The 922,746-nt window shown below is 57.3% G+C and carries 844 protein-coding genes, 6 tRNA genes, 2 other RNA genes, 9 pseudogenes and 2 riboswitches (2 of these 863 cut by a window edge); of the genes and pseudogenes, 424 read left to right on the top strand and 437 right to left on the bottom strand.

The genetic code is table 11. The features are described from left to right. Positions 1–331, top strand: partial view of a DUF2325 domain-containing protein gene (locus tag AVCG78_RS11380; protein ID WP_015916881.1) — the 3' portion only. Its footprint begins 74 nt before the window's first position; 331 of the gene's 405 nt are visible here — the last part of the coding sequence; its start codon lies off the left edge, out of view; its stop codon occupies positions 329–331. Positions 332–342: 11 nt separating this feature from the next. Further along, the gene (locus AVCG78_RS11375) at positions 343–621 is read left to right on the top strand and encodes a hypothetical protein (protein WP_071204910.1); all 279 of its coding nucleotides are present in this window, start codon (positions 343–345) and stop codon (positions 619–621) included. Here AVCG78_RS11375 and AVCG78_RS11370 read toward each other — a convergent pair whose 3' ends face one another. The 4 genes from AVCG78_RS11370 to AVCG78_RS11355 all read right to left on the bottom strand — a co-directional run bounded on the left by AVCG78_RS11370 (position 622) and on the right by AVCG78_RS11355 (position 2,862). Then, entirely contained in the window at positions 622–987 is a 366-nt protein-coding gene (locus AVCG78_RS11370; RefSeq protein ID WP_071204909.1) for a DUF423 domain-containing protein, read from the bottom strand. A gap of 4 nt (positions 988–991) precedes the next feature. Continuing rightward, positions 992–1,384, bottom strand: coding sequence for a group II truncated hemoglobin (locus AVCG78_RS11365; protein ID WP_071204908.1), 393 nt, complete (start codon positions 1,382–1,384; stop codon positions 992–994). Positions 1,385–1,781: 397 nt separating this feature from the next. Further along, positions 1,782–2,024, bottom strand: coding sequence for a hypothetical protein (locus AVCG78_RS11360; RefSeq protein WP_071204907.1), 243 nt, complete (start codon positions 2,022–2,024; stop codon positions 1,782–1,784). Between the two features lie 196 nt (positions 2,025–2,220). Then, positions 2,221–2,862, bottom strand: a complete 642-nt coding sequence (locus AVCG78_RS11355; protein ID WP_071204906.1) for a hypothetical protein — start codon at positions 2,860–2,862, stop codon at positions 2,221–2,223. 337 nt (positions 2,863–3,199) lie between these two features. Here AVCG78_RS11355 and AVCG78_RS11350 point away from each other — a divergent pair, with 337 nt between their 5' ends. After that, complete coding sequence (locus tag AVCG78_RS11350; protein WP_156582849.1) at positions 3,200–3,766, top strand: recombinase family protein; 567 nt, start codon at positions 3,200–3,202, stop codon at positions 3,764–3,766. A 78-nt stretch (positions 3,767–3,844) separates the two neighbouring features. On the opposite strand, the gene AVCG78_RS11345 is transcribed toward AVCG78_RS11350, so the two are convergent. Continuing rightward, on the bottom strand, positions 3,845–4,774 hold the full coding sequence (locus AVCG78_RS11345; protein WP_049777307.1) for an alpha/beta hydrolase family protein: 930 nt from the start codon (positions 4,772–4,774) through the stop codon (positions 3,845–3,847). A gap of 272 nt (positions 4,775–5,046) precedes the next feature. Between AVCG78_RS11345 and AVCG78_RS11340 the strand changes: the two genes are divergently transcribed. From AVCG78_RS11340 to AVCG78_RS11325, 4 genes are all read left to right on the top strand, one after another. Next, the gene (locus AVCG78_RS11340; RefSeq protein WP_071204904.1) at positions 5,047–5,418 is read left to right on the top strand and encodes a hypothetical protein; all 372 of its coding nucleotides are present in this window, start codon (positions 5,047–5,049) and stop codon (positions 5,416–5,418) included. Between the two features lie 83 nt (positions 5,419–5,501). Further along, the gene (locus AVCG78_RS11335) at positions 5,502–6,911 is read left to right on the top strand and encodes a circularly permuted type 2 ATP-grasp protein (protein ID WP_060718098.1); all 1,410 of its coding nucleotides are present in this window, start codon (positions 5,502–5,504) and stop codon (positions 6,909–6,911) included. 5 nt (positions 6,912–6,916) lie between these two features. Then, positions 6,917–7,858: an alpha-E domain-containing protein gene (locus tag AVCG78_RS11330; RefSeq protein ID WP_071204960.1), complete on the top strand. Its 942-nt coding sequence runs from the start codon at positions 6,917–6,919 to the stop codon at positions 7,856–7,858. Between the two features lie 14 nt (positions 7,859–7,872). Then, positions 7,873–8,697 carry a transglutaminase family protein gene (locus AVCG78_RS11325; RefSeq protein ID WP_015916872.1) on the top strand — a complete coding sequence of 275 codons (825 nt, stop codon included), beginning with the start codon at positions 7,873–7,875 and terminating at the stop codon, positions 8,695–8,697. A 122-nt stretch (positions 8,698–8,819) separates the two neighbouring features. On the opposite strand, the gene AVCG78_RS11320 is transcribed toward AVCG78_RS11325, so the two are convergent. Next, a complete protein-coding gene (locus AVCG78_RS11320) occupies positions 8,820–9,695 on the bottom strand; it encodes a LysR family transcriptional regulator (RefSeq protein ID WP_174089701.1) in 876 nt (291 codons plus the stop codon). 182 nt (positions 9,696–9,877) lie between these two features. Here AVCG78_RS11320 and AVCG78_RS11315 point away from each other — a divergent pair, with 182 nt between their 5' ends. Both AVCG78_RS11315 and AVCG78_RS11310 read left to right on the top strand, forming a co-directional pair. Beyond that, positions 9,878–10,840, top strand: coding sequence for a quinone oxidoreductase family protein (locus AVCG78_RS11315; protein ID WP_071204901.1), 963 nt, complete (start codon positions 9,878–9,880; stop codon positions 10,838–10,840). Between the two features lie 90 nt (positions 10,841–10,930). Beyond that, the gene (locus tag AVCG78_RS11310) at positions 10,931–11,398 is read left to right on the top strand and encodes a hypothetical protein (protein WP_071204900.1); all 468 of its coding nucleotides are present in this window, start codon (positions 10,931–10,933) and stop codon (positions 11,396–11,398) included. A gap of 171 nt (positions 11,399–11,569) precedes the next feature. On the opposite strand, the gene AVCG78_RS11305 is transcribed toward AVCG78_RS11310, so the two are convergent. Further along, entirely contained in the window at positions 11,570–12,043 is a 474-nt protein-coding gene (locus tag AVCG78_RS11305) for a MarR family winged helix-turn-helix transcriptional regulator (RefSeq protein ID WP_015916868.1), read from the bottom strand. 294 nt (positions 12,044–12,337) lie between these two features. Here AVCG78_RS11305 and AVCG78_RS11300 point away from each other — a divergent pair. After that, a tRNA-Arg gene (locus AVCG78_RS11300) sits at positions 12,338–12,414 on the top strand. Between the two features lie 371 nt (positions 12,415–12,785). Beyond that, positions 12,786–14,369, top strand: a complete 1,584-nt coding sequence (locus tag AVCG78_RS11295) for a hypothetical protein (RefSeq protein ID WP_156601630.1) — start codon at positions 12,786–12,788, stop codon at positions 14,367–14,369. Positions 14,370–14,390: 21 nt separating this feature from the next. Here AVCG78_RS11295 and AVCG78_RS11290 read toward each other — a convergent pair whose 3' ends face one another. The 9 genes from AVCG78_RS11290 to AVCG78_RS11255 all read right to left on the bottom strand — a co-directional run bounded on the left by AVCG78_RS11290 (position 14,391) and on the right by AVCG78_RS11255 (position 20,024). Beyond that, positions 14,391–15,500, bottom strand: coding sequence for a GNAT family N-acetyltransferase (locus AVCG78_RS11290; RefSeq protein ID WP_156601628.1), 1,110 nt, complete (start codon positions 15,498–15,500; stop codon positions 14,391–14,393). After that, entirely contained in the window at positions 15,497–15,676 is a 180-nt protein-coding gene (locus tag AVCG78_RS11285) for a hypothetical protein (protein WP_156537590.1), read from the bottom strand. Before AVCG78_RS11285 ends, AVCG78_RS11290 begins: the two co-directional genes overlap by 4 nt. Beyond that, positions 15,666–15,845, bottom strand: coding sequence for a Com family DNA-binding transcriptional regulator (locus AVCG78_RS27310; RefSeq protein ID WP_156601626.1), 180 nt, complete (start codon positions 15,843–15,845; stop codon positions 15,666–15,668). Before AVCG78_RS27310 ends, AVCG78_RS11285 begins: the two co-directional genes overlap by 11 nt. Positions 15,846–15,994: 149 nt before the next feature. After that, positions 15,995–16,438, bottom strand: a complete 444-nt coding sequence (locus tag AVCG78_RS11280; RefSeq protein WP_156601624.1) for a hypothetical protein — start codon at positions 16,436–16,438, stop codon at positions 15,995–15,997. Positions 16,439–16,450: 12 nt separating this feature from the next. Beyond that, positions 16,451–17,194 carry a hypothetical protein gene (locus AVCG78_RS11275; protein WP_156601622.1) on the bottom strand — a complete coding sequence of 248 codons (744 nt, stop codon included), beginning with the start codon at positions 17,192–17,194 and terminating at the stop codon, positions 16,451–16,453. Between the two features lie 18 nt (positions 17,195–17,212). Then, positions 17,213–17,761, bottom strand: coding sequence for a phage tail-collar fiber domain-containing protein (locus AVCG78_RS11270; protein ID WP_156601620.1), 549 nt, complete (start codon positions 17,759–17,761; stop codon positions 17,213–17,215). Further along, positions 17,758–18,501, bottom strand: a complete 744-nt coding sequence (locus tag AVCG78_RS11265) for a phage tail protein I (RefSeq protein ID WP_156601618.1) — start codon at positions 18,499–18,501, stop codon at positions 17,758–17,760. Before AVCG78_RS11265 ends, AVCG78_RS11270 begins: the two co-directional genes overlap by 4 nt. Continuing rightward, on the bottom strand, positions 18,494–19,627 hold the full coding sequence (locus AVCG78_RS11260) for a baseplate J/gp47 family protein (protein WP_156601616.1): 1,134 nt from the start codon (positions 19,625–19,627) through the stop codon (positions 18,494–18,496). The genes AVCG78_RS11265 and AVCG78_RS11260 overlap by 8 nt, the downstream gene beginning before the upstream one ends. After that, entirely contained in the window at positions 19,620–20,024 is a 405-nt protein-coding gene (locus AVCG78_RS11255) for a GPW/gp25 family protein (RefSeq protein ID WP_156601613.1), read from the bottom strand. Before AVCG78_RS11255 ends, AVCG78_RS11260 begins: the two co-directional genes overlap by 8 nt. Before the next feature lie 31 nt (positions 20,025–20,055). Between AVCG78_RS11255 and AVCG78_RS11250 the strand changes: the two genes are divergently transcribed. After that, positions 20,056–21,075: a hypothetical protein gene (locus tag AVCG78_RS11250; RefSeq protein ID WP_156601612.1), complete on the top strand. Its 1,020-nt coding sequence runs from the start codon at positions 20,056–20,058 to the stop codon at positions 21,073–21,075. Here AVCG78_RS11250 and AVCG78_RS11245 read toward each other — a convergent pair. From AVCG78_RS11245 to AVCG78_RS11175, 16 genes are all read right to left on the bottom strand, one after another. Continuing rightward, complete coding sequence (locus AVCG78_RS11245) at positions 21,038–21,556, bottom strand: phage baseplate assembly protein V (RefSeq protein WP_156601610.1); 519 nt, start codon at positions 21,554–21,556, stop codon at positions 21,038–21,040. The genes AVCG78_RS11250 and AVCG78_RS11245 overlap by 38 nt on opposite strands. Further along, positions 21,543–22,541 (bottom strand): phage late control D family protein, encoded by a 999-nt coding sequence (locus AVCG78_RS11240; protein WP_156601608.1) that lies wholly within the window; start codon positions 22,539–22,541, stop codon positions 21,543–21,545. Before AVCG78_RS11240 ends, AVCG78_RS11245 begins: the two co-directional genes overlap by 14 nt. Then, positions 22,541–22,810 carry a tail protein X gene (locus AVCG78_RS11235; protein ID WP_156601606.1) on the bottom strand — a complete coding sequence of 90 codons (270 nt, stop codon included), beginning with the start codon at positions 22,808–22,810 and terminating at the stop codon, positions 22,541–22,543. The genes AVCG78_RS11240 and AVCG78_RS11235 overlap by 1 nt, the downstream gene beginning before the upstream one ends. Beyond that, the gene (locus AVCG78_RS11230; protein ID WP_156601604.1) at positions 22,807–23,283 is read right to left on the bottom strand and encodes a phage tail protein; all 477 of its coding nucleotides are present in this window, start codon (positions 23,281–23,283) and stop codon (positions 22,807–22,809) included. The genes AVCG78_RS11235 and AVCG78_RS11230 overlap by 4 nt, the downstream gene beginning before the upstream one ends. After that, positions 23,280–25,982, bottom strand: a complete 2,703-nt coding sequence (locus AVCG78_RS11225; protein WP_156601602.1) for a tape measure protein — start codon at positions 25,980–25,982, stop codon at positions 23,280–23,282. Before AVCG78_RS11225 ends, AVCG78_RS11230 begins: the two co-directional genes overlap by 4 nt. 72 nt (positions 25,983–26,054) lie before the next feature. Further along, on the bottom strand, positions 26,055–26,186 hold the full coding sequence (locus AVCG78_RS27205; RefSeq protein ID WP_267970280.1) for a hypothetical protein: 132 nt from the start codon (positions 26,184–26,186) through the stop codon (positions 26,055–26,057). Between the two features lie 29 nt (positions 26,187–26,215). Next, a complete protein-coding gene (locus tag AVCG78_RS11220) occupies positions 26,216–26,560 on the bottom strand; it encodes a hypothetical protein (protein ID WP_156601600.1) in 345 nt (114 codons plus the stop codon). A gap of 58 nt (positions 26,561–26,618) precedes the next feature. Next, positions 26,619–27,131: a phage major tail tube protein gene (locus AVCG78_RS11215; RefSeq protein WP_156537607.1), complete on the bottom strand. Its 513-nt coding sequence runs from the start codon at positions 27,129–27,131 to the stop codon at positions 26,619–26,621. A gap of 14 nt (positions 27,132–27,145) precedes the next feature. Continuing rightward, on the bottom strand, positions 27,146–28,408 hold the full coding sequence (locus tag AVCG78_RS11210) for a phage tail sheath family protein (RefSeq protein WP_156601598.1): 1,263 nt from the start codon (positions 28,406–28,408) through the stop codon (positions 27,146–27,148). Between the two features lie 2 nt (positions 28,409–28,410). After that, a complete protein-coding gene (locus AVCG78_RS11205) occupies positions 28,411–28,635 on the bottom strand; it encodes a hypothetical protein (protein WP_156601596.1) in 225 nt (74 codons plus the stop codon). A gap of 36 nt (positions 28,636–28,671) precedes the next feature. After that, the gene (locus AVCG78_RS11200; RefSeq protein ID WP_156601595.1) at positions 28,672–29,163 is read right to left on the bottom strand and encodes a Gp37 family protein; all 492 of its coding nucleotides are present in this window, start codon (positions 29,161–29,163) and stop codon (positions 28,672–28,674) included. Beyond that, positions 29,160–29,630, bottom strand: a complete 471-nt coding sequence (locus AVCG78_RS11195) for a phage protein Gp36 family protein (RefSeq protein WP_156601593.1) — start codon at positions 29,628–29,630, stop codon at positions 29,160–29,162. Before AVCG78_RS11195 ends, AVCG78_RS11200 begins: the two co-directional genes overlap by 4 nt. Positions 29,631–29,723: 93 nt before the next feature. After that, positions 29,724–30,269 (bottom strand): hypothetical protein, encoded by a 546-nt coding sequence (locus tag AVCG78_RS11190; protein ID WP_156601591.1) that lies wholly within the window; start codon positions 30,267–30,269, stop codon positions 29,724–29,726. Continuing rightward, the gene (locus tag AVCG78_RS11185) at positions 30,266–31,219 is read right to left on the bottom strand and encodes a major capsid protein (protein WP_156537612.1); all 954 of its coding nucleotides are present in this window, start codon (positions 31,217–31,219) and stop codon (positions 30,266–30,268) included. The genes AVCG78_RS11190 and AVCG78_RS11185 overlap by 4 nt, the downstream gene beginning before the upstream one ends. Positions 31,220–31,231: 12 nt before the next feature. Further along, positions 31,232–31,570 carry a capsid cement protein gene (locus AVCG78_RS11180; RefSeq protein WP_156601589.1) on the bottom strand — a complete coding sequence of 113 codons (339 nt, stop codon included), beginning with the start codon at positions 31,568–31,570 and terminating at the stop codon, positions 31,232–31,234. Between the two features lie 14 nt (positions 31,571–31,584). Beyond that, a complete protein-coding gene (locus AVCG78_RS11175) occupies positions 31,585–32,706 on the bottom strand; it encodes a hypothetical protein (RefSeq protein ID WP_156601587.1) in 1,122 nt (373 codons plus the stop codon). Positions 32,707–33,077: 371 nt separating this feature from the next. Between AVCG78_RS11175 and AVCG78_RS11170 the strand changes: the two genes are divergently transcribed. Next, a complete protein-coding gene (locus tag AVCG78_RS11170) occupies positions 33,078–35,912 on the top strand; it encodes a tetratricopeptide repeat protein (protein ID WP_156601585.1) in 2,835 nt (944 codons plus the stop codon). An 80-nt stretch (positions 35,913–35,992) separates the two neighbouring features. Here the strand turns inward: AVCG78_RS11170 and AVCG78_RS11165 are convergent, their stop codons facing one another. From AVCG78_RS11165 to AVCG78_RS11125, 9 genes are all read right to left on the bottom strand, one after another. Next, complete coding sequence (locus AVCG78_RS11165; RefSeq protein WP_156601583.1) at positions 35,993–36,457, bottom strand: phage virion morphogenesis protein; 465 nt, start codon at positions 36,455–36,457, stop codon at positions 35,993–35,995. A gap of 106 nt (positions 36,458–36,563) precedes the next feature. Continuing rightward, the gene (locus AVCG78_RS11160; protein WP_156601581.1) at positions 36,564–38,045 is read right to left on the bottom strand and encodes a PBECR2 nuclease fold domain-containing protein; all 1,482 of its coding nucleotides are present in this window, start codon (positions 38,043–38,045) and stop codon (positions 36,564–36,566) included. A gap of 59 nt (positions 38,046–38,104) precedes the next feature. Beyond that, positions 38,105–39,505, bottom strand: a complete 1,401-nt coding sequence (locus AVCG78_RS11155; protein ID WP_174089699.1) for a phage portal protein family protein — start codon at positions 39,503–39,505, stop codon at positions 38,105–38,107. Then, on the bottom strand, positions 39,502–41,094 hold the full coding sequence (gene terL, locus AVCG78_RS11150; RefSeq protein WP_234902114.1) for a phage terminase large subunit: 1,593 nt from the start codon (positions 41,092–41,094) through the stop codon (positions 39,502–39,504). The genes AVCG78_RS11155 and terL overlap by 4 nt, the downstream gene beginning before the upstream one ends. A 59-nt stretch (positions 41,095–41,153) precedes the next feature. Then, a complete protein-coding gene (locus AVCG78_RS11145) occupies positions 41,154–41,654 on the bottom strand; it encodes a DUF1804 family protein (RefSeq protein WP_070166658.1) in 501 nt (166 codons plus the stop codon). Continuing rightward, entirely contained in the window at positions 41,644–41,988 is a 345-nt protein-coding gene (locus AVCG78_RS11140; protein ID WP_070166659.1) for a hypothetical protein, read from the bottom strand. Before AVCG78_RS11140 ends, AVCG78_RS11145 begins: the two co-directional genes overlap by 11 nt. Positions 41,989–42,056: 68 nt before the next feature. After that, positions 42,057–42,572, bottom strand: coding sequence for a hypothetical protein (locus AVCG78_RS11135; protein ID WP_156601578.1), 516 nt, complete (start codon positions 42,570–42,572; stop codon positions 42,057–42,059). A 48-nt stretch (positions 42,573–42,620) separates the two neighbouring features. Then, on the bottom strand, positions 42,621–43,472 hold the full coding sequence (locus AVCG78_RS11130) for a peptidoglycan-binding protein (RefSeq protein ID WP_156601576.1): 852 nt from the start codon (positions 43,470–43,472) through the stop codon (positions 42,621–42,623). A gap of 77 nt (positions 43,473–43,549) precedes the next feature. Beyond that, positions 43,550–43,927, bottom strand: coding sequence for a hypothetical protein (locus tag AVCG78_RS11125; RefSeq protein WP_156601574.1), 378 nt, complete (start codon positions 43,925–43,927; stop codon positions 43,550–43,552). A gap of 77 nt (positions 43,928–44,004) precedes the next feature. Between AVCG78_RS11125 and AVCG78_RS11120 the strand changes: the two genes are divergently transcribed. Continuing rightward, positions 44,005–44,337 (top strand): hypothetical protein, encoded by a 333-nt coding sequence (locus AVCG78_RS11120; RefSeq protein WP_156537620.1) that lies wholly within the window; start codon positions 44,005–44,007, stop codon positions 44,335–44,337. On the opposite strand, the gene AVCG78_RS11115 is transcribed toward AVCG78_RS11120, so the two are convergent. The 12 genes from AVCG78_RS11115 to AVCG78_RS11060 form a co-directional block, all read right to left on the bottom strand. Then, a complete protein-coding gene (locus AVCG78_RS11115; protein WP_156601572.1) occupies positions 44,334–44,756 on the bottom strand; it encodes a regulatory protein GemA in 423 nt (140 codons plus the stop codon). The two genes, AVCG78_RS11120 and AVCG78_RS11115, sit on opposite strands and share 4 nt — an antisense overlap. After that, positions 44,753–44,971, bottom strand: coding sequence for a hypothetical protein (locus AVCG78_RS11110; RefSeq protein ID WP_156601570.1), 219 nt, complete (start codon positions 44,969–44,971; stop codon positions 44,753–44,755). The genes AVCG78_RS11115 and AVCG78_RS11110 overlap by 4 nt, the downstream gene beginning before the upstream one ends. After that, positions 44,968–45,219, bottom strand: a complete 252-nt coding sequence (locus AVCG78_RS11105; protein ID WP_156601568.1) for a hypothetical protein — start codon at positions 45,217–45,219, stop codon at positions 44,968–44,970. Before AVCG78_RS11105 ends, AVCG78_RS11110 begins: the two co-directional genes overlap by 4 nt. Beyond that, a complete protein-coding gene (locus tag AVCG78_RS11100; RefSeq protein WP_234902113.1) occupies positions 45,216–45,473 on the bottom strand; it encodes a hypothetical protein in 258 nt (85 codons plus the stop codon). Before AVCG78_RS11100 ends, AVCG78_RS11105 begins: the two co-directional genes overlap by 4 nt. Positions 45,474–45,482: 9 nt before the next feature. Next, positions 45,483–46,133 carry a DUF3164 family protein gene (locus tag AVCG78_RS11095; protein ID WP_174089698.1) on the bottom strand — a complete coding sequence of 217 codons (651 nt, stop codon included), beginning with the start codon at positions 46,131–46,133 and terminating at the stop codon, positions 45,483–45,485. Between the two features lie 8 nt (positions 46,134–46,141). Further along, positions 46,142–46,510: a helix-turn-helix domain-containing protein gene (locus AVCG78_RS11090; protein WP_234902112.1), complete on the bottom strand. Its 369-nt coding sequence runs from the start codon at positions 46,508–46,510 to the stop codon at positions 46,142–46,144. Continuing rightward, positions 46,498–47,094, bottom strand: a complete 597-nt coding sequence (locus AVCG78_RS11085) for a hypothetical protein (protein ID WP_156601564.1) — start codon at positions 47,092–47,094, stop codon at positions 46,498–46,500. The genes AVCG78_RS11090 and AVCG78_RS11085 overlap by 13 nt, the downstream gene beginning before the upstream one ends. After that, complete coding sequence (locus AVCG78_RS11080; RefSeq protein ID WP_070166667.1) at positions 47,094–47,861, bottom strand: AAA family ATPase; 768 nt, start codon at positions 47,859–47,861, stop codon at positions 47,094–47,096. The genes AVCG78_RS11085 and AVCG78_RS11080 overlap by 1 nt, the downstream gene beginning before the upstream one ends. A gap of 27 nt (positions 47,862–47,888) precedes the next feature. Next, positions 47,889–50,024, bottom strand: coding sequence for a Mu transposase C-terminal domain-containing protein (locus AVCG78_RS11075; RefSeq protein ID WP_156601562.1), 2,136 nt, complete (start codon positions 50,022–50,024; stop codon positions 47,889–47,891). Next, a complete protein-coding gene (locus AVCG78_RS11070; protein WP_156601561.1) occupies positions 50,021–50,482 on the bottom strand; it encodes a hypothetical protein in 462 nt (153 codons plus the stop codon). Before AVCG78_RS11070 ends, AVCG78_RS11075 begins: the two co-directional genes overlap by 4 nt. Positions 50,483–50,484: 2 nt before the next feature. Next, entirely contained in the window at positions 50,485–51,402 is a 918-nt protein-coding gene (locus AVCG78_RS11065; protein ID WP_235694952.1) for a ParB N-terminal domain-containing protein, read from the bottom strand. Positions 51,403–51,524: 122 nt separating this feature from the next. After that, positions 51,525–51,821, bottom strand: a complete 297-nt coding sequence (locus AVCG78_RS11060; protein WP_156601557.1) for a helix-turn-helix domain-containing protein — start codon at positions 51,819–51,821, stop codon at positions 51,525–51,527. 154 nt (positions 51,822–51,975) lie between these two features. Between AVCG78_RS11060 and AVCG78_RS11055 the strand changes: the two genes are divergently transcribed. Further along, positions 51,976–52,314: a helix-turn-helix domain-containing protein gene (locus AVCG78_RS11055; protein WP_156601555.1), complete on the top strand. Its 339-nt coding sequence runs from the start codon at positions 51,976–51,978 to the stop codon at positions 52,312–52,314. Positions 52,315–52,819: 505 nt separating this feature from the next. Here the strand turns inward: AVCG78_RS11055 and AVCG78_RS11050 are convergent. The 3 genes from AVCG78_RS11050 to AVCG78_RS11040 form a co-directional block, all read right to left on the bottom strand. Continuing rightward, positions 52,820–53,149: a helix-turn-helix transcriptional regulator gene (locus AVCG78_RS11050; RefSeq protein ID WP_174089697.1), complete on the bottom strand. Its 330-nt coding sequence runs from the start codon at positions 53,147–53,149 to the stop codon at positions 52,820–52,822. A 778-nt stretch (positions 53,150–53,927) separates the two neighbouring features. Further along, positions 53,928–54,329 carry an ester cyclase gene (locus AVCG78_RS11045; protein ID WP_071204899.1) on the bottom strand — a complete coding sequence of 134 codons (402 nt, stop codon included), beginning with the start codon at positions 54,327–54,329 and terminating at the stop codon, positions 53,928–53,930. A gap of 20 nt (positions 54,330–54,349) precedes the next feature. Beyond that, complete coding sequence (locus AVCG78_RS11040; protein WP_071204898.1) at positions 54,350–54,949, bottom strand: nitroreductase family protein; 600 nt, start codon at positions 54,947–54,949, stop codon at positions 54,350–54,352. Between the two features lie 123 nt (positions 54,950–55,072). On the opposite strand from AVCG78_RS11040, the gene AVCG78_RS11035 reads away from it, so the two are divergent. The 3 genes from AVCG78_RS11035 (at position 55,073) to AVCG78_RS11025 (ending at position 59,486) form a co-directional block, all read left to right on the top strand. Next, complete coding sequence (locus AVCG78_RS11035; protein ID WP_041696949.1) at positions 55,073–55,429, top strand: winged helix-turn-helix transcriptional regulator; 357 nt, start codon at positions 55,073–55,075, stop codon at positions 55,427–55,429. Positions 55,430–56,041: 612 nt separating this feature from the next. Further along, positions 56,042–57,076, top strand: coding sequence for an aminotransferase class V-fold PLP-dependent enzyme (locus AVCG78_RS11030; RefSeq protein ID WP_174089712.1), 1,035 nt, complete (start codon positions 56,042–56,044; stop codon positions 57,074–57,076). A 163-nt stretch (positions 57,077–57,239) separates the two neighbouring features. Beyond that, positions 57,240–59,486: a hypothetical protein gene (locus AVCG78_RS11025; protein ID WP_174089696.1), complete on the top strand. Its 2,247-nt coding sequence runs from the start codon at positions 57,240–57,242 to the stop codon at positions 59,484–59,486. Positions 59,487–59,656: 170 nt separating this feature from the next. On the opposite strand, the gene AVCG78_RS11020 is transcribed toward AVCG78_RS11025, so the two are convergent. Both AVCG78_RS11020 and AVCG78_RS11015 read right to left on the bottom strand, forming a co-directional pair. Further along, positions 59,657–61,105 (bottom strand): DEAD/DEAH box helicase, encoded by a 1,449-nt coding sequence (locus tag AVCG78_RS11020; protein WP_071204958.1) that lies wholly within the window; start codon positions 61,103–61,105, stop codon positions 59,657–59,659. A 308-nt stretch (positions 61,106–61,413) separates the two neighbouring features. Then, the gene (locus tag AVCG78_RS11015) at positions 61,414–61,737 is read right to left on the bottom strand and encodes a hypothetical protein (RefSeq protein ID WP_015916828.1); all 324 of its coding nucleotides are present in this window, start codon (positions 61,735–61,737) and stop codon (positions 61,414–61,416) included. Between the two features lie 407 nt (positions 61,738–62,144). On the opposite strand from AVCG78_RS11015, the gene AVCG78_RS11010 reads away from it, so the two are divergent. Then, positions 62,145–65,960 (top strand): PAS-domain containing protein, encoded by a 3,816-nt coding sequence (locus tag AVCG78_RS11010; RefSeq protein ID WP_174089695.1) that lies wholly within the window; start codon positions 62,145–62,147, stop codon positions 65,958–65,960. A gap of 38 nt (positions 65,961–65,998) precedes the next feature. Here AVCG78_RS11010 and mnmD read toward each other — a convergent pair whose 3' ends face one another. Beyond that, positions 65,999–66,742 carry a tRNA (5-methylaminomethyl-2-thiouridine)(34)-methyltransferase MnmD gene (gene mnmD / locus AVCG78_RS11005; RefSeq protein ID WP_071204895.1) on the bottom strand — a complete coding sequence of 248 codons (744 nt, stop codon included), beginning with the start codon at positions 66,740–66,742 and terminating at the stop codon, positions 65,999–66,001. Here mnmD and AVCG78_RS11000 point away from each other — a divergent pair. The 3 genes from AVCG78_RS11000 (at position 66,741) to puuE (ending at position 70,105) form a co-directional block, all read left to right on the top strand. Further along, positions 66,741–67,994, top strand: a complete 1,254-nt coding sequence (locus tag AVCG78_RS11000) for an NAD(P)/FAD-dependent oxidoreductase (RefSeq protein ID WP_071204894.1) — start codon at positions 66,741–66,743, stop codon at positions 67,992–67,994. The genes mnmD and AVCG78_RS11000 overlap by 2 nt on opposite strands. Before the next feature lie 401 nt (positions 67,995–68,395). Then, a complete protein-coding gene (locus AVCG78_RS10995) occupies positions 68,396–69,103 on the top strand; it encodes a DUF1045 domain-containing protein (RefSeq protein WP_015916824.1) in 708 nt (235 codons plus the stop codon). A gap of 81 nt (positions 69,104–69,184) precedes the next feature. Then, the gene (gene puuE, locus AVCG78_RS10990) at positions 69,185–70,105 is read left to right on the top strand and encodes an allantoinase PuuE (RefSeq protein ID WP_071204893.1); all 921 of its coding nucleotides are present in this window, start codon (positions 69,185–69,187) and stop codon (positions 70,103–70,105) included. 104 nt (positions 70,106–70,209) lie between these two features. Here puuE and AVCG78_RS10985 read toward each other — a convergent pair whose 3' ends face one another. After that, positions 70,210–72,090, bottom strand: a complete 1,881-nt coding sequence (locus AVCG78_RS10985; RefSeq protein WP_071204892.1) for a sensor domain-containing diguanylate cyclase — start codon at positions 72,088–72,090, stop codon at positions 70,210–70,212. A gap of 590 nt (positions 72,091–72,680) precedes the next feature. On the opposite strand from AVCG78_RS10985, the gene AVCG78_RS10980 reads away from it, so the two are divergent. Continuing rightward, positions 72,681–72,848: a CsbD family protein gene (locus AVCG78_RS10980; RefSeq protein ID WP_015916821.1), complete on the top strand. Its 168-nt coding sequence runs from the start codon at positions 72,681–72,683 to the stop codon at positions 72,846–72,848. Positions 72,849–73,031: 183 nt separating this feature from the next. Continuing rightward, a complete protein-coding gene (locus AVCG78_RS10975) occupies positions 73,032–73,556 on the top strand; it encodes a DUF992 domain-containing protein (RefSeq protein WP_015916820.1) in 525 nt (174 codons plus the stop codon). 133 nt (positions 73,557–73,689) lie between these two features. Here the strand turns inward: AVCG78_RS10975 and AVCG78_RS10970 are convergent, their stop codons facing one another. Then, complete coding sequence (locus AVCG78_RS10970) at positions 73,690–74,736, bottom strand: NAD(P)-dependent alcohol dehydrogenase (RefSeq protein ID WP_071203741.1); 1,047 nt, start codon at positions 74,734–74,736, stop codon at positions 73,690–73,692. A gap of 213 nt (positions 74,737–74,949) precedes the next feature. On the opposite strand from AVCG78_RS10970, the gene uraD reads away from it, so the two are divergent. The 9 genes from uraD (at position 74,950) to AVCG78_RS10925 (ending at position 86,482) form a co-directional block, all read left to right on the top strand. Then, complete coding sequence (gene uraD / locus AVCG78_RS10965) at positions 74,950–75,459, top strand: 2-oxo-4-hydroxy-4-carboxy-5-ureidoimidazoline decarboxylase (protein ID WP_071584772.1); 510 nt, start codon at positions 74,950–74,952, stop codon at positions 75,457–75,459. A gap of 162 nt (positions 75,460–75,621) precedes the next feature. Next, positions 75,622–76,056 carry a hypothetical protein gene (locus tag AVCG78_RS27460; RefSeq protein WP_457548397.1) on the top strand — a complete coding sequence of 145 codons (435 nt, stop codon included), beginning with the start codon at positions 75,622–75,624 and terminating at the stop codon, positions 76,054–76,056. Positions 76,057–76,245: 189 nt separating this feature from the next. Continuing rightward, on the top strand, positions 76,246–77,280 hold the full coding sequence (locus AVCG78_RS10955) for a glutamine synthetase beta-grasp domain-containing protein (protein WP_015916816.1): 1,035 nt from the start codon (positions 76,246–76,248) through the stop codon (positions 77,278–77,280). Positions 77,281–78,472: 1,192 nt separating this feature from the next. Then, entirely contained in the window at positions 78,473–82,477 is a 4,005-nt protein-coding gene (locus tag AVCG78_RS10950) for a non-ribosomal peptide synthetase (RefSeq protein WP_156582851.1), read from the top strand. Between the two features lie 187 nt (positions 82,478–82,664). Beyond that, entirely contained in the window at positions 82,665–83,174 is a 510-nt protein-coding gene (locus AVCG78_RS10945) for an ureidoglycolate lyase (protein ID WP_071584774.1), read from the top strand. Next, positions 83,171–83,527 carry a hydroxyisourate hydrolase gene (gene uraH / locus AVCG78_RS10940; protein ID WP_071204838.1) on the top strand — a complete coding sequence of 119 codons (357 nt, stop codon included), beginning with the start codon at positions 83,171–83,173 and terminating at the stop codon, positions 83,525–83,527. Before AVCG78_RS10945 ends, uraH begins: the two co-directional genes overlap by 4 nt. A gap of 3 nt (positions 83,528–83,530) precedes the next feature. Then, positions 83,531–84,277, top strand: a complete 747-nt coding sequence (locus AVCG78_RS10935) for a metallophosphoesterase family protein (RefSeq protein ID WP_071204837.1) — start codon at positions 83,531–83,533, stop codon at positions 84,275–84,277. 99 nt (positions 84,278–84,376) lie between these two features. Further along, positions 84,377–85,042: a response regulator gene (locus tag AVCG78_RS10930; RefSeq protein WP_071204836.1), complete on the top strand. Its 666-nt coding sequence runs from the start codon at positions 84,377–84,379 to the stop codon at positions 85,040–85,042. Positions 85,043–85,075: 33 nt separating this feature from the next. Next, positions 85,076–86,482, top strand: a complete 1,407-nt coding sequence (locus AVCG78_RS10925) for a sensor histidine kinase (RefSeq protein ID WP_234665058.1) — start codon at positions 85,076–85,078, stop codon at positions 86,480–86,482. Between the two features lie 36 nt (positions 86,483–86,518). Here the strand turns inward: AVCG78_RS10925 and AVCG78_RS10920 are convergent, their stop codons facing one another. The 3 genes from AVCG78_RS10920 to AVCG78_RS10910 form a co-directional block, all read right to left on the bottom strand. Beyond that, the gene (locus tag AVCG78_RS10920) at positions 86,519–86,842 is read right to left on the bottom strand and encodes a type II toxin-antitoxin system PemK/MazF family toxin (RefSeq protein ID WP_071205203.1); all 324 of its coding nucleotides are present in this window, start codon (positions 86,840–86,842) and stop codon (positions 86,519–86,521) included. Further along, on the bottom strand, positions 86,839–87,063 hold the full coding sequence (locus AVCG78_RS10915; protein WP_071205202.1) for an antitoxin MazE family protein: 225 nt from the start codon (positions 87,061–87,063) through the stop codon (positions 86,839–86,841). The genes AVCG78_RS10920 and AVCG78_RS10915 overlap by 4 nt, the downstream gene beginning before the upstream one ends. Before the next feature lie 112 nt (positions 87,064–87,175). After that, complete coding sequence (locus AVCG78_RS10910; RefSeq protein WP_060717792.1) at positions 87,176–87,643, bottom strand: Lrp/AsnC family transcriptional regulator; 468 nt, start codon at positions 87,641–87,643, stop codon at positions 87,176–87,178. Between the two features lie 126 nt (positions 87,644–87,769). Here AVCG78_RS10910 and AVCG78_RS10905 point away from each other — a divergent pair, with 126 nt between their 5' ends. After that, positions 87,770–88,990, top strand: coding sequence for an argininosuccinate synthase (locus tag AVCG78_RS10905; RefSeq protein WP_071205201.1), 1,221 nt, complete (start codon positions 87,770–87,772; stop codon positions 88,988–88,990). 176 nt (positions 88,991–89,166) lie between these two features. Here AVCG78_RS10905 and AVCG78_RS10900 read toward each other — a convergent pair whose 3' ends face one another. From AVCG78_RS10900 to AVCG78_RS10850, 11 genes are all read right to left on the bottom strand, one after another. Then, on the bottom strand, positions 89,167–90,054 hold the full coding sequence (locus AVCG78_RS10900) for an ABC transporter permease (RefSeq protein ID WP_071205200.1): 888 nt from the start codon (positions 90,052–90,054) through the stop codon (positions 89,167–89,169). A gap of 13 nt (positions 90,055–90,067) precedes the next feature. Continuing rightward, a complete protein-coding gene (locus tag AVCG78_RS10895) occupies positions 90,068–90,886 on the bottom strand; it encodes an ABC transporter ATP-binding protein (protein ID WP_015916803.1) in 819 nt (272 codons plus the stop codon). A 93-nt stretch (positions 90,887–90,979) separates the two neighbouring features. Beyond that, positions 90,980–91,999, bottom strand: coding sequence for an ABC transporter substrate-binding protein (locus AVCG78_RS10890; protein WP_071205199.1), 1,020 nt, complete (start codon positions 91,997–91,999; stop codon positions 90,980–90,982). A 319-nt stretch (positions 92,000–92,318) separates the two neighbouring features. After that, positions 92,319–93,626, bottom strand: a complete 1,308-nt coding sequence (guaD, locus tag AVCG78_RS10885; RefSeq protein WP_071205198.1) for a guanine deaminase — start codon at positions 93,624–93,626, stop codon at positions 92,319–92,321. Beyond that, entirely contained in the window at positions 93,626–94,858 is a 1,233-nt protein-coding gene (gene puuD / locus AVCG78_RS10880) for a urate hydroxylase PuuD (RefSeq protein ID WP_071585358.1), read from the bottom strand. Before puuD ends, guaD begins: the two co-directional genes overlap by 1 nt. A gap of 124 nt (positions 94,859–94,982) precedes the next feature. Then, positions 94,983–95,900, bottom strand: coding sequence for a LysR substrate-binding domain-containing protein (locus tag AVCG78_RS10875; protein WP_071205196.1), 918 nt, complete (start codon positions 95,898–95,900; stop codon positions 94,983–94,985). 345 nt (positions 95,901–96,245) lie between these two features. Then, the gene (locus AVCG78_RS10870; protein ID WP_071205195.1) at positions 96,246–97,982 is read right to left on the bottom strand and encodes a tetratricopeptide repeat-containing sulfotransferase family protein; all 1,737 of its coding nucleotides are present in this window, start codon (positions 97,980–97,982) and stop codon (positions 96,246–96,248) included. A 64-nt stretch (positions 97,983–98,046) separates the two neighbouring features. Next, positions 98,047–98,850, bottom strand: a complete 804-nt coding sequence (gene xdhC / locus AVCG78_RS10865; protein ID WP_081355530.1) for a xanthine dehydrogenase accessory protein XdhC — start codon at positions 98,848–98,850, stop codon at positions 98,047–98,049. Beyond that, on the bottom strand, positions 98,847–101,192 hold the full coding sequence (gene xdhB, locus AVCG78_RS10860; protein WP_071205194.1) for a xanthine dehydrogenase molybdopterin binding subunit: 2,346 nt from the start codon (positions 101,190–101,192) through the stop codon (positions 98,847–98,849). Before xdhB ends, xdhC begins: the two co-directional genes overlap by 4 nt. Positions 101,193–101,444: 252 nt before the next feature. Then, positions 101,445–102,917 carry a xanthine dehydrogenase small subunit gene (xdhA, locus tag AVCG78_RS10855; RefSeq protein WP_071205193.1) on the bottom strand — a complete coding sequence of 491 codons (1,473 nt, stop codon included), beginning with the start codon at positions 102,915–102,917 and terminating at the stop codon, positions 101,445–101,447. Positions 102,918–102,947: 30 nt separating this feature from the next. Continuing rightward, a complete protein-coding gene (locus tag AVCG78_RS10850; RefSeq protein ID WP_015916794.1) occupies positions 102,948–103,718 on the bottom strand; it encodes a 3-hydroxybutyrate dehydrogenase in 771 nt (256 codons plus the stop codon). Between the two features lie 267 nt (positions 103,719–103,985). On the opposite strand from AVCG78_RS10850, the gene glpK reads away from it, so the two are divergent. From glpK to map, 3 genes are all read left to right on the top strand, one after another. Next, the gene (gene glpK, locus AVCG78_RS10845; protein ID WP_071205192.1) at positions 103,986–105,479 is read left to right on the top strand and encodes a glycerol kinase GlpK; all 1,494 of its coding nucleotides are present in this window, start codon (positions 103,986–103,988) and stop codon (positions 105,477–105,479) included. A 310-nt stretch (positions 105,480–105,789) separates the two neighbouring features. Continuing rightward, complete coding sequence (locus AVCG78_RS10840) at positions 105,790–106,848, top strand: LLM class flavin-dependent oxidoreductase (RefSeq protein ID WP_071205191.1); 1,059 nt, start codon at positions 105,790–105,792, stop codon at positions 106,846–106,848. Positions 106,849–106,887: 39 nt separating this feature from the next. Then, positions 106,888–107,637 carry a type I methionyl aminopeptidase gene (gene map, locus AVCG78_RS10835; RefSeq protein WP_015916791.1) on the top strand — a complete coding sequence of 250 codons (750 nt, stop codon included), beginning with the start codon at positions 106,888–106,890 and terminating at the stop codon, positions 107,635–107,637. Between the two features lie 49 nt (positions 107,638–107,686). On the opposite strand, the gene AVCG78_RS10830 is transcribed toward map, so the two are convergent. Further along, positions 107,687–107,917, bottom strand: coding sequence for a hypothetical protein (locus tag AVCG78_RS10830; protein ID WP_060719926.1), 231 nt, complete (start codon positions 107,915–107,917; stop codon positions 107,687–107,689). Positions 107,918–108,115: 198 nt separating this feature from the next. On the opposite strand from AVCG78_RS10830, the gene AVCG78_RS10825 reads away from it, so the two are divergent. Both AVCG78_RS10825 and sbmA read left to right on the top strand, forming a co-directional pair. Beyond that, positions 108,116–109,327: a YbfB/YjiJ family MFS transporter gene (locus AVCG78_RS10825; RefSeq protein ID WP_071205189.1), complete on the top strand. Its 1,212-nt coding sequence runs from the start codon at positions 108,116–108,118 to the stop codon at positions 109,325–109,327. A gap of 122 nt (positions 109,328–109,449) precedes the next feature. Beyond that, positions 109,450–110,727: a peptide antibiotic transporter SbmA gene (gene sbmA / locus AVCG78_RS10820; RefSeq protein ID WP_071205188.1), complete on the top strand. Its 1,278-nt coding sequence runs from the start codon at positions 109,450–109,452 to the stop codon at positions 110,725–110,727. Positions 110,728–110,744: 17 nt separating this feature from the next. Here sbmA and AVCG78_RS10815 read toward each other — a convergent pair whose 3' ends face one another. Beyond that, positions 110,745–111,716: a polysaccharide deacetylase family protein gene (locus AVCG78_RS10815; RefSeq protein ID WP_071205216.1), complete on the bottom strand. Its 972-nt coding sequence runs from the start codon at positions 111,714–111,716 to the stop codon at positions 110,745–110,747. 275 nt (positions 111,717–111,991) lie between these two features. Between AVCG78_RS10815 and AVCG78_RS10810 the strand changes: the two genes are divergently transcribed. The 3 genes from AVCG78_RS10810 to der all read left to right on the top strand — a co-directional run bounded on the left by AVCG78_RS10810 (position 111,992) and on the right by der (position 115,083). Further along, positions 111,992–112,570 (top strand): NnrU family protein, encoded by a 579-nt coding sequence (locus AVCG78_RS10810; protein ID WP_071205215.1) that lies wholly within the window; start codon positions 111,992–111,994, stop codon positions 112,568–112,570. 264 nt (positions 112,571–112,834) lie between these two features. Then, positions 112,835–113,506 (top strand): tetratricopeptide repeat protein, encoded by a 672-nt coding sequence (locus AVCG78_RS10805; protein ID WP_071205187.1) that lies wholly within the window; start codon positions 112,835–112,837, stop codon positions 113,504–113,506. A gap of 152 nt (positions 113,507–113,658) precedes the next feature. Next, positions 113,659–115,083, top strand: a complete 1,425-nt coding sequence (der, locus tag AVCG78_RS10800; protein WP_015916784.1) for a ribosome biogenesis GTPase Der — start codon at positions 113,659–113,661, stop codon at positions 115,081–115,083. Between the two features lie 19 nt (positions 115,084–115,102). Here the strand turns inward: der and AVCG78_RS10795 are convergent, their stop codons facing one another. Further along, on the bottom strand, positions 115,103–116,170 hold the full coding sequence (locus AVCG78_RS10795; RefSeq protein ID WP_071205185.1) for a glycosyltransferase family 4 protein: 1,068 nt from the start codon (positions 116,168–116,170) through the stop codon (positions 115,103–115,105). Between the two features lie 276 nt (positions 116,171–116,446). Here AVCG78_RS10795 and bglA point away from each other — a divergent pair, with 276 nt between their 5' ends. Continuing rightward, entirely contained in the window at positions 116,447–118,114 is a 1,668-nt protein-coding gene (gene bglA / locus AVCG78_RS10790) for a beta-galactosidase BglA (protein ID WP_071205214.1), read from the top strand. A 7-nt stretch (positions 118,115–118,121) separates the two neighbouring features. Here bglA and AVCG78_RS10785 read toward each other — a convergent pair whose 3' ends face one another. The 14 genes from AVCG78_RS10785 to choX form a co-directional block, all read right to left on the bottom strand. Next, complete coding sequence (locus AVCG78_RS10785) at positions 118,122–118,388, bottom strand: Txe/YoeB family addiction module toxin (RefSeq protein WP_015916781.1); 267 nt, start codon at positions 118,386–118,388, stop codon at positions 118,122–118,124. A gap of 3 nt (positions 118,389–118,391) precedes the next feature. Next, entirely contained in the window at positions 118,392–118,655 is a 264-nt protein-coding gene (locus AVCG78_RS10780) for a type II toxin-antitoxin system Phd/YefM family antitoxin (protein ID WP_015916780.1), read from the bottom strand. 54 nt (positions 118,656–118,709) lie between these two features. Beyond that, entirely contained in the window at positions 118,710–120,404 is a 1,695-nt protein-coding gene (gene ade, locus AVCG78_RS10775; RefSeq protein WP_071585360.1) for an adenine deaminase, read from the bottom strand. 19 nt (positions 120,405–120,423) lie between these two features. Then, positions 120,424–121,086, bottom strand: a complete 663-nt coding sequence (locus AVCG78_RS10770; protein ID WP_071205183.1) for a chloramphenicol phosphotransferase CPT family protein — start codon at positions 121,084–121,086, stop codon at positions 120,424–120,426. Next, a complete protein-coding gene (locus AVCG78_RS10765; protein WP_071205182.1) occupies positions 121,083–121,952 on the bottom strand; it encodes an aldose 1-epimerase family protein in 870 nt (289 codons plus the stop codon). Before AVCG78_RS10765 ends, AVCG78_RS10770 begins: the two co-directional genes overlap by 4 nt. 179 nt (positions 121,953–122,131) lie before the next feature. Next, the gene (locus tag AVCG78_RS10760) at positions 122,132–123,238 is read right to left on the bottom strand and encodes a branched-chain amino acid ABC transporter substrate-binding protein (RefSeq protein ID WP_071205213.1); all 1,107 of its coding nucleotides are present in this window, start codon (positions 123,236–123,238) and stop codon (positions 122,132–122,134) included. Positions 123,239–123,371: 133 nt separating this feature from the next. Next, complete coding sequence (locus AVCG78_RS10755; protein ID WP_156582871.1) at positions 123,372–126,803, bottom strand: class I SAM-dependent DNA methyltransferase; 3,432 nt, start codon at positions 126,801–126,803, stop codon at positions 123,372–123,374. Between the two features lie 132 nt (positions 126,804–126,935). Then, the gene (locus AVCG78_RS10750; RefSeq protein ID WP_071585391.1) at positions 126,936–128,261 is read right to left on the bottom strand and encodes an aspartate aminotransferase family protein; all 1,326 of its coding nucleotides are present in this window, start codon (positions 128,259–128,261) and stop codon (positions 126,936–126,938) included. A gap of 287 nt (positions 128,262–128,548) precedes the next feature. Continuing rightward, the gene (locus AVCG78_RS10745) at positions 128,549–128,740 is read right to left on the bottom strand and encodes a hypothetical protein (protein WP_071205180.1); all 192 of its coding nucleotides are present in this window, start codon (positions 128,738–128,740) and stop codon (positions 128,549–128,551) included. 377 nt (positions 128,741–129,117) lie between these two features. Continuing rightward, complete coding sequence (locus AVCG78_RS10740; protein ID WP_015916773.1) at positions 129,118–129,435, bottom strand: ArsR/SmtB family transcription factor; 318 nt, start codon at positions 129,433–129,435, stop codon at positions 129,118–129,120. A gap of 137 nt (positions 129,436–129,572) precedes the next feature. Next, positions 129,573–130,304: a HugZ family pyridoxamine 5'-phosphate oxidase gene (locus AVCG78_RS10735; RefSeq protein ID WP_071205178.1), complete on the bottom strand. Its 732-nt coding sequence runs from the start codon at positions 130,302–130,304 to the stop codon at positions 129,573–129,575. 191 nt (positions 130,305–130,495) lie between these two features. Continuing rightward, a complete protein-coding gene (gene choV, locus AVCG78_RS10730; protein WP_071585362.1) occupies positions 130,496–131,539 on the bottom strand; it encodes a choline ABC transporter ATP-binding protein in 1,044 nt (347 codons plus the stop codon). Further along, complete coding sequence (choW, locus tag AVCG78_RS10725) at positions 131,536–132,381, bottom strand: choline ABC transporter permease subunit (protein WP_071205176.1); 846 nt, start codon at positions 132,379–132,381, stop codon at positions 131,536–131,538. Before choW ends, choV begins: the two co-directional genes overlap by 4 nt. A 106-nt stretch (positions 132,382–132,487) precedes the next feature. Then, positions 132,488–133,453, bottom strand: coding sequence for a choline ABC transporter substrate-binding protein (gene choX, locus AVCG78_RS10720; RefSeq protein WP_071203908.1), 966 nt, complete (start codon positions 133,451–133,453; stop codon positions 132,488–132,490). Positions 133,454–133,935: 482 nt separating this feature from the next. Between choX and AVCG78_RS10715 the strand changes: the two genes are divergently transcribed. Next, positions 133,936–134,514 carry a thymidine kinase gene (locus AVCG78_RS10715; RefSeq protein WP_071205175.1) on the top strand — a complete coding sequence of 193 codons (579 nt, stop codon included), beginning with the start codon at positions 133,936–133,938 and terminating at the stop codon, positions 134,512–134,514. 191 nt (positions 134,515–134,705) lie between these two features. After that, positions 134,706–135,815: a DUF2333 family protein gene (locus tag AVCG78_RS10710; RefSeq protein ID WP_071205174.1), complete on the top strand. Its 1,110-nt coding sequence runs from the start codon at positions 134,706–134,708 to the stop codon at positions 135,813–135,815. A 38-nt stretch (positions 135,816–135,853) separates the two neighbouring features. On the opposite strand, the gene AVCG78_RS10705 is transcribed toward AVCG78_RS10710, so the two are convergent. The 3 genes from AVCG78_RS10705 to AVCG78_RS10695 all read right to left on the bottom strand — a co-directional run bounded on the left by AVCG78_RS10705 (position 135,854) and on the right by AVCG78_RS10695 (position 137,832). Next, positions 135,854–136,207, bottom strand: a complete 354-nt coding sequence (locus AVCG78_RS10705) for a PAS domain-containing protein (RefSeq protein ID WP_041696930.1) — start codon at positions 136,205–136,207, stop codon at positions 135,854–135,856. 135 nt (positions 136,208–136,342) lie between these two features. Next, a complete protein-coding gene (locus AVCG78_RS10700; protein ID WP_174089694.1) occupies positions 136,343–137,020 on the bottom strand; it encodes a helix-turn-helix transcriptional regulator in 678 nt (225 codons plus the stop codon). A gap of 566 nt (positions 137,021–137,586) precedes the next feature. Continuing rightward, complete coding sequence (locus tag AVCG78_RS10695; RefSeq protein WP_071585364.1) at positions 137,587–137,832, bottom strand: hypothetical protein; 246 nt, start codon at positions 137,830–137,832, stop codon at positions 137,587–137,589. A 99-nt stretch (positions 137,833–137,931) separates the two neighbouring features. Between AVCG78_RS10695 and AVCG78_RS10690 the strand changes: the two genes are divergently transcribed. Together AVCG78_RS10690 and AVCG78_RS10685 are read left to right on the top strand one after the other, a co-directional pair. Then, positions 137,932–139,599 (top strand): formate--tetrahydrofolate ligase, encoded by a 1,668-nt coding sequence (locus tag AVCG78_RS10690; RefSeq protein WP_071205172.1) that lies wholly within the window; start codon positions 137,932–137,934, stop codon positions 139,597–139,599. 223 nt (positions 139,600–139,822) lie between these two features. Further along, positions 139,823–142,009 (top strand): TonB-dependent hemoglobin/transferrin/lactoferrin family receptor, encoded by a 2,187-nt coding sequence (locus AVCG78_RS10685; RefSeq protein ID WP_071205171.1) that lies wholly within the window; start codon positions 139,823–139,825, stop codon positions 142,007–142,009. 15 nt (positions 142,010–142,024) lie between these two features. Here the strand turns inward: AVCG78_RS10685 and AVCG78_RS10680 are convergent, their stop codons facing one another. Then, a complete protein-coding gene (locus tag AVCG78_RS10680; RefSeq protein WP_071205170.1) occupies positions 142,025–142,987 on the bottom strand; it encodes an extensin family protein in 963 nt (320 codons plus the stop codon). Between the two features lie 144 nt (positions 142,988–143,131). Next, positions 143,132–144,583, bottom strand: a complete 1,452-nt coding sequence (locus AVCG78_RS10675; protein ID WP_071585365.1) for a protein adenylyltransferase SelO — start codon at positions 144,581–144,583, stop codon at positions 143,132–143,134. 204 nt (positions 144,584–144,787) lie between these two features. Between AVCG78_RS10675 and AVCG78_RS10670 the strand changes: the two genes are divergently transcribed. Together AVCG78_RS10670 and AVCG78_RS10665 are read left to right on the top strand one after the other, a co-directional pair. Continuing rightward, a complete protein-coding gene (locus tag AVCG78_RS10670) occupies positions 144,788–145,360 on the top strand; it encodes a HupE/UreJ family protein (protein ID WP_071205168.1) in 573 nt (190 codons plus the stop codon). Between the two features lie 156 nt (positions 145,361–145,516). Next, the gene (locus tag AVCG78_RS10665; protein WP_071205167.1) at positions 145,517–146,353 is read left to right on the top strand and encodes a DUF2076 domain-containing protein; all 837 of its coding nucleotides are present in this window, start codon (positions 145,517–145,519) and stop codon (positions 146,351–146,353) included. 71 nt (positions 146,354–146,424) lie between these two features. Here the strand turns inward: AVCG78_RS10665 and queF are convergent, their stop codons facing one another. The 11 genes and pseudogenes from queF to AVCG78_RS10610 form a co-directional block, all read right to left on the bottom strand. Then, the gene (gene queF, locus AVCG78_RS10660; protein ID WP_071205166.1) at positions 146,425–146,889 is read right to left on the bottom strand and encodes a preQ(1) synthase; all 465 of its coding nucleotides are present in this window, start codon (positions 146,887–146,889) and stop codon (positions 146,425–146,427) included. Beyond that, complete coding sequence (locus tag AVCG78_RS10655; RefSeq protein ID WP_071585366.1) at positions 146,886–147,803, bottom strand: cation diffusion facilitator family transporter; 918 nt, start codon at positions 147,801–147,803, stop codon at positions 146,886–146,888. Before AVCG78_RS10655 ends, queF begins: the two co-directional genes overlap by 4 nt. A 199-nt stretch (positions 147,804–148,002) precedes the next feature. Next, positions 148,003–148,509 (bottom strand): GNAT family N-acetyltransferase, encoded by a 507-nt coding sequence (locus tag AVCG78_RS10650; RefSeq protein WP_071585367.1) that lies wholly within the window; start codon positions 148,507–148,509, stop codon positions 148,003–148,005. Further along, complete coding sequence (locus tag AVCG78_RS10645) at positions 148,506–150,695, bottom strand: anthranilate synthase (RefSeq protein ID WP_071205163.1); 2,190 nt, start codon at positions 150,693–150,695, stop codon at positions 148,506–148,508. The genes AVCG78_RS10650 and AVCG78_RS10645 overlap by 4 nt, the downstream gene beginning before the upstream one ends. A 221-nt stretch (positions 150,696–150,916) precedes the next feature. After that, positions 150,917–151,621, bottom strand: a pseudogene (locus AVCG78_RS10640) (Stf0 family sulfotransferase). A 218-nt stretch (positions 151,622–151,839) separates the two neighbouring features. Beyond that, the gene (locus AVCG78_RS10635) at positions 151,840–152,145 is read right to left on the bottom strand and encodes a PAAR domain-containing protein (RefSeq protein ID WP_015916752.1); all 306 of its coding nucleotides are present in this window, start codon (positions 152,143–152,145) and stop codon (positions 151,840–151,842) included. 31 nt (positions 152,146–152,176) lie between these two features. Next, positions 152,177–152,749 (bottom strand): cupredoxin domain-containing protein, encoded by a 573-nt coding sequence (locus AVCG78_RS10630; protein ID WP_071205161.1) that lies wholly within the window; start codon positions 152,747–152,749, stop codon positions 152,177–152,179. A gap of 196 nt (positions 152,750–152,945) precedes the next feature. Further along, the gene (locus tag AVCG78_RS10625) at positions 152,946–153,785 is read right to left on the bottom strand and encodes a hypothetical protein (RefSeq protein ID WP_139191469.1); all 840 of its coding nucleotides are present in this window, start codon (positions 153,783–153,785) and stop codon (positions 152,946–152,948) included. Between the two features lie 7 nt (positions 153,786–153,792). Continuing rightward, the gene (locus AVCG78_RS10620) at positions 153,793–155,979 is read right to left on the bottom strand and encodes a type VI secretion system Vgr family protein (protein ID WP_081355543.1); all 2,187 of its coding nucleotides are present in this window, start codon (positions 155,977–155,979) and stop codon (positions 153,793–153,795) included. A 205-nt stretch (positions 155,980–156,184) separates the two neighbouring features. Continuing rightward, positions 156,185–156,625 carry a YkgJ family cysteine cluster protein gene (locus tag AVCG78_RS10615; protein ID WP_071585368.1) on the bottom strand — a complete coding sequence of 147 codons (441 nt, stop codon included), beginning with the start codon at positions 156,623–156,625 and terminating at the stop codon, positions 156,185–156,187. A gap of 114 nt (positions 156,626–156,739) precedes the next feature. Then, positions 156,740–157,861 carry a saccharopine dehydrogenase family protein gene (locus AVCG78_RS10610; RefSeq protein WP_156582869.1) on the bottom strand — a complete coding sequence of 374 codons (1,122 nt, stop codon included), beginning with the start codon at positions 157,859–157,861 and terminating at the stop codon, positions 156,740–156,742. Positions 157,862–157,983: 122 nt separating this feature from the next. Between AVCG78_RS10610 and AVCG78_RS10605 the strand changes: the two genes are divergently transcribed. Then, complete coding sequence (locus AVCG78_RS10605; protein ID WP_041698142.1) at positions 157,984–158,415, top strand: Lrp/AsnC family transcriptional regulator; 432 nt, start codon at positions 157,984–157,986, stop codon at positions 158,413–158,415. Positions 158,416–158,444: 29 nt separating this feature from the next. On the opposite strand, the gene AVCG78_RS10600 is transcribed toward AVCG78_RS10605, so the two are convergent. The 6 genes and pseudogenes from AVCG78_RS10600 to AVCG78_RS10575 all read right to left on the bottom strand — a co-directional run bounded on the left by AVCG78_RS10600 (position 158,445) and on the right by AVCG78_RS10575 (position 164,261). Then, positions 158,445–158,765, bottom strand: a complete 321-nt coding sequence (locus AVCG78_RS10600) for a BrnA antitoxin family protein (protein WP_071205211.1) — start codon at positions 158,763–158,765, stop codon at positions 158,445–158,447. Further along, positions 158,765–159,011: pseudogene (locus AVCG78_RS10595) on the bottom strand (BrnT family toxin). The gene AVCG78_RS10600 and the pseudogene AVCG78_RS10595 overlap by 1 nt, the downstream one beginning before the upstream one ends. Positions 159,012–159,125: 114 nt before the next feature. Next, a complete protein-coding gene (gene leuA, locus AVCG78_RS10590) occupies positions 159,126–160,832 on the bottom strand; it encodes a 2-isopropylmalate synthase (RefSeq protein WP_071585370.1) in 1,707 nt (568 codons plus the stop codon). Positions 160,833–161,180: 348 nt separating this feature from the next. Continuing rightward, positions 161,181–162,365, bottom strand: a complete 1,185-nt coding sequence (locus AVCG78_RS10585) for a benzoate/H(+) symporter BenE family transporter (protein ID WP_071205155.1) — start codon at positions 162,363–162,365, stop codon at positions 161,181–161,183. A gap of 173 nt (positions 162,366–162,538) precedes the next feature. Further along, complete coding sequence (locus AVCG78_RS10580; RefSeq protein WP_015916743.1) at positions 162,539–163,120, bottom strand: ATP-dependent Clp protease proteolytic subunit; 582 nt, start codon at positions 163,118–163,120, stop codon at positions 162,539–162,541. Positions 163,121–163,352: 232 nt separating this feature from the next. Next, positions 163,353–164,261, bottom strand: coding sequence for a metallophosphoesterase family protein (locus AVCG78_RS10575; protein WP_071205154.1), 909 nt, complete (start codon positions 164,259–164,261; stop codon positions 163,353–163,355). A gap of 39 nt (positions 164,262–164,300) precedes the next feature. Here AVCG78_RS10575 and AVCG78_RS10570 point away from each other — a divergent pair, with 39 nt between their 5' ends. Next, positions 164,301–164,804, top strand: coding sequence for an NUDIX domain-containing protein (locus tag AVCG78_RS10570; RefSeq protein WP_081355532.1), 504 nt, complete (start codon positions 164,301–164,303; stop codon positions 164,802–164,804). Here the strand turns inward: AVCG78_RS10570 and AVCG78_RS10565 are convergent. After that, entirely contained in the window at positions 164,786–165,766 is a 981-nt protein-coding gene (locus AVCG78_RS10565; RefSeq protein ID WP_071205153.1) for a glutathione S-transferase family protein, read from the bottom strand. The genes AVCG78_RS10570 and AVCG78_RS10565 overlap by 19 nt on opposite strands. A 304-nt stretch (positions 165,767–166,070) precedes the next feature. Between AVCG78_RS10565 and AVCG78_RS10560 the strand changes: the two genes are divergently transcribed. Then, positions 166,071–166,643 carry a GNAT family N-acetyltransferase gene (locus AVCG78_RS10560; protein ID WP_071205152.1) on the top strand — a complete coding sequence of 191 codons (573 nt, stop codon included), beginning with the start codon at positions 166,071–166,073 and terminating at the stop codon, positions 166,641–166,643. A gap of 25 nt (positions 166,644–166,668) precedes the next feature. Here AVCG78_RS10560 and AVCG78_RS10555 read toward each other — a convergent pair whose 3' ends face one another. The 9 genes from AVCG78_RS10555 to AVCG78_RS10515 are packed head-to-tail and all read right to left on the bottom strand — an operon-like array spanning position 166,669 to position 176,288. Then, on the bottom strand, positions 166,669–167,118 hold the full coding sequence (locus AVCG78_RS10555; protein ID WP_143049437.1) for a hypothetical protein: 450 nt from the start codon (positions 167,116–167,118) through the stop codon (positions 166,669–166,671). Further along, complete coding sequence (locus AVCG78_RS10550) at positions 167,115–167,966, bottom strand: MBL fold metallo-hydrolase (protein ID WP_071585373.1); 852 nt, start codon at positions 167,964–167,966, stop codon at positions 167,115–167,117. The genes AVCG78_RS10555 and AVCG78_RS10550 overlap by 4 nt, the downstream gene beginning before the upstream one ends. A 40-nt stretch (positions 167,967–168,006) precedes the next feature. Then, positions 168,007–168,423 carry a GNAT family N-acetyltransferase gene (locus AVCG78_RS10545; protein WP_071205149.1) on the bottom strand — a complete coding sequence of 139 codons (417 nt, stop codon included), beginning with the start codon at positions 168,421–168,423 and terminating at the stop codon, positions 168,007–168,009. Between the two features lie 31 nt (positions 168,424–168,454). After that, the gene (locus AVCG78_RS10540) at positions 168,455–168,883 is read right to left on the bottom strand and encodes a GNAT family N-acetyltransferase (protein ID WP_015916736.1); all 429 of its coding nucleotides are present in this window, start codon (positions 168,881–168,883) and stop codon (positions 168,455–168,457) included. Positions 168,884–168,891: 8 nt separating this feature from the next. Continuing rightward, complete coding sequence (locus tag AVCG78_RS10535; RefSeq protein ID WP_071205148.1) at positions 168,892–169,398, bottom strand: HXXEE domain-containing protein; 507 nt, start codon at positions 169,396–169,398, stop codon at positions 168,892–168,894. Further along, positions 169,398–171,467, bottom strand: coding sequence for a hypothetical protein (locus AVCG78_RS10530; protein WP_071585374.1), 2,070 nt, complete (start codon positions 171,465–171,467; stop codon positions 169,398–169,400). Before AVCG78_RS10530 ends, AVCG78_RS10535 begins: the two co-directional genes overlap by 1 nt. Position 171,468: 1 nt before the next feature. Then, positions 171,469–174,297 carry a DUF4159 domain-containing protein gene (locus AVCG78_RS10525; RefSeq protein WP_071585375.1) on the bottom strand — a complete coding sequence of 943 codons (2,829 nt, stop codon included), beginning with the start codon at positions 174,295–174,297 and terminating at the stop codon, positions 171,469–171,471. Continuing rightward, the gene (locus AVCG78_RS10520) at positions 174,297–175,235 is read right to left on the bottom strand and encodes a DUF58 domain-containing protein (RefSeq protein WP_071205146.1); all 939 of its coding nucleotides are present in this window, start codon (positions 175,233–175,235) and stop codon (positions 174,297–174,299) included. The genes AVCG78_RS10525 and AVCG78_RS10520 overlap by 1 nt, the downstream gene beginning before the upstream one ends. Positions 175,236–175,274: 39 nt before the next feature. Beyond that, positions 175,275–176,288: an AAA family ATPase gene (locus AVCG78_RS10515; RefSeq protein ID WP_071205145.1), complete on the bottom strand. Its 1,014-nt coding sequence runs from the start codon at positions 176,286–176,288 to the stop codon at positions 175,275–175,277. Between the two features lie 200 nt (positions 176,289–176,488). Between AVCG78_RS10515 and AVCG78_RS10510 the strand changes: the two genes are divergently transcribed. Genes AVCG78_RS10510 through AVCG78_RS10500 form a run of 3 tightly spaced genes read left to right on the top strand, consistent with a single transcriptional unit; the run spans position 176,489 to position 179,024 of the window. Beyond that, the gene (locus tag AVCG78_RS10510; protein WP_071585376.1) at positions 176,489–177,112 is read left to right on the top strand and encodes a DUF1285 domain-containing protein; all 624 of its coding nucleotides are present in this window, start codon (positions 176,489–176,491) and stop codon (positions 177,110–177,112) included. Next, positions 177,109–177,765, top strand: coding sequence for a CoA pyrophosphatase (locus AVCG78_RS10505; protein WP_156582867.1), 657 nt, complete (start codon positions 177,109–177,111; stop codon positions 177,763–177,765). Before AVCG78_RS10510 ends, AVCG78_RS10505 begins: the two co-directional genes overlap by 4 nt. Further along, a complete protein-coding gene (locus AVCG78_RS10500) occupies positions 177,762–179,024 on the top strand; it encodes a CCA tRNA nucleotidyltransferase (RefSeq protein ID WP_071585378.1) in 1,263 nt (420 codons plus the stop codon). The genes AVCG78_RS10505 and AVCG78_RS10500 overlap by 4 nt, the downstream gene beginning before the upstream one ends. A gap of 6 nt (positions 179,025–179,030) precedes the next feature. Here the strand turns inward: AVCG78_RS10500 and AVCG78_RS10495 are convergent, their stop codons facing one another. From AVCG78_RS10495 to hemF, 3 genes are all read right to left on the bottom strand, one after another. Continuing rightward, the gene (locus tag AVCG78_RS10495) at positions 179,031–179,264 is read right to left on the bottom strand and encodes a DUF1059 domain-containing protein (RefSeq protein ID WP_071205141.1); all 234 of its coding nucleotides are present in this window, start codon (positions 179,262–179,264) and stop codon (positions 179,031–179,033) included. A 193-nt stretch (positions 179,265–179,457) separates the two neighbouring features. Then, positions 179,458–179,745, bottom strand: coding sequence for a hypothetical protein (locus AVCG78_RS10490; protein WP_081355533.1), 288 nt, complete (start codon positions 179,743–179,745; stop codon positions 179,458–179,460). A gap of 196 nt (positions 179,746–179,941) precedes the next feature. Next, the gene (gene hemF / locus AVCG78_RS10485) at positions 179,942–180,856 is read right to left on the bottom strand and encodes an oxygen-dependent coproporphyrinogen oxidase (protein ID WP_071205140.1); all 915 of its coding nucleotides are present in this window, start codon (positions 180,854–180,856) and stop codon (positions 179,942–179,944) included. A gap of 187 nt (positions 180,857–181,043) precedes the next feature. Between hemF and AVCG78_RS10480 the strand changes: the two genes are divergently transcribed. Both AVCG78_RS10480 and AVCG78_RS10475 read left to right on the top strand, forming a co-directional pair. Continuing rightward, the gene (locus AVCG78_RS10480; protein ID WP_015916725.1) at positions 181,044–181,322 is read left to right on the top strand and encodes a hypothetical protein; all 279 of its coding nucleotides are present in this window, start codon (positions 181,044–181,046) and stop codon (positions 181,320–181,322) included. Positions 181,323–181,508: 186 nt separating this feature from the next. Next, positions 181,509–182,468 (top strand): flagellin N-terminal helical domain-containing protein, encoded by a 960-nt coding sequence (locus AVCG78_RS10475; RefSeq protein ID WP_071205208.1) that lies wholly within the window; start codon positions 181,509–181,511, stop codon positions 182,466–182,468. Positions 182,469–182,504: 36 nt separating this feature from the next. Here the strand turns inward: AVCG78_RS10475 and AVCG78_RS10470 are convergent, their stop codons facing one another. Together AVCG78_RS10470 and AVCG78_RS10465 are read right to left on the bottom strand one after the other, a co-directional pair. After that, positions 182,505–183,911, bottom strand: coding sequence for a cell envelope biogenesis protein OmpA (locus AVCG78_RS10470; RefSeq protein WP_071205139.1), 1,407 nt, complete (start codon positions 183,909–183,911; stop codon positions 182,505–182,507). Positions 183,912–184,151: 240 nt separating this feature from the next. Further along, entirely contained in the window at positions 184,152–184,637 is a 486-nt protein-coding gene (locus AVCG78_RS10465) for a tRNA (cytidine(34)-2'-O)-methyltransferase (protein ID WP_071205138.1), read from the bottom strand. Between the two features lie 467 nt (positions 184,638–185,104). Here AVCG78_RS10465 and AVCG78_RS10460 point away from each other — a divergent pair, with 467 nt between their 5' ends. The 4 genes from AVCG78_RS10460 (at position 185,105) to AVCG78_RS10445 (ending at position 189,999) form a co-directional block, all read left to right on the top strand. Next, positions 185,105–186,964 carry an ABC transporter ATP-binding protein gene (locus AVCG78_RS10460; RefSeq protein WP_071205137.1) on the top strand — a complete coding sequence of 620 codons (1,860 nt, stop codon included), beginning with the start codon at positions 185,105–185,107 and terminating at the stop codon, positions 186,962–186,964. Positions 186,965–187,109: 145 nt separating this feature from the next. Then, positions 187,110–189,008 carry an ABC transporter ATP-binding protein gene (locus tag AVCG78_RS10455; RefSeq protein ID WP_071205136.1) on the top strand — a complete coding sequence of 633 codons (1,899 nt, stop codon included), beginning with the start codon at positions 187,110–187,112 and terminating at the stop codon, positions 189,006–189,008. Between the two features lie 215 nt (positions 189,009–189,223). After that, on the top strand, positions 189,224–189,481 hold the full coding sequence (locus tag AVCG78_RS10450; RefSeq protein ID WP_081355544.1) for a YjhX family toxin: 258 nt from the start codon (positions 189,224–189,226) through the stop codon (positions 189,479–189,481). 17 nt (positions 189,482–189,498) lie between these two features. After that, positions 189,499–189,999, top strand: a complete 501-nt coding sequence (locus tag AVCG78_RS10445) for a GNAT family N-acetyltransferase (protein WP_174089710.1) — start codon at positions 189,499–189,501, stop codon at positions 189,997–189,999. A gap of 43 nt (positions 190,000–190,042) precedes the next feature. On the opposite strand, the gene AVCG78_RS10440 is transcribed toward AVCG78_RS10445, so the two are convergent. Together AVCG78_RS10440 and AVCG78_RS10435 are read right to left on the bottom strand one after the other, a co-directional pair. Then, positions 190,043–190,984: an endonuclease/exonuclease/phosphatase family protein gene (locus AVCG78_RS10440; protein ID WP_071205134.1), complete on the bottom strand. Its 942-nt coding sequence runs from the start codon at positions 190,982–190,984 to the stop codon at positions 190,043–190,045. 292 nt (positions 190,985–191,276) lie between these two features. Beyond that, positions 191,277–191,534 carry a hypothetical protein gene (locus AVCG78_RS10435; protein WP_139191467.1) on the bottom strand — a complete coding sequence of 86 codons (258 nt, stop codon included), beginning with the start codon at positions 191,532–191,534 and terminating at the stop codon, positions 191,277–191,279. A gap of 150 nt (positions 191,535–191,684) precedes the next feature. Between AVCG78_RS10435 and petA the strand changes: the two genes are divergently transcribed. The 4 genes from petA (at position 191,685) to AVCG78_RS10415 (ending at position 195,180) form a co-directional block, all read left to right on the top strand. Continuing rightward, on the top strand, positions 191,685–192,281 hold the full coding sequence (gene petA, locus AVCG78_RS10430; RefSeq protein ID WP_071585393.1) for a ubiquinol-cytochrome c reductase iron-sulfur subunit: 597 nt from the start codon (positions 191,685–191,687) through the stop codon (positions 192,279–192,281). Positions 192,282–192,294: 13 nt separating this feature from the next. Then, the gene (locus AVCG78_RS10425; RefSeq protein WP_071205133.1) at positions 192,295–193,560 is read left to right on the top strand and encodes a cytochrome b; all 1,266 of its coding nucleotides are present in this window, start codon (positions 192,295–192,297) and stop codon (positions 193,558–193,560) included. A 25-nt stretch (positions 193,561–193,585) separates the two neighbouring features. After that, positions 193,586–194,440 carry a cytochrome c1 gene (locus tag AVCG78_RS10420; protein ID WP_015916715.1) on the top strand — a complete coding sequence of 285 codons (855 nt, stop codon included), beginning with the start codon at positions 193,586–193,588 and terminating at the stop codon, positions 194,438–194,440. Between the two features lie 197 nt (positions 194,441–194,637). Next, positions 194,638–195,180 carry an adenine phosphoribosyltransferase gene (locus AVCG78_RS10415; protein ID WP_041696913.1) on the top strand — a complete coding sequence of 181 codons (543 nt, stop codon included), beginning with the start codon at positions 194,638–194,640 and terminating at the stop codon, positions 195,178–195,180. Between the two features lie 17 nt (positions 195,181–195,197). Here AVCG78_RS10415 and AVCG78_RS10410 read toward each other — a convergent pair whose 3' ends face one another. The 7 genes from AVCG78_RS10410 to ychF all read right to left on the bottom strand — a co-directional run bounded on the left by AVCG78_RS10410 (position 195,198) and on the right by ychF (position 200,909). Continuing rightward, positions 195,198–195,809 carry a LysE family translocator gene (locus AVCG78_RS10410; protein ID WP_071205132.1) on the bottom strand — a complete coding sequence of 204 codons (612 nt, stop codon included), beginning with the start codon at positions 195,807–195,809 and terminating at the stop codon, positions 195,198–195,200. Positions 195,810–195,893: 84 nt separating this feature from the next. Next, positions 195,894–196,685, bottom strand: coding sequence for an AraC family transcriptional regulator (locus AVCG78_RS10405; protein ID WP_234665057.1), 792 nt, complete (start codon positions 196,683–196,685; stop codon positions 195,894–195,896). A gap of 14 nt (positions 196,686–196,699) precedes the next feature. Further along, on the bottom strand, positions 196,700–197,179 hold the full coding sequence (locus AVCG78_RS10400) for a glutathione peroxidase (RefSeq protein WP_071205130.1): 480 nt from the start codon (positions 197,177–197,179) through the stop codon (positions 196,700–196,702). Further along, complete coding sequence (locus AVCG78_RS10395; RefSeq protein ID WP_156582865.1) at positions 197,166–197,651, bottom strand: MaoC family dehydratase; 486 nt, start codon at positions 197,649–197,651, stop codon at positions 197,166–197,168. The genes AVCG78_RS10400 and AVCG78_RS10395 overlap by 14 nt, the downstream gene beginning before the upstream one ends. Further along, positions 197,648–198,118, bottom strand: coding sequence for a MaoC family dehydratase (locus tag AVCG78_RS10390; protein ID WP_015916710.1), 471 nt, complete (start codon positions 198,116–198,118; stop codon positions 197,648–197,650). Before AVCG78_RS10390 ends, AVCG78_RS10395 begins: the two co-directional genes overlap by 4 nt. A 48-nt stretch (positions 198,119–198,166) precedes the next feature. Continuing rightward, entirely contained in the window at positions 198,167–199,651 is a 1,485-nt protein-coding gene (locus AVCG78_RS10385) for a hypothetical protein (protein ID WP_071585382.1), read from the bottom strand. 154 nt (positions 199,652–199,805) lie between these two features. Further along, positions 199,806–200,909 carry a redox-regulated ATPase YchF gene (gene ychF / locus AVCG78_RS10380; protein ID WP_015916708.1) on the bottom strand — a complete coding sequence of 368 codons (1,104 nt, stop codon included), beginning with the start codon at positions 200,907–200,909 and terminating at the stop codon, positions 199,806–199,808. Between the two features lie 154 nt (positions 200,910–201,063). Here ychF and clpS (AVCG78_RS10375) point away from each other — a divergent pair, with 154 nt between their 5' ends. After that, positions 201,064–201,375 (top strand): ATP-dependent Clp protease adapter ClpS, encoded by a 312-nt coding sequence (gene clpS, locus AVCG78_RS10375; RefSeq protein ID WP_015916707.1) that lies wholly within the window; start codon positions 201,064–201,066, stop codon positions 201,373–201,375. 3 nt (positions 201,376–201,378) lie between these two features. Here clpS (AVCG78_RS10375) and AVCG78_RS10370 read toward each other — a convergent pair whose 3' ends face one another. From AVCG78_RS10370 to AVCG78_RS10345, 6 genes are all read right to left on the bottom strand, one after another. Continuing rightward, positions 201,379–201,828, bottom strand: a complete 450-nt coding sequence (locus tag AVCG78_RS10370; RefSeq protein WP_071205126.1) for a GNAT family N-acetyltransferase — start codon at positions 201,826–201,828, stop codon at positions 201,379–201,381. A 14-nt stretch (positions 201,829–201,842) separates the two neighbouring features. Continuing rightward, positions 201,843–202,406, bottom strand: a complete 564-nt coding sequence (locus tag AVCG78_RS10365; RefSeq protein WP_071205125.1) for a YcxB family protein — start codon at positions 202,404–202,406, stop codon at positions 201,843–201,845. A 3-nt stretch (positions 202,407–202,409) separates the two neighbouring features. After that, positions 202,410–203,123, bottom strand: a complete 714-nt coding sequence (gene pth / locus AVCG78_RS10360) for an aminoacyl-tRNA hydrolase (protein WP_071205124.1) — start codon at positions 203,121–203,123, stop codon at positions 202,410–202,412. A 77-nt stretch (positions 203,124–203,200) separates the two neighbouring features. Then, entirely contained in the window at positions 203,201–203,941 is a 741-nt protein-coding gene (locus AVCG78_RS10355; RefSeq protein ID WP_071205123.1) for a substrate-binding periplasmic protein, read from the bottom strand. A 68-nt stretch (positions 203,942–204,009) separates the two neighbouring features. Continuing rightward, a complete protein-coding gene (locus tag AVCG78_RS10350; RefSeq protein ID WP_071205122.1) occupies positions 204,010–206,412 on the bottom strand; it encodes a putative bifunctional diguanylate cyclase/phosphodiesterase in 2,403 nt (800 codons plus the stop codon). A 394-nt stretch (positions 206,413–206,806) separates the two neighbouring features. After that, on the bottom strand, positions 206,807–207,409 hold the full coding sequence (locus AVCG78_RS10345) for a 50S ribosomal protein L25/general stress protein Ctc (protein ID WP_070148896.1): 603 nt from the start codon (positions 207,407–207,409) through the stop codon (positions 206,807–206,809). A 369-nt stretch (positions 207,410–207,778) separates the two neighbouring features. Between AVCG78_RS10345 and AVCG78_RS10340 the strand changes: the two genes are divergently transcribed. The 3 genes from AVCG78_RS10340 to AVCG78_RS10330 all read left to right on the top strand — a co-directional run bounded on the left by AVCG78_RS10340 (position 207,779) and on the right by AVCG78_RS10330 (position 211,242). After that, positions 207,779–208,735 carry a helix-turn-helix domain-containing protein gene (locus AVCG78_RS10340; protein WP_071205121.1) on the top strand — a complete coding sequence of 319 codons (957 nt, stop codon included), beginning with the start codon at positions 207,779–207,781 and terminating at the stop codon, positions 208,733–208,735. A gap of 185 nt (positions 208,736–208,920) precedes the next feature. After that, positions 208,921–210,435 (top strand): aldehyde dehydrogenase, encoded by a 1,515-nt coding sequence (gene adh, locus AVCG78_RS10335; RefSeq protein ID WP_015916699.1) that lies wholly within the window; start codon positions 208,921–208,923, stop codon positions 210,433–210,435. 438 nt (positions 210,436–210,873) lie between these two features. Then, positions 210,874–211,242 (top strand): DUF779 domain-containing protein, encoded by a 369-nt coding sequence (locus tag AVCG78_RS10330; RefSeq protein WP_085946636.1) that lies wholly within the window; start codon positions 210,874–210,876, stop codon positions 211,240–211,242. Positions 211,243–211,268: 26 nt separating this feature from the next. Here the strand turns inward: AVCG78_RS10330 and AVCG78_RS10325 are convergent, their stop codons facing one another. Then, positions 211,269–212,159, bottom strand: a complete 891-nt coding sequence (locus tag AVCG78_RS10325) for a hypothetical protein (protein WP_081355534.1) — start codon at positions 212,157–212,159, stop codon at positions 211,269–211,271. A 313-nt stretch (positions 212,160–212,472) separates the two neighbouring features. Next, on the bottom strand, positions 212,473–213,405 hold the full coding sequence (locus AVCG78_RS10320) for a ribose-phosphate pyrophosphokinase (RefSeq protein WP_015916696.1): 933 nt from the start codon (positions 213,403–213,405) through the stop codon (positions 212,473–212,475). Positions 213,406–213,777: 372 nt separating this feature from the next. On the opposite strand from AVCG78_RS10320, the gene AVCG78_RS10315 reads away from it, so the two are divergent. Then, the gene (locus AVCG78_RS10315) at positions 213,778–214,653 is read left to right on the top strand and encodes an ornithine carbamoyltransferase (RefSeq protein WP_071205205.1); all 876 of its coding nucleotides are present in this window, start codon (positions 213,778–213,780) and stop codon (positions 214,651–214,653) included. 111 nt (positions 214,654–214,764) lie between these two features. Here AVCG78_RS10315 and AVCG78_RS10310 read toward each other — a convergent pair whose 3' ends face one another. The 5 genes from AVCG78_RS10310 to lgt form a co-directional block, all read right to left on the bottom strand. Next, on the bottom strand, positions 214,765–215,697 hold the full coding sequence (locus AVCG78_RS10310; RefSeq protein ID WP_174089693.1) for a hypothetical protein: 933 nt from the start codon (positions 215,695–215,697) through the stop codon (positions 214,765–214,767). A 140-nt stretch (positions 215,698–215,837) separates the two neighbouring features. Next, positions 215,838–216,992: a M24 family metallopeptidase gene (locus AVCG78_RS10305; RefSeq protein ID WP_071205119.1), complete on the bottom strand. Its 1,155-nt coding sequence runs from the start codon at positions 216,990–216,992 to the stop codon at positions 215,838–215,840. Continuing rightward, positions 216,989–217,819: a peptidoglycan editing factor PgeF gene (gene pgeF / locus AVCG78_RS10300; RefSeq protein WP_071205118.1), complete on the bottom strand. Its 831-nt coding sequence runs from the start codon at positions 217,817–217,819 to the stop codon at positions 216,989–216,991. Before pgeF ends, AVCG78_RS10305 begins: the two co-directional genes overlap by 4 nt. Positions 217,820–217,980: 161 nt before the next feature. After that, positions 217,981–219,093 carry a class I SAM-dependent methyltransferase gene (locus AVCG78_RS10295; RefSeq protein WP_071585395.1) on the bottom strand — a complete coding sequence of 371 codons (1,113 nt, stop codon included), beginning with the start codon at positions 219,091–219,093 and terminating at the stop codon, positions 217,981–217,983. A gap of 17 nt (positions 219,094–219,110) precedes the next feature. Beyond that, positions 219,111–219,974 (bottom strand): prolipoprotein diacylglyceryl transferase, encoded by an 864-nt coding sequence (gene lgt, locus AVCG78_RS10290; protein ID WP_071585396.1) that lies wholly within the window; start codon positions 219,972–219,974, stop codon positions 219,111–219,113. A 355-nt stretch (positions 219,975–220,329) separates the two neighbouring features. Here lgt and AVCG78_RS10285 point away from each other — a divergent pair, with 355 nt between their 5' ends. From AVCG78_RS10285 to AVCG78_RS10270, 4 genes are all read left to right on the top strand, one after another. Next, complete coding sequence (locus AVCG78_RS10285; RefSeq protein ID WP_071204546.1) at positions 220,330–220,605, top strand: accessory factor UbiK family protein; 276 nt, start codon at positions 220,330–220,332, stop codon at positions 220,603–220,605. A 484-nt stretch (positions 220,606–221,089) separates the two neighbouring features. Further along, on the top strand, positions 221,090–221,590 hold the full coding sequence (locus AVCG78_RS10280; RefSeq protein ID WP_015916689.1) for a type III secretion system chaperone family protein: 501 nt from the start codon (positions 221,090–221,092) through the stop codon (positions 221,588–221,590). A 2-nt stretch (positions 221,591–221,592) separates the two neighbouring features. After that, positions 221,593–222,414, top strand: coding sequence for a pyrroline-5-carboxylate reductase (proC, locus tag AVCG78_RS10275; protein ID WP_071204545.1), 822 nt, complete (start codon positions 221,593–221,595; stop codon positions 222,412–222,414). Further along, positions 222,411–222,770, top strand: coding sequence for a tRNA-binding protein (locus AVCG78_RS10270; RefSeq protein ID WP_071204544.1), 360 nt, complete (start codon positions 222,411–222,413; stop codon positions 222,768–222,770). The genes proC and AVCG78_RS10270 overlap by 4 nt, the downstream gene beginning before the upstream one ends. A gap of 38 nt (positions 222,771–222,808) precedes the next feature. On the opposite strand, the gene AVCG78_RS10265 is transcribed toward AVCG78_RS10270, so the two are convergent. The 3 genes from AVCG78_RS10265 to AVCG78_RS10255 form a co-directional block, all read right to left on the bottom strand. Further along, positions 222,809–224,188, bottom strand: a complete 1,380-nt coding sequence (locus AVCG78_RS10265) for a sensor histidine kinase (RefSeq protein ID WP_143049438.1) — start codon at positions 224,186–224,188, stop codon at positions 222,809–222,811. A gap of 127 nt (positions 224,189–224,315) precedes the next feature. Continuing rightward, positions 224,316–225,014, bottom strand: coding sequence for a response regulator (locus AVCG78_RS10260; RefSeq protein ID WP_015916685.1), 699 nt, complete (start codon positions 225,012–225,014; stop codon positions 224,316–224,318). A 5-nt stretch (positions 225,015–225,019) separates the two neighbouring features. Further along, positions 225,020–225,484, bottom strand: a complete 465-nt coding sequence (locus tag AVCG78_RS10255; protein ID WP_143049439.1) for a MarR family winged helix-turn-helix transcriptional regulator — start codon at positions 225,482–225,484, stop codon at positions 225,020–225,022. Between the two features lie 122 nt (positions 225,485–225,606). On the opposite strand from AVCG78_RS10255, the gene AVCG78_RS27200 reads away from it, so the two are divergent. The 3 genes from AVCG78_RS27200 to AVCG78_RS10245 all read left to right on the top strand — a co-directional run bounded on the left by AVCG78_RS27200 (position 225,607) and on the right by AVCG78_RS10245 (position 226,874). Then, complete coding sequence (locus tag AVCG78_RS27200) at positions 225,607–225,741, top strand: hypothetical protein (protein WP_267889571.1); 135 nt, start codon at positions 225,607–225,609, stop codon at positions 225,739–225,741. Between the two features lie 115 nt (positions 225,742–225,856). Then, the gene (locus AVCG78_RS10250; protein ID WP_041696906.1) at positions 225,857–226,054 is read left to right on the top strand and encodes a hypothetical protein; all 198 of its coding nucleotides are present in this window, start codon (positions 225,857–225,859) and stop codon (positions 226,052–226,054) included. A gap of 172 nt (positions 226,055–226,226) precedes the next feature. Then, positions 226,227–226,874: an MBL fold metallo-hydrolase gene (locus tag AVCG78_RS10245; RefSeq protein WP_070164219.1), complete on the top strand. Its 648-nt coding sequence runs from the start codon at positions 226,227–226,229 to the stop codon at positions 226,872–226,874. 78 nt (positions 226,875–226,952) lie between these two features. On the opposite strand, the gene AVCG78_RS10240 is transcribed toward AVCG78_RS10245, so the two are convergent. The 4 genes from AVCG78_RS10240 to AVCG78_RS10225 form a co-directional block, all read right to left on the bottom strand. After that, complete coding sequence (locus tag AVCG78_RS10240) at positions 226,953–227,168, bottom strand: cold-shock protein (protein ID WP_015916682.1); 216 nt, start codon at positions 227,166–227,168, stop codon at positions 226,953–226,955. 459 nt (positions 227,169–227,627) lie between these two features. Next, entirely contained in the window at positions 227,628–228,518 is an 891-nt protein-coding gene (locus AVCG78_RS10235; RefSeq protein WP_071204542.1) for a DMT family transporter, read from the bottom strand. Positions 228,519–228,686: 168 nt separating this feature from the next. Further along, entirely contained in the window at positions 228,687–229,109 is a 423-nt protein-coding gene (locus tag AVCG78_RS10230; protein ID WP_139191405.1) for a hypothetical protein, read from the bottom strand. After that, positions 229,106–229,408, bottom strand: a complete 303-nt coding sequence (locus AVCG78_RS10225) for a hypothetical protein (RefSeq protein WP_139191404.1) — start codon at positions 229,406–229,408, stop codon at positions 229,106–229,108. The genes AVCG78_RS10230 and AVCG78_RS10225 overlap by 4 nt, the downstream gene beginning before the upstream one ends. Before the next feature lie 18 nt (positions 229,409–229,426). On the opposite strand from AVCG78_RS10225, the gene AVCG78_RS10220 reads away from it, so the two are divergent. Further along, positions 229,427–230,629, top strand: coding sequence for a pyridoxal phosphate-dependent aminotransferase (locus AVCG78_RS10220; protein WP_070164268.1), 1,203 nt, complete (start codon positions 229,427–229,429; stop codon positions 230,627–230,629). 80 nt (positions 230,630–230,709) lie between these two features. On the opposite strand, the gene AVCG78_RS10215 is transcribed toward AVCG78_RS10220, so the two are convergent. Continuing rightward, complete coding sequence (locus AVCG78_RS10215; RefSeq protein ID WP_081355537.1) at positions 230,710–231,936, bottom strand: OpgC family protein; 1,227 nt, start codon at positions 231,934–231,936, stop codon at positions 230,710–230,712. A 171-nt stretch (positions 231,937–232,107) separates the two neighbouring features. Continuing rightward, the gene (locus tag AVCG78_RS10210; RefSeq protein WP_156555251.1) at positions 232,108–233,256 is read right to left on the bottom strand and encodes a calcium:proton antiporter; all 1,149 of its coding nucleotides are present in this window, start codon (positions 233,254–233,256) and stop codon (positions 232,108–232,110) included. Positions 233,257–233,623: 367 nt separating this feature from the next. On the opposite strand from AVCG78_RS10210, the gene AVCG78_RS10205 reads away from it, so the two are divergent. Continuing rightward, positions 233,624–233,887 (top strand): DUF2188 domain-containing protein, encoded by a 264-nt coding sequence (locus tag AVCG78_RS10205; RefSeq protein WP_071585385.1) that lies wholly within the window; start codon positions 233,624–233,626, stop codon positions 233,885–233,887. Positions 233,888–233,943: 56 nt separating this feature from the next. Here the strand turns inward: AVCG78_RS10205 and AVCG78_RS10200 are convergent, their stop codons facing one another. After that, a complete protein-coding gene (locus tag AVCG78_RS10200; RefSeq protein ID WP_071585386.1) occupies positions 233,944–234,846 on the bottom strand; it encodes a LysR family transcriptional regulator in 903 nt (300 codons plus the stop codon). 98 nt (positions 234,847–234,944) lie between these two features. Between AVCG78_RS10200 and AVCG78_RS10195 the strand changes: the two genes are divergently transcribed. Beyond that, entirely contained in the window at positions 234,945–236,018 is a 1,074-nt protein-coding gene (locus AVCG78_RS10195) for an SDR family NAD(P)-dependent oxidoreductase (protein WP_071204551.1), read from the top strand. Between the two features lie 50 nt (positions 236,019–236,068). Here AVCG78_RS10195 and AVCG78_RS10190 read toward each other — a convergent pair whose 3' ends face one another. From AVCG78_RS10190 to trxB, 4 genes are all read right to left on the bottom strand, one after another. After that, positions 236,069–237,184, bottom strand: coding sequence for an alkene reductase (locus tag AVCG78_RS10190; protein WP_071204537.1), 1,116 nt, complete (start codon positions 237,182–237,184; stop codon positions 236,069–236,071). 45 nt (positions 237,185–237,229) lie between these two features. Next, positions 237,230–237,565, bottom strand: a complete 336-nt coding sequence (locus AVCG78_RS10185) for an ArsR/SmtB family transcription factor (protein ID WP_071204536.1) — start codon at positions 237,563–237,565, stop codon at positions 237,230–237,232. Positions 237,566–238,117: 552 nt separating this feature from the next. Next, a complete protein-coding gene (locus AVCG78_RS10180) occupies positions 238,118–239,014 on the bottom strand; it encodes a LysR family transcriptional regulator VtlR (protein WP_041698126.1) in 897 nt (298 codons plus the stop codon). 25 nt (positions 239,015–239,039) lie between these two features. Then, positions 239,040–240,014 carry a thioredoxin-disulfide reductase gene (gene trxB, locus AVCG78_RS10175; RefSeq protein WP_060719812.1) on the bottom strand — a complete coding sequence of 325 codons (975 nt, stop codon included), beginning with the start codon at positions 240,012–240,014 and terminating at the stop codon, positions 239,040–239,042. A 232-nt stretch (positions 240,015–240,246) separates the two neighbouring features. On the opposite strand from trxB, the gene AVCG78_RS10170 reads away from it, so the two are divergent. After that, positions 240,247–240,714: an Lrp/AsnC family transcriptional regulator gene (locus tag AVCG78_RS10170; protein ID WP_071204534.1), complete on the top strand. Its 468-nt coding sequence runs from the start codon at positions 240,247–240,249 to the stop codon at positions 240,712–240,714. Positions 240,715–240,771: 57 nt separating this feature from the next. Here AVCG78_RS10170 and AVCG78_RS10165 read toward each other — a convergent pair whose 3' ends face one another. Both AVCG78_RS10165 and AVCG78_RS10160 read right to left on the bottom strand, forming a co-directional pair. After that, complete coding sequence (locus tag AVCG78_RS10165; protein ID WP_156582863.1) at positions 240,772–241,764, bottom strand: hypothetical protein; 993 nt, start codon at positions 241,762–241,764, stop codon at positions 240,772–240,774. Positions 241,765–241,958: 194 nt separating this feature from the next. Beyond that, a complete protein-coding gene (locus AVCG78_RS10160) occupies positions 241,959–242,573 on the bottom strand; it encodes a sulfotransferase family 2 domain-containing protein (protein ID WP_174089692.1) in 615 nt (204 codons plus the stop codon). Between the two features lie 486 nt (positions 242,574–243,059). On the opposite strand from AVCG78_RS10160, the gene AVCG78_RS10155 reads away from it, so the two are divergent. Both AVCG78_RS10155 and AVCG78_RS10150 read left to right on the top strand, forming a co-directional pair. Beyond that, positions 243,060–244,097 carry a hypothetical protein gene (locus AVCG78_RS10155; RefSeq protein ID WP_071204531.1) on the top strand — a complete coding sequence of 346 codons (1,038 nt, stop codon included), beginning with the start codon at positions 243,060–243,062 and terminating at the stop codon, positions 244,095–244,097. 68 nt (positions 244,098–244,165) lie between these two features. Next, entirely contained in the window at positions 244,166–244,918 is a 753-nt protein-coding gene (locus tag AVCG78_RS10150) for a hypothetical protein (RefSeq protein ID WP_071204530.1), read from the top strand. Here AVCG78_RS10150 and AVCG78_RS10145 read toward each other — a convergent pair. The 5 genes from AVCG78_RS10145 to carB all read right to left on the bottom strand — a co-directional run bounded on the left by AVCG78_RS10145 (position 244,872) and on the right by carB (position 252,732). After that, positions 244,872–245,699, bottom strand: a complete 828-nt coding sequence (locus tag AVCG78_RS10145; RefSeq protein WP_071204529.1) for a glycosyltransferase family 25 protein — start codon at positions 245,697–245,699, stop codon at positions 244,872–244,874. The two genes, AVCG78_RS10150 and AVCG78_RS10145, sit on opposite strands and share 47 nt — an antisense overlap. A gap of 10 nt (positions 245,700–245,709) precedes the next feature. Then, positions 245,710–246,810, bottom strand: coding sequence for a glycosyltransferase family 4 protein (locus AVCG78_RS10140; protein ID WP_071204528.1), 1,101 nt, complete (start codon positions 246,808–246,810; stop codon positions 245,710–245,712). An 81-nt stretch (positions 246,811–246,891) separates the two neighbouring features. Further along, on the bottom strand, positions 246,892–247,368 hold the full coding sequence (gene greA, locus AVCG78_RS10135) for a transcription elongation factor GreA (protein ID WP_015916662.1): 477 nt from the start codon (positions 247,366–247,368) through the stop codon (positions 246,892–246,894). Between the two features lie 447 nt (positions 247,369–247,815). Then, positions 247,816–249,081 (bottom strand): DUF2235 domain-containing protein, encoded by a 1,266-nt coding sequence (locus AVCG78_RS10130; protein ID WP_071204550.1) that lies wholly within the window; start codon positions 249,079–249,081, stop codon positions 247,816–247,818. 168 nt (positions 249,082–249,249) lie between these two features. Further along, positions 249,250–252,732 carry a carbamoyl-phosphate synthase large subunit gene (carB, locus tag AVCG78_RS10125; protein ID WP_071204549.1) on the bottom strand — a complete coding sequence of 1,161 codons (3,483 nt, stop codon included), beginning with the start codon at positions 252,730–252,732 and terminating at the stop codon, positions 249,250–249,252. Between the two features lie 280 nt (positions 252,733–253,012). Between carB and AVCG78_RS10120 the strand changes: the two genes are divergently transcribed. The 3 genes from AVCG78_RS10120 to ypfJ all read left to right on the top strand — a co-directional run bounded on the left by AVCG78_RS10120 (position 253,013) and on the right by ypfJ (position 256,045). Further along, a complete protein-coding gene (locus AVCG78_RS10120; RefSeq protein ID WP_015916659.1) occupies positions 253,013–253,747 on the top strand; it encodes a DUF1868 domain-containing protein in 735 nt (244 codons plus the stop codon). 552 nt (positions 253,748–254,299) lie between these two features. Next, a complete protein-coding gene (locus tag AVCG78_RS10115) occupies positions 254,300–254,983 on the top strand; it encodes a glutathione S-transferase family protein (RefSeq protein WP_071204527.1) in 684 nt (227 codons plus the stop codon). Between the two features lie 162 nt (positions 254,984–255,145). Further along, positions 255,146–256,045 carry a KPN_02809 family neutral zinc metallopeptidase gene (gene ypfJ, locus AVCG78_RS10110; RefSeq protein ID WP_071204526.1) on the top strand — a complete coding sequence of 300 codons (900 nt, stop codon included), beginning with the start codon at positions 255,146–255,148 and terminating at the stop codon, positions 256,043–256,045. A gap of 6 nt (positions 256,046–256,051) precedes the next feature. Here the strand turns inward: ypfJ and AVCG78_RS10105 are convergent, their stop codons facing one another. After that, a complete protein-coding gene (locus tag AVCG78_RS10105) occupies positions 256,052–257,041 on the bottom strand; it encodes an aldo/keto reductase (RefSeq protein WP_071204525.1) in 990 nt (329 codons plus the stop codon). Between the two features lie 103 nt (positions 257,042–257,144). Here AVCG78_RS10105 and AVCG78_RS10100 point away from each other — a divergent pair, with 103 nt between their 5' ends. Both AVCG78_RS10100 and AVCG78_RS10095 read left to right on the top strand, forming a co-directional pair. Continuing rightward, positions 257,145–258,047, top strand: coding sequence for a LysR family transcriptional regulator (locus tag AVCG78_RS10100; protein ID WP_071204524.1), 903 nt, complete (start codon positions 257,145–257,147; stop codon positions 258,045–258,047). A gap of 259 nt (positions 258,048–258,306) precedes the next feature. After that, on the top strand, positions 258,307–259,704 hold the full coding sequence (locus tag AVCG78_RS10095; RefSeq protein ID WP_071204548.1) for an MATE family efflux transporter: 1,398 nt from the start codon (positions 258,307–258,309) through the stop codon (positions 259,702–259,704). 359 nt (positions 259,705–260,063) lie between these two features. Here the strand turns inward: AVCG78_RS10095 and carA are convergent, their stop codons facing one another. Continuing rightward, entirely contained in the window at positions 260,064–261,284 is a 1,221-nt protein-coding gene (gene carA / locus AVCG78_RS10090; RefSeq protein ID WP_071204523.1) for a glutamine-hydrolyzing carbamoyl-phosphate synthase small subunit, read from the bottom strand. 337 nt (positions 261,285–261,621) lie between these two features. Here carA and AVCG78_RS10085 point away from each other — a divergent pair, with 337 nt between their 5' ends. Beyond that, the gene (locus AVCG78_RS10085; RefSeq protein ID WP_071204522.1) at positions 261,622–262,077 is read left to right on the top strand and encodes a GatB/YqeY domain-containing protein; all 456 of its coding nucleotides are present in this window, start codon (positions 261,622–261,624) and stop codon (positions 262,075–262,077) included. A gap of 92 nt (positions 262,078–262,169) precedes the next feature. On the opposite strand, the gene bioB is transcribed toward AVCG78_RS10085, so the two are convergent. Together bioB and AVCG78_RS10075 are read right to left on the bottom strand one after the other, a co-directional pair. Further along, positions 262,170–263,156 carry a biotin synthase BioB gene (gene bioB, locus AVCG78_RS10080; RefSeq protein WP_071204521.1) on the bottom strand — a complete coding sequence of 329 codons (987 nt, stop codon included), beginning with the start codon at positions 263,154–263,156 and terminating at the stop codon, positions 262,170–262,172. Next, entirely contained in the window at positions 263,153–263,785 is a 633-nt protein-coding gene (locus AVCG78_RS10075) for a biotin transporter BioY (protein WP_234665056.1), read from the bottom strand. Before AVCG78_RS10075 ends, bioB begins: the two co-directional genes overlap by 4 nt. A gap of 249 nt (positions 263,786–264,034) precedes the next feature. Here AVCG78_RS10075 and dnaG point away from each other — a divergent pair, with 249 nt between their 5' ends. Both dnaG and rpoD read left to right on the top strand, forming a co-directional pair. Further along, a complete protein-coding gene (gene dnaG / locus AVCG78_RS10070; protein ID WP_071204856.1) occupies positions 264,035–266,071 on the top strand; it encodes a DNA primase in 2,037 nt (678 codons plus the stop codon). A 686-nt stretch (positions 266,072–266,757) separates the two neighbouring features. Further along, positions 266,758–268,803: an RNA polymerase sigma factor RpoD gene (gene rpoD / locus AVCG78_RS10065; protein WP_015916648.1), complete on the top strand. Its 2,046-nt coding sequence runs from the start codon at positions 266,758–266,760 to the stop codon at positions 268,801–268,803. A 278-nt stretch (positions 268,804–269,081) separates the two neighbouring features. Here rpoD and AVCG78_RS10060 read toward each other — a convergent pair whose 3' ends face one another. Continuing rightward, on the bottom strand, positions 269,082–269,249 hold the full coding sequence (locus tag AVCG78_RS10060; protein WP_156582862.1) for a hypothetical protein: 168 nt from the start codon (positions 269,247–269,249) through the stop codon (positions 269,082–269,084). Positions 269,250–269,886: 637 nt separating this feature from the next. Here AVCG78_RS10060 and AVCG78_RS10055 point away from each other — a divergent pair. Together AVCG78_RS10055 and AVCG78_RS10050 are read left to right on the top strand one after the other, a co-directional pair. Further along, on the top strand, positions 269,887–270,204 hold the full coding sequence (locus AVCG78_RS10055; protein ID WP_071204854.1) for a hypothetical protein: 318 nt from the start codon (positions 269,887–269,889) through the stop codon (positions 270,202–270,204). Positions 270,205–270,355: 151 nt separating this feature from the next. Next, the gene (locus tag AVCG78_RS10050) at positions 270,356–272,362 is read left to right on the top strand and encodes a toll/interleukin-1 receptor domain-containing protein (RefSeq protein ID WP_174089691.1); all 2,007 of its coding nucleotides are present in this window, start codon (positions 270,356–270,358) and stop codon (positions 272,360–272,362) included. A gap of 166 nt (positions 272,363–272,528) precedes the next feature. Here AVCG78_RS10050 and AVCG78_RS10045 read toward each other — a convergent pair whose 3' ends face one another. Next, positions 272,529–273,677: an amidohydrolase gene (locus tag AVCG78_RS10045; protein ID WP_174089690.1), complete on the bottom strand. Its 1,149-nt coding sequence runs from the start codon at positions 273,675–273,677 to the stop codon at positions 272,529–272,531. A 161-nt stretch (positions 273,678–273,838) separates the two neighbouring features. Between AVCG78_RS10045 and AVCG78_RS10040 the strand changes: the two genes are divergently transcribed. Next, positions 273,839–274,942, top strand: a complete 1,104-nt coding sequence (locus tag AVCG78_RS10040; protein WP_071584904.1) for a DUF930 domain-containing protein — start codon at positions 273,839–273,841, stop codon at positions 274,940–274,942. A 3-nt stretch (positions 274,943–274,945) separates the two neighbouring features. On the opposite strand, the gene AVCG78_RS10035 is transcribed toward AVCG78_RS10040, so the two are convergent. Then, positions 274,946–275,551 (bottom strand): LysE/ArgO family amino acid transporter, encoded by a 606-nt coding sequence (locus AVCG78_RS10035; RefSeq protein WP_071203602.1) that lies wholly within the window; start codon positions 275,549–275,551, stop codon positions 274,946–274,948. Positions 275,552–275,637: 86 nt separating this feature from the next. On the opposite strand from AVCG78_RS10035, the gene AVCG78_RS10030 reads away from it, so the two are divergent. From AVCG78_RS10030 to AVCG78_RS10005, 6 genes are all read left to right on the top strand, one after another. Continuing rightward, positions 275,638–276,543 carry a LysR family transcriptional regulator ArgP gene (locus tag AVCG78_RS10030; RefSeq protein WP_071203604.1) on the top strand — a complete coding sequence of 302 codons (906 nt, stop codon included), beginning with the start codon at positions 275,638–275,640 and terminating at the stop codon, positions 276,541–276,543. Between the two features lie 119 nt (positions 276,544–276,662). Further along, complete coding sequence (locus AVCG78_RS10025) at positions 276,663–277,214, top strand: heme NO-binding domain-containing protein (RefSeq protein ID WP_071203606.1); 552 nt, start codon at positions 276,663–276,665, stop codon at positions 277,212–277,214. After that, positions 277,214–278,749, top strand: coding sequence for a putative bifunctional diguanylate cyclase/phosphodiesterase (locus tag AVCG78_RS10020; protein WP_071203608.1), 1,536 nt, complete (start codon positions 277,214–277,216; stop codon positions 278,747–278,749). Before AVCG78_RS10025 ends, AVCG78_RS10020 begins: the two co-directional genes overlap by 1 nt. 54 nt (positions 278,750–278,803) lie before the next feature. Further along, complete coding sequence (locus tag AVCG78_RS10015; RefSeq protein WP_071203733.1) at positions 278,804–279,226, top strand: secondary thiamine-phosphate synthase enzyme YjbQ; 423 nt, start codon at positions 278,804–278,806, stop codon at positions 279,224–279,226. 241 nt (positions 279,227–279,467) lie between these two features. Continuing rightward, positions 279,468–279,914 (top strand): hypothetical protein, encoded by a 447-nt coding sequence (locus AVCG78_RS10010; RefSeq protein ID WP_071203610.1) that lies wholly within the window; start codon positions 279,468–279,470, stop codon positions 279,912–279,914. A 341-nt stretch (positions 279,915–280,255) separates the two neighbouring features. Continuing rightward, positions 280,256–281,494, top strand: coding sequence for a membrane dipeptidase (locus AVCG78_RS10005; RefSeq protein WP_071203612.1), 1,239 nt, complete (start codon positions 280,256–280,258; stop codon positions 281,492–281,494). Positions 281,495–281,643: 149 nt separating this feature from the next. Here the strand turns inward: AVCG78_RS10005 and AVCG78_RS10000 are convergent, their stop codons facing one another. After that, entirely contained in the window at positions 281,644–283,686 is a 2,043-nt protein-coding gene (locus tag AVCG78_RS10000; RefSeq protein ID WP_081355399.1) for an O-linked N-acetylglucosamine transferase, SPINDLY family protein, read from the bottom strand. A gap of 305 nt (positions 283,687–283,991) precedes the next feature. Continuing rightward, entirely contained in the window at positions 283,992–285,551 is a 1,560-nt protein-coding gene (locus AVCG78_RS09995) for a hypothetical protein (protein WP_071203616.1), read from the bottom strand. Positions 285,552–286,133: 582 nt separating this feature from the next. Here AVCG78_RS09995 and glf point away from each other — a divergent pair. Continuing rightward, positions 286,134–287,237 carry a UDP-galactopyranose mutase gene (glf, locus tag AVCG78_RS09990; protein WP_071203618.1) on the top strand — a complete coding sequence of 368 codons (1,104 nt, stop codon included), beginning with the start codon at positions 286,134–286,136 and terminating at the stop codon, positions 287,235–287,237. Between the two features lie 58 nt (positions 287,238–287,295). On the opposite strand, the gene AVCG78_RS09985 is transcribed toward glf, so the two are convergent. Continuing rightward, entirely contained in the window at positions 287,296–287,487 is a 192-nt protein-coding gene (locus tag AVCG78_RS09985; protein WP_139191361.1) for a hypothetical protein, read from the bottom strand. Between the two features lie 100 nt (positions 287,488–287,587). Between AVCG78_RS09985 and AVCG78_RS09980 the strand changes: the two genes are divergently transcribed. The 4 genes from AVCG78_RS09980 to AVCG78_RS09965 all read left to right on the top strand — a co-directional run bounded on the left by AVCG78_RS09980 (position 287,588) and on the right by AVCG78_RS09965 (position 290,372). Further along, complete coding sequence (locus tag AVCG78_RS09980) at positions 287,588–287,791, top strand: cold-shock protein (protein WP_015916634.1); 204 nt, start codon at positions 287,588–287,590, stop codon at positions 287,789–287,791. Between the two features lie 306 nt (positions 287,792–288,097). Further along, positions 288,098–288,757, top strand: coding sequence for a DNA adenine methylase (locus AVCG78_RS09975; protein WP_234665069.1), 660 nt, complete (start codon positions 288,098–288,100; stop codon positions 288,755–288,757). Beyond that, positions 288,754–289,233: a hypothetical protein gene (locus tag AVCG78_RS09970; RefSeq protein WP_139191362.1), complete on the top strand. Its 480-nt coding sequence runs from the start codon at positions 288,754–288,756 to the stop codon at positions 289,231–289,233. The genes AVCG78_RS09975 and AVCG78_RS09970 overlap by 4 nt, the downstream gene beginning before the upstream one ends. 89 nt (positions 289,234–289,322) lie before the next feature. Beyond that, entirely contained in the window at positions 289,323–290,372 is a 1,050-nt protein-coding gene (locus AVCG78_RS09965; protein WP_139191363.1) for an endonuclease domain-containing protein, read from the top strand. 197 nt (positions 290,373–290,569) lie between these two features. On the opposite strand, the gene AVCG78_RS09960 is transcribed toward AVCG78_RS09965, so the two are convergent. After that, positions 290,570–290,645, bottom strand: a tRNA-Ile gene (locus tag AVCG78_RS09960). Positions 290,646–290,807: 162 nt separating this feature from the next. Here AVCG78_RS09960 and AVCG78_RS09955 point away from each other — a divergent pair. Continuing rightward, positions 290,808–291,554 carry an SIMPL domain-containing protein gene (locus AVCG78_RS09955; protein ID WP_071584897.1) on the top strand — a complete coding sequence of 249 codons (747 nt, stop codon included), beginning with the start codon at positions 290,808–290,810 and terminating at the stop codon, positions 291,552–291,554. 59 nt (positions 291,555–291,613) lie between these two features. Here AVCG78_RS09955 and AVCG78_RS09950 read toward each other — a convergent pair whose 3' ends face one another. Further along, positions 291,614–292,252: an outer membrane protein gene (locus AVCG78_RS09950; RefSeq protein WP_071203710.1), complete on the bottom strand. Its 639-nt coding sequence runs from the start codon at positions 292,250–292,252 to the stop codon at positions 291,614–291,616. A gap of 299 nt (positions 292,253–292,551) precedes the next feature. Then, entirely contained in the window at positions 292,552–293,415 is an 864-nt protein-coding gene (locus AVCG78_RS09945; RefSeq protein ID WP_071203712.1) for a DMT family transporter, read from the bottom strand. Between the two features lie 107 nt (positions 293,416–293,522). Between AVCG78_RS09945 and AVCG78_RS09940 the strand changes: the two genes are divergently transcribed. From AVCG78_RS09940 to AVCG78_RS09920, 5 genes are all read left to right on the top strand, one after another. Beyond that, positions 293,523–294,926, top strand: coding sequence for an aminotransferase-like domain-containing protein (locus AVCG78_RS09940; RefSeq protein ID WP_071584896.1), 1,404 nt, complete (start codon positions 293,523–293,525; stop codon positions 294,924–294,926). An 80-nt stretch (positions 294,927–295,006) separates the two neighbouring features. After that, the gene (locus AVCG78_RS09935) at positions 295,007–295,438 is read left to right on the top strand and encodes a plastocyanin/azurin family copper-binding protein (RefSeq protein ID WP_071203716.1); all 432 of its coding nucleotides are present in this window, start codon (positions 295,007–295,009) and stop codon (positions 295,436–295,438) included. Between the two features lie 185 nt (positions 295,439–295,623). After that, positions 295,624–296,445: a thermonuclease family protein gene (locus AVCG78_RS09930; RefSeq protein ID WP_015916565.1), complete on the top strand. Its 822-nt coding sequence runs from the start codon at positions 295,624–295,626 to the stop codon at positions 296,443–296,445. Positions 296,446–296,826: 381 nt separating this feature from the next. After that, on the top strand, positions 296,827–297,051 hold the full coding sequence (locus AVCG78_RS09925) for a hypothetical protein (RefSeq protein ID WP_041696822.1): 225 nt from the start codon (positions 296,827–296,829) through the stop codon (positions 297,049–297,051). A 145-nt stretch (positions 297,052–297,196) separates the two neighbouring features. Continuing rightward, complete coding sequence (locus AVCG78_RS09920) at positions 297,197–297,676, top strand: hypothetical protein (protein ID WP_139191366.1); 480 nt, start codon at positions 297,197–297,199, stop codon at positions 297,674–297,676. Between the two features lie 113 nt (positions 297,677–297,789). On the opposite strand, the gene AVCG78_RS09915 is transcribed toward AVCG78_RS09920, so the two are convergent. Next, positions 297,790–299,046 (bottom strand): AGE family epimerase/isomerase, encoded by a 1,257-nt coding sequence (locus tag AVCG78_RS09915; protein ID WP_071203720.1) that lies wholly within the window; start codon positions 299,044–299,046, stop codon positions 297,790–297,792. Positions 299,047–299,303: 257 nt separating this feature from the next. Here AVCG78_RS09915 and metH point away from each other — a divergent pair, with 257 nt between their 5' ends. Both metH and AVCG78_RS09905 read left to right on the top strand, forming a co-directional pair. Further along, complete coding sequence (gene metH / locus AVCG78_RS09910; protein WP_071203723.1) at positions 299,304–303,077, top strand: methionine synthase; 3,774 nt, start codon at positions 299,304–299,306, stop codon at positions 303,075–303,077. Positions 303,078–303,156: 79 nt separating this feature from the next. Beyond that, positions 303,157–303,729, top strand: a complete 573-nt coding sequence (locus tag AVCG78_RS09905; protein WP_071203725.1) for a hypothetical protein — start codon at positions 303,157–303,159, stop codon at positions 303,727–303,729. Positions 303,730–303,837: 108 nt separating this feature from the next. On the opposite strand, the gene AVCG78_RS09900 is transcribed toward AVCG78_RS09905, so the two are convergent. Then, complete coding sequence (locus tag AVCG78_RS09900; RefSeq protein ID WP_071203727.1) at positions 303,838–304,653, bottom strand: aminotransferase class IV family protein; 816 nt, start codon at positions 304,651–304,653, stop codon at positions 303,838–303,840. 78 nt (positions 304,654–304,731) lie between these two features. On the opposite strand from AVCG78_RS09900, the gene AVCG78_RS09895 reads away from it, so the two are divergent. Beyond that, positions 304,732–305,112, top strand: a complete 381-nt coding sequence (locus tag AVCG78_RS09895; protein ID WP_071203729.1) for a MerR family transcriptional regulator — start codon at positions 304,732–304,734, stop codon at positions 305,110–305,112. 86 nt (positions 305,113–305,198) lie between these two features. Then, positions 305,199–305,681 (top strand): GNAT family N-acetyltransferase, encoded by a 483-nt coding sequence (locus AVCG78_RS09890; protein ID WP_015916557.1) that lies wholly within the window; start codon positions 305,199–305,201, stop codon positions 305,679–305,681. A 44-nt stretch (positions 305,682–305,725) separates the two neighbouring features. Here the strand turns inward: AVCG78_RS09890 and AVCG78_RS09885 are convergent, their stop codons facing one another. The 3 genes from AVCG78_RS09885 to AVCG78_RS09875 form a co-directional block, all read right to left on the bottom strand. After that, a complete protein-coding gene (locus AVCG78_RS09885) occupies positions 305,726–306,895 on the bottom strand; it encodes an acyltransferase family protein (RefSeq protein WP_071203731.1) in 1,170 nt (389 codons plus the stop codon). Positions 306,896–307,235: 340 nt separating this feature from the next. Next, complete coding sequence (locus AVCG78_RS09880) at positions 307,236–307,640, bottom strand: helix-turn-helix domain-containing protein (RefSeq protein WP_015916555.1); 405 nt, start codon at positions 307,638–307,640, stop codon at positions 307,236–307,238. Positions 307,641–307,954: 314 nt separating this feature from the next. Continuing rightward, entirely contained in the window at positions 307,955–308,698 is a 744-nt protein-coding gene (locus tag AVCG78_RS09875; protein WP_174089689.1) for a helix-turn-helix transcriptional regulator, read from the bottom strand. Between the two features lie 310 nt (positions 308,699–309,008). On the opposite strand from AVCG78_RS09875, the gene hisC reads away from it, so the two are divergent. After that, positions 309,009–310,067, top strand: a complete 1,059-nt coding sequence (gene hisC / locus AVCG78_RS09870; RefSeq protein WP_071204842.1) for a histidinol-phosphate transaminase — start codon at positions 309,009–309,011, stop codon at positions 310,065–310,067. A 2-nt stretch (positions 310,068–310,069) separates the two neighbouring features. Here the strand turns inward: hisC and AVCG78_RS09865 are convergent, their stop codons facing one another. The 6 genes from AVCG78_RS09865 to AVCG78_RS09840 form a co-directional block, all read right to left on the bottom strand. Then, the gene (locus AVCG78_RS09865; protein WP_071204843.1) at positions 310,070–310,963 is read right to left on the bottom strand and encodes a protein phosphatase 2C domain-containing protein; all 894 of its coding nucleotides are present in this window, start codon (positions 310,961–310,963) and stop codon (positions 310,070–310,072) included. 156 nt (positions 310,964–311,119) lie between these two features. Then, positions 311,120–312,847: a methyl-accepting chemotaxis protein gene (locus tag AVCG78_RS09860; protein ID WP_071204844.1), complete on the bottom strand. Its 1,728-nt coding sequence runs from the start codon at positions 312,845–312,847 to the stop codon at positions 311,120–311,122. Between the two features lie 139 nt (positions 312,848–312,986). Beyond that, complete coding sequence (locus AVCG78_RS09855) at positions 312,987–314,045, bottom strand: ABC transporter ATP-binding protein (RefSeq protein WP_071204845.1); 1,059 nt, start codon at positions 314,043–314,045, stop codon at positions 312,987–312,989. Then, the gene (locus AVCG78_RS09850) at positions 314,042–314,893 is read right to left on the bottom strand and encodes an ABC transporter permease (protein WP_015916549.1); all 852 of its coding nucleotides are present in this window, start codon (positions 314,891–314,893) and stop codon (positions 314,042–314,044) included. Before AVCG78_RS09850 ends, AVCG78_RS09855 begins: the two co-directional genes overlap by 4 nt. Further along, complete coding sequence (locus tag AVCG78_RS09845; RefSeq protein ID WP_015916548.1) at positions 314,890–315,882, bottom strand: ABC transporter permease; 993 nt, start codon at positions 315,880–315,882, stop codon at positions 314,890–314,892. Before AVCG78_RS09845 ends, AVCG78_RS09850 begins: the two co-directional genes overlap by 4 nt. Positions 315,883–315,969: 87 nt before the next feature. Further along, on the bottom strand, positions 315,970–317,028 hold the full coding sequence (locus AVCG78_RS09840) for an ABC transporter substrate-binding protein (RefSeq protein WP_071204852.1): 1,059 nt from the start codon (positions 317,026–317,028) through the stop codon (positions 315,970–315,972). 912 nt (positions 317,029–317,940) lie between these two features. Between AVCG78_RS09840 and AVCG78_RS09835 the strand changes: the two genes are divergently transcribed. The 3 genes from AVCG78_RS09835 to AVCG78_RS09825 all read left to right on the top strand — a co-directional run bounded on the left by AVCG78_RS09835 (position 317,941) and on the right by AVCG78_RS09825 (position 321,867). Further along, positions 317,941–319,512, top strand: coding sequence for an amino acid permease (locus tag AVCG78_RS09835; RefSeq protein ID WP_071204846.1), 1,572 nt, complete (start codon positions 317,941–317,943; stop codon positions 319,510–319,512). 316 nt (positions 319,513–319,828) lie between these two features. After that, positions 319,829–320,974 carry an iron-containing alcohol dehydrogenase gene (locus AVCG78_RS09830; RefSeq protein WP_015916545.1) on the top strand — a complete coding sequence of 382 codons (1,146 nt, stop codon included), beginning with the start codon at positions 319,829–319,831 and terminating at the stop codon, positions 320,972–320,974. Between the two features lie 176 nt (positions 320,975–321,150). After that, positions 321,151–321,867 (top strand): ParA family protein, encoded by a 717-nt coding sequence (locus AVCG78_RS09825; RefSeq protein WP_015916544.1) that lies wholly within the window; start codon positions 321,151–321,153, stop codon positions 321,865–321,867. A gap of 86 nt (positions 321,868–321,953) precedes the next feature. Here the strand turns inward: AVCG78_RS09825 and AVCG78_RS09820 are convergent, their stop codons facing one another. Continuing rightward, a complete protein-coding gene (locus AVCG78_RS09820) occupies positions 321,954–323,291 on the bottom strand; it encodes a L,D-transpeptidase family protein (protein ID WP_071204848.1) in 1,338 nt (445 codons plus the stop codon). Between the two features lie 393 nt (positions 323,292–323,684). Here AVCG78_RS09820 and AVCG78_RS09815 point away from each other — a divergent pair, with 393 nt between their 5' ends. The 5 genes from AVCG78_RS09815 (at position 323,685) to AVCG78_RS09795 (ending at position 326,608) form a co-directional block, all read left to right on the top strand. After that, on the top strand, positions 323,685–324,518 hold the full coding sequence (locus AVCG78_RS09815; RefSeq protein WP_071204849.1) for an aldose 1-epimerase family protein: 834 nt from the start codon (positions 323,685–323,687) through the stop codon (positions 324,516–324,518). Between the two features lie 103 nt (positions 324,519–324,621). Further along, positions 324,622–324,957, top strand: coding sequence for a TIGR01244 family sulfur transferase (locus AVCG78_RS09810; protein ID WP_015916541.1), 336 nt, complete (start codon positions 324,622–324,624; stop codon positions 324,955–324,957). 75 nt (positions 324,958–325,032) lie between these two features. After that, positions 325,033–325,374 carry a RidA family protein gene (locus tag AVCG78_RS09805; RefSeq protein WP_071204851.1) on the top strand — a complete coding sequence of 114 codons (342 nt, stop codon included), beginning with the start codon at positions 325,033–325,035 and terminating at the stop codon, positions 325,372–325,374. Positions 325,375–325,513: 139 nt separating this feature from the next. Next, positions 325,514–325,999: a hypothetical protein gene (locus AVCG78_RS09800; protein ID WP_143049401.1), complete on the top strand. Its 486-nt coding sequence runs from the start codon at positions 325,514–325,516 to the stop codon at positions 325,997–325,999. A 111-nt stretch (positions 326,000–326,110) separates the two neighbouring features. Then, positions 326,111–326,608 carry a hypothetical protein gene (locus AVCG78_RS09795; RefSeq protein WP_071206479.1) on the top strand — a complete coding sequence of 166 codons (498 nt, stop codon included), beginning with the start codon at positions 326,111–326,113 and terminating at the stop codon, positions 326,606–326,608. A gap of 44 nt (positions 326,609–326,652) precedes the next feature. Here AVCG78_RS09795 and AVCG78_RS09790 read toward each other — a convergent pair whose 3' ends face one another. The 3 genes from AVCG78_RS09790 to AVCG78_RS09780 all read right to left on the bottom strand — a co-directional run bounded on the left by AVCG78_RS09790 (position 326,653) and on the right by AVCG78_RS09780 (position 330,334). Next, on the bottom strand, positions 326,653–328,305 hold the full coding sequence (locus AVCG78_RS09790; protein ID WP_071584893.1) for a thiamine pyrophosphate-binding protein: 1,653 nt from the start codon (positions 328,303–328,305) through the stop codon (positions 326,653–326,655). Positions 328,306–328,335: 30 nt separating this feature from the next. Further along, positions 328,336–329,307, bottom strand: coding sequence for a DMT family transporter (locus AVCG78_RS09785; protein WP_071206482.1), 972 nt, complete (start codon positions 329,305–329,307; stop codon positions 328,336–328,338). 76 nt (positions 329,308–329,383) lie between these two features. Next, entirely contained in the window at positions 329,384–330,334 is a 951-nt protein-coding gene (locus AVCG78_RS09780; RefSeq protein ID WP_071206484.1) for an alpha/beta hydrolase, read from the bottom strand. Between the two features lie 187 nt (positions 330,335–330,521). Between AVCG78_RS09780 and AVCG78_RS09775 the strand changes: the two genes are divergently transcribed. The 6 genes from AVCG78_RS09775 to metF all read left to right on the top strand — a co-directional run bounded on the left by AVCG78_RS09775 (position 330,522) and on the right by metF (position 340,199). Beyond that, entirely contained in the window at positions 330,522–331,244 is a 723-nt protein-coding gene (locus AVCG78_RS09775; protein WP_071206600.1) for a ribonuclease T2 family protein, read from the top strand. 146 nt (positions 331,245–331,390) lie between these two features. Further along, complete coding sequence (gene ettA, locus AVCG78_RS09770) at positions 331,391–333,040, top strand: energy-dependent translational throttle protein EttA (protein ID WP_071206486.1); 1,650 nt, start codon at positions 331,391–331,393, stop codon at positions 333,038–333,040. 129 nt (positions 333,041–333,169) lie between these two features. Beyond that, a complete protein-coding gene (locus tag AVCG78_RS09765) occupies positions 333,170–335,548 on the top strand; it encodes a methyl-accepting chemotaxis protein (RefSeq protein WP_081355392.1) in 2,379 nt (792 codons plus the stop codon). A gap of 305 nt (positions 335,549–335,853) precedes the next feature. Further along, positions 335,854–338,046: a methyl-accepting chemotaxis protein gene (locus tag AVCG78_RS09760; RefSeq protein WP_071206488.1), complete on the top strand. Its 2,193-nt coding sequence runs from the start codon at positions 335,854–335,856 to the stop codon at positions 338,044–338,046. 234 nt (positions 338,047–338,280) lie between these two features. Then, the gene (locus tag AVCG78_RS09755; RefSeq protein WP_071206604.1) at positions 338,281–339,282 is read left to right on the top strand and encodes an ArsR/SmtB family transcription factor; all 1,002 of its coding nucleotides are present in this window, start codon (positions 338,281–338,283) and stop codon (positions 339,280–339,282) included. Beyond that, the gene (metF, locus tag AVCG78_RS09750) at positions 339,282–340,199 is read left to right on the top strand and encodes a methylenetetrahydrofolate reductase [NAD(P)H] (protein WP_015916529.1); all 918 of its coding nucleotides are present in this window, start codon (positions 339,282–339,284) and stop codon (positions 340,197–340,199) included. The genes AVCG78_RS09755 and metF overlap by 1 nt, the downstream gene beginning before the upstream one ends. 576 nt (positions 340,200–340,775) lie before the next feature. Here the strand turns inward: metF and AVCG78_RS09745 are convergent. The 6 genes from AVCG78_RS09745 to AVCG78_RS09720 form a co-directional block, all read right to left on the bottom strand. Further along, the gene (locus AVCG78_RS09745; RefSeq protein WP_071584892.1) at positions 340,776–341,777 is read right to left on the bottom strand and encodes a GlxA family transcriptional regulator; all 1,002 of its coding nucleotides are present in this window, start codon (positions 341,775–341,777) and stop codon (positions 340,776–340,778) included. A 5-nt stretch (positions 341,778–341,782) separates the two neighbouring features. Beyond that, on the bottom strand, positions 341,783–342,349 hold the full coding sequence (locus AVCG78_RS09740) for an isochorismatase family protein (protein WP_071206606.1): 567 nt from the start codon (positions 342,347–342,349) through the stop codon (positions 341,783–341,785). Positions 342,350–342,550: 201 nt separating this feature from the next. Next, a complete protein-coding gene (locus tag AVCG78_RS09735; RefSeq protein WP_071584891.1) occupies positions 342,551–343,741 on the bottom strand; it encodes a lytic murein transglycosylase in 1,191 nt (396 codons plus the stop codon). Positions 343,742–343,857: 116 nt separating this feature from the next. After that, positions 343,858–344,661 carry a glycoside hydrolase family 25 protein gene (locus AVCG78_RS09730; RefSeq protein WP_071206608.1) on the bottom strand — a complete coding sequence of 268 codons (804 nt, stop codon included), beginning with the start codon at positions 344,659–344,661 and terminating at the stop codon, positions 343,858–343,860. A 217-nt stretch (positions 344,662–344,878) separates the two neighbouring features. Beyond that, a complete protein-coding gene (locus tag AVCG78_RS09725) occupies positions 344,879–345,565 on the bottom strand; it encodes a class I SAM-dependent methyltransferase (RefSeq protein ID WP_071584890.1) in 687 nt (228 codons plus the stop codon). Beyond that, positions 345,562–346,809, bottom strand: a complete 1,248-nt coding sequence (locus tag AVCG78_RS09720) for a DUF3419 family protein (protein WP_071584889.1) — start codon at positions 346,807–346,809, stop codon at positions 345,562–345,564. The genes AVCG78_RS09725 and AVCG78_RS09720 overlap by 4 nt, the downstream gene beginning before the upstream one ends. 292 nt (positions 346,810–347,101) lie before the next feature. Between AVCG78_RS09720 and AVCG78_RS09715 the strand changes: the two genes are divergently transcribed. Then, complete coding sequence (locus AVCG78_RS09715) at positions 347,102–348,481, top strand: serine hydrolase domain-containing protein (RefSeq protein WP_071206497.1); 1,380 nt, start codon at positions 347,102–347,104, stop codon at positions 348,479–348,481. Positions 348,482–348,535: 54 nt separating this feature from the next. Here the strand turns inward: AVCG78_RS09715 and AVCG78_RS09710 are convergent, their stop codons facing one another. The 3 genes from AVCG78_RS09710 to AVCG78_RS09700 form a co-directional block, all read right to left on the bottom strand. Beyond that, positions 348,536–349,642: a lytic transglycosylase domain-containing protein gene (locus tag AVCG78_RS09710; protein WP_071206500.1), complete on the bottom strand. Its 1,107-nt coding sequence runs from the start codon at positions 349,640–349,642 to the stop codon at positions 348,536–348,538. A gap of 253 nt (positions 349,643–349,895) precedes the next feature. Beyond that, a complete protein-coding gene (locus tag AVCG78_RS09705) occupies positions 349,896–350,531 on the bottom strand; it encodes a LysE family translocator (RefSeq protein ID WP_015916520.1) in 636 nt (211 codons plus the stop codon). A gap of 239 nt (positions 350,532–350,770) precedes the next feature. Next, positions 350,771–351,985 carry a pyrophosphate--fructose-6-phosphate 1-phosphotransferase gene (locus AVCG78_RS09700; RefSeq protein ID WP_015916519.1) on the bottom strand — a complete coding sequence of 405 codons (1,215 nt, stop codon included), beginning with the start codon at positions 351,983–351,985 and terminating at the stop codon, positions 350,771–350,773. Positions 351,986–352,305: 320 nt separating this feature from the next. Between AVCG78_RS09700 and AVCG78_RS09695 the strand changes: the two genes are divergently transcribed. The 17 genes from AVCG78_RS09695 (at position 352,306) to murB (ending at position 371,065) form a co-directional block, all read left to right on the top strand. Then, positions 352,306–353,043: a J domain-containing protein gene (locus tag AVCG78_RS09695; RefSeq protein ID WP_015916518.1), complete on the top strand. Its 738-nt coding sequence runs from the start codon at positions 352,306–352,308 to the stop codon at positions 353,041–353,043. Next, complete coding sequence (locus AVCG78_RS09690) at positions 353,040–353,798, top strand: N-acetylmuramoyl-L-alanine amidase (RefSeq protein ID WP_071206501.1); 759 nt, start codon at positions 353,040–353,042, stop codon at positions 353,796–353,798. The genes AVCG78_RS09695 and AVCG78_RS09690 overlap by 4 nt, the downstream gene beginning before the upstream one ends. Before the next feature lie 295 nt (positions 353,799–354,093). Further along, positions 354,094–354,687, top strand: a complete 594-nt coding sequence (locus tag AVCG78_RS09685; protein ID WP_015916516.1) for a lytic transglycosylase domain-containing protein — start codon at positions 354,094–354,096, stop codon at positions 354,685–354,687. Between the two features lie 161 nt (positions 354,688–354,848). Further along, positions 354,849–356,042, top strand: coding sequence for an NAD(P)/FAD-dependent oxidoreductase (locus AVCG78_RS09680; protein WP_071206503.1), 1,194 nt, complete (start codon positions 354,849–354,851; stop codon positions 356,040–356,042). Between the two features lie 50 nt (positions 356,043–356,092). Next, an RNA gene (rnpB, locus tag AVCG78_RS09675) (RNase P RNA component class A) lies at positions 356,093–356,492 on the top strand. A gap of 430 nt (positions 356,493–356,922) precedes the next feature. Continuing rightward, the gene (mraZ, locus tag AVCG78_RS09670; protein ID WP_071206506.1) at positions 356,923–357,363 is read left to right on the top strand and encodes a division/cell wall cluster transcriptional repressor MraZ; all 441 of its coding nucleotides are present in this window, start codon (positions 356,923–356,925) and stop codon (positions 357,361–357,363) included. A gap of 116 nt (positions 357,364–357,479) precedes the next feature. Beyond that, positions 357,480–358,505: a 16S rRNA (cytosine(1402)-N(4))-methyltransferase RsmH gene (rsmH, locus tag AVCG78_RS09665; RefSeq protein ID WP_015916514.1), complete on the top strand. Its 1,026-nt coding sequence runs from the start codon at positions 357,480–357,482 to the stop codon at positions 358,503–358,505. A 3-nt stretch (positions 358,506–358,508) separates the two neighbouring features. After that, the gene (gene ftsL / locus AVCG78_RS09660) at positions 358,509–358,928 is read left to right on the top strand and encodes a cell division protein FtsL (protein ID WP_071206508.1); all 420 of its coding nucleotides are present in this window, start codon (positions 358,509–358,511) and stop codon (positions 358,926–358,928) included. Continuing rightward, positions 358,928–360,676, top strand: coding sequence for a peptidoglycan D,D-transpeptidase FtsI family protein (locus AVCG78_RS09655; protein WP_071206510.1), 1,749 nt, complete (start codon positions 358,928–358,930; stop codon positions 360,674–360,676). The genes ftsL and AVCG78_RS09655 overlap by 1 nt, the downstream gene beginning before the upstream one ends. Positions 360,677–360,740: 64 nt before the next feature. After that, positions 360,741–362,201: a UDP-N-acetylmuramoyl-L-alanyl-D-glutamate--2,6-diaminopimelate ligase gene (locus tag AVCG78_RS09650; RefSeq protein WP_071584888.1), complete on the top strand. Its 1,461-nt coding sequence runs from the start codon at positions 360,741–360,743 to the stop codon at positions 362,199–362,201. Further along, entirely contained in the window at positions 362,198–363,631 is a 1,434-nt protein-coding gene (locus AVCG78_RS09645; protein WP_071584887.1) for a UDP-N-acetylmuramoylalanyl-D-glutamyl-2,6-diaminopimelate--D-alanyl-D-alanine ligase, read from the top strand. The genes AVCG78_RS09650 and AVCG78_RS09645 overlap by 4 nt, the downstream gene beginning before the upstream one ends. Before the next feature lie 52 nt (positions 363,632–363,683). After that, complete coding sequence (gene mraY / locus AVCG78_RS09640) at positions 363,684–364,784, top strand: phospho-N-acetylmuramoyl-pentapeptide-transferase (protein ID WP_060717637.1); 1,101 nt, start codon at positions 363,684–363,686, stop codon at positions 364,782–364,784. Positions 364,785–364,791: 7 nt separating this feature from the next. Continuing rightward, complete coding sequence (locus tag AVCG78_RS09635) at positions 364,792–366,387, top strand: Mur ligase family protein (RefSeq protein ID WP_081355391.1); 1,596 nt, start codon at positions 364,792–364,794, stop codon at positions 366,385–366,387. Between the two features lies 1 nt (position 366,388). After that, positions 366,389–367,543: a putative lipid II flippase FtsW gene (gene ftsW, locus AVCG78_RS09630; protein WP_015916506.1), complete on the top strand. Its 1,155-nt coding sequence runs from the start codon at positions 366,389–366,391 to the stop codon at positions 367,541–367,543. A gap of 17 nt (positions 367,544–367,560) precedes the next feature. Next, a complete protein-coding gene (gene murG, locus AVCG78_RS09625) occupies positions 367,561–368,682 on the top strand; it encodes an undecaprenyldiphospho-muramoylpentapeptide beta-N-acetylglucosaminyltransferase (protein ID WP_071584885.1) in 1,122 nt (373 codons plus the stop codon). After that, the gene (gene murC, locus AVCG78_RS09620) at positions 368,679–370,094 is read left to right on the top strand and encodes a UDP-N-acetylmuramate--L-alanine ligase (protein WP_071206519.1); all 1,416 of its coding nucleotides are present in this window, start codon (positions 368,679–368,681) and stop codon (positions 370,092–370,094) included. The genes murG and murC overlap by 4 nt, the downstream gene beginning before the upstream one ends. Next, complete coding sequence (gene murB, locus AVCG78_RS09615) at positions 370,091–371,065, top strand: UDP-N-acetylmuramate dehydrogenase (RefSeq protein ID WP_156601672.1); 975 nt, start codon at positions 370,091–370,093, stop codon at positions 371,063–371,065. Before murC ends, murB begins: the two co-directional genes overlap by 4 nt. 116 nt (positions 371,066–371,181) lie before the next feature. Here murB and AVCG78_RS09610 read toward each other — a convergent pair whose 3' ends face one another. Further along, positions 371,182–372,486, bottom strand: a complete 1,305-nt coding sequence (locus AVCG78_RS09610) for an MFS transporter (protein WP_071206610.1) — start codon at positions 372,484–372,486, stop codon at positions 371,182–371,184. A gap of 1,152 nt (positions 372,487–373,638) precedes the next feature. On the opposite strand from AVCG78_RS09610, the gene AVCG78_RS09605 reads away from it, so the two are divergent. From AVCG78_RS09605 to AVCG78_RS09555, 11 genes are all read left to right on the top strand, one after another. After that, positions 373,639–374,565, top strand: a complete 927-nt coding sequence (locus AVCG78_RS09605) for a D-alanine--D-alanine ligase (protein ID WP_071206524.1) — start codon at positions 373,639–373,641, stop codon at positions 374,563–374,565. Further along, a complete protein-coding gene (locus tag AVCG78_RS09600; RefSeq protein WP_071206525.1) occupies positions 374,553–375,491 on the top strand; it encodes a cell division protein FtsQ/DivIB in 939 nt (312 codons plus the stop codon). The genes AVCG78_RS09605 and AVCG78_RS09600 overlap by 13 nt, the downstream gene beginning before the upstream one ends. Then, positions 375,488–376,813 carry a cell division protein FtsA gene (ftsA, locus tag AVCG78_RS09595; protein WP_015916499.1) on the top strand — a complete coding sequence of 442 codons (1,326 nt, stop codon included), beginning with the start codon at positions 375,488–375,490 and terminating at the stop codon, positions 376,811–376,813. The genes AVCG78_RS09600 and ftsA overlap by 4 nt, the downstream gene beginning before the upstream one ends. A 102-nt stretch (positions 376,814–376,915) precedes the next feature. Beyond that, entirely contained in the window at positions 376,916–378,730 is a 1,815-nt protein-coding gene (gene ftsZ / locus AVCG78_RS09590) for a cell division protein FtsZ (RefSeq protein ID WP_071206526.1), read from the top strand. A 474-nt stretch (positions 378,731–379,204) separates the two neighbouring features. After that, on the top strand, positions 379,205–380,161 hold the full coding sequence (gene lpxC, locus AVCG78_RS09585) for a UDP-3-O-acyl-N-acetylglucosamine deacetylase (protein WP_041696793.1): 957 nt from the start codon (positions 379,205–379,207) through the stop codon (positions 380,159–380,161). Between the two features lie 379 nt (positions 380,162–380,540). Further along, entirely contained in the window at positions 380,541–381,410 is an 870-nt protein-coding gene (locus AVCG78_RS09580; RefSeq protein ID WP_015916496.1) for an outer membrane protein assembly factor BamD, read from the top strand. Positions 381,411–381,456: 46 nt separating this feature from the next. Then, a complete protein-coding gene (gene recN, locus AVCG78_RS09575; protein ID WP_015916495.1) occupies positions 381,457–383,130 on the top strand; it encodes a DNA repair protein RecN in 1,674 nt (557 codons plus the stop codon). Positions 383,131–383,280: 150 nt separating this feature from the next. After that, a complete protein-coding gene (gene cls / locus AVCG78_RS09570; protein ID WP_071206527.1) occupies positions 383,281–384,729 on the top strand; it encodes a cardiolipin synthase in 1,449 nt (482 codons plus the stop codon). A 44-nt stretch (positions 384,730–384,773) separates the two neighbouring features. Next, positions 384,774–385,601, top strand: coding sequence for an endonuclease/exonuclease/phosphatase family protein (locus tag AVCG78_RS09565; RefSeq protein WP_156601674.1), 828 nt, complete (start codon positions 384,774–384,776; stop codon positions 385,599–385,601). A 61-nt stretch (positions 385,602–385,662) separates the two neighbouring features. Further along, positions 385,663–387,822, top strand: coding sequence for an NAD-dependent DNA ligase LigA (gene ligA / locus AVCG78_RS09560; protein WP_071584882.1), 2,160 nt, complete (start codon positions 385,663–385,665; stop codon positions 387,820–387,822). 247 nt (positions 387,823–388,069) lie between these two features. Continuing rightward, positions 388,070–388,408, top strand: coding sequence for a hypothetical protein (locus AVCG78_RS09555; RefSeq protein WP_139191550.1), 339 nt, complete (start codon positions 388,070–388,072; stop codon positions 388,406–388,408). Positions 388,409–388,683: 275 nt separating this feature from the next. On the opposite strand, the gene AVCG78_RS09550 is transcribed toward AVCG78_RS09555, so the two are convergent. Further along, positions 388,684–389,625: a bifunctional helix-turn-helix transcriptional regulator/GNAT family N-acetyltransferase gene (locus tag AVCG78_RS09550; protein ID WP_071206533.1), complete on the bottom strand. Its 942-nt coding sequence runs from the start codon at positions 389,623–389,625 to the stop codon at positions 388,684–388,686. A gap of 143 nt (positions 389,626–389,768) precedes the next feature. Continuing rightward, the gene (locus AVCG78_RS09545) at positions 389,769–391,619 is read right to left on the bottom strand and encodes a flavin monoamine oxidase family protein (RefSeq protein WP_234665052.1); all 1,851 of its coding nucleotides are present in this window, start codon (positions 391,617–391,619) and stop codon (positions 389,769–389,771) included. A gap of 24 nt (positions 391,620–391,643) precedes the next feature. On the opposite strand from AVCG78_RS09545, the gene AVCG78_RS09540 reads away from it, so the two are divergent. After that, positions 391,644–392,054, top strand: coding sequence for a hypothetical protein (locus AVCG78_RS09540; protein WP_174089688.1), 411 nt, complete (start codon positions 391,644–391,646; stop codon positions 392,052–392,054). On the opposite strand, the gene AVCG78_RS09535 is transcribed toward AVCG78_RS09540, so the two are convergent. Next, positions 391,979–394,033, bottom strand: a complete 2,055-nt coding sequence (locus tag AVCG78_RS09535; protein WP_071206537.1) for a DEAD/DEAH box helicase — start codon at positions 394,031–394,033, stop codon at positions 391,979–391,981. The two genes, AVCG78_RS09540 and AVCG78_RS09535, sit on opposite strands and share 76 nt — an antisense overlap. Before the next feature lie 534 nt (positions 394,034–394,567). Next, the gene (locus AVCG78_RS09530) at positions 394,568–395,050 is read right to left on the bottom strand and encodes a GNAT family N-acetyltransferase (protein WP_081355403.1); all 483 of its coding nucleotides are present in this window, start codon (positions 395,048–395,050) and stop codon (positions 394,568–394,570) included. A gap of 503 nt (positions 395,051–395,553) precedes the next feature. On the opposite strand from AVCG78_RS09530, the gene AVCG78_RS09525 reads away from it, so the two are divergent. Next, a complete protein-coding gene (locus tag AVCG78_RS09525) occupies positions 395,554–397,383 on the top strand; it encodes a methyl-accepting chemotaxis protein (protein WP_015916486.1) in 1,830 nt (609 codons plus the stop codon). A 55-nt stretch (positions 397,384–397,438) separates the two neighbouring features. On the opposite strand, the gene AVCG78_RS09520 is transcribed toward AVCG78_RS09525, so the two are convergent. Beyond that, entirely contained in the window at positions 397,439–398,080 is a 642-nt protein-coding gene (locus AVCG78_RS09520; RefSeq protein WP_071206539.1) for an alpha/beta hydrolase, read from the bottom strand. Between the two features lie 52 nt (positions 398,081–398,132). On the opposite strand from AVCG78_RS09520, the gene AVCG78_RS09515 reads away from it, so the two are divergent. Next, entirely contained in the window at positions 398,133–398,756 is a 624-nt protein-coding gene (locus AVCG78_RS09515) for a 3'-5' exonuclease (RefSeq protein WP_015916484.1), read from the top strand. Between the two features lie 83 nt (positions 398,757–398,839). Further along, positions 398,840–399,328, top strand: coding sequence for a CreA family protein (locus tag AVCG78_RS09510; RefSeq protein ID WP_071206541.1), 489 nt, complete (start codon positions 398,840–398,842; stop codon positions 399,326–399,328). Positions 399,329–399,862: 534 nt separating this feature from the next. On the opposite strand, the gene AVCG78_RS09505 is transcribed toward AVCG78_RS09510, so the two are convergent. The 3 genes from AVCG78_RS09505 to AVCG78_RS09495 form a co-directional block, all read right to left on the bottom strand. Next, a complete protein-coding gene (locus tag AVCG78_RS09505; protein WP_143049400.1) occupies positions 399,863–400,210 on the bottom strand; it encodes a hypothetical protein in 348 nt (115 codons plus the stop codon). Between the two features lie 308 nt (positions 400,211–400,518). After that, a complete protein-coding gene (locus AVCG78_RS09500; RefSeq protein WP_015916481.1) occupies positions 400,519–400,983 on the bottom strand; it encodes a chemotaxis protein CheW in 465 nt (154 codons plus the stop codon). Positions 400,984–400,986: 3 nt separating this feature from the next. Next, complete coding sequence (locus tag AVCG78_RS09495) at positions 400,987–402,993, bottom strand: methyl-accepting chemotaxis protein (RefSeq protein ID WP_071206545.1); 2,007 nt, start codon at positions 402,991–402,993, stop codon at positions 400,987–400,989. 503 nt (positions 402,994–403,496) lie between these two features. On the opposite strand from AVCG78_RS09495, the gene AVCG78_RS09490 reads away from it, so the two are divergent. Together AVCG78_RS09490 and AVCG78_RS09485 are read left to right on the top strand one after the other, a co-directional pair. Then, positions 403,497–404,096 carry an SCO family protein gene (locus AVCG78_RS09490; protein ID WP_015916479.1) on the top strand — a complete coding sequence of 200 codons (600 nt, stop codon included), beginning with the start codon at positions 403,497–403,499 and terminating at the stop codon, positions 404,094–404,096. 127 nt (positions 404,097–404,223) lie between these two features. After that, on the top strand, positions 404,224–405,096 hold the full coding sequence (locus AVCG78_RS09485) for a 50S ribosomal protein L11 methyltransferase (protein WP_071206547.1): 873 nt from the start codon (positions 404,224–404,226) through the stop codon (positions 405,094–405,096). A gap of 318 nt (positions 405,097–405,414) precedes the next feature. Here AVCG78_RS09485 and AVCG78_RS09480 read toward each other — a convergent pair whose 3' ends face one another. Continuing rightward, the gene (locus tag AVCG78_RS09480; RefSeq protein WP_156546304.1) at positions 405,415–405,579 is read right to left on the bottom strand and encodes a hypothetical protein; all 165 of its coding nucleotides are present in this window, start codon (positions 405,577–405,579) and stop codon (positions 405,415–405,417) included. A 270-nt stretch (positions 405,580–405,849) separates the two neighbouring features. Between AVCG78_RS09480 and AVCG78_RS09475 the strand changes: the two genes are divergently transcribed. Then, entirely contained in the window at positions 405,850–407,697 is a 1,848-nt protein-coding gene (locus AVCG78_RS09475) for an aminopeptidase P family protein (RefSeq protein WP_071584880.1), read from the top strand. A 178-nt stretch (positions 407,698–407,875) separates the two neighbouring features. On the opposite strand, the gene AVCG78_RS09470 is transcribed toward AVCG78_RS09475, so the two are convergent. From AVCG78_RS09470 to AVCG78_RS09460, 3 genes are all read right to left on the bottom strand, one after another. Beyond that, the gene (locus tag AVCG78_RS09470) at positions 407,876–408,076 is read right to left on the bottom strand and encodes a hypothetical protein (RefSeq protein WP_041696788.1); all 201 of its coding nucleotides are present in this window, start codon (positions 408,074–408,076) and stop codon (positions 407,876–407,878) included. Between the two features lie 245 nt (positions 408,077–408,321). Continuing rightward, on the bottom strand, positions 408,322–408,627 hold the full coding sequence (locus AVCG78_RS09465; protein ID WP_060717914.1) for an AzlD family protein: 306 nt from the start codon (positions 408,625–408,627) through the stop codon (positions 408,322–408,324). Beyond that, entirely contained in the window at positions 408,627–409,337 is a 711-nt protein-coding gene (locus AVCG78_RS09460) for an AzlC family ABC transporter permease (protein WP_071206550.1), read from the bottom strand. The genes AVCG78_RS09465 and AVCG78_RS09460 overlap by 1 nt, the downstream gene beginning before the upstream one ends. Before the next feature lie 308 nt (positions 409,338–409,645). Here AVCG78_RS09460 and AVCG78_RS09455 point away from each other — a divergent pair, with 308 nt between their 5' ends. The 3 genes from AVCG78_RS09455 (at position 409,646) to AVCG78_RS09445 (ending at position 412,481) form a co-directional block, all read left to right on the top strand. Further along, complete coding sequence (locus AVCG78_RS09455) at positions 409,646–409,909, top strand: DUF2164 domain-containing protein (RefSeq protein ID WP_015916474.1); 264 nt, start codon at positions 409,646–409,648, stop codon at positions 409,907–409,909. A 218-nt stretch (positions 409,910–410,127) separates the two neighbouring features. Next, positions 410,128–411,735: an L-aspartate oxidase gene (gene nadB / locus AVCG78_RS09450; RefSeq protein ID WP_071206614.1), complete on the top strand. Its 1,608-nt coding sequence runs from the start codon at positions 410,128–410,130 to the stop codon at positions 411,733–411,735. Positions 411,736–411,746: 11 nt separating this feature from the next. After that, on the top strand, positions 411,747–412,481 hold the full coding sequence (locus AVCG78_RS09445; RefSeq protein WP_071206552.1) for a sulfite exporter TauE/SafE family protein: 735 nt from the start codon (positions 411,747–411,749) through the stop codon (positions 412,479–412,481). A gap of 53 nt (positions 412,482–412,534) precedes the next feature. Here AVCG78_RS09445 and panB read toward each other — a convergent pair whose 3' ends face one another. The 3 genes from panB to pncA are packed head-to-tail and all read right to left on the bottom strand — an operon-like array spanning position 412,535 to position 414,896. Beyond that, positions 412,535–413,359, bottom strand: a complete 825-nt coding sequence (panB, locus tag AVCG78_RS09440; protein WP_071206554.1) for a 3-methyl-2-oxobutanoate hydroxymethyltransferase — start codon at positions 413,357–413,359, stop codon at positions 412,535–412,537. Beyond that, on the bottom strand, positions 413,356–414,225 hold the full coding sequence (panC, locus tag AVCG78_RS09435) for a pantoate--beta-alanine ligase (RefSeq protein WP_071206557.1): 870 nt from the start codon (positions 414,223–414,225) through the stop codon (positions 413,356–413,358). Before panC ends, panB begins: the two co-directional genes overlap by 4 nt. Positions 414,226–414,269: 44 nt before the next feature. Further along, entirely contained in the window at positions 414,270–414,896 is a 627-nt protein-coding gene (pncA, locus tag AVCG78_RS09430) for a bifunctional nicotinamidase/pyrazinamidase (protein WP_071206560.1), read from the bottom strand. Between the two features lie 202 nt (positions 414,897–415,098). Here pncA and AVCG78_RS09425 point away from each other — a divergent pair, with 202 nt between their 5' ends. Both AVCG78_RS09425 and AVCG78_RS09420 read left to right on the top strand, forming a co-directional pair. Next, entirely contained in the window at positions 415,099–417,432 is a 2,334-nt protein-coding gene (locus tag AVCG78_RS09425) for a glucose/quinate/shikimate family membrane-bound PQQ-dependent dehydrogenase (protein WP_071206563.1), read from the top strand. Positions 417,433–417,848: 416 nt separating this feature from the next. Continuing rightward, positions 417,849–418,130: a DUF6074 family protein gene (locus AVCG78_RS09420; protein WP_041696784.1), complete on the top strand. Its 282-nt coding sequence runs from the start codon at positions 417,849–417,851 to the stop codon at positions 418,128–418,130. Positions 418,131–418,304: 174 nt separating this feature from the next. On the opposite strand, the gene AVCG78_RS09415 is transcribed toward AVCG78_RS09420, so the two are convergent. Together AVCG78_RS09415 and AVCG78_RS09410 are read right to left on the bottom strand one after the other, a co-directional pair. Continuing rightward, entirely contained in the window at positions 418,305–419,057 is a 753-nt protein-coding gene (locus AVCG78_RS09415; RefSeq protein WP_071206565.1) for an alpha/beta fold hydrolase, read from the bottom strand. Positions 419,058–419,060: 3 nt separating this feature from the next. Then, a complete protein-coding gene (locus tag AVCG78_RS09410) occupies positions 419,061–421,601 on the bottom strand; it encodes an ATP-dependent helicase (protein ID WP_071206566.1) in 2,541 nt (846 codons plus the stop codon). A gap of 311 nt (positions 421,602–421,912) precedes the next feature. Here AVCG78_RS09410 and pstS point away from each other — a divergent pair, with 311 nt between their 5' ends. The 6 genes from pstS (at position 421,913) to AVCG78_RS09380 (ending at position 431,219) form a co-directional block, all read left to right on the top strand. After that, positions 421,913–422,962, top strand: coding sequence for a phosphate ABC transporter substrate-binding protein PstS (gene pstS / locus AVCG78_RS09405; RefSeq protein ID WP_071206570.1), 1,050 nt, complete (start codon positions 421,913–421,915; stop codon positions 422,960–422,962). Positions 422,963–423,271: 309 nt separating this feature from the next. Continuing rightward, positions 423,272–424,246: a phosphate ABC transporter permease subunit PstC gene (pstC, locus tag AVCG78_RS09400; RefSeq protein WP_071206573.1), complete on the top strand. Its 975-nt coding sequence runs from the start codon at positions 423,272–423,274 to the stop codon at positions 424,244–424,246. A gap of 9 nt (positions 424,247–424,255) precedes the next feature. Beyond that, the gene (pstA, locus tag AVCG78_RS09395) at positions 424,256–425,107 is read left to right on the top strand and encodes a phosphate ABC transporter permease PstA (protein WP_071206574.1); all 852 of its coding nucleotides are present in this window, start codon (positions 424,256–424,258) and stop codon (positions 425,105–425,107) included. A 36-nt stretch (positions 425,108–425,143) separates the two neighbouring features. Beyond that, positions 425,144–425,944 carry a phosphate ABC transporter ATP-binding protein PstB gene (pstB, locus tag AVCG78_RS09390; protein ID WP_071584905.1) on the top strand — a complete coding sequence of 267 codons (801 nt, stop codon included), beginning with the start codon at positions 425,144–425,146 and terminating at the stop codon, positions 425,942–425,944. A 120-nt stretch (positions 425,945–426,064) separates the two neighbouring features. After that, on the top strand, positions 426,065–427,474 hold the full coding sequence (locus AVCG78_RS09385) for an FAD-binding oxidoreductase (RefSeq protein WP_071206579.1): 1,410 nt from the start codon (positions 426,065–426,067) through the stop codon (positions 427,472–427,474). A gap of 55 nt (positions 427,475–427,529) precedes the next feature. Further along, complete coding sequence (locus AVCG78_RS09380; protein ID WP_156582966.1) at positions 427,530–431,219, top strand: AsmA family protein; 3,690 nt, start codon at positions 427,530–427,532, stop codon at positions 431,217–431,219. Between the two features lie 155 nt (positions 431,220–431,374). Here the strand turns inward: AVCG78_RS09380 and AVCG78_RS09375 are convergent, their stop codons facing one another. From AVCG78_RS09375 to ssrA, 5 genes are all read right to left on the bottom strand, one after another. Then, positions 431,375–431,653, bottom strand: coding sequence for a hypothetical protein (locus AVCG78_RS09375; RefSeq protein WP_015916457.1), 279 nt, complete (start codon positions 431,651–431,653; stop codon positions 431,375–431,377). A 333-nt stretch (positions 431,654–431,986) separates the two neighbouring features. Then, positions 431,987–432,211, bottom strand: coding sequence for a ribbon-helix-helix domain-containing protein (locus AVCG78_RS09370; protein WP_071206616.1), 225 nt, complete (start codon positions 432,209–432,211; stop codon positions 431,987–431,989). A 125-nt stretch (positions 432,212–432,336) separates the two neighbouring features. Beyond that, complete coding sequence (locus tag AVCG78_RS09365; protein ID WP_071206582.1) at positions 432,337–432,549, bottom strand: DUF4169 family protein; 213 nt, start codon at positions 432,547–432,549, stop codon at positions 432,337–432,339. 26 nt (positions 432,550–432,575) lie between these two features. After that, positions 432,576–433,085 (bottom strand): SspB family protein, encoded by a 510-nt coding sequence (locus AVCG78_RS09360; protein WP_060717931.1) that lies wholly within the window; start codon positions 433,083–433,085, stop codon positions 432,576–432,578. Positions 433,086–433,378: 293 nt separating this feature from the next. Next, positions 433,379–433,746, bottom strand: a transfer-messenger RNA (tmRNA) gene (ssrA, locus tag AVCG78_RS09355). A gap of 151 nt (positions 433,747–433,897) precedes the next feature. Here ssrA and AVCG78_RS09350 point away from each other — a divergent pair. From AVCG78_RS09350 to AVCG78_RS09325, 6 genes are all read left to right on the top strand, one after another. Beyond that, positions 433,898–434,692: a thymidylate synthase gene (locus AVCG78_RS09350; RefSeq protein WP_071206618.1), complete on the top strand. Its 795-nt coding sequence runs from the start codon at positions 433,898–433,900 to the stop codon at positions 434,690–434,692. A 110-nt stretch (positions 434,693–434,802) separates the two neighbouring features. Continuing rightward, positions 434,803–435,195 (top strand): DoxX family protein, encoded by a 393-nt coding sequence (locus AVCG78_RS09345; RefSeq protein WP_015916452.1) that lies wholly within the window; start codon positions 434,803–434,805, stop codon positions 435,193–435,195. Between the two features lie 113 nt (positions 435,196–435,308). Then, positions 435,309–435,830, top strand: a complete 522-nt coding sequence (locus AVCG78_RS09340) for a dihydrofolate reductase (protein ID WP_071206584.1) — start codon at positions 435,309–435,311, stop codon at positions 435,828–435,830. A gap of 248 nt (positions 435,831–436,078) precedes the next feature. Then, on the top strand, positions 436,079–437,191 hold the full coding sequence (gene hflK / locus AVCG78_RS09335; protein ID WP_041698081.1) for an FtsH protease activity modulator HflK: 1,113 nt from the start codon (positions 436,079–436,081) through the stop codon (positions 437,189–437,191). 1 nt (position 437,192) lies between these two features. Continuing rightward, on the top strand, positions 437,193–438,110 hold the full coding sequence (hflC, locus tag AVCG78_RS09330; RefSeq protein WP_071206586.1) for a protease modulator HflC: 918 nt from the start codon (positions 437,193–437,195) through the stop codon (positions 438,108–438,110). A 287-nt stretch (positions 438,111–438,397) separates the two neighbouring features. Next, complete coding sequence (locus tag AVCG78_RS09325; protein ID WP_234617740.1) at positions 438,398–439,960, top strand: Do family serine endopeptidase; 1,563 nt, start codon at positions 438,398–438,400, stop codon at positions 439,958–439,960. Between the two features lie 62 nt (positions 439,961–440,022). On the opposite strand, the gene AVCG78_RS09320 is transcribed toward AVCG78_RS09325, so the two are convergent. Both AVCG78_RS09320 and serB read right to left on the bottom strand, forming a co-directional pair. Continuing rightward, positions 440,023–440,589, bottom strand: a complete 567-nt coding sequence (locus tag AVCG78_RS09320) for a GNAT family N-acetyltransferase (protein ID WP_071206590.1) — start codon at positions 440,587–440,589, stop codon at positions 440,023–440,025. A 9-nt stretch (positions 440,590–440,598) separates the two neighbouring features. Further along, entirely contained in the window at positions 440,599–441,489 is an 891-nt protein-coding gene (gene serB / locus AVCG78_RS09315; protein ID WP_071206592.1) for a phosphoserine phosphatase SerB, read from the bottom strand. On the opposite strand from serB, the gene miaA reads away from it, so the two are divergent. After that, positions 441,488–442,402, top strand: a complete 915-nt coding sequence (gene miaA, locus AVCG78_RS09310) for a tRNA (adenosine(37)-N6)-dimethylallyltransferase MiaA (protein WP_071206594.1) — start codon at positions 441,488–441,490, stop codon at positions 442,400–442,402. The genes serB and miaA overlap by 2 nt on opposite strands. Positions 442,403–442,486: 84 nt before the next feature. Further along, a complete protein-coding gene (locus AVCG78_RS09305; protein WP_071206596.1) occupies positions 442,487–442,744 on the top strand; it encodes a hypothetical protein in 258 nt (85 codons plus the stop codon). A 48-nt stretch (positions 442,745–442,792) separates the two neighbouring features. On the opposite strand, the gene AVCG78_RS09300 is transcribed toward AVCG78_RS09305, so the two are convergent. Then, on the bottom strand, positions 442,793–443,914 hold the full coding sequence (locus AVCG78_RS09300) for a rhomboid family intramembrane serine protease (protein ID WP_071206598.1): 1,122 nt from the start codon (positions 443,912–443,914) through the stop codon (positions 442,793–442,795). A gap of 3 nt (positions 443,915–443,917) precedes the next feature. Then, positions 443,918–445,999, bottom strand: coding sequence for an ATP-binding protein (locus tag AVCG78_RS09295; RefSeq protein WP_409065461.1), 2,082 nt, complete (start codon positions 445,997–445,999; stop codon positions 443,918–443,920). Between the two features lie 356 nt (positions 446,000–446,355). Here AVCG78_RS09295 and AVCG78_RS09290 point away from each other — a divergent pair, with 356 nt between their 5' ends. The 3 genes from AVCG78_RS09290 (at position 446,356) to AVCG78_RS09280 (ending at position 449,244) form a co-directional block, all read left to right on the top strand. Further along, the gene (locus AVCG78_RS09290; RefSeq protein WP_081355388.1) at positions 446,356–448,134 is read left to right on the top strand and encodes an acetolactate synthase 3 large subunit; all 1,779 of its coding nucleotides are present in this window, start codon (positions 446,356–446,358) and stop codon (positions 448,132–448,134) included. A gap of 21 nt (positions 448,135–448,155) precedes the next feature. Further along, on the top strand, positions 448,156–448,728 hold the full coding sequence (gene ilvN / locus AVCG78_RS09285) for an acetolactate synthase small subunit (RefSeq protein WP_015916441.1): 573 nt from the start codon (positions 448,156–448,158) through the stop codon (positions 448,726–448,728). A 201-nt stretch (positions 448,729–448,929) separates the two neighbouring features. Beyond that, a complete protein-coding gene (locus AVCG78_RS09280; protein ID WP_139191386.1) occupies positions 448,930–449,244 on the top strand; it encodes a hypothetical protein in 315 nt (104 codons plus the stop codon). Positions 449,245–449,262: 18 nt separating this feature from the next. On the opposite strand, the gene AVCG78_RS09275 is transcribed toward AVCG78_RS09280, so the two are convergent. After that, complete coding sequence (locus AVCG78_RS09275; protein WP_071204305.1) at positions 449,263–450,108, bottom strand: aldo/keto reductase; 846 nt, start codon at positions 450,106–450,108, stop codon at positions 449,263–449,265. A gap of 335 nt (positions 450,109–450,443) precedes the next feature. On the opposite strand from AVCG78_RS09275, the gene AVCG78_RS09270 reads away from it, so the two are divergent. From AVCG78_RS09270 to AVCG78_RS09260, 3 genes are all read left to right on the top strand, one after another. Continuing rightward, positions 450,444–451,004, top strand: coding sequence for a hypothetical protein (locus AVCG78_RS09270; RefSeq protein WP_071584873.1), 561 nt, complete (start codon positions 450,444–450,446; stop codon positions 451,002–451,004). Positions 451,005–451,184: 180 nt separating this feature from the next. Then, positions 451,185–452,660: a PI-PLC domain-containing protein gene (locus AVCG78_RS09265; protein WP_071204301.1), complete on the top strand. Its 1,476-nt coding sequence runs from the start codon at positions 451,185–451,187 to the stop codon at positions 452,658–452,660. A gap of 115 nt (positions 452,661–452,775) precedes the next feature. Next, the gene (locus AVCG78_RS09260) at positions 452,776–453,906 is read left to right on the top strand and encodes an ATP-dependent DNA helicase (RefSeq protein ID WP_060717892.1); all 1,131 of its coding nucleotides are present in this window, start codon (positions 452,776–452,778) and stop codon (positions 453,904–453,906) included. Between the two features lie 31 nt (positions 453,907–453,937). On the opposite strand, the gene AVCG78_RS09255 is transcribed toward AVCG78_RS09260, so the two are convergent. Then, on the bottom strand, positions 453,938–454,630 hold the full coding sequence (locus tag AVCG78_RS09255; protein ID WP_071204299.1) for a MerR family transcriptional regulator: 693 nt from the start codon (positions 454,628–454,630) through the stop codon (positions 453,938–453,940). Between the two features lie 329 nt (positions 454,631–454,959). On the opposite strand from AVCG78_RS09255, the gene AVCG78_RS09250 reads away from it, so the two are divergent. After that, positions 454,960–455,244, top strand: a complete 285-nt coding sequence (locus AVCG78_RS09250; protein WP_156601676.1) for a hypothetical protein — start codon at positions 454,960–454,962, stop codon at positions 455,242–455,244. Then, complete coding sequence (locus AVCG78_RS09245; protein ID WP_015916435.1) at positions 455,195–455,947, top strand: pyridoxine 5'-phosphate synthase; 753 nt, start codon at positions 455,195–455,197, stop codon at positions 455,945–455,947. Before AVCG78_RS09250 ends, AVCG78_RS09245 begins: the two co-directional genes overlap by 50 nt. Before the next feature lie 118 nt (positions 455,948–456,065). Here the strand turns inward: AVCG78_RS09245 and AVCG78_RS09240 are convergent, their stop codons facing one another. Continuing rightward, entirely contained in the window at positions 456,066–456,941 is an 876-nt protein-coding gene (locus AVCG78_RS09240; protein ID WP_071204298.1) for an SDR family oxidoreductase, read from the bottom strand. A 274-nt stretch (positions 456,942–457,215) separates the two neighbouring features. On the opposite strand from AVCG78_RS09240, the gene AVCG78_RS09235 reads away from it, so the two are divergent. Both AVCG78_RS09235 and AVCG78_RS09230 read left to right on the top strand, forming a co-directional pair. Further along, on the top strand, positions 457,216–457,590 hold the full coding sequence (locus AVCG78_RS09235) for a winged helix-turn-helix transcriptional regulator (RefSeq protein ID WP_174082366.1): 375 nt from the start codon (positions 457,216–457,218) through the stop codon (positions 457,588–457,590). Positions 457,591–458,045: 455 nt separating this feature from the next. Further along, the gene (locus AVCG78_RS09230; protein WP_071204296.1) at positions 458,046–459,821 is read left to right on the top strand and encodes a methyl-accepting chemotaxis protein; all 1,776 of its coding nucleotides are present in this window, start codon (positions 458,046–458,048) and stop codon (positions 459,819–459,821) included. Positions 459,822–459,893: 72 nt separating this feature from the next. Here the strand turns inward: AVCG78_RS09230 and AVCG78_RS09225 are convergent, their stop codons facing one another. From AVCG78_RS09225 to AVCG78_RS09215, 3 genes are all read right to left on the bottom strand, one after another. After that, entirely contained in the window at positions 459,894–461,114 is a 1,221-nt protein-coding gene (locus AVCG78_RS09225) for an MFS transporter (RefSeq protein ID WP_071204312.1), read from the bottom strand. A 156-nt stretch (positions 461,115–461,270) separates the two neighbouring features. After that, on the bottom strand, positions 461,271–461,882 hold the full coding sequence (locus AVCG78_RS09220) for a TetR/AcrR family transcriptional regulator (protein ID WP_071204311.1): 612 nt from the start codon (positions 461,880–461,882) through the stop codon (positions 461,271–461,273). Positions 461,883–461,961: 79 nt separating this feature from the next. Beyond that, positions 461,962–462,675: an aspartate/glutamate racemase family protein gene (locus tag AVCG78_RS09215; protein WP_071204294.1), complete on the bottom strand. Its 714-nt coding sequence runs from the start codon at positions 462,673–462,675 to the stop codon at positions 461,962–461,964. Between the two features lie 174 nt (positions 462,676–462,849). Between AVCG78_RS09215 and AVCG78_RS09210 the strand changes: the two genes are divergently transcribed. After that, entirely contained in the window at positions 462,850–463,314 is a 465-nt protein-coding gene (locus tag AVCG78_RS09210; RefSeq protein ID WP_071204292.1) for an Lrp/AsnC family transcriptional regulator, read from the top strand. 69 nt (positions 463,315–463,383) lie between these two features. On the opposite strand, the gene AVCG78_RS09205 is transcribed toward AVCG78_RS09210, so the two are convergent. After that, complete coding sequence (locus tag AVCG78_RS09205; protein ID WP_071204290.1) at positions 463,384–463,611, bottom strand: hypothetical protein; 228 nt, start codon at positions 463,609–463,611, stop codon at positions 463,384–463,386. A gap of 445 nt (positions 463,612–464,056) precedes the next feature. Here AVCG78_RS09205 and AVCG78_RS09200 point away from each other — a divergent pair, with 445 nt between their 5' ends. Together AVCG78_RS09200 and msrA are read left to right on the top strand one after the other, a co-directional pair. Next, a complete protein-coding gene (locus AVCG78_RS09200) occupies positions 464,057–464,353 on the top strand; it encodes a PRC-barrel domain-containing protein (RefSeq protein WP_015916427.1) in 297 nt (98 codons plus the stop codon). Positions 464,354–465,167: 814 nt separating this feature from the next. Continuing rightward, positions 465,168–465,677: a peptide-methionine (S)-S-oxide reductase MsrA gene (gene msrA / locus AVCG78_RS09195; RefSeq protein ID WP_071204286.1), complete on the top strand. Its 510-nt coding sequence runs from the start codon at positions 465,168–465,170 to the stop codon at positions 465,675–465,677. 439 nt (positions 465,678–466,116) lie between these two features. Here the strand turns inward: msrA and AVCG78_RS09190 are convergent, their stop codons facing one another. The 5 genes from AVCG78_RS09190 to AVCG78_RS09170 form a co-directional block, all read right to left on the bottom strand. After that, the gene (locus AVCG78_RS09190) at positions 466,117–467,958 is read right to left on the bottom strand and encodes a TniQ family protein (protein WP_071204284.1); all 1,842 of its coding nucleotides are present in this window, start codon (positions 467,956–467,958) and stop codon (positions 466,117–466,119) included. A 9-nt stretch (positions 467,959–467,967) separates the two neighbouring features. Next, positions 467,968–469,044: an ATP-binding protein gene (locus tag AVCG78_RS09185; protein WP_071204282.1), complete on the bottom strand. Its 1,077-nt coding sequence runs from the start codon at positions 469,042–469,044 to the stop codon at positions 467,968–467,970. Positions 469,045–469,058: 14 nt separating this feature from the next. Then, complete coding sequence (locus AVCG78_RS09180) at positions 469,059–471,290, bottom strand: integrase catalytic domain-containing protein (protein ID WP_071204280.1); 2,232 nt, start codon at positions 471,288–471,290, stop codon at positions 469,059–469,061. A gap of 11 nt (positions 471,291–471,301) precedes the next feature. Further along, positions 471,302–472,069 carry a TnsA endonuclease N-terminal domain-containing protein gene (locus tag AVCG78_RS09175; RefSeq protein ID WP_071204278.1) on the bottom strand — a complete coding sequence of 256 codons (768 nt, stop codon included), beginning with the start codon at positions 472,067–472,069 and terminating at the stop codon, positions 471,302–471,304. A 791-nt stretch (positions 472,070–472,860) separates the two neighbouring features. Next, positions 472,861–473,484, bottom strand: a complete 624-nt coding sequence (locus tag AVCG78_RS09170) for a type II toxin-antitoxin system VapC family toxin (protein WP_071204274.1) — start codon at positions 473,482–473,484, stop codon at positions 472,861–472,863. Between the two features lie 138 nt (positions 473,485–473,622). On the opposite strand from AVCG78_RS09170, the gene AVCG78_RS09165 reads away from it, so the two are divergent. The 5 genes from AVCG78_RS09165 (at position 473,623) to AVCG78_RS09145 (ending at position 478,886) form a co-directional block, all read left to right on the top strand. Further along, positions 473,623–473,811: a hypothetical protein gene (locus AVCG78_RS09165; protein WP_071204272.1), complete on the top strand. Its 189-nt coding sequence runs from the start codon at positions 473,623–473,625 to the stop codon at positions 473,809–473,811. A gap of 81 nt (positions 473,812–473,892) precedes the next feature. Next, positions 473,893–474,987 carry a restriction endonuclease gene (locus tag AVCG78_RS09160; RefSeq protein ID WP_156582964.1) on the top strand — a complete coding sequence of 365 codons (1,095 nt, stop codon included), beginning with the start codon at positions 473,893–473,895 and terminating at the stop codon, positions 474,985–474,987. Positions 474,988–475,358: 371 nt separating this feature from the next. Continuing rightward, positions 475,359–475,763, top strand: coding sequence for a hypothetical protein (locus AVCG78_RS09155; RefSeq protein WP_234665051.1), 405 nt, complete (start codon positions 475,359–475,361; stop codon positions 475,761–475,763). Continuing rightward, entirely contained in the window at positions 475,760–477,607 is a 1,848-nt protein-coding gene (locus AVCG78_RS09150) for an AAA family ATPase (RefSeq protein ID WP_071204266.1), read from the top strand. The genes AVCG78_RS09155 and AVCG78_RS09150 overlap by 4 nt, the downstream gene beginning before the upstream one ends. Positions 477,608–477,719: 112 nt before the next feature. Next, positions 477,720–478,886 carry a hypothetical protein gene (locus AVCG78_RS09145; RefSeq protein ID WP_071204264.1) on the top strand — a complete coding sequence of 389 codons (1,167 nt, stop codon included), beginning with the start codon at positions 477,720–477,722 and terminating at the stop codon, positions 478,884–478,886. Positions 478,887–478,958: 72 nt separating this feature from the next. On the opposite strand, the gene AVCG78_RS09140 is transcribed toward AVCG78_RS09145, so the two are convergent. The 3 genes and pseudogenes from AVCG78_RS09140 to AVCG78_RS09130 form a co-directional block, all read right to left on the bottom strand. Continuing rightward, positions 478,959–479,270 carry a hypothetical protein gene (locus AVCG78_RS09140; protein ID WP_071204262.1) on the bottom strand — a complete coding sequence of 104 codons (312 nt, stop codon included), beginning with the start codon at positions 479,268–479,270 and terminating at the stop codon, positions 478,959–478,961. Further along, positions 479,270–479,716, bottom strand: a pseudogene (locus AVCG78_RS09135) (hypothetical protein); the annotation flags it as partial. The pseudogene AVCG78_RS09135 and the gene AVCG78_RS09140, both read right to left, overlap by 1 nt. A gap of 55 nt (positions 479,717–479,771) precedes the next feature. Further along, on the bottom strand, positions 479,772–482,006 hold the full coding sequence (locus AVCG78_RS09130; protein WP_071204260.1) for an nSTAND3 domain-containing NTPase: 2,235 nt from the start codon (positions 482,004–482,006) through the stop codon (positions 479,772–479,774). Positions 482,007–482,318: 312 nt separating this feature from the next. Between AVCG78_RS09130 and AVCG78_RS09125 the strand changes: the two genes are divergently transcribed. The 4 genes from AVCG78_RS09125 to AVCG78_RS09110 all read left to right on the top strand — a co-directional run bounded on the left by AVCG78_RS09125 (position 482,319) and on the right by AVCG78_RS09110 (position 487,663). Continuing rightward, the gene (locus AVCG78_RS09125; RefSeq protein WP_071204258.1) at positions 482,319–482,822 is read left to right on the top strand and encodes a LysR family transcriptional regulator; all 504 of its coding nucleotides are present in this window, start codon (positions 482,319–482,321) and stop codon (positions 482,820–482,822) included. A 332-nt stretch (positions 482,823–483,154) separates the two neighbouring features. After that, a complete protein-coding gene (locus AVCG78_RS09120; RefSeq protein ID WP_071204256.1) occupies positions 483,155–484,294 on the top strand; it encodes a ComEC/Rec2 family competence protein in 1,140 nt (379 codons plus the stop codon). A gap of 2 nt (positions 484,295–484,296) precedes the next feature. Next, a complete protein-coding gene (locus tag AVCG78_RS09115; RefSeq protein WP_071204255.1) occupies positions 484,297–486,537 on the top strand; it encodes a ThiF family adenylyltransferase in 2,241 nt (746 codons plus the stop codon). Continuing rightward, positions 486,530–487,663: a patatin-like phospholipase family protein gene (locus AVCG78_RS09110; protein ID WP_071204253.1), complete on the top strand. Its 1,134-nt coding sequence runs from the start codon at positions 486,530–486,532 to the stop codon at positions 487,661–487,663. The genes AVCG78_RS09115 and AVCG78_RS09110 overlap by 8 nt, the downstream gene beginning before the upstream one ends. A 115-nt stretch (positions 487,664–487,778) precedes the next feature. Here AVCG78_RS09110 and AVCG78_RS09105 read toward each other — a convergent pair whose 3' ends face one another. The 3 genes from AVCG78_RS09105 to AVCG78_RS09095 all read right to left on the bottom strand — a co-directional run bounded on the left by AVCG78_RS09105 (position 487,779) and on the right by AVCG78_RS09095 (position 490,342). Next, a complete protein-coding gene (locus AVCG78_RS09105) occupies positions 487,779–488,354 on the bottom strand; it encodes a hypothetical protein (protein ID WP_139191384.1) in 576 nt (191 codons plus the stop codon). Between the two features lie 15 nt (positions 488,355–488,369). Then, on the bottom strand, positions 488,370–488,714 hold the full coding sequence (locus AVCG78_RS09100; RefSeq protein ID WP_071204248.1) for a hypothetical protein: 345 nt from the start codon (positions 488,712–488,714) through the stop codon (positions 488,370–488,372). Positions 488,715–488,938: 224 nt separating this feature from the next. After that, the gene (locus AVCG78_RS09095) at positions 488,939–490,342 is read right to left on the bottom strand and encodes a hypothetical protein (RefSeq protein ID WP_071204246.1); all 1,404 of its coding nucleotides are present in this window, start codon (positions 490,340–490,342) and stop codon (positions 488,939–488,941) included. Positions 490,343–490,538: 196 nt separating this feature from the next. Here AVCG78_RS09095 and AVCG78_RS09090 point away from each other — a divergent pair, with 196 nt between their 5' ends. From AVCG78_RS09090 to ilvC, 3 genes are all read left to right on the top strand, one after another. Then, the gene (locus AVCG78_RS09090) at positions 490,539–492,068 is read left to right on the top strand and encodes a hypothetical protein (protein WP_071204244.1); all 1,530 of its coding nucleotides are present in this window, start codon (positions 490,539–490,541) and stop codon (positions 492,066–492,068) included. A gap of 445 nt (positions 492,069–492,513) precedes the next feature. Further along, on the top strand, positions 492,514–493,137 hold the full coding sequence (locus tag AVCG78_RS09085) for a TetR/AcrR family transcriptional regulator C-terminal domain-containing protein (protein WP_041698078.1): 624 nt from the start codon (positions 492,514–492,516) through the stop codon (positions 493,135–493,137). A gap of 57 nt (positions 493,138–493,194) precedes the next feature. Next, positions 493,195–494,214, top strand: coding sequence for a ketol-acid reductoisomerase (gene ilvC / locus AVCG78_RS09080; RefSeq protein WP_015916424.1), 1,020 nt, complete (start codon positions 493,195–493,197; stop codon positions 494,212–494,214). A 348-nt stretch (positions 494,215–494,562) separates the two neighbouring features. On the opposite strand, the gene AVCG78_RS09075 is transcribed toward ilvC, so the two are convergent. Beyond that, a complete protein-coding gene (locus AVCG78_RS09075) occupies positions 494,563–495,435 on the bottom strand; it encodes a MerR family transcriptional regulator (RefSeq protein ID WP_071204242.1) in 873 nt (290 codons plus the stop codon). 410 nt (positions 495,436–495,845) lie between these two features. On the opposite strand from AVCG78_RS09075, the gene AVCG78_RS09070 reads away from it, so the two are divergent. The 4 genes from AVCG78_RS09070 to AVCG78_RS09055 all read left to right on the top strand — a co-directional run bounded on the left by AVCG78_RS09070 (position 495,846) and on the right by AVCG78_RS09055 (position 499,741). Beyond that, a complete protein-coding gene (locus AVCG78_RS09070; RefSeq protein WP_071204240.1) occupies positions 495,846–497,522 on the top strand; it encodes a methyl-accepting chemotaxis protein in 1,677 nt (558 codons plus the stop codon). A gap of 257 nt (positions 497,523–497,779) precedes the next feature. Further along, positions 497,780–498,535: an NUDIX hydrolase gene (locus AVCG78_RS09065; protein ID WP_071204235.1), complete on the top strand. Its 756-nt coding sequence runs from the start codon at positions 497,780–497,782 to the stop codon at positions 498,533–498,535. A gap of 74 nt (positions 498,536–498,609) precedes the next feature. Beyond that, the gene (locus tag AVCG78_RS09060) at positions 498,610–499,527 is read left to right on the top strand and encodes a PhzF family phenazine biosynthesis protein (RefSeq protein WP_015916420.1); all 918 of its coding nucleotides are present in this window, start codon (positions 498,610–498,612) and stop codon (positions 499,525–499,527) included. 138 nt (positions 499,528–499,665) lie between these two features. Continuing rightward, positions 499,666–499,741, top strand: a tRNA-Lys gene (locus tag AVCG78_RS09055). A 62-nt stretch (positions 499,742–499,803) separates the two neighbouring features. On the opposite strand, the gene AVCG78_RS09050 is transcribed toward AVCG78_RS09055, so the two are convergent. The 4 genes from AVCG78_RS09050 to AVCG78_RS09035 all read right to left on the bottom strand — a co-directional run bounded on the left by AVCG78_RS09050 (position 499,804) and on the right by AVCG78_RS09035 (position 502,339). Beyond that, positions 499,804–500,025 (bottom strand): site-specific integrase, encoded by a 222-nt coding sequence (locus AVCG78_RS09050; protein WP_234665050.1) that lies wholly within the window; start codon positions 500,023–500,025, stop codon positions 499,804–499,806. Positions 500,026–500,034: 9 nt separating this feature from the next. After that, positions 500,035–500,841 (bottom strand): site-specific integrase, encoded by an 807-nt coding sequence (locus AVCG78_RS09045; protein ID WP_234665049.1) that lies wholly within the window; start codon positions 500,839–500,841, stop codon positions 500,035–500,037. Positions 500,842–501,015: 174 nt separating this feature from the next. Continuing rightward, positions 501,016–501,624, bottom strand: coding sequence for a hypothetical protein (locus tag AVCG78_RS27455; RefSeq protein WP_457548396.1), 609 nt, complete (start codon positions 501,622–501,624; stop codon positions 501,016–501,018). Between the two features lie 181 nt (positions 501,625–501,805). After that, on the bottom strand, positions 501,806–502,339 hold the full coding sequence (locus tag AVCG78_RS09035) for a S24 family peptidase (protein ID WP_234665048.1): 534 nt from the start codon (positions 502,337–502,339) through the stop codon (positions 501,806–501,808). 204 nt (positions 502,340–502,543) lie between these two features. On the opposite strand from AVCG78_RS09035, the gene AVCG78_RS09030 reads away from it, so the two are divergent. The 5 genes and pseudogenes from AVCG78_RS09030 to AVCG78_RS09010 all read left to right on the top strand — a co-directional run bounded on the left by AVCG78_RS09030 (position 502,544) and on the right by AVCG78_RS09010 (position 506,838). Continuing rightward, entirely contained in the window at positions 502,544–503,797 is a 1,254-nt protein-coding gene (locus AVCG78_RS09030; protein WP_235694951.1) for a helix-turn-helix domain-containing protein, read from the top strand. Positions 503,798–503,824: 27 nt separating this feature from the next. Then, positions 503,825–503,965: a hypothetical protein gene (locus tag AVCG78_RS09025; protein WP_234665047.1), complete on the top strand. Its 141-nt coding sequence runs from the start codon at positions 503,825–503,827 to the stop codon at positions 503,963–503,965. Further along, positions 503,952–504,614 carry a transcription termination/antitermination NusG family protein gene (locus tag AVCG78_RS09020; protein ID WP_071204227.1) on the top strand — a complete coding sequence of 221 codons (663 nt, stop codon included), beginning with the start codon at positions 503,952–503,954 and terminating at the stop codon, positions 504,612–504,614. The genes AVCG78_RS09025 and AVCG78_RS09020 overlap by 14 nt, the downstream gene beginning before the upstream one ends. Positions 504,615–504,822: 208 nt before the next feature. Next, positions 504,823–505,449 (top strand): annotated as a pseudogene (locus tag AVCG78_RS09015) (RHE_PE00001 family protein); the annotation flags it as partial. Positions 505,450–505,648: 199 nt separating this feature from the next. Further along, positions 505,649–506,838 (top strand): IS3 family transposase gene (locus AVCG78_RS09010; RefSeq protein ID WP_156636673.1). Its coding sequence is split into 2 segments (ribosomal slippage): positions 505,649–505,898 and positions 505,898–506,838, totalling 1,191 coding nucleotides; the frame shifts between segments, so codons are not numbered across the junction. A gap of 68 nt (positions 506,839–506,906) precedes the next feature. On the opposite strand, the pseudogene tnpA reads toward AVCG78_RS09010, so the two are convergent. The 13 genes and pseudogenes from tnpA to AVCG78_RS08945 form a co-directional block, all read right to left on the bottom strand. Continuing rightward, positions 506,907–507,221: pseudogene (gene tnpA, locus AVCG78_RS27305) on the bottom strand (IS66-like element accessory protein TnpA); the annotation flags it as partial. Between the two features lie 257 nt (positions 507,222–507,478). After that, positions 507,479–508,270 (bottom strand): inositol monophosphatase family protein, encoded by a 792-nt coding sequence (locus AVCG78_RS09000; protein ID WP_071204345.1) that lies wholly within the window; start codon positions 508,268–508,270, stop codon positions 507,479–507,481. Further along, positions 508,267–509,475 carry a phosphoserine transaminase gene (locus AVCG78_RS08995; protein ID WP_071204352.1) on the bottom strand — a complete coding sequence of 403 codons (1,209 nt, stop codon included), beginning with the start codon at positions 509,473–509,475 and terminating at the stop codon, positions 508,267–508,269. The genes AVCG78_RS09000 and AVCG78_RS08995 overlap by 4 nt, the downstream gene beginning before the upstream one ends. 1 nt (position 509,476) lies before the next feature. Further along, positions 509,477–510,532 carry a TauD/TfdA family dioxygenase gene (locus tag AVCG78_RS08990; protein WP_071204343.1) on the bottom strand — a complete coding sequence of 352 codons (1,056 nt, stop codon included), beginning with the start codon at positions 510,530–510,532 and terminating at the stop codon, positions 509,477–509,479. A 258-nt stretch (positions 510,533–510,790) separates the two neighbouring features. Then, the gene (locus tag AVCG78_RS08985) at positions 510,791–512,641 is read right to left on the bottom strand and encodes an FAD-dependent oxidoreductase (protein WP_071204341.1); all 1,851 of its coding nucleotides are present in this window, start codon (positions 512,639–512,641) and stop codon (positions 510,791–510,793) included. Beyond that, positions 512,638–513,966 (bottom strand): hypothetical protein, encoded by a 1,329-nt coding sequence (locus tag AVCG78_RS08980; protein WP_071204339.1) that lies wholly within the window; start codon positions 513,964–513,966, stop codon positions 512,638–512,640. Before AVCG78_RS08980 ends, AVCG78_RS08985 begins: the two co-directional genes overlap by 4 nt. Before the next feature lie 15 nt (positions 513,967–513,981). Beyond that, on the bottom strand, positions 513,982–521,709 hold the full coding sequence (locus tag AVCG78_RS08975; RefSeq protein WP_156583012.1) for a type I polyketide synthase: 7,728 nt from the start codon (positions 521,707–521,709) through the stop codon (positions 513,982–513,984). A gap of 80 nt (positions 521,710–521,789) precedes the next feature. After that, a complete protein-coding gene (locus AVCG78_RS08970; protein WP_071204337.1) occupies positions 521,790–523,331 on the bottom strand; it encodes a YbaK/EbsC family protein in 1,542 nt (513 codons plus the stop codon). 19 nt (positions 523,332–523,350) lie between these two features. Beyond that, a complete protein-coding gene (locus AVCG78_RS08965) occupies positions 523,351–524,256 on the bottom strand; it encodes a class I SAM-dependent methyltransferase (protein ID WP_197434960.1) in 906 nt (301 codons plus the stop codon). 57 nt (positions 524,257–524,313) lie between these two features. After that, positions 524,314–525,570, bottom strand: a complete 1,257-nt coding sequence (locus AVCG78_RS08960; RefSeq protein WP_081355306.1) for a type III PLP-dependent enzyme domain-containing protein — start codon at positions 525,568–525,570, stop codon at positions 524,314–524,316. After that, on the bottom strand, positions 525,563–525,817 hold the full coding sequence (locus AVCG78_RS08955) for a hypothetical protein (RefSeq protein WP_139191389.1): 255 nt from the start codon (positions 525,815–525,817) through the stop codon (positions 525,563–525,565). Before AVCG78_RS08955 ends, AVCG78_RS08960 begins: the two co-directional genes overlap by 8 nt. Before the next feature lie 32 nt (positions 525,818–525,849). Continuing rightward, a complete protein-coding gene (locus AVCG78_RS08950) occupies positions 525,850–527,268 on the bottom strand; it encodes an aminotransferase (protein ID WP_071204332.1) in 1,419 nt (472 codons plus the stop codon). Between the two features lie 931 nt (positions 527,269–528,199). Continuing rightward, on the bottom strand, positions 528,200–528,793 hold the full coding sequence (locus tag AVCG78_RS08945) for a LysE family translocator (RefSeq protein WP_174089686.1): 594 nt from the start codon (positions 528,791–528,793) through the stop codon (positions 528,200–528,202). A gap of 169 nt (positions 528,794–528,962) precedes the next feature. Between AVCG78_RS08945 and AVCG78_RS08940 the strand changes: the two genes are divergently transcribed. Then, a complete protein-coding gene (locus tag AVCG78_RS08940; RefSeq protein ID WP_071204346.1) occupies positions 528,963–529,421 on the top strand; it encodes an Lrp/AsnC family transcriptional regulator in 459 nt (152 codons plus the stop codon). 35 nt (positions 529,422–529,456) lie between these two features. On the opposite strand, the pseudogene AVCG78_RS08935 reads toward AVCG78_RS08940, so the two are convergent. Then, positions 529,457–529,849 (bottom strand): annotated as a pseudogene (locus tag AVCG78_RS08935) (recombinase family protein); the annotation flags it as partial. A 1,214-nt stretch (positions 529,850–531,063) separates the two neighbouring features. Between AVCG78_RS08935 and AVCG78_RS08930 the strand changes: the two are divergent. After that, on the top strand, positions 531,064–531,594 hold the full coding sequence (locus AVCG78_RS08930) for a helix-turn-helix domain-containing protein (RefSeq protein WP_197434959.1): 531 nt from the start codon (positions 531,064–531,066) through the stop codon (positions 531,592–531,594). Between the two features lie 363 nt (positions 531,595–531,957). On the opposite strand, the gene AVCG78_RS08925 is transcribed toward AVCG78_RS08930, so the two are convergent. The 3 genes from AVCG78_RS08925 to AVCG78_RS08915 are packed head-to-tail and all read right to left on the bottom strand — an operon-like array spanning position 531,958 to position 538,593. Beyond that, positions 531,958–534,225 carry a DEAD/DEAH box helicase gene (locus AVCG78_RS08925; protein WP_071204321.1) on the bottom strand — a complete coding sequence of 756 codons (2,268 nt, stop codon included), beginning with the start codon at positions 534,223–534,225 and terminating at the stop codon, positions 531,958–531,960. Next, positions 534,182–535,504: an ATP-binding protein gene (locus tag AVCG78_RS08920; RefSeq protein ID WP_071204319.1), complete on the bottom strand. Its 1,323-nt coding sequence runs from the start codon at positions 535,502–535,504 to the stop codon at positions 534,182–534,184. The genes AVCG78_RS08925 and AVCG78_RS08920 overlap by 44 nt, the downstream gene beginning before the upstream one ends. Continuing rightward, a complete protein-coding gene (locus tag AVCG78_RS08915) occupies positions 535,501–538,593 on the bottom strand; it encodes a TerB N-terminal domain-containing protein (protein WP_139191388.1) in 3,093 nt (1,030 codons plus the stop codon). Before AVCG78_RS08915 ends, AVCG78_RS08920 begins: the two co-directional genes overlap by 4 nt. A gap of 677 nt (positions 538,594–539,270) precedes the next feature. Between AVCG78_RS08915 and AVCG78_RS08910 the strand changes: the two are divergent. Next, a pseudogene (locus AVCG78_RS08910) lies at positions 539,271–540,274 on the top strand (IS110 family RNA-guided transposase). A gap of 1,251 nt (positions 540,275–541,525) precedes the next feature. Then, complete coding sequence (locus AVCG78_RS08900) at positions 541,526–542,443, top strand: methyltransferase domain-containing protein (protein WP_081355470.1); 918 nt, start codon at positions 541,526–541,528, stop codon at positions 542,441–542,443. Positions 542,444–542,649: 206 nt separating this feature from the next. On the opposite strand, the gene AVCG78_RS08895 is transcribed toward AVCG78_RS08900, so the two are convergent. The 3 genes from AVCG78_RS08895 to AVCG78_RS08885 are packed head-to-tail and all read right to left on the bottom strand — an operon-like array spanning position 542,650 to position 545,449. Further along, the gene (locus tag AVCG78_RS08895; RefSeq protein ID WP_071205738.1) at positions 542,650–543,438 is read right to left on the bottom strand and encodes a heme ABC transporter ATP-binding protein; all 789 of its coding nucleotides are present in this window, start codon (positions 543,436–543,438) and stop codon (positions 542,650–542,652) included. 29 nt (positions 543,439–543,467) lie between these two features. Next, positions 543,468–544,553, bottom strand: coding sequence for a FecCD family ABC transporter permease (locus tag AVCG78_RS08890; protein ID WP_071205740.1), 1,086 nt, complete (start codon positions 544,551–544,553; stop codon positions 543,468–543,470). Next, on the bottom strand, positions 544,550–545,449 hold the full coding sequence (locus AVCG78_RS08885) for a heme/hemin ABC transporter substrate-binding protein (protein WP_234665183.1): 900 nt from the start codon (positions 545,447–545,449) through the stop codon (positions 544,550–544,552). Before AVCG78_RS08885 ends, AVCG78_RS08890 begins: the two co-directional genes overlap by 4 nt. A 330-nt stretch (positions 545,450–545,779) precedes the next feature. On the opposite strand from AVCG78_RS08885, the gene AVCG78_RS08880 reads away from it, so the two are divergent. Both AVCG78_RS08880 and hutX read left to right on the top strand, forming a co-directional pair. Beyond that, positions 545,780–546,121, top strand: coding sequence for an antibiotic biosynthesis monooxygenase family protein (locus AVCG78_RS08880; protein WP_060717864.1), 342 nt, complete (start codon positions 545,780–545,782; stop codon positions 546,119–546,121). A 7-nt stretch (positions 546,122–546,128) separates the two neighbouring features. Next, complete coding sequence (gene hutX / locus AVCG78_RS08875) at positions 546,129–546,662, top strand: heme utilization cystosolic carrier protein HutX (RefSeq protein WP_071205743.1); 534 nt, start codon at positions 546,129–546,131, stop codon at positions 546,660–546,662. A gap of 47 nt (positions 546,663–546,709) precedes the next feature. Here the strand turns inward: hutX and AVCG78_RS08870 are convergent, their stop codons facing one another. Then, a complete protein-coding gene (locus AVCG78_RS08870) occupies positions 546,710–546,862 on the bottom strand; it encodes a hypothetical protein (protein ID WP_156583010.1) in 153 nt (50 codons plus the stop codon). A gap of 271 nt (positions 546,863–547,133) precedes the next feature. On the opposite strand from AVCG78_RS08870, the gene AVCG78_RS08865 reads away from it, so the two are divergent. Next, the gene (locus tag AVCG78_RS08865; RefSeq protein ID WP_234665184.1) at positions 547,134–549,563 is read left to right on the top strand and encodes a mechanosensitive ion channel domain-containing protein; all 2,430 of its coding nucleotides are present in this window, start codon (positions 547,134–547,136) and stop codon (positions 549,561–549,563) included. 48 nt (positions 549,564–549,611) lie between these two features. On the opposite strand, the gene AVCG78_RS08860 is transcribed toward AVCG78_RS08865, so the two are convergent. After that, a complete protein-coding gene (locus tag AVCG78_RS08860; protein ID WP_071205747.1) occupies positions 549,612–550,406 on the bottom strand; it encodes a class I SAM-dependent methyltransferase in 795 nt (264 codons plus the stop codon). 334 nt (positions 550,407–550,740) lie between these two features. Here AVCG78_RS08860 and AVCG78_RS08855 point away from each other — a divergent pair, with 334 nt between their 5' ends. From AVCG78_RS08855 to AVCG78_RS08835, 5 genes are all read left to right on the top strand, one after another. Then, positions 550,741–551,511: a helix-turn-helix transcriptional regulator gene (locus AVCG78_RS08855; protein WP_041696734.1), complete on the top strand. Its 771-nt coding sequence runs from the start codon at positions 550,741–550,743 to the stop codon at positions 551,509–551,511. A 235-nt stretch (positions 551,512–551,746) separates the two neighbouring features. Then, complete coding sequence (locus tag AVCG78_RS08850; protein ID WP_071205797.1) at positions 551,747–554,260, top strand: GcvT family protein; 2,514 nt, start codon at positions 551,747–551,749, stop codon at positions 554,258–554,260. Between the two features lie 256 nt (positions 554,261–554,516). After that, entirely contained in the window at positions 554,517–555,350 is an 834-nt protein-coding gene (locus AVCG78_RS08845) for a response regulator (RefSeq protein ID WP_015916382.1), read from the top strand. Positions 555,351–555,900: 550 nt separating this feature from the next. Then, positions 555,901–556,827 carry an ABC transporter ATP-binding protein gene (locus AVCG78_RS08840; protein ID WP_071205751.1) on the top strand — a complete coding sequence of 309 codons (927 nt, stop codon included), beginning with the start codon at positions 555,901–555,903 and terminating at the stop codon, positions 556,825–556,827. Then, the gene (locus AVCG78_RS08835) at positions 556,824–557,585 is read left to right on the top strand and encodes an ABC transporter permease (protein WP_015916379.1); all 762 of its coding nucleotides are present in this window, start codon (positions 556,824–556,826) and stop codon (positions 557,583–557,585) included. Before AVCG78_RS08840 ends, AVCG78_RS08835 begins: the two co-directional genes overlap by 4 nt. A gap of 113 nt (positions 557,586–557,698) precedes the next feature. Here AVCG78_RS08835 and AVCG78_RS08830 read toward each other — a convergent pair whose 3' ends face one another. Then, a complete protein-coding gene (locus AVCG78_RS08830) occupies positions 557,699–557,959 on the bottom strand; it encodes a hypothetical protein (RefSeq protein WP_015916378.1) in 261 nt (86 codons plus the stop codon). 285 nt (positions 557,960–558,244) lie between these two features. On the opposite strand from AVCG78_RS08830, the gene AVCG78_RS08825 reads away from it, so the two are divergent. Continuing rightward, a tRNA-Cys gene (locus AVCG78_RS08825) sits at positions 558,245–558,318 on the top strand. Positions 558,319–558,330: 12 nt separating this feature from the next. Here the strand turns inward: AVCG78_RS08825 and AVCG78_RS08820 are convergent. The 6 genes from AVCG78_RS08820 to AVCG78_RS08795 are packed head-to-tail and all read right to left on the bottom strand — an operon-like array spanning position 558,331 to position 559,953. Next, the gene (locus AVCG78_RS08820) at positions 558,331–558,708 is read right to left on the bottom strand and encodes a tyrosine-type recombinase/integrase (RefSeq protein ID WP_071205752.1); all 378 of its coding nucleotides are present in this window, start codon (positions 558,706–558,708) and stop codon (positions 558,331–558,333) included. Continuing rightward, positions 558,702–558,956: a hypothetical protein gene (locus AVCG78_RS08815; RefSeq protein WP_071205754.1), complete on the bottom strand. Its 255-nt coding sequence runs from the start codon at positions 558,954–558,956 to the stop codon at positions 558,702–558,704. Before AVCG78_RS08815 ends, AVCG78_RS08820 begins: the two co-directional genes overlap by 7 nt. Next, a complete protein-coding gene (locus AVCG78_RS08810) occupies positions 558,953–559,150 on the bottom strand; it encodes a hypothetical protein (RefSeq protein ID WP_071205756.1) in 198 nt (65 codons plus the stop codon). The genes AVCG78_RS08815 and AVCG78_RS08810 overlap by 4 nt, the downstream gene beginning before the upstream one ends. Then, entirely contained in the window at positions 559,143–559,493 is a 351-nt protein-coding gene (locus AVCG78_RS08805; protein ID WP_071205757.1) for a hypothetical protein, read from the bottom strand. The genes AVCG78_RS08810 and AVCG78_RS08805 overlap by 8 nt, the downstream gene beginning before the upstream one ends. Then, positions 559,493–559,705: a hypothetical protein gene (locus AVCG78_RS08800; RefSeq protein ID WP_139191508.1), complete on the bottom strand. Its 213-nt coding sequence runs from the start codon at positions 559,703–559,705 to the stop codon at positions 559,493–559,495. The genes AVCG78_RS08805 and AVCG78_RS08800 overlap by 1 nt, the downstream gene beginning before the upstream one ends. A gap of 5 nt (positions 559,706–559,710) precedes the next feature. Next, positions 559,711–559,953 (bottom strand): hypothetical protein, encoded by a 243-nt coding sequence (locus AVCG78_RS08795; protein WP_071205761.1) that lies wholly within the window; start codon positions 559,951–559,953, stop codon positions 559,711–559,713. A 76-nt stretch (positions 559,954–560,029) separates the two neighbouring features. On the opposite strand from AVCG78_RS08795, the gene AVCG78_RS08790 reads away from it, so the two are divergent. Next, positions 560,030–560,416, top strand: coding sequence for a helix-turn-helix domain-containing protein (locus AVCG78_RS08790; protein WP_071205763.1), 387 nt, complete (start codon positions 560,030–560,032; stop codon positions 560,414–560,416). 273 nt (positions 560,417–560,689) lie between these two features. Here AVCG78_RS08790 and AVCG78_RS08785 read toward each other — a convergent pair whose 3' ends face one another. Next, positions 560,690–561,157, bottom strand: a complete 468-nt coding sequence (locus AVCG78_RS08785) for a hypothetical protein (protein ID WP_071205765.1) — start codon at positions 561,155–561,157, stop codon at positions 560,690–560,692. Continuing rightward, positions 561,158–561,850: an XRE family transcriptional regulator gene (locus AVCG78_RS08780; protein WP_071205767.1), complete on the bottom strand. Its 693-nt coding sequence runs from the start codon at positions 561,848–561,850 to the stop codon at positions 561,158–561,160. 91 nt (positions 561,851–561,941) lie between these two features. Here AVCG78_RS08780 and AVCG78_RS08775 point away from each other — a divergent pair, with 91 nt between their 5' ends. From AVCG78_RS08775 to AVCG78_RS08715, 13 genes are all read left to right on the top strand, one after another. Further along, entirely contained in the window at positions 561,942–562,139 is a 198-nt protein-coding gene (locus AVCG78_RS08775; RefSeq protein ID WP_071205770.1) for a helix-turn-helix domain-containing protein, read from the top strand. Beyond that, positions 562,136–562,279 carry a hypothetical protein gene (locus tag AVCG78_RS08770; RefSeq protein ID WP_156583006.1) on the top strand — a complete coding sequence of 48 codons (144 nt, stop codon included), beginning with the start codon at positions 562,136–562,138 and terminating at the stop codon, positions 562,277–562,279. Before AVCG78_RS08775 ends, AVCG78_RS08770 begins: the two co-directional genes overlap by 4 nt. A gap of 665 nt (positions 562,280–562,944) precedes the next feature. Next, positions 562,945–563,502 carry a hypothetical protein gene (locus AVCG78_RS08765; protein WP_081355473.1) on the top strand — a complete coding sequence of 186 codons (558 nt, stop codon included), beginning with the start codon at positions 562,945–562,947 and terminating at the stop codon, positions 563,500–563,502. Between the two features lie 118 nt (positions 563,503–563,620). Next, complete coding sequence (locus tag AVCG78_RS08760) at positions 563,621–564,238, top strand: RuvC family protein (protein ID WP_071585087.1); 618 nt, start codon at positions 563,621–563,623, stop codon at positions 564,236–564,238. Continuing rightward, positions 564,235–565,692: a DnaB-like helicase C-terminal domain-containing protein gene (locus AVCG78_RS08755; RefSeq protein ID WP_071205776.1), complete on the top strand. Its 1,458-nt coding sequence runs from the start codon at positions 564,235–564,237 to the stop codon at positions 565,690–565,692. The genes AVCG78_RS08760 and AVCG78_RS08755 overlap by 4 nt, the downstream gene beginning before the upstream one ends. Further along, on the top strand, positions 565,692–566,003 hold the full coding sequence (locus tag AVCG78_RS08750) for a hypothetical protein (RefSeq protein ID WP_071205778.1): 312 nt from the start codon (positions 565,692–565,694) through the stop codon (positions 566,001–566,003). Before AVCG78_RS08755 ends, AVCG78_RS08750 begins: the two co-directional genes overlap by 1 nt. Next, positions 566,000–566,455, top strand: a complete 456-nt coding sequence (locus AVCG78_RS08745) for a hypothetical protein (RefSeq protein ID WP_071205779.1) — start codon at positions 566,000–566,002, stop codon at positions 566,453–566,455. Before AVCG78_RS08750 ends, AVCG78_RS08745 begins: the two co-directional genes overlap by 4 nt. Further along, on the top strand, positions 566,452–567,081 hold the full coding sequence (locus AVCG78_RS08740) for a hypothetical protein (protein ID WP_071205780.1): 630 nt from the start codon (positions 566,452–566,454) through the stop codon (positions 567,079–567,081). The genes AVCG78_RS08745 and AVCG78_RS08740 overlap by 4 nt, the downstream gene beginning before the upstream one ends. A gap of 479 nt (positions 567,082–567,560) precedes the next feature. Further along, on the top strand, positions 567,561–567,740 hold the full coding sequence (locus AVCG78_RS08735; RefSeq protein ID WP_071205782.1) for a hypothetical protein: 180 nt from the start codon (positions 567,561–567,563) through the stop codon (positions 567,738–567,740). Positions 567,741–567,969: 229 nt separating this feature from the next. Then, positions 567,970–568,389, top strand: a complete 420-nt coding sequence (locus AVCG78_RS08730) for a DUF3168 domain-containing protein (RefSeq protein WP_071205784.1) — start codon at positions 567,970–567,972, stop codon at positions 568,387–568,389. Positions 568,390–568,414: 25 nt separating this feature from the next. After that, positions 568,415–568,852, top strand: coding sequence for a phage tail tube protein (locus AVCG78_RS08725; protein WP_070150494.1), 438 nt, complete (start codon positions 568,415–568,417; stop codon positions 568,850–568,852). Beyond that, entirely contained in the window at positions 568,849–569,232 is a 384-nt protein-coding gene (locus AVCG78_RS08720) for a gene transfer agent family protein (RefSeq protein WP_071205786.1), read from the top strand. Before AVCG78_RS08725 ends, AVCG78_RS08720 begins: the two co-directional genes overlap by 4 nt. Then, positions 569,229–569,417 carry a hypothetical protein gene (locus tag AVCG78_RS08715; protein ID WP_071205788.1) on the top strand — a complete coding sequence of 63 codons (189 nt, stop codon included), beginning with the start codon at positions 569,229–569,231 and terminating at the stop codon, positions 569,415–569,417. The genes AVCG78_RS08720 and AVCG78_RS08715 overlap by 4 nt, the downstream gene beginning before the upstream one ends. Before the next feature lie 4 nt (positions 569,418–569,421). On the opposite strand, the gene AVCG78_RS08710 is transcribed toward AVCG78_RS08715, so the two are convergent. Then, the gene (locus AVCG78_RS08710) at positions 569,422–569,766 is read right to left on the bottom strand and encodes a hypothetical protein (protein ID WP_071205791.1); all 345 of its coding nucleotides are present in this window, start codon (positions 569,764–569,766) and stop codon (positions 569,422–569,424) included. Positions 569,767–570,075: 309 nt separating this feature from the next. On the opposite strand from AVCG78_RS08710, the gene AVCG78_RS08705 reads away from it, so the two are divergent. From AVCG78_RS08705 to AVCG78_RS08660, 10 genes are read left to right on the top strand one after another with little or no spacing between them, the layout of a single operon-like run. Further along, complete coding sequence (locus AVCG78_RS08705) at positions 570,076–573,174, top strand: tape measure protein (RefSeq protein WP_081355474.1); 3,099 nt, start codon at positions 570,076–570,078, stop codon at positions 573,172–573,174. Beyond that, a complete protein-coding gene (locus tag AVCG78_RS08700) occupies positions 573,171–573,797 on the top strand; it encodes a hypothetical protein (protein WP_071205793.1) in 627 nt (208 codons plus the stop codon). The genes AVCG78_RS08705 and AVCG78_RS08700 overlap by 4 nt, the downstream gene beginning before the upstream one ends. Beyond that, a complete protein-coding gene (locus AVCG78_RS08695; protein ID WP_156601737.1) occupies positions 573,797–574,483 on the top strand; it encodes a hypothetical protein in 687 nt (228 codons plus the stop codon). Before AVCG78_RS08700 ends, AVCG78_RS08695 begins: the two co-directional genes overlap by 1 nt. Continuing rightward, positions 574,476–574,907: a GNAT family N-acetyltransferase gene (locus AVCG78_RS08690; RefSeq protein WP_156601738.1), complete on the top strand. Its 432-nt coding sequence runs from the start codon at positions 574,476–574,478 to the stop codon at positions 574,905–574,907. The genes AVCG78_RS08695 and AVCG78_RS08690 overlap by 8 nt, the downstream gene beginning before the upstream one ends. 13 nt (positions 574,908–574,920) lie before the next feature. Beyond that, positions 574,921–579,507: a phage tail protein gene (locus AVCG78_RS08685; RefSeq protein WP_174089685.1), complete on the top strand. Its 4,587-nt coding sequence runs from the start codon at positions 574,921–574,923 to the stop codon at positions 579,505–579,507. Positions 579,508–579,524: 17 nt separating this feature from the next. Next, on the top strand, positions 579,525–580,004 hold the full coding sequence (locus AVCG78_RS08680; protein WP_071204831.1) for a hypothetical protein: 480 nt from the start codon (positions 579,525–579,527) through the stop codon (positions 580,002–580,004). Beyond that, positions 580,001–580,513 carry a hypothetical protein gene (locus tag AVCG78_RS08675; protein WP_071204830.1) on the top strand — a complete coding sequence of 171 codons (513 nt, stop codon included), beginning with the start codon at positions 580,001–580,003 and terminating at the stop codon, positions 580,511–580,513. Before AVCG78_RS08680 ends, AVCG78_RS08675 begins: the two co-directional genes overlap by 4 nt. After that, entirely contained in the window at positions 580,513–580,875 is a 363-nt protein-coding gene (locus tag AVCG78_RS08670; protein ID WP_071204829.1) for a hypothetical protein, read from the top strand. The genes AVCG78_RS08675 and AVCG78_RS08670 overlap by 1 nt, the downstream gene beginning before the upstream one ends. 16 nt (positions 580,876–580,891) lie before the next feature. Then, complete coding sequence (locus tag AVCG78_RS08665; RefSeq protein ID WP_234665190.1) at positions 580,892–581,497, top strand: hypothetical protein; 606 nt, start codon at positions 580,892–580,894, stop codon at positions 581,495–581,497. Between the two features lie 3 nt (positions 581,498–581,500). Further along, complete coding sequence (locus AVCG78_RS08660) at positions 581,501–581,740, top strand: hypothetical protein (protein WP_071204828.1); 240 nt, start codon at positions 581,501–581,503, stop codon at positions 581,738–581,740. Positions 581,741–581,744: 4 nt separating this feature from the next. Here AVCG78_RS08660 and AVCG78_RS08655 read toward each other — a convergent pair whose 3' ends face one another. Then, positions 581,745–582,038, bottom strand: coding sequence for a helix-turn-helix domain-containing protein (locus AVCG78_RS08655; protein ID WP_071204827.1), 294 nt, complete (start codon positions 582,036–582,038; stop codon positions 581,745–581,747). A gap of 422 nt (positions 582,039–582,460) precedes the next feature. Between AVCG78_RS08655 and AVCG78_RS08650 the strand changes: the two genes are divergently transcribed. From AVCG78_RS08650 to AVCG78_RS08625, 6 genes are all read left to right on the top strand, one after another. Then, complete coding sequence (locus AVCG78_RS08650; RefSeq protein ID WP_071204826.1) at positions 582,461–582,805, top strand: restriction endonuclease; 345 nt, start codon at positions 582,461–582,463, stop codon at positions 582,803–582,805. A gap of 305 nt (positions 582,806–583,110) precedes the next feature. Next, the gene (locus AVCG78_RS08645) at positions 583,111–584,013 is read left to right on the top strand and encodes a hypothetical protein (RefSeq protein ID WP_139191435.1); all 903 of its coding nucleotides are present in this window, start codon (positions 583,111–583,113) and stop codon (positions 584,011–584,013) included. A gap of 538 nt (positions 584,014–584,551) precedes the next feature. Further along, positions 584,552–584,797 carry a DUF7940 domain-containing protein gene (locus tag AVCG78_RS08640; protein WP_081355339.1) on the top strand — a complete coding sequence of 82 codons (246 nt, stop codon included), beginning with the start codon at positions 584,552–584,554 and terminating at the stop codon, positions 584,795–584,797. Further along, positions 584,784–585,374: a lysozyme gene (locus AVCG78_RS08635; protein ID WP_071204824.1), complete on the top strand. Its 591-nt coding sequence runs from the start codon at positions 584,784–584,786 to the stop codon at positions 585,372–585,374. Before AVCG78_RS08640 ends, AVCG78_RS08635 begins: the two co-directional genes overlap by 14 nt. After that, complete coding sequence (locus AVCG78_RS08630; RefSeq protein WP_071204823.1) at positions 585,371–585,784, top strand: hypothetical protein; 414 nt, start codon at positions 585,371–585,373, stop codon at positions 585,782–585,784. The genes AVCG78_RS08635 and AVCG78_RS08630 overlap by 4 nt, the downstream gene beginning before the upstream one ends. A 183-nt stretch (positions 585,785–585,967) precedes the next feature. Then, positions 585,968–586,375 (top strand): hypothetical protein, encoded by a 408-nt coding sequence (locus tag AVCG78_RS08625; protein ID WP_071584730.1) that lies wholly within the window; start codon positions 585,968–585,970, stop codon positions 586,373–586,375. A 78-nt stretch (positions 586,376–586,453) separates the two neighbouring features. Here AVCG78_RS08625 and AVCG78_RS08620 read toward each other — a convergent pair whose 3' ends face one another. Together AVCG78_RS08620 and AVCG78_RS08615 are read right to left on the bottom strand one after the other, a co-directional pair. Next, complete coding sequence (locus AVCG78_RS08620) at positions 586,454–587,386, bottom strand: hypothetical protein (RefSeq protein WP_071204821.1); 933 nt, start codon at positions 587,384–587,386, stop codon at positions 586,454–586,456. Positions 587,387–587,564: 178 nt separating this feature from the next. Continuing rightward, positions 587,565–588,754, bottom strand: a protein-coding gene (locus AVCG78_RS08615) for an IS3 family transposase (protein ID WP_156636673.1) whose coding sequence is annotated in 2 segments (ribosomal slippage) — positions 587,565–588,505 and positions 588,505–588,754 — 1,191 coding nt in all. Because the reading frame shifts where the segments join, the coding sequence is not laid out codon by codon here. Positions 588,755–588,918: 164 nt separating this feature from the next. Between AVCG78_RS08615 and AVCG78_RS08610 the strand changes: the two genes are divergently transcribed. The 10 genes and pseudogenes from AVCG78_RS08610 to AVCG78_RS08565 all read left to right on the top strand — a co-directional run bounded on the left by AVCG78_RS08610 (position 588,919) and on the right by AVCG78_RS08565 (position 598,163). Further along, on the top strand, positions 588,919–589,881 hold the full coding sequence (locus AVCG78_RS08610; protein ID WP_409065476.1) for a GlxA family transcriptional regulator: 963 nt from the start codon (positions 588,919–588,921) through the stop codon (positions 589,879–589,881). A gap of 11 nt (positions 589,882–589,892) precedes the next feature. Then, positions 589,893–590,015, top strand: a pseudogene (locus AVCG78_RS08605) (IS3-like element IS426 family transposase); the annotation flags it as partial. A gap of 271 nt (positions 590,016–590,286) precedes the next feature. Continuing rightward, entirely contained in the window at positions 590,287–591,090 is an 804-nt protein-coding gene (locus tag AVCG78_RS08600; RefSeq protein WP_087728606.1) for a DeoR/GlpR family DNA-binding transcription regulator, read from the top strand. Positions 591,091–591,138: 48 nt separating this feature from the next. Continuing rightward, the gene (locus tag AVCG78_RS08595; protein WP_071205552.1) at positions 591,139–592,704 is read left to right on the top strand and encodes an ABC transporter substrate-binding protein; all 1,566 of its coding nucleotides are present in this window, start codon (positions 591,139–591,141) and stop codon (positions 592,702–592,704) included. A 55-nt stretch (positions 592,705–592,759) separates the two neighbouring features. Then, positions 592,760–593,707, top strand: a complete 948-nt coding sequence (locus AVCG78_RS08590; protein ID WP_071584608.1) for an ABC transporter ATP-binding protein — start codon at positions 592,760–592,762, stop codon at positions 593,705–593,707. Next, a complete protein-coding gene (locus AVCG78_RS08585; RefSeq protein ID WP_071205556.1) occupies positions 593,704–594,753 on the top strand; it encodes an oligopeptide/dipeptide ABC transporter ATP-binding protein in 1,050 nt (349 codons plus the stop codon). Before AVCG78_RS08590 ends, AVCG78_RS08585 begins: the two co-directional genes overlap by 4 nt. Next, positions 594,750–595,667 (top strand): ABC transporter permease, encoded by a 918-nt coding sequence (locus AVCG78_RS08580; RefSeq protein ID WP_071205558.1) that lies wholly within the window; start codon positions 594,750–594,752, stop codon positions 595,665–595,667. The genes AVCG78_RS08585 and AVCG78_RS08580 overlap by 4 nt, the downstream gene beginning before the upstream one ends. Position 595,668: 1 nt before the next feature. Further along, positions 595,669–596,535, top strand: coding sequence for an ABC transporter permease (locus AVCG78_RS08575; RefSeq protein ID WP_071205560.1), 867 nt, complete (start codon positions 595,669–595,671; stop codon positions 596,533–596,535). A 16-nt stretch (positions 596,536–596,551) separates the two neighbouring features. Further along, on the top strand, positions 596,552–597,352 hold the full coding sequence (locus AVCG78_RS08570; RefSeq protein WP_071205562.1) for a glycerophosphodiester phosphodiesterase: 801 nt from the start codon (positions 596,552–596,554) through the stop codon (positions 597,350–597,352). A 1-nt stretch (position 597,353) separates the two neighbouring features. After that, positions 597,354–598,163 carry an inositol monophosphatase family protein gene (locus AVCG78_RS08565; protein ID WP_071205564.1) on the top strand — a complete coding sequence of 270 codons (810 nt, stop codon included), beginning with the start codon at positions 597,354–597,356 and terminating at the stop codon, positions 598,161–598,163. A 337-nt stretch (positions 598,164–598,500) separates the two neighbouring features. Here the strand turns inward: AVCG78_RS08565 and AVCG78_RS08560 are convergent, their stop codons facing one another. Then, positions 598,501–599,004, bottom strand: a complete 504-nt coding sequence (locus AVCG78_RS08560) for a hypothetical protein (RefSeq protein ID WP_081355312.1) — start codon at positions 599,002–599,004, stop codon at positions 598,501–598,503. A gap of 655 nt (positions 599,005–599,659) precedes the next feature. Continuing rightward, positions 599,660–600,175 carry a hypothetical protein gene (locus AVCG78_RS08555; RefSeq protein ID WP_139191502.1) on the bottom strand — a complete coding sequence of 172 codons (516 nt, stop codon included), beginning with the start codon at positions 600,173–600,175 and terminating at the stop codon, positions 599,660–599,662. Between the two features lie 566 nt (positions 600,176–600,741). Between AVCG78_RS08555 and AVCG78_RS08550 the strand changes: the two genes are divergently transcribed. The 6 genes from AVCG78_RS08550 (at position 600,742) to exoR (ending at position 610,936) form a co-directional block, all read left to right on the top strand. Further along, the gene (locus tag AVCG78_RS08550) at positions 600,742–601,395 is read left to right on the top strand and encodes a protein-L-isoaspartate O-methyltransferase family protein (RefSeq protein ID WP_041698063.1); all 654 of its coding nucleotides are present in this window, start codon (positions 600,742–600,744) and stop codon (positions 601,393–601,395) included. Between the two features lie 625 nt (positions 601,396–602,020). Next, positions 602,021–603,424 (top strand): TolC family outer membrane protein, encoded by a 1,404-nt coding sequence (locus tag AVCG78_RS08545; protein ID WP_322267440.1) that lies wholly within the window; start codon positions 602,021–602,023, stop codon positions 603,422–603,424. Between the two features lie 306 nt (positions 603,425–603,730). Continuing rightward, positions 603,731–604,654 (top strand): PopZ family protein, encoded by a 924-nt coding sequence (locus tag AVCG78_RS08540; RefSeq protein WP_071205572.1) that lies wholly within the window; start codon positions 603,731–603,733, stop codon positions 604,652–604,654. Between the two features lie 213 nt (positions 604,655–604,867). Then, complete coding sequence (locus tag AVCG78_RS08535; protein ID WP_071205573.1) at positions 604,868–607,711, top strand: valine--tRNA ligase; 2,844 nt, start codon at positions 604,868–604,870, stop codon at positions 607,709–607,711. Between the two features lie 545 nt (positions 607,712–608,256). Continuing rightward, positions 608,257–609,414 carry an OmpP1/FadL family transporter gene (locus AVCG78_RS08530; RefSeq protein ID WP_071205575.1) on the top strand — a complete coding sequence of 386 codons (1,158 nt, stop codon included), beginning with the start codon at positions 608,257–608,259 and terminating at the stop codon, positions 609,412–609,414. Between the two features lie 706 nt (positions 609,415–610,120). Next, the gene (exoR, locus tag AVCG78_RS08525) at positions 610,121–610,936 is read left to right on the top strand and encodes an exopolysaccharide production regulator ExoR (protein ID WP_071205579.1); all 816 of its coding nucleotides are present in this window, start codon (positions 610,121–610,123) and stop codon (positions 610,934–610,936) included. Between the two features lie 22 nt (positions 610,937–610,958). On the opposite strand, the gene xth is transcribed toward exoR, so the two are convergent. Together xth and erpA are read right to left on the bottom strand one after the other, a co-directional pair. Then, a complete protein-coding gene (xth, locus tag AVCG78_RS08520; protein ID WP_071205581.1) occupies positions 610,959–611,753 on the bottom strand; it encodes an exodeoxyribonuclease III in 795 nt (264 codons plus the stop codon). Between the two features lie 85 nt (positions 611,754–611,838). After that, entirely contained in the window at positions 611,839–612,171 is a 333-nt protein-coding gene (gene erpA, locus AVCG78_RS08515) for an iron-sulfur cluster insertion protein ErpA (RefSeq protein ID WP_071205583.1), read from the bottom strand. Between the two features lie 194 nt (positions 612,172–612,365). Between erpA and AVCG78_RS08510 the strand changes: the two genes are divergently transcribed. The 13 genes and pseudogenes from AVCG78_RS08510 (at position 612,366) to AVCG78_RS08450 (ending at position 627,796) form a co-directional block, all read left to right on the top strand. Then, the gene (locus tag AVCG78_RS08510) at positions 612,366–613,583 is read left to right on the top strand and encodes a deoxyguanosinetriphosphate triphosphohydrolase (RefSeq protein ID WP_015916346.1); all 1,218 of its coding nucleotides are present in this window, start codon (positions 612,366–612,368) and stop codon (positions 613,581–613,583) included. A 62-nt stretch (positions 613,584–613,645) separates the two neighbouring features. Continuing rightward, positions 613,646–615,403 (top strand): arginine--tRNA ligase, encoded by a 1,758-nt coding sequence (gene argS / locus AVCG78_RS08505; RefSeq protein WP_071205585.1) that lies wholly within the window; start codon positions 613,646–613,648, stop codon positions 615,401–615,403. 194 nt (positions 615,404–615,597) lie between these two features. Further along, a complete protein-coding gene (locus AVCG78_RS08500; protein ID WP_174089677.1) occupies positions 615,598–618,147 on the top strand; it encodes an SPOR domain-containing protein in 2,550 nt (849 codons plus the stop codon). 165 nt (positions 618,148–618,312) lie between these two features. Then, positions 618,313–619,329 carry a beta-N-acetylhexosaminidase gene (gene nagZ, locus AVCG78_RS08495; protein WP_071205589.1) on the top strand — a complete coding sequence of 339 codons (1,017 nt, stop codon included), beginning with the start codon at positions 618,313–618,315 and terminating at the stop codon, positions 619,327–619,329. A gap of 74 nt (positions 619,330–619,403) precedes the next feature. Next, on the top strand, positions 619,404–620,225 hold the full coding sequence (locus AVCG78_RS08490) for a segregation and condensation protein A (RefSeq protein WP_071205591.1): 822 nt from the start codon (positions 619,404–619,406) through the stop codon (positions 620,223–620,225). A gap of 5 nt (positions 620,226–620,230) precedes the next feature. Continuing rightward, positions 620,231–620,947: an SMC-Scp complex subunit ScpB gene (scpB, locus tag AVCG78_RS08485; protein ID WP_156583004.1), complete on the top strand. Its 717-nt coding sequence runs from the start codon at positions 620,231–620,233 to the stop codon at positions 620,945–620,947. Between the two features lie 178 nt (positions 620,948–621,125). Next, complete coding sequence (locus AVCG78_RS08480; protein ID WP_071205594.1) at positions 621,126–621,341, top strand: twin-arginine translocase TatA/TatE family subunit; 216 nt, start codon at positions 621,126–621,128, stop codon at positions 621,339–621,341. Positions 621,342–621,435: 94 nt separating this feature from the next. Next, positions 621,436–622,137 (top strand): annotated as a pseudogene (tatB, locus tag AVCG78_RS27300) (Sec-independent protein translocase protein TatB); the annotation flags it as partial. A 200-nt stretch (positions 622,138–622,337) separates the two neighbouring features. After that, entirely contained in the window at positions 622,338–623,150 is an 813-nt protein-coding gene (gene tatC / locus AVCG78_RS08470) for a twin-arginine translocase subunit TatC (protein WP_071205596.1), read from the top strand. A gap of 41 nt (positions 623,151–623,191) precedes the next feature. Then, positions 623,192–624,475 carry a serine--tRNA ligase gene (serS, locus tag AVCG78_RS08465; protein ID WP_071205598.1) on the top strand — a complete coding sequence of 428 codons (1,284 nt, stop codon included), beginning with the start codon at positions 623,192–623,194 and terminating at the stop codon, positions 624,473–624,475. A 32-nt stretch (positions 624,476–624,507) separates the two neighbouring features. After that, positions 624,508–625,278: a 5'/3'-nucleotidase SurE gene (gene surE, locus AVCG78_RS08460; protein WP_071205600.1), complete on the top strand. Its 771-nt coding sequence runs from the start codon at positions 624,508–624,510 to the stop codon at positions 625,276–625,278. Further along, the gene (locus AVCG78_RS08455) at positions 625,275–625,928 is read left to right on the top strand and encodes a protein-L-isoaspartate(D-aspartate) O-methyltransferase (RefSeq protein ID WP_071205602.1); all 654 of its coding nucleotides are present in this window, start codon (positions 625,275–625,277) and stop codon (positions 625,926–625,928) included. The genes surE and AVCG78_RS08455 overlap by 4 nt, the downstream gene beginning before the upstream one ends. Positions 625,929–626,152: 224 nt before the next feature. Further along, the gene (locus tag AVCG78_RS08450; RefSeq protein WP_156582998.1) at positions 626,153–627,796 is read left to right on the top strand and encodes a LysM peptidoglycan-binding domain-containing M23 family metallopeptidase; all 1,644 of its coding nucleotides are present in this window, start codon (positions 626,153–626,155) and stop codon (positions 627,794–627,796) included. A gap of 115 nt (positions 627,797–627,911) precedes the next feature. Here AVCG78_RS08450 and AVCG78_RS08445 read toward each other — a convergent pair whose 3' ends face one another. After that, a complete protein-coding gene (locus AVCG78_RS08445) occupies positions 627,912–628,778 on the bottom strand; it encodes an ATP-binding protein (protein ID WP_071205606.1) in 867 nt (288 codons plus the stop codon). Between the two features lie 209 nt (positions 628,779–628,987). Here AVCG78_RS08445 and yajC point away from each other — a divergent pair, with 209 nt between their 5' ends. The 5 genes from yajC (at position 628,988) to AVCG78_RS08420 (ending at position 634,105) form a co-directional block, all read left to right on the top strand. Further along, positions 628,988–629,359 carry a preprotein translocase subunit YajC gene (yajC, locus tag AVCG78_RS08440; protein ID WP_071584601.1) on the top strand — a complete coding sequence of 124 codons (372 nt, stop codon included), beginning with the start codon at positions 628,988–628,990 and terminating at the stop codon, positions 629,357–629,359. A gap of 209 nt (positions 629,360–629,568) precedes the next feature. Further along, a complete protein-coding gene (gene secDF / locus AVCG78_RS08435; protein ID WP_071205659.1) occupies positions 629,569–632,139 on the top strand; it encodes a protein translocase subunit SecDF in 2,571 nt (856 codons plus the stop codon). Between the two features lie 3 nt (positions 632,140–632,142). After that, the gene (locus AVCG78_RS08430) at positions 632,143–632,529 is read left to right on the top strand and encodes an Mth938-like domain-containing protein (protein ID WP_071205610.1); all 387 of its coding nucleotides are present in this window, start codon (positions 632,143–632,145) and stop codon (positions 632,527–632,529) included. Positions 632,530–632,533: 4 nt separating this feature from the next. Then, positions 632,534–633,397: a phytoene/squalene synthase family protein gene (locus tag AVCG78_RS08425; RefSeq protein WP_071205661.1), complete on the top strand. Its 864-nt coding sequence runs from the start codon at positions 632,534–632,536 to the stop codon at positions 633,395–633,397. Between the two features lie 243 nt (positions 633,398–633,640). Next, positions 633,641–634,105: a hypothetical protein gene (locus AVCG78_RS08420; RefSeq protein WP_041696704.1), complete on the top strand. Its 465-nt coding sequence runs from the start codon at positions 633,641–633,643 to the stop codon at positions 634,103–634,105. Positions 634,106–634,167: 62 nt separating this feature from the next. On the opposite strand, the gene trmFO is transcribed toward AVCG78_RS08420, so the two are convergent. Together trmFO and AVCG78_RS08410 are read right to left on the bottom strand one after the other, a co-directional pair. Further along, the gene (trmFO, locus tag AVCG78_RS08415; RefSeq protein WP_071584598.1) at positions 634,168–635,625 is read right to left on the bottom strand and encodes a methylenetetrahydrofolate--tRNA-(uracil(54)-C(5))-methyltransferase (FADH(2)-oxidizing) TrmFO; all 1,458 of its coding nucleotides are present in this window, start codon (positions 635,623–635,625) and stop codon (positions 634,168–634,170) included. A 153-nt stretch (positions 635,626–635,778) separates the two neighbouring features. Further along, positions 635,779–635,922, bottom strand: a complete 144-nt coding sequence (locus AVCG78_RS08410; protein ID WP_015916326.1) for a DUF1127 domain-containing protein — start codon at positions 635,920–635,922, stop codon at positions 635,779–635,781. 450 nt (positions 635,923–636,372) lie between these two features. On the opposite strand from AVCG78_RS08410, the gene AVCG78_RS08405 reads away from it, so the two are divergent. The 6 genes from AVCG78_RS08405 (at position 636,373) to cobO (ending at position 643,746) form a co-directional block, all read left to right on the top strand. After that, the gene (locus AVCG78_RS08405; protein ID WP_015916325.1) at positions 636,373–636,837 is read left to right on the top strand and encodes a hypothetical protein; all 465 of its coding nucleotides are present in this window, start codon (positions 636,373–636,375) and stop codon (positions 636,835–636,837) included. A gap of 47 nt (positions 636,838–636,884) precedes the next feature. Continuing rightward, positions 636,885–637,267, top strand: a riboswitch (cobalamin riboswitch). A 140-nt stretch (positions 637,268–637,407) separates the two neighbouring features. Next, complete coding sequence (locus AVCG78_RS08400; protein ID WP_071205615.1) at positions 637,408–637,710, top strand: hypothetical protein; 303 nt, start codon at positions 637,408–637,410, stop codon at positions 637,708–637,710. A gap of 4 nt (positions 637,711–637,714) precedes the next feature. Beyond that, positions 637,715–638,242, top strand: coding sequence for a bifunctional adenosylcobinamide kinase/adenosylcobinamide-phosphate guanylyltransferase (gene cobU / locus AVCG78_RS08395; protein ID WP_071205617.1), 528 nt, complete (start codon positions 637,715–637,717; stop codon positions 638,240–638,242). A 3-nt stretch (positions 638,243–638,245) separates the two neighbouring features. Then, positions 638,246–639,319 (top strand): cobalamin biosynthesis protein CobW, encoded by a 1,074-nt coding sequence (gene cobW, locus AVCG78_RS08390; protein WP_071205619.1) that lies wholly within the window; start codon positions 638,246–638,248, stop codon positions 639,317–639,319. A 3-nt stretch (positions 639,320–639,322) separates the two neighbouring features. Further along, positions 639,323–643,105, top strand: coding sequence for a cobaltochelatase subunit CobN (cobN, locus tag AVCG78_RS08385; protein WP_156582997.1), 3,783 nt, complete (start codon positions 639,323–639,325; stop codon positions 643,103–643,105). Beyond that, positions 643,102–643,746 carry a cob(I)yrinic acid a,c-diamide adenosyltransferase gene (cobO, locus tag AVCG78_RS08380; protein WP_071205623.1) on the top strand — a complete coding sequence of 215 codons (645 nt, stop codon included), beginning with the start codon at positions 643,102–643,104 and terminating at the stop codon, positions 643,744–643,746. Before cobN ends, cobO begins: the two co-directional genes overlap by 4 nt. A 51-nt stretch (positions 643,747–643,797) precedes the next feature. On the opposite strand, the gene AVCG78_RS08375 is transcribed toward cobO, so the two are convergent. From AVCG78_RS08375 to AVCG78_RS08365, 3 genes are all read right to left on the bottom strand, one after another. Further along, positions 643,798–644,094 carry a type II toxin-antitoxin system RelE/ParE family toxin gene (locus AVCG78_RS08375; protein ID WP_071205626.1) on the bottom strand — a complete coding sequence of 99 codons (297 nt, stop codon included), beginning with the start codon at positions 644,092–644,094 and terminating at the stop codon, positions 643,798–643,800. Continuing rightward, positions 644,091–644,339: a type II toxin-antitoxin system ParD family antitoxin gene (locus AVCG78_RS08370; RefSeq protein WP_071205627.1), complete on the bottom strand. Its 249-nt coding sequence runs from the start codon at positions 644,337–644,339 to the stop codon at positions 644,091–644,093. Before AVCG78_RS08370 ends, AVCG78_RS08375 begins: the two co-directional genes overlap by 4 nt. Positions 644,340–644,403: 64 nt before the next feature. Further along, a complete protein-coding gene (locus AVCG78_RS08365; RefSeq protein ID WP_015916317.1) occupies positions 644,404–645,189 on the bottom strand; it encodes a TSUP family transporter in 786 nt (261 codons plus the stop codon). Between the two features lie 336 nt (positions 645,190–645,525). On the opposite strand from AVCG78_RS08365, the gene AVCG78_RS08360 reads away from it, so the two are divergent. The 9 genes from AVCG78_RS08360 (at position 645,526) to AVCG78_RS08320 (ending at position 655,716) form a co-directional block, all read left to right on the top strand. Next, positions 645,526–646,854 (top strand): sirohydrochlorin chelatase, encoded by a 1,329-nt coding sequence (locus AVCG78_RS08360; RefSeq protein ID WP_071584596.1) that lies wholly within the window; start codon positions 645,526–645,528, stop codon positions 646,852–646,854. 1,004 nt (positions 646,855–647,858) lie between these two features. Beyond that, entirely contained in the window at positions 647,859–648,506 is a 648-nt protein-coding gene (locus AVCG78_RS08355; RefSeq protein ID WP_156583002.1) for a precorrin-8X methylmutase, read from the top strand. Then, positions 648,499–649,725: a precorrin-6y C5,15-methyltransferase (decarboxylating) subunit CbiE gene (gene cbiE, locus AVCG78_RS08350; RefSeq protein ID WP_071584595.1), complete on the top strand. Its 1,227-nt coding sequence runs from the start codon at positions 648,499–648,501 to the stop codon at positions 649,723–649,725. Before AVCG78_RS08355 ends, cbiE begins: the two co-directional genes overlap by 8 nt. After that, the gene (gene cobI / locus AVCG78_RS08345; RefSeq protein WP_071205633.1) at positions 649,722–650,456 is read left to right on the top strand and encodes a precorrin-2 C(20)-methyltransferase; all 735 of its coding nucleotides are present in this window, start codon (positions 649,722–649,724) and stop codon (positions 650,454–650,456) included. The genes cbiE and cobI overlap by 4 nt, the downstream gene beginning before the upstream one ends. Before the next feature lie 80 nt (positions 650,457–650,536). Further along, positions 650,537–652,324: a precorrin-3B C(17)-methyltransferase gene (gene cobJ / locus AVCG78_RS08340; protein ID WP_071205665.1), complete on the top strand. Its 1,788-nt coding sequence runs from the start codon at positions 650,537–650,539 to the stop codon at positions 652,322–652,324. Position 652,325: 1 nt separating this feature from the next. Next, on the top strand, positions 652,326–653,117 hold the full coding sequence (cobM, locus tag AVCG78_RS08335; RefSeq protein WP_071584594.1) for a precorrin-4 C(11)-methyltransferase: 792 nt from the start codon (positions 652,326–652,328) through the stop codon (positions 653,115–653,117). Between the two features lie 67 nt (positions 653,118–653,184). After that, positions 653,185–654,144, top strand: a complete 960-nt coding sequence (locus AVCG78_RS08330) for a nucleoside hydrolase (RefSeq protein ID WP_071205637.1) — start codon at positions 653,185–653,187, stop codon at positions 654,142–654,144. Positions 654,145–654,290: 146 nt separating this feature from the next. Then, complete coding sequence (locus AVCG78_RS08325) at positions 654,291–654,662, top strand: GNAT family N-acetyltransferase (protein WP_174089676.1); 372 nt, start codon at positions 654,291–654,293, stop codon at positions 654,660–654,662. A 532-nt stretch (positions 654,663–655,194) separates the two neighbouring features. Beyond that, complete coding sequence (locus AVCG78_RS08320; RefSeq protein ID WP_174089675.1) at positions 655,195–655,716, top strand: chemotaxis protein CheD; 522 nt, start codon at positions 655,195–655,197, stop codon at positions 655,714–655,716. A 60-nt stretch (positions 655,717–655,776) separates the two neighbouring features. Here AVCG78_RS08320 and AVCG78_RS08315 read toward each other — a convergent pair whose 3' ends face one another. Further along, a complete protein-coding gene (locus AVCG78_RS08315) occupies positions 655,777–656,466 on the bottom strand; it encodes a cobalt-precorrin-6A reductase (protein ID WP_071205641.1) in 690 nt (229 codons plus the stop codon). Next, entirely contained in the window at positions 656,450–657,577 is a 1,128-nt protein-coding gene (locus AVCG78_RS08310) for a cobalt-precorrin-5B (C(1))-methyltransferase (RefSeq protein WP_234665100.1), read from the bottom strand. Before AVCG78_RS08310 ends, AVCG78_RS08315 begins: the two co-directional genes overlap by 17 nt. A gap of 142 nt (positions 657,578–657,719) precedes the next feature. On the opposite strand from AVCG78_RS08310, the gene cobA reads away from it, so the two are divergent. The 7 genes from cobA (at position 657,720) to AVCG78_RS08275 (ending at position 664,731) form a co-directional block, all read left to right on the top strand. Beyond that, positions 657,720–658,562, top strand: coding sequence for a uroporphyrinogen-III C-methyltransferase (gene cobA, locus AVCG78_RS08305; RefSeq protein WP_071584593.1), 843 nt, complete (start codon positions 657,720–657,722; stop codon positions 658,560–658,562). Then, on the top strand, positions 658,559–659,869 hold the full coding sequence (locus AVCG78_RS08300) for a cobyrinate a,c-diamide synthase (protein ID WP_071205645.1): 1,311 nt from the start codon (positions 658,559–658,561) through the stop codon (positions 659,867–659,869). Before cobA ends, AVCG78_RS08300 begins: the two co-directional genes overlap by 4 nt. Next, positions 659,866–660,879, top strand: coding sequence for a threonine-phosphate decarboxylase CobD (cobD, locus tag AVCG78_RS08295; protein ID WP_071205646.1), 1,014 nt, complete (start codon positions 659,866–659,868; stop codon positions 660,877–660,879). Before AVCG78_RS08300 ends, cobD begins: the two co-directional genes overlap by 4 nt. Then, positions 660,876–661,847 carry an adenosylcobinamide-phosphate synthase CbiB gene (gene cbiB, locus AVCG78_RS08290; RefSeq protein ID WP_071205648.1) on the top strand — a complete coding sequence of 324 codons (972 nt, stop codon included), beginning with the start codon at positions 660,876–660,878 and terminating at the stop codon, positions 661,845–661,847. Before cobD ends, cbiB begins: the two co-directional genes overlap by 4 nt. Before the next feature lie 168 nt (positions 661,848–662,015). After that, positions 662,016–662,567, top strand: coding sequence for a flavodoxin family protein (locus AVCG78_RS08285; RefSeq protein ID WP_071584592.1), 552 nt, complete (start codon positions 662,016–662,018; stop codon positions 662,565–662,567). Positions 662,568–662,763: 196 nt separating this feature from the next. After that, positions 662,764–664,179: a magnesium transporter gene (gene mgtE / locus AVCG78_RS08280; RefSeq protein ID WP_071584591.1), complete on the top strand. Its 1,416-nt coding sequence runs from the start codon at positions 662,764–662,766 to the stop codon at positions 664,177–664,179. A 165-nt stretch (positions 664,180–664,344) separates the two neighbouring features. Further along, complete coding sequence (locus AVCG78_RS08275; RefSeq protein WP_085946629.1) at positions 664,345–664,731, top strand: MerR family transcriptional regulator; 387 nt, start codon at positions 664,345–664,347, stop codon at positions 664,729–664,731. A 147-nt stretch (positions 664,732–664,878) separates the two neighbouring features. On the opposite strand, the gene AVCG78_RS08270 is transcribed toward AVCG78_RS08275, so the two are convergent. From AVCG78_RS08270 to AVCG78_RS08260, 3 genes are all read right to left on the bottom strand, one after another. After that, entirely contained in the window at positions 664,879–665,355 is a 477-nt protein-coding gene (locus tag AVCG78_RS08270) for a methyltransferase family protein (protein ID WP_071205654.1), read from the bottom strand. A gap of 11 nt (positions 665,356–665,366) precedes the next feature. After that, on the bottom strand, positions 665,367–666,335 hold the full coding sequence (locus AVCG78_RS08265) for a DUF1624 domain-containing protein (protein WP_071584590.1): 969 nt from the start codon (positions 666,333–666,335) through the stop codon (positions 665,367–665,369). Positions 666,336–666,463: 128 nt separating this feature from the next. Then, positions 666,464–667,237, bottom strand: coding sequence for a DUF599 domain-containing protein (locus AVCG78_RS08260; RefSeq protein WP_174089674.1), 774 nt, complete (start codon positions 667,235–667,237; stop codon positions 666,464–666,466). Positions 667,238–667,723: 486 nt separating this feature from the next. On the opposite strand from AVCG78_RS08260, the gene AVCG78_RS08255 reads away from it, so the two are divergent. The 3 genes from AVCG78_RS08255 to AVCG78_RS08245 all read left to right on the top strand — a co-directional run bounded on the left by AVCG78_RS08255 (position 667,724) and on the right by AVCG78_RS08245 (position 670,600). Next, on the top strand, positions 667,724–669,127 hold the full coding sequence (locus AVCG78_RS08255; RefSeq protein WP_071205037.1) for an L-serine ammonia-lyase: 1,404 nt from the start codon (positions 667,724–667,726) through the stop codon (positions 669,125–669,127). A 45-nt stretch (positions 669,128–669,172) separates the two neighbouring features. Further along, positions 669,173–669,610, top strand: a complete 438-nt coding sequence (locus AVCG78_RS08250; protein WP_071205036.1) for a DUF1489 family protein — start codon at positions 669,173–669,175, stop codon at positions 669,608–669,610. Between the two features lie 516 nt (positions 669,611–670,126). Next, a complete protein-coding gene (locus tag AVCG78_RS08245; RefSeq protein WP_015916294.1) occupies positions 670,127–670,600 on the top strand; it encodes a chemotaxis protein CheW in 474 nt (157 codons plus the stop codon). Between the two features lie 374 nt (positions 670,601–670,974). Here AVCG78_RS08245 and AVCG78_RS08240 read toward each other — a convergent pair. Next, positions 670,975–671,059: transfer RNA gene (locus tag AVCG78_RS08240), tRNA-Leu, on the bottom strand. Positions 671,060–671,646: 587 nt separating this feature from the next. Between AVCG78_RS08240 and AVCG78_RS08235 the strand changes: the two genes are divergently transcribed. The 5 genes from AVCG78_RS08235 (at position 671,647) to AVCG78_RS08215 (ending at position 677,334) form a co-directional block, all read left to right on the top strand. Beyond that, the gene (locus AVCG78_RS08235; RefSeq protein ID WP_071205035.1) at positions 671,647–673,614 is read left to right on the top strand and encodes a methyl-accepting chemotaxis protein; all 1,968 of its coding nucleotides are present in this window, start codon (positions 671,647–671,649) and stop codon (positions 673,612–673,614) included. A 375-nt stretch (positions 673,615–673,989) separates the two neighbouring features. Continuing rightward, the gene (locus AVCG78_RS08230; protein WP_071205034.1) at positions 673,990–674,772 is read left to right on the top strand and encodes a competence/damage-inducible protein A; all 783 of its coding nucleotides are present in this window, start codon (positions 673,990–673,992) and stop codon (positions 674,770–674,772) included. Between the two features lie 224 nt (positions 674,773–674,996). Continuing rightward, positions 674,997–675,836 (top strand): universal stress protein, encoded by an 840-nt coding sequence (locus AVCG78_RS08225; protein WP_015916291.1) that lies wholly within the window; start codon positions 674,997–674,999, stop codon positions 675,834–675,836. Between the two features lie 322 nt (positions 675,837–676,158). After that, on the top strand, positions 676,159–676,656 hold the full coding sequence (gene gpt, locus AVCG78_RS08220; RefSeq protein ID WP_070151014.1) for a xanthine phosphoribosyltransferase: 498 nt from the start codon (positions 676,159–676,161) through the stop codon (positions 676,654–676,656). Between the two features lie 99 nt (positions 676,657–676,755). Continuing rightward, positions 676,756–677,334 (top strand): hypothetical protein, encoded by a 579-nt coding sequence (locus AVCG78_RS08215; protein WP_071205033.1) that lies wholly within the window; start codon positions 676,756–676,758, stop codon positions 677,332–677,334. Positions 677,335–677,450: 116 nt separating this feature from the next. On the opposite strand, the gene AVCG78_RS08210 is transcribed toward AVCG78_RS08215, so the two are convergent. After that, positions 677,451–679,352 carry a methyl-accepting chemotaxis protein gene (locus tag AVCG78_RS08210; protein ID WP_071205032.1) on the bottom strand — a complete coding sequence of 634 codons (1,902 nt, stop codon included), beginning with the start codon at positions 679,350–679,352 and terminating at the stop codon, positions 677,451–677,453. Positions 679,353–679,759: 407 nt separating this feature from the next. Next, positions 679,760–680,140, bottom strand: coding sequence for a hypothetical protein (locus AVCG78_RS08205; RefSeq protein ID WP_156583019.1), 381 nt, complete (start codon positions 680,138–680,140; stop codon positions 679,760–679,762). Between the two features lie 14 nt (positions 680,141–680,154). Here AVCG78_RS08205 and AVCG78_RS08200 point away from each other — a divergent pair, with 14 nt between their 5' ends. Both AVCG78_RS08200 and AVCG78_RS08195 read left to right on the top strand, forming a co-directional pair. Continuing rightward, the gene (locus AVCG78_RS08200) at positions 680,155–683,925 is read left to right on the top strand and encodes a vitamin B12-dependent ribonucleotide reductase (protein ID WP_071584618.1); all 3,771 of its coding nucleotides are present in this window, start codon (positions 680,155–680,157) and stop codon (positions 683,923–683,925) included. Between the two features lie 255 nt (positions 683,926–684,180). Further along, a complete protein-coding gene (locus tag AVCG78_RS08195) occupies positions 684,181–684,849 on the top strand; it encodes a hypothetical protein (RefSeq protein WP_139191455.1) in 669 nt (222 codons plus the stop codon). A gap of 105 nt (positions 684,850–684,954) precedes the next feature. On the opposite strand, the gene AVCG78_RS08190 is transcribed toward AVCG78_RS08195, so the two are convergent. From AVCG78_RS08190 to AVCG78_RS08170, 5 genes are all read right to left on the bottom strand, one after another. Further along, complete coding sequence (locus tag AVCG78_RS08190) at positions 684,955–685,584, bottom strand: glycosyltransferase family protein (RefSeq protein ID WP_139191454.1); 630 nt, start codon at positions 685,582–685,584, stop codon at positions 684,955–684,957. A 71-nt stretch (positions 685,585–685,655) separates the two neighbouring features. Then, positions 685,656–687,140 carry a glycosyltransferase family 2 protein gene (locus AVCG78_RS08185; protein WP_071205028.1) on the bottom strand — a complete coding sequence of 495 codons (1,485 nt, stop codon included), beginning with the start codon at positions 687,138–687,140 and terminating at the stop codon, positions 685,656–685,658. Beyond that, positions 687,137–687,766 (bottom strand): HAD family hydrolase, encoded by a 630-nt coding sequence (locus AVCG78_RS08180; protein WP_071205027.1) that lies wholly within the window; start codon positions 687,764–687,766, stop codon positions 687,137–687,139. Before AVCG78_RS08180 ends, AVCG78_RS08185 begins: the two co-directional genes overlap by 4 nt. Positions 687,767–687,796: 30 nt before the next feature. Beyond that, positions 687,797–688,417 carry a phosphatidylinositol-specific phospholipase C/glycerophosphodiester phosphodiesterase family protein gene (locus tag AVCG78_RS08175; protein WP_071205026.1) on the bottom strand — a complete coding sequence of 207 codons (621 nt, stop codon included), beginning with the start codon at positions 688,415–688,417 and terminating at the stop codon, positions 687,797–687,799. 63 nt (positions 688,418–688,480) lie between these two features. After that, positions 688,481–689,677: a hypothetical protein gene (locus AVCG78_RS08170; protein WP_071584620.1), complete on the bottom strand. Its 1,197-nt coding sequence runs from the start codon at positions 689,675–689,677 to the stop codon at positions 688,481–688,483. Positions 689,678–689,727: 50 nt separating this feature from the next. On the opposite strand from AVCG78_RS08170, the gene AVCG78_RS08165 reads away from it, so the two are divergent. Continuing rightward, positions 689,728–689,958, top strand: a complete 231-nt coding sequence (locus tag AVCG78_RS08165; protein WP_071205024.1) for a hypothetical protein — start codon at positions 689,728–689,730, stop codon at positions 689,956–689,958. Between the two features lie 27 nt (positions 689,959–689,985). Here AVCG78_RS08165 and AVCG78_RS08160 read toward each other — a convergent pair whose 3' ends face one another. The 3 genes from AVCG78_RS08160 to AVCG78_RS08150 all read right to left on the bottom strand — a co-directional run bounded on the left by AVCG78_RS08160 (position 689,986) and on the right by AVCG78_RS08150 (position 691,787). Then, positions 689,986–690,999: a GlxA family transcriptional regulator gene (locus tag AVCG78_RS08160; RefSeq protein ID WP_015916280.1), complete on the bottom strand. Its 1,014-nt coding sequence runs from the start codon at positions 690,997–690,999 to the stop codon at positions 689,986–689,988. A gap of 253 nt (positions 691,000–691,252) precedes the next feature. Further along, positions 691,253–691,474: a hypothetical protein gene (locus AVCG78_RS08155; protein ID WP_071205023.1), complete on the bottom strand. Its 222-nt coding sequence runs from the start codon at positions 691,472–691,474 to the stop codon at positions 691,253–691,255. Positions 691,475–691,553: 79 nt separating this feature from the next. Continuing rightward, positions 691,554–691,787 carry a hypothetical protein gene (locus AVCG78_RS08150; RefSeq protein ID WP_071205022.1) on the bottom strand — a complete coding sequence of 78 codons (234 nt, stop codon included), beginning with the start codon at positions 691,785–691,787 and terminating at the stop codon, positions 691,554–691,556. A gap of 116 nt (positions 691,788–691,903) precedes the next feature. Between AVCG78_RS08150 and AVCG78_RS08145 the strand changes: the two genes are divergently transcribed. Both AVCG78_RS08145 and AVCG78_RS08140 read left to right on the top strand, forming a co-directional pair. Further along, the gene (locus AVCG78_RS08145) at positions 691,904–692,842 is read left to right on the top strand and encodes a LysR family transcriptional regulator (protein ID WP_071205021.1); all 939 of its coding nucleotides are present in this window, start codon (positions 691,904–691,906) and stop codon (positions 692,840–692,842) included. Positions 692,843–692,941: 99 nt separating this feature from the next. Continuing rightward, positions 692,942–694,321 carry a cytochrome P450 gene (locus AVCG78_RS08140; protein WP_156583017.1) on the top strand — a complete coding sequence of 460 codons (1,380 nt, stop codon included), beginning with the start codon at positions 692,942–692,944 and terminating at the stop codon, positions 694,319–694,321. Positions 694,322–694,337: 16 nt separating this feature from the next. On the opposite strand, the gene AVCG78_RS08135 is transcribed toward AVCG78_RS08140, so the two are convergent. Continuing rightward, complete coding sequence (locus AVCG78_RS08135) at positions 694,338–695,117, bottom strand: formyl transferase (RefSeq protein WP_071205019.1); 780 nt, start codon at positions 695,115–695,117, stop codon at positions 694,338–694,340. A 215-nt stretch (positions 695,118–695,332) separates the two neighbouring features. Between AVCG78_RS08135 and AVCG78_RS08130 the strand changes: the two genes are divergently transcribed. From AVCG78_RS08130 to AVCG78_RS08120, 3 genes are all read left to right on the top strand, one after another. Further along, the gene (locus tag AVCG78_RS08130; RefSeq protein WP_070165145.1) at positions 695,333–695,491 is read left to right on the top strand and encodes an entericidin domain-containing protein; all 159 of its coding nucleotides are present in this window, start codon (positions 695,333–695,335) and stop codon (positions 695,489–695,491) included. 82 nt (positions 695,492–695,573) lie between these two features. Then, positions 695,574–695,726, top strand: a complete 153-nt coding sequence (locus tag AVCG78_RS08125) for a hypothetical protein (protein ID WP_156538118.1) — start codon at positions 695,574–695,576, stop codon at positions 695,724–695,726. 161 nt (positions 695,727–695,887) lie between these two features. Next, a complete protein-coding gene (locus tag AVCG78_RS08120; protein ID WP_197434937.1) occupies positions 695,888–696,643 on the top strand; it encodes a phosphodiester glycosidase family protein in 756 nt (251 codons plus the stop codon). A 22-nt stretch (positions 696,644–696,665) separates the two neighbouring features. On the opposite strand, the gene AVCG78_RS08115 is transcribed toward AVCG78_RS08120, so the two are convergent. Both AVCG78_RS08115 and AVCG78_RS08110 read right to left on the bottom strand, forming a co-directional pair. After that, positions 696,666–698,447: an O-linked N-acetylglucosamine transferase, SPINDLY family protein gene (locus tag AVCG78_RS08115; protein ID WP_139191452.1), complete on the bottom strand. Its 1,782-nt coding sequence runs from the start codon at positions 698,445–698,447 to the stop codon at positions 696,666–696,668. Further along, positions 698,444–698,791, bottom strand: a complete 348-nt coding sequence (locus AVCG78_RS08110; protein ID WP_071205017.1) for a hypothetical protein — start codon at positions 698,789–698,791, stop codon at positions 698,444–698,446. The genes AVCG78_RS08115 and AVCG78_RS08110 overlap by 4 nt, the downstream gene beginning before the upstream one ends. A gap of 407 nt (positions 698,792–699,198) precedes the next feature. On the opposite strand from AVCG78_RS08110, the gene AVCG78_RS08105 reads away from it, so the two are divergent. Next, entirely contained in the window at positions 699,199–700,221 is a 1,023-nt protein-coding gene (locus tag AVCG78_RS08105; protein ID WP_071205016.1) for a glycosyltransferase family 2 protein, read from the top strand. A gap of 94 nt (positions 700,222–700,315) precedes the next feature. Here the strand turns inward: AVCG78_RS08105 and AVCG78_RS08100 are convergent, their stop codons facing one another. From AVCG78_RS08100 to AVCG78_RS08090, 3 genes are all read right to left on the bottom strand, one after another. Then, positions 700,316–701,368 (bottom strand): quaternary amine ABC transporter ATP-binding protein, encoded by a 1,053-nt coding sequence (locus AVCG78_RS08100; RefSeq protein ID WP_071205015.1) that lies wholly within the window; start codon positions 701,366–701,368, stop codon positions 700,316–700,318. Further along, the gene (locus tag AVCG78_RS08095; protein ID WP_071205013.1) at positions 701,361–702,275 is read right to left on the bottom strand and encodes an ABC transporter permease; all 915 of its coding nucleotides are present in this window, start codon (positions 702,273–702,275) and stop codon (positions 701,361–701,363) included. Before AVCG78_RS08095 ends, AVCG78_RS08100 begins: the two co-directional genes overlap by 8 nt. Before the next feature lie 200 nt (positions 702,276–702,475). Further along, positions 702,476–703,474, bottom strand: coding sequence for an ABC transporter substrate-binding protein (locus AVCG78_RS08090; RefSeq protein ID WP_071205012.1), 999 nt, complete (start codon positions 703,472–703,474; stop codon positions 702,476–702,478). Between the two features lie 568 nt (positions 703,475–704,042). Between AVCG78_RS08090 and AVCG78_RS08085 the strand changes: the two genes are divergently transcribed. Beyond that, positions 704,043–705,497 carry a cobyric acid synthase gene (locus AVCG78_RS08085; protein WP_071584622.1) on the top strand — a complete coding sequence of 485 codons (1,455 nt, stop codon included), beginning with the start codon at positions 704,043–704,045 and terminating at the stop codon, positions 705,495–705,497. On the opposite strand, the gene AVCG78_RS08080 is transcribed toward AVCG78_RS08085, so the two are convergent. The 7 genes from AVCG78_RS08080 to gltA all read right to left on the bottom strand — a co-directional run bounded on the left by AVCG78_RS08080 (position 705,498) and on the right by gltA (position 713,208). After that, positions 705,498–706,202 carry a phosphatase PAP2 family protein gene (locus tag AVCG78_RS08080; RefSeq protein ID WP_234665101.1) on the bottom strand — a complete coding sequence of 235 codons (705 nt, stop codon included), beginning with the start codon at positions 706,200–706,202 and terminating at the stop codon, positions 705,498–705,500. It lies immediately after the preceding gene. 74 nt (positions 706,203–706,276) lie between these two features. After that, positions 706,277–707,494: a molybdopterin molybdotransferase MoeA gene (locus AVCG78_RS08075; protein ID WP_071205008.1), complete on the bottom strand. Its 1,218-nt coding sequence runs from the start codon at positions 707,492–707,494 to the stop codon at positions 706,277–706,279. Beyond that, a complete protein-coding gene (moaC, locus tag AVCG78_RS08070) occupies positions 707,494–707,979 on the bottom strand; it encodes a cyclic pyranopterin monophosphate synthase MoaC (protein WP_071205006.1) in 486 nt (161 codons plus the stop codon). Before moaC ends, AVCG78_RS08075 begins: the two co-directional genes overlap by 1 nt. Then, the gene (trpC, locus tag AVCG78_RS08065; RefSeq protein WP_071205004.1) at positions 707,976–708,791 is read right to left on the bottom strand and encodes an indole-3-glycerol phosphate synthase TrpC; all 816 of its coding nucleotides are present in this window, start codon (positions 708,789–708,791) and stop codon (positions 707,976–707,978) included. Before trpC ends, moaC begins: the two co-directional genes overlap by 4 nt. Next, positions 708,788–709,810 (bottom strand): anthranilate phosphoribosyltransferase, encoded by a 1,023-nt coding sequence (gene trpD / locus AVCG78_RS08060; RefSeq protein ID WP_015916262.1) that lies wholly within the window; start codon positions 709,808–709,810, stop codon positions 708,788–708,790. Before trpD ends, trpC begins: the two co-directional genes overlap by 4 nt. 21 nt (positions 709,811–709,831) lie before the next feature. After that, entirely contained in the window at positions 709,832–711,721 is a 1,890-nt protein-coding gene (locus tag AVCG78_RS08055) for a peptidylprolyl isomerase (RefSeq protein ID WP_071205002.1), read from the bottom strand. A 197-nt stretch (positions 711,722–711,918) separates the two neighbouring features. Further along, positions 711,919–713,208, bottom strand: coding sequence for a citrate synthase (gene gltA / locus AVCG78_RS08050; RefSeq protein WP_015916260.1), 1,290 nt, complete (start codon positions 713,206–713,208; stop codon positions 711,919–711,921). Positions 713,209–713,517: 309 nt separating this feature from the next. Here gltA and AVCG78_RS08045 point away from each other — a divergent pair, with 309 nt between their 5' ends. Continuing rightward, positions 713,518–716,577 carry a ComEC/Rec2 family competence protein gene (locus AVCG78_RS08045; RefSeq protein ID WP_139191450.1) on the top strand — a complete coding sequence of 1,020 codons (3,060 nt, stop codon included), beginning with the start codon at positions 713,518–713,520 and terminating at the stop codon, positions 716,575–716,577. Here AVCG78_RS08045 and lexA read toward each other — a convergent pair. The 3 genes from lexA to AVCG78_RS08030 all read right to left on the bottom strand — a co-directional run bounded on the left by lexA (position 716,558) and on the right by AVCG78_RS08030 (position 719,553). Next, positions 716,558–717,277, bottom strand: coding sequence for a transcriptional repressor LexA (lexA, locus tag AVCG78_RS08040; protein WP_060717064.1), 720 nt, complete (start codon positions 717,275–717,277; stop codon positions 716,558–716,560). The two genes, AVCG78_RS08045 and lexA, sit on opposite strands and share 20 nt — an antisense overlap. Before the next feature lie 390 nt (positions 717,278–717,667). Continuing rightward, the gene (locus AVCG78_RS08035) at positions 717,668–718,591 is read right to left on the bottom strand and encodes a pseudouridine-5'-phosphate glycosidase (protein WP_071204998.1); all 924 of its coding nucleotides are present in this window, start codon (positions 718,589–718,591) and stop codon (positions 717,668–717,670) included. Between the two features lie 2 nt (positions 718,592–718,593). Then, positions 718,594–719,553 carry a carbohydrate kinase family protein gene (locus tag AVCG78_RS08030; protein WP_071204996.1) on the bottom strand — a complete coding sequence of 320 codons (960 nt, stop codon included), beginning with the start codon at positions 719,551–719,553 and terminating at the stop codon, positions 718,594–718,596. A 246-nt stretch (positions 719,554–719,799) separates the two neighbouring features. Here AVCG78_RS08030 and recA point away from each other — a divergent pair, with 246 nt between their 5' ends. From recA to AVCG78_RS08015, 3 genes are all read left to right on the top strand, one after another. Further along, positions 719,800–720,888 (top strand): recombinase RecA, encoded by a 1,089-nt coding sequence (gene recA / locus AVCG78_RS08025; RefSeq protein WP_015916255.1) that lies wholly within the window; start codon positions 719,800–719,802, stop codon positions 720,886–720,888. 169 nt (positions 720,889–721,057) lie between these two features. After that, the gene (gene alaS / locus AVCG78_RS08020) at positions 721,058–723,721 is read left to right on the top strand and encodes an alanine--tRNA ligase (RefSeq protein WP_071204994.1); all 2,664 of its coding nucleotides are present in this window, start codon (positions 721,058–721,060) and stop codon (positions 723,719–723,721) included. A 66-nt stretch (positions 723,722–723,787) separates the two neighbouring features. Next, positions 723,788–725,185, top strand: a complete 1,398-nt coding sequence (locus AVCG78_RS08015; protein WP_081355318.1) for an amidase — start codon at positions 723,788–723,790, stop codon at positions 725,183–725,185. Between the two features lie 257 nt (positions 725,186–725,442). Here the strand turns inward: AVCG78_RS08015 and AVCG78_RS08010 are convergent, their stop codons facing one another. The 4 genes from AVCG78_RS08010 to AVCG78_RS07995 form a co-directional block, all read right to left on the bottom strand. Further along, a complete protein-coding gene (locus tag AVCG78_RS08010; RefSeq protein WP_015916253.1) occupies positions 725,443–726,213 on the bottom strand; it encodes an amino acid ABC transporter ATP-binding protein in 771 nt (256 codons plus the stop codon). 111 nt (positions 726,214–726,324) lie between these two features. Next, positions 726,325–727,479, bottom strand: a complete 1,155-nt coding sequence (locus AVCG78_RS08005) for an amino acid ABC transporter permease (RefSeq protein WP_041696682.1) — start codon at positions 727,477–727,479, stop codon at positions 726,325–726,327. A 4-nt stretch (positions 727,480–727,483) separates the two neighbouring features. Continuing rightward, positions 727,484–728,680 carry an amino acid ABC transporter permease gene (locus tag AVCG78_RS08000; RefSeq protein ID WP_071204990.1) on the bottom strand — a complete coding sequence of 399 codons (1,197 nt, stop codon included), beginning with the start codon at positions 728,678–728,680 and terminating at the stop codon, positions 727,484–727,486. Between the two features lie 133 nt (positions 728,681–728,813). Beyond that, positions 728,814–729,839: an amino acid ABC transporter substrate-binding protein gene (locus AVCG78_RS07995; RefSeq protein WP_071204988.1), complete on the bottom strand. Its 1,026-nt coding sequence runs from the start codon at positions 729,837–729,839 to the stop codon at positions 728,814–728,816. A gap of 439 nt (positions 729,840–730,278) precedes the next feature. On the opposite strand from AVCG78_RS07995, the gene AVCG78_RS07990 reads away from it, so the two are divergent. After that, on the top strand, positions 730,279–731,469 hold the full coding sequence (locus AVCG78_RS07990; protein WP_071204987.1) for a cystathionine beta-lyase: 1,191 nt from the start codon (positions 730,279–730,281) through the stop codon (positions 731,467–731,469). A 50-nt stretch (positions 731,470–731,519) separates the two neighbouring features. Here the strand turns inward: AVCG78_RS07990 and AVCG78_RS07985 are convergent, their stop codons facing one another. Together AVCG78_RS07985 and AVCG78_RS07980 are read right to left on the bottom strand one after the other, a co-directional pair. Next, positions 731,520–732,698 (bottom strand): FAD-dependent monooxygenase, encoded by a 1,179-nt coding sequence (locus AVCG78_RS07985; RefSeq protein WP_071204985.1) that lies wholly within the window; start codon positions 732,696–732,698, stop codon positions 731,520–731,522. A 38-nt stretch (positions 732,699–732,736) separates the two neighbouring features. Continuing rightward, positions 732,737–732,982: a zinc-finger domain-containing protein gene (locus AVCG78_RS07980; RefSeq protein ID WP_015916247.1), complete on the bottom strand. Its 246-nt coding sequence runs from the start codon at positions 732,980–732,982 to the stop codon at positions 732,737–732,739. On the opposite strand from AVCG78_RS07980, the gene AVCG78_RS07975 reads away from it, so the two are divergent. Both AVCG78_RS07975 and AVCG78_RS07970 read left to right on the top strand, forming a co-directional pair. Further along, entirely contained in the window at positions 732,971–733,222 is a 252-nt protein-coding gene (locus AVCG78_RS07975) for a hypothetical protein (RefSeq protein WP_041696678.1), read from the top strand. The genes AVCG78_RS07980 and AVCG78_RS07975 overlap by 12 nt on opposite strands. A gap of 162 nt (positions 733,223–733,384) precedes the next feature. Further along, positions 733,385–734,170 carry an alpha/beta fold hydrolase gene (locus AVCG78_RS07970; protein ID WP_071205312.1) on the top strand — a complete coding sequence of 262 codons (786 nt, stop codon included), beginning with the start codon at positions 733,385–733,387 and terminating at the stop codon, positions 734,168–734,170. 6 nt (positions 734,171–734,176) lie between these two features. Here AVCG78_RS07970 and AVCG78_RS07965 read toward each other — a convergent pair whose 3' ends face one another. Beyond that, positions 734,177–734,980 carry an enoyl-CoA hydratase-related protein gene (locus AVCG78_RS07965; RefSeq protein WP_071205218.1) on the bottom strand — a complete coding sequence of 268 codons (804 nt, stop codon included), beginning with the start codon at positions 734,978–734,980 and terminating at the stop codon, positions 734,177–734,179. A 72-nt stretch (positions 734,981–735,052) separates the two neighbouring features. Between AVCG78_RS07965 and cysE the strand changes: the two genes are divergently transcribed. The 7 genes from cysE to AVCG78_RS07930 all read left to right on the top strand — a co-directional run bounded on the left by cysE (position 735,053) and on the right by AVCG78_RS07930 (position 741,462). Then, the gene (gene cysE, locus AVCG78_RS07960) at positions 735,053–735,877 is read left to right on the top strand and encodes a serine O-acetyltransferase (protein ID WP_015916244.1); all 825 of its coding nucleotides are present in this window, start codon (positions 735,053–735,055) and stop codon (positions 735,875–735,877) included. A 346-nt stretch (positions 735,878–736,223) separates the two neighbouring features. Further along, a complete protein-coding gene (locus AVCG78_RS07955; protein WP_041698049.1) occupies positions 736,224–736,427 on the top strand; it encodes a DUF3126 family protein in 204 nt (67 codons plus the stop codon). A gap of 190 nt (positions 736,428–736,617) precedes the next feature. Further along, on the top strand, positions 736,618–736,971 hold the full coding sequence (locus AVCG78_RS07950; RefSeq protein WP_015916242.1) for a phasin family protein: 354 nt from the start codon (positions 736,618–736,620) through the stop codon (positions 736,969–736,971). A gap of 411 nt (positions 736,972–737,382) precedes the next feature. Then, entirely contained in the window at positions 737,383–737,730 is a 348-nt protein-coding gene (clpS, locus tag AVCG78_RS07945) for an ATP-dependent Clp protease adapter ClpS (RefSeq protein WP_041698048.1), read from the top strand. A 10-nt stretch (positions 737,731–737,740) separates the two neighbouring features. Continuing rightward, complete coding sequence (gene clpA / locus AVCG78_RS07940; protein WP_071205219.1) at positions 737,741–740,227, top strand: ATP-dependent Clp protease ATP-binding subunit ClpA; 2,487 nt, start codon at positions 737,741–737,743, stop codon at positions 740,225–740,227. A gap of 129 nt (positions 740,228–740,356) precedes the next feature. Further along, positions 740,357–741,133 carry an AzlC family ABC transporter permease gene (locus AVCG78_RS07935; protein ID WP_071205220.1) on the top strand — a complete coding sequence of 259 codons (777 nt, stop codon included), beginning with the start codon at positions 740,357–740,359 and terminating at the stop codon, positions 741,131–741,133. Continuing rightward, on the top strand, positions 741,130–741,462 hold the full coding sequence (locus AVCG78_RS07930; protein WP_071585225.1) for an AzlD domain-containing protein: 333 nt from the start codon (positions 741,130–741,132) through the stop codon (positions 741,460–741,462). The genes AVCG78_RS07935 and AVCG78_RS07930 overlap by 4 nt, the downstream gene beginning before the upstream one ends. Before the next feature lie 96 nt (positions 741,463–741,558). Here AVCG78_RS07930 and AVCG78_RS07925 read toward each other — a convergent pair whose 3' ends face one another. Genes AVCG78_RS07925 through AVCG78_RS07910 form a run of 4 tightly spaced genes read right to left on the bottom strand, consistent with a single transcriptional unit; the run spans position 741,559 to position 744,458 of the window. After that, complete coding sequence (locus AVCG78_RS07925) at positions 741,559–741,984, bottom strand: HIT family protein (protein ID WP_071205222.1); 426 nt, start codon at positions 741,982–741,984, stop codon at positions 741,559–741,561. Between the two features lie 55 nt (positions 741,985–742,039). Then, entirely contained in the window at positions 742,040–743,248 is a 1,209-nt protein-coding gene (locus AVCG78_RS07920) for a GNAT family N-acetyltransferase (RefSeq protein ID WP_071205223.1), read from the bottom strand. 17 nt (positions 743,249–743,265) lie between these two features. Beyond that, positions 743,266–743,991, bottom strand: coding sequence for a glycerophosphodiester phosphodiesterase (locus AVCG78_RS07915; protein ID WP_071205224.1), 726 nt, complete (start codon positions 743,989–743,991; stop codon positions 743,266–743,268). Next, positions 743,988–744,458 carry a RidA family protein gene (locus tag AVCG78_RS07910; RefSeq protein ID WP_071205225.1) on the bottom strand — a complete coding sequence of 157 codons (471 nt, stop codon included), beginning with the start codon at positions 744,456–744,458 and terminating at the stop codon, positions 743,988–743,990. The genes AVCG78_RS07915 and AVCG78_RS07910 overlap by 4 nt, the downstream gene beginning before the upstream one ends. A 124-nt stretch (positions 744,459–744,582) precedes the next feature. Here AVCG78_RS07910 and AVCG78_RS07905 point away from each other — a divergent pair, with 124 nt between their 5' ends. From AVCG78_RS07905 to lpxB, 14 genes are all read left to right on the top strand, one after another. Continuing rightward, on the top strand, positions 744,583–745,401 hold the full coding sequence (locus AVCG78_RS07905; protein WP_071205226.1) for a cell envelope integrity EipB family protein: 819 nt from the start codon (positions 744,583–744,585) through the stop codon (positions 745,399–745,401). 289 nt (positions 745,402–745,690) lie between these two features. Beyond that, positions 745,691–746,458: a 30S ribosomal protein S2 gene (rpsB, locus tag AVCG78_RS07900; protein WP_041696674.1), complete on the top strand. Its 768-nt coding sequence runs from the start codon at positions 745,691–745,693 to the stop codon at positions 746,456–746,458. 292 nt (positions 746,459–746,750) lie between these two features. Next, positions 746,751–747,677 carry a translation elongation factor Ts gene (gene tsf / locus AVCG78_RS07895; protein ID WP_015916231.1) on the top strand — a complete coding sequence of 309 codons (927 nt, stop codon included), beginning with the start codon at positions 746,751–746,753 and terminating at the stop codon, positions 747,675–747,677. Between the two features lie 217 nt (positions 747,678–747,894). After that, positions 747,895–748,617 (top strand): UMP kinase, encoded by a 723-nt coding sequence (gene pyrH, locus AVCG78_RS07890; protein WP_015916230.1) that lies wholly within the window; start codon positions 747,895–747,897, stop codon positions 748,615–748,617. 87 nt (positions 748,618–748,704) lie between these two features. Then, positions 748,705–749,265: a ribosome recycling factor gene (frr, locus tag AVCG78_RS07885; RefSeq protein WP_015916229.1), complete on the top strand. Its 561-nt coding sequence runs from the start codon at positions 748,705–748,707 to the stop codon at positions 749,263–749,265. 44 nt (positions 749,266–749,309) lie between these two features. Then, the gene (locus tag AVCG78_RS07880) at positions 749,310–750,056 is read left to right on the top strand and encodes an isoprenyl transferase (RefSeq protein ID WP_015916228.1); all 747 of its coding nucleotides are present in this window, start codon (positions 749,310–749,312) and stop codon (positions 750,054–750,056) included. A gap of 6 nt (positions 750,057–750,062) precedes the next feature. Next, positions 750,063–750,905 (top strand): phosphatidate cytidylyltransferase, encoded by an 843-nt coding sequence (locus AVCG78_RS07875; RefSeq protein WP_015916227.1) that lies wholly within the window; start codon positions 750,063–750,065, stop codon positions 750,903–750,905. Positions 750,906–751,016: 111 nt separating this feature from the next. Then, entirely contained in the window at positions 751,017–752,138 is a 1,122-nt protein-coding gene (rseP, locus tag AVCG78_RS07870; RefSeq protein ID WP_071205227.1) for an RIP metalloprotease RseP, read from the top strand. 194 nt (positions 752,139–752,332) lie between these two features. Continuing rightward, entirely contained in the window at positions 752,333–754,669 is a 2,337-nt protein-coding gene (bamA, locus tag AVCG78_RS07865; protein ID WP_015916225.1) for an outer membrane protein assembly factor BamA, read from the top strand. A 51-nt stretch (positions 754,670–754,720) separates the two neighbouring features. Further along, the gene (gene lpxD, locus AVCG78_RS07860; protein ID WP_071205229.1) at positions 754,721–755,785 is read left to right on the top strand and encodes a UDP-3-O-(3-hydroxymyristoyl)glucosamine N-acyltransferase; all 1,065 of its coding nucleotides are present in this window, start codon (positions 754,721–754,723) and stop codon (positions 755,783–755,785) included. Then, positions 755,782–756,246: a 3-hydroxyacyl-ACP dehydratase FabZ gene (gene fabZ / locus AVCG78_RS07855; protein ID WP_015916223.1), complete on the top strand. Its 465-nt coding sequence runs from the start codon at positions 755,782–755,784 to the stop codon at positions 756,244–756,246. Before lpxD ends, fabZ begins: the two co-directional genes overlap by 4 nt. Then, positions 756,243–757,058, top strand: coding sequence for an acyl-ACP--UDP-N-acetylglucosamine O-acyltransferase (gene lpxA, locus AVCG78_RS07850; RefSeq protein ID WP_071205230.1), 816 nt, complete (start codon positions 756,243–756,245; stop codon positions 757,056–757,058). The genes fabZ and lpxA overlap by 4 nt, the downstream gene beginning before the upstream one ends. Before the next feature lie 3 nt (positions 757,059–757,061). Then, a complete protein-coding gene (locus tag AVCG78_RS07845) occupies positions 757,062–757,934 on the top strand; it encodes an LpxI family protein (RefSeq protein WP_071205231.1) in 873 nt (290 codons plus the stop codon). A gap of 43 nt (positions 757,935–757,977) precedes the next feature. Beyond that, positions 757,978–759,153, top strand: coding sequence for a lipid-A-disaccharide synthase (lpxB, locus tag AVCG78_RS07840; RefSeq protein WP_071205232.1), 1,176 nt, complete (start codon positions 757,978–757,980; stop codon positions 759,151–759,153). 96 nt (positions 759,154–759,249) lie between these two features. Here the strand turns inward: lpxB and fghA are convergent, their stop codons facing one another. The 15 genes from fghA to ilvA form a co-directional block, all read right to left on the bottom strand. Further along, positions 759,250–760,095 (bottom strand): S-formylglutathione hydrolase, encoded by an 846-nt coding sequence (gene fghA, locus AVCG78_RS07835; RefSeq protein ID WP_071205233.1) that lies wholly within the window; start codon positions 760,093–760,095, stop codon positions 759,250–759,252. 18 nt (positions 760,096–760,113) lie between these two features. Continuing rightward, a complete protein-coding gene (locus AVCG78_RS07830) occupies positions 760,114–760,785 on the bottom strand; it encodes a DUF1345 domain-containing protein (protein WP_015916218.1) in 672 nt (223 codons plus the stop codon). Further along, complete coding sequence (locus tag AVCG78_RS07825; protein WP_071205234.1) at positions 760,782–761,246, bottom strand: YaiI/YqxD family protein; 465 nt, start codon at positions 761,244–761,246, stop codon at positions 760,782–760,784. The genes AVCG78_RS07830 and AVCG78_RS07825 overlap by 4 nt, the downstream gene beginning before the upstream one ends. Before the next feature lie 5 nt (positions 761,247–761,251). After that, entirely contained in the window at positions 761,252–761,725 is a 474-nt protein-coding gene (locus tag AVCG78_RS07820) for a GNAT family N-acetyltransferase (protein WP_071205235.1), read from the bottom strand. After that, positions 761,725–762,852, bottom strand: a complete 1,128-nt coding sequence (locus AVCG78_RS07815) for an S-(hydroxymethyl)glutathione dehydrogenase/class III alcohol dehydrogenase (RefSeq protein ID WP_071205236.1) — start codon at positions 762,850–762,852, stop codon at positions 761,725–761,727. Before AVCG78_RS07815 ends, AVCG78_RS07820 begins: the two co-directional genes overlap by 1 nt. Positions 762,853–762,939: 87 nt before the next feature. After that, positions 762,940–763,419, bottom strand: a complete 480-nt coding sequence (locus tag AVCG78_RS07810) for a hypothetical protein (RefSeq protein WP_071205237.1) — start codon at positions 763,417–763,419, stop codon at positions 762,940–762,942. Between the two features lie 255 nt (positions 763,420–763,674). Next, on the bottom strand, positions 763,675–764,613 hold the full coding sequence (locus AVCG78_RS07805) for a DMT family transporter (RefSeq protein WP_156582703.1): 939 nt from the start codon (positions 764,611–764,613) through the stop codon (positions 763,675–763,677). Between the two features lie 93 nt (positions 764,614–764,706). Continuing rightward, on the bottom strand, positions 764,707–765,348 hold the full coding sequence (locus AVCG78_RS07800; protein ID WP_071205238.1) for an RBBP9/YdeN family alpha/beta hydrolase: 642 nt from the start codon (positions 765,346–765,348) through the stop codon (positions 764,707–764,709). A 203-nt stretch (positions 765,349–765,551) separates the two neighbouring features. Then, a complete protein-coding gene (gene uca / locus AVCG78_RS07795) occupies positions 765,552–769,121 on the bottom strand; it encodes an urea carboxylase (RefSeq protein WP_156582704.1) in 3,570 nt (1,189 codons plus the stop codon). Between the two features lie 3 nt (positions 769,122–769,124). Then, complete coding sequence (locus AVCG78_RS07790; protein ID WP_071205240.1) at positions 769,125–769,775, bottom strand: urea amidolyase associated protein UAAP2; 651 nt, start codon at positions 769,773–769,775, stop codon at positions 769,125–769,127. Between the two features lie 11 nt (positions 769,776–769,786). Next, positions 769,787–770,614: an urea amidolyase associated protein UAAP1 gene (locus AVCG78_RS07785; RefSeq protein ID WP_071205241.1), complete on the bottom strand. Its 828-nt coding sequence runs from the start codon at positions 770,612–770,614 to the stop codon at positions 769,787–769,789. Positions 770,615–770,625: 11 nt separating this feature from the next. After that, complete coding sequence (locus AVCG78_RS07780; protein WP_071205242.1) at positions 770,626–771,441, bottom strand: ABC transporter ATP-binding protein; 816 nt, start codon at positions 771,439–771,441, stop codon at positions 770,626–770,628. Further along, positions 771,438–772,256, bottom strand: a complete 819-nt coding sequence (locus tag AVCG78_RS07775; RefSeq protein WP_071205243.1) for an ABC transporter permease — start codon at positions 772,254–772,256, stop codon at positions 771,438–771,440. Before AVCG78_RS07775 ends, AVCG78_RS07780 begins: the two co-directional genes overlap by 4 nt. Before the next feature lie 73 nt (positions 772,257–772,329). Further along, entirely contained in the window at positions 772,330–773,403 is a 1,074-nt protein-coding gene (locus AVCG78_RS07770) for a putative urea ABC transporter substrate-binding protein (protein ID WP_156582706.1), read from the bottom strand. A 70-nt stretch (positions 773,404–773,473) separates the two neighbouring features. Continuing rightward, positions 773,474–773,582: riboswitch (guanidine-I (ykkC/yxkD leader) on the bottom strand. 174 nt (positions 773,583–773,756) lie between these two features. Then, positions 773,757–775,007: a threonine ammonia-lyase gene (gene ilvA / locus AVCG78_RS07765; protein WP_071205245.1), complete on the bottom strand. Its 1,251-nt coding sequence runs from the start codon at positions 775,005–775,007 to the stop codon at positions 773,757–773,759. A gap of 687 nt (positions 775,008–775,694) precedes the next feature. Here ilvA and AVCG78_RS07760 point away from each other — a divergent pair. Further along, on the top strand, positions 775,695–776,735 hold the full coding sequence (locus tag AVCG78_RS07760; RefSeq protein ID WP_071205246.1) for a glycosyltransferase family A protein: 1,041 nt from the start codon (positions 775,695–775,697) through the stop codon (positions 776,733–776,735). Between the two features lie 282 nt (positions 776,736–777,017). After that, positions 777,018–777,344 carry an HlyU family transcriptional regulator gene (locus AVCG78_RS07755; protein WP_015916203.1) on the top strand — a complete coding sequence of 109 codons (327 nt, stop codon included), beginning with the start codon at positions 777,018–777,020 and terminating at the stop codon, positions 777,342–777,344. A gap of 76 nt (positions 777,345–777,420) precedes the next feature. Here the strand turns inward: AVCG78_RS07755 and AVCG78_RS07750 are convergent, their stop codons facing one another. The 5 genes from AVCG78_RS07750 to AVCG78_RS07730 form a co-directional block, all read right to left on the bottom strand. After that, positions 777,421–779,424 (bottom strand): bifunctional 2',3'-cyclic-nucleotide 2'-phosphodiesterase/3'-nucleotidase, encoded by a 2,004-nt coding sequence (locus AVCG78_RS07750; protein WP_071205247.1) that lies wholly within the window; start codon positions 779,422–779,424, stop codon positions 777,421–777,423. A 163-nt stretch (positions 779,425–779,587) separates the two neighbouring features. Continuing rightward, positions 779,588–779,923 (bottom strand): PilZ domain-containing protein, encoded by a 336-nt coding sequence (locus AVCG78_RS07745; protein ID WP_071205248.1) that lies wholly within the window; start codon positions 779,921–779,923, stop codon positions 779,588–779,590. Between the two features lie 149 nt (positions 779,924–780,072). Further along, on the bottom strand, positions 780,073–781,689 hold the full coding sequence (locus AVCG78_RS07740; RefSeq protein WP_071205249.1) for an asparaginase domain-containing protein: 1,617 nt from the start codon (positions 781,687–781,689) through the stop codon (positions 780,073–780,075). Between the two features lie 51 nt (positions 781,690–781,740). Then, positions 781,741–782,250 carry a DUF1203 domain-containing protein gene (locus tag AVCG78_RS07735; RefSeq protein ID WP_071205250.1) on the bottom strand — a complete coding sequence of 170 codons (510 nt, stop codon included), beginning with the start codon at positions 782,248–782,250 and terminating at the stop codon, positions 781,741–781,743. A gap of 89 nt (positions 782,251–782,339) precedes the next feature. Next, positions 782,340–782,702, bottom strand: coding sequence for a lysozyme inhibitor LprI family protein (locus AVCG78_RS07730; protein ID WP_041696660.1), 363 nt, complete (start codon positions 782,700–782,702; stop codon positions 782,340–782,342). Positions 782,703–782,957: 255 nt separating this feature from the next. On the opposite strand from AVCG78_RS07730, the gene AVCG78_RS07725 reads away from it, so the two are divergent. From AVCG78_RS07725 to AVCG78_RS07715, 3 genes are read left to right on the top strand one after another with little or no spacing between them, the layout of a single operon-like run. Further along, positions 782,958–784,361: a DegQ family serine endoprotease gene (locus AVCG78_RS07725; RefSeq protein WP_015916197.1), complete on the top strand. Its 1,404-nt coding sequence runs from the start codon at positions 782,958–782,960 to the stop codon at positions 784,359–784,361. Next, positions 784,358–785,665: a replication-associated recombination protein A gene (locus tag AVCG78_RS07720; protein ID WP_071205252.1), complete on the top strand. Its 1,308-nt coding sequence runs from the start codon at positions 784,358–784,360 to the stop codon at positions 785,663–785,665. The genes AVCG78_RS07725 and AVCG78_RS07720 overlap by 4 nt, the downstream gene beginning before the upstream one ends. A 1-nt stretch (position 785,666) precedes the next feature. Continuing rightward, entirely contained in the window at positions 785,667–786,206 is a 540-nt protein-coding gene (locus AVCG78_RS07715) for an MOSC domain-containing protein (RefSeq protein ID WP_071585217.1), read from the top strand. Between the two features lie 202 nt (positions 786,207–786,408). Here AVCG78_RS07715 and AVCG78_RS07710 read toward each other — a convergent pair whose 3' ends face one another. After that, positions 786,409–786,558 carry a DUF1127 domain-containing protein gene (locus AVCG78_RS07710; RefSeq protein ID WP_015916194.1) on the bottom strand — a complete coding sequence of 50 codons (150 nt, stop codon included), beginning with the start codon at positions 786,556–786,558 and terminating at the stop codon, positions 786,409–786,411. 631 nt (positions 786,559–787,189) lie between these two features. Between AVCG78_RS07710 and AVCG78_RS07705 the strand changes: the two genes are divergently transcribed. The 5 genes from AVCG78_RS07705 to AVCG78_RS07685 all read left to right on the top strand — a co-directional run bounded on the left by AVCG78_RS07705 (position 787,190) and on the right by AVCG78_RS07685 (position 791,893). Continuing rightward, positions 787,190–788,302 (top strand): DUF2157 domain-containing protein, encoded by a 1,113-nt coding sequence (locus AVCG78_RS07705; RefSeq protein WP_081355485.1) that lies wholly within the window; start codon positions 787,190–787,192, stop codon positions 788,300–788,302. Further along, on the top strand, positions 788,299–788,880 hold the full coding sequence (locus AVCG78_RS07700; RefSeq protein ID WP_071205255.1) for a GDYXXLXY domain-containing protein: 582 nt from the start codon (positions 788,299–788,301) through the stop codon (positions 788,878–788,880). Before AVCG78_RS07705 ends, AVCG78_RS07700 begins: the two co-directional genes overlap by 4 nt. 133 nt (positions 788,881–789,013) lie before the next feature. Further along, positions 789,014–789,098 (top strand) — tRNA-Leu (locus tag AVCG78_RS07695). Between the two features lie 383 nt (positions 789,099–789,481). Then, entirely contained in the window at positions 789,482–790,963 is a 1,482-nt protein-coding gene (gene tig, locus AVCG78_RS07690) for a trigger factor (protein WP_071205256.1), read from the top strand. Between the two features lie 177 nt (positions 790,964–791,140). Next, positions 791,141–791,893 carry an MBL fold metallo-hydrolase gene (locus tag AVCG78_RS07685; protein ID WP_071205257.1) on the top strand — a complete coding sequence of 251 codons (753 nt, stop codon included), beginning with the start codon at positions 791,141–791,143 and terminating at the stop codon, positions 791,891–791,893. Between the two features lie 57 nt (positions 791,894–791,950). Here the strand turns inward: AVCG78_RS07685 and sthA are convergent, their stop codons facing one another. Beyond that, entirely contained in the window at positions 791,951–793,375 is a 1,425-nt protein-coding gene (gene sthA / locus AVCG78_RS07680) for a Si-specific NAD(P)(+) transhydrogenase (RefSeq protein ID WP_071205258.1), read from the bottom strand. 430 nt (positions 793,376–793,805) lie between these two features. Here sthA and AVCG78_RS07675 point away from each other — a divergent pair, with 430 nt between their 5' ends. Both AVCG78_RS07675 and speB read left to right on the top strand, forming a co-directional pair. After that, positions 793,806–794,987: an aminotransferase gene (locus AVCG78_RS07675; protein ID WP_071205314.1), complete on the top strand. Its 1,182-nt coding sequence runs from the start codon at positions 793,806–793,808 to the stop codon at positions 794,985–794,987. 25 nt (positions 794,988–795,012) lie between these two features. Next, positions 795,013–796,068, top strand: a complete 1,056-nt coding sequence (gene speB / locus AVCG78_RS07670; protein ID WP_071205259.1) for an agmatinase — start codon at positions 795,013–795,015, stop codon at positions 796,066–796,068. Between the two features lie 171 nt (positions 796,069–796,239). Here speB and AVCG78_RS07665 read toward each other — a convergent pair whose 3' ends face one another. The 4 genes from AVCG78_RS07665 to AVCG78_RS07650 all read right to left on the bottom strand — a co-directional run bounded on the left by AVCG78_RS07665 (position 796,240) and on the right by AVCG78_RS07650 (position 800,149). Continuing rightward, positions 796,240–796,788, bottom strand: coding sequence for a hypothetical protein (locus AVCG78_RS07665; protein ID WP_071205260.1), 549 nt, complete (start codon positions 796,786–796,788; stop codon positions 796,240–796,242). A 152-nt stretch (positions 796,789–796,940) separates the two neighbouring features. Next, positions 796,941–798,038: a YcjF family protein gene (locus tag AVCG78_RS07660; RefSeq protein ID WP_071205261.1), complete on the bottom strand. Its 1,098-nt coding sequence runs from the start codon at positions 798,036–798,038 to the stop codon at positions 796,941–796,943. Then, positions 798,035–799,504, bottom strand: coding sequence for a YcjX family GTP-binding protein (locus AVCG78_RS07655; protein ID WP_071585216.1), 1,470 nt, complete (start codon positions 799,502–799,504; stop codon positions 798,035–798,037). Before AVCG78_RS07655 ends, AVCG78_RS07660 begins: the two co-directional genes overlap by 4 nt. 144 nt (positions 799,505–799,648) lie before the next feature. Further along, entirely contained in the window at positions 799,649–800,149 is a 501-nt protein-coding gene (locus AVCG78_RS07650) for a SixA phosphatase family protein (protein ID WP_071205263.1), read from the bottom strand. Positions 800,150–800,445: 296 nt separating this feature from the next. On the opposite strand from AVCG78_RS07650, the gene dksA reads away from it, so the two are divergent. After that, positions 800,446–800,865 carry an RNA polymerase-binding protein DksA gene (gene dksA / locus AVCG78_RS07645; RefSeq protein ID WP_041696655.1) on the top strand — a complete coding sequence of 140 codons (420 nt, stop codon included), beginning with the start codon at positions 800,446–800,448 and terminating at the stop codon, positions 800,863–800,865. Between the two features lie 416 nt (positions 800,866–801,281). Here dksA and AVCG78_RS07640 read toward each other — a convergent pair whose 3' ends face one another. Beyond that, positions 801,282–802,775, bottom strand: a complete 1,494-nt coding sequence (locus AVCG78_RS07640) for a flagellar biosynthetic protein FliO (protein ID WP_071585215.1) — start codon at positions 802,773–802,775, stop codon at positions 801,282–801,284. Between the two features lie 409 nt (positions 802,776–803,184). Here AVCG78_RS07640 and cckA point away from each other — a divergent pair, with 409 nt between their 5' ends. Both cckA and AVCG78_RS07630 read left to right on the top strand, forming a co-directional pair. Next, on the top strand, positions 803,185–805,803 hold the full coding sequence (gene cckA, locus AVCG78_RS07635; RefSeq protein WP_015916180.1) for a cell cycle histidine kinase CckA: 2,619 nt from the start codon (positions 803,185–803,187) through the stop codon (positions 805,801–805,803). A 284-nt stretch (positions 805,804–806,087) separates the two neighbouring features. Continuing rightward, on the top strand, positions 806,088–806,960 hold the full coding sequence (locus AVCG78_RS07630; protein WP_139191471.1) for a DUF3313 domain-containing protein: 873 nt from the start codon (positions 806,088–806,090) through the stop codon (positions 806,958–806,960). A 55-nt stretch (positions 806,961–807,015) separates the two neighbouring features. Here the strand turns inward: AVCG78_RS07630 and AVCG78_RS07625 are convergent, their stop codons facing one another. Next, positions 807,016–807,576, bottom strand: a complete 561-nt coding sequence (locus tag AVCG78_RS07625) for a TetR/AcrR family transcriptional regulator (RefSeq protein ID WP_071205316.1) — start codon at positions 807,574–807,576, stop codon at positions 807,016–807,018. Between the two features lie 329 nt (positions 807,577–807,905). Here AVCG78_RS07625 and AVCG78_RS07620 point away from each other — a divergent pair, with 329 nt between their 5' ends. The 4 genes from AVCG78_RS07620 (at position 807,906) to AVCG78_RS07605 (ending at position 812,657) form a co-directional block, all read left to right on the top strand. Continuing rightward, complete coding sequence (locus AVCG78_RS07620; protein WP_071205265.1) at positions 807,906–808,379, top strand: (2Fe-2S)-binding protein; 474 nt, start codon at positions 807,906–807,908, stop codon at positions 808,377–808,379. Then, positions 808,379–809,362, top strand: a complete 984-nt coding sequence (locus tag AVCG78_RS07615; RefSeq protein ID WP_071205266.1) for an FAD binding domain-containing protein — start codon at positions 808,379–808,381, stop codon at positions 809,360–809,362. Before AVCG78_RS07620 ends, AVCG78_RS07615 begins: the two co-directional genes overlap by 1 nt. Then, entirely contained in the window at positions 809,359–811,650 is a 2,292-nt protein-coding gene (locus AVCG78_RS07610) for a xanthine dehydrogenase family protein molybdopterin-binding subunit (protein ID WP_071205267.1), read from the top strand. The genes AVCG78_RS07615 and AVCG78_RS07610 overlap by 4 nt, the downstream gene beginning before the upstream one ends. 74 nt (positions 811,651–811,724) lie before the next feature. Then, complete coding sequence (locus AVCG78_RS07605; protein ID WP_071205268.1) at positions 811,725–812,657, top strand: XdhC family protein; 933 nt, start codon at positions 811,725–811,727, stop codon at positions 812,655–812,657. A 147-nt stretch (positions 812,658–812,804) separates the two neighbouring features. Here AVCG78_RS07605 and AVCG78_RS07600 read toward each other — a convergent pair whose 3' ends face one another. Next, positions 812,805–813,392 (bottom strand): DUF1349 domain-containing protein, encoded by a 588-nt coding sequence (locus tag AVCG78_RS07600; RefSeq protein ID WP_071205269.1) that lies wholly within the window; start codon positions 813,390–813,392, stop codon positions 812,805–812,807. 100 nt (positions 813,393–813,492) lie between these two features. Then, entirely contained in the window at positions 813,493–814,248 is a 756-nt protein-coding gene (locus AVCG78_RS07595) for a metallophosphoesterase (RefSeq protein ID WP_071205270.1), read from the bottom strand. 338 nt (positions 814,249–814,586) lie between these two features. Here AVCG78_RS07595 and AVCG78_RS07590 point away from each other — a divergent pair, with 338 nt between their 5' ends. Then, a complete protein-coding gene (locus tag AVCG78_RS07590) occupies positions 814,587–814,874 on the top strand; it encodes a hypothetical protein (RefSeq protein WP_015916171.1) in 288 nt (95 codons plus the stop codon). A gap of 13 nt (positions 814,875–814,887) precedes the next feature. On the opposite strand, the gene tgt is transcribed toward AVCG78_RS07590, so the two are convergent. The 5 genes from tgt to coaD form a co-directional block, all read right to left on the bottom strand. Next, the gene (tgt, locus tag AVCG78_RS07585) at positions 814,888–816,018 is read right to left on the bottom strand and encodes a tRNA guanosine(34) transglycosylase Tgt (RefSeq protein WP_070164716.1); all 1,131 of its coding nucleotides are present in this window, start codon (positions 816,016–816,018) and stop codon (positions 814,888–814,890) included. A 2-nt stretch (positions 816,019–816,020) separates the two neighbouring features. Next, positions 816,021–817,079, bottom strand: coding sequence for a tRNA preQ1(34) S-adenosylmethionine ribosyltransferase-isomerase QueA (gene queA, locus AVCG78_RS07580; RefSeq protein WP_071205272.1), 1,059 nt, complete (start codon positions 817,077–817,079; stop codon positions 816,021–816,023). A gap of 79 nt (positions 817,080–817,158) precedes the next feature. Then, positions 817,159–817,668: a peptidylprolyl isomerase gene (locus AVCG78_RS07575; RefSeq protein ID WP_041696653.1), complete on the bottom strand. Its 510-nt coding sequence runs from the start codon at positions 817,666–817,668 to the stop codon at positions 817,159–817,161. A 100-nt stretch (positions 817,669–817,768) separates the two neighbouring features. Further along, on the bottom strand, positions 817,769–818,347 hold the full coding sequence (locus AVCG78_RS07570) for a peptidylprolyl isomerase (RefSeq protein WP_071205273.1): 579 nt from the start codon (positions 818,345–818,347) through the stop codon (positions 817,769–817,771). A gap of 27 nt (positions 818,348–818,374) precedes the next feature. Then, positions 818,375–818,869: a pantetheine-phosphate adenylyltransferase gene (gene coaD / locus AVCG78_RS07565; protein WP_071205274.1), complete on the bottom strand. Its 495-nt coding sequence runs from the start codon at positions 818,867–818,869 to the stop codon at positions 818,375–818,377. Between the two features lie 219 nt (positions 818,870–819,088). On the opposite strand from coaD, the gene AVCG78_RS27195 reads away from it, so the two are divergent. Both AVCG78_RS27195 and AVCG78_RS07560 read left to right on the top strand, forming a co-directional pair. Beyond that, on the top strand, positions 819,089–819,214 hold the full coding sequence (locus tag AVCG78_RS27195) for a hypothetical protein (RefSeq protein ID WP_267889559.1): 126 nt from the start codon (positions 819,089–819,091) through the stop codon (positions 819,212–819,214). A gap of 122 nt (positions 819,215–819,336) precedes the next feature. Further along, complete coding sequence (locus tag AVCG78_RS07560) at positions 819,337–819,489, top strand: hypothetical protein (RefSeq protein ID WP_156536474.1); 153 nt, start codon at positions 819,337–819,339, stop codon at positions 819,487–819,489. Between the two features lie 285 nt (positions 819,490–819,774). Here the strand turns inward: AVCG78_RS07560 and sufA are convergent, their stop codons facing one another. The 8 genes from sufA to AVCG78_RS07520 all read right to left on the bottom strand — a co-directional run bounded on the left by sufA (position 819,775) and on the right by AVCG78_RS07520 (position 827,547). Beyond that, a complete protein-coding gene (gene sufA, locus AVCG78_RS07555; protein WP_015916165.1) occupies positions 819,775–820,161 on the bottom strand; it encodes a Fe-S cluster assembly scaffold SufA in 387 nt (128 codons plus the stop codon). A 141-nt stretch (positions 820,162–820,302) separates the two neighbouring features. Further along, positions 820,303–820,683: an SUF system Fe-S cluster assembly protein gene (locus AVCG78_RS07550; RefSeq protein ID WP_071205317.1), complete on the bottom strand. Its 381-nt coding sequence runs from the start codon at positions 820,681–820,683 to the stop codon at positions 820,303–820,305. Between the two features lie 26 nt (positions 820,684–820,709). Next, positions 820,710–821,960, bottom strand: coding sequence for a cysteine desulfurase (locus tag AVCG78_RS07545; RefSeq protein ID WP_071205275.1), 1,251 nt, complete (start codon positions 821,958–821,960; stop codon positions 820,710–820,712). Next, the gene (locus AVCG78_RS07540; RefSeq protein ID WP_071205276.1) at positions 821,950–822,342 is read right to left on the bottom strand and encodes a VOC family protein; all 393 of its coding nucleotides are present in this window, start codon (positions 822,340–822,342) and stop codon (positions 821,950–821,952) included. The genes AVCG78_RS07545 and AVCG78_RS07540 overlap by 11 nt, the downstream gene beginning before the upstream one ends. Then, positions 822,335–823,609 (bottom strand): Fe-S cluster assembly protein SufD, encoded by a 1,275-nt coding sequence (sufD, locus tag AVCG78_RS07535; RefSeq protein WP_071205277.1) that lies wholly within the window; start codon positions 823,607–823,609, stop codon positions 822,335–822,337. The genes AVCG78_RS07540 and sufD overlap by 8 nt, the downstream gene beginning before the upstream one ends. 24 nt (positions 823,610–823,633) lie before the next feature. Beyond that, on the bottom strand, positions 823,634–824,389 hold the full coding sequence (gene sufC / locus AVCG78_RS07530; protein WP_015916160.1) for a Fe-S cluster assembly ATPase SufC: 756 nt from the start codon (positions 824,387–824,389) through the stop codon (positions 823,634–823,636). A 279-nt stretch (positions 824,390–824,668) separates the two neighbouring features. Next, a complete protein-coding gene (gene sufB, locus AVCG78_RS07525; protein WP_015916159.1) occupies positions 824,669–826,138 on the bottom strand; it encodes a Fe-S cluster assembly protein SufB in 1,470 nt (489 codons plus the stop codon). A gap of 245 nt (positions 826,139–826,383) precedes the next feature. Next, complete coding sequence (locus AVCG78_RS07520) at positions 826,384–827,547, bottom strand: cysteine desulfurase family protein (RefSeq protein ID WP_156582711.1); 1,164 nt, start codon at positions 827,545–827,547, stop codon at positions 826,384–826,386. Positions 827,548–827,842: 295 nt separating this feature from the next. Here AVCG78_RS07520 and AVCG78_RS07515 point away from each other — a divergent pair, with 295 nt between their 5' ends. From AVCG78_RS07515 to AVCG78_RS07500, 4 genes are all read left to right on the top strand, one after another. Next, positions 827,843–828,520 (top strand): alpha/beta hydrolase, encoded by a 678-nt coding sequence (locus AVCG78_RS07515; RefSeq protein WP_015916157.1) that lies wholly within the window; start codon positions 827,843–827,845, stop codon positions 828,518–828,520. A 119-nt stretch (positions 828,521–828,639) separates the two neighbouring features. Further along, positions 828,640–829,263 (top strand): LysE family translocator, encoded by a 624-nt coding sequence (locus AVCG78_RS07510; protein ID WP_071585211.1) that lies wholly within the window; start codon positions 828,640–828,642, stop codon positions 829,261–829,263. 141 nt (positions 829,264–829,404) lie between these two features. Then, positions 829,405–830,979: a DEAD/DEAH box helicase gene (locus AVCG78_RS07505; protein ID WP_041696649.1), complete on the top strand. Its 1,575-nt coding sequence runs from the start codon at positions 829,405–829,407 to the stop codon at positions 830,977–830,979. 1 nt (position 830,980) lies between these two features. Continuing rightward, positions 830,981–831,385, top strand: coding sequence for an NUDIX domain-containing protein (locus tag AVCG78_RS07500; RefSeq protein WP_071205280.1), 405 nt, complete (start codon positions 830,981–830,983; stop codon positions 831,383–831,385). Here AVCG78_RS07500 and AVCG78_RS07495 read toward each other — a convergent pair. The 4 genes from AVCG78_RS07495 to AVCG78_RS07480 all read right to left on the bottom strand — a co-directional run bounded on the left by AVCG78_RS07495 (position 831,377) and on the right by AVCG78_RS07480 (position 835,119). Further along, positions 831,377–832,222 (bottom strand): copper chaperone, encoded by an 846-nt coding sequence (locus AVCG78_RS07495; RefSeq protein WP_071205281.1) that lies wholly within the window; start codon positions 832,220–832,222, stop codon positions 831,377–831,379. The genes AVCG78_RS07500 and AVCG78_RS07495 overlap by 9 nt on opposite strands. Positions 832,223–832,227: 5 nt before the next feature. Beyond that, positions 832,228–833,748, bottom strand: a complete 1,521-nt coding sequence (locus AVCG78_RS07490; protein ID WP_071585210.1) for a tyrosinase family protein — start codon at positions 833,746–833,748, stop codon at positions 832,228–832,230. A gap of 565 nt (positions 833,749–834,313) precedes the next feature. Next, on the bottom strand, positions 834,314–834,658 hold the full coding sequence (locus AVCG78_RS07485) for a TfoX/Sxy family protein (protein ID WP_071205283.1): 345 nt from the start codon (positions 834,656–834,658) through the stop codon (positions 834,314–834,316). 8 nt (positions 834,659–834,666) lie between these two features. Continuing rightward, on the bottom strand, positions 834,667–835,119 hold the full coding sequence (locus tag AVCG78_RS07480) for a flavin reductase family protein (protein WP_071205318.1): 453 nt from the start codon (positions 835,117–835,119) through the stop codon (positions 834,667–834,669). Between the two features lie 218 nt (positions 835,120–835,337). Here AVCG78_RS07480 and AVCG78_RS07475 point away from each other — a divergent pair, with 218 nt between their 5' ends. Continuing rightward, positions 835,338–836,408, top strand: coding sequence for a branched-chain amino acid ABC transporter substrate-binding protein (locus tag AVCG78_RS07475; RefSeq protein ID WP_234665103.1), 1,071 nt, complete (start codon positions 835,338–835,340; stop codon positions 836,406–836,408). 6 nt (positions 836,409–836,414) lie between these two features. Here the strand turns inward: AVCG78_RS07475 and AVCG78_RS07470 are convergent, their stop codons facing one another. Beyond that, positions 836,415–837,176 (bottom strand): SDR family NAD(P)-dependent oxidoreductase, encoded by a 762-nt coding sequence (locus AVCG78_RS07470; RefSeq protein ID WP_071205284.1) that lies wholly within the window; start codon positions 837,174–837,176, stop codon positions 836,415–836,417. A gap of 193 nt (positions 837,177–837,369) precedes the next feature. On the opposite strand from AVCG78_RS07470, the gene rpe reads away from it, so the two are divergent. From rpe to AVCG78_RS07445, 5 genes are all read left to right on the top strand, one after another. Further along, positions 837,370–838,047, top strand: coding sequence for a ribulose-phosphate 3-epimerase (rpe, locus tag AVCG78_RS07465; RefSeq protein ID WP_071205285.1), 678 nt, complete (start codon positions 837,370–837,372; stop codon positions 838,045–838,047). Beyond that, on the top strand, positions 838,044–838,775 hold the full coding sequence (locus AVCG78_RS07460; RefSeq protein WP_139191472.1) for a DUF2259 domain-containing protein: 732 nt from the start codon (positions 838,044–838,046) through the stop codon (positions 838,773–838,775). The genes rpe and AVCG78_RS07460 overlap by 4 nt, the downstream gene beginning before the upstream one ends. 88 nt (positions 838,776–838,863) lie before the next feature. Then, positions 838,864–840,165: an adenylosuccinate lyase gene (gene purB, locus AVCG78_RS07455; protein ID WP_015916145.1), complete on the top strand. Its 1,302-nt coding sequence runs from the start codon at positions 838,864–838,866 to the stop codon at positions 840,163–840,165. A gap of 226 nt (positions 840,166–840,391) precedes the next feature. Continuing rightward, positions 840,392–841,024 carry a LysE family translocator gene (locus tag AVCG78_RS07450; RefSeq protein ID WP_071205287.1) on the top strand — a complete coding sequence of 211 codons (633 nt, stop codon included), beginning with the start codon at positions 840,392–840,394 and terminating at the stop codon, positions 841,022–841,024. Between the two features lie 181 nt (positions 841,025–841,205). After that, complete coding sequence (locus tag AVCG78_RS07445) at positions 841,206–842,204, top strand: Lnb N-terminal periplasmic domain-containing protein (RefSeq protein ID WP_234665104.1); 999 nt, start codon at positions 841,206–841,208, stop codon at positions 842,202–842,204. Positions 842,205–842,213: 9 nt separating this feature from the next. Here AVCG78_RS07445 and AVCG78_RS07440 read toward each other — a convergent pair whose 3' ends face one another. Together AVCG78_RS07440 and ilvD are read right to left on the bottom strand one after the other, a co-directional pair. After that, the gene (locus AVCG78_RS07440) at positions 842,214–842,813 is read right to left on the bottom strand and encodes an HD domain-containing protein (protein ID WP_071205289.1); all 600 of its coding nucleotides are present in this window, start codon (positions 842,811–842,813) and stop codon (positions 842,214–842,216) included. A gap of 98 nt (positions 842,814–842,911) precedes the next feature. Further along, the gene (ilvD, locus tag AVCG78_RS07435) at positions 842,912–844,747 is read right to left on the bottom strand and encodes a dihydroxy-acid dehydratase (protein ID WP_071585208.1); all 1,836 of its coding nucleotides are present in this window, start codon (positions 844,745–844,747) and stop codon (positions 842,912–842,914) included. A gap of 258 nt (positions 844,748–845,005) precedes the next feature. Here ilvD and msrP point away from each other — a divergent pair, with 258 nt between their 5' ends. The 4 genes from msrP (at position 845,006) to AVCG78_RS07415 (ending at position 850,441) form a co-directional block, all read left to right on the top strand. Further along, positions 845,006–845,953 (top strand): protein-methionine-sulfoxide reductase catalytic subunit MsrP, encoded by a 948-nt coding sequence (msrP, locus tag AVCG78_RS07430; protein WP_071205320.1) that lies wholly within the window; start codon positions 845,006–845,008, stop codon positions 845,951–845,953. 2 nt (positions 845,954–845,955) lie between these two features. After that, the gene (gene msrQ, locus AVCG78_RS07425; protein WP_041696647.1) at positions 845,956–846,603 is read left to right on the top strand and encodes a protein-methionine-sulfoxide reductase heme-binding subunit MsrQ; all 648 of its coding nucleotides are present in this window, start codon (positions 845,956–845,958) and stop codon (positions 846,601–846,603) included. A 122-nt stretch (positions 846,604–846,725) separates the two neighbouring features. Further along, the gene (locus AVCG78_RS07420; RefSeq protein WP_071205291.1) at positions 846,726–848,570 is read left to right on the top strand and encodes an O-linked N-acetylglucosamine transferase, SPINDLY family protein; all 1,845 of its coding nucleotides are present in this window, start codon (positions 846,726–846,728) and stop codon (positions 848,568–848,570) included. Continuing rightward, on the top strand, positions 848,567–850,441 hold the full coding sequence (locus AVCG78_RS07415; RefSeq protein ID WP_071205292.1) for an O-linked N-acetylglucosamine transferase, SPINDLY family protein: 1,875 nt from the start codon (positions 848,567–848,569) through the stop codon (positions 850,439–850,441). Before AVCG78_RS07420 ends, AVCG78_RS07415 begins: the two co-directional genes overlap by 4 nt. Here AVCG78_RS07415 and AVCG78_RS07410 read toward each other — a convergent pair. The 9 genes from AVCG78_RS07410 to AVCG78_RS07370 form a co-directional block, all read right to left on the bottom strand. Then, entirely contained in the window at positions 850,426–852,051 is a 1,626-nt protein-coding gene (locus AVCG78_RS07410) for a glycoside hydrolase family 43 protein (RefSeq protein WP_071585207.1), read from the bottom strand. The genes AVCG78_RS07415 and AVCG78_RS07410 overlap by 16 nt on opposite strands. A gap of 259 nt (positions 852,052–852,310) precedes the next feature. Further along, positions 852,311–853,342, bottom strand: coding sequence for an L-glyceraldehyde 3-phosphate reductase (gene mgrA, locus AVCG78_RS07405; RefSeq protein ID WP_071205294.1), 1,032 nt, complete (start codon positions 853,340–853,342; stop codon positions 852,311–852,313). A 158-nt stretch (positions 853,343–853,500) separates the two neighbouring features. After that, the gene (locus AVCG78_RS07400; protein WP_071205295.1) at positions 853,501–854,634 is read right to left on the bottom strand and encodes a Gfo/Idh/MocA family protein; all 1,134 of its coding nucleotides are present in this window, start codon (positions 854,632–854,634) and stop codon (positions 853,501–853,503) included. A gap of 27 nt (positions 854,635–854,661) precedes the next feature. Continuing rightward, on the bottom strand, positions 854,662–855,423 hold the full coding sequence (locus AVCG78_RS07395; RefSeq protein ID WP_071205321.1) for a sugar phosphate isomerase/epimerase family protein: 762 nt from the start codon (positions 855,421–855,423) through the stop codon (positions 854,662–854,664). 64 nt (positions 855,424–855,487) lie between these two features. After that, entirely contained in the window at positions 855,488–857,935 is a 2,448-nt protein-coding gene (locus AVCG78_RS07390) for a beta-mannosidase (protein ID WP_071205296.1), read from the bottom strand. 52 nt (positions 857,936–857,987) lie between these two features. Beyond that, positions 857,988–859,085, bottom strand: coding sequence for an ABC transporter ATP-binding protein (locus tag AVCG78_RS07385; RefSeq protein WP_272492762.1), 1,098 nt, complete (start codon positions 859,083–859,085; stop codon positions 857,988–857,990). Further along, positions 859,085–860,029: a carbohydrate ABC transporter permease gene (locus AVCG78_RS07380; RefSeq protein ID WP_071205297.1), complete on the bottom strand. Its 945-nt coding sequence runs from the start codon at positions 860,027–860,029 to the stop codon at positions 859,085–859,087. The genes AVCG78_RS07385 and AVCG78_RS07380 overlap by 1 nt, the downstream gene beginning before the upstream one ends. Next, complete coding sequence (locus AVCG78_RS07375; protein WP_071205298.1) at positions 860,022–860,924, bottom strand: carbohydrate ABC transporter permease; 903 nt, start codon at positions 860,922–860,924, stop codon at positions 860,022–860,024. Before AVCG78_RS07375 ends, AVCG78_RS07380 begins: the two co-directional genes overlap by 8 nt. 151 nt (positions 860,925–861,075) lie before the next feature. Further along, positions 861,076–862,311 (bottom strand): ABC transporter substrate-binding protein, encoded by a 1,236-nt coding sequence (locus AVCG78_RS07370; protein ID WP_071205299.1) that lies wholly within the window; start codon positions 862,309–862,311, stop codon positions 861,076–861,078. A 419-nt stretch (positions 862,312–862,730) separates the two neighbouring features. On the opposite strand from AVCG78_RS07370, the gene AVCG78_RS07365 reads away from it, so the two are divergent. Continuing rightward, on the top strand, positions 862,731–863,780 hold the full coding sequence (locus tag AVCG78_RS07365; RefSeq protein WP_234665105.1) for a LacI family transcriptional regulator: 1,050 nt from the start codon (positions 862,731–862,733) through the stop codon (positions 863,778–863,780). A 35-nt stretch (positions 863,781–863,815) separates the two neighbouring features. Here the strand turns inward: AVCG78_RS07365 and AVCG78_RS07360 are convergent, their stop codons facing one another. From AVCG78_RS07360 to ccoG, 6 genes are all read right to left on the bottom strand, one after another. Beyond that, a complete protein-coding gene (locus AVCG78_RS07360) occupies positions 863,816–864,667 on the bottom strand; it encodes an MBL fold metallo-hydrolase (RefSeq protein ID WP_071205300.1) in 852 nt (283 codons plus the stop codon). Positions 864,668–864,741: 74 nt separating this feature from the next. Continuing rightward, positions 864,742–866,172: an NADP-dependent phosphogluconate dehydrogenase gene (gene gndA / locus AVCG78_RS07355; RefSeq protein WP_060717838.1), complete on the bottom strand. Its 1,431-nt coding sequence runs from the start codon at positions 866,170–866,172 to the stop codon at positions 864,742–864,744. Positions 866,173–866,434: 262 nt separating this feature from the next. After that, positions 866,435–866,584: a cbb3-type cytochrome oxidase assembly protein CcoS gene (gene ccoS, locus AVCG78_RS07350; protein WP_015916125.1), complete on the bottom strand. Its 150-nt coding sequence runs from the start codon at positions 866,582–866,584 to the stop codon at positions 866,435–866,437. After that, positions 866,581–868,944: a cation-translocating P-type ATPase gene (locus AVCG78_RS07345; RefSeq protein WP_071585204.1), complete on the bottom strand. Its 2,364-nt coding sequence runs from the start codon at positions 868,942–868,944 to the stop codon at positions 866,581–866,583. Before AVCG78_RS07345 ends, ccoS begins: the two co-directional genes overlap by 4 nt. Further along, complete coding sequence (locus AVCG78_RS07340; RefSeq protein ID WP_071205302.1) at positions 868,941–869,435, bottom strand: FixH family protein; 495 nt, start codon at positions 869,433–869,435, stop codon at positions 868,941–868,943. Before AVCG78_RS07340 ends, AVCG78_RS07345 begins: the two co-directional genes overlap by 4 nt. Continuing rightward, positions 869,432–871,018: a cytochrome c oxidase accessory protein CcoG gene (gene ccoG / locus AVCG78_RS07335; RefSeq protein WP_071585203.1), complete on the bottom strand. Its 1,587-nt coding sequence runs from the start codon at positions 871,016–871,018 to the stop codon at positions 869,432–869,434. The genes AVCG78_RS07340 and ccoG overlap by 4 nt, the downstream gene beginning before the upstream one ends. A gap of 185 nt (positions 871,019–871,203) precedes the next feature. Between ccoG and AVCG78_RS07330 the strand changes: the two genes are divergently transcribed. Continuing rightward, positions 871,204–873,663, top strand: a complete 2,460-nt coding sequence (locus AVCG78_RS07330; protein WP_071585202.1) for a heavy metal translocating P-type ATPase — start codon at positions 871,204–871,206, stop codon at positions 873,661–873,663. Positions 873,664–873,787: 124 nt separating this feature from the next. Here AVCG78_RS07330 and gyrA read toward each other — a convergent pair whose 3' ends face one another. Next, the gene (gyrA, locus tag AVCG78_RS07325) at positions 873,788–876,580 is read right to left on the bottom strand and encodes a DNA gyrase subunit A (RefSeq protein WP_071205305.1); all 2,793 of its coding nucleotides are present in this window, start codon (positions 876,578–876,580) and stop codon (positions 873,788–873,790) included. A 278-nt stretch (positions 876,581–876,858) separates the two neighbouring features. Between gyrA and AVCG78_RS07320 the strand changes: the two genes are divergently transcribed. Then, entirely contained in the window at positions 876,859–877,488 is a 630-nt protein-coding gene (locus AVCG78_RS07320; protein WP_015916119.1) for a MarC family protein, read from the top strand. Positions 877,489–877,563: 75 nt separating this feature from the next. Here AVCG78_RS07320 and AVCG78_RS07315 read toward each other — a convergent pair whose 3' ends face one another. Together AVCG78_RS07315 and AVCG78_RS07310 are read right to left on the bottom strand one after the other, a co-directional pair. Then, positions 877,564–877,818 carry an RDD family protein gene (locus AVCG78_RS07315; protein ID WP_071205306.1) on the bottom strand — a complete coding sequence of 85 codons (255 nt, stop codon included), beginning with the start codon at positions 877,816–877,818 and terminating at the stop codon, positions 877,564–877,566. A 42-nt stretch (positions 877,819–877,860) separates the two neighbouring features. Further along, positions 877,861–878,391: a single-stranded DNA-binding protein gene (locus AVCG78_RS07310; RefSeq protein ID WP_015916118.1), complete on the bottom strand. Its 531-nt coding sequence runs from the start codon at positions 878,389–878,391 to the stop codon at positions 877,861–877,863. A gap of 279 nt (positions 878,392–878,670) precedes the next feature. On the opposite strand from AVCG78_RS07310, the gene uvrA reads away from it, so the two are divergent. The 3 genes from uvrA to AVCG78_RS07295 are packed head-to-tail and all read left to right on the top strand — an operon-like array spanning position 878,671 to position 882,964. Further along, a complete protein-coding gene (uvrA, locus tag AVCG78_RS07305) occupies positions 878,671–881,592 on the top strand; it encodes an excinuclease ABC subunit UvrA (protein ID WP_071585201.1) in 2,922 nt (973 codons plus the stop codon). Between the two features lie 21 nt (positions 881,593–881,613). After that, entirely contained in the window at positions 881,614–882,417 is an 804-nt protein-coding gene (locus AVCG78_RS07300; RefSeq protein ID WP_071205308.1) for a DUF72 domain-containing protein, read from the top strand. Next, the gene (locus AVCG78_RS07295) at positions 882,380–882,964 is read left to right on the top strand and encodes a GNAT family N-acetyltransferase (RefSeq protein WP_234796168.1); all 585 of its coding nucleotides are present in this window, start codon (positions 882,380–882,382) and stop codon (positions 882,962–882,964) included. Before AVCG78_RS07300 ends, AVCG78_RS07295 begins: the two co-directional genes overlap by 38 nt. Here AVCG78_RS07295 and AVCG78_RS07290 read toward each other — a convergent pair. Continuing rightward, a complete protein-coding gene (locus AVCG78_RS07290) occupies positions 882,961–884,442 on the bottom strand; it encodes a bifunctional ADP-dependent NAD(P)H-hydrate dehydratase/NAD(P)H-hydrate epimerase (RefSeq protein WP_071585200.1) in 1,482 nt (493 codons plus the stop codon). The two genes, AVCG78_RS07295 and AVCG78_RS07290, sit on opposite strands and share 4 nt — an antisense overlap. 336 nt (positions 884,443–884,778) lie before the next feature. Here AVCG78_RS07290 and AVCG78_RS07285 point away from each other — a divergent pair, with 336 nt between their 5' ends. From AVCG78_RS07285 to hspQ, 3 genes are all read left to right on the top strand, one after another. Then, entirely contained in the window at positions 884,779–885,117 is a 339-nt protein-coding gene (locus AVCG78_RS07285; RefSeq protein WP_015916113.1) for a P-II family nitrogen regulator, read from the top strand. Between the two features lie 61 nt (positions 885,118–885,178). Then, positions 885,179–886,588 carry a type I glutamate--ammonia ligase gene (gene glnA, locus AVCG78_RS07280; protein WP_071205311.1) on the top strand — a complete coding sequence of 470 codons (1,410 nt, stop codon included), beginning with the start codon at positions 885,179–885,181 and terminating at the stop codon, positions 886,586–886,588. A gap of 188 nt (positions 886,589–886,776) precedes the next feature. Further along, entirely contained in the window at positions 886,777–887,106 is a 330-nt protein-coding gene (hspQ, locus tag AVCG78_RS07275; RefSeq protein WP_041697996.1) for a heat shock protein HspQ, read from the top strand. Between the two features lie 81 nt (positions 887,107–887,187). Here the strand turns inward: hspQ and AVCG78_RS07270 are convergent, their stop codons facing one another. Together AVCG78_RS07270 and AVCG78_RS07265 are read right to left on the bottom strand one after the other, a co-directional pair. After that, entirely contained in the window at positions 887,188–887,823 is a 636-nt protein-coding gene (locus AVCG78_RS07270) for an invasion associated locus B family protein (RefSeq protein ID WP_015916110.1), read from the bottom strand. Positions 887,824–887,948: 125 nt separating this feature from the next. Further along, positions 887,949–888,101 carry a hypothetical protein gene (locus AVCG78_RS07265; RefSeq protein WP_156582715.1) on the bottom strand — a complete coding sequence of 51 codons (153 nt, stop codon included), beginning with the start codon at positions 888,099–888,101 and terminating at the stop codon, positions 887,949–887,951. A 72-nt stretch (positions 888,102–888,173) separates the two neighbouring features. On the opposite strand from AVCG78_RS07265, the gene AVCG78_RS07260 reads away from it, so the two are divergent. The 5 genes from AVCG78_RS07260 (at position 888,174) to AVCG78_RS07240 (ending at position 893,222) form a co-directional block, all read left to right on the top strand. Beyond that, positions 888,174–889,994 carry an extracellular solute-binding protein gene (locus tag AVCG78_RS07260; RefSeq protein WP_071206252.1) on the top strand — a complete coding sequence of 607 codons (1,821 nt, stop codon included), beginning with the start codon at positions 888,174–888,176 and terminating at the stop codon, positions 889,992–889,994. Positions 889,995–890,069: 75 nt separating this feature from the next. Next, positions 890,070–890,741 carry a DsbA family oxidoreductase gene (locus AVCG78_RS07255; RefSeq protein ID WP_071206254.1) on the top strand — a complete coding sequence of 224 codons (672 nt, stop codon included), beginning with the start codon at positions 890,070–890,072 and terminating at the stop codon, positions 890,739–890,741. A gap of 92 nt (positions 890,742–890,833) precedes the next feature. Beyond that, positions 890,834–891,757 carry a DMT family transporter gene (locus AVCG78_RS07250; RefSeq protein WP_071206256.1) on the top strand — a complete coding sequence of 308 codons (924 nt, stop codon included), beginning with the start codon at positions 890,834–890,836 and terminating at the stop codon, positions 891,755–891,757. A 92-nt stretch (positions 891,758–891,849) separates the two neighbouring features. Continuing rightward, a complete protein-coding gene (locus AVCG78_RS07245; RefSeq protein ID WP_174089672.1) occupies positions 891,850–892,515 on the top strand; it encodes an alpha/beta hydrolase in 666 nt (221 codons plus the stop codon). Between the two features lie 68 nt (positions 892,516–892,583). Beyond that, complete coding sequence (locus AVCG78_RS07240) at positions 892,584–893,222, top strand: LysE family translocator (protein WP_071206260.1); 639 nt, start codon at positions 892,584–892,586, stop codon at positions 893,220–893,222. Positions 893,223–893,265: 43 nt separating this feature from the next. Here AVCG78_RS07240 and mfd read toward each other — a convergent pair whose 3' ends face one another. Together mfd and AVCG78_RS07230 are read right to left on the bottom strand one after the other, a co-directional pair. Beyond that, positions 893,266–896,793 (bottom strand): transcription-repair coupling factor, encoded by a 3,528-nt coding sequence (mfd, locus tag AVCG78_RS07235; RefSeq protein ID WP_156582718.1) that lies wholly within the window; start codon positions 896,791–896,793, stop codon positions 893,266–893,268. Continuing rightward, positions 896,790–897,137, bottom strand: a complete 348-nt coding sequence (locus AVCG78_RS07230; RefSeq protein ID WP_071206262.1) for an FAD assembly factor SdhE — start codon at positions 897,135–897,137, stop codon at positions 896,790–896,792. The genes mfd and AVCG78_RS07230 overlap by 4 nt, the downstream gene beginning before the upstream one ends. 466 nt (positions 897,138–897,603) lie before the next feature. Between AVCG78_RS07230 and recG the strand changes: the two genes are divergently transcribed. The 6 genes from recG to AVCG78_RS07205 all read left to right on the top strand — a co-directional run bounded on the left by recG (position 897,604) and on the right by AVCG78_RS07205 (position 904,767). Continuing rightward, on the top strand, positions 897,604–899,709 hold the full coding sequence (gene recG / locus AVCG78_RS07225; RefSeq protein WP_071585241.1) for an ATP-dependent DNA helicase RecG: 2,106 nt from the start codon (positions 897,604–897,606) through the stop codon (positions 899,707–899,709). A gap of 112 nt (positions 899,710–899,821) precedes the next feature. After that, positions 899,822–899,953 carry a hypothetical protein gene (locus AVCG78_RS27190; RefSeq protein WP_267889558.1) on the top strand — a complete coding sequence of 44 codons (132 nt, stop codon included), beginning with the start codon at positions 899,822–899,824 and terminating at the stop codon, positions 899,951–899,953. A gap of 233 nt (positions 899,954–900,186) precedes the next feature. Then, positions 900,187–900,426, top strand: coding sequence for a hypothetical protein (locus AVCG78_RS07220; protein ID WP_071206264.1), 240 nt, complete (start codon positions 900,187–900,189; stop codon positions 900,424–900,426). A gap of 67 nt (positions 900,427–900,493) precedes the next feature. Continuing rightward, positions 900,494–900,682, top strand: a complete 189-nt coding sequence (locus tag AVCG78_RS07215; protein ID WP_409065474.1) for a hypothetical protein — start codon at positions 900,494–900,496, stop codon at positions 900,680–900,682. A gap of 550 nt (positions 900,683–901,232) precedes the next feature. Then, entirely contained in the window at positions 901,233–904,223 is a 2,991-nt protein-coding gene (locus AVCG78_RS07210) for a RelA/SpoT domain-containing protein (RefSeq protein ID WP_071585198.1), read from the top strand. A gap of 304 nt (positions 904,224–904,527) precedes the next feature. Continuing rightward, on the top strand, positions 904,528–904,767 hold the full coding sequence (locus AVCG78_RS07205; protein WP_071585197.1) for a hypothetical protein: 240 nt from the start codon (positions 904,528–904,530) through the stop codon (positions 904,765–904,767). Between the two features lie 746 nt (positions 904,768–905,513). Here the strand turns inward: AVCG78_RS07205 and AVCG78_RS07195 are convergent. Both AVCG78_RS07195 and AVCG78_RS07190 read right to left on the bottom strand, forming a co-directional pair. After that, entirely contained in the window at positions 905,514–906,266 is a 753-nt protein-coding gene (locus tag AVCG78_RS07195) for a hypothetical protein (protein ID WP_143049423.1), read from the bottom strand. A 417-nt stretch (positions 906,267–906,683) separates the two neighbouring features. After that, positions 906,684–906,863, bottom strand: a complete 180-nt coding sequence (locus AVCG78_RS07190) for a hypothetical protein (protein WP_071585194.1) — start codon at positions 906,861–906,863, stop codon at positions 906,684–906,686. A gap of 323 nt (positions 906,864–907,186) precedes the next feature. Between AVCG78_RS07190 and AVCG78_RS07185 the strand changes: the two genes are divergently transcribed. The 3 genes from AVCG78_RS07185 to AVCG78_RS07175 all read left to right on the top strand — a co-directional run bounded on the left by AVCG78_RS07185 (position 907,187) and on the right by AVCG78_RS07175 (position 908,629). Further along, positions 907,187–907,585, top strand: a complete 399-nt coding sequence (locus AVCG78_RS07185; protein WP_071585193.1) for a hypothetical protein — start codon at positions 907,187–907,189, stop codon at positions 907,583–907,585. Positions 907,586–907,730: 145 nt separating this feature from the next. Next, entirely contained in the window at positions 907,731–907,898 is a 168-nt protein-coding gene (locus AVCG78_RS07180; protein ID WP_174089665.1) for a Thivi_2564 family membrane protein, read from the top strand. A 161-nt stretch (positions 907,899–908,059) separates the two neighbouring features. Continuing rightward, on the top strand, positions 908,060–908,629 hold the full coding sequence (locus tag AVCG78_RS07175) for a hypothetical protein (RefSeq protein WP_071585192.1): 570 nt from the start codon (positions 908,060–908,062) through the stop codon (positions 908,627–908,629). 136 nt (positions 908,630–908,765) lie between these two features. Here the strand turns inward: AVCG78_RS07175 and AVCG78_RS07170 are convergent, their stop codons facing one another. The 13 genes from AVCG78_RS07170 to AVCG78_RS07110 all read right to left on the bottom strand — a co-directional run bounded on the left by AVCG78_RS07170 (position 908,766) and on the right by AVCG78_RS07110 (position 921,859). Beyond that, complete coding sequence (locus AVCG78_RS07170; RefSeq protein WP_143049422.1) at positions 908,766–909,203, bottom strand: hypothetical protein; 438 nt, start codon at positions 909,201–909,203, stop codon at positions 908,766–908,768. Positions 909,204–909,238: 35 nt separating this feature from the next. Then, on the bottom strand, positions 909,239–909,526 hold the full coding sequence (locus AVCG78_RS07165) for a hypothetical protein (RefSeq protein ID WP_234796167.1): 288 nt from the start codon (positions 909,524–909,526) through the stop codon (positions 909,239–909,241). Then, positions 909,526–909,921 carry a hypothetical protein gene (locus tag AVCG78_RS07160; RefSeq protein WP_071585189.1) on the bottom strand — a complete coding sequence of 132 codons (396 nt, stop codon included), beginning with the start codon at positions 909,919–909,921 and terminating at the stop codon, positions 909,526–909,528. Before AVCG78_RS07160 ends, AVCG78_RS07165 begins: the two co-directional genes overlap by 1 nt. Then, positions 909,921–910,535, bottom strand: a complete 615-nt coding sequence (locus AVCG78_RS07155; protein WP_071585188.1) for a lysozyme — start codon at positions 910,533–910,535, stop codon at positions 909,921–909,923. The genes AVCG78_RS07160 and AVCG78_RS07155 overlap by 1 nt, the downstream gene beginning before the upstream one ends. Beyond that, entirely contained in the window at positions 910,522–910,767 is a 246-nt protein-coding gene (locus AVCG78_RS07150; protein WP_071585187.1) for a DUF7940 domain-containing protein, read from the bottom strand. Before AVCG78_RS07150 ends, AVCG78_RS07155 begins: the two co-directional genes overlap by 14 nt. A gap of 373 nt (positions 910,768–911,140) precedes the next feature. Then, positions 911,141–913,690, bottom strand: coding sequence for a hypothetical protein (locus tag AVCG78_RS07145; protein WP_071585186.1), 2,550 nt, complete (start codon positions 913,688–913,690; stop codon positions 911,141–911,143). A gap of 38 nt (positions 913,691–913,728) precedes the next feature. Next, on the bottom strand, positions 913,729–915,996 hold the full coding sequence (locus AVCG78_RS07140) for a hypothetical protein (protein ID WP_235694956.1): 2,268 nt from the start codon (positions 915,994–915,996) through the stop codon (positions 913,729–913,731). Next, positions 915,993–916,340: a DUF6950 family protein gene (locus tag AVCG78_RS07135; RefSeq protein ID WP_234891477.1), complete on the bottom strand. Its 348-nt coding sequence runs from the start codon at positions 916,338–916,340 to the stop codon at positions 915,993–915,995. The genes AVCG78_RS07140 and AVCG78_RS07135 overlap by 4 nt, the downstream gene beginning before the upstream one ends. Before the next feature lie 99 nt (positions 916,341–916,439). Next, positions 916,440–917,051: a hypothetical protein gene (locus AVCG78_RS07130; RefSeq protein WP_174089671.1), complete on the bottom strand. Its 612-nt coding sequence runs from the start codon at positions 917,049–917,051 to the stop codon at positions 916,440–916,442. A gap of 3 nt (positions 917,052–917,054) precedes the next feature. Beyond that, a complete protein-coding gene (locus AVCG78_RS07125; RefSeq protein WP_143049421.1) occupies positions 917,055–917,816 on the bottom strand; it encodes a DUF3088 domain-containing protein in 762 nt (253 codons plus the stop codon). Positions 917,817–917,818: 2 nt separating this feature from the next. Continuing rightward, positions 917,819–921,040 carry a phage tail length tape measure family protein gene (locus AVCG78_RS07120; RefSeq protein ID WP_071585183.1) on the bottom strand — a complete coding sequence of 1,074 codons (3,222 nt, stop codon included), beginning with the start codon at positions 921,038–921,040 and terminating at the stop codon, positions 917,819–917,821. Positions 921,041–921,062: 22 nt separating this feature from the next. Next, the gene (locus tag AVCG78_RS07115; RefSeq protein ID WP_071585182.1) at positions 921,063–921,443 is read right to left on the bottom strand and encodes a hypothetical protein; all 381 of its coding nucleotides are present in this window, start codon (positions 921,441–921,443) and stop codon (positions 921,063–921,065) included. Next, entirely contained in the window at positions 921,440–921,859 is a 420-nt protein-coding gene (locus AVCG78_RS07110; protein ID WP_071585181.1) for a hypothetical protein, read from the bottom strand. The genes AVCG78_RS07115 and AVCG78_RS07110 overlap by 4 nt, the downstream gene beginning before the upstream one ends. 50 nt (positions 921,860–921,909) lie before the next feature. On the opposite strand from AVCG78_RS07110, the gene AVCG78_RS07105 reads away from it, so the two are divergent. Further along, positions 921,910–922,419, top strand: coding sequence for a hypothetical protein (locus AVCG78_RS07105; protein ID WP_156612365.1), 510 nt, complete (start codon positions 921,910–921,912; stop codon positions 922,417–922,419). A 55-nt stretch (positions 922,420–922,474) separates the two neighbouring features. Here AVCG78_RS07105 and AVCG78_RS07100 read toward each other — a convergent pair whose 3' ends face one another. Both AVCG78_RS07100 and AVCG78_RS07095 read right to left on the bottom strand, forming a co-directional pair. Beyond that, complete coding sequence (locus AVCG78_RS07100; RefSeq protein WP_071585179.1) at positions 922,475–922,693, bottom strand: hypothetical protein; 219 nt, start codon at positions 922,691–922,693, stop codon at positions 922,475–922,477. Between the two features lies 1 nt (position 922,694). After that, positions 922,695–922,746, bottom strand: the 3' portion of a protein-coding gene (locus tag AVCG78_RS07095; RefSeq protein ID WP_071585178.1) for a phage tail tube protein. 878 nt of this gene lie beyond the right edge of the window; only the last 52 of its 930 coding nucleotides appear in the window; the start codon falls outside the window, past its right edge; the stop codon is at positions 922,695–922,697.

The following is a 922,746-nucleotide window of genomic DNA, read 5'->3' as shown; positions in this document are numbered from 1 at the left end:
CAAAGGCGGCCAGGCAGATATCAAGAGCTTCCTCTATGTCGGCGGGCGGGATTGCCAGGTGGCGCATCTGCGCCAGATAGCCACGAATTTCGGTGCCGAGCTGATCCATCACGATGGCGGATTGCGGGAAGCTGTTTCGCGCATCGACACTGTGCTGCCTTCGGTGGACTGCGTGTTCTGCCCGATCGACTGTATCAGCCATGATGCGTGTCTGCGGGTGAAGAGTGGCTGCAAGAAATTTGGCAAGACCTTCATTCCGCTGCGCAACGGCTCGAAATCCAGTCTGGAACGGGCGCTTCAGACGTTGAACGACCGCTCTGACAGCAATTAAGGGACAGATTTATGCATGACGGTGGTGATAGCACCCTGATGATCGAGCTGCACAAGCTTGGCGACCAGGCGGGGGAAGGGCTGATCGGCGCGCTCTACGAGCGGCAACAGGATGGCCGGGAACGGCAGGCGGCGATGGCTGACATTATCCGGCTGCCGGGCCTGCATGAACGGCCTGTGTCGCGCACCCAGTATTTGGCGCAGGGGTTGCGGCGAGAAGCGATTTCAGCCGAGGTCATCGATTTTCCGCCGCCGCAATGGCACCGCAATGCGGCGCGCCGCAGCAGCTGATCAGCTGCGCGGTAAAAACGCGCCGAGCGCCAGCAGCGCCCAACCAACCATCATCGCAATACCACCGGTCGGGGCCGCCATGGGAAACAGGCTCTGGCCGGTCCATTGCTTGACCGCGAGATCACCGGCAAACAGCAGCACGCCGAGGCCGATCACCAGGCCTGACAGTGAGGCGGTGCGAATCCTGTCGCCGGCCAGATAAAGCCCCAGCAAGGCGGGAGCATGGGTGAGCGCAATCGAGGAGGCGGGGCCAAGCAGATTGCCAGCCCCCGTCACATGCGCCGCCGCTGCCGCCAGCCCGACGCCGCAGGCGCCGAACAGGCCGGATAACACCAGCAGGAGAGGTCTCAATGCGCGCAGGCTCATGGCGCTATTCCTTGTTCTGCATATGATGGGCAAGCTTTTCGATGGGCGTCCAGATGATCTCACGCAGCTTCTCGTGGGCAATGGTCTCGTCCATGGCGCGGCGGAAGCACAATAGCCATTCATCCCGTTCCTGTGGCCCGATCTCCGCCACAAAATGCCGACGCCGCAGCATGGGATGGCCGCGCTTTTGCATATAAATCGGCGGCCCGCCGAGATAGCCGGTGATATAATCGTAAAACTTCTCTTCGCTCTCGGTGAGATCAGCCGGATGGATCGCCCGGCAATGCGCCGCCTCCGGCAGCGTGTCCATCAACTGGTAAAAGCGATGCACCAGCGCCTTCACCGTCGCATCGCCGCCGATCGCTTCATAAAGTGTGATGGTCTTTTCGTCGCTCACGTCCTGCCCTCGACTATTCCTCACGTCTTTTGCCGGGTTTGGCGGCGGGAGGCAACGGGCGAGGGGAGGATGTGGCGATGAGGCGCAGGGCTTGGCCGTTATCTGCTCGGGTGATAGAAATGGCGGCGTGTGTGCGTGGGTGATCGACGTTTGCAGAAAGCCGCCGCAAATATGGAGCGTCAGCACGGCGTTGGTCATAAAAAGGCATTTTCAGATTGGCATGATCCAATCTTTCTTCCGCATACCGGTGGTGGATGGCAAACGGTCGTTCTGTTACAGGCGGGGTTGTGTGGTTCGGCGGCTATTACCGCCGAACCTTGCTCGGCCGGCACATCTACGAATGAGCGACTGGTTCGTCCGTACGCCTGTGGATCAGGCGCGGGCTGGTCCTCCTCGGCTATCCGACGATTGGGACATTAGTGATTTCCAAGCCTGCCCCATTAGCCGAAACGACATACAAGATATTGTCCTGCGGGTTTTGGATGGTGGTCGGCCTGAAGCCATTGGCCGTGATCGTGACGGATTCGGGAGAGATACCCGTTGCGTCAGGCTCGAGGGCAACGGCTGCCGGTGGCGCGGCAGTTGCAACGGCATTGACGATGACATTGGCGAGACTCTCGTCTCTTTGGACATGGATCATAATGACTCCTGAGGAATGAGTGGCGGAGTGCGGACGCTTGCGTCCGGCGGCTTCCGGCATGCGTTGAAGCAGGGCAGTGAATATTGTGATCAACCGGCGGCCAGCACTCTAGGGTGGGGATGCTGACCGCCGACGCTCAACCGCAAAGGAGAGCCTTGGTGGGGAAGGCGGCCTTTGCGGCTCAGCGTGTCGGGGATCACACCTGACCGAAGATGCCGTGGATCGGATCGTATTTCAGGGCGATGTCGGTGACGCTGCCGCCGAACTTGGCGACGCTTGGGGTGCCAGCGATTTCGGTGATGATCGTCTGGCTTTCGAACTCGGCCTGCAACCAGACATAGACATAGGTGAAGGGCGTCATGCGGATCGACTGGGTGGCAAGCACGGTCTGGGCCGAGATCGGCTTGCGCTCATGCAGCTTCTTGTTAACCAGGGCGTCCTGAGCGAGACCGAAGGTCAGGGACGAATAGCGGTCGTAGTCCATGTTGTTGATCGCGGCAAAAGTGCCGGTGTTCACGGCAAGCGCGCTGTTGTTTTTCCGGAATGGGCCGAAGATGTTGTTGTTGGTGAATTCGTAATAGCCGCCATCCAGCGCCGGGCCTGGCGATACTTCGCTCAGTTTATTGATAGAAACGCCATGTTCAACGCTATCGGTCGAAGCATAGATCCAGTAGTTTTCTTCCCATTCGATGGTTGTGACCTGAAAGGGGTCGATATCGACCCAGATCACGTTTGGAGCGCCATTGCCGACCGGCTTGGCAATCGCCACCCGCTGCCCTGCGTCCTTGATCAGGCTCAAAACATCGGTATCGAATTCGAGAGACAGAGAATATTGCATATTTTCTAAATCCTTGGTTGGTGGTCATGTGATGCTCTCGGACGTTTTCTCCGTCTCGAAAGCGTTCCCATTTGCAATCCGATACATAAAAAATACAACCCAGGGATATTTTAACATTATATACAACTAAATAGAGAATTGTTTGCGTTCTACTTGTAATGCTCAATTCTCCGCTGTTGCTTGCCAGAAAAAAAACACCAAAAATGAGCACCTTAAGGTCGTTTTTTGTGTTGAACGCGCCCATTAGTTGTGCTTAAAAGGGAACCGTTATGATACACTTATTGTTGATCTGAACTTTGAGACTTTAAAAATCATCTTTTATGAGTGTTTTTGCCTGATGCGTATTGGTTATGCTCGCGTCTCCACCAGTGATCAAAATCTTGATCTTCAACTCCAGGCGTTGGCGCAGGTGGGATGTGAGAGGATTTTTTCGGATCAGGGGCTCTCCGGCGCCACGCGGCAAAGGCCGGGTTTGATGGAGGCGCTTGCTGCGCTCAAACCAGGCGATACGCTGGTGATCTGGCGCCTTGACCGATTGGGGCGCTCTTTGTCGCATCTGATCGAGATGGTCACGGAACTTGGAGAGCGGAAAATTGGCCTCTATTCCGTCAACGAATGTATCGATACGGCTTCGGCTGGCGGCGTTCTGATTTTCCACATCATGGGCGCGCTGGCACAGTTCGAGCGCAGTTTGATTTCCGAGCGAACGCGGGCGGGCATGTCAGCCGCGCGGCAGCGCGGCAGCGCCATAGGGCGGCCCGTCAAACTGACGACGCAGGATGTGGAGGTGGCGCGTGGCGCCATTCATGGTGGATCTGTCACCGTCCAGGGAGCGGCCCGCGACATGGGCATCAGCCGCGCCACGCTCTATCGCGCACTTAGACGCAAGAGCGCCTTTCAGTGAAGGCGAATGTTGCGGGTTGAGCCCGCGGCACAATTTCCTCTTACACCGCCTCCGGTCTATAGACTTGCGCAACAGGCGTCACGCCGCGACCTGATGGAAGAACTGCATGCTGGCTTCCACCGCATGCGGGATTTCGCTGGTGTGATTGCCTTCCACCTCTTGCGACGAGATGATGGCGTTGGCGGCCCGGGCACGCTTTATCAACAGGGCGGCATTGTCCTCGAAGCTGGTTTCGGTTTCGGCATGCAGCAGTTTCACCGGGCATTTGAAGCTATGGGCATAGCAGACGGCACTGCGCACCTCGAATTCATGCGGGCGGCTGTCGTCAAAGCGAATGTCTTCTGGATAGCGATTGAAAAAACGGAAGGCATTCGGATTGCCTGATATCGGCACGCTGGCGCGGAAGCGATGGGTGCTCATCGCGGCCAGCATGGCCAGCGTGCCGCCAATGCTGTGACCGGCCAGAAATACCCGCTCGCGGTCTACACCGGGCAGATGCGCCAGCCGGTCGGCTGCCGCCAGCACGTCATCCACTTCGTCGTAAAAGCCGGAGAAAATCCCCATCTGGCCGTTTTCACCGCGCATGGAGGGCATCATCACCACATAGCCGGCATCCGCATAGCCTTTCAGCGGCTCCCACTGGCCAGCGCCCATGGCATTGCCGCCATGCAGGAACAGCACGGCGGGTTTTAGCTTGCGCTCGCGTTTATAGCTGGACACCCAGGCCGCCAGGGTCAGTTCACCGCCACGCCCTGAGCGGTAGAAAATCCGGTTGGCGCCCGCAGGTGCGGTCAAGGGCTCATATTTGTCGGGGGCGGGGCCTTTTTGCAGCAGCCGGGTGCGAAAGCGCTCGCGCATTTTCATATAGTCATGATGCAGTAGGCGCGGCTCAGCGGGAACGTCAAAAGCATGTGCGAAAGACGGTGCGGCCAGTGTGGCTGCAATGCCGCCAAGCAGTCCGCGCCGCGTCAGTATTGCTTGTTTGCCTGACGCGTCGTCATATCCCATGCCGAATTCCTTCATACCATTTATGCCCCTGCCGTTTTCATCCATGCAATGCGCACCTGTCTTTTATATGCCGGACCCGTTACGCAAGTCTTCAAATTCCGCAGCGGCTATGACCTTCACAACCGTTTCTGAATGCATCCTGTTTGCGACATGCGCGGTATAGCGTATCGATGTTTCCAGAACACGATTGGTCGTGATTCGAATATTCCTGACGCTAGCGCATAAACGGTCAAACCGGAATCGGTTCAACACGACAATTATGTGCATCTACAATGGCAAATCAGCAGTCCGGCTCTCTGGCTTGGTGGCGATGGCTTATCGTGTCTGTATACAGCTTTTTCGCCAAGACAACTTTTGTTGACCTGAAGATAGAGCAGCCGTTAGCCCGGAAAAGGGGCGGCATCACGACTTTCATCAGGCCTGATTTGAGGCGAGGGCAGCGCGCCGGTCCCTCTATCGTTTTCTCTGTTGCCGGTGGTTTCAACATTCAGACATGGTTGTGGGGAAACCTGAAGAGACTGCTTATAAATCTCGCAGTTGCATCGAATTTATGCGTGCTGTTGCCAGCGCCTGAAGCGAGGTTGGTCACAGCTCTGGCGAACGCCCAGTTTTTTGGCTGTTTTCGCAGGATTTTGGCGGATTGAAATATTTCATTCAAATTGAGCACGCTTCTTGCATTGTAAAAGGCACTGTATTCATATGGCTAAAACAAACGGGGATAGCGCCATTGGCATTTGATGAAATGATTACGGCGGACGGCAGCCCGCGTGGACCGTACCAGAAATATTTCGACTGGTATTCGAGCCAGGACCCCAAGCATCTGATCGCAAAATCGCGGGATGCGGAAACCATCTTCAGAAAGACCGGCATTACATTCGCCGTGTATGGTCACGAGGACTCCTCGGAAAAACTGATCCCCTTCGATCTCATTCCCCGGATCATTTCCGGCCAGGAATGGCGAAAGCTTGCCCAGGGTATCGAGCAGCGCGTTCTGGCGCTCAATGCCTTTCTCGATGACATCTATCATAAGCAGGAAATCATCAAGGCTGGCCGCATCCCCCGCGAGCTGATCGAGAACAATGTCGCCTTCCTGCCGGAAATGATCGGCTTCCGTCCTCCGGGCGGCGTTTATACCCATATCGTCGGGACCGACATCGTGCGCACCGGCGAGGGCGAGTTTTACGTGCTGGAAGACAATGCACGCACGCCGTCCGGTGTCAGCTATATGCTGGAAAACCGCGAAACCATGATGCAGATGTTTCCCGAACTGTTCCAGCTGAACAAGGTGCAGCGGGTCGAGGACTATCCCTATCTTCTGCGCCAGTCGCTCGCTTCGCTGGCACCCCCCGGCTGCAAAGGGAAGCCGCGCGTGGCTGTGCTGACGCCGGGTATCTACAATTCCGCCTATTACGAACATTCCTTCCTGGCCGACATGATGGGCGTGGAACTGGTGGAAGGCTCGGACCTGCGCGTCATCGACGGCAAGGTGAAGATGCGCACCACCCGTGGCTATGAAGCGATCGACGTGCTTTATCGCCGCGTCGATGACGATTTCCTCGATCCGCTGACCTTCCGCCCGGATTCGGCGCTGGGCGTGCCTGGTATTATGGACGTCTACCGCGCTGGCAATATCACCATTGCCAATGCGCCCGGCACCGGTATTTCCGACGATAAGGCGATCTATTCCTACATGCCTGAAATCGTTGAGTTCTACACGGGCCGCAAGGCGATCCTGGAAAACGTGCCGACCTGGCGCTGTTCGGAGGCCGACAGTCTCGCCTATGTGCTGGAGCATCTGGAAGAACTGGTGGTCAAGGAAGTGCATGGCTCCGGTGGCTACGGCATGCTGGTCGGGCCGACCGCCAGCAAGAAGGAGCGGGCGCTGTTTGCCGAAAAGCTGAAGACCCGTCCCAGCAACTACATTGCCCAGCCGACCCTGTCGCTCTCGACCGTGCCGATTCTGGTCAACAAGGGCATTGCGCCCCGGCATGTCGATCTTCGTCCCTATGTGCTTGTCTCCGACAAGGTGCAGATCATTCCCGGCGGCTTGACCCGCGTGGCCCTGAAGCAGGGCTCGCTGGTGGTCAATTCCAGCCAGGGCGGCGGCACCAAGGATACATGGGTATTGGAGGACTGATGGTCATGCTGGGAAGAACTGCAAACGGCCTCTTCTGGATGTTCCGGTATATCGAGCGGGCTGAAAACATTGCGCGTCTGGTGGATGCGGGGTTGCGCGTCTCGCTGACCCGGTCCGGTGCCACCGACGACGACTGGACTGGCGTGCTGCAAAGTGCCGATGTTCTGGATATTTTCCTGGAAGCGCATCCGAAAGTAACGGCGGCGGATGCCATCGACTTTCTGCTGCGCGACACGGCCAATCCGTCCAGCGTGATGTCCTGCATTGACAGCGCCCGCAACAATGCCCGCATGGTGCGCACCGCGCTGACCCGGGAAACCTGGGAAGCCACCAACGAATGCTGGATCGAGCTGAAACAGCTTCTGGCGCGCAAGCTGAAATCCGCCGACCTGCCGGAAACCATCGACACGGTGAAGCGGCGGGCCGGGCTGATCCGCGGTGCATTCCACGGCTCCATGCTGCGCAACGAGATCTATAATTTTGCCCGGATCGGCACATTCATCGAGCGAGCCGATAACACCAGCCGCATTCTCGATGTGAAATATTATGTGCTGCTACCCTCGATAAATCAGGTCGGTTCATCGCTGGACAATATCCAATGGGAATCGATCCTGCGGTCGGTTTCGGCGCATCGCTCCTATCGCTGGGTCTATGATGGCGACTATCTTGCTGCCAATATTGCCGATTTTCTGATCCTCAATGGACAGATGCCACGGTCTCTGGCCTATTGCTATGAGAAGATCGTCAGTAATCTTGCCTATATCGGCAAGGAATATGGTGAGCGGCTGCCCGCCCATGAAACAGCCGATAGCATTCGTGCGTCGCTGCGCTCCAGTAACATCACCCGGATCATGGATCAGGGCCTGCACGAGTTTCTCGATAATTTCATTTCCCGCAACAACCGGTTGGGGCATGAGATTACCGAGGGCTACCGATTCTACAGTTGAGCGGGGCACAAGCGATGCGTCTGAAAATTAATCATGTGACGGAATATAGCTATGACGAGCCGGTGCAGTTCTCGCTCCAGCGGCTCAGGCTGACCCCGATCGAAAACCCTGGCCTGCACGTGCTGTCCTGGACGATCGTGGTGGATGGTGCCAATGTCGAGGCCGGGTTCAACGACCAGTTCGGCAATCACACTCATCTGGTGTCCTTTGAAGGGGAAGCCAAGTCCGTGCGAATCGTCGCCTCAGGCGAGGTGAAAACCGAGGATCGCGCTGGCGTGTTTGGCGTTCATACCGGCTATGTGCCGCTTTGGCTTTATCTGCGCGATACGCCGCGCACCAAGGCCGGAAAGCTGGTGCGCGATCTGGTCAAAAGCCTGGCGGGGGACAACGAACTGGCCAGGATGCACGACCTGATGGCCCGTGTGCATGAACAGGTGCGCTATGAGACGGGGACGACCACCACCGAGACGAACGCCGAACAGGCGCTGGAGGCGGGGATCGGCGTGTGCCAGGATCATGCGCATATCATGATCTCTGCCGCCCGGCTGATGAACATGCCAGCCCGTTATATTTCCGGCTATCTGATGATGGAAGGGATCGAAGAGCAGACGGCAACCCATGCCTGGGCCGAAATACACCTTCCATCACTCGGCTGGGTCGGCTTCGATGCCGCCAATAATGTCTGCCCGGATGCCCGCTATGTGCGGCTTGCCTCTGGCCTGTCCTACGCTGACGCAGCACCAGTTTCCGGCATGCGCATCGGCCTGGCGGGCGAAGACATGTCCGTAACGGTGAGCGTCGCGGAAACCGGTCAAAGCCAGTCGCAGAGCCAGGGGTGAAGGCAGGAGTTGCCGCCGCTTGCGGTGGGAGGCTCTCTTTGCAGCGCCGTGCGTTTTATAAAACGTGCGGCGCTGTAACACTTTAAGTCTGCTGGATAATTACCATTCCGGTTTCGAATGTCTCAAGCCTCTGATGCATGTGGCAATTCGAGATCTTGCGTGGCGGTGAGTATGCCGATCAGGAAATCCAGCACGACCCGCACCCGTGGTGCGTGGCGAATATCGTCATGTACCACCATCCATAATTCGCGCCGTGGCGGCGTGAGCCGGCTGGGGCATTTCCTGAGACGGGTATCATTATATCCAAGATAGTCCGGCAACAGTGCCACGCCGAGGCCGGACGCGGCGGCCTGAACCTGGCTCGCGGCATCACTGCATCGCAGCGCAATGGTTCTCGACCCGATATGCTGCATCAACCAGCTCTGTTGCGGCAAAATATCATCCGCCTGAAGATAGGTGATAAATTCCCAGTCATCCTCCGCGATGTCATAGGTGTGGCTTGCGAAAAAGAAGAATGGGATGTCGCGGAGTTTGCGGGTGACAAGTCCGTTCGAGAGTGGGCGCGACAATCGTAGTGCAATATCCGCTTCGCGCCGATTGAGATTTGCAAAATCCTTGTCACTCGACATCGTGATTTTGATGTCGGGATACTGGCGATGCAGGGAAACCAGTTTCGGTGCCAGCAAGAGCGATGCCAGACCGGGTGGCGCGGAAATATGCACAGGTCCCGCCAATGCTGCACCGCCGCCTGCCGCCGCCCGTTCGACGCTGGCCATTGCTTCTTCGATAGGTAGTCCCAGGGTCGCCAGCTCATGACCCTCTGCCGTCAGCCGGACTTCTCTCGCCAGCCGCTCCACCAGCTTTATACCGAGATCCACCTCCAATGCCGCAACCCTCCGGCCGACAGTGGTGTGATCGACGTGAAGCAGGCGTGCTGCCCGTGAGAAGCTACCCGTTTTGGCGAGGGTCAGGAAGCACCGATAATCATCCCAGTTCACTTGTGTATTTCTCCACATGTACTGTGCAGAAATATGCACTATTGCACATGAGCCTACCAGATATACCAATGCACAAAGATGCAAATGCACCTCGCCTTGAGATGTCTGAAAATGGAATACCACAATGCTTGGCAAGAAGCCTTGGTATGACAGCGAGGGTGCGACACACAGGGAGTGAGCCGATGACTTTGGTCATGGAATTTAAATATCCTGGCGCAGCGGATGTTTTGCAGCCAGTTTCTCGTGACATCGTTTCTCTCAAGCCAGGTGAAATTCGCCTGCGGCAGACGGTGGTCGGCGTCAATTATATCGACATCTATCACCGGAGCGGCGCCTATCCTTTGCCCTTACCGGCGGTGCCGGGTGTGGAAGCCTTGGGCGTGGTTGAAGAGGTGGCCGATGACGTTACCGATTTCCAGGTTGGCGACCGGGTGGCCTATGCAGGATTGCCAGCCGGCAGCTATGCGGCCAGCAGGATCATCCCGGTCTCCATCGCCGTAAAGCCGCCTGCGGAGCTTGATGACGAGATTCTCGGTGGATCGTTTCTGCGTGGATTGACCGCGCATATGCTGCTTGAAACCGTTGGGCATGTGTTGCCGGGGCAGGTGGTTCTGGTTCATGCTGCGGCAGGTGGGCTTGGCCTGATCCTGACGCAATGGGCCAAGAAGAAGGGCGCGAAAGTCATCGGCACCGTTGGATCGCAGGCAAAGGCCGAGCTTGCGACACAACACGGCCTCGACCATGCTGTCCTTTACAAACAAAGCGATTTTGTCGACGTGACGTTGGGACTGACGAAGGGTCGGGGCGTTGATCTGGTCATCGATGGTGTGGGTGGCGATACCCTTGCCGGAAGCCTGCGCGCAGTGCGTCCATTCGGACTGGTGGCGTCAATAGGGCAAACCGCAGGCGCCTTGCCGCTCATCGATCCCATGAGCCTTGTCAATCGATCGCTCATTCGGGCGAGCATTATTTCTCTCCTTGCCGATCGGGATGCATACCGGCGAGCAGCTGAAGCGTGGTTCGAGGTGCTGAAAGCCGGTTTCAGCCTGCCGGAAGGCGCGCGCTATTCCTTGGCGCAAGCGGCGCAGGCCCATGCCGACCTGGAGGAAGGACGAACCTCCGGCTCCGTCAGGCTGATCGTTTAGCTTTTACCGCTGTTGTCGTGCCGCTCTTGGAAACTAATTCCGGTTCTGTCCGTTGTGCTGTAGAGTTCTTGGCAAATCAGGACAGGCGCGATGTTGTTTGGACAATCGATCTTTCAATCCGTCGTCGAGCGGCTTTCCAACGAAGAGGCGGAAAAGGCCGAACGTGAGGGTGAGGTCAATCACTACCGCGTCTCTGGATTGAATACCGGCTTCGTTCAGGAAAACAGCCACGTGCCACAAGCCGCCGCGGCGTGGGCGCAAGAGCAATATCTCGAGCTGATGCCGGATGAAGAGCCTGTTTCCGAGGCAGAATTGGCTGAGGAGGAGGTGGCTCCCCCTGAAATGCCCGCCTACCTCGCGCGTCTTGCGCCGGAGGAAGTCGCGGAGGATCTGGGTATTGCTGATAATGACGAGGCTTCAAGCTTGAAAGCGAAGCGGAGAGCGTTTGCGCAGCTCAATCACCCGGACCTGGTTCATCCGTTATTTGCGGACGCGGCTCATACACGGATGACCATTGCCAATCAACTGATAGACCAGGCCCTGAAGACAAGATCTTGAAAACTCAAGTGCTTGAAAACCTAAGTGCTTGAAAACCCAAGCGTTAGGGAAAAGCTCTTGTTCGTCGGGCCAGGCAGGCGATAGCCGAAATTTTCATGGAAAAAATGAAGCCGCATTTCAATGCGATAACTCAGGTCCGGATATGACACCGGACCTGAGTCTGATTGACCATTACTCAGAAATCGACTTCAGCAATTCAATCAGCTGATCGCGTTTTTCCGATCCGCCAAGCCGACCAATGAATTTTTCCTCATGCTCGCGCCACTTGGGCAAAAGCTCTTCGAGAAATGCCGAACCCTTGGACGTCAGGTGAAGAAAATAGACGCGGCGGTCCGTATCCGAGCGACGGCGCTCGATAAGGCCCTTGTCTTCCAGTCCGTCGACGATCGCGACGAAATTGGCCCGCTGGATCGCCAGCGTCGAGGCGACGTCGCTTTGTTTCATTCCGGAATTACCGGCAATAATCGACAGAACGGAAAAATCAGCTGGCCGGATATCATGACCGCCGAGAACATCCTGAAAGTCCTGCAAAATGGCCAGTTGTGCGCGCCTAACGCGAAAGCCGAGTGAATAGGCTAGCCCGGAATAATCGACAACCCCTTGTCGAACACCGGCGCCCTCACCAATAAAATGTTGATTGCTCATGCCCCTAGACTACAAACCTCCCGTGACCAATGCCCGATCCCACAATCCGGCATGTTCTGACTCTCAATAACAGTTCATCTTTACCCTTCTTAACATAAGGGTACAAGATAATTCTTTAATTGAACGATTTCTCCCTGAAACAATATAGGAGTAAAACATCTATATCCACAATCTCTTATTTTAGAGGTGCCTTTTTCGGCAGGCAGGCTTCTGTGGATCGAACACAAATTCACCATTGATGCGGCCACCAGACTAGGCTATGTACCGCTTCGCACCACAAGTGCTCATCTGAACGCACCCGTAGCTCAGCTGGATAGAGTGTTGGATTCCGATTCCAAAGGTCACAGGTTCGAATCCTGTCGGGTGCGCCATTTTCATTAAATTTGCAAATTTCCACGGCGCTGTAAGGTTTTATATCTGCTGTATAATTCGTTGATGTGGCGCGGCGCGACCTTTGGCACAAATCAGCGCTAGGTTTGTCACACGAAAACATAATCACCATTGCTGCGCGGCTAGGCGTTTAACACGGTTCCTAGCTAGAATTGTTACATGAGAACTTTAGCGCTTCAGTTAGCGGCATTAACTGGAGGCCAGAGTGGTTTGGCAGAAAGGATGTAGCGGATGGTTTCAGGAGCTAAATGCTATTCACAGATAGCAACCGATGAGAAAAATTCCTGTAGATTTTCCTAAAAAGACATTGCGATATGTGAATTAGCGAAAACTCTAAAGGACGCCCTATACGATGTTAGATAACAGTCGTGCAAAACTGGATTTGGCTCAACGGCGTTTCAGAACATGGTTAGAACGCGCCAACGATTTGGACTGCTTGACACTCTTCTGGGCAGTGCAGGCTCTTCAATCGGGAGCCGAGAAGATCGCGCAAAAATATATCCGCTATCCAAAAGAGGCCGCCGTTCGTAACATAAGCTCCCCTTATGCAATCCATAAATGGGAGCTTGAGACGCTTATAACCTCGCTTCTTGTCACACCGAAAGACAGATTACGCATTGGTCGGCATCACCGCACTAATATCATAGAGTTTCAATCTATCGCGAGACAAATCAACCTACTACGGACGATAGAGGATGTAGAGTACGTCAAGTTTGACGCCAATGGGGATGTGATGGCCGAACTCTATCGGAACTGCCAGCGGCAGTTCTTTTGGCAACGTGGTTATAACAGCGAGCAACTGTATCGATATGCATACGTATACGGGCAAGGCGAAAGCGCTTCTTTTTTCGAGAGAACGACCGGGATCTCGATCAGCGACTTCATACTTTTAAGCATTTCTCTTTGGCACTCTAGTCGGCAAAAGCCTTGGATGGAGGCACCAGATATATCGGCACTGAATCTTCAGCCACAGGCTCTTTCGAAGGCGCTTAAATTACAAAGCATCACATTGGACGAGGCTCGAAATAAGGCTTTGGAAGGAAACCAAAGAGCGAGAAGCAGTCGCGGCGGTTCTCTCAGAACCGCTTACATGCCGAGCGTTCTACGAGCGACCCCCATAATAGGCTGTGCTGATTCAAGAGTGACCTACTGCGCTCCGTTACCAGGCCTAATAATGCACCGCGCTACAGCAGGCCTGTATTATGATATTAGGCAAGGCCCCCAAGCGATACTCGCCGAAGCTAACGCTCGATTTGAAGCTTATGTATGCAAACTTTTCAAAGCCTACTATCCGTCTATCGACGCGTTTAAAGGCCCAAATTATGGGCCAACGAAGGCGGCACAGAAAGAGGCCCCAGACTGCCTAATTAAGAACGAGAAAGACATCATGGTGGCTGTTGAATGTAAAGCCACAAAACTAAAGTTCGACGCCCAGTTCTCCGATGATCCCATTACCGCTGCACAAAAAAATCTGGAGCAAATAGCAAAGGGAATTTTTCAACTTTGGCGATTTTTCTCTCACGCTCGACAGGGATTGTACACCCTACATAGGGTGCATCCAAATGCTTACGGCATCGTTCTCACAATGGACGCCTGGATGCAAATGGCTGAAAGGCTTCGGCCATTTGTATTGGCGCGAGCAGCGGAGATGGCGGATCAAGATCCCGATATCATTGAAAGTGACCGTCGGATGGTAATCTTTGCATCTATCCAGGAACTCAATGAAACACTCGCTCAGACTGACTTGAGTGATTTTCTGATCGTTTTAGACAAGGCGACAACGGAAAAATTTAGCGGTTACAGCTTGCCCAGTATCGCACGCGAGTTACCGACGAAGCAGACGCCGAAGAGTTTTCCTATGAATATGGCCGACGTCTTACCGTGGTGGAATAGGTTCAAGAACTTTGACAACCAACAGCATCTAAAAAACAATTGAAGTGCAACATTTTAATAAAGATCAGCCCACGCCCTCTACATATCGAAACCCTTGCACCGCCCGAAAGTGACCGCCGTAGCCTGCCTTGATGCGTCCGGCCGATCTTGAAATGCCGGCAGCGCTTCGGGCCTTTGTGCTTCCATAGAGCGAAACTGAGACCTGCGCCCAAAGGGGATGACGGCGAAGCGCTTTGATCAGGCCGGGATGAGACGTGTTGATCAGGGTCGGTAGCGGCAGTGCATAGGGATTTTGCCCCCTACGCCATGCGGCGCAAACGGCATTCAAGAACTTTAGGCCAATGCCCGCCCCTTGCCATTCCGGCATAACGACGAGGCGGCAGGCGCGACCCTCGGTCAAACCAGGGCGGGTTGACATCGCAAGATGCGCAACGGGCTGACCATCCACGAAGCCAACATAGCAGCGCGCTGCAATGGCGTTCGGAACTTTCAGATAATGATGCGGCTCAAAATATCGCCACCATTCCCAACCGGTCTGGCGGATTTCCAGAGTGATCGCAGGGCGTCGCCGATGACACCTCCCGGTGAAGACACCCGTTGCCGTGTCGTAGATCCAATCGGGGTCGAGCCAGTCGATAATATCGTAATGACAAGACAGCAGAACGGCGCGACCTTTGGTGCGCCGCCATGCTTTACCGAAGGCCAGCGCACCGATCTTGGCAATCTGCCGGTCCACCACGCTGGTGAACTCATCGATGACGATCTCCTGCGGCTGATCACAGACGATCCGAGCAAGGTCTGCCCGGAATTTCTCGCCGTTAGAAAGGACGTGGTAGGGGCGCAGCCAAGACGGAACCGAACCAAGCCCGACCGAAGCCAGAGCAGCAGTGGCATCATCAAAATCGCCATCATGGGCGATCACGTCGATAATTGGTCGATCTTGCGGCCACTCCAGGCTGGCCGTGCGGTCGGCCTCGAACACTTGCCGACCGAGCGAGGTTTTACCTGATCCTGAAGGCCCGACGATCAGGCCGACGCTGCAGTCCATATCATCAATATCAAGGTCTGCCGTCAGCTCAAAGCGGCTGGCATCCTCGACGTTGAACAGAGATTTGACCCGTGCGGCACGATAGCTGTCAAAGTCCGGGCAGGAATTGATGATATCAAGCCTCATGTGACAACGACCTTGATCTTGGATTTCTTAATGTCGGCAAGAGCCCCGTAAAGCCGCTCCTGGGCATCTTCATCCTCGCAAACGAGGATCACACCGTATTGCTCGCGGTAACGCAGACCGGATGGGGCCTTTTGGGCTTGAGGCGGCAATGGCGGCAGGTCAGTTTCAGTTGGCATTATAAGCCGTTTCTCCGTTTGGCCGCTCCTGGCGATCTGGTACGGGCTCGGCTGGCCTCAAGTGATTGATGGTGCCGCAACGGCGGCACTTGATTTCGATGTCCCCGGCGAATGCCCGCCCTGCTTTGAACAAAAGGGCGGTGCATGTGCCGCAACGGATATTTTTCATTTTCTAACGCTCAAGATTCCGATTATGACCGCGCTCTGCCTTCGGGCAGAACGGGTGGACAGTTGAGCGTGCTTGATGTCGGACGGGCCGGTCGCCAAACTAGACCCGTCTTCCGGGGCTTTGCCCCGGCACCCGGCAGCTATGCGAGGTCAGAACTGCGCATAGAGATCCATCACGGCCTGCGGGCATTCCGGCCAGCTTGCGTCGGCCAAATAGTTCGCGTCGAGATCGTCAGCCAATTCCGCGAACCGTCCACGCATGGCCGTCACCCATTCGATGGACTGGCTGGCGGCGGCAACGATGGCCTTTTCTTCTTCAGTGCGGTTGGCCGCCGTTTTGGCGCTGATGGCAGCGGTCATCGACGTGACGTTCATTTGCGCCTCGGATGAGCCGACCGCATAGATACGGCGGCGGCATTCGGCTTTGACGGCTTCTCGGTGCGCAAGTGCTTTTGCGTCCTTTATAACGGTGTCCGGGACACCGGCCTCGGCGAGGCTAGCGGCGGTGGAGCCAATAAAAAGCTCACCCTTGTATTCAACACTCAACAGCGAAGCAGTTGCTGTCGGAATGAGAAGAGATGCATCGACTGACATTGATATAGCCTCCTAAAGAGCTGTTACGTTGGACCGGTAGAACTTGGTAGCGTTAGGGTCGGCGTTCGCGGCAACGCTATCTAGGATATGGCCACGAGCATTGGTTCCAATCGTGACATCGGATAGCCAGAGGTCGATTGGCCCCATGAACCAGGGTGAGAACAGAACCGCTACGGTCGCGGCATTGTCGCAGTAAATTCCACCGGTGCGCATTGTAAGAGTCATGCCAAAGTGGATACCGAATATGTTGCGTGTTGTTGTGGTTGAGGGCATGTCAGGAATGACGAACTGAATAGCCTCGGTCCGCATCCCGAGGCGCGATGCCATTTCAATTCCCGCGCTAAATGTATTGCTATAAGCGTTGGGCGAATTGCTGGCCAAAGGCGCAAAACTGATTTTTCGAAGCGGTCGATTGAGCTCGTTCACGCCATCCATGCCCTGAATAGAGAGGACCGTTGAATAGGTTGTAATGCGCTTTCGCATGGTCACGTCACCAAGCAAGTTGATGAACACTGCGCTTGCGTGTGCCGTTGCTTCGATTGCCCGGTCCAGTGTCAGGAAAGCAGTCGCAGGCGTTAGCCCCGTATTGGCGTCGTTACCCTTTACAGGGTCAACCCATACGTCACGGCGGGTCGATGCTGCCGTATTGACCGCAGCCTGTACTGCGGCGCTAATGGCCGCTTCCTTGGCTTCAAATGTATTCAGCAGTGCATTCGTGCGGGCAACCAATTGCGCAATGTCTTCAGTCAGGCTCATGTCCGGTCCTCTTAGGTGTTAGCGCATACGGGCGTTGATGGAGGCGATTTGTCGCCGCAGCTCGGCAAGCTCTGCCGCCTGCGCCATATGCCGGTTGAAATTGTCGGTGATGGCCGTGCCGATCCGGGCGAATTCCACGCCAAAAAACAGCGACAGGTCCACGCTCCCGGCCTGGACGGTGACGGCACCTTTTGGCAGAGCTTCCAGGGTCAGATCGAAAGCGGTGACGATGGGAACGCCGTCTGTCTTGTAGGCCAGCGGCGTGGCCGGATCGGACCAGACGGCGAGAAGTGTGCCATCGGATAGGATCATGCCGCACTCTTTGATCCAAAAGCTCGGTCCGGCATCGAGCAGGCCGGTCATGTGGACTGTGAAACCACCGACCCAGCTACCGCCTGCAATCGGGATGCGGACCTTTTCGGATTTGAGCGCCGTTTCGTCGCCGGTCGGCGAATAGGCGCTATCGCCAAAGGCGAGATGCGAGACCTTGGCCGATAGGCCGTCGCGGCTGGCGTTAAAGACGGCGCGCATACCGGCGCGGGTCAGAACTGGGACAAGAGCTTTCATGTGCGCGCATCCATGCTGGCGGAAAGGAACTGAACGCTGGAACAGCCGACGAAAGCGGCAAGTGCAGCAAGCGGGTGTTGCGAGATCGCATTGGCCGAGGGGCGCAACACATGGGCGGTGGCGGCGGTGCTTACCGCGCCGATCCGCGCCTCAGGCATGGCCGTGACCGCCTGGGCGGAAGGCTTAAGGACGGTTGCGGTCTGTATGGCACCAGCCAGCCCAGCCGAAGCGGCGAAACCGACGCCAAGCTTGAAGTTGATCTCCTGCGACCAGCGCTGCACGGCGCGAATCACCTTCAGAACCGCATATTGCGTCTCTGATGTCAGCAATGCCTCCTGGCCCTCCAGCAGGTGTTCGTTGACATAGGCCACGACCTCATGGGTGTCGTGTTGGCTGGGCGGCTGTTTTTGCCACCATTGAACCCAATCCACGGTGACACCCAAGGCCCCAAGCGCTCGGCGAACACCGGCCACCGTGCCGGTCATCGCGTGAATATCTGGCGCACGAGCCAGCAATTGCCGGACATGGGTCTCTAACAGCCCCGCCGTCATGAAGTCGCTCATGCCAAGTTCGATGGTCATGATCGGTAGCAGCTTGGCGTCAACCGTCAGCGGGTCTTGAATGAGCAATGCGGAGGTCTGGAAGCCGCCGAGAATGGCCGAAAGCGTGGCAGCGAAGGCGCGGGAACGCTCGTCATTGACGCCGGGTGTCACCAGATCGGCGGGGATGAGATCAGACATCGGTCTTCACCACCATATTGAATGTCAGCGAGGCCAGTCTTGCAAACTGGTGCGCGGCCAAATCAGTGAAAGCAAAGCTAGTCAGGACCACGTCAGTGACGCCGGAAACCGCTTTGACCGCAGCGATAATCGCTGATGGTGCGACCTGTGACCCAAGGCTTTGAGTATAGGGCGTGAAGGCGGCAATCGCTGCGGCATGGCAGGAAGCCTCAAGGCCGGGAATTGCCGAGGTGCTCCGTATTGTCAGCCTCAGATTAAAATCCACCGGTTCCGGCGACAGGACCGTCACATCGTCGCCCATGGGCCGCAATGTCTCCGGGTCCAGATAGGCCAGCACCGCCGCCTTCAGCTCGGTACTCGGCAGGCCGCTGCGCATCAGCGGATAGATGTTGATTTTGCCCGGCTCCGGGCGCACCACGGCCACGTCGATGATATCGGGATCGACGGCCAGGGCATGTTCGCGGTAGCCGTTTTTCGGGCCGGTCTTGGCGATGGTGAACAGCGCATTGACCACCCGCAGCCGAAACCGCTCGGCGTCCTCGATGTCAGAGCCACCAGAAACCACCGTGATATTGGCGGCACTGGTGACATAGGCCACGGGGTCGAGAATGTCTTTGACCGTCCCGACAGCCAAACCGTTCCAGGCAGCCCCGGTGGCCTCAGCGGTAGCGGCCACATCGCCGGTCAGTGCGCCAGCTGGAATGATCAGATCGGCGTCTGTGGCAAAGGTCGCGGCATTGCCGGAGGCGACCCGCGTACCTTTCGTAATGGCGGTCTCGACGTCCCGGACCGCCGAAAGCGTAAAGCGCAATGTTGTGCTGGCAGGCTGCGCCAGAAGCCGGAAGGTAGAGACGTCCGCGCCGCGATTTTCCAGATGCACACCCTCGGCAAAGACGGCGGTGTTTTGCAGCGTGGCGGTCTGGGCGGCCTCGGCCAGCAGCGAATGGGCATAGGCCAGCACCTCAATGAGGTACATTTCCGTTTGCGCCGGGTAGAGCGTGCGACCGGTAATTTCCTCGAACTTGGCCTTATAGGTCGCCTTGAGAACGGACGGATCGCGCTCGAAGAAAGACGGCGCACCATTGGCGCGGAGATCCTCAATCGTGCGCTTGACGGGATCAGCCATAGGTGACCTCCGTCATCAGCAGCTCGTCCATGACGCTTTCGATAGGACGCCAGGAGACCTGCGTCTTGAAATGCGAATAGGCGGTCATCGTCACCGTGACCTTCTGAACCACAATACGCGGCTCCCAGATGGTCAGCGCATCGGTGATTTCCCGCGTCAGGATCGGGACGCCCACGTCAGGGTGCTTGTCGATGGCGGAAAGCACATCGCAGCCCTTTTCCGGCTCGGTCGGAACCGAACCCTTCGGCGTCATGATGATATTGGCAATCGACTGGTGAAGGTCGTCCAGCGCCAGAACCACCGCGCCAAACACGTCAGCGCTCACGCCCGTTTCCGGGTTCAGGCGGCCCACTTGCAGGGACCAGTGACGGTGGGTGATGGTATCCTTGTCGATCATGCCGACAAGGTAGCGGGGAGCGGAAACGAAAATGACCGGACATGGGTCCGGTCAGCTTTGGCGAGAAGTGATTTCTGCTACAACCAAGCTAACGAATCTATCGAGAAAGGGCAAGGTTATGAGCAACGCAAAACATATAGAGGCCGAAACAGGCAAGCGTCCATGGTGGCTTAAAATACCCAGTGGTTTGATCGTTGCTGCTGTCTGCGTGACGGGTGCTGGTTACGCTGGGTACTGTGTGCATCTCCTCGCCATTTCGAAGGACTGCAAAAACTATACGGGATTTTGGTTTATTCAGGACTGTCTTGCAGCCCTTCCAACCAATAATATCGGCGACGCGCTTGGAGGCGCATTTGCACCACTCGCCTTCATCTTTTTGGCTGGCGCATTGATAATTCAGGCCATGGAGCTTGCAGCGCAGCGTTATGAAATCAATGAAACTCAGCAGGTGATGAAGGAGCAACTTGAGGTGGCGCGCCAACAGATAGCTGAGACAAAGGCTTCAACGCTCCTTTTTAGCGAACAGACGGAGATACTTAGAGCTGAAAGGACCCTAAAAGAGCAGCAGCAAGCCGATTCTGAATTCCATGAAATGGTAAAATCCTTTCATGGATATTTACGGCGGACTGATGGACTATCCATTCGAGACAAGAGATGGGTTCCAATTTCATATTTAAACAGTGATGAGGAACCACCAACCTGGCAAGATCACGGAGTTTGCTGGACGTTGTGTAATGCCGCCGCACTAGAAAAAGATATGGAATCACTTGCCGTGATGATTATAAAAAATGCGGTAGAATTTGTTTCCGGAACGCTTAATGAAGAGATCAGTTTTGACTCGAACTCATGGAGCTTCTTACAAAGTCGAGAGTTGCAGGAGCTGCTTTCGCAGATGATAAATATTCAAGCTAGGCTATCTTCCCCAGTAAGGATTGAAGCTAACAGGTATTTATTGGGTCAGCTAAGGGCAACTTTTGAGCAAATAGACCAAACGGTCAAGAACCAGTTTCAGGTCATACCGGCCCACCAGTCGTCCCCCCGCCCGGAATGACCCCGGAATGAACGTGGTCATAACCCACATTCCTACCATTGTGGGTCAAGCTCCCACTCTCCAACACGATATTTGCGGCCTTGATCGTCACATCGCCCGCTGCCTCGACCGTCACCGCGCCGGATGATTTAACGGTCATATTGCCGTTGGCGGTGTCGATCACGATGGAGCCACCCGGAAAGGTAATGGCCGTCACGTCATTGCTGTTTGCGGGCGGCGCATCCTTGGAGTTGTAGCGGGAGCCGATCAGGCATCCGGCCTCTCCCTTGGCATCCATGGCGCACCACGCCTCGTCACCCTGGCCCGGCATCTGGAAGGCGGAAACGCCGGTGGCGGATTTGGCCACCACGTCAATCCATTGCGTCACCACCGCGTCTTCATCCCGAAACTGTACCTTCACCCGCATGGTCTTCGGGTCGCGGTCCACGACGACGCCGCGCCGCACGGTCGGATTTTGCCGGTATTCGTCACTTGCGCGCATCGACCAACTCCGCATCCGTTGTGTAGCCGCTGCGCGACATGCTGTGGGTGGAGCGGTCTATAAGGTAGCGGCCCGAATATTTGCCGAAGTCGGCCATATCGACCACCACACCGGCCAAGGCGCGGACATCGCCCACCAGCGAGATAGAGCCGGAGCGGCGTTTACGGTTCTTGAAATGCATACGGCTGCGGGCCATGGCTTTGGCGTGGGTCGGGCTTTCAACCCGCTCCCCGGTAATATTGAGCGTGTCGCCGGTCTTGACGTTGCTGTCTTCCTCTTCCTCGTCGATCAGCTCCTTGTCCCGGTCATGCATGTGCTTCACCTTGGCCTTGGAATAGGTCTCGGCGGTTTGCTCCTTCAGCCGGTAGCGCGTCAGGGTCGTGCCGATCTGCGTGAGGCTGATCGTCAGCGCCGCCGCCCTGCCATCCACGGATTTGATGGAGGTGAATATCGCCCGCTTTCCCCGTACGGTGAAATAATGGCCGGTGTCTTCCGCCAGCCGCGTTAGAAACTCCAGGTCCCGTTCGCGCCGCTGCGTGACCCGTTCAAAATTCAAGCTTTCGATCTCGCCTTCAAGTGTCAGGCCGTTTTCCTGCGCTACCTTCGATACAATGGCGCGTAAGGTCTGCTTTTCAAAGGCGCGGGTTTTGGCGGTGCGCAGTGGTTTGGAGATCGGCGCGGCCAGCCCGCGAATGGTCATCTTGTCGCCGCCCCGGTCGCCTTCTGCCTCCGGCTCGTCCATCTCGAAATCACCGCAGGGTAACATGCCGCCCAGGCCGTCAAAGATGGTCAAGGTCATCTTGTCGCCGGGCTCTGGCTTCCATGATCCTTTCCAGCGTCCATCCTTGTCTTGGACGGCCACGTCGATTTCGTCCACCTTGCCGTGGTGATTGTCGGTATAGGTGATGGACGTGGTTTCCGGGTCCAGTTCGGAGGATATGTCTACGCCCTGATAGATCAGTGAGAAGTATGGCCGCGACACCATCAGCTTGCTCCATAGGTTGGGTTTGCCGTTTTCCACGGTGGCAGCACATCGGCATTGGTCGCGGTCTCGGCAATGACGGGGATCTTCAGCTTCACGCCTTGGGGCAGGATCGCGGGCGGCACGGTGAGCGTGTCGAGATAAAGGTGGCGATTGGCTTCGATCAGCACGGTTTGCTTATACTGATCGCCATAATAGCTATAGGCCAGCGTATCCCACCGGTCGCCCGCGATGGTGGTGTATTCGAAATAATCGCCCGTCAGCTCGGTCATTTCTTCACCTCAGGGTTTGAGGAAGCCGACCCGGAAAGGGCTGGCGCTCGTGATTTGGCGATAGACGTGATCAGGCTGAACAGGCCGCCCGCAATCGGGTCTTCCAAAAGACCAATCGTTGCCTCGATCCGCACGGGCGAGCCGCTGCGATTGGTCTTGATGATCCGGCCAGAAAGGCTTTCAACGACCCAGCGCTTACCGTCAAACGACCCATTGCCCAGCACAAGCGGCATCGGAGTTTTTAACGCGAAGGCGGCTTCAAGTTTCGCCAGTTCATCGGCTGGCTCGCAGAACTCCTCCGAGAAAAAGAAGGAAAAGTTGCGCGTATCCAATTCCTCGCCGATTTCCTGAAGCACCGGCTTGCCCCGTGTCGGGGCATGTTGGGCAAAGGTGTTGGCAAAGGAAAATTCTTGAGCAAGCGGAGCCGTGACGGGATCGATACCGAGCGGGATGGAGCCGAGAAGATAGATCATACATTCCTCCGGGCGCGACGGCGCTGTTCTTCGTCCAGCAGGTCGGCGAGCTGGCGGGCGCTGTCGCGCATCATCTTGTCAAACTCGGCTTTCATGTCGGTGCCCTGGCCAGCCTGCGCGGGTATGGTCAGCGTTGGGCTGAATTGCAGGGTGACAGGTGCGGCGGCGCTGGCAGATTGTGGTGCGGCTTGCACCGACATGCGGGCAATCTGCGACCGCGCTACCTCGCTCTGGCTTTGGCTGGATACCGGGCTGGCGGCACTGGCCGGAGCGACCGTCGCGGGCGTGATATTGGGTGCTGCCATGGCAGGCGCGGTTATCGCCGCCGCTCCCGTTGTGGCCAACGCTGCCGTCCGCATAGCCTTCACCATCGGCTCGGCGCGGATAGAACCGGCAATGGTCTCGCCAAACTTCAACCGGTGGATATCGGACAGCGGGCCGATCTTGGCGGGGGACGATGGCAGATGATCGCGCATCGTTTGCGCCACCTTGGCAATCTCAGCCACGGCGACGGCAGAGCGGGCGCGAATGCCTGCCGCCATCGTGTCCATCAGGGATGCGCCCTGATTGTAGAATGAAACGCCAGCCAGGAAGGTTTCCGTCTGCCGGATCGCGGCGGTTACGGCGGGCAGAATAGCCTTTGCGGCGGCGTCAACAGCCTGAAGCTTTTCCATGGCGACGCTGGTGTCGATAGCCGCGACGGCCTGCATATCGGTTTTCAAGGCAGCGGTCGCCGCTGCTGTGGCATTGATAGCGGCAGGGTCGGTAACGGCGACCTTTGCTTCCTGATCGCCAAAAGAGAAGGCAGACTTGACCTTGCTCCACGCACCGCCAAGGCGCGAAGAAACCGCCTCTATTGCCACCATGGCCTTATCGCCAAAGGCTCCGATCCATCCCGCAACATCTGGCAGCGATGGCAGTTCTAACATGGGAATGTCAGGCCAGTTGAAGCTTGGCAAATCCGGCCACTTGAACGTCGGCAGGTAACGGGTCCAGTCGAGGCCGACGATGTACTGGCCCCAATCCAACGCCCCGGAAATGATGCCAGCCCAGGAGAAACCGGGGATGAAATCCAGCCAGCGCAGGGGAGAAATCCAACTCACCCAATAGAGCGCGGCGATAACCTCTTCCCAGCTTAGGTGCGGCAGTGCATCCCATGCGTCCGAAACCACCGAAGCGACAGACGACCAGGCCGAGGACAAGGCAGCTATAGGATCAAAGCCCAGCCACGTCTTGATCGCGGTCCAAGCGGTGCTGGCCCCTGCTGAAATCGAAGACCAGAGGTCCACGAAAAACGCCTTGATCGGCTGCCAATAGACGTAGATTGCTACGGCGGCGGCCACGATGGCGGCAACAATCAAGATGATGGGATTAGCCATCAATGCCGCCGAGAGCATTGAAAGCCCAATGGCGATTTGTACCAAGCCAGCAGCGGTAGAGATTAAGGCCGGTGCAAAGACAAGCGCGCCCAGAATAGCCGCCAAATTTTCCCAGCCACCTACATAATCTGAAGCGGCAGTCAGGTAGGTTTTCAGCTTTTCGAAGGTTTCCCAAACGCCCTTGGCAAAATACCAAGCCCCTTCAAAAACGGAAATGATATTCTCGGAGATCTTTTTTGCCCAGGCATCAAAGGAGCCATCGGCTTTCATTTGATTAAGTGTGTCGAGAAGAAATTTCAGCTTGCCCCTCATCCAGTCGAACAGCCCGGCATTCATGACCCCCAATTGAAACTGGCTCCAGAGATCGGCCAGATTGGACATCATTCCGGTCCAGGTGCTGGAAAGCTTTTCCATCGCACCGCCGAACTTTTCGCTCCAGATTTTCATCAAGGTCGCCTGAATGGCGACGCGATCCGTTGCCTTGGCCGAAGCTTTGACTGTTTTTCCGGCAGCATTGGTGTATTCGTAAGTGATCTTATTGCCGGTCTTGGATGCGACGATACCGAATTCCTTCAGGCGTTCGTTTTCGCCCGTGACCGCATCGGCCACCGCCTCCACCGCCTGTTTGAGCGGCGTTCCCATGGCGGCGGATGTATCGCCCAGGGTCTTCAAAAGACCCTTCGTCGGGTCAAGGCCACGGGTGCGCAGTTGCACGAATGCCTCGTTGACCTCAGACAGTTCGTAAGGCGTCTTTGCTGCAAACTCCGCCACCCATGCCATTGCGGTTTTCGCTTTGGCGCTGGAGCCTTCCGTGGTTTCCAAGATGGTCTGGAATTTCTCGAACTGAGCGGCGACATCGACCATGGATGTGGCAGCACCTGCGGCAACCCCGAAGGAGGTGACGGCAGCGGCAGCGCCGATACTGCCTGCCAGCGCTACTCCGCGAAATGCTTTTTGCCCGCCCGTCGCGACCTGGCTGAAGCCGGTTTTCGCCAGTTGGATCGTTTGCCGGTGCAGGGCCTGGACGGTTCGGCTGGCAGCTTTCGCGCCGTTGGCAACTGCGCCGAAAGCCGATTGCGCCCCCGACCTGACAGCGGAAAATGTACCTTTTGCCGCAGACCCCATCGCCCGAAAGGCCGAAGACGTCTTGCCAACTGCCGCTGATTGCTTTTCCGTGGCTTTGGTGGCCGCTTCGGCAGCAGTCGCGGATTTCTTGGAATTGCTGGCGCTAGCGGCAGCGGTTGCTTTTTCTGCCGCCATGATCTTTGCCATAACCTTGGTGGCGCGGTCCACGCCCTCGAAAATCATGGCAAAGCGCATAAAAAACCTCCGGTCGGTTGCCCGCCAGAGGTCGCATGTTCTTGAGGTGAGATTGACCGGACCCGTGTCCGGTCAGCTTTTAGAGGCATCACGAATGGCGTCTGCCTTCGCCTCTTCCAGCTTGATGGCCTCGTCATACCACCAGCCGAATTCTGATTCCGTCATGCCATTCAGATCGTCATGCGTCCAGCCCTTTTCAATCATGAAGAGGTGCTGGACGGGCAACGACAATATCAGGCCGCTTTCTCCTTTCCCTCATCTTCGTCCTCACCGAAGACCTCATTGATCAGCGCCAGCGTGTCACTGGCTGGAACCAGTTCGGCGAGATCCGTGACGGTCAGCTTTTCGCCGTCGAACAGCACCGCCTCGCAGATGAAGGCGGCCTGCGCTTTCGAGGTGTCACCCTTGGCGATCCGTTGCGCCCGCATCCAGAGGCCGTGATTGATGAAATTGGGGACGCTGGCGGTCACGTCGCATTCCTTCAAGGGGAAATCGTAAGAGCCGAATTTCGCGGCTTTGTTGGCCAACAGCTTGGCGCGGACGCCCTTGAATTCGGTAGCGGTGTCTTTGTCGCTCATGGGATTAATCCTCGGTGTGCGTTAGAAATTTGAGGCTGAAGGTGGAAAAGGCTGGCCGCTACTTCGGCCAGACATCCTCGCCGTTGACGCGGTAGATGTTGTTCCAGGCATCAAATTCGATGATCGGCGTTTCGCCGCCATAGACCGACTGTTTGAAGCTGGTGATGGAAATGTCATGCTCCTGGGCAAGGTTCTCGCCTAGCTTGGCGGTGCGCCCACCGGTCTTCATCATCTGAAACCCGATATGGGTGATCAGTGTGTGAGACTGATCGGAGTTGAGGCCATCCGCGTCGAAAATATCGACATACGAATGAATTTGTATCTTGTGGGTCTTGGTCGGGTTCATGATCGACCTCGACACTTCCTCGTCCAGCCATTCGAAGCTGATCTTGCCTTCAATGGCCTCCACCGGGCGGCCCGGCAGTTTGAGGACGCCGATCTGCCCCAGCGTTTTGTGCTCGATCTCGGTATGAGCGATCTCGCCCATATCCAGTTCGGCGACCCGACCGCAAACATCGACCTCGTTGATGTAGCAGTCGGCCTGGGTAATTTGTCCGGTTTTACGCGCCATGGTGTTTGTCCCTCTTATGCGGCCAGCGACAGGGCATCGGCGATGAACTTTGTATCGACGTAACTATCGACGGTGATCCGTTCCATCACGGCAATCGGGTGGCATTCGAACTTGTAGAAGAACCGCCCATCGGCAATCTGGGCCGCCGTGTTCTTCGCGGTATCGAAGCGGAAGCTTGCGCCGTAGAAAACGCCATCGGCGAGCTTGGAGCGCAGATAGGAGTTCACCCCTTCCTCGACCGCTTCGATGTTGGCGCGGGTGCCGATCTTGTCCACGTAGTTCATGAGGTAGAAGATGACGGACTCATGGGTCATGTCCAGGATGCGGCGGGCATGGATGAAGTTCTCGGCATGCGACGAGGAGGGATAAGCTGCCGAACGGTTGCCAAACGTTCGGAACCCGGTCGCAAACGAGCGCATGGCGGTGACGATACCCACTTCGTTGAGGAAATTGGTGTCGTTCTGGTAGTCGGACGGATAGAAATTGATCGCCGTTTCCAGATCGACCACGCCCTTGATCTCCCGGTTCGATGGGCTGTGGTGCCAGCCTTCATCGAGATCCGTGGCGATGATAACGCCAGCCAGCCGCGACGACAGCGGGTCCAGTCGGGTTTCCGCTGCCCCGGTCGTGTCTTCAATGACGACATGCGGATAGGTCAGGATCACGCGGGGGCTGGACGTATTCGCCATGCCGGTGGTCCCGCGTGTTTCCGCCGCCTGTTGTTTGGTCAGGCCAAGTGGCAGGTCGGCGATTGCCATCGCGTTGAGGCGGGAGGCCACCACATCCATTTCGGAGCGCACCACGGCAGATGGCGAATAGCCAGGCGCAATGATGATTTTCGGAAAATAGCCGAGGGTGTTGTAGCATTCGTATGCGCCGGAAAAGCCCCTGGCGACACCAGCAGCAGAAATGCCGCCATTGATTTCCTGCACCGTCACCGCTGCCGGATCGGGCGTCGTGCCTGATTTGTGCGTGTCCGGATCGAAGACATTGTTGACGATGATCGTGCCGCCGTCGCCCTGGTCAAAGATGGCGTCCAGTGCTGCGGGAATGGTATAGCCCGCGACGTGTTCGCCGAAGGCCGCAGCCGCTTCGGTGCGGGTGCGGATGACAACCCGCTTGTTGATGTATTCGGCGCGCTTTGCCGCCGTGTCATGGATGAGGTGGATTGGGGCCGTGCCGTTGACATAGGTGACGGCGGATTTGACGTCGCGGACGACCGACACGCCGTCCTTATGTTCTACGACCTCCGGGCCGTGGTGAAACGTTGCGGCCATGATCAGGCTCCTTCCGAACCGGCATCGGCAACGGCAGGCGCGGCTTCGGCCTTAACGGTCTCGGCCACCAGTAGCTTTCGCTCGATGAGATTGGTGACGATGGGGTGATCCTCCGGCAGGTCGCGGTAGGACGTGCCAGGAAACAGCATCCGGCTCTCGCCCTCGATGTCGAGCGGCGTGACCGGGCCGGAGTAGAGATAGGACTGTCTTGTGGGTGTCTTTGCCATATCCTCGGCTTTCTTCAGGGGGTGGAAATGCTGGCTTCAGGGGGTAGAAAATGCCGGGCGCATGAACGGCGCGGGGGTCTGGTAGTTTCGGGCAACGGCGGGGATCGGCAGGGACACGCGGATTTCCCATCGCCAGACGCCGTCTTTTTCCTCGTCCAATTGGTCGCGGGTAAGCATGGCAGGACCGGCCCCGGCAAAGGCCCGGCCTTGGATGGCAAGGCGAATGTCCTCAAGGTGGGCATAAGCCCCGCCTTCGCCGCGCAAAGATCGGACCAGCAGCACCAGAGAAAATTCCATGGCGCGGGCTTGGGTGGTGTTGGCTGGCCCCTTGGCGGGCGCAAAGCGTGACCCGGCATAGTGGATGAGCAAAGCGGCGGGCAGTCCGCTGAAATCGTAGAGCGCCGGATCGTTCGGGAAGGCCTCGACCTTGCATTGGCCGGAAACGCTAACCTTCAGCTCGTTAAGCAGCGCATCCTCTACCTGCTCAATGACGGTTGCGGGCCGGGCCGTAATCAGTGCATCTGTCATGGCCGCCACCCGTAAAGCATCGAGCGAACCGGCGACGGCGGCACAATGGCCTGCGAACTGACGGACCCGGCCTCGCCATTGGTGGGTAGGCCTGCAATCGGCAGCTCGAACTTTCCGGTCGCGACGGCCTTGATATTGGCCATGGCAGCGTCGTGCCGATCTCTAACGGTGTCCGCGACTTGGCCTTGACCGCCCGACTTATCCCGCAGGCGGTAGCGCGCCACATCGGCAATCAGGCCCTTGATGACGGGGGCCGTTACCTCCGGCGTCAGCGTCTCGATAACGGGATAGCGGGCGCGGGCATAACCGACAAAAATATCCTCGGCCCAGATGATGGCGGCCTCAATCTTGGTTACGTCCAGGCTGCGGCCAGCTGGGTCATTGAGGTTGCCGATGCCCGCGATCTGCGAGACTTCGGCAAGCCCGAATGCTGCTGTAAAGTCATCAACCGTTAGAAATCGCGTCATGGTGAGTGAGATCCAGTTTCGAAAGAAGAGCGGGGCGGCTGGGGCCACCCGCCCCGCTCAAAAGGTCCGGCTTGGAAGTTTTAAGGACGGACCTTATTTCGTGGCCTTGGCAGGCTTGGCGGCGGGCTTGTTCTCCGCGCCTTCGGTGGCGGCATCGGCGGCGGGCGAAGCCTGCGCAGGAGCAAGCAGCTTTTCCAGTTCGGCGATACGGGCGTATGCCTTGCCCAAACGGGTAATCGCATCCGCCAGATCGGCGGTGAGGTCCTCGGTTTCCTGATCCAATTCGGCAATCCGACGTTGGGCGGTGGCAAGCTCTCCTTGCGCGACTGTCAGTTTCTCAAGTGCTTTCGCGCTCTCCAGATCCAGCTCGACAATGCGGACCTGCGCCGCCTCCATTTCTTCGGTTGCCTTTGCCACCTGCAAGGCAACCTCGGCATCAACTGCCGCCTTAAAATCCGACGTGAGTGGCGTGTCTTGCACCGCCTCGGCCAACGACTTCGCCAGTTCGGGATTAATGACGCCTGAGGCCGCAAGCTGAAGGGCAAGCGTTGTGCTGACGGCGATGGTGGCCCCGGCAGGCTTACGTTGCCCGTCGATCTTGGCGGGACCGGTTAGGGTGACGGAAACGAGATCGCTCATTTCGACCCCGCATTCTGGAAGAGAAATCCACCTTCAGCTCCGGTCAGAATGGGACGGCGCTCAACCGTGGTCGGATAGACCCACGACTTGATAGGCCGCTCATAATAGGGCTGTTCGACCTGCGGATAGCCGGTCAGCTCATAGGTGTAAGCAAAGGACGGCACCTGAAAATTGTCGCCCGCTTCCGGGACATAGGCGAGGATCGCATCATCGCCCCAGACGTCATTGGCGAGAGCCGCATCGTCGGCGGTCTCCGGCAGATAGACCGCCGCGCCGATCACCACTTTCTTGACGTCGAAATAGGCGGCCAGCATGTCGGTGGAAATGCTGTCTTTCGAGGTATATTTAAACTGCTCCTTGATCTTGGGATGGCCCTTGAGGGCATTTCCAGCATTGGGACCAAGCGTGAGTGTGTTGGGATAGCGACCAATCGAGCGGCGGATCATCTCCTTGGCTTCGTCCAGATCTGCCTTCGGATCGCTGTCGGGATCGGTCCAGCGATCCGCGCCGGTCAGCACCATCTTGTGGTTGGCGTCATAGTTGGCCGGGTCGCGGGCAATGCGTCCACTATCGATCTCAAGATTGAGGTCGAGGACATCCAGCACCATATTGACCGCACCCGCGCCGAGATCGATGCCCGGCACTGTCTCGGCTTCCTGTTGGTGTTCGGTCGGCACGATGCCTTCAAGTGAGTCCTGCACCAGCGAGACCGGGTCCGCCGCATAGCCATATTGCACCCGCTTGGTAGCGGAGCCAGGCGCACGGCGAGTGTTGAGCTTGCGGAATGCCTCCTTGCCAAACTTGATGACCAGCATGGAACGGTTGGGGATCGAAACACGCGGAAACAGCGCGCTGGCGATGAAGGTGGAGTTGCGGTAGCCACGGGCATGGGTGGACAGGATCGGATTGACGACAGCAGCCGTCCGCTGGTTGAGAGCGCGAGTGGTCATGTGCGGTGGTCCTTAACGGATGAGGATGGTGACGAATTCGCCATCGGCTGCGGCGGTTAGCGCCACGGCAAACGAATTGGCGGCATTGGCGGGCGCGGCTTTGACACCACCGGCAGCGGCAGAGATCAGCTTTGTCCCTTTGGTGACGACGCCACGGGCGCGGACCCGGCCCGTGCCGATCAGCATGACGGCGACATCGAGGCCGATCTCGGTGGCCGGATGATGGGCCATGCCCTTTACCGGCGCGTCGTCGGTCGTCACCTTGCCGTCATTGTAGTCGATCAGGTCATAGGCATCGAAAAGTGTGGTGGCGGTTACTGTGTCCGAAAGGACCGACTGAAAAAACTGCATATCCTCGCCCTCCCTCAACCAACCGCCCGCACGGCGTCCATGTAGGACGTGCCGGGATGTTGGCGCTGATAGGCGACCGCCTTGTTGTGCCGCTCAAGACCGGCCTGATCGACCGGCTTACCATCAGCCGCGAATGAGGCGGCGCTCTCGTCAACGCCCGTTTCCGGCATATCCATCGCCCCAAAAGACACGATCTTCGGCTGTGCGGCCAAAAGATCGCGCAGCGCCTGGGCGACCGGAACGGCGGCTTCGCCAGCCGCAAAGGACACGGTCGTTTCACCGGGAACGGCGTTCAAGACGGCAACGAGCTTGTCTTTCAAGGCAGGCAACAGCTTGCAATCGGTAACGAGACCCTCCGCAAACGAGACGTTTTCTGCATGGGCGATTTTCGCCTCACTCTCTTTCAGCCGCGCCTCACGGGCAGCAAAATCGGCTTCGCGGGCGGCGAAGTCGGCATTGGTCTGGACCACAACAGGCTCCTTCTTCTCTGGTGGTTGGGATGCAGGCCGCGCGGCAAAGGCCGGGCGGCTGGCGGGGGGCTGGATTTCGGTTTCAGACAGCCAATCGATCTGGAAACCGGGCAGAGCCTTGTCGGCGTCTTCCATGCCGAACTTCTCGATCACGAATTCACGGATGCTGCGAAACAGGCTGGCAGCCTCTTCAAAGCCGCGCTCTCCGAAATCAGCGCTGACGGTGACGCTGCCTTCAGGGGCGGAAAACTGGACGTTCTTCAGGCCAGATACCGCCGGAGCCGCGCCGCCGAGAAAACCGATGTGGCGCGGATACCATGTGCCGGGAACAGGATTGGCCGAGGCTTCGGGCCGGAAGAATGACAGGCTGACTTTCTTATAGCGCCCGGCCTTCACGGCTTCCGAGAACGCCGGATCGATCTCACCCACCGTCGCATAAAGCCGTTGGCTGCTTGCGTCATAGTCGAAGCTTTGCGCCCAGCCGTAAGCAGGGGCGTCCGTGGCCGGATGACCGACGACAACAGGAACAGGGGCGGTATCAGGATCGTAAGCATCCGCCGCCGCCTTCAGGTCAGCGGCGCTATAGGTAATCGACGTGCCTTCCATCGGCGTGAATGTGCCGGGCCGGAAAACTTCGATGCGGGCGGTCTGGGAAGCGGTGGTCATGTCTGCTCCAAAATCTCTATGGAGCGACCATGCCTGAGGCCGAAAAACAAAATGACCGGACATGGGTCCGGTCAGTCATCAATGGGTTACAGCGCCAACATGCGGCACTCGGAGAGAAGTTTCAAGCCCGCATTGCAATTGTGGTGCAGCGATGCAGGCTGGATGGGGCCTTAGTCCGTTTCTAACGGGGGTCTAACGGACGTTCTCAACATATTAGCGGTGTTCATGCCGCTACCCAAACAGTCGATCAATGATGAACCTCCATGGCTGAAATCAGAAATTGTATGATCAGGGCGCTTACAGCGTCTTGGCAAGCTAAGTCTAATCGATCACGTTGACTGTAGATGAGGAAACATTGAGGGGATAAAAATATGCCACCAATTAGAACAGACCAATTGCCCTCCGCGACCCGTATTTTTGTAGATCGGGAAGAGCCACAGAAAATCTTTGAGGATGCCGCGTTTGCTATCCCAGATTACAGTGTAATCATCCGGGTATTCTATGGCGCTGGCGGGCAAGGTAAAACAGCCCTTTGCCGAGAACTGATGCGCAAAACGGATCGTGCAGTTGAGCCTTCCTACAGTTTTCTGCGACGTGCCTGTCTTGATCTTCATGGCAAACCAAAAACAGATCCAGATCTCTTATTGGTGTGGATCCGGAATGAATTCGCAAAGGCTGGATTGAGTTTGCCCTGTTTCGATCTGGCATTGGCGCTGGTTTGGGAAGGAACGCGAGGCGAGCAGCCTTTTCCTTCTCTCGTCAGTCCTTGGCTTGGGCGCTCTAGCAAAGCCGCTGAAGGTACAGTCGATGAAGTCACAAATTGGTTGGGAAGCGACACTGCGAAGGAGCTTGTTGGCGAAGCAATTAGTGAAATCCCCGGCCTTGGATTTGTGTTCAGGCGGATTGGAAAATGGACAATTGAAAAGGGAAAGAAGATCTATCTCGAGCAAACGCGTGAATATCTTCAAAGGCTCTACAGAGATGGCAACCTGCTTCCCGCGTTTGAGCTCTCAAAGCTGTTGCCGTGGATGTTGGCACAAGACTTGAACCATCATCTTAAGGAGAATCCGAAAGACCGCTTTGTTTTGTTTATGGATGAATATGAGCGGGTGTTCGATCAAGGTGGTGCGGGCGCGGTTTGGACAGATAGCCCCTTTGATCGTCATGTTAGAGATTTTCTCAAGGAGACAAACGGCCTACTAGCTGTGTTCTTCTCAAGGGAGAGCCTGCCTTGGGCGAAAGAAGCAGACTGGCAAGATGATTTGTTGAATAATCAACATTCGTTGAGTGGCCTTGCTGATAAAGATGCCGACACCTTTCTCAAAGCAATCCCGATTGACGATGAGCACATCCGAACGGCTATCATTGAAGGTGCGCGTGAGACCTCAGGCGCAAGCGCGCCTGTCTATCCCCTTATGCTTGATTTGCAGGTTGAACACTGGCGCGCATTATCTGCCAAGAACATGGCTTTGCCTGAAAGTTTTGTCGTTTCTGCAGAAACATTTGAAGGCCGCTGTAGGGAGATCGTTGGGCGTGTTCTTCGTGATTACGATGCTGGGATTCAGACCACTCTTGAACGCCTTTCGGTGGCCAAACGTTTTGACAGAGCCGCCTTTGATTTGGTCGTCACCAAGTTTGGCACAGCAGTGCCGCTCGATAGTTTTGATCAAATAATGGAACTATCATTCGTCGCTCAGTCATCGGATGGCTTTTTGAGCTTTCATAAAGTTATTGCCAGCGTAATTGAGCAAATATTGACCGATGAGAAGAGAACTTCTTCCATTGACGCACTGTTCCAGCATTATTGGGAAAGGGCTAGAGTTGAAACACATTTCGAGCTTAACGCCGGTAAAGTTACAGCTTTGTTTGAAGCTGCTCATCTCAAGCAGAAGCAGGGCCCTTCAGATTATGTAAGTTGGCTGTATGTCGCGACAAAACCATTACAGGACGCGGCGCTTTTTGAGCCCTGTAAGACCCTTTGGCTTGAAGCCTTAGCAGTTTCTGAAAGCGCTAATGACTCGGAACATTCAAATATCATTGCAATTCTTGGTAATTTAGCAACTGTTTTGCATGCCATGGGCGACTACATCGCTGCGAAGCTACTGCTTGAACGAGCAGTAGCCATTGCTGAAAAGGCTCCCGAAACCCAGGGCTTTAACACTTGCGCAATATTTAACAGTTTCGCCCGCTTGATGCAGGATATGGGTAATTATGCCGTTGCGGGGTCTATGTTCGAGCGAGCCCTCGCGATCAGCGAAAATGTAAATGGACGGGATCACTCTCAGACTGCAACAATACTCAACAATTATGCGAGCCTTTTGCAGGTAACTGGCAGCTACGCTTCCGCAAAGACGATGTTTGAGCGAGCCCTAGACATCGGTATAAAGTCGGAAGGATCTGAACATCCTAACACAGGAAAAAAACTCAACAATCTCGCTGGCGTATTTCGTAATTTGGGTGACTTTTCGGCAGCAAAATCACTCTATGAGCGCGCACTGGCAATTAGCGAGAAGGCAGAAGGCGAAGAGCACCCGTCCACAGGAGTTAATCTTAACAATCTAGCGCAAATTTTTCAGGCTATGGGAGACAATCCCGCCGCAAAACCACTGCTTGAACGAGCCCTCGTTATTAGCGAGAAAATGGTGGGACCAGACCATCCAAGCACTGGCGAGTGTCTTAATTCGCTAGCAAACGTGCTTCATGATATGGGCGAATATGCTGCAGCAAAGCCGCTCTATGTGCGTTCACTCGACATCATCGAGAAAGTACACGGGCCGGATCACCCATTGACTAGCATGGTTATCAACAATTTCGCGGGACTGCTCGTAGCCAATGGTGATTATGTCTCTGCTAAGCTGATGTATGAGCGCGCCCTCACTATCAGCGAAAATGTAAACGGGCAGGAGCACCGATTGACCTGCGCATGCCTTAACAATTTGTCTGGTGTGTTGGTAGCCGGGGGTGACTATGTTGCTGCAAAGCAAATGTCTCACCGCGCCCTTCACATCAGCGAAAAGGTTGAAGGGCCTCGGCACCCATCTACTGGTGTATGCCTGTGCAACCTTGCTGGGGTATTCATGGCCGTATGTGACTTTGCCGCAGCAAAGCCACTTTTAAAGGACGCGCTGGAAATATTTGAGCAAAGTTTGGGTCCGACACACCCTTCTTCGGTGCAAGCTCGCAAAATACTTGCAGACCTTCCCTAATATATTTTTTGGAAATGCAGGTTCTTAAAGCATGTCGATTGAAAAGAGCTTCTATCGGTTTTAGGTTGGCGACGAAAGGATCACTCCACCGCTAACCACTCTTCCGCAATCGCAACCACCTCATCCTCATCGGCTGCTGACAGCCCCAGATAAGGTCGCGCCGGAATATTGACCTTATTGCCCCTCCCAGCATCCCCGCCAAACTGGTGAATGGCGGCGTAAATCAGGCTTGAACCGATCCGCACATCGGTATCGCTGGCTTGCATGTTGATAGAATTCGCCAGATCACCGGAGGCCCTCAAAATTGCGGTAGGGGCGTGGCCGTATTTTTTCTCACGCTGATCACGGGTGGCTTGCGATAAGGTTTTCCAACGCGAACCATCCGGCGCGCTTTCGTTCTCGAAATTATCCTTGACCGAATTCAGCAAATGTTCGCCGACGTTTTTATAAAAGCCTGCCGGGCGCTGCATCTTGCCGATCAGTTCGGCAAGCTTTTCGCGCATGTCGGCGTCGTCAATGGTCGCCTTGTAGCTGATACCGGTCATCTCGACTTTTCCTTGTAGTGGGCGTATATTTATTTTTGTCAGCGGACGAGACCGGCGATGGTCACGCCAGTCCGTTGACGCAAAGGCCGGATCGCTCCCGGCCTTTTTATTTTTCCGGGCGCTTGTAGATCAGCTTGCCGACGCGCCGCTTTTGAAGAGCAATAAAATCTGCCTCTCCCTTTTTGTCGGTGAAGTCGAAGCTGGTTATAGCCTCCCAACCTCGTTCGCCAATCTCGAATACGATCTGAATGGCGGTTTTCGGATCGACACGGATGTAACGGCGGTCCACCACGAGGTCGCCGCTTTCCACCTTGCGGGCCACACCCATCCAGATCTCGTCAGGGTCAATCAACGCCTCGGCCATCATCGACATAACGCGGTGGCGATTGCGTTTCAGCGCCTTGAATGCGCCTTCGCGGTTTCGAAACAGCAGATCGGAAACAGGGATACGGTTGCCCGCCGCGTCTTCGAACAGCACGGCTTTGCCAATGTCAGCGCCAAACGGCTCCAGAAAGGCTCGCACATAGTCCTCCGGGGCAAGCTCATCTTCGAGCGCCTTGGCCTTGAACGGCTTTGCCGCCTTCAGCAGCTCGTCGAGTGGGGCCGCCACGTCGATCTCCACCGCCATGCGCGGATTGTCCAGGACTTCGCGGCCTTGCTCCATCAGGTTCGATGGCGTCAAGCCGCGCTCCCAAAGGTCGCCGGGCTGATAGTCCCAGCCATAACCGACGCCTTGCGGCTGCTCTATCAACTGGCCGGTCAGCGGGTCTTTCATCGGTTCCGTTAGAATTTCGGGTGATGGATCGGGGCCGTCTTTGCCCATACGCTTCAGGTCTCGCAGGGAGCGCGAGCGCACACCGCAGGAACAATGCCAGTCGTTCGGCGGGAAATGGGTCTGCCAGAACGGGTCATCATGCGGGTAGCATTTGCCATGCCATGCCAGATGTTGGGTACGTGGGGTTTTCGGCTTGCGGGTTTCACCGTGGCGATATTCCCAATAGGGGCGCAGCTTCAGCACATCCGGGTCGCGCATCTGCTTGAGCCGCCCGGCCATGTGGCTGGTACGCAGATTGGTTTCAAAGATCACCCGGCTGCGCCAACCACGTTCACCCTTATAGGCCCAGCCGTATTTGGCGACGATCCGGTCAAAGTCCTTCTGGAAATCAGCGAAGCTGGTGCCGTTTTGCATGGCGCTGGCAATGGCGGTCTGAAAATCCGACAGCATGGCGAGATCGGTGGCGCCGGCAATAACAAAGGCGCGGTCGTGGGTGCCGCGCAGGGCATCGGTCCAGGCCTTGGTCGGCTTGCCGCGCTTTTGGGTAAAGAAGTCAATCTGCTCCTTGAACGGCTGGTTGAACACATCAGCGTCGGCAAAGCGGGCGTCATCGTCCTCGCCGTCAGTAAACGCGGCCTCGCGTCCATGAAGGGCCGCCAGCTCCAAGCCATCGCCTAGCAGTTTGCCAAGTGCATCTGGGGTCCATTTTGCGCCAAGGGTGAGAATGGCGCGGGCGGCGTCAGGATAGTCAGACGCGGCTTCAATGGCAGTGCGGATGGTGTTGAGGCGACGGGTGGAAAGGCTGGCGACCAAATCTTCGAGCTGATCCGTCAGATCGCTGACCGGATCGGCGTCATCGGCAAAGCTTGCCGTCAGCTGTCGTTTTTTTTTGAGCCGAGCGGCCCGAACAGGCTGGAGAATGCAGGAGCGTTATCGGGCATTTGCTGTTTTGGCCGCTTGCCTTCCATGAAGGCAAATCGTGCTTCCACCAGCCGATCAATCGTCTGATCCGAGAGACTATGGGTTAGGTCGAACGAGGTAATGAACTCGCGGGCGGTGTCGTCGTCATCAATATTGGCGGCGGTGGCGATGATCTCAACCAGGGCGGCATGTTCGGAGCTTGCTGCCTCAGCCCTGGCCTTGCGCGTTTCAGCCTTGGCCTTTTCGTTAGATGGGCGCACCCGCCAGACACGCGGGACGGCAGCGCCGGGGAAGTTGTACTCGACCAGCCAGCGGATAAGCTGTTCGTTCAACGTGTCCGACAGGTGATCAGCGTCACTGTCCACCAGCAAATCCAGCATCCCGGCATGGGTCTCAGCGGCGGCACGAGAACCGCTAGAACCGATGTCGGTGGTCAGCGTTTCGCCGAGTATGCAGATGGATATCTGCTTGTCCCAATATTCGAGCCATTCCTGATAGCTAACGGAGCCGGACCGCGCCGCCTCCAGAAACTTCACATCCGTCCCGACCGGCACCGTGACGGCAGAGCTGGTGCGGATATTGGCAAGATTGTGCAGCAGCTTTTGTTGCTCGTCGCTCAACATGCCGTAGGGCGTTTGGGCGACAACGGTCGGCCCCGCGAACTTGTCGAGAAAATGTAGCCAGAAGGCTATGCCTTCGCGTTTAAACAGCACAGCCCAAAACAACTGATAGCCCAGGCCGAGACCATACGGATTGTTGCCGACCACGCCGTGGCGGTGGACGATGAATTTCCGCTCCGGCAGCTCTATCCCGTCATTCATGTTCGTCCAGGTGCGCAGCCGTGGCCGACCGTCCTGACCGAACGCAAAACGGCGCTGGTCATGGCTGACGATGCGCTGCGGCTTGATCCGGTTGCCGTCTCTCGCCCAAATGCTCTCCGAAACCGCAAACCCCTTCAGGATCGCGCCGCCAGACAAATCTTCACAGATGCCGTCGAAGGGCATGTCCTTCAGGGTGGCCCGCACGAAATCCGCCGCCGCGACATCAAGAGGTTTGTCAGATGCCTGAACCACCTCCCATTCACGGGCTACCAGATGCTTGTTGCGCTTTGCAAGACAGGCCGAGGCGTGGGTGTCACGCTTGATCTCGTCATATATTTTAAGACCCTTGCCACCGCCGCGCTGGAGGAGCGTGTCGTCGGCGTGTTGCAGCGCGCCGGTATAAAACGGGATTGTAATGTCGTTTTTGACATCGGCAATCAGCGTCCCGGCCTCGCTTGGCAGGTTTTTCCGGGTCTCTGCGGTCGCGGTGTCGGCAAAGCTGGCGCGGGTTTTGCGGTTCTTGCGGCTCACAGTCGGTAGTCTCCATAATTGTCAGAGCCCGCAGCGGCAGCAGTCATCACGCCAGCGCTGGCACCACCGGCCTGCTGGCCACCGGCATAAAGCAGCGTGTTTTGCCACAGCATGTCGAGCGCATCCGGCCCGTCATCGTGGTCGGCATTGGGCCATTGTTGCAACTGGTCAATCAGCGTCTGTTGGGTCTGGTTGAGGCGGATCAGCCCGGCAGCAATCGGCGGCTGGAGCCGCTCAATGCGGAGATCCTTGTCGGCATGTGGCGTGATCGGCACGGCAGAAATCCCGACGCCTTGCTTTGCTGCCTCAACCATCAACGTCGTGCGCAAGAATTCTTGAAACTGTACCGCCTCGACAAACCACAACAGGCAACGATATTCGCGCTGAAGGGCTATAATGTCGGCAATGATCACATCCGGCAGTCGGCGGCGGATCGAGGCTTCCACCACATCCATGGTGCCGGTCAGCCGATTGAACCCACCGATCAGAATGGCGGACGGATCGCGGCCATGACCCTTTTTACCAAGCGACGGATCCAGCGCGCCGAAGAAAATCAGGTCGCTGCGCTTGAGTGTCCAGTAAGTCAAATCCTTGAACGGACTGCCTTCACTGATCGGCTTATTCTGGTATTCCGTCTGGAAACTGTCGTGATCGCTAGCGCGCTCCAACATCAGCCAGACAAGCGGCTGCATCGACGGCCAGTTGACCACGGCCCCGACGTCCATATCCGCCTTGTTGACATCATAGAATGCGCGGGCGGCGTCCTCGCCCTGGTTGTGATAAAACTCTTCGAACCGGTCCCACAGATCCATGCGGTCGGGAAAGCGCATGATGGCCTGAAACTCGGCCACCCGCCAAACCGGCGACTTTGCCGCCCGCACCAGCACGGCGTCATAATGCAAGACGGTGCCAACCCAGACCACATCCATCGAGCCATCGGGCGGGCCAACCTTCAGGGCGGCGCGTTTGATCCATGTTTCCAGCTTCTTGCGCTGCTCTGGGCTTCTTACAGCCTCGTCGTTTTCGAGATCGTCAAAAAACATCAGGTCGGGGCGATAGGGACCATGGCGACGGCCACGCAGCTTTTGCAGCGCGCCAAGCCCCTCAACCCGGATATTGTTGGCGGTGACGATTTCGCCCTCGCGCCAGACGCGGCCCTGGCCGGTCGCCTCCGGAAAGTCATGGGCTAGACGCGGATTGGTTGTCAACTCGGCCTTGATCGCCTCGATCAGCAAAGCCGCCTGAGCATACACGTCGCAGACCTCAAGAATATAACGCTTGTATCCCAGACAGAGGCAATAGAGCGCAAAGCCGAGCGACATATGGGTGGACTTGGATGAGCCGCGCGGTGCAATGAACAGGTCTCTAACGCCTTTGCTTGACGTTAGAATTTGCGGCACACGGGCAAAAATCTCTTCATGGAACCGGCTGTGGTCGCCCTTCACATAATGCGGCAGATAGGTTTCGAGGAAAAACCGAAAGCCGGTCTCCGGGTGCTTTGCCTTCGCAAGCCGTTCCGCCTTGGCCCTGGGATCGGCGGCAAAGGCGGTGACGGACAGGTCCACCCAGCGGGCCAGTTCGTCGGCCATCCGGGCAAGGTTTTCCCGGAAATCCTTTGGGCTAACTGTGGGGCTTAGCTTTGGGCGCTTCATGGAGCAAAGGCCGTGGCAATCCGGTCGCCGAATGGAATGAGGATTTCCTGCACGACGGAGATATGTTGCGGAAACTGTTCCTGCACAAAGGCAATCAGATGCTGGACCACGTCTTGCGCAACGCCAAGCTGTGAGATTTTCGGGGCCAGCTTGCCAGCCGAGGCCGTCACCTTGACCATGGCATCGCCCAACGCAACCATGTGCTTGATCTTCTGATCAAGGGTCAACTGTTCGGTCTTGACCTCTTCCAGCAAGGCTTGCGCCATCAACACAAAGTCCTCGACCACGGATGAAACGACCGTGTCGATACCTTCGCCCGCAATCACCGACGCAGACCGGGCCATGTCCCAATCATCACCGGCTTCCTTGGCGGCTTTCTTCCAACGGCCAAAGGTCGCGGCGCTGATATTGAGCGTCATGGAAATGGTGGCCGCTGACATACGCCGGTAGACATAATCGGCGCGGGCCTTGCGGCGGGTGTCCTGGTCATTGGCCATTTTTGCCACCACCCTTTCCAAGACCGAGCAAGTCTTTGATCAATTGCGGTGGATTGCTGGACGCCTGCTTGAGCCACAGGATCAGATTGCGCCCGGTAATGCCGTAGGCAGCAGCGACCGCAAAGCCCCATGAGCCGGGGTTGTCCGCGACACCCGCCAGATCAAGCGTCAGCTCGGTGGCAATGGTGGCAACAAACACCCCCGCAATAATCGAGCCGATGGCCGTAAACAGGTCATGGGAGCGCCAGTCCAGCGCAACGGACAGCACAGCCGCCACGCCCGACGAGGCAAGCGTAGCGACCTTGAGGCCAAAAATGGTTTCGGGGCCGGTCATAGGTTTCCTTGTTGTTGGATGTTACCGCCGTGCAAATCAGCGCGGCGGGCCGGTCTGGGCGGGGCTGATCAGGTTTTGGGGATGGATGACCAATGCGCAGCAATCGGTAGGGCGAGGCTGGCGGTGGGCCATTTAGACAGGATGATGTCCTCAAGCGCCTTGTCGTTAACGCCAAGCTTTTCCAGCGTTTGCGGGTTTTTCTCACGCACATAAAACATGGCATCGGCCACGACAGCCGCCGCCGGAGCGGCAATAGCAGGCAGACCCGCCTTGGTCAGAGCAAAGCGCAAGCCGTTGTCGGCAGCAAAATGCAGGCCGTCCCGCAGCTTGGCTTCGACTTCCAAGCGCTTCGCCGAGTCAGAAATGCCGATCAGTCGAACAAGCCGGGTGATCAACCAAGTGCCGGCCACGCCCAGCACGGTCGCGACAAGCTCAAGAACAGACGGCGTGAGCGCAGACATAAAGCCGGATGCTAACGACGGGGTGTCGTTGGCAGCGAAAGCCGCGATGGCGAGGCAAAACAGAAAGGCGGCGGCGGTCATCAGGAGATTGCAGACGCGCTGATACGGTGGGCGAAGGATCATGATCGGCTCCATGTTTGGACTGAAAAGAAGGAGGTATGAGCGTTGCAATCAGGCCGCTTCCGAGACGGATTGCGGCCAGAACGACCCCAGCGCCGACACGGTTTTCTTCCCAGCAAGACCATCCGTCGTTAAGCCGGTTGCCTTCTGGAAAGCCCGAAGCGCGCCCTCGGTGCCAGGACCGAAATTGCCATCAATGGTCAGATGATAATGACCGGCCTGCGCCAAGGCCCGTTGCAATTGTTCGACGGCTTCACCGGTCATGCCCCGGCGCAGCACTGCAAAGACCTGATTGCCGGACAGCCGGTCGGCAGCAAGAGCGGCCAGCGCCGTCTTGGCCTTGGCAAGATAGGCGGCACGGTCGGCAAGACCATTGCGACCGCCGTTGACGATCTTGGTGACTTTAACCAGGTCATCCGTATCGGCGGCGCGGGTGTTGATGTTGTTGCGCGACCAGAAGAATGCCGCCGCCCAACCGGCCCACGGCCATGTCGCCACCAGTTCCGGCTTGGCTTCGAAATCGGGGCATGTGGGGTCAGTCTTACGCATCCATGTCGTAAAGGCGCGGCAGTTGGCGCGGCCCGTGAGCTGGATCGGTCCACGGCCTTTGTAACGGACGCCATCTCCGGGGCGGACATTGCCCAGATCAGCACGGCCCTCATAGGCAGCCCCGGAGGCATATTCCTCAAGCGTGCAAAAGCCGTCGCTCTCATGCGCGACCTGCGCCAAAAAATGCGCAATCCGTAGAGGCGTGGTGCATTCAATCAGCGTGAGCAATTCCGGCAGCATTTCGCCGAATGCGGCGATAATCGCCCGCTGCGCAGCCGCCTTTTTCGAAGGGGGCGTGGGCGCAATAGCTTTCAGGATGGACGCATCAATGCGGGAAACAAGTGTGGGGGACATTCGGCCTCGCGTTGCAATTTGCAGATGCGAGGACTTTGACGCGATTGCGCGTCAGATATGACCGGACATGCGTCCGGTCAGGAAAACAGGTCGAACTGATCTTCATTTTGCTGTTTATTGGCGACGCGACGCACGTGGCGCTGGCTGACATTCAAGACACTGGCAATCTCGCGTCGGTCCCGACCCTCAGCCTGAAGTCTCAGGACTTCGGATCGGACGCCGGTCTTGCCATTCGGCACGTAAACAATCGCGCCCGCCAAGAAATCACATAGCGCATATCCTGCCTCTTTGCCAAGCGCCGCGATAATCGGGTGATCGTCATTTGGTTTGGACGGGAAGTAAACCTCCTGACCTGGAAATGTAGCCATAAGCCGCAAAGCAGCATGATCGCCCAGAGTTTCAGCCACATCACGCAAGGATCGCGGGACTTTTTTAACCTCAACCAAGCTCTTCATTCGATACTCGCAAATGGCGATTGTCGCGGATGAGGTTCAACTGCTAGACGATTGTCGTCAAAGTTAGGGGTCTGTTTATGAAATTTGTGTTTGCACTCCCGTTCATGGTTACCTTCATTGTGCAACCCGCTATTGCAGCCAACGAATTGCAACAATGGCAGTCGCGTGCACTGAAAGCGATCAAACAGGAAAAAAAAGTGATTGATGCGAAGTGGCGTTCCGCTGAGGACAACGTGATATGGCTTTCGATGCAGTCGGACGGGTCTCCTCGCGACGGATTTGCCCAATATGTCTGCATACTTCTGAAGCATTCTGGAGCTCCGGAAGGCACACTCAAAAGCGTTTGGATTTATGACCCTGTTTCTTACGAAACAGGCGGTTCCGCAATGGGAATAGCAGCCTGCCGTTAGCATTCGGCACCCCGCTTTTCCATGGCTTTCAGCGCGTCGATCACTTTGGTCGCTTTCTCGTAGTCCAGCGTGTCGGGATCGACGGCCACCTTGTTATTGCCGGGGTAAAGGATACCCCGGCAAAATTCACGAAGCGCTGCGCGGGAACCGTTAGAAACCACGCCTAAGCGGTGGCAAGAGTTCCACAGCGCGTGGATGAGGCGGATATAGCGCTTATCGGAAACCGACAGCTTTTGTCTGGCCGATGGCGTGACTTTAAAGCCCTTCTTTTTGAGTTCATCGACAACTGCCAGCTTCTGGCGGTCAGTCATTTTCCGCAATGACTCGGTGCCTGTCACCCGTATAAGCAAAGCACGGTAGGTCACCTCGTCGAGACCGAGCTGGGTTTTCGCAATGTTGATGATGGCGTTGGTGTTCATGCCGCACCCGTCAGCATGTCGGCCACATCATAATCCAGTTCATTCGGATGGCAGTTTGAAACGTGCCGGTCGCCCTCGAACTGGACCTGTACATAATGGCTGTTGCTACCGCTTTCCGGTCGCACAACTCCGAACCGGCCCGTAACCGTGTGCTGGATATGCCGTCCGATGGGTACGTCAACGCCATAGTAATTGCGGATATAGTCATAGCTCATGCCGCAATCGCCAGATCAGTTTTGGCCGTCAAGCGCACTGCCGCGATCTCCGAGGCTGATGGGCATGGGTCTTGAGCGACGATGGACCCCAGACGATCGCTAACGCCAAAGACTGCCCCGCACTGGTAGCGGACCAGTTGCATGTCTTTCTGCTGATCGCTGGTGGGCATGGCTGCCTGTGTGCAAACAGGGCAAAGCCGGGTGGCGCTAAGAGTGGCGTAGAGTGACGACGAAATCATGCTGTTCATGCTGCATCTACCTTTTCTTCTGAAGGGATGGTGACAAAGAATTTCGGGGTGAAAATGTGGGCGTAGACGAATTGCACCGTCATGCCCTCGGCCTGGGCGGCTTGCCAAAATGCATCACGGTGGACGGGATTTACGAAGACCGAGGCGATGGCTTCCGCTTCGGTTGCGCGGTAACTGTGGCCGAGCAACACGCCAGTCGCCGTGCAAAGCGCATAGCCTTGGCTATACGTGCCTGATGTCATCTGGTCGGCCACAGCGCATCCTCACGCATTGGCAAGATCAAGGGCGATACGCACCGCATTACCGCTCTCTTTTTCGACACGGTAAAACCGGGCATGCTCCTTGGACGCCATGACCCGCACCGAGTCGGAGATAATGCCCATGGCCTTCTCCCATTCGCCGGTTTCGTCCACGATCTTGAGACGCTTCAGCCCAAGGATACGGTCGGTGTTGAGCTGGCCTTGCTTGTCCACTTGGAACGCCTGATCAATCAGGGCACGGATATTGTCGTTAGAACCAGCCGACCAGCGGCGAATGCATCCGTCGATAATCTCCTTGGCCACTTCCAGTTCAGGGCCGAAGGTGAGCGTGTCCGACACCTGAATGGTCAAACGTAGGCTGGTATCAACGGTGGAAAGGGTGATGTTGCCTTTCGCTCCACGGCGTTTGACGCCGTATTTATCCGCCAGCAATTCGCGGTAAGCGACAACCTCTTCAAACACTTCACTGCGGAACAAGGCCAAAATCTGGTTAAAGCGAGCGGCCTTGGCCGTTAGGCGGCGCACCAGTTCGTCCTCTTCGATATGTTCGGGCTTGATTGCAGACAGTGCAATCAGCTCCCCTTTGCCTTTATTGACGTAAGGCAGGCCATTGATGATCTCGGTCGGGATGCTGTCGGGAATGTTGATGTCCATGATGTTCCTCATGAGGTTTGATTTTCGGGGTTTTGTTTGCAATTGCGGCAAGCGGCCCAATGCTTGAGCTTGCCAGGATCGTTGGTGGACATGGGAGCGGCGTGATGTTCGGCGCAGGCATCTGCCGAAATCGCTTTACGAAGGTGCGGACACCAGACACGGTGGGCGTAAAGCGCCATGACAGGGCCAGCGATCTTGGCTTGCACCTTGTCGGTCCGGGCGCTGTATTTGCCCGCACACAGCAGAGAGATTGCTGTGCGTGACACGCCGAGTTCCTTGGCAATCGCTGCCTTGGTGCGGCCCGGCTTTTCGGCCTCGGCCCGCAACACATCCATCCAGGCGGGATCGGCCAGGCCCATCAGCTTCATTTGCTGCATGGCACGTCCTCGCAGATGTTGTAATCGTGGAGGGTCTTGGTCTTCGGGCGGTAGACGGGTGCTTTTGCTCCGGTATCCTTCAGAAGCCGAAAACGCTTATGGCCGCTGGACGTTAGCTTGGTGCCGCGCTGGCGAAGGGGTAATTCGACCACGTAACCGGCACTCTTCAGGCGGCGCACATACCACCGGGCATTGTTGTCTGCGTCTTTGTCTTCTGCCGTGGCCGCAACCATCACAATGTCACCAATGGTGAAGTTGCCACCCATGCGAATAGCGGTCCAAACCCGTTGGCGGAATGTGCCGAGTACGGGTTTGCGAACACTCGCCGTGTCGGGCCGGATCGGGCCACCTTTCAGGATCTCGCCACGGGCGGCGGCATCCACGCCCGCAGGCGTCAATTGATAGCAGCCCTTTTCAATGCGCTCGACATAGCCGCGCATGATGAGCCTGAAAGCTCCATCCGAAATCTGCCCCCGGTCCAGCGACAGAGTGGCGTCCAGTTCGTCAATGGTTTTGCATGAACCGTCAGCAAGGCAATGCAGGAGGGTTGTCGGCAATGTGCCGTTTTCAAGCCGCGCCGTCATCACAGCACCTCCGGCACCATGATGGACTGGCCGTTGTGGCGGTCCTTAATGATCGCCATGCCCGCCATGTCGGCCATGCTAACGCCTTGATCGCCGGGCTCCATGCGCAAGCCGAACCGTTCGATATTAGCGATGGCTTCCAGCACTTCTCGGTTGTAGCCTTGGGAGACCTTGAACACGAAACCGGCCAGATCGTCGGCAACCTTGACCTCACAACGCTGGTCGATCAGCGTTTTAACATCGGTAAGGGTTGCCTTTTCGAACCGGACTTTCTGGCTGACACGCGAGGACACCTGCGGGAAGCGGGTCAGGTGATCGTTGACCTTGCCCATGCCGACAAGAATGATCGGCAATTCGATAATGTCGGAAATGTCGCGGACGGTTTCGAGGATGGTTTCCTTCTTGCTGATATGGTCGGCCTCGTCGATGACAAGCGCAAAGTTGCGTCGGGCCATGGCAGCGGCATTGTTGCGCATTGCCAGCTCTTCAATGACCTTCTGGAACTTCTTCTGGAATGAGTGCGGTGGATTGGCGCGAAGCTCTTCCAGCAACTCGTTCATGAACCATGCTGCTGTCCATTCTTTCTTGGCCCGCAGATAAATGGCACCATTGTGTGCGACCCAATGCTTGAGCGTGGTGGTTTTGCCCAAGCCGGGCAGGCCATCGACAACAGCAAGGCAGGCCTCCTGCGCACCGCGCTGCTCAAGGGCGGCAAGGGCAGATTGAAACCGTTTCACGTTGCTGGTCTCGACAAAAACATTCTTCATGCGTATTTTCCTTGGTGTTGACGACTGTCAGGCAGCGGCGCGGATGAGGTTTCGAAGCGCGTCCAGGTCGATGCCTGACAGTCGGAGAAGTTCAATTGAGCCGGGGCGTTGGAGCGCCGATCTCAAGACGCGAACGTGGGTACTGGTGACTTGATCGGGATGTTCGAGCGCCCATGCGGCAAGCTCCTCATCCGTTGCAAAGCCCCGCTTGCGAGGTTGCTCACTCGCTACCGGCAGGCTTTGAGAAATTTCCTGACCATTGCTGACAACCAGCGTCGGGCCTGCGGATACAGGCTCTGGTGTCACGTCGATCATCTGAATTGGCTGTTGTGCCGTGGCCTCCAGATAGCGAGCTGGCGACAATTCGGCATCGACCTCGGCAAGATGGTCGTTAAGACGACGGGCGCGGGATGCAGCGCGCTTCTCGATTGCCGCCCGCTCCATGGTCAGCGGGATGTAACGCTCTTCGTTTCCGGCAAAGACGGCGACGCAGATCAAGCGGCCCATCAGCTCTTCGCCATCGCGGCGCTCGATCTCCCGCACCCAAACCTTGCTGGCATCGTGGATATCGTAACCGACCAGCACGTCATCGCCGTGGAACTCTTCCAATGCCATGTGGAAGTAAGTGTTAGTCAGCCATTCGATCATGGCGCGACGGGTGCGGCGCTTAACGTAAGGCCTGAAAAGGTCGTTCTTCTCATGCTCCAGAACCGGCACGATCTCGAAGCCGGTGGAGGCATGGTATTCCCACATCTGGTTCGGGGACATCTTGCCCGGCAGCGATGAATGCGGCTTGGCATTGTAGGAGGCCACGGCATTGACACAGGCCGTTAGAAACTCCTGCCATGATGGCAGTTTCTTGGAGGCACCAAATTGCTTGATGTCTTTGCGGGTGACTTTGAAAGACTTTTGGCGGGCCTGCCTGTCCATATCCACGCCGATATAGGTCTCGTATTCCTTGGCAAGAGGGTTCCAGACGGAACCATTGAAACGTTCGATAATGCCTCTCGCTTGCGAATTTTGCGGAAAGGAATGCAGCTTGGTAATGCCAAGGCGCTCGGTGATGCCCGTCAGCTCATTGTCCAGCACGTCATTCTTAAAGCCGGGACCACGGTCCACGTAAAAGATTGCCGGAATGCCGTTCTGTTCGCAGGCATAGCGGAGCGCATCGACGACGCCGATGGTGTTTTCGGCAAGGCCAAAGGAAAATCCGACGCAACGGCGCGTGGCCACATCGACAATGCTGGTGATTTCCGGGCGGAACGGCTGGCCGTGGATCGGGTGGGCAATCTCGGCGTCAAAAGTCTTACCATCAGCGGTATAAACGCAGCCGGGTAACAGATCAGCCGTCGAGCGCAGTGTGTACGCCATGCGGCTCTTCAGTGTCAGTGACCCTTCGCGGCCCCGGTGCCTCTCGACATTGCCGAGCCGCGCCATCAAACGCCGCACCTGATCGTAGTTCGGCGGCATGATATGCGCGGGCAACGCTTTGCAGTAATTCTCTAACGCATCCGTCAGGCAAGGCTTTGTCGGCTGTGCATAAAATCGCAGAAACTGCCAAAACCAAGATGGCACCTCCTGCTTTTCCTTGGTCGGCAAGGGGGCCAATGCACCTATGCCGGACGTGTCACGCATCGAAAACCAACGCTGGATCGTCCGCATACTCACATCGGCGCTGTCGTTCCGGTCATTCGCCGCTTTCATCACAGCGTCCGTGATACTTGCTGCCAATGGATCAGCTAAAAATGATTGGATCGCCTGCCGCTGTGACATACCTTCCGCGATCTGGTGCGCCTCGATGGCAGACAGCACTGCTGACCGCGCCGTCATCACCTCGCGCTGGCGGGCCGAAAGAGCGGCGGTGGAGAGCTTTTCGCGCTTTGCCAACTCTTGCGACTTCTTCGCCTGCTGGCTTGCGGCCACCAATTCGCGGGTATGTTCACCATGCAAAGCGGCCTGCAATGCTTCAGGCAAAAGCGAGATATGATATTCAAACCCGCCGCCGCCTTCGCGGCCAGCGCGCTTACGGCAAAGGCTGTCAGGGAGGCTTTTCCAATCATGGCGATCAACGTGATCCTGCACGCCGCGCTTGGTGTTCGGCAGGGCCTTCAGCTTCAGGCGGACCCCAGCATCAGCGATTTCCTGGGCGGTGAGAAAGATCATTTCAACAGCCCCCCAACACGGCCCCGCAGTGCGGCACGTTGACGTTCCAAGTCGGCAAGGCGTTCCTCTGTCTGCCAGAGGCGGATCACCTCCGCATAGCGTGCGGGGACAGCGACAAAGCCAGCAAAATCGCAAATGAAATTCAGCAGCTCATAGCAATCAGTGACATCAACGAGCGCGACGAACCGCTCAAGCGTGATCTTTTGATCGCGGCGCGCTGGTGAGGCGTAGCAATCCAGCATGTTTTCGGTCACTCTTTGGGACAGGTAGTCAGACATTTCCGCCGCGATCTCGGCGCGGGTCCTGCCACTGCGGGCCATAGCCTCGGACAGGACGCGGGAAATCTTCACATCGAGAGTGCCGCCCTTAGAAATCTCCGGCTCAAAAGCCGGCACAACTTCCGGGGGCGTGTAGTCCCGAAAAAGGTCCAGCGTGTGCGGATCGCGGCGCTTCGTCATGGTCAGATGCGACCCCGGCGCTTCAAAGAGGCAATGATGCGTTCTTCATGGTCGGCAACGACTGTGTCCAACTCGTCGTCTTTCAACCCGCCAAAAAACTTGCTCAACGTTGCAATGCTCTTTTGCAATTCGGCCAAGCGGGCATCGATATGCGAGGATGCGACCTGTCCAGCCACAGGAGCGGGCAGCTTTTCCAGCGTCTTATTGACGGCAGCGACCTTCTTTTCGACATGGGTCATCACCCGGCCATTCTCAAGGATGGTCAGCGCGTCCGGCACATTGGTGGCGCGTGGGGGATTGGCAAACAAAAGGTCAAGCACCTTTGCCTGTTGCGCGGGCGTCTGTTCGGCAAGCTGCTTTAGGCCCGCCTGATGATCGGCAAGCCATGTGCCAGCGCACCGTTGGCGCGAGGCAACGGACAGGTCTTTCCAGATTTTAACGGCAATCTCGATGGAGCGGCGGGAAAGCCCGATCTTCTCGGCGGTATCCGCTGCAAACGCAAAGATTTCGTTTGCAGCTCCGTGCTTGGCCATAGCCCCAGCCGTACCGGCTTTGGTTTCTGGGTGCAGTCGTTCGTAGACTTGCTTTAGCTCATACAGGTGGTGGCAACGGTCCAACACCTTCAGCTCGTTCCGCCCAAGGTTCTCCATAACCTCTTCAAGCCGAGCTTCATCATCTGTGGCAGCCTCGGAAATGCGGGCGGGAATGGCTCCGCGTTCCAGCAGTACAAAGGCTGCGTGGCGATGAAGGCCTGTTACAAGGCGCTTGCGCCCTTCAACGATGCGCACGGTGATCGGATTGATTAGGCCCCGTTCGGCAATCATTCCCGCAAGGGCTTCCGCCCAAGCCGAGTCGAGACCACGAGCGCGGTCTGCCGGGATGTCAATTTCCGAAAGCGGCACCTCTAAAGCCACAAGCACGGGAGAAGCTTCCGGAGTGTATAGCTTTTTTTTCTGCGCCGACGCTGGGGTCGCCGTCGTCGCTATATCGAGCGGATTGAAGCTTTCGCCTGCCGTACTCTTTTTCGCTGACACGGGGGCCGTCATGCTGCCACCCGCTTGTCAACAGGAGCGTTAGACTTTTGACTTTCTAACGGTCCGTGTTTCTTGCTATCGTACACACGAGTTTTGGTTTTGGGATATCGGTTAGGCCAGAGGGTTTCGACCTTCTGCCCAATGAAGTCAGCAACGATCTGTTCGTTGACTGAGTTGGGGCGCTTCCAGATGTGGCGAAAGCTGTTCGGATTGCGACCGTTGCGGAGTGCGAGTTGTTCGAGCGTCATGCCACGCTCTTGGATCTCGCAAAGTATCCGCTTCGGGGTCCAATTGATGACACCCATAGCTGTTACTCCTGGCATAAGCGGACGCGGCAACGTCCGCTTTTTGTTGGTGGTTCGGTAACATTTGCGGCCTGCCGAAGCGGGCTGCTAAACACACGGATATTCCCAATTAGGAATTACGTCAATTCCTAATTGGGAATTAAAAGGAGCTTTTGTGTCGGAAGAAGCGACCACCCGCGATCTCGCGTTTCGCGAGCGCATCAAAGCTGCCATTCAGGCTGGCGGGAAGTCGGGGGTTATGTCGGCTAAGACAGGTATTCCTGTCGGCACTCTCAATAAGTACGTGTCTCTGCGATCAGAGCCATCCGCGACTAACGCGCTCAAAATTGCACGAGCCGTAGGACTTACTTTAGAAGAGTTGGTCGAGGGAAAGGCAGATGCCGCAGCTATATCGATGAAGTTAGCGGCCGAGTTTAACCGGCTGCCAGAGCACCGGCAGCCGTTGGTTTATGATATCCTGACGGCGATTATCAATCACGAACTGCATAAATGATAAGTGGTGTAGTCGGGCCATTCACCCGCACCAAATTTAACTCGACAGGCCCATACACCTGCTTCGCGGCGGCTTCCAATTCGTCGAGCGCTTTTGACATCCTCGACCGCACCTTCACATCCACCGACCCGGCGGCCAAAAGCCCTAAAAATTCACGCCTGTTCATTATCTTGCCCCACACTAAACGCCCATAAAATACAACCACATGCGCTTGTGCAGGCCTATAAATCGCCTTCGGCCTTTGAAGTCAAAAGCTTTTATTTTTCAACCTGATATGCGTATATTCGAACTTAAAATTAGGGCGGGAAATTACCCCCGAATACCGATGGTAAATGGTTGATTTTCACCTACCAAACTTTAAGTTTTTGAGCAGAAAAAAATTACCACTATTACATTAGCTTGATATAAATTACCCCTTGGATTTACGGGGTAAAAATGGTCAAGCGGAAGCAGCTCTCATCACTGATATCATCGCTCGGCAATGACGAGTTGCAAATCGCTGATCTTATGGTTGGTTGTTATGAGTGTAAGCTGTTTGGCGTCTGCGAGACGCCGTCTTCATTCTTTGCAGCGCCAGATATAATGGCCGGATATCTCGCCCCCCCGCCGCCATCTGGGCAATCGCGCTTAAAATCCGCCCTGTCGTCTCCAAAGCCTCGACCTCGTCCGGGGACATAAGCATGGTTGGCGGATCACTTCGCAAGGCTTCCGGCGTAACGTCAAACACCCGAGCCACGGCATCAAGTGTTGACTGGCGGGTAGGCCGTCCGCGCTCCAAGGCTGATATTGTCTGTACGGTTTTTCCGGTCGCCAACGCTAGATCGGCTTGCGTCATTTCAGCCGCCTTACGCCATGCCCGCACCTTATATCTAACAATGCCCATTCCGCCGCCCGTCGCGCTATCCACACCAAGCGCTAACTATGTGTCGCCAGGGCCGCCGAGGCCACCATCGCATAGTTGTCACATCAGCCGTTAGACAATCCGCAGGCGGTCAATTTCCCATTTTTGACGCTTCCCACCTCTCTTATTACATAAGTGAGCCGCGCTGACGGAAATCCTCATGATTTTCAAAGGGGTAAACAAGGTGGGAAATTCGGTTCCAAGGTGGGAAGAGATTTCCCACCTCAAAATTCCCGACCGCATCGAAGCTACAGCAAACCGCAAGCCGGAAAGCCCCGTTTTATAGGGTCAAGTTTGACGCGGCGGGGATTTTCCCTTTTCTTTCCATAATGTTGTTCTCATCAGCATGATTGACAGAACAATGCGAGAAGAATGCGCGAATGTGTGACAAAGATTGCGCGATAATCCGCCACTTTTCCTCCCGTTCTTTCATTCCGTTAGCGGATGGAGACACGCCGTGTGTTGGCGAACTCTTTGAAAAGCAAGGGCTTGCATCGGGGATCAGGTGAACAGGCCGTGTGACAAAGGTAGTACCCCCCTACAGTTGAATCGATTCTGGTTTGAGGAATTATGCAGAAGGGTGCCAGATCACGGTGGCGACAAAGATTTGGAGCTTTTTGGTTTCGATCCCTTGATTCGGACCTTTTCCTCTACCCCCTCGTTCCGACAGGCGCAGGCGCGCAGATAATCCCGCGCGCCGGTATTTCTTGGGTCAGCTTATCTGCGCGACGATCTTCATGAGGTTCAGAATGCCCCAATGCGCGGTAATGAACTCACCTTCGACCTTCAGCACATCGATAACATCGAATGTTATGCGCCGTCCGGTTGGCGGAATGCCGTTAAAGGCGCCAGTGTGGGTAACGGAATAGACCTTGCGGGTGGTGACGAGGTCGCCTTCGGCGGTCTGAAAATCGATCTCGCAGACCGGTTCGGAGAAGGAGGCGTGGAAGGCACGGTAGAATGCCCGCACGCTGTCGCGATCCGGTGCGAAGCCGGGCGTGGGCGTGTGGTCGATGAAATCAGGATGCATCAGGGCATCGAAGACGGCGTAATTGCCGCCGACTTGAACCTCCTCAATGAGTTTTTTGACAATCGCCTTTTTATGCTCGTTCATGATTTTTGCCTCTATTCAGTTCAAAGGGGAAATGTGCCGTGGAACGCGGAGGTGTTGACAGGGCGGCGCGGGCTTGGTGCTTCGCGTCCGCGCAGCGCCTCGGGAAGCTGGTCAGCACTTGCGCGTCGTCCAATCGCGATGACCACCTGCATGGCATATCCCTCGGGCATATTGACCGCTTCGGCGGTCTTTACTGGGTCAATGCCGCCCATGGCATGGGTGGACCAGCCCTTCAAATGGGCTTGGAGCGCGAGATAGCCCCAGGCTGTTCCCGCGTCGAAGGTGTGGCCGGGATTGGGAACCTCCGCATCGCTGCCCGGCGGAACGAGAGTTGTCTTTGTGGTGATGACGATCAGCGCCGCCGCATGTTGCGCCCAGATCCGGTTTCCTTCCCAGAGCGCCGCGATGACTCCATCAAATTGGGATTCTCCGCGGAAGCTGTAAATAAAGCGCCAGGGCTGGGCGTTCAGGCCGGAGGGTGCCCAGCGCGCCGCCTCCAGCACGCCAAGCAAATCCTGTTCGGAAATCGTCTCTTCGGTGAAGGCGCGCGGAGACCAGCGATCCACGAAGAAATCTTCGATTGGGTGATCCGCTGTGCGGGAGATTGTCTTTACATCCATTATTGAACCTGCTCTCTTCTCGTTACCAGTCGCGCCAGGCTATGGCGCGGTGGTCAGCGGCGCAAGAAAGGGAGCGAGAAATTACCTGGTAACCCCGAGGTAACCGGGCAATCGTTTAACGTGATGGAAACTCTGGAAAACAACCTGGAAAACTGCCCCATACGCGATGTGCTTCACCGCGTATCCGACCGCTGGAGCATGCTGATCGCTCTGCACCTCGAAGGGGGGACGCTGCGGTTTTCAGAGCTGAAGCGATGCATTCCCGATATTTCGCAGCGGATGTTGTCGCAGACGCTTCGGCGATTGGAACTGGATGGTCTTGTTGAGCGCCGGGTCTATCCGGTTGTCCCGCAGCGGGTGGAATATGATCTCACTCCGCTTGGGCGTTCCTTGTTGGTGCCGTTTCATCTGATGAAAAATTGGGCCGAGGCCAATCATGCAACGATCCGCAAATCCAGATCGTTGGGGCGTGATCGTTAAAAAGCATCGGCTTTTGGCGAATAGATCGATTAAGCGATGGGTTGCTGGTTCTTAAGGTTTCATGCGCCGTATGACCTGTTGAATACGCCGCTAAAAGCTTCGGGCCATCGCTCATCAAGGGCTGCTCGGTATCGGTACGCTTGGATCGGAAACTGATTGCGAAAACGGGTCGATTGCGGTGCAGAGCCTCGTGCTGCCTTTGCCGCCTGCCGTAGTGGCTTCTTCTAAGAAATCACATAACATATTGTTATTGTTTATGTTTCACCAAGGCTAGCTCTTGGAGATCATGAAGTTCGCGCCATGCGCCGTCGGCAACATCCTGACGTCTCTGTCCTGACGGCGCCGAATGACTTTTTTTGGGTTGAAAAAAACAATCAAAAATTACAGTTACAATTTAGGGTAGTTTTAGAATTTACTGACTGCTAATTCTCGCGTGCAGTCCTTAAACCTCCCAGGATTAACGAGGCGAATTATGAATGAAATTGTAAAACTTATTAGCAAGCATAATGATGTGAGAACGGGTGCTATCAACCTGATCGTCAGTGAAAACCGTATGTCTCCGGCCGCGTTGGCGGCCCTGAGTTCCGACCTTGCGTCCCGCTATGCGGCGCCATTTATGCTGGCACCGATATTTCCCAGGAAATCGTCGCGATCACCGAGCAAAAGGCCAAAAAACTTTTTAACGCCGAGTATGTGAATATTTCCCCGATTTCCGGCAGTGCGAGCCTGATGGCCGTTGTGTTCGCGCTGACCTCACCGGGCGACAAGGTCGGGCGTGTCCCGCCTTTCTTTCCAGGTGGCGGATATCCCTTCAATTACGAAGTGTTTGACCGGGTTTCCTTGCCGCTTCCGTTCGATGACGAAGAGTGGCAGCTCGATCTCGAAGCCACTCTGGAGCTGCTGGAACGGGAAAAGCCGAAGCTGGTCATTCTTGGCGCGTCGATCTTCACCGTTCCCATGCCGGTGCGCGAAGTGGCCGATCTGGTGCATAGCTATGGCGGCATCGTCGCCTATGATGGCTCCCATAGTCTGGGCCTGATCGTTGGCAAGCAGTATCAGGACCCGCTCAACGAGGGCGCCGATATTCTGTTTGGCTCGACCCACAAGACATTCCCCGGTCCGCAGGGGGGCATTATCGTTACCAACAGCAAAGAATTGAACGATCGCATCGACATCGTCTCCAATTTCACGCCGTTGAATGGACCGACGATGATTTGCAATCCGCATCTGGCGCGCATTGCCTCGCTGGGCATCGTCATCGATGAAGTGCCGTGGGAGCGTTATGCCGAGCAGGTGGTGAAGAATTCGCGCGCCTTCGCCAACACGCTGCAAGCCAAGGGCTATGAGATGCGGGGCCAGTCCACCAAGAAATTCTCGGAATTATCCTATTGCCACCAGGTGCTGCCCAAGCTCGACCGGCAGATGGGGCAGGGATATCGCGATAAACTGAAGCAGCATAACATCCATGTGGATGGCTTCATGCGGGTCGGCACGGCGGAAATCACCCGTCTTGGCTATGTCGAAGCCGATTGCACGCGCATTTCGGAAATCATGGCGGAGATCGTCTCCAGCAATCAGGATGTCATTCCCTCTCTTCGTCATGAAGTCGTCGAGATGAATGCCAACCACCAGCACATTGTCATGTGAGTTTGATTTCCCTTCCGGTTGACCGGAGGGGAAGCCAGTTTTCCCAAAAAGACAAGCAAAACCAAGAGAATGAACAGGCCTGTCCGGTGCGATCCGGACCGGACAGGCCTGCTTTGAACCTCGTATTTCTTTCGAACCCAATATTTCCTAGGGGGTCTTTATCGTGTCTTTGAAAAATAATTCGGCACAAGCAGAAGAAATCGTCAATCCCGGAAGCGTCAGCCAGACTGTCTATGATACGATCATCATCGGCTCCGGCTTCGGCGGCAGCGTCGCCGCGCTCAGGCTGTGCGAGGCGTTCCAGAAGGTTGATCGTCCGTTGGGGGCAGGCAAGCCCGTGCTGCTTTTGGAACGCGGCAAGGACTGGTGGGGCAATCTCACAGGCCAGCCCACCAAAGCGCCGCCGTTTAGCAATTATCGCCAGCCGGATGGCCGCGCTGGCTGGATGATGGATCTCGAGCCGTTCGGCACGCCGCAATCCCCACCGGATACCTATGGCCAGCCCGAGGATTTGGGTGACGCGACGGCCAACTTCAATACGATGACCACCTATGCGCAGCGTCCGATCCCGGTCTATCCCGGCCTGGTGGAAATGATCGTTGCCTATCCGCCACCGCCGCCGGAGCCGGTGCCGGATGCTCCCGCCCCGACACCAACCATGACCACCATCGTTGGCGCGGCGCTCGGCGGCACCTCGCATGTCTACAATACCTTCTTCCAGAAGCCGTCTCAGCTGGCCTTCACCCTGGCCTTCCGCGATCCCGAGAAGTTGGACTCCTACAAGAGTGTACTGCTGTCCTACGACAAGCTGGCGAAGCATTACGATACCGTCGAGCACATGATGGGGCCGAAAACCATCGATGACAAGGACAATATGGTGACGGTGTCGGTGCCCGTTAGAGAGAAACCGGTCTTTACCTATCCGCTCATGGAGAGCCCGCCCTATCTTTCCACCCGCAGCTTCAGGGAGCAGGTCGCGAAGATTGATGCTGTTGTAAATTCCGGGGCCGTCAAAACGCCGATCCAGTCTGTCCAGCTGGAATATACCAAGCTGGCGCTCGACTGGGACGTGGTGTGCAAGGAAGTGGAAGTCAAAATGCTGCCCTCCGCCATCATCGGCGAAATGTGGTATGGGATGAACAGCTATTCGATCTCGAAGACGCCGTCGGAAGGCCAGGAATTGCTCGGCGTCAAGAAGGCGCTGGACCAGAATTACCTCAAGCAGGCCAAGGACACCGGCCTGCTTGACATTCGTTGCCTGAGCAATGTCACCAATGTCTATCAGGACCCGAATTCCGATAAAGACAGCCCAATTTATGTCATCACAGTCGAGCGGATCGCGCCGACCGACGTCGCCAATACGGCACCATTGGTCTACCGGGCGAAGAACGTGATCTTCTCGGCTGGCTCCATGCATACGGCATCGATGCTGCTGGAATATTCCAACAATCCCAATCCGGAGGCACCTGACACCAAAGGCCTGCCAGCTCTGAGCAAATATGTTGGCAAGTTCTGGGGCCAGAATGGCGATGTCACCGGCACCCAGGACCTGAGCATCAAGACGCGGCCTTCGGATGGCGGTCCCGGTTCGATCGATGCCTCCTTCTACTTCGTGAAGGACAAAAGTCTGGATCACGACCTTTCTGACGACGAGTTGAAGGTGGCTTTCGATGATTCGATCGCCTACATGAAGAGCAACAATATGGCGTCTTTCATTCGCCTCATGCTCTATCCGGCCTGGTATGACGAAGCCGACAATCTGCAAAACACCTATAATATGTCGGTCTGCTACCAGCCGGCGCCTGGTTATTTCATCCAGGATGCGGCATCGGCCAGTTCTTCGGGCCGCAAGGTCTATAGTCTCTATTATCCCAATACGCCTGATGCCGGTACGAAACCTTCCAAAGATGGTGACACCAATGTCGGCGTGCTGGATTCGGTCAATGCGCTCACCACGGTGCTGACCACATGGGGACAAGTCAATGCCAGCAAGGAGGGCGAGAGCCTGACCCGGCGCAATGGACCGCTGACCTATCGCGGCCCGCTGCCAGCGCTGCAATCGACCCGGTTGCATCACGCCCGAAACTTGAAAGGCTGGGACCCCAACCGCGTGCCTGAGGAGTTCGTGGTGGCCTATGGCGTCACGGCCCATCCGCTCGGCGGCTGCGTGCTTGGCAAGGCCTGCAACGAATTCGGGCAGGTCTTGGCAGCTGAGGACGAGAAGGAGGTACCAGACGTCAAGAATGAGGTACCAGAGGTCAAGAAGGTGGTACCAGGCCTCTATGTGGTTGATGGTTCTCTGATTCCCGGCTCCACCGGTGCCGCTACCCCGGCATGGACCATTGCCGCCGTGGCCGAATATTGCATGACGGAAATCACCAAGAAGATCGTCGGCACCAAGCAGCAGTGAGCCGCCCCGTCCACAGTGAAAGCTGACGGGTAAGCAATCCCAATGAGATGATAAGGGCCGTGTGTTTAATGAAACACACGGCCCTTTTGCCATTTTCAGCCCTGTTTCATCTCTTCTGGCCAAAGAAAAAGGCCGGAAAAACCGGCCTTTCGCAAAATCACAGAGGACGCTTAACGCTCGCGGCGCTGGCCGCCTGCACCGGCGCGGGCCGGGCCGTCCTGACGTGGACGGTCTGGGCGGCGGGCCGGGCGGCCATTGGCCGGCTTGTTGCGGTTGGCCGGGCGGGCCGAACGCTGTTCGCCACCATCACCTTCTTCACGCGGGCCACGGCCTTGCGGACGACCATCCTTGCGGGCCGGGTTGCCATGGTTGCGGTTGCCAGCACCGGCGCCTGCACCACCTGCGCGGCGGGTCGGACGGGCAGGGCGGCCACGGTCAGCCGGAGCTTCACCGCTGGCAACAGAAATTTCGATACCCATCAGCCGCTCGATGTCGCGCAGCAGGCGGGCTTCATCAGGACCGCAGAAGGCGATGGCAATGCCGTCGCGGCCAGCACGGGCAGTACGACCGATGCGGTGGACATAGGCGTCAGGCACTTCCGGCAGATCATAGTTGAACACATGGCTGACAGCCGGAATGTCGATGCCGCGGGCGGCAACGTCGGTGGCGATCAGCGTGCGGATCGAACCATCGCGGAAACCCTTCAGGGCGCGCTCGCGCTGGCCCTGGCTCTTGTTGCCATGAATGGAGGCGACCGAGAAACCGGTGATTTCCAGGTGCTTCATCAGCTTTTCCGCGCCATGCTTGGTGCGCAGGAAAACGATGGAACGGCCATCGGGATGATCGGCAAGGGTCTTCTTCAGCAGCTCGGTCTTGTGGTTCTGGCCGTTGACGAAGTGAACATACTGTTCGACCTTGTCGGCGGCCTTGCCCGGAGGCGACACTTCGACAGTGACCGGGTTGTTGAGGAAGCTACCGGCCAGATCAGCAATCGCCTTCGGCATGGTGGCCGAAAACAGCAGGGTCTGGCGCTTGGCCGGAACCATCTTGGCAATCTTGCGCAGATCGTGGATGAAGCCCAGGTCCAGCATCTGGTCGGCTTCGTCCAGCACCAGATGGGTGACGGCGCGCAGCGAAATCGCATTGCGGGAAATCAGGTCCAGCAACCGGCCCGGGGTGGCGACGAGAATGTCGGTACCGCGTTCCAGCTGAAGCTGTTGCTTGTTGATCGATGCGCCACCAACCACCTGGTTGATCTTGATCGGGGTCTTGCGAATGAAGGACCGCAGATTGTCGCCGATCTGGTTGACGAGTTCTCGGGTTGGGGCAAGAATCAGCGTGCGGGTGGTGCGATTGTCGGGACGGCGTTCATCCTTCATCAGCAACTCAATGATCGGCAGGCCAAAGGCAGCGGTCTTGCCGGTGCCGGTCTGGGCAAGGCCAATCAGGTCGCGACCGGCCATCACCACCGGAATACCCTGCGCCTGGATGGGGGTAGGGGTCTCGAAGCCAAGCTGGGTCAGCGTGGCGACAACAGCCGGCGAGAGGCCAAGTTCGTTAAAACTGGTCAATTCATAAACCTTTCGGGGCGCCAAGACACTGAGCCACGATCGCCTCATTGCGATTATAGCGGTCTTTGGCGTCAAGAACCCCGCGTGAATTGGGAACTTGTAAGTTGGAAACGACTTTCGGTGCGTTTGACCGCTGATGCGGTCATATATGAAGCACCCATACCTTTTTTGCATGACAGTGCCGAAATAGGCAAAGCCGGAATGCAGTGGCGCGCTCACGCGGCGGCCGGAAGGCTGAAAGCTTGCGCCGCTTTTGCGCGTTTTGCGGCCAAATGTCAAGCGCCCGCCCATCATGGACGGGCGGGCGCTGAATATTTCTACTATAAACCCCGTCTGGGTGACGGGCGGCAGATCATTTACCGGGGGCAGACCTGAACGCGGTAGCTGTCGCCCCATTCATCATAGCGCCGCTCGAAATGGCAGGGCGCCGCATAGACCGGACGATAATAGGTCCGATAAACCGGTGGGGGCGGTGGTGGTGGGTCATAGGACCGGTAATAGCGCGGTCCCCCATCCATTCCGTTGACGATGGCGCTGCCGACGATACCACCGACGGCACCGGCTGCGACGCCACCCCAGAACGGGTCATGGGCCTCTGCGGCAGGGGCCGTCGCCATCAGCGAGGCACCTACGAGAGTGGCGACAAGGCCCGCAGACATACTCATGCGAAATACGGACATGGTTTGATCCTTTCAGAACTTTTTCTCCGAAGAGAATGGTATGAAGATGATCCTGAAAACGGGCAGATTAATGATGGAATTGTGGAGCCAAGATTAAATTATCGTCATTTAAAGCGACGGACGCCACAAGAGTAAATGCTATAAGATATTGAACTTAAAAAATATTTTATAAGATTGCCGGTTGGCGTGCCGCGTCTCCGCCACAAAGACTGGGCGCTCGGCCCTGTCTTGCGCACGGTGCTGCCCGTGCTGGTAAAAAGCTTTGTGAAACAGGAGATTGACAGGATTTTTTCAGTAAGGCGCTTTGTTTTGTGTTTTGCCTGGTGATAGGGTTGTTTCCACGGCGGAAAAGGGCACAGAGAGGTTCATCCGTGATGCAGGCGGCTCGGGCAACGAAGGGGATTCCATTGCCGATAGAAGGCGGATTGCTCACCATAGCGTGCGAGAAAATCGCCAGGCTTGATGTGCCCGCTTTCATCAAGGATAGCGAGCTTCGTTTCGTTGCCATCAATCCCGCCTTTGCCGCATTTTTCGGGGCGGATCTCGAAGACCTTCTCGGGCGCCGGGCGGGGGAACTGACGGACCGTCCGGAAGATCTGGCCTGGGAGGATGTCGAGCGCCGGGCGCTGGTGTTTGCGGAAGAACATCTGGCCCTGTGTTTCGATCACAGCGGCCGCCAGCATTGCCGGGTGCAGATCGAGCGCTTCATCACCGAAGACGAGATGCCCTATGTGTTCGGGGTGTTTCGCGAGCGGCCTGGCCGGGTCAAGAGCCGGGGCTGGAAGAAAGAGCCGCCGCCATCCGGCGCCCAGATGCCTTCTGCCATGGCTGAAATCTCCAGAGATGCCGCGTCTCAAGGTGGGAGCGCTGGTATTGGTAATGGGGCGCCTGGTGCCTGCCTGCCCGCCGATTATGCCATGCTTCTCGATCTCATTCCGCTTGGCGTGCTGCTTCTCGATTCGCAGCTCGATATTGTCTATTTCAACACCAGTTTCTCCAGGATGTTGGGTGAGACAACAGTCGAGCTGAAGTTCGGCATGAATTTTCAGGCGGTTCTCGACGTTATCGGAGGTGCGGGGTGGGATGGGAGTGGGGAGGATACATCCGGCCAATTCCTTGCCGCGTCGATAGACGAACCAGAGCCATGCCAGATCGCCATGCCGAACGGACGGGTGATTTCGGCCCGGGGCAACCGCCTGGAAAACGGTCAGTTTCTGCTGCTTTATACCGATGTCACCGAGGCGCAGACCTATGAGCGCGAAAGTACTCTTTACCGTGCAGCGTTGGAAAATGTACCGGAGCCGGTTTTTCTGCGCGATGGCGACCGGCGGCTGGTGTTTGCCAATGCCGCTTATGAACAAATGCTGGGTGGCGACCGGACCCGCTTTTATGGCTTGCGCGAAGACGAGATGTTTCCTGCCGAAGGCGAGGCCCTGCGCCAGGAGAATATCGAGGTCCTGGAAACTGGATGTGCGACGGAGCGCGAACAGCTGATCATCATGCCCAATGGCGACACCGTGCCCTTGCTGACCAGCCTGAAGCGGATCGAGACCAAGGATGGCGCGCCTTATATCGTCGGGACTTTGGCGGATGTTTCGCTGCTGAAGATCGGCGAACGACAATTGCGCGAAGCCAAGGCGCATGCCGAAAAGCTCTACGACGATATAGAGGCCATTCTGCGCACCATGCCGGTCGGGGTGATCATCCTCGATGCCGATCAGAGTTTAAGTTTTTCCAACCTCATGGCACGCAATATGGTGTGCTGGCCTGAAGACCAGGCCATGACGGGCACAAGTTTCGCGGATTATCTGCGCCACGCCCATGCCAATGGCTGGCCACTCAACGCCGACGATGACGCCAGCACTGATCCTAATAGCATCGACCCGGAAAGCCGGATCGCCGCCTATAGTCTTGAATTGCGGACATTGACGGCGGCGCGGCAAACCGAGGTGACGCTTTCGGATCGCCGGCATATCGTGATTACGGCATCGCCGCTGGACGATGGCCAGATCATGCTGACTTTCTCTGACTATACCGAGCAGCGCTTGCGTGAGCGCGAGATAGACGAGGCCCGTGCCCGGCTGCAGGATGTCGGCAAGCTGTTGGAAGAGGCTACCCAACACATGGCCCAGGGGCTGTGTGTCATCCAGACGGACCGTATCCTTTACCGCAACGATAAATTGGCGGAAATATTGAACGTGTCGCCGCATCTGGTGCGCACAGGGGCGGATTGGCGCCAGCTTTTCGATTACTGCGCCGAGCGAGGCGATTTCGGCGACAATCCAACGGCGTTTCTCGACCGGATGCGATCAAGGATGTCCGCTGACACCTCCGCCAGCGTCGTGGTGCAACGGCGCGATGGTGCCTGGCGCAGTATCGAGGCGATTGTCAGCGCCGAGGACCGCTGGCTGTTTGTGATCAGCGATGCCAGCGAGGCCAAGCAGCGTGAGGCGGAGCTGACCACGCTTGCGGCGCAGGCCGAGGCGGCGGATAAGGCCAAATCTCGGTTCCTGGCCAATATGAGCCATGAAATCCGCACGCCGATGAGCGGCGTGCTGGGCATGACGGAATTGCTGCTGTCTTCCAATCTCGATGCCCGGCAAAAGACCTTTGTCGATGTGATCGTCAAATCCGGGCGCTCGCTGCTGACCATTATCAATGACATCATCGATTTCTCGAAGATCGATGACGGGAGCCTGTCCTTGCGGTCGGCTCCTTTCGATCCGCTGGCGGCGGTGGAGGATGTGGTGACCTTGATGGCTGGGCGTGCCGCGGAAAAGGATGTGGACATTCTGGTGCGCGGTCAGGGCAGGCTGACCCATATGCTGGCGGGCGATGCGGGTCGGTTCCGCCAGATTCTCACCAATCTGTTGGGGGAGGCAATCCGGGCCACCGACAGAGGCCATGTGCTGGTCGATCTCGGTTTGCGCCAGGAAGAACCGGATCTGGACGTCACGCTCCAAAGCCACGGAGATCCTATTTCTGAAACGAATGCCGAGGTGAGTGACCGCGCCCGTGCATGGCTGGTTCTGCGGATCGAGGATACCGGCCATGGCATGACGCCGGAGCAATGCCTGATGGCCTTTACCAAGTTTTCCCAGATGAATGACGGGGCTTTGCATCACCGGGATGGGGCGGGTCTCGGATTTTCGATTGCCGGTGGGCTTGTCGATCTGTTTGGCGGGACGATCGGGGTGGAAAGCGCGCCCGGTCGAGGTGCCACCGTGACTGTCAATCTGCCCTTTGCAATGGCGGCTGAAAAACTGCCGAGCCTTGCTGGCTTTCATCTGCGCGGTGCCCGGGTCCTGGGTTTTGAAAGCAATGATATCAGCTGCGGCATTCTCAATGACCAGCTTTGCCGTTGGGGCTTCGATGGCGTGGCGGTTAACGATCCGGCGCTGGCGCTGGCCGTGCTGGAACAGGCCGAGAGCCAGAAAAGCCCGATTGAGGTGGTTGTGATCGATTGCTGCCGGCGCAGCGGCGGCGGGCTGGATCTGGTGCGCAAGATCCGCGGTGATCGACGGTTCGATCCGCTGTCGATCATCCTGCTGGCGGCGGATGCGCCCTTCAATCTCGACAGAATGGCCGATGGGCTGAATATTCAAGCGCAGCTTACTAAGCCGGTGGGTGAAAACCTGCTGCGCAATGTTGTCATCGATGTGTTGCGCGGCACGCGGCGCGGCGCTGTCTCCGGGTTGAGGGCGGAACCGGAGGCTGAGGCGCCTGTGATCTCGGACGGAGAGCAAGTGGCTCTGATGTCGTCGGGTGTGATGCAGCAGGAGCAGATCGATCTGCTGGTGCTGGATGCCGGTGAAGCGGAGCGTCATTTTTTCCATCAGGCCTTGCAAGCGCTGGGGGTTGGCCATGCCTGCGTGGAGGGGGAAAGCGAGGCGCTTGCCCTCTGGCGCCAATGGCAGCCGGGCATGATGCTGATCGATCTCGTTGAGGATCGGGCGCGGGTGCTCGATATGGTCAGGCAGATCCGTGCCGAGGAAAGCCAACAGCCACAGACCGCGCCGACCGTGCTGATCGGTCTTGCGGGCGATCTTTCCACCTATGACAAGGCGGCCTGCCATAAAGCCGGTCTTGATGATCTCGTGCTCAAGCCTGTCAGTCCCGACCGTCTCCAGGACTGCATTGCCTATTGGTTAGGGGGCGCCGCAGCGGTGACGCAGCCACAGGTGATGACAGAGGATCTCGGTGCGAGGCAGACGGCACTGTAACCGTGGGGCCGATCCGGTCGATGACAGCGTATCTGAGATCACGACGGCTTCGTCTTCGTCCCGCATAGCATTTCTCGTTTGCCGGCAAAGCCCGGGCGGCGCTCCACGGTGAAACCTGCGGCGATAAGGTTGCGGCGTACGAAACCGGCGGCGGCATAGGTGGCGAAGCGGCCACCGGGCGTTGTCAGCTCATAGAGCCGCGTCATCAGCTCCAGCGACCACATGGCGCTGTTGCGGGATGGGGCAAAACCATCGAGATACCAGGCGTCGAATGGTTCGGACCAGGCTTGCAGCGAGGCCAGCGCATCGCCGCAGACCACGATCAGCCGGGTCTGAGCGTCGAGGTCGAGCTGGACTTGACCTTGCGGCTCATCCGGCCACAGCGCCAGCAAGCCTTGCCGCTCTGCATCGATTTGCGGCCAGCGCGACAGGGCGCGGTCGATATCGGCGCGCGCCATCGGATAAAGCTCAAAGGATATGAAGGTCAGATGTCCGCTCGGCATGCGCGTCGCCTGCCATTGACGCCAGGTTTCCATCGCGTTTAGCCCGGTGCCGAAACCCAGCTCGCCGATGCGAAAAGAAGACGCGCCGATCCAGCGCTGCGGCAACGCATTGCCTTCGAGGAAAACATGGCCGCATTCCAGGCGGCCATCGGTCTGGCAGTAAAAATGGTCGCCAAAGGCGGTGGAATAGGGCATATCGCCGTCCTGCCAGCTGAGAGGCTGGGTGTGTGCCGTTTCGGCGTCAGGCATCGGATCGGGATTGGAAGTGGAGTGGGTCATGAAGACAGGCGATAGGACGGCTTCGGTCTCCGGTCAACTCTTGTCCCCAAAAGGCGCGTCCCATAGCCTCGCGGCAGATCTGTTGGTGGTCGGCGGCGGCATCATGGGCCTTTGGGCGGCGCGCTTTGCGGTTCTGGCTGGGCTGAATGTGGTTCTGGTCGATGGCGGTCGGGTAGCGGGTGGTGCCAGTGGCGGGCTGCTGGGCGCACTCATGCCCTATATGCCGGACAAATGGGATCGCAAGAAGCAGTTTCAGTTCGATGCGCTGCTAGCACTGGAGACGGAAGCGGCGCAGCTTGAGGCAGAGACCGGTATTGCTGTGGGCTATCGGCGGTCCGGGCGGCTGATGCCCTTGCCCAAGCCACATCTGCGGGTGATTGCCAAACGGCACGAAAAAGACGCCGAAACCGCCTGGAAAACCGGTGACCGGCAATTTGCCTGGAAGGTTATCGATCATTCCCCGGCTGGTGATGGCTGGCCGGATCGTGCTGTCACGCAAGCCGGTCTGGTGCATGACACGCTGGCGGCGCGGGTGTCGCCGCGCGGTTTGACGGCCGCACTGAAGGCGGGCCTTGTCGCATCACCGCATTGCCGGATCATTGAGGGGGTGGCAGTCAGGGCCATCGATCCGGTCCAGCAATGGGCAGACTTGGCGGATACAAGCCGGATTGCCTTCGGCCATGTGATCGTTTCAGCCGGTGTGGGGAGTTTTCCACTGCTGGACGGTTTTAGCCCGATCGGAGTGCTGCCGCTCGGCATGGCGGTCAAAGGGCAGGCGGCATTGCTGAAGGCCGATGTCGATCCTGCGCTGCCGCTGGTCTATCTGGATGGCGTCTATGCCGTGCCGCATGAAGGTGGGCATGTGGCGATTGGCAGCACCAGCGAAAATCGCTGGGATGCGCCCCTGACCACCGACGACCAGCTTGAAACCCTGATTGCCAAGGCCCGCCGGCTGGTGCCGATGCTGGGGGATGCCCCGGTGGTGGAGCGCTGGGCCGGACTGCGGCCCAAGTCGATAGACCGGGATCCCATGGTGGGGCCGCATCCCGATCATCCCAGGCTGATTGCGCTGACCGGTGGCTTCAAGATCAGTTTCGGGCTGGCGCATAGCTTGGCGCAGCAGGCGTTACAGCCGATTTTCGGTGGCGAGACGGATATGCCTGATGGTTTCACGCTTGCCCATCATCTGCAGATCGCCTCCCGTATTGCTGATAAAGCCTTGGAACCACCGTTGGAAAACCCGGTCGGTTGATAAACCGGCCTTGATATTGCTTTTAAAAATATTTCAAGCGTCGAGCCTTGCGTAATCCGAGGTCGCTTCTCATCACCCTCCTGTGATCTCGCGTAAAAAGTGAACCTGATGCTCGGTCACTTTCGTCATAGTGTCATGCAAATCCCCTATCTGACTGCGCATGCGGGCTATCGGTCATGGTCGATTCGATTGTTTTGCATGACAGCGCCATGCGTTTGGCAGAATGCAGGCAAGGCGTTGTACCGATTTGAATGCGTTGCATAAATCTACAAATCCATCGGGTTTAAGGATGCGTGTGACAGGATCAGTTTGGTCGAGCATGCCGTAATGCAGTCATTATAAGATTTGCAGCGTTCCTGGCGCGTCTTTGCAGACGCTCGTCGCTGCCGGAGGTCACCCGCATGCGATATTCAATTTGCTATACACCCTCTGCGCGTGACCCGCTGTCGCTTGCAGCCGCCAGCTGGCTGGGACGCAATGTCTATTCCGATGAGCCGGTCGAACATCCGGGGCTGGCAGGGCTTGGCCTGCACGAGATTGCCTTTCATACGGCCTTGCCGCGTCGAAATGGGTTCCATGGCTGCCTGAAAGCGCCGTTTGCCTTACATCCTGAGGTCAGCGAAGCCCAGTTGCTGCGTGAACTGATGCATTTCGCCGGCATTGTCGAACCTTTCGCACTGCCGGGACTGGAAGTGGCGAAGCTCGGTGATTTCTGCGGTCTGACTTTGACACATCCGTCCAACCAGTTAGACCGGGTGGCGGCGCTGGTGGTACAGAATTTCGACCGGTTCCGCGCGCCGCTCAGCGATGCCGAAATTGAACGCATGGCGCCCGAACGGCTCAGCGCGCCGCAATTTGCAAATCTCTACCGCTGGGGTGATCCGCATGTGCTGGATGAATACCGTTTCTACATGCCCCTGACCGGGCCTTTGCCGCTCAGCCACCGCGATCGCCTGCATCAGGCGGCGACTCACTATTTCGCGCCGCTGCTGCAAAACCCTGTCGTGTTTGCCAATCTGGCGCTGTTTATCGAGCGCGAGCCGGGTGCACCTCTGGTGGTACATTCGCTGCATCCGATGGGGCGGGTCTCGGCGCGCAAGATCGCCTGATCTCACGATGCTGTATGCCCTCTCGACAAAAAGGGCAGGGTTGCTTACCGTTTCTTGTCACAAGACCAGAAGGTAGCAGCTATGAAGACTGAAACTTACCCCCGCGATCTCATCGGCTATGGTCGCCGTACCCCTTATCCCCGCTGGCCGGGAGAGGCGCGTGTGGCGGTGCAGTTCGTCATCAATTATGAGGAAGGTGGGGAGAGTTGCATTCTCGACGGCGACCCGGCCTCCGAAAATCTGCTGTCGGAAATCGTTGGTGCGGCGGCATGGCCCGGCCAGCGCAACCTGAACATGGAATCCATCTATGAATATGGGTCGCGTGCTGGTTTCTGGCGGTTGCACCGGATGTTTACGGCCCTCAATATACCGGTGACGGTGTATGGCGTCACGCTGGCCATGGCCCGCAACCCGGACGCGGTGGCGGCGATGAAGGAGGCGGGGTGGGAAATCGCCAGCCATGGCTATCGCTGGCTGGAATATAAGGATTTCCCCGAGGAGATTGAACGCCAGCACATTCTGGAAGCGGTGCGCCTGCATACCGAGGTGGCGGGGGAGCGCCCCTATGGCATGTATCAGGGCAAGCCTTCCGACAACACGCTGCGGCTGGTGATGGAGGAGGGCGGTTTTCTCTATTCCTCCGACAATTATTCCGATGACCTGCCTTTCTGGGTGCCTGATCTGAATGGCAAACCGTTTCTGATCATTCCCTATACGCTGGAAACCAATGACATGCGGTTTGCCACGCCGCAGGGCTTCAACACCGGCGACCAGTTTTTCACCTATCTGAAGGATGCCTTCGACACGCTCTATCAGGAAGGCGCAGAGGGCGCGCCGAAAATGATGTCCGTCGGCCTGCATTGCCGACTGGTTGGCCGTCCGGGCCGGGCGGCGGCGCTGAAGCGCTTTCTGGATTACGTGCTGTCCCATGACAAGGTCTGGACGCCGACTCGCCTTGATATTGCCAAGCACTGGCACGCCCATCACAAGCCTGAATGGTAACAGGGACAATAACCGAAACAGCTATGGAAGTGCTCACGCATCCTCGGCATGAATACCTCACATACATCAGAGGGCCGAGATATTGAAAATGAGTCGCGACAGCCTCAGGCCGCCGCGGCTGACAAATTCTCATCGAAAGAGACGACTTTATTGCGACCGGAGTTTTTGGCCGTGTAGAGGCATTTATCGGCTTTCACAAACAGAGCTTCATCTGTTTCATCATGCGCAGGTGATTGTTCCGCCACGCCGATGCTGACGGTCACATGACCCCAGGGCAGGTTTTTCTGGTGGATTATCTCCAGGGCGGCGATCCGTTGGCGGATCTCCTCGCCCACTTGGTGTGCCTGGCTTGCGGTTTTTCCCGGCAGCAGGATGACGATTTCCTCTCCACCGTAGCGCGCGGCAAGATCGGTTCCGGGACGGATTGCAGCGGCAATTTCCGTCGAAATTTTCCGCAGGCAATTATCACCCGGCAGATGACCATAGGTATCGTTGAACAGCTTGAATTTATCGACATCAACGACAAGCAGTGACAGGGGAGTGCCCACCGTCCGTGCCTCGGCGGAAAGACTTTTCAGCTGCCTGTTGAAGTGACGTTTGTTGGAAAGCTGCGTCAATTCATCCGTGTTGGCAAGCCGATCCAGCTCTTCTTGCAAAAGCCTTTGACTTGTAACGTCCCTGGTTACGGCAACCATGCCGCTGCTGATATCGAAGCTGCGAACCCGGGTTATCACGGTTTCCAGCCAGGCGATCTCACCGGTTTTTTTAATCCTCGGGAACACAAGCCGTTCGATTGATGAACCGGCGGCAATGTTGGCGAGCGCCTCTGACCAGTATTGCCGGGCCTCGGCATCGTATTCGTCCAACACGCTGCGTCCGACAATCGTATCGGCCTCCACGCCGAGAACAGATTTGGCGGCTGCGGAAACATATTCGCGGATACCGTTGTCATCCAGTTTTTCGATCAAGTCGGATGAGGCATTGGCAATCAGGCGAAACTCCGCTTCCCGTGCGGCAATAATCATCTCGTCGCGGCGCTTCAATGCCCATTGCCGTCTCAAGCGGATGCCCAACGCGCATGCGACCATCAATGCGACGATAAAACAGATCCATCGGGGTTTGCTGATGTCTATCCAATACCAAAGAATAGCTTTTTTGGAGACAGCGACAAGTACGGTGATCTGTGTATTGCTGCTTTTATAATAGCCAGAGGTTCTCAATATGCCGTCAAATCGCGATGTATATTGAAAATTTCCAATGTTGCTTGTCGAAATAGCGTTTCGGTACAAAGCTGAATCGGCGATGCTGGTGCCCATGGCCGTCGCATCCAGGGGCGCACGCACCAGAACCCGCCCGGCGCCATCCATCATCGCGAAGGCACCGTTGTCCAGCATGTTGAAACTCCGGAAAAACCGGATGAAGCTTTCGACATCAATGGTCGCCACCATGATGCCGGCAAATTGCCCCCGATCATCATTCATCCGCTGGGACAGGGTAATGAACCAGTCTTTGACCGACGGACTTTGATAGGGTCCATCGACAAATGGTTGCAACTCCGTGGATGTTTGATGGATCTTGAAATAGCTGCGGCTGGAAAGATCGAGACCCGATGAAAACGGATCGGAGGTCGACTCAATCAGCCGACCATCTGGGCCGATATAGGCCAAACTGCGCAAATAGGGTGACGTCTTGATAAGCTCACGCATCCTGCGAACCAGGTCCAGGCTCTGCAAAACGCTTTTGCTGTTGTTTTCCTGCACTTCGAAGACCAGACCAGCCAGCGGTTGCTTGGCCACTTCGATCACATCGTCCGTATGCTGGGCAATCGCTCTTGCCGTTTGCGCGAGATAAGAATTCATCCGCGACACCTGGGCCGTCCAGTTTGCAACCTCGGACCAGATCGTCAATGCCAGAAATATTGCAAGTCCACCCGCGATAACCAGATGTTGGGCGGGATTTTTCGATGCGATATGCATGACATTCATGGTCTGGTTTTCTCTTGCAGTAGATCAATATTATATTAAGAGAGCAATTATTAAAAAAATATTTCGTATTCTTTCAAACGTATAAAATGATAAAAATTTGAAATTTACACTTGGAAAAACATTTTAAAGCAAAAAATGTTAAAACAAGTGCAAGCAATTCCTGCCGGGAGAACCGTCCTGCGCTTATGGCCTCATGCATTTTGCAAGCCCCATAAGACGATTTTAATCTATTGAAAATAATAGATAATTTTCTCATTAAATCGCAATTGGTTCCGGGAATTACCCGGTATTCTGCATGTGGCCGCGATCATAGCTTTCAAGTTTTGGATTTGATCCGCAATCCTTCCTTCTTCATTCAAGATATAATCTGTAAGAGATCGCCGCTTTCCCTATGGTTATGTTCGAACTCAACTTGTACATTGAATAAATATGTCTGCATCCAACGGTAGGATCTGTACTATTTTACCCGCCTATAGCGAGCCAAACAATTTCAATTTCTTTTAATGACTGGTGAACAATTTTTCCGGCCGCACGTTTCACTGCCGGAACACCAACAACGGTCTTCCTTAATCAAGAGAAGGACGAAAACTATGGACAAGAATCGCATCGAAGGTGCCGCCAAGGAAGCCAAGGGCAGCGTCAAGGAAGCCGTCGGCAAGGTAACGGGCAGCAAGAAGCTCGAAGCCGAAGGCAAGATGGACAAGGCCGCTGGCAAGATTCAGTCCACCGTTGGCAAGGCCAAGGATGCCTTCAAGTAAACGAATTATCATGCTCGAAGTCTCACGGGTTTGAAGATGCTCAGCATCATCGCCCGCAGGCGTTGTACGATAATAACGGTAGCCACGCCGCGTGGCTGCCGGTGAAACACATTCAGTCAAGGTGGATTACTACCTTGCGAAAGGGGACCGGAAACGGTCCGCAACAGCGGAAAGGAATGTTCGATGAGAACAGTTTTTGCTCTGGTCGCGGTGGCGGCGATGGGGGCGGCTTCGGTCGCCAATGCAGCAAATACCCATCACAATAGCACGCGTCACCCTGCCTCCCAGATGACGGCGACCCAGCCGAAGGAACGTTTGGGCACCTTGTCCTGCGAGGTTGCAGGCGGCATCGGCATGTTGATCGGCTCGAGCCGAACAGTGACCTGCGATTTCCAGCAGCGTTCTGGCAAAGTTGAGCGCTATAGCGGCTCTATCGGCAAGCTGGGCCTGGATGTCGGTATTACCGGCAAGAGCTACATCCGCTGGATCGTTTATAACATCAATCCGACCACCACACGCCAGGGCGCTCTGGCTGGAACTTATGTCGGCGCATCAGCGAGAGCCTCGGTGGGTATCGGCCTTGGCGCCAACGCCTTGGTTGGCGGTAGCAACAAGAATTTCGGGTTGCAGCCGCTCAGCGCGGAGGCCGGAACGGGTCTGAACGTCGCAGCCGGGATTTCACGCCTGCAACTGAAGCCTGCGCGTTGATCTGATATTCATTTTATGTGAGGTTTTGTGCATCCCCCGGTCTTCGCCGGGGGATGTTTTTGTTCGCCGTTAGAGTTTGTCAGGGAAAAATGGCCAGTTGGGTTCCCGAAAAGACAAACTGCAACAAGGGCGCCTAGGCGGCCAGCGTCGCCATATCGATGACGAAACGATAGCGCACGTCGCTTTTCAACACCCGCTCATAGGCCGTGTTGATATCCTTGATATCGATCAGCTCGATATCGGAGGTGATGCCGTGCTTGCCGCAGAAATCCAGCATGTCCTGGGTTTCCTTGATCGACCCGATCATCGAGCCGGCCAGATTGCGGCGGGCGGGGATGAGCGAGAAGGCATGCACAGGAACCGGCTTTTCCGGAACACCGAGCAGAACCATGGTGCCATCGACCTTCAGCAGGTTGAGATAGGCATTCCAATCGATATCGGCGCTAACGGTGCAGATGATCAGGTCGAAGGATCCGGCCAGCGTTTCGAAAGTCTTGGCGTCGCTGGTCGCATAGTAATGGCTGGCGCCGAGACGCAGGCCATCCTCCTTCTTCGACAGGGTCTGGCTGAGCACGGTGATTTCCGCGCCCATGGCCGCGCCGATCTTGACGCCCATATGGCCGAGACCGCCCATGCCGACGATGGCAACCTTCTTGCCCGGGCCAGCCTTCCAGTGGGCCAGCGGCGAATAGAGCGTGATACCGGCGCAAAGCAATGGGGCAGCCTTGTCGAGTGGCAGATTGTCCGGGATCGACAGGACATAGCCTTCCTTCACGACGATCGTGTCGGAATAGCCGCCCTGAGTTGCCGTCTTGCCGTCGCGGTCTACGCCGTTATAGGTCTGGACGAGGCCGGGCAGATATTGCTCGATATCCACATCACGTTCCTGGCAATGAACGCAGGAATCGACGAAACAGCCGACGCCGACATGATCGCCGACCTTGAATTTCGACACGTTTGCGCCAACGGCGGTGACGACACCGGCAATTTCGTGACCGGGCACCATGGGGAATGCGGAATTGCCCCATTCATTGCGGGCCTGGTGGATGTCGGAATGGCAGACACCACAATATTTGATAGAAATCACCACGTCGTCATCATTGGGTTCGCGACGCTCAAAAGTGAAGGGTTCCAGCGGCTTGCTGGCGTCGGTTGCGGCATAACCTCTTGCGATTGGCATGCGGCGCTCCTTTTTTGTCATGGGGAGGAATGGGTACTGTAATTGGGAAGGGCACGGAAAAGCCGTTGGGAACGGCAGCCCGCTCCTTAGATAGGTGTCTGGCGGGTGTGTTCAACATCTACCGTGAATATTCGGCGGGCCTTCCGAAAATCCGGCTCTTTCCAACCCGTTGCATATTGGCTATCGATTGCAGATCAAAACAGGGGTGAGCCGATGCAGCGACAGGATTTCATTGAGCAATTCGGCGGGATATTCGAACATTCACCGTTCATTGCCGAGCGCGCTTTCGATGCCGGTTTTATTGACGAACCTCTGACTGCCCTTGGCGTTCATGATGGAATGAGTGCGATATTTCGCACAGCAACCCAAGCCGAGCGGCTCGATGTGCTGCGGGCGCATCCGGATCTGGCGGGAAAATTGGCTATTGCAGGCGAATTGACAGAGGAAAGCCGCAGCGAACAGGCTGGCGCCGGGCTTGATCGCCTGTCCGAGGCTGAACATCAACGTTTTACAGCGCTCAATAGTACTTATATGGAAAAATTCGGCTTTCCATTCATCATCGCCGTGAAGGGCCTGACGAAAGACGACATTCTGGCCGCATTTGAGGCCCGGATCGACAATAGCGTCGAAACAGAGTTTTCAACCGCCTGCCTTCAAGTCGAAAAAATCGCCCGCCTTCGGCTCGAAGCAATGCTGCCAGCCGAAAGTGCCGGTCAAGAATGAGTGCCGGGCAGGAATGAGTGGGCCGCGCGTTTAAAGTTTGTCAGGGAAAAGTGGAACCCGGTTTTCCCGAAAAGACAAACGAAAACAAGACAAGCTAGAGTATGTCTGGTTCACTCTGAACCTGACATACTCTGGCGCGCAGCCGAAGCAGGGTCATGCAGCATGATCCTGCTGATTGTGGTGTTGCCAAACGTCACTGCCCAAACGTCACTGCTTGAGCGCGTCTTCCGCCTCGCGGATCGCCGCTTCGTGATACCAGCTGGCGGCTCCGCTTTCGAGGATCACCTGCTTATGGAGATTGCGCTCACGCATTTCACGCAGTCTTTGCGTGTTATGTACTGGGAATTCGTAGATTTTTGCCGATTCCCGACCAAGGCCCGTTGTCATCGCTACTGCCCTTCGTTGTTCCTCGAGCTCCTCCGCCCGGATGAATCTCATAGCATTTTTTCAGCTAAAATGCACACAGAAAGTGCAATTTGCCCAAAAATAAATCATTTTTGGCTGCTTTTTCACGCTATCGCTGCTATCCACCGGGCATTGCTGCCTTTTATTTTGCAAATGCGCATTGAGAAGGCGGTGGCATGTCGGACAATCTGACACAAAACCGTTAAAAACCCGTGGCTTTTAAGGTGTTTTGAATATGACTCGCGTTTTTTCTGCCTGTCGCAAGGTGGTTTTTGCGGGTTTGGCATGGTTCCTGCTTGTTATTTATCGACTCCCGGACCGCCGGAGAATCACCCCCAGGGTGCGCCCGATGCGAGGCGCTGGACTTATGAGAGATCGACAATGACCAAGTACAAGCTCGAGTATATCTGGTTGGACGGCTATACGCCGGTCCCGAACCTGCGCGGCAAGACGCAGATCAAGGAATTCGCTGAATTTCCGACCCTCGAACAGCTACCCCTCTGGGGCTTCGACGGTAGCTCCACCCAGCAGGCCGAAGGCCATAGCTCGGATTGCGTGCTGAAGCCTGTTGCTGTTTACCCCGACCCGGCCCGTACCAATGGTGCGCTGGTGATGTGCGAAGTGATGATGCCCGATGGCGTCACCCCGCATAGCTCCAACAGCCGCGCCACCATTCTGGAAGACGAAGGCACATGGTTCGGCTTTGAGCAGGAATATTTCCTCTATCAGGACGGCCGTCCGCTCGGCTTCCCGGAAAATGGCTATCCTGCGCCGCAGGGTCCTTATTACACCGGCGTCGGCTTCAAGAATGTCGGCGATGTCGCGCGCGAAATCGTCGAAGAGCATCTGGATCTTTGCCTGGCTGCTGGCATCAACCATGAAGGCATCAATGCTGAAGTGGCCAAGGGCCAGTGGGAATTCCAGGTTTTCGGCAAGGGCTCCAAAAAGGCCGCTGACGAAATCTGGCTGGCCCGCTACCTGCTGCTGCGTCTGTGTGAAAAATACGGCGTCGATGTCGAGTTTCATTGCAAGCCGCTTGGCGATACCGACTGGAACGGTTCCGGCATGCATTGCAACTTCTCGACCAAGTTCATGCGCGAAGTGGGCGGCAAGGACTATTTCGAAGCGCTTATGGCGGCTTTCGCCAAGAACTGGAAAGAGCATATCGACGTTTACGGTCCCGACAACCACCTGCGTCTGACAGGCAAGCACGAAACCGCTCCATGGAACAAGTTCTCCTACGGCGTTGCTGACCGTGGTGCATCGATCCGCGTTCCGCACTCCTTCGTCAACAATGGCTATCGTGGCTATCTGGAAGATCGTCGCCCCAACTCGCAGGGCTGCCCTTACCAGATCGCTTCCCAGGTCTTGAAGACGATTGCAGAAGTTCCGGCTGCAAAGTCTGAAGCCGCCTGATCCTCTCTGCTTGCGCCCAGACTTGATCCATCGGATCTGGGCGCAAGCGCTCTTGATATCGTGTACCAGGACACTGTAGGCGCCGATGCGTCCTTGTCTTGAAGATGGTGTGAATATTTCAAACCATTGATGTATTTGATTTTTTCTGAAGGAGAGGATGTGGGAGCATCTTCGGGCCTTCGTATATAGGTGAATATCGGTGTGGTCTTCTGTGACCCTCGATCATTCGGTCAAAGCGCCGTTACATGCTGTAATCAGTATTCAACGCTCAAGTGAATACGGTCGGGCGATTTTAAAATGAAGACTGCATCATTTCCCGATCCAGAACAGATTTAAGTCAATCTGTATCCACTTTAGATTATAGTGTTGTCTTGGAATCTCGGATTAACCCTAGAATTTTTAAGGCTTTGGCCTCTGTTGATGCATTAATAATATCAATCCTGTCTATATTGTTCGCGTATCCATTGAATATCATGCTTGGTCTTTATTTTAAAATATCGTAATTTGATATATGCCAATAACGGATGAATTAGTTTTTGTGAAAATTGGCGGAGAAAATTATTTTACTATTTAATATGAGGGGTTTTTATGTATAAAAATTATCTTATGTCAAAAAAGTGATATGCTAACGCATTTAATTCCTGCCTATGTTTGTTTATGTATATTTTGTATTATTTATCTCTTTTTGGAGCACTATATCTATCCGTTAGAGTGTCAAAATTGTTTCATCTTCGGTTTGTATACTTAATTGGATAGAAATAGAAATTTAAGCGCGCATTTGTTGAATTTTCTACTTTTGGGCGATTAATTCGGCATTAAGTGCAAAGTCCATCCCCGTTCTGTTTCGTTGATTTTTACGGGTTATTGCAAGTCGGACACTTTACAAACGTGCCGTGTGCTGTTTTCATTGTCTCACGTTTTCAGGCTTGTGCGCCTGATTTGTATATAGTTTGTGAATTTTATAGCAAAATCTGTGTTCTTTTTATTCGTGATTGTATCGTTTCGCGACAATTTGGTTTTATTGTTTTGTATTTAAGTATTTCTAATTTGTGTTGAGCAGTTGAATTCATGACATGCTGATGTGCTTTATTTTGAGTGGCAGTTTTTGCGTTTCCTAGCATCGCAATCGTTTGATTGTGCTTGCTTTTTGATTGTTTTCTGGTTTTGGCCGATATTTCAGTGAGGTTTTTCAATGTCTTTTGTAGGCAGACATGAGCAGGTTTTTCCGGTTTCTCTTGCGCAGGCAGGCTTGTGGGTCAAACAAAAGGTAGCTCCCGCCGATCTGAGCTTTGTCCTTGCTGAATCCATCGAAATTCACGGTCCCGTTCATCCAGGACTGTTCTGCCAGGCGTTGCGCCGCTTGTCAGATGATGTTGCTGTCACACGGTCTCGCATCAAGGAAATCGAAGGGCAGCCGCATCAGGTTGTCATGGCGGCCTATTGCGGCGTCTTTGACGTGATCGATTTCAGCGGTGCTGACAATCCTGGCGCAAGCGCCATGGACTGGATGCGCAAGCAGATGTCTAAGCCGCTCGATCTTGCCAATGACAATCTCTGGGGGTCTTCACTTTTGAAGCTCGGGGCCACAGAATGGGTCTGGTATCATTGGGCACATCATATCATCATGGACGGGTTCTCTGGCGGCTTGCTGGCCCGGCGGCTGGCCGATATTTATTCGGCGCTGGCCCAGGGCAACCAGCCGGAGCCCTATGATTGCGGTTCTCCGCAGGAATTGCTGGAGCTTGAGCGCACCTACCGCGATTCGGTGCATTTCCAGCGCGACAAGGCCTATTGGTCGGAGCAGATGAAGGGTCTGCCGGAGCCGGTGACCTTGATGAAGAAGAAAGGCGAGCCATCCGGTGGCCTGCTGCGCCATACGACGGTCATCGATCGCCAGACGGTCAAGGCGCTTGCTGAGATCAGCCGTGGCTTTGGCGCCAGCGTGCCACAGGCCTTGATTGCCCTGGTCGCGGCCTATTACGCCAAGGCGACCGACTGCGAAGAGCTGACCATGGTCACCATGGTGACGGCCCGAATCAGCCAGACGATGCGCCGCATTCCGGGCATGACCGCCAATGCGGTTCCTCTGCGGTTTTCAATCACGCCGGACCTGTCCTGGCGCGAATTGACCGGTCAGGTTTCCCAGCAGATGAGCCGGGCGCTGCGTTATCAGCGCTATCGCTATGAGGATATTCGCCGCGATCTCGGCATGGTCCGCCAGGATGCGCAGATTGCCTGGCTGGGCGTCAATATCGAGCCTTTCGACTACGATCTGCGCTTTGATGGACAGCCAACCACCGTGCACAACCTTTCGAACGGCACGATGACGGATTTCACCATCTTCGCCTATGACCGTGGTGACAATGGCGACCTGCGCATCGATTTTGATGCCAATCCGGCGCTCTATACGCTGGAAGAGCTGGCCGATCACGAGGCGCGGTTCACCCGCATGTTGAGAGAGATCCTCGCGACGCCTGAACAGCCCCTGCGCGATTTCAGCCTGCTGTCGAAGTGGGAGCGGCAGGAAATTCTGACCGACTGGAACGATACGTCCCACAAGCTCCCTGATCAGACGTGGCCCGAATTGTTCCGGGCGCAGGCGGCACGCACGCCGGATGCGGTAGCGCTATCCTTTGGCGGTCGCCAGATGACCTATGGTGAACTGGATGCCGCCTCCGATCATCTGGCTGGCTATCTGATGGAAAAGGGCGCGGTACCCGGTTCTCTGGTGGCTGTGGCTGTGCCGCGGTCTGAAAACATGGTTGTGGCGCTGCTGGCGGTGCTCAAAAGCGGTGCCGCCTATCTGCCGCTCGATCCGGCTGATCCAGCCTCGCGGGTGGCGATGATCCTGGAGGATGCGCAGCCAGCCTGCGTCATCACCACAGAGGAAGTGGCGGGTAATCTCCCTGATGCCACCGACAATCTGATCTTCCTCGACAAGCCTCTGGAACGGCAGGGACGCGACCTGCCGAAGGGGCCGTCGCTGAGCGACACGGCCTATATCATCTTTACGTCCGGCTCGACTGGTCGGCCCAAGGGTGTGGAAATTCCGCATCGCGGCCTGATGAACTTCCTGTTGTCGATGCAGGATCTGTTGAAACTGGACAGCGAAGACCGGTTGCTGGCCGTGACGACGATCTCCTTCGATATTGCAGCCCTTGAGCTTTATCTGCCGTTGCTGGCAGGCGCGCGCACGGTGATCGCGCTACGCTCGGAAGTGCGCGATCCGGCAGTGCTGCATGGGTTGATCCGCAGTGCGGGCATTACCATCATGCAGGCGACGCCGTCCTTGTGGCGGGCCTTGCTGGCCGATCATCATGAGGGACTGACGGGCTTGCGCAGTCTGGTGGGTGGCGAGGCGCTGCCCGCTGATCTCGCCCATAAGATGGCGCGGCTCGGCCACCCGGTTCTCAATGTCTACGGACCGACGGAAACCACGATCTGGTCCACCAACATGCCGCTTTTGGGCAGCGATCTCGACAGTGCGCCAATTGGCCGGCCAATCTGGAACACCCGCGTTTATGTCCTCGATCGGCATTGCCAGCCAGTGCCGCCCGGCTTCATCGGTGAGCTGTATATCGGTGGTGCGGGCGTGGCGAAGGGCTACCTGAACCGCCCGGACCTGACAGCGGAAAAATTCATGGCTGATCCTTTCGCAGGTGAAGGCGAGCGGATCTACCGGACCGGCGATCTGGTACGTTGGCGGCGCGATGGCGTGCTGGATTATCTCGGTCGCAACGACCACCAGATCAAGATTCGCGGCTTCCGGGTGGAGCCGGGCGAAATCGAGGCGGCGCTTTCCGCCCTGCCGCAGGTGCGTGAAGCCGTCGTTATTCTGCGCGACGATCCGGGCCGCGAAAAGCGACTGGTTGCCTATGTGGTTCCCAGAGAGGGTGCGGTAGGCGAGGGTGCCTCCTTGGATGCTGCTGATCTTTCGGAGCGGCTGGGCAAGGTTCTGCCCGTTCACATGATCCCGGCAGCCTATGTGGTGCTGGACGCTATTCCTTTGAATTCCAATGGCAAGACCGACCGCCACGCGCTGCCGGTACCGCAATGGACGGTGACGGAAGGCATTGCCCTGCCGGGGACCGATGCCGAAAAGCGGCTTGCCGCCTTGTGGTGTGAGATCCTCGGTCTGGAGCAGATCGGCATTCACGACAGTTTCTTCGTGCTCGGCGGCGACTCGCTGGCTGCCGCTGGAATGATTTCCGCCGTTCGCAGCCGGTTGAAAGGCGAAATTCCGCTTGGTGCCGTGTTCGAAACGCCCACCATTGCCGCCTTGGCCGTGCATCTGGATGAGGCAAGCTCTGGTTCACCGCTGATCGAGCCGGTGCTGGCCATCCGCGCCAAGGGCGAGCGTCCGCCGCTGTTCTGCATCCATCCGGTGCTGGGCCTGGGCTGGAGCTTCTTCTCGCTCGCGCAGCATTTGAGTGAAGATGTGCCGGTTTATGCCCTGCAATCGGATGGGTTGCATGATCTCGCTGCCCTGCCTCGCTCTATCGAGGACATGGCTGCGCTCTATGTGCAGCGGATTCGCAAGATCCAGCCGCAGGGGCCATATCATCTGCTGGGCTGGTCATTGGGCGGGCTGATTGCCCATGAAATGACCCGGCAATTGCAGGCGGAAGGCCAGGCTATCGCGTTCCTGGGCATGATGGACAGCTACCATTTCAAGCCTGCTGCCCAATTGCAGGACGATGCGACGCTGGCGCGGGCAGCCCTTGGGTTCCTCGGCTTCGACGAAAAGGCGGCAGGCGACAAGCCATCGCTGGCCGAGCTTGGCGATTTCGTGCTGAAAATGTTCGATACGGACAACCATGTCCTGCTGGAGCAGGTTCACCAGTTCGATCCGGATTTCGTCGAACGCGCCAAGGCAACCATCCTCCACAATCTGGAAATTGCCCAGCGCTTTACCCCGGGCAAGATCGATGCCGATGTGCATTTCTTCCGCGCCGAACCAAGTGCGGGCAGCGATGCGCTGAACACCATCCTCAACTACGATGCGGAAACTTGGTTGCCGCATGTGGGGGGCAGGGTTTACCTGCGCGACATGACTTGCAACCACCACGACATGCTGAATATCGAACCGGCATCCCATATCAGCGCGGTCGTTCAGGCCGAGTTGCTGCGTGAATTCCTGGTCCTGCGCCGGCCCCAGACTGAGGTCAAGATTGAGCGTGTGTCGCGGTTTGCCTAATCCGACAGGTTCCAGCATCGACAATTGAGTTATCCGCCCCGCGCTATCGCGGGGCGGATAAAATAGCGAAATCAGGTTTGCTGATCTGCTCCAATGGGTTACTGCTATCGAGATGAGCGGCATATGTCCGTGGCTCTAAAGCCAATCGCGACTATACTGCTGGCCCACCTCGTTTGCGGATCTTGCCATGACCCAGCCATTCCTTCCCCTTGCCATCCGCCCGTTAACGCCTGAAGCCTTCGCTCCCTTCGGCGATGTCATTGAGGCTGACCCCGCCCGGATGCGGCTGATCAATGGCGGCACGACCGAGCGGTTTCATGCCTTGGCCAGCCCCGATGTGGTGGGTGAGGGCGCGCGTGTGGTCCTCAATATCTTTCGCGGTCAGCCACGCCGTTTTCCCTATGAGATTGGCATGATGGAACGGCATCCGCTTGGCAGCCAGAGCTTTACGCCGCTGTCCGGCCGCCCGTTCCTGCTGGCGGTTTCGCTGGACGAGGGTGGCCGTCCGGGCGTGCCGCAGGTGTTTCTGGCCGAGCCGCAGCAGGGCGTAAACTATCACCGCAATGTCTGGCACCATCCTTTGATGGCAATTGGTGAGGTCAGCGATTTTCTGGTTGCGGATCGCGACGGGCCGGGAAACAATCTGGAGGAGTTCTTCTTCGACCAGCCTTACCTGATTCTGGAGCCACGCCCATGACCGGCCTGACCACCCATGTTCTCGATACCGCCTTGGGCCGCCCGGCGTCCGGCCTGCGCATCCAGTTGATGCGGATGAACGGCGAGGAGGCGGATCTGATCAAGACCGTGTTCACCAATGCCGATGGCCGGGTGGATGGCGGGCCAATCCTGGCGGGCGAGGAATTTCGCATCGGTCAGTACGAGCTGCTGTTTCATGCCGGTGACTATCTCAAGAGCCAGGGGGCGGAACTGACTGATCCGCCATTTCTGGATGTCATTCCCATTCGCTTCGGCATTGCCGATCCGCAGGCGCATTACCATGTGCCGCTGCTGCTTTCGCCCTACGGCTATTCCACCTATCGCGGGAGCTGAGATATGCGTTTTGCCGCCATCGCCGATATTCACGGCAATTGTCTGGCTCTGGAAGCGGTGCTGGCCGATATTGCCGCCCAGGGGATTGGCTATGACCATGTGGTCAATCTCGGTGATTGTTTTTCCGGGCCGCTTGAGGCGGGCCGCACCGGCGATCTGCTGCTGTTGCTGGATCTTGTCACCGTCAGGGGCAATCATGACCGCTACCTGATCGAGCAGGAGAGGGCCGCGATGCATTCTTCCGATGCGGAGGCCTATGACCAGCTTTCGCCCCGGCATTTGCAATGGCTGCAACGCCTGCCCGTCACAACGGTCTGGCGCGAGGAGGTGTTTCTCTGCCACGCCACACCAAAAATCGACGATCTCTACTGGCTGGAAAGCGTCAGCCCCGAAGGCCTGGTGCATCTGAAAGCCCGCGCCGAGATTGAGGAACTGGCTAAGGGCGTCGGGCAGGAACTGATCCTCTGTGCCCACTCGCATCTGCCGCGTGCGGTGCGGCTTACCGATGAGCGGCTGATCGTCAATCCCGGCAGCGTCGGTTGCCCGGCCTATGATGACGATGTGCCGTTTTATCACCGGGTGGAAGCCGGTACGCCGCTCGCCTCCTATGCCATTCTGGAAAAGGGTGAAGCAGGCTGGACGGTGACGTTCCGGCAGGTGCCTTACCGTCATCTCGAAATGGCCCGGCTGGCGGCGGACAGGGGCCGGGACGATTGGGCAAGTGGGCTGGAAAGCGGCTGGCTCGCCTGACGGTCAGTGCAAAAATTAATCAGTTGCAACACTCTTTCCGCGACCTTTTTGATCGGCGGCGCTGTATGGTAAGTGTGGGAAGAGGATGAATGAACCACCATGCGATTGCTGATCGTTGAAGACAATCATGAATTGGCCGATTGGCTGGCCAAGGCGCTGACGCAAGCGCATTACACCGTCGATGCCGCCCATGATGGCGAAGAGGCCGAGGATTTTTTGAACCTCGCCGATTATGCCGCTGTGATCCTCGATCTGTCCCTGCCGAAGATCGATGGAATGACCCTGCTGAAGCGCATTCGCCGCAGTGGCCGTAAAGTGCCGGTGATTATCCTGACCGCCAATGCCTCGCTGGACGGACGGGTGGCGGGGCTGGATTCCGGTGCCGACGACTATCTCGCCAAGCCTTTCGAAATGGCCGAGCTGGAAGCCCGGCTGCGGGCGCTGATCCGGCGCGGCCATGATCTGGCCAGCCCGGAAATTGCCGTGGCTGATCTGGTGCTGAATAGCGCGACCCGGCAATTTTCCTTGAAGGGCGAGGTCTTGTCGCTGACGCCACGCGAACATTCGGTGCTGGAATATCTAATGCTGAAGGCGGGCAGCACCGTGACCAAGGCGGCGCTGTCGCAAAGCGTGTTCGGCTTTGATGCCGAGACCGATCCGAGCGCCATTGAGATTTACGTGCACCGGGTCCGCAAGAAGCTGGAAGGCGGGGCGGTGCAGATCGCCACCCTGCGTGGCCTCGGCTATATGCTGCGGGCCGCGTGATATGGGCGAGGGGATAAGATGGGCGGGCGCGGCATGAATTTTGGTCGTGTCCGGCCCTTGCTGCGGCTGCGCCACAGCCTGAGGGCCCAGCTTCTGGCCTGGGTGATGGTGACGCTGGTCGGCGTGATCGGCTTCAATCTCTATTTTGGGCTGGTCATGGCCCGCAGCACCGCCAATCTTGTAACGGATAATATGCTGCTGGGCTCGGCAAGGATGATTGCCGAGGCAGTGCGGGTCGATCAGGGCGGCAATGTTGAAGTGGATATTCCACCCGCGGCGCTGGAAATCTTCGATACCGGCTTTGGCGACCGGGTCTATTACCGGGTCACGACCGCCTGGGGCAATCTGGTGTCCGGCTATGCCGACCTGCAAACACCGGCCCGCGAACGCCAGGGCGAGGACATGGTGTTTCGCAATCTCAATGTCCGCGCCTTGATGCTGAACCATCCGGTGGTTGGGGTTGATTCCAGTGTAGGCACGGAGGGCGCTGGCGTCACGGTGACGGTGGCGGTGACACGCTATAGCCAACAGGCGATGCGCACCCATCTGTGGTTTTCGAATTTTAACGGGCAGGTTCTGCTGGTGCTGGTTGCCGGGGTGGTCACGGTGCTGGGGCTCCAGCGCGGGCTTGGCCCCGTCTTGCGGCTGCGCGATGCGGTGCGCGCCCGCCGCCGTGACCAGTTGGAGCCCTTTGATGAAAAGATCGTCCATACTGAGCTTCGTCCGCTGGTGCGGGCGCTGAATGATTACATGAACCGCGTGCAGCGCCAGATGGCGGCGCAAAAACGCTTCGTCGCCAATGCCGCCCATCAATTGCGCACGCCGCTGACGTTGATTTCGACGCAGGCCAGCTTTGCCGCCCGCGAAACCGACCCGGCCCGGCGCGAAGAAGCACTGCACGCGCTGATCCGCAGCACACGGCAAGTCACCCGGCTGGCCGAACAACTGCTGACCCTGACCCGCGCCGAACCCGGCAGCCGCGCGCCCCGCGCTGACCACGTCGATATGGCCGACATCGCCCGTCAGGTGTTGGAAGCCCAAGCCGAAGACGCATTGCGGCGCGGTATCGATCTCGGCCTGGAGGCGGAAGGGACGGCCCCCGTCACCGGCGACGCCACCATGCTGCGCGAAATGGTCGTCAATCTGGTCGATAACGCCCTGCGCTACACGCCGTCCCCCGGCGTGGTGACGGTAACAGTGGAAACGCTTGCCGACACCGTACAACTCACCGTCGAAGACAGCGGCCCCGGCATCGCACCCGCAGAGCACGAACAAGTCTTCGAACGCTTCTACCGCATCATCGGCACCCAACCCGAAGGCAGCGGCCTAGGCCTCGCCATCGTCCGCGAAGTGGTGGAAGGCGCAGGCGGCAAGGTCACGTTGGGCAGTGCTGATGAGGGTGGGTTGAAGGTGGTGGTGCGGCTGCCGAGGGCGGGGTGAGGTTCAAGCGGGGTGAGGGTCAAGGGGGTGGGCGGTTCAGCCAAAGCCGAAAAACACAGCCAGCGAACGGGTCACGGACAGCATGGCGTCATCATCCAACCGACCGAAGGCAGGGCCAAGCCGCTCTCGCCTGATCGACATCGCCTTGTCCACCATGATCTGTGACGGCTTTTTCAAGCCATTGGCGGGCGACGGCTGCACGGTCACCCGCAGCAGCGGCGCATCGACAAGGGTAGAGGAGATCAGCAACACGGTTGCGGTGCCGGTTTCAGAGAAAAAGTCCGATTGAATGATGAGGGCAGGGCGCGGCTTACCAAAATCGTCGGGCACGGCGACCGTCACCAAATCGCCCCGCTTCACTCAGGATACTCGTTATCGAGATCGCCCAGAGCATCATCCATGAAAGCCAGAACATCACCATCAGCCCCATCGGCAGCCGCGACCGCCATGGATTGACGATGGCATTCCTCGATAAAATCAGGCCGACGCGTATCCGGTACCCAGATTTGCACAGGTCGTAACCCCGCAGCGCGCAAGGCATCGCGCCGTTTTTGTACACGATGATTGACGGGCGTCGGCATGAGGGTTCCTTTCGTTACATGTAACCTAGGGATTATGGGTGTTTATCAAGCTTGAGAATTGGAGCGGCTTCAATAAACCAGCCGCGATCATTCGCCATGCGTTCGACCCTTCTCATCCCAATGGCAATTCGTAGCTCTGCTTCAGTGTTTCCATCGGCACGTCAGTTTTCACGCTGAGGACGCTTGGTATTCGGGTGAGGTGGTCGGCCTGGAAGCGCCAATAGCTGTGTAGATCGGCGGTGGCGATGCGCAGAATAGCGTCGCATTCGCCTGTCGTCAGATAGCATTCGATAACTTCTGGAAATTTCCTGATTGCCTCGGCAAATTGCAGAGTGAGCTGCGCGTCCTGTGTCTTGAACCACACCCGCGCAAACACAGTCAGCCCGGCGCCAACCTTTGCCGGGTTCAGCACCGCAACATAGCGGTCGATAATACCCGCCTCTTCCAGCAATCGCACGCGCCGCAGGCAGGGAGAAGGAGACAGCCCGACCTGCTGGGCCAGATCGACATTGGAAATACGTCCGTTTTTTTGAAGTGCCCGCAAAATGCGGCGATCTATATCGTCCAAAGTGTGAGACATTTTCTATCTTTCAGTCGTATAATATTGAAATTATATGCCAATATATTGGATTATGATAGTCTTTTCGCAACCTCATTGCGCGGGGATTGACCTATTCTTTCAGTTATCAATCTGGAGACTGGAACGATGGCAAGGGAAATCAAAAAACTGGTACTGGCTTATTCTGGCGGCCTGGATACGTCCGTGGTCCTGAAATGGTTGCAGTTGACCTATGGCTGCGAGATCATCACCTTTACCGCTGATCTTGGGCAGGGCGAAGAGCTTGAACCGGCGCGTCAGAATGCGCAAAGGCTGGGCATTGAGGATATTCGCATTGTGGATCTTCGAGAAGAATTCGTTCGCGATTTCGTCTTCCCGATGATGCGCGCCAATGCGCTCTATGAAGGCCAGTATCTTCTGGGCAGTTCGATTGCCCGGCCTTTGATCGCCAAACATCTCATCAGCATTGCTCAGGACGTCGGGGCTGATGCCATTGCCCATGGGGCGACTGGCAAGGGCAATGATCAGGTCCGCTTCGAACTGGCCGCCAATGCGCTTGATCCGTCAATCAGTGTCATCGCTCCTTGGCGCATTTGGAGTATCCAGTCACGCACGCAGTTGATTGAATACGGGCAGACGCATCAGATCACGATCCCTCACGACAAGCTCGGAGAAGCGCCTTTCTCCACCGATGCGAACCTGCTGCACACCTCTACCGAAGGCAAGGCTTTGGAAGATCCGTCCGTCATTGCTCCCGCTCATGTCTATCAGCGGACGGTTGATCCTATTCATGCTCCCGATGTGCCTGACATCATCACAATCGGCTTTGAAAAGGGTGATGCCATCTCTCTAAACGGCGAGAATTTATCTCCAGCCGCCTTACTGACGAAATTGAACAGTTTGGGTGGGCGGCATGGAATTGGCAGGCTCGATCTTGTTGAAAATCGCTTCATCGGCATGAAATCCCGCGGGATCTATGAGACGCCTGGCGGCACGATCTTGCTTGCTGCGCATCGCGGCATCGAGTCCATCACGCTTGACCGGGCTGCGGCGCATCTGAAGGATGAGATCATGCCCCGGTATGCCGAACTGGTTTACAATGGCTTCTGGTTTGCGCCGGAACGGGAGATGTTGCAGGCCTTGATCGACCGAAGCCAGAATTATGTTGCCGGGGAGGTGACAGTGAGCCTCTACAAAGGTCAGGCGCGCGTCATCGCCCGCACGTCACCCTATTCCCTCTATTCGATGGATCTGGTGACCTTTGAAGAGGGATCGGGCAGCTACGATCACCATGATGCCGAAGGCTTTATCCGGTTGAACGGACTACGCTTGAAAAGCTGGGGTGCGCGCAACAGAAGCGTTATGTGACAGATATGAGTTCTGCGCCAGCCGCAGCTGCATCATAGGTGAAAGACTGTGTCCTGTTCGTCACCCCTGGGTTTGTCCCGACGGCGAAAATGAATGGCTTTTTATCGCACAAAACCGCCCGCAACTTACGTCGCGAGCGGCTTGCCGGGAGGAGCATTTGCTTCCGTCAACTCACCTCAATGCGTGTCGAGGCTCTGCTGCGGGCGCCACTTTGCCAGACGGTTTTCGATCAGCGTCATCACATATTCGGCGGCGAGCGTGATGATCATCACGAGGACGATGGCAGCGAACATGCCGGCGGCGTCGAAGGTGCCTTTGGCAATCGAGATCAGCTGGCCGATGCCGTAGCGGGCGCCGACGAATTCGCCGACGATGGCGCCGATGATCGCAAAGCCGAAGGAGACGTGCAGGCTGGCGAAGATCCAGCTCATCGCCGAGGGCACGATCACCGCCTTGGTCACCTGCCAGTCGCTGGCACCGAGAATGCGGGCATTGGCAATCATGTCCTGGTCGGCTTCGCGCACGCCTTGGAAAGCGTTGGCGAATACTACGAAGAACACCATGATGAAGGCCAGCGCCACCTTGGAAGCAAGGCCGAGGCCCATGATCATGATGAAGATCGGTGCCAGAACCACGCGGGGGATGGAGTTGATTGCCTTGATATAGACCGAGAAAATATCCGAGAGCAGCTTGTTGCGGCCAAGGCCGATGCCGACCACCACACCGGCAATCGAGCCGGAGAAGAAGCCGATCAGCGCCTCTTCCATGGTAATGCCGAGATTGTACCAGAGCGACCCTTCCGTGGTGCCATTGACGGCCCAGTCATAGATCCGCTCCACCACCGCATAGGGGCTGGCATAGAAGAACGGGTCGATCCAGGTCTGGTCGGAAGCCACCTGCCAGAGCGTCAGCACGCCAACCAGAATGGCGATCTGCCAGAACAACACGATCTGCTTGCGACGCTTGACGGATTTCAGCGCTGCTGCCTCGATTTCCTTGTCGGATGTGCCAGCGCGAAAGGTGGCCACAGGGGTGGCCGGGCTTTGCATACTAATGTCTGCCATAATTCTATCCTCCTCAGGCGGCTTCGCTGGCGCGGCGGTAGCTGGTTTCCACTTCCTGGCGCATGTCTTCCCAGATCGTCTTGCAATATTCGACGAATTCCGGCTCGTAGCGGATCTCGGAGACAACACGCGGACGCGGCAGCGCGATGGGGTAGACGGATTTCACCGTGGCCGGACCGGCGGTCAGCACATAGACCTTGTCGGCCAGCGCCACGGCTTCTTCCAGATCGTGGGTGACGAAAATCACCGAGGCCTTGCGCTCGGCCCAAAGCTTCAGCAATTCCTCATGCATCACGGTGCGGGTCTGCACGTCCAGCGCCGAGAAGGGCTCGTCCATCAGCAGGATTTCCGGCTCGTTGATGAAGGTCTGGGCCAAGGCCACGCGCTTCCTCATGCCGCCCGAAAGCTGGTGGGGATAGTGATGCAGGAACTTGCCAAGGCCGACGCGGGCCAGCCAGTCTTTCGCCAGCTTTTCTGCTTCGGTTTTGGATTTGCCGCGAAACAGCGGACCGGCCATGACATTGTCGATGACATTCTTCCACGGAAACAGCGCATCCTTCTGAAAGGCGAAGCCGACGCGTGGGTCGATGCCGTTGACCGGGCCGCCCATCAACCGCACTTCGCCAGCGCTGGGCTTGGCAAGGCCGGTGACGAGGTTAAGCGTGGTGGATTTGCCGCAGCCGGTCGGGCCGACGACGGCGACGAATTCGCCGCGCTCCACCGCCATGTTGAAATCTTTCAGCGCGGTCAGCGTCTTGCCGGTGGGGGAGACGAAACGGCGCGTCACATTGATGAGTTCGATAGCCGGGGTCCGGCTCTGATCTTTGGCCATGGGACATCCTTCCGGCGAGCGTCAGGCCCGCAGAGTGTGGTCGTTAAAGGAGAGGAAAGGGCCGCCCGGCCAAGTGACTGGCGGCCCTGAAAATCAGAACTTGGCGTTCTTGACGAATTCAGTCGTATAGGTCTTGGACAGGTCGATCTTCTTGCCCTTGACGTTCTTGGAAAACTCCGAGAGCACGGCCAGAACCGTCGGCGGGCCGTCTTCCGGCATCACGCCATCGGGGGTGAACATGCCCTTGCCAGCTTCGAGGGCCTTGATATAGCCCTCCTTATCGCCAACGTAGAAATCCTTCGGCATCTTTTCAGCAATTTCAGCCGCTGAATGGGTGTTGATGAATTTCAGCGTCTTGACGAAGGCGTTGGCAAGCTTCTGCACGTCTTCCTTATGTTCCTTGACCCAGGCGGTTTCCATGTAGAGCGAGGCGGCCGGATAGGTGCCGCCCAGTGCTTCGCGGGTCTTGTCCACGGTGCGCAGATCGACCAGAATCGAGGCTTCGCCGGTCTTCACCATGCGCGAAATCGTCGGCTCGGTGGTCATGCCGCCCTGGATGCTGGCCTGCTGCATGGCGGCAATGAACGTGCCGCCCGCTCCGACCGGAATGGTAACGATCTCGCCCGGCTTCAAGCCTGCCTTGGAGGCCATGTAGAGGGTGAGGAAATTGGTGGAGGAGCCAAGCCCGGTCACACCCAGCGTCTTGCCCTTGAAATCGGCAAAGCTCTTGATTTCAGGGTTCTTGGTCGAAACCAGCTGGACTTCGCCCGGTGCCTGGCTGAACTGTACGACCGATTCGACGAATTTGCCCTTGGCTTGCAGATCGACGCAATGGTCGTAGAAACCGACCACGCCGTGCACGGCACCGGCCAGAAGCTGGTTTTCCGCATCGACGCCAGCCGCTTCGTTCAGCAGCTCGACATCAAGGCCTTCTTCCTTGAAATAGCCAAGGCTCTCGGTCAGTTTAGCGGGCAGGTAGATCTGCTTTTCAAAACCACCGACCATGATGGTGATCTTTTCGGCGGCCTGCGACAGCGCGGTGCTGGCCGTCAGGCTGGCGGCAGCGACAGCGCACAGCGAAAGGGCGCGGAACAATTGGCGTGTGGAACGCATGGATATTATCCTCCTCTGGGTCAATCTCCGTGGCGCGCTCCCCGGCGCGTCTCCTCCACGGGATGGTGGAGCGTTTGTAGCAGCGCTAGCTTTCAGTCAGCTTTCAGAGGGCGAAAAAATCAACGGATTGTTAAATCTGCCAGTTGATTGACAAACCCCGATCTCGGCATTTCGTCATCCTCGGGCTTGTCCCGAGGATCTGCTGTCGCTGAATAAACCATTGACGTTGTTGCTTAAATTAACGTGTTTAGATGCTCGGCACGAGGCCGAGCATGACGTCGAGGATAAATACAGGGTTTGTCAGCAGTCTGCTGTATTGTTAAATCCGCGGTTTCGACGCCACGCCCGCCACATAGGTTTCCACCACCACCCGGTCATCGCCGAGCGTCTGCATCAGGAACAGTTCTTCGGTCAGCGAGGTCACGGCTTCCATTTTCAGTGCCATGGCCGGGGTGGCATGGGCGTTGAGCACGACCAGATCGGCCTCGGTGCCGGGGTCTAGCGTGCCGATCTTGTCGGCAAGCGACAGGGCCTCGGCATTGCCCAGCGTCATATGGTAGAAACTGTCGAGCGGGTTCAGCCGTTCGCCCAGCAATTGCTGGATCTTGTAGGCCTCATCAAGGGTGCGCAGCATGGAATAGCTGGTGCCGCCGCCGATATCGGTGGCAAGGGCGACGCGCACCGGCTTGGTCCGCCGCTGGATGGCTTTCAGCGGAAACAGGCCGGAGCCGAGGAACAGGTTTGACGTTGGGCAATGCACCGCGACAGAGCCTGACTCTGCGAGAGCGTCGGCCTCACGCTCCGAAAGATGGATGGCGTGACCGAACAGGGTTTTACGCCCGAGCAGGCCGTAGCGGGCGTAGATATCCGTATAGTCAGTTGACTCAGGGTAAAGACTGGCGGTGAAGTCAATTTCCTCGCGGTTCTCAGAGAGATGCGTCTGGATATGCAGATCCGGGAATTCATGGGCCAGCGCCTGGGTCCGCTCCATCTGTGCGGGCGTCGAGGTGATGGCAAAGCGCGGGGTGATGGCGACGAGGTTGCGTCCGCGTCCGTGCCAGCTTTCAATCAGCTCCTTGGTCTCGTCATAGCCGCTTTGCGGCGTGTCCAGCAGGCCTTGCGGCGCATTGCGGTCCATCATCACCTTGCCGGCGATCATCCGTGTACCGCGCCTGGCGCTCTCGGCAAAGAAGGCATCTGCCGAGGTTTTGTGGACCGAGCAATAGGCCACCGCCGTCGTTGTACCCTGACGCAGAAATTCATCGAAAAAATGGGTGGCAATCCGCGCCGCGTGGGCGGTTTCAACGAAGCGGCACTCCTCAGGGAAGGTATAGGTGTTCAGCCATTCCAGCAGATTGGCGGCATAGGAGCCGATCACCTGCATTTGCGGAAAATGCACATGGCAGTCGATAAATCCGGGCAGAATCAGATGCGGGCGATGGTCAATCTCCACGGTCTGCGCGTCGGCCTCTGCCTTGACACTGTCATAGGCGCCGGAGGCGAGGATCAGGCCGTTTTCCACTAGGACTGCGCCATCACTTTCAAAAAGATAGCTGTCTGTATCGGTGATGTCGCGGGGCTGGCTGCGGAAGGAAAGCAGGCGTCCACGGATCAGGGTCTTTGTCATTACGGGCTTTTGCCTTTCACAGCACTTTCATACCAGGCGACCAGCAGGGCGCGTTCCTGAGGGGTGACTTCGGAAACATTGCCGGGTGGCATGGCGTGGCTTCTTCCGGCCTGGATATAGATCTCCCGGGCATGGGCCGCAATCTCGGCATCGGTTTCGAATTTGACGTTCTTGGGCGCAAATGTCAGCCCGTCCCAGACCGGTTCCGCCGCATGGCACATGGAACAGCGCGCCTGGACGATATCGCGGGCGCTGCCAAAATGTGCATCCGCCATGAACTGCTGCTGCATGGGTGACAAGGCCGAATATTCGCCAGCGCCCGGTTTCTGCACGGTGGAAAGCCACATGATGATGATGAAGATCACCGTGGTCAGCATCCAGGTCCAGATCGGGCGGCCTTTGCGGGCATGGGTGGTGTTGAACCAGTGGCGGATGGTGACGCCCATCAGGAAGACCAGCGCTGCGATAATCCAATTATAGGTGGTGGCGAAGGCCAGCGGATAATGGTTGGACAGCATGAAAAACACGACGGGAAGCGTCAGGTAGTTGTTGTGCAGCGAGCGCTGCTTGGCAATCATGCCGTATTTCGGGTCGGGTTTACGCCCCGCAATCAGATCGGCCACCACGACGCGCTGGTTGGGCATGATGATGAAGAACACATTGGCGGTCATGATTGTCGCAGTAAACGCGCCCAGATGCAGGAAGGCGGCACGCCCGGTAAACACCTGCGTATAGCCCCAGGCCATCGCGACCAGAAGGATATACAGCAGGATCATCAGGCCCCAGGTATTCCTGCCGATCGGGGATTTGCACAACAGGTCGTAACAGATCCAGCCGATGGCAAGCGAAGCCATCGACAGGCCGATGGCCTCCGGTTGGGTGAGGTCGAGCACGCTGCGGTCGATCAAAAACAGATCGGCCCCGCCGTAATAGACCACGCAGAGCATGGCAAAGCCGGAGAGCCATGTGGCATAGCTTTCCCATTTGAACCAGGTCAGATGCTGCGGCATCGAGGCAGGTGCCACCAGATATTTCTGCACATGGTAAAAGCCGCCGCCATGCACCTGCCATTCCTCGCCATAGACGCCCTCCGGCATGCCTGGGCGTTTGACGAGACCCAGATCCAGCGCGATGAAATAGAAGGAAGAACCGATCCAGGCGATGGCGGTGACGACATGCAGCCAGCGGACCGCAAAAGCCAGCCATTCCCAGGCGATGGCGAATTCATACATGGTTGACCTCTTTGACTCTCCCGACCAGAGACATTGCAAAATACTGGCGGCCAAGGGAAGGGCACATTTTGGTAGATGTGCAAAAATATGTGCATGCGTATGTTTTAGGCAGATTGAGCGGGGATCAGGACGTATGGACACCGTTCAGTTCGAAGGGTGGCAGGCTTGCGATCAGCCATTGGTGAAAGGCTTTGACCTTCGGTAGCGTGCGCCGGGTTGGTGGGTAAACCAGCCAATAGATCTGGTCATCGCCCAACAGCAGCTCGAAGGGCTGGATCAGACGGCCAGATGCGATTTCTTCCTCGACATAGAAGGGGCTGAGAATGGCGACGCCATGTCCGGCCATAGCTGCACCGGCTTGAAGGTCGAGGGCGCCCTGCGCGTCGAGGCCGATAGAGGCTGGCAGGGGAGATGTAATGCCAGCGCTGTGAAACCAGTCCGCCCACCAATCCTCGCAACTGCTCACGCGCGGCAGTTTGAGGAGATCTGCGGGTTCGCGGATGCCGCCAATGCTGTCGGCCAGCGCCGGACTGAGCATGGGTGCATAATCCAGCTTCAAAATCGGATGGCAGATCAATCCGGCTACCGGCTCCTTGCCGATATGAATGCCGACATCGCCGCCGTCACGGGCAAAATCCCGCTGCTTCTCATCGCTTCGCAGCAGGCGCACGGCAATACCTGGATGCAGGAGTTGAAAGCTGCCGAGATGGCGCGCCAGCCAGTGGGAGGCGAAGGTCGGCGTGGAATGGATTTCCAGAACCTCGCTTGCCTCATGCCTTGCCAGTGCCACGGCCTCGCGCAGCAGCTCGAAGCCTTCCCGCGTTTTCGGCAGCAGCCGCTCCCCCGCCTCGGTCAGGCTGATTTGCCTTGACGTTCGTAGGAACAGCAGCGTGCCGAGATTATCCTCCAGCAACTTGATCTGGTAGCTCACCGCCGTCTGCGTCATGCCCAGTTCTTCGGCGGCGCGGGTAAAGCCATTGTGGCGGGCGACGGCCTCGAACACGCGCAGGGCATTGACGGGGAACTGTTTCGACAATTTCATCAGATAAGCTCTCTTTATGGATGAGCATCGTAATCCGATTGGATTGTTGAGGCAATTGCCGCCAATATCCACATATCAAGCCGGGTGTGGCTGCTGAATGTATGCCTCTGCCCGCCCGGTCTCACACATCAATAGATTTTGGGGAGCCGCGGAGCATTATGCCATCTGCGAAAGCATTGTCATGCCTCATTGAGAGGTTTTTTAGCACGATGATGAGCGGTCTTTCTGGTCCGAAAATCAGTCGTCGAAGCCAAGATCTGCCAGAGGATCTGAGGCGGGATGTCGGCCTTGACGATAGGCTCCCTGAACAGGTTGCCGATGGCGTCTGGTTGCCCGCCAGCAGGCTCAGGCATTTGCTGCAAGGCGTTCTTCGTTGATCAGGCCAGCGCCCACCAGCCCCGCGATCATCTCGCCCAAATGGTGGCGGTAATGGGCGGTTTTTTTATCGACGCCGCTATAGAGGCCTTGGCGGACCTGGGCGCTGCTGAGTGTCATCACCGCGCGTTCAGCCTTGTGGAAATCGAGGCAGTTTGCGTCCCAGGGCAGTCCGCAAAAATCCAGCAGGCGGCGGGTTTCGCCTTCCTGGTCGAGCGTTAGCTGCTCATAGCCCAGCTCCAGCACATCATCAGGAAATAGCGCCTGCCAATGGGCGCAGAGTCGCCGCTGGGCGGCGATATAGTGGGCGGTCTCGGTCTGGTCGTAGCTATATTGCATGCCGTCGCTGGGAAAATAGCTGGAATAAAGCGCAAAGCCGCTGGCCAGCGGATCGCGCTTCATAATGACGATCCTGGCGTCAGGAAACATCAGCTTGATAAAGCCAACCCAGAGGAAATTGACCGGCATCTTATCGACGACACGGGCGTTTCCTGCTTTTTCGCGGACCGGGACGATATAGCGCCGGGCCGCATCGGCCAGGGCCTTAGACGTCACGCTATCGGGGCCGCGCAATGTCTGGCGGTCTGGCTCGAAGAAGGCGTCGGTAATCGCATAGCTCAGCGTTTCCAACTCACCGGCGCCGTACACATCGGCGTGGCTGGCAAGGATCTGTTCGGTCAGGCTGGTGCCGGAGCGCGGCAGGCCAACCACGAAGATCGGCCGTTCCGGCTGGAGATATCCCGCCTTGGCGATGCTGTCTTGCGTTGAGCGGATGAAGTCGGGGGTGAACCGAGCTTCCAATGCCTGCATGAGGTCAAGATCCTGATCAATGGTATAGGCCGTGAATTGCCGCCGCCGTTCACGGTTGGCATCTTCAAGATAGGTGAAGGCGTCGTCATATCGGCTGATATCGTTCAGCGCCTTGTAAAGCGCAAAGCCGAGTTTCAGCCGTCGGGCAGGTTCCTCTGCCAGCGCTGCATGCAGGGCCTGCATGGCGGCGATATCGGGATCGTCTGGCCGGGCGCGGCTCAACATGCCCAGCAGCAGATAGCTATCGACATGGGTGGGATCGAGGTCCAGTACCTTGCGATAGGCGGCTTTTGCCTCATCCATCCGCCCGACGCCCTGCAACGCCTGTCCCAGGTAAAAATGGGCTGTGATGTCGCCGGGATGGGCGCTTACCGCCCGCTCCGCCAGCGCAAGTCCCTGCTCGAAATCACCTGCAATCAGGCTGCGGAAACTTTTGTCACTCAGCGCGACCAAATGGTTCGGGTCGTGGTTGAGGAGAAGATCGTAGGCCTCATTGGCCTCCTGATGGCGGCCAGCCTGTTTCAGGCAATGGGCAAGGGCGCTGTAGAGCGTGGCATTCGGGCCGCCTGCTGCTATCGCGGCCTGATAATGGGCGATTGCGTCCGGCCAGCGCCCGTTGATCTGGGCCAGATCGGCAAGCCGGCTATGGGCGGATGGGTCGGCGTGGATCAATAGAACCGCTTGTAGAAGCTCTGTTGCCCCGGCATGGTCGTGAAGGCGGATCGAAATCTCGGCCAGATCGCGTGCGGCCTTGCAGGCCATCTGTTGCAGATCCTCGGCCTTGCGGCGGTCTTCTGGCGGCAATTTGGCCAGATCGGCTGGCTTATACTGGCGCGCCATAGCCAGCAGCGGTTCCAGTTTCTGGCGCTGGGCCTGTAGCTTTTCCAGGGCGCTCATCGTGTCGGTTCTTTCATTGCCATCATCACGCTTGAATGGCAGAGCATCCCTGCGTGAGGCTGGTTTACAGCAGGCGGTTGACCAGTTCGGCGGCGACCAGCGCGGCGATGACAGGCGGGCGCTTATCCTTGATGGCGCTTGCGCCGATTGGCAGGATCAGTCGGTCGAGTCTTGCCGGACTGTCGCCCTCGCGTTCCAGCCAATGGGCAAACGTGGCGCGTTTGGTGGCAGAGCCGATCATGCCGATATAGGCGAGATCGTCGCGGGCCAAGGCTTCGCGGGCAATCAGGAAATCCAGCGCATGGTCATGGGTGACGATGACAACAGCACCGCCGGGCGCGATTTGCGCCACATGGCTTTCCGGCATGGCCGTGCGGTCAAGCGGAATACCGGTTGGCACCTCGCCATCGATTGCGTCGCGTGCATCGATCAGCCGGGTGCGAAACGGCAGTGGTGCCAAGGCGGCGGCTAGCGCCAGCCCAACATGGCCAGCACCAAAAATGAAGACCTGCGGCCAGGCCCGGCGTGCCTGATCCTCGCCAGCCAGCAGAGCCCGCCGACGGTCCGGTGTCATCAGGGCAAGCGTCAGCGTCACCCGCCCACCGCAGCATTGGCCGATTTCCGGGCCAAGGGGCACGCTCAGCACCGCTTCATCTTCGCCTGCTGCCAGCATGGTGCGGGCTTTTTCAATTGCCAGATATTCCAGCTGCCCGCCGCCGATGGTGCCGAATACGCTGTCGCGCGCCACCACCATCAGAGCACCCACATCGCGTGGGGTCGAGCCTTTGGCTTCGGTGACAGTCACCGCCACACAGTCTGCATGACGCGCGAGGAAGGCGGCAAGCACTGCGCCGGAAAGATCAGTCACGCGCGCTGTGCCTCCTTCAAACGTTCCACCGCCATCAATACCCGCTCCGGCGTGGCGGGTGTATCGAGGCGCGCGCAGAACCGGTAATCGGCCACGCTGGCCGCTGCCATGGAGATCGCCTCCAGCACCGAATTGGCCAGCATGAAGGGCGGCTCGCCGACCGCCTTGGAACGGCCAATGGTGAGTTCGGTATTTTCCGCCCAGTCCGCCAGCTTGACGTTGAAAATCTTCGGCCGGTCGGAGGCGAGCGGGATCTTGTAGGTGGAGGGCGCATGGGTGCGCAGCCGCCCCTTGCCGTCCCACCACAATTCCTCCGTGGTCAGCCAGCCCATGCCCTGCACAAAACCGCCTTCGATCTGGCCGATATCGATGGCCGGATTAAGCGATTTGCCGACATCGTGGAGAATATCGGTACGGTCAACAAGATATTCCCCGGTCAGCGTATCGATTGAGACTTCTGTGCAGGACGCGCCATAGGCATAGTAATAGAACGGCGTGCCGCGCCCGGTTTCGCGGTTCCAGTGGATTTTCGGTGTCTTGTAGAAACCAGCTGCGGAAAGCTGGACGCGGGCGAAATAGGCCTGGCGGATGAAATCGGGGAAGGCAATCTCTTCACCGCCGACCCTGACACGGTTGGGCAGGAACACCACTTCGGCCTGCGACACGCCCCATTTTTCCGAAGCAAACGCCACCAGCCGCTCCTTGATCTGGCGCACGGCGTCGTAAGCGGCCATGCCGTTCAGGTCCGAGCCGGAGGAGGCGGCGGTGGCCGAGGTATTCGGCACCTTGCCCGTCGTGGTGGCAGTGATCTTTACCTTGTCGATATCAACCTGGAAGCCATCGGCAATCACCTGGGCCACCTTGGTATAAAGGCCCTGGCCCATTTCTGTGCCGCCATGGTTAAGATGGATGGAGCCGTCTTGATAGACATGCACCAGCGCGCCTGCCTGATTAAAAGCAGTCATGGTGAAGGAGATACCGAACTTGACCGGGGTCAGAGCAATGCCCTTGCGGATCACCGGGCTGGTTCTGTTGAAGTCAACAATCGCGGCGCGCCGTGCCTGATAATCGCAGGAGGTTTCCAGCTCCTCGACCACGCGGGCGATGATATTGTCGGTGACCTGCTGGTGATAGGGCGTCAGGTCGCGGTCAGAGCCGGTCTCGCCGTAGAAATTGGCCTTGCGAACCTCAAGCGGGTCTTTGCGCAAGGCGTAGGCGATTTCCTCGATCACCCGTTCGGCCCCCAGCATGCCCTGCGGCCCGCCGAAGCCGCGATAGGCGGTGTTGGAGACCGTGTGGGTTTTCAGCGGTTGAGAGGTCAGCTTCACATGCGGGTAGAAATAGCTGCTATCGGCGTGAAACAGCGCCCGGTCGGTGACGGGGCCGGAAAGATCCGAGGAATAGCCGCAGCGGGCGGCGAAGTTTGCTTCTATGGCGTGGATACGGCCATCACCATCGAAGGCAACGTCGAAATCCATTTTAAAATCATGGCGTTTGCCGGTAACGCTCATGTCTTCGTCGCGGTCCGGACGAAACTTCACAGCCCGGTTGAGCTTCTTGGCGGCCAAGGCCGCCAGTGCCGCAAACTGATTGCCCTGGGTTTCCTTGCCACCGAAGCCGCCGCCCATGCGCCGCACATTGACCGTGATCGCATGCGAGGAAATATCCAGCACATGGCCAACGATATGCTGGATTTCCGACGGATGCTGGGTCGATGACCAGACGGTGACATCATCGTCTTCGCCGGGAATGGCCAGCGCGATATGGCTTTCCAGATAGAAATGCTCCTGTCCGCCGATCCGCATCGCGCCTTGCAGCCGGTGCTCGGCCTTGTCCAGCTCGCTTTCCGGCGTGCCGCGCTTCAGCACCATGCCTGGGGTGACGAGCGGCGCGCCATTTTCTAGTGCTGAATCGATATCGGTCCAGAAGGGCAGGTCGCGGTATTCTATTTTGGCGAGCCGTGCTGCCTTGCGGGCCGCGTCGCGGGTCTCGGCAATTACCGCAAAAACGGTCTGGCCGTGAAACTCCACCCTGTCGGTGGCGATCAACGGCTCGTCATGGCGTCCACCGGAGGAGACATCGTTGGTGCCGGGAATGTCGCTGGCCGTCAGCACCGCGACGACGCCGGGATAGGTCTGAACACCGGACAGATCGATGGAGAGAATGTCGGCATTGGCGCGATCCGCCATGCCGAGCGCGCCGTGCAACAGGCCTGCGGGTTCTGGAATATCGTCGATATATTCGGCACTTCCAGCCACATGCTTATGGGCTGAATCATGGCGCAGCGATTGATGCATCGGACCCTGGATGGTGGCAGTGGTGGTGAAAAGGGCCTTATCCATGGGGTTGGTTCCTTGCATCCGTGGCAACATAATATGGCTTCGCCCCCCTCATCCCCCTGCCGGGACCTTCTCCCCGCCGGGGAGAAGAGACGAGTGGTGATGCCTTGCTCCAAGTGAAATGCCGCACTTGCCGTGTTCGAAAAGGTTGCGATATCAACGAGGCGCTGGCAGCTCGCGTCTTCTCCCCGGCGGGGAGAAGGTGGCGGCAGCCGGATGAGGGGGGCGAAGCCAATTGCCAGATGTTCATACCCATCAAACCCTCTCCACCGCAAAGCGTTCCAGTTCTTGCTTCTCGCCGGATGTTTCCAAAAGGAACCGCGTCAGCAGGTTTTTCGCCGTCAATTGCCGGTAATCGGCGCTGGCCCGCCAGTCGGAGAGCGGCTGATAATCTGCATCAAAGGCGGCGCGGGCAGCCTCGATGCTCTCCCGGCTCCAGACTTTCCCCATCATAGCCGCTTCCACAGCACGCGCCCGTTTCGGCGTTCCGGCCATGCCGCCAAAGGCGATGCGCAGGGTGGTGACGCTGCCTTTACTGTCTTTTTCGAGATAAAAGGCCCCACAAAGCGCTGAAATATCCTCGTCGCGGCGCTTGGAGATCTTGTAGATGGCAAAATCGGTTCCGGCCTTGGGGCGGGGCAGAAAAATGCTCTCGACAAATTCGCCCGACTGCCGGTCTTGGCGGCCGTATTCAATGAAAAAATCTTCCAGCAGCAAGGTTCGCGTTCCCGAAGCCGAGCGCAGGGTCACCGTCGCGCCAAGCGCGATCAGCGCCGGAGGCGTGTCGCCAATCGGCGAACCATTGGCGATATTGCCGCCAATCGTGCCCATATTGCGCACCTGCTGGCCGCCGATCCGCTCGATCAACCGGCCAAAGGCGGGGACTTCCGCCCGAAGACAGTCGAAGGCGGCGCTGTAGCTGACGCCAGCACCAAGGGTGATGCCGCTCTCATCGACCGTGATCGCCTGCAAGGCTTCCAGATGGTTGATGAACACCACGGGGCTTAACGTCCGCATCTGCTTCGTCACCCACAGACCGACATCGGTTGCACCTGCAACAATCGTCGCCTTGGGGTGAGCCGCCAGCACATTGGCCAGCGCCTCGACGCTGTTGGGGACGATCAGGCTGCGGCCATCATCTCCTTCAAGGGTAATGGTATCGGTGCTGGTCATGGCGTCCAGCGTGGCGATGATCTGCTCCCGTTCCCGTGCCAGCGGGTCAAACAGCGCTGAAGGCCTTGTCCGGCCCATCTGTTCGGCGGCTTTGACGATGGGTTCATAGCCAGTGCAACGACAGAGATTGCCTTGCAAGGCCCGCTCGATTTCGGCCCGGCTCGGCGCTTCGCTGGTTAGCCACAGGCCGTAGAGCGACATGACGAAGCCGGGGGTGCAGAAACCGCATTGCGAGCCATGGCAATCTACCATGGCCTGCTGCACCGGATGCAAGGTGCCATCCTTGGCGGCCAGGTACTCGACCGTCACCACATGGCTGGCGTTGAGCGAGCCGATGAAGCGGATGCAGGCATTGACCGCCTCATAGTGCAGCGCGCCCTTCACCAGCCGCCCGACCAATACCGTGCAGGCCCCGCAATCGCCTTCCGCGCAGCCTTCCTTTGACCCGGTCAGCCGCTTTGCCAGACGCAGATAATCCAGCAGCGTGCCGGTCGGGTCGGCGCTATCAAGCGTCACGGGCTGGTCGTTGAGCAGAAAGCGGATGCGGTTGGTCATGATGGCCCTTTGAGCGATGCGTTGGAAAGATTACTGCGCCGTCCAGCCGCCGTCGATGGATAGGCTGGTGCCGGTGATCTGCTTTGCCGCATCGCTGGCAAGATAGAGTGTCATGGCGGCAATGTCCTCGACGGTGACGAATTCCTTGGTGGCCTGCAAATGCAGCATCACATCCTTGACCTCGCTCTCGGCAATGCCGCGCGCCTTGGCGGTATCGGGGATCTGCTTTTCCACCAGCGGCGTCAGCACATAGCCGGGGCAGATGGCGTTGACGGTAATGCCGCTTTGCGCCACTTCCAGCGCCACCGACTTGGTCATGCCGAGAATGCCGTGCTTGGCGGTGACATAGGCGGATTTGAACGGCGAGGCGACCAGGCCATGGGCCGAGGCGATATTGATGATCCGCCCATATTTTTTCGCCTTCATCGCCGGGATGGCGGCGCGCATGGTGTGGAAGGCGCTGGACATGTTGATAGCGATGATCTGGTCCCATTTGTCGATGGGAAATTCCTCGACGGGAGCGACATGCTGAATGCCCGCATTGTTGACGAGAACATCGATGCCGCCGAATTCGGCGATGGCGGTTTCCACCAGTTCGGCGATTTCCTTGGGCTTGGTCATGTCGGCGGGGTGGTAGAGCGCCTTGCCGCCGCCCGCTTCCAATTCCTTGCGGATCGATTCGATTTCACCAAGCGGGCCAAAGCCGTTGATCAGCACATTGGCGCCTTCAGCCGCAAAGGCGCGGGCGATGCCAAGCCCGATGCCGCTGGTGGAACCGGTGATAACGACAGTCCTGGTCATGGCGTAACTCCCTGTGCGATGATTTTTTTGGTCTGGCCTTTGGACGAAGCGGGCGGTTGCGCCGCAACAAAGCTAAACCTATGCCCAAACCCCTGTCCTATGCAATTGTCCTGTGTCATCACAGGGCGATGAAAGCCACCAACAGATGGGGATGAGGAAACACAGTCCTTGCGCCTTCGTTTGTTTTTCATTTTCGGTTTTGACTTGGCATAAAACTTTCGTATCTTGAGATAAGCGAAAGAAAGCGAAAACTCTGGGAGGAGTATCATGGGCGGTTTTGTGCTGGCGATTGACCAGGGAACGACGTCGAGCCGTGCTATCGTGTTTGATGGGGCGATGCGGATTGTCGGCACGGGTCAGAAGGAATTTCCGCAGATCTTCCTGCAATCGGGTTGGGTGGAGCATGACCCGGACGCCATCTGGGACAGCGTCGTCAGCTCCATCCACGATGCGCTGGCCCGCGCCCGGATCACGGCAGGCGATCTCGCCGCCATCGGTATTACCAACCAGCGGGAAACCGTTGTGGTCTGGGACAAGGACACCGGCAAGCCGATCCACAACGCCATCGTCTGGCAGGATCGCCGCACATCCGCTTTTTGCGAAACGCTGAAGCGCGATGGGCTGGAGGCAACGTTTACCACCAAAACCGGCCTGCTGCTCGACCCGTATTTCTCCGGCACCAAACTGTCCTGGTTGCTCGACCATGTCGAGGGTGCTCGCGCCAGGGCAGCGGAGGGCGGCCTGTGCTTCGGCACTGTCGATACCTATCTGATCTGGCGGCTGACGGGTGGCAAAAGCTTCGTCACCGACGCCACCAATGCCTCGCGCACGCTGATCTTCAACATTGCCGAGCATGGCTGGGATGAAGAATTGCTGGCGCTGTTGAACATTCCCGCCGCGATGCTGCCGGACGTGAAGGATTGCGCTGCCGATTTCGGTGTGACCGACAAGGCGGTATTCGGCGCGGCAGTGCCGATCCTTGGCGTGGCGGGCGACCAGCAGGCCGCCGCCATCGGTCAGGCCTGCTTTGCGCCGGGCATGGTCAAATCCACCTATGGCACCGGCTGTTTCGCGCTGCTCAATACCGGCGCGGACCGGGTGGTTTCGAAAAGCCGGTTGCTGACCACCATCGCCTACCGGATGGACGGCAAGACCACCTATGCGCTGGAAGGCTCGATCTTCATTGCCGGTGCCGCCGTACAATGGCTGCGCGATGGATTGAAGGTGATTGGTGATGCGGCAGAAACCGGACGGCTGGCAGCTGAAGCCGATCCCGGCCAGCCGGTCTATCTGGTGCCAGCCTTCACGGGTCTCGGTGCGCCCTGGTGGGACCCGGATGCACGCGGCGCGCTGTTTGGCCTGACCCGCAATACCGGACCGGCGGAACTGGCCCGCGCCGCGCTGGAAGCCGTGTGCTACCAGACCCGCGACCTCCTGGATGCCATGCACAAGGATTGGCAGAATGGCGAGGACGATATGGTGCTGCGGGTTGACGGTGGCATGGCGGCCTCGGACTGGACGATGCAGCGGCTGGCCGATCTGCTGGACGCGCCGGTGGATCGCCCCTCCGTTATTGAGACGACAGCACTTGGTGCTGCCTTTCTGGCGGCCAGCCGTGTCGGTCTGTGGCCCGGCATGGATGCGTTTGCCCGCGCCTGGGCGCGCGACCATCGGTTTGAGCCGGTCATGGATGCCGAGACCCGCACGGAAAAGCTCAGAGGCTGGCGGGATGCGGTCAGACGGACGCTGACGGCGGGTTGAGAAAATGATTCAGGTTGATGTCGCAATGAATCAAAAACCTATGGAAATCCATTGATATTTATAGGTATTTATTGAAGCTTTGACCTGCTCCGAGGCTTGATCTTGCTTCAGACTCCCATTCATTGAACGCTGCGTTCTCATCCCAGGGTTTGCTAAGCGGCTCATTTGCACTTACCTGCCTACTGCATAATTCTTTAAACCGGAATCGGTTTGAAGAGAAAATTATGCAGCAGATATAAGGAGCTAGAGCGAACCTTTGTGCGCCATGTATGGCGCACGGCGCTGTAGTGAACAACTGAGGATGCGACCCATGGAACTTGGCCTTTACACCTTCGCGGATGTGGACCCTGCGGCACCCAACAAAGGGCTGGAGGCAAAGCGGCGGGTGGATGATCTGCTGGAGGAAATCCGGCTGGCGGACGAAGTGGGGCTTGATGTGTTCGGCCTTGGCGAACACCACCGGCCCGATTATATGGCCTCTTCGCCTGCGACCATTCTGGCGGCGGCGGCTGTGCAGACCAAAAATATTCGCCTGACCAGTGCGGTGTCGGTTCTCAGCTCCGATGATCCAGTGCGGGTATTCCAGCAATTTGCCACCGTCGATCTGCTGTCCAATGGCCGTGTGGAGATGATGGCCGGGCGCGGCTCCTTCATCGAAAGCTTTCCATTGTTCGGCTATGATCTTGATGATTATGATCTTTTGTTTGCCGAAAAGCTGCAATTGCTGATGGAGATCCGCGACAACGAGATCGTCACCTGGGACGGCGAGACCCGCAAGCCGATCCAAGGTCGCGGCGTCTATCCGCGCCCCTTGCAGGACCCGCTGCCGCTGTGGATCGCGGTCGGTGGTACGCCGCAATCGGTGGCGCGGGCGGGCTATCTCGGCCTGCCGCTGGCCATTGCCATCATTGGCGGTGAACCGCGCCGCTTTGCGCCGCTGGTCGATCTCTACCGGCAGAGCGGGGCGAAGGCCGGGGTCGATCCGTCCGCCTTGAAAACCTCGATCAATGTGCATGGCTTCATCCACGACACGACCCAATCGGCGGCCGATATCTTCTACGCACCGCAGGCCCAGGTGATGGACCGGATTGGCCGGGAGCGCGGCTGGGGGCCAACCAATCGCGGGCAATATGACGCGATGCGCGGCCCGCATGGGGCGCTGTTTGTCGGCGACCCGGAGGCGGTGGCCGAAAAGATCGTCGCCCATCACGCTTTGTTCAAAAACGACCGCTTCCTGCTGCAAATGGCCATCGGCCCGATGCCGCATAAGGATATCATGCGCGGCATTGAGCTTTACGGCACAAAGGTTGCGCCATTGGTGCGGCAAGAGCTTGGCCATGACTTGACGCCGGTCGGGGCGGGGGCGTAAGCAGCGGAAAAATCTGCAAACGCTCATGAAAGTCCCAGAATGATCATCTCCAGCGACGAGGAACTCCAGCACTTGAAGGAGATCGGCCATCTCTGCGCGCTGGCGGTGAAAACCATGGGTGCGGCGCTGGAGCCGGGGATTACCACCCGCGAGTTGGACCTGATCGGACGCAAGATACTGGAAGACAATGGCGCGCAGTCAGCCCCGGAATTCTGCTATCAGTTTCCCGGTGCCACATGCATCAGTGTCAACGAGGAAGTGGCGCATGGCATTCCGGGTGATCGGGTGATTGCCAGGGGCGATCTGGTCAATATTGACGTTTCCGGCGTCAAGAACGGGTTTTTCGGTGATACCGGCTCATCCTTCATCGTGCCGCCGGGCAAGCCGAAGATCGAAAAATTGCTGCGTGATGGCAAGCGGGCGCTGTTTTTAGGCGTCACCCAGGTCAAGACAGGCGCGCCTTTTGCCAGTATCGGCCAGGCCATCGGCGCTTTTGCCGCCAAGAACCGCTATACGCTGATTGCCAACCTTGCCAGCCACGGCATTGGCCGCGAGCTGCATGAGGAGCCGCGCGAGCTGTCCACCTGGGCCGACCCGGATGAAACCAGGATCATGGAAGAAGGCCAGGTCTTCACCATCGAGCCTTTTCTGTCGCTGGGCGGTCAATGGGCCGAGGATGGCGATGATCCCTGGACGCTCTACAGCGACCCGAAAGCGCCGACCGTGCAATTCGAGCATACGGTGGTGGCAACTCGCAATGGGCCGCTGATTTTGACGATGGTGGAGTGATACCAAAAGTCATTTTCTATGACTTTTGGTCTCTTTAAATGGAATGGCCTTAGCTGGCAAAGCTGACAGCAACGCCCTTTTTCTTGAAATAGGCCTGCATGATCTTGCGGCCCTGACGATTCGGCTGCGCAAGCTTTGCCGCCTCAAACACCGCTTCCTTCGCACCCTCGCGTGCCATGGCGGCCTTGAGAGCGGCGATATGCACATCGATCTCCTCGTTATCGTTGTTGATCGAGGTGTAGATATTGTCGATGGCCTGTTGCAGGCTGAGGTCGCTCATAATGCACTCCTTGGAATTTTCTCCCTCCACTAGCGATTTTTGCGATTTCAGCAAGCTTTAGCGATAAGAAACTGTCGGCTTGAAGCACGACCGGGCGTTTTTTAGGATGGTGGGGAACCCGGGAGTCCCTATTTCCTTTGATGGCTCAATCAGTATTTTTGGTTTGTTGTGCCAAAGCGGCGGTGCGATAAGCAGCCCATGACGATCACGCCCTCCCTACATGCCAAGCTTCCCTTCACCGCCCTTGCCGGTGCGTTGGCGCTGGCTGCGGCCATGGGCTTTGGCCGGTTTTCCTTCACCCCCATTCTGCCGGGGATGATGACCGATCTTCATCTTCTGCCCGCCGATGCGGGCCTGATCGCGGCGGCGAATTTCCTCGGCTATCTCTTAGGAGCCGTGCTGGCCGGTCAGGGTTGGGCGGCGGGGCGTGAAAGGTTGATTGCGTTGTCTTCGCTTCTGGCAACCAGCCTGCTTTTGGCCGCCATGGCGCTGACGCAGCATGTGGGCTTGTTCATGGTCATTCGCTTTCTGTCAGGCGTGGCAAGTGCCTTCGCGATGATCTTCACGAGTTCGATTGTGCTTGCCCATATCAGCACCCATGCCAGCGTCCAGGGTGGCGAATATGGGCAATCCACGCATTTTGGCGGGGTGGGCCTGGGGATCGCCGCGTCGTCCCTGATGGTCTATGCATTGCCGCACCTGTTTGGGCCGCACCTGTTTGGCACCTCCGCCTCCGCAGGGTGGCGGCTGGACTGGCTGGCCGGGGCGGGACTGACCTTTGTTGTCTTCTTTGTCGTCAGCCTGCTTTTGCCACGGGTGCGCAAAACTGAGGTGAGGGCCGAACAGGAGCCGCCGCTTTCCTGGGGCAGGCCATTTCTTTTGTTGTTTACCTCCTACGGCCTGTTCGGCTTCGGCTATGTGGTGACGGCCACGTTCATCGTCACCATGGCCCGCATGGCCAATGCGGGGCCGGTGGCGGAATTTCTGGCGTGGTTTCTGGCGGGTATCATGGCGGCGGCCTCGCTGTTTGTCTGGCGTCCGGTGCTGGACAGGCTTGGACTGGCGGGTGCCTACAGCCTTGCCCTGCTTTTGGCGGCCATTGGAGTTTTTGCCTCGGTTGGATTGCCAGGCATGGCTGCCCCGCTGGTGGGAGCGGCTCTTCTCGGCTCTACTTTCATGACGATCACCGCCTATGGCCTGCGGCTGGCCAGAGCCCTTGCACCAGCCAGTCCCCGCAAGGCGCTGTCGATCATGACGGCGGCTTTCGGCGTCGGGCAGACAATCGGGCCGCTGGTCGCCGGTTGGCTTGCTGCCATCAGCGGCAGCTTCGCGCTGCCAAGCCTTGTTGCGGGCGCTGTATTGCTTGTTAGCCTCATTCTGGCCGCAAGCCTGTGGAGAAAGACGGTCTGATGACCTTTGCAGCGATTACAAATCGTTAAGGTGGTATTCCCACCATTGCTGCACTGCGGCTTCTGGCATAGTTTGCCGCGCTAAAGACGGCCACGACCATATCTTCAGGAAAGCGAGACCCCGTGTTTCACTCATTCTTCCCCAAGCCGAAATTGTTATTTAGCAGCGCGATCGTATGGACGCTTGTCTGTATCTTCGGCTGGTATCTTTATGCGGCAGGTTTGGGTGATCGTCTTGGGTTTGCGGGACCTGCTGACGGTCAGGAGCCGTTCGATCTCACCTATTTCCTGATGCCGAGCAATCTCTGGTTCTACGGCTATTTCGCACTGTGTCTGGCGATCTTCGGCGGTTTCTGGCATATCAAGGAAAATGACCATCCTTGGAAGATCTGGTCGATATGGGGATCGATCCTGATTATCTGCGTGACCTATTTCGGTGTGCAGATTTCGGTGGTTATCAACAACTTCAGGCGTCCGTTCGGTGATCTGCTTCAGAATGCGCTTGCGCAGAAGCCTGGCATCACCGTCTGGAATTTTTACGATCTTCAGATTGTTTTCGTGAAGATCGCCTTTCTCAGCATGTTTGTCTCTATCCTGACGGACTTCTTCACCAGCCATTATATTTTCCGCTGGCGCACGGCGATGAACAATTTCTACATGTCGAAGTGGGAAAAGCTGCGCCATATCGAGGGTGCTTCGCAGCGTGTTCAGGAAGACACGATGCGCTTCTCCAGTACACTTGAAGGACTTGGAATAACACTCATCAACTCCGTGATGACATTGGTGGTATTTCTACCAATCCTGTTTTCTCTATCATCCTATGTCAGTGAGTTGCCGATAATTGGCGAAGTTCCTCATGCACTGTTCTGGCTCGCTTTGTTCTGGTCGGCCTTCGGTACTGTTCTCTTGGCTGTTGTCGGCATCAAATTGCCGGGTCTGAATTTCCGCAATCAGCGTGTTGAAGCGGCCTATCGCAAAGAACTCGTTTATGGGGAAGATCATGCTGACCGGGCCCAACCACTTACGGTAAAAGAGTTGTTTGGCAACGTTCGGAAAAACTATTTCCGGATGTATTTTCACTACCTCTATTTTAACGTCGCGCGTTATTTTTATATTCAGGCCGATGCGGTTTTCTTGCTGACCATGTTAGTACCAACGATTGTTGCCGGTAAAATTACCTATGGTATCTACCAGCAGATCGCCACAGCCTTTGGCCAGGTCAGCAACTCTTTCCAATATCTTGTGACCTCCTGGACCACGATCATTGAGTTGCTGTCCATCCACAAGCGCCTGAAAGCCTTTGAGGCGGCCATCGACGATCAGCCGTTGCCTGACATCGACCAGCGCTATCTGGCGCGGGAAGAAACCGACGGCGAGATTGCGGCCGACAAACCGTACTGATCAGGGGTGACTTTCACCTAAAACGAAGACCCGGCCGGATTTTTCCGGCCGTTCTGCTTTTCCAATATCGCCACAGCTTGCGAATAGCTGACGCAAGCGACATCCTCGCGGTGGCAGACATCCGTCACCAGCCGCTCCATCGCCCGCCAATAGGCACCGCCGTTCATCAACACGAAGTGGAAGCCGAACTGTACAGGTTTGCGGTCGCCACTATATTGCGCCTCAAAGGCGGTTTTGAAGGCTTGATAGGTGCGTTCCTCAAATTCGGCGCTTTTCGACGGGTTGTCGAAGCCCGCCGAATGGCGCACAAACATATTGTAATCCATGCCGATGATCGGGCGGTTGCCCGGTCCTTCCGCAATCAGCGGCAGGCCGAAGCGGGTGAGATTGCCGTCCTGTTCGGGCTCTTGCGGACCTTTGGTGACGAGGCTGGCGTCATAGAGAAAACCAGCCTGTTTTTCAGCCTCGGCCATGCCTTTGCTGGTCGAGAGATAGGGGGCGCGAAAGCCCTTGATGCCGGTCTTGACGAAGTCCTGCCAGCCCTCGGGTTCCTTGTCAGCCACGCCATTCTGCTTCCAGGCCCCGGCCAAGACGGTTTTGAAGGTCGAAAATTCGGTTAGCCAGTCCGCTTTGCTCCAGTCCTTGCCATCGAAATGGCCGCAGGCATGGCTGGAAATGTCGTGACCGGCCAGATGGGCGGCCCAGATGTGCTCTAGCCTTGCCGCAGCATCGGCCTCGTCAGGGGCAAAGCCGACATTGGACTTGCCGGGCTTTTGGCCGGGTGCCTGATAGGCTTTCGAGGCGGGGCCTCTGGCAATCAGCGTGGTGCAGGACAGAAAATAGGTGAAATGGGCATTGGCCCGGCTGGCGATCTCGCCGCTGCGCTCCCAAAGCCGGTTATCGGCGGCACCATCGAAGGAAATCAGCAGCAATTGCTTGGGCTTTTGCGGCGCGTCAGCCGCGTTCTGGGCAATGGCGATGCCCGGCATGCAGAGCGCGGCCAGCAGGGTTCGAAGCGATGAGGAGAAAAGCGGGCGAAACGGTGCCAAGCGAACAACCTTGTTGTGAATATTTGCCGCTTCCTGGCGGGCAAATGCGGCGAAGCTTTGATCGACCGTGTGGCTCATCGGGTTCGGTTTTCTTCCATCCGGTCGCACGTCTCCTGCATTTTCGGGAGTTTATCGCTATCCCCCCAGATTATGCAGGCTGGTAAAGACGAAGCCGAGCGGCTATCTCTATGCTCTCTCATTCGCGGGGATTTTTTATGCTTATTCTTATTCTCGGTCTGTTGTTTTTCACATTGGTGCATCTCACCCGGACGATTGCGCCGGGCTTTCGCGATTCCATGGTGGCCCGCCTCAGCCTGAACGGCTGGAAGTCGCTGTTTTCGGTCCTATCGCTGCTGGGCATAGCCATTATTGCCTATGGCTACAGTATCGCGCCAATCGTCAATGTCTGGTTTCCACCCGCTGGCATGACTCATCTGACCTTGACCCTGATGGTCATCGCGATGATCTGTCTGGTGGCCAGCCTGCTCCCGGCTGGCCATATCGCTGCAAAAACCAAGCATCCCATGGTTCTCTCGGTGAAAATCTGGGCGCTGGCGCATCTACTGTCGAATGGCGATCTGCGCTCGATCCTGCTGTTTGGCTGGTTGCTGGCCTGGGGCGTCATCCTGCGGATTTCGCTGAAGCGCCGGGAGCGGGCAGGCCTGCTGGTGCGCGCACCTTTTGTGTCGGCCAAATACGATATCTATGCCGTGGTCATCGGTCTGGTCGCTTACGTCGCTATCCTCCTCAAGCTGCATGAAGTGCTGATCGGCGTGTCGCCATTGCCGATGTAATCGCGCTTTTTGATGGGGAGACGGGTGTTTTGCCCTTCTCCCCCTTACATCGGCGCAAAAATCGGGTAGAAGGCCACATCGTCCATCCCAGAATAGTCACTGGCGGGCTGCAAAAGGCAATTTCTGCGCTTCCGGTGCTCACGTACGTCAAGTACGTTCCGCTCCGGTTCTCGAAATCACCATTTTCGCCACGCCATCGCCAATTCTGGAACGGACGATGGCAAGCGTAAACGATGATACAGGCCCAGATATCCGGACAATGTAATGGCAAATCAGAACGACAGCTTTATCCGCGAAGTCAATGACGAGCTTCGCTCCGAACAGATGCGCCGTTTCTGGCGGCGTCTGGGGCCAGTGTTCATTGGCATTGCCGTGTTGATCGTGGTTGGCACCGCCGGATACCGGCTTTATGATTATTACACGGACGACCGTGCCTCCAAGTCCGGCGACCGCTTTCTGGCAGCGACCAAGCTGGCGACAGATGGCAAGAATGATCAGGCGCTGAGTGATCTGCAAGCCCTGGAAAAAGACGGGTTCGGCGCTTATCCGGTGCTGGCCAAGCTTCGGGCAGCCTCCCTCATGGCGGAGAAGGGCGATGCCAAAGCGGCCATCGACGCCTTCACTGCCATCGGCAAGGATAACAGTGTTCCGCAGGTGATCCGCGATGTCGCCCATATCCGCGCCGCCTGGCTGCTGATTGACAACGGCACCTATGAACAGGTGTCCACTGAGGTCGAAGCGCTGGCGGTTCCCGGCCAGGGCCTGCGCCATTCCGCCCGTGAGGCACTCGGTCTTGCCGCCTATAAGGCTGGCCAGATGGAACGCGCCCGCGAATGGTTCCAGCAGATCACCGAGGACAGCGAGGCACCGCGCAATGTGGCCAATCGCGCCCAGATCATGCTGGACAATATCGCTGCCGCCGGAAAGGCGTCCTGATACTTTCAAGGGTTTTTGGCGGGATTTTTCGCCGTCGCCCGACATGCCATCACGCATCGGATCGAAAACCGCTTCACAGGTTTCGCTCCGATGCGCTACTGTTTTAAAGTCCGCTTGAAGACGGGCTGGATATAACCGGATACCAGATTATCATGAGCTTTACCGTCGCCATCGTCGGACGTCCCAATGTCGGCAAATCCACCTTGTTCAACCGTCTGGTTGGCAAAAAGCTGGCGCTTGTCGATGACACGCCGGGCGTGACCCGCGACCGGCGGCCCGGTGAGGCCAAGTTGGTGGACCTGCGCTTCCACATCGTCGATACCGCCGGTCTGGAAGAGGCTGGCGCCGACACGCTGGAAGGCCGGATGCGCGCCCAGACCGAAATCGCCATCGACGAGGCCGATCTGTCGCTGTTCGTGGTCGATGCGAAAATGGGCCTGACCCATGTGGACAAGGCGCTGGCCGATATGCTGCGCAAGCGCGGCAAGCCGGTGGTGCTGGTGGCCAACAAGTCCGAAGCCCGTGGTTCGGATGGCGGTTTTTACGACGCCTTCACGCTTGGGCTTGGCGAACCGGTGCCGATTTCCGCCGAACACGGTCAGGGGATGATCGACCTGCGCGACGCCATTGTCGAGGCTATCGGCGTGGATCGCGCCTTTCCCGAAGACGATGACGACGTGGCCGAGACCGATATCGTCCTCAGGCCCACCGTCGAGGGTGAGGATGACGAAGAAGATCTGGCCTATGACGACACCAAGCCTTTGCGCGTTGCCATTGTCGGGCGTCCGAATGCCGGAAAATCAACGCTGATCAATCGCTTCCTGGGTGAGGACCGGCTGCTGACCGGCCCGGAAGCCGGGATTACCCGCGATTCGATTTCGGTCGAATGGGACTGGCGTGGCCGCACCATCAAGATGTTTGATACGGCGGGCATGCGCCGCAAGGCGCGGGTGATCGAGAAGCTGGAAAAGCTGTCGGTGGCCGATACATTGCGCGCCATCCGCTTTGCCGAAACCGTTGTCATCGTCTTCGATGCCACCATTCCCTTTGAAAAGCAGGATATCCAGATCGTCGATCTGGTGCTGCGCGAAGGGCGCGCCGCGGTGCTGGCCTTCAATAAATGGGATCTGGTGGAAGATCCGCAGGCGGTGCTGGCCGAGCTGCGGGAAAAGACTGAGCGGCTGCTGCCGCAGGCGCGCGGTATCCGTGCCGTTCCGATGGCTGGCCAGACCGGCTATGGCCTTGAAAAGCTCATGCAGTCGATCATCGACACCGACATGGTGTGGAACAAGCGGATCTCGACCGCCAAGCTCAATCGTTGGCTGGACAGTGTCCAGACCCAGCATCCGCCACCGGCGGTTTCGGGTCGCCGATTGAAGCTGAAATACATGACCCAGGTCAAGGCCCGCCCGCCCGCCTTCATGATTTCCTGTACCAGGCCCGATTCCGTGCCGGAAAGCTATATCCGCTACCTGACCAACGGCTTGCGCGCCGATTTCAACATGCCGGGCGTGCCGATCCGTATCCACCTGAAGGCGTCGGAAAACCCGTTTGAGAATAAGCGCAAAAGGCGCTGATTCAACTTTCCCGGACGGATCAACTTTCCAAGGCTTGGTTGATCGGCTTTTTCCGCCGCATCAACATCCGCCACCGCCCCTGCGTTTTGGCCTCGATGACATTGTCGAGGAACTGACGGGTGGCGGAGGCCCAGGAATAGGTTTCGGCCAAGGCTCTGGCATGGCTGCGAGAGCAGTTCAGTGCTTCAAGGCAGGCGGCTTTCAGGTCGTCGTTGAGAGCACCAGCCTTTGGATCAGAGATGATGTCGATCGGTCCGGTGACGGGAAAGCCCGCCACGGGTACGCCGCAGGCCAGTGCTTCCAAGATCGTATTGCCAAACGTGTCGGTTTTCGAGGGGAAAACGAAAACATCGGCCTGCGCGTAGGCACTCGCCAGCTCGGCACCGAATTTGACGCCGGTAAACAGCACATCAGGATAGCGTTCCGCCAATTCGGCGCGGGCAGGGCCATCGCCCACCACCACTTTCGAGCCGGGCAGGTCGAGATCGAGAAAGGCCGGCAGGTTTTTCTCCACCGCGACACGGCCAACTGTCATGAAGATCGGGCGGGGCAGGTCGAAGGGATTTGCCTCAAGCGGCTGCGGGTGGAACAGTTCGGTATCGATCCCCCGGCTCCAGAGCCGCAGATTGCCGATCTTGCGGCCTTCCAGCTCTCGTTTCAGGCTTTCGGTCGCTACCATGCAGGCACCACCGGCGCGGTGAAACCAGCGCACATAGGCATAGAGCAGCGAAAGCGGCAATGGCAGCCGCGCCGCGACATATTCGGGAAACCGGGTGTGATAGCTGGTGGAAAAGGCGAGGCCCTGGCTCAGGCACCAGCGCCGCGCCAACAGACCCAGCGGCCCTTCGGTGGCGATATGGATCAGGTCCGGGCGGCTTTGCTTGATCGCTGCGGCAATGCGCCACGGGCTGGCCAGCGACAGGCGGATTTCCGGGTAGGTCGGCATGGGCAGGCTGCGATAGTCCGCAGGCGTCACCATGGTGACGGTAACGCCCATCCTGGTCAGTTCGGCATTGGTGTTTTCAATGGAGCGCACCACGCCATTCACCTGCGGATGCCAGGCATCGGTCACGATTGTCAATCTCATCGCGCGTGCTCCTCGGTCCGATGCGGTGCTTCACGGACAGGTGGGATAGTCCCGCTTGAAATGCTCCCCCGGCGAAACGAGAGCCTGCTATCGGGTGCCATTTCGCCGGGGAATCACGCAGAAGCCCCCGCCACTGTCCTTGGGCTTATGGGCCAGCATTGTAACAAAGGAATGAAGGTGGATTGATCGCTGAACTTGACCATTGCCACTGGTCATAGCTGCTTCGAACCCTATAGTCTTGAAGATGCCGAATTTTTTGAGCAGAGGATGGGCCAGATGCCGACCAAAACTGATCGAGCCAGCAAAACCGCAGTGAAAGCAGGGGGTGATTGGTGGCGCGGCGCGGTTATTTATCAGGTCTATCCACGCTCGTTTCAGGACACGACAGGCGATGGCATCGGCGACATCAAGGGCATAACCCAGCGCTTGCCCTATATCGCCTCGCTGGGTGTCGATGCCATCTGGCTGTCGCCGTTCTTCACCTCGCCCATGGCTGACATGGGCTATGACGTCTCTGACTATTGCGATGTCGATCCGATGTTCGGCACACTTGCCGATTTCGACGCGATGATGACCAAGGCGCATGATCTCGGCCTGAAAGTGATTATCGATCAGGTGATTTCCCATACATCCGACCAGCACCCCTGGTTCATTGAAAGCCGCTCCAGCCGCAACAATCCCAAGGCTGACTGGTATGTCTGGGCCAATGCCAAGCCGGATGGCACCGCACCGAGCAATTGGCTATCGGTGTTCGGCGGCCCGGCCTGGGAATGGGATGGGGTGCGCAAGCAATATTACATGCATAATTTCCTGGGCTCGCAGCCGGATCTGAATTTCCACAATCCGCAGGTGCAGCAGGCGGTGCTGGACGCCACCCGTTTCTGGCTGGAGCGCGGCGTGGATGGTTTTCGGCTGGATACCGTGAACTATTATTTTCACGACAAGGAATTGCGCAACAACCCGCCACATGCGCCAGACAGCGGCGATGCCGGGCTCGATGCGCCGGATGTCAATCCCTACGGCATGCAGGAGCATCTGCACGACAAGACCCAGCCGGAAAATATTGGCTTCCTGCAAAAACTGCGGGCGCTGCTGGATGAATATCAAGACCGCACCACGGTGGGCGAGGTTGGCGATGGCGCGCGGTCGTTGAAAACCGTGGCCGCCTATACCAGCGGCGGCGACAAGCTGCATATGTGCTACACATTCGATCTGCTGGGGCCGCATTTCACGCCCTCGCATATTCGCGATTGCGTCACCTCCTTCCAATCCATGGTTAGGGATGGCTGGGTGTGCTGGGCCTTTTCCAACCATGACGTGGTGCGCCATGTGTCGCGCTTTGCCCAAGGGCCGGAAGAGATGCCGCAGGTGGCCAAGCTGGCGATCAGCATTCTTGCCAGTCTGCGCGGCTCGATCTGCCTTTATCAGGGCGAGGAACTCGGCCTGCCGGAGGCGAATATCGCCTTTGAAGACCTGCGCGATCCCTATGGCATCCGTTTCTGGCCGTCTTTCAAGGGCCGCGACGGATGCCGCACGCCGATGGTCTGGGAAAAAGCCAAGGCTCAGGCCGGTTTTACCAGTGGCAAACCATGGCTGCCGGTACAGCCGGACCAGCAGGCTCTGTCAGTGGACGCCCAGGACAAGGACAAAAGCTCGGTGCTCAACCATTACCGCAGCATGCTGGCCTTGCGCAAAGCCCATCCGGCCCTGCGCGATGGGTCACTGTCCTTCCTAGATATCAACGAGGATGTGCTGGCTTTCCTGCGCGGGGAGAACAGCGAAAGATTGCTGTTCGTCTTCAACATGCGGCGCGGACCGCAGGAGGTTCGCCTGCCAGAGCATATGACGGTGAAGGAGATCATCGCTTTGCCGGATGCCCGCAGCACGTTCGAAAAGAGCGTTATTACGCTCGATGCGCTGGACGGTTTTTGCGCGCGGGTGTGACAGTTTTTCAATAATGATAGCGGCATTGCGCTACGATCAGCACTTGATCGCTATCCTGACCTTTCACCGCATAAACCAGTCGGTGTTCCTGGCTGATGCGGCGTGACCAGAAGCCTTTGAACTGGCCTTTCAGTGGCTCTGGCTTGCCAATGCCGGAAAAGGGATGGCGTTTGGTGTCCTTTAGCAGGGCATTGATCCGCTGCGCCGTTTTGGGATCGGTTTCCTGCCAGAAGCAGTAATCTTCCCAGCCTTCATCTGTAAAGGCGACCAGCATGGATCAGGCGTCATCCAGATCAGGGAGGTGGCGTGGGGAAAAGCGGCCTGCTTCTATCGCCTGTTTCGCCTTCAGCAGACGGCTGGCATTGGCTGGCGAGGAGAGGAGATGCAGAGTTTCCACCATGCTCTCATATTCTTCCTTGCTCATCAGCACGGCAGAGGGCTTGTCCCGGCGCACGATCTCCACCGCGGATGCATCCTCGTTTACCTTGTCGAGCAGTCCGGCCAGTTCGGCCCGCGCTTTGGAAAAAAACACCGTGTCCATCAGGATCTCCCACTTGTACTGAATATAGTACAAGTGGGAGTTCAGCGCAATTGCTCACCCAATCAGCATAAACTTATCGACATCCACCATGCCCTTGTCGGAAATCTTCAAATGCGGGATGACCGGCAGCGGCAGGAAGGCGACCTGCAAAAACGGCTCCTGCAAGGTGGTACCAAGCGCGTAAGCGGCCTTGCGCAGCTCATGCAAGGTATCGCGCACGCTCTCGAACGGCTCAAGGCTCATCAGGCCCGCGACGGGCAGGGGGATTTCGCCGGTCACCTTGCCGTCTTCCACCACCACGAAGCCGCCCTTGATGTCGGAGAGGCGGTTGGCGGCCATGGCCATATCGTCTTCGGAGACGCCGACCACGCAGATATTGTGGCTGTCATGGCCGACGGTGGAGGCGATGGCGCCCTTTTTCAGGCCGAAGCCCTGCACGAAGCCATTGGCATGGTTGCCATTCTTGCCATGCCGCTCAATGACGGCGACCTTGATGATGTCGCGGTCGAGATCGACGCTGGTCTGGTTGCCGGATGCGGGCAGGCGGTAGCGGCGATATTCGGTGATGATCTTGCCCGGCAACACGCCCATGACAGGCACTTCGCCGTCACTGACAGGCACGGCAAAATCGGCTGACTTGACGATCCGGGCCTTGACGCTGTCGAGGCCAACCGGGGCAACCGGCTTGCGGGTGGCAAACAGCGCATCGGTGACACGGCGACCGGCCGCAAACACCGTTTCGGCCTTGCAGTTTTCCAGGCTGTCCACTACCACCAGATCGGCCCGCCAGCCGGGGGCGACCAGGCCACGATCCCGCAGGCCAAAGGCGCGGGCCGCTGAGATGGAGGCGGCGCGGTAGATGGCCAGCGGCTCGACACCATGGGCAATGGCCGTGCGGATCATATAGTCCAGATGGCCTTGCTCGGCGATGTCAAGCGGGTTGCGGTCATCGGTGCAGAGCGCCAGAAATGGGGAGAGCCGCTCGGTTATGATTGGCATCAGGGCGTGCAAATCCTTGGAAACCGAGCCTTCGCGCACCAGAATATGCATGCCTTTGCGGATCTTCTCCAGGGCTTCTTCCGCCGTGGTGCATTCATGCTCGGTGCGAATACCCGCCGAGAGATAGCCGTTCAAATCGTTACCGCGCAGCAGCGGCGCATGACCATCGATATGGCCGCCCTGAAAGGCTTCCAGCTTGGCCATGCAGATCGGGTCTTTATGGATCACGCCGGGAAAATTCATGAATTCGGCAAGGCCGATCACCTTCGGGTGGTCGCGGAATGGCAAAAGCCGCTCGATGGGCAGGTCCGCGCCCGAGGTTTCCAGATGGGTCGCGGGCACGCAGGAGGACAGCTGCACACGGATATCCATGATGGTTTCCAGTGCCGATTCCAGGAAGAACTCGATGCCTTCGGTGCCCAGCACATTGGCGATTTCATGGGGATCGCAGATCACTGTGGTGACGCCGTAAGGCAGCACGCAACGGTCGAATTCATGCGGTGTGACCAGCGAGCTTTCAATATGCAGATGCGTGTCGATAAAACCCGGCACGACGATCTTGCCGGAAATGTCGATTTCCTCGCGGCCCTGGTAGGTTCCGCAGGTGCCGACAATGGTATCGCCGCAGATGGCAATATCGCTTTCCACCAGATCACCGGTGACGAGATCGAAAAACCGGCCGCCTTTCAGCACGATATCAGCGGTTTCGCGGCCGACGCCCTGGTCGATACGGCGTTCCAATGGGCTCATGGATGTGGCTCCTTCGGTCTCAGGTCTGGATGAGCGACAAACGCCGCTCGAAAAAACTGGGCTGTGGGCGATCCTTACCCAGCACCGTCAGAATCTCTCTAGCACAATCTTCAGGCGTCTTGTCTGTGGTATCGACGTCCAGATCATAGAGGCCATGCTCATGCACAGCCATTTGCCAGCGTTGTACGGGTTCCGGCACTGGATCGTTTGTTGAGCCCTGTAGATATGTTATCGCACCATTCGAAGGGGACGCTGCCCGGCGGGCCATGATTGTCGTGAGCGCGCAATGCACACCGATGAACAGCACCGGCAGGCCAGCCAGCCGCCTGGCACAATCATCCAGGATATGCAGAGGCCGCGAATAGGCCTCGTGATAGCCCACATCGACCACCACGTTGATCCCGAGCCGGCTATGGGCGGCAATCGTTTCATGCAGGGCGGCATATAACTGCTGCACGACCGCTTCTTTTTCCGGGTGCTCGCCGCCGGGCCGCAAGCCGATGCCGGGCCTGTGTTGTTCGCTGATCGTGGCCATCTGTGCATCAACGCCAAGATTGACCCAGAGGCCCGGAAAGCTGTCCAGCACCACCTTTGCAATGCTGGACTTACCGGAACGCGGCGCGCCGTTCAGGATCAGGATCTGTCCCGCAGGCTCCACCTCTCCGTTTGTGTCCAGCCTCACGCCTCGACGGTCACGGTAAAGCCGTGACGGGTGCTTTCGCCGGGGGCGAGTGTGACGGTATAGGGCCGCTCCACCAGTTCGCTGCTCTTGCCATGCAGGGCGGCCATGCCGTGCCAGGGCTCGATGCAGATGAAGGGCGCGCCGGGTTTTTGCCAGAGCGCCAGATTGGGCAGGTTTTCAAAGCGGAAATGCAAGCTGGCCGCATCCTCGGCGCTATAGGTGAGGGCGGTCCCGGCACCTTCGGGAAAGATCATCGCATCTTCCTCGAACTGGCTCTTGTCCAGCACCAGCCGCCCGGCATGGAAAGGCGAGGGGCGGGCTTCCTCGGCCAGCAGGCCGCCGCCCAACCGTAGCAGGGGCGGTTCTGCGCCATTGTCCAGCGTGATCGTATGCGGCTTGCCATCCGCCCCCGGCAGAGGCCAAAGGAATGCCGGATGGAAACCGAGGCCATAGGGCATGGGGGTGTTGCCGCTATTGGCGACCGTGGCGGCAACCGTCAGCGCCGCACCGTGCAGCTTATATTCCAGCACCAGCGAAAAATCGAAGGGATAGACGGCTTTGGTTTCATCATTGGCGGTCAGTTCGTGGCGACAGACATCGGCTCCGGCCTCCAGCAGCGTAAACTCGCGGCGTCGGGCAATGCCATGCTGTGCCATGGAGTAAGGCTTGCCATCGATTAGTAGCGTATCGTCCTTGGCCTTGCCAACAATCGGAAACAGAATGGGCGAACGCCCGCCCCAATAGGCCGCATCGCCATGCCAGAGCAGCGATTGGCCGTCTTTTGTGCGAAGGGACTGCATCTCCGCGCCAAGCGAGGAGATCTGCACGGTAAGCTGGTCATTGCCGATCTCGGTCAGTGTGGGCATGGGCGTGTCTCTCGTGGGCTGGGCGTGGGCTGGAATAGTCATGCGTGGTGATGTCGGGAAAACTTATGCAATGCAGAAACTTATATGAAGAGGTACGGAGAAAACTTTACCCGCTCTTCATTGCACATAAACGGCATTAGACGCGGATGATGACATCCGCGTCTAATGTTACAACTGAATTACTCAGCCGCGACGGTCTTGCCACCTTCCCATTTGTACATGGAGAAGCTCTGCGAGGTGAGGTCGCCGGTTTCGCCATAGGTCAGCTTGCCAATGGCGGTCGGGATCGGTTCGCCGGACTTGATCGCATTTGCGACGGCTTCGGCATCTTCGGCGCTGCCGACCTTTTCGATACCAGCGGCAATAACCTGCACGGCGGCGTAGGCGTTGAGTGTGAAGGCTTCCGCCGGAATGCCCTTGGCGGTCAGCGAATCGGCGGCAACCTTGGAATCCGGGTTTTTCAGCGCATCGGCGGCATTGGTGAACAGCGTGCCATTGGCGGCGTCACCGCCGACGGTGGTATATTCGCTGTTGGAAAGACCATCGCCCGCCACCACCACGGCTTTCAGCCCGGCATCCTGCATCTGGCGCACCAGCAGTCCTGCTTCTGGATGATAGCCGCCAAAATAAAGCACTTCGACATTGGCCGACTTTAACCGGGTGACGAGCGCGCTGAAATCCTTTTCGCCTGCGGTCAGTGAATCGTTGAACACTTCCTTGACACCATCGGCGTTCAGCGCGGCCTTGAAGGCATCCGCCAGACCCTTGCCATACTGGCCCTTGTCATTGAGGATGGCGATTTTCTTGTCCTTGAAATGGGCCAGCACATATTTGGCCGCCACATCGGCCTGCTGGTCGTCACGCCCGCAGGTGCGCAGCACGGTCGGCAATCCGCGCTTGGTCAGGCTTGGGGCGGTCGCGGTCGGGGTCACCATCAGCGCGCCGTTTTCCGCCAGCACGTCGGAGGCCGGAACGGCGACGCCTGATGTCACCGGGCCGACCACGAAACGTACACCTTCGCCAACCAACTGGTTTGCGGCGGACACGCCTTGCTTCGGCTCTCCCGCATCGTCAGCGGTCTTCAGCACCAGCTTTTCGCCCTTGATGCCACCCTTGGCATTGATATCGGCAATCGCGGTTTCCGTGCCATTCTTGATCTGCGCGCCAATGGCCGCCAACGGTCCGGTCAGCGGCGCCATCAGACCGATGGTAATATCGGCATGGGCTGCGGGGGCAGCGGCGAGAAGGGCGGCAAAGGCAGCGCTCGCCAAAAGATGAAGTTTCATTGTTGTCTCCTTGGGACTGAAAATATCGCCGATCTTCGTCGGCTCAGTGGTCTTGAACATGCCATTCTGCGGTGGTTTCTACTGCATCTTATCAGAGAACCCAACTCTGTTTAGCGGGGCTGTTTATATCCGCCTATGCCGCCCGGCGAAAAGCAAAGCGCTTGCCGTCTGCGCTGGAAACCAGGCCTAAGCGGTGAAGCGCGGTAAGCACAGCCATAACGGCAGGGCGGATTTTTTGGCCCTGCTTGAAGCTGGCGGCAATGGTGGCGGCATCGACGCCCACATCGGTTTCCATCAATTGATGCAGCACGGCGGGGGTCTGGTCGCGCTCGTCTGTGGGGAAGCTGGGCTTGGGGCCGGCCTTGGCCGGGGCGGCTTCGCCAAAATCGGCTTCGATCTGCTCGGCCTTTTCCTTGTCTGAGCCAAACCGTGGAATTTGATAGTCTGGCCGCAGCCAGCACACATGGCCGCGCTGCTCTTCCTTGGCGCGCTCCTTGTTCAGCGCCACCAGATTGGCCAGCACCTCATCCTCGCTCAAATCCACCGGCCAGCCATAGGCATCGGCCACAGCCACATCGAGCTTGTCGTGCAGTTCTTTCAAAATCAGCACCAGCCCATCGTCAAAAATGCGGCGCTCCTTGTCGTTCAGATCATCCGGCTTCGCGCCGCTTTTCAGCCGCTCCAGCACATTGTAAAGCCCCGTGAGGGTCAGATGCCCATGCGCCTCCAGCACCCGCTTGCGGTGGGCGTCCAGCTCTTCGGCAATGGTGCCGATGGTGTGTTTTTGCGCGTCGGTGGCGGCGGGGAATGGGAAGGGGTCGAAGCAGCGGGATTTAGTATAGACAGAGTCGTTGCCAACACCGAGCCAACTGCCGGTACGCATGGCCCAAGGTACGTGGAAACGAGACGAGAGTACCCCAAGCGAAAAACTATCACTTAAGGCAATTGCCACCAGCTTGTTATCTGGCAAAACCGACACATCTAAAAACTGGAAAACCCTGTGTTTGGCGGTTTCCACTGTGGCGATGTAGCGGGGGAGATTGGCAAGAGCTTTTCTCAAGTCGGGAACATTCTCACCAAACAGCCACCAATTCTGCTTTCTGTACTCTCTGTTATTCCAATCACGGCCAACAAAATCTTGTTCACCTTGACTGTTAATAATAACCTTCTCTTTAACTTCAATCTTAACGTGCTGATAAACCTCAGGGAAACGAAATCTGATTTCGTCTGAGGTTAAGCCGAAAAGATCGATAACCATCATACCGCGAGGACGATCCATGAGATCGCGGCCGTTACGATAAACACGAATATGTTGTTCGAGGTTTGGATGTCTACCAAGGCCAAGATTTTGTGCCTCGTCTGGTGAAATGATAAAGCCCCCACCGTGTAAAACCACACCACGAGAAGAAATACCGTCATTGCTCTTTAACCCAGCAACAGACGCCACATCCACCCCAACCGTCAAATCCGCATTGATCCGCCCGCGCTTCTCCTCAAACAAAATCACCGGGCTGTCGGTCTCCACCGCCTCTTCCGCTGTCACCTCCATCAACAAGCCATCATGCTTTCCGGCTTGTGCCACCGTCATGGCAATGCGCACGGCGGCGCTGTCTTTGGTCACTTTGGTCCAAGGATGATCGGGAATGGCCATGATCAGCGAAAGCGGCTTTTTGGCATTCAAATGCGGCTCCATCACCCGGCGTTGAAACACCTGCGAGATGGAATTGGTGGTGACAAAGCCAAAGCGTTTCAGCGGGCTTTTGGCTTTGAGCAAAATCTCGGCTGACCGATCCCACCAATACATGACGAAATCGGCGCTTTCATTCATGTGTTTATGGGCTTTCCACAGCGCTTGTGCATAGGCGCTGCCCATGCGGGCGCGAATATCCTTGCCGCCCACAAACGGCGGGTTTCCGACAATATAATCCGCCTTTGGCCAATCCGGGCGGCGGGGGTTGGGGTAGATGTCCTCGCCATTTTCCACCCGCACATGTGGGTAGCCATCCCATTTCAGCACGGCATCCATATGCTGAATGTTTTTAAAGGCTTTGAGAATTGGCTCAGACGGGGCAACGCCCCGGTTGCGAAAATGCCATTGCAAATGGCCAATCCACAGCACCAGCTCGGCAATGGCGGCAGCGCGCGGGTTTAGCTCCATGCCCAAAAACTGGTGTGGGTCCACCGTGTGGCTTTCCAGCGCCAGCCCTTCCTGTCCACCAAGGTTGACCAGCGCATCCAGCACCTTGCCTTCCAGCCGCTTCATCAGCTCCAGCGAGACATAGAGAAAATTGCCGGTGCCGCAGGCGGGGTCCAGCACGCGGATATCGCAGAGCTTATCGTGAAAGGCCTGCACGGTTTTGATGGCCGCTTCATTTTTGCCCTCTGCCTTTTGCCGCTCCACGGTGGCCAGCGTGTTGTTCCACTCCTCCTGCAAGGGGTCAATCACGGTGGCAATCACCAGCCGCTCCACATAGGCGCGGGGCGTGTAATGGGCACCCAGCTTGCGCCGGTCTGTGGGGTCCAGCGCCTGCTCCAGAAAGGCACCGAAAATCGCGGGTTCCACGTCTTTCCAGTCATAGCTTGCGGCTGCCGCCAGTTCGCCAATCTCCTGCTTTTCCAGCTTGAGCGCCCGGCGGTTTTTGAAGAACTCGCCGTTGAACCGCTTGACCTTGTGGCGGATGGTGGCGGTAAAGCCGCCTTCATCCATGGCCTTCCACAGGTCTTCCATCATGCCGGGGAAAATCTCGGGCTTTTCCGCGCAATCCTTCAATAGGTCTTTAAAACTGTCTTTGGGCAGCAGCTCCACATCCTCGGCAAACATGGTGAACAGCACGCGCATCAAAAACATCGCCACTTCCTCGGTGGCATAACCGGCCTGTTCCAGCGCCTGACTGACCTTGGCAATCCGCGTGGCAATTTCGCGCGTCACCTTGGCGGCGTGGCGAGAGGGGTCAAGGCTGAGAGGGTCTGTCCAAATGGCAATCAGCCGGGCGCGCACCTCTTCATCGCGCAGGTCTTCCAGATAGATGCGGAAGGAGCGGCGGTCTGGAAACTGGTCATAGGCCTTGCCGTCGCGGCGAAAATTGGCATAAATTTCAATGCAATGCCCGACATCGCACACCAGCACAAACGGCGGTGGCTCATGGGATGTGGGCAGCAGGCGCACGTAGTTTTCGGCCTGGGTGCGCGCGTTGAGCATCAGCACATCCCAGGCGCGGTTGGCGCTGGCGCGCTTGCCACGCGGGGCGGCTTCAAGGCCGGGCAGGGCGGGGGCGTTTTCCAGCTTTTTCTCGCCAGAAAACCGGCTTTGCTTCGCCTCCAGCACAAAGCAATTACGCTTGTAAAGATCGATACGCTTTTGCGAGGAAGAGCCATCGCGGGCCACTTCCTTCACCGCGCGTTCAAACACGTAATCGTTGTTTTCATGGGCAGCGGAAGCCGGATCGGCATGAGGCAGGCCTAAGAGATCGCAAAGCTCGGTGAGAAACAGGGCATAATTGGCGCGTTCCTGCCCGCCATCCTGCCCCTGCCAACGCTGAATGAACGCTTCAACTTTTTCGTGCAAAATAAACTGTCCTTCACCGTCTCCTGCTGAAGTAGCGCTACAGCGGAGACGGGAAAAGATCAATCGGTTTACCGTGTATTACCAGCCTGCGCCATGGCGGGCGCTGACTGGTATTTTGACTGTTTCCAGCCCTCAAATATTGCTCATCAGCACCTTGCGCAGCTTGTCGAACAATTGGTCGATTTCGGCCTTGGAGATGATCAGCGGGGGTGACAGCGCGATGATGTCGCCGGTGGTGCGGATCAGCAATCCGTCTTCATAGGCCTTCAGGAAGGCGTTGAAGGCGCGTTTGGTGGGTTCGCCGTCGATGGGTTTCAGCTCAACCGCGCCGATCAGGCCGATATTTCTGATATCGATGACATTGGGGCAATCGGCAAGGCTGTGCAGCTGTTCTTCCCAATAGGGGGCGAGTTCGCTGGCGCGGGTCAGCAGGCCTTCGTCTCTGTAGGTATCGAGCGTGCCGAGCGCTGCGGCTGATGCAATCGGGTTGCCGGAATAGGTATAGCCGTGGAAGAACTCGATCATGTGTTCCGGGCCGGACATGAAGGCATCGTGGATTTCGGCGGTCACGAACACCGCGCCCATCGGGATGACCCCATTGGTCAGGCCCTTGGCGGTGACGATAATGTCAGGCGTCACATCGAAATACTGGGCGGCGAACGGTGCGCCAAGACGGCCATAGCCGGTGATCACTTCATCAAAAATCAGCAGGATGCCGTGCTTGGTGCAGATATCGCGCAGCTTTTGCAGATAGCCCTTCGGCGGGATCAGCACGCCGGTCGAGCCTGCGACCGGCTCGACGATGACAGCAGCGACCGTGGATGCGTCATGCAGGGTGACGATGCGCTCCAGCTCAGTGGCCAGATCGCCGCCATGCTCCGGCTGTCCCTTGGTGAAGGCGTTCTTTTCCGGCAGATGAGTGTGGGGCATGTGATCGACGCCGGTCAAAAGCGTGCCGAACATCTTGCGGTTGGAGACGATGCCACCCACCGAAATGCCGCCGAAATTGACGCCGTGATAGCCGCGCTCGCGACCGATCAGGCGGAAGCGCGAGCCATTGCCTTTGACCCGGTGATAGGCCAGCGCCACCTTCAGCGCGGTCTCGACCGATTCGGAGCCGGAATTGGTGTAAAGCACATGCTCCATGCCGGCAGGAGCGATATCCACCAGGCGGTTGGCCAGCTCGAAGGCCTTGGGATGGCCGAGCTGGAAGGCGGGGGCGTAATCCAGTTCGCCCGCCTGCTGACGGATCGCCTCGGTGATCAGAGGGCGGCAATGGCCGGCGTTGACGCACCACAGACCTGCCGTGCCATCCAGAACCTGACGGCCATCATGGGTGGTGTAATACATGTCCTTGGCGCCAACGAACAGGCGCGGCTCCTGCTTGTATTGGCGATTGGCGGTAAACGGCATCCAGAAGGCGCGCAGGTCGTTGGGAATAGTGGTGCGATTGGACATGATGCTCTCCATGGCCCTTTCCGCGGGCCCTGTCAGTGGTTTCGGGGCCATATCCGGTGGTTCAATCGGCTGCGGGCTCGCGTCTTCACATATTGAAGGTCACGCCGCAGTGACATGGACATATGGCGCTGTAACTGGCAAATCAGCCGTCCTTGTAGGCCAGCCGCTCCGCATAAATTTACCGCGCGGTCAAACTAGCAGCCGGCCTTGTGCCGTCAAGCGGCCAGAGGGCGGCTATCCTGAATAATCAGCGAAGTCAGTGTTTATCCTGATGCATAATGTCCTCCTCAAACCAGAATGGGCAAAAGAAGGAAATGGAGTTGAAACGCGCGGACGGCGCAGCGTTTTTCTGCATTTGATAAAACGCAAAATACGGAAGCATCGCGGATTGCACGTTCAGCGGGCAAGGTCGGCGCAAGCTCGCCATGGGTATATGCCAGCATGATCAGATGCAGGATCGAAGGGCAGTTCGACAGCATCGATCGACCGGCGGCCACTGCTGCATAACTCTCTCAATCCCGCGGGATTTGAAGTGTGCAGGAGCAGGAATATACGCTTTTTTGAAGAGAGCGGGCTCCGAACTGCATTGGTGGTTCGGGGTCTGTCATCTGCTGGCCGGACAGGCCTGCTTGCGTCATCAGACGAGCGCCAGAATATAGGTCGCCAACGGATTTTGAAAATCTGAAATTTTATGAAGCAGATTGCCTGTTCAGCTTGCTGTCAGGAATAGCCATTAATGCAGATTCGCACTGGCTGCTGTCCCGCAAGTCAGGCGGTAAATAGTCTAGGCGGCCGGTGTATTTTTAACACCAAGCCGCCTTTGATTTAGATAAAGCTGTTATGTCAGCGTTATCATTCAAGCAGCGTTTCTGCTGCTTTCCTGATGGCAGAATATATCCTCGAGCGTGCCGAGCACTTTCATGACGGCATCCGACGTGCTGGAATAATAGATGGTCTGGGCATCGCGGCGGGTCTTGACCAGCTTCTGGGCGCGAAGCTTGGACAGGTGCTGGGACAGCGCTGACTGGCTCAAGCCAACCTGCGAGGCCAAGACGCCAACCGGCACCTCACCTTGAACCAGGCTGCATAGAATCATCAGTCGCTTAGGATTGGCCATGGCCGTGAGGAGGCCGGCAGCCGCATTCGAGTGATCAGACAAGTCATTGGCTTTCATCTCTCAATCTTCCTTTGAAGCGATTGGCCTGCACACATGGCAGGCCCTGGTTGTTGCATCCCACAAGAAACCCTACGCCTTGAGTCTAGCAATATGAGGAGGATTGTATATGCCTAAATTTAAGGTATCGTTTCATCTTAATTAGATTGGAGTGAAGGGTGTGTGTCCAAAGACACAATTTCACGCTCAAATTCGCAGCGAAACAGCCTTTTACCCCAAAAAAAGTCGATTCCGGACGCATCCAACCCGCAGATTTTGACTTTTCCCTTCGGCTTTTGCCCCTTATGATAAGGGGGATTTTTTATGATTTGCAGAAGTCCATACCCTAAATCTTGTATGGTTTGAGCCTCGGTTTTACCGTCGGCGAACGTAAGCTCTGTTCGAATCAACAAATCCTCTCCATCCAGCAGGAAGGCTTTTCCGAACCCGCCATTCATGGCGGCACGTTGCGGCATGAGCTGGAAAAACAGAAAATCCGGAAAATCGATATAGAGTTTTGCCTTGGGATGACGGGCCAGAAAGCGGCGGCGCATCGCCTGATGAATGTCGCTATCGGGGTCCACCGGGCTTGCAAGGCATTGAACGGTGAGACGCGGATAGGCGAGGGGATCACCCTTGCCGGGTTCGCCGGCCAGCAGCGATACGCGCGGATCGGCCAGCATCGCCCGGGTATGAGCTGAGAGGCGTGAGACCAGAACGGTCAGCGTTCCATCCGGCATGGTGCCCATCAGCACGCGGCTGACGAAAGGCCCGCCGGTTTGCGGATCGAGAACGCCCAGGGGAACATGGGTGGCGCTGCGCAACAGGGTCCGCGCCTGGCGCCGCGCCTCGTCATCAGTTGGACGGATGGGAGAGGGGCGGTCGATCATCGGGCTGTCTCATGGTTTGCGGCTGGGTGCGTGCTGCTTGTGAGCAGAGCGGAGCTTCAACCATATCCCAGCGTTCCCTAGCGGGAAAGCGTCAAGGGCCGCCGCTTATGGCATCACGGGTTTTAATAAACGCGTGATACCGTAAGCAACGGCCCTTGGTTAAATGGCGTCGTTCTGCGCCTCTTTCTACGTCAGGTCTGGCGGTGCCGGGTCAGGGCCGAGACCACATCCTGCGCGCCGATCGCGCCGATCACCGTGCCGTTCTCCACCACGCCGACCAGGCCGGGCTGGCGGGCCATGGCGTCAAGAATATCGATCAGCGGCGTTTCCGGCGTGGCGGTGGCGGTGACGCCGAGACCCGGCGTGTGACTGGTGCCGGCAGTCATGACATCTCTCGCCGTCAACATGCTGATCGGGTTCATGTTGCGCACGAAATCGGCGACATATTGATCCGCCGGGTTCTGGACGATCTGCTGCGGCGTGCCGCATTGGATGATCCTGCCGCTTTCCATGATGGCGATGCGGTTGCCGATCCGGAAGGCCTCGTCCAGATCGTGGCTGACGAACAGGATGGTCTTTTTTAGCCGATGCTGGAATTCCAGCAATTCATCCTGCAAGCGTGTGCGGATCAGCGGATCGAGCGCTGAGAACGGTTCGTCCATCAACAGGATCGGCGCGCCGGTGGCAAAGGCGCGGGCGAGGCCGACCCGCTGCTGCATGCCACCGGACAATTCGTCCACCTTGCGGTCGGCCCATTGCGTCAGGTTGACCAGTTCCAATTGCTCGGCAACGATTTTCCGCCGCTCCTTTTCGCCAACGCCCGCCAATTCCAGCCCGAAGCCGATATTGTCGGCAACGCTGCGCCAAGGCAGCAGGCCGAATTGCTGGAACACCATCGAGACGCTGTGCATGCGCAGGTCGCGCAACGCCTTGCGGCTGGCCTGGTAGGGATCGACGAAGCCATTGCGCGACTTGACTGACACCGAGCCGCGCACCACGGGCGCCAACCCGTTGACGGCCCGCAGCAGTGTCGATTTGCCGGAGCCGGAGAGACCCATCAGCACCAGGATCTCGCCTTCCTTCAAGGTCAGCGAGGCATTGGCCACGCCGAGGATCAGGCCGGTTTCCGCGTTGATTTCGTCGCGTGTCCGGCCCTGATCGACCAGGGCAAGCGCCTTTTGTGGCCGATCACCGAAGATGATGTCGACATTTCCGAAGATGACTGCATCGCTCATTGGTCATCTCCCGCCGATGGAATGCGGAACATCCGATCCAGAATGATTGCCAGGATGACGATACAAAGGCCCGCTTCGAAACCTCTGGCGATATTGACGGTATTCAGCGCCCGCACCACCGGAACGCCGAGACCGGCAGCGCCGACCAGGGCGGCAATCACCACCATGGACAGCGACAGCATGATGGTCTGGGTCAGGCCTGCCATGATCTGTGGCAGCGCATAGGGCAATTCCACCTTGCGCAGGACCTGGGTGGGCGTGGCCCCGAAGGCAACAGCAGCTTCCACCAGGGAGGAAGGGGTGGAGACGATGCCGAGCCGGGTCAGGCGGATGGGTGAGGGGACGGCAAAGATCACCGTGGCGATCAGACCGGGCACCATGCCGAGCCCGAACAGGATCAGCGCCGGGATGAGATAGACGAAGGTCGGGATGGTCTGCATCAGGTCCAGGACCGGGCGCATGAGGGCGTAGATCCATGCGCGGCGAGCGGCCAGGATGCCGAGCGGCACGCCGATCACCATGCAGACGGCGGTGGAGGCCAGAACCAGCGCCAGCGTCTCGGTGGTTTCCTTGAAATAGCCCTGGTTGATGATCAGCGCCAGGCCGAGAAAGGTGAAGATCGCCACGAGAAGGGAGCGGCGCAGCAGCCAGGCGATAATGCTGATGGCAAGTGCTGTCACCAGCGGGTTGGGATATTGCAGCACGAACAGAACACCATCGATACTGCTTGAAATGAGGTGAGAGAGCCAGTCGAAAAACCAGGCTCCGTTGGCCGTCAGCCAGTCAACAACGACTTTGGCGGTGGGGCCGATGGGAATTTTGAAATCAGTCAGCCAATCCACTGAAACGCATCCTTTCGAGCATTTGCAGGAAATGCGTAAAAAAGAGAATAAGGAATAGCGGTGCCAGGGCGCAATGTTTCGCCCCGGCGCTATCGTTCAGTGGTGCTTACAAGCCAAGCTTGGTCTTGACCGCCGCCAGGCCGTCCTTGCCATCCTTGGTGGTGACGCCAGCCAGCCAGGGCTCGATCACGGTTGGGTTGGCCTTCAGCCAGGTCTTGGCAGCCTTGTCTGCGTCTTCACCATCATCGAGGATCTTGCCCATGATGGCATTTTCCATGTCGAGCGAAAACTTCATGTTGGTCAGCAGCTTGCCGACATTTGGACATTCCTTGGCATAGCCGCCGCGCGCCACCGTATAGACTGTCGCGCCACCGTAATTGGGGCCGAACACCGTGTCGTCGCCATCGGCGAGATAGGTGATCTGGTGGGCGGTGTTCATCGGATGTGGTGCCCAGGCCAGGAAGATCACGGGCTTGTTTTCCTTGTCGGCGCGGGTCACCTGGCTCAACATGCCCTGTTCGGAGGACTCCACGACGTTAAAGCCCTTGAGGCCGAATTTGTCGCCCTCGATCAGCGACACGATCATGCCATTGCCTTCATTGCCCGGCTCGATCCCGTAGATCTTGCCATCGAGTTCGGCCTTGTGAGCAGCGACATCCTTGAAGCTCTTGATGCCGAGCTTGGCGCCGGCAGCATTGGTGGCCAGCGTGTATTTCGCGCCTTCGAGATTGACGGCGACACTGTCGATCGACTTGTCATCAAGATATTGCTGGATGGCTTCCTTCTGGGCTGGCATCCAATTGCCGAGGAAGACGTCGATATCCTTGTTCTTCATTGAGGAATAGGTCACGGGCACGCCGAGCGTCTTGACGTCGGCCTTGTAACCCAGTGCCTCCAGAACGGTGACGAAGGAGGCATTGGTGGAGGCCAAGTCCGTCCAGCCGACATCCGAGATGCGAACGGTGCCGCAACTGGCGGCTTCCGCCGCAAAGGCAGCCGGGCTGAATGCTGCGACGCATCCGGCCAAGGCCAGAGCGTATTTCGGCAGTGCAAATTTCAGTGTCTTGGCAATCGGCATATTCTGCTCCTTTTTTAGTTCCCGGCATTATGAATACATAAACAGCCGAGGCAAGCCTGCGTGTTCGCGCCGGTCCATAGGGGGTATTTGCGACATTTTGTCATCCCGACCTGAAAATGTGCTCTATCGCCGCAAATCCGGGCTGCTCGGGTGCGGAGCAGGAAGGCATCCGTGTGGTTGAATTTTTTTATGACGATGCCTTCCGGGATAGGATTTTGTGGCGCGGTCTTGTCTAAACTCTTGTCGAAATCCCGATAGAAATCGTGGGATTTTCGATTTTGCGGGTTAAAACCGCCTCGTTTTTGTGCTGCATGGCGGCGCGAATGCGAACTGTCATTGAAATGGTGGGTCGTACGTCGTTTTCGGATAGCTCAAGCCTCTGATGCATTTGAGGTATTCGAAATTTTTGTCCGTCGAGGATGCGTCAGCATCGTCGAGACTTTGTATAAAAGACGAACCGCAGGGAGCTGGTGCCAGTGGCCAAGCTGTATTTTAATTATGCCGCCATGAATGCCGGTAAATCCACCATGCTGTTGCAGGCCTCCTACAATTATCAGGAGCGCGGCATGCGCACGGTGATTTTTGTCGCCGCACTGGATGATCGAGCCGGGCGCGGGCGGGTCGCTTCCCGCATTGGGCTGTCCAGCCCGGCCGAAACCTTCGAGCCGGGCACCGATCTGTTTGCCGTGGTCGAGGCCATGCATGCAAGCAAGCCGATTGCCTGCGTTTTTGTCGACGAGGCCAATTTTTTGAGCGAGCACCATGTCTGGCAATTGGCGCGGATTGCCGACCGCCTGCATATTCCGGTCATGGCCTATGGCCTGCGCACGGATTTCCAGGGCCAGCTGTTTCCGGCCTCTCGGTTGCTGCTGGGGATTGCCGATGAATTGCGCGAAATCCGCACGATCTGCCATTGCGGCCGCAAGGCGACGATGAATGCCCGCTTCGATGCGAGCGGCCAGGTGATGCGCGAGGGTGCGCAGATCGAAGTTGGCGGCAACGAGAAATATGTGTCCTTCTGCCGCCTGCATTGGGATGAACTGTTCAATGGGTGAAGCGTGCGCTGATATTTGACAGTCGACAAGTCCAACCGGTTGTTTTTCAAAAATATCGCCACCTAAAAACCTTGTGTCGTTAAAAACGCGGTTTGTCGTTGTTATTGTTGATGGGCAGACATATCTGTTGAGCAGTGACCGGACGCCGAGCGTCCGCCGTTGCCATGACCACAGGACGGGAGACAGGGCAGATGCTGAATGCGCTAACGGGGTTTTTCCGAGGGCTCTGGGGAGCGCTTCGGCGCAGCGGTAATCTTCTCTATACGGCGGTGGCCTGGCCCTTCCGCGCCCGCCATAGCGAAGCGGGCAAGCGTGCCTATATTTTCCGTGGTTCCGTCGCGCTGATTGTGCTGGTGCTGATTGCGGCCTATGGGCAGTTTTTGTGGCGCACGCAGGTCTGGTATGGCTTTGATCCGGCCTTTGCCAAGGCCTATGGCTTTGCCGACCGCAAGGTCGCTGCCGGACAGCAGATCGCCGACAAGCCCGGCACCTGCCAGAATTCCGCTATCGTCACCACGGTTGCCGACCTGACGGATTCCAACGTCAACCAGAATGTCTGGGTGTCTTCGACGCTGCTCTACAAGCTTGGCCTGTTCGGGATGAGCTGGGATGACACGCCGTTCTTTGACAACAAGGCCTCGTTCCAGCGCGGTATCAATCAGGTGGCGCGCCGGGTTGGCATCGTATTGGCCGACGATCTTGGCCGGGTGAGGGGCACTTCCGGTATCAACACCGATCTGCAGGATGCGCGTGGCAATATCCAGTTCAACGAAGGCACCTGGTATTTCGGCTCCAATCCGTTCGGGTTTAAGACGCCGACGCCAAGCTATTATCGTGCCGCAATCACCAGCTGGCGTGGGTTTAATTCCGATCTGGAAACCTGCAAGGCGGTGTTCGATGCCCGGGCCGACAATCTCGTCAAATTGCTCGACGGGCTGGCCAGCGACCTCGGCAACACATCCGACATTTTGCGCCGCCGCTCGGAAGAGCATAATGGCGGCTGGTTCGACACGCGGGCCGACGACCGTTTCTGGTTCGCCTATGGTCAGCTCTATGGACAATACGCCCTGTTTCAGGCGGCAAAGGCCGATTTCATCGACGTGGTGCGCGAGCGTAACCTGACAGCGATCTGGGCAGAGCTGGAAAAGCAGTTCGAAGCTGCACTCAAGGTTCAGCCGATGATTGTCTCCAACGGCAGCGAGGACGGCCTGTTCATGCCGAACCATCTGTCAACCATGGGATTCTACACGTTGCGCGTGCGCGCCAATATGGTGGAATTGCGAGCCGTTCTGCAGCGCTGACTGTCAATGGCCCGGCGGGCAGACCGCCAGGCCATGTCTTATAATTCGATGAAGCTTGCCGTGGGTTCCAGTTGAAACAACTCATGCAGCATGCCGCGATATTCGCCGGATGCGCCCTCGACCGGATAATAGAGACCGACGGTGCGAATATATTTCAAGGTACCGCTTGTGGTGATGATCCGGTGGATATTGTGGAAAACACCGCGATTGGTGCCGGCGCGATAATAGCTGTCCATCACCTGGTCCACGTCCTGCGGGTGCATGCGGTCGCAAAAATCCTTTATATTCAATGGACCTTCAGAATGGTCTAGCTCGTAGAGCTTCGACACATGCGGCGTGCCATATAAATGACCCTGATCTATATCAAGTCGCCAGAAGCCGCAGATATTCATGGCATGGGTTAGATTAACGACATCACATTCCTGCAATCCAATTGAATGAAAATCTTGAAGCGGACAAGGCCGCGGGTTGTTCGAGCGCCAAGCCAAGTGAATAGCCTCCCTTTTGGCTTGGCTGAAGCAAATGAATTATTGAATGAGCTTCAGCCTAATGGCCTTTGCTACCAATTGCGTTCGGTTGACGCAATCCAGCTTTTTCATAGCTGTTGTCATATACGCGTTTATGGTGTGGTCGGAGAGGCTGAGGATCTGGCCAATTTCTACCGAGGTTTTGCCCTGCGCCGTCCAGCGAAGCACTTCCAGTTCGCGCACGGAGAGAACATCGACATTCATCAACTCGGTGCGGCGAAGACGGTCGTATTGGTCGAAAACCGCCATTGCCAGCATGCCCAGTTCATTGACCTCGCATTGGGAGAGAGGTGAGCGATCCCCATCGAACCGCATGAAATACAGCCGGGAATCAAGAGAGGGGAAAATGAAGACAACGCCGACGATCAGCTTGAACCGCATCATCAGGTCGCGCATGGCAGGCGGCCATTCCTCCGCCATGTCATTCGGTTCCCTGAATTTCATGTCCCAGGTTCGCGGCAGAATCGAGCCGGCAAATTTCTTGACCACCGGACAGAATTTGACAAATTGGTGGCGGTCGAATTCATGGCCGAATTCCATCGGCAAAGTCGTTTCCATGACCAGTGGCAGGAGATGCACATCGGTCGCACACGGTGCGAGCAGGATACTGCCATGCGACAGGCCAAACGCCTGGGCAACAGTGCGCAGGATATCCGCACAATGCTCACGGCTTTCCATTGCGGTTATTTCTGTACTGAGCAGTGTCTGGCGCTCGGCGATCAACATGTGGGGCGACTGAATTTGAGGTAAGGGCGGTGTGTTTGGCGACTAAGTGGATATAGGGGGATTTTATATATTAAATCCTAGAGCTTTCGAAAGTTCTTATCGATTAATTTCAAAAAATGTCTTTCAAAACCCTGTGAACTCATTAGCGAAAAAATATATATCTTTCGCTTTAATTGAAATGGTTGCGCTGATGCTTGCCTTCGGTTGTATTTCTTCCGCTGTGGCGCTTCCGCGTCCATGCGGTCGGAAATGCATTGAAGTGAGTGTTAAATGAGCGCCAGTCCCCCTAAAAGTCAAGGTAATAACGTGTCTTGCGAAAATAAGCGCCTTCTGTTGAGCTTACCGCGCCTAGTGCACTGACGCATTCACTTCGTTCATGCTTTCGTGCACTCATTTTTTGTTTATGCATCGATTTTTCCAAACTCGGCTGAAGCCTCCGTTTGGATCGATGCACTAGGGCCTGCATAACTCCTTATCCGTAAAATCCTACTTTAAAATGGGATGGATCATGCAGGGCTTTATGATGATTTAGGCTGTTCATTTGCCCCTGCCGATGAGTTCGTCGGGGTGGGCTGTTTCATGGATTGACCGAGATTTTCCGCAGGCACGAGAATTTTTGTGTCGCGCTCTACCGGGCGCGCTGAATTATGCGGTAATACGATGCGCCATGGAAGATAGCCAATCGTATTGCCTTTGCAAATATCCCAAGCAGCTGATGCCTTTGCGATATTTTCAATGCTTTCGCGGCAGGGATGCGTGAGCATCTTGAAGACATGATGTAAAGGGTAAACGCACGGCGCTGGAGTGCGAGCGTCCTGAAGGAAAAGTGCCGGAAACGGTGTAGAGACAGGGTTAAGAGGCTGATGTCGGATATTGAAATTGCACGTGCAGCATCGAAGCTTGCGATCACGCAGATTGGCGAGCGTTTGGGAATCAGCCCCGGTGATTTGCAGCCCTATGGCCATGACAAGGCTAAGATCAGCGCTTCATTCCTGCATTCGCTTGAAGATCGCAAGGATGGCAAGCTCATCCTGGTGACGGCAATCAATCCGACACCAGCAGGCGAGGGCAAGACCACGACCACGGTCGGCCTGGTGGATGGGCTGAACCGTATCGGCGCCAAGGCCATGGTCTGCGTGCGCGAGCCGTCGCTTGGTCCCTGTTTCGGGGTCAAGGGTGGCGCTGCCGGTGGCGGGCGGGCGCAGGTCGTGCCGATGGAAGACATTAACCTGCATTTCACCGGCGATTTCCACGCCATCACCTCCGCGCATAACCTGCTGGCGGCGATGATCGATAACCATATTTACTGGGGCAATGAACAGGATCTCGATACGCGCCGTATCGCCTGGCGCCGGGTGGTGGACATGAATGACCGTGCGCTGCGCGAGATGGTCGGGGCGCTGGGTGGCGTTCGCAACGGCTTTCCGCGCGAAACCGGCTTCGATATCACGGTTGCCTCCGAAGTGATGGCCATCCTCTGTCTGGCCCGTGATCTGGCTGATCTGGAAGAGCGGTTGGGCCAGATCGTCATCGGCTACCGGCGGGACAAAACGCCCGTGCATGCCCGTGATATCAAGGCCCATCAAGCCATGACAGTGCTGTTGAAGGAGGCGATGCAGCCCAATCTGGTGCAGACGCTGGAAAACAATCCGGCGCTGGTGCATGGCGGTCCGTTTGCCAATATTGCCCATGGCTGCAATTCGGTGGTGGCGACGCGGGCGGCCCTGAAGCTTGCCGATTATGTGGTGACGGAAGCGGGGTTTGGCGCCGATCTGGGGGCTGAAAAGTTCTTCGATATCAAATGCCGCAAGGCCGGTCTTCGCCCGGCGGCTGCCGTCATCGTCGCTACGGTGCGGGCGTTGAAGATGAATGGCGGTGTCGCCAAAACGGAGCTTGGCCACGAGGATGTGGCCGCCCTGGTCCGGGGTGCTGTCAACCTTGGGCGGCATGTGGAAAATGTCCGGGGCTTTGGTGTGCCTGTCATTGTCGCTATCAACCATTTCCTGTCGGATACGCCGGCGGAAATCGCAGCCTTGCAGGACTATGCCGCCCGTATCGGCGTCGAAGCCGTGCTCTGCCGTCATTGGGCCGAGGGTGGTGCGGGCATTGAGGAACTGGCCAGGAAAGTGGCGGCCATGGCCGACAGCGGCATTGCCGATTTCCAGCCGCTTTATCCGGACGACATGCCGCTGTTTGCCAAGATCGAAACCGTCGCCAAGCGGATTTACCGTGCGGGGAGTGTCACTGCGGACCGCGCTGTCATCGACCAACTATCCCAGTTTGAGGCTATGGGCTATGGCGACCTGCCGGTCTGCATCGCCAAAACCCAGTATTCCTTCTCTACCGACCCGTCGCTGCTCGGCGCTCCCGATGGCCATGAAGTGCATGTGCGCGACGTGCGGCTATCAGCGGGTGCCGGTTTTGTGGTGGCCATCACCGGCGATATCATGACCATGCCCGGCCTGCCGAGAAAGCCGGCAGCCGAAACCATCCGGCTTGATGATGATGGGCTGGTCGAAGGCCTGTTTTAAAGAATAGTGCTGCGTTGCTTTACATCACTAAAGTGCAAAATATAACATGATTTATTTAATCATGTTTTTAATCTTGACATAAAAAATCATGTTTAATAAGTGTCCGAATTAAGGCGCGTCTTTTCTGACGGCGGCTTGTTTCGGGGACGACCAATTGCGTGCGAAGCCGGCTGCACTGCCCTGCAGCCGAGGGGTTTCGTGCGCCGTATTGAAAGTTTGCACCATGTCTTTTCGGGGAATTCGGCCTGTTCTGCTTGCCTGCACGGCACTTTGCTCATTTTATGCGGCCGTGCCTGTCATTGCGCAGGAAGCGGCAAAAACGGCGGAAAACAGCGGCTCTTCTGGCCAGACCGAACTTTCGACCATTACCGTCAAGGGCCAGAAGGTTGTAAAGGGGTCTGTGGAAGACACGCCGGTGGCGACCCATACCTCGGCCGAGCAATTGCAGAAGAAGCAGATCGACGATGTCGATGACCTCGGCAATACGGTTGAGCCGAGTGTGACCTATGTGAAGAATTCCAAGAGCGTCAACATTCGCGGCCTGGAGGCCGACCGGGTGCTGACGACCATCGACGGCATTCCGGTGCCCTATTTCTTCGACACGGTTTATAGCTATGGCGGCGGTGCCGACACCTATGATTTCAATTCGCTGTCGTCGGTGGACGTGCTGCACAGCGCCGATTCCAGCCGCGCCGGGTCCGGCGCACTCGGCGGCGCGTTGCTCCTGCATACCTATGAGCCGGAGGACCTGATTGGCGACGGCAAGAGCTTTGGCGGTATCGCCAAGCTTGGCTATGATGGCTCGGACCGCTCGCTGACGGCCTCAGGCGCGATTGCCAAGAAATTCGACAATACCTCGGTACTGTTCCAGTCTTCCTACAAATACGGCCATGAGACCGAAACAACAGGCGATGTCGGCGGCACCAGGGGAACCCGGACCGAAGCCGATCCGATGAGCTATAACGACCGCAATTTCCTGTTCAAGATCCGCCAGGAGCTGGAAGGCGGTCATACGATCGGCCTGACGGCTGAGCATTACGACTATAATTCCAAGAAGGATTACAAGTCCAATACCAGCTACGGCACCACCTATCGCGCCGGTGATTACGATTATATCCAGGACAAGGGCCGCGACCGGGTTTCGCTTGACTACGTCTATGACAGCACCTCTGCCGACAGCTGGATCGACAGTGCCTTCGCCACCCTCTATTGGCAGCGCGCAACCCGCGTGGAAGGCACATCCAGCTACCGCCTGACGGCGCCAATCGGCATTTACGACCGGTCCATGGAAAGCGAGCAGCGTGATTACGGGTTCAATGGCTATGCCAATTCCGATTTCAGCACTGGTGCTTTGAACCACAAGCTGACCTTCGGCACCGATCTCCGCTTCAGCCAGAGCAGCTATTATCTCGCCGGTCAGGACACCTGCTCAGTCACCTACGTATCCGGTTGCGCCTATTACCACACCAACCAATCCTACTCGCCTGATGTTAATTCCTACAAGCTCGGCGCTTTTGTCGAGGACAAGATTTCGCTGGGCAACAGTCCCGTTTCGCTGACGCCTGGCCTGCGCGTCGATTGGTACAAGGAAGACCCGCAGGAGACCGACAGCTATAAGGGAACCATGCCGGAGGGTCAGGACGGCGCCCACCTCTCTCCCAAGCTGCGCGCCGCCTGGCAGGCGACGCCGGATGCCGAGCTTTACGCCCAGTTCTCCACGGCGTTTAAATCGCCCAACGCCTATCAGCTCTATGTGGATTACGACAATTCCCCGCTCTATCGCTCAATCGGTAATCCCGATCTGAAGCCGGAAACCAGCTGGGGCTTCGATGTCGGTGCCAATCTTGGCAACGAGGATTTCGGTGGCCGGATCAGCGCCTTTACCACCCGCTACAAGAATTTCATCGACACCTCGGACATCATCCGCACGACGGGCTATGTGCTTGGGACCTATGAATATATCAACCGCGCCAATGTCCGCATCAGCGGCGTCGAGATCGAGGGCCACAAGACCTTCACCAACGGCATCAATCTACATGGCTCGATGTTCTATGCGCGTGGTGTGGATCTGGATACCGACGAGCTGTTGAGCACGGTGGCACCGCTGAAAGCCATTGTCGGTGTCGGCTATGAACGGCAGACCTGGGGCGCGGATGTCAGTCTGGTGGCCGCCGCTGCCGTCTCCGACGACTCCAGCGCCTCCACCAAGCCAGCCGGGTACGGCGTCGTCAATCTGACGGGCTGGTGGGAGCCGGAACAGGCCAAGGGCCTGCGCCTTCAGGCCGGTGTCTACAATCTGTTCGACAAGCAATATTACGACGCGCTTGAAGTGAAGGACGTCGCTAACGCCAATGCGCTTTACTCCGAGGCCGGTCGTTATTTCAAAATCGCCATCTCTCAGAAGTTCTGAGAGATCCGGTTTCGATCAATTCGGCTCCTGACAGACGCGGTAATCGTTGCGGCGTTTGATGAGATCCAGATGCAGGTGATCCTTGTGGGTTTCATCGGCTCCGGGTGCCAGAACGGTGGTGAAATACAGGCAGGCTGAGGAATTGATGGTGCGCTGGAACGCGCCGGGCAGGGTTGGTTCGCTGTCCGGCACGATCTTCATCGGCACGTTGCCCTTTTCAAACTCGAAGCCGGCAATATCCAGCGCATTGCCCTTGGCATGTTCGGACATCTTGCCATCGCTGCGGCTATTGCGGTTACGGCAGATATAGGAGGAGGCCTGGTCCACGGCCTTCAGCCGACCTTTGTCGGGAAGCGCCTGATCGGCGGCGGGAATAACCAGAGTGCGCATCCATTCCGAAAGTTCCAGTGCCGCCGCGCAGCGGAGAGTTGCCTTCGGCTTCAAGCTGACGCCCGGCAGGATTTCCGTCACCTCCAGCGGCTTGTCGATGCCACAACCGTCGCCGTCATCGATCCGGGGCCGTTCGGTAAATTGCGCGCCTGCCGCCTTCAGATCCTTAAGGCACTGCCCATAGGCCTGCGGGTCCTCCGTCATGATCGGCGGTGGTGGAGGCGGTGCCGGAGCTGGGGCCGGTGCCGGTTCTGCCGATGCGGGTGGCGTTTGGGAGGATGGAGCAGGTGAGGCCGGGGTAGGGGCCGGGACAGGGGTTGGCGCGGCGGGCGAGGGCGTCGGCACGGGAACAGTGTCCGGTGCCGGAACCAGGGCGGATTTGTCGCCGGGCTTGCTGACATCATCTTTTGTGTCTGGATCTTTTGTATCTGGGATTTTAACGCCGGAGGAAGCATCTGGCGTATCGGTTGCGGTTTTCGGTTTGCTATCGGGTATGGGGCCCTGCTCGGGAAGGGCGTCTTTTGGAGGGAGAGATGCGCCGCTCAGGCATATCAGGCTTAAGGCCAGCAGCAGCGTTTTGCATCTCATGTGTTCGTCCCCCAAGGTTTGTCGCTGGAGGGAACGTTTGAGCCTGCAATTGGTTTCAGTGACTTAAGCCCGCTGCTGCATATGGTTGATTGCTACTGGACGAGACCTCGCTTCGAATAGAGGTTTGGGTATAGCGCGGAACTGTCACGTCCCGCAAAATGTTCGCGTCACTCTCTCTTCCGCTTTCGGCGGCACTCTGAGATCCGCGGTGTCTTCCAATTCTTCAAATGGTTGTTCCAGGGCCTGCGTCAGCCGTTCAAAGAACGAATAATCGTCATAGACCGCCGCCGAGATTGCCTCTTCGATGCGGTGGTTGCGCGGAATGAGGGCAGGGTTGATAGTTTGCATTTCCGCTTCAATCATCTCTGCCGGGCGCTCTGTGCCAAGCCTTGCGCGCCAACGGATCAGCCAGGCGATCAGTGCGTCGGTTTCCGGGATCAGATCCTGTGCCACGCCGCCTCCGGCGATCCTGCCGAGCTGGCGGAAGGTCAAGGTGAAATCGGCCTCATGGGTCTCCATCAAACCAAGGAAATCGTTGATCAGCGCCAGATCGGCTTCATCATTACCGGTCACGCCCAGCTTGGCGCGGAAGGCGGCGAGCCAATAGGTCTGGAACACTTCGCCGAAGCGGGCCAGCGCCGCATTGGCGTCTTCCACGGCCTTGTCTTCGCCGCCGTCAAACAGCGGCAGCAGGCATTCCGCCAGCCGCGCCATGTTCCATTGGCCAATGCCGGGCTGGTTGGCATAGGCATAGCGGCCGCGCTGGTCGATGGAGGAAAACACCTTTTTCGGATTATACTCATCCAGAAAAGCGCAGGGGCCGAAATCGATGGTTTCGCCTGATACCGCGACATTGTCGGTATTCATCACCCCATGGATGAAGCCGATCGATAGCCAACGGGCAATCAGCGCCGCCTGCCGGTCGGCAATGGCGTTCAGCAGTGCCAGATAGCGGTTGTCTGCATCTTTCAGGATGGGATAATGCCGGTCGATGACATGATCGGCCAATGCCTTCAGGCTGTCATTATCCTGGCGGGCAGCAAAGAACTGGAAGGTGCCGACGCGGATATGGCTGGCGGCAACCCGCGTCAGGACCGCGCCGGGCAGCGCCATCTCGCGTCGCACCGGCTGGCCGGTCGCAACGGCGGCCAGCGCCCGTGTGGTGGGAAGGCCGAGCGCATGCATGGCTTCCGAGACGATATATTCGCGGATCACAGGGCCAAGCGCTGCGCGCCCGTCGCCATTGCGGGAAAAGGGTGTGGGGCCTGCGCCTTTCAGCTGGATATCACGCCGCCGCCCGTGACGGTCCAGCACCTCGCCCAGCAGGATGGCGCGGCCATCGCCCAATTGCGGCACGAAATTGCCGAATTGATGCCCGGCATAGGCCATGGCCAATGGGCTGGCGCCCTGAACGATGCGATTGCCGGAAAAGATCTCTGCCAGAGCCGTGTCATCCTTGCCTTCCATGTCCAGGCCCAGATCCTGCGCAAGCGCATGATTGAACCGGATCAGCTTCGGCTGCGCCACGGGTTGCGGCAAAACGGCGGCGTGAAACGGCTCCGGCAGACGGGCATAGCTATTGTCAAAGGCAAACATTTGAGTTTCTCCGGGCAACGTTCATTCGTGTATATGTGGCGCAGGGACATGGGAGTGCAAGGCAAGAGCTGTGACGAAGCCGCATCCCCGGCAAATTGCGCATGGACAATTGAAAATTGCTTACGTTACATTTGCGGCTGACATAAAGAGAAAATCGGCGGGACCGAATCCCGGACGCCAGGTTGACCAAAAGAGGGACTGTTGATGTTCAAACGCATTTCATTCACCGCTGCCATTTTCGCAAGCGCCGCCGCTCCGGCTTTCGCCCATCTTAATCCTGCCGAACACGGCTCGGTTCTGGCCGGGATTTCCCATCCGCTGACCGGACCTGATCATATCATGGCGATGGTTGCCGTCGGTCTTTGGGCCTCGCAGCAGGGTGGCAAGGCGCTCTATGCCGTGCCCGCCGCTTTTGTCGGCACCATGGCCATCGGCTTTCTTCTGGCGCTGGCAGGGGTGCATCTTCCCTTCGTTGAGCCAGCCATCCTGGCCTCCGTCATGGCTCTCGGCCTGCTGGTGGCAACTGCCGTGCGCATGCCCGCCGCTGGCGCTTCCGCCGTCGTCGCTCTTTTCGCGCTGTTCCATGGCTATGCGCATGGCACCGAACTGGCTGGCGCCGGTGCATTGGAATTCGGCCTCGGCTTCCTGATCGCTACCGCCGCCCTGCATGCAGTCGGTATTGGCCTTGGCGTCGGTCTCAACCGCTTCGGCCCGCGCATCACCCGGCTGCTCGGCGTAGCCACAGCGCTTGGCGGTGCTGCCCTGATGCTGGGCTGATAAGTCATTCAAGGTCAAACCAGCAACGGCGGGAGAAATCCCGCCGTTTTTCGTCGTGGACCAGAACAGGTTACATATTTGTAATTCACAAGGGCTTGGAACAGCCATGATTGCGATCCTAGATCAGGTTCAGTCATGTCATCGGAGATGAGATCCATGTCACCGGAAGAGCGCCAGTTACTGACCCAATTGTTTGACCGCGTGCGCCAGGCGTCTTCAACGCCGCGCGACCGCGAAGCCGAAAGCCTGATCGAAGGCGAATTGCGCAGCCAGCCCTATGCCACCTATTATCTGGCCCAGGCGGTGATTATTCAGGAAAAAGGCCTGGAGGCAGCGACCGCCAAGATCCGCGATCTCGAAGACCAGATCGCCCATTTGCAGGATGAACTGTCCCGTGGACCGGCCCAACCGCCCGCTCAGCAACAAAGCGGTGGCTTCCTAGGCGGCATCAGCTCGATTTTTGGAGGCGGCAGTCCGGCGCCTGCGCCATCCCGCAACGCAGGGCCTTGGGGTGCGGCACCAGCGCAGAACCGTGGCTATGACGATTACAGCCGCAGCGCCCCGCCACAATCCGGCCCTTGGGGAGGCGTGCCTTCAGGCGGCCAATGGCAGCAACCGGGACAACAACCAGCAGCAGCTCCAGCAGGCGGCGGCTTTCTGCGCGGTGCCCTGACCACGGCGGCAGGCGTTGCCGGTGGCGTGCTGGTGGCTGATGCGGTGCGTGACATCTTCTCTAGCCACGGCGGCGGCTTCGGCAATATGCTGGGCGCTGGCGGCATGGGCGGTCTCGGCGGCATGGCTCAAGCACCGGTCGAGGAAACCATCATCAACAACAATACCTACAACATCACCGAGAATGGCCGCGACGATACGCCCGCCCAAAATGATGACAGCGGCGTCCAGCAGGCCAGCCTGGACACTGATAATGACAGCTATGACAATAGCAGCTTCGATGACAGTGATTTCGGTGGCGATGACAGTATGAATGCGTGAGTATGCATGCTTGTCAGCACGCTATGTTGTGATCCAGACAAAAAAAGCGCCGAATTGTCGGCGCTTTTTGCTTATCCTCTTCCGCGATAAGTCGGCACACCTTGATCCGGCAACCAAACACCCTTCGGCGCTTCTCCGGTCTGCCAGAACACATCAATGGGAATACCGCCGCGTGGATACCAATAGGCACCGATCCGCAGCCATTTCGGGTCGAGAAGCTCTACCAGCCGCTTGGCGATGTAGATCGAGCAATCCTCGTGAAAGGAGCCGTGGTTGCGGAACGAGGTCATGAACAATTTCAGCGACTTGGATTCCACCAGGAAATCGCCCGGAATATAATCGATGACGATATGGGCGAAATCCGGCTGGCCGGTCATTGGGCAGAGCGAGGTGAATTCCGGCGCGGTGAAGCGCACGACGTAATCGGTTCCGGCATTGGTATTGGGAACCCGTTCCAGCACCGCGGTCTCAGGGCTGGTCGGTGCATCCACCTGGTGGCCCAGTTGGGACAGGCCGGAAACATCGGTTTTGCTCATGCATGTTCTCCTTCAACAACTTTAACACGGACGCCATGGGCCTCTTCACTTTCCGGCTCCACATGGATCGTCACCCGCGCGCCCGGCTGCACGGCTTGCACCGCCGCTTCCAGCCTGTCGCAAATCTCATGGGCCTCGCCCACCGGCATCACGGCTGGCACGACGAGATCGAAACCAACAAAGGTCGCTGCCCCAGCCCGGCGGGTGCGCAGGTAATGCACCCCGAGCGAGCCACTGGCGTGATCGGCAATCGCCTTCTTGATCGCGTCTTCTTCCGCTGGTTCGACTGCTTTGTCCATCAAGCCATCGACGGAATGGCTGATCACTTTCCAGCCCTGATAGATGATGTTGCAGGCCACCAGAATGGCCAGCAGCGGATCGAGAATGGCATAACCGGTGATCACCACCAGAACAAGGCCGATCAGCACGCCCACCGATGTCACCACATCCGACATGATATGCTGCCCATCCGCCGTCAGGGCAGGGGACCGGTTGGCCTTGCCGACCCGGATCAGGATGGTCGCCCAGACCGCATTGACGACACCGGCGGTAAAATTGATTGCCAGGCCAAGCGCCGGTGCATCCAGCATGGTTGGCGCTTCAAGGGCGGCCACCGCCTCCTTCATGATCAGCAGCGCGGCAATGACGATCAGCACCCCCTCGATAACAGCCGAGATATATTCGGCCTTGTGATGCCCATAGGGATGGTCATGGTCGGCAGGCTTCTGGGCATAGCCGATCACGAAATAGGCGATGAAAGCCGCCACCACATTGACTGTGGATTCCAACCCATCCGACAACAGCGCCACGGACCCCGTGACCCACCAGGCCAGGAGCTTCAGGCCCAGCACGCCGAAAGATAGCGGAATGCCCCAGAAGGCCAGACGCTTGACGATAGGATTATGCTCGGACATCACGCCCACTCCTGCATTTGCGAACCAGTTGCAAAATTCATGCCCTTAAGACGGCAAAACCGCCCAAGCCTGCAAAGGCTGGACGGTTTATGATGGGTCTCATATCCTTGATATCTGCTAATCTGTCAAACCCGAAGGATGGATAATCCAAAGCGGCGTTAATAAATAGTAGATATTGCTAATTAATGTGCGATGAAGATCATGCTGTGTTTGAGCGAATGATCGCCATATGGATGACATCGACAAATCGCCCATCGATCCGCACTGCATCGCGGGCCACCCCCTCGCGAACAAAGCCGACGCTTTCGTAAAGGCGGATGGCGCGGTCGTTATCGGCGTGGGCATCCAGTTCCACCCGGTGCAGGCCGATTGCCCATGATGCCGCAAGGGTGGTTTCGATCAGCCGTTTGCCGAGGCCAGCGCCCCGGTAGCCATCGATAATGCCCATGCCCAGCACACCGCGATGGGCGTGGAGTTCGCGGTCATGGCGGCGAATGTCGCACCAGCCGACGACACGCGCACCATCAAGCGCCACGAATTGCGGATTGTTGCTTTGCTTAAGGCCAGCCACGAAATCTTGCAGACGGTCCAGTGGCGGCGCTTCCAGCATGCTCAGATAGCGACGCTCGCGTGCGACCGCGTCGAGAGCCTGATGAAAGCTCTCGACATTGCTCGCTTCTATCGGCTGAATGACAAGCGCACTCACGCTGCCTTCACCTTCGCCCGCTTGGCCAGCTTTTCAACCACATTCTCGATCATCCGCATCCCGGCATCGTTGCCGAGCGTCATGATCGATTCCGGGTGGAACTGCACGGCGGCCACCGGCTCTTTTGTATGCTCGATACCCATGATCGTGCCATCCTCGCTTTCGGCGGTGATGATGAAATCCTTGGGCAGGCTGGCCGGATCGGCATGGATCGAGTGGTAGCGCCCGACCGTGACTTCCTTGTTCAGGCCGGAAAACACGATGCCGGGTTCCAGCACGCGGATGCGCGATGGCTTTCCATGCATCGGCACATCCAACTGCCGCAGTACGCCGCCATAGGCTTCCGTCAGCGCCTGGAGACCAAGGCAGACACCGAAGATCGGCAGGTTGCGGTCCCGCGCTTTCTTGATCGTTGCCGTGCAATCAAAATCCGATGGAGAACCCGGTCCGGGCGACAAGACGACGAGATCGGGGTTCAGGCGATCAAACACCTCTTCCGGCACCGGGCTGCGCACCGTGCTGACGGTAGCGCCGGTCTGGCGGAAGTAATTGGCCAGCGTGTGGACGAAAGAGTCCTCATGATCGACCAGCAGGATTTTGACGCCATGGCCGACAGCTGCCACGCCGCGCTGGGCCTTGGCATTTTGGCCGGATTTGGCGTCGCGGATTGCAGCAATCATGGCCGATGCCTTCAATTCGGTTTCAGCTTCTTCTTCCTGCGGATCGCTGTCATTCAGCAGCGTCGCACCGGCCCGCACTTCGGCAATACCGTCCTTGATGCGCACGGTGCGCAGCGTCAGCCCGGTATTCATGTCGCCATTAAAGCCGACCATGCCGACCGCGCCGCCATACCAGGCGCGCGCGCTTTTCTCATGGGCTTCGACAAAACGCATCGCCCAGAGTTTTGGCGCGCCAGTGACGGTCACCGCCCAGGCATGGGAGAGGAAGCCGTCGAACGCATCCATATCGTCGCGCAGACGGCCCTCAATATGGTCAACCGTGTGGATCAGCCGGGAATACATTTCAATCTGGCGACGGCCGATCACCTTGACCGAGCCCGGCTCGCAGACCCGGCTCTTGTCGTTGCGGTCAACATCCGAACACATGGTCAGCTCAGATTCGTCCTTCTTGGAATTCAACAGCTTGAGGATCTGTTCGCTATCGGCAATCGGGTCGTCGCCGCGTTTGATCGTGCCAGAAATCGGGCAGGTCTCGATGCGCCGTCCGTTGACGCGCACGAACATTTCCGGCGAAGCGCCGACCAGATATTCCTGATTGCCGAGATTGATGAAGAAGGAATAGGGCGACGGGTTGATGTCCTTCAACCGCTTGGAAATATCCGAGGGCTTGCTATCGCAACGCTCCATGAATTTTTGGCCGGGAACCACTTCGAACAGGTCGCCCTTGCGGAAGCTTTCCTTGGCCTTCACCACCAGTTCGGCAAATTCGCCGGGCCGGTGATCGCCGCGCGGCGGAATGGTATCGGTGTGGCGGAAAGGCTCCGGCGCAATTGTCTCGGCCTTGCCCGCCGTGGTTACGCCGTCCTTTTCGAAATCATAGCGGTCAATCCAGGCCTTGGCGGAATAGTGGTCAACGACCAGAATTTCATCGGGCAGAAACAGCACCATGTCGCGCTGGTCGTCCGGCCGTGTCAGTTTCAGATCGATGGCATCGAACTGGAAGGCCAGATCATAGCCGAAAGCCCCGAACAGGCCGATGCTGCTGTCAGCCGACGAATAGAAAAGATCGGTAATGGCGCGTAGCACGGTAAATACCGTGGGCGCCTTGGAGCGCTCCTCCTCGGTAAATACCCGGTCGGGGGTCTTCACGGTCAAGTCCAGCCGCTGCGTGGTCAGCGCGCCCAGAACCAGTTCCGGCACGGTCTTCAGCTTTTCAGCGATCAGTGACAGCAGCACTTCGCCCCGGCCATTATAGGCCTCGATCCACACGGCGCGGCCAAAGCTGGAAATGCCCAGCGGCGGATCGACAATGGCGGTATCCCAGCGGGTATAGCGGCCCGGATATTCATAGTTGGAGGAAAACACCGCGCCGCGCCGCTCATCCAGCTTTTCGACATAGCTGGACACTGCATCGGCATAGGGTGTGGCACGACGCTGGCGCGTGACCGTAATCCCGCCCCGGGTCTGGTAGACATCGCTATTATCGTCGCGAATAATGGTTGCCATGGCGCTTCTTCCTCATCGTAAAGCCCGTCAGTGAGGGGCCATGAACACAAAAAAGCCGCCTCAGGAAATCCGGGCGGCTTTGGGTCAATCGTCTTCAGACATGACTGGTCAAGGCCGCGTTAGCGAACCCACCACCAAGCATTCATGGACAAAACGATCTTCATGGCGGAATTCATAACCCGGTCCGCCACGCCGCGCAAGAGTGATTTTCAGCCCCCCGATCATAGGGGATCACTGTGCAAATACTCCGTGCGAAACCGTGTCTCCCAGCTTTGGTTGATCCCGTCTGCCAGCTTGGCGGTGCCGGGCACGACGCTGCTTGCAGCCTCACCATTCACTCCCAGTTGCACTAGCACATCCTTCAGGCTGGCAATGGGGTCGGTGCAAAGCGCTTCATAGGTGATCCGCAAGGGCTGGATGCCTTGCATGTCGAACCAGCTTTGCCAGGCGCGATCATACTGGATGAATTCGTCGTAGCTGGCGTGGATTTTGGCGGCGTCGTAAATTGGATCGCGTGGCGCAGACAGCCGTTCCAGCTCCGTACCATCGGGTGCGCGATGCCATAATCCAGTTTGTTGGGCTTTCACATAGGAGACGGCCTGTTTCACCTTATCCAGGCGTGTCAGGTGAATGAACAGCGTGGATCCGAACGCAGCCTCGATCCGCTGCCGATCGCTGGCCAGCACCGGGTAAAGAACGGCAAGCTTTTCGACAAACAGATCAAAACTGTGCCGTTGCAGCCGCAGCCCAAACAGACCCGTGCCATTGCGGCCCGTCTCGACCGCAGCTTCAAAGATCGCCGCCAGAAGATCGCTTTCCGGCTAAGCGGGGTTGATTTCCAGATTGAGATAGGACAGCCAATCGGTAATCGGCCCCTGATGAAAATAGGATTTCGGCTTACCCGCCACTCCGGTTGCTGCCAGCATATTGCACAACAAGGTGCTGCCGCTGCGTGGCGAGGTGCAAATCACATAGGAATGGAATTTCGCCATCGTCTTTTGAACCGAACAATCATTGAAGATGCCCAGCCCTATAGTAACGAGGTGTGACAGGTCGGTGACCGCAGACAATAAAACCGGATATTACAGGCGGTGAAACAATGCCTGTTGAGGGCCTTTAAAGAAACGAATGCTTATGAAACGGCTTAGGCGCCATCATCCAAGAACACGTCGCCGGATCCTTCGGCAGCCGCCCCGCCGCAATCAATCGCATCGCCAATCCGCCCCGCAGGCTGACCATTGATGAAAACCGTCGGCGAGCCCGCAGCCAAAGCCCGGCCATGGCTTGGCTCCGGGCAGGACGAACAGGCATGCGCCCCATAGGCATCCCCAACCCGGACGGCCCCGCGACCGTTGATGAACACATTGCCACTGGCCTCTATGGAGGGCGTCGGCGGGAAATGGCAGGCATGGCCGGAACCAATATCGCCGAGGCGGGTGATGGCGGGCATTTGAACGTCCTCCTGTTCTATAACTGTAGCGTCAGTCAATCGTCTTGCAATCTTGCTTCACCGCCTTACGCTCCCACTCGGCATATGCGGTGGGCTGAAGAATCTCGACACGAATACCAGCATTGACGTTGTCTTTTGTTTCCATCGGGAGTTCGACCGTGGGTGGTCTCCGTGTAACGTCAACAAAGATTTCGCCCAATCTGCCGGGAATAGCTGTTTCGTGAATGTCCAATTCGGGGATGTCGAAGTCGAGCATGTCATCGTAGGAGGTGTACTGCAGAAGGGTGCTGCGGTCTTGTCGAAGTACGAGATGGTTCATCAAGAGAATGCAAAATGGCTCTGCTTCGGAAGCTTGCGTCATCTCGTATCGAAATGCCCACTTTCCATCTTTCGCCCGCACAAAGACGCTCGGCTTGTAGGGCTTCGGGCCGCCGCTCATCAGAAGCTCGAGAGACGCCTTGCAATTCGCTCGATCAACTTCCGCCATTGCATTGCAGAGTTCATTTTCTTGTTCAGCCGCAAGAGCCTGTGAACAAAGAAATATATATGTTAGAAAAGAGATGATCGCTTTCGGTACGGTGTATTGCCAAATACCCTTTTTCAATGATGTGTTCCTTTGTAATATAAATAGCCACCAAGGAAAAATAATACGGAAAATATTAGTAAAAACATAATATTGTTAAAATTAAAATCATTTATTTTAAAAAGAAAAACGGACGATATCGCTATCGCTGATAAAATCATCAGGATAATTCCTGCTATTCCTGCTGAAGTCCAAATTAGGAAAATCAAAAATCGCATCATTTTCCCCCGCTTGCACCAAAGTGCAGCCAATTCTTGATGAACTGTTGGTAGTTTTTAAAGTCCTCGGCGTTTTTCGGATCTTCAAGCGCGGCCTCCGCAAGTTCTTTGGCTGTCTTGAAAAGCTCCGTATATTCGCTCGAGGAAAGCTTGTGATCAGGGTCCCCGGTAATAATTGATATAAAAATCTGGACCACATCAATCGCATCGCCATGTTTTAATGACGCATGCAGAGCTGCGCCCCAAGTGGCTGCTAGGAGATTAAATGTGCTTATAGCGACAGAGGCACCTTTTGAGGCTCGTCCTCTCAAAGTACCGCCACTTTCCATCCATTCTGTGAACGCCATACCACTCATGAAGCGGCCCACCATCCGTGAACCGTAATGAAGAACGTCAGGCAGTCTATTTGCAAGCTGACCAACTATATCGAGTTGATCCAGCTCTTTCTTAACTAACTGACGCGCATCTTCATTGTTAAGTAATTTCCATAATAATCCTCTGAAAATCATATAATATGTTGCCGTTTGGGCTGCGCTTGCTACGTTTAATATGATTTTAGTTTGCTTATCGCAGAGGATTTTGATTTGCCCACCGTAAAATCCGGCAGTTCCTGCAATCCAATTAAGGCATAAAGTATAATCAAATGGCCATGAATATGTTCCGGCAGCAAATCCGGATACAGTTGATCTGAGGTATTCGAGGGTAATTTGCGGTTTTTTGTTTGCTGCTCTCTGTAGAAAATTTTTGTCGCTAAATGGAATTTCGACTGATTCAGCAATATTGCCGTCAGAACGTTCGCTTTGCACTACATTTCCAGAATAAGTGATGCCACCAGTCATTTGTGCCTCAATTCAAATTTATACGTTTGGAAATTACGCTGAACAATGACGTAATTTTTGAAGCCATGGTGTCGGTAAATATCGCAATACAATTACTGATTGATATGGTTAGCTTAGTACCGGCCATAATAATTTCCCCATTGGGAAGCATGGTGATTCGTGAGTTGCCACAGATTAACTCGAGTTTTTGCGTAGACTGAATCACTCGTTTTCCCCCAGCATCTTCGATATGATTTTCAAGCGCCGAAATATCAATGCTCTTTCGTGAAATGACCTTGAACTCAGCGCCAGTTGAGATTGTTTTGCTTAGGCTTACCTCCTCCACGCTTGCTAGACCGACGATCTCCAACTTGGATCGGTCAACGGAAGTAAACATATTGCCGGTCCCCATCATTCCGAGGCCGAGGACGCCAAAATCATACCCTGCAAGTGGAATACCTTTGGGTAGCCATGCATCTGTTTGAGAAATTAATTTTCCGATACCGCTCGGCCCTACCGTTAAAGTAAAATTTCCACCGATTGCTTCGTTGTGATTGTTACCAATTTCTATAGCTTTGTTATAGCCCACGGATTGAACCCAGTTATTGTCTATGCGTTCCGTATGATTATTACGGGTCTTCTCATTCCGATCCTTCTGAGAGTGAATATAAATTTCTTCCCGCCCAGCCTCATCTTCAAACGTCAGCTCATTAAACTTCTGCGCTGACTTCCCCTTATGCGTATTGGTCCGAAACACGCTCTTGGTCTTGTTCGCCGGCAAATCATACGGCACCGGGTTGTTCGTATTCGGCACGACGCCTGTTACCAGCGGTCTATCCGGGTCGCCGTCGATATAGGCGATCATCACTTCCATGCCGATGCGGGGGATGACCTGGGAGCCCCAGAGGCCGCCGGCCCAGCTTTGGGAGACGCGGATCCAGCAGGTGTCGGAGCCGTCCTTTTTGGCGCGTCTGTCCCAGGGGAACCAGGCTTTGATCCGGCCGTATTTGTCCGGATGAATTTCTTCCCCCGAGGGGCCTGCGACAATGGCCACCTGCGCGCCTTCGATGCGCGGGCGTTTGGTGGTGCGGTGCGGGGTTAAGGGGATGCGCGAGGGGATAGCCTCGAATTCGTTGATATATTCCGGCTGGTTTTCCGTGGTTTCATAGGAGCGATCCACCACCCAATGGGTGATCCGGGTAATCACATGCTCTTCGTATTTGTGTTCCGGGTGGGGTTCTTCATAGGGGTTGAAGCGTCGTCCCGGCTCCAGCACACGCACAGTCGATTGGCCTTTGACCCGTTCGTGATCCGCCTGGGTCGCCTGAGCGCGCAATTTGCCGACACGCTCCATTTCGAGGTAGTCGGCGGCGCGGGCGGGGTAATTGTAAAGCTCGCGCTTGGCATTGCCCGGCAACTCCACGAGAGAGGGCGTTTGCGAGCGCGGAATGAAGTTCGGCGTTTCAAAATTCCAGTCGGCATCGACGCGCTGACCGGGGACATAACTGAAGCGCCGCATCCATTCGGTGATGTGGTTACGGTCGGAAGAGCCTTGGGCGATCCGCACGGTGTCATCGCCTTCCGCGCTGGCCGAGGCCTTTGACCAGGCAATCTGGTGGTCGGTGACTTTCAGGCGATGAATGCCCTTATCATGTTGAAACCAATAGAAAATCCCATCTTCTTCCAAGCGACGCAGCAGGTAGTCGAGGTCATTTTCCTGCCATTGGACAGAATAGCCTTGCGCCGGTGGCTTGTTCTGTAGAAAGCCGATATCCGGCTGCGGCAGGCCATGTTCGGAAAACAGCGTTTCCAGCACCTGGATCGATGTCATATCCAGCCAAATCCGGCAATCGGAGCGGCGTGACAGCAGCCACATCTGCGGACGGATGGTGAGCGTGTAGGAGCGTAACCCACGTGTGACCGGCGGGCCTTCCTCAAGATCGGTCACCAAGCCATTGAACGGGCGGCGCAGGCCATCCTCGCCCAACTCGCCCTGGCGGATTTCCAGGGAAATATCGACCAGCTTACCGATAAGCTCTTCCGGTTTGACCGCTTCACGCTTGGCGCGGACATGCAGAGTGATTTCAAACAGACGATTGACGCCCTCATCCACCTTCATCCGCTCTGGCAGCAATTGATCGTCGCCCAGTGGGGAGGAGACTTTCAAGACACGGCTGGCCTGAATGAAATCGGCAGTCAATATATCGTCGAACATCGTAAGGCCCCCGGGATTGCGTCTTAAAATATCAAATGCAATATCGATGGCCCGCCAGAACTGTTTCAAACACGCCATCCCTATGGCGAAATTAGACTAGCTTTCCGAAAGGTCAAGGTTTTGGTTGTGTTGCCGGATATGTTTGTTTTTTTGGTTGCGAATGATCATTAGTGAATGGAAAGGGCGATGAGGAATTGTGCAAAGTCTAACCGGCCAGCGTCTTGCTAGCATCGATCTTGACCACATCTTCGCCGACAAAAACGATGACATAACCTCCGGTCGTTTCCGCGTCGGCTGCCCAGCGGCGCATCGCGCTGGCATAGGGTTCGTTACGCCACACCTGCGGAAAGGCCGGGTCGACCAAGACCGTGATTTGTGGACCTTGAGTGTAGACCATCATCTTTGCCTTGGCCGGTTCCCATTCCGGGCCAAGACTGTCGCTTGTCATCCAGAGACAGAGAAAGTCTCGGCAGAGCTGCGGTCTCTCGGGGTAGATCGTGCAGCCTTTCCCGGCTGTGCAGTGGATGCACCAGGTATTGGCGGGTTTTGCCAAGGCGTCGATATCCGGCAGGCGGCAACAGAGCGTGCAGGTGCCGCACGTGCGAACGGGCAGGGCTGCCGGGGCTGAGGGAATTTCGACGGGCATGGGGCGGTTTTTGCAGCTTGGAAACGGAGAACCTGCCGTAGCATAAGGCAACCGCCCACGCCATGCGCCTCACCCTGAAACGATTGTCCTGATGAGGCGAGGTCGTGTCTTCGCTTATGCCGCTGCGTATTCGTGGCGCTTTCGGGCTATCGGGGCGGCTGCCGATTGATAGAGCTGGCCGAAGCGGTTGTTGACAAAGGCGTCGAGGCTGATTTCCTCCTGTCGCACGAAGCCCGATTGCGCCAGCGCGCCATCAGCCAGCAGGTCCAGCACGGCGCAGATACCGGCGGCGGTGGTGATCTGGATGGCGCTCATCTTCTTGCCCGCCACAGTGCTGGCATAGACCTTGTTGGCATAGGTTTCCTGCATATAGCGGCCTTCGCGCCAGCCGCAGACGGTGACGAAAATCACCACCACATCCTGCATGGTGGCGGGCAGGGCGTTTTCAAAAAGGTCCTTCAGCACGTCGCGGCGGTTCTTCAGGTTAAAGTCGTTGAGCAGCGCCTTGATGATCGCCTGGTGGCCAGGATAGCGGATGGTACGGTAATTCATGGTCCGCACCCGGCCTTCCAGGGTTTTCGCCAGCGTGCCGAGGCCGCCTGACGTGTTGAAGGCTTCATAGGTCACGCCATCCAGTGAAAACTCTTCGCGCTCTTCCATGGCAGGCACGCTGATCATCCGTCCCTCGACAATGGCTTCGCAAGGCTCGATATATTCGTTGATCAGCCCGTCGGTGCTCCAGGTAAGGTTGTAGTTCAGCGCATTGGACGGGTATTGCGGCAGCGCGCCGACCCGCATTCGCACGCTGTCCAGTGTCTCGAAGCGCTGCGCCAGATCATGGGCGACGATGGAAATGAAGCCCGGGGCGAGACCGCATTGCGGGATGAAGGCTGTGCGTGCGCCCTCCGCCAGTACCTCTACCTTTTTTGTGGTCGCTACGTCCTCGGTTAGGTCGAGGTAATGGCAGCCGCTGCGCCCCGCACTTTCGGCAATGGCGCCGGTCAGGTGAAAAGGGGCAGCAGAAAGAACGGCGAACTGACCGTGAAGATGCGCATCAAGGGCTTTGCTGTCGGTAATATCAACCAAAGCCGTGGCTACGCTGGGATGAGCGGCAAGCTTTGCCAATTGTTCGGCGCTACGGTCGGCAACCGTCACCCGGTAATCGCCGGTCTCCGCCAAAAGATGGGCAATTGCCCCGCCGATCTTTCCCGCGCCAATGATGGAAATGTTTTTCATTGATCGTTCCCCTGATGCTTTTGACGAGCCTTCAGTGTGGAGCCGATCCCTGTCGATTCACAGTGGCAAATTGAACGTTTTCGCTTATATTAATGGACGATTTGCCGAAAGGATTGAGCATAATGCAGGTCTCCGATAAGGACCGTGAATTGCTGGCGCTGCTGGGTGAAAATGCCCGCATGCCGGTGGCCACGCTGGCGCGACGGCTTGGCCTGTCGCGCACCACAGTGCAGGCGCGGCTGGAACGGCTGGAGCGGGAAGGGGTGATTGCCGGTTACGGGCTTCGGCTATCGGACGCCTATCAGAGCGGGCTGATCCGCGCGCATGTGATGATCACCATGGCACCAAAGGCATTGACCAACGTCACGGCAGAGCTGGCCGCCATCCCACAGGTGACGGCGCTGCATTCCGTCAACGGCCCCTATGACCTGATCGCCATGTTGGCCGCGCCATCGATCCAGGAGTTGGACCGGCTGATTGACCGGATTGGCGAGCTTTCGGGGGTTGAGCGGACGCTGTCGTCGATCATTCTGTCGACGCGGATTGCGCGGTAAGCGTCTCCGGTTGGATCAGGAATTCTGGCTCAGAGGCCGGCGGCTTTGCGCAGATCATCGTTCATCCGGCTTTGCCATCCCTTACCGGTGGATTTGTAGTGCTGGATGATTTCGGGATCAAGGCGCACGGAAATCTGCTGCCGTGGATTGTCAACAGTCGGGCGGCCCCGCTTGGCTTTTTCGCTGTCAATACTTGCGGCCAGTTCAGGAAACGCCGCACGGAAAGGGCGTCCTTTTGACCGCTGCCCCTCTGTCAGTTCTGGATTGTCAGGATCAGAGGCAATTCGCTTTTGAACTTCGGCCTCTTCCTGATCCGTTAGTGGCCGTTTCGAGGAAAATTGTAAGGGCATCAGAGTTTCCTTTCCTTCCGGCTGGCGACACGCATGGAAATGATCTGAAATTGCTTCAGATCCAAGCGGACGGAAGACGACTGCGGCGATGATCTGGCCTTTAAATTCTCCGATTGCCAATGATCTGCCTTGCTTGGCGGGATAAACCGTGGACCCCTCGAAAAAATCGAGCGTCAGATCGGCAAAATCGAGACCATGCTTTTCGATATTGCTCGCCCGCTTGACCTCGTCATAGGCAATTTTCATTATTTAATGTATCACATTTAATATGCGGATCAAGTGTGCTGGCGCCCCAGCTTTCGCGGCACTTCAAAAGCATCGGCGAGATCCTTCATCTCCCGCCGATGTTGTCAGCTTCGCTTACTTCGCCCTTGCGTCCAGCACCCGGTTGGCGGCCGAGACGATGGCTTCCAGCGAGGCGGTGACGATGTTCTGGTTGATACCGGCACCGAACAGCCGCCCGCCGGGATGATCCATTTCCACATAGGCAATGGCTGCTGCGTTGGAGCCGTGTTGCAGGGAGTGCTCGGAATAATCGCGCACCGAAATCTCGATGCCCAGATAGGTGGAGAGCGCGTTGACGAAACCGTCGATCGGGCCATTGCCCTTGCCCTCGATGCGCTTGACTTCGCCGCCATCGGTGATTTCGGCGGCGACGATCCGCACGCCCTTGGTGGCCGTGTCGGGATAGGTGTGGTGATCGACGAATTTCAGCCGGGCATTGGGCTGGTCGATATAGCGGCTGATGAAGCTGTCATAGATCCGCTTGGAGGGCAGTTCCACGCCTTCTTCATCGGTAATGCGCTGGATTTCCTCTCGGAACTCGACTTGCAGGTTGCGCGGCAGGTTGATGCCGTAATCCTGTTGCAGGATATAGGCGATGCCGCCTTTTCCCGATTGGGAATTGATGCGAATGATCGCCTCGTAGGAGCGACCGACGTCCTGCGGATCGATGGGCAAATAGGGCACTTCCCAGACTGGGGAATTGGCCTTTTTCACCGCCTTCATCCCCTTGTTGATCGCATCCTGATGCGAACCGGAAAAGGCGGTATAGACCAGTTCGCCAACATAGGGATGGCGCTCCGGAATGGTCATTTCATTGGCATATTCATAGACATCTTTGATGCGCTCGATCTGCGAGCAGTCCAGCTCGGGATCGATGCCCTGGGTGTACATGTTCAATGCCAGCGTCACGACATCGACATTGCCGGTGCGCTCGCCATTGCCAAAAAGCGTGCCTTCCACCCGGTCGGCACCCGCCATCAGCGCCAGTTCGGTGGCGGCGATGCCGGTGCCGCGGTCGTTGTGGGGATGCAGCGAGATGATGACGTTTTCGCGGTTGTCGATATTGCGGCACATCCACTCGATCTGGTCGGCATAGATGTTCGGCGTCGCCATTTCCACCGTCGAGGGCAGGTTGAGGATCAGCTTGTTGTCGGCGGTTGGCTTGATCTCGGCAATCACTGCGTTGCAGATCTCCAGCGCCACCTCCAGTTCCGTGCCGGTAAAGCTTTCCGGCGAATATTCAAACCGGTAGCCGCCGCCAGCCTTGGTGGCCATGTCGATAATCATTTTCGCCGCATCGACGGCGATCTGCTTGATGCCAGGAACGTCCTTGGCAAACACCACGCGACGCTGCAATTCCGAGGTCGAATTGTAGAAATGGATGATTGGCTTATGGGCGCCTTCCAGGGCCTCGAAAGTGCGGCTGATCAGCTCCGGGCGGCACTGCACCAGCACTTGCAGGGAGACGTCATCGGGTACATTGCCTTGCTCGACACACCAGCGGGCAAAGTCGAAATCGGTCTGTGAGGCCGAGGGAAAGCCGATCTCGATTTCCTTGAAGCCCATTTCCAGCAGCAACTGGAACATCCGGGCCTTACGGTCGTGGCCCATCGGATTGACCAGCGACTGGTTGCCGTCGCGCAGATCGACCGAACACCAGATCGGCGCTTGGGTGATGGTTTTGCCCGGCCAGGTGCGGTCGGAAATGTCGATCTGCGGATAGGCCTGGTATTTCTTTGCCGCGTCGGGCATGCCCTTTTTGATGGAATTGGTCTTCAACATGTTCGCTCTCTTCTCATCCCGAATATGCCCGGCTTATAGCGGTTCGAGTGCCGCATGCGAATGACAAATCCGGCCCCTTCAGGGGTCAATAGTCAAAATTGTGGATTGGTGAGGAGCAATCGCCTGCGACGGCTAACCCGGCCGCCGGGCGCTCCTCAATGGACCCGGCAACCGCGGATAAGGTCGAGAAGAAGAAGCGAGGATAGGGCGCGCAAAGCTGCGGCGCGGCTAAAATTGCCTCGCTGTGCAGTCTTCGTCATGGAATGGCCCGATGTCTTCATGCTTCAATCTATAATCAGCGGTTTCCGGGCTGGCAAGGGCAATTTTCATCAAGGCTGCGGATCACGGTCAGCGCCGTAGCCGGACGGCGAACCGCGTCAGCCCCAGCATGGCCAGGCCGCCGATCAATCCCCAGAAGGCGGCGGAAATGCCGAGAAGCGAGATACCCGACGCGGTGACCAGGAAGGTGACGGCGGCGGCCTCGCGGGTCGTGGGTTCCCGGAAAGCCGAAACGATCGACCCGGAAAAGGCGCCGATCAGCGCCAGACCCGCGACCGATTCGATCAGGATTGGGGGTGCTAGCCCGACGAAGGAGGTGACGACGCCGGCCAAAAGGCCGAGGACCAGATACCCCACGCTGCCGATCATCGCCGCCCAATAGCGCCGCTGCGGATCGGCATGGGCATCATGGCCCGCCGCCATGGCGGCTGTGACAGCGGCGAGATTGATGGCATGGGCGCCGAAGGGCGCGGCAAGGGCGGTGAACAGGCCGGTAATGGTGAAAAGCGGACCCGGCCTTGGATGGTAATCATGCACTTTCAGCACGGCGATGCCTGGAATGTTCTGTGAAGCCATGGTGACGATAAACAGGGGCAATGCGATGGAAACCATCGACGCGAGTGTGAACGTCGGCATCACGAATGCAACCGGCGGCACGAGTGAGGCACCCAATGCCGAGAATGCGCCGTCTGGCAGGGGAACGGCGAACACCAGGACCAGAACGAAGGCAGCAAGAGCGGCGGGAACGGCAAAGAGCCTGTTGATGGTGCCGACAATCGCCCAGGCGAGCAGGATTGGCAGGCCGAGCAGCGGGCTTTCTTCGATAGCTTTGAACGGTGCAAAGCAAAGGCCGACGATCACCCCTGATAGCATGGCGTTGGCAAGCGGGGCGGGAATGGCGCCAATGGCCCGGCCAAGCGGCTTGAACAGCCCGGCAATGACGATCAGCGCGGCGCAGCCCAGAAACGCCCCGACCGCTGCTGAAAAACCGCCTTGCGGCACACCGGCGGTGACCAGCAAAGCGGCACCGGGCGTCGACCAGGCAATGGAAATCGGCATCCGCGTCTTGAGACAAACGATAAGGCCGCAAATACCCATGGAGACCGACAGCGCCATCAGGCCGGAGGCCGCCTGCAGATCGCTGGCCCCAACCCCTTTCAGCCCTTGCAGGATAACAGCAAAGGAACTGGCAAAGCCGACGAAGGCAACCAGCAGACCCATAAACAGGCTTTGCGGAGAAAATTGTTTCAGCATGCGGATGGTCCCGGCACCAGTATCGATCCGGCTGGAACATCAGGTTCTAATGAAACACGCAAGGCTGAGATGGGGCAAACGGGTACGTATCGAAACACATTTGCGATGGCAGGCACATAAAACAAAACCCCGCCGGATTGCTCCGACGGGGTTGTATCGTCATGGTTGTAAAATCAGATTTCCGACTGGCTTTCGACGATCTTCGACACCAGGCCGTAGGTCTTGGCTTCTTCAGCCGAGAGCCAGTAATCGCGGTCGATGTCCTTGGCGATCTTTTCTTCTGTCTGGCCGGTGGCCTTGGAGAAGATCTTGATCAGGCGCTGGTTCATCTTGATGATTTCGCGGGCCTGGATTTCGATATCCGAGGCCATACCGCGTGTGCCGCCCGAGGGTTGGTGCAGCAGGAAGCGGGTATTGGGCAGGCAAAGACGCTGCTCCTTCGGAACCGAAACATAGATCAGCGCGCCAGCGGAGGCGACCCAGCCGGTGCCGATGATCCAGACCTTCGGCTTGATGAACTTGATCATGTCATGGATCGAATCGCCCGATTCGACATGGCCGCCTGGAGAATTGACGTAGACGCGGATGTCGTCGTCGCTGGCGGCAGCCAGAGCCACCAGCTGTGTGCAGACCTTCTGCGCCAGTTCCTGGGTGATCCCGCCATAGATGAAGATCGATCGCGACTTGAAAAGATTCGCTTCCGTTTCCTTGCCGAGCGGCAGTTCCTTGCTCTTGTCGTCGTCTTCTTCGTTCATTCGGCAATTCCTCATTTGCGTTTTGCTCACCCGAACCGACCGCGTCCTGAGCCATCATGATGACCGATAGGCTGCGGACGGGACGCTTACCACTTCCTATGCAAATAGTGCTTATCAAGGCTTAAAACAATGCCGGAAAAAGGCAAGCGTGGACGCGGTGAACAGGAAGTTGATCCTGTATATCGATTTTTCAGCGCCGCGGTTCGGCGATGGGAGTGCTGATATCGGCGTTTCAGCCCGACAATCTCTGGTTATGGGTCAGGGATACCTCGCTGGTATCACCCGTCAGCGCATAGCGTTCCCAGTCCAGCACCCACGCCCCTGATGCGCCGGAAATCGAAAACAGGTTATAGGCAGCCTGCGGCTTTTTGCTGCCCGGCCCCTGGCTGGCCGAGGCAATACCCACCACCGGCACGCGGCCATGGCGATTGTGCAGCCAGTTCAACGTGTTGAGATGGGTATGGCCATGCAGCACCAGTTCGGCCCCGCCCAGCGAGATCGCGGCGGCAAAGCGGCGGATGCCGATCATCCGCTTGTGCTGCGAGGCGGCACCCCGAACGGGTGGATGATGGATCAGCACCACCCGGAACAGGCCTTCTTCGCCAGCTTGGCGCAGCAATTGGGCAGTTTCACGGGCCTGGCGCGAGCTGAAGTAGCCGCTGGCGGAAAAGGGCGGGGTGGCGATGGAGGTGGAACAACCGATCAGCCCGACCGGTCCCCGGCGGCGAAAGGTCGGCCAGAGCTTGAAATCCTTGCGCCAGATGTCCGGGTCCGTGTCGCCGCGCACATAGTCATACCAGGCATGCATTGCCTTTTCGTGGGCGCCGGGCACATAGGCATCGTGATTGCCCGGCACGACCGATGTCGTGGCCGGTGGGCCGACCGTGCGCAGCCATTCGGCGGCCTTGTTGATTTCCAGCCCGGATGCCAGATTGACGAGATCGCCGGTAACGGTCAGATGGTCGGGGGCCCTGGCGTGAATATCGGCCACCAAGGCCTCCAGCGTGCCGGAGACCATATGCTTTGCCCGGTTGCGGTGCCAGTTGACATAACCTGTGATGCGCTTTGATGCCAATTCTCGAAAGGTGAGATGTGGCATAGGTCCCAGATGGATATCGGATATATGGGCGAGTTTGAACATGAACCTTATCTATACTTTCCGGGCAGCGGGGCAAGCGCGATGACACTGTATCCATCAGGGTCTCAACCGGATGACAGCCGGTTGAGTTCCGTGAAAAAATGTGTGGTGCGGCTGTTACACGTTTATTTCGCCATCACACGCGGTATGACGCTTGGGGTGCGGGCCGCCTGTTTTGATGAGGATGGCCGGATTTTTCTGGTGCGGCACACCTATCTTCCCGGCTGGTACATGCCCGGCGGCGGGGTGGAGCGCGGTGAAACGGCGAACCAAGCGCTGGAAAAGGAATTGCGCGAAGAGGGCAATCTGGTGATGACCGCGCCGCCCGTTCTGTTGCAATCCTACCTGAACCGCACCGCCAGCCGCCGCGATCATGTGTTGTTTTACCGCACCCTCGTGCGCCAGACCGCGCCGCGCCTGCCGGACCGGGAAATCGCCGAATCGGGCTTCTTTCCCCTCGATGCGCTCCCGGAGGGAATCTCCCCCGCCACCCGCCGCCGTTTGGCGGAGCTTGTCACGGATGGGCCTTACGCCGATTTCTGGTGAAGACCCTGGGGAAGGAAGGAGAGTTCCGGGCCGACCGGTATGATTCCCGTTGGGTTGATGGTCTTGTGGCTGCCGTAGTAATGGCCCTTGATATGGTCGATATTGACGGTCTCCGCCACGCCCGGCCATTGGTAGAGCGCCGACAGATAGGCCGAGAGCGCCGGATAATCGGCAATGCGGCGGATGTTGCATTTGAAATGGCCGACATAGACCGCATCGAACCGCACCAGCGTGGTGAACAGCCGCAAGTCCGCCTCGGTCAGCGTATCGCCGATCAGGAACTGGCTGGAGGAAAGCCGTTGTTCTAGCATGTCCAGGGTTTCAAACAGCGGGGCAATCGCTTCTTCATAAGCCTCTTGCGTGGTGGCGAAACCCGCCTTGTAGACGCCGTTATTGACGGTCTCGTAGATGCGGTCGTTCAGCGTATCGATCTCGCCCCGCAGCGGCTCGGGATAGAAATCCTTGCTATCGCCTGTGAGCGCATTGAAGGCGGAGTTGAACATGCGGATGATGTCGGCGGACTCGTTGGAGACCACCGTATTCAAATGCTTATCCCAAAGGACCGGCACCGTGACCCGGCCGCTATACTGCGGATCGGCCTTCAGATAGACTTGCCAGAGATAATCCGCACCGAACAGATGATCGCCGGTGGCGGCGCCGTCCTGCTGAAACGTCCAGCCATTTTCCAGCATCAGCGGATGGACGACGGACACTGAGATTAACGCTTCAAGCTTTTTCAATTGGCGGAAAATCAGCGTGCGATGCGCCCAGGGGCAGGCCAGCGACACATAGAGATGGTAGCGCCCGGCTTCAGCCTTGAAACCGCCATCGCCGCTTGGCCCCGGCGCGCCATCAGCGGTCAACCAATTGCGAAACCGGCTGGCCGAGCGCTGGAAATGCCCTTTGGTGGCCTTCGTATCGTACCAGGTGTCGCTCCAGACGCCATCAACCAGCATGCCCATCGGCTCTTCCTTCCATCGCTGTTTCAAATTTCCGTTGTTCTTATATGCGATGCTGGCGAGGAATTGCGATGATTTGGCTGATGAACAGTGTGTTTTGGGATAAAGCATCGTACCGAAACGTGGAAACCGTTTTTCTGCACGATGCTATAGACGGTCGGAAAATTTGTTGTTATGCAAATTGCTATCGAAATTGGACAGTGATCCCATGACCTTCTGCCGGAACCTGCGACGACGCTGATGCTCTCGACCATCCCTGTGATGGTGTGAACACTCCTGCGCAATTCGCTATACGGTTCCGGTCTTCATGCAAAAGCACGATCTCGTCTACCTCACCGAGGATGCGTCTCACGACGCCATTATCGAACTCATCAACTCGGAAGCTTTCGGCCCTGGCCGGTTTACACGAGCCGCTGCCCGTATCCGGGAGCAGGGGCCGCATGATCGCACGCTGTCCTTCGTCTGCGCCGACCAGGGCGAAACCATTGCCTCGGTGCGCATGACCCCGGTGCTGGCCGGAACAGTCAAAGGCCATATGCTTGGTCCGCTTGCCGTGCGCCCCTCCCATAAATGCCTGGGCATTGGCCGGGAACTGGTGCGCATCGCCATTGAAGCCGCCCGGCGGAACGGCTCCGAAGCCGTGATCCTGATCGGTGATCCGCCATACTATATGCCGCTCGGCTTTGAAAAAATCGCTTACAATGCCTTGGCATTCCCCGGTCCGGTCGATCCCGGTCGGGTGCTGGTCGTGCCGCTGGCTGAGGATGTGCATGCACGGTTGAAGGGTGTGATTGGCTGGCGAAAGGATGAGGCCGGGAGCACCGACGTCGCGGCCGATGACGCGGATTACGAACCGGTGCTGTTGGTCGCTAACGGTTGAAGTAGCTCAGTCTCTGTTGCCAAGCTTAGCGGATAAGATCTGCTGGATTCGGTGCGAAGGGAATATCGGCTGGGCCGATATGCTGGAACGCGGCCCTCAGCTTTTTCAACACGGCTTCATCGGCTGTGGTGATTTCATAATAGCTGCTGTCTATGGCGCGGATCGTCAGCCAGTTGTCATGGGTTGCGTTTGGAAAATACCCGCTGAACTCTCCCCAGATGACCTGTGTCGTTTGTTTGGCAAGGGTTAGCAGCTCCTGGCCTGTAATCACTGCGTCCCGGTTTGCCAGCAATTCCAGTTTTTCGCCGCCCTCCCCGGTGGCGTCAAACCACTCAAGCTCAGGCAAACCGGATTTGACTGTTGAAACCCGCCAGACTGCTTGCAGCGATCGAGGTGCCAGAAGACGCAGAAGATCGCGCAGATCAAAGGCCAGCACGCCATTCTTCATCACGTCATGGATTCTGATGGTTTTCACGGCATCTCGTCTTTCTTCTGTAGGGTTTCAAACCGATAGGCGGCACCTTCTTTCTTGATGGAACCGACACCCGGAAAGGGCAGGTGCGCGGCGGCAATCAGATAGCCATCGTTCGCGGCCTGCTCGAAAACCTGCGCGCGCGCCTTAGCGGCACTCGGCTGATCATAATCGAAATCGATGGTGATGGCGGGATCGCGAAACTGCACGTTTTCGCCATGGACGATGTCGCCGACGAACAGCATGGCCTCCCCCTCGCTCTCAAACCGGATCGCCAGATGGCCGGGTGTATGACCGGCACGCAATGTGGCGCTGAAGCCGGGGATGATCGGCCCGTTGTCGTCAAAAATCGTCAGCCGTCCCTCGGCCTCATACGGGTCGAGGCAAAGATGCGCCCGGCCGATCTGGCCCTTGACCCGCTCCGTCACATCAGGCGCATCGGCAGCACCCGGCGATAGCCAGAAATCCGTTTCCGTGCGTCCGGCGTGGACCGTCGCTCTGGGGAAAATCGGCGCTCCATCGCGTACCAATCCGCCCGTGTGGTCGGCGTGGATATGGGTGAGAATGATGTCATCGACATCGGTGGGGCTGAGGCCGAGTGCGTTCAGCCCGGCGGAAAGCTTGCCGTGATCCGGCCCGAAGAGCTGGCCGGAGCCAGTGTCGATCAGCACAGTCCGTTCAGGGGTTTTGATGAGGAAGCAGTTGACGGACAGCGAGGTCGCTGCATCTGCAAACCCCTCCGCGACAGGCTCGCCATTGCGGCGATAAAGCTTGCCGACATCGGCGGTCAGAATGCCATCCTGAAGGGCGAAGATCTGCGCTGCTCCAAGTGTGAAGTGATAGGGGGACATGGGGAGTTCCTTGGACGGGGGGACAAGCGAATATCGAGGCTTACAGCTGTTTTCTCATCCAGGTGACGCTGTAACTCTCTGCCGGGTCTGCCAGACTGCCAAATGTTTCATACCCCAGTTTTTCATAGAGCCGTCGGGCAGTTGGATTCATGGTATCCACTATAGAAGCTTTGCATCCCCGCCTTCTGCCTTCGTCTTCGGCCAGCGTGAGCAATTGACTGGCAAGCCCCTGACCGCGACGATATTCGGGGACAAACAACAATTCAGTATAAAGCCAGGCTCTACCTGTGTATCCGATTAAACCGCCATCAACGATTCCATCCTGATCTTTAAGCGGGATGAAAAGTTTTCGTCGTAGACTGAGATGCTCTCTGTTAAAATCGAGTATTGCCGTTTCAATGGTTTCAAGGGCGTCTTCGGGCACATCATCAAAAATCTCAAGCACCAATTTGTCCATCGCCGTCCCTCATGCCGCCACAGAGCCGCAATCACCACCGCTTCACCATCATCGTAAGCGCAAAGTTGTCGATAAAATGCTCAATTGTCCCGAAAACCTCATAGCCATATTTTTGATAGGCCTTTGTCGCAACCGGATTGGCGGTTTGAATATGCGCGCCTTTGCAACCACGCTTGCACGCCTCATTCTCTGCCAAAGCCAGCAATTTTCCTGCAAGGCCTTGGCCACGAAGCGCTTCTGGAATGAACATAATGTCGATATCCAGCCAGCCTCTGGCGGTGCGCCCAATCAATCCGCCCAAAATCTCCCCATCATGATGCTCAATGGGGATAAACAGGCTTTTATGACCACCCGTTTTACCAAACATCACATCATTATGAGCTGTCAGCCAGCCGGAGATCAGGGTTTGGGTGTCGGACGGCACCTCATCCAAAACTGCAAGCGAAATATCGTTCGTCATCGCAAATCTCATTTATGTTTATAAAATAACCAAATTATCCCATGAGCTAACAAAAGAGCAACAAGAGCGAGAGGAACTTGCAGAACTGCTCCAGCACTGAGGAGCAGTAACAGATCATAGCCAGAGAAAATCACCTTCTCAATGACATAGTAAGCAAACCAGACACCTGAAGGAAAAATCAAAAATGCAACAGTCCAGCCGCCAGGCAGCGGATTTTTCGTGAAAATCACGTTTGCGATGTGACTGATGGCATTCGCGAAAATGGCAGCATAGCTCAATGTGAACAGCGTGAATGCAAGATGGCTTCCCGTCCATAGCAGCCAAGCGGCGAGCATCAAAAATGCAATCGATAATAGTGTTACAGCAACACAAAACGGATATGTTTTGTACCACCGTACAAGCCGGGTTGACCGGCTTTTTTCAGCCCAAATCGCAATACCACGCGCCTCTTCAACATTATGCAGAACAAATATCAAAACCGCAGCCCACACAAAAAACGGCGGTATTGAACTCATCACCGTCCCTCGCGCCACCACATCGCCGAAACCGCAAACAGCAGCAGGGCCAATCCGCCAAAACCGGCAAACAAGGGCAGGGTGTCCACGCCTTTCAGCAGGGTTTCGCTGGTCATGCGGATCGCCATGCGCTCGCCGTCGCTGCTGCGGACCGGGCCGCTGACGGGCAGGATGTCGGGAACGGATACACCGCTGGCCCCGTTGTCCAGCCGCTTGATCAGGCCGTGGGTGGTGTCCGACACCGGTTTCATAATGTCAGGGGTGGAGATCATCGCCTTGAATTCCGGCGCATCCACCGCGCCGATATGGACGAGGGTGGAAAATTCACCATTGGCGATGGTGAACAGGCCGGTTTCCACCATCCGCTGTTCCGCCGTGAAGCGGCCCGGTTCGGTCTGGGTCAAGGTCACGTCCTGCACCTTGCCGGAGGGGCTGGTGATGCTGGCGGGGCCGGGGTCATTGCCGATGGTCTGGCGGGTAATGGTCAGCATCCGGCCGCTGGCCCGCGCCGTCAGCGCTTCTTCCTCCAGTTCCGGCTCCTTCATCAGCCAATGGGCGATGCGGCGGTAAAGCGCCACATGCGGGCCGCCACCTTCAAAGCCGCGCGCCCAGAGCCAGCCCTGGTCGGACAACAGCATGGCGACGCGGCCTTGGCCTGCGCGGTTCAGCACCAACAACGGCTTGTCATTGGCGGTCATGACCGTTTCGCCCTGCGGCGGATCGACATCGACGCTGCGGAACCAGCGGCCCCAATGCGGTGGCTCGGATGCGGCGCCATCGAGATCGCGGGTCACGGGATGTTTCTTGCCGATCTCCGACAGGCGCGGATAAAAGCCACCCTCCTGCATATTGCCGGTTGGGGCTGCGGGCAGAACCGAGGCCAGCGGGGTCATGGCAATCGAATCCTGACCGGCATGTTCGGGGCCAGCCGCAATCAGCAGCGCGCCGCCCTTGCGGACATATTCGGCGATATAATCATAGTAGAGGATCGGCAACACACCGCGATGCTGGTAGCGGTCGAAGATGATCAGATCGAAATCACTGATTTTTTCGACAAACAATTCGCGGGTTGGAAAGGCGATCAGCGACAGCTCGTTGATTGGCGTACCATCCTGCTTTTCCGGTGGCCGCAGGATGGTGAAATGCACCAGATCCACGGAGGCATCGGATTTCAGCAGGTTGCGCCAGGCGCGCTCACCTGCATGCGGTTCGCCTGACACCAGCAGCACCCGCAGGTTCTGGCGGATGCCGTCGATCAGATGCACGGTCTTGTTGTTGGTTTCCGTCACTTCGCCGGGCAGGCCTGAGACGGAAAATTCCAGCACATTGCTACCGGCGCGTGGCACGGCAAAGGAATAGGGCGTTTCCGCACCCGGCACGGCGGTAAACGAACCGCCATCCTGGCCATTGATCCGCACGGTCACCGTGGCAGGCTGGCTGCCCTTCACTCCTTCATCGATTACCCGAAGCGACATGTCCTGGTTCTGGCCGACAATGCCAAAACGGGGGGCGCGCACCACTTCAATGCGCCGGTCGAATTCATTGGCCTTGCCGGTCAACAGCGTGTGGACCGGCGTATCCATGCCCAGCGTTTTCAGGTTGGACGGCACATCATGCACCTGCCCATCGGTGATGAAGATCGCCGCACCAACCCGGGCTGGCGGCACGTCGGATATCGCCGAAGACAGCGCTTCGAACAGCCGGGTCGATGGCGTGTCGGCGTTTTCCGGCGTTGAGGCTTCGACAATGCGCGGCTCGATGCCGGGGAAGCGGGCCAGCTTATCCTTGACGCCCTGCAGGGCCTGATCGGTCATCGCCTTGCGGCTGGCGATATCGGTCTGGCTCTGGCTGCGGTCAACGATCACAGGCACCACGGTCGAGAGCTTGTCGCGGTTTTCCGACAGAAGCTGAGGATTGGCGAGGGCGGCGATCAATGCGGCAAAGGCGACAAGCCGGATCGTTGCCCCGCGTATGCCACGGCGAAAACCGATAGCCGCGACGGCCAGCGCCAGCAAGGCCAGCGCGGCCAGCGCCCAGAGAGGCAGGAAGGGGGAGAAGGATAGGCTCATCTTATTGACCCAGCCTTTCCAGCAGGGCCGGAACATGGACCTGATCGGCTTTGTAATTGCCGGTCAGCATATACATCATGATATTGACCCCGACGCGGTAAGAGATTTCCCGCTGATTTTCATCGGGCGGCACGGTCGGCAGCATGGGCACACCATTGGCGTCGATGGCCCAGGCGGAGAGAAAATCATTGCCGGTGATGATGATTGGCGACACGCCGTCACCGCCCGAGGTTAGGCCGTTCTGGCTGGCGCGTGCCTCCTGGCGTGCCTCGACCCAGAGCGGACTGCCCGTATAGCGGCCCGGATAGGTATGCAGCAGATAGAAGGACCGGTTGATCACATGGTCCTTCGGCACCGGCTCCAGTGGCGGAATATCGATATTGGCAAGGATCTGGCGCAGGCGCTCGCCATTGGCGCTGGTCCCGGCGTCTCCTTGCCCACCCATGCTGCCCAATTGGTCGCGGGTGTCGAACAGCACGGTCCCGCCGGAGCGCATATAGGCATCGATCCGGCTGATGGACTCGGCGCTTGGCATCGGCGCGCTAGCAGAAATCGGCCAGAAGATGATCGGGTAAAGCGACAGCTCGTCCTTGGCAATGTCCAGCCCGACCGGCGCGCCCGGCTCCAGCGTGGTGCGATAGGTGAGAAATTCGGTGAGCCCGCTCAGGCCCCGTTCTGAAATGCTATCGACGTCCTGCTCTCCGGTTTTCACATAGGCCAGATGGGTGGTGTCCAGCCGTTGCAGCAACACGTCATCGCCGGGTTTAGCGTCATTGGCAAAGCTGCGGTCGGCAGGCATCAAGGCCAGCGCTGCGGCCAGCACCACGAGAGCGCCAGCGCTTTTGGCGATCCGGGCTTTCGGCATCCGGGCAAAGGCCCCGCCCATGGCCAGCACCACCAGGCTGTCAATGATGAACAGGGCCAGTGCGACACCCAGCAGCGGCGGCTTCAGCGGTGTGGCACTTGCCCCGGCCAGCGGCTCACGCACCACCGGAACCGTCACGCCATCAAGGTTGATTGGTTTCAACTCGGCACCTGCTGGCAGAAGGTTAAGGGCAGAAAATCCATCTTCGGTGCCGTAAAGGCCGGGTGGATTGTCAAATGTTGCGGCAGGCGGACGTTTAGCTCCCAGCTCCAGCGGTTTGGCATTGCTGGCTTCCGCCGTCAGTCCGCCATGCTCGGTCAGCAGCCGGTAGGGCGGCAGGCTGGCGGCTGCGGCGGTCGCATTGCTACCGGTATTGGCCCCGCTAGCATGGGCCAGCTGCACGACTCGGCGCAGCATTTCCACGAAATCGCCTGAGATCGGTAGATTGGACCAGCTGGCCTCGGCGCTGACATGGAACAGCACGATGCGCCCGGCACCGCTATCCCTGGCGGTGACCAGCGGCGTGCCATCGCCAAGGCTTGCCCAGGTGCGACTGGCGAGATCAGGCGTCGGTTCAGCCAGAACCTGCCGCTTGACCAGCACGCCATCGGGCGGCGCTAGCCCGGCAAACGGGCTGGTGGGCGGGAAGGGAGCCAGCGATTGCGGCTCCGACCAGGAGAGCGCGCCGCCCAATTGGCGCTCACCCTGACGCAGCGTCACCGGCACCAACGGATCATCGGCAGGGGCAGCGGCAAGCCTTGGTCCGGCAAAGCGGATCAGCGTGCCGCCGCGTTGTAGCCAGCGTTGTAGCTGTTGCTGCACATCCGGTGGCAGGCGGCCGATATCGGCCATGATCAGGGCCGAGGGGTTCTGCTGCAACAGCTCGGGAATGGCTCTGGCCAGATCCTTTTCACTGGATTTGATCAGGTCGGCATAGGGTTGCAGCGCCCGCTGGATGTAATAGAGCGGCGACAGCAGCGGCTGGAATTCGTCATTGGCGTCACCGGCCAGCAGCGCGACCTTGCGGCGGCGAAAGCCGTCATCCAGCAGCTGGACGGCACCGGCGGTGCCATAACCGGCAAGGCTCAACCGGGCAAAATCATTGCGCAACTCAAAAGGTGCGGCAATTTCCGCCGTGGCAACGCTTTGTCCGGCGGCAAAACTGGCGGTGCCTGACGCAATCGGTCGTCCTTGCTGGTCCTGCGCATCGACGATGACCTGCTGGGGATCGGCAGGCGACAAACGGGTGACTTTGGCGACAAGCTGATCGACGCCATTGGTGGCACCAGTCAGGGCGACACTTGCCTTGCCGTCATCGCTGATTACTCGCAATTCGGCAGGGGCCAGTGCGGAGAATTGGCTGCCGATTTGTTCGCTTTCGCTGGCCGCGACACCGTCGCTCAGGAAGGCCAGCGTGCCGGGCTTGGTCCCTTTCAACGCTGCTGTCAGAGCTGTGAGGGCGCGGTTGCGGTCCGGCGTCAAAGGTCGGGGCCGGGCGGCACTTAGTTTTTCGCGGGCGGTGGCGGCATTGACGGGCACGGCATCCTGAGTCAACTCGGCGGTCAACACCAGGGAAATCGGCAGATTGCTGCTTTCGGCCTCATCGATCAGGCCATTTGCCGTCTCGACGCGGCGCTCCCAATCTCCAACGCTAGCCCAACTGTTGTCGATGACCAGAACCAGCGGCCCACCGCCGGCAACCGATGTGCCGCGCGGGTTGAGCACCGGTTCGGCCAAGGCCAGAATGACCAGGGTTGCCATTGCCATGCGCAGCAGCGTCAGCCACCAAGGGCTTCGGGCCGGGGTTTCCTCCCGCTTCAGCACCCGGGCCAGAATGCGCAGCGGTGGAAACACTTCCATCTGCGGGCGCGGCGGCGTCAGTTTCAGCAGGAACCAGATGGCGGGCAGCACGACGAGCGCGCCGAGCAGCGCAGGAGTGACAAAGGCAAGCGGAAGGCCACCCATTACGCGCCTCCACGGTGGGAAAGCTGCGGCGCCCCGGAGAGATGCATATGCACCTTGACCAGCGCTTCGGAAGCCAGCCGGTCGGTGAGATGTGCGGTAAAGCTCCAGCCCAGCCGCCGCAATTCCTCGCTCAAGGCTTCACGGCGCAGGAAATAGGCGCGGCGATAGTCTTCCCGGATGTTTTCGGCGCGGCCCGATACCAGCTTTTCGCCGGTTTCCGGGTCGGTAAATTCGGTGCGGCCCGCATAGGGAAACAGTTCTTCCGCCGGATCGGCAACTTCTATGACATGACCGCGCAACCCGCGCCGGGCCAGCGGTGCAATGCCCGCCATAATCGCATCGGGATCATCAAGAAAATCACCGATCAGCACGATATCGCTGGCATTGCGGATCATGGCGGTATCGGGAAAGCCCTGATTGGGCAGGCCGCTCAGGTCCGGCGCATGGATCAGCGCTGCCGCCAGCCGCTCGGAGGCGTTGCGGGCGGACATCGGTTCCATGATGCCGGGGCAGCCGACACGCTCGCCGGACCGTGCCAGCACTTCGGCCAGCGCCAGCATCAGCACCAGCGCCCGGCTTTCCTTGGAAACACTGCCGAAGCGAGATTTATACATCATTGAAGGCGACAGATCGGCCCAAAGCCAGATCGTGTGGGCCGCTTCCCATTCGCGGTCGCGGATATAGAGATGATCGTCGCGGGCCGAGCGGCGCCAATCGATTCCGGCCAGGCTTTCGCCCTCCGCATAGGGGCGGAACTGCCAGAAATTTTCGCCAATGCCGCGTTTTCTGCGCCCATGCCAGCCGGAAATCACCGTATTGGCGATGCGCTTGGCTTCCACCATGCAATCGGGAATGAGGGCAGCGCGTTGGCGGGCGCGGGCCAGAACATCCCCGGTCGGGGTTTTCTCGACGATCCGTCCGTCAGCAGGCCCTCTCATCGCTTCTGGTGCAAATCCTGCCAAAACGCTACCGCTCCCTCACGCTTTGTTGTGCTTAATGAGGCCGGCGATCACATCACGCACCGCCATGCCTTCGGCACGGGCCGCAAAGGTCAAGGCCATCCGGTGCTGAAGCACCGGTTCGGCCAGCGCATGCACATCGTCAATCGATGGCGCAAGACGGCCTTCGTAAAGCGCACGGGCGCGGGCGCACAGCATCAAAGCCTGTCCGGCGCGTGGACCGGGACCCCAGGCCACATGCTTGTCGGTGTCCGTATGACCTTGGCCGGGCCGGGCGGCACGCACCAGCGACAGGATGGCATCGACCACGCTATCCGGCACCGGCATCTGGCGAACCAGCTTCTGAATGTCGAGCAGGCGGGGCGCATCCAGCACGGCGCTGGCATGGCTGTCACTGACACCGGTCGTGTCGAGCAGGATCTGCCGTTCCGCCGTCAGATCCGGATAGCCGACATCGACCTGCAACAGGAAGCGGTCGAGCTGGGCTTCCGGCAGCGGATAGGTGCCTTCCTGTTCCAGCGGGTTCTGGGTGGCCAGCACATGGAAAGGCGCAGGCAGGTCATAGCGCTGACCGGCAATGGTAATGTGGTATTCCTGCATGGATTGCAGCAGGGCGGATTGGGTGCGCGGGCTGGCCCGGTTGATTTCGTCGGCCATCAGCAATTGCGCAAACACCGGTCCCTTGACGAAGCGGAAGGAGCGGCGGCCATGCTCGTCCTGGTCCATCACTTCGGTGCCGAGAATGTCTGATGGCATCAGGTCGGGGGTGAACTGGATTCGGTTGGCGTCCAGCCCCAGCACGGTGCCAAGTGTAGTGACCAGCTTGGTCTTGGCCAGGCCCGGCACGCCTACCAGCAGCGCATGGCCACCGGAGAGAATGGCCAGCAGGGTGTTTTCCACGACCTTTTCCTGGCCGAAAATAACCTTGGAGACCTCGGCGCGCACGCTGGCAATTTCGGCCAGGGCCTGTTCAGCCAGAGCGACGATGGCTTTTTCATCGAGCGCGGTGTCCGTGGTGTTGATCATGCCCATGGCGGTCTCCGTTGGCTCATATCGTCATTGGTAGGTAAGGCAGGCCTGTGCCGATTGCCAGAAGAATCGATCATTACGTGTATCGGCGCAGTTTATCTAACTTATTCCCCGTGGGGCGGCTGACAAGCGTGTTTCAAATGACTATCTCGTGTCCCATGTCTCACTTCGATGTCTAATAAGGTTAAAACCGGGACGCAAACATGGCAGGCGATGAAAACAATGACGCGGGCGATGCGGCTGGATTGGCTGCGATGATTGCCCGTGCCGCCGACCAGACGGCAGGGGGCAAGCCCGGTCTTCCACCGGTTGAGCGCTGGAACCCGGCGTTTTGCGGCGATATCGACATGGAAATCCTGGCCGATGGCACTTGGTTCTATCTCGGCACGCCGATTGGTCGCGCGCCCTTGGTGCGGTTGTTTTCAACCGTGTTGCGCAAGGACGAGGATGGGAAGACCTATCTGGTCACGCCTGTGGAAAAACTGGGAATCAAGGTCGCAGACGCCCATTTCGTCGCCGTGGAAATGACGGTTGGCGCAAGCAATGGCGAACCTGTCTTGACCTTTCGCACTAATGTCGGTGATCTCGTTGAGGCCGGGCCTGAGCATCCACTGCGGTTTGTGATTGAGGGCGAGCACCAGCAATTGAAACCCTATCTTGCCGTGCGCGGACGGTTGGAGGCGCTGGTGTCACGCGCCGTCACCTATGAGTTGATGGCGCTGGGCGAGGTCATCGACATCGACGGACAGGCGATGTTTGCCATCCGCTCCGGCGGCGAGACATTTGCGATTATGCCAGCGGCGGATCTGGATGGATTGGCATCATGACGGAAACCAACCGGAATAATCTGACCCTGTCAGGCTTCACCGCCGATGAATTTCGCCGCCGGGCGCAGAGCCAGAGCGGTGCGCCACTGGAAACCGCCTGGCGCGACCATGGTGATCACGTGCTGAATACCGATATCCTGCTGAAGCTGGAAGGCCTGCGGCTGAAGGATGCCGCCGTGCTGGTGCCTGTCGTGGATGATGGCGATGACGCGCGGATCATCCTGACCCAGCGCACCACAACGCTGCGCAAGCATTCCGGTCAGATCGCCTTTCCCGGCGGCGGTATCGATGCGGAAGACGCAAGCCCGGAAGCGGCGGCACTGCGCGAGGCGGAAGAGGAAATCGGCCTTGATCCGCGCTTTGTCGAGACTGTCGGTCGGTTGCCGCATTATCTCGCAGGCACCGGCTTTCGCATCACGCCGGTGCTGGCGGTGGTGCAGCCAGGATTTCGTCTGACCATCAACCCGGATGAAGTGGCCGATGTGTTTGAAGTGCCGCTATCCTTCCTGATGGACCCCGATAATCACCGCCGCGACAGCAAGGTCTTTAATGGGACGACCAGGCATTTTTATGTGATGCCCTATGGCGAGCGCCAGATCTGGGGCATTACCGCAGGCATTCTGCGCACGCTTTATGAAAGGCTTTATGCATGACGACGGTTGCGGATCAGCCCTGGTTTCAGGATGCGGCGCTGGCCAAGCTCTTTGCCCTGTTGAACGCCGATGGCGGCGAGGTGCGGGTGGTGGGCGGCGCGGTGCGCAACAGTCTGCTGGGCGAACCGGTAGGCGATATCGATCTTGCCACCACGCTTGTTCCCTCCGAAGTGACGGCCCGGGCCGAGGCGGCAGGTATCAAGGCGGTGCCAACAGGCATTGACCATGGCACAGTGACGCTGGTGATCGGCGGTAAGCCGTTTGAAGTGACGACGCTAAGGCGCGACGTGGAAACCGATGGCCGCCACGCCGAGGTGGCGTTCGGCACCGATTGGCAGGTGGACGCCGAGCGGCGGGATTTTACCGTCAACGCGCTTTATGCCACGGCGTCTGGCGAGGTCATCGATCCGGTCGGCGGGCTGGCGGATCTTCAAACCGGCACGCTGCGGTTCATTGGCGATGCCCGCCTGCGGATTGCCGAGGATTATCTGCGGGTGCTGCGCTTCTTCCGGTTTTTTGCCTGGTATGGGCGCGGACGCCCGGATGCCGACGGCCTGCGGGCCTGTGCGGCGGCGCGTGACGAATTGCACCGGCTGTCTGCCGAGCGGGTCTGGTCGGAGACGAAAAAGCTGCTCTCGGCAAAAGACCCGGGCCGGGCGCTGCTGTGGATGCGTCAATCGGGCGTGTTGACGGCGATCCTGCCGGAAACCGAAAAATGGGGGATCGATGCCATTCCGGGCCTGATCGCCACGCAAATCGCCCTGAACTGGCAACCGGAGCCACTGTTGCGGCTGGTGGCAATGGTGCCTGATAACCCTGAGCGGATGAAGGGATTGGCCGAGCGGCTGAAACTGTCGCGGGCCGAGGCGGAGTTTTTGCAGCGCTTTGCCACCGCGCCGAAGATCAAGGACGACATGGTCGATCTTGCTCTCGACCGGTTGCTCTATCGGCACGACAAGCCCGGAATTATCGCGCAATTGAAGCTGTCGCTGGCTTCAGCCCGTGCCAAGGCAGAAGGGGATGCCACCAGCATGGCGGCGTCAGCCCGCTGGTTTAGGCTGCTGCAACGGGCGCAAGCTTTTGAAAAGCCAGTCTTTCCCATCACCGGCAGTGATGCCATTGCCGCCGGTCTTGCGCCCGGACCGGAGATTGGTCGGGTGCTTGCGACACTGGAAGACAGCTGGGTTCAAGCCAATTTCACCTTCAGCCGGGAAAAGCTTCTTTCCCGGCTTAAAGAGGCGGTGACGCCGTCGGGTTGATTGTTATTACGCGGCGTGGTTGGCGGAATTGTCATCCGCTTGGCGGTTTGCCTTCATGGGGCTGCCGCCGGTTTCGATAATCCGCGCTCGGACCGTCGGGACAATATTGTCTCGGATCACGCTGTCTCCATGTACCATGCGGATATGGTCAACCGCACGATGCACCACCTCGGCTTCTTCCTTGGCATGCGTATGCCATTCGCAACCGGGTACGAGACGTCCACATTCGAATTGTTTCATGGTTCTTTCCTCCCGAAGCATTGCTGCGGTGAGGTGTCGCTGGCAACGACCCCTCAAAGGTCAGTGCTTTCTGTTATTTAGGAATTATCGCATGAAGCTTGCTAAACGCCGCGCCTGGCGGCTTTTCGCTCTCTTCCCATTGCTATGAAGGGACATGTCCATCCCTTCATAAGCTATTGTTTCGCAAGACCATTTATTCCGGCATCGCCCAGGCGTAAAACACCGAGCTTGAGCCGTTGACCGTGTTTTTGCTGACCATCTTATGGGCGTCGTTGGAGCGGTGTTCGCGGCCATGAAGGCCGGCAAGCCGCAATTTTGCCTGTTCGACAAAGTAGCAATGCGGCAGGTTGGCATCGCTGGACGCTTTCAGGTCATGCGCCATGCGATCGATGAGTTCCGCGGTGTCGATCAGTCGGTCGCGACCGGTCCGATCTGCGGAATTCGTCATGTCCGTGGGAATAGTCATGCTGTGCGTAGCCATTGCAATCCTCCTCCTCATTCCATAGGCGACAGGATAACACGGGAACGCGACATGCCAATGTTAATTTTCGATTAATGGGCCTGTAATGCAGTTTTTGTTAATCAAGAAAATATGAATTGAACGTTATCGCAGCAAAAGACCCTATAATTATGGGGTTTCTGCTGCGATCAGACCCATTCTGAAGCAGATTTCCGCCTCAAGGCCAGCGCACCAGCGGCGGCAGCGACGACAAAATCGATTCGACATTGCCGCCGGTCTTCAGGCCGAAAATCGTGCCTCGGTCATAGAGCAGGTTGAACTCCACATAGCGGCCACGGCGCACCAGCTGCTCTTCCCGGTCTTCTTCGGTCCATGGTGTGTTAAAGTTGCGCCGGACCAGATCGGGATAGACGGCAGCGAACTGGCGTCCGACATCCTGCACGAAGGCGAAATTGGCGGCCCAGAGATCGAATTTTTCCCCGGCATGCAGCCAGTCGAAGAAAATTCCACCGATGCCACGCGGTTCCTGGCGGTGCGGCAGGAAGAAATATTCCTCGCACCAGGCTTTGTAATGCGGATAATCGGCGACGTCAGGATGGGCCGCACAGGCGGCTTCGAGAGCGGCATGAAAGGCAACGGTATCGGCATCCTCCTGGGTACGGCGGCGATCCAGCACCGGGGTCAGATCCGCCCCGCCACCGAACCATTGGCTGGTGGTAACCACCATGCGGGTGTTCATATGCACCGCCGGAACATGCGGATTGCAGGGATGGGCGATGAGCGAGATGCCCGAGGCCCAGAACCGTGGGTCTTCCTCGGCACCCGGCATCTGCTTGCGAAATTCCGGCGAAAATTCGCCATGCACCGTGGAGGTATGAACGCCGACCTTCTCAAACACCCGGCCGTTCATCATCGACATGCGCCCGCCACCGCCGAGGCCTTCTTCACGCTGCCAATCCTTAGGCGTGAAGCGTCCGGGCGCACGATCGCTCAAGGGGCCGGTTAATTCGTCTTCCAGCGCCTCGAAGGACCGGCAGATCTGGTCACGAAGGCTTTCGAACCAGGCGCGGGCGGTGGCCTTCTTTACCTCGATATCGTCAGGCAAGCCTTTGGGCAGAATGGGCCGTTGCATATGCTCTCCCTGTCGCCGCTTTCATCAGATCCCGGCGTGTTGATCGAAGCACGCTGACTATCAGATCCAGCGCGGTTGTGCCATCGCCGCCAAACCACCTGATACTGGAAAAACCATCGCGCATGGCTTATCATCGGGTCTCGAAAGGCCGGGTCTAGAAAGGCCGGGTCTAGAAAGGATTCTCACCATGACAGGAAAGCGTCCTCTTCCGCCGCTCGACGGCCTGAAACGGCAGATTGCCCGCCACCGTGATCGACAGACAAAAGAACGGGGGCAGGCGATACGCGATGCCTCGCCCTTCATTCGGGAAACCTTTCGCCTCAACCGGGAAGAGGCCCGGGCCAAGGCACGGGAATGGTTCGATGCCTTTCCCAAAGCCGCCTACTGGACCGAAGTGGAAAGCTGGCGGCAATTGGAGGGCGATGCCATTGAATTCACCATGCGGCGCTTGTCGTCTGCGGATTGAAGTGGGGTACGATTCCGCACACCTTTCAGCAGCCTGGCGTTGAAAATTTCTTAATCGTTAAAATTGCAATCTTTGCTGAAAGGTGATGGAAATATCTTGTAGATTATAAATCCCTTACATTGTGGGGTATTTTTCTTCAAAGCGCCAGTCATGCGGTTTGAAACCCACAGCGTTGAAGGGGGCAGCATGGATTCCGTATCGATTAATTCCACGTCTGCATCGGCCCTGTCTCTGCTGAGCGGGTCTTCGAAGGCGCTTGAAGCGACCCAGACAAAGGTTGCAACCGGCAAGAAGGTCGATGACGCCTCTGATAACGCTGCCTATTGGTCGATTGCCACGACGATGAAATCCGACAGCCTGTCGCTGTCGAGCGCCGAGGATGCCACCGCTCTGTCGGCTGCCGTCTCTGATACCGCCGCACTTGGGCTGGAGCAGGCGACGGGGCTGGTTTCCGACATTCAGGCCAAGCTGATTGCTTCCAAGGCGGCTGGTGCCAACAAAGGGGCGATCAATGACGAGATCAGCCAGCTCAAGGACCAGCTTTTAACCGTGGCGGACTCCTCCAGCTTCAACGGCCAGAACTGGCTGGCGCTCGATGCCAACCAGTCACCGAAAGTGACCTCGATGGTGTCTTCGGTCGGCTCGGACGGCAGCGGCAATCTGGCCGTCAACGTCACCAATTTCGACACTGCGCAAAGCGTACTGACCAGCAAAAACGATGCAAGCGATGGTATTCTGACGCGCTCGACGCTGACCATTGGCGCCAATGGAAGTGCTAACGAATATTATCTGCTGAATGTCGGTTCCCAGACGCCAGCCGCGCCGACTGCTGCGGAAATTGCCATTTCTGATGATACGTCGAATGCGCAGATCGACGCGATGATCGGCGCCACCCAATCGATCCTTTCCAGCATCACCGATGCCAGCGCCGCCGTGGGCGCCACCCAGAACCGGATTTCCAACAGCTCCGATTTGATGAAAGATCTACAGGATACCGCCACGGTCAGCATTGGTCGCTTGACCGATGCCGATATGGAAGAGGAAGCCACCAAGCTTTCGGCGCAAAGCGTCCAATCCCAGTTGCAGACCGCTAGCCTCAGCATTGCCAACAGCCAGCAGAAGAGCCTCGCACAGCTGTTTATGTAACAGCCGTGCCAAGGTGATGGCTCTTGCAAACACGCCTTACCGCTTGCGCGATCTGTTGCGCTTGCGGGTATTGCCTGGTTGATTGCTGGCTTGCTTAACGGGCGCGGGCGTATTGGCGACAGCGACAGGCTCGGAAATCGTTTGGACAGGCGCTTCGGGAACCAAATCGTCAGGAGCCAGCATCTGTGCAGTGTCTGTATTGTCTTCAGGGGTGACCGGCTCGGAGAGCGGGGCATCGGCTGACTGTGGCGGGATGGCGTCGTGCGTGTTGTCGGCTGCCACCGCGTCGATGGGTTCGACAGATGGCTCCAGCTCCGGTTCCAATGAAACCGGCTCCTCAACGATAACTCTTTCATCATCGTTTCTGTCATTGTCGTTCATTGCGCTGGCTTGGGGGGCGTTGGCTTCAGGCACGACAGGCGGAACGACCAGAGCCAGAAGCGGCGGAATTGCATTTTCAACCAGTGCGGCTGTGCTCGCCGTGTCCGAGACATTGGCGGGTGACGCGGACAACGTCTGCGCCAAAAGATCGGTGATTTTCAGCGCTCCCGGCAGCGATGTGTTGGTCGAATGGCCAGCGCGTGCGACGCGGACAATATTGGTCACCTTAGCTGTGGCATTCAATTCGCCGTACCAGTCGAGTTCACCGATGATCGCCAAGGGTGGCGAAAACGGCGCGGGCAGCCCGACGCGCGTGCTGAAGGTGATGATCTGTAACCGCTCCGCCAGGATGGTAAGCCGCTCGGGTGCTTCTTTTTCAATGGCGTTCAGCGCTTCAGCAACGATCAGGTTGCCTTTGGAATGGCCAGTGACGAGGTTGAAACGCAGGTCCGGGTGGCACAGCAGCGCCTGGACCGTATCGGCATCGAGACTGGTGCGGCGCGGCGGTTGTGATGGTTTCGGGCGGCGCTGGTAGGCACCGAATTGCGGGCGCCCGACCAGATCGTCGATCATCTCGAAATTGCGGCGCAGAAAGCCCAGCGGGCCAAAGAAGAAAGCGCCGCCCAGGGCCTCGGCGACGACATCGCCCAGTCCATAGCCGGAAACCACCGCGCAGACCGGCGCCTTGATGGCGTCGGCGACATTGCGGGCGAAGGCGGCAGCCCCAGCGGCGGAGCCGCCAATGCCGGCCACCGCCATGGCCCGCACCTCGCGGCCACCGCGCAGCAGATATTCATCCACCGTTTCGCACAGCGTCAACATGCCCTGGCCAGTGGGCGGCACGATCATGATCAGCCCTTCGGCGGCCAGCGCGTCGCTGATATAGAAGGCCTCATCAGAGGTCAGTGCTCTGATGTCGTAATAGAGCGCGTCAAGGCTGCTGTTGCGCAAACGCCAGGGCTCCAGCGCGGCATTGCGCAAGGGCCGCTTTTGCAGCCTTTCTGGCAGCGAGAGCGATCGGGCAAATTGGGTCAAGCCAAAGGTGAAGGCTGTCTCGAACATTGGTCTTCTCCCATGTGTTTTGTTGCGTTGCAACTTATGGGCGCGCAATTCGATTAGCAACTGTTACTTTATTTTTTTTGCACTAACGAAAAAGCTGTATTGGCTCATGATTGCAAATCCAGCTATCAATGATAGCACAGGCTGAACCGGCTGGCTTTGCGCAAAGCCAAATGTCCATGCATAAGCCACTCTGGCGCTTATCGTGATAAAAGCATTTGTAAAATCGGGCAATTTTTGGGATCAGCCCCGTGTTTGGCGCAGCGCCTCACCGGTGATCATCGCTGCCGACATGGCGACATTGATGGAGCGCTGGCCCTCGACCATCGGGATCAGGATGCGGGCATCGGCGCCGTCATGGACATGGTCGGGGACCCCGGCACTTTCACGGCCAAACAGCAGGATATCGTTGGGCTGGAAGGCAAGTTCGGTATAGGGCATGGCCGCCTTGGTGGAGGCTAGAACCAGCCGGCGCCCGCTGTTCTTGCGCCAATCCTCAAATTGCGCCCAGTTGACATGCCGGGTGAGGGTGACGGCGGCGAGATAGTCCATTCCCGCCCGCTTCAGATTGCGGTCCGACAGGTCGAAACCGGCAGGCTCGATAATATCGACACCCAGGCCCAGGCAGGCGGCGAGCCGCAGGATCGTGCCGGTATTGCCGGGAATATCCGGCTGGTAAAGGGCGATGCGGAGCGTGGAGGGGGAGGTGCCGGTGATGCTATTGGTCATGGCGTTTGAATATCGGCTTCGCTGCGGCCTGTCTGTTGTCGATGGGCAACAGTGCGACCGCAAAACAGGGTGCCGTTCCGATTGCGACTTTTCAATTTCCCGCTGCGTCTTTATTGAAAGTGCATCTTCACTCGAGACAGGGAGGCACGCATGACCGATATCCACTGGATGCGCCACCCCGCTGCACGAATTCTCCGGCAGCGCTGAGCCCTCTCGACTTTTCCTTGAACGCACCGAAACGCCATCGCCTGAACTGCGCTTTTGCCCGACCTGTAACCTTTGCAAGAGGCGATGTCTTTCTCAATCCCATGGCTGATTTCGCCTGAATCTTTGCAGTCAGGCGGTCATGCCGCCAATCGGCTGGCCCTTTCGCGGTTGGCCGCCGTTTACCGATTGAGCTTGCCATATCCCGGTTGCTTTGCCGCGATACGCGCTATATCGGTCCGGCAAGCTGATGGAGACTGAAGATGTTTACCTGGTTCGAACGCCAACTCAATCCCTATCCGGCCGAGCAACCCAGCCTGCCGCACAAGGGCCTTTTCCGTTTCATCTGGCATTATACAAGGCCCGCTGCCGGCTGGCTGGCGCTGATGGCCGTGCTGGTGATGCTGATTGCGGTGGGCGAGGTGATGCTCTTCCAGTTTCTCGGCGATATCGTCACCTGGCTCTCGCATGCCAACCGCGATACGTTCCTGCAAACCGAGGGCTGGCGGCTGGTGGGCATGGGGGCCTTGGTCCTGGTATTTCTGCCGGGCATTGCCACGATCAATTCGCTGATCGTGCATCAGACGCTGCTGGGCAATTTCCCGATGATTGCCCGCTGGCAGATGCATCGCTTCCTGCTCAACCATTCCATGACGTTTTTCGCCAATGAGTTTTCGGGCCGGGTCTCGACCAAGGTCATGCAGACCTCGCTGGCCGTGCGCGAAACCGTGGTCAAGGTGCTGGACGTTTTCGTCTATGTCATTACCTATTTCATCTCGATGCTGGTGGTGATCGCCTCTGCCGACCTGCGCCTGCTGGTGCCGATGCTGATCTGGCTTGGCATCTATATCTCGATCGTCACCTATTACGTGCCGCGGCTGCGCAAGATTGCAGCGCTCCAGGCCGATACCCGCTCGACCATGACCGGACGGATCGTTGATAGCTATACCAACATCGCCACGGTTAAGCTGTTCTCCCACACACGGCGGGAGGAGGACTATGCCAAGGGCGCGATGGACGAATTCCTGCAATCCGTCCATGCGCAGATGCGCAAGGTGACGCTGTTTCAGGTTCTGGTCTATCTCAACAATTGCACGGTCATCTTCCTGATCGGTGCGCTGTCCGTCTGGCTGTGGCTGACGGCCTCGATCCAGGTCGGTGCTATCGCCATTGCCATCGGGCTTGCCATGCGGGTCAACAGCATGTCGCAATGGGTGATGTGGGAAGTGTCGGCGCTGTTTGAAAATATCGGCACGGTCTATGACGGCATGGAGATGATGACCAAGCCGCATGACATTACCGACAAGCCCGATGCCAAGCCGCTGACCGTGCCGAAGGGCGAGATTGTCTATGACAAGGTCCGCTTCCACTATGGAAAGACGCGCGGCGTGATCGACGATTTCTCGCTGACCATAAAGGCTGGCGAAAAGGTCGGACTGGTTGGGCGGTCTGGCGCTGGCAAGACGACGCTGATGAACCTGCTGCTGCGGTTCTACGATGTCGAAAAGGGCCACGTCACCATCGACGGACAGGATATCGGGGCAGTGACCCAGGATAGCCTGCGCGGTCAGATCGGCGTCGTCACCCAGGATACCTCGCTGCTGCACCGGTCGATCCGCGACAACATCGCCTATGGCCGCCCGGATGCCAGCGATGCCGAAGTGGTCGAGGCAGCCAAGCGCGCCAACGCCTGGGACTTCATCGAGCACCTCGTCGATATGCAGGGCCGGGTTGGACTGGATGCGCAGGTGGGTGAACGCGGCGTGAAACTATCCGGCGGCCAGCGTCAGCGGATTGCCATTGCCCGGGTCTTCCTGAAAAACGCACCGATCCTGGTGCTGGACGAGGCGACCTCGGCGCTTGACTCTGAGGTAGAGGCCGCCATTCAGGAGAGCCTGTTTGCCCTGATGGAGGGCAAGACCGTGATCGCCATCGCACATCGGTTATCGACACTGACCGAAATGGACCGTCTGGTGGTGCTGGACAAGGGCCGGATCATCGAGACCGGCACCCATCACCAGCTCGCCAGCCAGAGCGGCGTCTATGCCGATCTGTGGAACCGCCAGTCGGGCGGGTTTTTGGCCGACGAGGCCAACGAGGTGCAGGACACGGCGGCGGAGTGATCCGCCGCTTTTTGCGGTCCCGCTATCAGACGATCACGCAAATATAACCGGCGCTTTGACACCAGCACCTTTGTCCTGACCCAGAACCGCCCTAACTTGCGGGCAATGCCGACTCGTCCCGGCTATATCCGTGAGGTCCCGCTCCATGCTGATTTCCGCTATCATCCGCCTGTTCGAACGCTGGGTTGATCCCTTTACCGAGCGTGCGGATCTTTGCCCACCGGGGGGCACCACGGCGTTCGTGTGGTTTTACGTGCGCCAGGCCAAGTGGGCATTTTTTGCCATGGCGCTGTTTGGCGGTGCGGTGGCGGTGATGGAGGCCAGCATGTTCTGGTTCGTGGGGCGGCTGGTGGATCTGATCGATACCGTCCCCAAAGCCGCGGGCTGGCAGGGGCTGCTCGGTGAGCATGGGCTTGAATTGCTGGGCATTGCCGCCGTTGTTGTCTTCGTGCGATTTGCGGTGATCACACTGAGCGCGTTGGTCGAAGAACAGGTCGTGGTGCTGAATTTCCTCAATCTGGTGCGCTGGCAAAGCCATGTGCATGTTGCGCGCCAATCGCTGAGCTTCTTCCACAATGATTTTGCCGGACGGATTGCCACCAAAGTCTGGGCCGGTGGGCAGGCGACAGGCGATCTCCTGACCTCGCTGCTGCAAGTTGCCTGGTTCATGGTGATCTACACGATGTCCACCATGGCGCTTTTGGCGCAACTGGACTGGGTGCTGGCAGCGATTATCGGGATTTGGGTGCTGGTTTTCGCGGTGCTGGCCCGCTATTTCGTGCCGCGCATCCGCCGCCATGCCCGCGACACCGCCGAAGCAGGCTCGGCACTGACCGGCAGGCTGGTCGATAGCTATGCGAATATCCAGACCCTGAAATTGTTTGCCCGCGAACGGCAGAACGATCATTACATCCGCGCCGGGTTCGAGCGGTTCCAGGCGGCACAGGCACCCTTTACCCGGCTGATCACAGGGGTGCGCGCCTCGCTGGCGCTGCTGTCGGGCGGCATGATCCTGATGATTGCCGCCGTCTGCATCGATCGGTGGTTTTCAGGGGCGATGACGGCGGGTGGCATGGCGTTTACCCTTGGCCTCGTGCTGCGCCTCAGCATGCTCCTAAACCGGATGATGACCCAGTTGAACGGCATGATGCGCAATATCGGCACGATCCAGAACGCCGCCGAGATGATTTCCCAGCCCATCGGCCTGAAGGATCGGCCCGATGCCAAGATGCTCACTGTCACCGGACCGGAAATCCGCTTTGAGGATGTGTCTTTCCACTACGGCAAGCAGAAGGGGGCCATCGATCATCTGTCGCTGACCATCAAGCCTGGCGAGAAGGTCGGTATTGTCGGGCGCTCCGGGGCTGGCAAGACGACGCTGGTCAACCTTTTGCTGCGGTTCTACGATGTCGAGGGCGGTGGCATCCGAATTGACGGACAGGATTTGCGCGAGGTGACGCAGGAAAGCCTGCGAGGCAAGATCGGCATGGTCACGCAGGATACAGCCCTGCTGCACCGCTCGATCCGTGACAACATCCTGTTTGGCCGCGATGAGGCGAGCGAAGAGCAGTTACGCGCTGCCGCCGACCAGGCCGAGGCGCTGGGCTTTATTGAAAAACTCGTCGATCAGCGTGGCCGGACCGGCTTTGACGTCCATGTCGGCGAACGCGGCGTGAAACTCTCCGGCGGCCAGCGCCAGCGGATCGCCATCGCCCGGGTTATGCTGAAAGACGCGCCAATTCTGGTGCTGGACGAGGCAACCTCGGCGCTCGATTCGGAAGTGGAAGCCGCCATCCAGTCCAATCTGGAACAGCTGATGAGCGGCAAAACCGTGCTGGCCATCGCCCACCGCCTCTCCACCATCGCCAGCCTCGACCGCCTGGTGGTGATCGACCAGGGCCGTATCATCGAAGAGGGCAGCCACGACGAACTGGTGGAGCGGGGCGGGCTCTACGCCGAGCTTTGGGCGCGTCAATCGGGCGGATTTCTTGGCGGCGAGGAGAGTGACGAGCCTGAGCGCTCAATGCTTGGCGTCCGTCCTTGATCTCGGGCGATAGCAACGTGTAAAACTTGACGGTGGGTTGCCAGGCAATTAGAAAACCTCTTGTCGTCTGCGAAAGATGAGGAATTGTAGATGTTGGAGCTTGTGATCATCCGCTGATTGTCTCGATTCGTCGAGACATCTAGCCGCATCGGCATTCAGGACACGCGCTGTCTTGGATTGCGATGCCGTGTGGATGCTTTTCTCAGGTTCTCATCATGAATATTTCTCGTATTGAGCAGCGCGTTCTTCACGTGCTCGCCCAAGGTGGTGCTGTCCACTATCAACGCTCTGGCAATGGGCGAATTACCGACATCATCTGCTTTACCCGTGACGGTCACGTGTTGACCGACTGTACCTTGGAGATTTTCTCCAAACTCCGGCGCAAGCGTCTCATCGAATCCAGAGCCTCCAGTCCCTATCGGATTTCCGAGAAGGGTCGTCGCTCCGTTCGATCACAACTCGACAATCGATAGGGGATAAAGCGATGGAACTGACATTTCGTCTGGAAGCAGCGTGCGATTTGCAGAGGATACACCAGATCACGCAAGAAGCTTTCAAGTCCAATCGCTACAGCAGCGGAACCGAAGCGGCGATTATTAACGCCCTTCGTGCAGCGGACGCTTTGGCCGTTTCGCTGGTTGCTGTGGCCGATCTGGATGTGGTCGGTCATCTGGCCTTTTCCTCTGTCACGATCGACGGTGTTCATTCTGGTTGGTTCGGCCTCGGTCCGGTCTCAGTCCTACCGGATCGACAGGGGCAGGGGATCGGAAGCGGACTAATTGAAAATGGGCTTTTGCGGCTGAAACGATGTGGAGCAAAGGGATGTGTCGTTCTAGGTGCGCCTAGCCTTTACCGTCGCTTCGGTTTCGAGCACGACAAGGCGCTGGTTCTGCCGGGGGCTGCTCCTGAGCATTTCCTTGCCTTGTCGCTTGATGGATCGGTGACGTCGGGGATCGTCGCCTATCATGAAGGTTTTTCCGCCTCCTCTTGAAAACAAAAGTGGCTCCGGCATCCGGGGCCGCTTTCCTTCAACTTCACCCCTTCGGCAGCAACAGATCGGTGATCAATCCATAATGGTTGGAGCCGAAATTCGAGGGAATGCGTGACAGCTTCGCCGCCATCAGCGGGCTGCGGATGAAAATATGGTCGATCGGCACGCCGAAGGCGCCGCCGATGATTGGCCAGGTGGCGGGCTCCAACCCGGTCGTGGTCATGCCGGTGACTTTCAGCAGTTTCTGCATGTCGGGTGCCAGCGTCGAGGCGTTGAAATCGCCAGCCAGCAGCAGCGGGCCGTCAATGCCGCTCAAGACGTCGCCCAGTTCTCCCAGTTCCTCCATGTGGTAGCCGTCGAAATAGGGCTTGCTCAAATGCGCGGCGGCCAGATGCAGGGCGGTGCCGCCGACTTGGATTTTCGCCATGGCGAACCGGTCGCGCCTGAGATCGCTGAGATTGCCGACATAGACCATATCGAGCGGATATTTCGACAACAGCATCAGGTCGCAGGTCGGCGTGTGCTCGCCGCAGCCGATCCGATAAGGGTAGGTCTTCACCAGCCGGTCGAGATGCAGGGAAACGGGGGCCGCCTCCATCACATAGGCGACGTCAGCACCCGATTCGAGAATGTAATCGGTAATCGCGCCGCCGTTTTCCAGGTTATCGCCCAGCACGTTGAAGGACAGGACCCTGAACGGCTGCATGCGCGCCAGATCGACCCGGGGTGTTGGCGGCAGGGTGGCCCAGATCATCCAGACGGCATGTCCGGCGATAAACAGTGTGGCGGCCAGAAGGGTCATGGTGAACAGGCCGGGGCGCAGCGCCAGGCAGAACAGCGCCATGAGCAACATGGCCAGCCCGGCGTGCAGCTGGAGGCTATAGATCACCCCCGCACCCCAGAAACTGGTCGTGTAACGCAGGGCAAAGACGCCAAGGGCAAGCACGAGCAGGGTTGCCATGATGTGCAGCAGCATCGATTTCATCTTCTTGCCTTTTGCGGGATTGCAGTGTCATGCAGCCTATAGGGTGTCGACTGCGCTTCTATAACACTTTCTATTTGTTACATGATTTTATTTTCAAGCCGGTTCCGGTTGTCGTCCCATGCTTCCAGCACCGTGCATACGGCCTGTCAGATGGCACGGAACCTGATTTCCGAAAAGACAATATCCTGCAATCAAGCCTGCACCTTTGGGCTTCATAACGAGACCGCCAAAATCCCGAGGTCAACTCACAACGATCACACATGCAGATCACGAAAATTTTGCAGCGCAACAGTCACTTGCGCATTGCACAAGTCTTGACTTTTTTCAAATCAGGTTCGCAGCCAAAAGCGTGAAAAACAGGGCTCTTCTCGTGTCCTGGCTCTTGATAAAGCGCAAATCCCTGCAATTGCAGGGGAATTTTTATCCCTGGTTTTCCTAAAGTTTTCCGCGACATGTTGCCTCTGATGCGGTTGAACACTGGACAGATTTCACCAGCGCGCATAGAAATTGACTTGGAGGCGGAGAATCCATGGCGATTTTGTGGCGTCATGGATGCCGTCAGGGGGACCGCTGCCGTAGGACCTGCTCGTTGAACGGGTATTGCGGTGGATGAAAAGTGATCGAGCGTCCTTTGCGGGTGAGAGTGACCCATGGCGCTCCAACGGTTTGTCGCAGGCGATGCGAAGAGGATGGTTTGACCGTGAGCGAACACAATACACAGACTGAAACTGCGAGCGGAGGCATGGGCGCGGGCGAGCCGACGCGCCGCGACTTCCTCTATCTCGCCACCGGCATGGCGGGCGCAGTTGGCGTTGCGGCTGTGGCCTGGCCCTTTATCGACCAGATGCGACCCGATGCCTCGACCCTGGCTTTGGCCTCTATCGAGGTGGATGTCTCGGCGCTTCAGCCGGGCATGTCGCTGACGGTGAAGTGGCGTGGCAAGCCGGTCTTCATCCGCAACCGCACCGACAAGGAAGTGGAAGAGGCTAAGGGCGTGCCGATTGCCCAGCTGAAGGACCCGGTGGCGCGCAACGCCAATGCCGGCGACGACGCCCAGGCGACCGATCTTGCCCGCTCGGCGGGGCAGGGCAAGGAAAACTGGATCGTGATGATCGGCTCCTGCACCCATCTCGGCTGCGTACCGCTTGGTCAGGCCGGGGAATATGGCGGGTGGTTCTGTCCCTGCCATGGCTCGGTCTACGATACGGCTGGCCGTATTCGCAAAGGTCCGGCGCCGGAAAACCTGCATATTCCAAATTATGGGTTCGTATCCAATACCGTGATCAAGATCGGCTGAGGGGGAGAGATTGATGAGTGGGCATTCCAGTTACCAGCCTTCGAGCGGGCTGACACGGTGGATCGATCAGCGGCTACCCTTGCCGCGCTTGGTCTATGATAGTTTCATTGCTTTTCCCGTGCCGCGCAATCTGAACTACGCCTATACATTCGGTGCCATGCTGGCCGTGATGCTGGTCGTGCAGATCCTGACCGGCGTCGTGCTGGCCATGCATTATACCGCTGAAACCACGGTCGCCTTCAACTCCGTCGAAAAGATCATGCGCGACGTCAACCATGGTTGGCTGCTGCGCTATATGCATGCCAATGGCGCGTCCTTCTTCTTCATCGCCGTCTACCTGCATATCGCCCGCGGTCTTTACTATGGGTCCTACAAGGCGCCCCGCGAAATCCTCTGGATTCTCGGTGTGGTGATCTTCCTGCTGATGATGGCGACTGCCTTCATGGGCTACGTTCTGCCCTGGGGCCAGATGTCCTTCTGGGGTGCAACCGTTATCACCGGCTTCTTCTCGGCCTTTCCTTATGTGGGCGAGTGGATCCAGACCTTCCTGCTTGGTGGCTTCGCCGTCGATCAGCCAACGCTTAACCGCTTCTTCTCGCTGCATTACCTGCTGCCCTTCATGATCGCAGGCGTGGTTATCCTGCATATCTGGGCACTGCATGTCACCGGGCAGACCAATCCTACCGGGGTTGAGGTGAAGTCAAAGACCGACACGGTGCCGTTCACGCCCTATGCGACGCTGAAGGACGCCTTCGGCGTGTCGATCTTCCTGATCGCCTATGCCTGGTTCATCTTCTACATGCCGAACTTCCTTGGCCATCCCGACAACTACATCATGGCCGATCCGTTGAAGACCCCGGCACATATCGTGCCTGAATGGTACTTCCTGCCGTTCTACGCCATGCTGCGTGCCATCACCTTCAACGTGCTGTTCATCGATTCCAAGCTGGGCGGCGTGTTGGTGATGTTCGGGGCGATCATCGTCTTGTTCTTCCTGCCCTGGCTGGATACGTCCAAGGTGCGTTCCGCCGTTTACCGTCCCTGGTACAAGCTGTTCTTCTGGATCTTTGTCGCCGATTGCATTTTGCTGGGTTGGCTCGGTTCACGTCAGCCGACGGATACATTCACCACCATGGCACAGTTCGGGACGCTGTATTACTTCGGCTTTTTCCTGGTGATCATGCCGCTGCTCGGTCTGCTGGAAACGCCAAGGCGCGTGCCGAACTCCATTACCGAGGCTGTTCTGGCCAAAGCCGGCAAAACCGAAGCGCATGTCTGAGACAGGCAGGGAGAGGATAAACTCAATGAAGAAGCTTGCCACAAGCCTCCTGTCGCTGGCATTCGCCACCGGTCTCGGCTTTTCCGCGGCGCTTGCGCAGGAACATGCGGAAGGCGAAACGCCCCATTACCCCATTCATAAGCCAGCCCCGGTGGAATGGAGTTTTTCCGGGCCTTTCGGCAAATATGACAAGGGACAATTGCAGCGCGGCCTGAAGATCTACAAGGAAGTCTGTTCCGCCTGCCATTCCATGAACCTGGTTTCCTTCCGCACGCTGGAAGACCTGGGCTATTCGGAGGCCCAGGTGAAGACCTTTGCCGCCGAATACGAAGTGCAAGACGGGCCGAACGCGTCCGGCGAAATGTATACCCGCAAGGCCGTGCCTTCGGATCATTTCCCGTCGCCCTTCCCCAACCATGAAGCCGCCGCTGCCGCCAATAATGGCGCCGCACCACCGGACATGTCGCTGCTGGCCAAGGCACGCGGCATCGAGCGTGGTTTCCCGACCTTCATCTTTGATATCTTCACGCAATATCAGGAGGGCGGGCCGGATTATATCCACGCGCTGCTGACCGGCTATCAGGACCCACCGGCTGGCGTGACGGTGGCCGAGGGCACCCATTATAACCCGTATTTCTCTGCCGCCTCGGCACTTGCCATGGCGCCGCCGCTCAGCGAGGGGCAGGTGACCTATGACGATGGCGCGCCGCAGACGGTTGACCAATATGCCAAGGACGTTTCGGCTTTCCTGATGTGGGCTGCCGAACCGCATCTGGAAGAACGCAAGCGCACTGGCTTCATGGTCATGGTCTTCCTGCTGATCTTCTCCGGCCTGGTCTACCTCACCAAGAAATCGGTTTATGCCAACAAGGAACATTGATTTCTCCTTGGTATGACGCAAATTCGCAAAAGGCGGCCTTCGGGCCGCCTTTTGCTGTTTTTTGTGAATGTGTTGATCAAGATAGAGGGCTTGTCTGCGATCACATTGCCTCTGGACAGCGTCTTAAATCCATTTCGATTTCAGGAAGAATGCAGTAGGGTCCGGCGCAACTAGAAATTCCGTCAGCCGGGCAGACCATGACACAGATTTCCCAGGAACTTTCCGCCGCCATTCGCTCCATTCCGGATTATCCCAAGCCCGGCATCGTGTTTCGCGATATCACCACGCTGCTCGGCAATCCGCGTGCGTTTCGCCGCGCCGTCGATGAGCTGGTGCAACCCTATGCCGGGTTGAAGATCGACAAGATCGCCGGCATGGAGGCTCGCGGCTTCATTCTGGGCGGGGCGGTGGCGCATCAGCTGTCTGCCGGTTTCGTGCCGATCCGCAAGAAAGGCAAGCTGCCGCACACGACGGTGCGGATCGCCTATAGCCTGGAATATGGCGTGGACGAGATGGAAATGCATGTCGATGCCGTGCAGCCCGGCGAAAAGGTCATCCTGGTCGATGACCTGATCGCTACCGGTGGCACCGCCGTCGGCGCAGTGCAGCTACTGCGTCAGATTGGCGCCGACGTCGTCTCCGCCTGCTTCGTCATCGACCTGCCGGATCTCGGCGGCCGCAAGAAGCTGGAAGCGCTGGGTGTGGAAGTGCGCACGCTGGTGGAATTTTCCGGGCATTGATCGCTGAGCGGGCTTTGTTATCGCTCGGCGAGTGCCAGTCTAATACTCATCAACAGGAATGCAGCGGAAAAGCTCCTGTATAGGCCCTTTACCGCTCTGGGCTTTGAGATGATGTGATCGCGCAGTCTGCTTGCCAGGCCGCCATAGATGGCGAAGACGACGAATGTCATCGCCATGAAAATGCTTGAGCAGAGGGCAAACTGCCTGACGGCGAACGGGTCGTTGCCGTGAACGAATTGCGGCAGAAATGCCAGGAAGAACAGAGATAGTTTTGGGTTCAGCAAGTTGATCAGGACTGCTTTTCCTATAATCCGCCCGGCACGGTCATGCCGGTGCGGCTCCTGGCTCATATTGATCTCGCTTACGCGCCAAAGGCCAATCGCCATGTACAGCAGATAGGCGGCACCGGCGATCTTGACGGACTGGAATAGGGTTTCATTGGTCGCAAGGATTGCTGCGAGCCCAAGGCTGGCTGCTGCCATATGGGGCAGAATGCCGAGCGTGCAGCCGAAGGCGGCAATGGTTGCAGCTCGCCATCCGCCGGACAGCGCCACACTCAGGGTGTAAAGCGCCCCGGTGCCGGGTGTTGCGACGATGATGAAGGATGTCAGATAAAAATCCAGGGGCATGATGAACGGGCCGGGTTGTGTTGATCCTTCCGCTTTTTTAGCTGTCGCCTGGGCTTTTGGTCTTGAATGGAATTGCAGAGGTACTCAAGCTCGAAATGCGGCAGGCGTCAGCCCGTAGCGGCGTTTGAATTCCCGCGTCATGTGGCTTTGATCAGCATAGCCGCAGGCTGCGGCGATATCGGCCAGGCTGTTCCTGCTCGACAGGATCAGGCGGCGAGCCTGGTTGGCGCGCTGTTGTAGAATGAAGGCATGGGGAGTCAGGCCAGTCATTGCCTGGAATGCCCGTAGAGTTTGAAAACGGCTGGCATCGGCAACCTTGGCCAGATCATGCAGCGACGGGTTTGCCGTTGGATCGTCGCAGATCATTTGCCATACCCGCTGCATCGAGGGGTGGTCTTTCGGTCGAGGCTGGTTGCTTCGCCAAGCGATCAGCGGTGCAAGCAAACACAGCAACGATTCTTCAAGGACCATTTCTGCCACGGGATCACTACCTACGCTCATGGCTTGAAAGGCCCGCTGAAAACGAGCGGCCAAACCCGGATTGTCGAAGACGGGTTTTTCGAATTCGACCTGTCCGGTCTCCTGCAAATCCGCCTGCATCTCTTCGAGATACTCTGGCTCCATATAGATCATCAACCACTGCCTGCCATGCTCTCCGATCGGAGCGCCGTCATGCACTTCGCCAGGATTGACGGTGATGATATTCCCGGGTTCAGCAATGACCTGCCCCCGGCCTGAGGCCGAAACTTGTGCGCCCTTGACGATCAGCCCGATGCCGAATTCGTCATGCGTATGGCGGGGAAATTTGTGGCTACTATGGGCGCAAACGGCGCGAAGCCGTGGATCGCTGGGCCGGAATGCCTGAAAGTCCTGCATCCGGCCCATCCTTGTTAACCCTTCACCGCCTTAGCGATATCATCAGCAATTTCCTCCGGTTTGGTGATCGGCGCATAGCGGGCAATCGGCATGCCGTCGCGGCCGACCAGAAATTTGGTGAAATTCCATTTGATCGCTTCGGTGCCGAGAATGCCGCGCACTTCGTGGGTCAGGTATTTGTAAAGCGGATGGGCCTCGTTGCCTTTGACATCAATCTTGGCGAACATCGGGAAGCTGACATTGAAATTCAGGTCGCAGAAGCTGGCGATTTCGGCTTCTGATCCCGGTTCCTGACCACCAAACTGGTTGCAGGGAAAGCCGATGATGACGAGATCGTCCTTGAAACGCTTTTGCAGGGTCTCCAGGCCTTCATATTGCGGTGTGAAGCCGCATTTGCTGGCGGTGTTGACGATCAGGAGCAGTTTTCCGGCAAATTCGGCAAGCTTGCGCTCCCGGCCGGTAATATCCTTGGCTGAAAAGTCATGAACGTTCATTGTCATTCTCCTGTTCAAGAACGGTGCTGACGAAGCGCAGCACCGGCTCGCCCTGTTGGTTCATGCCCTCGGCAACGCTGGCGTGGAGGTGCCAGCCGGGACGCGATCTGAGCGCACGGCTGTTTTGTGCCGTCAGGCTATAGGTAATGTCATCTCCGGCATAGACTGGTTTCAGCCACTTCAGATCGGTAAAGCCGGGCGAGGGGCCAAGCCGTGGCGGTGTCACGCCTTCGGCAATGGCTTTGGTGTTGGCTTCGCCCATGAAGTCGAGAAAGGTCCGCATCCAGACTGAGCAGGTATGCCAGCCAGAGGCGCAGAGACCGCCGAAGACGTAGGACTTCGCCGCTTCCGCATCGACATGGAAGGGCTGCGGATCGAATTTTGTGGCAAAGCGGATAATGTCCTCCGCGTTGAAATGGCGGGTGCCGAGCACGACTTTTTGCTCGAAGGGAAACAGGTCAACCATTCTCATGCCACGTCTCCTGCCGGTTGGCGCTGGCGCATCATGGCCGCATTGCGGGCGACGATGACGGTTTCGCCCTTTTGGTTGACCAGCTCATGGCGGCTGGTGATGACACCGATCCCCGGGCGCGAGCGCAATGGCCGGGCCTCTTCAACCAGGGAAAAGCCGCTCAGGGTATCACCCGCCAGGACAGGCGTTTTCCACTGCACGAAGTCGATGCCGGGTGCGCCTTCGGAATAGGAGCGCAGGATATAGCTGTCGATCATCATCCGCATCAAAAGCCCGCAGGTATGCCAGCCAGAGGCCGCCAAGCCGCCGAGAATGCTGGCCTCACCGGCTTCCGCATCGAGATGCATCGGCTGCGGATCGAACTCTGTGGCAAACTGGATAATGTCGTTTAAATCCACCGTAACGGGGCCAAGCGGCAGGCGTGTACCAACCGGAAAATCTTCAAAATATAATTTATCTGTCTGCATAATATCCTCTCTGGGCGTATCCGAACCCTAATAGCACAGATACAAGAATTACGGTGCCGGAGGCGTGCCTGGAGCGGTGCCCGGAATACTGAAAGCATTGCCGTTGACCTTGATCTGGCCGGTGCGATCCGTTTCCACGTGCCAAAGCAATTGGCCATCCTCCTGTGTCTGGGCAAAGCCTTTGGCCATCAGCAGGAAAAATGCTGTCTGGCCCAGCTCTGGCGTTTGTTTGGCATTGGTCTGGAGATAGGCAATGGTCTTGTCGAAATCGCGTGCTGTTACGGTTACGTCGGCCAGCGGTTTGTCGTTGCCTGTCAGGGCAAACGTAGTTTTGCCGTTGATTGTTACATCATAGAGGGAAGATGTCAGGCGGGTGCCGTCATAGGCAATGGTGGCGATGCCATCGGGAAAGAAGCGACGGCTGATTTCGCTCTTTTGCGGCGGTGTCAGCGGCTGGGCGGGATCGTAATCGACATTGTCCATCAGGTAATTGATGCCATCCGCCGCGTTGACGGTGGGTACCGTCACCTTGATCGTCGAGGTCTGGGGAATGAGCGGCACATAGGCCGCCGGCACAAGACCCGCTACCATCCGCGGCTCGACGAGATCCAGGCCGAAGCCGAATCTGGCGCCATTACTGATACCGTCGATCATTGTCTCTATGCCGAAACGCTTGGCGGTGAATGGCCCTTGCGGGGTCTCGACCTGCATGTCGTGATAGACAACGGTCTGGGACATGGTTTTGAAAAGGGGAAAATTCGAGCGGAACAACTGGATCAATATGCGCTTTTCAGCCTCATCCATTGGTGGCTTGTCCCAGTTCTTGACCAGGATAGCGATCATTTTCTGAAGCGGCTGGAAGGCAACGCCTTCGATTTTCACGGAGCTTTCGCCTGAACCGGCGCGGAAACCGGCAGGGTCCGCTTTCGAAGCCCTGATGGTTTCAACGAGGTTGGTAAAGGTGCCACTGCTGGCAACAGTGATCGTCTTATCATCGTCCTTCGTCCCCTGGACTGTGGAATTGACCGTGCCCAGGCGTATGTCCGTCGAACTGTCACCCGTCTGCAATCGCAGCCGCATGTCCTCGGCCTTGTAGGTGCCGGACTGTAGATAGGTGATGGTCGGATCGTAGATCCCCGTCATGCTGTAGGAATCGACCGAAAAGAGAAAGTTGGTCTTGGTGCCTTTCTCCGTGGTCTGCCCTTTGACATCGATCCCGCCTGCCTGGTCGAATTGCCAAAGGCCACCGTCCAGCGGACGAATGAGGGAGACGATAGGGTTGAGACCCACGGCCTTGGTGAACTTGATCGCCTCCAGTCCGAACAGCGCAATGGTATTGACCCGGACCTCATAGGCGCTGTTGCGCGCCCGCACAGTCATGGCGCTCGCGTCCTTGACCATGCCGTCTGGCAGGGTGGACAAAAGCTGCTGCTTGAGGTCCTTGGCACCTTTCGAGGTAATATCAGCGGCGTTTGCCTGCCCATGCATCAGGACAGCGGATAGAAACAATACAGGCACGGATATCGAACGCATAGTCACTCCCCTCATGGCAGGAGGCGGTAACCCACACCGCTCCAACAGGTTGATATTGCCCAGTTGGCTACCGTTTTAAAGGGCAAAATAAAAGCGGGATGCTTTTGAATGAGCGTCCCGCTTGTGATTGATTGTTAGACCGTCGCAATATGGATCAGGTGTTGAAGCGGAAGTGGATGACGTCGCCGTCATGCACGACATATTCCTTGCCTTCGTCACGGCCCTTGCCTGCTTCCTTGGCGCCGACTTCACCCTTGTAGGTGATGTAATCGTCATAGGCGATGGTGAAGGCGCGGATGAAGCCGCGTTCGAAATCCGTGTGGATAACACCAGCTGCGGCGGGTGCCTTGGTGCCGCGCGGAATGGTCCAGGCGCGGGTTTCCTTGGGGCCGACGGTGAAATAGGTGATCAGGTCGAGCAGGTGATAGCCAGCGCGGATCAGCCGGTCGAGACCTGCTTCTTCCAGCCCGAGTGCCGACAGAAATTCGACCGCTTCCTCGTCTGGCAATTGCGCCACTTCGGCTTCGATGGCCGCTGAAATGATTACGGTTTCCGCCCCTTGTGCCTTGGCCATTTCCTCGACGGCTTTGGTATGGGCATTGCCGGTTACGGCATCGGCTTCGGCGACATTGCAGACGTAGAGGACCGGATGGGAGGTCAGCAGGTTCAGGCTTTTCAGCACCTCGCGTTCCTCGGCATCAAGGCTTGCCAACAGCAGGCGGGCGGGCTTGCCCTCTTGCAACAGCTTCAGCGCACCATCCATGACAGGCAGAAGCGTCATCGATTCCTTGTCCTTGGAGGCCGCGCGCTTGCGGGTCTGCTCGGTGCGGCGCTCCAGGCTTTCCAGATCGGCCAGCATCAGCTCTGTTTCGATGGTTTCGGCGTCGCCAACTGGATCGATCCGGCCTTCGACATGGGTGATGTCGTCATCTTCGAAGCAGCGCAGCACATGCACGACGGCATCGACTTCACGGATATTGGCAAGAAACTTGTTGCCCAGGCCTTCACCCTTGGAAGCGCCACGCACCAGACCGGCAATGTCCACGAAGGAAATCCGGGTCGGGATGATTTCCTTCGAGCCCGCAACGGTGGCCAGCGTCTGCATGCGCGGATCGGGCACGGCCACTTCGCCGGTATTCGGCTCGATGGTGCAGAACGGATAGTTGGCCGCCTGGGCCGCAGCCGTCCTGGTCAGCGCGTTGAAAAGGGTGGACTTGCCGACATTCGGCAGTCCCACGATACCGCATTTGAAGCCCATGGGTGTTTTCCGTGCTCAGTAAAGGTTTTGTTGCCTTGCCTATGGGGGAATGGAGCGGCCCGGTCAAGGCTTTGCCGCTTCTTGGCGCCAATTGCTTGAAGCCGGGAGCGGTTCGCATTATGGTAACGCGAGCGTGTGCCGATGGGAGTAGCCAATGCCTCAAAAAGTCATTGTCGGGCAGCCAAAGGTCAAAACCCGGCCAAAGCTGGAGCAGCCCAGGCTCTACAAGGTCATCCTGACCAATGATGATTACACCCCGCGCGAATTCGTGACCATCGTGCTGAAAGCCGTGTTTCGGATGAGTGAGGAAACCGGTAACCGGGTGATGATGACCGCTCACCGCTTTGGTTCAGCGGTGGTGGTGGTTTGCACCAGGGATATCGCCGAAACCAAATCCACCGAGGCCAATGATCTGGCCAAGGAAGCAGGCTTTCCGCTGCTCTTTACGATTGAGCCGGAGGAATAGGCTTCACGTGCGGCGGATCTGATAGCCGGTCTTGTTCTGGACAAAGCCGCAGGTTTCGTAGAAGTGGTGGATTTCGGGACGTGTGCTGCCTGTCAGCAGCATGACTTTGTAGCAGTCAGCATTCCAGGCGGCATCGATGGCATGGAGAACGACCGCTCGGCCATAGCCCTGGCCTCTATGCGTCGCAGCGCTGACGACATTCTCGATCAGAGCATAAGGTCGGCAACCGCGCGTCAGGTTGGGGGTTATCAGCAAACTAGCCGTTGCTACGGGTCTTTCTCGGTCGAGAGCAACGAAAATTGTCAGGCCAGGGTGGGAGAGAATCGCTGCATAGGTGTTATGCACCCGTTCAACGTTGGTAAAATCGTTGTTGCTGCTTAAGTCCTTGTAGAGTGCCAGCAAGGCCTCCAGATCATCGAACGTTGCGGGGCGAATGACTACGGTTTCAGACAAGGGATATCTCTATCTCAAATGGGGAACAGTTTGGCTTTCGGTAATTTGGCGGTCTGAATGTGGCCCTTTAGTTCCTCCAATTGCCGATCTGTCAGGGCGCTTTTGGGCAATGGGATCATCAGCGGCCCAGCAAAGAGCAGCACCAGGACTACGGTGTCTTCGGTCCAGTACATGAAATCGCTCCAAGCGTGGAAAATCCGGCTTGTTGCATTGGCGCTGTAAAATCCTTTGGCGTCCCAGCCCACTTTGGCAGGGCGGCGGGAAGACGGCGTCGCCCGAAAATAGGCTTTTGCTCTCCTTTGGGACGTGAACCGAACGATGCATAATACCAGAATTATGATCCCCAAAATTGCTGCCGCTACCATAAAAAGATCGAAATATGTTGGTTTGGCATCAATCAAAAACATCAGGATGTAAATCAAGGCGACATAGCAGACGTAAAATATTGAGAGTTTTTTGAATTTAAACTTGCTTTTCCAGTTCAGCTTGTTGCCTGCGGTGACTTCCCTTTCCGTCAACTGACAGTCGACTGTCAGAGTATCGAAAATATCCCAGTCTACCTGCTCCTGAACAGACATTGCCTAATCCTTCTTCGGCCCAAACATCTTCTTCAACATCTCAGCCATCGGCCCGGTTTCCGGAAGCTTTTTCGGCTGTATCCCGTTGCGGGCCTGATGAATGTGGGATTTGGCCGGTTTGGCGGGCTTGGGCTTTTCCTCGTCCGCTTTCGTCCCTGTCGCAAGCGCCAGTTTGTTCATCAACTGGCTGTCTTCACCGCGCACTAGCATGTCGGCGTTTTCGGCCAGCGTTTCCAGCAGAGGATCCAGCCATTCGGCGTCGAGCTTGCCGAAATCGCCCAGCACATGCGCCTGGACCCGAGATTTATCGCCGGGATGGCCGATACCGAGCCGCAGGCGGCGGTAGTTCAGGCCGCAATGGGCATCCAGCGACTTGATGCCATTATGACCGCCATGGCCGCCGCCCAGCTTGATGCGGGCCTTGCCGGGTAGAAGATCCAGCTCATCATAGATCGCCACCAGCTGTTCCGGTCCAAGCTTGTAGAAGCGCAGCGCCTCGCCGACCGATTCGCCTGACAGGTTCATGAAGGTCTGCGGCTTGATCAGCAGCACTTTTTCGCCCGCCAGAGTGCCATCGGCAATCTCGGCCTTGAATTTCTTCGACCAGGGCGAAAAGCTGTGGCGGCGATGGATGGCGTCCAGCGCCATGAAGCCGATATTGTGGCGGTTGCCGGCATATTGGGAGCCGGGATTGCCAAGCCCTGCAAGAACGATCATCGCATTTTCCACGAACGGTATTTCGGTTGGTCTTCACGACAGCGAAATGCGGGCCATGTCAACCCCGATTGCGCGTGCTATTGAGGCTGCAACAGGCCATATTCTCGCGAAAGCCTGGCTTGCGTGCCGTCGGCAATCAGACGATCGAGCGCGTCCTGCATCCGCGCCATCAGGGCATCAGGCATGGATTTATTGCAGGCAATGGCGAATTTCTGCTCGGTCAGCACGAATTGCTGTTCCAGAGGATGCCCTTCGTCCACCAGCTTGTGATAGAATTTTTCCGAGACCGGCATGAGGTCGATCCGGCCGCTTTCCAGCTTCTTGATGGTCAGATCGAGGTTGGCGGCGAGGTCGATTCTGGGAAAATCATGCCGTTCCAGAAGGGCCTGAGTGTAGTCGTCGCGCTGGGTGCCGACAATATATTTGCGGGCTTCTTCGACATTGTGCACCTGAATGCCAGAGCCCTTGCGGCTCATGATGATATTGCGATCGATGGCCAGCGGCTCGACCCATTTGAAGCGGCCTTCGCGCTCAGGGATATGGGCTGCGGTAAACACGCAGGTCATCGGTTCGGTTTCGGCCATCGCGATGGCGCGGGCCCAGGGCATCATCTCGATGGTATAAGGGATCGACAGACCCTTCATAATCATTTCAACCTGTTCGTAGCCGACGCCCTTGTCCACCCCGTTTTCCCTGAAATTGTAAGGTGGGTAATCTTCCGTGGTAAAGACGATGCTGTCTTGCGCCATGGCTGTGGCGGTCATGAACACCATGGAGGACAGGACGGCAAGGCGGAATGCACTTCTTCGACAGCCCATCTTCGGCCTCCTCACGTTGTGTTTGGTTGTGCTTGTCCTGCTGAAATGGCAGCCTGGGTTGTCTCGTCCTAAGCCGTTGTCCGATGTCCAATCCTGGCAATGGGCGTGGATTTCGGCGGTGTCGCGCTATTGTCTCCGAACCGGGCTTGCAGATCTTCGAAGGACAATGGCCGGTCGAACAGATAGCCCTGGCCGTAATCCACACCGATTGCCTGTAGCGCCCGCCATTGTTCCTTGGTCTCGATGCCCTCGGCCACCACGGTGCATTTCATCTTGTGCGAGATCGCGGCAATGCCTTCGATCAACATGCGGCTGCGCTCGCGCAGATCCAGGGTATCGCCGGTCATGGAGCGGATGAAGGACTGGTCGATCTTGATGATATTGACCGGGAAGCGGCTGAGATAGCTGAGCGAGGAATATCCGGTGCCGAAATCGTCCAGCGCAATGCGGCAGCCAAAATCGCCGATTTTTTGGAGGACGGTCTGGATATGTGGGCTGTCGTGCAGCAACGTCGCTTCGGTGATCTCGATGATGATCCGCGATGGGTCGATGTTGAAAAGATGCACCGCGCTGGCCAGCCAGACCAGCAGGCTGGCATCGATCTGCGTTGGCGAGACATTCAGCGCCAGATAGGAGGTGGTGTCGCCACTGAGGGCGGAAAGCCGGGTGAAGTGATCGAGAGCCTTATCGAAAACCTGCTTGCCGATATCGTGAATGGTACCGGTTTCCTCGGCCAGACTGATGATTTCGGTCGGCGCCATGATGCCGTGGACGGGGTGGCGCAGGCGCATCAAGGCCTCGTAGCCGACCGTCTTGCCGCTTTGCAGGTCGATGATTGGTTGCAAGAAGGCATCGAGCCAGTCGTTGCTCAATGCTTGTTCTATCATCTGCTCGATCTCAGCGCGCCGGCGGGTGGTATTGCCAATGCTATCGTCGAAGATCTGGAAACCGTTCTTTCCGTCGCGCTTGCGATTATACATGGCCATGTCGGCTTTTTGCAGCAGTTCCGTGGCTGTCTCGGCGTGTTGCGGATACAGCGCGATGCCGATGCTGGCGCTCAGCCTTGTGGCGGTCCCCTTGACGATGAAGGGAGTTTCAAAAATCCCGCAAATATCGTTGGCCACGGCGCGGGCGGCTGTTTCGCAATCGTTGGCACGCAGCAGGATGGCGAATTCGTCTCCGCCGATGCGGGCGGCCACCGAGTTTTCCGGCAACAGGTGGACGATCATGTCCACCAGAATTTTCAGGGTCGTGTCGCCGGCATGATGGCCGAGATTGTCATTGATCCATTTGAACCGGTCGAGATCGACGAACAGGCAGGCAAGGGAACCGCCCTGGCGGTCGGTTGCTTCGATCTGCACATCCAGTTCGTTCTCGAAACCCTGACGGTTGAGAAGCCCGGTCAGATGATCGGTCATTGCCTGGCGCCGGTTGCGTGCCTCCGATTGTTTGAGGGCGGTGATGTCAGTCATGACGCTCAGCGAAAGGTTGGACTGCGCCATCGGTGTGGCATTGCCGGATTCGACGACCAGGACATCCATGATCCGTCCATCGGCACAGACGAATTTGGTGGTATATTGCTGTTGCAGGCCAGCCTCACCATTCTGTTTGACTTGGCGGTAGGCCTGACGGGCCTCAATTGTGATCAGGCTTTCAAAACTGAGACCGATGATATCTTCGCGGTGATAGCCTGTCACCGATGTCCAGTAGTCGCTGATGCCGGTAATCCGGTCATCGGCATCGACAGAAAATAGCATGGCGGGCGTCGCATGGTAGATGTCGGTTGCCAGCCGGTGCGCCTGTTTTAGCTCAATTTCTTCCTGCTGAAGCTTTGATTGCATGGCGTTGAAGCTCTGCGCCAGCCGGCCCATTTCATCGTTTGAATGCCAGTCGACCGAACGTCGCGAACCCAGACGTCGCGTGGCTTCGATGGCGGCGGTCAGCTGCGTCAGCGGTCTCATGACCATCATCCGGTTGCCGACGATGGCGGCCAGAATCACCACCAGCATGGACAGGATGAAGATGGCGATAAACACGCCTTCGGTCCGGCGAATGCTGGCAAACAGGCCATGCTTTTGAAAGGAAAGCGTAATGGTGCCAACGGTTTTCGGTCCGTCCTGATGCTGGTAGATGATGGTTTGCGATAGGGAGGAAAATGTCTTTGCCGGGACAAATGTTTGCGGCATGTCAATGTGGATATTGCCGGTCGGGTCGGAAACCTCGACCCTGATGACCTCGCCACCGGAGACCAGCGCTGCACTGATCTGGCGTACACTCTCAGCATCGAAATCCCAAAGTGGCTTGGCGAGTGCCTGGGCATTGGCAGCCAACAGGACAGCTATACTATTTTGCTGATCGGTTTCGGCCCGTTGTGACGACAGCCACAGAAACAGCAGAAACAGCGGCACAACGCAGACAAACACTGTTCCAGCCACCAGCGCAAGGAAACGCTGTTCCACGGACCGGGTCATGGATCGCATCCGACAGTGTGCAAACTTAGATAGCAACCAATAGATGTAATATTAAACATTTTTCCATCGTATTTGGTGAGCGGTGCTGAAAAATGAATAGGGATGAAACAATACAACCCCACGGCCCCTGGTTCTTCTCTTATTTGGGGGCAGGATTCCATGCGATACGTTAACGATGACTGAAGTCGTAAAGGAGATTTGCAACTTTACGCAAAGTTATTTGCGACTTTCGTGCAATGCTACCCGCTATGGACGAAAAGAACACGGTTCGATGGGCCGTGCCGATGTCATAGCTTTTGCCGTAAAGTTTTATCATGAACCGGATATCTGAAGGCACAAAAAAACCCGCCCGGTAAGGGGCGGGTTTATCGATCGCTCCAACGGAATGGAGCAATTATTCTTCGGTTGCTTCTTCTTCGTCGGCAACGTCAACGTCTGGAGCGACGAGAGTTGCAATCGTGAAGTCGCGGTCGGTGATCACAGGGGTCACGCCAGCAGGCAGCTTGACGGCAGAGATATGCACGCTGTCGCCGATCTTCAGGCCTTCCAGATCGAAGGTGAGGGCTTCTGGAATGTTATTGGCCGGAACCTGCAACTCGACGTCGTGGCGCACGATGTTGAGGACGGCGCCGGTCTTGACGGCGGACTTGTCTTCATTGACGAAACGGACAGGCACGGCAACCGTGACCTGGCTGTTTGCCGAAACGCGCAGGAAGTCGATATGCATGGTGAAGTCGCGGACTGGATCCAGCTGGTAGTCCTTGGGCAGGACGCGGATCTTTTCGCCGTTGACTTCAATGGTCGCCACCGTGGTCATGAAACCGCCAGCGTGAATACGCTTGGTGACTTCATTGGTGTTCAGGGTGATGGCAATAGGAGCCTGCTTGTCACCATAGATGACAGCGGGAATGAGACCGTTGCGGCGAAGTTCACGGGAGGACCCCTTACCAACCCGTTCGCGCGTTTCGGCCTTGAGCTCGTAAGATGCGTGGCTCATGGCATTTCCTTTCGATGTTACTGGAGAGTTTCAGCCGGTTTTTCTTGACATCATCCGGGCATGAAACTGGAAACGGTGCCGGTTTTTAAATCTGCCGCATCATTTCACTACCAACCGTTCAGGATTGAAGGAAACATATAGCAGCCGTCACAATTTCATCCGCATTGCCTCCAAGGGTGTCTGCGCGGACGGGGGCGCTATAGTATGAAAGTGCCGTGGATGCAAGCTTTCTCGGGCTTTTTTCGAGCATAGGATGGAACCGGACCACCGGTTTTTGCTGCAAGGCGCGTCAATCCTGCCGATTGCCATCCTGCCCGCAAAGGTCCATGATATCCGAAGAGGGATGTGAGTTTGCTTTGGGAGGAGCATATGAGCGTCGGTTATAAACATGCCGATACGGTCTATTCGACCGCGTTGCAGGGATCGAAGGCGGCCAGTTCGCCGATTGCCGCTTCCTGGCGGCGTTGCCTTGATGTCCACGGGCTAGACCCTGAACAGGCAGGCACCCCGCGGATTTTGGACGAAACGGCCTTCCGTGAAGCGCGTGGCCGCATGGACCACCTGATCGCCGCCAGCGCCGAGGAACTGGACCGGCTGTTTTCGACAATGGGGCGCTCCGGTTGCTGCCTGGTGCTGGCCGATAGCCATGGCGTGGTGCTTGAGCGGCGCAGCGCGGCTGGCGACGACCGGGATTTCCAAAGGCTTGGCCTTTGGCAGCAGACGGAATGGAGCGAAGCCAGCGTCGGCACCAATGGCATCGGCACGGCGCTGGCTGACGAGCGCCCGGTCATCATCCACCGCGACCAGCATTTTCTCTCTGCCAATATCGCGCTGAGTTGCACCACGGCGCCAATCCGCGACCATTGCGGCCAGATTGCCGCCGCGCTCGACATTTCCACTTGCCGCCATGATGTGACGGATCTGTCGATGACCATCCTCGCCCAGGCGGTGCGCGATGCAGCACTCCGTGTTGAGGTCAACCTGTTTCGTATGGCCTTTGCGGGCGCGCGCATCGTCATGATCCCTACTGTCGCAAATCCCACCGCGTTGCTGGCGGTTGACGGTGACGATCTGGTTCTGGGCGCGACGCGAGCAGCGCGGTTGGCGTTGCAGATCGACGATCAGGCCATCGCCGCCGGTTTGCCCGCTGCCGATGCCTTGAAGGAAAAGCGCGGGGAAGAGGGGGATGACCTGCATGAAGCAGAGCGGGCTGCACTGCGTCGGGTTCTGTCGCGTACCAAAGGCAATGTCTCCCAGGCGGCACAATTGCTGGGCATCAGCCGCGCAACTCTGCATCGCAAGATGAAGCGTTTCAATATCCACTAATGCACGCAACAGTGTCGCACGGATGAGACACTGTGCGCTGCGGCATTGCGAAGCTTGACTGGTATCCGGCCGCAGCGGGGTGCATCTTCCAACTACGGTTCTGGAGTTTGTCAGGGAAAAGTGGAGGACCGGTTTTCCCCAAGGACAAACGTCACCACAGGAACCTTCATCAGGGAGGATGAGAGATGAACATTCAGGTTCAAACCACGGCAAGCACCCCGTTCAAGCTGAAATACGGCAATTTCATCGGTGGCGACTGGCGTGAGCCGGTGGGCGGCCGGTATTTTGAAAACACCACCCCGGTCACCGGCGGCAAGCTGTGCGATATCGCCCGCTCCGATGAGCGCGACATCAATCTGGCACTGGACGCCGCCCATGCCGCCAAGGACAAATGGGGCAAGACCCCGGTTGCCGAGCGCGCCAATATGCTGAACCGGATTGCCGACCGGATGGAAAGCAATCTGGAGCTTCTGGCCCGGGCCGAAACTTGGGACAATGGCAAGCCGCTGCGTGAAACCATGGCTGCCGATATTCCGCTGGCTGTCGATCATTTCCGCTATTTTGCTGCCTGCGTGCGCGCTCAGGAAGGCTCGATCGGCGAAATCGATCACGATACGGTCGCCTATCATTTCCACGAGCCGCTTGGCGTCGTCGGCCAGATCATTCCCTGGAACTTCCCGATCCTGATGGCCGCCTGGAAGCTGGCGCCCGCTCTTGCCGCTGGCAATTGCGTTGTGCTGAAGCCAGCCGAGCAGACCCCCGCCTCAATTCTCGTCTGGGCCGAATTGATTGGCGACATCCTGCCACCCGGCGTGCTCAATATCGTCAATGGCTTTGGCCTGGAAGCCGGCAAGCCGCTGGCCTCCAGTCCGCGCATCGCCAAGATCGCCTTTACCGGCGAGACCTCGACGGGTCGGCTGATCATGCAATATGCCAGCCAGAACCTCATTCCGGTGACGCTGGAACTGGGCGGAAAATCGCCGAATATCTTCTTCGAGGACGTGCTGCGCGAAGATGACGATTATCTCGACAAGGCTCTGGAAGGCTTTGCGATGTTTGCTCTTAACCAGGGCGAAGTCTGCACTTGCCCCAGCCGGGCGCTCGTCCATGAAAAGATCTATGACCGCTTCATGGAAAAGGCCATCAAGCGCGTCGAGGCCATCGTTCAGGGCGATCCTCTGGATATGGGCACGATGATCGGCGCGCAGGCCTCCAGCGAGCAGCTCGAAAAGATCCTGTCCTATATGGATATCGGTCGTCAGGAAGGCGCCGAAGTGCTGACCGGTGGTCATCGCAATACCCTGTCCGGTGATCTCGCGGGCGGCTATTACGTCAAGCCCACCGTGTTCAAGGGTCATAACAAGATGCGGGTATTCCAGGAGGAAATCTTCGGCCCGGTCGTCTCCGTCACCACCTTCAAGGACGAAGCCGAGGCGCTGGAAATCGCCAATGACACCCTCTATGGCTTGGGCGCCGGCGTCTGGAGCCGCGATGCCAATACCTGCTACCGCTTCGGTCGCAATATCCAGGCCGGACGCGTCTGGACCAATTGCTACCACGCCTATCCCGCCCACGCAGCCTTCGGCGGCTACAAGCAATCGGGCATTGGCCGCGAGACCCACAAGATGATGCTGGACCATTATCAGCAGACCAAGAACATGCTGGTGAGTTATAGCCCCAAAGCTCTCGGCTTCTTCTAAACCCGTTGTAAATCCGCCCCGCTGGGCTGCAAATGTCTTCCGCCTGCGCTTCCAGTGCTCACGTACTAAATGTACGCTCCGCGCTGGTTCTCGCCGGAAGCCATTTTCGCCACAGTGGGGCGAATTTCCAATCGGGTTTAAACCCGCCGATATTCACATCTGGAGGGGCTGCAAATGGTCATGCTCTGCGCTTCCGGTGCTCACGTACTTATGTACGCTCCGCTCCGGTTCTCGAACATAACCATTTTCGCCACCTCCAGCCGCGAATCTCGACGGGTTTAGCCGTCGAGTTCGTCGTTTTAATAGATTGATGCGAATTCGCAGGGCTCGCGGTTCTTGCATTCTTCTCCCCAGCGGGGAGAAGGTGGCGGCAGAGGCAAGAGTGGGCGAAGCCAAGACGGACTTCTTTCATTTTGAAACGAGGCAGCAATGGACAAGATTTTGGACGGTGAACCAAGGGTCGTCGCGACAGCGGCGGCCATCGATTTGATCGGCGAGATCCGCCGGGATCATCCGCAGATCCTGTTTCATCAGTCCGGGGGCTGTTGTGATGGGTCATCGCCGATGTGTTATCCTGTCGATGATTATATCGTCGGGGATACCGATGTGAAGCTGGGCGAGATAGATGGCGTGCCCTTCTATATCCATCAAAGCCAGTATGAAGTCTGGAAACATACCCAACTGATTATCGATGTCGTTCCGGGGCGAGGGGGCATGTTTTCGCTGGATAACGGCCGCGAAAAGCGCTTTCTGACCCGCTCCAAGCTGTTCGGGGGTGAGGTCTGTGCCTTGCCTGCCCGCTCATAATTTAGCCGAAGCGTTGACATCTCGCTCTATAGCAAGCCGCATTTGGCGCAGGCGGCGTCGATAATCTCGAGCTTGACGGTTTGCGCCCTTTCATATTCTCGCCGGAATTGGTTGGAAACCCAGAGTTCCGAGCGCCCGCGCCGTCCTTTCCAGCCAATGGTCCCGGCGTTTGCTGCATCCAGCAGTTTGCGGGTGAGGTGCGAGCGAGACAGGTGGAATGTCTCGGCCATGGTCTGAATCGATACGGTGCCGATTAAAATCTGCTCAGCGTCGGCCTCGGTGTCCTGGCTCTTGGCCATCAGCCAGTCGATGATGATATTGCCGTTGTTCAACCAGACGAAGGGATCAAAAATCTTCGGCTGCTCGCGCAGTTCAGGGGTCTGCATGAAGGCGGAGGCGATAAGCGGATGCAGCTTGCTCATGTCCCGGCCATTGGCCTCGAAGTTTTGCAGCCGTGCGCCATCGTCAAACCCGTCCAGGCTTCGCAGATGGATTTCCATCCAGCCCGCCGCACTGCCGAGACTGGCCTCACTCGGCACAAGCGGTCTGCTGCGCCGGTCGGTGGTGGTTGTTTCGCGGGCGATGCCGTAGGTTTCCATTTCCTTCAGAAATGCGTCTGCCGTATTGCGGCTGGCCACGCCAGTGGCTTCGACAAAGTCGAAATAGCGGGCAGGCAGGATCTGGCCCGCCTCAAAATATTGCATCAGGGCAATCTGTCCGAGAAGCCAGCGCTGGTGACTGGCAAAAACCCTGGCGATCTGAGGGTGCTCCTCGAACCGTTTCAAAAAGGCCTCCGCCTGTAGGCGGATGATCGGATGAATCCGCGGATGGGATAGCATGGCGCCGGATGTGAAAGGCATGGCCTGGTGCTTCGGTTGCTGTACAGGAATATCGTCTTGAGCTTGCGTGCAGGTCATGGTGTCCGAGCCATTTTTTCAATGCAAATAGAAGGGTATCCGAAGCTCAACCTTTCATCAATGGAATAGCGGTCTGCAACCATTCTGTTTTGATATTAGGTGTTTTGTGTAGAATGTCACATAGACTCGATGCTCAATTCCCGCTCGACCGAAAAGCTATGCATCGACGTGAAAAAGCTGTCCTTCACACACCGAAGGAAATAAGGCGCGATCGCAAAACGCGCAGAGCGTTTCCGTTTGTCATCGAAATGTGAAAACGCTCTATTTTTTGTTTTTCACATTTCTGAATGGAAATGCAGTCGTGTTGCGACGATCAATCGAACAGGCTGGAAACCGAGGCTTCTGCACTGGTGCGGTTGATGGCTTCGCCAAGCAGGGTGGCGGTGCTCAGCACCCGGATATTATGGGCCGATTGGACGGCGACTGTCGGCTGGATGGAATCTGTGATCACCAATTCGCGCAGCTTGGAGGAGGTGACGCGGGTAACTGCGCCACCCGAGAGTACGCCATGGGTAATATAGGCGGTAACGCTGGCCGCGCCCATGTTCAGCATCGCTTCCGCCGCGTTGCAGAGCGTGCCGCCGCTATCGACGATGTCGTCGATCAGAATACAGTCCTTGCCCTCGACATCGCCGATGATGTTCATCACTTCGGATTCGCCTGGGCGATCGCGACGCTTGTCGACGATGGCCAGAAGACAGTCCAGCCGCTTGGCAAGCGCACGCGCACGCACCACGCCGCCGACATCAGGTGAAACGACCATGAGATTGGCAAGGTCGTAGTGTTCCTTGACGTCACGGGCGAGGACCGGCGCCGCAAACAGGTTGTCAGTTGGTATATCGAAAAAGCCCTGGATCTGGCCGGCATGCAGGTCAAGCGTTAGTACACGGTCGGCGCCTGCCTCGGTGATCAGATTGGCAACCAGCTTCGCAGAGATCGGTGTGCGGCCCGAGGCGCGACGATCCTGGCGGGCATAGCCGAAATAGGGAATGACGGCTGTGATCCGCCGCGCCGAGGAGCGGCGGAAGGCGTCGATCATGATCAGCAGTTCCATCAGGTGGTCATTGGTCGGAAACGACGTCGACTGGACGATGAAGATATCCTCGCCACGGACGTTTTCCTGGATTTCCACGAAGATTTCCTGGTCCGCAAAGCGGCGAACGCTGGCTTTTCCAAGGGGAACATTGAGATATTTACAGACCGCTTCAGCAAGTTGCCGGTTCGAATTACCTGCGAAGACCTTCATTTGTGCCCGCCTGTTTGCATCCCGATGCGCGACCCCGCCTGGGCATCACACACCGGATTAAAACTGTTACAACCGACCCCAGCACACTTGTTTCATGCGCGGCGCTGCAATGCGGGCTTTTTAGCGCCCTTGCCCCTTAATGCAAGTGGTTTGCGACAGTTCTCACGGAAATTCGTAAACGAAGTGATTTTCCTGCACGGGATGATCTATATGTGCCTGGAGTGGGTGCGGAAATGAGTTGGATTGATGGGGCTGGTAATTATGGGCCAAGGGCGGTCATTGCACCACCGCCCAAACTGAATACCTTGAGAATATCCATGGTCGTCCGCGATCTTACCAGCAATTATTCTCGATTCAAAAATGGGTGCTATCATGAATTTTCAGTCCACTAGAGATTTTCTCGAATTCCATTCTCTCCCGGTCGATATCCTGGCAGGTTTGATTGAAAGAGCTGAACAACTCGCTACCCATTGGGACAGCCGAACCATGCCTCAAACATTGAAGGGCAAAAACGTCGGCATCATCGTTGATGATACGGGGTGGCGAAATACCGCTGCCTTCGATCTTGGCGTAAAGGCAATGGGCGGCATCGGCGTTCAACTGCCGATCAGCTTCAACGTCAGAGAAACCACCACAGACCTCGCTGGTTATCTTGACAATTGGTTCGACCTACTTGTCGTTAGGACAAAGGAACTTGCCACGTTGAAGGAGCTTGCATCGACAATGCGGGCTCCAGTCATCAATGCTCGGACGAAGTCTAATCATCCATGCGAGACCCTTGGCGATCTGGCCTACGTCAGGAAGGTCAAGGGATCACTGGAGGGCCTCAAAGTCGTTGGGATTGCTCCAGATGCCAATATCCTTCGCTCTTGGGTTGAGACTTCTAAGTCAATGTCAATAGACGTTGTGCAGGTGTATCCTGACCGATGGCATGTCACTGACCCGTTGCTCATCAACGCAAATTTCGAAGCCAGCCGGGATATCCGTCATGTCTTTGATGCAGACGTGATCATCACAGATTCATGGCCGACAGATGCTGGTGATGGCGAATTGATCGATTATCAGGTAACCGGATCAATTCTAAACGAATGCAAGAGCAACGCAATATTTCTGCCCTGCCCACCCGTGGCAAGAAATCAGGAGGTTACGGCAGAAGCGATGGAGCACAATGCTTGCCAGAGTAGGCAGGCAAAGGCATTCCTCCTGCACGCACAGAACGCGCTCATGGAATGGGCTATAGGCACATAATGTCTGCTTCGAACAAATAGGGAGCAAGGCCAGAATGCACTAAAAGCCGAGCCCTGAACATCTCACCCTACCGCCTCACTCCCAACCAAACGAAGGCGGCCATTTCCACCGTCACCCCGTATTTTTCGCACGCCAGTCAACATATTCGTCGAGGGTCTTGTTGGCGATGATCTGCATGACGGAGGCGGGGACGGCGGCCCAGGGGTCTTGGGCTTTGCCCGGCACGGTCTGTTGGCCCTGGATGCGGTGCAGGCGGTTGCCGCTGGCGTCGAGGATATCCCAGACATAGACGACGGTGATTTTGCCGCCTTCGCCATAGGCGGAAAAATAGCCTTTGAGGATATGGTGGGCCTGTTCGCCGCTGGAGCTGCGCATCATCAGGCCCTTAGCGCGGGCCTCGGCTCCTAACTGCCGCGATAGCGGGGTCACGGCCTCAACTGGCGCGCCGATGATGGGCAGGAACCGGATCGAGTCCGGTCCTGCATCGCCAGCCGGTGCAAGCGAGGCTTGCTGTGAAGGTGCGGGCGAGGCGGGGGCGGCGGCCTCCTCATCGGTTTGCGACGCGAGAGCGGTCTGTTCTTCAGGCGCCGATTGGCTGACCGATGACCCGGCCTGTTCCTGCATCCGGTTCTGTTGCCGTTCGGGCTGCTGCCAGCTTTGCTGGCGGCGGGGCTGCCCGTCCAGAGGCTCAGAGGCAACAGGATTATAGCCGTTTTGCAGGGCTTGCGCCTGGTCTTCCAGCGAATTTTGTGGCTGGGCCTGCTGTTCCGGCTGCGGATAGGGGGAGTAGGCCTGTTCCGGCGCTTGCTCACGCATCTGGCGATGCGGACGGCGGGGGACATCCTCATTCTGGCGCATGGCCGTCTGCATGTCTTCACCGGTCAGCGGCTTGCTGATCGAGCCGCTGGTGCCGACATCGACGGGTGGCGTCAGCGTGTCGGAGACGCTGCAACCGGCCAGACCCGTACTGGCCAAGCCAGCGCTGGCCAGACCACCAAGGGCCAGAACGAGCGCGGAGCCGATGCTGGAAGCGGGACGTCTCATTGGCTGCCTCCTTAACGGCTGCGTTCGTATGAGAATCCCGCGATTATCTTCCTAAAACGTTAAATTTTGCTTCAAACGCGACGCATCTGTCGCCTTTTATCGACAGAATCGCATCTTTGATGTCAGGGCATCGAAGATGCTCACGCCTTGACGATCAGATCCAGCGGATGACGCGACAGCGCGCGTGGCGCCCCTTCGGTGGTGAGATAAGTGTGGCCGAGCGTCATCGCGGTCTCGCGTTCGGAATCCATGATGATCATGTGGATGAACAGCGACATATTGGGCAGGATTTCCTGCGGATTGCCGATGTGGAACATCTGGTGCTCCATCCACGACGGGGAGAAGCGGGCGCCCAGCGAATAGCCACAGGCATTCAGCCGGTGGCGGGTCAGGCCGCGTTCGTCCAGCACTCTGGCATGGGTCTCGAACACGTCGCCGAATGTATGGCCGGGCCGCAGCACGGTTTCGATTTCCTGGATCGCCTCCCGGCAGGCGGCATAAAGTTCGCGGTGGCGAGGCGATGGTTCGCCGACCAGCACGGTGCGCATCATCGCGGCATGGTAATGGGCCGAAGCACCGGCCCATTCCAGTGTCAGCTGGTCATTGGCCGACAGCGTCCGGCGGCCTGCCTTGTAGCGGCACAGCAGCGCATCCTGGCCGGAGCCGATAATGAATTCATTAGCCGGATAATCACCGCCGCCTGCAAAAACCGCACCCTGCATGGCAGCGAGAATGACAGCTTCATCGCCCCCGGCTGAAATCAGCGGCAGGGCCGCATCCAGCGCGTCATCGGCAAGGCTGGCGGCCTTTTCGACATAAGCGATTTCCTCTGGGCTCTTGATCAGCCGCAATTCGCTGACCAGCATCGAGGCGTCGATCAATTCACCAAAGCTCAGCAATTGATTGTCCAGCAGCCGAGCAACCCGTCCGGTCATGCCATGGGTGTCGTATTCGATGCCCAGCCGGCAGCCGAGCAGGTCGAGATCGTTGAGCAGATCCTTCAGGTCGCTGGTCGGATCGGCGTTGGTACGGTCAACCCAGATCAGGATATTATCGATGGTCGAGGTCTGGCGGGCCTGACGCAGATCCGCCGAACGGGTCAGGAGCGTCATCGAGCCATCGGCCTTGACCACCAGCGTCTGGAAAAAGCAATAGCCAAACGTGTCATAGCCGGTCAGCCAATACATGCTTTCCTGGGCAAACAGCAGCATGGCATCCAGCTTCTGTTCGCGCATCCTGTCGGTCAGGCGGTCCAGCCGGGCGGCGTATTCGGCAGTTGAAAAATGCAATGTCATACACGAGGCCCCTGAAGCATGATGGCGGAGATCTGGCGGCCGTAGTCCGGCTCGCTGGCGTGGGTGGTGCGGCGATAGGAGAAAAACTGATCCGGGTCGCCATAGGTGCAGAGGCCAAGCATGTCGGCGGCAATCCCGGCATCCGTCAGCCGCTTCACAGTCAGTCCCGGCAGATCGAACATCGCGTGGCCGGGTTTGGTCGAAGGCGTGAAGAACCGTTGATAGGCCGGATCATGGGCCAGAAACCGCTCGACGAATTCCGGGCCGACCTCATAAGCTTTGGCGCTGATCGATGGGCCAAGCGTGGCGACGATGCTGGTGCGGGCAGCGCCAAGCGCGATCATTGCCTCGATGGTGTTTTCCAGCACGCCGGTCAGGGCGCCCTTCCATCCGGCATGGGCAGCCCCGATGATCCGGTTAACCGGATCGGCAAACAGGATCGGTCCGCAATCGGCGGCAAGCGCGCCAAGAATGAGACCGGGTTGGTTTGTGACCATGGCATCCACCTGTGGCCGATTCGAACCGAAAGGCGCGGTCACCGTCACCACATCGGGGGAATGGACTTGATGAACGGTAACAAGATCCGCTTGGGTGCCGCCAAACCAGCCAGCGACGCGGGCGCGGTTTTCATGCACATCGGCGGGATCGTCGTTTGATCCGAGCCCGATATTCAGCCCCGCGTAAATGCCGGAGGAGACGCCGCCATGCCGGGTGAAAAAGCCGTGAACGATTCCGTCCGATCCGCAGGGAGCCAGAAGGGTGCTCTGCAAGGGGGATGGTTTGGTTTCGGGTTTAAGGTGGGCCACATCGTGTGTCGAGGACGGCATCGGTGTCCCTTTCGCATGTCTTAATCCGAATCAATCGGCATTATGTCCAGGATTTTGCCCGCAGCGTGGTCAGATCCGGCGATTTGGCCGGATGTGACCATCACTGCGGTAATCTGTCAATCCAGGGTCAAAGCTCGGCCAGGGTCAAAGCTCGGCCTGAGCTAAAGATCCGTCTGGGGCAGGGGCCGGAACGGGGCGAGAGACAGGGTGGGGCTGGAGAGGGCAAGCACCTTGAACAATTCGCCCATCCGACCGACGCCGGCACCGGCCAGCCGGTTGACAGCCTCGGCCAGTTCAAGCTGGGTGGCCTCGTCCTTGCCGCGTCCCAGAATTCCGGCGCGTTCCTTGATGCCAAGGCCGAGCAGGAAATCGCCCTGGCGCAGGCAACCGCTGGGCGTGACCCCGGCGGCAAGGGCGGTGCGGGCCAGATCCTCGAAATCGACATGGCTGGTCAGGTCGGCAATGCCGGGATTGGCCAGCGGCGGATCGTAATCATGGGCGCGCAAGGCTTGCAGCGTATCGCCGAAACCGGTGGAGATATGGCCGTAATCGATGATCAATGCCGCCCCGCCTTCGGCCTTCAGCCGCTCGCACATGGCCGCCATCACCGCGCGGCGGGCAGGTGAAAACTCAAACACAGTGCCATCAGGCTGGGCGCTGGCGCCCGGCGGCAAAAGTGCCGGATCGAGTGTCGCAACCCCGGTCGAGAAGATCAGCTCGTCGTCTAAACCGAGGCTGACCATGCGTTCGCGGTAATGCGGGCCGAGCTTGACAAACTGGCGGATGGGAATGGCGTCGAAAAGTTCATTGGCCACCACCAGCACGAAGCCTTCCGGCACATCGCCAAAGCTGTCATGCCAGTCAATCTTTTCGATATGCGGTTCCAGGCTGTTGCGCTGGATCTGGCGCAGCCGGTCGCTGGTTTCCACCAGATGCACGGTGGAATCTCGGTAGAGATCAGGGGCAAGCCGGGCGATCACCCGCAGCATGTCGCTCATCATCGTGCCGCGTCCGGGGCCGACCTCGGCCAGCCGCACGGGGGCGGGCAGGCCATGGCGCTGCCAGGCATGGACAATGAAAACCCCGATCATCTCACCGAAGATCTGGCTGATTTCCGGCCCGGTGATGAAATCGCCCGAGGTGCCGAACGGCTCACGGGTCTTGTAATAGCCGAATTCCGGATCGGCCAGGCAGAGAGCAAAGTAATCCGTGACGCTCAACGGACCGTTCAACCGGATGAGCGCCTTGATCTTATCACCAAGCGTGGTGGTCATGGTCAGCGTTTCCCGATTCATCCCTTTAGTCCTGACGGCTCTTGGCTGCGCCCAGCACGTCTTGCCCGCCAGATAGCCCACAGTCCCAGCGCCAGCATCGGCAGCGAGAGTACCATGCCCATGGTTAACCAGCCACCTACCAGATAGCCAAGCTGCTCATCTGGTTCCCGGAAAAATTCAACAAAAATACGCGCCAACGCATAGCCGCAGATAAATACACCGCTGATAACGCCTGAGGTTTTCAGCGCGTGGAACCGGCGGGCAAGCACTTGCAGCAGCACAAACAGCACAAGGCCTTCCAGTGCTGATTCATAAAGCTGGCTCGGATGGCGGGTGAAGGGACCGCCGGTCGGGAACTGCATGGCCCAGGCCACATCGCTGATCCGGCCCCACAATTCACCATTGATGAAATTGGCGATCCGGCCGAAGAAAAGACCGATGGGGGCAACACAGGCGACGAGGTCGAACAGCATCCACACGGGCAGACCGTTGCGGCGGGCAAAGACGATCATTGCCAGCGTAGCCCCGGTCAGGCCGCCATGGAAGGACATGCCGCCGCGCCAGATTTCCAGCGCCACGACCGGATTGTCCAGCACCGGTTGCAGGTCATAGAACAGGATATAGCCAATCCGCCCGCCCAGCACGATGCCGATCGCCGCCCAGACCAGAAAGTCATCCAGATGCTTTTCGGTGATCGGAGTGGCATTGCCGGGCCAGAGCGACAGATTGGCGATCATCCGGCGCGCCAGCCACCAACCGATGAGAATGCCCGTAACATAGGCCAGCCCATACCAGCGAATGGCAACGGGGCCGATGCTGAGGGCAATCGGGTCGATCTGCGGATAGGGCAGAATGGCGAAAAGGCTGGCTACTGTGTTCAAGGATATGCTTTCATTCGATTTCTCCGAAAAATGGCGGGCAGGCTTGCGCTGGTCAAGGTGAATCTGCCCAACCATCTTGATCCGCTCCGATTAAGGTGAAAATTGCACCGAGAGCTTAAAAAGACGTGAGATCCTCAATGATCTGTGTAAAGGCCGGGAAAAGGCTTTTGGCAAGGGTTTTTGGAGGGTGGCGTTTGGGCACGTTTGGCCAGGCGCATCCGCTGTTTTGGCGGTGGACGCAAGGGCTGGTGCTCTTCACGTGGTTTTCTCTTGCATAGCCTGCCCCGAATCCCTACCTCCAGAGAATGCCGCGCCCCAATCGGGCGCCTTGTGGTGGAGCGTAAGGAACACGATCATGAGCACCGGAACAAGCCGTATCATGGATGAATTCGCCAAGTTGATGACCGATGCCGCGGGCGCCGCCCAGGGTGTGCGCAAGGAAGCGGAAACCGCCTTGCACGCCCAGGCCGAGCGCTGGCTGAACAGCCTGGACGTGGTGCGCCGCGAGGAATTCGACGTGGTGCGCGAAATGGCCTTGAAAGCATTGGAAGAAAACGAAGCCCTCAAGGCCCGTATCGAAGCGCTGGAAGCGCAAGCCAGTGCGACTGCGATCCCTGATTCGACTCACTGATCACATATACGGAACAATCAGGCTTCGGCCTGTTTGCCCGTAGATATGCTTGCAAATCATCAATCACGCTATCCAGCGGTTGCGCTCACGCGCAGCCGTTTTTTATTGCGCGTCTGGAGCCAATCCAGCCTCGGCGGGGTGTTGTGGTTAATGATTGCTTACTATTTTTTTCCACATGTGGATTGTTTCAAAAAAGGCAATTCCATGAGTCAGTTAAGCCCTTGGACCTGGGTGTTGATACACGCGCTGTCCACAGTGACGCTCGTGAAATCGGCGGGGAGGGGCTGGTTTGGGGCAGTGCCCGCTATACACTGATTTTAAATGATGATTCGAAACGAACCCGACCAGTTTCGGGCAGGGTGCCGCAAGCATTCTGGGGCTATCGGGTGTCATTCGAAGCGTATTTCCGGTCAGTGCGTTGTGGTGTGTCGATGGTGTCAGCGTGTCGTCGTCACAAGGGCATTCCCGGTTTAGAAGGTGCGGCATGAGCCTAATGGAATTTCAATTTGAACGTCAGTCCAACCCGGTCGATACGATCGAGTATGTGGCTTCCAATAATGACTGGTCTTTCGAGCGGTCCGGCGAAGATGAAATCGCCATGACCGTGGATGGCCGCTGGGCTGCCTATCACGTGTCCTTCTCCTGGATGGAGGAATGCGAGGCGCTGCATCTGGCCTGCGCCTTCGATATCAGGGTCCCCGAACCCAGGGTCAACGAGATCATCCGGCTTCTGTCTCATATCAATGGTCAGGTGCTGATGGGCCATTTCGATCTGTGGCGACAGGAAGACGTGGTGATCTTCCGTCAGTCGCTCATCCTGGCGGGCGGTGCCGAGCCGACCAATCAGCAGGTTGAAGTGCTGTTGTCCAGCGCGGTCGAGGCCTGCGAGACCTATTTTCAGGCGTTCCAGTTCGTCGTCTGGTCGGGGCTCGACGCCAAATCGGCGATGGATGCAGTGCTGTTCACCACGGTTGGCGAGGCCTGAGCATGGCCAGTTCGCAGACCTCGGGTCCGATCGTTCTTGTCGGCGCCGGCAATATGGGCGGCGCCATGCTGTCAGGCTGGCTGAAGAATGGCGTTGATCCGGCCTCGGTGATCGTTATTGATCCCGCCGCGAGTGATGCCGCCAAGGACCGGTTTGCCCAGGCTGGCGTGCGCCATGTCACGCAGGCGCCGGGCGATCTCGTGGCTGGTCTGCTGTTTCTGGCAGTCAAGCCGCAAGTGATGGAAGCGGTGCTTGCGCCGCTCAAGCCCCTGGTCGATGCCGATACGGTTGTGGTGTCCGTGGCTGCCGGAAAGACCCTGTCTTTCATGGAAACCCATTTGGGGGTTGCGGCCATGGTCCGCGCCATGCCCAATACGCCTGCCATGGTCGGACGTGGCGTGACCGGCGCTTATGCCAATAGCGAGGTCAGTGAAGATCAGCGGGCTCGGGTGACGGCGCTTTTGGCCGTTTCCGGTCCAGTGGAGTGGGTTGCTAGCGAAAGCGATATCGACGCGGTCACCGCGGTTTCCGGCAGCGGTCCGGCCTATGTGTTTTATCTCGTCGAGTGCATGGCTGAGGCAGGCCGCAAAGCCGGTCTGCCAGCGGACCTCGCCATGCGTCTCGCACGGGAAACCGTCGCCGGGGCTGGTGAAATGTTGCACCAGTCCCCGGACGATGCCGCCACGCTGCGTAAGAATGTTACCTCGCCGGGCGGCACCACCGCCGCAGCCCTTGCAGTGCTGATGGCAGACCAGGGCATGCAGCCGTTAGTCGACACGGCGATAGCCGCCGCGAAACGCCGGGCCGAGGAGCTTGCCTCTTGAGCGGGACGGAAAAAACCTCCGACGAGATCACTTACGGCGATTTCGAAAAAGTCGATATCCGGGTCGGGACGATCATCGAGGCAGAGCCTTTTCCTGAGGCCCGCAAGCCAGCCTTCAAACTGCGGATCGATTTCGGGCCTGAGATCGGCATCAAGCGGTCATCGGCGCAGATCACCGTACATTATACGCCGGAAAGCCTTGTTGGCCGCCAAGTGCTCGGCGTGGTCAATTTTCCGCCGCGCCAGATCGGGCCTGTGCGATCCGAGGTTCTCACCCTCGGTTTTGAGGATGAGGCCGGAGCCATCGTGCTGGCTGCGGTGGAGCGCGGCGTGCCGAATGGGCGCAAAATGATGTAGTGTGCCGCGCTCGGGTGTTCCGTAACCGGCCTACGGTGTTAAACCGGAATACGGATCGTGGCGCGCAGGCCCCCCAGTGTGCTGTCGCCAAGTGTGACATTGCCGCCATGGCTGCGGGCGATGTCGCGGGCGATGGCGAGGCCAAGTCCGGTGCCTGACGCATCCTGATTGCGGGCCTCGTCCAGTCTGAAAAACGGCTTGAACACATCGTCGCGGGATTGGGCGGGAATGCCGGGACCATCATCATCGAAGACGATGGTCAGCCATTTGGCCCCGTGGCGGGCTTCGACATGCATGGTATTGGCATAGCGGCGGCCATTGGCGGCAAGATTGCCCACCAGCCGCCAGAAGGCATTGGGACGCACCCGAATCTGCTCGTCACCCTCAATCACATAGCTGAAGGCCTTGCCGTGCAGCCGATAATCGGCGCTGATTTTCTCCAGCATGTCCTTCAGGCTGAAGGGGCCGAAATTCTCCTCGGCCTCACCCTTGGCAAAGGCCATATAGCCTTCGAGCATGGATTGCATGGCATCGACATCTTCATTCAGCGGTTCAAGATCGGGATTGTCGCCTGCTAGCGCCAATTGCAACTTGAACCGGGTGAGGATGGTGCGCAGGTCGTGACTGACGCCGGTCAGCATGGCGGTGCGCTGTTCCATTTGCCGCTCGATCCGCTCGCGCATCAGGATGAAGGCGAGACCTGCCCGGCGGATTTCATCGGCACCGCGCGGGCTGAAGTCCTTGGCGGGTTTTTGCCCCTTGCCAAAGCTTTCGGCAGCCTCGGCCAGCGACAGGATCGGGCGGATCTGGCCGCGTAGGAACAGTGTGGCGATAACGATCAGCACCAGCGACGTGCCGAACATCCACAACAGGAAGATATGAGTATTGGAGGCATAGGCCTGGTTGCGCCGGGCGAAAATCCGCAGAACCTCGCCATTCAACTGGATACGGATTTCGATCAGCGGCGAATCGCCGACGGTATCGATCCAGAAGGGCCGCTTGATCTGGTTGCGCAATTCATCGCTGAGCAATTGATCGAGAATCGAAAAGAATGGCTTGGGGCGAGGGGCGGGCAATTCGCCGTTCTTTTCCAGCGAGGCGACCAGACCCAGCTTGGAATTGGCAATTTTCAGCGTGTTGGCTGCGTCCTGGGGATAGGTTTCAAGCAAGACGATCACCGTGGCAATGTCACGGGTGACGGCGGCGGACAGGCGTTGCGTCACCATCTGCCAGTGGCGCTCCATGAACACGAACAGCAAGACGGTCTGGAGGATCAGCATCGGCAGGATGATGATCAGCAGCGCCCTGGCAAACAGGCCGGTCGGAAACTGGCGGCGCAGCCAGCGGCTGAACCAGCGCAGGTCGATCCATGAAATGCGCCGGTATTTCAATCGGCTGAAGGCTTGCCTGAACGTCATGGTCGTTTCCGTATGGTTGACCGCTGCTGGTCGGATGCAGCCTTTAGAGCATCAGAACGATGCTCTAAATTTTTGTTTGCGCATCGGATTCATCCGAAAACCGGTTCCCACTTTTCGGTCCGATGCTCTAATCCCGGCTGAGGCGATAGCCGATGCCGCGCACGGTTTGCAGCCAGACCGGATTGGCCGGGTCGTCCTCGATCTTGCGGCGCAGGCGGTTGATCTGCACGTCGATGGTGCGTTCACCGACATCGGTATCCTCGCCCACCAGTTCGTGACGCGGAATGGTATCACCCGCCCGGTTGGCAAACAGCAGCATGATGTCCTGCTCGCGGTCGGTCAGGTGAATGACCTCTGGTCCCTTTTTCAGCTCCTTGCGCAGGATGGAGAATGTATAGGGGCCGAACATCACCTGTTCTATCTTCGGCGTATCGGCGCTGGTGTTGCGCCGCAGGATATTGTTGATGCGCAGCACCAGTTCACGCGGATCGAAGGGCTTGGCAAGATAGTCGTCGGCCCCTGCCTCCAGCCCGGCAATGCGCGAATCGGCTTCTGTGCGGGCCGTCAGAAGAATGATCGGCGCATTGATCTCGCCGCTCAGCGACTTGGTCAGCGACAAGCCGTTTTCGCCCGGCATCATCACATCGACGATCAGCAGGTCATAGGCTAGGCCCGCCAGCTTGCGGCGTGCTTCCTGCGCTTCAGCAGCGACGGTGACGCGAAAGCCCTGCTCGGTCAGGTAGCGATGCAACAGATCGCGGATTCGGGTATCGTCATCGACAACAAGGAGGTGCGGGGCATCGTCGGTCAGGTCAATACGCTTCATACTGCTCAAGGCTCCTGATCTAGCGGGCTTGCCGTGCCACTCTCACTGCGCATGGCAGCCAGAAAAGTGCGAACGGCCTGTCTCTGTTCGCCTGAAAACCCTTCGAAGGCACGGGCAATCCGGCGCGATTGCGGATCCGACAGCGCCAGCGCCAGTTCGCGTCCGGCCAGTGTCGGGTAGAGGCGGCGTTGGCGCCGGTCGGCTGGGCCGGTCATTTGTCGAATATAGCCCTCGTCGATCAATTCCTTCAGAACCCGGGCGAGGCTCTGCTTGGTAATACGCAGCAACCCCAGAAGATCGGCCACCGTCATGCCCGGCTGGCGGTTGACGAAATGCACCGCCCGGTGATGGGCGCGGCCATAACCCAGCTTGGCCAAAATCTCGTCCGGATCGGAAATGAAATCACGATAGGCGAAGAAGAAGGCTTCGATCGTTTCGAAATCGATGCTTTTATCGTCGATATGCGGCATGTCCGGCAGCTGTTTTTTCGCCGTTCTTACCGATGACGTTTTCTGCACGTGTTTCAATTCCTTGTTCTACCGGTCATGGCACCGCGGCGGTGCTTCGGCGTGGTCCATGCACTTGAAATTCGGTGCAAAACTATGACGAGTGCGATCAAAACGCTATTAAAAAAGCCGGTTTTCCAAAGATGCCGTCAAAAGAGGCTTTTCTGCCTGAGAAATATTTTCAAGGCCATGCAACCAAAGCTCCGCTCAAGGCTTTATGAGGACAATAGATGGGGAACGGGGTGGCGATTGTCGATGGAGACAGTCGCGATCCCTTCAAAGCGATGAGGATGCTTTGGCGTTTTCATGCACTGGTAGAACAAGAGGCTGACTGCAATGTCATCAAATCTCGCGTCGGAGACCGTACCGGAATTCTCGTCCGACATTCCTGTCGCACAGGCCGTCGAAAACACCCTTAAGCCGGTGATGATCCTGGTTTTCACCTTAAAAATCGCCGTGGCAGCGCTTCTGGTCGGCAATGTAATGATGCCGAACCTTCATTCGGCCGAAGCCGAAATGGTCGCCGTACCCTGACCCTCTTCGATGGTCTGAGACGCCTTGTCGCCGTTGCTTGATGCGAAGTTTGTAGCCTTTTGCCGCTATAGGTTTTTCCTCGAGACCGCTGTCCACTTTTCAGCCCGATGCTGTATATGGTCTGTAAAGGTCGCCATTGGTTCGCGGCATGCCGATAGTCAGAGGTTTATTTATGGGACAGCTTCAGGCCGGGATTATTCCCGTGACGCCATTTCAGCAGAATTGCACAGTCTTCTTCGATAGCGAGACAAAGGAAGGCGTGGTGGTCGATCCGGGTGGCGATGTCGAGGAAATCCTGCGCATGGTGCAGGAAAACGGCATTACCCTGAAGGAGATCTGGCTGACCCACGGCCATCTCGATCATGCTGGTGGCGCCGAAGACCTCAAGGACGCGCTCGGCATCCAGATTATCGGCCCGCATCGCGACGACAAGGTGCTGCTGGATGCGCTGGAGGGGCAGAGCGCTCGCTTCAATCTTCCCATCAAGCTACGCAACGTGACGCCCGACCGCTTTCTGGAAGAGGGCGACGTCGTTGGCTTTTCCGGTCATGAATTTGAGGTGCTGCATTGCCCCGGCCATGCACCGGGTCATGTGGTGTTTTTCAATCGCGTCCAGAATTTCGCCCATCTGGGCGATGTGCTGTTCAACGGTTCCATTGGCCGCACAGATCTGCCGGGCGGCAATCATCAGCAATTGCTGGCATCGATCCGCGACAAGGTCTTGCCATTGGGGGACGATGTCGGCTTCATTTGCGGTCATGGCCCCGGCAGCCGGATCGGCGACGAGCGCCGCAGCAATCCGTTTCTGAAAGGCCTTTGAAAAGGTCTTTGAAGGGTAGAAAAAACCCGGCAAAACTTGCCGGGCCGCTGGGCGAAATGAAATGTGTGAACGAGGGTCTCAGCCTGCGATTTGCAGATTGACGGCCTTTGGTCCCTTGCCGCGGCGGTCCGGTTCCGTATCGAAGCTTACTTTTTGATTTTCACTCAATCCGTTCAGACCGGAAGCCTGTACGGCGGAGATGTGGACGAAAATATCCGCACCGCCATTGTCCGGCTTGATAAAGCCGAAGCCTTTGTCGTTGTTGAAGAATTTTACAATGCCAGTTTCGGCCATGCGTCAGGTCCTTTTGTCTCTGTCCGGGATCGGCGGACAGCATTGCTCAATCCCGCCCAGGGTCGAGGCAGGGGTCTAGGCGAGCAAGTTTAAATTGTGAGGAAAGGTCCCTGTTACCGCAGCCACAAGCTGTGAACGACGCCAGTCGTATCCCCTTATGGATGCCCGGAACTTCTGCGTCTCCGGTGCCAGTCGAAATTTAGATCTTTCCGCGCCTTTAAATTGCCCGAACCCTTCAAGAGTGCTTGGTTTGTGGGAAATTGGCAAGCAAAAGTTTTTTTACCAATCTATGATCTGGCATGGTTCAAGCCGGAGCAATTCGTGCCTTTCCGGGCCAAATCTGTGCTGATTTCGCCGAAAATTGCGGAAACTGCATCGTGGACGATGTAATTCATCCTCAATATGCCGGTTGCAGCGGTAAAGTTTTTCAAAGTTGTAAAATAAGGCGTGACTTAAAATTTATTGCCGGACAATGCGCTGTTTGCCCCATTCGGGCACGATTTCCACCGCCAGCATGGCGAGAAACATCAGGGCACAGCCGAGATAGCCGATTGGCGCCAGGGATTCATGCAGGATGACAGCGCCCAGGAGTGCACCAAACAGCGCCTCCGACGACATGAAAATCGCCGCCTGAGACGAGGATGTGTAGCGCTGGCCAATGATTTGCAGGCTGAAGGCCAATCCGCTCGACAACAGGCCGCCATAAAGGATCTGCGTCATCGAATTCTCGATATCGGCAAAGCTGATCGGCTCCAGGCTGAGGGCGGCGAGCGTGCAGAGCAGGGCGGTAACGGCAAACTGGATGGCAGCAAGCGCCAAGGGCCGCGACAGGGTCTGGATAATCCGGCCCGTCAGCAGGATCTGCACCGCGAAAAACCCGGCGCACAGGATGGTCAGGCCGTCGCCTGTACTCAGGGCTGACAGGCTGCCGCCGCTGAGCAGCAGGATGCCGAGCAGGGCGGCCAAAGCCGCTGGCCAGATGATCCAATGGGGCCGGTGCCGAAGAAACACCACTGCCATGACCGGCACGATCACCACATAGAGACCGGTGAGAAAACTGGCATTGGTCACGGTGGTTGTTTTCAGGCCAAATTGCTGGGCGGTCTGGGCGGCAAACAGCAGGACGCCGATAATGACGAACATCCTCACGTCACCCACCGACAATCTGTCTCGAGCACGCTGGCTTTCGAGCACAGCAAAAGGCAGCAGGACAATTGTTGCAATGCCAAATCGCAGGGCGTTGAACCAGTTGGCGCCCAGATGATCCATGGCGGTGGATTGCGCCACGAACCCACCGCCCCAGATGGCGGCAGCCAGAAGTAGAAGGAGATTGGCTTGAATACGGGTCACTGAAACATCCTGATCCTGCCCTGCGGCTTGTATTTTGGCTACGCAGGCAATGCGGTGCCTCTATCAGGCGTCATCAGTGGCCGCAAGAACAGCGATGACTGTTTTGGACCATCCCAGGGTTGTTTTTCAGGTGGTGCAGAAGATACGAAACGTCCGTGCCGAAGCGATCTAAAGATCCTGATTGTTTTTTGGTGGCGCCCGGTTCAGCCAGACGACCAGCAGGCCGAACAGGCTGAGCAGGGCAAGAACGCGCCGGTCGGCCAGCATTGAGAGATAGCCCGGGACATGCACGGAGGAAACGGTACCAGCGACGGCTCGGTCGACGCCGTTGTTGTGGGCAAGCGTATTGCTCAGCAGATCTTTCTGGGTGATCGGCAGGGCAATGCTGCCGGTTTCCATCGTGTCGACCGGTGTTTGATCGGTCATTGTGCTTGCCGCCACTGAGGGGGGCTGTTGCCCACTTGCGGGGGCCGCCGAAACCCATGCGGTCGGCAGGGTCAAAGCCGCCAGCGCAATCCAGGCCGCGAACATGGTTTTCCGGCCAAAATCCCAGGGTTTTGAGGGGTTATTTTCCGTCCTGTTCCGTCTCATCTCGCCGCTTCCTTTTGCCCAACCGCAGGATGATAAAAGCCGGTCGAAATCGTCGGCAAAGGGACGAAATTGCGGCACTGCACTGCAAAAAATAAGGCGATATTGTGGCCTGTTAATATTTGGCCATTCTGGTCGGTTAATGGCGCTTTTCGGCATGCTGGATGGATGTTTTTGCGCCGTCCTGTCACCGTGACAAGAAAAGCGTCGTCATCAGGTGTTTCCGCTTGATCCGGGCAGGCAGAATTGTCATACAGCTGTAACCTGAAGCCTTGGGCAAACCAAGGTTTGCAATCGATCAACAGCTTCAGGATAATTTCATGGCTTTTCTTGCCGACGCCCTTTCCCGTGTTAAGCCTTCCGCCACCATTGCCGTGTCGCAGAAAGCTCGTGAACTGAAAGCGAAAGGCCGTGACGTGATCGGCCTTGGCGCGGGCGAACCGGACTTCGATACGCCCGACAACATCAAGCAGGCCGCCATCGACGCCATCCATCGCGGCGAAACCAAGTACACGCCGATCTCAGGCATTCCGGAACTGCGCAAGGCGATTGCCGACAAGTACAAGCGCGAGAACAATCTGGACTACAAGCCGGAGCAGACGATTGTCGGCACCGGTGGCAAGCAGATTCTGTTCAACGCCTTCATGGCGACGCTGAACGCCGGCGATGAAGTGATCATTCCAACGCCTTACTGGGTCTCCTATCCGGAAATGGTGGCGCTGTGTGGCGGCACGCCTGTCTTCGTCGCTACCACGCAGGAGAATAACTTCAAGCTGACGGCTGAAGATCTCGAAAAGGCCATCACGCCGAAGACCAAGTGGTTTCTGTTCAACTCGCCGTCCAACCCGTCGGGTGCCGCTTATACCGAGGCTGAGCTGAAGGCACTGACCGATGTCCTGCTGCGCCACGAGCAGGTCTGGGTGCTGACCGACGACATGTATGAGCACCTGGTCTATGGTGACTTCAAATTCACCACGCCAGCAGAAGTGGAGCCGAAGCTCTATGACCGCACGTTGACCATGAACGGCGTGTCCAAGGCCTATGCGATGACCGGCTGGCGGATCGGCTATGCCGCAGGCCCGCTGCCGTTGATCAAGGCGATGGACATGATCCAGGGTCAGCAGACATCAGGCGCTTGCTCTATCGCTCAGTGGGCGGCTGTGGAAGCGTTGAACGGCACTCAGGACTTCATTCCGGAAAACAAGAAGATCTTCGAGGGCCGCCGCGACCTGGTGGTCTCGATGCTCAACCAGGCCAAGGGCATCGTATGCCCGTCGCCAGAAGGCGCTTTCTATGTCTATCCGTCCTGCGCAGGCCTGATGGGCAAGACCGCGCCGTCGGGCAAGGTTCTGGAAAGCGATGAGGATTTCGTCACCGAACTGCTGGAAACCGAAGGCGTAGCCGTGGTGCATGGTAGCGCCTTCGGCCTTGGCCCGAATTTCCGCATTTCCTACGCGACCTCGGAAGCCCTGCTGGAAGAAGCCTGCAAGCGCATTCAGCGCTTCTGCGCCGCCTGCAAGTAAGCTATAGCAAGACAGCACATAAAAGGGCGGGATGGTGATGCCATCCCGCCCTTTTTCTATTGATCCATCGGCAGCACCGATCAGGCATTCTGCATTTGCTTGCCTGCCGGGACGGGCGCAGGAACCGGTTTTGGTTGCGGGGCCGGGGCAAAATGGATGTCGCGTTCGCGGTAGAGCGCCGGCAGGGCCAGAAGCGACACGCAGAACACGGCAATCGCGGTTTTCGACAGTTCCGAGAACGGTCCGATCCGCCCATCGATATAGCGCACCGCAAACACCACCAGCACATGCCAGAGATAGACATGCAGGGAGTGACGACCCAGCAATTGCAGGAAGCTGAGGCTGAAGACACTGTTGACCACGCTTGCGGTCTTTCGGACGATAGCGCTGTCATATTTCGGACCAGCAATCAGCAACCAGGCAACCAGGCTGGCCATGGCGGCGAAATTCAGCAGATAGACCGGGCCGAAATCGGCGCGCACTTCCATCGTGCCGAACTTTTGCAGCACGACGTCAGGCATCAGCCCGTGGGCGGTCATGATGCGCAGTGGCAGGAAAAAGATGAGGATGGCGAGGGCCGTCTTGGGGATCAGCGTCTTTTCCGGGCTGAACACCTTGCTCCAGTTGATATTGCCCGTCGCCGTCAGGCTTCCGGCAATCAGGCCACCGAAAAACACGATCTGCCAGCCCAGCAGGTTGAAGCTGGCGCGAATGCCTTCCTTTTCGGCGGCACCCAGCCAGGCATCGAGCGGGTAGGTGATCAGGCGGTGCAGACCAAGCTGGCCTGCCATCCAGACGACCAATGAGCCGATGGCGACGCTGGCCCAACGTCCGGTAATGCAGAGCCAGATCAACACAGGCGCAAACACCATGTAGATGATATATTGCGGCAGGATATCCATATAGGTCGGCTGGAACAGGAATGTGGCGATTGAGGCGAGGCGCAGTGGATCGCTGAGCGACACTTCGCCCAGCCAGTCGTGCCAGATCCCTATAGCACCCGGCAGCACGAATCGGGCCACGAGGACCAGCAGAATAATGCCCATGGCATAGCGATAAAGCTCCAGCGCTCGCGCCCAGATCCGCTCGCGTCCCGCTTCATAGCCGCTTTTCAGCATCTTGCGGCCATAGACCATGCCGACCAGCAGTCCGGACATGAACACGAAGCCCTGCGCATCCTCGACAAAGGTCAGGTTGCGGTGATTGACCTCTACCAGCAGATAGCCGCCCGTGAAGATCAGGTGGTTCAACATCATGAATACGAGGAAATATCCCCGCATTCCGTCTAGGACATCTAATCTTTTCAAGGTCCCGGCTCCCGGTTCGCGTCCTGCCCAGCAGGTCGGTTTTTGCCCTTCATCGTGGTGACAATGCGGCGGACCGGGTAACGATCCGATCACATAACCGCAACGAGTGTTCGCAAGAAAGGTTCCGGCATCAAAATCTTGTGACTGGATTTTGACCGGAAACCGCTGCCATCAAAGGCCCAGAGCAGACAGCATGATGAAGGTGGCAAACAGGATGAAATGGGTCATGCCCTCGATGGCATTTGTCTCGCCATCGTTGAGGTTGATGGCCGCCGCAACAAGGGTGATCAGTACCATCACCGTCTGCACCGGGGTCATCGCCATGATGAAGGGCTGGCCGGTGTAAAGCGCGATGGCCTCCATGACCGGCACTGTCAGGATAACGGTCGACAGCGATGCCCCCATGGCGATGTTGACGGTGGCCTGCATACGGTTGCGCAAAGCCGCCTTCAAGGCTGTCATGATTTCGGGGGCAGCGGAGATGGTGGCAACGACGATGGCCATGATGGTCGGCGGCGCGCCGGTATCGCGCAGGCCCTCGGTCATCAGGGCGGACATGAATTCAGCGAGAACGCCGATCAGCACCACGCCAAACAGGATGACGGCGATGGAGGATGCAATGCTGCCTTCTTCCTCGTCATGGGCTTCGCTCTCATGCGGGGCCTGCTGTGGTTCTGCGGCGCTTGTTCCTGTGTCGATGCCAGCGGATGGCACCTTCGTGGTTTTGGGCGCGGCGCGCCCTGTGTAGCTGTAGCTGAAGAAATAACTGTGCTGTCCAACCTGCATGCGCAGAAACAGCCCATAAAGCGCCAGCATGGCAAAGATGGTGAAGGTGGAATAATAGGTCCATTTGTCGACGGGGATGAATTCCGGCACGATCATCGAGATGCCCATGGCCGTCAGGATCATCACGCCATAGGTCTTGCCGCTATCGTCATTATAGGGCTGTTCGCCGTGTTTCAGCCCGCCCAGCAGAGCGGCAAGGCCCAGAATGCCGTTGATATCCAGCATGACCGCCGAATAGATCGTGTCGCGCACCAGGGTAGGAGAGCTTTCGCCCTGCATCATGATGGCAAGGATCAGCACTTCCACGGCCACGGCTGACAGGGTGAGAATCATTGTGCCATAGGGGTCGCCAACCCGGCGTGCGAGGATTTCCGCGTGATGCGCGACTCGGATCGAGGCCACCAATATGCCGCCAATCAACACTGCCGCCGCAATGAGGCTGATGGTTGGCCCGGCCTCGATCAGGGAATGTTCGAGGAAGAACACGGCGATCGCCAAGGCGATGGGGATCAGCAGGGACTTTTCCCGGAGCAAAACTGTCACGTCTCTTCATCCTTTGAAACCGCAGCCGCGGCATTTGTCATTCTAGTAAGGTATTGCGGCAAGCAAGGGCCACTCAGGGGGTAAGCATGGGATTTCCGTAAAGCGATTCGCTATTGCGGTGCGTCCATTCTCTTTCGCACCTGCAACGTGCTGAGGCAATTTGCAGTTCCGTCGTCAAGATGCGATAGTTACACCAACGGCATTGAAAATGGCCGTTGATGTTCCTCTTTCGAATATCTCAAGCCTTTGACGCATTTGAGATATTCGAAACGCCTTCAAGGTGAGGATGCGTGAGCATCTTCGAGCCTTGGTATCAGATGACAGGGAGCTCATTCATTGCACAGGGAGAAGATACATCATGGTCAAGGTTACCTATGAAATCGTTCCGCATGATGAAGGCTGGGCCTATCGGCTGAATGGTGCCTATTCCGAACGCTTCGATACGCATGACCAGGCATTGGAGGCGGCGCGGATCGTCATGCAGGAAATCGCCCAGGCCGATGAGCCGGTGCGGATCGTCTATCAGGATGAGAGCGGCAAGTGGCGGGCGGAAATGAGCAATGGCGATGATCGGCCCGAGGTGGAAATCCTTGACCACTACGACCAATCCCGCACGGCCTGAACGGAGCGGTCAATTCAGATCGGTTTGCGGATAGATCCCGCATTGCGGCGTCGATGTCATTCGCGCAGATAGGCCAGTAATCCCTCGACCACGGCGTCGAACACCGTCCGGCAGCGACGGCTTAGTTTCAGGTCCTCGTGCATGACCACGAATGTGTCGAGCGCGATATTGAGGGTTCCGGGCAGGACTTCGATGAGATCCGCATGGCGGCGGGCGAGGCCCGGCTGACACATGCCGATCCCCAGTCCGGCGCGGATGGCTGCAAATTGTGCCAGATTGCTGTCGCTGCGAAACTGAAAATGCAGGGCATCCAGATCCGGACGAGTTCTCAGCAGATCCCTGATATAGGCCAATTGCCTGTCGAAACCGATGAGACGATGCTCGGCCAGCTGCGCCAGACTTGATGGCGTACCATGACGCTCGAGATAGCGCCGATGGGCATAAAAGCCGATGCCAATCGCCCCGATATGGCGGCTAATCAGGGCGAGTTGGGTTGGCGCTACCATACGCACGGCAATATCCACTTCCCGGTGGAGCAGATCCTCCATCTGGTCGGTGGCCGATAGCTCGATTTCCAGCCCGGGAAACTGCTCCTGTAAGCGGGTGAAAATTGGGGGAAGCACTTCCACGGCGATCATTTCGCTGGCGCTGATCCGCACTGGTCCGCGCAATTCTCCTGCCTCTCCCTGCTCCCCGGCTGCGATGCGCGCCAGCGATGTGCTGGTGGCCGCCATCAGGGCAGCGTGGCCCCGCATGGCAAGGGCGGTTTCCGTTGGCAGCAAGCCGCGCTGGCTGCGCACAAACAAGGGCGTGCCAAAAGCCTGCTCCAGCATCTCGATATGGCGACCGACTGTCGGCTGGGTCAGGCCGAGCTGACGCGCTGCGCCAGACAGCGAACCCTCCGTGATTACGGCGAGAAGACTGCGGTAGAGATCCCAACTCAGTTGATCTGCGTTCATGCATTTTTGTATAGCATGGATAAGAAAATATACAATTTCGAATACATCAGTCATGAGGGATGATCGGCAATCGAAACAGCACAAGCCTGGAGATTGCTATGACAGAGATCGACGATATCACGGGTTCCATTCCGCAGCCTGGCCCGATTGCCCTCGTGCTCGGTGCAACGGGAGGTGTCGGGGGTGCCGTCGCACGGGCGCTGGCCGGTCGGGGATACCATGTGCGGGCTTTGCACCGCGATGCGGCTCGAATGGCAGCAAAACAGAAGGAACGGCAGCCAGCACTGGAGCCAGAACTGGAATGGGTGCAGGGCGATGCGATGAACCGCGACGATGTTATCTACGCGGCCAAAGACGCCTCAGTTATCCTGCATGGCGTCAATCCGCCCGGCTATCGCAACTGGGGGAAGCTGGTGCTACCGATGATAGACAACACTATTGCCGCCGCCCGTGCCAGCGGTGCCTGTATCCTGATGCCGGGGACGATCTATAATTACGGCCCGGATGCCTTCCCGCTGCTCAATGAGGAGAGCCCGCAACATCCGCGGACGGTCAAGGGCGAGATCCGGGTAGAGTTGGAGCGGCGGCTGGAACAGGCGGCAGGCGAGGGGGTGCGGGTCATTCTTGTCCGGGCTGGTGATTTCTTCGGGCCTGAGGCGGGAAATAATTGGTTTGCTCAAGGGCTGATTACCCCCGGCAAGCCCGTGACCCGGGTTAACCTGCCGGGCAGGCCGGGCGTCAGCCATAGCTGGGCCTATCTGCCTGATGTCGCGGAAACCTTTATCCGGCTACTGGAACGCGTGCCTGATATGCCAGCCTTCGCCCGTTTTCACATGCAGGGCCATGTCGATACGGACGGATATGCCATGGCACAGGCGATCCAGCGGGTAAGTGGCAGCGATTCTGTCCGGTTCAAGCGCTTTGCCTGGTGGATGGTGCCGCTGTTGTCACCCATCCTGCCGGTGTTCAGGGAATTGCTGGAAATGCGCTACCTGTGGCGCGAACCCATTGCGCTGGATAATCGTCGTCTTGTCGAGGTGCTTGGGGAGGAGCCTAGGACGAGGCTGGACGTGGCGGTTGCGACGACCTTGAAGAGCCTGAAGTGCTTGCAAACCTCTGCGGTTCACCCTGACGGAAGCCGTTCGATGGCATCTGAAACCGCGCCGCAATAATGCAAAAAGACCCCGCCGGATGGCGGCGGGGTCTCTATTAAGGTCTACGATCAGTCGTCGAGTGTCGGATAGTCGATATAGCCCTTTTCTCCGCCGCCGTAGAATGTGCTCTGGTCGGCTTCGTTCAATGGTGCGTCTTCCTTCAGGCGGCGCACCAGATCCGGGTTGGCGATGAAGGGCTTGCCGAAGGCGACCATGTCGACCTTGCCGGAGGCAATGGCGTCCATGGCCATCTGCCGGTCATAGCCGTTATTGGCGATCCAGACGGCCTTGCCGCCCGCATTGCTGTAGGCGCCCTTGAAGGCATCCCAGTCGAAGGGCTTGTCGCCCTGGCTGAAATCACGCGGGCCGCCGGTCGCGCCCTCGATTACGTGAATGTAGGCCAGATCGAAGGCCGCCAGCTTTTCCACCAGCGTGGTATAGACCGATTGCGGATCTGGATCCGAAACGTCATTGGCGGGCGTGACCGGCGACAGGCGGATGCCGGTGCGGCCGCTGCCGATTTCGCGAGTCACGGCCTGGACGACCTCAATCGTCAGGCGGATACGGTTTTCAATCGAGCCACCATAGGCATCGCTGCGCTGATTGCTGCTCAGCCGCATGAACTGTTCCAGCAGATAACCGTTGGCGGCATGGATTTCGACGCCGTCAAAACCGGCATCAATGGCGGCGCGCGCGGCCTTGCGGTAATCCTCGATCAGGCCGGGGATTTCCGAGAGTTCCAGGGCGCGGGGCTCGGAAGTGTCGACAAACGCACCGCTGCCATCCGGATTGATCACATAGGTCTTGCCCTTGGCGGTGATCGCCGAAGGTGCAACCGGCTTGCCGCCATTTGGCTGAAGCGACGTATGGGAAATGCGCCCGACATGCCAGAGCTGGGTGACGATCTTGCCGCCCGCCTCATGCACCGCCTTGGTGACGGCCTTCCAGCCTTCAAGGGCTTCAGGCGTATAGAGGCCCGGAACATCGGCATAACCCTGGCCCTGATGAGAAATAGCCGTGGCTTCGGTGATCAGCAGACCGGCGGTAGCGCGCTGCTGGTAATAGGTGGCGGTGATTGGCTTTGGAACGGCATTAGGGGAGCGGTTGCGCGTCAGCGGCGCCATGGCGATGCGGTTTGCAACAGCGATATCGCCGACTTGCAAGGGGTCAAAAAGAGTGGCCATTGAAATGTCCTTCTGAGGGTCATGATGAGAGTGTGATGGGGGAGGTCAGAGTTCCAACGACAGCCGGGATAGAAAAGCCGCAATGGCTGCCTCGTCCCGCTTGTAGAAAACCCATTGTCCGACCTTGTGTGAGGTGATCAGTCCGGCCTTGTGAAGGCTCGCGAGATGGGCCGATACGGTGGATTGCGACAGGCCGCAGCGCTCGAACTGCCCCGCGCAAATGCCCATTTCCAGCGGATGAGCCTGATCGCTGAAATGCTTTTCCGGTTCGCGCAGCCATTGCAAGATCTCACGCCGAACAGGATGCGACAGCGCTTTCAGCGCGTCATCCATGTCCGGCTTGCCAAGGTCTTCCAGCGTGTCAGAATTCGTATCGTCCATGAACGATATATGGATCGTAAAAATCCGATATCAAGAGAGGTGACCTCTGTTTTTGGAGCGGCCAAAAAAAAGCACCCGCGAACGGATGCTTCAAGTGTGAAGGTCGTCAAACCTCCAGAGGGGAACAGCTACAGAAAACTACCAATGATAGTCTCTCCGCAACTATACAATTATATAGATCAATCCTTAGAGTTTTCAAGGGTGCGTGCAAAAGTTTGCTCCCCGTAAAAACGAGGACCCAAAAAGAAAAAAGCCAAAAAAAAGGGGCCACCGGATTACTCCAGGGCCCTTAAAGTGTGAAGGTTAAAAACCTCCAGAGGGGAACAGCTGGTGCGGTGGGAACTGGGAGGAAGCCACCGTGTGCATCAGCTATGAGCGATATGGTGGTTTTTTGTGCAGTGAACAATGCTTTTTTGTGCATAGGAGGCATGCAAATGTCGCATGTCTGCTATTTGCGTCGCAATTGAAAAACGATTTGACGATGATCAGCGACCTTGCTGCGACTGCTCAGTAAGGCCTATGCATAGATGCGCATAAGACGATCTGACGGATTCAGAAATTCCAGTTGCGCGCCTTGCTAACGATGAAGTCGCGGAAAACTTTTAGCTTGGCCGCATTTTTCATCTCGTCCGGATAGCAGAAATAGGTATCGAAGGACGGAACTTCGGCATTGATCGGCAACTGAATCAGCCCCGGATCGCGTCCGACAATGTAATCGGGCATGCAGGCGACCCCTATGCCCAGCAGGCAGGCGCGCTTGATCGAGGTTTGGCTGTTGATTTGCAGATGGGGAATGCGGCGATTGTCGGAGGAGCGCCCGGCCACTTCCAGCCAGTTAACGTCAAGCAGGTAATTGGGCGCTGGTTCGCCAAAGCTGATGATCCGATGGTTGTCGAGATCCTCGATGGTCTGCGGCTCCCCATAGCGATTGATATAGGAGGGCGCGGCATAGACATGCATATGCACGGTAAACAGCTTGCGCTGGATCAGGTCCGATTGCTGCGGCTGGCGCAACCGGATGGCGCAATCGGCGTGGCGCATGTTGACGTCCAGCTCCTCGTTGTCGAGGATCAGCTGGATCGACATATCAGGGTAAAGTTGCAGGAATTCCTGTACCTTGTCCGTCAACCAACCCTGGCCAAGCCCGACCGTTGTGGTGACGCGCAGCTTGCCGCTCGGCTTTTCGGTGGTCTCAGTCAGCTGCATTTTCACTGTTTCCAGCTTCAGCAGCACGTCATGGGCGGTGCGATAGAGCAATTCGCCCTGTTCGGTCAGAATGAGGCCCCGGGCGTGGCGGTGAAACAGCTTCACCCCCACATCCTGCTCCAGCGCGCTCACCTGTCGGCTGATTGCCGATTGCGAGAGATGCAGCTTATCTGCCGCATGGGTAAAGGACCCGGCTTCGGCTGCGGCGTGGAAAATCCGCAATTTGTCCCAATCCAGCGGTATATTGCTGCTGCCTCGCATCATGCCCTCACTCCGCGGCCTGAGCCGGGATAATCTCCGCGGCAAGATAACGTTCTGCCTCAAGGGCGGCCATACAGCCCATGCCGGCAGCAGTAATAGCCTGGCGGTAGATATCATCCGTCACGTCGCCGGCGGCAAAAATGCCGGGCACGTCGGTCGCGGTCGAATCCGGGGCGGTCCACAGATAGCCATTTGGCTTCAATTTCAGCTTGCCGGTGAACAGTTCCACCGCGGGCGCATGGCCGATGGCGACGAAAACGCCGTCGATGGGGGTATCGGTGACGATGCCGCTGTCGAGGTTCTTCAGCCGCACGCCGGTGACGGAGGGCGGCATCGGCGGCTTGGCCGGGATGCCGGTGACTTCATCGATGACGGTGTTCCAGAGGACTTTGACATTATCCTTGGCAAACAGCCGCTCCTGCAAAATCTTCTCCGAGCGGAAACTGTCGCGGCGATGCACGACGGTCACGGTCTTGGCGATATGCGACAGATAGAGCGATTCCTCGACCGCCGAATTGCCGCCGCCGACCACGATCACGTCCTTGTTGCGATAGAAAAACCCATCGCAGGTGGCGCAGGCCGAAACCCCGAAACCCTGGAAATGCTGTTCGCTCTCAATGCCCAGCCATTTCGCCTTGGCACCGGTGCAGATGATCAGCGTGTCGGCGGTCCAGACAGTGCCGGAATCGGTCTTCACGGTGAAGGGGCGGCGGGTGGTTTCCACCTCTGTCACCAGGTCGTTGACGATTTCCGTGCCGACATGGGTGGCTTGTTTCAGCATTTCGCCCATCAGCCAGGGTCCTTGGATCGGATCGGCAAAACCGGGATAGTTTTCCACATCGGTGGTGATCATCAGCTGGCCGCCCTGTTCCATGCCGGCGATCAACACCGGTTTCAGCATGGCGCGGGCTGCATAGATGGCGGCGGTATAACCGGCGGGACCAGAGCCGATAATCAGCACTTTGGTATGGCGGGCGGACATGGTCTTTCCTTTCCGTGGCGAGGGACGTGTGGTGTGCGGCATATAGGATGCCTGCCTCGCCTTTTCTTCATTTCATTTATGAAGGCTCCATGCATTTATTCAAGGGCAGCTCTGCGTTTATAACAGGGCAATTCCATCCACCGTAATTTTACTGCGGCAAACGGACATTTTCTTGCGTTGAAACCCGGTCAGGGTCATAAGCGCGCATGGAGTTTGATAAAAGGGTGACCGCTTGTTTCGGGCCGAATTGGATGCCATCGACATCAAAATTCTAAGAGAGCTGCAACGCGACGGTCGGATGACCAATGTCGAACTGTCGGAGCGCGTCGGTATTTCCGCACCGCCCTGCCTTCGCCGGGTGCGCAAGCTGGAAGAGACGGGCATTATTCAAGGCTATCATGCGGCTTTAAGCGGCCCCAAACTGGGCTTCGATCTGGTTGCCTTCTGCATGGTAGGCCTGAAACATCAGTCGGAAGCCAATCTGAAGAGTTTCGCCGCCGCCACCGAACAATGGCCGCTGGTGCGCCAGGCCTGGATGGTCAATGGTGAAAGCGACTTCCTGCTACACTGCGTTGCCGACACCCTCACCAGTTTCCAGGATTTCGTGATCGAGACTCTGACGGCCAATAGCCATGTCGATACGGTGAAAACCCTGTTGACGATCCGGCAGATCAAGCGGCTTGGGTTGGTGGATATTTGACGCTGGTGGATATTTGATTGCGCCTTGCCGCAAAATCATCGTCCATGATTCGTGCTGCTATTTCTCAAGACTTGATGTGGGCTTGAGCAGGCCAGTGATCTGGTCGATCAGCGCATCCACCGAGTAGAGCGCCATAACCTGCGGCGAGATTTCGACGAAGGGCGCCTTGCAGAAATCCTCTATTCCTTCCAGGCCCTGTGGGCGGTTTGAATGCTCACCGAGAATGAAGACATTGTCTGGATGATAAAATTCCTCGTCGCGCACAGACCGATTGTTGGTCATGAGCTTGCGTCCGTAGAGAGCGGCTTCCAGCGGTCGCAGCGTCAAGCCCTTCTGGCCGTCCTGGACGATATCAATGATGCAGCGTGCGGCAAGATTTTCGGCGAGATAGGCGGGATAGGGCTTATTGACCGGTTTCTTGGCGAGACGTTCGGTCAGTGTCTTGCGGTGCTTTTTCACCTCGGTGAAACGGATAGAGGTGCTGAAGCCCTTTTGTGTCAACTGATCGCTGAGTGTCTCTATCAGATCCTTGCGTCCCTTGTCCTTGCCCAGAAAGGCGAAGTCGTAGACTGGATTGACCGAGCGGACACCGTCTACCGCGGCGATAAATTGCCTGTAGAATTCAAAGCCGTAGCGCTCGCAATCGGCCTGGTCGAAGGACAGAACCGGATAGCCTTCGGCATGAAGATCGCGCAGCAGAGGTCCCATGCCGTTTTTTGTGGCAATTGGATTGCGCACGACCACGGCAATAGATGCCCTGGGGCGCGTGCGGTGAAGATAATCCACGATCTCCTCGCGCTCGTTGACGATGAACAAGGCGTCGGGATGGCGGGCAATATGATCCGTGAGTATCCTCTCGTAAACGTATTTCCGGCAGAAGCGCGGCAGGATCTTGAAGATCAGCTGACGGCGCGCTTGCTGTTTGACGTTGACGACTGCGACATCAAAGCGCGTGGTATCGGCCCTGGTCCAGAAATAGTCTTCGTAATCTGCCCAGAAGCCAATGCATACGACTTTCAGTCGCGCGTGGTGTAAGGGGGCAGATATCACGTGTGGCTCCTCGAAATCCGGCGCTGTTCTGCTTACGGTCAGCGCCCTGATTTTATCTCAAACAGATTTTCTACGAAGAGTCATTGAAAATGATCGCGCCCATCATTTTTGCAAATATCTCAAGCGATGCAAGCGTTTGAGATATTTGCATGCCTTCACGGCGAGGGCGCGGCTCACATTTTCGAGATTGGGTATCAGGAGCCGAATGTATAGTTGAACACGCGGATTTCCTCCTGGAAATGGGCCTCAACAAAGGCTCTGGTTTCCTCATCGAAATAGCGGGTATAATTGCCGCGTTTCGAGCTGTTTTTCTTCGGGACCGGGCTGGTCAGGCGCAGTCTTTCCATCAAGGTCGGCTTCAATCCGATCCGTTTGCGGATATGGCGGAAATCCGAATTGATGTTTTCGATCTTTCCGATGAAGTCGCAGCCGGACAACCAGAACAATTGCGAGCGGCGTTGAAGAGGGGGCAGGCCTTCATCCGGCCAATGTTCGTCATGCCGCGAATAATATTCATCTTCAAGCAGCCAGGCTTTGAAGCCGATATCGCGAATATGCTGCTGGTAATCGGGGCACTCATAGGCTTGTAGCCGTTTCTGGCAAAGAAACGAGTAAAGGGATACCATTCGGTCCCATGGGTTTCGAACGAAGCCGAAGCTGAAACGCTTGTCGATGCCGAAATTGGCGAGCTTCGTGTACGGCGTATGGGTCGGAACCCCTTGAGTCTCGCCACCCAGCACCCTGGTGATGGATCTCCCGGCGGATTTCGGAACATGTACAAAGACAAAGTTTGGCGCAACGACCGTCATGGTCCCCCCTTTTAATGGATAGCGCTGTCCCAGCGCCTCAACATCCATGCGTTTTCTCAAATGCATGATGCTGTAATGTCTTGAACCTGCTGCGGATTTCCTGCTGCCATATACCGGCCCAAGAATCCCGCATGTATAGAGGGATCAAGCTCATCTTGATCCCAACACCTGATTTTATCCGCTTTGCGCCAGATGCGGCGCTTGGGGGATAGAATGCTCTGATATTGTAGTAACCAATAAGTTACTGATTCGCGCCAGGGTTTTTTAAAAAAATCACAAATTCGTCCGGGGCTGGGAAGGCCTGTTCAAAACTACGGGTGTATCCGCGCTTCTTTTCAGGGAAAACTGGGAGAAATCGCGGTTGTCCAGTGAATACAAACACGAATTGATTGGTCCTGTGACAATCACGGGTTTATGATCGGTAGTTTGGAATCCCGGTATTTTACAGCCTGGAGATTGCCGTGTGACGGGCAAGAGGACACCGAAATGCAGGTATCTGATGCGATAAACGTCAATGTGTTTCGGGCAACCAAGAAGGAATTCCCCTTCGAGGCCTTTGCGAAACATTCTCATCCGTCTCTTCGCGTGTCGCTCGTGGAGGACGCGAGCTATAAACCCTGCGACGTCGCCGTGATCTTCGGATCTTTCGGGCGTGACTCGACGCCGGTCCATGCCTTGCGCACCGCTATTGCCGTTCAGCATAAGGGGCCGTTGCTGACGGTCGAAGTCGGATTCTGGGGGCGTGAGACCAGCAAGCGATCGTTTAACTGGTATCATACCCTGCTTGGACATCGCCGCAGCCTGTATAAATTCAAGCATAATTTCTACCGGATCGCCCTTGACGGTTCCCTGCCCGGCGAGGGTGATTTCTGTAATGCCAATAGCCCGCCGGACCGCTGGGAACAGCAAAGCACTGCGCTGAATATTCGGCTGAAGCCCTATCGCAGTGCTGGTGAGCATGTGTTGATCATCGGGCAGATTCCCGGAGACGCGGCCATGCGTGGCATGGATGTTCGGCAGTGGTTGGTGGCAACCGCTCGCCACGTGCGCAGGCTGACGGATCGGCCCATCATCGTGCGGCCACATCCGGGCATGAAAAACGAGGATTTCGCGGCGCTGGAGGCAGAGCTTGCGACAGTTTCCGGACTGCACCTTTCCGGCCTGTCGTCCCTCACCGTTGTCGATGAATTGGCGCGGGCGCATTGCACCATATGCTATTCATCGTCTTTTTCGCTGGATTCCCTGCTGCAAGGCGTGCCGGTCATCACGCTATCACGCTTCAATATCGCCGCGCCGATTTGCTCCAAACAGATCGAGGATGTGGTCGATCCGCCTTTGCCGGAACGCGAGCAGCTTTTCTATGATATCGCTTATGCCCATTGGACGCTGGACGAAATCCGCGCCGGGGATGTGTTGAAACGGTTTGCACCTATTCTCGCCATGCGGTGCGCCGGCGTTAGCCGTCAGGCGCGCCATAGTCCTGCCCATTCCGTTCTGGCTGGTTTTCAGCTACAGGGACTGTGATGCGCCTTGTTGCGCTTTGTGTGGCTGCCTCTCATCAGGCTGCTGAGACCTTCGTGACAGGATAGGGCATGTTCGGCAAGAAAACCCGGCCTCGCAAGAAAACCCGGCTTGAGCGGTTCTTTTCCCTTAATCAGCATCGCAAACGCTGGGGTGCCTCGCGCCATGCTGAGGGGGATCTGGATTATCAGGCGCTCAAACATCAGATCGTCGAGGGTGACTCGGCTTTGCAGACGCGCGGTTCGGAAAAATCGCTTGATCTGCATCTGGAAAACCTGCGCCGCGAATTTTCGGGCCAGCCGGAGCTGCTCTGGCATCATGCCCGGCTGATCGTGCTGTTGCGCCGTGAATTCCAGGTGGAACAGACATTTGCGCAATTACAGGCATTGTGGGAGGCGGAGGCTGATTTCCTCTGCGAAAACCTCAATCTGCGCTGGCTGGTTTCGGCTGCCGACAGTTTTGTCGATCATCACCCGGATGCCGGGGAGCGGGCAAGAGCCATGCTGGTGTCGCTGCTGGTCAATACGGTGAAAATCTATGAGACCGAGCGGGTGCTGGCGACGGCTCCGGCACCGGCCGATGCGCAAAAGTTGGAGCGGCTGCAATCGGAGTTGATTTCGCTGTTTTCCGGCCTGTCCTGCTTTACCATCGGCACTGACGATACCCTGCGCAACATGCGCTGGCGGCTGGACGGATTGATGGCGCAAGGCCCTGTTGGACTGATGCTGAAAACCGTCTTCGACCGGCTGCAGGTGGAAGATACCGCCTTTGCCCGCCTTAAGGCGCAGCATCACCGGGGGCGGACGGGCTGGTGGTCTGAGTGACAGCCAAGCTCTTCAGATAGTCGAAATCCTCGCGCCGGACCGGCACCTGCCGCCGTTGCGCATCATTGCTGTGGCAAAGCTGACGCAGGCCCATCCGCAGCTGGGCCTTGATCCGCCTGAGCCGAAAGGCGAGGGAGGGGCTCTGCTTTTCTGATTGAGTGGGCGAAATCGACGACTGGGTCGCAATGGGTTCGGGCAGGCCATAGGGCGCGCAGCGGTCCAGTTGCACGGCCAGCGCCGGATCGGCCTGGAAAGAGGCAAGCTCATAGGCCGCGCAGATCACCGCATCGGCAATGGCACCGTTGATGGCACTGCGCTGGAGAAGCTTGGCGGCTCCCGTTGGCCAGAGAATATAGGCCGCAGCCCCGGAACGATCCTGATAGAGCCTGCGCAGTGGCAGATCGGAGAGGCTGGCGCGAGCGACAAGTTTTTTGCGGCTGCGGGTTTCCAGCGTCACATGGTCGAGATCGCTACGATGGCGCAGCGTTTCCAAGAGAGCTGGAACTCTGTCAGACAGCACCGCATCGTCTTCCAGCACCAGCACGGGGTTTGCGCCTTCGGCAATGGTCTCCCAGGTCTGGCGATGGCTGAGCAGGCAGGCCCGTTCCGCAGGCCGAATCGGTCTTTCCCAGCCGTTCCAATAGGCCTCGCCCAGATCGGGAAGATGGTCGGCATCCAAGGCCGCGATGCGGGTGAAGGACAGCCCAAGGGCATGCATCTGCGCCTGCTGGAAGGCCAGACGCTCACGGGCGCGGTCGAGATTGATGATCAGCACCTGCATGGCGTCGGCTTTATGGTTGGGGCGCGGGCGGCGCGATGACCGGCCTGCCGAGCAATCGGCTATAGACCGCCTCCAGCCCTGCCGCTTCTCTGGCAAGCGCGAAATTTTCCCGCACATGGGCAACGGCAGCCTTGCCATGTAGGCAGGCGCGACCGGGATCGGCCAGATAAGGCTCGATTGCATCACGCAGCGGCGCATAGGCATCGGCGGCAACCACGGCGCCGGTTGCCCCTTCGGCAATCAGTTCCGCATAGGCCCCGGCGTCCGATGCGACCACCACGGTTTCGGACGCCATGGCTTCCAGCGGCGTCAGGCCAAACCCTTCATTGCGCGAGGGCGCGACATAGAGCGTCAGCCGCCGATACCACGGCTTGATATCTTCGACCTCGCCCAGAAAAACGATCCGCTCCGTCAGATCGGCAGAGGCAATCTGCGCCTTTAGCCCCTCGGCAAAGCCCTTGTGTTCCGGGGTGACGCGACCGGAGACCACAGCTGTCCAGCCGGGATAGCGGGGCAGCAGCTCAATCATTGCCTTGACGAACAGATCGGTGCCCTTTTGATGGCGCACCCGACCAAAGCAGCCGATCAGATGATCGCCCGGCAGGTTGGTGGCTGCTATTCTGTCCTCGGCACCTTGCGGCGGATGAAACAGTTCGGTGTCGATACCGTGGCGGATAACGCTATGCGGCACCTGCAAAAACGAACCGGAGCGGGCGCTGGTGGCGACCACGGCATCCATTTTCGAGATCAGCCAACGGGTATAGCGGCTGTGATGACGCTGGGCCGCCGAGGTAAACAACAGTTTCAGCGGCATGCGCAACACGTCGCGCAACACCACGCCTGCCAACATTTCCAGATTGCGCCGGGCATGCCAGACGCGATGGGAAGCGCCGCGCGGCTTTTTCCACAAGGCTGGCATTTGTGCGAAGGTGAGGGCGGGCATAGTCTCCGGCAGGCCGGGGCCAAGTGTGGCAATGGCCAGTCCGCGGCGGCGCTGCTGCGGGATTAATTGCACCACGGTGGAGGTTACGCCCGAAAGCCGCCGCTTGAAATGAGGAGCCACCACAAGGATTGAAGCAGGATCAAGCACGCACAGGGTACCTTTCGTCATCACGGCTACATTGCAGGTTACGGCTCACAGAAAAAAGACGCACCTGCAAGGCGCGCCTTTTTCAACAGCAGAGGCTGGAGATCAACCCCAGTTGACCGCGATAATTTCGTAGGCCTTGGAGCCGCCGGGAGCTACGACTTCGATACTGTCGCCGGCTTCCTTGCCAATCATGGCGCGGGCAATCGGCGAGGAAATCGAGATACGCCCAGCCTTCACATCGGCTTCCTGATCGCCGACGATCTGGTAGATTTTTTCCTCGTCGGTATCTTCATCGATCAGCTTGACGGTGGCGCCGAACTTGATTTTCGAGCCGGACATTTTCGACAGATCGATGACTTCCGCGCGCGCAGTCAGATCTTCGAGTTCGGAGACCCGGCCTTCATTATGGCTCTGGGCTTCCTTGGCGGCATGATATTCGGCATTTTCCGAAAGGTCGCCATGGGCGCGCGCTTCGGCAATGGCCTCAATGATCCGAGGACGTTCTTCTTGTTGACGCCAGCGCAGTTCCTCCTGAAGCTTGGAGAAGCCGTTCTGCGTCATCGGTACCTTATCAACCATGTCCTCTTCCTTCACCTTTCATGCCCGCATGGCGTGGCCATGAAAATAAAACAGGTTCCGAAGCAAAGCTACGGAACCAGCCACATATCCAACTCGTGACATTATAGCAGACTGTAACAGTCAATTTCCAGAGATTTCGAATGGACGTATTTTCAATCTGTCCATCCGGCACAACCGCCCAGGCGCAACCGTGTCACTGCGCTGATATAAGCTTCCAGATGTCGTTAACAAGGGCAATGGCGACAAGCCACATCGCAATTGAAATCGCAAAGACCAGAAGCAGGTATTTCATCCTTGGGGTCATTATCTCTGCCGTCTATCGCCGGTTCTACGCTCAACTCTATGCGATGATTCGGCCTGCGTGGATGTTAACCTTCGATCAAGGATGATTTTTTGTAAATGCGAAGGCGGGGCTGTCTCGTTTTGGTTCATGGAGCGCTCTGCCGGTCAATCTTCAATCGGCTTGGTAGACCAAGGCTCGATTGAGTAATCGCCGGGCGGCGGCATATTGGGTGGCCTGTAGGGGGTCGTCCTCGATGGGTGGTCCAGCCGGTCGATGACGGATTGATGGATGACGCTGCCTTTTTCGATAGAGCGAGGGTCGCAGAGCGGCAGATACCAGCCCTTGGGAGGCCGGCAGCGCCAGGAGGAAAAGGGTACGCGACGCGGCACGATCTCGAACGGCAGCCAGGACCAGGTCATGGAATTATGGATCGGGGCCAGTGGATCGAGCTTCACATGGTCGTTGTCGTCATCTTCGCCATAGACGATGTCATGGACGGTGTCTTCGTCGTAGTGCAGCCCGAATGGCCTGCTTTCGGCGATCATCCAGGCCAGCGGAATCTTGGCCGTCGCGCTCTGCGCCTCGCTATAGCCGCCGCCGACATCGCCATGGGAGCCGGCAAACCAGACCTGCTTGAAATCCTGAGGCTTGATCATATGCGGGTCCTCCGGCTTGAACGGGCTGCCCCAGAATGGCTGGCCGGACTTCCAATAGACCGGTCGAAACATCGTGCGCCGCTCATCAATGGCCAGGGCCTGGCGGACAGCGGCGACGCTTGGATTGCGGGTCGTGAAGGGAAAGGTCTGGAAGGTGAGACCTCTCTGTGTCTGGTTGATCACCGTCGATACGGTGTCGAACAGGCCGAGAAAGGCAATCGCCGGACGGTAGCCGCGCAATGTCCGCTCATAAAGACGCATGGCGGCAAAGGCGGAGGGTGCCGAGTGGCTGACGATGTCAGCCGTTTCGCCATGCCGCTCGCTTATGGGAATGGTTTTATAGGTCCGGTAGGCGTAGTCCACAAGATTGAGAAAATTCGGCGCAATAATGCCCAGGCTGTTGATGAAGCCGGCCAGAACCCTGGCGCTATAGGCGCCGCGGCTGAAGCCGAGGATGTAGATCCTGTCGTCCTCGCCAATTGTGTTGCCGGCGTCGTCACGCGGTGCGGCCCGATAGTTCTCAACAAGAAACCGATAGGCGCGCTTGACATTGCGGTCGAGCCCCCAGCCTGTTGCCAGGCCCCAGACTTCGGCGGATTGGCGTGCAAGTCGCAACCAGTTGTCGTCTGCACCGAACGTGCCGACGCCCGGCTCATAATAGACCAATTGCTGGTCGCTGCGGGTCAGGCAGCCAAGCAGTCTGACGATATTGGTTCGGCTGGCTGAAATTTCATTCGACGTGCCGTCAAACAGAATGACGATGTTTTTGCCCACGCTGTCCCCTTGCCAGATCAAGGGGTTTTCATAGCATTATCAGCGTGGTGCAGCATCCCTGGCTTTTGAAGGGTCAGGCGGAAAGCCTCACCCTTCGGTCGCATTCGCTCACAGTCTGTTCAAGAACCGCCATGTGCCGACGGACAGCGTCGATTATTGGGCGGGCTGTCAGAAATAGCTTTGCAGCGGACGAACTTCCAACTGGCCCTTTTTCAGCGCCTCAATGGCTTCGGCAGCGGCAAGCGCACCGGCCATCGTGGTGTAATAGGGCACTTTCTGCATCAGGGCGGCGCGGCGCAGTGATTTCGAATCCGAGATCGCCTTGTTGCTATCGGTGGTGTTGATCACCAGTTGGACCTGTCGGTTGCGGATGGCGTCCTCGATATGCGGACGGCCTTCCAGCACCTTGTTGATCTTGACCGCCTCGATGCCTTGTTCGGCGAGGAAGCGTTGCGTGCCGCCGGTGGCCAGAACCTTGAAGCCGATGGAGGTCAACAGCTTGATGGCGGGCAGAATGCGGACCTTGTCCTCATCACGCACCGACACGAAGACCGCGCCGTCGCGGGGAAGCTCGACGCTGGCGCCGAGCTGGCTCTTGGCGAAGGCCAGCGCAAAGCTGGTATCTAGGCCGATCACTTCGCCGGTCGAGCGCATTTCCGGGCCAAGCAGCGTATCGACGCCGGGGAAGCGGGCAAACGGGAACACCGCTTCCTTGACCGCGATATGCTTCAAGTTGCGCGGATCGGGCTTGGTGCCGTAGGCGGCAATCGCCGCATCCAGCTTTTCACCCGCCATGATCCGGGCGGCGATCTTGGCAATCGGCGCGCCGATGGTCTTGGCCACGAACGGCACGGTACGCGAGGCGCGCGGATTGACTTCCAGCACGTAGATCACGCCATCCTTGATGGCATATTGCACATTCATCAACCCGCCAACATGCAGCGCCTTGGCCATGGCGGCTGTCTGGCGCTCCAGCTCGTCAAGGACTTCGGTGCTCAGCGAGCGTGATGGCAGCGAGCAGGCGCTGTCGCCGGAATGGATACCAGCCTCTTCGATATGCTCCATGATACCGGAGACGAAGACGCTTTCGCCATCGCACAGCGCATCGACATCCACCTCAATTGCGTTGGTGAGGTAGCTATCGAACAGCAGCGGGTTCTTGCTGAGAAGGGTGTTGATCTGGCCCGTCTTGTCATTGGGATACCGCTGCTTGATGGCTTCCGGCACCAGGCCCGGCACGGTATCCAGCAGGTAGCTCTGCAACATGCTCTCACTATGGATGATCTGCATGGCCCGGCCACCCAGCACGTAGGATGGGCGCACCACCAGCGGGAAGCCGATTTCAGAGGCGACAAGGCGGGCCTGCTCGACCGAGTAGGCAATGCCATTGTTGGGCTGGTTGAGGTCCAGCTTCATCAACAGCTTCTGGAACCGGTCGCGGTCTTCGGCCAGATCGATCATGTCAGGCGCGGTGCCGAGGATCGGGATACCGTTCTTTTCCAGGGCCTCGGCCAGCTTCAGCGGCGTCTGGCCGCCAAACTGCACGATAACGCCAACCACTTCGCCCTTTTCCTGTTCGGCGCGCAGGATTTCGATGACGTCTTCCGCCGTCAGGGGCTCGAAATACAGGCGGTCGGAGGTGTCATAGTCGGTGGAGACGGTTTCCGGGTTGCAGTTGATCATGATCGCTTCAAAGCCAGCATCCTTCAGGGCGAAGGCGGCGTGGCAGCAGCAATAATCGAACTCGATACCCTGGCCGATGCGGTTCGGACCACCACCGAGGATGACGATTTTCTTGCGATCCGACACGTGCGCTTCCGAGCGCAGCGCGCCGACGAACGGCGTCTCATAGGTCGAATACATGTAAGCCGTCGGTGACGCGAATTCGGCAGCGCAGGTATCGATGCGCTTGAAGACCGGGCGGACGTTGAGGCCGTTGCGCAGCTCGGCCACTTCCTTTGGACGCTTGCCCGACAGGCTGGCAAGACGGGCATCGGAAAAGCCCTTGGCTTTCAGCATCCGCAGGTTTTCAGCGTCTTCGGGCAGGCCATGCTCGCGGATGCGGGCTTCCAGATCGGTGATTGCCTTCAACTGGGCGATGAACCACGGATCGATCTTGCAGCCTTCATGCACTTCGGCTTCCGACATGCCGAGCCGTAGCGCCTGGGCCACCATGCGCAGCCGGTCCGGGGTCGGCGTGCCGATGGCGGCGCGGATGGCGTTCTTGTCGTCGCCCTGGCCAAGGCCGGGGATTTCGATTTCGTCGAGACCGGTCAGGCCAGTTTCCAGGCCACGTAGCGCCTTTTGCAAGGATTCGGCGAAAGTGCGGCCAATCGCCATGACTTCGCCCACCGACTTCATCGCCGTGGTCAGCGTCGGTTCGGCACCGGGGAATTTTTCAAAGGCAAAGCGCGGGATTTTGGTGACGACGTAATCAATCGATGGTTCGAAGGAGGCAGGCGTCGCGCCACCGGTAATGTCATTGTCCAACTCGTCCAGCGTATAGCCAACCGCAAGCTTGGCGGCGATCTTGGCTATCGGGAAGCCGGTCGCCTTGGAGGCCAGCGCCGACGAGCGCGACACGCGCGGGTTCATCTCGATGACGACGAGGCGGCCGTCCTTGGGGTTGACCGCGAACTGCACGTTGGAGCCGCCGGTCTCAACACCAATTTCGCGCAGCACCGCAATCGAAGCGTTGCGCATCATCTGGTATTCCTTGTCCGTCAGCGTCAGGGCCGGGGCAACGGTGATGCTGTCGCCGGTATGGACGCCCATCGGATCGATATTTTCGATGGAGCAGATGATGATGCAATTGTCCGCCTTGTCGCGGACCACTTCCATTTCATATTCCTTCCAGCCCAGCACCGATTCCTCGATCAGCACTTCGGTGGTTGGCGAGGCGTCGAGGCCGGAGCCGATGATCTCGAAGAATTCCGAGCGGTTATAGGCAATGCCGCCGCCGGTGCCGCCCATGGTAAAGGACGGGCGAATGATGGTGGGCAGGCCAACAACGTCAAGCGCCTGGGCTGCCACCGCCATGGCATGGTTCATATAGCGCTGCTTGCGGTCGGTTTCACCGAGGTTCCACTGGTTTTCCAGCTCATCCAGCGCCTTGTCGAGCGCGTCGCCGGAAAGCCGGGACTTTACCTCATTACGAGCAATCTCATGGGTCTTGCGGTCGGCATCCTTGATCTCGGTGGCATTGGCCAGCATGGATTTCGGCGTCTCAAGGCCGATGCGGGCCATGGCTTCCCGAAACAGGGCGCGGTCCTCGGCCATGTCGATGGCGGCAGGCTTGGCGCCAATCATCTCGACATTGTAGCGGTCCAGCACGCCCATTCGCTTCAGGGAGAGGGCGGTGTTCAAGGCCGTCTGCCCGCCCATGGTCGGCAGCAGCGCATCCGGGCGTTCCTTGGCGATGATCTTGGCGACCACTTCCGGTGTGATCGGCTCGACATAGGTAGCGTCTGCCAGGCCCGGATCGGTCATAATGGTCGCCGGGTTGGAATTGACCAGGATGACCCGGTAGCCTTCTTCCTTCAGCGCCTTGCAGGCCTGGGTGCCGGAGTAATCGAATTCACATGCCTGGCCGATGACAATCGGTCCAGCGCCGATGATGAGGATGGATTTAATGTCTTGGCGCTTTGGCATGTCTCTATCCGATCTCTTCACCTGCGCGAAAAACCGGCCAAGGTGAGGGGCATCACCGGTCGGGCGCAGATCCATGGTATTTCAGGCTAGAAGCGGCTTATAGGGAATTGTGGCGATCAGCGGAACCCCCGTTTTCGCTTTTTCTACGGATAAGTGAAGGGCAGGCGCGGCGGGGATGTGGTCCGGCAATTTCCCCTGGGATATTACCGTGAAAAATGGACCCGTTTGTCACATGCCATTTGCGCAGGCGCTGTAGAAAACCTGTTCGGTTTCAAAGGAGATGGCCCTCATGCCGCAGACGCAACTGTCGTCCGACCTCATTCGTTTCTCTGCGGCTGGCCGCTCTGGACCATCGAAACATCTCGGCATCCGTTTCGATGCTGAAGGCAATTTCCTACCCGAACCGGGCAACACCATTGTCTGTCATCTTCGCGCAGGAAGTGAAAGCCAGAAGGCGATTGTCGCCTTGCAGGAGCGCTACAAGCAAATGCCGGAGGCTGACCACCTGGCCGTTACCCCTGCCTCCAGCCTGCATATGACCTTGTTTCAGGGCATTATCGAATATCGGCGCACCGCCGTTTTCTGGCCAAAGGATCTGCCGCTGGATGCGCCAATCGACGACATGACGGAAATCCTCGCGCAGCGGCTGACATATTTTGCGCCCGGGCCAGATTTTCGCATGAAGATTGCCCGGATGCTGCCGACGGGGCTTCGGTTGGAGCCAGTGGGTGAGGCGGATCGCCGGGCATTGGCCCAGTGGCGTGACAGGTTGGCGGATCTGTTCGGCTATCGCCATCCAGACCATGAGACTTACGAATTTCATATCACCTTTGCCTATGTCATCAGGCCATTTTCCGAGGCGGCCCTTTTTCAGTGGCAGGCCATGCTGGAGACGGCGCGAGAAGAATTCCTGGAGCAATTTGAGGATATCGCCCTTGATCCTCCGGCTTTCTGTGCCTTTAACGACATGAAACATTTCGAAGAACTGATCGTATTGCAGGATAATATCGACTAAAAAAACGGCCGTTAAGCAATACGATATTGTACCGTTTTCGCGTCGCAGGTATCTAAAACCCTGTTGGCTTTTCCAGATCGATGCCATGGGGTTTTTATGCTTTTCGCAAACAGAGTCTGCCGCCGTTTTGCGACATTCCTATGCTTGTCTGGCCTCGGTTTTTTTTAGAAATTCTCAACAAGACGACTGTTTAACTATTTGATCCCACGGGAATTTATGGGAAACAGACGCCGTCCTCGACCATTTCCCCTAGCTGCCCCTTTTTAGTGGCGCCTTCAAGGCGAATGGCATTTTTTAATGCACTGTCAGGGTTGCAAAATTGGATATCGACTTGCCAGGGCAAGGGGTGCAGCCTGATTTTCGTCATGTCCCGTGGCTGTTCTGGCAAATGCCAGGGGCATGACAGCAGATTTTAAAAATCCAAGGTATTTTCATGAGACATTTTTTCAATCATCACCTTTGCGGACGTAAAACCGTTTCACACTTATCCTGGAAATGCTCTGGCTGCGGCCTATCTGCCCAGGCAACCGATATAAGCCAGGAGACCTGCCGATGATTACCGTCCATTATCTGGAGCATTCCAGGGCGCACCGCATTCTCTGGCTGCTGGAAGAGCTGGGATTGTCTTATGAGGTGAAAACCTACAAGCGCGGTGCTGATATGCATGCCCCGGCGGCATTGAAGGCCGTGCATCCGCTGGGAAAATCACCTGTCATCGAAGACGAGGGCCGGATCTTCGCCGAAAGCGGTGCCATTATCGAATATTTGATCGACACTTATGGCGCTGATACCAATGACAAGACGGTTTTGCGTCCGGCACCGGGCAGCGACGCTTTCCTGCGCTACCGTTACTGGCTGCATTATGCCGAAGGCTCGGCCATGCCCCTGCTGGTGATGAAACTGGTATTCTCAAGACTATCCAAGCAAATGCCGTTTCTATTGCGCGGACTGGCCCAGCGGATCTCCGATGGCGTTTGCGGCAAGATGATCGATCCGCAGATTGGCGAACATCTGGCCTTCTGGCAGGCGGAATTAAAAAAGGACGGTTATTTTGCCGGACCGGACTTTACCGCCGCCGATATCGCCATGAGTTTCCCGGTGGAATCGGTGCTGTCGATTTCCGGCGATACGGGCGATGTTACAGTCCTTCGTTCCTATCTTTCCACAATCCGTGCCAGGCCGGCCTATCAGCGCGCCCTGGAACGCGGTGGTGCTTATATGTTCGCCAAGACCTGACCGGTTTTTTCTTCAAACCCAGTGTTTGGAACACTGTTGAGCTTAAGAGTGTTTGGAACACTGTTGGCCCCAAGCCGTTACCAGCCTGCCGCCGTTGCTGTTGCACGGCGGCAGTTTTTGCTGAACATGAGCGTTCTGCATATGCGGCCGGGGAGAGAACCGATGGAACTGGATGGGCGTCGTCAGTCCGAAAATCTCGAGGATGTCAGGGGTGCATCAGGCGGTGGCGGCTTTGGCCGGCGCGGCATCCGGCTGCCGATTGGCAGCAGTGGGCGTGGTTTGAGTTTTTCAACCATCATCGTTCTGGTGCTGATCTACTTCGGTCTTCGCCTGATGGGCATCGATATGTTGCAATTGCTGGAGGAGGGCGGTAGCTCCGCCCCGTCTTCCTATCAGCAGCAATCCGAGCAAACGACACCGGCTCAGGAAGAGATGAAAGTCTTCGTCAGCCGCGTGCTGGCGTCCACCGAGGATGTCTGGACCGCGGCATTTCAGGAGCGCGGCGCGACCTATGAGATGCCGAAGCTGCGGCTGTTTTCCGGTCAATATCCCTCTGCCTGTGGTGCAGCCTCTGCTGCGACCGGGCCGTTCTACTGCCCTGGAGATCGCCGTATCTATCTCGATACCGCGTTTTTCACTGAGCTTTCCAAACGGTTCCAGGCATCAGGCGATTTTGCTCAGGCCTATGTGATTGCCCATGAAGTCGGCCATCACGTGCAGAACCTGACTGGGATCCTGCCGAAATTCAACCAGATGCGCGCCTCGATGAGCGCTGCCGACGCAAACCAGATGTCGGTTCGTGTCGAATTGCAGGCCGATTGCTTTGCCGGGATCTGGGGTCGGAAGGCCGATCAGCAGGGATTGCTCTCGGCGGGCGATTTGCAGGAAGCATTGAACGCCGCCCGGCAGATTGGCGACGATACGATTCAGAAGCGGTCCCAGGGCTATGTCGTGCCTGAGAGTTTTAACCACGGCTCCGCCGCACAGCGGATGGCATGGTTCAAAAAAGGCTATGACCGGGGCCGGATGGATGCCTGCGACACCTTTTCCGGCCCTATTTGAGGGCGGCTACTTCTCGCTGTCCAGATGCGCCATCTGCGCCTCTGCATAGCGGGAACCGGCGGCGCTGCCCTTGGGGACTGCCGCCTCGAGGGCGGCGATATCCTCCTGTGACAGGGTAAAGTCGAGTGCGCCAAGCGATTCCTTCAACCGGTCGCGGCGGCGAGCACCAATCAAAGGGACGATATCCTCGCCTTTGGCCAGCACCCACGCAATGGCGGCTTGCGCTGTGGTCATGCCTTTTGACGACGCAACCTGCGTCAGGGCTTCGACGAGCGCCAGATTGTGGTTGGCATTCTCGCCCTGGAAGCGCGGAGAATGGGCGCGGAAATCCGTTGGTGCCGTCGGTGCCGTCCAATGGCCGCTGATCAGTCCGCGTGACAGCACGCCGTAGGCGGTAATGCCAATATCGAGCTCCCGGCAGGTTGGCAGGATCTGATCTTCGATACCACGGGATATCAGCGAATATTCGATTTGCAGGTCAACGATCGGATGAACGGCTGCTGCCCGACGGATGGTATCTGCGCCGACTTCCGACAGGCCGATATGCCTGACATAGCCGGCCTGGACCATCTCTGCGATGGCGCCGATGGTCTCTTCAATTGGTACATTGGGATCGAGCCGGGCCGGGCGGTAGATATCGATATGATCGGTGCCCAACCGTTGTAGCGTGTAGGCCAGCGCCGTCTTCACCGCTGATGGCCGTGCGTCGTACCCGATCCAGCCGCCAGCCGGGTCGCGCTGAGCGCCAAATTTGACGCTGATTTGCACTTTGTCGCGCAGGCCGCCCTTCAACCCTTCTCCAATCAACATTTCGTTGTGGCCCATGCCGTAGAAATCGCCGGTATCGATCAGCGTTACCCCGGCATCTATGGCGGCGTGCAGGGTAGCGAGGCTTTCCGTGCGGTCGGAAGGCCCATACATGCCTGACATGCCCATGCATCCCAATCCAAGGCGCGAGGTCTGAGGGCCGGATTTTCCAAGTTTTACCGTTTGCATATCCAGTTTCCTTTTCTGCTGTCTGTCTGAAAACAGGTTTACGCTGTTTGGCTTTGTGCGATAATCCTGTTTATTCCGTATGTGTTGTTTGGAATTCTGCACAATGAACGATCTGCCGCTCGCCGATCTCGATGCCTTCGCCACCATTGCCCGGTTGAGAAACTTCCGGGCAGCCGGAAAGTTGCGCGGTGTTTCGGCCTCGTCATTGAGCGAGGCGATGCGGCGGCTGGAGGCGCGGGTTGGCGTGCGGCTGCTGAACCGCACCACCCGCAGCGTGACCCTGACCGATGCCGGAGCGCGGCTGTTGGAACGGTTGTCGCCGACGCTGGCCGATATCGAGCTGGCCCTTGACGATATCAACCAGTTTCGCGAGCGCCCCTTCGGACGGTTACGGCTTAACGTGCCGGGTATCGTCGCCCGCTGTGTGCTGCCGCCGATTGTGACCGGTTTTCTGGCCGCCTATCCGGATATCCTGCTGGAGGTGAGGGTCAATGACGCTTTGATCGACGTGCTGGCTGAAGGCTGCGATGCAGGTATCCGCTATGAAGAGGCGCTGCATCAGGACATGATCGCGGTTCCCATTGGCCCGCGCCGCCAGCGCTATGTTTGCGTGGCAGCACCGTCTTATCTTGAGCAGTATGGCCGACCGGAACATCCGCGCGACCTGATCCATCACCGCTCCATTCTGCATCGTTTCAACAGTGGCCGGGTGAATGAATGGCATTTTGAACGCGAGGGCGAGGCGATCAATGTCTCCCCGCCACCCCGGTTGATCGCTGAGACGGTCGATTTGGAACTGGCCGCAGTGCGGGCTGGACTTGGCATGATGGGGACATTCGAGGACTTCGTGATCGAGGATTTGAATGCCGGACGGCTGGAGCGGGTGCTGACCGATTGGGAAGACGAGTTTTCCGGTCCCTTCCTCTATTATCACAGCCGTCGCCACATGCCCGTACCCTTGCGGGTCTTCGTCGATTATATCCGCGAGCATGGCGATCCCGGTTGATCGCCCATCAACAACTGTGATGAGACGACGAGTTTTTCTGAAGCATCTGCTTGTGTCTTGAAAACGTCACGGCTTTGACGTACCGAGGCACTTGCATATTATTTCCTCACGCCGCCGTCGGTTGAGCAGAAAAACGTCGGTTGAGAAGAAAATATGCATTGCAGCTGACCTGTATGCGCCATGTCCGGTATACGATGCTGAAATCCCGCCGCTCGTCCAGCCAGACTGGAAGCGGCTTTTTTTCGTTTTGGAAGTTCTCATGACTTATGCCTCGTCCCAGCGCCTTGGCGCGCCCATTGAAAGTTGGCTTAGCCATGTTCGCGCCACGCTGGCGCTGGGCATTCCCCTGGCGGGGGCGCAACTGGCGCAGCTGGCGATCCACACGACCGATGTGGTGATTGTCGGCCGTCTCGGAGCCGAGTCGCTGGCGGCTTTGGTGCTGGCCGGGCAATTTTTCTTCACGGTGTTCATTTTCGGTTCCGGCTTTTCCATCGCGGTCATGCCGATGGTGGCCAATGCCTATGGCAAGGGCGATGTACGCCTGGCACGTCGCTCCATTCGCATGGGTCTGTGGGTGTCGCTGGCCTATAGCGTGGTGACCTGGCCGCTCTTCCATTACTCGCGTGATGTGCTGCTGGCCCTGGGGCAGGTGCCGCAGGTGGTCGAGCTCGCCTCAAGCTATATTCGCATCATGTGGCTGAGCCTGCCAGTGGCGCTGATGTTTGCGGTGATGCGGGCGCTGGTCAGCGCCATCGGGCGGGCGCAGATCGTCCTCTATATCACCATCGCCACGTTGGTGCTGAATGCCGCCCTGGCTTACTGCATTGTGCTTGGCCATTTCGGCTTTCCGGCTTTCGGCATTCTGGGGGCTGCCTGGGTGGCGGTTTCGGTCAATGTCTTCGCCATGATCACCATGGGTCTCTATCTGCATTTCAACAGCGTCACCCGGAAATACGAATTGTTTGTGCGCTTCTGGCGGCCCGATTGGGATGCGCTGCGCGATGTGATCAAGCTCGGCCTGCCGATTGGTGTGACGGTGCTGGCTGAAGTCAGCCTGTTTACGGCAGCTTCCCTGTTGATGGGCAGCATTGGCACGATTGAGCTGGCCGCGCACGGGATTGCCCTGCAATTGGCCTCCATCGCTTTCATGATCCCGCTGGGGCTGGCGCAGGCCGCCACCGTGCGGATCGGCGTTGCCCACGGACGCGGTGATTTTACCGATGTGGTGCGGGCCTCTATTACCGTTGTCTGCATGGCGGCCCTGATCTCGGTGATCGGCGGGTTGCTGTTCTTCTTTTTCTCCAATGAATTGAGCGGAATGTTCCTCGACCGTGGCCGCGGCGATGCGGCGGCGGTGTTGGATTATGCAGCGCCGCTGGTGGTGGTCGCCGGTATTTTCCAGCTGGTCGATGGCATGCAGGCGGTTGCCACCGGGCTGCTGCGCGGCCTGAAGGATGCCAGCGTGCCGATGGTTCTGGCGCTGATTTCCTATTGGCCAATTGGCTTTGGGCTGGCCTGGTTCATGGCGTTTCCCCTGGGGATGGGCGGCCTTGGCGTCTGGTTCGGTTTCCTGATCGGGCTTTCCAGCGCCGCCGTGATGATGGGGCTGCGGTTCTGGCTGCGCCTGCGCCACGAAATGCGGATGATGAGCCGGTAAAGCCCGTTCTACCCGTATCATAAGGCTCGGCACGAAAATCACAGTACACGAGGCAAAGGTTTTGATCCGGGGGCCCCCCTCTGCCTTGCCAGGCATCTCCCCCTCAAGGGGGGAGATCGGCAAGGGGTTGGCTTTTCATGTCACTTTTACGCTTCGAAGATATCGGAAATCGCAACTTTATCCGTTGAAACGGGCGGTTACGTCTGTCCGATCTCCCTCCCTGAGGGGGAGATGTCCGGCAGGACAGAGGGGGGTATGCGGCACACGAAAACGCTCGTGTCGTATGTTTTGCATGAGAATCAAATAAGCCGACCAAGTGATTGGTCGGCTTATGTTTTTCATCGGCTATTATCTGTGGTTCAGCGCTCGGCTAAAGCTGGTTCGCCCTTCTTCTCGCGCACCATGTTGATGAAGCGGCGGAACAGGTAGTGGCTGTCTTGCGGGCCGGGCGAGGCTTCCGGGTGGTGCTGGACAGAAAACACCGGCTTGCCGGTCAGGCGCAGGCCGCAATTTGTGTTGTCGAACAGCGAAATATGAGTCTCTTCAACGCCTTCCGGCAGGGACTTCGAATCCACCGCGAAGCCGTGGTTCATCGAGACGATCTCCACCTTGCCGGTGGTGAAATCCTTAACCGGATGGTTGGCGCCGTGATGGCCCTGATGCATCTTCTCAGTCTTGGCACCCAGCGCCAGACCTAGCATCTGATGGCCAAGGCAAATACCGAACAACGGGATGCCGGTGTTGATCAATTCCTTGATGACCGGCACGGCATATTCGCCGGTTGCCGCCGGATCACCAGGGCCGTTGGAGAGGAAGATGCCATCCGGCGACAGCGCCAGGATATCTTCGGCGCTGGTATTGGCGGGCACAACGGTGACCTTACATTTCAGGCCGGTGAACAGCCGCAGGATATTGCGCTTCACGCCGAAATCCACGCAGACGACGTGATAATCGGCATCCTTGTCAGCCAGTTCAGAAAAGCCTTCATTCCACACCCAGGGCTTTTCGCCCCAGGTCGAGGACTGACCGGAGGAGGCGACCTTGGCAAGGTCGAGACCTTCCAGCCCGCTCCAGGCCTTGGCCTTGGCCTTCAGCGCTTCGATGTCGAAATTGCCGTTCGGGTCATGGGCGATGACGGCGTTCGGCGCACCGTTTTCACGAATCCAGGCGGTCAGCGCTCGTGTATCGACGCCGGACAGGCCGATCATGCCGCGTGCCTTCAACCAGGTATCCAGGTGCTTGGTGGCGCGGAAATTGGATGGCTCGGTAATATCGGCCTTGAAGATCACCCCGACCGCGCCGTGGCGGGCGGCGGGCGTCAGGTCTTCAATGTCTTCCTCATTGGTACCGACATTGCCGATATGGGGAAAGGTGAAGGTAACGATCTGGCCGAGATAGGAGGGATCGGTGAGGATTTCCTCATAGCCGGTCAGCGCGGTGTTGAAGCACACCTCGGCCTGAACATCGCCGGTGGCGCCGACGCCCTGACCTTCGATGACGGTGCCATCGGCCAGAACCAGAAGTGCTGTCGGCTTGGTTGTTGTCCAGGCTGCGGTGGGCAATGGCGATGTTGCGGTCATATCCGTTCCTTTTCCAGCCGCTTGCCCCGGCCGATGCAAACCGGCGGCGCGTGGCTATCTGTGTGTGCCAGTATCTAAGTGTGCCAAGGCTCCTCGCGCAGCAAAAGATGCGCGTGCGGGAACCTGATGTCGATGTCTGTGCAGGCGATGGTACATAGACGAGAAGCGTGGGCCGGGTCAATTGTTCCTCAGGTAAAAGAGGTGTTTTCCCTTGAAGTCTTGAAAGGCGCTCGCATTGCGCGGAGCCTCCAGGAGAGGTATCACCACGCCTGAAGCGAGCCACGGTGCTATTTGAACGGCGGCCAGGGGCTCCACAGTCACCCAAGGAGATGAAGACATGCTACGCGAGGATCTGACGACTGCGCTGAAGGAAGCGATGAAAGCCAAGGATAGCCGCCGGCTTTCCACCATCCGCCTGGTGCAATCGGCCATCAAGGACCGCGACATCGCCAATCGCGGCGAGGGCAAGGATGAGGCCAGCGACGACGACATCCTCCAGCTGATGGCCAAGCTGGTGAAGCAGCGTGAGGAGTCGGCGAAGATTTACGAAGACAATGCCCGCCCCGAGCTTGCCGCCCAGGAGCGCGAGGAAGTGGCGATCATCAAGGGCTTCATGCCCGAGCAGATGGATGACGCCAAAGTCCGCGAAGCGATTTCCGGCATTATCACCGAAATCAGCGCCGAAGGCGTGCGCGACATGGGCAAGGTGATGGCCGCTTTGAAAGAACGCTATGCCGGTCAGATGGATTTCGCCAAGGCGTCCGGCTTGGTGAAGGAATTGCTGACGAAGTAAGGCTGAAGCCTCCGCATACAGCGTTGTGCGCCATGGATGGCGCACAACAAGTCGCTACTGCGCCTTATTTCTATAGCGGCTTCCCCTTTTCTTTATTCTGCGGCGAGTGGCACAGCTTCGTGTGGCAATGCGCCGATGGCGGCAAACAGCGCCTCGTCCTCACCTATTCCGGCATTGGGCGTGGTTAGCAGCGTATCACCGTAGAAGACCGAGTTGGCACCGGAAACCAGGCAGAGGATTTGCGCTTCCCGGTTTAATGTCGAGCGCCCGGCCGACAGACGGACCGTGGATCTCGGCATGACAATCCTCGCCGTCGCCACCATGCGCACCAGTTCCAGCGGATCGATCCGCGGCATGGCGGCAAGCGGCGTCCCCTCCACAGGCACCAGCGCATTGATCGGGACGCTTTCGGGATGCGGGTGCATGGATGCCAGCACCTGGAGCATCGAGGCACGATCGCGGATGGTTTCGCCCATGCCGATAATGCCGCCGCAACAGAGGTCGATGCCGAAAGAGCGGACGATGGACAGGGTTTCCAGCCGGTCTGCATAGCTGCGGGTGGTGATGATCTCGCCATAAAATTCCGGGCTGGTGTCCAGATTATGGTTGTAAGCCGTTAGTCCAGCCTCGGCCAGTTTCTCAGCCTGGTGTTTTTCCAGCATGCCGAGTGTCACGCAGGCTTCCATGCCGAGATCGCGAACGCCGCGCACCATGGTCAGTACGGCGTCAAACTCCTTGCCATCGCGCACCTGACGCCATGCGGCTCCCATGCAGAAGCGCTCGGCACCGGCATCCCTTGCACGTTTTGCAAGCGCCAGCACGCTGTCTGGCTGCATGAGGCGATCCTTTGTCAGCTTCACCTCCAGGTGATGGGCCGATTGCGGGCAATAGGCGCAGTCTTCCGGGCAGCCGCCGGTCTTGATCGACAGCAAGCTTGCCTTCTGCACGGAATTCGGGTCGTGGTGACGGCCATGGACAGCGTTGGCATGGCCGATCAATTCCAGAAGGGGCAGATTGTGAAGGGTGACGATCTCTTCCACGCTCCAGTCGTTGCGAATTTCGCCCGCAGCCCCACTCATTGCTCCGTCTCCTGCTGGCGTTTTGCCTTTGATGGCCACTGGCTGGCGATCAGCGCCGCAAGAACACATTTCACCAGGTCACCACCCAGAAAGGGCAGGAGCCCAACGGTCAGCAGTGTTGCGGCAGGAACGAAGAACGCAAGCCAGACGAGACCTGCGGCATAGACCAATGCCAGACCGGCAAAACTGGCAACAAGGTGCATCGCCAGCCCGCGTCCATGGCCGATCATACCGGTGAGCCACGCCGCAAGCCAGTATCCGGCAAGATAACCGCCGGTTGGCCCCATCATATAGGCAAGGCCGATGCCGCGTTCCGGGGAGCCGGAAAACACTGGCGCACCAACAGCACCGGCTGCCAGGTAGGTCGTGAAAATGGTCAGCGACATCTGCGGCCCAAGCATCAGCGCGAACGCCATCACCGCAAAGGTATGCAGTGTCATTGGGACCGGCCAGAAGGGGATTTGCACTTTGGCAGCCAAGGTCATCAGCAGCACACCGGCTGACACAACTAGTATTTTATCGATAAAAATTGAAAATTTATTCTTATTGGTTCGGGAAAGAAGGGAAATTTTCATGTCGTCTCCAATTTTTTGTCTATTTTGAAAAATTATCGATAAAATATCGGGCATGGGCTTAATGTCAATCCCGACACTCGCTCCTCGGGAGCCATTGTCTCTTTTTGAGGCCCGGTGATTTCCCTCATTGTCGAATGGGATGTGCCCTTATGATGGGCGAAATGCCGGAAAGGGATTGGAGACGCTGGAGCTTGGGAGGCACAAAGGGGGAAGCACATGTGAATAGCGGGTACATTCCATGAAAGCCGTGGCGCTTGTCTTTCATACCTCCTATATAACCAGATCATTCCTCAAGGTTGCCCAATGCGCTTTTCAAACGACTTTCTCGACGAGATCCGCGACCGCGTGCCGATTTCGGCCGTGATTGGCGCGCGCGTGCCGTGGGATCGCAAGAAAACCAACGTGTCGCGCGGCGATTACTGGGCTTGCTGCCCGTTTCATGGTGAAAAAAGCCCGAGCTTTCACTGTGAGGATCGCAAGGGCCGTTATCATTGCTTCGGCTGCGGTGTGTCCGGCGATCACTTTCGCTTTCTGACCGATCTGGAAGGCTTGAACTTTCCAGAAGCCGTCGAGCGGATTGCCGACATGGCCGGTATCGCCATGCCCAAGGTGGATGTGCGCGATATAGAGCGTGACCGCGAGCGCACTGGCCTTCAGGACGTCATGGAAATGGCCACCCTGTTCTTCCAGGATCAGTTGCAAGCGGCTCAGGGCGCCAAGGCGCGGGCCTACCTGCGGGAGCGCGGTCTGTCGGGCCGCACCATCGAGACTTTCCGGCTGGGCTATGCGCCGGAAAGCCGCAATGCGCTGAAGGAACATCTGGCCGGAAAAGGTGTGCCGAAGGAGCAGATCGAGGCCTGCGGGCTGGTGGTGCATGGGCCGGATATTCCGGTATCCTATGACCGTTTCCGCGACCGGATCATGTTTCCGATTCTGTCTTCCCGCGACAAGGTGATTGCGTTTGGCGGACGGGCGATGTCGCCGGATGCGCCAGCCAAATATCTCAATTCCAATGAGACGGAACTGTTTCACAAGGGCAATGTCCTCTATAATTTCTCCCGCGCCCGGCGGACGCTTCAGGGCGCCGATGGAGCGGAGACGATCATTGCCGTCGAAGGCTATATGGATGTGATCGCGCTCTATCAGGCGGGTGTTGAAAATGCGGTGGCCCCGCTGGGCACGGCGCTCACCGAAAACCAGCTGGAGCTGATGTGGAAAATGACGCCGCAGCCGGTCCTGTGTTTCGATGGCGACGGTGCCGGGCAGCGGGCGGCGTTTCGCGCTGTCGATCTTGCGCTGCCGCATCTGAAGCCCGGCAAGAGCGTCCGCTTTGCCATGCTGCCGGATGGCAAGGACCCTGACGATCTGGTCAAGCAGGATGGCCGCGCGCCCTTCGACCGAGTGTTGGCCGAGGCCCGCTCTCTGGATGAAATGGTCTGGCTGCGCGAGACCGGCCATGGCCGCTTTGACACGCCCGAGCAGCGCGCCGAGCTTGAGGCGCGGTTAAAGCAGATTGTCAATATCATTGCCGATGAGAATGTGCGCCGCCACTATCAGCAGAATGTCAGGGACCGGCTCTATGGGTTCTTCCAGGGGCGGGGGCAGGGGCAGGGCGCTGGCCGTGCCGGGCGCGGCAATTTCGAGCGTGGTGGTGGTGGCTTTACCGGCAACCGGCCCGGCAATGGCCGGTTTCAAAACAATGCGGGTGGTCGCGGCGCGCCCGGTGGCCAGCGTCCCGGCAGCACGGTTGCCTCCGACCGGCTGACGCGGTCGGGCATGGTCAGTCGCAGCCACGACCAGCCCAGCCTGCGCGAAAGCGTGTTGGCGTTGACCATCGTCAATCATCCGCAATTGTTGCAGGAGGATTATGACGAGATTTCCTGCATCGATTTCGACAGCCGTGATCTGCAACGGCTTTGGCCGGCGGTGCTGACCGCTGTTGCGCAAACCGGGGCGCAACTGACCCGCGAGGATCTATATGAGCGGTTGATGTCTGCTGGTTTCGATGCGCTGTTGAAGGCGCTGGACCAGCAGATCCGCAATGCCAGACTGTGGACGGCAACCACTGTTGCGGCCCTGGAAGATGCCCGCGAGGGCTATACCCAGGCGCTGTCCCTGCATAAGCGTGCCAAGGCGCTGCGCCGCCAGCGCATCGAGCTGGAACGCGAGATTGCCGAAGCCACCGAGGCTGATGATGCCGGGCGGATCGATGGACTGATGTCGGTTTTGCAGGAAGTGCAGCTGGAAATCGTTCGGATGGAGAACCAGGAAGCGATCATCGATGGCTTTGGCGTGATGTCGGGCCGCGTCAAGGGACCGGCTTATGGTCACAATTCATAACGGTTTTGCAAGCTTTGTTATGGCAGATACCAACCGCGCCCCTTGTATCGGCGGCGTGAGTGCCTAGATTTCAGTTCAAACCGGGTGAAGTTCCTGAGATCGAGGCCGTGCCTGTCCCGAAAGGATGTTCCCAAAGGACAGGTTAATGACGTGGCGATTAAATGGCTCCCTGCCACTTGTGGCGCGTGTGGAGGCGTTTGGATAAGGAGCGTAGAGCGAGATGAATGGTTTTTTCGCGATATCAACAGGCACAATCGCTTTAAAAGGCTTGACGTATCGATAAATTGTGGGAATCACGGTCAAACGAAAAAACAAGGTGACGCAGGTTGCGCCGGGTCTATGCTGGCGGGCTTCGTCGCCTGTTTGTGTAGTTATACCGCAATCGACGGGAACCGTGGTGGTCAACCGGGAATTAGACATTGCTTGGTCAACGTGCCATTTCCTTCAGGAAAGCACCAAGGCTGACGGAATGTTTCGCATCTAAGGCATGGTTTTTCTTCGGCCTCATCTGGTTTGAGAAGTTGTGCTGCACATTTAAGGTTTTACAGCGTGTTTCGTGCGTATGGTCCGCGCATGGCGCTGTAGGTCATAACCAGTGATTCGTAGTGGTCGGTGCAAGGCTATGCCCCATCTGGCGCGTGACAGCACTGCGGAAAATTGAAGCGTCAGGGAAAGCGACGAGATACATGGCAACCAAGGTCAAGGAAAACGAAGAAGCCGAGAACGAGCGCGATGGCGCGACCGACGGTCCGCTTCTCGATCTTTCGGATGACGCGGTCAAGAAAATGATCAAGGCCGCCAAGAAGCGCGGCTACGTCACTATGGATGAGCTGAATTCGGTTCTGCCGTCTGAGGAAGTGACCTCGGAGCAGATCGAAGACACCATGGCGATGCTTTCCGACATGGGCATCAACGTCGTCGAGGACGAGGACGCCGAAGATCCGGCGGCCGAAGAAAGCGATAACGACGAAGAAGCCGAAAGCGAAGGCGGCGAACTGGCGCCTGCTGGCAATACCGCTGTTGCCACAGCCAAGAAGAAAGAGCCGACCGACCGCACGGACGACCCGGTGCGCATGTATCTGCGCGAAATGGGCTCGGTGGAGTTGCTGTCGCGCGAAGGCGAAATCGCCATTGCCAAGCGCATCGAGGCTGGCCGCGAAACGATGATCGCCGGTCTCTGTGAGAGCCCGCTGACCTTCCAGGCGCTGATTATCTGGCGCGATGAGCTGAACGAAGGCACAACGCTGCTGCGCGAAATCATTGACCTTGAGACCACCTATTCCGGTCCAGAGGCCAAGGCCGCGCCGCAATTCCAGAGCCCGGAAAAAATCGAGGCGGACCGCAAGGCTGCCGAGGAAAAGGAAAAGACCCGCCGGGTCCGCTCCAGCGAAGACGACATCACCAATGTCGGCGGCGACATGCAGATGCCGGAAGAAGAGGAAGAGGACGAAGACGAGTCCAATCTTTCGCTGGCCGCCATGGAAGCCGAGCTGCGGCCCCAGGTCATGGAAACCCTCGACCTGATCGCCGATACCTATAAGAAGCTGCGCAAGTTGCAGGACCAGCAGGTGGAAGCGCGCCTGGCCTGTGCCGGCACGCTGTCATCAGGCCAGGAGCGGCGCTACAAGGAGCTGAAGGATCAGCTGATCACGGCGGTCAAATCGCTGTCGCTGAACCAGAACCGGATCGACAGCCTTGTCGAGCAGCTCTACGACATTTCCAAGCGCCTGATGCAGAACGAAGGCCGCCTGTTGCGGCTGGCTGAAAGCTACGGCGTCAAGCGCGACAGCTTCCTGGAGCAATATCAGGGCGCGGAACTCGATCCCAACTGGATGAAGTCGGTCGGCAATCTTGCTGCCCGCGGCTGGAAGGATTTCGCCCGCGAGGAAAACAACACTATCCGGGAAATCCGTCAGGAAATCCAGAATCTGGCGACCGAAACCGGCATTTCCATCGCCGAATTCCGCCGCATCGTCTCCATGGTGCAGAAGGGCGAGCGCGAAGCCCGCATCGCCAAGAAGGAAATGGTCGAGGCCAATCTGCGTCTGGTTATTTCGATTGCCAAGAAATACACCAATCGCGGCCTGCAATTCCTCGACCTGATCCAGGAAGGCAATATCGGCCTGATGAAGGCGGTGGATAAGTTCGAATACCGGCGCGGCTACAAGTTCTCCACCTATGCGACGTGGTGGATTAGGCAGGCAATCACCCGTTCGATTGCCGACCAGGCCCGCACGATCCGTATTCCGGTGCATATGATCGAAACGATCAACAAGATCGTTCGGACCTCGCGCCAGATGCTGCACGAAATTGGCCGCGAACCGACCCCGGAAGAACTGGCTGAAAAGCTGGCCATGCCGCTCGAAAAAGTCCGCAAGGTGCTGAAAATCGCCAAGGAGCCGATCTCGCTCGAAACCCCTGTGGGCGACGAGGAAGATTCGCATCTCGGCGACTTCATCGAGGACAAGAACGCGCTGCTGCCCATCGACGCCGCCATCCAGGCCAACCTGCGCGAAACCACCACTCGCGTGCTGGCCTCGCTGACACCACGCGAAGAGCGCGTGCTGCGCATGCGCTTCGGCATCGGCATGAACACCGACCACACGCTGGAAGAAGTTGGCCAACAGTTCTCGGTCACCCGCGAACGTATCCGCCAGATCGAAGCCAAGGCCCTGCGCAAGCTCAAGCATCCGAGCCGCTCGCGCAAACTGCGCAGCTTCCTGGATAGCTAAGGTTAGCGAAGAGACAAGAGTTGAAAACCCGGCGGAAACGCCGGTTTTTTGTGGCCAGAATTATCAGTGTCTCTTCTCCCGGATTAGGACTTTCGCGTCACATTATCACTGCCAACGCATCGGCAATCACGCTCTATCGGGAACCATAAGAGGCTATGCCTATCCGATCTCCCCCCCTTGAGGGGGAGATGCCTGGCAAGGCAGAGGGGGGTAAGCGGCATATCAAAACGTCCGCGCCGTGTCCTGTGGTTCAACATGAACCTGCAAACTCTCGCTGCTCACGTATCGCGGACGGATAGAGCGGCAATGGTAGAGGGAATGCTTGCGGCGGATGAGGTGAGCACGGTGGGTTTTGCAATGGGCGGCGCGGGGTTCGCGGCAATCAAATATCCCGTCCGCGAGGGTGCTGGTGGGATGCTGGCTGCTATGGCGGATGCAGATGTCATTTTGTTCTCCTGACCGGCCTTTTCCGTATCATTTGGCGTCGTCCGGTTGACAGCGAGGCCGTCATCGCCCCGGCAGAATAACCGGGCTTGCCCGGCGCGGGCCAATATCTTGTACACCTGTGAGAAAATTCTGATTTGAAAAAGGATAATTTTACCGATTGTGCATAATGCAGCGCAAAAAATTGCTGTTGTGGAAAAATCGCGCTGTGCGGGTATGTTTTATCAAAAATTAGTGCAGCAGATCCGTGCGGTAAGGGTCTGATCTAGCTGCATCAACGCCCTCATTCCGGGGCAATAAAATCCGATCTGCCCCACTTCCAATTACCACCCTTTATGCGCTAAACATCGGGTGAGATCGGTTGTAACGCGCCGATCTTGGGGCGTGGAAACCCCTTACACAACGGCCTGTGTCGGTCGTTATAAAGACACCCCTCAGCCATAGGTTTGTGGCTGAGGGGTGGACTGTGTCTATACGGTTCGCTCTTTACCATTCTCTATGGTCGGGGAGGTCTCGGCGTATGTCCAGAGCTTCGGCTTAAAGGTCGGGGCGGTCGTCTTTACCGGCTTTCCAACTCCCCGATCACCAGAGGGCAAAACCCTCCGGTGATCGCTCGTGTTGTTCACAGGGAGCGCCGCAATGGAGACTTACGATATCTGGGCTGACCTTCTCGCCACCTTCCGCGCCTCACCGGATGCGATCAAGGCCCTCTGGCTGCTGATCCCACCGGGCGTGTTTCTGGCTGTCCTGGCGCTGCTGCTCCGCTACCGCCTGCGACGCAGAGAGGCAGATAAAAACACCGAACTGACCTACACCGTCATCCGCCAGGACGACCAGACCGTGCAAATCTACAGCCACGGCACCGGCAACCCCCACACCGACCCGATTTTCCTGCCTGTCACAAGAGCCGACAGCGGCAAATTGCTGGAATACTGGGAGCGTTCCGAGCATTCTTAGCGGTGCAGGGCGGTTAGTTCCGGGGCGACACTTACTATTGCATTTGCTTTGCGGTGGAAAACGGGGAGCGAATGATGGTTGGAGCAACTTTGCCTTGTTGGCTAAGGTCCGGTTGTGCATGGTTATGTCGGGGCCAAGCGCAGGGGTTGTGATGGTGGAATGGGTGCCGACGATTGATGAGATTGATAGTTCGGAGAAGCTTGAGGCTTATCTGAGGACGCGGCCCGTTGAAGAGGCGCAAGTCATTGCTCACAGAGCAGCAATGAGAAACTATCCAAGTGCTATTGCAGCTGTTGAACCACTATTTTCAACAGTACATTTGAATGATATTCAAGTAGGCCTTTTACGGATTTTTCGAGCTGCATTTGTGGGGTGGCAATTACTGCGCTATCCGGAGCACCCAAATGAAATGGCTGCTATAAAATCGTCATTCAATTCAAATGAAAAATCGGCTTCTTCTATTGGTTTGGCAAATATACCTCTCGGTATCAGGCGCGTTTTAAAGGCAGCTATTGCCTCAATCCGGCAGTCCGAAGTCGCTTACAGTTCATCTGGTGAACAGTTCTGGTTCGAGGTGCAAGCTGATTGCAATTTTTTGACACAAAATTTGGCAAGAGATCTTATTGTAACATCCATTTGGAGGTCTGGTAGTCCGCCTATTACAACATGGACTACGTGGATTCATGCCCAAAAAACATTGCAAAAATTGGGTGAACATTGGATTTTAGTAAGACAGTGGTTTGATGTTGCTTGCAATTCGGGAACTTTATGGGGGGCTTTAGGAGAACAGAAAGCCCGCTTCTCCTATCCCGATTTTTTGGATGATGAATTTTGGAGTCGCGATCCTGCTGTGGTGATAGAAGAAATTGCGTTGCGTCTTGGTGCAACTCAAAAAGCGCAGATTTCAGAAGGCGTTTCATTGCTCTTTTCTTCCTCTGTGGGGGAAGATGTTTCTAAAAACGTTGATTTTTTCATCAGCTACTCCACCAAAAACGTGGCTTATGCCCGCGAGATCAACGGTTACCTTGAGGATGCCGGATACTCGACCATAGCCCAATTCAAAGATTTTCCCGTCGGTTCAAACTTTGTCATTGAGATGCAGGAGGGCTTGGAACGAGGGGCAAGGGCTATTGCGCTGCTGTCACCGGACTATGTTGCGTCGGACCATTGCCGCGCAGAATGGGCCGCTATTTACGCTATGGACCCCATCGGCAAACGGCGAAAACTGGTTTCCTTTCTGTTGGAGCCAACCGAACTGAATAAGCTTCAGCGGCAAATTGTTTATAGCTCATTGATTGGCTTAAAACAGGATGCTCGCCGAAAGGCAGTCTTGGATGCCATTCGCCATGTGGTTGAGGTGGTTACGCCCGATCAGTTGAAGCAGAAACTTGCAGATATTGTCAGCCCGGACGTGGCCGTGACTGCGGATGGCAAGATTGATGTGACGCCCAATGCCAAATACGATTTGGCCGTCAATTCTCTAGACTTTCCGGACCTGCCGACAAATTTGCGCGGGCTGTGCACCATTATTATAGAATCTCTGCCAGAGAATAGCCCCAAAACCATTGCGCCAACTTTGCGAGGTTATCGCGGACATTTAGAAGAACGCGGAGCAAAGCCGGCTATTGGTTTTTTGGGAATGCTGGTCGCGGCCCTGACGAAGGAATTTGAGTCAGCCGATTTTGAATTTTGGGGTAGCGGCGTCAATGAGCATTTCGAGTCGTTTTTTGCCTGTCACTCAAAATTCCTTTGTCATTTTCCGCGCTCAGGCGAGCGGGAGCTGACCTATGCGGAAGCGGAAATTAACGAGGATGAGGCAAGTGGTGACGATCTTATACAGCCTGTTCAGAGCGTTGCGGATGCAGTTGAAGAGCTGAAGACTATCGGTAAGGTCACTCCGGATTTAGAAAGGGTTGTTCAAGGGCAGGTTCAAATTGCAAAAGATGTAAGCAGTTTACCTCCGAACTTGAGTGAAGATGCAGGCAAAGGGAATGTCATAACGCCGAAACGGCGTTTTGTGCTGAGTCAATTGGGCTTTTGGGAGCGGATGTTGGCGGCTGTGGGCAGTATGACGACTCTTGCCACTACTCCCCAGGGGCAGGCAGCCATTGCCGCTTTGCGCGAAGCAATCGCTAAATTTTTGTCACTTATCCTGTGAGCTTGATGATGGCAGATAATCTGCAAAGTGAAGACAACGCCGTTGCCGAGGTCCACTCGAAATCATTCCACCGCCTCCAGGGCTTACTCAAAGGCGAAACCAACGGTCGCGTTCTCTCCATCGAAGAGATCAACGAAGCCATCATTGACGGTTGCCTTGCGGCCAATCACCCCAATCTCCCCCGCACCACCCGCATAAACACCCTCGCGCCAACCTCAATCAACACATCCGGAAAGTCATAATCCGGGTTGTGCAACGCCGGGTGTGTCTCGCCCGCGCCGAGGAAGAACATGGCGGTGGGGCAGATGGTGCGGAAGCGGCCGAAGTCTTCGGAGGCGCGCATGGGCAGGGCGCGGGCGTCGTGGGAAATGCCTTCGGCATCGAGGGCGGTGGTGAGGGCGGTGACGGCTTGCGGGGCGTTTTCGCAGTGCAGGAAGATGTCGTGATAGGTGAGGGTCAGGCCAAGGCGGTGTTGTGCGGCGGTTGCGTGGGCGAGGGCTTCGGCTTGGCTGCAAAGCCCGTCCATGCCCTCATCGGTCAAGGTTCGCAGTGTCACCCAGATTTCGCCGTCGCCGGGCGCGATGCCGAAGGCGGGTTCGCCGAGTTGTGCGTGGGTCACGGTGGCGAGGCGGAAGTCGGGGGCGGGTGGGGCGCTGTGGGAGAGGGCGGTCAGGGCTGGCATCAGGCTGCTGATCGCCTGCATCGGCGACAGGCCGGTTTCGGGCTGCGAGGCATGGGCGGTCTTGCCGGTCAGCGTGATTTTCAGCCCGCGTGAGGCGCAATTGACCGGGCCTGCCTTCAGCGCCACATGGCCGAGTGGAAGACCCGGCAGATTGTGCAGGGAAAAGGCCAGATCCGGCGCAATCTCAGCAAAGCGCGGATCGGCCAGCACAGCGGCGGCACCAGCCCCATTTTCCTCGGCAGGCTGAAACAGCAGCACAACGCGGCCTGTGGCAGGCGGCTGGCGCGACAGGCCAAGTGCCAGGGCCAGCAGAATGGTGGAATGGCCGTCATGGCCGCAGAGATGGCCTTTTCCCGGGATTGTGGATCCATAGGGCAAGCGGTTTTTTTCCGTAATCGGCAGGGCGTCGAGTTCGGAGCGGAACAGCAGGGTCGGGCCGGGTGCCGCACCCGAAAACACCGCCGCTACGCCATGGCCGCCAAGCCCGGTCAGGATGCGGGCTGGGTTGAACGGCGTCAGTGCCTCGACGATCCGACGGGCAGTCTCTTGTTCCTCACCGGAGACTTCCGGATAGCGATGAAGCTCGTGGCGGATGGCGGTGAGTGCGTGCAGATCGGTAGGGCTGAGGAACATGGTGGCTCCGCAATGGCGTGGCTGACATGCGTCTGTTAGCACGCCCTTGTGTCTGTCTGAAAGTATCGTGTCGGTCTGAAAGTGTCGAAACGCGGCTTGCGGGTTTGCGGCGGGCGGCAGCCCCGTGTATGGATCGGGCAATGCAGGAAAAGCCGCAACCGATGCATAAGCGCTTTGTCTGGGGCATCACCGCCTCGGTGCTGCTGCATGGGCTTCTGGTTCTGGCATTCCTGGCCCATTGGCCTGCCCCGGCGCCTGATGCGCCGAAGGAAGAGGTCGTGTCGGTTTCCATTGAGCCGCCGCCAGAGGAAAAGCCTCAACCTGAAAAGCCAAAACCGGAAAAGCAATTGCAGCTGGAGTTGAAGCCGGAGGCCAAGCCAAAGGAAGCCCCGGCACCTGCCGCCGCTGCGCCCAAGCCAGAAGAGAAGAAGCCAGAAGAAAAGCAGGAGGCCAAACCGCCTGCACCTGCGCCACAGCAGGAGCCGCCAAAGCCTGCTGAGGATAAGCCGCAAGCCCTGGAATCAGCCCCGAAGGACGAGGAGGCCCCGAAGGAGGATGCGCCCCCTGTGCCACCGCCTGCCGAGGAACCGGCAGCGCAAACTCAGTCACCACCCCCCGATGCCCCGAAGGCCGGGCCAGACAAGTCTGCCGTAGGTGATCCACAAAAGACTGAGCCGCCGCAGCCGCCCGCGCTGCCTAAAGATGTGACGCCGCCGGATGCCGGGCTGGCCGGACAATTGCCGACGCCGGACAAGGTGGAAAAGCCGGGCGGCGGGCTGGTGACGGAGCAACGCTTTGCGCTGGACGAGGAGAGTGCAACGAAGCCGCAGCAGAAGCCGGAGGCCTTGCCTTCGCCTGTTGTGGCAGACAAGAAAGCCGGACCGGTTGCCGCGTTGAAGCCCGCCAAACGGATTTATTCCAAGGCAACGCTGTCCGATCCGCGGGTGCGCCAAGCCCTCGGCACGCTGCCGCCGGAACGCCGGATCGTGCAGATTTGCAGCATCGAAATGCTGGAACAGGTCCGCCGCGCCGTGCCCGGCGCGGTTCCGGATGTGATTGCGGGATCTCCGACGACGCGACAGACCGTTACCGCTCGGTTGATGGATGTATCGGGTGCTGCTTTCCGCAGCCGGGGACAATGGTATGATATCGGCTATCATTGCGAAACGGATGCCAAGACCCTTGCAATCACCAGCTTCAGCTATTCACTCGGAGCCGCCGTGCCGAAAAGCCAGTGGCAGGCGCGGCGTTTTCCGGTGAATTGACGCTTACGAATGCCGGATCAGCCCGATGGCGATCCAGGCCATGACCACGGCGATGATTGCATCCAGAATGCGCCAGGAGACGGGCCGCGCAAATACCGGCACCAATAGCCGTGCGCCATAGCCAAGCGAGAAGAAAAACAGGAAGGATGCCGAAACCGCGCCAAGGCCGAAGGCTGTCTTGTGATCCGCAAACCGGCTGGAAATCGAGCCAATCAGCAGCACCGTATCCAGATAGACATGCGGGTTGAGAAAGGTGAGGGCGAGGCAGGTGGCAAGGCTGGCGGTGAGCGTGCTGGGCTTTGCCTCGCCGGGCGCGAGGCCGCTTTCGGTTTTCAGCGCAGCGAAGGCATGCCGGGCGCTATAGGCCAGAAGAAACGCCGCGCCACCATAGCGCAGCACCGGCTCAAAAGCGGGCAGAAGTGCGGTTACTGTCGCCAGCGCGGAAATGCCAAGCACGATCAGCAAGGCATCAGAGGCGGCGCAGGTCAGGCAGAGGATAAAGACATGCTCGCGCCGCAAGCCCTGGCGCAGCAGGAAGGCGTTTTGCGCCCCAATGGCGACAATCAGGCTCAGGCCAAGAAACAGGCCGGAAAAATAGGCGGTTTGCATAGGGGTCTCCAGGTTGCCGCCCTTTGACTAATGCAAATGAATTCATTAGAAAAATTAACAAATATAATCAGGCATAAGAATTTCTAATGGCATTTGATGGTGAGCATTTATCGGCGCTGGTGGCTGTGCTGCGCAGCGGCAGTTTCGAAAAAGCCGCCCGGCAATTAGGGGTAACGCAATCGGCGATCTCGCAGCGCATCAAGCTGCTGGAGGAGCGATCAGGCACGGCACTGATCATTCGTGGCCAACCTTGCTTGCCGACCTCGGCGGGGGCGCGGCTGTGCCGCCATGCCGAGGAAGTGGCCTTGCTGGAGCGCGAGGTGATCGGTGATCTCGGTCTTGCGCAGGCGGCCCAGGTAACGGTGCGGCTGGCGGTCAATGCCGATAGTCTCGCGACATGGTTCGTGCCAGCCATGGCTGCGGTGGAGGGCCTGTTGTTCGATCTGGTGCTTGACGATCAGGACCACAGTGCCGATTGGCTGCGGCGCGGTGAGGTGCGGGCGGCGGTGACCTCGCTTGCCGCGCCCGTTCAGGGCTGCGATTGCCGACCGCTTGGTTTGCTGACTTACCGCGCCACGGCCAGCCCGGATTTCGCGGCGCGATGGTTTCCCCAGGGCGTCACCGCTGAGGCTCTGGCTGTCGCCCCTTGCCTAACTTTCAACGCTAAGGATGGATTGCAAACCGCCTGGATGGAGCAGGTGGCCGGATGCCGCCTGTCACCCCCTTGCCATTGGCTGCCCTCCAGCCAGGCTTTTATCGACGCGTCGCGTCTGGGGCTGGGCTGGGGCATGAACCCGGCGGTTTCGGTGGCGGCTTTGATCGCCGAGGGCGTGCTGGTGGATCTGAGGCCGGATCAACCGCTTGCCGTGCCGCTTTATTGGCATTGGAGCAGGGCGCTGGGCCGGGCGCTCGATCCGCTAACGGCAAGCGTCCTTGCCGCAGCACGCCAATGCTTGCTGCCCATGGCGCGTAAACTTCCATCAATGCGGTAAGACTGCATTCACCACAAAGTATATTTGGGGCGTAGAGATGGATGGTACAACGCTTTGTTGTTAAGTTTTCCCTCATATTGTTGCCTCGCGTCGATAGCTGGGAGGCATTGGGATAGACTATGAAAGGGATGGTTTTTACGGAAATGCTCGAATTCGTCGCCGCGACCTGGAATGAAGACATGGCCGACGACATTATCGAAGCCTCTCTGCTGACCAATGGGCTTGCCAGTGGCGGAGCCTATACCAGCGTCGGCACCTATGACCATCGTGAAATGATGGCGCTGCTGGCTGCGCTTTCGCAACGCTCCGGCCTTGGCGTCGATGCATTGATGCAGGCGTTCGGACTGCATCTTGCGGGACGTTTCGCCGTGTTGTTTCCAGGCTTTTTCGACCGCAGCGGCGGTCTCTTCGGCTTTCTCGCCAGCATTGACGCCCATATTCATGTCGAGGTGAAAAAGCTCTATCCCGACGCGGAATTGCCTTCCTTCGAAATTCTCAGCCAGAACGGTACGTCCCTGTCTATGCTCTATCGTTCCGGGCGGAAAATGGAGGCCCTGGCGGAAGGCCTGATCCAAGGGGCTGCCCGGCATTTTGGAAGCATTGTTACGGTCGAACGCAGCGCGCGCGACGATGGGGCAACTCTGTTTGTGATCGCCGAGAGCGCATCGTGATGGTAAACCAGCCACTTGAGGTTTCCGAGCCTGATCGGATCGACCGGCTGACCCGCCGTCTGGAGCGCGAGCGCGCAGCCCGCCGCCAGGCCGAGACATTGCTGGAAGCGCGTGCGCGTGAACTTTACATGGCCAATTGCCAATTGGCACGACAGGCGGAAGATCTCGAACAGCGGGTCATGCAGCGCACGGAGGAGCTGGTTCAGGAGCGCGAACGCGCCATTGCGCTGGCCCAGCAGGACCAATTGACCGGGCTTGCCAATCGTCGCAGCTTTACCGCGGTTTTGACCGACGCTTGCCAGAAGAGCCGCCTTCGAGGCGACCGTGTTACGGTTGTTCTTGTTGATATGGATAGGTTCAAGGCGATCAACGACGCTTATGGTCATGAGGCGGGGGATGCGGTGCTGCGGGAATTTGCCCGCCGGCTGATGGTTGCGGCTGGACCTGGAACGGTGGCACGGCTGGGTGGTGACGAATTTGCATTGATTCTCGACCATCTGTCGGATGTGACGGCCGATCATGCCTTTGTCTCAAGTTTTCGCGCCAGTTTGCAGGAGCCAGTTCTCTTCAACGGCAAGCGCCTGGAGGTCTCGGCGTCCATCGGATATGCGAGCCTGCCGGATCATGCCGCATCGTCCACCGAATTGCTGCGGCATGCCGATATGGCGCTTTACGTTTCCAAGAAAGCTGGGCTGTCGCTGGCGACCGCTTTTGACGACGACCTTTGGGCCGAGGCCAACGAGCGACGCTTGCTGGAACTGGAACTGGTGCTGGCCATGGACCGCCATGAAATCATGCCCTGGTACCAGCCGATCGTTGATGGAGCCAGCAAGCGGATACTGGGGGTGGAAGTGCTGGCACGCTGGCAGCATCCCTATCGCGGTCTGGTGCTGCCGGGTGTATTTCTGCCACTGGCGGAAGAGCGCAACCTTCTGGATCGGTTGTTTGCGCAGGTCGCCCGCGCCGCCTGTGCGCAAACAGCGCCGCTGGTCAAGGCTGGCAAGCTCAACTACGTGTCGGTCAATATTTCTCCAAGCCAGTTCAAGTCCGGTAATCTGGCGATGGTCATCGCGTCCATCCTGGAGCAGACCGGTTTTCCAGCCACGGCATTGGTGGTGGAGATTACCGAGGACCTGATCATGTCGGACCTGCTGCGGGCCGGGCGCGAGCTTTCCGAACTTTCGCGGCTCGGCGTTCGGGTCGCGCTCGATGATTTCGGCACAGGCTATTCGAATATTTCCTCTCTCAGCAGCCTGCCGATCCAGTGGTTGAAGCTGGACCGTAGCCTGATCAGCCGGGTTGGGGAAGACCGGGTTGGGCAGGTTATCGTTCAGGCCGTGCTGCAAATGGCCCAGGCGCTCGGCATCGATGTTGTCGCGGAAGGTATCGAAACGGAGGTGCAGGCACGCTGGCTTGTGGAAGCCGGATGCCGCAAACATCAGGGTTTTCTCTATGGCCGCCCGGCTCCTCTGGAAGATTTGCTGTGTTTCTCCCAACCGGAACGTCTAAGCCTTGCAGCTGGAAAGAGCCCTTGACGCAGACGTTCTATGGGCCATTTCCTTGACGGAGCGCAATTCGAGGACCATTCCATGCCGCAAACCAGCCTGTCGATTTCCACGCGTGGCCAGGGTCTGTACGAATTTACCGATCAGGTCGGTGATTTTGTCAGGCATGCGGGCGCCCCGGAAGGACTATTGACTGTTTTCGTGCGCCATACATCCTGCTCGCTGATCATCCAGGAAAATGCCGATCCGGATGTGAAGCGCGATCTCAAAGTGTTTTTTCAGCGCCTGGTCCCGCCGTGTAACGATCCGTCCATGGCATGGATCACCCATCGCCAGGAAGGGCCCGATGATATGCCGGCCCATATAAAAGCGGCGCTGACGCAGGTGTCGATTGGTATTCCGGTGGCCAATGGACGGCTTTTGCTTGGAACCTGGCAGGGTATTTACCTGTTCGAACATCGCGACCAACCCCATACGCGCCAGGTAGTAATGCATCTAAGCTCTTGAACCACAAGCTGAAATTAATGAACCGAGACTGAATGGGCGCTTCTGATGGCGTTCAGTATTGCGGCGTTAATCTCTCAATCAATCGCTTACGGAAACGGGCTGTCCGACGCGAGATCTTGGTTGGCTTTTCTGCGTCGGTGTTCTGCGCAGATCATTCAAACCCATGATTAGATAAGGGTTTTCGGGGCGGTGAGCCGGTTTTTCAAAGAGAAACCCATGCCGTCCTTCGAGGAGAAAAACAATGCGAAGCATTTTTGCGAAAACAGCTCTGGCCGGACTGGCCTTGATCGGCGCGGTGGTTGCCACGGTTGGCCCGGCCGCGGCCCAGCCGGACGTTCGCCTGGGCGTCTATATCGGCGGCGATGCGCCGCAACTGGTGCAGTCCTGGGACGGTGACGGTTATCGTCGTCCACCACCACCGCCGCCGCCGTGGGGTGGCCCGCCGCCACCACCGCCACCATGGGGTGGCCCACCGCCTCCGCCACCACGGCGTTGGGATGGTCCCGATCCGCGTTACGGTGGCGTTTGTTCGCCCGGTGATGCGATCCGTCAGGCCCGCCGCGATGGTTTGCGCCGCCCGAATATCGAGCGTGTCACGCCGCGCCGCGTGATTGTCGGTGGTACCCGTTACGGCGAATATGATCGCGTCGTTCTTGCAAATCGCCCCGGCTGCCCCTTCGCGAATTGAAGTCGGTTTGAATTGAAGAGTGATGTTAAATGATTGGCGGCGCGCGTCCCGACAGGACGCGCGCCGTATCTACGTTTGTCTGGTGATCGCACATTTGTAATCGCGCTGGACTTATTGTTTTATTCGTCTGACTATGGGTAAGGATCAGATCAAAAGGCGCTGCCGTATCGATACGAGAGATAATGGCGACGTCATAGAGTGTGTCGCTTGGTCTGATCGAAGCATTTCAGAGCCTACTGCATCATGTGTGTTTTTATAAACCGGACACAGGATGCGAGTAACATTCACATTAGTATTTATATTTAGTCATTTTTAAAATTCGTTGCTGGAGACATGTCTCAATGGACAGGCTTTCTTCTGAAAACACCACAGATTCCATTTCCGAAATAACCGATATGACTGTCAGCGCGCTTCACGCGCTTGCCTATCCAATCGATACCCATCTGGATTCGCTGTTTCTATCGCGACTGGCCGGATATGATTTCTGGAAGGGAGACTGGAAGGCGCATCGGCGCTCCCTTGTGGTCTGGCTGATTCGCAAAACCTCACCCAGAGGGCGCAACAGGCCATTGTCCGAACATGTCAGCGGGCCTGATTTTCTGGAAGGCGGTTATGGTGGGGCCTGTTTCAGCGCCCATGCCCTGTGGGAAAATCTTATTCCGACCCCCTTCCTCGACCCCTGGAAAAACTGGGTGGATCATCACCGCTATGTGGAAGAGGTTATCAGGCAGAGCCAGGGCCGGATGCGGCTGGCGCGCAACGCCCACGAGGTCCGCGCCGCCAAGGCGGAGGGTGCGCGATGCGCGATCCTGTCCATGGAAGGCGCGCATATGCTGGGGCCGGGTGGGGTTAAAAGCCAGGCCCTGCGGCTGGACAGGTTGGGAGAGATTGCCAAGGCCGGTGCCGCCTATCTGACCCTCAACCATTTCAGCCATACCGATATCTCCGAGGCCGGTTATGCGCCTGTCAATCCGTGGGGCAAGATCGAGGGTGGCGGGTTGTCTGCCTTCGGCAGGCAGGTGGTGGAGCGCTGCGTCGATGTCGGACTGCTGGTGGATGTCACCCACACATCCACGCAGGGGATTCTCGATGCTTGTGAGATTTGTGTTCGCCGCAACGTTCCGGTCTTTGCCTCGCACGGCGCATCGCGCACGGTGACACGGGGCGGGGAGGAGAGACCTTCACGTCATCTCGATCGGGCCTTCAGCGATGAAGCCATCCGTGCCATTGTCCGGACCGGCGGCTGTATCAGCGTTATCCTAGCACCGTATTTCCTTCAGAACCGCTATCTTGCGGATGGCAAGCCGGACATGGACGCCGACATTGCCTTCGTGATCGCCTATTATGAAGCGTTCGCGCAGCTCATCGCCAGTATGGACATTGTCGAGGATCCCTGGAAGCACCTGTCCTTTGGCAGCGATTTCGATGGTGGCATTTCCAGCCTGCCGACCGGCATGCAGAGCGGCGCCGATCTTCCAAAATTGACCGAAGCCATGATCGCCGCCGGTTGGCCGGCGCAACGGATCATTGATGTCTATAGCGGCAATTTCCTGCGTGTCTGGGAACAGGTCCGGCCCTGAGGCCGCCAATTTTGTCTTCGGCAGAAAATAGAGCAGCGCCGTCCGCAAGATTTGGCGGGCGGCGCTGTAGCGCTTTATATGTGCCGCATAATTTTCTCCTTAAATCGATGCCGGTTTAAGAAATTATCCGGTGTCTTCGAGCCGTGGTGTCAGTCTTCCATGCCGGTCCACAGCCGCTTGTCGGGAAGCAAGGGTGTGTGCCTATTCCACTTGGCAAGCTTTTCCCGGTAGCGCTGCCGATAGGTGTGATCGTCCTCGAAATCGATATTCTCCATGGCGAATTCGACACCGATCTCGTAATAGGCTTCCATATTGAGCAGCTCGGGCTTGGGTGTTTCCCCCCGCTCGCATTCGCCTTGCATCTGCCAAAACAATTCTTCGAGCCGGCGGGCGAGGCCGGGCATGTCACGCAGGGCGCTGGTTTCGAATTGTCGGCTCAGGCTTTCCTTGACGGCCATAAGGCTCTGGCGATCCTGGGCGAAGGCGATGGCGCGCCGCACATAGTCATCTGGAGATTGGCAGATCAGCTCCGGCGCTCCCGCCGATGCCACGACGCTGGCGCAGAAACGCGATGCGAAGCTTTTGCCGGGGAAGGTCAGGACCGGCAAGCCCATATTGATGGCGTCGGCCGCGGTGGAATGCGCACCGTAGGGGAAGGTATCGAGAAAGAGATCGGCAACAGCGATGCGGGCAAGATGCTGCGCATTGCCGGCCTTGGCCGCAAACAGCAGCCGAGCTGGATCAACGCCGCACCGGGTTGCCGTATCGCGCAGACGCTGATTGACCTCTTCGTTGCCGGACAACAACCAGAGCACGCTGCCGGGTGTCGCCTGCAGGATGGTCATCCAGCGGGTAAAGCCGCTTTGCGTAATCTTCTGCATGCCGTTGAAGCAGGCAAAGACAAAGGCGTCTTCGGGTAGGCCCACTTCGGCGCGTGTCGGGCGCGGCGCCACCTTCCGCTTGCGATCGACCGGCTGGTTGCAGGCGATCCGCAATACTTTTTCCGAGTAATAGATCTCGTGTTCAGGCGGAACAATATGATTGTCCGCGATCATATATTGATGGAAGGGGCTTGCCATTGAGCCGGGATAGCCGCAGAAATTGACGATAACAGGCGCGGGCCGATAGGCGAAAATCCGGGTGCGTGCATGTTTCGTGTAGCCGTTAACATCGATCAGCACGTCGATTTCATCGGCTGCGATCAGCCGGGCTGCATCGACGTCACTCAGCGCAAAAATATCGCGCCAGCCATCGACCGCCTGTTTGATACGTTGCTGGGTTTCGTCGAGCGCTATCGGTTCGCCACAATAATAGGCGAACACTTCGATACTGGTCTTGTCATGTAACTCCAGAACTTCGCGCAGCGCAAAGCCGACCGCATGGTCGCGAAGGTCGGATGACAGATAACCAACACGTAACCGCTGGCCGGTTCCGGTCTTCTGGCGTGGCAGTTGGCGTGGTACGGCGCTGAGATCCGGACGGCCGATCATTGTTTTGTTGCAGCGATAGGCCTTGGCCAGATGAAACAGCGGATCGTCTGAGTAGCAAGAGATCGTCAAGGGCGACACCGCATCCAGCAATTGGCGCATGGTGACATAGGGAGATTCTTGCAGGACAGGCCATTTGCATTGGCGCAACCGTATGGCGGACCAATGCTGACCGGCCTCAGTCTTGTCGGGCCGCAGCTCGATTGCTTTCCACAGGGAGGCTTCAGCCTCTTCCATCAGACCGGCATTTTCCAGCACGCGACCAATATGCTCCAGCACCATGATGCGATTGGCAAGCCGGTCAGGCGAAATATCCGTGGTCATTTCGGCAAAGCTGCGCCATTGTTGCAGGGCTTCGTTGAGCAGCCCGCTGTCTTCCAGAGACCGGCCGAGATTGACATGGGCTGCGCCGAATTCCGGATCAATCTTCAGGCAGGCGCGCAGGGCATTGATCGCCCCTGCCATATCGCCAAGCTGTCTCAAGGTGACGGAATAGTTGAAATAGACCATGTGCGCCAGCGGATGGGCGCTGTTATAGGCAATCCAGGCCTTGTAAAGTTCCATGGCCTGATCGACCCGACCTGCTCTGGCGTATTGCTCGGCGACTTCGAACAACTTTGTCAGGGAGAGCTGTTGAGTGCGTGCCTGCTCCACGAAGTCGGCAGCAGGTGTTGCGATAGTCGATGTTACAATGCCAGTGTCCATATCCACCCCAGGAACAGTCGGCCGCAAGGCCGGGTAACGACAGCAGGCCTATGCCGATGGGCATGAGGCATGACGCATAACACTTTTCCACGGTAAAACTGGATCGCAATGTCATGCTTGGCCTTGGTAGCGGCATTAGCTTGCATCGGGCTTGACGAAGGGTTGCCAGCAAAAAACACGGGCAAAACATTGCATTTGGGCGGAATGGAGCCTGTAAAAGCAAATGCGGCGCCTGTATGAGGCACCGCATCTGGTCTTTGTATCGAAGGTTTTGCAAGCGCGGCCTAAGCCGCGCCTGTCAGCAGTTAGATGCTTTGATATGCGAGAATGATGGCCTCAACCTGCGACGAACTGAAAGCCTGGACCTGCGAAGTGGTGAGAGACTGCAACTGGTCGCTGGTCAGGACGCCGATATCCTGGGTGGTCAAGCCGCTGATCGATTTGACGTTGATTGCAGCAATGTCGCCGGTGGAGAAGGTGACGATATCGGCGGTTTCGATCGCAGAAATCTGCTTGGAGCTCAGGTTGGCGACCTGGCTGGTTGTCAGAGCTTCCGCTTGAGCGGTCGTCAGAGCCGCAATCTGGCTTGTCGACAGGCCGCCGATTGACTTGGTGGAGATCGATGCGACCTGGTCTGTCGACAGGCTGGCTACGGTATCGGTGGTCAGAACCCCAACCTGGGCTGAAGACAGGGTTGCGACCTGGGTTGTCGACAAGGCAACGACCTGGTCGGAAGACAGGGCCTTGACCTGTGTAGTGGACAATGCGGCGATCTGTGCCGTTGTCAGGGCAGCTCCATCTGCAGTTTCCAGTGCAGCCACCTGGCTGGTGGTCAGGCCGCTGATGGATTTGGCGCTGATTGCAGCAACCTGGGTGCTGGAAAGGGCAGCAATAGCGTCGGTGGTCAGGGCGGCGATTTGCTTTGCGCCGAGGGTAGCGATCTGGCCGGACGACAGCGCGCTGACCTGATCGGTGGACAAGGACCCGATCTGCGTGGTCGTCAGGCCGACAATGGTCTTGGTGCTGATGGCAGCGAGATCGGCGCTGTCGAGCGTTGCCACATCAGCTGTGTCGAGGCTGCCCAGCTGAGCCGAAGAGAAGCCGGAAATCTGCGTGGACGACAAGGCCGAGACCTGGTCGGAAGACAGGGCTTTGACCTGTGCAGTGGACAATGCGGCGATCTGTGTCGACGTCAGGGCGGCTTCATCCGCGGTCTCCAGCGCAGCTATCTGGCTTGTGCTCAGGCCGCTGATGGACTTGGCGCTGATTGCAGCAACCTGGGTGCTGGAGAGGGCGGCAACTGCATCGGTGGTCAGGCCAGCGAGCTGCTTGGCGCTGAGAGCGGAGATCTGGCCGGTTGACAGCTGAGTGACCTGGTCTGTGGACAAGGCGCCAAGCTGCGACGAGGTCAGGCCGGTGATAGCCTTGGTGCTGATTGCCTGGATCTGGTCGGAGGACATCACGGCGATATCATCGGTGCCGAGTGCAGCGACTTGTGTCGCGGACAGAACCGAGACTTGCGATGACAACAGATTGGCTGTTTGCGTCGTGCCGAAATTGCCGATCTGGGACGCGGTCAGTGCTGCCACAGCCTTGGTGCTCAAGGCGGCTTCCTGACCCGAGCTCAACGCGGTCAGCTGGCTGAGCGTCAGGCCGACAACGCCGGTAACGGAAATCGCGCCCATCTGGTTGGAGTCCAGCACAGCCAGGTCTACCGTTTCGATCGCGGCGATCTGCTTGGAAGACAATGCGGCAACCTGAGTGGTCGATAGTGCAGCTGCATCTTCGGTATTCAGTGATGCGATCGCTGTGGTCGACAGCGCCTTGATTTGTGTGATGGATAACGACGAAACAATAGAAGTCATTGAGATGTGCCCCTTGGGTTAACGGAATGCCAACATCACCCTCCCACCATGGATTCTAACAGGTCACGACACGTCGCACCGTCGAATCAAATCGCGTCAGAAGAGAAAATGCTACTCAGGACATGGCTCGGATGAGCCGGCACGTTAGGAGCGCATCATGCATAAGAGCTCACAGAAGCTCTGATCCTACGTCAATTGGCGATAACGTGTTGCAAAGGTGCATGTCGTTTCGCCAAAATTTGCCTTTAACATAGTCCACCTCCGTTCTGCACGAGAGATCGACTTATGCGATCATATGTACCCGAGGAATTACTAATTTTCATTTAATGGGCGGCGGTAGAGCGATGGTGCAACTTCTGTTGTTAGAAACGTTATTTGATCCCTGATGTCTCTCTTGGCGCAATTCTCAAAAAACATTGCATTTGCTGAATGTGTTGCTCTGGAAATAGATTATTGACAATAGCAAATTCCAGAGATCGGCGTTATCTGGTGGAGATGTAGATCTCTTGTTGATCTCGGCCTTCTTATCGCAAACACAATGATTTACCATTCGTGTTGAACAGCAATGGGGAATCGGGGTTGATGAAAGAAATTGCAATTGTCGGCGCAGGACTTTCAGGAGCGGTCATCGCTCGCGAACTCGCCGCAGCGGGGCACAAGGTCTCCGTATTCGAGGCGCGCGACCATATCGCCGGCAATTGCCACACGGCGCGCGACCCTGAAACAGGTGTCATGGTGCATGTCTACGGGCCGCATATTTTTCACACCGATAATGAGACTGTCTGGAACTACATTACGGGATTCGATACTTTCCAACCCTATACCAACCGGGTGAAGGCCATAACCGAAGGTCGGGTCTTTTCTCTGCCGATCAACCTTCACACGATCAACCAGTATTTCGGTAAGACCTTCAACCCGACTGAGGCCCGTGCCTTTATCGAATCGAAGGGCCTGAAAATGGATCAGGAGCCGCAATCCTTTGAAGAACAGGCGCTGAAATTTATCGGCAAGGAGCTCTATGAAGCATTCTTCAAGGGTTACACGATCAAGCAGTGGGGTGTGCAACCGGACCAGTTGCCGGCCAGTATTTTGAAACGGCTTCCAGTCCGTTTCAATTACGATGATAACTACTTCAATCATCGTTTCCAGGGCATGCCAAAGCATGGTTATACACAGATCGTCGAGCGGATACTGGATATCGGTGGCGTTGAAGTTCACCTGAACAGGCCCTTTTCTCCGGCAGAAAAGGATGATTTCGACCATGTTTTCTATAGTGGTCCGCTGGATGCCTGGTTTGACTATCGCGAAGGCAGGCTTCCTTATCGCACGCTGGACTTCGAAATCCTGCGGGGGGAGGGCGATTTTCAGGGAAATGCCGTGGTCAATTATTGTGGCTCTGACGTGCCTTATACCCGGATTACTGAACATAAGCATTTCTCGCCCTGGGAAACGCATGAGAAAACCATCTGCTACAAGGAATATAGCCGCTCCTGCACGGAGAAGGACATTCCCTATTACCCGGTACACCTCACCGGTTTGTCGGATAACCTCACCCGTTACCAAGAACTGGCTGCGGCTGAGAAAAATGTAACCTTCGTCGGCCGGCTCGGCACTTTCCGATATCTCGACATGGATGTCTCCATCGCCGAAGCGCTTGATTGCGCAAAGAAATTTGTGTCTGGCTGAGAAAAGGTAAACTCAGAGGTGAGGCAGAACTCTTGAGTTCATCGGGTCTTTCAGGTCCCTATAGCTGCGGTGGGAGAAGGACAATGCCAAGCTGACGCAGATCGTCACCGATCTGTGTTTGGATAAGGCGATGTTGCAGGCCAGTTCCGTCGGCTATGACGAGTGCCGCGTTAATTTTTGCAACGTCACCCAGGTCAAAGCGGTGTTGAAGACCTATTTTAAAACCGGAAGAAGCAATCAATTCTGCCAATTAGCTTTCTATCTCTGTGTTGGTGGTTGATCGACAGGGGATCACGCTATAAAAGTCTGGCGCGGAGTCAAACGGCTACGGGAATTCAAGAGGAAATGTCATGCCTACTGGTACTGTGAAATTTTTTAACGACGACAAGGGTTTTGGTTTTATCACGCCCGAGAATGGTGGAACGGATGTATTCGTTCACGTGTCTTCCCTGCAGCGCGGTGACTCGCTCAGAGAAGGTGACAAGGTCAGCTTCGAAATCGGGCAGGACCGTAAGACCGGGAAGTCGAAGGCTGAAAACGTCAGCGTGCTTTAACGACGGACTCGCGTTCACTGCACAGCGATGCGCACAAACGTATTGCGTGGTTTGAACTCGAATTTGTCGACATGCTCGAGTAGAAGGCGAAAAGATATTCTGATCGCCTATCCTACCTCGATCTTTTCCTAAAGCATCGGACCGAAAAGTGGCAACCACTTTTCGGTCCGATCGTTTAGCCAGTGCGAACAGCGATGGCTCGTGTTTTCCCGGTCGTTAAGCGCACGGCCTTTCTTCCCATACATCTGGATCGACGACAAATGCCATCTGTCCGCAGCGAGGCAATTGCTTTGTCGTGTGTTGCGTCTGGTTTTAGCATTGCCAGCACCAACAACTGGTCGTGCCGTCTTCGGCCTTGAGTTTCTATATCCGCAGTTCATCGACATCCTGAAGTTCCAGATCACCAGCCGCCGCGAATTCGAGCGTCTGAAGGCCTGTGATCCGGCAACGCTCACCGATCTGGAGCGCGCAGCGCGTTTCATCTATCTCCAGAAGCTCGCCTTTGGCGGCAAGGTCGCAGGCCAGACCTTCGGCGTTCAGCACGAGGGCAGCGCTAGGTTCAACCTGACCCGCCTCGCGCCGCTCCTGGAAGATGTCCACGAGCGCCTATCTGGCGTCGTCATCGAGAACCTGGACTGGCTGGCCTTCATCAATAGGTATGACCGGCCGGGCGTGCTGTTCTATCTCGATCCGCCATACTTCGGCTGTGAGGACGATTACGGCAAGGCACTGTTCGGGCGAGATCAGTTTGAGGTTCTTGCGGGGCGTTTAAAGACCCTTCAAGGCGGCTTTATATTGTCGATAAATGACCGTCCGGAGATACGCGAGTTCTTTGCGGGGTTTCCGGTTGAAGGCGCGGAGCTGTCATACTCGGTATCCGGCGGGAAGGGGACAGACGCACGGGAGTTGATTTATTTTAGCAATATGCAACAAATATGGAGATGGAAAGGGAGCAGATCTAAATGAGTGACAAGAAGGATCTGTTTTGCAGGCTGGCGGAAAAATTGAACTTTGGTCTTTACGAATGTGCAGTAGTTCATCCCCTGCGAGATAAGATGGAGACTGAACCTGGACGATGTCATGAGAATGTGCGGCGGGTAATACAGCGCTATGGCGGCAACATCGTTCATGGCTGGCTTCTTGCCTATAGCGGATGTTTCGCGGCCCATTCATTGTGGGAGCTTAATGGAATGTTGTACGAAGTTACGCCTATCGGCTCAGTTTGTCACACCTCACCTCCATTTATTCGTCATTCAGAATTGCCCGATGTCAGATGGTCGGAAGAGCGTGAACAGTCGTCGGTTTTCCGGAGGTTCACGGAAGACGAGTTGGCAGCAGCAATTTCCTCTTATTCCACTCAAATTTATGAGCTGACCGGTAAAAATGATTGGTGCTTCCATCATGAATTTAGTTCAGCGTCTATGCCCGTCGAACGGCAATAATAACAGTAGAGACCATATCTGAGCGGCCAGTTGTAAAATAGCGTTTGGTATAGAAAAATATCGACTTCAGTTCGATTTAGGCTAGTGGAGTGAATGTGATCCAGGCTCGTCCCGAGCGGTTGGCAGATTTTGGCGAGCGTGTTTTGGTGCCTTCTGTGCCCTTTTCTATTTCATGGGAAATGGTACCCGAGCTCGTACGGTTGTCACTACTGCCGGTTTGCGGCGTTCAGCCTGTGACCAACGCAATGTGCAAAGCAGCGAATGGCGAGCTAGCTCATCTCCCAACAATTGGAGAGATCGCACATTTCCGCGAACGCTGTACGCAATTCCAAATGATTCAAGTCGTTGTGAGCTTGGCGTGGTGTAATTCCGCTGAAAAAGATTTCGAGGCCGTACCGTTTGCAATTTCGATCCTCCCAGCGTCAAAGCGGGGAGAAGTACATCTGACCGGTATCGACGGAGTTGTTGCACTGGGCGGCGGCCCAGTCAAAACAGAAAGCGCGTACCACGGTTTCGATCCGTTTTACGGTGAGTGGAAATTGTATACCTATGGCGAACCTGTGGCTCAGGTTTCGGGAAGTAGGAGACCCATTGACGAACTAGGGATAGTCATTGAGCGATATTTTCTGGCCACCTCTTTTGATAGTGATGATGTTCTTGAATATGATAATTTTATCCCCGAGCCTAGTAAGCCTGCTTATCGGCGTAATCGGATTAAACGATTATTTGAACCGTTCAAAAATGTAACCACTCGCCGACTTTGGGGACTAGAGACCCCGATAGAACTCTTCCTTTTTCAGGAACTGCTTTCGCGAGGTATCAGGCCGCAATTTCAGTATCTGATTTATTCTGACGGGAGCGCCTATCAATCTTTGTACGATATGTACTCTGACGTGGAATTCCGGCGTACTCAGGCCATAGTTGCCGAGGCCGACATGTATCTTCCGGAAAAACGACTAGCGATATTCTGCGATGGTTCGCACCATGAAAGGCTTAAACAAAGGGATAGAGATGCTAAAATCGATATCAAATTAAAGGAGCTCGGAATCCAATCTGTTAGGGTTCCGGGACGGTTGATAAATTCCGACTTGAAAGCAGCAGGGGACATGGTTGAGGCTAATCTTCAACCTATTACTTAAAACTTATTCGGTAGGGCCTTAGCCTTCCAATTGCAGTGACGTTTGAGGGGTAGGGGACGCCAACTACGGAAAGCTTTTGTCAGAATCCGTGCATTTTGGTGGGCCATCTGTAAATTTCATTTTTCCGGTTCTGCGTGTCAAAATTCCGGAAGTCCGTGGCGAGCTACAGCGAGCTACACTGACGAGCTAGATAAGAATGGTGGGCCTGGAGAGACTCGAACTCCCAACCAAGCGGTTATGAGCCGCCGGCTCTAACCATTGAGCTACAGGCCCGGCCTGGCGCGAGGGCCGGCGGTGGGGTTGGCAATGGTTCCAACGTCCATGGTGACGCTCTAGCGGAAAACGTTGGGTGCGACAAGTGTTTGCCGCAATGGTTTCGCAATAGGTTGTTTAGAGAGCGATTGAGCAATCAGAAAGCGGAGCCTGGGAGACGAGATGGTGAATTTGGGTGCGGTTTTGGGCCTTGGACGGTTTGGTTTTATGTTGGCGTCTCTGGCTTTTGTTTCTCCGGCTATGGCGCAGGAGGCCTCACGGCAGGAGGCGGTCATCAATGTGTCGGGTGAAGGAGAGGTCAGTCTGGCGCCGGATATGGCTTTGATGCAATTGGGTGTCGTGACTGAGGCTGCCGAGGCTGCCCAGGCGTTGAAGGACAATAACGAGGCTTTGGCCAAGGTGTTGAAATCCCTGAAGGACAGGGGATTGGCGGATCGCGATCTGCAAACATCCGGCTTTCAGATTACGCCGCGCTATCGGCAGGGGCCGGAAGACAAGACCGATAGCCGCCCGCCGGTGATTGAGGGCTATTCCGTCAGCAATGGGCTGACGATCCGGGTGCGTGATCTGTCCAAGTTGGGCGGGGTAATCGATACGTCTGTTGGGCTTGGCGCCAACCAGGGTGGAGAGATCCGCTTCACCAATGACAAGCCGGAAACGGCCATTGATGAGGCGCGCAAAGCAGCCATGGCGGATGCCTTGGCCAAGGCGAAAGTGCTGACGCAAGCGGCTGGGGTTAAGCTTGGCCGAATCATTTCCATCAATGAAAATTCAGCGCGGCCCTTCGAGCAGGGCATGATGATGAAAGCCAGCATGGCCCGGGATATGGCGCCCGCCCCAACGCCGATGGCGGCGGGTGAGAATACCTATCGCGTCACTGTGAATGTCAGCTTTGCATTGGAGCAATAGTCAGCAATCACAAAAACAGCCCCGGTCGTTAAACCGGGGCTGATGTCTGAGGCAGTCTATCAGAATTTGATGCCGATGCCGAGATTGACGACATTCTGCTTGCTGTCGAAATCGATGCCGCTGATATTTTTGGTGCCGTAATCGTTGTAGCGATATTCGAGGCGGGTGAAGATGCGATTGGTAATCGCATAGTCCACACCAGCGCCGATGGTCCAGCCGTTCAGGGTCTTGTTGAAATCGCCGGACGAAGACTTGATATAGGTTCTGTCCGCCGTCCAGCCGCCAGCCACAAAGATCAGGGCGCGGTCAATGGCGTAACCGGCGCGGGCGCGGGCAGAGCCGGAGACATCCATGCCCACCTTAACGCCGGAATAGTCGTTTTCGTTCCAGTCGTAGTTCACATCGGCTTCTACGCCGAGAATCACGTTGTGGCCGACATCGAAGTTCCAGCCGCCAAAGCCGCCAATGCGGCCGCCATCGAAATTATCCGAGAGCGATGCGCCGCCCTGCGACAGTGTGGCATCCAGCCAGCCGTAACCACCGTAAACGCCGATATAGCCGCCTGCCCATGAAAACGCCGCAGGGGTTTCAACAGCAGCAGGAGCTGTCGGAACCTGGTCGACTGCATCGGCGGCCATGGCAATGCCTGCTGATACGAAGAGGGTTGCAGCGGTTGCAAGGAGGGTCAGTTTGTTCATAGTCGTCTCCACTCGTTTAATGAGTGAGTGAGATATAATCTATTCATTTGCGTGTATGTAGCAAAAATATCACGGTTTATGCAATTATGAGCTTTAAATTCCGCAAATGAGGCCAGTACGCAGCTTATTCGTGTGTTTTCCTGTCAAATTTTCCGGGTTTTTGCTGTTTCTTTCGCTTCGATAGGGCAGGGAAAAGCCTGTGCATTTTGCTTTTGTGATGAATTTTTAGTTATTGGGGGCAGGGAATGCCCAGGGCGCTTAGCGCCTTGGTGTTCTTTTGGCGGGTTTTTGGTGGGAGGCTACAGTGTAGCCCTTCTGGCACCAGTAACGCAGGCTACGACGGCAAGGGTGGTGACCAGCATGGAGGCGCTGACGGCTTCGTGGAGAAGGGCGGCGGCGAGCGCCAGGCCGAAAAACGGTTGCAGCAATTGCAATTGACCGATGGCGGCAATGCCACCTTGGGCAAGGCCGCGATACCAGAAGATGAAGCCGATTAACATGCTGAACAGCGAGACATAGCCAAGGCCGAGCCAGGCACCGGCGGTGACGCCACTGAGCGTTGATGGCAGGGTGAAAGCGGCGGCCACGACGCTGACAGGCAAGGCCAATGTCAGCGCCCAGCAGATCACCTGCCAACCACCCAACCGCCGCGATAGTCTCGCGCCTTCGGCATAGCCAAGGCCGCAGATCAGGATGGCGAGGATCATCAGCATGTCGCCGTAGGATGCGGTGGCGGCCCCTTGAGACAGGGCAAAGCCGATAACCAGCGCACTGCCGAGGCTGGAAAACAGCCAGAAGATCGGCCGCGGACGCTCACCGCCCCGCAGAACGGCAAACAGAGCGGTGGAAAGCGGCAACAATGCGATGAAAACCAGCGAACGGGCCGAGGGTATATGTTGCAAGGCGTAGGCGGTCAGCAAGGGAAAGCCAATCACCACGCAGAGCGAGACCATGGCGAGCGCTGCGATCTCCGCAAGGTTGGGTTTTGCCGGTCGAAACACCAGAAGCAGGCCGCAGCCGAGCAAGCCGGCGATGCTGGCGCGGGCGACGGTTAGAAAAACCGGATCGAAACTGCCGATCGCAGCCCGGGTAGCCGGGAGCGAGCCGCTAAAGATCAGCATGCCCAGAAAACCATTGATCAGCCCGCTCGTCGTCTTGTTCATGTGATGCTCCTGTTTTTGTTGTTCTTGCGCCGAGGTGATGGTTATGCCAGATACGGCGCAATACAATTTTGCCAAACTGTTATGGGTGTTTGAGCAATACAGAGGCGATGGTGAGCGATTTGGACGCGCAGGGAACAAGCCGGATCGAGACGGTAATGGCGGCCATCCGCACGCGTATTTCCTCCCGAAGTCTGGCGACGGGGGCGCGACTGCCCTCTGTGCGCGGCTTTGCCAAAACCATGCAGGTTTCGGTATCCACAGTGGTCGAGGCTTACGAACGGTTGGCGGCGGAAGGGTTGATCCGCTCGCGGCCGGGCTCCGGGTTTTTCGTGGCAGCCCCCTTGGCACCGCTGTCCTTGACCAATCTTGGTCCTCGGCTGGAGCGGGAGATCGATCCGTTCTGGGTCTCTCGTCAATCGTTAGAGGCAGGTGGCGATCTGCTGAAACCGGGATGCGGCTGGCTGCCGCCCGATTGGTTGCCGCAGGCAGCCCTTCGCCGCGCGATCCGCATGCTTGGCCGCGCCGATGGTGCTGTGCTGACGGATTATGGTTCTCCGTTGGGTCTGCCAGGGCTTCGGCAATTGCTATCGCGGCGGATGGCCGATCATGGGCTGACGGTTGCGGCGGATGCGATCATGCTGACGGAATCGGGGACCCATGCCATTGATCTGGTCTGCCGGTTTTTTTTGGAGCCGGGCGATTGTGTTCTGGTCGATGATCCCTGTTATTTCAACTTTCATGCCCTACTGCGGGCGCACCGTGCCACTATCGTCAGCGTGCCTTATCTGGCGGATGGGCCGGATTTGGCAGCCTTCGCAGCCATTGTCGAGGCGCATAGGCCACGGCTTTATATTACCAATTCGGGCGTGCATAATCCCACCGGCGCAAGCCTTTCGGCGGTGAATGCCCATCGTTTGCTAACACTTGCCGACCGGGCCGACCTGACCATCGTTGAGGATGATATTTTTGCCGATTTTGAAGATGTCGCTTCAGCGCGGCTGTCTGCCTTCGATGGATTGAACCGGGTGGTGCAGATCGGCAGTTTTTCCAAGACATTGTCGGCTTCGGTGCGCTGCGGGTATATCGCCGCCCGGCGCGACTGGATCGAGGGACTGACCGACTTGAAGATTGCCACGAGTTTTGGCGGCGGGCGGCTTTCCGCCGAGCTGGTGCTGGCCGTGCTGACGGATGGTGGCTATCGCAAACATCTTGAAGGGCTGAAAACCCGGCTGGCCGGAGCGCGCAGCACTGTGGCTGCGGAGTTGTCGTCGCTTGGCTTCACGCCCTGGCTCCAGCCGAAGGCGGGACTTTTTCTGTGGTGTCGAATGCCTGATGGGATCGAATCAGGCGCTCTGGCCCGCCATTGCCTTGACGATGGTGTCATCCTGGCACCCGGCAATGTCTTCAGTCTGTCGCAGAATGCGGGCCGGTTCATGCGTTTCAACGTGGCGCAAACCATGGATGCGAGGGTTCTTGGCTCATTGAAGGCGGGTTTGCATCAATTGCGGTGAAGGGTACGGCGCGTTCAGAGCGCTGTCAGCAATGATCATCATAGGTGGTGTCAGAAGAAACCCAATCAGGAGTTTACATCATGATGTTCAAGACCGGTCTTTACGCAGCCCTTATTGCAACGAGCCTGATGGCATCGGTGGCTTTCGCGGCTGAAACCCAGATCAAGGTCACCGAAACGGGTGAGGGTGGTGGTGCCATGGGGCTGAAGATGGAGCCTGCAACAGTTGCCGCTGGTCCGGCGGTGTTTCACGTCCATAACGATGCCATGTCGGAAGACCATGAGATGATCGTGGTAAAGCTGGCGACGCCGGATGCCAAAATCCCACTCGATACAGCCAAGCACCGCGTTGACGAAAAGAAGCTGAAGAGCCTTGGCGAAGTGTCGGATTTGAAGCCCGGCGCCGATGGCAAGCTTAAGGTGACGCTGAAGCCAGGCAGCTATCTGGTGTTTTGCAATATCAAGGGCCATTACGAGGCCGGTATGCAGGGCACCCTGACCGTTACGCCCTGATCGGCATCCGATAATTTGATTGCCTCTTAATGATAAGCCCGCAGCGCTGCGGGCTTTTTCATGTCTGCGTCCTGGGTCGGTGCAGGGACATGCTGTTTCATTTTGGAAGAGCTTTTCCCTTGAAGGCGCCAACCTTTTAGAAACTCTTAACGACGATAATGCCGCCATTCGACAAGGAGTAAAACATGGCGGCTAGAAAAGCAGCGGGAGGGGCAAGGCGCGGGGGCGCAAACAAACGCCGGTCATCCGGTGGGACGAGAGCAAAACGGACCGGGTCGGGCGGCAGCCTTTGGCCATGGTTTGGTGCGCTTGTCGTGGTGGTGGCCGGTGTTTCGGCCTATGACCACCGCAAGGAATTGCCGGGACTGATCGACAAGACGTTTGGGACCGGCGGCAAATATATCGCGCAATTGCAGGGCCATGCACCCCGCGAGACCAGTAGCCGCAGCGAGACTGGCCCGGTTCCGCCCGCAAGCGTTCCAACGCCGATGGCCCGCAGGCTTGATCCGACGCCACTGCCACCTGCCACGACGATGATACCGACAGCATCTATGATGCCGCGTTCAAGAGATGACAGTCCCTTGCCGCCCGCTACCACGCTGGTACCGGGACAGGTCGTTGCCTCCCTACAGCCGCGCGGGGTCGATAAGCAGCGGGTGTCCGGCAAGTTCTACTATTGCGGCACGAGCGGGCTCGACAATTGCGTTGTCGATGGCGACACGTTCTGGGTCAACAAGACCAAGATCCGGGTTGCCGATATCGATGCGCCCGAAACTGAACAGGCAAAATGCAAATCCGAGCGCGACCGGGGCTTTGCTGCAAAGGTCCGGTTGCGTGATCTTCTCAGTGCCGGCAGTTTCGATCTTTCTCCCTTTGGCATGCGGGATGAAGACCAATATGGCCGGAAATTGCGCGTGGTGAGCCGCAATGGTCGTTCACTCGGTGCGATGATGGTCGATGAGGGATTGGTCAGACCCTGGACCGGCCATCGCCAGCCCTGGTGCTGAGAAAGTTTGCCTTAGGAAAAGTGGAACCCGGTTTTCCTGAAAAGACAAACGAAAGAAGCGAGAGTGTGTCTGGTTCAATCTGAACCTGACACACTCCGGATGTTTTTTCTGTGCCGTTTTGAGGGGTGCACGCCTATGTTGTGCCATTTCGTGTCGCACGCCTCCAAAACTTGCCAGTCTTGCCACTTTTGCGCCATCTGCACGACATCAGATCGTAACACCTTGGCTTTATGCTTTCCTCCATAAGCAGAGAATAAAAAACTTTTGGAACTCATGGAGCAAAATCCGGTTTGCGGCGTTCCTAATTGTTTGCTGACTTCAAAGAAGCCTAAGGCAAAGATTGCGCGGCACGCACAGCACGGACAAAGGGAGAAAAGACCAATGACCTACGATATGACTGACCTGACCATGTCCGAAGTTCTCAAGGACCCAATGATCCGTCAGCTCTTGCGGGCAGACGGAGTATCCCTCAGCGCTTTTGCCGTCCTGCTGGACGATGCAGCCCGTCAGCGTAATCTGGCCTTGCGTTGCCGCAAAGCCGGCGTTCCCGCAGCCCATGTGATCGACAGTCTTTCCCATGTGCAGGCGCCAGCTGACTGCCTGTAACGTTTGACGTAATCTGTGCCAGCAGCTCCATTTTCAATGGCCGCTCTTATTCTGCCGCGATGACCACGCAAGGCTCGCGGCAGTTTCGTCTTCTACCACGATTCATGGTCCGAAGTTGAGGCGAGCGTAAGGGTTGGCAATGAAGATGGCTCGGTTGTTTTTGGCGCTGTCCGTGGCTGCCATTGGTTCTGCGACAGTTGTCTATGCCGCAGGTGGCAAGGAAACGGCCCAGCCGCAGTTTGCTTCGGTCAAGGGACGATGCCTGCGGGTTTCCATTGGCGATCAGGATCTGACCAAGGCCTGCTCTTCTGAAATTGGCCGCAGCCTGCATAGCGATGGCCGCTCCGGCCTTTATTTCTTCATGGGCACTACGCATATCATTACCTTTACCGGCATCCCATCCAAGGAAAAGCCGCGCGACAAGGGCCAGATTGAGACGCTCAAGCTGGACGAAGTCATCCTCAATGATGGAAGCACCAAGAGTGGCTTGCAGCGGATCGCTGCCAATGGCGCCTGCAATACCAGCCAGATCAATAATGATCGTTTCTTGGTGGCCTGCACCGGTACGCTGCAAAAAGGCACGAAATTCGCGGCCAGTTTTGAAATCGACAAATCGCTGAAATAGAGCATTTCCAGGAAAAGTGTGAAGCGGTTTTCTGTCCGGAAATGCAGTAACGGCCTCGATAACCCGCCTTCGGACAGAAGGCGGGCTTACAATAGGTGATGGTCGCTATAGAATTACACGTCCAGCGGATATTCCTGGATGACCTTGGTCAGGCTGCCTTCGGCTGGAAACAGCGGGATGAGGCAGGCTTGAAGGGCGTGATAGATGTCGCCCTTGCCCGGAAACAGGCTGTTTGATGGCACAAGGTCTTCCGTCATCTCTTCGTGCCAGCCGCCGAATTGCTTGTCGATGGTGTTGTTGGCGATGAAATTCCAGATCTTGCGGTAGTTTTCCTCATTCAGGTCGCGGCCCTGGTGCTGGTTGAGGTAATGGGCAGCGCCTGCGGCCTCGCAAAGCGGCCACCACAGCTTGAAGGTCTTGGCGGGCACGTTGTCCCAATCCAGCGTGTAGTAAAAGCCGCCCTTCTTGCGGTCCCAGCCCAGCAGCATCGATTGATAGAACAGGCCGCTTGCCGCTTCTGGCATCCAGTCATGCTGTTTGCCTGTCAGCACCCAGAGCTGCAACACCAGGCGCGCCCATTCCAGCCAATGGCCTGGCGTGGTGCCGGCGGGGCGGAACATTTCATTGGGGTGATAGTAATTGCGGTCCACCACCCATTCCTCATCGAAATGTTCGGCAACGCGGAAGGCTTCTTCGCGGGCGCGGCGGTTGATGATCAGATCGGCGATCCGGGTGGCCTTGTCGAGATAATGCTGCTCGCCGGTCGCCTCGAAGGCGGCCATCAGCGCTTCGGTGAGATGCATGTTGGAATTCTGGCCGCGATAGCCGGCGACCGGCTGCCAATCCTGGGAGAATTCCTCGGCAATGGCGCCGTGGCGCTCCTCCCAGAATTTGGTCTCCAGCACCTCGGTAATGTCTTCCAGCAGCCGATCAGCCAGCGGATGACCAACGGCTTTGGCAGAGGAGGCGGCGAGCAGCACGAAAGCATGGCCATAGCCCTGCTTGGAACCATCGGCGACGCCGTCGTCGTTCAATTGCCAGACATAGCCACCGTTCTTTTCATCACGGTGTTTGCGCCAAAGATAACGCATGCCGTGGTCCACCACATCGGCAGCCCCGGGACGACCCAGCAGGTCGCCGATCGCATAGCAATGCACCATGCGGGCGCTGGCGTGGATGCCGCGCACCGGATTGTCTGTCGTCAATGGTGTACCGTCGCGGGCAAGATCATAGAAGCCGCCCTTCGGGTTGATCGCTGCCGTCTGGAAAAAATCAAACAGGCCATTGGCCTGATCCAGCAGCCATTTGCGATGGTAAGGCCGTCCGCTCCATTGGTCAGCCAGCGATTTTCCTTGATTGACGTTCGACATATCATCCTCCACGCGGTACAAAATCGCCCGTGTCTATACTGCATAATCGACGAAATCGAAATCGATTTAAGGAGAAAATTATCAAGCAGCCATAGAGTGTTACCGCTCCGTTCACCCTTTATGATAGACTGTGCCGCAATGCGTTTAGGCGTGTGGTGCTGGTGAAGCGGCGTGATCAAATAACATGGCCGTATATTGACATAAACATATCTTTATGTGATTGGGTACGTAACCCTGGGAATGGAAGGAAGTCGCTCATGCTCGATCAATTGTTTGGACGTGAAGGGGCGAACCGCGACGGCGCAGAGATCCTCAAAGCTCTGCAACAGGCGGCGCGTGAGCGTATTCTGATCCTCGACGGTGCTATGGGCACGGAAATTCAGGGTCTTGGCCTGGATGAGGATGACTTTCGCGGCGAGCGCTTCATTGGCTGCGCCTGTCACCAGAAGGGCAATAATGACCTTCTGATTCTGACCCAGCCGGAAGCCATTGAAGACATCCATTTTCGCTATGCGATGGCGGGGGCGGATATTGTTGAGACCAATACCTTTTCCTCCACCCGCATCGCCCAGGCGGATTACGAAATGGAAGGCGCGGTCTACGATCTCAACAAGCATGGGGCGCAGGTCGTGCGCCGCGCGCTTCTTCGTGCCGAGCGCGAAGATGGCAAGCGCCGTTTTGTGGCCGGTGCGATTGGCCCGACCAACCGCACGGCGTCCATCTCGCCCGACGTCAACAATCCCGGCTACCGCGCTGTGTCGTTTGATGATCTGCGCCTTGCCTATGGCGAGCAAATCGATGGCCTGATTGATGGCGGTGCCGATCTCATCCTGATTGAGACGATTTTCGACACGTTGAACGCGAAGGCGGCGATTTTTGCCTGCGAGGAGCGCTTCCTCGCCAAGGGCATTCGTCTGCCGGTGATGATTTCTGGCACGATCACCGACCTTTCAGGCCGCACCCTATCTGGCCAGACGCCTTCGGCGTTCTGGAACTCGGTGCGCCATGCCAAGCCATTTACCATTGGCCTGAACTGCGCGCTGGGTGCCGATGCCATGCGTCCGCATTTGCAGGAACTGTCGGGCCTTGCCGATACCTTCGTTTCTGCTTACCCCAATGCCGGTTTGCCGAATGAATTTGGCCAGTATGACCAAAGCCCTGAGTATATGGCCAAGCTTGTGGAAGGCTTTGCCGAAGAAGGCATCGTCAATGTGGTTGGCGGCTGCTGCGGGTCCACACCTGCGCATATCCAGGCCATTGCCGAAGCGGTAAAGGGAAAGACGCCACGCCAGCCGGTTGAGCATCGCCCCTTCATGTCGCTTTCGGGCCTTGAGCCTTTCGTGCTGACCAAGGATATTCCCTTCGTCAATGTCGGCGAGCGCACCAACGTCACCGGTTCGGCCAAATTCCGCAAGCTGATCACCGCTGGTGATTACAACGCCGCCCTCGTGGTGGCGCGTGATCAGGTCGAAAACGGCGCGCAGATCATCGACATCAACATGGATGAAGGTCTGATCGATTCAGAAAAGGCCATGGTTGAGTTCCTCAACCTGATTGCCGCAGAGCCGGACATTGCCCGCGTTCCGGTGATGATTGACTCATCCAAGTTCCAGATCATCGAATCCGGCCTGAAATGCGTGCAGGGCAAGCCCATTGTCAACTCCATCTCGCTGAAGGAAGGCGAGGAGAATTTTGTCGCCCAAGCCAAGCTGATCCGCAATTACGGTGCCGCTGTTGTTGTGATGGCTTTTGACGAGACAGGGCAGGCCGATACTTACGAGCGCAAGGTTGCGATCTGTGAGAGGGCCTACAAAATTCTCACCGAAGAAGCGGGCTTCTCACCAGAAGACATTATCTTCGACCCCAATGTGTTCGCGGTTGCCACCGGCATTGAAGAGCACAACAATTACGGCGTCGATTTCATCGAGGCCACCCGCACCATCCGCCAGCGCATGCCGCTGGTGCATATTTCCGGCGGCGTTTCCAACCTGTCCTTCTCGTTCCGCGGCAATGAGCCGGTGCGCGAGGCGATGCATGCCGTGTTTCTCTACCACGCCATTCAGGCAGGGATGGATATGGGCATTGTCAACGCGGGTCAGCTGGCGGTGTATGAAAGCATTGATGCGGAACTGCGCGAAGCCTGCGAAGATGTGGTGCTGAACCGCCGCCCTGATGGCACAGAACGCTTGCTGGAAATTGCCGAGCGCTATCGCGGCACAGGCGAGGCGAAAGCGCGTGTGCAGGATATGTCTTGGCGCGAACTGCCGGTGGAAAAGCGGCTGGAGCATGCGCTGGTCAACGGCATTACCGAATTTATCGATGCTGATACTGAGGAAGCGCGGCAGAATGCGGCGCGTCCTCTGCACGTCATTGAAGGTCCGCTGATGGCGGGCATGAATGTGGTGGGCGATCTGTTTGGCGCGGGCAAAATGTTTCTGCCGCAGGTGGTAAAATCCGCCCGCGTGATGAAGCAGGCCGTGGCCGTGCTGCTGCCTTACATGGAAGAAGAAAAGCGCGCCAATGGCGGCACGGGCGAGCGTGAAGCGGCTGGCAAAATCCTGATGGCCACCGTGAAGGGTGACGTGCACGACATTGGCAAAAACATTGTCGGTGTGGTTTTGGCCTGCAACAATTACGAGATCATCGACCTTGGCGTGATGGTGCCTGCGGCGAAGATTCTGGAAGTGGCGATCAAGGAAAATGTCGATATTATCGGCCTTTCCGGCCTGATCACCCCATCGCTGGATGAAATGGTGCATGTGGCAGCCGAGATGCAGCGCCAAGGCTTTAACGTGCCGCTGCTGATTGGTGGAGCCACCACCAGCCGTGTGCATACGGCGGTGAAAATCCATCCGCAATATCAGAAGGGCCAAGTGGTCTACGTGCTGGATGCCAGCCGCGCCGTGGGTGTTGTCTCTTCTTTGCTGTCGCCTGACACCCGTGACACCACCATTGAAACCTTGCGAGGCGAATACGCCAAGGTGGCCGATGCCCACGCCCGGGCCGAGTTGGAAAAGCAACGCCTGCCAATTGCCCGCGCCCGCGCCAACGCCGCCAAGGTGGATTGGACGAGCTACAAGCCGAAAAAGCCAAGCTTTACCGGCATCAAGGTGTTTGAGGATTACGACCTCAAGGAATTGGCACAGTACATCGACTGGACACCTTTCTTCCAGACATGGGAGCTGAAAGGCCGCTATCCTGCTATTCTGGAAGATGAAAAGCAGGGCGAAGCCGCCCGCGCGCTCTATGCCGATGCGCAAGCCATGCTGGCAAAAATCATCGACGAGACATGGTTCCGCCCCCGTGCGGTTATCGGCTTCTGGCCCGCCAACAGCGTCGCCGATGATATCCGTCTGTTTACCGATGAAGAGCGTAGCCAGGAACTGGCCACCTTCTTCACGCTGCGCCAACAGCTTTCCAAGCGCGATGGCCGCCCGAATGTCGCCCTGAGTGATTTCGTCGCTCCCGTTGATAGTGGCGTGGAAGATTACGTCGGCGGGTTCGTGGTGACGGCTGGTATCGAAGAAGTGGCGATCTCTGAGCGGTTTGAGCGCGCCAACGACGATTACTCCTCCATCATGGTCAAGGCCCTTGCCGACCGTTTCGCCGAAGCCTTCGCCGAGCGCATGCATGAGCGCGTGCGCAAGGAATTCTGGGGCTACGGCGCAGACGAAACCTTCGCGCCAGAAGAGCTGATCTCCGAATCCTACGCCGGTATCCGCCCAGCCCCCGGCTATCCCGCCCAGCCAGACCACACCGAAAAGGTCACGCTGTTCAATCTGCTGGACGCCACGGCCACAACAGGCGTGACGCTGACGGAAAGCTACGCCATGTGGCCCGGCTCCTCCGTGTCCGGCATCTACATCGGCCATCCCGACAGCTATTATTTTGGCGTGGCCAAAGTTGAGCGCGATCAGGTGGAAGATTACGCCGCCCGTAAAGGCATGGAAGTGCGCGAGATTGAGCGTTGGCTGGGGCCAGTGCTGAATTACGTGCCGAAGGCAGCGGTGGATGAGGATGCTGCGGCGTAACGTCTCAAGGCGTATCGGTTGTTGTGCTGCATCAAAGCGATATGATGTGGCATAGCAACCTTTTGCCTTGGAAACCGCGATGACGCTGATTGCAACGTATCTTCCAAACTATAGCTTTCAGGAAGTTCATTCCTGCGTGATTTCAGCATCGACGGATACGGTCATTAGCGCAGCGGCAGACTATTCACCGGAGGCTGACCCAATATTTCGAAAGATGATTGGTCTTCGGGAATTGCCCACGCGCTTTGCCAGCTTTCTAAGAGGGAAGCAGTCGCAACTGCCACCACCCTTCGGTATGCACAATTTTACGCTGCTGGAACGGCGAGATGGTGCCGAACTGGCCTATGGTCTGGTTGGCCGGTTCTGGCGGCCTGATTTTGGTCTTGTTCCCATCAAAGATGAAAGCGCATTTCGAGGGTTTGATACGCCAAGCGTGGCAAAGCTTGTTTTGGGTTTTTCGGCGACGCGGCAAGCGGATGGCACGACCCTGCTGGTCACTGAAACCCGTGTATTCTGCCCGGGTCGCACCTGCTGGCTTAAATTTGCACCCTATTGGTATGTGATCCGCCCTGTGAGCGGCCTTATCAGGCGTCGGATATTGGGTGCGATAAAACGAGCAAGCGAAAAGGTTTTCCCATCCGTCATCGTCTGAAATCCTGATTTTAAAGATAAAATTCGCACAATGGCGTAGGTCGATGGGAGCCACATAGGCTGCTTATTGCAGCCTATGATATTTTCTACCGCTTTGCTTCCGTCTTCTTCATCCTATTGAAATTGCAGGCTCGGCTTGGTAGGCGCGGTGGAGCAGCTCCGTTAACGTGCTGGTCTGTGTGAAATTCGTAGTCTCTATGCTGCTGATCGCAATTCCGGGTGTCCATGAATTCATCAGGGCGGCGCTTGTCATGTTTTTAAGGTCTTCCAGCCTGACCTCCTGTTGCCGCTGAGGAATGCCCAGTTTTTCCAATTGTCGGCGAATGATGCCCATTGTTACGCCATGCAACATATCGGCGCGGGGCCAGACAATGGCTTCACCATCCCAAAACACCAGATTCCAGATTGTTGCCTCACTCAGCCGACCTTTTGTATCCAGAAAAGCAGCATCGTCAAAGCCACGTTCAACGGCTTTGCGCAGGTAATATGTTTTGGCAGATTCGCCAACATGCTTAATCGAGGCGAGAGGGCGTTCATGAAGAACGACATCCAGGCGCAAAGGTCCTGCTGGGCCATTCGAGGGGAGGGCTGTGCGCACCAGAATGGAGAGATTGTCTGGTGCAGCAGGAGCTGTGAATTCACCGCTGCGGGAGAATATCGTTGCGGTGAGTGACAGATCATTTGGCGCTCCATCGAGAACTGCGTGCAAATGTGCGCGGACCTGCTCATCGGGCATTGCCATTCCGAACATAGCAAGAGATGCCAGACGCAGGCGTTCCAGATGCAGCTCAAGTCCTCGCACGCGCCCTTGCCGCACTTGCATGGCGGTGAAATGCGCAAAGCCTGAGAAGGCGAGTGGAGCGAGATCGTCCGCCGATACGGCGTGGCCATTGAGCGTAATCTTGGAAGGAAAACAAGTGGACATGGTGATGCTCCTGTGTGGGTTCACATTGGTGAGCATTGGCTCTACACTGTGACAGCACTGTCAGGGTCAAGAGGATTTATGAAAATTGGCGAATTTGCCCGGCAGACGGGCACGAGCATACGCATGCTGCGTTATTACGAGGCGGAAGGGTTGTTGACACCCACACGAACGGCCAGCGGATATCGCGACTATGGGCAAGCGGAGAAAAATGTTATCGAGCGCATCAAGCTGCTTGGGGCTGCCGGCATGACGCTTCCTGTGATTTTGCAGTTTTTGCCATGCGCCTTTGATGCCCGCGCTGAGTTTGAGCCTTGCGACGAGCTTCGGTCAATCCTGCGCCAGCATGTTGCGCTTGTTGACCAGCGTGTCGATAAGCTGGTGCAAAGCCGTACATTGCTCTCGGAGCTTTTGACCACGCTGGATGAGCAGGACCCAAATCTGGTTGAAACCCAAGCTTGATTTGATCTTGCCGTGTGGTTGCAGCTTGGCTCCAAAGGTAGAAGCAGTATTGTCGTGTCCCTGTGATATTTGGAGAACAGTTGACAATGTTAATCAGACCTTCGACCTCTCTTGATGCACAAGGGATGAGCGATGCCCTGAACGAGATTTTTGCAGCAGGCTTGCGCAAAAGTGCTGGTGATCCGCAATTGGTGCTGGCGAACTATATTGAGCACAAGGACCGTATTGAGTGCTCAGTCGCGCAGGATGATGAGGGCCGTATTTTCGGCTTTCAGTCACTACGATTTGCGACTGTGGATAATCCTTATGGCACGCCAGAGGGGTGGGGGATCATCGGCACGCATATCAGTCCGCTTGCGGCCAGACGAGGCATTGGCTCGGCCCTGTTCCGCGCAACATTGCAGGCCGCAAAGAGTTTTCCGTTGGATAATATTGAAGCCGCGATCGGTGCCGATAACGAAGCAGGCTTGGCTTACTATGAGGCAATGGGTTTTCGGACCTATCGCTCTTCAGAAGTGACAATTTGCAAGGTGTATCGTATCGAGGCTGATGCGCATAAGCCTGTTTGAGGGTGCATTTCTGCGATGGGGTGGATCGCAGAAATGCTTTTATGTCACGCTGATCGTGTAACGGCAGCAGCCTGTGGCAAAACTTCCTTCTCTTCACCCTTCTGGGCCGTGAAGCTGAATTTCTTCCTTAGCCGCAGGATCGGTTTTTCAATGAAATGCCAGGAACCCATGGCAATCACGGTTGCGATGGGAAGGGATATGGCAAAGTGCAGCCATGGGGATGTCAGTTTCGGAAACAGGCTGACGAGGGCCTGCTGAAAGGGATATCCATAGAGATAGATTCCGTAGGAATAGTCTCCCCGATGGTAAATCGGAATGGGTGGAATGCGCAGCATTCCGACATAGACGGTGAGATAGACCAGCATCGGCGCAAAAATAGTGCAGAGCGTACTGCCGCTGACGTCAGGAAGAGCGAAAGAGGTGGCAATCGGCACGATGCAGGAGATTGCCGCCAGCACCCAGTGTTTTGGAATGAAGCGGCGGAACAGGAAGAACACCGATCCCAGCATGAAATTGACATAGAGCATCAGGCCGCGCAGGCCGATAAAGTGGTTAAGCAGGGTGTAGCCGGAGCTTTCGGGTGCAAAAAGACCGCCCATGCTCGAGGGGCTGATGTTTTCGACCTTCAGGGCGATGATGATCACGGCGACACATGCCGTCGCCACCAGTGCCATCATAGGGCGCTTTAGAAAGCCAAAAATGATCAGCGCAGACATGATGGCATAGCAACCGATCTCATAGGGAACGGTCCAGAGAGAGCCATTCACGGTCGATGGAAACGGATTGTGCTCGAAGACGCCCGGTAGGACATAATGGATAACGCCAAATATATTGGCGAAATAGGCCCAGAATTCATAGGACTGAAAATAGGTCGGCAGGCTGACCGTGGTAAACAGTGGACCGAGGATCAGGGCAGCAAACACAATGTCGACCGCAAGAGCGGGCACGATCCTGATGCCGCGATTGAGCAGGAAGTCCTTCAGGCGAAGGCGGATGGCGCTGCCGGTAATCAGAAAGCCGCTCAGCGCAAAAAACATTGGCAGGATAGCAGCCTGCAAGACCGTGATTCCGGGCTGCGAAAATTGATATTTTTCACCTTCGGCAATCAGGAACGAATGGTCGAGTAAAACCATGACTGCCAGGAAAATTCGCAGAAAATCAAATCCCGGACCGATGCCTCGATGCTCATCCAAGACAGAACCAATCGACTTCATCTGAAATACCTCGATTACAAAAGACTAGAATTAGTTATATTGTAAAACTGATATGAACTAATTCGTTATTTGATCAATTAATTTCCATATTCAGGAAAATACTGTTCAAATTTTGATCGATATATTTGGTTGAAATTTTTGATACTGCAATTTCGTGGGAAGGGGGCTGCTTTGCCCAAGCGATGGACCAGAAAATGGACGGTGCTCAGGCCTCGGCGCTGCCATCAAAATTCAGGCCTGTGATCGCAGGTGATGGGGATTATGGAGAGGTTAGGCCTGGTATTTTACCGGCTTAAGGAGCTTGGAGGTGCGCGGACTTTGCCGCCGTGCCGGACTAGCTCTAACGGGCAGATGCAATCTGCTCGATAATGGAAATAATGATTTTGCGTGTATTGGAGTTTTTAATGCTGGCGAAACATGTGTTGAGTTCAAGCGCGTCTGAACGCGATGTCGCTTTCACCAGATCTGTCAGCTCGCTTGAGGTATCCTTGGACGGTGCCACGGCACTATCGGCTGTATAGAAAAAATCGGGGTCCATTCCCAAGAGAGTGGCTGCAGCGGCAAGTCTGCTGGCGCTCATGCCGTTGATGCCTTTTTCATATTTATGCAGCTGTTGGAATGTCACGCCCAGTTTTCTTGCAACGTCGGCTTGGCTCATCCCTTTATTCTTGCGGGCGCTTTTCAAACGTTCACCCGCCAGAATGTTATAATCGTGCACGTCTGGTGTTTTTTTGAGCAATGTCATTGGCTATCTCAATACATTACAGCGGAAATTATCTCATGTTTCGATCTGTGTTTTACAATATGATCGATGGTCAAAAAATGAGAGAATATTGTCGGCTGTCCGTCTTATTTTAAGACGTAATATTGTAAATTGTGTTTATTTTTTGAGCTTGCTAATCAATTATCGGTATTTTATGTGTTGAAAAACTTAGGTGGAATTTTTTAATCAGCGTTTTAATCATTTGAACGGTTGATTTTGGCGTAAGTATTGAAAATTTTAAATATTACAAAAAATTTGAAATCCACGTAGTAGAGGAAAAGCCACCTTGACAGATTTCAGCATATCAATTTTTGCCGGAAGGCTTCTGCAATGGCGTGTGATCTGCTGACGGCGCCGAGTTTCATCATGATATTGCCAACATGCTTGGTCACGGCCTTTTCGGAGACTCCGAAAATCACGCTGATTTCCCAATCCGTCTTGCCATTGGCAATCCAGCCGATGACTTCCCGTTCCCTCGGGGTCAGTCGAGTGGTCTGTTTCTGGTTTGCGCCATATAGTTCTAGCGCGCGTGCGAAGACGAGGCTTGCGATCAGCGCCATGCCGGTTCTTGCCTGGGGTGAATCATCGATGTCGCTGCCGGCGAATGTGACGCCAGCGCGGCGTCCATCCAAGGATAGGATGGGCAGGGTGAAGCCATTGCTGACAAAAAACTCCTTGGCCTGATCCATCAGCCATTTTTCGTCACGGCTTATGGGTAATGTTTTGGAAAAATCCGACCAGACAAAGGAGGGTTCCGATTTGACGATCTGTCGGATGGCAGGGTCTTGAAATGCCAGGTTGTCGCGAAAATAAAGATGCGACCATTCGTCAGGCCAGTCTGCAAGTAAAATACCCTGCATTTGCTGGCTGGGTAGCATTCCGATTTCTGGTGGAAATCCTATAACGATATTTTTAACACCGTATCGGCTTGTCGCATGTTTTGTTAAATCTACAAGATTTTTGACTGTGTCTTTTTGCTTTATTTGAGATAGAAATGATAGAGTTTTATCAAGGTTTGGCGATGTCATGTCTTTAGTCATGGCTACCCCCATTTTTTAATGGGTTTATATTACTTGTTTTGTATGAAGATTATATAAGACATACTATCAAAAAAAGTCAAACCCCGCGAGAGGGGATCATTTTGGCTTAAGCTTTTGGGCTGTGAGCGCAGTCGCCATTGAACCTGGTGAATAGTGTTTTTCTTGCGGCATTCGAACCGGCGGCAATGCCGAAAGCGGTATGATGCATCAGCATCTCCGGTGCCTTGGCATCAATCTCCGCCTGAGATATCAAAAATGAAAATTGATTGCCGCCGCACTCTATTCTTCCTTCTATCCGTGGAGAATTTCCATGAGCAGATTCTGGAGCCCGATCGTTCGATCCCTGATGCCTTATGTGGCGGGCGAACAACCCGCCATCAGCGATCTGGTCAAGCTGAACACCAATGAAAGCCCTTACGGTCCTTCGCCGCATGCGATTGCCGCGATGCGAGACGCGGTGGATGACACGCTTCGGCTTTATCCCGACCCGACCGGTCTGCCGCTTCGCCATGCTATTGCCAAGAGCCACAATCTCGACCCGGGCGAGGTGTTTGTCGGTAATGGTTCCGATGAGGTCTTGGCGCACACGTTTCAGGCCCTGTTGAATCACGATAAGCCGCTGCTGTTTCCGGATGTCAGCTATAGTTTCTACCCAACCTATTGTCGGCTCTATGGTATCGATTTCCGGGAGGTTGCCTTGGATGATGCCATGCGAGTGCGGATTGAGGATTACCGGCAGCCGTGTGGGGCGATCATCCTGCCCAATCCCAATGCGCCGACGGGCATTGCGCTTTCCTTGGTGGAAATTGAAACTCTCGTGCGTGACCATCCCGATCAGGTCGTAGTGATTGATGAGGCTTATGTGGATTTCGGTGCGGACAGCGCCATTCCGCTGGTCAAAACCTATCCGAACCTGCTGGTGGTTCAGACCTTTTCGAAATCGCGGGGCCTTGCCGGATTGCGAGTTGGTTTTGCTGTCGGACAACGTGAGTTGATCGAGGCCTTGGAGCGGGTCAAGGATAGTTTCAATTCCTACCCGCTCGACCGGCTGGCGCTTGCTGGGGCCGTTGCCTCCTGGGAAGACCGGGAATGGTTCGAGCGTCACCGCGATCTGGTTGTCGCCAGCCGGGAGCGTCTCTCCCTCGGTCTTCAGGAGTTGGGTTTCGAGGTCCTGCCATCCTCAGCCAATTTTGTGTTTGCCCGGCATTCGGACCGGAGTGGTGCGGATCTCACATTGGCGCTGCGACAAAAATCCGTGCTGGTGCGCAATTTTCAAAAGCCACGGATCGGTGATTTTCTACGCATCAGCATCGGCACCGATGCCGAATGCGACCGGCTGCTTGGGGCTCTGAGAGAGATATTAGACTAAGCTTAACGATCGATCCGGCAGAGGATCGCTGTCGTGTCGTCGCTTTGCTTGAAGCGTGGAAATTGTAGCCCGTCTGGATCGACCTCGCGTTCCAGATGTCGCAATTCGGTGACCAGGGCCTTCAATCCGGCGGTTGCGGCGCGTTTGACCAGACCGGCAGGATCATAGGCCTGGTAGAGGCTGACGAGATCGGCCAGCCCATCCGAGCAGATTAGCGCGGTGGCGCCCGTCTCGATGGTCAGCGCTGTGCGAACCAGATGATCGGCGGTATCGGGTATGAGACCCAGAGACCAGACACTGCCACCGGGCGTGTTTTGCTGTTCGCGTTTGCTGCGTAAATTTTCCAATGTTTCGGTGTCGCTTGTGTGGGCCATGCCGCTTGCGCCGATGCCGCCCAGCCGCTCCACATGGGCGCGGGCGGCTTGCTGTTCACGCTCGAATGCATCCGGCAGGGCCATATGGGTTTCCACCCGGCCATCGTCATGCAGAAGGTAGAGCACGCTATCGCCAAGCCCAATGAATTGCGCGCCATCAGGCGTTACCCGCAAGGCGGCAAGAGCCGCCAGCGGCCAGGCGTAGCGGGGCTGGTCACCTGCGGCTGCGGTAAAAAGCTCATGGGCGTCGAAAGCGATGGCGCGGATCACCTCGGTGACATTGGTGTCGCAGGTTAGTTCCGTGGTCAGCCGCTTTGCCGCAAACTGGGCGATCCAGGCAGCGTCGGAACCGTAACCGTCCATGAACTGGTCATCGCCCAGCCCGGTTGCGCCGTCGAGCACGAAGGCGGCCTGCTCGTTATATCCTAGTCTGTCCTCGTTGCTGCGGTCGCTTTTTCCTGGATCGCTGATCGTGTCGATGATGGCCAGGGCAGGGGTGGTCAAGGCTGGCTTGGCAGACATAGGCACTCTTTCGTTCAGCCGTAGCTTGGAAGATGCGCGAAAATTGGCCTATCGCCTCACGGACCGCAAAATAAAAATGCCGAAAACCAAACACACTGCCGATGTTTTCGCCAATGTGTTGCTGAAAGGTGGTGTGCTGGCTCAAAGGTCTTTCAGTCAGGCTGCGGACCGGTTGTTTTGCCGCCTGCTGCCTTCGCGCATCGCAGCGGAGCTTTCCGGCCCACGGATCGTTGATCGCCTGTTCAGCTGGAAGCGGCTGGCCAGTTCTGTCAGCTTGGCAGCGCCGCTGGAAAGCGCGTCGCTGATGGTGTTGATCGTATTGACCATGCCGGCGTTCTTTTGCGTCATCTGATCCAGCGCATTCACTGCGGAACTGATTTCGCCAAGGCTGGTGGATTGCTTTATTGCGGCTGTGGCAATGGCCTCGATATTGTCATCGATGGACTGAACGAAGGATTCGATCCGGTTCAGAGCACTGCCTGTTTCCCCGACCAAACGCACACCGTCTTTTACTTCATTGCTGGATTTGCCGATCAGCTCCGAGATTTCCTTGGCGGCCTTGGCGGAACGCTGGGCCAGTTCGCGCACTTCTTGTGCCACGACAGCAAAGCCCTTGCCGCTTTCGCCGGCACGGGCGGCCTCCACGCCCGCGTTCAAGGCCAGGAGATTGGTCTGGAAGGCGATTTCATCGATGACGCTGATGATGTTGCTGATTTCCTTCGAAGCACCCTCGATGCGGCTCATCGCGTCCACCGTCGAGTTGACGACTTTCACGGACTCGGTCGCTGCCTGACGCGCATCACGCACCAGATCTCTGGTGTTCTTGGTGCTCGCACTGGATTGATTAACGACGGTGGTAATGTCCTCCAATGCGGCTGAGGTTTGCTCAAGTGCGGCGGCCTGTTGTTCAGAGCGTTGGGCGAGACTCGTGGAGCTTTCCTGGACTTCCCGGCTGTTGGCGGCCACGGATGCCGTTTCCGTCAGCACCTGTACAAGTGTCTCCTGAAACTTGCTGATCGACATGTTGAAGTGTTTGCGCAGGTGGTCGAAGGTCGGAATGAACGGTTCGTCGATTGTCATGCGGATATTGCAGTTTGAAAGACGTTCCAGACCGGCAGCGATGGCGTCGATGGCTTTGACGCGGCCAGTCACATCGGTTGCGAATTTCACAACCTTAATGACTTTCCCCTTTTCATCGAAAATTGGATTGTAGGTGGCTTGAATATGAACGTGTTTTCCCCCGTTGCCGATGCGCAGAAATTCGTTGCTCTGATATTCGGCGGCAGCGAGGCTGCGCCAGAATTGCTTGTATTCAGGCGAGGCAGCATAGGCGGGTTCGCAGAACATCGAATGATGCTTGCCGACGATTTCGCTTAAGCTGTAGCCCAATGTTTTGCAGAAATTCTCGTTTGCTGTGAGAATCTGGCCGGTTGGCGTGAATTCAATGACGGCTTGAGAGCGCATCAGCGCATCGATCTTGCCGTCACTGTCCATGGTCTTGGTCTTCGCAGCCGTTATGTCGGTTGCGATTTTCACGACCTTGTAGGGCTTTTTGCCCCGAAAAACCGGATTGTAACAGGCTTCGATCCAGATCGATTCCCCGGTCTTGGTCAATCGTTTGTACTGCCCTTGATCGAACTGACCGGAGCCGAGTTTCGCCCAGAACTCTGCATAGGCTGGATTTTTCACGTCTTCGGGATCGACAAAAATCCGGTGGTGCTTTCCGACGATCTCCGATCTTTTATAGCCGATCGCTTTGCAGAAATTTTCATTCGCATCAAGGATATTGCCATCGAGGTCAAATTCAATAATGGCCTGGGACCGATTGACGGCTTCCAAAACGCCTTTATTGTCCGCACCGAAGCCAAACGACAACAGTCCCATTTAAGATGCCTCCTACGTGATGAGGCTTTATATTTGATTTCTATTGATAATGCGTAAACACATGAATTAGCATGTTTAAATTCAATTCATGAGTGGATTTTTGCGCTCTGTCAATTTTGGGTATGGTGCGGAAAGATCATCAATCCGCCACCACCATCAGGTCGTCACCTGCAAATTTCAGGGTGACAGTTTCGCCAATCACTGCCGGCGTAACGCCCGGATCGTTGAACATGTCGAAGGACAGCGTGGCGCCGCCGACATCCAGCCGGGTGCGGATCACCGAGCCGAGAAAATGGCTTGAGGTAACTTTGCCGCTGATCCGAACATCCCCCTTGGCGCCTTCGGCAGGCGATCCGGCTTCCGGGCGCAGTGCCACGGTGACGGTTTCGCCATTGGCCTTGCCCAGCGGCTTTTTCAGGCTGATCTGCTGGTCGCCGATCAGGATCGTATTGCTGGATGTGTCCGTCACTTTCGCTTCGATCAAGTTGAGCGTGCCGACGAAGGAGGCGACGAAACGGGTCTGGGGATGATTGTAGATCTCCGAGGGGGTGCCGATCTGGTCGGCGCGCCCGCCGTTCATCACCACGATCCGGTCGGAAATCGACAGAGCCTCTTCCTGGTCATGGGTCACGAACACGGTGGTGATACCGAGCTGGCGCTGGATCTGGCGGATTTCTTCGCGTAGCGAGACGCGGATCTTGGCATCCAGCGCTGACAGCGGCTCGTCCAGCAGCAGAACCTGCGGCTTTGGCGCCAGCGCCCGGGCCAGCGCCACGCGCTGCTGTTGGCCGCCGGACATCTGGTAGGGATAGCGTTCTGCCAGATGATCGAGATGGATCAGCTTCAGCATTTCCATCACCCGGCTATGGATTTCCGCCTTGGGCTTCTTGGCGATCTTCAGGCCGAAGGCGACGTTGTCGAATACATTCATATTGGGAAACAGCGCATAGGCCTGGAAGACCATGCCGATCCGGCGGCGATTGGGCGGCAGTTTCGTTACATCCTGTCCGTCGATGACAATCGAGCCGGAGGAGGGCGTTTCAAACCCGGCCACCATGCGCAGAACGGTTGTCTTGCCGCAGCCGGACGGTCCCAGGAAGGAGATGAACTCGCCTTTATTCACCGGGAGATCGAATTCCTTGACGACGGTATTGGCCGCGAAACTCTTGCTGACCGCTTCGATCCTGAGGAAACTCATCGGGTTGCACTCCTTGGGGGCATGGAAGAGGACATCGGGGCCTGGCGTGTCATACGGCGTGGCAACCAGCGCTGTCCGGGTTTTTTATTGGCGAATAATTGCATGAGGACCATGCAGCCCCAGGTCAGCGCGAAGGACAAAACGGCGAGCGCTGCCGGTTCATAGGCGCGGTCCTGGCCCATCTTGACCATATAGGGGCCGAAGGCCGGGCGATTGAGCAGGCTGGCGAAGACGAATTCGCCCAGCGAGATCGAAAAGGTCAGGAAGGCGCCAGAGACGATGGCCGAGCGGACATTGGGGAAAATCACCTCGGCAATGGTGCGCAGCCGCGATGCGCCGAGGCTTTCGGCGGCTTCGGTCAGGGTGGTGATGTCGATGGCGGCCATACCATTGTCCACGGCCCGAAACATATAGGGCAGGGACAAGGTGACATAGCCAATCACCAGCAGGATATTGGTGCCGTTCTCCGACATGGTGAGCGGTAGATAAGAATTGGAACCAAACAACCGGATATAACCGAACACCAGGACGACGGGCGGAATGATCAGCGGCAGGAGGCTGACGAACTCAACGATGGGTCGCAGTTTCGGCAGCCGCAGCCGTACCCAATAGGCGGTGGGCACGACGATGACGGCACCAACCACAATGGCCATCAGGGAGGCAAAGGCTGAGTAGCCAAGGGTAGACAGAAACTCGTCGCTGGAAAACACCGAACGGTAAGCGGCAAAGCTCCACTGGCCCCGCAGCATTTGCAGGGAAAACTGGAAGGTCGCATAGAGCGGAACAAGGAAATAGGCGGCAGCGATAAGGACGATGACGGTCGAGACCAGCGGAAAGGGCTTTTTCATTTTTGCCACCGTTCGGCGCGGCTGCGCAGGATAAGATAGAGGGTGTTGGTGACGGCCATGATGGCCACCATGCCAACCGCCAGCGCATAGCCAAGATTGGGATTGTAAAGCACATTGCCCTGAATTTGCTGGTAAAGCACGATGGGCACGACGCCGAAGCTGGACCCGGTCAGGGCATAGACGGTGACCAGCGTGCCAAAGGCATTGGCAAACAGCAGCAGGAAACAGCCAAGAATGGAGGGGGTCAGCACCGGCAGGGCGACCATTTGCCAATATTGGCGGCGGGTAGCGCCGAGAATTTCTGCTGCTTCGCGCCATTCGCCCTTCAATCCGTCGAGGGCAGGAGTGATGATCAGCACCATCAGCGGCAGCTGGAAATACAGATAGGTGATCGCCAGGCCCCAGAAGGAAAACAGGCTGAAGCCCGTGCCATAGAGATTGAAGCCGAACATGTCCCGCAACAGAACGGTGACCAGGCCCAACCGGCCCAGGGTGGCGATGAAGGCGAAGGCCAGCGGAATACCGGCAAAATTCGAGGCGACACCCGAAAATGTCATGAAGGCCGTGCGCACCCAGCGCGGCAGGCCACCGAGAATAATGGCATAGCCCACCAGAAGACCAGCGATGGCGCCAAGACAAGCTGCGGCCAGACTCAGGCGCAGCGACAGGGAATAGGCGGCCATGATATTGGGGGTGGCCAGACTGATGAAATTTTCCAGCGTAAAATCACCGGCCGGATTCTGGAAAGAGCCTTTGACCAGATAAAGGATTGGCCCGATCAGAAACAGAATGGCAAACAGGAAAAACGGCAGCACACCCAGCCAATCCCAGTTTACCCGGCTTTTGGGGCGAGGTGCTGGTTGCTGTCTGGAGCCTTCGACTATGGGTAGGCTGGGCAGGGGGGCGTTGAGCGTCGGTGCACTGGGCCTGGATGAATTTGGCACGGATGCACTGGCTGGCGAATGAAGCTCGGTCTCCGCAACGGTCATGCCACTTTTTCCCTTCAAATTAGGCACGCAGGCCGGTAAAAACCGGCCTGCGCAAAGGTGGAGTGAAATTTCAGCACTGGCGCTAACTTATTGCGCGCCCATCTGCTTTGCCCAATCGGCGGCAACCACTGCCTTGGCAGCGGACTGCTCGTCCAGAGTGGGGAAGATCGCCTTGGCATAGCCTGCGGCATCCGGCATCTTGTCGAGCAGGGCCTGCGGAATCTTCTTCTTTTCAGCCAGATCGTTGAAGCGGATCGGATGGCAATAGCCAGCCAGCCAGCCGAGCTGACCTTCGTCGGAATAGAGATATTCCATCCACAGCTTGGCAGCGTTCGGATGTGGCGCGAAAGCCGAAATCGCCTGAACGTAAACGCCGGCGATGACCGAATCCGAGGGAACAACAACGTCCATCGGCGGGTTGCCAGCCAGCTTGTCGCGCATGGCAAGCACGTTATAGTCCCAATCGAACAGGATCGGCGTGGTGCCCTGCGCCATGTTCTGGGCCGAGCCGTTGACCGGCACGAGATTGCCCTTTTCCTTCAGCGACTTCATGAACTCGATGCCTGCCTTGGCGGCATCGGCACCAGTCTTGCCGGACTGCGCGACGCCAGCGGCATATACCGTCATCATCGAGCTATTGCCGGTGCGTGGATCGCCAGGCATGGCAACGGAATTGGCATATTTGGAAGCGGTCAGGTCGGCAAAGCTCTTAGGAACGTCCTTGACGATATCCTTGTTCACACCGATGGCCAGAACGCCGTAATAATCGCCATACCAATAGCCGTCGGCATCCTTGGCCGAAGCCGGGATCGAATCCCAGGTGGAGACCTTGTAAGGCTGAACGAGACCGTCTTTCTTGGCAGCAGGACCGAAGGACAGGCCGACGTCGATAACATCGGGAGCCTGCGGGCCGGTATTGCCCTTATTGGCCTTGATCGCTTCGATTTCGTCGCCGGAACCTGCATTCGGGTTCAGCTCGTTGACCTTGATCTCAGGGTATTTTTTCTTGAAACCGGCGATCACGTCACCATAGCCGCACCAGTCATGGGGCAGGGCGATGGTGGTCAGCATGCCTTCTTTTTTGGCAGCTGCGATCAGCTCGGCGCTTGGCTCGGCGCTCGCATAGGCGGTCGATGCGACGACCATGGCGGTCGAGAGGGAAAGAATGCGGTGCAAACGGATGTTCACGGGTGTCCTCCTTGTGGATCTGCAAATCTTCGATCTGCAAAATTGTCTGCGGTAAGCCGAGCGACTGCATAGGGGGCGCAGATGATAGTTATGTGACGGATAGGGTGGGTGAGCACTGCTATAACGGGCATATCTTCAAGTATTTCTGCAACGGTATTCTTGGAGACAATCTGCGGTATCGCTGATAGCACGGATGACCCGGCCGAGCAGGTAAAAGCCATGACCCTGGATTTTGCGCGCGCTGCTGCTGAGATGACAGGTATCTGCAAGCGTCGATTGTTCCCCTCCGGTCTTTGCCGGTTTATTGCGCAAAGATAAGACGACAGAGGGTCACCGAGTCAATCTGCCCCAACTGGAAAAAATGACTTTTCCCTGTTCAGCCTAAGGGGATGTCGGGGAATTGGCGCTTAGTTCCTTGATTTGAAAAAGAAAATAAGTTCTTTGTCTCGAAGATTCAGTCCTTTGGCTTTGTTGTGCAGGCATGCCCGTGTGGTACGCGTTGTCATCCGCGCCTCTGTGCCTGTGCAAATAGCGGGTTTTCATGAGGCGCTTTCCTGTCATTCTTTGTTGCGGCGACGGTTGCAGGCCGGGGAATGACGCGAACAGGCATGTGAATTGCTTTGGCATTTGAAAAGCTGGAGATTGATTTTTTTCTCGACTGCAATTGATTTTAGGCAAAGACTAAAAACAGAGGCCTGCATCACAGGATCGTGACGGGTCTCCAAGCCATTCGGCCATGCCGGTCCGGCTCAAGATAACAAGATCCAAAGGGAGCAGCGAAGACTGCGTGCGGTTTGTAACGGTAACAACCGGCAAACCGAAAGGCAGAGGCTGCCGAGGTGTTTTGCCTCGGCTTAACTGGGGGTCATCATGACCGGTTATAGCGACGTCGATAAGCAGGAAGACCTGCATATCCTCCATTCCATGGGCTATGCGCAGGAGCTGGAGCGGCGCATGAGTTCGTTTTCGAACTTTGCGATTTCCTTCTCGATCATTTGTATTCTGTCCGGCGGCATCAATTCGTTGGCCCAGGCGACATCCGGGGCCGGTGGGGCGGCCATCGGCATCGGCTGGCCGTTGGGCTGCCTGATTTCCGGCGTTTTCGCGCTCGGCATGGCACAGATCGCCTCGGCTTATCCCACGGCAGGTGGTCTGTATCACTGGGGCTCGATCCTCGGCAATCGTTTCACCGGCTGGGTTACGGCCTGGTTCAACCTGATCGGCCTGGTCACTGTGCTCGGTGCCATCAATGTCGGCACCTGGGGCTTTTTCGCCGGATCGATTGCCGGATGGTTCGGCATCAATGTCGATACGACGACGGCAGGCGGCTTTGCCAACCAGATCCTGTTCGTGGCCGCGATTACGGCGGCTCAGGCGCTGATCAACCATCTCGGCATCAAGCTTACCGCCAAGCTGACGGATCTCTCAGGCTATCTGATCTTCATCACCGCCATTGCCTTGACAATCGTCTGCCTGATCGGCGTGAAAACCTGGGATTTCTCCCGCATCTGGACCTTCACCAATTATTCCGGCACACCAGCGGGCGATGCGCCAGTCTGGCCGCAGACCGGCAGTGTCTGGTATATTTTTGCTCTCAGCCTGCTTTTGCCGATCTATACGATCACCGGTTACGATGCCTCCGCCCATACCTCGGAGGAAACCATCAAGGCTTCGGAATCGGTGCCGAAGGGGATTATTTCCTCGGTCTTCTGGGCATCGCTGTTCGGCTATATCATGTTGCTGGCCTTCCTGTTGGCTATTCCCGATATGAATGAAGCCGCAGCCCAGGGCTGGAACGTGTTCTTCTGGACTCTGAACAGCATCACCCACCCGGTTGTCGCCAATATTCTCTATCTGGCAATTTTCGTTGCGCAATTCATCTGCGGTCTGGCAACCGTCACCTCCGTGTCGCGGATGATCTATGCCTTTTCGCGTGATGGCGGCCTGCCTGCCTCCAAGGCGCTTTCCAGTGTCAGCCCAAGGTTCCGTACTCCGGCGACGGCCATCTGGGTCGGGGCTGTGCTTTCAGTGCTGTTCGTCTGGGGTGCCTCGCTTGTCACCATTGCCGGTGCCTCGGCTTATACGATTGTCGTGTCCTGCACGGTGATCTTCCTGTTCCTGTCCTTCGCCATTCCGATCGTGCTCGGTATGAAGGTGATCGGTACGGCGAAATGGCCGAAAATGGGACCGTGGAATATGGGGATCGGCGCTTACCGGTTTGTCGGTCTTCTGGTCATCCTGGCCATGGTTGCCATCTTTATCATCGGGGTGCAGCCGCCCAACCAGTGGGCGCTGTATATCACTGTCGGTTTTCTGGCGCTGACGGCGCTGATCTGGGTTCTGTTCGAGCAGCGTCGCTTCAAGGGCCCGCCGATTGGCGATGAAGTGGCAAAGCGGCAGGCGGAAATTGCCGCTGCGGAAAAAGCTGTCGGCCAAGCCTGAATAGCCTGACCTGATACGAAGAGGGGTCGCCCGGATCGGCGGCCTCTGTTTATCTAAATGAAAGCGTGAGATTGTTTTCTTTTGAAATTTGAAATTGTGGTGGCGAAGCCACCGATTTTCCCTTTTTGATTAGTAGTTATTTATATTAGATACCCTACCATGGCCGTTGTGGGTGAGGAGGAAAGCCCGCATTCGGGAGGTTCAAATTCTCTGAGGTTTGCACTGGTCAGACGCAAGCAGCGGCATGACCCTCGCTAATCCTTTTTGCCTTTTCCGATCCCCTCTTCGATCCTCCGGTGGAAGGAGTGATGCGATCATGAAAATCTTTGCGAATTGGAGTTATCCGACCGACATCAGGGTCGGGCGCGGTCGGATAGAAGAGCTGGGTGAAGCCTGCAAATCCTTGGGCATGCGCAATCCTTTGCTGGTCACTGACCGTGGGCTGGCAGCGTTGGCGATTACCAGGGTGGCGCAGGAAACGTTGAGTGACGCAGGGCTGGACAACGCGCTGTTTGCCGATGTCGATCCCAACCCGACGGAGCTTAATCTGGAAGCCGGGCTTGCGGCCTTCCGGCAAGGTGGTCATGACGGTGTCGTTGCCTTTGGCGGAGGCTCCGGCATTGATCTTGGCAAATGCGTGGCCTTCATGGCGGGGCAGACCCGCCCGGTCTGGGATTTCGCCGCGGGCACTGAGGGCTGGCGTGATGCCAATGAGGCGGCAATCCTGCCGGTTGTGACAGTGCCAACTACAGCAGGGACCGGTGCCGAAGTGGGACGCACCTGCGTGATCACCAATACAGTCACCCACGTCAAGACCGCGATCTTTCATCCGAAAATGCTTCCGGCAATCGTCATTTGTGATCCGGAACTGACGGTCGGCATGCCGAAATCCATCACGGCTGGCACCGGCATGGATGCATTCGCCCATTGCCTGGAAGCCTATTGTTCGCCGGTCTACCATCCGCTCGGCCAGGGTATTGCGATCGAGGGGATGCGGTTGGTCAAGGAATTTCTGCCCAAAGCCTATCGTGATCCGGTGGATCTGGAAGCCCGGCTCAACATGATGTCGGCGGCGGTCATGGGGTCGATTGCCCTGCAAAAGGGGCTGGGGGCCATTCACGCGCTGTCGCACCCGATCGGCGCGGTCTATAATACCCATCACGGCACAACCAATGCGGTGTTGATGCCGATGGTGGTATCTTTCAACCGCAAGGCCATAGAGCGCAAGATCGAGAAACTGGCGGGCTATCTGGAAATCCAGGGCGGCTTCGATGGTTTCCATGATTTTCTGATGGTGTTTCGTGAGGATCTCGCCATTCCACATAATCTGAGCGAGCTTGGCGTGCCGGGTGACCGGCTGGACGATCTGGCTGCCATGGCAATCCGCGATGCAAGTGCCGCGAGCAATCCTGTCAAGATGACTTTGGAAAATACCACCGCATTGCTGGCGGAATGTTTTTGAAAATCTGGCTCCAGCTTACGGCAAGCAAGGTAACCTAGAATTTCATTCACAAGAACTGATATATGTCATTTGCTATTTATTAACCATTTTTAGCAAGGATGTATTAACCGGGCGCCATGAATAGCCGGGTGCCTGTTAGAGCGATGAGTGGCTCAATCATAGCATCGAGGACACCAATGCCAGTCATCTCATTTGCCAATGCCAAGGGCGGCGCAGGTAAAACCACCGCAGCTCTATTGCTTGCCACAGAACTTGCCCATCAGGGTTACCGGATCTGTATTCTCGATGCCGATCCGCAACGCTGGATTACCCAATGGTCGGAAGCCGCGGGGTTGCAGCACAATATTGAAGTCATTTCCGAAGTCAGCGTTGGGTCGTTGCAGGGCCATATCCGGGAAGGCCGCAAAACGGCTGACTACGTTATCATCGATCTGGCCGGTGCGCGTGACGCCATCGTCACCATGGCGATCGGGCTTTCCGACCATGTGATGATCCCTGTTCAGGGCTGTGCGATGGATGCCAAGGGAGCCGCCCAGATCCTTGACCTGATCGAGCAGATGCGGATCGCCGGTAATCTTGTCATCCCGCATTCGGTGGTTCTGACACGGGTTGCCTCGATGGTGACGACACGGGCACTTCTCGCCATCAAGGGCCTGTTGGCGGCGCGTGGGGTAAATGTCATCAATACTCCGATTGCCGAGCGCAACGCCTTCCGCGACATTTTTGAAACCGGCGGCACGGTCTATTCGATGGACCCGGCCAAGGTCAGCAATTTGGATAAGGCGCAGGACAATTCGCGCGCCTTTGCTGCTGAGGTCGTGCATCTGCTTCCGGTAAAAGTGGTGCGCAGCCTACGCCCGCGCCTTTTGCGGCTGATCGGTGATGCCGCCTGAGACTTGTAATTGATAGAAGCCACATAAAAACGCCCCGCTACGATAACCGCGGCGGGGCGTTTTCTTGTGCTTAAAATTGACTACTATCAGTCCACGAATTCCACAGTGACGCCCGGCTGTACCATCTTGGCGAGTTCCGTTGCATCCCAATTGGTCAGGCGGATACAGCCATGGCTCTGGGTGCGGCCGATCTTCGAGGGTTCCGGTGTGCCGTGGATGCCGTAGGTGGGCTTGGACAAGGCAATCCAGACGGTACCAACAGGACCATTCGGGCCTGGCGGAATATTCAGCACCTTGTCATTGGCACCCTGCTGGAAATTGACCTTCGGATTATAGGTATAGCCTGGATCGAAAGCGACGCGCTGCACTTGCACCGTGCCGGACGGCGATGGCGTATCGTTAGAGCCGATGCTGGCCGGATAGGCGGTAATCAGTTGGCCATCCTCACCATACGCCAGAACCTGTTTGCGGCCTTTGTCGGCAACGATGCGGGCAACCCGTCCGCTATGAGGCTGGCCGATGCTGACCACTTTGACCGTGCTGCCGGGAACAGTGAAATCCACACCTGGATTGAGCGCTTTCAGATAGCCCTCATCCATGTGGAATTTCTCAGCCAGCATTTCTGTGGTGGATGTATAGCCAAGCGACGGCATCGCAGCCTTCTGGCTATAATCCTCAGGGATTTCCGCCACATACGGACCAGCGGCATCGGCGGCGGTCAGCGTGTAGCTGGTGAAGGGCAGGCCGCCATTCATCCGCAGCCGCTCCATGATGGCGTCGGTGTCGGTAGGGTTCAGCGTCTCGCCGGTCTTTTGCTGCCAGGCTTCCAGCGCCTTTTGCACATTCATGCCCATATGGCCGTCGATAGCGCCCGGCGAAAACCCCTCGCGGGCAAGAAAGACCTGAAGTGCTGTGATTTCCGGCTTGGCCTTGCCGCTGCTACCAAGCGTCGACGGCGCTGCGGTCGATGGGGACGCAGGCCGTGCCAGGGCATCGTCGCTCACTGACGGATCGTGGTTGACGTTTTGTGGGTAGCCCTGATCAAGGGATTGGCGCTCAACGGGTTGGTCCCCGGGAATGCCGCCAGTCGCCATGTCCTCATCGTCATAGCCGCCGCCGGAAGGAGCTGGCGGATAATAATCATTGGGATAACGATTGCGGTCGGCGCGGCCATACACCATGTCGGCAGGCATTTCCGTGGCGATCAGATTGCCGGAGCGGTCAATCAAAACCGTGCGGCCCATGCGGTCGCGGCTGATCATCACCGAGCCTTGTTCGGGTACGAAATCCAGAACTTCTCCTGAGGGCGTAATCAGCACGGTATTCGCGTTCTGCCCCGTATAGGGGCTGCGCGCCAGCGCGGGCTGCGACACGGTTGAGAGAAGCGCGACGACGATGAGACCAGTTTTCCAAAGCGGCTGCACGGGTGATCTTTCCGGTTGGTTTCTTGCATAACGCCCCAAACCCTATCCGGTTCAGGGGAAATCGAGGCGCTCGCGCCAAAGCATGGACAATTGCTTATCATGCGCTGAGACACCGTAATTTTGACGCTAATATGGAAAAATGAAAACGAAGTGAAGAAACTGTTAAACCCGTGCGCACCGCTCCAGATGGACGCCCCAGCCAAGCTTGAAGGAATCGTTGCATAAACAACGTGCTAGCGAACGATAGGGTGAACGACGTGAATACATCAGTCCATCAAAATTAACAGAATTTTACACGGGAAAATCATAGGCTACCGCGTTTTTACACGGTTTAGGACATGGCATAGGCCGCTATCAGCGCGGTAATGCTGGGCGGATTGTAGGAGGAGACGAATCATGAAGCTACAGGCAGCCAAGGGTCCAATCGTTGAACTGGACCAGACATCGGTTCTGGATATTCGCACATTGATCATCGATGGTGTCGATCTGTCGCCGCATCGGGCCATCCCTGATGATGGCGATCCGCGCATTGACCATTCCCTGGAAGGCTTTCTTTTCACCTGCGGCCCTGACCATATCCGTCACCCGGAACCGTTTGGCGATGGCAGCGGTCGTCGCTATCCGCTGCATGGTTCGTTTTCATCACATCCGGCTACGATCCTTCATCAGAGCGATAGCGAGTGCCGGGCTGAAATTCCGGTGCGCCATGCCGATGGCGGCCAGTCGCTTCTGGAGCGCCATTGGCGCATCGATGCGCAAACCGGTGCTGTCGCGCTCCGCGACCGGATTACCAATACTGGCCATGCGCCGTTTCCCGCCATGTTGATGTATCACATGAATGTCGCCGCTAAACTGTTCGATGATGCAGTGCGAATGGAAGGAGCAATGCTGGACGACGGCGGTTTCGGCTGGCGTTTCGGCGCGGAACCGGGCGGGGTGTTCTGCGTTGCCGCCAGCGGCGACACGGCGGGAGCGGATGGCTGGACAGAGTTTCGGCTCGGCCCAATCGCCTCGGTTGGTGGGTTGACGCTGGTGGTGCGTTTTGACACGGCAAGCCTGCCCTTCCTGCAAATCTGGCGCAACCAGCAGGCGCCTGCCAATGTCGTAGGCATCGAGCCGGTCTCGCACCGCTGGGTTGGACGCGACGATCTCGCCAAGGGCGGCGAACTCGACATGCTGGCGCCCGGCGAGAGCCGTGAATTCGGACTGGATTTCTTCTTCATGTGAAATCGGGCGCGTCTGGAATCCGCTTGCAGCGTTGACGCCCCGGTATCCACATCGTAAATGTTTGGCCGGTTTCGATTAAGCCGGTTTTGAAAAGGATGCGACGATGAATATCAGGCCGATCAACGAGGAATATTCCGTCAGCGGTCAGATCAGTCTCGATGATCTGGATGATATCAAGGCGCTGGGTTTCAAATCCATCGTTTGCCATCGTCCGGATGGCGAAGAGCCCGGCCAGCCGGATTTTGCCGCTATTGCTGCGCGGGCCGAAGAACTTGGGCTTGCCATCCGCCATATTCCGGTTGGCCCGATGGGTGTCACGCCGGATGCCGTCGCCGCCATGGTTGACGCGCTTGATGATCTGGAGCGCCCGATGCTCGGCTATTGCCGTTCCGGCGCCCGCTCTACGGCGACCTACGAACACAGCCTGCGCCAGCGCTAAGCGTTCAAAAAACCTGCCCACGCTGCGGCAAAGTCCGCAGCGTTTTCGTGTTTCATAACCTCAAGGAGATAGTCCATGTCCATCAAGCGTATCGAGCCCGGCAAGCGTATGAGCGGTGCTGTCGTTCACGGCAATACCGTCTATCTGGCTGGCCAGGTCGGCGAAGGCACTGGTGTCACGGAACAGTCGAAATCGGCGCTGGCCGAAGTGGATCGCCTGCTGGCGGCTGCCGGTTCTGACAAGTCGAAGATCCTGCAAACCATCATCTACCTCTCCGACATGTCCACCTTCGCCGAAATGAACGCTGTCTGGGAAAGCTGGATCGACCCTGCCAACCCACCAGCCCGCGCCACCAGCGAAGCTGCTTTGGCAACGCCGGATTACAAGGTCGAGTTCATCGTGACGGCTGCGATTTAAGGGGCTTTTACAAGCCGCTTAGGGGCTGTAGCTAATGCCTTAAAGTCTTTAGATGGACGCTTCTGCTTCTACACGAGGCAAAAGTGTCCTTCTTAAATCGTAGCACTCCATCATGCCTTTGTTGCAAAAGGAGATGCAGTTGTCAGTTTTTGTTGATCCTAAAACCCGTTTTTTTCTGAAGATAGGGACTTTTGTATCTTCAGCCTTGTGTGCACTTATTCCTTACGGATATTATTCCAGGTGTGAATCAGAAAGCCCGTTTACAATTTTATCAGTTTATTCAATTTATTTTTATGTTTTGATTTTTTATCTTTTTTCCTCTTTGATGGTCGAATATTTTAATAAAGGATATTTATTTTTAATTACCGATGTTATTTTCGCTGTTTTTATTGTTAAACATGTTGTTTTCATCGAAATACTCATGCCTTTGGTGTATGGAGTTTTGTCCGAAATATTTGGAAATATAGGGGATTCGCTGACGGGCAGAGGTCCATGCAATGCCGACGTCGTATTCCATTATCAGTGGGGCTATCTCTTCTATGTTCTTGCAGTTAGCAGTTTCTTTTTATCGACGATTCTGGGTTTAATTGTATTCTTATCCGATCGGCGACATGAAAAGCATTGATCACCTACTGTTTGGATTAGCCCTTTTGGAGATGTCTAATTCGGTGTTTAAGTGCTTTTCCTTGCGGTGAGGAGATTTCACGCCTAACTGATTTTATCGGCGGATAACATTATGGCTTCCTTACTGAATTCCAGGGTTAACTTACTTCTTAGATTTTTTGCGCTGTGTGCGTTCGTACTGTCTGTTTACTACCCACAAGGTTATTACGAGACTTGTCATCTGACCGCGGATATCTCTTGGTTTCAGGAAAATTCTTTCTTATTTTATGGTGTATTATTGTATCTTCTGACCTCATTTGTTTCTGCTATTTTAAAATATGAAACGTGGCTTTTGATACCTGACCTATGTTTTCTAATGGCTCTTATGTATTATTTTTTATTCAACTTTGTAACGGGGTCGATTTTGCACGGCGGAGCCAACCTCATTTTAGATTATTTTTTCAGCTCTCTTTTCAATATCCTTACGCAGGATGTCGCCTGCGGTAGGGATGTGGGCTTACATTATGAAAACGGATATTTGTTCTATATTGCGTTTATCATCAGCTTTTCGCTATCCGCGCTGCTCGGTTTGCTTCTTGTTCTCAAACGGCCACGGGAACACCAGCAGTAGCTGAAGTGGTTTCTGCCTGTGTTCCCGTGTGACCGCTTCCGTCCTCAGCTTTTCTCACGAATTTGAGTCAAGGTGCGGGTCGGCGTAATTGCTTCCGCGTCCAGCTTGATTTCGATGATCGATGGCTTGCCTGAGGCCCGTGCGCGCTGAAACGCCGCCGCGAAATCCTCAGTCTTTTCCACCAGCTCTCCATGTCCGCCATAGGCCTGCGCAAAGGCCTTGAAATCCGGGTTGACCAGATCGGTTGCGCTGACGCGGCCTGGGTAGTCGCGCTCCTGATGCATGCGGATGGTGCCATAGGTGCTGTTGTTGATCAGCAAAACGATAATCGGCAGATTATAGCGCACGGCGGTGATGAATTCCTGCCCGTGCATCATGAAGCAGCCGTCACCGGCAAAGCAGATCACGTCGCGTTCGGGAAACTGCGCCTTGGCAGCGACGGCAGCGGGCAGGCCGTAGCCCATCGAGCCGGAGGTGGGAGCCGCCTGTGTGTTGTAGCCCTGAAAGCGATGGAAGCGGTGTAGCCATGTGGCGTAATTGCCGGCGCCATTGGTGAAGATAGCGTCTTTCGCGGTATTGGCTTCGATCCACTCCATGATCGGTCCCATCTGCACCGTGCCGGGGCCAGTCTTGGGCGGGGTGGACCAGGTCAGATAATGAGCGTGCATGGCTTTTGTCCGCTCGGCCCAAACTGGCGAGGCGGGTGCTTTTAGATCAGTCAAAGCGGCGACAAAATCCTTCGGGCTGGCGCAGATCGCCAGATCAGGGCGATAGACGCGACCAAGCTCCGACGGGTCGGGATAGACATGCACCAGCTTCTGTTTGGGGTAGGGGATGTCCATCAGCGTGTAGGATGACGATGGCATTTCTGAAAAACGACCGCCCAGCAACAGGATCAGATCGGCGTCCTTCACCTCTTTCGCAAGCGCCGGATTGATGCCGATGCCGACATCGCCCGCGTAATTAGGGTGCAGATGATCAAACAGCATCTGGCGGCGGAAGGAGCAGCCGACCGGCAGTTTCCACTGTGCGGCAAAATCTTCAAACGCCTTCACTGAGGCCTCGTCCCAGCGGGTGCCGCCGAGGATGACCAGCGGACGCTCCGCCTTCTCCAGCATTGCGCCAAGCGCGGCAATCTGGCTAGGGCCGGGATGCGCGTCCACCGGCATATAGGGGCGGGCGTCTGGCGCATCCGCCTCTTCCACCAGCACATCTTCCGGCAGGGTCAGCACCACGGGGCCGGGACGGCCCGATGTGGCCACGGCAAAGGCGCGACTGACAAATTCCGGGATGCGGGCGACGTCATCGATCTCGCCGACCCATTTGGCAAATTCGGTAAAGGCGCGGCGATATTCCACCTCCTGAAAGGCCTCGCGTTCGCGCATGTCGCGTGCGACCTGGCCAATGAACAGGATCATCGGCACCGAATCCTGCCGGGCGATATGCAGGCCCGCCGAAGCATTGGTGGCGCCTGGACCGCGCGTCACCATGCAAATGCCGGGCTCGCCAGTGAGACGCCCCCAGCAATCGGCCATCATCGCCGCGCCGCCTTCCTGGCGGCAGACGACGGTTTCAATCTGGCTATCGACCAGCGCATCCAGCACCGCCAGATAGCTTTCGCCCGGCACGCAGGCAACGCGCTTGACGCCATTGGCCTTCAGGGCTTCAACGATCAATTGTCCGCCGGTTCTTTTCATGTAGCGATCCTTGGATGGGTTGGGCCGAAATTAAGGTTGTGGCGGCCCGCTGCTGTCGGAAATAGGCCGGGATGCGTGTTTGCGCTCCCGCCAGATGATGGTGAGGCCGGAGCCGATGATGATGGCGATGCCCAGCCATTTCAGCGCATCCGGCAGGTCATGGAAGACCAGCCAGCCAAACAGGGTGGCGGTGACGATTTCCAGATATTGCAGCGGTGCGAGCATCGAGGGTGGTGCTGCGCGATAGGCAAACACGCCCAGCACACCGCCGACGGCGGCAGTGGCCCCGGTACAGACAAGCCATATCGTGCCGGTGAGGTCCGGCTGGACCAGCGCGAACATGGTAAGGTTCATTGCTTGGCCTATGGCGATCATGATGGTGCAAAACACCATAGCCCAGCAGCCGGTTTCCACCTGCATAACAAACGGGTCCTGATGGCGTGACAATAGCCGCGTCAGGATTGCAAAAATGGCGATGCAAAAGGCCGTAATGATCGGCAGGAAGGCCACGGCACCGACTTCCTGGAAACTGGGCTGCACCACCAACATGGCGCCGATAAACCCGACGCCACAGGCGAGGTAGCGTTGCCAGCCGATTTTTTCTTTGAGGATGATGCCGCTCAAGATGGTCAGGATGATCGGCTCGACGAAAAAGATTGCCACGGCATCCGCCACTTCCATGGTGCGCAACGCGGTAACAAAGGTCAGCATCGACAGGCAGAGCACCCCGCCACGCACCATATGCAGGCGGGTGTTGGACCAGGATAGTTTCGGCCATGTGCGGCGTATTATCAGCACGGGAAGCATGAAAAGGATCTGAAAGAAAAACCGCGCAAGGCTGATTTCGGCAGCAGGCATGGTTTGCGTTGCCAGCTTGGAAAACACATCCACCAGTGGCGTGATCAGCACCGACAGGACCATCATGCCAAGTCCGAACGTGACGCCGGAGAAAAACGGCGTTTGGCTGGATGTGCCTGACGTGGCACGCGGTGGAGTGGACATGCGGGATTGTCTCGCTTTTGATCGTCTGTCTATACCGTCCATAATGCCAGACGGCACGTGACTTTCTGTTATAGGGTCATTCCAAACCAGAATGAACTGCCGTTAGGCCCAGCGCTTTTCGCGCCCAATCCCGAAACGCCGCCATGGCCTCGTCACGACCAATTTCGTTCAGCGTTTCGTGCCGCATGGCAGGATAAAGGGTCAGGGTGACATCGGTTAGACCGGATTGCCGCAGGCGATGATCCAACGCGCGGGTTGCCTCGCCGCCTTTGGTGGCCGGGTCCTGCCCGCCGCCGACCAGATGAATGGGCAGGTCGGTCCGCAGCCGGGCAAGGCGGGGCAGGGTGGCGGTCTGAGCCGTCAGGTCAAGCACGTCCATCCATAGGGAATTGCTGGCCTGAAACCGGCAGAGCGGGTCATTGGCGTAGAGATCGACTTCCGAGCCGTCGTGGCTCAGCCAATCGAACAAAGTGCGTCTTCCCGACACCGCCTTGCCCCAGGCCTCGAAGGTTGCCTTGGCCATCAGCAGGCTTGGCACGTCAGAGCCTTTCAAGGCCCGCTCGATCTTTAGAACCAGTCGGGCGAACCGGGTCTCGATGCCGTTGTTGAAATTGGAATTCCACACCGCCAGCGCCTGAAAGCTTTCCGGGAACTCCGTGGCGGTGCGCAGCGCGATCAGCCCGCCCATGGAATGACCGAACAGCAGAACCGGCAGGCCGGGATGGTTGGCAATGGCCAGGTCGCGGATTGCCTTGGCGTCTTCGATCACCAGCGAAACGCCATTCCTTCGCGCAAAGCGGCCCAGCGGCGCATCCGGGGCCTGGGTTTCTCCGTGTCCACGGTGGTCATGGGCGTAAACGTGAAAGCCCGATGCGGCCATGAAGACGGCAAAGCGGCGATAGCGGCGTGAATGTTCGATCAGCCCATGATTGATGAGCAGAATTGCCTGCGCATCCGTTGCCTGATGGTGGTGATAGGCGATCCGGGCACCATCCGGCCTTTGCAGGTAAAGCGTTTCGTCAAACATGCCGTCCTCCCGATAGTGCCGAACGCGAATGGTATATCGCGAGTCTCAATCCGCTCCGCCCCGAAAAATGACGTGATTTTGCAGCCAAGTGCAATTGCTGAAAGGCAGGTTCATGCCGTTATTCAAGGTTGCAAGCCTGTTTCAACCGTTCCATGAAGACCTTAAGCGATTCGGTGGAGAGAACATCATGAAGCATTTTCACTATCTGGGTCTGGCTGCGGCAGTCTTTCTGACCTGTCCTCCGTCTTTCGCCGCGGAAAAAGGCAGGACGACCAGCATTCTGGCCGTCAGTTGGCAGCCGGGTTTTTGCGAGACCAAGCCGGACAAGCCGGAATGCAAGAGCCAGACGGCGGATCGTTATGATGCCAGCCATTTTACCCTGCATGGTCTTTGGCCGATGCGCCAGAACTATTGCGGCGTCGCGCAGGCCGATATCGATACCGATAAGAAAAGCCGCTGGACGGATCTGCCGGAAGTGAAGTTGTCTGCCTCGACCCGCCAAGTGCTGGACAGGGTCATGCCCGGCACGCAGTCATCATTGGAACGGCATGAATGGATCAAGCATGGTACCTGCACCGGTCTTAATCAACAAGACTATTTTGCCGAGGCGATCGCGCTGATCGAGACCCTGAACGGTTCGGCGGTCAACGGTCTGTTTGCTGCCAATGTGGGCAAGGCGGTGACCCAGGAAGATGTACAGACGGCGTTTGATGCCAGCTTTGGTCCGGGCGCTGGACGGCGGGTAAAAATGAGCTGCGAACAAGACGGCAACAGACGGATTGTGACGGAATTGACGATAGGTCTTGGGGATGGCGATGCCGGGACGCCGCTACAGGAGCGCATCCAGGCGGCAGGCTCAACCAAGTTTGATTGCAACCAGGGTATTGTCGATCCGGTTGGGCTGCAATGAGCCTGCTTTGAGAGCGAATAGTGCGCCCGCATCCTATCCCGTAAACAGGGTAAGACCTGAAGGAATTGCGCGGGCGGCATTGCCCCGGCTTGCGGTTTCGCCTACATAGCGGGCAATTCCATTTACCCGTGCGGAGCATTTTACCGATGGCACGTCAGTTCATCTACCACATGTCCGGGCTTAACAAAGCCTATGGCGCCAAGAAGATCCTTGAGAACGTCAACCTGTCTTTCTATCCAGATGCCAAGATCGGTATTCTCGGCCCGAACGGTGCCGGTAAATCGACGGTTCTGCGCATTATCGCCGGTCTCGACAAGGAATATACCGGTGAAGCCTGGCTCGCCGAAGGCGCGACCATGGGCTATCTGGAACAGGAACCGAAGCTGAACCCTGATAAGACCGTGTTCGAAAACGTCATGGAAGGCGTTGCCTCCAAGACCGCCGTCCTCGACCGTTACAACGAGTTGATGATGAATTACTCGGATGAGACGGCTGACGAGGGCGCAAAGCTTCAGGATATCATCGATAGCCAGAACCTTTGGGATCTGGAAAATCAGGTCGAAATGGCCATGGATGCGCTGCGTTGCCCTCCGGGCGACAGCGATGTGACCAGCCTTTCCGGTGGTGAGCGTCGCCGCGTGGCACTCTGCAAGCTGCTGCTGTCAAAGCCCGACCTGCTGCTGCTCGACGAACCAACCAACCATCTGGACGCAGAAACCATCGGCTGGCTGGAAAACCATCTGCGGGAATATCCCGGCTCCGTGCTGATGATTACCCACGATCGCTACTTCCTCGACAATGTCACGGGCTGGATTCTTGAACTCGACCGTGGCCGTGGCATCCCTTACGAAGGCAATTACTCGGCCTATCTGCAAGCCAAGGCCAAGCGCCTGATGCAGGAAAGCCGCGAAGATGCGTCGCGCCAGAAGGCGCTGTCGCGCGAGCAGGAATGGATCGCTTCCAGCCCCAAGGCCCGTCAGGCCAAGTCCAAGGCGCGTATCAAGTCCTATGAGCAACTGGTGGAAGCGGCTGAAAAGCAGCGTCCCGGCGATGCGCAAATCATCATTCCGGTCAGCGAACGGCTCGGCCAGGTGGTTATCGAGCTGGACGGGATTTCCAAATCCTACGGCGACCGTCTGCTGATCGACAATCTGAGCCTGAAACTGCCACCAGGCGGTATCGTTGGCGTGATCGGCCCGAACGGTGCCGGTAAGACGACGCTGTTTCGGATGATCACCGGCCAGGAAACCCCAGATTCAGGCACGGTCAAAGTCGGCGATAGCGTGCAGCTTGGTTATGTCGACCAGAGCCGCGATACGTTGGCTGCCGACAAGACGGTCTGGGAGGAAATTTCCGGTGGGGCCGAAATCATCAAGCTCGGCAAATTCGACATGAACTCCCGCGCCTATTGCGGCGCCTTCAACTTCAAGGGCGGCGACCAGCAACAGAAGGTCGGCAATCTCTCCGGCGGTCAGCGCAACCGCGTGCATCTGGCCAAGATGCTGAAGGCTGGCGGCAATGTTCTGCTGCTCGACGAACCGACCAACGACCTCGATACCGAAACGCTCGGCGCGCTGGAAAATGCGCTGGAAAGCTTTGCCGGCTGCGCGATCATCATCTCGCATGACCGCATGTTCCTTGACCGTCTGGCCACCCATATTCTCGCCTTCGAAGGCGACAGCCACGTGGAATGGTTCGAAGGCAATTTCGAGGACTACGAAAAGGACAAGATCCGCCGGTTGGGTGCCGAAAGCGTCAACCCGAAGCGCGTCAGCTACAAGCGCCTGACCCGGTAATTGTGATTATTGGCAACCCTGAGGTGTTTTTTCATCTCAGGGTTGTTTATCGGATATCGTAATTTTAACAGTATATTAGTTGTTTACGTGATGAAATTCATCCAGGGGTTTAGTGCCTTTGGGGGGATTATGTTTTCTATACGGAACGTTCTGGTTTCAGTTTTTCTTATTATTAGCATTGCCTTGGGCGCTATGGTGTCGCGATCGCTCTATGTCGCTTACAACCAGTTCGGTGTGTTCCGCGATGTTGCAAAACTGACGGCGGTTAATAAGGCGCTGTTTGATTTTCTGTTGAATTACCGCCTGGAACGCGGCCATACCAACACCGTCTTTATGACAAGCCCGGAAAAGGCTGGAACGACTGCGAAGGATGTTCCTGTCGATCGCCAGAAGGTCGACACGGCTATGAAGGATTTTACCGCAGCGGTCACCGTTGTCGGTACGCCAGAATTCGCGGCGATGTTGAACAAGATCAAAGGACATTACGACACGATTGTCTCGATGCGCCAACCGCTTGACGCGCAGTTTTCCCTTCCTCTGGAAAGTCGCAATAAGGAGTTGAATACAAAGCAGCTTTCGTATGGCGATAGTGTGCTTGATGATCTCGAAAAAAGCTCGGTTTTCACCGAATCCGCCATTCGTACGCTGGATAACAGCCTGACAGATCTTTTGCAGGTCAGGACCAATGCATGGGTAACCCGCTCAGCGGCTGGAGCGGAAAACATCCTGCTCAACAAGGCTATCGCTCTACAGACACCTCTCGCTATGCCTGATGTTCTTGAGGTTGCGAACCAACATTCAAAAATCATCACCGGCTGGCTTCAGGTTCGCGCTCTCGTCAATCATTCGACGATGCCGGAAGAATTGAAACAGGCGCTTAGCAAGGCTGAGTCAGTCTATTTTGGTGGCTCATTCGCGGATATGCGCGATACCCTCTACAAAAAAGTCGTTGCTCGCGAACCAACTGATTTGACGCTGGATCAATGGTTGTCTCCGAGTTCCAAAGCGCAAGCCAGCATAGCCGATGTCGTGGTTACGGCCATGAAGGTTGTGAATGATAAAGCGAATTCGTTGGCTAACGCCGCATTCTCCTTGGTTATTTTGTATAGCGCCTTGCTGGTTGGCTCAATCCTCCTGACCATTGCAGGCATGGCGATTGTCGTAAGACGCGTTGTTGCTCCCATTGGCACTCTCACACAGTCCATGCGAGCCCTTGCCGATGGCGATACGCAGAAAAATATCCCCTTCACCATCCGTCAGGATGAAGTGGGAGCCATGGCCCGCTCGGTTGAGATTTTCCGGGAAGCCGCCATTCGTAACAAGCAGCTTGAATCTGAAACCGAAGAGATGCGGCACCGCGGTGAGCTTGAACGCATTGAAGTTCAGCGCGTTGCGGAAGCGGAGGCCGAGGAGCGTCTGAACCGCGCGACGGGTTCGCTTGCAGCCGGGTTGAAGCGCTTGGCGTCAGGGGATATGCTCTGTGAAATCCGCGAGGAATTCGCTCCCCGGTTTGAAGCGCTTCGCCATGATTTCAACCGCTCTGTCGAGCAATTGCGAACTGCTTTGCTGGACGTCGGCAGTGCAGCGCATGCGGTGCGCAATGGCAGCGGGGAAATCTCCCAGGCGTCCGACAATCTGTCAAAGCGGACGGAACAGCAGGCGGCCTCCCTTGAGCAAACCGCCGCCGCACTTGAGCAGATTACCGTTAATGTCAGGGCAACGTCGCAACGCACGAGCGATGCGCGAGATCTGGTGCGCAATACGCGCACGCGCGCCGAACACTCCGGGGCGGTGGTAGGCAATGCGGTCACTGCCATGGAGCGTATCGAAGAGGCCTCCTCAAAGATTACCCAGATCATCAGCGTCATCGATGAGATCGCGTTCCAGACCAATCTCCTGGCGCTCAACGCGGGCGTCGAGGCAGCGCGCGCCGGGGAGGCCGGTAAGGGTTTTGCCGTCGTTGCCCAGGAAGTACGCGAGCTTGCGCAGCGTTCCGCCAATGCGGCCAAGGAAATCAAGGCGCTGATTGCCAATTCGGAAGTGGCAGTCGGCGATGGCGTTAGGCTTGTGAACGATACCGGCAAGGGCCTGAGCGAAATCGCCGAACTCGTGCAGGCCATCAATGCGCATATGGATGCCATCGCGACGGCGGCGCAGGAACAGTCGGTCGGTCTTAGCGAAGTCAATACCGCCGTCAATCACATGGACCATGCCACCCAACAGAACGCGGCCATGGTAGAGGAAATGAGCGCGGCGGGGGCGGGCCTTGCCAGTGAAGCAACCAGGCTTGCCGACCTGTTGGCAAATTTCGAGACGGGCGGGCAAAAGGCTGGTTTGTCTCTCGCCTCGACAGGTGGCGTGCAGCGCTCCACCCGACCGGCTGCGGCAGCCCCGGCCCGTACGGAGCGGCAGCCAGCCAGCCTCACGCGAGCCAGCCGACCGGTAGCAATTCAGAGCCGAGGTAACGCCGCCGTTGCCGTTTCAAAGGATGCCTGGGAAGAATTCTAAACCCCTCTCCAACACAGAAAAGCCTGCACCGCTCAGGTGGGGGCTTTTTTGTTCAAGGTGAGGACTGGCCCGATGCCTTGCCCGCCGCTTGAGAGAATTGTGCTCGAAAAATTTCAAGGGCATTTTTCGATTTATATGACGCAAAGCTTATTATCCTTGCGATTAATAAAGAAAAAAACATCTCCAAGTTGATTCCGTTTGTTGTAATTTACTTACGGAAAAATAACAAATTTCTCGCAAATTGACAATCAATATGAGCGTTTGTTGCCCCGTGCAGCAAATTCTGTAATTTTTGGGGGGTATTTATGCGAATTATTTCGGCTTTGCCGTTTAAGGTGCTTTTGACGAGCCTTGGGATCGTGCCTTTATTGGCAGCGATTGTGCTGGGTGCGATCCTGAGCTGGGAGGCCTGGGAAAACTATACGAAAACGTCCAAGGCCGTGACTCTGGAGCAACTGGCACGGGCCGGGGGCAATCTGTTGTTGGTCATGCCCCTGGAGGGCGCGGCGCCGCCGGCAGCCAGGACAGAGGCGCGGGCAACATCGGATGCGGCCTATGCGAAGGTGGTGAGCGCCTATGACGACGCCATCTCCGCTGGCTATGATGATGCAATCCTGAACGGCCTGAAGAACCGGCTTGTTGATTCTTTCGCCAAGATCGGCGAATTCCGGTCCGCTGTCGATGCCGATCGCGTTGACCCGATCATGCCGCTGAAATATCTCCAGCCTATTTCCGCCATGGGAATGGAATTGGCCGGCCGTGCTGCCAATCTCGTTGATGATCGCCTCCTGTCGCAAGGCATCCAGGGCTATTATTCCTTGTTGCAGGTCAACGATTCCTATCTGATCATCAACCGGATCGGCCAGGTTTATACCCAAAAAGGCACGCTTTCTCCAGAAGAGTCGGCCCGTTTCCATGCTGGTTTCAATAAGGCCATGATCTACTTGAAGCCGATGCAGCAATTCCTGCCCAAGCCGTTGAACGATCAGTACGACCAGTTCTGGCGGGGAAGCGATGTCGCGCCTGTCCAGAACGCCGTAGATGCGATGGCCGTGGGTCGTACCTATACCCCCGCCACAGGCGATCTCGACACCTGGAACACCATCATGGCCAAGCGACGGGATTTCGTTGCCAACCTGATCAAATCCACGTCGCAAGATCTGGGCGAATTTGCCGATGCGCAGCTGTCGGACGCTCGTAACTCCCTCTATTTCATGGTGACGGCCCTCGGCATCCTGGTTTTGGTCACCGCGCTGTTCAGCATTTCGGTCCTGCGGATTCTTTCGAATGCCATTCGCCGGATATCGGGCCGGATGACCGGCCTGGCCGAGGGAGACAAGGCTAGCGCTATTCCCTATCTCGACCGCAAAGATGAGATTGGCGATATCGCCCACTCCGTCGAAGTGTTCCGCCAGGCAGCACTTCGCAACGATGAATTGGAACGGTCGGCTCAGGAAAACCGCCGTGTTGCCGAGATCGAGCGCGAAGAAATGCAGGCCAAGGCCGAGGCGGAGGCAAACGAACGTCTCGCCCGCGCCACCGGGGCCTTGGCCGCTGGGCTCCGCCAGCTGGCGGCGGGTGATTTGCTCTGCGAAATCCAGGAGCAATTTGCGCCGCAATTCGAGGCGTTGAGGCATGACTTCAATACATCGGTCAACCAGCTGCGGTCCGTTCTGATTTCCGTCGGCATATCCGCGACTGGCGTGCGTAACGGCAGCGGTGAAATTTCCGATGCGTCCAATGATCTTTCCAAGCGGACCGAAACCCAGGCGGCCTCACTGGAGCAGACAGCCGCGGCTCTGGAGGAAATCACCGCCAATGTGAAGGCGACCTCGCTGCGAACCGGCCAGGCCCGTGATCTTGTTCGGGATGCTCGCGGCCGTGCCGACAAGTCCAGCAACGTGGTCGGCAATGCGGTGACCGCGATGGGCCGGATCGAGAATGCGTCTCGGCAGATTGTCCAGATCATTGGCGTGATCGATGAAATCGCGTTCCAGACCAACCTCCTGGCGCTCAATGCCGGTGTTGAGGCAGCGCGCGCTGGAGAAGCGGGCAAGGGCTTTGCTGTCGTTGCTCAGGAAGTACGCGAGCTTGCCCAACGTTCCGCCAATGCGGCAAAGGAAATCAAACAGCTGATCGGAAATTCTGAAGTTGCGGTTTCCGAGGGAGTCAAGCTGGTCCACGATACCGGTGAGGGCCTGGGTGCCATCGCGCAGGTGGTCGAGGAGATCAATGCACATATGGATGCCATCGCGACAGCCGCCCAGGAGCAATCGGTGGGGCTTGGCGAAGTCAATGTCGCCGTCAATCATATGGATCAGGCCACGCAACAGAATGCCGCAATGGTCGAAGAGATGAATGCTGCCGGTGCAGGGCTTGCCGATGAAGCAGCCAAGCTCTCGGAACTGCTGGCGAATTTCAAGACAGGCCACCAGAACTCCGGTCGTGCTACGATCTCCTCCGGACGGGCGGATTTCGCGCGCCAGCGGGTCGCCTAGAGTTCGTCAGGGAAAATCCAACCGATTTTTCCGAAAAGACAAACGATGCCGAGATACCGAGCCTGTTTGGTTCAGCACGCAGGGCTTTGAATACCGCCGGTGGCACTCGTCACCGGCGGATTTTTGTTGATTCACTGTGCCGCAAGGATGGGCAACGGCAATTTGGGGCTTGCGAAAACTCCACGCATCACATAAAGATATGTTTATATCTTGATTGACGGAAGCGGCATGAGCATGTCTTTTACATTGGACGGTCTGGTCGATCTTCTCAAGGCGGCAGGTGAACCGACCCGCCTGCGTCTGTTGGCGCTTCTGGCGGCGGGAGATCTGACCGTATCTGACCTGACCGACATTCTCGGTCAATCCCAGCCGCGTATCTCGCGCCATCTCAAGCTTCTGGCTGAGGCGGAATTGGTGGATCGTTACCAGGAAGGTGCCTGGGCCTATTTTCGTTTGAAGCAGGAGGGGGCGGCGGGCGATCTCGCGCGTCATCTGCTGGCGGTTGCTTCCACGTCCGATCCTGTTTTGGCGCGTGACGGCGAGCGGCTTGGAGCGGTCAAACGGGCGCGGGCGGAAAAGGCACAGGCCTATTTCAGTCGCAATGCCGCTGAATGGGACGAGTTGCGCCGGCTGCATATCAATGACCGCGAGGTCGAAGATGCACTGGTGAAGCTGATCGGCGAAGACACAGTCGAGGCTTTGCTGGATCTTGGCACCGGGACCGGGCGTATCCTGCAATTGCTGGAAAGCCGCTATCACCGGGCGGTGGGTATCGATGCCAGCCGCGACATGCTGGCGGTTGCCCGGGTCAATCTCGACAAGGCTGGTGTGGCCAAGGCTGCCGTACGCCAAGGGGATATTCTCAATCTGCCGCTTGATGGTGGCGAGTTCGATGTGGTGATCATTCATCAGGTGCTGCATTTCCTGGTGGAGCCGGAGCTGGCGCTGAACGAGGCGGCGCGTATGCTGAAGCCCGGCGGTCGGCTGGTGATCATCGATCTCGCACCGCATAAGCTGGAGCATTTGCGCGAAGATCATGCGCATGTGCGGCTGGGCTTTTCCCATCAGTTGATGGCGGGCTGGCTCGTCAAGACCGGTTTTGACGTCACAAACGCAATCGATATTGCGCCGAACCATAGGGATGGGGAGGCGCTTACAGCAACAATCTGGCTGGCGACCTATGGTCAAGCCACAGCATCCGTGGCGCAACAGGCCGCGCGGGCGGGAGTTTACTGATGGCACACACATCGTCCAAAAGAGATCAGGCACGGCCCTTCAAGCTGTCCTTTGAATTCTTTCCGCCGAAATCCGAGGAGATGGAAGCTCAGCTCTGGGCAACGGTCGATGAGCTGACCGGCTGGGCGCCGGAATTCGTCTCGGTTACCTACGGTGCTGGTGGCACCACCAAGGCGCCGACCCTGGCCGCTGTGCGCCGCTTGCTGGCGGAAACGCCACTCGCCACCGCATCGCATCTCACATGCGTCGGTGCGACACGCGAGGAAATCGCCCAGGTGGTTGAAGACTTTCGTGCGGTTGGCGTCAAGCATTTCGTGGCGCTGCGTGGCGATCCACCGACCGGTGTCGGTTCGGCCTATCAACCCCATCCGGGTGGTTTTGAGAATGCGGCAGCCTTGGTGAAGGGCCTGAAAGAGCTTGGAGATTTTGAGATCTCTGTCTCCGCCTATCCGGAAAAGCATCCGGAAAGCGCCGATCTCGCCATGGATCTCGACATGTTGAAACGCAAGGTCGACAATGGTGCGACCCGGGCGCTCACCCAATTTTTCTTCGATAACGATATTTTCGAACGCTATCTCGACAAGGTACGGGCCGCCGGGATCAGCATTCCTATCGTGCCGGGCATCATGCCGATCCTCAACCTCACCCAGTTGAAGCGCTTTGCTGGAATGTGCGGCACATCCGTTCCCGCCATGCTGGACCAGCGTTTCGAAGGGCTGGACGACAAACCCACTGAGCGCGCCAGTGTCGCTGCGGCACTGGCTGCCGAGCAGATCGCCGACCTGCAGGCGCGCGGTATCGACGAATTCCATATCTATACGATGAACCGGGCCCCGCTGGTCAATGCCACGCTGGAACGGCTGGGATTGCAGCGCTCTGATACCGCAGCCGCCGACCGGGCAGGGGTTGTGGCGTAAAGCGTGCAACAATTTTGCGATAACGATAAAGCAAAAACGCCAAGTGTGAGAGGTTCGCCCGAGCGCGATGTTTAAGCACGGTGACGAGTGCGGCTGTCCGCATACGTCATGCGCTCATGAGCCGGATCGACTGCTCAACTGTCTCGCTCAATAAAAACCGCCGTGCGCCATCGAGGGCGCACGGCGTTTTTAGCATCGTTGATGATGAAAAGTGTCATGGCGGTCCATGCCGCCGCCGCATACGGTGTTGGAGTTGTTGTCGTCCTCAGATGAAAAGCATCGCTGCGACAAAAAGAAACGCTACTCCGACTGCCAGGATGTTGAACGAACGTGTCAGTCCCATCTCGGTCTCCCTTGCGTTAACAGTTAAAGAATATGACCGTTTCGTGTCATTTGAAAAGCGAAATTTGTGCTGCGATGCAGCAGTCTGTCTGTATAAGCCCTTGGAAGAAAAGGTAACGTACGGAAACATATTGTTAAAATTGCGTGATAACGAAATATTTCATCGTTAATGGCGGCAATGTCATCGGCTTGAATCTGCACCGTTCCAGGACGGACGACTCGGTTTTGGTGAGGTCAGGGACTGCGCAATGCTGTTGGCGTTCCGCCGTGCAACTTTTTCCAGGCGCGGCGCATGTGTCGGGTGGATGCAAAACCAGAGCGTTGCGCAACGGTTTCCATATCCAACCGCGATGCGGTGACCAACTGATGGGCCAACGCGACCCGAAGGCGGTTGACATAATCGGTTACGCTCATGCCGGTTTGCTCGTTAAACAGGCGCGAGAGGCTACGGGCGCTGGTGGCCGCAATGGCTGCCATGCTGGCAACCGTCCAGTTGCCGGCAGGGTCAGCCGAAACCGCATCCTGCACCTTGTGAATGACAGGATGGATATGGTTACGCCCCTCAAGCCATGGGGAGAGCTGCGGATCGTTCCCCGCCCGGCGCAGATAAACAACCAGGTAACGGGCAACGTTGAGTGCTATCGTGTGTCCTGCCTCTTCTGCTACCAAGGCCAGCATCATGTCGATACCGGCGGTGATGCCTGCCGTGCTCAACCTGTCCCGGTCCTGGATATAGAGGCGATTTTCCGCCACTTTTGCTGTGGGTGCCAACTGCCGCAACTCATCAATCTCGGTGTGGTGCGCGGTACAGGTATAACCTTCCAATAGTCCGGCGCGGGCCGCCAACAAGGCGCCCGAGCAAATGGTGACGAGCTTTACACCTGGTCGGACAGCAGACCGCAACCAGGCGACGATAGCGACCTCATGGAGAAGATCGTCCGGCTCCGGCTCCGCATCGACTGCACCGAGCGGCTGTGCGGCATTGCCCAGGACGATAATCATCGCGCCGTCGGCTACGGCATCCGGCAGCGGTTCGATCCCGGCAAGCGCCAGGCCGACCGAGCTGTTGACGTGGGGGGAGGGACCGACATATCGAACCGTGAACCGCACACTGTCCTGCTCAAGATTGGCCTTGCGCAGGACTTCCATCGGCCCTGCCAGATCCAGCAGCAGCAGGCGTGGCGGCACGACGACGATCATTTCGATAAGGCGCTGCGGCGGGATCAGTCCTGTCATCAAGTCTATGCCGCGAGTGTTGTGGGTGGGAGTGACAATGCCTGCTCGACCGTGGCAATGCGTGCGAAGCGACCGGCCAAAACCAGTTCGGTGCGGGCGCGGATCTCCGCCGCGCTCCATTCACGGCCCTGATCGTCGGTCATTGGAAAGGTGAGGGTGGCTTCACCAACAAAATCCACGCTATAACCCAGGTCAGACGCATGGCGTGTCGTGGTTTCGCAACATTGCTCCGTACGGATACCTGATACGATCACATGGCGGATATTGTTTCGGGTCAGCCAGACATCAAGCCCCGTTCCGACCAGCGCGCTATGCCGATGCTTGCGGAAAACCGCATCCGGTTCAATCGTCAAAGGGGACAGTGTGCAGACGAATCCGGAGGCCTCGCTAAAAGGGCCAGTGTCGTTCAAATGGAAAATCTGCACGGTTGCAATGCCCGCCTTGCGGGCGCCATCGATCAACGCCTGCTGCCGCTCCAGATAGGCGGGCAACTCGTCCTCGCGGAAATAGGAACTGTGGCGGAAGGATTGCTGTGCGTCGATGACCAGCAGGGCGGTGTCGGAATGTGTCATGGCCATTGCCTCCAAGGGAGCTTTTATCGTGAAGATGATGTCAGTCTAACGATGAAATTCCCCGGCGAAATACCGCTTTCTGACGAGGATGGGACAAATCACGCCAATCTTTATTGACGATGCGCTCTGCACTGTCGAGCATGAAAAAGCCGCGCACTCGTGAGAATGCGCGGCTAAAACAACCGGAATTTTTGATGAGGCTTAAAGTGCGGCCAACAACGCTGGCGTTGGCCAGCCATCGGCGGGGATGTTGCGCTTCAACTGTTCCTTCTGCACGGCGTCACGGGTGCCGCCGCCCAGAATGCCGTCGATCTCGCCGACGTCATAGCCAAGGCCCTTCAGCTTGGTCTGCAATTCCTTCATCTGCACATCTGTCAATCCCTGTTCCGGGTTGCCCTTCAGATAGGCCTCGGCACCTTCCAGGCGGGTGGCGAAATAGGCGGCAGAGGTCGTGTAGATAAACGACTTGTTCCATTCCAGATAAATGCCGAAATTGGGATAGGTGATGAAGGCCGGTCCCTTGCGGCCCTGCGGCAGCACCAGTTCGCCTTCCAGATCGGCAAATTTGGTATTGCCATCACGCGGCTTGACGCCGAGCTTGAACCAGTCGCCTGCCTTCATGCCGCTGTCGAAGCCGCTCTTTTCCCAGGGCAGGGTGTCCGGCACGGTGACTTCCTGAATCCACGGCTCGCCGCGCTTGAAGCCGAGGTGCTGGATGAATTTCGCCGCCGTCATGATCGCATCGGGTGAGCTGGATTTCAGCGCCACATGGCCATCACCGTCGCCATCGACGCCGAAGGCAACGATATCCTTGGGCAGCATCTGTACCTGGCCAACTTCACCGGCCCAGGCGCCGGTATTGGTGGCGGGGTCGAGATCGCCGTGCTGAACCATGGTGATCAGCGCCAGCAATTGTGGGCGGAACAGTTCCGGGCGGCGGCAATCATGCGCCAGCGTCACCAGCGCGTTGCGGGTGTTAAAATCGCCCTGCACGGCGCCGAAATCGGTTTCCATTGCCCAGAAGGCGGCGATCACGCCAGGAGCAACGCCGTATTCCTTTTCGGCCCGGTCGAAGACCGCGCTATATTGCTGCAATTTCTGCTTTCCCTGGTCCAACCGGCCCTTCGAGACGGTGCGGGTGGAAAATTCGGTAAAGGTCTGCTTGAACACGCCCTGGGCGCGGTCGCGGCCCAGTACCTTCTGGTCGATCTGCGCCCCGGCCAGCGCCTTGTCGGCAGCCTCAGCCGAAGCGCCATTGGCAACCGCTTCCGCCTTGACGCCAGCCAGGAACGCACCGAGATCACCGCCGCATTGCGGTGCCTGGGCAAAGGCCGTGCCGGCCATAAGGCCGCTCAAAATGGCTGCGAGCGTGAAGCGAGACAGGATATGCATGGATAAAGCCCCCGGATATGAAAAGAACATGCTCCGCTCTGCCCAAGCTTTGTGACGGAAGCATGGAGAGGAGCCGGGTTTTGCCCGGCATGACGCAAAACTCCGGTCTGGAGTTGTCAGTTTGCTGCGGTCTGCTGGGTGGGCATTGACACGGCCTGCACCCATTTGCGCCAGTTTTGCTGGGTGCCAGCAAAGACATTGATGTCCGTATCGCCCTTGATGCCGGGGATGACGCCGGTCGAGGTATATTGCCAGAAGGCCCAGCGGCGGTCTGGATAGATTTCTGAGGGGTGCTTGGCGACGGCGCGGACCCAGAAATAATGATCCTGGAACGCGCCTTGCAAATTGTCCTTATGGAAATCGACGGATGTGTAAATGATGGGGCGCTTGCCATAATAGGCTTCGAGTCGGTCCATGAAGCGTTTCATTTCGCTGCGCACCACATCAGCCGGGGGCCGCTTGGTACAGGTCTTGGACGTGTGGTTCCACTCGACATCGAGAACAGGCGGCATGTCCATCGAGGCCTTCGGCACATTGGCGATGAACCAGTCGGCCTGTTCGTCGGCGCTGGAGCAGAAATAATAGAAATGATAGGGCGCATGTGGCAGACCAGCGGCATTGGCCTGCTGCCAGTAATCCGCAAATTTCGGATCGATCACATCCTTGCCTTCGGTGGCCTTGATGAAGGCGAAGGAGACGCCGGACTGGCGGACCTGCATCCAGTTGATATTACCGTTCCATTTCGACACGTCGATGCCGTGCACCTGATGGCGATGCGGAGAATTGATACCGAAGTCCTGCGGGTCCTTGTCCTGGAATTTCGGCTGGATCGAGCCGGTTTCCATGAAATCGTAGCTCGTCGAAGTGCAGGACGCCATCGCCAAACAAATCGGAATAAGTGCCAGGACCAGCGACCGCATCGAAAACCCATTCATTCAACTGTTATGCCAAGGCAGCGCATGCCCATGGCAAGATCAAAAGACGCGGAAAATCAGGAGATCACCGATCCGATGAAGCCAGACTGGGAAACCTCCAGCCTGACTTTGCTTCATCATCGTTAAAATGTGGTTATTTTCAACCGTTCATATCAATAGATCGAAAATACCGGCCTATTGGGCCGGAAAGAGCGGCGAACTGTCAGGCCGCTGGGCGGCGGATAATGGCATGCCACGCATAGCCACGATAGAGCGGTGAAAAGCTCAGTGTTGCGCCTGTGGCCTCGGCCTGGGCGGCCAGTTCTTCGCGCAGGTTGGCGCGTGGCGTGACGTGAAACCGGGCGAGCCAGGCATGCAGGCCTGTTCGAAACCAGCCTGGCAGATGTTCCTGCTGGCCAAAATCGACGATATGCAACGAGCCGCCGGGCTTTAAGGCGGCAAGCGAACAGGCAATTGCCTTTTGCCAGTCGGGAATCATCGACAGGGCATAGGAGATCAGCACGCGGTCGAAACCGGTCATGGCAAAATCGGCGGCGGTGAATGCCGAAGCGTCGGCGATGCGCAGATCCGGCTGGCGCGGGCGACCGCGAAAATTACGCCTTGCCTGCACCAGCATTTCGCTGGAAATGTCCAGGCCGTAGAGATGCGACATCGGATAGAGCCGCTCCGTGCAGATCAGATTGCGACCCGTGCCGCAGGCCACTTCCAGCAGGCTGCCATCCTTCGGCAGATCCAGGCTGACAATGGCGGTGTCACGCCCGAGCAGGTAATATTTGCGGGTCAGGTCATAGATGTGACGCTGGCTGCGATAGACCTGATCCATTTTGCTGGCATGGTGCCGGTCCAAGTTCGAGCCGGAATGGTCCTGACCAATACGGGCATCGCTCATGCCGTCTTCTCATAGATATGGAAGCCACCGTAAATCGCCGAGCGGTCGAGCGCGTTGAAATGGACGGACAGGTCTTTCAGATAGGACCATTGCTCTGCGAGCGCCGGGGAAATCCGACCTTCGATCACGCTTTTTTCGGCAGCGGTCCGGAAGATCACCCGCGCCTCCTTGGAGGCGGTGCGGGTGATTTCGGTCCAAAGATCGTTCAACTGCTCGTCGGTCATCCAGTCCTGGGCATCGAGCAGAATGAAGCGGTCTACGCTGCCTGCGGGCTTGGTGGAGAGCAATTCGGTATAGCTGGCATGGTGGACATTGACGCGGTCAACGCTGGTGCGGATCGTGCGGTAATAATCGGCCCGCAGATAATCCGGCAATGCGCCCTCATGGGATTTCGGATAGCGGCGTGCGAAGGCCTGCCAGGCAAAATAATTATCCCGCAGCGAGAAGTGACAGGCGAGCTTTTCAAGTCGGCCCTTTAGCACCGGGGCAATGGTGCCGGTTTCCGAAACGCTGGCCAGTTCGTCATATTGCTGCGGCGGAATGCCGAGGCCGAACAGTGAGCTTTTGCGATTGGTCAGCCAGCGGATAACCGGCTTTTCAAACAGCGGCGCGATGCGGGTCTCGAAAAACTGCCGCTGTTCGCGCGGGGTCCGGCATTGGGTGATTTCTTCCAGCTTGACGCCATGCAGGCGGGCCAGAAGATGCGTGGCGGTGATGAAGCGGCCCAGCAGGCCGGTGCGGTAGAAATTGCCGTTGAACACCCGGATGCGGCGGCGTCCGGTCAGCGTGCGGCGGCTCCAGTAGCGCCGCGTGGTGGCGTCCAGATGCGGTGCCACATATTGCTCGACCATAGAGGCATTGCTGCGGGCATTGTCGGTGCCAAGCAGCCGCACCACGGCGGTGTGATCGGGCAGATGCCGGAAGGCGGCCAGCTTCAGCTTGTTAAGGGCAATATGATGCGGATTGAGATCGACGACATCGATGCTATCAGGTTCGCGTGACAGATAGGCCAGCATGTTGCAGCCGCCAGAGCCGATGGTGACGACGCGGTGGCCAGCGGCAAGCTGCATGGCCTGCATGTCGACATCCGGGTCTTCCCAGATCTGCGGATAGACCAGGCCGGAAAACAGCAGGCCGAACAACCGTTCCGACAGGCCCTTGCGTGACAGTGCATTATGTTGAAGCAGCGCCGATTTCAGCTTCTGGTTTTTGCGGAATCCGGCATCTGGAACAAGTTCTGTCATGTGAAGGGTGCCCCGTTCTGAAGTTTTTATCGGAATAGTGGCTGTCCACTACAGTTTGATGACGGGGGCTGTTGACCAGTGGCTGGGCTGTGCGCCCATGGAAAATCCCATGGTTTTTCAACCGTCATACCCTTTCATGCCCGCTGTAATCATGCTTGCATGCAGACCTCGTGTGGCGGGTTGTGAAACAGAATCACTTTTCCGCTCCAGGTTATTGTTTAAGCATCGGATTTTCCGGACATCGGTTCCCAGTTCCCGATCCGCGACACCATCCGGCGCGGGAGGAAATCGTATGCGTTTGCTGATCAGGTTTGTCCAAGGACTGCTGCTTGCTGTCCTGGTGGTTATCGTCGGGGCTGCCACGTGGCTTTGGCTGGCTCCGCCGGAATTACTGCGAGTCGGGACAGGCTACGCCGCCAAAATTGTCTGCTCCAACGTGTTTATCGCCAAGCGTGATCCGATGGATGTTTTGTCAGAGGATGTACAGGCGCCGGGCCATCCGCTGCTGCGTTTCCTGCGGCTGGATGTCGACAGGGACGCAGGCATGGTCACGGCCTATATGTTTGGGGCTTTTGCCCCCAGCACAGCCATTGCCCGACCGGGTCTGGGTTGCGCCAACGTTCCCGATGGAAAAATCGATGCGGCTCGCAAGGTGCATCTGCCGCAACCGCTTGCGGCTTCGGCAACCCCGAACCCAGCACCGAACCCAGCCCCCTGGCCGGATGGAACGGGTGCACCGCACACCGACCCGGTGCTGGCGGGCATTCTTGCCGATCCGGCCCTGACCGGGCCATCGATGCGGGCCACATTGGTGATTCGGGATGGAGAATTGCTTGGTGAGGCCTATGGTCCGGGATTTGGGCCCGATACGCCGCTGATCGGCTGGTCTATGACCAAGACGGTCATGGCCATGCTGATCGGCCAGCGGATGGGGGAGGGCGGGCTTGATCTCGACAAGGACCATCTGTTGCCGCAATGGACCGACGGGCGCGCGGCAATCACCCTGCGCCAATTGATGGGCATGGAAAGCGGCCTGCGGTTCAATGAGGATTATGGCGATGTCAGCGATGCAACGCGCATGCTGTTTCTGGAGCCGGATCAGGCGGCATTCGTCGCCTCTCAGCCGCTGGACGCGACACCCGGGACGCTTTTTCACTATTCGACCGGCACCAGCGTGCTGCTGGCCCGCCTGCTGATGGACAGCTTGCCACCGGAACAGGCGCTGTCTTATCCCCAAACATCCTTGTTCAAGCCGCTCGGCATGACCAGTGCAGTACTGGAAGCCGACGAAACAGGCACTTTGGCAGGTGGGTCCTATCTCTATGCCAATGCGCGTGATTGGGCCAAGCTTGCCCAATGCCTGTTGCAGGACGGCGTCTGGCAGGGACGGCGGCTGTTGCCGGAAGGCTATGTAAAGACCATGGGGACCCCGACAAAGTCATCAGGCGGCACCTACGGGCAGGGGCAGATCTGGCGGAGCGGGCCGGGCCGGGAACCGGATTCCACCTTCGGCATTAACGAAGAAACCCTCTGGTTTCAGGGCCATGACGGACAAACAATTGCGATTGTCCCGTCACGCAAGCTGATTGTGTTGCGGATGGGGCTGACGCCTGCCTGGAATAATTACAGGCCACAGAAATTGTTGAAGGCGGTTCTGGACGCAATGCCTTAAAAAAGAAAAGCGACCGCAGGGTACAATGGTCCGTGTCGGAATGGACGAAGTGGTTTACTGCACTTCGTCCAGCAGGCCCTTGCGCTTGGCATCGAAATAATAGCCACGGGCATAGAGGCGAACGGCGTTATCATTGTTGTTTTCGGCCACCATCCACGCACCGCGCAGATATTTGATCGCGTATTTCAGGTTGGTTTCCGGGTCGAACAGACCCTCTGCCGGACCTTCATAGCCAAGCGAACGGGCCGTATTATAGCGGATCTGCATCAGCCCGTAATTGCCGCGGCTATAGGCCGACGGATTATAACGGCTTTCGCGGTGAATGACCCGATGGATCAGCGCGGATGGCATTCCGTATAGGGCGGCATATTTGTTGACGAGCCCATTGATGACCGTCGGGCCGCGGCTTGCCGTTTCGCTTGTGCCAGACGCGGTGCTTTTGGAGGCTTCCGGCGTGGCACTTGGCACGGGGCCGGGGGCGCTGGTGTCGAATTGTGCATCAAGCAGCGCGAAGGATTTGACGACCGGCTTGGCCGGTGAGGCATAGGCGACGGACGATGAGGCCGCAGAGCCCGGGCGCGGCGTGGGAACGGCAGAATGCATGGCCATCACATCCGGCTGCAACGCTTCGTTCTCAAGGCCGATCGGCTCGTTGTCCGAAATACGGGCTGGTGCATTGGCGGAAGAGGGCACTGTGCTGACCGTTGGTCCAAGCGAGGCGACCTGCGTCAGGCCTGGCTTCTGGATCGGATAGGGGCCTTGGCCTGTCGCCAGGTTAACCGTCTGGCCTGTGCCCGAGGCGCCATTTATGGCGGCCAGCGCATTGTTTCCCGACGCGGTATTGGCAAGCGCAGTAACAGCCGATTGCGACGGTGGTGTCATGGCCTGCGTGCCAGGAGCAGCCGGCGTCACCGTGCCATTTGCGGCAGCTACCGTCGTCGAGGCGCCTGTTGCGACGCTGCCATTTGCCGATGCTACGGTACTGGCACCCGGCTGTGTGACGCCCGGCTGCGCTGCGGCCGCAACGGCTTGATGAGCCGATGCAGGCTTGGGCGCTATATCGGCTTTGGAATTGTCATTGACATTGGTGCAACTGGAAAGGGCTGCGACGATGACAGCAGTGATGCTGATGGCAATCGTGCGGTCCGTTTTCGCTGTCATGCAGATGTCCGTCGGCTATTGAAACGAGCGCTGCCCACAGGCAACGCACGAACTATTAACATCGGATTCACAAATTTGACAGCCCCCTTGAAGTCTAATGCTAACGATCACTGAAAATGACCGTTGGTATTCCCTTTGCAAATATCTCAAGCCACTGATGCATTTGAGATATTTGCAATACCTTCAAGGCGAGGATGCGCGAGCATCTTCGATGCCTTGGTCTAAAAGGGGATAACCTGTTAAACAATCCTCTTCAGGCGGCAATCCGGCGATAACCGGCGCTGACGGAGCGGGCGGAAATCAGCATGGATTTGCCCTTCGGCTGCACCATACGGCGTGCCGAACGGCGGCGAATCATCCGGTCGAAAGCGTGTGCATAAATTGCCTGAAGCCCACAGGCAAAAGCCGCGAGAGCCATGAAAGCCAGTTCCATGGTCAGAAAATCGCCGCTGAACGGCGAAAAGCCCGATGTGATCTGAGTGGTGATCGCCAACAGAAAGACCAGTGTGCGCGCATCCAGAGCCGAACCGATCACTGCCTGCGACACAATGACCATGGCGCGCCGGTCGGCCAGATTGTCGTTATCGGCCACCGGGCCAATATGCAGCGGCGCCCGCCAGAGCCTGAGTGCCAGAACCATCAATATGGCCATGCCCGGCCAGCGCAGGGCAGAGAGTGCCGTGGCGTTGATATTGCTGAGCGCCTGGGCCATTCCGAATACCAGGCACGCGGCGATACCATAGCCTGTCATGCTGCCCAGCACGCAGAGTGTGGCGGCCCGACCGCCGCCCGCTTGCCGGCAGGCGATGATCCGCTTGGTATTGCGTCCAGGCACAACAAGGAAGGCAGCGCTTGCTGCTGAAAACAACAGCCAATCCTGAAATGTCATGGGCCTGCCTCCGTGTTCGGTCAGCCTGTGGCGGGATATCATCAACCTCATCCCGGCCCGGGCACTCCCGATATAAACATAGCAGCGCCGCATGCCCTTGGCACCGGCGCTGTCACAATAAATAGTCTGTCATTTCCGTTTCAAAACCCCAGGCGGGTCCGAACAGTCATGCAGGCATGCTTCGGGCAATTACGCCGTCAGCATCGCCTGCAAACAGAAGCCACCATTCGCCGTCAAGGTCAATGTGCCGGACGGAATTTCTGGCCCAGATGGTCCATCACATCTTTGAACCATGGCGTAGAGAGGTCGAAAGCCTTGCCGCCCTTGATGCGGGGGAATTCGATGGCGCGCAATTTGCCGCCCTGGTCCTCGTCATGACCGGTGACGCCGGAGACGCCGTTCAACCCGCTTTCGACGGCCAGATCCACCATGCTCTGGATCAGCCGCAAGTCCTCGTAATTGGCCGGGGCCGAACGGGCGTAATAGCCTGACTTCTGCACCATCGAGCGTTCGGCATCGAGCAATTTGGCGAAATGCTTCTGGAACCAGCCGCCGACATTGATCGTATCGAGCTTCACATGGCCGAACGCGTCGCGCTTGATCTCTTCGCCTGCCTTTTCCCGGTCGGCGATGATTTCGTCCATGCAGGCCCCTTCCGAGACGAACAGCGTGACGAAGCCGGTGCGGTCCATCAACTCCTTCAGCCGCTCTGCCTCGGCTTCCATGTCGAAATGGGTCTCGGGCAGATAAAGACCGTCAATGGTCTTCAGTTCTTCATTCATCATGAAGCCCTCGACATATTCATTATGCTGGATGCGCTGGATATAGGCGCGGGCGGTCGCCGCTGTCAGCCAGCCGCAATGGCGGCCCATGACTTCGTGGATGACCAGCGTGCGCGGGGCGGCACTCTGCTCGTTGGAAACATGGTCGAAGAAGCGGGCGCCGACTTCCGCCGCGGTCCAGGCACCGAGCGATTGGCGGATCGGCACGACATCATTGTCCACCGTTTTGGGCAGGCCGACGACGGTCAGGTCATAGCCGTTGGCACCGAGATAGGCGGCGAGATCGGCAGCCGTCGTATTGGTATCGTCACCGCCGATTGTGTGCAGAATGGTGATGCCATCGGCGGCCAGGCGCTCGGCGGCCACCTGCAACGGGTTCTGGCCTTCCTTGACCAAGCCGCGCTTGACGCAATCGGCGACATTGGTGAGCTTGACGCGGCTATTGCCGATCGGCGAGCCGCCATAGCGATGCAGGACATGGGCCTGTTCGCGCATATGCTGATTGATCTCGATCTTGTAGTCCATCAACAGGCCGCGATAGCCGGATTTATAGGCGACGATCTCGGCATCGGGTGCGATGTCGCTATAGCGCTCGATCAACCCGCCCACTGCCGATGAGAGGCAGGGCGCAAGGCCCCCGGCGGTCAGCAACGCGACTTTGGTCTTGGCCATCAAACCCTCCTTCTTGCGGACAAAGTGCCGCAGACGTTTACGAAATGGTGCCAATGGATGCGACAGAGGCCGGATGCTGTAAAGCGAAAAATTGAACAAAATCCGCAGTTTCGTGGAAATGTCATCAGCCACGGAAATATAATCGTTTCAAATGGAAAGCGGTAAGCGGGAGGCTTGTGGAAAAGCTAGTATGCCAACGAAGACGTGAAGCATCCGCTGTTACCGCACTGCGGTAAAACCCGGAAAGTGAACAAAGTTTAACCCGAAACAGTGGGGTGCTTCTCTTGCATTTCAAGTGATAATTTGGTCAATCTGTCAAAATGATTTTCGATTTCGCCTGCCAACAATTATCGTCCCTCTGGGAGCGGCTGCTCGGCGCGGTCAGCGACGCGGCTGGCAATGCCTTGTCGTCGATTGTCGAAGCGATCCGCACCGTCTTCGAGGGTGATCCGGAAACGCGCAGGCGCGTGTCTTTTTCCGTGGCGATCATTGCGCTTTCCGCCAAGATGGCCAAGGCCGATGGTGTCGTGTCGCAGGCTGAGGTCAATGCGTTTCGCAGCATTTTCGATTTTCCGCCGGAAGAAGCCCGCAACGTCGCGCGCCTTTATAATCTCGCCAAGCAGGATATCGCTGGTTACGAAGCCTATGCCGAAAAGCTCGCCAACCTCTGCGGCTCGCGCACCAGAGGGTGCCCGGTGCTCGAAGAAATCGTTGACGCCCTGTTTCACATCGCCACGGCGGACGGGTTGATCCACGAGAAGGAACTGGCTTTTCTCTCTCGCATCGCCGAAATTTTCGAGATTGGTGAGGATCGCTTCGAACAGATTTCCGCCCGTCATCTCGCGCCCGACCAGGACCCCTACGGCATTCTCGGCGTGTCGCGCAGTGACGATTTTGGCACGATTCGCAAACGCTACCGGGCGCTGGCCTCCGAGCATCATCCCGACCGGCTGCATGCGCGCGGCCTGCCAGTGGAAATGCATGCCGCCGCTCATCAACGGATGGCCAGTTTCAACGCAGCCTATGCCGCGATTGAAAAGGAACGCCGGGCCGCATGACTGCATTCATCGCCGATTATCCAGACGCCGTGGTGGTGCCATCCCCCAACCACGGTGAGCGCATCGACTGCGCGGCCCCTGACACCATCATTCTGCATTATACCGGCATGCCGAGCGAAGAGGCAGCACTCTCCTGGCTCTGCACTGTGGAAAGCCAGGTTTCCAGCCATTATCTGGTGCGTGAAAACGGTGATGTCGTGCAGATGGTGCCGGAAAGCCGCCGAGCCTGGCATGCCGGCAAGAGTTTCTGGGCGGGCGTGACCGATATCAATTCCCGCTCAATTGGCATCGAGATTGCCAATGCCGGACATCCGTCTCTGCCGGATTATCCCGAAAAACAGGTGAATGCCGTCGCGCAATTGTGTCTTGATTGTGCAAGTCGCTGGTCCATCGCCCCGGAGCGGGTGCTGGCCCATTCCGATATTGCCCCGGTTCGCAAGGTCGATCCGGGCGAACATTTCCCCTGGGATCGGCTACACGCTCTGGGCGTAGGGCATTGGGTGGAGCCAACCGCGATCACCGGGGGCCGGTTCTTCCAGAGAGGGGATCGCGGCCAGCCGGTCGAGGCATTGCAATCCATGTTGTCTCTCTATGGATACCCTGTTGAAATCAATGGGGATTTTGATGCTGTGACCGAGGGTGTCGTCAGAAGTTTCCAGCTGCATTTCCGCCCCTCCAAGGTCGATGGCGTGGCTGATTATTCGACCATCGACACCCTGCATCGTCTGCTGGCGGCGCTGCCGCGTTTCAGCTGAGGATTGCGGGCTGTTGCTGCTCGCAGACAGCTGTCGGCAGGGTCGAAAATCACCTCTTTTTACCATGCCATAGGATTTCCTTATTGAGTCTGTCTAACAGCAGCCGTCGCAGCCATGGTATTCCTCGGCAGCGGTTGAGATGAACAGCGAATGTGATTTCCAAAATGGAAGTCTTTCGCAAATATCAACGATGAGGGCGATGAACATCGCTGTCCTTTGCTGGGCAGTGGACGGGTAAATAGTGCGCTTTGCTGACATCCGTGTCCGCCCCTTTGTCTGGAGACTGACCTTTTTCATGAAAACCTCGCTTTTCGCTGCCGCGGCATGCATCGCCGTTTCTATGTCTGCTGTTTCCCAAGCCGAGGCTGCTGATGCCGGCAAGGGCTTGACCCTGATGGACATGTTGCGTGCCAATAAACAGCAAGCCGACCTCGCCAAGCCCCTGGAGAAAACCAGGCTCTCGAATAAAACCGGGACTGATGATCAGAAGGCCGATATGCAGGGGGCTGCTGGCAAGGCGCCCTATCATGCCCTGATCTCGTCCTATGCCAAGCAATATGGCGTGCCGGTGGAACTGGCCAGCGCCGTGGTGAAAATCGAAAGCGGCTTCAATCCGAAAGCGCGCGGTACGCATGGCGAAGTCGGCCTGATGCAGATCAAGCCCGCCACCGCCCGCGCCATGGGCTATACCGGTACTGTCGCCGGGCTTTACGACCCGTCCACCAATCTCAAATACGGGATGAAATATCTCGCCATGGCCCACCAGCTTGGCGGCGGTGATACCTGCGGTGCCATTCTGCGCTACAATGCCGGCCACGGCGCGACACGCATGAACCCGGTTTCCAAGCAATATTGCGGTCAGGTGGAAGCTGCGCTGGAAAACAGCTGAAAAGCTGACAGCGTCCCTTTTACCATTCTTGTGGGGTGAGGCGACGTGGTGATCACGCAAGAACCGTCGTTTCTGCCGGTTCTTGCGTCAGATCAATCAAACTATGTGGCAAGTCTGATCGATAATGCTATCCAATTGGCAAATCATTTTGGACGAGCGGTATGACGGATCAGGTCTTCAAATATCTCATTATCGGACGCGGTATGATGGGTGCGGCGGCGGCGCGGCATCTGGCATTGCAAACGGATGGCGTGGCACTGGTCGGGCCGGATGAGCCCGCTGACAAGCAAAGCCACGAAGGCGTCTTTGCCAGCCATTACGACGAAGCGCGAATCACCCGTACCATCGATAGCGATCCTGTCTGGGCAAAGCTCGCGCATGAATCGATTGCCCGCTACAGTGAAATCGAACAGCAGAGCGGTATCCGGTTTTACCACGAAGCCGGTTGCCTGATCGTCGGAACGAGCCCGGATGGTCATTCCGACTATGTCGCCAAGGCAACGCGCGCTGCCGAAGGGCTCGGCGTTTCCACCCAGTCTTTCGACCATGCCGGTCTTGCCGAGCGTTTCAGTTATTTCCGGTTCGAGCCTGTTTCCATTGGGATTTATGAGGCGCATCACGCCGGCTACGTCAATCCGCGCCGTTTGGTGGAGGCCCAGTCGGAGCTGGCTGCTCGGGCGGGGGCATCTCTGATCAACGATGTGGTCATAGACATTCGCGACGAGGGCGGCCATGCGGTGGTCACGACCGCAGGCGGCAAGGCGTTGAAAGCCGAAAAACTGCTGGTTGCCACGGGCGGATTTTCCATTGCCGAAAGACTGTTGCCGCGCCGGATTGATCTGTCGGTTTATGCCCGCACGGTGACCTTTTTCGAAATCGCCGATCAGGATCTGCCCGCCTATCACGGCATGCCGTCGCTCATTCACGAGCCGTCCAATCCACGCGATCATATCTATCTGCTTCCACCAGTGCGCTACCCTGATGGTAAAACCTATCTCAAGATCGGCGGCGATCCCGATGATGTCAGGCTGAAGACCGAGCCCGAAATCCGCGCCTGGTTCAGGGGTGGCGGACGGGAAAGCGCACGCGATCATCTGGCGCGCATTTGCAGATCGCTGGTGCCGGGTGTTGCCCAGGCGCCGGTGTCGATGGCGCCCTGCGTGACCTCCTTTACGGGCAGTGGCTATCCGGCCATCGGGTTTAGCGACAGCCCACGCATCGCGGTGCTGACTGGCGGCTGCGGGGCGGCGGCGAAAAGTTCTGACGAAATTGGCCGGCTGGGTGCCGAGTTGATCCTGCGCGGCACGATTGTCCATGAGGAGTATGATGCAGATTTCACGCCTGTTTTCGTTTGAGCGCATGATTTCGGTGGCTTTCTCCAGATGTCTCCGTTAATCACGCCGAACCAGTCGGCCGGGCAGCCGCGCTTTACCAATGCCGAAAGGCGGTAGGGTGAGGAAAGTCCGGGCTCCACGGAAACACGGTGCCGGATAACGTCCGGCGAGGGCGACCTCAGGGAAAGTGCCACAGAAAGCAGACCGCCCCGTTTATCGGGGTAAGGGTGAAAGGGTGGGGTAAGAGCCCACCGCGTCGCTGGTGACAGGGACGGCATGGTAAACCCCACCGGGAGCAAGACCGAATAGGGATGACGCGGGTGCAACGCAAGTTGCGCTACAGCCGGTTTTCGGGCCAGTCATCCGGGTGGGTTGCGAGAGGCGGTGCGCAAGTATCGTCCCAGATGAATGGCTGCCACGTTCCGGGAAACCGGGGCCATACAGAACCCGGCTTACAGGCCGACTGGTATTTCCTGCCAAGGGCCGTGCGGAGGCCTTGCTTGAGGTTGAAAAACCACAGGCGCCGTTGCGCCCCCTTTTCCCTCTTTTGCTAATTTTCGTTTATTTTCATATTATTAGAAAGCATACTTGCGGATATGGGTGGCTTGCTTCCGTCGAGCCATAATAACCATTCATTAATCTTAACGGGTTATAAATTTCCGATGAAGTAGACTGGTTTGCTAACCCTAATCCCATTGACGCCCATGGTGTCCCATGTTATCCCATAAGTGCACTGCCGAGGGGCGGATAACAGCCCCGACATGCGAGACTGAGAAGCAGGCCTGGAGTGGCTATTTTTCCTGTTTCGTCCTAGCGGCAAGGGGCTTGTCGGCTCGGGTGTATCAATGGAAATGCGGGTGTGTGGACCGCGTTGATCGAAAAGGGGCGGCGGTAGCGCGTAATGAACCGCTTCTTGTCCAATGCGACGAACCGGATCGATACGAAGGGGCGGGTTTCCGTTCCGGCGGCGTTCCGTGCTGTTCTGGTGGAGCGGGGCATCCAGGAGCTTTATTGCTTCCAGGATTTCACCTTTCCGGCGATCAGTATCGGTGGGCCGGATCTGTTGGAGCGCTACGAACGGCAAATTGTCGGCGAGGATCCGTTTTCGCCGGTTGCCAACGAAATGTCGCTTCTCGTACATGGGGGCGGCGTTTTCATGCGCCTCGACAGCGAGGGGCGTCTGATGGTCACGGATTTTATCCGCGACTTTACGGGTATTGCGTCCGAAGTGACCTTTGTCGGTCGCTCGGATCATTTTCAAGTGTGGCAGCCGCAGGCGTTTCACGAGGCGCAGGCGGCGGCAAGAAAGGGACTCGGTCTGAAGAGGGCGGGTTCCAGTTAGAGCATTTCCAGGAAAAGTGGAAACCGGTTTTCCGTCCGGAAATGCGCAAATGCAATGATGTGGACTATCTCCATTTTTCAAAGAAAAAGGGAGATAGTCTAAGGCGGAGAAGCGGAATGGTGACGGATCTTGGCGGAGGGTATGCTGAAGCCGAAGGCGGACCGGTCCGTCACATTCCGGTTCTTCTCGAGCCTGTCATAGAAGCCCTGGAGCCCTCTGCCGGTAAGGTCATCCTGGACGGTACGTTTGGGGCGGGTGGCTATACCTCAGCTATTCTCGATACTGGTGCCGATGTCATCGCGCTTGACCGTGATCCGAATGCGATTGCCGGCGGGCAAGCCATGGTTGCTGCTCGCGCCGGTCGTCTCACGCTTCATCATACCCGGTTTTCCACGCTGGATAATTTTGCCCCCGAAGGCGGGCTGGATGGCATCGTTCTCGATATCGGCGTCTCCTCCATGCAGATCGATGAGGCCGAGCGTGGGTTTTCCTTCCAGCGCAACGGGCCGCTCGATATGCGGATGTCCGGCACGGGTGTGTCTGCCGCCGATGTCGTCAACCGAGCCAAGGTTGGCGACCTCATTAGGATTTTCGGCTTTCTGGGCGAGGAAAAGCAATCCGGCCGCATTGCCCGCGCCATTGAAAAGCGCCGGGTCAACCATCCTTTCCAGACCACGCGCGATCTGGCGGGCATGATTGAGATCGTCACCCCACGCAAGGCGAAGGACAAGATCCATCCGGCGACGCGGGTGTTTCAGGCGCTGCGGGTTTTCGTCAATGACGAGCTTGGCGAATTGGCCGAGGCGCTGTTTGCCGCCGAGCGGGCCTTGAAGCCGGGCGGACGGCTGGTTGTCGTCACCTTTCATTCGCTTGAAGACCGTATCGTCAAGAAATTCTTCTCAGACCGTTCCGGTAAGGCCGCCGGTTCGCGGCATATGCCCATGGCGTTCGAGCGTCCGGCAACCTTCGAGCCGGTCGGTAAGGGAATGGTGACAGCCACCGAAGAGGAGGCCGAGATCAATCCTCGTGCCCGTTCTGCAAAACTACGCGCGGGCATCCGTACCGCGCATCCAGCCATGAAGGCCGATTTTTCCATTTTCGATTTGCCGGATCTCGCGGAAATCGAGCGATTGGGGGCCTGAGCCATGCTGCGAACCTTTGACATCGTGATGATCGGCGCCATGGCGGCAGCGGCAGCCGTGACTTACCAGATCAAGCATAATACCGATGAGAAAGTGCAGGATCTGAAGCGCATCGAAGCTGAGATCAAGCTGGAGAAGGATACGATTGAGCTTCTCCAGGCCGACTGGGCCTTGTTGACCCAGCCGAACCGCCTCGAAAAACTGGCCAATACCTTTGGTCAGGAGCTGAAGCTCCAGCAAACCGATCCCAACCAGTTGGCGCGGGCCAATGAATTGCCGATGTTGAAATCCCAGGTGCCTGTGGTACAGGCCCCGGCGTCCAAGACAGGCGGTCCCAAGATCGCCGATGGTATTAAGATTGTGAATGGTAAGCCGGTCCCAGTGCCGATGGATAAGGTCATAACCGGATCGGTGAAACGCTGATGACTTTTCTTTCCCGTATGATGCTCCTGAAAAGCCGGGCCCATTTTTCCACCGACGTGCGTCGTGGCGCCGTGCGCGGCAAGGGCCGCGCGTTCGAAGGCGCTGGCAAGCGCAAGGCCGATATGGCCAAGCGCCGCGTCGGCCTGTTGATCCTCGGTTTCACGCTGGTTTATGGCGTGATTGGCGGTCGGCTGGTGCAGTATGGCTATGCCCATCCCGAAAGCACCTCCAGCATCATGCCGCCGGATCGGTTGATGGCGGCGCGTCCCGATATTCTCGATCGCAATGGCCAGGTTCTGGCCACCGATATCAGGACGGTGTCGCTGTTTGCAGAGCCGCACAAGATTGTCGATGTGGATGAAGCCGTTGAAAAGCTGCAAACGGTGCTGGCCGACCTAGACAGCCGCGACACCTACAAGAAACTCTCGTCGAAATCGCATTTCCAGTGGCTTCGCCGTCAGTTGACGCCCAAGCAACAGAGCCAGATCCTGGCGCTGGGCATTCCCGGCATTGGTTTCCGGCCGGAAATTCGCCGTTTCTATCCCGGCGGTTCCACAGCGGCCCATATTGTTGGCTTCGTCAATATCGACAATCGCGGCATGGCCGGGATGGAAAAATATATCGACAACCAGGGCCTGGCGGATCTGGCCGATCTCGGCATGACCAGCAATGCGCCGCTGGAGCCGGTCAAGCTCTCCATCGACCTGCGCGTCCAGAATATCGTTCATGATGTGGTGGCCGCTGCCCAGGTGAATTTCAAGGCCAAGTCGGCGGGTGCCGTGGTGCTGGATGTTGAGACCGGCGAAGTGCTGGGCATGGCGTCCTACCCCGATTTCGATCCCAACAAGCCGGAGGAAGGTGCCAAGGAAGGCTGGTTGAACCGGATGTCGAACGGCACGTTCGAAATGGGCTCGACCTTTAAGTCTTTCACGATGGCGATGGGTCTGGATACCGGTCGGGTAAAACTGAGCGACGTGTTCGATGCACGCTATCCGCTGAAAATCGGTGGATTTACCATTCACGACTTTCACGGCCAGAGCAAATTCCTGAGCGTTCCCGATATTTTCAAATATTCCTCCAATATCGGTACGGCAAAGATCATCGACGTGGTCGGCATTCCCGAACAGAAGGAATACCTGAACCGTCTCGGCCTTTTGACCAAGATGAAGACGGAACTGCCGGAAGTGAAAATGCCGTCTCAGCCAAGGGGCGAGTGGAAGAAAATCAGCTCGGTTACGATTTCCTTCGGCCACGGTGTCGCGACGACGCCGCTGCAGACAGCGGTCGCCGGTGCGGCGCTCATCAATGGCGGCAAGTTGATCCAGCCGACATTCCTGCCGCGCAGCGTGGACCAGGCAAACGAGGTGGCAGAAGCCGTGCTGAAGCCATCCACCAGCGCCGATATGCGTTATCTCTTTGAATATAATGGCATTAACGGCTCCGGGCGTGGCGCGCGCGTCCCAGGTCTCGATGTTGGCGGCAAGACAGGGACAGCCGATAAGGTCGTTAATGGCCGTTATGACAGCAAGCTGAATTTCAACGCCTTTCTGGGTGCATTCCCGATGAGCAAGCCACGCTATGTGGTTCTGAGCTTTATCGACGAGCCCTTGAGCGGCGAGGGCGGTGGTACGATTTCGGCCTTTACCGCTTTGCCGATCGTGCGCGACGTTATTCGCAGAACTGCCCCAATTCTCGGTGTAGAACCCAATTACGGACAGGTGGGCAATGATATGCTCGTCTCATATTGAGGACGATTGATTCGCCGTTGCCGCAGGGCTCTGCTCCTGCTGCGCGGCAGGGGACAGGTAGACGATGAAATTGCGAGATCTCGCCAGCGGCGATTTTGGGGATCTGACCGGACCATTGGATGGGCCGGTCGGCGACGTTGAGATCACCGGAATAACCGCCGACAGCCGCAAGGTTGAACCCGGCATGCTGTTCGTGGCTTTGCAGGGCGTTAAGGCTGATGGTGCGGGTTTCGTTGCCGATGCGGTAGTGCGGGGCGCGGCTGCCGTGCTCTCTGGTTCTCATCTGGATATTGCCGTTCCGGCTCTGGTCACCGACCAGCCGCGTCATGCGCTGGCGCTTCTTGCTGCCCGCTTCTATCCCGGCCAACCTGACATCATGGTGGCGGTGACAGGCACGGCGGGTAAGACGTCTGTTGCCTCCTTCACACGCCAGATCTGGGCTTATGCCAAGCTTGCCAGTGCGCAGATTGGCACGACCGGGGTGATTTCCCCAACCCGTAGCGATTACGGTTCGCTGACCACGCCCGATCCGGTCGCCCTGCACCAATTGCTGGCAGACCTTGCGCAAGAGGGCGTGACCCACGCGGCCATGGAAGCCTCCAGCCACGGTCTCGACCAGAGCCGGCTGGACGGTGTGCGGCTTGCCGCTGCCGCCTTTACCAATCTTGGCCGCGACCATATGGATTATCACCCGACCGTTGCCGATTACATGGCCGCCAAGATGCGCCTGTTCGACACCCTGCTGCCCAAAGGGTCTCCGGCGGTGATCTTTGCCGATGATGAATGGTCGGCGGAAGCAATCCGGGTGGCAAGGCAGGCGGGTCATGATGTGCGCACCGTTGGCCGGGCCGGGGATTTCCTTAGCCTGAAACGGGTCGAGCATTTCCGCCACAAGCAGATTGCCGAAATCCATCATCACGGTGCGATCTTTGAAGTTGATCTGCCGCTGGCAGGGGATTTTCAGATTGCCAATGCGCTGGTGTCCGCCGGTCTTGCCATTTCGACCGGCGTCGAGGCTTCGGTCGCCCTGAAAGCACTGGAAAAGCTGCAAGGCGCTTCGGGCCGGCTGGAGCTGGTGGGGCAGGCGAAAAGCGGCGCGCTTGCCTATGTCGATTATGCCCACAAGCCGGATGCTTTGGAAAATGTGCTGACGGCGGTCAGGCCTTTTACAAGTGGTAGGATTATCGTGGTGTTTGGCTGCGGCGGCGACCGCGATAAGGGCAAACGCCCGATCATGGGCGAGATCGCAGACCGATTGGCCGATATCGTCATCGTCACCGATGATAATCCACGCTCGGAAGTGGCCGCCACCATTCGCGGTGAGGTAATGGCAGCGACCCCGAAAGGCATCGAGATCGGTGATCGCGCCCAGGCAATCCGCGCCGGTGTGGCAATGCTGGCGACCGGCGATACGCTGATTGTTGCAGGCAAGGGCCATGAAGAAGGTCAGATTGTCGGCGCGCAAACGTTGCCGTTTTCCGATCACGCCGAAATCCGCAAAGCCATGGAGGAGTTTCACCCTTGACCTTGCTCTGGACCATCGAAGATCTGGTTGCGGCCATGACCGGACGCCCGGTCGGCACCATGCCGCCGGGCATTACTGGCATTTCCATCGATAGCCGCAGCATCCAGCCCGGAGAAGCCTTCTTCGCCATCAAGGGCGACCGGGTGGACGGGCATGATTATGCCAGCATTGCCGTGGCGAATGGTGCGGCGCTGATGGTGGTCAACGAGGCAAAGCTGCCCGCGCTTGGCCGGTTGACCGTGCCGATGATCGTCGTTGACGATGTGCTACAGGCGTTGGGAAGGCTGGCGATTGCCGCCCGTGCCCGATCGCGCGCCAGGATCGTGGCCGTGACCGGCTCTGTTGGCAAGACGACGACCAAGGAAATGCTGCGTCAGGTGCTGGCGCCGTCTGGCGAAGTGCATGCGGCTGTCGCTTCCTTCAACAATCACTGGGGCGTGCCGCTGACGCTGGCGCGGATGCCCGCCACTGCGCAATACGGTGTGTTCGAGATCGGCATGAATCATTCCGGCGAAATCACCCCGCTGGTGCAGATGGTGCGCCCGCATCTGGCTGTTATCACCACGATTGCGCCTGCCCATCTCGGCAATTTCACCAGTGTCGATGAGATCGCCGATGCCAAGGCGGAAATCTTTTCCGGTGTCGCGGCCAATGGCGGCGTGCTTTTGAACCACGACAATCCCTATTTCGAATATCTGGAACACAAGGCGCAGGAAGCGGGCATTACCCATATCCATTCCTTTGGCCAGCATGCCAAGGCGGAATTCCGGCTGGCGGAATTTGATGGTGCTGCCGAAAGCTCGACCGCCTGGGCGATCATCGACGGTGAGACCCGCGAAGTGGTGATTGCCGCGCCGGGCCGCCACATTGCTGAAAACGCCATGGCGGCGCTGGGTGCTGCCCGTCTTCTGGGTGCTGATCTGGATGGTGCGGTCGATGCATTGAGCAGACTGTCACCGGTCAAGGGCCGGGGTGAGCGCCATCGGCTGCGCTGCGCCTCCGGTCTCTTCACGCTGATTGATGAAAGCTATAACGCCAACCCCGCCTCCATGCGCGCTGCCATTGCGGTGCTGGCCGCAGCCCAGCCGCGCGGCGAGGGCCGTCGCATCGCCGTGCTTGGCGATATGCTGGAAATGGGCGAGTTTTCCGAGGAGTTGCACGCCGATCTGGCTGGCCCGCTGCTGGCCGCCGGGATCGAGCATGTCTGGCTGGCAGGACCGGCCATGGCGGCATTGCGGGCGCAATTGCCGGAGACCGTTTCGGTTGCGTCTTTCAATACCGCTGAAGATCTGGCCGCTTTTGCTGTCACCTCGGTTCACGGTGGTGATGTGGTGATGGTCAAGTCGTCGCTGGGCATCGGTTTTGGCAAGATTGTCGCGGCTTTGCTTGACAACTATCCCCCATTGGACGACACCCGCCGCCCAGAATAGGCTAATGCCGGACCCGCGTCACGGGCCGGATAGATGTTAGAAAGTGCCTTTGATGCTGATTTGGCTTGTCGAACTCGCAAACCACGTACAATTTTTCAACCTGTTCCGGTACATCACCTTCCGGACCGGGGCGGCGATGTTCACGGCAGCCTTGATCGTCTTCCTGTTCGGGCCGAAAATCATCGCCTCTCTCAAAGTGCGCCAGGGCAAGGGCCAGCCGATCCGTGCCGATGGGCCGCAGACCCATTTCAAGAAGTCCGGTACGCCAACCATGGGCGGGCTGATGATTCTGGCCGGTATTGTCGGCTCCTCACTGCTCTGGGCTGATCTCTCCAATGTTTATGTGGTGGCAACGCTGCTGGTGACGCTGGGTTTTGGTGCCATCGGCTTTTACGACGACTACCTGAAGGTTACCAAACAATCTGACAAGGGCTTCTCCGGCAAGGCGCGGCTGGCCATCGAGTTTCTGATTGCCGGGATCGCGGTGTTCTTCATGATGGAAGCGGCAAAGATTTCCGCGCCGCAAGGCCCGCATCTGGCGACCTCCATCGCCTTTCCGTTTTTCAAGGATGCGCTGCTCAATGTCGGCTATTTCTTCATCGTCTTTGGCGGCTTTGTCATCGTTTCCGCTGGTAACGCCGTCAACCTGACCGACGGGCTGGACGGGCTGGCCATCGTGCCTGTGATGATCGCCTCGGCAGCATTCGGGTTGATTGCCTATCTCGCCGGTAATGCGGTGTTCTCAGGATATTTGCAGATCAATTTCGTGCCGGGCACCGGCGAACTTGCCGTCATCCTTGGCGCGGTCATCGGGGCTGGGCTTGGCTTCCTTTGGTTCAATGCGCCGCCAGCGGCCATTTTCATGGGCGATACCGGTTCGCTGGCTTTGGGTGGGTTGATCGGCACGGTAGCGGTGGCCACCAAGCACGAGATCGTCATGGTGATCATCGGCGGGCTGTTCGTCATGGAAACCCTGTCGGTGATCATTCAGGTGTTTTGGTACAAGCGCACCAAGAAGCGGGTGTTCCTGATGGCGCCGATCCATCACCATTTCGAAAAGAAGGGCTGGACGGAAAGCCAGGTCGTCATCCGTTTCTGGATCATTGCTGTCGGCCTTGCCATGCTCGGTCTTGCCACACTGAAGCTGCGGTGAGGGCGCGATGATCCCGGTTACCAGTTTTTCCGATCGCAGTGTCGCCCTGTTCGGGCTTGGCGGCTCCGGCCTTGCCACGGCTCGCGCTTTGGTGGCCGGGGGTGCGGCGGTTACGGTCTGGGATGACAATCCTGACAGCGTTGAGAAAGCGCGGGCAGAAGGGCTGGAGGCACGGGATCTACGCCAGATCGACTGGAGCGGGCTTTCCGCCTTTGTTTTGTCGCCGGGCGTGCCGCTGACCCATCCCAAGCCGCATTGGACGGTGGATCTGGCAAGGGCAGCAGGCGTCGAGATCATCGGCGATATCGAGCTTTTCGTGCGCGAGCGGCAGGCGAAAGCCCCGGATTGCCCGTTCATCGCCATTACCGGCACCAATGGCAAATCGACCACCACGGCGCTGATTGGCCATATTCTGCGCCACAACGGTTATGATGTGCAGATCGGCGGCAATATCGGCACGGCGGTGCTGACCCTGGAGCCGCCCGCGCCTGATCGTTATTATGTAGTGGAATGCTCATCCTACCAGATTGATCTCGCCCCCGGCATCGACCCGACGGCTGGCATTCTTCTCAACCTCACCCCCGACCACCTCGACCGCCACGGCAGCATGGAAAATTATGCGGCGGTGAAGGAGCGGCTGGTGGCAGGCAGCGGTGTGGCGATCATCGGCGTTGATGACGACTATTGCGAGGCGATTGCCGGGCAGCAGGAACGGGTGCGGCAGACGGCTTCTCATTCTGTCCAACGTGAGGCACCCCCCTCTGCCTTGCCAGGCATCTCCCCCTCAGGGGGGGAGATCGAGGAGGACGCCGCCCGATTCCCATTTTCAGTTGCGCCAGAGGCGACGGAGTTGAGTGTTCCGATCTCCCCCCTTGAGGGGGAGATGTCCGGCAGGACAGAGGGGGGTAACTCCAGCCGCGTCATCCGCATTTCACAGCACAGATACCTCCAGGATGGTTTATATAACCGGGATCACCGTATTTTCCGTGGTGACGATCTGATCACCGACCTGAACGGGATCGCCACGCTGCGGGGCAGCCACAATGCTCAGAACGCGGCAGCCGCCATTGCCGCTTGTCTGACGGTCGGTTTATCGAAAGAGCAAATCCAGGCTGGCTTGTCGTCCTTTGCAGGGTTGAAGCACCGTATGCAGCCGGTTGGGCGGCGGGGACATGTGGTCTTTGTCAATGACAGCAAGGCGACCAATGCCGAGGCCTCTGCACCGGCCTTGTCCAGCTATGAGCGGATCTACTGGATCGCTGGCGGCCTGCCCAAGCAGGGTGGCATTGCCAGCCTTTCGCCGCTGTTTCCGCGCATTGCCAAGGCCTATCTGATCGGCGAGGCCGCATCCGGCTTTGCCGCCACGCTTGGCAATGCTGTTGCTTACGAGATTTCCGGTACGCTGGACCGGGCGCTTGCCCATGCCAGCGCCGATGCGCAAGACGATGGGAATGGCGGCGAGGTTGCCGTGATGCTTTCCCCGGCTTGCGCAAGCTTCGACCAGTACAAGAATTTTGAAGTCAGGGGCGAAGCCTTCGTTTCGCTGGTAGCCGGGCTTGACGATGTGACGATGCTGATCCAACAGGCTTCAGGAGAGACATGACATGGTAAGCCGTGCAGAACGTGGAGCTTTGGCGGATTGGTTCTGGACCATCGACCGGCTCTTTCTGGTAACATTCATCGTGCTTCTGGGCATCGGCTTCATGCTGTCCTTTGCCGCGTCGCCAGCAGTTGCCGAGCGCATCGGGCTGGACAGCTTCCACTTCGTGCGCCGTCAGGCGGCCTTTACCATTCCCTGCCTGGCGACCATGGTCGGCCTGTCCTTCCTGTCGCCCCGGCAGGTGCGCCGCGCCGCGGTCCTCATCCTGCTTGCCTCGATTGCCCTGATGATCCTGGCGCTGTTCTTCGGACCGGAGGTCAAGGGTGCGCATCGCTGGATCAATTTCGGCAGCCTGTCGATCCAGCCTTCGGAATTCATGAAGCCCGCCTTCGTGGTGGTTTGTGCCTGGCTGTTTGCCGAACATGCCCGCCAGCCTGATATTCCCGGCAATTTCTTTGCCATCCTGCTGTTCATGGTCGTCGTGGCGCTGTTGATGGTTCAGCCGGATTTCGGCCAGACCATCCTGACCTCTGTCGTGTGGAGCGGCATGTTCTTCATGGCGGGCGTGCCGTGGATCTTCATCATCGTGCTGGCCCTGGTCGGCGGCGCCGGTTCGACAATTGCCTATTATACTATGCCGCACGTGGCTGGCCGTATCGACCGCTTCCTGACCGGCGAGGGCGATACGTTCCAGGTGGATACGGCGCGTGAGGCGATCATTCGAGGCAATTGGTTCGGCGTCGGGCCGGGTGAAGGCATTGTCAAGCGGATCATTCCCGATGCCCATACCGACTTCATCTTTTCGGTCGCCGCCGAGGAGTTCGGCATCATTTTCTGCCTGCTGCTGGTGTCGATCTTTGCCTTCCTGGTCATTCGCGGCCTTGGCCATGCCTTTCGTGAGCGCAACGACTTCAACCGTTTTGCGGTGGCCGGGCTGATCCTGCAAATCGGCGTGCAGTCGATGATCAATATTGGCGTTAACCTGGAACTTCTGCCCGCCAAGGGCATGACGCTGCCCTTGATCTCCTATGGTGGTTCTTCCATGGTGGCGATTGGCGTTACGGCAGGCTTCATTTTGGCGCTGACCCGCCACCGACCGGAAAAACGCTCGCAGGAGCGGCGGTTGTTCAGGTCGGTCCAGGGTGTTCCAGCAGAATAGGGGCCGCGGAGTAAGTCATGACCAAGGGTCTCATTCTTCTTGCCGCCGGGGGTACCGGCGGCCATTTGTTTCCGGCCGAAGCGCTGGCTCATGAGCTGAGAGCCAGGGGCTATAGCGTGCATCTGGTGACGGACAGCCGCGCCGAACGCTATGCGGGCAAGTTTCCAGCCGACGCCATCCATGTCGTGCCTTCAGCCACCATCGGCTCGAAAAATCCTGTTGCCGTCGCCAAAGCGCTTCTGACGTTGTGGCGCGGTTATCGTGCCGCTCGCACCCTGATCGCAGGCTTGAAGCCTCAAGTGGTGATCGGCTTTGGCGGCTATCCGACCATCCCGCCCTTGCTGGCGGCACGTGCGCTTGGTGTTGCAACCGTTATCCATGAGCAGAATGCCGTCATGGGCCGGGCCAACCGGTTTTTGGCCCCAAGGGTCAAGGCCATTGCCGGTGGTTTCTTGCCAGCGGGCGGTGCCTATGCCGACAAGACTGTGGTGACAGGTAATCCGGTGCGGCCTGCGGTATTGGCGGCCTCCGAGACGGATTATCAGCCGTCCGGCGATGGCGATCCATTCGAGCTTGTGGTGTTTGGCGGCAGCCAGGGTGCCCAGCATTTTTCCAACGCTGTGCCAAGCGCCATCTGCATTCTGGACGACGTGTTGCGCGCGCGTCTGCGCATCACCCAGCAGGCGCGGCCGGAAGATGCCGACCGGGTGAAAGCGCTCTATGAGAAGCTCAAGGTTCCCGCGTCGGTTTCGCCGTTCTTTGGCGATATGGCCGAGCGGATCGGCGCATCGCAAATGGTGATTTCCCGCTCCGGGGCGTCCACCGTATCGGAGCTTGGCGTGATTGGCCGCCCTGCGGTGCTGGTGCCCTATCCCTATGCGCTGGATCACGATCAGGCCGCCAATGCGGCGGCGATTGCCGGTCAGGGCGGGGCGGTTGTCGTGCCGCAATCGGATCTGACGCCGGAAAAGCTGTCGGCGTTGTTGAAGGACTGGATGACAAGCCCGGCCAAGCTGGCCCAAATGGCGGCCTCGGCGCGAAGTGCGGGACAACCGGAAGCAGCAGGCTTGCTTGCCGATCTGGTTCAGACTATTGCCGAAGGCAAGAGCGTGAAGACTATGAAGGACGTGAAAGCATGAAAATGCCGAAGAGCATCGGTCTGGTGCATTTCATCGGGATCGGCGGGATCGGCATGAGCGGCATTGCCGAAGTGCTGCACAATCTCGGCCATCGGGTACAGGGATCGGACCAGGCTGAAAGCGCCAATGTGCAGCGCCTGCGCGCCAAGGGCATCGAGGTTTTTGTCGGCCACAAGCCGGAGAACCTGGGCGATGCCGAGGTCGTTGTCGTTTCCACCGCCATCAAGAAAAGCAATCCCGAGCTGGTGGCTGCGCGTGAAAAGCTGCTGCCCGTGGTTCGCCGGGCCGAAATGCTGGCCGAGTTGATGCGGTTTCGCAATGCCATCGCCATCGGCGGCACCCATGGCAAGACGACGACCACCTCAATGGTGGCGGCGCTGCTTGAGGCAGGCCAGCTCGACCCGACGGTGATCAATGGCGGTATCATCAATGCCTATGGCACCAATGCCCGCATGGGCGAGGGTGAGTGGATGGTGGTCGAGGCCGACGAATCGGACGGGACCTTCCTGAAACTGCCCGCCGATGTGGCTGTGGTCACCAATATTGACCCGGAACATCTGGACCATTACGGCAATTTTGACGCTGTGCGGGCCGCGTTTCGGCAATTCGTCGAGAATGTGCCGTTCTACGGTTTTGGGGTCATGTGCCTCGATCACCCCGAAGTGCAGGCGCTGGTTGGCCGGATCGAGGACCGTAAGGTCGTGACCTATGGTGAAAACCCGCAGGCCGATGTGCGGTTTTCCAACGTTCGCAATGAAGGCACCAAGTCGATTTTCGATGTGGAAATCCGCCGTCGCCGCACGGGCCGGGTCTTTAGCTTCAAAGACCTGACTCTGCCGATGCCAGGCCGCCACAATATTTCCAATGCCTGCGCGGCGATTGCGGTGGCCAACCGGCTGGATATTTCCGAGGAAGCGATCCGCAAGGGCCTGTCCACCTTCGGTGGCGTCAAGCGGCGCTTCACCCTGACCGGCACCTGGAATGGCGTGCAGGTGTTTGACGATTACGGCCACCATCCGGTGGAAATCAAGGCCGTACTGAAGGCGGCGCGTGAGAGCTGCAAGGGCCGGATCATCGCCGTGCATCAGCCTCATCGCTTCTCGCGTTTGTCGAGTCTATTCGAGGATTTCGCCAATTGCTTCAACGATGCCGATAGTATTCTGTTGTCGCCAGTTTATGCTGCGGGAGAAGATCCCATCGAGGGCATCGATTCTGAGGCGCTGGTGTCGCGCATCCGGTCGGGCGGTCATCGGGATGTGCGCTATCTGGCCTCGCCGGATCAGCTGGCCGGAATTATTTCGACCATTGCACAGCCGGGTGATTTTGTGGTCCTGTTGGGGGCTGGAAATATTACACAATGGGCAGCGGCGCTGCCTTCAGAATTGCAAGCGCTTTCGGGAAAATCGGAATGAAACAGGTGGATGGGGAAAAGCTGCTGGCCCGCTTGGGGCCGGGTGTGGATGCGCTGCGGGGACGGTTGACGCCGGACGCGCCGATGGACCGCGTGACGTGGTTCCAGGCGGGCGGTTTGGCGGAACTGATGTTTCAGCCGCATGACAGGGACGATCTGGTCACCTTCCTGAAACTGCTACCCGATGATGTGCCGCTCACCGTGGTCGGCGTCGGCTCCAACCTGCTGGTGCGCGATGGCGGCATTCCCGGCATGGTGATCCGCCTGTCGGCTAAGGGGTTTGGCGGCCTTGAGCTGGAAGGCGAAAATCGCATCCGCGCTGGAGCCATTTGCCCCGACAAGCATATCGCTGCCATGGCGATGGACAATAATATCGGCGGGTTCGCGTTCTACTATGGCATTCCCGGCTCGATCGGCGGCGCGCTCAGGATGAATGCCGGTGCCAATGGCGGCGAGACGTCTGAGCGGGTCATCGAGGTCGAGGCCGTGGATCGCCAGGGCAATCTGCATGTCCTGTCCAAGGCTGATATGGGCTATGGTTACCGTCACTCCTCAGCGCCGGAAGGTTTGATCTTCATTAGCGGGTTGTTTGAAGGTTTCTCCCAGGAGAAATCGGCGATCCGGGCTGAAATGGACGCCGTGCGCCAGCACCGCGAAACCGTGCAGCCTGTGAAGGAAAAGACTGGTGGCTCGACCTTCAAAAACCCGGAAGGCCATTCCGCCTGGGAATTGATCGACGAAGTTGGTGGACGCGGTCTGATGATAGGCGGCGCGCAAATGTCGTCGCTGCATTGCAATTTCATGATCAATGTCGGCCATGCCACGGCCTATGATCTTGAATATCTGGGCGAGACCATCCGTGGTCAGGTATTCGAACAGTCCGGCGTCAAGCTGCAATGGGAAATCAAGCGTCTCGGCCTGTTCATGCCCGGCAGCGAAGTGAAGCCGTTCATGGGCGTGACAAGCGAATAAACCAAACGGCTAATTCATAAAAAACGCCGCCAGGTGAATCACTTGGCGGCGTTTTTTGTTGTTCAGAATCTGATTCAACTTTGCATTCGATGCCCGGCAAGCCGGGCATCGACACGTTAAACTTCACCTTTACGCGATGCGAGAATGCAGACCAGCGTGATCGCGGCGGCAAGGCCGAGATAGTAGCCGACATAGGCCATGCCGTAATTGGCCTGGAGCCAGGTGGCTGCATAGGGCGCCAGCGACGCGCCGACAATGCCTGCGAAGTTGAAGGTCAGCGAAGCGCCGGTATAGCGAACATTGGTCGGGAAGGGGGCCGACAGGGCAGCCCCGATCAGCGCGTAGGTCATGCCCATCAAGGCCATGGAGCCTGCGGCGAAGATTGCCACGCCTGTCTCGCCTGCGGTCAGCAGAACCGGCAGCAAGAAGGAGAAACCGGCAATCATCACGGTGATGCCGATCAGCGCCTTGCGGCGACCGATCTTGTCGCCAACCTTGGCTGTCAGCGGAATGAAGATGCCGAATACCACCGAACTCATGATCTGGATTTCCAGGGCGTCGAGGAAGGGGATCTGCAAGACCTTGATATTGTAGGACAGCAGCCAGGCCGTACCGATGTAGAACAGCACGAACGTCACCAGCGCCACGAAAGTGCCAAGGAACAGGCTGCGCTTGTACTTCCCAAAGATCTCGGCGACCGGCACGGCCACCCGCTCATGGGCTTCCATGGCTTTCTGAAAGGCTGGTGTTTCCGAGATCGAGAAACGCACCCAGAGACCGATGACGATCAGCAGGGTGGAGGCCAGGAACGGAACACGCCAGCCCCAGGCCATGAGGTCGTCCTTGGAAATCACATGCAGCAGCAGCCAGAAAATGCCCGAGGACAGGAACAGGCCAACCGGTGCGCCAAGCTGCGGGAACATCGCATACCAGTTGCGCTTGCCTTCCGGGGCGTTTTCGGTGGCCAGCAACACGGCTCCACCCCATTCACCGCCAAGGCCAAAGCCCTGGCCGAACCGGCACAGCGCCAGCAGCAACGGCGCAAACACGCCGATCTGTCCGTAAGTCGGCAGAAGGCCGATCACCACAGTGGAAATGCCCATGGTCAGCAGAGCTGCCACCAGCGTCGTCTTGCGACCGATACGGTCACCGAAATGGCCGAACACCACAGCACCCAGCGGACGGGCGAAAAACGCGATGGAGAAAGTGGCAAAAGACGCCAGCAGAGCCGTCATCGGATCGCTGTTGGGGAAGAATAGCGCCGGGAAAACCAGCACGGCGGCAGTGGCGTAGACATAGAAATCGAAGAATTCGATTGTGGTGCCGACCAGGCTTGCCGTCAGGACCCGTGCAGGAGAATTCAATGCAACAGGTGCCAGCGGCTCGGCGGACGGCGATACGGTGCGTATCGCATCAGTCATGGTGATGGGGTCCAATTTGAGTTCAATGGTGTTTTTTGCAATCATGCCGTACGTTCAAAGAGTCTGCGGCACTTGTCGTTAGCGGTTGGCTTTACGCATATGCATGGGCAATTTCAACTGGCTCTGCTTATTTCGGCGCTATAAGCGGTGTTTTCCTGGTCAATCCTCATGCGAGGAACACTGCTTGAAAATCATCGAAAACCATCAGGATGACCGATCGGCTCACCTCTGTGTGCCTTTAGACGAACGAAGTTTAGATTGACTTTTATCATTGTTGTTGTTTATAAAATATTTATATAATTGCGATGTCGACAAGTGCAACCTGTGGGATTTGTTGACTTAATCGCTCCGATATTTTCCCGTCATCAATGATAGGATTTAGTCATTAATGACAGGATTTATTCGGTGCGGCTTCCGGAGAGGCTTTATGAGACGTTTTCTGTTTGTCTGTTCTATGGTGCTGATGGCGGGACAAGCCATTGCGCAAATGCCGCCGCCGCCACCAGGCCCAGGTCCTGTGCCACCGGGTCCGGGCGCAATGCCGCCACCGCCATCCTGTGTCGCGCCGCCGCCTCGCCGCGGTATGCCTCCGCTGGTGTGCCCGGTTCGCAGGCCGTTGCCACCCGGCGCGCCATGCAGCTGCCGGCTTCCCGATGGACGACGCGTTCCAGGTGTTGTGGAACCCTGATGCGGATGCGCTGCCTCGGATCGAAACGTATTAAGTTGCGTTTCGGTATTGGGCTGCTCGCATGTTTCCAAGCCGTGATTACGCTTTGAACCTGTTCGGGTTGACGTGATCGATGAATTCGAAGCCGTGCTGCACAGGGATCTCATCTGTCCCTCAGCACGGCTTTTTGTTGTTCCGGCCCTCATGTCGCTGACGGTAGCCGGTAGGCTGTCTTCTTTTTTCACCCATCGGAACGACCTCCTTCAATACAGCCCTGCGCCTTGCATCTTGGGGCCGAACCCCTCGGGCGCCCTTCGATAACTCCCAGAAAAACAAAAGTAATTTTTGCTCGTTAACACCTGTAAACGGTTCGTTAACCTTAATGGCGTTTTATCATGTCAGGTGCATGAACCGGCGCGATTCGCGCCGCAAGTCGGGCGCAAAGGTAAGGCGGAAAACCGCGATTGTTTTGTTTGGGTGCGTGAATGGCTAAGAAGCATGTTGCCGTATTGCTGGGAGGATTTTCGTCGGAGCGGCCTGTCAGCCTCGCCTCTGGCGCCCCTTGCGCATCGGCGCTTGAGGAGCACGGCTACCGCGTGACACGGGTCGATGTCACCCGCGATATCGCCAGCGTGCTTCAGGAATTGAAGCCTGATGTGGTCTTCAATGCTTTGCATGGTCCTTTCGGCGAAGACGGCACCATTCAGGGTATCCTTGAATACCTCTCCATTCCCTATACGCATTCCGGTGTGCTGGCCTCGGCGCTTGCCATGGACAAGACGCAGGCAAAGATCGTGGCGGCGGCGGCGGGCATTCCCGTGGCTTTCGCCCGGCAAATGTCGCGCTTTGAGATCGGCAATGTTCATCCGATCGAGCCGCCTTACGTCGTCAAGCCGGTTCGGGAAGGTTCCAGTTTCGGCGTGGTGATCGTCAAGGAAGATCAGTCTCATCCGCCGCAGATCCTTGGCTCGTCGGAGTGGCGCTATGGCGATACCGTCATGGTCGAATCCTATGTGGCTGGCCGCGAACTGACATGCGGTGTCATGGATGGCAAGGCGCTGGCTGTGACCGAGGTGATCGCCAAGGCCAATACATTCTACGATTACGACTCCAAATACGCAGCAGGGGGGTCGACTCACGTCATTCCGGCGCAACTTTCACCGAAAATTTACCAAAAAATACAAGACTTGTCTGTCAGGGCCCATAACGCGATCGGGTGCCGTGGCGTCAGTCGGTCCGACTTCCGTTACGACGACCGTTTTTCTGAAGATGGCGACTTGATCTGGCTGGAAGTGAATACCCAGCCGGGCATGACGCCAACCTCGCTTGTGCCTGAAATGGCTGCGCATGCGGGCATTTCCTTTGGTGAATTCGTCAGCTGGATGGTGGAGGATGCGTCGTGTTCACGGTGAGCGGCAAAAAATCTGCAAAGGGCAGCAAGGCTGCACCTTATCGCGCGCCCAGCCTGGCGGATGATGGCTTGATGGCATTGCCGCGCCCGGTTCGCCGGCTGATGCGGTTCGTCGTCGCCCTCTGCTCGGGCAGGGTGGCTGTGCCGGAACATCTCGGGAAGGTTTCCTTCGCGGCCTATATTGTTGCTGTCGGTGGTTACGGCATCGTCAAGGGTGGCCACTGGCCGGACTTTGCCGAGGCGATGACCTCGACGGCAGGTTTTGCGGTTGAAGACGTCAAGCTGTCGGGCAATGTTCACACATCCGAAATCGATGTGCTGCAATCGCTGGGTCTGGATGGTGCTACCTCCCTGGTGGCTATCGACGCCGATGACGCGCGCCGCAAGGTGGCCGATCTCCCCTGGGTAGAGCAAGTCGAGGTTCGCAAGATCTATCCGCGCACCATCGAGGTGAATATCAAGGAGCGCGAGGCCTATGGTATCTGGCAGCATGGCACCGACCTGTCGCTGATCGAAAAGAGCGGCAGCATCATCGCGCCGCTGCGTGACAATAAATTTGCCACCCTGCCGCTGTTCGTTGGTCGTGATGCCGAAGTGGCAGCCCAGGACATCGCCGGAGAGTTTGCCACCTGGCCGCAGATTACCGGCCGTGTCAAAGCCTACGTCCGCGTCGCCAGCCGTCGCTGGGATCTCTATCTCGACAATGGCGTCGTGGTGAAGTTGCCTGAAGACGATGTCGATGGCGCCATGGCGCGTCTGGCCAAGATGGAAGCGGATCACCAATTGCTGGACCGCGACATCGCCGCCGTTGACCTTCGCCTCTCAGATCGCATGACCGTCCAATTGACGCCGGAGGCGCTGGTGCGCCGTCAGGCTGCGGTGACGGCTCGCGCCAAGGCCCTCGCCAAGGCGGAGAAAGAGACATGAGCGTCTTCGGTTCCTCTTTCGGATTGCCCCGTATGAAACCTCTCTCGCATAAGCGCAGCCATGTCGTTTCGGTTCTCGATATCGGCTCTACCAAAGTGGTCTGCATGATCGGCCGGTTGACGCCGCGCAAGGAAAGCGATGTCCTGCCAGGCCGGACCCATCATGTCGAAGTGATCGGCATCGGCCATCAGCGTTCGCGTGGCATGAAGTCCGGCGTTATCTCCGATATCGAATCGGTGGAGAGCGTCGTGCGGCTGGCAGTCGATGCCGCCGAACGCATGGCGGGCCTGACCGTCGACAGCCTGATCGTCAATGTCTCGGCTGGCCGGATCGGTTCGGACGTCTATACCGCCACCATCGATCTCGGTGGCCAGGAAGTGGAAAGCGCCGATTTGAAGCGCGTCCTGTCTGCTGCCAGCCACCAGTCGCAACGCCGTGACCGGGTGCTGCTGCATTCGCTGGCGACCGGCTTTTCGCTGGATGGCGAGCGCGGTATTCGCGATCCACTCGGCATGTTTGGTGATACGCTGGGTGTCGACATGCATGTGGTGACGGCGGAACGTCCGGCGCTGAAAAATCTCGAACTTTGCATCAACCGCGCCCATCTGACGGTCGAGGGCCTGGTGGCAACGCCTTACGCCAGCGGCCTTGCTGCTCTGGTGGACGACGAAGTCGAGCTGGGCTGCGCTGCCATCGACATGGGCGGCGGCACCACGACGATCTCGGTGTTTGCCGAGGGTAAGCTGATCCATACGGATGCTATCGCCATTGGCGGCCATCATGTCACCACCGATCTGGCGCGGGGTCTTTCGACCCGCATTGAGGATGCGGAGCGGTTGAAGGTCGTGCATGGTTCGGCCTTTGCCAATGGCTCGGAAGAGCGCGATGTTGTTGCAATTCCGCCAATCGGCGAAGACGATCGCGATTTACCGATCCAAGTTCCACGTTCTTTGCTGACGCGAATCATTCAAGCGCGTATTGAAGAGACTCTGGAGATGATTCGCGACCGAATCCACGCATCGGGCTTTAGCCCCGTGGTCGGCAAGCGTTTGGTTCTGACCGGTGGCGCAAGCCAGTTGACCGGTCTTCCGGAAGTTGCGCGGCGGATGCTCGCCCGCAATGTCCGGATTGGCCGCCCGATGGGGGTCTCTGGCCTGCCTGTGGCGGCCAAGGGACCGGCTTTCTCCACTGCGGTAGGTCTGATGATCTATCCGCAGGTGGCCGATCAGGAGATCGCCGTGGGGCAGGGAGGCTTGTTCTCCTCTGGCTCCGGCAACAGCCGCATGATGCGCGTGGGACAATGGTTGAAAGAGAGTTTTTGAGGACCTGCGCCTTGCGGGTGAAAAATCGATTCGGGGCGCGCGATCAAGAGACAAGACATGGCTAGCGTGGCGATGCGGCCAGGGAAAGAAGGAACGGGTAACATGACCATCAATCTGAACAAGCCGGATATTACCGAACTCAAGCCGCGCATCACCGTGTTCGGCGTCGGCGGCGGCGGCGGCAATGCCGTCAATAACATGATCACCGCTGGTCTTCAGGGGGTGGATTTCGTTGTTGCCAACACCGATGCCCAGGCCCTGACCATGACCAAGGCAGAGCGGATCATCCAGCTCGGCGCCAATGTCACCGAAGGTCTCGGCGCCGGTTCGCAGCCGGAAGTCGGACGCGCTGCTGCCGAAGAATGCATTGATGAGATCATCGATCACCTGAACGGCACCCACATGTGCTTCGTCACCGCCGGCATGGGCGGCGGCACTGGCACAGGTGCGGCTCCCGTCGTTGCCCAGGCTGCTCGCAATAAAGGCATCCTGACGGTCGGCGTTGTTACCAAGCCTTTCCATTTCGAAGGCGCGCGCCGCATGCGTCTGGCTGAAGCCGGTATCGATGCGTTGCAGAAGTCGGTTGATACGCTGATCGTTATCCCGAACCAGAACCTGTTCCGCATTGCCAACGACCGGACGACCTTTGCTGACGCCTTCGCGATGGCCGATCAGGTTCTCTATTCCGGCGTTGCCTGCATCACCGACCTGATGGTCAAGGAAGGCCTGATCAACCTCGACTTCGCCGACGTTCGCTCGGTGATGCGTGAGATGGGTCGTGCTATGATGGGCACCGGCGAGGCTTCCGGCCCAGGTCGTGCGCTTCAGGCTGCCGAAGCCGCCATTGCTAACCCGCTGCTCGACGAAACCTCGATGAAGGGCGCGCAGGGCCTGCTGATCTCCATCACCGGTGGTCGCGACCTGACGCTGTTCGAAGTCGACGAAGCCGCAACCCGTATCCGCGAAGAAGTCGATGCCGACGCCAACATCATCCTGGGCGCCACCTTCGACGAAGCGCTGGAAGGCCTGATCCGCGTGTCGGTTGTTGCCACCGGCATCGACCGCGCCGCCAATGCGCTGGAAGCACGCGGTGCTGAAATGCGCACGATCTCTGTCAAGTCAGCGATTCGTCCTTCTGCAGCCTTTACGCCTGCTCCTGCCGCTCCTGCGCCTCAGCCAGCACCTGTTGCTGCTGCCCCGGCACCAGCTCCGGTTGCCGCAGCTCCGTCGATCTTTGCAACGCGCCCGCTTGATCCGGTCGCCGAGCAGATCCGCAATGCTGAAGCTGAAATGGAACGCGAACTGGAAATCGCTGTCGCCCGTCAGGCCGCCATGCATGCCCAGCCTGAGGTACAGCAGCCTGCCGCCGCCCAGCCTGCTGACGATTTCCGTCCGCAGAGCAAGCTGTTCTCCTCGTTTGCCGCTCCGGAACAGCCGGTTGCCCGTGCACCGCAACCAGCGCCTGCCATGCAGCCTGCTGCTGCGCCACAGCCAACCTTCCGCCAGGAGCCGGTTGCTCCTGTCATGCGCCAGGAACCTGCCGCGCCGGTCATGCGCCAGCCAGAACAGTCCCGCATGCCGAAGGTCGAGGATTTCTCACCGGTCGTGCAGGCCGAGCTTGATCACCGCAATCAGCCTGCCGCTCAGCAGGCGTCCGAGGATCGTGGACCGATGGGGCTGCTGCGCCGCATCACCAACTCGCTCGGCCGTCAGGAAGACAATGTTGCCTCCGATATGACGGCAGCAGCACCGGCTGCGGCCTCGCAGCAGCGTCGTCCGCTGTCGCCGGAAGCCAGCCTTTATGCACCGCGTCGTGGCAATCTGGACGATCAGGGCCGTCAGGTGCCGCAGCAGCGTGCGGCCCATGATGACGACCAGCTGGAAATTCCGGCTTTCTTGCGCCGCCAGTCGAACTAAAGTTTGGTCAAGCTAAGATTTGTCAGGGAAAAGTGGAGCCCGATTTTCCCGAAAAGACAGACGACAGCAAAAAATCAGGAGGATGGCTGGTTCAATGTAAACCTGCCAGAATCTGAGTCTCTCGCCAGAGATGCGTTTTTGAAACCCGGATCGAAAGATCCGGGTTTCTGCTTGCATGTTGCCGATTTCAGGTCTGATTTCTTGTTGAGACAGTGCTGTTAATCCACAGTTTTCCAAGGTTTTTTCAAGGATTCGGTTTCGTAACAATCGGAAAGAAACATTGATTTGGATTGTTGCGTTTCCAAACGTATATCCCTGATAACGAAGAGTGCCAGGCAGACCGATGAGCGGTTGGGTGGCGCTTCAGAAGCGACGAGGCCCGGCGGTTACGCAAGGGCATGGACGGGCAAATGACTAGCCGGTCCAGCCTTAAAGGCCTCGGATCGGATTTGAAGACTTGAAAGGTGAATGTGAATGGCAATCGGTTTGTTGAGCTTCCAGACGACTATCGCTCAACCGGTCACCCTGAAGGGGATCGGCGTGCATTCCGGTCAGCCTGTTACCATGAGCTTTCTGCCTGCCGAAGCCGGAACTGGCATTGTGTTCCACCGCCAGCATGCCAATGGTTCCGTTACCGAGCTGAAGGCTGTCGCCTCGCAGGTCGGTAATACCGATCTCAGCACCGTTCTGGGCTCTTCGCCAACCCATTGGGTCGCCACCGTCGAGCATGTGATGGCGGCCATTTATTCGCTGGGCCTCGACAATCTGGTGGTTGAGGTCGATGGACCGGAAACCCCCGTCATGGACGGTAGTTCCGCCGTCTATATCGATGCCATCGAGCAGGCTGGCATTGTCAGCCTCGGTGTCAAGCGCCGCTATATCAGAGTGATGAAGCCGGTTCGGGTCGACAATGGCGCGTCCTGGGCTGAGTTTCGCCCCTATGAAGGGACGCGCTTTGAAGTGGAAATCGATTTCGATTGCCCGCTGATTGGCCGCCAGTCCTGGCAAGGCGACCTGACACCGCAGAGCTTCAAGCAGGAATTGTCGCGCGCCCGTACCTTTGGTTTCATGCGCGATGTCGAGCGCCTGTGGGCCGCAGGCCTGGCGCTTGGGTCTTCGCTTGAAAATTCCGTGGTGATTTCCGATGATGACAAGGTCGTCAATATCGAAGGTCTTCGCTATCCCGACGAATTCGCCCGTCACAAGACGCTGGATGCCGTTGGCGATCTGGCTCTGGCCGGTGCGCAGTTCATCGGCTGCTACCGCTCCTATCGCGGCGGTCACAAGATGAATTCTCTGGCGTTGAAAGCGCTGCTGTCGGATGCTTCGGCCTATGAAGTGGTGGAAGCGCCCGGCGCACGCAGCGGCAAGGCAAGGGTCCGGGAATTCGTGGCAGTCAATGCACCGGGTTTCGCGCCCTGGACGGCTTGACGATTCGCTGCATCATGTCGCTCGGATTTGGGCTTGGCGAAGTGGTCCATAGAATCAGTTGAATTAAAGCGGCGCCGGTAGGCGCCGTTTTCGTGCGTTCGGTTTCGGGCATTTCACCTGATGCTACAGCATCGGAGCGAAAGTTAAGAACCGGTTTTCGGATAAATCCGATACGAAAGCAAAAAGCTTACGCATCGTGCTGATTCCGGGTTTCTGCTCGATGCTATATTGTCCAAAATAAAACAGCAGATTGTGGCGTTACGCCATAAAAATGCGTTAAAACATCACCATTGCGTTGCCCTATCGTTATCTTTATGGCTAAAACGCCTAGCGGAAGCGATGGCTTTCTAGAAGCACCGCTGCAATCGGGATCTGTCGTATGAGTGAAGTGAAGTCTTCCATGATCAACAAATCAGCGCGGATGCTTGCCGTTTGCCTGTCTATCGCCGGCGTTGCGCCGCTGCTCAGCGCCTGCAATACCGACAAGGATATCGATATTACCAAGCTCGGCGCTGAGACCGATCCGCCGGAGACGCTCTATAATCAGGGTCTGGCCAATATCAAGGCGGGCAATCTTGCTGAAGCGTCGCGTAAGTTCGACGCCGTCGACAAGCAGAACCCGTTCTCAGACTGGTCGCAGAAGGCGCTTGTCATGAGCACCTTCGTCAAATACCGCCAGGGCAAATATACCGAGGCCATCTCGACCGGCACGCGCTACATGACGCTGTATCCGTCGACCAAGGATTCGGCCTATGTGCAATACCTGATCGGCCTGTCCAACTGGCGCCAGATCCCCAACGTCACCCAGGACCAGAAATTCTCGTCCAGAACGCTTGAGGCGATGGACAAGGTGGTCAAGAATTACCCGACGTCTGAATATGTGTCCGACGCCCAGGAAAAGATGCGCTTTGCCCGCGACCAGCTGGCCGGCAAGGAAATGCAGATCGGCCGCTATTATCTGGAGCGCAAGGAATATCTGGCGTCGATCCAGAGGTTCCGCAATGTGGTTGAGCAATATCCGACGACCAACCAGATCGAGGAAGCGCTGGCGCGTCTCGTGGAAGCCTATTATGCCATGGGCGTGGTGCAGGAAGCGCAGACGGCCGCTGCCGTGCTTGGTCACAACTATCCTGATAGCAAATGGTACAAGGATAGTTTCGAACTGCTGAAAACCGGTGGTCTTGAGCCGCGGGAAGCCCAGGAGAGCTGGATTTCCAGAGCCGGCAAGAAGATTCTGGGCTCATCCTGATTTTCCAGACGGTTTAGCCGTCGCCTTCGGAGAGATGTGAACACTCATGCTCGTCCAGCTTTCGATCCGCGACATCGTCTTGATCGAGCGGCTCGACCTTGACTTTTCGGCCGGTCTGTCTGTGCTGACCGGCGAAACGGGGGCGGGGAAATCCATTCTGCTCGACAGTCTATCGCTGGCCCTTGGCGGTCGCGGCGATGGCTCTCTTGTGCGTCATGGCGAAGACAAGGGGCAGGTGACGGCGGTGTTCGATGTCGCCATCAGCCATCCGGCCCGTATCATGCTGCGCGAAAACGGCATAGATGACGATGGCGACCTGATTTTCCGCCGGGTGCAATCCGCCGATGGCCGCACCCGCGCCTATGTCAACGACCAGCCGATCAGTGTGCAGCTGATGCGCCAGGCCGGGCAATATCTAGTCGAAATCCATGGACAGCATGATGACCGGGCGCTGGTGGATACCGCCGCCCACCGTCTGCTGCTTGACGCCTTTGCGGGGCTGACCGAAGAAGCGCAGGCGCTGGGCGACAGCTATCGCCGCTGGCGTGAGGCCGAGCGCGCCTTCAAAATCCACAAGGCCAAGGTCGAGGCTGCGGCCCGTGAGGCCGACTATCTGCGTGCCTCGGTCGAGGAACTGGAAGGCCTCAGCCCACAGGATGGCGAGGAAGAGGATCTGGCCGAGCGCCGCTCCCGGATGCAGAAATCCGAGCGAATCGCGGGCGATATCGCCGAGGCCAGTGAATTCCTGAATGGAAATGCTTCGCCCGTGCCAATGATCGCCTCGCTGATGCGCCGCCTGGAGCGCAAGAGCGGCGAAGCCCCTGGCCTGCTGGAGGACACGGTCAGCCTGCTGGGAACGGCACTGGACACATTATCGAGCGCCCAGATGGAGGTCGAATCGGCGCTGCGTCGCACGGAGTTTGATCCACGCGAGCTGGAGCGCGTCGAGGAACGGCTGTTTGCGCTGCGGGCCGCAGGGCGCAAATATTCCGTCGCTGTAGCAGACCTTCCGGCCCTTGCCGAAAAGATGATCACCGATCTCGCTGATCTCGATGCCGGTGAGGAAAAGCTCGGCGCGTTGGAAAAGGCTGTGGCCGAAACCAAGGCTGTTTATTTCGCCAGTGCGCAATCCCTGTCGCAGAAGCGCCAGAATGCAGCCTCTTCGCTGGCCGACGCAGTGATGGAAGAATTACCGGCCCTGAAACTGGAGCGCGCCCGTTTTATGGTCGAGGTGACGGCGGATGCTGACAATGCGACGGCCGACGGTATCGATCTGGTCGAATTCCATGTGCAAACCAATCCCGGCACACGGCCCGGCCCGATCATGAAAGTCGCCTCTGGTGGCGAGCTATCGCGGTTTTTGCTGGCGCTGAAAGTGGCGCTGGCCGATCGCGGCTCCGCCCCAACCCTGGTATTTGATGAAATCGACACCGGCGTCGGCGGTGCTGTGGCCGATGCCATTGGCCAGCGGCTGAAACGGCTGTCGGAGCGCGTCCAGGTCCTGTCCGTGACCCATGCGCCACAGGTGGCCGCCCGCGCCGCCACGCATTTGTTGATCTCCAAGGGGCCAGCCAGCGGCAATGCGGAAAAGATCGCCACGCAAGTTGCGATGATCGGCCCCGACCACCGCCGCGAGGAAATTGCCCGGATGCTGGCAGGCGCTTCGGTGACGGATGAGGCAAGAGCAGCGGCGGCCAAGCTTCTGGCCGGAGACCATTGACGCTGACGGATTGCCGATCGATCTTGTGATCCTGTCGTTAGGCCGAGGTGTAAGGGAGGAACAAATCCTCACGTCAGACGTTTGCGCCAATCTTCGTTTTGCCGCATGCTGCGCGTCCGCGCGGCTTTATCCTCTTCATACTGGTAAGTGATGCTCGACCTTATTTCCCATTATTGGCCGCATCTTCTTGCCGTGATTTCCACTGTGATGGGGACGGTGGCTGCCGTGCATGCGGCGATGACCAAGCGTGATGTGCGTTCGGCGCTGTCCTGGGTCGGGGTTATCATCCTGTCGCCGATTATCGGTACGCTGATCTATGCGGTGGCGGGGATCAACCGTGTGCGCCGCGCCTCCTATATGGCGCGCCGGGCATTGCGCCGTAGCCAGATGGACGGCATTCTGGCCCATTATGCCGTGCCCGAAGGCGAGGTGAAGGCAAAATTCGGCCGGCGCTTGGAAGCGCTGCGGCATCTGGGCGAACGTGTTACCCGCCATCCGCTGACATCCGGCAATCGCCTGACACCGCTTGCCAGCGGCGATGAGGCCTATGATGCAATGTGCGCGGCCATCGAGGCGGCGCAGCATAGCATCCTGCTGGAAACCTATATTTTTGACAGGGACAGCGTGGGCCTGCGCATTGCCGATTGCCTGATTGCGGCGCGCAAGCGGGGCGTCGAGGTGCGGGTGCTGATCGATGCGGTGGGCGCGCGCTATAGCGTGCCGAGTATTGTCGGCTATCTCGCCGATGGCGGCATCACGGTCGCGTCCTTCAATGGCAAGGTCATTGTCGGCTTGAGACTGCCCTATGCCAATCTGCGCACCCATCGCAAGATCCTAGTGGTGGATGGTGCGGTCGGCTTTTTCGGCGGCATGAATATCCGCGAGGCCTTTGTGGGTCCGAATGCGGCCCGCGACACACATTTTCACGTGACCGGGCCTGTGGTGGCCGAACTGTTTTCGGTGGCTGCCGACGACTGGCATTTCGAGACCGACGAGGCCCTGAACGGCGAAGCCTGGCAATTGCATCTTGCTGCCGGTGAGGCCGGCGAGACGCCTTACGCCCGTGCCGTGGTATCCGGGCCGGATGCGCATCTGGAGAGCAATCACCGGGTGCTGACAGGGGCGTTTTCCGTCGCCGAGCGCTCCATCCGGATCCTGTCGCCTTATTTTCTGCCGGACAATATTTTCCTGTCGGCACTGGCGACGGCGGCCCGGCGCGGGGTGGCGGTGGAAATCATTGTACCGTCGAAAAACAATCTGGCTGTCGTCAGCCATGCGATGACCGCGCAATTCGAACAGATCATTCGGGATGGCTGCCGGATCTTTCGTTCAACCGGGCCATTCGATCATTCGAAACTGCTTGTCATCGATGATAAATGGGCCCTTGTCGGTTCATCCAATCTCGACGCCCGGTCGCTCAGGCTGAATTTCGAAATCGACCTGGAAGTCTATGACGATAATTTCGCCGCCTTCGTGGCGCGACGCATGGATGAAAGTCGGGAAGGGGCCGAGGAAGTGACGCTGGAAAGCTTGCATGCCCGCCCGTTCCTGTTGAAACTGATGCAAAGAGTGCTTTGGCTGGGCTCTCTGGCTTTGTAATGCGGGTGGACATTGGCGTTCTGCCTCCTATTTTTTGAGTGAGCATGAAAAAGCAAACCCATACTCTGCGCGCGCAAATGCTGACCTCGCTGCGCAATCGCCGCAGCCGTCCTGCCTCGCCCATCAACGGGGAGCGACCAGCCGGCTCGCCTGGGCTTCTGGTCGCCTCCTATAATGTCCATAAATGTGTGGGCGTCGATGGCCGGTTCGATCCGGAACGGGTGCTGCATGTGATCCGCGAGATTGGCCCTGATGTGATCGCCCTTCAGGAAGCCGATCAGCGGTTCGGCGACCGCATCGGGCTGCTTGATCTCGCCCGCTTGCAGGGCGAGGCTGGCCTGACCCGTGTGCCAGTGGCGGGCCTGCCGAAAAGCCATGGCTGGCGTGGCAATGTGCTGCTGTTTCGCGAAGGCGTCGTGCGCAATGTCCATCCTTTCGTGTTGCCGGGGCTGGAGCCACGCGGCGCGGTGGTGGCGGAAATCGATCTCGATGGCGGACGTGAACTCAGGATCATTGCTGCCCATCTCGGCCTGTTGCGCTGGGCGCGGCGTCAGCAGGCGGATTTCATCCTGAAGCTGATGCGCGAGCGGGCCGATTGCCCGACCGTGCTGATGGGGGATTTCAACGAGTGGCGTGTCGGGCCGGGCTCGGCGCTCACCCGTTTTGAGCCGCTGTTCGGCCCGCTGCCACCGCCTGTTCCCAGCTTTCCGGCCCGGCTGCCGGTTCTCGCACTGGACCGGATTATGACCAACCGCCCCGGCCTGATTGCTGACATGCAGGTGCATGACAGTCCGCTGGCGCGGCTTGCCTCCGACCATCTGCCGCTGAAAGCGTGGATCGATCTGGACAAGACGGTAGAAGCTGTCGGATGAGAGTTTTTAATCCGGAAATTTTCATTTAAGACCGGACAAAGACTATAGTCAGGAGACAGTCATGGCGGATGCATTGATCCCGGTCGAAGACCTCAGCGAAGAGCAGGCCGGGCAGGAACTCATCCGGTTGGCCGCCGCTATTGCCCATCATGATGCGCTTTATCACGGTAACGACCAGCCGGAAATTTCCGATGCTGATTACGATGCCTTGAAGCGGCGCAACGATGCCATCGAGGCGCGGTTTCCGACTTTGGTGCGCAGCGATAGTCCGTCGCAGCGGGTGGGTGCGGCACCTGCCGGGATTTTCTCGCAGATCACCCATGCAAGGCCGATGCTGTCGCTGGACAACACGTTTTCCGATGAGGACGTGGCGGATTTCGTGGCCTCGGTCTATCGCTTTTTGGGCGTGATGCCGGATAATTCCATCGCCTTTACCGCCGAACCGAAAATCGACGGCCTGTCGATGTCGATCCGCTATGAGAACCGCAAACTCAAGACGGCGGCGACGCGCGGTGATGGCACGACGGGCGAAAACGTCACGGCCAATATCCTGACCATCAAGGAAATCCCGACCGAGCTTCCCGCTGATGCCCCCGACGTGGTGGAGGTGCGTGGCGAGGTCTATATGGCGAAAAGCGACTTTCTGGCGCTGAACGCCCAGATGGAGGCCGAGGGCCGCCAGACCTATGTCAACCCGCGCAATACGGCTGCCGGGTCGCTGCGCCAGCTCGACGCGAAAGTCACCGCCAGCCGCAAGCTGAAATTCTTCGCCTATGCCTGGGGCGAGATGAGCACCATGCCTGCCGAGACCCAATCGGGCATGGTGGATGCCTTTAAGCGCTGGGGCTTCCCGGTCAATCCGCTCACGCGTCGTTTGACATCGGTTGAGGAGATCATCGCCCATTACCGTGAGATCGGCCTTCAGAGAGCCGATCTGGATTATGACATCGATGGTGTGGTCTATAAGGTTGACCGGCTGGATTTGCAGGCCCGGCTCGGCTTTCGGTCACGCTCGCCACGCTGGGCCACCGCCCACAAATTCCCGGCGGAACAGGCCTTTACCACAGTGGAGGCCATCGACATTCAGGTGGGCCGCACCGGCGCGCTGACGCCGGTGGCGCGGCTGGAGCCGATTACCGTCGGTGGCGTGGTCGTGACCAATGCGACCCTGCACAATGCCGATTATATCGAGGGTATCGGCAATGGCGGCGAGCGTATCCGCGCGGAAGGCCATGACATTCGCATCGGCGATACTGTCATCGTCCAGCGGGCCGGTGACGTCATTCCGCAGGTGCTGGATGTGGTTCTGGAAAAGCGGCCTGAGAGTTCGGCAAAGTACGAATTTCCGAAAACCTGCCCGGTTTGCGGCAGCCATGCGGTGCGCGAGAAAAACGAGAAGACCGGCAAGCTGGATTCCGTGACCCGCTGCACGGGCGGTTTCGTCTGCTCGGCGCAGGCCAAGGAGCACATCAAGCACTTCGTCTCCCGCAATGCCTTCGACATTGAAGGGCTGGGTACCAAGCAGGTGGATTTCTTCTTCGAGAGTGAAGACCCAGCGTTGATGATCCGCACTGCGCCGGATATTTTCACCCTCAAACAGCGGCAGGAAGCTTCGTCACTGACCCGACTTGAAAATATCGACGGTTTTGGCCGGGTCAGCGTGCGCAAACTGTTCGACGCCATCGATGCGCGCCGCGAGATTGCCCTCAACCGCTTCATCTTCGCGCTTGGCATCCGTCATGTCGGCGAAACCACCGCCAAGCTGCTGGCCCGCTCCTATGGCTCCTATCAGGCGTTTGCTGACGCCATGCAAGAGGCAGCCCCGAAATTCGGTGAGGCCTGGAACGAGTTGAACAGCATCGATGGCATCGGCGAAGTCGTCGCCGCCTCCATGGTTGAATTCTTCAAGGAACCTCGCAATCTTGAAGTTGTCTCCCGCTTGTTGAAGGAAGTGACTCCACTGGATGCAGAAGCCGTTACGGCAAGCGATAGCCCGGTGGCCGGGAAAACCGTGGTCTTCACTGGCTCACTGGAGCGCTTTACCCGCGATGAGGCCAAGGCCAGGGCCGAAAGCCTTGGTGCCAAGGTGGCCGGATCGGTCTCGAAAAAGACCGATTATCTGGTCGCTGGCCCTGGTGCTGGTTCCAAGCTGGACAAGGCCCGTGAGGTGGGCGTGACTGTCATGACCGAGGACGAGTGGCTGGCGTTGATCGGCGGTTAAATCTGAGCCTTCCGGCCTGCTGGGATAAGGTATTTACCGTGTTGCAACAGGCCCCAAAATTGCTCCACCGGGCCTGTTGCAATATCCCTTGCCCGGGTGCATGTCTTTCAATGCACACAGAAAATCTGTGCCAGGGTTGCTTCCGCCGAGGGGTATCGGGACGGGGCACCTTGAGGTTTTGATCTTTTATGCCGACTTGTAACGCCGCCCGACGGTTTTGCGACGGCATGTTTATCGTGGGGACATTATGCGTTTATTGACAGGTTTGGTGTTGGGCGTGGCTGCTATGGCTATGGCCTCGACGGTTTCTGCTGCTTCCGGCAGCCATCGTTTTCTGTTCGTCAACAAAACCCAGTCGGCGATTGTCCGATTGACCTTCCGTTCTCTGGACGGCAAGGGCGGTAAGGTGGAGGTCTTGAACGGCCACAGCCTTGGCAAGGGCCAGAGCCGGGTTGTCTCTGTCCCTAACGATGGCACCTGCAAATATGGTGTGCTGGGCGAGATGGAGCAGGATTCTGGCTATTATGACTTGATGACCAAGGCCGATCTTTGCAGACTTGGTAAGTTTGTTTTCGGAGCCAAGTAAGCCGAAAGGGAGTCTATCTCCCTGATGGTATCCAGATCTGGATGCAAAGCCGATTCCTGCTCTGCCAGTATACAAAGTCTGTCAGGTTCAAATGAAACCTGACAGACTCTCGTTTTTTGTTTTCGTTTGTCTTTTCGGGAAAGCCGGGGTCCACTTTTCCTAAGGCAAACTCTAAAGCGTGTTGCGGCTTATCAGCCTCAAGCAACACGCTTTAAGTTTTTGTTTTTACGCATGTCGTTACCGCAAAACCGCTGCACACTTTTGCGCGACATGCTCTAGGAAGGCCGGCGCCTGACAAATCTCTGTTCCAGCACTTTGCTTCCCCACTGATTGCCAGTGCGTTCCTCGACGCAAACAAAACCGTGGCTTTCGTAAAGATGTCGCGCCGCCGTCAGGCCGCTGAACGTCCAAAGATGCGTTTCTTCAAAGCCTTTCTCATCCGCAAAGGCGAGGGCGGCGGAGAGCAATTGACGCCCGACGCCTCCGCCGCGCATGCCATCATCGATGATGAACCATCGCAGATGGGCTGTTTTGGCTCCCAGGTCCTCGCCATCGATTGCGATGGAGCCGACGATTTCACCCGATTGCATGGCCAGCCAGATGGCATTTTTCGAGTTCCCCAGACGATTGCAAAAGTCGGCGAGGCCAGTTGCGACAACGCGTTCGAAATGGAGTCCGAAGCCTGCCATTCGTGAATAGTAGAGCGCATGCATCTGCGTGATACGGGCAATGAGTCCTGGTCTGTAGCCTTGGGCAATTTCAATTTCGGGTGCGGTCGCGTCGCCCCGATTGGCAAGAGCCTGAACATACAGGCGAAGCCCGTCAAGAACCCTGAGATTTTCGTGGGGTCTCAATCGGTTCAAAGCATTTGAAACCTGATGGCGCGCAAACGCATGAATGGTTTCGGTTCGCTTCTGCCCGCTTTCGCTCAAGCGCAACCGCTTGATCCGGGAATCGTCCTTATCCACCTCTTCCAACAGATCGCCCGATGAAATGAGCCTGCGGAGCATCCGGCTGACGCTTGACTTCTCAAGGCGAAGACGATGGCCGAGGTCGCGGGCGGTGATGTCAGGACACGCATCGATCTCTATCAAGGCATGCACGGCTGATGGAGGAAGATCCGTTCCAGCAAAATCTTCTCCCATAAAGCCGAGTTCACGGACTAGCTGGCGTGATGAGGCTCGGATAGCTTCGACTTGTGAATGGTCTTGCATCATACCATTTCCATATTGGTTGCATGATGCAACTTTATTGGCATGTGCTGTTTGCCGCAAGCGATTTCGTTTTGGAGGTAAGGTTGCGGGAACAAGGAAGCGTTATTTGACAGCCGCCGGGAACTCCGTCCCCGGCGGCGATCGGTTCATTGGAAGCAGGCGCAATCACTGTATTTGGCCGGGTCCATGGTCCGGGCGATGGCGTTGACGGCGCAATAGGCTGACGTGACGGAGCCTTCCTGCCAGCCGGGCAGGTAGCTCCAGGTATCGCCCGCGCAGAAGAAGCGGCCGTTCTTCTCGAAGGTGGTGATCTGCTGATAGGCTTTTTCGTCTGTCGTCGCCGTATCAGAAGCCCAGCCGCCGACCTGGTGTGGCATATATTGCCAGGCAATGGAGACGCCGCGATAGACTTGGTCGGTCTTTCCCGGATGCAGCAGGCCAAGCCCCTGGCGGGCGGTTTCGACGCGCTGGGTATTGTTCAGCTTTGCGTAGTCTACCGCCAGCGGTCCACGGTTATAGGCACCGGTCAGCACGCCGGTATGGGCGGTGAAATCCTCGGAAGGGTACCAGATCTGGCCGATAATATCCGTTGTCCAGGAAATACCGCCATAGATTTCACTGTCCGTTTCCCAGAAACGATCCTTGCCCTGCCAACCAACCTTGATGGCGGGCGTCCAGAGATTGGGGGTCTTATCATTCCAGTTTCCGGTCTTGGAAAAGGCTTCGAGGCCCTTGCGGAAGTCGGGCGGGACCGGGTAATCGCCAATGATGGTGTTGAGCAGGGAAGGCGCCATGGTGGAAATGCAAAAATCGAACTGGGCCTGTTCGGCTTTCCGGCCAGCCGTTTCATAGGTCACGACCACTTTTTCCCCAGCGGAGGCGATCTTCGACGCTTTGGTCTTGAGCTGCACCAGATGGCCGAGTTTGGGGTGCCGAGGTTTGCTGCCCTTTTTCCATAGGGCCGTGGTCGGAACATCCTGAAGCAGCAATTGTTGCCAGATCCGGTCCATGCCGCCAACCGGCTGCATCAAGGTTGGCTGCCAATCCGTGTTGAAACTGTTGAACAGGAAGGAGCCGGGCGTCAATTCCGGATTGGCCGTGGGATCGCCAACGAAGCCCGAATCGAGGATCTTTTCGAGCCCGATGGCATCCCGCGTCTTTGGCGCATCGCGCCAGCCGCCGGGCAGATGGCTGAAGCCGAGCCGGGTCGTTGTCTGGATCTCGCCGGTGCCTGTCAGGTCCCCGAAAACACGGTAGAGATCCTTGAGCTTCTCGCGGGTCACGGCATTGGTATCGCCCTGCAAAAGCACGCCTTCTTTCGTCACCTTGTACATCATCGCCGCCATTTCACTATAGAGGCTGAATGTGGCCTGGGCGAAGGATACCGGCGCGCCGTTGTTGAACTCTTTGCTCTGCATCAGGTTGGACATCGACTGGAAGAAGTAAGGCTCCAGCGACACGCCGATTTCCTGGCAAAGGGCGATGAGATTGACATGGTTTGAAGGAATGCGGCCCGGCCCGGCATTCAGGTAAAGCTCGACTGGCTTGCCAGCATATTTCTTCGCGGCCCAGGCGTCGTCCATGAATTGGCAAATTTGCAGGTCGGGCGCCGGACTGTCTGCTGTCTCCTGATAGCGGTCCACATACATCTCGGAAAATTCCTGCGTGCCAGGATAATTCTTGAACCACCAGCTCTTGTAGTGCTCGTTCGTCGGGCGCACCGTCAGGCTGCGACCGCCATAGCGGTTGTCGGCCTCAAAGACCTGAACGGAAAAGCCGCTCCGGGCCAGTGTTAGGGCAGCCGTCAGCCCGGCAACTCCAGCGCCTAGGATGGCCACGCTTTTGCCCTTGCCGAAACCGGTCGGCAGATTGGGCTTGCTGGTCCGGTAGGCCGCCTGGGCAGTGCTGAAACCGGTGACGAGAGATGGAGCCGCAAAAGAACCGGCCAGGGCTGTCATGCCGCGCAGCAGCGTGCGGCGGGAAATCGAGTAAGACATCGCAATCCTGTCATTGAAGAGAGGGTGGCGAGCGGCCGGGAACGTCATGATCAAGGTCGGCTCGATCGGAAAAAGAGCCCCTTCCTTCATGGAAAGGAGAATGAGATTTTCTGTGAAATTTCGAGGGTTTTCCTGCGCTCTGCGTTAAGCAGGCAGCACAAATTTGCAACCTTCGGGCGCAATCATGAAGTTTCTAAAATTCCCCGTCAACTCTTGATGGACGGAAAGGATAAACTATTTTTGGTTGTAATGTCTGATCTCGCACTTGGTGCGGTTTTGAAAAAACAAGCCTTCAACGCAGCAGCCCGGAAATCAGGTGTGATTTCCGGGCTGCTGATCTATCAAAATGGCGGGTATAATCAGCCTTTCGGCTTGAAGCTTTTCTTGGCGCCGCCAGCCGGGCCTTCGAACTTGCCCTTTGGCTTTCCTGCATAAGCGGGCTTCTCGCCCTTGCCTGCATAAGCGGGCTTATCGCTCTTGCCCGCATAAGCTGGCTTGTCACCTCTGGGCTTGCCCGCCCAATCGGCCTTGGGCTTGTCCCAGCTGCGGCTGTCGCCAGCGGCATTGGATTTTTTCTTGAAGGAAGACGCAGGCTTGGGGTTGCCCCAGACATCGTCATCGGCCTTGGCCAGGTCGTCCTTGTAGGGGCGGCGCTCGGTGGCTTCCGCCTTGGCGGCATAGGGCTTCTTGTCGCCTTGGCGCGCGCGGGGCTTGCGTTCGGCAAAGTCGCTATCGTCGCGTGGCGGACGGGCTGCGCGCTCCTTTGGCGGCGCGTTGAAGTCGGGCATGCCAGGCAATTGCTTGACGATAATGCCGCGTTCCAGCGTTTTGTTGGGGCCAAGTGCCGTCAGGAACTGGTCGAGATTGGCCTGGGCGATCTCCACGAAGGTTTCTTCCGGCTGCATTTTGATCGCGCCGATTTCGTTCTTGGTGATATTGCCGTTGCGGCACAGCATGGGGATCAGCCAACGCGGCTCCGCACTCTGGCGGCGGCCAACGGACAGCGAGAACCAGACGCTGGGGCCAAACTCGCTGCGCGGGCGCGGCGGGGTGTTGGGCTCATAGGTGTCATTCTCGCGGCGCGGACGTTCCGCCTGGATCTTGACCTCCATCAGGTCTTCCGGGGCAGAGCGAGTGCTGCGATAGGCGCGCAGATAGGCAGCCGTGATCTTGTCAGCACCGTGGGCTTCCAGCAACCGGGCGATGGTGGCGGCTTCTTCCTCGCTAATGGCTTCGCTGAACACCGGATCGGCCAGCAGGCGCTCATCGTCGCGGGCAATCACTTCATCGGCGGAAGGTGGCTTGACCCAGGCAGCCTGGACATTGGCGCCGCCCAGGATGCGTTCGGCCTTGCGGCGCTGGCTCATCGGCACGATCAGCGCCGAGACGCCCTTGTTACCGGCGCGGCCTGTGCGGCCGGAGCGATGCAGCAGGGTTTCGGAATTGGTCGGCAGGTCGGCATGGATGACGAGTTCCAGGCCCGGCAAGTCGATGCCACGGGCCGCAACGTCTGTCGCGACGCACACACGGGCGCGGCCATCGCGCATGGCTTGCAGCGCATGGGTGCGCTCGCTCTGCGAAAGCTCGCCCGACAGGGCCACGACGGAAAAGCCGCGATTGTGCAGGCGGGCGGTCAGATGGTTGACATTGGCGCGGGTGGAACAGAACACGATGGCGTTGCGGGCTTCATAAAAGCGCAGCGCGTTGATGATCGCGTTTTCCTTATCGGCAGGCACGGTCAGCATGGCGCGATATTCGATATCGATATGCTGCTTCTGTTCAGAAACAGTCTCGATCCGCTTGGCATCGCGCTGATAGCTGCGGGCCAGATCGGCGATGGAGCGCGGCACGGTGGCCGAGAACATCAGGGTGCGGCGCTCGTCCGGCGATTCTTTCAGGATGAATTCCAGATCCTCGCGGAAGCCGAGATCCAGCATTTCGTCAGCCTCGTCCATCACCACGGCGCGCAGGCCGGAGAGGTCAAGGGCACGGCGGGTAATATGGTCGCGCAACCGGCCCGGCGTGCCGACGATGATATGCGCTCCACGCTCCAGCGCCCGGCGCTCATTGCGAATGTCCATGCCGCCAACACAGGTGGCGAAAATCGCGCCGGTGTTTTCATAGAGCCATTCCAGCTCGCGCTGTACCTGCAAGGCCAGCTCGCGGGTAGGCGCAATGCACAGCGCCAAAGGCTTGACGGCCCGACCGAAACGGTTTTCGCTACCCAGCAGGGTCGGAGCCAGCGCCAGGCCGAAAGCCACTGTCTTGCCGGAGCCTGTCTGGGCCGAAACCAGCGCATCCCGGCCTTCGAGATCGGTATCGATCATCGCTTGCTGAACGGGGGTGAGGGTGGCGTAGCCACGTTTGCGCAAGGCCTCGGCAATCGCCGGGACGATGCCGTCATAATCGGTCATGGGGGTCATCTCTCGAAATGTCTGTCTTCAGGTCGCGCCAAAAAGCACGACGCCCGCCGATTGCGGGCATGTTTGGGCTGTTCCTACCCTCCCAACCACGGAAAGTACAGGGGGACGGTGGAAAAAGGGGTGGAATGGTGAAGAGGGGGGAGGCGCGTCCTTGGATATCTTGCTTTGTATGAAATCCAAAATTGATAATAGGGCTTAAGAATTACACCCATAAATAAGTATATTCGAAAATTTTAAAATATGTATTGTGCGCGTGTTAATCCATATAATTTGGGAGGTAAAATGCGTACTATCATTCTGTCTATCATGGTCCTGATTGGAATGTCAGCCGTTTCCTATGCATCTTGCAATCAGCCTGATGATAGGGCTTCAGATGGCAGCCGTTGCGGTGGTCGCGCTGCTTCTGAGCGTCCCGGTGGAAAGAGCTGATTTTAAAGTCCCTGCAATGTCGGATAAATAAAACGCCGTGCGCTTGGATAAGAGCCGCGGCGTTTTATTGTCTTAATTAATTTAAGGACGAAGTCCTTAAACCCGCACTCGCGCCATGGCATAGGCATCGACAAAGACGCCGGCGCGCAAGGCAAAGGCGCGGTGGGTGCCTTCACGGATGAAGCCGAGGCGTTCGTAAAGGGCAATGGCGGCGGCGTTGTCTGTAAACACCGTTAGCTCCAGGCGACGAATATTCAGCCAGTCCTCGGCAATCGCCACCAGCTCGCTCACCAGCGCCCGGCCAATGCCGCGCCCTTGATAGGCATCGTGAACGCCGATGCCGAGACTGGCCGTGTGGCTGCGGCGACCTATGCCCTGCATGAAGCCTGCATTGCCAACCACGATATCATCCATCACCGCGACCAGCGATACACCGTTCGCTTGGCGGTTTTCGATATATTTGCGGACATCCTGTTCCGTCGGATAGGGCAGGCGCAGCGTACCGGCGCGGACGCCGGGCAGGCTTTGCAGGGCGGCAATGCCAGCGGCATCATCAGGTGATTGGGCGCGAATAAGCAGCCCATCCGTCCAGCTTGCATTTGCTGCCACAGAGACGTGTGTGGCCAGAGGGGCATTTGCAGCAACGGGTGAGGCGGGTGGTGCGAGAGAGGAATTGTCCGGCACGGCTGGTCTCCAAGTGAGGCGAGGGAGCAGCGGTGCTTTCAAAACCCTGCTCTACTCGGCAGGGTTTGTGGGATGATCGCTTTTACATCGTGACGATGTGACGACGGCCCCACGTTCCCTGCGGAACGGTGGTGAGGACGGTCATCAGATGGGTCGAGCGATTTGCGATCATGTGATGAATTGTCCCGCACGACATGACGCATGTCAAGACATCCGGAGGCATCGATACGAAAAGGCGTTTTTCTCTTCGATCTACAATTTAAACTGCGCATTTATTAGCAATATTTAAACAACTATCCTCGAAAACTAACGGGTATATTAGCGTTCGTATTCGCTCAATCATCTCGATTGCACAGACGGCAAATGTCCTCGCTTGGCTATTGATGGAGTAAGACAGCATGGCACGATTGAGCCTTTCCCGCAGCCTTGCGCTTTTCGGAGCCAGCCTGTTTCTCGGGCTTTTACTGTCCAGTGGCATTATGTTTTATGCCTTGGTGACACTGAAGGTGAATGGGCCGGTCTATGAGCGGATTGTGTATGCCAAGGACATGATCGCCGATATCCTGCCGCCGCCGCTTTTCGTCATCGAGGCCTATGTGGCGGCAGTGGATGCAGGCGCCGCGCCGCAAAGGCTTCAGGCCAATGCCGAGGAGCTGGCGCGGCTGCGGGTAAGCTTTGACACGCGTATTGCGTTCTGGCACGGCGTGACGCTGCCGAAGGCACTGGACACTCTGCTGCGCAATGAGGTGGAACCCGCAAGCGCCATCTTTTGGCGGGAAGTGGAAACAGTTCTGCTTCCGGCCTTGAAAGCGGATCGCGCTGCCGATGCCGGGCAAAGTCTGGTGAAGCTGCGTACGCTGTTTCTGGCGCAAAAGGCCGCGGTAGAAAAGCTGGTGCAGGCCTCCAATGAAGATTTGCAGACCGTGGAACACGATGCAGCGTCGAAATCCATGACCTGGCAGGTGCTTGCCGGCACGGCGACGGCGGTTTCCATCCTCGTTCTCTGCGTCGGCCTCTATGCTTTCCGCCGCTCCGCCATCGGGCCGATGCAGGACTTCCAGCGGTTCATGACAGTGCTTGCGGAGGGGAATTTCGATCTGACCGTGCCGTTCCTGAACCGGCATGACGAAGTCGGAAAAATGGCGAGAGCCGGTGCCGTGCTGCGCGAAGCCGCCATCGAGCGGCGGCGGATGCGCGAAGCCGAACGTATGCGCGCCGAAGCCGACTTGCAGCAAGGGACGGAGCGATTGGCAGAGCAGGCTGTGCAGGCTAAGGCGCTCAAGCACGTCGTCGACGATCTCGGCGCGGCGTTGGAGCGGCTGGCGCAATTCGATTTGCGTATGACGCTCGATCATCCTTTTGCCGATGATTTCGAACCGCTCCGGGTCAATCTCAACAAGTCTCTCGGACTGTTCCAGTCGACCGTTGCGGATATCCTGGGCAAGGTGGAACATGTAAAAGCCAACTCCGCTGATCTCTACAACCAGGTGACCTCGATTGCCGAGAGAACGGAAAGCCAGTCTGTGGCCCTGAAGCAAGCCGCTTCGGCGATCAGCCAGATCAGCGGCAATGTTGATGTCAATTCGTCGCGGAGTGCCGAAACGAAGGGCCAGACAATTGAGGTGCGTGGTGCCGTGGAACGTTCGGCCACCGTGGTGCAGCAGGCGGTGGCGGCTATGTCTCGAATCGAGGATGCCTCCGGCAAGATTGCCTCAATCACCGGCGTTATCGATGAAATTGCCTTCCAGACCAATTTGCTGGCGTTGAATGCGGGCGTGGAGGCAGCCCGGGCCGGAGAAGCGGGCAAGGGCTTTGCCGTCGTGGCGCAAGAGGTCCGCGATCTGGCGCAGCGCTCTGCCAATGCCGCCAAGGAAATTGACGCCTTGATATCGACTTCCAGCGCGGAGGTTACGCAGGGTGTCGAACTGGTCCGGCGAACCGGGCAATCCTTAAGCGAAATCCAGAACCGGATCACGGGGATCGCCGTCGGCATTGAGGCGATAGCCGACAGCTCCGCATCACAATCCGCCAGCCTCAAGGACATGACCGACATGGTCCGGCAAATGGACCAGATGACCCATGAAAATGCAGATCTGGCCAATGCCTGTAGCGGCACAGCTCACACGATGAGCGACAGTGCCGAAGGGTTGAAAAAGCTCGTCGACCGCTTTCTTCTGGCTGACAGGCAAGGCGGGGTCACGACGGGGCGGCGTGATCGGGCGGCTTGATGGGCGCTCAGCTCGCTCGGTTGTCCTGTCCTTGTCTCTTGCGTGTCAGCTCGGATCAGGAACCGGACACGGCGCGTCTCGTCACATGTCGCAACCATTCCTGCATCAAGGCCAGATCCCGTTCCTGCGGGTCCCAGCCGTGGCCGCAGGGCAGAAGATGATAAGAGGTTGGTGCCCCAGCCGCCACGAGTTGCTCAGCAAGGATCGCGCCGTCCTGAGGGGTGCGACGGCTGTCGGTTTCGCCTGATATAACCAGCACAGGACAGGTCACGGACCGAGGAAAGGGTGACGCCGGAGCCGGTGATAAGCCCCGCAGCAGGATGGCGCCGTCGATCAAGTCCGGAAAATCGCGAAGAACGGCTGCGGAGAGAATTGCGCCATTTGAATATCCGATCAGGATCGGCTTTCGCTCGGCGAACCGTTGCGTCAGGCTTTCGAGCAGCAAGCTGATTTCGCTGGCCGAGCGCGCCAGGTCGGCCAGATCCAGCGTCCTGTCCGGATTGCGCCGGAAAAATGCGTATTTGCCTTCCCAGATGATATTGCCGCGCACACGGACGATGGGCGAGCCGGGGCCGATGCGTGCCGGAATGTCTCCCCAGCATGTTTCATCCTGGCCGCTGCCATGCAGCATGACGATTGGGCTGCAGGTTTCATCCGGTTGGTCTATTTCGCAGTGGAATCCGGAGATTTTCGACATGCCCGTCCCTCCTCACATTGCTCGAATCGCTCCCGCACCATAAAGGGGATCGATGTCAACGCCATTGCAGCCCAAAATCATCGCAATCGATTTCGAGACCGCCAATGAAGAGCGGGGCAGCGCCTGTTCGGTCGGGCTGGCCTTTGTCGAGAACGGGCAGGTGGTGCGGGTGGAGGAGCGGTTGATCCGGCCAAAGACCATGCGGTTTTCATCCTTCAACATCGCCATCCACGGGATCCGGCCTGATCATGTCGAGGATGCTGGCGAGTTTCCCGAGGTAATGGACGAATTCGCCGATGATTTCTCGGGCGCGATGGTGGTGGCGCATAATGCCGCCTTCGACCTGTCGGTGTGGCGGGCAAGTTGCGATCTCTATCGCCAGCCCTATCCAAGCCTGTCTTACGTGTGCAGCGTCAAGCTGGCGCAGAAGGTCTGGCCGCAATTGCCCTCCCATCGGCTGAATGTGCTGGCGGCACATCTGCAATTGTCCTTCCGGCATCACAATGCAGCCGAAGACGCGTCTGTTTGCGCGCAAGCGGTGATCGCGATGATGGAGCGCCGGGGCGCGCAGGACCTGGGCGAGCTTGCTGGCATGATGGGGATTTCCATCGGACGGCTGTTTCCAGGCGGGTATCAGTCCTGCTCGGTGCGTAAGCCAGCGCGGGTTTCGGCTTGACGGTTTTTGGCATGGCATTGCCGCGCATCTTGTAACGTGATGGCGAAAGCATATCTCTGCCTGAGTATTTCTCGGAGGCTGTTATGTTCAAATCACCTAAGCTGCTGCTGGCTGCCGCTTTTGCAGGACTTCTTGGTACGCCTGCCATGGCTGATGTGGTCGGCAAGGTCGGTGTCGATTGGGTGGGCAACGATATCGTGGTTGAGGCAGTGGCCGATCCGCAAGTGAAAGGCATTACCTGCCATGTCACCTATTTTGATCGCTCGCTGATCGATCGGCTGCATAAGGGCAATTGGTTTGAGGACCCATCCAACAATTCCATCGCCTGCCGCCAGACCGGGCCGATCGAGATCGGCGATATCAATCTGTCGAAAGGTGGCGAGGAAGTGTTTCGCCAGGGCCGGTCGCTGATCTGGAAGACGCTGGTCGTCAACCGGATCTATGACAAGGACAATGACACGCTGGTCTATCTCGTCCACTCCCGGCAGGTGGTGGACGGGTCCGCGAAAATGGCGATTTCGACCGTGCCGCTGTTCAATCAGAGCGTAACTTGGAAGAATGGCAAGCCCTGATTGTAGGGCTTGCTTTGATGAATGCCAAAGCAAATACCAAAAAAGGTCAGGATTCGTAGCGGATGAGCCGCGAATTCGGGCGTATCGCGGCTTTATTGGTGCGCCCTTATGGTGCAGATTAATCCCCAGCGGGGCGCTGGGGAGTTGCAGCGTCATGGGTTTGTTGTAACGCTTTTGTCTGCGGATCGTCTGTTCCTTAAGCCGTTACCGGCTTGAGAGCGTTTCCGATAACGTGACGGTTGTTACGAAGCTCGTGATCTACCGCTTGTCTGCCAAGGCCGCTGATCTTTCTCCTGGGATCACCAGTCTGGAGATGTTGAAAGTCGCCTCCATGCCACCGGGGTTGACTTCTATATTCGAGAGTCTGTCCGGCTCAGATTGAACCGGACAGACTCTCGATTGTTTTGTTTTCAAATGTCTTTCTCGAAAATCAGGTCCACTTTTCTTGAGGTGAGCTCCGAGTTGTCTGTTCTATCCGCGCAGACAGGTTTGCCAGTCGGTGCGGCATCTCGTGAAGTGACAACCTTGTTTGACCTACTTGACGTAAACGATCTTGCCGCCATTGGCGGCGGTTTGCACCCAGATGACGTTTTTCACCAAAATGCCCCGAACCTTCATGGCCTCGCGCAACACGGGGTTGCCATTGACTTCGGCCTGCGATGTCTCGATCATTTGGCGTGAGGGATAACGGACCAGAAGCGGCAGGTCATTGCCGTGGCCGGGCGGATGCTGATAGATACGCTCCACCGACACGCCGTCATTATAGCGCTTGCCAAACAGGATGTCGGGGAGGGTAAGCTCGCCCGCCATTGCGGGCACTGTAAAGCCTATCGCCAGGCTTGCTGCGATTAGAAGTGCCGAAATCTGTTTTTTCTTCATCATTATTCTCCTTACAGGCATGTCGCGCAAAAGTGTGCAGCGGTTTTGCGATCACGATATGCCCAAACAACCCATGTCGCGCAAAACTCCAAGGCCGTTTTGCGGCGGAACCCCGCGTTTCATGACTGCGACCAGCGTGCAGATCTCTTAAGACATATAGAGAGCCGATAGCGGCAATTTCAGCCCTGCCACCATCATAATTTTAAACGCACGAAACCACCGGTTCGGTGCCATCACGTCCGAACCGGCGGTTTCTTGTTTTTTCGACTTTTCAACCGAGCTTACGCTCGACCGACCAGACACCTTGCCGATCAGGCGGCGTTGGCCAACTCGTCGGCGATAACCGTGTCGAGGTTGAGGAAGCAGACCATGGATTTTTCCAGCGCCACGATGCCGCGGCAGAAGGCACGCTGCATTTCCGGGATGATTTCCGGGGCGGGCTGCAAGTCTTCACCGCGAATGGTCATCATGTCGGAGACCTGTTCGACCAACAGGCCAACGAGCTTGCCGGCGATGTCGGTGACGATGATGGCCGAGCGCTCGGACGGTTCGGTCATGCTCATGCCCAGCCGGCAGGCCATGTCGATGACCGGGATGACGGCGCCGCGCAGGTTGATAAGGCCCAGTACGTATGGGGGGGTATGCGGCATCGGGGTGACCGGTGCCCAACCGCGAATTTCACGGATCGCCATGATGTCGATACAGAATTCCTGATCGCCAAGATGGAAGGAAACGATTTCAAGATAGGCGCCGGACTGCTTGATGGCATTGGACATGGTTTAGAACTCTTCCCAGTGGTCGGTTGATGGGGCGGCTGCCGTTGCACGGGCTGGAGCGGAGCCGCTGCCTTTGGTGAAAGCCCCCGCAACCTTGCTCATGAGCTGCTTTGCGGGAGATTGCGTCGGTGCTGAGGTCGGTCTTGCCGGCTCAGGTCTGCTTGATGTCGGTCGCGCCTGGTGTGATCCTGGCCGCGTCTCACCAGCGCCGCCGATCTTGAACTGCCCAACGAGCTGTCCAAGATTGTCTGCATCGCTGGCAAGCGTATGACTTGCCGCATTGGTTTCTTCGACCATGGCGGCATTTTGCTGCGTGACCTGGTCCATCTGTCCGACGGCGGAATTGATTTCACTCAGGCCAACTGATTGTTCGCGCGCCGAGGTTACAATCGACTTAACGTGATCGTTAATTCGGAGCACATCTTCGCCTATTTTATGCAAAGCCTCGCCGGTGGCGGTCACAAGCTCGACCCCGGTGCGCACTTCGTCGCTTGATTTGGTGACCAGATCCTTGATGGTGCGGGCGGCTTCCGCAGCGCGTCCGGCCAAGGCGCGCACTTCCTGGGCAACCACGGCAAAGCCTTTGCCTGCATCCCCGGCGCGGGCGGCTTCGACGCCGGCATTCAACGCCAGAAGATTGGTCTGGAAGGCGATCTCGTCAACGACGTTGATGATCTTGCCGATTTCGCCGGTGGCGCTTTCAATCCGCTCCATGGCAGCCATGGCGTCGGAGACGACGGCACCGGACTGTTCGGCATAGGTCTTGGCATTATCGACCATGTGGCTGGCATCTTCGGCGCGCTGCGTGCTGGTGCGAACCGTTTCGGTAATCTCAGCCAGTGCTGCCGATGTTTCTTCCAGCGATGCGGCCTGCTGTTCGGTGCGGCGCGCCAGATCGTCGGCGGCGGAGCGCATCTGATTGGCATTGGCCTGGATGGAACTGGAGTTGATGGAAATTTCGCCCATGACATTGCGCAGATGGGTGGTGACAAGGTTGAAATCCGTGCGCAGGCGTTCGACTTCCTGCGGGAAAGCTTCATCGACCACTGCCTGCAAATCGCCCTCGGCCAGTCGGTTCAGGCCCTTGCCCAAGGCATCGACGGCGGCTTTCATCCGGTCGCGCTCGGCAGCGGCTGCGGCCTCGCTCTCGCGCATCTCGGTTTCGCGGCTCTTTCGGCTGTCTTCAGCCTCGGCTTCCAGCGTGCGTTTGTCGATGACGGCTTGGCGGAAAATATCAGCCGATCGGGCAATGTCACCGATTTCATCGCCGCGCGCCAGACCGAGGATCTCGCTGTCATAATTGCCGTCGATAATATTCTTGAGGCTGGTGCGGACATTGCGGATGCCGTTGACGACCGAACGGGCATGGATGATCTGCAATCCGAGAACCAGGAAAAATGCAATCAAACCGATGGTGATCTGCATGGTGATGGCGCTTCTGGACGCCTCAGTCGCGGCAGCCACGCGGCTTTCGACCAGTTTGCCAGCGGCGGAGGAAAGATTGGCCAACGTGTCGCTCAGCTTGCCGCCGGCGCCATCGATGACATCGTCAATCCGGGCATAATCCTCTTCCGGAGCCTGGGTTTCCACCAGTTTCTTCAATTCTACCGTGACTTCCTGGCGGAGCTTCTGCACATCGCTGTCATAGCTTGCTATATTTGCGGACTGTCCCACATCTGCGGCGACCTGCTTGACGGTGGCAGACCCATTGGCAAGCGCCACGCCAGCCTTGTCGAAAATGCTCTGGCGGTCCGGCTGGACTTTGCCTTCCTCGCGGTCAATGATCGTATCCATTGCGGCAAGGGTGATCTCACCATTGGCAAGCCGCAATTCGTTGACAATCTCGAGCTTGTTCTTGAGTTCTATCGCCCGGTTCAACGAGTGATCCAGTTGGCTGCTCTTGTAATAGCCGACGGCCAGCATGGCCGCGATGGCGCAGATGGCAGCGCCGCCCAAGGTCATCAGACGCTGGCCGACGGAAAGGCCTCGGCCGGAAATTGCGTTGCTCATGAATATCCCCGCATGGCTCAGTTGACGTGACCGGGTCGGTCCTATGGAACATGCTGTGCGGAGTTTAGAAGGACTGCGCTCTCCCCAAGGAAGGGCTGCTGTCATTGCTGAAACCGCCGCATCTTTCACGTCCAGCCTTTTGCCGGTCAGCGATCTTTGCAGCAATCCTCCAAGGACATCATGTCCTGACGGCGTAAGGCCGACATGCAGGATGACTGTCTCTCAAGACTATTAAGCTTCTACTAATACTATTCCCGATTGATGATTTAATTCTATCCAGCGCCACACAACTCCTGTGGTTTGGTCGTCGCCATAAGCCCGCAGCACGGTTGCGGGCGACGATATGTCTCGGGGGTGCGGCACTGGATTTTCCAGCTTTGCGGTTTGTTTGATTTGCCTTGCCTATCCCTCGGCTTGTATGGAAGAGCGTGGATCGGGCGCGTTTAATCATGCCGCCGGGCTTTGGAAATGCTGGTCTTTGGAAATAAACATTGAGTGAAGCGATGAAGAGACTGCGGATCGGGCTTTGGATATTGGTGGCGGCCTCGGCAGCTTTGCTGGGGTATCTGACGCTTGAAATTGGCCAATCGAGCCGCACGGTGGGCGAGGCGGCCTATGGCGTGCCCTTTCAACTGGTCGACCAGCGGGGACAGGCCGTCAGCGAGCAGGTGCTGCGCGGCAAGCCGAGCGCGGTGTTCTTCGGCTTCACCCATTGCCCCGAAGTCTGCCCGACCACCCTGTTTGAATTGGATGGCTGGCTGAAACAGGTCGATCCGCAGGGCGGCCATCTGAATGCCTATTTCGTTTCCGTCGATCCTGAACGCGATACGACCGAGATCCTGAATACCTATGTTTCGAATGTTTCCGACCGGATTACCGGCATCACCGGAGCGCCCGACAAGGTCATGGAGATGGTCAAGGGCTTCCGTGTCTATGCCAAGAAAGTGCCGGTCGATGAGGCCAATCCGAACGGCGATTACACCATGGACCATACAGCCTCGGTGTTTCTGCTGGATGCGCAGGGCCGGTTCAAAGGCACGATTGCCTATGGTGAAAACCCGGAAACCGCCGTCCAGAAGCTGCAAAAGCTGATGAAGGGCTGACCGCTCGCCGATACTTGGAGAGGCGATGCCTGTCCTGCTTTGATGTTGCAACGGCGCGTCAGGCGTTGTACCGGAAGCGGCAGGAACGTGGGCGTTTAATCAGCCCGCCCCATAGGGAATATCGACCGTGAGCGAACTTCGTTTTTTCACCAGCACCACCGAAGTGCAGGCCAATCACATTCTCGACCTCTTGAGCCTGGAGTTCGGCGAAGAGGATTATGCGATTGCCACCACGGAAGTCGATGAAAAACGCGATATCTGGGAAACATCGATCTACCTGATGTTCGATGAGGAAGACGATATACTGGCGCGGGTGAATGCGGCGCTGGTCGCGGAATTTCCGGATCTGCCGGTCGAGCGTGAAGTGATCCCCGATATCGACTGGATCGCCAAATCGCTGGAAGGCCTGACGCCTGTCAGGGCCGGGCGGTTTCTGGTGCATGGCTCCCATGACCGCGATAAGGTCCGTCCCCATGATCTGGCCATCGAGATTGATGCCGGTCAGGCTTTCGGCACCGGCCATCATGGCACGACGGCTGGCTGCCTGGAAATGATCGATAGCGTGGTGCGTGCCCGCAGGCCCCGCAACGCGCTGGATCTGGGCACCGGCAGCGGTGTTCTGGCCATCGCTGTGCGCAAGCTGGTCAACGTGCCGGTACTGGCCACTGATATCGATCCGATCGCGGTGCGGGTGGCCAAGGAAAACGGCACGCGCAACGGCGTCCCCAACGGTATCGAGTGGCGCACCGCTCCGGGCTTCCATTCAACGGCTTTTGGTGAATTCGGGCCTTTCGACCTGATCATCGCCAATATTCTTGCTCGCCCTCTGATGAAGATGGCGCCGCAGCTCGTCACTCATCTGGCTCCGGGCGGTTCCGTCATCCTCTCCGGCATTCTGGCATCGCAGCGCTGGAAAGTGATCGCCGCCTATAATGGCGCGGGGGTGAAGCATGTGCGCACCATCTGGCGCAATGGCTGGGTCACTATTCACCTGCAATAGTCCGACCTTTAAGTGGTTTTCGGCCTGCGATGATTGTGTGCGGTGCAGCAGTGAATAACGCGCATGGCTTGTGCGGGCTAACTCCCGGCAGACTTGTGCCATCAGACTGGCGTTTTCAGAAATGTCGCTTTTCACAAAAAACAAAAAAGGCGGCACCGCCATGCCGCCTTTTTCTCGATCAGGTTTCCCTGATCAACCCGCGAACCCTGGGAGGAGAGGCTCAAGCGGGTCCCGTAGCCGGGACTGTCTTCGACAGGTAAATGGCCGCTCGACCCGCCTCCACAGCGGTAGCGTCGCATAGGCCATTTCAGGATGCTATTAGATTGCAGCGCGAACCGAGCCGTTGCGGACGGTGCCAGTGCGGGCATCGCCAGCCAGAATGTCACGCGACAGGGAAGAAGCGCCGGTCAGACCGTTGCGGCCAATCTGACGGCCGAGCGGCATGGCGCGGGTCGGAGCAGAGGTGCGGATCGGGCTGGTCATCAGAGGTCTCTTCGGTTATGTTTAGCATGTTGCGTTGCGGTGCTTCTAATCGGTTTAGCTGATTTGCGACAGCGTTTTGCTGGCATGGGAGCCATGCGCTCAGCGCATCGATTATGATGCTGTCAGACTCTTTGTGGTCAAAAAACCGTCACAATCTGCCTCCGACGGGCCGGATAGGGCGAAAAGCGGGGCAAAGGTGACGGAAAGGCTGTCATTTCAGCGCCGCTGTTATAGGTTGGCAGCAGTTTTTGACAGTGTCGGACAAGTCTCATGTTCCAAAGTTTTGACGTTACCTCCACTCCTCAATTCGGTCGCGACCGTGTCGCGGCGCTGCGTGACCGGTTTTCGGGGCTGGGTATTGATGGTTTTCTGATCCCGCGGGCCGATGAATATCAGGGTGAATATGTTCCAGCCTCAGCCGAACGCCTGTCCTGGCTGACCGGCTTTACCGGCTCGGCGGGCGAAGTTCTGGTAACGCAGAGCCAGGCCGTGGTCTTTGTCGATGGCCGCTATGTCACGCAAGTGCGCCAGCAGGTGGATCTCGACGTGTTTACGCCGGGCGACCTGATCGATGAGCCTCCGGCCAAGTGGATCCCGGCCCATGCACCGAAAGGGTTCCGGCTGGGCATCGATCCATGGATGCATACGGTGGCGCAGGTGTCGCGGCTGGAAAAGGCGCTACACGAGATCGGCGGCACGATTGTGCTGGTCGATGAAAATCCGCTCGATGCGGTCTGGACCGACCGTCCTGCCGAGCCGTTGGGCGCAGTATCGATCCAGCCGATCTCGGCCGCCGGGGTCGACGCAGGTGAGAAGATTGCCAAAATCGCCGATGGCCTCACAGCAAAAGACGCAGCGGCGGTGGTGATCACCGATCCATCGTCGGTGGCCTGGATCTTTAATATTCGTGGCCAGGATGTACCTCACACGCCGCATCCGCTATCGCGGGCGATCATTCATGCCGATGGCAAGGCCGAACTGTTTCTGGACCGGCGCAAGACGAATCTCGAGGTCGAGACCTATCTCGATGGTCTTGCCACCCGGCTTGATCCGCAGAATTTCGTTTCGCAATTGGCAATGCTGGCCCAGACCGGCGCCCGCATTCTGATGGACCCGGATCTCTCGCCAGCGGCATTGGCACGTCTGGTGGCGAGCCGGGGTGGCAAGGTTGTGGATGGTGCCGATCCGGCCAAGCTTGGTCGGGCGGTGAAAAACCTGGTTGAATTGAATGGCTCGGCTGCCGCCCATGTACAGGATGGTGTGGCCGTGGTTGAATTCCTCAGCTGGCTCGACCGGCAACCGGCGGGCAGCGCGACGGAAATCAGTGCAACGCGGGCGTTGGAAACCATCCGCGCCAAAGTGGGCGAGCGGATGCAGAACCCGCTGAAGGATGTGTCTTTCGATACGATTGCCGGGGCAGGCGAACATGCCGCCATCATGCATTACCGCGTAACGACGGAAAGCGACCGGCCGATCCGGGCAGGCGAAATGTTCCTGGTCGATTCAGGCGCGCAATATGTCAACGGCACCACGGATATAACCCGCACGCTTGCGGTCGGCGCGGTGCCGGACGATCAGAAACGGTTCTTCACGCTGGTGTTGAAGGGCATGATCGCCATCAGCACAGCGCGTTTTCCCAAGGGGACGCGCGGCTGCGACCTCGATCCGCTGGCGCGCATCAACCTGTGGAAGGCCGGGGCGGATTTCGCCCACGGCACCGGCCACGGTGTCGGCTCGTTTCTGTCGGTGCATGAGGGACCGCAACGCATTTCCCGGCTTTCCACCCAGGAATTGCTGCCAGGCATGATTCTCTCCAATGAGCCTGGTTACTACCGGCCCGGTCATTTTGGCATCCGGATCGAAAACCTGATCTATGTGCGCGATCTGGAGCCGGTGAACGGCGGCGACCTTGATATGATGAGTTTCGAGACGCTCACCTTCGCGCCCATCGACCGCTACCTGATCGTTGAGGACATGCTGACCCGTGAGGAACTGCGCTGGCTGGACGATTACCACGCCCGCACACGAGAGCAGCTTTTGCCGCTGGTGGAGGGTGACGATGCCCGAAGCTGGCTGATCCGGGCAACCGAGCCACTGGCGCGGTCCGCTACTGCATAATTCTTTAAACCGAGATCGGTTTAAAGAGAAAATTATGCAGCAGATATAAAGAGCGACAGCGAACCTTTATGCGCCATATATGGCGCACGGCTCTGTATGTAAAAAAAGCGAAGATGCATATGCATCTTCGCTTTGGGCATGTTCGCTTTGAAAAACGATAGAGGTGGAAGAAGGGTGATTAGCGCCCTCTTTCTTCGCTTTCGCGGATGGCCTCATCCAGTGCCACTTCCAGCAGATAGCTCAACATCTCGCAGCGGGCGGCGTCTGACGCCTTGATCAGCTTTTGCAGGTCCTCGGCAATCTGATGGATGGAATGGGCGTTCGCTGCCGGTTCCTTGCCGCCAGCAATCAGTTCCAGTCGATGACGTTGATGACCCATTTAAAAACCCCTCTCAATGCATTCCGCCTTTTTGCCGCATGACGCCATCAATCAGATTGCCAATCAGACTGCCCTCACGTGGTTACGAAACGAATCGGCAAGGAAAACGGTTGCGACGACAGGGTTCTACCATAGGTTATTTATATTAAATATAGCTGAATAAGAGATACGAACTGTAAAACAAGCCTCACCCCAGTTTCAGTGGCTTTGGTGAGGTGATTGCCGCAGGGGGGAGCCGATAGGGATCAGGCCATGAACTGGCGGATCAGCACGGCGGCACCCCAACCGGTGAGCAGCATGGGAATCAACGAAAAGCGCAGGCCAACGACGAGACCAAGCAGCATGGCGAATTTCACCTCCATGCCACCGGCGTAAAAGGCCGGGGCGACCAGCGTGGTCAACACGGCGGCAGGAACGGCGTTCAACGCTGCATCGACCCTGGGTGGCAGGGTCTTGAAACGGCTGATCACCAGATAGCCGCCAGCGCGGGTGAGGTAGGTGGCAAGGGCGGCAGCCAGAATGATCGCCACCATAGAGGGGTCAAGATCCATCATTGCGTCACCTCTTGTCGATCATCAAGGGCCGCCTGCGGCTTCGGCGGCAGCAGGGCTGCGGTAACTATGCCCGCCAGTGCACCAAGGCTGACATGCCAGGGCGAACCGACGGCATGCATGGCGAACACTGCGGCCACGGCGCTGACGGCAACCACGATCAGGAAGTTCGGGCGCTTGCGAAAGCCAAGCACGCTGCCCATGAAATAGACGGGCAGCAGCACGTCGAGGCCAACCACTTTCGGATCACCGATCAGGCTGCTGAACATTGCGCCAATCGCCGAAAATCCGACCCAGGGAACATAGATGGCCAGCGCAAAGCCCATATACCAGCCGAAGGAAACGGACTTGCCACCTTCGGCATGTTTGACGGTTTCGGCAAATTGCGGATCGGTCATGAAGAAGAAGGCGATGGCCTTTTGCATTCCGCTCAGCCGTTGGAAATAAGGGCCAATGGCCGCCGAATAGAGGATATGGCGGAAATTGACGGCAAACACCGAGAGCACGATCAGCCAGGCTGGAACGTTATTGCCGAACAGATCGATGCCGACCAATTGACTGGCGCCTGCAAAAACCGTCGCACTCATCAGCGTCGCCTCAGCCACCGATTGGCCATGGGCGGCAGCGACTGCACCAAACAAGGCGGCGAAGGGCAATGTGGAAAGCGTGATGGGTGCGCTTTGGCGCGCGCCATCGGTAAAGTCTGACATCGTCTTTTCCTAGAGCATTTCCAGCAAAAGTGCGGTGCGGTTTTGCGTCCGGAAATGTGTTGAAACAAACAGTTAGAGTATTTATGCGTTTCTATGAAACGCGGAAATTCTCTAAATGGGCATATGTCTTGGGGTGGGCTGTTTTCAGGTGGGATCTTCTTTTCCCTCCCAAGAATGAGGGGTGGATTAGAACATCATTGCGAAACGAGCAAATCAATAGGAGTGATCCTGCGTTGATTTCCATTGATGCGTGCTCATAGTCATGCCCTATTCCAGCCGACCATTCTTGTCGAAAAGGAACGTTGTGAATGCCGAAGCCCGATGATGTGAAAGCGGATTTTTCAAAAGACGAACTGGCTCTGCTGGTTTCACGGCTGCAAAAACACTTGGCGAGTGAACATGAGGTCGAGCTTGGACGGTTCGAGATCGAAAGCCTCATCGATTTTCTGGCCGGAACGGTCGGTGTGCATTTCTACAACAGAGGCCTTGCCGACGCCCAGACCCTGCTGGCCGAGCAGATCGACCGCTTCAATGACGGGATCTACCAATTGGAGCGGACGGTGGCGTCTTGAGGGGCGTCTTGAGGTTTGCGCCATGGTGGGCGTATTTTTTCTGATAAATTTTTTTGATTGAAAAATGGGCATAATGCAATTAAAAGGGGCATTTTTCGTTGACTTGATGCTTTCTAGAATTTAAAGCGCACCCTATTGATCTGGCAACCTTTGCGAGTATTTGGCGCATGGGAATTATCGAAGCGCCTGATCTGCTTTTTTGCCGGGGGGAGTGCAATATGATGTTTTCAGACGGGATTGAGGATTATTACGACGTCCTGGTGATTGGCGCCGGATTGGCGGGGCAGACGCTGGCATTATCTGTGGCGCGGGAGAAGCGGGTTCTCATCGTCTGCAAATCCGATCTCGGCTCTGCCGCATCGAATTATGCCCAGGGTGGGATTTCTGCGGTCTATGCGGCAGACGATACGCATGACAAGCATGTCAGCGATACGTTGATTGCCGGATGTCATCTGAATGACATCGACAATACGCGCTATATCGTTGAGAATGGCCGTAAGGCCGTCGAGTGGCTGATCGAACAGGGTGTTCCATTCACCAAACAGGATGGCGACTATCACCTGACCCGCGAAGGCGGCCATGGTGAACGGCGCATTTTGCATGTCGATGACATGACCGGTCGCGGAATTCAGACCAGCCTGTCCTCCCACCTTCTATCTCATCCCAACATCACCGTGCTTGAGAATTGCGCAGTCACGGATCTCATCCGGGGCGATGCCGAGAAAAACACCTGCATTGGCGCGGTGTTGATCGACCCGAAGGGTGTCGAGCGCCGCATCGCATCCAGCTTCACGGTTTTGGCCACAGGCGGCGTCGGCCCGATTTTCTCGCATACGACATCGCCAGCTCAATCGATCGGTGACGGTATTCCTCTGGCCTGGAGAATGGGTTGCCGTGTCGCCAACCTGGAATTCATGCAGTTCCATCCAACCTGCATGTACTATCCCGGAGGTGACGCTTTTCTGATCACGGAGGCCGTTCGGGGCGAGGGCGGCATTTTGACGCTTCCCGATGGCTACCGCTTCATGGCCGATTATGATGAGCGTGCAGAGCTTGCGCCAAGAGATGTGGTTTCCAGAGCCATTTACAGCGAGATGAAGAAGAACGGCATTCCATCCGTCAATCTCGACATCAGCCATAAGCCAGCGGAATTCATCAAGGGTCATTTCCCGAACATTTACCAGAAATGTCTGGAGCGAGGGATCGACATGACGAAGGAGCCGATCCCGGTGACACCCGCTTCGCATTATACCTGCGGCGGTGTCTATGCGGAGATAAACGGACGAACCGATGTCGATCGCCTTTATTGCCTCGGTGAGGCGGCCTATACCGGCTTGCATGGCGCGAACCGGCTGGCATCCAACTCCCTGCTGGAATGTGTGGTCATGGCACGGGCTGCGTCACTCGATATCTTGAGCGGCAGTGACCTGCTGAACGTCTCGCTGGTACCGGCCAAACAGCACCCGCATATCAGGGCGGCGGACGGAATGAAGCGCGATGCCATGGTTCTGATCAAGCAGGAAATCAGAACGGTGATGTGGAATTATGTGGGCATCGTTCGTAGCCAGGACTCGCTTCATGCGGCCCGCAGAAGGATCGACCTGCTTCATTCGGAAGTCGAGGCGATGTTGACATTGCATCCCCACTCTTTCGACCTTAGCGACTTGCACAACATGGTGGTGACGGCGCGTATTGTCATCGACAGCGCCTTGTCGCGGTCTGAAAGTCGCGGATGTCATTACAACAGCGACTTTCCGAATTCTCGTCAGGAGTCCGGCCCTACCGTCCTCTGCTTGGCAGACCAACACGCCAGCGTCGCGGCATAGGATTAAACACGATGTTGATGAGTGTTATAGGCGTTCCCTTCGGCGCGCTTCTGGGAACAGCCGGAGGCTTCCTGGGAACCGGAGGCGGGACATTTGCAATCCCGCTTCTGGTTTTGTTTGCGGCCTATGACCAGAAGCTGGCCCAAGGGACAGCTTTGGTCATGGTTGTCACCAATGTTCTCTATGCCCTGGTGAAATACCGCAACAAGGGCAGCTTCGATCTCAAGACGGCCCTTGTGCTGGCCGTCAGTGGCAGCGTCACGTCGGCGATCAGCTCTCTCTGGGCCTTATCGCTGTCGAGCGAGACATTGAAGCTCTGGTATGGCGTGTTTTTGATGTTGCTTGCGGCGTTTGTCGCCATCACGAGAAACATAAAATTCGTCTCACATGGCCTTGATTACCGGTGGGCTTTTCTACCGGGGGCGATTGGCGGCATATCGCTCGGCCTGTTCGGGGTGGGGGGCGCCATGCTGGCCGTTCCCTTGTTGGTGATGTTCTACGGACATTCCCAGGTTCGCGCGCAAGGCCTGGGGTTGGCGCTGGCACTGCCGGGATGCAGCATCAGCCTGATGCAATACGGCTATTATGGCCATGTCGATTGGACCCTCGGCCTTATGCTGGCTATCGGCGGGCTTTTAGGCGTGCCAGCAGGCGTTCATTTGGCCCACAAGGTTGATGAACGCACTCTGGTTCTGTCGTTTTGCATATTGCTGATTGCCGCGGGGCTGCTTGTCATCATCAAATAGCCGTAGCGCCTCGCGCCGGATGAAGGCGGGAGGCGCTACCGTCTCTTTAGTGGTTACGATTTACGCGGCTGGAATGTATGCTCCGGCCCGGGAAATTGCCGTGCCTTGACCTCGGTCGCATAGTCTTCAACGGCCTTTGAAATCACCCCGGCCAGCTCGGCATAATGCTTGACGAAGCGCGGTTTGAAATCGTTGAACAGGCCCAGCATGTCGTCTGAGACCAGGATCTGGCCATCGCAGGCAGGCGAGGCGCCGATGCCGATGGTGGGGATGGCAAGGGTCTGGGTTATGTCCCGCGCCAAAGGCTCCACGGTGCCTTCGATGACCAGCGCAAAAGCGCCTGCCTTGGCTATGGCGGTGGCGTCGGCCCGGATCTTGTCGGCTTCCGCTTCATCATGGCCTTTGGAGCGGTAGCCGCCTGATGTGTTGACCTGCTGTGGCATCAGCCCGACATGGCCCAGCACGGGAATGCCGCGTTCCACCAGAAAGGCGACGGTCTCGGCCATTTCCGTGCCGCCTTCCAGCTTGATGCCATCGCAGCCGGTTTCCTTCATAATCCGTGCCGCATTGCGGAAGGCCTGTTCTTTTGATTCCTGATAGGAACCGAACGGCATATCGACGATGACGCAGGCGTGATTGACTCCACGTAACACGGCTTGCCCATGGGCAATCATCATCTCCAGGGTGACGCCGACCGTGGTGTCCAGCCCGTACAGCACCATGCCAAGGCTGTCGCCGACCAGCAGCAGATCGCAATGCGCATCCATCAGCCGCGCCATCGGCGTGGTATAGGCGGTGAGGGAGACAATCGGGCGCTGATGCTTCAGCGCGGCAATGGTGGTGGGCGTCAGGCGTTTCTGGCGGGGCGGGGCGCTCACTCGGCGGCTTCCTTCTTGCTTTTGATGGTGATGACCCGGTTATCCAGCAGCTTGGTCGTGCCGATCTCTACGTAAAGCAGCACCAGAAACGGCTGGTCCAGATGGGGCAGGGTAGCCAGCGTATCGGGGTGACGCACGGCGACCACGTCGGGCTTTGCCAACGGCTCCCGGGCAATGAAGGCGGCAAGGGCTGCTTCCATCTCCGCCGTATCGCGCATACCGGCGTGGTAGAGTCGTTCCGCTTCCTCCAGCGCCTTTGGCACGATGATGGCGGCGGTGCGCTGTTCCTCGGTCAGGTAGACGTTGCGCGATGAGCAGGCCAGCCCATCGGCCTCGCGCACGGTTGCCACCGGCACGACACGCACCGGCATGGCGAGATCGTCCACCATGCGGCGGATGATCGCCACCTGCTGATAATCCTTCTCGCCAAAATAGGCGGCATCCGGCTGGACGATGTTGAACAGCTTGGTGACGACGGTTGCCACCCCAGCAAAATGGCCGGGCCTGGCCTTGCCCTCCAGCTCGCCGCCCAGCCCCGGCAGATCAACAACGGTCTCCATCGGACGCGGATACATGTCGGCCACGCCAGGCGCGAACAGGAAATCGACGCCTGCCGCCTCCAGCATCTCACTGTCGCGCTCAAGATCGCGGGGATATTTCTCCAGATCCTCGCCCTTGCCAAATTGCAGCGGGTTGACGAAGATCGACACAACGGTCACGGCATTTTCGGCCTTGGCCTGTTCGACCAGCGTCAGGTGCCCCTTATGCAGATAACCCATGGTCGGCACGAAACCGATGGATTTTCCAGCCTTGCGGCAGGCATCGAGCCTGTGGCGCAGGGCTGCAATCGTGTTGATGGTCTCCATGGCGGCCCTCCCGAACCCATTCTTTTTGCAGCGGCTGATGTTTTTTAGACGAGGACATCCGCGCTGGTGATCAACCGTGCGCCATGGGCCTGCATATCGGCAATCGCTGCCTCCACCGTTTGCGGATCAATGCCCCGGCTGCCATCGATAATCAAGCGCACGGTCACGCCCGGCAGCATGTCCAGCGCATCCAGCACGGAAAACTTGACGCAGTAATCGGTGGCAAGGCCCATGACATCCAGTTCGGTGACGCCCTTGTCGATCAGCCAGGTGCTAAGGCCGGTCAGGGCCGTTTGATCGTTGTCGCGGAAGGCCGAATAGCTGTCCACCAAGGGGTTCAGGCCTTTTTTCTGGACATGATCGATCCGGGAGAGGTCGAGGCCGGGGTGAAACGCGGCATCCACGGTCCCCTGCACACAATGGTCCGGCCACATCATCTGCGGCTTGCCGGAAAGCTCGCCCAGTTCAAAAACCTTGGCACCGGGATGCTGGGAGGCGAAGCTGCTGTGATTGGCTGGATGCCAGTCCTGCGAGGCGACGATCAGGTCATAGGACCCGCTGGCCATCAGGGCATTGGCGATGGGAACGATCTGATCGCCCTCTGCCACCGGCAGATTGCCGCCCGGGCAAAAGCCGTTTTGGATATCGATGAGAAGCAGCGCCTTGGTCATGATCCCTCCTGCTGATTTTGCGCCAGACCATGGCAAGGCCGATCGATGCGCGCAAGGGTATGGGTAAGAGTATTTGGTCTCAAAATTTGATTTGCCGGTAAGATCGGTAGGAACCTAACGGTCGCTCCCGCGTTTGCAGTTCACCTATGCGTAAATTTTTGACGCACCCCCGCTTATTTTCAACATGCATCGGATTTGTCCCATGATCCTCATCGTTACAGCGGTCGTCTTCGCCGTCATCGGGCTCGCGCTCGGCGGCGGGGGCGGCTATCTCCTGTCGCTCGGCGGTAGCCCGTTTTACCTCATCGCCGGTCTCGCCTTCATCCTCGTGGCCCTTCTTCTGGTGATGCGCAAGGCGTCGGCGCTGTGGATCTACGGGCTGTTCATTCTCGGCTGCCTGGGCTGGGCGATCTGGGAGGTCGGCTTTGACTGGTGGCAGCTTGGAACGCGCGGCGGGCTGGTCATCGTACTTGGCTTCGTGCTGCTTCTGCCTGCCATCCGCCGCAGGCTGGGACCGCTGCATCGCCGCGAAGGCGGTATTGCCGCCAGCGCCTGGCCAGTGGCCCTGCCGGTGCTGGTCGCGCTTGTTGTCGCGGGCTATTCGATGACGCAGGACCCCTATGACAAGCCCGGCACGTTGCCGATGGATGTGGCCAGCGCCACACCGTCCTATGGCGGCGACATGGCCGATGGCGAATGGCATCAATATGGCCGCACGCCCTACGGTCAGCGCTATTCGCCGCTCAGCCAGATCACCACCGACAATGTCAAGACGCTGAAGACTGCCTGGACTTACCAGACCGGCGATGTGAAGCAGCCCGGCGATGTAGGCGAAACAACCTATCAGGTAACGCCGCTGAAAGTGGGCGATACGCTTTATCTCTGCACCCCGCACAATTGGGCTATCGCTGTGGACGCGGCGACCGGCAAGCAGAAATGGAAATATGATCCCAATGTCGGACTGAACCCGGACCGCCAGCACCAGACCTGCCGTGGTGTCACCTATTATGCCGATCCTGCCGCCACATCAGGTGCGCCCTGCGCCACTCGCGTCTATCTGCCGACCTCGGATGCACGACTGATCGCGCTCGATGCCGCCAATGGCAAGATCTGCGAAAGCTTTGCCGACAAGGGCGTGCTGCATCTGGAACAGGGCATGCCCTACAATCCGGCTGGCTATTATTATTCCACCTCGCCGCCGGTGATTGCCGCTGGCAAGATCATCATTGGTGGGGCGGTCAACGACAATTATTCCACCAAAGAGCAATCCGGCGTGATCCGCGCCTTCGACGTCCAGACCGGCGCGCTGGTGTGGAACTGGGACAGCGGCAATCCGGGCCAGACCCAACCGCTTCCGCAAGGCCAGACATACACCGCCAATTCGCCAAACAGCTGGTCGGTATTCTCGGTCGATGAACAGTTGGGCCTTGTTTATATCCCGCTCGGCAATCAGGTGCCGGACCAGTTGGGCATGAACCGCAGCGCCAATGTGGAAAAATATTCTTCCTCGGTCGTGGCGCTCGATCTCAACACCGGTGCCGATCGCTGGGTGCAGCAATTCGTCCATCACGATCTCTGGGACATGGATGTTCCCGCCCAGCCCGTGCTGCTCGATATCAACAGCGGTGGCACCACTGTTCCGGCGCTGGTTGCCTCCACCAAGCAGGGCGATGTCTATGTGCTGGACCGGCGCACTGGCCAGCCGATCATTCCGATCAAGGAGCTTCCGGCCCCCGGCGGCACCATCCCGGAAGACCATGCCTCGCCAACCCAGCCGATTTCGGCCTTAAGCTTCCGCCCACCGAAGCTGGAAGAGCGCAATATGTGGGGCGTAACGCTGCTTGATCAGTTGGCCTGCCGCATCAAGTTCCATCAGTTGCGCTATGACGGCCAATATACCCCGCCATCGTTGCAGGGCTCGATCATCTATCCCGGCAATTTCGGCACGTTTAACTGGGGTTCGGTGGCTGTCGATCCGGAAAAACAGGTGATGTTCGGCATGCCGACCTATCTGGCCTTCACCTCACAGCTTGTGCCGCGTGATCAGGTTCCGGCCAAGGGGCAGGACGAAAAAGGCTCGGAACAGGGGCTGAACCGCAATGATGGCGCGCCCTATGCCGTGAAAATGGGGCCGTTCCTGTCGCCCATCGGCATTCCCTGCCAGGCACCGCCATGGGGTACAGTTGCCGCTGTTGATCTGAAGACCGGCAAGATCGCCTATCAGCATCGCAATGGCACCGTGCATGATATGACGCCGCTGCCGCTGCCCTTCAAGGTTGGCGTACCCGGCATCGGCGGGCCGATGATTACCAAGGGCGGCGTCGCTTTCCTCGGTGCTGCCGTCGATAATTATCTGCGCGCCTATGACCTCGCCACCGGCAAGGTTCTTTGGGAAGGCCGGCTTCCGGCTGGCGGCCAGGCGACGCCGATGAGCTATGAGCTGAATGGCAAGCAATATGTTGTGATGGTCGCGGGCGGTCATGGTTCTGTTGGTACCAAGCCGGGGGATTATGTGATCGCCTATACGCTGCCGTAAGTCATGGAAGTTACAACATAATCCCTTGAGTTCAAATGAGTTCAGGGGGGCTTATTGAGTGCCAGGCTTCGCCCCCCTCATCCGCCTGCCGGCACCTTCTCCCCCCAATCCTCAGAAAAAGAAGGGGGAGAAGAGGGCAGGAGCCGCAACGCTTGTTGCCTCCTCTCCCCAGCGGGGGTCCGAAGGACGGGCAGAGACCCGTGGCTCTGCCCCGGTCAGTCCGCTGAGCGAAGCGGAAGCGGGGTGAGGGGCGGTACGCACTGACCATTACCAGATACGAGGAAAGCGGACCCCTTCCGGTTTTGACCGGGAAGGGTCTTCTTTTGAAACAATTGATTCAAATGTCCTTCCGCTACGGCAACCAAACCTTAACCATGAAGCCGTAAAACGAATCATCAGTATAAAGGATGGTTCGTATGCCCAACACTGCCGCCAAGCTTGAGCCCGTCGCCTCGACGCTGGCCTTCTTCCCGCTGGCCAGCCGCCGTGACATGGTGCGCGGTGCCGCCGTGACACTGGACCGCCTGCAAGGCAACGACGCCACCATCTACTGGCGCGCCACCTGCCGCCAGCTCGGTGCCGAACTCCTCGACCTCGGCTGCCCCGAAGACGTCATGCGCGGCGAGATCATGAATTTCCAGGACGCCGTGCAAATGGAACTGATGTGGCTGCATCGGAATGAAGAAGCGCTGGGCTAAGCTTACACTGATGGCGGGATTTTAAGTTGATGCCTGCCATGGGTTGATAGAGATTACGTCCAGTCCAAAAATTCTAACTGTTGGTTCAAGAAAAATCGACATCACGGGTCGTAAGCTCGATCAGTCCAAAGGCAATGAAAAGCCAATCAGATGCTTTGCCGCACACTGGATCGCTTAGCTTGTCTTCAAAAAGAAATCGCGCAAGGCGGCAACGAAGGCTGCGTGATTGTCGAGCATCATATTATGGCCAGCCTCTGGAATTGTAACGACCGGCAGGCTGGCGGCGCGGATTTGGTCCTGGCAATGCGGATTGGGTGTTTTGGCGCCGACGATAATCAGCCGTGGCATGGTCAGCCCAAGCAGCCGCTCGCAAAGATCGTCCGGCATGTTCTTTCCAAGCGAATGCTCGCTGCGATACATGGCAACCGGGTCGGCGTTCCGCATCGTTGCTGGCCATACATCGCCAACGGAGGTCAAAACAATGGCGAAGCCCTGTTCGATAAAGGCGCGTTCGGTATAAGCCTCGACACGGAGCCGGGGAGTGGGCTTCAGGCTTGGCTCGCATAGAACCAGAGAACCGATAAGATCCGGCCTTAACGACGCGAGCGCAACGGCAATCGAGCCGCCCATGCTGTGGGCGACGACGTCAACGTTCGACAAGCCAAGGTCATCGAGCAACCGTGCCAGACTTTGTGCCTGACGATCAATGGTATAGTCGTAATCTTGGGGCCGGTCGCTGATGCCGAAGCCGAGCAGATCGATGAGCAGGCTTCTTTGGCCGACGAGCAACGGATCTGCTGCGATTGCCGTGAAATAGGCGAGCGAGGAGCTTCCAAGGCCATGGATGAAGAGCCGCACCGGCTCTCGTCCTGCCAGTTCGACATAGCCGATCCGCGCACCGGTATCCGTAACAGCAGCATGCTTCATGGCTCAAGCCCGCTCCACAAACCCGTCCAGCACCCGCTTTTGCCCCGCCCGATCAAAATCGATCGTCAGCTTGTTTCCCTCAACGACAGACACATTGCCGTTGCCGAATTTGATATGAAAAACCCGGTCGCCGACGGAGAACTTTGACGGTTCATTGCTGGTGGATTTGGCGACCAACTGGCCGTCGATGGTTTGGCCGCGGGGGCCGCTTTCGCCGTAGCCGATGCGTTCCACCGCGTGGCCGGAGCGGCTGCCCCAGTTTTCGCGGGTGGCGTCGGTTTTGTTGGCCTGGGCGCGCTTCCAGCCGGGGGTGGAGTAGGAATTGGTGAAAGGCTCCTGCTTGTCGAAGCGGGATTGGCCATAGCCGCCGCGTCCATAGCCGCCATAGCTGGTTTCCACTTCCGCCACTTCCACATGGGCGGGCGGCAGTTCATCCAGGAAGCGCGACGGCATGGTCGATTGCCACAGGCCATGGATGCGCCGGTTGGAAACGAACCACAGGTGGCAGCGGCGCTTGGCCCGCGTCAGGCCGACATAGGCCAGCCGCCGTTCTTCCTCCAGCGCGGCGCGTCCGCCTTCGTCCAGCGCGCGCTGATGCGGAAACAGGCCTTCTTCCCAGCCGGGCAGGAACACCGTTTCGAATTCCAGCCCCTTGGCGGAATGCAGCGTCATGATCGATACGGCGTCGAGATTTTCGTTAGTCTCGGCATCCATCACCAGCGAGACATGCTCCATGAAGCTGCGCATGCTCTCGAAGGCTTCCATCGAGCGGATCAGTTCCTTCAGGTTTTCCAGCCGCCCCGGCGCTTCTGCCGATTTGTCGTTCTGCCACATGGCCGTATAGCCGCTCTCATCAAGGATCTGCTCGGCCAGTTCGGTATGCGGCGTGTTTTCCAGCAGATCCTGCCAGCGGCGGAAATCCGTCACCACGTCAAACAGCGCCTTGCGCGCCTTCGGCTTCAGCTCATCGGTCTCGATGATGTCAGACGCCGCCGCCAGCATCGGAATATCTCGTTTGCGGGCATAGTCATGCAGGGTGCGCACCGTGGTGTCGCCCAGACCGCGCTTTGGCGTGTTGACGATCCGCTCAAAGGCCAGGTCGTCAGCGGGCTGGCAGACCATACGGAAATAGGCCATGGCATCGCGGATTTCCAACCGCTCGTAAAAGCGCGGACCGCCGATGACCCGATAGTTCAGCCCAAGCGTCACAAACCGGTCTTCAAACTCGCGCATCTGGAAGGAGGCGCGCACCAGAATGGCCATGTCGTTGAGCTTATGCTGGTTGCGTTGCAGCTGCTCGATTTCCTCGCCAACCGCACGGGCTTCCTCTTCCGAATCCCAGGCGGCATGCACCACGACTTTTTCGTCGTTCGGATCGACCCGGTCGGTAAACAGCGTCTTACCCAGACGCCCCTCGTTATGGGCAATCAGAAAACCGGCAGCGCCGAGAATATGCTCCGTCGAGCGGTAATTCCGCTCCAGCTTGATGACTTTTGCGCCCGGAAAATCCTTCTCGAAGCGCAGGATGTTGTCCACTTCGGCGCCACGCCAGCCATAGATCGACTGGTCATCATCGCCGACGCAGCAAATATTCACTGTGCCGTTTGTGACCTTGCCGTCAGCGGCTTTGGTGCTTGGCCGCTGGGCCAACAGCCGCAACCACATATATTGCGCCGTGTTGGTGTCCTGATACTCATCCACCAGAATATAGCGGAAGCGCTGGTGATAGTCCTTCAGCACATCCGGATTGGCGCGGAACATGCGGATCGGGTGCAGCAGAAGATCGCCGAAATCGCAGGCATTCAGGCTTTTCAGCCGGGCCTGGTAGGCGGCGTAAAGCTCGCGGCCCTTGCCATTGCCAAAGGCACGGGCGTCGCCCTCGGGGATCTGCGCCGGGTCGAGGCCCTTGTTTTTCCAGCCGTCGATCATTCCCGCAAACATCTTGGCGGGCCAGCGCTTGTCGTCCAACCCTTCGGCCTGGATGATCTGCTTGATTAGCCGCACCACGTCATCTGTATCGAGAATGGTGAAATCCGAGGTCAGGCCGACCAGTTCGGCATGGCGGCGCAAAAGCTTGACGCCGATGGAGTGGAACGTGCCGAGCCACGGCATGCCCTCGACAGCACCGCCAACCAGAACGCCGACGCGCTCCTTCATCTCGCGGGCCGCCTTGTTGGTGAAGGTGACGGAGAGGATCTGGCTGGGGAAAGCGCGGCCGGTGGCCAGAATATGGGCGATACGGGTGGTCAACACCCGCGTCTTGCCGGTGCCGGCACCCGCCAGTACCAGAACCGGACCATCCAGGGTTTCGACCGCTTCGCGCTGTTCCGGGTTGAGGCCTGCGAGGTAATCCGGATTGCGGTTCTGGTCGCGCGCGGCCATGGCACGCGCCGCGATGCCCAATCCGCCCCCAGCTTTGGTGCTTGCCGCAGGGCTGCTCTCCTGTTGGGGCGCAGGCGCATCCGTGGCTTTCGCTCCTTTTGCGGAGGTCCGGGGTGCAGGCTCTTCGTCAAAGAAGGGAATATCGTCAAAACCGTTGCTCATGCCCTTCAATGTAGTGATTCTACCTCGAAAGGCCAGTGAAAACGTTCTTGTTTCATTCCAATCCCGGCAGCGGGTCGGTGAATTGAGAAAAAAACAGGCGGGAAGAGGGGAAGGGAAACCTGATTGCAAATGGAAGGAAAATCACGCCAACTTTACGCTTATGGGCCTGAAAATCACAGCCGCGTGATGCCGCTCGCTGGCCGGAATTTTGTCACGAAAGCTTCATGGAAGCGACTTAGGCCAATGCCAGTGTCGCTCGAAAAGCCGCTGGGGCTTTGAGAGATTGCTCGACGAACACGGGGATTATTCCGATGACTTTCATGAAAAAGATCGCCACGGGTGCGGCGCTTGCCGCCTTTTCGGTCGCCTTTACCGGTGCGGCTTTTGCCGCCGACATTTCCGGTGCCGGTTCCAGCTTCATCTACCCTGTGTTTTCCAAATGGGGTGAAGCCTACAAGGCCAAGACCGGCATCAGCCTGAATTACCAGTCCATCGGTTCGGGCGGCGGCATCAAGCAGGTTGAAGCCAAGACCGTGACCTTCGGCGCCACCGACAAGCCGCTGAGCGACGAAGAACTCACCAAGAACGGCCTGACCCAGTTTCCGATGGTGATGGGCGGCATCGTGCCGATGTACAATATCGAAGGCGTCAAGCCGGGCGAACTTGTTCTGGATGGAAAGGCGCTCGAAGGCATCTATATGGGCACGATCACCAAGTGGAACGACCCGGCGATTGCAGCCCTCAACAAGGGCGTTAAGCTGCCCGACCAGGCCATCGTTGTCGTACACCGCGCCGACGGTTCCGGCACGACCTTTAACTTCACCGACTACCTCAGCAAGGTTTCCGCCGATTGGAAGAGCAAGATCGGCTCCGACACCGCTGTCGAATGGCCAGTCGGCATCGGCGCCAAGGGTTCTGAAGGTGTTGCCAACACGGTCAAGCAGACCGCTGGCGCCATCGGCTATAATGAATATGCCTATGTGATCCAGAATAAGCTCGGCTATGCCAAGATGAAGAATGACGCGGGCAAGGTGGTTGAGCCTTCGCTGGACAGCTTTGCAGCTGCTGCCGCCAATGCCGATTGGGCCGGTGCAAAGAATTTCAACGTCGTCATCACCAATCAGCCCGGCGAAAAGAGCTGGCCGATTGCCGCCTCCACCTGGGTGCTGATCCATAAGGACCCTGCCGACAAGGACGCGACCGAAGCCGCCCTGAAGTTCTTCGCCTGGGCCTACAAGGATGGCACCGGCGAAGCCAAGGCGCTGGAATATGTGGCTATTCCGAAGCCGGTGGTGAAGCTGATCGAAAACTCCTGGGACAGCATCCAGAAGGACGGCAAGCCGGTCTTCAAGGCGATGTAATTGGGGCCATCTAAGGTCGGGCATTCCGAAATTTTGAGAGAAAACAGCGGACGGTTCCACCGCCCGCTCAGTCTTTTGCCCAACTTCGATCTCGGCATTTCGTCACCCTCGGGCCTGTCCCGAGGGTCTGCCGTGGATGAATAAGTCATTGACGTTGTTGGATTAAATTAACGTGCTTAGATGCTCGGCACAAGGCCGAGCATGACGTCGAGGATAAATGCGGACTTTGTCAGCAGTCTGAGCGAATGGTTCCACCGCCCGCTATTTGTGTCTTGGCCTGCCATAAAGCTCCTGCGAGAAAGTTTCTGCATGACTGCCACCCATCAACCGACCATGAGCGAGGACGAGGCAAGAACCACTGCCGCCAAGCGGGTGCGCTTTGCCGATGCGATGTTCATCCGCGCCACCTGGCTTTGCGCCATGCTGGTAATGGTGGCACTTCTCGGTGTTTTCCTGTCGCTGCTGATCGAATCCTTGCCGACCTGGCGCGAATTCGGCCTATCTTTCCTGTGGAACGAACGCTGGAGCCCGGCCAAGGACATTTACGGGGCCGCCGCACCGATTTACGGCACGTTGATTACCTCGGTCATCGGGCTGGTGATCGGCGTTCCCGTTAGCTTCGGCATTGCTATTTTCCTGACTGAAATGTGTCCGCCGCTGCTGCAACGGCCCATCGGCACGGCCATCGAGCTTCTGGCGGGTATTCCCAGCATTATTTACGGGCTCTGGGGCTTCTTCGTGCTGGCGCCGGTCATGCAATCCGTGGTGCAGCCCGCTTTGATCGCCACATTCGGAAATGTGCCTGTTGTCGGCCTGCTGTTTAGCGGCGCACCCTATGGCATCGGTCTTCTGACGGCGGGGATCGTGCTGGCGATTATGGTCATTCCCTTTATCACTTCCGTGACCCGCGACGTGTTCGGTACGGTGCCGGTGCTGCTCAGGGAATCGGCCTATGGCATGGGCATGACCACCTGGGAAGTCGTCTTCCACATCATCATTCCCTATACCCGGCGCGGCTTGATCGGCGGCGTCATGCTGGGCCTTGGTCGGGCGCTGGGCGAAACCATGGCGGTGACCTTCGTGATCGGTAATTCACACCGGATCGCCACCTCGCTGTTGTCGCCCGCCACGACGATTTCCGCCTCGATTGCCAATGAGTTTTCCGAGGCGACGTCGGATCTCTATACGTCCAGTCTGGTGGCGCTTGGTCTCATCCTGTTCTTCATCACCTTTGCAGTGCTGGCGCTTGCCAAGTGGCTCATCGGACGCAGTGAGAGTTTTTGAGGCCAGCCGATGTCGATTGTTTCTCGCCGCTATCTCGTCAACCGCATCGCCCTTGGCCTGTCGCTGGCCTCGGCCATTCTTGGTCTCGCCGTTCTGGCGGCAATCCTGTGGACGCTGTTCAGCAATGGTCTGCAAGCGATCACGCTTGACCTCTTCACCAAGATGACGCCGCCACCCGGTTCGGATGGCGGTCTTGCCAATGCCATCTACGGCTCCTTTATGATGACGCTACTGGCAACCGTGGTGGCAACGCCAATCGGTATCCTGGCCGGTACCTATCTTGCGGAATACGGGCGCGGCACAAAGCTTGGCACGGTGGCGATTTTCGTCAACGATATCCTGCTGGCCGCACCATCCATCGTCATCGGCCTGTTTGTCTATACGCTGCTGGTCGTGCCGTTCCGGCATTTCTCCGGCTATGCCGGGGCTGCCTCGCTGGCGTTGATTGCCATTCCGGTCATCAACCGCACCACCCAGGATATGCTGGCGCTGGTGCCGGATGCGATGCGCGAGGCGGCGGCAGCACTTGGCGCGCCCCGCTGGAAAATCATGACCTCGGTGATCTGGCGCAGCGCCCGCTCCGGAATGTTGACCGGCGTGCTGCTGGCTGTCGCCCGTATCAGCGGCGAGACCGCGCCTTTGCTGTTTACCGCGCTCAACAATCAATACTGGACCGCCGATCTCAGCCAGCCGATCGCCAATCTGCCGGTGGTGATCTTCCAGTTTGCCATGAGCCCCTATGAGGATTGGCAGCGGTTGGCCTGGGGAGGGGCGCTGTTGATCACGGTGACGATCCTGGTTTTGAATATCGTCGCACGAAGCCTGTCGGCGGGGTTATTCTTCGGAAAGAAGGAAAGATAGATGCAAATGTCTGACACGGGTACAAGGACGCCCCTGATGCGCGCGCCTCTGCAAGCCTTCAATCCGTCCGATATCGGCCGCCCTATCAAGGTTGAGGCCAAGCAGCTGTCGTTTTATTACCAAAACGGCTATCAGGCGATCAAAAATGTCGATCTCGGCCTGCGTGACCGCACGGTCACCGCCTTTATCGGCCCGTCCGGCTGTGGGAAATCCACCCTGCTGCGGATTTTCAACCGGATGTACGATCTCTATCCGGGTCAAAAGGTGACGGGCGAGGTTTTGCTCGACGGACGCGATATTCTCAACCCATCCGAAGACCTGAACCGGCTGCGGGCCAAGATCGGCATGGTTTTCCAAAAGCCGACGCCGTTTCCGATGTCGATCTATGAGAATATCGCCTTCGGCATCCGCCTTTATGAAAAACTTTCCAAGCCGGATATGGATAATCGCGTTGAAGCAGCACTTCAGGAAGCAGCGCTTTGGGGCGAGGTGAAGGACAAGCTGCACCAGAGCGGCCTTGGTCTTTCCGGTGGTCAGCAGCAGCGCCTGTGTATTGCCCGCGCCATTGCCGTCAAGCCGTCCGTGCTGCTGCTGGACGAGCCAGCCTCGGCGCTCGATCCGATCTCGACCAGCAAGCTGGAAGAATTGATCGAGACCCTGCGGTCCACCTATTGTATCGCCATCGTCACCCACAATCTGCATCAGGCGGCGCGCATTTCGCAATATACAGCCTTCATGTATCTGGGCGAACTGGTGGAATTCGACCGCACCGAGGTGATTTTCAGCGCCCCTGGTGACCAGCGTACCAGCGACTATGTCACCGGGCGGTTCGGCTGATCGTTCTTTTAACCCTGACATGATATCGGCATTTCCTGCCGCAATGACTGGACAAGCCTGTCTGCTCTGGCCATACCTGCAACCAATTGACAAAATGGTTCGAGATGCAGGGAGACGGGCATGAGCAGGAAGGATGTCGTGGCGGGAATGCGCAACGAAGAGGGGATTGCACTCGTTCTGGATCTGCTCAAGCAGTCCTTCGGCGAGCGGTTCCAGACCGGCCAGTCCTTCCGGGAACAACATGCCCACACCACCACCTATCTGCCGGCGCAATTGCCCGATGGGGTGGTTTTCGTCGAAAGCGCCGAGGACGTGAAGACCGTGGTGCGGATCTGCGCCCAGCATAAGGTGCCGATGGTGCCGTTTGGGGTCGGCTCTTCGCTGGAGGGGCAGGTCAATGCGGCGCATGGCGGTATTTCCATCGATTTCACCCGGATGGATAAAGTTATCGAGGTTAATGCCGAGGATCTAGACTGCACAGTCCAGCCCGGCGTGACGCGCGAGGCGCTGAACACCTATCTGCGCGATACCGGTCTATTCTTCCCCATCGATCCCGGCGCCAATGCCTCGATCGGCGGCATGGCCTCGACCCGTGCTTCCGGCACCAATGCGGTGCGCTATGGTACGATGAAGGACAATGTCATGGCGCTGACGGTGGTGACCGCCAATGGCGAAGAAATCCGCACCGCCCACCGCGCCCGCAAATCCTCGGCGGGCTATGATCTGACCCGGTTGTTCGTCGGTGCCGAAGGCACACTGGGGGTGATCACCTCGATCACCCTCAAACTTCAGGGCATCCCGGAAAAGATCGGTGGCGGTGTCTGCGCCTTTGCCGATGTCAAATCGGCCTGCGATGCTGTCATCATGACCATTCAGATGGGCATTCCCGTGGCGCGGATCGAGTTGCTCGATGCCATGCAGGTCCGAGCCTGCAACGCCTATTCCAACCTCAGCCTGCCAGAAAGGCCGACGCTGTTTCTGGAGTTTCACGGCACGGAGCAGACGGTGGCCTTGCAGGCGGAGCAATTTGCCGCCATTGCCGAGGAATATGGGGCCGAGGACCTGCGCTTCACCTCCGATCCGCAGGAGCGCGCCCAACTGTGGAAGGCACGTCACAACGCCTATTGGGCTGGCCGGGCGCTTGCCCCGGAACTGGCGGGCTTGTCCACCGATGTCTGCGTGCCGATCTCCAGGCTGGCGGAATGCGTGGCGGAAACCCAGGCCGATATTGCCGAGACCGGGCTTCTGGCGCCGATTGTCGGCCATGTCGGTGATGGCAATTTCCATCTGCTGATCCTGTTTGACGACAAGGACGCCGAAAATGTCGATAAGGTGGAGGCGTTCATGGCGCGGCTGAACGAGCGGGCGCTGGCCATGGATGGCACCTGCACCGGCGAACATGGGGTCGGCCAGGGCAAGATGTCCTATCTGGAAGCAGAGCTTGGCGGTGCATTAGATGTGATGCGCCAGGTAAAGCGTGGACTGGACCCCGACAATCTGTTTAATCCGGGCAAGATCTTCCGGCTTTGATCCGCAGGCTTAAAGCCGTTACGATAAACAGCATGAAACAACACAGGGAGTCGCAGTGCTAGGCAGACTGTTCATCGCGTTTGGCGGATTGGTCGTGGTGGCGCTGTTTGCCGCGCTTCTGGCGCCGCTTTTCGTCAACTGGACGGATTTCCGCAAGGATTTCGAGGATCAGGCCAGCCGTCTTCTTGGTAAAAAGGTGGTGGTCCACGGCGCTGTCGAGGCGCGTATCCTGCCGTTTCCGTCGATCACGATGAATGACGTCACTGTCGGACCGGGTACTGACGGCAAGACACTGGCGCATGTGGCGCGGTTTTCCATGGATGCCGAGCTTGCGCCGTTTCTGTCCGGCGAAGCGCGGATTTTCGCCATGCGGATCGAGCAGCCGAATGTGCGGCTGAGATTGTTGCCGGACGGTTCGCTGGATTGGTTGCAGGGCAGCCAGCCAAGCCTGCCGGGCCGCAATGTCGTGCTGGAAAAGGTGACGGTCGTCGATGGTGCCGTGACCCTGGTCGATCAGCAGACAGGCCGCACCCGTGAGATCAGCGGTCTCAATGCCGATATGACGGCCCGCTCGCTGGCTGGTCCCTGGACGGTGTTGGGGCAGGGCGCGCTGGATGGCCAGTCCGGCAATTTCTCGCTGTCCAGCCTTCAGCCGGATCCGGCCAAGGGGGCCGTGCCGGTGAAAATCCATATCGCCCCGGATGCAACGCCCGTCGATATCGACCTGTCCGGCGATCTCGCGCTTGTCGAGAAGCGTCCGACATTGCAAGGCAGTTTCCTGGCGGCTCTGCGCGCCAATGTTGAGGACGGTCAGGTCAGCGCACCAATGGGCAATCCGGTGCTGCCGCCGCGCATCAAGGGCAAGTTCGAACTGGCCAATGATCGGGTGCGGATTCCTGAATACCGGATGGAAATAGGCGCCAGCGACCAGCCCTATATCATCACCGGCGAGGCGACGCTGGATAGCGGCAAGGCACCGGAATTTCTGCTGACAGCCGAGGGCCAGCAGATTGACGTCGATAAGCTGACGCCCAGCCTGCCCAAGGGCAAGACCGGTCGGCAGATGCAGAATTCCGCCCGCCAGCGTATCCAGTCGCTGATAGCGCTGGCAGACCGGATCCCCATTCCCGACATGCCGGGTCGCGCCAGCCTGAAACTGCCTGCGATTGTCGCTGGCGATACCGTGATCCGGGATATTACCCTGGATCTGCGGCCAGCCGGAACCGGCTGGCAGGTGGACAAGGCGGTTGCCACTCTTCCGGGCCGCACCCAGGCGGAAGCCGCGGGACGGCTACAACTGAAAGATCAGGCCTCCTTTAACGGTTCGCTGCTGGTTGCGTCTAGCCAACCGTCCGGGCTGGCTTCCTGGCTATCGGGCGATGTTGATCCGGCTATCCGGCAATTGCGTACGGCGGGCTTTTCCGCCAACGTCAACCTGACGTCCGACCTGCAACGGTTCGACAAGCTGGAATTGGCCATCGGGCCTGCCAGCCTGCATGGGCGTCTCGAGCGGCAATCTGCCGATGGCGTCATGCCCAGCCTGTCCTTTGATCTCTCCGGCAATGCCTTCGACTTCGATGCAACGAAAGCGCTTGCCTCGCTGGTATCCGGCGATGCCAGCGACGATGCGCTGCTGAGCCACCAGATCGCCGGGAACATCAAGGTCGATGCGTTTTCGGCCTTCGGCATTACGGCGCGCGATGTGGATGGTCTGTTTACCTACAAGGATGGCGGGTTTTCGGTGCGCAAGCTGGATATCGGCAATCTTGCCGGCGCCAGTATCAAGGCGACAGGCGAAGCCACTGGCTCGCTTGCCGATTATAGTGGCAAGGCGCAGGTCATGCTGCATGCTGACGACATCAGCGGATTTCTGTCGATGTTGCATCAGCAATTGCCGCAGCATCCGCTGCTGGCCCGGCTGGCTTCCAGTGGGCAATGGTATTCCGACGCCGATATCGTGGTGAATGCCCGTTTCGGCGATGCCCAATATGGCGGCTTGCAGGTCGATCTACAGGGCAAGGCCAATGGCACGGCGGTCGACGCTGCCTATCGGCAGGACAGCCTGTTCGATGTGTTCGACGATTCTGAGAAGAGCTTTTCGCTGACCGCTGCCAATGGAGAGTCTTCGGCGCTGCTGGGTCAGCTTGGCTTCGATCCGCTGCCGGTGCCGATGGATGGCGGTGCGAAACTGAGCCTGCAACTGAAACAGCAGGGGACCGCGCCAGCGGATGGCCAGATGTCGCTGACGGCGGGGGCGACCCGGCTTGGGATGAGCGGTACGGTCAATCTCGGTGCGGACCTGTTCTTGCAGGGCAAGGGCAAGGTGGAACTGGCCAGCGACGATATTGCCCCCTTGCTGATCATGAATGCAGTCAGTCTTCCTGGCATCGACACCGGTTTACCGATCACGCTCACCAGCGACATTGAGCGGCAGGGCAACAAGACGCAATTGCATGATGTTAAAGGCGCGGTTGCGGGAGATGGTTTGTCCGGCACGCTGGTGCTGGAGCCGACGGCTTCTGCGGTTAAAATCAGCGGTGCGGTTGGGCTGGAGACGGTTGATCTTGAGTGGCTGGCATCGACCGTGATCGGCCCGGTCAAGGACCCCGCATCCGATGCATTGTCGGCGGCGAAGGTGCAGACGCCTGTTTGGGGCGACATGCAGATGGACATCGGCATCAAGGCTGGCACACTCGATCTTGCCCCATTGCCCGCCGCCCGCGATGTGGCCGCGCGCCTGACGCTGGTGGATGGCGGCATGGCGCTGGAAGATCTATCCGGCACTCTGTTCGGCGGCGCGCTGTCCGGGCGCATGTCGCTCGCCAACAACCAAGGCACGGCCTTCCTGCGCAGCAGGGTGTCCCTTGCCAATGCCGACTTGGGCAAGATCTGGCCTGACAGCGGCCTGTCCGGTCAAGCCAGGCTACAAGTGATGGCGGAAGGCAGCGGTAGCAGCGCCCAAGGCCTGCTTGGATCGGTCAACGGTTCCGGTCAGGTCGATCTCTCCGCCCTGGTTATCCCGGACCTGGACCTGACCAGCTTTCCAGCGCTCTCGGCGGCGTTTGGGACCGCGACCAGTGAGGTGACGCCAGAACAGGTCTCCACAGCCCTCACACCGCTTTTGGCCCGCGCGCCAGCCCGACTGGGCGACGTGACCATGCCATTTACGCTGAGTGACGGTAAAGCCCGGATGCAGGGCGTCAAAGTCCGAGCCAAGGATGCGGCTATCGAGACGCAGGCCGTGGTGACGGTTGCCTCCGGTGACGTCGATGCCAATGTCCAGATCGCCTTCGATCCGGCTACGGCGGTCTCTACGCCTGGGGAGGATGGTGCAGTGCAGACGGGTGCTGGACAGGCAACGGCGGGAGATGCCGCGCCGACCGTCCACCTGCTGTTGAGCGGCCCTCTCGCTGCGCCCAAGCGGCAGCTGGATGTTCGTGAAATGGCAAGCTACCTGTCGCTCCAGGCTTTTGAGCGTGAGCGCCGCCGGGTGGAAACATTGCAAGCGGCTGTGTTGGAAAAGCAAAGGCTGCGGCGTGAAGTGGCCTATTATACCGCACTTGCCGCTGATCGCGCGGCGGCGCAGGCCAAGGCTGCGGCAGCGGCCGATGCTGCGGCACGGGCTGCGGAGGCGGCGGCGAGAGCGGCGGATCGTGGTGCGGGTAACACTGCGCCATCAACACCGCGCGATGGGCCGAATAGTGGTTTTAAACTGGAGTTGGAGGATTTGCCCGGCGTGCAATGACGGACGTGCGATAACGGCGGCTTGCTGCCTTATGAACTTGCTGCGCGCACCCTTGCGGCCTTATCAACTTGGCGCCTGGCGAAAAGACAAAAAAGAACCGCTATGCCATCATGGCAGAGCGGTGCTGCAAATCGATAGAGATCGATCAGTAAAACTCAGAGAAAGGCTTCGCGCTGGCCAAACGGAGGCATGGCGCCGCCACCCATATTGCCGCCACCGAAATTCGGGAACTTGCCTTCAAAGCCTTCGAAACCCTCAGGTGCGGAACCTTCGGCGGACGACGATGTCTCGGAAGAAGTGCTGGCGGACGCTGTGGTGGTAGTGCTGGTCGATGCTGTTGCATCTGTGGTGGTCTGCTCTTCGCTTGGCTTCTGCATGCGGCCCATTGGCGGCATCATCGGCATGGACATCTGGGAAGAAACTGCGCTTGTCATATTTGAAATCCTTTTCAAATGAAGTTGGCGCTGTTGGAGGGGGCGTGTCGGGTGGAGAAATTCTGCACCATTCCCGGGCGTCCTGCAGCTTTCAGCGCAGCCCGACCATAATAGTCGTTTCCTAATGAAACGTTATTCAACATAACCTTTGCCCGGAGATGTCGGTCGGATTAACATAACTTTACTTCATGCACCCCTGAAACGGATCTGCTTGGCTAAGCAGGCAGTAAACTGGAATACGACAAGGCCTCTTGGTGGGCATATAAAATGCCCAAATTGTCGGGTTGGCGAATCGATTGCCGAATCACTGGCCCATTTACGGGCAAGCGCATTTCAATGCGAATCGGAACCCGACTGTTTGAGCCATTCCAGCACATAGAGCCGCAGCGCTGAGGAGAGATTGCAATCAGCCGGGCGTTTGCTGTCAATATCGGCAATCAATGCAGCAATCGCAACATTGCGGCTTTCTGCAATCGCCCGAATTTCCTGCCAGAAGGCATCTTCCAGAGAAAAACTGGTGCGATGGCCATGGAGGGAAATAGAATGTTTGCGGATCAGCGGCATAGAGTGCGCCATTCAAGGGACATCATAAGACAAGCAAATGGTTTGGCATGTCCGAATCCTGGCTTGGCCAATGCTGGCATGGACAGTGCTGACAGGAGCAATAGAAACAAACGTCGCTTTCAGCCCTGTTCGTCGGGCGCAGGACTGGTCAGCTTCGGTTCAAGCTTTGAATTGTCGAGAGCAGCGCGGGCCTTGTCGTTCAGTGCGCGGGTCAGGTTTTTCTCAGCCTTGCTTCGCCCGAAACTCACGCGGTTCTGATCCGCGATCTTTTCCTTTTCGGTGCGCGCTTTGGCTTTCCTGACCTGACGCAGATTAACGACTTCGCCCGACATGCGCTGCTTTCCTTGGCTGCCCCGCCTTACTGCTTCTTTCGAAACGCATCCAGGGAGACGACAGAGCCTTCCTTCTTTTCGCCTTCCGGCTTGTCGGCAGCGCCATCCTCGGATTTTTCCGATTCGGCGGCCAGCGGATAGGCGGTGATTTCGGCGGAGGTTTCGTCTTCTTCCACCTGCGGCACATCGAATTCCAGTTCGAAATTCACCGAAGGATCGTAGAAGCCGCGAATGGCGTTGAAAGGAATGACCAGTTTTTCCGGCGTGTCGGAGAAGGACAGGCCGACTTCGAACAGGCTATCGGTGACCTTCAGGTCCCAGAACTGGTGCTGGATGACGATGGTCATCTGCTCAGCATATTTGGCCTTGAGGTGCTGGGAGATGCGCACACCCGGAGCGCCCGTCAGGAAGGTGATGAAAAAATGATGTTCGCCCGGCAGCCGGCCCGTTGCGGCAACTTCGGTCAGCACCTTGCGGATAACGCCGCGCAGTGCGTCCTGAGCCAGAATATCGTAACGGATGTGGTCCTGCCCCATATGGTCCTGTCTTTCTTCTGCGTCCGGTCATGTGCATCACGGATGATGCGCGTGTCTGTTGTTTATAAGCCATGCAAGGCGTTGGCGCAAAGCCCGATTCCGCTTCTATCTATATCACTATAAATCAAACTCAAGGGCGAGGGTAGGGGCGAGGGTACGGCCAGGGGAAGACGCGACGGTGGCTGGATGCGCAAGGTGCCATCAGATGGCAAGCCATCCAGCATACAGGCACGGCATCTTGTTGTGGCCAAACAAAGAATATTGAAGGGCAAGGGATATGAAAGGAGGGAGAAAGTGGAGGTTTCTGTTGCCAGGTACCTCCGAACCCCGCCTTACGGTGCTACCCGTAAGGACTTAGTTTGGGTTTCTGGCACCGCGATTAAGCAGCGACAGCGTAACCCTGAGCGTTGTTGTCATTTGCAACTACACTTGTGACCCGATGACGGTGGTATCATGCCGAGCAAAAGTTCGATCTTTACGCCCTTGTCGATCCTATTTCGCCCCCATCAAAAGCCGGTCACAAAGACCGACCGGTTTTTGGTGGAGGCGCCGGGTACCGCCCCCGGGTCCAATAGGTTTATTTCACCGACCGTTTATTGCCATAGCCGATGCAAGCACCGGCAAGGGGGATATAGGTGTTTTCCGCACGGATGAAAAGACCGGCATCACCTGAATTTAACGGGTTCGTGACAAATGCGGATAATACCCTTGGAAATGCTGGGATATGACGGTGTTTGATGCTGTTTCGACTTCCGTTGGCACGGGTTTCGGAGGTAAAGCTTGTTTCAAACGACAAACGGCAGGCACCGACCATGAAGCAATATCTCGATCTCCTGCAGCATGTGATGGAAAACGGCTCCGACCGTGGCGATCGCACCGGCACCGGCACGCGCTCGGTCTTTGGTTATCAGATGCGGTTTGACCTCGCGCAGGGCTTTCCGGCCCTGACCACCAAGAAGCTGCATCTGCGCTCGATCATCCATGAACTCCTGTGGTTTTTGAAGGGCGATACCAATATTGCCTATCTGAAGGAAAATGGCGTTTCCATCTGGGACGAGTGGGCCGATGAAAACGGTGATCTCGGACCGGTCTATGGTGCGCAGTGGCGCTCCTGGCCAAAGCCCGGCGGTGGCCATATCGACCAGATCGCCAATCTCGTTGAGAGCATCAAGACCAACCCCAATTCCCGTCGCCATATCGTCTCGGCCTGGAACCCGGCCGAGGTGGACGAGATGGCGCTGCCGCCCTGCCATTGCCTATTCCAGTTCTATGTGGCCGATGGCAAGCTCTCGTGCCAGCTCTACCAGCGCTCCGCTGATATTTTCCTCGGCGTCCCCTTCAATATCGCTTCCTATGCGCTGCTGACCATGATGGTGGCGCAGGTGACGGGGCTGAAAGCCGGCGATTTCATTCATACGCTGGGGGATGCGCATCTCTACGCCAATCACTTCGAGCAGGCGCGCTTACAATTGAGCCGGCAGCCGAAACCCTTGCCGCTGATGCGGATCAATCCGGATGTGATGGATGTTTTCGGCTTTGCCTTCGAGGACTTCAGCCTGGAAAATTATAGTGCCGATCCTGTCATCAAGGCGCCGATTGCCGTGTAATACAGTTTTTCGGTGTTGGTCACGACAACGTTATCAAGAATTTCAGTGACAGAATGCCGCAGCTGTGGTTTCGGTCTCACATCGTTTCTTCCTAAAAAGGTTTAGGTTTCATGATCTTCACTCGACTGAGCCCTTGGGCTCCGACCGTCCTCAGCATTCTGCGTATTATTGCGGGCCTGCTGTTTCTTGAACATGGCATGAGCAAGCTTCTGGGCTTCCCGCCCTCTGATATGAACCCGGCTGTGATGTCTCTGCCCTGGATTGCCGGTTGCATCGAACTGGTTGGCGGCGCGCTGATCACCATCGGCCTGTTTACCCGCCCAGCCGCCTTCATCGCGTCCGGCATGTGCGCCTTTGCCTATTTCCTTGTTCATGCCCAGATGGGCTTCTACCCGATGAACAATCACGGCGAGCCGGCTATCCTGTTCTGCTTCGTATTTTTCTATATCGTCTTTGCCGGCCCCGGCCCGCTCAGCGTCGATGCCGCGATGCGTAAGGAATAGTTTGCCTGCAAGGGATGTATTTCGGGCCGCCGTCGTGTTGACGGCGGCTTTTTTCATGGACGTTTACGGTGGCTTGTGACACCACTCCGCTCGGTAAATGAAGAGAGCAGATCATGCCGAAAATCTCCATTGTTGTTGCCGTCTCAAACAACGGCGTGATCGGTCGCAATGGCGATATGCCCTGGAAGCTGAGCACCGATCTCAAGCGGTTCAAGGCGCTGACGCTTGGCAAGCCGCTGGTGATGGGCCGCAAGACCTTCGAGAGTTTCGGGTCCCGGCCGCTTCCCGGCCGCCCGCATGTGATTGTCAGCCGCCACGCCGATATCGCCATGCCCTCGGTGGAAACCGTGCGTAGCCTTGAGGCGGGGCTTGAGCGGGCAGGGCAGATTGCCGAAGATTTGGGGGTCAAGGAGATCTGCGTGATTGGCGGTGGCGAAATTTACCGGCAGGCTTTGCCGCTGGCAGATATCCTGCATGTCACCCATGTGGAGACGGAGATTGCCGACGGCGACACAGTTTTTCCGGCAATCGATCCGTCACAGTTTGAAAAACTGCATGAAGAGGCCGTGCCAGCCGGTGAACGCGACAGTTTCGCCACGCGCTACGCGATCTATCGGCGAAAAGCGGCGTTGTAACCGTTTATTTCCATAGAAATCGAAGAAGTTAGGGCCTTTTCGTTGAAAGGCGTCGCCGCGATCCCTATAACGGGATTAATCCGGGTGGATGCCTTTTTGACGGCGCCGTTGCGGGCCTTTGCACAACAGTTATGGACTGAAATAGTCTTTATCGTGGATTGTGCAGGAGACTAGAGGTTTTGCAGCGTCGTGCCGGGTTTACGAGCTCCATGGCGCTGTTGGGAGCATTCTCAGAAAAAGAGGTTTTGATGCCTTGGAGTAATCAGAACGGCGGCGGCCCGTGGGGCGGCGGCGGTGGTAATAATAACAATGGAGGACCGTGGGGGCAGGGACCGAATCGGCCTCGCGGCAATGGCGGTGGCGGCGGTGGCAAACAGCCGCCGGATCTGGAAGACATCATCAAGCGCGGGCAGGATCAGTTCAAGAACCTGGTTCCCGGTGGTCTGGGCGGAGGCATGGGCCTGATCGTCGTGCTCGCCGTGGCCGGTCTCTGGTTGACCCAGGCGGTCTATACCGTGCAGCCGGATGAGCGTGGCGTGGAAATGCGTTTCGGCAAGCCGAAGGACGAAATTTCCGCCCCCGGTCTGCATTTCCATCTCTGGCCGTTTGAAACGGTGGAGAAGGTCAAGGTGACCGAGCAGCAACAGAACATCGGTGCCAAGGTGGCATCCAATTCCACGGCTGGCCTGATGCTGACCGGCGACCAGAATATCGTCAACGTGCAGTTTTCCGTGTTGTACACGGTCAGCGATCCGAAGGCCTATCTGTTCAATCTCGAAAGCCCGCCGCAGACCTTGCAGCAGGTGGCGGAGAGCGCCATGCGCGAAGTCGTCGGACGTCGCCCGGCCCAGGAAATTTTCCGTGATGCCCGTCAGTCTATCTCTGTCGACGTGCGCAACATCATCCAGGGCACGATGGACAACTACGGGTCCGGCATTTCCATCAATTCGGTGGCTATCGAGGATGCGGCGCCGCCGCGCGAAGTCGCTGATGCATTCGATGAAGTGCAGCGTGCCGAGCAGGACGAAGATCGGTTCGTCGAGGAAGCCAACCAATATTCCAACCAGAAGCTTGGTCAGGCCCGTGGCCAGTCCGCGCAGATGCGGGAAGAGGCTGCTGCCTACAAGGATCGCGTCGTGAAGGAAGCCGAGGGTGAGGCACAGCGCTTTATCTCGATCTACGACCAGTACACCAAGGCGCCGGACGTGACCCGCACGCGGCTTTACATTGAAACCATGGAGCAGGTCCTGAAGAAATCCAACAAGGTGATCGTCGATGAGCAGGGCCAGGGTGTCGTTCCCTATCTGCCGTTGAACGAAATCGGCCGCATGGGCAGCCAGCCAGCACAGGGAGGCAAGTAAGATGACCAATCGTCTTCCTGCCGTGCTGATCGGCTTAGCCATCGTGCTTCTGCTGATCTACTCTTCGGTTTTCGTCATCAACCAGCGCCAGCAGGCCGTCGTCGTGCGCTTCGGCCAGATCAAGGCGGTCTATAGCGAGCCTGGCCTTTACTTTAAAATGCCCTTCGCCTTTGCCGGCGCCGACAAGGTGCAGATCATTTCCGATCAGTCCCTGCGGTTTGATCTCGACAATATCCGTGTCCAGGTTTCCGGCGGCAAGTTCTATGAGGTCGATGCCTTCCTGATCTACAAGATCACCGATGCCCGCCGTTTTATCGGGATCGTTTCCGGTGGTGATCGTGACCTGGCGGAAGCGCGGCTTCGCACCCGTCTCGATGCATCCTTGCGTCGGGTCTACGGTTTGCGCGGCTTCGAGGCCGCCCTGTCGGATGCCCGTTCGCAGATGATGCAGGAGGTTGCCGACGATCTGAAATCGGATGCGGAAAACCTTGGTATTACCATTGAGGACGTGCGCATTCGCCGCACCGACTTGACCCAGGAGATTTCGCAACAGACCTATGCCCGGATGCGTTCCGAGCGTCTGGCCGAAGCCGAACTGATCCGGGCTCGTGGTAATGAAGAGGGCCAGCGTCGCCGGGCCATCGCCGACCGTCAGGTTGTCGAGTTGCAGGCCGATGCGCAGCGCGATTCGGAAATCCTGCGCGGTCAGGGTGATGCTGAACGAAACCGGGTGTTTGCGGATGCCTATCAGCGCGATCCATCCTTCTTCGAGTTCTACCGTTCGATGGCAGCCTATGAGGCATCGCTCGGCACGACCGGCACATCCATGGTGCTGTCGCCGAATTCGGAATTCTTCAAGTTCTTCCGTTCGCAGGCTGGCACTGGGGCGGCAGCGCCCGCAGCACCTGCTGCCAACTGATCGTCACATATTTAAAGCCAAAAGGGGCCGGGTCATTCCGGCCCCTTTTTTTCGTAGTCCGTTTTCAAAAATCTCAGGCGTTTTCTGCATTTGAGATTGTCGAAATCCTTCGAAACGACGATGCCTGAGCATTTTCGGGGCTTGGTATAAAGCGGTACTCCGCGCCATGACGCCGCCCTATACTCAAGATAGCGTGAACAAACCCGGCAAGGCGGTTTCGGTTTGTAGCCATGCGTCCTATGATCGGTCGGATGCGAGCAGGAATGAAACTCACGATGAGGAAGCTTATGATCAAGTGTTGCGGACCGGCCACCCGCCTTCTGACCTCTCTTGTTGTCGGGGGCATGGTCAGCTTTGGGCCTGCGGCCACGAGCACGGCTGCCTTCGGCCAGGTCAAGACCGCAGCCCCGGTTCCACCGCCGCCGCCAGCCTCTGGCGCGTCCGCAACGCCTGGACCCGCGCAGGGTGGCCCCGCACCCGTGGCTGATCTGGCCGAGGGACTTCTCGGTGCGGTGGTCAACATCGCGACGTCGCAGAATGTCGATGATGACGATGCAGCGCCGCTGCCACAGGTGCCGAAAGGGTCGCCCTTTGAGGATCTGTTTGAAGATTTCTACAAGAATCGTGAGGGCAAAGGCAGCAACCATAAGGTCAATTCGCTCGGCTCCGGTTTTGTTATCGATCCCGCTGGTTACATCGTCACCAACAACCATGTCATCGAAAATGCCGATGATATCGAAGTGATTTTCTCCGACGGTTCGAAATTGCAGGCCAAGCTGATCGGCACCGACACCAAGACCGATCTTTCGCTATTGAAGGTTGAACCAACGGAACCGCTGACAGCGGTCAAATTCGGCGATTCGAAAGTGATGCGGATCGGCGACTGGGTGATGGCGATCGGCAATCCCTTCGGGCTTGGCGGTTCGGTGACGCTCGGCATCGTTTCGGCCCGGGGCCGAAATATCAATGCCGGACCCTACGACAATTTCATCCAGACCGATGCGGCGATCAACAAAGGCAATTCCGGTGGCCCGTTGTTCAACATGCGAGGCGAGGTGATTGGTATCAATACCGCGATCATTTCGCCGAGTGGCGGCTCGATCGGTATTGGCTTTGCCGTGCCGTCGGAACTGGCCGAAAATGTCATCAAGCAGCTCCGCGACTTTGGCGAGACGCGGCGCGGCTGGCTGGGCGTGCGTATTCAGCCGGTACCGGATGATCTCGCCAAGTCGGCAGGGATCAAATTGGGCCGGGGTGCGCTGGTCAGCAGCATTATTGAAGACGGTCCAGTGGCCAAGGGGCCGCTTAAAACCGGAGACGTGATTATTTCCTTCGGCGGCAAGGATATTGCCGAAAGCCGCGATCTGGTTCGCACGGTGGCCGAAAGCCCGATCAATCAGGATATCGATGTCGTGGTGTTTCGTGATGGCAAGCGGGAAACACTGAAAGTGAAGCTGGCGCAATTGCCTGACGACAAGGCGACGGAAGCCAAGGACAGTGAACAGGCCGATCCGAAGGCCAGCGATAGCGAGGACACGGATGAAGCTGCCAGCGGCATGGTGCTTGGCATGAGTGTCGAGGCGCTGGATGATGAGAAGCGGGCCGCCAATTCGATTGCCAAGAGCGTCGAGGGTTTGCTGATAACAGATGTGCAGCAGGGCTCCGCCGCTGACCAGAAGGGCTTGAAAACCGGTGAAGTGATCGTGGAAGTGGCGCAGGAATTCGTCGCCACGCCAGAAGCCTTGGCGGAGAAGATCGACAAGCTGAAATCCGATGGCCGCCGTGCCATTCACCTGATGGTGGCAACCCCGCAGGGCGACCTGCGTTTCGTGGCCGTGCCGCTGGAATAGGGTATTTTTGAGAGTCGATTCAGCGGTTTATGGCAGCGGGTTCAGAGCTTGAATCCGCTACTTCAAGTGATGTGTTGGGACGCCCAAAGCTGTTTTGTCATCCGGTAAAGCACATGTGGTTTCAGGTGCGGATGGGTGTCGGGGACACGCGGGTGGTCGAAATCGCCGTTCAGGTCACGGATCATGCCGAGCCGCTGCATGACGGCGGTGGAGCGGTGATTGGTTGCGACCGCAAAAGATACGATTTCGTTCAAGCCTTTGGCTTTGAAACCGTAACCGAGAAGACCGCGTGCCGCTTCCGTGGCATAGCCATGGCCCCAGAAGCGGGTGGCGAGCCGCCAGCCGATTTCTATTGTGCCTTCCGTCAGGATGTCCGGCATCATCGCGTCCGACAATCCGCAAAAGCCGATGGGCTCTTCGGTTTCCTTCAGTTCTACCGCGTAAAAGCACAGGCCGGTCTCATCGATCAGCCTGTTGACGCGGTCCATCATCAGGTCCGCTTCTTCATAGGTGCGGCGAAAAGGGAAGAACTGCATGACCTTCGGGTCGGCATTGATTTCCCGAAACAGATTGCGGTCGCTATCCTTCCATCGGCGCAATAGTAGCCGGTCGGTTTCGAGAATAATCATCGGCTCAACTCATGGAGTCATGAAATCGGTCTTGCGGTAGCCCTGAAGATAAAGCAATGCCGTCAAATCACCATGGTCAATGCGAATTTTCGCCTGAGCCGCGACTGTGGGCTTGGCATGCAGCGCGACGCCCGAGCCGGCGACACCGAGCATGCCGAGATCATTGGCGCCGTCGCCGACGGCTATCGCATCTTCTGGTGAAACCCCGAGACGACTGACAATGTCCTGCAACGCATCCACCTTGGCTTGCTTGCCGAGGATTGGTTCAGCCACTTCGCCGGTCAGCAGACCATCTTGTTCCAGCAGGATATTGGCACGGTTTTCGTCAAAGCCCAGGGTGGCTGCAATTTTTGAGGTGAAGACGGTAAATCCGCCGGAGACCAGCGCGGTATAATAGCCCTTGGCCTTCATGGTGGCGATCAGTTCCAGCCCGCCGGGGGTGAGCGTGATCCGCTTGGCGATCACTTCGTCCACGACGGTGATGGGCAGGCCTTTCAGGAGAGCGACACGCTCGCGCAGCGCCGGTTCGAAGGCGATTTCGCCATTCATGGCGCGGGCGGTGATCTGCGAGACCTGGTCTTTCAAACCGACTTCGGCGGCCAGTTCATCAATGCATTCCTGGCCGATCATGGTCGAATCCATATCGGCAATCAGGAAGGCCTTGCGGCGCGTATCGGCCTGTTGGATGGCGAGATCAATGGGGTGACCTTCTATCACCTTGCGTAAGGTCTGTTCCGTAACGTTAAGATCGCTGCCATCCTTCAGCGCGATGTCGCAGGCTACACCATCCGCCAGCCAATAGAGGCCGGAGGCAGAAACCGCGGCTGCGGCTTGCTCGGCAAGGGCCGGGGTCAGAACAGGATTTGACGGATTGGCAATAAGCGTGGCAACGAAAGCCATGATGAACAACCTTGATGACAATTTTGATGCCATCCTGATAACCGGACCGACCGCCAGCGGCAAGTCCGCGTTGGCGCTGAGGCTTGCGGCTGAGGTGGGTGGCGTGGTGATCAATGCCGACAGCATGCAGGTCTATGACACGCTGCGTGTGGTGACTGCGCGCCCAAGCCAAGAAGATATGCAGGGCGTGGCGCATCGCCTCTACGGCCATGTGGCGGCGGGAGCCACCTATTCGACCGGCGACTGGCTGCGCGACGTCACCGTGCTGTTGCAAGACCTGCGGGCACAAAACCGGTTGCCGGTGATCGTTGGCGGCACGGGGCTGTATTTCAAGGCGCTGACCGGTGGCCTGTCCGACATGCCTGTCATACCCGAGGCCTTGCGTGCGGCCCTGCGCCAGCGTGAAAAATTGGAAGGAGCGGAAAGTCTGCATAGCGACCTGACTCTGCGTGATCCTGCCGTTGCGGCAAGGCTCGACCCGCGCGACGGCCAGCGGATCATCCGGGCGCTGGAGGTGCTAGAGGTCACTGGCCAGTCGATTTCCGTCTTTCAAACCCGCTCCGGCCCAATGATCGTTGATCCGAGCCGGGCGAAGAAACTGGTCGTCCTGCCGGATCGCAAACTGCTGCACGACCGCATCAACCGCCGCTTTGCAATGATGATGGATGAGGGCGCGGTGGAAGAGGTCGAGGCACTGCTGGCGCAGAACATTTCCCCGGACATGCCCGCCATGAAGGCCATCGGCGTCTCCCAGATCGCCGCTATGCTGAAGGGTGAGATGAGCCGCGCGGACGTCATCGAAAAGGCCTCCGCCGCCACGCGCCAATATGCAAAACGCCAGATGACCTGGTTTCGCAATCAGATGGATGAGAGTTGGGAGAGGGTCGATCCTGCTGCCAGCCGTTCAGGCTGAGGTGACCTGCGGTCACATCCGAATCTTGTTCGGTGTGTTGAACCGTGATTTCATTGTTGCGAAACAATCGATCACGGAGTTCCCATGAACCACTTTCTCGCCAGAACCCTGTCCGCCCTCAACATCCTGTTTGCTCTGCTGATTATCACCATCGCCGCTGCATCCGGCGCCACGCGCGGCATGTATTATACCGGTGAATTGTCCATTCCCGGCGCGGTGCTTGGCGGTTTAGGCGGTATTCTGGTGGCCGCCCTGGTCTGTGGCACTATTGCTTTTCTGACGCTGATAGAGCGGCATTTGAGCGTGCTGGCCGATGCCGTGAAGCGGGGTGAAAACATATGAAATAGATGCTGTAATAGCCTGCCTGACATGTTTAAAATCAGGCGATTGCTAGCCACACAAGCCATCTTTTCGCAGCGTCCTTGCAATCTTCGTCCATCCAGAACACGGCGTCTTCGCCTGTTCCTTGGCCGCATCCATTTCGTTCTCTCCGCGCAAACTCAGGGCGAGTTCGGCGAGTATCGTCATCTTCGTTGACTGCAATTCGGGTCTGTTGATCTGCTGAACGATAGATAAGCCCTTCCTGGCGTATTTTTCAGCCGCCGGATAATCGTGTTCGCCAAGAGCATGATCGGCGATAAGGGCATAGCCGATCGGATCGAGAGGATAGGATTTTATATAAAGGGTGCCGCCTGTTTGGGCGTCTGCAATTAACCGCCTGGTTTCCTGGGCAGGGGCTACACTGTGTAGATATCCGTAATCTCCAAATCCGGCGTTAACCGCGTATATGGCATAAGTCGCCATCGCCGCATTTGCAAAGACCAGCGTCGATGCTGCTTTCCTGACGCGCGCCGCGTATTTGATGTGCCATTTGCACCGCAGAATGATGCCGCAGGCTAGTCCGATACAGACCCCACCCATGATATTGCCGAAATACGACGCCGGGTTTGTCTTTAAATAAATAAGAGGAAGGCCGATTGTGAAAAACATCCGTCCATGTGCGGCAGCTTGCCGATATAGCTTCCCTCTGGACGGGGAGCCGGGTGTTTGCGGCACTGAAATGGTTCTTGCTATTAGGATTGCCGTCAGTCCGCCAATCGGGCCGAAGTGAATAATTCCAGGATTGCTGAAGAGCACGGAAAAGGATGTGCCGACAATGCAGCCCCCGAAGAAAATCGCCAGGAAGCATACGGAGCCAAAATGTCTTTCTAGCGACATCCCGGCGAAGATCAGGAACGGTAGATTGAGAAGCAGTTGAATGGCTGACTCAGTGACGAAGTTCGCGGACAACAACCGAAACCAATCGCCTGAAAAGACAAGGTTTCTTGATGCAGCTCCGAACGCGACCAGTGTTTGTAAGTCGAAGCCTGCCTTGTCTTGAGGGTTGAACGCCCATTCCGTTTGCAGCATGAACACGATTAGAAACACTGCGCATAAAATTAATGTAGCTCCCGGAATTTTACGGGCCGTTGAGTTCTGTTTAGATCTAGAAACAGGCACGATCTCGTCCATCGCTCAATCCTTCAACCCACCCAGCGGCTTCTTCAAGATACTCTCGCGCAAACTCATGCCCGTGTCACGCCTTGGCGGGACGGCGGGTGAAGGGGCCGCGGCAAAGAGGGTGTTGGCATCCGGTTTGCGCAGGCCCGCATAGGCGCTGGCAGGGCGAAAGCCGGAGGCGGGTTCGGGGCGGGGTGCAGCGGGTGAGGTGCCAAGCTCGGTGCCGGGTAGCATGTCGGGCCGGTAGGGCTCGATGGGCGGGCAGGGCAGGATCGGGCGCGGTGCTTCTGGAGGCTCGGCGGTCGGGGCGCGGAATGGTTCGGCGAGTGGGGTGGTGATGGTCGGTTCAGGATTGGGCGCGGGCGGCCTGTACGCTTCCGGCTCTGGTACGCGATAGCTCTGTTGGAAGCCTGAGATATCCGGCTCAGCACTTGCACGCATCCGTGAGATCACTTCGCTAAGGTCGATATTATCAGGCATGTCTTCAGACGGTGCCAGTGTGCTGCCGTTGGCTTTGGGGAGGTGGCGTTGATCTACCCGGTCAAACCGCATGCGCATCGGCACGGCAATCGCCTCGCCAAAGGCAATCGCTTCGCCATTGCCAATCGAGGAAATGAAGCTGGTGGCGGAGATCGAGCTATCGGGCAAGGCCTTGCGGATGATGGCCTGATCGCTGTCGTTGGAAAGCCGCATGGCAAAGACTGTGGAGCATTGCGACAGGATGGTCTGGTCCAGCTCCCCCGGTCGCTGGGTGATGATGCCGAGCGAGACGCCGTATTTGCGGCCTTCCTTGGCAATCCGCGCAATGGCCTGCCGGGTCGGGAAAAACCCAAGGCTGGGGTCTGCCGGCACATAGCGATGCGCTTCTTCGCAAACCACCAGCATATGGATCGCGCCATTCGACCAGAGCGCCAGCTCAAAAGCCATGCGGCAGAGGACCGACGCGACGGAATTGACGATCTCCGATGGGATTCCCGCCAGTTGAAACGTGGAAATCGGCTTGCCATGGCCCGGCACGCGAAAGATATGCGCGACGGTTTCCATGATTGTATCGCTGATCGTGTTGCTGGAGAACATGAAGCGATAGCGCGGGTCGTTGACCGCCGACATGATCCGCATTTTCAGCGACCGCAGGGCGGGCTTTTCGTCGCGGCCCTCCAGCCTGCCGATCCGCTCGTCAATGGCGGCCAGCAGGTCAGACAATCGGTAGGGAACTGGTGTATCGGCGGTAAAACCAGCCCGCTCGCTGCGGCGCGTCAGGCCGGCTTCGGCGCCCTTAAACGCACGTTTGGCCTCCGGGATCAGGTCGCGCAAAACATCCAGTTCTTCAACGACGGCAGGCCTGCCCCGGTAAAGCACTTCGGTCAGTTCTTCGAGACGCATCAGCCAGAAGGGCAGGTCCAGCGTGTCGGTGTCGATCACCACGGCTTGGCTGCCAAAGGCTGCGGCAAATTCATTATGGGGATCGAGGATCAGCACCCGCAGCTTGGGGTCGGCGGCAATCGCCTTGTGCAGCAATAGTGAAACGGCGGTGGATTTTCCGACGCCGGTGGAGCCGACCACGGCGAAATGCTTGGAGAGCATGGAGGGAATGTGGATCGTGGCGTCGATGGAATCGTCCTGGCTCAAACGTCCGATCTTGCAGCTTCCGCCTTCTTTTGAATCATAGATCCGCTTCAGGTCGGCGACGCGGATGCGGTGAGCAACGGCGCCGAGATAGGGATATTGAGTAATGCCTGAGGTAAAGACTTCGCTGCCATCCGGCCCCCGGCTGACCTCGCCCATCAACTCGACATCGACGATGAAGCCGTTATCCCGATCTTCGCTCCACAGGCCAGTTTCGGTGCGCATGGCATAGACCAGCGCGACGACACGGTTTTCCCCGACGGTAATGGAAATCAGCCGCCCGACAGACCACAGCGACGTCAGGTCGGTGCCGCCTTCCTGGGCGGTGGCGGCGATTGTGGCGCGTGCGCCATTGCAGGCAACGACACGGCCCAGAAAACGATTGCCAGGTGTCATCTGGTCACGGCGATCCTGTCCGGCGGATGCGCTGGAAAGGGAGGAGCCTGAAGGTGGAAGATCAGGGTTTTGCAAAAGGCGCTCATCTGTGATGGACCGGGGTCCGGCGAGGAACCGGCAGGCGATGGTAGCCGCCTGCTGTTAAGATCCGGTATATCATCTTGACGGCAACACCGGCGCAGATGCTTCGAAAATGTGCGCCTCCTGCCGCATTTGCAGGCTTTTTGCCGTTGACGCTTGCGGTCAGACTGGCTATCACTTTGCCCATGATCAATTTTAACATTCTTCTCGTGGTGGGTACGCGCATGGGCATGACGGTGTGACCGTCAGGCAATAGCCTCCCATGCGCGACAGACAGGCTCCTTCCAGGGGCCTTTTTTTATGGCCAAAATCACGATAACAGCAGCATTCGGGAAATAGCGGGAGCAGACATGACTGGCACAGACAACAGGATGACCGGCGCAGAAATTGTTTTGAGGGCGCTGAAGGATAATGGGGTCGAACATATATTCGGCTATCCGGGCGGCTCAGTCCTGCCAATCTATGATGAAATCTTCCAGCAGGACGAGATCCAGCATATCCTCGTGCGTCATGAACAGGGCGCTGGCCATGCTGCTGAAGGGTATGCCCGCTCGACCGGCAAGGTCGGGGTCATGCTCGTCACCTCAGGTCCTGGCGTCACCAACGCGATTACGCCGCTTCAGGACGCCTTGATGGACAGCATTCCGCTGGTTTGCCTGTCCGGCCAGGTGCCGACCACGCTGATCGGCTCGGATGCGTTCCAGGAATGCGATACGGTTGGCATTACCCGCCCCTGCACCAAGCACAATTGGCTGGTCAAGGATGTCAACGATCTGGCCCGCATTATCCACGAAGCCTTTCGTATTGCCAAAACCGGACGTCCCGGCCCTGTCGTCGTCGATATTCCGAAGGATGTGCAATTTGCCACCGGCACCTATACGCCGCCGGAAAACCACACGATCCAGCGCAGCTATCAGCCGAAAATGCAGGGTGACTCCAGGGCGATCCAGGCTGCCGTGGAGCTGATGGCCAGCGCACGGCGTCCGGTGATTTATTCGGGCGGCGGCGTCGTCAATTCTGGGCCGGAAGCCTCCAAGCTGTTGCGCGAACTGGTGAGCCTCACCGATTTTCCGATCACCTCGACCCTGATGGGTCTGGGCAGCTATCCGGCATCGGGCAAGAACTGGCTGGGCATGCTGGGCATGCACGGCTCTTACGAGGCCAACATGGCCATGCATGACTGCGACGTGATGGTCTGTATCGGCGCACGGTTCGATGACCGCATCACCGGTCGTCTTAATGCGTTTTCGCCCAATTCCAAGAAGATCCATATCGATATCGATCCGTCCTCGATCAACAAGACCGTGCGCGTCGATATTCCGATCACCGGCGACATCGCCCATGTGCTGGAAGACATGGTGCGTCAGTGGCGTGCGCTGGCGAAAAAGCCGGATGCAGCGCAGACAGCGGAATGGAAGGCCAGCGTTGCCGGTTGGAAGGCGCGCAAGTCTTTCTCCTATACGCCGTCCAAGGACGTGATCATGCCGCAATACGCCATCGAGCGGTTGTCGGCGCTGAGCCTTGGCCATGATACCTACATCACCACGGAAGTCGGCCAGCATCAAATGTGGGCTGCCCAGTTTTTCGGATTTGAACAGCCTAACCACTGGATGACCTCGGGCGGTCTCGGCACGATGGGCTATGGTTTCCCGGCGGCGATTGGCGTGCAGATCGCCCATCCAGAAAGCCTGGTCATCGACATCGCCGGCGATGCCTCGATCCAGATGTGCATCCAGGAAATGTCCTGCGCCGTGCAATATAACGCGCCGGTGAAGATCTTCATTCTCAACAACCAGTATATGGGCATGGTGCGCCAGTGGCAGCAATTGCTGCATGGCAACCGGCTGTCCAACTCGTACACCGAAGCCATGCCTGACTTCGTCAAGCTGGCCGAAGCTTACGGCGCGGTTGGCATCCGCTGCGAAAAGCCCGATCAACTGGATGATGCGATCCTGGAGATGATCAACGTCAAGAAGCCTGTGATCTTCGACTGCCGGGTGGCCAACCTCGCCAATTGCTTCCCGATGATCCCATCGGGCAAGGCGCATAACGAAATGCTGTTGCCTGACGAGGCGACGGACGATGCGGTGGCAACTGCCATCGATGCCAAGGGCCGTCAGCTCGTTTAACACCAGGAGGAGCCAAGAGTTATGAACGCACATCTACAACCGACCGGTTCGGCCTATTTTATCTCCCCGGAAACGGCGGCCGTCGAAAGTCATACCCTGTCCGTGCTGGTCGATAACGAGCCGGGCGTTCTCGCCCGTGTCATCGGTCTGTTTTCAGGGCGTGGCTACAATATTGAAAGCCTGACTGTCTCGGAAACCGAGCATGAGGCGCATCTATCGCGCATCACCATCGTCACCCGTGGCACGCCATTGGTGCTGGAGCAGATCAAGGCGCAGCTGGAGCGGATTGTGCCGGTCCACCGGGTGCTGGATTTGACCGTGCGCGCCCGTCAGCTTGGCCAGGAACGGCCAATCGAGCGGGAAGTGGCATTGGTCAAAGTGGTCTCGACAGGCGAAATGCGGGCCGAAACCCTACGGCTGGCCGATGCCTTCCACGCCAAGGTGGTGGATGCCACGGTCGATCACTTCATCTTTGAGCTGACCGGCAAGTCCTCGAAGATCGACCAGTTTGTGTCGATCATGAAGCCGCTGGGGCTGAATGAAGTCTGCCGCACCGGCATCGCCGCCATGAACCGTGGCTCGCAGGGTATGTGATTGCCACCCTGTTGCTGCTGAACTATTTGGGGGCGCATCCGGCTTCAATCCGGATGCGCCCTTTGTTTTCCCCAGAGCTGTTCATTCACGCCTCTTGACAAGTAGGCTGCAATACACGGGCTTGTGATTTTCGCTTTACGCCCTGGTTTGAACAAAAGTGCTAATGGCGCGTTAACGGGTTACCAAACACGGGAGCCTGCCATGAAAGCAGCAACAGTCGTAATACTTATCGCATCCTTGTCTCTTCCGGCTGGTCTTGCGGCAAAGGGACTTGTTGAACGCCAAATACCTTCGGCGTCTTTTGCCAGCGCGTCACCAGTGATGGATTCTCCATTTTCCGAGGTCAAGCTTCCAAAAACCTCGCGTCTTCCCCTTGAGCACGAACCGTCGCATGATGAGCAAAGCGCTCTTGGCGACGACGGGTCGAGTGAATGGGCGCTGGATTGCTACGATGCCTATGGTGCGGATGGTGAGGCGGCTAGCCAGGCCAGCCTGCAGGCCTGTTTGAAGGGCTGATGCGTATAGTTGTTTCGATCACAGCATTTCCATCGGTTGCTTTCGTTGCGGTGGTGGAAATGCAGCATCGAGCCGCGCCAGATCGTCTTCCGTTAGTTCTAGATCGACCGATCCACGGTTTTCTTCGATGCGGGTTGCGGCTGTAGTCTTCGGGATCGGCAACACGTTGTCGCGCTCAAGCAGGAAAGCAAGCGCCACTTGCGCAGGCGTTGCCTGATTGGCCTTTGCCACATGGATCAGTTCTGGGTGCTTGAGGAGCCGCCCCTGCTCAATCGGCGAATACGCCATAATGGCAAGGCCGCGTTCCTGACACCAGGGAAGAAGATCGTATTCCACGCCACGGCGGCTCAGATTGTAGAGGATCTGGTTGGCTTGGCAGTTCGCGCCGTTCTCCACGGCAAACAGTTCCTCCATGTCGGCGACATCGAAATTCGAGACGCCCCAGGCTTTGATCTTGCCTTGGTTTTTCAGCGTCTCAAACGCCTCGACCGTGTCTGTCAACGGGTGTTCGCCGCGCCAGTGCAGCAGGTAGAGATCGAGGCAGTCGGTGCCGAGCCGTTTGAGGCTCCCTTCGCAAGCGCTCATCGTGCCCTCTCGGCTGGCGTTCCATGGCGCGACTTTCGAGACCAGGTAGGTTTCGTTGCGCCGTGTTTTCAAGGCTCGCCCGATAATCTGTTCAGTACTGCCATCTCCATATTTTTCAGCGGTGTCAATCACTGTCATGCCGAGATCGAGGGCATGATTCACGGCGGCGATTTCGTCTTTTTCCGCGGCCGCATTCTCACCCATCATCCAGGTGCCGAGGCCAAGAGCTGGCACGATCCTGCCGGAAGGCATGGAAATTGTGGGAAGGGAATTGTTCATGATCTTGCTCCCAAATTGATTGGTAGGATAGCAGCGTGGTGGGAAGGGGCAAGTTGGAAACGGCTGGTGTGTTCTTGGCTTTGAGCCTTTGGCCTCTGTTGCGATAAGGCTTTATGCCGGTCGCAGGACTCTTCTGTGGGGTGCCCGTTCTGAAATATCAATAATTTTTTTAGGTGTTTTTTTTTGAAAAGCAACTATTGATTGCCAATTCTGTTTGTTGTATACAGTGATTGTGCGCAAGGTGTTGCTTTGATCGTCTAGGGTCTGGCACAATTTGTTATTGCACAGCACGCAGGTGGGGCGTCGCGGTTATCAATCATTAACGCGAGAGTTCCATGCAAAATTCACAAAACCGCACGAGCCAGAGTGCTCTTTCGGCGACGCCGTCGTCCGATAAAATATCGTATCATAAAAGCCTCTTGGCGTTCGAGAGCGATTTGATCGACAAGCTTTCCTACATTGATGGGTCATTTACGGTCGCTGCCAGCCAGCGCTTCCACACGCCAACGGTGGACCGTGCAGAAGATGTCTGGATGATTACCTTTGATTGCGACGGTCAGTTAGATCCGCAATTGGCAATTGAATTCACTAATCTTTGTGGCGGCGCGGACCGCATGTGCACCATCGATGGCGATAAACTGACGCCCGATGCACTCAATTTTTATGCCAAGATTGATGTGACGGTAAACTTAAACGGTGACAAAAGGGATGTCAGCCTTTTTGTCGGGCAGGGTGCCAATAAGTTCGGACAGGTCTGGTGGCTCGGAGGTCTTCCTCTTGCCAATGCCAATGGCACGACCTTGCTCCCATTTGTGAACCAGGCAGAAGCGGTGGTGCAGGTCTTGCAGGTCACAAATCGTGATGGCGATCTCTTCCAGTTAACGCCCTGGCTCTAAAGCTTCGGTGCCCGGTGTTTGCGTTTCGCTCAGCACCGCGCTGAAAAGCCGACAGACCTTCCCTCCCTCAACTTGCTAATGCCGCTGGTTCCCAGTTGCTGTCGCTGCCACCTGTGGTGTGGCTGGTGGGTACGCTGTTGCCAATGGGCAGGCAATTTCCATTTCTACAGGATTTAAAAGATGACCAGTCTTTATTTTACATGCCCGGCTATCCGGACAATTACCTATATGCCCGGCTCGTTTAACACGGTCAATGGCGTCACAAATGCGGTGGTTCCGCAGATCGGCAACAATAATGATGTCTGGACCGTGACGGTCGGCGACGATGGGATTGAAGATCTCGCCGACGGTCACGTGGCCAACCTGTTCGAACGAAACACTGGTGGGTTGGGCCATATTATTGGCGATGTATCGACCGTAGGAACGCTTCCCGAAACGCTGAAATTCGCGTTTCAGCTCACTATTCAACTCGCTGTTGGTGTTGAAAACTTTGATCTTGATATCTGGGTCGGTCAAGGGGATACGAATGGAGATGATTTATGGTGGATTGGCAGCCCTTCTCTTGCCGCTCAACCTCATTATTTGAACCTTGCTTATGTTCCTGTTTTTGATGCAACCAATCAATTGGTGCAGGTCTTCAACCTGGGTAGCCTGCTGGTCTCTCATTTTCTGTTCGTAGGTCAGCTTGTCGTGGTCCAGGATTCCCCCGATCAACCAAACTGGCTGGGTGAGCTTCCTGACAGTCTTTTTCTGGACCAGATCAACCTGCCTGGAACGCATGACAGTGCTGCGATCAATCCCGATATTCACACATTTTATGCTTGCCATTATACCACGTTAACGGCGCAAATGCTGAGTGGTGTTCGGCTGTTTGATATCCGCATCAGCGTGCGTGAGGTGAGCGGCGCTTTTACATTCGTGACATGCCACGGCGCGATTGGCAGCAGTTACGGCTTTAATGAGTTTCAAACACTGCCGTCCGCGCTTGATGAGTTCCATACATTTTTGGCCCAGAACCAAAAAGAGTTTTTAGCTATATCGCTGAAAGTTGATGCGTGGAACAACGTATCACCCGCGCAGCAACCTGCCGCACTGAATGCTTTGGCAGCACTGCTTCAACAATATCCCGTTCTTGCACAGGAGGCGATGCCAACACTCGGGGAGACAAGAGGCCTCATGTATTTGCTGAACCGTATCAATGATGAACTGCGGTTTGGTGCGCCGATCACTTGGCTCGATAATACAACCGGGCAGCTTTGTGAGCCTACGACTGGGCGGGATTTCGAACTCTATGTTCAGGATCAATTCAAGGAGTTGCCGACTTTCGGTGCAACAGAAGAGAAGTTTCGAGTCTGGACCGCTGCAATAACCGCTATCAATCCTCAGCCCTTTGATAATAATAGAAGATGCCTGTTGTTGAACTATGCCAGTGCAACGTATTTTGGCGTCACGGGCATTTACATAATGCAGGACGTGCTAAACTTTTTGGGGGATCCCACCTTGGCTCGCGATAATATGCGCCTGGGTTGGTCATTGTTCGACTATGAAGAGACGGCTTATCCGCTCAGCACAGGCGGTAGAGCGAATGTTGTACAGTTATTCATAGCATCCAACGCTCAATATTGGAATTATCCTCGTCCGTTCCGCGCTGGCTGATGTCGTAGGCGTTCTTCAAGCAAACTGTCCTGCGCCTGCGAAGGGCGCAGGACACCTGCCACGGGGGCCTATTCTCTTCTTGCATTTCGTCTGCGAATCCGCGCATTTCCTCGCTATGGAATTTGCACCTCAACAAGATGAAGCTCTCAAGGCCGTTGCCAAATGGCTGAAGGAGGGAAAGACCCCGGTTTTCCGTCTGTTCGGCTATGCCGGAACCGGCAAGACCACGCTTGCCCGGCACTTTGCCGAGAATGTCGATGGCGATGTGTTGTTTGCGGCCTTTACCGGCAAGGCGGCGCAAGTGTTGCGTTCGCGCGGTGCGACGACAGCGCGCACCATTCATTCGCTGATCTACCGTCCGCGTGGCGAAGAGGAAGTGTCAGACGAGGAAACCGGCAAGACCTCGATGACGCCGATGTTTTCCGTCAACCGTCAAAGCCCGGTGGCCAAGGCCGCCCTGATCGTCATTGACGAATGTTCGATGGTCGATGAGCAGCTTGGCCGCGACCTGATGAGCTTTGGCACACCCATTCTGGTGTTGGGTGATCCTGGCCAGTTGCCGCCGGTGACGGGCGGCGGGTTTTTTACCGAGCAGGAGCCGGACTATCTGCTGACGGATATTCATCGCCAGGCGCGTGACAATCCGATCATCCAATTGGCCATGCAGATTCGCGAAGGCAAGGAAATCATGCATGGCGATTACGGCAGCACGGCGCGGGTGATTTCCAAGAATGAGGTAACGCAGGATCTGGTGCTGAATTGTGATCAGGTTCTGGTCGGCACCAACAAGACCCGGCGACGCTACAACAAGCGGCTGCGCGAATTGAAGGGCTTTACTGCCGATTACCCGCAATCCGGCGACAAACTGGTCTGCCTGCGCAATGATCAGGTCAAGGGTCTGCTGAACGGCTCGCTTTGGCAGGTTATGACCTCTTCACGAGAGACGGTGAAACCCGGGATGAACCTGCTGATCAAGCCGGAAGATGACGACATGGATCGCGGTGCTGCCAAGATCAAGCTGCTGAAAGCGGCCTTCGAAGACGTCGAGACTGAAATTCCCTGGACGACGCGCAAGCGCTATGACGAGTTTGATTATGGCTATGCGCTGACGGTGCATAAGGCCCAGGGCTCGCAGTGGAACAATGTCGTGCTGTTTGATGAAAGCTGGGCGTTTCGTGATACCCGCGAGCGTTGGCTCTACACCGCCGTGACCCGTGCGGCAGAGACGCTGACCATAGTCCGGTAATGGGGGGGCGGTAAGGGGACTGGTCGGCTTTCTAATTTGCAACGATGCCCAGCAGCACCGCTTTTGCCACAGCCTGGAACCGGTTTGTCGCCTGGACCTTGCGCATGATGCTGGCTTCCAGCGCAATCACGGCTTCGAAAGTCATTTGCATTGTTCGCGCCACCCGCACCTGGGTATAGCCTTCCGCCATTAGCGACAGGCAATGATGCTCCAGTTCGGTCAGATCAATGCCAGGGCGCAATGTCGGCATCTCTGTTTCGTTCTGGTCATCTTCGCGGGTGAGAAGGTTGTTGATCTGCTCGATCTGGCGAAACATCATCGATTGCGATGCAATCAATTCTCGTTTCCGGGCCTCCAGCGCCGTGTTGAGAAGCTCATTGGCTTGTGCCTGCGTGATGGTGCCGCTCAGTTCGGCAAACAGATCCTGAATGGCGGCAATCGGCATGCCGATCTCCCGGCAGGTGTTGATCAGCGCCATGCGGATAATGTCACGATGATAATAGACCCGCATTAGCCCCATGCGGCTTGAGGAAAGGAGATTTTTTTCCTCATAAAAATGCAGGGTCCTGTGGGTGACACCAAACAGATTGGCCATCTCGGAAATTGCCACCGGCTCCGGTGGTAGATCTTCGGGCAAAGGCAGATCCGGCATCATGGCAAGACCTGCTTTCAGGATGGGAGTGATGGATTCTGTAACGTCAAGAAATTCGGGTTGGCCTGCCATGCGATAAGTCCCCCTTGTCCCGATAATATCGGGAAATATTTTCAATTCGTTCCAATATCGTTCGCGGTTGATCTATCCAATGGTTGCAGTGTTCTGTGATGCTACCCTGGAGAGGTGGTTGCCTGATGCTCGAAACCTGGAAATACTTGAAGCCCCCGCCGAAGAATTTCCAAAACGTGATGATGTCCGATCTAAAGATACTCGATCTAAACTCTTGTTTGCAAAGATATCATCAGTTTTACTAAAATTCAAACCCATGGTTTTTAGGGCTTCGGATGGTTTCTTCGACGTAATTTTTCGGACATAAAGATTCGAACACGCTTTCACGCTTGCCAGTGCTGTTCGCCCTGGATGGATTTAAGGTTCGGTTGGCCCAAAACAGGCGTCAGCAAAGCAAGTCCCCATTCTGTCCGACAATTTCTGGCGACCGATCATCAATTTCCATCGATTTATTGCATAATCTCGTTGGTCTTTTCAGCGTCAAGGTTTTACAGAAGTGGATGGACGGCGATGACCGTCTGGGTGCGGACTTTGAGCGCCGCAGCAAGAAAACGGGTTTCGCCAATGCCAGCAAAATTATCGGTCAATCTGAATGCCATCGCCATGCTGCGTAACCGGCGCGATCTTCCCTGGCCGGATGTCCGGCATTTCGGCCGCCTGGCGCTTCAGGCGGGCGCTCAAGGCCTGACTGTTCATCCCCGGCCCGACCAGCGGCATGTCCGGTTCAGCGACCTGCCGCTGCTGCGGGCGTTGATCGATGACGAGTTTCCAAAGGCCGAGTTCAATATCGAGGGTTATCCCAGCGAAGATTTTCTACAGCTTTGCGAAGAGGCACAGCCGGAGCAGGTGACGTTGGTCCCGGATGACCCGTCTCAGGCTACCTCTGATCATGGCTGGGATTTCGCCGCGCATCAAGTGTTTTTGACAGATGTCGTTGCGCGATTGAAGGCGGCAGGCATGCGGGTTTCCCTGTTTGCCGATGGCGATGGGAATGCGCAGGCGGTTGCCACGGCTAAGGCGACCGGCGCCGACCGGATCGAGCTTTACACCGGGCCATATGGCAGCTGCTACGATGCGCCGGAAAAAGCGGCCCGTGAACTTGCGCTTCTGGGGGCAACCGCTGATGCGGCGCATGCTCTGGGCATGGGCGTCAATGGCGGTCATGACCTGACAATCGCCAATCTTCCGGCGCTGGCGGAGCGGATTCCCTTCCTGGCCGAGGTCTCTATCGGTCACGCGCTGACGGCGGACGCGCTGGAATTCGGCATGGCCGAAACCGTTCGGCGTTTTCGCCGAGCCTGTGGCGAGTTGGCCTGAAGTCCACGCGCCACTTAGCCAGATCTACATATTTCAAAATGACGCCATGCTGAGCAGAGATTGCTTGGCGTCATTCTGAGGTGACGAGAGCCTGTCTCAGTTGATCGATATGGATCGATCAGCCGATGAGGGAGGCCTTGTTTGCTTCGATGAAGGCCTCTAGCGACAGCAATGGATGGCCCGACAAGCTTTGCGCATCATCAGTTATCACATCCAGGTCACCGGCGCGGATGGCCATATCGATTGAAGCGAACACCGGCGCTACGGGTTTGGGAATGCCGGCAGCGACCATGCCGTCTTCCAACTGCTGGTCGGTGATGTCGACCACGGCAAGCGGCTTGCCCGTGGCTTTTTCGGCCAGGGCGGCAATCTCTCTGTTGCTATAGGCGCGGCTGCCGTTGAGCGTATAGACGATGTTTTCGGCCACTGGCTTGGCCAGGGCGCTGGCAATGGCGCGGGCAATGTCTTCTCGGGCGATATAGGCGGTCTTGCCCTCTCCGGCGGATGTGTGCCACTGGCCGCTGGCCAGCGCCGATGGCAGCGTCATGAATAGATTTTCCATGTACCAGTTGTTGCGCAAAATCGTATAGGCAAGGCCGGAAGCCTTGATGGCCTGTTCGGTTTGCGCATGTTCGGGAGCAAACAGGATCTTGGATGTCTCCGGATTTGGCATGGATGTGTAGAAAATCCGGCCGACCTTGGCATTGGCGGCGGCGGCAACCGCTGCCTTGTGCTGCTCGACGCGCGAACCGATGGCATCGGTGGAAATGATCAGCAGCCGGTCAATGCCGGAAAAGGCCTGATCAAGCGATGCCGGATCGGTAAAGTCGGCCTGACGTGTTTCGATGCCTTTTGCGGCAAGATCCGCCAGACCCGACGGGTTGCGGCTGGCAGCGACGATATCAGCAGCGGCAACATGCTGGCTTTCCAGCAAATGGTTGATGACAAGTCTTCCAAGCTTTCCGGATGCTCCGGTAATCAGTATTTTGGTCATATTTCTCTATCCCATTTCCTGCATAATTCCCTGAACCGGAATTGGTTGAAGGGAAAATTATCCAGCGGATATAGAGTGTTACAGAGTTATCTCCGCGTTTTATAAAACGCACGGCCTGTAAAACTCGATACCCTATTATCTTGTTGCTCTCAATTTGAGACCAGCACTATAATCAGCCTTTTGGAACTGCTGTAAAGAAGGCAGTTTTAGCACTTTTGGTTACAGAAAGGGTACCATCATGAATGATGCCACGCAGCGGGCTCCCTCGGAGGCAATGACGAGGGGGGTAAGCAAAAGCAAGCGAGCGGAAGACAATTGCCCGGTGCGCTCGGTGATTTCCCATGTCGGCGACAAATGGTCGACGCTCATTCTAGGTTCGCTTGCCGAGAAACCCTATCGCTTTGGTGAGCTTCGACGCCTGGTGCCGGACATTTCTCAGCGTATGCTGACCCAGACCCTGAGGGACCTGCAACGCGATGGTTATGTCCACCGGCAGGTTTTTCCCACCAAGCCGCCTAGCGTTGAATATGGTCTGACGGAAATGGGCGAGCAGCTGGTATTTTCACTCAAATATCTCGTGGAATTTGCCATCGACAATCATGCCCGCGTGGTCGAGGCCCGCGCTCGGTTCGATAGGCAGAATGTTTGAGGCTGAACGCCTGCATAATTTCCTAGATCGGCGTGGATTTAAACAGACGATTATACATCAGATATAAAGAACTATAGCGCCGTGCGCCATATATTGAGCACGGCGCTATGGGTGCCAGGACCCCGCCGAATTGGCTTCTCGGTAAAGCTAGTTTCTGGCGCCTGCCAGACTGATGTTGGACTAAAAAAAACCAACCATCGTCCTTGGTCGAATGTCACAATACCCTGCATCCTCTCAAGAAAAATATTCTGTAAGTCTCTGCTTTTATTTTGTAATCTCTGCGGATCTTTCAAATTCCATATATTTCGCGTTATCTAATTTATTAATAAATTATAGGGAGATTGCCACTACACTTCATGCTGGCAATATCATTTTGGTTGGTATCCGTGACGCTCTCGACAGAGCAGAGCCTGTTCTCGCGCCTTCCTCAGTTCGTCGGAAAGGGACTATACGTAATGTTTGGAATTTCTAGTGTCGCACGGATGCAGACCCAATCTTTGAAACTGATTTCAGCGAATATTATGATCTCGGATGTTGATCTGAACATTCGTTATATGAACGATTCCGTCATGGAACTACTTAAAGAGGCTGAATCCGATCTTAAAAAAGAACTTCCCCGCTTCGATTTTAACAAACTCATTGGCAGCAATATCGATATTTTTCATAAAAATCCTTCCCATCAGCGCAATATGCTGGCGGCGCTCAAAACCCAGCATAAGGCGACGATCTGGGTTGGCCACCGCGCGTTCGATCTCATCGTCACACCTTTGCGGGAAAGTGGAAAAACAACTGGCTTCGTTGTTGAATGGGCCAATGCCAAGGAGCGATTGCAGAACCTGGATTACCAGGGGCAGATGATGGCGATTAGCCGTTCTCAAGGCATTATCGAGTTTACCACGGAAGGTGAGATCGTTACGGCCAACGAAAACTTCCTCAAAGCCATTGATTATAAACTGGACGACATAAAGGGACGTCACCACAGCATGCTGGTTGACCCCGAATACGCAAAATCAGCCGACTACAAAGAGTTCTGGGCTGGCTTGCGCCGCGGAGAAGTTCAATCGGCAGAGTTTGTTCGTTACGGCAGGAACGGAAAGAAGGTGGTTATCAACGCTGCCTATAATCCGATCCTTGATGCCAAGGGCAAGGTTACAAAAGTCGTCAAGTTTGCCACGGACGTGACCGAAAGAGTGAATGCGGTCAATGCGATTGGCAGCGCCCTGACGCGGCTGGCGCAGGGTGATCTGACCTTTACTTTGGACAACCCGTTTGCGCCGGATTTTGAAGAACTGCGCCGCACGATGAATGATGCATTGCTCCAGATGCGCAACACGCTTGGCGCGGTGGCGCATTCGACCAGCCAGATCGACAATGGCACGCGCGAAATCAGCCAGAGCGCCGAAGATCTGTCCAAGCGAACCGAGCAGCAGGCCGCCTCCCTGGAAGAGACCGCTGCGGCGCTTGACGAAATTACCGTCAATGTCTCGAATGCATCAAAACGTGCAGAAGAAGCTCGTCATTCGGCATCGACAGCCAGCGACAATGCGGTGCGCTCTTCAAAGGTGGTTGAAGATGCGGTTGGCGCGATGTCGCGCATTGAAAATTCGTCCAATCAGATTTCCAATATCATTGGGGTGATCGACGAAATCGCCTTCCAGACCAATCTGCTGGCGCTGAATGCCGGTGTTGAGGCCGCCCGTGCCGGTGAAGCAGGCAAGGGCTTTGCCGTGGTCGCGCAAGAGGTTCGCGAACTGGCGCAAAGATCCGCTCAGGCTGCAAAGGAAATCAAGGAACTGATCCGTAATTCTTCAAACGAGGTCAGCACCGGGGTAAGACTGGTGAGCGAAACAGGCGAGGCGCTTCGGACGATCCAGCAGAATATCGTTGCGGTCAATGAACATATGGAGGCCATTACCAGCTCGGCTCGCGAGCAGGCCACCGGCCTTTCCGAAGTCAATGCAGCCGTTAATCAAATGGACCAGGTAACGCAGCAAAATGCGGCGATGGTGGAAGAGACAAATGCCGCCAGCGCAACGCTTGCCCAGGAAACGGCGCGTCTGCGCGAGTTGATCGAGAAATTCCAACTGGGCGGTGCCGGTATGCGGCCTTCGTCACGCCAGCTTGGCGCGGCGACGTCAGCACATCGTCCCACGACATCGCCCGCACGGGAGTTGATGTCGAAGGTAGCGGGTTCGGTCGCATCCCAATCCGGCGGCTGGAGCGAGTTTTAAAGACATTCAGTCGATTTAAAGCGTTACAGCGCCGTGCGTTTATAAACCGCACGGCGCTTCCCGTTAGACTCTTTATACTTTTGCCGTTTGCCGCCGTTCCGTCAGTAGCAGCACAAGTGATGCGGCCGGAAAGCAGAGGCCGATCCAGGCGGTCAGTGACCATCCGCCTGTGGCGTATGCCCAGCCGCCGATAGCTGAACCAAGCGCACCGCCGAGGAAGAATGTCGCCATATAGAGACCATTCAGTCGGCTGCGATGGGCGGCAGTCATTGAATAGATGATACGCTGGCCACTGATCAGATTGGCCTGCACGCCGAAATCCAGGGTGATTGCCGCAAGTGTCAGACAAATTACGCCGGTGATTGGGGAGGTTTCAATCGCATAGCGGCCAAGCAGGAACGCAGCGATGCCCAGCACCATGGCGCCGATGGAAATCTCCCGGGTCAGGCCGCGATCAGCCATTCGTCCGGCAATGGGTGAGGCAATGGCACCGGATGCTCCAGCGAGTGCAAACAGCGCGATACCATTCTGGCTCAGGCCAAAATGCGGGCCTGACAGCAGCAGCGGCGTCGTGGTCCAGAACAGGCTGAAGGCACCAAACATACCGGCCTGATACAGCGCCCGGCGCTGGAGCACGCGGTTGGTCAGCGCCATATGGGCCATGGAGGACAAAAGGACGCCGTAGCCGATCTGCGCATGGGGCTGGCGGCGGGGCAGGGTCATGCCGAGCACCACCATCAGTCCGATCATGGCAACCGCCGAAAGGACGTAGATGACATGCCAGGACGAGGCCTCGGCGATGAAGCTGGCAATGGGCCGGGCCAGCATGATGCCGCAGAGCAGCCCGCTCATGACATTGCCGACAACCCGCCCGCGTGAGGCATCCGGCGCCATGCTGGCGGCAAAGGGTACCAGAACCTGGGCGGCTGCGGAGGCAAGCCCAATGCCAAGGCAGGCCAGCAGGAAAAGGCCCGGTGTGGTGGAAAGCGCGCCGCCCAGCAGGGCCAGCGCGGCAAGACCAATCAGGATGAGCACCAGCTTGCGGTTTTCGATCAGGTCACCCAGCGGCACCAGCAGCAGCAGGCCGAGACAGTAACCGAGCTGGGTGAGGGTGACGATCAGGCCGGTCGCCTGGGGTGAGAATCCCAAATCCGCGCTGATCGGTCCGGCCAGCGGTTGGCCGTAATAGAGATTGGCGGCGATAAGCCCGCAGGCCAGGGCGAAGATAAAGGTCAGGGCTGGCGACAGGGCGTGTTCGGAATCGTGCCGCAAGAGCGGGCTGGAAAGGGTCATGGTGGTTGCTTCTCGGCTTGGGGCGCCATGGTCTTGGGAGGATGCCATGGTACTGTTTTGAGTGGCGACTGTTGAATGGTTCAGCGAATAGGCAGTGTTATGGCGAACCTCACTGCACCATGCTGCTGCACGCCGCTGTAAGGGATGAGATACGGCTCAGTCCAAAAGCCGCAGCGCCGCTTGCGCCACGGCCTGCATCTCGTCTTCTGTCCGGCCTGTCTTGCCGACCACGCGCATGCCCATCGTCAGGCACAGCAAGGCGCTGGAGATGACATCGGCATTGAGATCGGCTCGGATCGAGCCATCGGCCTGTCCGGTGACAATCTGGTCCTTCAGGCGCTGCTGGTTGGCGGTAAAAGCAACACCCACGCGGGCGGAGGCTTCCGCATCCAGCAGTGACAGATCGTTGGCGCCGCCGACTACGAGGCAGCCGCGCCGGCCTGCCGCACCATGGGCGTGTTCGGCGTAATGCTGCAAAAGGGCAAACAGCTTTTCCCGCCCGGTCTTAAGCGGTGCCATGCGCTTCAGGATCATCGCATGGCGCACCGACCAGTAGCGATCAAAGGCGGCCAGAAACACACCGCGCTTGTCGCCGAATGCCTTGTAGATACTGCCTGCCGTTAACCCCATGGCTTCGGCAAGTTCACTGATCGAGGCGGCTTGGTAGCCCCGCTCGGAAAACACCACCAACGCTGCGTCCAGCGCCACGTCCGTGTCGAATTCCCGAGGGCGGCCCGCTGGCCTGCCGGATTTTGTTGGCTGGTTCATCATGGCTTTACAATAGGAAATGATCGTTTCCAAATCAAGCAAAAAATTGACTGCGATCAACAAACCGCAGTCAATGCGTTCAGGCGATCTTTTTAACCTCTTGCGGAGTGAGCGAAAACTCTACCGCAGACGCACAGTGAATGGCGGTGGAATCAAAGCCCGGCAGGCAAAGATTTTTGGGATCGAGCAGAAGGCAAATCTCGGTGCAGCCAAGAATGACGCAATCGGCGCCGTCTGCCTTGGCCTTTTCAATGATCGCCAGATAGGCAGCCCGTGACTGCTCTTCGACGCGGCCCGCGCAGAGTTCATCGAAAATCACATCATGGACAATGCCGCGATCCTCTGCGCCTGGCACCATGGGCAGCAGGCCGAGGGCACGCATGCGATCGGTATAAAAGCCATGCTCCATCGTGTAGCGGGTGGCGAGCAGCAGGGGCCGCTTGAAGCCGGCGTCTTTGATGGCCTGGGCCGTTGCATCGACAATATGGATAAGCGGCACGGAAACACGGGCCGCCACGGCATCGGCAATCAGATGCATGGTGTTGGTGCAGATCAGCACGCATTCGGCACCGGCGCGCTCCAGGGCGGCAGCGGCATCGCCCAGCACCTTTTCCGCCAGATCCCAACGGCCTGCCTTCTGGTAGCCAACAATCTGCGAAAAATCGACCGACCGCATGACGATTTCAGCCGATGCCAAGCCGCCCAACTGATGGCGAACTGCCTCATTGATGAGCCGATAGTAAACCGCCGAGCTTTCAAAGCTCATTCCGCCAATCAAGCCGATCATCCGCATTGTCGTGTTCCCCTAGTGTCTTTGGTGGTGATGAACAAAACTATGCCAGTGGATTGAAGCGGTTGATTTGCAAACTTCTCGAAAATCATCATAAGTTCCGCACAAAAATTGCGAGAAAAATTCAAAATGCGCGTATGATTTGCGTGTTCATCCTGGAAGGCGGAGAATTAGGGCGTGATTGACGACAGAGACAGGAAGATTCTGGATCTGCTGCAGCGAGATGCAGCCATTGCGGTGAGCGATCTGGCCGACAAGGTTGCCCTATCGGTTTCGGCCTGTTCGCGCCGTATCCTGAAACTGGAAGAGGGGGGCTATATCGAGCGACGGATCGCCGTGCTCAATCGCGACAAGGTGGGCGTGCCGACCACTGTCTACGCGCTGGTCAAAACCGCGCATCATACCGATGAATGGACGGAGGAATTTCGCCGGGCGATCACCGATATCGCCGAAATCGTTGAGGCGCATCGCCTGACCGGGCATCATGATTATATCTTGAAGATCGTCCTGCCACGGGTCGAGCATTACGACGTGGTTTATCGGCGGCTGGTGCGGCGTATCGAGCTTTTCGATGTGTCCGCCTCGATCTCGATGGAGACGATGAAAAGCGGGTCCGCGGTGCCGGTGGATTATGCTGTGTGAGAGCAGGCGAAACGCCGCAGACCGGCGTTTCGTATCAATGACGCATCCCTATCGAGATGGTCGCGGCAATCAGCCGTTATATTCGTTGCGATGATGCGGCTTCTTCGTGGGGGCCTTGAACTGCCATTCGCTGCTGGACGACTGCTGCGTGCTGTCATTCATGTTCAGTTGCGCCGCCGTTTGCGTTGACGCAGTGGACTGGGCAGGCTGGGTGGTGGTCTTTGTCGTGGTTGCCGCAAACGATGCGGATGCACCGATCAGGCTTGCGAGCACGGCTGTTGCGATAAAGGTTTTCATGGATATCTCCAACTTTGCAAGTGGATAAAATTAAGTCGAACTATTTGGTTCGATGCCTGGAATCTGGGCGTTTTTGCTGTGCTTTGCAACGGCGCGCGCCTGTCAGAAAAAGCATTGCAGGCATGCGTTGGCGTCTCTTGTCGAATTGTGGATATAAAAATCTATTAAAATCAACCTGTTACTTGTTCTGCCTCCAGGGATTTCCGCCTTGGATGGTCTGCTCTCGGCAGTCTCACTTCCTTTTGATAGATGACGGCGCTCAAAGGACATGGATGTGATGGAAAATTGTGCAATTGTAACGTTATGGGATGGTTCTGCCTGTATGGTTCAAATAAGCGCCGGGGATTTCAATCCCGCCTCACTGCACACGCTTTGGTTTGGCAGGTAGGGAACAAACCTCTGCCCCGTTGGTTACCTCTACAGTACAAACAAGGAGGATAACCCAATGAATCATACCAATCACGTTCGTCTCACCACCGCTGAACTCACCCCTGCCGTGCTCGAAGGTGCAACCATTTATGGTGCTGACGACCACAAGGTCGGCAAGCTGGATCATGTTCATGGTCTGGGTGCCAGCGGCACAGCGATCATCGATGTCGGCGGCTTCTTAGGCATCGGTGCAAAGCCGGTCGGTGTTCCGCTGTCGGATCTGCAGTTCATGCGGGATGAAGATGGCGACGTCCATGCCGTCACCACATGGACAAAGGATCAGCTGAAGGACATGCCTGCGCATAAGGACTAATTGTCCCAGGCATTTGAGGCGCAAATTTTCCACGACTTATGTTATGTGAAAATTCGCTTAAATACGATATTATGGCCATCCTGGGGATCAGGGTGGCCATTTTCATGCGATATAGAGTTGGTTTGGGTTGGGGAAGGGGCGTCGTCTGCGGCGCGACCCGAATGCTGTCTGCGGATATTTTGTTTCGCTGCCCCGCTTACAAAGGTTTTCTCGATCCAACGATCGGACGAGCCTTTTCATGAGGTTCGCCATTATCGACTCTTTCGTTGGTAAAGTCTTGAAGGCATGTTCCTTATTGCAAGAAAATTTCCGGATGACGACTATGGCACTGGCGGTTTTGTCGACAGCCGCTTGTTTGATACCAACCCTTTTACACGCTGAAAATTTCCCCTGTAGTGGTCGTAAAGCGGGCATCGCAATGTGTCGCGGCGATCTTTTTGTCTGCAATGATGGCTCAATCAGCGCCAGCAAGAAGTCATGCTCGAGATTGATGGGGGGAACGGGAGGTCGGCCGGATGGTCCCGCGTTCAACCTGACACCGCCCATGGCTCCATCTTTGGCCCCATCTTCGGAAGGGTCGTGTTCATGCCGTTCCGGCAGCTTTTGCGTTGGTCCCCGGGGTGGACGGTTCTGCCTTACCGACAGCGGTACAAAAAGCTACTTGAGGAGATGACTTTCCACCTTTTGTCGGCCAGGGGCGGGTGGATTATTCCGCCGCCATGGGCATCAGGGCCGTTACTATGCCGATTGACCGCTGGAAACAGCGTGCCTTCGCTCCTACATAGAATGCATTCCAACCATAGGAGTTACGTCCATGACGAGTGAACGCGCAGTGTTGGCAGGCGGTTGCTTCTGGGGCATGCAGGACCTGATCCGCAAGCTTCCCGGGGTCATCGCTACCCGAGTGGGATATTCCGGTGGCGATGTCGCGAACGCGACCTATCGCAATCATGGAACACATGCCGAGGCGATTGAAATTATCTTCGATCCATCAAAGACAAGCTTTCGCGATCTCCTGGAGTTTTTCTTCCAGATTCATGATCCAAGCACGCCCAATCGTCAGGGAAACGATGTCGGCGTCAGCTATCGTTCCGCGATCTTTTACACGAGTGACGAGCAGAAAAAGATTGCCGAGGACACCATTGCCGACGTGGACGCTTCCGGCATCTGGCCTGGCAAGGTCGTGACCGAACTGGCGCCTGTGGGTGATTTCTGGCAGGCCGAGCCGGAGCATCAGGACTATCTTGAGCGCATTCCAAACGGCTATACCTGCCATTTTCCGCGACCGCATTGGAAACTGCCAAAACGTCAGGCCGTGGCATAACCGTCCTCCAAAGACGTTCCGCCTTTTGAAGGCGGCAGATTCTCGACTTCCCTTCTCAGTCTCTCGCTTGAGATCACTCAGCATTTCCGCTTTTCAGTGAACCGCGGAAATGCTCCCTCTCTCCGTTTTCAAAGTCTTCCGGCTGCCAAAACCGCTTGGCGCTTTCGCCTGAAATTTCCCCTTCTTCCTATAATCGCTGCATTCTTCAGCCTTATCGGTCACTCTGAGAAGGGCACTTAACGTGAGCACGGTTCTCGCAAATTGTGTAATGAAATCAGACCCCGATTTTTTGATTGGCAAGCCGGAAAATCGGTCTGGGCACTTAGCGGGAGTCATTCTCGGATCGACCTTGGGGTCGAGTTGGCAGACTGAGTTTCTGTCCAGAATCGCAGGCAACAAAAAACCCGCCGAAGCGGGTTCTGAAAGTTCTATTGAGCGGCTAGATTTGCGAAAGGTCTGCGCGTGCGAAGAATGTCGACGTGTATTCGTTTCTCCGGCTTGGTGGGGTTCCGTCGAAGACTGGGTGAATTCCTAAGGCCGCAAGGGCCGAAAGCTTTTCTTCCGGTGCAACTTTCAACTTGATGTCGTGGAGCCTGATGTAGTCGGACGCGAACTTCTCGAGATCTTCGATATTGATGTAGCGCTGCGGGCGGCGCCGCTTCGGGTCTTCTGCCAGGAAGTGCTCAATCAAGCCGGATTCGAGCAACTTGCTCATCGTAGGAATTGGTGTCCGCAGGAACTTAGCGGCCTGGGTGACCGAGCGACCTGGCGGCGGAACGCGTGTGATCTCCGTGAGCTTTATCGCATCAATGAGCATATCGCCGAGGTTTGGTGAGGCTTCGTTCCCCATGAATGAAAATTCGCGGAGTCTGCCGTCGAGGATTAACTCAAGGATCTCGCAAATGCTCCTGTATGACTTCAAGCATGCCGTCCGCAAGTTGACGAAATTCTCACCGGGGTAGGGGAGTGATTTCTCTACGATTGACTTCATGAAGTTCTCGACTGATTCGGCGTCGAGCAATGGTGCAAGGCCGGGAACAACGAGAGGCTCGAAGTGACGGTCGGCGATTTGAAGCGCGGTGCCGACGTTCACGCCAAGCCGCCTCGCGCCGTGTTCCGCCGGAAACCCTTTTTTGATTGCCCGCATGTGGCCGTCGAATTCCGGGTCATCGACCGGAATTGGCACCTCATGGCTGAATCGCATCTTCTTATCCGCCTGGATTCGGCCGAGAGCGTGAAGCACGGTTCGGATCGTATGGCGTGGGACGTTGTAGTGCGCAGCAGCCGAGCGAGCACTGTGGTTCCTCCTAGGTACATTCATACCAAGAAAGCGGTCTTCCGGTCCAACGCAGTATTTCAAAGCAGCGTGTTCAGCGACAAATCGCGCGATAGGCTCAAGTTCTGCAGACCGCACGCGTTCATGCAAGAAGATGTAGAAGGCGCCATAAATCTTCCCCGGAGATCCCTCCAAAACGGACACAAGCTTGCGGTCGCTCTGTTCGAGAAACCGCTCGATCCCAGCATAGCCATCCGCAATGTAGGAGAAACCTTTGACCATGATTTCACGATGGATCTGGGGAGAGGATGTTCTACTGCGTCCCCTGGAATCGAATGTCGCCGCGTATCCGATTGCCTCAGCCATCATGAGATGGTGCTTCAAAGTGATACCAGGGAACGGTACCTCAACAGCGCGCGCTTTCTCAACGTTGAGAATATCGTGCAAAAATCTGTCGATCTCAGTCACTGGTTCTTCTCTTGCGGCGTTGATGTGGACCTGTACATCCTTTTCGTGAGCACGGAGATGAGCATGGAAGTCTCCGAGATCACTGGGTTTATACGGAGCGCTGATCGTCGCGATACGCACTCCATGGGCCGGGCATACCAAGGGGAACTCGACATGCCACGCGGATCGCGCGATGGGACGAGCATACATCCCGCCAGATCGATTCCTGTAATCCTCCTCAACACAGCGAGGGCAGAACCTTACGAACGTGGGACGCATCGAAGCGAAGTGCCCAAGCACATGACCGAACCCCTGAAGGCCAGCTCCGGACCCACGGAACGCTTGGTGCCTCAACCTCTCGAGTGAAGTCCCGGTTTCCTCGCAGAAAGGAGCGAGCTTGAAATCGAGGTTCCAATGATAGGGATACATCGATGCCATCTTTGTATAGGAGCGGAGGTTAGTCATCTTCGTGCATGCCCAACGGGACATGAACCCGACGAACGTCTCATCGGGTTCGAAGACGATATGCGGCTTCGCGAGATTGAGGACCTCATCCATCACCTTCTCCTACTTCTTGCGTTTCTTGGAAGTGGTTGAATCCGTCGCAATGGACACATTCTTGAGCATCTCCGCGAGAGACTGGTCAGGCATGATCTGGTTCCAGTTTGGTGCGGTGAAGATGTTCTGCGCCGCGCGGCAACCGCTCGCGAGGGCATATGCAACTTCGAAGTCCTTGATGGAAACCGTGTCACGATTGCCGCGCATGGCATTCTCACACGCTTTCCGGGTGATCTGGATCATAGAGCCGAAAGCTCCAGAACCGGCGTGGAGGAGACGGTGGATGAATTCCTTCTCCTCAAGCCCATCGGCATCGAGCTCGGCGTCGACGGTGACAATGCGCTGAACGACTTTGGTCATAACCTTCACATCCTCGGGATACGTCATCGGCTGGAACTCGACGATGATGCTCCGCTCCTTAAGCTGACGCTCGGTAGATCCCTCTTGCTCGAGGAAGCGACCAAGTGCGGGCACGCCCGAGAGGATCAAGTGCAACGGCCATCCTGGGATCTGGACGAGACTCTTTACGATGTCCGCAACGTTCTGGACCTCCTTCGCGCTCGTGCCGCGGATGACGTGCTGCATCTCATCGATGGCAAGGAAGAGTACTCCCTGCTTGCAGATCTGGGTCTTCCAGAGATCGAACAACTCGGTCTCCGTAAGGCTTTTGTTCGTGACCTCATGCCCGAGTGCCTTCAATCCGGCCTTGGCCAAACCTTTGTGAGTGAGCGGCTTAGGGGCCTCCATCCAGATCATGGGGTAGACGAGCGTTCCGTCGCTGCGCACGCGCGGCTTGAACTGGGGGCGTTTCGCAAGGTGCTTCTCGACCGCGGTTGTCTTGCCTGATCCGCTTTCGCCGATCACGAAGAGAACGCGCTGCTTGGATGCCTTTCCAAAGGCTTCGGCAGCGGAGTTCTCGACGATAGCGTCGAAAGCGTGATCGAGGAGCTTGTCACGGGCCGTCCCCACATAGGTGGTGGCCATATGGGCGATGCGTCGCGTGCGATCCTGGCGCTCGGGTTCAAGGGTTTCGTAGACCGCCATAGCGGCCTCCTTGAACGCTTCGCTGATATTGTCGTCGTTCATCTTGAACTCCCTCGTTATTCGAAGATCACGTCGTCCCCGTCATCGGACGAGAGCGGATTCTTGAGGCCGGAAACCTTGGGAGCTGCCGCCACCGGATCCGGAACTGCTGCTGCCTTGGCCTCTGCGGTGTTGACGAAGAGGCTGGCGTGTGCGGAAAGGCCTACCGACAAGGGGTCGGCTGCGATCACGAGCGTCGGCAATTCCGGAACGTCGTCCTCGATGTCATCGACGAGCTCAACGCCGTGGTTCTCCTTGTCCCACTTGTCGACGAGATCGGAAGTCGGACGGTCGGCCGCGAGGTTCGCGCGGGCTGTGGCCGCATCACCTGCGGCGCGGAGATCGCGTACCGCGGCGAGCAACACGGACATCTTCTTGTCAGCACCCGCCTTATTGACGGCGTTGTAGTCGACGTTGACCTGGTTCCACTCGTAGATGGAGAGATCCTTGGGGATGTGCTTGCCGGCAGCCGCTTCCTTCCACTCGTGGCCGTCCCAGTAGTCGGCAGTCGAGAGGTCGAACTGGTCGATGCGAACGCGGACCTTCGGGGCGGGAGCACCGACGATCGCCTTCTGGCCGATGCGGAGGAGCTGCAACGGATCCGCCTGGTAGTGGATGCCGAGATTGCGGAAGCCCTTGTCGCTGATCGAGCGTTCGATCTCGATGCCAAAGATCTTGCGGCGCTCCTGCTGGGTAAGGGGCATGATGACGCCGAACTTCGCCATCTTCTCGTCCCAGGCCATGGACGGGGTCATGCCGAGGCCGTCATGGATCTCGTTGTGGTAGATGTCGATGACAGCGCGGGTGAGGTGGAAGCTCACCTCGTCGACATTGAGGACAACGCGTCCGGCCTTTCCGCGCTGGACCACGTTCGAGAAGGTACGGCCCTCGAAGTAGGAGAGGAACTTGTCACTCCAGGTGCGGAACACGCGTTCTGCAGTGCCGCGGGCGGAGGCGGCACCTGCGGGCGGATGCATGATGGTCGCGCCCATCGAGAGGACGGCAGTCTCGAAGCGCTGGTCGACGAACTCGGGTCCCGCATCGGTGACAACCTCTTCCGGGACGAGTGCATAGCGCCACTCGTCACCAGCTCCGACGACATCCGAGATGTACTTCTTGTGGGAAGCCGCCATCTCGAGCGCAGCAAGCGACGAATGATGCGAAGGCGCGCGCGTCGAGAATTTCATCGCGAGGATGCACCGGGTGGCAACGTCGATCGCGACCGTGACCCACAAGCGTGTCTGTGCAACGATCGCCCGTTCTTCCTCCGAAAGCTGTGCGGCAAACGCGGTGATGAGCATGTTGCTGTTCAAGTCGACACGCCAGCAGTCGATCTCGACACGCTCGCCGGGCCGCTCGACATCGAGGCCCTGGTTCACGATCGCGAGCATTTTGGCCGCATAGTCCGCACCGTGTCGTGCAGACATGATCTCATACAAGCCGAACGACTTGATCATCTTCTCGAAGGTCTTGCGGCACGGAACCTGATGGTACCGTTCAAGCAAGCCCTTTTCGGAGTTGAGGTCGTGAATGATCTGCTTGAGAATCCCGAAGCACGCGCGCATGGAGGGGCGCTTTTCGTTGCAGTAGGATTTTGCAACGGAGAGCCAGATGCTGATGTCCTCCGGAAAGAACCGCGATGCCCGCTGCTTCGCCTTGCGGCGATCCGGCACAAGCGCGATGATGTCGAAGCCACCCTCCTGATAGCGGTCGTAGAGGCGCTTGAAGTGGCGCGGGCAGGGAACGCCGGGGATTACAGCCTGTTCATTCGCCGAGAGGTGCTTCGTCATCCGCTCGAGGACAATCCCCTGGAGGATCGGCAAGAGGATTTTCAAGCAGTCATATCCGAGGCTCACCTTCCGTTCACGGAAGCCCTTTTCACGGAGGATCGGGTGCTTCTTCCCGACCTGCTGGACGCGGATGAACTCGTCCAAGAGCGCCTTGTGCCAAAGGGCCTTCATGCGTTTTTCCTCCGGAAACTCCGAGAAGACTTTCGTGACTTCACGCTTCACGTCGAACTCGGACCCGCGACGCTGAACCTCGATGCGGTTCGCGCAGTAGAGCATGTAGATCAACTCGTGAGTGTACGTCTTGGTCCGGCCGTGCTCATCGCGGAGCACGGTTTCATTTTGGTCCTGGTTGACGAGCGTGAAGTGCGCGCCGTCGATCGTGATGCGCTCGGCGTTCCCGAAGTAGTAGACCGGAACGCTGGGGATGTGGCGAGCGAGGGGCTTCGAGTGGATGTTCATTGCCGGGCTCCTTACTTTGCGCGGATCATGATGGTGTGGTCGCTGATGCGCTCGGACGGATCCGATGCGGCGAGGCAGCCTTCATCGATGAGGCACCAGAGGGCGATGCGGCGGGCAGCTTCCGAATTCGCGCCGCGGAAGAGCTCGGAGAAGCGTTCCGGGCCATCCATCTGCTCAACGACGTTGCGAGCAATTTCGACCTCGTCGTGGTTGCGAACACGACGCGACAAGAGGATACGCTTGGCGTTAGCCTCCGAGTTCTGGTTCGCGTAGTCTTCGGTGATCACCGTCACGTCGTCGGCGAACATCGCCATGGCACCCTGACCATGGATGCGCGCAAGCATGGGCAAGAGGCCGTACTTCTCGACGTACTTCTTGGGCTTCACCGCAACGGCCATGCTGATCCCGTCGGTGCGGCGGACCCAGAAGTCAAAGGTGTGACGGCGACGGCTGCCGTCCGCAGCGATCCACTTCACGGTGGGCCACTGGGCACGGACCTCGGCGATGTCCGGATGCGCCTGGAGAATGAGGGCGGTGCGACGCTCGAGATTGCTCTCGAAGAACATCGTGCGGTCATCACCATGGTTGACCGTGCGGCCTCGGGCGCTGAACGGAGACTTGGTGCTGGCAACGCGGTTTCCATTCGCTGCCTGCGGCTCCTTGAAGAGAAGCGGCTTCGACGGGCGATGGTAGTTCGGAGCACCGGAGTACTCGAACTTGAAGGTGTTGCCGCAGCGGATGCGGATGAGACGGTCGGCTACGTAGTGTTCCTTGCGCATGAGAGACTCCTCTGAGAGCGCTGAATCTGAAGGCTTGGTCGCCGCTGTCGGAGGTCGTCCTCACGCACGCGGCTGAAATTCTTGGTCACGGCCGGGTGTCGCCCGGCCGCGCGCAGTCGCCGCGGTTGGAAGAAGGGAGAGTTCGTCGAAGAAAGGCGCACGGATACGTTCTGCGTCATGGAGCAGCTCCTTATGGATGGGGTCGGGAAAAGTTTGTGCAGGAAGGCAAGCACCAGATGGATTGACGACCTTGGTCGGTTGATCGGGTGTAGGAAGCCTGACGGAGACCGCAAAGGGTCACCGCCGTCGCCTCGTCATGAGGCAAGGGATTCCATGTTTTTTCTGGGCGGGACCGGCAGTCGGGACGGACTACTCCGTCAGACGGGCTATGCTGCGCTACGTTGCAGCAGCGTCACCTTGAATGCGGACCGGCGGTTGTTCGGCGGAACGACGCGGATGATGGTGAACTGATGAAGTGACATTGCCTGAAACTCGATGATGGCTTTGGGAAGCGTTTCGTTCGCGAGGAATGCAGTCGGGACCTCCTGGAGGCCACCGGAATCGTACCGATGCCGTCAGGCGGATTGTTGGCTGCTGCTTTGCAGCAGATATGTCGGCAGGACTCGTTGCATGTCAGGTTTCCATGTCTGGCGTGGACCGAATTCGGAACACGAAGTAAGACGTGCAATATAAATGAAGGGGTGGCAACGTGAACGCCTGGAGAACATTCATGATTGGGCAGGTACGTAACCGTTGTGCCGCGCATTTCTCTGCAAGTAGTAAATTAAAGATTAAGCAATGAGGGGTAGGCCGTGCCAAGAATGAATGCGGTCGAAAGCGTAAGTCTCCCGCAGGCCTGCGCAGCGGTTCGCGCGCATTCCATATGGGAACAGGACGCTGTTCGCGCGAGGTGGATCATGCTCCGCTGAGGGTGGTTTGTCAGACTTCACGTGCCAGATCCTGTGCACAGGATCATAAAGACCGGGTAGCGGAAAGAATTCGTGGATCCTCATGAAGTCACGAATATCGAGGGTCGCGATCGGAATGCCATGAATGATGCTGACTGCTGCTATCGCCGGATCGCAGCCGAACCTGAGCTTCTTCGAGGGCCCGTCGTTACGCCAATAACTGTGAAACGGTGGGAATGCGGCCATTCTCGCAATAAGTCTGAAGACTTCAACGGTCATGGGCGGAAAGTAGATATCCTTGGTTATAAGTTCCGATAACCACTCGAGGTAGAGAGTGCCTCGTTCCCTATCCTTTGTCATCAGCGAGCGCGCACCTCGCTCAAGCTCGAAGACTGAGAGCATAGGTATGGCAATGGACTCGTCAGGTAGTGATCTGAAGAAATCCACCACTTCCTCTATAGGCTCGGACCTGCGCGCCTCGCTGAGAACGCTGGTGTCGAGAAGCATGTATCGGGTTCTCATGTTCGCTGTTCCAAATGAAATCGTCGGCGATCGTTCCGGAACATCGTTATCAAAAGATTATCAATGGCTAGAAAACACGGAATCGGATAGGATTAGATGGTCGATTAACCTTGGCGAGGCTCAATGAGACGTTCGAACAAATGGATGCGCGAGGAAGCTGAGTCCTTGATTGGCGAACTTCTGGACGCTGCGAAGAGAGATGGCGCACAGATCGTGAAGGACGTAGACGGCACCTTTACTATTTCCTTCCAAGCCGGCGGCAAGGAGGGCGCAGTGAAATTCCTGGCGAGCGGTGGTCCGGATAGAAGCTGATGCGCTGGAGCGATTTGGCCAAACAACCCTCTATTTCCTCAATGCTGCTTGCCGGGTAATTCCAGAAGCAGGCCGCTGTAGATGATCTCTGAAGACACCTATTTCGAAATGATCGTCGCGGCTATGAACCGATCCGCGATGCCGGGCGCGGATGTCCAGTGGAACGTGAGGTTACAAGGTCGTCAGTTCGACGTCGTCGTCACCATCCCGAATGGACCCTATACCCTCATGCTCGCGGTGGAGGTGAAAAACCATAAGCGCCGCGTCGAGGCCTCGAACATCGAAGCCTTCGTGACCAAAGGCCGCGACGTGAATGCGAACAAGCTGATCTTCGTCAGCGCAAACGGCTTTCAGTCAGGATGCGTCGACGTTGCCAAACGACACGGTGTCGACCTGTTCGAACTGACTTTAGGACGGTCGGACGACATAAGCTTCCCGGTAGGATCGTATGTCATCCATGGCGCATCTACCGCCGCACCGGTCATGAAAGTTCTTCCGGAGGAACCAGGAAACGCGTTCGAGGCGGTGACGATCGTTTACGCGGATGGTTCGAGGATCGCGATCCCGGATGAATCCACGCAGATGCGATATTACCTCGAGCACACCTTTGCCGGGACGCGAAATCTGCTGGATGTAATCGCGCCCGATCAGGTTCCGACGCTCGCGAATGGTGCGACGCAGACGATCAGGGTCCCCATTGGAACGATGATCGATCCACCGGATGAGTTTTTCTTCCGCCGCGGTGAGGCAAGGGAACTGGTCGTTGAAGTCCGAGGTGTCGCGAATCCGGTGATGTCCGGAAATGTCGCATTCGAGACGACGGCGATCTCTCCTGCCGCGACCTATACGAACGTGATCTCCGGCTCGAAATCAAAGGCGCGGCTGGTCGACCTTCCATTTGGCCCGCCTGAATTCGAGGCCGGGAGGTTCTATTTTGCGTACCATCCACTCCGTTACATCTATTGTGAGCGCGTAGTGGACGGGATTGCGACGATCTTCCTCGTCGAGAGTTTCCAGCGCGGCGTACTGGTTCGCTCGTCCTTCGACTGCGATGCGGATTGTGCTCGTTTCTACATTCCTGTCGGGGCGGGATCCGGCAAGCTGCGTGTAAGGCTTGAAGCGCGCTTGAAGGCGTTGAGGGAACTCATGGCAAAGCCTGTCCGCAGCCAGGTTTGAATTCGAATTCTCGCTGCGTGGCTTCCCAACAAGAAATATGCTTGACGCCCGTTTTCTCGTTCCGTATTTGTTCCGACATGAAGCTCGATCACCGACAACCTCGACAGGACTGATGAGAACGCCGCCACCGCGGCCGCCGTCACTCTGTCTTTGGATTTGTCATGCGTATCGAGAGTTCTTCAGGCCGCGGCGGCAACACGCCGTCGATCGTTGCTGTTCCATTTCCTCCCAAGGCTACGATCAAGTGCGTTGGATCGCCAGCTTTCCGAACGAGGGGCGCACGAGATCTTGCATGCCTTCTCGATGTCGATCCGGATGTTGAAAAGTGGCAGTGCCTGCCATCCGAACTCCGGTGCGGGGAGGCGGCTCATGTGCCCGACTTTCTCGTGACTTATGTCACCGGGCGGAGATCCATCCTGGATGCGGCCGAGAATGGCGAGGCATGGATAGGCAACGCAGCCGACGAGGCGGGCTATTCCCACGAATTCATTACCCGCCGACAGCGGGAAAGTGGCTGGAGGCTCCGAAATGCGCGGGATCTCCTGCGATACGGGAACCATGTCTGCCCGCTCGGAGACCGGATCAGAGTCCTTGCCACTCTCGATGAAGTCGGATCCTTCAGCTTCGCGGAAGGGCTGACGCTCTTTCGGGAGATTCCGCCAGTCGCGGGTCTGGCAACGCTCGTCCTTCAGACGATACTTTCGGTCGATCTCGATGAAGCCCTGATAGGCCCGGACACCATTGTCCGGCGCGGCAATGGGGAGATCGGACGATGAAGACCGTCAATGTCGATTCCGACACCCAGATCAAGGTCGCCGTCTGCAGGCCTGCGATCCGCAATGCCTTGCGACGTGCTGGCATCCGCAAGAACAGACACATGTCGCTCGCTCTTGTCGCACCTCCGGATGCCACTCTGCAGGACTACGTCGATGCGCTGAAGGCGGAACTTGGCGCAACCGGCCTCAAGAAGGATTTCAGGATCACATTGTTCGCTACCACAGCGCGGAAGAAGGAGTGGGCATGGGAAGAAGTCGCGGCGGCGCTTTCCGACGCTGACGGCGTGATCGCCCTGATCCCGTTCGGGGTCTCCATACCACCGGATATCGCGGTCGCTCTTGACATGGTCGTGTCCGTCGGACCGATCCGCCCGATACATCTCGCAAGCGCGATACGTACGGTCTTCGACGTAACCGCCACCACAGAGCAGTCAAGAAGACTGCTGACTTACCCTCGCGCGATGTTGCTGAAAGCTCTGCGAAGGGGACGCTCGATCGAGATGGTCCTTGCACGACTTGAGGGTTTGCCGCCAGAGAAGCCGAAGATCGAGGTCTCGACGATGGGCGTCGAAGATCTTCCAGGCTTCGGAGAGGCTAAGACTTGGGCGATGAATCTCGCTGTCGACCTCAAGGACTGGCGTAACGGCATTGTCAAGTGGTCCGATGTGGATTGCGGACTGCTCCTGAGCGGACCTCCGGGTGTTGGAAAGACAATGTTCGCTGCGGCTGTGGCCAAAACCTGCGATGCCTCGTTCGTATCGGCATCCAGTGCTCAGTGGCAGTCCGAGGGACATCTCGGCGACTATTTGCAGGCGATGCGGAAGACTTTCCGCGAGGCTGCGGAGAAGGCGCCGACGATCTTGTTTCTCGACGAGTTCGACGCGGTCGGCGACCGATCCCGGTTTTCGGGAGACAACGCCTCCTATGGGGTGCAGGTCGTGAACGGATTGCTCGAGGCCCTGGATGGTGCCAAGGGCAGGGACGGTGTCGTGGTCATCGCGGCGACTAACCACCCCGAGGCGATCGACCCCGCATTGCGTCGACCGGGCCGATTGGACCGGCACATCTTTGTTCCTCTGCCCGACTACGACGACCGAAAAGCGATCCTCGCGCTGCATTTGGGAGCCGAGATTCCTGATGAAGTCATCGCCGCTGTCGCGAAGGCGACAACGGGATACTCGGGTGCGGACCTCGCCCAGCTCGCGAAGGATGCCCGCAAGACGGCCCGTCGGGCGCGGAGAGGGATCAGTGGGGAGGATTTGCTTTCTGCAGCACCTCCGCTGGTCGCTGTCGATGAAGAGGTTCGAAGGGCTTCCAGCCTCCATGAAGCCGGGCACGCATTGGTAGGCCTCGAACTTCAGGTCGGGGAGATTGTCATGATTGCCGTTCCAAAGGTGGTTCCGGCTCGTGGCGACAGTCTTGGATATGTGGGCTGGAACCGTGCGACGGTCGTGCATCGTCACGAGCAGTCCTATCGGGATGAAATCGCCATGCTCCTGGCGGGAAGGGCTGCGGAGCAAGAGGTCCTGGGTCGATCGTACGCAGGGTCGGGTGGAGCGATGGGATCCGATATCCAGCGCGCCACCGATCTCGCCACGATGATGGTCGGCAGCCTGGGGATGGGGTCGCTGCTTTACAATGATGCGACTTCATCGAAGGATCTTGCCGACCTGCGCAGGAATGATGGCTTTGTCCGGAGGCGTGTGGAGCGGCTACTCGATGCTGAAATGGTGAGAGCGCGGCAGATCATTCGGACGAAACGTAATCATATCGACATTCTAACGGACGCGCTTCTCAGGGATGAGGTGCTTGCGGGCGATAGGGTGGCGCGATTGCTGATGTAGCGACGGCCTTTAAGGAGACAGTGGGTTTCAACTTCACCGAGTTGGATGGGTTTCGGTTTTAGAGAAGGATTTGGACTTTCAACTTTACCGAACGTTGCGATATCCTCAACGCATGACGCTCGAACAATTCACAGCCCAGCTCAACGCGACTACTTTCTGGAAGGAATTTACCTTCTCCCAGACCAGGTTCGTTCCGCGACCCAAGGTCGAGGTCGAGCTTGCCGACGGCATCGTCAAGATCGGATCACTAGGGTTCGTTTTCCAGCTTAAGGAGCGGACCGAGGCGACTGAGGATCCGGAAATCGAACGTCGATGGTTCAAGCAGAAGGTTCTCCGCAAGGCGAAGGATCAGATTAAAGCCTCGCTGCGATACCTGTCGGAAAACGAGAAAATCCATCTCACGAACGATCAGGGTCACGAAGTCGAAGTGATGGGGCGGGACCTTCGGGACATAAAGAAGGTCATCGTGTATTTTCCAGGTCGCTTGCTTCCTGAAGACTGCTGGGCGACGCAATACGTCATTTCCGGAGAGGCGGGCTTCATCCACGTAATTGCGGCCAACGACTATCTCGGTGTCCTGGACAAGCTCCTGCTGCCAGATGATGTTCGCCTGTATTTCGAGTACCGGGAAGCAGCGCTGCTCCGCCTCAAGCAGGCCGGAACCGTCGTCACAGAACCCGACATCATGGTTGGATTCCTTGCGGACAAGGATCTGCCGCAGCCGGGATCGATTGAATCATTACGTGACTTCGTGCAGGACCTCGAAAGCTTCGATCTTTCATACCTCATGTATAACCTTCGCGATCACATCGTGCACAGCGGCCAGGGCAACGACTATTATCGCATCATGGAGGAATTCGCGCGGGTCCCGCGTTCTGTCTGGCGGGAGTTCAAGAAACGGCTGATGATCTGCCTGGATGCTGCGCGCATGGGTGAGTTCCGTCGACCGCTCAGGCTCGCGTTCCCGCGTACCGACTGCGCATTCATGATTGCTGCAATGGATCCCAAATGGCCGGTGAGGGGGCCCGAGGGCATCGAGATGCGATCGAAGGCGCTGGCGATGTACACGCAGGCAGCGAAGTACGATCTCAAGACCGGGGTCGGCGTTGGGCTACTGATCTCCAAGGATGGCGCCTCGGTAAGCCTCGATTGGTGTCACGTGGACGCTCCATGGAAGCCGGACAGCAAGATGGAGGAACTCATCCGCGAAACGCAGATGTTCGGCCCGGTCCGCGACATGAAGGTGGACAGCTTTCTGTTCCGGGGCGGTCCGGCATAGTCCCTAGACATGTTGATTGATAAGCTGGAGGCGGGACCGCTCGCCGCCTGACGGCTATCTCAATCTCGATGATCAGAAGCTATATTCAGCGAACTCAGGCCAGGTCAGTACCAGCCCGTATTCGCCACTCCTGAACATCGTCATGACATCCTTTCGCTGCTGCGGATCTTCTAGGCGGTGATCGAACTCAAGCATCTGATCGAGTGTGATGAAGGTGCTCTCCCGCGTGTCCCATTTCGCCGCATGCGACATCTTCGTTCGGAACGTGTTCCGGAGGTTGACGAACTCCGATACGGCGTTCCTGGCGTGACGGTAGCGCCAGTTCGAGCTGGACATTTCCCCGGCAAGCTCGAAATCGATTTCGTGCGGGACATTGTCTGGCAATCATCGACAGCTCCACGATCGAGAAGGTCCTCGACGACCCTCGGGTCGAAGACATGGAACGTGATCTGGCGCGCCCTGCCTGCTAGCCTGACGGTTCTCGTCCCGGCACTCGGGAGGCGGCCGTCGGCAAGCCAACGATGCCGCTCACTTGTCTTCATGCCGAGAATGTCCTGAATCTCGCGAGGAATGACGGGGAGGGTTGGCGCGTCCGCCATCGTCTTGGAAACCACCGACACCGCGGCGTTGAAGGCAGTTCTGTCATCGGTCGGCATCGCTAGAACCAGATCGACACCTTCCAGTGAGATCGCCTTTTTCGACGTCTTTGGCAATCTTGCCTGAATCTCTTGGAGGATACCTTTGGCACGGATCAAGGATCCCATGGTGATGTCAGCCGTCAAGGTCCACGTCCTCAGCAGCTCGCTGTCGTTCTTATCTGATTTCGGCATGCGATCTAAATGGTGCAGTTTTCGCGGTCGATCAATCCCTAGGCAACTGCAGTCTTCATGGGTCGCCAGAGGTGCTTCTGAGGCTTTCGAAGATGGATCTGATTTCGTGAGTGGCCATGTCCTTTTCGCCGGAGTGGCCCCAGAAGGACGAACCGTCCCCATCGGGGCGGTCGTCTTCGAACAGCCTCTCTTTCCGTCGTTGGAAGGCGGAGACGGCTTCGCTTGGATCGTAGCCGCGGCGCCTTGCAAATCGCAGGTAATCCTCTTCGAACTCCTCGACCTCCGAGAGGGTGTCGAAGTTCGTCAGATCATCCCTGATATTGCAGGTCTCATATGTGTTCAGGGCTTCGAAGATGCTGTTTTTTGCAAGCTCCGGATCCTTGCCATACGTTTCAATCGCTTCGGTTAGGCTTACGATGTCTTCGAACGGGAGGTGCCTGGCCTCGACGGCAAGCAGCTTCGCGCAGGTGCGAGTCGCCATTTCGGACAAACGTTCGCCGACCTCCGATGGAAGGCCGTTCGAAGCAGCGTCTTCCAGGAGCTGGCATGCCTCGCTCACATGATCGCTGTTGAGACCCAGCAAAGCCAGGGTTTCGATCGCTGAAATGACGTGTTCGAGAAAGGGGTCGGACGGAAAGTCGTCGTACAGCATCATCGCGAGCGAGAGGTGCTGGTATGCCGTCGTGGCTGTATTTTTTGATACCCGGTTAAGCGCAGCAAGCCAGGTCACTTCCATGGCGTTGCGGCCGTGCTCTGCTCGAGCGCCAGCAGCGATGGAGTGGCATTCCTCGAGCTCCTTGTAATTCGCGGCTGCGCTGACGGCATGTTCCATTAGGCCGTCCCCTGTGATTATGCGCTGCATGAAATCGCGCAATCCAGGATTCGCGAAGGCGACATGCCCGTCGGAAAGCGTGATTGCGGATCCTTCGATCTCCCGGAATGCGTCCCGGAAACGAGGTTCGAAAGATGCTCTCGGGATGGCGGAGTCCATCGCCACGGAAGTCCGCGCAAACACGTCCCTCAACTGGTCCATCGGAAGACCGCCTCCAGCGATAGTCGTGGCAATCAGGAGCAGTTTCGCATCGTCGCTCAGGTGACGGCGGTAGGGGGCCTCCCAGAGCCGTTCCGGATTGTCGAGAACTGCCTGTATCGCCAAGGCCGCTGGCCCTTCAGCCATATCCATGTATTTGCGCGAAGTGATCACTTCTATGAGGCGCGGATTGAAGTTTCGGTGGTCGATGATCTTCAAATAGAAATCATCTGCAAGCAGGCTATCAATCTGTGGCTCCTCCAGCTCGGAGAAGAAAAGATGATTGTAAAGGATCCGCGCCCGAATCCCTCTCGTGTATTGCCCCACGTCGAGAACAAACTGGCGCGCGTCGAGGTTTCTGGCATCAAGTCGCGGCGAAATCATCCCGGCCTGGGAAAAAATGTAATCCCTCGTCGTTAGGATAAACCGCAAGTCCTTGTGTGTCGTGATCCGCGCGAGGAGCGGTGGCAGGCGTGCGTCAATCCCTCGGACATGGTCGGCCGACAAACGGACCTGGCCAAGGAAGTCGTCGAAAAAGATGACGCGCTTCTTGCCTTCCGTCGCGACCTGCACGGCTTCCTCGACGCTGTCCACCACATGAATGTTCCAACCTTGCTCGGCGTGCCTCCATAGCAGCATCCGCGCGAGTGTCGTTTTCCCCACGCCAGGCGGTCCGGAGATAATAAGGGCGCCGGTCTTATCCAGCAGGCTTTCCGCTTGCTGGACGCTTTGATTGTTCACGAACCGAGGAACGACACGCTGTATGATGTCGAGCTCTGACGCAGTTCTGTTGTAGACCCCGCTTTGCAGTATCCGCTCGAGAACGCCCGTGCTGGCGAGCCAGAGCTTGAAGTGCTGGGCTTCAATCTCCGGATGCCGCGACAGGAGGTTGTTCAAATCCTCCTGTCCGATGATGTCGCTGACCACGAGTGGAACGTCCGGCATGGCCTCGACGATGCGCCGTTTCAGATCCTGGGTCATGCTCTGGGATGTCGCCACAACATATCTCAGAGGTTGGAGGAGGCGCGCCTTCTCGTTTTCCTTCCGGAGTTCCCGCACGAGCGCTGCAGCAGATGAGCCTCTCCAGTGCTTCGCCTGGACGATCACGTTGCCAGAACCCTTTGCTAGACGGATATCAATGCCCTTGTCTCGACCTGGTCCAAACGTCTCGAGACGTTCGCCCCACTCCGCCTGAAGCAGGTCGCGGACCAGCTCTTCGAAGTCGAGGAAAGACAGTGTTCGGAAGTCATAATTTGGCATGGGATTCGGCTGGTTCTATGTCGTGGAAGTATTGATACTCAGGCTCGGAACTCTTATCAACCAATCGTTGTCGGCTGCGGTGGGATTTTCTGTAATGTTATCGCCATGATGGCAGCGGTATTTTTCTTCAGTTTCCGACCGCGGGTTCCGATGATATTGCGAGGGAGGCATGTCAGCGCCGACGCTACTTCGCACAAGTGAAGTAGCGCTATCAGCGGATCCGATGACCTTGGTCGTCTGGGCGAGTTATTGGTCGCGACTCTCGGGTGTTATTCGAAATGCCTGCCTGTAGTCTGATCGACGGAAGCCAGAATGTACCGCTGGACCGAGTTTCAGGTCTTTGTCAGCCTCGTCGAGGAACGAAGCATGACGCGGGCCGCGGCTGCATTGAACCTCTCGGTTTCCGGCGTCAGCCGCCACCTTCTGAACCTGGAAACGCGCCTAGGAGCGAGGCTTTTCCATAGATCGACGCGTCAACTCAGTCTCACCAGCGAGGGCCAGACGCTGTATGCGGATGCGAAAGATCTCCTAGCTACGTGGGAGATGCCCGAGGCCAACGTTATCGATCATTCGCACGCTCCAACCGGACACCTGCGCGTCGGTGCCTCACTGTCGTTCTCACTCTTGCACCTTATGCCCGTCGTGGCGCAATTCCGCCAGCTCTACCCTGCTGTGTCCATCGAGATCCTCTCTTCGAACCGATATTACGACATCATAGAAAACGGGCTCGAACGGTGGAGTTGGCATCGCGGATGCTCGGTGATTTCGAGATGTGCGCCGCATAGTGGATGTTCTCCACTGAAACCAGCCGGATGATCGCATCCGCCGTCCCTGTCGCTTCTGTGCCCTCCATGTCGACATTCGGGATCTCGTGGTCCTTAAGGATTCTTGACTTTGGGGAGCGGCGGGGCGCGGTGAGATGCGACATCGGAACCGGAGGGATCCATCGCAGCAAGGCGCCATTTGCCGCCGGGAAGCGCTGAAGACTAACCGCTGGCGGCGGTCATCGAAAACGCACGCGAACATTCCAGAGGAAAACGTGAACAAAATGAGCGTGCGCCCTTGCGCCAAAGTGAGGCGAAAACCATCTTCAAGGCGGGATACTTAAAATTGTAGTGAATGCGGCTCGACGACGAGGGACACGGCGAATGACGGCATACATGAAATTCTTCCCGACCGGGAATGCGGATACCACTTTCATACAGCTTTCCAACAATCAGGTAGTCCTCTTGGACTACGCTCATATGCGCAACGCTGCGGATCCTTACGACAAGCGCATCGACCTCCCTTCGGCTATCCGGGAAGCGATGGACGATGCGGGTCAGGAATCTTTCCGAGTGGTCGCGTTCACGCATCTCGACAAGGACCACATCTACCGATCCAGCGAATTCTTCTGGTTCGATCACGCTGCAAAATACCAGGGCGGTGACCGCCTGAAGATCGACGAACTCTGGGTTCCCGCCGGGGCGATAACAGAGATGTCGCTTGATGATGATGCGAGGATCATTCGGCAGGAGGCGCGCCATCGGCTCATCAAGGGCAGCGGGATCAAGGTTTTCTCCCGTCCGGAAACCCTCGCTTCGTTTCTCGAGGAAAACGACCTGACCATTGCCGACCGCGAGCACTGCATCGTCGACGCGGGCAAACTCGTTCCCGGATTCGACAAGTGGGGGCCGGAAGCAGCCGAATTCTTCGTGCATAGCCCATTCGCATGGCGGACTGATGCTGGTCTGATAGACCGCAACCAGGGATCCATCGTGGTCCATATGACGATGCGCGAAGGATTGAGCGAGACCTATGCCCTCCTCGGCGCCGACATCGACCACGAAAGCCTTTCGCAGATCGTGCGGACCAGCCGCGACCACGGCAACGAACATCGGCTGCACTGGGATGTTCTGAAGCTCTTCCACCATTGCTCCTATCTTTCCCTGTCGCCGGACAAGGGCGAGGACATCACGGAGCCCGTGGAGGACGTTAAGTGGCTCTTCGAGGAGCTCGCCCGGAAGCACGAAAAGATCATCTCTCCGAGCTGGCCGATCCCGGCGAAGGGGACGGCCGATGATGAGGATCCCCAGCCGCCGCATCGCCAGGCAGCCGCCTACTACCGCAAGATCATCAAGGATTCGGACGGCGAGTTCCTGGTGACCATGGAAACTCCTACGCAAGGCAAGCCGAAACCGATCCGTCTCAAGATTACGGCCCAGGGTGTTTCCGTCATGATGGCCGCCGCTGCCACGGCGACCAGCGTGGCCGCATCCACCCCGACCAGAGCGGGCCGGACGGGGTGAAGATGTACTGGCAGCCTGACGAGTCGGAAGTGGTCGATTTCAGTGACCTCGCCAGCCAGCTTGCGAGGTCACTGGTAGAATACATCCGCGGACCCGGTGCAAACTATGTCTCGTTTGGTGAATGCCGTCGCTTCAAGGACTGGGATCTCGTGTCCTTCGACCTTGCGACCGAGCGTCCGCAGCGGCCAGTCTACGACATCCGTCCCGTCGAGGCGGTGACGGTCTGTTTCCAGCGTTCGCCACCCGGAGGTTTTTCGGTTCTCGTGGCTCGCCCGGACTTTCCCGATACGCCCCACCAGAGCCTCATGATCGAAGGCTTTCCGGCTGGTCTCTGCATCGACGACAGGCCATGGCAGGACACCAAGAGCTTCTACACTGCCGCAGAACTCATGGGGCGGATCAGTACGTGGTTCGAGAAGGCGTGCCAGGGCGAACTTCACGGCGCTGCGCAACCGCTCGACCCCATGTTCCTTCCGGAAACCACCACAGAGATCATTCTTAAATCGGACTTCTGGGCAGCCGCGGAGAGCAATTCCCCGCTCTTCATATGGGCCGCGGACCGCGAGGTCAGATGCCTTTTCATATCCGGCAGGAGGCCTGACGATGTCGTGGGTGACAACGTCCGCCTGATGGCACTTCATTGTGCGATACAGCCGCAGCAGATGGCGCGTATGAAACGCGCTCCGCGGAACCTCGGAGAGTTGAGCGATCTCCTGTCCGGCGCAGGCGTGGATTTCCAGAACATCCTTCAGAGGAGGATCAACGACTGGGTTCAGGGGCGGAAGGAAGACGGTGAGGGGGTGCGCCTTACGTGCTTTCTCGTGACCATGCCGCAGGTCAACCCAGCCACCGGGGAGGTCGGTGTCAGTGAGACGGTGGCGTTCGTCTCCGGGTTCAGTCCAGGCGATATCGGCGAGCAGATGGGGTTCCTCTATCGCAACGCGAGCGGTGAAGCGAAAGAGGTGAACTTCCTTCCCACGGTCGGCGCGACCGCAAGTATGGAGAACGCGCGCGACATACCTGTCACGATGTCCTTCGTGCACAGCGAGTTTGATGCGGAGGGCGCTGCCATCCTTTCGGGTGGCGATCATGCAGACAGCCGCCGAATGTTGATGATTGGAGCGGGCTCCGCTGGCTCGGCCATATCCGAGATCCTGGTTCGTCAGGGTCTTTTCAAATGGTCGCTGGCAGACCACGACACGCTGCTCCCGCACAACGTTGCCCGGCATACGCTCAACAACCAGTTCGTTGGAAAGAAGAAGGCCGTCGCACTTGCGGGCCGCCTCCATCACATAAGGACGGATGTCGATGTCCGGCCGATCGTGGAGAATGTGCTCGCGCCTAAGGACAAAGCCGTGCTCGACGAGAGGATCGCTGAAGCCGATCTCATCCTTGATGCGTCCGCTTCCGTTCCCGTTGCACGCTGGGTGTCCGACCTTCCCGGTTCGGCGCGTCGCATGTGCGCTTTCTTCTCCCCAGACGGAAATTCCGGAATTGTCATGATCGAGGATGAAGCCCGATCGGTCACTCTGCTGGACCTCGAGGCGGCCTATCTCCGCGAGATCCTGACGAACGACGTACTCGAAGACCATCTCGGTCCCGCCGACAGGATGCAGTACACCGGGGCATGCCGCGCGCTGACGAACCGTATTCCCATGGCGGCGATACAAACCCTTTCGGGCCTGATCGCCGCGGAGATCGCGATCGGATGTAAGACCGCGGAAGCCTCTCTCAAGATCTGGACGATGAGCGCGTACGGCGTATCGGTTACTTCAGTGGTCTGCGACACCTGTCAGGTATCGGAGAAGGGTTGGATGGTTTCGATGCCTGCATCCCTGAGGAATGAGCTGATCCAGAAACGAAGTGCCGCCCTTCCTCACGAGACTGGCGGCCCGCTGATGGGGATGATCGATTTTGAGCGGAGGCGGATCGATGTCGTCGGAGCGCTCCCGCCTCCAGACGACAGCATCGGTACCACCAGCTCGTTCACCAGAGGCGTCTCCAAGCTGAGAATGGACATCGAGGCCGCCGCGACCAGGACTGGCAATCAGATCCGTTATATTGGCGAGTGGCACTCCCATCCGGACGGCGTGTCTTCCGCGCCGAGCAGAACCGATCTCGCCCAGATTCGTCAGTTGAAGGCAGCCATGGAGATTGAAGGTCTTCCCGCCATTTCGCTGATCGTGTCTGCCAGCGATCTCACCGCTTTGATCGGTGGCTCAAGGAGTGCGACGAATGAATGATGCCGACCTGCCGCCGAGGATCGGTCTGGCTCTCTCGGGCGGCGGCGTTCGGGCGGCCGTCTTCCATCTCGGTGTTTTGCGGCACCTCGCTTTGCGCGGCGATCTGGAGAACGTCACCCAGATCTCGACTGTTTCCGGTGGCAGCCTGATAGTCGGTGCTGTCTTCTCACATGCCGGACTGCGTTGGCCGACCTCGAAACAGTTTCTGGACGAGATCTATCCCGAGCTTCGATCACGGCTCACCGGTGGTGATCTTTTCTCGGTAACAGCATTGGGCTGGAAAGGGATCCTGCGCGAAAACTACCGTATCGCCGTACGGAGGGCGGAGATCCTTCCTCGACTTCTCGAGCAGCAATGGGGTGTCCGCGGCTCCCTGAATGATCTCCCTGAGACACCGGAGTGGCACATCAACACCACGTCCTTCGAGACTGGCAAGAACTGGCGCTTTTCCAAGAAGATGATGGGCGACTGGCAGTTCGGCCGCCACTATAGTCCGGACGTTCCGATCTCCTTCGCGATCGCAGCGTCGGCCGCCGTTCCATATGCGATCGGCGCGCTCCGGCTCAACCTTCCAGAACACGGCTGGTGGCAAACCGATCCAGCAACCAGGAAGCCGATCCAGAAGACCCGACCGTCATTGCAGAGCGTGAGGCTCTGGGATGGCGGAGCCTACGAGAACATGGGGCTGGAGGCGATCTACAAACCCGTGGAGGGCTTGCTGGGCTGCGACTTTCTGATCTGTAGCGATGCCTCAGGTCCGCTAGGCCCGCCGAGGAAGCTCTCATTGTCAGGATTGCTTCAGGGAAAGCTTGCGTCGCCGCGCCTCTTTGACATCGCCAGCGATCAGATCAGAGCACTTAGATCCCGAATGCTGATGGGATCGATAGCGCGCGGCGAGGTGAGGGGCATCCTGGTGAAGATGGGGACTCCGATGCGGCAGTTCGGGATCCCGGAAGATGAACTCGCGGATCTACTCACGGACGAGCAGGCGGGTCTGTCGCTGAACTATCCGACAAACCTGACGAAGGCCACGGAACCGGAATTCGACATGATTACGCGACATGGCGGCGAGGTTTGCGCGGCGACCTTGAACGCATACGGGGCTGAATTCAGCCGTCGAGATTAGCGTGAAAGGACCGTCTCGCCGAGGACGATTGCAACAAGCGAAACGTAAGATGGAAGGCAGACCTAATCTCCGGAGACGAACTCGATGGCTGTCATGTTCGATAGTCGCCGTTCCCTTAGAAAAGTGTATGGCCCAGTATCTTGATTCTCTTGGGATTTCTAACGTTCACCATGACCGTCGACTGGTCGAAGAGCCAGGAGTCAGCGGCAACGGGATTGCCTTCCGCAAACGCGGCGATAATGGAATCCACAGGCTGGCCGGAGTTCTCTAAATTCTGGACCAATGCGTTGACCGCCGCGCAGTCGCGGTAGTTATAGCCGACCTTCGAAAGGTCATAAGAGGACGGGTTGTAGAGATGCCCCGGGCCGACCTGGGACAAGCTATTAGGCACGGCCCGATATGCATCTCTCAGGAGATCCCAATAGCCCACATCCAGGAGATTCATGCAGTTATCAAGAGAAACCGACACTTTGAACAACGCCGCTTTGGTTGTCGTGCCGCTTTTTCTCGAACGCCTCGCTGCGACTGTCTTCGCCCAGTCTATCGCGCGATCAGGCGCTTCCCAGGAGAAGTATGCTCCAAATCCCAACCATGAAGCGCTTCGCGTAGTCGGCATGAAGCCAGATGCGTAAATATTGGCGACGCAATCTTCCGAGGTACCGTGGTACCCAGTCAATGTTACAGTATCCAAAACTTATCCTGGAGTTCAATGCGGATGGGAGGACTTGAAATCCTGATATTCCGTCCGGGCTGACCGCGTCAAACCAAAACGCCTGTCGATTACCTCAAGGCAGGCAATATTGTCGTCGCGAATAGCGTCACCATTCGAGAGCCGGGTCCGAATACCGACCAGCGTGTTCTCCGACAGACCGTCAAGCAGGTTCGGCGTGCGCAACTGGGCCAAAGGCATCGCAGCAGGCACCTTTGACTGTTGCTTCTCACGCGTGAACACTTTCACCGACAATTGGACTAACTGAGAAACAGCCGAAATGACCACCAGGACAGGCGTGAACATCTTCAACAGGGCGCCAATTATGTCGAAATGCAGCATGTGTCACCTAGGTCACGGATGGCGTTTATAATAGGCCACAACGCGACTAGAGACAACAGGGAGAGGCCGCGGCCACATTCAGGGATCGACATACGATCGTGCCTCTGTATCTCGAACCGACCAAATGTGCCGGTTACCGGATAGCGGGCGACCGTCTTGGCTGGACGAATCCAATCAATCGCCTCCGGTATGATGTTTCGGCGGACGCGACAGTTTCCATTGGTTCATCGGCGCAGTGTGCGAAATGATCTCGACGGTGGAGCCGACGTAATTTCCTGCAAGTGAAGCTCGTTGATGCGATCTGGTGCTCTCTGCATCAGGTGCTTCCGGACTCGCTCTCTGATCTTCGGCAATCTGGCGAATCCTTCCTCACGAAGGCGGAGCATCGGCCCCTCGAATTCCATCTCAGATAGGAGCACGATCAGATCCAGGGCGACCTCATCCGTCGATGATGCTGCGATCGAGCGGTCGGCCGAGATGAGGTTACTAAGCACCTCGGCTTCTCCTTCGGGGCTGACGCGTTCTATTCTTCCCCATAGCTTCCCTAGTACGAGGTTATGGAGGACATCAAGGGTCATGCTTTCCAGTACGGCAGGATGGCTGCCACAAAGTTCAACGATATTGAGTAGCAGCATGAAATAGTCGTCGACGAAGTTCCTACGTGTTTCCAGGTCTACACCCCGAAGGTCCGTCACCAACCGCGAGTAAAACTGCACGATTTCCTGAGCCAACGGGCCAGACAGATCTTCACGGGCATCACGGCAGAAATCCGAGATCAGCTTGATGAGACGGTCTCGACCTTCCTCTTTGGGCCATGCTTTTAGAAGGAGATCCGGGCGAAGTGACAGAACAGTCAGTAAGTGTCGGTGGCGCTCCTTGGTGAACATCGATTCCTTCGTAATCGTGCGATGGACTGCGTCGAAGATCCATGCATACGACGCATCCGAATCTTCTTCGAAGGAAAGGATCACCAGCGCTCGAAGGAAAAGCGTCGCGTTTTTTCTGGCGGTCTCAGGGGTCTTCGAGTTCGTCACCAAACCATTGACGCGATCCACCAGTTGCGTCCGGTGCTGATCAAGGACCTGTGGCAGCAGCCTCTCCACGAATTTCAGCACTCCATCCTCTGACCGGTCCGGAAAGTAGTTTGAATTCTCCATGTCATCAGGCAGCGCCCGTATCAGCAATGACGACGGTGGGGTGAGCTTCCCGATCACCTTATCTCGTGCTGCGGCGACTGCATGGTCGATATCTGCCTGAGATGCGTATATTTCTGTGGGGTGGGCAGCTTTGTTACGGTACCGTAGGATCTGCTCAAGAGCTTCCAATTGATCGCGGTTCGCGAGGAGCTGCTTGTCTCGGAGCTGGTCGATCGCCAGTCGCTCATAGGCCATACTCTGATGAAGGTTGCCTTCGATCTTTGCAAGGATTGCCTTGGCCTCGGGCACCTTCTGATCACTCAGGTCTGCCAGCCATGACCTGATGTAGCTGAAGATGCCTAACCCAAGCATGACAGCGCAAGCTCGGTAGGCCTGTGCTTTATAACACCTGCTTGCCTCCTGCAAATCCTTCAGCACCTTCTCGTCACTGACGAGTGGAAGGAGAGTGTCAAAAGGATTCGCGTGGGTCATGGAGAACTCCTATATCGACTAGGCGTCTCGCATCAGTCGATGAAGATGATGAAGATATTGTTATCGGGCGGCTGCCTTGGCGCTCTGCGAGTGCCGTTTCCACCAAGGCCCGGAGATTGGCCCTGCTTGATGGTGCCGCGTTGTCGCTTGCTAGCATCTTACCGATTCTGTGCAGGTCCACAGGAGATCAAGCACGATGGAACCGACGGTAAACAGGCGCGAGGAATTGCTTCTCAGGAACGCACTGCATCCAGTGTTAAAGGAGCGGCAGCTCGACCTCGCGTTCCATTCTATCGGCGGCCGCACCTATGAGGGGCGGATTTCGCCCAGAGGGAACCAGTTCCAAGACCTTATCTTTACTGCCCATGTGGAGCGGATGCTGCACCTCGGCGACCTCCACCCACTATTCAGGGAAGCCGAAAGAAGAGGCCGTGGAGACTCGCTGGTCGGAACCAGCGTTCGTTTCACCCCGATCCGATCGGAAAGCATCGACGGTACCGACTGGGTCGGCCTCGTTGCGGATGCCGACGTGTCGTTGACATGCGAAGACGGAATGGATGAAGACTTCGTTTCCAGGATCTCCGACTACTTGCGAACGACCTCCCTCGAGAAGAAATCGACATCGTCCCTCAGCGATAAAGCTGTGCCGAGGGACGTGTATGCCGTGTGGAAAGGCTTGTCGAATGTTGCGAGAGAGGGTGGTCAGCTTATCGAGGTACTCGATTCCGGCTGGCCGCTTCCCGGGCTGAAAATCACTGACCGCCTCGGCCAAGTCTTCGTCTTCGATACTAGGTCGCCCTTGACGATTTCGCTCAACGGAGATGTCGTGGAGACAGTATCCCACGATACCAACCTCGACGGCCTATTCTACAGGTTCAAGCAGTTCTACCTTGATCACCCGGATACCGCGCGAGAAAACATGCTGCTCGGTAAAAGCCAGCGTGAGGCCGTGTGGTGGGGTGGTGCACGGAGCGAGGTGCCGACCAGCACCCAAGCGAAAGCGAAACTCGACTCTGCGTCAGTCAGACACTCGCAAGACAGCGAGCTGTTCAAAAGCACGACTGCGTTCTTCGAGATCAAGTCCGGGCTTAAAGACCTGATCGATCAGCGAGGACTTGTCATCAAGCACCAGCAAGATGCACAGGGTCGAGACGTTGTTACCTTCGCCCCCCGCGATACGAGCTTCGCGCCGCTGGCGATCAATGTTACGTTTCCTGCCAACCCAAAGGGGAGCAATGTCCTGCTGGATAATGCTAGGCTGAAAATCTCCAAGGTTCAGGCTGTCCCTATGGGGGAGACTGGCTGGGTCGGCTACCGCACCCTGAAGGAACTGGACTTACCAAATGTCAACGATGCCCTCTTCCTCGACCAGATCCGGTCGGCGGTCGAACATGCGGTCATCGAACCGAATACCGCGAAGGTCGACAAGGTCATCCCTAGGCAGGTGTTCGATGTCTGGCACGCCGTAATGTCAGCCGTTCATCAGGAAGGTGTGAGGTTCACGCTCAAGGACATGGGAAAACCGATCCCATTTCTGACCTTCCCCGACAAGACGGGAAGGGAGTTTGCTCTCGATTCCAGGGTGCCTGTTCAGTTATCAATTGATGGTGATGTCGTTCTCACATGTCATCGGCCAGTCGACATCAAGGAATTTGCCCAGCATCTGCGGGACAGTCACTTCAAGGTCGACCAGGAGATTGAACAAGGTGTCTCACTGACAATGTGACGGATGCGCCTCAGCGGCCTAAAGGGCAGGACACTGAGGTGCATCTGCCTCCGATCTTCAATCTTGCGTGGCCATAATCGAACCAACGACAGCCGGATCCGGAAGTGATCGGATGCAGCTCGGTGGCTTCGTTGGCGATCCTTCCCTTGCCACCGAAAGATTTTCTCATCGAGATCCAGACCATTTTTTGGATCAAACGAACCGTAAATTGGACTGCTCTTTCATGTGGCCTGGTCTTGGTCGGAGCGGGTCAAGCCGCTGTTTTTTCGCGAAATAGGCATCGTGACTCGCGTTAAGTGCCCAACGGTATCGTTCGCCCCTGCAGAATGACTCGTTTGAGTGCCCTTATTACACTCAGGCGCTTGACGAGCATTGCGAAGCGCGTTAACAAGAACCGTACCGTACGGTACTTAGATTGAAGGGCTTTCACGTGTCGAGCAATGCCATGCCAACAGCAGAATTTTCTGCACGCCAGAGCGCGGTTCTGGCGGAGGCCCTGCGCCTTTTGGTCGAAGGCGGCGACAAGGCATTGACCACGGCCGGTTTGGCGCGGGCGGCCAATTGCTCCAAGGAAAGCCTTTATAAATGGTTCGGCGATCGCGACGGTCTGCTGTCAGCGATGATTTCCTATCAGGCCAGCAAGGTGCGCACCTTCGAGCGCGCCGGCGAGCGCCTGACGCCGCAGATGCTGGCCGATCATTTGCAGGTTTTCGCCCGCGATTTGCTGGATGTCCTGTCCGGCGAAATCTCGCTGGCGCTGAACCGTCTTGCCATTGGCCAGACCAGTCGCGACGGCTCGAAGCTGGGGCAAATGCTGCTGGAGCGTGGCCGCCGCCAGATCGACCGCCGGGCGAGGGCGCTGCTGGATGCCGGACGACGCGATGGCCTGTTGCGGTTCGAGGACGGCGAGGATGCCTATCGGACGCTTTACGGCCTGATCGTTTCCGATCTTCACGTTCGCCTGCTGCTGGGTGAAAAACCCGAGCCACGAAAATTCGACGCCCGCGCACACAAGGCGGTGTCCGCCTTTCTTGTGTTGCACGGCACGGACAAGACATCGTCAGCGTAAATCCTGGCGAGAAATAAAACACTCAACATCAGACATAGCATAGGGAAGGATAACACAATGCGCGTCTATTATGATCGTGATGCCGATTTGAACCTCATCAAGGCGAAGAAAGTCGCCATCATTGGCTACGGCTCCCAGGGCCGCGCTCACGCGCTGAACCTGAAGGATTCGGGCGCACAGAACGTCGTGATCGCTCTCAAGGCTGGCTCGGCCACCATTGCCAAGGCTGAAGCCGATGGCTTCAAGGTCATGACCGTTGCCGAAGCGGCAGCCTGGGCTGACCTGATGATGATGGCAACTCCGGACGAATTGCAGGCTGACATCTACAAGGCAGACATCGCCGGCAACATCCGTGATGGCGCAGCAATCGCTTTCGCCCACGGCCTGAACGTTCACTTCGGCCTGATCGAGCCGAAGAACACCGTTGACGTTGTGATGATCGCCCCGAAGGGCCCTGGCCACACGGTTCGTGGCGAATACCAGAAGGGCGGCGGCGTGCCTTGCCTCGTTGCCATTCATCAGAATGCCTCCGGCAACGCTCTTGAAGTGGCTCTGTCCTACGCTTGTGGCGTTGGCGGTGGCCGTTCGGGCATTATCGAAACCACCTTCCAGGAAGAATGCGAAACCGACCTGTTCGGCGAGCAGGTCGTTCTGTGCGGCGGTCTGGTTGAGCTGATCCGCGCTGGCTTTGAAACGCTGGTTGAAGGCGGCTATGCGCCTGAAATGGCCTATTTCGAGTGCCTGCACGAAGTGAAGCTGATCGTGGACCTGATCTATGAAGGCGGTATCGCCAACATGAACTACTCGATCTCCAACACCGCTGAGTGGGGCGAATACGTCACCGGTCCGCGCATCATCACTGCTGAAACCAAGGCTGAAATGAAGCGCGTGTTGCACGACATTCAGACCGGCAAGTTCACATCGGATTGGATGCAGGAATACCGCGCTGGTGCTGCTCGCTTCAAGGGCATTCGCCGCATGAACGACAAGCACCAGATCGAAGAAGTCGGTGCCAAGCTGCGCGGCATGATGCCTTGGATCGCTAAGAACCAGCTTGTTGATAAGGCTCGCAACTAATCAGCCTTGAAGGGTTCCTGGCGCTCCAAGCTTTTTTGTCTGCATGCCTTTGGCATTGCGGGGGATCGCCAAGAACCAGCTGGTTGACAAGGCTCGCAACTAATCAGCGTGAACGGTTCTTGACGATCCAAGTTTTTTTGTCTGCGTGCCTTCGGCATCGCGGGGGATCGCCAAGAACCAGCTTGTTGATAAGGCTCGCAACTAATCAGCCTTGCAGGGTTCCTGGCGCTCCAAGTTTTCTTGTCTGCATGCCTTGGGCATTGTGGGGGGCGCTAAGAATCAGCTGGTTATAAGGTCCGCAACGAAGATAAAGCGCCGCTGTCAGCCGACATGCGGCGCTTTATCGTGTCAGAAGCTTTCGCCTTGCAAGGCGATGACGGCCTCTTCGAACTGTTCCATCTGTTGAAAATAGCACACGCCCTCGATGGGAGGCAGGTGCATGAAGGCCGCTCCGCCCAGCCAGAGCGGGATATCCAACGGTAAGCCCTTTCGGATCTCCTTGATCTCTAGCTCAAAATTGCGGATGCGTTTGAAGGCGCCGCTGATGCACACGACGGTCGAGCCGGATTGCCTTGCCATTGCGACGAAATCCTTGGCCGGAAGCTGGGCGCCGAGATACGTGATGTGGATGCCATGGCTGCGGGCGATCAGTGCCGCCACTAGCCCGCCAATATCATGCAATTCGCCTTCAAGCGTGGTGAAGACTATTCTGTGTGAACCGCGCGGCGATGCAAGGAGTTTGAACGCGCCGTTCAACAGCACCCTGACCGAAGACGAGGCGAGATGTTCTGATGCGATGGACAGGTGGCATTCCGCCCAGCGCCGGCCGATTTCCGCCATGAATGGCAGTACGACGTATTTTGAAAAATCAATAGGCCCCAGCGCAATGAAGCGGGTGCTCAGCAGCCGGTCCAATGTCTCTCCATCAAGGGTTTCCACGGCTTTAAAAACAGGCTCCAGGTCGTCCAAACGCTCCTGGTTCATCACGGATCGTTTCAGCTCTTCGTTCGATAAATGGATAATGGAGCCGATCCTTTGCCCATTATCGACGCAGGCCTTCAGCAGTTGCAACCGGACAAGATCCTCATGCCGGTAGATGCGGCGGCCAGTCTCGGTGCGTTTGGGTACGATTGCTGCATAGCGGCGCTCCCAGGCATGCAGGACCAGCTTCGTCAGGCCGGTCTCGTTCACGACTTCACGAAGCGAATACGTCTCCTTCATAGCTCGTCGCCTTAATTTTTATTGTAGTTGCAAATAATATACGGAATGGTCGATGAGATTGCAAATCGACTTTCTGTCTATGTTTGGATAATCGACAGAGCGCCGTCCTCAGCGCGGTGACGACAATTTTGTCGATGCCAGAGGGGCTGAATGCCCTGTGCCGGACGGGCCGTTTTTCTTCTGTGCGTTGACTATTTCTGTTTTTTTTAAATCACTTAGCGATTTTACCATTAAAATTTAGGGGAATTTAAGCGGCCAGAATAACCCGATATTTACTTGGTTTGCATAATATACAATTTTTAGAGATTTCTTCTAATTTAGGAATTGATTGTATATATTTCTGTGTGACACTGATGTCATCAAAGGCGCAGTACGACGCGCTTGCAGATCAAAGGTCGAAGGATTCAGGCATGACTATTTTTGGACTGGGTGCTGATGCCAGATCGGAAGTTTCGGCTCTTCGCAAGTCGCAGGCCGTCATAGAATTCAGCTTGGATGGCACCATTTTGGATGCCAATGACAATTTTTGTCGGGCGCTCGGCTACAGTCTGGCTGAAATCAAAGGCAAGCACCACCGCATGTTCGTCGATGCCAGCGAGGTTGAGACCAGCGATTACCGGAATTTTTGGGAAGGCTTGCGGCAGGGTAAATTCCAGCGCGCCCAATATCGTCGTGTTGCCAAGGACGGTCGAGATGTGTGGATCGAAGCCTCATACAATCCGATAATGAAGGGTGATAGACCCTATAAGGTCGTCAAATACGCCACGGATATCACCGCCGTAAAATTGCAGGCGATGGAGGATGATGCCAAGCTGAAGGCGATTTCGACCTCGATGGCGGTCATCGAGTTTACCCCTGATGGCAAGATCATCACCGCCAATGAAAATTTCTGCAAGGCGATGGGCTATAGTCTGACGGAACTTGTCGGGCGCCATCACAGTCTGTTTTGTGACAAGGCCTATACGTCTTCCACAGACTACACATCTTTCTGGCGCGATCTGGCGGCTGGGCGGACCTTGGCCAATGAGTTCCGGCGCATCGCCAAGGATGGCCACGATGTCTGGATACAGGCCTCCTACAATCCGGTCTTCGACGCACGGGGGAAAGTCTACAAGGTAGTGAAGTTTGCAACCGATGTGTCGAGCAGGATGGATGCTATTTCCCATCTGGGTGCCGCACTGAAGGCGCTGGCGGGCGGCGATCTGACCGGCACGCTGAACAACATGTTCGTGCCGACCATGGAAAAACTGCGGATCGATTTCAACGAAGCCCTCAGCCATTTGCGCAAGACAATGGACGGTGTCGCCCTCAGCGCCCGGTCCATCGCGTCGAGCACCAATGAAATCAAGGAGGCCGCCAACGACCTGTCACGCCGTACCGAAGCACAGGCAGCCTCCGTGGAGGAATCAGCTGCGTCTCTGGAAGAAGTCACCACGACGGTTGCCGACTCCGCCAAGCGTGCCGAGGAGGTTGGCCGGTTGATGGAGCAGACCCGGCTGAATACGGAGCAATCCAGTGTTATCGTCAGGGATGCCGTGGTTGCCATGAATGAGATCGAGCAGTCGTCCGGGCGGATTTCGAGCATTCTGGGCGTCATTGATGAAATTGCCTTTCAGACCAACCTCTTGGCGTTGAATGCCGGTGTCGAAGCGGCCCGCGCCGGTGAAGCAGGCAAGGGTTTTGCGGTCGTCGCCCAGGAGGTCCGCGAACTGGCTCAGCGCTCGGCTTCATCCGCCAAGGAAATCCGGCAGTTGATCAGCACGTCCGGCAAGCAGGTTGACCGTGGCGTGGACCTTGTTGCCCAGACCGGCTCGGCTCTGGAGAATATCCTCAATCAGATCCGTGCCATCGATACCAATGTCACGGCAATTGTTCACGGCACCAAGGAACAGACCACCGCGCTGCGGGAAATCAACAGTTCCGTCAATGTCATCGACCAGTCCACGCAAAAGAATGCAGCGATGGTTGAGGAAACGACGGCGGCGGCATTCTCGCTTTCCAAGGATGCCGATGATTTGTTCCAGATGGTTGCTCAGTTCAAGACGTCTCCGTCAGGCTCGTCGTCATCCTATTCTCGCGCCGCCTGATCCCATAATCCGTCCATTGGTGTTCAACAAGGCGCCGTGCGCTCCATGCGCGCGGCGTTTTGTTTTTTTTGCTATCCATGGATGTATGGGCGGTATGAAACATGGGCAAAACGTGAGGACGTGACGAGACCGTCATCTTTTTGCGCTGCGATGCCTTTACAAAGTCACTCGATCGCAGCGAATAAAGAATGATCTGGTGTCTTTTCAGATCTGCGAGGTCCGTGAACTGCCAGAGACCGGAAAAGAAAGTTTCATCCATGCTGTCCCACGCAAAAGCCATTCTGCCGCAAGCCGCTGACGATCATGTGTCCTGGCCTGCGGATGGAGAAATATTCGATGTGAACCGGCTGGAATTGCGGGTCAAGCCTGGAGATCATCCGTTTCATACCGCGCATCGCGATGCCATTCACCGAAATTGGCAGGCCGAGTCGGCGGCCAATCCCGCCCTTTTCGATGGTGCCATGGTCTTGTTCGACGAATTGCAGATCGGGCAGGGAGCGGTGACTGGCGCGGGACACCTTATCCCTTATTCGACCTTTTTGTTTTGGCGTCGTCAGGCTGAGCCACAGAGCGGCTATCACCTGTTTGGGTTTCCTGTGCTGATTTCGTCCGATGGTGCCTTGATCGCGGTGGAAATGGCCGCTCACACCGCCAATGCAGGCCGGGTCTATTGTCCGGCGGGCTCGCTCGATGCATCGGATATTATCGATGCGATGGTCGATGTCGATGCCAATATGCGCCGCGAAGTGCAGGAAGAAACCGGACTGTCGGTGGATGATGCGGTGATCGATCCGCAATTGCGAGGCTATCGTCGAGGCCGTCGGGTCACGCTGTTTCGGGTGTTTCGTCTGGCCTTGACCACTCAGGCGATTTTCGAGCGAATCGCCGCTCATATGGCGGTGGATGAGGAACAGGAAATTGCCCGCGCCGTAGCCATTCGCTCGGCGGATCGCAATGCGCATGATTACACGCCAGACATGTATCCCCTGCTGGATTGGATTTTTCCCGGCTAAGTGGCTGGTTCGCCTTGCATGGCTGGCGCTGCTCGTGCAGTTTGCTGGCATTGTAACGGCGACTGGAGGCTTGTTTGGCTCGACACTATTGCATTTACGACGTCTTCACCGACAAAAAGCTGTGCGGCAACCCTTTGGCAATCGTGTTCGATTGCGAGGATCTCGATGACGATGCGTTGCAGGCGATAGCGCGGGAATTCAATCTCTCGGAAACCGTTTTTGTCTTTCCGTCCGTCAATGTCGCGCATGTGGCGCGTATCCGGATTTTCACCCCCGGGCGCGAGCTTCCCTTTGCCGGTCATCCCACGGTTGGCACGGCGATCGGCCTAGCGGAAAAGGCGCATCAGGATCGTGAGGGGCCGCTCGATCTGGTGTCGGTGATCGATGAAAAGATTGGTCCGGTGCGCTGTGCCGTCAGCCTGAGGCCGGGTGAGGCGAGTTTTGCCGAATTCGATCTGCCGAAAACCTCCACCCAGATTCAACTGCCGCTCGACCGCCAGGGCATCGCCGATGCGCTTGGCCTGAAGCCGAACCAATTGCTTTTCGAAAACCATTTGCCGTCGATCTGGTCGGCTGGCGTGCCTTTCCTGCTCATTCCGGTCAGCAGTCTGGGAGATGTCGAAAGCATCGAGTTCGATCCGCAACTCTGGGAGCGGGCCGCTCCTTTCTGTGACGGCGCGCTGACCTCGGCCTATGTCTATTGCCGTGGTGGTGTTCACCACGCGGCGGACTTTCACGCCCGGATGTTTTCCCCCGATATGGGCATAGCCGAGGACCCGGCCACAGGCTCGGCGGTGGCGGCGCTATCCGGCGCTATCCAGCATTTCGACGCGCTGCCAGACGGCCACCATCCGCTGCTGATCGAGCAGGGCGTGGAAATGGGGCGCCCCTCCTTCATCCATCTGCATATCGATACCAAGGAAGGCAAAGTTTTCCGCGCTCGCATCGGCGGCACCGCCGTCCGCATCGCTTCCGGCATGCTCGACATTTGATTTTCCTTGGTTTTTTCGAGTTTTGATTTTTTTTGCTGTTTCATGTCATTTTTTTCGAAACGGCGCTGGACAAGGGGAGACAACCCCTTTATATCCCCGCTCACGGCAGCGATGAAGCACAAACGAAGCGCTGCAGGCGGGTGATTAGCTCAGTTGGTAGAGCAGCTGACTCTTAATCAGCGGGTCGTAGGTTCGAACCCTACATCACCCACCATTTCAATAACTTACCCGCGAGTTTCTGGCGTCGTTTTGCAAGTCATCTAGAGTTTTACAGTTTCATTCACGGGACGTTCCGCGCCCAATAGCGTCGATAACCTCCTGGCCGGCGAGATAATGCTTGCGGATGATCGATTCGGCGTCTTCGCGCGAGTGGCCGGATATTTCGGAAATGAGTTTTATCTTTTCGTCATGCGGCCGGTCGAGGTGCGCATAGGCGAAGGTGATCGCGGTGCCGCGCAGATCGTGGAACGTGACGCCCTTTATACCGAGCCTCGCCATTTCCTTGCGCTAGGACGCCCGAAAGCCGCTCGAAGTCCAGTTTTGCCCGAACGAGTTGACCAAAACTCTTTGGCGCTGTGCCTCTTTAGCTTTACGCAGCATAGGCATCAGATCCGGCGCTGCTATCACCCGGACGCGCGCGCCAGTCTTCCCCTGCTTGATTGATAGCCGCTCGCCGTCGAAGGCGAGCGTCGGCATCGTGAGGATGTCTGCCTGCCTCTGCATCGTCCAAAGCGCCACCTTGGCCACGTCGCGGATGTGCGGCGATGCCTCGGCGAGAAGTTTGTCGATCTGGTTGGAACTCCAGATGATGTCTTTCCGGCTACCTTCGTGCAGTCGCTCCACGCGCTCGAGCGGGTTACGCATGATGTATTCGCTGTCCTTAGCCCAGACGAACAGGCGGCTGAGCAGGGCGATGTGCATATCGGCAGAGCGAGGCGAATCTTTCATCTTGTCGCGCCACGACAGAAAGCCACGGCGGCTGCCACGAGCTTCGACGGCTGCAAGCGGACAATCTCCGTACTCCAAGCGAATGGCTCCGAAGATCCTCTCATAATCGCGCCGAGTAGATGGCGAGAGTGCCTTATAGCGAGCCGTCTGACGATATTCATCGATCAACGAGCCGATAGTGTTGGTCGTGGCAGGTTTCTGGCGGTCTCGGGTCAAACGAAGGAATTCCAGAGTGAACGCCTTTGTCCCTGGTTTCGACTGCAGCCGTGGGGCGCCTTTGCCGCGCCAGGCATAGTAATACGTTTCCATGGTGCCATCTGCCAGCTTGACGTTGACCTTATGTACCCCCACGAGTTTTCCTTCCATTCTGCCACTTCTCCCAAGCGTTATTCGTATCTTCTGTGTCTCTCACGGTTGGCGGAAAGCTCTTTGGGGCAAATTCGATTTCGCCCGTTGGACGCATCACCACCCTGACGTGGTGCAGGCCCGCCATGGCCGCAGCATCTGCAATTTCCGATTTTGTGTAAGTGCGGGCTCGGCTCATGGCAGACTATCCACATTGTTGCCACAGGTGCGGTCGGTTGCGGCCTTCATAATCCTTAAGCACTTTCTGCGATCGAAGCGGCTCGGCTCTGCTTCCGCAAAGAAGCGGCTGCAAACCGCGTCGTCATATTCTGCTGCCCAGCCGTCGCAGCGGAAATCGTTATTGCTGCACCATGTGTAAATCTGTTGCCGCAGGCCATGACCTCTTTGACGCCATGCGTCTTCGTGTGGCGGGCGCTCATGTCTGGACCTACCGCTTTGCCTACTAACGACGGCGGGTGTTTGTCTTACGGCTGACAAGCTCCAGGTGATCAGGATGAGGCCGCGCGTAAAGACGATTGCGGCGAAAGTAATCGATTTCTTTATTGCCAGGGATGAAGCCGAATTCGTTGGTCCACATGACGAGATGGACCACAAGCGTTTTCCCATTGAGCGACATGCTCTGTTACGCTCCGCGACCGTTGCCACGTTTCGCCGTTGGCTGTCCTTGCTGATCCCGGCGCTGAGAAGGTCACTCTCGGTCTGCGAGCCGCGCTCCTGATAGAGCGCAAACATCTGATCGCGATCACGCTCATCTTTGGGGGTGACGGTGTCAGTTTGCTGCATGGTTCATCCTCGGTTTTGTCCTGCAGATTAGGGCAGAGCGGGCGTTGCGCTACCGGTTATCCGCAGGGATATGCATCACGCGGCGCGGATGGAGGATAATATGCGCAAACGGAATTGCATGAGCAAGATAAAAATGCGTAAACGCATAATTATTTTTTGTTGAGCGGATAATCTGGATATTTTACCGCGGCTTGATCCAGTCGATCGGCGCTGCCCACTCGACGATCTGGTCGATCATATCAGGATAAAGCGCATTGATGCTGGTCAGCGTCCAGGTGTTCGGGGTCGTGCCCGGGCGGACGGTTTTGACGAAGATTCGGCCATCCGCCAGTTGGACGACGGCGCGCCTGTTGACCATCTCGGAGGGCGGCAAGGTCTTTGAGTAGAAGAGGATGGTTCCCTCTTCATAGGCGGGATACATCGATTCCCCTGACACCTCGACGGCAACGGTGTTCTGATGGGCATCTGCCGGCGCATCGACATAGCTTTGCCCGCCATCGTCGGTGGCGTAGATCTCCTGGCCGGCGCCGACCTTGCCCATCAGCTTGACGCGCTTGAACGGTTTGCTGTCGGGCGTGCCGAACTCCATGTTGTAGAGTTCGCGGATCGCATCGCGGTGGTGGCCTTCCGGCTCCGAGCCCGCCTTCCACCGATTGACGGTGGATTGAGACACACCAAAATGAGCCGCCAGCTTGACCTGGTTCCATTTTTTCATGCTGAGCAGCTGGGCTATGTATGTCGCGATATCCATGGGCATGTGGATACTATAGATCAGTGAAACTAAAAAATCCGTTTATGGATAAAATCGTCTTCTCATGATATCTGTTTGCGCATATTATGCGCGGATGACATCCATCCTCCTCATTCATCTCCTGGATATCCTCGATCTGCGTACCCTGGTGCGCGCAGGCGGTGCGTTGTGAGCGGCGAAGCGACGATCCGGCGCGGGGTGCGCAATGCGCACTATGCCGCCATTCCCAATCATGTGTTTGAAGATGCCAGGCTTTCGATGGAGGCGCGCTGGCTGCTGTCTTATCTGCTGTCCAAGCCCGACAACTGGACTGTGGTGATCGGCGATATCGTCAAGAAGGGCAATTGCGGGCGCGACAAGGCCCGCAAGATGATCGCGGAGCTGGTGGAAACCGGCTATGCGGAACGCGAGCAGACCCGCACCGATGGCAAATTCGGGCCAACGATCCTGGTGATCTTTGACGAGCCGCGCCAAATGGTGCCGGATACCTCCGAGACCTCCGAGACCTCCGAGACCTCCGAGACCTCCGAGACCTCCGAGACCTCCGAGACCTCCGAGCCGACAGATGCTTGTTATGCTTTCGAAGCGGCAGATGCGCCTGAGGCCGCCGACACATCCTGCAGTTCCGGCGGATCTGATGCGGCATCCAAAAGTGTTGCATTTCTACCGCAGACTGAATTGCCGTCGCCGGTAAAATCGGCCCTTAGTAATAACTTAAATCTAGCAAAGACTGACTCCTACCAAGGGGAGGGCGCGCCCGAACCGGCTGAGGACTGTCGTGGTGCCGCTGATGTCGACGACAGGGCGGCGAGGCGGCTGGCGCGCGCCCGGATCGGAGAACAGTTCGACACCTGGTTCAAGCTGTGGCCAAGGCCCGGCAATCCCGACTTTGCCCGCAATGCCTGGTTTGCGCTGTCGGCTGATGAGCGGGAGGCCTGCATTGCTCGTACACCGGCCTATCTGGCCTGGGCAGCACGTGAGGACCTAACGGTACCTGCCGTCTATCTCAAGGCACGGGCATGGAGAGAGGTTCCTGAGGGTCTGACGGGGCGCCAGGATCAAAGCCATGCCCGGACGCATGACCATCCCTCTGCCCGGACCGGCCCCCAGCTCAGTCCCCAGACCCATGTCATCGCCAAAGTCTGCGGCAAGCTCTGGATGGGTCGGCATTTCCAGGCATTGCTCGGAGATCCCGCAGGTCAGGTGGTGATGACGGCTTTTGATGAACGGCGGATTGCCACAGGTGCAATCAGCCGGGAGGCCCTGGCCTGGGAAAAGCGCCGTGATCATGGCTGGCCGCTGGTCAGCAAGATGCACGATCTTGCCGGGCGCAACGAGCCGTTCAAGACCGCGATCGACATCCTGCCGCTGGTCACCAGCTTCGAAACGGTCGAGCGCAGCAGTGCGCTGGTTGCGGCCTAGCGGCGGTTGCACGAGCGCCGCGGCTGGATGTTCGTCGATGGCCTGAGCGACCGGATCCCGTTTCCGGCGATCGACCAACAACAACCCGATCTCGATGTGGTGGTCGAGACCGCCCTTGATCACTTCACCATCAGCCTGAGCAAGGGACGCACCCATGATGCAGCATAACCGTGACCGTAACCAACAGACAGTCATCTCGAACGAAAGGCTCTTGACGCTGGCGCGTGTCACAACTGTCGAAGCCAGGCGCCAACGCCAGATCGCCATGGCACGGCGCGATCGCCCTGACTTCGACCAACTCGCTCGCTGGGTGGTGGCACGCTGCAAGAGCGGCCTGGAGCAGGCCATCCGCGATGCGCTGACTGAGCAAGGGATAGAGTGCTGGTGCCCCTGCGAGCGGCGAAGACTGCCGCCCCGCCGCCGCAAGCCGGCGATCACTGTCGAACGGCCGCTGTTTCGAGGCTATCTGTTCGTACGGGTGATCCCGGACAACGAGGCCTATGCCGGGCTTCTGCTGGCCTCCAAGCTGCAGAGCCTGATGGGCCAGGATGGCAAGCCTTATCTGATGCCGGAGGCCTTGATGCGACAGCTGCAATTATCCGCCAGGACTGCAGAGAGACAACACATGGATGCGGGCGATGTGCCGCCGGTGCCTGACATGCTCGGCAAGCAGGTAACGATCCGCTCTGGACCGTTTGCCGACTTCGTGGTGACGGTGCGCAAGGTGCTGTCGAGGCGGGGCCAGGTGGTGGTTGATGTTCCGATGTTCGGTGGCATGAGTGAGGTCACCGTGGGTGTGGATGTCATAGCGGAGTGAGGCGGTGGCTTCAGAGATTGAGACGTGTCGGTGCCCGATTGCCCGATGGCTCCGAAGGTCCGGTGGGCTCCAAGAGTAGGACGAATAGGGGGAGGGGGTGGGTTTGCCTTGAAACCGATCCGCCTCCTGCACCGGCGTCAGTCATTCGTGTGTAGCGAGCGGAAATTGGAGGGAAAAAGCCACTCTTGGAGAGCAGGTGACCTTGCCCTTGCTCGCCCGCTCTGAAGCCGCCATTGAGCAAGCAAAGACGCCCGGCCAGTCGGCGGCCGGCCGCGTCGGTGAAAAAAATCCGATGATCTATGATCTCGACTGGGATGAGGATCAGCGGCTGGACGAGTGGCACAGCGTAGTGCGGCAGGCGATCGTGGCCCTCGATGCCTGGAACACTTTGGAAGTGCTGCAGCATGCGCCCTGGCTCGGTCGGCTACTGGCCGCGTCGATCCTGCGTCACTCCGGCATCACATCAGGCACCCATCTCGCCGCCATCAATCTTGGCCTCAAAACCATACCCGTCGATCGCCGTCGACATCCTGACCGCGAAACGCGACTACTGGCGGTTGCCTATGGTTTTCTGGCGGCGGCAGAGCTCGGGCTCAAAGAGCATGACCGGCTGGCGCTGGCGCGAACGATGATGGTGCGAAAACTGGTCGGGAAGCGGACATCGTCAAAACTGCCGCAGATGATTGAGCTGGTGATTGCGAAGCCACTGGTGTCGGCCGGGATGATCGCCAAGGACCTTGGCGTCACGCCGCGGGCGGCGCTGCGGATCGTTGAGGAATTGGGCTTGCGGGAGATGACGGGGAGGGGGAGGTTTCGGGCATGGGGTGTGGTTTAAAGTATGGCCGACAGCGCGGAGTTATTCGCGATTTCTGCAGATTGCTTCTGCCCGGCTTTAACTCCGCCGCCACGCGTAGCCGCCAGATCGCATCAATTTTGGGCGCAGCTTGTCCTGGATTTCGTCGAGGCCAAGTGACCTTGCCCCACTGAACTAATCCATTTTGAAGTAAGCTCTGTCCCATTGAGAGGACCAGAGAATGAAGCGCAACCGTTTCACAGACGAGCAGATTATCGGGATATTGAAGGAGCATGAGGCAGGCACGCCGGTCTCGGAGCTTTGCCGCAAGCACGGCGTCAGCGATGCCAGCATCTATAAATGGAAGGCCAAATTCGGCGGAATGGAAGTTTCCGAAGCCAAGCGGCTGAAGACGCTGGAGGACGAAAACACGAAGCTGAAAAGGCTCCTGGCAGATGCGATGCTCGACAATTCGGCTTTGAAAGACCTTTTGGGAAAGAAGTGGTGACGCCCGCAGCAAAGCGGAAAGCTGTCGCTCATCTGATGGATCACCACCAGATGAGCGAACGGCGGGCGTGTAAAGCCATCGGCTTTTGCCGGATGACGATCCGTTACGAGACCAGGCGCTGCGATGACTATGACCTTCGCGAGCGGATGAAGGCGCTGGCGCATGAACGCCGCCGCTTTGGATATCGACGACTTCATGTGCTGCTCAGGCGTGAGGGTCACCTTGTGAACCATAAGCGGCTCTTCCGGCTCTATCGGGAAGAGAAGCTGACGGTGCGCAAGCGCGGCGGTCGGAAACGGGCGATAGGCACACGAGCACCGATGCTGATCCCGCTTGCCGCCAATGACCGCTGGTCCCTCGACTTCGTGTCGGATCAGTTCACCGATGGGCGCAGGTTCCGGGTGCTGACCGTCGTCGATGATTGCACCAGAGAATGCCTTGGCCTCGTCGCCGATACGTCTCTTTCTGGCCTGCGGGTTGCCCGTGAACTGGAGCGGATCATCGAGGGACGAGGCAAGCCGAAGATGATCGTCAGTGACAATGGCAGCGAATTCACCAGCAACGCGATCCTGCAATGGACGGATCGGACGAAGGTCGATTGGCATTACATCGCACCCGGCAAACCGATCCAGAACGCCTTCATCGAAAGCTTCAATGGGCGGCTGCGCGACGAGTTCTTGAATGAAACGCTCTTCTCGTCACTGAACCATGCTCGAGCAGGGCTTTCAAACTGGCGAGGCGACTACAACGATCATCGACCACACTCTGGTCTAGGCTGGCTGACACCGGCCGAGTTCGCTCAGACCATCAACCCGCGACGTGATGCGGTGCTGCGCAGCCGAAATGGCTCCGCACCGCAACCCGCCGCTACCGCCCCGAATACAGCAACCCAAAACCACTGGAGCGAACTCAAAACTGGATAAAACTTGGGGGCAAGGTCAGGGTCTATGTCGCTGTCCACACGGACACGGCGACCACGGCCCAGCTCAATCGTCACATCGCTACGCTTCCGGCGGGACTGCGATGGGGCTGGCGCTTCTAAGGCGGCGGGCTGGGCTGCCGGCGCGGCCTCCGAAACGATCACGGGCACCAAGGTGTTCGCCACCTGAAGCGACGGCTCCTCGATCCGGCAGAGTTCCTTGCGCCACCGAAAGAGCTGGCTCACGTGGATGCCGGCCGCACGGGCAATCTCGGAAAGAACCGCACCAGGCTCAAGGCAGGCTGCAACGAGCCGCTCTTTGTCCTCGCGAGACCAGCGCCGCCGGCGCTCCACAGACGTGATGACTTCAATCGGATGCTTGGTCATAGGACTACTCCTAGTGTTTGCACTAGGACTTCCGATGTTCGCATCAACCTCGCAAGACGGCCGTCACCGTGGGCTTACGCCAATGCCGCCCATCTTGACAATGCGCTGGCAAGCGTCGCTCTCGCGGAAGACGGCGTCGATCTGCTTGTCGAAGTATCAGTGACAGGGAAGGCACCACGATCCACATGCTCAGTTGTCAACGGAAGAATCAGTTCTTTCACGGGTGGTCAAAGTGCGGAGACAGCAGCACTTACAATTCAACATGCAGAACATTCAGCCTGAAGCAACGCTACTACATCCATCAGCCGGTTGCGGTCACCGACGGCAATAGTCTGTCCTGAACTCCCTAACCTAAGAGCCTCTCCCTTCCAATCCGTCATCGCACCACCTGCCCCACTTATGATTGCGCATGGTGCCATGATGTCATGAGTGCCTAGACCGGCATCCACAGCAACATCTGTACGACCACTTGCTAACGCTCCAAAAGCAAAGCTACTGGCACCGTAGAGCGTATATGATACTGATTTCTTTACTCGTAAAAATTGAGCTGCCTCAGCAGCCGACTGCATGTCCGGATTAGAACAAGACATGAAGGCACGCGAAAGACTTCTACAGGGACGGGTACGGGCTACTTCTGCGTTGCGCGTGGCCCACTCGCCGGCGACGCCGATCCAACGGTCCCCTGTCATTGGGATATCAATCAGACCTATCCAAGGCTGACCGCCCCGTGTTATTGCAATCAAGGTGCCAAAAAGTGGCACACCGGCGATGAAATGCGCGGTGCCATCGATTGGATCGAGCACCCAAACGATATCTGCACCAATACGATCTGCTCCGTACTCTTCTCCTAGGATCCCATGGCAAGGATAGCGACCTAAGATCCGTTCACGCATAGCGCGCTCAATTTCGAGATCGAGATCGGTCACCGGGCTAGAGTCGCCCTTCGTCCGCATATCTACCGAATCCGCGACATAAGCCTGCAACTTATCGCGAGCGATCTCCGCAAGATCCTGCGCAAATCCGATAAGTATATTCGTTTGTTCTCTCATTCGTTCAAACTCATCTCGGCGCGGGTTTTAGCAATAGCCCAGTCGACCCAAGGTAACAATGCTTCGAGATCTGAGCGCTCCACAGTTGCGCCTGCCCAAATCCGTAAACCCGGCGGCGCGTCACGATAGTTCTGAATATCGTATCCAGCCTCCTCATGTGCAACGACCTCGCTCACACGCTGTGCAAAGCGTCGTTTAAGTATTTCAGGCAGGTCTGCAGCGTGCCGGAACTCCAAACAGACTGAAGACTGAGAGATCGTTCGCGGGTCGGAGGCGAGAAACTCAACATCTGGGGATGTATCGACCCATGCCTTAATTACTGAAAAATTTTCACCAGTTTTTGCGACGAGACCGGGCAATCCGCCGACGCTTTCAGCCCACGCCAATGCGTCGAGTGCATCTTCGACGGCGAGCATGGACGGAGTATTGATTGTGAAACCCTCAAAAACTTGATGAAGTAGCTTCCCGTTCTTGGTCAGCCGAAAGATCTTTGGAACGGGGCGGGTGGGTCGATAACTTTCTAATCGCTTAACTGCCGCTGGTGAAAGTGCAATCATGCCATGCGCGCCCTCACCGCCGAGCGACTTCTGCCAAGACCAAGTGATCGCATCAAGTTTGCGATAATCTATCTCCGTACAAAAGACTGCCGAGGTGGCATCGCAAATAGTCAGCCCGCGTCGATCGTCAGGAATCCAATCAGAACCTGGCACACAAACGCCCGAAGTCGTGCCGTTCCAGGAAAAAACGACATCCTTATCGAAATCTACAGTAGACAAATCGGGGAATCCCCCGAAATTCTTCGCGCTGTAGACTTTAAGTTCGGGTACACACAGTTCGTTAGCGATATCATGGAGCCAATCTCGGCCGAATGACTCCCACTCGCAGACCTCTACTCCATGCTGTCCCAGCAAATTCCAAAGCAGCATTTCAACTGCTCCAGTATCAGACCCAGGCACGATGGCAACAAGATAGTCGTCAGGGAGCCGCAGTACCTTGCGAGACAAGTCAATTACTTGTTTCAGGCGGATCTGCCCCTCCAGCGTCCGATGCGAGCGCCCGACATACGCGTCACGAAGCAGCGTGGCGTCCCAACCGGGCCGCTTGGGACAAGGTCCTGAGGAAAAATATGGTCGGGCCGGCTTCAATATAGGCTTTGTCAAAGGTGCCTGGCCAGACTGAACTAAGGGGGATACAGACTCTTCCATATCAAGCTGCCATGCTGACATAATGGCGGCGCGCACCTTCATAGGCGAAACGGCCGTGTTGCATAATTTGGTTGTCAAGAACCAACAAATCGTGCGGCTGCATCCGAACGGCATAAGAACTGCGCCATAACGCTGCCCGGAGCATACCAATTGTGTCCGGATCTATTGGGCTACCGTCACCGTAGCTTGTTGTCGCTGGATAGGCGTCTTCTGGCAAGTCACCCGGGAACTGCGGATGATTCCGCCAGTAAGAGCTATTCAGCTCGGTTATCTGGTTGAACCAAAGCTGTTCGCCGGTCTCGGGATGCCGGAGAATAGCTGGCCGTTGATAGGAGTATTTTAGACGGTCACCATTAATCCATTCAAAATCATAACCATTCTGGCGCATGTATGCTTCGACTTCCATGCAATCATCGGTCCCGAACGTGTCGGTCCAGCCAATCTGCCCCGATTGGGATCTGCGCGGCAGCATGCGGTAGTAACGCACACCAAGGCGCTCAAACTTCTCACGAATGTCAGATGGTACCAGGGGGAGTGTCTGACGAATGTCGTTTATAGGAACCTCACCGCCCCGCTCAGCCTGCGTATCGCAATAAAAGAAGATCTTTTTGGGATAGTTGGCGAGATAAGCCATTTCATTGTGCGGCGCGAGAGTGATCCGTGGGTCTTCGTCGCTTGCGCTCATCGACGCTCGATTTTCCTGCTGGCGTATGGCGATGCCGCCTTTGTAACTGAATGCCCCATATCCAAGCGCACGTATAAATGCTTCGAATTCATTCCTGTCCCGGAGCGGGAAGTTTCGAAGCAACACTCCCTTATTGAGGGCGAGCTGGTCGTCGATCATGCTACGGCATTTCTGGAGCCTATCAGGATCATCAAGAAATCTATCCGTTTCTGTAGGTGCAACAGTCAAGATTCGCGAGCCAATATCGGGAATATCCTTCGGAACCAATGGATGGCGAGAAGTGGCGAGGAACGGTCGACCGTGAACGGGCACACTGAACTTCTCACTGTGGTTGACGATAAAGAAATAGTTGGCAAATTTTATCTCATCCATTTTCACTGCGCATCCTCCTTTTGGGTTAGGCTTATAACCATCGATTAATTAAACTATAGAATGCAATTTACACCTTTAAGTCGTGGTATTTTGATCGGAATTCGGAACCTGCGTACTAATGCTCACTCCTATAAAGACAACAAAGCTGCCGCTTTCTTGGGAGTTCAGATTCAATAAATAGAAATTGTAACACCAAGAAAATAATTGACGCCACAAAATGCAATTATGTTATCGCGGCCTAATTACAAGAATGGTGCATTAGATAATATTAGTTTCAGGTCGTTTTTGTGTAATGTTCGACCCATGGATCGGTGTGAATAAATCTCTATACATGTCTATGAAGCGTTCCCATTCGCGTTGCGTACGTGCGTCTGGCCAGCCGAGCAATTTCGACATAGTTTCGAGACTGAAATGAGCGATATCCCAGTTGAAATCGCACTTCCCTAATTCATTAAATCCCACGGCATCTCGTAAGCCGCCGAAATTCATCATGTAATCGGTGTAGCAGTTGAGCGCCTGAAATTCTGCGTAATGCGTTATCTTTTCCTCAAGATACCTCATATCGCCAACGGGATGTTGTGGTGAGTTGATGGCGAATTTGGACTCCTCGGGGACCGGTGTGAACGCAGTTTTCAATGTTGTTGAAGAGCCTAGTGTCTTGATGCCGCGCTTTTGTAGATTGCGTTTGATCATCCTCCCTACGTCTTGGCCCGCCCACCGGTATTCGGTCAGTTTCACATTGACTAGATCAAAGACTGCACCATCTCCCTGACTAACTTCATTAACCCGAAACATTCGTGAAATGTTTTGAACGGAGATTTCGTTGGGATCATTGTAGGGTAAAGGCCGGACTCCGACGAAGACGTTGAAGATATCAGCTTCCGAGATCTTCCACTCGTCGGTGACAAGGTGGTTGTAAGAACTCATCAGCTCCTCGATTTCATCCCGCTCCGGAAGTACCTTATCTGGGTCAGTGTGGTATCTATCCGTTGTTGTACACTGAATGTACCAAATACCATTTTGGAAGAACGGCCTGAGGTAATGTTGCCGTTCCGCATTGAGAGGCACCAGTCCAACTCGATATTCTGGATGATCTGATAGTTGTTGATGAATGAATTTGTTAGTAACCTCAACGTGTGTGCCGCGTGAGTAGATCACTGTAGTCCGCTGATCTGGGCGGGATGTGCGGTTGCGAACATGATCGATCCAAGGGCCCGAAGCATTTGTCAGTGTGTGAGCCTTGACCACAACTTCCTTCGGCAAGTCGTCTACATCGAAAAATTGGCGTAGATGGACATGAAAGCAGCCATCATCACCGTGCCACGCATAGTCGACTAGCTCGACACGACAAAGTGCGTAAATCGGATGCTCTTTTCCTGCTCGGTGTACTGCGTCGCGTAGGGTCTTGATTACAAGCGTCTGGTCGTTGCTTGTCTTCCCGTCCCAATATTGTATCGCTCCCTTCAGTCCGGTGGAACTGAGGAATGGTAGAAGCTTTTTAAGTCTTTCCACTTTGGAATAGATCGCAACCCTTCCATAGCGACGTTTAAGATGAGAGAATGACCAAAGTGTTGTGAAAAGCTCGTAGATGAGAATTCCGAAAAAGACTGGCCACTTCTTCTCGGGGCTGTTGTCGTAAACGAACACTAGGTTCGGATGAACGTCCACTGTTCCAGTTGAGGTATTGACAAGCACCATACGCTCTCGCGTGCCGTGCCAGACAAGTTTCAAATCCAACCAAGCGGAGCGGAGGTTATCCACAGTACTTTGCTTGATAGTGGCATCCTTGCGCAATTTGAACGCAAGCATCACGCGATGAAACGACATCCTGAGATAACGGATGCCAGGATGAATTGCCTTGCCAGATTTGCTCGAGGTGCTCGAACCAAATGTGCTGCGCTCGCAAAGCAGAGCGGACGCATTACCACGCGAACTAAGGTCACGTAGAACACCCGCACCTGCAATTCCTCCGCCCACGATCACGGTGTCGAACACATAATGAGGTTCTTTTTCGTATATTTTCACCACGTTTCGGAAGTGACCCACGATATCATTTAGTGAGAAGGTTTGTATGGGTGATTGGTTGTCGACACCGTGTTGATGGTTCACGGTAGCCCTCCTTTTTCAACTGCGATGATGCGATGATTGCTGTCGCGCCAGACGCGAAAGGTGATGCGGCTGCTATCGGGCAGTGGTGAAAGGTTGTCCCAGTCCCAACACTTGTTAATCATGTAGTCCATGAAACACACAATATCTTCCGCACTCATTCCACGCTTGCCGCGTTTTAATTCTGCTAGCTGCTCCTGAGTTTCGCGTTCCGCAACCATGCTACTGAAGGACGGCCAGTTGAATGCGAGCAGGGCATCGATGCGGTCGAAAATCGGTTTCCAGTTGCGCAGCTCGGCGGCTATATTCTGTCTCAACAAGGTATCTTGCGCTGAAGGGTCTGAGGTCGTAGTGGCACCAGCGAACCAAAGATCGAAAAGGAACACTGCAACTTTACCGTCTACTGCAATCGCTGCGGCGTTACCGGGCGGTATATCATCCGCCTGCTTGTCAAAATTGGCCAGATATACACGACTTTCTGATGTACTCGCTTCAAGTTCAGCGATATTTCTCCGGAGACGGCCGATGTCCTGGGTACCAGGCGGAGCCCGGTTCGAGAGGCCAGGACGCCCTGGATCAAAACCACAGGCCCGCAGCGATTCACGATCAGCCTTAGACAGGTACCAGTCGTCGCCGCTTCGCGCTACAGCGCGTCCATCCACAGTTGTATCGAGCAAGGCATTTAGCAAAACTGTCAATACGCCCGTCGTGACAGTTTTCCCGGCACCCGGACTGCCATTAAACGCCACCATGAACATTCCACACGGGCGCACTGCCGCGCGTTCGCTGATGATCCATTGAGCAAGGGGCAAGAAGAATTGCCAAAGGTCAACAATTGGAATCTGCGTTTGGTCAATTATCTCGAAATGCGTCGCCCACCAAGCCCGGAAACTGGGCCAAACAAGTCGCAAGCTTTCGATCGCCGCATGGGTTTCTTTGGAGGGATCAATCAAGGCGTGCCTACCCCTAAAAGCCGAGCGGATTGGGTCGACTGAAACCATGCGGATCAGGGCGGAAATTGCTTCCGTAGTTGGTTGTTGACCTTCGGCGATTGTCAGTAAAGTCGGAGCAATGTGGAGTTCAACTGCCTGCTTATGTGCACCACACGCTCTGTGGAAGCGCTTAGATGCCTTAGCTTCTAGTCTTCGGATCGCGCAGTAGCTCTCCTTGGCTAGTAAGAAGCCGCCATTGCCGAGATCCGGTGCGGTAGACAAAAGCTCGTCAATGTGGGCTAGTCGCGCGTTATCTTCGTCCGAAAATTTCCTTCCCGTCTGCATCAATGGTGGCGGAAAGGGAAGAGGTAATCTAAAGTGAAGTTGCTGGTTCATGCGGTGATCTTCGGGCTAAATTGAACATAAAGTTTTATAGAGGTCGCCCAGCGTCTGATTGGGTCGCGCAATCAGCGTCAACGGCACCTCCTTTCCAAATATCTTGGAAAAATCTCCCCGCATTCTGGCGAAATCAAGCGAGTCTAGCCCAAGTGCCTGCAGGGTCCGCGTCTCGTCCCAACGGTGCACATAGGCTCCGAGGATGGTCCGCACCGGATGGGTGGTATCGGCCTCTGGAATGGTGGTAGCGGCAGGCGCTTCTGCCTTTGCATAGGTAACGGTTGAGGTACTGGGCGTCTTTGGCGACAGCGCCGAAATTAAAGGTAGATTTCGCCATGGTGAATGTGACCAGTCAACATCGCAGATAGCGAAGCGTCCGCCGTTCGCCTCACCCGCCAGGAGAAGGCCAATGACCTTTCCTAACCCTTGCAGGGCTCGCTCCGGTATCAATGGAAATTCCCCGGAGCTACGGGCTGTTTGTAAGGCCTTCAGGCTGCGTGCCGTCATCCCGACATCCGCCCAACTTCCCCAGTGAATTGAGGCGACGTCCGGACCGCTGGCAAGTGTCTCCCAAGAAGCAACGGCATCCAAATAAGCATTCGCTGCAGCATAGCTGGATTGTCCAGGTGTGCCGAGTAGTGATGAGACTGACGAGAAAGCAACAAGCCAAGGCGTTCCAAATTCCCGGCTCATTGAGATCAGATCGCTGAGTGCTCGCTTTGGTGCCATTACGGCTTGCACTCGCTCTGGCGTTTGATGCATGAAAAGGCGGTCATCAAGTGTTGCTGCGAGATGGAAAATCCCCGCTAGTCGTTCACCAGTGTGAAGCACGGCCCGGAGGTCGAGTTGTCTGTCGAGACCGAGCGAGATGTCGCGCACCTTCGAAGTTTGATCGGGCGTGCCCCTGCGGGAGACTGCTACAATACGTTCCGCCGGGACGCCTTGTTCCTCTATGAGCCAGCCAATTACCGCTGAACCAAGGCCACCAGTCGCCCCGGTGACCAAATATGTTCCAGGAACTTGACATAGCGTATTACGGGCTAGATCGGGTAGATTGAGCTGAGTGAGCCTTCGAGCAAAGTAGCATCCATTTCGCGCTATTAATTCGTTTTCTTCTGGGATGGAAATAGCGTCCTGCAGTGTCCGGGTCAGTGCCTTCCCTTCCCATAGATACTCGTCCGGTATGAAAAGGCGTCGCACTTTCAGCTCAATCCCCTCCTGTGCGAGCGTGGAGCTCAGACCTCCAAGCCCGCCGCCCGCCGCATTCGCCGGAAGGGCAAGAAGAATCTCGCCGAGAGCATCTGAGGCAATCAGCCTCTGTAAATACTCCATTAGCCATGCCATGTGTCGGTCGAGCGACAGCAGATTAAGGATACCACAGAACGAGATCGCAACTGCGGCGTCAGAAGCGAGCGCACGCTTTGTTTCGGTAATACACCTGTTGAGGTTGTCATCAGGCTGCACCACAACAAGCGTCTTTCCTCTGGATTTCGGTACGGCGGTCGTTAGAACCTTATAGACTGTGTCGGTAGCGCCTCGCTGCGTAAGGCCCATAGTCCACAGTGCGAGATCGAGGAAGGTTACCGCTCTTTCGAAAATCTCTCGTTCGGCTTGAATGATGAAGCTGTGGTCGCCCTCGTGAATCTGCGCGTCCAATAACGCATGGCTTGACAATGCCGCCCATTCATAAATCTTTTTGGCTGAAAAGGAGTGATCGGCATTACCGCAGTGAATCTGCAGCGGGGCAGAGACTATTGGCCCCTTTGCTATGTTGGTAGATAGCGATGTTGAAAGGCGAGCATCGAGGGCGAGGTCTTCTTTAAGCAACGGTAAAACTTGCTCTCGCCACAGGAGATCCAACTGCATGTCAGGCGGCGTGAGTAGGAACTCATTGCAATCTATTTTTTCGCTCTCATCGACACCGAATGGCGAACGGCCGACGAGGATCAGTCCGGCGATCTGCTTGCTATCCGCGAGGTCTCGCAATGGCCCGTTGAGAAGTGCAGTAGCAACCGTTACGCCGAGACTCACGCCACAGAAAGCGATGTGGCCATTGCCCGCGTCATCACGAATTGACGCTGACAATTCTTGTAGAAAAATGCTGTCTGCCGATCCGTCTTGCAGGTCGATTTCACCGTTCTTACCGCTACGCCTAGGATACTCTACAGCCACTATATCCAACCAATTGGGCGAATTCTTCGACCAATGCTTAAACGTTGCTGCAGATCCTCCAGCGAATGGGAAACAATAGAGCTTGATCCTAGCTGCGGGCTTTGTTGTAGTCCGAACAAGGCACCGTGCTGTATTTGGTTCCGGCACCACAATGGAAGTTGCATGGGGATCGACATAGATGGATTTGTCTGGCCGAGCCCAAAAGCTAGTTTTCTCGAACGAATAAGTCGGTAGAACCGGTTGCCTTCGAGGTTTGGGCGGTCCTCCATGAGATTCGTGAAACTTCTCCCAGTTGATAGATGCGCCATGAGACCACAGCGTGCCGAGCATGCTCAGGAACCTACACTCGTTTTCCATTGGCGCTTCGGAAAAATCAGACAGAGAAGGGAGTATGATTGGTTGTTTAGCAGCCGCGCGGCCGCGTAGGTGTTTGCCGATGAGATTGGTCAGTACCGCCCCAGGACCAATTTCAAGAATGATATCCGGCTCCCATTGCAGTAACTTTTCCACGTTAGCGCTCCAAAGAACACGGGAGGTTACGTGCCGTGACCAATAGTCGCTTGCGACACCGCTGTTATTGAACCATGTTCCGCTAACATTGCTCGCCATAGGAATGGTTGGGGCTTGGCTGACTATACCTCGAGCAGTTTCGTTCAATTTGTCCGCCACGGGCTGCATTAACGGACTGTGAAAAGGGTGGCTGACTGACACCCTTCGGCAATGGAACCCTCTCTTGGTCAGTTCGTACTCGGCAGGTTCAAGATCAACTAAGCGGCCCGCGATCACAATTTGATTGGATGTGTTTTCTACTGCGAGCCATAGCGTATCGGGTTTGTTTGCTTCGAGCCACTGATTGATCTGCTGGACATCGCCAGCCACGCTGAGCATACCACCGATATGGTTTGCGTCGTGTTTTTCATCAAGCATGGCCTCTGACGCAAGTGCACGATTAGCAACAAGCCTTGCGGCGTCCTCAAGATTAACGATGCCGGAGATTGCGGCGGCAGCATATTCGCCGACACTGTGGCCGGCCATTGCAACGGGCCTTAAACCGATGTCTATCAGGCTCGCGGCGAGAGCATACTCTACAGCAAATAGACCGCATTGCGTTATTATCGGGCGCTTGACCGAGATTTCATCGGCATGGAGCAGCAATTGGACAGGATCTTCTTCCAAATGGGTTGCCAGATGCCTGCAAACCAGTTCAAACCGTGTACGGAAACGTCCACCGTCAGCTATGCCGCTATAGAGCGCGCGCGCCATAGCAGGATGCTGAGATCCTTGCCCAGAGAAGCAGAACGCAATCGTCGCGGCGTGACCTTCTGTTTGTTTCGGCTGGACATGGGCAAGGGCGGCAATTTTAGTCGCGGCTTCCCCCGAATTGCCGGTGATCACTGTGGCTGCGCGTACCTGATGATGCTCGCGTCTCGTGTTTAGCGCCCATATAGCGGATGTAAGTTCATCTGGGGCCATTCCCGCGACAGCACCTGCTAATTCGGAGCAGTTGCGAGCGAGCGCCTCGGGCGACTTGCCTGTTATCGTAGCGAGGTGTAATCTAGAAGCTTCCCCAAACGATCCGAACTCCGGCGCCTCTTCAAGAATAACGTGGGCATTAGTGCCGCCTATACCGAAGCTGGAAACTCCTGCGCGTCTGGGCAACTGTCGGTTTGGGTCCGAAACTTCCCACGGTTCTAAGTTAGTCTGAACCGAGAAGGGAGAGCCATTACACTCTACTATATCGACAAGCTTATGGTTCAGCTTATCAAAATTTGCTGTCTTCACCAGACTGCGATGATGTAGGCTAAGTACCGTTTTGATGAAGCCGGTGATCCCAGCAGCGCAGTTCGCATGCCCGATATTGCCTTTCACGCTGCCAATGCGGCAGGTGCCAGGCTTCGACATCTCTCCCGCCCGGTGCGCGTCGAAGGCGTCCTTGAGGCCTTTTATTTCGATCGCGTCCCCCACGAGCGTCGCGGTTGCATGGCATTCAACGTAAGAAATCGCCTCGGAATCGATATTGGCCATCTTGATCGCATCCGAAATACAACGGGTTTGCGCCTTGGCGCTAGGCGCCGCATATCCCGCCTTAACGATTCCATCATTCGAAAGGCCAAAGCCCGACATCACCGCCCAGATGTGATCGCCGTCGGCGATTGCATCGTCTAAGTGCTTAAGCACCACTGCGCCGACTGAATCTCCAAAAAGCGTGCCACTCGCTTCCTGATCGAATGGTCGTACATGGCCATCGACACTGCCAACAAGGCCGTTCTCGTAGCGATAGCCGAAATTAGGGAAGTTGATAGACGAGCCACCCGCAATGGCCATGTCGCACTGGCCCGAAAGGATCGATTGCGCCGCCTGCGCCACAGCGACAAGCGTGCTACTACAGGCCGACGTTACCGTTAGCGAGGGGCCGCCAAGATCCAGCAAATAGGAGACCCGGGTCGCAATGTAGTCTTTTTCATTGCCTATTTCCGTCAGGAATAGCCCAGTTGGGTCCAGCGGCGTCTTGAGACCTCCGCCATCAAGGTGATGGACAAGGTATCCGTCGATCCCGCAAGAGGCGAAGACGCCAGTACGGTATCGATAGGGATTTTTGCTGCGTAGATAACCCGCCTGCTCTAGCGCCGCAGCGGCGACTTCTATGAAGACGCGATGCTGTGGATCCATGATCTCGGATTCACGCTTACTGATCGACCAAAAGCCCGCATCGAACTTGTCCGCATCGTTGATTTTCTGAGCGACGGGCACCCAATTCGGATGGTTTATAACCTCTGGCGGAACACCTTTTCGCTCGAGCGTTTCGCGATCGAAAATCGACAGAGTGTCCTTCCCAGCTTTCAGATTTTCCCAGAATGAGAATATCGAATCGGCACCTGGGAAGCGACCAGCCATCCCAACAACTGCTAGTTTGGTTGATTGTCGCGGGACCTTGTCAACTATGCACTTGATTTCGTGCGGTTGGGTTCCAGACTCGTTGAGGACCGAAGCCATTTGCGCAATTGTCGGGTAATCAAACACATCGAGTACGGAGAGACTGATGCCATACTGATCCGCCAGTGCGCTGGTTAAGCGCGCCGCAGCAAGGGAGTCGCCCCCAAGAGAGAAAAAATTGTCCTCCGCTTGCACATGTTTGATCTTCAACACGCTCCTCCACGCGGTGGCGATCTTGGATTCTACAGCGGAGAGAGAGGAAGACGCAAAGGGCTCCATTTCGTCTGGCGGGGCGGGCAATTTGCTAAGGTCGAGTTTGCGTGATTCACCCTCTCGTAATGGGATGTGATCTAGTCCTACGTAGTGCCGTGGACGGGCATACTCTGGGAGATGCAGCGAGCCTCGCAACCGTACTCGGGCTAGCGTCGTCTCTGAAGGCATGCCGTCAATACCATGTATATAAGCCACCGTGTGTATGGGTTGTCCTGTTTCGCTGTCGATGACCGGGATTACAATCGCACGGACAACTCCTGGCTCGGCTTCAAGGACGCGCTCCGTAGCGAGCAAAGAGACTTTAAAACCGCGCAATTTCACGGTGTCATCCAAGCGACCAAGAACCTGAAGCTGCCCATCGGGCAGAAATCGTGCCCGGTCACCAGTGCGATAGTAGATGAACTCTGGTATACCCCATTCGGCATTTTTTTTGCCAAAATGGATGAATCGTTCCGCTGTTTTTACGGCATCTTGAAAGTACCCGGGTGCAATACCGGGACTAGCGAAGTAGAGTTCGCCTGTGGCCCCATAAGGGACGGGCCGCTGTTTAGTATCAAGTATTATGGCGGTGCTGCCGTCGAGAATTTTTCCTACTGGCACCGTGACGGATTTCGTCTGGCTTGTTTCTACGAGCAGGTCGGCAAAGGCTATATCGAGACTTTCCCAAGTACTATAAGCGTTGACGAGGCCTACGTTCTTTGGCAACCGATCACGCGCCTTCGCCACGATACGACTGGTCACGACCTCGCCCATTAACAACCACATTTCCATATGAGCGAGCCGTTTGTTGAGGGCAGGGCCGACGACCGCGTTGTCGAGTACACTTTCTAGTAGGGAAGGAGTGGCTATGATTCGCGTGATGCACTCCCGCTCGAGTATTTCCACAAGTTGCACGGGGTCAAAAATCCGGTCGTCTGGGACGACCACTGCTGTCACTCCCTGCAATATCGGACGCAAGCACTCCCATGCAAAGAATACGTTCAGACCTTCGCGAGAATCTGGCCGGTAGGGATAGCGGTCGTAACGCGCCTGGAAACAGAAGAGGCAGCCTCTATGCGTTGTGAGGACCGCTTTGGGTTTTCCCATCGATCCGCTGGTCATCGAGATCATTGCAATATCATCGCCAACGACGGCGGCCGGGCTTTGCGAGAACTTCTCGGGAAGAGGCAAGGCATCCTCGCCAACAAGCAGTACAGCGCCGCTACTTTTAAGCTCATCCGGAAGACGCTTTACCAAATCCCGTATTGTGATAATTACTTTGGGCTTAACTGCCTCAATAAACGTGTGTAAAATATCATCCGACCATCCCTTTTCTAAAAGGCAGGCAGGAGCTCCGAGATAGGTGCTTGCTAAAATACCGATACTGTATTCTGCACAATGCGGTAGGAAAAATCCGATAGCATCACCTTTGATGACGCCATGCTCTCGCAGGGCACTTGCTAAACTAATAGCGCTTTTTCGCAGTTCATCAAACTGCCATGTTCGATCCCCTTCTACAAGGGCGTGCCTCGTTGGGTGATTCCAAACTTCCTTTTCAAAGCGTTGCCAAAGCGTTTCGTTTCCCAATTCTTGCGCAGCTGCGGCGGTCATAATAGCGCGCGGACAAGCCTCTTGCGTGACAGCAAGTATATGGTTTAGTGCAACTGAGAAGCTTTTTTCACATTCGACCGTGTAGAAATGCCCACCATGAAACGTCTCAACGGATAGCTCGCTGTAATGAGATGACCATCCTTCCAATTCGTCCTTTGTTACAGTTGGATCTTCAACGCCATAAAAAAGTGTCGCTGGTAACGATGAAACTCGACCAATGTCGATGATGCAAGTCTCATCGACTTCGAGGTCCGCTCGTAGTGCGGGTAATGCGAGCTGAAGGAACTCCTGGTCGGAAAGAATTTCATTGGAGACAAGACCCCAAGATTTCACAACATCGAGAAACTCAGCATCGGGCAGTTCGAATTTTAATCTGCCGCCCGGCTCGTGCCGGGGCTGCATATGCGGTGCGCGGTGCGCTGATAGAATAATATGTCGCGGCAGTGATGCGCCGCGCATTCGAAGCTCCTCGCACACTAGATGTGCAAGTAAAGCCCCGAAACTATGGCCGAAAAAAATGTACGGCGTACCATCATCTGCAGCCGCCACCATATCGGTTAAGGCATCTACAATCGGCTCAATCCGCCTCAAGGGCGGTATAGATTTTAATGCGCCGCGGCCCGGGAGTTGGTAGGAAACCAACTCGACGCCTTCAATAAGAAACTTAGGCCAGTCGCGAAAGCTTGTAGACGATCCGCCGGCATGCGGAAACGCAAAAAGTCGAAGGAAGACATCAGACGGTTCGTGAAGAATAATGGGCTGAATTTCTTGCACCGGTCATCTCTCTTTACTGTCAAAGGAGGGGTATGCAATACATTCGTCGATCTTCTTGATCGGCTTGAAAATAAGGCGGGTTATGCCATTCCTATTTCGTGTGCCTGAGGTTGGAAGATCCGTAAGTAGTCTCTCATCTCCATGATGATGGAACGGTCGAGGCAACCAGCGTTGAAGGCTATGGTTGAGTTCTCTTCAACAAAGACGGCATCGACCACGAGTGGAAGTCGATTGCTCGGCGCAAACGGTGGCACGGCACCAGGAACGCAACCAGTTAAGCGGATGACGTCGTCGGACGACGCGAAGCTGGCGGCGGTGCCGCCGAACTTTCGCGCAAGGGCTTTCATGTCAACGCGCCTATCACCCGCGACCACCGCAAGCACATAATCTTCGGTGCGTCCGCTACCTTTTAACTTACATAGGATTGCTTTGCCACTATGAGAGACAGGAGTGCGGCGCAGTTCAGCGACGGCCTCTGTACGCCCTTCCGCCTCATGCTTGACCATCTCGTAGCGGGCATCATTGGAATTGAGAATTCCGACGATCTTGTCGTGAGCCTCACAGATAACTGCACTCTCTACTACATCGCAATAAGAGGGGCGAAGTGCCGTCTCGTCCCCAAGAATTATTTGTGTCTCATCCTTTTGTTTGCCCAGCATTTGTTTAAGACGCATGTGGGTCTTCGTCAATTCACTAGCTTTACTTGTAGCACGGTACGCCTCTAACGAGGGGTAGCCACTTTGCGCCTCTCTTGTAAGCTCAGCCTGGAAAGCGCCGTTACGGATATCATCGAGGATTATTTTACCCTTGGTCTTGGTCGATGTGTTGATAAGTGCGTTCAGATACTTTTGAACACCATAACGACATGTGGGAGAGCCCTGCTGCTCAATTACTTCAAAAAGGCCCACGTTGGCAGCCTCCAGTAGCATTTCGGCCATCTCACCGGAGCCACACGTGTCTAAGAAGGAGGCTACGGGATCGTAGCCGTTTTCAATCAAAATTTCGAATGCCATGCGAAATGCATCGATCAGCAGCGGTGTGAGAAATTGCTCCTGAAAAAGGTCGAGTTCAGTCTCCTGATCATACGAGACCGGGACTACACCTTCACGCGTAAAACCTACTGCCTTGGCTATGCACAACGTTTTTTTAAGTGCACTGGTTGAAGCATCTTGTATTACGTCAATGAAAGCCAAAACGCCGCCGCCTTCGAGATAGCGTCGGCGAATCGGCTTGCCGAACATCTTGGGAGCTAATAGAGCAACGTCTACGCCGCAAGGGAGCTTAATCTCTCCGAAGCGAATTGAGTAGCCATGCGCAACGATTAACAGATCGTTTGGACGGAGATTTGCCCTGATATCACGATGAAATACTTCCTGATGTGCATGCTCCGGTATAAGCAAAACAATCACGTCGGCTAACCGTGCCGCATCGCCGACCGACTGTGTATCAAACCCGTCCTTAATTGCTTCAAATTTGTAGCTGTCTTCAATGTTGCCAACGACTAACGAAATGCCGCTATCACGCAGGTTCGCGGCAAACGCCTTTCCTTGAATCCCAAAGCCGATAACGGCGACGGTCTTGTCCTTGATAAATGATAGGTCTACGCAATCATCAAAGTACATTTGTTTTGCTCCTTAACGCTTATTGTGCAGCAATTTGGGCGGAGCCTAGTGACCGACAGCGGAACGTGGTCACCTCGTGGAATAGTTCAGCATCCGCGTTTTTGGCTAGGAGTGCTGCAGCCTTCAGGGCTGACAGCCTGATACCGCCGTCTCTATCGGCATAGAATTCACACGCAAATTCCTTTTCAAACCCGGTACCGTCGAGGATTCGCTCAATTGCAACGAAGAATGCGATACTCGTCTCCTTGTGTTGGCGAACGATTTGTGTATGTAGACACTCTGGTTCGTAGCCATTTGCGCGAAAGAAATTGAGAATAGTCTCATGGCCAACGCGGCATCCAATGTTCATTATTACTTCGGCACATGGCGCATATAATTTAATCTGTTGCAGAAGTGCTTGGTTCAGTCCAAGTCCAATTGCATTAAACGGAAATTCTTCGAAGGTTGACCAAGGGTAATAGTGCGCGTAGTGATCGTCGGACTTATTGGGCACTGAGTAATCCGCGCTGCCGCGCCATTTGCTATAGACTTGCGCCAGCCTTTTATCAGTCGGACAACCGACCTGCGGAAGGCACGCGATGACCACATCGGCTGCGGTGATCGCGGTGCGTGCATCCTCCGTGTCGATCAAGCTCACCGCACCCTCGACGGGGTGAAACCGCTCGGCCCGTTCTGGCGTTAGCTTTGCGACATTACGGATCGCGAGCATCGTTAGCCGCGGGTCAATATCGCTGCCAGATGCAGAGGCGACGTCGCATTTGTCGAGTAGAAAAACCGCATTGGTTCCCGTTCCAATCCCGACCTCATATACATGTCTACCTTGGAGTCCCGCACGCCACAGCCCGATTTGAAACGTTTCTGTCCAAGGATCGGTTGGATCAAAGGCAAAACTTGGAGCTTCCAGTAGTGATTTATCGCAATTCATGTTCATGACATCCTTTTTAGAGTGCCTTTCAGCTAGCTAAGGGAGGCATAAATGTATTCAATCATGAAGAAACAGCTCGCGTGCCGCACCGCGCATACAATGATCAGATCTCATCGAAGCGGCATATCCACCGGCATTAATAAGCGCGATAACATCACCCTCTTCAGGCGCCGGCATCTCATGCTCTACGGCCCATTTATCAAGCGCTTCATTTATATTGCCCACGACAGTCAGTGGGCGCTTAGGCACGGGGCGAGGAACTGTAGGAACAGGGTGGCACGGTAGACTATAAAAAGCTGGTTCCATAGCGAGGTTGAAGCCGGCATCGACTCCGACGAACTCAGTCTGCTTTCGCGTTTCACGATACGTGACTGTTGTCAGTAAGACGCCAGCTTCCTTAACTAAGAAATCACCGGGTTCCAGTGCGATTCGAATGCCACGATCAGCAAATGCTTTTGCAATAACATCAGCCCATCTGTGCAAATCAAGCGGGCGGTCACTATAGCGGTGTGGAACTCCGAGACCGCCGCCAATATTCACTTCCGTCAGGTTGGGCAGGCGATGCATGAACTCATGACTTGCCGTCAGTATCGCTTGCAAGTCCTCCAGTCCTTCGTTGAGGTATCCAGAACCCGCGTGGAAATGCAGCCGCACGACTTTGAGTGCATGTCGCTTCGCAATGGCAAGTGCATCGTCAAAACTGTCCAGGTAGATGCCAAATTTAGTGGTCTGGCACCCGCTATATTTCAGCATGTCATTGCCAGTATAGCTGATACCCAGATCAGGATTGATCCGGATGCCGATCTCTCGACCTGGACAAAGTCTGCCGAAGCGCTCAAGAGCAGAGAGCGAGTCGAGATTGAGGCTAATACAATCGAACCGTGCTAAATCATCAACGTCACGTGCACTGAGAGATGTTCCGGTAAATGAGATGTCCTTCTCACGGAACCCGCAGGCCAGAGCATGCTTTAGCTCCTCGGGCGAGCAAACGTCAGCACCGACAATTCGCTTTTCCGATAAAAAGCTAAGAAGCTGCGGGCTCCGGTTTGCCTTGATAGCGTAGTAGACTCTATGATTCACTCCCGCATCACGAAGCACCTGGTGCAGCTGGCAAATCTTTTCAATGACCTTGGCCCCGCGTAAAACGTAGAGCGGCGTTTCCAGCTTTAGTGCCGCCGCAGTAAGATCGCAGTCTCCTAACGTTAGACGACCATTGACATAACGAAGGTCGTCCCGCCGCCACCAAGATTCTGTCGCCTCCGGCTCCACTAAAGTGGTTGGGTCGATTTTGGCCAGATCGGATCGCTCAAGCATTGGCGCTAACAAATCGTTGGACCGCCGCGCCTCGTATATCGTCCGGCAGAGCCCCACAGTCAATCGCGACGATTTGAATGCGATCAGCCAGCTCGGGACAGACCTGACCGAATAAACTGGCGTGATGCTGGTTCTCCACGAGCACGCAGAGCTCGGGCGTTTCTAAAGCTTGATCGACAAGGCGTTGTTTAACCCGAACAGCAATGATGGCCGGCGTAAGCCCACGACAATCGATTATTTCTTTCATATTGTTAACAAGCTCCATGATTTAATACGCGATCACATAATCGCTCCACTTTTAAGATCGTGTTCTGTTTTTTCAATCGCTAGGTGTAGCGTCGTGACGATCCGATCTATGTCGTCTCTTCCTATGATGAGCGGCGGAGACAGGATGCACAGGTTCTCGTAAGGACGAACCAACAACCCCGCCTCCTGGCAATGGTGGTCAACCCGTCGCGCGAGCGCTATGTTTTCTACAGTGGGTCCCTTCTCCGCCCCGGTCCAACACTCGACGCAAGCCATGAGATGATCTCCGCGAACAGTGTAGACAACCGGAGATGCCGACAGCTTGTAAAGCTGCTCCATAAAGTATGGACCGACATCTCGTACATGTTCGCAGACGTGCTCGCGCTGCATAAGTTCGATATTCTTAAGTGCAACTGCGCAGGACACCGGATGCCCAGAGTAAGTGAATCCGTTTGAAAATACCGGCTTGCCGCGCGGCGCATCTGCGGCAATCGATTGCGAAATACGCGTCGATATCAGGACAGCTCCAAGGGGGGCATAACCTGAAGTTAAACCCTTAGCGATTACAAGAAGATCGGGATCAATCGAGAAACGTGCCTTTGATGAAAAAAAATGTCCGAGTCGACCGAATCCAGTTACGACTTCGTCAGAAATGTAGAGAATGTCGTGCATGCGGCACAACTCTCTTGTTGCAACATGATACCCCGATGGAGGGATGAGCACGCCGCCAGATGCGAGGATCGGCTCAGCCACAAAGCACGCGATGTTTTCCGCTCCAATCCGGGCGATCTCGCGCTCCATTTCGCTGATAAGTCGTTCAAGGGTTTCTTCAGAGGTCTCGTCATCCACGTCCAAATCGTAGCCTGGACTTGATAGATGATGTACAAAACTTTCCTCGTAGTGAAACAGCGTTCGGTCAGCGGCTTTCCCGCTCAGTGATGCAGCGAGAAATGTGCTGCCGTGATAGGCATTATGCCGTGACAGCACCCATCTCTTTGAATATCGGCCTTGCGAAGCGAAGTAATAGTGAGAAATACGCACAGCAGAATCAATAGCAGTTGAGCCGCCGGTAGTAAAATGGACGCGATCCAGATCGCCGGGTGTAATTTCCGCAAGCACCTCCGCCAAGCGCGCTGCTGGTTCGTTTCCTATGTCTCCAAAAGGCGTATAATATGCCATTCTTTGCGCTTGTGCCGACATTGCGATAGCAAGCTCGGTGCGACCATATCCGAGGGTCATGCACCACATTCCGCCGATTGCATCGAGATATGTCCGCCCCTGGCTGTCGCTAACGCGGATACCCGAGGCACTCGTCATTATAAGTGGGCACCCGTCTCCTAGAGCACTCAAATCCGTCCACGGATGAAGTACGTGTAGCTTATCAGCTTGTGAAAGGCTGAGGTGAAGCGATTGCAAATTGCGGATGTCGGGAGATTTTTCGGAACTGAGCATAAATCAACTCCACAAACTTAATGTTTTCTTCAGCAGACAATCATTCTAGGTCCCGTGCTCACCGAGCTAAATGTGCAGATTGTTGAGAGGCTAGTCTTGAACAGAACTGACCTCGCCTTCCTTAGAAATTAGAATTTTTTTTCATTAGTGATCGCGTTTCAGCCAATAATGCGGCGGGAGAACAAGTCGATAACGGCGGCAACGTAAATCCACCCTTCCGCCGCCGAGACTGGAGAATGAAGCGCACGTGAGCGTTTCCTCCCGAACGGGACGTGCGCCTTCCAGCGCATGCTGTGAACGGTCGTCGAGAAGTGTGCCGGAGGGGTTTTTGGTGATGGGGTGAGGACTGGTACAGTCGCAGCGCCTGCCGTAATCTTCGTGAAGATCGATGAAGGCAGGCACAGCGCCGACCGAACGGCTAATTCTACCCGGCGCCGCGCCCTACACCGTGCGGAACACGAATGCCGGGTTATTATGGCGCAGACGGAGCTTCGCGTCCATGTCATGACGGCTGCCATGGAGCAGATGAACACGATACCGGACGCTTCTTTCTCTGCGAGCGTTGCCGGGGCCAAGTGCTGATCTGCCGATGCTGCGACCGCGGGCAGATTTATTGCGCTGAAGGTTGCGCGCGTGTCGCCCGTGCCGGGCACCGTCGGGATGTTGCCAGGCGGTATCAAACGAGCCGGAAGGGATCCTGCGAGCAAAACCCTTGGGTTTTCCTTGGGTAACTCAGTGTCCACGAAACCGGCAGCAGGCCAATCTGCCCTTTGACCTCGTCCGCCCAATGACGATGCAGCTCCCGTCCCGACTTCCTGGTCGTGAGAACGTCCATTGTACTGTCCATGGAGGAACTCTTGTTGCTCGTCCCTGGAAATCCGATCACAGATCACGATGGCGAGGACAACGTGGGAGCGGAAAACCCGTTGCCCTAATGAAAGATGATTGGGATCAAACTCAACACGAGTAGCAATGCCATTGTGAGATTAAAAACCCTGATAATTTGTGGCGAAACCAGCAAGCGCCCGATGTACGCGCCGAGCCCTGCCCAGGCGACCGTACTAATGAAAGTTAACGCACCAAACACGAAAGCAAACAGCGTGCCGAGGACCGCATAACCGATCTGTTCGCTAACGTGGCCATGAGCGACAATTGCGCCAGTCGCCATCACCCAGAGTTTCGGGTTAACGAACTGAAGCAGTATACCCTGCGTGAAGGAAAGAGGTTTTGCGTTGCACGATGCCATGGGATCAGCATCAGCTAGTTTTGGCTCAGCACTAGCGATCTGCCACGCAATCCAAAACAAATAGGCGATGCCAACCCATTTGAGAATCAGGTAAACGCGCGGCTCTGCCACCACCGAAGCACCAAATACCGCGACAATGAACATGATCACCGCAACGCCGACTGCGATCCCGCTCATCAGCGGCAGGGTCCGCATCAACCCGTAGTTTGCCCCTGAAGCCGTAGCCATCGTGTTGTTCGGTCCAGGTGTTGCTGCCATAGCGAAGGCAAACCCAATCAAGCTAGCATACCATCCAGTATCCAATGAACTTCTCCGTTGAAAATATCGATAATTATCCAGCGACCCATAATATCCAACGCGATGGAAAATTGGATTGCGAAATTTCTGATTATTTGTTAAATAATGAAACATTATGCCAATAATCGCTCTATATAGTTAAATGGATGCCATGAAATTGGATGAGATCGATCGCCGAATAATCCGCGAGTTGCAGCTTGATGGGCGAATTCTTAACAACGAACTTGCAAAGCGCGTTGGTCTCTCCAATTCACCTTGTTTGCGACGAGTAAGGCTCCTGGAAGACGCAGGAATCATCAGTCGCTACGTGGCAGTCATTGATCAGACGAAGGTCGGTTTGAAGCTTTCTCTATTTGCGAGGGTCTGGTTGACAGCTCAAGATGCGGAGACGATCGATCTCTTTATCGGGGCCATGAAGCAACTGCCCGAGGTCGTGGAGTGTTACATCATGCTGGGCGAGAGCGATGCGTTGCTGCGCGTAGTCGTAGCCGATATTGAGTGCTACCGACAGTTCCAATCGTCACACTTGACCCGGAAAAACGGCATCAAGAATGTCAAGACTGACGTTCCGAGCGAGGTGGTCAAGCAGGCGTCCGCTCTTCCGATCTAGGTGTTTATTCCCGCCATTTGATGAATAGGGTCGACTTCGGAAAATTCAAGCTTCTGCTTTGTCATCACGCGCGGGCGTCCACCGGCCCGTCCACGCGCACGGGCGGCCGCCAGCCCCGCCATGGTGCGTTCGTGAATAAGGTCTCGTTCGAATTCCGCAAGTGTGGCGAATATTCCAAACACGAGCCTGTCCGTCGCTGTCGTGGTATCGACATCGCCGGTCAATACCTTGAGCCCAACGCCCCGTTTCTGCAGATCGCTCACCAGGCCAACGACATGCGTAAGCGAACGGCCGATACGATCGAGCTTCCATACAACGAGGGTGTCACCGTCCCGAGCGATGTCGAGCGCTTTTGCCAGACCGGGGCGCTCAGTCGAGCGACCCGAGCACACGTCGCCATAGACCCGCTCGCACCTAGCTCGCTCCAGTTCGTCGCGCTGAAGATCGAGCTTCTGTTCGCCGGTCTATACGCGCATGTAGCCAATTAGCATATCCATTCCCCGCTTCCGTATTAACTTAGAAGCACGGGAGTTTGTCGGCTATAGGTTTCTGCACGGGTATTTATGTAATTTGGCAGCCTTTCCAACGGCTTTGTGACTGGCTCCACATCAACATATCAAACCGGAGTTTGTTGGACGAAGCATCTACCGCGCTGTGTCGGCAAATCTTCACCTATTTTCTGTGGGGGGCTCAACGCATACCGGATTGCAAGATTGAGGTTACGTCCAACCGACATGCCGATGAACATTGTCCATATGGCGGCGGCCATAAATGGTACAATAGGGGTTGCCGCTGCGATCATTTCGGATTCTATGATATAGTGTAGCGCGAATTCTAAAAGGAAGGTCGCAAGGATTACGACAAGCATCATGCCGTCGCGGGGGAGAGAAATGCTCCGCTGCGAGTGATCAACCGAGATGTTCCAAGTCCGAGCATGATAACGGTCGATCATCAGCCCAACGCCGGATCCGCAAATGCACGTCAAATGTTGCGGCCGTTGCATTTGCGAACAAAACAGCCCGCATCGTCTTGGCGCTGCTGAGGTTTGGCGGGGCCTATGGGAATCCAGGAGAAGGCGCGACAATGAGAACAGCGTGATCGCCGGGTTCGATCCTAATCGGGTCGATGTGGTGGTGAGGATAGAAGGCAAATGATGGCAAAGCCGGGCTAACCGGGAACCAGCAGAGCCCGTTGGGCGCATCGAACTGCGAGTTCGCGTCGCGTGATTGAGAGTTGGCTTGCGGATCTACCGTCAAGGCCGGGGCCGCAGGGTGCGGCACGCTTAAGAGGCCGAATAGATGACTGCAGCCGCAGGTTAGCCAGATCTGCATTTTACCCTTGCAAAGTCGGGGGCGTTCAAAGCTGTGCCCAGCAGAGTCTTGACCAAATCTTGATCTGAAACCATACTCATGTTTGGCTCCCTTTTTGTTGGAAAATACCGGCGGAAACCGGAATCTTTGATCACAATTTGCACCCTGGTTTCCATTATATTAATAACAATTAATGTTCATTGGAAGTCATGTCGCCAGATCTGTATGGTAGGAATACACGAACGTCGTTTACTGTGTCCCACACCGACATAGGCTGGGTGGAGAATATTACGGGCGGCCGAAGGTGTTGGAAGTTTCGGCTGCATTTTCATATGGGCGAAGAGATCGCACATATTCTTAGCGGACGAGTACGCTTGCGACTACCTCAGCACACGCGGATTTTTGAAGCCGGTGAAACGGCAGTTGTGCCCGGCGGAATGGTTCACCGCTTCGAAGCAGTTGACAACGAGGGTTGGGCTTTTTCTTCGAATTTTATTTCCGGTAGTAGGTCGCCAGATCTGCGCGCTTTTTTAACCTCCCGGTTAAATGGTGGATTCGTAGAATATGTTTGCAACTCCTTATTTTCGCGCGAGACGCTCCATACCGATGTTGACGCAATCGCGCGTAATTGTTCGCTTTCGGCTGGCTATCTCTCTCGCGCATTTCACCGCGCAACCGGCACTGGTATCCATAATTATCACGTCCTCATGGCGCTCGAAAAGTCGAAAAATCTCCTGCGCGAACAAAGGTCAATAGTCAGTGCGGCGAATGAAGCAGGCTTCTGTGACCAGGCCCATTTGACGAGAGAACTCGTGAGAACGCTTGGGATGACCCCCTCTATCTTCAGGGAGGCATGGGCTTAATCCGGGCCTTGTCGCAACAAAGGGGCCAGGCAGGGGCGGCAATAGCGATCCCTTGAATTCTTGAGCGGGCACATCGGCTCGGCAGGCAGATATCTAAGAATCTGTTCTGAGTGCGGTCGTTGAAGTTGACCTGCTGCCGCTTTAAGTCTCGGATTATATCGCCCCGCCTGTAACTCGCCTCTCTTTGCGAGTCGACGCGGGTCGCCGCACAAGGGGGTCAGGGAGGCCGGGCTTCCAAATCTGCCGATCATGACCCGGTAGCGCAGGGAGGGGGCTGCTCTCCCAAAGGTGCAAAGAATATAGATGCCGCCCGACGTCTGTCTGGAAACTAGAGCACGACTAAGGTGGCGTTCCTGCGCCAAGTCACGGAAGGTTGGCTTCTCGGCCGTCGCAAAGGCTGATGGCAACGCCTTGGAGAGCACCGTAGTCGAGCCGTTCCTTGACCATGACCATCGTCATCAGGTCCCACGAGAGATGGTTGTCAAAGCGCGCGACATTTGGTCTGGCCACTCCAGTCATCAAGGCTTCTATCGTCGGCACATCTCCCACCGCCCACCGCTCGAGGCACTGACCGATGCCTTCGGGATCACAGTCCTGTAGTTCGAGGGAGTGCTGATACTGCGCGGTCCGGAAATCACGCGAGAGGAAGGCAAGGGCGAGGGTGGTCAACTTCCTGGTCCCGATCCAGGGCAGAACCAGAGCGCCATCGGCGTATGGCAGGATCGATTGCGTGGCTAGCCCAAGTTCACCAAAACACGCCCGTGCGCTGCCCAATATTTCCACAGCGACGCGGTCGATGTATGCGTACTGCTCGCTGCTTTGGAGCACTCGTTTCATCTCCAGCGCTATGCGATCGTGCAATCCACCGACATTCCCGCTGAAGCGCGGCGGCTTGCCGCCCCGGGTCGGTTTTACGGTTATGACCCGAGTGGCGTCTTCCACCTCGATGACCTGCCAGCGCCGTCCGGCGAAAATCAACGTCTCCCCCGACCTGATTGCCGAATCCAGCGGGTAGGTGCCCAACGTTCTGGCGTCATGCATGATCCGGTATTCTCGCTCCGTCGAGAACACCGGGTAGAAGTCATGCGCCTCGGTTATCCTTTCCCCGAACTCCCCGATCATCAGCAAGCCCTCCGGGGACTGCTCGACGAGCTTGTTCTCCTCAGACGCCATGCAGCGCAGCAGATCGGCGAATGTCGTGCGATCCACCGACTTGAAGGGACCCCGGTCGCATAGGATTTTCCATGCGGCCTGCGGTGAAACGCCCCCCTTTTGGAGGATGAGCGCGAGAATTTGGTGAACGAGTGTCGAAAGATGCACTCCGGTCGGGGCAGGCGGCTCGCACCAGCCGTCCTTGAGGCATTCAATCATGGCGATCGATTGGACAAGCCCGAGGTTCAGGCGCTCGAGAGGATGCTGTCCGCGACCCGGATTGCGCTCGATGACGAACATCCGCATGACGGCCGGGCTTCCTGCCCGTCGTCCCGAACGGCCGAGGCGTTGCCTGAGCGACGACACCGAGAAACCCGGTCCGATCTGAGCGACGGATTCCACGTCACCGATATCGATGCCGAGTTCCAAAGTCGTCGTCGCGACAGCCGTCGTCGGGCGGGGATCGTCGCGGAGTCTGAGTTCGACATCCTCGCGTTCGGCCTTGGACAGGCTGCCATGGTGGGGAAAGAATTCGTTCGGGACTCGGTTCTCCTCGCACATGAGGCGAAGCCGATCCGCATAGAGCTCGACCCGCTCCCGGGAGCCGCCGAAAAGCAGGTTCCGGTGCCCCCTCAGAAAACGAAAGAGGTCGTCCGCCAGGCGTTCCGGGATGCCGTGCCGTTCGTCCGCCTCTTTGTCGGGCGGGGCCTCGTCGTTCTCGCCGCCGTCGTCCTTGGGCGCCTCTTCCTTTTCGTAGTATCCCCGGATCTGCAACTTGAGGCCATTACCTTCGTCATTCCCCTCGATGACCACCACGTTCGCGCCGCCGGCGGGTCGGAGCGCGTCGGCGGCCAGCCGCATATCACCGAGCGTCGCCGAGAGGCCGACACGGTCGATCCGCTCCCTCCCGCATTCGATCTCGATGCGATTGAGGATTGACTGGAGCTGCATGCCCCGCTCGGTCCCGATGAACGCGTGGAGTTCATCGATGACGACGGCCTCCAGCGAGGAGAACAGGAATCGTATTTCCTTGCCCCGGCGGACGAGGAGCGCCTCCAGCGATTCCGGCGTGATCAACACGACCCCGCTCGGATTCTTGCGCGCCCGCGACTTGGCATCTGCAGACACGTCGCCATGCCATTTATGGAGAGGGATATCGCAGGCCTCGCACAGTGGCTCGAGCCGACGGTACTGGTCGTTGATGAGCGCCTTGAGCGGGCTGACATAGAGGATGCGGAAGCCGTCCCGCCCGTCGCCGTCGAGGACGCGGGTCAACAGCGGCATGATCGCTGCTTCCGTCTTTCCCGCAGCCGTGCGGGCAGATATGACGACGTCGCCGCCCGCGAGAACGGCGGGTATCGCCTTTTCCTGAACGTCCCTCAGCCGCTGCCATTTCTGTGCCCAGATCCAGCGCCGGATCGGTTGGCCGAGACGCTCAAAGGCGGAGGGTTGCAAGCTCGTCGTCCCCGTCGTCGGCATCCACCGGGATTTCCGCCTCGTCCGCGCCTTGCCGATCCTCGCTCACTTCGACACGGGGCAGCAGGTCGTTCCACTTGACCTCGGGGTTCTGCTCCAGGACCGCGAGTAGGTCCACAAACGCCTTCACTGTGTTTCGAGGCGTGCGGAAGTAGGCGTCGCCGATCGTGTTCGAACAATGCTCCATGAAAGCGATGAGAGCATCATCCGGGACCAGATGCTTCTCCGGCTCGCCACCCGCGAACACATCGCGAAGCCTTTCCAACAGGTGGAACAGTTCTTCCGGGGTGAGGCTCGGAAGGTTGATGACGGGTCCCGAATAGTCGGCGAGGCCGTTCACCGCAAAGCTGTTCTCGGCAAGTCTGCTCTGCAGCGCCGCGTAGGAGTAGAGACCCCGGCGGGTGTCGAGCAGAAACTCCGGCGTTCCGCCGAGAATGAAGCCGATGCCTTCGGTGGTCCCCTGTAGCACGTCGTTCAGGATGCGGAGGATCTGCTCGTAGTTCTGCTTTCGGGCCTGGGCGCTCTGCAGCTTGTAGAGATTCACCAGCTCGTCAAGGCAGACGATCATCCCCCCGAACCCGGCAACCCTGACGAATTTCGCCAGAAGCCTCAGGCCGTCGTAGAAGGACGCGTCGTCGAGGATCGTCCTGACGCCGAGATCCTGCCGCGCTTCGGTCTTGGTCGTGTACTCGCCCCGGAGCCAGCGGAGGGCGGCATCCTGGAGAGTGCCATTCCCGTCTTCATATCCGCGGGCGTAAGCGGCGACCACCGTCGCGAAGTCGTAGCCAGCAACCATTTCGCGGATATCGCCGAGCCCGTCCTTGACAGCCGTCTCGATCGGCACGCCCGTCGCGCCCGCTTTCTCAGTTGCCTTCTGGATGTAGCTTTCGAGAATGTTACGCAGCGCGCCTCCATCTGGAGCGGTGCGGGTCGAAAGGCTTCTTGCCAGCTCGGCATAGAGCGAGCGAGCCTGGCCGTTGGTCGCGTGGATGCGTCGGTCGGGCGACAAGTCGGCCTGGCATACAGCCAGCTTGCTCTGGAGGGCTATCTGCCGAACGAGGAATAGGAAGAACGTCTTGCCAGCCCCGTATGCGCCGATCACGAAACGTATGCTCGATCCACCTTCGCCCACCCGGCGTATGTCACGAATGAGCGCGTCGATCTCGCGCTGACGTCCGACCTGGATGTGCTGTAGGCCGAGCCTCGGGACGACACCCGCGCGGAGCGCACTGATGATTGTGTCGCGGTCACGCGGCTTGATGGCGGGTGGCTTGGTGGTCATGCGGGTATGCCTTCTTTGATAGCTGCTGGACTTGTCGGAGGTGTGGGAAGCAGATGGCTGTTGATGTCCAGTTCATCGTCGCCTTCGATCATGAGTTCGTCGAAACGGTCGAGCGCCCAATCGTTGATCGCTTCCTTCGCCGCGCCAGGCATCAGGGAAGCGTCTCGTGCCAGATGTTCGAAATCGTCTTTCGACCAGCTTGCACGCTGAAGGATTTCCGACAGGAAAGCCCCGTATCGCTGTTCGAGGCCTTCGAAGAGCTCGCTTTGGGTGGCTTGTACCGGGGTCTCGAGGACCAAAGTGACGGCTTCTTCCTCTTCGTCGACGAAAATGTCGGCGAGGACGTTCGAGGTAACCCGTGTTTCCGAGCGGATGCTCTGAAGTCTCGAAAGGTCGATGCGTGTCGGCGAAGGGGAGGGCGTGGTTTTTGAGGAGGGGGCGGAAGGCGCCGATGTGGGTCCGGCTGTATGCGTCGCGCTGCTCCCCGCGTGAAGACGCTCGTAGAGAGACTTCTGGTCGATCCCCATCCTTTTGAAGATCGCCTCGAGTTTTCTGACCTCGTCGGCGTGCAGGTCGCCGTCGGCGGAAGCGAGCGCGACCAGTTCGGCGGCGACAGCGTCCCGGGCGCGTTCGGGGACGTCTTTCAGACGTTTGAACCAGTCATCGAGGCGCGCGGGGTCCTTTTCGTTCAGCCGGATCTCTGCTTCCAGCCTCCGCTTTTCATCTCCGGACAGGTCTGTGGAGGTCGCAATCCGGTCAAGGAGCGCCTTTCGTTCCATTTCGTGGAAATCGCCGTCGGCATGTCCGACCACCATGCCCAGCATCGTCGAGAGCTGTTGAGTACGGTAGACGTCGGTTGCCACTGCGGGGAGGGGGGCCGAGATTGGAAACAGGATCGCCGTGTCACCACCTGCCGACGACTTCACGGCAAACGCCGGATCGAAGGTCGCGCCGATTCCGAAACCGGAAAGGGCCTGGCTTAGATCGCGGAGCTTGGCCTTTCCGGGGCTGGCCCCCATCTCGATGCCTATCTGCTCGGCGAGACGGTCAATACGTGTTTCGGAAGATTGGTCGGCGAGACGTTGGAGACCGGCCAGGGGATCGCCCGGCAAACTCGTGGCGGCCGTCATCCGCAGAGCCTCGGGGAGCTTGGATATGGCGAGCAAATTCGGCTGCAGACCGGGGAGACGTCCAAGAGTGCGGCTGTAATCATCGAGCTGCTCCATGCAGTCGTTGAAGACCCGTCGCGCTATCCGGATCGGCTCTTCCCGGTCGGTGATGTCCGGAATGTCTCCGCCGAGGACCTTGATTTCGAGATTGAAGCTTCCGCTGCAGGCCTGGTACTGCTTCTTGAGCTTCTTTGTCCGTCCGGCCTTCAGCCGGTAGCCCGCCGGATAGAGTTTCGCGAATTCCAGATGGTAGAGTTCTCGCAACAGGGAGGGGACCCGCTTGGCAGGCGTGCGGACGCTGGTCTCCGGATGGGTCAGCGCGAACCGAAGCATCAGATCAGCCTCGATCGGACGTTCGTCCCGGACCCGGATACCGAGGGCGATCTTGACCGCAGCGGGGACCTCATAGCCGTTAGGCTCGACCCTGGCGATAAATTGGGCGGAGGGCTCACCGCTCCTGAGTTCGGCTGCGGTCAGCAACTCCGTGGCATAACGGTTGAAAGAGCCGTTATGGCCGTAAACATCGAGAAGTCGCCTGACCTCCGCCAGCACGGCGGATGTATCGGAGGCATCGACGTCGAGGAGCAGCCGCCGTTCGAGGCCGTAGAAGTAGAGGAAGACGTAACCGATGTAGTCGTCTGGATTCGACCTGCCGCCTGCCAACCATTCCAGATAGGACCTTCTGGCTTCCGGGGACATCCCGCCATATGATGGCCAGTATCCCATGGACACACCCGCCGGATCGCGGCCTCTTCCCACGGTTAGCCCCGGATCGACCAGACAGTTATCGTTTTCGTTCAGCCTTCCCTGCTTTCCGAGAAAACCTCCGAGATAGAACATTCCGCCCAATATCGTGACTGAAGAGACGGTGACGGACTTGCCCGGCGAAATCCATTCGGCTCCGGCCATTTTGGCGGCAGAGGCGTCCGTCCTTGGGGGAGGGGGTGCCGACTTTGGTTCGGCCGCCTTTGCACGATGGAAATTCAGCAGGGTGCCTGTCTGGGTGGGTATCGGGGGGTGCGTTACGCTAGTCTTTTGCCCACGCTCGGTAACATCGGTGAGGTCGTCGTTCTCGCCAGCGGACAGGGCTTTCGCTTTGGATGCGTTCGCCTTGATCCAGTCGGTGACGTGTCTGTTGCGCGCGTCCATTGACGGCGCGCGGTCCTGATACGGCGAGGTGGATTGCTCAGTCGTGGATTGCTCCGTCAGGACCCGAAAGGCGTCCTTGTCCCAAATAAGTTCTGCTGTGGTGTCGTCGTCAGGAGCCGTGCGTATGCCGCTGGCGCCCGCGGCAAGCATCCTTCGCTTCCGTCTCCTCCAGAACAGTAAGACACCGCCGACGGACAAACCGACAAGCGCCACGTTCCAGGGCGCGTTCTTACTATCGGACGGAGCCGCCGATGACCGAGGAGCGGCGGCTCCGTCGCCCGAGCTTTCGGTCGTCGGCGGGGTGCTGTCGGCCTGCCGGGCGGGTTGTGCCTCCTCTGAAGGCGGAGTGGTTTCGACAGCCTTTACTTCGGCGAAGGGTTCGACCGTACTGGACGCAGAGCCGCCAATAGGACCTAACGGCTTGGTCTCGACTTCCAGAATCTTTGGTAATGGCGTTACGCTTTCCGACGACGAGCCAGAAAGTGGGGGCTTTTGATCTTCCGCCGCCGGAGAGGTCGGGAAAAGGCGGTCGATTGTCGCCTGGTCCGCCGCGCCAGTAGGAGGCAGGCCGTTCGCTGTCTGGTAGGCTCGTAGCGCTGCGATCGACCTCTTGCCCCATGCGCCATCAGGGACGCCCGGCTTGAAGCCCTGGTCGACCAATGCCTTCTGAATGTCACGAACTGATCGCTCCGCTGCCCGGACCGAGACGGCAGCCAGCGAGCTTAGCAAAGCCGCAGCAACAACCACAACAACAATCGGCCGGAACTCCACGAAAACCTCACCCCGAAGTAGACGTCCATTATACACGGATATCTTGCATCACAAATAGCTTGTTTACATTCAGAGTCTCGAGCCCCTCCTTGTCGGCAGCTGCGCGATGGGCGCTGGAGAACGACAGCGCAGCATCGCTAGGCTTTCATTGGGTGTTCAAGGTCGTTGAAGGAGCTCGAAGCCCTGCAAGCGTTCCTCACCTGTAAGGATGATAGCTGCCGCATACAAACGACGCTTCGAGCGGGGTAGCAGCATCTGTTTATGGAAACCCATATCATGAGGCCCATGCCCCATGTGCTGGAAGGCTTAACCCTCTATCGGCTGACGAGGCCTGTGTCGACGTGGAAGCCAGTGACTGCATGTGGTCGCGCCTATTTCCATTGGGCCTACTATGCTGGAGGCCTCGGCCGTTTGCGCTACCTGCTCTACACGGGAGTCGGTTGTCTCCCTAATCTGTAAAAATCCAGATAGCTGAGATATTTAAGAAAGAGATCTAAGCGGGTCAAAGATTCAGATCCCTTCAAGAGCCCTGATTTCCACATACGATGTGGAAAACACTGTTAACTAAATTCGAGGATATGGCCAGACGTGAACTGATGGGGTGGATGCCCCCTCCGGCCGGCATCGGAGTATGATGCCTGCCCAGCGCCATGGTGGCGCTCACGGAGGAAAGGCAGATGACACAGGTACATATCCTTGCGATCGACCTCGCGAAGCGGAGCTTCCAAGTCTGTGGAACGGATCGCGGCGGCGCGGTTCTATTCAACCGGCCTCTCTCGCGAGCCCGATTACAGCAACCTTTGAACGAGCAGTCGCCGTGCATCGTCGCGATGGAGGCCTGTGCCACCAGCCATTTCTGGGGCCGCTTTACTCAAGGCTGTGGCCATAATGTACGACTAATTCCGCCGATCTACGTGAAGCCGTTTGTCAAACGGCAGAAGAACGACGCAGCCGATGCAGCGGCGATCGCGGAGGCTGCACAACGACCGAACTTGCATTATGTCGAGGTCAAGAGCGCTGAACATCAGGCGCGTGCGGTGGCGTTTCGAACGCACCAGTGCTTCGTGACCCAGCTCATCAATGCGTTGCGCGGGCACCTCGGCGAATTTGGAATCGTCGTTGCTCAAGGACCAGCCAATCTCACTACGGTGGTAGGCATTCTGGCCGATCAGACAAATCATCTCCCTGATGGAGTCCGAGAGATAGGTCAGCTCTACCTGGACCAGATCAGCCTGCTGACCGAGAAGATCGATGGCCTGATGCTGAAGCTTCGAGAAGCTACCAATGCGAATGAAGATATGCGTCGACTTTGCACCGTTCCCGGCGTCGGCCCCGTGACCGCCGGCGCGATCCTCGCGTTTGCTCCCGATCTTCGTGCATTCAAGAGCGGCCGGAACTTTGCTGCTTGGCTCGGCCTTGTGCCCAGGCAGCACTCAACGGGTGGCAAGACACGACTGGGCGGTGTCAGCAAGATGGGGCGACCGATATTCGAAAGCTCCTCATTGTCGGAGCCATGAGCCTGATCCGCTGGATCGTGCGCAAGGGCGTGTTACCGGATAACTGTTTGGGAAGCATTCTGGGCCGAAAGCCTCGAATGGTGGCTGCTGTCGCGCTCGCCAATAAGATGGCGCGCATCATTTGGGCAATGATGACTAGGGAGCAGAATTACAGAATGGCGTGATCCGCTGCCTTTCTCGAAAGGCAATGCGGTGATGCCTGGGGCCAACAGCCCCGGTAAGAAGATCGACTGACGGAACGATGCGGAAAGGACTTCAATGTTCAGAATGGGGTAAACCAGTCCCGGCGCTCGAGCAAAAAGCTCTCTGAACCGATGTGGCACCTGTTCTTCGAACTGCATCCCGGCCCGTGGCTAATCAGGCCACATCAAGAGGCCTGACACACGACCGATAGAATTCCTCGTTCGCGGACAGCCGTCAAAAAATCTTCTTGCCAAACCGGGGGCATCCACACACGCCCCGCCGCGATCCGTTCCACAGACTTGGAAGCTCCGCTTCGCGAGGTCGATCGCAAGGATATGTACCTGTGTCATCTGCCTTTCCTCCGTGAGCGCCACCATGGCGCTGGGCAGGCATCATACTCCGATGCCGGCCGGAGGGGGCATCCACCCCATCAGTTCATAAGGTCGGGGATCTGTCCATGCGAGACGAGAAAGCGCGGACTTCTGATGCTGCCGCTTTTTTCGTCGATGGTGACCGCATACGCGGCAACGCGGATCTAGAGGGCGGGCATCGCACCTGTCGTTTTTCCGCAGACACAATGGTCGACGCCGGTCGCATATCTCCAGGCGCAATGCCGCCCCGCTTCTTTTTGAACTGCATCACAATATTTTTTCGACCTCATATATATTGAGCCCTCCCATTTAGAGAGGGGGCAATGAAGCTTGCTTAAAGAGGTGGAACTGACTCTTTATGTCTGGCTCGACTATTCGGCCGAGGAAGCCCCGAGAGAAGATACCGCGGTTTCCACAGCGGACCATTTCTGTGGAAATCATTTTACAATTCAGACTTGACACCATTGGAACCATTGGGCAATTTCAAACTGTATTTTACAGGGCGCTGCTGGCTATCTGAATGTTTTCAATGAAGATACGACCGGCCTCTTAATCAGCGGGTCGTAGGTTCGAACCCTACATCACCCACCATTTTATCAGTAACTTCAATGGTTCTGATTTAATTTCCTTAGCTCTGATGTTGCGAACATCGCGTTCAATTCGATGGTTTCTTTATTGAGACTGTTTTACGGGCGCTGCACTTTCGTTTATCCGCTTGTGATTATCAGTGCGAAGCCATTCGATCTGCTGGAATTTTCCAACTTTTCTCTGCTATCGTTTCAACGGGAATGATTTGTTTCCGCGTCGGATGTGACTTGAAAGCTGGTCTCACGTTTCCGTTCAGTGCTGTAGTGAGGAAAGATGTTTGATATACGTGCTCTGGTATGGCCAGTAGATGACGATACTATGAAGCCTTGGGTGCGTCGGTTTCTCGATGATGTTTTGTCCCGCCCATTATTCAGCAGGATGATTTTGTTTTCTTCGATGGAAAATCGTCTGGATATTCGAAACCGCTTTGCAAGAAAGTATCTCGTTGGCCGGGGCATTGAACTCGGTGCGCAGCAGGTTCCGACAAAAACCTCGGAAAACTGTCAGGTCGAATATGTCGATGTCGTTTCCAACAAGACGTTGGTCGAGCTCCATCATCTGCCTGAGGAGGATCTCGTGCCGCTGACACATGTCATCGACGGAAACGATCTTTCGGTTTACGCCGATGGGGAACTGGATTTCATCATCGCCAATCACGTGCTTGAACATTTCGACGATCCGGTCGGGGGCCTCTGCGAATGGATAAGGACCGTCAAAAACGGAGGTAAGCTCTTCATTACCTTGCCCAATTTTCGCTGTAACTGCTACGATGTCGACCGCGTGCCGGCGCGGCGTGATCACCTGGACCTCGACTACAGGGATTCGGAAGGTCGGGCTGCCCGTAACTTCCAGCACTATGTGGAGATAATGCAAACGCTCTTTCAGCTGTCTGATCCCGTCGAACAAAGACGTCAGGCGCAAGAGTGGATCGATGCAGACCTCAGGCAGCACTATCACGTCTATGACGAAGAGACGGTAAAGGATGTCGCGGCTCTTGCAGCGAAAGCGTCTTCAGTCGGATTGCGGTATGTGGACGGTCTTTTGTCCAAGGATGGCTTCGAATTTTTGTTCATTCTGGAAAAGCAACCATCCGGGGGACTGCAAGGCTGGCCTTCGTCAATGCGTAGCACGATCAGTGCGTTGCTTTGCCATGCACCGTTTCTCAAACGTGAGATCATGCGTCGTCAATGATCGCGCGCCGGTCGCGCTATGGCTTCGGACAAAGCCTGCACCCTAGCCATTTTTGTGGCTGGGCGGCGCCTAATGCTTCTTCACCATTGAACTTGTTTTGTTCTCTACCATCGTCGTAATATTCATGGTTCGTTCTTGATTATTCCAAAGTTTCATCCAAAAATGGCTGTGGATTCCTGTGGATAACTTTTGCCGGCAGCGGCTGATTAAGCCGGAATGTTCAGCCTGGATTGCGGCAGGACGAAAGGGAGGTTGGTCGGCGCGCGGCTGACCGTTCCACTCAGTCCATAGACGGAGGCGATGATGTCGTCGCGGATGACCGTTTGCGGCGACCCCTCGGCAATCAACTGACCACCATCCAGCACAATCAGACTGTCGGCGAATTCTGCTGCGAGGTTGAGGTCGTGCAGAACCGCAAGCACCATTCCTCCATCAGCGGCAAAGGTGCGGGCGATTTCCAGGACGGAAATTTGGTGGGTTAGATCCAGGCTTGAGGTTGGCTCATCGAGAAACAGGGCGCGTGGGCCGGTTTCATCGACCGCTGTTGGCAGTTGCGCCAGGACGCGGGCAAATTGCACCCTTTGTTGTTCGCCGCCAGACAAGGCCTGATAGGGGCGCGCTTCAAAGGTTGAGAGGCCCACCCGTGCCAGCGCCTGTCTTGCGGCCTGGATTGGTCGGGCGCTTCCAGAGGCCATAGCACCCATCCGCACCACTTCCAGGGCAGTAAACGGGAACGAAAGGCTGGTGCTTTGCGGCAGGACGCCACGCCTGCGTGCTAGATATTGAGGTTTCAGGCGGGTGATATCCTGACCGTCATAGGCAATTTTGCCGCTGTCGGCCCTCAGGTCGCCGCAGAGCAGTTTCAGCAAGGTTGACTTGCCCGCGCCGTTTGGACCGATAATGACGGTGAAGCAACCCGGTGCAAGGCGCAGGCTGATCCTGTCCAGCAACAAACGCCCGTGCCGGTGCAATGTCAGATTTTCTGCGGTTATCATGGTGTGCTCGCTTTGCCTTTTTTGATGCTCTAATTTTCCATCATGCCGCGCCCTTGGCGGCCAAGCAGCAAGAGCAGAAAAACCGGCGCGCCGATCAGTGCTGTGACGATGCCGATCGGCAGTTCCGCCGGTGCAACAATGGTGCGGGCAAGGCTGTCTGCTATCAGAAGCAGGCTTGCGCCACCCAGTGCGGAGGCTGGCAGGAGGAAGCGGTGCGATGGTCCGATGGCCATGCGCAGCAGGTGTGGGACGACGATGCCAATAAAGGCAATCGAACCAGCCACGGCCACAGCGGCTCCACAAGCTGCGGCCACAATCAGCACGCTGGCCCGTTTCAGCCGCTCCACTGGAATTCCCATGTGAAAAGCAGCGGCATCACCCAGCACGAGCGCGTCCAGTCCACGCGCAATGAAAGATACGCTGGCAAGCGCACCTAGAATGAAGGGTGCGATTGAGGCGGCTTTGGCATAGGTCGCCCCGCCCAGCGATCCCAGGTTCCAGAAGGTGATGTCGCGCAAGGCCCGGTCGTCGGCCATGAAGATTAGCAGGCCCGTTGCGGCCATGCTGAGGGCGCCGATGGCAATGCCTGATAGTACCAGTGCGATGGTCGAGGTTTGGCCGCCACGGGTGGCGATGGCATAGAGCAGGGCGGTGTTGAGCAGGGCGCCGCAAAACGCCATGATCGGCAGGAATTCATCTCCAAGGGCTGTTTGCAGCGGTAAAAGCAGGCCGGGGCCAAGCACGATGGCCGCCACTGCGGCAAGGCTGGCCCCGGAGGTGATGCCGACAATGCCAGGGTCGGCCAACGGGTTGCGAAACAGTCCCTGCATCATCGCCCCGGAAAGTCCGAGACCCGCGCCCACCAGGACACCCATCAAGGTGCGGGGCAGGCGGACCGCCTCCAGCACGATACGGTCCTGCTGCGCCAGCGCGCCATGCCCGGAGAGATATGTAATCAGATCGCTCAAGCCAACCCCGGTCGGCCCGCTGATCAGCGAGACGAAGCAGGCCGTTGTAAGCAGTGCCGCCAGTAGAAGCACGGCTGTCATGCCACGGCGCGAGCGGTCACCCGTCGATGCCGGTAGCATTGATGATGAGGTCACAGCAATCGTCACTGAATGGTCGCCTCTGGGTACAGCTTGGACGCCAGTTCTCGGGCTGCGTCAGCGGTGCGTGGCCCAAAGCCCAGCAGGTAAAGCCCATCCATGCTGAGAAAGGCCTGGGTCTGGGCTGCCGGACTAGTGGCAAGGGCTGGTAAAGCGAAGATTTCCTTGGCGGATAGCGGGGCTGCGCCATGATCCATGGTGAGAATAATGTCGGGTGCTGCGGCAATCACGGCTTCATCGCTGAGTGGTTTGTAGCCTGTGCTGTCGCCCACCGCATTGGCGGCGCCGGCAAGCCGGATCATCGCATCGGCTGCCGTGTCTTTGCCGGCGGCCATGATACGACCATTGGCGATGGACAGAACGAACAGGACCCGCTTTTTCTGGGCTGGAAGGTGGGCGAGATCAGTCTTTAACGTATCCAATTGTGTCTCGAACTGGCTTGCCAATGCCTCTGCCTGCGGCCCCTTGCCGATTGCTGCGCCGACGGCACGGATACGGGGAGCGACGGTTTCCGCCGAAGGCTGTTGAGGGATGTTCACCAGCGCGACACCGCTTTGCGCCAGCACGGCCAGGGCATCGGGTGGCCCGGAGCCCGCCTCGGTCAGGATGAGATCGGGCTTCTGGGCCAATATGCCCTCGGCGGAAAGGCGGCGCATATAGCCGACATTGGGCTTTGACGATACTTCAGGAGGATAGAGGCTGGTGGAATCAACCGCAACGATGCGCTCCCCGGCACCCAGGTCATAGAGAATTTCGGTGACCGTCCCGCCAATCGAGACGATGCGGCTGGCCTGGGGAAAGCTGTCCGCCGCGAAGGCCGTTGGCGTCATGGTCCAAGGGAGGGGAGGCGGGAGGGTAACAAGACCGAAAAGTGCAAGCGAGGTCAGAAGAGAAGAAGGTCTCATCAAGGTATCGTCCTGAAGGTTGCCCAGGCAACGCCATTTCATGCGTTTTCAGAGCTGGATTGTGTATAGTGATCGAGCCCCTTCGCGGGCGTCGGGTCCGGTCTTCACGTGACGAATGACGACGAACAACAGCGGGCTGGATTTTAACTTGACTATAATGCACAAGTTTTCATAATGACGCAACAGGACAGGTGCATGACAGCGCCGTGTGTTTTGTCAAATACACAAAAGACGCTGTAACGCTTTCTATCTGCTGCATAATTCCTCAAGCCAATTCCGGTTTGAGGAATTATGCAGCATCGCATTTCCAGCCAACGTGTGGAGCAGACTATGTATATTGCAATGAACCGTTTTCGCGTCGTTCCGGGTTTCGAGGACGTGTTTGAAGCTCAGTGGCGTGATCGTCAGGGCCGCCTGGCGGAAGTGCCGGGCTATGTCGAATTTCATATGTTGAAAGGCCCCAAGGGCGAGGACCACTCGCTTTATGTGTCCCATACGGTCTGGGAAAGCCATGAAACCTTCGTTGCCTGGACGAAGTCCGAGCAGTTCCGTGCGGCCCATGCCAATGCCGGGCAGAGCAAGGTTCAATATCTTGGCGGTCCGCATTTCGAAGGATTTGAAGTGATCCTTCATGAAGACAGCACGGGTACGCGCAGTTCCAAGGCGGCCTGAGACGATCATGGCCGCTGTCGATACTGCCCGCCTTTCACCGCTTGAGGTTGCCAAAGCGGCTCTCGCCGAAAAACCTGACGGCGTGGTGGAAACCATTGCAACGGAGGCAGGGGTAACGCCCGCCGAGATTCTGGCCATTTTACCGCCAGATTGTGTGACCATCGCGCCGTCAGAGGCTTTCGAACCGATCTGGACCCATTTGTCAGGTTGGGGCGATGTGCTGACCATCGTCCACACCAAAGATGTCGTTCTGGAAGTGGTCGGCGCTCTTCCGCCGGGGTCCATTGGCCATGGCTGGTTCAACATTCACGGCGACAGTCCGGTCGGCGGCCATATCCGTATCGACCATTGCCGCTCCGTCGCCTTTGTTGACCGGATGTTTCATGGCCGACGGTCCCTGTCGGTGTGGTTCATGAATGGTGAGGGCGCTGCAATGTTGAAGGTCTTTGTGCGCAGGGATGCACAAAAGACTTTGATTGCCGAGCAAGTCGCTCTGTTCGAGCAGTTGCGCTCCCAGTATCGGGGTTCGGTGTCGGGATAGGGCTGGTTATTGCCAATCTGGTGACCTTAAAACTCCTAGAGCTTTGCTTAGCCGCCGGAAACCTTCCCGGCGGCTTTTTGCTTTTGCTGTTTGTTTTGAAAGTCCCGGGAATCGAGTATTGAACGCATGCATGGCGCCAATTGAGGGCTGCCGTCCTGCTTGGATGTGGTGCTGTTTTGTGCATAAGGCGGTTTGGTCATCGATTGGCCTGAAATATGCTGCAGGCCAGCATGACGTCGTCTGGAGTGTGTCAGGGAAATAAGCGGAAGCCGGTTTTCCTGAAAAGACAAACAAAAACAAAAAAACGATGGTCTGTTTAGGTCAATATAAAGCTGACAGACTGTCCTGCATTATTTCTGATACCGGATGCGGTTTAAGTGATTATGCAGCAGTTTTAGGGTGCTACAGCAGGTTTCGTGCAGCATGTCATATGCGCGGCGCTGTAATCGATGCGGACAAAGGGACAGTGATTTGCACAGCCTGAAGAAGTTTCTAGCGCTATTTCCGATCATCCTGCTGATTGCTGTTGGGATAAGTTCTTTCGGGCTTCATGGTTTTGTCGGGACGGCACTGGCGCAGGATAGTAATTTTGCCGATGACGATCCGGTTGCCAAGGCACCTGCGACGCTTGACCAGTTACAAAAGAAAATCGATTCGCTTGCCAGCATTCCGCAAAAGGCTGGAAACAACGACCGCGAGTTGATGGAGGCCAAATCCAGCCTGGACGACATTGTCGGACAATTGCAGGGCATGAAGCTGCTGATTTCGCCGCGTCAGGATGATATTGCCGCTCGCTTGAAAGAACTCGGTGATCCGCCGAAGGACGGCCAGCCTGCTGAAGCGGCTGACGTGACCCAGCAGCGCAACAAACTCAATGCCCAGAAAGCACAGATTGCTTCTGTCCTGAACCGGATCGACGAAGTCAGCAAGTCTGCGAGTGATTTGTCCATCAAGGTCACTGCTGTGCGGCGGGAATTGTTCACACGGCAATTGCTGGCTCATACGGACATTTCCGTTGACAGTATGACGGATGCCGCCTTGTCCTATGGCACGGAAGCGAGCCGATTTACCGATATGCTCGAGGGGTGGGCGGGTTTCGCCTGGCGCTTCAAGAAAATTTCGCTGGTCTCGGCCATGGTTCTGTCGCTCGCCATGGCGTTGGGATTACGGCTCGTTCTTCAGCGGATTCTCGGGCCAATCATCGAGCGGGGCAAGCTGGAGGAAAACCCCTCCTATATGAGCCGGTTTTCAGTGGCCTTCTGGGCGACGATCATGCCGTCCTTTGCCTTCAGCTTCTTCCTGATTTCCAGTTATTTCTTTCTAGACACCTTCAGCGTCATGCGGCCGGACATCGAGCCGATCATCGCGTCGTTTTTCGGCGTGTTCTGGCTGGTGTTTTTCTCGTCACGGCTTGCAATCGCCGTGTTTAATCCGTGGGCGCCGAAATGGCGGCTCGTGCATGTGTCCGACCGGGGCAGCCGACAATTGGTCGCGGCCTTCGTGGCTATGACGGTGATCAACGGTCTCGATTATGGCCTGTCCAGTATTGCGCAGACATTGGGATCGCCAGTCGAACTCTCGGTGTTGAAGGGGGTGGTGTCGTCAAGCCTGGTCGGTCTCATCCTGCTCTGGGTTTCCTTCATTCGTCCGCTTCTGCCGAAATCCGAGGATGAAGCCGCCACGGGTGGCCGTCCATGGTCGAAGCGGACAGCCATCGCTCTTCGGGTCTGCGGCGTCTGGCTGATCTTCACCAGCCTGATCGGCTATATTGGCCTGGCCCGGTTCGTTGCCAGCCAGCTTATCCTGACGGGGGGCGTGGCGGCCACCATGTATATCGGCATTCGTTCAGGCCGGGCTGTGTCCGAGCGTGACCGGTTTGCCGAGACGATCGTGGGCCGCTTCCTGCAGCGCCGCTTCAATTTCGGACCCGTCGCCCTCGACCAGTTTGGTATTGCCGCCGGATTGTTGATCTACGGCTTCGTTTTCGTGATCGGCGTTCCCCTGATCATGATGTCCTGGGGGTTCCAGCCGCCGGATATCCAGACGTGGTTCTATAATCTGTTCATCCAGATCAATGTTGGCGGCATCAGCATTTCCATCGTCGGCATCTTCAGCGGGATCGCCATTTTCCTGATTGGTGTCGTGCTGACCCGCTGGTTCGAGAAATGGCTTGACGGTAATGTCATGGCGCGGTCGCAGGTCGATCCGGGCGTGCGCAATTCTGTCAAAACCTCCGTCGGCTATTTCGGCGCGATTGTTGCCGGTTTCATGGGCCTGTCGGCGGCCGGTATCAACCTGTCCAGCCTGGCGCTGGTTGCCGGTGCCTTGTCGGTCGGTATCGGTTTTGGCTTGCAGAATATCATTTCCAACTTTGTCTCAGGCCTGATCCTACTCTTCGAGCGGCCTTTCAAGGTCGGCGACTGGGTGGCGACGGGTACGAGTGAAGGTTTTGTGCGGCGTATTTCGGTGCGCGCCACGGAAATCGAAACCTTTCAGCGTCAGTCGATCATTGTGCCGAATTCGCAGCTGATCAACGCCTCGGTCGGTAACTGGACCCATCGTAATAAGCTGGGTCGAATCGATATGGAGATTGCCGCCAAGGCGGTCAATGATCCACGCCATGTCATGGGCATGCTGAGAGAGGTAGCAAGCGATGTACCCGGCGTGTTGCGCACCCCCGAACCGGTCGTCGTCTTCAAGAAATTTGATGGAGCGGATCTTGAATTTGAAGTCCGGGTGTTTGTCGGCGATGTCTTGAACGGTCTTGCGGTGCGCAACGAGTTGAGACTGGGGATTTTCGAGAGGTTCAAAGCCGAAGGCGTGATTCTGAAGGAAGAAGCTGCTGATGCGGAAGAAGTCGTGGCAGCAGCAGCGCCGCTGCCACCATCGCCCGCTTCTTGATAGGCAACTGCTCGTCGCAGGCAAATCAGCTTGCGACGAGCCGGCTCCTCATATCCTGTGGGTTTCAAACAGCGCGACATCGAGCATGAAGGAGCCGTCGGGTTCAATTTCGAAATGCGCTTTTGTCTCGGCAGCGGCATCCTGTTGCAACAGGCGGATGGCGGTGCGCATGGCATCCGGTGTGTTCATGCGGTCCGTCCAAACCTTGAAATCCATCCGCAGCCTGCTGGTCTGACAGGTTTTTATCGCAAACCCAGTCTGTCCCAGCATCTGTGTCCATTCGCTCAGCATATAATTTCTGACATGCGAGGTGTCGCGCAGCAACTCGACTGCTTGCAGATGCGTGTTCAGCAATGGCGATGGCGGCGAGACCACATCGATGAAGATTGCTGGGGCGCCCGGCTTCAATACACGCTGGGCCTGTCGCAAGCCGGCATGGACATCGTGCCAGTGGTGGGCGGAAAAGCGGCAGGCGAGAAAATCGAACTGACCATCGTCACAGGGCAATTGCTCGGCTGAAGCCCTGATTGTCGCAATATTCGTTAAACCGCGCTCCGTTGCGGTTTGAGAGACTGCGGCCAGCATATCGGCGGAAAGATCGATGGCGGTCACGGTTGTCATATGCGGTGCAATCGCATAGGCGACATGGCCGCCACCACAGCCCAGATCGATGCCGTGGCTGGCATTGGCAGTGCGGGCGATGTCGCCCAGGCGAACCAGATCGGCGCCGGAAGCGTGGACGGCGCTTTCCACATAGGCGCTCGCCCTTGGGCCGAAATTCTGCTGCACGTGGTGGTCGTGATTTTCGTTCACTCTATTTTTCTCGCTGGTTGCTGTTGGCATGTAACTGTTCCTGTTAAGCTGGTTTATCCCGGTTCAGATCATGAAACGCTTGAAATTCAGCGTTGCAACTCCATGTCTGGAGTGTAGCGCATCCTTCTTTGTTCCTGGCAATCCGCTCAGGTCCCGCTGCATGAACTGTCCGTATCGTATCAAGGCATCGAAGATGGGGAGGCATCCTCGGTGAGTGGAATTGTGACTCTCTCGAAGAGGCCAAAGGCTTGAGATCGTCGCCATAAGAAGACCAAGGGGCATGGTGATGTCGCCTGGTGTAAACAGCATGACGCCAACAATATGCTGTTACAAGAGGAGCAGTTATCCTGTTATAAATGCTGCCATGCTGGATGTAGAACAGAGACGTTTGCTGGGTGAGTTCGTGCGCACCCATCGTGAAAAATTGGTGCCGGACCGGATCGGACGGCGGCGCACGCCGGGCCTGAGGCGCGAGGAACTGGCCGAACGAGCGGGCATCAGCGCCACATGGTGTGCCTGGATAGAGCAGGGGCGCCAGGTTCAGGCCTCGCCGCAGGCCTTGGCGAGGCTGGCGCGGGCCCTGGAATTGACCCGGGCCGAACGTGCCTATCTGTTTGAACTGGCATCCCGGCGCGACCCCGACGAGGAAGAGGGAGACGCCATTGACGATGTGCCAGCGTCCCTGGTGACGGCTGTCAGCATGGTGCAGCATCCAGCCTATGCGCTTGACCGCAACTGGAATGCCTGCTGTTTCAATTCCGCAGCCGCATCCCTGTTTCCTGATTGGCTTGGGGAGCACAGCAAGGATAAAAACCTGCTGCGTTATGTATTTCTCAATCCTGGCGCCCGCGAGATCATTGTCGATTGGGAAATGCGCGCATTACGGGTACTGGCCGAATTTCGCGCCGATTACAGTCATGCATTGCGCGATGCGACGGTCCGTGCGCTGATTGAACAGCTACAGCGCGACAGTCCGCTCTTTGCGCAGGGGTGGCGGGAGCAGACGGTGCTGGATCGCGAAGGCGGAGAACGTGAACTGGTTTCCCCGGATCGAGGCAGGTTGCGATTTCGCCAGTTCAACTACCGGCCCTGCGACCGTCCGGATTGCAAGCTGGTCTTCCTGATACCGCAATAAAGCATGTCTATGATAGGGCTTAGGACGAGGGCTTGCTCTGCGTTTGGCGATTTGCGATTGATCAAGGATCGTTACATCAGCAGTTTTTATCCGCAGGTCGCGCCAGCCCATGCCCATGTCGCAAACGGGCGGCACAGGGAAGCGGGTCTTTATCATAGTCGCGGGATCAATCTTGCGGCGTCATCCGGTCGTTTGCGCCTTGCGCTCGCAGCAGAACAGGGGAAATTCCATGTCGATCAAATCTCATGCACGGGCCGTGGTGATCGGTGGTGGCGTCGTCGGCGTTTCCACGCTCTATCACTTGGCCAGGAAGGGCTGGAGCGATAGCGTGCTGATCGAGCGCAAGGAGCTGACCTCAGGCTCGACATGGCACGCCGCCGGTCTGCTGCCGCTGTTTAACATGAGCTATTCGGTCGGCCAGATCCACAAATACTCGGTGAAGTTCTATCAGGAACTTCAGGAAGAGACCGGCATGAATGTCGGTTTCAGCAAGGTCTCCAATATCCGTCTCGCCCGCAGCAAGGATCGCTGGGACGAGTTCATGTATTATGCCGGGATTGCCGAAACCATTGGCGTCAAGGTCAACATCCTGACGCCTGAACAGGTCAAGGAAATCTGGCCGCTGTGTGAAACGGAAGGCCTGCTTGGCGCCATCCAGCATCCCGACGATGGCTACATCCAGCCCGCCGACCTGACCCAGGCGCTGGCCAAGGGCGCCCGCGACCGGGGTGCCACCATCTACCGCAACACGACCGTGACGTCCATCGAGTGTCAGCCGGATGGCTTGTGGAAGATCACCACCGACAAGGGTGAGATCACCGCCGAACACGTGATCTCCTGCACCGGCAATTTTGCCCGCAAGACCGGCGAAATGGTGGGCATCAATATTCCGGTCATTCCGGTTGAGCACCAGTATATCGTCACCGAGCCGCATCCGGCCATTGTTGAACGCAAGGCCAAGGGCCTGCCGGAAATGGGCGTGCTGCGCGAGGCCGACAGCGCCTGGTACATGCGCGAGGAAAATGGCGGTCTGTTGCTTGGGCCTTACGAAGTGGGCGCGCCGGTCTGTTATGTCGATGGCCCATCCGACGAGAGTGAATACGAACTGTTCCAGGAAGAACTCGACCGTCTGATGCCACATATCGAGACGGCCATGGTGCGTGTGCCGGCCTTTGGCGAAGTCGGCATCAAGAAAGTTTATAACGGCGCTATCGCCTATACGCCGGACGGAAATCCGATTGTCGGTCCTGCGCCGGGATTGAAGAATTTCTGGCTGAATGAGGGCCATTCCTTTGGCATCACCGCGGCTGGCGGTGCCGGTTGGCAATTGGCGGAATGGATCGTCGATGGCGAATCCACCCTCGACATGATGGGCGCCGATCCGCGCCGCTTCGGTCCTTATGCGACAGAAGGCTATCTGATCGCCAAGAACGAAGAAGCCTATGCCAATGTCTTCACCATGCATTACCCGGATGAGGAGCGCGCTGCCGCCCGTCCGCTGAAAACCACGCCGGTCTATGACCGGTTGAAAAAGATGGGTGCCGTCTTCGGCTCCGTCTATGGTTGGGAGCGCGCCAACTGGTTTGCGCCTGAAGGCTATGAAGTGCCCAAGAACGAGCTTGGCGTTGGCGTCGATGTCATCACCAACCACAATTATGCAGCCCCGACCGAAGATGGTCGCGTGGTGGAAAAATGGTCGTTCCGCCGCTCAAACTATTTCGAGCATGTCGGCAATGAGGTGAAGCATGTCAACGAGCATGTCGGCGTGCTCGACATGTCGGCCTTCGCCAAGATGGAAGTGTCCGGTCCCGGTGCCCGGGCCTGGCTGGACAGCCTGTTTGCCAATGCCATCCCGAAGAAGCGCGGCCGTATCGCGCTGTGCCACATGCTGACGCAGCATGGCGGCGTCCGTGCTGAATTCACGGTTTATGAATGGGCTCCGAACCGGTTCTATCTGGTGTCGGCTGGCGCTTACGAGGCCCATGACCATGATTATCTGCGCAAGCTGGCTCCGACCGATGGGTCGGTCAAGCTTCAGCAGATCACCCAGAAGCTCGGCGTACTGGTTCTGGCCGGGCCGAAGTCACGGCAGGTCTTGCAGAAACTGACCCGTACCAGCCTTGAGAACAAGGATTTCCCCTGGCTGACCGGCAAGGAAATCTCGGTTGGCGTGGCGAGCGCCCATGCGCTGCGCGTCAATTTTGTCGGGGAACTGGGTTGGGAATTGCATCACCCCATCGAGATGCAGGCCTATATTTTCGACAAGCTGATGGAGGCCGGTGCCGAATTCGACATCAAGCCTTTCGGCATCCGCGCCATGCTGTCGATGTCGGTCGAGAAATCCTATCGCCTGATCCCGAGGGAAATGTCGATCGAATACAACGCCTATGAATCGGCGCTCGACCGTTTCATCAAGCTCGATAAGGACTTTATCGGCAAGGAGGCTCTGGTTGCCTATAAGGAAAAGGGTCTGAAATGGAATTTCGCCACCCTGGTTGTTGAAGGCGTGGCGGATGTCGATGCTCGCGGCTCGGAAGCGATCTACAATGAAACGGGCGATCTGGTCGGGCGTGCAACCAATGGCACCTATGGATGGCGCATCGGCAAATCCATCGCGCTCGCCATGCTGCAACCCGGCTATGCAACTGAAGGCACCAAGCTGAAGATCAAGATCCTCGGCGATCTCTATGACGCGGTGGTTGTGGGCGAAAGCCCGTTCGATCCTGATAATGCCGCTCTCAGGGCTTGAGAGTGGTAAAATGGAACCAGATATTGCTTGAAGTGGCGTTTGGAAATAGTTGCTGTTTTCTGAACACAGGACGGATGGCAATGTTTGAAACATGCCGTCGATAGACGACGCGCTGAATCTATCCAAAAAGGCGGCCACCTCTGGGCCGCCTTTTTGTTCTTATTAAGCATAGAAGGTATAACGCCCCGTTTCGATTAATATTTCAGCAATCGGTCATGTCTATATTGCGGCAAGATCTCTTGTTCAAAGGCGTGTCATGACCTATCTTGGCGTTTCAGGAATGCAATATTCCGGCGAAAAATTTCCGGACGCACGTATTATCGTCGCAGAAGACTCCAATGTCTTTACATCCATGATCACGCAACGTTTGAAAGAGATTTTCAATATTGATGCGGAAATCTGCCGTACCTATGAAGATTTGATGGCCGCAAACGAGCTTTCCGACGAGCCTGTTACATTGGCAATCTCCAATATCAACCTGCCTGGCGCCGAAAATGGCGAGGCTTTGGAATATCTGACCGATCTGAATATTCCAACTGTTGTCTTTACCAGCACGTTCCACGAGAAAACCCGTGAAAAGCTTTTGGCGAAGGACATTGTCGACTATATCCTCAAGGACAATATCTTCGCGGTTGAAATGCTGATTGAGTCCGTCTGCCGCTTTCTCACCAATCACAATCACCACGTGCTGATCGTCGATGACAGCCCGACGGCGCGCGCTTTGCTGTCGAGCCGCTTGAAGCGCTACAATTTCCGGGTCAGCACCGCGGATAACGGTGCCACGGCCCTGCAACTGCTGAAGAGCAATGCCGATATCGGTCTGGTCGTGACCGACTATAACATGCCTGACATCGATGGATTTGAACTGACGCGGCGCATTCGGGCTGTGCGCGGCTCGCATGAACTGCGGATCATCGGCGTGTCGTCCTCGTCGGACCGTTTGCTGTCTGCGCGTTTCCTGAAGGTCGGCGGCAATGATTTCATGCTGCGCCCGTTCATCGACGAAGAATTCTACTGCCGGGTCAATCAGAACCTCGATACGCTGGTGCAGATCCGCGCCGGGCGCAAGAGAAACCAAGCCGCAGCCTGATCTTCCTACCTAATATGAAGATGAAGGTGCATCAGAAACGTCGTCTTGATATTACAGACCAGTGCGTTTTTTTATAGGCGGCGCTGCAACACTTTCTATATTCTGCGTCATTCCTTAAATCTATTCGGATTTAAGGAATGACGGATTTAAGCGCTAAACAGCTTGTGACAGATTTCATCTCGATCTCTCACACAGACAGGTGATCCTGAACAGTGGTCATGTGACGGTCACGGTTTCCATCGGGGTGACGGAAGTGGGTGGGCGTGTGGTCTTCGACTATGACCTGCATGCGGCCGATCAATATCTCTACCTGGCCAAGCCAGGCCGACGAAACCGTGTCTATTGCGACCATTTGCATATGTGTGGATGTGTTCTTTTACAAAAGATTTCTCCTATAGCGGTGGCCGGTTCAAGGAGCCGTGCTATATAGGCGCCTCTGTTGCACATAGTCCGTTTCCGGGAGTGGAGACCGGTGGGGCGCATGGCAAGGTCCGTGTTGTCGCATTGTCTCGACAGTCCAGGAGGCGGACGTTCAGGATTGTCTGCAAGCATGGCGTCTATCGTATCGATCAAGTCCCTCACCAAGACCTATTCCACCGGTTTTTCGGCATTGAAGGATGTGTCGCTGGAGATCGAGGAGGGCGAGATCCTCGCTCTGCTCGGCCCCAATGGCGCGGGCAAAACCACGCTGATTTCCATCATATGCGGCATCGTCAATCCCACATCTGGAACGGTTGTTGTTGATGGTTACGATGTCGTTCAGGATTTTCGCCAGACCCGGGCGCTGATTGGCCTCGTGCCGCAGGAACTGACCACGGATCAGTTTGAGACTGTGTGGAATACTGTGGCCTTTTCGCGCGGTCTGCATGGGCGCAAGGCCGATCCAGCCTATCTTGAGGGAATATTGAAATCCCTGTCGCTCTGGGAAAAGCGCGATGCGGTGCTGCGGGAGCTTTCCGGCGGCATGAAGCGCCGGGTGCTGATCGCCAAGGCGCTGTCCCATGAGCCGCGCGTGCTGTTTCTGGATGAACCGACGGCGGGGGTCGACGTCGCGCTCCGCCGCGATATGTGGAACCTGGTGCGCGATCTGCGCAGCCGGGGCGTCACCATCATTCTCACCACCCATTATATCGAGGAGGCCGAGGAGATTGCCGACCGGATCGGCATCATCAACCAGGGTGAGGTGCTGCTGGTGGAGGACAAGGTGGCGCTGATGCGCAAGCTTGGCCGCAAGCAGATGATCCTGGACCTGGCCGAGCCGCTGAAAAGCCTGCCGGGGCGGCTGGACGAATGGCGCCTCAGCCTCGCGGGCGAAGGTCGCCAGATCGTTTACGATTATGAGCCGCAGGCAACGCCCGGCGCCTTGATGGCGCTTTTGACGGCGTTGGAAACCTCCAGCATCGCTGTGGTCGACATCTCCACCAGGCAAACCTCGCTCGAGGATATTTTCGTTTCGCTGACCGGGGGGAAATCATGAATTATACCGCAGTCTGGGCCATCTACCGGGCCGAAATGCAACGGATGCGCCGCACCCTGATGCAGAGCCTGATTTCTCCTGTCGTGTCGACCGCACTTTATTTCATCGTGTTCGGTGCGGCGATTGGCACGAAAATGCAGACCGGAACTGCGGTGGGATATGGCGGGTTCATTACGCCGGGACTGATCATGCTGACGCTGATTTCGCAATGCATATCCAATGGCGCCAATGGCATCTATTTTCCCAAATTCACCGGTACCATCTATGAAATTCTCTCGGCGCCGATTTCGTTGGGTGAGGTTCTGCTGGGCTATGTCGGGGCGGCGACCACCAAGGGGATGATCGTCGGCCTGATCATTCTGGCCACATCGACGCTGTTCGTCGATATCCGGGTGGATCATCCGGTGCTGATGCTGGTCTTTATGGCTTTAACGGCGATGTCCTTCAGCATGGCGGGTTTCATCATCGGCATATGGGCGAAGAATTTCGAACAATTGAGCATGGTGCCGATGCTGGTCATCCCGCCGCTGACCTTTCTGGGTGGGACATTCTACTCGATCAACGCTTTGCCACCTGTCTGGCAGATGATCAGTCACTTAAACCCGGTCTTCTACCTGGTGAGTGGTTTCCGTTGGAGCTTCTTCGGGGAGGCGGATATCAATCCACTGATCAGTCTGGCGATGATCGGCCTGTTCCTGACCCTCTGCCTTGCTGTGCTGACCTGGATGTTCCGCACCGGCTACAAGCTGAAGGCCTAGAATTTGTCTTGGGGAAAGTGGAGTCCCGGCTTTCCTGAAAGGACAAACGCACAAAATACGCCGTAACGCTCTGTATTTGTTGCGTAATTTTTAACCGTCACCGGTTTGAGGGATTATGCAGTCGCGTCATGATCTGCCATGGCGATGGGTGGTATGGTGCCGCCGATGATATCCCTCATACAGTTCACCTCATCGATTGGTACCCATCCTCTCGTATAACCAAGACTGATTGCATTTGACGCAATTGCCAATTGCTGACGCAAATGATGCACATCGTCCAAGAGCGTGGCGATGGCGGCTCTTGCATCGCCGTCGTGCCATTCAATAAGATGAGCAATCCGGTCGGCTTCCGGGGAACCAGACTTTGAGCACATATCGAAGATCTCCTGTGAAAGCAGGCTGTCAGCGTATCGATACGCTATATTGTTCTTGTTATGTTCTTGTCAATGAAGAGTCAAGGATGATGTGTGGCTCCATCGTTTCTGCACAGGGTATGCCGAACTGGAGGCAATTTTAGACTTTCTGTCTCATTATTCCTGCGGAACCCGGCTCGAATATAGTTTCAGAAATTTTAGAACGAGGTTTTTCGGAAATTCCTCTTGCGCTTCTTTTCGATCCGTTCTAAATGCCCGTCACCACACGCTTTTAAGTTATGGAATGGCCTCGTGGCGGAGTGGTTACGCAGAGGACTGCAAATCCTTGCACCCCGGTTCGATTCCGGGCGAGGCCTCCATTTCCTTTGATTTTACTTGGTATTTTGGTTCTTATCATTACACCCGGAATTTGGTGTACTTTTCCCTATGTGGATATTCACGCTCTCGCCGAAGTTTAAGAGCGACATAGTCCCGCTGGCAATCAGCTTTTGTCGAGCCTTCCGCGTATAGAGATTTGCCTCCTTCGCGTTCTCCCATCCGAATATCGCTTTCAACTGCTCCTCAGTCGCGCCGTTCTCCGCTGCGATCGTTGCTCCTGCCTTTCTCAGCCCATGAGCTGAACAGTGCGTCAGGCCAGCCTCTTCGTATCTCTTCCGGAACCATTGGCCGAGGCCTTTGATCGAAAAAGGCTGGCAGTATTCCATCACCATGAAGCTTTTGGCGCCGGTCTCAGATTGGGCAATCACCATTTGCTTCGCAGTGCCATGGGTTGGGTGAGGGTTTCGACCCCGGCGCCAGAGGAGGCCGCCCGGTCGAGCATTTCCATTGGGGTGACGGTACGCGCCACCTGTGCAGCTGCGATCTGATGCGGCGTATGAACTTGAATTGCATTTTCCATTTTCTTCGCCTCCATGGCATGTTTCGTCTGTTCCAGAACCCGGGCGGCGGTCTCGCTGATGTGTTCCGCGGTTCCAACAGGATCGATTACTTTGCTCATGACGCCACCTGTTCTAGGTGGATGAGATCGAGCCGCTTGTGTTGCTGATCGACATGATGAAGGATTGTCAGAAGCCCGCAGAATGCGATCAGCAGCTTGAAAGAGAGGATGCCCAGAAACTGCCGGTGTCTGGCCTTTTGAGCAACGGATACCTTGGCGTTGAGATCGGCGATCTTGGCGTCGATATCAGGCATCGGAAACTTCCTCGTCTCTGATGCTGCCCGTATGGAGACCTCTCGGTTTCATCGGAACAACCTCATAGTCGTGGAGTCCGGTCAGCCTGACGCGGTACTTGCGGTAATGGCTTTCTTCACGGACATCGGCGTAACCGCAATCAACAGCGATAGTGTGGAGGGAATGCTCCACCCTGTTGATGTGAAAGGCTTGCCAATTTAGATCGACATTTGCCTTTTGGGTGGCCTTTGGACCATTGGCGTGCAAGGCTCTATCGGGCAGCTTCTGCATCTTGCTGCGCTCGTCTCGAAGGTTCTTCACTGCATCGAAAAGGCGTTCGATATTGTCGAGATGCGCCACCATTAGCTGACCGCCTCAACGCGCTGGAGCAATTCAGCAGGCTCGACGCGATAGCCGAGGCTTGCTGCGAGGTCGTGGAATGCCTTTCCAACATATTCGGCATAGAACTCGTTTTCCTGCCCCTCGGAAGCTTCCGTGACGTGCTTCGTAAGAAGCCGTTCGGCAAGCTGCTGTGCGTTGAGGAACTGGCGATAGGTTTGCATGTTGTCTTGCATGGGCATCACTCCGCAGCGTCGAGAAATTGGAATTGACGGGCGGCCATCTCAGCTTCAAGCCATGTGGCGGGCCGCTGGTATTCGCAGACCTCGCCGCCGACGCGATCAGCGCGGCGCTGGGCCTTGGCTGCCGTGCGAAATTCTTCAGCATCCGCCTCGTCTTGCGACCATTGGTCGGCGTTCATGTAGAATTCGGTCTGGTACCGGTCGTTGATCCGCTGGATCGTAAAGCGCGTCACAAATGCCATTGGATTTCCCCATCCAGATCCGCGACAGATCAGCTTTCGCTTCTTCGTGTCGCTGTTAATGAAGAAAATGTGCCACATGGCAAATAAATTGACAAGCGGCAAAATGCCATATGGCAAATATTTTTGCTGTATGGCACAAGAAGGCATGCTGAAGAAAACCGACGACGGCCAAGCGGCCGCAGCCTTCTATGACAAGCGCAGAAAGTGGCTTGATTTCATCTGTGAGATGGACGCGCTATCGGACCGCGCATTTCGCGTCGGCTATTGGCTTGCCAAGCGAATGAACGGAAATGACCAATGTTGCTGGTATGGGATCAAGGAGATTGCCAAGCGGCTAGCCATGTCCGAAGACAAGGTTTTACGGGCGGTTGCCGAGCTTGAAAGCGAGGGCGTTTTGATTGTTTTCAGGCAGCATCGAAAATCAAACAGCTATTCGATTCGTCTGCCGTTCGATTTCGGTTAGGGTCGCAAATCTGCGGGTTAGTAGGGTCGCAGATCTGCGGGTCCAATCTATAAAGCTGAATTTCTAAAGGGTTCTTTGTTTAAAAGGCTCTTGCTCTGAGAGGAGTAATTGGAAGGGTTGGATCGCCTTGAAAAGAAAAATTTTAACAGCTTATTCCAAGAGCATTTTAGTTGCCGAGGCCCAAAATCGACCTGGTAGCTGAGAGTGCCGTGAGCCAGATCGCACCAGTGACTATGAAAAACCAAAGGCGCCCGGTTATTGATTGAGGCAAAATCATTTGCAGTTATCCTGTGTCAGCAAGAATTTTGCTGATCCATCCGCGAAGCTGTATGCATATTCGGCAGACTGAAACTCTCCCGATGCGAATTTTGGTTTCCAATATGCACATGCCGAGGGCAAGATCTTGGATCTTAATTCGTCGCCTGAAACGACATGAACGCTGGGATCGACCGAAAACAAATATCGAACCTTATGTTTTTCGATCTCGACCTTGTTCATTGTTGTCACGTCGTCAATTTTCTTTGGCAAATCAGCGTTTGCGAGGTCGTTTGTGATCTGTGGCATCACGAAACGGTCAGTGACTTGTCCTGATATAGCAGCGCAAACGATAGCCAAACCTCCAGCAATCTTGGGATGGCGCTGAAACAGTAAGGCGCCTATCAGTCCGCCGCACAGGCCAAACAGGCCTCCGACGAGGGCATAGATCGACCAGGTCGGCCATGCGGCCATAAATGCGAACATTCAACCTCTCCACTGAAACCAAGCAACGACGCGACCGTAGACCACGACATCTTCCCGCCGCAGCTCATCGGGATCGCCGTAGCGCTCATGATTGTCAGAGATAATCAGGATGTGCTCGCTGCGCGGTATCAGCTTAAGACGCTTGATCACCAGCCCGTCGCCGAAATCGCAGGCATAGATATCTTCCGGGTTCGGATGCGTGTGCCCGGTATCGACGAACACAGTCGAGCCTTTGGCAAGCGTTGGCTCCATGCTGTCGCCAATTACCGGGAGAGCCTTGATATGATCAAGATTTCTCCAGCCTGCCTTAATGCTATCAGGGAAGCTCCAGAAGCCATCAGTCATAGCCGGATCGACCAGGGTGCCATCCTCGCGATACTGGACGGACAACAGGCCGCCGCCGCCGGCGCCTGACACAATCGTTAGATTCTCTATATCGCCCTCGCGTGGCCGCGTAAACATGGACGCTGGCATATCTCCGGCGTGGGCGAGGTCCTCGTGATCGAACTCGTCGGTGATCTCTACAGGCTCCACTTTAAGTGCCCTGGCAATCTTGATGACGTTCTCCAGGCTAAGCCCGCGCAAGCCGCCCTGGATGCGCGAAAGATGGGTGTGGGAGATGCCCGTCAACTCCGCCAGTTCTTCCAGCGTGACGTTCTTCTGCTTTCGGATTTCACGAATTCTGTTTGCCATGGCCTAGCTATTTTCCATTTGGCAAAAAATACCATAGCCAAATGGCAAATTGCCAGTTGACAAAAATATGCCATATGGCAAATTACTATGCATGAAGCTCGAAACCTATCTCCGCGACAACGATATCAAGCCGGTGGCTTTTGCCACCAGAATCGACGTGGCGCCGTCCACGATCACCCGCATTATTCGCGGCGAGCGCACGCCGCGGATTGATCTCATCGCGAAGATTAGGACCGCGACCGGCGGTGCCGTCACAGCTGACGACTTCATGTCGGAGGTGCCGGCATGATGAACACCTCTCTGCGCGGCCCGACCGAGCCTGACCTGTCGTCGGCAATGGTCGATCTTGACGCACAGCATGCGGTCGAAGGCTATGTTCGCTGGCCGCGTGCATGGGAATGCCGCTACGTGGAAAGGCGCCAGAGATGAGCGCTGTTTCGATCATCGCCAGTCTGGCCGGTTGGATTCTCACCACGCTGCCGCTCCTCATCTCTTTTTGCAAATTTCTCAAGCACCGGAACCGAACCCCTTCGGTCTGAGGAGAAGCGGAGGGTGGGCGGCTATCGCCTTCAAGCATTCCGCGCGGTTCCTCATCCACCTGCTTCGTGTGCAGCACCTCGCTACGTCCCCAACGTAGCAGAGGCGCGAGACATGAAGTGGACGAAAACTCACTAAGTGGTGGCAACCCAAAAGACAGGGTCGAAAGCAATGTCAGTAGTAGATGCATTGAGCCTGGACGACGAGACACGGGCTTACGCGTGAAAGCTTTTCAAGCGCCGCGTGGAGGGATGGGGAGACGAGGGCAGGGCGCTCGAAGAGTGCGCTGGCTGGACCGGGATGACGCCGCGCAGTTTCAAGCGGCTGATATCAGGCGAAACCAAGCAGGCCGGCACTTTCTTCTCCCGGGTCCGCAAAGCCTACCTCGATTATTGCGCCTGAAAGGTCGCGGAATTGCAGAACGAAATCCAGGCGGAGAAGGCGAGGTACGGGAATGTTCGCGTTGGAGATTTGGATCATGAAGTTGAGGCTCTGGTGGCAAAAATCGAAGCTGCCCGAGCTGTCAAAATCATCCACTCAACAGAAGGAAGCTGATCATGGCGACGGCCGGCAGTAACACGAAGCTCAACGAATCCGAACGGCAGAAGCTGTTCGCTTATCATTTCCGCAAAGAGCTGGCCTCTGAGACCAAGCGGCGTGAGGCGGCGGCGGAAAAGACGGCGAACCGCAAGGTGGCCAAGGCAGCCGATCCGACCTTCACCGGTCAGAAATTCGATCATTACCTCAAGGCGCATTTCGGCGAAGATGATCAGAAGCCCGTCGATCGCTTGAAATCGGATCGGGAAAACCTCGAATGGCTCGGCCTGATCCCCGCGACAAGCGGCGGCGATTTGCTGGCCCAGGCCGACCGGGTCGATCGTGAGCAACTGATCCAGGCGAAGGGCTACAAGGCCGGTCTGCTGAACCTTGACCGGGTGTCCGGCTACGATGCCGGGTCCGCAGACGATAAGCTCTGGCTCGCCTCCTATGACGCCGGAAAGCAGGAATACGAGACCGAGATCCCCGATATCATGGCCCGGATCGAGGCCGCTGCCTCCAAGGAAGAGCCGGCATCTGATGACGACCCGTTTCCCGATGCAGAAACGATGCACTGACCTTTCCCCCCGGCGCTCTGACCTCCCAAGCGGGCGCCCGACTGGCCCCGGTCCCAGCGATAGACGTTGTCTCGCGGACCATCGCGGATCGGGGCGTTTCTTTTCCAAGGTGATTACGATGAAGGTTTTGGCGTTTGATACGAGTAAGACCGCCGGATGGGCAGTTTTCGACAGCAAAAAGCATCCGTCTTCGATCATATGCGGGGTACTGGAATTCCCGGCTAAGGCCTCAATCGAATATTGCGCCGACCAGATGGGCCTTAAGGTCACGGCGCTGATCCGTGAGCACAGGCCTGATTTTGTGATCATGGAAACGGCGCTGAAGATGAGCCCGGGCGGCACGATGGCGACCGTTGTTTCCTGTATGCTGCATGGTGCTGTGCTCTCGACTATTGCGAATTTCGGTATTCCCTGGGGGACCATATCGTCGGCGACCTGGCGCAAGATGTTCTATGGGGCGGGCTTCAAGCCGCCGCAGAAGATCACCAAGCTCGCAAAGCCCGACGCCAAGGGTCGCATGGAGAAGGTCGAGAACCTTTGGAAAGAGGCGGTTGTCGCGCAATGCGAGCGGGAAGGCATCGTTCTTCCGAGCCGCAAGACTGTTGCGCACAATGCGGGTGAGGCGGCGGCCATTGCTATCTGCTGGCGCGGTGCCGAAATCCATGCAGGCAGGTACCGCCCGGCTTTCCAAGGCTTCTTGCAGCAGCGCAACGAACGCGCCGGGGTAGCGGCATGAACAGCTACCAACCGAACCCAACCCCCGTCAATATTGAAGCCGAACAAGCGCTGCTCGGTGCCGTGATGCTGAACAATGCGGCGATAGCGGCAATACCTGCATCCTTCCATTCCGATCACTTCGGGGAGCGTCTGCATCAGCAGATTTATGATGCGATGCTGCGCGGGCGGACCGCCGGGAAGAGCATGAACCCGATCACCGTCAGATCGTTCATGGCGCCGGACGCGGCTGCGGCGAAAGTCGGCGACATGAGCATTCCCCAATACCTCGTGCGTCTGTTTGCCGAAGCGGTTTCGGTGGTGAATGTTGCTGATTTCGCAGATGCCATCACCGGCTACTATCACCGCCGGCAGGCCATGATCATCGGCGAGGATGCCCATGAAGCCGGATCCCTGGCGGAAGACGAACTGCAATTCGTTGACCAGATCAAGGAATGCCGTGACCGGCTGACGGCCATCGTGTCGGCAATCGACAGCCGTAACGATCCGCAAGAGACGCTTGCGGATGCCATCGACATGAGCCTTGACCGCACCAATGACGCGGTCAGGGGAGCAACGCCTGTCGGCATCGATCCGGGCATTCCCGAAATCACCTCGCTGACCGGACCCTGGCAGAAGAAACAGCTGATCATCATCGGCGGCGGGGTCAAGCAGGGCAAGACGGCGCTTGCCATGCAGTGCATGTTCAATATCGCCGAAAAGACAGCGGTTGGCCTCAACAGCGGCGAAATGAGCCGGATGCAGATCATCATGCGGGAGAAGGCCCGGCGCACGGGGATATCGTCGACGCGCCAGCAGCGCGGTTCTGTGAGTGACAAGGAGGTTGAAGACCTGTTTCGGGCTGGCGAGGACATGAAGCGCCTCCAGCACATCGATATCGACTGCCGGCGCATGACGCTCGACCAGATCGACCAGAAGATCACCCGGCTGATCGGCGAGCGCGGAATCGAAGCCTTTTTCCTCGACCACATCGGCAAGATCCAATGGACCGGCAAGATGGAATACGAGGACGAGTTCAAACAAGGCCAGCGCGCCACCTCGATCCTCAAGGACATGGCCCAGAAGCACGACATTCCGATCATTGCGCTCACCCACCTGAAGAAATCGACCTTTCAGGATTACCAGGGCCGGACCATCAAGGAACGCCTGAGCGCCGCCATGAACCGGCGTCCTACCTATCGCGATCTGGTCGGCAACATGGATAAGGACGCGGATCAAGTCCTGATCGTCTTCCAGTCCCGCCCGATCGTCGCTGGCATGGAGCCGGCTGAACACTCCGACGATTACCCGGTCTGGGAAGACGCCATGAACCGCGTCACCGGCAAGGCCGATATCATCCTGTCTCTGTCGCGCGAAAGCGAATTCCCAAGGCGAAAAGAGATCGCTTGGGATGGCAAGTCCACCAGCTACGGGCCGGGGTTCAAGCAGGCGCAAAACTCAAGGGAGTTGTTTTGATGAACGAATTCGCAATCGGGGCTCAGGCTGTCGCTGGGGGCTTCATCGCCTGGTTCCGCAAGGCCCATAAATGCGACAACGAGATCCTGAAGGGGAAGGGCGGTCACCCAATCGTTTATCCCACTCGGTCGGAGGCAAAGGCCGCAGCGGGCGAGGCTATTATTGCCTATATCAATGGGTCGCTCGTCAGGGATGGCGCGATGGCGGCGGCGCAGGTAGCCGCAGATGCGGTATTTCAAGAGCTGCGACCGTTCGTGAAGCAGCGCGGTAAAGCGCGGCTGATTGAAGTGGAACGGAGGGCCAAGGCATGACGGTGTATCCCGAAGTCGAGGCTATCCTATCCGAATTCGAGGTTGAGATCGTGCCGAAGAATGTGATGCCGAAGCCTGGCCAGACGCGGGCAGTGGCCTCGGTGGATCGCATCCGGCGTCGCCATGGAGAGGCGCATGCGCGCTTTGTGATCATGACTCTGGTTGAGACCGCCGACAATCGCGCCGCCCTAGACGAGACGGCGTTATGGGCGACGAGCGACATCATTCTCGCATTCAAGAAAAACCACCCGGCGTTGATGGAAAACGACCTGGACCGGTTTTTTTCGTTTTTCGACCAGGTGCCAGTCGGCCGGCTGCAGCTCTGGTGCCTTGGCCTGGATGGCATAACGAGCAAGCGGGCCGCGCTGGTCGGCTTGATCTGGGAAAGGGCCTGTCGGTTTTTCGGCAACAGTCAACCCGATCTCCAAGACGACAGAAGGATGAGCACATGAAGAAGGCAGAGATTATCGAGATTTTCGTGAAGGCGGCCGAAGTTGACCGGAAGCTGCCGAACACAGCACGGCCGGCGGGGGTGAAGGCGATGAACCATGGCTATGTCCATGATACCGCCGACATGAATGGCTGGTCCTCGGAAGACAAACACGCGGCCAATTGGGCCTGGCTCGACCCGGCCAAGGTGCGCAATACCACGAACGACATGGGCATTTGGCAGGCATCCATGGAACTGATGAAGCTGGTGCCAAACGAGTTGCAGCGCCGCGCGCTATGGGCCTGGGCGCGATCGGAGGCCGGCGGCCAGGCCTTCGCAAAGTGGTGCCGACAGGTCGAAGGGATCAGCCGACAGCTCGGGGATTGGCGAAAGACGGCGGCAATCGAAGGTATTTTACGAGAGTTTGACCGCAAGCCTGCGCAGCATAACGGAAATGCAATTGATGCGGCCTTTACAAATCACCCAGAAATCGAGGATAAAAGGTTTAACATCGAAGTTTGGCGACCAGAAGAAAGCAAGCCGGTTTGCGGGTTTGATGACGACCTCCGGGACTTCAGTTGGGCAGAGGCGCAGAACGAGCGCCGCCGCCAGAGGGAGTTGAGACGGCGAAAGTCGGTCATCAGATGATTGTTTTGGCTGGTAAAACCTTCAGTGCTGAAATCGTGAGCATGGTCGAGGAATTCTGGAGAAAGAATTTTCTCGTCTGTTTGCGCGGACAAAGGAAGTCAATTCGTATCTGCTGGCGCGTGTTAGCGCTTCTTCAGCGAACGAGTAACCATCGCCTTGCACTTTGCCACTCTTGCGAAACTTAAATCATCCCTCCTTATTCTGCCAATGGGAACAGAGGATGATGGGCTGCTCGTCTTGCGGCTGAACGCAGCTTCAAAATCGGTGGCGAGATAGCTCAAGTCAGGCGACAACTACTTGCTTGCAGCTGCTTCAGAGATACCGAATTTGGTAAGGGTATCGGCCAGCGTGTTGATTGGCTGTCTTTACAAGAACCATAATCAAGATCCTGATGGATATTTTGAACGCGGCGATCTGCCAGCGCAGTATCAGCGCTGCTTTACACGCTGCGTGACCCGTCAATCGCGTAGGAGGCAATAATGGCTCGCGTGAAATTCACACAAGACTTCGACTACAAGCCCATCAGTCAGTCCACAACGGGCTATAAGGCCGGTTGGGAAGGCACAGTGAAGCGAGATTGCGCGGCGCAGGCAATCGCCGCTGGCAAGGCTGAGTGGGCAGGTAAGGATGCGCAGGCGCAGCGCAATGGCGAAACCTAGGTCTGCCAGTGATCTCTACCATCTGGTTGTCTTCCTTAGCTGACTATGCGCGCTGGGCCGAATTCGGCACGGCGGCACTTATCAATGGCAGGATGTTTTCGGGATCGAAACATCCTGGGACGACAGCCCGTCCATATTTCAATTTATCTTGGCGAGCAAATAAGAAACCGGCCGTGCGTGCGGTCAGCAAGGCTACTTGCGAGAGCGCCAGAAAGGTTGCTGTGAAACTATGACCCAGGACGCATCACATGAATTGCAGGTTGCTATCGTGGCAGCTTTGAAGGCGTCTACCGAGATTGAAGCTCTTGTGGCCGATCGGATTTACGACCAGGTGCCATTGGAGAGCAGCGGTAGTTTGCAGTTCCCATATATTTCTTTTGGCAGCACTCAAGTTCTGCAAGAGCAGGTCGAGTGTTTCGATGCTTCAGACTTGACGATACAGATTGATATTTGGTCTCGTGATCCAGGCTATGCCGAGGGGCGCAAGATTGCCAAGGTGATCAGGGCTGTGCTCAACGAAGAAGAGTTGAGCCTCTCCGATAATGCTCTCGTCTATTTCAAGCTTACGCGGCGGGACGATGTCCGCGCCTCAGACGGAGTGACTACGCATATCGCCATGACGTTTGGCGCTGGCGTCGAAAACCACTAACCCAACTCAACAACAGGAGGCCAATATGGCACAAGCAACCACCATTCGGGGGGGTAAAATCCGCGTGCTTCTCGGCAACTCGGCTACTCCCATCGTCTATAGCGCCCCGTGCGGTTTTACGCAGCGCTCTATCTCCATCGACAAGGCGCTGGAAGATAGCTCTATTCCTGACTGCGACGATCCTGACAAGGTGGATTGGCTCGGTCGCGATGCGTCGTCTCTGTCTATGTCCATCACTGGCGAAGGCGTTCTTGCTGGCGAAAGTGTCGAGACGTGGCTGGATGCAGTTGAAAATGTCGACAGCATCCCAGTCAAGGTCGAATGGCAGTTCCCGGCCAAAACGATCACGTGGACCGGCAATATGCATGTCGAGAAATTCGAAGGTGCAGGAGATAACGGCAAGCGGGCAACGGCGAGCGTGTCCATGCAGAGCGATGGCCCCATGGTTCGTGTGGTCACATGAGCCGAGATGCTCAAATCACAATTCCTTGGGCGGATGGTGACCACACCTTCCGCCTGGGCTGGGGTGAATTGGAACTTCTGCAAGAAGCGTGTGACGCCGGGCCATATGTTATTCTGTCCCGGCTTTATGGTGACAGCTGGCGTATTGGTGACATTTCCAACACCATCCGCCTCGGTCTTGTTGGCGGCGGAATGGCTCCAACGGACGCATTGCATCTTGTCAGGACATGGGTGGAAAAGCGTCCGCCGTTGGAAAACATCCTCTTTGCTCAAACCATCCTCTCGGCTGGTATTGTCGGCGCGCCGGATGAAACGCCGGGGGAGCAAGACGCGGCAAATCAAAAGGGGCAGCCCTTGACGATCTTCCCAACGGAAAATTGAGGTTTGCCGCGATTTACGGCAATGGTGCGGCGATCGGCTTTTCACCTCAACAAGTCCGCGCCATGTCGCTCTTTCAATATTTTTCTGCTCTCGACGGATGGATGGCCGCGAACGTGCCGGAAGATGAAGGAGCGCTTTCCGAGAAGGAAAAAGATGATCTGTGGGATTGGTTGGAAGAGAGATAAACGATCAGGCTGGCGATTGGATCCTAGATCTGATGTATTCAAGCAATTGCATTGCTTCTCCCAAACCTACCAGGTCGCCTTCTTGGTCGCGATTTTGGTCGTAAGGCCAATGAGTTTTACGGGTTGAAACTTTCGTTCCTGCTTTGAGTTGATCCATCACCTGCTGCGCCGACACGCAACCATTTTCCCCAGTCCGGATGGGTGCATTTCCGTCGATCCGAATTAGCGCAGTTCGCCCTGGAAAGTCATGTCCTTGGACGCAAACAATCTGTGGTGTAGATGAGAATTTGTAGTCGATGAGTATCGGCGAGCGTTTAGCAAAAATCTCGCAGTCTTTTTTGTCATTCATCTTGTCTATTCTGCACGCTACTGACCAATCCCTGGAAAAAATGTCGGCGTTTCGCCCTAACGATCCAGTGTTGTCTGAATACGTTGTGTAAAACAATCCTGATGGCGTCATGCCCTGCCTGTATGAGAAGTATCCTAAAACGGGGCTATGATTGCGTACCTCGACTTCTCCGGACTGCCATCCTGCTACTGCGACCATCTCCCTACGATCCAAGTCTCTATTTTCCTTGGGCGCCACGCATCCGCAAAGGATGACCGACGCGGCTAATAGTGTTTTTCGCATACCTCTCCCAACCTTTATGGACATTCCATGGCAACCGACGTTGAAAAACTCGTAGTGCAACTTTCGGCTGATATCAAAGGGTATCAGCGGGAAATGCAGAAAGCGGCTGATATCGCCGATAGCCAAGCTCGAGCTATCGAGAAACGTTATCAGCAGATGGATAAGCGTCTTGGCGCGCTTGGATCATCCGCAGCAAATGGCTTGATCGCGCCGCTGAAGAATATTGCTTCTGCGATCAAGGTCAATGATGTGCTTGCCTATGCTGACGCCTGGACCGACGCGAAAAATAGTCTCGCTGTTGCTGGCGTCGTTGGCGAAAATCAGGTGCAGATTTTAGATAAGATATACCAATCTGCCCAAAACAATGCGGCTCCGGTGGGAGCGATGGTTGAATTGTTTGGTAAAGCAGCGCAGGCCTCCAATAATTTGGGCGCAAGTCAAAGCGACCTGCTGAAATTCACGGACGGCGTGGGGACTGCCCTTAGGGTTGAGGGAAAGAGTGTGGGAGCCGCATCCGGTGCATTGACCCAGCTTGGTCAGTTGCTTGGTTCGACACGTGTTCAGGCGGAGCAGTTCAATTCGATCAATGAAGGGGGGCGGCCGATCCTGATCGCCGTTGCCAATGGTCTCAGTGCTGCGGGCGGTTCTGTCAGCAAGCTCAAACAATTGGTCAATGACGGCGCAGTGTCCAACCGCGACTTTTTCCAGTCCTTTCTGAAGGGATTGCCGACCATCCAGGGCATGGCGGCCAATACCACCCAGACGATTGAACAGGGCGTGACCAAGGTGAACAACGCCTTCATCCGTTATATCGGTCAGACGGATGAGAGCCTCGGCGCATCCCAGCGCCTGGTTGCTGGCTTGAATGCCCTTGCGGATGACTTTAACGGCACGGCAGACACGGTCCTTTTGCTGGCAAGTGTGATCGCCGGTGCACTGGTCGGTCGTTCTATTGCAGGCATGCTCGCCAATCTTGGCCTCGCCACAGCAGCAGTTGTCCGGTTGATCGCGGCACTGCGGGCTGCATCGTCCATGGCCGGTATTGCGACCGCCATCAGCGGCATCGGTGCGGCGGCTGGTCCGCTTGGTCTGATCATCGGCGGCACTGTTGTCGGGGCGCTGGCATTATTCGCGTCGTCGTCTACGGAAGCGGCGGCCAATGCCAAGCACGTCGCTTCCGAGCTAGAGCGCTTAGGCTTGCTGACGAAGCAAGCGGCCCCGGATCTTGATAAAACGTCCAAGTCCCTTGATGAATTGGCTAAGACAGAGCGGGTTCAAAAGATCCGTGAATTTAATGACGAAATCGACCGCCTAAAGGGCGGCGGCAAGCTGAGTTTCTTCGATCAGGGCGATGAATTCGGATCGATCATCAGTCAGGCAACCTCAAAGTTGAGCGGATTTAGTGGTGTTTTTTCCTCATCTGAGGATAAAACCGCCCTTTCCGCCATCACACGTTACGCGGCTGGCGTTCGCGATGGGAACATTGTTGCCAATGAGGCGCTGGTGAAGCTGAAGGAGATCCAGCAGACTGAAATCAGCAAGCCCGTTCTGGCGTTGAATCTCCAATTGCAACGATCTGTCGAGATATTCAAGGCTGCGAAAACGGGTGTGCTTGCGCTTGGCGATACATCTGAGATCGACCTGGTGCGAGAACATCTTGGGGCCATGCGTGACGAATTGGCGTTACTAGGTAATTCAAACATGATTTCGGCTGGCCAAGTTAGCCAGATTGATGCACTTATTCAGAAATTCGAAGATGGTCAGGCGAGCGCTGCGGACACGAAAGAAGCGCTGCGGGGTGTTGCGGGTGTAAATCTTAACGCGATTGATTATGTCAATCGCCTCGTTCCAATTCTTGACGCCTTTAACCAGGTGACTGTAGCGGCCAAAAACGCCAGGGCAGATATTTCTGAAGCACTGTCACCCAATTTTTCTGCTCGTCAGCAGGCGGATTATAAGTCACGGCAAAACAGCGAAGAGATGCTTCGAATCGGCAAGGCCTATGCGGATGAAGCACAGCGGCAAAACACGCTCTCGAAACATCAGCTTGCTGTTGAAAAAGAAATCGCCAAGATAAAAGCCGATTTGCAAAGGACCGGTGGGTATTTGCCGGATGATCAAATCCGCAAGTTAGCGCAATCTAACGTCCAGGCGGATGAAACCCGTTCTAAGCCTGACAAAACACCATCGGTGTCAAAAAACACAGATAGCCGTTTTGAGACGGATATCCAAGGCGTGCGTGATCGCACGGCGGCGCTGGTGCAGGAACAGCAGGTCGTAGGCCAGACTTATTATCAGCAGGAACAGCGCCGCATGGCGCTCGACCTTGAGAAGCAGGCTTTGGCTGACGTGCGCGAGGAAGCCCGCAAGAATGGTGACGAAAATTGGCGTAATGCCGGAATCTCCGAAACGCAATCTCTGCGAATCCAGGAGGTGTCCTCCGCCTACGCCGAACAGGCAGACGTGTTGCGACGGGTCCAAGAGGCTCAACAGCGGTCGCAACAGACAGCTCAAGAGTTTTACGATACTGCCAAGTCGGCGTTCTCGGACGTGGTCATGGGCGCGCAAAGTTTTGAAAGCGCCCTGTCCGGCGTTCTCAAGAAGCTGGGTGAACTTGCCCTGAGCAGTGCCTTTGACGGCCTGTTTGGCGGATCGTCCGCCACCAGCAGCGGCGGCTGGTTGACGAACTTTTTCGGAGGTGGATCGTCAAGCCTGTCGAAATACATAGGAATGACAGGCCTATTCGCCGATGGCGGTTATACCGGAGCAGGGGGCAAGTATGAGCCAGCGGGCGTCGTGCACAAGGGCGAGTATGTCTTTGATGCGGATTCTGTGCGCAAGGCTGGCGGGCCTGCTGGCCTGGACGCCATGCGCAAGCGGCTGAAGGGCTATTCCAGCGGCGGCTATGTCGGGCCCAGTGCACCGCGCATGCCGGATCTGTCCAGGGCTGCGGCTAATAAAAACGCACCCACAAGCGTCACCTATGCGCCGGTTATTGATGCCCGAGGTGCGGACGCCGAGGCGGTCAGTCGCTTGCAGCATGCGCTTGCGCAAGATCGCAAGACATTTGACACCAAGGTGCTCAATGCCATGAAGGGCGCGCGGGCAAGAGGGGTGAAGGTATGACCGTCGTCTATCCCATTGACCTGCTCGCCGACTTCCCCGGTTGGACCACTAAGTTCGAGCCGCTGTTTCGCCAGGAGCAATCCCGGACAGAGGGCGGGGTGACTTACACCAAGGATCTGGGGTCGCCGCTGTGGTCGGCGACTTACAAAACAAAGGAACTTGGCCCCAATACGCTCGACGTCTGGCGGGCGCGGATCGAGGCGTTGGAAGGTGGCTTGCAATACTTCCGGGGGTATTCCCTGTCACGGTCCCGGCCCATTGCCTATCCTACCGGAAAGCCCGTGCCGGACAATGGCGTGGTCCTGTCTGCCATTGGTGCCAACAATAAGAGCGTGACGATCTCCGGGCTGGGGGCTGGTTATGTGGTCTCGGTTGGCGACATGATCCAGATTGCAGGCAGCGGGCTTTACCGCGTTGTCGAGGGTGCGGTTGCCAATGGATCCGGTATTGCCGGGCCGTTCGAGCTTCGCCCGCATTTGTGGCCGGGAACCGCTGCGGGGTCTGCTGTCACGCTGCTGCGGCCCTCCTGCACGATGATGATCGTGCCGGGGTCGATTTCCTCTGAAGCCGATTCGTCCACCGGGCGCGGCTCTGTGTCTTTCCAAGGTATCGAGGTGCGTTGATGCGCTTATATCCTGCTGCAATCACCAACGCGCTGGCGGCGCGGCAATTGGTGGCGCGTGATTTTCTCTGGATTATTGCGCGCGACCGGACCACTGGAAACCCGGTTTCCGTTGGCTTCTGGTCGGATGTCGGTAACATCACTGCCGAGGTGGTCCATCCCGACACCGGCAACGCCGATATCAGGAGCTTTTACGGTTCCGGCACGCTGATCAGCATCACAGAAATCCCGCTGGTCTCGACGCTGGAGGCGCAGAACGTCACCATCACCATGTCCCAGATTGACGATATGGTGGCGCAGGCCGTGCGGCTCTACGATTGCAAACAGGCCCGCGTGGAAATCTATCGCGGTCTGTTTTCTCCGCAAACCCGCAAGCTGGTGTCTCCGGCAGAACTGCGGTTCCTGGGCTTTGTCGACACGATAGAGATCAAGACCCCAGCCGAAGGAGATACCGGCGCGGTGACGTTGACCTGCGCCTCCCATATGCAGGAAATCACCCGCTCCAATCCCGACACCCGGTCGGATGCCAGCCAGAAGCTGCGCAGCTCCACCGATAATTTCTATCAGGATGCGGCGGTGGTTGGCGATTGGGAACTGTTCTGGGGACAGACACAGGGCAAGATTACCACGTCAAAGGCAAACAGCATGGCGGATTTCCTGGCCAAGGCTTTGGCTAAAAATGGTTAGGCCGGGCACGATTGCCGACCGGTTTGCCGTCATCGCCTTGCTGCGGGACAGTCATGCAGCGGCGGGCTATGCCTTCCGGTTCGAAGCGGCGCAGGCCGATGCGCTCTACCGGCTGCACCTCGACAATCCGATGGCATGTGCGTTGCTACTGGAACGCGATGGCATCGTGTGTGGCCTGTTGCTCGCATCGGCCTTTGATCATCCCTTCGGGGCTGGTCTGGTGGCCAAGGAAACGGTGTGGTTTATCGCACCGCAGGCGCGGGGTCGCTCCGGCCTTATCATGCTCGATGCCTATGAGGCATGGGCCAAATCCATCGGATGCGTCTCTATCGGCATGGCGGCGCTTGCCACCAACGATGTGTCGAGCCTCTATGTCCGGCGCGGCTATGCGCCTGCCGAGACGCATTTTATCAAACCCCTCTAAGGGTATTCCATCCATGACATTCTTTACTGCTATCGGCGCACTTGTCACCAGCGCGGCGGGTGCGATCTCGACCTTTGTGGGCGGCCTTACATGGGCCGGGATTGGTACTGCCCTTCTGAAGGGTGCGGTCGGCGTTGGTTTGAACTATCTGGCCTCGGCTGTGGCGGGCAAGAACAAGGCTTCCACAGCAAGTTTTGCCGTCAATGGGCAATTGCAGTCCGGTGGCACCGTGCCGCGCTCGATCATTTTTGGCATGACGGCGACGGCTGGTTCTCTGGTTTATGCCAATACCTGGGGCAATGCGGGCAAGACACCGAATGCCTATGTCACCCAGGTCATTGCGCTGGCCGATGCGCCGATCAAGTCGCTGCTGGTGGCAGTGGTCAATGGTGTCGCCTGCGAGATCGATTTCGATCATCCGCATGCCGAATACGGATGGCCGGTTGTCGATTACCGCAAGGGCAATACCGATTACCTCTGGCTGAAGTTTTACGATGGCACGCAGACTGAAGCGGATAGCTTTCTAGTCAACCGTGTCTCGTCCACGGCCCGCCCTTACGAGAATACCCGCGTCGGCCATGGCGTTGCCTATGTGATTGCCACCTCGCGCGTGAACCAGGAGCTGTTTTCCGGCTTTCCGTCCTTCAAGTTCGTGCTGGATGGTATGCGGCTTTATGATCCCTCCAAGGATAGTTCTGTCGGCGGCAATGGCCCGCAGCGCTGGAGCGACGCCTCGACCTGGGGCGGCGATGGCGACCGGCTGCCTGTTGTCCAGCTCTATGCCCTGATGCGCGGTATCCGCTGGAACGGTCAATGGCTCTATGGCCTCCAGACCGTCACCGAACGGCGCTTGCCTGCCAGCCACTGGATTGCCCAGATCGGCAAATGCCGCACCCTGATCGAAGGCGCTGATGGCATGGAGGCCACCTATCGCTCCGGCGCTGAGGTGCAGGTCAGTGCTGCCTTGCAGGATGCGGCGCAAGCGATGCTAACCGCCTGCAACGGTCGGCTTGCCGAGATCGGCGGCACCTATAAGCCGTTTATCGGCGTGTCGGACGAACCTGTCATGACCTTCTCGGATGCCGATATTCTGTCCACGGAAGAGCAGAGCTTTGCGCCATTCTTCGGCCTGTCCGATACCGTCAACGGGATTTCCGCCTCCTATCCATCGCCGGATGACGCCTGGAATATGACGGAAGCCCCGCCGCTCTATAACGGCGATTATGAGGTGGAAGACGGCAACCGTCGTCTGCTGTCGGATGTCAGTCTCGATTTTGTGCCTTACGCTGGACAGGTGCAGCGGCTGATGCAATCGGCCTTGAAGGAAGCCCGTCGCGCCCGCCGTCATACCATTTCCATGCCGCCAAAGTTCGGGGCATTGGAACCGGGTGACATTGTCGCCACGTCCAGCAATCGCAATGGCTATGTCGAGAAGCGGTTTCGGGTCGATGGTGTTCTCGATCAGCCCAACCTTGATGTTGTCCTCGATATCACCGAAGTCGATCCGACCGATTACAGCTGGAACCAGAGCAAAGATTATAAACCACCGGTCACCGGCAGTGTCTCCAGCGGGGTGCCTGTTGCGCAGTCCACGACAGGCTGGAGCGTTGTCGCCGGATCTGTCACCGATAGCGACAGCCAGGATCGCAGGCCCGCTATTGTTGTTTCCTGCACCGCCGATCTGGATGACGTGGCGCGGGTTTGGGTCAAGGTGCGCATCAAAGCCACGGGCGTTGTTGTTTATGATAGCGATGCGCATCCGTACGCTGGCGCTGCGACCTGGACCCTGTCCGGCACTTGGTGCCTGGCGCTAACAGAATATGAAGTGCAGGGCAAATTGGTTCCGGTGTCCAGCCGGGAAACCGTCGCGTCCGACTGGCTTTCCGTCACCACGCTGAATCTGTCGGAATCAACTGATGTTCTCGACGGTTCGATTGTGTCATCGAAGATCGCCGACGCGGCGGTGACGGCGTCCAAGATCATGGACGAGGCGGTCACCAATCTGAAGCTCGCGGACGCCGCTGTCAGTACGTCCAAGCTCCAGGTCGAGGCGGTGACGCAAGAGATCCTGGCGGCTAAGTCTGTCATCGCCGACAAGCTTGCCGACGCGGCGGTGACCGGAGCAAAGCTTGCTGCTGAGGCGGTCGATGCGACCAAGTTAGCGGCTGAGATTGAGCCGGTTAAGGTTGTCACCCAACTGCCGACCAGCCGCGTGTCTGCCTATGTCACGTTCAATGGTGAGGCTTATCGCTGGAACGGTGCGGCCTATGTGAAGACGGTGTCCACGGCTGAACTGACCGGGCAGTTGATCGGCTCGCAGATCGCTGACCTTGCCATTGTCGCCTCGAAGATCGCTGACGGGATCATCACCGGCAGCAAGGTTGCGGCTGACACCATCACGGGCAACAACCTAGCGGTCGGCTCCATTACAGCAAAAAGCCTGGCTGTAACGGACTACACCAACCTGATTCCCAACGGTAATTTCAACACTGATGATCTCGGCAGCCTTTACGACCTGAACACTGCCGCTGGCAAAGGCGCGATTTATTTTGCAGGCGGTATCAACGTCAACGGTAATCGAGGCCTCGTTCTTCAAAAAGTGACGACCCCATACAATACCTATGACTTGTCCATCCTGCTCAAAACGGCAAACGCCATCCCGGTTGAAGGCGGCGCGACGTACGGTTGGGGTGTCCAATATTATACCAACAGCGGAACAACGTCTGTAGGCGGTTTTTATTTCCGTCTGCGTTGGCTCGATGCAAACAAAACGGAACTGAGCAATCAAGACCCGGTTAACAACGCGATTATCACGGGAACTCGTTCCAAATATTCCGGTCAGGTTGTCGCTCCTGCCGCCGCTCGATTTGTCACTGTTCAAATCTACAGCAACGCGAACAACGCAAACACCACCAATCTCTTGGTGGACTACATGTACCTGCAAAAGGCCAATGCCGCACAGTTGATTGTTGACGGCAGCATCCTTGCAAACATGCTGTCGGCTGGGTCGGTGACCACGGATAAGCTTGCGGCCAACTCAGTGATTGCTGGTAAAATCGCAGCTGGTGCGGTTAATGCCGATCAACTTGTTGCGGGTGCGGTCGTTGCGTCCAAGATTGCAGGGGGAGCGATTACGGCTGACAAATTGGCAGTCGGCGTTAGCGCAAATCAGCTCACGAACTCGGATGCATCAGCTGGCACCACAGGCTGGGGGGTCTACTACGCTAACGGCGGCGTGTACTCGCTCACCAAACGAACAGACGGTTACGCACCTGCAAACGGTTCTTCTTTTGAATTAACCGGAAATGTGAACAACGCCCAATATGCGGATATGGGTCCGCTGAACCCATTGACTGGAGGTCCAAAGAGTTTCGCGGTTTCTGCCGGTGCTTACTATGAGTTCTCGGGTAGATACTACGCACAGAGTTGCCGCGCAGTCACTTTTTACATTCAGTGGATCAATGCGGCTGGGACCACCATAGGTTATTCGGGTCAGCAATATGACGCCACTAACTTGGGTGGAAATCCAAATTACGATTTCACCCGTTATCAGCAGGGCTATGTGAAGGGGCAAGCGCCTGCAAATGCCGTCGCCGCGAGAGTGTTCTTCAGATGCGAAGGATTCAATCTCGCTACAGGGTCAGGCAACACTTATGCCTGGGTCACGCAGATGTTCTTTGGGGTTGCCACGGTAAACCAAACCAGTGCAACGGTATGGTCGGATGGCGGAACGACCCTCATCCAGAACGGCAACATTGTCACCGGAACGATCACGGCTGATCGCCTTGTTGCCGGGACTTTGACGGCAACGCAGATTGCAGCGGGTGCGATTGTCGGGGCAAACATTGCGGCAGGCACGATCACGGGCAGTAATATTTCCGCCACAACAATCACCGGCACAAACATCGCCGCAAGCACCATCGGTGCGGACAAGCTTGCTGCCAATTCGGTGACGGCCAAACAGCTGGTGTTGACCGACTTCTCCAACCTGGTGCCTGACAACCAGATGCAGGATCCTGGCAACTCTTGGCCGGGCGCTGGCTGGGCGTCTTGGACCGACCCGTATCTTGGCGGCATGGCCTCTTTGTCGCAGATGAAGTTCACCTATGTTGCCGGTGCGACCGGTTACGGCGGTGAACTCCTTGGCAAAAGGTTTCCGGTGCAGGCCGGGGCGCAATACCGGGTGACGGGATCGGCATACGGTAACAGTGTGGTTTCGCCGCTATTGCGCATCAAATGGCTGGACCGATCCGGCGCATTGATCAGTTACATTGATTTCCTTTCGGGCGATCAATCGGCAGGCATCAAAACGGCAACAGTCAATCTGACCGCTCCGTCGAATGCCGCCTACGCTCAGATGGCGGCATACGTTTGGCGCACCACGACGACAAACGACGTCTATGTCGGCGGCTTTGTCGTCAACAAGCGCAACGCCGCCGAGCTGATCGTAGACGGAGCTATCACCGCCAACCAGCTGTCGGTCAATAGCCTAAGCGCCATCACTGCGAACCTTGGCACCGTGACAGCCGGTGAGATCCGCAGCACAAACGGCAAGATGATCATATCGCTAAATGCCGGAACGATCCTGATCACCGATTAACGAGACTGGAGACAGTAATGAGCAACAGGCTATCGATCACGCCTGGACGGATGATCGTGACCAAGCAAGGCTATGACGCTGCGAATCTTTCCGTCGCGGATCAGAATAAGGTCTTTGACAGCAATTGGGGCTTTACCGGCCTGATCATCGCGCGGGGTCAGGTCACCGACCCCGCGCCACGGTATAGTAGTGCTGACGGCGATCAGTACGCCACGGCTACAAATACCTCACTAACGATCACATTTCCGACCGTGGGTTACGCCCCTGCCGCGTATGTTTTTCACGAGTACACGCCTCGTTCCAACAGCTTCCAATCGCAGGGCATTGGCGAGATCCGATGCACGGCACCATTGGGTGGGAACCTTGGTGGCAGGGGCGGCGTACCAGCCACCATAGAAGACGGCATAATCACTATATTTCGCGGCCCTGCTGTCAACGGCGCATACGCTCGTTGGCCCGGCATTATCCGATACATCGTATTTGCGATCTCCCAATGACCAACAGAATTCACATTGGCAGCCTGAACGGCGAAGTCGGAATCTTCATTAGCCAGCCGGGCGATGATGTCTATGCGCCAACGAAAAGCAGATTGATGGATACGCGGTTTGAGACGCTGGACCTGCACGTCAAGGGCAGCGTCAACATGCAAAACATCTATTACAATTCATCGACGCTGACAGCGACGATCTACTATAGCGAGATCACCTTTCCCGATCTTGGTTATACGCCGATCTTCCATGCGTCCTTCTACAATCGCTTGAGCGGACTTTCCGATCTGCCGGTCGGTAGTTGTTTTTACCCAACCATGTGGGGGCAGAACGACCTAGGCAGCTCAATGGTCAGTGCCAAAAGCGCTAGCGACGGTCAAAGCTCGATTCTGCGCTATACCGGGGCATGGCTGCTCAACAATACGACGCTGCGGGCCAAGCTCGTTATTCTCGACACGTCGACCGACACCAACAGATTTCAGTTCTGTTACATGATTTTCAAGAACCGGGGCGCGTGATGACCAACAGGATCTTCATCGGCCAGAACGGCAACAGCTATCAGATCCGGGTGTCGAAAGCGGGCTATGACGTGACTACTGTCACCGACCCCACGCAGCTGGCTTTCTACGAGACGCTCTCCGGTCTCGTACCGTTTGAACAGGGGCTGGTCACGGTCGCATCAGGCGCGACGGTGAGTGTCACCCTGACCGGCACCTATACCTATTACCCGTTCATCGTGCTGCGCAACAACCTCAATCAGGTGCCGGGCAATTGGTACTACGCCCGCCTGACGCTCTCCACCAAAACCCTCACATTCAAGAACAACTACAGCGCCAGCATGGTGATCAAATACTGCGTGTTTCGAGAACTTGACTGGTAACGAAAGGAAAACAGACATGTACAATATCAGCAGCATGTATGAGGCCATGGTCGATGGCGTCATCGTGGAAGTGACTGCCAATCGCTCCAGCCGATGGACGGCCATGGCGGCCTGGTGGCTTGGTCGCCAACAGATCCTCAATGCGCGGGACTTCTGGTATGGGGTCGCGGCTCACATGACCAACGGGCTGACCTCAGAAGAACAGCAGGCCATCCAGGACCAGTTGTTGACTGATGAGAAAGCCTATCTGTCATCCACGACCGAGTTGCCTGCCATCCCTGATTATGTGCTGAATACCGTCGATGGCTGGGTCAATGAGCCGGTTTCCAACGATGTGCTGAAAAGCCGGTTTCAGCTTGCCATTCAGCAGGCCATGAACGCCAAGGCCCGCGAGCGTGGCTATGATAGCATGACGAACGCCGTTACCTATGTTGACGACAAGCATGCGACCTTTGCAGCGGAAGCCGCTGCCCTGAAGGATTGGCGGTCTGACGTGTGGGTTTATTCGCTGACTGAGCTGGAAAAGGTGATTGCCGACCAGCGTCCGATTCCGACGATCACCGATTTCCTCGCGGAGCTTCCGGCCTTCACCTGGCCCGAAGCCCAAAGCGCAGAGGCTTGAGCCATGAGCATTCTGGAAACAGCACTGCGTGAGCGTAGCAAGCTGCTGGAACAGCAGGCCGATCAGTATGCGGTTGCAGTGGAAAGCCTGTCGAACCGGCTGGCAGAGGCGCTGCGGCGGCTGGCTCCGCACGATCCTGATTATGTCAGGGGCGAAGCGCCGGACTTGGTGTCGGATGCAACAACTCTGCCTATCGAAGACCATGGCGGATCTGTGATGCCCCTTACGGTTCACGAAGAATAGAGAGCTACGCCAGACCGTCCAGATCGACGCTAAGGGTTTCTGCTATCTTCTTCATCGTCGTAAAGCTTCCGTCCTTCTTGCCGCTCTCGATCTCGGAAACATGGGGCGCGCTGATACCGGCCTGTTCGGCCAATTCCCGCGCCGTCATCTTGCGAAACGTGCGCCAGACCTTGACCGGATGTTCACCGGCAAGAAGCTGGTTGACGACTTCGGCGGGAACAAGCTCTTCGTCACCTGCGGCGATATCCGCCTTGACCTTATCCGCTGCTGCGATCTCGATTGGGTTGTTGGTGGTCATGCCACTGTTTTCGGTCTACCTGCCTGCCTGGGCCGATAATGTGCGTGCAGGATAAGCGGATCACGCTGGCTGGCGCGCGCGTGTTGATTTATTGCGGGGAGGGATGGGTGGATGCTACAAGAAATCTTGGACTGGATATTGTGAACACAATGCTTACGTCGGCTTTGCGCCTTCATTGCGGAAATAAGGTCCCCATTAACAACGTCCCGAAAGCGGAAAATGCAATGGGTAGGCGACGAGGTGGCACATTTGCGGCCATTGCGCTAACTATTGAGAACCTCTCGCTTTCGTAAATCGCCCCGTAGAGCATGCTCAAGGTGCAAGAGTTCGTTGATCCCCGAGACTGGTGCGGATATCTCTAGCCGACGTTTGCACAGTGAGATTGCAGGCGCGCTCCAGATGATGAGGTCGATGGATAACTGATGGCCCGCAAGAATAGAGAAGAGATGGATTCAAGGGACGTGGAGCTCGAGCCCGTGCTTTGCCCGATGTGCGAGCGGGTGATCCCGGACGATCAGAAAGACGACCACTATCTTGTCCCGAAGAGCAAGGGTGGCAAGATCACCGTGTGCCTGCATCGTGTCTGCCACAGCCAGATACATGCAATCTTCACCGACGCGCAACTGGCAAAGAAACTCTTCACGATCACCGCGATACTCGAAGACCCGGCCATGCAGAAATTCGTCACATGGGTAAAGACCAAGCCCCCGGGATTTTCCGACGTGGCGAAGGAGACGAGGTCCTCTTCTGGCCGAGGGCGCAAGTAGTAACCGTTGCGCAGGGCCCATCCACCATGGCGTATTGTGCAGTCAACCTGCAACGTCGCAACTGCTTGGGTATTTGTGCCAGCAGGCAGGATTGCGCCTTCATGCCGGTCGTTCGCACCACCTGCATTAGTTCCTGAAAGCTGTCGGTCGGTTTATCAAACGGAACGTCCTACTCGGGGTGGCTTGCGGTCAATCCGCTTTTGAGCGATCATTAGCAGAAAGCGGACAATGCTTACGTGCGGAGAACGAATGAACGTTTTAACTCCTTATGCCGTGAGCCGTCTTGCTTTCGGGACGCTGCCTCCTTGAAGCATCCCCGTAGCCCATCAGACCGTAAGGCCGAGCAAACCCTGCATCGCTTCGATCTCAATCCTCCTGATGTCGATAGCTGTCTTTTGCAGCTCCACGCGGTTTTCTCCCGTTACCGTCCGAGATGGGATTGGTGTCGCCAATGCTTCACGATCGAGGAGGAGGCGAAAACACGAAACGCGGGCGATCCGCGTCGCGCCACGCTCGAAAGCTTCGGGCAGATCTACTTAGAGCATCCCAAGTGCTCTGGTGGCCGCGACACATTCCTGCATTGGTTGCCCCGAGGGCTGGAACTAACATTCCTGAACTTCGACCATGAGTACTTTCCCATGGAAGGCGCGATGCGACTTGGACTCTGGCGCTGGCCGAAAGAGGAGCAGGATGCCTTGCGCGCCTTGTTCTGCCGCGTCGCGTTGAACTGGGTGGATGGCGGCGATTCCGTGCCATTCGAACGTGTGATGCGTAAGACGGGTAGGGATATGGCTACCTATGTGTCCGAATGCATCGTTGAAGCGCTCCTGATGCTTAGGGTTGACCCATTTGATCTGTTTGCTTGGTTGGCACGAGCGAACTCAACCCGAGCGCGGGACGTTCTGGTCGGTCTCACAACTCACGGGCATCTCGTCGATGAAGGGGTCTATTATGTTCTGGACGATGCCACATACGAACCATTGCTGCGCAACGGTATTCGAGCTTTAGACCGGCTTGCGTTGGACGCTCTTCAGCGGATCGCGACCGACGAGCGACTGGTGTGCCTGTGGTCTTGGGCTGACCGTGAAGATCGGGTGTTGGCCCGCAATATCGAGGATACGGAACCGTTGCGGACGAAACGTGCCCTTCGCCTGTTGGCAACGGAACGCAGGAGGAATCGCGCGATCGTCGAAGCCGCTATCACCTGAACGGCGGCGCCCATCCCGTAAATCGATTGCCTTCTTGCCGGTCGCGTAAGCTATTTCATAAACGGTCTGCACAGAAGGGTTGTCAGCTTACGGCCCCTTATCGGTCGTCAGGATCATTCATCGAATTCTCCATGTTGGCCAACAGAAGATCCCAGTAATCAACCCTGGCATGATTGGGGTTTTCATATCAGAAACGGTGGAGCTGAGCAGGTTTTTACAAATTTCATTTTTCCGATTCTGCGTGTCAAGATTCCGGAACCACACAGCGAACTACATCCGTAGACGAATAGGACCGCAGCTTCGCCCATGGAATGATTATCGAGCATGGGGCCATGTGTAGAACCGATGCGGCCGGGATTGCGCGGCGTGTGGCTGATCTGGACGCTTCAATGCACTGAGACGAAACCGAAGCGTTTTGAATTTACGGCTCTCTTCTTGGGGGCCTTTTTTATGAGCGTCATTAGCCAATCCAGATTCATTGAAATCGGATTGTGGTTCCCCGACTAGCCAATCTGAAATCACACAAAAGGAAACGATTATGGACCTCCTCCCTGAATGGCGGCGGGTGCTTAAGCACGCTTGGTCGATCCGTCTCAACCTTTTGGCGGGCTTCTTCACCGGAATGGAGATCGCCCTGCCGATCATCGATCAGTGGATCAGCATCCCAAGAGGTATGTTCGCGGCTTTGTCAGGCTTCGCCACCATGGCCAGCACCGCCGCCCGTCTCGTTGCTCAACGCAACGTCTCCGCACCATCGAAGGAAACCACAGATGCCGATCAATAAGATCACCTCATCCAAGCGTGGTAAGGCGGCGATCGCTGCGGCTTTTATCGTTGCGGCCTCGGGTGCGTGGGGAACTTATCAAGCGAGCAAGTCGCCAGCTGCCGTCGTCCTTGCCGTCGATCATCTGATCAAGCCGTGGGAAGGGCTTGTCCTTAAATCCCATTGGGATCCGTTCGCCAAGATTTACGACATCTGCTACGGCGAAACCATGATCAACGGTAAGCCCGTCACCGCCGGCATGTCGTTTACTGCCGATCAATGCGAGGACATGCTGATCACGCGGGTGCAGCGGGACTATTATACGCCGTTGACGAAGCAGATTTCAGGGTTCACGTCCTTCCCGGTTTCCGTCCAGGCGGCGCAGATCTCCGGCGCTTACAATTTCGGTGTGGCCGGCATGGTCCGCTCTCGCGCTGCCACCCTCGCCAAGCAGGGGAAATTCCGCGAGGCCTGCGAGGCTCAAACCGCATGGAACAAGGCGGGCGGCCAAGTGGTCAACGGTCTCGTCAAACGGCGCGAGATGGGAGACGCCCAGCGGATCGGCGAGGCCGAAATCTGCGTGAGTGGCCTGCAATGACCATCGCCCTCACGATCCTCAAAGCCGTCGGCTGGCGCGGGCTCGCGCTGATTGCCGCACTCGCCAGCCTGTTCGCATGGCATCTGCATTCCGTGCAGTCGGCGAAGGAAGCCGGGCGGGTCGAGGTGCGCCAGCAGTGGGCAGAGGCTCAACGTAAAGCCGACTTGCTTCAGCTCGCCAAGATAGAGGCCCAGCAAAAACAGCTCAATGCCGCCGATGCGGCCTTGGTCGCCAACATCGCCGCCCATGTGGGGCAGGTCGCAGGACTGGAAACAGCGCTTGCCGAGGAAAGGGAACAGGATAATGCGAAACCGAATGCTGCTGCTGGGGCGGGTGCCGCTCCTGCCTGCTCTCCTATGCCTGACAGGGTGCGAAACGCTCTCAACGCTATCGGCACAACCGACCGCTGATCGCAAACCAAACGTCTCGGCTAGCATCATGGCCGATTGCAATGCGCCCGTGTTTATTCCTGATGGCACAGATCGAACGGCTGAATATCGGCTGTGGGGACAGGACCGAAAGGCGCTGGCCGATTGCCGCGCTACAAATGCCGCGAAGGCAGACACCATCAATGCACTGCAAAGGGGCGGGACGTGACGGACGAACCAGCGGCAAAACCGCCGAAATACAACATCAACACCTGGATCAATCTCACGACGCTGGTCAGTATCATTGCAGGCGGCGGTTATGCATGGGCGCAAACCAATGGTGACATTGACGAGCTGAAGCGCTGGCGGGTTGCCGTGGAAGGCCGGCTAGGCAATGCGGACGGCAAGATCGAGGAACGCTTCAAGGTAAATGAGGTTGAGCTTCGCAAGCTCGATAACCTGTCCTACCGCGTCACCGTTGCCGAACAATCTGCCACATCAATATCGCAGGCAATCAAGGAACTGCAAATCACGGCGAGCGGGCAAAGTGGCGATCTGCGGGTTATGCGGGAAATCCTTCAAAGGATTGAGGCGGCGCAAAGGGGTGATCCGCCAACAACTTACGGACGATGACATTTCAATCCAAAAATACCAACCCTACGATCGTGCAGGGTTGGTATGTGTTTGCGGTTTAAACGCGCAATTGGCAGACTAATCTAAGCTTTTTATAGCAATTGCGGTTGCCAAGCCCGCAGCGGGAACTTTCAGGAAACCGACGACGTCACTCGGCCTGTTGACGTTAATCCCCTTTAAGACGCCCTTATTGAATTCGAGCGTTTGGCTACTCTCGACAAAGGGATGCCTTTTGAATTGAGCATAAGCGATGGTGTCCATATCAGGAGCCATAACAGTGAAGGAGTTGTCTATTCTATACTGTGGGTCCGGAACCGAACCTCTCACAAGGTAAACATGCAGTTTGACTCTATACGGTCGACTTACACGAAAAAAAAGGCAGTTTGGGCAATCCGTCTTGGCCTGCATTTCTGTCTTTGCGGATGCTGGGAACAGATTTTCGGAGCTAGCGGGGTCTATATCGAGCGTTGCTTTGAATGAGCAGTTGACAATTTTGTTTAGATCCTCGTTTTGCGGTGATTTGGGGTTTGTGAAATCCAAAGTGAGAATTGATTTTGCACCATCACATGATTCGTTCTCGGATTTTTTTTCCTCTCCGGGCAAGTCCTGAGCCCTCACGGCTGTTTGGATTTTTTTGTAATTCTCTAATACGGTGTTAATACCTTCAATGGCACCTGCGGTGTTGTCGGAGGCGGTTGTTGATACTTTTTCTAGAAGTCCGTCTGGTGCGGATACTGTGAACTGGTCAGAAGATAAAGGTTCATGATTGAAGCGGATGAAGTATTTGTTTTTCAGATCGGGTACGATATTCGGAGTCGAACTGTAGGAAACTACGAGCGCTTTTTTTATACCATCAATTGAGACGGTTACGGGTATTTCCGCTTTTGGTAGGTAGTAACCGATTACAGGAGCATCGGATTTTGAAATCCTTTCCGTAGTGGTTTCGATTACTGGAGAGGCGCAACTTTGGCATAGCACTGCCGTCGCGAAGAATGCGACAAAACGTTTCATTGATTTATCCCCCATTTATTTATTTTATTATTATTTTATAAAAATTTATTATCGTCAATAATAATTATATGATGCTTGGCTTTGGGAGTTTGCGTTTCGGATTATGTAAACTTAGACCAAGTTGACGTTAGTTAGCTTTTGTCAATTTCGTGTGTAGCGCTGACCTTGCCCCCAAGTTTTATCCAGTTTTGAGTTCGCTCCAGTGGTTTTGGGTTGCTGTATTCGGGGCGGTAGCGGCGGGTTGCGGTGCGGAGCCATTTCGGCTGCGCAGCACCGCATCACGTCGCGGGTTGATGGTCTGAGCGAACTCGGCCGGTGTCAGCCAGCCTAGACCAGAGTGTGGTCGATGATCGTTGTAGTCGCCTCGCCAGTTTGAAAGCCCTGCTCGAGCATGGTTCAGTGACGAGAAGAGCGTTTCATTCAAGAACTCGTCGCGCAGCCGCCCATTGAAGCTTTCGATGAAGGCGTTCTGGATCGGTTTGCCGGGTGCGATGTAATGCCAATCGACCTTCGTCCGATCCGTCCATTGCAGGATCGCGTTGCTGGTGAATTCGCTGCCATTGTCACTGACGATCATCTTCGGCTTGCCTCGTCCCTCGATGATCCGCTCCAGTTCACGGGCAACCCGCAGGCCAGAAAGAGACGTATCGGCGACGAGGCCAAGGCATTCTCTGGTGCAATCATCGACGACGGTCAGCACCCGGAACCTGCGCCCATCGGTGAACTGATCCGACACGAAGTCGAGGGACCAGCGGTCATTGGCGGCAAGCGGGATCAGCATCGGTGCTCGTGTGCCTATCGCCCGTTTCCGACCGCCGCGCTTGCGCACCGTCAGCTTCTCTTCCCGATAGAGCCGGAAGAGCCGCTTATGGTTCACAAGGTGACCCTCACGCCTGAGCAGCACATGAAGTCGTCGATATCCAAAGCGGCGGCGTTCATGCGCCAGCGCCTTCATCCGCTCGCGAAGGTCATAGTCATCGCAGCGCCTGGTCTCGTAACGGATCGTCATCCGGCAAAAGCCGATGGCTTTACACGCCCGCCGTTCGCTCATCTGGTGGTGATCCATCAGATGAGCGACAGCTTTCCGCTTTGCTGCGGGCGTCACCACTTCTTTCCCAAAAGGTCTTTCAAAGCCGAATTGTCGAGCATCGCATCTGCCAGGAGCCTTTTCAGCTTCGTGTTTTCGTCCTCCAGCGTCTTCAGCCGCTTGGCTTCGGAAACTTCCATTCCGCCGAATTTGGCCTTCCATTTATAGATGCTGGCATCGCTGACGCCGTGCTTGCGGCAAAGCTCCGAGACCGGCGTGCCTGCCTCATGCTCCTTCAATATCCCGATAATCTGCTCGTCTGTGAAACGGTTGCGCTTCATTCTCTGGTCCTCTCAATGGGACAGAGCTTACTTCAAAATGGATTAGTTCAGTGGGGCAAGGTCACTCCTGTCTTGACCCCGAGACCATGACAGGAAATGATTTGGCGTGATTGCCAATTATCCCTCGTTTCATGCCAACCGCCATGCTGATGCCAACCACGATTTTGCGTCGGATTGAAATCCTTGTCTTTCCAGATGCCCAGGTGCTCGACGTGACAGGTCCTGCACAGGTCTTCGCGTCGGCCAATGAGATGGCACGCAGAAGCGCCCACCACGACAAAGGATCTCTCTACGATATCGCCTTAGTCGCGGAAATGGCGGAGGTGACCTGCAATTCCGGGATCGCGCTGCGGTGTGCTCTCCTTTCGGAAGACCGACCGGCGCCCGACACCGCCATCGCTGTCGGCGGTAGCGGGGTTAATGTCGCATGCAGTCGTCCGGTCTTGATCGACTGGGTTCGTAACCGCGCGATCCATGCACGGCGTATGGCGTCGGTTTGCAGCGGTGCGTTTCTGCTGGCGGAGGCTGGCTTGCTGGATGGCCGCCGCGCCGTAACGCATTGGCATCGCTATGACGAATTTGCTGGGCGGTTTCCGCAGGTTCGCCTCGAACGCGACCCGATCTTTTTGCGAGATGGTAAGATCTGGACCTCGGCGGGCGTGACGGCCGGGATAGACCTCGCTTTGGCGATGGTTGAAGAGGATCACGGTCGCGCACTTGCGCTCGCCGTCGCCCGCGAATTGGTGGTTTTTCTCAAGCGGCCCGGCGGCCAGTCGCAATTCAGCGCGCCGCTGAGACTCCAGACCGCGGACGACAGGTTCGCCGATCTTCACGCTTGGATCTCGGCCAATCTGACCCATTCGCTGACGCTACATACGTTGGCGGATCGGGCGGGAATGAGCCTTCGATCTTTCGCCCGCCATTACCGGCAACGGACGGGCCGCACACCCGCCGACGCGGTTGAGATCATCCGGCTTGAACGGGCGCAAGGGCTACTGGAGACCGGATTTTCGGTTGAAGCCGCCGCTCGCAAATGCGGTTTCGGCTCCCCGGAGACCATGCGGCGGGTGTTTCTGCGCAGGTTAGGCGTCGGGCCCAAGGACTGGCAGGAGCGGTTTCAAGAGTGATAATACTCACGGCGATATCGGACGCCGACACCGCGCTCCGGCATATCGATGGATGGATCGAAGACCACAACGAAAGCCCTCCCCATTCCTCGCTTAAGATGGCTTCCCCACGGCCGTTCATCAGGGCTAAATCGAGCTGGCCGACTGTCCGGCGAAACGGGGCGCATTCCAGGGTTACTGTTATTGAGCGCTGTTCCCTTGCTGAATAATTCGGACCTTGCAGCGGGTAGCTCTTTATCTTCATGGTTTTGAGCGACCGGCTTTCCTCGAAAGGCCTTTATGAATGATCGTTTTCGATCATTTTCTCCCTAGCATTAAATCGGTCTGCAGAAACACGGTTATTTACCCAGATTTGTCATAGGAACGTCACCCATTGACGATAGATATCGCTCATAAGTGATCGATATGCATCAAATTGATGACAAGGGGCGGCCGGTGTTGACGCAAGCGGAAGATCGTCAGGCGAAGATTGTCGAGTTGCTGCGCGAACAGAATTTCGTCGATATCCGTACGCTGACAGAGCGCTTTGATATTTCGGTGGCGACCGTTCGCCGCGACCTTGGTGAGCTTGAGGAAGCGGGGCTCATTCGGCGCACCCATGGCGGTGCCGTCAATGTCAATCAGGTCGCGCAGGATGCAACGAACGCTGCGCGGCTTGTCTTGAAGCAGGCGGAAAAGGCCGTCATCGCCGATGTCGCCGCGCGCATGGTGACCGATGGCGACACCGTGTTGCTAGATGCCGGCACCACCGCGCTGGAAGTGGCCAAGAAGCTGACCGGGCGAAGCAGCCTGACGTTCATCTCGAACGGGCTCGACATTATTGCTGAACTGACCCGTTTCGATGGACAGAACATCTATTCCGTCGGCGGTGAGTATACGGAGACAAATCGGTCCTTCCGTGGCCCTTTGGCGGAGCAATTCATTCGCCAGTTCAATGCCGATAAACTCATTCTCAATGCGGCCTCGATCGATATTGACCGTGGTCTGATCTGCACGGGGTCGCCACTGAACGCAAGCGTGGCCCGCGCCATGATCGAGGTGTCGAGGCGGGTGATCGTTGTGGCGGATCATTCAAAGTTCACAAAATTCAGCCTTTCGGTCGTCGCGAAGATTGAGGACGTCGGCGTCATAGTGACCGACTCCGGCACGAAATCCATCATCGATGCCGCGCCTGAGAGGCTGCGGAAGAAGTTCGTCATCGCGAACTAGGCAAATCGACATTTCCATCAACAGCATCTTCCAACCAGGAGACAACAGATGCTTAAGGCCAACCGTAGAAAATTCATGATCGGCGCAAGCTTCGCGGCGCTTGCCTCGACCGCAAGTGCCAGATTCGCCTTCTCTGCCGAGCGCCGCGCGTTGAAGATCGGCGTCAACGGCATTCCGGTTACGTTGGAGCCGATCAACGCCATCAGCAATGTCGGTCCCCGCATCGTCAACCAGATTTTCGATACGCTTGTCGTGCGCGATTTCTTTAGCAATGGCGCACCGGGCAACGGCATCAATCTGATGCCCTCGCTGGCCGAGAGCTGGGAACGGATCGACGACAAATCGGTGCGCTTCAAGCTGCGCCAGAAGGTGATGTTTCACGATGGCGTCGAAATGACCGCAGACGACGTCGCCTACACCTTCTCTTCGGAACGTCTCTGGGGGCCAGACGCGATCAAGGTGATCTCGCTCGGCGGTTCTTACGCGCTTGATTTCGACGAACCGGTTGTCGAGGACAAGTACACCGTGGTCATCCGCACAAAGACCCCGACGCCCCTGACCGAGTCCTACATGGCATCCTGGATGGGTCGCATCGTTCCCAAGGCATATTACAAGACGCTTGGAACGGCCGCTTTTGGTAACAAACCGGTTGGAACGGGTCCTTACAAGTTCGTCGAGTTCGTTGCCAATGACCGCGTTGTCATCGAAGCCAACGACGCCTATTGGGGTCTGAAGCCGACAGCATCTAAAATCACGTACCAACTTGTTGCCGAACCCGCAACGCGCGTCGCCGGCCTGATCAGCGGCGAATACGATATCGTCACGACGTTGACGCCGGACGATATGGCGTTGATCAACAGCTATCCCGACCTGGAGACGCGTGGGAATATCGTCGAAAACTTCCACATGTTCACCTTCAACATGAACCAGCCCGTCTTCCAGTCGAAACCGCTTCGCCGCGCCCTGGCGCTTGCGGTCAATCGTCCGCTGATCGTTCAGTCACTCTGGACGAACAAGGCGACGATTCCGAACGGCTTCAACTTCCCGAACTACGGCAAGACCTTCGATCCGAACCGTCGCGCCATGGAATACAATATCGAGGAGGCAAAGCGCCTGGTGAAGGAAAGCGGTTACGACGGTACGCCGATCACCTACCATACGATGGGCAACTATTATGCAAACGCCGTTCCCGCCTTGATGATGATGATCGAGATGTGGAAGCAGATCGGCGTGACCGTGGTGCCGAAGGTCTATGCACCGGGCGGCGCACCGAAGGATCAGGACAGCTATATGCGCAACTGGTCCAACGGCCAGTGGATGACGGATGCCTGGGCGACGATGATCTGCGAATTCGGACCCAAGGGCCAGGTTCAGAAGCGTTGGGGCTGGAAGGCGCCTGCGGAGTTCAACGATTTGTGCACGAAGGTATCGCAAATACCTGACAGCAAGGAGCGTTTCGACGCCTTCAACCGCCTCCGTGACATCTTCGAAGAGGAAGCGCCGGCCGTGATCCTCTACCAGCCCTTCGATGTCTATGCCGCACGCAAGGACGTTCACTGGAGGCCAATCAGCTTTGAGATGATGGAATTCCGCAACAACCTTGCTTTCGGCTGAGCAACCTGTCGAACCGGCGGTGCGCATGCATGCGCGCCGCACACGGAGATCCGCCATGTCCGACCTATTGACCGTTCGCGACCTCGTCGTCCGGATTCCCGCGCGCAACATAACGATCCTGGACGGCATCAGTTTCTCTCTGGAGGCAGGCCAGACGCTCGGCCTTGTCGGCGAATCCGGCTGCGGCAAGAGCATCACCTGTTATGCGATCGCCAATGCGCTGCCGCGCGGCATCGTGCTCAGCGGCGGCAGCGTGGACTTCGAGCCCGGCGGTTCCGGTATCTCCAGGCCGGCTATCCCGAAGATCGCGATGATCTTTCAAGACCCGACCAGCAGCCTGAATCCTGTCCATACGATCGGGTATTATCTGGAGACGGCGCTTCACCGCCATCAGGGTCTCAAGGGCAAGGATGCTCGGATGGAGGCCATGCGACTTCTGGAACGCGTCGGCATCGACCGCGCCGCAAGCCGGCTGCGGGCCTATCCGCACCAGTTTTCCGGCGGCATGAACCAGCGCGTCATGATCGCGCATGCGCTTGCGGCCAAGCCCAAGTTGCTGATCGCCGACGAGCCAACGACGGCGCTCGACGTCACCATGCAGGCCCAGATCCTGCATCTGCTGGAAGAGCTGAAGGCGGAAACCGGCATGGCACTGATGATCGTATCGCACGATCTCGGCGTCATTGCCCGGCTCGCGGACAGGGCGGCCGTGATGTATTGCGGCAAGATCGTCGAGACGGCACCCGTCGCTGAACTGCTCGAACGACCGGCGCATCCTTATGCACGCGCGCTGATCGACTGCATGCCCAGCATCGATCCTGATGATCTTGCACCGCCGGTCCCAATCCCGGGGTCTGTCCCGCTGCTCGATAGCCTTCCGGTGGGATGCCATTTCCACCCACGCTGCTTGCGTGCGAGCGGCGAATGTTCCACCCGCTTTCCGGCGCCCACCACTATCGGTCTCGCCCACGAGGCCTCCTGTTACCATCCGGTGGCAGCATGAGCGCTCCTCTTCTTCAAGCCAGCGGTCTGACCAAGGCATTCCGCCACAAGACCGGCCTCTTCGCCCGGCCGACCACCCAGCTTGCGGTGGACTCGATTGGCTTTGAACTTGCGATCCGCGAGCGCCTCGGCGTCGTTGGCGAATCCGGAAGCGGCAAATCGACACTCGGACGTCTTCTGCTCGGATTGACGGAGCCCACACGGGGCGATGTTTGGTTCGAAGGCATCAACCACAAGCAGCGTCACACACGGGACTGGAAGGAGTTTCGGGCTCGCACCTCTTTGGTGCAACAGAACCCGCTCTCGGCTCTCAACCCGCAGATGACCATTGGACAGCAGGTGGCCGAGGGACTGCTGGTCCATCATATTGCCAGCCGGGCAGACGCTTATCAACGCGTTGCCACCATGCTCGAGCGAGTCGGCCTGTCGAGCACGATGATGAGCCGCTATCCGCACCAGATGTCGGGCGGCCAGCGACAGCGTGTCGTGATTGCCCGCGCCCTGATCCTCGACCCGAAACTGGTTGTTTTCGATGAGGCGGTGTCCGCTCTCGATGTATCGGTTCAGGCCCAGGTGGTCGCGCTTTTACGGGCGCTCTGGCAGGAGCTCGATCTTGCCTATGTCTTCATCACCCACGACCTGCGTATCGTCCGCCATCTCGTCGATCGCATCGCAGTCATGTATCTGGGCCGCGTCGTCGAGACTGGCGACATTCGAACCATCTATGCGTGGCCGCGCCATCCCTATACGCGGGCGCTTCTCGCATCTGTCCCCACCATGGATCCAAGGGTTCGCAATATCGAGCCGCCCATCAAGGGCGAACTGGATGCGTCGAAAGTGTTGCAGGGTTGTTCTTTCCGGTCGCGCTGTCCCTTCGCGCTCGACAGATGCGCCGTTGAAACACCCGAACTCCGGCTCATTTCGGCGCATGGCGTCAGCCAGCACACTGCCTGTCACCGTGCGGAGGAATTACCGCGATCGATCGCGCCGCAAATGGACATGATGACAGACAGGCAACCAGTCTCGCGGAAGGAGACGGCGCTGTGACGGCCTTTATCCTTGCCCGTCTGGTTCGAGCCATCGCGGTGCTCATCTTCACCGTCACGCTCGTCTTTATCGTTCTGCGCCTGAGCGGAGATCCAGCCCAGCAGATGCTCGGCGACGATGTCGGTCCTGCCGCGGTTGCCGCGTTCAATGCCAAATGGGGTCTGGATCGGTCGCTTCCAGAACAATATGCCTATTATGTCGCGAACGCCGCGCGCGGCGATTTCGGCATCTCCTTTGGTGATGGACGGCAGGTCTTCGACATTGTTGCGGAACGTATACCAAAGACGTTGATGCTCACGGTGCCAGCCTTGCTGCTCAGCATGCTGATCGGCATTCCCGCCGGCATTCTGGCCGCGATCCGGCGCGAATCCGCGCTCGACAAGGGTGTCATGGCAGGTGCTGTCCTGGGCTATAGCGTTCCCAACTTCCTGCTTGGCCTTGTCTTCATCTTTGTCTTTGCCGTCTGGCTGCGTGTGCTGCCAAGTTCGGGCAGTTCGACATTAAACCATGCGATCCTGCCGATCGCGACCTTTGCATTGTTCAACGCTGCGGCCGTTGCGCGTTTCATGCGCTCGACGCTGCTCGACGTGCTGGGGCAGCCCTATATCGCGGCTGCGCGTGCCGACGGGGCGCCTGACTGGGAGATTATCTTGCGTCACGCGCTGCCGAATGCGGCGATTCCCATGGTCACCACGCTGGGCTTTATCGCGGGTGGCATGATGGGAGGGGCGGCACTGATCGAACCCGTCTTTGCATGGCCAGGACTCGGCATCGGCTTTGTCAGGGCCACGGCCACCGGCGATCTGCCGGTGGTCCAGGCGATGATCATTCTGTTCACGGTCTTCATGGTGTCGATCAATCTGACTGTTGACATTCTCTATGGCCTGCTCAACCCCAAGATCAGGAAGCCGTGACATGCGATCATCGACCACAGCGACGCCCGCAGCGCGTGGAATGAAAACTCCGTTTCGGGGGATGCCGGCCAGCATCGGTGTTTGCTGCGTTTGGATAGCGCTTGTAGTCGTCGTTGCGCTGACGGCGCAATGGATCGCTCCGCATGATCCGCTGAACCAGAACCCGCTCGTCCGCCTGATGCGGCCGCTCGTCTCGGTGGCCTTTCCCTTTGGAACCGATTATCTGGGACGCGACATCCTCAGCAATCTCCTGGTTGCTACGCAGATGACCCTTATGATCGCGCTGGTAGGCTCGATCATTTGCGCCCTTGTCGGCGCCAGTCTCGGGCTCGCGGCCGCGCATTTCGGCGGCTTTGTCGACAATCTCATCATGGGTTTTGCCGATGCCATGGCCTCGATACCCTTCATCGTCATCGCACTCGGGGTGCTTGCTCTCTTCGGCTCAAGCCCGTTGCTCTTTGTCTTTCTCGTCGGATTTGCCAGCTGGGAGCGCTATGCGCGATTGACGCGTGGCCTGGTGATCAGCGCCAGGGAAGAGGGCTATGCGGAAGCGGCCCGCATTGTCGGCGTGCCGTCGATGCGCATCTACCTTTGTCATATGCTGCCAAACATCGCCGGCCCGCTGATCGTGCAGTTCACCGTCAACTTCCCGGAAATCATCCTGCTGGAAAGCGGCCTGAGTTTTCTTGGGCTCGGCATTCAGCCGCCGGAAACGAGCCTTGGATTGATGGTGGCCGACGGTCGAAACTATCTGGCGATCGCCTGGTGGCTCGCCGCCTTTCCCGGCACGGTCATCGTCCTAACGACCCTCTCCATCAGTCTGCTCGGCGACTACCTGCGCGATCGTCTCGATGCAAGGCTGCGCTAAACAAAAGGAAGATAAGATGAATCCGCTCAGAATGACCATTGAGACGATGCGCCTTGGCGGCCATCGCGGACATAGCGCCGGAGCGCCGGAAAACACACTTTCCGCGTTTCGAAAGGCTTTCGAATATGCCGGCCCTCTTGTCACTTGCGAGACCGATCTCAGCATCACCAGCGATGGCGAACTGGTGCTGATGCACGACAAGACGGTCGATCGGACCACTAACGGTCGTGGCATCATCCAGAAGATGACTTATTCGGAAGTCTCCAAGCTGGACGCCGGAAGCTGGTTCGGCGCGGAATTTGCCGGAGAACAGGTTCCGCGTCTCAGAGATGCGCTGCAGCTCGCCCGCGAACTCGGTATCATCTATCAGCTCGAACTGAAGATCTACGACCGAAATGACGTCTTGTTTCCGAAGCTGAAGACTCTGATCGATGAATTGGCCTGCGCAGACCTTCTGCAGTTTTCCTCGTTCGACTACGTTCAGCTGAAAGCGGTGAAAAAGGCAATCCCTGATGTGCCGACCGTCGGTCTGATGCATTCCCGACTGATCGATCCCGCCGCGATTGCCCGTCAGGCCAATCTCGATGCGATGAACATCGAGATGTATCATTTCGCCAGCGGCGAGGCACACCAACTCCACGAAGAGGGTTTTGCCGTCTTCACCTACCTGCCGGCTCAGTATCACGAAAAGCTGATGCAGTACGGCACCGATATTGAAGCCCAGATCGTCAAATGGGTTCGCGAAGGCCAGCTGGATCAGCTTCTCGGCGACGACGTGGCGCAGGTGACAAGGCTGAGGGATATGGCCCGTGGCTGACATGCATGCTTCTACCTCGGCCACCAGTGCGGTCGAGGCTGTTGTCGAAGACATTGCGAGGGAAGCCGGAAGATTGGCCCTGACCTATTTTCAGTCTCTGGCGAGCCTTCCGGTCGAAAAGAAGGGTCACCTCGATCTTGTGACCGAGGCCGATAGGCAGGTTGAGACCCTCCTGATAGCGAGCCTGCATAAAGCCTTTCCCAATGACGGCATCTTCGGCGAAGAGGGTGGAGAGATCGCGGGAACCTCGGGCCGCATCTGGGTTGTCGATCCGATCGATGGGACGTTCAACTTCGTTCGGGGCAACCAGAACTGGGCAGTTTCCATCGGTCTTTACGCAAGCCGTCGGCCGGTCTTTGGGGTCATCCACGCACCTGCCCGGGACCTGACCTTCGTCGGAGGCAGGTCGGTGCCGACAAGACTCAACGGCAAGCCGATCAAGTCGCTTCCCGTCCTCGACATGTCACGGGCCGTAACGGGGTTGAGCTTCCATCCCTCGGTATCGACGGCTGACAGACTTGAGGTCATACGCTGTCTCTCGGACGACCTTGGCATCAGCTTTCGCGTCGGAGGGGCGGCGACGATTTCCCTGGTCGAGGTGGCGATGGGCGAAACGGACGGCTATCTGTCGCTTGGGGATTCGACTTGGGATGTGATGGCTGCGCTACCGATACTCGACAACCTCGGTGCCTCCCATACGATCGACTGGGGCAAGATTGACCTGTCATCGAAGCTTCGCTTCGCATGTGGCAGCCCTGAGTTCTTAAACAAGCTTCGCCCACTGCTCGAGCGCATTCCGCTGCCAGCATAATCGCCTGAGCTATGGAACAAGGAAGCTGAGGCGTGCTATACCATTTTCACCTAACCCGGAGGGCTGCGGTAAGGGCGGATGCTGCGATCGCAATTCAGCCATTCGAGGTTGAGATATGATCGGCGTCGGCTAAAGGACTGCGCTTTTGAGCTCCCAATATCCTCCATGCGTGCTTTGGTGACCGTCGATTGGCTGCGGCTTTCAATCTCGCGTTCATCCTTTGTCAGGAGAGAGCGCATGGTTTCGATGCGTCCACGAATGGCGATGGCGTCGGCGATTTTGCTCTGTTCTGCGTCTGTAGGCTCGCACTTTGCGTCTACCCACGTTCTTCCGATCATTATTTATCGCCCATGGTGAAACCTGACGATGATCCTACTTTTGTGAAATAGATTTCCGCCCCGGGCCGTTGCCAGTATGCGGTGTCGGATATCTCGTTGTGATCTTCATTTTCAGGCTCGCCGAGTTCAACCTTTAGGTCGGCGAGCAGGCTGTCATTGTTGGTCAAACTGTAGCTGCATGCCCGGCCCGGATTTACCCCTGTCGCGACCCAGAATGACAAACGGCTCCCGGCCTCTTCATCCGACCATCCAACGACGTCGACCGTCACCTTGTTATAGCTCTCGTAAGATGATTTCCAATTCTTGTCTTCCGGCATCCGGGGCCATCCGAGCTGGTCTCCCTTTTGCTTTGCCTCCTCGACACTTGTGGATCGACAAACGGCAAGAGCTTGTGCGACCGTAATGCGATTTGCGAGAGATACGCTGACCGGGCCAAGGCAAACAATTGCCGCGGCAATCAGCAATGGCGCAAAGCGATGTTGGCTAAAGTCTGAAACGTTCAATAGCGGCTCTCCGCAAATTCATTGGATCATCCAAATAGGATGGCGCGTGGCGGCTTCTTTTCAAGTCAATGGAGGTCTGAGCTTGAAAAGCCGAAAACCCACATCCGAAGCCCGTTCTGGCAATTGACCCAATATCAGCAAGGGTGCTGATAATCGGTTTTGCAAGCCGATCTTAGCTGTCAACGCGCAATCGGATTTCGCAAGACCTGTGGATTGGTGGTCTCCATGTGCTGTAACAAACCATCGATCCGCGTGTCGGTTGGGACCTGCGACTGTTCAAATCAGCGTCGGCATGTAACAATGGCGTATGACGCACGGTGATCTCCACTATATCTTGCAGACGCTTTACGATGCCGGAGGCCGGGACGTGAATGCGAAGGATTTACCTTGGTCGACAGGAATGACGCCTGCGATCCTGCAAGCATTGAACATGCTCTATATGACGCGCGCGGAGCGGGGAGAGGATAAGCTGTTTTCGCTGACGAGATCAGGCTATGGAGCTATAGGGCAGGAGCCGCCGGTGCTATTTCCATTTTTGCGAAAATTATTTCGATAGTTCGATTTATACTATCGCATGTCGCGTTTAACTGGGGTCAATGTCAACGATACCATCCATGCGCAAAACACGGGCCGCCATTTTTAATGACTCTCTGTCTTAAATCTCGGCATCCTGGTGTTCGAATTGCCAGGTCAGCACTTGTGATCCGTGGCGCAGCGTCATGATGGCCGGGTTTGCTGTTGCCTCGTCGGGAGCGCCGATCAGCAGCGGCCAGCGGCGCAGGAAGCGGATGAGCATGCCTTCGCCGCAATCGTTGACGGACAGGATGATGTCACCGACATATTTCTCTTTCGGCTCATCACCAAAGATTGCGGCAAGAGAAGCCGTCAGCCGATAGTGATTGGAGAAAGTTATATGCATGTAGTGTGCGCAGAAGGCCAATTCCTTGATTGAACTTCCAACGATGTCTCTCGGTTTTATCATGGTCGCGCCGTCTGCAACGTTTATTTCATTTGATATGCGAGTGGGATGCTCAATTCGTAGCAAATACGGTATGGTGAATTTCGCGCAGGATGTATCCGCAGCAATCGACATCAAATTTGATGTTTTCATGCCGTCGTAATACGTTGCACCTGCTGCCTGATCCCGGTATTGCTTTGATTCAGTCCCCACGATTTGACTCGTAATCTAGAATGCAGAAAAAATACACTGAATTACTAGGGGTTTTTTGACCAATATTGGGTTGATTCGTGCTTAATGCAATTTCATTGCGATGAACTTCATGTCTCCATGCGCAACGCTTTCCGGCCTTGAACGTTTCAGATCCAGGTTGGAAAAGCGACTGAATAGTTCCTTAAGTCGGAATCGCTTTAAGGAGAAAATTATGCAGCAAATTTAGAGTGTTACAGTGTCCTTTGTGCGTTTTATGAAACGCACGGCGCTGTAAGGGCTTTGCGGGGCTTGATCCATTGCAGGCAGAGATTTTAGAGGCTCTTGCCCGACATGGCTTGAAAGCTGCGTTGCCGCCGATTAAACACGCTATAGCAAATGGTGTGATCCCTTTGGGGATGGCGCCTTTGGCAGTGGCATCTCTCAGGTTCTACGGCGTTGTTTTCGGTCATCGGAGACGCGGCGAGCGGTGATATGGAGCCGCTTCGGAACATGTCGGGGCGGCGGCTTTGGATTGTTTGCCAGCGGTGTCCCGCGGCAGACGCAACCGGTGTAAAATGGGCAACGATATGATCGATTTTGAAGCAGCGCGGGCGAAAATGGTGGACGGCCAAATTCGAACGACGGATGTAACCTCTCATTCCGTGCTTTCGGCTTTTCTGTCCGTACCACGGGAAGCCTTTGTGCCGGACAATCTGAAAGCCCTGGCTTATATCGATGAGGATATTCAGGTCGCTCCTGGCCGCTATCTGATGGATCCGTCGCCGCTTGCCAAGCTTTTGCAGCTGGCTGAAATTGGCCGCAGCGAACTGGTCCTGGAAATCGGAGCGGGCACCGGTTATGTCTCGGCTTTGCTCGGACGGCTGGCCGGTGCGGTTTTCGCCGTTGAAAGCGATGATCAACTGGCCAGTGCTGCAAAGTCCAATCTTGAAAAGCTGGGCGCTGCGAATGTCACGGTCGTTCAATGTCCGCTGGAGGCTGGCTATGCCAAAGAAGCTCCTTACGATCTGATTTTCCTGAGTGGGTCGGTCGAGGAAGTGCCTCCGGCACTGTTCGATCAATTGCGTGACGGTGGCCGTTTGATTGGAGTGGTCGGTAGCGGCCGTGCCGTCCGTGCCCATGTCTTCGTCAAGGCCGGTGGTTCGGTTTCGACAAGCTCGCTTTTCAATGCTTCGATCAAGCCGCTTCCCGGTTTTGAAAAAGCGCGCGAATTCGTATTCTGATCATCGCGGCAGAAGGTTTGCGAACGGTCATTGTGAATGATCGTTCGTATCCATTTTGAATATCTCAGTTCATGAAGCATTTGAGATATTCAAAATGTCTTCAAGGCGAGGATGTGGTTCACACCTTCGAGCCTTGGTCATTATTGGCATGGCTTCTGTCATTGCCCCGGACCGGTCCTGCATCCATCCTCGTAAAATGGTTGTGTTTTTTATTTATATCCATTTTGGTTGTGGATGACCGGGTGGCTGTTTCTTGTTTTAAAGTTATTTTCGTTCAATTCTTAACATCATTGATTTTTTGGGCGGCATGAAATGCAAGCTGTCAGGCTCTTGTCAAACTCCTGTAAACCTGCGGGCTCAGCCTATGAATTCTCCTAGGATGATTTGTGGTCAGCTTCACGCAATCTAGGCCCTTAGAATAAGGGCTGTCGTCGTTTGATGGTGAGTCTGTCGTCATCTTGTCAGCAGTGCCGGGAATGGGTGAGGCCCGTTTCCAATGTTGGTGACAAGTTGGAGAGAATCGGCTTCACATGAGAATGCTAGTAAAACATTCAGGCGGTCCTTCGGGGCCGGCCCCTCCATGATGGATAGGGCCTTGGCTTAATTAAAGTTGGGAGATGTATCCTTGTCGAGCCTTCGTAACGTGGCCTATGCCGCAGCATTTCTTCCGCTGTTTTTTCAACCTGCCGTGCTGCATGCCGAAACCATCTTCGGCGCCATGGAGAAGGCTTATAAGAACAATCCTGATCTGAACTCGGTGCGTGCCGCTCTGAGGGCAACGGATGAGAGCGTGACGATTGCCAAGGCCGGCTACAGGCCGCAACTGGGCTTTTCCGTCTCCGGCACTCAGTCTTCCTTTGCCAATTTCAATGGCACCGCCGTCGGCAATATCCCAGCGGATAAATATTCGGCGGATTATTATAAATCCGACGTGCAGGTGACATTGACCCAGCAGATTTTCGATGGATTCCAGACGCTGAACAATGTGCGCTCCTCGGAAGCGGGCGTGCTTTCCAATCGGGAAAGTATGAAGGCGGATGAAATCCAGATCCTGCTCGGCGCAGCCCAGGCCTATGCTGATGTGGCGCGGGACCAGCAGATTGTCAGTATCCGCCGCCAGAACCTGAACTTCCTCAAGGAACAGCTGAAAGCCGCCAATGCGCGGCTGGAGGTGGGCGAAGGCACCAAAACCGATGTCAGCCAGGCAGAAGCGCAGCTGGCGGGTGCCGACAGTCTGCTGGCCTCCGCGATCGCCCAGTTGAGACAGAGCGAAGCATCCTATATGCAGGTGGTCGGCGAGATGCCGAAGGATGTGCGTCAGCCTGTGCGCGCCACCAAGGCGATGCCGACCAATCTCGACAAGGCCGTTGCTTTGGGTATCCGAGAGCATCCCAGCGTGCTTGCCGCGCTGCATGCGGTAACCTCGGCGCAATATCAGGTGAAATCGGCTGAAGGCAGCCTGCTTCCAGGCGTCAGCATTCAGGGCAGCCTTGATCGGCACAATACGGATAATCCCAGCGAGTCGACCGACCGCGATTATTCTGCGGCCTCGATTACAGCGCAGCTGAAAATTCCGCTCTACCAGGGCGGTTCGGAATATGGTCAGATCCGCAAAGCCAAGGAAACCGTTGGTGCGCAGGAACTGAAAGTCGATTACGCCCGATTGAGCGTGCGAAAGCAGATCATGACCGCTTTTGCCCAGATGCAAGCCGCAACGGCGGCCATCACCTCGGGCCGCAAGCAGGTTGCTGCTGCAAAGCTCGCCTTGCAAGGCGTTATCGAGGAACGCAATGTCGGCCAGAAAATCACCCTTGACGTTTTGAACTCGCAGCAGACCGCGCTCGACGCGCAGGAAAGCCTGGTGAATGCACAGCGCAATGAAGTGGTGGCGAGCTACTCGTTGCTCGCGGCAACCGGTACCTTGACGGTCAGGAGCCAGGGCTTGCAGGTGGCGGAATATAACGCAGAAGAGCATTATGATGCCGTCAAGGACCAGTGGTTTGGATTGCGGGCTGCCAACGGCAAGTAAACCAATGGGTCATTGAGAAGGGCAGTTGGTATTCCATTTTGCAAATATCTCAAGCGTTGGATGCATTTGAGATATTTGCAATGCGTTCAAGGCGGGGGTGCGTCAGCATGTTCTCGCCTTGGTATTATGCCCTTCATCCCGGATAATTCGGCCCGGCTGGCGAAACAATCCTCGATTGAACTCATAAAACTGTGTATTTTGAGCTTTAAGCTTTTGAAGGCGATTTCCTCGAGCAAAGGGGTATCCTAAGGTCAAGCGAATCACATGGCAAAAGCCGATGGGGTTTGAAGCCAAATGGGGAATGTAATGGCCCAGCCGAATGTATCGCGTGAACCGTCCATGGAAGAGATCCTGGCCTCCATTCGCCGGATTATCGAAAGCAATGAGCCGGCACCCGCCCGGTCTTTCGATGATGCCTATGGTTATGACAGTGAAGTGGACGAACTGGATATTGCAGGCAATGCGTTTTCCGTTGAGGCTGTGCCCATGGATTTGCCGGTTGCGGCCAACCAGCCAGGTCCGGTTCAGCTAGCGGCATCTGCTACAAACCGTTTCTCTGAGGGGGCAGTCGATCAGGGTGCTGGTGGACAGCAGATAGCAGATGGCGCAAGAGCAGATAGTCCAAGACATGCCGCAAAGCCGGTTTCGCTTGCCGACCTTGCGGCGCGGGTGCGCGCCACGTCTGAGCGGCGCGAAGAGCCTGGCACTGCCGAGTTTCCTTCTGAATTTCCCTCCGCTTTTTCCAAGCAAGAGCCACAGTCTCGCGATGTTCGTGGCGCCTCTTCCTACATGTCTGACACTATTGGTGGTTTTCGCGAGATTGCTACGGAGCAAGCGGCGCCTCTGGGGCAGATCCGGCCTATGGCACAGGCGCGAATCGCCGAACCGGAAGCCATGAGCGCCAGCCAGCGCCATATCGAAGCTCTATTGCAGTCGGAACCTGTGGCCCAGGCTGCGGTCGCCCCTCAGGAGTTGGCCGAAGAGGCGGATACGCAAGGCGATACTCGACAAGGCGCGCTTTTGTCCATGCAGGCCGGTGCGCAGGTGGCCAAGTCCTTTGAGGAGCTTGCAGCTGTCGTCGATGGTCAGCAGCGCAGGTCGCTGGATGAAATCGCCCAGGATATGTTGCGGCCGATGTTGCAGGACTGGCTTGACGACAATCTGCCGACGCTGGTTGAGCGTCTGGTGCGCGAAGAAATCGAACGAATTGCACGTGGTCCGCGCCGCTAAGAGGGCAGTGCCGCAGGTTGTTGTTGGCAAACGTGCGTTCGAAAACATCGAACTGGAACAATCAGAAGCCGCCTTGTGAATGGGCGGCTTTTTGCTTTCCTTTCTTGACACTGCGCGACCTGTCCGCTTTACCACGTGGTTGACGAAAACAATGAAATCCAACGTCCGCCCGCGTTCCCGTGAACCGGTAGGGCCTTAATGTCTGGTCAGAACATGCTCGATAAGACCTATGATTCCGCAAGCGTAGAACCGAAAATCGCCAAGGCCTGGGATGAGGCGGAGGCATTCCGCGCCGGTGTCAATGCCAAGCCGGGTGCGGAAAGCTTCACCATCGTCATCCCGCCGCCGAATGTGACCGGGTCGCTGCATATGGGCCACGCGCTCAACAATACGTTGCAGGACATCATGATCCGCTTCGAGCGCATGCGCGGCAAGGATGTGCTGTGGCAGCCGGGTATGGACCATGCCGGCATTGCCACGCAGATGGTTGTCGAGCGGCAGTTGATGGAAAAGCAGCTTCCGGGCCGTCGCGAGATGGGCCGTGATGCATTTATCGACAAGGTCTGGGAGTGGAAGGACGAATCGGGCGGGTTGATCTTCAACCAGCTGAAGCGGCTTGGCGCATCCTGCGACTGGTCGCGCGAGCGCTTCACCATGGACGAGGGCCTGTCCGAGGCGGTTCTGGAAGTCTTTGTCACCCTCTACAAGCAGGGCCTGATTTACAAGGACAAGCGTCTCGTCAATTGGGACCCCAAGCTTTTGACGGCGATTTCCGATCTGGAAGTCGAACAGCATGAGGTCAATGGCAATCTCTGGCATCTGCGCTATCCGCTGGAAGAGGGCGTGACCTACCAGCACCCTGTGGCCTTCGATGAAGACGGCAAGGCGACGGAATGGGAGACCCGCGACTATCTGGTGGTCGCCACGACGCGTCCGGAAACCATGCTGGGCGATACCGGCATTGCCGTTCATCCCGATGACGAGCGCTATCAGTCGATCATTGGCAAGCATGTGATCCTGCCGATCGTTGGCCGCAGAATTCCTATTGTCGGTGACGAATATCCCGATCCGACGGCCGGTACGGGTGCTGTAAAAATGACACCCGCCCATGACTTCAACGACTTTGATGTTGGCAAGCGCGCGGGCCTGAGGATGATCAACATCCTCAATATCGATGCGACCGTGACCATTGTCGAAAATGACGATTTCTTGGAGGGACTGACCCCAAGCCGTGAACAGCAGATGGTTTGGGCCGAGCTTGAAGGCCAGGAGCGGTTCTTCGTCCGCAAGAAGATCGTCGAGATCTTCGAGGCGGAAGGGCTGCTTGATAAGATCGAGCCGCATAAACACACAGTGCCGCATGGCGACCGAGGCGGCGTGCCAATCGAACCGCGCCTGACCGAGCAATGGTATGTGGACGCCAAGACGCTGGCCAAGCCCGCCATCGACAGCGTGCGCGAGGGCCGTACCAAATTCGTGCCGAAGAACTGGGACAAGACCTATTACGAATGGATGGAGAATATCCAGCCATGGTGCGTGTCTCGTCAGCTCTGGTGGGGACACCAGATTCCGGCCTGGTATGGTCCGGATGGTCAGGTCTTCGTCGAAAAGGACGAGGAAACGGCGCTTCACGCCGCCATTCAACATTATCTGTCGCATGAAGGGCCGATGAAGGCTTTCGTGGAAGACAAGATCGAAAACTTTAAACCGGGCGAAATCCTCACCCGCGATGAAGACGTGCTCGATACCTGGTTTTCCTCGGCGCTCTGGCCGTTCTCGACGCTTGGCTGGCCGGAAAAAACACCGGAAGTGGCGCGCTATTATCCGACCAATGTGCTCGTCACCGGCTTTGACATCATCTTCTTCTGGGTTGCCCGGATGATGATGATGAGCCTGCATTTCATGAAGGATGAAGCGGGCAATCCCGTCGAACCATTTGAAACCGTTTATGTCCACGCGCTGGTGCGTGACAAGAACGGTCAGAAAATGTCTAAATCCAAGGGCAATGTCATCAATCCGCTGGAGCTGATCGATGAATATGGCGCCGATGCGCTGCGCTTCACGCTGACCATCATGGCCGCCCAGGGCCGCGACGTGAAGCTGGATACGGCGCGGGTTGCCGGCTATCGCAATTTCGGCACCAAGCTGTGGAACGCCACCCGCTTTGCCGAGATGAACGGTGTGAAGTCCGATCCATCCTTCCTGCCGGAAGCGGCGACTCTGGCCATCAACCGCTGGATTTTGACGGAACTGACGCGGGCTGAACGCGAGGTCACGGAGGCCATCGCGCATTTCCGGTTCAATGATGCGGCCAGCGCGCTTTATCGCTTTGTCTGGAACCAGTTCTGCGACTGGTATCTGGAATTGCTGAAGCCGGTCTTTGCCGGTGAAGACGAGGTTGCCAAGACTGAAGCCCAGGCTTGCGCTGCCTATGTGCTGGAGCAGACCTACAAGCTGCTGCACCCCTTCATGCCGTTCATGACGGAAGAATTGTGGGCGCATACCGCAGGTGAGGGTGTCGAGCGTGAAACACTGCTGTGCCATGCCGATTGGCCAGTTCTGACCTTCAGCGACGAGCAGGCGGCGGCCGATATCAACTGGCTGGTGGATCTGGTCAGCGGCATTCGTTCGGCCCGCGCTGAAATGAATGTGCCGCCTTCCGCCGTCGCACCGCTCACAGTCGTGGGTGCCAACGGCGTGACCCGCTCCAGGCTGGAGCACCATGAAGCCGCCATCAAGCGTCTGGCGCGGGTGGGTGACATTAGCCATGCACCGGAAGCGCCGAAGGGGTCTGCTCAGGTGATTGTCGGCGAGGCCACGGCCTGCCTGCCGCTCGGCAGCCTGATCGATCTTGGTGCTGAGCGAGCCCGGCTAGAGAAGTCCATTGGCAAGGTGGACCAGGATATTGAGAAGGGGCGCAAGAAGCTCGGCAACGAGAAGTTTGTCGCCAATGCCGATCCGGAAGTCGTCGCGGCTGAGCGTCAGCGGCTTGCCGAACTGGAAGAGCAGCGCGGCGTGCTGGCCGTGGCCCTGCAGCGGGTCAACGAGGCCGGTTGACCTCCTGGAGTTTGTCTTGGGAAATGTGGGTTTCACGTTTCCCAGCAAAACAAACGATAATAGGAAAAATGAAAACCTGTCTGGTTCAAGCAAAACCAAACAGGTTTTCCGTGGCCGTGTGTGATCTAAAACCCACGAGGGATGCCGTAGCCATCTGAAATCACTTCCATTGTGATTGTACCCGAAGGTGGAAACGCCCTCGGTTTTTTGATCGTGAAACAGCTTATGCCAGTGACTTAATCGTCCAGCGGAACGCTGCTTTTGCACTGCAAAAAATGGCGTTGGAATATCAAGAATAACGAATAGGCGCTGCGTTGCTGTTTCGCAACGGTTGCGAAGAAATGTAAAATATTATTCCGCAAACTCGGGGAAAATCCTAGTTTGACGCAAAAGGTTCCTTTCAATTTGTCAATTTTACGGCGTTAATAAGACCTTACGTAAAACGAGCCATTCATATGGTGCGCTGCAATCGTGTTTCGTGAAGTTGTCATTTAGTTTTAATAGGTTAGGCTTCATTCAACAAAATTCCTATGTGTGGAGGGGACATGTCAAAAAAACAAATTACGCTGAGCGTTTTGGCTTTGGTCGCGGCGGCGCTTTCCAGCACGGCGGCTCTGGCGGGCGGCTTTTCCCGAGGTGAAGCCGATACCGACATTCTTTACGAGGATGGGAAAGTCAAGGCTCGCGCTGGCGCTGTCTTCGTCTCGCCGGAGCGTAAATACGACACGGTGGGAGGATCGAAATCATCTGACAGTAGTTTTAGTGACAGTTACTGGATTCCCAGTGTTGCCGCCAAGGTCCAGATTTCCGATGCATTGGGCTGTGCCTTTACCTATACCCAGCCCTTCGGTGCATCCTCTACCTATGGAACGGATACACGTCGTGCTGACCAGTTGGCCGGGGCTGCTTCAGGCAATTTCAACTATTACACCAAGAAGCATTTTATCACCAATGAATATGGCGGCACGTGCGCCGTGCGTTTCGATGTTGGTCCTGGCAAGCTCTATGTGTTGGGTGGCGGTTTCTTCCAGGATTTCGATTACACGGCCGATTCATATTATGGAACGCTGCACCTGAAGGATAATTCGTCTGTCGGATATCGCTTGGGTGTGGGCTATGACATTCCCGAATATGCGATGCGTGCCCAGCTGATGTATCGTTCGCAGATCAAGGAAGAGGCAGATGGTGACTTCACGCCGCGTGCCCTGTCGGCGCTACTGGGCACTGGTGCCGTTTCTGCAGATGGTTATGGCACCTTGCCTCAATCACTCAAGCTAAGCTTGCAAAGCGGTATCGCACCCGGTTGGCTTGCCTACGGCTCTGTCAAGTGGACGGACTGGAGCGTTTTGCAAACGCTCAACTACAATATTACTGGCCTCGGCGCCCAGAGGGACGATTTTTTCTGGAAAGATGGCTGGACCATCCAGGCGGGCATTGGCCACAAGTTTAACGATCGCGTTTCCGGTACCGTCAATATCACCTGGGACAAGGGTGTAGGCAATGGCGCCGATATCATGACCGATACCTGGACGTTGGGTGTGGGAACCGAGATCAAGCTTGGCCCAGGCGATCTGCGTGTTGGGGCAGGGGTCAGCTACCTCACCGCCGGGAGCCAAAGCTATTCCAAGGGTGCATCCTATGATGCGACCGCTAATGGAGACTGGGCCTATGCCTTCGGTAGCTCCTACCAGATCAAGTTCTGATATCAGTTCATGACTCTATGAAATGGCACGGTTGCTCTTAAATGAGCGATCGTGCCATTTGCCTAATGGAGCTACGACGAAGCCGACCCAGGCTTTTCAGCATGTCTTACCCCTTGTCCCCTCGTTATGCCGGACGTCGCCCTTGAGAGCTTCGTAGCGATCGTGAACATGTGTCCGCTAAATATGGCGCGCGGCCCTGTGGAGAGGGTCTCGACAGGTGGATGCGTTGCCCTGACTATAGCTGATTTTGCTGTGCTCTGGTTGTCCGTTCTGTGCTTTATTTGCAACATATTTTATATCCTCTCCATGGTAATCCTCTTAGCGCTAAAATGTCTATTTCCCGCCACAAAGAGAGCGCAGCACAAGTTCGTTGCGAAGTTCCGGGTGTGCAATCCCTGCGCTTGCTTGATCGAGAGAAGATGGGTTCGGATGAAAAACCTCGGTTTTTCAGGAGGCTCCGGCTTATTCGACACAGCAAAAGGCGTGGAGCAGTATACCGGCCGCAGTTTCAGGTCTCAGGCCGCTTTCTCGCCCGAAAGGCATTTTATGTTGGGGAAAATAGAGAGGACGCGAAGAATAATTTACCGGATTTCAATCTGGTTGCGTTCTTTATGGGATTTGGATCTGTACCCGGCTGCGGACGTTGTTGGCTCTGGCGCTGTCGTAAATCCTTCGCTTGTGCGTAGAAGGGCCTTTGGTCGTGGAAATGTTTAAGGTTTACGGTAATCAGGGGCGGACAATCGGACAGTCTTCAGCCTTTCTGCTGCTGTCATTGGCGTTCGGTAATCTGTTTTATACGGGCTGTGCCCATGCATTCGACTTCAAGGCCGGTGTCTCCAAGGAGTCCGGTCCCTTCGATCTGTTCAAGTTCGGCTTCAACGCTCAAAAGAGCGGCAAGACGCAGGATGCCGTTGAAGCCTATCGGTATGCGGCTGAAAAAGGTCACACCGGATCGCGCTGGGCGCTGGCCAATATGTATGCCGATGGCGATGGCGTCGTCAAAAACGATTATGAAGCCTTCAAGATCTATTCCGAAATTGCCAACCAGGGTGTAGAGCCGGGCTCGGAAGACACAGTCTATTTCGTTAATGCGCTGATCTCGCTTGCCAGTTATTATCAGCAGGGCATTGCCGGCAGCCCGGTCAAATCGGATCTGGTCCAGGCCCGGCAACTTTATTTTCAAGCGGCGTCCGCCTTTGGTTTTCCGGAAGCCCAGTTCGAGCTGGCGAAAATGCTGTTGGCGGGCGAGGGCGGCAAACGCAACGTCCAGCAGGCCAAGAAATGGCTCAACCTTGCTCGGAAGAACGGCCATGCGGGCGCCATGGCCCTGTTTGGTGATGTGATTTTCGAAGAAGGACAGGCGGCCCGTGGGCTCGCTTTCCTGACGGCAGCGCTTGATAAATGCGCGCCGAAGGATTGTCCGTGGATCGAGGATCTCCAGGAGCGCGCCTTCTCGCTTGCCGATGAAAAGGATCGCCGCGTTGCCGTGGCGCTCGTGCCGCAGGTGCAGGAGCAGCCCTGAGCGGCTACCCTACTACATCCTCTTATGCTGCGACGAAATTGAAATGCCCGATAACCGGCACATGGTCGGAGGGCTTTTCCCAGCTGCGCACATGCTTTTCGATCTCTGTCGAGACCAGCCTGTCAGTGGCCTCCGCCGAGAGCAGAAGATGATCGATGCGAATGCCGTTGTTCTTCTGCCAGGCACCTGCCTGATAATCCCAGAACGAGTAAAGCTTCGTCGCATCCGTCGTGGCGCGGACAGCATCGGTCAGGCCCAGATTTTCCAGCGCTTGGAATGCGGCGCGGGTTTGTGGCAGGAAAAGCGCGTCCGTGGCCCAGACCGCCGGATCGAAGCAATCATGCGGATGCGGAATGACATTATAGTCACCTGCCAAAATAAGCGGTTCTTCCAGGGCAAGCCGATCTGCTGCAAAGCGTTGCAGCCGGGCCATCCAGGCCAGCTTGTAGGGGTATTTCACCGGATCGTCGGAGGGATTGCCGTTGGGCAGGTAAAGCGAGCAGACCCGCAACACGCCATCGGCCACCGAAAATACACCCTCGATAAAGCGCGCCTGCTCATCGGCCTCGTCGCCGGGCAGGCCGCGATTGACCTCATCTGGCCTGATTTTTGAGAGAAGCGCGACGCCGTTGAACCCCTTCTGCCCATGGGTTTCGACGTGATAGCCCAAAGCCTCGATCTCGGCGCGCGGAAAGCCTTCATCGACGGATTTGATTTCCTGGAGGCAGACGATGTCTGGCGATGAGCTTTCCAGCCATTGGCAGAGATTGGTAAGGCGGGCTTTCACGCCATTGATGTTCCAGGTGGCAATTTTCATCGGCAGGCTTTCCTTCGTTCAGGCCCCGGTTCTAACGGAAAGCCTGCCGTTTGCCACGGAGAATTATACCGAACCCACAAAAGCCTCACATGGCAAAGCTGGTGCCACAACCGCAGCTGGCGACGGCATTGGGATTGGTGATCTGGAAGGACTGGCCCATCAAGTTATCAACAAAATCGATTTCCGACCCGGCCATGTAGACCAATGATACCGGATCGATCAGCAGCGTGGCGCCATCGCGCTCAATCACCAGATCGCCGTCCTGCGGGCCTTGATCCAGGTCGAATTTATAGGAAAAGCCAGAACAGCCGCCACCTTCGACAGAGACGCGCAGAGCGTGCTTGTCATTTTCGCTGGAAACGATTTTGGCGATACGCTTGGCTGCATTTTCCGAAACTGTAACTGTCTGTGTGGTCATTTTTGCCTCCTGACGGGTTCAAGGCCCGTAGAAACCTGGGGTTTGTCTATTTTTTCCTGTCAACTTCGCGGCGAAGCAGCAAAAATTGGCAGGAAGTTAGGTCATTATAAAGAGGAAGCCGGTGCCTTGCACGGGATTTTCCTATAGGTATGAACCATAGGCGAAAGCGTCAATGGGCAGGATGAAGAGCAAGCATGACAATCGATAGAAATGCATTGGGATTCGGTGTTGGAGAACGGGCAATTTTTGCTGCCGATCCCTGGAACTCGCGTGGGCGCCTCTATCCGGAAGGCGGCAGCCTGACCCGGTCCGATTTCCAGCGCGACCGCGACCGCATTGTTCATACGACAGCTTTTCGCCGCCTCAAGCACAAGACGCAGGTTTTCATCGGCCCCGACAGCGACCATTACCGCACCCGGTTGACCCACACGATCGAGGTGGCGCAAATTGCCCGGGCGCTGGCTCGCGCCTTCCGCATCGACGAGGATCTGGCCGAAGGCGTGGCTCTGGTCCATGATTTCGGCCACACACCGTTTGGCCATACCGGCGAGGATGCGCTGCACGAATTGCTGGAGCCCTATGGCGGCTTCGATCACAATGCCCAGTCGTTGCGGATCGTCACCAAGCTGGAGCGCCGCTACGCCGAATTCGATGGCCTTAACCTGACCTGGGAAACGCTGGAAGGCCTGGTCAAGCACAATGGGCCGCTGATGAATGCGGACGGCGAGGGGACGCGCGGACCGGTGCCTTTGCCGATAACAGAATATTGTCAGATGCAGGATCTCGACATTGCCAGCCATGCCAGTCTGGAGGCGCAGGCCGCTGCCGTCGCCGACGATATCGCCTATAATACCCATGACATCGACGATGGTCTGCGCTCCGGCTATCTGACGTTTGATATGCTGGAGGATGTGCCGTTTCTGGCTGGTCTGATGCGCGATGTGCGCGACCGCTATCCCAATCTAGAGGCCGACCGGTTTACGCATGAGATCATGCGCCGCCAGATCACCCGGATGGTTGAGGACGTGATTGCGGTGGCCCAGGAGCGGCTGGCGCGTATTCGCCCGATGTCGGCTGACGATATTCGCCAGGCGGGTGAAACCGTTATTACCTTTTCGGAAGGAATGGCTGAGACCGACCGGCAGATCAAGAAACTGCTGTTTTCGAAAATCTACCGCCATCCCGATATTATGCGTATTCGCGCTGGCGCGGCCCAGATCGTCACGGATTTGTTCAAGGCCTATATGGCCGATCCGACCCTGATGCGCAGCGACTATTGGGTGGAGCATACGGCAGGGCTGGAAACGCCTGCCAAAGCCCGCCATGTCGGCGATTTTCTGGCCGGGATGACCGACACCTATGCGGTGCGTGTCCACCGGCAGCTGTTTGACCATACACCCGATTTGCGCTAGGCAGCGGGCGAAACGCCGCCTGTTGGGCTGGCTTCGACCTGCATCTGTCTGGATTGATCCTCATGAACCTGTTCGCCGATTTCGAAAATCGAATCAAAACTGCGCTGGAAACCCTTGATCTTGTAAAGGAAAAGCGAAGCGAACTGTCGTTCGACCGGATCGTCGTCGAACCACCGCGCGATGCAAGCCATGGCGATGCCGCAACCAATGCGGCGATGGTTCTGGCCAAGCCGCTGGGCGTCAGCCCCAGGGTTCTGGCCGATCTGATCGGCGAAAAACTCAAGGAAGATGCCGATATTGCCGAGGTTTCCGTGGCCGGTCCCGGCTTCCTGAATATCCGCCTGTCGGTTGCCTATTGGCAGCGGCTGCTGGCCAATGTGATTTCTGGAGGCACGGATTTCGGCCGCTCGCAAACCGGTGCTGGCCGCAAGGTCAATGTCGAATATGTCTCGGCCAATCCGACGGGGCCGATGCATGTCGGCCATTGCCGGGGCGCCGTGGTCGGCGATGCGCTGGCCAATCTGCTGGCCTTTGCCGGTTATGGCGTTACCAAGGAATATTACATCAACGATGCCGGTTCGCAGATCGACGTGCTGGCCCGTTCCGTTTTCCTGCGCTACCGCGAGGCGTTGGGTGAGGCCGTCGGCGAGATCCCGGCTGGGCTTTATCCTGGTGATTATCTGATACCGGTCGGCGAAGCGCTGGCTCAGGAATATGGCGTGCGTCTGCACAACATGCCGGAAGAGCAGTGGATGGAGATCGTCAAGGATCGCGCCATCGATGCGATGATGGTGATGATCCGTGAGGATCTCGCAGCACTCAATGTGCATCACGACCTGTTTTATTCCGAGCGGCAATTGCATGCCAATGGGGCCGCCGCGATCCGCACCGCCATCAACGACCTGACCTTCAAGGGCCATGTCTATCGCGGCACGCTGCCGCCGCCGAAGGGACAATTGCCTGAAGATTGGGAGGATCGCGAGCAGACGCTGTTTCGCTCCACCGAAGTCGGCGACGATATCGATCGTCCACTGATCAAGTCCGATGGCAGCTATACCTATTTTGCCGCCGACGTCGCCTATTTCAAGGATAAGTATGATCGCGGTTTTGACCGGATGATCTACGTTCTGGGTGCCGACCATGGTGGCTATGTGAAGCGGCTGGAGGCTGTGGCCAAGGCTGTGTCCGAGGGCAAGGCCAAGCTGACCGTGTTGCTTTGCCAGCTCGTCAAGCTTTATCGCGATGGCGAACCGGTCAAGATGTCGAAGCGGTCGGGTGATTTCGTGACGTTGCGCGACGTGGTCGAAGAAGTCGGCCGTGATTCGGTGCGCTTCATGATGCTTTACCGCAAGAGCAGCGAGCCATTGGATTTTGATTTTGCCAAAGTGACGGAGCAGTCCAAGGACAATCCGGTCTTCTACGTGCAATATGCTCATGCCCGTTGCATGTCGATCTTTAGGCAGGCGCGCGAAGCTTTCGGCGATATCGATCTTTCGCCGGATGTTCTGGAAGCTGCCGTGACCGGTATTACCGAGCCGAGCGAAGTGCAATTGATTGCCAAGCTTGCGGAATATCCGCGAATCATTGAAGCTTCGGCCCAGTCAATGGAACCGCATCGCATCGCATTTTATCTTTACGATCTGGCTAGTTCGTTCCATGCTCACTGGAATAAGGGCAAGGATCAGCCGGAATTACGATTTGTTAACGATAAAAACCGACAATCAAGTCTTGCCAGACTTGGGCTGGTGCATGCTGTCGCTTCTGTGTTGCAGTCCGGACTGGCCATTACCGGCACGGATGCTCCGCAAGAGATGCGATAGTATCGTCACCAATTCCCCACATTGCGCTGGCAAGCCGATGGTCGCGTAGCGAGTGGAAGTGTAGGGTTATGGTGCAAAAACAGGCTGCATATAGCAGGGATCCAGCAGGCAGTGCGTTTGCGGACGACGATCCGTTGGCAGAGCTGGCCCGTCTCGTCGGCTACGATGCGCCGGTGGCGCGTCGTGACCCTCCCATGACTCAGAGTATGACTCCGCCTGCGGCGCCAGAGCCGCACCGGCATTCGCCAGCGCATGATCAGGTCAATTTGCAGGACGAACTGCTTCAGGATCTCGATGGTTACGTCGATGCGCCTGCCTATGTCGGCGTGTCCCAGCCGTCAGCCGGTTATTCCCATGAAGCGGTATCGGCGCGAGAGCCAGTGTCCTTTGGTGGCAACGAGGCTCCTGTTTCGGACATATCCCTTGCCGATGAACTTGAGTGGTCAGTGGGCGATGTGGCCGTAGAACCGCCTTCGGCGCGTTCCGGTGGAGCCGATCCAACCGAAGGCTATGGGCGTCATCGTTTGCCGCTTGCCAATTTCAATCCGGTCAGTGCTGGCGCCTCGCGTTCCAGTGCGGCTCGCCATGAAGAGCAGACCCGCCAGCGGCAAGAGCCGGTGATGGAGCCTGCTCCGGTTGAGGCAGCCGCCCCTGTAGTCCACCCGGAGCCTGATGCGCGAGAAATGGAGCAGGATTTCGATTTTGGGTTCAGTCCTGAAGAACAGCGAGCACCAGCATCGGCAACTGCTACGCAGGATGCTGTCGCCCAGCGCCGCGAACCGCCGCTTTTCCAGCCTGTTGCCCAATCGGTTTTCGCAGGTGCGCCGCTTGCCCCGCCCTCGCGGGAGGTTCCTAGCTTTTTCGAGGCTCTGGCGCGCAATGAAGAGGTGGAGGCTCGGCCCGTCGCAGCTTCTGCCTATTCGGTGCAAGAGCCTCGATTCGAACCTCAGGCGGCGTCCCCAAGCCTTAACCATCAGCGCCTTGACCATCAGCGCCCTGATCATCAGCGCGATGAACATCAGCCCGAGTTCCAGGACGAAACATCTCTCGCCCAGCAGGAGGCCGATCCTTTCGGTGGCGATTTTGATTTCGATCTCGAAGATATCGAACTCGACCTTTCCGAGCTGGAGGCTGAGTCCGCGCCATCGGTGACAGAGCATCGGCCGCCGCAGCCCGTGGCAGCCGCTGTTGCTGGTCCTGCCGCGCATCAGCCGTCCCGTCCGGCAGAGGCCGCACCTGTTCAGGCGGCAGCGCCTATTGCTGAACCGGCGCCGCAGCATGTGAGCGAACCCGTTCCGCTGCCGTTTGATGCCGCAGAAATTTCGGATCAAGACGAACATCTGGAAGCTGTCGCGCATCTGGACGTTCCCGATTTGCCACCGGTGGAAGATGCCGCGCCTGCCACCTATCGGCAGGATTACGATTTCGATATCGATTCCGAACTGGCAACATTGCTGGATCAGACGGTGGAGCCACGTTCAGCATCTGCGCCATCAAAGCCGGCGCAGGCTGTGGCCGCAGCGGCTGTTGCTGCTCCGGTAGCGCCCATGCCGCCCTTGGCCGAGCAGGTCAAAAATATGCCCAGCGATGATTTCGACGTGTTCGAAAAGGCACTGGAGGAAGATTTTCGCAAGAGCCTTGACGGTCCCCATAGTTTCGGTGCCAAGCCCGGCGGGCCTGTGCCTATGCCGTTGGAAGCAGAGGACTATGACGATTACGAAGAGCCGCGCGGTTCGCGCCGCTGGGTGGCGATGGCTGCCGCAGCGGTGATCGTGCTGGTTGGTGGCGGCGGTGTCTACGCCTGGATGAAGACCAGTGGGGGGGAAACGTTCAGCTCCAATGAACCGAAAGTGGTGATGGCTGACAAGGGGCCTGTCAAGGTCGTGCCTGCCGATCCCGGTGGCAAGTCCGTTCCGAACCAGAATAAGGCGGTCTATGACCGCGTGTCTGGTTCCGCTCCTGACCAGCCTCAGCAAAAGAGCCTGATCTCTTCGCAGGAAGAGCCGGTGGATGTTGCCCAGCGCACGCTGGAGCCTGACAATCTGCCACTGGAACAGGAATCAGAGGCTGACAATGCTGGCATGAACGGTGATGCCGCGCAGACGGGCCAGAATGGCCAGCCGGGCGATGCCGCCAAGCAAGGCGACCAGCAGAGCCTTTCGCCCCGCAAGGTGAAAACGATGATCGTGCGGCCGGACGGCTCGTTGGTGGCGCAGGAAACCCCTGCCCAACAGCCTGCGGCTTCCCAGCCAGCGGCGGCCCAGCCAGGATCCGCTGCTCCGCAGAGCGTGGAACAGGCCATGGCCTCTGCGGATACGGCAACGGCTGCACCGGATGCAACCCAGGATAGTGCAGGCGTTCCAGCTCCCAATATGCCGGTTCCGCGCAACAGGCCATCCGCCTCGCCAGTGCAGACGGCAGCGGCGGCTCCCAAGAGCCTAACGCCTGCTACTACGCCTGTTTCTGCTTCTCCTACGCCTGCCAGCACGGCTGCCATCTCCGGCGGTTATCTGGTTCAGATCTCTTCGCTGCCAAGCGAAGCCGATGCTCAGAAAAGCTACAAGAACCTGTCGGCTAAATTCGGCAGCGTGATCGGTGGCCGGGGCGTCGACATCAAGGCCGCCGATATTCCGGGCAAGGGCACCTACTACCGTGTCCGTATCCCGGCTGGCAGCAAGGATGAAGCCGTGTCGCTCTGCGAACGTTATCGCGGCGCTGGCGGAAATTGCATGGTGGTGCGCTAAAGGCATAGGGGAGCCTTTTTACGGTTCCCTTTGATTGAATGTGACTTCGTTTCAGGGCGCTTTTCTCTAAGAATAGCGCCCTTTCTGCTGCTTTTTCCGTGGATTCCTGTGCATGATCGGCGGTTTGCCCTCGGCTTTTCGCAAAGCTGGACTATTGTTCGCGCCATGACCCACGCAAAAGCAATGATTTTGGGCTGTTCCGGCCCGGTTCTAACCCCCGATGAGCAGGCGTTCTTCAGAGAGCATCAGCCTTGGGGCTTCATTCTGTTCGGGCGCAATTGCCTTGACGGTGCGCAGATCAGCAATCTGGTTGCGCAGATGCGCGATACGGTTGGCGGGCGCAATGCGCCGGTATTGATCGATCAGGAGGGCGGGCGCGTGCAGCGCATTCGCGAGCCGATGTGTCCGCGCTATCCATCGGGTGCCGAGATCGGCGCGCTCTACCGTCAGGACAAGGAGAAAGGGCTGCGCGCCGCCTGGCTGATGTCGCGGCTGCATGCCTTTGATCTTATGCGCTACGGCATCAATGTCGATTGCCTGCCGGTGCTGGATGTGCCGGTCGAAGGGGCCAGCAATGTGATTGGCAATCGCGCCTATGGTTTTGATCCGGAAACGGTCGGGGCATTGGGCGAGGCGGCGGCGGCGGGTTTGAAGGCGGGCGGTGTGCTGCCGACCGTCAAGCATATTCCCGGTCATGGCCGGGGCATGGCCGATTCTCATCATGAATTGCCGGTGGTGACGGCGTCACGGGCCGAGTTGGAGGCGCATGATTTCCCGCCCTTCCGGCGGCTTAACGGTGAATTGATGGCGATGACCGCGCATGTGGTCTATTCTGCCTATGACCCAAATTATACGGCCTCGACCTCATCCATTGTCGTGGATGAAGTGATACGCGGACTGATCGGGTTCCAGGGGCTGCTGATGAATGACGATCTCTCCATGAATGCCCTGAAAGGGACGATTTCCGAGCGGGCAGGGGCGGTGGTTGCCGCTGGCAACGATGTTCTGCTGCATTGCCATGGCATTATGGAGGAAATGGTGCAGGTGGCGGAACGCGCTCCGGTATTGGCCGGAGCGGCGCTTGCGCGGGCAAAGGCCGTCGAGGCGGCTTTCGGCGGTAACGACGGCGCTGATGAACAGGCGATCCGCGCCGAATTCGCCTCCTTGATCGCGGTGGCGTGATGGCAGAGCCTGTCGCACCCGCTCCGGCTTCCCCCGCTCCGGCTTCCAATGTGAAGGGGGGCGCCGCCACACCAATGGAGAAGCTGTGGCAGGGCGATGCGGCAGGCGAGCGGGCCAGCGATGATCCGTCTTTGGTCATCGATGTTGCTGGCTTCGAAGGCCCTCTGGATCTGCTGCTGTTTCTGGCCCGCAATCAGAAGGTCGATCTGTCGCGGATTTCGGTTCTGGCGCTGGCCGAACAATATCTGCTGTTCGTCGAAGAGGCCCGCAGCATCCGCATTGAACTTGCCGCCGATTATCTTGTCATGGCGGCATGGCTCGCCTATCTGAAGTCGCGGCTGCTGATCCCCCAACAGGCCAAGGACGACGAGCCATCCGGTGAGGAAATGGCCGCAGCGCTGGCCTTCCGGCTGAAGCGGCTGGAAGCGATGCGCGATGCGGCTGGAAAGCTGGTCAACCGCAACCGTCTGGGCCGCGACATCTTTCAGCGCGGCGCGCCCGAACATGTGCCGGATCGGGTGAATTCGGCCTTTGAGGCCAGTCTCTACGACCTGCTGTCGGCTTATGCCAATCTGCGCCAGCGTCAGGCCTATACGCAGGTGACAATCGAGCGGCGCACGGTCTGGTCGCTCGTTGACGCCCGCACGCTGCTCAACCGGATGATTGGCGAGATCAGCGACTGGACGGCGCTGGACAGCTATTTGTTGCAATATCTGGCCGATCCCAGTGAGCGGATCACGGCGATTGCCAGCGCCTTTGCCGCCTCGCTGGAACTGGTGCGGGAAGGCAAGCTGGAAATTCGCCAGGCTGGCGCTTTCGAGCCGATCTATATGCGGGGCGGCAAGGGCCGGGATGCGGCGGGCATGTTGGTGCCTCATGCCGATGGTGGCGTGTGATGGCAATGACGGGCGACAATCAACCAGATGAAGCCGATGCCAAGGATGGGGCAGGCGGGCTTGCCGCTATTCGTGAGCGCGAGGCCTTGCGGATCGTCGAGGCGCTGGTCTTCGCCTCGGCAGAGCCAGTCTCGGAAAGTTTTCTGGCTGAACGTCTGGCGCGCGGCACCGATATTGGCGGGCTGATGAAGGCGCTTCAGGCCGATTATGCGCCGCGTGGCGTCAATCTGGTGCGGATTGATGGACATTGGGCATTTCGCACCGCCGCTGACCTGGCCTTTGCCATTCGCCGTGAAGACAACGAGGTGCGCAAACTGTCGCGGGCGGCGTTGGAAGTGCTGGCGATCATTGCCTATCACCAGCCGGTCACACGAGCCGAAATCGAGGATATCAGAGGTGTGCAGACCTCCAAAGGCACGATCGACGTCTTGCTGGAAGCTGGCTGGGTGCGGTTTCGCGGTCGCCGCCGTACACCGGGCCGGCCTGTGACGTTCGGCACGACTCGCGATTTTCTCGATCATTTCGGGTTGGAGGAGTTGCGCGATCTGCCGGGCATGGAGGAATTGAAGGGGGCGGGGCTGCTGACGGGGCGTATCCCTGCGAATTTCCATGTGCCGATGCCGATGGATGGTGATGCGCTTGGCGAGGACGAAGACCCTATTACTCAGCTGGATCTGGAGGAACTGGGCCTGCTGGCACCCGCCGATGCCCGTGATGCATAATCTGTTGTTGAGCTTGGACCGTAGAAATGCCCATAAAGTCTGCGGGACTGTTGATGGGGCAGCAGCGGTGTCTTGCCTCCCGTCATTTCCCATGCCAATCAGGTAAAAGATTTTGTAATTTGAAAAAGATGCACAAACATCTTACATCGGTATGACCGATCAATAAGGAGTGGGGACCATGGGTTCTTTCAGTATGTGGCATTGGCTGATCGTTCTGGCGATTGTGCTGTTGTTGTTTGGCCGCGGCAAGATCCCGGAACTGATGGGTGACGTTGCCAAGGGCATCAAGAACTTCAAGAAGGGCATGTCGGACGAAGATGCTGCCCCGGATGCGGCTTCCCGGCCTGCCGATCAGTCGAAGACCGTGGACCACCGGGCCGACGATCACAAATAACCATGCGTGCAATTGAATGAGGCCGGTGCCCGATGGCGCCGGTCTGTTTCTGGAATGGGTCGCCGCTTGGCCGACGGCTTCAGGAGACTGAAGAATGCTTGACATTGGCTGGAGCGAATTGCTGGTCATCGCGGTCGTGCTGATCGTTGTGGTTGGTCCGAAAGACTTGCCGCCCATGCTGCGGGCCTTTGGCAAGATGACGACGCGGTTGCGCAAGACGGCGGGCGAGTTTCGCGCCCAGTTCGACGAAGCCCTGCGCGAAGCTGACATGGACGATGTGCGCCGCACGATCGATGATGCCCAGCGGCTGAACCCCGCCAATGCGCTGCGCGAGGCGATCAACCCGCTGCGGCAGATGGGGGCCGATATCAGATCGGATCTCCAGCGCTCGACGCAGGTGGATCATTTCCCTGAAGATGAGAGTAGCCGTCTGCCGCTGGCGGATGAACCGGCCCGGCCAATGACGGCGGAAGATCTTCCGCCACTGGCCCCGCTGGGGGATACCCTGGCAAAGCCGCAATTGCCGGGTTCGGCTGCCGCCGCACCTGTGACAGCACCGGTCGTCAAAGCTGCCGAAGCTGTCACCCCAGTGGAAAAAGCACCGGTGAAACGGGTGCGAAAGCCAAAGTCGGACGCTACGGCGACTGAAGTTCTGACGTCTGAAGTGTCGGCGCCTAAGGTAGCAAAGACGGCAAAAGCCACGAAAGCCAAGGCTGTTTCCAAGCCAGTCAAAAATCTAAAACCAGCGGCCGTCACCGCGCCGATCACGCAGGCGTCTGTTGATGCGGATATTGCTGTTTCGGATTCGTCGCCGAAGACGACGACGCGCACCAAACGGCCAGCAACGACAAAGGGTCTGCCGGAGACGGTTGCTGTGCCAGCATTGAAAAAGAAAACCGTGTCCAGGAAGAAGACTGTCCCTGGCGAGACGACGGCCAGCCAGCCTGAGTCGCGTGCGCCAGACACTGAAAAGCAAGACACCAGTAAGGGTGAAGCATGAGCGACGACATCGAGGACAAGCCGCAGCCGCTGATCGAGCATCTGATAGAGCTGAGGACGCGGCTGATCTGGTCTTTGGGTGCGTTTTTCCTGGCCTTCATCGTCTGTTTTTTCTTTGCCAAGCATTTGTTCAATCTTCTGGTCATTCCCTATAAATGGGCGGTGATCTGGGCGCATCTGGATGTGAGCAAAGCGGAGTTGATCTATACGGCACCGCAGGAATTCTTCTTCACCCAGGTCAAGGTGGCGATGTTTTCTGCCATGGTCATCGCTTTTCCGGTGATTGCTGCGCAGATCTACAAGTTCGTGGCGCCGGGCCTTTATAAAAACGAGCGCCAGGCCTTCCTGCCGTTCCTGGTCGCCTCTCCGGTCCTGTTCCTGATGGGGGCGGCGCTGGTCTATTTCTTCTTTACCCCGATGGTGATGTGGTTCTTCCTGGCCATGCAACAGGCGCCGGGGGAGGGTGACGTGGCGATTTCGCTGATGCCGAAAGTTTCGGAATATCTCAGCCTGATCATGTCGCTTGTCTTTGCCTTCGGTCTTGTCTTCCAATTGCCTGTGGTGACCACGCTTCTGGCCCGGGTCGGGATTATCGATAGCAAGTGGCTGGCCGAAAAGCGCAAATATTTTATCGTCATCGCTTTCATCGTTGCGGCCATCCTGACCCCGCCCGATCCGATGTCCCAGATCGGTCTTGCACTCCCCACCATCCTTCTCTACGAAGTCTCGATCTATGCGGCAAAGCTGGTGGAACGGGACCGGTCGAAGAAAGCTGCGGCAGAGGCCAGTGCTTCCACCGAGGTGAAATAGCCTGCGTCAGAATTTGGCCCGCTTACATATTTGGAACGACGATGCTTGATATAAAATGGATTCGTGAAAACCCTGAGCTTCTCGATCAGGCGCTGGCAAAGCGCGGGGCAGAGCCGCTGTCGCAGAGCCTGATTGCACTTGATGAACAGCGCCGGGCCGTCGTCCAGTCCATGCAGGACATGCAATCGCGTCGTAATTCCGCCTCCAAGGAAATCGGCGCGGCCATGGCGCAGAAGGATATGGCGCTGGCCGAAAAGCTGAAGGCCGAAGTTGCCTCGCTGAAGGACACCCTGCCGGCTGCCGAAGAAGACGAGCGTCGCCTGAGCGCGGAACTGAACGACGCCCTGTCGCGCATTCCCAATATTCCGCTTGATGATGTGCCTGTTGGCGCGGATGAACACGACAATGTCGTGGCGCGTGTTGTTGGCCAGAAGCCGGGCTGGAATCACAAGGCCATCGAGCATCCGGAAATCGGTGAAGCGCTGGGCTATATGGATTTCGACCGGGCTGCCAAGCTTTCCGGCGCACGTTTCACGGTGCTGACCGGGCCGTTGGCGCGGCTGGAGCGGGCGCTTGGCCAATTCATGATCGATCTTCATACCAGCGAGCATGGCTATACCGAAGTCTCCTCGCCGCTGATGGTGCGCGATGAGGCGATGTATGGCACCGGCCAATTGCCGAAATTTTCTGAGGAACTGTTCAAGACCACCGATGGTCGCTGGCTGATCCCGACGGCTGAGGTGACGCTGACCAATCTGGTCTCCGGCGAAATTCTCGATCAGGAAAAACTGCCGCTGCGATTTACCGCTTTGACGCCGTCCTTCCGCTCGGAAGCAGGGTCAGCTGGCCGTGACACGCGCGGCATGTTGCGCCAGCATCAATTCTGGAAATGCGAACTGGTGTCGATCACCGATGCGCAGAGCGCCTTGGCGGAACATGAGCGGATGACGGCCTGCGCCGAAGAAGTGCTGAAGCGCCTTGGCCTGCATTTCCGCACCATGACGCTTTGCACCGGCGACATGGGCTTTGGCGCCGCCAAGACCTACGATCTGGAAGTCTGGCTGCCGGGACAGAACACGTTTCGTGAAATCTCCTCCTGCTCGGTTTGCGGCGATTTCCAGGGACGGCGGATGAATGCCCGCTACCGCAACAAGGATGGCAAGGGTACGACCTTCGTTCACACGCTGAACGGCTCGGGTACGGCGGTTGGCCGGTGCTTGATTGCAGTGATGGAGAACTATCTCAACGAAGATGGCTCGATCACTGTGCCTGACGTATTGTTGCCCTATATGGGCGGTCTGACGAGAATCGAAAAAGCCAGCTAATTCCGGCTTCGGAAATGTCTTGACGAGGACCAATGCGGATTCTGCTGACCAATGACGATGGCATTCATGCAGACGGTCTGGCCGTTCTGGAAAGAATAGCCCGGACGCTGTCCGACGATGTGTGGATTGTTGCGCCGGAAACCGACCAGAGCGGGCTTGCCCATTCGTTGACCCTGTCGGAGCCGTTGCGACTGCGGCAGCTTGGTGAGAAACGCTTTGCCCTACGGGGAACGCCGACCGATTGCGTCATCATGGCCATTCGCAAACTGCTGCCCGGCAAACCGGATCTGGTGCTATCGGGCGTCAATGCCGGGGCGAACCTTGCTGATGATGTCACCTATTCCGGCACGGTGGCTGGGGCCATCGAAGGCACGGTGCATGGAGTGCGCTCGTTTGCGCTTAGCCAGGCCTATAGCTACGTCGCTGGCCATTCGATTCCCTGGGATGTGGCTGAAACGCATGCCCCAAATCTGATTGCCAAGCTGATGCGCATCGACCTGCCGCCCGGCACATTCCTCAACCTGAATTTCCCCAATTGTGAACCGGGCGAGGTTGCGGGCGTCGATGTGACCTCACAGGGCAAACTCGACTTTGGGCTCAGCGTCGAAGAGCGGACGGATGGACGTGGGGTGCCCTATTTCTGGCTGCGATTCGGCGACCGCAAGGGCAATTTCCGCCCGGGTACCGATATTGGCACATTACGTGACAACCGTATTTCGGTGACGCCGCTGAAGCTGGACCTGACCGACTATGCGGTTCAGGATATCATCGCCGCCGCGCTGAACCCGGAGGTGGGGTCTTGAAATCTGCCATGCTTGAAAAAGAAGGCTTTGCCGCCCTGGTGCTGCGGCTGCGCTCCGAGGGAATTTCCGACATCAACCTGCTGACCGCGGTGGAACAGACGCCACGCTCGCGATTCGTCGCCCATCATCTGGCCGAACACGCCTATTCCCGCCAGACGATCCCGCTCGAATGCGGTGCCTTCATGGAAGGGGCCGATCTTGCCGTCCGGCTGATCGAGCGCCTGCGGGTCAAGCCCGGCCAGCGGGTGATGGAGGTCGGCACCGGCAGCGGTTTCATGACCGCTGTTCTGGCGCGGCTTTGCGAACGTGTCGTCTCGGTGGAACGCTACAAGACGCTGGTCAACGATGCGCAGTCGCGTCTCGAGCAATTGTCAGTCCGCAATGCGATTATTCGTCATGGCGATGGCAGCCTGGGCTTGCCGGGCGAGGGGACATTCGACCGAATCATCGCGACCGCCGCGTTTCCGTCGATGCCAAAAGTCTTTACCGAGCAACTCGTTCATAACGGGGTGCTGCTTGCTCCGCTCATTGTGGACGAAAATCGATGCGTCATGGTGCGGCTCACCCGGACGGGCAGCCGGTTTGAGCGGGAAGACCTGTTCGAGGTTCCCTATCTGCCCCTGACCCCAAATGTTGCTGCCTTCCTCTGATTGGAAGCTTCCACCTCTCTAAATTTACCAAAATGGGAGGGTTTGCTGGTGCTCGACTCAGTCCCATTAATTTTTATGGTTAATGGCTTTTTTGTAAAACCCCGGCACAGCAGGGTTTCCAGAGACGTAGCCCCCGGTTTTCCTGCGATTTTTTGCGGAATGTTCATAAGGATTCCACGCGGTTAACCGCCCGGTAACACTAACGCGCTTTAATAAACTCACAAATGGTTGCGTCGTCAGTGGGTTGTATCATGCGTCAGAGTCAGTCTTATAAATCCGGCATGCCTGTTGCCCAGATTCTCTGGGTTGGCCTGATGGCAAGCGTCGCAACTGGTTGCAGTTCCGATTCAAGCCGCTTTTCCGGCCTGTTTTCCAAAACCGATTCGATGACGACCGCCTCGACGGGCGGCCAGATCACTGGAATGGCTAATGCACCGGTGCCCCAGACGGATGTCGATGGCGGCGGCTCTTATGCTCCAGTGGCGTCCGGGGGATCGATGGGTGGCGGTGGTTATGGCAATCGCCAGCAGGCGATGACGCAGCCCTATCCGGCCCAGCAGACCTATTCGCCAGCACGGCGTGCCTCCTCGGCTGTGTCCGTTCAAAAGGCCGAACTTGCGCCGCCGTCCGGCTCCACCGCGTCGACAGGCCCGATCTCTTCGCGCCGCCAGACGGCCTCGGCCCAGCCATTCCCGGCGGCTACTCACCAGTCGGCTGCACTGGAAGACGGCGACGGCTTGTCCACCAACACCCTTCCGCAGCCGGCAAAGCCCGGCCTGCCAGCTGGCCAAGGCGCTGGTGCCAATGGCCAAGGTGCCAATGGTTGGAGCACGGTCAATGCACCCCGCGTTGTGCTGAAGCCGGGCGAAAGCCTGGCCACCTTGTCACAGCGTTACGGCGTGCCGGAAAAGGAAATCGTCAAGGCCAATGGTCTTTCGACGGCAGGGGCTGCGCGTCCCGGTCAGTCCATCCTCATTCCGACCTTCGGTTCGCGCAATACGCCGACCAGGGCGGCTGCTGCCGAAGGCACGCTGTTGCCTCCAGATCAGTCTCCTGGACCAACGCCGCGCCAGGAAGAAAAGGTCGCGGTATTGCCGACCAATCCGAAGCTGCGCGACAAGGTCAAGACCGATATTGCCGCAAATAACACCACCAATGCCGCGGGCACCGGCAAGACGCCGCCTGCCGCTGGCACCTATGTGGTCAAGTCAGGCGACTCGATTGCCAAGATTGCCCGCGAAAACGGTGTTTCCGTTGCAGCCCTGAAGCAGGCAAACCATCTCGGCACCCAGGGTGTCCGCGTTGGCCAGACGCTGGAACTGCCGCAGGCCGATCAAAAGCTGGCCGCGACACCTGTCAGCACGGCGCCTGCCAATATCAAGCCGGAAGCGCCTAAGGTGACTGCTGCGGCTCCGGCGCCCGCCGCGCCGACCAAGTCGGTCACCGATGTTGCCTCCGCCGATCCAGGCGACAAGGCCCCGGATGCAACCGGCATCGGCAAATATCGCTGGCCGGTGCGTGGTGCGGTGGTGGCTCCGTTTGGCGCCAATGTCGCTGGTAAGCGCAATGACGGTATCGATATTTCCGTGCCGACCGGTACGCCGATCAAGGCCGCCGAAAACGGCGTGGTCATCTACGCTGGCAATGGTCTGAAAGAACTCGGCAACACTGTGCTTGTTCGCCATGACGACGGCACTGTGACTGTTTACGGCCATGCCGATGCCATTTCCGTTCAGCGCGGCCAGAAGGTGCAGCGTGGCCAGCAAGTGGCAACCTCGGGCATGAGCGGCAATGCCAGCCAGCCCACCCTGCATTTCGAAGTGCGCAAGGATGCGACCCCGGTCAACCCGATGGGCTTCCTGGAATAGGCTTTGGTTCGCAAGAGTTTTTCTTGAATAAGGTAGTGCGTTTCAGGAAAGTTGAGAAAGGCTCGGAGCAATCCGGGCCTTTCTTTATAAGTGGCTTTCGCTTGGGCTGGAAAACCTAGCGTCCGATCTCGACCCGCAACCGCCCGGCCAGATCCTGGATATACTGCCAGGCGACTCGCCCGGAGCGCGCACCTCGCGTGGTGGCCCATTCTAGAGCCTCGGCGTGCAATTGTTCAGGCGGCAGCGGCAGCTTGAAATGCGCGGCATAGCCGTCAATCATCGCCAGGTAGTCGTCCTGGCTGCATTTATGAAAGCCGAGCCAAAGGCCGAATCGGTCGGAGAGCGAGACCTTTTCTTCGACAGCTTCCGACGGGTTGATGGCGGTCGATTGCTCATTTTCCATCATATGCCGGGGCAGGAGGTGGCGGCGGTTGGAGGTGGCGTAAAACAGCACATTGTCCGGACGGCCCTCGATACCGCCATCCAATGCCGCTTTCAGCGATTTATAGGCGGTATCGTCATGGTCGAAGGAAAGATCGTCGCAAAACAGCAGCACCCGCTCTTGGCTGTTTTTCAGCAGGTCCATCAGCGCGGGCAGGGAGGCGATGTCTTCGCGGTGTACTTCCACCAGTTTCAGCCGCACGCCGGTAGCCTTTACGATATCGGCATGCACCGCCTTGACCAGCGAGGATTTGCCCATGCCGCGCGCGCCCCAGAGCAGGACATTGTTGGCGGCAAAGCCGAGCGCGAACCGTTCGGTGTTTTCATGCAGGATGTCGCGCACCCGATCGACACCCCTGATCAGGCCGAGCGCGACGCGGTTGGGCCTTGGCACCGGTTGCAGATGCTGATTGGTCGGATGCCAGACGAAGCAGTCGGCGCCGCTCCAATCGTTGAGCGCAGGGGCGGGACCGGCCAGCCGCTCCATGGCATCGGCGAGCCGCGTCACTTCCCGCAGCAGATCAGCCAGCATATCGGTCATGTTTTGCCTCCGTTCACGCGGGAAAAGTGGTCCAAGACCGCCTGTGATCGTTGCGCTACCATGGTCATACAGGGTTCGAAAGTGTATTGACCGGGGATTCGGTACGCAAAGCCGCTGTTTCTGTTGCATTCCCTTGGGGTATTCCTATATTCCGGCGGCAAAACAGGGGGGACAGGATCTTTGCTGCCCCGGTTCCGAAGGAGTTTCTCATGTTCATAACACAGGCATTCGCTCAGGATGCAGCACCTGCCGCTGGTGGGATGGGGTCCGGGTTTGAAATGCTTCTGCTTTTCGCACCCTTGATGGTGATCTGGTATTTCCTGCTGATCCGCCCGCAGCGCAACCAGCTCAAAAAGCGGGAAGCAACGCTGTCGGCCATTCGCCGTGGCGACCAGGTGGTGCTGGGTGGCGGCCTGATCGGCAAGGTGACCAAGGTCACTGACGACAAGGAACTGGAAGTCGAAATTGCTGATGGCGTCAAGGTCAAGGCGCTGCGCAGCCTGATCGCCGAAGTCCGCGTCAAGGGCGAACCGGTCAAGGCGGAGATTGCCAAGACCGACGCGGCCAAGAGCGACTCCTGAATCAAGTTTGAACACCGGGCCGCCCAACAGGGCGGCCTGACTTTTTTCTGCTGTCTGCTGGAGAAAAGCCGCTTCCGTCCTCTGAAATGGCCGCTTTGTATGTTGAGCGCTGGTTTGCCCTGCGGTAAATTTTGCTCGGCGTATCAAGCCGCCATTTCCGTTTGACGATCCCGGTCTATTTGCCCCAGACCTTACCCTTCGAGATGTCGATGCTGCATTTCTCCCGCTGGAAAACCATTCTCCTCTGGCTTGCCGTCGTGGCGAGCGTCCTGATCGCGCTGCCCGATCTGTTCAGCAAGGATCAACTGGCCCGTCTTCCGTCCTGGTTCCCGAGCAAGCAGATGACGCTCGGCCTCGATTTGCAGGGCGGCTCGCATATCATGCTGAAGATCGAGCGCAACGATATCGTCAAGGAGCGGCTCGAAGCCGTGGTTGGCGATATCCGCAGCAGTCTTCGCGATGCGGGCGTTCGCTATACCGGGCTGAATGGCGTTGGTCAGGCGGTCCAGGTCCGCATTACCGATCCGTCTCAGCTTGATGCGGCGCGCAAGGCCTTGCAGACACTGACTGCGCCGGTCAGCACCGGCGGTTTCGGGTCGAGCAGCGTCCAGGAAGCGACACTGGACGATAGCGGCGATGGGGTGTTGAAGTTTAACCTCACCGATGCCGGTATAGATTACCGCATGTCCTCGGCGCTCACCCAGTCCATCGAAGTCGTGCGCCGCCGCGTCGATGAGCTTGGCAATACCGAGCCGTTGATCCAGCGTCAGGGCTCCGATCGGATCATCGTGCAGGTGCCGGGTCTGGATGATCCGCAGCGTTTGAAGAATCTGTTGAACCAGACCGCGAAACTGAGCTTCCGCATGGTCGATACCAGCATGTCGGCCACCGAAGCCATAAGCGGCCGCCCACCTGCCACGTCCGAAGTGCTCTACAGCCAGGATGAGGCTGCGGTGCCTTACCTGGTCGAAAAGCGGGTTCTGGTATCCGGGGAGGATCTGGTCGATGCGCAGGCAAGCTTCAATCAGCAGAATAACGAACCGGTGGTCAGCTTCCGCTTTGATAGTCGTGGTGCGCAGCGTTTTGCCCAGGCAACCCAGCAGAATGTCGGGCGGCCCTTTGCCATCGTGCTCGACAATCAGGTGATTTCCGCGCCTGTGATCCGCGAACCGATTGTCGGTGGCTCCGGCCAGATTTCCGGTAATTTCACGGTGCAGGGCGCCAATGACCTGGCCGTCCTGCTGCGCGCTGGCGCACTGCCAGCAACCTTGACCGTGGTCGAAGAGCGCACCGTCGGCCCAAGCCTTGGCGCCGATTCGATCCGGGCCGGGGTTTCTGCCGGCTTCATCGGCGCGGGGCTGGTCGTGGTGCTGATGATCGGGCTTTACGGCTTCTTCGGCGTGCTTGCCGTGCTGGCGCTGTTTGCCAATATCGTCATGATTATTGCCATCCTGACGCTGCTTGGATCGACGCTGACGCTGCCGGGCATCGCCGGTATCGTGCTGACCATCGGCATGGCTGTCGATTCCAACGTGCTGATCTACGAGCGTATCCGCGAGGAATATAAGAGCGGGCGTTCCCTCATTCAGTCGATCGATATCGGCTTCAACAAGGCCTTGGCGACCATTGTCGATGCCAATGTCACGACGCTGATTGCCGCTGGTGTGTTGTTCTTCCTTGGATCCGGTCCGGTGCGGGGCTTCTCGGTGACGCTTGCCATCGGTATCATCACCACGGTGTTTACCGCCTTTGGTTTGACCCGCTGGATGTTTACCGTCTGGGTCAACACGCGCCGTCCCAAGGCTCTTCCCAAGGGGGTTCGGACCGGAATTTTCGACGGAACCAACATCCCGTTCATGGGTGTCCGCCGTTACACGTTCCTGCTGTCGGCTGCCTTGTCCATTGCCGCCCTTGTCGGTTTCGGCACGGTTGGTATGAAGCTGGGTATCGACTTTACCGGTGGTTCGATCATCGAGTTGAAGGCGCGTCAGGGCAATGCCGATCCCGCCGCGATCCGTGAACAGTTGAGCAGTCTCAATCTTGGCGATGTTCAGGTCCAGGGTTTTGGCGATCCGAGCAGCGTACTGGTCCGTTTGCAGGCCCAGGACGAAGGGGAAAACGGCGAGCAGTCGGCTGTTGCCAAGGTGCGCGGCGCATTGGAACAGGCTTATGAGTTCCGCCGCACCGAAGTGGTCGGGCCGTCCGTGTCTGGTGAGCTGACGAAATCGGCAACCATCGGCGTGCTGATTTCGCTGATGGCGATCCTGGTCTATATCTGGATCCGGTTCGAATGGCAGTTTGCGGCAGGCGCCATCATTGCAACCCTGCATGACGTCATCCTGACGCTTGGCCTCTACGTGGTCACCGGGGTGGAATTCGACCTCAGCAGTATCGCGGCCATCCTGACGATTGTCGGCTATTCGCTGAACGATACCGTGGTCGTCTATGACCGGATGCGCGAGAACCTGCGCCGTTACAAGAAAATGCCGCTGGATGTGTTGATCGACACGTCGATCAACCAGACCCTGTCGCGGACCATCCTGACATCGGTCACCACGCTTCTGGCTCTTCTGGCCCTGTTCCTGTTCGGTGGCGAAGTTATCCGCTCCTTCACTTTCGCCATGTTGTTCGGGGTTCTCGTTGGCACATTCTCCTCTATCTATATGGCGGCACCGGTTCTGATCGCCTTCCGTCTGCGCCCTGAAGGTCAGGGCGAGCCGGATAAGGCTGAAAAAGCAAAGCCGGAAAAGAATGGCGCGACGGGCAAGGCGGGAGCATAGGCATTGGCAAAGGGCATTATCATCCGCGAGGCGCATTTTCCGGGCCGGTCCCCCATTGATGCCTATGGCAATGGCGGGTTCCGGTTCGCGGATATGTCGCATCGCGGCTCCCTTTTGCTCTTACCATCAGGCATTTATGGCTGGGATATGCGCGAGGGCGAGGACCTGACGGTCGCCGCCCTCCAGCGCCTGCTGGACGAGGCGGATAAGGTCGAGTTCCTGTTGCTCGGCACGGGCGCGGAACTGCGCCGTATCCCCAGCGACGTTAAAGCCGCTCTGACCGCCGCTGGCATTGGTTCTGACCCGATGAGTACAGGTGCTGCGGTGCGGACCTATAATGTGATGCTGGCGGAAGAACGGCCCGTCGCCGCCGCATTGATTGCAGTCTGATCTCATGGCGGAAAGCGTAAAACCATCGCCATTGGTCCCGGATGTCTGCCTGACTATGCTGCGGGAGATCGACCGCGACCGGTATTTGGCCTGCCTTCTCTCCCCGCCGGAAAAACAGCCTGCCTTGGCAGCGCTTTATGCCTTCAATGCTGAACTTGCCCGGGTGCGCGATCTGGTGCGGGAGCCCTTGCCGGGCGAAATCCGGCTGCAATATTGGCGCGACCTGCTTTCGGGCAAGGGACATGGCGACACCACGGCCAATCCGCTGGCGGCAGGGCTTTTGGCGGCGGTGGAATCCTATCGTTTACCGGTTCAGCCCTTGCTCGACATGATCGATGCGCGGATTGCCGATCTTTACGACGATCCGATCGGGCCAAGATCGGCGCTGGAAGGCTATGCGGGAGAGACCGCCTCGGCGCTGATCCAACTGGCGAGCCTGGTGCTGGATACCCAGGCCGCACTGAATTGCGCAACCATTGCCGGTCATGCCGGGGTTGCTCAGGCCATTGCCGGCTTGCTGGCGCTGATGCCGCAGCATCGGGCGCGGGGGCAACTTTACATTCCCGACGAAATCCTGGCGGCGACTGGCCTTGACCGCGAGGCCTTCCTGTCGGGCAGGGACGAGATGAGAATCGATGGAGCAATCGAAGCCTTTGCCGGTCTGGGGCTTGATCATCTTGCCAAGGCGCGGGCTGGCGGCAAGCTTCCTGCGTCTCTGGTTCCGGCCTATCTGCCCGTGGCGCTTGCCGGTCCGATTCTGCGGGATGCTCGCCGGCGCGGCGCCGATATTCTGCAAACACCGATCCGCCGAGCCCAGTGGCGCCGCCAGCTGACGCTGCTCCGCGCTAGCATGACGGGACGATTCTAGAGTTTGTCCGGTTGATACTGAACCAGCCGGTTGAGAACACAGGTTTTCCCTTTTCCTTGGCAAATGCTGCCTTGGCTCCCGCCAAACTCCAAACTCACGCAAGGCTCATCCGTTAGATCTCGCCGACTGCAAAATCCGCAAGTTGGAATCGATTCAAAGGATTATGCAGCAGATATAAAGTGTTGCCGCAATTGCACGATCCTCGATCGGCATTGCTGCTCTTGCATCATCCGGAGGTTGCCAGTGGGCGTTGGGATCGGTATTTTTGTGTTTTTGGGCATTATCGCCTTTGCGTGGTACGTTTCGCGCATGGCGGAGCGCAATGACGGCGAAACCCTAAGCGATGTCGGGCTTGCCATCCTGGAATTCGGCCGGGCCTTTCCTGGCGAAGCCATCCGCAGCCTGCATGCCACGGCTGATGGCAAGGCGGTTTTCGTCAGGCTACATGACAACCGTGCCGGTTTCATGCGCAATCTTCGCAATCATTATGCCTGCCATCTGATCGAGCCGGGGCATGTGCAGGTCCGACCACTGGAGAGCGTTCACGGTTTTCACGTCACGTTTCTCGATGCCGCCCAGCATAACGGCGACTATATTTTCGCCAAACCCGCCGAGGCAGCAGAAGTGTCGCTATGGCTGCTCGGCAACTATATCGCGCCGAACGATTTGGAACCGGCGGAAGACAGGTTTGACAAGACGTCCTCGTGAGTAGGTTGGACCATCAGGTCCATCAGGTCCATCAGGTCCATTGAGATTGTCGGGCCTTGAAATTACAGGCCCGCGTCTTCCAGTTGCTCAACCGGCTGTGGGATGTGCGGCGGCAGGCCCAACCATTCCCGGCAATGGGCCAAGGCGCGGATGGCGATCAACTGGCGCTTCATGACAGTCTTGTCCTTGCCCCGGAATCGCTTCACGCCCTCGGGCTTGACGATGGAGCCCGGCTCCAGATCCGGAAACAGGCCGAAATTGATGTTCATCGGCTGGAAAGACTTTTTACCGGGCTCGTCGTCGGACACAATATGGCCACCGGTAATATGGTTGAGCAGCGCACCGAGCGCAGTTGTCACCGGCGGCGGGCTGAAGGCGTCGCCCTTGCGCTCGGCAGCGGCAAAGCGACCGGCCAGAAGGCCGATGGAGGCGCTCTCGACATAGCCTTCGCAGCCGGTGATCTGCCCGGCAAAGCGCAGGCCGGGTCTGCTCTTTAGGGAGAGGGATTGATCCAGCAGCACGGGCGAATGGATATAGGTATTGCGGTGCAGGCCACCCAACCGGGCGAATTCGGCGTTTTCCAGACCGGGGATCATCCGGAAAATCTCGGCTTGGGCACCGTAGCGCAGCTTGGTCTGAAAACCGACCATATTATAGAGCGTGCCCAGCGCATTATCCTGGCGCAGCTGCACGACAGCATAGGCTTTCACGGTCGGATTATGGGAATTTGTCAGCCCCATCGGCTTCATCGGCCCGTGGCGCAGGGTTTCACGCCCGCGTTCCGCCATGACTTCGATGGGCAGGCAGCCGTCGAAATAGGGGGTGCCTTCCCATTCTTTGAAGCCGACCGCGTCACCGGCAATCAATGCATCAACGAAGGCGTTATACTGGGCCTCATCCAGTGGGCAGTTGATGTAATCCTTGCCCGTACCGCCTGGCCCCACCTTGTCATAGCGCGATTGATACCAGCAGATATCCATATTGATGCTGTCGCGGTGGACGATGGGGGCGATGGCGTCGAAAAAGGCAAGGGCATCCTCGCCGGTTTCCGAGCGGATGGCCTCGGCCAGCGCCGGTGATGTCAGCGGTCCGCTGGCGATAATGCTGAGATCCCAATCGCGTGGCGGCAGGCCGGTGATTTCCTCGCGCACCACGGTTACCAGCGGGTGGGCATGCAGCGCCTGCGTCACAGCTTCGGCAAAGCCATCTCTGTCAACGGCAAGCGCGCCGCCTGCCGGTACCTGATGACGGTCGGCGCAGGCTATGATCAACGAGCCGGCCAGCCGCATTTCCGCATGGATAACCCCGACCGCATTGGCGGTGGCATCATCGGAGCGGAAGGAATTGGAGCAGACAAGCTCGGCCAGGCTATCGGTCTTATGGGCGTCGGTACCGCGAAGGCCGCGCATCTCATGAAGAATGACCGGCACGCCCGCCTCGGCGATCTGCCAGGCGGCTTCGGAGCCAGCCAGCCCGCCGCCAATGATGTGAATAGGGAAATAGGTGTTGTTGTCTGTCATGGCGGCTGCTTATCACGCCTTGCCGCCGCTTCCAATCTTCAACCGATCAAATTGCACTTTGGAGATGCGAGCTTGGTTTGGAGATCCAGAAATAGAAAACGGCGCCAAAAGCGCCGTTCGAACATTCAATTTCAAATTTAAAACCGGATCCGATTAACGGAACGAACGGTTGGCAATGTGACGGATGTCGTAACGGGTGATGCCGATGTCGGACAGGGTCTGGTTGGACAGGCCGCCCAGCTCGGACAGAGTGCGGCGATAGCTAATCCAGTTTTTTGCAATGCGGATCGGGTTCATGACGTTTCCTCGAGATCTTGGTTGCTGATCCGGCGGTCTCTCCCGCCTCAGCTGTTGACATGCTTATACATCGGGGAAGGTCTTTATGGCAGTGCAATAAATGGGCGACTGCTATGCGTTTGTGCAGATTCATGGCTATTAATTGTGCTTCGGCTAAGATTTGAGCGTGATCTTGGGACGCTCAAAACAGGCCTTTTTCGAGTGAAATTCTCACCGGTCCGAGGGTGTGGAATCGCCGACCTTCAGGCGCAAGACGGTCCCATAATGGCTTTGTTTAACAAGAATCCAGCGGATATTTTCTTTTGCGCAACATTCCCTGCTTTGTGGCCAGCAAAAGGCGGCATAATTCGTCAAAACGCCGTCATCACGTCTATCTCCGTTGCGGACTTATAGCGTAAGCTTGCGGCAAGCTCTGGCTTTGATGGTCCGTGCCATATCTTTGTGCGGAGTATGACCTTGCTGCGGTATTTGCGCGTTCTTGCCTTTCTATCGATCTGCATGGCGCTTGCCGGGTGCATGGCAGGACTGTTTCAATCAGATCGGAAGAAGTTCTACTATGATATTCGTGCGGTCACCGTACTGGCTGGTCCAAAAGTGCCGTTGGTTCTGGTTCAGGGTGTGGAGCGGCGTCTGTCGGCTGCCGTCGCCGCTACGGTGCGCAGCGAGGTTCTGCCACGGGTGATTCTGACGGTCAGGGTCGAGGCGATGGCGAGTGGGCTTGGGCTGGACAAGCAGCATAACGAGGCCGAGGTCAAAGTCAGTGCTGCCTCGGTTGAAACCGGTGATGTGGTCGCTCAGGGCGCGTTCAAGGTGCTGACCATTACCAATGACCAGACGCTTGGCCCTGAAAGCCTGGCGGAAGAAATTTCAGCCCGGATACGCTCGCTGTTTTCCCTGACCGCGCCAAAGCTATAGTGGGTAGTAGCTCATGGCTTGTATGATTGACTTAAAGTCTCATTCTGCTAACCCTAGATGTGGATGGTTTTCGGCCTGAAGAGATTGAGGCTGGAAAGCAAAAGGGAATGCGAAGGCGTGGACCCAGACAGGGCATGCCAAACGCAGCCGACCCCGCGACTGTAGAACAGCGAGGGTTTTCCATCCGGTTTTGACGATCCTTGCATGGCGGGCCGCGTGGTGTGGCCGGTGCGATGAGCGGATGGACCGGAAAAGCCACTGGAGTGGCAAAGCGATCTGCCGGGGTTGGACGCCTCTTTATCTACGAATCGTCCGCCTTTTCGCTTTTGCTATGACCTCCGGGAAGGTGAGGGAAATCTGCGAACGGGTGCCGTTATGGTACCGGTTTGACGCTGTGAGCCAGGAGACCTGCCGTCCGTGACGGGCTTTACGCCCAATTGGGGGAGAGATCCCCGACGCCAGCACGGAGGTTGTCGTGGCGCAACAGATTGATCGCGGGCCTTCCAGGCTCCGCTCCACGGTCTTTTGGCCGTTTTGCAGTATGACGCCTGCGCCTAACGGAGGCAGGTCATGATGACGCTCGTGTCATCACGCAGCATAGGTGCGGCCTTAGCTCTGCTTGTGCTGGCGGCGCTGGTTTTTGCGTTGCTGCCGTTTTCCCGTCATACGCCTTCTGGCCCTTCCGAGCGGCCTGCGGAGCAGCAATTGCGCGCACCGTCCGGTTCCAATTCCACCTTTGGCGGGGCGCTGTCGCAGCCAAGGCCGGATGTGCGGACGTCTGCGCCATCTGCTGCCGATGCAGCCCCATCCGCATGGCCGGGCTTCGTGCCGCGCTCCAGCGGGCTCTACACGCCGCCTGCCGGTGGAAACTGACGCCATGGCCGAGACAGTTTCGAAACGTGTCTTCGTTCTCGGAGGCGCGCGGTCCGGCAAGTCGCATTTTGCCGAACAGCTTTGTGCGGAGACCGGCCTGGAGCGTCATTATCTGGCGACCGGGCGGGCCTGGGACGAGGAAATGCGCGCCCGGATCAACCAGCACCAGCAGGATCGCGGCCCGCTCTGGGTGACGCATGAGGAGCCGCTGGCGCTGGTGGACAGGCTGACGTTTATCGATGCGCCGGGCCGGGTCATCTTGGTTGACTGCCTGACGCTCTGGGTGACCAATCTGATGATGGAGGAGGGGCGCGACATGGCCGCTGAGGCGCAAGCCCTTGCGGATCTGCTGCCCCGGCTTTCCGCCTCCATCGTGCTTGTTTCCAATGAAGTCGGCCTTGGCATCGTGCCGGAAAACCGCATGGCGCGCCATTTCCGCGACCATGCCGGACGGCTTCATCAATTGATCGCGGCAAGCGCTGACGAGGTTTACTTCGTCGCGGCTGGCCTGCCCCTGAAAATGAAAGGCTGAACAATGTTGCAAAAGAAGATTCCCGTCACGGTTATCACCGGCTTTCTCGGCGCGGGCAAGACGACGATCATCCGCAATATGCTGATGAATGCGGGTGGCAAGAAAATTGCGCTTGTTATCAACGAGTTTGGTGATCTGGGTGTGGATGGCGAAGTGCTGAAAGGCTGCGGCGCCGAGACCTGCACCGAGGACGACATTATCGAACTGACCAATGGCTGTATCTGCTGCACCGTTGCTGATGATTTCGTGCCGACCATGCAAAAGCTTCTGGCACGGGATGTGTTGCCCGACCATATCGTCATCGAGACCTCCGGCCTTGCTTTGCCGCAGCCGCTGGTGGCCGCCTTCAACTGGCCGGACATCCGCACTCGCGTGACCGTGGATGGTGTTGTGACGGTGGTCGATAGCGCCGCTGTCGCCGCTGGCCGGTTTGCCGACGACCACGACCGGATCGATGCCCAGCGCGCTGCTGATGACAGTCTCGACCATGAAAGCCCGATTGAGGAGCTGTTCGAGGACCAGTTGACCTGCGCCGACCTGATCGTGCTCAACAAGACCGATCTGCTCGATGCCGATGGTCTTGCCAAAGTGCGAACCGATGTGACCGCACGGATGAGCCGCAAGCCGACATTGATCGAGGCGAAGAATGGCGATGTACCTGTCATGGTGCTGCTTGGTATCGGTGCGGGTTCGGAAGCCGATATCGACAATCGCAAGTCCCATCACGAGCTGGAGCATGAGGCGCTGCATGCGAGCGGTGAGGACCATGACCATCATCACGACCACGACGAATTCGACAGTTTTGTTGTCGATCTGCCGCAGGTGCGCGAGCCGGACCGTTTTGTCGATGGCTTGAAGACCGTGATCGAAGCGCATGACGTGCTGCGGCTGAAAGGCTTCGTCGATGTGCCGGGCAAGCCGATGCGGCTGGTGGTGCAGGCGGTCGGCAGCCGCATTGACCAATATTATGACCGGCCCTGGGCCTCTGGCGAGCAGCGGGCGACGCGGCTGGTGGTGATCGGCCTGCATGATCTCGACCAATTGGCGATTGCCGATGCCATCCGGGCGGCAGCGTAAGCCATGCATCTTCTGCTTGCCCAGCAAGGCTCGATCAGCGACGGGGATGACGCGATAGACCTTGGCCAGACGCCAGGGGATATCCTGTTTCTGTCTGCCGCCGATACCGAGCTATCGGCCATAGCGGCGGCGCTGGCGCGGCAAGCCGAGACTGCGACATGGCGGCTGGCCAGCCTGATGGCGCTGAAACATCCGATGTCGGTCGATACCTATATCGAGCGCACCGCCCGTCATGCGAAACTGATCGTTGTCAGGGCGCTGGGTGGGGCCAGCTATTTTCATTATGCGCTGGAAGCGCTGCACGCCTGCGCCCGCCGCCATGGGATAAAAATTGCCGTCCTGCCCGGCGACGACAAGCCGGATCCCGGGCTGGAGGCTTTTTCAAATCTGGATGCCTCGGATTTATCGGCGCTTTGGGCCTATCTGATTGAGGGCGGCGATAGCAATGCCAGCCATTTCGTGGCTTTTGCGCAAGCGCTGCTGACCAATGCACCAAAACCGCAAGAGGCTTTGCCGCTGCTGAAAGCCGGGCTGTGGTGGCCGGGGCGAGGGGCGATCGACGTTCCGGCGTGGCAGACGCTTGCAGGCGAGGGGCCGATTGCCGCCCTCTGTTTTTACCGCGCCCTCGTCCAGAGCGGCGAGACCGCGCCGGTTGAGGCGATGATTGAGGCGCTGCAAGCGCAGGGCCTGCGGGTCTTGCCGGTGTTTGTCGCCAGTCTGAAAGATGCTGTCTGCGTTGAGACGCTGCGGATGATTTTTAAACAGGCCGCACCGGATGTGGTGGTCAATACGACAGGCTTTGCCGTGTCCGTTCCGGGCACTGATGCGCCCTCGACCGTGCTGGACGAGCAGGGTGCCGTGGTATTGCAGGCGCTGTTTTCCTCGTCGCCACGCTCTGTGTGGGACGCATCGATGCAAGGGCTGAGTGCCCGCGATCTCGCCATGAATGTCGCGCTGCCGGAGGTGGACGGGCGGGTGTTGACCCGGGCTGTCTCGTTCAAATCCGCTGCCCGCTATGATGCGCGGGTGGAAACCACCTTGGTCAGCCATGCGCCGGACCAGGGCCGCATGGCGTTCGTCGCCAGCCTGGCCGCCAATTGGGCGCGGCTGAGGCACACGCCTGCGCCAGAACGGCAGGTCGCCCTGATCATGGCCAACTATCCCAACCGGGATGGACGCCTGGGCAATGGTGTCGGGCTGGATACCCCTGCCGCCAGCCTTGAAGTGTTGAAGGCCCTGAAGGCCGAAGGCTATGACACCGGCGTGCTGCCCGCCAACTCTGATGCGCTGATGGCGACACTGATGGCAGGTGTCACCAATGCGGCGGTGAAGGGCAGGGTGATCCGCGAGACCCTGCCGCTTGCCGATTACCAGCGGTTTTTCAGGAACCTGCCTGACAAGATCAGGCGGGAGATTAGCGACAGATGGGGGGAGCCGCAGGCCGATCCATTTTTTGCCGGGGATGGTTTCGCGCTGCCGCTGCTGCGGTTCGGCAAGGTGATGGTCGGCATTCAGCCAGCGCGGGGCTATAATATCGATCCGAAGGACAGCTATCATTCGCCGGATCTGGTGCCGCCCCACGGCTATTTCGCCTTCTACGCATTTCTCCGCCAGAGATTTGGCGTTCACGCCATCATTCATATGGGCAAGCACGGCAATCTGGAATGGTTGCCGGGCAAGGCACTGGCGCTGAGCGAGAGCTGTTATCCCGAAGCGGTGCTGGGCCCGGTGCCGCATCTCTATCCCTTCATCGTCAACGATCCCGGTGAGGGTACGCAGGCCAAGCGCCGGGCGAGCGCCGTTATTATCGATCACCTGACCCCGCCGCTGACCAGGGCGGAAAGCTATGGTCCGCTGAAGGATCTGGAAGCGCTGGTCGATGAATATTACCAGGCGATGGGCGGCGATCCACGCCGGGTTACCTTGTTGAAATCCCAGATCCTTGATCTGGTCGCCGATATCGGTTTGGATGAGGATGCGGGCATTGCCGGGGGCGAGGCGGAGGAGGTCAAGCTGACCAAGCTCGACGCCTATCTCTGCGACCTCAAGGAAATGCAGATCCGCGACGGCCTGCATATTTTCGGGCAGGCACCGCAAGGCCGGTTGCTGACCGATCTGGTCGTGGCCTTGGCGCGGGTGCCGCGTGGACAAGGGCAGAGCCAAGGGGGCCAGGGCGGCGATGCCAGTCTGCACCGGGCGATTGCTGCCGATGCGCTTGGCGGTTGGGCCGATTTCGACCCTCTGGACTGTGTGTTTTCCGATATATGGGACGGGCCGCAGCCCGACCTTCTGAGAAACCTGACGCAAGCCCCCTGGCGCACCAAGGGCGATACGGTCGAGCGGATCGAATTGCTGGCCGCAGACATGGTGTCGTGCAGGTTTGCCTGTCCCCAAGGCTGGCAAAACACAAGCGCTGTTCTGGATGAGGTTGAAGCCCGGCTGAAACCGAGCGTGATCAAATCCGGCCCAGCGGAAATCGCCGGACTGCTCAAAGGACTGTCTGGCCGCTTCGTCGCTCCCGGTCCGTCCGGTGCGCCGACGCGGGGACGACCGGATGTGCTGCCGACCGGGCGTAATTTCTACTCCGTCGATAGCCGCGCCGTGCCGACGCCTGCCGCTTACCAACTCGGCCAGAAATCCGCCGAACTGCTGGTTGCCCGCTATGTGCAGGACCATGGCGAGTGGCCGGTATCGTTTGGCATTACCGCCTGGGGTACCAGCAATATGCGCACGGGCGGCGATGATATTGCCCAGGCGCTGGCGCTGATCGGCGTCAAGCCGCTCTGGGACAGCGCCTCCCGCCGGGTGACCGGCTATGAGATCATTCCCCAGGCAATTTTGGGTCGCCCGCGTGTCGATGTAACGCTGCGGATATCAGGGTTTTTCCGCGATGCCTTTCCTGAGCAGATCGCCTTGTTCGACAAGGCGGTGCGAGCAGTTGGCGCTCTGGATGAGGATGCGGCGGATAACCCGATTGCAGCGCGCATCAAGGCTGAAACAGTCTTGTTTCAGCAACAGGGGCTGGACGAAAAGACCGCCAGCCGCCGGGCGGGCTACCGGGTGTTCGGCTCGAAACCCGGCGCTTACGGTGCGGGCCTGCAAGCCTTGATCGATGAAAAGGGCTGGGAGCGCCGGGCCGATCTGGCCGAGGCCTATTTGGTCTGGGGCGCTTACGCTTACGGCGCGGGCGAAGAAGGCAGGGCTGAGCGCGGCCTGTTCGAAGAGCGCTTACAGGGCGTGCAGGCCGTGGTGCAGAACCAGGACAATCGCGAGCATGATCTGCTGGATAGCGACGATTACTATCAGTTCGAGGGTGGCATGACGGCAGCGGTCGAGCAGCTCTCGGGTCGCAGGCCAACCGTCTACCACAACGACCATTCCCGACCGGAAAAGCCTGTGATCCGCACGCTGGAGGAAGAGATTGGCCGGGTGGTGCGCGCTCGTGTCGTCAATCCGAAATGGATCGAAGGCGTGATGCGTCACGGCTATAAGGGCGCGTTCGAAATTGCCGCCTCCGTGGATTATCTGTTCGCCTTTGCCGCCACCACCGGCGCCGTGCGCCAGCCGCATTTCGACGCCGTCTACCGGGCTTTTATTGGCGATGACCGGGTGCGGGCTTTCATGGCCGATAAAAACCCGGCTGCCTTGAAGGACATGTCGCAGCGGCTGTTGGAAGCCATTGATCGCGGCCTCTGGACGCCGCGCAGCAATTCGGCGAGATATCATTTGTCCCAGATTTCTGACGCCCAGATTTTACAGCCTATCCAATTGGAGAATGCCCTATGACCGAAACCGTCGATAGCGGAGCCGTTGCAGCACCGTCGGACGATCTTGCCCGCCACGCCGAGAAGATGGCGAAGAAAAAGGCGGCGCGCGACAAGATCATGGCGACCAAGACCGGCGAAAAGGGCCTGATCATCGTCCATACCGGCAAGGGCAAGGGCAAGTCCTCGGCAGCCTTCGGGATGATTTTCCGCCATATCGCCCATGGCAAGAAATGCGCGGTGGTGCAATTCATCAAGGGGGCGATGTCAACCGGCGAACGCGACCTGATCCTGCGGCATTTTTCCGACCTCTGCGCTTTCCACACCATGGGCGAGGGCTTTACCTGGGAGACCCAGGACAAGGCCCGCGACATGGCCATGGCCAGAGCCGCCTGGGACAAGGCCAAGGAACTGATCCGCGATCCCGCCAACAGCATGGTGCTGCTCGACGAAATCAATATCGCCATCCGCTACGACTATATTGACCTGGCCGAAGTCGTTGCCTTCCTGTCGGAAGAAAAACCGCCCATGACCCATGTGGTGCTGACGGGCCGCAATGCCAAGGATGAGCTGATCGAGATTGCCGATCTGGTGACGGAAATGGAACTGGTCAAACACCCGTTTCGCTCCGGCATCAAGGCGCAGCTGGGTGTGGAGTTCTGATGGCGCAGAACTGATTATTCTGGGGCGCGCGCTGTTATTTGATCGGGGCTGTTACAGTCGCCCTTCCAGGCTCATGCGCTGATGAAGGACACGGAGGATGTCGATCCCACCGGCATTGATCCGGTAAAAGATCACATGCGCGCCCTCGGAAAAACCGAAAAGGCCTTCCCTGATGTGGTCATGCTTTTGTCCAGAATAGGGAAATTCAGCGAGAAACTCGAACCTGCTGAACAAGGCTCGTAGATAATCGTTTCTCTGACGCTTGCCCCAGGTTTTGTTGGTGTAACGACCGATATCCTCGACATCGAGACGTGCTATTTCAGTAACCCGATAGCTTTTGCCGCTCATTGTTCGCGGTCGAGCTTTTCATTGAGGGACTGGAGCGACCAATCCTCTGCAAACTCTCCACGGTCTGCCTGTTGCCAACCCGTGTCGATCTGATGGCGCAAAATTTTCAGCTTTTCTTCCCGCTCCTCCAACTCGCGGAGCGCGTCGCGCACCACTTCGCTCGCAGAGGCATAGCGGCCACTGTTTATCTGCTGCTTGATGAAGCCTTCCCAATGCGGGCCAAGTGTCAGGCTGGTTGTTGCCATGGGTAAACCTCTATCCTGTATTCAAAATGAATATAGTGGATGGTTGTAAACATAGCAACGTGGTTCAAATCCCCATCCAGACCCGCACCGGATTGGTCGGGTCCAGCAGCAGCTTTATCGCCAGCCCGATGCAGGTGACGATCAACAGCGGCTTGATGATTTTGGCACCGCTTTTCATTGCCAGTTTCGAGCCGGTCTGGGCGCCCAGGAACTGACCGATGCCCATGACAATGCCGATTTTCCACAAAACCACGCCATTGAAGACGAAGACCAGGAAGGCGCCGACATTGGAGCCGAAATTCAGCAGTTTTGTGTGGGCGGTGGCTTTCAACATCCCGAAACCGGCGAGCGAAACGAAGGCCAGCATCAGGAAAGAGCCGGTGCCGGGGCCGAAGACGCCGTCATAAATGGCGATTAGTGGCGCAAGGGTCAGGCCAAACAGGAATGGCGTCATCCGCTGGTGGCTATCGACGTCGGAAATATTCGGCTTCAGGGCGAAATAGGCGGCAATCGCCACCAGCAGAAACGGCATCAACGCTTTCAGCACATCGCCCGGCACATAGGTCGCGATGACAGCGCCAATCGCGCCACCCAGCACCGACATGGCGGCCATCGGCAATTGTTTCTTCAGGTTCACATGACCCTTGCGGCCATAGGCGATGGTGGCAGAGGCCGAGCCGAACATGCCCTGCAATTTGTTGGTTCCCAGCGTTTCCAGCGGTGGAATACCGGCAATCAGCATGGCGGGAATGGTGATCAACCCGCCACCACCGGCAATGGAATCGACAAAACCTGCAATGAAGGCGGCAAAAAACAGGAAGATCAGGGCTTGGATGGCAATATCGGTCATCGGGGAAATCCGCAGAAGAGGGGCGTATCAAGCCTCTTACTGCATTCCCTGCGAAACGGTAATCGGTTTGAGAGGAAAATTTTCCGTGAGAATGATCTTGACCGTGGCGGATCGTCTCCGGCTGAAATTGCGGTTTGACCCGGAACCGGGCCTTCGCTATTCCTGCCCCTCAAGATGTGCGACGGCGCCTGTTCGACAGGCTGGAATCGTCCGGTGCGGCTGACCCAATCAGGGGGCCAATTCCGGAGCTGTCCCAAAGGCCATAGGAGATGCCGGAAAAACCGGCGGCTCCGGCGCTTCGTACATAAAACGAAACGAAGCAGGGAGCCTTTTGTCATGGCAGAAAAACTCGGAATCATGGTCTGTGGACATGGCAGCCGCAACCAGAATGCGGCGCGCGAATTCGCTGTCATCGCCGAAGGGCTGAAAGCGCGCAATCCCGACCTCCCCGTCGAATACGGCTATCTGGAATTCTGCAATCCGGTGATCTCGGCAGGTCTCGACAGCTTGCGGGAAAAGGGCGTGACACGGGTTCTGGCCGTGCCGGGCATGCTGTTTGCGGCGGGCCATGCCAAGAACGATATTCCCTCCGTGCTGAATACCTATCAGGCGCAGAACCCGGGCATGGTGATCAACTATGGGCGCGAGCTTGGCATCGACCTGAAGATGATCCGCGCTGCCGGTGATCGCATCCAGGCAGCAGTAGATGAGGCGAATGCGCAACTGGGTTTTGTCGATAAGCATGACACGCTGCTGATGGTGGTCGGGCGCGGCTCTTCCGATCCCGATGCCAATTCTAACGCCACCAAAGTGATGCGGATGCTGTGGGAAGGCATGGGCTTTGGCTGGGGCGAAACCTGTTATTCCGGCGTGACCTTTCCGCTGGTGGAGCCGGGCCTGACCCATGCCGCCAAACTGGGTTACAAACGCATTATCGTCTTCCCCTATTTCCTGTTTACCGGCGTGCTGGTGAAGCGGATCTACAGCTATACCGATGAGGTGGCAGCCCGCCATCCGGATATCCAGTTCGTCAAGGCCAGCTATCTCAACGACCATCCGCTGGTGCTGGATGCCTTTCAGGACCGGGTGCACGAAATCCTCGAAGGGGCGGCGGTGATGAACTGCCAGATGTGCAAATACCGCGAACAGGTTCTAGGCTTCGAGGCCGATATCGGCCAGCCGCAGGAAAGCCACCACCATCATGTCGAGGGCATTGGCGGCGGGCTGGAAGACTGTCCGTGCAAGGGCGATTGCGACGCCTCCTGCCGCGATCAGGCGTTCTGTCTCAAGCATGGCCTGCCGTGGACGCCGGTGCATAGCCATGCCGATCCGGCCCCGCTGCAACCGGCTTTCGACTATGGCGCATCGACAACGCTTGGCGGCAAATACGGGCATTTGCTGAATGCCAGCCCAGATGCGGGACTGGAAGCGGTGATGAATGCGCCGTCCAGCGGTAAGGCGCATGTCCACGAACACGGGTCGGATTGCGGCTGTGGTCATGACCATAGCCACGACCACCATGGGCATGATCACACGCACGACCATGGACACGCCCACCACGGGCATGACCACCATCACGACCATGGACACGCCCACAGCCATACCCATGCGCCTTACCCCCATGCGGATCATCCGCTCGGGCCAAAATCCATGAAGAAGACCTGATGGCCTTATTCGACCGCATCTTGATCGTGGACTGGTCCGGCGCAGCCAAGCCGGTGACGGGCAAGAACTCCATCTGGGCCTGCCTTGTCGATTGCGGTGCGGCGGGGGCAGAAATCGTCTGGCTGGAAAACTTCCCCACCCGTGCCGCCTTCATGGCGCGGTTTGAGACTGTGGTCAGCGATGCGCTGGCGGCAGGAAAGCGCCTGCTGGCCGGTTTCGATTTCGCCTTCGGTTATCCCACGGGCACAGCAGAGCGGGTGACGGGTGAGTCGGGTTGGCAAGGGCTGTGGCGCGCCATTGCCCGTGAGATTGAGGACGGCGCTGATAACGCCAATAACCGTTTCGCGCTGGCTGCCCGTTGGAACCGGGATTATTTTGCTCGGGAGCTGCGCTTCTGGGGCAGGCCGCAGGCGCTGGACCTGGATGGTCTGCCCGCGACAAAGCCCGCGGCCCCCACCAGCGCGCCTTTCACCCTGCGGCTTTCGGAGCGCCATGCGCGCGGCGCAAAATCCGTCTGGCAACTAGCCTATGCCGGGTCAGTCGGCAGCCAGAGCCTGCTGGGCATTGCCCGGTTGAGTGCCTTTCTCGACGGGCATCCGAACCGTGACAAGATTGCGGTCTGGCCGTTTGAGACTGGCTTTGCGGCTGGACATGCGGAAAAACCAGAGGGTGCCTTTGGGCGGCTCGATGGCCAGCCGGATTTTTCCAGCGGCGGCCATCATGTCGTTTTGGCGGAAATTTATCCCTCGCTGTTTTCGTTGGGGGATCACGAGAATGAAGTGAAGGATGCCGCGCAGGTGCGCCGGGTGGCGAGAGCCTTTGCGGGGTTCGACGCGGCCGGGATGTTGGGTCGGCTGTTTGAACGGCCCCGTATGCTCTCGGATGAGGAGATTGACGTGACGACGCAGGAAGAGGGCTGGGTGCTAGGCATTGGCCATGAAGATCTGGCCATCACAGGTGCAGAGCTTCCGTTAGGTGAGCCGGATGACGCAACGGAAGACGTCATGCAGATTCCAGTCCTCGACTATATCCGCCAGCCAGCCGAGATTTACCGCCAGTCCTTCGAGATTATCCGGCGCGAGGCCAATTTCGACCGGTTTCCTGCTGTCATGCAGCCGCTGGTGATCCGCTTGATCCATGCCTGCGGCATGATCGATATGGCCGATGACATCGTGTTTTCGCAGGGTGCCTTTGAGGCAGGCGCTGCGGCACTTGCCGCCGGTGCGCCCATTCTCTGCGATGCGGAAATGGTCCGGCACGGCATTATCCGCAGTCTTCTGCCCGCGGAAAACGAAGTGGTCTGCCTGATCAATGATGTCAGGGTGCGGCCACTGGCCGCCTGGGCAGGCAATACCCGCTCGGCAGCGCAGGTCAATCTTTGGGCCGGTCAGTTGGAAGGCGCGGTCGTTGCCATCGGCAATGCGCCGACGGCGCTGTTTCGCCTCTTGGAACTGCTGGATCAGGGAGCGCCGAAGCCAGCATTGATCCTCGGTCTGCCGGTTGGCTTTGTCGGGGCAGCCGAAAGCAAGGCAGAGCTTGCCGCCAACAGCCGGGGCGTGCCGTTCATAGCCGTTCAAGGTCGGCGAGGTGGTTCCGCCATGGCATCGGCTGCGGTCAATGCGCTGGCGGGAGGGCTTGGCGCCAATGACTGAGGCAACCAGCGATCCATGGCTGACCATTATCGGCATCGGTGATGGCGGTCTCGCCAGCCTGACGCCGCAGCAGCTTGCCCATCTCAGCGAAGCGCAGGTGCTGGTGCTGGGTGAGCGGTTGGAACATGCGGTGGCCGATGCCATTCCCAATGTGCGGCGCATCCTCACCTGGGGTGCTGGTTTTCGGGAAACACTGGATCAGCTTCTGGCACTGCGCGGCACGCCGGTCGTGGTGGTGGCGACCGGCGATCCCATGCATTTCGGCATAGGTGCGACGCTGCGGCGCTATGTGCAGCCGGAAGACATGCGGGTTCTGCCCAGCCCCTCGGCCTTTTCGCTGGCGGCTGCCCGGCTTGGCTGGCCGCTGCAAAATGTGGCGCAGATTTCGCTGCATGGCCGCCCGCTGTCCTATCTCAACCGGCATGTGCTGCCGGGTGCGCGTATCCTCGCCCTGACCTCCAATGCCGAAACGGTTTTCGAGGCCGCCGATCTGCTGGTGCGGCGTGGCTTTGGGGCCTCCATGCTGCATGTGCTGGAACATATGGGCGGCGCGCTGGAGCGCATCCTGCATGTCACCGCGCAAGACCTGCTGGCGCAGCTGCCGGGGATTGCTGATTTCAACACGCTTGCCGTGGATTGCGCCGCTGCCGGAGTGCTTCTCTCGCCGGTGCCGGGCCTGCCGGACGATGCCTTCCGTCACGATGGGCAATTGACCAAACGTGAGGTGAGGGCGGCAACGCTTGCGCATCTGGCGCCGTTTCCCAATGCTTTGCTCTGGGATGTCGGTGCCGGTTGCGGCTCCATCGCGATTGAGTGGCTGCGGACTGGAATGGGCACCCGCGCTATCGCAATCGAGCCGAAGCCGGAGCGGCTGGCGATGATGCGCGACAATGCCGAGGTGCTTGGCGTGCCGGATCTGGAGATTGTCGAGGCCGAAGCACCGGCGGGGCTGCTGAAGCTTGATCCGCCGGACGTGATTTTCATTGGCGGCGGCATCACCACCGACGGTCTGTTCGAGGCCTGCTGGCAGGCGCTGAAGCCAGGCGGGCGGCTGGTCGCCAATGCCGTGACGTTGGAAGGCGAGGCACAGCTTGTGACTTTGCGCAGCCTGCATGGTGGTGAGATGAGCCGGATTTCCGTGTCGCGCGCAGCACCCGTCGGTCGGTTCTGCGGCTGGAAATCGCTGATGCCGGTGACAACATGGAGTGTTTCCAAATGACAGGTAAACTCTATGGCCTTGGTCTCGGCCCCGGCGACCCGGAACTGATGACCTTGAAGGCGCATCGCATCCTGACCTCCGCGCCGGTTGTTGCCTATCCGGCACCTGATACCGGTCCAAGCTTTGCCCGCCAGATTGCCGCGCCCTATCTGCGGGCCGACCAGCTGGAAGTGCCAATGATCGTGCCGATGCGGGTCGAGCGATACCCAGCCCAGGAAATTTATGACGCCGCCGCTGTCACCCTGTCGCATCATCTGGATGCCGGTTCGGATGTGGCGGTGCTGTGTGAGGGCGATCCATTTTTCTACGGCTCGTTCATGTATCTGTTCGAGCGACTGGCGCATCGCTACCCGACCGAAGTTGTTCCCGGTGTCTCGTCGATGATGGCCGCCGCCGCTGCCTATGGCCGCCCGCTGGCGGCCCGCAACGATGTGCTGACCGTGCTACCAGGCCCGCTGGAGAATGATGTGCTGCGCGCCCGGATCGAAAGCGCCTCTGCCGTCGCCATCATCAAATTGGGACGGCATTTCCCCCGCATCCGGGCGCTGATCGACACCATGGGCCTGACGGCCAATGCCGGTTATGTCGAGCGCGTGTCGCTGCAAAGCGAGCGCCTGCTGCCGCTAGGCGATGTCGCGGAAGATGTTGCCCCATATTTCTCGATGATCCTGATTTACCAGGGGGCAGAGGGCTGGGCGCTTGGCGCGGCTCCGCAAACGGAAAGACTTTAATGACGACGCCTCAAAAAAACGGCCCTGAAAAAACTGGCTCTGAAAAAAACGACAATACAAAACCCGCTATTGTCATTCTGATGCCAACGGCCTTGGCCTTGGCGCGGCGCATTGCCGAGGCTGTTGGCGGTGAGGTTCACGCTGTCGCCTCCCGCGTGGACGGGGCGGATCAGAGCTTTGACGATGTGAAAAGCCATGTCCGGGCGTTGTTTTCTGCTGGCCGTCCGATCATCGCAATCATGGCATCGGGCGCGTTGATCCGGCTGCTGGCACCATTGCTTGCCGATAAGCAGTCCGAACCACCGGTGCTGTGCGTGTCCGAGGATGGCAATTCTGTCGTGCCACTGCTGGGCGGCCACCACGGCGCTAATGATCTGGCCCGCACCGTTGCTGTGGCTCTCAATGCCCATGCGGCGATTACCACGGCAGGCGATCTGCGGTTCGGTGTGGCTTTGGATGCGCCATCGGAGGGCTATGCGCTGGCCAATCCTGAACAGGCCAAGACCGTCATGGCCGAATTGGTGGCCGGGGCAAGCGTCCGCCTGGTTGGCGATGCGGATTGGCTGGCGGCTTCGCGTCTAGCCTTTGACGACGAGGGCAAGGTGACGCTGACCGTCACCGATCAGCGCCGAACGGCGGGGCCGCTGGAACTGGTCTATCACCCGAAAACCCTGGTGCTGGGCATGGGCTGCGAGCGCCATGCCTCTGTTGAAGAGGCGATTGCGCTGGCGCAGCAGGCATTGGATATATCGGGTCTTGCCGCGCAAAGCCTTGGTGCTGTGGCCTCTATCGACGTCAAGGCCGATGAGGCGGCAATCCATGCGGTGGCCGAGCATTTCGGCGTGCCCGCTCGGTTCTTTTCCGCCGAGCGGCTGGAACAGGAACGGCCCCGGTTGCAAAACCCTTCGGATGTGGTGTTTGCCGAAGTCGGCTGCCACGGCGTGGCGGAGGGCGCGGCGCTGGCGTTGGCCGGTTCGGATGGGGTGCTGGTTCTGCCCAAGATTAAATCGAAAGGCGTGACGGCTGCGCTTGGCCGCAGCGCCCAGCCCATCAAGAAAACAAGCTTTGGCCGCGCCCGCGGGACATTGTTCGTTGTCGGCATCGGGCCGGGGTCGGAAGGTTGGCGTTCGCCGGAAGTCTCGCGCATGGTGGCAGCGTCGAGCGATCTCGTTGGCTACTCGCTTTACCTCGATCTGCTCGGATCGCTTGCCGAGGGCAAGACCCGGCATGATTTCGACCTTGGCAAGGAAGAAGCCCGCGTGGTCCATGCGATGGAACTGGCGGGTGAGGGCAAGACGGTGGCGCTGGTCTGTTCCGGCGATGCCGGTATTTATGCCATGGCAACGCTGGTGTTCGAGCTTTTGGACAAGGGTGGAATTTCTGGGGGTGCGCAGCGGATCGAGGTGCAGGTTTCGCCGGGCATTTCCGCGCTTCAGGCTGCCGCCGCCCGGATTGGTGCGCCGCTCGGCCATGATTTCTGCACCATTTCACTGTCGGACCTGTTGACACCCTGGGAGCATATCCAGCGCCGGGTCAAGGCGGCGGGCGAGGGCGATTTCGTCATCGCTTTCTACAATCCGGTGTCGATGAAGCGGCGCACGCAGCTGGCCTATGCCCGCGACCAGCTGCTGACCTATCGCCCGGCTGATACGCCGGTCATTCTCGCCACCAATCTCGGACGCCCCGGCGAGACGGTGCGGGTCGTGCCACTGGCTGGCTTGAATGTCGATGATGTCGATATGCTGACGGTGGTCATCGTTGGTTCGTCGGAAAGCCGCACTGTCAAAACCGGTGACGGCAAGACCTGGGTTTACACGCCGCGCGGCTATTCCGGTAAGGCGGATACGGCAATGCAGAAGGACGCATGACATGACGGTTTATTTCATTGGTGCCGGTCCAGGCGCACCCGACCTGATCACCGTGCGGGGCTTGAGGCTGATTGAGCGCTGCCCGGTCTGCCTCTATGCCGGATCGCTGGTGCCGGAGGAAATCGTCAAGGCAGCGCCTGCTGATGCGCTGGTCAAGGACACAGCGCCCATGCATCTGGACGAGATCATCCAGGAAATCCAGGAAGCCCATGCACGGGACCAAGATGTGGCGCGGGTGCATTCTGGCGATCCGGCCATTTATGGGGCGATTGCCGAACAGATGCGCAGGCTGGACGCGCTGGATATTCCCTATGACGTGGTGCCGGGCGTACCCGCCTTTGCGGCCGCTGCCGCAAGGCTGAAGACCGAGCTGACCCTGCCCGAAGTGGCTCAGACGGTCATCATTACCCGTACCGAGATGAAGGCATCGTCGATGCCGGAATTCGAGACGCTTGAAATCCTCGGAAAATCTCGCGCCACGCTGGCCATCCATCTGTCGATCCGCAATCTCAACCATATCCGCGAAACCCTGACGCCTTACTATGGCGAAGACTGCCCCGTGGTGATCGCCTACCGCGCCACATGGCCGGACGAATTGTTCATCCGCACCACGTTGAAGGATATGGCGGAGGAGGTGCGCAAGGCGAAAATCACCCGCACGGCATTGATCATGGTCGGCAAAGTGTTCGGCGATGTCGCCTTCCGCGATAGCGATCTCTACAATTCCGGTTTTTCCCATGTGCTGCGCAATGTGGGCAAGAAGGGTGTATCCAAGAAAAACCAGGCCGTCTGACGGCAACAGTGGTTGCGGGATGGCGCAAGGCCGCTATTCTCCCGCCAAAGGATTTAGGAGGTATGCCATGCATAAAGTGATTTTCGATACGGACCCCGGCGTTGACGATGCCATGGCACTGCTGTTTCTGCATCACCATGCGGATATCGATCTGCTGGGCATTACCACGGTGTTCGGCAATGCCACCATTGAGACCACGACCCGCAATGCGCTTTATCTGAAGCAGGAATGGAATATCGAGGCGCCGGTTGCCAAGGGTGCTGGCGAAACCTTCATTCCGCATCGTGTTACCCATGAGCCGCCGAAATTCATTCACGGCGATGACGGACTTGGCAATATCGGTGTGCCGGATGCCGTGGACGTGCCGCTTGATCCGCGCCCGGCGCATCGCTTCATTGTTGAGACAATCCGCGCCAATCCGGGCGAAGTGCGGATTGTCGCCGTTGGCCGAATGACCAACCTTGCCAATGCTTTGAAGGAAGATCCTGAGATCGTTTCTCTGGTCAAGGACGTGATCATTATGGGCGGTGCCTTCGATGTCAACGGCAATGTGACGCCCGCCGCCGAGGCCAATATCCACGGCGACCCGGAAGCGGCCGATATCGTCTTCACCGCCGGCTGGCCGGTGGTGGTGGTTGGTCTTGATGTCACGACGAAAACCGTGATGACCCGCCAGGCACTGTCCGACATCCGCGACGCGGCTGGCATGCGGGCGCAATTGCTGTTCGACCTGTCGCAGTTCTACATCAAGTTCTACGAGAGCCGGGTGCCTGATGGCATGGTGGTCCACGACAGCTGCGCCTGCGCCTACGTTGTGGCACCGGAGCTGTTCACCATCCGCAGCGGTTCGATCCGGGTGGTCTGCGGCGGTATTGCCGATGGCCAGACCATCCAGAAGCCTGACAGCATGGGCTTCGGCCCCAGCGATTGGGACGACCTGCCAAGCCAGACGATCTGCACCGATATCGAGGCCGGTGCCGTGCTGAAGCTGATCCACGACACGATCGTGTCTGTGCAGGAAGCGTGACTTGGCCGAAAGTTTAAACGCGTAATGCGGTAGAACAAGACCAGAGTAGCGATGCCTGCCGTGTGCTGCTCTTAAAAGACAGGTTCTGAAAGCAGATGGAAATAAGACCTGCGATAAAATCGGACTTTCCGATGCTGGCAAATCTTATGACCGAACTCGGCTATCCGAGTTCGGTTGAAGATATTGCAATGCGGATGGATGTCATGGCAGGACGCGATGACTATGCTGCGTTTGTTTCAGTCGACCAAAGCATCGTTTCCGGAATGATTGGCATTTCTGTTTCGCCATCATTTTACCGCAGCGGTCTTGGTGGCGCCATCATCGCCCTGGTTGTCTCGCCTGATTTTCGAGGGCGGGGTATTGCCGCGTCACTGATCACCTGTGCAGAGCAATGGCTTCGCGAGAGGGGTGCAGATCGGGTGACAATAAATCCCAGCAACCATCGTCTCCCTGCTCATCGGCTTTATCATCGCCTTGGCTACGACAATACGGGGATACGTTTTACAAAAGCACTGTAACGCATGTTTCCTAGAACGGTTATGCTCTTCATGGAAGCGCATTGACGCTCTGGCTCCTTGTTTTTACGCATTTTCTGACGGACAACCCGTTTCCACTTTTCCTGGAAACGCTCTGTTTTGCATCGCTCCATGTGTTAACCGATGAAGAGTAGACAATAAATCAATATATTCATGGTTTATTAGCCAGGAAACCAGAACGCTTGGCTAATCGGAAAATCGGCACCACTGAATTGGCTGGTGTCTGCGTTGTGTCCGATGAGTGAGCATGTTGCAATAATGTCTGGTGTAATTTCTTATCCAAAGCCTGAGTCATAATTTCTTAAACCGGTTGCAGTTTAAGGAGAACATTATGCAGAAAATATAAAGTGTTACAGCGTCCTTTGTGCGGTTTTCCAAAACGCAGGGCGCTATGGCGCGGCGTACGGACAGAAATGATCAATAGGTTTTTATCTCAATCTATGCTTTCATTAGAATGTAATGTTAGGGGTCGGATTGAATGTCTTTCGTTTGGAATGCTCCAGTGGCGTCACGAATGGATCTGCCCAAGGGTCGGGTGACCATTTCGCAGGGACAATTTGCCGTCAGCGACGATCCCGATACGGTGATGACGACGGTGCTTGGCTCCTGTGTCGCTGCCTGTATTCGCGATCCCGTGCTGGGTCTCGGCGGTATGAATCATTTCGTCTTGCCGGGTCCGGTTGCCAAGGGCATGAGCAAAAGCGAGGCGGCGCGATATGGCTGCCAGTTGATGGAGCTTCTTGTTGACGGGTTGCTGGCGCGTGGCGCAAATGTCTGGCGTTTGGAGGCAAAGATTTTCGGTGGCGCCAGTCCCGGCAACTCCTTCTATAATGTGGGGGCGCGCAATTTTGATTTCGCGCGGCAGTTTCTGGCAACGAACGGTATTGCGGTCATTGAGGAAAATGTCGGCGGCCCTTATGGCTGCAAGCTCGAATATTGGCCCTATTCGGGCAAGACAAATTGTGTGCCGCTCAGCGGACGTATGGGTGTGAAGCCCAAGGTCACGGCAATTCGGTCGCCAGCTCAGAAGGTGTGAGGATATCGCCTTCACTGTGGCGAAACAAAATCAATATCGATGTGACAGCGCAATCGGTCGTCAAACGACCGGGCGGGCGATCATCACCACGGGCAATCCCAATTTTCGGGCCGCGATAATCTTGCCATAGCTAGCCTCGCCGCCTGAATTGCGGGTCACGAGATGGGTGATGGCATGGCTTTCCAGCAGGGCTTTTTCTGCTTCCCAATCCGCCGCCGCTTTGCCGACAACGATGTCGGCATGGGTAAAGGGTAGCGGCGTTGATGGCGCATCCACCATGCGGATCACAAAGTGGCAATCCGTTCGCCGCGCAAATATGTCGATATATTGCCGCCCCAGCGCCAGGAAGACCCTGGCTCCCTCCGGCAATGTATGGGCCGCGGCTTCCAGTGTCTCGACCATGATCCAGCGGTCGCCGGGTTGCTCCAGCCATTGCGGGCGCAGATGGACGATGAGCGGTACGTCCGCCTTTCGGCAGGCTTCGACAGCATTGGCGGATATTTGCCGGGCAAATGGATGTGTGGCGTCGATCACCCTGGTAATGCCTTCACTCCTCAGATAGGCCACCAGCCCATCGACACCGCCGAAGCCACCGATGCGGACGTCTCCAGCCAGACTGGCCGGATATTCGGTGCGTCCGGCAAGCGCGGTAATGACGAAAGCCTCACCTTGCTCCACCAGCTCTGCGGCAAGCTTTGCCGCCTCTGCTGTGCCGCCGAGAATGAGGATGCGTTCAGGAGGCGATGGCAAGGATCGCTCCCGCTCGGTCGGTGACGATCACATCGACCGCGATATCGGCACCGCGTAGAACTGACAGGGCGGTTTCTCTTGCCCTTTGCGCAATCGGTGTTGCCATGTCCAGATTGTTTTGCCGGGTGATGTCGAGGATTTCCAGGGCGGTGTTGGCAGACCTGATCCTCTCCTTGATGTCTTGCGAGAGAGGATGATCGGACATCAATGTTTCCATGAAGGAATTGTCGATCTGGCTGCGGGCGGAATGTAGATCCAGCGCGCCTTGCGCCAGCTTGCTCAGCTTGGCAAATCCACCCGCAATCGTCAGCCGGGGTACGGGGTGCTGGCGCAGATATTTGAGCAGGCCACCGGCAAAATCACCCATGTCCAGCAGCGCTTCCTGCGGCAGGCCATAAAGCTGCTGCGCGGTGCGCTCCGATGTCGAACCGGTGGCACCCAGCACATGCGGAAGGCCCATGGCCCGTGCCACATCGATGCCGCGATGGATGGAGTGAATCCAGGCGGCACAGGAAAATGGATTGACGATGCCGGTCGTTCCGAGCACCGAAAGCCCGCCGATAATGCCCAGGCGTGGGTTCCAGGTCTTTTCCGCCAGTGCCTGACCACCGGGAATGGAAATGGTAATTTCCACATCGGGCGTCAATCCGTGCTGTTTGGTCAGGGCTTCCACCTCGGCCACCATCATGGCGCGCGGGACGGGGTTGATGGCCGGCTCACCGGTGGCCAGCGGCAGGCCGGGCCGAGTCACCGTGCCGACGCCGTCGCCCGCCACGAAGCGGACGCCAGAACCAGCGGCGAGACGCCGAACAATGGCGATCACGGTCGCGCCATGGGTCACATCCGGGTCGTCGCCCGCGTCCTTGATGATGCCCGCAGAGGCCTGGCCGTCCGTGATCTGTTCATAGGCGAGTGCAAAGGCCGGTTCTTGCCCGCCGGGCAGGCGGATCGACACCGGATCGGGAAATTCACCGGTCAAAAGTGCCGTCAGCGCTGCCTTGGTCGCGGCTGTCGCGCAAGCGCCCGTGGTCCAGCCCTTGCGCAGCGGTCCACTCGGCTTGCGCGGAGCGGCGGCATCGGGTGTTTCGGTGGGCGGCGCGGCTTCGGTCATGGTTCTTTATAGGCAAGGCTTGCGGCGGGGGGAAGATGGGCATGACCCTTGCCGCTCATTCGGACAAATCATCGTCATGGCGGTATAATTTTCCCCGCCAGCCGATTTCGGTTTGGGAAATTATGCAGTAGATCTTCTTGCCATGATGCAAGATGTTTTCAAGCCTTTGCCACTGTTGCAGCCGGGCCATGTCTGGCTGGCGGGGGCCGGGCCGGGTGATCCAGGTCTGTTGACGCTTTTGGCGGTGCGTGGCCTGTCCATGGCGGATGTGATTGTTCATGACGCGCTGGTGGATGAGGCTTGCCTTGCCTACGCCAATCCGGGTGCCGTGCTGGAATATGCTGGCAAGCGTGGCGGCAAGCCCTCGGCCCGGCAGCGCGATATTTCCCTGCGGCTGGTGGAACTGGCGAAATCCGGCAAGCGGGTGCTGCGGCTGAAAGGCGGCGACCCCTTCGTATTCGGGCGCGGCGGCGAGGAAGCGCTGACATTGGTCGAGCATGGCGTGCCGTTTCGCATCGTGCCGGGCATTACGGCGGGCATTGGCGGTCTGGCCTATGCGGGCATTCCCGTCACCCATCGCGAGGTCAACCATGCCGTCACCTTCCTGACCGGTCACGATTCATCCGGCGCCATGCCTGATGGCATCGATTGGCAGGCGGTGGCCAAAGGTTCCCGCGTGATCGTCATGTATATGGCGATGAAGCATATGGGCCACATCGCCGCGCAATTGATAGCGGCGGGCCGCCAGCCTGAAGAGCCGCTGGCCTTCGTCTGTGATGCCGCAACGGACCGGCAACGGGTGCTGGAAACCACGCTGGGTGAGGCCGATGTCGCCATGCAGGCAGCAGGCATCCAGCCACCCGCCATTGTGGTGCTGGGTGAGGTGGTGCGGCTTCGCCCCTCGCTGGACTGGCTGGGGGCCTTGTCGGGCCGGGCCTTGCAACCGGACCCCTTTGCCAATCGAAGCCTGAAGGATACGGCATGAGTGGCCTTCTGATTGCCGCGCCTGCCTCCGGGTCAGGCAAGACCACCGTCACGCTTGGCCTATTGCGCGCCTTGAGCGAGGCCGGTCATAAGCTGGCGCCGGGCAAGGCCGGGCCGGATTATATCGATCCGGCTTTTCATGCGGCGGCAAGTGGTGAGACCTGCCTGAATTTCGACCCCTGGGCGATGCGCCCGGAATTGATTGCCGCCAATGCCGCCCTGCACCGCCAGGGTGGGAGGACCCTGGTGGTCGAGGCGATGATGGGGCTTTACGACGGGGCGGCGGATGGCACCGGTTCGGCGGCGGATCTTGCCCTGATGCTCGGCCTGTCGGTGGTGCTGGTGGTCGATTGCGCCCGCACCTCGCATTCCGTCGCCGCCTTGGTAAAGGGCTTTGCCGATTTCAGGCCGGGTCTGCTGATAGTCGGCGTTATCATCAACCGTGTCGCCAGCGACCGGCATGAGGCGATGCTGCGTCAGGCGCTGGACACGATCCGCATGCCGGTGCTGGGCGTGATCCGCACCGATACCGGTCTTGCCCTGCCGGAGCGGCATTTGGGATTGGTGCAGGCAGCGGAACAGGCTGATCTCGAAGGCTTTATCACTCATGCCGCGCAGGTCGTGGCAAAAGGCTGTGATCTCGACGCCATTATCAGGGCTGCGGCTCGTTGCCCTGATCCGGTCTCGGAGGCTAATATTGCCCGGCTTGCGCCGCTAGGGCATCACATCGCCGTGGCGCGGGACGAGGCGTTTGCCTTTTGCTATGAGCATATGCTGCTGGGCTGGCGGCGACGCGGCACGCAGATCAGCTTCTTTTCGCCCCTGCAGGATGAGGTTCCAGCAGGTGATGCCGATGCGGTCTATCTGCCCGGCGGCTATCCCGAACTTCATGCCGGGCGGATCGCCAATGCCCACCGGTTCCGGGCTGGAATGCAGGCGGCGGCGGCAAGGCCGGTGAAAATTTACGGGGAATGCGGTGGCTATATGGTGCTGGGTGAGGGGTTGACCGATGCGGATGGAACGGACCATGCGATGCTGGGACTTTTACCGCTGAAAACCAGCTTTGCCGCGCGAAAGCGCCATCTGGGCTATCGGCTTTTACGGCCATTGGCGGGAGATTTCTTTGCCCATGTCATGACCGGCCACGAGTTTCATTATTCGACCGTGATCGAGGAAGGCGAGGGCGACCGGCTGTTTGCTGCGGAAGATGCCCTGGGCGTCTCCCTGGGGCAGGTTGGGTTGCGGCGCGCCAATGTGGCTGGCTCCTATATGCATCTGATCGACCGTGCGGGCGAGAACCGGGCATGACAGTACAGCTCGGCCAAACCATTGCCCATGGCGGCGGCCTTGCGGCGGCAGCGCGCCTTTATGGCGGGAGCGTTCAAGGCTGGCTGGACCTGTCCACAGGGATCAATCCCTGTCCACCGGATCTGCCCGCCATCGATGCCCGCGCCTGGCACCGCCTGCCGGACCGCGAACGCGAGGATGCAGCCCGGCTTGCTGCACGGGATTTCTATCGCAGCGGTACCATTCTGCCGCTGCCGGTTCCCGGCACGCAATCGGTCATCCAGCTTTTGCCGAAGCTGATGGATGCGGGCAGGCGGGCCGCTATTCTCAGCCCCACCTACGGTGAATATGCCCGTAGCCTCACGCTGGTTGGTATTGGGGTCGATGCGGTGGACAGTCTTCAGGCAGTTACCTCCGCCCATGGACTGGCGGTGGTGGTCAATCCCAACAACCCGACGGGCCGCCAGATCGAACGGGCGGAACTGGTCGCCGTTGCGCAGCGCATGGCGGTCCATGGCGGTCTTTTGCTGGTGGACGAGGCCTTTGCCGATGCGCAGCCGGAGCAGTCGCTGGCGCCGCTTGTGGCTGAGCACCCCAATCTGGTCTTGTTTCGCTCCTTCGGCAAATTCTTCGGTCTGGCAGGTTTGAGGCTGGGCTTTGTGATTGCCGATCAGGTGATGTTGGACCGCTTTGCCTGTTGGCTTGGTCCCTGGGCGGTATCCGGCCCGGCTCTGTCGGTGGCGACTCAGTTGTTCAGTGCCGATCACCATGCGCTCAGGTCACGAATTTTTGCCCGCAAGGCAGCGCTTGATGCGGTTTTGGCGCAGGCAGGTTTGGCGGTGATTGGCGGCACGCCGCTGTTTTCACTGGTGGAGCATACGGATGCGGCGAAGATCCATGCCCATCTGGCACGCGCGCATATCCTGACGCGGATTTTTGAGTATGCGCCGGGCTGGTTGCGGATCGGTCTGACGCCCGACGAAGAGGCCGATGCCCGGCTTCTGGCTGCCTTGCAGGCTTTCCAGTCATGATGGAAGCGCATCTGCTTATCTTAGCTCTGGCGCTGGTGCTTGACCGCGTGGTTGGCGATCCGCCCTGGCTATGGTCGCGCCTGCCGCATCCGGTCGTGGTGTTTGGCACATGTATTTCGGCCTTCGACCGGCTTCTGAACCGGCCTGTTCTGGCCGACCCCCTGCGCAAGGCAGGCGGGGTGTTGACGATTGCTCTTCTGCTGATGGCAAGCCTTGGCGTTGGATATGGGCTGCATCGTCTGTTTGCGACGCTCGGATTTCTCGGGTTCCTGCTGGAAATTGCTGTCACTGCAGTGTTTCTGGCGCAGAAAAGTCTGCTGGACCATGTGAAGGCCGTCGCCGACGGCTTGTTGCATGAGGGCCTCGCCGGTGGTCGCCGGGCCGTGTCGATGATTGTCGGGCGCGATCCCGATGTGCTTGATGAGGCCGGTGTGGCGCGTGCCGCGTTGGAAAGCCTGTCGGAAAACTTTGCCGATGGGGTGGTGGCACCCGCCTTCTGGTATGGCGTGCTCGGTCTGCCGGGTCTGCTTGCCTATAAAATGCTGAACACTGCCGATTCGATGATCGGCCATAAATCCGAACGCTATGTGCAATTCGGCTGGGCCTCGGCACGGCTGGACGATCTGGCCAATTGGCCTGCTGCCCGGCTGGCGGGATTGTTGACTGTGTGTTCCGTCTGGTTGGACAATGGCGCTCTGGCAGCCCGACGATGCTTTGCCGTTATGATGACCGACCATGGCCTGCATCGCTCGCCAAACTCTGGCTGGCCGGAAGCGGCTGCGGCGGGTGCGCTGGATGTGGCGCTGGCGGGACCGCGAATTTATGCTGGAGAAACAGTGCGCGAGCCGATGATGAACGCGGCTGGTCGGCGCGCCATCGGCGGTGCCGATATCAGGCTTGGCATGCGGCTGATCGATGGCGCCTGGCGTCTAGGCCTGGGTCTCCTGGTGGTTTTGATCGTCCTTTGATCGGGTAGCAGTTACTTTTTTCACCCTATCAGCGCAGAATCTGCCGTCTTTTCGGGCCGGTTACGGATCGCTATCTGTTTGGCGCCGGGCGAATTGCCCGGAACGTGGTTCAGATAGGCCGAAACCGCAGCGCTGTTTCGGCTTCCAGCATGCACAAAGGGGCAGTTGATGACGAAGGTTGCTGTTGTTTTTCACTCGGGCTATGGCCACACCAAGCGGGTTGCGGAATATGTTGCCAAGGGCGCTAGCGCCGAACTGATCGAAATCGATAGTGAGGGCAATGTGTCGGAAGCCGGATGGGCCAGCCTGTCTGCCGCCGACGCCATCATTTTCGGGTCGCCGACCTACATGGGCAATGTGAGCTGGCAGTTCAAGAAGTTTGCCGAGGCGTCGTCGAAGATCTGGTTCACACGTGGCTGGCACGACAAGGTTTTCGGTGGTTTTGTCAACAGCGCCAGCTTTAACGGCGATAAGGCCGTCGCGCTGATTTCCTTGCAGACTTTGGCATCGCAACACGGCGGCATCTGGGTCAGCCTTGGTCTTTTGCCGAGCAATAGCAAGGCTGCGCAACGCACCGACGTCAACAATCTCGGTGGTTCGGTCGGGCTTCTGGTCCAGTCGCCCGCCGATGCCAGCGTTGATGAGATTCCCCAGGGCGACCTCGATACCGCTCTCGCTTATGGCGAACGTGTTGCAGACATCGCTGGCCGGTTGAAGTAATCGGCTCTTCCCAAGCGCTGTGCGCCATTGATGTGCACGGCGCTTGTCCTGTCGATTACGCACATCATCCTGCATGCGCCTGCCGTTTTTTGTGGCATGTATCGCTTCTGTCATGCAGTTATGGTGAAGCTCTTCGTTGGCGGTGAGGGATTCGTCTCTTCGCCGCCATGAAGGCGACAGGAACGGGAGCGCAAGCATGAGTGACATCGAAGAGCAAGTGCGCGCGCGCCATTCCCGTGACGAGGAAAAGGCCGATATCTACGACGAGGACGGCTCGATCCGCAGTGATTTCCGCGCGCTTGTTGGCGCCGCTATCGCCGATCGTGATGTGCTGTTCCTGCGCAAGGAAGTTGCGCATCTGCACGAATCGGAAATGGGCGACCTGATCGAGGCGATCCAGCCGGATCAGCGTTTGGCGCTGATTACCCTTCTGGGTGACGATTTCGACATGACGGCGTTGACCGAGGTGGATGACGCCATCCGCCTACAGATTGTCGACCAGATGCCGAACGAGCAGATTGCCGCGGCTATCGGCGATCTCGATTCGGACGATGCCGTCTACATTCTCGAAGACCTCGACGAGGAAGACCGTGACGAAATCCTCGCGCAATTGCCGTTTACCGAGCGGGTGCGGCTGCGGCGCGCGCTGGATTACCCGGAAAGCTCCGCCGGACGGCGTATGCAGTCGGAATTCGTGGCCGTACCGCCGTTCTGGGCGGTGGGCCAGACCATCGACTATATGCGCGAGGAAGAAGGTCTCCCCGAAAGTTTTACCCAGATCTTCGTCATCGATCCCACCTTCAAGCTGCTGGGCGTGGTCGATCTCGACCGTATCCTGCGCACCAAGCGTCAGGTGAAGATCGAAACCATTATGCGCGAGACCAACCACCCTATCCCGGCCGAAATGGACCAGGAAGAGGCGGCGCAACTGTTCGAGCAATACGATCTTCTCTCCGCCGCCGTGGTCGATGAGGGCGGGCGGCTGGTCGGCGTACTGACCATCGATGACGTGGTTGACGTGATCCAGGAAGAGGCCGAGGAGGACTTGATGCGCCTGGGCGGCGTCGGCGATGAAGAATTGTCGGACAGCATTCCAGAGACCTCCCGCTCGCGCGTGCCGTGGCTGCTGGTCAATCTGCTGACCGCGTTCCTGGCCGCCTCGGTGATCTCGCTGTTTGAGGCAACCATTGAGCAGATCGTCGCGCTGGCCGTGCTAATGCCGATTGTGGCGGGCATGGGCGGCAATGCCGGGTCGCAGACCATGACCGTGACGGTTCGGGCGCTGGCTACCCGCAATCTCGACATTCACAATGCCTGGCGGGTCGTGCGACGCGAAGCGGGTGTCGGCTTGTTGAACGGGTTGATCTTCGGCGTGTTGATCGGCGTCATTGCCGGGTTCTGGTTCCATGACGCCAATATCGGCGGCATCATTGCCTCGGCCATGCTGATCAACATGATGGCCGCCGCCATTGCCGGCATTCTCATTCCGCTATTGTTGGACAAGATCGGTGCCGACCCGGCGGTCTCCTCGGCGGTTTTCGTGACCACTGTCACCGATATTACCGGTTTCTTTGCGTTTCTGGGGCTCGCCACCTGGTGGTTTGCGATTTGATGCACGCTAAACGCATGCACTTGCCTCCCCATCCGTCTTGAATATGGCAAGATCCGTCAAAATGATGCGATGTTCCCCAGCTTGAAGCAGTGAGGTGAACAAAAATTGACTTTTACGTAAAAGTTAATATGATTATCGTCTTGAGCGATACGGAACACCATGGCCTTGAAAAAATCTTACAGCATCACCGAGTTGACCCGAGAATTCGGCGTATCGACCCGCACTCTTCGTTTCTACGAGGACGAGGGATTGATTCAGCCGGAACGCAAGGGCCGTACCCGTGTCTACCGGGGTGCCGACCGCCATCTTCTCAAAGAAATTCTGCGTGCTCGTCGCATCGGCTTTACGGTAGCAGATATTCGCGAAATCATCCATGTCTACAAACAGCCGCCGGGCGAGATCGGCCAATTGAAGCTGATGATGAAGCGTATCGATGAAAAGCGAGACGATTTGCGCCAGAAGCGCAAGGATATCGACGAGACCCTTGCGGAACTGGATCAGGCCGAGGAGGCCTGTCTGACCCGTCTGGTGGAAATTGGTGTCGGTTCATAGAGTGAGCCGACACCTATTGCATAATTCTTTAAACCGAAATCGGTTTGAAGATAAAATTATGCAACAGATACAGAGAGCTAAAGCACTGCGCGCCCTATGGGGCGCACAGTGCTGTCATCGTTTGACTTCATCGCTTCCGGTATTCCGTCAAAGCCAGCGTCGTGTATGCTGGCAATAGCGTTCGAAATCGACGCCGAACCGCACCAATAGATGCATTTCCTCACAGCGGATAGCGATCATCGTGGTTAGCATGGCGGTGAGGGGCGCTGCCAGGATCAGCCAGACATTGCCGAGAATCATTCCCGCCGCGATCATCAGCAGCGTATAGCCGAGATAGATCGGGTTGCGGGAATAGCGGTAAGGTCCCTCTGTCACCAGCCGCCGGGCGCGCTGGTGCTGGCTGAGGGGTGTATAGTTGGACATCAGGGTCTTGATGGCCCAGAAATCGATGGCGATTGCACCGGTGGCGATCATCGCGCCGGTCATCCACATCACGGGCTCCTGCTCCTCGAAAGGGCTGACAGGGGCAATATAGGCGTTGAGAAAAAAAGCAAGGACACAGGCGCCGACATAAAGAAGCGGCGGCCATGGGTATTTCAGCGGCTTCATGCGATAGGCGTTCATGTTAGGACCCTTTATTGGCTGGCGATCGTGCATTCCCGCGCCAGTTTCAGGACCCTTTCATCTTGCGCCGCTATGATTGCCCCAGACTGGAGCGGTTCGAGTATATTTCCGGTCTGCAACTTCTCCAGTGTGCAGCCGCAGAACCGTTGGCAAAAACCGGGATCGTTATTGCCAGCCGTGCAGGATTGCTGGCAACTGCGGTCATAGGCTGCCGCTCTGTCGGGTGGGGGCGGGGCGACGACCAGCGTCGCCAGATAGACGAGAGCGATCAGGACCGGCTGATGCACCAGGTAGAAGACCAGGCTATGGCGGCCCGCAAGCGAGAGCAATTTTGGGCCGGATGGCCAGGCTGCCAGCTTTTGCCACAGGCCGAACCGCAGGGCGAGGCGGGCGCTGGCAATGCCAAACAATACGGCGGCAAACCAGGGAAACACCGGCACATAGTCATTTGAGCGCGGAATTGTTTCGGACAGGCCAAGCCACCAGAAATAGGGTGCATCGAATACAGCCGAGCGCGCATAAAACGGCAGGATCAGCGTGGCAATTGCCGCGCCCAGCGTGACGACCACCGGCAGGCGAATGAAGGCCAGGCCGAGCAGGCTCATCAGCGCGATGGAATGCAGAATGCCGAAGAAGATCCAGCCTGCCCCCATGGCCAGATAGGTGGTAACGGATATGGCAAAGGCGCTTGCGGCAATCTGCACCAGTCGCTTGCCAAAGGACTTCCAGCGGATGCCATTTCGATGCGCCAGCACCAGGCCGATGCCGACCAGGAACAGAAAGGTCGAGGCGATGCAGCGGGCATAGATCTTCAGAACCCCGGTTTCCGCCGTACCCGGTGGCAGATAGCCGAAGAATTCCAGATCCCAGCTGAAGTGATAGGAAGCCATAGCCAGCAGCGCGAGCCCGCGCATTGCATCAAGCAGGCCAATGCGGGGGGGGGATTTGGCGGGAAGGTGAGATTCGGTTTGAAAAGCCACGCGATGTCCTGAAACAGCTATCTACAGCGACCGGACATGCTGGGATGGCAAATGGTCACCGGGGCAGATCATGCCCTTGGTTCGAGTTATGCCAAGGTCATTTTAATGACACCTGGCATCACGGTCCTTTACGACATTCCAGATGACCTGTCGCCATTGGTTGCAGGATGGGGGCTGGTTTGTAGGCTTGCTGTCATGTGTCCTGGCGCGGAGAGCGGATTTTTCAGCATGGCGGCCAGCCGGGCATTCGAGAAGAACTGGCGATGCATCAGCACGAAGAAAATCAGTACCGTTGTCGCCATGAACATATAGGCGTTCAGGAACCAGCCGAGATAGCCCATCGACATGAAGATCGCCCGCAGGCCCGAATTGAAATTCTGCGCGGCGATGACATTCATGGCAATCACGGTTTCGGCGGCGTCTTCGGCTGCGGCCGGGTCCTGGCGAACTTCCGCATGCATGGGCAGGCCGCCGAACAGGATGGTGCAATAGTTGAACAGGCGATAGGACCAGCCGAACTTGAAGAAAGAATAGCCGAAAATCGCGATCAGCCCGCAGACTTTCAATTCAAATGCGGCCCGCCCGCCCGCCCCGAATAAAGGAAGGTCCCGTAGCACCAGATCGACCTTTTCGGTGGCGCCCAGCATCGCAAAACAGCCGCCGATGGCGATGATTGAGGTCGAGGCAAAAAAGGCAGTGCCGTTTTGCAGACCGGCGAGGATCTGCGTGTCGATCATCCGCAGGTCGCGCTTCAGCGCATTGAAGATCCAGGCGCGTCGGCGCTCCGCCATGATCCGGCTGAGGCTGAGGCGGGATTTGATCAGACGGCCATTGGTTAAAAAAGCCAGGCCGAACCAGCCGCAGAAAAACAGCAGCAGAGCAAGCCAATCCAGAAGGGTCATGTCCGACATTGTCTTTCAAATCTTGGGGTAATGGGCAGATCTAGGAGAGGGACAGGTGGATGACAATTGCGAATCTGTGCTTTTCATCCTGTTTTATCATGATGGTCTAAGGTCCATTCGCAAAGCGCCAATATCAATTATCTTTGTCAACTGAGGACGTGAATCGCTCATACCCACGCGCTTGCGGCGCGATTTAAGAAATATGCGGCTCCCAGCCTGTCAGCGATTGAGCAAGGCCGCCAAATCGTCTATCCATGCTGTGCTCGGGGGCTTTCGGGGGATTGGCCTCGTGCCTGCCGCTTTGTTGCGGTAGAAATCCGCTTTACGGCGGGGGACGACAGCGCGGCTGGAGACGAGCCGCGCTGTTTTTGTTTTGCGGTTTTTGTCGCTGCGGTTTCACTGAATGTCGATCCTTCATCACGAATTTGCCGAGGATAAGGCTAGAGTTTAGGCTATTGGCTACGGCTTCACGGGTAGGGTCCTTGCATGTTTCTTTCCGTCTTCGACGTTTTCAAGATCGGCATCGGGCCATCCAGCTCGCACACGATGGGGCCGATGTCGGCAGCAGGCCGGTTTCTTGATCTGATCCTCTCCAATGACTGGCCGCGCCCGGCTGGCGCCGAGGTCGCAGCACTGAAGGTCAGCCTGCACGGTTCGCTGGCCTATACAGGCGTTGGTCATGGCACCGACCGCGCCGTTATCATCGGCCTGACCGGCGAGATGCCCGACAGGGTCGATCCGGACCGGATGGCGGAGCTTGTCGCCGAGGTGCAGCGCAGCGGCAAGGTCTGTCCCACCGGGCATCCGGCCTATCAGTTCAATCCGGCCAGCGATTTGGTGCTGGACAAGAAGACGCCTCTGGCAGGTCACGCCAACGGCATGCGGTTTTCGGCCTTTGACAAACAGGGTCGCTTGCTGCTGACGACGGTCTATTATTCCATCGGTGGCGGTTTCGTGGTGACCGATATCGAGCTTGCTGCCGTGCAGAAGACGAAGAAGACAGAAACTCACGCCGTCAAAGTGCCTTATCCTTTCGCCTCCGCCCGGCAGATGCTGGCTATGGCGGAATCATCCGGGCTGACGATTGCCCAGATGAAGCGCGCCAATGAGGAGGTGTCCCTGAGCCGCGAGGCGTTGGACGAAGGCCTCGACCGGCTTTGGACGGCGATGAGCGGCTGTATTGATCGCGGTTTGCGGGGTGAGGGCGAACTGCCCGGCGGGTTGAAAGTCAAGCGCCGCGCCCGTTACATCCATGACAAGCTCCAGGAAGAATGGCGCTCCAACCGCCAAAACCCCCTGCTGGCCAATGACTGGCTCTCAGTCTATGCCATGGCTGTCAACGAGGAAAATGCCGCTGGCGGCAGGGTGGTGACGGCGCCGACCAATGGGGCAGCAGGCGTCGTGCCTGCAACGATCCGCTATTACCTGCATTTTCATCCCGATGCCGATCAGGAGGGGGTGCGTGATTATCTGCTGACGGCTGCGGCCATTGGCGGCATTATCAAGCACAATGCCTCGATTTCCGGTGCCGAAGTCGGCTGCCAGGGCGAGGTGGGTTCGGCAGCGGCCATGGCTGCGGCAGGATTGGCAGCGGTGATGGGCGGCAGCCCGGAGCAGATCGAAAATGCCGCCGAGATTGCGCTCGAACATCATCTCGGCATGACCTGCGATCCCGTGGCGGGTCTGGTACAGGTACCCTGTATCGAGCGCAATGCGCTGGGTGCCGTCAAAGCGGTGACGGCGGCCTCGCTGGCCATCAAGGGGGATGGTAGCCATTTCGTACCGCTAGATGCCTGTATCGAGACGATGCGCCAGACAGGCAATGACATGAGTGAGAAATATAAAGAGACCTCGCTTGGTGGCCTGGCCGTCAATGTCGTGGAATGTTAACGCTACTGCTTGACCTGCGGCATGAAAGGTCTATCTGCAAAACCCATGGCGCTCAATCTCATCAAACTCTGTGTCGGTGCCGATAGCATCGACGATCTCAAGCACTGGGTCGCGGAACGCGCCCTGGTGGCGGTGTCGGCTGGCTTGGCACCGCAAAGTTCGCATGTCACCCGGATGATGCCCAAACGGGTTGAGGAATTGCTGGACGGCGGCTCGCTTTATTGGATCATCAAGGGTCAGGTTGCAGCCCGCCAGCCTCTGCTGGATATTGTCAGCGTCACTGGTGCTGATGGTATCAACCGCTGCGAACTGGTGCTTGGCCCTGAGGTCATTGAAACCACGCCAGCGCCACGCCGCCCGTTTCAGGGCTGGCGCTATCTGGACCCGAAAGATGCCCCGCGTGATCTTTCCGCCGGCGGTGCCGGCCTGGATGACATGCCCGACGACTTGAAGCGGGAACTGGCCGAACTCGGACTGCTATAGGCCTTATCCGAACAGCCATTAAAAACGATTCGGCGTATTCCATCTTCGAATGCCTTAAGGCATTGATGTGTTTGAGATTTCGCTGAGGCGTGGACGGTCCCCCTATTTCGAGCCTTTGTATTTTCCAGCGCGATGCACTGGCATATGGACCATTTTTTAAATGGATAATTCTTTCATCCGAAATCGATTTTTTTGAAATAGATAAGGCCGTTCAATCGGTTAGGTTGCATTTCTATGTTTTGATTGCGGTATGCTGTACGGTCCTTTCAGAATTTATATTTGAATTCACTAACGGTTAAGACGCATCAACTATGTTTCTGATCAAGGAATGCAAAGTGGCCACGTGTGGCTAGCAGAGGCACAATCGAAGGCTGGCAGGATTACGGCATAGATTGCAAGTCGGGCGGTTCACGGTGCAGAGGCTTGCATTGCACGTGATTGTCTGGATCGGCAGCGATTTAAGGACGTATATGCTAAAATACTGTCCCAAACCTATGAAAGCTGGGAGAAAATTTGATGACCACATCGCATCTGGTGCAAGCGGGCTCTCTGGAGATCATTGCTTTCCGGCTTCATGCGCAGGAATTTTGCGTTAAAACCACGTCCATTCGTGAAATTCGCGGTTGGGCCACTGTCACCCCGCTCCCCCATGCGCCTTACGAAGTGCTGGGCGTGATGAACCTGCGCGGCACGGTCATCCCGATTGTCGATCTTGCGGTCAAGCTTGGCATGGCCAATTCCGAGGTCAACCAGCGCAGCGCCGTGGTCGTCGCTGATGTCAATGGCGTGACCGTTGGTCTGCTGGTGGATGGCGTTTCCGACATCCTGACCATCCCGGCCGACCGCTTGCAGCCCTTGCCGCAGGCAGCCGGACCAAGCGCCGCCTTTTCCGACGGTATCATTGCCCAGGGTGAAAGCATGATTTGCTTCCTCAACCTTGAGCGCATGTTTGGCGTTAATGACGCAGACGACTGGGGCATGGCGGTATAAAGAGTTTTGCGCTTTATCTGAAGCGTGGCATTGCGCGCTTTGCCTGTTTATTTTGACGCTCTGGACCGACCCCGGTCCGGGGCGTTTTGCATAGATGGCCTTTGAGACTGTCTGGTTTGATACCGGAGCATTTCCAGGAAAAGTGTGAAGCGGTTTTCCATCCGGACATGCATAAAACAAGTAAGAGCACTTCAGATTAATGTTTTTAAAGCGTGTTGCGGCTTATCAGCCTCAAGCAACACGCTTTAAGTTTTTGTTTTTACGCATGTCGTTACCGCAAAACCGCTGCACACTTTTGCGCGACATGCTCTAGCAGTCGAGTTCGATTTCTCGTGCAGCTTGTTTTGGATGTGAGGCCACGGGTTTTTCGTGTCTGGTGCGGACGACGGGGGTCGAACCCGTACAGATTGCTCCGAGGGATTTTAAGTCCCTTGCGTCTACCAGTTTCGCCACGTCCGCGCGAAGAGCGTTTTCAACGACCTGACGCGGAATTGCAAGAGGGTGTTTCAGATATTCCTTTGGGTCGTGAGGCGAAGCCAGCCTCTCTGTTTCGAGACCTTTACGCTGTGCCGTGGCCTGAACACCCAATCTCGTGACGAGGGGTTTTTGCCTTGCTGCAACTGCATCGTGCAGAAAACTGGATCCGATGCGCTGCTTTACAGTGCCGTGAGCCATAAATGGTGCAGAAAGATCCGCTGTAGCGCGTTATATCTGCTGCATAATTTTGTTTTGCGTCGGCTTTTCCGAAAGCTGATGCCCGTTCCCAGTCCGATGCTCTATCCGCGATTCGCTCAAGTGTCATTTTCGGCAGCGGGCTGACAGGCCACGATGCGCTGCCGATTGCATTGATATGAGATATCTGAAATTTAGACGTAACTAAATGTTAGTGCTTCCCCCCTACATTTATGGGAACGGCTGCGGCAATCTGTGCTGCGGCAAGAGGTCGTTGTGTGACCGGCGGGAGGATTTTAGCCGGCCCGGCACATCGAGAACTACACACACTATCAGCTCGAAGGCGGACCTGCCTGGAGTGACGAGGAAACGAGATGAAACATCTGCCAATCATCGGGAAATTTCTATCCATCATGGCCATCTTCGGCCTGTTTGCGCTTGGCGTAGCTGGCTATTCCGGGCTGAAGTTGCAAACGATTGACTCCGCTTATAGCGGCCTTTTGAATGAGGAGGCTAAGGCCTCGCTGAGCATGGCCCGTGCCAACAGGTCTTTGCAGGCGGTCCGAGCGTCCTTGGCGGATGTCATGCTGTCGCGCACCGATGAGCTTAATCAATCCGCGACAAAGGAATTTGAGGCGAACCGAACCTCTTTCATCAGCTTTATGGACACGGCGGCAACGGCAATGCCCACCAATAGCCAAATCCCCGCCCTGAAAGCTGAGGGATTGAAAATTTTCGATCAGGCCTGCGCCAATGCCTTGCAGGTCGGCAAAGCCGCGACAACCGATGAGGATGTGAAGAAATCCCAGGCTGTCTTCCTGAAGGAATGCCAGCCGGAATTTGCAAAGCTTTCCCCGCGTTTCACGGCAGCAGTGACGGAAATTGGCAAGGCGGTCGATACTGAAAGCAATGACCTTACTGATCTGACCAATAGCACGGTGTTGATGACTGTGGCTGGGGTGATTGGTGGCCTCATTGTTGTTCTGACGATTGGCTTTTTTGCCATTCGTGCCTGGTTGGTGGTCCCGATCCGCGATCTGGCCGCCAAGATGGGCATCCTGTCCGGTGGTGATCTTTCGGCAGTGGTAGACGGCACAGACCGTCGTGACGAAATTGGCACCATGGCGCGTGCCGTGCAGATCTTCAAGGATAACGGTCTTGCGGCGCGTGAACTGGAAAAGCAGGCTGCGGCGGCCCGCGACATGAGCGAAGTGGAACGTCAGCGCGTTGCCGAGGCCGATGCCAAGCGCGCCGCTGAAATGGCCCAGGCAACGTCTGGTCTTGCGGAAGGCTTGAAGCGGCTTTCGGCTGGGGATCTCACGTTCCAGCTTACCCAGAATTTTGCCAGTGAATTCGAAGGTTTGCGGACTGACTTTAACAGCACGGTTGAGCAATTGCGTGACACGATGTCGTCCGTTGCCATCTCGACCAGCTCGATTGACAGCGGTTCGCGAGAAGTGAGCCAGAGCGCTAACGACCTGTCGAAGCGTACCGAACAACAGGCAGCCTCGCTGGAAGAAACCGCAGCGGCACTGGATCAGATCACCACCAATGTCTCCAATTCCTCCAAGCGTGCGGAAGAGGCCCGGGCTATGGCCGTTCAGGCCAACCAGTCGGCCCGGCAGTCCGGCGAAGTGGTCTCGAATGCCGTCAACGCCATGCAGCGAATCGAGCAGTCGTCCAGCCAGATCTCCAACATTATCGGCGTGATCGATGAAATCGCCTTCCAGACCAATCTTCTGGCGCTGAATGCTGGTGTGGAAGCGGCGCGAGCAGGTGAGGCTGGTAAGGGCTTTGCCGTGGTCGCCCAGGAAGTGCGCGAACTTGCCCAGCGCTCTGCCCAGGCTGCCAAGGAAATCAAGGACCTGATCCGCAATTCCGCCAGCGAAGTTGAAAACGGCGTCAAGCTAGTGACGGCAACCGGTGAAGTTCTGAAGGTGATCGAAGGCCATGTCGTCGCCATCAATGGCCAGCTCGATGCCATCGCCATTTCGGCCCGAGAACAGTCCGTCGGCCTGTCTGAGGTCAATATCGCCGTCAACCAGATGGACCAGGTTACCCAGCAGAATGCCGCCATGGTGGAAGAAGCCACCGCCGCTAGCTCGTCGCTGGCCAATGAAGCGGAAAAGCTGCGCCATCTGGTCGGCCAGTTCCAGATTGGTTCTGGTTCTTCAGGCTTAGTGGCCAATGCCGCCCCTTCTGGAGGCAGATCCTCTGGTCCTGTTCCAGCCAGCGCCGGGCAAAGGCCTGTCGCGTCACCCGCCCGCCGCATGGTCGGTCAGGTCGCCAAGGCACTCGGCATGAATACCGCAGCCAAGCAGGAAAGCTGGGAAGAGTTTTAAGACCATGTGACAGCATCGGATTTTCCGAAAACCGGTGCTCACTTTTCTGCTCTATCGTCTTGTTGCTCAAGCCGCCCTGCGTTTTCCCTCACGCAGGGCGGCTTGCTGTTTGGCGGATGGATGGACAAGAATCCGGGCGAGGGGCAAGGACGAAAAAATGGCGTAGCCGATAATTTCATCTCTCTGTTTGGTCCAGTCTCGCAAAAATGACGTTACATCGATATGCATCGAGTAAATGCACGAAAGCCGCCGCAAGATTTCCGATCCGTTGCCTGGTCGTCACCTTAAATCGGACCCGATTGAGGGAATTATGCGGTTAGCCAAAGATAGTTCCAGTTCGTCCCAGCTCGTCAAAGTCCGTTAGAAGGCCCTGCCATGTCCGATTCCACCTCCGTTTCCCCGTCTCAGGTCGTCACCGCCGCCATGCTTGCCATAGGTGATGAATTGCTGTCCGGCCGCACCAAGGACAAGAATATCGGCCATCTGGCCGATGTGCTGACCCTCGCCGGTATCGACCTCAAGGAAGTGCGGATTGTCGCTGATGAGGAAGAGGCAATCGTCGAGGCGCTGAATGCGCTGCGCAGCCGCTATAACCATGTGTTCACCTCGGGTGGCATTGGCCCGACCCATGACGATATTACCGCCGATGCCATCTCAAAAGCTTTCGGCCTGCCTTGTCTGCATGACGAAAAGGCCATGGCGCTGATGGCGGAAATGTATGCTCGCCGTGGCCTGGAATTTACCGAGGCGCGCCAACGGATGGCCCGCATGCCGCAAGGCGCGGAGCATATTGCCAATCCGGTTTCCACCGCGCCGGGATTCCGGGTGGAGAATGTCTATGTCATGGCCGGAGTCCCGCAGGTTTTTCAGGCCATGCTCGAAAATGTCGTCAAGACATTGCCCGGTGGCGTCCGTGTTCTGTCGCGGGCAATTGCCTGTCCCTATGGCGAAGGCGAGATCGGCACGGCGCTGGCCGCCGTTCAGAAGGCGCATCCGCAGACCAGCATCGGTTCTTATCCGCGCTATGACGGCTCCAAGGGTTTTCACACCGAACTCGTGGTGCGGGCGAGGGCCGAAGATGTTCTGAATGCCGCTGTTCTTGATGTCGAGGAGATGATTGCGGCAATTACCGGCGGCAAGACCGTGCTGGAGGCCTGAGAATGTCCCGCGTGGCTGAGACTTGAGTGGGACTCCAGATCAGCCTTGAGCGAAATCCCAATTCAGCCTTGAGCGAAATCAAGGAACCGGCGTGGTTTCGGCGCATTATCTTTTTCGGTGGTTGGGCGGGATGACGCAAGCGTGTCTTCCTGTCGCCCAGACCACGATGCAGTATGCTTTTGCTCGGACGATGTTCGGTCGGAGCAATTTGCGGGGAGATGACAATGGCTTACAAGACAATTCTGAGCGTTCTCGACAACCGCCGTACGGCAGCGCAGGTTTCTGATTTTTCCATTGCGTTGGCCGAACAGTTCGGGTCCCATGTCATCGGCGTTCATTGCGAAGCGGTCGCCGGCATGCCCCTGATCGCGCCGATGGAAATACCCGATCCGGTCGCGGTACAGGCCATGCAGGATCTGGCCCATAAGGAAACCGGGGCCATAGAGGCGATCTTCGCCGAGGTGGCGCGGCGCGAAGGCGTGTCGACCGAATGGCGCAATTTCGTGACCTCCGTCGGCTCGACAGGTTCGTTTGTCGACAGCGCCCGCTGCGCCGATCTGGTCGTGGCGGCCCAGGGAGAAAGCGGTTCGCTTTCGGATAACCGCAGCGAATTGGAAACGGCGTTGTTTGATAGCGGCAGGCCCGTGCTTCTCGTGCCTTACATCCTGAAGACGCCGCGGCCGATCAAGCGGGTGCTGATTGCCTGGAACGGATCACGCGAAGTGGCACGCGCCACATTCGATGCCCTCCCTTTCCTGAAACAGGCTGAAAGCGTTGAAATCTTCTCGGTGGTCGATAGCAGCGGTGACGATCTTTCACGCAGCCTGCCCGGCGCCGAAATCGCCGCGACGCTGAGCCGCCACGATATCAATGTCACCGTGACCCAGCAGGATCAGGAGCAATTGAAGGCGGCGGCGCATATCGAAAACCGCTTGTCCGACCAGAGCATCGATCTGTTGGTGATGGGAGCCTATTCCCATAAACGCTGGTGGGAAGTGCTGTTCGGTGGCGTGACCCGCACCGTCCTGGATTCCATGACGGCCCTGACATTGCTTTCGCGCTGATAAGAACTGAATTGAAAAATGTGTTGACGTAAGGCATTCGGTTTCTAACCGGATGCCTTACTGTTTCCGGCATCCTCTTTCCGTCTCTTGCCTTCATGGGCAGATTGCCGCTATAGCACCGAGAAAGACAAGGAGCCGAAAGGGCTTTTGCGCAAGGTCTGCTGCGCCCATGGCTCTTCTAGCCGGGCGGTTTCCGGGCCGATGCGCAAGCTGAATGGCGTCACTGTCTTCGTTTTTGCTGCGATGACGCGGCGGGCGGTTGAAACGCGAAGCGCTTCGGTTGCCTTTCCTTCTGTCTTTTCTTGATGCGCGGAGCCCTTGCATGTCTCTTCCCGATAAAGCCTTTCCCGTTGCCTGGGATCAATTCCACCGTGATGCCAGGGCGCTTGCCTGGCGCCTGGCCGGGCTTGGGCAGGAGTTTCGCGCCATTGTCTGCATCACCCGGGGCGGACTGGTTCCGGCGGCGATCATTTCGCGTGAGCTGAATATCCGCTTGATCGAGACGGTTTGCGTCGCCTCCTATCACGACTATGTCAACCAGGGCGAATTCAACCTGTTGAAGGGCATTACGCCGGAATTGCTGACCAATGGCGGCGAAGGCGTGCTTGTTATCGACGACCTCACCGATACCGGCAAGACTGCCACAGAAGTGCGGTCTATCATCCCGAAGGCGCATTTTGCCTGCGTCTATGCCAAGCCGAAAGGCGTGCCGACGGTCGATACATTCGTGACCGAGGTCAGCCAGGATACCTGGATCTATTTCCCGTGGGATATGGGCTTTACCTATCAGGAACCGATTGCCAAGGGATCCAAGGGCTAAAAGCCTTGCAATCTATGGATCGGCGCAATTGATCGCTGTCAATGCGTCGGCCATGGTTCCCATGCAAAAGGCAATCTGTTGTTGATAATGGATTGACTGATGATGATTGCAACTTTTCTTCCCGCCGTCCTGGTGCTGCTTCTGGCGCCAGGGCCGACCAATACCTTGATGGGCGTTGCCGGTGCTCAAGGCGGTTTGGCGCGCGTGTCGCGTATTGTGCCAGCGGAACTGGCGGGCTATCTGACGACCATCCTGCCGCTGGTTTATCTGGGAGATCAGCTGATGACGCGCTGGCCTGCCGTTGCCGTCCTGCTGAAAATCGCGGCGGCGATCTGGGTGATGGTCATCGCCTTCAACCTTTGGCAGATGCCGGGGCAGGGCAATGCGCTCAATCCCATCACAGCGGGCCGGATCTATCTGACGACCGCGCTCAATCCCAAGGCATTGGTGTTCGGTCTCGTTCTTCTTCCCGCTCCTGGCAATCCGAATTTCCTGCCTTGTCTTGGCCTGTTCTGCCTGCTGGTCAGCGCAGTGGCTTTGCTTTGGGGCTCTGCCGGGCGATTGACCCAGGCAGGGCATGGCGGCCAGGGCAGATTGCATATCCTCCAGCGTGTCGCCGCTGTCTGGCTCACTTTCGTCTCGGTTTCTCTTATCGTTGGCGTTGTGACGGCGGTTTAGTCCGCCGGTCAGCGCCCTTCCATTCCATCCCTGAATTAAAAAGCCCCTGCGCTTTTTCAAGCACAGGGGCTTTTGGATTTTTAGCTTTTGGAAGAGGAACACCCTCTTCGGTCTGATTACGCCACCGCGCGATACTCACCCCGTCTGTTATCCTCCAGCCGGAACCGTTCAAGCTGCACCAGCAGCTGTCGGGATTCACTGGCCAGGACCTGGCTGGCAGCCGTCGTTTCTTCGACCATGGCGGCGTTCTGCTGGGTCATCTGGTCCATGTGGTTGACGGATGTGTTGATTTCAGCGAGCGCTGCCGACTGTTCTTGAGCGGCGCGGGCGATGCTCGCCACATGGCCATTGACATGATCAACCAGGCCGACGATTTCGTTGAGAGCTTCGCCGGTGGACAGAACCAGTGAGACGCCGCCCTTGACTTCATCGGCGGAGGTGTTGATCAGCGCCTTGATTTCGCGGGCCGCATTGGCGGAGCGCTGGGCCAGTTCGCGGACTTCCTGGGCAACGACCGCAAAGCCGCGTCCGGCCTCTCCGGCGCGGGCGGCTTCAACACCGGCATTCAGCGCCAAGAGATTGGTCTGGAAGGCGATTTCGTCGATCACCGAAATGATCTGGCTGATCTTTTGCGAGGATTGCTCGATCCGGCCCATCGCATCAATGGCGCTACGGACGATTTCGCCGGATTTTCCGGCACTGTTGCGGGTCTGCTCCACCATCTGGTTGGCTTCATGGGCGCGTTCAGTGGAGGTGCGGACCGTCGTGGTGATTTCTTCAAGCGCTGCTGCTGTCTCTTCCAGGGCCGCAGCCTGCTGTTCGGTCCGGCGGGCCAATTGGTTGGCGGCTGAACTCAGTTCGCCGGAATTGTCGGTAATCGTACCCGAAGCGCCGCGAATGCTTTGCATGGCTTCGCGAAGCGTTGCCATCGCGTGGTTGACGTTGCTCTGCAATTCGGCGAAGGCGCCCTGGAAATTGCCGCGCATATCCTGGGTGAGATCGGAAGAGGAGAGGGCGGCAATCACCCGCCGCACTTCGGTAACACCGAGATCGACATTGGCCACCAACTCGTTGACGCTGGAGGCGAAGCGTTGCAGGTCGGCATCCTCGTAGGATTTGGTGATGCGCTGCGAGAAATTACCTGCGGCTGCCGAGGCGACAATGCTGCTGATGCTGGATTGCAGATCCTTGCTCTGACTGTTGAGCGCGGCTTCCTGCGCTTCCATTTCCTGCATCTGCAATCTGTTGGCCCGGAAGATTTCCAGGGCGCGGGCCATCTCACCGATTTCGTCGCCGCGCTCTGTGCCCGGAATGGCGTCACCCAGGGCGCCTTTGGCAATCCGGTTCATGTTATCGGTCAAAAGGCGGATCGGATTGACGATGCCGCGACGGGCAATCAGCGTGCTGACCGCAACGCCGAGAACGATGCTGATCGCAGCGGTCGACAACAGCGCGATCATCGTCAGCTGCGAGTCGGCAATGGCATTGCTGCGGGCCGCAGACAGGGTTTTGGCGGAATAGGTGCTGTAGACCTTGACCGCTGCCGTCACCGCTTTTTGTCCATCAAGTGCCTTGGAAAGCTCCTTGGCCATCACGCCAGGTTCCTTGGCGGCGTCGGTACCGGCCACTTTCACCATCTGGCGGATCTGGTCGAAATAGGTGTTGAGTGTCGTGCGAACATCCTGCAGTTGCTTCTGCTCGTTCTCATCGGCGGTGGCCGCGATTTTTGGCAGGCGCGCCAGCATTTCGCTGGAGCGCGTTTCGGTTTCCTTGGCGAAATCAGCGGCCTTTTCCGGCGCGAAAGCCAGCTGGTAGGTCATGCGGCTGATGGCGATAATGTCGACGCGCAGGTCCATGGCCTCGCGGGCCACTTCTTCACGTTGTCCGGTGTTTTGAAGCGAGGCACCAAGCGAAGACAGGCCGAAGGCGCCAGCAGCGGCAATAGCGCCTGCCGCAACGCCCATCAGCACCACAAGAAGGCTGACCTTCTTCAGGATAGACAGATTACTGATGGTCATGACCAAACCTTAAGCGCAGCCCGGCGCTCTCATGGCGACTGGCGCAGCATATCTAGGCATGGACATCATTCCAGACCCTGGTCCCGATATAGTTGTCCACAAACATTAATATCCCTTTAGTTCGTTTGGTAATTAGCAAGACATATTCCCTGTGTATTAAAGGGTTTCCTGATGGAGGCGAGCACGGTCAGGGCGTTCTTGGGCACAAAAAACCTCCGATTCGTTTCGGGATAGAGGCAGACATGCGGCGGCAGGCCTCTGTCGTCTTGCTTGCGTGCCACGATGTGACGGTGGATAAAAAAACCTTCACCCAGCGTTAATCATGAAGCTTTTCCGCCAAGCCTATGAATTCTCTAGGCTAGCCTCTTTCCCCGTTTTCCACAGATGCTGACCACAACATATAGGGTTCATATTTTCGATACAGACCAGCTCTTGCGCTTGCCCGCAGGCAGGGTTAATGAATTGATTGTTGCGGCGGCGGCTGAACCGAGATGTCTACGAGGTCGGTTCAAATCAGCGAACATCATCAGGTTTGAAACGGTCATGGCTTCCACGCTTTGACCGCACGGATATCCTTGTGAATTTTTCTGGCGCGCTGCGGCCATTTGTTCTGGCATGAAAACGCTGTTGATACTATATTTAGTATCTAGCGGATAAGGCTGGCGCAAAATAAAGAGCGGACCATCATTATGATCGGCCTCGCTCCGAAGAGAGCGAACCAACGGCAAGCCGCTTGAACGTGGTGCCGTGAAACCTATTCTGCGCCCTTTTCCGGGTGCTTGGACCAACGAGGACTAGCCAGATGCGCATCGAACGCCGTTTCACCAAGCCCGGCCAGTCGCCCTATGCGGAAATTGAATTCCGCAAGGCGGTAAGCGAAATCAAGAACCCGGATGGCTCTGTCGTCTTCCGGCTGGCCGATATCGATGTGCCCGCGCAGTTCAGCCAGGTGGCGGCCGATATTCTGGCCCAGAAATATTTCCGCAAGGCTGGCGTGCCGAAGATCTTGAAAAAGGTCGAGGAAAACGATGTTCCGTCTTTCCTGTGGCGGTCGGTTGCCGATGAAAAGGCCATGAAGGATCTGCCTGAAGACGAGCGCTACGGTTCGGAGACCGATGCGCGTCAGGTCTTTTCGCGTCTGGCCGGCACCTGGGCCTATTGGGGCTGGAAGGGCAAATATTTCACTACAGAAGAAGACGTACTCGCCTTCCGCGACGAGCTGGCCTATATGCTCGCCACCCAGCGCGTCGCGCCGAATTCCCCGCAATGGTTCAACACTGGCCTGCATTGGGCCTATGGCATCGATGGTCCCGGCCAGGGCCATTTCTATATCGATCCTTTCACCGGCAAGCTCACCAAGTCCAAGTCGGCCTATGAGCATCCGCAGCCGCATGCCTGCTTCATCCAGTCGGTTGAAGACGATCTGGTCAACGAAGGCGGCATCATGGATCTGTGGGTGCGTGAAGCGCGCCTGTTCAAATACGGTTCCGGCACCGGCTCCAACTTCTCCCATCTGCGCGGCGAGGGCGAAAAGCTGTCGGGCGGCGGTAAATCGTCCGGCCTGATGAGCTTCCTGAAGATCGGTGACCGCGCCGCTGGTGCCATCAAGTCTGGCGGCACCACGCGCCGCGCCGCCAAGATGGTGGTTGTCGACATCGACCATCCTGATATTGAGAACTACATCGACTGGAAGGTGAAAGAAGAGCAGAAGGTTGCTGCTCTCGTCACCGGCTCCAAGATCGTCGCCAAGCATCTGAAGGCGATCATGAAGGCCTGCGTCAATTGCTCAGCCGATAACGACGCCTGCTTCGACCCCAATGAAAACCCGGCCCTGAAGCGCGAAATCCGCGCTGCCAAGAAGGATATGGTGCCGGAAAACTACGTCAAGCGCGTCATCCAGTTCGCCCAGCAGGGCTATAAGGATCTCGAATTCAAGACCTATGATACGGATTGGGATTCGGAAGCCTATCTGACCGTCTCGGGCCAGAATTCCAACAATTCCGTTTCGCTGCGGGATGACTTCCTGCGGGCTGTCGAAGAAGATGGCAACTGGAACCTGACCGCCCGCCGCGATGGCCGGGTGATGAAGACCCTGAAGGCCCGCGATCTCTGGGAAAAGATTTCCTACGCTGCCTGGGCCTCCGCCGATCCGGGCCTGCATTTCAACACCACCATGAACGACTGGCACACCTGCCCGGCGGCTGGCCCGATCCGCGCTTCCAATCCGTGCTCGGAATATATGTTCCTGGACGACACCGCCTGCAATCTGGCCTCGCTGAACCTGTTGCAGTTCAAGGATGCCGATACAAAGAAGATCGACATTGCCGATTACGAACACGCCGTTCGCCTCTGGACTGTCGTGCTCGAAGTCTCCGTGATGATGGCGCAGTTCCCGTCCCGCCAGATTGCCGAACTGTCCTACGAATACCGCACGCTCGGCCTCGGCTATGCCAATATTGGTGGCCTGCTGATGTCGACTGGCATTCCCTATGACTCGGCTGAAGGCCGCGCCATCTGCGGTGCGCTGAGCGCCATCATGACCGGCGTTTCCTATGCTACGTCTGCTGAAATCGCCTCCGAGCTTGGTCCGTTCCCGGGCTATGCACCAAACCGCGACAACATGCTGCGCGTCATCCGCAACCATCGCCGCGCCGCCCATGGCCTGTCTGAAGGCTATGAGGGTCTTGCCGTCGATCCCGTGCCGCTGGTCCATGCTGAATGCTCCGATCCGGCGCTGATTGCCCATGCCAAGGCGGCCTGGGACAAGGCGCTGGAACTGGGCGAACAGCATGGCTACCGCAATGCTCAGGTCTCCGTCGTTGCCCCGACCGGCACGATCGGCCTGGTTATGGATTGCGACACGACAGGCATTGAGCCGGATTTCGCGTTGGTGAAGTTCAAGAAGCTGGCCGGTGGCGGCTATTTCAAAATCATCAACCGCGCCGTTCCCGAAGCCCTGCGCACGCTTGGCTACACGGAAAGCCAGCTTGCCGAGATCGAAGCCTATGCGGTCGGCCATGGCAATCTCAACCAGGCGCCGGGCGTCAACCCCGGTTCGTTGAAGGCCAAGGGCTTTACCGACGAGAAGATCGAGGCTGTCAATGCGGCCCTGGGCGCTGCCTTTGACATCAAGTTCGTCTTTAACCAATGGACCTTGGGCGCTGATTTCCTGAAGGAAACGCTTGGCGTCAGTGCTGAACAGCTGACCGACATGAGCTTCAACTTGCTGGAGCATCTGGGCTTTGCCAAGAAGGATATCGAGGCTGCCAATATCCATGTCTGCGGGGCGATGACGCTGGAAGGCGCGCCGTTCCTGAAGAAGGAACATCTGGCGGTCTTCGATTGCGCCAATCCTTGCGGCAAGATCGGCAAGCGGTATCTGTCTGTCGAAAGCCATATCCGCATGATGGCAGCAGCCCAGCCGTTCATCTCCGGCGCGATTTCCAAGACCATCAACATGCCAAACGAGGCAACGGTGGAAGATTGCGGCGCAGCTTACATGCTGTCCTGGAAACTGGCGCTGAAGGCCAATGCGCTGTACCGCGATGGCTCCAAGCTCAGCCAGCCACTGAATTCCTCGCTGATCGAGGATGAGGATGATGAGGACGCGGTTGAGGAACTGTTGGCCCAGCCGCAGGCTGCCCAGGCCGTGACCATTACCGAACGGATCGTTGAGCGCATTGTCGAGCGGATCGTCCGCGAACAGGAAAAGCTGCCGACCCGCCGCAAGGGCTATACCCAGAAGGCCAAGATCGGTGGTCACACCATCTTCCTGCGCACCGGCGAATATGACGATGGCCGTCTCGGCGAAATCTTCCTTGACATGAACAAGGAAGGCTCGGCTCTGCGCGCCTTCATCAACAACTTCGCGATTTCGGTATCGCTCGGCCTGCAATATGGCGTGCCGCTGGAAGAATATGTCGATGCCTTCACCTTCACCAAGTTCGAACCGGCGGGCATGGTAACCGGCAACGACGCCATCAAGAACGCCACGTCGATCCTCGACTATGTGTTCCGCGAACTGGCGATCTCCTACCTCGGCCGCAACGATCTGGCTCATGTCGACACGTCCGACTTCTCCACCACGGCACTTGGCCGCGGCGTGAAGGAAGGCAAGGCCGACGTGGTCTCCAAGGGCTTGACCCGTGGCTACAAGCCGACCCTGGTCTCCAGCAGCCAGGCCGGAACCGCCGAACCCCGTGGGGCCGTAACCGGCACTCCGGCCAAGGCATCCGCGAATGTCACGTCGTTTTCCGGCAATGCCGCCCGCAAGCTGGAAGTGACGACAGCCATTTCCACCTCCGAAGTCGTGTCCTTCAAGCGCGATTACGAGGAACGGGCCGCCGAACTGGTGGAAGACATGGTCACGGAAACCTTGTTCTCCGACGCCGCCACCGACGAAGCCGAAGCCGCCAAGGCCGAAGCCAAGAAAGTCGAAGCCGCCCGCCGCATGCGCTCCATCGCCCAAGGCTATACCGGCAACATGTGCTCCGAGTGCCAGAACTTTACGATGGTACGGAATGGGACGTGTGAAAAGTGCGATACGTGTGGCAGCACGAGTGGGTGCAGCTGATTATCGGCTCGTAAATAGCCTGTTTCTGAGAAACCAGCCAAGCAATGAACTCTAATCATCGACTCCGGGCACTGAAAAGTGCCCGGAAAATGCCTCTTAAAACAAGTCATGAAAAAATTTAAGGTTGTTATTTAGTCCTCATTTCATGCGCATACGCATTAACTAGATAGGTCCTAGTCGACAATGCGAGCGCCCTTGGAGGAAGATGTGAACTTACTATGTTTGCCTATAGTCCTATGGCACTTGTCCGCATCCTTGACGTTTGCCGATAGTGCTGAGCTTCGAGGCACTATTGCGGCCGAGTCGCAGGCATTCTGGGCTTCCGCCACGTTCTGGGTTACTGTCGCCTCTCTTTTGGCAAGCGTCGCGGCTTTGATCGGGCTGTTTTTCAGTTTGCGCCTAACTCGACAGACCCTTGCGGTTACTCGTGAACTTGGCCATCGTCAAACCCGAGCTTATGTCGAAGCCGCAGGATTGGAACTCAGTATCGACAAAGGTGATTTGGTCGTAATATGCCGAAACTCTGGCGAGACGCCTGCGCCATTTTTTGCTGTCGGCGTCGAAGCGCGGCGAGTTCCAAAGAGCGAAATGTACCGTTTGCTGTGCGTGAAGTTACGTGTGGATCCAAGTAAAAGTTGGACAGCATTGGGAAAGGGATCCGATTGGCGCGCTAAAGTCACGCCGCCCACCGGAAGCCAAGCGGTCAGGGAGTTCGGCGAAGGTTCTTTTAACCCAGAGGAGCGACTCTTGATCACTGGCATCATCATCTACAAGGATATATTTGGTCACTACTTCCGAACCGAATTCGCATTCTTTACTCATAATGAAGCTGACAAGAATTTCATGCGACCGAACGGCCAATTTCCGGCATATGTGGAAGTTTCTAATTTGGAAGCCTCTAAAATTCTAGGCATGTCAACATAAGCTACTCAATATGCGCTTTCCGAGTGCTGCCTAGCATGAGTGTGGTCAGGCCTAAAGGCTGCGCGATCGCAAGTTAAGCCCGATACGCTGGGAGATGGACGTGCTCTATCGTTCGTGAAAAATCTTTCCCACCGGCTGGCAGTTTTCAATAGTGGGCGCCAGCACGGTGTGGCCGTCAGCGATGACGCCGTTGACCATGGGGCAGATGAAAAGCACGCCTTTATAGCTCATGGTCTGGCGGTTGTTGATAATATGAACGGCTGCACTGAGGAATATCTGGATGTTTCGGAACATGTATACGCCTGCGGAGGCGTTTTCCGAGATCACCTGTTTTTCCCTCGCTTCAACCACCACGCCGTCGGTCATCTTCAAATAGCTGTAGCAGTTTTCGCTTGAGGCAAAGACCGGCACGACTGCGCCGCATCCTTCCGTCGAAAACAGTGTCTCCGGGTCGTCTGGTCCGCTCGTGAACAGGATGTCGGCCAGATCGATGATGATGGGCTCGTCTGGCGTGACGAGCGCCATTGCTGCGAGCACAGAGAACAAAGCGCCTCCGGTCAGGTCGGAGAGTGTCACGATGCGGCAGCCGGGCCATTTCAGGCGCAGATATTCAACAAGCTCCGCGAGGTTTGGAACCTCGCGGATGACGAAGATGTAATCCTCTGGCCGAAGCCGGTTCGACCACGCCCTGTCACCCAAGGCAGCGTCGATCAGCGGTTTTCCGCTGATATCCACCAGCGGTCTAAAGCCATATTTCGGGGTCCACAAATCAGGCCCGGCAAGTGGTACGATACATTTCATGCTTATCAAATCAGCCTAAGATAGGCCTCCAGATCGGGAGGCGTGCCTATACCGTGCATGGCGTCGGGAGCGACATGATAGACGCCGACCCTGGCTCCCTGCTTGATCAGGTAGTTGTAGACCGGGCAAACATAGAACTCGTTGTTGGAGCGATCGTTGTGGGCGATCATATCGGTCGCGGCATCGATGAAATCGCGGGCGCGTCTGAAATAATAGATGCCAACGGTCGCGTTGTCGGAAATCGCCACCTTTTCTTTCACCTCATCGACCAGGCCATCATCGTTCACATGAGCGAACGACCATTTCGGGTCTCGATCCTTGTCCTTGAAGCAGAGAATTGAGCCATCCAGATCGCGCTCCAGTGCATCTTGAATGTAATCGGCGCAATCGAAATCGACGATCTGGTCGCAATTGGCAATCAATAATGGGGCATCGGGATCAAGATGTGTCCGCGCCGTCAAGACGGTGCAAGCCGCACCCTCGGTTACGAAGTTGATCGGCGAAAATGCGAGATCGCCATGGGCCTTCAAGCCACTGACGACGTCGGGTTCCGCATCCAGATGTTCTTGTCGGGCGATCAGGACGAAGCGCGCATGATCGAGGCGCAGATTGTCCATGACGCGCTCGATCATCGTCTTGCCTTTCACGTCGATGAATGGCTTTGGTTTGAGGTAACCGACTTGCGCAAACCGACTGCCGAGGCCCGCCATCGGAATGACGACCTGAACCTGACGGGCGGGCTTGGTCATCGCGGCAACCTTGTCCCGGATCTCGTTCTGATAGAATTCGATGCGCTTGGGCGAATAGAACGAGATATAGCTGTCGGATGGAATCTCGTGCTGCACGATCTTGCCACCGGCGAGAATAACCTCGTTCAGAACCGGGGAAAGATAGTATTTTCCACCAAACGGGTCGGCTTTCAGCAAATAATTCTGGGCAAATTCCACAAATAGGCTGCCGCTTCTAAAATAATAATATCCAGCAATCGCCTTGCGGCTCAGAACGCGCTTTTCCGCCGTTTCTATGACATATCCAGACTGATCCTCACGGATATAGGACCAGCGGGGGTGTACGGAATTGAAGGTCACGACACCGGCATCGGCTCCCGAGCGCATAAAATCTCGTGCAATGCCTGCCAGATCCGCGTCGATGATCTGGTCGCCATTGCAGATCACCAGAGGATCGTCGTCCACAATATGATCGACGGCCATCAGCGCCGAGCACACAGCGCCCATGGTCGGATTGTTCAGTTTGATGACAACGGTGCTTTCGCCAGCCAGCAATTTCAAAATCGAATCGAGACTGTATTCAAGCGCATCCTGATTAAGAACGATAAAGATGAACTTCGCGGAGGCATCGCGGTTGCGGATACTGTTGACGACGAGCGAGATCATCGGCGAACCGTCGATTTCGATCAGAGGCTTGGGGAAATGAAACTCATCCTTTGGGAAAAGATCATCCTTCGACGCGATGGGGATAAGATATCTCATGTGAGGGCCGATTCGATCTTGGTGATTTCGTTCATGATACGCTCATAGGTGACGTCGTTGGTCGATCCCACCACCAGCACATGGGCGCCTGAGGAGCGGGCGGCCTGTATGCCGTGATCGTTATCTTCCAGGATCAGGCATTCCTCTGGCTGCAATTGCAGCCGGTCGATTGCCGTCGTGTAGATTTCGGGATCGGGCTTCGCCTTGCCGACATCCTGATTGGATAGAAAGAAATCCAGGTATTTCAACAGGTCAGCCTGGCGCATCATCGCCTCGACGCTCGACCTGACGGAGTTTGAGCAGACCACGATATGCTTGCCCTCCCGCTTCAGGCGCGCGAGGGCGTATTCGTGATGAAAAACCGGTTGGCATTTTTCGACGATGACCTGATAGGTCATCTTCTGTTTGAGCGTGTTGAGGAAATCGTGCAGCCTTGGCGGCAATCCCCGCGTCTTGGTCAGCATTTCCAGTTTTTTGCGTGTTGGCAGGCCGTCATAGACGGCGAGATGTTCGGTGCGGCTGATATTGAGCCCGAGAAGCGCCAGCGCGTCATTCAGCGTCTCGTAATGCCATTCCTTGGCATCGATCAGAACGCCGTCCATGTCGAAAAGCACTGCCTTGATCATAATGTCCTGTCCGTCTGGTTCATGGCTGGCTTATCCCCATTTCTCGGCGGCGAGGTGCGGCAAGTCGGTGCAGATTGAGATGTCGTCACCTGTCAGATCACCCCAAACATCCCAGGCGGCGGTATGATCACGCCCGTGCAGTTCTGGAGAGACGAGCGCCACCTTCTTGCCGGCATCGAGATGCTTCTGGATGACATCAGGAGTGATCCAGTCGGAATAGAAGGCATCCAACCACACGCCTTGAGCCTTGTCATAAAAGGGAGGCAGCGGTTCGAGTTCGGAATGGCGGGTATAGGTTATAAAGCCGTTGTTGAGATAGCCGATGGCATCTGGAACAGCCATATCGAAGCAGAACAGATCGGTTATCCCGGCACCCTCCAACGAGGCGCGGAGCGCCTTGTGCAGGCCGTCTGCCTTGATGTTCATGGCAATCGTGCCTGATCCGGCATAGCTCTTGTGCAGATCCAGAAAATAGTCGAGATCCATCACTTGGTCGCCGATGGGCATGTCATGCGCGATTTTCAGCACGCCATTTTGGTCGCGCGTGTCCGTCTCGACCCCGAATCCATTTTCAAAGGCGCGCCTGAAAGCCGTTTCACTGTTTTTTTCGACAGGTTCCAGCCACCAGCCCCTGTGCGCGAGAATTTTCATCGCTCTTTCCATTCTAACGTTGCGAAATAGGTGCTTCACCGGCCACTGCAAATTCCCCGGAAACTAGCCGGGGTTGAACTGAGGAAAGCTCTTCCTGTCGATGTGATAGACGGCAAGATAGTTGTTCTCTCGGAAAAAGTTCGGGTCCTGCGAGTAGGCAAAGGCATTCGTCCATCTCATTGGATGGATCTGTTGATGCACCTTGGAGACAATCCCGGCGTTGCAGAATTCCATCGCATGGGCGATGCCTTCGACCATCGTGAACGAGAAACCACCGTAAAGAGCCATGTAGAACTGGTAGGTGATATGGTCGAATACGCTGTGGACGAGCCTTTCCACAAATTGGAGGCTGGCGTCCCAGCCAATCCACTCCAGAAAGCCCGGGATGCTCTTGGCCGAATAGACCGGAATATCCCACCACCAGGTATAGATGCCCCAATTGCCGGAAATGGCCTGAATTTTTTCATGATCGACCGCCGGTGCCAGCTTTATGGACGAGGCGTGCATGATCTGCCTTTCGGCCGAGTGGTTTGCAGTCAGAGTACCGCCGTACCAGCGTGCTGCGGAAACAACGCTTGCGGCGGCCTCGGTCCAGCCCGTTTTATTGAGAATGAAGGTCTCGGCATCGACGCACAGGAGATAGTCGTAAAGCTTATGGGCGAGAGAAAGCGCCAGGAATTTCTTGACCGTCGGCCAGGTTCTACCCTCAGCCACGACCGACAGCGCACTGCCTGAGAAATAATCCGACAGCACGATGGACGAGTAGTTCAGGTAAGGGGACGCCTGATGCATCTCTCTGAACTGCAGGCGATCGGCATCGGTGGAAAAGACGAAAATGATGTCGTAGTCGGCGCCGATGCTCTGAAACAGCAGGTTGATACCATAGATGAAATAGGCGTCGTGAATGGGCACGATAAGAGCGGTTCTGTTCTGCGGCTTCCGTGCCTCGCCGCATTCCGTCAAGAGATGAACGCCACGCTCTCCCGGCAGACGGAACTGTCCCTCCATTTCGATGCGTCCGTCGACAGACCGTACGGTATCGAATCGCGTGGTGACAGCAGCGTTCTGGCTCAGAAACTCGACCGCCCCGCCTTTCACGCGCCAGGAGTTTTCATTGGTATGGGAATATCCGCGCAGCCAACCGCCGCTCTCGAAGGATATCTGCGATGCAAAAACCTGTTCGGCGCCAGCTTTACCGAAGGTCCACACACGCTCCTTCATCAGTCGCTCAAGCGACAAATCATCAAGGCCGATCGTCATTGTTGCACTCCTATCCGCAGTTACAAGGCACGGTAGGAAGGCAAACTTGTATGAAGCTGTCGGTCTTCGTTTCACTTGCCTGTGCGGTTGAAACCGAGAAGGTTTATGCGGGACCGTATGCAACCAATAGCGAGCTACAGCTTACCTTTGAGCATTTCCAGGAAAATTGGAAACTGGTTTTGGCACCCGGAAATGGGCAAAAACAAAGAGCGTTGCTGCGATTCCATGAAAATCAGAAACGCCCTCGTGTACCAAATATGGTGCACGAGGGCGTGTTGTAAAAACCGGTAGGCTGTGGCGAATTATATTTATGCGGCAACCGCCGCTTTTGCCGTTGCCAGTTTGCGTTCGGCGCGTTCCTGCTGGGGCGAGCGATTGTAGAATTCGCGGTAGCATTTGGAAAAATGCGAGGCGGAGACAAAGCCGCAGGCGACGGCGACTTCCACCACTGGCATCGAGGATTGCACCAGCAGATGCCGGGCACGGTCAAGGCGGATTTCCAGATAATAGCGCGCCGGTGAGCGGCCCATTTCCTGGCGGAACAGCCGTTCGATCTGGCGGCGTGACAGATCCACCTTGTCGGCGATATCAAGCAGGGACAAGGGCTCGGCCAGACTTGCCTCCATCAATTCGATGATCTGCAAGACCTTGTTGTTCTGCACGCCAAGGCGGGCGCGCAGCGGCAGGCGCTGGCGGTCTCCGGCAGCCCGGACCCGGTCGGTCAGATGTTGTTCACAGACCCGGTTGACGAGGCCCTCGCCAAAATCCTGACCGATCAGGTTGAGCATCATGTCGAGCGAAGCGGTACCGCCCGCGCAGGTATAGAGATTGCTGTCGACTTCATAGAGATCGGCATAGACCTCGGCCTGGGGAAAGGCTTCCGAAAAGCCCGGCAGGTTTTCCCAGTGGATCGCGCAGCGCTTGCCGTTCAAAAGTCCGGCCTGGGCCAGCACGTGGGCGCCCGTGCAAAGGCTGCCGACCGCGACGTTGCGGTTATAGGCTTCCCGCAGCCAGGCGTTGACGGATTTGTTGTTGAACTCCTCGACAAACACGCCGGAACAGACAATCGCCATATTGGGCCGGTTTTCACCGGCCAGGAAACGGCGCTCATCGGCAAGCGACGAATCGACCTCGATGCTGATGCCCGACGAAGACGACACCTTGTTGCCGTCGACTGAACAGAGCCGCCACTCATAAGCCGCATAGCCCAGCATCCTGTTGGCAATGCGCAATGTTTCGATGGCGCCCGCAAACGGCAATAGCGTGAAATTCGGGACAAGAAAAAAGACGATATTGCGTTTTTTAACAGGCGTTTTGCTCATGATGCCACCGTGCTGAGGAGATCTGCTAGAATTGACAGTTTTTAATTCCGCCAATAGCTCAAAAACGACAATAGCACGATAGAAACCGACGACAACAATTTGACATCATTATTGCCGGACCATTTGTGGGTGTTTCATCAGCAGAGTATCATTGGGCATGACGAGCATGCGAAAGCATCAGCCGATTGAAAAAACACGATATTTTGATTAACGGCCCTCGGAAACAAGGCATGAAACAGCTGTTTTAAGCCGTTTAAACCATGTCGCGACGGGTCTGCCACGTGTCGTGTGCAGGCCAGCCAAGATCCTTGCGCATATCGAAAGGGGCTTCTGCCAGCGCCTTTTCCATGGCGCGGTGTTGCCGCCAGGATTCTAGCTGACTGAACCACGTGGCAATGGCATGAAAAGCCGACTCGGCGAGGATAATACTGCTGGTAAACAGCCGCGAAGGGCTGGAATGAGAAATGTAGGCCATGGAAAGTTCCTTTCGTTGATCTCGCCTAAGAACTTTCTGGTCCTGAGGCGGCAGAGACATCATCTGCCGTATTCATTGATCAATAAAGCGAATGTTTGTGATCTATCGCATCGCATATTGTGATCGGTTTGCTGTCCGGCCGTTCCGGCACGACGATGCCCACATCCGCCCGCAGGTATTCAGGCAAGCCATTAAGATGAGCCATCGCCTTTTCACGTGCCTGGCGTAGATGGCGTCTCTCCCGCCAGCGATGAAAGGCCAGCCAGAGCCGCAACATGGGTGGAACGCGGCGGGGTGTTGTTTCGAAGACCATGCTTTTCACTCCTCCTGATGCCGAACGGCTTTGTTGCAAACAGTGTCAGGTGGAATTGACATTCAATCAAACGAAACGATATGATCTTTATGTTGAGAAAAATTGATGGTTGTCCAATGACCCTTTCCCAGTCTCCCTCCATGCCTTCCACCGTTCTGGCAGCGGCCAGTTTGCCGCTTCTGGATAATGACGTGCTGCGCACCTTCGTGGCGATTTCCGAGGTCGGCAGTTTTACGGCTGCCGCAGACATGGTGTTTCGCACCCCCTCGGCGGTATCGATGCAGATCAAGAAGCTGGAGGATCAACTGGGCGTCTCGCTGTTTCGCCGTGATGCCCGTTCCGTCACGTTGACGCCGCATGGGGCTTTGCTGCTCAGCTATGCCAAGCGCATCCTCGCCCTGAACAATGAGGCGGTGGCACGGTTTTTGGCGCCCGAGATGAATGGTGTGGTGCGGCTGGGATCACCTGATGATATCGGCGAACTGGTCCTGCCCGGTATTCTCACTCATCTGGCGCGCACATGGCCGCATCTGGCCATCGAGGTGACGATTGCCGGTTCTGTGGAGCTGCGCAAGGCGGTGAATGAGAAGCGGCTGGACGTAACACTGTTCAATTTCTTAAACGGCATCGCCGCCGATCCCACCATGACAGTGATGAGCGAAAAGCTGGTCTGGGCTGGAAAAAAACACGGTCAGGCCCATCTGAAAACGCCGCTGCCGCTGTCTGTCTGGGATGAGAGCTGTGTGTGGCGCAAGCGCGCCATGACCGAATTGACCCGCCGGGGCAAGGAATTCCGCATCGCCTATTTCTGCGGTCACCACGTCGGGCAATATGCGGCGATCCGTGCCGATATCGCCGTCGCGCCGCTTGCCCGCTTCCTGTTGCAGGAGGATATGGTGGAACTGACCGAGCGTGATGGATTGCCGGATCTTGGCAGTTACGAGGTCGGTCTTGCCTTGTGTGAAGATGCCTCGCCGCCGGTCAAGGCTGTTGCCGATTACGTGCGTTGCGTGCTGGGAAATCGCGGCTGTGTCGACACAGCGGTGGCCGCCTGACCGGATAAAGGCAATTTGGCGACGGGGCTTGGAACCGCCTTGTCCGATCTCTACATCCTGGATGCCGCCCAAAAAGGGTCTATGCAAAGGAGATGGCAGATGAATATGCCGGTCTTGTCCGCTACGAGTGAAGGTGTCGTTGCCAGCCGTCGTTCGCCGGTGCGGGTGATTGCTGATCTGATCCGCAATCCGCTGGATGCCCTGCCGCCGCAGATTTATGATCATAAGCTGGTCTATTCGCAGTTTGGCGATGAGGTGCGGCTGCATGTGATGGACCCTGAACTGATCCATGAGGCTCTGGTCAAAAATGCAGCGGTGCTTGGCAAGGGTGAAGACGTTCGCCGTGCGCTGGGTCCGGCCTTAGGGCAGGGGTTGTTGACGGCTGATGGCGCCCATTGGAAATGGCAGCGCCAATCGGTTGCCGCCGGTTTTCAATGGGAAAAGCTGAGAGGCTTCCTGCCGGCGATGGTTGCCGCAGCCGAACGCCGCCGTGATTCCTGGCAGGCTGGCGAGACCGTCGATATCGGTCATGAGATGATGCAGACCACATTCGACATCATTGTCGAGACGATGATGACAGGGCGCGACCGGATTGATGTCGCTCGGGTCGAGCAGAGCGTTACCGATTATCTCGAACCGACGGGCTGGATGTTTGCACTTGGTATGCTGAAGGCGCCGGAATGGGTACCCTATCCCGGCAAGGGAAAGGCAAGCCGCGCCGTGGACTATTTGCGGTCCGCCATGGCCACGATGATTGCCGAGCGGCGCGCTGAAGGCGTGGAACGTGCCGACCTGATCTCGATGTTGCTATCGGCTCACGATCCGGAAACAGACCGCGAAATGAACGATGAGCAGATCATCGACAACCTGCTGACCTTTATTTCCGCGGGGCATGAAACCACCGCCCTTGGGCTTGCCTGGACATTCCATCTGCTGGCTAAGCATCCGGCTATCGAGCAAAAGCTACTGGACGAGTTGGACCGTGTGGTGGGAGATGGTCCGGTTCTGGCCGAGCATGTCGAGAAATTGACCTATACCAAACAGGTTTTCAACGAAGCCATGCGGCTCTATCCGCCAGCGCCGGTCATCACCCGGACCGCGAACGAGGCGTTTACGTTGGGCCAACACCATATCCAGGCGGGTACGATATTGCTGGTGCCAATCCATGCCGTTCATCGCCATAGCCTGATCTGGGACAGGCCGGAGGTGTTCGATCCAGACCGTTTTGCGCCCGAAGCGGTTAAGGCACGGCATCGCTACGCCTTCATGCCGTTTGGGGCAGGGCCGCGCATCTGTATCGGCAGTGCTTTTGCAACCATGGAGGCCGTTGCCATTCTGGCGGTGCTGGCCAAGACTTTTCGTCTGCGCAACAAGAGCGAGGCGACCCCGGAGCCGACGATGCGCATTACCCTGCGACCGAAGAAAAAACTGATCATGGAGATTGAGAACCGGCGGGAGGACGTGCCGGTTTCAGGCTGAACCAGAGTTCTCTTTGCTACCAGATGCCTTTGGTGAGGCCCGTCCACAGCCAGCGCCAGAGGGTCGGCGGAAAATAGAGCGCCGACGGCCCGGTCGGCGTGATAGGGCTCAGCTTGCCTTCCAGAGCATCGCCAACCGCCTGGCAGGTGATGGGAAGGGCTGCTGCCGTCAACAGCATCGGATAGGTGGAGATGAAATCGCCGGAGCTAGGCTGCGCACGCACCTGGTAGAGGACCGCGCCTGTATCGGTGCCCTGATCGACCAGATGCACCGTTGCGCCGAAACTGCCGCGATCGCCTTTTGCCAGCGCCCAGTAGCCGCCCATCTGACCGCGATAGGCGGGATTGATGCCAGCATGAAGATTAAGCACGGGGCAGGGCATGCTGGCCAGAACTTTTGCCGTCATCAGCCGGGTGCTGACCAACAGGATCACACCGGGAGAGAGCTGTTGGATCGCCTCCTGCGCCTCGGGACTGTTGATGCTGCGCACCGTGGTCACTGGGATCTGCGGATTGAAATGGGGATCGGCTGCAAAATCCTGACAGATTGTTTCTGTGCGTTTTTGGGCTGCTCGGCGCATGAATTTGCCTGCGGCCATGGTGGCGAGCTGGCCAAGCGCAGCCACGGTTCCAACCCGCCGTTGACGGCGTCGAAAAATCTCCGCCTTGCTTTCCTGTTCTTCCAAGAGGACCTGCACGTCGCCGAAACGGGCGTGCAGCGCGTTGACCACCATCCACGGGTTCGGCCCCCCGGCGGTCATCACCAGAATTGCGCCTTTGCCCTGCTGCTGCCCCATGATCAATCCCCTCAAGCGCTGCTTTAGCCCATGTTATTTATGTGCTCGCGAGCAATCTGAACCAAACTTTCATAAGTGCGGATATCATGCGGCGTAAATGTTTGGTTAAAAACGCTGAAATCTTTGGGTGCGAATGAACTTTTTTCGAGTTGCCGCGTTCATGCCAATGCGAGGCACCTGTGGTGCCCGATTATCATAATAGGGGTTTATCCAATATGAACACGAAAAAGCTCGCTGCCGTTGCTGCTCTCTTTGTTGCCGCTGCCGCATTGTCGTCATGCGGTAACACGATCCGTGGTATGGGCAAAGATACAGCCAATACCGTGAATGCCACGCAGTCGGCGGGCAATAATGTCGCCAAGGCTGCTAAATAACGCAACCTAACAGCAGTTTTGCTTCACGCCCTTCAAGGGATGAAGCAAAGCTGCTTCGGGAAAGGGAAGAGGAGTTAGGTCCATGTCCATGCATCTGGTTGCCAAAGTGAGTGCTGCTTATATTCTGGCGGTTGTCGTTTCGGCCGCTGGGCATGTCGCCTTCCAGGGTCCGCCGATTCAATTTGCGGGCCAAACTCAGGAAGTGGGCATTCTGACCGCTTCCGCCCAGCAGTAAGAGTGGCGTCAACGGCGGGATACAGCTAGCTTTTTTGCTCTATTCCCTCGTGAACCTTGCGTATTGGCGTCCGTGCCAGAAGACGGACCAGAAGGGTCGCGCTTTCAAATATTTGATGTGAGAGTTCACTTTTGAGATTTTGCTCGGAAAACGCACTCCGTTTGAAAATAGTCGTTTGGCTTTTTGCGATCCTGTCCCCGCTTGTTATTTCTCCAGAGCGTGCTGAGGCAGAAGAACAGAATTGTCGTGACCAGACGGAAAACGGCTTTTCTTATCGTGTCTGTCGATTTGATCCCGCCACGCGCACAATTCGCATCTTCAACCGCAATGCTGACGGAGATGTCTATGGTGGGTTCGAGGCATTGCGAAGCCAGCTTTGGCAGCAAAGACTGATCCTCACATTTGCCGTCAATGGCGGTATGTATCACTCCGATCTCAGTCCCGTTGGCCTGTTCGTAGACTATGGCGTGACGCGCAAGCCAACCGAAACCGCCGATGGCTGGGGCAATTTTTACCTGAAGCCGAATGGCGTGTTTTTTCTTAAAGACGGTCATGCTGGTGTGCTTGAGACCGGGCAATTCGAAACCCAGAATATTGAAGCGGATTTCGCCACTCAATCCGGCCCGATGCTGGTCATCGATGGTGTTCTGCACCCGAAGTTTCTCCCCACCAGCGACAGTTTGAAAATCCGCAATGGTGTCGGTATCGACGCCAGCGGACAGGTGGTGTTTGTTTTGAGCAAAGACCCTGTGCGTTTCTACGATATGGCCGCGTTCTTTCGCGACCGGTTGGGCGCGGCCAATGCGCTTTATCTGGACGGGACGATTTCAAGCCTTGCCGAGCCTATGGGTGGCCGGATCGACCGGTCCTATCCGCTTGGGCCGATCATTGCGGTGGTAGAGCAGCGCCCCAACTGAGGCATCTGGATGTTGTGACTCGTCAGTCCATATCCTGCTTGAACGAGCCCTGTCGTATCGGCAGGGCTGGTACATCGATGTGATCTGGTTCCAAGCCAGCCTTTTCCCGTTCTACCATCAGTTCGAAAGCATGTTCCAGATGGCGGGTGAACCGTCGCGTGTCGAAGAGCGGTGCGCGCAGCCGGTTGTTAGCAATCGTCTGCCTGAGTGCGGCAAGCCGGGGCCGGTCCTGCGCCAGGTCTGCGGCTAGGCGCACCATGTCGTCTGGCGTCTCCGCCACCAGTTGCCGAACGCCGAGCGCGGTCAGCAGGCTTTCTGACACCCTTGAGGCGAAATTGTTGCCCTTGAAGGTGATGACCGGCAGGCCCGCCCATAGCTTGTCCGAGGTCGTGGTGTGGCCGTTATAGGGATAGGTATCGAGACCGAGATCAGCCGCCTGCATTCGGGCAATATGCGGCGCGTAACTTTCGGCGCCAGTGAAATAAAGGCGTGAACGTTCGATTCCGCACCCGGTCATGAATGCGGTCAGGCGGTCGCGCTGTTCGCGCCCGGCGCAGAGAACCCACAGAATAGATGAGGGAATGGCGTCCAGCATCCTTGCCCAGAGACGCGCGGTTTGCGGAGATATCTTGCGAACCATATTGAAGGAGGCCAGCACGAAGGCATCTTCCGGCAGATCGAGCAGGGAGCGGGATGTGGCCGGTGGGTGCGGGCGATAGCGGTTGTCGTTTGCCTGATAGGTTTCCGGCAATCGACACAGCCTCTCGTGATAATGGGGTTTGGATGAGTCCGGCGTAACGATCAGGTCGGAGATGACATAATCGCAATCGATCCCATAGGCGGAGCCGGGAAAACCGAGATAGGCGACCTGCAAGCGGGCAAGGCCACTATTGATCAGATCGGCGCGGACATCTTTGGTATGGCCTTTGAGATCGACCAGAATATCAAGGTCAAAGCTGCGGATGAAATCGCGTGCCGTACCATCGTCCATGCGCAGGATGTCGTGAAGATTGGGGTAGGTCTGCCGCAGGCCACGATCCAGCCCTCTGATATCCTCTGGCGTGTGACAGAACAGGTGGATCTCGAAGCGGGCGGCGTCGTGACCGAGCAGAACACTTTGCAACAGCCGCATGGTTGGATGCTGGTCGGAAAAATCCGACGAAAGGTAGCCGACCCGGATTTTTTCTCCGAAGCGATGGGGTAGGCTGCGGCGTGCCTGGCGCGATTGCTCCGTAAACGGCTTTCCGCTGGCCATCCGGGTTTGTCGGCCATTGATCGCCTCGTCGTCACACCACAGCATGTGCTGGTAGGGATCGTCGATGTTGAAAAATGCCGGATTGGTGCCCTCTCGCATCGCGGCCAGCAGCGCGTGGTCGCTGGCTTCGATTTCCTCGAGGCACAATTGTCCTCGCAGCAGCCGCCGATAGGTTCTCTGCTCTTCCGGGTCGAGCGATGCGAGGTGTTGGGATTCGAGATTTTGGGATTCGAGATTTTGGGATTCTGGCACTTTGCGGATCAGGGAAAGCGCCTGCTCCCCCTGATCAATCTGCATATACAAACGCGCGGCCATCAGGAGAAACATCCGGCGATTTTGCGGCTGCACATCCGCCACCCGGGCGTAAAGCTCGGCGGCCTGGAGTTTTTCCTCCAGCTTTGCATGGCATTGCGCCGCCACCAGCAGCATATTGGCGTCCGGTGGACGTTTTTTCAAAAGCGGATGCAGGCGGTCGAGGCAGGCGCGCAGATCGCCCTGCTTATAGGCCTGCAAAGCCTGGATGAAGGCCGGGGACGGACCCACGCTCACAGCGCTGATTTCGGATAGGCACGCTCCAGGCCGCCGGAGCGTGTCAGCCCCTGGCGAAAGGCTAGGTAGGCGCCATGCTGGCTGGACCTGGCAATTTCCATCAAGCGGATCTGCATCCGGGCCGGGCAGCTATTGCCAAGCCATTCGCCACAGCGCTCCAGCTTCAGGGAGTTGAGGAAGCGTTGACCGGCGGATTGTTCCAGATAGGCGAACAGGCCTTCGGCAAAGGTCTCGTCCTGCTTGGGGTTTTCCAGCATCAGGGCCAGGAAGGCCTTGTCGTCATCAGAGAATCCACCCAGCTTCATGGCGACGGTGTCTCGGTCGGTAACGGCGGTGGCGGACATGATGAAGGTCTCCTGCTGTCTTGGCTTTTGCCCGGCGTGTCTGTTGTGAGTCTCTGCCAATATTATCTGCATTGGTTCTTAAACAATCGTCGCTGGAGCAGAGCTTGCGATTTTATCAACCGAATAATTCGCGGCATTGTTTGGTGATCGACCATTTGACTCCGTTGAGCCTTGCGTGAGGCTTGCGGTCGGCTTCATCCGCTGGTTGACACAGGTGCCGCAACGTTTGACGGTAGGATATCGCTGTTCTTCAAAGGCGAACCAAATGCGGCAAAGCTTTGCGGATATTGTATAATTACCCATTTCGAGTCTGAGCTGGGAAAATTGTCTGAGAGCTGATCCCGCCTGAATGCTATTTTCTGCAATGGGGGCTTGTCATGGGGCCCGCATTTTTCCGGAGTGTTTCTATGGCCGAACTGACTATCTGCATGCCCAGCCATCGCCCGCTCGACGGTTCGCGCGCTGCTATCAACAGTGCGCTTGCTTTTTGCGAGGCGCGGGACGCCCTGCTGGTGGTCAGCGACAATTCCGGCGATGCCGCCAAAAAAGCCTATTTGCAAGACCTTTCTCCCCGATTGACCTATGTGGCAAGCGAGGCACAAACGGCCTTCGCCAATATGTTCAACGCTGTCGAGGCAGCCTCCACGCCCTTCATCATGCCGATGGGCGATGATGACGAGATCCTTGCGGAAGCGGATCAGGCACCTTTCGATCTCGATGATCTGCCCTTCGATTACGTTGGCGTGCTGCCGGTAACCGAAAGCTTCCTCCAGCGATCCGAAACTGGTTCGGTTCAGGCCTTTGCCCTGGAAGAGTATGACCCCGGCGAAAGAATGCTCGCCTATCTGCAGAACAGCCCGACCAACAATGGCGGTTTCTATTCCATCCTGCGCCGCGAAGTCTGGCTTGCGACAATGGATCTGTTTCTGCGCTCCCATCCGACCAAGGCAGCGACATGCGATTGGGCCATTGCACTATCCCTGTTTGCGACTGGAAAAATGGCGCATGATCCGTCGATCCGCTATCGTTACAATGCCGCAAAATGGGCTGAAAAGGCGCAGATCGATGCGGAACGCAAGGTTATGTTGCTTGAAGCCGGACTGCCGGAGAGTGCGGTTCATTATGAAATGCTTCTGCTATTTCTCGATGTTTTCGTGCTGATCAACCGGGTCGGCTCGCCGCTTTCCATCGATGAGCGCCAGCGTCTGGGCAAATTCACGGTCAACCGGTTTCTGGGCAGCTTTATCCAGCAGGTGGCTGATTCTCCTGAACTTTATGCCGAAGGCGTCACGGGTCTGGCGGAAATGGCGCTGGAAGAAACCGATAGTTTCACCCAATTCCAGATCGCCATGCTGATGGCCGAGCGGCTGCAACCGGGTCTCAAGGACAAATACGTTGCCTTCATTCAAGCTTCTATTGCTGGAGCGTAATAGCTGGCGATAGCAATGCTGACCCATGCGATTCTGAATTGAAGAACATGGCGGCAAGGCAGTGGGTTGATGTCTTGCTTGCCGCCAGGATTGCTTATTCCGCTGCTAGCGCCGGTTGGACGCTGTGCGCAGGTGAGACCATGGCCGAAAGGATGATCGAGAGGTCGATGGTGCCGATCTGGTGACCCGCTTTATCGGTCACTTGCGCCTCTGTGACGCCTTGCTCGACCATGGCCCGGGCCGCCGCCTCCAGAGTCGTGCGGGCGGTGAGCTTGAACTGGCCGGACTGGCTGTCCGCCGGGACCATAACCGTGCCGATGCGGATCACCCGGCCACGATTGACCTCGCGCACGAAGGCGGAGATGTAATCGTCCGCTGGACGCAGCACGATATCCTGACCGCTGCCCTGCTGCACCACCTCGCCATCGCGCAGAATGGCGATCTTGTCGCCCAGACGCAAAGCCTCATCCAGATCGTGGGTGATGAACACCACGGTCTTTTGCAATTCCTGCTGCAAGTCGATCAGCATGGTTTGCATATCGACCCGGATCAGCGGGTCCAGCGCGGAATAGGCCTCGTCCATCAAGAGGATATCGGCATCAGTTGCGAGGGCCCGCGCCAGGCCGACACGCTGCTGCATGCCACCGGAAAGTTGGTTCGGGTAATGATTCTCAAAGCCGGAAAGCCCGACCCGCTCGATCCAGTAATGCCCCTTGGCAAGACTTTCCTGCCGTGGCATGCCCTGAATATCGAGGCCGTAGAGGACGTTTTCCATCACGGTTCGATGTGGCAGCAGGCCGAACTTCTGAAAGACCATCGCGGTTTTCCGGCGCCGGAAATCACGCAGTTGCGCAGGCGACATGGCGCATATATCGGTTCCATCATAGAGCACTTCGCCCGCTGTCGGTTCGATCAACCGGTTGATATGGCGGATCAGCGTGGATTTGCCGGAGCCGGAAAGCCCCATCACCACGGTGATCTCACCACCGGGCATGTCGATGCTGATGTCGCGCAGGCCGAGCACATGGTGATGCCTGTCATTCAACTCGGCCTTGGTGATGCCCTGGCGTACGGCGTCGATATGGGTTTTCTCATCGGGGCCGAAAATCTTGTAGAGATTGCGGATGTCTATGCCGTGACTAGCCATGCAGCACCTGTGTATGTTTCTGGAGGCGTTTGCCATAGGCTTGGCTTGCCCTGTCGAAAATGATGGCGATTGCCACAAGGGCAAAGCCGTTGAGCAGGCCGATGGTGAAGAACTGGTTGGTGATGGCCTGCAGGACATTCTTGCCGAGCCCGCCAACACCGATCATTGAGGCGATGACCACCATGGCCAGCGACATCATGATCGTCTGGTTGATGCCCGCCATGATGTTGGGCAGCGCCAGCGGGATCTGCACATTGAACAGTTTCTGGCGCTCCGACGACCCGAAAGCATCCGCCGCTTCGATGGCTTCGCGGCTGACAAGGCGGATACCGAGATTGGTGAGCCGGATAATCGGCGCGATGGCATAGATCACCACTGCGATCAGGCCCGGCACCTTGCCGATCCCGAAAATCATCACAACAGGGATCAGATAGACGAAACTCGGCATCGTCTGCATTACGTCGAGCACCGGGTTTAAGGTCGATTGGGCGCGGTCGGACCGCGCCATCCAGATACCCAAGGGAATGCCGATGACGACGGCGCAGAGCGTGCAAACGGTCACCATGGCAAGCGTTATCATGGTATCCTGCCAGAGACCGGCCATGCCGATCAAAACCATGGCAAGAGCCGTGCCGAGCGTAATGCGCCAATTGCGGCTGACGCCATAGACAATAGCGGCCAGTGCGATGATCATCACGATCCAGGGCGTATCAACGAACAGCGCCTGAAGCCAGTTCAGGAACCATTGCAGCGGCAGGGTCAATCCGTCGAGGAAATCGCCATAGGAGCGGACGAACGTCTTGAAGCCGGTATCGACGGTCTTCTTGAAACTCCGCATCAGAGTGTCATCGACCGCCGGAAACTGGCAGAGGAGGGTGGGGATATAGCTACAGATAGCGGATGCCATATGTGCTCCTTATCGTGCGGATCAAAGCCAATGCCGATGTGTTCGGCTTTATCGATGCGGCTTGATCATTGTATTGCGGGGGGGCGGTGGCATGGCCAAGCCGCTGCGCACATGACGTTAGAGACATGTCTATCGTCATGTGCGAGTGATTGAATTCATCACGGATGAGAGATCGCGGAAAGGCAGGCTTCCGGGCTGTGTCAAAGAGCGGCCTTGACCTTTTCAGCGACGTCAGGTGAGACCCACTGTGTCCAGACATCGGGATAGGTCTTCAGGAAATATTCAGCCGCATCGGCATTGTCCGCCTGGTTTTCGCTCATCCAGGCCAGAACCTTGCCAATGGTTTCATTGTCCCACTGGCGTTTGCCGACATAGTCCATCGTCACACCTGCCTTCTCGGCAAAGTTCTTGGTGACGACACTATAGACATCCGTGACCGGATAATCGTTGACACGGGGATCGGCACAATCGACAACCGAGGTGCAGCGGTCCCATTCGGCCTTGTCGAAGGGAGTATCCATGCCAAGCTTGACCATATCATATTTGCCGAGAATGGCGGTCGGCGCCCAATAATAGCCAAGCCATCCCTGCTTCTTTTCAATGGCATTGGCAATCGAGCCGTCCAGCGCGGCAGACGAGCCGCTGTCGACAAGCTGGAAGCCTGCATCGTCACCCTTTAGCGCCTTGTAGATATTCTCCGTGGTGACCTGGCAGGCCCAACCGGATGGGCAATTGGTAACAGCGCCCTTGGACGGATCTTCCGGGGCGGGAAAAAGCTCGGGATGTTTCAGCGCGTCCTGGACAGTCTTGATGTCGGGATGCTCATCGGTGATATATTTCGGAACCCACCAACCCTCAACGCCGCCATCCTTCAGAATGCGTGCGGCTTTGAGCAGGCGACCGTCCTTGACGGCTTCCGCCAGCGGCTTTTGAATCGTATTGACCCAAAGCTCAGGGGCCAGATCCGGCTCGCCCTTTTCATTCATTGAGGTGAATGTTGGCATGGTGTCACCAGTCACCAGATTGACGGAACAACCATAACCGCTTTCCAGAATGATCTTGTCGACATTGGCCGCGACGCCGGCTGAGGCCCAGTTCATTTCCGCAATGGAGACCGAGCCGCAATCGGCAGCTTCGGCAGAACCGGCCATGCCATACAATCCGGCGGCGAGTATCGTGGAAACGATCAATGTCCTCATATCGTGGAGTTCTCCGTTTTATTGGCGCATGTTTAGCGCATGGGCGTGATTGTTTCACGCATGACAGCCGATCCCGGCCGCATATTTCGCAACCCGGGTCGGGCATATTGGATGGAAGGACCGCTCGTCGGCGAGCCTGGCGGATTATGAAGTCCGGTCCAGTCCCAAGGCAGTCCTTGTCTGTTTACGACAACGACAAGGGTAGGGTCTTGGCCGTATAAATCAACCACCTTACAGCTTTTTGTTCGAATAAATGTCGCATAAAAGCCACTAAGCATCGTGCAAACGCACATGCTTTCATGGGTAAATCCGAGCGCTCCCACATCCTGATGAACCCCCAATGGATTGAAAAAAGGCAGGAATCCGGCGCTGTCAATCATACCGGTTCCCGCTGGCTTTGTATCCTTTTCAGGAAAAACTGTGGAAAAGCCAATCTTTGACCGCCATTGCCTTCCGGCGGGCCGCAGGCCATACCACAAACCATCGACATGAGATCTGGTAGAAAGACGCGCCGCCCATTCTGAACATGGCTGCGCTTTGAACCAAATTGCAGGAGCTGGCAAACGTCATGACACGGATGGTTATGCTCCAGGGTACCGGCTCGGATGTCGGCAAGACGGTGCTGGTGGCCGGCCTTTGCCGCTTGGCGAGGCTGCATGGACGCGTCGTGCGTCCGTTCAAGCCGCAGAACATGTCCAACAATGCCGCCGTGGCTGATGATGGCGGGGAAATCGGCAGGGCGCAATGGCTCCAGGCGCTGGCCTGTGGCGTGCCATCTTCGGTGCATATGAACCCGGTTTTGCTGAAACCACAAAGCGAGACCGGCAGCCAGATCATCGTACAAGGCCGGGTTTTCGGCCAAGCGAAGGGCCGCGATTACCAGCGGCTGAAACCGCAATTGCTGGGTGCTGTGCTTGATAGTTTTGAGCAGATGAAGGCCGGTGCCGATCTGGTGATTGTCGAGGGAGCGGGGTCGCCAGCCGAGATCAATCTGAGGGCTGGAGACATCGCCAATATGGGCTTTGCCACGCGCGCCAATGTGCCGGTGGTGTTGGTTGGCGATATTGACCGCGGCGGGGTAATCGCCTCGCTGGTCGGCACCCATGCCATCCTGCCGGAGGAAGACCGGCGGATGATTTCTGGCTATATCATCAACAAGTTCCGGGGTGACCAGAGCCTGTTTGCCGACGGAATCGGAGCCATTACCCAATATACCGGCTGGCCGAGTTTCGGCATTGTGCCCTGGTTGAAGGCCGCTGGCCGCTTGCCGCCGGAAGACAGTGTGGCGCTGGAGCGACTGAGCCGCAGTTCGACGGGCGCTTTGAAGATCGCCGTGCCGGTTCTGTCGCGTATTGCCAATTTTGATGATTTCGATCCGCTGGCCTCGGAACCTTCCGTTGATCTGGTCTATGTGCGTCCCGGCGAACCCTTGCCCACCGATGCGGCCCTGGTGATTCTGCCGGGGTCCAAGGCAACGATTGGCGATCTGGCGGATCTGCGCGCGCAGGGATGGGACAAGGACCTTGCCCTGCATCGTCGGCGTGGCGGGCGGATCATTGGCATTTGCGGGGGCTATCAAATGCTGGGCAACAGCGTTGCCGATCCGCTGGGGCTGGAAGGTGCGCCTTGCCGCGTCGAAGGCCTTGGTCTGCTTGAGATCGACACAGAGATGGCACCAGAAAAGACCGTCCGCAATAGTGCGGCCCATTCGCTGGAATACGACACGGCCCTGAGTGGCTATGAAATTCACCTCGGCCAGACCGATGGCCCGGATTGCCAGCGTCCTGCCCTGACGATCCGTGGTCGCGCCGATGGGGCGATTTCTGCTGATGGTAAGGTGATGGGCACCTATCTGCATGGGCTGTTTGGCAATGACGAATACCGGGCTGCGCTGCTGCAAAGCTTCGGGATCAGCAATGGTACAGTAAATTACCGGCAAAGCGTCGAACAGGCGTTGGACGATCTGGCTCGTGAGCTTGAAAGCGTGCTGGACAAGGCTTGGCTGGACCAGTTGATCGGCTGATCACTGTTCAGGTTCAAGTGGTGTGCGGCGGCGGTTCAACGCATCGGCTATCATCCAGACGCACAGCGCCCAGGCACCGCCGACCGTCCAGCCCGCGATGATATCCGTTGGCCAATGCACGCCGAGAAACACCCGGCTAACCCCGATCAGCAGCGTCAGGAACAGGCCAGCACCAAAGGTGAAATAGCGCAATTGCCATGTCGGCTGAGCGCGGGCCAGCATGGCGCCAAGCGTCAGATAGGTAATGGCCGACATCATGGCATGGCCGCTTGGAAAGCTCATGGTTTGCACGGTGACCAGATGCGGCACGACATCGGGCCGGGCGCGCGAAAACAGCAGTTTCAGACCAGATTCGGCTAAGGCTCCGAGCGAAATCGCCAGCCCGACAATCACGGCATTGCGGGTTTTGCCCGCAGCAAGCAGATAGAACATCGTCAACACGGTGACGAGGGTAATCACCGTGAAGCCGCCAAGGCTGGTAATGTCGCGCACTGAATTGACCAGCCAGGGCGGGCCGATGGTCAGGCCGGGATCGTCCTTGATCCGGAGCGCCAGCAATATGGCGCGATCGAAGGCATGGCTCTCCTGCTCGAAAACGTCTTCTGCGATTTTTGCAAACAGCAACCCAAGACCGGCCAATACGGTCAGACTGGCGAGAAGGCGCGGCTCAATCCGGTCGCGCAGACGTTCAGGCAGAAATTTCAAGGCGTGCTCCGGGTTTGGTCGTCCGCTTTTCGTTTCAGTAGATAATGCGGCAGATGCCTTTCACCAAGAGGCGTTTACGGATGCAATAACAACACCATGCATTGGCCGCCTTCCCGAAGGGCCGATGCATGCGGTGGCCGCACGATCAAGGCCCCGGCCTCGGCGAAAATCCGCATCATCGAGGAATCTTGCTTCGGAAAGGTCGTCACCCAAAGCCCATCCGCTGAATCGACCCGCAATTGGGCGCGCAGGTAGTCCTGTCGCTGATCGTTGGCAGCAAGTGCAGTTGCCGTGCGGGCGTGTCTGAGGCGCTGCGGCAAAGCGCGATGGCCAAGCTTGGCGATTAGCGGTTCGAGAAACAGCAGGCTACAGACCATGCTGGAGACGGGATTGCCGGGCAGGCCGAGCACATGCATCGGTCCGAGCTTGCCCACCATCAGCGGTTTGCCGGGACGCATGGCGATTTTCCAGAAATCCAGCACCATGCCCGCATCAGTAAGCGCTGCCTGCACCAGGTCGTGATCGCCGACAGATGCGCCACCGGTCGTCACCAGCACATCCGCGCCTGCCGCCTCTGCTTTGCGGATGGCAGTGACGATGGCGTCATGATCATCAGGCACGATGCCGAGATCCAGAACATCGGCGCCCAGATTTTCGGCAAGGGCGGCAATGGCAAATGTATTCGAGGCAATGATCTGGGTTGGCCCCGGCGCAGTACCAGGCGTAACCAGCTCGTCGCCAGTGGCGAGAAGGGCGATCAGCGGCTTGCGATAGACCAGGGCATTTGCATGATTGCCGCTTGCGGCCAGCATCAGCTTGGCAAAATCCAAAGCCTTACCTGCCGGAATCAAAACCGTGCCTTCAGCAAAATCCTGGCCGCGAGGCCGGATATGGCGTCCTTGCACAGCGGCGAATGTGGTGCGGATACGAAGGCTCTTTTCCGCCGGTTCCGTATCTTCCTGAATGAGGACGCTATCGGCGCCCTCTGGCACCGGGGCGCCGGTAAAGATCCGCACGCATTGACCGGCGCCCACCCTGCCATCAAAGCCGTGTCCTGCCGCCGATTGGCCGACCACGGACAATTCACTCCCCGGCGAGAGGGCATCTTCGGCCCGCAGCGCATAGCCGTCCATGGCCGAGGCATCGAAAGGCGGCTGCGTCAGCCGAGCTGCCATATCCTCTGCGAGAATGCGATTGCGGGCCTGGCGGAGCGGCAGAATTTCGGTGTCCTGCACCGGGGTTGCAGACGCCAGCAGTCTGGCTTGAGCCTCTTCCACGGGTAGCAGCGCCATTATCCGGCCTCCGGATGACGAAACGGGCCGGATTTTCCGCCGGTCTTTTCAACCACCCGAATTCCGCCGATCTCCATGGTCTTGTCGGCAGCTTTTGCCATGTCGTAAATCGTCAGGCAGGCAACCGAAACGGCAGTCAGCGCTTCCATCTCGACGCCGGTTTTACCGGTTAGTTTGACGGTTGCTGTGACGCGCAGGCCGGGCAGGGTGGTGTCCTCGGTGATGTCGACACTGACCTTGGTCAACATCAATGGATGACAGAGAGGGATCAGGTCTGCCGTGCGCTTGGCGGCCATGATACCGGCCAGCCGTGCCGTGCCGATCACGTCGCCCTTCTTGGCATTGCCGTCGCGGATCAACACCAGCGTTGCCGGCGCCATGCGGATATGACCCTCGGCTATAGCGACCCGCACGGTCTCGACCTTGTCGCCGACATCGACCATATGCGCTTCGCCCGCAGCACCGATATGGGTCAGGCCGCTCATTCGGCGGCTATGCGGTCGGACGCACCGGTCAACAAGGCCTTGGTTGCGCCAGTCACATCGTCCTTGCGCATCAGGCTTTCACCAACCAGGAAGGTGTTGATGCCGGATTTTTGCAGGCGAAGACAGTCTTCGTGAGTGAAAATTCCGCTTTCGCCGACCAGCAACCGGTCAGCAGGCACCATTGCGGCCAGCCTCTCGCTGACGGCAAGATCGACCTCGAACGTGCGCAGATTGCGATTGTTGATGCCGACGAGCGGTGAGGCGAGTTTCAGCGCCCGCAGCATTTCCTCTTCATCATGCACCTCAATCAGCACGTCCATGCCAAGCGCCAGGGCTTCCCCTTCCAGATCGGCGGCCTCAGAATCTGACAGGGACGCCATGATCAGCAGGATGCAATCTGCGCCCCAGGCACGCGCTTCATGCACCTGATAGGCCTCGAACATGAAATCCTTGCGCAGCGCTGGAAGTGTGCAGGCCGCGCGGGCTGCGACCAGAAAATCCGGTGCACCTTGAAAGCTTGGAGCGTCGGTCAGCACGGACAGACAGGCAGCCCCGCCCGCTTCATAGGCGCTAGCCAGCGCCGGTGGGTCAAAATCGGGACGGATCAGACCTTTGGACGGGCTGGCTTTCTTGATTTCGGCAATCAGTCCGAAATTGCCAGCTGCCTGCTTTGCCCGCAATGCCTTGTAGAAGCCACGTGCCGGTGGCTGGTCGGCGGCGCGGGCCTTGATCTCGTCCAGCGGTACGGCATTCTTGGCTGCCGCGATTTCCTCGCGCTTATAGGCTTCGATTTTCTTCAGGATGTCACTCATGCCGAATGTCCTCCATTGGAGACGGTAATCAATGTCTCCAGCCGTTTCAGGGCAGCGCCGCTGTCCAGCGATTGCGCGCCGAGCGCCATGCCGTCTGCCAGTGTGTTGGCTTTTCCGGCAATGACCAGGGCCGCGGCGGCATTGCAGAGCGCCACGTCGCGATAGGCATTTTTCTCACCTTCAAGAACAGCGCGCAAGGCCTTGGCATTATATTCGCCGTCGCCACCCTTCAGGGCGGCTAGCTCAACCTGTGCCACGCCAAAATCACCGGGCGTCAGCTCAAAGCTACGGATCTTGCCCTGTTCGAGCGCCGCCACCTGCGTCGTTCCGGTCGTGGTGATTTCATCAAGGCCATTGCCATGCACAACCCAGATGCTCTCACTGCCCAGGTCACGCAGGGTCTCGGCCAGCGGTATCACCCATTCAGGCGCATAGACTCCGAGCAACTGTTTTTTAACGCCAGCCGGATTGGCGAGCGGTCCCAGAAGGTTGAAAATGGTGCGGGTGCCAAGCTCCACTCTCGCCGGGCCGACATGGCGCATGGCAGAGTGATGCAGCTGCGCAAACATGAAGCCGACGCCAGCCTCCGATATGCAGCGGCCTATGACGGATGGATCGATATCCAACTTGACGCCGAGGGCAGTCAGACTATCAGCCGCACCGGATTTTGAACTCAGCGCCTTGTTGCCGTGCTTGGCGACCGGAACACCGGCACCTGCAACAATCAGGGCGGCCAGCGTCGAGATATTATAGGTGCCGGTTCCATCTCCGCCCGTTCCGACGATGTCGATGGAATCTGTGGGTGCGATGACCGGCAGCATCTTTTGGCGCATGACGGTAACGGCGCCAACAATCTCCGGCACGGTTTCACCGCGCATGCGCAGGGCAATCAGGAAGCCGCCAATCTGGGCAGGCGTTGCCTCTCCCGACATCAGGATGTTGAAGGCGTCCGCCGCCTCATCCCGTGTCAGTGCTTGCCCGCTGGCGACCTTTGCGATGAATGGCTTCAGCCCGTTCATATGCTTCGCCCTCCCGGCGGTTCAGCGTGTGATGGCCTGCTGGGCCAGCGCCTGATTGATGGTGACGCCATATTTGGTCTGGAGCTGGTTGACCATCTGATCGAGAATATCGTCACCGGCGGATTTCGCCAGCGCGGTAATCTGGCTTTCCTGCTGGTCTACGACATCGCCGGTCGGCTGGGTGTTGACATCCGTAACCTTCAACAGGATCTGGGTCATCGGATCGGCACCAACCGCCGAGCCAATCGTGCCGGACGGTCCACGGAATGCGGCCTGGACGGCGGCAGGGCCAAGCACCGGATCTTCGGTATCGCGGCGAAGACCGGCTTTGGTCTCGACGCCGATGGCCAGTTCAGTCGCGAGATCGGCCAGTGCCACGCCGGTATCGGCCTTGGCCTTCAACTGCTCCACCTTGGCGCCCAGCGCTTGTTTCTGCTGCTCGGTGGTCCAGTCGGAAACGGCCTTGTCCTTGACCTCGTCCAGCGTTCTCTCACGAGACGCATCGATGGACGTCACGTCGAACCACAGATAGCCATTTCTGCCGATATTGAGGGGCAGGGGCTCTGCACCCGCTTCGGTTTCGAAGACAGATTTTAACAGATTGGCTTTTTCCGGCAGATTTTCTGCCTGCTTGCCTGTCTTGTCCTGTCCCTGAGCATCGATACCGTCAATCTTGATGGCTTTCAGACCAGCCTTAGTGGCGGCTTCCTCAAGGCTCGAGCCGGAGGCACGCATATCCTCAAACCGGTCATGCACGTCATTGATCTGCTGGGCCGCGGCATTGGCAGCAAGATCAGCGCGAATCTGATCCTTGACTTCGTCCAGCGTCTTCGTGTGGCTTGGCTTGATGTTGCTGACCCGCAGAATAACCGGGCCGAAGGCGCCTTCAACGACAGGTGTTGTATCGCTGTCTTTGGCGACGGCGAATGCGGCATCGGCCAGTTTCTGATCGGGAATATCTGCCCGGGTGAAATCACCCAGCAGCACATCTGTCGCCGTCTTGCCCTGGTCGGCCACCAACTGATCGAAGGTCTTGCCATTCTTCAGCGACTGAGCCGCGGTTTCGGCCAGTTCCTTGGTCGGGAAGGTCAATTGCTCCAGCGTCCGGGTGCCGGCCACTTCGAATTTCTTGAGGTTGGCGTCGTATTCCTGCTTCACCTGCTCGTCGGTCACGGCTTTCGGATCGGCGATATCGGCAGGCTCCAGTTTTACATAGGAAAAGCTGCGATATTCCGGCGCGCGGTAGCGCGATTTCATCGTGTTGAACCAGGTTTTAAGGACCGTTTCGTCCGGTGCCTTGATCGGGTCGATATTGGCAGTGGTCAGCAGCAAGTAGTCAATGCTGCGGCTTTCCTGGCGATAGAGTTTCAACGCATCGACCAGCACTTTCGGAGGCACGAACCCTTCCGCCGTCGCATCGACGATCTGGCTGCGAACCGCGACCTTGGAGCGCTCGGTGATATAATCCTGCTCGCGAATGCCGGAATTGCGCAGCCGTGAGGTGAACAATTGCCGGTCGAACTGGCCATTGGTGTTCTTGAAGGCCGGATCGTCACCGATCAGTTGGGCCAGCCGGTCCTGGGAAAGGCCGAGATTCATGTCCGAGGCCAACTGATCGAGGGCTGCACCCGCGACTAACTGTTGGTAGACCTGCGATTCGATGCCAAGCGAACGGGCCTGCTCGCTTGTCAATTGCGTGCCGAAACGGCGGCTGAGATCGGAGATCTGCCGCTGATAGGCGAGGCGGAATTCGTTGGAATTGACGCTCTGGCTGCCGACCTTGATGACCTTGTCCGACGTGTCGCTCATGATCGAGCTGGAAATGCCCCAAATCGCGAAGGACGCGACAAGCAAAAGAAGAAGCCCTTTTGCCACCCAGGTGCCGGCAGCTTTTCTCAGGATCACGAGCATCGGAACGAAAACCTCATCAATATTCTTCGCCGGATGCGAAGCAGTCGCCGTTGCTTAAAGCAATCCCTGAACAAATTGAAGGCTTTCTTGATGGAAAACCCCAATGCCGTGGCATGAAACCTGTCATTGGCAGGCAGGCCCACGAAAAAGCCCGGCGAATTGATCGCCGGGCTTTGTATAAGACAGGGTATTGCCGATCAGCGCTTGGCGACGGGCAGGTAGTCGCGCTTGGGTGCGCCGGTGTAAAGCTGGCGCGGACGACCGATGCGCTGCTGCGGATCCTCGATCATTTCGTTCCACTGAGCAATCCAGCCGACGGTGCGGGCGAGAGCGAACAGAACGGTAAACATTTCCGTCGGGAATCCAAGGGCGCGAAGCGTAATGCCGGAATAGAAATCGACATTCGGATAGAGCTTCTTCTCGATGAAATATTCGTCGCTCAAGGCGATCTTTTCCAGCTCGAGCGCCACCTGCATCAGCGGATCGCCAGCATTGCCGGTGGCTTCCAGCACTTCATACATGGTCTTCTGCATGATCTTGGCACGCGGATCGTAGTTCTTGTAAACCCGGTGACCGAAGCCCATCAGGCGGAACGGATCGTTCTTGTCCTTGGCGCGGGCGATATATTCCGGAATCCGGTCAACCGTACCGATTTCGCGCAGCATGTTCAGGGCCGCTTCGTTGGCGCCGCCATGGGCAGGACCCCAGAGGCAGGCGATGCCAGCTGCGATGCAGGCAAACGGATTGGCACCCGAAGAGCCAGCCAGGCGCACCGTGGAGGTGGAGGCGTTCTGCTCATGATCGGCATGCAGGATGAAAATCCGGTCCATGGCGCGGGCCAGAACCGGGTTGACCTTGTATTCCTCGCAAGGCACGGCAAAGCACATGTTGAGGAAGTTGGCGGCGTAATCCAGATCGTTCTTGGGATAAACGAAGGGCTGGCCGATGTGATACTTATAAGCCATGGCGGCGATGGTCGGCATCTTGGCGATCATCCGCAGGCTGGCAACCATGCGCTGGTGCGGATCGGTGATGTCGGTCGAGTCGTGATAGAAAGCCGACAGAGCGCCGACAGTACCGACCATGACCGCCATCGGATGGGCGTCGCGACGGTAGCCTGAGAAGAATTTCGACATCTGCTCATGCACCATGGTGTGATGCGTGACGCGGTGATCGAAGTCCTTTTTCTGAGCGACTGTCGGCAGTTCGCCGTAGAGCAGCAGGTAGCAGACTTCCAGGAAGTCGCCTTTTTCAGCCAGCTGTTCGATGGGGTAGCCGCGGTGCAGCAGCACGCCTTCGTCGCCATCGATATAGGTGATTTTCGATTCGCATGATGCCGTGGAGGTAAATCCGGGATCATAGGTAAACTTGCCGGTATGCTTATAAAGAGCGCCGATGTCGATAACATCGGGGCCGATCGTGCCGCTTCGCACGTCAAGATCGACGGCCTTGTCCTCAATCTTCAAGTTTGCGCTTTGTTCCGTCATGGTGATCCTCCGGATATAGGCGGGAGACGCAGCTTTCGCCTCGTCCCAGGTTAAGCGTTGCAATTAGCTATATGATCCAGAGGTTAATGCCAAGCTATCCAAAGGACAAAGTGTGCATTGCAATAAATCGGCACTTGCATTGCAGGCATGCGTTATTGCCAGAACTGCTTTTCTTGGTTTACACCCCCTTTCTCCTACAGCTTTTGATTGATAGTCTGCCGTTAGCGGCAAGGTAAGTTTTGTTGCCGAATTATCATAAAGGCAATTTTCAGGGGGCCTCGCCGCTCGTTTTCAGCGCTTTGAAGGCGTGTGGCATTGCAGGGCACCGGGGCGACGGCAGGATCGATGCCGGATACGGCGGAATGGGAACTGGTCAGGCAAAAAGAAGCGCGTCCGGCGCGCGGCTTGCCATGGGATAGTCGCTCTTCCAAACCCCTGTTTGACGAGGTTCTACGGCGTCCGCACATAGACCCGGAGGACGAGGCGGAAGCCCCTGATTTCGAGGGTCACTTCGGTGCATCGCCGCTTCTGGTCTCCCGCTGGCAGCGCCTTCTGCGTGCTCTCCACCGGGATGCTCTACAGGAGCTTGCCTATGGTCGGACATTTCTGTTTTTACCCGTTCTGCTTGGTCTCGGTGCGATCTGGTGGTTTACCCGTCCGCAGGACCTTCCCCGTCTGCCGATCTTCCTGACGTTTTGTGCAGCCGGAGTGGTCTGGCTGCGGGTTCGTTACCGTCATCCTGTCCTGGCCGCCGTCTGCGGCATTGCAACTCTCGGTCTTGCTGGCATGTTGCTAGCCGATGTGCAAACCGCGCGTCTGGACACGATCATCATCGACAGTGCAGTGACGACGGTGGTGCGCGGCAAAGTGGTTTCGGTAGAACCAAATGCGGACGGCAATCAAAGATATGTGATTGCACTGCATCAAACGCGCTACCCTAGTCTAAAGCGTATGCCACAGCAGGTCGCGCTTCTGGCCCGCGGCAAGCATGTTCCCTTCAACCCCGGCGACTGGATTGAGGGCAGGGCGCGGCTCTCCCCGCTGTCCGGACCGGCTTTGCCGGGCTTGAACGATTTTGCCTTTGCCTCCTATTTTGCAGGCATCGGGGCAATCGGCTATTTTTACCAGCCACCCAAGCCATTTCTGCCGGGACCAGAGATAGCGCCACCGGATTTTTGGGAGCGTGCCGGAATCAAGCTGGATGAAACGACACAGGAATTGCGCAACGGCATTTCCGACCGTATCAGGGCCATCGTGCCGGGCGATGCGGGCGCGTTTGCCGTGGCGATTGTGACCGGCGAGCGGCGCGGCCTTTCGGAGGAGGCCAATAACGATCTTCGCGTTTCCGGCCTTGCCCACATCATCTCGATTTCCGGTCTGCATATGGCACTGGCCGGTGGGCTGTTCTTCGTGGGGATCCGGCGCCTGTTGAGCCTTGTCCCTGGCATGGCGGAGGCCCGCTCGATCAAGAAGATTGCCGCAGCAGGGGCGATAGCCACCACGACCGGCTATTTTCTCATTTCCGGCTACGACATTGCCGCCCAGCGCGCGTATCTGATGATGGTTATCATGCTGTCGGCGGCTTTCTTCGACCGACCTGTGCTCAGCCTGCGCAATGCCGCGCTGGCGGCTGTCCTTGTGATTCTCCTCTCGCCGTCCCAGGTCATGGGACCGAGCTTGCAAATGTCTTTTGCAGCCACCTTTGCCCTGATCGCCGGATTCGACCTTTGGCGCCAACGCCCAAGAATGCCTCCCATCCTGCCGGCGATCCCGGTGCTGACAGCGTTGAAGCCGTTGATGACGCTGGTCAGCGGCATTCTGATGACCTCAGCACTTGGCGGTTTTTCCACAGCGATGTTTTCAGCGGCGCATTTCCACCGGGTCGGATTGCATGGGTTGGAGGCAAATCTCCTGGCGGCTCCCCTTATGTCGATGCTTGTCATGCCAGCGGCGATGATCGGCGTGCTGCTCATGCCTTTCGGTCTGGACCAATGGCCGATCCAGTTGATGGGGCTTGGCCTTGAGGGCGTGTTGATGATTGCCAGCAAGGTCGCGAGCTGGGGGACTGGCTTCACCTTCGGCCGGTTCGAGTGGTGGTTTCTGCCGGTCTCGGCAACCGGCCTGCTGATACTGACCCTGATGAAGACGCGGCTGAGGCTGATTGGCGTGGCGATGATGCTGACGGCGTTTGGCTATGAGGCGATAAAAACCGATCCGCCACTGCCCGATCTCGCTATAACCGAAGATGGCCAACTATTCGCTCTCTTTCGGACCGACGACCGCGATGTTTTGACCGTTGCCACCAACAAGAAGCGTCCGCCGAGTTTCGTTTTCAACCAATGGCGCTCAGTGCTCGACATTGCCGATCCGATTGCGCCTGAAATATTGCCCAAGCTTGCCGCTGTTGAAATGGAGACAGGCCAACAGGGAGCGGGGAAAAGCGAGGACAAGGCGCGGGAAACAACGCGGGCCGGAAAAACAAAGACGGGGGGCCAAAAAGTCAAGGGAAGGGAGCCGGTAGAGCCGCAACAGGCGATGGCGGAAATGACGACGGCAAAGGAGAAGGCCGATGAAAAAACTGATCTCTTTCATTGCCGCACCGATGCCTTTTGTCTCGCGAAGCTCAGCAATGGTTGGACAGTCAGCCTGGTGCAGAACCGCGACTACAACCAGGCCGCTTGCGCCCTGTCCGACCTGATCGTTTCGACTGAGGCCGACCGTGATGCCGAATGTAAGGCGCCGATAGCATCCACTATTCCCTCAGAAAAAAACGAAACCACCGTTACCCGGGAGCCAACGGAAGACGCGACTGGGGCGGACGTTGAAATTGAACGGATCATGGCCGATGGTGACATGCTGCCATCTGACAACAGCAGCCCGTCCGTTCGCTCCCAAACGATCAGCCGAACGCAAGCGGAAGACATTTCTGCAGCCAGTGCAACGAAGGTACCGGGGCAGGGTGTTGCTGTGCCCACGGATAGCCACGTGAAAGGCGGCGCCTCAAACTCAGACCGGAATTCCCCGTCCCTAATAGAATCGGGAGAACCTCTGGCCTTCTCGCAAACCAAGAAGGCCGCTAATGCTGGACTGATGCTGTCACGTCCCCCGAAAGTCCTGACCCGTAACGATCTGCGACGGTTCGGTGCAATGGAAATCACCCTTGGTGATCCCGCCACCCGAACGCTGCATATCGTTACGGCATTTCAAAATCAGTATCGGCCCTGGACTCGCCATCGTTATTTCGACTGGCGCAGCAATCGCTATGATCGACCGAATGGTACGGTCCACGACAATGTTCCATCTGCTGCCAGCGACGACGTCCAGTCAGGCGCTGGAGATGTCAGTGAGCTTAGTGATAGCGACGAATAAGACCGACAAGCTTGCCCTGGATTTTTACCCGGTCCGGTCCGAAAATCCGGGTTTCATAGGCCGGATTGGCAGCTTCCAGCGCGATGGACGCCCCACGGCGGCGGAAGCGTTTCAAGGTGGCTTCCTCATCGTCTACCAGAGCAACGACGATATCGCCCGGATTGGCGGTGGTGGCGTTGCGGATGATCACCGTGTCGCCATCGAGAATGCCAGCTTCGATCATAGAATCGCCTTTGACCTCAAGGGCGTAATGTTCGCCGCTGCCCAGCATTTCCATCGGCACGGAAATGTCATGGGTGTTGTTCTGGATAGCGGAGATCGGCACGCCTGCCGCGATACGGCCCATGACAGGTATGGATGAGGAATTGCGCACTTCCTCGACCGGTTTGGCCGGAGCGGATGGCACTGCCTGCAACTTGCCTCGGCTGCCTTCGATGACGGATGGCGAAAATCCTGTGCGTCGGGGCGGTATGCTGGAGGTCATGGCCTCCGGCAGCTTGATCACTTCCAGCGCTCGTGCGCGATTTGGCAAGCGACGAATGAAACCGCGCTCTTCCAAAGCGGTGATCAGCCGGTGAATGCCGGATTTGGAGGCGAGGTCCAGAGCATCCTTCATCTCATCGAAGGAGGGCGGCACCCCAGACTCCTTCATGCGCTCGTGTATAAACAGCAAAAGTTCCTGTTGCTTGCGAGTTAGCATTGGGACCTACCCTTTGAATTATGAAACAAATACAGAACATACGCTATCTGTTCCAGTTGTGTTCCGCAAGTCCTTCTTGCAAATTTCCTTCGATGACGCAGTGAGAGACGGCGTTGAAGAGGAGAGGAACGAGAAGCATCCTTTAAATACGGGAGGCTGAGAGGCTCGTATAAAAACAGAAAGCCTTTGCTTTCTTGTCCTGACGACTGTCGGTTGGGAATGGGCAGAAAGATAGAGAAAATCGATACTATCGAAGACGTGAAATTGCGGAATGAAAGTTGGTAGCAAGTTGTTTCAGTGCGGATGGCGAACGATAAATCGACAACAATAATCTGCCGCAGTGTCTGATCGGGGACATTATCGCCCCCGATCCATTTTGATATCAGTGGCTTACAGCATCGCGACGGCAATTTCCGCTGCAAGACGCGCGTTGTTTTCCACCAACGCGATATTGGTGGTCAGGCTGCGGCCGTCGGTGAGGTGATAGATTGCGTCGAGCAGGAAAGGCGTCACGGCTTTGCCAGTGATTTCCTCGCGTTCAGCCGCGGCCAGCGCCCGGCCAATATAGATTTCCATCTCCTCGCGCGCGATTTCCTCTGCTTCCGGCACGGGATTGGCGATCAACATGCCGCCATCAATGCCCAATTGGTCGCGTACCTTCTGGAAATTGGCAATTGCTGCCGGGCTTTCCAGTTTAAGTGGGCTTTTCAAGCCCGATTCCCGCGACCAGAAGGCTGGAAATTCGTCGCTGTCGTAAGTCACGACAGGTACGCCACGGGTTTCCAGGACTTCCAATGTCTTGGGAATATCAAGAATAGCTTTTGCTCCGGCGCAGACGACGATGACCGGAGTACGGGCCAGTTCTTCCAGGTCCGCTGAAATGTCGAAGCTTTCTTCTGCACCACGATGCACGCCGCCGATGCCGCCGGTGGCAAAAACCGAGATATTGGCGCGGGCGGCAGCGATCATCGTCGCGGCCACTGTGGTAGCGCCGGTGCGGCGTTCGGCAATGGCGTAGGCGAGATCGGCACGAGAGACCTTCAGGACATCAGTCATTTGCGCCAGTTTTTGCAACTGATCTTCTTCCAGCCCGATATGCAAAACGCCTTCAATCACAGCGATGGTCGCCGGGACAGCACCACCGTCGCGAATGATTGCCTCCACGCTTTGCGCCATCTCGACATTTTTCGGATAGGGCATGCCATGGGTGATAATGGTGGATTCCAGCGCGACAATGGGAGCGTTGCGCGTCTTGGCCGCAGCCACTTCGCGGGAGTAAACGATAGGCAGGAGCGGAGAAATCGAACGGGTCATGATCAGGAACTCGTTTGGCGGGAAAGGGCGCGCGGCTCGCCAACAAGGTCAAGGCGCGCGGCGAGGCGATCTGCGGTGAGGTCCTCGTCTGTTGCCCTGTCAGATAGCAGGGTCAGGCCAGCCAAGGCAACACCGTGGCGCAGCGCCAGCGGCAAGGAACTGTCATTCACTCTTTGCGAAAGCACCCCCGCACAAAGCGAATCGCCAGCTCCGGTCACATCGGCCAGTGCGTCAAGTGGCGGCGGGGTCAAGGCATAGTCACCGCTTGGATCAAAGGCAACGACCGGCCCCGCACCATTGGTGACAACGCCGCCATGGAGGCCTTTGGCGCGAAGCAGATCCGGCCAATCAGAAGGGTCATCCGGTTTTGTTCCCGCCAGAACCGCTGCTTCAGCGCTGTTGAGAAACAGCATATCGAATCTATCGAGGCAGTCGGCGTATCGCACCACTTTGGCCGGTGAAATGCCGATCCCGGCCAAAGGTTTGGCAAGCTCACGCGCCATGGCCGCAATCGCCTCCAGCGTCTCTTGCGGCAGGTTGGCATCAACCAGCACAAGGCGTGTGGTTTCGAAAGCCTCGCGAACGGCGCGTACTTTCAGCCGGCGTGGCGAGAACAAGCGGTAGAGCTCCATATCGGCCAAGCCGATCACCAGATTGCCGTCTTTTTCCAAAATAGCAGTGTAGCTTGGTGTGCTCCGATCCAAAAAGGTGAAAGGTCGGTCGTCGACGCCTGCCGCTTCGGCGGCGACCGCCACCCGTTGGCCAAGCGCATCGCCGCCGCGGGGGCTGATCATGGCAACATTCAATCCAAGTCGTGCCAGGGCGCGCGCAGCGTTGAAGCCGCCACCGCCGGGTTCTTCCAGCCATCGTCCCGGATTGCTGGCGCCAGGAATGGTTTCCGCATCGATGCGTCCGCGCCGATCGATATGCGCGCCGCCCAGAACGAGAATGTCGAGACTCATACCTGCCAGCCTCCTGGAAACAGTGGAAATTCGAATCGCGAAGGGGTCATTCCGAAGGGTGCGATGGGCTGAAAACCAACTTCTCTTAACGGCCAATGCCATGGAAACATTAAGAGAACACCCGTCAGATTAAAAAATAAACACAAACACTTGGGCAAGACTTGCAAAAATGGAACAAACCATGTACATAGTTCGTGTCTGCTGTTTCGTTGCCTACGCGGCTTCAATAACCTAAAGGTGGTTCAAATGTCACAAAATTCTTTGCGGCTCGTAGAGGACAAAACGGTGGATAAAAGCAAGGCATTGGAAGCGGCCCTGTCGCAGATCGAGCGATCGTTCGGCAAGGGCTCGATCATGAAGCTCGGCGCGAACGAGAAAATCGTGGAGGTTGAAACCGTATCGACAGGCTCTCTCAGCCTCGATATCGCGCTCGGCATTGGTGGTCTTCCCAAAGGCCGTATCATTGAAATTTATGGACCGGAAAGCTCGGGTAAAACGACGCTTGCATTGCAAACCATTGCCGAGGCGCAGAAAAAGGGCGGCGTTTGCGCTTTTGTCGATGCCGAGCATGCGCTTGATCCGGTTTATGCCCGCAAACTGGGTGTTGATCTCCAGAATTTGCTGATCTCACAGCCAGATACCGGCGAACAGGCACTGGAAATCACCGATACGCTGGTGCGTTCGGGGGCGATCGATGTGCTGGTGATCGACTCGGTCGCGGCCTTGACACCGAAAGCTGAAATCGAAGGCGAAATGGGTGACAGTCTGCCGGGCATGCAGGCACGGTTGATGAGCCAGGCGCTGCGCAAGCTGACGGGCTCGATCTCGCGTTCGAACTGCATGGTGGTTTTCATCAACCAGATTCGTATGAAGATTGGCGTGATGTTCGGTTCCCCGGAAACGACGACCGGTGGTAACGCGTTGAAATTCTACGCTTCGGTTCGTCTCGATATTCGCCGTATCGGCGCGGTCAAGGACCGGGAAGAGATCGTTGGCAACCAGACCCGCGTCAAGGTGGTCAAGAACAAGATGGCGCCGCCCTTCAAGCAGGTGGAATTCGACATCATGTATGGCGAAGGCGTGTCGAAGACCGGTGAATTGGTCGATCTGGGCGTCAAGGCTGGGATTGTTGAGAAGGCCGGTGCGTGGTTTTCCTATAATAGCCAGCGCTTGGGGCAGGGCCGGGAAAATGCCAAGATCTTCCTGCGCGATAACCCTGCGGTTGCCGATGAAATCGAAACGGCACTTCGCCAGAATGCCGGTCTGATCGCCGAGCGTTTTCTTGAAAATGGCGGTCCGGACGCCAATGACAGCGTCGGTCTTGACGACGCCTGATCGATCGGGACCGTTTATCTGGCGGTTGGACCTGTTCATTGTTGCGGGCTGGGGATTTACATCTCCGGCCCTTTTCTTTCGATAGGCTGGACAGGCGTCATGGCGGACGATAAAAGCCGTTGTTTTCTGACGTCTGTCCGGCAACGGACACTTATTCCAAGGGCATCCCATGAGCGGCGTAAATGACATTCGGTCGACCTTCCTCGATTACTTCAAGACCAATGGTCATGAAGTCGTTGCGTCGAGCCCGCTCGTGCCCCGCAATGACCCGACGTTGATGTTCACCAATGCCGGCATGGTGCAATTCAAGAATGTCTTCACCGGACTGGAGCATCGGCCTTATTCCCGTGCGACCACGGCGCAAAAATGCGTTCGGGCCGGGGGCAAGCATAACGATCTTGACAATGTCGGTTACACGGCGCGCCATCACACGTTTTTCGAAATGCTGGGCAATTTTTCCTTTGGCGATTATTTCAAGGAAAATGCCATCGAATTGGCCTGGAACCTGATTACCCGGGAATTCGGCATTGATCGCAACAAGCTTTGTGTCACCGTCTATCACACCGATGATGAGGCCTTCGGCTTGTGGAAGAAAATTGCGGGTCTGCCGGAAGAGAAGATCATCCGGATTGGCACCAGCGACAATTTCTGGGCAATGGGTGATACCGGTCCCTGCGGTCCGTGCTCCGAAATCTTTTATGACCACGGCGACCATATCTGGGGCGGACCTCCAGGTTCCGCCGATGAGGATGGCGACCGGTTCATCGAGATCTGGAACTTGGTTTTCATGCAATATGAACAGGTGACCAAGGAGCAACGGGTTGATCTGCCGCGTCCGTCCATTGATACGGGCATGGGCCTGGAGCGGGTTGCCGCCCTGTTGCAGGGCAAGCATGACAATTACGATATCGACCTGTTCCGCGCCCTGATCGATGCTTCTGTCGATCTCACCGGTGTTCCGGCTGAAGGTGAGCGTCGGGCCAGCCACCGGGTGATTGCCGATCATCTGCGGTCTTCTGCGTTCCTGATTGCGGACGGTGTGTTGCCGTCGAACGAAGGCCGCGGCTATGTTCTGCGCCGGATCATGCGCCGCGCCATGCGACATGCGGAACTGCTCGGTTCTCGCGATCCGATGATTTACAAGCTTCTGCCTGTGCTTGTGCAGCAGATGGGGCGCGCCTACCCGGAACTGGTCCGCGCCGAGGCGTTGATTTCCGAAACCTTGAAGCTCGAGGAAAACCGTTTCCGCAAGACGCTGGAGCGTGGCCTTTCGCTGCTGTCCGACGCGACCGCCACTCTGAACAAGGGCGATAGTATTGACGGCGAGACCGCGTTCAAGCTTTACGACACCTACGGTTTTCCGCTGGATCTGACGCAGGATGCGCTGCGCGCGCGTGGCATTGGCGTCGATATCACCGGCTTTAACGATGCCATGCAGCGTCAGAAGGCCGAAGCCCGTGCCAGTTGGTCCGGCTCCGGCGACAAGGCGACAGAAACTGTCTGGTTCGAGTTGAAGGACAAGCACGGCGCAACCGAGTTTCTCGGTTATTCCGCCGAAAGCGCCGAGGGCGAAATTCAGGCGCTGGTGCGTGATGGTGCGGTGATCGAGCAAGCTACGGCGGGCGAGAATGTTCAGGTCGTGGTCAACCAGACGCCGTTCTATGGCGAATCTGGTGGCCAGGTTGGCGATACAGGGGAGATCGTTGGCGATGGGTTCGTTCTTGAGGTGCGCGATACCTTGAAGAAGGGCGAGGGGCTGTTTGTCCACGTTGCCACTGTTCGTGAAGGGACTGTTCGCGCCGGTACGGTCGTCGCGCTCAATGTTGATCATGCTCGTCGCTCCAGGCTACGGGCCAACCACTCCGCGACACATCTGCTGCATGAGGCGTTGCGCGATGTGCTGGGCAGCCATGTGGCACAGAAGGGCTCGCTGGTTGCGCCGGAGCGTCTTCGCTTCGATATTTCTCATCCAAAGCCTGTGACGGCGGAGGAGTTGAAGATCGTAGAAGACATGGCCAATGAAATTATTGTCCAGAATGCTGCTGTCACCACCCGCTTGATGGCGGTGGATGATGCGATTGCCGAGGGTGCCATGGCGCTGTTTGGCGAGAAGTATGGCGATGAAGTGCGTGTCGTGTCGATGGGGACGGCGGTGCGCGGTCCCAAGGCGGGCAGGCCCTATTCCATTGAGCTTTGCGGTGGAACGCATGTCTCGGCGACAGGCGATATCGGCTTGGTGCGTCTGGTGGCGGAAAGCGCTGTTGGTGCAGGCGTCCGCCGGATCGAGGCACTGACTGGCGAATCCGCCCGTGCCTATCTGGCCGAACAGGATGAGCGTGTCAAAGCGCTGGCATCCGCCTTGAAGGTCCAACCCGTCGATGTCGTTTCTCGCGTCGAAGCTTTGGTGGACGAGCGCCGCAAGCTGGAACGCGAATTGGCTGATGCCAAGCGGAAGCTTGCTATGGGCGGCGGTTCAACCGGCGCTGCCGACGTGCCGCGCGAGTTAGGTGGGATCAAGTTCATCGGCAAGCAACTCGCTGGGATTGATCCTAAGGATCTCAAGGGCATGGCCGACGAGGCCAAATCTGTACTCGGGTCTGGCGTTGTCCTGCTGATCGCAGTTGCTGAGGATGGCAAAGCCAGTGCTGTCGCGAGTGTGACGGGTGATCTGACCAGCAAGGTTTCCGCCGTCGATTTGGTCCGTATTGCCTCGTCCGCCCTTGGTGGTAAGGGTGGCGGTGGACGGCCTGATATGGCCCAGGCAGGTGGCCCTGATGGTGCCAAGGCCGACGATGCCATCGAAGCCGTTGCCAAGGCCATTGAGGCGGCCTAATCCTAGGCTTTAAGATGGTCGGCTTCCTCTTTTCGGTCCGACACTGTCGCTCGGAGCTTGCGGTTTATGGTTGTGGAGGATCAAGGGGCAACGCTCGGCTTGTCTGTCGCTCATGCGGAACGTTGCCTGGAGAACCTCCGGATTTTCGGGCAGCTTAATGCGTTCCTCTGCCTCAATCCATTGGTGTTGGATGAGGCTAAATCGGTGGACCGTCGGCATGAAGAGGGTGAGTACCTTCCGCTACGGGGCATGATTGTTGCCGTCAAGGACAATATTGAAACCGCGGGGCTGAATACGACCGGCGGGGCCGTCGCCCTTAAAGACTATGTTCCGCGTCGTGATGCCTTTGCGCTGCGCCAGTTGAAGCAGCATGGCGCGGTGGTGATCGGCAAGACCAATCTGGATGAACTGGCCGGGGCGGGAAGCACATTAAGCTCGCTTGGCGGCCAGTCACTCAATCCCTACGATCCGTCCCGTACGCCAGCTGGATCTTCCGGCGGCTCGGCCATTGCTGTGGCGATTGGGGCCTGTACGGTTGCGTTAGGTACGGAAACGGTGAATTCGATCCGCAATCCCGCGCATGTTTGCGGCGCTTTCGGATTGAGGCCAAGCCGGGGGCTGATCGCCCGAAGCGGCACGATTCCCGTCTCGCCGACCATGGACGTGCTGGGGCCGCTCGCGGGGACGCTCGAAGATCTGGCACTGGCATTTCGGATGATGATTGGCTTTGATAGGGATGACGCCGTGAGTTTGGCGGCCCGAGATTTCGATAGGAACGGTCTTAACGTTTCACGATGGCCGAAAGTCGAGGGTATGCGCATCGGTGTGCTGTGTGGGCTGTTTGGTACAGGTCAGGAGCATGTCGGCATAAATCAATGCCTGGATGCTGCTTTTGAGCGGCTTAGCAACAGCGATGTCGTTGTTGTCGATATCGCTGAACCACAGTTCAATTCTCTATCGTTATATAATGATCTGGCGTTACATGCGCACGAATTTGAAAGCGCATTCGATGGCTGGTTAAGCGGCTTGAATACCCATGCCCCGATCCGTAGCTTCAGAGCCTATGTCGAAGACGGACGCTGGCCGCATTCGACCATGCATATGTTGCTTAAAACGGCCCTGGAATCGGATAGGGATGACGCGAAGCTAGTTTATGCCCGTAAGATCGCTGCTGCGAAAACGATACGAACGCTTACCGAGCAGATTATGCTGGAGCATGGGCTTGACGCGCTGGCCTACCCTGTTCAACAGCGCGCGGCTCTTTTGATCGGTGAACAGTCGAGACCCGAACGCAATGGCGTACTGGCTTCAGCGCTTGGATGGCCGGCCATAAACGTGCCGGTAGGGCAATATGAAGGCCTACCGGTTGGGCTGGATTTAATGGCATTTCCATTCCAGGAGCCCCTGCTGTTTTCACTGGCAAAGGCCGTGCAAGGGCCGCCCGCTCGCCCCAAAACCTTATAAAATGCGCGGTTTATAAATTCGTTTGAAGCACTGTAGGAGCGGGGGTAAGCCTTGGCGGAGAGGGCGACATCAACAATGTCGCTCTATCAAATACAGCCATGACAAATTCTGCAATTCGTCATGGCTTTTCAGGCAAACGGTCGAGACCGGTCAGATCCGAGAGTCTGCCAGGTCCAGATTGAACCAGACAGACTCTCGCTTCTCTTGGTTTCGTTTGTCTTTTCGGGAAACCGGATTCCAGTTTTCCCTAACAAACTTTAGTGCAGGATCTGGCTGAGGAACAGCTTGGTGCGCTCGTGCTGCGGGTTGTCGAAGAATTCGGCGGGCGCGTTCTGTTCGACGATCTGGCCCTGGTCCATGAAGATCACCCGGTCGGCAACCTGGCGGGCGAAGCCCATTTCATGGGTAACGCAGAGCATGGTCATGCCCTCTTCCGCCAGACCCACCATAGTGTCCAGCACTTCCTTGACCATTTCCGGGTCAAGTGCCGAGGTCGGTTCGTCGAATAGCATGATCTTCGGCTTCATGCAGAGCGCACGTGCAATAGCCACGCGCTGCTGCTGGCCACCGGAGAGCTGGCCTGGATATTTATTGGCCTGTTCCGGGATCTTGACGCGCTTCAGATAGTGCATCGCAACTTCTTCGGCTTCCTTCTTCGGCATCTTGCGGACCCAGATCGGTGCCAGTGTGCAATTTTCGAGGATCGTCAGATGCGGGAACAGATTGAAGTGCTGGAACACCATGCCGACTTCGCGACGGACTTCATCGATCTTCTTGAGGTCGTTGGTCAACTCGATGTCGTCGACGATAATCTGTCCGGTCTGGTGTTCCTCCAACCGGTTGATGCAGCGGATCATCGTCGACTTGCCGGAGCCCGACGGACCTGCGATGACGATCCGCTCGCCGGTCGCGACCTTGAGGTTGATGTCACGAAGGACGTGAAATTCGCCATACCATTTGTTCATGGCAATCAATTCGATTGCGGTCTTGGTCGGGGCTTTCTCGATGGAGGTTTGAGCTTCAGCCATAATTGAGTTTCCTAGAAGTGGAGTTTGTCAGGAAAGCCGGACGTCGATCTTGTCCCGACAAACGAACGAAAGAATGAAGCAACTGCCGGATCAGGTCGAAACCGACAGATGCTAGTGCTTGTGGCCCGTGTCGAGGTGCCGTTCCATGAAATACGAGTAGCGCGACATGCTGAAGCAGAACAGCCAGTAGATGAAGCCTGCAAACACCAGACCGGTTACGGCTGTCTCAGGCGTTGCCCAGTTGGAGTCCGACAGGTTGAGGATGACGATACCCAGGAGGTCGAACATGCCAATGATCGAGACCAGCGACGTATCCTTGAACAGCCCGATAAAGGTATTGACGATACCCGGAATGACCAGCTTGATCGCCTGCGGCAGGACGATCAGCCGGATTTTCTGCCAGTAGCTCAGGCCAAGAGAATCGGCACCTTCGAACTGTCCCTTGGGAATCGCCTGCAGGCCGCCGCGAATGACTTCAGCCATATAAGCCGATGAGAAGATCGAGACACCGACCAAAGCGCGCAGCAACTTATCGAAACTCCAGCCATCGGGAAGGAATAACGGCAGCATGACGCTGGCCATGAACAGTACGGTGATCAAGGGGACGCCGCGCACCACTTCGATGAAGATCACGCAGAGCATCTTGATGACCGGCATGGTCGACCGGCGGCCAAGCGCCAACATGATGCCAACCGGCAGCGAAACCGCGATCCCAAAGAAGGACAGGATCAGGGTCACCATCAGGCCGCCCCAGCGGGCCGTTTCCACATGCTCGAGGCCAAAGCCGCCGGTGAGCAAAAAGAAGGAAACCACCGGCAGCACCAGAAACAGCAGTAAGGCATTGGTGCCCTTGAACGGCGCCTTCGGGATCAGCATGGGTGCCAGCAGGACGGCGAAAAGGACCATGACGGTCAACGGCCGCCAGATCTCTTCGCTCGGATAGCGCCCGAAGATGAATTGCTGGAATTTGGCGCCGACAAAGGCCCAGCAGGCCCCAGCGCTGCCATCGGGCAAGGCCCCGCCCTGAGATACGGTAAGGCAGGCAATGCGGCCTGCTCCAGACCAGACAGCGTGGACGAACAGCCAGTTGATCAAGCCGGGCAGGACATAGGCCAGAAAGGCCAATGCCAGCAAGGTCAGCACAACGTCTTTCGGGGTCGCAATCAGATTCTTGCGGACCCAGGCCGTCGTGCCGATCTGGCCAGCGGGGGCCGGAGAGGCGGACACCATCTCCGTGCGTACGAATACAGGGGTGTGTAATGCCATGATATTACCTCTCGACCAGCGCCATCTTGGCATTAAACCAGTTCATGAAGAGCGCAGTGCTGATGCTGATCGTCAGGTAGACGGCCAGCCAGACGGCAACGATTTCGACGGCCTGTCCGGTCTGATTGAGAATCGTACCACCAACCGCGACGATATCGGCAAAGCCGATGGCAACAGCCAGGGATGAGTTTTTCGCAAGGTTGAGATACTGGCTGGTCAGCGGCGGAATGATAATCCGCATTGCCTGCGGCACGACAATGAGCCGTGAGGTGTGGCTATGCTTGAGGCCGAGCGCGCTGGCCGCTTCTGTCTGCCCCTTGGACACAGCCTTGATGCCACCGCGAACGATTTCCGCTATGAAAGCGGCGGTGTAGAAGGACAGCGCCAGAAACAGCGAGGTGAACTCGGGTCCGACGACCGAACCGCCCTGCATGTTGAACCGGCCGACAATTGGAAGATCGAAGGTCAGCGGCATGCCGATCGCCATAAACACCAGGACTGGAAGGCCGACGATCAGCGCCAGCGACGACCATAGGATTGGAAATTGTTGGCCTGTCGCCATCTGGCGCTTGCGGGCCCATTTCCTGAGGAGAATGGAAAGAACGATCCCTATCGCGATGGCTGGCAACAGCAGCCAGGCCTCGTCGCCGAAAATCGCCTTTGGAAAGGTGACGCCGCGATTGTTCAGATAGATATCGAAAGGCAGCGCGATGGAATCGCGCGCCTGCGGCAGAATGGCGATGACACCGCGGTACCAGAAGAAGATGACCAGCAGCGGCGGAATATTGCGGAAAATCTCGACATAGACCTGGCAGAGCTTGGCGATCAACCAGTTGTGCGACAATCGGCCGAGACCGACGGCAAAGCCGATGATTGAGGCGGTGATGATGCCAGCCACGGCGACTTGCAGCGTATTGAGCAGGCCGACGAGAAGTGCGCGACCATAGGTCGAATCGCTGCTGTAGCTGATCAATTGCTGGCCGATGTCGAAACCGGAGCGGCCTTGCAGGAAGCCGAAGCCAGATGTGATATTGGCTTTTTGGAGATTGTGAATGGTATTGTTGGCGACCATCCAAATGAAGGCGACCAAAATTACTAAGGTAACCACCTGATAAAATATGCCACGGACCTTCGGGTCGTAGATGAGCGATGCCGCGCTGACCGATCCGGTTTTAGAGGAGCTCGAATCCTGTATTGCCATTGAGGCTTTTTCCCCCTTTTTCACCCTTGGTTTTGGGTGCGCATGTCCTTGCCCTTTTGCAATGGGGAGGCGGTGCGGACACCGCCTCCCCAGAAAGGCTTGGTTTGGGTTGGTTATCGGACCCGGTTGCGGATCAGCGGATCGGCGGGCCGTACTGCAGGCCGCCCTTGGTCCACAAAGCGTTGCCACCGCGGGCAATTTTCAGTGGGCTACCGGCGCCGACATTGCGATCGAAGACTTCGCCGTAATTGCCGACAAGCTTGATGACATTATAGGCCCAGTCTTCCTTAAGGCCGAGATCGGTACCCAGCTTGCTGCCGGATTCTGCACCCAGCATACGCTTGATGTCAGGGCTGCCGCTGCTCTTCATGTCATCGACATTCTTCGAGGTCACGCCAGCTTCTTCAGCGTTCACCATGGCATAGTGAACCCAGCTGACCACGTCGAACCACTTGTCGTCGCCCTGACGCACAGCCGGTCCGAGCGGCTCCTTGGAAATGACTTCCGGCAGAACCATGTTGTCATCGGGGTTCTTCAGCTTCAAGCGGATGGCATAGAGGCCGGATTGGTCGGTGGTGTAAACGTCGCAACGACCAGCGTCGTAAGCCGAAGTTGCGTCGTCTTCCTTTTCGAACACGACCGGGTTGTATTTCAGGCCGTTGGCCTTGAAATAGTCGGCCAGGTTCAATTCGGTCGTGGTGCCGGTCTGAACGCAGACAGCAGCGCCGGACAGTTCCAGAGCCGATTTCACGTTGAGGCTCTTTTTAGCCATAAAACCCTGGCCGTCATAATAGTTGACGGTGCGGAAGTTGAAGCCGAGCGAGGTGTCGCGGCTGATCGTCCAGGTGGTGTTACGCGTCAGCACATCGACTTCACCCGACTGCAATGCGGGGAAGCGGTCTTTGCTGGACAGCGGCGTAAACTTGGCCTTGGAGGCGTCGCCGAAGACGGCGGCAGCAATGCCGCGGCAGTAATCGACATCCAGACCCGACCAGTCGCCCTTGTCATTCGGAGCGGAAAATCCCGGAATGCCCTGGCTGACGCCGCATTGAACAAAGCCTTTTGCCTTAACATCGCTCAGCGTGTCGGCCGAGGCTGCCGATGCGCCAAAACCAAATGCCGCAGCGCCAAGCGCAACTGACAGGAGCGTCTTTTTCATGTTTCCCAACCTTTTTTTCTGTTTGTCTTCCCTCCGGTGCCTGACATGGCTCTTGCCCCTCTCCATGCACCGGTGCCCGGGTTGTGACCCTAGCAAGCCCATCACATTCATAAATGGGTTCATGGTCAAGTGTTGATGGGTGGAAATTGCGTCGAAAAGTGGCAATTCGATTTTTTTGCTCATAAAATAGGCCTACAACACAGGAAAGCCGCAGTTGATGATGAAAATTTAGTCTAAATGGCGCCATTGAATTTCATTGTCCCGGTGACGCGGCAAGGCTTGACCATGCTTGGCTGGCCTGTTCAAAAAAAGAAGTGGAGAAGCGGCGGCGATAAACCGATAACAAGGTAGATTGCGCCGCTATTTTCGATAGTCATAACTCTTGGCAAATTGCTCGATCGGGCAGGCGGCCAGCACGTGAAAAAGGCAGTTATAGCGGATGTCCGACAAAAAAGACTGGTTGACGAGCGCCGGCACCAATACGAAATTGTGCCATATCGGCCATGATCCCTCGAGCTACCATGGTTTTGTCAATCCGCCGATCGTCAAGGCATCGACGGTGTTGTTTCCGACTGCCGAAAGCATGGAAACACGGACGCAGAAATATACCTATGGCACCCGCGGCACGCCGACGACGGACGCGCTCTGCGATGCGATAGACGTGCTGGAAGGGTCGGCTGGAACGATTATACTGCCCTCCGGCCTCGCTGCGATTACCGTCCCTTTCCTGGCCTTTCTGTCGCCTGGCGATCATGCGCTGATCGTTGATTCGGTTTATGATCCGGCCCGACATTTCTGCGATACGATGTTGAAGCGGATGGGGGTGGAGGTCGAGTATTACGACCCCGCCATCGGTGCGGGACTAGCATCGCTGATGCGCGCCAATACAAAGCTGGTTCACGCCGAGGCTCCCGGCAGCAACACATTCGAAATGCAGGATATTCGCCTTCTGGCTGACATCGCTCATAGTCATGGCGCCGTGGTCAGCATGGACAATACCTGGGCAACGCCGCTCTATTTCCGGCCATTGGATTTCGGTGTTGATATCTCCATGCAGGCAGCAACCAAATATCCGGCTGGCCATTCCGACATCCTGATGGGGACGGTTTCGGCCAATGCGGCCTGCTGGCCGCGCCTCAAGGCTGCCAATGGCGCCATGGGCCTCTGCGGTTCGGCAGAGGATAGCTATATGGTTCTGCGTGGTCTTAGAACCATGGCGGTCAGGCTTGCCCATCACGATCGCAGTGCTCGTACCGTTGCCGGATGGCTGGAGACGAGGGACGATGTTGCGCGGGTCTTGCATCCAGCCCTGCCCAGTTTTCCCGGTCATGACATCTGGAAACGCGATTTTAAAGGCGCCTCGGGGATATTTTCCTTTGTGCTGGCGGAAAGCGATCCGGCGCAGTTCAAGCGAAAGGCGTATGCCTTTCTCGATGCCTTGCAGATTTTCGGTCTAGGATGGTCCTGGGGCGGGTACGAAAGCCTGGCGGTATTGGCCAATGTCGGCGACCGCGTCATCGCCAAGCCGCCCGCAGGCGGGCCGTTGATTCGTCTTCAGATCGGACTTGAAGATGTTGCCGATCTCCAGGCGGATCTGGAGCGTGGTTTTGCTGCCGCAGCTACTGTTTAACTGTCTGGTCCGAAAGCTATTTCGGGTTGAAGGCATCTGACAATTTACGACTACTGGGCTGTCAAGGCAGGCCGGTAGCCGTAGAGCCAGTCGAGATCGCGCGCGAAACTATCGGAAGAACGCAGGGAGAGAAGGACGTCGCGCCCGATTTGCAGCGGCCCCTTGGCGTGATAGGCGAATTTGTTGATTGCCCCGCGTTTGCGCACGGCACTGACCCGTTTTTGCCGGCTCGCCTCATAAGCCGCGAGCGCCTGGGGTATGGACCGGCTGGAGACGAGATCGGCCAGTTCGAAAGCGTCTTCAATGGCCATGGCGGCACCCTGGGCCGAGAAGGGGAGCATGGCGTGGGCCGCATCACCGATCAGCACCAGATCTTTGTCGTTGTGCCAACGACCATTTCCAGCCTGAAACAGTGGCCAGAAGGTCATGTTACCTTTGGCATTCGCCAGCATGGTGCGGATGTCGCTATTCCACCCTTTGAAGGCCCGCTCCAGCAGCAGTGCTTGGGATTCTTGCGTTTGTGCCGCCCATCCTTCGCCGGGATCGACGCCCGCGCCGATGGCTACGATGTTGATACTGTCGGTATCGCGCAAGGGGTAGGTGACCATATGGGCATTAGGCCCCAGAAAAGCCGTTACGGACTGGCGGTCGAGAAAGGCAGGTGCTTCAGCCTGAGGCAGAGTGACGCGCCAGGCAATGCTGCCGCTGAAGGACACATCGGGGCCTCCGGCAACGAAATTGCGTAGCCGCGACCAGACACCATCGGCAGCGATCAGCAGGTCGGGACGCTCGCCGGTCTGCGGATCGCGCAGGATTTGTGCATCGGGGCTTTCGACCCTCTGGTCCAATGTCAGGGAGCAAAGCGGATTTTGGGTCACGGCCTCTAGAAGAGCCTGTTGCAGCGTTGCGCGATGCAACACGCCGTAGGGCGCCTGCCAACGGGATTTCGCGTGGGCGCCAACCGGCACGTTGCACAGGCGTTTCAAGCTGATGCCAGAGGCGAGTGCCACCACATCCGGCTCATGCCAGTGCGCGCGCAGGTTTTCGAGAACACCGAGTTCGTTGAGAATCCAGGTGACGTTTGGCGTCAGTTGCAGGCCGGCGCCGACCTCAAGCAATTGCGGGCTTTTCTCAAAAACCCGGGTCGCGATGCCCTGTCGGGCAAAGCAAAGTGAAGCGACGAGACCGGCTATGCCGCCGCCGACAATTGCCACGGTTTTCGTGGACATGATGATAATCCGATCGCTGGCGCGTCGCTGAGAGCCGGTCAGGCTGCCTTGACGTGAAAAACGCAGCCAGCCGGGTTGGTCTCAGTTGCCTTCAGGCTGCTGTTATAACGATAGAGCGTTGAGCAGTAGGGGCAAACCTTCTCGGTGTCATGGCCAAGGTCGATGAAAATATGCGGATGATCGAAAGGAACGGACGCGCCGGTGCACATGAATTCCTTGACGCCGATTTCGACAAGCCGATGTCCGCCGTCGTTCTGGAAGTGGGGAATGGAATGACCGGCCATGTCTATGCTCCGAATGCCTTGTTGCCCAGTTTCCAAGGCCTGCAAGGTCCGGAAACTCAACTGAAGATGAAACGTTTATGGCGCGTGATCCGCATCTCTGCTAGCGCCATGCACCGCGATTGGGTTGCGCCGGACATTAGCCGCCTTTTTTTGAAATGGGTAGAGCCAATGCAGGGCGCTGCCGATTGTTTTTACAGAATTCCTGTGCCTTTGCAGGGGTATGGGCAGATAAACTCTTGAACCTTACAGGGGTTACGACTTATGCAGCAGGGCTACTGCGTATCGCAACCCTTGCGGATGTCTGGCGTCTTCCTGCCCTGGTTGGCAAATTGGGGATGGCATGGTGTGGGGCGGCGGGCCGGGGCACGCCACCTTGATCGACTATCAACTGGACCGATTATGATGAATCTGAACGCTCCCGCTTTTTCCCGCTTTCGCCATGACGGTCTGGAGATCGCCTATTTCGACGAGGGCGATCCGTCTGGCCCGGCGGTTTTGCTGATCCACGGCTTTGCCTCCAGCGCCCTGGTCAATTGGGTGCATCCTGGCTGGTTGAAAACGCTGGGCGATGCCGGCTACAGGGTCATTGCACTTGATAATCGTGGCCACGGTCAGAGCGACAAGCCGCATGAAGCGGAAGTCTATCACCCTGAAAACATGGCAGCGGATGCGGCAGCCTTGCTCGATCATCTTGGTGTGGCTGAAGCGCATGTCATGGGATATTCCATGGGCGCGCGGATTTCGGCTTTCATGGCGCTGGATTTTCCGCAGCGGGTCCGCTCGCTGGTGTTTGGCGGGCTTGGCATCGGCATATCCACCGGGGTTGGCGACTGGGATCCGATTGCCGATGCGCTGCTGGCGCCTTCGCTTGATGATGTGACCCATGAGCGCGGACGGATGTTTCGCGCCTTTGCCGAGCAGACACGCAGCGACCGGCTGGCGCTTGCCGCCTGTATTTCCACGTCACGCGATCTGGTATCAGCAGCTGAGCTTGCCACAATCACCATGCCTGTCCTGATCGGCGTCGGCACAGTGGATGATATTGCCGGATCGCCCCAGGAACTGGCAGCGCTGATGCCCAATGCCCGCGCACTCGATATTCCCAAGCGCGACCATATGCTGGCGGTTGGTGACAGGGTGTTTAAACAGGCCGTTCTAGAATTCTACGCCGAGCTGGATGGAAGATAAAGGTTTTCACTCTCCGGTAAAGATCGGTTGGCGCCTTTCGCGAAAGGCCGTGCGGCCTTCGCGGTAGTCGGCGCTTTCGAACGTGGTTGAGCCAAGAACAGCGGCCTCGCTCAGCAGGCTGTCGTCCTGGCTTTCCGTTGCCCGCAGCGCCAGCTTGGCAGCGTGGATAGACAGCGGCGCATTGGCAGCGATGGTTTCTGCCAGTGAAAAGGCAGCACCATCAAGGGATTGGGGGGCTACGAGATCGCCCAGAAAGCCGCAGCTCAGCAGAGAAGCTGCAGGAAACGCCTGACCCGTAAACAGTGCCCGCCGGGCGATCTGGCTGCCCAGCGTCCGGCTGAGGTCGGCAACGGCATCTGCGGGATAGGCCAGGCCGAGGCGGGCTGCGGGTATGGCGAAGATCGCGGTGTCGTCAGCGATCCTGAGATCGGCAGCGGCGGCAAGCCCGAAGGCTCCACCATAGCAAACCCCGCGAAGCGAAGCGATGACAGGCACCCGCGATTCCCGAAGGGCCGAGAAAGCCGCGCTATTATCAGCCTCGTAGATCCGCGCCTGACGGCTGTCATTGCGCACGGCGTCGAATTCGGAAATGTCGGCGCCAGCGCTGAAATCCGTCTGGCCGCCGCCTGTCATGACGATGCAGTGAACCCCGGCCTCGGCAATCAGCCAGTCCAGTGCCGGTGGAATGGCGCGCCACATGGCCTGGGTAATCGCATTCTTGCGGGTTGGATTATCGATAATCAGCGCGCCGATGCCATTTTGTCCGGCCACTCGAATGCCGTTGTCCGCAAAGGTCCGCGCTTTTTTCATCTCATGCCCCCATCTGGTCTGATCGATAGATCATCTATATAATGGAGGATGAACGTCAATGAGGAGATTGCAATGGCTGTCATGCACGATCTTGCGGTGCGCGAGATGATCAAGCCCATGGACCCGATCTGGGACAGCATGCGCCAGGAGGCGCGCAGTGCCGCCGAGCATGATCCGCTTCTGGCGGCTTTCCTCTATTCCACCGTGCTTAACCATCGTTCGCTGGAAAACAGCGTCATCTACCGGATCTGTGAACGGCTTGATCATGCCGACCTGCAATCCAGTCTCTTGCGTCAGACCTTCGAGGAAATGCTGAGCGATTGGCCGGAATGGGGTACGGTGCTGCGCGTCGATATTCAGGCCTATTATGACCGCGACCCTGCATGCCTGCGCTTTATCGAGCCCGTGCTGTATTTCAAAGGGTTTCACGCGATCCAGACCCATCGGCTGGCAAACTGGCTTTGGAACAAGGGCAGGCGCGATTTCGCGCTCTATCTGCAAAGCCGGTCCTCCAGTGTCTTTCAGACGGATATTAATCCGGCTGCGCCGATGGGCAGGGGAATATTCCTGGATCATGCCACCGGGCTTGTGGTTGGTTCCACTGCCGTGATCGGTAATAATGTCTCGATCCTTCAGGGGGTTACATTGGGAGGCACGGGCAAGGAAACCGGAGATCGCCATCCAAAGATCGGTGACGGTGTGCTCATCGGGGCGGGTGCCAAGGTGCTCGGCAATATCGAGATTGGCTGCTGTTCGCGCGTGGCCGCTGGTTCTGTGGTGCTGAAGCCCGTGCCGGCTGGCAAGACTGTGGCAGGCGTACCGGCCCGGGTGGTCGGCGAAGCCGGCTGTGCGGAACCGGCCCGGTCGATGAACCAGTTGGTGTCCGAGGACGGCTGACGTAATGCGGGGTGCCCACATGATCGCAACCGTCTATGGATTTTGAGATTGCGGTGCCAGGTGCTCGAACCAGATGACATCCGGGACTGCTTTGGTTGGTGGTCACGGATGAAATGGTTTGATGATTTTTTAGTGAACCGATTCCGCTTCCAGTAATTATCCCTTAAAAGCAGGGGCGGATCGATATTCGCAGCTTTACACAGCTGTTTGGCCCATGCGACAAGCAGGCCGCCGAAGCATGGTTCGTGCGGTTTGTCAGTCACTGCCATGCTGGAATTTTGAGAGCGCTGCGGCATCATGGCCGGATCGAAGGTTCGTGCTGCGCAGACAATCCATGGAGATTTTTGTGAAAGCAGACGAAATCAAGAAGCTTGACGCTTATTTCAAGCGGACATTCAACCCGACGATGGCTGTAAAGGCGCGCCCGCGCAAGGATGACTCGGCAGAAGTGTATGTGGGCGAAGAGTTTCTCGGCGTTGTCTTCAAGGATGACGAGGACGGCGATCTGTCCTACAATTTCTCGATGGCCATTCTGGATGTCGATCTTTGATCGCAGGTTGCATTCATAAGGGATGCATTTATTGATATTTGATAATGAAGGGCGGCCGCGTATGGGGTCGCCCTTTTTTGTTATTGATAAAATACAACTTTTTGGCGATGACGCACTGCACAAATTGACTTGACCAATTTTAGCAATCTGTCCTATGGTTTGGGTCAGCAGAGGAAAAAGGAGTGCTGTTATGTTGAATTTCGAAGACGTGAACAAAAAGAGCAAAGAAGCCGTCGATACGATGGTGAAGAATTATTCCGAGGTTGCCAAGGGCATGCAGTCGATTGCTGCTGAAGCCCAGGATTACTCGAAAAAGTCCTTCCAGGATCTGGCCGGTTTCTTGGAGCAGCTGACCGCTGCCCGCAGCATCGAAACCGTTTTCGAGTTGCAGACGAAATATGCGAAGAGCTCCTACGAAACCTTCGTGTCGGAAGCCACCAAGATCACCGAAATGTATGCTGATCTGGCCAAGACGGCATATAAGCCTTATGAGGCTCCGATTGCCAAGGCTTCGAAAGCGGCGTCCGCCGCGACGGCTGCCTGATCATTTTTTATTGATGTCGCTGCAAACGGCCGTCCTGTGGGACGGCCGTTTTTCGTTGGTACTTCCCATGCAGCCCAGGTTTGGCAGCTTATGTCCATGTTCAATCTTGTGGTCAGCCTGGGGCATTGCTGGGGAGACAATATGATGATCTGGTGGTAATCTCAGCTGGAATTGAACGTGCTGCGATTGCTGGTCTGGAAAACGCGGGTAAGGCACTTATCTTTAGGCCTGTTGCGTCGGTATCGGGACTTGTCCGGGGTGCCTTTTTGAGGCCGGACACGCAATTCTCTTTGCAGTGCGTATCTATGGGCTTAAAATCGATGAGAAATGGACTACCTTAATGAATCTGTGAGGTCTGGCGGGATTCGCCTTTTGCGATGAAGCGGCCGGAACTCGGGAGAATGGATGGAAATGATCGCGCAACCGATCGTCATGCAAGCGCAGGGTAACAACGACGGACCAAACAGGGGCACGTCGGTTATCACGCGCACGAAGCCGAAAACCAAGAAGCCCAATTTATATCGCGTTCTGCTGCTAAATGATGACTATACGCCGATGGAGTTCGTCATCCATATTCTGGAGCGTTTCTTCCAAAAGGACAGGGAAGCGGCAACCCTCGTCATGCTGCACGTACACAACCACGGGGTAGGGGAATGCGGCGTCTTCACCTATGAAGTCGCCGAAACCAAGGTAAGCCAAGTTATGGACTTCGCGCGGCAGCACGAGCATCCGCTGCAATGCGTCATGGAAAAGAAATGAGGATCTGACCGTGCCAACATTTTCTCCGAGCCTGGAAAAGGCGCTGCATCAGGCACTGACTTTTGCCAATGAGCGCCACCACGAATACGCAACGCTTGAACATTTGCTGATGGCACTGATCGATGATGCCGATGCCGCCGCTGTGATGGGCGCCTGCAATGTGAACCTCGATACGCTGCGCAAGACGGTGAGCGATTACGTCGATAATGAGCTGGCCAATCTGGTGACCGGCTATGATGAGGATTCCAAACCCACCTCCGGCTTCCAGAGGGTCATCCAGCGGGCTGTCATCCATGTCCAGTCTTCCGGTCGGGAAGAAGTGACGGGTGCCAATGTTCTGGTGGCGATCTTTGCCGAGCGTGAAAGCCATGCGGCTTACTTCCTGCAAGAACAGGAAATGACCCGCTATGATGCCGTCAACTATATTTCCCACGGTATTGGCAAGCGGCCTGGCACGTCTCAACCTCGTCCACCGCGCGGTGTCGAGGAAGAGAGTGAAGCCAGCCAGAAGCCACCGCGTGAGCAGGAAGAAGGTCCGGCCAAGAAGCAGCCGGAAGCCCTCAAGGCCTATTGCGTCAACCTCAATGAAAAGGCCAAGACCGGCCGGATCGATCCGCTGATCGGTCGTCACGACGAGGTCAACCGTACCATTCAGGTCCTGTGCCGCCGCTCAAAAAACAATCCGCTCTATGTCGGCGATCCCGGCGTCGGCAAGACGGCAATTGCCGAGGGCCTGGCCAAGCGGATCGTTGAAGGCAAGGTGCCTGAGGCACTGGCCGATGCGACGATCTTTTCGCTCGACATGGGCACGCTTCTGGCCGGTACTCGCTATCGCGGTGATTTCGAGGAACGCTTGAAGCAGGTGGTCAAGGAGCTGGAAGACTACCCGGGCGCCGTGCTGTTCATTGATGAAATTCATACTGTGATTGGCGCAGGGGCAACCTCCGGCGGGGCGATGGATGCATCCAACCTGTTGAAGCCTGCCTTGTCGTCTGGCGCGATCCGTTGCATCGGTTCGACCACCTATAAGGAATATCGGCAGTTCTTTGAGAAGGATCGGGCGCTGGTGCGCCGGTTCCAGAAGATCGATGTCAACGAGCCGTCGATCGACGATGCCATCGAGATCATGAAGGGCCTGAAGCCATATTTCGAGGAATATCACAAGCTGCGTTACACCAACGAGGCGATCAAGACGGCTGTCGAGCTTTCGGCCCGCTATATCAGCGATCGCAAGCTGCCGGACAAGGCCATCGACGTGATCGATGAGACGGGTGCCGCGCAAATGCTGCTGCCTGCCTCGCGTCGCCGCAAGCTGATCACCGAGAAGGAAATCGAAGTCACCATCGCGACGATGGCGCGGATTCCGGCCAAGACCGTTTCCAAGGACGATGAGTTGGTTCTTGCCAATCTCGACAAGGAACTGCGCTCGGTCGTTTACGGTCAGGACGATGCCATCGAAGCGCTATCGACGGCGATCAAGCTGGCCCGGGCAGGGCTGCGTGAACCCAATAAGCCGATTGGCTCCTACGTCTTCTCCGGTCCGACAGGCGTCGGCAAGACCGAGGTTGCCAAGCAATTGGCTGCGTCGCTTGGCGTGGAAATGCTGCGCTTCGATATGTCTGAATATATGGAGCGTCACACGGTGTCGCGTCTGCTGGGTGCCCCTCCCGGCTATGTCGGCTTCGATCAGGGTGGCCTGCTGACTGATGGTGTCGATCAGCATCCGCATTGCGTGGTGCTGCTGGACGAAATCGAAAAGGCCCATCCTGACATCTACAACATCCTGTTGCAGGTTATGGACCATGGCTCGCTGACCGACCATAACGGCAAGAAGATCGACTTCCGCAATGTAATCCTGATCATGACCACCAATGCGGGCGCGTCGGAAATGGCCAAGTCGGCGATCGGCTTTGGCTCTTCCAAGCGCAGCGGCGAGGATGAAGAGGCGATCAATCGTCTGTTCACCCCGGAATTCCGCAATCGTCTGGATGCGATCATTTCGTTCGCCCCGCTGCCAAGCGAAGTGATCCACAAGGTCGTGCAGAAGTTTGTCATGCAGCTGGAAGCTCAGCTTTCAGAACGTGGTATCACGTTCGACCTGTCGGAACCCGCTGTCGCCTGGTTGGCGACGCGTGGCTATGACGAGAAAATGGGCGCAAGGCCGCTTGGCCGCGTCATTCAGGAACATATCAAGAAGCCATTGGCCAATGAGATCCTGTTTGGCAAGCTGAAGAAGGGCGGGATCGTCAAGGTCGGCACTATCACCAAGGATGGCGAGGAGCAATTGAAGCTGGACTGCGTTGCCGATGTGGCGCCGGTCAAGCCGAAGAAGGAAGCCGAAATTGCCGCCGTGGTGCCTGACGATGGCGAGGTCATCGCCAAGCCGCGTTCCAAGGCTAAAAAAGTCGCCAAGGCTGAGCCGGAAGTCGAGGCCTTGAAGGAGACCAAGCCGGTGGCCAAGAAAACCACGGTTCCAAAGGTGCCGAAAAAGAAGTAATTCTTTTGGAAGAACGGTCAAATTTTTGACAGCATCAATGCCGGGCAGTTTGCCCGGCATTGTCATGAGCGGAAGCGCTGATTTTTCAACGCAATGCGCTGTAACGCTTCGACTTTTGCTGGAAATCTTATGTCATCTCTCCTCCTTGCCGACCGCAGCCAGTTGCGCTGGTTCTTCACGGGCATGCGCGGCCTTTTCAGCCTGCCGGCGATTATTCTCATGGTATCGTTTGTCGGCTTCAGCGCCTTCGCATTGCAAAGCGGCGTCAGCCGCAATGAAGCGATGTTCATGACCGTGATCATCTGGGCCTTGCCTGCCAAGATGATCCTGATCGGCATGATGTCGAGCGGAGCCAATCTGCTGGCCTGTTTTCTGGCCGTGTCGCTTTCCTCGATCCGGATGATGCCGATGGTTGCCTCGCTGGTGCCGGAAATGCGCAGCCAACGCACCCCGACCTGGCTTCTGCTGTTCCTGTCGCATTTCGTCGCGATTACCGCCTGGGTCTATGCGATGGGCAATCTGAAGACCGTGCCTCGGGAAGGTCGGGTGGCGTTTTTCGCAGGATTCGGCCTGACTTTGGTGGCGGTCAACACCATTCTGGTCGGTGTGTGCTATGGCCTTGTCTCCAGCCTGCCGCCGCTCGTCGCCGGTCTGCTGTTTTTCCTCACGCCGGTCTATTTTGTCGCCTCGATCTGGGCGACTGGCAAGCAGCGGGTGGTGAAGATCGCCTTTGTGATCGGCATCGTCTCCGGGCCGCTGCTGGCACTGGCGGTCCCAGGTTTCGACATCCTGATCGCAGGCCTGGGTGGTGGCACGATTGCCTATCTGATCGACCGGCAAATCCGCCGCCGAAGCCATGAGCCCTCGGATATTCGTCCAGTTGAAAACCTGTCGGAGGAGCTATGATGGCGGAGTTCTGGCCCTATCTGGTTATCATCGTCGCAGGCTGGCTGGCGACCGATCTCTGGCGCTGGCTGGGCGTGCTGGCCGGAAACCGCCTTCAGGAAGGTTCCGAGCCGCTCTATTGGGTGAGGGCGGTTGCCACGGCCCTGGTCATGGCCGTGACGGCCAAGCTGATCGTCTTTCCAACCGGCACACTTGAACATTCGCCGCTCTGGTTGCGGCTCACGGCTACCGCCGTCGGTTTTGCAGCGTTCCTGCTTGCCGGTCAGCGGATCATCGTTGGCGTTCTGGTGTCGCTGGGTGTTTTGGCGGTAGGTTTGTTTGTCCTGTAGAGCATTTCCAGGAAAAGTGTGAAGCGGTTTTCCGTCCGGAAATGCATAAAAACAAAAACCTATAGCATCGTGCTGACTCCAGTGTTCTGCACGATGCTATAGCGCTTCGATAATCTTCGCGGCATTGGCCTTCAGCACGTCGATATTTTCCATGCCACCCACATGCGGCTTCAACGGCTGCCCGTCATGGCGGGGGATGACGTGGAAATGCAAATGAAACACGGTCTGGCCTGCGGCAGGCTCGTTGAATTGCGCAACGTAGACACCGTCGGCATCGAAGGCCTGTTTGACTGCAACGGCTAATGTCTGCACGACCGGGATGAGTTTTGCCAGCACAGCCGGATCAGCGTCCAGCAGATTGCGCGATCCCTGCTTTGGAATCACCAGGCAATGGCCCGCCGCCTGCGGCATCACATCCATGAAGGCCAGCGCGTCGTCATCCTCATACAGCTTGATCGAGGGGATGTCGCCCTTGAGGATCTTGGCGAAAATATTGTCTGGATCATAGGCCGAAATGGTCATTATCTGTCTCCGTTACCGGGTCTTGTCTATTCTGCTTCTAACCTCTCAATCAAGGTCAGCCGTCGATTTCCTCGCCGTCGCGCGGTTGGCGCTCGCCCTTGCGAAACGGCGTATGTTCGCCGAGATAGGCGCCGATGTGCTCCACCTCTTCGCGCTCGCGTTCCAGATAATCGGCAATGGCCCGGCGTAGGCCCGGATGGGCGATGTAATGGGCGGAATGGGTGGTAACCGGCTGGTAGCCGCGCGCCAACTTATGCTCGCCCTGCGCACCCGCTTCGACCTTTTTCAGCCCCTTGGCCAGGGCGAAGTCGATGGCCTGATGGTAGCAGACCTCGAAATGCAGGAAGGGGTGATCCTCGATGCAGCCCCAATGGCGACCAAACAGCGTGTCCTCGCCGATAAAGTTGATGGCACCCGCCACATATCGACCGTCGCGTTTGGCCATCACCAGCAGAATGTCCTCGGCCATGCGCTCGCCAATCAGCGAATAGAATTGCCGGGTCAGGTAGGGCTTGCCCCATTTGCGGCTGCCGGTATCCATGTAGAAGGTGAAAAACTGGTCCCAGATCGCTTCGGTCAGGTCGCTGCCCGTCAGCCAATCGATGGTGATGCCGTTTTCCAGCGCCGCCCGCCGCTCCTTCTTCAAGGCTTTGCGTTTGCGCGACGCTAACGTTTCCAGAAAGGCGTCGTGATTGGCGTAGCCCTGATTGATGAAGTGGAATTGCTGATCCAGCCGGTGCAGGAAATCCGCATCCTCGAAATGCTCCAGCTCGTTTTCCGGCAGGAAGGTCGCATGAGCCGAGGAGACGCCGAGCTTGCGGGATATTTCCGCAAAGCTGGCGGCCAGCGAGGCGCGGGCGCTTTCCGGCTCGACGCCATCTGCAACCATCAGCCTTGGGCCTGTCGCTGGCGTAAACGGGATGGACGCCTGTAATTTCGGATAATATTGGCCGCCCGCTCGCTCAAATGCATCGGCCCAGCCCTGGTCGAAGACATATTCGCCCCGGCTATGGTTTTTGAGATAACAGGGCATGGCACCAATCAATTGCCCGTCGCCATCCTCCATCACCAGATGATGGCCGAGCCAGCCGGTTTTGGCGGTGGCCGAGCCTGATTCTTCCAATGCCGAAAGATAGGCCCAGCTGTTGAACGGATTATAGGCTTCGCCTCCCGATGCCTTGGCGGCACCGGAAAGCCTGTTCCATGCGTGTCTGTCGATCGCCTTGAAAGACTGCTCGACCCGGATGATGACCTCTTGTGTCATGCCACTCCATTATAAGGTTATGATGCCGCGGTGTCGCGCGGGTCAAAGCCTTCAAACGTCATTTGATCGGCATAAGTATAGGTGTGGGCGCGCATGATTTCATCCCGCACCGTCCAGGTGATCACTGGAATGTTTTTCTGCCGCTGCGCGTCGATGAAGCTGTTTGGCAGATGAGCGACGCAATAGGAGATGAAATCCAGACCCAGCTGCATGGCCTCGTCATGGACAAAGAAATTTTCCGGCTTGGCACCCTCGGCAGTCAACCCGACTGGGTAGGGGCAATCATTGGCCTTCAGCTCTTTCAAAAGATGATGGTCGAAGCTCATCAGCGCGACTTTGCCCTGGTAGCCGGTGAGAACCTCCAGCACATCCTCGACAAAGCCCTCGTCGTCGCCAAGCCGGCCTTTCAGCTCGATGATCAACGGCACCTGGCCCTTGACCAGATCAAGCAATTGCCGCAGCGTCGGCACCTTGTCGGCTGTACCGCCGACCGACATCATTTTCAGTTCCGCCGAGGTTCGGGCGCGCACGTCGCCGGTCATGTTGCACAGGCGCTGCATGTCGTCGTCGTGAAACACCACCGGTACGCTGTCCGTGGTATATTGCAGGTCGCATTCGATGGCAAAACCGGCCTCTATGGCGCGGGCGGCAGCCGACAGCGTATTTTCCCAGACAAGTTTGTTCTGGTCGTGAAAACCGCGATGGGCAACCGGGCGCTCCTTGATCCAGCTGGCATCCCTCACAGGCGGATCTCCAGGATGGCATCGATTTCGACGGCGGCGTTCAGGGGCAGGGCGGCCATGCCAACGGCGGCGCGGGCGTGTTTGCCCGCCTCACCCAGCACCGAGGCGATCAGGTTGGAAGCGCCGTTGATCACCAGATGCTGATCGGTAAAGCCGGGGCCTGAGGCCACGAAGCCGTTGAGCTTGATGACGCGGGCAATGCGGGAAAGGTCGCCGTCCAGTGCCGATTTTGCCTGAGCCAGAATATTGATGGCGCACAGCTCGGCGGCGCGCTGGGCCGAAGCCAGGTCCACATCGCTGCCGACCAGGCCGCTCACGGCAATTTTGCCGGCTTCCATCGGCAATTGGCCAGAGAGATAAAGTAGGTTGCCGCTGATGACATAGGGTACATAATTGGCAGCAGGTGCTGCGGCCTGGGGCAAGGTAATGCCAAGGGCGGCAAGGCGGCTGTCGATAGTGTCGGACATGATCAAATCCCGGCTAGCATGAAAACGGAAACGTGGTGATAAACTCAGGCAAGTTGCGTAAGCGCCTCGCTTTTGACAACTCAGTTCTTATAGCATCAAGCCAGACCGCAACAGGAGAATATGCATGCCGCAGTTGACCTTGGCCCTTGTTATGGCATTGACGGCAAACACGGCTGTGACACCCGTGAAGGTCGATCCGCAGGCTGTAGGCGATCTTGCGCCACATCGCGCCACCTATGATATCCAGCTGAAAAAGGCGACCGACCAGTCCGGCGTCGATAATATGAGCGGCCGGATGGTCTATGAGTTCAATGGCTCGGCTTGCGATGGCTATTCCACCAGCTTCCGATTCGTCACCAAAATCGAGACTGGCGATCAGGTCAGCGTGACGGACCAGCAGGTTCGGACTTTCGAGGACATGGCAGCCAGACGATTCGATTTCGAGTCGAAAAGTTTTACCGACGACAAGCTGGACAAGGATGTCAAAGGAGCGGCTGCGGCGAAAACAGACGGTCTTCGCATTGAGTTGAAGGAACCGCAGAAAAAGGAGCTGGAACTGGCCTCGGCTCGTTTTCCGGCTCAACATATGATCGATATGATAGATAAGGCCAGGAAGGGTAATCGCTTCTTCGAGGCTCGCGTGTTTGATGGCACGGAAGACGGCGACAAAAGCTATTTGACCACGACGGTGCTGGGGACATCGAAAAAGCTGACGGGCGATACCAAGGACCCCCTGTCGGGCCGTACCTATTGGCCGGTCGCCATCGCCTATTATGAGGACAAGTCGGATGGCGATCAATTGCCGGTCTATACCCAGTCCTTCGACCTCTATGACAATGGGGTGACGCGGGATCTGACGCTGGATTACGGTGATGTTGTCCTGACAGGCAAGCTTTCCAAGTTGGAATTGCTGTCACCGACGGCCTGCAAGGCGCAAAAGTAGCAATTGCAGGCTTTTTCTTGGCCCCACAGCGAACCATTGTGCGCCATATATAGCGCACAATGGTTCGCTGTGGCTCTATATGTGTTGCATAATTTTCTCTTTAAACCGATTCCGGTCTAAAGAATTATGCAATAGTCTTGCCTTGGCCGTCAAATCGTTCTATGCGACCGGCATTCCACACGTGAAGCTTGGGATAGGCCGGGAGACATCCGGTCCGTTCCGCCCGGTGGCGTTTTGAAAAAGACGCTGTTTGCTTCACGGGGGTTCAACCGGAAAAGGAGAAAAAGGCATGGCATTGCCTGATTTTAGCATGCGTCAGCTTCTGGAAGCTGGCGTTCACTTCGGCCACCAGACACATCGCTGGAACCCGAAGATGAAGCCGTATATCTTCGGCGACCGTAACAACATCCACATCATCGATCTGGCTCAGACCGTACCGATGCTGTCGCGCGCCCTGCAGGTCGTATCTGACACGGTTGCCCGTGGCGGTCGCGTTCTGTTCGTCGGCACCAAGCGTCAGGCCTCTGACCTGATTGCCGATGCTGCCAAGCGTTCGGCCCAGTATTACGTCAATTCCCGCTGGCTCGGCGGCATGATGACCAACTGGAAGACCATTTCCAATTCGATCCAGCGCCTGCGCAAGCTCGACGAAATCCTCAATTCGGAAGCTCAGGGCTTCACGAAGAAGGAACGTTTGAACCTTGAGCGCGAGCGCGAAAAGCTCGACAAGGCTCTCGGCGGTATCCGCGACATGGGCGGCACCCCGGACCTGATGGTGATCGTTGACACCAACAAGGAAAAGATCGCTATCGATGAAGCCAAGCGCCTGGGCATTCCGGTCGTTGCCATCATCGACTCGAACTGCGATCCGGACCTGATCGATTACCCGATCCCGGGCAATGACGACGCTTCGCGCGCCATCGCTCTTTACTGCGACCTGATCTCGCGCGCTGCCATCGACGGCATTGCCCGTCAGCAGGGCTCGTCTGGCCGCGATATCGGCGCTTCGGTTGAAGCTCCAATCGAGCCTGCTCTGGAAGGCTCCGCCGAGGCTTGATGCCTTGACCGGATGAGGGCGGGTGTGACCCGCCCTTTGTAAAGGCCAGCCTTTTTTAGAGGCCAGCCTTTTCTACAGGATTGATGGGCCGCCCGTCAGCGTCAGGCTGTGCGGCGGCCCGCTCCTTTGAATAGGGTCTTATCCCCGGGCGCCATCTTATGGTTCCCCGTGCGTGTGATGACACTGATTTCATCACGCTGTAACATTTCCGGGTACAAGTCGTGCCCAATCCGGGCGCCGGTTGCAGGTTTCTGTCCTGCCGCCCGCCCCTGAACAGACAAAGAGGCAAACAATGACCGAGATCACTGCTGCAATGGTGAAGGAACTGCGCGAAAAGTCCGGCGCAGGCATGATGGATTGCAAAAAGGCGCTGGCTGAAAATGGCGGCGACATGGAAGCATCCATCGACTGGCTGCGCGCCAAGGGCATTGCCAAGGCCGACAAGAAGTCCGGTCGCACCGCAGCCGAAGGCCTGATCGGTATTGCCAGCTCCGGCACAACCGCCGTGGTCGTCGAAGTCAATTCCGAAACCGACTTCGTTGCCCGCAACGATGCCTTCCAGGATATGGTTCGCGGCATCTCCAACGTCGCTCTCTCCACCGACGGCACGGTTGATTCCATCAATGCCGCGACTTATGCCGCGACCGGCAAGTCGGTTTCCGACTCGATCAAGGACGCGATTGCGACCATTGGCGAGAACATGGCTCTGCGCCGCGCCACCCAGCTGAAGGTTGAGGACGGCGTTGTCGCAACTTACGTCCACAATGCTGTTGCTGACGGTCTCGGCAAGCTCGGCGTGCTGGTTGCCCTGAAGTCCACCGGCAACAAGGAAGCGCTCAACACGATCGGTCGCCAGATCGCCATGCATGTTGCTGCCACCAACCCGCTGGCTGTGCGCGCTGAAGAAGTAGATGCCGCTGTTGCCGAACGCGAGCGCAATGTGTTCATCGAGCAGTCGCGCGAATCGGGCAAGCCGGAAAACATCATTGAAAAGATGGTTGAAGGCCGGATGCGCAAGTTCTTCGAAGACGTGGCCCTGCTGTCGCAGGCTTTCGTTATCAATCCTGACCTGACCGTTGCCGCCGCCCTCAAGGAAGCCGAAAAGGACGTTGGCGCGCCAATCGAGATCACCGGCATCGCCCGCCTTCTGCTGGGTGAAGGCATTGAGAAGGAAGAGAGCGATTTCGCCGCCGAAGTGGCTGCTGTCGCCAAGGGCTGATCGGTCTTTACCGTAAAACATTCCAATCATGGGAAAAGTCAGGGCATCGCGTGACAACGCGGTGCCCTTCGTGTATCCGGCATTGCTGGCGCCCGCGCTTCTTGTTCGCTGCGGCACACTTCGTGACGTTTTTCACCATTGCGGCCTCTGTTTCATCATCCGCCGGTCTCAAGGCGGGGTGTTTCATCAGGCGGCAGGTTCAATTTCAGGAGAGACCATGACCTCCAAGCCCATTTATCAACGAGTTCTTCTCAAAGCCTCCGGTGAAGCCCTGATGGGCAGCCAGGGCTTCGGCATTGATGTCGCGGTCGCCGATCGGATCGCCGGCGATATTGCCGAGGCGCGCGCCATGGGCGTCGAAGTCGGCGTCGTGGTCGGCGGCGGCAATATCTTTCGCGGCGTGGCCGTTGCCTCGAAGGGTGGCGACAGAGTGACCGGCGACCATATGGGCATGCTTGGTACGGTTATCAATGCGCTGGCGCTAGCAACCTCGCTGCGTAAGCTGGACATCGACACCGTGGTGCTTTCAGCCATTGCCATGCCGGAAATCTGTGAGAGTTTTTCGCAGCGCGTTGCGGTTCATCATCTGTCGCAGGGTAGGGTGGTGATTTTCGCTGGCGGCACCGGCAATCCATTCTTCACCACCGATTCTGCCGCTGCATTGAGGGCTGCCGAAATGGGTGCGCAGGCGATTTTCAAGGGCACCCAAGTGGATGGCATCTATTCCGCCGACCCAAAGAAGGACCCGACAGCCACCCGTTTCGACCATATTACCCATGCTGAAGTGCTGGAAAAGGGCCTTGCGGTAATGGATGTTACCGCCGTTGCCCTGGCGCGGGAAAACCGGATCCCGATCATCGTCTTCTCCATCCACGAAAAGGGTGGCTTCAGCGCCATCCTGCAAGGCGGTGGTGTGAAAACAGTCGTTAATGACGATTGACGGAGGCGAATGGCAGCCGGGACCGATTGACAGACGGATCGTTTCACGTTTTCAAGGCGTCACTGAAGAATTGTCGGAGACTGTAAGATGACAGCAGGTATTGATCTCAACGATATCAAGCGCCGCATGGATGGCGCGATTAACGCATTCAAGAGCGACCTCGCCTCGTTGCGCACTGGTCGCGCCTCGGCCAATATTCTCGACCCGGTCATGGTTGAAGCCTATGGTTCTCGCGTTGCGCTGAACACCGTGGCCAATATCACCGTGCCGGAACCGCGCATGCTGGGCGTCTCTATCTGGGACAAGAGCATGGTCGGTGCGGTCGACAGGGCGATCCGGGAATCCAATCTCGGCCTCAATCCGATTGTCGACGGCCAAAACCTGCGCATTCCGCTGCCGGAACTGAATGAAGAGCGCCGCAAGTCGCTGGTCAAAGTGGCGCATGGTTATGCCGAAAACTCGAAAGTCGCGATCCGCCATGTTCGCCGCGATGGCATGGACAGCCTGAAAAAGGCTGAAAAGGATGGCGAAATCGGCAAGGACGATGCGCGAAGCCTTTCGGAAAAGCTGCAAAAGATGACGGATGACACGATTTCCGATATCGATCGCTTGCTTGCCGAAAAGGAAAAGGAAATCATGCAGGTCTAGTCTGCACCTTTTGCCTTCTCTGCGACGCCAATGCAGGACCTGATATGACGACTTTGGATATTTCCGCCGTTCCCGAGCACGTTGCCATCATTATGGATGGCAACGGACGCTGGGCCAATCAGCGTGGCATGCCGCGCGCTTATGGCCATCGGCAGGGAATGGAAGCCTTGCAGACAGTGGTTCGCACGGCAGGCGAAGTCGGCGTGCGCTATCTGACCCTGTTTGCGTTTTCATCGGAAAACTGGCGCAGGCCGGAAACCGAGATCACTGACCTGTTCGGTTTGCTCAAGACCTTCGTGCGCCGCGACCTTGCCGAGCTTCGTGCCAATAACGTACGGGTACGGATCATCGGTGAGCGCAGCACGCTGAAGAGCGATATTCTCAAGCTGCTGATCGAAGCAGAGGAGACCACCCGCACCAATACCGGCATGACTATGGTGATTGCCTTCAATTATGGTGCGCGCGATGAGATGACCAGGGCAGTTTCAGCCCTGGTGCGCGATGTGCAGGCAGGACTTTTACCTGCCAGCGCCATTACACAGGAGGCGATTTCCGCCAGATTGGATACGGCGGGAATACCTGATCCGGATCTGATCATCCGCACCAGCGGCGAGGAACGCCTGTCGAATTTCCTGCTCTGGCAGGCCGCCTATTCCGAATTGATCTTCGTGCCGGAATATTGGCCCGATTTTAGCCGCGAGAGCTTTCTGGCGACCTTGGAACTCTATGCCTCCCGCAGTCGGCGATTCGGCGGTCTGGCACCAGCCGCCGCCGTTGTTGCCGGATCGTAGCCAGCCATGACCAGAGAACTCAGGCTCCGTATCTTGTCCTCCATCGTCATGGTCGCGGTGGTACTCGCCGCCACCTGGACCGGTGGCCTGCCTTTCCGGGGGCTCGCCGCTGTGATCGGCCTCGCCGTGTTCTGGGAATGGTCGACGATGACCCGGCTCGACGAAGTCAGTATCCGTGGCCTTGCCATTGGCTGGCTTTCGGTTGCTGTCATTGCCGGCAATGTTGTGGCGGGTGATACCTCTTTGAGCCTACCCTTGCTGTCCGGCTTCACTTTGACGCTTGTTTTTCTTACATTTTTGCGTCGCTGGTCCTGGTGGCTTGCCGGTGGCGTATTTTATGCCGGAGCTTGTATTGTGACTTTGGCTGCCATTCGCGATGACGATGCCATCGGCTTTGTCGCCATGCTTTTTGTCTTCGTCATTGTCTGGAGCACGGATATTTTCGCCTATTTCGTTGGACGCACGCTCGGTGGCCCGAAGCTGGCGCCCCGCATATCGCCGGGCAAAACCTGGTCCGGTGCCATCGGTGGAACCGTGGCGGCCGTCATCGGCGGGTACGCGGTGACGGCATCCTATTTCACGGTCTATGGCTGGTGGATACCTGCGTTGGCTCTGGTCCTGTCCATCTGTAGCCAAATGGGAGACCTGTTCGAATCCTTCGTCAAGCGCCGCTGTGGCGCTAAGGATTCCAGTCATCTCATTCCCGGTCACGGCGGCGTGATGGATCGTGTTGACGGACTGGCGACCGCAAGCTTCGCGGCATTTCTGATTGCTATGATCGTTGCTGCCATCAACAACGGAGTGACCGATTCGGTTGGTGGACTGTTGTTCGATTTCGCCGGTCACTGACGAACGGTTGACGACCAGTCAGTTTCTGCTGTTCACCAATGGTGATGTGTATCCTTTACGGCGGTGCCAATCTGGCGCATAGGTAAAGCGAGTGTTTGAGAAGGGCGTGCTATGGCTGTTATCGGTTTCCTGACGGGTTATATCATTCCCTTCGTTCTGGTCCTGTCGCTGATCGTTTTCGTGCATGAAATGGGCCATTATCTGGTTGGGCGCTGGTCGGGTATCAAGATTCTCGCATTCTCGTTGGGATTTGGCCCGGAACTGGTCGGCTTCAATGACCGCCACGGCACGCGCTGGAAACTGAGCGCCATTCCGTTGGGTGGCTATGTGCGCTTCTTCGGTGATGCCGATGCGTCCAGCAAGACCGATACCGCGGAGTTTGAGGCGCTGAGCCCTGAGGATCGCGCCCGCACGCTGAATGGTGCAAAATTGTGGAAAAGGGCAGCCACTGTTGCCGCCGGGCCAATTGCAAATTTCCTGCTGGCAATTTTAATTTTCTCGGTCACATTCAGCCTTTATGGAAAGCCCGTTTCCGATCCTGTCGTGGCAGAGGTCAAGCCTGCGAGTGCGGCGGCTGAAGCCGGTGTGCAGCCCGGAGACATTCTGGTGGCGCTCGATGGCAGCAGCGTCAAGACCTTCGATGATGTGGTCCGCTATGTGAGCGTTCGCCCGCTTGTGCCAATCGTCGTCACGGTCAAGCGTGGTGAGGCCCAGATGGACCTATCGATGACGCCGCGCCGGACCGAAACCTCCGACCGTTTCGGCAATAAGATGGAAGTCGGCCAAATTGGCATCATGACGACGGCAGCCAGCGGCAATTTTCGTGTGGAAAAACTGGGGCTTATCGAATCGGTTAGCGCCGGGGTCGATCAGACCTGGAATATCGTGACGGGTACTTATGATTATCTGGCAAACCTGTTTGCTGGCCGAATGAATGCCGATCAGCTGGGGGGACCTATCAGGGTAGCGCAGGCATCTGGTCAGGTTGCGACACTTGGTGTTGTAGCTTTGCTGCAATTGGCGGCAGTTTTGTCGGTTTCCATTGGGTTACTGAACCTTATGCCGGTTCCGGTGCTTGATGGCGGCCATTTAATCCTCTATGCGCTAGAAGCAGTACGAGGAAAACCAGTCAGTGCCGGTGCGCAGGAAATCGCGTTCAAGGTGGGAATGGTCATGATTCTGTCGCTGATGGTGTTCGCTACATGGAACGACATCAGCAGGTTGATTGGCTGAGTGGTTCTTGCATTGATGATAAGGATTTGTTTACGATGTTTCAACTTGGTAGTGGCGAATACGCCACGTGTTGAAACGAAGTAAATGGAAATTAACCACTGGTCTTGCTTGTAGAGCAAAAGCGGTTAAAACCACCAACGGACCGGAGTCGGTTTAAAGACCGAGGGACAACGGAAAAAAGGTTAGAAGTTCACATGAAGGCTGGTTCAAAATTTTTGAACGCGGTGTCAGCGATTGCGCTGTCTGCTGGTGTAGTTTCGTTAAGTGCAGGCCTCGCCGTTGTGGCATCTGCCTCTGTTGCCAATGCGGCCTTGATCCAGCGGATCGATGTGCGTGGTGCGACGCGTGTCGGGACGGAGGCTGTTCGTTCCAACTTGACGATCCAGCCTGGAAAAGCCTTTTCCAATTCCGACATCGACGACTCGGTAAAGCGTCTTTACGCAACGGGTTATTTTTCCGATGTGAAGATTTCGGTTTCCGGCAGCGCCCTGGTGGTTACGGTCAACGAGAACCAGTTGGTCAACCAGGTCGTGTTCAACGGCAACCGCAAGATCAAAGATGACAAGCTGACGACTGTTGTTCAGACGCAGCCGCTTGGTCCTTATAGCCAGGAACTCATCCAGGCCGATATAAACCGCATCAAGCAGGCCTATGCCGCCATTGGCCGCAGTGAAGTTGAAGTCACGACGCAGACCGCGCCGGTTGGCCCTGGTCGCGTCAATCTCGCTTTTGTCATCAATGAAGGTGATCGTACCAAAATCGCTGCCATCAACTTCGTCGGCAATCACGCCTATGGCGATAGCCGCCTTGCGGCCGTTATCAGCACCAAGAAGTCCAATCCTTTGTCGTTCCTGACCCGTAAGGATGTCTATAACGACGACAAGTTGAAGGCTGACGAGGAAGCTCTGCGTCAGTTCTATTACAATCATGGTTATGCCGATTTCCGGATCACGTCTTCGGATGCATCGCTGAACGAGCAGACCAACGAATACACCGTCAACATCACGGTTGATGAAGGTCAGCGTTACAAGTTTTCCGATATTAATGTCGAAAGCTCTGTTGAAGGCGTGGACCCGACTGAGTTGAAGGGTCTGGTGACAACGTCGCCGGGCGGCGTTTACAGCGCCCGCGAAATCCAGAAGTCGATGGAAGCGATCCAACAGCGCGTCTCTGCCAAGGGTTATCCCTTTGCCCGCGTCGTTCCGCGCGGCAACCGCGATATGGGCAATGGCACGATCGGTGTCACCTATATGGTTGACCAGGGTGAGCGCGCCTATGTCGAGCGTATCGAAGTCAAGGGCAATACAAGGACACGCGATTACGTTATTCGTCGCGAATTCGACATCAGTGAAGGCGATGCTTTCAACCAGGAAGTCATTACCCGCGCCAAGCGTCGTCTTGAAGCTTTGGGCTACTTCAGCTCGGTCAATATCACGACGGCTCAGGGCAGTGCTCCAGACCGCGTCATCATTGTCGTCAATGTCGAAGATCAGTCGACTGGCTCCTTCGGTATTGGCGCTGGCTACTCCGTTGGTGGCGATGGCCTGATCCTGGAAGCTTCGGTGGAAGAAAAGAACTTCCTCGGTCGCGGTCAGTATATCCGTATTGCGGCTGGTGCCGGTACGGATGACAGCCAGACCTACAATCTGTCATTCACCGAGCCCTACTTCCTCGGCTATCGCCTTGCTGTTGGTTTCGACCTGTTCAAGAGCAGCACGAGCAGCAACGATTATTATGATTACAACGAACAGGGTGGCACCCTGCGCGTCACGGCGCCGATTACTGAAGATCTGGCAACGACGTTCCGCTACACCTACAAGCAGATCAAGTACAAGGGCGTCGACGACTGGACGACATCCCTGTCGCAGCCTTATCAGGATCTAATCAACGGCAGCCCATGGGTCGTGTCTTCGGTTTCGCAGACTTTGACCTACAATACGCTGGATGATAAAAATCTGCCGCATGAAGGCATCTATGCGACATTCACCCACGAGTTTGCCGGTCTCGGTGGCGATTCCGAGTACTACAAGCTCTATGGTAAGGCTCGTATCTTCAAGAGCCTGTCGGATGAGCAGGATATTATCGGATCGCTGTCTTTCGGCGCCGGTCATGTCATGGCTACAGGTGATAACCTGAACGTCTTCGATCAGTTCCAGATCGGCGGTAAGGAAATCCGCGGCTTCGAGAACAACGGTATTGGTGTTCGTATGCCGAACCGCAACGACGACTCCTTGGGTGGCACCACCTATTTCACCGCCTCTGCTGAAGCGAGCATGCCCATTCCGGGCGTTCCGCAGGATGCAGGCTTCCGTATCGCTGTCTTCTCTGATGCCGGTACGCTTTACGGCAATGACGTGAAGAACAGCGGTGGAGCACAGGGCGAAGACATGGCATGGCGTGCATCTGTTGGTGCCGGCATCGTCTGGGCATCTCCTTTCGGTCCGCTGCGCTTCGATTACGCACAGCCTATCCTCAAGGAAGATTACGACAAGGTGCAGCAGTTCCGATTCTCCATTGCGAACCAGTTCTGATTTCTATAGTCCGAACCTCAGACAAACTCACTCGTCTGGGACATTGGTGTGATGGAGCATGAAACTTTTTATCCGCCCCACGCGGGCGTCAGTTTGAAAGAACTGGCGGACCGTCTTGGGGCGGAACTGTTACAGGATGAGGCGGGTGACCGCGTCATTCGTTCGGTGGCGCCTGTCTATCGGGCAAAGCAGAGCGATATTTGCTATATCCTGTCGAGGCGCAACAAAGCCGAACTCGAAACCTGTGAGGCCGGGGCCATCCTTTGCGATGCTGCGCTGCGTTCGCTGATCCCGGAGCATATTCCGGTTCTGCTGATCAAAAACCCGCATGCAGCTTTTGCTATCGCAGGGCAGTTCCTGCATCAAGATGGCAAACAGCCTTTGCCTGTTACCCGGCCAGGCGCTGCCGACATTTCTCCTGCGGCCTTTGTCGATCCGACTGCCCGTCTTGAAGATGGGGTTGTGGTCGAGCCGATGGCGGTGATTGGTGCGGATGTGGAAATCGGCGCTGGCAGTCTGATCGGCGCGGGCTCAGTGATTGGCCGTGGTGTCAAGATCGGCCGCGATTGTTCGATTGCCGCAGGCACCAGTATTATCGCTAGCTATATCGGCAATGGCGTTATCATCCATAACGGGGCGCGCATCGGCCAGGACGGTTTTGGTTATGCGCCAGGCCCGCGTGGCATGGTGAAAATCGTGCAGATCGGACGGGTGATTATCCAGGACAATGTGGAAATCGGCGCCAATACGACGATTGACCGCGGCACGATGGATGACACGGTGATCGGCGAAGGAACCAAGATCGACAATCAAGTCCAGATCGCTCACAACGTGCGCATCGGCCGCCATTGCGGCATCGTAGCCCAGGTCGGCATTGCCGGCAGCACGGTGATTGGCGATGGCGTATTGATTGGTGGTGGCTCTGGCGTTAACGGCCATATCAAGATAGGTGACGGTGTTCAAATTGCCGCGATGAGCGGTGTTATTGGCGATCTTCCGCCGGGCGAGAAATTCGGTGGTATTCCGGCACGTCCGCTTGGGGATTTTCTCAGGGATTGCGCCCAGATCATGGGACGGTCTGAAGGCAAGTCGAAGGTTGGAAAGGGGCAGAAATGACCGTTGAGCAGAAAGAGTTGGGACGCGCGGATATTCTGGAGATCATGAAGCTCCTGCCGCATCGCTATCCCTTCCTGCTGGTGGATCGCATCATCGACATCGATGGCGACAATGCAGCTATCGGTATCAAGAATGTAACTGCAAACGAACCGCAGTTTACCGGACATTTTCCTGAGCAGCCGATCATGCCAGGGGTGTTGCTGATTGAAGGCATGGCGCAGACGGCAGGGGCGATCTGTGCCCGCAAAGCCGGGACGGCTGGCGATCTCGTTTATTTCATGACGATCGACAATGCCAGGTTCCGCAAGCCTGTCGTGCCTGGCGACCGTGTGGAGTTCCACGTTACCAAGCAGAAACAGCGCGGCAATGTCTGGAAGTTTCACTGCGATGCCAAGGTGGATGGCGCGCTTGTCGCAGAAGCTGATATCGGGGCAATGATCGTCAATAAGGAAGCGCAATGACCGTTATTCCAGCCAGTGCCCGCATTCACCCCTCCAGCGTCATCGAAGATGGCGCGGTGATCGGGGAAAATGTGACGATAGGACCGTTCTGCCATGTCGGTCCCAAGGTCGTGTTGGGCGACGGTGCTGAGTTTTTGTCGCATGTGGTGCTCACGGGAAAAACCGTCGTCGGCAAGAATAGCCGGATATTTCCCAATGCGGTTATCGGTGGCGAGCCACAGAGCATCCATCATTCCGGCGAAGAGACAACCTTGACCATCGGCGACAATTGCACGATGCGTGAAGGCGTAACGATCAATTGCGGCACGGTAGAAGGTGGCGGACACACGGTGGTCGGCAGTAACAATCTGTTTCTGGCCAATTCGCATGTGGCGCATGATTGTCAGCTCGGCAATCATATCATTCTATCCAACAACGTGATGTTGGCTGGCCATGTCAAAATCGGTGACCGGGCCATTCTCGGCGGCGGTTCCGCCGTTCACCAGTTCACGCGTATCGGGCGGCAGGCCTTTATCGGCGGGCTGTCGGCTTGCAGCTACGATGTCATTCCCTATGGCATGCTGAACGGCAATCCCGGCCTGCTGGGTGGATTGAATGTGGTTGGCATGACCCGGGCCGGGGTGGAACGCGCTACCATTCACCGCGTCCGCAAGGCCTATAAGGCATTGTTCGATGAAGAAGGTGCCATTCGTGAAAAGGCTGCGGCTATTCGCGAAGAGTTTGCCGATTGCGCCGAGGTGATTGAAATCCTGGATTTCATTGTTGCCGAAAGCGACCGGGCGCTCTCGTCACCATTTCGTGGCAAGAGCTGAGGGATGAGCGGCCCGCAGGGGCGTCTCGCCATCATTGCCGGCAGCGGAATGCTGCCGGTCTATGTCGCCGAAGCGGCGCGGGCGGCGGGTGAAGATCCCTTCATCCTGCCGCTGAAAAACGAGGCGGACCAACGCTGGGACGGTTTCCAGTCTGCCGTGATCGGGGTCGGCGATATGGCGGGCCTGTCGAGCCTGATAAAGCGACATGGCATCAAACGGGTGGTGATGTCTGGTGGTGTTAAAAAGCGCCCTAATTTCAAAGAGATCCACGTTAATCTTCGTTTTTTGGTAAAGCTGCCGTTTGCGGTGAAAACCCTGCTGTCGGGTGGGGATGACGCTGTGCTGAAAATGGTCATTCAACTGATCGAGTCGCAGGGCTGCCGGGTGGTGGGCGCGCATGAGATTGCCCCGCAGCTGCTGGCGGAGCTTGGGCCGCTCGGTTCGTCCCAACCGACAGATGATGACAGGCGCGACATTGCCGCCGCTGCCAAAGCCGCTGATGCCTTGGGCCGGTTAGATGTTGGCCAGGGCGCCGTTAGCGTTGGCGGTCGCATTGTTGCGCTGGAGGGGGTTGAAGGCACGGACCGGATGTTGCAGCGAGTCGCTGAACTTCGGGCCGAAGGGCGAATTTCATCGCGGCGGCGTGGTGTGCTGGTCAAGCTGTGCAAACCGCAGCAGGATATTCGCGCCGACCTGCCGACCATCGGGCAATCGACCATTGAAAATGCCGCCCGTGCCGGGCTTTCCGGCATTGCGGTTCAGGCCGGGCGGGCGCTGCTTTTGCAACGCCACGAAACCTTGAGGCAGGCCGATGCGGCGGGTATTTTTATCTCCGGTATTGAATTGGCACCTGAGGGCGAAGCCTGGTTAAGCTAAGGTGAGGCGAAGCCTCAATGAAGTCGACTGAGGGAAGTGAAGCATGGAAAACCGGCCCCTGAAGATCGCAGTCATTGCTGGCGAAGTCTCTGGCGACTTGCTGGGTGCGGATCTGATCGCGGCGCTGAAGCAGCGCTATGACGGAGAGATCACGCTGATCGGCGTCGGTGGACCGGCGCTGGAGGCGCAGGGCCTGACCTCACTGTTTGATTTTTCGGAATTGTCGGTCATGGGCATTACCCAGGTCCTGGCTAAGTTGCCGCGTTTCCTGACATTGATCGGCAAAACTGCCAAAGCCATTGTGTCAGCCAAGCCGGATTTGTTGCTGATCGTGGATAGCCCGGATTTTACCCATCGCGTTGCGAAAAAGGTGAGGGCGGCCTGCCCGACTATGCCGGTGATCAATTATGTCTGCCCGAGCGTCTGGGCGTGGAAGGAATACCGGGCCAAGGCCATGCTGGCCTATGTCGATAGCGTTTTGGCCGTCCTGCCGTTCGAGCCCGCCGTGATGCAGCGTCTTGGCGGGCCGGAAACCCATTTTGTCGGGCATCGGCTGGTCACCAGCCCCGCCATGTTGGCCTGTCGGGCAGACCGGCTGCTGCGTCCGCTTCCTGCCGCAGAGGAGCCGAAAACCATCATGCTGCTGCCGGGATCACGCGGCGCGGAAATCTCGGCCTTGGCACCGGTGTTTCGCGATGCAGCCCGGATTTTCGTCGAGCGCAATGGGCCGACGCGGTTTGTGCTGCCAACGGTACCACGGCGGGAGCGTCAGGTGCGCGAGGCTGTTGCCAATTGGGAGGAAAAGCCAGATGTGGTCGTTGGGGAGGACGCCAAGTGGCGGGCCTTTGCCGAATCGGATGCGGCCATCGCTGCTTCAGGAACGGTGCTGCTGGAGCTTTGCCTGGCTGGCGTGCCTGTCGTCTCCACCTATAAGACCGATTGGCTGATCAAGCTCCTGCATAGCCGGATCAAGATCTGGACTGGCGCCTTGCCGAGCATTATTGCCGATTATGTCGTGGTGCCGGAATATCTGAACGAGCAATTGCGCGGCGCATCGTTGGCGCGCTGGATGGAGCGACTATCCACCGAGACGCGGGAGCGGCAAGCCATGGTGGAGGGCTTCGATCTGGTCTGGCAGAAAATGCAGACAAAAACCCCCGCGGGTGAAGCGGGGGCGGAGATCGTGCTGGATGTTTTGAAGACCCGTTCAATTGTATGATTATTAGCCTACTGCATAATTCCTTAAATCGGAATCGATTTAAGGAGAAAATTATGCAGCAGATATAAGGCGCTACAGCGAACATTTGTGCGCCATTTATGGCGCACGGCGCTGTAGTCGTTCGCCATGCCAGCGCAAGTGATCGTCCATAAACGTCGAGATGAAATAATAGGAATGGTCGTAGCGCTCATGCAGCCGCAGCGTCAGGCCGATATCGGTGTTTTTCACGGCCTCTTCCAGTAACCAGGGCTGTAGACCTGTTTCCAGGAAACTGTCGGCCTTACCTTGGTCCACCAGGAATTCCGGAAAGCGCGCTCCATCCTCGATCAGGGCGCAGGCATCGTATTGCCGCCAGAGGGAACGGTCGGGGCCAAGATATTTCTCAAAAGCATCCTGCGTCCAATCGGCTTTTAGCGGACTGACGATTGGGGCGAATGCAGAGCAGCTCTTGAAGCGGTCGGGATGTTTCAGTGCGATGGTCAATGCACCATGGCCGCCCATAGAATGGCCGAAAATGCCCTGGCGGCTCATGTCGGCGCGGAACTGTTCGGCAATCAACGCGGGTAATTCCTCGGTGATGTAGCTGTACATCTGGAAATGTTCGGCCCAAGGCGTTTCGGTGGCATTCAGATACATAGCCGCGCCCTTGCCCATTTTCCAGTTGGTCAGCTCGTCCGGCACATCATTGCCGCGCGGGCTGGTGTCCGGGCAGACGATGATCAGGCCGAGTTCAGCGGCCAGCCGACGGTATTCGCCCTTTTCCATCACATTGGCATGGCTGCATGTCAGGCCGGACAGATACCAGAGCACCGGGCGCTTTTCGGTGATGGCCTGCGGCGGTACAAAGACTGCGAAGGTCATTTCGCAGCCGGTGACATCGGATTGGTGTGAAAACACGCCTTGCATGCCGCCGAAGGCGGTGTTTTGCGATAGAATATTCATGCGAGAGGCTCCTGCTGATCAATTCGCTATCGAAACGACGGCGTTGACGGCTGCCGCGACCAGGATGGTGTTGAAGAAGAAAGACACGATGGAATGGGCGAGGTTCAGCCGCCGCATGGCCGTGCTGGTGATGGCGACATCGGATGTCTGGGCGGTCATGCCGATGACGAAGGCGAAATACAGGAATTCATAGCCACCTGGCTCCGGCGTGTCGGGAAAATCCAGACCGCCGGAAGGGCCGGGGTCGGGATTGCTTGTCAGATGACGCCAATAATCATGGGCATAATGCATGGCAAACATGGTGTGAATGGTGAACCAGCCGCTGATGACCGACACAAACGCTAGCGACACTTCCAGCAAGCTGGGAGAACCGGCCCGGTTCAAGGCGTTGAACAGAGCGGCGACGGCGGCCACTACCGCCAGTAGGCTGACCAGCGGGATGACGATGGTCGGGGCATCGTCGCGTTGCGGGCTGGTTTTCAGGCGTTCAGCGGTGATGCCGGGGATGCGTTTTATCATCAAGGCGATATAGAGGACGAAAAACACGATGGCCGAGCATTCGACGGCCAAGGCGGGCTTGATCCACAGAAAGACCGGCAACGTCAAAAGTCCCAGCAGACCAGACGCATAGAACGGGCTGTGCCTATGGCGTCTCAATGCGTAGAAACGAGGCTTTTTCTTGGAGGTCATAATGGGGCCGTGTCCTGACGGAGGGATTTGCAGCGACGGCAAAGCCGATCCAGTGTTTCCAGAAACTGCGAGCGGTCGCGGGGGCTGAAGGCGCGGTTATAGCCCTTGCTTTCACCGGTCTCGCGCAAATGGGCGCCGAGATCGCGCATGGCGGTCGCCATGCCGATATTGGTCTTATCGAACATCCGTCCGGTCGGCCCGGTGACGAAAGCACCCGTAGCGACGCAGCGCCCGGCCAGCGGCACATCGGCGGTGATGACAATATCGCCTGGCCCGGCCCGTTCGGCGATCCAGTCGTCAGCGGCATCGAAACCATTGGAGACGATGACATTCGTCACCATCGGATCGCGAGACGGGCGCAGGCCGGAATTGGCAACGAAAGTCACTGGCATGTCGTGGCGTTCGGCCACTTTCAACACCTCGGCTTTAACCGGGCAGGCGTCGGCATCCACATAGATCATTGGCTTCAGGCCCTCCCGATCGAGACGGCACGGACCATGTCGACATGGGCAATACCGTCTTCCAGATATTCCGCCGAGACCGGAAGAAAGCCAAACGACTGGTAGAAAAGTTGCAGATGGCTTTGGGCAGAAAGTTCTATCGGACTTGAGGGAAAACGCTGTTCACAGGCCGCAATGGCTTCGCGCATCAAGGCATCGCCAAGCCGCTTGCCGCGATGGGAGGGCGAGACGACAACACGCCCGATCTTGACCGTGGACGAAGGCTCCTCCGGCGTTAAAATCCGGGCGCTTGCGATAAGGTCATCACCATCTGTCAGCCGCAGATGCAGGGCTTCGATATCCTTGCCATCAAGCTCCGGATAGGAGCATTTCTGCTCGACGACAAACACATCGACGCGCATTTTCAGGAGGTCATAAAGGTCTCGTGCGGAGAATGCATCCAGTCTCCGCACGTCAACCCGATAAGGCATATTTGCCATCAATACAGAACCACGCTGCGGATGCTTGTCCCCGAATGCATCAGCTCAAAGCCCTTGTTGATGTCTTCGAGTGGCATTGTGTGGGTGATCATCGGGTCGATCAGGATCTTGCCTTCCATGTACCATTCAACAATCTTCGGAACGTCGGTACGACCGCGCGCGCCGCCGAATGCTGTCCCCATCCAGTTGCGGCCCGTGACCAGCTGGAATGGACGGGTGGAAATTTCCTGGCCAGCACCCGCGACGCCGATGATGATCGATTTGCCCCAGCCGCGATGCGAGGATTCCAGCGCCTGGCGCATTACCTTGGTATTGCCGGTGCAGTCGAACGTGTAATCGGCGCCACCTATCAGGTCGCCATTGCGCTTCGTCAGGTTGACCAGATAGGCCACGATGTCGCCATCGACTTCGGTCGGATTGACGAAATGCGTCATGCCGAATTTCTCGCCCCAGGCCTTGCGGTCATTGTTGATATCGACGCCGATGATCATGTCGGCGCCTGCAAGCCGCAGGCCCTGAAGCACGTTGAGGCCGATGCCGCCCAGGCCAAAGACGATGGCGGTGGCGCCGATCTCGACCTTGGCGGTGTTGATCACCGCGCCGATGCCGGTGGTGACGCCGCAGCCAATATAGCAGATCTTGTCGAAAGGCGCGTCCGGGTTGACCTTCGCCAGCGCGATTTCCGGCAGGACGGTGAAATTGGCGAAGGTCGAGCAACCCATGTAATGATGGATCTTGTCCTTGCCGATGGAAAAGCGTGACGTGCCATCTGGCATGACGCCCTGGCCCTGGGTGGAGCGGATCGCGGTACACAGATTGGTCTTGCGTGACAAGCAGGAGTAGCATTCGCGGCATTCGGGTGTGTAAAGCGGAATGACGTGATCGCCCTTTTTCAGCGAGGTGACGCCCGGCCCGACATCGACCACGATACCAGCCCCTTCATGGCCGAGAATGGCCGGAAACAGGCCTTCCGGATCAGCGCCGGACAAGGTGAAATCATCGGTATGGCAGATGCCTGTGGCCTTGACTTCAACCAGCACTTCGCCAGCCTTTGGGCCTTCCAGCTGCACGGTCATGATTTCAAGTGGCTTGCCTGCCTGGGTGGCAACGGCGGCGCGAACATCCATAAAGAAGTCTCCCTTGGTTTCTTGTCGGCGGAGTTTTGCACTGACTTGCGCAAAGCCTCAAGATCCGTAAGGGGTTTTTCTCAAAACTCAGCCCAGCGCAAATCGTTTTTTGCGCTGCTGAAGAGGCAAGGTCTTTTCCTCTTTGTGACCGCGGCTTGAAAAACGGCTGCGCAGCTCTCTTCCCTGTCTTTTCAATGGATGAACGCTGCTTACGACTGTCTTTTCGGTGACATCAACCAGGACCGGCGACTCGATGGGCCCATTCTGCAAGTCTGCCATCATCATGGAAATGTGTTGCAAAAGCCGCTGTTCGATTGGCGAGTTTGCCTTGCCATCGGTGGTGAAGGTGCTGATCAGCCATTGCAATTTATAGTGGTCGATGCGGTTTTCCGGCGGCCGTTTGCGCAAAATGTAGCAAGCCATGGAATCGATAAAATAGCTCTGCCATTCAGCGCATTTATCAGGACAGCATCCGTTCAGCACCAGAAGCGTCATTGCATCTTCATGGGTGCAAACCCCATGCGGCAGGCCATATGTCTGGAGAAGAACCACGTCATGGTGGTCCAATCTCTGCTTTCCGGCGATAACACATGCCGGAAACGAGAGACGAAATTCCCTCATAGTCGAAACCTCGTTTCATCATGAAACCGTAGATTGATCTAAATGCCAATTCTTTCTTTCGCCATAACGAACGAAGTTTACAAAAGGTTACAATGAGCTGAAACGATACGTTATATGCGCAGCGCTGCAGGTAAGCCCTGAAAATGCATGGGATTCGAATAGTAAAAGACCAAATATGGATTTGCTCTTTTTTGGGTGTATTCAGGTGGCAGCCAGAGCTTTTTCGGCAGAGGCATTGCGGTGTTCCCGCCATAGAATGAACAGGCCGGAGGCGACGATGATGCCGATGCCCAGCCATTTCGACGGCGACGGAAAATCATTGAATAGCACATAGCCGAGAATGGTCGCCGCAATGATCTCGAAATACTGGAACGGCGCGAGCACGGAAAGCGGTGCCATGCGAAAGGCCTTCACTACGAGAAGGTGTATATGGCCCGAGAGGACACCGAGCAGAACCAGCAGCAGCAGACCGGTCACGCTGGTGGGAAGCGATGGAGTGAAATCGGCACTGCCTGCGGATTGGCCGATCAGCATCGCACCGCCCATGAAGATTGTGCCACCGACGCCCGACATGGTCTGCATGGTCATTAGTGAATCGGCATTACCGATGGCGCGGTTCAAAAACATATAGAGGGCAAACAGGAAGGCGCAGAGTACCGGCAGCAGCGAGGTCGCGCCGAAAATTTCCCAACTGGGCTGGATGACAATCATCGCGCCGCCAAAGCCGATCAGAATGGCAAGCCAGCGCCGCCATCCGACCTTGTCGCCCAGAAACAGCGCCGATAGCGCTGTCAGGATGAATGGTTCTACGAAATAGATCGCGAACACATCGGCGAGCGGCATATATTTGACGGCGGCGAAAAAACACAGGCTTGCCGCGCCATGCAACGCGCCCCGTAGCAGGTTGAGAAACGGCCGCTTGGCGGTAAAGGCTTTGGTGCCTTGCAAGGCGATGAGAAAGGGCAGGGTGCAGGCAAGCTGGAAGAAGAAGCGGTAAAAGGTAACCTGCCCCGGCGACATGCCTTCGATATTGGCCATGTATTTGGCAATCGCGTCCATGCCCGGCAGCACAAGCATGCAGCCCGCCATCAGGGCCATGCCGCGCAACGGATTGGAAAGATTGGGGGAGAGGGACGTCATCGGAATATCCAGGTTTTCCGATGATGATCATGAGGCGAGGCCTTAATCAAGGCTCTGCTTGCAAAGGCAGGTTGAAAAAAATTGTACGTATGTTCAGGCGTGTGAATGCACGTGTGGCTCAGCCAAGCTTATAGGTGCTGATCTTGTAGACTTCGGGGGCTGGATTTCTCGGCGGCCTTCAACGGCGGTTTGCAGTTGCGACAGAAAAACATAGCCTTCGCTCCACCGTCCAAACCCGCTTTGCGGATTGATATGGCCGACCGGGCCGAGATTGACCAGCCTGCTGCCCCAGCAGGACGCGGTGCGCTGTAACGTTTCGGTATCCATATAGGGATCGTTGCTGCTGCCGATCATCAATGAGGGAAAGGGCAGGCGCTGGCAGGGCATGTCACCGAATCGGATGACATCGGGATGTTGGTTCTCGGTGGTTTTCAGGTCGCAGGGTGCAACAAGCAGCGCGCCACGGATCAGATGGCGAAGCGGACTATCGGCCATTTGGGCGGTCAGAAGGCAGCCCATGCTATGGGCAACGATCCAAGCGCCTGACCTACACGAAGCAAGCTGCTGTTCCAGCCGGGCTTTCCAGGCGCCAAGCTCGGGATGAGCCCAATCGTCCTGCTCGACCATGATGCTGGAGGGCTGGTCTTCAACCCAATGCCGTTGCCAATGCCCGGCGGCTGAACCGTTCAGTCCCGGAACGACAAGTGTATCGATGCTACAGGTCTTGCTTGGCATGGCTGATCCTTTCCGCAACTGTCAGAGCATCCGAACATGCCGATCCCGCGTCGATCATGCTCCGATATTGATGATTATCGGTCCGAATCTGGCCGAGGACGAGAAAGCTCCATCTATTCTCTGGTTTTTTAGTAGAAAATTTGACCGGATAAATGAAATTTCATTCCAGATATCCGGTAATTATGTCGATGAGGCTGGCCATTTCAGAGGTTTTGCAGCACAGCGATCACGTCTCCCGCTTTGATCGTCTTTCCTGGGATGGCCCGTAATTCCCGCAGGATTCCTGGCGCATGGGCTGTCACCGTGATCTCCATCTTCATCGATTCGATGATGGCAATCGTCTCGCCGGCGGCAACGGACTGGCCTTCCTCCACCAGCAGTTTCCAGAGATTGCCGGGGACGGCGCTTTCGACGCCGAAGCAATTGTCTGGAATATCGCCGCCAGCACTGGGGCTCGCGTCCTCATCGGCGGTGAAGCTGTCTAGGCCTTGGTCCTTCCAGCGCTGGCGTTCCGCCTCGAAGGCTGCTTGTTGCTGACGCTTGAACGTGCCGATGCTTTCGGCATTTTCAGCCAGCTCCGCCGCGTAGTTTGCATAGGAAAACGCGCCGTCCTCGATACGGATTGGATAGCCGCCATGCGGGAAGGCGGCGCGGGCCTCCATCAGCTCATCGTGGCTGACGGGGAAGAAGCGGATCTGGTCGAAGAAATCCAGCAGCCAAGGCTTGTCGCGGGTAAAGACCGGCGTTTGCCGCCAGGTGTTCCACATCTGGATGGTACGGCCAAACAGCTGGTAGCCACCCGGACCTTCCATACCGTAAATGCACATATAGGCGCCACCAATGCCAACGGCATTTTCCGGCGTCCAGGTGCGGGCCGGATTGTATTTGGTGGTCACCAGCCGGTGGCGTGGATCGAGCGGCGTGGCAACCGGCGCGCCGAGATAGACATCGCCAAGACCCATCACCAGATAGCGGGCGTTGAAAATGGTGTCCTTCACGGCCTGCTCGTCGGCAAGACCGTTGATGCGGCGGATGAACTCGATATTGGACGGGCACCAGGGGGCGTTGGGCCGCACCAGCTCCTGGTATTTGCGCATCGCCAGTTCCGCCTCCGGGTCGTTCCAGGAGAGCGGCAGATAGACCGTGCGGCTTGGCACCGTCACATCTCCCGCCGGGGGCAGGCTGGCCTCGATTTCGCTGAGCAAGCCTAGCAGCCGGGCGCGGGGCAGGCTGGCGCCATCATAATGGATTTGAAGCGACCGAATGCCGGGGGTGAGGTCGATCAGGCCCGGCAGCTTGGCCGCCTTGACCGCTTGCATCAGCAAGTGGACGCGCATGCGAATGGCGATGTCGAGCTGCATCTCGCCATATTCCACCAGCAGATTGTCGTCACCCTGACGGCGATAGGTGACGGAGACTGGACCGTTGGAATTGTGGCTGAGGATGGGGGAGCCGGCTTCTGGTGGGAGGTGGGTTTGAGCTGGCGGTAGTGGCACCCCATGCTCGACGCTTCCCGAAGCAGCGGCACTATCCCCATCTCGCGCCACAGGATGAAAGCGAATGGTATCGCCCGGCTTAAACTGGCCCATCTTCCACTGTTCGTCTCCGGTAATCACCGCCGGGCAGACGAAACCGCCCAGGCTTGGGCCATCAGGACCGAGAATGATCGGCATATCCCCGGTAAAATCAATGGCACCAATCGCATAAGGATTGTCATGCAAGTTGGAGGGATGCAGTCCGGCCTCGCCGCCATCCTGCCGCGCCCATTTGGGAGCAGGGCCGATCAGCCGGACCCCGGTGCGGGCGCTGTTGAAATGCACCTCGTAATCAGTCGAAAACAGCGTTTCGATATCGCTGTCCAGAAAGAAGTCCGGCGCGCCATGCGGACCATAGATCACACCGACCGACCATGCGCGCGTCAGCTCCGGTGGCTCATCAGCGGGCGTGGTGACGGGTTGTGGGCTGCGAGCCAGCCGCAGCACATGGCCAACTTTCAGGGTCCCCGTGGCATTGCCGCCGAATTGGCCGAGGCCAAAAGTGGCGCGTGATCCAAGCACGACAGGTGCCGCAAAGCCGCCCGAGACTGCCAGATAGGCGCGCTGGCCGGGACCGGAAATCCTGCCGATGGCGAGAACCTGTCCGGGTTTGACCGTGAAGGCCGCGTTATGCGCGACCGGCTCGCCATCCAATGTCATCGCCATCTCGGCTCCTGCCAGTGCGAGGGTAACATCGGAGAAGAATTTCAGCATCGGCCCTGAGACAGTCAGTTCCAGCGCCGCCACCTCGTCGCCATTGCCGACCAGCCGGTTGGCGTGGCGAAAGGAGCGGGCGTCCATCGGTCCGCTCGGCGGCACACCAACATGCCAAAGCCCCAGCCGCCCCGGCAATTCCTGAAGGCTGGATTGCGCACCGGGGGCGATGACCTCGACCACATCAGGCACAAAGGAAAAATCCTTCAGCGCCGTGGTTGCCACATCGCCGCTTAAAAACAGATCGGAGGCGGCGATAGCGCTGAGATAATCGAGATTGGTCTCGATGCCGGAAATGGACGTTGCCGATAGCGCCGATTGCAAAGCGGCAATCGCCGTCTCACGGTCGTTGCCTGTGACGATCAGCTTGGCCAGCATCGGGTCGTAATAAGGTGTCACCTCGGTTCCGGTTTCGATCCAGCCATCGACGCGGGCTGTTTTCGGAAACACCACGTCCGTCAGCAGTCCTGCGCTGGGGCGAAAATCTGCATGGGGCATTTCGGCATAAATCCGGGCCTCGATGGCAGCACCCTTAGGCACCAGATGTTCATTGCCGGTCAGCACATCCTCATCGGCGGCCTGACGGATCATCCATTCCACCAGATCGATGCCGAACACCGCCTCTGTCACCGGATGCTCGACCTGAAGCCGTGTATTGACCTCCAGGAAGTAAAACTCTTGGCGGGCGGGATCGTAGATGAATTCCACCGTGCCTGCCGAGCGGTAATGGACCGAGCGGCCAAGCGAGACGGCTGCCCCATGCAGGCGCTGGCGAACTGCCTCCGACAGGCCGGGGGCCGGGGTTTCCTCGATGACTTTCTGGTTGCGGCGCTGGAGAGAGCAATCCCGTTCGCCAAGCGCAATGACCCGGCCCTGTCCATCGCCAAAGATCTGCACTTCAACATGCCGAGCCTTGGACACGAAGCGCTCCAGATAGACCCGAGCATCGCCGAAACTGGCCTTGGCGGTGCGCTGGACCGTCTCGAAGGCCGCTTGCAGGCTTGCTGCATCATGGCAGAGCTGCATGCCGATGCCGCCGCCGCCCGCCGTGGATTTCAGCATCACCGGATAGCCGATCAATTCGGCTTGCGAGAGGGCGTCTTCGGCGCTGTCCAGCAAGCCGCTACCCGGCAGCAATGGCACGCCGCTGTCTGCCGCCAGTTGCCGGGCTGTATGTTTGAGGCCGAAGCTGGCGATATTCTCCGGCGTCGGGCCGATAAAGGCGATGCCTTCGGCCTGTAGCCGCTCGGCAAAGCCGATATTTTCGGAGAGAAAGCCATAGCCGGGATGGACGGCTTCAGCCCCCGTTTCCTTGCAGGCGGCAATCACCGCCTCGACATTCAGATAGCTTTCGCTGGCCTGGGCCGGGCCAAGCCGGATGGCTTCATCGGCCAGCCGCACATGCAGTGCAAACCGGTCGGCATCGGAATAGACGGAGACGGAGGCAATGCCCAGACGCCGCAATGTCTTGATGATCCGGACGGCGATTTCGCCCCGGTTGGCAATCAGAACCTTTTTGAACATCGATCAGGCCTCGCTATCCCAGACCAGAACCCGGGCAGGCGTCGGATCAAAACCATTGCAGGGGTTGTTGATCTGCGGGCAATTGGAAATCACCAGCAGCACATCCATTTCGGCTTGCAGCTCGACATAATCGCCGGGGGTGGAAATGCCATCGACAATGGTCATCTGGCCGCTCGGCTCAATCGGCACATTCATGAAGAAGTTGATATTGGCCACCACGTCGCGCTTGCTCATGCCGTGTTTGGCCACTTCCAGCACAAAGTTATCGCGGCAGGCATGCAGATATTTGGTACCATGGCCAAAGCGCACCGTATTGCTTTCGCAGGAGCAGGCCCCGGCAGAGGTATCATGCCGTCCGCAGCTATCGGCGGTCATGGTCAGCATTACCCGGCCGTCATTGGAGATGATTTTGGTGCCGGTGGAAATATAGGCGGCACCCTGTTCGCGCATCGTATCCTGATTGGAATAGCGCTCGGACAAATCCTTGGCGTTGTAAAACAGCGTGTCGATAGCCTGCTGGCCATAACTGTCCTCGATCCGCAGGATCTGACCCTTCTTGACCACTGTGGAAAATGGCGCTTCCGCCGCAATGACGTGATCCTGCACAGCGGTATCAGGCGTGCGAAGGGGGGACGTGGTGTTGAATTCAGACATGGTTTCCTCCCTTACAGCGCTGCAAACGCATTGTTTTCAAAGCCACGTACGGCTTCCGCTGTCGCCGTGCGGCAAAGATCGTCGGCTTGCGGCTGCCGGGCCTTTATCCGGCTAATGACAACCGGATGGGGTTGGTAAAGCGGATTGGGATCGAGCGGATGCGGGCAATTGGAAAAGCCGACAATCATCTCCATCTCGGCGCGAAGCTCGATATAGTCTCCGCCATTGAGTAGCTCCGGCTTCCAATGGAAGCGTCCGTCCGCATCGACTCGGACAGGCGCAAAAAGGGCAAGGCTTGCTGGAATATCGCGCTTGTCGAGGCCGAGCTTGCTCACCATGATCAGGAGATTATCGCGGGTATTGCGCAGGCCCTGGCTGTTGGCGCTGGCATATTTGCGGGCGTTGGACGCGGCGGTGGAGCCGCCCATCAGGCAATCATGCGCGCCGCTGGTGTCTTCAGTGATCGAAAACATCACCTTGCCCATGTCGGAAAACATCACCCGGCCTTTGCCAAGCCCGGTGGTCCATTGCATCTTGACGGTATCGGGCAGGTTTAGCCGTTCGGGCGGATCATCAGCGTTCCAGGCGACCAGCGTGACGGTTGAAAACCCGTGGGGCAGGGCGATCCGCAGCGTCTCATGGGTTTTTACCGGCGTGGACCAATACCAGCCGCCGGGGATGGTCTCGCTATGGATAAGGTCCGCCACCTCGATGTCCGGTGCGGGCAGCGGGCTTTTGCCCGGCAAGGCCTTCGGGGAAAAGTCCAGTCCGTTTTTCTGGTGTTCCTCATAGCGCGCCCGGTTGGCGGCAATCTCTTCGGCAGAGCGTCGGATATGCATGTTTCTATCTCCTATCGACGATGTGCCGGGTCGTCCCGGTGAAGCCCGATGGATGCGACCGGGCCGTCCCGGTCAGGGCGAAAGATGGAAGGGGTTCCGGCCTGGCGAGGCGGCCAGATGGAAATATCCTTGGTGATGGTAGCGCCGTAGCGCTGCTTTTCCTCTGGCCGGTCACGGGGACGCTCAAAAGCGACGACGCGGCTGGCCAGCGTGAAGGCTTCCCGCATGTCATGCGTGACCATCACCACCGTCATCGGGTTTTCGTGCCAGAGCTTTTTCATCAGCGTGTGGATTTCGGCGCGAATGCCGGGATCGAGCGCCCCGAACGGCTCGTCCAGCAGCAGCACTTTTGGCTTCATGATCAGCGCCTGCGCCAAGGCCAGCCGCTGTTGCATGCCGCCCGAAAGCTGGGCTGGATACTTCGCCTCCGATCTGGCAAGGCCGACGGCGGCAATCATCGTGCGGGCCTCATCCACCGCATTGCGCCGAGCAGAGCCAAACAGACGACCGGCCAGCGGCGAGGCGGGCAATTCCTTACCCAGCAGCACATTGCCCAGCACGGTGAGGTGCGGAAACACCGAATAGCGCTGGAAGACGACGCCGCGATCTGGCCCCGGCTCCTTCGGCAGCGGCTTGCCATCCAGCAGGATGGTGCCGCGTGTCGGCCGTTCCTGTCCCAGCAGCATCCGCAGAAACGTGCTCTTGCCGCAGCCGGAGGGACCGACCAGCGCCACGAACGCGCGAGATGCGACTGTCAGCGAGACGCTTTCCAGCACAATCTGGTCGCCATATTCCTTCCAGACATTGTCGATCTTCAGCCCGCTCATGCGCCTTTCTCCAGGTTGGACCAGGGAAACAGCGCGATGCGCAACCGGTCGAGCAGGACATCGGCGACAACGGCAATCAGCGTGATCCACAACACGTAAGGAAAAATCACGTCCATGGACAGGTAACGGCGCACCAGGAAGATTCGGTAGCCGAGGCCGCTATCGGAGGAAATCGCTTCCGCTGCGATCAGAAACAGAAAGGCCGGACCAAGCTGCAATCTGAGGCAGGTGATCAGGCGCGGCAGGATCTGTGGCAGGACCACCCTGATGGCGATCTGCCACGAGGAACCGCCAAGTGTTTCGGCCTTGATGATCTGTTCGCGCGGCAGGGCAAGGGCGGTGAGTGCCAGATCACGGATCATGATCGGTGCGACACCGATGACGATCAGGGTGATTTTAGACACCTCACCCAGGCCCATGGCGATGAACAGAATAGGCAGCAGCGCCAGCGGCGGCACCATGGAAATGGCGGCGACGAACGGCGACAGCAGCGCACGCAGATAGGGCAGCATCCCAATCGCCATGCCGATGGTCAGCGCGATCAGCAGCGAAATGCCAAGCCCGGAGAAAAGCCGCGTCAGGCTGGCCAGCGTATCGGTCCAGAGAATATAGTCGCCAGTGCGGGCATCGGCGGTAAAGGCTAAACGGTTGATGGCATCGGCAAAGGCGACAAAGCCCGGCAGCAGCTTGTCATTGGCGTTTTCCGCCAGCCTTGCTGCTGAGCCTGCGGCGTAGGCGAGCAGCACCAGCACAAAGGGCAGGGTGGCGAGGCCTAGTTTTGCACCATTGCTCGGTTTTTGATTGATCCAGCGCATCCTGTCGCTCCGAATTCTTGGGGAAGGTGGGGCGGGCGATCACCCGCCCCCGGATATGCGTCCCGGATAAGTTTCAGAGTGCGCCTTTGGCGGCGGCATCCATATAGGTGGTTGTGAAGCGGAACTTCACATTACCCTTGTCGCCCAGCACCTTACCGTCAGGCATTTCAATGCCGATCACGTCGGCAGACGGCGCGCCATTACCCAGTAGGCCTTTTTCAAACAGGAAATTGCGCACCAGATCCATGGTCTTCGGCAGGCCGGGCGAGGTGGTGAAGGTGCTGGCATCCGCTGCCTTGTCGAACAGCTTGGTGGCGGCCAACTGGCTGTCAAAGCCCTTGAGGTCGGTGCCGGAGGCCTTGCCCATCTCCTCGCGGGCGGCCTTGCCCTCTGCTGTGTCGGCCATCATCAGCTTGACCGTGTCATACCAGATCCCCGCCAGTGCTTTACCGAAATCCGGATTGTCCTTGAGGACTTCGGTATTGGCGACCATCAGATCCATGATTTCGCCGGGGATTTGCGCGCTGTCGAACACTTTTTTGGCGGTCGGGTCTTCGAGGATGGTGGAGACCAGCGGGTTCCAGGTGACGACCGAGGTCACGTCATCGGTCTTATAGGCGGCGACCATGTCGGCATCTGACGTGTTGACTACTTTTACGTCTTTTTCCGTAAGTTTAAGGCTCTCCAGCGCCCGCACCAAGAGATAATGCGAGACGGAAAATTCGACCAGATTGACGTTCTGGCCTTTGATATCGGCAAGCTTGTCCTTACCCTTGAGGATAACCGCGTCATTGCCATTGGAAAAGTCGCCGACGATGACCGCCGTGGTATCAACGCCGCCAGCGGCGGGAATCGAGAGACCGTCCATATTGGTCAGCGTCACCGCATCGAAGGCACCGGCGGTATATTGGTTCATCGATTCCACGTAATCGTTAAACTGGGTGACATCGATCTTGATGCCGTATTTGTCGGCCCATTTCTTGACGATGCCATGGTCGCTGGCATAGCCCCAGGGCATCCAGCCGACATAGATCGACCAGGCGACCTTGAACTCTTTCTTGGGCGCTGCATCGGCTGAGACAAGTCCGGCCAGCGACACAGCTGCGGACAGTACGGAAACAGAAAGAAGTTTTGAGAACAGGCGCATGAATTTCCCCTTTTGCTTTTTTCAAAAGGGATCGGCATAGACCAACGCCGCCAATCCCTTGGCTAACGAGGTCTCCCGGGCTTTTATCCCGCCGTGCACCCGACAGGGATGTCTCCCCCGCCGGTGGCTGCTCTCGGACCAGTCACGCTTCTCGCGCCGGAACCCTAGCTGCCAACTCTGGCTGTATACTAGCAACTCTTGTGCCAACTTGGCAATGATCTTGCGCTTTTGGGAGTTTTGCCTGTTTATCCTTTGTTTTTCGGCTGTTTTTCTAGCTGTTGCGTTCAGTCGCCGTCTCTTGAATATGGTGAAATGTTAAATTTTAAGCAGACAGCGGTGCAATTTTAAACACCTCAGATGATCAGATTGGCCAGGATGTCGTTTTCGGTGATGTCTTCATAGCCGAGACCGTTGTCCTCAAACCGCTGTAAGAGGCCGGAAAAATTCGAGGCATCCGTCGTTTCAATGCCGATCAGGATCGAGCCGAAATTGCGGGCGGATTTCTTGAGGTATTCAAACCGGGCGATATCGTCTTCCGGGCCAAGCAGGTTGAGAAAGTCGCGCAACGCGCCGGGCCGCTGCGGCAGGCGCAGGATGAAATATTTCTTCAATCCGGCATAGCGCATGGCGCGTTCTTTCACGTCGGGCAGGCGCTCGAAATCGAAATTTCCGCCGGAGACGACAAGCACGACGGTCTTGCCCTCGATGGATTGGCGCTCCAGCAGGCCGAGTGTGGCAATCGCCAAGGCGCCCGCCGGTTCCAGCACCACGCCCTCGACATTCAGCATGTCGATGATCGTCACGCAAATCGCATTTTCCGGCACCAGCATGACCTGCGCGGGCGGGAAGTGTTTCAGGGCCGCAAAATTGGCATCGCCGATTCGCGCCACGGCGGCACCGTCGACAAAATTATCGACCTTGGGCAGGGTGATGACTTCACCCGCTTCCAATGAGCGTTTCAGGCTTGGCGCGCCGACCGGCTCGGCAAACAGAAAGGCTGATGGCGGCAGGTCTTCTGCTAGATAGCCCGTCATGCCCGCACTCAAGCCGCCGCCGCCGACGGGCATGATCACCAGATCGGGTGTGACCTCTTCCGGCAGTTGCTCCAGAATTTCGGCAGCAACGGTTGCCTGGCCTTCTATGATGTCGGCATGGTCGAAAGGCGGCACCATCAGGCCGTCGGCTTCCTCTACATAGTCGCGGGCGGCCTTGTAGCATTGGTCGAAGATATCGCCGACCAGCCTTATGGTAATGAATTCGGCACCGAACTTGCGGGTCTTGTCGATCTTCTGTTGCGGCGTGGTCACCGGCATGAACACCACGCCATGCACGCCGAAATGACGGCAGGCAAAGGCGAAACCTTGCGCATGATTGCCTGCTGAGGCGCAGACGAAGATCTTGTCGATCTGCCCCAGGGCGATAACCTTGCGGAAGAAGTTATAGGCGCCACGCACCTTATAGGAGCGCACCGGCGTCAGGTCCTCACGCTTCAAATAAATGTTGGCATTGAACAACGTGCTCAAGTGCTCGCTCAATTGCAGTGGTGTCGCGGGGAAAAGGTCGCGAAGCGCATGAACGGCATCTTGGACGGCAGTTTTTGTCATGGTCTGGTTTCCAGCATCGGCAATATCAGTGCTATCTGCTAACGCATCGATCCCGAAGTTGGAACTGCTTTAAGCAATCCTGCCGCAGATAGTGAAAAATACGGTTTTACCTCGGCAGGGTATAGGCGAACGACGTTGCTGACGCGCTCTACTGGAGCGAAAGCAGGAAAAGCAGGGTTCTAAGCACCACTGCGAAAGCCTCAGTCCATGTCTCGATATGGATCATAAACTGACGCTATCAAGAAATTTACCATAAGTTCCGTTTTTTGCAGTCAAGCATGCAATCATATTCGGTTGCATTGACTAGAATAAATCCACTTATGGTTTGTAAAAAATCCCCAACAATAAGGGGGGTGATACATATCAATTTACCAAAATGTTGATTTCGAATAGTTTTTCCTAATTTTACTGCTTTAACAGTGCTGTCCCAATTTGGGAAATCCCTTAAAATACATGTGTAACATAATGGTAATGCTGATTTCGTTCCCATGATTCTTAAAAAAATAGACCCAATAAATGACGTTTCTAGATGTTGCTGGCTCGACTAATGTTGTGTAGGCTTAATTTTGTATTAATGATTTTTCCGTGAACGCTGCGGCACCAGTGATGGTGTCCGAACAGATCTTGGCTGCACATGGCTTGAAAACCATGCGTGGCAAAGGGTGTCGTTGAAGCAACGTGAGGTGTATGATGAGTGTATCGGTTGCTGTCGTGATTCCCTTTTTCCAGAAAGAGAAGGGAATTTTATCCCGGGCTCTGGAATCGATTAAATCGCAGAAGTTAGACAGTGACGTTGAGATAAGCGTTGTTATCGTTGACGATAGCTCGCCAATTTCCGCCAAAGAGGAACTTGCTGATTTCGAAGCCGGTCCCAATCTGCGCATCGTTCTGCTTGAAAAAGACAATGGTGGACCAGGCGAAGCGCGCAATATGGCGCTGGATTATCTTGAAGCCGATCCCGTCAACTATGTAGCCTTTCTCGATTCCGACGACGTCTGGCACGACGATCACATTCAACGTGCCCTGGACGGGCTTGTCTTTGGCGATTTCTTCTTCTGCAACCATGTTCGTGGCAAGTATTATGCCGACTATTTCATTAGTCTTCCTGCTACGCGTCGCGCGCTTGCTTCCGATGAAGACTTGATCTGCGGTGACAATTACCATGCCTTCCGCAAGGGCCGACTTGCGGAAGTGATGATCCGCGAGTGCCCCCCGCAGACATCGACCGTCGTTTACCGCTTCAAGAAAAATGCCGGTTTGCGTTTCAATGGCGCGCTGCGCAGTGCTGGCGAGGATCATGTTTTCTGGATCGAGCTTTGCCTGTTCAACGACACGGTGATCGATCCGAAGATCAATGTCAGCTGCCTGGAAGGCGTCAATCTCTACTGGTCCAACGTGTCCTGGGATAGCCCGAAATCAGTGGCGATTCAGGGTTGTCTGGCGCTTCAATATAATTACCTCAAGGATACGCCGGTTATCTTGCTTGCCGATCCGGAGACTGTTCTGTTCCGCCAAAAACTCTATGAAGGTGCCTATACCTATGCCTTGTTGCGTGGCCTGGCCAAAGGCTACCTGCCGGATTTCAAGGTTCTGATGCGGCTGGTTGCTGCCTATCCCGGTTATCTGATGCGGGCGCCAACCAGTTTCCAGTTTTTCCTGCGCAACCGTCGTGTGATGACCAATGAAACCGCAGTGAAATCCATGCCTGCTGAGGATGCAGTCGCCTGATATGAGCGTTTTATCGCCGGTTCTGACAGACTGTTCAAGAATTGCGGCTGGTCTGGCGAAAATGGTGATTTCGAGAACCGGAACGGAGCGTACTTAACGTACGTGAGTACCGGAAGCGCAGAAATTGCCATTTGCAGACGGCCAGCAGTGATTATTGGATAGACTGTGAGCAAAATCGCTTGATTTTATGATCATGCTTGCCGACAAACGACATTGGTCTTGGCCGGGATGCGTGAGTGTCCCTGCGCCATGATATTTGTTGGCAGGCAGAGGGCAGTTGCAATGGCATCCTTTCTTTCGAAGATCTTTTCGGCGTTTTCGGGTTCTTCAGCATCAGATGAGACGAAGCAGTCCGTTTCCGTCGAGCCGCAATTGCATGGCGATTGCCGGATCTATGCCGAGCCGATCAAGGAAGGTAGCCAGTTGCGTTTGGCCGGGCGGATCGAAAAGGACGTCAATGGCGAAACGCTGACCCGCAGCTTCATTCGCGCCGACATGTTTACATCCAAGGAAGATGCGCTGGATTGCACCTTCCGCAAGGCCCGCCAGATTATTGACCAGAACGGACCTTCGTTGTTTGCCGATGGTGCCAAGGATCGCAGCGCTTAAAGATTTTAGGGATCATTTTTCACGCAAAACGCCCGGATTTGGTCCGGGCGTTTTGCGTTTCAGCTGGATCGTGGTTTTACAGAATCAGCCGGTAATTGGCAAAACCGTCCGCGCCGTCACCGGCATCCTCGATCTTCGCGCCCTTGACCTCAGTGGCAAACGCCCGGCCCTTGGGGCCTGTCTGGAAGCTGGCGGTCGTGTCGGGGATCGCGGCAAAGCGCCAATTGCCGTCAGCCGAGGGGTTGATGGTACCCTGCGCGACGATATAGCGGACGATGACATCGCGATTGGTATCCGGGCCGACGAAAATCACCTTGTCTGAGGCGATGTCAGGGAATTTTCCACCACCACCGGCGCGGTAATTGTTGGTGACGACCACAAATTGCTGGGCGGGATCGATCGGCTTGCCGTTAAAGCTCAGGTTTTTGATCCGGCTTGCATCCGGATTGACCGGCTTGCCATCCTTGTCATATTTCGCTGGCTGCGACAGATCGATCTCATAGGTGACGCCGTCGATCACATCGTAATTGTAGGATGGGAAGTCGAGATTGAGCAGGGCCGCATCCTTCGATCCAGGCTTGATCTGGTTGAACATGCCAGCCGACATTTCCAGCCAGTTCTTGACTTGCGCGCCTGTTATCAGCACCGCCTGCACGGTATTTGGATAGAGGTAGAGGTCCGAGACATTTTTAATGGCGATATCGCCTGCGGGAACATCGGTATAATAATCGGCGCCACCGCGGCCGCCAGCTTTGAACGGCGCTGCGGCTGACAGTACCGGGTAATCCTTGTATTTCGTCTCCTTTAGCATGTCCTTGATATACCAGGTCTGGGCATTGGAAACGATCTGCACCGAGGGGTCGTCGGCCACCAGCGCGAAATAGGAGTAAAGCGGTGCGGAGGTCTTGCCGACCGGGGTGCGCACATAGGCCAAAGTTGCCTCATGTTCGTCCTTTACGGCCGCCACAACGTCCTGATTGTCCCTGACATCGGCAATGATTTTCTTGGCGTCATCGCGGTGATAGATCGGCCGCGCCTCTGCGGTGAAATCGACGATTTTCCAGCGATTGCCATCTTTTTCCAGCATGAAGTCAATCAGGCCCATATGTGAGCCCCAGAAGCCAGCCATGACCGCGGGCTTGCCCATCAATGTTCCCCTGAGCGGATCGGCACCCTGGACACCATCCCAGGTTTTTGGACCGGGAAACACCAGATGCTGATGGCCGGTGAAAATCGCATCAATGCCATCAACTGTCGCCAGGTAGAGCGAGGCATTTTCCATTCTCTCGGTCTGGCCGCTACCGTCGATACCTGAATGCGACAGCGCGATAACGATATCGGCGCCTTGCTCCTTCATGACAGGCACCCAGGCGCGCGCCGCCTCGACGATGTCACGGGTCTGGGCCTTGCCTTCGAGGTTCTTGGCATCCCAGAGCATAATCTGCGGCGGAACGAACCCGATAAAGCCAACCTTGATGACGCTCTCGGTGCCCGCGCCATCCTTGATGGTCTTTTCGATGATGGTGAACGGCTTGAAGAACAGCGCGTCGTTTTTCGGATCGGAGGCGAGCTGGCCCTTGGTCAGGTTGGCGCAGACAATAGGATATTTCGCCGCCGCCAGCGTGTTGAACATGAAATCGAGGCCGTAATTGAATTCATGATTGCCAAGCGTGCCGCAATCATAGCCCAGCGTGTTCATGGCCTTCATGACGGGGTGCTGATCACCGGCCTTGATGCCCTTTTTATAGGCCATGTAATCGCCCATCGGGCTGCCTTGCAGCAAATCGCCATTGTCGATCAACATGGAGTTGCCAGCTTCGGCCCGGATCTCGTCGATCAGCGTCGCTGTGCGCGTCAGGCCCATCGTGTCATTGGGCTTGTCGGCATAATAATCGTAGGGCATCAGGTTGACATGGATGTCGGTGGTTTCCATCAACCGCAAATGCGCCTGATTGGCTGCTGCCCGGGCGGCAAACGGATGAAGCACGACAAGGGCGCTGGCAGCGGCAAAACCTCCCAACAGCGAGCGGCGCGTAATAGGGTGCAGGTCGGTGGGGCGCAAGTGTGCGAGTGGCGACATGGGAAGGCTCCTGGCAAATGTCTTCGTCGATGCGTGAGCATCGCAAACCAGTTGCCTTCATATCATGACAGGTTGATGATGCTAATCTGAAATACCGTGTGCGCCAGAAATTGGCCGGTGACATTTAGCTCGAGCGATCAAAGCTGTGGGGGAGCGATCGGGTCTATTGTTTCAGGACCGGGCGCACTTCCTGGTGGAAGTTGCGAAAGTAAGCGGCGACCTTCGCAATGGAATTGCTGTTCTGGCGAAACTGAATGCCCAGACGTCCACCCCGGTTCCAGCGGACCATTCCCTCCAGCAGACCAATTTCCTCATTTTCGATGAGGACGGTGCTGCCAGCTGCTGCGTGGAAGGCAGTGTAGAGTTCAAGTGCCAAGCCTGAGCGGGAAATATCGATGATCCGGCAATCGGCAACCTGGCGCATATAGCGCACGGCACTATCCATGCGGCAGCGGCTTCGGGGGGCTGTGCGAATGTCCATTTTAAGGTTGTTTTGCATGTGAAAGTCTTTTTTCTAGGTTCCTTTCGATTTTAACGGCGATCATTGTAAATACTGTAAAAAATCTCGTTAAAATTCCCGCTTACATCAAGCGGCTCAAAGCCGCCCGCCACGTCAGACGAACGGCTGTTTTTCTGCGACGCTGTGGTTCACATCTTCGAGTCTTGATACCTGTCGGATGGAAGCAAAAAAGTCTTGCTCCAGAGCGTTTGGCGGTGGTTGTAATCATAAATGCTCAAGCACACGGTGTTTTCGTCTGGCTGTCCAAGACGTAGTTGTGATGAGGCACCTTCTGTCCCACCGGTCTGGCTTTGCCACAAAGGCTGATTGTTTCGGCTATAGAAAACCAGATTTCCATCGTCGCGCATCTGCAACCGGCCGGGCAGGGCGGCTTTTTCATTTTCGTTCAGCATCGACCCCAGCATGGACCAAAGCGTCTTGCCGGAGCTGTCTCGCAGTTGCGGGCCGAGCATCGGGTCGTTCACCAGGCTGGCGCTACCATTGAACGTGGTCAGCGACTGACCGGGAAGAAGCATTGCGTTGCTACGGCTGTCCAACCGGGCAATATCGGCCATCTCGCCAACCAGCGGGATCTGCATCAGATATTTGACATCGTCCAGTGACCAACCATTTGCATCGCGGGCCGCCAGAAGCACGGTCAGCTTGGCGAGGGAGGCCATGACGGTCATATCCACGGGGTTCAATGCGCCTATGGCGGGCAGCCAGGCCCCTGCGGCATAGGTATTATAGTCCACAGCACCTTGCAGAACCTGGGTATTATCGACGACAACCACGCCCGCCCGGTTGGCCTCCTCCAATGCCTTGTAGATAGCGCCCTGGTCTGGATGTCTGGCATTGCCGCTTGGGAAATTACCCGCACCATAGGCTTGCAGCACCAGTCCGCCAATGCCCTGGGCCACGCAGGCGCGGATCATATCGGCCAGCAGCGCCTTACCTTGGGCGGCATCGTACCAGGCGGGAAAGGCCCCGAGAGTGATGACCGGAGCCTTGTTTATGTTGGAGGTGATGGCCTGCAATTGGGCCAGGGTTTCCGCCCTCGCGGCTTCATCATCCAGGCTGACAGCGGAGGATACGGGTGGCAGTGGGGCAAGGTCAGCATTGAGGCCGAGGGTGATGCCATACTGGCCGACAACCGGGAAATTCGGACTGGAAAAGCCGCGAAACTGGCTGGCATCGGCTTTCACCACCCGCGAGCCGCGCATCAACTGGCTATCGAAAAACACACTGACACCGGCAAGGCCAGTCTGGGCGGCTGCGACCGCACCACAGACATTTTGAAAGGCGTCACTATTGAACGTCATGCCGGAAATCACCCCCGGCGTGGGGGAATGAAACAGCGGCACTTGTGAGCCGGTGAGGATCACCGGCTTGCTGAGTTGTGCTAGCACAGTGCCATCGGCACTGACGCGGGAGAGCAGCATGGCCAGGGCTGTGCCGCTGTAATCCATGGTATCTGTGCCATGCAATACGATCCAGCCGTCCACCGTGTCGTAGCGCTCCAGGATATGGCGAGCAATCAAGCACCAGTCGGAGGGTTGCAGATTGGTGCTGTCCAACATGCCGCTCTCGCTTTCGGGAAAGGCGAGGTCGGTCACATAGTCCAGCACCAGATCGGCAAATTTCTGCTTGAGAATCGGGTCGAGATGGGACTGGCAGGCTGCCTTGAATTGCGTGCTGGTCATCGGAGCCAGTGGATTGCCGACGCAGCTGATCGTGCCGCCGGTATTGATGACGCCAATTTTCAAGACATGTCTCCTTGCAGTGCTTAGAGCCTGTCAGGTTTTCCCTGACTAACTCTAGGCGGTTTCCAATCCCTCCGGCAGATCTTCGCCCACCGGGGTCCGCTCGATCCTGCATTGAAAGCAGTTGTTGCGAGCCGACCGGACATGCACATAGGCGATTTTTTCGTCCTGGAGAAGCTCTAGCGCGCGCGCCGCTATCCGCGATGTCTCGGTAACGGCGCCGGTGCCATAGACGATCCTGTCATCGCGGCCATAGCCACGCACGATATAATCGGGGCTTTCGAAGATTGGCGGCAAAGTATCGCCTTCATCGTAAGCCGCGCATTCCTCGGCGTGAAGAAAGATCGGTCCGGTTTCGGCATAGGGCTGTAGATCCGGGAAAGGCCGATAGGCCAGGGTTAGATAAGGCGCACCTTCGGCAATCGGCGCCAGGCAATGGCGGCATTGATAGCTGCCACCAGGCGAGGTGCGGCGTTCCGGCACGCATCCATAGGCATCCGGCGCACCGCTCCGGTAGGCTTCGGCAAGGGTGGACGGCATGGGGGCAAAGCGGATGGTCTGCATTGTCTGGCTCCTGTTTGACGTGAATGTGCCAAACTTTTGCCTGGACGGTGGACTGAAACCACCCGGTTCTTGCCAACGCGCAAAGAAACTTAAAGCGGACGTTCAATCTTGTCGTAAACGCTCTTCAATGCCTTCAACCGAGCATCATAGGCCTTGGTAATGCAGTCGTTGTCGGCATTGCAGGACTGGCGGGTTTTCAGCCAAACCGTCTGCTGGTCCTGCAATTCGCCGCGATTGCCCATGGGCAGCAGGCCGGAAATCAGCTCAAATGTGGTGACCATCTTCACGTCCAGATCGTTCAGATCGCGATTGTCGCAAATCGCTTTTTCGTCAGCCTTCAGATCGGTCTTGGTACAATCGAAACTGGCGGCATCGCCGTGGCGCGGCATCATGCCTGCAATCACCAGGGTGCTGAGAAACAAAATCGAGGTGGTGGCAGACGCGGTTTTCATGGTCGTGGCTTTCCCGTCATTCGACGCGGCAGGCTTTTCGCCGTCAAGGCTATCAAGAATGCGCTTCACCAGCAAATGTTCCCCTGGGTGGTGGGCCGTGGCGTCTCGGTTTTCATTATTGTCGTTGCGCCGAACCTTCGGCGCTTGAAATGACGATGCTTTGCCACAATTTTCACCCAAGAGCCTATTTTGCTTTGCGAAAACCTCCCATAAGACTTGGCCGTCAAGTTTTGGGAGAATGAAAAGGAAACCCGTATGCGTGGCCTGAAATCGATGTCTCCCGCTGTCATCGTCCTTGCATGTCTGGCCGGTTCGCCGGTACTGGCGCAGGACGCGAAAAGCCTGCCCCAAAGCCGGGCGGATATGCAGATGTCCTTTGCCCCTCTGGTCAAGCAGACCCATGGGGCCGTCGTCAATGTCTATGCCGAGCGGATCGTCCAGAGTCGCGTCAATCCTTTCGCCGGCGATCCGTTTTTTCAGCAATTCTTTGGCCAGCGGTTTCCCAACCGCACGGAACGCCAGACCTCGCTAGGCTCCGGGGTGATTGTTGAGGCGAACGGCACGGTGATGACCAATTTTCACGTCATCGCAGGGGCAGACGATATCAAGGTGGCGCTGTCCGATGGCCGGGAATATCCGGTGAAAGTGGTCTTGAAGGATGAGCGGCTGGATTTGGCTGTCTTGAAAATCGACGCTAAGGAAAGTTTGCCGACGCTGAAAATCGCCGATTCGGATAAGATCGAGGTCGGCGATCTCGTGCTGGCAATCGGCAATCCCTTTGGTGTTGGCCAGACGGTGACCAGTGGCATTGTCTCCGGCCTGGCGCGCAACCAGGTATCGGAAGGCGATTTCGGCTTCTTCATCCAGACCGATGCGTCGATCAATCCCGGCAACTCCGGGGGCGCGCTGATGAATATGAATGGCGAGTTGATCGGCTTGAATACCGCGATCTTTTCCAAGGGCGGCGGCTCGAACGGCGTTGGTTTCGCCATTCCCGCCAATCTGGTCAAAGTGTTCCTGGAGGCGGCTGACAAGGGTGCATCATCGTTCGAGCGGCCTTACGTTGGCGCCACATTCGAGCCGGTCACGTCAGATGTCGCTGACGCACTTGGTCTGAAACAGGTTTTAGGTGCGCTGGTGACGAAGACGGTGGAAGGCGGCCCGGCAGACAAGGCTGGTATCAAGGCCGGGCAGGTGATTACGGCGGTGGATGGCGTCATCGTTGAGCATCCAGATGCCCTAAACTACCGCCTGACGACGACAGGCCTTGGTAAGTCGGTGACTTTGAACGTGATTGACAATGGCAAGCCCAAGGACATTACCTTGACGCTGGCCGGTGCACCGGAGACCCGTCCGCGCGACGAACAGGTGATCAAGGACAACAGTCCGTTTGAAGGTGCAACGGTCGGAAATCTGTCGCCACGTCTTGCCTATGAGCTGAAACTGAACACGCAGACGAGTGGCGTGGCGATTACCGCTGTCGCTGATGGTTCGGTTGCGCAGCGGCTTGGCTTCCAGCCCGGTGATATCATCGTCTCCATCAATGGCACCGAGGTTACCTCGTCGCGGGATATGGTGAAGATTGCGGCAGGCTCGCCGGCTTATTGGCGGATCGAGATCGATCGCAATGGCCAGCGGCTGCGGCAGATGTTTCGATGAGTGATCTGTTTGCCCCGAAACTGGATGAGGACATGGCGGCCCGAAGGCCGCTTGCGGATCGGCTGCGGCCGAAAACGCTCTCTGATGTGACGGGGCAAGATCATCTGACCGGGCCGGACGGTGTTCTGGCCCGGATGATTGCATCCGGCTCTCTGGGATCGATGATATTTTGGGGGCCGCCCGGCACCGGCAAGACCACTGTTGCTCGGCTGCTGTCGGGGGAGGCGGATCTGGCCTTCGAGCAGATTTCGGCGATTTTTTCCGGCGTTGCAGATCTCAAGCGGGTGTTTGAGGGTGCCCGCGCCCGTCGCATGTCCGGGCGACAAACGCTGCTGTTTGTCGATGAGATCCACCGCTTTAACCGCGCGCAGCAGGATAGTTTCCTGCCGGTCATGGAGGATGGCACGGTCATTCTGGTCGGCGCCACCACGGAAAATCCGTCTTTCGAGCTGAATGCCGCGCTTTTGTCCCGCGCCCGGGTGCTGACCTTTAAGCCGCATGACGAAGAGAGTATCGAGACGCTGCTGAAACGGGCCGAAGCGACCGAGGAAAAACCTTTGCCGCTGGATGAGCCTGCCCGTACCAGCCTGATCCGCATGGCGGATGGCGATGGCCGTGCGGCCCTGACGCTGGCCGAGGAAGTCTGGCGGGCGGCCCGCGATGGAGAGGTCTTCGATACCGAGGGGCTGACCCGGATCGTGCAGCGGCGCGCCCCGGTCTATGACAAGGGGCAGGACGGCCATTACAATCTGATCTCGGCGCTGCATAAATCCGTACGTGGTTCGGACCCGGATGCGGCGCTCTATTATCTCTGCCGGATGTTCGATGCCGGGGAAGATCCGCTTTATCTCGGTCGCAGGCTGGTGCGTATGGCCGTGGAGGATATTGGCCTTGCCGATCCGCAGGCGCTGGTGATCTGTAACGCCGCCAAGGATGCCTATGATTATCTCGGCTCGCCAGAGGGGGAGTTGGCGCTGGCGCAGGCCTGCGTCTATCTCGCCACCGCGCCGAAATCCAACGCCGTTTATACCGCCTATAAGTCCGCTATGCGCGCCGCCAAGGAAAATGGCTCGCTGCTGCCGCCAAAGCATATTCTCAACGCCCCAACCAAGCTGATGAAGGGCGAAGGCTATGGGGACGGCTATCGCTATGACCACGACGAACCGGATGCTTTTTCCGGGCAGGACTACTTTCCAGAAAAAATGGGCCGCCAGACGTTTTACGATCCGCCGGAACGCGGTTTCGAGCGGGATATCCGCAAGCGGCTGGACTGGTGGGCAAAGCTGAGGCGGGAGCGCAGTTGAGATGATGAGGGTTGAGGCAGTCAGCCTTTCCAAAGATCACCTGTTCAGTAAGCAGGGGCGAGATGAGATCGTGCTTCTGGCGGGATTGGGTGTGGAAGGCGACGCTCATCTCGGCGTCACGGTCCAGCATCGCTCTCGCGTTGCCGCCGATCCGAGCCAGCCGAACCTGCGCCAGGTTCATCTTATTCACGCTGAATTGCTAGGAGAGCTTGGAGATAAGGGTTTTTCGGTGCAGCCGGGAGATCTTGGCGAGAACATCACCACAGTTGGAGTCGATCTTCTTGCGCTGCCGCAAGGAACCCGCCTGCATTTCGGCTCAGGTGCGGTGGTCGAGGTGACGGGTCTTCGCAATCCCTGCAAACAGATCAATAATTTTCAGCCGGGCTTGATGCAGGCGGTGCTGGACCGAGCCTCGGACGGTAGCCTGATCCGCAAGGCAGGAGTCATGGCAGTTGTCATTGAAGGTGGCGTGGTGCATCCGGGTGATAGTATCCGTGTCGAGCAACCCGGCGCTCCGCATCGGCCTCTGTTGCCGGTCTAAATTCGCCACCAACCCGCGTTACGGCTCTTATGGGGAAGAAAGCCGCTTTTGCAGCACGGTCGTTCTTGTGCTTACCGATCCAGGTCTTCCTCGCGACGGAAGATCATCTCTCGCAGCTTTATAAAACAATAAAGCGCCGAACACCCTGAAGGGAATGTTCGACGCTTTATATATTCATTCAGACGATCACTTGACCGGTAGATCAGCCAGCCTTGACGGCGTGGCGGGCAACGCGACGGATGTCGTCGCGGCCAATGCCGAGGTCGTGCAATTCGCGGTCCGACATGCGGCCCAGTTCAGTAATGGTCTGACGATATTTGCGCCAGTTGTTCAGCGAGCGAGTGATGTTCATGGTCTTGCCTCTTTTCAGCGTTCGCTGGCAAATCGGCCAGCCCTTCATGTGTTGAGGAGAATATATGCGCTGCGGCATAACTTATGAAGTGCCATTCCAGCGGAGCACCTATGCTGTGATTGCATGGCGTCTCAATGATTTGTTAAGAACTGTCTATTTCTCGAGCAAATTCGGCTCACAATGGTCCCGCTGCTGAAAATCTGCGTTTGAGCGGTTTCAGTCGTTCATGAACGGTGGAGGAGAAGAGGCTTCAAACAATAACGCCCACCGGGGGAGAAGATCCGGCGGGCGTCATTTGAAATGGGCGACAACTGGGAGGAGGAGGGTTGTCAGCCCGTTCGGCGCGCATTGGGAGGAGGAGTATGCGGCGCCGAAACTGAATTGCAGCTTGCGCTGCCCGCATCCGTAAACACTGATGTTCTCGTCTGCTGTTGGTATTTATCTAATCGTTTTTAGGGTTTTTGTGCAGTGCGATATTGTCATGTGAGCTATGCGTTTTGCGCATGTGGTAATTATCGCTGGCTGAATACCCATGCCAACCTGATAGTTCTCGCTGCTGCGACGCTGAAATCGGGTTTTCGACATTGTTGAAAAGGCGCCTATATAGAGGACTGCCGCGACGGACGGAGCTATGATGTATCGGGCGAAACTGAAGAAAGATCTTGATCGCTGGACCAGCATGGGCCTGATCAGCAAACAGGCCGCCGAGGCGATGATCGAGGATCATGATGGCCGGGCGGGCAATTTCAATATCGGCGGCGTGTTGCTCATGCTGTCGGCAGTGCTGGTCTCTGCCGCCATCCTGCTGCTTGTGGCGGCCAATTGGCAGGCCATTCCGCGCCTGGTGAAGGTGTCTGGCCTGATTCTGCTGATTTGGGGCTTTCACGGCGGTGCGGCCTTCTGCCTCGCTCAAGGGCGGCAGGCTTCGGGTCACGCCCTTCTGGTGCTGGGAGCAGCCAGTTTCGGCGCAGCACTGTCGCTGGTTGGGCAGCTGTATCACCTGTCGGGTGACCTTCTCGATCTGCTTTATCTGTGGATCGGTATGGCAAGCCTGTCCTGCCTATTGTTTCGCTCCGGTGCGATGGGGGCTTTCGTTGGTGTTCTGGCGCTGGGCTTGGCGGCTGCAACCCTTGACCAGTTTGATTTCTCCTGGACGCTGGAGGCAGTTTGGACACCGCCCCTTTTGGCTTTGCTCGTTACAGGCTTGGCACTTTTCACCGGAAACATCCGGGTTCAGCATATATCCGGCCTGCTGATTCTTGGCTGGCTTGCCTGGATCTATGCGCAGATCATGCAGCCAGGCCTTGCCATGGCCTATGTGGCTTTAGGGGTTGCCGCATTCGCAGCGTCAGCCTTGCCGCTGCTCGCCCGGTATATGTCCGTGCAGATTGCCGGTTTTCATGCCTTGCTGCTGGCGGCAATGGGTCTTTTCATCCTCAATATTGAGTTTGATCACGGTTTGCCATTGGCGCTGGTGGCCGTCACTGCGGTTGGTATCTCCATTGCGGCCCTTGTGCTTCGTGGGCGTCACGACGGTGTCGTGAGGGCGCTGGCTTATCTGATTTTCGCAGGCGAGATCCTCTATCTGTCCTTTACAACAATTGATTCTCTGTTGGGGACATCGGGCTTTTTCCTGATCGCCGGTGTGATTGTCGCTTTGCTGGCCCTCGGCGTCAGCCAGATGGAAAAGCTGCTGGGCACGCGCAAGCGTCCGATGGCGGTTGAAGGACGGGAGCGGTCATGATGCAGCGCAATCATATTTTTCGTCTGGTTTCCGCGGCGATTCTTCTGGCTGCCCTGCAAACGGCGGCGATCGGCTACCAGATTGGCGAGCGGGCCAATATTTTGCGCAACGGCCAGGAGGTCCTGCTACGGACCGAGGCGGTCGATCCGCGCGATCTGCTGCGCGGCGATTTTGTCGTGCTGAATTATCCGATTTCCCGCATTCCTGAAGAAAAGATCATCGGTCCTCGTCCATCAAGCCGACAGGATGTGCGTCTGCATGTTCGTGTCGTGCCGCAGGCCGATGGCTTTGCCACGGTCGAAGAGGCGTCGGTCGCCGATCTGCCGGCAAAGCCGGGAAGCGTCGTGCTGTTAAGCGAACCGCTGTCCTTTCCATCGCCTCTGGCGCCCGGAGACAGTTTGACCGTGCATTACGGGATCGAGCGATTCTATGTCCCTGAAGGCGAGGGCCGCGATATCGAGGCACAGCGTAATCAAGGTGCGGTTTCAATCGCCATACGGGTCTCTAATGCGGGAAGGGCGCAGATCCGGCAATTGTTCGTCGCGGGCCAGCCGGTTTATCGGGAACCGGATTTTTGACCGATGCCTGTCGGGATGTGATTTCACGGTGAGGACATGTCACTGTCATTTTTCCTTTGCGTGTTGAAAAACGGGTGTTATAGAGACCGCGCTCCGGCGGGGTCATGCAAAGTGCATGACGTTCTGATGGATCGCGGGTATGGTGAAATTGGTAGACACGCCAGATTTAGGTTCTGGTGCCGCAAGGCGTGGGAGTTCAAGTCTCTCTACCCGCACCAGAACGTAAGGCAGCAAGGCAGAGGGCGGGAATGCGTGCATTCCGGCCCATTGTTTGTATGTTATGTCTGTGTGATGAGGCCTGCACGCGTGGCCTGTGGAGCTGCTTTGCCTGGCAAGATGCTAAATGTTTGCCACACAGCCGCCTCTGGATCAGCGGAGGGCGTGCTGGCTGCATAATTCCTTGAACCGGTATAGGTTCAAGGAATTATGCAGCAAATTTAAAGTGTTACAGCGTCCCTTGTGCGTTTTATCAAACGCACGGCACTGTGGAAAACCACCGGCTGCCATGCAGCCGAGACGATAAGAACCGGCAGTCCGGGCACGGACGCCAACGAAACACATGGCTGTCCGAGCATGGCTGCCACGACACGAAGGTTAGAACATGCAGGTTATCGAAACGCTCGCTGAAGGGCTGAAGCGCGAACTCAAGGTCATCATTCCGGCCGCTGACATGGAAGCGCAGATGAATGAGCGCCTTGCCGACGTCAAGGACAAGGTTCGCATCAACGGTTTCCGTCCGGGCAAGGTACCGGCAGGTCACCTGAAGAAGATGTATGGCAAGTCGGTCATGGCCGAACTGGTCAACGAAATCGTCCGCGACCGTCCGTCCGCTATCCTGTCTGAACGTGGTGAAAAGTCCGCGACCCAGCCGGAAGTGGCGATGACCGAGGACGAGGCAGAAGCCGACAAGATCCTCAATGCGCAGGCCGATTTCGAATTCACGCTTGCCTATGAAGTCATTCCAGCTATCGAATTGAAGCCGGTCGACGGCATCAAGATCGTTCGCGAAGTCGTTGAAGTGTCGGAAGACGAAGTCAACGAACAGATCATGAAGATCGCCGAAAGCGCGCGGACCTTCGCCTCCAAGGACGGTGTTGCTGCTGATGGCGACCGCGTCACCATGGATTACCTTGGCAAGGTCGACGGCGTTCCCTTCGACGGTGGCAAGGACGAAGATGCAGAGCTGGTCATCGGCTCCAACCGCTTCATCCCCGGCTTTGAAGAGCAGCTGGTCGGCCTGAAGGCTGGCGACGAAAAGGTCATCAACGTGACCTTCCCGACCGAATATCCGGCTGCAAATCTTGCTGGCAAGGACGCCACCTTTGACATCACCGTCAAGGAAGTTGCGGCTCCTGCTGAAACCGAGATCAATGACGAGCTGGCCACCAAGCTCGGCCTGGAATCGGTCGATAAGCTGAAGGAAATCGTTCGCGGCCAGATCGAAAGCCAGTACGGCAATGTGACCCGCCAGAAGATCAAGCGTCAGATCCTTGATCAGTTGGACGAGATGTACAAGTTCGAAGCGCCTTCGCGTCTGGTTGATGCCGAATTCGACAATATCTGGCGCCAGATCAACACCGATCTGCAACAGTCCGGCAAGACCTTCGAAGATGAAGAGACCACCGAAGACGCAGCCCGCGAAGAATATCGTGCGCTTGCCGAACGTCGCGTTCGTCTCGGCTTGGTTCTGTCCGAAATCGGTGAAAAGGCCGCTATCGATGTGACCGAGGAAGAAATGCAGCGTGCGCTTTACGCTCAGTTGCAGCAGTTCCCAGGTCAGGAAAAGCAGATCATCGACTTCTTCCGTAACACGCCCGGCGCCTCCGCCTCGCTGCGTGCTCCGATCTTTGAAGAAAAGGTCATGGACAAGCTGATCTCCGAGGTTAATGTTACGGACAAGACCGTGACCAAGGAAGAACTGCTGGCTGAAGACGAAGACGGCGACGACACCAAGCCTGCCAAGAAGTCGGCCAAGAAGAAGGCTGCCAAGGCTGAAGACGCTTCCGCTGAAGGCGAAGAAGCCGCTCCAAAGAAGAAGGCAGCCGCGAAGAAGAAGGCTGCTGACGAAGGCGACGCTGAATAAGCGACCCTTCTACGACTTCGGTCATGATAAAACCGCCCTTCGGGGCGGTTTTTTTATGCTGATGAGCGCTGTTCTGAAAGGTAGGGTGGGGCTTGATGGGACAGGGGTGGTGCTTCCAGAGAATCAATTGTCTTTGATAGAAGGCTGTAGAAAAATCCGTGGGTGTTGGAGAGCGGCATGGAGATAGAATTGATCCGCAGTGCCACGCTGCGGTTAAAGATGGCCGGGCAAACGCTGCTGATAGACCCTTGGCTGGCGGCAAAGGGGCAGGGCCGAAGCTATCGCGGGGCCTTGACTTCGCCCTTGGTCGATCTGCCAATCCCGGTCGAGCAGGTGATTTACGGCATTGACGCGGTGCTGGTTTCGCATCTTCACTCCGATCATTTCGACGATGTTGCCAAACGTTTGCTGCAACCTGACATCTCATTGTTTTGCCACCCACGTGATGTGGCGGCGATCCGTGCCATGGGATTCTCGCGGGTGATGGGGATTGAAAGTACCTCACAGCTTGGCGACGTGCGTCTGGAAACGACAGATGGCCAACATGGGCCGCCTGAGGTTCTGGCGGATATGGGAGACGTCAGCGGCTTTCTGCTGCGGGCCGCCGGGGAGCCTCTGCTTTACTGGGCTGGGGACACCATCCTGTGCGATGCGGTGCGGCAGGTGCTTGTTGATCACCGCCCGGATGTGATCGTCGTTCACGCCTGCGGTGCGGAATGGAACGGCTGTGGACCGCTGGTAATGGATGCCGCCATGGTGATGGAGGTCTTGCAACTGGCGCCGCAGGCCACGGTCATCGCCACTCATCTGGACGCCGTCGACCACGCCACCGTCAGTCGCGCCGATCTTGCCGCCGCCGCACAGAGGCAAGCGCCAGAGGCGAGAGCGAGGCTTTATATCCCGACCGATGGCGCCAGCCTGGTTTTCTAGAATAGTCTAGCAAAAGCGCGCAGAGTTTTATCTTTGGCGAATTCCAGCTTTTCGAGCCTATTGCGCCGCATTTTTCACGGTTTTTTCGACCTTCAGTTCTCCCATCCGGTTCCAGGCGTCTAAGCCGGCGATCTTGTAGGCCTCTGCCAGCGTGGGGTAATTGAAGGTGTTTTCGACGAAATATTCCACTGTTCCCTTCAGGTTCAGCACGGCCTGGCCGATATGGACCAGTTCGGTTGCGCCTTCGCCAACGATATGAACGCCGAGCAGGCGGCGGGTTTTCAGCGAGAAGATCATTTTCAACATGCCGCTATCGAGGCCCATGATATGGCCGCGTGAGGTCTCGCGGAAATGGGCAATGCCGCATTCATAGGGAATGGCGCGTTGCTTGACCTCTTCCTCGGTGAGCCCGCAGGTGGAGATCTCGGGCACGGCATAAATCCCATAGGGGAAATATTGCGGCGGTTCGCCGGAAGGGGCGCCAACGGCATGGCGGGCGGCAATACGGCCCTGTTCCATCGATGTGGAGGCCAGACTCGGAAAACCAACCACGTCACCGGCCGCATAGATATTGGGGACATCGGTCTGGAACGTCTCCGGATTGACCTTCAACCGGCCACGGTTATCAGCTTCCAGCCCGCAGGCTGCAAGGTTCAGCGTATCGGTGGCGCCGACTCGGCCTGCGGCAAACAGCACCATTTCGGAATTCAGCACCCGGCCATTCTTCAGCGTCACCCGACATTTTCCATCTTCCTTTTCGACCTTTTCTGCCGATTGTCCGAAGATCAGCTTCATGTTGCGGTCACGGAGCTGGTAGGAAAAGTCCTCGACGATTTCCTTGTCAATGAAATCCAGCATGCTGTCGCGTGGCTCGACCACTGTCACCTGGGTATCCAGAGCGCTGAAGATCGTCGCATATTCGATGCCGATAACGCCCGCGCCGATCACCACCATGGAACGGGGCACGTCCTTGATATGAACGATGTCGTCGCTGTCGAGAATGCTGACTCCATCGAAGGCGATATGGGCAGGCCGGTGCGGGCGGGTGCCCACAGCCAGCAGGATTGCGTTGGCGCTGACCCGCTGCACTTCGCCGTCTTCCTTGGTGACCTCAAGCGTGTGAGCATCAAGGAAGATGGCGTGACCGCGCAATTGCTGCACCCGGTTGCGGGAAAACTGATGTTCCAGCACATCAACTTCGTGGTCCAGGGTGATCAGTAGCCGGCGGCGCAGGTCATCGGCGCTGATTTCCTGTTTGACACGGTAGGAGCGGCCATAAAATCCTCGCTCACGCCAACCGGTCAGGTTGAGAGCCGTTTCACGCAGCGTTTTGGAAGGGATGGTGCCGGTATGGACGGAGACCCCGCCGACATGACCGCCGCGCTCGATGACCAGGACCTTCTTGGAAAGCTTGGCGGCCTGAATGGCAGCCCGGCGTCCTGCGGGACCGCTGCCGATTACCACGAGATCATACTGGTACATATCCGTTCTTCCTGTTTGCTACCGGCCTGCCTTGACCGTTGCCTGGCTTGTCTCGCAACGCAATTGCGTATGCCAATGACGACAATGTAGCAGAGCATTCTAACTGTTTGGTTATCCCGCATTGCACTGCACACAAAAAATCCCCTGAAAAAAGCGGGTCTTTGACGGGCTCGTACGGCACGAGGAGCCACGGCTAAAGAATCGGATTGTTCATAAAACGAATCCGGAAATGGTGCTATCAGCTTGATATGTCGAGCAGATGGCGATTTTCGCGGGCTGCTGTGGAAGAATATCCAGCAAACATAGAGAGCTACAGCGAACCTTTGTGCGCCATATAGGGCAACACGGCATTGTAGTGGCTCAGTGATTGCGCCAGCCGGTCGGGACAGCCTATATATTTGGTGTTCCTCCCGCCAATATGGATCTGCTCATGTCTCTTGCCTCCTTTAATCCGCGCGTCGCCCGGCTCGCGACGCCGCCCATTCCCTCGGTTTTCGGTTGGGGACGGGCTTATGACGCAGCAGCGGGACCGTTGATCGATCTGTCGCAGGCCGCACCGGGCCATCCGCCGCATGCCGATCTGCTGGCCTGGCTCGCACAAGCGGCGGGGTCTGCCGAAGCCTGCGGTTATGGGGCAATCGAAGGTGAACTGGTTCTCAGGCGGGCTTATTGCACGCATCTGTCCGAGCTTTATGGTGCAGCTTTCACGCCGGAGCAGATTCACATTACCGCTGGTGCAAATCAGGCCTTCATCTGTGCTGCCATGGCACTGGCGGGGGCGGGCGAAAGGATCGCGCTGACCGATCCCTTCTATTTCAACCACGATACGACGCTCGCCATGCTGGGCATCGAAAGTGTTGTCTTGCCCTGCGACAGCGACAACGGTTTCCTGCCGGATCTTGACCAGGCGGAACAGGTGGTGAAAAGCGGCATCAAGGCGCTGGCGTTGGTAACGCCCAACAACCCGACCGGTGCGGTCTATCCGAAAGAACTGCTCGCCGATCTCTACCGGCTCTGCCGCGCCCATGGCGTCTGGCTGATTGTCGATGAAACCTACCGCGATTTTCTCGATCCTGAATTCGGCAGGCCGCATGAGCTGTTTTCGCAGCCGGATTGGCCGGAGGGTCTGATCCAGATTTACAGTTTTTCGAAATCCTTCGCCATCCCCGGTCATCGTCTGGCGGCGATTTGCGCTGGCGGACCTGTGGTGGAGCAAATCGCCAAGATTATGGATAATTTGCAGATCTGCGCGCCGCGCGCGGCCCAGATCGCGCTTGCCAAGGCTTTACCGGTTCTGGATGGCTGGCGGGCGGAAAACGCCGCTGAGATCGCCCGGCGCACCGTGTCGCTGCGCCGGGCCTTCGACCTTGCGCCGCAATGGCATTTGGCATCGATCGGCGCTTATTTTGCCTTTGCCCGTCATCCGTTCGGACAGGCCGCCTCCATCGATGTCGCCGAACAACTGGCGCGGCGAGCGGGCATTCTGGCGGTTCCCGGCGGATTTTTCGGGTCGCGGCAGGAGGGGTATCTGCGGCTTGCCTTCGCCAATGTCGATTGCCCGACCATCGAGACATTGCCGGACCGGTTGAGGACATTTACGTTGACTGGTTGAACCCTGTCTGGAAAAGGTGACAATTATGGCCTTCGACAATGAGAAACTCGACGCGCTGCGACGTAAATATGGCGGCGAAACCGGCGGGGAAGTGTTTGATCCCCGGTTCAAGCGGGTGGCTGAAAAGATTTTTGACAGCAAGGGGACAAGGCTTGCTCCTTACTCCGGCATTCCGACATTTCTATCGGCTCCCTATCGACAGGTCGAAGCGGACAATCCGGATTTCGGCGGTCTGGACGTGGGTATCATCGGTGTGCCTATGGATCTCGGCGTCACCAACCGCCCTGGTTCCCGCTTCGGGCCGCGTGCCTTGCGCACCATCGAGCGGATCGGGCCGTATAACCATGTGCTGGATTGCGCGCCTGTCCATGAATTGAAGGTGGCTGATGTCGGTGATGTGCCGTTTGTCAGCCGCTATCGACTGGAACAGAGCCATGTCGATATTGAACAACGTATCGGTCAGATGGTGACACAAGGAGTGGTGCCGCTTAGCGTCGGCGGCGATCACTCAATTACGCATCCGATTCTAAAGGCCGTCGGGAAAGACCGACCGGTCGGGCTTATTCATATCGATGCCCATTGCGATACCAGCGGCCAGTTTGATCAAACCAAATTTCACCATGGCGGCCCATTTCGCAATGCGGTGCTGGACGGCGTATTGGACCCGACGCGCACGGTGCAGATCGGCATTCGTGGACCGGCGGAATACCTCTGGGAATTCAGCTATGAAAGCGGCATGACGGTTATTCATGCCGAAGAGATTTCAGCGCTTGGCATTCCAGCGGTGATCGCCAAGGCTTTGCAGGTGGTCGGGGATGGTCCGACCTATCTGTCTTTTGATATCGACAGTCTCGATCCGGCCTTTGCGCCAGGAACAGGCACGCCCGAGGTCGGTGGCTTGACCACGCGCGAGGTGCTGGAACTGCTGCGCGGTCTGAAAGGTGTCAACCTTGTCGGTGGCGATGTGGTGGAAGTCGCGCCGCAATATGACAGCACCACAAATACGGCGCAGGCGGGGGCACAGGTGCTGTTCGAAATCCTCAGCCTGATGGTTTTCAGTCCGTCCATTGGCAAGGAATAGGCATTTCAAGATGTGGTAAAGGTAAAGGCGGGGCAGGGTGATTAGGTCTCCCACGCCTTTTTATGAAGGAACTACTCCCCCCGAAGGTGGAGGTCTATTTACTGCATAACTAAAAACCCGGCAATCTTTCAATGCCGGGTCTGGAAACTGTTACCGCCATGGAAGGCCGGTTTAATTCTTGATCGAGCCGACGGCCAACTGGTCAACCTGGCGATTGAGCCGCAAACCAATGACCGGGATCATCCGGTCTTCGACCTTGACGGAAATGGTGACGTTCATGGTCTTTTCGTCTTCGATGCTGGCGACCATGGCACCGTTCAGTTTGGCGCGGTTAATACCCATGACCACCTTATCGCCATTCACCTGGCCGGAGATAATGTCGAGGCCTTTGCCTTCGGCACCGTCGAGGAACTGGCCGCTATAGGCGCCGCCCTTCATTGAAATCACTGCATTCATCGGTTGGGAAAACACGCCGACCCGGCACGTCCCGCCCAGCTTGATGCCAGCCTCTGCACCTTCGACAGGCTCACCCGTCAAATTGCAGTTGAATTTTGTACCCTTGTACTTTCCAGCGACGATTTCGCCCGGTCCGCTCCAGACGCCGGAAACGGATTCGAAGAACTGGCGATCCTTCTGGGCTGCATCAGCAACGCCTGCCGGAAGGGCAATGGCGCAGGCAACGGCAAAACTGCCGAGTAGCAAAGAGAAACGGTGCGGCATCGGCTTTCCTTGGCGTAATCGACGAACACTTGTTGGCTGATTTATAGTGCAAGGATGGTTAATATTTCCTTAGTCGCCATGGTCTCAATGCGGTTTGCGCTCTTTATCCCACACGAGATCTCTTGAAGGGTATTTTTCGGAATTTGTAATTTTTACAAGGCCTTGCCGTCGGGATTGATGGCCGGTTTCAGCGCTGGCATAAAGTCTCCAATGCCTGGACGTCTTAACGCTTTGAACTCCAGGGGTCGGCAGAGGTCCATGGCGGCGATACCGATTCTCGCCGTCATCAACCCGTTGATCACCCCTTCACCAAGCCGTGCGGACAGCCGGGAGGCAAGGCCATGGCCCAGAACCTGCTGAGCAAGGCCATCGCCAATGGCAATCGATCCGGTCACGGCCAGATGGGCAAAGACATCGCGCAAGAGCCGTAACATGCCGATGGAGCCGGGGCGGCCACCGTAGAGTTCCGCCATGGCGCGCACCAGGCGCACCACTTCAAACAGCACATAGGCAAGGTCCACAAGGGCGCGCGGGCTGACAGCGGTGACCACAGACACCCGCTTTGAGGCGTTGATAATCAGGCTGCGGGCCTTGGCATCCAGAGGTGCCAGCAATTCCCGCTCGGCCAAGGCAATCAGATGCGGCGCATCGATAATGTCGTTTTCGGCGGCTTTCAGCACGCTCCTACCTCGGGCGGTTTCCGCCCGGTGCTGGGTCAGGTCTTCGACCTCCTTGACCAGTTTGCGCGCTTCGCTGGCTGTACCCTGCAAGGACAGTGCGCTGGCGCGCTGTTTGATGGCCTGCACGGCATTCAGCCGGTAAATACCCGCCAGTTCCCGGATCACCACCACCGTCAGCGCCAGAAGGCCGATGCCGAGCAAGGTCAACGCAATATAGCCAAGCCAATCGGCCCGGGTGAAAAGATCACGGATCAGGTCATCGATCCAGAGACCGATCGCGAAGGAGGCAAGCGCGCCGAATGCTGCACCGGCAAGCTTGCCGAAGGAGAAGCGGCGCTTGGCGGGTCTTGCAATCGGGACGATGGCCTCTTCTTCGCTCAAGCCTGCCAGGAACGGGTCTTCAGCATCGGGCGTGATCGTTACATTGGCGTCGAAGCTTTTCGGCGCGCGTCTTTGCGGCTCCGGCGCCTCGACAAAAGGCGGGCGGGCAGGGGAGGAAGATGGTTCCTCAAGCGAAAAGGCCGCTGGACGACGTGTCATCGGACGTTGATCTTCTGGTGCCTTGCTCATGCCAAACGGTCTCCCAGGAGAAATTGCAGGGCGCGGTCGAGCCTTATATGCGGAATGGACAGCTTGATGCCGCCACCCGTCTCGTCCAGTTCCGGTGGTCGAAACCTGATAATGTTGAGATCCGGGCCGGTGTCTTTTCCAGATGTTGCCGTGTGAAACAGGCTTTCGATATTATCTGGCAGGTCGCCGGGAAAGACGGCTGTCTTGCGGTTGCCATCGAATCGCTCACCGCCGATGGTTTCGCCCTGCATGGGCGTGCCGACCACGACCGGCAGCAAATGACCATCCTGCTTGACGGTTGCTTCCCGCGTTGCCCGCACCGAGGCCAGGGCAACCACTTCGATGCCCGCGCCCGCCATGCCGATGGAGGTGATGGCCCCATCCACCAGCCGTCTGGTGACGGCCTGCAATTGCTCATGGCTTTCATGGTGCAAATGATCGGCCTTGGTGGCGGCAACTAGAACCTTGTCGATCCGCCGTCCAAGCAGGCCCCGCAGCCAGCTGGAACTGCCGGGGCGAAAGCAGGTCAGCACATCGGCAAGCGCCCGCTCCAGGTCCTGCACCGCTTCCGGTCCGCGATTGATGGCCTGAAGCGCGTCAACCAGAACGATCTGGCGGTCGAGACGGGCAAAATGTTCACGGAAGAACGGTTTGACCACCACGCTTTTATAGGATTCGTAGCGGCGCTCCATCATGGCACGCAGCGAACCCCGGATGATTTTGGTGTCTGGCTTCAACGCCAGGGGCGCAAAGGTTAGCGCTGGCGATCCGTCAAGATCGCCCGGCATCAGGAATCGGCCAGGCGGCAGCGTCGAAAGCGACCGCTCGTCGGCCTTGCAGGCTTTCAGGTAGTCGGCAAAGGCTTCCGCCAATTGGCGGGCTGTAGTTTCGTCGGCGGGCGCATCTGGATCGACCCGGCTTGCCAATCCCAGCCAACGCGCCGACAATTCCTTGCGGATGCCGGTCTGGGCCAGCTCCACGGTGTTGCGGCTGAAGGTCTCGTAATCCTGAGCGAGAAGAGGCAGATCGAGCAGCCATTCACCCGGATAATCGACGATATCGATGGCGAGTTTGCCAGAGGAAAATATCCGGCCCCAGCTGCTGGCGCTCTGATACTCCACCACCAGCCGCAGTTCTGAAATGGCCCGGGTAGAGCCCGGCCAGACCCGATCGCGGACCAGAGCGCGAATATGGTCTTCATATTGAAAGCGCGGTACGGCGTCATCCGGCTGCGGCTCCAAAGTGACACGGGAAATCCGGCCTGATTGCAGCGGCTCGAACAAGGGCAGGCGGCCACCATTCAGCAGATTATGGACCAGTGAGGAAATAAAGACGGTTTTGCCGGCCCGCGACAGGCCCGTGACCCCGAGGCGGATCGTTGGATACAGCAGGTTGGAAGCCCGGTCGGCAAGATTGTCGAGCGCGATGCGGGTCTCGTCGGTAAAACTGGTCATGGATGGCGGCACTGGGCAATGGTCCTGTTGTTTGCCTGCATATAGGGTGTGCGCCAGCGGATTGAAGGCCCAGCGGATTGAAGCCTAAGACCGTTACGTCATGACCGCCTGCGCCCTTGCTACGTGCGCCTTTGCCATATCCGCTTTCGTGGCCTCTCAGGGCTGAAGAAAATCCACAAGCTGCCATCGGCTGGGGGTGTCTTCTGCGTCGATAATCGCCAGTCCGCCCGCCGGGTAGCCCTGCGGAATGGTGCTGGCCAAAGCATGTTCGCCGATCAGCACGTGCAGACATTCCTCGATTGCCGGATTATGGCCGATCAGCATGATCGACCCCTGTTGGGAAGAGGAGCGCAGGATTTCCAGATAGGTCTCGGCACCGCCATTATAAAGCGCATCGACATAGCGGATTTCCACATCCTCTGCGCACATGCTGCGGCGCACGGCATCCGCCGTCTGGCGGCATCTAACAGCCGTCGAACAGATCACCAGATCGGGGCGGTAACCTTTGTCAGCAGCCATGCCGGTTATCATCTCGGCATGCGCGTAACCCGTATTGCTCAAGGGTCTGTCGAAATCCTTTTGCCCGGCCCCAGGCCAATCGGCGGCGGCATGCCGCATGAGATAGACCCGGAAAGGATTGGAGACGGTGACGGTCATGCAGATGGTGTCCGTTGGATCGAAGCCTTACCTATCCCGGCAGTTCATGCGGCGTCAACAGGATGGGTTGTAGCGTCTGGAAGAGGTAAGTGACACGGCTGGGGATGCTGGGTGTAAACCTTTGTCAAGGGGTTCTGCGACAAATAAGCCACACGAAGGAAAAACGATGAAAAAATAGTCCTTTAGCTGATTTTTGTAACAGATTTAAAAATCAAGGAAAGCCTTGAGTAAGGCTTGAATGCGACCTTTTCAAAGTATATACGTCCGCCATTGAGATGTTCTTCAGGAGAATCGCGTTGAGTGAGAAGATCAATCTTAGCGACTATGTGCTCTCGGATGACGACGAGTTCATGAACGCGAACCAGCGAGCTTATTTTCGCGCCAAGTTGATCGCTTGGAAAAACGACATCCTGCGTGAGGCAAGGGAAACCCTCGGCCATCTCGCGGAAGAGAGTGCCAATCACCCTGACCTTGCAGACCGGGCATCTTCGGAAACCGACCGCGCAATCGAGCTTCGGGCGCGTGACCGGCAGCGCAAGTTGATCTCGAAGATCGATGCTGCATTGCAACGGATCGACGATGGCACTTACGGCTATTGCGAGGAAACCGGCGAGCCAATCGGCTTGAAGCGCCTCGATGCTCGCCCGATCGCGACCCTGTCGATCGAAGCGCAGGAACGCCACGAGCGACGCGAAAAAGTCTATCGCGACGAATAGACCTCAAATAGTCACCCCAGCGTTCAGAGGCAAAGGCACGCATTGATTTTGCGTGCGGCTTCTGTGCAGAGAAGCATGACTAAGCTCAAGCGTACCGTAGCCGTAAGCGCGCGCTGAAACCCGTAACGCCCGCCTATGCGGCTGTTTTTAGAACAGCGTCTTCCGTTTTGGTAGCCTGTTGAAGATTTTCCAGGTCATCGTCAGTCGATGCAAAGCCTTTTGCATGAGCCTGTCCGCCGCCGTGGCCTGTTGAGGCGCATGGCAGCGGAGTCGGTTATGTATGAAATGCCCCTAGGATATTATGCGTATTAATGCATATAGACGTTAGCCCCCTCTTTAGAGAGTGTCAGAGGCCAACTATCCTTGATGCGGTTATCTTTCGGAAAAATCAGGCTCTCTTTTCCCTAAGGCGAGCTCTAATTCTTGCGCGGAGCGCCCATTTCACCGAAAATCCGGGCGATTTCGTCCTGCAAATTGCCTTCCTTCGGTGCGGGGTCGGACGTCACCGTGGCTTGAGGATTGGCACCGGGCGGCGTTCTGATCGGCGCAATGGCGCGGGCAACCGGTGGTTCAACGGTTGGTTTTGGACGCGACGCTGGCTGGGTCAGAATTTCGCCGTCGAGGATCTTTTCAAATTCACTTTTCAGAGTGTCGAGGTCGGGCCCGGAATCTTCCTGCGGGGTTTTCTCGGCAGCAGGTTCAGGTGACAGGTCGATCTCGTCGGGCGGGGTCGGGCTCTTGTAGCGGTCTGCGGAAAAGGGTTCGACCCGTGCTTTCAATACCCGTTCGCGCGCTGCATCCAGCAACAGGCTGGCCTCCTGCGGGGATGTCGTCGCTGGCGCAACCCGAGGCTCGGAAACCGGCATAGACACGTCGGCGGGCTTGTTCGCCATCGTGGGCGGCTCAACGTCCGGTGCAGTTTCAGCCGGTGCCTCGTTGCGACCAGCGCTCGATGGCGGGTTGACAACCGGCGCCGCTGACGGTGGTGGCGACGAAACAGCGGTGACCGGCTTTGCGGTGATGGTCTCTGTTGCGCGCGGCTCGGCTCTGGTATTGGACGCCATCGGGATTTCCGGGGCAATCGCCGCAGTCAAAGGTTCGGGGGCCGCTTGCCGGTTCTCGTCCTGCGCTACCGCCTGGGTTTGAGCGACTGGAGCCTTTGTTGGTTGAGCTTGGGGTGGTTGAACCTGCTGAGGTGCGCGTTCGACGCTCTGTGGGTGCTGAATAGTGTCTTCAGGTTTGGGCTTTAGCGCAGCGGGGGCCTGCATCGGTTTTTGCCCAAGGGGCTGTGGGGCATGCGGTGCGGGCATTGCTTGGGCGGCAGTGGATACGGTCTCCTGGGCCGGAGCCGCTGCAACCGGTCTCGCAACTGGTTTCTGAGGCGGTGCAGAGACTGGCTGCGGACGCGGCTCTTGTCGGGTCGGTTGGGCTTCCAGCCGTGATGGGGGTGTCTGCAACGCGGCTTGCGTCTTCTGTTCGGTTTCCTTGACTTGGCGTGAGGCCAGCGCTGCCAATTCCTGAGCCTTGAGGAGCTCCTGGTTCCTGACAAGTGCCTCATTGGCGGCAAGCTCCCCAGCCAGATAGGCCTTGGGTTCACCAATGCCGCTTTCGACCACGATATCAGTCGGGCCGCCGATCAGGATGAGATGCTCGATATTGTCGCGGCGAATCAGCACCAGCCGGCGACGCGCATCCACGGCGGCGGCATCCAGCACCTGCAAGCGTGGTTGGCGGTTGCGCCCACCGCGCACGAAGGGCGATGGAGCGCGGTTTTTCAGGATCCACAATATCACCACCAGCACGGCGAGGGCGAGAAACACCCCGCCAGCGGCAATCAGGAAGCGGCTGCCATAGGCGTTGAGAATATCGTCCATCATGGTGGCTGTCTCCGTCCGAGTATCGGTGGTCATTCTACGCAATTTTCGACTTTGCCTTTGAAAAACGAGGCAAAGCTATATGGGCTCTATATGGCGCATCGCACCATGGCCAAGCAAGCTCCGGCATTTATTCCCTGCCTATTTATTGCGATTGCCCACGAAGTGAAGGGGTAAGGTGCCGAAGATCTGCACCAGATTGCGCATCAGAGTGTGGGATTGGCTGTGAATGGTCGGCAATGGTGGCCTTGCTGTGCTTTTTGCTGCCCATTCAAGTTGGTAAAGATGTTGCTAACCGTGATTCCCGGCAATGGCGACGGGACAGGCCGTGCGAGACCAGCTATCGTGGTGGCAATGCTGCCGGCTGACAAAGCACCGGATGGATAAGGTGCCGGGTGACAAGGCGCCGGATAACAAGGCAAATGAACGCCGAGATGAGGACCGAATGACAAACCAGCAGCAGACAGACGAAAGCGTAGGCCCGCTGGTGGATCGCAGGCCGAGTAGCGGGGCTGCGTTTCGCATCGTCATCCTGGCTTTTGTTCTGCTGGCTGCCGCCGCCGCCTTCGTGGTCTTCAAAAACTCGCTGGATAACCAGATCGTGCTGGGTGTGCTCGGCGTCCTGGCCATTGTTGGCATTTTCTTTCTGGTCTCGGCGATTATCGGGTTTATCGAAGTCATGCCGCAGACTCCGTCCGACGGTCTTGGCCGCGCCTTCCTCGACAGCCAGAGTGAGGGAACGCTGGTCACCGATCCGCGTGGGCACATTATCTATGCCAATGCCGCCTATGGCCGGATGACCGGCGTACGCAGGGCAACAGACGTACAGACGCTGGAAGCGCTGTTGTCTCGCCATCGCGAGGCTGGTGAAGCACTTTACCGGCTGATCAACGGCTTGCGCGAGGACCGGGACGGGCAGGAGGAATTTCGGCTGCTGAAGCCGCTCGGACCGTTTTCAGACAATGGTTCCGGCGCGCATTGGTACCGGTTGCGGGCTCGCCGTCTGGTGGAAAAGGGGCCCCATAAGGGCCTTCAGATCTGGCAGATTGCCGACATTACCGCTGACCGTGACGACCAGGAGCGGTTTTTCAAGGAATTGCAGAACGCGATCGATTACCTCGATCATGCGCCAGCTGGCTTCTTTTCGGCTGGCCGCAAGGGCGAGATCTTCTATCTCAATGCCACCCTGTCGGAATGGCTCGGCATCGATCTCACGCAGTTTTCGCCAGGCGCCATCTACCTCAAGGACCTGGTTGCGGGCGAGGGCATGGCGCTGATCCAGTCGGTACAGGCCGAACCAGGCCTGTCGAAGACCGCGACTCTCGATCTTGATTTGCGCCGTGCTGATGGCCGCAGTTTTCCGGCTCGCCTTGTCCATAGGGTCCGCTCGGCCCGCGATGGCGCGCCTGGGGAGAGCCGGACGATCGTGCTGGCCCGTCAGGAAGTCATTGCTGGTGACCGTTCGGATTCCTCGGCCTCCATGCGCTTTACCCGGTTTTTCAACAATACGCCGATGGCAATTGCCTCGGTGGACGGGCAGGGGCGCATCCTGCGCACCAATGCGCCTTTCCTGAAATTCTTTTCCGATGTCGTTTCCCGGGACGATATCGACCGCAAGATCCGGCTGGATGCCGTTCTGCATGACAACGAGCGTCCGGTTTTCGCCGAGGCGCTGTCGCAGGCGCGCGACCGGCAGGTGGACATTGCACCAATCGATTCGCGCCATCCCTTGGATGACATGCGCCATTTCCGGTTCTACGTGAACGCGGTCATCGACCAGAGCGACGAGGCGCCGGAAGAGGCGGCCATCGTTTACGCGGTTGACGTCACGGACCAGAAGGCGCTGGAAACCCAGATGGCCCAGACGCAGAAGATGAATGCTGTCGGCACGCTGGCCGGGGGCATCGCCCATGACTTCAACAATGTTCTGACGGCCATTCTTCTGTCCTCCGACCATCTTCTGCTCCAGGCAAGACCTTCGGATTCAAGCTTTGCCGATCTGATGGAAATCAAGCGCAATGCCAATCGCGCCGCCGTTCTAGTGCGACAATTGCTGGCTTTTTCGCGCAAGCAGACCATGCGCCCGACAGTGCTGAACCTGACTGATGTGATCGGCGACCTGCGCATGCTGGTCGACCGGCTGATCTCAGGCACCAATGTCAAGCTGCATGTGGATTACGGACGGGATCTTTGGCCGGTCAAGGCGGATCTTTCTCAATTCGAACAGGTGCTGATCAATCTCTGCGTCAATGCTCGCGATGCCATGCCGCAAGGCGGCAATATCACCATCAGCACTCGCAATGTCACCGGTGTCGAAGCGGCCGCTTATAATCACCGCGGCCTGCCGCATGAGGATTTCGTGCTGATCGAAGTGGCCGACAGGGGCACCGGCATCGCGCCTGAGATCCTCGACAAGATCTTCGAGCCCTTCTTTACCACCAAGGATGTCGGCAAAGGGACCGGCCTGGGACTTGCCATGGTCTATGGCATCGTCAAACAGTCCGGCGGCTATATCTACCTGGAATCGGAGGTCGGCGAAGGCACGACATTCCGGATTTTCCTGCCGCGCCATATTGTCGAGCCAGTGGTGATCGATGCGACCCTTGCACCTGGTGCGCAAGCCCAGCAGGGCAATGGCCGGGTTCTGGCTGCGTCAGAATCCGAAAACTCCAAGGAGCCAGACGACCTGACAGGCAAATCCGCCGTGGTTCTGCTGGTGGAGGACGAGGACGCCGTGCGGCGCGGCGGCAAACGCATGCTGGAAACCAGGGGCTATACGGTCCACGAGGCCTGTTCCGGCGTCGAGGCGCTGGAAATCATGGAGGAACTGGAAGGCAAGGTCGATATTGTCGTTTCCGACGTGGTGATGCCGGAAATGGATGGCCCGTCGCTGTTAAAGGAATTGCGCAAGACCTATCCGGATATGAAATTCATCTTCGTTTCTGGCTATGCCGAGGATGCATTTGCGCGAAACCTGCCTGCGGATGCCAAGTTCGGATTCCTGCCGAAGCCCTTCTCCCTCAAGCAATTGGCCATCGCCGTTCGCGAAATGCTGGATGCCTGAACCGACTGTAGATTGAAGATAGGAAGATCAATCACGCGCTCGATGAGGCGCGTGATTGTGCGCGGATCGAGAGTTGAACGGCATATTTGGTGTGCCTCTGTTGCTTTAATTAAAAACCTTTATTCATGATAATTATATTCGTGCTTGTCGCATAGAACACCGCGAAATTGCCTTGAATCGATTTCTATAGAAGGGGCCACTGACCTTGGCTTCGACATCTTTTTTGGATTTGCGAATCGATCACGACATATGGTGCCAAGGCTTGAAGAAAAGGTCGTTATTTTATGACATATATGCTTGCCTGCGCCCTTGCCCGTCGCGAGGCTAAACCTGCAAGTCGCCTGGGCTTTTCAGTGGTTTTACCTTTGGCAGTGGCTCTTGGTCTTTCCGGCTGCGGATCAGTTCCATTGACGCAATCGGGCTCGCTCAAGTCCTATGACAAGCTGGGCCCGGTCGAGGGCAAGCTCAGCAAATCGCGGGTTTTTCTGGATGAACGGAGCCTTTTGACAGCTCGCTCAATCGCCATTTCACCGACGAAATTATCGCCGCAGGCGCGCGCGAAGCTCCATGAGCAAGGCAGCGACCGGCTGGTTTCCAACGCGCTGGATCGGGCATTGTGCATTGATCTCAGCGACAGGTTTCTTGTGGTTCGCCCCGGAGAACCTGCCGATTTGACCGTGCAAGCGGAGATTACCGACATTGTTCCGACCGGCAAGGTTGCCGCTGGTGTTTCCAAGGTGACAACGCTTGGAACATCCGCCGTCCTGCCGGTCGGTATTCCCCGTCTTCCGATCGGTCTTGGCGGCCTTGCCGTGGAAGCCGAAGCGCTTACCCCGCAGGGAACACAAGTCGCGGCAATCGTCTGGTCCAGGGGTGCAAACTCGATAACCAATGGTCCCCGCGTTTCCGAAGTCGGCGATGCCTATGGTCTGGCCTCAGCCTTTGCCGGCCAGTTTTCGCAGATGCTGCAAAAAGGCCAGAAACCTTCCGGCATCAACCTATCCTTGCCATCAGGGCAAAAGCTGAAATCGGGACTGGGCGGCGCACCCAAAAATGCCGCCTGCGAAGCCTTCGGCCGCGCGCCGGGCATTGGCGGAATGGTTGGAACCATGGTCGGCGCGCCGCCATCCTGGTCGGACAAAGCCGGCAAGCAGTAACGCATACTATCGAGCCTGGAAGCTGTTTTCAGTTTCCAGGTTTCGGTCCACGCCGTCAACTTTTGGATTGGCCTTTATGGCGCAATCCATCCATCAGCAATCCGATCAGCCGATGTGAACGGTCGCGCCATTCCGGGGTGTCGGGCATGGAATAGATACTGGACAAAGCGTGCAGCAGGTCAGCCTCGCCAATATCGTCGCGGATAAGCTGCTGTTCCTGCGCTGTGGCCATCAACTGGCCCACCGCATCGCGGATCAGGCCGGAGCCCTGCGAAAACAGGTTTGAATTGGAATTCATAAGAATTTTCAAACTATTGGCCATGCCGCGTTTGGTGGCAATATAGCCCACGAAACGCCGCATCCATTCCTCCAGCGCCCTATCGGCGGGCAGCGTGGTCGCAAGCTCTGTCGCCGCCTCTGCCAGACTTGACAATTCGCGCCGGTAAACCGCCTCAACGAGATGTTCGCGCGTCTGAAAATGGCGGTACAGCGTGCCGATGCCGACACCTGCCTGCCGGGCGATATCCTCAAGCGAGGTTTCAACGCCTTTTTCAGCAAAGGCGAGGGCGGCCACCTCGACCAATTTCTCCCGGTTTCGCTGGGCATCCGCACGCATTTTGGGTGCCTTCGGCGAAGATGTGTTCGAGGCAGCCGATGCCAAAATTCTGCTCCGGGACAATTGGGGCTTGACGAGAGACGACAAACCTCTAGTTTAAACGGAGGCTCCTCCGGTTAGTGGGGCCTTCCAAGTCATAGTCCAGAAGAGGGGAGGATGTCATGTTAAAAATAGTGCGCATCTCCCGTCCTTCAAGTCGGCATCATTTCTGACAGCCAAGGCTGTCCACAATCGCCTTTGAAATTTTTCGTCCGAGACGGCAAGCGCAATGCGTTTAAGCAAACGCATGGTGCCTATTCACTCTTTTAAGCGACAGCACGGAGCTTATCATGTCAGGAACACTTCATATCAGTCTGACCATCAACGGCGCGGTTCACGAATGTGACGTTGAGCCGCGCGTGACCTTGCTTGACGCGCTTCGCGAGCATTTGTCGATGACCGGCACCAAGAAGGGCTGCGACCAGGGGCAGTGCGGCGCCTGCACCTGCCATGTCGATGGCAAGCGGGTCCTGTCCTGCATGATGCTGGCAGCACAAGCGGAAGGCCATGCGATCACCACGATAGAAGGCATTGCATCGCCAAATGGCGAATTGCATCCGGTTCAAACAGCGTTTCTGGAACAGGATGCCTTTCAATGCGGTTATTGTACACCCGGCCAGATCATGTCGGCTGTGGCGTGCATCCGCGAGGGTCATGCGGGATCGGATGCGGAAATCCGCGAATATATGTCTGGAAACCTCTGTCGATGCGGGGCCTATAACAGCATCGTGGCGGCGGTGCGTGACGCGGCGGAGGCTGCATGATGAAGAGTTTTTCCTATAGTCGAGTATCGTCCATACAAGCGGCGCGTGAAGCAACGCACCAAGCAGAAACAGCGCTGCTGGCCGGTGGTACGAGCTTGCTTGACCTTGCCAAATCCGGTGTTGCGGAGCCAGATAATGTCCTGGATATCAGCCATCTGGCCGGACTTGGCACCATTACCGTGAACGAAACTGGAGCCACCATTGGCACCTTGGCCAGAATGTCCACCGTGGCCGATCACCCTGCCATAAAGACGCGCTATCCGGCTGTTGCGCAATCGCTGTCTCTGGCGGCGTCGCCCCAACTGCGCAACATGGCGACGGTTGGTGGCAATCTCATGCAACGCACCCGCTGTTCCTACTTTCGTGATCCAGGCACATTTGCAGCCTGCAACAAGCGCGCACCGGGTTCCGGCTGTTCAGCCATCGGCGGCGTGACCCGCAACCATGCGGTATTGGGTACCAGCGATCTCTGCATTGCCAGCTACCCCGGCGATCTTGCCGTGGCGCTGACCGCCTTTGATGCCACAGTGGATTTGGGTGAGCGGCAGGTCGCTATCGACGATTTCTTTTTGCCTTATGGCGATGCCCCGCATCTCGAAACTCTGTTGAAGCCAGGGGAAATGATCCTCTCCATCACCATTCCGGCATCTGCTGCGGCTGAAAATTCCACCTATCTGAAGATACGCGACCGCCAGTCCTATGAATTTGCCGCAGCCAGCGCTGCCGTTGGTCTGGAACTGGAAGAGGATGGCCGCACGATCCGGGATATTCGCATTGCGCTTGGTGGCGTGGCCAGCAAGCCTTGGCGGGTTCGCGCCGTGGAACAGGCGCTGATCGGCAAGCTGCTGGAGCCGCAAACCGTCGAGCAGGCCAGCCGGCTTTCGATGGAAGGTGCGGTGTCGCAGGGCGATAATCACTACAAGATCCAATTGGCGCCGCGCGTTATCGCCCGCGCCGTCCTCACTCTGGGAGGTCTCGCATGACAATAGTGACAGCACGCAAGCACGGCGATGCCGCCGATGGTGCGGTCGGTGGCCGTCTTTCACGGTTCGAAGGACAGAGAAAAATCACTGGGGCTGCCACCTATGCGCTGGAATATCCGGTGGAAAACCCTGCCCATGCGGTGCTGGTGCAGAGCACGATTGCGTCCGGTCGGGTGGTGTCTGTTGATACATCCGCAGCGAACGCTGCACCGGGCGTATTGATGGTGCTGACGCCGCAGGATGATCTCGGTCTGATCACTGCGTCTGATTGGTACGGAAATCGGCCGGATAACCAGCCCTATTATCCCTTGTCGAATATAGTAACCTTCAATGGTCAATCGATTGCAGCGGTCATCGCTGAAAGCCGGGAACAAGCAGCCGAAGCAGCCAAGCTGGTTCGTGTAGTCTATGAAGAATCCACTGCAATCAATGGACTAGACGATCCAAATGCTGGTTCAGGCAAACTGATGGATAATCTGAATGTTTCCTGGGGTGATGCCGAGGCGGCGCTGGCAGCGTCCGCAGTGCGCATCGAGGCTGAATATCGGACCCCACGCGAATACCATGTCGCTATGGAACCCCATGGCCTGACCGCCCAATGGGACGAGGACCAGTTGACGCTGTGGGAGCCGAGCCAATGGACCCACGGTATGGCACGCAGCTACGCTGAATGGTTCGGCCTGCCGCTGGAGAATGTCCGTATCGTCTCACCATTCATTGGCGGCGGTTTCGGCTCCAAGGCCGGGGCGCTGGCCTATGGCGCGGTGGCAGCAGCCGCAGCGAAAAAGCTGGGCCGTCCCGTTAAACTGGCCGTCACCCGGCCCCAGAATTTCACCAGTTACGGCGGACGTGCCGCGACGCGCCAAACCATCGCCTTGGGCGCAACCCAGGACGGGATTTTACAGGCAATCCTTCATCGCGGTGCCAGTGAGACATCCACCTACATGGACTATCCTGAGCAGACCGGCGCTGCGACACCGATTCTTTACAAGGTGGAGAATTTCAGTTCCGAGCATCGCGTCGTGCCGGTTAATACAGTGACACCAGGCGCTTTGCGAGGGCCGGGCAAAAATCCCAGCGCCTTCGGCATTGAATGCGCCATGGACGAACTGGCCGCTGCCATCGGTATGGACCCCCTGGAAATCCGCCTGAAAAACTATGCCGACCGCGATTATCAATCGGGCAAGCCGTGGTCCACGCGCCAATTGCGCAAGGCCCTCACTCAGGGTGCCGAGGCTTTTGGCTGGTCACGGCGCAGTGCTCAACCCCGGACCATGCGCGACGGACGCCAACTGATCGGCTGGGGTATCGGCTGCGGCACGTTTCCAGTCATCCGCGCGCCAAGCGAAGCGATGATACGCATTCTGGCGAGCGGGCGGGTTGAGGTGGTCAGCGGCGCCATAGACATGGGGCAGGGTACCTATACAATCCTTGCGCAGACTGCTTCCGAAGCGCTTGGCGTGCCTGTCGAGCAGATTGACGTTGTGCTTGGCGATTCCAGGCTGCCGGGATCGGCTATTGCCGGTGGGTCGATGTTGGCCGGGTCGATCACTGGCGCTGTCCACAAGGCAGCATTGGCCGCCCGTGACGAAATACTGGCGCTAGCCCTTAACGACGCCAATTCGCCATTCCGCGAGACCGGCGCCAATATTTTGACATTGAGCGATGGCCGGATTGCCATGTCACGCGGCGAGGGGCCTTCAATGACCCTGCCCGAGCTGATGACGGTCCTGAACCGCGATGAGATTGAAGTGCGGCGCAATACGTTGCCCGATGATGCCCAAAGCGCCGCCGACCACAAGGGCGCCTGGACCAGCATGGCAAGAGTGCAAGGCCCGACCATGGGCGACACGTCCATGCACAGCTGGTGCGCTCACTTCGTCGAAGTTCGGGTCGATGAGGATTTCGGTACGGTCCGGGTCTCGCGCATGGTTTCCGCCTTCGATTGCGGACGGCTTTACAATCCGAAAATGGTGGAAAGCCAATGGCGCGGTGGCATCATCATGGGTATCGGCCAGGCTTTGCTGGAGGAGGGGCTGGTGGATAGCCGCAATGGGCGCGTCGTCAACAATAATATGGCGGATTATCTCGTGCCGACCAATGCTGACATTCCCGATATCCGGGTAATTTCAGTGGGCATACCTGACTACGAAGCCTCTGCGCTGGGCGGCAAAGGGGTCGGCGAAGTCGGGATTGTCGGTGTCGCGCCCGCTATCGCCAATGCTGTCTTCCATGCCACCGGCAAGCGTGTCCGCGATCTGCCGATCACTCTGGAAAAGCTCATCTGAGGAAGACTTCCCGTAAATACCGTCGGCGCTACCTGCGCCGACGGTATGGCGAAGGGAAAGAAAGTGGTGCCTGAATGAACAATACATCCCAAACAGCCTTCAGGACCTTGGTACCTGAAAGGGCATTTTCGACCGATAGTGCCGCGGATATATTACGGTTCGCGATGGACTGTCTCGACGGCGGGGCAGGCGTCGCACTCGCCACTCTTATAGAGATCCGGGGTGGATCCGCGCGTGCACTCGGCGCGCATATGGCGATCCGCGACGATGGCCGTTATTGCGGTTTCGTCTCCGGTGGCTGCGTCGAGGCAGCGGTGGCCAGTGAAGCGGTGGATGCTATTGGCGAAGGTGCGGATAGCCACGTGTTGTTTGGCGAAGGATCGCCGTTTTTCGATATCGTGCTGCCCTGTGGCGGCGGCATCACCATCGCTATCCACGTTCTTCGCCACAGCGCGCCGATCCGCACCGTGCTTGATGGCCTTGAAAACAGGTCTCCAGCCGGTCTGCGCTACGAACCGTCGAAACAGGCTTTGAAGGCAATCGAAGCGCCGAAACGCGCTGGTTGGGAAAACGAAAGCTTCGTCACAGTCTACCGCCCAAAACCGCGGATTTTTCTGTCTGGCCGATCTATCGAAGTCGATACGACAGCCAGGATCGCCGAGGCTGCGGGCTATGATGTTTATCGTCATGATAACGCCAGCCTTGAACCCGATGCCAGCCAGATTGATGCAGATACGGCAGTGGCACTTTTGCACCACGATATCGATTTGGAAATACCGGTTCTTCAGGCAGCACTTGGCGCCGAGCCTTTCTATCTCGGCGCTCTCGGCAGCGCCAGAACCCATGCGAGGCGGATGGAACGGCTGCGGGACATCGGATATAGTGAATCCGACATAGCCCGCATCAAATCACCCATCGGCATCTTCAATAGAGCCCGGGATGCTCAATCCTTGGCATTGTCGGTGCTGGCTGATCTTGCCGCCACACGAGTGGCCCGGTTCGGGTAATTCTCACCCATTGGATGGCAATTAGTTCCATAATCTATCTTATCTAACTTTTGTATGTAGCGGGGGTGGGTTCAAGGATGAAGTGCGACTTGCAATAGATAACAAAGGCAGAGTTCATTTTCAAATGTGGAATGCTTGTTGGCACTGCTACGCTGTAAGGTCATGAAGATCGGTCGTTATCGCCGCGCCTATTGTGAACTCTGAGAACCGAACATCCAGTCCACCTCGTTCCGGCGTACACGCAGTCAAGCCGACGAGATAACGAGAAGCCTCTGGAAACGGAGCAAGACGCAGTAGCGGCCACACACTGCCATCTGACGATGCCTGAATGCGCATCGCGCCTTCCTTCAGTGTCACCCGAATATAGAAATCTTCGAGCTCTTTGAAAGGCTGGGATACTGACCAGTCAGATTTCCCATCAGTGATGACCGTACTCAGGAAGCGTTCTCCATCGGTGAATTCCACACCTGTCTTGACCCAACGATTTTCGTCAATGCGCACCATAAGGCCAGCTTGGTCGTAGAGTGACCGGAACTCCCCCTGGACGCGGACACACGCCGTGAAACCATCGTCAACGGAAATACCGAGGAAATGCCCGCTATCGCGCGTAAATCCGTAATGGGTCTTACGCCAGAAATCAGTGTTCGCATCCGTTGTCAGAGTAAGGCCAGTTTTTGTGGCCTGCCACACTGCCGGTTGATTGAGCCAGTTGGCCTCTTTGAGATTAACGTCCACGAGTTTTCCTCCTTAAATTGACCTTCGCCCTCCGGAAGCCATTGTGCTGGACGTGAGCGACCGGGAGATCCGCGCTCTGTGCGAACAGCACAAACGTCCTCTAGACATCACCCACTTGCATCAGCATCCTTGCAGCAATGTTGCGCTCCGAAGGATAGCCGAAGGCGTTGTTGATATAGGTACGTCCGTCCTTGATGATACGGCGGTTGAGATGGCTGTGACCGTAGATATGCAGCTGCGAGCCGAGAGCCGCGATCCTGTCTTCCAACCGGCTGGAGCCAAGCACTGGATAAAGGAATCGGTATTTTTCCGGCATACGCTCCGGCATCAGGTCGATGCGTGGCAGGAAATGCGAGAAAGACAGGATCGATGAAAATCCTGATGTATCTGGTTCCGCATTGCCACTGTCAAAATACCGGCTGACCTCATCATCGGAACCGCCTTCCCAATCACAGCGCCGGTAATCCATCCAGGCCTGTTTGAGGATGGAGCCGGGCGGACCGAAAGAGTAATCGTACCAGCCCAGCAGCGGGACGATCAGCGTGTTGCCGAGTGCCAGTGGTTCCATGCCGATATCCAGATCGGCGCAGGCGGCTTTCAGCCGCTGGAACTTGTCGAACGATGAGCCCTGCCCTTCGGCATCAACCCATAGATCGTGATTGCCCGGCACATATAGAACCTTGAAAAATCGCTGGGCCAGGAGTTCCATGACCGTCTGAAACAGCGCCATGCCGTTTGCAACGTCGCCGGCAACGATCAGCACGTCCTGCCGGTAGTCACGCGTCGAGATCTGCCGGAGCCAGTCCATGTTCTCTTGATGGTCTGCGTGAAAATCCGATCCGACAAAAATCCGCATATGCTCTCCAGCTCGATCTGCTGTTCGTTCTCATGTCATTTTTGCCCATTTGCTTCACCCACCATGCGTGAGGACGAAACCAAAAGAGCTCTCGAAATTCACAATTAAACCACGCCAGCTATTACTCTTGTCCGTCTGTCGGCAACTTTAAATAAGACAACTGTGTCAAATGCCCAACTTAGACTTGATAACTCAAAAATACTCCCTGTAAATTTCAGGTATCTCACGAAAAAATCGGACTTAACGCGCTTTTATTTTTTAGCGAATCATAAGGTTTGTTATTCTGTTTTGGCGAATGAATCGCATTGATGACGGACATGTTTCCGGGGGCAAATGATATGTCTATTGAACACTTTCTCAGCAATGATTGGCTCAACAATGATTGGGAATCCTGGGCGCTGGAGCGCGCGCACAGGATCATGGTTCAGGAAGGCGCAAACCTTGTCAACGCGGCGCAGTGGCTCGACAAGAAGCAGACGGTGAAAACATCGCATCAATTGCGCGATGCCATCCAGCAGTCCCTGATCGAGGCCCTGGCCTTTCGGGCATCGCAGACCGCGATCTCATCCGTCCATCTGTCTGCTGTTGCTGTGTCTGGCCCACAGTCTAACATGGCAGAGCACTGATCAGATCAAACCTTTACGCCGCCTCGATATCACCCCGCGCCCAGCATTCCATGGTCTCGGCCATGAAATCTTCAAACCTGCCTTCGGCGATTGACTGGCGGATGCCCTGCATCAATTCCTGATAATAGGATAGGTTGTTCCAGGACAACAGCATGCCGCCCAGCGCTTCGTTGGAACGCACCAGATGGTGCAGATAGGCACGCGAGTAATCTCGTGCCGCCGGGCAGGACGATTGTTCGTCCAGGGGGCGTTTATCCTCCGCGTGGCGGGCATTGCGGATATTGACCTTGCCGCGGCGGGTGAAGGCGAGGCCATGACGGCCGGAGCGGGTCGGCATGACGCAATCGAACATATCGATGCCACGCGCAACGGATTTCAACATGTCATCCGGCGTGCCGACGCCCATCAGGTAGCGCGGTTTTTCTGTCGGCAGCACCGGCAGGGTAATATCGAGCATGCTGAGCATCACCTCCTGCGGCTCGCCAACCGCCAGACCGCCGACAGCATAGCCTTTCAGGTCCAATTGCTTCAGCCCTTCGGCAGAACGTATGCGTAAGCCCGGCTGATCGCCGCCCTGCACGATGCCGAACATTGCCTTGCCGGGCTGTTCGCCAAAGGCAACGCGGCAGCGCTCCGCCCAGCGCAACGACATTTCCATGGCCCGCTCAATCTCACGCGGTTCAGCGGGCAAGGCGACGCATTCGTCCAATTGCATCTGGATGTCGCTGTCCAGCAGGCCCTGGATTTCGATGGATCTTTCCGGCGACATGTGATGCAGCGAACCGTCGATATGGCTCTTGAAGGTGACGCCCTGCTCATCCAGCTTGCGCAGGCCAGAGAGCGACATGACCTGAAACCCGCCGCTATCGGTCAGGATCGGCTGCGGCCAGCGGATCAACTCGTGCAAACCGCCAAGCCTCGCGACGCGCTCAGCGCCGGGGCGTAGCATCAGGTGGTAGGTATTGCCCAGAATGATATCGGCGCCCCCTTCCCGCACCTGATCGAGATACATGGCCTTGACCGTGCCGACCGTGCCGACCGGCATGAAGGCAGGCGTGCGGATCGTGCCGCGCGGCATGGTGATTTCGCCAAGCCGCGCCTTGCCGCTGGTGGCTTTCAGGGTAAACGTGAACTGCTCGCTCATTGTTATTTGTCTTTCCGGAAGAGCAGGCTGGAATCGCCGTAGGAATAAAAACGGTAACCGGTCTCGATCGCATGGGCATAGGCAGCGCGCATGGTTTCAAGCCCGGCAAACGCCGAAACCAGCATAAACAGCGTGGATTTCGGCAGGTGAAAATTGGTCATCAGCACATCAACCGCCTTGAAGCGATAGCCGGGCGTGATGAAAATGCCCGTCGCATCCGACCAGGGCAGGAGACGGCCATCCTCGCTGGCAGCGCTTTCCAGCAGCCGCAATGACGTGGTGCCGACACTGACGATCCGCCCGCCCCGCGCCTTGACCGCGTTCAGGGCCTCCGCCGTCTCAGCCGAGACATGGCCGATTTCCTGATGCATCTTGTGGTCGTCGGTATCGTCGGCCTTGACCGGCAGGAAGGTGCCCGCGCCGACATGCAGCGTCACGAAATGACGCTCGATCCCGGCTTTATCCAGCGCCTCGAACAGGGCAGGCGTGAAGTGCAGACCGGCGGTTGGCGCGGCAACCGCCCCCTCTTCCCGCGCATAAATGGTCTGATAATCGGTGCGATCCTGGCTGTCTTCCGGGCGTTTTGCGGCAATATAGGGCGGCAGTGGGATATGGCCGACATTGGCAATCGCCTGGTCAAGATCAGGACCGGAGGCGGCAAATTCCAGATCGATTTCGCCCGCCTCGCCTTTTTCTGTTACCGTCGCCAGCAGGCCGTCGAAATCAATGACATCGCCTTGCTTGATCCGTTTGCCCGGCCTTGCAAAGGCTTTCCAGCGATTGGCGGCAATGCGCATATGCAGCGTGCAGGACACCGGCGGGCGCTCGGCCCCTTCCCGGATGCGAACACCTTCCAGCTGGGCCGGAATGACCTTGGTGTCGTTGAACACCAATGCATCACCTGCCCTAAGAAAGGACGGTAGCTCGAAAACCCGGCGATCTTCCAGCATTGGCACCGCAGCCGGGCGAACGACCAAAAACCGCGCCTGATCGCGCGGACTGGCCGGGCGCAACGCGATATTTTCGTCTGGAAGGTCGAAATCGAACAGGTCTACACGCATGATACCGTAACAGGGTTTGGAAACGCGAAAACCCGCCCCGGCGCCGAAGCACCGGAGCGGGCTGACAGAAAAGCCGAAATCAGGCGTCGGCGGCGACTTTCATCGAGATAATCGAATCCGGATCGGTGACTGGCTCGCCCTTCTTGACGGCGTCGATGACATCCATGCCTTCGATGACCTGGCCCCAGACGGAATATTGTTTGTTCAGCCAAGGCGCATCGGTGAAGCAGATGAAGAATTGCGAATTGGCAGAGTTCGGGCTTTGCGAACGGGCCATGGAGCAGGTGCCGCGCACATGTGGCGTGGCCGAAAATTCAGCCTTCAGGTCCGGCTTGTCGGAGCCGCCCATGCCGGCGCGGCCAGGGTTGAAGCTTTCGCCACCCTTCTTGCCGAATTTCACGTCGCCAGTCTGGGCCATGAAATCGGGAATGACGCGGTGGAAAACCACGCCATCATAGGCGCCTTCGCGGGCCAATTCCTTGATGCGTGCGACATGGCCGGGGGCCAGATCAGGGAAAAGGCTGATAACGACCTTGCCCTTGGTGGTTTCCAGGATGACGGTATTTTCCGGATCTTTGATCTCGGCCATGATTTTCTCCTTGGTATTCCGATTTTCTCGGACTTTTAATGGTCATGCCCTCCCCGCGTGCCCGGACAGGCTGGCGAGAGGGGCGATGTGTGATGGTAAATTACTTGTTTCCGAGGGTGACTTTGATCATCCGGTCCGGGTCGCTGACCTCGCCATTGCCACCCTGGCCGCGCTTGATCTTATCAACAAATTCCATGCCGGAGACAACCTTGCCGACTGCGGTATATTGGCCGTTCAGGAAGCTACCGTCACCGAACATGATGAAAAATTGCGAATTGGCAGAATTCGGGTCCTGGGAACGGGCCATGCCGACTGTGCCACGCACAAAAGGTGTCTTTGAAAACTCAGCGGGAATATTCGGCAACTTGGAAGCGCCGGTGCCAGCACGGCTCTTGTCGAAGCCGGATTTCATATTGCCATATTGTACGTCGCCGGTCTGGGCCATGAAGCCCTCGATGACGCGGTGAAAGGCGACATTGTCATATTGACCCTGGCTTACCAGCGTCTTGATCTGCGCCACATGCTTTGGTGCGACCTCAGGCATCAGCTGTACGACGACAGGGCCGTCCTTCAATTGGATGGTCATCGTGTTATCACTAGCCCCGGCCTGGGCCAAGGCGTTGGTGGCAAGGGTGGAAAGCGCGAGCAGGCCCGCGAAAGCAAGAGACATGAGTTTCATGAAGGCTCCGTAATTTCTCGGATCGGCTCAAGTCTTGAGCCGGGATTTCAATGCCCGCGACACCTGCGGGGGGACAAAGGCGCTGACATCACCGCCCATGGTGGCGATTTGCCGGACCAATGTGGCCGTTATGGGCCGCGAAGCCGTGCCGGCTGGCAGGAAAACGGTTTGCAGGTCTGGTGCCATCTGCCGGTTCATGCCCGCAAGCTGCATTTCATAGTCGAGATCCGACCCATCGCGCAGGCCGCGAACCAGCAAGGTCGCCGCATGCTGGCGGGCGGCATCGACGGCCAAGCCATCGAAAGCGATGACCGAAACATCCAGTGCCCGCTCAGGCACGGCCTCGCCAAGACTGCTCGCAATCAGTTCTGCGCGCTCTTCAAAGCTGAACATCGGTACTTTGCCGGGATGAATGCCAATCCCGACGACAACCTTGGGAACGACATTCAGCGCCTGAACCAGGACATCCAGGTGGCCATTGGTCATCGGGTCGAAAGAGCCCGGATAAAAGGCAATTGTCATCGGTCCGCCTTGATCTCTTTATGTCCGCCTTTTGTCACGGACCGGCTGTAACCGCAAGCTCCTACGGCCCCGGTTTTCACGGTCATTCCGTTCATATTTGTGGCCAGACCGTCCCCTGCCTGCCCCATGAATGCCTGATGAACGGCACATTCAGGCCCGCTTCAAGGCCGGGTGTTTATACAGGGATCATGTTCAACGACAAGGCCAAGAGAGCAAACAATGCTTGTAGTTGTTTTGAGTATCGCAATTGCCAGCGCATTTGTTCTTGAAGCATTGGTTGCTTGGTTTGATGAACATGAAGACGACTGCTTCGCATTTCTGGCCGCTCAGATGAACGCCAGATGAACGGAGTGTTAAGGGCAGCTTCAGCACGGCTTTTGTAAAAAGAGTGCACTGCTCACAGGAACAAGACGCGGTTGCAGCCATTGTTGCTGCAACTGACCCCGTCAAAACGAAGGACGAAACCCATGCTTGATAAAGTGACGATGATTAATCTGGTTTGGACTGCCATGATCGGCGCTATGCTGGCAACGAGCATTGGTTTTCACATGAACGAAGACCGCGCCCCTTCCAATTTCCGTACGTCGATTTCGCAGCCTTACCACAGCGCCAGCCGCTGATTGGAACCTTGGTGCAGGATTTTCGTTGAGGCTGGATAAGTGATGATCAGACACAAAGGAAAACAAGATGTTCTTGCTTCTCGGCGTGCTCTCGGCTGCTATCAGCGCGATGTTTGTCTACTCTGTCGTTTCGACGATCTCTGCGCTACGTCGTGAGCAAGATGATTTGCGATCCCTGTTGAAATAATTGAATTCTACCCGGATCTATGAGAAACGCCTCGCCTTTCATCTGAAAGCGAGGCGTTTCTTTTTGTGACATTATTTTATGGCAGAAATAGGCTCTGATCAGACGTGGACTGCTTGTCGCTGTTTTGCCAGTTCGGCGAGGTCCGCTGCCTTCAACTCCACCGATTCGCCGCAGCCGCAGGCAGAGGTCTGGTTCGGATTGCGGAAGGTGAAGCCGGAGCGAAGCGTCGTGGTTTCAAAATCGATTTCCGTACCCAAAAGATAGAGCACAGCGGCAGGCTCCAGCCAGACGGAGGCGCCGTCGCGGGCAATCAAGTCATCCCTCGGGTTAGGCTCCGTCACCAGGTCGATGGTATATTCCATCCCCGCACAGCCACCCTTCTTGATGCCGACACGAATGCCCTTGGCATCGGGACCGGAATTCTCGACAATTTCCTTGACGCGGGCTGCTGCCGCATCGGTCATGGTCATCACCGCAAAGCCCATAGGCTTTCTCCTTTTCACAGCCGGGTTCAAGGCCCGGTGTTTTTTAAAAGTGGGTTCGGTTTTTTAACCGGAACAGTGCCGGACAAAACCGGCATGTTGATAATGTAATAGGCAGCTCGCCTTTCAGCAAGCCGCCCTTACTCAATACCAGCCGATGGAGACCTGCGCCTCTTCAGACATCCGGTCCGGTGTCCATGGTGGATCGAAGGTCATTTCTACCTGCACGCCGGAAACACCCTCCACCGAGCCAACCGCATTTTCTACCCAGCCTGGCATTTCGCCAGCCACCGGGCAGCCGGGTGCCGTCAGTGTCATCATGATTTTCACCATGCGGTCGTCTTCAATATCGACCTTGTAGATCAGGCCAAGCTCAAAAATATCCGCCGGAATTTCCGGGTCATAGACGGTTTTCAGCGCCGAAATGATGTCGTCCGACAGCCGGGCGACTTCCTCCGGTGGGATGCTGGAATGAACGATGCCTTCGCGCACATCCGGCTTCTCGTCATTTTTACTGGTATTCATATCGCTGACGCTCATGGTTTCAATCCTCAGCCGAAGAAGGTCTTGGCATAGTCAAGCGCTTCCACCAGCGCATCGATTTCTTCACGGGTATTATATAGGCCAAAAGAGGCCCGGCAGGTAGAGGTAACACCGAAACGCGACAGCAATGGCTGGGCGCAATGCGTGCCAGCCCGAACCGCCACGCCGCGCCGGTCGATCAGCATCGATACGTCATGGGCGTGGATACCCTTGAGCTCGAAGGAAAAAATCGCGCCCTTGCCCGGTGCATTGCCGAAAATCCGCAGCGAATTGATCGCCGTCAGCCGCTCATGGGCATAGGCAGTCAAATCAGCCTCATGCGCAGCAATCGCCTCGCGGCCAAGACCCTCGATATAATCCAGCGCATGGCCAAGCCCGATGGCCTGAACGATTGGCGGCGTCCCCGCCTCGAACCGATGCGGCGGATCATTGTACGTCACCATATCCTCGGTCACATCGACGATCATTTCGCCGCCGCCCATGAAAGGCTGCATGGCGCGCAACCGGTCCATCTTGCCATAGAGCACGCCGATGCCGGATGGGCCGTAAAGCTTGTGGCCGGTCATCACATACCAGTCGCAGTCGATGTCTTGCACATCCACCGGCATATGCACCGCCGCCTGGCTACCATCGACCAGCACCGGAATGCCGCGCTCCCTGGCGATCCGGCAAATCTCCTTGACCGGAACCACGGTTCCGAGCGCATTGGACATATGGGTGACGGCAATCAGCTTGGTACGGTCGGTCAGCCGCTTTTCGAATTCCTCGATGTGGAAGGCACCATCATCATCCACCGGCACCCAGACCAGCTTTGCCCCCTTGCGTTCCCTCAGGAAATGCCAGGGAACGATATTGGAGTGATGCTCCATAATGGTCAGGAGGATTTCATCGCCCTCGCCGATCTCTTTCATGCCATGGCCATAGGCTACCGTATTGATAGCTTCGGTTGAAGACTTGGTGAAAATCACCTCGTCCACCGATCCGGCATTCAGAAAGCGCCGCACTTTTTCGCGGGCTGCCTCATAAGCATCGGTCGCGGCATTGGACAGAAAATGCAGGCCGCGGTGCACATTGGCATATTCGTTGGAATAGGCATGGCTGATGGCATCGATCACCACCTGGGGTTTTTGCGCAGACGCACCGTTGTCCAGGTAGACCAGCGGTTTATCGCCATGCACCAGCCGCGACAGGATCGGGAAGTCCTTTCGGACGGCCTCGACATCATAGGTCGGTGGAAGTTTCGCCAGATTAAGCGTCATAGCTGATAAACTCCATGAGCGAACCATCCGGATCGCGAAAATAGAGGCTTGTTCCCTCGCCCATAGCGCCGAAACGACGAACGGGTCCCAGTTCGATTGCAATCCCTTGGGCCTCGAGATGGGCCTTGGCATCGCTGATCTTTCCCCGCCAGCGGAAGCAAAGATCGCTGTTTCCCGGAGCGACAGGAATGCGGGCCACCGGCGTGCCGATTGCGCCGGGGCCATGAACATTCAACTGCTGTGCACCAAGCCGAAAAACATATCCTCCTGCCGCCGTGGCGACCGCTTCAGCCCCGATCACGTTCGTGTAGAAATCGCGCGCCCGTTCCCAATCGGAAACATGGATCACGGCGTGATCAAGGTTGACGGGGAGATCAGCCATGGGTCTCCAGCCAGTCGGAGATCACCCCTTCCAGGGCCTCGACCAGTTCCTCATCTTCGAGCTCTTCCACCAATTCGGCGACGAAAGCCTTGATCAGCAGCCCACGGGCGACTTTTTGCGGGATGCCGCGCGCCATCAGGTAATAGAGGTGATTGTGGTCGATATCGGCAACCGTTGCACCATGGGCGCATTGCACGTCATCGGCAAAGATTTCCAGCTCCGGCTTGACCGAATATTCGGCATCGTCAGACATCAACAGCGTGTTGCAGGCCATGCGCGCATCGGTCTTCTGGGCGTCGGGAGCAACCCGGATCTGGCCCTGGAAGACGCCACGCGCCCGGTCGAACACCACATTGCGGATCACTTCCGTCGAGGTGGTGTTCGGCACGTCATGACCAAGCGTCATGGTCACGTCCGTATGGCTTTCGCCACCCAGAAGGTTGACAGCGCGCAGGGTGAAATCAGAGCCTTCGCCTGCCGTTCTGACATGGATTTCCTGGCGCACCAGCTTGCCGCCAGCGTTGATCACAAATAGCTTCAGCTTGGCATTGGTACCCAGCACGACCTTTATCTGGCCGAGATGGGTATCGGCAAGACCTTGGGTCTGCACGATGATCCACGTTACCTCGGCACCCTCGCCCAAGTCCAGGTCGCTGACGCTGGAGATCAAGCCAGCGGTTTCGCCGGAATTGCGATGGCGCTCGATCACCGTTGCCTTTGAGCCAGAGCCGAAGCTTGCCACGAACCGAGAATGGCTCTGACCGCCACCCTGATAGGCCTGCAACTCGATCAGCCTGTCGACCTCAACATTGTCTTCTACGCTCAGCCGATAGCCGTCACGCACGAAACTGCCATTGATCCGGCCAATCGCATCGTCCTTGGAGAAGGCAACCAGATCGGTCGCCGCCGTTCCATCCAGCAGGCTCTCACTATAGGCACGCACCTTCACGCCATCTGGCGCAGAAACGTCACGGCTCATGCCCTGGCGCAGTTCAAAGATACGAGCCGCCTCGACCAGCGGAGCCACCGCCTTTGAAGGCGTTAGCGTTGCGGCGTCGGGGATGGCCCGTAGCAGGGTTTTAAGATCCGTGTAATGCCAGGCTTCAACGCGACGCGTTGGCAGGCCAGCCCGCTTCAGGTCATCAAACAGGATATCCCGCGCGCCCAGCACGGCCCCATCGCCCGGCAAATCGCCGAGTTGGGCCGTATAGGCTTCGACCAACGCAGCCTCGGCCGCTGTGGACCGATTGGCAGCTTGAATGTTCATTGCAACACTCCCTCTCCCGACCAATCAGGCCGCTTCGCCGATGATATCAGCATAGCCATTGGCTTCCAGATCCAGCGCCAGGCTCTTATCGCCGGTCTTGATGATCTGGCCCTTGTAGAGAACATGGACCGTATCGGGCACGATGTAATCCAGCAGACGCTGATAGTGGGTGATGACGATGGTAGCACGATCCGGCGACTTCAATGCGTTGACGCCATCGGCGACAATCTTCAGCGCGTCGATGTCGAGGCCGCTATCGGTTTCATCCAGAATGCACAGTTGCGGAGCCAGCAGCGCCATTTGCAGGATTTCCGCGCGCTTTTTCTCACCACCGGAGAAGCCGACATTCAGCGGACGCTTCAGCATGTCGGGGTTAATCTTCAACTCGCCAGCCGCTTCCTTCACCCGTCGGATGAAATCGGGCGTCGTCAGTTCAGCCTCACCGCGCGCTTTGCGCTGCTCGTTCATCGCCACTTTCAAAAACTGCATGGTGGCAACGCCTGGAATTTCGACCGGGTATTGGAAGGCCAGGAAAATGCCCTTGGCAGCGCGTTCCGCCGGGTCAAGCTCCAGAATGCTCTCGCCATTATAGAGGATCTCGCCCTCGGTGACTTCATAGTCCGAGCGGCCCGAAAGGATGTAGGACAGCGTCGATTTACCCGAGCCATTCGGCCCCATGATCGCCGCCACTTCGCCAGCCTTGACCGTCAGGTTGAGGCCACGAATGATCTCCGTGCCGTCTTCCGCGATCCGGGCGTGAAGGTTTCTGATTTCAAGCATTTTTATAATCCATCTTCAAAGTTGAATTGCGCGGCTTTACAGCGCTGCATTCGAAATTCGACTGAGGTTAGTGGGTGAAAGCCTTCAGAAATCGACCAATCGAACGAAGACAAAAAGCAATCAGCCAAAGCCATCCCTGCGGGTAAAGTAAGATGTCTAAGACACCCGAGAAACGCCCCATTCTATCAGCTAGGTACCGATGTTTACGACGTGGCGTTTCAAACTCATCGACTTGGAGAGGCATCGACTGCTTTACTTGTCGCTGCCTCTTTTCCATCATCACCCCACGCTACCCTCAAGCGAAATCCCGATCAGCTTCTGCGCTTCAACCGCAAATTCCATCGGCAATTCTTGGATGACTTCGCGCACGAAACCATTGACGATCAGGGCGATGGCGGCTTCCTGGGGAATACCGCGTTGCAGGCAGTAGAACAGCTGATCTTCCGAGATTTTAGAGGTTGTCGCCTCATGCTCGAACTGAGCCGAAGAGTTCTTCGCCTCGATATAGGGCACGGTATGCGCTCCGCATTTGTCGCCGATCAGCAAGCTGTCGCACTGGGTGAAGTTACGGGCATTTTCCGCCTTGCGATGCGCAGAAACCTGGCCGCGATAGGTATTGCTGGAAAAGCCCGCCGAAATGCCCTTGGAGATGATGCGGCTCGACGTATTCTTGCCGAGATGGATCATCTTGGTGCCGCTATCGACCTGCTGATAACCGTTGGAAACGGCAATCGAGTAGAACTCACCCCGGCTGTCATCGCCCCGCAGAATGCAGGATGGGTATTTCCAGGTGATCGCCGATCCGGTTTCGACCTGCGTCCACGAAATCTTCGACCGCGCGCCACGGCAATCGCCGCGTTTGGTGACGAAATTATAGATGCCGCCCTTGCCGTTCTTGTCGCCCGGATACCAGTTCTGTACGGTGGAATATTTAATCTCGGCATCATCAAGCGCCACCAGCTCGACCACGGCGGCATGCAGCTGGTTTTCATCGCGCTGCGGGGCCGTGCAGCCTTCCAGATAGGAGACGTAAGCCCCCTCTTCCGCAATGATCAGCGTGCGTTCGAACTGTCCGGTGTTTTTCTCGTTGATGCGGAAATAGGTGGACAATTCCATCGGGCAACGAACGCCCTTGGGAATGAACACGAACGAACCATCAGTAAACACAGCCGAATTCAGCGTTGCGTAATAATTGTCGGTGACAGGCACGACGGTGCCGAGATATTTCTTCACCAGATCAGGATATTCGCGCACGGCTTCCGAAATCGACATGAAGATCACGCCAGCCTTCATCAGCTCGGCTTTGAAGGTGGTGACGACCGAGACCGAATCGAACACCGCATCCACAGCGATTTTCGAGGTCTGGACGCCTGCCAGGATTTCCTGCTCACGCAACGGAATGCCCAGCTTTTCGTAGACCTTCAAAAGCTCAGGATCGACATCGTCGATTGAGGTCGGGCCAGCCGTGCTTTTCGGCGCGGCATAGTAATAGATATCGTTGAAGTCGATCTTCGGATAGTGGACGCGCGCCCAATCGGGCTCTTCCATCGTCAGCCAACGCTGGTAAGCGTCAAGACGCCATTGCAGCATCCAGTCCGGTTCGTTTTTCTTTGCGGAAATGAAACGGACGATGTCTTCCGACAAGCCCTTCGGGGCCTTGTCGACTTCGATCATGGTTTCAAAACCATACTTGTACTGATCGACGTCGATCTGGCGGACCTGATCGATCGTTTCTTGTACGGCAGCCATTAGCGTTCTCCAATCTCGCCGGGTCCAAGGTCCGGCAGCTTGTCAACGTTTCAGCGGGGGGTCCGCTCTCATATAGGGAATGGAGATGAGTTTTCACCCCCAAACCTGCGTTTATTCCGCCTCTTCAGGCGCTAGAGTCTGTCAGGTTCAGATTGAACCAGACAGACTCTAGATTCTCTTGTTTTCGTTTGTCTTTTCGGGAAAACCGGATTCCACTTTTCCCTGACAAACTCTAATTCCGCGTCTCATGCCGCGTGACCGGCAAGCTGTCGCCGCACGGCAATCTTGCCGAAAATCGACACGACCCGCTCGATATCCTGCGCCGTGGTGGCGGGACCGAGCGACAGCCGCAAGCCGCCAATGCCCGCATCCACTCCCATGGCGGTCAAAACATGGCTTTGCCCGACTTTCCCGGACGAACAGGCCGCTCCGGCCGACAGCGCCACGCCTTCCAGATCGAAGGCGATCTGCCCGGTTTCCGCTTTCAGACCCGGCAGCGTGACGAAACTCGTATTGCCGATACGTTTCTCACCCGCGCCGTGGATCACCAGATCGGGAGCCATGCTGCGCATGCCTGTTTCCAAAGCATCTCGCAAGGCCGCAATCTGCAAATTGCGATTTATCAAGTCTTTTGTAGCATGGTCCGCAGCAGCGCCGAAGCCCGCAATTGCGACAAGGTTCTCCGTGCCGCCACGATGGCCCTTTTCCTGCCCGCCGCCGCGTACCAGCGGCTCCGGCATCAGTGCCTCGCCACGAGCAACCACGGCACCAGCCCCTTTGGGGCCACCAAGCTTGTGAGCCGAGAGAATCAGAAAATCCGCATCCAGCGACGTAATATCCACCGGGATACGTCCAACCGCCTGAACCGCATCCACCAGCAGCAATCCGCCCTTGGCGTGAACCAGTTTCCCCACAGCTTCGACCGGCTGGATAACCCCGGTTTCATTGTTGGCCAGCATCACTGCGACCAGCGGCATGCCCTGATCGGCAGGGTGGTCGGCCAGCGCCCGTTCCAGGGCATCGAGATCGACCACGCCCTGCCGAGTCACGGTGATTTCTGTCACACAGTCAGGCGAAAACCGTCCGCCTTGCCGCACGGCGGGATGTTCGATGGCCGAGACATAGGCTCGTCCGACAGCCAGCAGTGAACGGCCCATTCTATAGTGTGGCGACAGAACAAAATTTGCCGCTTCCGTTGCCGTCGAGGTGAAGATGACATTGGCAGGCGCGGCTCCGACAAGATCCGCCACCTGGCGGCGTGCCTTTTCAACCAGGGCGCGGGCAGTCCGGCCTTCGGCGTGAACAGAGGATGGATTGCCCGGCATGGCCAAAGCAGCCAGCATGGCATCACGCGCTTCATTCAGAAGGGGCGCGGTGGCATTCCAGTCCATGTAAATGCGTTCAGCCATGTTTTCTCTGATATGGTCCACTTTGTTGTGCCGCGATCTTGACCCGGAGGGCGCAAAACCTGCGTATTGTCTTAAATCATGCCCTGTTTTCGGAGAAAATCATGCATCAGCCTTAGAAGATGCATTTTTCTTGAAATTTTCACCCCGACTGTCCTATGACACATTCAATAACACAGCGACCCATAATTTCGAATGGTTCTAAACTGGGTTTTAGAAAAGCTGAGTGCCCCCGTCAAGTCATCTTCTGACGGGTAAGGGCGCGAAGGCAAAAAAACACGCCAAGACCGGAGTATCCATGCCCGAAGTCATTTTCAACGGACCCGCAGGACGTCTAGAGGGCCGCTACCAGCCCTCCAAGGAAAAGAGCGCCCCGATTGCGATCATCCTGCATCCGCATCCGCAATTTGGCGGCACGATGAACAACCAGATCGTTTATCAGTTGTTCTACATGTTCCAGAAGCGTGGTTTTACCACCCTGCGCTTCAACTTCCGCAGCATTGGCCGTAGCCAGGGTGAATTCGACCACGGCGCCGGCGAGTTGTCCGACGCGGCCTCGGCGCTGGATTGGGTGCAGAGCCTGCATCCCGATTCGAAGAGCTGTTGGGTTGCCGGCTATTCCTTCGGCTCGTGGATCGGCATGCAGCTGTTGATGCGGCGCCCGGAAATTGAAGGCTTTATCTCGGTTGCGCCGCAGCCGAATACCTATGATTTCTCCTTCCTCGCCCCCTGCCCTTCGTCGGGCCTGATCATCCATGGCGACGCCGACAAGGTTGCGCCGGAAAAGGACGTTCAAGGACTGGTAGACAAGCTGAAGACCCAGAAGGGTATTCTGATCACCCAGAAGACCTTGCCCGGCGCCAACCATTTCTTCAATGGTCAGGTCGAAACGCTGATGGGCGAATGCGAGGATTATCTCGACCGCCGCCTGGAAGGCGAATTGGTACCGGAACCGGCTGCCAAGCGGCTGCGCTGATTAGCCCATATTTCTTTTTGCAAATAAAAACGCCGGTTGTTTCAACCGGCGTTTTTTATGGCATAGTCTGTCTGTCAAAATCGGCCTCCTGAAGCGCTGGGAATGAAAAGGGGATTGCCATGGATCTGCATTCAATGCTCACCTTTGCGCTGGCCTTTCTGGTGTTTGCCGCCAGTCCCGGTCCTGATAATGTGACGATCATGGCCCGCACCCTTTCCCATGGGCCAGCGTCGGGCCTCGCCTATGGCCTTGGCACAGTTACCGGCATCCTGATTTATTTGACGCTTGCGTTTTTCGGCTTGTCTGTGCTGGCGCAGGACATGGGCTGGCTGATGGAGCTTTTGCGCTATGGCGGTGCGGTCTATCTTATCTGGATGGGTGTCCGCCTCTGGATGGCAAAGCCGGTCCTGCCGCAGATGGTGCCGATGGAGCGCCGTGGGGCGCTGTTTCCCGTGTACCTGACAGGTTTCGCGCTCAATCTCGGCAATCCGAAAATGCCACTTTTCTATCTGGCCCTGCTGCCGAATTTCGTGCCCGCATCCTTCAATGCGTCGGCGCTGATCGATATTATCGCGATCATTCTTGTGGTCGAGACCGTGGTGATCGGCGGCCATGTCTTTCTGGCGGGACGGGCCAGACGCCTCTTGAAAACACCCCGCAGCGTGGCGCTGATCAACCGCACGACCGGAGGTTTTCTGGGCGCTGCCGGGGTGGCTATTCTCGCATCTGGCCGCGGAAATTGAAGTTTCGTTAAGCTTTATGGCGCAACGAGGGGCCTATTCCTTGACTTTGAGGCGTTTTCGGCCTATCCCGCGCTGGCGTTAACGCCTGTTCGCGGGCGATTCATCTTGAGTTCGCAAGAACGGAACGGAAAACATTTCCCTTTGACCACATTCGCTGACCTTGGCCTGAGCCAAAAAGTTCTTTCCGCTGTAACTGATGCCGGCTACACCGTGCCGACACCGATTCAGGCTGGCGCCATTCCGCCGGCCCTGATGCGCCGCGATATTTGCGGTATTGCCCAGACGGGCACAGGCAAGACGGCGTCCTTCGTACTGCCGATGCTGACATTGCTCGAAAAAGGCCGTGCACGCGCACGCATGCCGCGCACGCTGATTATGGAGCCGACGCGCGAACTTGCAGCCCAGGTTGCCGAGAATTTCGAAAAATACGGCAAGAATCACAAGCTCAACATTGCCCTGCTGATCGGCGGCGTTTCGTTCGATGAACAGGACCGCAAGCTGGAACGTGGCGCCGATGTGCTGATCTGCACGCCTGGCCGCCTGCTGGACCATTGCGAGCGCGGCAAGCTACTGATGACCGGCGTCGAAATCCTTGTTATCGACGAAGCCGACCGCATGCTGGACATGGGCTTCATTCCCGATATCGAGCGCATCGCCAAGCTCATTCCCTTTACCCGTCAGACGCTGTTCTTCTCGGCTACCATGCCGCCGGAAATCCAGAAGCTGGCCGACAAGTTCCTGCAAAATCCGGAACGGATCGAGGTGGCTCCGCCATCTTCGACAGCTAAGACCGTGACGCAGCGGCTGGTGGCCTGCCAGAACAAGGATTATGAAAAGCGCTCCACCCTGCGCGACATTATCCGCGCCCAGGACGATCTGAAGAACGCCATCATCTTCTGTAACAGGAAGAAGGATGTGGCCGATCTGTTCCGTTCGCTGGAGCGTCATGGTTTCTCGGTCGGCGCTCTGCATGGCGACATGGACCAGCGTTCGCGCACAAATATGCTGGCCGGTTTCAAGGACAATCAGATTACCCTTCTGGTGGCCTCTGACGTTGCGGCCCGCGGCCTTGATATTCCCGATGTCAGCCATGTGTTCAATTTCGACGTGCCGATCCATGCGGAAGACTATGTCCACCGCATCGGTCGTACCGGTCGCGCTGGTCGTTCAGGCCGCGCCTTCACGCTGGTGACCAAGTCCGACGCGAAATATCTCGACGCGATTGAAAAACTGATCGGCGAAAAGCCAGAATGGCTGGACGGCGACGTCGCCTCTCTGCCGCCTATGGCTGAAGGTGATCGTGATGAGCGCCGTGGCCGTGGCGGCAAGAATGCTCGTGACAAGAGCGGTAGTGATAGAAACGGTAGTGACCGGGGCCGTGGCCGGGAGCGCTCCAGAGACGGTGCGCGTGACGGTGACCGTGAACATCGCAGCAGTCACAAGCCTGACACGACAGAAGAGCAGATTAGCACCGAAGCGGCTGTAGAAGTCGTCGCAACCAAGGTGGATAGCGTGAAGCAAGAGCGCAAGACAGACAGACGGCCAAGCCAGGGCAACCGCGATTATCGCAATAATCAGGCGCCCAACCCGGCCAATGACGACCAGCGCGAACGCCGCCGCCAGCATTACCGCGACCATGATGACGGCCCGACTCCTGTTGGCTTCGGCGATGATATTCCTGCTTTCATGCTGATCGTTGCCAGCGCCAAAGCCTGATATGGTTCCCGGATTAGATTTTCCGGGCGTCGGCGTTGGCCTTGCCATTGTCAGGGATGGCAAGCTTTTGCTGTATAAGCGAATGCGCCCACCCGAATCCGGTTGTTGGAGTATTGTCGGCGGCAAGGTCGATGTGCTTGAACCTGCGGAACAAGCAGCCCGGCGTGAGGCCGAAGAAGAAACCGGCCTGACCATCGGCTCCGTGGAATTTGTCAGCGTCAGCGAACAGATCATCGCAGCCGAGCGCCAGCATTGGGTCTCTCTTCTCTATAAGACCAGCGACATCTCCGGCGAAGCGACGCTGACAGAGCCCGACAAGCTTTCGGACTTCGGCTGGTTTGCGTTAGATGATCTGCCGCAACCTTTATCGGCCTTCACCAAGGCTATACTGCCGTTTCTACGCTGATTTTTCCGCGTGCCGTGACGGATCGCAACCATCAAAGCATCCTGGAACAGTGTTGGTTGTGCGGCGTAACCGCTTAAGTGCTCCTTGATACACAAGGCCCGCTGGTCCTGCTATAGTCCAGCGAGCCGGACGTCCGGGACGCAGCCTCTCCGAGACCATGATTACCGATGTGGCAGCCATAAACAGAAGATGGTAGTCATACTCGGCGAATGGTAACACCATCAGCGCCCAGCAGGTACCAACACAAAGTCCGCCCTCGCGCAGGCCGTAGCGCAGGCAATCGCGGTCTGCGGCCCAGCCAAAAGCGCTCAATCGCGGCGTCCAGTGACACTGGTTCAAGATACGTTGTTTCCAGGGTGTGATTTGCCAGAAGCCGACGAGGCCTAACGCCAGCAGCAGGACTGGTAGATCAACAAGGCTGGCACCCACCCGCAGCAGCATGCCGATGACCACAAGCAGTGGTGCGCAAACAGCCCAGAGACCGCAATAACTGACAAAGAACATGCCCAGTGAGCGTACTCGCCGCCTCTTGAGGCTACGGTTCCAGATATGTTTGATCGGGTCCCGCAAAATCAATGACATCATTGCCGTCAGCATAATTATCAAAGACAAAGCAACGCCGGATATGGACATCATCCATATTTGCACCTGGAATGCGCGCCAGCCACGGTCCAGAAGAGCGCCAGAGGCCGAAATGCAAAGATCCAGCGCGTCGCTGCCATGGCTTGTGAAAGCCATGGCGAGCCAGCCGAGAAGGCTGAAGGTAAGCAAGGTGGGCCATGGCGGCTCCTTGAGCAAGGAGACCACGGCCCTGAGCCGAGACAGAGTGGGAGCCATGCCGCTTAGCCCGGCTGACGGTAAAGGCTGATGCGTTCAACAGTCACCTTCGCGCCCTCTCCCAGAGCCTTACGGGGAACGAGATGGACGCTCAAGCCGCTCTTGGCAATGTCGCCACTATGGATCAAGCCGGACAGGAGTCTTGTGATGTCAAGAACCTGTGTCACACCCCGTCCGCCATGGGAGCTGTCGGTTTTCGACGCATTGCGAACACCGAATAGGCCGACAGAGCCAGCACGAAGGTCCAGACGGTGCTGATGATCGGCATCATCGGGCAGATTGAGATAGACATCGATCACGAAGCCATCCTGTTGTGCACGAATGTTTTCCAGATTGAGGAAATACCTGTCACGCGGGACATCGCCACTGCGCAACCCCAAAGCCAACGTCTTCGGTGCAGCGAAAAGCGCCGAGGAGGCATCGTCCAGACGAACCGCCGATGCCGTTTTTTCACCGGCTAGAGCAAGAACATCCGTATTCGCCCCGACCAGTTCGGCAGCTTTGGGTTCCGTCACTGCTTTTCCTCCTGTTGCGACAGCCGCCGCCAGAACAGGGGCTTGAGCGACAACGAACTGGTCATAGGTATAATCCAGTTTCGGGCTTGTGGTTTCCAGCATATCAGAGGGCTTGTAATAATATGGCGTTCCATCCGGGTTCGGCACGGCGAATTTACGGTCCTGAGGGCCGTCCAACCAAGCCGGATCGACAGGGTTCTTATGCTGTGGGGACGCGGCATTCCATTGCGCCCAAAGCCGGTCGATATTGGCATGATGCAGCCAGAAGATCGGATCTAGTCCCGCCGTGTCCGGTATGGCCATTAGGCCTGGCAGGGCTTCATCGCCATTATATTCGCCGCCGATAGCAATATGGACCACATTGTGTGGCATGTGTTCCAACAGGCCGAATGTGTCGCTATCGTGGGAAAAGCCCGTCTTTACGCCACCAAATCCTGGGCTACCGCCTGAGGACACACCAGTGAAAATAGGCCACTCCAGTGCCTCCAGGCTCACATCCTCGACAGGCACGATAATCGGTGGCGTTCCTGATCCGTAGCGCTGCTTGATGTAGAGCGGATTAGGACCACCTTCAAACTCTTCCTGCGCGAAGGCAGGTGGCATCATCCGTGCCTTGGGATTGGTCGTATCGCTGTAGTTCCAATAGGGCATGGCCCAGTCCGCCGGACCTCCTAGTGCGACGATCTGCGCCCGCACAAGCGCTTCAATCGACCAGATATAGCCGCGATGCCAGGGCAGAAAATACCAGCTGCCGTGCTGGCATTGGTTCCAATAGAGATCCTGATCTGCTTGGGACGGCAGGGTCTCACCAGCCGTGTAATATCCATATTTCGTCCAGAGACTATCGGAATCATCGATATCAATCCCGTGGATCGCAGCCATGAAATTCCAGCTGGTGTTGTCGGCCAATGCCTTTTGGCGCAGCTTGCCGACACCCTTGGCATACCAATAGAGAATTGGATCGCTGAAATCGCCGCCATTTGCCCACACACTTTTACGAATGTAAACCATGTTATCCCCCGGATATTTAAAGAAAAAACGATCAGAAATTATGGATTTTCCTCCCATAGGCCAAAGCTTCGCCCCTCCCGATATCTCTCCATTGGAGAGGGAAGTGACGTCTTACGGTTGGTGAGGAAAAGGGCTTCAGCCGAATGGCTTGCCCTTATGAATTCGCAGAAAATGGCCTGGCCATTGAATGCGGACCCTTTGGCACACCGTCGGAAATCAGCATCATTATGATGCTTTAGTCTTCAGGTTGTCTGTTGAATTTGGGGAAACTCGAACTCGATTTTCCCTGACAAAAACATTGGTGAGTGAAATTATATGAATGATTCTTGCCTTCAAAACCTCCTGGATTTCAAAGAGCGATCGAGTAAACCCTCATACAGTTAAATGCTTCTTTTGGTTGAATATAATAAAATTGCTACTATTGATTTAGATATCCGTCAAGTCGCCTAGCCTTCGCGAAGAGCCCTTTTTTGGGTGCTTTTTTTGTGGCAACGCGATGGCGCGAGCGCCAATCTCCTGGCTACGGCGTCCAGGCCGTTTTAAGCGACTGTTGCCGCGCCGAGGTTCACCTGCGGCGCGTTGAGGCTGAAGGCTTTTGTGCCCTGATACCCGCCTCATAGGCCAAGTTTGCCCAGCGCGCCATTTCGTCGGGATCGTCGAACGCGTCTTCCGGCACAGACCAATAGGGCATGGCGACAGGGTTCTTGCCCGGACGCTGATAGACCCATTGCCGGGCGCCAGCGGCGGCAAACTCTGGTGCCGTCTGCGCGTCGGCTTTCAGCATGATCTCGTCAAAGAGATAAAGCGCGAAGATTATGCCGTGGTGATAGATACCCTTGCCACCGAACATGCGTCGGATACTAACCGGACCCAGCGATTGAAACATCTCTTCAATATCGGCATTGTCCATGATCTGGCCTATTCGACGGTATGGAAACCTCTTTGCAGGTAAAGAAGTGTTGCAGCCCTTTCACCAAGCTTCAGTCCCACCACTTCGCCGAACAGGACAGTGTGCGTGGCGGTGATTTTCCGGTCTACGACCCGGCAATCATAGGCGGCGATGGCGCCGGTCAGCAGTGGCGCGCCGGTAATCATCTGTTCCCAGGTGCCAAGCGCGAATCGCTCTTCGCTCGACAGCTTACCAAAGCCAGCAAATGCTCCGGCCAGGTCCTGATGATGAGCGGCAAGCGTGTTGAGGGCAAAACAATCGCTTTCGAAGAAGGGTTTGTTGCCTTCGTTCTGATTGTTGATGCAGGCCAGCACCATCGGTGGCTGATCGGAAACCGAGCAGGCGGCAGTGATGGTCGTGCCCCTGGCGACGCCTTGAAATTCCGTGGTGACGATCTGCACATGACCTGCGTAGCGGCTCATCGCTTCACGATAGTCCAAAGGATCGATAGCCACGCCTGCACTCCTTGCCAATTTGCTTGTCAAGAATGGCTATAGAGCATGATGCGTAAAAGTGTGAAGCGGTTTTACGAAACCATCATGCTCCATCAGCATCTTGCGGCTACGACCTGGACATTTTCATTCCCTTGCTGTTGCTGTGCCGCTAAGGTAACTGAAAATTCATGATGATCCGGATTGAAATGATATTACGCGTTTTTTCACTGCTGTTCGGCATAGGCTATGCGTTAGCAGCGCCGGGTGCATTTGCCCTTACCATCGGGCTGGTTGCGCCGCAGGGCGGGCCTTATGCCGTTCTTGGTCAGCAGATGCGGGCGGGGGCAGACGCTGCGGCAAAACAAAGCGGTGATACGCTGGTTGTGATTGACGAGCCATGCGCTACAGCCACTGGCGCGGCGATTGCCGACAAGCTTGTGACAGCGAAGGTCGATGCGGCGATCGGATTTCTGTGCAGCGAAAGCCTTGATGGTTTGCTGGCCAAGCTTGGCCCGGCTGGTATTCCGGCTGTGACGCTTTCAGTGCGCTGGCCCACCGTTATGGAAGATGCCTTGAAGAACCAATGGCCACTCTTTCGGCTGGCCCCCAGCACCAAAGCGGAAAGCGAAAAGCTGGTGGATGTAATCGTCAGCCAATGGGCGGGAACGGCTTTCGCGCTTCTCGATGACGGCACGATCCGCAGCCGTGAACTGGTGGAAGCCATCCGAGCGTCGCTGGAACAGCGCGGCATGAAACCGGTTTTCACCGATACTTACCGCCCGGCCCAGGAGCAACAGATTGCCCTGGTTCGGCGCTTGAAGAAGACGGGCGCGACCAATGTCTTCATCGGCGGTGACCGCAGCGATGTCTCGGTCATCGCCCGCGATGCCAAGGCCGAAAATATTCCCCTGACGCTGATGGGTGGCGAGGCAATGAGGGCGGTAGATCGGCCCGTTCCACTGCAAGATGGGGTATTGGCGGTGATTACGCCTGATTATGCCAGAATGCCGAGCGCGCAGAAGACGGTTGATGCGCTACGAACACAGGGCAGCGCAGCGGATGGCTATGCCCTGCCCGCCTTTGCCAGCGTCCAGTTTCTGCATGCCGCGGCGGCATTGAACGAACCGTCGTTGGCTGAGGCGATCAGCAAGACCAAGACTGAGACCGTCATCGGCTCGCTGTCCTTTACCGACGGCCACGAACTCAGCGACAATCCGTTTCAATTGCAGGAATGGCGTGACGGTGGTTTTCAGCCGCCGCGCCCGCTCAGCGAATAGCGTTACCTATTCGTAAGGCCAGACTGGCCGTGTAAACAACCCGCCATCGACCCAGAGCGTCTGACCGGTCACGAAGCCAGCCGCGTCACTGGCGAGATAGAGCACGGGGCCGGCAATATCCTGCGGTATCCCCACCCGGCGCAGCGGCGTGACCTTGCCCCAGACTTCGCCATAATCAGGCGCTTCCTCATAGGTTCGTTCCGTGGCAATGGCACCGGGGGCAACGCAATTGACCCGGATGCCATGCGGCCCCAGTTCGACGGCGGCCACTTTGGTGAATTGCTCGACCCCGCCCTTGGAGGCGGTGTAATCAACCAGATTCGGGAAGGCGAGCTTGTTGCAGCCCGAGCCGATATTGACGATGGCGCCACCGTTACCAGCTGCCACCATCCGGCTTGCAGCCGCCTTGGTATTGAGAAATGTCCCGGTCAGATTGGTGCGGATCACCCGGTTCCAGTCTTTTTCGGAGAGATCGAGCAGGCTGGACCAGGTCTGCACACCGGCATTGTTGATGAGGACAGCCGGGCTTGCCTTGGCCCAGGCACAGGCCTGGTTGAAGAATTGCTCGACGGTGTCTCCGTCGCCGACATCGGCGGAAAGGGCCAGCACGTTGCGGCCCTGTTGCTCCATCAGGGACACCAGGCTTTTGGCCGGTGCATCGTCGCCGAGATAGCTGAAGGCCACCGTGTCGCCCAGACCGGCAAAAGCCTGGACCAGCTGGCGCCCTATGCCCGTGCTGCCGCCGGTGATGATCACAAACCTGCCCATATTTCCTCCCATAGGTCATCTCCAAGCATTCATAACCCGGCTGTCGCACCTGTCCAAGGCCGGATCATGATCGCCCGCAAAGCGGCTGTAAAATCAACCGACTTTCGCAATCCGGGCCACAGGAAAGGTTGTCGCGCTAATGCGGGAATGCTATGAGCGGCACGACATCCGCTATTTCGAAAGAATGAGATAAATGACACCTCCGCTGCTGATCGCCCCTTCGATCCTCGCCGCCAATTTTTCCCGGCTGGGGGCTGAAGTGGCCGATGTTGTGGAGGCGGGCGCCGACTGGATTCATCTCGATGTGATGGATGGCCATTTCGTGCCGAATATCTCTTTCGGCCCGGCGGTTATCAAGGCGCTGCGGCCACATACCAAAGCCGTGTTCGACTGCCATCTGATGATTGCCCCTGCCGATCCGTTCCTGGCTGCCTTTGCCGATGCGGGATGTGATTACATCACCGTTCATGCCGAAGCCGGGCCGCATCTGCATCGTTCGCTGCAAACCATTCGCGCCCTCGGCAAGAAAGCTGGCGTATCGATCAATCCGGCCACGCCGGTCTCCATGCTGGAAAATGTCATTGATGATGTGGATCTGATCCTGATCATGAGTGTCAATCCCGGCTTTGGCGGGCAGAGCTTTATCCCGGCTGCGGCGGGCAAGATCGCCCAGGCGCGGGCGCTGATTGGCGACAGGCCTATTGCACTTGAAGTCGATGGCGGGATCACCGTGGAGACAGCGCCGATTGCCACAAAGGCCGGTGCCAATGTTTTGGTGGCAGGATCTGCCATCTACAAGGGCCAGGGTGTCGATGCCTATCGCGAAACGGTGACGGCATTGCGCCATGCCGCTGAAGGAGGCCGGTCTTGAAACTTCACTGGCTTTCCGCAGCCATGGTTGCCGTGGGCAGCCTTGCCGCCCTGCCCGCTGCGGCAGGCGATATCGCAGCCGTTCGCCCTATCGGTTTTTCCGCTGACGGTTCCGTCTTTGCCTTCGAGGAATATGGCGTGCAGAGCGGCGTCAACACGCCCTACTCGAATATTTTTGCTATCGACCTCAACAACAATACGTTCCTGCCGGATACGCCGGTGCGCCTGCGCGGTGATGACGACAAGGCCAGTATGGCCGCGATCCGCAAGCAGAGCATGGATCAGGTAGCAAAAACTGTTCAGGACCGAGGCCTGCTGGATCATCCCGGTGAAGTGGTTGCCTTCAATCCCCTAAGCGAGATCGGCACCGATCCGCATGTGCTCAGCTACCGTGTTCACGCCTCCCAGCCGACAGTGGGTGAGCCCAATACACTGACGCTGGAAGAGCTGGACGAAGGCGCCCCTGCCGCCTGCAAGGACCAGGTACAGACCATCAAGGGCTTTCGCCTGAAGATGACGCAGATCAACGGCGCCAAGCAGGATAAGGTCGTCTATGAAGATGGCCACGTGCCCGCCAGCCGCCGCTGTCCCACAGGCTACAGGCTGGGCGGCGTCGTCACCTATCAGGTTCCTGGCGGCAATGTGGTGCAGATCGCGTTGGTCCTTGTCATGAACCCCTCTTCCGAAGGCTCCGACGGGCGCTGGCTCGCCGTGCCGATCAAGCCCTGACACCACCTTTCGCGCCGTTGCCGTTGAGATCGGCTGCCATGTTTGCTATGGGGCGGCATAGGTTATTCATGCAAGAAAGATCAAGCCGATGATCCCGCGTTATTCCCGGCCAGAAATGGTCGCCATCTGGTCGCCCGAAACCAAATTCCGCATCTGGTTCGAGATCGAGGCCCATGCCTGCGACGCGCTGGCTGAGCTGGGTGTGATCCCGAAGGACGCCGCCAAAACCATCTGGGAAAAGGGTGGTGCTGCCGAGTTTAACGTGGCCCGCATCGACGAAATCGAAGCCGTCACCAAGCATGATGTCATCGCCTTCCTCACTCATCTGGCAGAGTTTATCGGCCCCGACAGCCGGTTCGTGCATCAGGGCATGACCTCCTCGGACGTGCTGGATACCACCTTCAACATTCAGCTGGTCCGCGCTGCCGATCTGCTCTTGGCTGATATGGACCGCGTGCTGGCCGCGTTGAAAACCCGCGCCTTTGAGCACAAGGATTCGGTTCGCATTGGCCGCAGCCATGGCATTCACGCCGAACCCACCACCATGGGGCTGACCTTTGCCCGGTTCTACGCCGAAATGGAGCGCAACCGCGCCCGTCTCGTCAATGCCCGCGCTGAAATTGCCACGGGTGCTATTTCCGGTGCGGTTGGCACCTTTGCCAATATCGACCCCAGCGTCGAGGAACATGTCTGCGAAAAGCTCGGCCTCGTGCCAGAGCCGGTTTCCACGCAGGTCATCCCACGCGACCGTCACGCCATGTTCTTCGCCACATTGGGCGTGATTGCCTCGTCGATTGAAAACGTCGCGATTGAGATCCGCCATATGCAGCGCACCGAGGTGCTGGAAGCCGAAGAGTTCTTCTCTCCGGGCCAGAAGGGCTCATCGGCCATGCCGCACAAGCGCAACCCGGTGCTGACCGAAAACCTCACCGGCCTCGCCCGCCTCGTGCGCATGTCCGTCGTTCCCGCCATGGAAAACGTAGCCCTTTGGCATGAACGCGACATCAGCCACTCCAGCGTTGAGCGCGCCATCGGCCCCGACACCACCATTACACTCGATTTCGCCCTGAACCGTTTGGCAGGCGTTGTTGAAAAGCTGGTGATCTACCCAGAAAACATGTTGAAAAACATGAACAAATTCCGCGGCCTCGTCATGAGCCAGCGCGTGCTGCTGGCCCTGACCCAGGCTGGTGTCTCCCGAGAAGACAGCTACCGCCTCGTACAGCGCAACGCCATGAAGGTCTGGGAACAGGGCAAGGACTTTTTGGAAGAACTGCTGGGAGATGCTGAGGTGCGCGCAGCTCTAAGCGAAGAGCAAATTCGTGAGAAGTTTGACCTTGGGTATCATACCAAGCATGTCGATACGATTTTCAAGCGGGTTTTTGGGTGAAAAACACCTGAAAAGCGCTGAATTTTAATGGGATTGTTTTGGATCATGTCACCCTCGGGCTTATCTTGAGGGTGACACCTTCGATAGCATTTCGGCGTTATCAGCGGCTCGGCGCACGGCGGAGCATGACCTATAAGGTGATTGAGGCCTTAACCTCAAAAACAGATTGCATTCAACGTCCCGGATGATAATCAAGAATTCCGGCTGCATTATATCGAGGGATGTTATGCCGGATTTTTCTACATTCATGCTTTTTGCCGCGGCCTCATTGGTTCTCACAGCCACTCCCGGCCCGGATATGCTGCTCATTGCATCGCGCAGTGTTAGCCAAGGCCGGTCGGCTGGATTTCTGACATATGCGGGCATTGCCTTTGGTTGCTATTGTCACGCAACGGCTGCTGCCCTTGGACTATCGCAACTTTTCCTCACTGTTCCCGTCGCCTATGAGATCGTGCGTTGGGCCGGCTGCATCTATTTGCTGTACCTTGCCTATAAGACGATACGGTCGCAAGGAGCTGACTTCTCTCCTCAATCGTCACTCAAGCGCCTGTCTGGCAAACGCATTTTTACAGAAGGTCTTGCGACCAATCTTCTCAATCCCAAAATGGCGCTTTTCGTTCTTGCCCTGTTTCCGCAATTCGTAAATCCAGAACAAGGCTCTCTGCTCGTGCAAATGCTGCTGCTTGCCACAGTCTTGAATGTCATCGGAATGTTCGTGAATGGCTTGGTCATCCTCCTCGGCAGCCGGATACGCAGCCATCTTTCATCAGTGCGTCGCTTTCCAAAACTGCCTCAATATCTTCTTGCGACGGTCTTTACTGGCTTGGCCTGCCGCTTGGCTCTGGGCACGAGAAACTGAAATTGGCAAGGTCCGTTGATGCATTCTGAACCAGACGGACTCTAGAAACACCGTTCTTTACGACGTGCATCCCGCCCATTCATCCTCCCGCTGATCATTGTTAAACCGCACTTACTCGCTATATTCTTGACCATTATCAGTCAGGTACGCGGATAAGCGCCGTGGAAAAATGGAATGCGGCATGAAACTTCTTCTTCGTTTTATCAGTGTTATCCTGCTTTCTCTTCTGGTTCTGGCAGCACTCGTTGCCACAGGTTGGATTGCTCTGGCGCTTTGGTATCGCATTCCCGGGCCGGAATATGTTCGCGGAGCGGCGGCTGGGCTTTGGCTGGTGTTTGTTCTTGCCATCATCTCGTTGGGTCGAAAATCACTGCTCGCATCGGTCGGCCTTTTTGTGCTGAGCCTGGTCGTTGTCGGTATCTGGTGGCACTCGATCAAACCGAGTCTTGATCGCGATTGGGCGACGGATGTATCGAGGACTGTCACCGGGAGCGTTGAGAACAACATTGTGACGCTCCAGAATGTGCGAAATTTCAACTGGACAAGTGACACAGTTGCCGATGCCAAATGGGAGACGCGGCAATATGATCTCAACAAGCTGAATGAGGCCGATATGGTGCTGTCCTATTGGGGCATGGATGCCATTGCCCACACGCTCATCAGCTTCGGGTTTGAGGATGGTCAACGCGTGGTGTTCTCGGTGGAAACACGCCGCGAAAAGACCGAATCCTATTCATCGATTGCAGGCTTTTTCAAAACCTATGAGCTGGCTTTTCTCGCCGCCGATGAGCGGGATATTCTCTATCTTCGCACCAATATGCGCAAGGAAGACACCTATCTATACCCGCTGGATATTCCCAAACAGGCGATGCGCGCCTTGTTTTTGAATTACGTGAACTCGGCAGATCAGCTCGCCAAACAGCCAAAATTCTACGACACAATCACCACCAATTGCACCACAGTGGTGTTTGATCTTGCCCGCCAGATTGAACCCGGCATTCCAACCGATTATCGCGTTTTGCTGTCGGGCTACCTGCCCGGCTATCTGGCTGAGCATGGAGCCTCGGTCTGGAAGCTGCCGGAACCGGAATTGCGCGCCCGCGCCGCTATCAGCGCCAAAGCACAGGCTGCGGGGAATTCACCTCCTGGTTATTCCAGTGTGATCAGGCAGTCAAATTGAGAAGGCAAGTCATTCGCGTGTCTTGCTTTCAAAATGTGCGCGTACCAATTCCTTTGCTTCGTGCCAAAGAATTGGTGATCCACCTTCAATGGTCGGACCATAGCGCTCCATGACCTGTTGTTGGGAAACGCCGTTTTCAGCCCAGGTCCCGCCATCGGTCAGCGTATTGAGAAGCAGCGGCTGAAGGCGGTCCAACGCTTTTGCAAAACGCGCATTGGGCGTTTTTCCTTCCTCAAACTCCAACCAAAGAGCAAGCATCTCTTGACCCTGAGCATCGGGTAAAAGACCAAAGATACGCTTTGCGGCTGCGAATTCATGCTCGGCCAAAGCTGCGCGGTCTACCTGCTGATTATGTATCGGGGCATCGCCTGCGTCGATTTCGACCACATCATGCAGTAAAAGCAGTTTTACGATATGCAGTGGATCAACGTCCTCTGCGTGCTCAGACAGCGTTAGGGCGAATAAAGCCAAATGCCATGAATGTTCAGCGGAGTTTTCGCGGCGCGATTTATTGATCAGCGGTGATTGGCGCACAATGGATTTGAGTTTGTCCAGCTCAATCAAGAAAGCAAGTTGTTGGCGAAGGATCTCAAATTTAGTTTGCGGCATAAACTGCGCTCCGCCGACAACGCCGAGCAATGACCGCAACGGCACAACTAGGACTCCGGCACAAAACAAAATTTTGTGCCGGAGTTTTTATCCAATCGTTACTCAGGCAATTTCCGTACAGCACCCAAATCCGCCGACGTCGCAAACGCAGCATAGGCTTTCAGCGCCGTTGTCACCTTGCGCTTGCGGTGCTCAGCAGGCTTCCAGCCAGCGGCATCCTGTGAGACGCGGCGGGCGGCGAGCTCGCCTTCGGACAGCATCAGTTCGATGGTGCGGTTCGGGATGTCGATGGCGATGGTGTCGCCGTTGCGCACTAGGCCGATAGTGCCACCGTTCGCCGCTTCTGGCGAGACGTGGCCGATGGACAGGCCCGATGTGCCGCCGGAGAAGCGGCCGTCGGTGATCAGGGCGCAGACCTTGCCGAGGCCCTTGGATTTCAGGTAGCTGGTTGGGTACAGCATTTCCTGCATGCCCGGGCCGCCCTTCGGTCCTTCGTAGCGGATGACCACAACGTCGCCTGCCACGACCTCATTGCTGAGAATGGCCTTGACTGCCGAATCCTGGCTTTCATAGACCTTGGCCGGACCGGTAAATTTCAGGATGCTTTCATCGACACCAGCGGTTTTGACGATGCAGCCATCCAAGGCGATATTGCCCTTCAACACCGCCAGACCGCCATCCTTGGAGAATGGCTTTTCAACCGAGCGGATAACGCCATTTTCGCGATCCATGTCCAGTTCATGCCAGCGAGACGACTGCGAAAACGCCACTTGCGTTGGCACGCCGCCGGGGGCAGCGCGGAAGAACTCGCGTACACTCTCTGAATTGGTGCGGGTGATGTCCCAACGGTCAATGGCATCGCCCAGTGTTGGGGCGTGAACGGTTGGGCAATCGCGGTTGATCAGGCCACCTCGATCCAGCTCGCCCAGAATACGCATGATGCCGCCTGCGCGGTGCACGTCTTCCATATGCACATCCTGCTTGGCAGGTGCGACCTTGGACAGGCACGGTACGCGGCGCGACAGCTGGTCGATGTCGTCGAGATTAAAGTCAATCTCGCCTTCATAGGCGGCAGCCAAAATATGCAGCACGGTGTTGGTGGAGCCGCCCATGGCAATGTCCAGCGCCATGGCATTTTCAAACGCCTGCTTGGAGGCGATGTTGCGCGGCAGCACGTTTTCATCGTCCTGCTCATAGTAGCGGCGGGTGATGTCAACGATCAGATGACCCGCTTCCACAAACAGCCGCTTGCGGTCGGAGTGGGTTGCCAGCGTTGAGCCATTGCCGGGCAAGGACAGGCCGAGTGCTTCGGTCAGACAGTTCATGGAATTGGCGGTGAACATGCCAGAGCAGGACCCGCATGTCGGACAGGCCGAACGCTCGATGGTCGCGACGTCCTCATCGGAAATCTTGTCGTCCGCGGCGGCGACCATGGCATCCACCAGATCAAGCGCGACCTTCTTGCCATGCATGACGACCTTGCCCGCTTCCATCGGTCCACCGGAGACGAACACAGTCGGGATGTTGAGGCGCAGCGAGGCCATCAGCATGCCGGGGGTGATCTTGTCACAGTTGGAAATGCAGACCATGGCATCGGCGCAATGGGCATTGACCATATATTCAACGCTATCGGCGATGATTTCGCGCGATGGCAGCGAATACAGCATGCCGTCATGGCCCATGGCGATGCCGTCATCGACGGCAATGGTGTTGAATTCCTTGGCAACGCCGCCAGCCGCTTCGATTTCGCGGGCCACGAGCTGGCCGAGGTCCTTCAGGTGAACGTGGCCGGGCACAAACTGCGTGAACGAGTTGACCACGGCAATAATTGGCTTGCCGAAATCGCCATCCTTCATGCCGGTTGCGCGCCAAAGGCCGCGCGCGCCTGCCATGTTGCGGCCATGGGTCGTGGTTCTTGAGCGATAGGCTGGCATGGATGTCACCTCGATACTATTTTATTGCGCCGGAAACGCGCCGAATTTTCCAATTTATCTACGGCAGTAGGGTCTTTGTGTCACTATCAGCATGGTCGAAAACGGTACGCTCCCGGAAAGCTGAATGAGCGAGATGGCAGCGGCGCACAAGATTGTGAAGTTAACTGCTCATCAAATCGATCTGTCCTTGTAACTTTTTCGATCTATTTGCCGTATTCAATCGTAGACTGATGATAATTGACAGGGAGCACGATGAACATGTCCGCGTTTCGCCCACCGCATATTCCAGCGTCCGAGATTACACCGCAGAGCATCTACTTGTCACGCCGCAGCCTGATCGGCGGTGCAGCGGGAACCTTGGCGCTGGCGGCGGCTGGTGACGTGCTGGCCGCTCCCCTCACCGCCAAGCCGTCGGATTATAAGGTGGATGACAAGCTGACGCCGAAAAAAGACGTCACCACCTATAATAATTTCTATGAATTTGGCACGGACAAGTCCGATCCAGCCGCCAATTCCGGCAAGTTCAAGCCGACCCCCTGGACAGTGGAGGTTGGCGGCCTGGTTTCCAAGCCGCAAAAGATTGCCATCGAGGACATCATGAAGTCCTTCACCATGGAAGAGCGGATCTACCGCATGCGCTGCGTTGAGGCCTGGTCCATGGTCATTCCCTGGGATGGTTTTCCGCTGTCGGCCTTGCTGGACAGGGTCGAGCCGCTGGCCAGCGCCAAGTATGTCGCCTTTGAAACCGTGGTGCGCCCGGAAGAAATGCCGGGCCAGAGCGGTTTCTTCCAGTCGATCAATTGGCCTTATGTCGATGGCCTGCGGCTGGATGAAGCGCGTCATCCGCTGACGATTCTTGCCACCGGTCTTTACGGCGAAACGCTGCCAAACCAGAACGGCGCGCCTTTGCGGCTGGTCGTGCCCTGGAAATACGGCTTCAAGGGCATCAAATCCATCGTGAAGATTACGCTGACGGAAAAGCAACCGCCCTGCACCTGGAACATTTTGGCCGCCAATGAATATGGCTTCTACGCCAATGTGAACCCCAAGGTCGATCATCCCCGCTGGAGCCAAGCGACAGAGCGGCGCATCGGTGAAGGCGGTGGCCTGTTCGGCGGCTCACGCAAGGATACCCTGCCCTTCAACGGTTACGGGGAACAGGTCGCCAGCCTTTACGCTGGCATGGACCTGACCAAGAATTTCTGATCATGGCCTCATTCAGTCTTTCCGCACGGCAAAAATCGCTCTCCATCTGGGCGCTTTATGCCTTTGGCCTCATGCCTGGCCTCTACGCTTTCTATCTTGGCGTTTTCGGCGATCTCGGCGCCGATCCGGTGCGTGAATTCGAGCATCGTCTCGGGCTCTGGGCCTTGCGGTTCCTCTGTCTGGGGCTGGCGATAACGCCGCTGCGCGATCTGGCAAAATACAATTTCATCGCCTATCGCCGGGCGCTGGGGCTTCTGGTGTTCTACTATGTTCTGGCCCATTTTGCCGTCTATCTGACCTTGGATAGAGGGTTGATTCTCTCGTCCATTCTCGGGGATATCCTGAAACGGCCCTATATCATGCTCGGCATGCTGGGTCTCATCCTGCTTATTCCGCTGGCGCTGACCTCCAATCGCTGGTCGATCCGCAAGCTTGGCAGCCGCTGGAACACGCTGCATAAGGCGAGCTATATCATTCTGGCCGCAGGGCTTTTGCATTTCGTCCTGTCGCGCAAGTCCTTCACGCTGGAGCCAGCGATCTATACCGGCATTGTCATCCTGTTGCTTGGTTACCGGCTGGTGCGTCCAAGGCTGATGGCGGCGAAGCGCAAAAAGGCGGCGCTGGCCAAGGCGGCAACGCGAACCGCTTGAGGTTTAGGCTCAGGCAAGCCAGACTTCCTACGGTTTTCCCAGGAAGATAAACGGAAACGTGAGTGTCTGGAGCCTGGCGGGTTTACTCTGAACCTGATGGACTCTCGAATCGGTTTTCGGCCATGCAGGGAGACCAGAATACCGTGTTGAATATTGCCCACCCCCTCCAGGAGGCGAAACGCCTTTATGACAGTGGCCAGTATCAGGCGGCATTGGAAGCGGTCTCAGGCCTGGTTGCCGGCCATCCTGGCCCGGATGCGCCTGGCCTGCTTGGGGAAATCCTGCTGAAACTGGGTTCTGTCGAGGGTGCCGTCGAAGCCTTTGAATTTGCGGCAAGCCGGATGCCGGAGCTGGAGGGATCGCGGTTGCGCGCCCATGCCGCATTTCTGGCGCTGGATACGGAGGCGACCTACCCGCCGGAGCGCATGAATGCGTTGCTCTCCACCTTGGTCGCCAGCGAGAGGCCGGAGCATTGGCAAAAGGCCGGTGAAATCCTTTCGGCAGACAGCCGCAATCCGCTGACGCTAACCGTGTTGCAGAAACTGCGTCGCCTGAGACCGCAAGACGATAACGTGCTGATGCTGTTGCTGCGGGTGGCGCGTGAACAATGCCATTATCCGGTTCTGTTGGAAGAAGAGCCGCTGCTGCGGGAAAAATTGGCACGCGGCGAGATCGCATGCCTTACCCAGGAGCCGCCACATGCCAGCCTGATGTGGGAAGACGATGAGCGGCTGAACCGTCTGGCCTCGATGATCAGCGGCTTCCCGCCCGTCACTCCGGCCATGCAGGCCTTGCGGCATAGCCAGCCACAAAGCTGGGGCGAAAAGATCCGTATTGGCTATCTGAGCTGCGATTACTGGGACGATCACGCCACCATGCGGCTGCTGCGCTCGGTGCTGACGGCCCATGATGCCTCGCGCTTTGATGTCACGCTGTTTTGCTACACGCCGGACCAGTTTCTGGCCTATGACAATGGCGGGCGTCAGCAATGGGGCCGGATCGTTTCGATCACCGATATGAGCGATGATCAGGCGGCGGCCAGGGTTCGGGCGCACAACATTGATATTCTCGTTGACCTAAAGGGCCATACGCGCGGCAGTCGCTCTGCCCTGATGAACAGGCCGCTGGCGCCGGTGCATGTCCAATGGCTGGGCTTTCCCGGCACCTGTATCGAGATCGATTGCGATTATGCGATTGGCGACCGGTTTGTGCTGCCCGACAGTTCAAAGCCCCATTACCATGAGAAATTCTGCCGTCTGCCGGAATGCTACCAGCCGAACGACCCCATCTACCGTCCGCTGGCCGATGCCGCCAGCCGCATGGCGCTTGGCCTGCCGGCTGACCGCGTGGTGATTGGCGCGTTCAACAGCCAGCGCAAGAACTCGCTGCTCACCATGCGGCTTTGGGCCGAGGTGCTCAAGGCCAATCACAAAGCGCTGCTCTGGCTGATGGTGGACGGTAATGGTGCGCGCCAGGCAACCGCCGCCCATTTCAAGACGCTGGGCGTCAAACAATCGCAATTGTTGTTTGCGCCGAAAATGGCCTATGCGGCGCATCTGGCCCGGGCGCAGGCGGCTGATTTCGCCATCGATACTTTCCCCTGCAATGGTCACACGACGACATCTGATATGCTTTGGGCCGGGTTGCCAGTGCTAACCATGCAAGGCCGTAATTTTGCGTCCCGCGTGTCGGAAAGCCTGCTGAACGCTATCGGCCTGCCGCAACTGGTGGCAAGCAACGAACAGGATTTCGTGGCATTGGCAACCGCGCTCATCAACGATCCGGAAAAGCTGCGCGCCCTGAAACAACATTTGGTCGATCAACGCTTCAAGACGCCGTTGTTTGATGCAAAGCGCTTTTGCCGCCACCTTGAAACCGCCTATGAAATGATGGCGGAGCGTGCCAAAGCGGGATTGTCACCAGACCATTTCGATGTTCCCCATACAAAAGAAAGCCACATGCCATGACGGTTCTGGTGGATGAGATGGGTTCGCAAGCCTCGGATTTCGACCTCCGTATTCTTGCGGCCAAAACTCTGGAATCGGCAGGCAAAATCACTGATGCCGCACAAGCCTTCGTTGATCTCGCAGAGAGTGCCGCATCGTTTGATCCCTCCGCCCAGGCGGGGTTTCTCGGCCATGCGGCGCGTCTCTATCTAGCGGCCATGCAGCAGGAAAAGGCCGTTGCTCTTGCCTTGAACAGCCTCGCAATTGGCCCCGCGACCTTGGACGCTGCCTATGTGGTGCTGAAATCTGGAACTGTTCCTCTGTCCAGCGCGGCAAAAGACGCCCTGATCGCCACGCTGGGGGCAAGCAATGATATCGATGATCTGGTGCTTGCCGCCCTGTCGATCGGCAATGACATCCACCATCCACTCTGCCTGCCGATTTATACAAGGCTGCGGCAGTTGCGTCCGGACCTGCCGAAAGTGCGCATGGCGCTGGTGCAGATTGCCCGGATGCAATGCAATTACGACATCCTGACAGCCGAGGAGGCACTGCTGCACCGGGATATCGCGGCTGGCAAGGTGGATTTTCTCGCCATGGAATCGCCCCATGCCAATCTGATGTGGCTGGCGGATGAACGCCTGAACAGATTTGCCCGTTACTATACGATGACACAGGCGATGACGGCGGCCTCACAGACAACACGGCGCAGTCTGCCGCATGTCTGGGGCGAAAAGCTGAGAATTGGCTATCTTTCCGGCGATTTCTGGGACAATCACGCCACGATGCGTTTGCTGCGCAGCGTATTGACCAGCCATGACACCAGCCGTTTCGAGATCTTTCTGTTTTGCCACACGCCTCGCCACCTCGTCGATATCGATAAGGGCGGTCGTCAGCAATGGGGGGCGATCACCTCGATTGCCGACCAGACTGACGATGAGGCCGAAGCGACAATCCGGGCCATGAAGATCGACATCATGGTCGATCTGAAAGGCCATACACGCGATAGCCGCTCCGGGCTGATGAACCGCCCTCTTGCACCGGTTCATGTCGCGTGGCTGGGCTTTCCCGGCAGTTGTTGCGATGTCGATTGCGATTACGTTATTGGCGATCATGTCGTGCTACCTGATAGTGCCAAGCCCCATTATCACGAGAAATTCTGCCGACTGCCGGAGAGCTACCAGCCGAACGATCCGTTTCATCGCCCCTTCCCGCCCACTTCATCTCGCATGGCGCTCGGCCTGCCTGCGGACAGAGTGGTGATCGGTGCCTTCAATAGCCAGTCGAAAAACACGCCGGAAACCTTGCGGCTTTGGGCGCGCATCCTCAAGGCCAATCCAAAGGCTCTGCTCTGGATGATGGTCGATGGCCATAGCGCGCGCCAATCCACCGCCGCCTTCTTCAAATCGCTTGGTGTCAAGCAGTCGCAACTGCTGTTTGCCCCGAAAATGTTGTATGAAAACCATATCGCCCGCGCCCAGGCTGCCGATTTTGCCATCGATAGTTTTCCCTATAACGGCCACACGACCACCTCGGATATGCTGTGGGCGGGCCTGCCTGTCATAACCAAGCGGGGTACGAATTTCGCGTCTCGCGTCTCGGAAAGCCTGTTGAAAGCCATCGGTATCGATGAGCTTGTGGCGCGAGACGAAGACGATTTCGTCGAGCTTGCCACAGCATTGATCAATGATCCCGCCAGGATTGCCCGATTGAAGGCGCATATCGCCGAACAACGGTTCATAGCGCCTTTGTTCGATGCGACGCGGTTTTGCCACCATCTGGAGGGTGCTTATGTCACCATGGCAGACCGCGCCAAGGCGGGCCTTGCACCGGATCATTTCGATGTCGTAGCCCTGCCCCGTGATGGTGCCAGTTTTCAGCGCGCCTCGTAGAGGAAACCGGAGAAATCGGCCGGTCTCGCCTGCCCCGTCAGGTCGAAAGCGAACATGCCGGTAAAGGCGCCGGTGAAGGAGGCGTCAAAGCCGCGCCCGCCCTCATCGGAAATGACGCCCGCATCGAGGATCGGGCCAACCGATTGCCATGCCTCGCCGGAGCCATCCACGCTTGCGCCCGCGGGACGCCAGAAGAATTGCAGGTCGTTATCCGTGACCTCCATCGCCAGATCAATGTCGCCATCCGGCAGGGACAATCCGGAATCGATGGGAAAGATCAGCTTGCCGCCTGGGTAATCGCCGGGGCAGGACAGGATGGTCAGAGCCCGGCCCAAAGTCTCGTGCCAGGTCACAGTCAGGGCGTAAAACTTGTAGCGGTTATAGTAATGGGTCAGGCCCGCCGCCTGCTGATAGGTTTGCGGCGCAAAAGTGATACGGGTCTGCGCCCGGAAGCTATGGTGTTGCTGACGACGGGCGACAAGCGCTTGCTCGAACCAACTGCCAATGCTTTGCCGTCCATAGAGCCGCAGAAATCCGGGTCTTGCCGAGAGGCTGAAAATCCGCTCCGGCTCTGGCGTCCGCAACCATTGAAAATCCATCGGCAGGCCGGAAGGATCAAAACGGTACTCGGTGATCGCCGGCTTTTCCAAACGCTCTGCCGGTAAAGGCGGCTTCACATAGACCGCAGGCACCTGACCGCCCTGCTCCAGATAGAGCCAATCATCTTTCCAGACGCATTTTTGCAAGGATGTTTCACGCCCCAGCGTGCAACGACGATAGGGCGCCAGCGGACGTCCGCATAAATGGGTGTGATAGGCCTGTCCGTCGGGCGTTTCCACATATTGCCCGTGGCCAGCCTTTTGCAATTCTGCCTTGGAATCGTCTTTGGAGGTAATCAAATGTCGGTCGGGATGGGTCTCATAAGGGCCTTCGATGTTACGCGACCGCGCCATGGTGACCGCATGGTCATAGCCTGTGCCACCTTCGGCAACGGTTAGGTAGTACCAGCCATTGCGCTTGAACAGATGCGGTCCTTCGACCAGTCCAAGCTCGGTTCCGGGATAGATATTGCGTACCGGTCCCGTCAGCATTTTCGTCACCGGGTCCCATTCCTGCAACAGGATGCCGTCAAAGGCCGGATGCGGGCCAATGGTATTGAAAGCCTCAGCTCGATGGTTCCATTGCATGTTGACGAACCATTTGCGGCCATCGTCATCGTGAAACAGCGAGGGGTCAAAGCCGGAAGCATTGACATAGAACGGATCGGACCATTCGCCCTCAATACTTGGCGAGGTCACGATGTAATTGGGGGCATCCTTGAAGCTGCCGTCAAGGCGCTTCACATCGGTATAAACCAGCCAGAACAGCCCATCGGCATAGGACAGACACGGCGCCCAGATGCCGCAGCTATCGGGATTGCCGCGCATGTCCAGCTGGCTTTGGCGCTCCAGCGGGCGGCGGATCAACTTCCAGTTCACCAGATCACGGGAATGGTGGATCTGGACGCCCGGATACCATTCGAAGGTTGAGGTGGCGATATAATAATCCTCCCCCACCCGGCAGATGGACGGGTCCGGGTTGAAGCCCGGCAGGATTGGGTTGATGATCATGCTTCCTCCTCCACGAGAAACCCTCCTCGCCTTGAAAGGCGAAGAGACTGACTGCTGACAAAGCGCTCCAATCTCGACGTCATGCTCGGCCTTGTGCCGAGCATCTGCCACCGTTGAATGTATCAATCCACGTCAATGACATGGAGTCGGTGGTAGATCCTCGGGACAAGCCCGAGGATGACGAAATGCCGAGATCGACGCTTGCTTGTAAACCGTATCTTCGCCTAGAAAGGCGAGAAAACTGATTGAAATGCCTTACTTAATCGCGTTCGGCGGATTTCGCCCAAAGATTGATATAGGCCTCCTTGGCATAGACATTGATCTCGGCCAGTTCCGCCTCGGTAAAATCAGGCGTGTCCAGCGCCTTGACGCAATCCTCGATCTGCGACACGCGGCTGGCGCCGATCAAGGCAGACGTGACGCGACCACCGCGCAGCACCCAGGAAATCGCCATCTGCGCCAGCGTTTGGCCGCGCTTTTCGGCAATCGCGTTCAGCTTGCGGATGTTGTCGATGATCTCAGGACGGATGAACTCGCGCTTCAGGAAGTGGTTCTGGGCTGCGCGGCTGTCCTCGGGAATGCCCTGGAGATATTTGGTGGTCAGCATGCCCTGCGCCAATGGCGAAAACACGATGGAGCCCATGCCGACATCCTCAAGCGTATCGAGCAGCTTGTCATCCTCCACCCAGCGATTGAGCATCGAATAGCTCGGCTGGTGGATCAGCAGCGGCGTGCCGAGGCCCTTCATGATCTCGACCGCTTCGCGGGTTCGCTGCGAATTATAGGAGGAAATCCCGACATAGAGCGCCCGGCCCGAACGGACGATATGATCCAGCGCGCCACAGGTTTCCTCCAGTGGCGTATCGGGATCGAAACGGTGCGAATAGAAAATATCCACATAGTCCAAACCCATGCGCTTCAGGCTCTGGTCGCAGGATGAGATCAGATATTTGCGGCTGCCCCATTCGCCGTAAGGACCGGGCCACATAGTGTAGCCAGCCTTTGACGAGACGATCAGCTCGTCCCGAAGCCCATGAAAATCCGTCTTGAGAATTTCGCCGAAGGCCAGTTCCGCAGCACCCGGCAGAGGACCGTAATTGTTGGCAAGGTCAAAATGGGTAATGCCGAGATCAAAGGCGCGACGGCACATGTCCCGCTTCAACTGGTGCGGCGTGTCATCGCCAAAATTATGCCAGAGACCAAGCGAGATCGCCGGCAGTTTCAGGCCGCTCTTGCCGCAACGATTATAGGTCATCCGCTCATAGCGGTCTTCAGCCGGTTGCCAGGTCATGATGTACTCCTTGAAAAGGGCGACGGCATTACGCCGCCGCCTTTGTCTAGAGCATTTCCGCGTTTCGTTGAATCGCGGAGATGCTCTAGCTCTTTGTTTTCACGCATTTCCGAACGCCAAACCGCGATACACTTTGGCTGGAAATGCTCTCGTGCGCCTTACCGAAGCAAGGCCCTTGCCTCTTCTACGCCAAGAGCCGCCGGTTGGGTACAGGTGGTGGAGAGCGAGACGAATTCGCCTGTCTCTCCGGATTTCAGAATGGCTGTCATCACATCCACCCCATGCAAAACCCGGTCCAGCGAGCAACGCGCATCGCGTCCCTCAATGATCGCCAGGGCCATGTCGGCAAGACCGGCTGTGCGATAGTTGGCGCGCGGTCCTTGGGCGCTTTCCTGGTTGTTGATGCCGAACGGATGGTCCCATTCCTCCAGCGGCTTGACCTCCTTGTTGCGGCCCGTGGCTTCCACCGCGCCACCGAAGAAATTCGGATCGGGGACGAACAACGACCCTTCCGTACCATAAAGCTCCATATTGGCATGGCGATGGCACCAGACATCCCAACTGGCTGAAAGGGTGATGGTCGCGCCATTGACGAATTCCAGCAGGGCGTGAATGTTGGTTGGTGTCTTGACCGGGATCACCTCGCCATTGCGTGGCTCGCTGGTAATGGTGCGGGTCTCACTGGCCATCGAGGTCAGCGCCCCGACCCGTTTGACCGGGCCGATCAGGTTGATCAGGTTGGCAATGTAATAAGGCCCGAGATCGAGGATCGGACCGCCGCCCGGCAGGAAGAAGAAATCCGGGTTCGGGTGCCACATTTCCATGCCGGGGCCCATCACATGGCAGGTGCCGGATGTAACGCGGCCAATACCGCCTTCATCGATATGCTTGCGCGCCAGCTGATGCGCGCCGCCCAGAAAGGTGTCAGGCGCGCAGCCGACCGACAGACCCTTGTCTTTGGCGATCCGCCGCAGGCTTTCCCCCTCTTCCAGGCTGAGCACCAGCGGCTTTTCCGAATAGACATGCTTGCCCGCTTCGAGGATCTGTTTGGAAACGGCATAATGCACCGCCGGAATGGTGAGGTTGACCACCACATCCACATCCGGATTGGCCAGCAGCTCGTCCACCGTCTGGGCCTTGACGCCGAATTCCTCGGCGCGCAGCTCCGCTGCATTCATGTTGATATCGGCGCAGGCCACCACCGTGATGCCCTTGAACAGTGGTGCAAGAGTGAAATAGGCCGAGGAAATATTGCCGCATCCGATAATGCCGACATTAAGTTCACGTGTCATCTTAGGTTATCCTGACAAGTAACTGATTTAAAATGAATTAAAGGAGGAAATAGACCGAGTGATCAATCTGTCGATATCATTCGGATTGTCATGCTCGACCACGTAATATTGGACGTTATAGCGCTCCAGAGCGGCCACCAGACCCTTCCAATCGACCGTGCCGTGGCCAACATCAGCCCAGCCGTCTTCATCCTTGTTTTCACCTGCGGGCGCGATGTCCTTGACATGCACGGCGGTGATCCGCTTGCCATAGCTCTCGATCCAGGCGACGGGATCGGCATGGCCACGCACCACCCAGGCGAGATCGGCTTCCCAGGTCAGGCTCGGACCACCGGCAAAAATCTGCTCCTGCGGTGTTGAACCGTCGGGAAGTACCGCAAATTCGAAATCATGATTGTGCCAGCCGAACAGCAGCCCGGCATCGACGAAAGGCTTGCCTGCCTTTTCCAGCCTTTGACCAAAAGCAAACCAGCCCGCTGCATCCGTTGGACGCAGGTCCGCAACGAGATGAGGGCAATAGACCGCCTTGACGCCCAAGGTCTTGGCAATAGAGAGCGCCTTGGCCGGATCGCTTTCCAACAGGTCCAGGCCGAAATGGCCGGTCGGCATGGTCAGGTCATTGGCGTCGAGATCGTCGCGCAACGCTTTCAGTGCCGCATCATCGGCGCTGGCATACATCGCGCCATAGCCCTCGACATGGGTATAGCCTGCTGCCTTCAACTTCGGAAGGATAGCGGAAAATGGCTGGAAATTGCGGGCGCTGTAAAGCTGAAAACCGAGATCGGTCATGGTCATTTCCTCCTGAAAAAATTGGCCGCGCCTCCCATGACGCGGATTGTCGGTTTGTGATGGATTAATGTGTGTTCTGGCAGGAATAGAGATCGTAAAGGGTGAAATCAGGCACGTCGCCCGGCCGCAGCGGTGTAGCCGGGGTGAAGGTCACACGGCGGCTTTCACCGGCGGTCAGATCGAAGGCGTTGTCGCTGTAGCTCCCGTCGAGGCGGCTTTCGATCATCACGAACAGCGCAAGACCGGAGGCCGTGACCGTCAATTCGAAAGAACCATCGGCCTGTGGCATGGCCTTTAGCTCAAGACCCGATGGTTCCAGTTCCAGGCTTTTGTAAGCGCCGCCTGACACAAAATGGCCCTCGCCTTTCATGCCATTGGATGCCTTGAAATCCCATATTATCAGTCCATTACCTGGGACATCTGATAGTTCAATGGAACTCAAAATCTCTGCCCGGTCAGGTGAACATGATCCGCTTGCCGTCATCAGTGTCCGGCGCTCACCAGACAATGTCAGCGCAAACACGGTCAAATCGATATCGACACTGTCAGCCGTGTCATTGACCATGGAGAACTGCAGTCGCTTGCCCGTTTCATCCGGGATGGCGGCAATGGCCACCGGCTGGAAGAAGCGCTTGACCATATAATGCATGGCCTTCCACCGCCCGCCATAATCCAGGCTCGCCCAGGAGGCGACAGGCCAGGTATCGTTGAGCTGCCAATACAGCGTACCCATGCAATGCGGTTTCAGCGAGCGCCAATAGTCCACTGCGGTCTTGATCGCCAAGCCCTGCTGGATCTGGCTGAGATAGACGAAATTGGCGAAATCTTTCGGGAAGCGGAAATAGCGAAACATCGTGCCTGCGATCCGCTCATTGCCGCCAGCGTTTTTCTGGTGCAGCTCGATGACCGGCGAGGCGATGTTCATGTCCTTTGCCTCGGCAAAGCTCTCGATGACCGGCAGTGACGTATAGGACTGGAACCCGAATTCCGAGCAGAAGCGCGGCTTGACGCTGCGGTAATTGTCAAAGCTCTTGTTCTCGTGCCAGACGGACCAGTAATGCATATCGCCGGAGCCATCGGCGTGCCAGGCATCGCCATAGTCGAGATAGCCGGAGGCCGGGCTGGAGGGCCACCAGATGGCTTGCGGAAAGGTCTTTTTGACCCCCTGCTCGATCACCCGGTTTAGCCGGTCATAGGCAACCAGATAGCGGTCACGATTATCGCGGCTTTCGTCAAACCAGGTCAGCGCCCCCATCAATTCGTTGTCGCCGCACCAGAGCGCAATGGACGGATGCGATTGCAGGCGACGAACCTGATAATCGACTTCAGCTGCGACATTATCGAGGAAATCATCGGTACAGGGATAGAGATTGCAGGCAAACATGAAGTCCTGCCAGACCAGCAGGCCCAAACGGTCACACAGATCATAGAACCAGTCGGCCTCGTAAAAACCGCCACCCCAGACACGGATCATGTTCATATGGGCCGCGACCGCCGAGTCCAGCAAGCCCTTGGTTTTTTGAAGCGACGAACGCGAAAACAGCGCATCGGCGGGAATCCAGTTGGCGCCCCGGCAGAAGATCTCCCGACCATTGACCTTGAATGCAAACCGGCTGCCCGCCTCATCCGCATCAGTAAGCAGTTCGATGACCCGCAGGCCGATCAGCTTTTCGACTGTATCGCCCGGCACATCTACGCTTAAGGTGTAAAGCGCCTGTTCGCCGCTGCCCGCTGGCCACCACAGTTTCGGCTGTTCAATCTCGAACACATGGGTAATGACCGTTTCCCCGGCATTGACGCCGCAGTCCAGCCGCAGCCGCTCGTCCTCCAGCTGGAAATGCACCGGCACCACCGATGGGGTCTTGGCAAAGATCGTTGCCTTGACCGTCAGCTCCACCCGGCCATCGGCATGGTGCAGCTGGCTGGTTTCGACATGCTCGATTCGCGCCGGGTCCAGTTTGCGGATGGCGATTGTCCCATAGACGCCAAGCGGCGCGATGGCGATATTCCAGTCCCAGCCGAAATGGCATTGTGGCTTGCGCAGCATGTTACCGTGCGGAATCGGCGAATTGCCGGGATGGTAAGGCACGTAGAAGGGCTGGCGCGCCTGCCGCTCGGCCCCTGCCTTGATGCTGGAATGGATGACGATGCGAATAGTATTTTCGCCCGGTTGAAGGGCGGCGCTGACGTCTGGACGGTAGCGGCGGAAGCAATTGTCGGCAGACAGCACCGGGATGTCATTGATGAACACCATGGCAACGGTGTCGAGATTGTCTATATCCAGATACCAGTCCGCATCGGCCACATCGAGATGGAAGCTGCGCACCAGCACCCAATCGCTTTCGGCCACCCATTGCACCTGTTCTTCATTCCTGGCGAAATAAGGATCGGCAATCATGCCTGCCGCATGCAGCGCGCTATGCACATCGCCGGGCAAGGTGATGGTGCAGGCGTGTTCACCGTTTACGGTGGAAAGCTGCCAGGGGCCGGCAAGGTCGTGGATATCGGTCATGGTCACCTCGATAACTGCGGAGCGGATGATACCGCTCCTCTGGATAGGGGTGTCAGAGACGCATTTCCGTCTCGGCGTCGAAAATCGATGCGACGGACATGTCGAAGGCGAGTTTGACCTCGCTGCCGGGCCGGTAGCGCCTAGTGCCAGCAATGCGCACCGACAGCACCTGGCCCGCCAGCTTCAGCCAGAGGAGGTTATCGGCGCCCATTGGCTCCTCAATATCAACGAGGGCCGGGTGCGCCTCCTCGCCCGGACCGATATCGCCGTCCACGGCAATGTGTTCGGGACGGGCACCGAGCACGACCTTTCGTCCGGGCAGGAGCGTGCTATCGGCCTGGTAGCCGGTCAGGCCGAAATCGACGCCGCCGGAATGAAACACCACAGCGCCATTCTTTTCGCGCAATTCGCCCTTGAAGAAATTCATCGACGGCGAGCCGATGAAGCCAGCCACGAACAGGTTTTTCGGCCGGTTATAGATGGTCATCGGATCGTCCAGCTGTTGGATGACACCGCTTTTCATGATGGCGATCCGGTCAGCCAGCGTCAGTGCCTCGATCTGGTCATGGGTGACGTAGATCATCGTGTTTCTCAGCGATTGATGCAGCCGCTTGATCTCAACGCGGAGTTCGGCGCGCAGCTTGGCATCAAGATTGGACAGCGGTTCGTCAAACAGGAAGACATCGACATCGCGCACCAGCGCCCGGCCAATGGCCACGCGCTGTCGCTGGCCACCGGAAAGCTCGGCTGGCTTGCGCTTCAACAGCGGACCGATTTGCAGGATTTCGGCGGCGCGCGCCACCCGCTTGTCGATTTCGGTCTTGGGCATTTTCGCCACCTGCAAGCCAAAGGACAGGTTTTTCTCCACGGTCATCTGCGGATACAGCGCATAGGACTGAAACACCATGCCGATGCCGCGATCCTTGGGTTCTTCCCAGGTGACGTTCTTGTCCTTGATGAAGATCTGCCCTTCGGAGACATCGAGAAGCCCGGCTATGCAATTGAGCAACGTGGATTTGCCACAGCCGGACGATCCCAGCAGCACCAGAAACTCGCCATCGGCAATATCGAGATTGAGATCCTTCAGCACCGTGACGGCGCCGAAATTGAGCGAGAGATCGCGTATGGAAACACTTGTATTCATCGGCATTATCCCTTCACGGCGCCCGCGGCGATGCCACGCACGAACAGGCGTCCGGAGACAAAATAGATAAACAGCGGCACAGCGCCGGTTAAAATCGTTGCGGCCATGTTGACGTTGTATTCCTTCACGCCCTGAACCGAATTGACGATATTGTTGAGCTGCACCGTCATCGGGTAATATTCCGGGCGGGTGAAGACGACGCCGAACAGGAAGTCGTTCCAGATACCTGTCACTTGCAGGATCATCGCCACGACGAAGATCGGCAGCGACATCGGCAGCATGATCCGCAGATAGATCTGCCAGAACCCTGCCCCATCGATCCTGGCTGCCTTAAACAACTCCTCCGGCAGCGAGGCGAAGTAATTGCGAAACAGCAGCGTCAGGATCGGCATGCCGAAAATCGTATGGACGATGATCAAGCCGGTCAGGCTGCCATAGAGACCGATTTCGCGCAGCACGATGACAATCGGATAGATCATCACCTGATAGGGAATGAACGCGCCGATCACCAGAATGGAGAAGAAAAGTTCCGCCCCCTTGAAGCGCCAGTTGGCCAACGCATAGCCGCTGACGGAGGCAATGGCGATCGACACCACGGTCGAAGGCACCATGATGCGCACGGAGTTCCAAAACCCCCGCGACAGGCCATCGCAATTCAGCCCGGTACAGGCTTGGCTCCAGGCTTTCACCCAGGGCTCGAAGGTAATTTCCATCGGCGGCGAGAAGATATTGCCCATCCGAATTTCGGGCATGCCCTTCAGCGAGGTGACGACCATCACGTAAAGCGGCAGCAGGTAATAGGCGGCGGCCACGAACAGGATGCCGTAGAGCATGATATTACGGCGCGACAGCATGGGCTTTGGCTTGGCACCCGTAGGCCCTTCACCAAGGCGCGATACCACAGGACGCACGGCTGAAGCCGAGGTATTGAGAGCGGAATGGTCAGCCACGTTTGCGCCCTCCAAATTCCAGATAGGCCCAGGGAATAATGATGATGGCGACAGTCAACAGCATCATCGTTGAAGCGGCAAAGCCCTGCCCCAGGTTCTGCGCCTGGAACATATAGTCATAAACATATTTGGCAGGCACTTCCGACGCGATGCCGGGGCCGCCGCTGGTTTGCGCCACCACCAGGTCATAGACCTTGACGATACCGCTGGTGATAATGACAAGCGTGGTGATGAACACCGGGCGCATCATCGGAATGATGATCAGCAGATAGGTTTTCCAGGTCGGAATGCCATCGACCCGTGATGCCTTCCAGATGTCTTCATCTATACCGCGTAAGCCAGCCAGCATCAGGCACATCACCAGCCCGGTGCCTTGCCACAGACCCGCGATCAGAATGCCATAGATCACCAGTTGGGGATTATAGAGCGGATCGAAGGTGAAGCTGGTAAAGCCCATGCTGCGCACCACCGATTGCACACCAAATTCCGGGTTCAGCACCCATTGCCAGACAAGACCGGTGACAATGAAGGACAGCGCAAAGGGATAGAGAAAAATCGTTCGAAACAGGTTTTCGAAGCGGATCTTCTGATCCATCAGCGCTGCCAGCAGAAAGCCGATCACCAAGCTGAAGATCAGTGAGAAAAAGCCGTAGACGGCCAGATTCTGGATCGAAATCAGCCAGCGCGCCGAAGACCACAGTCGGTCATACTGATCAAGACCAACGAAATTCAGCCGGGGCAGAAGCTTGGAATTGGTAAAGGAATAGACCACGGTCCAGATGCTGCCGCCGAGAAAAATAACGACAGCAACCAGGATCATGGGAATAGAGGCAATCTTGGCGTTCAGATTGCGAAACAATCGAACCGGTCTTTTAGTTTGGCCCGTGGCCATCATTGAAATACCCTCCTCTGGTCACGCCCGTCCTCTCGACAGCTGGAAAACGCCAGTTGGCGGGGCCTTGGAACCGGAAGCCATGGCGAAGGGTGATCCGCCATGGCTTTGCGCCAGAAAATCCATAAAAAACAAAGTGATGGAGCGAAAAGGCTTAGTCCGCGTCGCTGATGATATCGGCGAAGCGTTTCTGTGCCGCTTCAGGTGTCATCGATGGATTGGCAAAGAATTCGGAGAACAGATCCTCCTTCTGCTTTTGCGTATCCGCGGACATCAGCTGGTCGGTACTGGCCAAGACATTGCCCTTGGCGAGAATTTCCAGACCCTTCTTCATGCAGTCATTGGCTGTTCCCAGATCCACATCGCCGCGGATCGGCAGCGAGCCTTTCTTCAGGTTGAAAGCCACCTGGGTTTTCGGATCGACAATGGTCGAGGCCAGGACTTCCTGCGCCTTGGACTTATCCTTGTCCTTCAGCAGCGGGAAATAGAAAGCGTCGCCGCCCGCTGTCAGATAGCCGTTAAGGCCAAGACCCGGCAGGCAGCTATAATCCTTGCCCGCCACCTGTCCGGCCAGTTGGAATTCACCCTGCGCCCAATCGCCCATGATCTGGCCGCCAGCTTTGCCGGTAATCACCATATTGGTGGCCTGGTTCCAATCCTGGACATTGGTGCCCTTCGACATTTTACGGGCATCATCCGCCGCCTTGAAAATAGCTGCGAATTCAGGACCGCTGATCGTCGCTTCGTCCTTGTCTTGGTAGACCTTGAGATAAAGATCCTTGCCACCAAGCGAAATCAGCAGGGTATCGAACAACCCGCTAGTCTGCCACGGCTGACCACCGAGTGCCAGCGGTTGAATGCCAGCCTTCTGCAGGGCAGGTGCTGCGGCAACAAACTCATTCCAGTTTTTCGGGGTCTCGACACCGGCCTTCTTAAAGGCGGCATTGGATAGCCAGAGCCATTGCCAGGAATGAATATTGACCGGCGCGCAATAGATCTTGCCGTCAATGGTGCAGCTATCCAGCAGGCTTGCGGGCTTGATCACGTCCTTCCAGTGACCCTTGGTGGCCACATCCGTCAAATCACGCATCAAACCGGCCTCCACCAGCTCCTGCGCCTGACGTCCATGGTTGAACTGAGTCGCCCCCATCGGATCACCACCGGTGATGCGGCTGATCATGATTGGCCGGGCGGTGCCGCCCGATCCGGCGATAGCGCCGTCGATCCATTTGTTGCCGGTCGCGTCAAAAGCCTTTGCCAGCTCCTTGACTGCAGCCGCCTCTCCCCCCGAAGTCCACCAATGGGTCACTTCCAGATCGGTCGCGCTGGCCATGCCAAGCGGCAAGGCCACAGTGGCTGCCAATGCAGCCGCAATGCACCGAATTATCATTGAGTCTCCTCCCTCACTGAAACGTTGCCGGAAAAACCTAAGTCAATCTTCTTGAGGACGCAACCGGGAATTAGAAATTTTTTATTCAACCTTTTTTGCACCTGAAATTGCGCCCACCATAAATCGGAAAAACATCCCGAAAATCAGGATTTATCGCAGTGCAGCCTGATATTTTAGGCTGTTTTTCCTCAATAAATAGATTTTCCTTCGCAAATGCGAAATAAGTTGAACTGACTCAGCACCTGCAATGATTGTAATTCATCTGAAAAAATATCCCGAATTAGCGCTCGACATTTTTACTGTATCGTTTCAGAATTTAGAACGCATCGACCTTTCGTCCGGTGACGGTTCCCGTCACAGACCTCCTTGCCGAAACTGAGTATTGGAGTGTAGGAATAGACTTTACTGGCGGACATTTCATGAATGATGAACGAAGACCAGGCCTGAAAACGGCCTTACATGCAGGGGCCGTACATGAAGGGAAGGGCGAACGCCCTACCCTCAAGACCATTGCCTTCCTGACCGGGCTCGGCATTACCACGGTATCGCGCGCGTTGAAGGACGCGCCGGATATCGGCGCCGATACCAAGGAGCGGGTGCGCATGGTGGCGCGGCAATTGGGCTATCAGCCCAACCGTGCGGGGGTGCGCCTTCGCACCGGCAAGACCAATGTCATCGCCCTGGTGCTCAGCATCGATGAGGAAATCATGGGCTTCAGCAGCCAGATGGTTTTCGGCATTTCCGAAGTCTTGTCAGGCACGCCTTACCATATCGTCGTCACCCCGCATTCCCATAGCAAAGACCCGATGCAGCCGGTGCGCTATATTCTTGACACCGGTTCGGCTGATGGGGTGATTATTTCACGCACCGAACCCGACGATGCCCGCATCAAGCTGCTGACAGAGCGCGGCATGCCGTTTGCCGCCCATGGCCGCACGGCATCCGGTCTCATCCATCCGTTTCACGATTTCGACAATGAGGCCTTCGCCAGCCAGGCGGTAAAGCGCCTCGCCGAGCGGAATCGGCGCAGGATCGCCTTGTTGCCGCCGACCGACAAGCTGACCTATTACCGCCATACCCATGATGGCTTTGTGGCCGGCATCCGTGAGGCCGGTGCAGCAGAAGTGCCAGTGCCCGTCAATATCGATGGATCGCTTGAGGAGATCCGCAACGCGATAGAAGCACTGATGCGCTCGCCAGAGGCTCCAGACGGGATCATCTGCTCTTCCAGCAGCGCAGCAATCGCTGTCAACGCCGGGATTGATGCCGCGAACAAGAGGCTGGGCCTGGATGTTGATCTCGTATCCAAGCAATCGGTGCCGATCCTCAAGTGGATACGTCCTGAAATCATCACCGCCAATGAGGATGCGTTGATGGCCGGGCGCGAACTCGCCAAGGCGGTGATTGCCAGCATCGATGGCGTGGAGCCGCATCTGCTGCAAAGCATCAGCCAGCCTGTGTGGTCCTGAACCAATAACCCGTCAAAGGGAGCCTTGGCCGTTGATCAGAACGGGATACAAACCCCGTCCCTGGCGATGACCAATGGTCCATGCCAGACGGTAGAAAGCGCACGGCGCCAATCCGCCTCGCCAAAAGCCGGATCATCGGCAGGAATGAGATGATTGAGCACGAGCTTTTTCACGCCCGCAGCACTCGCCAGCCGTCCGGCATCTTCGGCAAGCGTGTGCGACGCGTAGAGATGCTCCCGCAGGCGAGCACCATTGCCGGTTCGGGCAACGATGTTCTCCACGCCGTCCGGCAACATGGCCTCATGAACGAGAATGTCGGCCCCGGCTGCAAACTGTGCCAGCGGAGGAAAATAGGCAGTATCGGACGACAGCACGACCGTCTTTTCGCCGTAGGAAAACCGCAGGGCAAAGCATTCCGTTACGGGTGGATGGTCAACGCGCAATGCCGACACCGTCAAGCCGTTTTCGTCGAAAATCGGTCCTTCGCCATATTCGACGATGGTAATCAATTCCGCCGGATCCGGCCTGCCCTCATCTTCGATTCGCGTGCGGATGTCATAGTCAAGCGAGGCGAGAAACCCCTGCCATAGCTGCTGCGCGCCCAAAGGCCCATAGACGAGCACCGGCGTTGCAAGCCCTGTCGTCCAGGCCGTATGGAGAAGCCCACCAAGCTCCAATACATGATCGGAATGGAGGTGAGTGATGAATACAAGATCGAGTTCTTTCAACGACATGCCCGTCTCCACCACCCCGCGTGTCACGCCAAGGCCGCAATCGACGACAATGCGGCGCCCGCCGAGTGCCAGCAGCATCGATGTGGGATTGGGGCCGCCGGGGCGGATCGCCGGGCCGCCCTTGCTGCCCAGAATGACAAGATGATCGTTCATCGAAACAACGCCCTCAAAAAAGCCCCGCTGCGGTGAAGCAGCGAGGCATTGCTTTTATTGCAAAACCGTTGGGATCAGTAGATCGCTGCACCGCTGCCCCAGGGGCCGTGCGGATAATCCTTGCCGTCCACCCGCGCAAAACCGTGGGCGCCAAAGAAGTCACGCTGCGCCTGGATGAGATTGGCGGTGCCGCGACCGCGACGGTAGCTGTCAAAGTAGGACAGTGCCGAGGAAAGGGCCGGAACCGGCAGGCCGGAAAGGGCTGCGTAGGAGACGACGCGGCGAAGGGCTGCATCGCTATCCTTGACCATTTTCGAGAAGGCCGGTGTGACGATCAGGTTTGCCACGTCAGGGTCCTTGGTAAAGGCCGAGGTGATTTCGTCGAGGAATTGCGAGCGGATGATGCAGCCTTCCCGCCAGATTTTCGCAATCGTCGGCATCGGCAGCGACCAGCCGAATTCCTTGGAGGCCGCAGCCATCACCGCAAAACCCTGGGCATAGGCAGCGATTTTTGCCGCCAGCAATGCGCTTTCGAGATCGGCCAGGAAAGCCATGCCGTCATGGGGCTTTTCGATGGGTTTCGGCAGGCCGAAAATGGCTTCCGCCGCAACGCGCTCCTGCTTTTGCGACGACAGGACACGTCCCGCCACAGCAGCCTCGATGCCGGTCGCGGCAATGCCGAGATTCTGCGCTTCGATCACCGACCATTTGCCGGTGCCTTTTTGGCCCGCGGCATCGACGATGACATCCACCATCGGATTGCCTGTAATCGGGTCCTTGGCCTTCAGCACCTTTTCGGAGATTTCGATCAGGTAGGAATTCAGGCGTCCCTTGTTCCACTGGCCGAACACATCGCCGATTTCGCTGGCCGACATGCCAAGCCCATCGCGCAGGATGCCGTAGATTTCGGCAATCATCTGCATATCGGCATATTCGATGCCGTTATGGATGGTCTTGACAAAATGACCGGCCCCATCATTGCCGAGCCAGGCCACGCAGGGGTCGCCATTGAACTTGGCGGAAATCGAGGTGAGAACCTTCTCGACCCGCTTCCAGCTTTCCTCCAGGCCGCCGACCATGATCGAAGGGCCGTGACGCGCGCCTTCCTCACCACCGGAAACGCCCATGCCGATAAAGGTCAGGCCGCTATCCTTCAGATTGTCGAACCGACGGATCGTGTCGCGGAAATTGGCATTGCCCGCATCGATCATGATGTCATTGGCCGAAAGATGCGGCTTGAGCAATTCCATCTGCTGATCGACGGCGTCGCCAGCCTTGATCATGATGATGATCGGGCGCGGTGGGCGAATGGCGGCCACAAACTCCTCGATTGTGTCGCAGCCGATGATATTGCCGGCAAGGTCGCCTGCCTCACCGATGAATTCATGCGTGCGCGCCGGTGTCCGGTTGAAGACCGCGATGCGGTTGCCTTTCTCGGCAATATTGAGCGCCAGGTTCGATCCCATAACGCCAAGGCCGATCAGTCCGATTTCCGCCTGCTGCATAACCATGCTCCATTTCATTCAACCAAAAACGACAGCGCTGTTTTGGCACTCCTTTGGCAGGGGAGCAAGATGCAACATGAAATGGCACAGACAAGGATGCGTCACGGCAGATGCATAATACGAAGAGCCATTGAAAATGGCGATCGTATTCCATTTTCGAATATCTCAAGCCTTGGATGCATTTGAGATATTCGAATTTTTTGAAGGCGAGGATGCGTCAGCATCTTCGATGCCTTCGTAGAAATGTTTGGCAAATCAATAATCAGGGATGGTCATCGTCATCAGTGATCACCCGCCACGCCGCGCCATCCATATCCTCGTATTGGCCGCTTTTCAGCGACCAGAGAAAGGCGGCAAGCCCTATGCCACCCATCAAAAGCGCGATGGGAATGAGATAGATCAGCATGTTCATGCGGCTATTCCCAGCGGTTTGCGGTTCGATGCGGGTTGAAGGGCATGAGCGTCGGCCTTGCGGGTAAATCCGCCCAACCCGTTCAGCCGCAACGCATTGGCCACCACGATGATCGAGGAGGTCGACATGGCGACGGCGGCAATCAGCGGTGTGGCATAGCCCAGCAGAGCGACCGGCACGGCCAGCACGTTATAGCCGATTGCCAGCACGAAATTCTCGCGGATCAACTGCCCTGCCCGGCGGGAGACGTTTATGGCAAAGGGCACGGCATCGAGCCCGTCATGCATGAAGACAAAGTCGGCGGCCTGGCGCCCGACATCGGCTGCCGTGGCTGGTGCCATGGAGACATAGGCAGCCGATAGCGCTGGCGCGTCATTAATGCCATCGCCTACCATCAACAGATGCTGCCCAGCCTCGTCCGCTGACGCGCAAAACTTTGCCTTGCCCGACGGCGAAAGCTCCGCCTCTGCCGCATCCACACCAAGCCGTGCAGCGAGCGCCTTCACCACGGGCGTTCTGTCTCCCGACAGGATCGTGACCCTCATGCCCTCGGCCTGTAGCCCGGCAATAACCTCAGCTGCGCTGGGACGAAGGCTGTCTTCGAAGCGGAAACAGCCGAGACTGTAACCATTCAGCGAAAGAATGACTTCCGACAGAGCCGGACCATCGGCCTCACCCTCGCCTGAGCCGAGTGCAAAGCGGCGGTTTCCGAGCCGGTAGCGCCCTTCCGCCGCGTCGGCCTCAACGCCGCTACCCGGAATTTCCGTCACACCGGAGAAATTGCGGATTGCCCCGGCTGCGTAATTGGAGGAGGCGCTGCGCCACAGGGACTGTGACAGCGGATGACGGGAATGAGCAGCAAGCCCGGCGGCGATGGCGAGCATGCCGGGGCTGGCCTTGTTGATATCGACGGGCATGGGACGTCCAAGCGTCAGCGTACCTGTCTTGTCGAAGGCGACGGCATCCACCTTGGCCAGGCGCTCCATGGCCGAGCCGTCCTTGACCATGATGCCGCGCTGGAACAGTTTTCCGGCTGCTACCACCTGCACGACCGGCACGGCCAGACCCAATGCGCAAGGGCAGGTAATGATCAGCACGGCAATCGCCACCATCAGCGCATGTTTCCAATCGCCGTCATAAAGCCCCCAGACGATGAAGGAAGTCAGAGCAAGCAGATGGACAACGGGCGCATAGAGCTGCGAGGCGCGATCAGCGATACGGCGGTAATGCGCCTTGCCGCCTTCCGCCGCCTCCATCAGCCGGATGATTTCCGACAGGAAAGAATCACGTGCCTGCGCCGTCGCCTTGACGGTCAGCGATCCTGTGAGGCTGAGTGTTCCTGCCTGCACGGCGTCACCAGGCCCCACGGTTTGCGGCGCACTTTCACCATTGACGATGGAGACGTCGAGATCGCTGGTCCCGGCGATGACGGTGCCATCAAGCGCGATACGCTCGCCCGCGGAAATGGCGACATGTTCACCCACCTTGATATCATCCACCAGCCGGTATTCCCGGCTACCGTCTGCGCCGACAACGGTGGCACCGCGCGGATTGAGCCGCGCCAGGCCACTGATCGCCGAACGGGCGCGGTCGCGCATCATATGGTCCAGCGCCCGGCCGATCAGCAGGAAGAACAGTAGCGACGCCGTCGCATCGAAATAGGCATGTTCGCCATGATGAATGGTTTCCCACAGCGACGAGAAATAAGAAAGCGAGATGCCAATGGCAATCGGCACATCCATATTGGTGCGCCGGTGCCGCAGCGCCGTCCAGGCTGATTGATAGAAGAACCTCCCGCCATAGATCAGCGCCGGTGCGGCAATCAGTGCCGAAATCCAGTGAAACAGATCCCGCGTCGATGCATCCGCGCCGGACCAGACGGAGACCGACAGCAGCATTATATTGGTGGCGGCAAAGCCTGTGACAGCGACGGCCCGGATCAATTGTTTCAAGAGCAGATCGGAGGCCAGATCCTGAGGTGTGAACAGGTGGCAGCTATAGCCGGCAGACGCAATGGTGCGCGCAAGCTCCGCCGGATCGAACCCGCTATCGTGCGTAAATGGGCCTGCTTCCCGGTCGATGAACGGCCCTTCCTCTGCAACCCTTGTCCGCCAGACCACGCCGACGCGCCGGGTGGAGAGGTTGACGCGGGCTCGCTCGACAGCAGGCAGACGCTTCAAGGCCGTCTCGATTTTGGTGATGCAGGCGCCGCAATAGACGCCGGGTACGCTGAAATCCACCTGGGTCAACCCCTCGCCCAGATCCCGGCTTGCCAGCCGGATTTCCTCCGAGGATGGCAGCAGCGCCACTGAGCGTTCCAGGTCGAGGGCCGCTTCCGAGCCCGCCGCGCAGCAACTCATTTTTCACCCCCGATGACAGCCATACGGTTGGCTTCATGCATGACCAGCTGCCCAGCACGCGTTGCAATGGTCTCGACGATCCAATGGCCATCATCGACAGGATGGTCGCCGGTGAAGTGTCCGGGACCGGCTGGCTTCAGCATGACGGTGAAATCCTGATGCTCACCGACCGGGCGCTTGAAATTGGCAACCACCTGATCGGCAATCACAGGGCCCTTGCCGGGAATGGAGAGATCATAGGCAATCGCACCCTGCTTTATCGTCATCGTTCCCTGGATTCCGGTATCCAGCAGCTTGCGGATTTGCGCTGTCGTGTCGTTGAATTGTTGGCTGGCGACATAGGTGTTTTGCACCACCATGCCACTCCAACTATGGCCCGCATACCAGGCCATGGTCAGGTTGACGGTGATGATCACCCCAAAGAAGGAGCAGATTGTCGCCAGCATGTGCCAGCCTGTGAAAGTAAATGTTTTGGGGCTGTCAGCACTCATTTTTTCTCTCCAGATCCGTTGCCGGGACCGTTAAATGTAGCCTTGTAGATGGCCTGCTCGCTGGAATTCGGATCACTGACGATAAAGCGGAATGGCTCGGAAGCCTCCGTCATGTCACGACCGGTAAGCGTGACGTAGATCTTCAGCGTGGTCGCCTCATCCGGTTCGGCCGTGACTGTGATCGACCGACCGGGCTGGTCCTGCATGCCGTTGACCTTCATGGTGGCGTCGGGAAGGCCGTCCAGCGTCACCGTCAGGTCACGTGGTTGCGGGATCATATTGAGCAGCCGCACCGTATAGCCGTTTCGGATCGCGCCACTCGATTCGAGCACATATTGCGGATTGCGATCATGCAGCACGTTGATGTCCAGCCTGTCCCGGGTCATCAGCGCAAACAACAGGCCGCCGCCGACGGCTGACCAGACGGCTGTATACAGCAAGGTCCGGGGCCGGAAAATCACCCGCCAGTCGAAATGCCTGATGGAATCGACAAAGCTGCCATCGGCCTTGCGGACCCGGTCGGGATCGATCGACTGGGTGCCGTTATCGGTCGCCAGCGCCATATTGGATTGATATTCCTCCAATGTCGCATAGGCGATCAGCCCACGCGGCTTGGCAAGCTTATCCATCACCCCATCGCAGGCATCGATACAGAGCGCGCAGGTGATGCATTCCAGTTGCTGGCCTTCGCGGATGTCGATGCCCATCGGACAGACCACCACGCAGGCATTGCAATCGACACAGTCCCCGACAGTCTCACCGGCTGCGGCGACTTTCTTGGCGTGACGGGTCCGTGGCTCGCCGCGCCAGTCGTTGTAGGTTACGACCAGTGATTTTTCGTCCAGCATGGCACCCTGAATGCGTGGCCACGGACACATATAGATGCAGACCTGCTCGCGCATCAGCCCGCCGAACACATAGGTCGTGGCGGTCAGGATGGCGACAGTGACATAGGCAACGCCGGCGGCCTGACCGGTCACGAACTCCTTCAGCAAGCTTGGCGCATCGGCGAAATAGAAGATCCACGCACCGCCAGTCAGCACGCCGATGATGATCCAGGTGACATGCTTTGAAACCCGTTTCCAGATCTTGGACGGGCTCCAAGGCGCGCCGTCCAACTTGATGCGGGCATTTCGGTCGCCTTCCAAAAAGCGCTCGACCACCAGAAACAAATCGACCCAGACCGTCTGCGGACAGGTGTAGCCGCACCAGGCGCGTCCGACCGCAGAGGTGACCAGGAACAGGCCAAACCCCGCCATGACCAGCAGGCCCGCGACAAAGAAAAACTCCTGCGGCCAGATCTCGATGAAAAAGAAGTAGAAGCGCCGATGCGCCAGATCGATCAACACCGCCTGATCCGGGGCATAGGCACCGCGATCCCACCGCAACCAGGGCGTGAGATAGTAAATCCCAAGCGTAATGGCCATGATCAGCCATTTGAACTGCCGGAAACGGCCCGAAGCGCGCTTTGGAAAGATCTTCTTGCGGGCTTCATAGAGCGGCCTGCGAATTTTGGCGGAATTCACCGGCTCGGCGGTAAAACGCTCAACATCTGGTCGTGTCTCTATCCCATTGCTATTCATGACGGCACCTCTCGTTATCAGAGGTTTTTCACGTCCCGCCCTTTGTAACCTTGACTTAAGTCAAGCTGCGGCGATGCGCCTCAAACAGCAGCCCTCGCTATGGTGAGATTTCTCCAGTTCACGCCTTGACCTTCCCATAGTGGGAAGCCTTATCTATGGCTGGCAGCCGGATAGGAACCAGACCGATGAATGCCAGCAACACCCTTGAAACCACCATCGCCATTGATGGCATGAATTGCGCCTCTTGCGTGCGGCGGGTCGAAAAGGCGATTGCCGCCGTGCCGGGCGTATCGTCTGCCTCGGTCAATCTGGCCAGTGAAAAGGCAAGTGTGCAGTTTTCGCAGCAGCCGGATCTCGCCGCCGTGCTGGCAGCCATTCAACAGGCCGGTTATGCGCCGCGTATCGAGACCCAGGAATTGGACATAGACGGCATGAACTGCGCCTCCTGTGTGCGGCGCGTGGAAAAAGCCTTGGTCGCCGTGCCGGGTGTCAGTTTAGCTGCGGTCAATCTGGCAATCGAACGCGCCACCGTAACCGTCACCGCAGAGACGGATAGGCAGACCCTCGTGGCTGCCGTTGAACAGGCCGGTTATCACATTCGCAAACCCGCCAATCCGGAAGCGCAATCCGCCCCCTTGCCCGACCGGCGTGCGGATGAGACACACCGCTTGACGCGGATGACTGTGATTGCCTTTCTCCTGACCCTTCCGGTTTTCATCATCGAAATGGGGTCGCACCTCATTACTGCCCTGCATGTCTGGGTGATGAACACGCTTGGTATGCAAACCAGCTGGGTGCTTCAGGCCCTGCTGGCCGGGCTGGTGCTGTTTGGTCCTGGCCTGACATTCTTTCGCCGTGGCGTGCCGAACCTGATACGCCTTCATCCGGATATGAACTCGCTGGTGGTGCTGGGCGCATCCGCCGCCTATGGCTATTCACTGGTCGCCACGTTCATGCCGGGGCTGATGCCGCAAGGCACCGTCAATGTCTATTATGAGGCGGCAGCCGTTATCGTCACGCTGGTGCTGCTGGGCCGAACGCTGGAAAGTCGTGCCAAAGGCCGGACCAGCGACGCCATTAAACGGCTGATCGGCCTTAGCCCCAAAACCGCGCGGGTGATCCGGGAGGGCAAGCCTGTTGATCTCGACATTGCCGCCGTTATCGTCGGTGATATCTTGGACATCCGCCCCGGCGAAAGACTTCCTGTCGATGGCGTGGTGATCGAAGGCCGCTCCTTTATCGACGAATCGATGATCTCAGGCGAGCCGGTTCCGGTGGAAAAGGCAGACGGCGACGCAGTAACCGGCGGTACAATTAACAAAAACGGCGCCTTCCGGTTTCGCGCCACCAAGGTCGGGGCTGACACGCTGCTCTCCCAGATCATCCGCATGGTGGAAACCGCACAAGGATCGAAACTACCGATCCAGGGCATGGTGGATCGCATTACCGGCTGGTTCGTTCCAGCCGTGATCGCGGCGGCTCTGCTCACCTTCATTGTCTGGCTGTTGTTTGGCCCCACGCCTGCACTCAGCTATGCGCTGGTCAATGCGGTTGCTGTGCTGATCATCGCCTGCCCCTGCGCCATGGGGCTGGCCACACCGACCTCAATCATGGTTGGCACCGGCCGTGCCGCCGAGTTGGGTGTATTGTTTCGCAGAGGCGAAGCCTTGCAAAGCCTGCGTGATGTGACGGTCGTCGCTCTCGACAAGACCGGCACGCTGACCGAAGGCAGACCGGAACTGACCGATCTGGTAACGGCAGACGACTTTTCCCGTGCCGACATCCTGTCCTTTGCAGCCAGCCTTGAGGCGCGCTCAGAACACCCGATTGCCAAAGCCATTCTGGCCGCTGCCGAGGCTGAACAAGCGCCTCCCCAGATCGCAATCAATGTTGTCGCAGAGCCAGGCTACGGTATCAGCGGTATCGTCTCCGGCCATCAGGTGCTTGTTGGTGCCGACCGGGCGCTGACCCGGCATGGCATCGACCTCTCCGCATTTGCCGAGGACGCGGAGCGTCTGGGTTTGGAAGCAAAAACGCCCCTCTATCTGGCGATTGATGGCAAAGCCGCAGCTCTGATGGCCGTCGCCGACCCGATCAAGGCAAGCACACCGGCGGCAATCCGCGCCTTGCACGACCTTGGCCTCAAAGTAGCGATGATCAGCGGCGATAACCGCCGCACCGCCGAGGCCATCGCCGCCCGACTCGGCATCGATACGGTGATTGCCGAAGTCCTGCCGGACGGTAAGGTGGCGGCAATTGCCGGTCTTCGCAAGGATGGAAGCAAACTCGCCTTCGTTGGCGATGGCATCAACGATGCCCCGGCCCTTTCCGCCGCCGATACCGGCATCGCAGTTGGCACTGGCTCCGATATCGCCATCGAAAGCGCCGATGTCGTGCTGATGTCCGGCGACCTGCAAGGCGTGGCGCGGGCGATCTCCATCAGCAAGGCGGTGATCCGCAATATCGGCCAGAACCTGTTCTGGGCCTTTGCCTATAATGTCCTGCTGATCCCGCTGGCGGCTGGTCTGCTCTACCCCGTCAATGGAACACTGCTATCGCCGATCTTCGCCGCCGGGGCAATGGGACTGTCCAGTGTCTTCGTACTGACCAACGCGCTCAGGCTGCGCAAGTTACGCCCGGCGTGAAGGCATGCTCTGCATCTGACAAACGAGCGCGGGGCAGATTTTTGGCACAAAGATTATCAGAATGCAGAAGGCCATGGCGCGGATAACGCCATGGCCTTCTGGTTTTTAACCTAAACGAGATCCCTTAGGTCGCGCTCTCATCCGGCGTCACCGTATCGGTGGCGGCCCCCTCGTCGGCACTGGTCTCTGCACCGATCTCGCCATCCTCTTCGCCTTCCGGCTCATTGATACGCTCGACCGATACGACCTTTTCATCCTTGGCAGTGTTGAAGATCGTCACGCCCTTGGTGGCGCGGCTGGCTATGCGGATGCCATCGACCGGCACGCGGATCAACTGACCGCCGTCTGAGACCAGCATGATCTGGTCCTTGTCTTCAACCGGGAAGGCCGCGACCAATTGGCCGATTTCCAATGTCTTCGACGTGTCGGTGGCACGAATGCCCTTGCCGCCACGGCCAGAGGTGCGGAAATCGTAGGACGACGATCGCTTACCAATACCGCGTTCGGAAATCGTCAGCACGAATTGTTCGCGTGCCTTCAGCTCCTGATAACGCTCTTCGGTCAGATCGCCGATTTCACCCACCTCTTCACCAACCAATGCGATGTCGTCCTCATCCACACCACTGGCGCGGCGCTCGGTAGCCGAACGCTTCAGATAGGCCGCACGCTGCCATGGCTCGGCATCGACATGGCTCAAGATGGTCATCGAGATGATTCGGTCATTCGGCTGCAAGGAAATGCCGCGAACACCGATGGAATTGCGACCGGCAAACACTCTGACTTCATCGACAGGGAAGCGGATCGCCTGCCCCAAGGCCGTGGTCAGCAGCACATCGTCATCAATCGTGCAGGTTTCGACGGAGAGGATTTCATCGCCCTCTTCCTCAAGCTTCATCGCAATTTTGCCATTGCGGTTGACCTGAACAAAATCACTCAACTTGTTACGACGCACGGTGCCCCGCGTCGTCGAGAACATCACGTCGAGATTATCCCAGCTTGCCTCATCCTCAGGCAGCGGCATGATCGTCGTAATACGTTCACCCGGCTCCAGCGGCAGCATGTTGATCAGCGCCTTGCCCCGCGACTGCGGCGTGCCGATCGGCAGACGCCAGACCTTCTCCTTGTAGACGATTCCGCGTGATGAGAAGAACAGAACCGGTGTGTGAGTATTGGCAACAAATAGCCGGGTAACGAAATCCTCATCCCGTGTCGCCATGCCGGAGCGGCCCTTGCCGCCGCGACGCTGGGCGCGATAGGTGACCAGCGGCACACGCTTGATATAGCCGAGATGCGAAACCGTCACCACCATGTCTTCACGGGCGATGAGATCCTCATCGTCCATGTCAGGGCCGCCTTCCATGATCTGGCTGCGGCGTGGCGTGCCAAATTCATCGCGCACGGCGACAAGTTCGTCGACAACGATGGTTTGAATCCGCGTGCGAGACGACAGAATATCGAGATAATCGGAGATTTCCGCCCCGATTTTGTTCAATTCCTCGTCGATTTCATCGCGGCCAAGGGCTGTCAGGCGGGCAAGACGCAATTCAAGGATGGCGCGGGCCTGCTCTTCCGACAGGTTATAGGTGTTGTCCTCGTTGATGCGGTGACGCGGATCATCGATCAGCCGGATCAGGCTTTCGACATCAGCTGCCGGCCAGCGCCGCTCCATCAACTGCTCGCGCGCCGTCTGCGGGTCCGGCGCCTGGCGGATCAGCCGGATGACTTCATCGATATTGGCAACCGCAATGGCAAGACCAACCAGCACATGGGCGCGATCACGCGCCTTGCGCAACAGGTACTTCGTTCGCCGGCTAATAACCTCCTCGCGGAAGCTGACGAAAGCCCGCAGCATGTCGAGCAGCGTCAACTGTTCCGGCTTGCCGCCATTCAGCGCCACCATGTTGCAGCCGAACGAGCTTTGCAGCGGGGTATAACGGTAAAGCTGGTTGAGGATCACGTCCGCATTGGCATCGCGCTTCAGCTCCACCACGACGCGGTAGCCCTGGCGGTCGGATTCGTCGCGCAGGTCGGAAATGCCCTCGATGCGCTTGTCGCGCACCAATTCGGCCATTTTCTCGATCATCGTCGACTTGTTCACCTGATAGGGAATCTCGGTGATGATGATCTGCTCACGGTCACCGCGCATCGGCTCGATCCTTGCCACGCCGCGCATAATCACCGAACCGCGTCCGGTCTCGTAGGCTGAACGAATACCGCTACGGCCCAGAATTAGCGCGCCGGTCGGGAAATCGGGACCGGGAATGATCTGCATCAGTTCCGGCAAGTCGATAGCCGGGTTCTCAATCAGCGCGATACATCCATTGATGACTTCGACCAGATTGTGCGGCGGAATATTCGTCGCCATGCCGACCGCGATACCGCCGGCGCCATTGACGAGTAGGTTGGGGAATTTCGCTGGCACGACGACAGGCTCAGACAGCGTGCCATCATAGTTGTCACGAAAATCGACCGTGTCCTTGTCGAGATCGTCCAGGAGCGAATGTGCGGCTTTTTGCAGGCGGCATTCAGTATAGCGTTCCGCCGCTGGCGGATCGCCGTCGATGGAGCCGAAATTACCCTGACCGTCGATCAACGGCAGCCTTAGCGACCAATCCTGCGCCATACGGGCCAGCGCATCATAGATCGCCGAGTTGCCGTGTGGATGGAATTTACCCATCACGTCGCCGGTTACACGGGCGCATTTCACATATTTTTTGTTCCAGTCGATACCCAGCTCGGACATGCCAAACAGAATGCGACGATGAACGGGCTTCAAACCATCGCGGACATCGGGAAGTGCGCGGCTGACGATAACGCTCATCGCGTAATCGAGATACGACCGCTGCATCTCCGTTATAATCGAAATGGGTTCGATATCGGACGGCATTTTGCCGCCGGGTGTGCTTTGCTCAGTCAAAACGGGTCACGCCTGTTAGAATCACTAGGGATTTTATAGCGGAAAGCCCCTTTCCGCGCCAATTAGCTGGGAGGTTTTGAACAGGCTTTTGCGGCTATGACAAGGCATTTCTTGAACCCTGAGGCGCTATCTGCCCGAATGACCGTCACTGTTGGCTTGACGTTGCCTCCACGCGCCGGAAATCACTCTTCAACGGCCCGTATATGGTAGAAGAAACCATCGCGCCCCAGTTTCGCGCAATCTGTGGCCTTTATCCAAACCGAAACAGGAGAACATCCATGACCAATGTCGAACTTCTCCTCAATGCCTTCACCACCCTGTTGGTGACGCTGGACCCGCCGGGCCTGGCACCGCTGTTTCTTGGCCTGACACGCGGCATGACCCGGCAGCAACGCAAACAAGTGGCCTTGCGTGGCGCGGCCATCGCCTTTGGCATCCTGGCGGTCTTTGCTGTTTTCGGCGCCAGCATTCTCGAAGCACTTGGCATCTCCATCGGCGCATTCCGTATCGCAGGCGGATTGATGCTATTTGCCATCGCTTTCGAGATGATCTTCGAAAAACGCCAGGAGCGTAAGGAAAAGACCTCGGAAGACGCGATTACCCGCGATCATATGCACAATATCGCCGTTTTCCCGCTGGCTTTGCCGCTTATCGCTGGCCCTGGCGCCATTTCCGCCACCATTCTGCTGGCTGGCGCCTTGCCCGGCCCGGTAGAGCGCACGGAACTGATCCTGGTCATCGGACTGTGCATTGGTGTCGTACTGCTGGCCCTGGTGATCGCCGACCGCCTCGACCGGTTTTTAGGTGTGACAGGCCGGGCCATCCTAACTCGCCTGCTCGGCGTCATCCTGGCCGCCCTATCCGTTCAATTCGTCGTTGACGGCATCAAATCGGCATTTCACCTTTGATGCCCATGCAATGGCGATGAAGGCATCGCCATTGCAAAACCGAAACCTTCCCAGGCGGTTTAGGACGGACATTTTCTAATAGTTCGCCCGCAATATCCGTTTCCAGATCGTACCGCCCAGAAATCGATTGAACACGACAAAATAGGCGACAACCAAAGCAAACATGATGAAGGCGGGTAAGCCGTTCAACTGAAAACCGTCTGGCGTCAAACCACCGCTCAGATAACCGACGATATAACCCAAGACGAAAAATGAACTGAACAGATCGAGTATGAAAGCAAGAATAATCCGCCATTGAGACGGTCTGCTTTTGGTTTCATCTTCAGGCATAGACCCCTCCGATCACATCAAAAATTTTGCTGATCCTGCCGATCAGAACGGAATATCGTCATCCATATCGCGCGAGAATCCGCCCGACGGCGCACTGGCACCGCGACCGCCGGACGACGCACCGCCGCTGCGGGCCGGGGCCGAGCCGTAGTCGTCGTAGCCACCGCCCCCTCCGCCGAAATCGCTGCCGCCACGGGCAGCACCGCCGCCTGCCCCATCGCCACGACCGCCAAGCATGGTCAGGGTCGAATTGAAGCCCTGGAGGACGATTTCCGTCGAGTAACGGTCATTGCCGTTCTGGTCCTGCCATTTACGGGTCTGAAGCTGGCCCTCGATATAAACAGTTGCGCCCTTCTTCAGATATTGTTCGGCCACCTTGCAGAGACCTTCGTTGAAGATCACCACGCTATGCCATTCAGTCTTTTCTTTGCGCTCGCCGGAATTACGGTCGCGCCAGGATTCGGACGTGGCGATGCGCAGGTTGGCAATCGGCTTACCGTCCTGGGTACGGCGAATTTCCGGGTCAGCTCCCAGATTGCCGATCAATATAACCTTGTTGACGCTTCCAGCCATGATACTCACCTCGCTGCCACCATGGGGCGGCTTACAAATCCAATCAATTTTAACCTTATCCTATCCCTGTCGATTAAGGGCAGGCAGATCACCTGTAATCCACAGCGAAGAATCTAAACCAAAAAATGTTCTTTCTTTGTTCTAATAAATTTGTATGATGCAGTCAACTCTATCGGAATCCAACGCAGAATCGACGTACCCGTCTCGACAGGACGGCAGCAGTGACTAAATAAGGAGCGGCATTCCTGCCTGCGGCTCTCTCCCAAACCGAGTTTTGTTATGAGCGAATTGAAGACGATTTCCATCCGTGGTGCGCGCGAGCACAATCTCAAGGGCATCGACCTTGACCTGCCGCGCAACAGCCTGATCGTGATGACCGGCCTTTCCGGCTCGGGAAAGTCGTCGCTGGCCTTCGATACGATCTATGCCGAGGGCCAGCGCCGCTACGTCGAAAGCTTGTCGGCCTATGCCCGGCAATTCCTGGAGATGATGCAGAAGCCCGATGTGGACCTGATCGAAGGCCTGTCGCCTGCAATCTCCATCGAGCAAAAGACCACCTCGCGCAATCCGCGCTCGACGGTCGGCACTGTCACCGAAATCTACGACTACATGCGCCTGCTGTTTGCCCGCGTTGGCGTGCCCTATTCGCCAGCCACCGGCCTGCCGATCGAGAGCCAGACCGTTAGCCAGATGGTTGACCGTGTTCTGGCCTTTGAGGAAGGGACCCGGCTTTATATTCTTGCGCCGCTGATCCGGGGTCGCAAGGGCGAGTATAAGAAAGAACTCGCCGAGCTGATGAAGAAGGGCTTCCAGCGCGTCAAGATCGATGGCCAATTCTACGAAATCGCCGAGGCGCCAACCCTCGACAAGAAATACAAGCATGATATCGACATTGTCGTTGACCGCGTCGTGGTGCGGGCCGACATGGCCTCGCGGCTAGCCGACAGCCTGGAAACCTGCCTTCGCCTTGCCGACGGGTTGGCGGTCGCCGAATTTGCCGACAATCCGTTGCCGGCCAATGAAACCTCGGCTGGCGGTTCCGCCAACAAGTCGTTGAATGAGACCCATGAGCGGGTGTTGTTTTCGGAAAAATTTGCCTGCCCGGTCTCCGGCTTTACCATTCCGGAAATCGAGCCCCGGCTGTTTTCCTTCAACAATCCATTCGGCGCCTGCCCGACCTGTGACGGGCTTGGTTTCCAGCAGAAGATCGATGAAGCGCTGATCATTCCCGAAGCCGACAAGCGGCTGAAAGACGGCGCGATTGCGCCCTGGGCAAAATCCAGCTCTCCTTATTACGATCAGACCCTTGAAGGTCTCGGCAAAGCTTTTGGCTTCAAGCTGACCAGCAAATGGTCGGATTTGAGTGCCGAGGCGCAGAAATCCATCCTGCACGGCACGGAAGAAAAGATCGAGTTTCACTACGCCGACGGCGCACGCTCCTATAGCGCGACGAAAACCTTCGAAGGCATCGTCCCGAACCTGGAGCGGCGCTGGAAGGAAACCGATAGTGCCTGGGCGCGCGAAGAAATCGAGCGCTACATGTCCGCCGCGCCCTGCCCGGCCTGCAAGGGTTTCAGGCTGAAGCCGGAAGCGCTGGCGGTGAAAATCAACGGCCTGCATATCGGCCAGGTGACGGAAATGTCGATCCGGGTTGCCGGTGGCTGGTTCGAGACCCTGCCTGGTCTGCTGACCGACAAGCAGAATGAAATTGCCGTTCGTATTCTCAAGGAAATCCGCGAACGCTTGAGCTTCCTCAACGATGTCGGGCTGGACTATCTCAGCCTGTCGCGCAATTCCGGCACCCTGTCTGGCGGTGAAAGCCAGCGCATCCGGCTTGCCTCGCAGATCGGCTCAGGCCTGACCGGCGTGCTTTATGTGCTGGATGAGCCATCGATTGGCCTGCACCAGCGCGATAATGCCCGCCTTCTCGATACGCTGAAGCATCTGCGCGATATCGGTAATACGGTGATCGTCGTCGAGCATGATGAGGATGCCATTCTGGCCGCCGATTATGTGGTCGATATCGGTCCTGCGGCAGGCATTCATGGCGGCCAGGTGATTGCCAAGGGCAGTCCGCAGGATATCATGGCCAACAGCAAATCGCTGACCGGCAAGTATCTGACCGGCGAGCTTGGCGTTAAAGTGCCGCCGGCGCGGCGCAAGCCGAAAAAAGGTCAGCAGATCAAGGTGATCGGCGCACGGGGCAACAATCTGAAGAATGTCACGGCGGCCATTCCACTTGGTGTGTTTACCGCCGTTACTGGCGTTTCCGGTGGCGGAAAATCGACCTTCCTGATCGAGACATTATATAAGGCCGCAGCACGACGGGTGATGGGCGCGCGCGAGAACCCCGCCGATCACGACCGGATCGATGGTTTCGAATTCATCGATAAGGTGATCGATATTGACCAGTCGCCGATTGGTCGCACGCCGCGCTCCAATCCCGCCACCTATACCGGCGCATTTACGCCAATCCGAGACTGGTTTTCTGGACTTCCAGAGGCCAAGGCGCGCGGTTATCAGCCCGGCCGCTTTTCCTTCAACGTCAAGGGCGGACGTTGTGAAGCCTGCCAGGGCGATGGCGTCATCAAGATTGAAATGCACTTCCTGCCGGATGTCTATGTCACTTGCGACGTCTGCCACGGCAAGCGCTATAATCGCGAAACGCTTGATGTGACCTTTAAGACAAAGTCGATTGCTGACGTCCTGGACATGACGGTCGAGGAAGGTGTGGAATTCTTCTCGGCTGTGCCTGCGGTGCGCGACAAGCTTCAAGCGCTGTTCGATGTCGGCCTCGGCTACATCAAGGTAGGGCAACAGGCCAATACGCTGTCGGGCGGCGAAGCCCAGCGAATCAAGCTTGCCAAGGAGCTATCAAAGAAATCGACGGGCCGCACCCTGTATATTCTAGACGAGCCGACCACCGGCCTGCATTTCCATGACGTTGCCAAACTCTTGGAAATGCTTCAGGAACTGGTCGATCAGGGCAACTCCGTCGTGGTCATCGAGCACAATCTCGAGGTCATCAAGACAGCCGATCACATCATCGATTTCGGCCCCGAAGGTGGCGATGGCGGCGGCCAGATCGTTGCCCAAGGCACGCCGGAAGAGATCGTCAAAGTAGAGGCTTCCTATACCGGCCACTTCCTCAGGGAGTTGCTGGAGCGCCGTCCGATGAAGAAGCCGCAAGCCGCAGAATAGCGATCAACAAGGAGTGGGCAGATGACCGCAGGCACAATCCGCACCGGCATCGGCGGCTGGACTTTCGAGCCTTGGGAAGGCACGTTCTATCCTGAAAAGCTGCCGAAGAAACGGCAGCTGGAACACGCCAGTCGCCAGCTAACGGCTATTGAGGTCAACGGCACCTATTATTCCAGCCAAAAGCCGGAGACTTTTGCCAAATGGGCTTCGGACGTGCCTGACGATTTCGTCTTTTCGCTGAAAGCCAGTCGTTATTGCACCAATCGCAAGATATTGGCGGAGGCCGGTCCATCTATCGAGAAATTCCTGAACCAGGGTATTGCCGAACTTGGCAGCCACCTTGGCCCAATTCTCTGGCAATTCATGGCAACGAAAAAGTTCGAACCTGAGGATTTCGAAGGGTTTCTGTCGCTCCTGCCGAAAACCCTCAATGGTTTGACGCTGCGGCATGTGGTCGAGCCACGCCATCCCTCGTTCCAGACACCTGATTTCATCACCATGCTGGAGCGTCACGGTGTGGCCGCAGTCTGTGCTGATCACCACGATTATCCGATGTTTGCCGATGTCACCGCGGATTTCGTCTATGCCCGGCTGCAAAAGGGAATGGATGAGGTCAAGACCTGCTACCCTGAAACCCAGGTGAAGGACTGGGCAAAGCGGTTTTCCGCCTATGCCGAAGGCGGGGTGCCGCAGGATTTGCCGCTGATCGCGCCGCAACGGATAGTGGATAAAAAGCCACGCGATGTGTTTGCGTTTTTCATCACGGGCGGCAAGATCAATGCGCCCAATGGCGCGCAATTGCTTCAGAAAGCGCTATCGAACTGAAGGTCTCATGACGAAGACACCAGTCAGTGACGCTCTTGATACGATCCATGTCGGTCCCGCTACGGCTCACCATTTTTGCAATTTGCGAAATGTGGAATTGGCTTCGTTCGAAACCCTTCGGGCTGCTGGGGCCGTAACAGGCGACCCTGCTGCAAGCAGCGACAAGGAATTGCAAGTGTATCTCGATGCCGGTCTGCTTCTGGCGGCTTTCGATGGAACGGAGAGTCCGGTCGGATATGCTGGGGGCTATATCAGCGAGGGATGGCTGCACATAGGAGAAGTGGATGTTCATCCTGAATGGCAGCGACAAGGAATTGGGCGGCGGCTCATAAACGTTCTGCTCACTGAAGGACGGACCAGACATCTCGTGGGTGCGACGCTGACGACGGACCGTTTCGCGCCTTTCAACGCGCCCTTTTATTCTTCTTTTGGGTTTCAAGCCATTGAGGGGGACGCCTGTCCCGCCCGGCTGAAAGAGATTCTTGCCGCAGAAGTGGCGAAGGGCCTCAATCCACTTCGCCGTGTCGCCATGATGCTGATGTTTTAGCCTTGGCGAAAGGGCCGCACAGCCGCAGCCAGATCCTCTGCTGTCAATCCCTCGCCGAGCCTTGCGCCCGTTTCTGCATGGAGCCAGACACCTGACGCTGCCGCCTCAAAGGCCGGAACGCCTTGCGCTAGTAGTCCGCCGATGATCCCGGCCAACACATCGCCGGAACCGGCTGTGGCAAGCCAAGGCGGCGCATTTTCGTTAATCAGCGCTCGGCCATCGGGAGCGGCAATCACTGTGTCTGCTCCTTTGTAGACCACCGCTGCATTGGCTTTTCTGGCAGCGGCCTGAGCTTTCTCGACTTTGCCCAGCGTCTTGTCACCGGCAATGTCGGCAAACAGGCGAGCAAACTCGCCCTCATGCGGCGTCAGAACAAGGCGGGTTTCATTGCCGGAAAATGCGTCGAAAAGCTCGTCTGGTTGATCCCTAAAAGAAGAAATACCGTCGGCATCGAGAACCAGCCTGCGTTTGGACAGCGAAAGGGTGAATTCCCGCGCCTTTTCGCCAATCCCAAATCCGGGTCCGAGCACGAAGGCGCTCATCCGTTGGTCAGTCAGATAGTCCTCAAGGTCATCAAGATCATCGATGGCCTTCACCATCACGGCAGTGGTCTGCGTGGCATTGACAAGAACGGCACTGGCCGGTGAGGCCAGCGTTACCAGCCCGGCCCCGGCCTTCAATCCTGCCATGGCGGAGAGCCGCGCGGCACCTGTCGCACTGGTGCGCCCGGAAAACACCGTGAGATGGCCTCGGGTGAATTTATGGCTAGCGCCGGAGATCCTTGGCAGGAGATGCGCCCATAAATCAGGATGATTGACGGCAACGTCTCCTCGATGTTGTTCAATGGTGCGACAAGGGATGCCGATATCGTAGATCTCCACCGTGCCGCAGAGCGAACGTCCCGGTAGCAGCACATGTCCCGGCTTTCTTGCCATGAATGTCACCGTATGGGCTGCCTGAAACGCCACCGGGCGGGGCTGGCCCGTGCGGCCATCGACACCGGAAGGCAGATCGACCGCGACAACGGCAATACCGACCCGATTGACCCGCTCGATCAGTTCTGTCACCGGCAAAGGCAAGTCGCGCGCCAGGCCTGCTCCGAACAAAGCGTCTACCACCAGATCCCCCTCCTGGGGATCATAAAGCGACAGCGGTTCGGTCTTGCCCCGATAATCCGCAAACGCGAGAGCAGCATCTCCATTCAACTTTTCCGGCTCGCCCAGGTAAAAGACCTGCACCAAAACCCCGGATTGACGCAGCGCTTCAGCCGCAACATAGCCGTCACCGCCATTGTTTCCCGGCCCACACAGCACCGCCACCCTCAGCGCCTGGGGGAAAAGCCGGAGTGCCGCCGCCGCAACGGCAGAACCGGCCTTGAGCATCAGGCCATAACTATCAATGCCCGAGTTGGCCGCATCACGGTCCACCAGCGCCATGGAAGAGGGAGAAATCAGGTGATGAAAAGATGTTTGCATCATGCAAATATCAAATCGAAAGCCGAACCAAACGGCAATGGCGTTGAGGAAATTAATATTGGATATTTATTGTGCATATGCCTATCGAAATAGCATGAATTTATGCAAAAAATCTGCGCAATTCATAAAATCAGCAAAAAATTCAATCTGACTAATTCTCACAAAAAATAGGCACTTAGCTCTGGTGTTTTGCCCGGGTTTAGGCAAAACTGTTTCGGCAATGCGGGTGATTTTCTGTTTTTTTCGCAATTCGCGGACCAAATTGGCACGGTAAGTGCATCAACGCAGGGCAAACAGGTGTTACCTGCATCAATGAGGGAAGCGGAGAGAAATTTTCTCATGAAAAAGATCGAAGCGATCATAAAGCCTTTCAAGCTGGACGAAGTGAAGGAAGCCCTTCAGGAAGTAGGATTGCAAGGCATAACGGTCACGGAAGCCAAGGGATTTGGGCGGCAAAAGGGCCATACGGAGCTGTATCGCGGCGCCGAATACGTGGTCGACTTCCTGCCTAAAGTGAAGGTTGAAGTCGTGCTAGCCGATGAAAACGTCGAGGCAGTCATCGACGCGATCCGCAATGCCGCGCAAACGGGGCGTATTGGCGATGGAAAGATTTTCGTTTCCAACGTCGAGGAAGTCGTCCGGATCAGAACCGGCGAAACCGGCGTCGACGCCATTTGAATGCGGCCCGGCTGAGGGAGGTCGGGTCTTATAATCGTCATCAAATCGAGGAACAAACCTAATGACGACCGCACAGGATATTCTTAAACAAATCAAAGACAACGACGTAAAATTTGTCGATCTCAGGTTCACCGACCCCAAGGGCAAGTTGCAGCACGTCACCATGGACATCGTCTGTGTCGATGAAGACATGTTCGCCGATGGCGTCATGTTCGACGGCTCCTCCATCGCAGGCTGGAAGGCGATCAACGAATCCGACATGGTGCTGATGCCAGACGTGGAAACGGTGCATATGGACCCGTTCTTCGCCCAGTCGACCATGGTCATTTTCTGCGATATTCTCGATCCGGTCTCCGGTGAAGCCTATAACCGCGATCCGCGCGGCACGGCCAAGAAGGCGGAAGCCTATCTCAAGGCCTCCGGCATCGGCGACACGGCATTTTTTGGCCCGGAAGCCGAATTCTTCATTTTCGATGACGTGAAATACAAGGCCGATCCTTACAATACCGGCTTCAAGCTCGATTCCACCGAATTGCCGTCCAACGACGATACCGATTATGAAACCGGCAATCTCGGACACCGTCCGCGTGTCAAGGGCGGTTATTTCCCGGTTCCGCCAATCGACAGCTGCCAGGACATGCGCTCGGAAATGCTGACAGTGCTGTCGGAAATGGGCGTTGTCGTCGAAAAGCATCACCATGAAGTGGCTGCGGCCCAGCACGAGCTTGGCATCAAGTTCGACACGCTGGTGCGCAATGCCGACAAGATGCAGATCTACAAATATGTCGTGCATCAGGTTGCCAATGCCTATGGCAAGACTGCAACCTTCATGCCGAAGCCGATCTTTGGCGACAACGGCTCGGGCATGCATGTGCATCAGTCGATCTGGAAAGATGGCAAGCCGACCTTCGCCGGTGACGAATATGCCGGTCTGTCGGAAAGCTGCCTCTATTACATCGGCGGCATCATCAAGCATGCCAAGGCACTGAATGCCTTCACCAACCCCTCGACCAATTCCTACAAGCGCCTGGTGCCTGGCTATGAAGCACCGGTTCTGCTGGCCTATTCCGCCCGCAACCGTTCCGCCTCCTGCCGAATCCCGTTCGGCTCCAACCCGAAGGCAAAGCGCGTCGAAGTCCGCTTCCCTGACCCGACCGCCAACCCCTATCTCGGTTTTGCCGCCATGCTGATGGCTGGTCTCGATGGTATCAAGAACAAGATCCATCCTGGCAAGGCCATGGACAAGGATCTCTACGACCTGCCGCCGAAGGAATTGAAGAAGATCCCGACGGTTTGCGCCTCGTTGCGCGAAGCGCTGGAAAGCCTCGACAAGGACCGCAAGTTCCTGACCGCGGGCGGCGTCTTCGACGACGACCAGATCGACGCCTTCATCGACATCAAGATGCAGGAAGTCATGCGTTACGACATGACACCTCATCCGGTGGAATACGACATGTACTACTCGGTTTGATCCGATCGACACCAAAGCCGGCAGCAACCCTGCCGGCTTTTTTATTGCAGTATCATTGGTATTTTTTGCAATTGCACATCTCGTTAAACCGGGCGGCCATGCCTCAGCCGTTTTGTGACAAAACCATGTCGAGGCCCTTGATGTTCGTTGTCCCGTTTCCCAAATATTTGACGAAAGGAAACAAAGCCATGAAACAACGCAACGCAAAGTTTGGAATCGGTGACATTGTTCGTCACAAGGTATTTCCGTTTCGCGGCGTCGTTTTCGACGTCGATCCGGAATTCGCCAATACGGAAGAATGGTGGAACGCGATCCCCGCAGAATTGCGGCCCAGCAAGGATCAGCCCTTCTATCACCTGTTGGCTGAAAATGCCGAGACGGAATACGTCGCCTACGTCTCCGAACAAAATCTGGAGACAGACGAAAGCGGCGAACCGCTGCGCAATCCGCATATCAATCAGATCTTCGTGGAAGAGCAGGCCGGTCATTACAAGCCGCGGATGAATTTGGCTCACTGATCAGCTGATAATTATATCCTATAAAAAAAGCCCCGGTTTAACGACCGGGGCTTTTTTTCAATGAAGCAAAGGAATAACCGATTATTTTGTTTCCTTGGCAGCCTTCTGGGCGTCTTCCAGGGCCTTCTGCGACTCTTCGTTCTTCTTCTGCATGGCTTCTTCCAGCAGACGCTGGCGCTCCTGCGCCTGGGACTGGGTGATAGCCGGGCCATCGTAGGAACCGGTAAAGCCATCAAGCGAAATCTTGATCGGGTTTGGAACGCGGCGGAAGTTCATCGACGTGAACACCACGTCATGGCCCTTCTTCAGGCTGGCAATCATCGCGTCCGTCAGCGGAATTTCAGCTGTGCAACGGTCCGGGAAGCAGACGGCGTAATCGATCTTCTGGCCCTTGCCGCCGTCGATCTGCAAAACGACGCCCGGAGGGACGAGCCGTGCAGAAGGCACGGAAACCTGCATCAGCTTGCGGTTCATCTTGCCTTCGATGGAGATGATCGCCACGGCGATAATCATCTGGCGGTTCTGCGCGACCTGAATGTTCTGCACCGTGCAGATATCGTTGTCTTCCTGCTTGGCGCAGGTCTTGAACCAACCCTGCGGCGGCAAGCCGGCATCGCCAGCGGGCTGCTGCTGGGCAAAAGATGCGCCAGCAAAGCCAGTGGAGAGAACGAGAGCGGAGAGTGCCGCACGCGCGGTTTTGGCTGCTGTAAACGTCATAACGAGATCCGTCTCCTGAAAACTTTTGTCGAACCGAAGTTCTCACCCGATTAGATCGGCCTATTCGTTCATCCCCTGGGTTTTAAATGAGGCAAATAGATGACCCGATGTGTGTGGTGATCCTGTTACAGCGCATCGCTGCGAATATCCAGTGCTTCTTTGGTGTTTGGCAGAGATGCATCCAATTTGTGGAACGATTGAGCGCGCGCGCCATTTGTTTTACTGGACAATTCCGCCCAGTCACTTACATGGCGCTTCCATGGCAGGAATTGTGCCATAGCGGTTGGCTTTCCGGCAGTTCGTGATAATTTGCCGCGAAATTTAAAATACTGATCTCGAGAGGAAATGGTTTGCGGCGTCTTTTGTCGACCCTGCTGGTCCTGCCGTTCTGCGGCGTGTTTGCCGCATCGGCTACCTTGGCCGAGCCCGTCAATGCCATATCCATGTATGGCAAGCCCGCCCTGCCCGCCGATTACAAGCACCTGCCTTACGTCAACCCTGACGTGAAAAAGGGTGGCCGGATTTCCTACGGCGTGGTTGGCACGTTCGACAGCTTCAACCCCTTTGTCATCAAGGGCATGCGCACAACGGCGCGCGGCATCTGGGACCCTGACTACGGCAACCTGTTTTACGAAACGCTGATGACGCGCTCGGCCGGCGAACCCTACACGCTCTACGGTCTTCTGGCGCAGAGCGTGGAGTGGGATGATGCCCGCAGCTTCATCCAGTTCAACCTCAACCCCAAGGCCCGCTGGCACGATGGCCAGCCCGTGACGCCGGATGACGTGATTTTCACGCTCCAGATCCTCCAGCAGAAAGGCCGTGCGCCTTTCGACAAGCGGTTGAATGGCGTCGCCAAGATGGAAAAGGTTGGCGAGCATAGTGTCCGCTTCACCTTCAACGACAAGGCCGACCGGGAAATTCCGCTGCTTCTGGCCTATGCAACACCGATCCTGCCGAAGCATGCCATCGACCCGGACCTTTTCGAACAGTCGTCGCTGAATGTACCTGTTGGCTCCGGCCCCTATAAGATCAAGGATATCCGCCCCGGCGAGCGGATTACCTATCAGCGCGACCCGAATTATTGGGGCAAGGATCTTCCCTCGAAGGTGGGTTTCGATAATTACGACGAAGTCAGCGTAACCTATTTTTTGCAGGACAGCACCCTGTTCGAAGCCTTCAAGAAGGGTGAGATCGATCTTTACCCTGATGGTGATTCGGCCCATTGGCTGCGGGCTTATAATTTCCCCGCAGCCGTGAATGGCGATGTTGTGCGCGAGACCTTTACCCCGCAAAAACCGACGGGCATGCTGGGATTCGTGTTCAACACCCGCCGCCCGATCTTTGCCGATGTGAAGGTGCGCGAGGCGCTGACGCTCGCCTTCGACTTCGAGTGGGTCAACAAAAACATCTACGGCAATGCGTTCAAGCGAATCCAGAGTTACTGGCAGAATTCGCCGCTCGGCGCCTTTGGCCATGCCGCCGACGACCGCGAACTGGCAATCCTTGGCAATGCGCGCAACACGATTGCCCCGGAAATCCTGGCGGGCACCTATACATTGCCGATTTCCGATGGTTCGGGCGCCGACCGTAATATTCTGCGCCAGGCCGTCGCGTTGCTCAGCCAGGCTGGATATTCGATCAATGATGGAAAAATGGTCGATGCCCAGGGCAAGCCACTGTCCTTCGAGGTCATGACCCAGAATGCCGGCCAGGAGAAAATGGCGCTTGCCTATCAGCGCACCCTAAGGCTGATCGGCATCGGCATGACCATCCGGACGGTGGATGACGCGCAATATCAGGCGCGCTCCAACAGTTTCGATTATGACATGGTCGTCATGGCCTATCCTTCGACGCTGGCTCCCGGTATCGAACAATTCAACCGCTGGGGTTCTGCTGCCCGGGATCGGCAAAGCAGTTTCAATTATGCCGGTGTTGCCAATCCGGATATCGACCGGGTGCTGAACACGATGGTCAATGCCAGAAGCCTCGAGGACTATCAGGCCAGCGTGCGGGCCCTGGATCGCCTGCTGGTGGCCGGGCATTACGTGGTGCCGCTCTATTATAATGGCGAACAATGGCTGGCGCGCTGGAAGCGCATTGCAAGGCCTGACCAGGTACCGATGCTGGGCTATCAACTCCCCACCTGGTGGGATGCCAGGGCGCAATGAATTCAACTACCGTGCGCTGACTGCGCACGGATCTGCGGCGTGTCATCGCTGCCGCATACCGATGGAGACCCTTTCATGCAACGCATTACCATCGATCTCGTGTCCGATGTCGTCTGCCCGTGGTGCTATCTGGGCAAGGCCCGGCTGGATCTGGCCATTGCCGAGGTGCAGGACACGGTCAGCATCGACGTCAACTGGCGCCCCTACCGGCTCAATCCGGACTATCCGCCCGAAGGCGTTGATCAGCAGGCCGAACTGGCCAAAAAATTTGGCGGCAAGGAAAACCTCGAGCGCGGCCATCAGCAATTGGCTGAGCTTGGCCGCGAGGTTGGTATTGCCTTCAATTTCGAAGCCATCAAGATCGGTCCGAATACGCTGGACGCGCATCGGCTGATCCATTGGGCAGGACTGGAAAGCCGTGAAGCGCAGGGTGCTGTGGTCTCAGGCCTGTTCAAGGCATTTTTCGAGGATGGCCGCAATCTCGGCGACCATGCTGTCCTGCTGGATATTGTACAGGAGGCTGGGCTGGACCGAAAGGTGATGCAGGCCCTGCTGGCAGGCGATGCCGATAAGGACATGGTGATCGATGAAATCGACGCCGCCCAGAAAATGGGGGTCAATGGCGTGCCTTTCTTCATCATCGACCAGAAATATGCCGTGAGTGGCGCCCAGCCGACTGACGTTCTGGCCAATGCCCTGCGCGACATCGCCGCTGAAAAGGCAGTCGAACAGTCGAAACTGAATTGACGCAACGCAATATCGGCCATACTCACGAGAGGCCCCTGCCGGTGGAAACCTGATGAAGGTTTTCCCCGGCCAAACTCCAGGACGACCTGCTCGTGACCTCCGATACGACACCTCGCGGCCTTGCGCTCGCTTTTGCGGCCTTTGCCGCCTTCGCCATCAGCGATGCATCGGTCAAACTCGTTGATGGACGAATCAGTCCGTTCGAATCAGCCTTCTTCGGATCGCTGTTCGGTCTGGTTGCCCTGCCCTTTCTGCTGAAGCGCGGCGATTCGCTGACGGATGTGTTCAGGACCTCAAACCTGAAGCTCTGGCTGCTGCGCTTCGTCGCGTCAGGCACCAGTGCCATTGGGGCGGTGACAGCCTTCACGCATCTGTCGATGGCCGAGGCCTTCTGTCTGATTTTCCTTTTGCCCTGCTTCGTCACCATCATGTCGGTGGTGTTCCTCAAGGAACAGGTCGGCATCCGTCGCTGGAGCGCCGTCATCATCGGTTTTATCGGCGTGCTAGTGGTGCTGCGTCCGGGTTTCAGGGAATTGTCGATCGGCCATCTCGGTGCTGTCATCGGCGGGTTGGGTGGGGCGATTTCCATCGTCGTCTACCGCGCCATCGGCCCGCGTGAAAAATCCACATCGCTTTACGGTGCTGGCGCCTTCGGCACCATCATCATTTCCGGCATCGCCATGCTGCCCGCTTTCTCCTGGCCGCAAGGAACGGACTGGCTGCTCTTGCTCAGCTACGGCCTGTTTGCTGCCCTTGCCACTGTGCTGATGATGCTCGCAACCCGCTTTGCGCCTGCGGCCGTGCTGGGACCTGCACAATATAGCCAGATGCTCTGGGCCATTCTGTTTGGCTACCTGATCTTCGGCGACCATGTCGATCTACCCATGCTGGTCGGCATCACCCTGATCATCGGCTCCGGCCTGATTACCCTGATGCGGGAAAGAACCAAGGGCGTCCCCCTCCCACCCGCCGTCGCCTCCGGCCCGCAGGCCAGCCTGGCGGTGGAGGAGGAGTGATGCTGCATTGCTGTCGTTTGTTGGCCACGACGATATTGTGTCTGGCTTTCATCTCTTGCACCCCGTCACGGGCAAACGCCCGTCAAACGGCAATGGTCAAGACGACGCAGGGCGATATCGCAATAGAGGCATTCGAGAGGCGCGCACCTCAGAAGCGCCCAGCCGTTATCATCCTGAGCGGTAGCAAAGGCTTCCGATCAGCAGCCTATGACGATCTTGCTCAAAGTCTCGATAAGGCAGGGCTTGATGCCTATCTGGTTCATGCCGTTTCAGACGCAGATTTGACTGCCATTGGCCATGCGAAGGGTGCGGCAGGCCGCATCCAATATTACACAAGCCACATGGCCCGATGGAGCGCTGCTGTCCGGGATGTTCTACTGTTTCTCAAGAGACAATCTCCAGAGGACCGGAAAATCGGCGTTCTCGGAATTTCGCTGGGCGCGCAAATCGCCATCACCGCAACGGTAAACCGGCAAGATGCCAATGCCCTGGTGCTCGTGGACGGTGGCTTTCCCGCTGGTTATTCTCAATCCGTTCGCACGGCTCCTCCCCTCCTAATCGTCTGGGGGAGCGAGGACCGTGTGTTCCCTGTCTCGATGGCAAAGACATTATCAGAGCAGGCCAAATTCCTTGGAATGGCAACTGAGCTCTCGATCTTTGACGGTGGCGGACATGACTTTTTTCTGAAACCAGAAACACCTCTCGCGAAACAAGCCCATAAACGGGCAGCCCGTTTTCTTGCCGAGCGGTTGAGATAGCGTCAAGGCGACTTGCCATCTGCCTTTTTTCATGGATTGCTCACTGAAAACTGTTTCAGGAGAGTTTCATGACATTTCAAATCTGGCTTGCATTTGTTGCCACTGCCGCGGTCGTTCTCGCCATTCCAGGGCCAACCATCGTTCTGGTGATTTCCTATGCGCTTGGACATGGGCGCTCTGTGGCCAAGGCAACGGTAGCGGGGGTGGCGCTGGGTGATTTTACCGCCATGACCGCCTCCATGCTGGGGCTCGGCGCGCTTCTGGCCACCTCGGCGATGGTCTTCACACTGCTGAAATACATTGGCGCTGCCTATCTAATCTATCTCGGCATCAAGCTTTGGCGGGCACCGGTCATGACAAGACAGGAGGCCGAGGACGGCAGCCAGCTCTCCGCTGAAAAGCCTCTGAGAATCTTCCTGCACACCTATGCCGTGACCGCGCTCAACCCGAAAAGCATCCTGTTTTTCGTGGCCTTCCTGCCCCAATTCCTGAACACTGCCGAACCGCTGGCCTTGCAGATGGTGATTTTCGAAGCAACCTTCCTGGTGCTCGCCACATTGAACGCCGCCACCTATGCCATCATGGCGTCAATGGCACGCAAATCAATCCGCAAGCCTAATGTGCAGCGCTGGGTCAACAGAACCGGTGGTTCACTGATGATCGGCGCTGGCCTGGTTGCCGCCGGTTGGCGCAAGGCAGCCGCCTGACGCCAGGGGTCGCCTGGAGGCGGTCGATGGACCGCCTCTGCTGTCACTTCACCTTGGCCAGTTCCGCCAATTGCGCCATGATGGTCGCCGCACCCGCCAGCCGTTTCTCGGGCGTTGGCAGATCGCGGGTCAGGAACACACTGTGGTCTGGACGGATCTTGGCCATGCTGCCCTGTTTGGCGATGAAGCCGACCAAAGCTGCCGGGTTGGGGAACAGCTTGTTGCGGAACTGAACCACGACGCCCTTCGGACCGGCTTCCAGCTTTTCGACATTGGCCTTGCGGCACAGCGCCTTGACATAGACCACCTTCAACAGGTTCTGCACTTCCGCTGGCAGCGGCCCGAACCGGTCGATCAACTCGGCGCCGAAGCCGTCGATATCGTTCAATTCGGTCAATTCGCCCAGGCGGCGATACAGGCCAAGGCGTAGATGCAGGTCTGGCACGTATTCGTCGGGGATCATCACCGAGGTGCCGACCTGGATTTGCGGCGACCAGCCGCTATCGACGACCTCGTCCTCGCCCTTCACCTCGGCCACGGCCTCCTCCAGCATTTGCTGGTAAAGCTCGAAGCCGACTTCCTTGATATGGCCGGATTGTTCCTCGCCCAGCAGATTGCCAGCGCCGCGAATATCGAGATCGTGGCTGGCAAGCTGGAAGCCCGCGCCCAACGTATCCAGCGATTGCAGCACTTTCAGCCGCCGCTCGGCACTGGTCGTCAGCACCTTGTTGACTGGCAAGGTCAGCAGCGCGAAGGCCCGCACCTTGGAGCGTCCGACCCGGCCGCGGATCTGGTAGAGCTGCGCCAGGCCGAACATGTCGGCGCGGTGGACAATGAGAGTATTCGCGGTCGGCACATCCAGCCCGGATTCGACAATGGTGGTCGACAGCAGAACATCATAGCGGCCTTCATAGAAGGCGTTCATGATGTCTTCCAGCTCGCCCGCCGCCATCTGGCCATGGGCAATCGCCACTTTCAATTCCGGCACATCCGACTCCAGAAATGCCTTGATATCGGCAAGATCCGCCAGACGCGGGCAGACATAGAAGCTCTGGCCGCCGCGATAATGTTCGCGCATCAGCGTTTCGCGGATCACCAGCGGATCGAAGGGCGAAATGAAGGTGCGCACCGCCATACGGTCCACTGGCGGCGTGGTGATCAGCGACAATTCGCGCACGCCGGTCATCGCCAGCTGCAAGGTGCGTGGAATGGGCGTCGCCGACAGCGTCAGCACATGCACGTCGCTCTTCAACTCTTTCAGCCGTTCCTTATGCTTGACGCCAAAATGCTGCTCTTCATCAATCACCAGCAGGCCAAGATTGGCGAATTTTATGCCCGACCCCAGGAGAGCATGGGTGCCGACGACAATATCGGTCTTGCCCTCAGCCACTTCCTTCTTGACGAGGTTGAGTTCCTTGGTACCGACCAGCCGCGAGGCCTGCTGGATGCGGATTGGCAGACCGCGAAACCGCTCGGAAAACGTCTTGAAATGCTGGCGCGCCAAAAGCGTCGTCGGCACCACGACCGCCACCTGAATACCGTTCATAGCCGCAACAAAGGCGGCGCGCAGCGCCACTTCCGTCTTGCCGAAGCCGACATCGCCACAGATCAGCCGGTCCATCGGACGTCCGGCAGCCAGATCGCCACGCACCGCCTCGATGGCATTCATCTGGTCCTCGGTTTCCTCATAGGGGAACCGCGCGGCAAATTCGTCGTAGAAGCCTTCAGTCGTGGCCAGCACCGGCGCAGACCGCATCATCCGCTCGGCTGCAATACGGATCAGCCCGCCTGCCATATCCAGCAGGCGTTTCTTCAGCTTGGCCTTGCGCATCTGCCAGGCGCCGCCGCCCAGCTTGTCCAGTTGCGCTTCGCTGCCTTCCGAGCCGTAGCGCGACAGAAGCTCGATATTTTCGACCGGCAGGAACAGTTTGGCCTCATCGGCATATTGCAGTTCCAGACAGGCATGCTGACTGCCCGCCGCCTGGATGGTGCGCAATCCGATAAACCGGCCAATGCCATGCTCGGCATGGACGACGATCGAGCCTTCGTCCAGCCCGGCAACCTCAGAGATGAAATCAGCGGCCCGCTTGCGACGCTTGGACCGGCGCACCATGCGATCGCCGAGAATATCCTGCTCGCCGACCACCACGAGTTCGCCCACCTCAAACCCACCCTCCAGAGCCAGAACGGCGGTTGCCGCATGACCCTTGCCAAGCTGATCGAGATCCTTCAGGGCAGTAACAGGCTTTAGCCGCTCCAGCCCGTGCTCGTTCAACACCTGCAACAGCCGGTCGAGCGAACCTTCCGACCAGCCAGTAATCAGCACCTTGGAGCCGGACGCCCGCTTGTCGGAAATATATTTTACCGCCTGGGTAAAGACATTGACCCGTTGCGCCTCGCCATCAGCCTTGGTCTCGCTGCTTTCCTGCGCAGCCAGCTTCGCCCAGCGCGGGCCGGAGCGGGCGGAGAGTTCGACAATCTTGCGGCCCTCGCTATCCGGCTCGGCAAACGGCGTCAGACGGATCGGGTTCAGCGCTTCTAGCTTCTTGGCAAACTCCGCCGCCCCTAAATAGAGATATTCCGGCGGTATCGGTTTATAAGGTGTGCCCTGCGCCAAATGACCCTTGCCGGGCGTCGCGCTGTTCAACCGCGCCTCGTAATAGTCGCGGATCAGCTTGCCGCGTTCCTCGGCGGATTCGCGCACCGTATGGTCGAGCACCACCCGGAAATCGGTGAGATAATCGAACACCGTCTCCAGCTTTTCATGAAACAGCGGCATCCAGTGTTCCATGCCCGCATAACGGCGGCCTTCGGACACGGCGGTGTACAGCGCATCGTCGCGGGTGGCCGCACCAAACAGCGACAGGTAATTCTTGCGAAACCGGCTGATGCTTTCCGGCGTCAGCGTCACTTCGCTCATCGGGTTCAAATCAAGCGAGCGGACCTGGCCGATGGTGCGCTGGCTGGCCGGATCGAAACTGCGGATGCTCTCCAGCGTATCGCCAAAGAAATCCAGCCGCACCGGCTCTTCAGAGCCCGGCACGAAGACATCGAGAATGCCGCCTCGCACCGCAAATTCGCCGACTTCGCGCACCGTATCGACGCGCTCAAAACCATTACGCGACAAGCGGGCGGCAATGTCGTCCATCTTCACCTGATTGCCGGGGCGGGCCGAAAAGGAAAGGCTTTCGATAACGTCAGCCGGTGCCAGCTTTTGCAGCATGGCATTGGCAGTGACAAGAACAATGCCTGGATGCGGCTTTCGGGCATGAGCAATCAGCCCCGACAGTGCCGAGAGCCTGCGGGCGGAAATATCGGCGCTGGGCGAAACCCGGTCATAGGGCAGACAATCCCAGGCGGGCAAGGTCAGCACCGGAATATCAGGCGCGCAGAAGCCGAGCATCTGCTCGATATCGTTCATCCGGCTGGAATCCGACAGAAGATAGGCGACAGGCCTGCCCTGCCGCGCCAGTTCCGCCACCAGAAAAGCGTCCATACCATCAGGCACAGGCGAGAGGGTAACAGCGGACGTAGCCGCTGCCGTCTTCTTTGCATCAAACAGGGAAATCATTTTTCGGTCACAGCACTCGCATCAGGCCTGGACGACAAGGCAATGGCCGAACCATCGACAGGCGAAAAATCAGGTCGGGTCGCGGCAATGCGGTCAAACAACGGGATCTGAATATGGGCTGGCACAGGGGCTGCGCCATTGATCCAGCTGATCAGGTCATTGTCTTCTTCAGCCATGATCAGTTCGAGATCATCCAGCTCGGCATCGCTGAGTGCGCTGATCTCGGCTTCGGCAAACTGGCCGAGCATCAGGTCCATCTCCCGGATACCCCGATGCCAACAGCGAAACAGAATACGCCTGCGGCGGGGATCGAGATCGGCGCTGCTGCGAACCAGACCAGTCATGTCATTCACCTTCCTGTTGATGCCGAACCTCTTGGCTTCGCATCGAATTTTCTCGTAGACCGGTTTTCACAAGTCATAACGGAGCAAGCGGTTCGTCACTCCCGCGCCTTCGCTCGGCGGTCCTCGCCTCACTGAAAACGCACCGCACCTGTCGGCTCCATCCCTCTTCTCCCCATCGGGGAGAAGGTGCCGGCAGGCGGATGAGGGGGCTGCGAAGCCGAGAACCCGGTGCTTCCTCACAACATCACCCTACAGAAAAACCGGTTCCCACTTTTCGGTCCGATGCTTTTTCATCGCATCGGATATTCCGAAAAACCGGTAGCCACTTTTCAGTCCGATGCTTTTCTCACCACATCGGACATGCCTGAAAACCGGTTCCCACTTTTCAGTCCGATGCTGTATACCCGCTCACAATTGCCTTGTCAGCCTTGCAATGCGCCTCATCACACGGCATTTTGCCGCCATCATGCGTCCATCCCTGCTCGATCCCCTGTTTGCCTCCGTTTCCACCCTGCCGGGCGTTGGTCCGAAGCTGGCGCAATTGCTGGCGAGCCTGTTGGGCCGCGAAGACGCCGAGGATGCGCGTGTCGTCGATCTGCTGTTCTTAAGCCCCCATCGCCTGATCGACCGGCGCAACCAGCCAGGAATTGCCCGGGCCCCGCAAGGTGCCATCGTCACCGTGACGGGCCGGGTAGACCGCCACACACCTGCGCCTAAGGAAAATCGCAACGCGCCCTACCGGGTTTTCCTGCATGACGAGACCGGTGAATTAGCGCTGACATTCTTTCGCGCCAAGGGCAATTGGCTGGAAAAAGCCTTGCCGGTCGATGAGATCATCACGGTTTCGGGAAAAATCGACTGGTTCAATGGTCGCCCCTCGATGGTCCACCCGGATTTCATGGTCAAGGCCAGCGAGGCGGCGACCATGCCGCTGGTCGAGCCGGTCTATCCGCTTACGGCCGGCCTTTCGCCGAAAGTGCTGAAAAAGGCAATCGACCACGCTGTGGAACGCTTGCCGGACTTTGCCGAATGGATCGATCCGGCACTGGTGACGAAACAAGGTTTCGACGCTGTCAAACCAAGTTTTGAGCGATTGCACAGCCCCCGTGATGAAAAGGATGTGGATCCGCAGGCCCCGGCCCGGCGCAGGCTGGCCTATGATGAATTTCTGGCGGGCCAGGTCTCTCTGGCACTGGTGCGTCAACGCTTGCGCAAGGTGGCGGGAACACCGGTTCGCGCCACGGGCGAAATGAGCGGAAAAATCCTTGCCGCCCTGCCCTTTACCCCCACCAACAGCCAGAAGGACGCTGTTGCCGATATTTTGAAAGATATGGAAAGCGACAGCCGCATGTTGCGCCTGGTCCAGGGCGATGTCGGCGCGGGCAAGACGCTGGTGGCGCTGCTGGCGATGGCGGCTGTGGTGGAAAACGGCGGCCAGGCCGTGCTGATGGCGCCGACCGAAATTCTGGCGCGCCAGCATCATGCGACTCTATCAAAAATGGCGGCGGCTGCCGGAATCGCCGTCGATGTGCTGACTGGACGCACCAAGGGCCGCGAGCGTGAAGCGGTGCTGGAGCGAATAGCCTCCGGCCAAGCGCAAATAGTTATTGGCACCCACGCGCTGTTTCAGGATTCGGTCAATTATCACAATCTCATGCTGGCTGTAGTCGATGAGCAGCATCGCTTTGGTGTACACCAGCGGCTGCGGCTGACAGCCAAGGGCGTTTCGCCGCACATGCTGGTCATGACCGCCACGCCCATTCCGCGCACGCTGGTTCTGGCCGCCTTCGGCGACATGGATGTCTCCAAGCTCACCGAAAAACCGGCGGGCCGCAAGCCGATCCAGACAGTGACCGTGCCTGTGGAGCGCATCGGCGATATCGTTGACCGCCTCCAGGCCGCAATTGCTTCCGGCAAGAAAGCCTATTGGATCTGCCCGCTGGTTGAGGAAACCGAGGAATCGGAGCTGATGTCGGTCGAGGAACGCTTCGAGGTGCTGAAGATGTGCCTCAAGGCCCCCATCGGCCTCGTGCATGGCCGCATGAAGGGCGAGGAAAAAGACGCCGCCATGCTGGCTTTCAAGAGCGGTGAAACACGGCTGCTGGTCGCAACCACAGTGGTGGAAGTCGGTGTGGACGTGCCGGACGCGACAATCATGGTGATCGAACATGCCGAACGCTTCGGCCTTGCGCAACTACACCAGTTGCGCGGCCGGGTCGGACGCGGCGCGGAAGCCTCTTCCTGCATCCTTCTTTATAAAGGCCCACTGGGCGAAACCGGAAAGGCGCGACTGTCAATCCTGCGCGACAGCGAGGACGGCTTCCTGATTGCCGAAGAAGACCTGAAGCTGCGCGGCGAAGGCGAGCTACTCGGCACCCGCCAATCCGGCACGCCCGGCTTTCGCATCGCCAGTCTTGAACACCATGCCGACCTCCTGGAAATCGCTCGCAAGGACGCCGCCTATCTGCTGGAACGCGACCCCGACCTGACCTCGGCACGCGGCGAAGCGGTGCGCACATTGCTCTACCTGCACCGCCGCGATGAGGCCGTCCGGTTCCTGCGGGCTGGATGAGGAATGACAAGGTAGGCAAACAGGTTTGAGGCACTGCTCATCCGTCGGATTTCGCTTGCTTTTCACCCGGCAATCGCGGCTAGCTGTCATTCTCAACACGGAGGAAACGACAATGGCTAAAGGTCAGGTACGCGGCAACAAGGAAACGCGAAAGCCGAAGAAGGACAAGACAGTGGATAAAGCCGTAGCGCCCACGCTCGGCTCACAGGTCAAGAACAGCGAATCCTCGACAAAAAAGAAATAAGTGCGGAAGGCTTAGCCAAGGCCCGGCAGGACGAACGCCAGTTCTTCGCAATTTATACGTCGCCTTCACCCAAGTTGGCCAGTCGCCACGATATCCGTTTGCGGCGACTGCCTGGCCACAAGTGGCAATCTCGAAGAATTTTGCTCACCGCGTTCCAATGGACACGTGAAAAAACGGCATTGACTTTTCTCGAAAAAAGAACATAAAGAGAACAAAAGAGAGAGGATAGTATCATGTCTGACGCTGAAAAAATTATTGTCGTGCAGTTCAAAAAGAACCGCGCCGGTATTGTGCCGGGCGATATGCGCCAAGCTTCAAGCGTGGCTTCAGCAGAGAAAATTGCTGGCGCCATGGCAGCTCGCTACATTGGCGTTGCTGCATACGCAATCACAATCGATGAGGAAAATGGAAACATGACGAACCCACGCCTGCTGGTATCGCAGGGACAGATCTCCGACTTGATTCCAGACTGATCGAGCAGCGCATCAAACCAAATTTTCAAAAGATCTTTATGCCATTTCCGCTTTTGAGGACATGACATTGGTCATCCCAGAATCCATTTCTCAAAAACGCGCCTTAGTGGTCGGCAGTAACGCCGAACTGAAAGCACTATTCGGCTGGAATTCCGACGCGATGGCCGCGCTTTATACGAAAAAAGCCGACCGTAAGAAACTCTCACAGGCGGCGGCAACGAAACTGAACGGGAACATCCTATCCCCTCACCCTTAACCACAAACCCCTCACCTTAAGAATGAATGAGTAATTTCAGAGCCTTACAAAGTAAATTTTAGAGATTGGCGACCCCTGCAGGCGCATCAATATCTTTCGATATCAATCGGTTGTGAGCAGGTAGGACCAAAAGGCGCCCAATTGAAAACATTACTGAATTGCAACAACCTTGTCGCACTCAGGTTACCGTATTTGAGCATCGCGCAGCCGGCCCATTTTCTCAATTCCCAAACGCATAGAATTTGATAGTTCGTACTACGATCGTCGCCAAGCCAAGGAGGTTGCCTCATGCCTCTCCCAAGATTTGTTTATTTGAGACCCATCGATCATTTGATTGAATAATTACAGTTTTTGGCGGATATCTGTGTTTGAAGCTAAGGCCGAAACGCAGTCAGAGGCAATGTCCGGTTCAGAGAAGCCGGCGAAGGCCGTCAAATGGCAGAGATGGAGATGCGCGGCGGAATTCATCCCGAAGCGGGGCCAGCACCGAACGTGGCGATGGTCGTCCAGCTCAATGGAACGGTATCAAGATGGAAAATCGGGTGTCGCGATGAACATCGATGATTACGAACGCTCAGAGTTTAGCAGGTACCAGGCCTTCGCCGGTACTGTCAGGCAAATTCTCGAAAGTGCGATCGCCGCGGAGGACGGTCTTCCTCGTCCACAATCGATCCAGGCCCGAGCGAAGACGCCCGGCAGTCTCCGAAAGCGGCTGAATGAGACCGGCAACCTCGACGCACCGGACATCGCTTCCTTGCGCCGGGACCTCGCGGGCGTACGGCTGATTTTCTACACGAACGGCGACGTAAACCGCTTCACTAATTCCAGCGTCGTGTTCGACAATTTCGACGTCGATCGGAATGCCACAAAGATACACCACCCCGTGGAGGAGAATGGCGAGGTCCGGTACCAGGCAATCCACTACACGGTTGCGTTGAATGCAGCTCGCGTGGCCCTACCAGAGTACCGGGCGTTCGCGGGATTGCGCTGCGAGGTTCAGATTCAGACTATTCTGATCCACGCCTGGGCGGAGACATCGCACGATATCGTCTACAAGGCCGACGCTCGCGAGGGCTTTGGGAATGAAGCCCTCGAACAGATCAGGAAACGGTTCAACCGCATCATAGACAAGTACCTAGTCCCGGCAGGATACGAGTTTCAGCGGGCGCAACAGGACTACGAGCGCCTTGTAGCCGGCAAGCAGTTGTTCGATCAGAAAGTACTCGAATCCTTGCAAGAGGCTGAGGACAACAACCAGCGCTACGAACTCCTTCGGTCACTCGCAGACGATCTTCTTCCTCTATATGACGACGTTCCATCTATCCTGCCCGAGGTTCTGGAGGCGATCGTTGAGGCCAGCGAAAAAGCTCGTGCCACGGCGACGAAGCCGATTGATGGAACATTCGGGTCGTTCGCTGGGTATGGCGCCGATCAGATCGTTGACTTGGTGATCAACCTTATAGCAACCCACAAGTACGCGGCGGTCGAGCAGTCGTTCCTCGCGTTGAAACGAATCTTCTCGCAGGAAGCCGATGAGCGACGTCGGAAACGCATCATAGAAATCGTCGGCCACCTCGCCGGCTATCACCTTGGAGTTTGGGAGCAGGTCGGGCCGGAAGTTCAATACCGGCTGGCGAAAGTGGTTGGCGACCCAGCTCTCGTCGAGCGCGACGTCCGCCCAATCGTGATAGAGTTCTGGAAGAGCCTCCTCGATGCCGAAGCAACATCGAGCACATGGTCGGCGAATGCAGTTTCGCTAAACTCCGGAGAGGTGCCAGTGAAGGAGGTTCGTGAACTCCGACAGCGCGCTATTTCGGCGCTGTTCACGATGTACGAAAGCGCCGTGAACGATGGCGACCGGTGCGAGATTTTTCATGCCCTGGCTAACGCCACGCGATCTGGTCGGAATGACCCGAGTATCGAGTTCATGCGCGAGAGCCTTACCGACCATCTGCAGATCATCAAGTTCTTCAGCGAGCGAGCCGAAGACATGTCTTACGAGCTGCGTGAGACGATCGAGCACGCGGCGCTCTATTCCTACTACCGAGCGTCCGAACTCGTCGCAGCGGAGAACGACACCTTCGGATGCAAAGCTCAGGCGGCGGCCCTTAGAGCCGGAATCTTCGAACTGCGGGAAAGGTTGAACAACGACGGGACATACTCTCGATACAAGATCCTCGTAGGATTCGACGGCGTCATGCCATGGCAGTGGGACGACCGCGAGTTCGATATCGAACGCGTCGAGACCTATAAAGACGAGCAACTCGAATCCATGCTCACCGAAGTGTCCGCAGAAACGCAGGACTTGTGGCTTGTGTTTCTTGAGCGATGCGCAGCTACCAAATCGAACGACTCGGCGACTTTCCCCAGATTTGCGACGTTCGTAGAGAGATTATCTCAAAGGTCGCCAGACATAGCGGAGTTCGTCCTCAAGCACGCGACAGGCGACCTCCTCAGCTTTCTCACCGCCTTCCTAGACGGTCTTTTAAAGGCCGGAGACCAGACCGTATATGGCCGGTTACTCGAAAGATTTTTGCAAATGCCCGGTCACCTTTTGCCAATCGCCGCGCACTGGCGATTTTCTAAGCCCGACGCCCCGCACACCCTGCTCCGACTCCTAGGCCGAGCGATCGAGGATAACGATCGGCCAACAATCGCCGAATGCATAATGTTTGCGATGCGTAATTTTCCAGAAGGAACGCCTCCCCACGAGGAGTTCTTCCGTCCAGCAATCCAATATCTGATCGAGGCCAAGGATTCACGGTGGGCGAACATTGCCTTTCTTCCGCACTCGACAGCCTTCTTCAAGACCCTGGAAACAGTGGATGCGGTGCTCATTCTAGACAGCCTTCTTGAGGTTCCACAAGTCGTCCATAACGTCGAGCGCGTTCTTTCACATGTTGCCGCAACACACCTCGACCTCGTCTGGGACTATTTCGGGCGTCGCCTCGACCACCCCGGAAATAGCGTCGAAGGGATGCGCTACGATGCAGTACCGCACCGGCTACACCATCTCAACGCATCGCTAGCGTCAGATCCGGCCCTCGCTACAGCGAAAGCTCGCGGATGGTTCGAGACGGATTCCAAATCGTTCAGCTATCGCGGTAGCCGTGTTTTGGCCGCGGTTTTCCCGACGATGACGGAAGCGCTCGCGGATGCGCTACTGGCGGAGATCGCGAAAGGTCGACAGGAGGATGCAAAATTCGTTGTCGCGGTGATGACGAACTACCACGGGGAAGAGACCACGCATGGCGTTTTAAAGGCCCTGCTCAGAACGTTCTCCGATGACGAGATGGTCGAAGACGGCGTGGAGCGAAGCATTCGCAACACCGGGGTTGTTCACGGTGAATTTGGTTTCGTCGAGACGCTTCGGGCGAAGAAGGCAATGATTCAGCCATGGCTGGAAGAAAGCGGCGCCGTCGGGAAGTTTGCCGCGGAGCAGACGCGCTCCCTGGACCACTCGATCCTCTCCGAAAAACGAAACGCCGACGCCCGGAAGGCACTGCGCGAAATCGAATTCGCCAATGGCGACGACGAGTGACCAGCTTGATTGCTGGTTGGGGCGGTGGCTAGTTTATCTAATCAGGCCTCAAACCTGCGACAACCTGCTTAGAAGTCTCATTTTAGATGAGGAAAAACAAAGACCAGGCTCCAAACTGGCCCTGATAAGGGACCGTCAAAATCAATAACTTATTGGCAGTTTCCAAACCACTGCCGGCTCTATAATCCCGCCGCAGACCAATCTTCCGGGAGCAAATTTCCGCTGGAAAAAGATCTCCGCTCACAAGCGCATTGACTCCTCTCCAAAATGAGAACATTTATAGAACAAACGAGAGGTTGCTAATATGTCTGAAGCCGAAAAAATCATCGTCGTGCAGTTCAAGAAGAACCGCGCTGGCGTCGTGCCAGGCGACATGCGGCAAGCTTCAAGTGTCGCATCTGCGGAAAAAATGGCCGGCGCGATGGCCGAACGCTACATTGGCGTCGCCGCCTATGCGGTGACGATCGACGAAGAAAGCGGAGGCATGACAAATCCGCGCCTCCTCGTATCGCACGGACAGATTTCCGATCTGATGCCCGACTGATCTCCGGCGCGTCAAAACCAACCTAAAACAAATTGCAGGCTCAGGCTATGAAACACGAGGACGAGAACGTGCGCCCTGTTGGAGGCAACCCATCCACCGAAATCGTTTCCCACATCATTCAATGTCATGATGGGAACGCCAGCGTCGCAATTGAAAGCCTCTTGGAAGACATCCGATCTTTACGAGAGCAGCTGGCACTCGCCTCTGTCGCTATCAGCACAGGCTACACCAGAGGATGGCGACCGAGCGAGTTGGACGATGCCCCGTGATGGCGTTTGGTGGCTCAGCGAGCGTTCAAGTGATGTGGTCGGGGTCATATGTGAGACCTGCGAAATCCTAAAACTGTTGGATGGCCAGGCGCTATTTGCCGAATATGGCGACCAATCAATGCCCTCACTATTGCGCTTAATTGCACCCGAGAAGATTCATTGCCCCAAGCCGTGGGATGGTTTTTCAGGCCGATGCAGGCTCACCTACTACCGCACGAGAAATCAAAGTCTCAGTGACGCTAAAACTCAGAATAAAAGCGTCCTTACCAGATCCGATATCCGCAGCTGGGAAATGGTGGTCGTAGGTTGCCGTAAATGCAAAAACATTGCCGAATTGCCGCGCTATAAGCTTGAAAAAATATGCGATCCGGCCACCCCCATATTGAGCCTAATCCCGCGGCTGAAGTGCAGTAAATGCGGTAGCCGCGGGGAAAGCTTCATAAGCGTTGTAAGGCCACCGAGATAGTAAAACCAATATCAGTCTGACTGTCCCGACCGCGCCGCTCTCGCCCGCTCTAGGCTGATTAGAATTTGTCGCAAAAGCTCATTCGTTTGAGATGGCGTTTGCTTCCCTTTAAAGGTGAACGCAAAATCGACCGTGTTTTTCAACGTGCGTTTAAAGCTACCCGATGGAGATACATCAAATTTTCCAGCAGCCCTACGAAGCCCACCATCCGTGCTGATAGTCGTAGTAAAATCAACTGTATAACCAATATCGTGAGGATGATCGGAAATTGATGCCAGTTGATTAAACCACTCATCGGTTTTAAAATTTCCCGGGTACATTTTACTGTACTCGTATGATGGCGGCCTCTTGCAATCATCAAATTCCTTTTTTTTCATCTCCCTGTTAAGAGTCGCCGGTTCTACAGTGTACGTAACCTTTACTAGACGGTGGGCGTTATTCTCAATTTTCGAAGAGACAGACCAATCCAGGACGCCCACGATAGGTTGTATGTACTTCAATGGGCCGACGCCAACCGACCAAGTGCGCCCTGTATCTATTTCGAGAGAATATGCGGCTACGAGATCTTTAAAACTTCCGCCTTCGTTCTTCTCTCTTCCGGCTAATATATTTCCGTAGTTAACCGCCAACTCGCACCTGATCCTGGCGGATAGATCAGCCACAAGATCTTTATATTCAGATTCGGCTCTCGGTATCTCCGCACAACCGTTCAGCGAGATAAATGCAGCGCACAAGGGCGCGATACTCATGTTCACCTTTGACAAGACTACCCCCTACCTTAAGATCCCCTTAATAAGTTAATATTATATATCAAAACAATCAAACTGAATTTACAACTTTTAATTATTGCTTACATTGGCCTTGCAACAAAAGAATAATCATTCGTCAGATTGCAAAAATCACATGCAAAATCTGGCTTTGCTTGCCTCTGTCGTGCTGAATTTTTGGTTTGCCGCGGCATTTATTAGACTTGAAAACGTGAGCTATGGTCGCAAGACCGCAACCACCCGTTGCCCGTTGCTATAAAAAAGGCCGGAAGAGTGATCTCCCGGCCTTTTTCTAAGTTTCGGAGCGAGGCACCGCTCGATCTCGTAATTCGCGGTCGGCCTCTTCAATTGCCCGAGACAAGAGATAGGCTAGCATCGCTTTGCCGTCTGCTTCAGCGATGGCCAGAATCCTCCTTAACTCGGCAGCGACAAATTCAAGGTCTTCCGCGCCTCGCAAATTTTTGTTTCCCGCAATCGTTCGCCCGGATCGTTTTCCATTTGAGCCATACTTATCAGGTACGATAGGAATATTTCACCTTCCCTTTCCGCCAACAGTTTTGCCACGTTCAAATGCTCAGCAATAATTTTGTTCATATTTATATCCCCGGCCAATGGTCGAAGGATAGCAAAACGATTGATGAAAACATCCCTGAATCAATAGTGGTATTGGCCACATACTAATTGAACTTCGTCGCTCGGCGTCAGGATATATGACAATATACACCTCATAAATTGCAACTTAAAATCTATATGTATTTCAAGGTTGTTTTTACAAAATTATCATCGGACCCAATCCAGCAAATGCACATATTGTGATCTTCAAACCCTACACAAACCGGGAAAACCCCATACTGCCCTCTTCCACTTATCCGCGATAAGTGATTACTCATACACGGGGATTAAATTAGGGGGCCGTCGTGAGAGTTAAATATGTTGCCTTGGTCGCTTTGGCGGCCATTTCTAGCTGTGCAAAACGCCCTGACGCAATTGTTCCTGTAGACATTCCGATGGCTGCTTATACGAACATGGACTGTCAAGCGATTGCCCAGGAAATGCTGAAAGAGCAGACCCATCTCGCTGCTATATCGAAACAGCAAAATGATGCTGCAAATGGCGACGCTCTCGGCGTCTTCCTTCTCGGCGTGCCTGTATCAAGCACCCTCGGTGGGGACAAAGAGGGGCAAGTTGCTGTGACCAAGGGCAAGATAAACGCTATGGAATCGGCGATGCGAAGCAAAGGCTGCAACGCTCCTCCAGCCGAAAAAATCTCGACCAAACCAGTTGCTGGAAGTAAGCCGAGTCCCAAGGCATCCTAACGCAGCGATTGCGTCGCAGATGGTCTATCGTTTAAATCTACTCAAAGGTGGAGTTGCTATTTTGAGAGCCCCTCCCCTTTCCTTTTGAAATCACAGCATTAGGTTCCACCGCACGGCGTAATCAAGCGTCTTTAGGAGTGGGGCTTTGGGTACTTCAATTCTCATCAGCATCCTGATCACCTTCCTGGTGATTGTGCTGGTTCTCTATCTCATTGGCATGTTGCCGATTGATGGCCGGGCAAAACAGATAGCCCGTCTCGTCGTTATCATCATCGGCATCCTGTCGCTGCTGAAGTACATTGCGGTGTTCTAAATCGCAAAAAACCCCGACAGCATGCTGTCGGGGCTTTTAGCTCGATCACTGCCGACGTGCACCGCCTTCTTTTGCAGCCTAAAAACTCAACCCATCATTTACAATTCATAAATAAATCAACCTTTAATATTTTCAGTGCAATCAGCGATGGAGGATGACAGATGAGCACTGAGCGATTTACAACTGTGAAAATTCGTAACGAGACAGGACTAACCTTAGCCTCGGTTGGTGTGGTCCATAAGTACAGCGACGTTTATAAGCACAGTAAGGAGTGGTTAAACTTGGCCAGTGGCGCAGTCACGCCCGATCCGCTTATAGTGCAGTATAACACCGGCTTTTTGACGACCGGGCGAGACTGGTGGTCTATCGTAGCCATGACCGAAGACGGCCGCATTCTGCGTTCGGATCCCTCGAACATGAGGGGACTATGGGATACGGTCGAAAAAGGGCTGAACAAATTTGGCTGGGAGATTGTAAAAATCGCTGGCACTGTCACAGTTTCGACTGGCGGGACTGGTGGACTAGTTGCCGCCCCGGTCGGGGCAGTGACGGCAATTTTGACAATCATCACGAACACGGAGTCAACAAAGGGCTTCAAGCAATTTTTCCTTGAGGAAAAAGACGCTCCACACGGTATTGAAATAGTTCTGCGGCCTAATGAAGTGGAATTCATCGGCATCGAATCTACGGCCGTAACGCCGTTGACAGAAGTTGGAAGAATCGCGAGCTAGGCGATCCGCATCGCTGTCGAAAACATCGGGGTAACGGAAACTTCTTATAAAATTCAGATCGAATTGGATTACAACCATCAGCGACTTCGAGCGGGATGGAGATCCATTTCTATAGCAAAGGGTTAGGGCGAAAATATCATCCGCCCTGCTTCTTTTCGATCCTCGTCAGGATCTCCTTCACGACCTGCATATCGCCGGAAAGCTTATTGAGGGCAGCAGTCGTTATCGCGCCGTTGGTTTCGACGGTATCAATTGCCTTTTCGAGACCGGCCAGTTTCTGATTTGTGAGATCCAGAACCCGGCGATCTTCATTCCTATCGCGCTCAATGTTCGTCAGGCGGGTCTCAATACTTCCTATGACTTTTTGATTTTCCGCCAGGCGTTCCCGGTGGTAGGTTTCGTGGTTGAGCTGCCATTGCAGCGTCTTCGCATCGTTGGTTTCTTGCGTGTTTTTCCAAGAGCCAACCGTGGCGACGGAAGCCAACGCACCAATAATAAGCACAATGAAATTTATCATCGACCCGAAACGACGAAATGTCTCTTCCACCTTCTGTCCTGTCTGTCCTTGCGTCATCGTTAAGCCCTCTGGTTTCCGTTCGGTCTTAACGCTCAACGAGCGCCAAAATTAGATTTCATGTCCACGCCCCAGGCGGCACAATCCGCCGCCTGCCGGTCCCGGTTATCGGCAACGACTTCCCATCGCTTGAGTGTCACCACGCGGGCCTCATCGCCCCGTGGCACCACGCGACCCATCTTCGCAACGCAAGCCTCTGGCAGGTCCGGGAATGGTGTTTGCACCCGCGCCTGCCCCTGGACAACAGCCGCGGCAGAAGCGCGCTGCTCAAGTGTCTGGCAGCCCTTGGCGCTCATAAGGATAAGGGCAAGGGGAACCATCATCAGTGCTTTCCATACCATTCCAGTTCCTCCTTGGACCACGAATCCAGTCCATCCTTATGGGCTTGCTCCTGAAAGTCGCGAATGCGCGCCTCCGCGTCTTGGCGGGCAATCTCTGTTGCCGCCGCCCGCTCCTGCGCTTTGGCGCTTGCTGCTTGCGCAATTTCTCGATTGCGCCGCTCCGCATCGAGCTGCGCTTGCAAGGCATCCCGCTCGAATGTGGTGACCATATTTTCTGTGGCAGTCTGGACCGCATTGGCGACCCGGCCATTGATCACCTGCCCGATCAGCGGCAAGCGAACGCCTTCATAGGCAACGAGCATGACAAGGAAGCCGACCGCGAGGCCGAGGACGATGGACAAAGTGATTTTGATGGGATCGGTGAGACTGGAGAGCATCACAGACCACTCACGCAAACTTCGGCTTCACCGATTCGTTGCGCGTCTCCCATTTCCCGCCGCTTGACCAATCCATCTACGATGATGCCACCGGCTTTGTTGAAAGCGGTTTGGGCTTCACACCCCTCCCGGAATTTTCCTTGCATATGCAAGCGTGTCGCGGTCGATCCGGCCATTCCCTTCCTCGACGCCACGGAACCAACGCCGAAATTATAGGCGCCGGATAGCATGGCAGCCTGCACACCGACCGGAAAGTTGGTGTAGCCAGGCACTGCCTTGACCAAGGGGAGGTAATAGTCGTGAAAGATTTGCTTGCGCGTCATGTCTTCACACTGCCCTCGCGTAAACGACATGCCCGGCGGCACAGGCTTTCCATTGATCATCGTGATCCCGGCGCAAATATCCCAGATCTTTGCGAAGCGATCCCAGTGCGATTGCAGCACCATACCTTCCCAAGGAAGGATCAGTTTGTCAGTCGCCAACAGGACAGCTGGCGGGAGAACGTCCGGCGTCGTATCCCGTTGGCTTTGCCACCCGGCTACACCCGCTGCGATAATAGCGGCGGCGATCGCTGCCTTCGCCCGAGGGCTCGATTTGATTTTATTGATCGGCATCGGATAGTCCTTTCTGGGCAACGACGCGCGCCCATATCGCCGCAAAAGTCAGAAGCCCTTGCAGCCCGCGAAGCAGCAGATTGACCCACGCCTCAAGGCCGTAGGCACCATCGACAAGAGCGTCGACAACAGGCTGGATAACAAAAATCAGTCCAGCAGCAGCCGTGAAGCGGACAGACCAAGCCCGAGCCAGAACCGTTCGCCAATTTTCAACAGGCCTTAATTTGCGCATGGCACACCGCCACCCGCGAAGCTCTCCGCGCGATCCATGATAGTATCCTTGTTTTGTTAGATTTTTCCGGGAAACACCCCCGGATCAGCAGCGGTTTGACACGCTGAAATCATAAGAACATAATGAGAACATGATTAGTCTCACCACATTCGGCACCCTCCTGGCTAAGGGCTGCTCCATAACTGCCTATTGCGATCTATGCAGGCGCACGGTGGCGGTCGATCTTGCTACGCTACTCCCAGACGGCAAATGCGTGGGGCGAGTGTGGCGATGCAAGGAATGTGGTCAGCCCGGGAGCATCCGGCTCTGTCCGAAGGCTCCCCAGGTGGTCCAATCACATCAGACCGGACAAGAACCATGATAGCTCTGCGGGCTATGCCCCAATGACTGGCGACCACGCGCCAGAAAGTGGGCAAAAGAAAATAGCAGCCTTTCCGGCAGGGATAGAAACTGATGCCGGATTGCTGCCGCCATAATCAAGGATATCACTACCGTTCGGGTAAACCTTTAGTGCGGTTGCGGTGATATTTGTAATTGCAACATAATCGTCCAAATAGCCGACAGCTGCTGGCAGCTTCACCCCATCAGCAGACCCAGAGGTAACTGACGTGACGCGGTTCGATTTGGCCGTCAATTGCGTTGCAGTACCGGAAGTGGCGCCAGCTGCCGCGATGTTGTTGGCCCCTGCAGGAACTGATGCGCTGACGATAGGAGACCAAGCCGTATTGGCAGAACCATCATAGTAAATCGCGACGAACTCAACCGTTCGGCCTGGCGCCACACGAACGAACGAAGGCGTGGCGCCGCCAACATCAATGAAGTCTGTCCCATTAGGGTAAACTTTGATGATGGCGGAACTTACGTTTGAGACAGTTACAGCCTGTCCAACAATTCCCACGCCCGGTGGCAACTTGACACCGTCCGCAGATCCGGCTGTCGCAGCCGTGACGCGGTTGGTTTTGGCTGTCAGCTGCGTTGACGTATTGGAAATTGTTCCTGCCGCCGGGATGCTATTGGCGCCGCCATAACGGACGCCGCTGATAACAATGTCATGGGTGTCATTGATTGCCGGAGTGCCAATGACCTTTGCGCCGCTGGCCTGTTCGCCGCGCACGGTGATTTTGTTCTGGCCCTGCGAATACGAAAAATCGACAGTTCCAGAATTTTGGTCGACCGCGATGACTTCGACTATGTTGGCCTGAGCATAATCAGATCCATCCCGGCCAAAGGTGATCCCCTTCGGAGCAGTTCCCGAGGCCGCGCCACCAATGAAGCCGTAAAACTGGCATTCATTCGCGGCCAACACCACATTGTAAGCGCCGTTGCGGGTCGCATAAGCGCGAACACCTTTGTACATTGCGCCCTTTTGCAGCAGAAGAACGTTACCAATAGCGGCGCCTTCAAAGTGGCTGTCCGAAATTTCGCAGCCTGCAGCATCATAAATACCCCAACTATGATTATTCACTGTGCCGCTATTGTAGGCGTGGAGATTCCTCCCGCGAGCAGTAAACGTGCTTTGAAACCGGAACGCTGGATAGGCGGCGTTACCGTTCTGACTGGCATGGATGGCATGAACGTTATTCAAGCTGCTATCGTGCGGACCGCGCATATCCATGCTTTCTGCGCCGGTGTAGTCCATCCAAATATATTCAAATATGCTCTCCATCCCAAGAGAGCCATAGTCACCGGGGGTGATCCCACCGCCGGCTGAATCATTGTAATCGCAGGTGATCCCTTTTCCCGCGATGTTTGTGATAAAGACCCAGGAAATGCACATTCGGCGTGCATACAGCGCGATGCCATGTCCATCCGTATTGTTTGCGCGGTTGCCGTCAATCGTCAGATTATTGATCGTGATGTCACGTGGGACTTCATCCGACACCACCGTACCAAATTGAGAGTCAAAATCGTCCGTCGCCAAAAGATGTGCGTTCGACCCATTCAGCAATTTCAACTTTGACTTAAGAATATGCGCGCCCTTGATAACAGACCCATCAATCAAAATGAGCCCGCTTACATAAGTCGTGCCTTCAGGCAGCAAGATCTTTTTGCCAGCATTGATCGCAGTCTGGATAATCGACGTATAGTCCAGCACGCCGCTGCTATGCAGCGTAGGCGTTCCTGGCAGCCGGCTAAGGGGATAGATAATGTCGCCGCCTTGCAACGCGCTATCGGCCAAGACGCCCTGTGCTTCGCTGGCTGCGCCAATATTTGAGCGGGCAAGCGCTTTTTCAATATCGGTTCGAACTTGCGTAGCGTCGTACCGCACGCGGTTGTCAAGCCCAGCTTCCACTGCCGCCTGTGCGGTAACTGCTGCATCCCGTGCCGCTTCCGCCTGGTCCACCAGCGCCGAAACATCTTCATCCGTGATCAACCGGAACGTCGAGCCGGAAATCTTTCCCGCCATAACCATGCCCGCGGTTAGCGCGCTGGCATTCGTGCCGCGGTTGGTCTTAATCGTCAGATCGACGCCGCCATTGAATGAAATCGTCGCTGGCTCATCCGTTGTCGTGGTAAATAGCTCAATCATGATGAGCATGTCTTCAGACACAGCGATATCGGTTGTCGCGTTGATGGCGTTCGGGGTCCCTGTTCCGGTATCCGTTGCCAACAGATATGAATACGGCAGGGAGAGGATGCGGGTCCATGATCCAGTGCCGGAAGCACCAGATTTGACATAGATGCCGTTATAGGCAGCCGTCGCATCATCATAGACCCACGCCATCGTTCCCGCAGCAAAGGCCAAATCCGCGTAAAGATTGGCGCGCGTGTCCTTGGCGATGGAGCCAGCACCAGTCGTCAACGCGTTCAGAGCGGCCTCGATCACCGCCGCCCATTGGCGGATCAGAGGTTTGGGCGGATGATACACAGACGTGCTGGGGCCATCGGCCCAGATGGAGGCGCCGTTCGGGCTAATCGTCATGTCAGAATTTCCTTATCGCCAGAGACGAAGCGAAGAGATCAGGCAACCGTGAAGGCGCCTGTCGCGACCGGGTCGCTTTCAACGACACCGGAGGCATTTATGGTTGTGATCCAGGCGTAGCGCGTACCCGCAGAAATGCTGCGCGTGGCGCTGTCTGCCGTATTGGGCGAACCGTATTCGATCGGCCCCAGGAAAGAGGCCGTTCCAAAACTGTTTGTCGTGTTCCAGTAGATCTTGGCGCCGGCGTAATTGCCGCTATTGGGCGCAGTCCAACCGAAATTAACCGTCCCGACACCCGTGGACACCGTCACATCCGTTACGACGCCCGGCGCCACCGGATCGGATGTGGTGAACACCGTGACCGTGGCCGAATAATCGGAATACTTGCCCTTCGACGTGAACCAGACGGCCTGCACTTCGAGCGTCGTATCGCCAGGCACGGTATTGGTGCTGACCGAAACATAGCCGCCTGATGGCGTGAAATCGGAAAAGGTCTGATAGACCCATTCACCCGGCACACCGCCCCCCGCATTTGCCAGCCGGTACCGCACTTTCAGCGACAGGCTGGTATCCTCCGGGTCTACGATTTTCACCGCGAGATAGACAGATCCAGATCCGCTGGCATTCGGCACAGCGGAATAGATCACCGGCTGGTCCAGGTTGGCCGGGTTGGGCTTGCTGGGCACCGGCGGCTGCTGGCCTTCATCCGTCGCGGGGTCCCAGGCCTCGATTTCCTCGGCAGTTGGGTGCTTGATCCAGTCCATCGTGAAACCGCCTTTGTCGACGGCAACGACTGATTTCTTGTTCTCGATCAGCTCGCCATCAAGCTCGGGTAATCCCAGCGGCGTGCTCAAGCGTGTCCAGCGCGCATATATTGAATTCAATCCAGACAAGCGCACATCAAAGGACCCGCGTACCTTCTGCTGGATACGAAGCCAATCCCGTTTACCGAGCCGCCGCGCCTGGCGCCATTGCGTACACCAGAGATAGCTGGCCTCTTTCGACAACACGCGGCCGATGGTCGCCTGCGCTTCTTCATCCTCGAAAAAGTCGGTATCGCTTTCCGAATAATCTGTATCCGGATAATTGAACTTTGGCACAAGCCGGTTGCATTCATCCTGCGGCAGCACATCATGCTGAACGTTGAAGCCGAGAAGGTCTGCGTCTGTCAGCGTGGCCACTCGGCTTTCGCGGAATTTGCCGACCGTGAGCAGCACAGCGCCATCCCCGCGATAGCAGATCCAACCGTCTATCGCCGATAGGATGGCGTTTGTGCCAACCTTCGGGTCATGCTCCGTAGTGTCCCACCCGCTGACCCAATATCGCTTTTCCGTGCCGCCAGCCGCCGTTGGCACATCTTCATCGCAAACATCAGCCTCTTCCTGCCACATGTCGAGAACGGGCAGGATGGCTTTTCGGTAATCCTTCCGCTCTCCATATGGGTTGAAGCACTGATGCCAGGCCATGATCAGCGCGCCATTGCGCGTCCATGTCCATGTAGAATCGTCTTCCGGATTTTGTGCGCTGTCTCGAAAGTCCCAGACATAGGCGCCATCAACCTCAACAGATGCCCGAGGCACGCCATACGGGAACATGGAATTTTGGCTCTCGGCCTTGGTCTGCTGCGCGACCATGGCAATCGATGCCGTTCCGTGACCGATGTGGCTATCTGTCCAGACGTTTTCCGCGCCCAGTCCATAGACGCCAGCGTATCCATCGACGATCTCGCTATAGGGTGTCTCAACAGCGAGACCCAAGCGGCTGAAAACCCGGACATTGTCTTCGTAGGGCGCATGGCTATAATTGGTGTAACCCGTCGGCCCGATATGGTCAGTGATCTCATCATCATGCAGCCACCAGCGGTTGACGCTACGGATGCGATGACCGGCCAATGCCTGCACAGCATAGAGCGACTTGCCCTTTGCCTCCCAGAGCATATAGGCCCCGGAAACCCGTTGGCGGCCGACAATCCAGTGCCGGGAAGGCACGGCCTGCGTCATCGGCACCTTGCCATCGTCTGGCTTTGGCGGTTTAGGCGCGAGCAGCATTTGAATGCCGATCGATATAGCTGTGGTGGCAATAGCGGTTGTCACGCCGGCGAGGGTCGCAGCTGTCGCTGCCGAAAAACCAATAGTGGTAAACGCCGTTGTCAGGATCGGCGTGAAGATAGGGTCGTAATGCTGCAACGGCATACTGCGCAGCGTTGTGCTGCTGCGCAGGTTTTCGTCCATCAACATCCGTTCTATTTCAATACTTTCGGCGCTTTCATACTGGCAACGCGGCAGCCAATCCTTGCTAATTGTCACGCCAGCAACCTCCAGGCGGCAACGCATTCCGCTTGGCGAACCACGACACCCGCCGGCGAGATCGACGCCCAGAGCGGCCCGAACCTGACGGCCCCGACCAATGTCATCTCAACCTCTTCCATGGACTCCCCGGCCATCATCCGGCAAAGACCGATATCGCCGTCGCAATATTGCTGCACCCGACGCGCGCCCAGCGGCTCCAGATGGGCCGCCATGAAGGATTGTGGACCACCGAAAGATTGCATGACGGCATGCGCGCCCACACGGTCACGATAAGTGCCGCGGAGATCCTCGGCAGGGTCTACACCTGTCGTCTCAAAGCACCAGGTGGCGGCAAACGTCATGCAATCATCTCCGCGCGACCTGTCATCGGCGCGCAATCCCGCCCCGCCCCATCTGAACCGATGCGGTGCGCTGATAAATTGGTGAATGTTCATGAAACCTCAGTAATTTGGCCAGGCGGGCTGCACGCCGCGCGCCAATCGTGATGTCTGCTTGCAAAAATCGTCGCCCGGGTGTTCTGCCTGGAACTGCGCATGCGACCACAGCGCATAGGACGGACGAGAGCGAGTGTCAGATCCCGTGGTGCAGGTCAGTGATATCGAAACGGTTCTATTATCCGTGCCACTCACGCTGGGGCTGGACACGGATGTGTGTGAGCCCTTGCCCTGCCAGATCGGCACGATGCTGGACATCGGTTGGTAATACTCGTCGAGCGTCGTGATGCCGATATAGATTTCGCAACCACGAACGGCGGGGATGCTCGATAGTAATGATGATCCCGTGGCCGGGTTGAGCCCCGACAGGGTCAGCTCGATGCTGTCGGACGTACCGTTGATCTGGGTTTCCAGCGTCGGCAATCCATTGAGATAGCCGGCTCCGAGATAGACGGTGCCATCTTCATCCACAGAATCGATCCGAGCCGGGATATCATTGACGCCAAACCACAGATGCAAAGCCGGGTCCGTCTGGATATTCATGAATATCCCAAGCTGATGCGACCCCCGCAGTGCCTCGACGACATTGGCAGGCAGATAATCGACGCTATAGGTCACAGATCAAAAAGCTTCCACGAATTGCAAGGTCGGCCGCGTCACCCAGAAGCTTTCCACCTTGGTCGAAATCTTCTGGCCGGGCGCAATCTTGGCGACGAAACGCGGGCGGGCGAATTCCACGCGCGTTCCCACTGTGACCGCCTCCCGCAGTGCAGGCTGGATTGCCAAAACATAATCCCGGTAGGTCAGGCTGGCGCCGCTGACGGTCGTCGTACCCTCCACCGACACGCTGATCACATCCCAGTTGCGATAAACCCGCCAGCCCTTGACGGCTGCATGGTAGATCGAAAACCAGTCGGACCAACGGATCTCGCGGGTTGCCCCGTAAAGCCGGATTGTCAGTTGACCGGAGTTGACCGCCGCGTCGGCCTTCACCTCGGCGAAAACCGTTGCCTGGCTATAGCCTGACCCATCGGAAAACAGCGCCCCATCGGAATGGGGAATGCCGGTAATGATCGGCACGGGTCGGCGCTCAATGATCGGGAACGGCCCCTGCCAATCAGTTTTCAGCGGCACATTGATGAAGCGGAACGAACCGTTCAACCATGCTGCCAGCCAGTTGAAATATTCATGCTCCTCGGGCTGTTGCGCATAGCAGTTTTCATAGGTTGCGGTCACAAAACCCCCGCCAGTCATTTCAGCCGAGATCGATTCATTGATCAGGTTGCGTCCGCCATCAATGGCGTTGGCCTGCACATCGAACTCCATCGCCTGCGGCTTAATGAAATCGATATCCAGCGTATGCTGGTTGGTATAGCGCCCCACGATCAGCCCTTGTCCTTGTTCCAGCGGTCATATTGAGCGCCCGTGTTGCCGCGACGGTTGTTGATCTCCTGCGCCTGGAAGCCTTGTTGCACACCGTTGTTGATCGCCGTCTGAAGATGATCGTCGCCATAGGCATTGCCCATGATGGTGACATTCACTTGCGGGCGGGACTGCCGAGCGGAAAACCCGCTCTTGCTGTTGCCATTGGCGGCCAACGCACTTTCCGTGCGGTGGTTCGGGATGACCTGACTACCGCGCGGCAGATTGACCAGTTCGCGGCCACGCTCACCAACGATGGCAAGGCCGCCCGGCGCACTTTCCGTGCCATCTGCAAAATGGAAGAGCGAACCGAAGCCTTTGACCAGTCCACCGAGGAGGCCGAACAATCCACCGCCAGACGATTGCTGGCCGCCTGTCGCACCAATGAAGTCACCATAGGTCGTATTGGTCTTGAAGCTCGAGCTGGTAAGGCTCGACCAATCGAAACCACCCGCCGCGCCACCAACGTTGCCCGCTTTACCGGCAAATGACGATGCGACCTGTCCGATTCCGTTGCCAAAACCTGTCAAGCTGGTGGACGCTTGCGTGGATGCGTTGGCAAGCTTACCCACAGCGTCTGCCGCCGCCCCAGTGCCGCCGCCGGTACCAATCCCCTGCCAATTGCTGATGCCAGCCTTATCCGCCCCATACCAGGCGCCCCACCCGTTCTTTTTGGCGTGGTCAAGCGCAAAATCGACGCCTGCGGGGCCGTTTTCTGCAAGGGCCGGGTCAAGGCCGGTTTTCTTCATAAAGTCATTGCCAAGACCGCCGCCCTTATAGAGCTGGAACGGGCCGAACGATGGCTCCTGGACGCCATTCTTCACGTATTGAGATTGGAGGTTCCAGCTCTTCAGCCCGCCCTCCGATTTGGCAACGGACAAAGCAACATTTGGGTCTATGCCACGCTGCGTTGCCGCCTTGGCGATATAGGACGCAACGTCAGTATTTGGCGTTTGCTTCGGACCAAGCAGCTGAGACGCCTTATCGACGGTGCCAGATGCGAGGTTGAGCCCCGGCATCTGGTTGCTATTTGCCGCAGCCGTTCCAAACCCTGTCGATTGCTTCGAGACGCCACCAGTCAGCCCGAGCGCCTTACTGGCCAGGCCAACGACACCGCCAGCTTCACTGCCGCCCTTCGACTGCAATCCGCCAATCAGATAGCCGAACAGCTTGTCCATGGCCTGCTCGCCCATCTTGGCGGCAGAGGCTAACAAAGCGTTGCGGAAGGTATCGCCGAACGCCTTGCCGATTTTGCCGCCGTTCGACTGCATCTGGCTGGCGAAGTCCTGGTAGAAAGAATTCGACTGCGACCGGGCCGATTGCTGCTGGGCAAGGCTGCGAAGCTGGTTTGCCTCATTGCTTTGCAGGTTTTCCGGCAGGCCAGCACCTTTCAACTGCGAGGCAATCTGCTGGTCTCCGGGGTTGCGGCTGAACTGGCGCTGCTGGAAGGCGATATCATCCTGAAACTTCGCCTTGTTGATCAGGTCGACATACCGCCCCGCCTCTGCCGCCTTCTGCTTGATCAGAGCGATTTCATCTTCATCGGCCTTCACGCCGGTTTTGGCGGCATTTTCCCGCAACGATGCGATCTGCTGATATTCCATTTGCAGCGCGGCCAGCTCGCCGCCAGTCTTGCCGATCAGCGAAAGCTCGTTGCGCTGCGCATCCACCGATGCATTCAGCGCCCGCACACGGTCATTCTGTGCCTGCGTCAACTGTTGCTGTGCCTGCCGACGGGCAAGGTCGCCCTCGATGTCGATCCGGGTCTGCCGCACCTGCGGGCTTTCCGTGGCGTCAACAGGCCGCGCCTCGGCACGGGCACGGGCGGCGCGCTCGAGTTGTTCCGGTGACCGCGCGCCAAGGCCGGAAAGAGTGGCATTGTGCTGGCGCTGCATATCCCGGAGTTTTTCGCCATTCTCGGAATTATACTTTTGGGCATTTGCTGCGGCCTGCGTACGCGAAAATGAAATCTCGTAATCCCGCTGCTTCTGCGCAAGCTCCTCAATCGCCTTGGCGGCTTCCGACGCATTGTTCGTCACATCGAGCAGGAATTTCGCGTTATCCTGCAAGAACTTGTTGGTCGTATCCCCATTGGCGATCCGCTGCACTTCCTCGCGGAACGCTGCGACATCGCCCGTTCCAGTGCGAGCGCTTTCGGCAAAGCCGGAGACCGCCTCGGCATAGGCGCCATATTTGTCTTTCAGTTGTTGCGCCTGCGTTCCCGCAATATCGGCCCCGGCATAATCATATTGCGAGGCATCAAGCGCCGGTGTCAGCTTCAGGCTCGAAGCGCGCAAGCTTTGATCCAGCACTTTTTGAAGCTGCGTCTGGTCGGTATTGGCCGTATACCGCAACTCTGTCTGCGCCCGCTGGCCAAACTGAGCCTTGGATTTCGACGCAGCATCATAAGTGTCCTTGATTTTCTGAATGGCTAGCTGATGCTCTTTCAGGGCATCATCCACGCTCTTGGCACCGAAGGACATCCGCGAGAAATAGCCGACACCAGCAGCAAGCAGACCCGTGACGGCAATGGTCGCCAGCGACAACGGGCTGACAATCGAGGCCGCCGCGCCGCCAATTGCAGAAATCGCCTGACGCGCCGACATGCCTTGGAACGACATGGCAGCCTGCGGGCCTTGCTGCAAAGCAATCATGGCGGAAGACGTTCCACCCATGGCCGCCTGTGTGATCACATCCTGCGCCTGATATGCGATGTTCTGGGCTGAAAAAGAGGATCGACCGTGGTTTTGATTGGCGGGCGGCAAATTCTGCTGGTCTTTGAACCGGCCATTCGCCTGCTCAACTGCTCTTGCCAGATCTAACTGACCTTTCGCAGCCAGCTTGCTGGCATCTGCCACCATGCCATGCTTACGGTAAATCCCGTCCAGGACACCAGCAGAGTCCTGAAGCGAGATATTGCCCCGCTCCACACTCCGGCTCAGATTATCAATCGCCTGATTGAACCGCTGCGCGCTGGCATACCCATCTACATAGGTTCGCTTCAGACGTTCCGTGGCATTGGCACTGTTGCTGATCTTCTGGTCATTTTGGGAGAACGTCTGCCCAAGCTTCTGGGCCGACGCCACCATGGCTTCGTCAGCGGCGACTTTCTGCCGGGCGCCCGCCTCATAGGAGGACGTATCCATTTCCGACACCAAGCGCAGCGTGCTGATCTCGACGGTCATCAATCATCATCCTAGTGAGGGGTTACGCCAGCTCTTCCCGGCGTTTTGCGTCTTCACGTTCCGTTTCCGAGCGTTCTCGCTGCATTTGCAACCATTCCGCATCGACCGCGTTCATGAAAATCTTGAATTCATGAAAGTCCTCGCCGTAAACGGCGTGGTCGCGAGCCCACTGGCTGAGCGCCAGATAGGTAATTGGCCCCTCGCCGCCCATGGCGCCGAAGAACCGGTCATATTGAAGGTCATCGAAAGCCCGGAAGTACAGATTGTGCCAGGGCTCATGCTGGAAATCGATGACATCGGCTTGTTGCGGACGAAGCCATTGTTCATCCGGATATTCCAGCGCCAGTTCGGCCAACCAGTCCTGCTGCTCGCGTTCTTTTTCGCTCGCCCCCGCGCGCTTCATGCGCCAGCGGAAGGCTTTCCGGAGTTTTTTGTGTCTTTCTCCACATACTCGATGCGGGTTTCGGCGATCTTGCCGGCGCACCATTCCACAGCACCCACCAGGACGCGGTAGGCGGGATCGGTCAGATATTTCTCTGCCGCCGCCTCCGAATAATCGATGTCCAGCCCCTCCCAGCCATGCAGGATGTGCTTGGCGTAAAGGCCGCCCAGTTCGGCGCTCAAGACCGGCTGCGGGATGGCATCTGCTTTGTAGACGGCGGCAAGACGCTTCAATGTGATATCACGGGCCGTGGTATATTCTGGCTTGAACAGCGATGAGACCTTCAGCCGAAGACCCGGGATATCGGGGAAGTCCACCCAATCGCCTTTGGTTTCACGGTCGAGGTCGGCTTTCAGCGATGCAAGCTTGATGGTCATGTCGGATTTCCTCATCAATGGGTAAACCCCGCCGGAAAGCCAAGCGAGGCATGAATTTCAACAGTGTTTGGTGGCTTCAGTTGCTCTCGACTCTCTGCGGAAATCGTTCGAATATGTGGGCACAACTAAAGGGGGCGTGCATGTCTAATTCCCGGCACTTTGCCGTATCAACTATTCTCGTTGCGATGCTGTCGCTGTCTGCCTGCTCATCATCACCCGACGCGTTGGATAAGAGCGCCAATGCTGTCCGACAGGAAAAAACCTATGCGGATAACTATCAAGAGGTCTATCGCCGCCTCGCCAACACAGCGCGGCGGTGCATGAGCGCCACAGGCAGTTACACATCCTTTCAAGTCGATGCCGATATTTATAGCGAACTCGGATATGCCGAACTCGCCTATTCCCTACAGAGCCTCGGAAGCAGGAATTATTACTGGAAGGCCAAGATAGAAAAATCCGGCACGGGCAGCAAAATCGGCGTCATCTCTGGCAATACACTCGCCCAAGGCCGAACGCTTCGCGATGTCATTCGCTGGGCCGATGGCGATCCGAAGTGCTGATTGGATAGGCGGCGGGCGTCCGACAACACCCGCCACCCGGCTTACTGCGGCGGCTTTAGTCCGCCGCAGCCTCGTTGGTGGTTTTGCTGTCGGCCACCAGACCTTTTGCCCGCATCAGCGTGGCAAATTCTGCCGTGACCGGCGCGCTTTCGACGCCAGCCACGAAATGCACTTCGGTCGATCCGTCCGGATAGCCGAGGAAGGAAACAGCCGGAACGAAGGTTTCGGTAGGCGCGGCGGTCGAAGCCGCATCTGCGTCGCTCACGTCAGCCATATTAGCCGCTCCGCGTGATCGACAGAGAGGCCGCCGAGGTTGCATCATAATAT

Origin of the sequence: Gillisella vitis (assembly GCF_021559775.1) — a bacterium.
In the GTDB taxonomy this organism is placed as follows: domain Bacteria; phylum Pseudomonadota; class Alphaproteobacteria; order Rhizobiales; family Rhizobiaceae; genus Allorhizobium; species Allorhizobium ampelinum.
The sequence above is the reverse complement of the archived record's forward strand: the minus strand, read 5'-3'. Positions and strand labels throughout refer to the sequence as shown.

Coding starts and splice junctions, on each gene's coding strand:
- AVCG78_RS07295 (WP_234796168.1), top strand. CDS start 882,380: ATGGCGCGCAATTGCTTCAGAAAGCGCTATCGAACTGAAGGTCTCATG.
- AVCG78_RS09035 (WP_234665048.1), bottom strand. CDS start 502,339: ATGAAAAAATGGAACCAGGTCAAGCTGGCGGCTCATTTTGGTGTGTCT.
- AVCG78_RS08145 (WP_071205021.1), top strand. CDS start 691,904: ATGACCCTTTCCCAGTCTCCCTCCATGCCTTCCACCGTTCTGGCAGCG.
- AVCG78_RS10805 (WP_071205187.1), top strand. CDS start 112,835: ATGGCAAATCAGAACGACAGCTTTATCCGCGAAGTCAATGACGAGCTT.
- mraY (WP_060717637.1), top strand. CDS start 363,684: ATGCTGATTTGGCTTGTCGAACTCGCAAACCACGTACAATTTTTCAAC.
- AVCG78_RS10980 (WP_015916821.1), top strand. CDS start 72,681: ATGGACAAGAATCGCATCGAAGGTGCCGCCAAGGAAGCCAAGGGCAGC.
- AVCG78_RS07830 (WP_015916218.1), bottom strand. CDS start 760,785: ATGACCTCCAAGAAAAAGCCTCGTTTCTACGCATTGAGACGCCATAGG.
- AVCG78_RS07510 (WP_071585211.1), top strand. CDS start 828,640: ATGGATCTGCATTCAATGCTCACCTTTGCGCTGGCCTTTCTGGTGTTT.
- xth (WP_071205581.1), bottom strand. CDS start 611,753: ATGAAAATTGCCACCTGGAACATCAATGGCGTGAAAGCCCGCCTTACC.
- AVCG78_RS10250 (WP_041696906.1), top strand. CDS start 225,857: ATGTCATCAAATCTCGCGTCGGAGACCGTACCGGAATTCTCGTCCGAC.
- AVCG78_RS09205 (WP_071204290.1), bottom strand. CDS start 463,611: ATGAAAACCTTTATCGCAACAGCCGTGCTCGCAAGCCTGATCGGTGCA.
- murG (WP_071584885.1), top strand. CDS start 367,561: ATGACCAAGGGTCTCATTCTTCTTGCCGCCGGGGGTACCGGCGGCCAT.
- AVCG78_RS08535 (WP_071205573.1), top strand. CDS start 604,868: ATGCTCGATAAGACCTATGATTCCGCAAGCGTAGAACCGAAAATCGCC.
- AVCG78_RS11070 (WP_156601561.1), bottom strand. CDS start 50,482: ATGACGAAGCGCCGCGATCCGCACACGCTGGACCTTTTTCGGGACTAC.
- AVCG78_RS11130 (WP_156601576.1), bottom strand. CDS start 43,472: ATGTCCCCCACACTTGTTTCCCGCATTGATGCGTCCATCCTGAAAGCT.
- AVCG78_RS07230 (WP_071206262.1), bottom strand. CDS start 897,137: ATGACTGGTCTGGTTCGCAGCAGCGCCGATCTCGATCCCCGCCGCAGG.
- AVCG78_RS10615 (WP_071585368.1), bottom strand. CDS start 156,625: ATGCCCGTCGAAATTCCCTCAGCCCCGGCAGCCCTGCCCGTTCGCACG.
- AVCG78_RS11250 (WP_156601612.1), top strand. CDS start 20,056: ATGACCGGACATGGGTCCGGTCAGCTTTGGCGAGAAGTGATTTCTGCT.
- AVCG78_RS11255 (WP_156601613.1), bottom strand. CDS start 20,024: ATGATCGACAAGGATACCATCACCCACCGTCACTGGTCCCTGCAAGTG.
- erpA (WP_071205583.1), bottom strand. CDS start 612,171: ATGACCACACAGACAGTTACAGTTTCGGAAAATGCAGCCAAGCGTATC.
- AVCG78_RS09955 (WP_071584897.1), top strand. CDS start 290,808: ATGGTGAATTTGGGTGCGGTTTTGGGCCTTGGACGGTTTGGTTTTATG.
- AVCG78_RS10750 (WP_071585391.1), bottom strand. CDS start 128,261: ATGTCCAATCGCACCACTATTCCCAACGACCTGCGCGCCTTCTGGATG.
- AVCG78_RS09130 (WP_071204260.1), bottom strand. CDS start 482,006: ATGCCAAATTATGACTTCCGAACACTGTCTTTCCTCGACTTCGAAGAG.
- AVCG78_RS08650 (WP_071204826.1), top strand. CDS start 582,461: ATGGCCCGCAAGAATAGAGAAGAGATGGATTCAAGGGACGTGGAGCTC.
- AVCG78_RS10085 (WP_071204522.1), top strand. CDS start 261,622: ATGCTACGCGAGGATCTGACGACTGCGCTGAAGGAAGCGATGAAAGCC.
- AVCG78_RS11295 (WP_156601630.1), top strand. CDS start 12,786: ATGTTAGATAACAGTCGTGCAAAACTGGATTTGGCTCAACGGCGTTTC.
- AVCG78_RS10895 (WP_015916803.1), bottom strand. CDS start 90,886: ATGGCCAAAGATCAGAGCCGGACCCCGGCTATCGAACTCATCAATGTG.
- AVCG78_RS09415 (WP_071206565.1), bottom strand. CDS start 419,057: ATGAAGCATGCTGCTGTTACGGATACCGGTGCGCGGATCGGCTATGTC.
- AVCG78_RS09200 (WP_015916427.1), top strand. CDS start 464,057: ATGAATCATACCAATCACGTTCGTCTCACCACCGCTGAACTCACCCCT.
- ade (WP_071585360.1), bottom strand. CDS start 120,404: ATGAGCCCATTGGAACGCCGTATCGACCAGGGCGTCGGCCGCGAAACC.
- AVCG78_RS08165 (WP_071205024.1), top strand. CDS start 689,728: ATGAAGCTGTCGGTCTTCGTTTCACTTGCCTGTGCGGTTGAAACCGAG.
- AVCG78_RS08540 (WP_071205572.1), top strand. CDS start 603,731: ATGGCCCAGCCGAATGTATCGCGTGAACCGTCCATGGAAGAGATCCTG.
- AVCG78_RS07675 (WP_071205314.1), top strand. CDS start 793,806: ATGTCTCTTGCCTCCTTTAATCCGCGCGTCGCCCGGCTCGCGACGCCG.
- AVCG78_RS10395 (WP_156582865.1), bottom strand. CDS start 197,651: ATGAGAATGGTTGACCTGTTTCCCTTCGAGCAAAAAGTCGTGCTCGGC.
- tsf (WP_015916231.1), top strand. CDS start 746,751: ATGACCGAGATCACTGCTGCAATGGTGAAGGAACTGCGCGAAAAGTCC.
- AVCG78_RS08150 (WP_071205022.1), bottom strand. CDS start 691,787: ATGGTCTTCGAAACAACACCCCGCCGCGTTCCACCCATGTTGCGGCTC.
- AVCG78_RS07665 (WP_071205260.1), bottom strand. CDS start 796,788: ATGCCGCACCGTTTCTCTTTGCTACTCGGCAGTTTTGCCGTTGCCTGC.
- AVCG78_RS08530 (WP_071205575.1), top strand. CDS start 608,257: ATGTCAAAAAAACAAATTACGCTGAGCGTTTTGGCTTTGGTCGCGGCG.
- AVCG78_RS08785 (WP_071205765.1), bottom strand. CDS start 561,157: ATGTTCGCATTTATGGCCGCATGGCCGACCTGGTCGATCTATGCCCTC.
- AVCG78_RS08140 (WP_156583017.1), top strand. CDS start 692,942: ATGAATATGCCGGTCTTGTCCGCTACGAGTGAAGGTGTCGTTGCCAGC.
- AVCG78_RS07875 (WP_015916227.1), top strand. CDS start 750,063: ATGACCAGAGAACTCAGGCTCCGTATCTTGTCCTCCATCGTCATGGTC.
- AVCG78_RS09825 (WP_015916544.1), top strand. CDS start 321,151: ATGCCAGTCATCTCATTTGCCAATGCCAAGGGCGGCGCAGGTAAAACC.
- AVCG78_RS07445 (WP_234665104.1), top strand. CDS start 841,206: ATGAAACTTCTTCTTCGTTTTATCAGTGTTATCCTGCTTTCTCTTCTG.
- queA (WP_071205272.1), bottom strand. CDS start 817,079: ATGCGTGTAGACCTGTTCGATTTCGACCTTCCAGACGAAAATATCGCG.
- ilvC (WP_015916424.1), top strand. CDS start 493,195: ATGCGCGTCTATTATGATCGTGATGCCGATTTGAACCTCATCAAGGCG.
- hspQ (WP_041697996.1), top strand. CDS start 886,777: ATGAAACAACGCAACGCAAAGTTTGGAATCGGTGACATTGTTCGTCAC.
- AVCG78_RS11280 (WP_156601624.1), bottom strand. CDS start 16,438: ATGTCAGTCGATGCATCTCTTCTCATTCCGACAGCAACTGCTTCGCTG.
- cckA (WP_015916180.1), top strand. CDS start 803,185: ATGACAAACCAGCAGCAGACAGACGAAAGCGTAGGCCCGCTGGTGGAT.
- AVCG78_RS07545 (WP_071205275.1), bottom strand. CDS start 821,960: ATGACGCTTAATCTGGCGAAACTTCCACCGACCTATGATGTCGAGGCC.
- AVCG78_RS08500 (WP_174089677.1), top strand. CDS start 615,598: ATGACTCAGAGTATGACTCCGCCTGCGGCGCCAGAGCCGCACCGGCAT.
- AVCG78_RS08765 (WP_081355473.1), top strand. CDS start 562,945: ATGGCGACGGCCGGCAGTAACACGAAGCTCAACGAATCCGAACGGCAG.
- AVCG78_RS07360 (WP_071205300.1), bottom strand. CDS start 864,667: ATGAACGATCATCTTGTCATTCTGGGCAGCAAGGGCGGCCCGGCGATC.
- AVCG78_RS10465 (WP_071205138.1), bottom strand. CDS start 184,637: ATGACCAATAGCATCACCGGCACCTCCCCCTCCACGCTCCGCATCGCC.
- AVCG78_RS08815 (WP_071205754.1), bottom strand. CDS start 558,956: ATGAGCAAAGTAATCGATCCTGTTGGAACCGCGGAACACATCAGCGAG.
- AVCG78_RS07120 (WP_071585183.1), bottom strand. CDS start 921,040: ATGACCGTCGAGATCAGCACGCTGCGCTTGGTGTCGGAAATGGATACG.
- AVCG78_RS10525 (WP_071585375.1), bottom strand. CDS start 174,297: ATGGGTGGCCTTCCGCTTGCCTTTGTCACTCCTGCGCTGCTCGGCGCG.
- AVCG78_RS09715 (WP_071206497.1), top strand. CDS start 347,102: ATGCGTTTGCTGATCAGGTTTGTCCAAGGACTGCTGCTTGCTGTCCTG.
- AVCG78_RS10310 (WP_174089693.1), bottom strand. CDS start 215,697: ATGAGACGTCCCGCTTCCAGCATCGGCTCCGCGCTCGTTCTGGCCCTT.
- AVCG78_RS08800 (WP_139191508.1), bottom strand. CDS start 559,705: ATGCAAGACAACATGCAAACCTATCGCCAGTTCCTCAACGCACAGCAG.
- AVCG78_RS08185 (WP_071205028.1), bottom strand. CDS start 687,140: ATGAGATATCTTATCCCCATCGCGTCGAAGGATGATCTTTTCCCAAAG.
- mnmD (WP_071204895.1), bottom strand. CDS start 66,742: ATGACCCACTCCACTTCCAATCCCGATCCGATGCCTGACGCCGAAACG.
- AVCG78_RS07515 (WP_015916157.1), top strand. CDS start 827,843: ATGCCCGAAGTCATTTTCAACGGACCCGCAGGACGTCTAGAGGGCCGC.
- AVCG78_RS08790 (WP_071205763.1), top strand. CDS start 560,030: ATGGCAAATAAATTGACAAGCGGCAAAATGCCATATGGCAAATATTTT.
- AVCG78_RS10740 (WP_015916773.1), bottom strand. CDS start 129,435: ATGAAAGCCAATGACTTGTCTGATCACTCGAATGCGGCTGCCGGCCTC.
- AVCG78_RS10620 (WP_081355543.1), bottom strand. CDS start 155,979: ATGTTCGACGATATATTGACTGCCGATTTCATTCAGGCCAGCCGTGTC.
- AVCG78_RS10535 (WP_071205148.1), bottom strand. CDS start 169,398: ATGAGTTCAATACCGCCGTTTTTTGTGTGGGCTGCGGTTTTGATATTT.
- sufA (WP_015916165.1), bottom strand. CDS start 820,161: ATGGGCTTTGCGGTGATGACCATGACCGATGCGGCAGCAGCCCGCGTC.
- frr (WP_015916229.1), top strand. CDS start 748,705: ATGACAGCAGGTATTGATCTCAACGATATCAAGCGCCGCATGGATGGC.
- AVCG78_RS09305 (WP_071206596.1), top strand. CDS start 442,487: ATGAACCACTTTCTCGCCAGAACCCTGTCCGCCCTCAACATCCTGTTT.
- AVCG78_RS09385 (WP_071206579.1), top strand. CDS start 426,065: ATGAGCAGGAAGGATGTCGTGGCGGGAATGCGCAACGAAGAGGGGATT.
- lpxA (WP_071205230.1), top strand. CDS start 756,243: ATGACCGTTATTCCAGCCAGTGCCCGCATTCACCCCTCCAGCGTCATC.
- uraH (WP_071204838.1), top strand. CDS start 83,171: ATGACCGGCCTGACCACCCATGTTCTCGATACCGCCTTGGGCCGCCCG.
- bamA (WP_015916225.1), top strand. CDS start 752,333: ATGAAGGCTGGTTCAAAATTTTTGAACGCGGTGTCAGCGATTGCGCTG.
- AVCG78_RS10610 (WP_156582869.1), bottom strand. CDS start 157,861: ATGAAAAACATTTCCATCATTGGCGCGGGAAAGATCGGCGGGGCAATT.
- AVCG78_RS09605 (WP_071206524.1), top strand. CDS start 373,639: ATGGCTAAGAAGCATGTTGCCGTATTGCTGGGAGGATTTTCGTCGGAG.
- AVCG78_RS07800 (WP_071205238.1), bottom strand. CDS start 765,348: ATGCCAAGCAAGACCTGTAGCATCGATACACTTGTCGTTCCGGGACTG.
- AVCG78_RS10540 (WP_015916736.1), bottom strand. CDS start 168,883: ATGACGAACGATATTTCGCTTGCAGTTTTGGATGAGGTGCCGTCCGAC.
- AVCG78_RS10245 (WP_070164219.1), top strand. CDS start 226,227: ATGGGACAGCTTCAGGCCGGGATTATTCCCGTGACGCCATTTCAGCAG.
- AVCG78_RS10675 (WP_071585365.1), bottom strand. CDS start 144,583: ATGTTTGCCTTTGACAATAGCTATGCCCGTCTGCCGGAGCCGTTTCAC.
- queF (WP_071205166.1), bottom strand. CDS start 146,889: ATGAGCAAAACCGATGTTTCCGGCCTGTCCCAACTGGGCCACCAGGTG.
- AVCG78_RS09520 (WP_071206539.1), bottom strand. CDS start 398,080: ATGTCGAAAATCTCCGGATTCCACTGCGAAATAGACCAACCGGATGAA.
- xdhB (WP_071205194.1), bottom strand. CDS start 101,192: ATGGATAAGGCCCTTTTCACCACCACTGCCACCATCCAGGGTCCGATG.
- pstA (WP_071206574.1), top strand. CDS start 424,256: ATGTCGATTGTTTCTCGCCGCTATCTCGTCAACCGCATCGCCCTTGGC.
- AVCG78_RS09690 (WP_071206501.1), top strand. CDS start 353,040: ATGACTGCATTCATCGCCGATTATCCAGACGCCGTGGTGGTGCCATCC.
- AVCG78_RS08760 (WP_071585087.1), top strand. CDS start 563,621: ATGAAGGTTTTGGCGTTTGATACGAGTAAGACCGCCGGATGGGCAGTT.
- AVCG78_RS10760 (WP_071205213.1), bottom strand. CDS start 123,238: ATGAAACTTCATCTTTTGGCGAGCGCTGCCTTTGCCGCCCTTCTCGCC.
- AVCG78_RS27205 (WP_267970280.1), bottom strand. CDS start 26,186: ATGATTGAAAAGGGCTGGACGCATGACGATCTGAATGGCATGACGGAA.
- AVCG78_RS11185 (WP_156537612.1), bottom strand. CDS start 31,219: ATGACCACTCGCGCTCTCAACCAGCGGACGGCTGCTGTCGTCAATCCG.
- AVCG78_RS07880 (WP_015916228.1), top strand. CDS start 749,310: ATGACGACTTTGGATATTTCCGCCGTTCCCGAGCACGTTGCCATCATT.
- AVCG78_RS11310 (WP_071204900.1), top strand. CDS start 10,931: ATGTTGTTTGGACAATCGATCTTTCAATCCGTCGTCGAGCGGCTTTCC.
- AVCG78_RS10705 (WP_041696930.1), bottom strand. CDS start 136,207: ATGAATATCTGCGGCTTCTGGCGACTTGATATAGATCAGGGTCATTTA.
- AVCG78_RS08085 (WP_071584622.1), top strand. CDS start 704,043: ATGACACGGATGGTTATGCTCCAGGGTACCGGCTCGGATGTCGGCAAG.
- AVCG78_RS08695 (WP_156601737.1), top strand. CDS start 573,797: ATGCGCTTATATCCTGCTGCAATCACCAACGCGCTGGCGGCGCGGCAA.
- AVCG78_RS11345 (WP_049777307.1), bottom strand. CDS start 4,774: ATGGGATATGACGACGCGTCAGGCAAACAAGCAATACTGACGCGGCGC.
- AVCG78_RS09950 (WP_071203710.1), bottom strand. CDS start 292,252: ATGAACAAACTGACCCTCCTTGCAACCGCTGCAACCCTCTTCGTATCA.
- AVCG78_RS09535 (WP_071206537.1), bottom strand. CDS start 394,033: ATGACCGATTATGACGGCATCGTCCCGGCGATTGCCGAGGCCTTGCGC.
- alaS (WP_071204994.1), top strand. CDS start 721,058: ATGAGCGGCGTAAATGACATTCGGTCGACCTTCCTCGATTACTTCAAG.
- AVCG78_RS09460 (WP_071206550.1), bottom strand. CDS start 409,337: ATGTCAGACTTTACCGATGGCGCGCGCCAAAGCGCACCCATCACGCTT.
- mfd (WP_156582718.1), bottom strand. CDS start 896,793: ATGATTTCCCTGTTTGATGCAAAGAAGACGGCAGCGGCTACGTCCGCT.
- AVCG78_RS09900 (WP_071203727.1), bottom strand. CDS start 304,653: ATGTCCACTTGTTTTCCTTCCAAGATTACGCTCAATGGCCACGCCGTA.
- AVCG78_RS11020 (WP_071204958.1), bottom strand. CDS start 61,105: ATGAGGCGATCGTGGCTCAGTGTCTTGGCGCCCCGAAAGGTTTATGAA.
- AVCG78_RS08105 (WP_071205016.1), top strand. CDS start 699,199: ATGGCCGAACTGACTATCTGCATGCCCAGCCATCGCCCGCTCGACGGT.
- AVCG78_RS10340 (WP_071205121.1), top strand. CDS start 207,779: ATGAGCGTCGGTTATAAACATGCCGATACGGTCTATTCGACCGCGTTG.
- AVCG78_RS08600 (WP_087728606.1), top strand. CDS start 590,287: ATGCATCAAATTGATGACAAGGGGCGGCCGGTGTTGACGCAAGCGGAA.
- uca (WP_156582704.1), bottom strand. CDS start 769,121: ATGTTCAAAAAGGTTCTGATTGCCAACCGGGGCGAAATCGCCGTCCGG.
- pstS (WP_071206570.1), top strand. CDS start 421,913: ATGACTTTCATGAAAAAGATCGCCACGGGTGCGGCGCTTGCCGCCTTT.
- AVCG78_RS07570 (WP_071205273.1), bottom strand. CDS start 818,347: ATGAAACTCATGTCTCTTGCTTTCGCGGGCCTGCTCGCGCTTTCCACC.
- AVCG78_RS11040 (WP_071204898.1), bottom strand. CDS start 54,949: ATGGATGTAAAGACAATCTCCCGCACAGCGGATCACCCAATCGAAGAT.
- AVCG78_RS08960 (WP_081355306.1), bottom strand. CDS start 525,570: ATGCTTGAGCGATCCGATCTGGCCAAAATCGACCCAACCACTTTAGTG.
- AVCG78_RS11200 (WP_156601595.1), bottom strand. CDS start 29,163: ATGACAGATGCACTGATTACGGCCCGGCCCGCAACCGTCATTGAGCAG.
- AVCG78_RS10265 (WP_143049438.1), bottom strand. CDS start 224,188: ATGACGTTCAGGCAAGCCTTCAGCCGATTGAAATACCGGCGCATTTCA.
- tig (WP_071205256.1), top strand. CDS start 789,482: ATGCAGGTTATCGAAACGCTCGCTGAAGGGCTGAAGCGCGAACTCAAG.
- AVCG78_RS10320 (WP_015916696.1), bottom strand. CDS start 213,405: ATGAAGGTCTTCGCAGGTAATTCGAACCGGCAACTTGCTGAAGCGGTC.
- AVCG78_RS07155 (WP_071585188.1), bottom strand. CDS start 910,535: ATGCCGATCAATAAAATCAAATCGAGCCCTCGGGCGAAGGCAGCGATC.
- AVCG78_RS09700 (WP_015916519.1), bottom strand. CDS start 351,985: ATGGCCAAGACCAAAGTCGCGTTGCTGACCGCCGGGGGCCTTGCGCCC.
- AVCG78_RS09995 (WP_071203616.1), bottom strand. CDS start 285,551: ATGACTTCTATTGTTTCGTCGTTATCCATCACACAAATCAAGGCGCTG.
- AVCG78_RS10510 (WP_071585376.1), top strand. CDS start 176,489: ATGGCAGGCGATGAAAACAATGACGCGGGCGATGCGGCTGGATTGGCT.
- AVCG78_RS10645 (WP_071205163.1), bottom strand. CDS start 150,695: ATGGCAACCATTATTCGCGACGATAATAGCGATGTCTACCAGACCCGG.
- AVCG78_RS08480 (WP_071205594.1), top strand. CDS start 621,126: ATGGGTTCTTTCAGTATGTGGCATTGGCTGATCGTTCTGGCGATTGTG.
- AVCG78_RS27460 (WP_457548397.1), top strand. CDS start 75,622: ATGATCCTGCTGATTGTGGTGTTGCCAAACGTCACTGCCCAAACGTCA.
- AVCG78_RS08990 (WP_071204343.1), bottom strand. CDS start 510,532: ATGGATGAGATAAAATTTGCCAACTATTTCTTTATCGTCAACCACAGT.
- recG (WP_071585241.1), top strand. CDS start 897,604: ATGCGTCCATCCCTGCTCGATCCCCTGTTTGCCTCCGTTTCCACCCTG.
- AVCG78_RS09705 (WP_015916520.1), bottom strand. CDS start 350,531: ATGACATTTCAGGATTGGCTGTTGTTTTCAGCAGCAAGCGCTGCCTTC.
- AVCG78_RS08250 (WP_071205036.1), top strand. CDS start 669,173: ATGGCGCTCAATCTCATCAAACTCTGTGTCGGTGCCGATAGCATCGAC.
- AVCG78_RS10025 (WP_071203606.1), top strand. CDS start 276,663: ATGAAAGGGATGGTTTTTACGGAAATGCTCGAATTCGTCGCCGCGACC.
- sufB (WP_015916159.1), bottom strand. CDS start 826,138: ATGGCTGCCGTACAAGAAACGATCGATCAGGTCCGCCAGATCGACGTC.
- cobO (WP_071205623.1), top strand. CDS start 643,102: ATGACCGAAACCGTCGATAGCGGAGCCGTTGCAGCACCGTCGGACGAT.
- trpC (WP_071205004.1), bottom strand. CDS start 708,791: ATGAGTGACATCCTGAAGAAAATCGAAGCCTATAAGCGCGAGGAAATC.
- AVCG78_RS09835 (WP_071204846.1), top strand. CDS start 317,941: ATGACCGGTTATAGCGACGTCGATAAGCAGGAAGACCTGCATATCCTC.
- AVCG78_RS10000 (WP_081355399.1), bottom strand. CDS start 283,686: ATGGACACTGGCATTGTAACATCGACTATCGCAACACCTGCTGCCGAC.
- AVCG78_RS11205 (WP_156601596.1), bottom strand. CDS start 28,635: ATGGCAAAGACACCCACAAGACAGTCCTATCTCTACTCCGGCCCGGTC.
- AVCG78_RS10035 (WP_071203602.1), bottom strand. CDS start 275,551: ATGCAAACCGCCTATTTTTCCGGCCTGTTTCTTGGCCTGAGCCTGATT.
- AVCG78_RS09785 (WP_071206482.1), bottom strand. CDS start 329,307: ATGTCCACTCCACCGCGTGCCACGTCAGGCACATCCAGCCAAACGCCG.
- AVCG78_RS10315 (WP_071205205.1), top strand. CDS start 213,778: ATGAATTTTCAGTCCACTAGAGATTTTCTCGAATTCCATTCTCTCCCG.
- AVCG78_RS08900 (WP_081355470.1), top strand. CDS start 541,526: ATGTTTGATATACGTGCTCTGGTATGGCCAGTAGATGACGATACTATG.
- AVCG78_RS11145 (WP_070166658.1), bottom strand. CDS start 41,654: ATGGCCAATGACCAGGACACCCGCCGCAAGGCCCGCGCCGATTATGTC.
- AVCG78_RS10205 (WP_071585385.1), top strand. CDS start 233,624: ATGGTCAAGGTTACCTATGAAATCGTTCCGCATGATGAAGGCTGGGCC.
- AVCG78_RS08740 (WP_071205780.1), top strand. CDS start 566,452: ATGAAGAAGGCAGAGATTATCGAGATTTTCGTGAAGGCGGCCGAAGTT.
- AVCG78_RS09880 (WP_015916555.1), bottom strand. CDS start 307,640: ATGACATTGCTCAAAAAAACACCAGACGTGCACGATTATAACATTCTG.
- AVCG78_RS07165 (WP_234796167.1), bottom strand. CDS start 909,526: ATGATGGTTCCCCTTGCCCTTATCCTTATGAGCGCCAAGGGCTGCCAG.
- AVCG78_RS09420 (WP_041696784.1), top strand. CDS start 417,849: ATGCCCAACACTGCCGCCAAGCTTGAGCCCGTCGCCTCGACGCTGGCC.
- AVCG78_RS09290 (WP_081355388.1), top strand. CDS start 446,356: ATGACTGGCACAGACAACAGGATGACCGGCGCAGAAATTGTTTTGAGG.
- pth (WP_071205124.1), bottom strand. CDS start 203,123: ATGATCGTTCTTGCAGGGCTTGGCAATCCCGGCTCCCAATATGCCGGC.
- AVCG78_RS08075 (WP_071205008.1), bottom strand. CDS start 707,494: ATGGCGCTGCTACCCGTGGAAGAGGCTCAAGCCAGACTGCTGGCGTCT.
- AVCG78_RS07760 (WP_071205246.1), top strand. CDS start 775,695: ATGATGAGTGTATCGGTTGCTGTCGTGATTCCCTTTTTCCAGAAAGAG.
- AVCG78_RS07285 (WP_015916113.1), top strand. CDS start 884,779: ATGAAAAAGATCGAAGCGATCATAAAGCCTTTCAAGCTGGACGAAGTG.
- AVCG78_RS08730 (WP_071205784.1), top strand. CDS start 567,970: ATGACCCAGGACGCATCACATGAATTGCAGGTTGCTATCGTGGCAGCT.
- AVCG78_RS08235 (WP_071205035.1), top strand. CDS start 671,647: ATGAAACATCTGCCAATCATCGGGAAATTTCTATCCATCATGGCCATC.
- AVCG78_RS10655 (WP_071585366.1), bottom strand. CDS start 147,803: ATGTCCGAGCATAATCCTATCGTCAAGCGTCTGGCCTTCTGGGGCATT.
- AVCG78_RS08015 (WP_081355318.1), top strand. CDS start 723,788: ATGGTTGTGGAGGATCAAGGGGCAACGCTCGGCTTGTCTGTCGCTCAT.
- metH (WP_071203723.1), top strand. CDS start 299,304: ATGCTCGATCAATTGTTTGGACGTGAAGGGGCGAACCGCGACGGCGCA.
- hutX (WP_071205743.1), top strand. CDS start 546,129: ATGGCCGCTGTCGATACTGCCCGCCTTTCACCGCTTGAGGTTGCCAAA.
- AVCG78_RS08400 (WP_071205615.1), top strand. CDS start 637,408: ATGATGACGCTCGTGTCATCACGCAGCATAGGTGCGGCCTTAGCTCTG.
- AVCG78_RS09865 (WP_071204843.1), bottom strand. CDS start 310,963: ATGTCTGCCAAGCCAGCCTTGACCACCCCTGCCCTGGCCATCATCGAC.
- AVCG78_RS10305 (WP_071205119.1), bottom strand. CDS start 216,992: ATGACATTGCATTTTTCAACTGCCGAATACGCCGCCCGGCTGGACCGC.
- AVCG78_RS10710 (WP_071205174.1), top strand. CDS start 134,706: ATGCTGAATGCGCTAACGGGGTTTTTCCGAGGGCTCTGGGGAGCGCTT.
- AVCG78_RS10005 (WP_071203612.1), top strand. CDS start 280,256: ATGGACAGGCTTTCTTCTGAAAACACCACAGATTCCATTTCCGAAATA.
- AVCG78_RS08775 (WP_071205770.1), top strand. CDS start 561,942: ATGAAGCTCGAAACCTATCTCCGCGACAACGATATCAAGCCGGTGGCT.
- AVCG78_RS10010 (WP_071203610.1), top strand. CDS start 279,468: ATGCGAAGCATTTTTGCGAAAACAGCTCTGGCCGGACTGGCCTTGATC.
- AVCG78_RS07990 (WP_071204987.1), top strand. CDS start 730,279: ATGTCCGACAAAAAAGACTGGTTGACGAGCGCCGGCACCAATACGAAA.
- AVCG78_RS08570 (WP_071205562.1), top strand. CDS start 596,552: ATGAATCCGCTCAGAATGACCATTGAGACGATGCGCCTTGGCGGCCAT.
- AVCG78_RS08620 (WP_071204821.1), bottom strand. CDS start 587,386: ATGAAACGTTTTGTCGCATTCTTCGCGACGGCAGTGCTATGCCAAAGT.
- AVCG78_RS09845 (WP_015916548.1), bottom strand. CDS start 315,882: ATGACCGTTGCGGAGACCGAGCTTCATTCGCCAGCCAGTGCATCCGTG.
- AVCG78_RS10435 (WP_139191467.1), bottom strand. CDS start 191,534: ATGACGCCACAAAATCGCCATGGATTCTCCGCCTCCAAGTCAATTTCT.
- AVCG78_RS10345 (WP_070148896.1), bottom strand. CDS start 207,409: ATGAGCCACGCATCTTACGAGCTCAAGGCCGAAACGCGCGAACGGGTT.
- AVCG78_RS10570 (WP_081355532.1), top strand. CDS start 164,301: ATGACACTGTATCCATCAGGGTCTCAACCGGATGACAGCCGGTTGAGT.
- AVCG78_RS11325 (WP_015916872.1), top strand. CDS start 7,873: ATGCGTCTGAAAATTAATCATGTGACGGAATATAGCTATGACGAGCCG.
- AVCG78_RS10520 (WP_071205146.1), bottom strand. CDS start 175,235: ATGAGAGGGCCTGCTGACGGACGGATCGTCGAGAAAACCCCGACCGGG.
- AVCG78_RS10410 (WP_071205132.1), bottom strand. CDS start 195,809: ATGCCCCTGGATTTTTATCTGACATCCTTCATCATCGTCGCAACACCC.
- cls (WP_071206527.1), top strand. CDS start 383,281: ATGCTCGACCTTATTTCCCATTATTGGCCGCATCTTCTTGCCGTGATT.
- AVCG78_RS09475 (WP_071584880.1), top strand. CDS start 405,850: ATGTTCCAAAGTTTTGACGTTACCTCCACTCCTCAATTCGGTCGCGAC.
- AVCG78_RS11290 (WP_156601628.1), bottom strand. CDS start 15,500: ATGAGGCTTGATATCATCAATTCCTGCCCGGACTTTGACAGCTATCGT.
- AVCG78_RS27310 (WP_156601626.1), bottom strand. CDS start 15,845: ATGAAAAATATCCGTTGCGGCACATGCACCGCCCTTTTGTTCAAAGCA.
- AVCG78_RS10455 (WP_071205136.1), top strand. CDS start 187,110: ATGCTGATTTCCGCTATCATCCGCCTGTTCGAACGCTGGGTTGATCCC.
- AVCG78_RS09185 (WP_071204282.1), bottom strand. CDS start 469,044: ATGAACGACGACAATATCAGCGAAGCGTTCAAGGAGGCCGCTATGGCG.
- AVCG78_RS08710 (WP_071205791.1), bottom strand. CDS start 569,766: ATGAATGACAAAAAAGACTGCGAGATTTTTGCTAAACGCTCGCCGATA.
- AVCG78_RS10255 (WP_143049439.1), bottom strand. CDS start 225,484: ATGCCGCATATCGACGATAAAAGCATCGATTTCGAAACGATCGAAGCC.
- AVCG78_RS11090 (WP_234902112.1), bottom strand. CDS start 46,510: ATGCAGCAAATGAAGCTGATGGGCCTGGCCGATCCCGCCTGGATGGAT.
- ilvN (WP_015916441.1), top strand. CDS start 448,156: ATGAACGCACATCTACAACCGACCGGTTCGGCCTATTTTATCTCCCCG.
- AVCG78_RS08575 (WP_071205560.1), top strand. CDS start 595,669: ATGCGATCATCGACCACAGCGACGCCCGCAGCGCGTGGAATGAAAACT.
- AVCG78_RS10830 (WP_060719926.1), bottom strand. CDS start 107,917: ATGAGCGACCTCAGCCTGCAACAGGCCATCGACAATATCTACACCTCG.
- AVCG78_RS08820 (WP_071205752.1), bottom strand. CDS start 558,708: ATGGTGATTGCCCAATCTGAGACCGGCGCCAAAAGCTTCATGGTGATG.
- ychF (WP_015916708.1), bottom strand. CDS start 200,909: ATGGGCTTCAAATGCGGTATCGTGGGACTGCCGAATGTCGGCAAGTCC.
- AVCG78_RS08590 (WP_071584608.1), top strand. CDS start 592,760: ATGTCCGACCTATTGACCGTTCGCGACCTCGTCGTCCGGATTCCCGCG.
- AVCG78_RS08680 (WP_071204831.1), top strand. CDS start 579,525: ATGAGCAACAGGCTATCGATCACGCCTGGACGGATGATCGTGACCAAG.
- recN (WP_015916495.1), top strand. CDS start 381,457: ATGCTCGTCCAGCTTTCGATCCGCGACATCGTCTTGATCGAGCGGCTC.
- AVCG78_RS10100 (WP_071204524.1), top strand. CDS start 257,145: ATGAACGATCTGCCGCTCGCCGATCTCGATGCCTTCGCCACCATTGCC.
- AVCG78_RS09445 (WP_071206552.1), top strand. CDS start 411,747: ATGTTGATGAGTGTTATAGGCGTTCCCTTCGGCGCGCTTCTGGGAACA.
- cobU (WP_071205617.1), top strand. CDS start 637,715: ATGGCCGAGACAGTTTCGAAACGTGTCTTCGTTCTCGGAGGCGCGCGG.
- AVCG78_RS10385 (WP_071585382.1), bottom strand. CDS start 199,651: ATGCGTTCGATATCCGTGCCTGTATTGTTTCTATCCGCTGTCCTGATG.
- AVCG78_RS08245 (WP_015916294.1), top strand. CDS start 670,127: ATGACCACATCGCATCTGGTGCAAGCGGGCTCTCTGGAGATCATTGCT.
- AVCG78_RS07385 (WP_272492762.1), bottom strand. CDS start 859,085: ATGCCGATGAATACAAGTGTTTCCATACGCGATCTCTCGCTCAATTTC.
- AVCG78_RS07725 (WP_015916197.1), top strand. CDS start 782,958: ATGCGTGGCCTGAAATCGATGTCTCCCGCTGTCATCGTCCTTGCATGT.
- AVCG78_RS08855 (WP_041696734.1), top strand. CDS start 550,741: ATGCTGGATGTAGAACAGAGACGTTTGCTGGGTGAGTTCGTGCGCACC.
- AVCG78_RS07170 (WP_143049422.1), bottom strand. CDS start 909,203: ATGACGCAAGGACAGACAGGACAGAAGGTGGAAGAGACATTTCGTCGT.
- AVCG78_RS09775 (WP_071206600.1), top strand. CDS start 330,522: ATGAAGCATTTTCACTATCTGGGTCTGGCTGCGGCAGTCTTTCTGACC.
- AVCG78_RS07700 (WP_071205255.1), top strand. CDS start 788,299: ATGATGCAGCGCAATCATATTTTTCGTCTGGTTTCCGCGGCGATTCTT.
- trpD (WP_015916262.1), bottom strand. CDS start 709,810: ATGAACGGGCTGAAGCCATTCATCGCAAAGGTCGCCAGCGGGCAAGCA.
- AVCG78_RS08300 (WP_071205645.1), top strand. CDS start 658,559: ATGAGTGGCCTTCTGATTGCCGCGCCTGCCTCCGGGTCAGGCAAGACC.
- AVCG78_RS10500 (WP_071585378.1), top strand. CDS start 177,762: ATGACGACGGTTGCGGATCAGCCCTGGTTTCAGGATGCGGCGCTGGCC.
- AVCG78_RS10105 (WP_071204525.1), bottom strand. CDS start 257,041: ATGCAAACGGTAAAACTTGGAAAATCCGGCCCTCAGACCTCGCGCCTT.
- AVCG78_RS09240 (WP_071204298.1), bottom strand. CDS start 456,941: ATGACCAAAATACTGATTACCGGAGCATCCGGAAAGCTTGGAAGACTT.
- AVCG78_RS08095 (WP_071205013.1), bottom strand. CDS start 702,275: ATGGCATCCGCTATCTGTAGCTATATCCCCACCCTCCTCTGCCAGTTT.
- AVCG78_RS09345 (WP_015916452.1), top strand. CDS start 434,803: ATGATCTTCACTCGACTGAGCCCTTGGGCTCCGACCGTCCTCAGCATT.
- AVCG78_RS09125 (WP_071204258.1), top strand. CDS start 482,319: ATGTACCGCTGGACCGAGTTTCAGGTCTTTGTCAGCCTCGTCGAGGAA.
- AVCG78_RS10155 (WP_071204531.1), top strand. CDS start 243,060: ATGCAGGTATCTGATGCGATAAACGTCAATGTGTTTCGGGCAACCAAG.
- AVCG78_RS07970 (WP_071205312.1), top strand. CDS start 733,385: ATGAATCTGAACGCTCCCGCTTTTTCCCGCTTTCGCCATGACGGTCTG.
- AVCG78_RS08595 (WP_071205552.1), top strand. CDS start 591,139: ATGCTTAAGGCCAACCGTAGAAAATTCATGATCGGCGCAAGCTTCGCG.
- AVCG78_RS08030 (WP_071204996.1), bottom strand. CDS start 719,553: ATGAGTCTCGACATTCTCGTTCTGGGCGGCGCGCATATCGATCGGCGC.
- AVCG78_RS09325 (WP_234617740.1), top strand. CDS start 438,398: ATGATCAAGTGTTGCGGACCGGCCACCCGCCTTCTGACCTCTCTTGTT.
- AVCG78_RS11000 (WP_071204894.1), top strand. CDS start 66,741: ATGAAGACAGGCGATAGGACGGCTTCGGTCTCCGGTCAACTCTTGTCC.
- AVCG78_RS09470 (WP_041696788.1), bottom strand. CDS start 408,076: ATGGGTCATCAACGTCATCGACTGGAACTGATTGCTGGCGGCAAGGAA.
- AVCG78_RS09790 (WP_071584893.1), bottom strand. CDS start 328,305: ATGAAAAGAACCGGCGGACAATTGATCGTTGAAGCCCTGAAGGCCAAT.
- AVCG78_RS10150 (WP_071204530.1), top strand. CDS start 244,166: ATGTTCGGCAAGAAAACCCGGCCTCGCAAGAAAACCCGGCTTGAGCGG.
- AVCG78_RS07265 (WP_156582715.1), bottom strand. CDS start 888,101: ATGGCACAATTCCTGCCATGGAAGCGCCATGTAAGTGACTGGGCGGAA.
- AVCG78_RS11140 (WP_070166659.1), bottom strand. CDS start 41,988: ATGACCGGCCCCGAAACCATTTTTGGCCTCAAGGTCGCTACGCTTGCC.
- AVCG78_RS08870 (WP_156583010.1), bottom strand. CDS start 546,862: ATGACCAAACCGCCTTATGCACAAAACAGCACCACATCCAAGCAGGAC.
- AVCG78_RS08970 (WP_071204337.1), bottom strand. CDS start 523,331: ATGTACTTTGATGATTGCGTAGACCTATCATTTATCAAGGACAAGACC.
- AVCG78_RS08005 (WP_041696682.1), bottom strand. CDS start 727,479: ATGGCATTACACACCCCTGTATTCGTACGCACGGAGATGGTGTCCGCC.
- AVCG78_RS07640 (WP_071585215.1), bottom strand. CDS start 802,775: ATGACCACCGATACTCGGACGGAGACAGCCACCATGATGGACGATATT.
- AVCG78_RS08840 (WP_071205751.1), top strand. CDS start 555,901: ATGGCGTCTATCGTATCGATCAAGTCCCTCACCAAGACCTATTCCACC.
- AVCG78_RS08735 (WP_071205782.1), top strand. CDS start 567,561: ATGGCTCGCGTGAAATTCACACAAGACTTCGACTACAAGCCCATCAGT.
- AVCG78_RS08585 (WP_071205556.1), top strand. CDS start 593,704: ATGAGCGCTCCTCTTCTTCAAGCCAGCGGTCTGACCAAGGCATTCCGC.
- AVCG78_RS10280 (WP_015916689.1), top strand. CDS start 221,090: ATGAGCCTAATGGAATTTCAATTTGAACGTCAGTCCAACCCGGTCGAT.
- AVCG78_RS09515 (WP_015916484.1), top strand. CDS start 398,133: ATGTCAACGCCATTGCAGCCCAAAATCATCGCAATCGATTTCGAGACC.
- rpoD (WP_015916648.1), top strand. CDS start 266,758: ATGGCAACCAAGGTCAAGGAAAACGAAGAAGCCGAGAACGAGCGCGAT.
- AVCG78_RS08175 (WP_071205026.1), bottom strand. CDS start 688,417: ATGAAAATTCTCGCGCACAGGGGCTGGTGGCTGGAACCTGTCGAAAAA.
- AVCG78_RS07935 (WP_071205220.1), top strand. CDS start 740,357: ATGTCATCTCTCCTCCTTGCCGACCGCAGCCAGTTGCGCTGGTTCTTC.
- AVCG78_RS09045 (WP_234665049.1), bottom strand. CDS start 500,841: ATGGAAGGAAAACTCGTGGGGGTACATAAGGTCAACGTCAAGCTGGCA.
- AVCG78_RS10935 (WP_071204837.1), top strand. CDS start 83,531: ATGCGTTTTGCCGCCATCGCCGATATTCACGGCAATTGTCTGGCTCTG.
- AVCG78_RS10670 (WP_071205168.1), top strand. CDS start 144,788: ATGTTCAAACGCATTTCATTCACCGCTGCCATTTTCGCAAGCGCCGCC.
- AVCG78_RS09280 (WP_139191386.1), top strand. CDS start 448,930: ATGAAAGCAGCAACAGTCGTAATACTTATCGCATCCTTGTCTCTTCCG.
- AVCG78_RS11190 (WP_156601591.1), bottom strand. CDS start 30,269: ATGAGCGATCTCGTTTCCGTCACCCTAACCGGTCCCGCCAAGATCGAC.
- AVCG78_RS09920 (WP_139191366.1), top strand. CDS start 297,197: ATGGCTCGGTTGTTTTTGGCGCTGTCCGTGGCTGCCATTGGTTCTGCG.
- AVCG78_RS07320 (WP_015916119.1), top strand. CDS start 876,859: ATGACCAATGTCGAACTTCTCCTCAATGCCTTCACCACCCTGTTGGTG.
- AVCG78_RS07205 (WP_071585197.1), top strand. CDS start 904,528: ATGTCTGAAGCCGAAAAAATCATCGTCGTGCAGTTCAAGAAGAACCGC.
- AVCG78_RS07310 (WP_015916118.1), bottom strand. CDS start 878,391: ATGGCTGGAAGCGTCAACAAGGTTATATTGATCGGCAATCTGGGAGCT.
- bglA (WP_071205214.1), top strand. CDS start 116,447: ATGCCGACCAAAACTGATCGAGCCAGCAAAACCGCAGTGAAAGCAGGG.
- AVCG78_RS09765 (WP_081355392.1), top strand. CDS start 333,170: ATGTTTTCTATACGGAACGTTCTGGTTTCAGTTTTTCTTATTATTAGC.
- AVCG78_RS07630 (WP_139191471.1), top strand. CDS start 806,088: ATGACATATATGCTTGCCTGCGCCCTTGCCCGTCGCGAGGCTAAACCT.
- rpsB (WP_041696674.1), top strand. CDS start 745,691: ATGGCATTGCCTGATTTTAGCATGCGTCAGCTTCTGGAAGCTGGCGTT.
- pstB (WP_071584905.1), top strand. CDS start 425,144: ATGCGCGCGCCTCTGCAAGCCTTCAATCCGTCCGATATCGGCCGCCCT.
- AVCG78_RS11175 (WP_156601587.1), bottom strand. CDS start 32,706: ATGACCACCGCTTCCCAGACCGCCCGCATCGAAGTTTTCCGGCCCGGC.
- AVCG78_RS07495 (WP_071205281.1), bottom strand. CDS start 832,222: ATGGCTCCCACTCTGTCTCGGCTCAGGGCCGTGGTCTCCTTGCTCAAG.
- AVCG78_RS10605 (WP_041698142.1), top strand. CDS start 157,984: ATGCAGGTCTCCGATAAGGACCGTGAATTGCTGGCGCTGCTGGGTGAA.
- AVCG78_RS10565 (WP_071205153.1), bottom strand. CDS start 165,766: ATGGGCATGCTGGTTGATGGCGTCTGGAGCGACACCTGGTACGATACG.
- AVCG78_RS10220 (WP_070164268.1), top strand. CDS start 229,427: ATGGCTTTTCTTGCCGACGCCCTTTCCCGTGTTAAGCCTTCCGCCACC.
- AVCG78_RS09680 (WP_071206503.1), top strand. CDS start 354,849: ATGACGGATCAGGTCTTCAAATATCTCATTATCGGACGCGGTATGATG.
- greA (WP_015916662.1), bottom strand. CDS start 247,368: ATGGTTGATAAGGTACCGATGACGCAGAACGGCTTCTCCAAGCTTCAG.
- AVCG78_RS09065 (WP_071204235.1), top strand. CDS start 497,780: ATGCTGTCCCACGCAAAAGCCATTCTGCCGCAAGCCGCTGACGATCAT.
- AVCG78_RS07785 (WP_071205241.1), bottom strand. CDS start 770,614: ATGCATATCCGACGCTCTGCCGAAGAGATTGCCGCCAACCGGGCGCGC.
- AVCG78_RS11125 (WP_156601574.1), bottom strand. CDS start 43,927: ATGAAGAGCTTGGTTGAGGTTAAAAAAGTCCCGCGATCCTTGCGTGAT.
- AVCG78_RS10495 (WP_071205141.1), bottom strand. CDS start 179,264: ATGAAACAATTCGAATGTGGACGTCTCGTACCCGGTTGCGAATGGCAT.
- AVCG78_RS10905 (WP_071205201.1), top strand. CDS start 87,770: ATGGCAAGGGAAATCAAAAAACTGGTACTGGCTTATTCTGGCGGCCTG.
- AVCG78_RS11340 (WP_071204904.1), top strand. CDS start 5,047: ATGGCAAATCAGCAGTCCGGCTCTCTGGCTTGGTGGCGATGGCTTATC.
- puuE (WP_071204893.1), top strand. CDS start 69,185: ATGAAGACTGAAACTTACCCCCGCGATCTCATCGGCTATGGTCGCCGT.
- AVCG78_RS11240 (WP_156601608.1), bottom strand. CDS start 22,541: ATGGTGTCGCGGCCATACTTCTCACTGATCTATCAGGGCGTAGACATA.
- AVCG78_RS09495 (WP_071206545.1), bottom strand. CDS start 402,993: ATGAGCAACGCAATTTCCGGCCGAGGCCTTTCCGTCGGCCAGCGTCTG.
- AVCG78_RS08810 (WP_071205756.1), bottom strand. CDS start 559,150: ATGCCTGATATCGACGCCAAGATCGCCGATCTCAACGCCAAGGTATCC.
- AVCG78_RS10045 (WP_174089690.1), bottom strand. CDS start 273,677: ATGTTCCTCAGCCCTACCGATCTGCACGCACTCACCGCCATCCGCCAC.
- AVCG78_RS07595 (WP_071205270.1), bottom strand. CDS start 814,248: ATGCGGATTTTTGTCGGATCGGATTTTCACGCAGACCATCAAGAGAAC.
- AVCG78_RS09235 (WP_174082366.1), top strand. CDS start 457,216: ATGACGAGGGGGGTAAGCAAAAGCAAGCGAGCGGAAGACAATTGCCCG.
- AVCG78_RS09760 (WP_071206488.1), top strand. CDS start 335,854: ATGCGAATTATTTCGGCTTTGCCGTTTAAGGTGCTTTTGACGAGCCTT.
- AVCG78_RS07925 (WP_071205222.1), bottom strand. CDS start 741,984: ATGACCATTTCGGCCTATGATCCAGACAATATTTTCGCCAAGATCCTC.
- ypfJ (WP_071204526.1), top strand. CDS start 255,146: ATGGAACTGGATGGGCGTCGTCAGTCCGAAAATCTCGAGGATGTCAGG.
- ettA (WP_071206486.1), top strand. CDS start 331,391: ATGGCACGTCAGTTCATCTACCACATGTCCGGGCTTAACAAAGCCTAT.
- glnA (WP_071205311.1), top strand. CDS start 885,179: ATGACGACCGCACAGGATATTCTTAAACAAATCAAAGACAACGACGTA.
- AVCG78_RS10020 (WP_071203608.1), top strand. CDS start 277,214: ATGGTAAACCAGCCACTTGAGGTTTCCGAGCCTGATCGGATCGACCGG.
- AVCG78_RS09225 (WP_071204312.1), bottom strand. CDS start 461,114: ATGACCCTTTCCAGCCCGCTCTTGCGGCACGATTCCGAACACGCCCTG.
- AVCG78_RS07245 (WP_174089672.1), top strand. CDS start 891,850: ATGGTCAAGACGACGCAGGGCGATATCGCAATAGAGGCATTCGAGAGG.
- AVCG78_RS07815 (WP_071205236.1), bottom strand. CDS start 762,852: ATGGATGTTCGCGCCGCCGTTGCCACCCAGGCAGGCAAGCCACTTGAA.
- AVCG78_RS10975 (WP_015916820.1), top strand. CDS start 73,032: ATGAGAACAGTTTTTGCTCTGGTCGCGGTGGCGGCGATGGGGGCGGCT.
- AVCG78_RS07490 (WP_071585210.1), bottom strand. CDS start 833,748: ATGGTTTACATTCGTAAAAGTGTGTGGGCAAATGGCGGCGATTTCAGC.
- AVCG78_RS08160 (WP_015916280.1), bottom strand. CDS start 690,999: ATGAGCAAAACGCCTGTTAAAAAACGCAATATCGTCTTTTTTCTTGTC.
- AVCG78_RS09265 (WP_071204301.1), top strand. CDS start 451,185: ATGACCAGTCTTTATTTTACATGCCCGGCTATCCGGACAATTACCTAT.
- mgtE (WP_071584591.1), top strand. CDS start 662,764: ATGAGTGACATCGAAGAGCAAGTGCGCGCGCGCCATTCCCGTGACGAG.
- AVCG78_RS08565 (WP_071205564.1), top strand. CDS start 597,354: ATGCATGCTTCTACCTCGGCCACCAGTGCGGTCGAGGCTGTTGTCGAA.
- AVCG78_RS10285 (WP_071204546.1), top strand. CDS start 220,330: ATGAGCACCGGAACAAGCCGTATCATGGATGAATTCGCCAAGTTGATG.
- uvrA (WP_071585201.1), top strand. CDS start 878,671: ATGAGCGAATTGAAGACGATTTCCATCCGTGGTGCGCGCGAGCACAAT.
- AVCG78_RS10690 (WP_071205172.1), top strand. CDS start 137,932: ATGTCGGATATTGAAATTGCACGTGCAGCATCGAAGCTTGCGATCACG.
- AVCG78_RS08830 (WP_015916378.1), bottom strand. CDS start 557,959: ATGTGCTCAAAGTCTGGTTCCCCGGAAGCCGACCGGATTGCTCATCTT.
- uraD (WP_071584772.1), top strand. CDS start 74,950: ATGCAGCGACAGGATTTCATTGAGCAATTCGGCGGGATATTCGAACAT.
- AVCG78_RS11375 (WP_071204910.1), top strand. CDS start 343: ATGCATGACGGTGGTGATAGCACCCTGATGATCGAGCTGCACAAGCTT.
- AVCG78_RS09915 (WP_071203720.1), bottom strand. CDS start 299,046: ATGTCGAACGTCAATCAAGGAAAATCGCTGGCTGACCAATGGAGCGGA.
- yajC (WP_071584601.1), top strand. CDS start 628,988: ATGTTCATAACACAGGCATTCGCTCAGGATGCAGCACCTGCCGCTGGT.
- AVCG78_RS09190 (WP_071204284.1), bottom strand. CDS start 467,958: ATGGATGAGGTCCTCAATCTCGCGAAGCCGCATATCGTCTTCGAACCC.
- AVCG78_RS08550 (WP_041698063.1), top strand. CDS start 600,742: ATGATCGATTTTGAAGCAGCGCGGGCGAAAATGGTGGACGGCCAAATT.
- AVCG78_RS07550 (WP_071205317.1), bottom strand. CDS start 820,683: ATGAATACCAGTAAAAATGACGAGAAGCCGGATGTGCGCGAAGGCATC.
- tgt (WP_070164716.1), bottom strand. CDS start 816,018: ATGAGCGAGCAGTTCACGTTTACCCTGAAAGCCACCAGCGGCAAGGCG.
- AVCG78_RS09850 (WP_015916549.1), bottom strand. CDS start 314,893: ATGAAAAAGCCCTTTCCGCTGGTCTCGACCGTCATCGTCCTTATCGCT.
- AVCG78_RS10900 (WP_071205200.1), bottom strand. CDS start 90,054: ATGGCAGACATTAGTATGCAAAGCCCGGCCACCCCTGTGGCCACCTTT.
- metF (WP_015916529.1), top strand. CDS start 339,282: ATGGCACACACATCGTCCAAAAGAGATCAGGCACGGCCCTTCAAGCTG.
- AVCG78_RS07345 (WP_071585204.1), bottom strand. CDS start 868,944: ATGAGTTGCTGCGCGGCGGGCTCGGAAGCGGCCCTCGACCTGGAACGC.
- cobJ (WP_071205665.1), top strand. CDS start 650,537: ATGCCAACGGCCTTGGCCTTGGCGCGGCGCATTGCCGAGGCTGTTGGC.
- nagZ (WP_071205589.1), top strand. CDS start 618,313: ATGACCCACGCAAAAGCAATGATTTTGGGCTGTTCCGGCCCGGTTCTA.
- AVCG78_RS10950 (WP_156582851.1), top strand. CDS start 78,473: ATGTCTTTTGTAGGCAGACATGAGCAGGTTTTTCCGGTTTCTCTTGCG.
- AVCG78_RS10575 (WP_071205154.1), bottom strand. CDS start 164,261: ATGTTCAAACTCGCCCATATATCCGATATCCATCTGGGACCTATGCCA.
- AVCG78_RS07660 (WP_071205261.1), bottom strand. CDS start 798,038: ATGAGCAAGGCACCAGAAGATCAACGTCCGATGACACGTCGTCCAGCG.
- AVCG78_RS07105 (WP_156612365.1), top strand. CDS start 921,910: ATGAATTTCAACAGTGTTTGGTGGCTTCAGTTGCTCTCGACTCTCTGC.
- AVCG78_RS07995 (WP_071204988.1), bottom strand. CDS start 729,839: ATGAAAAAGACGCTCCTGTCAGTTGCGCTTGGCGCTGCGGCATTTGGT.
- AVCG78_RS07220 (WP_071206264.1), top strand. CDS start 900,187: ATGTCTGACGCTGAAAAAATTATTGTCGTGCAGTTCAAAAAGAACCGC.
- cobW (WP_071205619.1), top strand. CDS start 638,246: ATGTTGCAAAAGAAGATTCCCGTCACGGTTATCACCGGCTTTCTCGGC.
- AVCG78_RS09550 (WP_071206533.1), bottom strand. CDS start 389,625: ATGATGCAAGACCATTCACAAGTCGAAGCTATCCGAGCCTCATCACGC.
- AVCG78_RS07470 (WP_071205284.1), bottom strand. CDS start 837,176: ATGGGCAGGTTTGTGATCATCACCGGCGGCAGCACGGGCATAGGGCGC.
- serS (WP_071205598.1), top strand. CDS start 623,192: ATGCTTGATATAAAATGGATTCGTGAAAACCCTGAGCTTCTCGATCAG.
- AVCG78_RS07450 (WP_071205287.1), top strand. CDS start 840,392: ATGCCGGATTTTTCTACATTCATGCTTTTTGCCGCGGCCTCATTGGTT.
- AVCG78_RS11110 (WP_156601570.1), bottom strand. CDS start 44,971: ATGAGCTATGACTATATCCGCAATTACTATGGCGTTGACGTACCCATC.
- AVCG78_RS07910 (WP_071205225.1), bottom strand. CDS start 744,458: ATGTCCGACACTATCGACAGCCGCCTTGCCGCCCTTGGCATTACCTTG.
- AVCG78_RS07790 (WP_071205240.1), bottom strand. CDS start 769,775: ATGTCTGAATTCAACACCACGTCCCCCCTTCGCACGCCTGATACCGCT.
- AVCG78_RS07735 (WP_071205250.1), bottom strand. CDS start 782,250: ATGCAGACCATCCGCTTTGCCCCCATGCCGTCCACCCTTGCCGAAGCC.
- AVCG78_RS10405 (WP_234665057.1), bottom strand. CDS start 196,685: ATGCAGGACTTTCAGGCATTCCGGCCCAGCGATCCACGGCTTCGCGCC.
- AVCG78_RS10030 (WP_071203604.1), top strand. CDS start 275,638: ATGGCATTTGATGGTGAGCATTTATCGGCGCTGGTGGCTGTGCTGCGC.
- AVCG78_RS09805 (WP_071204851.1), top strand. CDS start 325,033: ATGTCCATCAAGCGTATCGAGCCCGGCAAGCGTATGAGCGGTGCTGTC.
- panC (WP_071206557.1), bottom strand. CDS start 414,225: ATGGAGACCATCAACACGATTGCAGCCCTGCGCCACAGGCTCGATGCC.
- fghA (WP_071205233.1), bottom strand. CDS start 760,095: ATGAATATTCTATCGCAAAACACCGCCTTCGGCGGCATGCAAGGCGTG.
- AVCG78_RS09165 (WP_071204272.1), top strand. CDS start 473,623: ATGAGACGTTCGAACAAATGGATGCGCGAGGAAGCTGAGTCCTTGATT.
- cbiB (WP_071205648.1), top strand. CDS start 660,876: ATGATGGAAGCGCATCTGCTTATCTTAGCTCTGGCGCTGGTGCTTGAC.
- clpS (WP_041698048.1), top strand. CDS start 737,383: ATGATCGCGCAACCGATCGTCATGCAAGCGCAGGGTAACAACGACGGA.
- AVCG78_RS09175 (WP_071204278.1), bottom strand. CDS start 472,069: ATGCGCAAGGAACACTACGTAGCCGACCGTCTCATCCGCATCCGCTGC.
- AVCG78_RS10530 (WP_071585374.1), bottom strand. CDS start 171,467: ATGAGCCTATCCTTCTCCCCCTTCCTGCCTCTCTGGGCGCTGGCCGCG.
- AVCG78_RS07920 (WP_071205223.1), bottom strand. CDS start 743,248: ATGACACAAGAGGTCATCATCCGGGTCGAGCAGTCTTTCAAGGCGATC.
- AVCG78_RS11045 (WP_071204899.1), bottom strand. CDS start 54,329: ATGAACGAGCATAAAAAGGCGATTGTCAAAAAACTCATTGAGGAGGTT.
- trxB (WP_060719812.1), bottom strand. CDS start 240,014: ATGTCCGCCCGCCATACCAAAGTGCTGATTATCGGCTCTGGTCCCGCC.
- AVCG78_RS10040 (WP_071584904.1), top strand. CDS start 273,839: ATGCATAAGCGCTTTGTCTGGGGCATCACCGCCTCGGTGCTGCTGCAT.
- AVCG78_RS08795 (WP_071205761.1), bottom strand. CDS start 559,953: ATGGCATTTGTGACGCGCTTTACGATCCAGCGGATCAACGACCGGTAC.
- AVCG78_RS09945 (WP_071203712.1), bottom strand. CDS start 293,415: ATGAACAAGACGACGAGCGGGCTGATCAATGGTTTTCTGGGCATGCTG.
- AVCG78_RS10780 (WP_015916780.1), bottom strand. CDS start 118,655: ATGGACACGGTGTTTTTTTCCAAAGCGCGGGCCGAACTGGCCGGACTG.
- AVCG78_RS07720 (WP_071205252.1), top strand. CDS start 784,358: ATGAGTGATCTGTTTGCCCCGAAACTGGATGAGGACATGGCGGCCCGA.
- der (WP_015916784.1), top strand. CDS start 113,659: ATGAGCTTTACCGTCGCCATCGTCGGACGTCCCAATGTCGGCAAATCC.
- AVCG78_RS11350 (WP_156582849.1), top strand. CDS start 3,200: ATGCGTATTGGTTATGCTCGCGTCTCCACCAGTGATCAAAATCTTGAT.
- AVCG78_RS08995 (WP_071204352.1), bottom strand. CDS start 509,475: ATGGAAGAGTCTGTATCCCCCTTAGTTCAGTCTGGCCAGGCACCTTTG.
- AVCG78_RS09980 (WP_015916634.1), top strand. CDS start 287,588: ATGCCTACTGGTACTGTGAAATTTTTTAACGACGACAAGGGTTTTGGT.
- AVCG78_RS08360 (WP_071584596.1), top strand. CDS start 645,526: ATGGCAGAAAAACTCGGAATCATGGTCTGTGGACATGGCAGCCGCAAC.
- glpK (WP_071205192.1), top strand. CDS start 103,986: ATGGGCGGTTTTGTGCTGGCGATTGACCAGGGAACGACGTCGAGCCGT.
- AVCG78_RS07100 (WP_071585179.1), bottom strand. CDS start 922,693: ATGGCTGACGTGAGCGACGCAGATGCGGCTTCGACCGCCGCGCCTACC.
- AVCG78_RS07340 (WP_071205302.1), bottom strand. CDS start 869,435: ATGAGTGCTGACAGCCCCAAAACATTTACTTTCACAGGCTGGCACATG.
- AVCG78_RS09840 (WP_071204852.1), bottom strand. CDS start 317,028: ATGGTCGTCGCATCGACCGCCTATGCGAGCGCCGAGCCAAGCGCCGAG.
- AVCG78_RS11050 (WP_174089697.1), bottom strand. CDS start 53,149: ATGACGCAAGCCGATCTAGCGTTGGCGACCGGAAAAACCGTACAGACA.
- AVCG78_RS07255 (WP_071206254.1), top strand. CDS start 890,070: ATGCAACGCATTACCATCGATCTCGTGTCCGATGTCGTCTGCCCGTGG.
- AVCG78_RS10095 (WP_071204548.1), top strand. CDS start 258,307: ATGACTTATGCCTCGTCCCAGCGCCTTGGCGCGCCCATTGAAAGTTGG.
- AVCG78_RS11180 (WP_156601589.1), bottom strand. CDS start 31,570: ATGCAGTTTTTTCAGTCGGTCCTTTCGGACACAGTAACCGCCACCACA.
- surE (WP_071205600.1), top strand. CDS start 624,508: ATGCGGATTCTGCTGACCAATGACGATGGCATTCATGCAGACGGTCTG.
- AVCG78_RS08725 (WP_070150494.1), top strand. CDS start 568,415: ATGGCACAAGCAACCACCATTCGGGGGGGTAAAATCCGCGTGCTTCTC.
- AVCG78_RS07685 (WP_071205257.1), top strand. CDS start 791,141: ATGGAGATAGAATTGATCCGCAGTGCCACGCTGCGGTTAAAGATGGCC.
- AVCG78_RS09650 (WP_071584888.1), top strand. CDS start 360,741: ATGAAATTGCGAGATCTCGCCAGCGGCGATTTTGGGGATCTGACCGGA.
- AVCG78_RS08835 (WP_015916379.1), top strand. CDS start 556,824: ATGAATTATACCGCAGTCTGGGCCATCTACCGGGCCGAAATGCAACGG.
- AVCG78_RS10115 (WP_071204527.1), top strand. CDS start 254,300: ATGATTACCGTCCATTATCTGGAGCATTCCAGGGCGCACCGCATTCTC.
- AVCG78_RS09735 (WP_071584891.1), bottom strand. CDS start 343,741: ATGCATATCCTGTCTCGCTTCACGCTCGCAGCCATTTTGAGCGGCCTT.
- AVCG78_RS07560 (WP_156536474.1), top strand. CDS start 819,337: ATGCTTGATAAAGTGACGATGATTAATCTGGTTTGGACTGCCATGATC.
- AVCG78_RS08700 (WP_071205793.1), top strand. CDS start 573,171: ATGACCGTCGTCTATCCCATTGACCTGCTCGCCGACTTCCCCGGTTGG.
- AVCG78_RS10825 (WP_071205189.1), top strand. CDS start 108,116: ATGACGATCACGCCCTCCCTACATGCCAAGCTTCCCTTCACCGCCCTT.
- AVCG78_RS10050 (WP_174089691.1), top strand. CDS start 270,356: ATGGTGGAATGGGTGCCGACGATTGATGAGATTGATAGTTCGGAGAAG.
- AVCG78_RS07145 (WP_071585186.1), bottom strand. CDS start 913,690: ATGACGATTAGCCCGAACGGCGCCTCCATCTGGGCCGATGGCCCCAGC.
- AVCG78_RS09255 (WP_071204299.1), bottom strand. CDS start 454,630: ATGGCAGGCCAACCCGAATTTCTTGACGTTACAGAATCCATCACTCCC.
- AVCG78_RS10260 (WP_015916685.1), bottom strand. CDS start 225,014: ATGAAGCGTATTGACCTGACCGACGATGCCCCGCACCTCCTTGTTGTC.
- AVCG78_RS11215 (WP_156537607.1), bottom strand. CDS start 27,131: ATGGCGCGTAAAACCGGACAAATTACCCAGGCCGACTGCTACATCAAC.
- AVCG78_RS11075 (WP_156601562.1), bottom strand. CDS start 50,024: ATGATCTTTCTCACCGCCCAGGAAATCGCTGATGCTGGGGTCCGCCTG.
- AVCG78_RS11120 (WP_156537620.1), top strand. CDS start 44,005: ATGAAATTTGTGTTTGCACTCCCGTTCATGGTTACCTTCATTGTGCAA.
- AVCG78_RS09970 (WP_139191362.1), top strand. CDS start 288,754: ATGAGTGACAAGAAGGATCTGTTTTGCAGGCTGGCGGAAAAATTGAAC.
- AVCG78_RS09635 (WP_081355391.1), top strand. CDS start 364,792: ATGATCCCGGTTACCAGTTTTTCCGATCGCAGTGTCGCCCTGTTCGGG.
- AVCG78_RS11105 (WP_156601568.1), bottom strand. CDS start 45,219: ATGAACAGCATGATTTCGTCGTCACTCTACGCCACTCTTAGCGCCACC.
- AVCG78_RS08670 (WP_071204829.1), top strand. CDS start 580,513: ATGACCAACAGGATCTTCATCGGCCAGAACGGCAACAGCTATCAGATC.
- AVCG78_RS08100 (WP_071205015.1), bottom strand. CDS start 701,368: ATGGCTAGTCACGGCATAGACATCCGCAATCTCTACAAGATTTTCGGC.
- AVCG78_RS09875 (WP_174089689.1), bottom strand. CDS start 308,698: ATGACTAAAGACATGACATCGCCAAACCTTGATAAAACTCTATCATTT.
- AVCG78_RS07950 (WP_015916242.1), top strand. CDS start 736,618: ATGTTGAATTTCGAAGACGTGAACAAAAAGAGCAAAGAAGCCGTCGAT.
- AVCG78_RS09940 (WP_071584896.1), top strand. CDS start 293,523: ATGGTGAGCGATTTGGACGCGCAGGGAACAAGCCGGATCGAGACGGTA.
- AVCG78_RS09215 (WP_071204294.1), bottom strand. CDS start 462,675: ATGCGGATGATCGGCTTGATTGGCGGAATGAGCTTTGAAAGCTCGGCG.
- AVCG78_RS09465 (WP_060717914.1), bottom strand. CDS start 408,627: ATGGATCTTGACCCCTCTATGGTGGCGATCATTCTGGCTGCCGCCCTT.
- AVCG78_RS08135 (WP_071205019.1), bottom strand. CDS start 695,117: ATGGGGCAGCAGCAGGGCAAAGGCGCAATTCTGGTGATGACCGCCGGG.
- AVCG78_RS09730 (WP_071206608.1), bottom strand. CDS start 344,661: ATGCGGTCGCTGGTCCTGGCACTTATTCCGATTTGTTTGGCGATGGCG.
- ilvA (WP_071205245.1), bottom strand. CDS start 775,007: ATGACAAAAACTGCCGTCCAAGATGCCGTTCATGCGCTTCGCGACCTT.
- cobI (WP_071205633.1), top strand. CDS start 649,722: ATGACAGGTAAACTCTATGGCCTTGGTCTCGGCCCCGGCGACCCGGAA.
- AVCG78_RS10295 (WP_071585395.1), bottom strand. CDS start 219,093: ATGACCACCACGCTTGGTGATAAGATCAAGGCGCTCATCCGGTTGAAC.
- AVCG78_RS27195 (WP_267889559.1), top strand. CDS start 819,089: ATGCTTGTAGTTGTTTTGAGTATCGCAATTGCCAGCGCATTTGTTCTT.
- AVCG78_RS11270 (WP_156601620.1), bottom strand. CDS start 17,761: ATGAAAGCTCTTGTCCCAGTTCTGACCCGCGCCGGTATGCGCGCCGTC.
- AVCG78_RS09120 (WP_071204256.1), top strand. CDS start 483,155: ATGACGGCATACATGAAATTCTTCCCGACCGGGAATGCGGATACCACT.
- AVCG78_RS07110 (WP_071585181.1), bottom strand. CDS start 921,859: ATGACCATCAAGCTTGCATCGCTGAAAGCCGACCTCGACCGTGAAACC.
- AVCG78_RS09110 (WP_071204253.1), top strand. CDS start 486,530: ATGAATGATGCCGACCTGCCGCCGAGGATCGGTCTGGCTCTCTCGGGC.
- AVCG78_RS08705 (WP_081355474.1), top strand. CDS start 570,076: ATGGCAACCGACGTTGAAAAACTCGTAGTGCAACTTTCGGCTGATATC.
- AVCG78_RS10955 (WP_015916816.1), top strand. CDS start 76,246: ATGACCAAGTACAAGCTCGAGTATATCTGGTTGGACGGCTATACGCCG.
- AVCG78_RS10765 (WP_071205182.1), bottom strand. CDS start 121,952: ATGCCCACACTGACCGAGATCGGCAATGACCAGCTTACCGTGCAGATC.
- AVCG78_RS07905 (WP_071205226.1), top strand. CDS start 744,583: ATGCCGCAGTTGACCTTGGCCCTTGTTATGGCATTGACGGCAAACACG.
- AVCG78_RS11135 (WP_156601578.1), bottom strand. CDS start 42,572: ATGATCCTTCGCCCACCGTATCAGCGCGTCTGCAATCTCCTGATGACC.
- AVCG78_RS08745 (WP_071205779.1), top strand. CDS start 566,000: ATGACGGTGTATCCCGAAGTCGAGGCTATCCTATCCGAATTCGAGGTT.
- carA (WP_071204523.1), bottom strand. CDS start 261,284: ATGACCGCAACATCGCCATTGCCCACCGCAGCCTGGACAACAACCAAG.
- AVCG78_RS09755 (WP_071206604.1), top strand. CDS start 338,281: ATGTCTTTTACATTGGACGGTCTGGTCGATCTTCTCAAGGCGGCAGGT.
- AVCG78_RS10200 (WP_071585386.1), bottom strand. CDS start 234,846: ATGAACGCAGATCAACTGAGTTGGGATCTCTACCGCAGTCTTCTCGCC.
- AVCG78_RS07775 (WP_071205243.1), bottom strand. CDS start 772,256: ATGCGCTGGATCAATCAAAAACCGAGCAATGGTGCAAAACTAGGCCTC.
- AVCG78_RS07150 (WP_071585187.1), bottom strand. CDS start 910,767: ATGCGCAAATTAAGGCCTGTTGAAAATTGGCGAACGGTTCTGGCTCGG.
- AVCG78_RS07610 (WP_071205267.1), top strand. CDS start 809,359: ATGACAATAGTGACAGCACGCAAGCACGGCGATGCCGCCGATGGTGCG.
- AVCG78_RS07520 (WP_156582711.1), bottom strand. CDS start 827,547: ATGGCTGAACGCATTTACATGGACTGGAATGCCACCGCGCCCCTTCTG.
- AVCG78_RS11265 (WP_156601618.1), bottom strand. CDS start 18,501: ATGTCTGATCTCATCCCCGCCGATCTGGTGACACCCGGCGTCAATGAC.
- AVCG78_RS11355 (WP_071204906.1), bottom strand. CDS start 2,862: ATGCAATATTCTCTGTCTCTCGAATTCGATACCGATGTTTTGAGCCTG.
- msrP (WP_071205320.1), top strand. CDS start 845,006: ATGTCCGCGTTTCGCCCACCGCATATTCCAGCGTCCGAGATTACACCG.
- AVCG78_RS11195 (WP_156601593.1), bottom strand. CDS start 29,630: ATGACGCGATTTCTAACGGTTGATGACTTTACAGCAGCATTCGGGCTT.
- AVCG78_RS10440 (WP_071205134.1), bottom strand. CDS start 190,984: ATGAAATCGATGCTGCTGCACATCATGGCAACCCTGCTCGTGCTTGCC.
- AVCG78_RS07135 (WP_234891477.1), bottom strand. CDS start 916,340: ATGACGTTTGCCGCCACCTGGTGCTTTGAGACGACAGGTGTAGACCCT.
- choV (WP_071585362.1), bottom strand. CDS start 131,539: ATGAGCGATGCAGTCATCTTCGGAAATGTCGACATCATCTTCGGTGAT.
- AVCG78_RS09180 (WP_071204280.1), bottom strand. CDS start 471,290: ATGAACATCCACTCGAAGCCCCTCGCTCGCCACATCCCCAGCGTTCCG.
- AVCG78_RS10475 (WP_071205208.1), top strand. CDS start 181,509: ATGGATTCCGTATCGATTAATTCCACGTCTGCATCGGCCCTGTCTCTG.
- AVCG78_RS10795 (WP_071205185.1), bottom strand. CDS start 116,170: ATGAGATTGACAATCGTGACCGATGCCTGGCATCCGCAGGTGAATGGC.
- hflK (WP_041698081.1), top strand. CDS start 436,079: ATGCCTTGGAGTAATCAGAACGGCGGCGGCCCGTGGGGCGGCGGCGGT.
- AVCG78_RS08200 (WP_071584618.1), top strand. CDS start 680,155: ATGCGCATCGAACGCCGTTTCACCAAGCCCGGCCAGTCGCCCTATGCG.
- cobD (WP_071205646.1), top strand. CDS start 659,866: ATGACAGTACAGCTCGGCCAAACCATTGCCCATGGCGGCGGCCTTGCG.
- AVCG78_RS10120 (WP_015916659.1), top strand. CDS start 253,013: ATGGCCCTCATGCCGCAGACGCAACTGTCGTCCGACCTCATTCGTTTC.
- AVCG78_RS10560 (WP_071205152.1), top strand. CDS start 166,071: ATGCAAAAGCACGATCTCGTCTACCTCACCGAGGATGCGTCTCACGAC.
- AVCG78_RS08155 (WP_071205023.1), bottom strand. CDS start 691,474: ATGGCCTACATTTCTCATTCCAGCCCTTCGCGGCTGTTTACCAGCAGT.
- ftsW (WP_015916506.1), top strand. CDS start 366,389: ATGGTAAGCCGTGCAGAACGTGGAGCTTTGGCGGATTGGTTCTGGACC.
- AVCG78_RS08635 (WP_071204824.1), top strand. CDS start 584,784: ATGCCGATCAATAAGATCACCTCATCCAAGCGTGGTAAGGCGGCGATC.
- AVCG78_RS10995 (WP_015916824.1), top strand. CDS start 68,396: ATGCGATATTCAATTTGCTATACACCCTCTGCGCGTGACCCGCTGTCG.
- AVCG78_RS09905 (WP_071203725.1), top strand. CDS start 303,157: ATGACGCTGATTGCAACGTATCTTCCAAACTATAGCTTTCAGGAAGTT.
- AVCG78_RS09510 (WP_071206541.1), top strand. CDS start 398,840: ATGTTCAAATCACCTAAGCTGCTGCTGGCTGCCGCTTTTGCAGGACTT.
- AVCG78_RS08425 (WP_071205661.1), top strand. CDS start 632,534: ATGGCGGAAAGCGTAAAACCATCGCCATTGGTCCCGGATGTCTGCCTG.
- AVCG78_RS11330 (WP_071204960.1), top strand. CDS start 6,917: ATGCTGGGAAGAACTGCAAACGGCCTCTTCTGGATGTTCCGGTATATC.
- AVCG78_RS10915 (WP_071205202.1), bottom strand. CDS start 87,063: ATGCCGACGCCCGTCAATCATCGTGTACAAAAACGGCGCGATGCCTTG.
- AVCG78_RS09070 (WP_071204240.1), top strand. CDS start 495,846: ATGACTATTTTTGGACTGGGTGCTGATGCCAGATCGGAAGTTTCGGCT.
- AVCG78_RS10910 (WP_060717792.1), bottom strand. CDS start 87,643: ATGTCTCACACTTTGGACGATATAGATCGCCGCATTTTGCGGGCACTT.
- AVCG78_RS10550 (WP_071585373.1), bottom strand. CDS start 167,966: ATGTCCCCCTATCACTTCACACTTGGAGCAGCGCAGATCTTCGCCCTT.
- fabZ (WP_015916223.1), top strand. CDS start 755,782: ATGACCGTTGAGCAGAAAGAGTTGGGACGCGCGGATATTCTGGAGATC.
- AVCG78_RS09830 (WP_015916545.1), top strand. CDS start 319,829: ATGAAAATCTTTGCGAATTGGAGTTATCCGACCGACATCAGGGTCGGG.
- AVCG78_RS10365 (WP_071205125.1), bottom strand. CDS start 202,406: ATGTCTGTTCAGGAGCAGGTAGACTGGGATATTTTCGATACTCTGACA.
- map (WP_015916791.1), top strand. CDS start 106,888: ATGATCATCTCCAGCGACGAGGAACTCCAGCACTTGAAGGAGATCGGC.
- lpxC (WP_041696793.1), top strand. CDS start 379,205: ATGGCAATCGGTTTGTTGAGCTTCCAGACGACTATCGCTCAACCGGTC.
- puuD (WP_071585358.1), bottom strand. CDS start 94,858: ATGTATGAATTCGCCATCGCCTGGGAATGGCTGGCTTTTGCGGTCCGC.
- cobA (WP_071584593.1), top strand. CDS start 657,720: ATGATGCAAGATGTTTTCAAGCCTTTGCCACTGTTGCAGCCGGGCCAT.
- AVCG78_RS09745 (WP_071584892.1), bottom strand. CDS start 341,777: ATGACAGGACTGATCCCGCCGCAGCGCCTTATCGAAATGATCGTCGTC.
- AVCG78_RS09050 (WP_234665050.1), bottom strand. CDS start 500,025: ATGGCGAGGCTCGGTATAAAGGGCGTCACGTTCCACGATCTGCGCGGC.
- AVCG78_RS09780 (WP_071206484.1), bottom strand. CDS start 330,334: ATGTTTGACGAAACGCTTTACCTGCAAAGGCCGGATGGTGCCCGGATC.
- mgrA (WP_071205294.1), bottom strand. CDS start 853,342: ATGACCTGGCAACCGGCTGAAGACCGCTATGAGCGGATGACCTATAAT.
- AVCG78_RS07540 (WP_071205276.1), bottom strand. CDS start 822,342: ATGGCTGATCTCCCCGTCAACCTTGATCACGCCGTGATCCATGTTTCC.
- AVCG78_RS07825 (WP_071205234.1), bottom strand. CDS start 761,246: ATGATCTATGTGGATGCCGACGCCTGCCCGGTTAAAGCCGAGGTGTTG.
- coaD (WP_071205274.1), bottom strand. CDS start 818,869: ATGACAATTGCCTTTTATCCGGGCTCTTTCGACCCGATGACCAATGGC.
- AVCG78_RS09300 (WP_071206598.1), bottom strand. CDS start 443,914: ATGGACGAGATCGTGCCTGTTTCTAGATCTAAACAGAACTCAACGGCC.
- purB (WP_015916145.1), top strand. CDS start 838,864: ATGATCCCGCGTTATTCCCGGCCAGAAATGGTCGCCATCTGGTCGCCC.
- ftsA (WP_015916499.1), top strand. CDS start 375,488: ATGAGCGTCTTCGGTTCCTCTTTCGGATTGCCCCGTATGAAACCTCTC.
- AVCG78_RS09885 (WP_071203731.1), bottom strand. CDS start 306,895: ATGAAGTCGATTGGTTCTGTCTTGGATGAGCATCGAGGCATCGGTCCG.
- AVCG78_RS11305 (WP_015916868.1), bottom strand. CDS start 12,043: ATGAGCAATCAACATTTTATTGGTGAGGGCGCCGGTGTTCGACAAGGG.
- AVCG78_RS08215 (WP_071205033.1), top strand. CDS start 676,756: ATGATGATTGCAACTTTTCTTCCCGCCGTCCTGGTGCTGCTTCTGGCG.
- AVCG78_RS10545 (WP_071205149.1), bottom strand. CDS start 168,423: ATGGACAAATTGGTGCTTGAGATTTTTGATGATGTGCCCGAAGACGCC.
- AVCG78_RS08370 (WP_071205627.1), bottom strand. CDS start 644,339: ATGGCAACAACCAGCCTGACACTTGGCCCGCATTGGGAAGGCTTCATC.
- AVCG78_RS07395 (WP_071205321.1), bottom strand. CDS start 855,423: ATGACCGATCTCGGTTTTCAGCTTTACAGCGCCCGCAATTTCCAGCCA.
- AVCG78_RS10925 (WP_234665058.1), top strand. CDS start 85,076: ATGAATTTTGGTCGTGTCCGGCCCTTGCTGCGGCTGCGCCACAGCCTG.
- guaD (WP_071205198.1), bottom strand. CDS start 93,626: ATGACAAAGACCCTGATCCGTGGACGCCTGCTTTCCTTCCGCAGCCAG.
- AVCG78_RS10355 (WP_071205123.1), bottom strand. CDS start 203,941: ATGGGCTGTCGAAGAAGTGCATTCCGCCTTGCCGTCCTGTCCTCCATG.
- AVCG78_RS09860 (WP_071204844.1), bottom strand. CDS start 312,847: ATGGGACTGTTGTCGTTTGGCTTCGGTGCGGACAATAAAGGCGTTTTG.
- bioB (WP_071204521.1), bottom strand. CDS start 263,156: ATGAGTGGGGCTGCGGGCGAAATTCGCAACGACTGGAGCGTGGAAGAG.
- AVCG78_RS10735 (WP_071205178.1), bottom strand. CDS start 130,304: ATGATCGACCGCCCCTCTCCCATCCGTCCAACTGATGACGAGGCGCGG.
- AVCG78_RS07175 (WP_071585192.1), top strand. CDS start 908,060: ATGAGCACTGAGCGATTTACAACTGTGAAAATTCGTAACGAGACAGGA.
- AVCG78_RS09580 (WP_015916496.1), top strand. CDS start 380,541: ATGAGTGAAGTGAAGTCTTCCATGATCAACAAATCAGCGCGGATGCTT.
- AVCG78_RS07115 (WP_071585182.1), bottom strand. CDS start 921,443: ATGAAGCGCGCGGGGGCGAGCGAAAAAGAACGCGAGCAGCAGGACTGG.
- AVCG78_RS10585 (WP_071205155.1), bottom strand. CDS start 162,365: ATGCTGAAACAATTTTCTCCGCAAAGCCTGTTTATGGGTCTGCTGGTT.
- AVCG78_RS08230 (WP_071205034.1), top strand. CDS start 673,990: ATGTCCGATTCCACCTCCGTTTCCCCGTCTCAGGTCGTCACCGCCGCC.
- AVCG78_RS08320 (WP_174089675.1), top strand. CDS start 655,195: ATGGATCTGCCCAAGGGTCGGGTGACCATTTCGCAGGGACAATTTGCC.
- AVCG78_RS09020 (WP_071204227.1), top strand. CDS start 503,952: ATGATGCAGCATAACCGTGACCGTAACCAACAGACAGTCATCTCGAAC.
- AVCG78_RS07745 (WP_071205248.1), bottom strand. CDS start 779,923: ATGCAAAACAACCTTAAAATGGACATTCGCACAGCCCCCCGAAGCCGC.
- AVCG78_RS08110 (WP_071205017.1), bottom strand. CDS start 698,791: ATGTCCGCCACCGCCGTTACCGACCGAGACACCGTCGCCATGAAGCTG.
- AVCG78_RS10515 (WP_071205145.1), bottom strand. CDS start 176,288: ATGGGCATGATCAACACCACGGACACCGCGCTCGATGAAAAAGCCATC.
- AVCG78_RS07375 (WP_071205298.1), bottom strand. CDS start 860,924: ATGATGGCCACGGGCCAAACTAAAAGACCGGTTCGATTGTTTCGCAAT.
- AVCG78_RS08690 (WP_156601738.1), top strand. CDS start 574,476: ATGGTTAGGCCGGGCACGATTGCCGACCGGTTTGCCGTCATCGCCTTG.
- AVCG78_RS09085 (WP_041698078.1), top strand. CDS start 492,514: ATGCCAACAGCAGAATTTTCTGCACGCCAGAGCGCGGTTCTGGCGGAG.
- AVCG78_RS08965 (WP_197434960.1), bottom strand. CDS start 524,256: ATGAATTGCGATAAATCACTACTGGAAGCTCCAAGTTTTGCCTTTGAT.
- ccoS (WP_015916125.1), bottom strand. CDS start 866,584: ATGAACATGCTGATCTATCTCATTCCCATCGCGCTTTTGATGGGTGGC.
- AVCG78_RS09245 (WP_015916435.1), top strand. CDS start 455,195: ATGCCAGCAAAATTATCGGTCAATCTGAATGCCATCGCCATGCTGCGT.
- AVCG78_RS09260 (WP_060717892.1), top strand. CDS start 452,776: ATGGAATTTGCACCTCAACAAGATGAAGCTCTCAAGGCCGTTGCCAAA.
- AVCG78_RS07770 (WP_156582706.1), bottom strand. CDS start 773,403: ATGCGCCTGTTCTCAAAACTTCTTTCTGTTTCCGTACTGTCCGCAGCT.
- secDF (WP_071205659.1), top strand. CDS start 629,569: ATGCTGCATTTCTCCCGCTGGAAAACCATTCTCCTCTGGCTTGCCGTC.
- AVCG78_RS10480 (WP_015916725.1), top strand. CDS start 181,044: ATGACAGGAAAGCGTCCTCTTCCGCCGCTCGACGGCCTGAAACGGCAG.
- AVCG78_RS08255 (WP_071205037.1), top strand. CDS start 667,724: ATGTTTCTTTCCGTCTTCGACGTTTTCAAGATCGGCATCGGGCCATCC.
- AVCG78_RS10815 (WP_071205216.1), bottom strand. CDS start 111,716: ATGCCGGGCATCGCCATTGCCCAGAACGCGGCTGACGCGCCGCAAAAG.
- AVCG78_RS08225 (WP_015916291.1), top strand. CDS start 674,997: ATGGCTTACAAGACAATTCTGAGCGTTCTCGACAACCGCCGTACGGCA.
- AVCG78_RS07330 (WP_071585202.1), top strand. CDS start 871,204: ATGAATGCCAGCAACACCCTTGAAACCACCATCGCCATTGATGGCATG.
- AVCG78_RS08375 (WP_071205626.1), bottom strand. CDS start 644,094: ATGAGCGGCAAAAGCTATCGGGTTACTGAAATAGCACGTCTCGATGTC.
- AVCG78_RS07390 (WP_071205296.1), bottom strand. CDS start 857,935: ATGACCGATATCCACGACCTTGCCGGCCCCTGGCAGCTTTCCACCGTA.
- proC (WP_071204545.1), top strand. CDS start 221,593: ATGGCCAGTTCGCAGACCTCGGGTCCGATCGTTCTTGTCGGCGCCGGC.
- AVCG78_RS10875 (WP_071205196.1), bottom strand. CDS start 95,900: ATGAAATTGTCGAAACAGTTCCCCGTCAATGCCCTGCGCGTGTTCGAG.
- lpxD (WP_071205229.1), top strand. CDS start 754,721: ATGGAGCATGAAACTTTTTATCCGCCCCACGCGGGCGTCAGTTTGAAA.
- AVCG78_RS09695 (WP_015916518.1), top strand. CDS start 352,306: ATGATTTTCGATTTCGCCTGCCAACAATTATCGTCCCTCTGGGAGCGG.
- AVCG78_RS07710 (WP_015916194.1), bottom strand. CDS start 786,558: ATGAACATCACTCGCTCGCTGAACAACTGGCGCAAATATCGTCAGACC.
- AVCG78_RS08845 (WP_015916382.1), top strand. CDS start 554,517: ATGACCTATCTTGGCGTTTCAGGAATGCAATATTCCGGCGAAAAATTT.
- gndA (WP_060717838.1), bottom strand. CDS start 866,172: ATGCAGCAGGCGGAAATCGGACTGATCGGCCTTGGCGTTATGGGATCG.
- AVCG78_RS08170 (WP_071584620.1), bottom strand. CDS start 689,677: ATGACGATCGGCCTTGATGATTTGTCGCTTGAGCGACTGATGAAGGAG.
- AVCG78_RS11165 (WP_156601583.1), bottom strand. CDS start 36,457: ATGACCGGTATCAGCTACAAGGCGACCATTGACGACGCCGACATGCGC.
- AVCG78_RS09930 (WP_015916565.1), top strand. CDS start 295,624: ATGGCGGCTAGAAAAGCAGCGGGAGGGGCAAGGCGCGGGGGCGCAAAC.
- recA (WP_015916255.1), top strand. CDS start 719,800: ATGTCACAAAATTCTTTGCGGCTCGTAGAGGACAAAACGGTGGATAAA.
- AVCG78_RS11245 (WP_156601610.1), bottom strand. CDS start 21,556: ATGCGCGCAAGTGACGAATACCGGCAAAATCCGACCGTGCGGCGCGGC.
- AVCG78_RS08180 (WP_071205027.1), bottom strand. CDS start 687,766: ATGATCAAGGCAGTGCTTTTCGACATGGACGGCGTTCTGATCGATGCC.
- AVCG78_RS09025 (WP_234665047.1), top strand. CDS start 503,825: ATGTTCGTCGATGGCCTGAGCGACCGGATCCCGTTTCCGGCGATCGAC.
- exoR (WP_071205579.1), top strand. CDS start 610,121: ATGTTTAAGGTTTACGGTAATCAGGGGCGGACAATCGGACAGTCTTCA.
- AVCG78_RS08895 (WP_071205738.1), bottom strand. CDS start 543,438: ATGATAACCGCAGAAAATCTGACATTGCACCGGCACGGGCGTTTGTTG.
- AVCG78_RS10665 (WP_071205167.1), top strand. CDS start 145,517: ATGTCACCGGAAGAGCGCCAGTTACTGACCCAATTGTTTGACCGCGTG.
- AVCG78_RS11360 (WP_071204907.1), bottom strand. CDS start 2,024: ATGATCCATGTCCAAAGAGACGAGAGTCTCGCCAATGTCATCGTCAAT.
- AVCG78_RS08445 (WP_071205606.1), bottom strand. CDS start 628,778: ATGACCGATATGCTGGCTGATCTGCTGCGGGAAGTGACGCGGCTCGCC.
- AVCG78_RS08630 (WP_071204823.1), top strand. CDS start 585,371: ATGACCATCGCCCTCACGATCCTCAAAGCCGTCGGCTGGCGCGGGCTC.
- pstC (WP_071206573.1), top strand. CDS start 423,272: ATGACTGCCACCCATCAACCGACCATGAGCGAGGACGAGGCAAGAACC.
- hisC (WP_071204842.1), top strand. CDS start 309,009: ATGAGCAGATTCTGGAGCCCGATCGTTCGATCCCTGATGCCTTATGTG.
- AVCG78_RS10350 (WP_071205122.1), bottom strand. CDS start 206,412: ATGACCCGGTCCGTGGAACAGCGTTTCCTTGCGCTGGTGGCTGGAACA.
- AVCG78_RS09100 (WP_071204248.1), bottom strand. CDS start 488,714: ATGCTGCATTTCGACATAATTGGCGCCCTGTTGAAGATGTTCACGCCT.
- AVCG78_RS08660 (WP_071204828.1), top strand. CDS start 581,501: ATGAGCATTCTGGAAACAGCACTGCGTGAGCGTAGCAAGCTGCTGGAA.
- AVCG78_RS07160 (WP_071585189.1), bottom strand. CDS start 909,921: ATGCTCTCCAGTCTCACCGATCCCATCAAAATCACTTTGTCCATCGTC.
- scpB (WP_156583004.1), top strand. CDS start 620,231: ATGACGGGCGACAATCAACCAGATGAAGCCGATGCCAAGGATGGGGCA.
- AVCG78_RS09555 (WP_139191550.1), top strand. CDS start 388,070: ATGCGTTTATTGACAGGTTTGGTGTTGGGCGTGGCTGCTATGGCTATG.
- AVCG78_RS10890 (WP_071205199.1), bottom strand. CDS start 91,999: ATGCGTTCCACACGCCAATTGTTCCGCGCCCTTTCGCTGTGCGCTGTC.
- AVCG78_RS07615 (WP_071205266.1), top strand. CDS start 808,379: ATGAAGAGTTTTTCCTATAGTCGAGTATCGTCCATACAAGCGGCGCGT.
- AVCG78_RS11085 (WP_156601564.1), bottom strand. CDS start 47,094: ATGACGGCGCGGCTTGAAAACGGCACATTGCCGACAACCCTCCTGCAT.
- AVCG78_RS08055 (WP_071205002.1), bottom strand. CDS start 711,721: ATGCTCGTGATCCTGAGAAAAGCTGCCGGCACCTGGGTGGCAAAAGGG.
- AVCG78_RS07705 (WP_081355485.1), top strand. CDS start 787,190: ATGATGTATCGGGCGAAACTGAAGAAAGATCTTGATCGCTGGACCAGC.
- AVCG78_RS08980 (WP_071204339.1), bottom strand. CDS start 513,966: ATGAACCAGCAACTTCACTTTAGATTACCTCTTCCCTTTCCGCCACCA.
- AVCG78_RS08675 (WP_071204830.1), top strand. CDS start 580,001: ATGACCAACAGAATTCACATTGGCAGCCTGAACGGCGAAGTCGGAATC.
- AVCG78_RS11035 (WP_041696949.1), top strand. CDS start 55,073: ATGGAAACTCTGGAAAACAACCTGGAAAACTGCCCCATACGCGATGTG.
- AVCG78_RS08270 (WP_071205654.1), bottom strand. CDS start 665,355: ATGAACGCCTATCGCATGAAGCCGCTGAAATACCCATGGCCGCCGCTT.
- ilvD (WP_071585208.1), bottom strand. CDS start 844,747: ATGCCAGCCTATCGCTCAAGAACCACGACCCATGGCCGCAACATGGCA.
- AVCG78_RS09890 (WP_015916557.1), top strand. CDS start 305,199: ATGTTAATCAGACCTTCGACCTCTCTTGATGCACAAGGGATGAGCGAT.
- msrQ (WP_041696647.1), top strand. CDS start 845,956: ATGGCCTCATTCAGTCTTTCCGCACGGCAAAAATCGCTCTCCATCTGG.
- AVCG78_RS07750 (WP_071205247.1), bottom strand. CDS start 779,424: ATGTCGCCACTCGCACACTTGCGCCCCACCGACCTGCACCCTATTACG.
- AVCG78_RS08655 (WP_071204827.1), bottom strand. CDS start 582,038: ATGACCACCAACAACCCAATCGAGATCGCAGCAGCGGATAAGGTCAAG.
- AVCG78_RS08885 (WP_234665183.1), bottom strand. CDS start 545,449: ATGAGACCTTCTTCTCTTCTGACCTCGCTTGCACTTTTCGGTCTTGTT.
- serB (WP_071206592.1), bottom strand. CDS start 441,489: ATGGCTTTCGTTGCCACGCTTATTGCCAATCCGTCAAATCCTGTTCTG.
- AVCG78_RS07980 (WP_015916247.1), bottom strand. CDS start 732,982: ATGGCCGGTCATTCCATTCCCCACTTCCAGAACGACGGCGGACATCGG.
- AVCG78_RS09710 (WP_071206500.1), bottom strand. CDS start 349,642: ATGACAGCGAAAACGGACCGCACGATTGCCATCAGCATCACTGCTGTC.
- AVCG78_RS08510 (WP_015916346.1), top strand. CDS start 612,366: ATGACAATCGATAGAAATGCATTGGGATTCGGTGTTGGAGAACGGGCA.
- AVCG78_RS07845 (WP_071205231.1), top strand. CDS start 757,062: ATGAGCGGCCCGCAGGGGCGTCTCGCCATCATTGCCGGCAGCGGAATG.
- AVCG78_RS10695 (WP_071585364.1), bottom strand. CDS start 137,832: ATGCTCACGCATCCCTGCCGCGAAAGCATTGAAAATATCGCAAAGGCA.
- sufD (WP_071205277.1), bottom strand. CDS start 823,609: ATGAACATTCAAGCTGCCAATCGGTCCACAGCGGCCGAGGCTGCGTTG.
- miaA (WP_071206594.1), top strand. CDS start 441,488: ATGATGAACAACCTTGATGACAATTTTGATGCCATCCTGATAACCGGA.
- pyrH (WP_015916230.1), top strand. CDS start 747,895: ATGACCTCCAAGCCCATTTATCAACGAGTTCTTCTCAAAGCCTCCGGT.
- AVCG78_RS08355 (WP_156583002.1), top strand. CDS start 647,859: ATGCAGATTCCAGTCCTCGACTATATCCGCCAGCCAGCCGAGATTTAC.
- AVCG78_RS11210 (WP_156601598.1), bottom strand. CDS start 28,408: ATGGCCGCAACGTTTCACCACGGCCCGGAGGTCGTAGAACATAAGGAC.
- AVCG78_RS11260 (WP_156601616.1), bottom strand. CDS start 19,627: ATGGCTGATCCCGTCAAGCGCACGATTGAGGATCTCCGCGCCAATGGT.
- trmFO (WP_071584598.1), bottom strand. CDS start 635,625: ATGACAGACAACAACACCTATTTCCCTATTCACATCATTGGCGGCGGG.
- sufC (WP_015916160.1), bottom strand. CDS start 824,389: ATGCTTGAAATCAGAAACCTTCACGCCCGGATCGCGGAAGACGGCACG.
- AVCG78_RS07780 (WP_071205242.1), bottom strand. CDS start 771,441: ATGAGCGGGCTGAAGATCGACAATGTCTGGAAGGAATATGGCGACCAG.
- AVCG78_RS10580 (WP_015916743.1), bottom strand. CDS start 163,120: ATGAACGAAGAAGACGACGACAAGAGCAAGGAACTGCCGCTCGGCAAG.
- nadB (WP_071206614.1), top strand. CDS start 410,128: ATGATGTTTTCAGACGGGATTGAGGATTATTACGACGTCCTGGTGATT.
- AVCG78_RS08640 (WP_081355339.1), top strand. CDS start 584,552: ATGGACCTCCTCCCTGAATGGCGGCGGGTGCTTAAGCACGCTTGGTCG.
- AVCG78_RS08950 (WP_071204332.1), bottom strand. CDS start 527,268: ATGCTCAGTTCCGAAAAATCTCCCGACATCCGCAATTTGCAATCGCTT.
- AVCG78_RS09610 (WP_071206610.1), bottom strand. CDS start 372,486: ATGACTGATGCGATACGCACCGTATCGCCGTCCGCCGAGCCGCTGGCA.
- AVCG78_RS10970 (WP_071203741.1), bottom strand. CDS start 74,736: ATGCCAATCGCAAGAGGTTATGCCGCAACCGACGCCAGCAAGCCGCTG.
- AVCG78_RS07440 (WP_071205289.1), bottom strand. CDS start 842,813: ATGCCGCAAACTAAATTTGAGATCCTTCGCCAACAACTTGCTTTCTTG.
- AVCG78_RS10060 (WP_156582862.1), bottom strand. CDS start 269,249: ATGACATCTGCATCCGCCATAGCAGCCAGCATCCCACCAGCACCCTCG.
- AVCG78_RS09895 (WP_071203729.1), top strand. CDS start 304,732: ATGAAAATTGGCGAATTTGCCCGGCAGACGGGCACGAGCATACGCATG.
- AVCG78_RS07400 (WP_071205295.1), bottom strand. CDS start 854,634: ATGACACGTGAACTTAATGTCGGCATTATCGGATGCGGCAATATTTCC.
- AVCG78_RS07480 (WP_071205318.1), bottom strand. CDS start 835,119: ATGAGCCGCTACGCAGGTCATGTGCAGATCGTCACCACGGAATTTCAA.
- AVCG78_RS07985 (WP_071204985.1), bottom strand. CDS start 732,698: ATGTCCACGAAAACCGTGGCAATTGTCGGCGGCGGCATAGCCGGTCTC.
- cobN (WP_156582997.1), top strand. CDS start 639,323: ATGCATCTTCTGCTTGCCCAGCAAGGCTCGATCAGCGACGGGGATGAC.
- AVCG78_RS10785 (WP_015916781.1), bottom strand. CDS start 118,388: ATGCTGGTCGCCTTTACAGATGAAGGCTGGGAAGATTACTGCTTCTGG.
- AVCG78_RS07270 (WP_015916110.1), bottom strand. CDS start 887,823: ATGACGTTTACAGCAGCCAAAACCGCGCGTGCGGCACTCTCCGCTCTC.
- AVCG78_RS07605 (WP_071205268.1), top strand. CDS start 811,725: ATGAACAATACATCCCAAACAGCCTTCAGGACCTTGGTACCTGAAAGG.
- AVCG78_RS11230 (WP_156601604.1), bottom strand. CDS start 23,283: ATGATCTATCTTCTCGGCTCCATCCCGCTCGGTATCGATCCCGTCACG.
- AVCG78_RS07365 (WP_234665105.1), top strand. CDS start 862,731: ATGAATGATGAACGAAGACCAGGCCTGAAAACGGCCTTACATGCAGGG.
- AVCG78_RS09090 (WP_071204244.1), top strand. CDS start 490,539: ATGGAACCGACGGTAAACAGGCGCGAGGAATTGCTTCTCAGGAACGCA.
- AVCG78_RS08955 (WP_139191389.1), bottom strand. CDS start 525,817: ATGAAAGAAATAATCGATTGTCGTGGGCTTACGCCGGCCATCATTGCT.
- AVCG78_RS08410 (WP_015916326.1), bottom strand. CDS start 635,922: ATGAACCCGATCCGCATTGCAAAAAACTGGATTAGCTATCGCCGCACT.
- AVCG78_RS11315 (WP_071204901.1), top strand. CDS start 9,878: ATGACTTTGGTCATGGAATTTAAATATCCTGGCGCAGCGGATGTTTTG.
- AVCG78_RS07975 (WP_041696678.1), top strand. CDS start 732,971: ATGACCGGCCATGTCTATGCTCCGAATGCCTTGTTGCCCAGTTTCCAA.
- AVCG78_RS09720 (WP_071584889.1), bottom strand. CDS start 346,809: ATGACAGAACTTGTTCCAGATGCCGGATTCCGCAAAAACCAGAAGCTG.
- sthA (WP_071205258.1), bottom strand. CDS start 793,375: ATGTACCAGTATGATCTCGTGGTAATCGGCAGCGGTCCCGCAGGACGC.
- AVCG78_RS09935 (WP_071203716.1), top strand. CDS start 295,007: ATGATGTTCAAGACCGGTCTTTACGCAGCCCTTATTGCAACGAGCCTG.
- AVCG78_RS11275 (WP_156601622.1), bottom strand. CDS start 17,194: ATGAGCCTGACTGAAGACATTGCGCAATTGGTTGCCCGCACGAATGCA.
- AVCG78_RS10850 (WP_015916794.1), bottom strand. CDS start 103,718: ATGACCAGGACTGTCGTTATCACCGGTTCCACCAGCGGCATCGGGCTT.
- AVCG78_RS07475 (WP_234665103.1), top strand. CDS start 835,338: ATGATATTACGCGTTTTTTCACTGCTGTTCGGCATAGGCTATGCGTTA.
- AVCG78_RS09810 (WP_015916541.1), top strand. CDS start 324,622: ATGAATATCAGGCCGATCAACGAGGAATATTCCGTCAGCGGTCAGATC.
- tatC (WP_071205596.1), top strand. CDS start 622,338: ATGAGCGACGACATCGAGGACAAGCCGCAGCCGCTGATCGAGCATCTG.
- AVCG78_RS07730 (WP_041696660.1), bottom strand. CDS start 782,702: ATGAAAACCGCGTCTGCCACCACCTCGATTTTGTTTCTCAGCACCCTG.
- AVCG78_RS08285 (WP_071584592.1), top strand. CDS start 662,016: ATGACGAAGGTTGCTGTTGTTTTTCACTCGGGCTATGGCCACACCAAG.
- AVCG78_RS07290 (WP_071585200.1), bottom strand. CDS start 884,442: ATGATGCAAACATCTTTTCATCACCTGATTTCTCCCTCTTCCATGGCG.
- AVCG78_RS11015 (WP_015916828.1), bottom strand. CDS start 61,737: ATGTCCGTATTTCGCATGAGTATGTCTGCGGGCCTTGTCGCCACTCTC.
- AVCG78_RS09505 (WP_143049400.1), bottom strand. CDS start 400,210: ATGATGAAGAAAAAACAGATTTCGGCACTTCTAATCGCAGCAAGCCTG.
- AVCG78_RS09275 (WP_071204305.1), bottom strand. CDS start 450,108: ATGAACAATTCCCTTCCCACAATTTCCATGCCTTCCGGCAGGATCGTG.
- AVCG78_RS07300 (WP_071205308.1), top strand. CDS start 881,614: ATGACCGCAGGCACAATCCGCACCGGCATCGGCGGCTGGACTTTCGAG.
- dnaG (WP_071204856.1), top strand. CDS start 264,035: ATGCGCTTTTCAAACGACTTTCTCGACGAGATCCGCGACCGCGTGCCG.
- AVCG78_RS09365 (WP_071206582.1), bottom strand. CDS start 432,549: ATGTCGGGCGAAGTCGTTAATCTGCGTCAGGTCAGGAAAGCCAAAGCG.
- AVCG78_RS10680 (WP_071205170.1), bottom strand. CDS start 142,987: ATGAGATGCAAAACGCTGCTGCTGGCCTTAAGCCTGATATGCCTGAGC.
- AVCG78_RS08260 (WP_174089674.1), bottom strand. CDS start 667,237: ATGACCCTTCTGGATTGGCTTGCTCTGCTGCTGTTTTTCTGCGGCTGG.
- AVCG78_RS07650 (WP_071205263.1), bottom strand. CDS start 800,149: ATGACCGTCACCGTCTCCAATCCTTTCCGGGTCTATCTCATGCGGCAT.
- AVCG78_RS10870 (WP_071205195.1), bottom strand. CDS start 97,982: ATGAGCGCCCTGGAAAAGCTACAGGCCCAGCGCCAGAAACTGGAACCG.
- AVCG78_RS08405 (WP_015916325.1), top strand. CDS start 636,373: ATGACCTTGCTGCGGTATTTGCGCGTTCTTGCCTTTCTATCGATCTGC.
- AVCG78_RS09160 (WP_156582964.1), top strand. CDS start 473,893: ATGATCTCTGAAGACACCTATTTCGAAATGATCGTCGCGGCTATGAAC.
- AVCG78_RS10425 (WP_071205133.1), top strand. CDS start 192,295: ATGAGTGGGCATTCCAGTTACCAGCCTTCGAGCGGGCTGACACGGTGG.
- AVCG78_RS09545 (WP_234665052.1), bottom strand. CDS start 391,619: ATGTCTTACTCGATTTCCCGCCGCACGCTGCTGCGCGGCATGACAGCC.
- xdhA (WP_071205193.1), bottom strand. CDS start 102,917: ATGACCAACCGCATCCGCTTTCTGCTCAACGACCAGCCCGTGACGCTT.
- AVCG78_RS08750 (WP_071205778.1), top strand. CDS start 565,692: ATGAACGAATTCGCAATCGGGGCTCAGGCTGTCGCTGGGGGCTTCATC.
- AVCG78_RS08310 (WP_234665100.1), bottom strand. CDS start 657,577: ATGACCGAAGCCGCGCCGCCCACCGAAACACCCGATGCCGCCGCTCCG.
- glf (WP_071203618.1), top strand. CDS start 286,134: ATGAAAGAAATTGCAATTGTCGGCGCAGGACTTTCAGGAGCGGTCATC.
- AVCG78_RS10930 (WP_071204836.1), top strand. CDS start 84,377: ATGCGATTGCTGATCGTTGAAGACAATCATGAATTGGCCGATTGGCTG.
- speB (WP_071205259.1), top strand. CDS start 795,013: ATGGCCTTCGACAATGAGAAACTCGACGCGCTGCGACGTAAATATGGC.
- AVCG78_RS09095 (WP_071204246.1), bottom strand. CDS start 490,342: ATGACCCACGCGAATCCTTTTGACACTCTCCTTCCACTCGTCAGTGAC.
- AVCG78_RS11095 (WP_174089698.1), bottom strand. CDS start 46,133: ATGGACATCAACATTCCCGACAGCATCCCGACCGAGATCATCAATGGC.
- AVCG78_RS09145 (WP_071204264.1), top strand. CDS start 477,720: ATGACGCTCGAACAATTCACAGCCCAGCTCAACGCGACTACTTTCTGG.
- AVCG78_RS10160 (WP_174089692.1), bottom strand. CDS start 242,573: ATGACGGTCGTTGCGCCAAACTTTGTCTTTGTACATGTTCCGAAATCC.
- AVCG78_RS09360 (WP_060717931.1), bottom strand. CDS start 433,085: ATGGGGCAGGACCACATCCGTTACGATATTCTGGCTCAGGACGCACTG.
- AVCG78_RS07625 (WP_071205316.1), bottom strand. CDS start 807,576: ATGCGTGCGGATGCCCAGCGAAACCGGGAGAAATTGGTCGAGGTGGCC.
- AVCG78_RS10700 (WP_174089694.1), bottom strand. CDS start 137,020: ATGGAAAGCCGTGAGCATTGTGCGGATATCCTGCGCACTGTTGCCCAG.
- AVCG78_RS11060 (WP_156601557.1), bottom strand. CDS start 51,821: ATGGGTGTCATCAATTGGACCCCGAAGCGGATACTTTGCGAGATCCAA.
- AVCG78_RS27455 (WP_457548396.1), bottom strand. CDS start 501,624: ATGCAGCAAACTGACACCGTCACCCCCAAAGATGAGCGTGATCGCGAT.
- AVCG78_RS07190 (WP_071585194.1), bottom strand. CDS start 906,863: ATGAACAAAATTATTGCTGAGCATTTGAACGTGGCAAAACTGTTGGCG.
- AVCG78_RS08000 (WP_071204990.1), bottom strand. CDS start 728,680: ATGGCAATACAGGATTCGAGCTCCTCTAAAACCGGATCGGTCAGCGCG.
- AVCG78_RS10420 (WP_015916715.1), top strand. CDS start 193,586: ATGAAGAAGCTTGCCACAAGCCTCCTGTCGCTGGCATTCGCCACCGGT.
- AVCG78_RS07485 (WP_071205283.1), bottom strand. CDS start 834,658: ATGGACAATGCCGATATTGAAGAGATGTTTCAATCGCTGGGTCCGGTT.
- ligA (WP_071584882.1), top strand. CDS start 385,663: ATGGCGGATGCATTGATCCCGGTCGAAGACCTCAGCGAAGAGCAGGCC.
- AVCG78_RS09000 (WP_071204345.1), bottom strand. CDS start 508,270: ATGAGAGAACAAACGAATATACTTATCGGATTTGCGCAGGATCTTGCG.
- AVCG78_RS07575 (WP_041696653.1), bottom strand. CDS start 817,668: ATGGCCGAGATCAAAGATCCGGAAAATACCGTCATCCTGGAAACCACC.
- AVCG78_RS10600 (WP_071205211.1), bottom strand. CDS start 158,765: ATGCCCTTACAATTTTCCTCGAAACGGCCACTAACGGATCAGGAAGAG.
- AVCG78_RS08880 (WP_060717864.1), top strand. CDS start 545,780: ATGTATATTGCAATGAACCGTTTTCGCGTCGTTCCGGGTTTCGAGGAC.
- AVCG78_RS10625 (WP_139191469.1), bottom strand. CDS start 153,785: ATGACTGGTGGCATCACTTATTCTGGAAATGTAGTGCAAAGCGAACGT.
- AVCG78_RS10450 (WP_081355544.1), top strand. CDS start 189,224: ATGAATATTTCTCGTATTGAGCAGCGCGTTCTTCACGTGCTCGCCCAA.
- AVCG78_RS08780 (WP_071205767.1), bottom strand. CDS start 561,850: ATGGCAAACAGAATTCGTGAAATCCGAAAGCAGAAGAACGTCACGCTG.
- AVCG78_RS08130 (WP_070165145.1), top strand. CDS start 695,333: ATGAACACGAAAAAGCTCGCTGCCGTTGCTGCTCTCTTTGTTGCCGCT.
- AVCG78_RS09655 (WP_071206510.1), top strand. CDS start 358,928: ATGACTTTTCTTTCCCGTATGATGCTCCTGAAAAGCCGGGCCCATTTT.
- AVCG78_RS10470 (WP_071205139.1), bottom strand. CDS start 183,911: ATGTTCGAGACAGCCTTCACCTTTGGCTTGACCCAATTTGCCCGATCG.
- AVCG78_RS09525 (WP_015916486.1), top strand. CDS start 395,554: ATGGCACGATTGAGCCTTTCCCGCAGCCTTGCGCTTTTCGGAGCCAGC.
- AVCG78_RS10460 (WP_071205137.1), top strand. CDS start 185,105: ATGTTTACCTGGTTCGAACGCCAACTCAATCCCTATCCGGCCGAGCAA.
- mraZ (WP_071206506.1), top strand. CDS start 356,923: ATGAACCGCTTCTTGTCCAATGCGACGAACCGGATCGATACGAAGGGG.
- AVCG78_RS09565 (WP_156601674.1), top strand. CDS start 384,774: ATGAAAAAGCAAACCCATACTCTGCGCGCGCAAATGCTGACCTCGCTG.
- AVCG78_RS08860 (WP_071205747.1), bottom strand. CDS start 550,406: ATGCCAACAGCAACCAGCGAGAAAAATAGAGTGAACGAAAATCACGAC.
- hemF (WP_071205140.1), bottom strand. CDS start 180,856: ATGCAACGGCCCATTCTGCCCAAAGGCTTGCCTGACGATATCGAGGTA.
- AVCG78_RS10145 (WP_071204529.1), bottom strand. CDS start 245,699: ATGCAGGTGCTGATCATCAATCTCGACCGCGCCCGTGAGCGTCTGGCC.
- AVCG78_RS10490 (WP_081355533.1), bottom strand. CDS start 179,745: ATGGCTACGCACAGCATGACTATTCCCACGGACATGACGAATTCCGCA.
- AVCG78_RS08805 (WP_071205757.1), bottom strand. CDS start 559,493: ATGGTGGCGCATCTCGACAATATCGAACGCCTTTTCGATGCAGTGAAG.
- AVCG78_RS11225 (WP_156601602.1), bottom strand. CDS start 25,982: ATGCGCTTTGCCATGATTTTCGAGGGCGTGGACCGCGCCACCAAGGTT.
- AVCG78_RS08720 (WP_071205786.1), top strand. CDS start 568,849: ATGAGCCGAGATGCTCAAATCACAATTCCTTGGGCGGATGGTGACCAC.
- AVCG78_RS11285 (WP_156537590.1), bottom strand. CDS start 15,676: ATGCCAACTGAAACTGACCTGCCGCCATTGCCGCCTCAAGCCCAAAAG.
- AVCG78_RS08330 (WP_071205637.1), top strand. CDS start 653,185: ATGCATAAAGTGATTTTCGATACGGACCCCGGCGTTGACGATGCCATG.
- AVCG78_RS11220 (WP_156601600.1), bottom strand. CDS start 26,560: ATGAGCGACAAAGACACCGCTACCGAATTCAAGGGCGTCCGCGCCAAG.
- AVCG78_RS08210 (WP_071205032.1), bottom strand. CDS start 679,352: ATGACCATCAGTAATCTGTCTATCCTGAAGAAGGTCAGCCTTCTTGTG.
- AVCG78_RS07240 (WP_071206260.1), top strand. CDS start 892,584: ATGACATTTCAAATCTGGCTTGCATTTGTTGCCACTGCCGCGGTCGTT.
- AVCG78_RS10985 (WP_071204892.1), bottom strand. CDS start 72,090: ATGAATGTCATGCATATCGCATCGAAAAATCCCGCCCAACATCTGGTT.
- AVCG78_RS10810 (WP_071205215.1), top strand. CDS start 111,992: ATGCTTATTCTTATTCTCGGTCTGTTGTTTTTCACATTGGTGCATCTC.
- AVCG78_RS09425 (WP_071206563.1), top strand. CDS start 415,099: ATGATCCTCATCGTTACAGCGGTCGTCTTCGCCGTCATCGGGCTCGCG.
- AVCG78_RS09150 (WP_071204266.1), top strand. CDS start 475,760: ATGAAGACCGTCAATGTCGATTCCGACACCCAGATCAAGGTCGCCGTC.
- AVCG78_RS09350 (WP_071206618.1), top strand. CDS start 433,898: ATGAAGCAATATCTCGATCTCCTGCAGCATGTGATGGAAAACGGCTCC.
- AVCG78_RS09740 (WP_071206606.1), bottom strand. CDS start 342,349: ATGACACATTCCGACACCGCCCTGCTGGTCATCGACGCACAGCAATCC.
- AVCG78_RS07410 (WP_071585207.1), bottom strand. CDS start 852,051: ATGATCATCAACCCAATCCTGCCGGGCTTCAACCCGGACCCGTCCATC.
- AVCG78_RS27190 (WP_267889558.1), top strand. CDS start 899,822: ATGGCTAAAGGTCAGGTACGCGGCAACAAGGAAACGCGAAAGCCGAAG.
- adh (WP_015916699.1), top strand. CDS start 208,921: ATGAACATTCAGGTTCAAACCACGGCAAGCACCCCGTTCAAGCTGAAA.
- AVCG78_RS09340 (WP_071206584.1), top strand. CDS start 435,309: ATGCCGAAAATCTCCATTGTTGTTGCCGTCTCAAACAACGGCGTGATC.
- rseP (WP_071205227.1), top strand. CDS start 751,017: ATGGCTGTTATCGGTTTCCTGACGGGTTATATCATTCCCTTCGTTCTG.
- AVCG78_RS09855 (WP_071204845.1), bottom strand. CDS start 314,045: ATGAGTTTCCTCAGGATCGAAGCGGTCAGCAAGAGTTTCGCGGCCAAT.
- AVCG78_RS10745 (WP_071205180.1), bottom strand. CDS start 128,740: ATGCTGTCGAACTGCCCTTCGATCCTGCATCTGATCATGCTGGCATAT.
- AVCG78_RS09115 (WP_071204255.1), top strand. CDS start 484,297: ATGTACTGGCAGCCTGACGAGTCGGAAGTGGTCGATTTCAGTGACCTC.
- AVCG78_RS09500 (WP_015916481.1), bottom strand. CDS start 400,983: ATGTCCAATGCCATCAAGCAGTCCGGCGCCTATCTTGAAATCGTTTCC.
- AVCG78_RS07420 (WP_071205291.1), top strand. CDS start 846,726: ATGCAGGGAGACCAGAATACCGTGTTGAATATTGCCCACCCCCTCCAG.
- AVCG78_RS10015 (WP_071203733.1), top strand. CDS start 278,804: ATGCCGCAAACCAGCCTGTCGATTTCCACGCGTGGCCAGGGTCTGTAC.
- clpS (WP_015916707.1), top strand. CDS start 201,064: ATGCCTCAAAAAGTCATTGTCGGGCAGCCAAAGGTCAAAACCCGGCCA.
- AVCG78_RS08365 (WP_015916317.1), bottom strand. CDS start 645,189: ATGACCGATATTGCCATCCAAGCCCTGATCTTCCTGTTTTTTGCCGCC.
- AVCG78_RS10390 (WP_015916710.1), bottom strand. CDS start 198,118: ATGCAGACAGATAAATTATATTTTGAAGATTTTCCGGTTGGTACACGC.
- AVCG78_RS09410 (WP_071206566.1), bottom strand. CDS start 421,601: ATGAGCAACGGTTTTGACGATATTCCCTTCTTTGACGAAGAGCCTGCA.
- AVCG78_RS10240 (WP_015916682.1), bottom strand. CDS start 227,168: ATGGCCGAAACTGGCATTGTAAAATTCTTCAACAACGACAAAGGCTTC.
- murB (WP_156601672.1), top strand. CDS start 370,091: ATGAAACAGGTGGATGGGGAAAAGCTGCTGGCCCGCTTGGGGCCGGGT.
- ftsL (WP_071206508.1), top strand. CDS start 358,509: ATGCTGCGAACCTTTGACATCGTGATGATCGGCGCCATGGCGGCAGCG.
- AVCG78_RS08125 (WP_156538118.1), top strand. CDS start 695,574: ATGTCCATGCATCTGGTTGCCAAAGTGAGTGCTGCTTATATTCTGGCG.
- AVCG78_RS10400 (WP_071205130.1), bottom strand. CDS start 197,179: ATGAACGTTCATGACTTTTCAGCCAAGGATATTACCGGCCGGGAGCGC.
- AVCG78_RS08090 (WP_071205012.1), bottom strand. CDS start 703,474: ATGAGGACATTGATCGTTTCCACGATACTCGCCGCCGGATTGTATGGC.
- AVCG78_RS10840 (WP_071205191.1), top strand. CDS start 105,790: ATGGAACTTGGCCTTTACACCTTCGCGGATGTGGACCCTGCGGCACCC.
- AVCG78_RS08450 (WP_156582998.1), top strand. CDS start 626,153: ATGGTTGCGTCGTCAGTGGGTTGTATCATGCGTCAGAGTCAGTCTTAT.
- cobM (WP_071584594.1), top strand. CDS start 652,326: ATGACGGTTTATTTCATTGGTGCCGGTCCAGGCGCACCCGACCTGATC.
- rsmH (WP_015916514.1), top strand. CDS start 357,480: ATGGTGACGGATCTTGGCGGAGGGTATGCTGAAGCCGAAGGCGGACCG.
- AVCG78_RS07715 (WP_071585217.1), top strand. CDS start 785,667: ATGATGAGGGTTGAGGCAGTCAGCCTTTCCAAAGATCACCTGTTCAGT.
- AVCG78_RS09375 (WP_015916457.1), bottom strand. CDS start 431,653: ATGACAAGCGCAGTTTCTTCCCAGATGTCCATGCCGATGATGCCGCCA.
- AVCG78_RS07210 (WP_071585198.1), top strand. CDS start 901,233: ATGAACATCGATGATTACGAACGCTCAGAGTTTAGCAGGTACCAGGCC.
- AVCG78_RS07755 (WP_015916203.1), top strand. CDS start 777,018: ATGGCATCCTTTCTTTCGAAGATCTTTTCGGCGTTTTCGGGTTCTTCA.
- AVCG78_RS09490 (WP_015916479.1), top strand. CDS start 403,497: ATGAAGAGACTGCGGATCGGGCTTTGGATATTGGTGGCGGCCTCGGCA.
- AVCG78_RS10325 (WP_081355534.1), bottom strand. CDS start 212,159: ATGACCTGCACGCAAGCTCAAGACGATATTCCTGTACAGCAACCGAAG.
- AVCG78_RS08325 (WP_174089676.1), top strand. CDS start 654,291: ATGACCGAACTCGGCTATCCGAGTTCGGTTGAAGATATTGCAATGCGG.
- gltA (WP_015916260.1), bottom strand. CDS start 713,208: ATGACGGAACAAAGCGCAAACTTGAAGATTGAGGACAAGGCCGTCGAT.
- argS (WP_071205585.1), top strand. CDS start 613,646: ATGAACCTGTTCGCCGATTTCGAAAATCGAATCAAAACTGCGCTGGAA.
- pgeF (WP_071205118.1), bottom strand. CDS start 217,819: ATGCCGTCCTCGACACACGATGTGGCCCACCTTAAACCCGAAACCAAA.
- AVCG78_RS10230 (WP_139191405.1), bottom strand. CDS start 229,109: ATGAGACGGAACAGGACGGAAAATAACCCCTCAAAACCCTGGGATTTT.
- AVCG78_RS08490 (WP_071205591.1), top strand. CDS start 619,404: ATGGAGAAGCTGTGGCAGGGCGATGCGGCAGGCGAGCGGGCCAGCGAT.
- AVCG78_RS08010 (WP_015916253.1), bottom strand. CDS start 726,213: ATGGCTGAAGCTCAAACCTCCATCGAGAAAGCCCCGACCAAGACCGCA.
- AVCG78_RS09795 (WP_071206479.1), top strand. CDS start 326,111: ATGGCTTCCTTACTGAATTCCAGGGTTAACTTACTTCTTAGATTTTTT.
- AVCG78_RS11370 (WP_071204909.1), bottom strand. CDS start 987: ATGAGCCTGCGCGCATTGAGACCTCTCCTGCTGGTGTTATCCGGCCTG.
- AVCG78_RS07415 (WP_071205292.1), top strand. CDS start 848,567: ATGACGGTTCTGGTGGATGAGATGGGTTCGCAAGCCTCGGATTTCGAC.
- gpt (WP_070151014.1), top strand. CDS start 676,159: ATGTCTCTTCCCGATAAAGCCTTTCCCGTTGCCTGGGATCAATTCCAC.
- AVCG78_RS08665 (WP_234665190.1), top strand. CDS start 580,892: ATGTACAATATCAGCAGCATGTATGAGGCCATGGTCGATGGCGTCATC.
- AVCG78_RS09455 (WP_015916474.1), top strand. CDS start 409,646: ATGCCGAAGCCCGATGATGTGAAAGCGGATTTTTCAAAAGACGAACTG.
- AVCG78_RS07930 (WP_071585225.1), top strand. CDS start 741,130: ATGATGGCGGAGTTCTGGCCCTATCTGGTTATCATCGTCGCAGGCTGG.
- AVCG78_RS09230 (WP_071204296.1), top strand. CDS start 458,046: ATGTTTGGAATTTCTAGTGTCGCACGGATGCAGACCCAATCTTTGAAA.
- moaC (WP_071205006.1), bottom strand. CDS start 707,979: ATGAGCGGCCTGACCCATATCGGTGCTGCGGGCGAAGCGCATATGGTC.
- rpe (WP_071205285.1), top strand. CDS start 837,370: ATGACACCTCCGCTGCTGATCGCCCCTTCGATCCTCGCCGCCAATTTT.
- AVCG78_RS10140 (WP_071204528.1), bottom strand. CDS start 246,810: ATGACGAAAGGTACCCTGTGCGTGCTTGATCCTGCTTCAATCCTTGTG.
- hflC (WP_071206586.1), top strand. CDS start 437,193: ATGACCAATCGTCTTCCTGCCGTGCTGATCGGCTTAGCCATCGTGCTT.
- AVCG78_RS08035 (WP_071204998.1), bottom strand. CDS start 718,591: ATGACCCGTTCGATTTCTCCGCTCCTGCCTATCGTTTACTCCCGCGAA.
- msrA (WP_071204286.1), top strand. CDS start 465,168: ATGACGAGTGAACGCGCAGTGTTGGCAGGCGGTTGCTTCTGGGGCATG.
- leuA (WP_071585370.1), bottom strand. CDS start 160,832: ATGTTGAAGACCAATTCCATCAAAAAGGGCATGCCCGACGCGGCAAAG.
- AVCG78_RS10685 (WP_071205171.1), top strand. CDS start 139,823: ATGTCTTTTCGGGGAATTCGGCCTGTTCTGCTTGCCTGCACGGCACTT.
- AVCG78_RS10945 (WP_071584774.1), top strand. CDS start 82,665: ATGACCCAGCCATTCCTTCCCCTTGCCATCCGCCCGTTAACGCCTGAA.
- AVCG78_RS10190 (WP_071204537.1), bottom strand. CDS start 237,184: ATGGCCACTCTTTTTGACCCCTTGCAAGTCGGCGATATCGCTGTTGCA.
- AVCG78_RS10055 (WP_071204854.1), top strand. CDS start 269,887: ATGGAGACTTACGATATCTGGGCTGACCTTCTCGCCACCTTCCGCGCC.
- AVCG78_RS09320 (WP_071206590.1), bottom strand. CDS start 440,589: ATGATTATTCTCGAAACCGACCGGCTACTATTGCGCCGATGGAAGGAT.
- AVCG78_RS09270 (WP_071584873.1), top strand. CDS start 450,444: ATGCAAAATTCACAAAACCGCACGAGCCAGAGTGCTCTTTCGGCGACG.
- AVCG78_RS09925 (WP_041696822.1), top strand. CDS start 296,827: ATGACCTACGATATGACTGACCTGACCATGTCCGAAGTTCTCAAGGAC.
- AVCG78_RS11235 (WP_156601606.1), bottom strand. CDS start 22,810: ATGACCGAGCTGACGGGCGATTATTTCGAATACACCACCATCGCGGGC.
- AVCG78_RS10415 (WP_041696913.1), top strand. CDS start 194,638: ATGACACAGATTTCCCAGGAACTTTCCGCCGCCATTCGCTCCATTCCG.
- AVCG78_RS09725 (WP_071584890.1), bottom strand. CDS start 345,565: ATGAGCGATGCCCGTATTGGTCAGGACCATTCCGGCTCGAACTTGGAC.
- AVCG78_RS09480 (WP_156546304.1), bottom strand. CDS start 405,579: ATGACCAGCCCGATCCGCACCTCTGCTCCGACCCGCGCCATGCCGCTC.
- AVCG78_RS08925 (WP_071204321.1), bottom strand. CDS start 534,225: ATGCCGACGACGGGGACGACGAGCTTGCAACCCTCCGCCTTTGAGCGT.
- AVCG78_RS08930 (WP_197434959.1), top strand. CDS start 531,064: ATGGGCGAAGAGATCGCACATATTCTTAGCGGACGAGTACGCTTGCGA.
- AVCG78_RS11115 (WP_156601572.1), bottom strand. CDS start 44,756: ATGAACACCAACGCCATCATCAACATTGCGAAAACCCAGCTCGGTCTC.
- AVCG78_RS10185 (WP_071204536.1), bottom strand. CDS start 237,565: ATGGACGATACGAATTCTGACACGCTGGAAGACCTTGGCAAGCCGGAC.
- AVCG78_RS07620 (WP_071205265.1), top strand. CDS start 807,906: ATGTCAGGAACACTTCATATCAGTCTGACCATCAACGGCGCGGTTCAC.
- AVCG78_RS10195 (WP_071204551.1), top strand. CDS start 234,945: ATGACAGAGATCGACGATATCACGGGTTCCATTCCGCAGCCTGGCCCG.
- AVCG78_RS08755 (WP_071205776.1), top strand. CDS start 564,235: ATGAACAGCTACCAACCGAACCCAACCCCCGTCAATATTGAAGCCGAA.
- AVCG78_RS08770 (WP_156583006.1), top strand. CDS start 562,136: ATGATGAACACCTCTCTGCGCGGCCCGACCGAGCCTGACCTGTCGTCG.
- AVCG78_RS09220 (WP_071204311.1), bottom strand. CDS start 461,882: ATGAACCAGCCAACAAAATCCGGCAGGCCAGCGGGCCGCCCTCGGGAA.
- murC (WP_071206519.1), top strand. CDS start 368,679: ATGAAAATGCCGAAGAGCATCGGTCTGGTGCATTTCATCGGGATCGGC.
- AVCG78_RS07370 (WP_071205299.1), bottom strand. CDS start 862,311: ATGATAATTCGGTGCATTGCGGCTGCATTGGCAGCCACTGTGGCCTTG.
- ftsZ (WP_071206526.1), top strand. CDS start 376,916: ATGACCATCAATCTGAACAAGCCGGATATTACCGAACTCAAGCCGCGC.
- AVCG78_RS07500 (WP_071205280.1), top strand. CDS start 830,981: ATGGTTCCCGGATTAGATTTTCCGGGCGTCGGCGTTGGCCTTGCCATT.
- AVCG78_RS08940 (WP_071204346.1), top strand. CDS start 528,963: ATGAAATTGGATGAGATCGATCGCCGAATAATCCGCGAGTTGCAGCTT.
- AVCG78_RS10075 (WP_234665056.1), bottom strand. CDS start 263,785: ATGCCCGATATTTTATCGATAATTTTTCAAAATAGACAAAAAATTGGA.
- cbiE (WP_071584595.1), top strand. CDS start 648,499: ATGACTGAGGCAACCAGCGATCCATGGCTGACCATTATCGGCATCGGT.
- AVCG78_RS07805 (WP_156582703.1), bottom strand. CDS start 764,613: ATGACGTCCCTCTCCCCCAATCTTTCCAATCCGTTGCGCGGCATGGCC.
- AVCG78_RS10505 (WP_156582867.1), top strand. CDS start 177,109: ATGACGGAAACCAACCGGAATAATCTGACCCTGTCAGGCTTCACCGCC.
- cysE (WP_015916244.1), top strand. CDS start 735,053: ATGGCTGTCATGCACGATCTTGCGGTGCGCGAGATGATCAAGCCCATG.
- AVCG78_RS09685 (WP_015916516.1), top strand. CDS start 354,094: ATGAAAACCTCGCTTTTCGCTGCCGCGGCATGCATCGCCGTTTCTATG.
- terL (WP_234902114.1), bottom strand. CDS start 41,094: ATGGCCGACGAACTGGCCCGCTGGGTGGACCTGTCCGTCACCGCCTTT.
- AVCG78_RS07315 (WP_071205306.1), bottom strand. CDS start 877,818: ATGCCTGAAGATGAAACCAAAAGCAGACCGTCTCAATGGCGGATTATT.
- AVCG78_RS09075 (WP_071204242.1), bottom strand. CDS start 495,435: ATGAAGGAGACGTATTCGCTTCGTGAAGTCGTGAACGAGACCGGCCTG.
- AVCG78_RS11080 (WP_070166667.1), bottom strand. CDS start 47,861: ATGAAGAATGTTTTTGTCGAGACCAGCAACGTGAAACGGTTTCAATCT.
- AVCG78_RS07965 (WP_071205218.1), bottom strand. CDS start 734,980: ATGAAAAAAGCGCGGACCTTTGCGGACAACGGCATTCGAGTGGCCGGA.
- AVCG78_RS07820 (WP_071205235.1), bottom strand. CDS start 761,725: ATGGCAAATATGCCTTATCGGGTTGACGTGCGGAGACTGGATGCATTC.
- lpxB (WP_071205232.1), top strand. CDS start 757,978: ATGGAAAACCGGCCCCTGAAGATCGCAGTCATTGCTGGCGAAGTCTCT.
- AVCG78_RS11170 (WP_156601585.1), top strand. CDS start 33,078: ATGCCACCAATTAGAACAGACCAATTGCCCTCCGCGACCCGTATTTTT.
- AVCG78_RS09170 (WP_071204274.1), bottom strand. CDS start 473,484: ATGCTTCTCGACACCAGCGTTCTCAGCGAGGCGCGCAGGTCCGAGCCT.
- carB (WP_071204549.1), bottom strand. CDS start 252,732: ATGCCAAAGCGCCAAGACATTAAATCCATCCTCATCATCGGCGCTGGA.
- lexA (WP_060717064.1), bottom strand. CDS start 717,277: ATGCTAACTCGCAAGCAACAGGAACTTTTGCTGTTTATACACGAGCGC.
- AVCG78_RS10635 (WP_015916752.1), bottom strand. CDS start 152,145: ATGCCCGCCATCACCCGCCTCGGCGATATTGGTTCCGGCCATGCCTGC.
- AVCG78_RS08685 (WP_174089685.1), top strand. CDS start 574,921: ATGACATTCTTTACTGCTATCGGCGCACTTGTCACCAGCGCGGCGGGT.
- pncA (WP_071206560.1), bottom strand. CDS start 414,896: ATGACCAAGGCGCTGCTTCTCATCGATATCCAAAACGGCTTTTGCCCG.
- AVCG78_RS07590 (WP_015916171.1), top strand. CDS start 814,587: ATGTCTATTGAACACTTTCTCAGCAATGATTGGCTCAACAATGATTGG.
- AVCG78_RS08920 (WP_071204319.1), bottom strand. CDS start 535,504: ATGACCACCAAGCCACCCGCCATCAAGCCGCGTGACCGCGACACAATC.
- ccoG (WP_071585203.1), bottom strand. CDS start 871,018: ATGAATAGCAATGGGATAGAGACACGACCAGATGTTGAGCGTTTTACC.